This window comes from Chryseobacterium sp. AC405b (assembly GCF_979258685.1).
Genome location: NZ_OZ409877.1, coordinates 346029 through 1268774 on the forward strand (window position 1 = coordinate 346029; position 922746 = coordinate 1268774).

The window sequence follows — 922746 nt, forward strand, 5'->3', positions numbered from 1 at the left end:
TACTTAAATGCCAATCTGTCACTTTCCGGTCAATGGTATTCCTTTTGAGAATTCATAATCAAATTTAAAAAATCTAAAAAATGACAAAAGGAAATATCAATGTTTCGGTGGAAAATATCTTCCCGCTGATTAAGAAATTTTTGTACAGCGACCACGAAATATTTTTAAGAGAATTAATTTCAAATGCCACTGATGCCACTTTAAAATTAAAACATTTAACCAACATCGGTGAAGCAAAAGTAGATTACGGGAATCCGAAAATCGAGGTCAGAATAGATAAAGAAAACAAAAAACTTCACATCATCGACCAAGGTTTGGGAATGACCGCTGAAGAAGTAGAAAAGTATATCAATCAGGTTGCATTTTCCGGAGCTGAAGAATTCTTAGATAAGTATAAAGATTCTGCAAAAGATTCAGGAATTATCGGACATTTCGGTTTAGGTTTTTACTCCGCTTTTATGGTGGCTGAAAAAGTTGAAATCCTAACTAAATCTTATCGTGAGGAAAATCCTGCAGTTCGCTGGATCTGTGATGGAAGTCCGGAATTTACTTTAGAAGAAACTACTGAAAAAACTGACAGAGGTACAGAAATCATCCTTCACATCGCCGAAGATTCTACAGAATTTTTAGAAGAAAATAAAATCCGTGAGTTGTTGACGAAATACAACAAATTCATGCCTGTTCCTATTAAATTCGGAACAAAAACTGAAACACTCCCTTTACCTGAAGGAGCTGCTGAAGATGCCGTTGCAGAAAAGATTGAAGTGGATAACATCGTTAACAATCCTACTCCAGCCTGGACAAAATCTCCAAGTGAATTGAAAGATGAAGATTACAAAGCGTTCTACCATGAGTTGTATCCTATGCAGTTTGAAGAGCCGTTATTTAATATTCATCTAAATGTGGATTATCCCTTCAACTTAACGGGAGTTTTGTATTTCCCGAAATTGGCGAACAGTTTAAACATCGAAAAAGATAAAATTCAGTTATATCAAAATCAGGTTTTCGTAACGGATGAGGTGAAAGGAATTGTTCCTGACTTTTTGATGCTGTTGAGAGGTGTGATTGATTCTCCGGATATTCCGTTGAATGTTTCGCGTTCTTATCTACAAGCTGACGGTGCGGTGAAGAAAATCTCTTCTTACATTACGAAAAAAGTCGCCGACAAAATGGTCTCTTTAATCAATGAAAACCGTGAAGATTACAATAAAAAATGGAACGACATTAAAATCGTTATCGAATACGGGATGATTTCTGAAGACAAATTCTTCGAAAAATCTGACAAATTTGCATTGTACCCTACAACAGACGGAAACTATTTCCTATGGAATGAATTGGAAGAAAAAATCAAGCCGTCTCAAACTGATAAAGACGGTAATCTGGTTATCCTTTATGCTACCAATGCCGATGAGCAGCATTCTTACATCCAGTCTGCAAAAGATAAAGGATATGAAGTGATACTTTTAGATTCGCCGATTGTTCCGCATTTAATTCAGAAATTAGAGACTTCAAAAGAGAAAATTTCCTTCGCAAGAGTAGATGCAGACCACATCAATAATTTGATTAAGAAAGATGAACCAGCGATTTCTAAATTAAATGAAACGGAAAAAGAAACGCTGAAGAAAAACGTAGAAGAGTCTATTAAAGATACAAAATTCACGGTTCAGCTTGAGGATTTAGACAGTACAGATGCACCGTTTACCATTACCCAACCCGAATTTATGCGCAGAATGAAAGATATGCAGGCAACAGGCGGTGGCGGAATGTTCGGAATGGGCGGTTTCCCGGAAATGTATAATTTGGTGGTCAATTCTAACAGTGAATTTGCGAATCAAATTCTGAAAACTGAGGATGTTGAAAGCAAAGAAAATCTGATTAAATATGCCTTAGATTTGGCTAAGCTTTCTCAAAATTTGTTGAAAGGAAAAGATTTGACAGACTTCATCCAGAGAAGTTACAAACAGTTGGAAAAATAATGTGTAGAAAACCTTCAGGGTTTACATGATTAAATATTTTCGGCGGCACCAAAGGTGCCGCCGAAATTGTATCTGAAAAAATAATTATAAGTAAATTTTACTATTGTTTTTCAATTTGTGTAAGCAGGGTCTTAAACTTTCATGTTTAATTGACTGTCTTTATATAACTTAGAATTACTCCATTTTGCATGTTTTGATGGTGCTATTTTATACCCTTTTCTGTAGGTGTATACTTTCGTAAATTCTGCTCCGAAAAAAATCATCATGCACGAATAATTAATCCACAACATGACCAAAATAATAGTTCCTGCGGCTCCAAATGCGGAAGTAGGTTTAAGTTCACTGAAATATAAGCTGAGCAGAAATTTACCTAAAGTAAATAGTACGGAAGTCAGGATCGCTCCTTTCCACACAGACTTCCAGCTAATTTCCACATCAGGAAGTACCTTAAACATCATTGCAAAGAGTAAAACAGTTATAACAAAACCTACTGAAAAATTGATGACCTCCACCAAATAGTAGGTTTCGAGTCCGAAATATCTGGTGAGAAAATTATTGAGCAAACTGATTATCAGTGTTAAAACCATAGTGATCATTAGTAAAAATCCAATAATAAGGATCATACCAAGCGAGTTGGCACGGTCTAATAAAAATTTCACAAAGGCCTTTTTGGGAGCTGGTTCTACATCCCACAGACTGTTTAATGATTTCTGTAATTGAAAAAACAGTGTAGTGGAACCGAAAATAAGCGAGCCAATGCCAATAATTTTCATGAAGATATTTTCTTTGTCAATTAATGCACCTGCGATCATCTCTTCAATACTTTTGGCGGCATCTGCACCCATCATTCCACTGATTTGTGTACTGATCTGTCCACGTATAGCTTCTTCACCAAAGAAGTATCCGGCAAGCCAGATAATAATAATTAATAATCCCGGAATTGAGAAAATAGCATAATATGCCAAGCTTGCAGAATCGTTCGATGCTGAAGAATTATTCCATTCTTTGAATGTTTCTTTTACAGTTTCCCAGAAAAATTTGAGTTCTTTAAGCATCATTTTATGATTAAATATTACGTTTGAAATTTTTGATGAGTATTTCAGTTATTTAAAATGGATAACCAATCGCAATATTCAAAATCAGATTATCTCTTCTCCAGCTTGAATCTCCAAAATTGATTCTGTCAAAAGCCCATCTTTCGCCTTTTTCATAATAAGGTACTCGCAACGGCATTGCGAGATCGAGTCGTAAAACAAGAATTGAAAAATCAAGTCGCAAACCAACTCCTGCTCCGACGGCTATTTCGCTTAAAAATTCTTTAGAAAATTTCCCTCCCGGTCTTCTATTAACCCCATTCTCATCGAGATCATCATTGATCAGCCAAATATTTCCTGCATCTGCAAAAACGGCAACATTAAGGAACTTATATATATTTGCACGGTATTCTGCATTCAGTTCTAGTTTTACGTCACCTGCCTGATCAAATACAAAACCCTCCTGCTGTTGCGGTCTCGGATCAAAACTTCCAGGTCCTAAAGTTCTTGCACGGAATGCTCTGATACTGTTACTTCCGCCTACAAAAAACTGTCGAGAAAAAGGTATGTATTCTGAATTACCATAAGGAATAGCAACTCCCGCAATAAATCTTGATGCAAAAGATGTTTTTTCACCAAATTTGTGATAGAATCTCACATCATTTTCAATCTTTGCATATTGGCTGAACGGAACTCCGAAGATTGTTTTCTGATCATCTTCTTTTACATTGGCTCCGGTTACAAGTCCAGTGATATTTCCGGCTAAATCAAGCATTCCTTTGTAATAGAAAGTATTTTTTCTAGGAAGCATGGTCGTTGAATAGGTGTAAGAATAAGTAGGGCCGAAAATAAGTTGTGGTTCTACTACTCTTGCCAGATAAGGATTTTGTTGGTATTTTTCAATGTATTTCGGTGTTACATTAGCAGGATCTATAAATGAAACATCAATCACTTTTAATTCATGCTCTTTTCTTACATTTTCTTTCCACTGATATCCGAATGATGCGTTGAAAGTATTTAAAGTATATAAAGTCGTTCGGTTTTGAAATTCATATCCGATCTGAATATTGGTTCGGGGAACAAAGGCACTCGAAGAATTAAAACGGAAAGGAGCAACAATTCTAGGAATTGACAACTGCGCATTGGTTCCTGCCCTGAAAATATTTTCAGCATCTGCCGGTCCGCCAATTTGCACATCAAAAGCACCATAAACAGAAGCTTTAAACTGTTCAGCTCCACGGAAAAAATTTCTTTGGGTCCAGTTTAAGTTTAATTCGCTTCCTGCATAATTGGCAGAATTGGTTCTTCCCAGAGCTTCCAAACGTAAAGACTGAAGTTCTCTCGGAGTCAGTACATAATAAGCATCAAACTTATGATTTAAAGAATCTGAAACTACAAATTCATTTTTTACGAATTTAAACACACCCAAACTTATCAGTCTGTTCAGAGATAAATTATGGTCTTTTCTATTATAAATATCTCCTTTATTAAAATACAAAGCACGGTCGAAAATTTTCGGCTTGAATTTTTTATCAGGATCAACAACATAAATATCATTGTATTCATAGCCTTTCAGCGAATCATGATTCATCGGAATGCTGTATTTTCCTTTCTTGGCATCACGAAGATTATAATTCGGGAAAACAACTACTTTATCAATAGAAAACTGTTCGGTCGCCAATTTTGGAGTGTTCTCTTTTAATTTCACCATCATCTCGACCTTATGATCTTTGCTGACGGTACTGTCTGCCTGAACAATGATATTATCAGGATTGAAATAATAAAAACCTTTATCCTTTAAGCCATCATCAATTCTCTGTCTCTCGAGTTTAATAACATCCAGATCAAAAGGATTTCCCGGTTTTAATAACGTTTTACCTTTTAAAGCCTGAATTTCCTGATTAATTAAACTGGAATCCTGCACAAAATTGACATTGCTGATTAAATATTGTGCACCCGGATTTAAAGTATAAATTACTTTCGCTTTCTTATTTTTTGAGACGGTGTCATACTTCGCTTTTGCATTGAAGTAGCCTTTGTTTTCAGAATAATTAACAATAATATCTTTGTTAAATTCTCTATCAACATCTCCCAATAAAACAGGTTCTTCTCCAAATTTATATTTCAGCCAATATCGAATTCCTTTCTCCTTCTTTGGTTCTTTGGTAACGTTGTAGGCATACAGTTTAGGTCTTAAACCCAGAAAAGACGAATTTGGTTTTGGCGTTAAATTTTCTTCAAGAGCAGCTTTTAACGCTTTCTTTTCTTTTTTCGGCAGGGTATCGTTTTCAATCTTCACTTCTGCTCCTGTATAGAGCATTTGTCCATCTTTTAAAAATTTGGTATTGCTGCACGAAACAACAGCCGCAGTCATTCCCGATGCTAAAAAATATCTACAATAAATGTTTATCTTATTCTTCATTACTTAAATTCTACGACCTGGTTATCTTGTTTTTTCTTATTCTCACGACTTTCTCTGTTTCGATTATTTCTCGACTTCCTGAAAATATCTCTGAATTGATTGTAATCTAAAGTGATGATAAATCCAACACCGGTTTCTACAATCTGTCCCTGTAAAGCAACTTGGTAATCATTTTTTCGATAAGCACGCAGCATATATCTTCCGTCTCGTGAAAGACTGTAATCTACGGTTACGTCTCCTGCAATATTGGTCGTGTTCTCGTTTTGTCTCGCCTCGCCTTCTAATCCGAAATTACTTCCTACTGAAACTTTAAGACGATCATTCAGTAATTTTTTGCTTAAACCGATATTAAGATCCGTTCTGGTATTTTGTGTTCCTGTAGAATAATCTTCAGTAGATTCTAAATCGAAATTAAGATCAACGCCTTTTATTAAATCTGAAGCCAGATTATTCAGTTGCTGAGAAAGAATTTTACTCACACTCTGTCTTGCCATGGTTTCTGCGGATACTCCGGAATTGCTCTGGAAAGGATTTTCACCAATGAAACGATTCAATAAAAGCAACGCAAAAACCTGCTTGTTCATCTCATTGGGATCTTGTCTTAGTTGAGCGAGTTTTCCATCAATGGTCTCTGTAACAGCAGATGAAACAGCATTATTTTTTTCATCTGTTGTAATGTCAAATGAAATCTGAGGCTTCATCAGTTCACCCTTCAAAATCAACAGCGTATTAAATGGTATTCTCTGTTTGTATTGGTTCAGATCTGCATCCCCGACTTGCTGCTCGATCAAATCGATCGGTGCAGTTTCGGTTTTATAAATCGCTGTAATATCAAGGTTCGCAGTCGTAGGCTCTCCTGTCCAAGTAATTGTACTTCCTTTCTGAATGTCAAATTTTCTTTTCAGAACACTTACAGACATTTCATAACTTCCTTTTTCAACTGAATAAACACCAACCAAAGTAGTTTTTCCAGAAGGATCAATTCCTCCCGTCAAATCTGCTTCACCCTGAAGTTTCACAAAATCACCGGCTGCTTTGTCAATAACAATAGACATTTTCGCTTCTTTATCTACTTCAATATTTACATTCACATCCAATCCTTTGATCTGGCTTTGAGCATCAATAGAATCTGCTTTAATGGTTTTATTTAAAGCAACCTGATCTTGGTCAATAAACTCGACAATCCCTTCTCTTTCCTGTAAAGACGGACTTGACTGAGGGAGAACAAAAGTGAAATCTGTAGTTTCTGCAACGGCCAATCTGCCGTCAACTTTAGGCAAATCTAAATTTCCTCTTACTTTCAAAGCTGCATCAATTGCCAGAATACCATACATCATCGCATCGTTTGATTTTTCAGAATTTACAACTTTAAAATCTTTCGCATCCAGATCAAGGTTAAATGCAAAATCTCTGTAGGTTTGTGTCAAAACCTGTCCGTCTATGTTGAGAGAATTTCCGTCTTTGTCATTAATTTTGAAATTATCAAACTCAATTCCCCGGTTCGTAAATCCTATTTTATCATTAATATTTCTGAAATCACTTCCTGTTTGTGAAATCATTAATCCTACATTATTCATTTTAACATCACCAAGAATTTTTGGAGCTGTTGTAGTTCCTTTTATTTTTAAATCTCCGGAAAGATAACCTTCTGTATTGGTAATAGCATTCATAGTAAAGCCTTGCAGCGTTTTCATCTGAAGCTGATTCATATCTAAATCTAAATCAAACGTACTTGAAGAAGTATTGTAATTTCCTAAAATCTTAACGTCATTATTGTTCCCTGAAAGCACTACGTCTGCATTCAGAAGATTCGCAGACTGGTTATTGACTTTTATGGCTAAATTACCGACCGGACTTCCGTAAACAATTAAATCTGAAACGTTGATGTCTGAAGTGAACGTCATTTTTTTGGTCAAATCTCTCAGCTGAGCCGTTCCGTTGATCGTTCCTTTTGCTAAAAGTGAATCTTTTTTGATGATTTCCGTGATCGTTTCGATTTTAAAATCTTTCAGCGAAACATTGAGCGGACTGCTTGGTGAACTGCTTTCAGACTGTAAAGAAATTTCAGCTCCGGCATTGGAAAGTGTAAAATTATCTGCAACAATTCCCTGGCTGAAAATTTGAATCTTATTGTTCTCAGCAACCGTCCAATCCATGTAATTCAATTTTAAACCATTAGGATTTAAGGAGATTTCGGTAATATCGTTCATCGATTTGGCATTTCCTGCAATCAGGAATTGCGTAGCATCTTTATCATCTTTTGTCGTGATATTATAATTGATAATATTTTGAGCAACGTCACCATTGATATTAACTTTATTTAAAGCCAAACTCTCACTTTTCAAGGCCGCAACACTTAGATCATATTGCAAAGCCTGGTTTTCGTTGGTAATTTTTAAGCTTGTATTTTCAAGTGTATTTGCACCGTATAAAACCTGTGGAATCTGTGCATCAAGTTCTATTTTCTGAGAATCTGCGTTGTAATTTCCTGTAATATTGATGGTTTCAAAACTTTTCAGTTCAGGAACAAATTTTCTGATCAGATCATCATTTTTAATTTTAGCATTAAAGGTAAAAAACTGTCCGGCATCAATTTTCTGAACTTTCCCTGGTTTTTGAAACTGATAATACTGATTGATCGTTTGTGTTAACGCTCCAAAAATCTGAGTCAGCTTATATTTTCCGTTCAATTCAACATCTGCAATCTGAGAATTGAATTTTATTTGGGTAGAATCTGCCGTAGAAACCGCCAGCAAATTCACTTCCTGAACCGGGTAGACTTCTTTCGTATCGGAGATCGCAAAATCTTTAAGATTCAAATATCCATTCAAATTATCCGGATCTAAACTTTTAAAATCACCGTCTACTGCTCCCGCAATAATCATTGGAGAACTGTAGAATCCTAATTTGTTTAAATCTAATTTATTGATATTTCCATTAACTTTTACAGTAGGATTTTTCTCGTTGTAAACTCCTGAAGCTGCAAGATGTAAATTGGCATTCGGATCTTTTGAGTTTAAATCAACATCGTAAGCACCACGATTGATCTTCCCTTTCAGATTCATATTCTGGTAAGTATAGCCTTTGTACGTAGCAGATTTTACAGCTCCAGCTAATTGAGCAGTCATTACTTTCGGATCAAAACTCTGTCCTTTTGCATTAATCTGTGCCGTGATGCTTCCTAAATCTTTATTTTGAATCAATTTCCCGATTTGAAGATTCTGCAGATTGGCTTTTACGTCAAAAATTTCCCTGTCTTTTCTTTGCATATCAACTTTAGCGATAATTCCGGCATTTCCTAATGTAGAATTCAGACGCAAATTGGTATCAACAATTTTCGTTGTTCCTTTCGCTGTTCCTTTTATTCTGAAAAAAGACGGTAAAGTGATGTTTTTCGGAATGGTATTTTTCGGGACTAAATTGTAAATCGTTTTTGCGGAAGAAGAGAGTTCTGCAATTTTTAAATCATAATATAAATTATTAGGATTCATTGCATTTTTGATTCTTCCCGAAGCAGCAACTTTTAGGTTGTCTAAACCTGAAACTTTCAGATTTTGAATCGCCAGATCATTAATTGTACCGTTTACCAAGGCATTTACGTTGAGTGATGCATTTGGATATTTATTAAACGGAGCTGTATTTCTTAGGGTCGGAACTATATTTAAAATATCTGAAAAACCGATTTTGGAATCACGAATATCTGCAGAAATTTTTACTGCTCCCGGATTTGCCGATAATTGCTCAATCGAATTGTAATTTAAAATAATTTCGTCTCTTAAAACTGTTTTTGGTGTTTGTAAATAAAGATTTTTCAGATAAGCCTGTTCTGCCTCATAGACAAAATCTGTATTGAATTTCTGAACGTTTAAACCTCTCGCTTCCTGGATTTCTGCTGATTTTACACTTCCTGCAAAACCATTGTTTTCCATTTTAAAATTTCTGACGTCAAGATTTAATTTAGCAAAATTCAGATGGTTAAAATCCATTCCGCTTTTGGTTGGGGCAACTGCGGTATTGTTATAAGCAACTTTCACATCATCAAGAACCAGTTTTCCTAAAAGAACTTTCATCGCTTTTTCTTTTTTAGAAACGGTTGAAACTTCTGGATTTTCGTCTTTTTTAGAATTTGCGTTTTCCGTTGGAAGAAATAGATTTGCGTTGATGTTTGCTCCGGTCAGATAGACATTTCCAACATTGTAATCGTTATTTTCAAGATCAATGCTGTTGACTTTGGTGCTTAATTCTTTAAAAAGAACTTTTGCAAAAGTTTTAGAATTGTCATCTCCGTAATCAATATTGAAATTGGTTAGTTTAATTCCGTTCAGACCTAATTTCATAGGCTTTTTCTGATTGAGAGAGTCTACTTTTTCTTCAACATTTTGAGAAACTTCTTCTACAAAATCCTGTTTTAATTTTAATTTTAATCCGTCAAGATTAATGTCATTAACTGCATAAGAATTGTTTTGAAGATCAAAAGTTTTTACTCTTGTATCAAATGAATTAAAATAGACTTTAATGTCATTTTTAGATTGCTGATCATTGAAAGTCAATCCTATATCTTTCAGTTTAATTTTATCAAGAGAAATGATGAAAGGTTTTGAAGTGCTTTCTTCCTTATCTGAAGTGGCAAACGCATCAATAATATAATCGAAATTGAATTTCCCTTGTGGATTTCTTACCACATTTGCACGAACGCCTTCAAGATCAATCGAAGTAAGATCAGCTTTTGATTTCATGAGTTGCCACATGTCTAATCCGACATCTAATTTTCTCGCTGAAAGTAATGTATCAATATTTTGACCCTTCAAATACAGATTTTCCATCACCAAACTGTTTGGAAAACCTATGTAGACTTTATCAAGACTTACTTTTGTTTTGATTTTTTTCTCTAAATAAACAACCAGTTTATCTTTTACGTAATTCTGTACTGCGGGAAGTCGTAAACTTAATATAAGAAGGATAACCAATACAATGACAGAGATGATTGCAATAACAATACCTCTGAGAATTTTTCTTTTGTTGAATTTCAGTTTCAAAATTTTCTGATTTAGACCAATATACAATATTTAATGTTGGCAAATTTGTATTCTTTACCGCTGTTTAAATTTTTTATGAGTCTCTTATATCTTGAAAATCTGAAACTTAATGATATTTACCATTGTAATATTATTTGTGATGGCTTATTAAAAATAGGACTTGTTTGATTTTATGAGCAATATGTTTGCCAACCGTTCCTTTTAGGGTGAATTTCTGTGAAATGAGGTATGTTTTTATATAACAAAAACCTGATCACCATAAACAGGTTTGTGAAAAATACCCTTTTTGATTAATTAAAATAAAAAAACCACCCTTAAAAAAGGATGGTTTGTAGACCCACAGGGATTCGAACCCCAACTGATGGTACCAAAAACCAGAGTGCTACCGTTACACCATGGGTCTGTTTTATTTTAGTGGTGCAAATCTACATTTTTTTTCTATATCTACAAAAAAATATAAATGAATTTGAAAAAAATATTAACTATACTTAAAAACAAAAACCACCCTTAGAAAGGATGGTTTGTAGACCCACAGGGATTCGAACCCCAACTGATGGTACCAAAAACCAGAGTGCTACCGTTACACCATGGGTCTGTTTATTTTAGTGATGCAAATTTACAGTTTTTTTATTTATCTGCAAATCGTTTTTTTATTTTTTTTAAATTTACCTAAATTTTTATCTGCGACAACCATGGTGATTGACTTCAATAATCTCGAAATTAATAATTTACATTTTCATACCGAATTTCAAAAAAAAATATTTTTTTTCTTAAAAGAATGGCTTTGGAGTTCCGAAACAGTACAAGTGCAGACATCCGGATCTACAGGAGTTCCGAAAATGTTTGAAATCGAGAAAACGAAAATGATCACTTCAGCAAAAATGACCTGTGATTTTTTAGATTTGAAAAAAAATAACACTGCCCTACTTTGTCTTCCTATAGAATATATTTCCGGAAAAATGATGTTGGTTCGTGCTTTTGAAAGAAAATTAAAGCTTATCGTAACTGATCCATCTTTAAAACCTTTAGAAAATCTGAATGAAGAAATTGACTTCTGTGCAATGACTCCTTTGCAAGTCGAAAATTCTTTAGACAAAATTCATCTCATTAAAAATCTCATTATTGGCGGAGCAGCCGTTTCGGAAAGCTTAAAAATTAAGATCACCCAAACTCTTAAATCCGTCAACTCCCAAATAAAAATTTACGAAACTTACGGAATGTCTGAAACGCTTTCTCACATTGCATTGAAAGAGATTTATCCAGACCAGCAACCCTACTTTACAGTTTTTGAAAATATATCCATTTCTTTGGATGAAAGAGGCTGTCTGAAAATTCTTGCACCCAATTTAAATGATGAACCTTTACAAACTAATGATTTAGTTGAAATAAGAGATGACAATCAATTTAAATTTTTAGGGAGAATTGATAACGTGATCAATTCCGGTGGAGCAAAAATATTTCCTGAAGAACTGGAAGCTTTAGTTAAAAAAGAAATTCCGAATGAAGTTGTATTTTTAGGCCTAAAAGATGAAAGTTTGGGAGAGAGACTAATTGCCGTAATTGAAGGAAATGAATCTGAATTTTTAATCGAAAAAATATTAACCATCAATTATCAACTGAAATTTCACAAGCCAAAACAGATTATCTTTGTTGATGAAATCCCAAGAACACCCAATGGAAAGGTAAAAAGAACTGAGCTTCGTAAAACAATTGAAAGTCGTTAATTTTATTAGATTCTAACTGATAATCACCTCGTCTCAATTCTTCTTAAAGTTGATCCACCTCTCCAAATGAAGGAATTAAAAATGTGAAATATGAAAGATTTTTCCAAAGAACTGAATTTCAAAACTTCCCGAAGCAGCGGCGCAGGCGGACAAAACGTGAATAAAGTGGAAACTGCAGTTACCGTTACCTGGAAAATTTCAGATTCTGAGTTTTTTAATGAGAGACAAAAAGATTTAATTTTAGAAAAACTGAAAAACAGAATCAATCTGGAAGGATTTTTATTTCTAAGCGTTTCTGAAAGCAGAACACAACTTCAGAATAAGAAAATTGCTACCGAAAAGATTCTTGATATTGTAGATAAAGCTTTAATCATTCCAAAATTCAGGGCGAAAACGAAACCAACAAAATCGTCTGTAGAAAAACGTATTCAGCAGAAAAAACAAAATTCGGATAAAAAAGAAAACAGACGTTTCAAATTTTAATTCTCGTCAATTAGAAAAAATAGTATTTTTGCGGAAATTAATAACTATGTTTAAAAAACTTTTAATGTCGGGAGCTTTCGTAATCCCATTCTTGTTTTCAGCGCAAGAAGAAAACTTAAAATCAGAACCAAAAATATCGTTAATTCCGTCTGTAGGTTATGCATGGCGTTTGGCAAAAATGCCCAGTGGAATTCCCAAAGAAACGAGAGATTATATTAAAGGTCTGAAAAGCGGAATTAATTTTGATATTTCTGCATATTATCACTTAAAAGGAGACGGTGCAATTGGTGTAAAATATTCAAACTTCAGTGCTTCAAACGATGGGAGAATAACCGTGCAAGATTCAAATGGAAACACGGTTTCGGGGTTTGTAAACACCAAAGATAATATTACATTTATTGGTTCTTCATTTATGTTTTCAAATTTTAAACAAGACACTAAACACAAATTCTATTATGATATTGCATTAGGTGTTATTACCTACACCACCAAAACAGGAGCTGTAAAAGGAACAGGCTCCAATCTTGGTCTGGAAGCTAATTTCGCTTATCAGTATGCAATCACTAATCAGATTTTAATAGGTCCAAAATTAGGTACTACCGCAGGAACTTTAAGCAAGATGAAATATAATGGTACAACGGTAAATTTCGGTGATGAGGAAAAAGAAGGATTAAGCAGACTTTCTTTGAGTGTAGCTGCAACTTTCCGTTTTTAAATTTTATCTTTGTGAAAAATAAAAATAATGAGCAAACCGATTACTGAGTTCATAGAAAAATATTACCTGCACTTCAATGCAGCAGCTTTGGTAGACGCATCCAAAGGCTATGTTGCCCATTTGAAAGAAGGTGGAAAAATGATGATTACTTTGGCAGGAGCAATGTCGACTGCTGAGTTGGGAAAGATCTTAGCTGAAATGATCCGTCAGGATAAAGTAGATTTTATTTCTTGTACCGGGGCGAATCTTGAGGAAGACCTGATGAATCTTGTTGCGCATTCTCACTACGAAAGAGTTCCTCATTATAGAGATTTGACAGCTCAGGACGAATGGGATTTATTGGAAAGAGGCCTGAACAGGGTTACAGATACTTGTATTCCGGAAGAGGAGGCTTTCAGAAGATTGCAGAAACATATCGTAGAAATCTGGAAAGATGCTGAAGCAAAGGGTGAAAGATATTTTCCGCATGAATTTATGTATAAAATGATTCTTTCTGGAGTTTTGGAGCAATATTATGAGATTCCAAGAGAAAACTCCTGGATGATTGCAGCAGCTGAGAAAAATCTTCCAATTGTAGTTCCCGGCTGGGAAGATTCTACCATGGGAAACATTTTTGCATCTTACTGCATCAAAGGTGAATTGACTGCTACAACCATGAAATCTGGTATCGAATACATGACGTATCTGGCAGATTGGTATACTAAAAACTCTGCAGGAAAAGGAGTTGGTTTCTTCCAGATTGGAGGAGGTATCGCCGGAGACTTCCCTATTTGCGTTGTACCCATGTTGTATCAGGATATGGAAATGAATGATATTCCGTTCTGGTCATATTTCTGTCAGATTTCAGATTCAACGACTTCTTACGGTTCATATTCAGGAGCTGTTCCGAACGAGAAAATCACTTGGGGTAAACTTGATATCACTACGCCGAAATTTATCGTTGAAAGTGATGCAACCATTTGTGCACCATTGATGTTTTCTTACATCTTAGAAAATTGAATTTGCAGACAAAAGTCTGAATCTTAGATATAAAACGCTTCAATTTTTGGGGCGTTTTTTCGTTTCTAAGAATCTCGCGATTAACGTTGTTTCAATCCAAAGAATTGGTCAGTACAAAGTAACGATATGCTAAAATGCCTTTTTGCAGTTTAGTGAGTTTTGCAGGATCTTTATCGCTTAGTTTCGGTAAAACGGCTTTGTTGATTTTATTTAATAATCTGAAAATGAACTTTTTCATAACTTTTAGATTTAGATTAGAGATCATTCAAAAATTATGCAGGTTTGTTTAGATGCTGGAAGTTAGGTGTCAGAAGCTGGATGTTTTTAAGGTCGATAAAAGAAAAATTGTCCTCAAGATTGAAGACAATTTTTTGTAATTCTTAAAGCCAAAAGCTAGAAGCGATTTGCTAGCCACACTGCTACGAATTACCATACATGTTCGATTCACCACCATCGATGGCAATGACCTGTCCTGAAACATAACCGTTTTCATCACTTAAAAGATAAGCGACTAAGTTTCCGACATCTTTTGGATCTCCTAATTTTCTGGTAGGATTTCTTGATGCGTATTCTTTTTCTGCCGCTTTCGGATCTGCAGGATTCACCTGATTGAACGCTTCTGCAACCATCGGCGTTAAAATAGCTCCCGGAGCAATTGCATTGGTTAAAATATTATCTTTTCCATATTCCAACGCTGCATTTTTTGTCATTCCGGCTACGGCATGTTTGGTTGCAACATAAGCAGTTTGGTTCATAACTCCTCGGATTCCTCCGACGGACGCTACGTTGACGATTCTTCCGCCTCCGTTTTTCTGCAATTCAGGAATTACATATTTCATTCCGTAATACACTCCCAGCAAATTGATATCGATTACTTTTTTGAAAACTTCGATATCGTATTCAATCAGGGGAGCTTGCTTTCCTTCGATTCCTGCATTGTTGTACAGTCCGTCAACCTTTCCAAATTCTTTAACGGTTTGGTCAACATAATGCTTTACATTTTCTTCCACTGAAACATCCGCTGTAACGGTAAGAAATTTATTTTCCGGATATTTTGATTCCAATTCGGCCTTTGCTTTGCTCAAAGCTTCATCATTGTAATCCACCAAAGACAGATCTGCTCCTTTTGAAGCTAAGACATCTGCAGCAGCCTGGCCCAGACCCATTCCTGCTCCTGTTACGATAATTACTTTTCCTTTCAAATTTGACATAATATTAGATTTTTATTTTCATTGCTTCATAATGCAACATTGATGCCTTTTTGAGTTATGACCGATACAATACTTCGTTGAATTTATAAAATTTGAAAACTCTTATTGAATACAAAGACAGAAAAATCTTTGAAAGCTTGATTTATAAAATCTTGAAAACGAGGATTATTTATTTACTACATTTGAAAGATCTATCTAAATCAACTTAATGAACGAGATCTTCAAACAACAAGTCTGGGAACTCACCAGATTAGTTCCTAAGGGACGAGTAACAAGTTACGGAGCGATTGCTAAAGCGGTTGGTTTTCCCAATCATTCACGCCACGTTGGAAAAGCAATGGGAGGTTGCCCGAAAGATGTTCCGGCTCATCGTGTGATTTCCAGTTCAGGAATTTTGTCTGTTCCAGAATTTCAGGAAAGATTAGAAGCTGAAGGTATTGAAATAGAAAATTTCAGAATAAAAAACTTTAAAAATATATTTTGGAATCCTTTTAATGAGCTGTGATTATTACATTTGAGACTGATAACGAAATACAAAAGTCCGGCAATTTGCCAGACTTTTTACTTTTTATTGCTTTAAAATTATCTAAGAATTTTACATTCTGTTCACCGTTCCAATTCCTAATAATCCTAAAGATTTTTTAATTGTTTTCGCAGTAAGATCAGATAATTCTAAACGCAATTGTTTTATGTTTTCATTTTCCTGAATCACAATCGGATTATTCTGATAAAATGAATTATACGTTTTTACAACATCATACAGATAATTAGCAACTAAAGCCGGACTTAAACTTTCTGCCGCTCTGGAAACAACCGTCTTATAATTAGCTAATTGCATGATCAATTCTTTTTCAAATTGATTCAATTCAACTTCTGCAATCTCTTTTTTAATATACTCAGCTTTTGCTAAAAGCGACTGAATTCTGGCAAATGTATATTGAATAAACGGACCTGTATTTCCATTGAAATCAATACTTTCAGCTGGGTTGAACAACATTTTTTTCTTTGGGTCAACTTTTAGCATGAAATATTTTAAAGCTCCCATGCCAACTGCTTCATAAGAAGATTCTTTTTCCTCTTCAGACAAAGTTTCTAATTTTCCTAGTTCCTGAGATTTTGCTTTTGCCGTTTCATACATTTCCTGCATCAAATCGTCTGCATCCACTACGGTTCCTTCACGAGATTTCATTTTTCCTTCCGGCAGCTCAACCATTCCGTAAGACAAATGGTACAATTGATCTGCCCAAGAATAACCAAACTTACCTAAAACTTTAAATAAAACCTGGAAATGATAATCCTGTTCGTTTCCTACCGTATAAATTAACTTCTGAATATTATTTTCTTTAAAACGCTCGACTGCAGTTCCTAAATCCTGCGTCATATATACTGAAGTTCCGTCTGAACGAAGCAAAAGTTTCTCATCCAAACCATCTTCAGTCAGATCACACCAAACAGAACCGTCTTCTTTTTTATACAAAACACCTTTATCCAAGCCTTCCTGAATAAGATCTTTTCCTAAAATATAAGTGTTGCTTTCATATTGAACCTGATCGAAGTCTACGCCAAGTCTTTTATACGTTTGATTGAAACCTTCATACACCCATGAGTTCATCTCTTTCCAAAGATTTCTCACCTTTTCGTCACCATTTTCCCAATCAAGTAGCATTTTTTGGGCTTCTTTCATGAGAGGAGCTTCTTTTTTTGCCTGATCTTCAGAAATTCCTTGTGTTATTAATTCGGCGATTTCTTTTTTATAGTTTTTATCAAACTCAACGTAGTAGTTTCCAACAAATTTATCTCCTTTTATATGATCTGTATCCGGAGTTTCACCTTTCCCAAATTTTTCCCAAGCCAACATCGACTTACAGATATGAATACCTCTATCGTTAATGATCTGACTTTTAATGACATCGTATCCATCTTCTTTCAGAATTTGCGCAACCGAAAATCCTAATAAGTTATTTCTGATGTGTCCTAAGTGAAGTGGCTTGTTGGTATTTGGTGAAGAATATTCTACCATTACGGTAGCATTTTTCTTTTCTATTGTTGAAAATTGTTCAGCTACTGTTTTAAATTGACTGATAAAAAACTGATTTTTAACTTTTACATTCAAAAAGCCTTTTATTACATTAAAACTTTCAAGCAGATCTGTTTGAGTCGTTAACGCTTCACCTAATTCTACTCCTATACTTTCAGGGTTTTTCTTCAACTGTTTCACCAACGGAAAAGTGACAATGGTAAAATCTCCTTCAAACTCGGTTTTGTTTTCCTGAATTTCTAGTTTTATATCTTTAAGTTGATAGACATTAAGGATAACCTCTGCCAGTTTTTGTTCTATAATATCTTTAATATTCATTATTCTAATTTGAATGGCAAATATACGGAAATAAAAAAACCGCTCGAAGGCGGTTTAAGTTTGAATAATATTAAATTAACTCTAAATTAATTAATATCCCAAAATATTTTTGTTGTCAATTTATCTCCTCCAATTGCAGAAGAGGCAGAAGACCAATTAGTACCGTTTACCGTCTGTTCATTTATAGGGTAAGTCAATCTTGTAGGTACCTTACCTTCGGCCGCGGGTATTGCATCAGGTGCTGCCAAGACAGGGTAATCTAATCTTCTGTAAAAATTCCAAGATTCAAACCCTCTGTTATACATGGCAATCCAAGCTTGTTGACCAATTTTTTGTTTCCAATTGGCATTAGAATAAGCTACATCAGGATTGGCCAAGTACGCAGTAATAGCAGCTGCCGGCACGCCCCATTGCTGCATCGATCTTTCAATAGCATTTTGATAATATTGTTGAGCGGAAGATCCTACGGTGTATCCTCTTGCTGCAGCTTCAGCAAGATAGAAATTAACCTCGGCTGCATCAAATAACAATCCTGGTTTATTCGCTGGAAGTAAAGCATCGCCTATGTGAGAATTGGCACTATAGGTATTTGTTTGCCCCACTGTACCTCCGACATAACCTCCTCCAGATATTTCTGTAAAGTAAAAAGGTCTTCTAGGATCATTTAAATTATTCATTGTATTTACTATTTCTTCTTCAGCAACAAAATCATTTCTATTACTTGCAATAACTTCAGCATACAATCTGTTAAAGTTTGGCGAAGTAACGTCATATTTAAATGATGAGTTTTCTGCGTTTGTAAGCATAACACCACCCGTGTAGGCAGACTCCACAGTTTGCTTTGCCAAAGTAGGATTAACATCTGCAAGATTGATTCCTACTTTAAGTTTTAAACTGTTAGCAAAAACAATCCATTTACTTACATCACCATTGTAAATATTATCTCCAGTTTCGAAACTTGGGTATCCTGAATCTAATGTCCCTACGATCGTATTTAATCTGCTGATCAAATCTTCATATATTGTTTTGGCATCATCATATTTTGGAAGCACTATTGATTCTGGTTTTGCTGCTTCCGTATATGGGACGTTTCCGAAACTGTCGACTAAAACTTGATAAGTATAAATTTCTAATAAATTAACAATTGCTAATTTATTAGCTTGCTGCTTTTCCCATGCTGCCTGAGAAATTGCAGTTGGCTTAACCTCTTTAGAAATAACTTTTTTAGATTCGTTAAGATTACCCAATACATCTGTGTACAGTGCTAACCACATATTATCCGGAACTTTTCTGGTTCCGGTAAAATTGAACCTAGCATCATTTCTATAAATCGTTGTAGCTAAATAATGTTGAAAAAATCTAAAGACATTTAAATTTACACTTGGTGTTTCCATTTGATCCATAAGCTCTTTCTGAGCATTGGTAAATAGAAGTTCAGATGGCACCTCGTATGGCTGACTTTGGTTATTGTTGAATTCTTCATCTCCGTTTACACATCCCGTGAAAACAGCTATAGAACCTATGGTTAGTATTGAAAATATTTTTTTCATTTTAATTAATTTAGAAATCTAATTTTACGTTGAAAGAATAAATACGTGTCGTTGGCATTACCCCTGATTGGAATCCTTGTATATTTCCGGAAGAAGTACCGGCTTCAGGATCAGCATCAGGAAGATTTTTATGTATAATCCATAAATTTTGACCGAGCAAACTTAAAGTCATTCCTTTAATAAATGTATTTCTCAATAAATCTGCAGGTAAGCTGTAAGAAAGTTTTGCCTCACGCAGTTTCACATATGAAGCATCATATACAAAAGCCTCTTGAGGTACACCTGCATCTGTACCGAACGCTCCTCCAGCAAAAGATGCGTCAATTCTTATATCATTGGGAGTACCATCTTGTTTTACTCCGTTCAAGATAACTCCACCACCGTTTTCAAGTGTATTTCTGATTGGATTTCCCAAATCATTTAATCCTGCACTGTATTCGTAAATTCCAGTAAGTCCTCCGTAAGATTGGTCAAGAGAATATACACTGCCTCCTTTTCTAACATCAATCAGGAAACCTAGTGAAATATTTTTATATCTGAACGTGTTGTAGACTCCACCAATCCAATCTGGTTGAATGTTGCCTAAAACTTTGTCTGATGCTACCAAATAAAATCCATCATCGTCTACCACTTTATTACCGTTTGAGTCATAAACAAATCCTGTTCCCCGAAACGTTCCGTATGGCTGACCAATAGTTGCATTCAAAGTTGTTTCCTGAAAACTTGCAAGCTGTAAATTATCTCTGCCTTGGTTTAAAGCTTTTACAATGTTTCTATTTCTAGCCCAGTTAAGATTAATATCCCATTGGAAATCTGTACTTTTCAGTGGTACTAAGCCTAATGATACTTCAATACCTTTATTTTCTGTTTCACCTGCATTGATTAAAGAAAAACTGTATGCAGTAGATGGTGACTGAGGTACGCTAAACAGTAAGTCAGATGTATTTGTTTTATAAAGTGACAAATCTAAAGTTACTCTTCGTTTAAACATAGATGTCTCAAGACCCACTTCCCAGCTTTTCTGTCTTTCTGGTTTTAGGTTATTATAGTCTACATAAGTTGTACTTATATCTGCCATAGGAGTTCCGCTAACAGTTCCTCTGTTGGAGAAGAAGCCGGGTCTTCCAAATGCCATATCATTACCAACTTCTGCATAACTTAATCTTACTTTTCCAAAATTTAACCAGCTGCTTTTAAATAATTCTGAGAAAACAAAACTAGAGCCTAATGAATAATAGGTATAGTTGTTATTTGCTTTTGGAAGAGCACTTGACGTATCATTACGAATAGTACCTTCTAAGAACAAAAATCTGTCAAAATCAAAAGATGCCTGAGCATAAACTCCAGCTTTCTGACCTCTTATATTGCCTTCGATAGGAGGAAAATACGATCTTGAATTACCAATTGTATAAAGATCAGGTATTATCAGCCCGCCTGTAGTTGAATTTTCCATACTTCTTTGGCGCTGATCCAAAAACTGCGCTCCACCTACAAACAATGCACTAAATTTATCCGATATATTTAAATTATACCTTCCAATTACGTCGTAGGTCTGTCTCATAACATTATCATCAAAAACCCAATATCCTGAAGTTTCATCAGCTTGTGCAAGGCCAAACTCTTCAGCATGGCTTCCCACAGCCTTTCTTATTTCTTGTTTGCTGTTTGTATAATCTATTGTTGCTCTTCCCAATATATTAAATTTGTCAGTAACATCATAAGATAGTTCAGCACCGGCAATTAATCTTGTTTTATCATCAGATGAATAGTTTTTGTATCTATCCCAATAAGGATTATTCCAAAATGCGGCAGACAGATCACCATCCAGAGGAGAATTCATATTCCATGTATAATTTTGGTTGGTTCTGAAAAATTCGTCTCTCAATTCTAAAATATCAACATTTACTGGCCACCACTGTCTAAAACCGGTCATAATATTATCACCATATCCTACAGAATTTCGTCCGATAGTTGTCTGATCATTGAATGTTAAAAAAGTACGTGCACTAAACTTATCATTAAATTTTCTGGTATAATTACCACTTAGCATATTTTTATTCAATCTACTATTTGGTAAAATACCCGTTTCATAGTTGTTAGTAAAAGTTAAGTTATAAGTATTTGATTCGTCACCTCCATTTAAATTAAAACTGTTGACAAAAGAAAGTGACTTTTGGAAAAATTTACTAGGATCGTTTTTAGCAGCTACCCATGGTGTTGCTTTTCCAAAGTTTGGGTTTCCTGGTACAAAAGAATTCCATTGATAAACTAATAAATTAGGATTAAATGCAGCACCATATGAAGCATCATCACCAGTTGGTGCTAAAATATCAACGACACCATCACCATTTACATCTTCATTAAAAAAACTGTCTTGACCCGAATATCCTGCTCCATATAATTTTTGATATTTAGGAAAAGTTGATCTGTCAATTTCTCCGACAGAAACTGTTGAGTTCAATGTAAGACCTAGTGATTTCCCCTTTTTTCCTTTCTTAGTTGTAATGATAACAGCTCCGTTAGATGCCATACTACCATATAATGCGGTTGCAGCTGCTCCTTTTAGAACATTTATAGATTCTATGTTATTTGGATCAATATCTGCAGTAGCATTTCCAAAGTCGAAACCATCTCTACCTCTTGAAGCATCAGTTGAATTTAAGTTACCACTAATAATGGGTACTCCGTCCAAAACTATTAAAGCTTGATTGTCACCCGTTATACTTTTTGTACCTCTTAAAACGATATTACTGGATCCACCGAAATTACCATTGTTTTTAATTTCCATACCGGCAACCTTCCCCGATAAGTTATTGATGAAATTATTTGTTGGTACAGAATTTACTTTCTCTGCGTCTAGAGTTTGTGACGAATAACCTAAGGATTTTTTTTCTCTTTTGATACCAAGTGCGGTTACAACAACTCCCTCAATCTCTTGTGTTTTAATTGTATCTTTCTTCGTTTCCTGAGCATTTACAACAACAAACGAGGAAGATAATACTAAAGCTAGTACACCTGCTGTTAATTTCTTCATATTTATACATTAATTTTGTGTTAACAAAGTTGTGAAACTTTTTCATAAAAAACTGTTAAAAAGAGAAAAATTTATTATTCACTTCATAGTACATTAATTTTTCTATAAATTTGTCTTTACGTAAATGTTAATTTTTATGGAATTATTAAAGAAATGGTCAAATCTTTATATCGAAGCAGGTTGCGATGAAGTCGGCAGAGGATGCCTGTGTGGACCCGTGGTTGCGGCGGCAGTAATCTTGGATGAAAATTTTAATCAGAATCTGGTAAATGACTCAAAAAAATTAACTTTTAAAAAGAGAATGGAACTCGACAGCTACATCAAAGACCATGTAAAAAATTATGCAATTGCTGAACTTCCGCCAACTTTTATTGACGAACATAATATACTGAATGCCAGTATTCATGCAATGCATCGAGCTCTTGATCAACTTACCATTATACCAGAGCTCATTTTGGTAGATGGAAACAAATTTCATCCATATAATTTCATTCCGCATCAATGTATCATTAAAGGTGATTCAAAAATATTATCAATTGCTGCAGCATCTATTTTAGCCAAAAATTACAGAGATCAACTGATGATCCAGCTGCATGAAGAACACCCAGAATATGGCTGGAACACCAACTTTGGTTATGCCACAAAAAAACACCAGGAAGCCCTGACAAAGCATGGTGTAACAAAATATCACCGTCAATCTTTCAGGTTAAACTATGATTAATTAAATTGGTGTGTGAATTATTATATTACAGATTTTAACATTTTAAATTTAAAATCATTCCAAATAAAAAAGAGAAGCAATAAACTGCTTCTCTTTTTGTTATAATAAGTTATTTCTTTTTATTTTTCGTCTGCTCCTGCGTTTTCTGTTGTTCCTGAGCCTTTTCCATCATTTCTCGCATTCGCTTCTGGAACTTACCTTCTGTTTTCGGCTTTTCTTTATTTGCCTGAATCTGTGCATGAATTTTCTTTTCATCCAGAATCAAATACTTGATGACAAGAATAATCAAGATGTTGATCGCATTTGACACAAAATAGTACCAAGATAAACCTGAAGCTGATGTGTTCAGAAAGAATAAGAATGTGATTGGGAAAATGTACATCAATACTTTCATATTCGGCATCCCTTCCTGTTGTGGCTGCTGCATATTTCCTGAAGTCATTACCGTGTAAATTAAAATAACAATTGTACAAGCTATAGCAAATACACTTAAATGCTCTCCTAAAAACGGTACATTGAATGGCAATTTAATCAAATCATCATAAGCCGTAAGATCTTTTGCAAACCAGAAACCCTGACCTCTCAAGTCGATAAAATTCGGGAAAAATCTGAATAATGCATAGAAAATAGGAATCTGCACCAATGCCGGTAAACATCCCGCCATTTGATTCACCCCCGCTTTTCTGTAAATCTCCATTGTAGCCTGTTGCTTTTTCATAGGATCTGCATCCTTGAATTTTGCTGTTGCTTCATCAATTTCCGGACGAATCACTTTCATCATCGCACTCAATTTATGCTGCTTATACATAATGGGTGACAATATCAACTTAACAATGATGGTCATTAAGAAAATTACCCAACCGGCTGTAATTCCCCAAGATGCAATAAGATTGTACATCGGCATGAAGAAATAACGGTTCATTGCTCCGATGAATGACCAGCCTAACGGTAAAATTTCGTCAAAGTTTTTATCGTAGGTTTTTAGTAGTTTTAGATCTAAAGGCATAAAGTACCAGGTAAAATCCTGATTCAATTCACTTCCTGTCATCTGAACAAAACCTTCATAATTCAATTTTTTGAGATATTCGCCTTCTTCGAAGGCTTCCTGATTTCCTTTACTTTGTGTAAAGCCATTTTTAGCTTCGATCACAGAGGAGAAAAATTGTTGTTTTACACCAATCCAGTTGAGTGTTTCTTTATCCTCAGTCATATCCGTTCTTCCGTCATAATCATAATCTTCATAATTATTAAACGCATAAGAAAATTCTGAGTGAGACTGTTCCTGAGCTCTTCCTTTTTCGAGATTTCTCACTTGGTAGTCCCAAATAAAATCTGCTTTATTATCAGAAGTAATTTTTGCAAGCCCCTGAGTTCTTACTTTAAAATCAACTCTGTATTTATCTAATAATGTATAAATAAACTGAATAACAGCTCCGTTATAATTGGCAGTCATGGTCACTGCACTCCCTGCAACAGTTGGCGAAAAAACCAGATCTTTAGTATTGATGGTTTTCCCTGTTTTATCTTTAAACTGAAAACCGTAGCTTGAATTATTTTTAGTAATCAGATTAAGCGGAAGATCTGCTTTATCCGTTTTACGGTCATAAGCTTTGTATTCTAAAAGTTCCACTTTTGAAACCTGACCTCCTAAGCTTGAAAATTCAAGTTTCAGCTGCTTGTTTTCCAAATTAGAAATCTGAATAGAATTCGGAGTTACATTGGGATTGATATTGGCTGCCGGAGTTGGTTTTACGGTTTTTTTTGCCTGTTCTGTTTTCTGTTGCTCAGCTTTCAGCTTTTCTTCTTCCTGTTGATTATTCTGAAAATAAAACATGAATCCGAAAAGGACCAAACATAAAACCGCAAAACTAATAATCTGACTTTTATCGAGTCCGTTGTTCTGTTGCATTTTATTTTAATTAAAATTTAAAAATTTAAATCAGCATGGCAATGCCATACTTTTTGAGTCGACAAAAATACTGTTTTTTTATCAAAACTCTACATTATAATATGTTACTATATAATACACTCAGACTGACAAAAATCAATCTGAGTGTATTATATAACGTCCTTATCAAGTAATTACTTTATCTCTTTCTCACAAGCCTTAATAAAAGCCCTGAACAAAGGATGCGGACTTGCTACCGTACTCTTGTATTCCGGGTGATATTGCACCCCTACATAAAATGGATGATCCGGCATTTCTAGTGCTTCCACTAAACCTGTTTCCGGGTTTGTACCCGTTGCTAAGAAACCATTTTTCTCAAATTCCTGAATATATTCACTGTTGAATTCGTAACGGTGACGGTGTCTTTCAGAGATATGCTTACTGCTGTAGATTTCATGTAATTTTGAACCGTTTTTCACAGCACACTTCCATGCTCCGAGACGCATCGTACCTCCTTTGTCTACTACATTCTTCTGTTCTTCCATCAAAGAAATTACAGGATGCTCGGTAGAAGTATCAAACTCCATAGAGTTAGCTTTAGTATAACCTAAAACATTTCTGGCAAACTCAACAGTCATGATTTGCATTCCCAAGCAAATCCCCAACATCGGAACTTTATTTTCTCTTGCATATTGAGCGGTAAGAATTTTACCCTCGATACCTCTGTCGCCAAAACCTGGAGCAACCAAGATACCGCAAACTCCGTCTAGAGTTTCTTTGATATTGTCTTTGGATAAATCACCACTGTAAACCCATCTTATTTTCACTTCCGTTTCTATATCTGCTCCGGCGTGTTTGAAAGCCTCTGCAATTGAAATATAAGAATCCTGAAGAGAAATATATTTTCCTACCAACGCAATCTCAACCGTTCTTTTTGGATTCTGGAATTTTTTAAGGAAAGTTTTCCAGTCTTTCAGATCTGCTTCTTTGTCACTTTTCAGATCTAATCCTTTCAGCACTACATCATCAAAATTTTGTTTTTGAAGGTACATCGGAACTTCATAAATTGTTTCCAGATCTTTACATTCAATCACATTATCTAAGGAAACGTTGCAAAATTGAGCCAGTTTTGCTCTTTGATCTTTTGGAATTTTATGTTCGGTTCTGCATACTAAAACATCAGCCATAATTCCACTTTCCATCAATTGACGAACAGAATGTTGAGAAGGTTTTGTTTTTAATTCTCCACTTGAAGCTAAATATGGCAACAAAGTAAGGTGTATTACCATAGAATTTTTCTCTCCCAATTCCCATTTCAGCTGACGCACAGTTTCTATGTAAGGTAAAGATTCTATATCTCCTACAGTTCCGCCGATTTCAGTAATAATGATATCGTAGTTCTGCTTAGATAAAATTTTAATTCTGCGTTTAATTTCGTTGGTAATATGCGGAATTACCTGAACTGTTTTTCCAAGGAAATCTCCTTTTCTTTCTTTTTCGATTACAGTTTGGTAGATTTTCCCGGTAGTAACGTTGTTGTTTTGAGAAGTTGGAGAGTCAAGATAACGCTCATAGTGTCCTAAATCCAAATCTGTTTCAGCACCATCTTCAGTTACGTAACATTCTCCGTGTTCATAAGGATTCAGCGTTCCCGGGTCGATATTGATATAAGGATCTAATTTTTGGATCGTTACATTAAAGCCACGTGATTTTAGTAGAAGTCCCAGAGAAGCAGAAACGATTCCCTTTCCCAAAGATGAAGTTACACCTCCTGTCACAAAGATATACTTTGTATTCTTTTTACTCATTAGATTAGGTTTGTGCAAAGTTAGGGGAAAAAGAAAAGCAAAGCAATTTTGTAACTGAATTTGATTGTGTATTTTAGTAATTAAATTTTTAACAATGCAAATTCTTAATAAACTTGTCTGTCTAAAAAAGGTTGAGCTTTTACCTACAAATGGGCTATTGTTAAAATTTGATAACCTACCACGTTGGAGAAATGACGGCTTCAATATTTATTTTACAGACCGCCATCACGATTATTACGAAGGTGTTTTTATTTATTTCAAAGAGAATATTTTAAATTATCATCTTTTATTTAAAAGTCAAATAGGTGAAAAATTATATATTGAAATTTGTAATCAGCATTTAAATGTTTGGTGTGCTGTAGATTTCGACCACATAGAAGATAGAAACTCAATAGATAATCTCGAAGAAATAGAAATTTCAGATTTTAAAATTGAAAAAATTGAAAAAACCGCAGCAGATTGGAAAAATGAATATGAAAGACTAGAAAGAACTTATCTTGATCTACGTCATAAATAATTTAACCCTAGAAATTTATTTGCTTATAAAAAGAAAAAGGCTTCTCAAAACTTGAGAAACCTCCACCTAAACCAAATTATATATATATGAAAATTATTGCTTTACCAATTCAAAATACAAATTCACCTCAACATCTTTTGCCACACCTGCTCCGGTAGGATCATATTTAATATTGTAATCCAAACGATTTACGGTAAATTTTGCCTGCAACCCTGCAACTTCTTTTCCCTGCTGATTTTTTGTAATACCTCCAAAAGTTACAGGAATGGTTATATCTTTAGTGACGTTCTTAATAGTTAATTTACCTTTTAATGTATAATTATTTCCTTTTGCCTGAGAAATAGTTGCACCTTCAAAAGACATCGAAGGAAACTTTTCTACATCAAAGAAGTCTGCACTTCTTAAATGTTTATCTCTCGGATCAACACCTGTATTAATTGATTCTGTATAAACATTGAAATTAAATTTAGCATCATCCAAATTATTTCCCGGCATGGAAACAGTTCCGTCAAATTTATCAAATCTACCTTGCACAAAGCTGATTCCCATGTGTTTGATATTGAAATTTACAGATGAATGCATCGGATCTACGCTCCAGTTATTTTGAGCAAATGTGAATATACCTACTAATGTAAATATGAAACTAAAAAGTATTTTTTTCATTTTTTAAAATTTATAGAACAAATGTACATCAGAAAATTCAAAATATTCATTGATGTATGATAACATTAATACTATTTGTGAAAAATTTTGAGACAGATTTTTTATAATTTTACAGCATGGCAAAACTAAGAACAGCATATTTCTGTCAAAACTGCGGATCTCAATATTCACAATGGATGGGACAGTGTAAAAACTGTGGAGAATGGAATACTCTGGTAGAAGAAATTGTAGAAAAAACTCCTCAAAAAAGTTTATCTCCTTCAAAAACCAAACAGAGTGTCATCAACATTATCGAAGTGGAAGCCATTGAAGAGCCCAGAATAAAAACCCCTTCTGATGAACTGAACCGTGTCTTGGGAGGCGGAATTGTTTTAGGATCGGTCACTTTAATTGGTGGCGAACCCGGAATCGGAAAATCTACCCTTCTTCTTCAGCTTGCCTTAAAGATGAAAAAGAAAATTTTTTACGTTTCCGGAGAAGAAAGTGCATCTCAGATCAAAATGAGAGCCGACCGTTTGGCTGATGTGAAAAATCCGAATTGCTTTCTGTACACTGAAACTTCTTTAGAAAAAATTCTTCACGAAGCTAAGAAACTTGAACCGGATTTTGTGATTATAGATTCTATCCAAACGTTGCAGTCACAATTGATTGAAAGTTCACCCGGAACAGTTTCCCAGATCCGCGAATGCTCAAATGAAATCATCAAATATGCGAAAGAAAACAATGTTCCCGTTTTCCTGGTTGGTCATATTACAAAGGACGGACAAATTGCAGGACCAAAAGTTCTGGAACACATGGTTGATGTCGTTTTGAATTTTGACGGTGACAGAAATCATCTTTTCAGATTGCTGAGAGCCAATAAAAATCGTTTCGGATCAACCTCGGAAATAGGAATTTACGAAATGGTTTCGCAAGGTTTAAAGGAAATAAAAAATCCTTCAGAAATTCTAATCACTAAAAAATTTGAAGAACTGTCTGGAAATTCTGTTGCAGTAACTCTGGAAGGAAACAGACCGATGCTTCTGGAAATTCAGGCGTTGGTAAGCACCGCAGTTTACGGAACTCCGCAAAGGAGCTGTACAGGTTTTGATTCTAAAAGACTGAATATGCTTTTGGCTGTTTTGGAAAAAAGAGCAGGTTTTCAGCTGGGAGCAAAAGACGTTTTCTTAAACATTACAGGCGGAATAAAAACAGATGATCCGGCCTTAGATTTGGCGGTTGTCGCATCAATTTTATCATCTAATGAAGACATTGCTATTTCTGAACATTTCTGTTTTGCCGGAGAGATTGGTCTGAGTGGAGAAATACGCCCTGTAGCACAAGTCGAACAAAGAATTACTGAAGCAGAAAAACTGGGTTATGAGAAGATCTTCGTTTCAAATTTAAATAAAATTCCCAAAAGAAAATTCGGGATCAAGATTGAGGAAGTAAGTAAGGTTGAGGATTTTCATGAAAGATTGTTTTAACGTTAAAAAAATCATACTATTTTAGATTTTTATATATATATTTGCTATTCAACAATAGTAATAAAACCAAATATGAAAATCTTAAGTACATTCTTACTGCTATGCTGTGCTACAATTCTGTTTGCTCAAAACAAGATATTTCAGCACGCAATCAATGAAAATAATTTGAACGATAATCAAAAAATAAGTAAGAATCTTGCTTCTACTTATATTTTGACGAAGTATTATTCACAATCATACTTGGATCTGACATCTGATTTGGAAATTAAATTACCCAATAACAGAACAATCAAAGCCAAGCTTTCAAAAACATTTAATTATACCAACAAAAGCACATCTTATGCTTACTCCGTAGAAAACGAACCAGACAGTGATTTGGTTTTTTCAAAGTATGATAATGTGGTAACGGGAATGTATGCTTCGAGCTACGGAGAAAAGATTATTTTCCACCAAACAGATCCTAATACTTTCGCAGTTTCCCTAGTAAGCGAATCAAGTCTTATTGAGCAGGATTCTAAAAATGATTTCATTCTTAATGAATCTGCAATAAATCAAAAAGTAAATGCCAATATCTGTTTAGAAGCAACACCTGTGTGCCCTGCAACAACAATTGATGTTTTGGTTGTTTTCACTTCAGCAGCAAGAATTGCATGGGGTGGCGTGGCACAAAGTAATGCTTTTATTGCAACTGCTATTACAAATTTTAACACCTCACTTACCAACTCAGGGATTCCAAATGTTACGATTAATTTAGTGTATTCGGGTGAAATTTTTTACACAGAATCAGGCAGTATCTACACAGATCTCGCAACTTTCCGAAACAGTACCGATGGGATAATGGATGATGTCCATACACTGCGAAGTACTTATGGAGCAGATCTTTGCGGGTTGGTTACCTCTACACCTACCAACCTATGCGGTTTGGGATATATTAACACAGATCCCACAAATTATTCAAACACCTCAGCATTTTCTGTCTCACTATTCAATTGTGTGGTATCCAACTATACCTTATCTCATGAAATGGGACATAATATGGGACTAAGGCATGATTGGTATGTAGATACGAGTACAACACCTTGCAGTAATCAGCACGGATATGTTAATCAGACCGCAGTAAACTTGGGAACATCCAGTACATCTTCCCAAAGATGGCGTACCATGATGGCATATGGTAACCACTGCTCAGATAACGGAATGAGTTGTCCTAAAGTTAACCGATGGGCAAATCCTAATGTAAATTATAATGCTGAACCTACCGGAATTGCTATTGGCAACCCAAATCCTTCTGATGAAGCATTCGCATTTGCACGTTTTGCGTGTGTTGTGTCTCAATTTATGCCAACCGCTAATCTTGGAACTTTTGAAATAACAAATAAACAGACACAAGATTTTACAATTTTTCCAAATCCCACAAAAGACGAAATCAATATCCTGATCAAAAATAATGATCAATACACTTTTAAAATCATAAATCCTTTAGGCCAGATCATTATTACGTCTCATAAAAAAAATATTAACCTTCAGGGTTTACCTCCAGGAGAATATTTTCTGAGTATTTACACAGATAAAAATACTTTCGTGGGAAGTAAAAAATTTATTATTAAATAATTCTAACCTTATTTTTAACTTAGGTGGTAGATTTCCAGGAGAGTCTTTTTCAGTATTAAAAAAATCTTAAAATTCTAAGAGTATTTGTATATATTTGTGTATCAATAACATTAACAACTCAATTGTGAAAACAAAATTTACCTGTCTTTTCATTTTTTGTATCGCTTTTGTATCGGCACAAAACAGAATTTTTGATCATACGATAAATGAAAATAACCTTAGCGATCAACAAAAAATAAGTGCAAATCTTGCGTCTACTTATATTCTTACAAAATATTATTCGCAACCTTCATTTGATTTGAAAGCTGATCTTCAGATTCCTTTGCCTAATAATAAGGCGATTAAAGCTCATTACAAAAAAACATTTTTATACAGCAATAAGAGCGAATCTTCTGTATATTCTGTAGAAAATGAACCGAAATCTGAATTGGTTTTATCAAAATCCGGAAACGTAATAACCGGAATGTATGCTTCAGAATCCGGAGAAAAAATTATTTTTCACCAAACTGACAGTAATACTTTCGCAGTTTCCACAGTAAGCGAATCAACTCTTATTAATCAGGATTCAAAAAATGATTTTATTCTTAACGAATCCGCTATCAGTCAAAAAGCGAACGCCAACATTTGTCTATCGACAACACCTGTTTGCGCTGCAACCACGATTGATGTCCTGGTAGTTTATACAAGTGCTGCAAGAATTGCATGGGGTGGCGTAGCACAAAGTAATGCTTTTGTTGCTACAGCAATTACCAATTTTAATACGGCACTTGTAAATTCAGGAGTCAATAACGTGACGATTAATTTAGTGTATTCTGGTGAAATTTTTTACACAGAATCAGGCAGTATCAACACCGATCTCGCATCTTTCCGAAACAGCACCGACGGGGTAATGGATGATGTTCATACACTCCGCAGTACTTATGGCGCCGATTTGTGTGGGTTGATTACCTCAACACCTACCAATACTTGCGGATTAGGATATTTGAACTCAAATCCTACTAATTATTCTTCTAATTCGGCATTCACTGTATCTATTTATAGTTGTGTAGTGTCAAATTATACTCTGGCGCATGAAATGGGACACAATATGGGTCTTAATCACGATTGGTTTGTGAGCCAGTCTACCGCACCATGCAATAACCATCACGGATATAGTAACCAAACAGCAGTAAACTTAGGAGCTTCAAGTACAAATGCTCAACGATGGAGAACCATCATGGCTTATAATGATGAATGTGTGGCAAGCGGAATTAATTGCTCAAGAGTTAACAGATGGGCAAATCCTAATGTAAATTACAATTCTGAGCCAACAGGAGTTTCTATCGGAAATCCAAATCCTTCAGACGAAGCATTCGGTTTCTCCCGTTTTGCGTGTGTAGTTTCACAATTTACGCCAACTTCATCTTTATCAACTGTAGAAACCTTTTCGGCAGATGTTCAGGATTTTACCATATTTCCCAATCCTGCAAAAGATGAGATCAATATCTGGATTAAAAATGATGAGAAATATACTTTCAAAATCATTAATCCTTTAGGTCAAATTGTTTTGACATCGTATACAAAAAGTATTAATCTTCAAGGTTTAGCTTCAGGTGAATATTTTTTAAGTGTTTACACCGATAAAAATTCTTTGGTTGGAAGCAAAAAATTTATTAAAAAATAAAAAAATCTTATAAGATATTTCAAATCCTTCTTCAAATTATTTTAGAAGGATTTTTTAATTATAAATACTAAATTGCAGTATGAACTTTCTTGCCCACTCTTTTCTCACTTTCAATGACGGACAAATTGTCGGGCAGTTTCTCGAAGATTTTATCCGAAACAAAGACCGGTATTCTTTCCCGAAAGATATTCAGGATGGGATTACTCTGCATCGCACCATTGATACGTTTACAGATTCTCATCCGGCAATTCACGAAGCAAAAAAAGTTTTCAGTCCTCTCGTTCGGCTTTATGCAGGAGCTTTTGTAGATGTTTCTTTGGATTATTTTGTTGCAAATGATTTACATTTGAATTCATTAAAAGGCTGGAAAAAACATTCATTAAAAGTGTACCGAGTTCTGCATGAGCATGATGAATTTCTTCCTGAAAATTTTAAATATATGCTCACAAAAATGGAGCAGGATGATTGGCTTTACAACTATCGTCATGACCAGAATATTAAATTCAGCATGAGAAATGTCTTGAATAAAGCCAAATATTTGGATAAAGATATTCCTGTTTATGAAGCTTTCTTAGATAATAAAGATGTTTTACAAAAATGTTATGACGATTTTTTTCCAGATCTTTTAGCTCATGCGAAAGCTGAAAATGCATTGCTTCAACTCCAGAAATAACTATTAAAACTGTTGGTATAAATATCGATTCGGATATGTCAGTTTTTCACTTTTGCGGTTGCCGTTAACGATAATATGAACTAAATTGATCTGGTCATCAAAGAGATTATAGAGAAAGCTTACCGCCGCTTCTATTTTTTTTGGATTTTCCACTTTTTCAGATTCAAGATAAACGTTAACAGACTCATTATCTTCTTCATAACCCACGTAATTGATCTTTAAAAACTGATTATCTGTTTTCAATTTAAAATATTCAGAACTGTAATTTTTTAGCGCTTCGTTAAGCTGGGCTTTATATTTCGATTCGTTAAAATAATAAGGTTTTCCATACTTTTTTCTAAGACCGTTTTCCAGATCATCTAAGAAAAACCTTCCGGTAATCTCAAAAGTTTTTGATTTTGAATTGTAATTGATTTCTACCGAACCAACGTGATAGGGATGAATCTCTTTACTGAATGATGATAATCCGAGAAAAATAATCAGTAGAAATAGTATCTTCTTCATTTTAAAAGTTCATTTATTTTTTGTGGGTCTTGTCGCATGTCGAAAAAGAGAAGAATGATGATTTTAGTCTCATTTTCCATTCTGAAAAACATTCTTACATGCTTTTTCCCGATTAAAGTGCTTCTTGTTCTGAAACGTGATTTTTGAAACATTTCATATAAGAACTTTCTGCTACTTTCGTGAATATAACTCGCATACTTTCTTTCTGGCATTCGCAAAAAATTCTTCAGAAGAAATACAATCCTCCTCTTTTACAGAATCTGCATATTTATCCAAAGCTTCATAGATATCATTAGGAATCTCATCGTAATCCTGTTCAAAAATCCGGGCACCTTTTATTTGCTCAAGAAGTTTTTTTACTCTTGGGAAATCTTCTTTATCTTCAAGTTCTAAAATATAGTTCATCACTTCAATTTTATACAAAGTTAAAATAAATTTTGTATCATCGCATTTCAAAAAAATATCGAAAAATGCAGGACTTTTTATTTTATTTAAAACTAGGCTGGGAACATATTATTTCACTCGATGCACTGGACCATCAGCTTTTTGTATTAGTTTTAATTGCTGTTTACACCGCCAAAGACTGGAAAAAAATTCTGATTTTGGTAACTGCATTTACAATAGGTCATTCGATAACTTTAGCTTTAAGTATTCTCAATATAGTAAGGCTTCCTTCAGATTGGGTAGAATTTTTAATTCCGCTTACCATTGTTTTAACGGCAGCCGGAAATATTTTAATGAAAAATAAAAAGCAGTCGCAAAATAAAACCAATTATTATTTAGCATTATTTTTCGGGCTCATTCACGGATTAGGTTTTGCCAATACTGCAAGAGTGATGATCGCCAAAAGCCAGAGCATCGCTGTTCCGCTTTTAGGATTTAACATTGGTTTGGAACTCGGACAAATAGTAATTGTTGCCGCAATTTTAGTAATTCTATTTATATTATTAAACCTTTTCAAAATCAATAAAAAAGACTGGATTCTTTTTGTATCATCAGGAGTTTTTGCATTGGCTTTAAAAATGACATTAGAAAGAATTCCTTTTTAAGTTTGAAACATTTCTAAATTTTCAACGACTTATTATTATATTTGATCATTCTAAATTTTTTTCACATGAATTTTAAAGTTACTGCACTTTCAGTATTTCTATATGTAGGCGTTTCGGCACAGAATATTCAAAACAATCCTGGTAGCAACCATGGGAACAGATTTGAACAGTTGGGAACAATTTTACCTACACCAAACGTTTACAGAACGGCTTCCGGAGCTCCCGGACAGGCGTATTGGCAAAACAGAGCAGACTACGACATCACGGCATACCTGGATGAAGACAAAAGAAACCTGAAAGGTTCTGAAACCGTAACATATTACAACAATTCTCCTGATGATTTAGATTACATCTGGCTTCAATTAGACGAAAACCAGCAGTCTACTATCAAAAAAGCAGATTACCAGTTCTCTTCTACCCTGCCGAAATCTACTTCAGACCAGCAATTAAAGACAACAGATTTACCGGCAAAAGATAATGGCTACGGCGTTAATCTGGAAAAAGTAACCGATGCTTCAGGAAATCCTTTACAATATACCGTCAACAAAACGATGATGCGTATTGATTTACCTAAAGTTCTGAAAAAAGGAGAAAAATTCATTTTTAAAATCGACTGGAATTACAATATTCCGAACCGAATGAAAATGGGCGGTCGTGGAGGCTATGAAAACTTCCCGGAAGACGGAAACGATTTGTACACCATCACCCAATGGTTCCCGAGAATGTGTGTGTATAGTGATTTCCAGGGATGGCAGAATCACCAGTTTACAGGAAGAGGTGAATTTGCTTTGGTTTTCGGAAACTACAAAGTTTCTATGAACGTTCCGGCAGATCACATCATCGGCGGAACCGGAGAATGTAAAAACTACGAACAGGTTTTATCATCCGATCAATTATCCAGATATAAAAAATCTCAAACCTCAAATGAGCCTGTCGAAATCGTGACTTTGGATGAAGCTACAAAAGCAGAAAAAAACCATTCAAAACAAAGAAAAACATGGATTTTCGAAGCCAAAGACGTGCGAGATTTTGCATGGACGGCTTCAAGAAAATTTGTTTGGGATGCGATGGGTGTAACGATTCCGGAAAATAACAATAAAGTAATGGCAATGAGTTTCTACCCGAAAGAAGCTTATGGTTTGTACAGAAAATTCTCGACTAAAGCGGTTGCTCATACCATTAAAACCTATTCGGAATTTACAATCCCATATCCTTATCCCGTGGCGCAATCTGTAGAAGCTTCTAATGGGATGGAATACCCAATGATCTGTTTCAATTTCGGAAGAACAGAAAAAGACGGCACGTATTCTGAAGGCACAAAAAACGGAATGATTGGTGTCATTATTCATGAAGTGGGGCACAACTTTTTCCCGATGATCATCAACTCAGACGAAAGACAATGGAGCTGGATGGATGAAGGTTTAAACACATTTACAGAATATTTAACGGAAGAAAAATGGGATAATAAATTCCCTTCAAAACGTGGTCCGGCGTGGACAATTACTGATTACATGAAACTTCCGAAAGATCAACTGGAACCGATCATGAGCAACTCTGAAAATATCATCCAGTTTGGCCCAAATGCTTATGCAAAACCTGCAACCGGATTGAATATTCTTCGTGAAACCATTATAGGAAGAGAGCTTTTTGACAAAGCTTTTAAAACCTATTCTAAGAGATGGGCCTTTAAACATCCGGAACCTGCAGATTTTTTCAGAACAATGGAAGATGCAACCGGTGAAGACCTAGATTGGTTTTGGAGAGGATGGTTTTACGGAACAGATCCTGTTGATATTGCGATTGACAAAGTGACGATGGCAACTCCGGATTTAACAACGGTAAAAGAAGCCAATGAAACAAAATATAAGGTTGAAAAACCTTTGCAGAATGAGTTTGAAGATATTTCAAAAATCAGAAACAAAGAAGATAAAACCATCACTTTTGAGGTAGAAAAAGATAAAGATCTTCAGGATTTTTATTACCGATACGACCGTGGACAGGAAAAAGTAGACGCTAATAAAGAGTACAGCTTCAAAGCAGAAGGCAGTGTAGCTTTAGACAAAAAAGAACAGGAAAAACTTAAAAATTTAACAGCGTATCAAATCGATTTTGTGAACAAAGGCGGTTTGGTAATGCCTATTATTCTTGAGTTTACGTTTGAAGACGGTTCAAAATTAAAGGATAAATCATCTGCGCAAATCTGGAGAAGCAACGAGAAAAAAGCTTCTAAAACGTTTTATTTTGACAAAAAAATAAAATCGATTCAGCTAGATCCGATGAGAGAAACGGCAGACATTGATACTTCAAATAACCTTTGGAGCAACGACCAGTCAAGTTCCGAAACTTCCAAATTCCAAGTATTTAAGCAAAAACAAGACGGAGCTGTGAGAGGTGGCGCAAACGGAAGAGTAAACCCGATGCAGGCGGCTGGAAAGAAAAATTAAAATTACGATTGACTATAACCATGAAAAAACTAAGCGTATTACTGCTTTTCTTTGCATTAGCACAAACTTATTTTGCCCAATCTTTACAGTTCTATACGGGTAAAAGAGATTTTTTACCAATCGAAATTCTGATGGAAGACGGAACGACTAAAACGGGATTTGCGCAGGATTTTATGCTTCCAGATGTTGCAACATTCACGTATCTTACTAAGAGTTCGGAAAAAAGTGCTAATCTGGCTAGAAAAGAGGTTAAATTTAAATCATCAAAAAGCGATGCGACAGTTCAGCTTATTCAGGTTTCTGATATCAAAAGCTTAGTATATACTAACGAAGATACACAGGAAAAATTCCAGCTAGACAAACGTGTTGTGAAAGAGATTGATAACAATTTGGAACTTGAATCTGAAGGCAGAGTTTTGATGCTGCCATTGATGGAGAAAGGAGAAATCAATCTTTACGGGTACAGAAGTATGTTTTGTAAAACTGATTTTGGAGATAATTTCGCATCAGGATCTAATGGAAACAATGATGATTGCCAGTTGCAGCACGTTATGATCTATCTTAGTAAACCTGGTGATATATTTGCCGTTGCACCAGTAGACTACAATAAGCTTACGCCTTTGGATTTATTTAATATGAAATCTTTGTACAAGAAATTTTATAAAGCGTACGAAATTGTTGGAGCCGATTGTCCTGAGTTTCTGGCAAAGGTAGATGAAGCAAGAAAAAATGAATACTTCTCAAACAAAACCTATAAAGAAAATAAAAAAGCCACTGATGCAGAAAGGAAGGAAGAGATGAAAGGAAAAAGAGGAGCAGACGCTGCCAGAATAAACATGAAATACAAAACCGAATTATACACCAATATGTATAAAAAATTATTAAAAGACTACGACAGCTCTTGCAAATAAATTCTGAGTTCACTTACAACAAGTGAACTTTTTTTCTGCCAAAATTTCACATCTTTAAAAAAAATCTGCCAAAATTCTAGTTATCGTCCCGTGGCACAGATTTAGAGATTTACGACACAGAAATAACTTAAAAATAAAATATATTATGTCAGTAAACTTTAAACCCTTAGCAGACAGAGTGCTTATCGAGCCCATCGCTGCAGAAACCAAAACAGCTTCAGGTATTATTATTCCAGACACTGCTAAAGAAAAACCACAAGAAGGTACCGTAGTAGCAGTAGGTCCTGGTAAAGTAGACGAGCCTACCACTGTAAAAGTAGGAGATAAAGTTCTTTATGGGAAATATTCAGGTTCCGAATTAAAACTAGACGGAAAAGATTTCTTAATCGTAAAAGAAGGTGATCTTTTAGGAGTAATCGGATAAGATTCCAGACATCAGATTTCAGACTATTCAAACTAAATTCAAATTAAAACAAATGTTACATGTCTAACTTCTGACATCTAACATCTAATATCTAATCAAAATGGCAAAAGAAATAAAATTCGATATCGAGTCAAGAGACGCTCTAAAAAGAGGGGTTGATGCATTGGCTAATGCAGTAAAAGTAACTTTAGGACCAAAAGGTAGAAACGTTGTCATCGAAAAATCTTTCGGTGCACCTCACGTTACTAAAGATGGTGTTTCTGTAGCAAAAGAAATCGAACTTGAAGACAAAGTAGAAAACATGGGAGCGCAAATGGTAAAAGAAGTGGCTTCCAAAACCAATGATATCGCAGGAGACGGTACTACTACCGCTACTGTTCTGGCACAGGCTATCGTAAGAGAAGGTCTTAAAAACGTAGCTGCAGGTGCAAACCCAATGGACTTGAAAAGAGGAATCGACAAAGCAGTAACTGCTGTTGTTGCTAACCTTAAAGAGCAGTCTAAGCAAGTAGGTGACTCTACAGAAATGGTGAAGCAGGTTGCTTCAGTTTCTGCAAACAACGACGAAACAATCGGATCTCTGATCGCTGAAGCTTTCGGAAAAGTAGGTAAAGAAGGAGTTATCACTGTAGAAGAAGCTAAAGGTATCGATACAACAGTAGATGTTGTAGAAGGTATGCAGTTTGACAGAGGTTACCAGTCTCCATATTTCGTGACGAATCCTGAAAAAATGACGGTTGAATTGGAAAACCCTTACATTCTTTTAGTAGAGAAAAAAATCTCTTCAATGAAAGAATTGCTTCCAGTTCTTGAGCCCATCGCACAAAGCGGAAAATCTTTATTGATTATTTCTGAAGAAGTTGAAGGTGAAGCTTTGGCAACTTTGGTAGTTAATAAATTAAGAGGTTCTCTTAAAATTGCTGCGGTAAAAGCTCCGGGATTCGGAGACAGAAGAAAAGCAATGTTGGAAGATATCGCAATCTTAACTGGTGGACAGGTAATTTCTGAAGAGCAAGGTTTCACAATGGAAAATGTATCTCTTGATATGTTGGGAACTGCTGAGAAAGTATCGATCGACAAAGACAACACAACTGTAGTAAACGGTGGTGGTGAAGAAAGCAAGATCAAGGGCAGAGTAAACCAGATCAAAGCTCAGATGGAAACCACGACTTCTGATTACGACAGAGAAAAACTACAGGAGAGATTGGCTAAATTAGCCGGTGGTGTTGCCGTATTGTATGTAGGTGCAGCTTCTGAAGTTGAAATGAAAGAGAAAAAAGACAGAGTAGACGATGCTTTGAACGCTACGAGAGCAGCTGTTGAAGAAGGTATCGTTGCCGGTGGTGGTGTTGCTTTTGTAAGAGCAATCTCTGCTTTAACAAACCTTGAAGGAATCAATGCTGATGAAACTACTGGTATTAAAATCGTAAAAAGAGCGATCGAAGAGCCATTGAGACAAATCGTTGCCAACGCAGGAGGTGAAGGTTCTGTAATCGTAGCTAAAGTTGCTGAAGGCAGCGGAGACTTCGGATACAACGCTAAAACTGACGAGTATGTAAACATGCTTGAAGCAGGAATCATCGACCCTACGAAAGTAACAAGAGTTGCCCTTGAAAACGCAGCTTCTGTTTCCGGAATGCTATTAACAACTGAGTGTGTAATCACTGAAATTAAGAGCGCAGAACCTGCTATGCCAATGGGAGGTGGAATGCCAGGAATGATGTAACGGTCAGCGACCGAGGCAATTTAATATATAAACCGTTCTGCTTTTTGTGGAACGGTTTTTTTTATTAAATTTTGGGAAGTTATTTGAATTAAATAATTATATTTTCTATCTTAGAAGATAAAACTAATAAATAATGAAATTCTCACAAATACTAGAATTAAACAAGTCAGAACCTATTAAAAAGCTTTCATTTTTAGATTTAGATGACAATATTAAAAAACTCCCCATTGAAATTTTAGAATTAAAAGAATTAGAAACTTTAAACTTCGGAAAAATTCCTATTGGAAGAAATATTGAACAATTAGCAGAATTACATAATTTGAAAGAATTATATATTCCTAATTTTCGTCTAAAGAAATTCCCAATAGTCTTATTAAAATTAAAGAATTTAAGAGATTTACATTTAAAAGGCAATAAATTAGAAGAATTACCAGAGATATTGGATAAATGGACTACTTTAAGGTATTTAAATTGTATGCGAAGTTCTCAATTAAAATCTATAAATGGTGTTCCTCCAAATTTAGAGTATTTAGCAATTGGTGAGACATCCATAAGAGAAATTCCAAAAAAGGTTTATACTCTTAAACGGTTACTAAAATTAGTAGCAACAAGTTTGGAATTGCATGAAATTCCAAAAGAGATTTTCGAAATGACATCACTCTTATCACTATTTCTAACTGGAAATAAGATATCAGAAATTCCTAATGATATTGAGAAATTATCCGATCTTTATCAATTGTTTTTATCAAAAAACAATTTTCAAGAATTCCCCACCTCAATTACATCTCTCAAAAATTTAGAAGTACTAAAATTAGATCAAAACTATCTTTCAAATATTCCCAAATCAATTTTAAAACTAAAAAGCTTGGAAAATATTTCTTTTGAAGATAATCTTTTTGAAGAATTTCCTTCTGAACTTTTAGAGATGGAAAAATTGCAAGAAATCAATTTTGGTAATTTATTTTCAGTTAGTGATCAGAAAAATAATATAAAAATTATTCCACCTAAAATAATTAACCTACCATTATTAAAGAAATTAAAAATAAATCGAAACCCAATCGAGAATGTTCCTTTGGAAATTATTGCAAAAGGTTATGATGCAATTAAGAATTTTTTCGAATCAAAATTGGAGGCTGAAAGCGAGGAATTTCTTTTTGAAGCTAAAATGGTTATAGTTGGGAGAGGTAATGTTGGAAAAACGGTTCTGACTAAAAGATTAACAGATCCTGATTACAGTTTATCCCAGAGTGAAAGTACAAAGGGAATTGATGTACTAAAAAGTCCATTACTTTCTAAGCTGAATATTGACGGTAACGAAAGTGAATTCAAACTAAATATTTGGGATTTTGGTGGGCAAGAGAAATATGATGCCACACATCAGTTATTTATTACTAAAAGATCAATTTATATATTTTTAACTGAAGCTCGTGAAGAAAGCAACTACATGGACTTTTATTACTGGCTAAATACAATTCAACTGTTCAGCGGTAATAGTCCAATTATAATAGTTCTAAGTAAAATTGATGAAAGAAAAAAGAGTTTACCCGAATCCGTTTATAAAGAAAGGTTTGACAATATCTTAGATTTTGTTGATGTTAGTTGTGCACCTGGATACGAAGTAACAATTGAAAACCTAAAAAACTCAGTGAATAATGCGATTGCTTTACTTCCTCAAACTAAATTAAAATTGTCAAATCGCTGGATTGAAATAAGAAATGAGTTAGAAGATTTGTCTCATGAAAAAGACTTTATTAGTTATACTGAATACTTGGAAATATGTGAAAAACACAAATTGGATAAAAAGCGAGCAGATTTTTTAAGTCAATATTTAAATGATTTAGGTGCAATAATTCATCATCAGCAAGATCTATTGCTGAAGCAAACAGTATTTATAAATACTGATTGGTGTGTTGATGGAATGTATCAAATTTTGGATAGTAAAGAAATATCTGATAATTCTGGAAAGTTTACACATTCAGATCTAGAAACAATTTGGAGTGAAGAAAGATTTTCAAGTAAAAAAGCGGAATTGCTGAAGCTACTACATCAATATTATCTTTGTTTCGAATTAAAAGATGGCTCGGGATACATTTCACCTGATCTTTTGCCGTCCGATAAGCCAAGTGAATTTAAATGGGACATGACATCAAATTTGCATTTTGAATATGATTATGATTTTATGCCTGCCGGATTACTCGGACGTTTTATAGTTAAGAGTCATAGCTTTATAAAGGATGCGTTATACTGGAAGCATGGTGTGGTACTAAATTATGAAAATACTGATGCTTTAGTTGAGGAAGATTATATTAAAGGAAAAATAAAAATTTCATTAAAGGGTAAAAATAAAAAAGGGTTATTGTCTGCAATTAGAATGTATATTGAAGAAGTTCACAGTGATCTTGATAAAGCTGGAAAATTGTTATATAAACAAATGGTACCTTGTAATTGTGTAGATTGCCAAAAATCAGTTACACCTCATTTTTTTAATTTTGATGTATTGCGAAAATTTGACGAAAAAGGAAAGAAGAACGTCCCTTGTGATAAGAGCGCTGATGATGTAGTAATTAAATCTTTGATTGATGATATTGAGTTGAATTCATTTTTAGAAAAAATTAAAACTAATAAAGACTTAAAAGACTTTGTACTAAATCTTATAGAAACAATCTTAGATAGAGATATTAGATTAAAAGGTTCTAACATAAATTTTTGGAGAGATCAGCACTTTACAACTCCAAAAAACGAAATAGAGGTTCAACCTTACATATCAAGTACATTAGATCATTATTGCAAATCCAAAGGAATAAATTTATCAAGAGAAGTTCACGAAGCAAATGGTAATGTAGATATTATGTTATCTACAAAAAATGATGAAGATAAATTGTTAAAAGTTTGCATTGAAATAAAAAAGGCGCATCACGCAGATGTAACAACTGCTATCAAAACTCAGCTACCACAATATATGACTAGTGCTGAAACTGATGCTGGAATTTATCTTGTAATATGGCAAAAAAATGAACATCATCCACATCCAAAGAAATTTCAATCAATAGATTTATTGTATGATGAAATAGAAAAAAATAATTCTTACGGAAATATTTCAACAAAAATACTAAATTGTTGTAAAGTTGAAAGTCCATCGAAAATAAAACTATAAACTTTCAACTGTGAAATAAATAATCACATTTTTTAGTTCAAGCATATAGCTCATATAAACTAACATACAAACCGCTCCCATCCGAGCGGTTTTCCATTTCAAAACAAACTCGACGTCGTGAATTCGCAATCCGCGACTTTTTCCTATCTTTAAAACCAAATCCCATCGCCATTGAAAACAAAATTATTACTTCTTTCACTTTTCGGTTTTTGTTTAGCTAATGCACAAACCCTAAATTTTAAACATCTTGCGGATATGTCTGTGAGAAGAGGAGCGATAAGCAGTACCATTGCAGGTGACAATATCTATGTGAGCAATGGGTATAAAGATACGAATGGTTATGCTAATTTTATTGAGAAATACAGTATTAAAGATAACCGCTGGAGTGTCATCAACTCCAGTCTGGTTCCTAAAAGATTCGCCAATTCGGAGACTTACGGTAATAAAATTTATATTTTTAACGGGTGGGGAAACAGCCATCTGGAAATTATAGACCTTGAAACTCATCAAAAAACGAAGGGAGCTGTTAATCGTGCCTACACAGGAAATGCAGGTTCTGCCATCCATAACGGAAAAATATATACATTCGGCGGAAGTGGGCTAAACAATGCCGCCACCACAGTATTTTCTGATAGATTCCAATATTACGACATTGTTTCAGACACATGGCATCCGTTACCGAATATGCCCACCGCCAGAGAAGCAAGAGGCAAAATTGTGAATGATAAGCTTTATGTTATTGGTGGTTTTAACGGTACATCATCCCGCTTGGTCAATGTATTTGATCTCAACAAAAATATTTGGACTGAGCAATATACGATGCCTGCTGCGATATCGGGTCATTCATTAGCGGTATCCGGTACTAAGATTTTTATTGCAGGCGGTTATAATAATCAAAATTTTTTGGCCTATTTTGATACAGAAACCAATAAATTGCATCAATTATCATCCAATATGATCCCAAGAAGGCATGCTGCTGCAGAAATATATAACAATAAATTATACATCATGGGCGGAAGTACAGCATCCTCCACCAAATCAGCTATTAAAAGCATTCAGGTTGCAGATATTAGCGAAGAAGTACTTTCCGCTAAATAAACCAGTGAAGATGTATTTAATCAAAATATATAAACCGTTCAGATTTTCTGGGCGGTTTTTTAATTTAAAATCAATTGTTAAATTGAAACGTTCATCATTTAAAAATTGTAATTTAAAAAAATATTTACCTGTCGCTACAAAACATAATCAACCATGTATTCAACTCTTGAAAAATTCATACGGAGTAAAAGTGAAATTTCTCACCCAACACTGGAGAAAATAACATCCTGTTTTATACCGGTAACCTCAAAGCGAAACGAAATACTCCTGCAATCTGACCAGATCTGTAAACATTACTACTTTATTAACAAAGGATGTATCCGTCTATTCACAACTACAAAAGATGGTACCGACAGCTCAAGGTACTTTGCTTTTGAAGGAAATTTTGCGACCGCCCTGCCTAGTTTTATTGACCAAAAACCTGCGAACGAGTATTTACAAACGATTGAAAAATCACAGCTGCTTTGTATTTCCAGGAAAGACTTTTATCATTTGACTGAAACAGTACCAGAGTTTGCAAAAATATATACTGAAATTTTAGAGCTAGGATTTATCATTGCACAAAAGAGAATTTATGGTTTCCAGGGATTTGATGCCTTAGATAAGGTGAAATGGCTGATTGAATATCAGCCGCAACTTTTACTTCGGGTATCCAATAAGATGGTCGCTTCTTATTTAGGAATATCCCCTTCAACATTAAGCAGAATAAAATCAAAACTCTAAAAACGTTGACATAGCACAACGTTTTTGATTTTTCATGTATTTAACTTTGCATAAAAAGATAAGGATATGAAAATGCAATTTTTATTTTTGCTGATAACTTCTTGCCTGTGTTTCGGGCAAAGCAAAACCGAAAAAACAATACCGCCCTACTCCGCTGAAAGCTACTATGTAAAATCTGTGAACAATCTAAGTATTGAAGCAGCATTAGAGTTGAAAAACCGTATCACAAAAGCAGCATCCTTAAAAATAAAAATGTTTCTATTGCCATATTAGACGCTTCAGGAACAACAATATTAATTCTCCGTGGCGATGGTGTCGGACCTCACAACACAGAGGCATCAAGAAGAAAAGCTTACACAGCCTTATCCACCAAGACTTCAACCCTTGTATTGTTACGAAATGCAGAAAAAAATGCTGACACAAAAAACCTGAATTCACTTCCTGAGCTACTTTTATTAAGCGGTGGAGTACCCATTTGGTACAAAGGTGATATCATTGGTAGTGTGGGAATATCTGGTGGCGGCAGTCCGGAAAATGATGATTGGATAGCTCGATCCGCATCAATACCTGAAATCGGGATCACAACAACAAAATAGTTTAATTTTAAAATAAATAGAAAATGAAAACATTCATCTTTACCATCCTTTTTGCGCTTTTGTCAATAGAGACTTCTGCTCAAAAAAATAATTTTCAGCTATCAAGTCATATCTTAGATGTATCTAAGGGAACCCCTGCCGCAGGAGTAAAAATAAAATTAGAAAAGTATAATGATCAATCAAAAATCTGGACTTTTGTGGATGAAAAAAATACAGATACAAACGGCAGGATTTCAGATTTTCTGTCCTCAGAAAAAAATAATCTGGGTATTTTCAAACTGACCTACTACACCAAAGATTATTTTAAAAAAAATAATACAGAAAGTTTTTACCCTTATATTGAAGTGATATTTGAAATCAAGGATGCAACTCATTATCACGTTCCTATAACGCTATCTGCTTATGGCTATTCTACGTATAGAGGTAGTTGATCGTATCAAGTTGTGATTTTTATGTAATTAAAACCCCTCATTAACAAATGATTTTATCTTGTAGCTAAATGATAAACTAAAAAATACATACCGCTCATAATCCGAGCGGTTTTTATGCCGAGAGATAACATTTATATTTAAATCAACAATGACTTCTAATAAAATCATTGTGCTGACAAAAGTTTTCTAAATACCAATTTCCAGCCTGTACCCTTTCCCACGGATCACCACAATCTTAATATTCTGATCAATTTCCAGTTTTTTTCTGAGTTTAGAGATAAACATATCCAGACTGCGCCCTACAATCACACCGTCATCTTCCCAGATTTCTTTTTGCAGTCGGCTTCTCTCGATGATTTCGTTGGGAGACGATGCGAAAATAAGCAATACACGGCTTTCCGTTGCTGTGAGGTCTATTGTTATGTCGTTGATGATGAGCTTTCTGTTTTTTGCTTCAAAAATTATCGAGCCCAAAGTGAATAGATCTGTCTGCTGACTTTCAGGTACAACTTTTTGTGACTTTACCGATTTAGATCTCATAAAAACAAAACCGATCAATGCTAAAACTGAAAGACCTCCAAAAAGATATGCACTTTTTGTTGTATTGATTCCTGTTGGTTTGAATTTGATGCTGATCTTATAACAGGCTTTAGGCTGTTTTCTTCCAATACATGCTACAACATCATCTTTTTTATTTTTCGAAACAGCATATCCATAAGCCACACTTGAATTGCTACAGTTCAGAACGTTAACAATATAATCACTTGCAAGAGGATCTTTTACCAACACCCGCTTTGTAAGATTCACCAGAGAATCAGGTTGAAACGTAAGCTCATTCTCAAAACTGATCTCATATTCATTTTCTGCAATCTTTTTCACCGGAAGCACTCTTGATGTACTGTCGCCTGATTGTAAAAGCAATTCATGTCCTATTCTGCGGAGTAACACTTCCCGTTTGGCAAAATCAAAGTCGTCATTATCCTCCTTACTGAAAGCCGCACAGATCATAAAGATCAATGATAAAAATATGAATCCGAACAGGTATTTTCGCCTTCCTGAGAGGAGATTTTGACTAAGATACATAGTGTCAAGTTATTATTTACAAAGTTTACAATTTTATTTACAATTCAAATCTCTAAATCCGAAAAATATCAAAGTATTTTCGCTGAATCAAATTTGACAGCACATGAAAAATCATAGTATATCTGATCTGATTTATCATGAGAATCTAGAAGTAATTTTACACCATTGTATAACTTGAAAACAATCAGTATTTAAAATTCTCTGTTTTTCCTTGCGTTAAATTAAGCATCATGACCAATAGAAATATTCAAATATAATTTAATAAAACTTACAAGAATTATGAAAAAAGTAATTTATGCGCTAATGCTACCACTGATTGTGGTGAGCGGACTGGTATTCGCCAATCGCGAAATCAAAAGTGAAACTCAAAAGAAGCAACCCAAAAAACAACTTTCTATTACAGAACGGAATGCCGAGATGAAAAAATGGGAAGCTACGCCCGATGGTATCAAGTTCAAACAATGGGAAGAATCTCCCCGAGGTAAAAAAGTGTATGCCGCCGAAGACAAAATATGGAAGCACATTACAGAGTATACCAACATGGAGGGAACTGTAACCTCTCTTTCTCTTCCGCCAGGCTCTAGATTAGGTTTCGGAGTGATGGTCAGGATTAATGGTGACGATTATATTGTAACATTTGATGCAGAAAAGTCTCAACTTGAGCAATTGCACAGCCTGAAAGTTAACGACAAAATAATGATAAAAAGCCATCATGTTTCGCACGCACCCAAATATTCATATCCTATAATATCTTGCGAATATCTGGAACGCAAAAGTAAAGTAATTTTCAGACGTGTTCCTCGTAAAGGCGGCTGTTAAGTAAACCATTTATTTTTAGGTGTAATCTTGTCAAGGCATAAAATCTTGACAAGATTAATTGCAATCACCAATCATTAAAGAGGTCTGGATGGCTTTATTTAATTTTTAAGATCAACATAAATTAACCTGATCCCACAGAATTTTTCTTGTCCGATTAATTGGATGTATGTATTATTGTAAAAAATTTATCCATGCATATTCAGATTTCTCAGGATTTTAAACAAAAGACCAAAGCAGCAGTCTCCTCTATCGTGATTTTCGTTTTTGTTTACATCCTTATTTTCCTCTTTACCATTGCTTTAGCATTAGCTTGTATCGGTGGCGGAATCTGGCTCATCGTAGCGAAACCAATGTTTTTAACACTCATGTTAGGAGCAGGATTGGCAGGTACAGGAATTTTCGTATTCTTTTTTATCATCAAATTTTTATTTAAAAAACATATCAACGATCTCAGTTATCTTACTGAAATAAAAAGATCAGACGAACCTGAACTTTTTAAAATGATTGATGACATTGTAAAAGAAGCTGAAACCAACTTCCCGAAAAAAGTTTATCTATCAAACGATGTCAATGCAAGTGTATTCTATGATTCGAGTTTCTGGAGTATGTTTTTTCCGATTCAGAAAAATCTTACAATCGGACTTGGATTGATCAACACCACTACAAAACAAGAACTAAAAGCGATATTATCTCATGAATTCGGACATTTCTCACAGCGTTCGATGAAAGTCGGAAGCTATGTGTACAATGTAAATCAGATCATTTTTAATCTGGTGAATGAAGATGCATCATACCGTAATTCTATCGAAAAATTCGCAAGCTTCAGCGGTTATTTTACCATTTTTGCATCGCTCGCCATTTTCTTTACTTCAAAAATTCAGTGGGTTCTTGCGAAGATGTATTCTTACGTAAACATTCGTCACATGGCACTTTCCAGAGAAATGGAATTTCACGCCGATGAAGTTGCTGCCCATATTGCGGGTTCTATTGCTTTAGAAGAATCACTCTTGAGATTAGAACTGGCCAACAATTCTTACAATAATGTGATCAATTTTTATGAAGCGAGAATTTCAAAAAATCAATCGAGTAAAAACATCTACCGCGAACAGTTTTTCGTCATGAATTTTCTTGCAGAGCAGAGCGAACTGGAGACTAAATACAATCTCCCACTTGTAAAACTTTCAGAATCAGGATTGTTTAATAAATCAAAATTGAATATAGAAAATCAATGGGCATCGCATCCATCCACTGAAGACCGGGTTGCAAAGCTCAGACAGCTTGATATCGTAAAAGATATTGACGATCAGCCTGCGAGAGATTTATTCAAAGATTTTGAACAAACAGAAGAAAAACTGACTGCCAAACTTTTCTCCAACGTAAAATATGAGCGCGGCAGAACAGATTTAGACTTCGAAACTTTCAAAAACGAATTCGAAACACAATATCAGAAAGATTCTTTCGATAAAATTTTTAATAATTATTACGATAATAAGAACCCTGATTCAGAAGTTCAGGAAAATCTTTCGTCAGAAGATATACCGTTCGAGAGTCTTTTCGACAACGAAAAGGTAGAACTTGTTTACACCCTCATCGCTTTAGAAAGTGATAAGAAAACCATTGAAGCTATTGCCAAAAAAGAATTTATCTTAAAAACATTCGACTACGACGGTAAAAAATACAAAGCTGCCGAAGCCAAAAAACTGATCCCGGAAATTGATCAATCTATTGCAGAAATAAAAGATCTGATTGTAAAAAATGATTCTGATATTTATAATTACTTCCTGAAAATCTCAGAAAATCAGAATAAAAAATCAGGATTTAAAAGCGTTTATCAATCATTCGCTGATTATGACAAACTGTATGAAGAAAAATACAAGCTATATATAGATCTTGCAAATGCAACCGCTTTTATCAGTACAAAAACTCCTTTTGAGAAGATCAGACATAATTTTATTGCCCTTCAGTCTCTTGAGAACCAATTAAAACAAGAAATAAGATTTCACCTTCAAAATCAGCGTCTCATCTCCGATTTGAGTGAAAAGGAAATAAAAGATTTGAAAGATTATATAGAAAAAGAGCATATCTATTTCCGTAATGAAGAGTATTTTGAAGCCAATTTGAATTTGCTGATGAACGCAATCAATATTTTGCCCTATTTTCTTCACCGAAAGTATTTTTTGATGAAAAAAGAACTGTTGTCTTTGATGAAAGAATTGGAAGACAACCAGCGTATTGAAAAAGTTTACTAGTTGTGTTGTATATCTAACTATCTATCAATTGAGGAATTATCATGCAAAACACCAGAATTTTCACAACAGCATTCGCAAGTGTTTATCCGCATTACCTGGCTAAAGCTGAAAAGAAAGGCAGAACCAAAGAAGAGGTTCATCAAATCATATTCTGGCTCACGGGATACAACGAATCCGGTTTCCAAAATGTACTCGACAACAAAATAGATTTTAAAACTTTTTTTGATGAAGCACCGCGGATGAACCCGAACGTTTCATTGATTAAAGGCATGATTTGTGGCTACCGTGTAGAGGAGATTGAAAATGAACTAATGAGAAATATCCGTTACCTTGACAAGTTAATTGATGAATTGGCTAAAGGGAAAAAGATGGAAAAAATCTTGAGAAATTAGTTATAATCAAATATTTTCGTCACTGTTTCATATTTTAATTATCTTCACAAAAAATTCACTTATGAAAACAACTTTATTATTTCTAATCACTTCTACGGCAGTATTGTCTGCGCAAACCACGATTACAAAAACATTTAATGATCCCGTTATTGGTGAAACAGTCAACAATGTGAATGTCAACGGAACCGTTGATAATTCTGCAACCGGAGCTAATGCCACGTTCTCAAACAGCAGTTTGACACAGGGCTCAGCTTCAGTTACCACCTATTCTGCACCAACTTCGGCAGAGATAACGACTTTCCCCGGGACAACCATTAAAATGACAGGCGGAGGAAGCACTGTCTATTATAAACAGACCGCTGCCAAACTGGAAATTACAGGATTGGTAACACCAGATGCTACGTTTAATTTTTCAGCAAACAACGGAACATTCATAAGCTATCCTGCTGCACTAGGATATTCAGAAACTGATACCGCATCCGGAACATTTTCTGCAACTGCAGGTTCCGGAAATTTTAGCGGAACGATTACCATCAACGCCGATGCATCCGGAACTCTTCTGATCGGCGCAAAAACCTACACCAATGTTTTAAGAATAAAATCTGTACAGAATTTTTCTCTCACCTTGTTCGGATTTCCTGTAGGAACAGTTGTAAGCACAGCTTATACTTACTACGACAGTCTGCATAAGTTTCCATTGTTAAGCACAACCAATGCTGTCATCACAGCGCAGGGAGTACCACAGACAAGCAATGTTGCACAGGCTTTAAACGAAACATTTTTGTCAGTATCAGATTTTGTAAAGAAAGATACCTTTAAAATTTATCCTAATCCCGCTCAGGATTTTATTGAGTTTACAGGAGATTTATCAACTTATTCTAAAGCAATTATCTACAGTTTAGATGGAAAAATGATTAAAACTACTGATTTAAAATCCGGAAAAGTAGAAATTTCAGAATTACCTCCTTCAGCTTATTTCATTGGGTTTTCAGGAAAAAATTCTCAATCTGAAAGCGTAAAATTTATCAAAAAGTAATTATCATTAATTATTTCAGAATATTTCAAACCGTTCTTCATTTTTAGAACGGTTTTTGATTTAACATAATTATAATGTTTTGTTCTTGCAGGTTCCAACAAATCAAACCATTTTTATACTTAATTTAAATCAAAAATATACCCATGAAAAAACTCTTTATTCTTGCCTCTTATCTTCTGATTTCAGAAGTCAGCGCTCAGCAAACAGTTATTACTGAAGTAAGCACCGTTCCTGAAGATAAAATGAATATTATTAAAACCAATATTACAGGTTATGCATTCAGAAATATCAATCTGTCTTATGAAAGGTCAATCAACCGTTGGTTTGCCATTAATGTAGGTTTTGGAACTGTAGCCGAGGGAAAAGTTCCGTTTATGAATGCTTTTCTGAACGATGAGGATGAAAAAGATTTTCAGAATTTAAAAATCAAAGCCACCAATTTTACGATTGAACCAAGGTTCTATATCGGGGAAGGTTACGGAAAAGGATTTTACTTTGCACCTTACTACAGATATTCAAAAGTGTCTACCAATACATTTGATTTCACTTATGATTATACCGCTTTTGGAACAACAGTTCCCATTCCTTTAAAAGGTTTAGGCGACGCAAGAGGAAATAGTGGAGGATTGATGGTGGGAGCACAGTTTTTTCTTAATAAACAACACAACCTTATATTAGATTTCTGGATTGCCGGTGCCCATTACGGTTCTGGGAAAGGAGATTTCAGTTTAACGAGTGACATCGTTCTCACGCCGGAAATGCAGGAACAGCTCAAAAAAGAGATTGAAAATTTAGATATTCCTTTTGTAGATTATACTGTAGAAACCAATCCGAATGGTGCAAGAGTAAAAATTGACGGACCCTGGGCAGGTTTCCGTAGTGGTTTTTCTCTAGGATACAGGTTTTAATTAGAAAAAAACCGTTCACGATTTGTGAACGGTTTTTTTTATTTGTAAGCGTCTTTAAATTTTTCAATAAGATGATCTAATGTGTGACGCTGCACATATACTGTTCTTATATCATCATATCGTGGAGATTTGTAGAAAACTTCATGAAAATCCATACTGCCATTTCCTACTTTTACTATTTTTTGCACATCAATATTTAATTTCTTTAATTCTTCTCTCAGAACTTGAAATTCATCTTGTATAGTATCCATCATTATCATATTGTTTAGTTAAAATTACTGTTATTTATCTGGCTTACCCCCTATATAATTAAACACCTCAGCCAATTATTTATTAAATTTAGTTAATTATTTTAAATTAACCATAGGGTTTACCATTTTTTTTATTAAAACACTAAATATCAAAAACTATACCTAAGTGTCTGTTTGTGAATAATAAATTAATTTAATGTGAATTTAATGTTAACAGATTATTATTTTAACGTCAATTTTAAATATAAACTTCCAAGAATTTTGTAATTCTGGCTTAAAAAAAAAATGCATTAATCAACAAGCGCTGATATTTGCATTTAACTCTGGGTAAAGTTTTGAATCAAATGTTTAAAATAAATCACCAGATGAAAAAACTAAAAACATTTGTACTAATTATTCTATGGTCATTTCCGATTGTCATTTTTTCACAGAACACCAAAGACAAAGTAAAAACAGTGAATACAAAAGAAAATAATAAAATGGTTGTGTATAATGAAAATACTCCTCATTTTATGCAGTTCGGAATCATGTCGAGAAATCACGAAGAATTCAGAAAAAAATACGGGATCGCAGTGATCTACCAAAATTGTGTGATCAGCCAGTTTTTATCTCAAAAAGCGAAAGAAAATAATAAGTTAGTCGCTAGATTTCTCACAGAAAAATTCGGAGATGCATGGAAAAAAGATCTCGGTTTTATTCCTTTCGGATTATAACTTCTCCACTATTTCAACTTCCTGTCTCAATTGTGCTTTATACAAAGTTGCGTAGTATCCGTTTTTGTCAAGAAGCTCAAGATGCTTTCCTTCTTCAACGATTTTACCCTGATCCATCACGATAATTTTATCTGCTTTTTCTATGGTAGAAAGTCGGTGTGCGATAATAATTGAAGTTCTGTTTTTGGTAATTTTTTCTGTCGCTCTCTGAATTAATTTTTCGCTTTCATGATCGATTGATGAAGTTGCCTCATCCAAAATCAAGATTTTCGGGTCAGATAAATAAGCTCTCAGGAAAGACAACAATTGTCTCTGTCCGAGTGAAATAGATGAGCCTCTTTCGCTTACCACATATTCGTAACCGCCGGGAAGACTTTCGATAAATTCGTCTACTTCAATTTCTTTGGCGCCGGCTTTTATTTTATCTAAGGTTACCGATTCATCCCCGAATGCAAGGTTTTCAAAAATGCTTCCGTGGAAAAGGAAAACATCCTGTAATACAACACCAATATGACTTCTTAGATTATACAGCTCATAATCTTTCAGTTCTACATCATCAATAAAAATTTCACCAGAATTGATGTCATATAATCTTGTAATCAAACTGATAATTGTAGATTTTCCCGCTCCGGTTGCCCCCACAATTGCAACAGTTTCACCTGGATTTACTTTAAAATCAATCCCTTTTAAAACTTCCTGTTTATCGTCATAAGCAAAATGTACGGCTTTAAATTCAATCTTTCCGTCAAAATGATCTTTAGCAATTTTACCTTTATTGGGCATTGCGTAGTCTTCATCCATAATTCCCAGAACCCTTTCTGCACCTACAATTCCACGCTGAATATTATTGAAACGGTCTGCAATCTGTCTTAAAGGTCGAATCAACATCGAAATAAACTGGATAAACGCAATGACAACACCTGCACTAATCGTAATATAACCACCATAAAAAAGGACAAAACCAATGAAAAGTGAAGAAATCAATTCAACAACAGGAAAAAACAGTGAGAAGATAAAAACCGTTCTCAGCAAAGCACTCTTCAGAGTGATATTAATCTCATCAAATTTTTTAAATTCTGCCTGTTGCCTGTTGAAAACCTGAATAATCGGCATTCCTGCTAATCTTTCCTGAACAAACGAGTTTTGATTGGAAGTCCAGTTTCTTTCATCACCAAAAGCTTTTTTTAGTCTTTTCTGGAAGAATCTTGTTATAACAACCATCAAAGGTAAAATAGCCAATGAGATATAACTCAAATGCACATCGACCTGGAACATCATAAACAAGACGAAAATAATTCTCAAAACGTCTCCGAAAACCATCAAAAAGCCGTCTGTGTAAACAGTCGCAATCGTTTCAACATCACCAACGGCGCGAGTTACAAGCTGACCAATCGGAGTTTTATCAAAAAAAGCAGTTCTGAAATAGATCAGTTTATTATACAATCGCTCACGAATATCTCTGATGACATTTTGCGAAATATAGTTTGAAAAATAAACTAAAAAGAAATTTAAGATCGTTTCGGCAAAAACCAATCCTACCAAAGCATAAATATGCTTCATCATCAACGCCTCATCTTTCAGTTTAGTAATGTCATTATCTACAATCTGCATAGTAAGATAAGGTCTGTAAGTAGAAACTATGGATAGGATAATAGAAATAATCAGGGTAAAAATAAACCAGGAACGAAACTTCATACCGATGAAGAAAAGTCTCTTTACAATTGCCCAGGTATCTTGTTTTTTCATTATAGAATTGACGTAAAGAATTAATTTGAAAAATTCTCTGCAAAATTAAGACTTTAAAATTTTACAAACTGATAACTATGTAGAAAAAACTGATTACAGCCATTATAATAAACAATAATTATTCTCAAAAGTGAGTAACTGTTTGGTTCTAATCAAATTCATACCCCACATCCACCAGAAAAAGCCCGTGAGCGGGTGCAGAAGTTCCGGCAGAGTTCCGGTTTTTGTCCTCAATCACTTTGCGTAGATCTTCAGGCAGAATTTTCCCTGAACCCACCTCAATCATCGTTCCTACCACAGCTCTAACCATATTTCTCAGGAAACGGTTGGCTGAAATGGTAAATTTCAACTCAGTTCCGTTTTGTTCCCATTCTGCTTTATACATTTTACAGAGATTGGTTTTGTTGTCGGTGTGCAATTTAGAAAAGCTTGTAAAATCTTCATATTCAAAAAGAATTTTACAGGCTTCATTCATTTTATAAACATCCAGATTTTTTCTCCAGAGCTGCCAAGCGGAATCCTGGGTGAATGGATTTTTCTCCAGCGAAATGTAATACTCATATGTTCTGAAAGTAGCATCAAATCTAGCATGAAAATCGTCTTTAACTTTAAAAATTCTTTTAACAGAAATATCTGCTGGAAGAAAACTATTGAGTTGATGAGTAAGCTGATTGCTTAGAATCTGCTCGGTCTCAAAATGAGCATACATTTTCTTGGCATGAACTCCAGTGTCTGTTCTCCCTGCTCCTACTGTTTTAATTTTTTCTCGTAATATTGTGGAAAGTGCGTTTTCAAGTTCTTCCTGCACAGAAATATCTTTCGGCTGAACCTGATAACCAAAATAATTTTTACCGTTGTATGAAAATTCTATAAAATACCTCAAATCAAAATAAGTTTATTTTTTAAACTAAGCCATTCCTACTTAAGAATTTCATATCGGGATGAGCTTAAAACAATATTGCAAAAATAATTTAATTTAACAATAATTAAGAAATGATTTTTGAAAATAATTGTTGATAAATCATAGACATATTCTATAAAATCGTCTATAAAATTCTTATTTTTGCCAACGTATGAAAAGATGGTATCTCTATCCTTTTTCTTTAGGTTATCACATGGTTACGGGCGTCCGAAACACCATGTATGATCTGGGAATATTAAAATCTACGAAATTCACCACTCCGATTATTAACGTCGGCAATCTTTCTGTGGGCGGAAGCGGAAAATCGCCAATGGTGATGTATCTGGCTAAATCTTTATCTAAATATTACAGAACCGGAGTACTGTCTAGAGGTTACGGAAGACTGACGAAAGGGTATGAAGTGACCAACTACGACAGCAATTATAAAACTGTGGGTGATGAGGCGATGCAGTTATTTGAACGTTTCAAAAACCGTTTTGTAATTGCAGTTTCTGAAGAGCGAGTTCCCGGAGCCAAAAAAGTAATCGGTGATATGGATCTTGATGTTTTGATTCTTGATGATGCGATGCAGCACAGAGCGATCAAAGCCGGATTTAATATTTTGATGACTGATTTTAATGATCCTTATTTTAAAGATCATCTTCTCCCGGCAGGAGATTTACGAGAATCGAGAGCAGGAGCAGGTCGTGCAGATATCATCATGGTCAGCAAATGTCCCGATGAACTGACGGAAGAAACCAAACAATATTACATCTCAAGAATAAGACCCGCTCATAATCAGAAAGTATTTTTTTCATCGATTGGATATGATGAAAATGTATATTCAAAAGATAAAATGTTGCCAGACAATAACCTCAGCTATTATGACATTCTGCTCATCACAGGTATTGCCAACCCAAAACCTTTGCTGAATCATTTGTCTAAATTTTCTCAGAAAGTGAAACATCTCAAATTCAGAGATCATCATAATTTTTCTGATGCAGACATCAAAAATATCATAGCAGAATACAAAAAACTGGGAGAGTATAAATTGATTCTGACTACAGAAAAAGATTATGTCCGTTTGAAAACTTTCGATTATCTGCGAGATCTGGTTTATTATTGGCCGATCAACGTCGTTATTGACAAGAAAGAAGAGTTCAATCCGATGATATTGAATTACGTTAACAAAAAGCGTTAAGACTAAATCCTAAAATCCGCAATCTACATTGTGGATTTTGTTTTGTTGGGAATAGAATTTCTCAATCTTTTAAATTCTGTTAAATCATCTGATTTCGATAAGAAATTACGTTTCAATGTTTAGATTTGTAAAAAAAAATTGAATGAAGCAGTTAATAACATTTTTGATGTTGGGTATTTTCACTTTAGGATGCTCTCAAAAAACACCTGAAGTTTCTAAAACTCAGTTTTCAAAAGAAGCCTTAAAGCAACAACTTGAAGATGAAAACGGTAAAAAGATAAGTGTTCAGGAAATATTAAACCAGCATAAAGGAAAAGTTTTGGTGATCGATTTCTGGGCAGGATGGTGCAGAGATTGTTTAAAAGCACTTCCCAAAGCTGAAGAATTAGAGAAAAATAATCCAAACATCGATTTTGTTTTCTTTTCACTCGAAAGATCAAAAGAGAAATTTGACAGCAGTCTTGAGAGATTCAATATGAAAGAAAAAGAAAATTATTGGTTTTCGACAGGCTGGAAAAATGATTTCAACGAGTATATCGACCTCAACTGGATTCCCAGATACATGGTAATCGACCAAAAATCGGAGATTGCAAAATATTACGCCATTTCTCCTGAAGATCCGGAAATTCAGGCTACGATAGACAGACTTCTGAAATAAGGCAAAGTCTGAGGCTAAAGCTTAAAATTTTTATATTGAATGATAAAATATCAGAATCCATATCTTTGTGATATGGATTCTCCTTTTCCGCTCCGCAAAATAATTCATGTCGACATGGATGCATTTTATGCTTCCGTGGAGCAGCATGACAATCCCGAACTAAGAGGAAAAGCACTTGCTGTAGGCGGCGGACATCGCGGTGTAGTTGCAGCAGCAAGTTATGAAGCCAGGAAATTCGGGGTGCGCTCTGCAATGCCGAGTAAGACTGCGAAAGAAAAATGTCCGCATCTTATTTTTGTTTCGCCAAGATTTTCGCGGTACAAAGAGATTTCAAGAATGATTCGTGAAATTTTTTATGAATATACCGATTTGGTAGAACCCCTTTCACTGGATGAAGCCTATCTTGATGTAACCAAAAATAAAAAAGAGATAGAATCTGCCAATCAGATTGCCAGAGAAATTCGTCAGAAAATATTTGAACAGACGGGTTTAACAGCTTCGGCAGGAATTTCTGTCAACAAATTTTTGGCGAAAGTAGCTTCAGATATTAATAAACCCAACGGGCAAAAAACAATTCATCCAGAAAAAATTGAAAAATTTTTGGAAGAACTTCCTGTCGAAAAATTTTATGGTGTCGGAAAAGTAACTGCCAATAAAATGTTTACTTTAGGGATATTTAAAGGCAAGGATTTAAAGAAAAGATCGCTGGAAGATTTAACCAGACTTTTCGGTAAATCAGGAAAATACTATTATGATGTGGTAAGAGGAATTCATCATTCTGAAGTTAAGCCTCACAGGATTCAGAAAAGCGTAGCAGTTGAAAGAACTTTCTTTGAAGATCTTTCTGATGAGCAACAGATCAATGAAAAACTTGGCAGCCTTAGCGAAGAACTTCACAATCGGCTTCAGAAAAACAATATTAAAGGCAGATCTTTAACATTAAAAATAAAATATAAAGATTTTTCACTGTATACAAGAAGTATTACGAAGGAAGAATACTTCACCACATCACAAGAATATTTCAAAATTTCAAAAAAACTCTGGGAACTCCGTCCCTACGATAAAGCGGTACGATTATTGGGTCTGTCGTTATCTCATCTCAACACCGAAGAAAAAAAGCAGATTTCTGTTCAGCTAAAGATTCGTTTTGAGGAATTCGAAGATTAAATAGTAATTTTCATTAAATTGATACTACCAAATACAATAACTATGAACCAGACAATGATTCAATTTTTCCATTGGTACAGTGACGGAGACGGTGTACTATGGAAACATGCCGAAAAAGAGGCAAAATATTTATCACAATTAGGAATCACATCCGTTTGGTTTCCACCAGCTTATAAAGGAACAAACGGAGGAAATTCTGTAGGATATGATGCATACGATCTGTATGATTTGGGCGAATTTGACCAAAAAAACAGTGTAAAGACCAAATACGGATCGAAACAAGAATATCTTGATTGTATTAAAGCTTTAAAAAAAGAAAACATACAGGTCATTGTTGACATTGTTTTGGGTCATAAAGCAGGTGGCGATGAGCTTGAAACCTTTAAGGCCGCTAAAGTGGATGAAGAAAATCGCGAAAAAATAATTTCAGATTTTTCTGATATTCAGTCATACACCAAATTTACATTTCCGGGAAGAGGAAAAAAATACTCAGATTTTGAATGGAATTTCACCTGTTTCAGCGGTGTAGATTATGCAGAAGGAAAAGAATCTCATATCTACAAAATTCAATCTGAATACGGTAACGACTGGGAAAAAATGATCGATGATGAAAAGGGAAACTATGATTATCTTATGTTCAATGATGTGGAACATAGAAATCCTCACGTACGAGAAGAACTCAACTCGTGGGCACAATGGTATATTGAACAGACAGATTTTGACGGTGTAAGATTAGACGCCCTGAAGCATATCTCTTATGATTTCTATAAAGAATGGCTGACGATGTTGCGTTCCAATTCCGGTAAAAACATCTTTGCAGTTGGAGAATACTGGGCTCCCGGGCAACTGAACTTACTTCAAAAATACATTGATACAACGGAAGGCTGCATGAGTCTTTTTGACAGTTCGCTTCACCACAATTTTCACACTGCATCTAATGAAGGTGACTCATATGATTTGCGGAGAATTTTTGATGAAACTTTGACTGAAGCCGACCCACTTCATTCTGTAAGTATTGTTGATAATCACGACACTCAGCCATTACAGGATTTGGAAGCGCCGGTGGAAGGATGGTTTAAACCTTTAGCCTATGCTTTAATTTTATTAAGAGAAAAAGGTTATCCGTGTGTTTTTTATCCCGATCTGTATGGTGCAAGTTATAAGGATAATGACCGTGAAGGAAACGAACAGGAAATATTTCTAGATAAAGTGGACGGTATTGAAGAAATGCTGGTTGCCAGAAAAAACAATGCTTATGGCTTTCAGAGAGATTATTTCGAAGACGCAAACTGTCTTGGCTGGACTCGTGAAGGTGATGAAGAACATGAAGGTCTTGCCGTAACGCTCAGCAATAAAGACGCATACAACAAACCTATGGAAGTAGGAAAAAGGTATGCCGATAAAAATTTTGTTGATGCTTTAAAAAGGTTCGAAGATACAATTACCATTGATGAAAATGGATGGGGAAACTTTCCCGTTCCTGCAGGCAATGTGAGCGTCTGGATACCAGAATCACCTAAAAAATAATTTATTTACAACTATTAATTTTAAAATTCAAACATAATTAAAATAATGAATACATACACAGTAAAAGCTTACGGTACGGAATCTAAGGAAGCCGACTTAAATGAAATGAATATTGAGAGAAGAGAAACAACCGCAAAAGATGTAGAAATAGAAATTCTATATTGTGGTGTCTGCCACTCAGATCTACACACGGCGAGAAACGACTGGGGTGGAACAAAATATCCTGCAGTTCCCGGGCACGAAATCGTAGGAAGAATCACAAAAGTTGGAAGTGAAGTTTCAAAATTCAAAGTTGGAGATTTAGCCGGAGTCGGATGCATTGTAGACTCTTGCGGAACTTGCGAAAGTTGTAAACAAGATCTTGAACAGTATTGCAAAAACGGATTTATCGGAACTTATAACGGAAAAGATGAGCATTTAGGAGGTCATACTTTCGGTGGATATTCTGAAAAAGTGGTGGTAGATGCAGACCATGTTTTGAGAATTCCTGAAAATTTAGATTTAGCTGCTGTTGCACCCCTTCTTTGTGCCGGAATTACAACCTGGTCGCCTCTGAAACACTGGAATGTAGGATCAGATTCTAAAGTTGCTGTCGTTGGATTAGGCGGATTGGGTCACATGGCAATCAAACTGGCAAAAGGTTTGGGAGCTGAGGTTACTTTATTCTCAAGAACTCCGGGGAAATCTGAAGATGCAAAACAACTGGGTGCCGATCATGTGGTCATTTCTACAGATGAAGAGCAGATGAAATCTGTTACAGGAAAATTTGATGTAATTATTGATACTGTTCCTTATGACCATGATGTAAATCCTTATATTTCGACTCTAAATGTCAACGGGACTCATGTTTTGGTAGGTTTTATTGGTAAAATGGATGAAGCACTTTTTACTCCACCAATGATTATGGGAAGAAAATCTGTTGCCGGTTCTGTTATCGGTGGAATCGCTGAAACTCAGGAAATGCTTGATTTCTGCGGAGAGCACAATATTGTTTCTGAAATTGAAATGATTAAAATGCAAGACATCAACCATGCTTACGAAAGAATGCTGAAAAGCGATGTGAGATACCGTTTTGTGATTGACATGAAATCTTTGTCATAGACTTTTTTAAAGATATATTTAGAAATACCCTTCGCTCTGAAGGGTATTTTTTTGTTTAAATAAGTTTAAAATCTTTTAAACTTATTTTGAAGATTAAGGAGATTACGCAGACTTTATCTTAAAAAAGCTGCTGATATTATTTCTGCTCCATATCTTGATATGCCCACTCTGCCATCGCATCAATCACGGGAGCGAGCTTATTTCCTGCTTCACTAAGTTTATATGTTACGTGAGGCGGAACAACCGGTTTTGCCGTTCTGATGACAAGTCCGTCATTTTCTAATTGTTTTAAATGCTGAATCAACATTTTTTCTGTAACTGTAGGAATTGCTCTTTTCAGTTCGCTGTATCTTTTCTCTCCTGTAGAAAGCTGAAACAGGATGACAGGTTTCCAAAAACCGGAAATCTTTTCCATGACATACATTACGGGACACTGATCCAATAAATGTTTTCTGTTTTCCTGAATGGTAGAATTTTCTTTGATTGCCGTCATGTTACATACTTTAGGGTAAGTACTTGTATAAAAGTAAGTACAAATATAACTTTGTTATCAGAAATAAACAACATCCTCTAATATTAAATATTAAAAAATTCACCTATGAAAATTATCATCACAGGTTCCTTGGGGAACGTCGCAAGACCATTAGCACAGCAATTAATTACAGAAGGTCACGACATTACAGTAATCAGCAGCAACGAAGCAAAGAAATCAGAAATTGAAACTTTGGGTGCAAAAGCCGCTATCGGATCGATTTCAGATTTAGAATTCCTGAAAGAAACTTTCTCCGGAGCCGATTCGGTTTTTCTGATGACTCCGCCTCTTGTAAGTGAGAGCAATATTATAAAAAATACCATTAAAATTGGTGAAATTTACGCTGATGCCGTTGAAGAAACAGGAGTAAAACGTCTGGTAATGCTCAGCAGTGTAGGTGCAGATTCGCCAATAGAAAACGGACCCATTGCAGGTCTTCATCATATTGAAAAAATATACAGCGATCTTGAAACCGTTTCTTCAACTTTTCTGAGAGCAGGGTATTTTTATATTAATTTCTTCAATGATATTCCGTTAATTAAAAAGGCCGGAATTATCGGAGCCAATTACTCTGCTGAAACTAAAGTTCCATTGGTACATCCGAAAGATATTGCAAAAGCAGCATCTGAAGAATTGGTAAAAACCTCATCTGACCAAAAGATCCGTTATGTGGTAAGTGACAACCGTGAAGCAGGAGATTTTGCGAAAGTATTGGGTTCAAAAATTGGAAAGCCAGATTTGCCTTGGGTAGAATTTACGGATGAGCAGACCTTTGAAGGAATGTCACAAGCCGGACTTCCCGAAGAAATGGCAAAACTGTATGAAGAAATGGGAAGAGGAATAAGAAATGGTGTCGTACAGGAAGATTTTATTAAATATGGTTCGCCCATTAATGGTGAAACGAAATTGGAGGAATTTGCAAAAGAGTTTGCAGATCAATTTAATTCTTTATAGTTGCAAGAGTTTCGGCGGGCCTTCGGCCCGCCGAAACTCTATTCATATATTCTATTTGCTCCTTTTTATTTTTTCAAAGTTTTTTTCAGGACTTTCAGCTTTCCGTCAATTTTGTTTTCCAATTTTAAATCTAAAATTTCAGCGACAAGCGGATAAACATTTACATTTTCAAATTCATCAATAATTAAATCATTTTTAATTTCAGATCCCCACGCATAAAACACTGCTTTCATTTCAGGTACTAATTTTGGATCATAGCCGTGTTTTCCTAGAGATGTTTTCTGATCTTTTTCTAAAAATACTTTGGGCGCTTTCGGAATCAAGAGAATCTGCCCTATCCTATTATACCGATCATCCCTGGTTGCGAAATGTAAATATTTAGGTAACTTTTTATCCAGATAAACCTCGTAGTCATCTGTTTTATTTTCTTTTAATTCTTTAAAAACATCTTTAACTTCTTCTGAGTTTTTTACATATACCCTTACCAAAGTCTGAGAATTATAAAAATCAAATCTTTCTTTGTTGAAAAGAATTTTAGGAATTTCCAGAGGATTTCCGCCATCAACCTGTATCATACCGTGATCGTAAACGAAAATAAAATTGACATTTTTCAACCCTAACTTATTTACTTTCTCAACTAAATTTCCAATTGCGTCATCTATCAAATGAACTGCTGCATCCGTTTCTTTAGCATCCGGACCAAAATGATGTCCTGCTCCATCAACTTCCTGAAGGTATAGTGAAATAAAATGCGGCCTTTGATCTTCCGGTAATTTTAACCAATTAATTACTTTATCAACTTTTTCTAAAGGTTTAAACTTTTCATGATACGGATAATAATAGGTCGGTCTTTTTCCTCCTGCATCACTTGCAGAACCTACCCACTGTAACGAAGCACTCAACATTCCTTGTTTTTCTGCCAATGCCCAAAGCGAAATTCCGCCGTACCATTTTCCTTCCTCCACAATTTCTTTTTTGTTCATAGCGTAGTTTTTCTTCAATTCATAATCGTAAAAGAAATTATCAACCAAGCCATGATGAGAAGGGTATAATCCGGTAATCAAACTCCAGTGATTAGGAAAAGTAATACTCGGATAACTTGGAATCATAGCTTTAGCCTGAACTCCAGCTTTTGAATATTTTAAAAGGTTTTCAGTATTATATTTCTTGGCATAATCGTATCTGAAACCGTCCGAAGAAATCATAATCACATAAGGTTTTGATTGTGCTTCTATATTATTGAATCGGTTGGGAATAATCACTTGAGCAGTATCTGAAATTGTCTTTTGAGCAAAAACAGAAACACAAATAAGAAGCAGGAAAAACGAAAATCCTTTCATTATGAATTTTTTGGCAAAGGTAGTTCGTGTAATACTTTGTAAAAAATTTGTCAGATTAAAAAAACATTATTTATTACGTCAAGTTCTGTCGCATTAGAATTGCATCTTTGCATTAAATAAAAAGTAAACTAGGTCTTTAGTTGTATGAAATTCGAATGTAGCCCTAGCTTGTTCGAGCGTCTGCATTCTAACTACGAAAAGCTTAAGTTTAAAAACAAAAAAGCCACTTTTTAAGTGGCTTCCAATTTATTCTTTAATTAATTTCTCAAAAGATAAAGTTCCGTCTTTTAAGGTGATTTCCAGATAATAACTTCCGGATCTTAAATCTGAAACGTTGAAGCTTTCACTTTCCAGCTTCACAGATTTTACTTTTCTTCCTGTAGATTCATAAATGTCGACAGATTTTATTCTATCTGCATTTTTGAAACTTACAGTTTCCTTCGCAGGATTTGGGTAAAGAACCACTTTTTTACTTTCTGCCAACAAATCATTAGTTCCTAATGATGCTGTCATATTCAATGAAGCATAACCTCGGGATCCACTATGATATGCAAGACCTTGTCCTCCTGAAGTTCTGGCATAAAATATGTTTATTGTGCCCGCAGCATTCGGAATTACAAAATCTCCGGTACCTCCTAACAGCGATCTTGTTGCTACAACAGTTCTTGTAGTTCCTGATACAGTATTTGAAGTTTGTGTCCAATCTTGTGATGTATCAGCAGAAGGTGTTGTTGTACCAGAAAAATTATAATCTCTGTTAGCCGAAGAATTATAAATAAATCCGTCAGCACCAGGAGCCATTCCTACAGTTCCAAAACCTATTCCAAGCATTGAATTGCTATCACCAACAAGTGTAATTGTAGCTGTAGTTGCGTTTGTATCTAATTTTATCGTCATCGAAGCTGACGATAAATTCACCGTTCCCGATGAAAACTGTGCCTGAGCAATTGTTGCCAAAGCCAGACTTGAAATAAGTAATAATTTTTTCATATATTAATTTTTTAGAAGGTTGATGATTTCTTTATTGTCGGTTTTTAATGCATATTCAAAAGGTGTCATTCCCATCGCGTCTTTTAAGGTCTTATCAGCTTTATATTTCAGCAACATCTCAACAAGTTCTTTATTACCCGATTTTACAGCCCAAAATAAAGGCGTAGTTCCTGTAGCATCAGCAATGTTGGGGTCTGCATTTTTCTTCAGTAAATGTTCTGCCAAATCTTTATCGTAACGGATAGAAAGCCCGGCTAAAGCTGTCCCTTCCTGACTCTTATAATTAAGGTCTTTTACATTATCAATTAAAAAAGATGCAACTTCTTTATTCCCTCTGTAGCAGGCCAAAATCAATGCAGAAAATCCTCTTTCATTGGTTTGGTTGATCACATCAGGATTTTGTTTCATTACATCTTTAAGCTCTGCCACTGTACCGCTTCTTGCAATATCAAAAACTGATTTTGCTTTTTCCTGAGCTGATACATAAGAAAAGCTCAATAAAAATCCTATTACTAATATTAAATTTTTCATTGTTTTGAAAGTGTATAATTATATTCAACATTTACATTTTCAGCTACTTTTTTTGTAACCATTTTTGGTATTGTTAAATCAAAATCTACTGGCTTTGCTAAGAATTTACCTTGTATAAAAATTTTTCCATCCTTTGAATAGATAGTTGCGGTAGAAGTTACAGGTCGATCTTTACCATGGAAGTTGAGTGTACCTTGGATAGTGTATTTCTGTGGGTTTCCAGACAACTTAGACTTATCAAATCCCTGAATTTTTCCTTTAAATGTAGTTTTTGGATATTTTGCGGTCTCAGCATAGCTTTCATTAAAATGTTCTTCCATCAGTTTCACTTTAAATTTAAAATTTTTCACTTGAGAGACGCTTGCCATATCACCGGTATCTGCATTTAAAATCACGGTGTTATTGTTATCTTGGGCATAAACATCTTCAAACAAAGGAACAGAAGCTTCAAAAGTGACTTTTCCGTTTTTTGAACTGTATTTTTGTGCCAAAGCCAAATTTCCGCAGATTGTAAGAAATAGTATTGCTATTAAATTTTTCATTTTATTCATTTTTTAATTTTCAATTAAACCGTCTGCTTTCCATTTGATGAAAAGGTTGATCTGACTTGTTGATAGCGAACCTCCCTGAGGCATTTTTTGCGGATCTCCGTTGGGTCTTTGGATTCTGTTTAAAATGTTATCAATGTTATTTTTTACCTGATTATAATTGGTAAACGGCTGATATGATGCAGAACCCGTTGCAGAATGACACACAATACAGTTCGCATCAACAATCGGTTTTATATTTTGATTGTACTTTACAGCTTCTGTGATCGTTTCGTTATTTGAAATCTCCTCATAGGTTCTGCTTTCGCATGCGGTAATGAAAAGAAAGCAACTCGATATGTAGATTATTTTTTTCATCTTAAAATACTCTGTAAAGATTAAACCCAAAGAAAATTTGTCCTTTTTCCCACTTTCCGGTCGCATTGGTCAGGTAACCAATATCTGAATTCAGCTGAGAATTGCTGAATAAAAGTTGAAAAACATGGCCCCCGGTTTCAATATCCATTCCCACAGACAAAGGATTTTTGTAGAAACTGTGATGATCAAAATTCACAAAATATTCTGCGTTGATAGAGATTCTCTTTGAGATTTTGTAACGGCCTCCCAATCCTGCAAGAAACTGATTATCATCTTCTACAGCCGGTTCATACAAATTTTTATGAACGTAAGAAGGTGTGACCTGCAGAGAAAACTGATCACTGAATCTTCTTGAAATCAGAGCCTGTGTGAGATAAGAAAGCCTGTCACCAAACTTCAGGTACGGATAGTTGTCTTTGTCTAATGCTGTGTTAAGAGCTGCAACATTATAGCCTACAACATCCAACGGAAAATGATCATTCTGTTTCAGAATGCTGTATTTTGCTCCCATTTCGAATGTTTTCATATTGGTTTCTCTGGAAAGACTGAGCGATAAACCATCTGTAAGACCATAAATAACACCCAACTTTGTGGATGCTTCATCTAATCCGAAGAAGTTTTTAAAACCCATACTCACATCGCCAAAACGGTGTGCAACCACCATATACCATTCGTTTTTGGCAGTTAGCTTTGTAGATTGTCCGGTAACTATTTGTAAGGCTTTGAATGCCGGCGGATTATTTTGTGTTGCTTGAATGGTGTCAATATCCTTCAGCAAATCTTCCTGAGAATAGGCAAGAATTGATGATAACATTGACAAAAAGAGGAAAGTTTTTGTCATATAATTTTAATTAAAATTGATACAACAAACTTATCGACTAAAATTTTTAAAAGTAGGTGACAAAAGTCACCAATGAGATTGTTTTTATCAATGAGATTAATAAAAGTATTAAAACAAATTTATTAGAACTGACTAACATTTTCAGTCTGGGCAATTCTGATTCCTGCTTTGCCTTGAGAAATCTCTCCCTCATTTTCCATTTTTTTCAGTACTCTGCTTACCACTTCTCTCGAGGTGCCGAGATTTGTAGCAATTTCGCGGTGAGTAAGTTTTATGGGATTATTGCCTGTTAAGATAATCTGATGTTTGATGTAGCTGAGAATTCTTTTATCAAGTTTGTGAAACACAGCTTCATTCACCATATTCATAACGTCTGAAAAACGTTTGTCATATTCCTGGAAAAACAATTTGTTTATTGCGGGAAACTTTATTAACCAATCGTGCATGACGGAAACGGGAATGAGCAAAACTTCCGAATCTTCTTCTGCAACTGCATAAATACGACTTATATAATCAGAAAAAATAGAAGAAAATGTCATCATACAACTATCATCTTCTCTTACATAATAGTAAATGAGCTCTCGCCCATCATTTAATGAAAAAACTCTGATAGAACCTTTGATGAGAAACGGAACAAATTTATTTTTTTGCCCTTCTCTGGTTATTTCAGTCTTTGCTTTTATATTGGTGATAATAGCGTGTTTATTGATTTCTCTTAAAAAATCGTTACCCAAAAAACCAAATTTGTTAATAATAAATTGATTATCCAACATAGATTTTAAATAATATCTAAAGCAAAGGTATTAAATTGTAACAACGTCATTATATTTTTTTTCGTTAAAAATAATATTTTTATTAATATTTGATAATCCATTTAGATAAAAAACAATTATCTGGAAGTATGATCAATTAAAGAGAAAAGTACACGCTGTGTTCCGTTCAGGATAAATTCCTGATGGAAATTGATATTAAATAAATATCATCACTATATTTAGTATAAAAAAATGCCCCAACTTTCGCTGGGGCATTCTTATATGTTTTTGAGAAAATCTTACGCTTGTACGTTGTTTCCACCTAATACGAAAGGCTCAACTTCTTTGATTTCTCCGAACTGCTGCTCGTAGTTTGTGATGTTTTGCTGAAGAGCTGTAAGAACTCTCTTAGCGTGAAGTGGAGCAAGAATTACTCTTGAACGCACGTTCGCCTGCTGTACACCCGGCATTAGTTGGATGAAATCTACTACAAATTCTGATGGAGAATGGTTTACTAAAGCAAGGTTACAATATACCCCTGAAGCTACCATTTCGTTCAATTGAATGTTGATGTTGTTTGGATCGTTGTTTTGATTTTGGTTGTCCATTATTTTTGTTTAAGTTTTATGTTTAAAAAATTCAAGGCTCAAAAATAAATTAAATCTTTGAACCCTGAACATTAAATTTTGAATTAATTTAAATCTTCAAATTCTTTTTTAGAACCTACGATTACATTCTGATATTCTTTAAGACCTGTACCTGCAGGAATTCTGTGTCCTACAATTACATTTTCTTTAAGACCGTTCAGCGTATCTACTTTACCAGCTACTGCTGCTTCGTTCAGAACTTTAGTTGTTTCCTGGAACGATGCTGCAGACATGAATGATTTAGTTTGAAGAGCTGCTCTTGTAATCCCTTGCAATACCGGTGTAGCGGTTGCAGGAAGTGCTTCTCTTACTTCAACTAATTTCTGATCTTCACGCTTCAGCTTAGAGTTTTCGTCTCTCAGTTCTCTTGCAGTAATCATCTGTCCTGGCTTGAATTCTTTAGAATCACCAGCGTCTGTAACTACTTTAAGACCAAATACTCTGTTGTTTTCAACCAAGAAATCGTATTTGTGCTCTAGAGCAGCTTCAAGGAACTGAGTATCACCTCCGTCAACGATTGATACTTTTGTCATCATCTGTCTTACGATGATTTCGAAGTGCTTATCGTCGATTTTTACCCCCTGTAGACGATAAACTTCCTGAATTTCATTTACTAAATATTCCTGAACCGCAGTTGGTCCTTTGATCTTCAGGATATCGTCCGGAGTAACTGAACCGTCAGAAAGTGGCGAACCAGCTCTTACGAAGTCATTTTCTTGTACTAAGATCTGGTTTGATAATTTAACTAAATAAATTTTTCTCTCACCAGTTTTAGCCTCAACGATTAATTCTCGGTTACCTCTCTTGATTTTTCCGTAAGAAACTACCCCATCGATTTCTGTAACAACCGCCGGGTTTGAAGGGTTTCTTGCTTCAAATAATTCTGTAACTCTCGGAAGACCTCCGGTGATATCCCCTGACTTAGCAGATTTTCTTGGGATTTTGATTAAGACTTTACCAGCCTTAATTTTTTCACCATCGTTTACCATTAAGTGGGCTCCTACCGGTAAGTTGTAACCTTTTTGCTCAACTCCTTTAGAATCTACCACCTTCAATGTAGGTACGGCTTTCTTATTTCTAGATTCGGAGATTACTTTCTCTTCAAATCCTGTTTGTTCGTCAATCTCCAACTGGAATGAAATACCCTGAATGATGTCTTCGTACTCTACTTTACCAGCGTTTTCTGCAATAATTACCGCGTTATAAGGATCCCATTTTGCAATGATATCACCTTTTTTCACTTTATCACCAGATTTAACCAATAACTGAGAACCGTAAGGTACGTTTGCTACCATTAATGGAGTTCTGGATTCGTTATCAGCAACCAATCTGAATTCTGTTGTACGAGATACTACTACTTCCGCAGTGTTTCCGCTTTCGTCTTCAGAAGTAATTGTTCTTACCTCATCCAATTCAACGATACCGTCTCTTCTTGCAGAAATTGAAGGGTTTTCTGATACGTTTGTAGATACACCCCCTTGGTGGAAAGTTCTCAACGTAAGCTGAGTTCCCGGTTCCCCAATTGATTGTGCAGCAATTACACCTACCGCTTCACCCATGTGGATTTTCTTACCAGTTGCCAGGTTTCTACCGTAACATTTGGCACAGATTCCTTTTTGAGTTTCACAAGTAAGTGGTGAACGTACTTCCAAAGCTTCAATACCCATTTCTTCGATTCTCTTAGCTAAAGCTTCATCAATAATCTGATCAGCGTTTGCTACCAATTCGTCAGTTTCAGGATCGTATACATTATGAAGAGATACTCTACCTAAGATTCTTTCAGAAATTCTTTCAACAATTTCGTCATTTTTCTTCAGTGCTGTAACTTCAGTTCCTCTAAGTGTTCCACAGTCTTGCTCTGTAATGATAACATCCTGTGCAACGTCTACCAATCTTCTTGTCAGGTACCCCGCATCGGCAGTTTTCAATGCGGTATCCGCAAGACCCTTACGAGCACCGTGAGTAGAGATAAAGTATTCTAAGATCGAAAGACCTTCCTTAAAGTTTGCAAGAATCGGGTTTTCGATAATTTCCGCACCGGTAGAACCAGCTTTCTGCGGTTTTGCCATCAAACCTCTCATTCCTGATAACTGACGGATCTGTTCTTTAGAACCCCTTGCACCAGAATCAAGCATCATGTATACAGAATTGAATCCACCTTGGTCAACTTTCATTCTGCTCATGATCATTTCAGTTAATCCTGCGTTGGTGTTTGTCCAAACGTCAATTACCTGATTATATCTTTCTGTATCTGTAATAAGACCCATGTTATAGTTGGCTCTAATTTCGTCTACAGTTTCAATAGATGTTGCGATCATTTTCTTTTTCTCAACAGGAACTACGATATCACCTAATGAGAATGAAAGACCTCCTTTGAATGCATTTGAATACCCTAAGTCTTTCATCGCATCCAAGAACTTCACAGTGGTAGGGAAATCTGTATCAGCAAGTACTTTACCAATAACATTTCTTAATGATTTCTTCGTAAGAAGTTCATTAATATATCCTGACTGTTTAGGAACGATCTGGTTAAATAAGATTCTACCAACAGAAGTTTCAGTTAATTTCGTTGTGATTTCACCGTTTTCCTTAATTGGAAGTCTACATCTTACTTTAGCGTTTAATGAAACTCTACCTTCAGCATAAGCGATTTCCGCTTCTTCCGGAGAATAGAATGCAAGACCTTCTCCCAATACTTTTTTCTCATCTGTAGAGCTTAATTCTTTGGTCATGAAATATAGACCAAGAACCATGTCCTGAGATGGTACTGTAATTGGAGAACCGTTTGCCGGGTTCAAGATATTTTGAGAACCTAACATCAATAACTGAGCTTCCAAAATTGCTTCCGGACCCAACGGTAAGTGTACCGCCATCTGGTCACCATCAAAATCGGCGTTGAATGCTGTTGTTACCAACGGGTGTAATTGGATTGCCTTACCTTCGATCATCTTAGGTTGGAAAGCCTGAATACCCAATCTGTGCAAAGTAGGTGCTCTGTTTAGCAAAACAGGGTGACCTTTCATTACACCTTCTAAGATATCATACACTACAGGTTCTTTTCTGTCAATAATTCTCTTTGCAGATTTTACTGTTTTTACAATTCCTCTTTCGATCAGTTTTCTGATGATAAACGGTTTGTAAAGCTCAGCTGCCATATCTTTAGGAATACCACATTCGTGAAGCTGTAAGTTTGGACCTACAACAATTACCGAACGAGCCGAGTAATCTACCCTTTTCCCTAGTAAGTTCTGACGGAAACGACCTTGCTTACCTTTCAATGAATCTGAAAGTGATTTCAACGGTCTGTTTGATTCAGATTTTACTGCAGAAGATTTTCTTGTATTATCAAATAATGAATCTACTGATTCCTGAAGCATACGCTTCTCGTTTCTCAAGATTACTTCCGGAGCTTTGATCTCCAATAATCTCTTCAAACGGTTGTTTCTGATAATTACTCTTCTGTAAAGGTCATTAAGGTCAGAAGTTGCAAAACGCCCTCCATCCAACGGAACTAATGGTCTTAGTTCTGGTGGTATTACAGGAAGCACACGCATAATCATCCACTCTGGTCTGTTGATCATTCTTGTATTAGCACCTCTCAATGCTTCTACTACGTTCAATCTTTTCAGAGCTTCAGTTCTTCTTTGCTTAGAGCCTTCATTGTGAGCTTTGTGTCTCAAGTCGAAAGACAATGCATCAAGATCAATTCTTTTCAGCAATTCTTCAACAGCTTCCGCACCCATTTTAGCGAGGAATTTGTTTGGATCTGCATCATCAAGATATTGATTATCCGGAGGAAGAGTTTCCAAAACATCCAGATATTCTTCTTCTGTAAGGAATTCTTTCTCGTCAAAATCTGAACCATCTGCTTTCTTAGCGATACCCTGCTGAATCACAACATATCTCTCGTAATAGATGATCATATCTAATTTCTTAGAAGGAATACCTAAAAGGTAACCGATTTTGTTTGGTAAAGAACGGAAATACCAAATGTGCGCAATAGGAACAACCAAACCAATGTGTCCGATTCTTTCTCTACGTACTTTTTTCTCCGTAACCTCTACACCACAACGGTCACAAACGATCCCTTTATAACGAATTCTCTTGTATTTACCACAAGCACATTCGTAATCTTTGATAGGACCGAAGATTTTTTCACAGAACAAACCGTCTCTTTCTGGTTTATGTGTTCTGTAGTTAATAGTTTCCGGCTTAAGAACTTCTCCTCTTGAGTCTTGTAAAATTGACTCAGGTGAAGCTAAACCTATGGTTATTTTATTAAATCTACTTGATTTATTTTTATTTGACATTTGTTAGATTTTAAATTTTAGATTTTAGATTTTAGATTAACTTTTGAATGTTGCCATTCAATATTTATAATTTAAAATTTAAAATTATTCCTCTAGTCTTACGTCTAATCCAAGACCTTGCAGCTCATGAAGTAATACGTTGAAAGATTCCGGAATACCTGGTTCAGGCATTGCTTCTCCTTTCGCAATCGCTTCATAAGTTTTTGCTCTACCAATCACGTCATCCGACTTCACAGTCAAGATTTCTCTCAAGATATTTGCAGCTCCAAATGCTTCAAGAGCCCAAACCTCCATCTCTCCGAATCTCTGACCACCAAACTGAGCTTTACCTCCTAATGGCTGCTGAGTAATCAATGAATAAGGTCCGATAGAACGTGCGTGCATTTTGTCATCTACCATGTGCCCAAGTTTCAACATATAGATAATACCTACTGTTGCAGCCTGTGTAAATCTTTCTCCGGTACCACCATCATAAAGGTGAGTGTGACCGAATTTAGGAACTCCTGCTTTCTCAGTGTACTCTGTAATCTGATCAAGAGTTGCCCCATCAAAGATTGGCGTAGCGAACGTCATTCCCAATTTCTGACCAGCCCATCCTAGAACTGTTTCATAAATCTGTCCGATGTTCATACGAGAAGGTACCCCAAGTGGATTCAATACGATATCTACCGGTGTTCCGTCTTCTAAGAATGGCATATCTTCTTCGCGAACGATTCTCGAAACGATCCCTTTGTTACCGTGACGACCCGCCATTTTGTCTCCAACGTTTAGTTTACGTTTTTTAGCGATATATACTTTAGCCAATTTCATGATACCAGCAGGAAGCTCATCTCCGATAGAAATTGCGAATTTCTCACGGTTTTTAACTCCTTGGATATCGTTGAACTTGATTTTGTAGTTGTGAATCAATTGTTTGATCAATTCATTCTTATCGTTGTCAACCGTCCAGTCTGCACCGCTAACGTTTACGTAATCTTCTACTGAAGTCAATAATTTGTGAGTAAATTTCACTCCTTTACCGATAATTTCTTCATCTAAGTCATTCGTAACTCCCTGAGAAGTTTTACCGCTAACTAGAGTGTTTAATTTTTCGATTAAAGTATTTCTCAACTCGTCAAACTTAGCCTTATAAGTGTTTTCAATCTCTTCAAGCTTCAGTTTTTCTTCAGTTCTTTTCTTTTTGTCTTTAATGTTTCTAGAGAACAATTTTTTGTTGATCACAACACCTCTTAATGAAGAATCTGCTTTCAATGAAGCATCTTTTACATCACCGGCTTTGTCACCAAAGATTGCTCTCAAAAGTTTCTCTTCAGGAGTAGGATCAGATTCACCTTTTGGAGTAATCTTACCAATCATGATATCACCAGGCTTCACTTCAGCACCGATTCTGATCATCCCGTTCTCATCAAGATCTTTTGTAGCTTCTTCTGAAACGTTCGGAATATCTGCTGTCAGTTCTTCCATACCTAATTTGGTATCACGAACTTCAAGAGAATACTCATCTACGTGGATCGAAGTAAACCAGTCTTCACGTACCACTTTTTCGTTGATTACAATTGCATCCTCAAAGTTGTACCCTTTCCAAGGCATGAAGGCTACTACTAAGTTTCTACCAAGAGCCAATTCTCCGTTTTCGGTTGCATAACCGTCGCAAAGAACCTGACCTTTATGTACCGTTTCACCTACTCTTACGTTTGGTCTTAGGGTAATCGTAGTACTCTGGTTAGTTTTTCTAAACTTAGTCAGTTTATATGTTTTCGTAGCAGATTCGAATGATACTAAATCTTCGTCATCGCTTCTTTCATATTTAATAATAATCTGATCAGCATCTACATACTCTACAACACCATTACCTTCAGCATTGATCAAAATTCTTGAATCTTTTGCAACTTGTTGTTCCAGACCTGTACCAACGATTGGAGCTTGTGGCTTCAACAAAGGAACTGCCTGACGCATCATGTTTGATCCCATCAATGCACGGTTTGCATCATCATGCTCCAAGAATGGAATCAATGAAGCAGAAATACCGGAAATCTGGTTTGGTGCTACGTCGATCAAATTAACCTGAGAAGGCTCAACTACAGGATAATCACCATCTAATCTGGCAATAATTCTGTCTGTTAAGAACGCTCCGTTATCATCTAACTCAACGTTTGCCTGAGCAATTACCTTATCTTCTTCGTCTTCTGCATTCAGATAAATAGGATCAGCATGTAAGTCTACCGTACTTCCTTCTACTTTTCTGTATGGAGTTTCGATAAAACCTAAAGTATTGATTTTAGCATAGATACCTAAAGAAGAGATCAAACCAATGTTTGAGTTCGTTCAGGAGTTTCGATAGGACAAATACGACCATAGTGAGTATGGTGAACGTCACGTACCTCGAAACCTGCTCTTTCTCTTGATAAACCACCAGGTCCTAGTGCAGAAAGTCTACGCTTGTGCGTGATTTCTGACAATGGGTTGGTTTGGTCCATGAACTGAGAAAGCTGGTTGGTACCAAAGAATGAGTTGATAACTGATGTTAAAGTTTTTGCATTTACAAGATCAAGAGGAGTAAAGATTTCGTTATCTCTAACGTTCATTCTCTCTTTAATCGTTCTTGCAATTCTTGAAAGACCTACCCCAAACTGTCCTGCTAATTGCTCACCAACAGTTTTAATTCTTCTGTTTGATAAGTGGTCAATATCATCAACCTCAGCTTTAGAGTTTACCAATTCGATCAGGTGTCTTACAATCGCAATGATATCTTCTTTCGTAAGAACCTCAGTTGTAGTCGGGATATTAAGACCTAACTTTTTGTTTAGTCTGTAACGTCCTACTTCACCAAGTGAATATCTTTGCTCTGAGAAGAATAATTTTTCAATAATTCCTCTTGCAGTTTCCTCATCGGGTGGATCTGCATTTCTAAGTTGACGATAAATATATTCTACCGCTTCTTTTTCAGAGTTGGTAGGGTCTTTTTGTAAAGTATTCTGAATGATAGAGAATTCGTTTGAATTTTCTTTGTGAATCAAGATCGATTTCACACCGGCATCCAAAATAAGATCAATATGTTCTTTTTCAAGAATCGTTTCTCTGTCTAGGATGATTTCGTTTCTTTCGATAGAAACTACTTCACCAGTATCTTCGTCTACGAAATCTTCGAACCAAGTATTCAATACTCTCGCAGCCAAAGTTCTACCTTCCACTTTTTTAAGTGCAGCTTTAGAAACTTTCACTTCTTCTGCAAGGTCAAAGATCTGAAGAATGTCTTTATCAGATTCGAAACCAATCGCTCTTAATAATGTTGTTAAAGGTAATTTTTTCTTACGGTCAATATACGCATACATTACGCTGTTGATATCCGTAGTAAATTCCATCCAAGATCCTTTAAAAGGGATAATTCTTGAATAGTACAATTTTGTTCCGTTTGCGTGGTAAGTCTGTCCGAAGAATACACCCGGAGATCTGTGTAACTGAGTTACGATAACACGCTCTGCTCCATTAATAATGAATGAACCAGACGGAGTCATGTAAGGAACCGGACCTAAATAAACATCCTGTACAACAGTCTGAAAATCTTCATGTTCAGGGTCTGTACAGTACAATTTAAGTCTCGCTTTCAGAGGAACGGAATACGTCAAGCCTCTTTCCACACATTCGTCGATCGAATAACGTGGAGAATCTACCAGATAATCTAAGAATTCCAAAACGAATTGGTTTCTAGAATCGGTAATTGGAAAGTTTTCTTGGAAGGTCTTGTGCAAACCTTCTTTCTTTCTGTCTTCCGGAAGTGTGTCTAATTGGAAAAAATCTTTAAATGACTCTAACTGGATATCTAAGAAATCCGGAGTAATGATTTTTCCTTTCGCTGTAGAGAAATTTATTCTCTCATTTCCTTTAGTAATTGCGGTTGTTTTACTCATAAAACTTTTAAGAAAGGGTTAAAAAATATTTTGATTTTACAAAAAATATCAGAAAAAGATTAAAAGAGAAAGAGCTCAGATAAAAGACTTATGATGTTTGGCGCTATCAGAAGCAGTCTTTAGTTCTTTATTCTTATTATTTACTCTAATTCTAACTGCAACGCTGGTATATCTTTTCACAGCGTAATGCAAAATATTTTTAAATTTTACTTTTAGACGAAAATTACCTATCATTTACAAACAAGAAACCCCTTTCAAAAAATGAAAGAGTTGATTTACAATGTTTTACCGTAATATGTATAGTTTTAGCGCCAAAAGAGACTGCAAATGTACGAAATAAAATCGGAATAAGAAACAAAAATGACCACTTCGTTTTGAAGTGGTCATTTCAATATGAGTTAATAATATTTTAAGGTTTAGTCCAAAAAGACCATTCTAATCCATTATAAAGCGCAAGCTGGTTGGTAGCCGTTACAAAAACCATCATCCCGGGACTGGGATTGACTATAGATGTATGAGAACTTACTCTTGGTAAAATCATTGCTTTATTGGTATCCGCCAGAACTAAAATTCCTGATGTAGTATCTGTTACCAGACCTCCTATCTGAGTTTTTGAAGTTGACACTTCCAGATTCGTATCTGGCACACCTACTCCTACTGCGGGGCTGAATGCTCCATTCGAAAGATCAAACCAAGTAACCGTATTGTTTCTGTATTTGATTTTTTTGTCTGTAGAATCAAATATTAACGTGCCGGAAACCGGCGTTGTAACGCTCGCAGCAGAAGTGACCCAAGGCAGCACAATTCCTTTTGTTCCTGACGCAGCATTACCCAATTCTAAAGATACACTTGTATTAGCAGGAGCATTAGAATTGGTAGTTTTACCAATTGTTACCTGACTGAATAAAAAACCTGAGATGAATATTACTGTTAATGTTATATATTTTTTCATTTTTTTCTTTTTTATTGAGTAAAATCGTCACATGTCTGCTTTGTATAGCAGAACCACTGTGTGCCGTCATATATTTTTAAACAGTTGTTGGTAGTATCGTACACCATCATACCCTGTACAAAGTTTGCAGGAGCAATTCCGGTTGGCACACTTGGAGTTCCTGTAAAAGGAAGCCTGTTGATCACAAAACCTTTCGTTTTAGCATCCAAAGCAGTATATGCGCCTGTAATTTTCATTGGCCAGTTCCCATTATTAGTACCTGCTCTTCCTAAAGCTGTTATACCATGATTTGTTGGCACCCCGCCTACTCCCGGAGATGTTGCAGGACGGAAACATCTGTCGCACTCTGTGTCTCTAGTACCTGCGCTCTGAGAAGTCCCCAATCCCTGACCTAAGTCTGCGGTTGCATCTGTATTATCAGCGATGCCGGCAACACCACCTGTATTATTTGCCGCATTATTTACTAATAATGGAACACCTCTAACAGCAGCCACAGTGCTTATAACCTGCGAAGGAGTTCCTGTTGTTGTCCCATTTCCTAAAACTCTAATCTGCCCTCTAAGTGACTGCGTTGCAAAGGTTAAAGGATATATCTGATTGTATCGTACAGTTTCTGAACCTTCTAGTGAATCAGCACATCCGTCACCATCAGAATCGGCATCCACATAATTGAGTACAGTATCATTATCGGTATCTACAGTACAGTTCTGTCTATAAACTCCAAAAATAAAACCATGCGGATCATTTCCTCCGGTGATACTCATGATAAATGTAGCAACCTCTTTGGGAATAAAAAAGAAAGTATACCCCTGTGCAGGACTAGCATTCGGCAAACTGGTTGAAAAAACAGTACCGGTCTGTCCTGGAGTTGGCGTAACACCTTCAAACAACGAGAATCTACCCGAGTTAAAAACATCCACATTCTGGATTACCGTCAAGGGAACTGAAAACGTAGAGCTTATTGTCGCACCCTCATTCCCTAAACCTGCAATTCCAATTATATATTGGTAGTCATTATTTGCGGTACTTATTGATTTTGCACTTGCACCAAAATTAAAATTTAAAACTCTTGGAACTCCAGGCGTAGTTCCTCCCGCAACAACATCTAAATAAGTCGTGGAGAAAGATGCGGTTGCAGAGCCATTGACTGTTAACGAAGCGGTGGCATTAGGAGGGGTAAAAGTTCCCCACCCATTTCCTCCAGACGTTTTTGTAATTCTAACACCGCCTTCGGGAAGTGTTGCTCCAGGCGGAACCAAAGGAAAAACTACCGTATTTCCTGTACTTAGTTCTGTTGCCAATGCGGGTGTTACTGTCGCCATTGTGACGGTTCCGGCACAACCTTCAGCTGTATCTAAAATACCATCGTTATCATCATCAAGATCTACACTGTCTGCCAACGCATCACCATCTGTATCTAATTCTACAAAGACTGTTTCGGTACATGTTGTAGTACTTAAACTTATAGTGAGAGCACGTGTACCGACCGCACCACCTCCGGTATAAGTCATATCGACATCAACGTATGTTGTTGTACTCGTCACATTTACACTTTGATTTGCAGTATTAAAGTTGGTTCCGCTTACAGAGATATTATATGTTCCCGGAATATAAACTGCTGTAATAGGAATCCTAAGTGTTCTAGTTGCTGTAACCCCAGGTACAAACGGACTTCCGTTGATAAACGTCGAACCACCACAGACAAACTGAAACGGTATATAATAATCAACAGAAGCTAAATCCTTACTTCCTGTGAAATTTACTGAATTATCAAAAACTCTGTCGACAACAGAAACACCCGTAACTAAATCAATAGTGTAAAGCTGCTGTGGGTTTGTATTATCCACAACGTACATTTTACCATTAAGGTAAGCTGCACCTAAACCATTAGCAATGGTAGCAACAGGACCAGAAATCTGAGCAACTAGTGACGCCGTCGCCGTTGTAGCATTTACCAAGGTAATTCTGTATAAATATCTGTTAGTATCTGCTGAATTTGCGACAACCGTATAAACATTATTCTGATAATCAAATATTGCATCATTAACAAAGATAGTTGTTGTCCCCAAATTCCAAATTGTATCGCCTGTTGCGCCAGTTACAGTGATAGGTGTTGCACTTGGTGTAGGATAAACCCTGTATAAATTCTTTGTATTACTACCAAAGCCAAACACCTGACCGAAATACGTTCCCGGTACGTTATTAGTACCAAACCCACCCATAGCGACTGGAAGGGTTGTCCCAGCTACAGCAGTCCCATTTTTATTAATGGGAGATGCAGCTGTTGTATTTGAACTGATATAAACTAAGGTATTAGGCGCAGTCGGAGCGTCATAACCTATTGCAAGGTTTGTAACGGCTGTCCCTAAATTAGTATTCAATGGTGCAGGAGTATTAATCACTGTAGGTGTAACGCCTGTAGTAATATCATAGATTCTTCCTGTTGTTGCGGAGGAAATATAAATTCTCCCTGCTTGCTGGGAAAACATAGTTGTATTAAACAGCAACACAAAAAATGCTGCTAGCAAAAGTATATTCTTATTCACTTTTTTATTTTTAATATTTTATAAAAGATTCAACTTGATTTATAAATAACCATCAAGTCATTAACTATTAAATATTAAAAATGGGCGGTGGTCTCACAGAAAAGACCTCAGAGAAACAAAAATCTAAAGATTTGTTATTATAGTATAAGAATTGTTGTGAATGAAGAAAATCTAAGGCATTCTGTAAGTATGCTGCGTTTTCAATAAGACATATCTTAGAAAAATCCTGATTTCTGTAGCTTGGTGCTACATAATCCTGATTGATATGAGTGGAAGCCATAAACTCTTCGGAAGAAGGAATGCTATCCAGCTCTTTATGAAGAAAAGACTTTGATCTTTCCTTATGCTGATCAATCTCTTTTTTAATTTTTTTTAAGGCTTCTCTCTCCTTTTTTTCCTCAACTGTTTTAAGCTGGTTTTTAAGATCCTTTTTCTCTTCTTTTCGTGTTTTAGAAGTAACTTTAAGTAAACTTCCTTTATCTCCGTTTTCTTGGTAAGTAAGATCAGAATTTTTTAGAATAATTTTTTTATCACGAATCTGCTTATTGAAGCTCTCATCCTTTGAGAAGATTTTTGCATCATTTTTTAGAAAAATGGTTGGAGAAGCACTACGTCTTATCGTATCATTTTCCTGCGAATATCCCAGTATACTGCAAAAAGACAGCAAACACATTGCTAATATGCGAAAATAATCAAAGCCCTTACTCGTCTTTGAATTATTTACAATATTATTAATATAAAATAGAGATTTTTGCAACTATAACAATTTACAAGCGCAAAAATAACCAATTTATCAGTATTATTACATTAATTTGTTGTTAATATGTGAATTTATCATGTTTCTTTAAATTTATCCAAATAGAATGAAATACAATTTGCCTTGGAAAAATTGAAATAATTCTTCATCCAGAATTATTCTATTTATAATTTGAATTAAATTTATTTTTAAAATAAAAAAATTCATCCAGAACCAAGCAATTAAATTACAGTGCAAAATTTACAGTTAAGGTCTCCAGAATAACAAATTCTCAGTTTAAAACAAGCTACTTTCTCTTACAGATTTAGATGTTCACTCTCCATATCAATTTTTCATATTCATTTTATTTTTAAAAATTATATCTGAATCCCTGTACATCATCCGATCATTATTGATTAATAAACATAAAGAGTGGTGTTTCTCAAAAAACTATATGATTCTCTGAAATAAGTTCAGTACGAAATAATACTCATAAAAAAAGGTCACTATAAAAATAGTGACCTTCATATCTTGTAAAAAGAAACGAATTATTTCAATTCTACTTCAGCACCAGCTTCTTCTAATTGCTTCTTAAGAGCTTCAGCTTCGTCTTTAGAGATACCAGTTTTGATAGCAGCAGGAGCTCCATCTACGATATCTTTAGCTTCTTTAAGACCAGCACCAGTTAAATCTTTTACCAATTTAACGATTGCCAATTTAGATGCACCAGCAGCTTTAAGAATTACATCGAATTCTGTTTTCTCTTCAGCAGCTTCACCTGCACCACCTGCAGCAACTACTACAGCAGCAGCAGCTGGCTCAATTCCGTACTCATCCTTAAGGATAGTAGCTAATTCATTTACGTCTTTTACTGTTAAGTTTACTAGCGTTTCAGCTAAATTTTTTAAATCTGACATTGTTGTAATGTTTTTGTTGATTATTTATTTAATTTTTTGAGAGTAATTATTCAGCAGCTGGAGTTTCCTCAGTGCTTTCTGCAGCAGGAGCTTCTGGAGCCGCCTCAGCAGGAGTTTCTTCTACAGCAGGTGCAGCAGCTTCTTCGGCTGTAGCTTCTGTTGTTTCAGATTTGTTTTGAAGAGCAGAAACAACTCTTTGAATTGGAGACTGAAGCAATCCGATGATTTCACCGATCATTTCTTCTCTAGACTTAATGCTTACTAAAGCATCAAGGTTGTTGTCACCAACATAGAAAGTTTCTTGTACAAAAGCAGATTTTAAAGCCGGCTTCTCTTCTTTTTTTCTAAAGTCTTTGATTAATTTTGCCGGAGCGTTAGCCGTTTCAGCAATCATTAATGCAGAGTTACCTTTGAAAGTTTCGAACATTTCAGAGTAATCTACTCCTTCAATTTGTTCCATTGCTTTTTGCAAAAGTGTGTTTTTCACAACTTTCACTTTGATATTTTGCTTGAAAGCCTGTCTTCTGAAGTCAGAAGATTTTGCAGCGTTCAAACCGTCTAGATCTGCTACATAAACTACTTTTGCATCCTGAAGCAAGTCTTTGATCTCTTGTATTGCTACAACTTTTTGGTCTTTTGTCATTGTCTTAAGGATTATAATTAGTTAACAGATTTACTATCAATTGCAATACCCGGGCTCATTGTAGAAGACAAATAAATGCTCTTCACATAAACACCCTTAGCAGCAGTTGGTTTCATTTTGATCAATGTCGAGATTAATTCCTGAGCATTTTCTTTCAATTTGTTAGCATCAAAAGATACTTTACCGATACCTGCATGGATAATACCGTATTTATCAACTTTGAAGTCAATTTTACCAGCTTTCACTTCAGTTACTGCTTTACCAATATCCATCGTTACAGTACCTGATTTCGGGTTAGGCATTAAACCTCTTGGACCTAATACTCTACCTAACGGACCTAATTTACCCATAACAGCCGGCATAGTAACGATAACGTCAACATCTGTCCAACCATCTTTTATTTTCTGTAAATATTCGTCAAGACCTACATAGTCTGCACCTGCTTCTTTCGCTTCAGCTTCTTTATCCGGTGTAACCAATGCTAAAACTTTAACATCTTTACCAGTACCATGAGGAAGAGATACAACACCTCTTACCATTTGATTAGCTTTTCTAGGATCTACACCCAATCTTACAGCGATATCTACAGAAGCATCAAACTTTGCAGTGTTTACTTCTTTTACAAGAGCAGCACCTTCTTCAAGGTTATAAATTCTTCCTTTTTCTACTTTGCTTAAAGCTTCTTTTTGCTTTTTAGTTAATTTTGCCATTTCTATTAGTTTTAAGCGTTAGTTGGTTTAGTTCCTGTTACTCTTAATCCCATAGATCTAGCAGTACCTGCAACCATAGAAAGAGCAGAATCCATCGTGAAACAGTTTAGATCTGTCATTTTATCTTCTGCGATTTTTTGAACCTGAGCCCAAGATACAGCACCTACTTTGTTTCTGTTTGGTTCTCCGGATCCTCCTTTGATTTTAGCTGCATCCATTAACTGAATTGCTGCAGGTGGAGTTTTAATAACGAATTCAAAAGATTTGTCTTCGTACACTGTAATCACTACAGGCAAAACTTGACCTGGCTTATCCTGAGTTCTTCCGTTAAATTGTTTACAAAACTCCATGATGTTCACACCTGCAGAACCCAAAGCTGGACCTACTGGTGGAGAAGGGTTGGCAGCGCCACCTTTCACCTGAAGTTTAACCATTTTAAAGACTTTTTTAGCCATTTTTTAATTTTTAATAATGAATAATTAATGAGTTTGGAAGCATTTATTATTCAGTAGAATTACCTACTCACATACAGCAACCCTACTTTTCGGATTGCAAAATTATGAAAATTATTTTAAATAGCAAAAGTAATTGATTGATTTTTAGAAAGAATATGAGATTTATGGAAAAATTTCTGAAAGTATATTCCCATGCAAAGAATATATCCTGTAACACCACCATTTTAATACCCAATAAAAGTAATCTTTCATCAGGACGAATAAACTTAAATTACAATCAAATAATTATTAAACTTATAAAAACATATAATAATATCTAAAGTAAACCCAAGTCATCTTAATTATAAATAATACAGGGAAAGTTTTAATAAAAAATAACATTCATTTGTTTGCATTTCTTACAAAACTAACCTTAGTGAAGAAAATAAATATTAGAAGGACTTTAACTTTGTATTATTATGAACAAAAAATACCGCTCATTTCTGAACGGTATTTTAATATATTTGAAAAGTATTAAACTTTCTCTACCTGCATAAAGCTTAACTCCATAGGAGTTTTTCTTCCAAAGATCAAAACAGAAACTTCTACTTTCTTCTTGTCTTCCAAGATTTTTTCAACGGTACCATTGAAACCATTAAATGGTCCGTCGATTACTTTTACATTTTCACCAACGATGAAAGGAATTTCTGCATCTGAAGCAAATTCTGAAAGTTCATCCATTCTGCCAAGCATTCTGTTAACCTCAGATTTTCTCATCGGAACAGGATCTCCGCCTTTAGTTAAACTTAAAAAAGAAATTACACCGGGAATATTTTTGATCACGTGAGGAATCTCTCCCATCAACTCTGCTTCTACCATCAGATAACCAGGATAATATGGTCTTTCTTTTGGTACTTTTTTCCCATTTCTCAGCTGAATAACCTTTTCCATAGGAATAACCACCTGAGTAACGTACTGCTCAAACCCTAAACGTTTGATTTCTGTCTCAATATAGTTTTTCACTTTATTTTCCTGTCCGCTGATTGCTTTCAGCACATACCATTTCAATTCGCTCATTATTGGAAAATACTTTTTTAGTTGAAGGTATTGATTAGTATTCCGATGATATTACTGATTGCTTTAGAAAACAATTCATCAACACCAAAGGTAAACAATGCTAAAATAACAGTTGCAATAGTAACTACAATAGTTGAAGACTGTAAGTCTGACCACTTTGGCCATTCTACTTTATGTCTAAATTCGTGATAAGAACCTTTTAAAAATTCTACTAAGCTCATTATTTTCTTTTTGCACGGGCACAAGGATTCGAACCCTGATCAACGGTGTTGGAGACCGGTATCCTACCATTGGACGATGCCCGTAGATTATAAAAGTTCCGTAAGTTTCCTTACGGAACTTTAATTATATTAAGATGATTAGTCTAAGATTTCAGTAACCTGACCAGCACCAACTGTTCTACCTCCTTCTCTGATCGCAAATCTAAGACCTACGTTAAGAGCGATTGGCTGTAACAATTCTACTGTAATAGTTAAGTTATCACCAGGCATTACCATTTCTACACCTTCTGGTAAGAAGATCTCACCTGTAACGTCTGTAGTTCTTACATAGAACTGAGGACGGTATTTGTTGTGGAATGGAGTGTGACGTCCACCTTCTTCTTTAGAAAGAATATAAACCTCAGCTTTGAATTTTTTGTGTGGCTTCACAGAATCTTTCTTAGCGATTACCATACCTCTCTTGATGTCAGTTTTTTCAATACCTCTCAACAATAGACCTACGTTATCACCAGCCTCACCTCTGTCTAGGATTTTTCTGAACATCTCAACTCCTGTAATAGTAGAAGTTAATTTTTCGTCACCCATACCGATGATATCTACAGGATCTCCTGTATTGATAATACCAGCTTCGATTCTACCAGTTGCTACAGTACCTCTACCTGTAATAGAGAATACATCTTCGATAGGCATCAAGAATGGTTTCTCTTGATCTCTAACAGGAAGTTCGATCCAAGTATCAACAGCATCCATCAATTCTTCAACTGATTTGAACCATTTGTCATCAGGAGTACCATTAGTAGCAGCAGTAAGTGCACCAAGAGCAGATCCAGCGATTACCGGAGAGTTATCTCCATCATACTCATATTGAGATAAAAGATCTCTAAGTTCCATTTCAACAAGCTCTAACAACTCTTCGTCGTCAACCATGTCAACTTTATTCATGAAAACAACAATTCTAGGTACATTTACCTGACGGCAAAGTAAGATGTGTTCTCTAGTCTGAGGCATAGGACCGTCAGTTGCAGCACATACCACAATAGCTCCATCCATTTGAGCAGCACCAGTAACCATGTTCTTAACATAATCGGCGTGACCTGGACAATCTACGTGAGCATAGTGTCTAGCTTCAGTTTCGTACTCAATGTGAGCTGTATTGATAGTAATACCTCTTTCTTTTTCTTCTGGAGCAGAGTCAATAGCAGAGAAATCTTTTTTCTCAGCAAGACCTTTGCTAGCCAATACAGCAGAAATCGCTGCAGTAAGTGTAGTTTTACCATGGTCAACGTGACCAATAGTACCAATGTTCAAGTGTGGTTTGTTACGATTAAACGTTTCCTTTGCCATGATATTAAATTATTTATTTTATGTTTATTCAAATTTTCAGTGTGCAAATATAATGAATTTTTAAATACTAAAATCTTTTTGTTTGAAAAAAAAGTAATATTCAAATTCAAAAAGTGCAGACCAACATTTTTTGTAAAATTGAACTGCAAATTTATAACAAAAAATTGAATTAAAAAAAACACATTCTAAATCCAAGATGATTTTTCTGTCGTATATTTAGCTGAAACTATTAATTAAAATAAATTATTATGAAAAAACTATTCAACATTTGTCTGGCTACTTTTGCCTTCATCACGGTATTCTCTTGTGATGATGATGATGAAATGAGTATGCCGGAAACACCCGTAGCAGGACCTGATGTAATGGTTTACGGATTAAGTGCCAACAATGAACTTTTAGCTTTCAATGCTAATAATGCATCAACATTTACTTCTACTAAACCTATTACCGGGCTTGCATCCGGAGAAAAATTGTTAAGTATTGATTTTAGACCTGCTACCGGAGAGCTTTATGCCGTATCAAGTACGAGTAAATTCTATATCATCAATACTACTACCGCAGCTACACGAGCTGTAAGTACTACTGCTTTTTCACCTGCCATTTCAGGAACGATTGCATCTATAGATTTTAATCCCACTGTTGATAGAATCAGATTGGTTACCAACACAGGACAAAACCTCCGTCTGAATCCCGAAACCGGAGCGTCAGTAGCTACAGATGGTAGTATTGCAACTACATCTTCAATCGCAGGAATTGCATACACCAACAGTAAATCTGGTGCTACATCTACTATTTTATATGATTTGGATTTAACTTCCGGTAAATTATTTAAACAAGATCCTCCCAATAACGGAACTTTAGTTGAAGTAGGAAGTTTAGGTCTTACATTTACCGGTCAGGCTGCATTTGACATTAATCCTGACAACACTGTTGCTCTGATGGCAGTAACCAACGGAACGCAAAACGCACTATATAGTGTAGATCTTGCTACAGGAAAAGCATCAAGCATTTCATCTCTAGCCCAAAAAGTAATTGATCTTGCTATTCCTACCAACCCGGTTGCTTATGCAATTGACAATGCCAACGCTTTACAGATATTTGATCCAAACAAACCTGCAACAACTGTTACAAAACCACTTACAGGATTACCAGCTGGGGAAAATATTTTAGGAATTGATTTCAGACCTCTGAATGGACAATTGTATGCTTTAGCTTCAGGAAATGGTTCTAGCAAAATCTACACAGTAAATTTGGGTAATGGCGCTTTAACGCAAGTTGGAACAAATCCACTTTCTACTCCACTGGTTGGAACTGAATTTGGCTTTGATTTTAATCCAACTGTTGACCGAATTAGAGTTGTAAGTAATATGGGACAAAATCTACGTTTGAATCCGATTGACGGTAGCGTAAGTGGAGTTGACGGAGGAATTAATCCCACTCCTGCTTCTGTGAGCTCTGCTGCATATACGAACAACTTTGCAGGTGCAACCACAACATCATTGTTTGTTATTGATGTTAATACAGATAAATTATACTTACAAAATCCACCAAATAATGGTACACTTGCCGAAATTGGAGCTTTAGGTTTAAACATCACAGGAGCAAACGGATTTGACATTGGAAGTACAAGCCAGAAAGCATATTTAGTTGCCTCTGTAGGTGCTGAAACAAAAATTTACACGGTAAATACTACCAACGGCTCTACAGCCTCTTTAGGAACTTATCCAAATCCGGTAAGAGGATTTACGATAGGTTTAGGATTCTAGAAACACAGTCTTGATTATATAATGAAGCCCGAGATAGATATTCTATTTCGGGTTTCGATTTTTATAGGATAAATGAAAGAGAATAAACTGTTATATGTTGAATTATTTAAAGATATCTATATTCGAATATTTGGTTTGTAGGCTTTCAAGAAATGAATTTAAGGTTTTACTTGAGAGAGCTTTCGTGAAATTTCCCTGACTGGAATTCCATTCGGAAGTTTTGAATGTTTTTTCCTGCAGAGATTTCCACTCGTTTTCCATCAACAGTAATTCGCTTATAAATGACTGTATGATTAAATTTAGTGAGTCCTATTTTTATTTTTTGCTCACCGAATTACCTTGTTTTTATTTGAATTATTATGATATACCAAAAAACACAAAAAAGCCTTTAAATATTACTATTTAAAGGCTTTTTGTGTTTTAGTTTCTCAACTTGCGGAGAGAGAGGGATTCGAACCCCCGGACCTGTTACAGTCAATAGTTTTCAAGACTATCGCAATCGACCACTCTGCCATCTCTCCATAACTACTATGATGTCGTTGTTTTGGTGGTGCAAATATAATATGTTTTTTTGAATCTCCAAAATATATGTCTAAATTTTAAAAGAAAGATTTTCGCTCAGTTTAAAAGTCTTGGAATTAAATACACGAAAATGAAATTTTGAGAAAAAAAATATCCCGAAGAAATCGGGATGAAAGTTGAGCCAACTACGGGACTTGAACCCGTGACCTCTTCCTTACCAAGGAAGCACTCTACCGCTGAGCTAAGTCGGCATTAAAAGAAAAAAATCACGCTGTAAAAGAGTGATTTTTGAGCGGAAGACGAGGGTCGAACTCGCGACATTCAGCTTGGAAGGCTGACGCTCTACCAACTGAGCTACTTCCGCAATTTTGTTTCCAAAATTATTGGTAAACGCTGTACAAATTTGAGAAGAAAACTTTTTAAACTTGTACATTTTTTTTAATATAAAATGTGGGGAGAGCAGGATTCGAACCTGCGAAGCCGAAGCAACTGAGTTACAGTCAGTCCCATTTAGCCACTCTGGAATCTCCCCAGATATTTTATATTAAATTGAGCCTCCAGAGGGACTCGAACCCACGACCTGCTGATTACAAATCAGCTGCTCTAGCCAACTGAGCTATGGAGGCAATTTAATAAAAACTGAAAGCCATCAGAGAAACTCTACCCTGTGCTGCATCAGCAGTTAAAAAAAATCACGCCAATGTGGTGTGAAATTGAGCGGAAGACGAGGGTCGAACTCGCGACATTCAGCTTGGAAGGCTGACGCTCTACCAACTGAGCTACTTCCGCAATTTTGTTTCCAAAACTATTGGTAAACGCTGTGCAAACTTAGGAAAATCCTTTTAAATCTGCAAGTCTTTTTTTAATATAAAATGTGGGGAGAGCAGGATTCGAACCTGCGAAGCCGAAGCAACTGAGTTACAGTCAGTCCCATTTAGCCACTCTGGAATCTCCCCAGATATTTTATATTAATTGAGCCTCCAGAGGGACTCGAACCCACGACCTGCTGATTACAAATCAGCTGCTCTAGCCAGCTGAGCTACGGAGGCAAATAAAAAAGATTTCAAAAAACGATTATTCCTTTTTGCGAGTGCAAATATAGAACAGATTTTTTGAAATCTCAAACTTTTTTATAAACTTTTTATAATTTATTTTCTAAGCTAATTCTTTTTTCTTGATTAACAGTTTCTTAGCTGCATCAACACATTGATCTAAACTATCTTCAAAAGTTGTACTTGTCTTTTTTACAACAATATCGTCACCCGGAACGACCAAGATAAGCTCTGTTGTCTTATTGGCTTTGTCTGAATTATTTTCTACTTTCAAGAATACTTTGCATTCCTGAAGCTTGTCGTAAAACGTATTAAGCTTACTTACTTTTTTGTCAACGTGCGACTCTAATGGTTCGTGTGGAGTTAAGCCGATTGCTTGTACTGAAATCTTCATAATTCTTCTTTTTTAACAGCTCTTGGATGAGCTTGATTAAACACTTTTTTCAACTGTTCTATATTAGCATTCGTGTACACCTGAGTGCTTGCGAGACTAGAATGCCCTAATATTTCTTTTACTTTAGATATCTCTGCCCCATTATCCAAAACATGCGTAGCAAAGCTATGTCTCAGGATATGTGGACTTCTTTTTTGCTTCGAAGTAACAAGACTAAGGTACTTATTAACCACTACATAAACAAATTTTTCTGTCAGTTTTTTCCCCTTTCTGTTGACAAAGAAGTATTGTTTAAAATCTTCGTGAGGTTTTCTGATTTCCAAATAGCTTTTAAGTAGTTTCGCTAAGTCGGGAGAAATAGGAACATACCGTTCTTTATTTCCTTTACCCAGAATCTTCAATTGTTCTTCTTCGAGGTTTACACTCTCAAATATTAAGCCACAAAGCTCAGCTTTTCTGATTCCTGTTTGATACAAAACCTCAACAATGCATTTTTCTAAGATATCATTAACATTGACAAGAATCTCATCCTGAAGCACCTCCATTTCCTCCATAGACATGGGAATTTGTTTTTCTGCATAAAATTTAAGGGAATTGACAGTTTCCACAGGAGAAACTTCTATTTCGCCTAATCTTAAAAGAAATAAATAAAAACTGCGGAGTGAGGACAACTTGCGATTGATACTTCTTTTTGAAATATTATTCTCACTGAGTTCAACGATAAAATTTCTGATTATTTTTTTATCGGCTTTGACAATATTTTCAGAACCTTCCGTTTTAAGATAAAAGGAGTAAAAATCATCAAGATCTTTACGGTAGCTTGTAATGGTATGAGGCGAATACCTCTTTTCGAGCTGTAGATAGTCTAAAAACTTCTCTCGCATAATGTATATATAAAACAAAAATCACTCCTCAAATATAACTATTTAAGAAGTGATTTAGTATGTGTTTAAGAAAATTCCTTAAGCTTGTTCTTCCTTGCTTAATCCTCTTTGCTTATAAGCTGCTTTCAGCCTAGATTGTCTAAGAGTTACAGAAGGCTTGATAAAAGCTTGTCTAGATCTTAATTGACGAACTGTACCAGTCTTATCAAATTTTCTCTTGTATTTTTTCAGTGCTCTATCGATGGATTCACCATCTTTTACAGGTATTATTAACATAATTTACATCTCATTTTGGATTGCAAAAGTATAACTTTTTTCTTGATAAGCAAATTATTTTAAACTAAAAATGATATTAATTTTTCAAATTTCCTAAAAGCAACTTTAATATGAATTCAATTTAAAGAAAATATTGTATCTTTGTTGTTACTAAAACATGGGGTTGACTGGTTTCGACAGCAAGACCAATGGGTAAGTAAGCATGCAGAGAACCGTAGCGCGATCTCTTTAATCCCTTGCTACAAACTTTTAACTGGCAACGAAGAGTTCGCTCTTGCAGCTTAATCCGAATAAAGTAAGATTCAAGCGCTTTCCCGAAGATAGTAAGGAAGCAAGATGTCTCACAAATGCTCTGTTCTGCGGCGTTTGATTCTGAGATATAGTAATGCAGAAATAAGGTTTTAAATGCTTCGGCTAAAACTCGAAAACCTCAGAAGATAAGCTGGAAGTTGGGTGTTTACTCTCTGCCTCCAGTCGAAAATCAATAGTAAAATAAGCATGTAGAAATCTTATGTATTGCTTGTTTGGACGAGGGTTCGAATCCCTCCAACTCCACTTAAAACCCTGTAAATTATTGATTTACAGGGTTTTTTATTTTTGGGTGCTAGATTAGGTGCTAATATTAAATATAGGATATTTCTCTTATATGAAAAAATTTGAGGCAAAGATTTATTCTTATCACTAAAAGGAAGTCGTTTTATCTAATAGAGTATCTGTTGAGGCCTTTTACTTTTCCCCCATAGAAACCATTTAGCAAAAATTCACCAACAAATCTACATTCTTATTGAAGTCTAAGTATAGAGCCCTCGAATAAATTCTCTACTGTCTTTACAAATAAAAGTTCCTTCTGGGGTACTTAAAACTCTCTGTAACTACTGTTAACAAAGAGTTTTTTATTTTAAGGGGGAACAAAAAGGGGAATACGATATTTGAGATTTCTAATTTGTGCTATATTCAAATATTTTCTTTTAATAGACTTACTTTGTTTTTAGTTCCGTCTTGGAACTTATGGCTCATAAATTTACTATTAAAGAGATATAGTATCTTTCTCTTTAATTTATCTTTATTTCCTTTAGACTGGCGGATCAGCAGGAGACGATCTTTAGTTTTGATATCAGAGATCTACAATTCCAACACCTCGCTAAGACGCAGACCGCACGAATATATTGTGGTAAGAATAGCTTTATGTTTTAAATTCTCCGTAGCATCCAATACCTGTTTCACCTCTTCAAGGGTAAGAAATTTCGGTAATTTATGTTCTTTGCGTTTGGGATAGAGATGTTTTAAACTGATCTGGCGGTTGAAGATTTCCTTATAAAATTTGGTAATAGTGGCGATCATTGCTTTTTGATATGATTGCCCTATCTTCATCTTGTCGACAAGCCAGACAATAAAATCTTCAAGTTGTTGTTAGGTTATATTTTCCGGTTTATGTTTGGAAGATAATTTAAGAAAATAGCTGAGATGTGAAGCGTAGGTCTTAATACTTTTCTCGGCATATCGTTGCATTCGAAGGATCACTATGAATTGATCGGTCAGATTTTCATTCATCATATAATTGCGTTTATCCAAAAATTATTCAATATTTAATCAACTAACAAACAGAATCTTAAATAAAATATATAAAAGAATAAGCGCAACATTATATATTTCGTATTGGCGCAATGCGTATATTTAAACCCTTGGAGAACTCAAGAAAAAATGAGTAAAATAACTTAATCCTATAATAATGTTTGATTTTCGTTTACAAGTATTTCACAAAGTAGCAAAACGACTTAATTTTACAAAAGCTGCCGAAGAATTATTTATTACGCAGCCAGCAGTTTCAAAACACATACAAGAAATTGAAAGTTTTCTGAAAACTAAACTTTTTGAAAGAAATGGCTCAAAGGTAAAATTAACAAAAGCAGGAATTATATTATTTTCTCATACCGAAAAAATATTTGAAACCTATCGTAATTTAGAATTTGAAATTAATTCTCTTTCTCAAAATTTCAACGGAAAATTAAGAATTGGTGCGAGTACAACAATTGCTCAATATCTTTTACCTGAAATTTTAGCATCGTTTCATAAAAAATTTGACCAACTTATCGTTTCTTTAGAAGCTAATAATACAGAACAAATTGAAATTGCGCTGCAAAAAAATGAAATTGATTTGGGTATCATAGAAGGAAAATCCAAAAAAGCCTATCTAAAATATACCGAATTTGTCAAAGACGAAATTGTTTTAGTTTCAAATAGCACAAATCCTCTCTCAAAAAGACAGAACATTACTATTGATGAGCTAAAAAACATTCCTCTCTTGTTTCGCGAGCAAGGATCAGGAACACTAGAAGTAATTGCACATCATTTAAAATCTTTGAATGTAAAAATTTCAGATTTAAAAATTGAAATGCAATTAGGCAGCACTGAAAGTATTAAAAACTATATACTTCACAGCAACACTATGGCTTTTATATCATTACATTCCATATACAAAGAACTTAGAGAAAATAAATTTACAATAATAGATGTTCAACATTTGTCTATCGAAAGGAATTTTTACTTTATCCAACAACAAGGTCAAGTTGAGGCTTTACCTGAATTATTTATGAAATTTGCCAATCATTATAACTTTAAGTAATGACGCATAACTTTTTACAATTTCCAACATATCCTTTATTTCAAGAAATTTGTACTAACAATAATATATAAAGTAAGATGGAAAATCAAAAAGGATTCAAAAATTTATTAGACAAAAGTATAACCACTAGAGAAGTGATTTTTTTATTAGCAGTTGTACTCTGCTTGTCTCCATTAATATCACCGCCGATTGCCTTACTTATGGGTTTAATAATTGCGCAATTTATTGGACATCCATATTTACATCTAAATCATAAAGCAACTCATATATTGTTACAGGTTTCTGTTGTTGGTTTGGGCTTTGGAATGAATGTTACAAGTGCATTAAAAGCGGGTAAAGAAGGTATTTTATTTACAATAGTTTCTATTATTGGAACATTAGTAATTGGTTTCTTTATGGGTAAGTTTTTAAAGATAGAAAAAAAGACTTCTTATTTAATATCAGCTGGAACAGCCATTTGTGGTGGAAGTGCTATTGCTGCTATTTCTCCTGTAATAAAGGCAGAGGAAAAACAGATATCGGTTGCATTAGGAACCATATTTATTCTAAATTCTGCAGCCTTATTTTTATTTCCTTTTATTGGGCATCAGTTAAATTTATCACAATCACAATTTGGAATGTGGTGTGCAATTGCTATTCACGATACCAGTTCAGTTGTAGGTGCAGCAAGTAAATATGGTTCGCAAGCTTTAGAGATTGCTACAACTGTTAAATTAGCACGAGCATTATGGATAATTCCTGTTGCTTTTTTATCAACTTTTATTTTTAAAAATAAAGAAAGTAAAATAAAAATTCCTTACTTTATTGGATTATTTGTTCTTGCAATGATTGCAAATACCTATATTCCTTTTGTTCAACAATACAATCATTATTTAACTAATATTGCAAAAGCAGGATTAACGCTTACCTTGTTTTTAATAGGATGTGGATTGAACAGAAAAACAATATCTTCTGTTGGATTTAAACCATTAATTCAAGGTGTAATTCTATGGGTGATTATAGCAACTGCTGCACTTTGGGCTGTAACAACTTTAACAAACTAATAAATTAAAAATATGAAAAATGAATTCAAAATTGGAATGTTAATACTATTCTTTAGTATTATTGCTACCAAAACTCAAGCGCAACAAATCTTTGACGGTAACATAAAAAATAATTCTTTAGCAATAAGTCCAACCGAAAATATTGCATTAGCATCAAACAGCGACGTAAATTTCGTAAGTGTTTATAATCTAAAATCTCATAAATTAATAAAAAAGATATTTGGATTCATTAGTCCAAGAAACATCATTTTTTCGCCTGATGGAATGAAGTTTTACATCACTGACAGCAGTACCGGATTTTTAACTGTACTGGAAACAAAGAAATTTAAAATCATTGAAAAATATGCGGTAGGCTTTGGAGCATTTGGTTCAGCAATTAGCAACAATGGTCAAGAAATTTATATTAATAATGAGGCAACAAATACCGTAACGGTAATTGACCTTTCAAGTAAATCGGTAAAAAAAATAATAACAGGTTTTGCCGAACCAAGACAAGGTATTAAATTAAACGCAACAAATACAAAGATTTACGTGACCAATTTTGCCAGCGACGCTATTTCGGTTGTGGACGCAGCAACTTTAAAAATCGATACAACTATTACTGGTTTTAGCAAAATAAGAGCTATCTCTATTACTAAAGATGGTGAAACATTATTTGCTGCTAATAGTGGTTCCAATTCCATTGCAGTAGTTAATTTAAATACAGGTATAATCGCTCAAACAATTTCTGTAGGCAAAGATCCTTATGGCGCATCATTATCTTCAGATGAAAACATTTTATTGAGTGGAAATAAGGAAGATAATTCTCTTTCAATAATTGATGTATCAACACTAACTAATATTGGAGTGATAACAGGATTTAATGAACCAAGACAAGCGATTGTTTACTCTAAAAACGGTAAAAATGTATTTGTACTAAACAAAGATTTATCTATTAGTGTAGTTAATCTTTCTGAAAAGAAAATAATATATAGTATTCAGAATTAATAAATTTCCTAAAAAAGGTAAAAGGGCTATCCACTAACAGCCGTTTCTCGCAATTGCGAATTTTGTGGTAAGTTCTCGTTTGCGTTTCGCAAGAATTTTTATCTTTAACAGAAAATAAAAAGTTCCGAACTTGGCAACTGACGAGAAGCGGCGGAACCTTAACCACTTTTTAACAACACAACTGAAAGTGAAATTTTCGCCATACATATACGAACCAGACAAAAGTATTGAGGTTTACCGAAAAATATTTTGAGGACAATCCCGAAGTTAAAAAACGTGTTGAAGAATTAGGATGATTGAATTTTATTCTAATTTGAAAGGCGAATTCATATTCGCTTTTATAAATACAGACAAAGAGTGGTTAGCTTTTACATTATTTTGTAGTTCAATTTTAGCCATTTTTTTAATAATTTTTTGGAACAAGAGAAGCAAGGATAAGATTTTAATATTTGGATACATTTTGTTTTGATATGTTTCTTTTTAGTCGGATGTTCTTTTATAATGTTATTGCTTTTATTACCAAGAACATTTGGATTATTAATGTCAATAGCAATTATTGGGTTTACTTTGATTTACTGAACACTCTATAACTGGTAGTGGTATTAGCTATTATTACAATTAGTGTACATTTCTTGAAGCAATTTTTTCGCAGATTTGTTTTTATTCTTTAATCATTTTCGCCATTTTAAAAGTCTGTATTTTTATGAATAGAGTTGAAAAAATAACCGTGAAATTAAAATAATCTCAAAAAACGATCGTTTTTCTGTAAAAAAACATAATTCAGTGAAATAAAAAGATCAGAAGTCCAACCTGATCTAAAATTAAAACGGTTAATCCTCCGCCTCAATCCCCATTTTAAAAGATTCATATTCAATGAATCCCTTAAATTTTCTCTTTCCGAGAATTCCCACTGTGAAAAGGATAAACAATCCGATCACCACTACAATACTAAATGTACTAATCATAATTTAAAAATTTATTTTGTTTTAATTAATTTGTCTCTATTATAAATATTAACGTTATTCTCAAAAGATCACTTTTGGAGAAAACTTTTTTAAACAATTTTATTGCTCAGGGTTTTCATCCGGAAAAACTGCCGGCACTAAAATACAAGCCATTTAACCTTTTGCCTTTTTGATTAATTTCTCTTTTCTATCTTTGACCTTACTAAAAGTAAGTTTGCTAAATTCCTCCAGCTCCTCTAAAAAAATCAATGCTCAAACTTCCAAAGTCAAATATTTTCTGAAAGGACATAAATTATCACTTCTCTGTAATTAATATTAATAAAGGCTTTACATATTATTTCATAACTTTAAATAAAGTTGTGATGCACTATTTATAATTTGAAGATAAATTTTCGCAATACAGTCTGTTCTGCAAGATATCGACACCCGTTAAAAACTTCTTTTAAACCAAAATATCTTGATATATGCCACAAAAAAAGCCCCTCGCAGTGCGAGAGACTTTGTCTTCGATTACGAAGGTAAGGAATACTTTAATACAAAGCAAAAGCATTGATTTTAAAATTAAAATCCACTATAACACTATTTTATGGGTCTACTATTAAGTTCTTATTTTTCTACACCTTCAGTAGTACGTTTTGTTGATCACTTGATACCATAATATTCAAATAGAAAAGATTTAAGCCTACTTCTTGACGCAATTTTACACATCCTTTTCTGTCTCTTCCATTATTTTCACCTCTTTTTTTGTATAATCAAATCTACGGTCGGTTGGAGCTGAACTTATGCTCCCTAAAATTGAAAATCGGTGAACACTACCACCGATTTTTACATTCAATTACTACATATGTAGTTCAGATGTAAATTTTTCAAAATCCTTTTTTATTTTATCGATAAATCCTTCTTTTTTGACCAATTCATCAAGTTCATTCATCAGCTTTTCCACAAGAGTTTTCATTTGATCCACTACTTCCTTATCAAGACAAGTAAACTTATGGCGCAGAATCTTATGGTATTCCAAAGTTGGAATAATTTTCAGCAGGAATCCATCAAATAAATATTGATAGCGTATCAGATCAGGATTGCCGTATAGACATAGTTGCCACAATGATTGAAAGGACAAATAATTAGGCATATAGCAAAGCTTTACAAAAATGTAGGTTCTGCAAAACGAAAGGAAGAATAAAGCGAAAAGAAAAGGTATTCCCTGATGGTTTCCGCTTTCATTTCCAACAATAGCTAAAAACTGTAAGCCATTGCCTTTTGCTGATTTATAATAACAATTCAGGTCTTGTTCCAGAATATATGGAAACTGCCAATGTGGCTCAGGATGATATTGATTAGAAGCATAAATCCTGTTTTTACCCTGCATTATGTTTGCAAAGAAATTTTGGTATTTGTATAGGTGTTGCTGAATCCAATATCGGTCGTGACTGATCAATACAAAATCATATTGTTTCCCAGATTTATTTCTGAGATAATACTGTATATCTTTCAGTTTTTCGTTACTCACATTATGAGCAATTACGAGCAGATAATAAATCTTACTATTACCGTATGTAGATTTATGAAATAGGTAAATCTCTTCTGTATTTTCAGATTTTACAATTACTTCAACCGCCTTATCAAGGATTTTATCATTCTGATGTACCAAATCATCCGCTATTTCCGTATGTATTGCAATATTACTAGTTGATTTTTTGATGTGTATTTTTAACTCTTCTAAGCGTATTTCTATCATCCTGAAAATACTTTCTTCTGCAATGCCGATGGCTTCAAAGAATTCATTATCATACATAAGTTCATCCTCACGAGCTGACATTTTTGCTTTGTCAAATAAACTGATCAGATAGTACTCCTTTCCATTTTGTTTTATAAAATATTTTTGAATCTCAGGAGCGTAGGGTATTAAATGATAAATACGCTCGTGCAGGTTTTTTGTATCAGAGGAAGATCCTTTATATAGATTTTCAAGATATTCCAAGTCATACCTAATCACCTTTTCATAGCTGAGGAAAACACTTACAAACGATTCATCCTTAATAAATTCACGGGTTTGAGACAGCAATATATTGTGATCGTTGTAAAATCTTTCCTTATAATTTTCAAACTTTTTATTAAACTTCTTCCAATTTCTGTCAATCAAAAGGTGATTTCCAAACTGCTCATTTTGATATATCAAGGCTGATGGTTTGCAGTAAAATTCGACAAAGGGATGTCCTGAATCAAACTTTTGATGGAGTTGAGTATTGTAAAATAAATGGATGTGTACTTTATGTTCAGAGTAGGCTTTTTTGATCCAGTGTTTTTGTTTTAAGTTATCAATATCCGTCTTGTGTTCCAAATGTATAATTAGATGGGAATCCTGAGAATGTATGCTTTTGTTATAAAATATCTGAATGATAATATAATTTTGGTTAAGCTGTTTGATGGCATCTTCTAAAAATTCGTTTTCGAGTTTTGAGAATAAAAGTTGATTTGAAGTTTTCATTTTATTAAATTTTTGAGTTGTGATTTTCGACATTAAAGTAGAAGTAAATAGCCTCAAGAAACACTCGGATTTCGTTGAATAGTTTATCACATCATTTAGTCTTTCTCTTACAGCGGACAGAAAATCCATCTGAAAAAATGCATCTATCAGTGTCAAACAGGAATGCTTTTGATGGCTGTCCCAGAACTCAGCTTCAAAATCTATTTTTTTCTTTTTCATAATATTTAAAGTTTTATCTTGGTACGAATTACCGTTATCCAAAGTGGATAATCAATACAGAAATTGGATATTACATCTACTGAAATGGATATTTTACAGGATAATTTTTTAACTTTACATTTCAGACGATTTAATAGAAATGGCTTTATCTTTAGGCCTTCAAAATTTGATAACCGCTATGGAACAGAAAATACATCAGGGACGAAATGTAAAACGCTTTAGAGAAATGCTGGGCATTAAGCAGGAAGCTTTAGCTCTTGACTTGGTTAATGAATGGAATCAAAAGAAAATTTCTCTGCTTGAACAGAAAGAAATTATTGAAGATCCTTTGTTGAAAAAGATTTCTGAAGTATTGAAAATTCCGGTAGAAGCTTTTCAAAACTTTGATGAAGAGCAGGCAATTAATATCATTTCAAATACATTTAACGATGAAGCATTCATAGGTAATTCAGGAGGTACTTACAATGTCAATCCATTGCAAGAAATTATCAAACTACACGAAGAAAAGATTTCTCTGTATGAAAGAATGTTGAAAGAAAAAGAAGAAATGATGGATAGGCTTGAAAAGCTTATCAATAAATAAAAATATAAGTAATTCGGGATAATTACTTTTTCATAGGAAAGGCTCAACCAAATTGGTTGAGCCTTTTTATAGTTTAAATTTAAAATTATTACTATTTAAAGTTTGGTAATAGTACCATTGTATGATTTCTTATATAATATTGAACTTGAAAATTATTCAAATCATCACATAAGTTATTTACTTTTCTCTAAAGTGAATTTTTTTGAAAAGTAAGCAATTGTACTTCCATATAATATACCCAAGAATGCTGCCACAATAACATCCGTAGGATAATGGACACCGTTGTAAATGCGACTGTATGCGACCAAAACTGCCCAGCAACCTAAAACATATTTGAGCCAATTATATTTTCTTGGTAGTAATAGGATAAGGAAAGTAGCTAAGCCAAATGCGTTGGCAGAATGAGAAGATATAAAACCATACTGACCACCTGGTTCCGGCTTTGTTTAGATGTATCAAATTTTCCAGAGATGGTTCGTGTGATGGTCTCAGTCTTTTTACCGCATTTTTTATAAGATGAGATGCGCTCTGGTCACAGATCGTGATTAGAAACGCGACTGCTAAAAGGACATAAACACTTTTTCTTTTAAATTCTCTGATCAAGATAAATAGAAGAAATGCATAAAAAGGCACCCAAAATAATTTATCGCTTGCCCAATACATTATTGGGTCAAAAAATGAATTATGCTTTCCGTTGATAAACAGAAATAATTGGGTGTCGAGATCATTGATTTTTTCTAACATAAGACCTTACTTGAACGCTTTGATTTCCTGCAAACTTTGCTGCACTTCCAAGCTCCTCCTCAATTCTCAATAGTTGATTGAATTTTGAAACCCTCTCGCTTCGGCAGCCGCTTCCTGTTTTTAAATGACCTGCTCCTACAGCAACGGTAAGGTCGGCAATAGTCGTATCCTCCAACTCCACTTAAAACCCTGTAAATTGCTTATTTACAGAGTTTTATTTTTAAAGGTGCTAGTGTAGGTGCTATATTAAATTCTATTTTATTAAGAATTATCAAATAATTACCATCATACTTTGCCAATGATAACAAATCCAGCTCTCTTATTGCATTTACTTAATTAAAATAATCATATTATAACTATCAAAAAGAAATAATTTCATAATTTTGTTGTGTTGAAAACTTTTAGTAAACATATCAGCTTTATTATCTTACTATGTTTGGGCTTTTTTCTAATTCCAAGCTTAAGCTATGCTTGTGCAAAAAAAACAGCTAATACAGAACAGAAAAGTTGCTCTAAAGATCAATATTCAAAATCAGAACATAAAAGCAGATGTAAGGATAAGTCCTGTACTAAGTGCAACGATGGTCACGACTGCAACGGTAAGTGTAAACACAGTTCTTGCAAATGTAGCACTTCTTCATCTCCATTAAGTTTACCTATACTGGTAGATATAAAAACAGAAAACCACTTTGCAGAAATTAAAACGCAAAAATTCGGTTTCAAACAAACCTATTATTCTTCGGGTTACCATTCTTTTTGGCAACCGCCTAAAATAGGATAAAACTATGGCTTGTTAGCCACAGTTACGTCTTGTCGAGAACTAAATCCGGTTTTCGCAATCCTTTTATATATCTTATTAATTTTAAAATTTTCAAAATGAAGTCAATATCAAAAATATTGATGGTAATCACCGTATTACTATCAGCAGTAAACAGTTTTGCACAAATCAAAAATGCAAAAACAGAAACCGTAAAAATATATGGTAACTGTGATATGTGTAAAACCACAATTGAAAAAGCAGGAAACGTAAAAAATGTAGCCACAGTAGAATGGAATAAAGACACCAAAATGGCTACACTTAAATACGATGATAAAAAAACAAGCCAGGATGAAATACTGAAACGTATTGCTTTAGCAGGGTACGACAGCGAGAAATTTTTAGCTCCAGATGATGTATATGCTAAACTATCCGGATGCTGCCAATACAACAGAGAATTAAAACCAGTTGCAAAAGTTGAAGTTGCAAATATGGATATGAAAGCAGAACACGGTAACCACAACTCAAAAGAAATGACAACTACCCAAAATGCACCACAACTGAAAGCAGTTTTCGATAATTATTTTTCTGTGAAAGATGCTTTGGTGAAAACCGACGCAGGTACTTCATCCGCAAAAGCTTCTGAACTGATAAAAGCAATTAAAGCAGTAGAAATGACAAAACTTTCCAACGAAGAACATACCGTTTGGATGAAAGTAATGAAAGATTTAACTGCTAATTCAGAAAAAATTGCAGTAGCAAAAGATGTTACCAAACAAAGAGAAATTTTCGCTTTACTGGCTAATAATATGTACGAATTAGCCAAAGTTTCAAAACAAGAAACACCTGTTTATTATCAGCATTGCCCAATGTACAATAATGGTAAAGGAGCAAATTGGCTAAGCAAAGAAGAAGCAATTAAAAATCCGTATTACGGCTCCAAAATGCTTACTTGCGGAAGCGTACAGGAAACTATTAATAACAAATAAAACGCAATTGTTATGGAAAGTATGGAAAACCAACACGAAATACAACACAATCATAAGAATGAAAAGCATAATACTAATCATTCTTTAGCAATGTACAAACGCTTTACTGTAATGGCTGTTGCTATGTTCATAGCTATGTACTTCATTATGTATGCTATGATTGACGGCTTACAGAACCTTATCCTGAACATCAATAATTTATATATGACATTGCTGATGATTTCTGCAATGTTGATCATAGAACTATTGATAATGAAAGGAATGTATGAAAACAAAAAAATCAACTGGGCAATCATAACGGTTTCCTTTGCGATTGGCATCTTTTCTTGGTTTGGTATTCGGGAGCAATTATTTGTGGGCGATAAGGAGTTTGTAAAAGGTATGATACCGCATCACGCAGCAGCAGTATTGATGTCTGAAAAAGCTAAACTTACCGACCCCGAATTGATACAGTTACAAAAAAACATACTGGAAACACAGGCACAAGAAATCGAATTTATGAAGCATAAGCTAAATGAATTTGAAAACAAATAAATAAGATAAAGTTCTTCAATAATATCAAAAGTAAATAAAATGAAAAATATAATTTTCTCAATCATTACATTAGTAACAATTGCAACGGTAACAATTTCCTGCAATCAATCTTCAAATAAAAATAGCGACCAGCAAGCTAATGATAGCACAACAATTGCTGCAACTCCGGAGTTACAATCACCTATACACAATGATACGGTAGCAACTGTTACTTCAACGGATACGTCTTCTCAAGAGGCAGAAAAATCCGATGTGAAGCAAACTCAAAAGTTTACTATCGCACCTATAATTAAGGATTATTTGGCTTTAAAAAATGCACTTGTTGCAGATAATGACAAAACAGCTGCTAATGCAGGAAAGCAATTGTTTACTACCTTAAAAAATGTGGATATGAACGCTATCCCAGCAAATAAACATAAAGAATATATGGAAATAGCTGAAGATGCCAAGGAAAATGCAGAACATATTGGCGACAACGCAGGAAAGGTAGACCACCAAAGAGAACATTTCGCATCCTTAAGTAAAGATGTTTCCGACCTTATTACCTTGTTTGGAACTACACAAAAGCTGTATCAGGACTTCTGCCCAATGTACAATGACGGCAAAGGTGCTATTTGGATTAGCGAAGCTAAGGCAATTAAAAATCCTTATTACGGTAGCCAAATGCTTACCTGCGGTTCTGTGAAAAAGGATTTATAAAATGAAAAAAGTAATAAAGATAATTTTGGCAATAGTACTGTTTTTTTTTATTGCTATACAATTATATCAGCCTGCCCTCAATGTAAATAAGGGGCAGGTTGACAAAACCGATTTTGCAAAAGTTTATACCGTTCCGGAAAATGTGCAAAACATTTTACAAAATGCCTGTTACGATTGTCATAGCAATAATACCAAAAATACGTGGTATTCCAACATACAGCCTATGGCGTGGATGATGAAAAGGCATATTGATAATGGCAAAGAAAAATTAAACTTTAGTGAGTTTGGCAGTATTAGTAGTCGAAGGCAAATAAGTAAATTGAAAGGAATAGCAAACCAAATTAAAGACGATGAAATGCCTTTAGCTTCATATAAAATAATGCACAGCTACGCAAAGCTCTCAAAAGAGCAAAAAAGTTTGATAATGGATTGGATGAACAAAAAAGCAGACAGCCTTTCAATAGAAAATTAAAAGCAGTGGACAAAAAAAATATTAATCACCATTCTTAAAACAATCTATATTCGCAAAAAGGATTGTTGCAAATAAAATTATTTATATGGAACATCAACATACAGAAAATAAAGAAATCCATACAGGGCATGACATGAGCAATATGCAGCATGGAGCAAACCCATCAATGGGCATGGCAGGACATAACCACCATGCCATGATGATTGCCGATTTTAAAAAAAGGTTTTATGTTGTGCTCATCCTAACCATTCCAATCATGTTGCTATCAACCATGATACAACATTTTATGAAAGTTGATTGGCAGTTTGCAGGTTCGCAATACATACTCTTTGCATTGTCAACCGTTGTGTTTTTTTATGGCGGCTTTCCATTTTTAAAAGGATTGGTTGACGAAGTAAAAGCAAAGAACCCCGGCATGATGTTTTTAATCGGCTTCGCCATAACAGTTGCTTACATCTACAGCGTTGCAATTGTGTTTGGGTTACAGGGTATGGATTTCTTTTGGGAATTGGCAACCCTAATACTCATAATGCTTTTGGGGCATTGGATAGAAATGAAATCCGTTGCAGGAGCTTCAAAAGAATTAGAATTATTGGTGCAGTTAATGCCAGCCGATGCACACATGGTAATGCCAAACATGGTGTATGATGTGAAGACCGACACATTAAAAAAGAATGATATTATTTTAGTAAAGCCGGGTGAAAAAGTAGCAGCAGATGGAATAATATTAGAAGGCGAAAGTTATCTGAATGAAAGTATGCTTACAGGCGAGAGCAAACCTGTACAAAAAGTAAAAGGCGATAAAGTAATTGCAGGTGCGATCAACGGTAATGGCTCAATAAAGGTTACCGTTTCTCATGCTGCAAAAGACTCTTATTTATCGCAGGTTATAAAGTTGGTTGATGATGCACAAAAATCTAAATCACAAACGCAGCTACTGGCAGACAAAGCGGCAAGGTGGTTAACCATCATTGCATTGGTTACAGGCGTGGCCACATTTTTATATTGGTATCTCACAGGCCAATCATTGGCCTTTGCAATGGAAAGAATGGTAACCGTAATTGTTATTTGCTGCCCTCATGCTTTGGGTTTGGCAGTACCATTGGTTGTTGCAAAATCAACAGCATTATCAGCTAAGAATGGTTTACTTATTAAAAATCGTACAGTGTTTGAAAATTCAAGAAAAATAACCACTATCGTTTTTGACAAGACAGGAACATTAACTGTTGGAAGATTTGAAGTGTCAAAAATTGTATCGCTGCAAAAAGAGTTCAATGAAAATGAAATCATTCGTCTTGCGTCTGCATTAGAACAAAAATCAGAACATCCTATTGCAACAGGCATTTTGCAAAAAGCAAAAGCCCTATCGATCACCATTCCTGAAACGGAAAACTTTAATGCCATAACAGGCAAAGGAGTTGAAGCAATGGTTGAAGGCGAAAAAATATTGATAGTCAGTCCGGGATATTTAAAAGAAAATAATTTAGCAATTCCCGAAGGCTTTAATGCCAAAGACACAGAAACGGTTGTGTTTGTAATCGTAAATAATGAGTTGGCAGGTTATATTGCTTTGTCAGATGAAATTCGACCTGAAGCTGCCGAAGCAATAAAGACCTTGAAAGAAAATAATATCAAATCTATTTTACTTACCGGTGATAATAACAAGGTAGCAAAAAGTGTAAGCGATACGTTGGGCATGGATAGTTTTATTGCCGAAGTATTACCACATCAAAAATTAGAAAAGATAAAAGACCTGCAAAGCAATGGCGAATTCGTAGCTATGACAGGTGATGGCGTAAACGATGCACCAGCATTGGCAATTGCAGATGTTGGTATTGCAGTTGGAAGCGGTAGTGATATTGCAGCCGAAACCGCAGGTATTGTTTTAGTAAACAGTAACCCTAAGGATGTTGTAAATCTTATTTTATTTGGCAAAGCCACCTATCGTAAAATGATACAGAATTTAATTTGGGCTACGGGTTACAATGTAATCTCATTGCCTTTGGCAGCAGGTGTTTTGTACAAGCAAGGCATATTGTTAAGCCCAGCCGCAGGTGCGGTTTTAATGACGGTTAGCACAGTTGTAGTTGCAATCAATGCAAGTTTTTTAAAAGTAAAAAAATAAAAAATGAAAAAGATAACATTAATAATATTCATCGTTGCAACGTACACCTTTGCACAAGCACAGGATATGAAAGGTATGGATATGAGTAAAAAAGAACAGGTTCAACAGGCAACTTATACTTGCTCGATGCATCCCGAAATCCACGCCACAAAACCAGGCAACTGCCCAAAGTGTGGTATGAAATTGATAAAAGAAAAGGCTAAAACGGTAAAGCAGTCATCAAACAAAAAAAATGATGAAATGCAGATACCTCCAAAAGAGCAGCCGAAAAAGGTGGACAAAATGAACAATATGTCTATGCCAAAAGAAAAGCCTCAAACCGTAAAAAGAATTGTAAACACAAAACCTCCAAAAACAGTTCGATACGAATTATATGTAACAGATACACTAGTAAACTATGCAGGTAAAGAAAAGAGAGCCATTGCCGTAAATGGTCAAATACCTATGCCCACGTTGACATTTACTGAAGGCGATACAGCCGAAATTGTCGTACATAACCAATTAAAAGAAAGTACATCACTGCATTGGCATGGTGTGTTCTTGCCCAATAAAGAGGATGGTGTGCCTTGGCTTACACAAAAGCCAATTAAGGCGGGCGACACTTATACCTATCGTTTTCCGATTATCCAACATGGCACGCATTGGTACCACTCACATTCGGGTTTGCAGGAGCAGATCGGTATGTATGGCAGTTTTGTAATGAAAAAGCGTGAGGATGATAAAAATTTTAGAGAAGGAATTGATGATTTGCCAACCGAACCCATCATTTTAAGTGAGTGGACAAACCTTAATCCTGATAACATTAACAGGATGTTGCACAACGCCAATGATTGGGCGGCTATCAAAAAAAATGCTACACAATCTTACGCAGAAGCTATCAAAGAAGGTCATTTCAAAACAAAAGTAACCAACGAATGGAAACGTATGCTGGCAATGGATGTTAGCGATGTGTATTACGATAAAATATTAATCAACGGAAATAATGCTACCGACTTAAAAACAGTTGATGGAAAAACACTGAAAGCAGGCGATAAAGTGCGGTTGCGAATATCAAATGGTGGGGCATCTTCTTACTTTTGGTTGCGTTATGCGGGTGGTAAAATTACTGTAGTAGCCAATGATGGTAATGATGTAGAACCAGTAGAGGTCGATAGATTAATCATTGCAGTTTCCGAAACTTACGATATTGTTGTCACAATTCCTGAAGATGGTGTTGCTTATGAATTTTTAGCTACAACCGAAGACCGGACACAATCCGCAAGTTATTTTGTAGGCAACGGCATAAAGCAGTTAATTTCCCCGCTCCCTAGATTGAAATATTTTGAGGGGATGAAGATGATGAATGATATGATGAAGATGAACGGAGATCTGGATGATATGGGAATGAAAATGAGCTTGAACCAAATGGATATGAACGTAGTAATGTATCCTGAAATCACAGGAGATAGTAAGCAGAAAGAAGACCATAGCCAACACAATATGAATATGAATATGAATATGGAAAATGATCCCAACCGTTATAATGCAAATGCTTTGGGAGAAATCAAAACCCTTAACTATGCAATGTTACAATCACCGAATAGTACTTCACTTCCTAAAGATGCACCTGTAAAAGAATTAAAATTTACGCTTACAGGAAATATGAACCGCTATGTGTGGAGTATGGATAACAAAATCCTATCAGAAGTTGATAAAATCCCTGTTAAGAAAGGAGAAATTTTACGCATCACAATGTACAATAACTCAATGATGAGACATCCAATGCACCTACACGGCTTCGATTTTAGAGTTATTAATGGCAAAGGTGAAAAATCTCCCCTTAAAAATGTTTTAGATATAATGCCGATGGAAACTGACACTATTGAGTTTTTAGCAAACGAAGAAGGAGATTGGTTTTTCCACTGTCATATCCTTTATCACATGATGTCAGGAATGAATAGGGTATTTGCAGTTGACGATTATCAAAATCCAAATTTGCCTGATAAAAGGCAAGCATATAATATGTTGCAAAGAGAAAGCAATATGCCACACTTTATGGCTCAGAACGATTTTGCTACCAATGGAAATGATGGTGATGCAATGTTTCAGAATGCAAGATGGAGCTTAGGTACAGAATGGCGTTTAGGTTATAATGATATGCATGGTTATGAAGTAGAAACTCATTTAGGACGATATATTGGTAAAATGCAATGGTTTATGCCATTCATCGGTTTTGACTGGAGGTATCGTAAAATGGGTATGGATGAACACGAAACCAATTTATTTGGACAGAAAAATGAAAAAGATACACGTAGAGCCATAAGTTTAGGTTTGATGTACACTTTGCCAATGCTAGTAAACTTTCAGGCGGAAGTCTATCACGATGGTATTGTACGTCTTTCCTTAATGCGTGAAGACATCCCCATTACAAAAAGATTGAGAGCAGGTTTTATGGTCAACACCGATATGGAATATATGACAGAACTAAAATATATTATTAATAAAAATGTGGGCATTCGTACACATTATGACAGTGATATGGGATGGGGATTTGGTATTTCGATTAATTATTAATTACTAATTACGGCGAGTTATGCTGTAATGTAAAGATATTAGCACACCTTTATTTTACGTTAAAACAAAATCCATCTTTTTGAGATGGATTTTGTTGCTATAATTTACAGCAATCATTAACAATCCCTCCTTTCTTTACTTTAGATTAACTCTTCTTTTTCAAATGCGTGATGCGGTGATGAAACCATGATAATCTAAATAAAGAAAGAACTTAGTCCAGAATTTCACTAATAAAAAATACCGATGATAATCGGTATTTTATTCATTTATAGTTTAAAAAATTGTTCGAGAGTAATTTTTCTATCCTCTTTTCGTCAAAATTAAAAATTTCCTTTAGAGAAATTACAACTATTCAGAATTTTTTAGTCAATTTTAAAGTTCAGCAAATCTTTAGGAGACACATTTAAACCTTTAGCTAAGTCGATTAAAGTAGTAAAAGCAAAATTTCTTTTCCCATTTTCAATATCACTTACTGTACCTTTAGTAATTTTACTACTATTTAGCACAACCTCGTCTTGGGTAAGTCCTGATTTAATTCTTAAATCTTTAACGTGTTCACCAAATTTTTTTAGTATTTCATCTTTTAAAACATCCATTTGCTAACATTTTATACAAAGGGCGTAATTTTATTTGCAAATTTTGTTACAAGTTCTTGTAACAAATTGGAAATTTCTTATATTTGAACAAATTAGTTATAAAGGTAATTTTGTGATAGTCAAAGAAATATAGAAGCTATTGCTTTAGATTCTCGACTGGAAAACTGGCACTTTTCAAAAAGCAACGAGTTATTAAGTAAATGTGCCCACGACCTCGGCAAGGGCTCACTTATCGTTGCTCGGTATGCCAGTACCACCAGTCGGTAAGTTGAGTTCCACGCATTCTTTTTGGCAATATGTAGTGAGATAATGTTTGAATGTTGCAGATAATTCATATAAAGATCTAAACAATTCCTTCAGCAATAATTTAATTAAAATTCGCTGTTTATGAAAAGAACAAACTCTTTGCCCCGAAAGTTGACCAATCTTCAGTTGTATGAACTGCTAAAAAAAAGCAATCCGACCGCTTTGGAACATCTTCATCTGCGTTACAAAAGACTTCTTTTTTGGGTTGGATGGCAGGTGCTTAAAGATGATTTTGTAGTGGACACTATTGTTCAGGATACCTTCCTCAAATTGTGGCTGCACCGCGACACCATTGAAACGCCTGATCATATTACAGGATTTTTACGGTTTGTAATGAAAAGGGATTGTATATCGTATGTTACTGCTCCAAGAAATAAATTCAACCGCTTAATGGCTTCTCTTGACAGTTTTGAGAATTATCAGGATTATCTTGCAGGTTATGACCCGCTAAAAGATAAAGAGTATCTTCTCAGTCAGGAATCCGATCAGAAAAATTTCGATGAAGTTAAAAAGGTTTTACCCGTTCTGGATCCCAAAAGAAAACACCTGATTGAACTTTGCTTGGAATATGGCTTTCAGCACAAACCAATCGCAGAAGCAATGGGAAGCAGTGTGAAAGATATCAGCAATGAGGTGAGCAGAGCTATAAATGACCTTCGGAAAATTCTTAATAGAAGTTCTTCTGAGCAGCCAAAGGGAAAAGCTCTCGATAATAAAAAGCAGTCAGAAAAACTCAGTAGTCAACAACTCGATATTTTGAAAAGAAGGTTTGAGCAGAAATCTTCATTTGCAGTTATTGCCCAAGAACTCAAATTACCTGAAAAGGAAGTACATCGGGAATTTCTGTATGCATATCAACATTTACAAAATCAAAACACTTCTGAAATACCTCTTTAAAATGGAAAAATCCACGATGACATTGACCCGAAGAATTCAGCTACTGATTGATCTTCCTGCAAATGAACAAAAAGAGATGTGGGAAAAACTCTACCGGTATCAGAACCGCTGTTTCAGAGCTGCTAATTTTATTGTTTCCCATCTGTATGTTCAGGAAATGATCAAAGATTTCTTTTACCTCACAGAAGATATCCAATACAAACTTGCTGATGAAAACAAAGATAAAATGGGAATATTCACCCGTTCGAAAACACACACAACTGCACGTATGGTTTTTGATCGCTTCAAAGGAGAAATTCCTACAGATATTCTGGGAAGCCTGAACAATACGATTCAATCAACCTTCTCTAAAACTAAAGCCGACTATTGGCAGGGAACAAAATCATTGCGAAACTTTAAGAAAGATATTCCAATTCCGCTTCCGGTCAAATGCATCAGCAAAATGAAGTATGATCCCGAAAAGAAAGCATATAGCTTCAATATGTTTGCTATTCCTGTTAAAACGTATTTGGGAAACGACTACTCTGATAAGCGAGTGATAATGGAACGCCTCTTAAGAGAAGAGATAAAGCTTTGCACATCGCAGATCCAGCTGAAAGCCGGAAAGATCTATTGGCTTGCAGTATTTGAATTTGAAAAAGAAGAACATAAATTAAAACCCGAAATCATTGCAGAGGCTTCCCTGTCTTTGGAACACCCGATAGTGGTAAAGACCAACAATGTGCGAATCAATATTGGCTCGAAAGAGGAGTTCCTGTATCGCAGGCTTGCTATTCAGGCAAGTCAGAAAAGGATTCAAGACGGTATCGCCTATACCCGTTCAGGAAATGGAGTTAAACGCAAACAGAAAGCATTGTATAAGACAGAGAATCTGGAAAGCAGATATGTAAGTCATCGGCTTCACCTTTATAGCCGTAAACTTATCGATTTCTGTATCCAGCAACAGGCAGGCACATTGATTCTTAAAAATCAGGAAGATAAAATAGGCATTGCAAGAGAACAGGAATTTGTGCTTCGCAACTGGAGTTATTATGAATTGCAGACCAAAATAAAATACAAAGCAGAAAAAGCAGGAATTGAATTGATCATTGGATAGCTAAAAAAATAACGAGGGTGCTTGTACACCCGCAGGGTGAGGTGTTGAACACTCACTAAATACTCAGTGAGTATATACAACGGCGTGGGCTCTTTTTTTACTTATGTTTTAAAATACTTCAAACGCTCATTAATAAATTAAACGATTACTTCAGGGTAATAACTTTTATATTTAAGGCTCAACCATCTAGTTGAGCCTTAAATATGAATTACAAATGTACTTTTACAGCATCTCTGTTTTTTAAATACTTATAAATAGCATTATTAAAAAGTCATTCTTTGAATTCTGACAGCATTTAATATAGCTAATAGAGCAACTCCTACGTCCGCAAAAACTGCTTCCCACATTGTTGCTAATCCACCAGCTCCCAATACCAGTACAATCGCTTTTACAGCAAATGCTAAAAAAATATTTTGCCAAACGATCTTGCGGGTTTGCTTTCCGATATTGATCGCCATCGGTATTTTGCTTGGCTTATCATCCTGGATAACTACATCTGCGGTCTCAATGGTTGCATCACTTCCCAATCCACCCATTGCAATACCTACATCACTCAAGGCAACAACAGGAGCATCATTGACGCCGTCTCCTACAAAGGCAACTGTTTCATTTTGTGATTTGATCTCTTTTACTTTGTTGACCTTATCTTCCGGTAGCAGATCGCCAAAGGCGTTAGTAATTCCCAGTTGATCTGCAACAAATTGTACAACAGTGCTCTTGTCTCCACTTAACATCGTGGTTTTTACACCTAAGGCTTTAAGTTTATCAATGCTCAGCTGTGCATCCGCTTTTATACTGTCTGCAATAGTAATGTAGCCTGCAAATTTTCCGTCATATGCAATTGCAATTATTGTATAAACGATCTGAGTAGGGTCAAGATCATATTTGATATTGAACTTATCCATCAATTTAAAATTTCCCACAAGTAGATCTTTTCCGTTGATACTGGCTTTCAATCCGCGCCCAGCAATTTCTTCTGTATTTTCTAATTGTATAGAATGGTCGATTTCGCCGACATATTGATGGATTGCCGTAGCGACCGGATGGGTACTCTTGCTTTCTAAAGCATTTAACATCTTCAGAATTTCATCTTTATTAAATTCAGATTTTAAAGTAACTTCCTGAACTTTAAAGACGCCCTCGGTCATTGTTCCGGTCTTGTCCATTACCACATTTTTAATATTGGCGATAATGTCTAAAAAATTACTTCCTTTAAACAGTATACCGTTCTTTGAAGCTGCGCCAATTCCGCCGAAATAACCTAGAGGAATGCTAATAACCAAAGCGCAAGGACAAGAGATAACTAAGAACACTAATGCTCTGTAAAGCCAGTCACGGAAAACATAATTTTCCACGAACAGATATGGTAGTAGGCATATCAGTACTGCGAGTCCGACGACAATGGGTGTATAAATCCTTGCGAATTTTCGGATAAAAAGTTCAGTAGGTGCCTTCTGAGCCGTCGCATTTTGTACCAATTCCAGAATTTTGCTCAACTTACTGTCTTCGTAAGCAGTTGTCACTTTTACCTGAGCAATAGTCTGTAGATTGATCATTCCGGCAAGCACGCTCTCACCTTTGTTTTTGTTATCAGGCTTACTCTCACCAGTTAATGCAGCAGTATTGAACGATGCGGATTCACTTACCAACTCTCCGTCCAGAGCCAGCTTCTCTCCTGATTTTAGCTGTACAATATCTCCAATTTTCGCCTGTTTGGCAGGGATGGTCTTTGGTTGGTTACCTTCAAGAATGGTCACCTCATCTGGACGCTGATCCAACAATGCTTTGATATTATTCTTTGCTCTCGAAACAGCAAGTGTCTGGAAAACCTCTCCTACACTGTAGAATAACATAACAGCAACCCCTTCCGGATATTCACCGATTGCAAATGCGCCTACAGTAGCAATGCCCATTAGAAAAAATTCCGAAAAAACGTCACCTTTGGCAATGCTTTCATACGCTTCTTTTAGAACGGGTAGACCCACAGGCAAATAAGCCACCGCATACCATACGATCCGTACCCAGCCTTGAAACCACTCCTGCGGAAAAAAGTTATCCAGTACGATGCCTATCAACAGAATAACCAGAGAAACAATTGCTGGTAAAAACATTTGAAATGTATTTTTCTCACCAGTGCTATGGTCGTGGTCGTGTCCGTGGTCCTCGCTGTGCGCTTCAGCTTTGTTATTCTTGGTAGAACAGCATTTGTCATCCTCAAGTAATTTTTTGGCTCCAGCATCATTGTAGATCTTGCCTTCCTGAGGTGTGCAGCAAAGCTGATTTCCTTCCTTGTCGTAAATATGTTTGTGTTCCATTGTTGTAGATTTTAAAATTAATGTTCGTGTTCCCCGGAATTACTCAGTTTAGCATTGACAAAAAATGCACCTTTAATAACAACTTCCACATTTGCAGAAATTTCATTAACGGTTGTAATTGCAGTATATCCCATATCGGAAGAACCTTTTACAACTTCTATTTTTTCAAAATTTGTCATTTTTTCTTCTTTCTCAGGTATCTTCTTCTCATCTAAATGTTCACCTTCCGCCTCTTCGTGATGTTCTTCAGCTTTTTTGTCTGTTCTGACAAAAATGAAATATTTGCTGTCGGCTTCTACAATGGCTTCGTTTGGAACTGCGGGTGTTGTACTTTTATCCAGGCTGACAATTCCTGTGATATTCATTCCGTCGATCAGTCCGGATTTGTTTCCGGTTACAGAACAGTGAACCGAAATTGTTTTGCTGTCGTTTTCAAAGGATGAACCAATGCTGTAGATTTTTGCATCGTACTCGGTTTCAGGATTATTTGTTAATTTAAAATGGACGATTTGCCCAACTTTCATTTTTGGCAGATCCTTTTCAAAAACCTGCAAATCGAGATGCAGGGAACCGTTATCTATGATTTCTGCAACAGGTGATGAGATGTCAACGTAACTTCCAATTTGTGCAGAAATAGTACTGACCGTTCCACTGATTGGTGATGTGATCACTAAACCGGATCGCAAATTTCCATTATTGACATTGGCGGGATTGATGCCCATAATCTGAAGCTGTCTCTGCACAGAAGATCTTTGTGTTCTCAGGGTTTTCAGTTCAGCATCTGAACTTTGAAGGTTCTTCTTTGCGCCGGCATCATTATCAAATAATTCCTTCTGTCTCCTGTATTCCTGTTCTGCAAATGCAATCCTACTTTTCACAGTCAGGTATTGCTCTTGCAACTGAATGTATTCCGGATTTGAAATGGAGGCAATTACCTGTCCTTTTCTTACAAAATCCCCGATCTGCACATTCAAAGTTTTAATAATCCCACCATACATTGATGTGACGGTCGCTTTATTATTGTTCGGAACTCTAAGTGCTCCATTGGCTTTGATGGTAGAAGTCAGTTCTTTCATCTCGATTTTGCCCAGAGTGATGCCCACCGCTTTCATTTGCTCTCCAGTCAAGCTAGCGATAGTCTGTGGGGCTTCTTCGCCGTGCTCTTCGGCTTGTTCGGTTTTCACTTCGCCCTCCACTTCAGTTGAAGCATCCTTTTTTCCACAGCCTACGAAAAAAACCAAGACAAAGGCGATGTAGATGATATGTTGTTTCATATTATTTATTGATTAAAGAGTTAATGTTGATCACAGACTGATTGACCTGCTGAATTGATTCCAGATATTTGAGCTGAATATTGGTTGCGGTCTGCAATGCAAAAAGGTATTCAACGTAGGAGATTTCTCCTGTTTTATAACCGAGCTGACCAGCTTTCACAATTTTTTCGGCATTTGGCAAAGCCTGACCGACATAATATTCATATTGCAGAATATCCTGTTTGTATTGGTTCAATACGTTTTCAAGTTGGGCGGACAATTGTTTTTGCTGAAGTTTCGCATTGGATTTTGCCATTTGCTTTTGATAATCCAAGGACTGAATTCTTGCTTTGGTTGCTCCAAACGTCAACGGTATTGATATCCCAATGTTGGCAACGTTAAAACGGTTCCCTGCATTGTAATATTTTTCCTGCCCATTCACGGTATGAAAACCAATGATCGATTGATTCGTATAACCCAAACTGAATTCAGGTAAGCCCTGGGATTTTTCTACATTTTTATTTTTCTCGGCAATTTCCATTTCCTGATAGAATGCTTTGACGGTTGGATGATTGGCAATTGTAGTGCTGTCCAATATATATTCAAATTTCAGTGGCTGATAATTTTCACTAAGCGGAATCTCGATTTGATCATCTGTATTTAAAAGCGTTTTCAAATTTTTGTAAGCATTATCAAGATAGATTTTATTCTGATTTAATAATAGATTGATCTCACCTTTCTGCGTTTCCGCTGTACTGATTTCTATCTTCTTGATGTCACCTGCATTAAATCTGACGGTTGCAATCCTGATAAAATCCTGATACAGACTATCGAGTTTCATTAGTTTCTTCTGATTGTAGTGTAAATATTCAATCTGATAAAAATACGTTCTGACCTGTTTTGCAAGCTCATTAACAGTTAGTTCTCTGCTGATCTGTTTCCCTTTGATTTCCTGAGCAATAAGTTCCTTTCTTGCCTTAAACAAAGTCGGGAAAGGAATACTTTGAGAAATGGAAAACGACTGGTCAAACTTCGGACTGTTGTATTGTCCAAGCTGCGCACTAAAATTCATTTTTGGAAGTTCATTGGCTGTAGGTTTTAAGGCTTCAGAAACTTTAATATCCAGATCCTTCGTTTTTACTGAATAATTATTACTCAAAGCCATTTCTGTCGCCTGCTCCACCGATAATGTTTTTATATTTTGAGCATTTAAAGTTTGCCCTACAAGTAAAAATCCTACAACGACAATCGTTGTCAAAGATTTCATTTTAAAATGATTCTTTCTGAATTTTGTATTGAAAATAATGTACAACATTGGCAAAACAAATAACGTCAAGAAAGTCGCAGTGATCAAGCCACCTATAACCACTGTTGCCAACGGTTTCTGAACTTCCGCTCCGGCTCCTGTTGAAATGGCCATCGGAAGAAAACCAAATGAAGCTACGGCTGCGGTCATTAAGACTGGTCGAAGTCTTGTTTTGGTTCCTTCAAAAACACGTTTGAGAATATCGGTTTCGCCATCTTTTTCCAATTGATTGAAGGTTCCGATAAGAACAATCCCATTAAGAACGGCAACGCCAAACAAAGCGATAAAACCAATCCCAGCGCTGATACTAAATGGCATATCTCTTATCAATAATGCGAAAATTCCGCCAATTGCACTCATCGGTATCGCAGTAAAAATTAATGCAGCCTGCTTAAATGAGCGGAATGTGAAGTATAACAAAAAAAATATCAGGAGTAAAGAAACCGGAACCGCAATCATCAGTCTTTTGCTTGCGGCTTGGAGATTTTCAAACTGACCGCCATAAGTAAAGTAATACCCTGAAGGTAATTTTACTTGCTTATCCAACTTAGTTTGAATATCTTTTACTACACTTTCAACATCACGGTCTTTCACATTAAATCCAATCACAATTCTACGTTTCCCTTCATCACGGCTGATCTGAGATGGGCCTAGTTTATAGCTGATATTCGCTACCTGGGAAAGTGGGATCTGGTTTCCGGTACCAGTTGAGATCATCAAATTATTGACGTCATCGATATTGGTTCGGTGAAGACTGTCGAGTCTGACAACCAGGTCAAAACGTCTTTCGTTCTCAAAAACCTGACCAGCAGATTTACCTGCAAAAGCTGTACTTAAAGTATTGTTAACATCCTCAATACTCAACCCATAGTTTGCCATTCTTGTGCGGTCATACTCTACATTGATCTGTGGTAGCCCGCTGATGCGTTCAATTTGTGGAGCAGTAACCCCATCAACAGATTGAATGACTTTACCGACCTGATCTGCGTAAATTGTAAGGGAATCCAAATTTTCACCAAAGATTTTCACCGCCACATCCTGACGGATTCCAGTCATTAGTTCATTAAAGCGCATTTGTATAGGCTGGTTCTTCTCGAAAAATACACCGGGAATCAATTCTAATTTTTCTGAAATTTCATCTGCCAGCTCATCATAAGACTTTTTACTCTTCCACTCATCCTGTGGCTTTAAAACAATGATCAGATCAGTCGCTTCCGGAGGCATTGGGTCAGTGGGAACTTCGGCAGCCCCTGTTTTTCCCACTACCATTTTCACTTCATCAAAACCTTTGATGATTCGGGATGCCTGCATAGACGTTTCAATACTTTGCGACAGTGAACTTCCCTGCGGCAATATGCAGTGAAAAGCAAAATCTCCTTCCTGTAATTGCGGGATGAATTCTCCTCCCATCCTGCTAAAAATAATTAGGCTCAATGCGAATAAAGCAATAGTCACTGAAACAATCACTCCTTTAATTTTTACCGCTTTTTGCAATATTGGCTGGTAGATACCTTGCAGTTTATCCATCAACTTATCAGAGAAACTTGCTTTTGTCGAAATCTTTTTAGATAAGAACAAGGCGCTCATCATAGGAATATAGGTCAACGATAGTATCAAAGCTCCTAAAATTGCAAAGCCAACTGTTTTTGCCATTGGCGTGAACATCTTACCTTCAACACCCACCAAAGTTAGAATAGGAATATAAACGATCAAGATAATAATTTCCCCAAATGCAGCACTGTTTCTGATTTTAGAAGCGGAAAGGAAAACTTCTTCATCCATCTCTGACTGTGTCAGTCTTTGAGTAGATTTTCTAAGTCCCAAATGATGGAGTGTAGCCTCCACGATGATCACGGCACCATCAACGATCAATCCAAAATCTATCGCGCCTAAACTCATCAAGTTGGCACTGACTCCGAAAACATTCATCATCCCTAATGCAAAAAGGAGTGATAGTGGGATTGCAGAGGCAACAATCAATCCTGCTCTGAAATTTCCTAAGAATACGACCAGTACAAAAATTACGATGAGTGCACCTTCAATAAGATTTTTCTCAACCGTATTAATTGCTCTTCCAACAAGATCTGTACGGTCCAGGAACGGCTCTATAATCACATCATTTGGGAGTGACTTCTGGATCGTCGGAATTTTATCCTTAATTAAATTGACAACTTCATTACTGTTTGCTCCTTTCAGCATCATAACAATACCACCAACAGCATCTACCTGACCATTATAGGTCATTGCTCCATAGCGAACTGCACTGCCGAGACGGACTTCCGCAACATCTTTGACAAAGATGGGAACACTGCCAGTTTTATTATCAATGGCAATATTTCTAATATCCTCAAGCGAAGTTACGACGCCGATTCCACGAATGAAATAGGCATTTGGTTTTTTATCAATATAAGCCCCTCCTGTATTCTGATTGTTCTTTTCTAAAGCGGTGAAAAGGTCTGTGATGCTGATTCCCATTGCCCTAAGACGGTTGGGATCGACAGCTACTTCATACTGTTTCAGTTCTCCTCCAAAACTATTGACTTCTGCAACACCGGGAGTTCCGTTCAGCTGTCTTCTTACGATCCAATCCTGCATTGTTCGCAGTTCTTTGGAGGAATACTTTTTCTCGCTACCTTTTTTCGGATGGAGAATATACTGGTACACTTCCCCTAAACCAGTGCTGACTGGCGAAAGCTCAGGCGTTCCAACGCCTTTCGGGATTTCTTCGGAAGCTTCCTTCAGTTTTTCAGTTATGAGTTGACGTGCAAAATAGACATCAACATTTTCCTTAAATACAACGGTAATAACCGATAGACCGAATCTTGATATACTTCGGGTTTCTTCGATATTGGGAATATTGGCAATGCTCTGTTCAATTGGGAACGTTACCAACTGCTCTACTTCCTGTCCCGCCAATGTCGGGCAAACTGTAATGATCTGAACCTGATTATTGGTAATATCAGGAACTGCATCAATGGGCAATCTCGTTGCACTCCACGAGCCCCATATAATCAACAACAAGGTCATTACGCCAATAACAATCTTGTTGTTGATGCTAAATTTTATGATTTTATCTAACACAGAATTTTTAATTTAACTTTTTATAGAAATTGCTGTTGAATAATAGGCAGAACCTGTCCGAATATCAATAATAATAGTACAGCAAACATAATATTGAAGACAATGCATCAATTACAGTGTCTTTCAAAAAATCGGTAAAAAATTAAATTTTGGGAGGTTGCCAAATGTGGTCATAAACCTGATAGGCAATATTATTCTTGTGAAAAAGAATCTTTTTTGAAAAATAGAAGGAAATCTTTGTTGGAATTTCTAATAAAGGTTCAACCTTAAATGCAATAACCGTGATTTGGCAACAGCTACAAAAACAGAAAGGAGAACAGGTATCATCACTTTCGTCAGAATGAGTATCCTCCGCCTGCATCGAAGTTTTGGAAGAATGATTTGATAAAGACTTTGCATTGATATCACTGCAAGGCATTACCAATAATGCGATGAAATAGAATGTCAATATGAGTCTTAAAACTTTCACTTTACAAAAGTATTAAATATAATTTTATTATTGTGTCTTTGGTTGTAACGAAAAATTATCGTAGGACTACATTATGTCAAGGGATAAATGAGATGGATAAACACTTTAGAAAATCATCAAAATTGTAAAAATAACTATTTCTGTATTACGAGCTGTTTACAATTAAGATGAATTCTAATATTTTTGTTTCAGCCACAAACTAACCCTTACCAATAAAATTAAAACAGGTACTTCCACAAGAGGGCCGATGACCCCAACAAATGCTTGTGAAGAATGGATTCCAAAAACTGCTATAGCAACGGCAATCGCTAGTTCAAAATTGTTTCCAGTTGCCGTAAAAGCAATCGATGCGTTTTTATCGTAAGGCACCTTCAATGCCTTACTAATGAAAAAGCTGATGAAGAATGTGAGAACAAAGTAAATTACTAATGGGATAGCAACTTTAACAACGTCCATTGGTAGCTCTAAAATTTTGTCTCCCTTCAAACTGAACATCAATACTATAGTAAACAGCAAAGCATACAAAGTAATAGGTGAAATAGCCGGAATGAATTTTCTATTGAACCACTCTTTTCCTTTCAATTTAATCAAGAAATAGCGGCTCAAAAATCCTGCAATAAATGGGATCCCTAAATAAATGAATACACTCTCGGCAACGTCTTTCATTGGTACAGCAACATTGAAATTACCTAAGCCTAGTTTTTGTGGTAGTACATTAATGAAAAGCCAGACATAAAAACTATAGAACACCAATTGGAAAATACTGTTTAATGCGATTAGCAGTGCTGCGTACTCCCGATTACCTTTTGCCAGATCGTTCCAGACAATGACCATTGCAATACATCTTGCCAGACCAATCAAAATTAGACCAATCATATAGTCCGGCTCATCTCGTAGAAAAATGATAGCTAGAACAAACATTAAAATAGGGCTGATAATCCAATTTAGAAGTAATGATACCGACATTACTTTCTTGTCTTTAAAAGCCATTGGTAAAAGAGTATAATCCACTTTTGCCAACGGTGGATACATCATCAAAATCAATCCTATTGCTAAAGGAATATTAGTTGTTCCGACAGACAAAGAATTTGTGACAGTAGAGATATTAGGATAGAAATATCCCAACCCAACGCCCAAAAGCATTGCTAAAAAAATCCATAAGGTAAGAAAGCGGTCGAGGAATTTTAATTTTGGTTGCATCGTCTAATTATTGAGTTGAGCGTATTGTTCCGCTGTTAATAAATTTTCAGTTTCTCTTAGGTCTTCAATTTCAATTTTCACCATCCAGCCATTATCAAATGGATTAGAATTTACAATCGTTGGCTCTTTTAAAAGTTGCTCATTGGTTTCAATTATTTTCCCTGAAAGAGGCATAAATAGGTCGCTGACGGTTTTAATGGCTTCTACAGAACCAAATACTTCGTCTTGTTTGAAGTTATGATTAACATTCGGCAAGTCAACGTATACGATTTCTCCCAATTCTTTTTGAGCGAATGCTGTAATACCGACAGTTGCAATTTTGTTCTCAATACGAACCCAAGTATGTTCTTTAGAATAATATAAATCTTTTAAAAGTTCCATTTTTTAGATTTTTGAAGATTAATAGCCACGTCTTAGATTTTCTGCATACTCGTTTGGAAGAGGGCTGTCTTCCACTGCCTTTGCTGCCTTTTCAAAGTCATAGTCAAAACGGATAAATTCTACACTGATGCTTTCTTTGTTCAAAATAGAACTGTTTTCATCAACTGTCAACATCACATAACCACCTCTGATATCATTGTCTTTCGGCTTCCCAACCGAACCGATATTTACTGCGTGACGAAAATGATCTTGACCATCAATACCCGAATTTAAAACTCTGTGATATGGTTTGTGTGTATGTCCGAAACACATAATGTCGGCATCGGCCTGTTCCATAATGCGGAGCATACTTTTTTCTTCACGGTCTTCGAAAAGATATTCATTTATTTTTCTCGGACTCCCGTGTACCAAAAGCAGGTTTAGTTTGTCTTCATTCAATTGAAATTCTACTTTTATATGTGCTGGAAGTGTACGCAGGTACGCACGTTCGTCGTCTTTCATCAAAGAATTAGTAAAAGAAATGGAAATGTTTCCGTTGTCCTTCTCAGCGTCTGTTTTGTAGGCGCAACCGCATTCATTGCTCATTCTCCCAATACCAAAATCGTAGTTGCCTGCAATAGTTGGTATTCTTCTTTTACGGATTTCATTGACCACTTCGTTTGGCCAGATATTGTAACCTACTAAATCTCCCAAACAATAAATGCTGTCGGGATTTCTTTTTTCAACATCTGTAAAGAATGCTTCCAATGCAGGAAGATTAGCGTGAATGTCGCTGAATAATGCAATTTTCATTTTTTGTTGATTTTATAATTTTTATTTTTAATCTATTCCAGTAATTTTACTCCTGCATTCCATCAAGACAGTGTCTTTCCAAACCCCATTCTTTCTTCCAATTTTTTCCCTATAGCCGATGATCCTGAAACCACATTTCTCGTGTAATCTTATGCTATTTTGGTTTTCTGCAAATATCCCGGATTGTAAAGTCCATATTTCATTTGACTCACTTTGTTTAATCAATTCATTCAACAACATTTCACCAATCCCTTTCCCTCTTGCAATTGTTGCTACATAAACACTTACTTCAGCTACGCCCGAATAAACACATCTGCTGGAGACAGGAGATAATGCAGCCCAACCAAGCATTTCTTTATTTTCATAAATACTGATCCTGCAAAAATTAAGGTGTCCTTTATCCCAATCTTCCCATATTGGCAAATCATTTTGAAAAGTGGCAATATTGGTTTCTAATCCCTGACCATAGATTTCTACCAGCTCTGGAAAATTTTCTTTGGTAATAGGCTTTATTTCCATAGCAACTGAATTAGCAACATCCGCCACCTGGTGTGCAAGAATTGTTTTGATTTACATTAAGTTCAGATAAGTTTTTCTTTTCTTTTTCTGATGGAATTCCACAAGCGTCCTGTGCTAAACAAGCTGTAGTCTTATTTTTTAGAATAAATGTTTTCCCGTTAAATTCCAGATCATATTTACCGATTGTCTCACTTTGATATTCAACTTCAATATCAAAATCTTCTATTCCTAATTTATCTTCAGAAAGTTTGATAATGTTGAGTAATTTGTTAGGTTTTAAACGATGTTCAAAATCGTCTGCATTCCAAAGCTGAAAATTGACAACCTTCTCTGAACGGATGACACCGCCACAATCAATAAAGTTTTTATTGATCATTCCTACTTCCGTAACGTGAAAATGTTCAGGAACAAAAGCACCATTCTCTAATTGGAATTCAACATTTTCTAATGTTGGCAAAATTTGTTTGACTTCTGATAATTTCATAATTGAATCTTTATAGTTTAAATGCAATATTACGATATATTTTGATAAAAAAATGCTAACAGCATTTTGATTTGGTAACGGTTTGTACTATTGCGGAAAAATAAGTGTTTAAAATTTCGATAGTCTTTTCGTCTATACAATAGCAGATAGCGTTTCCGGAAATGTTACCTTTTATAATCCCTGCGTTTTTCAATTCTTTCAAATGTTGGGAAACTGTTGGTTGAGCTAATGGTAATTCATTCACGATGTCACCACAAATACACTCATTAACTTTCATCAAATACTCAATAATAGCTATTCTGGCAGGATGCCCCAATGCTTTTGCAATAGTTGCAATTTGATTTTGTTTGTCTGTAAAATGTTCTGTTTTAGTAGCTCCCATAATTCCAAAAATATTATATCGCAATATTACGATATAATATTTACTTCGCAAAATATTTTTTAATAAATTGTCTAAAGAGAAGCTTAGGGATCCAATTCAAAAAGAATTCAAATAGTAGAAAATATATTCACCGAAGGTTTTTACCTTAATTTTCACCTCCAAAGTAATTTTCCAGCTGATTGATAATTCTTTAATGATTTTCCTTACTTGCGTTATATCCATCTTTAAACCTCAGAAAATCTTCCGCTTTTTTAGGATTATTTTTAATCCATAATTGCATTATTTGAGTGTTTTCTCTCAAAATTGTTATCTCATTTTCATCGTAGATTTTTTTTCCTTCATCAGCAATTTCATTTAAAATATCTTGGCGTAGTTCACTTTTAGCTTTGATGCTTTCTTTGTACCAATTGGTTGAGAAATTAATGGAGGCGATCAGTACTAAAACCGCAAAGACAAAAACTCCAATTCCGCTCCAAATAAATTTCTTCTTCCATCGTATATCCTTTCCTAAACCCTCCAAATAATCTTTAGTTTCTTTTGAAAGAACCATTTCTGTCTGGGTAGGAATACTGGCAAGAAATTCAGTTATTTTGGCTTGCATTAATTTGAAAAAGACCACAGTTTCATTATTGAGTGACTGTCCGTCTTCCAAGCAGATCTTTAAATCATTCAATAGAGTCGTATGATCTTCAATGGCAAACTGAAGTTTGATATTTTGTTCAATATTTTCCATATTTGATTTGATCACGTTTTCTAAAAGTTCCATTGCGTTACTTTTAGATTCTTTATTTTCACTATCCATATTTATTGTTTTATATTTTTAATTATCTTCTTAATTTTCGCTTCTTTTTCCAGAGTTCATCTTCGTCCTGAGAAACATAGGTTGGATTAAGGAAGTCGCCTATTAACTCGCCTGCAATATCTATTAAGCTTTCATTTGGGTCTGATTTCAGATGATTACTTGCATCATTATTTACACTATTTTGACTTAATGATTTTACCAGATCATCAAGACCAGGATCTATTGCCGACAGAGAGAATCCGACATTTTTAAGGAAGAAGAATCCGCTTTTCTGTTGATTACTATCAACTTTATTGATCCATATACCTTGAATTTCATTTTTTTGATTGGCTTTAAATTCTCCATTGTATTGCATCTTTACAGAAAATCCTTTTTGTTGTATATTTTCCCGAAATTCCTTTAAGTTGCTAGCGTATTTTTGTACTTCCTTAACCGCAGTTTTAACTTCAAACAAAGATTTTATTTCAGAGATTTTCAATTGATTTGAAATTTCAGACAATTTGTAACCAGCTATATAAATCCTTTCAGTTTGAAAATTTTTGTCTTTTTCCATCACAATTCGCATTCCCGAAATCCCGTCTTTGACATTTGAAGACAATTGAACTTCGTAACCTTTTTTCTTCATTGATAAGATCAGATCATCAAAATTATCTTCTGCCCTGATAGTTTCGGTCAAGATTTTCAACATCTCGGCTTTTTTTTGCACTCCAATTTCAACATCGGTTAATAATCCTTTCTCTTTACAAACTTCTCTGACAGCTTCACCAAATCTCTTTCCGATATCGTGTGATTTCACGGTGCACTTTCCCGAAATATCAATCCTGTTCACGATAAAATGAATATGCTTATGTTTCGTACTATTGTGAATATCCAGTCGGTACTGATTTTTGTTTGTCACACCAACTTTTGCAAGAGTTTCCATCGCAATCTGTTTTAATTCCTCATCTTTTAATACTCTGCCTATCTCGTCTGGTTGAGAAATATAACCCGTCAATGCCCATTTCTTCACTTTGAGATTTCTTTCAGCTACGGTCTTCATTTCGTTAAATTGACCTTCAGCAGTGTCACTCAAAAGATAATTCGAAGCCACCATTTCTGCTGTTCCTTTATCGTTTGCATTGTATTCCAAAGCAATTTTTGTAATGGTTCTTGTGGTTGCCGAATTATTCATTTTTCTGAGTTTTTAGAATATAAATATTGATGAATTAATTGGATCAGATTTTCAATTTTTACTAAAATATCTTTCTTGTTTTCAAAAACATTCCATTCCCGATTTCTTAAAAGATTAGTGATTTTTTTGAAATGATTTCCATATTGAAGCAACACTTCATCAGTTTGGAATTCATTAATTTTAAGTTCCTTTTCGAACAAAACATTCCGAATATAAGTGGACAATTTCAGCGGATGTTTTTCTTGTTTTTTAAGTAGAATTTCATATTCAGCATTGGTCATTCGTATTGAAATAACTTTGTCCAATTTTTTATTTTCTTTGGTTTTTAAACCACCTTTACGACCTAATTCCTGAAAATATTTTTTTCTCTTTTCCTGAGCAATTTTGACTTCATTTTCTTTGGTGGCTTGGTTTATAAATTCTTGTAAAAAGTCTTTTTCCATTGTGTAAATTTTATTGCATTTAAAAAACATTTCTGACGATAGGAAGAAATCAAAAATCCCAATTTTGCAATCAGCGGGTACGCTTATTGTAAACTTTGGGTACTTTTTGCACTAACATACCACCATATTTTACCTGTATTTATTTTACTCACCTTCGTCTTTGCTTCACTTGCCTTTCAGGTGATGGATTTTTGTGAATCATCCAATCATTTAAATCTTTAAAATCTGAATATAAAACCCGACAATCTTCTGCGTTTTTGTTTTCATTTTTAATCATTTCAACGGCACGATTTCCTGCTTCGTCATTATCAAAATAAAGCTCAATATTTTTATAATTTTCAAGTGAATTTTTAATCTTAGAAATCATCGAAACGGAATTCAAAACGAGATAATCGACAGGTTCTTTTTCTAAAAAGTTCTCTACATTTTTAAAGGAAAGAAAATCGAAAAAGCCCTCGAAAATCCGAAGCGATTCTGATCCGTTTTTTATGGTTGAAATATCTTTTTTGCCCAAACAAATTTTCGAATATTTATTGCGGATTTCATAACCGCCAGAATAGTTCTTGAAGCCAATTCCAAAATAGTTTTTATCTTTCATTCGGTAATGAATTTCGTCTAAGAACTGAGTTTGATTTCCAACTTTTCTTTCTCTTAAATATTCCAAAAGTGCAGGATGCTGAACGTTTTTAATTTCAATGATCTCATAGTGTTTAGATAAATTTTCTGCTTTCTGATTTGAAATACTTTGCTGATGAAATGAAGAAAAATTTTGATTTTCTGCCCATACTAAAACTTCATTGACCGAAGCGTTCAGGTATTTCTTCATAAAGTCGGTATTCGTTCCTCCGATCCCTTCTGAAAATAAATACCAATAGTTTAGACTTTTATTGATTTTAAAAGAGGCTTGGGATTCGTTGGCAAAAGGGTTGAGATACCAAGCTTCTTTTTCATTTTGTTTCGTTGGAAGGTGTCCGAGAGAAAGGAGGACTTCTTCCAACGATATGCTGTTGAATTGTTTGCAGTTCATTGTTGTACTTTTTAATGTTTTTAGTAATAAGCGTATGAATTTTGATGGGTAAAGTAGACGGATTTAGTTTTGTCTAATGTTTGATGAATTGATGAGAAAGCCTTTTAAAAAATTGATTAACAATAATTTAAACTCTCATCAAAGTCTCATCACCTCATCAAAGTGGAAATATTCTTCTCATCATCCTCTCATCAAAAATCAAGGTTTAAAAGTTTGATGAGGCTTTTGATGAGAGATAACACATTGATTTTCTTTTTATTATCTATTAATTCATCATTTCATCAAATTTTTGGAGAATAAAATTCCTTTCTATTGTAAAATACCGCCCTGTTTTATTCTGTTGAAAAAAACTTAAGCCATAATCTAGGTCGTATTTGATATAGGCTAATGAATTGTTTTGAGGCTCGAGCTTCCAGATTTCTTTCAGCAGTTTCCGTATATCGTTTACTGTCCAATATTGTTTGCTGAACATTTTACCAAGCATATTGAAAATATCTTGCGGAATACAGTTAATAATCTTGTCTTCGGTACTTTGGAAAAACTCATATAAAAGTTCGATGATCTTAGATTCCAGTTTATTGTTATTTTTCCAAACCAATTTCTGAAGGGCTTTTGTTCTGATCTGCGAATCAGTGAACCACATTCTTGTCTCCTTACGGCTGTGAAAAGGTCTTTGGATTAGGTAACGAAGGAAATAGGGAATCTCCTTGTTTAGATTGTGGAGAAATTCAGTGTTCTCGCTTTTGATTGATCTTACTTTAATAATCCAGAATCGGATCTCATTTTCATCGATCTGAATGAAGTTATCTTCATTATTGGAACAGAGAATGAATTTTCCAAAAAATTCCACTTCTTCACGATCTTTTCCTTTTGCCTCCTTCTTGTCTTTATCAGTCGTCGAAAGATATTTTAATCGTTCCGTAATTTCTTTTTTATCAAAGAATACTTCATCAATAGCAACGATTAGCATTGATGTCCAATCCGAATTGAACTGACTGCTGAATGAGTCACCTTTGATATAGGTCATATTAAGTCCAAAAATAGATTTCAGCCATTTTATGAACGTGGATTTTCCAGTAGATCTTTCTTTACTTACAAGACAAAGAATCGGGAGTATCTGTGTTGGATATTGCAGTAAGATCTTGATGTAATCCAATCCTAATTCCAACTGTTCTGCGAAAATATGCTCCATAAATCTAAGTGAAAATGGAATCTTCTCTTTTAGGCTTGTTTGCTCTAGTGTTTCTTTGATCGGCTGGTAAGGAATCTCATTGTAAACATTATAAAATCCTTGGATAATTTGTTGGTATTGCAAATGGGATGGTATACAACAGAAACCGTCATACTTAGGAACTTTTGAGACGTATATCTTTCCGTGATCGCTGATAATGGTTTCACGATTCCATCGAGTTAGTATTGAGATCTTATCTCCTGAGATTAATGGTTTCTCAATAGTTTTATAGTAGGTTGTCCCTACTCTTAGATATGGGATTTTTTCGCTCATATTTTAAAGGTTTGATTCCGTACAGGAAATACGGAAGGGTGAATTGGAATGCTTGATAAATAAAAGTCTCTATCTATCTTCTATACTTAAGCGACTTGACTTCGTTTAAAGCATCCATAAGATCAAAATGGTTGACTCTGTAGAATCTTCCTATTTGTTCCGCCTTAATGTTACCTTTTAAAATATGTGAGCGTACGGTTTGATAATCGAGTTTTAGAATTTCTGAACACTCTTTGATAGAGTATAGTGTCTTTTTCAACTCAATTTCAGGTTCTTTTTTGAGAGAATAGAGTAAGTCTTTCACTTCCCCTAATTCGTCGAGAATGGTTTGGAATGGATTTGTTGTCTGCATAATCTGTGATATTTATTTGCAGACAAAATTGTATGATTAGAATAACTAATAATGCAATTCTACTCAATTGCGTAAAGTTTAATGCTTGATATTAAATAGCTTAGATAATTCGTAATAGATAGTTTCCTCAAAATCATTAGGTTTCACAGTTATTGCCCGTGAAAATGTTCCTTTGTCAAAATTGGAATTATATTCGTTTTCCATAACCTCAATAATAGTGGTGTCTTGAAAATCCGGATTTATAATATGATGGTCTTTTAAGAATCGGTGGATTCTGATGAAAGAAGATTTCTGATCCACGAGCAGATTGTGATTTTCATCGATGAATTTTTTGTCTTTTAAAAAAGCGATGAAAATTTTAGAACTATCTTCACCAATCATAATATCTGATAAACGAACTTCTCTATTTGTTTTGCTTTGTAAAGCAAAATATAGAAAAAGCGTGGTTTCGGCGCCACTTAGAAAATTGCCTTGCAACTTCATTAAATTACTTGAACTTATCAGGCTGTTTGATTCTTTCTTATAATGATCTAAACAATAGCGAATCTTGTCTTCAAAATTATGATTTCGTGATGTATCAATATCTTTGAAATGAAAACTGAAGAAGTTGTCTAACTTTTCATATCTAATCAAATACTCATTCCTCAATTTTTCATTGAGTACAACTTTAGAAGATTTTTGCTTGGCTTTTTCTATTCTCTTTTGAAACCGCTCCTGAATCTTTTCTCGTTTTATCAAATGATAAAGCATCATCGGATAGCCGACAAATTCCTCCCAAAAATTCCAACGTCCGTAAAGTTTTTTATGATCCATAATTATAATTGTGATTATTTAAAAACCTCATTCATATAGTTGATCTTATCATCTTCGCTTGGTCTGTAGTAGGCATTAAACACTTCTAAGCTGGTATGACCGGTGTAGCTCATAATTACCTTATCCGGAACTCGTTTGTTCTTCATTATAGTAATAAAACTTCTTCTTGCAGTATGCGAGGAAATTCTCGTCCAAAATTCAGCTTTTTGGTCTACCAGCTCATCACCATATTTCATAGTTCTTTTTATTTCATCAGTAAACTCTAACTTTTTAAAAACCTCTTTGATATATTCATTCATCTTTTGATTTGTAATACTTGGCAGATTATAATCATACTTTTCCAGTATTGATTTAGAAATACTGTTTAAAGGAATTGCTAAGTTTTTAGATTTACTTTTTAAATCAATAACCCGTATGAAATTTCCGTCAACATCACTTCTGGAAATCGTACTGTAATTGCCAAACCTCATTCCGGTAGTACAACCAAAAACAAAAAGATCACGAACCTTTTCTAATCTTTTGTTTTCACTGAGATTGTAATTATATATGAGTTCAACTTGTTCATAATTCAAAGCTATTTCATCAGTTGTAAATTTCGCAGGTTTCTTGAAAGCAATAAAATTGTTATTGTAAGTATATTTTTTATTTAGAGCCCAAAGAAGAAAAGTCTTGAGCAGACCAACATTTCTATGTAATGTATTTGCAGAATGTTTCTTTTCTTCAATACAATATTTTAGAAATTTGTTATAAAGTTTATTGTCAAATTTTCCTAAGCTGATCTTTACTTTGCTATTGCTTTCAAAATCTTCGAGTAAATTCTTATTGCATTTGTAACGCTTTAGAGTTGAGTTTGAAATCGAATTACCGGTATAGTCGTTTTCCTTCTCATCTAAAAACTCCTGATAAATTCTAAAGAAATCACTTTTAACTGTTATTTTTTTGAATTTTTCATCAAATCTTTGTTTAAGAATATCAACGGTAAGTTCTTCATTTATGTTCTTATATCGATTAACAATCTCTGTAAAAAAACTACTATATCTATCCAACTGCATTTTAACACTTCGATGAATCTCTGCCCTTTTAGTTCTTCCGTTTAGGTCATTAGGTTGCCTACCTTCAAAATCCCATTCGGTTGGTTTTATTTTCTCACCAGTAGAATAGATAAAATTCTTACTTTCATTGTTGAAAAATGAACGGAAATAAATCAGAGTTTCCTTTGTACCATTGGGTTGCTTGAGTTTAAAAGTGTAATTCATCAGGTGCCAGTTTAGGTGCTACTTCTTCTATATTTAGACATAAAAACTAAGTATATTAGTTTATACAAATATAGTTAAAATGCTGATAAATAGAGAACTTACATATTTTAAGTTATGTTAAAATATATAAGGTTCGAAAACCTCCAACTCCACCAAGATTAATTTTAGGCACCTTTGGGTGTCTTTTTTTATGCCGTTATTACAGGTTTTAGAGAGATTCAGAAAAACTGAGTATCTGTAAGCTGATTCCCAAGAAAAAAATCAAAAAAAATTTTGAAAGTAATTTCATCTTAATACACTTTAAATTCTGTTTCGCCTTGTGGAATGTAGAAAAAATGCCTTACTTCGAATGTAGAATTATTTCCCTCTTTTTTTAATTTTCCTAATAGTGCATTTTTTCCTCTTAATTTAGTGTTTTGAGAATTTGTGATAAATGCGACTAATCTGCCATTGCCAAAGAATTCCATCTTATAATTTTCTATAGGCTGCATTTCAATTTCAGAATTTTTATATAAACTTATGATATGTTCCCATGCTTTTTTTATTTCTTCTTTTGATTCATAGGAAGATATAAATGTACTTTTTAAATTATCATAAGCAAGTCTAGCCATATTATCATACTCTTTGTTTTGATAAACGCTGCTTATCTTCTTGTATTCTGCCAATAATTTTGCTTCTAATGTTTTTTGATCAAATTTTCTTAAGTTTTGTGCATTTTCAAATGGAGAATTTAAATTATAGGGAACATCTACATTGATATCAAAACTTCCTTCATAATACATTTTTCCTGCTCCATCAAATTTTTGTTCACTATATTCTTCTGATATTTTTACTTCAGTAGATGGAGTTTTGTATTGCATATAATTTACATCATTCGCATCTTCATTTTTCAAATCATAAGAACTTAGTTCAAATTTTAAATATGTATTCTCTCTTAAAGTATTATAGTTTTCCTCACCTACTTCTCCAGCAGGATACATTTTATATGTTATTTTTTGAATACCATTTCTGAAAATATTTTGGTTAATCTCTACTGCAGATCCTCCTAATGGTTTATTGAAGTTTTTTTGTACAGGTATATCATTCACAAGTATATTGAAATAACAATAATAATTCTCATAGCGTAATTTATATACAGTTTCTTTCGGGTAATGTTTTACTTGTTTGGTAATTTCTTCTACGAGGTTATTTGCTGTAATATTTGGATTTTGATTAAGCATATTTTCTTTTTTTGTGAACAACTTTGTAAGCTGATTCCCAAGAAAAAAATCAAAAAATATTTTGAAAATAATCTCATCTTAATACACTTTAAATTCTGTTTCGCCTTTTGGAATATAGAAAAAATGTCTGATTTCAAATGTAGAATTATTTCCATCTCTCTTTAACTTTCCTAATAACGCATTTTTCCCTCTTAGTTTAGTATCTTCCGACTTTGTTATAAATGCAACCAATTTCCCATCACCAAAAAATTCCATCTTATAATTTTCTATAGGCTGCATTTCAATTTCAGAATTTTTATATAAACTTATGATATGTTCCCATGCTTTTTTTATTTCTTCTTTGGATTCATAGGAAGAGATAAATGTACTTTTTAAATTATCAAAAGCAAGTCTAGCCATATTATCATATTCTTTATTCTGATAAATATTTCGGATTTTATTATATTCTTTCAATAATTTTGCTTCTAATTCCTTTTTATCCATTTTTCTTAAATCCTGTGCATTTTCAAATGGAGAATTTAAATTATAGGGAACATTTACATTGATATCAAAACTTCCTTCATAATACGTTTTTCCTGCCCCATCAAATTTTTGTTCACTGTATCCTTCTGATATTTTCACTTCAGTAGATGGAGTTTTGTATTCCATAACATTGTTTCCCATAGAACCTGATGGAGCGTTTTTATCATCTGTAACTAATGTAAACTTTAGATTCGTGTTATCTTTCAAAGTCTTGTACTCTTGATCTTGATCTTCAATTTTTCCTGCAGGATACATTTTATAGGTTACTTTTTGTAATCCATTTTTGAAAAGAATATTATTAATTTCTATTGCTGCTCCACCTAAAGGCGTTTCAAAATTATTTTTTGCAGGTACGTCATTAACTAATACATCAAAAAGACAATAATAATTTTCATATTCTAATAGATATATCGGCTCTTTAGAATAGTTCATAACTTCTTTTGCTATTTCATCTGCTATATTGTCTGCGTTTATACTAGGATTTTGTATAACTTGATTTTTGCTTTGTGAACAACTTTGTAAGCTGATTCCCAAGAATAGAATCAAAAAAAATTTTGAAAGTAATTTCATCTTAATACACTTTAAATTCTGTCTCACCTTGTGGAATGTAGAAATATCTGTTTAAAAATAAAGGTCTTAACCCTCCATCATAATCTACTTTTGCCCAAAGAGCTGTATTGCCTCTAAAACGGTTATCTGTAGTGTCCAACATTAAAGCCGCCATTTTTCCATCTGCAAAAAATTCTAATTTATATTTTTCTATAGGTTGCATTTCAAAAGATGAGCTTTTATAAACTTTGTAAAACACATCCCAATTTTCTTTTATTGTTTGTTTAGATGCATAATTGGATACAAATAAATTTTTTAACATATTATATTCTAACCTTGCAATATTATCTAATTCTTTATTTTGATACACATTCCAAACTTCTTTATATTTTGCCAATAATTTTGCTTCTAATTCTTTTCTATCTATTTTCTTTAAATCTTGGGCATTTTCAAATGGAGGATGCAATTCATACGGAACATCTATATTCAAATCAAAACTTCCCTCATAATAGGTCTTACCAGCTCCCTCAAATTTAAAAGTAGAATAATCTGGAGTCACTTTCGTTTCAATTTTCGGAACTTCATATTTTAGGTATTCTATATCATCTGCTTGGTCATTTTTTTGATCATAAGAACCTAATGATAAAGTAAAATTTGTATCTTCTGGCAATGTGGGATAATTTTCATTATACTTGTTATTTTTGCCTAATGGGTATAATTTATAGGTTACTTTATGTTGTCCAGATTTAAAAACTACTCTATTAATATCAAATGCATCTGCTAATAAATTATCAAAGTTTTTTGCGACTAATAAATCATCAATATAAACTTCAAAATAACACATGAAAGCAGTTTGTGATAATGCATAAGTAGGTTCTTTTGAATAGTGTTTTACTTCTTTATCTATTTCTTCTACGATGTTATCTGCGGTAATTTTAGGGTTTTGCATAATTTCTTGTTTTTGAGAACACGCTAAAAAGCATGTGAAAATGTTTAGAATTAAAATTATATTTTTCATTGTATTTAATGTTTAAATAATTGTATTTTGAATAAGTCAACTTCAAATGGTTCTATTAATGTAAAAGGAGTAGGTTTACCATCATTAGAAGACCAATCTAATAAATTCCCGAATAAATTATCTTTAACAGATAAACTACCAAGATATGTACCTTCAACACCAGTGAAATAAAGTGTCTTTGTAATAAACAATCCTTCATTCGGATTATGCCCGTATTTTAGCTTTATACCAGTAGCTCCTTTTAATTCTACATTTACCTTTGCATCTATTTGAGTTTGAAAAGGGTCGAATTTAAAAAGTTTTTTAAATTGTATGTCAATATTTGCAGTAAAAGAAATTGGAGCTTTTAGCAACACCTCATTCTTAGAAGTAAGAATTCCGTTGCCCAGTTTATCTGTTATAGAATAGGTATTTGTGAGAACATTGCATTTCACATTATGTTCAAAAATAAACTCTCCTTTTACCTCTATAGATCCTTTTAGTTTAACACCTAAATTATCAAAATACTCTTTTATTTTGATGTTATTCTTTTTATTTTTCTCAAGTTTTTCCTGAGTTTTTTTATCTTTCGGAGTCCTTTTATTTTTAATATCAAGAGCTTTATCCATTATTTGAAATAAATCAAAATCTCTCTTAAAATCTATTGCTACCAAAGGAGTTGCCTTCAAATTGACTTCATATATCAACCCCAATCTTCCGTCTGTTTGCTTTTTATAGTACATTCCGGCATTAATGGCGATAGAAGGCGGTACGATCTCTATTCCTGCATCGCTCATTTTATCTAAAACCTTTTGTACCGCTTTTACTTTACTGGCTATTTTTGCAATCTTTCCTTTTAAATTTTTTCCGCGGGTAAGATAAATCATCAGTAGGTCTATTGCTATACCTATTACAACAAACGCATATATTACCGCAGCAGCTGCATATTTGGTGTATTGGGTTTTGGTAATAAGATTGGTTTGTGTACCTACCAGAGAAAGTTCTTGACCTGTTTTTTCTATCGTTCTATTGTGTAGTGTATGAATTCCATAGGTGTAATCTTCCGCTTGCCTTTTTATATATTCCAAAACGACATCTTCCCTAATCCATTGACTGGGTAGAATTTTAGAGATTTTAAATGCCGTACTGTTTGTAATTTCATCAATAACATCTGAAATGCCCGTGGTTAAATCATCAAAGTTTTTATTATTATGGAAGAAATATGTTCCTTCTCCTTTATAATTATACTGAAAATGTCCAATCCATACTACATCGGGATAAGTTCTTACTTCCAGTGTAGCTTTGTGTTTGTTGGCATAGTAAGCACAACTGTTGATTTTTTTTAGTAAACTTTAAATTCTGTTTCACCTTGTGGAATGTAAAATAAATGTTTAAGTTCAATAAAGCCTTTGCCATGATTTCCGGATTTAACATGGCAAACTAAAGCATTACCACCTCGAATTTTAGGATTTGAGCCATCAGTAAATAATGCTACAAGTTTTCCATTTGAGAAAAACTGCATTTTATAGTTTTCTATAGGCAAAATCTCTATATCACTTTTAAATAATATTTCACTAATTTCATCCCACGCTTCTTTTACCTGTTCTTTTGTTGAATAATTGGTGATGGACTGTGTCTTTAAATTATCATATACTAATTTTGCAATATCATCTTTATTTTTGTTTTGATAAATATGTCTAATCTTATTATATTCTTTAACCAATTTAGTCTCCAATTCTTTTTTATCCATTTTACTTAGATCCTGTGCATTTTCAAATGGAGGATGTATTTCATAAGGCACATCTACATTAACATCAAAGCTTCCCTCATAATAGGTTTTACCAGTTCCCGCAAATTTATATGTAGAATAGTCAGTTGTTACTTTGGTTTCAATTTTTGGTGTTTCATAATTAATATATTTTTTATCCTCTGAGTTGTTGTTTCTATTATCATACGATCCAAGATCAAGTTGAAGAGAAGTTTCATCAATTAGATTATTATAAGTTTCATTATAATCTTCATATTTTCCGATAGGATATAATTTATATTTAACTGTGTATTTTCCTTTCCTAAAAATTGCAGTATTAATATTAAATCCTGATCCTGACATTTTCTTAAATTCACGATAAACAGGCATATCATTAATAGAAGTTTCAAAAAAGCACATATCATTTGTGTAGCCCATTACAAATATAGGTTCTGATGGGAAATGGTTAACTTCTTTAGTTAACTCTGTTACAATATTATCTGCTGTGATATTTGTATTTTGCATAACTTGATTTTTGCTTTGTGAACAAGCCATAAGGCTTGTAAGTATGATTGTACTTAATATTAATTTTTTCATTTTTATTTAAGATTTGAATAATTTTATTTCAAATAAAGGGATTTCAAAAGGTTCTATTAAAGTAAAAGGAGTTGGTTTACCATCGTTAGTTTCATATTCATACAAACCAAAGAAACTTTCAGCTTTTATACTTCCTTTATATGTCCCTTCTACACCAGAGCAATAAAGCGATTGAGCTACGAATAAACCTTTGCCACCTTTGCTATCCACTCCATATTTTAATTTTACACCTGCTGCGCCTTTTAACGCGAACACTACTTTTCCTTCAATAGAAGGTTGTAATTTTGTGAAATCAAATAATGCTTTATATTTTATTTCTATTTCCGCATAAAATTTAATCTGTTCCTTAATAATGGTTTCATCTTGAGCATTAAAAACAAGATTCCCTAATTTGTCAGTAAAACTATAGGTGTTGGTCAGAAAGTTATATTGTATTTTCTTTTCAAACAAAATGCTTCCAGTGATGTCTATAGTTCCTTTAATATTAAGTATTCCTTTGCTTTTAAAATACTCTGCAATTTTACTATTGTTCTTTTTGTTTTTTTGCAATTTTTCCTGAACTTTTGCATCTTTAGGATGTACGGCATTTTTTATCCCCTCTATTGTTTTGGTAATCAAGTCCAAAAGATCAAATTCTTTTTTATAGTTCAGCGCCACCAAAGGATTGGCTTTTAGATTGGCTTCGTAAACCAAAGCTAATCTGCCATCTTTTTGTTTTTGGTAGTACATCCCTGCATTGATAGCAATAGATGGAGGTATAATTTCTATCCCTGCATCCTCCATTAATTTAATGTACTGTTTGGCTTTTTTTAGCGATTTAGCTAATTTTAGTATCCTGCCTTCTAAATTTTTCCCTCGTGTAAGGTAAATCATAAGTAGGTCTATAATAATGCCTACTACAACAAAGCCGTATATAACTCCTGCTGCAAAATAATTGGTATATTTAGTTTGAGTAATAAGGTTGGTTTGTGTTCCTACAAGAGAAAGATCTTGTCCTATTTTTTCTACAGCTCTATTATGAATAGTATGGATTCCGTAAGTGTAATCTTCTGCCTGTTTCTCTATGTAGGGTAAAATAATTTCTTTTGCTATAAAGCCACTTGGCAAAATGGAGTATATCTTAAAGAAAATAGAATTTGTCAGTTCAATAATAACATCTGAAATGCCCGTGGTTAAATCATTAAAGTTTTTATTATTATGGAAGAAATATTGTCCTGCTCCTTTATAATTATACTGAAAATGTCCAATCCAAACCACATCGGGATAGGTTCTTACTTCCAGTGTAGCTCTGCTCTTTTCAGCATAGTAGGCACAACTGTTGATATGGAAACCAAAAGGGTAATAAATAGGTGTAACAATAATTGTGTTCCCGACTTTGGTAGGCGGTAAAGGATTTAAAAACTTACCCAGCAAAAATGCATAGTTTTTAGGAAAATCTTTATTATTAGAGAATACTCCATGAGAAACCGTGTTGCCGGATTTTGTATGTTTTACTTTTCCGTAATCATATACCAATACTTCTGTTTTTTTATGTTTTTCTTTTCGGAAACATGCTTTATCTGTTCGGTTGATAATGTTTACGGTAATGTTTCTTGGTTGATCTAAACCTCCTACTACGGTTTCATACACCATTGCATCTTGGTTGTACTCCAGGTAACTGAAGTCTATCTCTACACGACGGTTTTTTTTGTATGCTTCTTCGGTTTTACCAGCCACGGTAGGGTTTACTTCTCCAAAGCCTCTTGTTTTTATTCTGTTTTTGTCTAGACCTCCGTTAGAGAAAAAGTCTCTTACCGCCTGCGCTCTTCTTTCGGATAATGCCTGATTGTAATCTAAAGTTCCCCTGTCATCTGCATGCCCGGAAAGCATCATCTCCAAATGCTGATTGTAGAGCAAGAAATCCAGCAGATATTTAAGCGTGTCTTTTGCATCAGAGCGTATATCGGATTGGTCATAATCGAAATGCACCCTAAAATTTACAATTTGGGTTTCTGCAGTTGTTTTTTTCAGTAATGTATTTCCTTCTTTGAATACAGGGAAAGTTTCTCCATTATCCTGTATGCTGATCTGCTCGAATTTACACAGATGGGTATTCTTTTTATTTTTGTCAGGTTCTCCTGTTTTCGTAGGAGTATTGTTGGTAGACGGTTCTATTGTTTTGCTTACCACCTCATTTTTTATTCTTAAAAAACGTGCGTGTATGGTATCTTTTCCATCACTCACATATTTTCCTGAAGCGGCTTTTACCTTTACGTAAAATTCTTCTTGTTCTTTTGGGTTTCCTATTTTTCCGTACCATAAGGAAGAGTTACCTATTTTCAGGTTAATTTGTCCGTCTATCACTTCTACATTGGTGTAAGTGTGCATCAATCTATCATCTTTATCTCTGCCACCGCCTTCAACAACTTTATAGATATCCACAGTTACTTTATCGCCATTAAGTCCCTCTGTATCTAAATGCAAATAAATGGCATTCCCATAAGAAAAAGTATGTGTTTTTCTTACGTCGTCACCACCTTTTTGGGTACACCATTTACTGCTTACAACTTTTGGCGGACACCATCCTTTTACATACAGCCCTGTTATATTTTTAAAATCTTGTTTCCCCGATAAACTAGCTTCTATGTAATAGTGATATGAGCCACAAAGTTTTTTTTCAATTTTAAAACCATATGTATTGATAGAAGGCATAGAAATTTGATTAATAATCACTTTTCTATTGCGATCAATAGTTTGTCGCATCCATGTGATGGGTCTCTTTTTGTCTTCCGCTGTAGTACCTGCTTCCCATTCTGCAATTGCAAACCAAACCCATTGATCTGGCGCAATGGTTAAACGGTGATTTGGAACAGACATTTTAGGATATATAGAACCTTCTGTATATTTTATTTTTTTTACACCTTTTGCCATTTTTTGTATTTTTTTACTTTGTGCTGTCCTCACAACCTTCATGTGTCGGTTGCTTTTTATACATTTCTTCTGGGTCTACCAGCGGATTTATTTGCGTATGCACATCTTTATTTGCATTTTTAAAATTCTGCTGGCTGGCTTCAGTTCTTTGTCCGTGGTCTATAATTTCTATACAGGGTGTTCCTGCAATAGCACAGACCGCTTTGCTATCTTCCAAAATAATATTACCACCATTACTTAAAGTAACTTCTTTATAAAAGTCTTTCCATTCTGTAATCATCGGTTTGCAAGGAGGTGGCGGATTGCCCATTTTGGTGCAATTGCCAAAGGTGTTTTTCTCCAATGTTGCTCCGCCTATTTCTTTGGTGGTGACTATCAGTTTTTTAGATGCATTCTTATCATTGGCGTATTCCTTTTTATGAGAAAGCACTTTTATTTTATCAGGAGCCTGTCCAAACTGACATTTACATAGAGCTCCTTGTACTACAATGTGTTTTTCTGCCATAACTTATTTTCTATCGTTGTATTTTTTTAAATTTTCTGCAATCTCTTGCCTTTCTTTTTCTTCTCTGTATTCGGGATCATTCATTTCTTTGAAAAACTCTTTCACCCCACCCCAAAAGCTCTTCTTTGGTGATACCTTTTCTTGAAATACTGAAGTTTCTCTGTTCCGTAGATTAATGCTTCCTGTTTCAGATAGATTGGCGATGACTACAGATACTTTTTTTGTTTCTTCTAAATCTATACTGCATTCTAAATGTACCGCTTCGGGAAGACAGGAGTTTGGATTCAGAAATGCCTGCACAGCGATATTTCCAAAAGGCTCCACTGCTTTTATTTCCTCTTGTTCGTCAAAGGCAAAAAGGTTTCCATTAATAAAATCGGCTTTGGAACGTTGATCATCTAATATGCCTTCCATTTCAATATTGACCAGGTTGTAGTCATCCAAATACGGATCTGCCTTTGCCTGTATTTTGTAACGGGGCTCTATTCCGTTTTCTATGACAGGGAATGTAATATGTTTTTCTGCGGTAAAATCTTTTCCGTAATTGAAACAATATCCCATAAATAATGTTCTAAGAAAAAAGTCGCCTGACATATAGAAATTGATTTGCTCGGGAGCTTCTAATATTTCCTCAATTTTCAGGAAATAATTTTCTACCATATCTCCCTCAAACTCTTTTTGCAGATTCTTTTTTACGGTCTTCCAGCGTTCCGGGTAAATATTGCATTTGGCAATTTCTTCCCAGTTTCCGTCTTCATCTACCATCAAATGCATAGGGAAAAGCACCTTGGAAGTTTCGTAAGCCAAAAGATCCGCAATATCATTCGCTTCTTCTTCATTGATGAATATTTTTGAGGTGCGGTCGATTTCAAAAATGTGAAAGTCTCCATATTTTTGCATCCATTTTACAGAGGTTTCATATTTGAGTTCATTTTTTTCTTCTCCGTTTTCCAAAGTAATCATTACTCCGTATTTATAATGAGTGTTTACAGGCGAATAAATCAGTTTATTATTAGGAGCAAAACTTACTTTTTTGCGTTCTTTTTCTAGTAATGTTTCTCCTGAATTGTTTTCCGATTTAGATTTTGGAACGATGAGTTCCTTCTGATTTTCTATTTCAGAATTTAGTAACTCGGGTAACGGACAGTATCTGTTGTGGTAACTGCGGAGTTCTTCTGCTGTTATCTCATAATGCTTGGCCACGCTTTGCAGTGTGTCGCCTTTTTGAACGATATGAAGATGATTTTTCATTAAAGCCTTTGATTAGTGAGTGTCTCTTTCCCAATCCCAATTAGGATCCATACCTGTTGCATATCTATCTGCAGACCAATGAAGATATTTATTTCTTAATGTTCTCAAATCTTTTTGCTCATCAAGTTCTCTTTTATAATTTGAATCATTCTCCTTACCCTTATATTTTTTGTTAACTTCATCAAACCATTTGAAATCATATGACTTTCCATTTTCAAATACATAGTTTCTCAATCTTTTTTCAATACGTAACAATAAAGAGTCTTTCGAATAATCATATTTTTGATTAATTTTAGTAGGTAGTATCTTATTGCATTGTGCTAAATTTGCTTTTTCTACCATAAATTTTAGTGGAATAAAACTATATGTTTTCCAAAGAAATCTTTTACCAGTTAAAGCAAAATAAGCATTACCTCCGATATAGGATAGCTGATCTTTATGATACCAACCTTCAGCGATAATCTTTTCTTCAATTGGTTTTAAGCGACTTTTATGCGTCCAATCTGTCGCAATCTCTCTAACCCATTCTACTTCAGACAAATAACTTCCGCCAATATCAGAATGAACGCCGGGAAATGTTTTTTCTTCTCCTACATGTGTATGCGTAAGATCAAAATTTTCTCTATGTTCATCGGTTGCTATAAAATGAACCACTTTTTTTGCAGAAGAAATTTCATTTAAATGTAATTCTCCAACATCATTATTAAAATTATGATCCGCCATACCCACCATTGTATCTACTGCAGGATCGTAAGAAGAAACGGTGTCATAAATTCCTAAAAAACGAATAACTATTCTGTCTACGGTAATATTTGCGTCTTTAAGTTTCAAACCCAAATATCCTCTAGCAGGAGGTTTTTGCATAGGTACCTGTTCTCCTTCTTCATTATAAAATTTAGTAACGTCTTTTTTAGTCTTGCTGGTTATTTTATCATTTTTCCTATTTATCTCATACACAAAATTTCGTGCTGCAGCTGCTCCTCTGCTAAATCCAAAAACATCCAAAGTCAAGGTGTTGATTTCTCTAGGTAGTCTTTTTACAATTTCCTCACATCCCTTCTTGACTTTTTTTCTAATGCCTGTTGATTTTGAACCCATTGCAAAGCCAAACTGATCATCTTTCAGCCTGTCTTCTGTTCCTATTCCTTCTATGTAAATTGGATATTTTTTATCTACGCAAGATTCGGACATCCTTGCAACATTACTCCAGTCATTATCATAGCTGGTATCTTTTTTTTCACTTATCTGTCGCTCTTTCCAAGTCTTAATACCATTTTTTTTATAAATAGAAGTATTGTTTTCCCGTTCTTTGGTGTTGGTCTTATTATTGAGGGTGCCATCAAAAAAAATCGCGAAGTCAATATCAATTCCTTTTTTAGGTTCTTCAGGCGGTGTGTAGTTTCCAAATTTTATGTTTGTCATTATTTTGCTTTAGTCTGGTTCTACATATTTGTCCATTTGGGTAATGGGATATTGCTTGCCATTTTGTTCTACATATACTTTTGCATCCTTATTACTGCTTACATCTACCACAATATCAATAGGCGCAGTCCTGTCTAATTTTTCTTTAAAAAGTAAATAAATTTGCGATTCATAAAAGTCCCATGGAAGGAAAGCTGTCCATTATACTTTTTATTTGCCTGTCTTATATATTCTGTATTGCCTGTAAAAGCTATTTGAGAAGAAAATTTTTCTCCTTTGGCGTTTTCTCTCCAAGCCAACTCGAAATAGTAAGGAATTGCTCGTTTCGCATATGGCAATATAATGCTAGTGTTATTTTCTATTGTGCGTTCTTTTTCACCATTACACATTTCAAGATACCTCCATCGAAGAGTATTATCTTTAGGCAATATCAATTGTAATCTCCAATTGAATTTCTCTCTATAATCGTCATAAATTTTTGGATCAGGATAACCATATTTCTGTATTCTACTATATACTAAAGGATCTGTTAGTCCACCGTTTGGTATATCTTTTAACATTTCATTTCTATAATACGGCTTAAATATATATTGGAAATCTTCATAGGCTTCTTCTTTGGTTATTTTGATTTCCTTTCCTTGAAAACTGCCTACTTCTATCTGGCTTCTGTTTCCATACATCCAAAGTACCAATCTCCCTTTGGGAGCCAATCCTACAATAAAAGTATCATAAGTTCCTTTTTTGAAATTATCAAAATTATTCTGAATAAAGCCCTCCTTGAAAAGTCTCCCTATTTTTTCAGTATCCAATTCCCAATGCCCCGCATAAAATTTATCTTCTACTACAGAATACCAAGTAAACTCCAATGTGTGCGGGATCTCGTGTAATCCATCTGACGTGCCCATAGCTTCTCCATAACTTCCCCAGCCCTGATTAACAGTTCCAACAATATCACTATAATCGTACTGATAGTCATCTGCTATAATTTGCCCATAATAGCATTGCATCTGGTATTCTTTTGGAGCACAAATACCTCCTGACCAATTAAATTTTTCTTCCATTTTTTTGTGTTCCTTGCAATTTATAAGTGAAAATGTAAATAGCAGTATTGATATCTTAAAAAAAAATTTAACTCCATATGCTGTTTTGTATTTAATGTTAGTCATTATTTTGCTTTAGTTCGGTTCTATTTCACGAAATCTAACAATGGTTTTGCCTACAATTTTGTAGTTGGGCAAATAAGCCCCGGAAATAGCTCCAAATTGAGAATTCCAGTGAATGTATTTGCTTCTCAGTCGGTTCAGCATATTATGGTCATATACTTTAAATTGAAACTTTCTACATCCTTTGTGTTTTTTAAATCGAGTTTTTTCCGCATTTGCTCAATCTCTGGTTTGGTATGGTAGGTCATTTTCGGTAGTTCACCATTAATATACTTTTCTAAACGCTGTTTTACTTTGTTTAAATCTAACTCGTCTGGTTTGCCCTGTTTTGGAATCCCAAAATATTTATTCAAATCAGTCATTTTTACAGTTCCAGCATATTCCTTATTTAGTTTTTCTGCATAAGATGTAGCGTAACAAAACTATAGGTATTGCGAATACCTTTGCGATTAATATGCGTTTCGTGCCAACTGTTAGGGCGTACAACTTCTAATTCTTTGAACCATCCCTGAGCAATTAAATCGTTTAAATCGTTGTTGAGTATTTCATCCCATTCTTCATCACTGCGACCTCCCGATACATTATCAAAATCCATAATCTGAACACCATCTTCATCCATTTTATCGGTATAGCAACCGCCAACATCAGAATGTACACCGGATAAATAAAAATACTGCCATCTTTTATGGTGGCTCTACAGGTTACTTAAGAAAAAGAACGCTTTCTTTATTTTTCTTGCCAATAATTCAGTTCTGGAAAAGTTAATTTTTCTCTGCTTTCCCATTTGGGGAATACAAATCCTTTGGGAAGCGAGTATTTGGAAACATTAAAAGTTTTTGTTTCAAAATTGAATTTCGCTAACCTAAACTTCATTATTTCCATCTTTTCATTGGAACTTTGTAAAAAAATCTTACCATAATTACTACCATTATTTTCATTTTTCTCTTCAACGGTAATTACAATTTTTGTATTTATACCATATTTTTTTTCAAAATCATTTAATATATTAGGGAATTTTTGAGGTAAAACAACAAATCCTTCATACCAATCTTTCTTGTCACGAGAGATCCATCGTATTGAAAATTGTACTGGCAGTTTTTTAGAATTTATTTTATGTTTCTCATTAAATTTTAATAAATCTTCTGAATCAGAATAAACATAACTACCATCTCTAGTAAATCCTGTGATTGCTATATCAAATCCTGAGTTTAGTTTATTCTCACTACTAAAACCAATATCATAATTATATTCCTTTTCTCCTTTTTCCCATACGGAATATGGAATACCGTGGATTTTCCAATAGGTTAAATAATCAATCCAATATTTAATATCTTTTTTCTTATAATTTTCATCTATGTTAGCATCTTCCTCTCCTTTAACTTTGAATTTTGCCACTTCAGTTGTTGTACCTCCGCCTTGCATCCAGATGGCAACATTACCACCAGGTGCCATACCTGCTACTATAAGGCTATAATCCGTTCTTACTCCAGTATAAATATCTACACTTTTTTCTTTAAAAAGATTCAGCATTTTCTCTCTTGGCAACCTAAAACCTCCCTTATAAACCAAGTTATCCACAGAACAAACCCAGCGTACAGAAACGCTATCAGGAACATCTTTATATATGTCACCTCCTGTATAACCTCCACTGGTAATTCCCCACCCCTGATCTGCGCCTGTTCCACTAGATGCTCCTGCAATACTTTTCCCTTTGTAAAAAAAATCTATAAAAGGTGCCCCAGAAGGATAATTCTTCGGTGCTGAAAGCCCAGCATTCCAACTGAATATTTCTGATGATTTATTCCCCTCAAAACACTTGTATAATGATAAGATAATTATCATCGACAGAATAAGACTCAGAAAATAATTTAAGTATTTTATCATAATTAGTTTTTACCGCTTGCTAATACGATTAATAATATAAAAATAGCATAATAAATTAAAATCCCTATCGCCATCAAAATACTGAAAACAATGAATATTATACGGTTTTTATTTGCTGTAAAAACACTACAAATAATTAATAATGCTAAATAAAAACCTAATAAATAAAAGAAATTTTCTAAAAAGTCATTAGATAAAAATCGGTATTCATTTGTATATATTATAAACGATACCAGAAATATTAAAATTAACAACACAAAAGTTGTTGCTGATAACTTCATTTTATTTATAAATATTTCTTTCATTATTATTGTGGGCTATTATAGATTTCTCTTTGGTAGCTTATTCTGCCATCTTTTATGGTAGGTTCTACGGGCTGATTTAGAAAAAGAACACTTTCTAATAGGTTATGATCTCCTGTTTTCACCGTAAGAAAATCATTCTTGAATCCCCCAAAGTGGGCAGAAAGATGTACATATTTGTTGCATATATGGCTGTACATTTCTGTAGGCATCTTGTAGGAACCATCTTTATCACTATTCTCATCTTTTGATACTTTCTTCATCAACTCAAAATATTTTTGGAGCATTTCATCATCCGGTAATTCATATTCAAATTTATATGGTGGTTTTGGTTTGGCTTCATCATAATTTTTATAAAAAGGCACTTTGTTCTCAATTGCTTTATCCAACATAAGATACATTGGCACGAGAGAATACTTGTTTGATATGTATCTGGAATCTTGTAAAACATAATGATCTGATTCATTGGTTTGATACACTTGATAATAAGGATCTTTTGAGATTGTTTTTCCTTCATCCGGAAAATCATTCGGTGCTTTTATATTCCTATTATAAATACCAACTCCCATAGAATGAGGTGTTATTGTGGTTTCGGTAACGTGATCATAGGTATTTGTAAACTGTAACGCATCATTTGTGCATAAATATTGGTGTACGTAAAATTGTTTGAATTTTTCCATATCTGCTAATGTACTCTCATTACTTTTTGGAATATCAAAAAACGACAATACCGGTTCATATTTATCTAATTCTGCATAGCCACCCCCGATATCTGAGTGTGCACCCAACATTTCTAATGTGTACCCTTGCTCAGAAGGTGTAAAGGGAAAGTTTTTCCGCCATTCTGTGCTGGCTTTTATATGGAAAACCTTATCAATTCTTAATCTGCTTAGATTGGTCTTGATATCTTCGAGAGCTTCCTGTGCCAAAGGTGCGAAAGAAAGCAAAGGGAAGAGTACCCCACCCAAGCCGATTTTGTACCCCATATTTTCTTTTACTACCATATCAGATATCACGGTATCAAAAAGTCCTAGAAACCGAATTTCTATGGTAAAAGTTTCTCCCACAGGTTTGTAACCCGCATTTTTTAACTCTGCTCCCAATAGACCTCCTGCGTGTAAGGATATAAGCATTTTTCCAGTTGGCAAAGGAAATTTATCATAAGGATCGTTCTTCATTTCTCTTGTATAGCTGGCTTTTTTGCTTACTTCATTACAAAAATGTCTGGCAGCCGTAGCACCACGGCTAAATCCAAAAGCATCAAATACTATCTTATTGATTTTTTTTTCTTTAGGGATATTTTTAAATTGATCTTTTACTAGGTTTTTAATGCCTTCTTCCACACGGCTTATCACACCCCAATCTCCTCTTGCCATACCAGAACCCAAAAGATCATCTGCTTCATCTTTTTTGGTACCTATTCCTTCAACATATTGTTTGAGGATAAAATGCTCTCCATATTCAGGATTGTTTGGATCCGTATAATTTTTCTCTTTTATCTCTTTATAAAGGTCAAAAAGTTTGGCAACATTAGAGTAGGGATTCCAATAGCTGTCACGGTCTGTTACTTTCACTACTTCTTTTTTTTCCCCGCCTTCATCTGTAGCCATAGTTTTAGTATATGAAAAATCAGATGGGATGGATTTGGCAATAATTTTATGTCCATTACCCTTAACATATGAGTAATAGGTTTTGTCAGAGTTATTCCTGTTATTCCCTGTTCCGTCAAAGAACATTCCTACATAGATGTTTACAGATCCTTTAGGTTGTTCTTCCTCTTCTTCAGGAAAATAATCCCCAAATTTAATGTTTGTTGCCATCAGACACTATTTTCTTGTTGCTTGATAAAACTAAATTTCCTTTTTTTGCTTCCACATTTATCTTTTCTGCAATCTTCTCTAATTTTCCCCCTACAGTTAAATTGTAATCATTTTTTACAGTAATTGTCATATTCTTTGCATTTTTTCGTATTGCCATGATATAATTTTAAATATTAGAAAAGTTTAGATTTGTCAGCACTGTTAAACTCTACGATCTTCCCACTTTGTATGGTCATATTTTCTTTTTCGCTAAATACAGAAACTTCACCTGCAACCTCATTAGAGATCTTGGCTTGTCTTTTAAAATCTATATCAACTAATTCGGTTCTCATATCGGATGTTTCTCTAATTTCACCGGAGGCAGTTTGCACAATATCGGTTCCCGCAACAGAAGTAATATTATCATTTGCTGAATTGCTGATATTTTTTCCTGCACTTACCAAAACATCCTTTCCTGCTGTCATAGTAATATTTTCTCCTGCATTTAATGTAAAGTTTTTAGGCGCATTCACATTAATATTTCCCTGTCCATCCATTAGATACGTATTCCCACTCGGATCTTCAATGAAAACAGAACCCTCAGCATCATTCAGAATAATCTTGGTTCCCGATCTTGTGTGAATAACTTTCTTATCATTTCCTGAAGTATGGTACGAACTGGTTTCAGAACCATTATAATGCGTTCCCATCACAAAAGGTTTTTCTGCATTTTGAGATTCGTGGCTTACCAGAACTTCCTCGCCAATCTCCGGGATAAAATGAAAACCTTTGCCTGATCCTGAATGTGGTTGTATCAGTCTGATCCACGGGGTTTTCTGTCCTTTATCTTCCTGCCACGGAAATTGCACCCGAACTCTTCCCATTCCCATCGGGTCGTTGTTATCCATCACTCTTGCAGGTTGTTCTTCGCCTTTCGGTACGGCTTCGGTATCGATGTAAGGGGAGGCATTGAATAAATCGGGGATTCCGACAAACTCGTTGTAATAATCACCCGGTTCGTAAACGTGCTTGATTTCTATAATCCGGTAGGTTTCCATTGCTTTACCATTGATGTCTGAAAGCTGGGTTCTTCCGCCTATTTTCAGTTCGGGAGTTTTACTTCTGCCTCTTACCTGCATCAGGTTCTCCCGCTTTTCTTTTTCCAGACGGACAGCTTCTGCCAATTGCCCTTCTGACCCTTTTTGGATTCCTGTATGGTTGAAGTGCATTTTTGGTTTTTTATTAAAAATGGTTTTCGAAGCAATGACCGCAATTGCCTGAAAAGGACTTTCCTTGAACTCGCTTTGTACACTATTACTGTGTTTCTCTATTTTGGCTCCGCTCTGCGAGTCATAACCCGTGAAGGTAAATTCCTGTGCCTGCATCCGCATCTCAAATTCAACATCGATCAGGTCCATATTTTCCCTAAGCTTCAAAACAGGCTGTACCTGACCTCCAAAAACCAGCTTTTCACCGTTGTAATACAAATATTCTCCGTGACGAATGGCGAGTCTCCGGATAAACTGATAATCAGATTCTTTGTATTGAACGGTGTAAGGAAGTGCTTTTTTGTTGTAAGCATTCAGGTGATTGGAGTCTATCTCTACCCGGGCTTCCTCCGGATATTCTTCGTTAACTTGCTTGATGATCTGTTCCAGTGTTTTGTCTTCAAAACTTTGGCAATCTTTTCCGCTTTCTAACAAAATGCCTGGTGCAAATCCTGTAATGTGCAAATCTCCGTAACCGCCACCTTCGTCTTTTTTGTTGCGGATTTTCCCGATGATGCCTCTGAAATAATACCGGGATTCGCCAAAACGCCAATAGGTAATTCCTATTTCTTTTCCGAGCAGTTTCCTGGAATTTTCCATCACATACCCTTTGAATGTGTCTAAAGCATCATCCGGAACGGTAATGGTAAAGGTATCGTGGTCATTGGTTTTCTGGTGAAGCTCTACTTCATAACTGTTTTTTCTCAGAAATTCTTTTCCGTCTATGGTCAACAGACAATAGACCATAGAGTTGGTTTTGTCGTGAAGCCAGTCTTGAAAAGAACGGCAAGTGCCGAATATAGAGGGATCGAGGTTTTCGCTTTCCATAATAACTTGTTTTTTTAAGGTGTTGTTACTTTAATGGTGATGGTGTTTTATTTTTTTCAATGATCGACCGTTTGTTCTGACCATTTTAATCATAGAAGTTTGTCTTTAATTTCAGCACCTTCATAAAATCGGTGCTTTGTTAATAGCTGACTATGAAAATTCTACCCTTCCCATTATTGTTTTTAAGTTTTATTCAATCCACTGTTTTTCGTGCATAGCTCCGTTGACGTTGAATTTCTTGGCAATCAGCCGCATCTCTATCTGAAGGGGCTGTTCGTTGTTGCCATTAAACTGCTCTGTGAACTCAATACAATATGCTTTTTCAAAGTTCAGCTCCTGAAGTTTACTCATTGCATCTCTTCGATAAAAAATTATTTTTCCGTTCTTCAACTGATTGTGATCCAGCATCCATGCTAAAAGTTCAGGGTTTCCCGTACTTTCAATCTTGATGATAATATCTCCGCCTTTGGGCATTCCTTTCGGTTTTCCGGTTCCGTCTATAGGTTGAATGAAATTGTATTTACATTCCAGGATATTGTAGGTTTCTCCGTCTAATTCTAGTTTTGATAAAAATGACATAGATATAAAGTTATAAATGATTAGTGATGAATGATCAATGATGAGAGATAAAGAATTGGAGTTTTTATGATGAAATAGATCGTCTGTTTTATCTCTTCTTACTCTTCAAACACATCTTCATCTTTATTCTGAAAAAAAGCAAAAAAATGGGCAATTCTATATTACCCATTTTCCTTACATCAGTGATTTACACCCACTCATTTTCATAAGCTCCGGCTCCCATCTCTAATTTTCTTGCAGAAATGATGAAATTTTCCGTAAGTGGATTATCTCCCGATGCATCAAACTTCTCTTTGTGTTTTACCAGATAGGCTTCTGTGAATTTCAGTTCTTTTAACGTAGCCTCACTGTCTCTTTTGTAGAAAACCACACTGCCGTCTTTTCTCTCGAACGAATTGGTCATCCATTCGAATAAATCTGTTTCGCCGGTACTTTCTACTGTTATTTCGATTTTCCCGCCTCTGGTAATGGTAGATGGCCTTCCTGTAGCATCTGTTTCCTGGAATAAACCATAGTTCACGTTTAATACATTGTAGTTTTTTCCTGCTACTTTTAATATGGATTTAAATGACATAATTGTAAAATTTTAATTGTTGTAAATAGAATTTGTTTTTAAAAAATCTTTAACCCTAATAAACTTATAAGTGATAAGGACACGATTGAAATCAAGCAATTCAATCCCTATTTATACAATAAGATTAGTTTAACAGGATTAAAGAGTATTATTAATTATTTGCTGTATAAGGATTATACCCACTCGTTGGTGTGCTTCGCATGTCCTAACTCGATTTCTTTTGCTGAAAGAACAAAAGTTTCCGTTAATGGGTTGTCTCCCGATGCATCAAAGTTTTCAGTGTATTTTACGATATAAGCTTCTTTGAATTTAAGTTCCTTCAGCGTAGCATCACTGTCTCTTTTCACAAATCTTACAATTCCGTCTTTTCTCTCAAATGAATTGGTCATCCACTCGAAAAGATCGGTCTCGCCTGTACCTTCTACTGTAATAAAGATTTTCCCGCCTCGGGTAACAGAAGATGGTCTTCCGGTTTTGTCGGTTTCCTGTAGCATTGCGTATTCTACAGATAGTACGTTACGCTTTTTTCCTGCGTACTCTAAAATGGTTTTAAATGACATAATAAATATATTTAAAGTTTAACTTTTACTACTACCAAAAATGGAATATATTCTGATCTGTGTTTTTTCTTCATCATTTGTATTTTTTACATCAAACCAATATGGAATATATATCCTAACGATATTTAAAATAATTCTAACATTTCACCGTCTTGTAGAAATATTTATAAAACAAATGTAAAACTATTTTTCAGTCCTGCAAATAGTTTAAAATGCTTTTTATTTAATTAATCTATAGTAAATCAATTTGTTACAAATAAATATTCGCAAAATTGATGGCAAAAATTATATTCAAATTTCCACATAAACAAAAAAATAACACTTATTTATATTAATAATATACTATACCTAAATTATTCATAAAATGAATAATTCGTAATTTATTTGCATTTGTAGATAAAAATCTACAAAAATCATTTAATAATTGTTTATTTTTCAACTGCATTAGGGTTTTGCATGAATAAATCTTTATCTATTTTATCTAAATGTTGCTTTCTAAGAATATTTTTCGCATTGAATTACTTTTTTTATATAAAAACTCCGATCGTATTCCCTAGGAGTTGATTTTCGTTCTTCTTACATTATGAGAGAACGCTATAATATCTTTGACAACTTCTTCGTCATTCATTATGATTTTGAAAATCAGTTTTATAAGAAAAAGCACAGAAGCAAAACTGCTCCCATGCTTAAAAACACCAATGATGAAAATAGAAATAGAAGAATCTATTTCTGTTCGTATTCTGTATCCCACTCGTTTCCGTCATCGCCTTTATGTCCATCCATTTTAATAAGGAAGTTTTTGGCTGGGAAATACGGTTTCATGTGGATATCCAGATGAATTCTGTCTTTTTGTACAGGATCTTGTTCAAATCTTCTGATCTCAAAATTTTCAATCAGTTTTCCTGGTCCTGTAATTGCATCAAGGAAGCGAACAATTTGCCCCATAATCTCTTTTCTGGTCACTGCGGTAAAGTTTTCGAAAGCTCTCCTGTTCAGGAAATCCATCAATACTTTGGTTACATAATCGAACACTCTTACCACAGAATAGGTTTGAAGTCCCAGATTATCTCCATTGAATAACGTTTTTCCTGAGAATGCCATTACTTTTCCGTATTCGTTGACCATTGGGACTAATCCTAGGTTTTCAAGATTCGCAATTTCACTTTTCTTCAAATCAAATCTCACCCCATCTACTTCATTTATTCCTCCAAATTTTTTACCCGCAGTAACTTGTGACATCAATGTTTTGTAGACCTTTCCTGCTAAAGCTCCGGATGGGGGAATGAATAAATCGTCCGCTTCATTGATTTCTTCAAAACGTCCTCTCCCAACAAGCCAGTTACAAGTCATCAATACATTGGATCTGTAGATTTCTCCACCGGTAAGGTAAGCCTGATCAAACATTTCCATTACATCATCCGGCTCGTCTAAATGTTCAAAATCGGTTACCAGCATTACTTTATTTTCATGAGCAATTTTTGCCCATTTTTCAACTACTTTATTGGAGCCTAAATAACCGGGAATTACCAGTAATCCGTAGTTATTTTTCAAATCTAACCGGTCATAATTATCAGAAAGTTCTGAATGAATGGTATCAATAAAACGCGTATTATCTAAATCTTTTAGCTGCTCCAGATTAGCATTGACAACAGTAATATTTTTTACTTTATCCGATTCGGTATTTTTGTAGAACATAGCAACCGTTCTGTAGTTAGCTTCCAATTCTCTTGTTACCTCTACTGCTTTTGAAAGGTTTTTTGAAAGCAAATCTTCTGCAGATTTTCTTTGATCATCGCAATGTGCAACCATATCGGTTAGAGAATCGCTTTTGCTCATTACACTTGCCCAAAGTTCTAATGTTTTTTTGAGTGTTTCTCTTTCTTTTTCTTTTCCTTTTTCGGTAAGGAAAATTTTTCTTCTTGCCTTTCTGTCCGGATTGATATTCTGAACGCTTTCTATAGAGGTTTCCAACAAATCGAAACCACCATAACGTGCTAATATTTCCAATGATTTATCTAATGAAACCTGACCTCTTTTTTGTTCTAAAACGGGTGTTTCTACCTGTTGAGTTTCTTGTTGCTTTGACATACTTAATTTGTGTTTTTGGTTATTTGTTATCTTCTAATTCTTTGATTAACGATTGCAGAGTATCCTGCAATGCTTTTTTAGCATCAGGATCTTCTAAGGCTGCTTTAAGAATTTTGTTGGTTTTCAATTGCCTTACAATTTTCTGGTACTGGTCTTTTTCGGTTTCCAATCCTGTAAGAAAATTGCTTTGCCCTGTAATTCCTTTGGTACCGAAATCTCCTAAATTTTTAAATTTTAGGTTTTCCATTTTAATGGCTCCTTCAGCATCCTCGAAATCTACTTTGATTTCTGGTTTGTAATGTTCAAAGACCTTTTCTACAGTCGTAAGACCTTCAACCAATTCAGGTCTTACCGGGTCTTCTGCCGTTAGTTTTTGGGCAAAAATAGTTCTGTTTTGAGGGATTTCTGCAATAGCCTCATTAACGTTTAGCGGAACTTCGTTTCCACCAATTCCTTTGTTTGATAGCATAGTATTGTGTTTTAAAAATTTATTTTTTAAATAATTTGCGCTGATCAAAGATGAATTCTATATTTTCAAAAATCTAATTATGCCCTATAAAGGTTCAAATTTTGCTGAGAATTGCAGAAGTTTCATCAATGTGTTTTTGTTTTCTTTATAAAATTAAAAAAATATTTTAAATATACAATGGTTTCCTGTATTTTATTTTTCAAATAATCGATAAGGGTATATGTTTGAAGAAGATTCTTTCAGTTTTAACAGAAAACTTTCTCTTAAATATTCCCATTCAGAAGAACTTATTTTTTCAGTCTGTTCTTCATTTTTTAAAAGGAAAATATCTATCGTTCTGCTAAAACCTCCTTTTAATGACACTTCTTTTTTTGTTCCTTTTTGTACTTCTATCCCCAATATCATACTTTTAAAATGATTCAACCCAAAAGCTTTGATGTCTGCAATAGTAACTATTCTGCCTCTGGTAAGAAGTGCATTTCGGTATTCTAAAATTTTGTCTTGAGATGACAATTTTTTTCTTCCTCCAAAAGATGCCTGAATCATTATTGCTGTTGTATTCAATACTTCACTTTCTTCCTGCGTACACACTGTTGCCGGTTTGAGATTATTGGCTTCTTCTGCAGCTGTTAACCAATAAGAAATAAAACATCGGAAGCTTGTTTCGGGATTCCCTGTTGATATAATAAGATATGGATTGCTGCTTTGTATAAAATTCTTTTCTTTGGCTGTCTGATGGAGCGATGCTACATTTTGATTGAGCTCCCGCAAGGTTTCTACAGACGAATCACCTCCCATTCCCGCAAATGCAGCGGTTTCATCTTTGATGAGTTCCAAAAGATATTGCAACAGCTCAGAAGCGTTTCTTTGGTCAAATCTGGAAACTCCACCTTTTCTAAGCAATGCCGAAACGCCTTCATTTTCAGATTCATAATTCTTAAGATCCAGGCGCTTCCCCTTCTCATCAGCAACATAATCCAAATCTAAAAAAGAATCATCTTCTACTTTTATGGGGATAATATTCATCCTGCCCTTTATTCTATGATCCGTCGTTCCGTGCTTGATATTAATAGCCGGAATACAATTGAGTGCAAAACGTACATTTTGTAAAATATCAGGAACTATGGCTTCGGAAAATTTAAATTTCAACCAGATCACATTTTTGTCTTCAGCTAATTGATGTCCCACAAAATAACGGGTAAACAATTCTTCATGTTCAGGAATATCTTTAAAATCCAGACTCCCTTTAAGAGTGAAAAAATTAGAAAAATAATATTGGTTGACATCATGATAAATATGTTCCAGATCTGAATAGTTTTTGGTGATAATATTGTCTAAATTCAGATAACTGTTTTCTACGTTATAGCCATCTTTCAAAGGATATTCTTTGCCTCCAAAAAAAACTTTTGCCTGTTTCATGTAATAAAAAAAAAGTTCTTTCTGATAGGCATTATTGATATCTACAAAAAACTGCAGATCTTCTAAACCATCGCCGTTCGGACTATGAATTCCCACCCATATTTCTCCCGAAGGAATATGCTTTTCCGACTTCCCTATTGTATCATCGTAGAAAAAACTTTCTACTTGGTTCAGTACATTTCCATAGGCAATATATTGAACTTTTCCTGTGGTCAATTTTGACTTCAGGGTCGGACTGAAAAACAAATCTTTCGTCGTAGTCTCGGTAGGATTATATACATTATGCTGTTTTTTGGTGGTTTTAAAACGGGTAAATAATGATAATTCTGCTTTGTTCTCGAGTGGATTTACCTGCAACAAGGTTCTCGCAGGAATAACTCCCGAAACTTCTTCAGGAAACATCACTTCCAACACCCTTTCTATAATTCTGGAGCGGGAACTTTCTAATTCAAACCCTAATTTTTCCAGTTCAGCGGCGCTTGCCGAAAGCAGTAAACTTACGATAGGATCGAAAGAGGTTTCAGCTTCCAATTCGTTATATCCCCACATTCTTGCGGCTCTTCTTAATATGCGGTCTTTGATACGGTCTTGATTCATACGATAGTTGTCAGTTGATAATTAGCTTCTTGGTTTTAACCGTCTAATACGAAAGTGGTCCTACAAAGAAGGAATTACTGAACATAAACGGTCGGTTGGTTTCCAAAACAATTCCTTGTACCGAAATAGAAACCTTTTTTTTCATTCTTTTTTTTCCCAATGTTCCCAGGTTATAATCATTAATCGTCACGTTTACATTTTCTAATCTGATTCTCCTTTCGTAGGTCGTAACTGATTTTTTGAGTGTTTCTGCTATAAATTCTTTCAGACTGTTGTCACTTTTCATAATATCAAAGTCCATTTCCCAAATTTCAGAACCATAGGTCTCATCAAATTTACATTCTCCAAATGAGGTGGTGGCAAGCAAAAAAATATGCTGATGGATAGATGTTTCTAACGATATTTTTTCTGCATCTTTTTTTTCGGTCAAACTTTCAAAATTGAAAGGTATTTTGTAATAAACTCCTTGCATCGCTGTGTTTTTGGTTGTGGGTTGATGATTCTTCTTTCTTTACCTTTATTTTTCTTTATAAATAAATCACTTTCTTGATATGCCCTTTGTCATCATATTCAAAATTTTTAGGGATTTTTTTGCGTTTGATAATGTGCAGTTCTACTTTTGGGGTCAGTTTCAAAAATTTCTCACGATATAAAATATCGCCAATAAAACTCTTCCCCTGATCTTCGTCTGCAACTACAAAATATTGAGAGATTTCTTTTGGAAGCTTAAATTCATTTAAATCTCCTGCATACAGCAAAACGCTTTTTTCGTTACTTGAAAGTTCATAAGTAAGTACGTCTTGTGACAATTTTCGATATCGGGAAATGTCAAATTTCTCCAAATATTCTATTTGCGGTTCAAAAGGAATGTTTTCATATAAAAAAGAAGTTGAATCAAAACGTTTGAACCCGAAAAACGAAAGAAAACTTTTCTTGGTTTTAGAATTCACGAAACTCAAAGTATCTCTGGTAATCTTATAGGCATTGGTTTCGCCGGTTTTATCATCTGTTACCGTTAATTTATAGGTAGGAACTTCCAGCTCCCGATCATTAATTTTAAGCGAAATCTTTCCTGCTTCGTGATTAGAAATCACCAAAGTAATGGTATGCTTTTTCAATGCAGAATCAGTACGGACGATGACCTCATCCTGAGAACCATTCTGTGGCTCTTTTTCTTTGGATATTCCTAAATTCAGGTTAAGTTCCGGAAGTGGGCTCATTTTTATTCTGATTGTTGTTGGTTGGCTGTGGGTCTTGATTCTTTTCTCTTTTATCTTTTTTGAGCTTCACTTCATCAGATTTTTTTATCTTATACTGAACTAGGCAATCTAACGATTGCTGAATATTCGCATTTTGTACCGTATTTACGTACATCTCAAAATTCTTCTTGTAAGTATAAATCTTGATTTGCGTAACTTCGTTCTGTAAGAATTTTTCGATTTCCTTTTTATTGAGCTGTTTAGCAAAAAAAGATTCACAATTAATCGGATATTCATTTTTTAAGGTGATTACTTCTCCTGATTTAAATTGAATATCCACATTTTTTTCTTTTTTGATGCAGATATTATCTTCAAGAATTCGCAAATACAAATACAATTTGTTTTTCCTTTTACCAAACTGCACAGTAACATACACAAATTCTTCATTGTTTACTCTCAACTCTATGGGTTGGGTGCTCGCAAAAAAAAGCTTATCCAGGCGTTGCTTATTTTGAGTGATACCGCAGTCAAAACGTACAAACTCTGCAGAATCTGCAGGCGTGCTTTGAGCATTGAAAAAAGATACCCAAAACAGAAAATTGAAAAACAAAAAATTATGGAGTTTCATACGTATATTATTGAGCCTGATACAATTGTCTGCAAACCTCTAAATCGGTTTTCATTTTGTCATACTCTGCTTTCAGAGTTTTGTTGATGGTACTTAAACTATCCATTAAAGCCTGATTTCCCGAAAGCTGCTTGATTTGTTTTTTAGCATCAATCAAATCCTTATAGGTCATAATGGTATTATTGTACATATTTTTGTTTTTCAAGGTATCTTTCGGCAACTGCTTGTACATATCTGCCAAAATAGAAAGCGACAGTTTTTCATTAAAAAAATCATTTTGTTTTGGCATTCCCATAGAATCTACCGCTGCTTTTACTTTTTCCAGCTGAAATGAAAATTTATCCTGAATCTCCATTTCTTTTTGCATTTTGACATTTTCTTTCTTTAACAAACTATTTTCCTTAAACGGGAAATAAGCATTGAAAAATACCGCCGAAACTAAAACAGCGACAGTAATAACGAAAAATAACACGAAGAACCAATAGGCTTTGTTTCGTTGTTTTTGATTAAGAACTTCCATATAGTGTTTTTAATTTTAATAATAATTGATGAGTAATAAATGACAGTTGATGAGTGATTTTCATTCATCAATATCATTGATAGATTAGTCTGCCAAAAATGTCCGGCTACGTTTGGCATGAATAACGGATTCCTTATCGTCTGTATTTTCAGAGACAAAGATGCTTCCGTCTCGTTTTTTACCAATGTAATCTAATCTGCTTAAGATAGAGAATAAGTCTTCCACCGTTTTCATAAACCTTGTAATTTTCGCGATCACGATATCCATTTGGTTATGGTTGTAATCGGCATTGATGGTCTCTGAGAAAATCACTTCAAAATCTCCCTGACTTACATTGCACCATTCGGCAAAATAATTGAGTAATTCTTCTTTTCCTGCTCCTGAACGTGCATCAATAAAATTCTTTAAAACCCTCGCAAAAGCAACAACCGATAATAACATATTTGCTGGCGGAGTATGCGGTGACATCCATCGGAGTCTGTTGATTTCCGTTCCCAGATAATTCAAGGCTTTATCGGTCATCCTTTCCATCATCATCGCCAAATCAGTGGATTGCTTTTTAGAATGAATTTTTTGGGCAATCTGCACCGAATACAATTCAATTTGCCCGTAAAAACGGTCGATTTCGGTATATAATTCCTGTAATTTTTGATGACTGGAAACACTGATGCTCGGCGGAATGTAGTTATCATCAATTTTTGATTCTCCTGCATTGACCAATATTTTTCCTATGGTCAAATAACTGTCTCCAAAACCTATTGTGTTTTTAAGCTCATCCTCCGGAATTAGATTAAGTGAATATTCTGGATGGGTATAAGGATAACGTGGTGGATTTTCTTCCGGATCCGGCTCTCCATAAGGTGTTCTTTTAAAATGGTTAACCGAAATACAGGCGAGTAAAACAGCACTTTCATTTTCTTTGAGTTCACGGACAGCTTCAGGATATGGAATAGACAAACTTAAACTTTCTGACTTTTCGATGTCAATTCTTGAACCATTGGGCGTAATGGCGTGACATTCTTCTACTTTTATTCTTAGTAGTTTGTGATTGTCTATAATAAGATTCATTTTTATAGGCTCATCTACCGGTAATAATCCGTAATTCATCATTGAAGTATGAATTCCCACCGAATCACGAATAGAATCGCTTACAAAATTCTGCACTTCTAAAAAGTGGCTTTTATTGATTTTCATCCCGTCGATCCAGTTTACCGGGAAATGGTTTAGTTTTTCTATCATTTGTTTATGGTTTTAATCGTTTTTTACTCGTTCATTATCCTTCTCCTGATCGTACTCAAAATCTGTTTTTCGTTCAGGGATGCTTTTTCTTAATACTTGGTCGGTTCTCATACAGAAAATGACGCTGTTTTCTTCGATACCGTTCATATAAAGCGTCAGTTTAGGATCGATGTATTTGGTGGGCTCGTACCATTTGGGCTGCAGGAAAAATATCCATTCGAATAATCCGTTTTCGTCTTCAACTTGTATTTTTTCCCCCGGATGCCTTTCGTTATAATCAATTACAAAATTGTAAAACAATCTTCCAAAATCTATTCTCGTAGGCCCCTTTCCTCGATACACACTATATTTGGTGGCATTTTTATCTTTATCCATTAAAAAAGTGAAAACGACTAAGTCTCTCATTTCTTCATCACTTACTCCGGCTGCTTCTTTATAGTTTTCAGGAAACTGCCATGTAACATATATTTTTGGAGGAATTGTCATGGCACGATTAAAGGTATCATTAAGAAATGTTGGAATAAAAAATACAATGAAATGCCCCAACATGAGATAGGTGAGTTCGGTTCCGTTTAGAAATGAATAAATGAGCATAAAAGGGACTGCTGAAAAGAATACGGCAAGCAAGGCAAACAAATATTCCATTCCTGATTTTTTGAATCCGAATTTATCAAAATAGGCTCTGTAAGCGTAACAGTGAATAATTCCGATACTCAGTGAACAGATTTGGTAAAAAACAAATTCATACAAATGATGGTCTGAAAATAACTTGTTGTAACCTAATAATGAAATGATAGCATATACAAATGCCATTGAAAACAAATAAATATAAAATTTTAATTTGTATTTCTTCTTAAACTCAGCGGTTTTTTGGGAAAAAATCATAGAAAGGATGACGCATACTGCAATAACAACAATAAGTGTTATCAGCAGTTGCGGATCGAATAAATTGGAAAAATATTTTTTTATCTTGCTCATATACACGTGTTATATCCTAATATAGGTTCGGTTTGGTTATCAAATTCAAATTTTTGTTTTTCTTTGGGAAGCAAAACAATTGTTTTTATTTCCACTTCTATAGGAAAGAAATGCTCATAAAACATTTCTATAAATTTTTTCTTGTTTCCTTCATGGATAAATTCAGTGAATGCAGCATTTTTTAAAGGCCCTATTCTAATGTCCAGATGTTTAGAGTAATCATCATAACTGTTTCCGGTAATAAAATCTAATCCCAACCGGCTTTCTCCTAATAAAATCCCCTGGTCTTCATCAGAATATTCTTGATATTCCCGATCGGTTACCTTTACCTCTTCTTCCAATAAAACGGAAAGAATATGCGCCACTAAAGGGATGTCTCCTACAATTTTGTACGCAAAAGGCAATAGTTTGATGAATTTAGAAACCAGCAATGGCGGAAAATCCCTGCTTATATTCCAAAAATCATAAAACATTTCGGGAGCCTGGCTTCCGTTAAGCTCATGTAAAAATGTACTTTCAAACGTTTCAATTTCTACCCCATATCTGAAAAACTCATTCTCAAAAGGTTGAAAAAAGACTCTTGCTGCTTTTTGCTGTTTTTTTCGGGCATTGTATTCCTTAATCATGGTATCTACCCCTTTATCAGGAACATCATTTTTTGTGTAGTGGGTGATGCTCTCGGGAAGCATATCGTAAATACTGTCTCTGGAAAGAATGAGTTTTAGCAACTGCTTGCTGTCATAATCAAAATCAATTATCTCAGCATTCAAAATATCAAAGCGATAAGCACGATTAAATTGACCGTCTTTTTGAATAACATATTGGTCAGAATCAATGTCACCCGCTCTTAATAGGTCGCTGACAATTACTTCCGCTTTTACATCATGATGAAAAGTAGTAATAAGTTCTGAAATGTACTGCAAACGCTCCATAGTTACTCCTTTCCCTTTATTCTTCCTGCTGCAACATATCTCAACTGAAAATATTCATCATTAAAGTTGTAAATATTCAATCCATTATTGGTACAAGCAAGGATGCGATCGTTATGAAGATAAATTCCTACATCTGAAATAGGATGAAATTTATCATATCTGAAGAACAGAATATCTCCTTCTTTCAAAAAAGTACGTCCCGTAAATAATTGTAAAGATTTGGAACGGAAAATGCCATCGGGAGTTTTCGGAAAAGTTTCCTTGTAAATATCACTGTATAGAGCCTGAACAAAATAAGATGCTTCTACACCCACTTGTTTTTCCAGCATCTGCTGTTGGTAGGGTGTGCCAATCCATTCATCCAAGTAGGAGTACAATTTATAATCCCTAATTTCTTTAGGCATGACTTCCAGAATGATAGAGTATTTTTCTTTTATCCTAAGGGTATCATCACTTAAACCTTGCGGATTATCATCAACCGTAGAATATCCGGAAGAAGCTTTCTCTTTTTCCTTAGATTTGGTATTGGCAAAATCATCCGATGAGTATTGGTAAGGTATTTCGTAAATATACTTTTTACTGTTACAGGAACTCAAAATAATTCCCATAAAAAGAATAAGAAGTAACCGATTTCTTTTTTTATTCATCTGTCTATACATTTTATAGTTCAGATGTCACGCCTATCATCCTAGTTTTTATTTAAAATCATGGTATGTAGTCGTTTCATCATTTTTTGTTAGTGTTTTAACAAATATATTAATTTTCTCAATTGAAAAGCACATTTTAATAAAAAAAAGTTGTAAGAAATTAAAATGCTGAATATATTTGTATGAATACAAATACATGATGAAAAAAATAAAATTCAACTTTCTTCCGAATATTGACCCAAGAATTTATATAAGTTTTGGCATTCTTTTCCTAATAAGTCTTACTTTCTTTCTTTATCAATACTTCCGTCACATCGACTGTGAAAATGCAAAATATATCGTTCATGCAGACGAATTTTTAGTAAACCGAGTGGTAGAATTTTACGACAACACTGAAGGAGCGACTTCATGGAAGTGGGATTTTGGAGATAACACCGCTACTGACGACCGACAAAGAACTTTTCATCAATACAAAAAGCCAGGCGAATATATCGTAAAGCTGATCCTTAATGGAACCTGCATTCATGAAAAATTGATAACTATTTCCAGCATCAGTCAACAAAATGGCTACCTGCCAATTATTATGGCTCCGGATGTTGCGTTCGTTGGAGATGCAGTGCAGTTTAATGCAGAGAAAGAAGGTGGAGAATCCTGGGAATGGAGTTTTGGAGAAACAGCGAGTACCGACGCTTTGGGTAAGTCTCCTTTTTATAAATTTAAAACCGTCGGTGATAAAAAAATCACCCTTATCGTAAATGGTGACATAGAACATACTGCCGTAAAAACAATTTATGTAGCCCCAAAAACCATACGTGCGAAACAAAAAATAGATATCACATCCTATGAATTTGAAAGACCTCACTCTGCTTTTTCACTACCTATAGGAAGTGCACAAGAAGATCCTTTGGTTGATATGTTGCAACACATTCCTGTTTCGCCAAAAACAAAATCTAAAAAAGATTCTATTATTGCGGAGAAAAAAGCACCGGAAATATCCAACGAACAGTTTCAGTTACTACTCAATCAGGTTGCTGCACAAGCCAAAACTAAAGATGACTTTAAAGATTATCTGTGTGGCAAATATGAAATTCCTGTGGTCATCAATAATAACAGATTGATTCCTTTCGACCAGTTTTGCCAAGATATTGCAGGTAAAAAAATTAAAATATCGGCGTTAAGACTCAATAAAAACCAAAAAAACTGCATTCAGAATATCAATATCCGATACAAAGTGAAAAAATATTTGATTTGGATGAATGAGTAAAAATTAAAACACAAAACCGATGAATCAAGAAGAAGTTACCTACAATCAGGAAGTTACCAAAGCAATCAATATTGCTCAAAAAATAGGAAGAGAAAGCCTAAATGCTTATTACACCGGGGCGCATCTTATTAAAGCTATGCTCACAAGAGATTTGTCTTTACAAAAACATCTGGAAGCACTCGGAGTTGATGTTTTTTATCTGGAAGAATGGGCAGAAGTACGAATTGAAGAACTCCCGAAATCGCCCAATAAATATTCTTGCGAACCCGATGAAATTATTGATGAAATTTTTGCCGAAGCCGATTCGGTAAGAGAATTATTAGGAGAAGAAGAAATCTCCCTTTTTGCCGTAATGGTTGCCATCAGTTCACCAGGAGTTGCTTTCAAGTTCGATCAAATGAAGACTTTTCCAGTCTCAAGAAACGAATTATTAAAAGACATCGCCACTTTTGGAGTTTCAGAAATGACAGGAACCGCAGAACCTACCAAAAAAACAAACAAAGGGTTCGTACAAAAATACTGCATCAACAAAAATGAGCAGGTAAAAAAGAAAAACAAGAAAGAATTATTGGTTGGCAGAGATACCGAAATCAATAAAATCACCGAAATTCTTTGCCGCTTCAGTAAACAGAATGTTTTGATTATCGGCGATCACGGCGTTGGAAAAACGGCTTTAATAGAAGGTTTTGTTCAAAAAGTTTTATTAAAACAAATTCCTGATATTCTTTCCGGTCTTGAGATTTTTGAGCTGGATATGGGCGCACTTATCGCAGGTGCTTCTTACAAAGGCGAAATTGAAGACCGTATTAAAAATATCGCTCAGGAACTTAAGGCGATTTCCAAATCGGTTTTGATTATTGAAGAATTTCATTCTCTTTTCGGAAGCCACGGTTCAGATTCGGGTATTGTAAACCTTTTGAAAAGTGAGCTTTCCAATGGTTTAACACTTATTTCAACTTCCACCATCGAAGAATACACCAAAAAAATTGAAAAAGAACAAAGTTTAGCCGGAATGTTTGAGTTGTTAAAGCTCGAAGAATCCAGTGATGAAATTCATTTAAGAATGCTAAAACAAACCTTGGAAGATTATCAGATTCATCACAAAATCACGATTGATAATCAAACGATGAAAGAGGCAATCCGACTTTCTCAGCGTTATATGAAAGAGAAAAGTCTGCCCGCTTCTGCCATTGATTTGATTGACCATACCATGTCGGTTCTGAAAACCGCAGGTGAATCATTTTTAAAGGAAAAAAATCATTTGGTGACCAAAATCATTCATTTGGAAGACAATACCTATAATTATACGGAAGACGAAAGAAAAATTCACGCTGATTGGTTGCTGAAAGATTTAATTGAAAAAACCAAATATCTGATCAGTACGGCAGATGCTCACGAAGAAGAAAAAGAATTTCCAAAATTTGAAAATGCGGATGAAATTCTGAAATTTTCCAGAGAATTGATTGAAAAAACAGAAAAAATCGCTCAGGAGAAAAGAACGCATATCACAGAATTTGATTTAGGTTTAATTATTTCTCAAAAAACAAACATTCCAATTGGAAAACTGAAAGAAGAGGAAAAACAAAAACTCAACGATATGGAAGGCGTTCTTGCGAAACGTGTTGTAGGACAAGATCATGCAATTAATATTGTTTCCGAGGCGGTTTTAGAAACCCGATCGGGATTGAGCAAAGCCGGACAACCGATTGGTTCATTCTTTTTCTTAGGGCCTACAGGAACAGGGAAAACAGAATTAGCAAAATCGTTGGCAGAATTTCTTTTTCAAGATGAAAATGCCATCATCCGTTTTGATATGTCCGAATTTAAGGAAGAACATTCTGCGGCTCTTCTTTATGGTGCTCCTCCGGGATATGTTGGGTATGAAGAAGGTGGACTTTTGGTAAATAAAATTCGTCAAAAACCTTATTCTATTGTTCTTTTCGATGAAATTGAAAAAGCACACGCTTCGGTGTTTGATGTTTTTTTACAAATTATGGATGAAGGAAAACTGCACGACAGGCTCGGAAAAGAAGGAGATTTCTCGAATGCGATTATTTTATTTACTTCTAATATAGGCTCAGAATTTATTGTAGAATCTTTTGGAAAAGGAGAAATTCCTCCATCTTCAAAATTATTGGAAATGATGAGCCGTTTCTTCCGTCCGGAATTTTTGGGAAGGTTGACAGAAACTATTCCCTTTGCGCCCATCAGTAGAGACAATGCACTGAAAATTTTTGAAATCCATCTTAAAAAAGAGCTGCTTGATTTAGCGGAAAATCTGAATATTGAACTCGTTATCAGCAAAGAAGCGAAAGAATATCTTTCCACAGAAGGTTACGACATCAAATACGGAGCAAGACCTTTAAAAGGTGTAATCCGTGGAAGATTGAGAAGACCTTTGGCGAAAAAAATCGTTGCCGGAGAATTTAAAGATGGCGACAAAGTAGAAGTTACTTTAGAAGGTGAAGAAATTGTATGGAAAAAAATGGAGTAAATTTTTTTCAGTCAAATCTTATTTATTGGTAATCCTAAACCCAAATTTGTAGACCTTCAACTTCACTTTAAAATAAAGAGAGTTCACTAAAATGAGTTCTCTTTTTTATTTTTATTAACACAATTTTCACCTCATCGTAAAAAAGGCACAGTATATGCTAATACATAATAATAACACCCAAAAAAATTTTATTATGAGAAGTTTACTATGGTTAGTCGCAGTTATTTGTATTATTGTTTGGCTATTAGGAATGTTGAATGTTGTACCTGGAATCGGTACTAGTTCGTTAGTACATGTATTATTAGTAATCGCTATTATAGTAGTACTTTACAATATTATCAGTGGAAGAAAGCCGCTTGATTAAATTTACCACTACTAAACTATTAAAAGAAAAAATACCAACAAAATCTGTTGGTATTTTCTTTGAAAGTATAAATAAGTAAAATTAAAATAGGTTTTAGTATCCTTCATTCTGTACAAGATAACCCGGTACGCTTGAAGCTCCGTCAATAGCAGACTGAGGTATTGGGAAAAGCCTTTTTCTCACATCAGCATTGGTTTTTGATGTATAAGTATCTTCGTAATGCCCAAATCTTATCATATCTGTTCTTCTAGAATATTCCCAGTAAAACTCAAAACCTCTTTCACGGTAAAGTAAATCTAGATTAATTGAAGTTAATGCAGGAGGTGTTACTGCAGGTCTTGCAGTTCTTGATGCTCTTACCAAATTAACATCAGCCAATGCTGCTCCAGAATTTCCTTTTCTCAACTGAGCTTCGGCTCTCATTAGATAAATATCAGCTAAACGTAAAAGCACAATATCGGCATTCCCTCTGTTTCTTCCGGTGTCTGAAGTTCTGCTGAACTGGTATTTTGAAACCCTGTAACCATCGGTGTAATCTTTGTTATTTGGGTTTTCAAGATCTATTGCTAACGTATGATTGACATAGTTTACAAATCCATTTCTTTGTTCAATCATCGGATAAATTTTATATTGTCCGCTCACAGTCTGAAAAGGCTGCCCGTTGGATGCATTTCTCAATCCCCACTGAATTCCTCTCTGGATTCCTCTGTTGATTTCGTAGGTAGAACCGTTTACAAGGAAATAATGATTGGCATCATTCGCCGGACTTACTCCTGTTAAATTCTGTAAATTTTGTGGAACTGTTAAGTTTTCTTTATAAAATCTCGCATCTGCCTGCGCCGGATCTGTGCTTCCGTAAGCTTGCACCCAAGTATTGTAAAAATCAGAGGTTATTGCGGGTCCGTCTGTTCCGTTAGCTTTTGGGAAAGCCGCTAAAGGATATTGACTTCCTGATAATGACCAGTATCCCAATCTGTTGTGCGATGTGTTAAGGTCCTGACGTTGGTCGATCGCAAAAATCAATTCTTTGTTTGAATGGTTATTATCATCAAATATGGCAAAATATTCCGAAGACAAAGTAAATGTGCCTAAATTGATCACCTTATTCGTATACTCGATCACTTTATCCATGTCTGTTGCAGCGAAAGCCGGTGTCCCATAGGGATTTCTGTACACCCCTGCGTTAAGATAAAGCTGTGCTAAAAATCCATTCACGGAAGCCTGAGACATTCTTCCCGGACCTTTTGTATTGTCAAGATTATTAACTACGGCAAGAAATTCATTTTCGATATAAGAAATAGCTTCCTGTCTTCTGAGAATCTGAGAATCTTCAGAAGTTGAGTCTTTTTTAAACGCAATTCCCCAATAATCGAGCATTAACATATTATAATAAGCTCTCAATGCGCGCATTTCGGCAACAGCTTTAGCGGCATTAGCATCTGTTGCAGCAAGAGGCTGTAGCTTTTCGATGGCAGTTACAGTTCTTGAAAGCATTAATTTCATTGCATCCCAGGTTTGCTGTACCACAACATTGGTTGTAGTAGTGGTGTGCTGGTGAAGCTCAATGTATTTTCCGCCATCATACCAGTCATTATTGCTCCCTCTTGGAGGAAGAATTGCCTGATCTGAACTGATCAACTGAAGACCATAATTTTTGGTATGGGTAAATGCATCCGGAAGCGGACCGTAAGCCGGAGCGACGAAAGATTCAACAGGTGTTGCTGTTTGCGCATCTTTTGCTTCATCAATAACCATTTCTTCAAGATCTGTACACCCTATAAGTGCTAAAGCACTTACGCTAAGAATAGAGATTAAAAATTTATTTTTCATTTTTTCTTTTTTAAATGATTAATTAAAATGCTACGTTTACACCAAATACAAAGCTTTTTGCTTTAGGATAAGTAGCGTAATCGATTCCGAAAGACTGAATTTCTCCCTGAGATATACCGGTATTGATTTCCGGATCAAATCCTGAATATTTAGTAATTACAAATAAATTCTGAGCTGTTACGGAGAATCTTATATTTCTTATATGCTCGCCCAATCCTAAGATTCTAGGATTTAAATTGTAGCCTAAAGTAGCATTGTTTAATCTGAAGAAATCTCCTTTTTCAAGAAATCTCGTAGAAATTACGTTGGTATTGTTTGCACTTTCGTTAGGGAATTGTGTTGCCACGTCTGTGGTATTATTTGATAATGCCAGTCTTCCTCTTGAAAACAGTGTGGAAGCTGTGTTGTTATAAATCATATTTCCGGCAACTCCGTTAAAATTTAATCCTAGATCAAAATTTTTGTAAGCTGCTTTTACATAAAGATTATAGGTGAAATCTGGTAATGCGCTACCAGCAGCTACTCTGTCATTATCTGTAACAGTTCCGTCTCCGTCTACATCTCTGAAGATATTGGTACCGTTTTCACTTAATCCTAAAAATTCTCTTACGTAGAAAGTTCCAATGGCTTCATTGTTTATGTAACCATTAATAACAGCGTTTGTTGTTCCCGGACCTTGAGCTGATCCTGTAGAAATCACCTTATAAGGAGAGTTTTTTATTTTATTTTTAATAAAAGAAGTATTTCCTCCGATACTGTAAGTAAATTCTTTAGTCGGATTACTGTTGTAGTTTAATGAAAGTTCAAAACCGTTATTGTTGATTTCCATATTCGGGATATTTCTCCACATCGTAGGAGCCGGTGATATAGGATCTACCGTGTTTATGATCGCAAGAATGTTATCAGAAACTTTGTTGAAGAAATCTACAGTACCTGTCAGTCTGTTATTTAAAATTCCAAAGTCTAGTCCAATATTCGTTTGTTTGGTTACCTCCCACTGTAAATCTGGGTTGTCTGCTCTTACCAAATAGATTCCTACCGGATAATTTCCACTGTCGTTAAGAGGATAAGTAGATTGTGCAGTTCCGCCGGAATCAGCCCGATAACTTCTTTTTGTCTCTTTACCAGGAACTTCCTGGTTTCCTGTCGTACCCCAGCTTGCTCTCAGTTTTAAATTGTTGATTGTGCTTACATTTTCCATGAAGCTTTCTTTTGATATATTCCATCCTAAAGCAACAGAAGGAAAATAACCGTATTTATTATTCGCTCCGAATTTCGAAGATCCATCAGCTCTTAGAGTTGCTGTTAAAAGATATTTATCCTGAAAGTCATAGTTTACTCTACCAAACCAAGACTGCAATTCATTTTTATTGGCAATAATTGATGTTGTCTGATTCGCTGCACCTGCAGCAGGAATTTGATATTGCGGTTCGATTCCGTTGATTGGGAAGTTTTGGTAGTACCATCCTCTCGCTGTCAACATTAACCTCTGGTAAGAATGCCCAGCCATTACATTAAAATCATGATTGTTGATTTTAAATTTATACGTTAAAGTATTTTCTACAAGAGTATTGTTATTTGAATAATTGCTTAGGTTTAAAGTTCCGATTTCCAAAGGAATAGCATTCGGAATATTCTGAATAACCCTTTCTGCTGTAGAATAATCAATCCCTAAATTCAGTTTATAGGTCAATCCTTTAATAATTTCTACAGAAGGAGAAACATTGGCTAAAATTCTGTTGTTTGTTGTGAAATCTTTGTAAATCTGTCGACGAATTAAGGGGTTAAAAGCACCATTATTAAAAACAGTAGTAGGTGCACCATTGGTATATGCAGGATATGTAGGGTTCCAGGTAAGCATATTGGAAACTACATCTGTTGAATTGGGCCTGTTATTTTCGGTTCTTACTCCGTTGAGGTTGAAGTCAATGTTTACTCTTCCGTCAAATGCTTTTTGTGAAACATTGATACGACCAGAATATCTTTTTAGATTACTGTTATAAAGAATTCCTTCCTGATCTTCATAACCTAAAGCAGCATAATAATTTGAGGCATCTGTCGCTCCTGCTGCTGAAAAATTTACACTTTCTGAAACTGCCGTCCTTGTCAACTCATCCTGCCAGTCGGTACTTCCTCCCATATCATCTAATTTTCCTCCTGCGGCAGTTACCTGTCTTCTGAATTCGTCTGCGCCAAAAACATTCATTTTGTTGGCAAGATTTGAAATCGTAAGATTAGAAGAAAAATTCATCTGAGTTCTTCCCTTTTTTCCTTTTTTGGTAGTGATGATGATAACTCCATTGGCACCTCTCGCTCCATAGATTGCAGCTGCTGAAGCATCTTTTAAAACATCCAAAGATTCAATATCATCAGGATTAATGAAGTTCATCGGGTTATTAGCTGTTCCGGTGTTGCTGTTATCGATTACAAAACCGTCAATCACGTAAAGTGGAGTCGTTCCTGAACGTAAACTTCCTACTCCTCTGATGATAATATTCTGGTTAGCCCCCGGCTCACCACTTACATTACTCACATTCACTCCGGCTACTTTCCCCTGAAGCAACTGACCAACATTGGCAACCATTCCTTTATTAAAATCTTCACTCTTTACAGATCCGATGGCTCCTGTGACATCAGATTTTTTCTGACTTCCGTATCCTATCATGACTACTTCTTCAATATCAGTCAATTTGCTTTCATCCTTGACGGTGTCAGATTCTTTTTTTTGCGCAAATGTTAAACTTACACAACTCATCAGAACTGTAGGTACTAAGTAAATACGTTTCATTCTTTTTTTTGTGCAAAATTAGCTTTGGCAAACCCCAGAATATGTTAATTAAGCTTTAACAAATGAATATTAAAAAGTTAATACAATGTGAATTATATTGCTAGAAATTAAATTTATATAAATTTTTTTAACCGTTTATTTTACAGTATTCTTTTAATCAGCAAACTAACTATTAACATTGAATTTACTATGTATAACTCTACTTTTTGAAACAAGATTTGTAACTAATTTTGCCCACTTATTTCAATTTAATTATAATATTAAAAATTTAATGATAATGAAATTTATCTGCACAATTACCAAATCAGCAAAAGTGATTTTATATTCTTTGCTTCTTTTTACAGCATTTTTTAAAGCTCAAACACAAAAACCAATTAATATTATTTTTATGATTGGCGATGGTATGGGTGTTTCTCAAGTTACTTCAGCATTCTATTTCGGAGATTCAGAACCTAACTTTCAGAAATTTAAAATTGTCGGACTTTCAGAAACGTCTTCCACCAGTGATTGGGTTACAGATTCTGCAGCAGGAGCCACCGCTTTGTCTACAGGACAGAAAACATACAAACGTGCCATTGGAGTAAGTAAAGACTCTATTGCATTACCCACAATACTTGAGCAACTTCAAAAGAAAAATTATCAAACCGGATTGGTAAGTTTAACGAGCATTACGCACGCAACACCGGCATCATATTATGCACATGTAAAAGACAGAGACTTACATGAAGACATTGCTTTGGATCTTGTAAAAGCAAATGTTAATTTTCTTGCCGGCGGAGGTCTGAAGTTTTTCAATAAAAGAACAGACGGAAAAAATCTTTTAAATGACTTTAAAAAACTCAATTATAATATTGATACTCTGAAACTTTCTAAACCCGTTCAAAATAAAAACAACTTTTATTTACTGGCGCAGGATGAACTTCCAAACAAAGTTCAGGGCAGAGGTGATTTCCTGCCGGAAGCGACACAGACCGCATTAGATTATTTATCAAAAAATAAAAAACCATTTTTCCTGATGGTTGAAGGTTCATTTATCGATTGGGGAGGTCATGCAAAAGATGGTGAGATGATGGTAAAAGAAGTTTTGGATTTTGATAAAACGATTGGCGTTGTCATGAAATTCATCAAAGAAAATCCAAACACACTTCTTGTAGTAACTGCAGATCACGAAACCGGAGGGGCAAGCATCGGAAAATTTATGGAAAAAGATTCGGCCGGGAAGGAGAACAATATCAAAGAGAAGGTTCAGATCAATTTTATTGATAATCAACATACTGCAGCTTTAGTTCCGGTGTTTGCAATGGGGAAAAGCGAAGAATTGTTTTCAGGAGTTTATCCCAATAATACAATTTACCACAAACTTGTGGAAGCTTTAAAAAAAGCTGGCGTTCAGCTTCAATAATTCAATTAAATAGAAGAGTATGATTTCATTTAAATATCAATTATTATGTATCTTTTTGTTGGGATTAAAAATTTCTGCACAAAATCCTAAAGCACATTCTCACAACGATTACGAACAAAAAATTCCGTTTTGGTATGCGTTAGGATCTGGAGCACAATCTATAGAAGCAGATGTTTTTCTTGAAAATAATGAATTATTTGTCGCTCATCATCAAAAAGATATTTCCAGAGAAAGAACTTTTGCAAATCTCTATCTGAAACCTATCGAACAAGCTATTGAACTTAAATTAAACCCACAACAACCCATTCAGATTTTAATAGATATTAAAACAGATGCAAAAACGACCCTTCAAAAAATAATTTCTGAGATCCAGAAACATCCAAAGATCATCAACCAGAAAACTTTCAGCTTTGTGATTTCAGGAAATCAACCCAAACCTGAAGAATTTACATCTTATCCTGATTTTATCACATTCGATTATCAAAAATTACAAAATCTAAGTTCTCAACAATGGGAGAAAGTTGCATTGATCAGCTTAAATTTTAAAAAATATTCAAGTTGGAATGGAAAAGGCGGATTAACGGAAGATGACCTTTCGAAAGTAACAAGCATTATTAAAGAAGCTAAAGCTTTCAACAAGCCTATTCGTTTTTGGGCAATCCCGGACTCTAAAACTTCCTGGGAATTTTTTGTAAATGCCGATGTTGATTATATCAATACAGACAAACCGAAAGATTGCGTTGAATATATTTCGACTATAAAAAACAGAACCTTCAGAAACAATTTTTTCTCAGAAGTTTACACTCCAAAATTCTTATATGAAAATAAAAATATCCCTGTGAAAAACGTCATTCTCCTGATTGGCGATGGTAATGGGTTGTCTCAAATATCTTCATCAGTTTTGGCCAATAAAGGACAATTAACTTTAACACAACTGAAAAATATAGGCTTAATCAAAACATCATCTACAGATAATTTCTCAACCGATTCTGCAGCCGGAGCATCAGCTTTCGCAACAGGAAAAAAAACCAAAAACAGGTTTATCGGGATGGATTCTCAAGGGAAAATAATCGAAAATCTCACTGAAATTTTATCTAAAAAAGGTTTTAATACAGGAATTATCACCACAGACGAAATCATGGGCGCGACACCTTCCGCATTTTATGCCCATCAAAAAGACCGCAGTATGGAAAAAGAAATCACACAGGATTTAGCAATAAGTAAACTTACCTTTTTCGCTGCCGGAGGAAAATCTAAAATCTCAACTTTACCGCAATTTAGCATTGCTGAAAAACCTGAAGATATTGGAAGCAGCAAAGAAAATCGTTTAGCATACTATATTGCTGATAACGGAGTTCCTTCAATATTAAAAGGTCGCGGAAATATACTCTCAGAATTGGTTGAAAATGGTTTACAGTTTTTAAATGCGAAAAACAAACCTTTCTTCATGATGATTGAAGCAGCACAAATCGACAGCGGCGGTCACAGCAATAATACCGGAACAATCATTACAGAAGGAATAGATTTTGATAAAGCCATCACCAAAGCAATCCGGTTTGCCGATCAAAATCCGGGAACACTGATCGTTATTACCGCAGATCATGAAACGGGAGGATTCAGCATTCCGCATGGAGATCTTCAATCTAATACAGTTGAAGGAGATTTTACTACAGATGATCATTCAGCTACGATGATTCCTGTGTTTTCGTATGGTCCGAAATCAGAAATCTTTACCGGAGTTTATGAAAACAACGAGATCTTCCATAAAATTTTAAAGGCTTTACAAATCAAATAGAAATGTAAACTTACAACACATAATAAAAATGCAAAATATTAATTCAGACACAAGATAATACCCTGAAAAATTAGTTTTCACCTCAATTTTTAATAAAAATTTAAACTAAAAAGTTTTGAAATTTAAAATATTAAAGAATAGATTGGGACTATCAGATTTAAATTAAATGATAAACATCTGAAAACTAAAATACTAAAGTCTGAGACAATAAAATAAGCCATACTTGTCGACAAAAAAGACTAAAAAAATGTTTTATCCTAAAGAATTTTATATATTTGCACAATCTAACAATTAAAAAAATAATTTACTATGTCAGACATTGCATCAAGAGTAAAAGCTATCATCGCTGATAAGCTTGACGTTGAAGAAACAGAGGTAACTCCAGAGGCTAGCTTCACAAATGATTTAGGAGCTGACTCACTTGATACCGTTGAGTTAATCATGGAATTTGAAAAAGAATTTAACATTCAAATCCCGGATGACCAAGCTGAAAAAATTACTACTGTAGGCCACGCGATCGCTTATATTGAAGAAGTAGTAAATAAATAATATTCTTCAACAAAGAAAATTTAAAAAGTTTATGGAATTAAAAAGAGTAGTTGTAACCGGTTTTGGCGCCTTAACACCCATCGGTAATAATGCGAATGAATACTGGGAAAGCCTGTTAAAGGGCGAGAGCGGAGCCGCTCCGACTACTCTTTTTGATGCCACAAACTTTAAAACAAGGTTTGCTTGTGAAGTGAAAAACTTCAATCCATTGGATCATTTCGATAAGAAAGACGCCAAAAAAATGGATCGTAACACTCAACTTGGAATGGTGGCTGCCAGAGAGGCAGTTGCTCATTCAAGGATTATGGAAGACAATGTAGATAAACACAGAGTCGGCGTAATATGGGGTTCTGGAATTGGTGGTTTAGAAACTTTTGAAACTGAGGTTTTGGGGTGGGCAAATACAGACATTCCTAGATTTAATCCTTTTTTTATTCCTAAAATGATTGCGGACATCACACCTGGACATATTTCTATTGAATATGGTTTCCACGGTCCCAATTATACTACTGTATCTGCTTGTGCATCATCTGCAAACGCATTAATTGATTCTAAAATGCTGATCCAGCTCGGAAAGGCAGACGTTATTGTTTGCGGAGGCTCTGAAGCTGCCGTTACAGCAAGTGGCGTTGGTGGTTTCAATGCAATGATGGCACTTTCTACAAGAAATGAAGATCCGAAAACAGCTTCAAGACCTTTTGACAAAGACAGAGATGGTTTTGTATTGGGTGAAGGTGCAGGAGCAATCATTCTTGAAGAATATGAACACGCTGTAAAGCGAGGTGCAACAATATATGCAGAATTATTAGGTGGCGGTATGAGTGCAGATGCACATCATATGACAGCACCGCATCCTGAAGGTTTGGGAGCTTATTTAGTAATGAAAAACTGTTTAGAAGATGCAGGATTAACTGCTGATGAAGTAGATCATATCAACATGCATGGTACCTCTACTCCATTAGGAGATTTGGCAGAATCTAGCGCAATTTCAAAGTTATTTGGTGAGCACGCTTACAACATTCAGATTAATTCTACAAAATCAATGACAGGTCACCTATTGGGTGCTGCCGGAGTCATTGAAGCTATTGCTGCTCTGGGAGCTATTATTCATGGTATTGTTCCTCCCACAATCAATCATTTTACGGATGATGAAAAGATCGACAGCCGATTGGATTTTACATTCAATAAAGCTGTAAAAAAAGATGTGAAAGTAGCTATGAGTAACACTTTTGGATTTGGTGGGCACAATGCTTGCGTTCTATTCAAAAAAATCTAATTATCACTGAATGGAGTTACAGAAATACTTTTCTAAATTCCTTCTCAAACAAAGAAAAAAAGTATTATCGGAAAGAGATTATTTTCTGAGCATAGAGCTTAACAGAATTTTAGGCGCACCTGTTCAGAATATCAACCTTTACCGTGAAGCTTTTTCTATTAAAAGCTCTTCTAAAAATCAAGAAAGTAATTACGAAAGACTTGAGTTTTTGGGAGATTCTGTTTTGGGTACAATTGTTTCATGTCATTTGTTTCAAACTTATCCTAATAGTAACGAAGGATATATGACGCAGATGAAATCTAAGATTGTAAATAGGAAGAATCTGAATAAATTAGGAGAAGATTTAAAACTTACCGATCTTTTACAAAAAAACAACAATCCAGTTGCTTTGGGAGAAAATATTGCCGGAAATCTTTTTGAGGCATTAGTAGGCGCTGTATATCTTGACTTTCAGTACGATATCTGCAAAAAAATCGTGTTAGAAAGACTGCTTACACCATCTGAAATCAATAAGCTTGAAAATAAAATTGTAAGCTACAAAGGTCTTCTGCTGGAGTGGAGTCAAAAGAAAAAGCTCAATATAAAGTACGAAACCTGTGAAGAAATTCAGGTGAATAAAAGCATTGTTTTCCGCTGTCATGTATGGCTTGGTGATGAAAAAATTGCCAATGCAACAGAAACATCAAAGAAAAAAGCAGAAGAAAAGTCAGCTCAAAGAGCATTTTACATTTTAAACAAAAAAGAAAATATACTTGGAAGTCCAAAAACTGTATGATTTCGATGATATAGAATGCGAAGATATTATCATTGGTTTGGTAAGATTAGCTAAAAATATACCCGATCACGAGTTTTTTTATAAAATAAATCAAAGTAACGATTTTAAATTTTCAAGAATCAAAGACCTCGTTTTCCACGGTGTTTATTATGATTATTATTTTCCAAGATTTGAAGCATACCACAAGTTTACAAAAACGTGTTTCACTTTTATTTCAAACAAATCTTCAGAAAGTAAGCAAAAAAAGTTACAAACTGAGCTCTTCGCAGAAGAAGAGAATATTAAATTTTTATTAAATAATCAGACAGAAGTGGAATATATTCTGCACAGTCCGGAACAATTCACTGATTTTTCCGTAATTTTGCTGCCTGAAAATCTTGTGTTTCCAATCCAAGATTACAATCTGAGTTCTGATGAAGAACTCTATCAAATAATACAGTATTATGAATAAGTATTTAAAAAAGACAAAAATTATCGCAACGCTTGGGCCTGCTTCCTCTTCAAAGGAAGTAATGTTAGGATTGATGAAAGCAGGTGTTGACGTATTCAGAATAAATTTTTCTCACGCAGATTACGATTTAGTACGTACCAATATTCAAACCATCAGAGAGCTTAATAAAGAATACGGATATTCTGTAGGAATTTTAGCCGATTTACAAGGTCCGAAACTAAGAGTGGGAGTTGTAAAAGAAGGTTCTTATCTGAATCCCGGTGATGTTTTAACGTTTACCAACGAGAAAATCGAAGGAGATTCTACCAAAGTTTACATGACCTATCAACAGTTTCCTCAGGATGTGAATGTAGGGGAAAGAATTTTGATTGATGATGGAAAATTAGTTTTGGAAGTTCTGGAAACCAATAAAATTGACACCGTAAAAGCTAAGACTATTCAAGGTGGCCCGTTGAGTTCTAAAAAAGGGGTTAATCTTCCCAATACAAACGTTTCCCTTCCGGCTTTGACTGAAAAAGATATCTTAGATGCCAATTTCATGCTTGACATGGAAGTTGACTGGATTGCACTTTCTTTTGTACGTCACGCACAGGATATCATCGATTTGAAAGAATTGATGGCGAAGCATCCAAAAGGAAAATTAAAAACACCGATTATTGCTAAGATCGAAAAGCCTGAAGGCGTAAAAAATATTGATCAGATTCTCTTAGAATGTGATGCAATTATGGTTGCACGTGGTGATTTAGGTGTAGAAGTTCCGATGGAGGAAGTTCCTGCTATTCAGAAAACATTGGTAGAAAAGTCAAGGTTTTATTCTAAACCGGTAATTATTGCTACCCAAATGATGGAGACGATGATCAACAGTTTAACACCAACAAGAGCTGAAGTAAATGATGTTGCCAACTCTGTATTGGATGGCGCTGATGCTGTGATGCTTTCCGGTGAAACTTCTGTAGGAAGATACCCTATACAGGTGGTTGAAAACATGGCAAAAATCGTTCAGAATATTGAGCAGACTAATTTTTATCAACATAAAAATGAGCCTATCGAAAAAGATTTCAATTGTATTGATGAGCGATTTATCACCAATAGAGTTTGTCTGGCTGCAGTAAGAATTGCAAAAAGCACAAACGTTTCAGCGATTGTTACTTTAACCAATTCTGGTTACACAGCATTCCAGGTTTCTGCACACAGACCAAATTCTCACATTATTGTTTACAGTGCAAACAGGCGCGTAATCACGATGTTGAATCTACTTTGGGGAGTCCGTGCTTATTATTATGATATGCACAAATCTACTGACGAAACAATTATTCAGGTTAATATGCTGACGCACAATCATGGTTACATTGAAACCGGAGATTTTGTGATTAATCTTAATGCAACACCATCTTATGAAGGTGGTAAGACAAATACTTTGAGATTAACAACAATTTAATCTTTTTGGCATAAAGCAAAAAACTCTCGAAAAATATCGAGAGTTTTTTATTACTTTCCTAAAACTGTTTTTGCAGTCACAAATTCCTTTAAAGCCAGTAATGAAAGCTCCGTTCCATAGCCTGAAGACTTTGTTCCTCCGAAGGGAAAACGTGGGTCAGAACTTGTCATTCTGTTGATATTGACTGTTCCTGATTCCAAGCCATTTATGAAAAATTGCTGACGCTCTGTATTTTTAGTCCAAACCGAATTTGAAAGTCCAAAAGGAATATTGTTTGCCATTTCTAAAGCTTCACGATCATCTTTCGCAATCATTATCATTCCCAAGGGTCCGAATAATTCTTCAAGCAAAATAGGATTACCTTCTTTAACGCTTATCAATCCGGGATTAAATTCTGTTGCTGAAATTCTTTCTAAAGGAATAATTGCTTCTGCCCCATTTTCTAAAGCTTTTTGATATTGCTTTTCAAGATCATCTGCTAAATCCGGTCTTGCCATTCCGCTTAATTTTGTTTTCTTGTTCATCGGATCTTCCGGAGCATATTTTTTATATTCTTCGATAAATTTTGGCAGAAATTCAAATTCAATATCTCTCTGGATGATAAATCTTTTTGCCGCAACACAAGTCTGCCCGCAATTCTGAAGTCTTGCCAAAGCACCTACTTTTGAGGCTTCATCTAAATCTGCATCATCCAGAACAATGAACGCATCACTTCCGCCAAGCTCTAGTAAAGATTTTTTAATTTTTTGTCCCGCTATCGATGCAACTTCAGCACCCGCTTTTTCACTTCCGGTTAGACTTACACCTTTAATAGCGGGATGTTCAAGAATTTCTTTTATTTCTTTATGTCCAACTTCTAAATTCTGAAAAACACCTTCGGGGAAACCTGCTTCCAAAAATACTTTTTCAATCGTATTCCCACTTCCGAAACAGATTGAAGCATGCTTCAAGACAACTGTATTTCCTGCTAAAATTGCCGGTATTGCAAATCTCAGGACTTGCCAAAAAGGAAAATTCCACGGCATGATTCCCAAAATAACTCCTTTCGGGACATAATGAATTTCAGAAATGGAAAATTCAGACTCAATTTTTTCAGGACTTAAGACGTTTTCAGCTTTAGCATAATAATCCATCATCAAAGCACATTTCTCAACTTCTGAAATTGACTGAGAAATAGGCTTATTCATTTCTTTTGTAATGATTTCACCAAATTGTTCTGATTGGGCTTTAAGTAATTCTGCAGCTTTTATAATTAATTTTTGTCTGTCGGCAAATGGTATAGTTTTCCAGTCTTTAAAAGCCTGATCTGCTTTTAATAGTTTATTTTCAATTGATTGTTCCATGTTTAATTTCATTTAAAAATTCAGTACAGTGAATTTTTTGCTTTTGAATAAAGCAAGGGTAAGGAAACAAAACGCGTTCCTTATTGATCTTTAAAAAAATGATAAATTCTATTAAGAAAATCTGTTTATTAAATCATCAGCCATTCATTCACAAGACTTGCAGCCAATCTGGCTGTTCTGTCCTGAATATCAAACTGAGGATTGACTTCTGCTACATCTAAGGCAACCAGCTTTTCACTTTTCAGAATATGTTTATAAAAATGCATAAAGGCAGCATCAGTAAACAGTCCGTTATATGCCGCTGCTGAAACTCCGGGAGCAATTGAGGCATTAAAAACATCCATACAAACCGTCAGATAAAGAACGTCTACAGAATCTATAAGTTCGGTAATACGTTCGTAAACGGAAGGAAGATTTTCGAAAAACAATTCGTCTGCAAGAATGTATTTCATTCCCAAATGATGAGCAGTATCAAATAATTTTAAAGTATTCGAATTTCTCTGAATACCAATATGCAGCGTATAATTATTCTCTTCCTGAGCGATTTGCCAAAACCCTGTTCCTGAACTTGCTCCTATTTCATCTTCCGGTTTGCGGTTATCAAAATGTGCATCAATATTAATAATTCCTATTTTTTTATCGGGAAAAGCATTTCTAATTCCTGAGTAATGCGCATAGGTTACTTCATGACCACCACCAAGAACAATAGATTTCCCACCTTTCGTTACCACCTGCGAAACTTTTCCTGCCAGTTCATATTGAACGCCTTCTAAATTTTCATCTTCACACGTAAGGTTCCCAAAGTCTAGCATGGAAAAATCCGGAAGTACTACCGGAAAATTAGCCATATTTTTTCTGATAATATCTGGAGCATCTTTCGACCCTACTCTGCCTCTGTTTCTCTTCACACCTTCATCGACAGCAAAACCGTGTAAAACGAAATCATTAGTTGAAATAAGATCATAATCATTTACTTCCTGTACTCTTTGAAAAACTCTATGATAAAGTAGCTCTTCACCATCTAACCTCCCTTGCCAAATATTTTGATTCATAATTTTCTATTTAAATTCTATTTTAATCCCATCAATATAAACATGCTCAGCTTTTAAACTTCCCTGATAATACAATATATTTTGAAAGTTATTTGTTTTAAAGGTTACAAAATCAGCTTTCATACCTTTCTCTAATCTTCCTCTATCTTCTAATCCCAGAGCAAACGCAGACCGGAAGGTAATTCCTGCCAAAACTTCTGCAGTTGTCAATTTTTCATACGTTGCTAAAATAGAAGCCTGTGTAACTAAATTTCCCATAGGGGCAGAACCCGGATTCCAGTCACTGGCTATTGCTAAAATTGCGCCAGCGTCTAATAATTTTCTTGCGGGAGTGAATTTTTCTCCTAAACCTAAACTAGCACCGGGAAGTGCTGTTGCCACTGTAGCGGACTGCGCCAAAAATTCAATATCCTCATCGACTGTGGCTTCTAAATGATCTGCTGATTGTGCACCAACTTCAACGGCAATCCTTGAACTCCCTGGAGTAAACTGATCTGCGTGAACGGTAATCTGAAAACCTAAATCTTTAGTTTTTAACAAAAACTCTTTACTTTCTTCTGGTTGAAAGGCTGATTTTTCAATAAAAATATCAACTCTGTCAGAAAGTTTTTCTTCTTTTACTTTAGGTAAAATTTCTGTTAAAATATAATTTAAATATGCTTTATTATCTCCTTCAAAATCTCTTGGTTTAAGATGAGCCGACAGACAAGTGGGAACCAACGTAGCACGAGTTTGAGATTGTGCTTTTTTGATGATCCGGAGCATTTTTAATTCATTTTCCACATCTAAACCATACCCGCTTTTAATTTCAATCGTTGTTATTCCTAAAGAGATTAAAACATTTATTCTTTCAAGCAGTGTTTTTAATAGTTCTTCCTCCGAAGCATTTCTGGTATGTTGTACAGAGCTCCAGATACCTCCACCACTTTCTGCAATTTCAAGATAGGTTTTTCCCGCATTTCGCATGGCAAAATCATTGGCACGATTACCACCAAAACAAATATGCGTGTGAGAATCTACCAAAGCCGGAAGCACGATTTGCTCACCTTCAACTTTATCAATTTCTATGCTTGGATTTTCAATTTTTAAGGCATTAAAATTTCCAACCTCGAGAATTTTATTTTCGTCAATCAAAATTCCACCATCGATGATAATTTCAAGCTGATCATCTGATAATTTTCCCCTCAGAGAAAGATTCGATAACGATATTATTTGCTTAAATGGGCCTATTAATTTCATTTCAAAGGTTTAGGTTCTGGCTAAATTTTAAATTTAGAAGTGTTAATTTTTAATTAAAAAAATTTGATTGAAGTTTACTTCTCTCTAAATCAACCTACTTATTTTTTAAAATATTTCCACTCAAAAATACTCAAAATATATCAATAATAACAGCCATCTACTTCTTTACAGTAAGCTGTCTTGATATCAAAAACTTATCTATAAATAATCTTAATCCTATCCTCAATCTTAAACTCATTTTTTCCTATCTTTGAGGTAAATGAAATGAATTAATGCCAGATTTTTTACATCCTGATAAGGAAAATTATTCCGATGACGAACTCGTACAGGAAGAAAAAATTCGTCCGCAAAGTTTTAAAGATTTTGCCGGACAAAGAAAAACACTAGAAAATCTTGAAGTATTTGTGGCTGCTGCTAAAAATCGTGGCGGTGCACTTGATCATGTTCTTCTTCATGGTTCGCCAGGTTTAGGAAAAACTACTTTATCTCATATTATAGCAAACGAATTAGGAGTTAACTGTAAAATAACTTCCGGTTCTGTTTTGGATAAACCGGGAAGTTTAGCAGGTCTGCTTACCAATTTGGAAGAAAATGATGTTCTTTTTATTGATGAAATCCATAGATTATCTCCTATTGTGGAGGAATATCTTTATTCAGCAATGGAAGATTATAAAATCGATATCATGCTTGAAACAGGTCCCAATGCGAGAAGCGTTCAGATCAGTTTAAATCCTTTTACTTTAGTTGGTGCCACCACAAGGAGTGGAATGCTGACAAAACCGATGTTGGCAAGATTCGGGATTCAGAGCAGATTAGAATATTATTCGATTGAGCTTCTTTCAATGATTATTATCAGAAGTGCAAGAGTTTTGGGTGTAACCATTTATGAGGATGCTGCGATTGAGATTGCAAGAAGGAGTCGCGGAACGCCAAGAATTGCGAATGCGTTATTGAGAAGAGTTCGTGATTTTGCCGAAATTAAAGGCAACGGCGAAATCGAAATTAATATTACCACTTACGCTTTGAATGCATTGAATGTAGACGAATTTGGTTTAGATGAAATGGATAATAAAATAATGAGAGTGATGATTGAAAATTTCAAAGGGAAACCTGTTGGGATTTCTGCTTTGGCAACATCCATTGCCGAAAATCCGGAAACTTTGGAAGAAGTGTATGAACCGTTTTTAATTCAGGAAGGATTTATCATCAGAACACCAAGAGGACGAGAAGTGACGGAAAAAGCATACCGACATTTGAATATTGCGATACCTAGACATCCGGGAGAGCTTTTTTAATTTAGAGTTTATAATAAGTTTAAAATTTTGAGTTAAGATTTATTAAATTAAAAAAATAAAAAATAATATGAAACTATATCCTATCCAATGCGGAAAATTCAAGCTTGACGGCGGCGCAATGTTTGGAGTCGTCCCGAAAAGTCTGTGGGAAAAAACCAATCCTGCGGACGAGAAAAATTTAATTGAATTAGGAACCCGCTCTTTATTGATTGAAGACGGAAAAAAACTTATTCTTGTAGATTGCGGCCTGGGAAATAAGCAGGATGATAAGTTCTTTGGTCATTATTCTCTCTGGGGCGATGACAGTTTAGATAAAAATTTAAAGAAATTCGGTTTTGTAAAAGAGGATATTACCGATGTCTTTTTTACTCATTTACATTTTGATCACTGTGGCGGAGCCATTGAATGGAATGATGACAAATCCGGTTACAGACCTGCTTTCAAAAATGCACAGTTCTGGAGCAATGAAAACCATTGGCAATGGGCTACAGAACCTAATCCGAGAGAAAAAGCGAGTTTCTTAAAAGAAAATATTCTACCCATTAAAGAAAGCGGCCAATTAGGCTTTTTACCACTTCCCAGCAACGGTAATTATGGTTTTGTACCAGAATTAAAAATGGATGTTATCTTCGTAGACGGTCACACCGAAAAGCAGATGTTACCTGTGATTCAGTATCAGGAAAAAACAATTGTTTTTGCAGCAGATTTAATTCCAACTGCAGGGCATATTCCTCAAGTGTATGTGATGGGTTACGATACCAGACCCTTATTGACTGTTGAAGAAAAAGCTAAATTTTTAAAGCAATGTGTAGATAATGATTATTTACTGTTCTTTGAACATGATGCGCACAATGAATTGGCAAGTCTTAAAATGACTGAAAAAGGCGTGAGATTAGATGAAACCTTTAGTTTTAATGATGTTTTTGGTTACTAGATTATGGAAGAATTATTGACAGAAACTCAAAAAGCAGAACCTGATCCCGGCTCGAAAATCATTGGTCTTACCGGCGGAATTGGTTCCGGAAAATCAACCGTAGCAAAATTTATCGAAAACTGTGGTTTTCCTGTTTATTATTCTGATGACAGAGCTAAAACGATTGTAAATGACAATGATGATGTAAAGAATAAAATAAAAGAGCTTTTGGGAGAAAATTCTTATGATGAAAATGGAATTTATAACAGAAAATTTGTTGCAGAAAAAGTTTTTAAAGACGATGAATTACTGCATCAATTAAATAAAATTATTCATCCTGCTGTAAAATTAGATTTTGAACAATGGGTTGCCCAACAGAAGAAATATCTAATTTTTAAAGAGACAGCACTGCTTTTTGAACTCAAGCTAAATCTTCAGTGTTATAAATCGCTTTTGGTCACTGCCGAGGATAATATAAGACTGAAAAGAGTAATGGATAGGGATGGGAAAACTTATCGTGAAGTTGAAACCATAATGAATAATCAAATGCCGGAAAAAGACAAAATAAAACTGGCAGATTATGTTATTTACAACAATACCAATCTGGATGACCTGAAGGAGCAAACTGAAAAAATTATTTTTGAGATTGAATAAATTTCAAAAAACGCACATAAATAAAAACCGCTGAATAATTCAGCGGTTCTTTTATGTGTAAAAATCTCATTTAAATCTGATACAAAAAAAATAAGCTCTCATTTCTGAGAGCTTATTCTGTTATTTAGAAATTATTTAATTATTATTCTTTAATAAATTTCTTCTGAGCAGTACCTTTTACGTCTTCAATGTCGATAACATATAATCCGTTGATGAGTCTGCTTACATCAATCTTATTGTTTAAGATTAATCCGCTTGATACCAATTGTCCTGCTGCACTGTAAATTTTATAATTCGCTTTTTTGCTGATATTTTTTACATTTAAAACTGTGCTTACCGGATTTGGATAAATCATGATATCCGTTTGGTTCAGTGGGTTTACTACGCCTTGTTTAGAAATTCTTACGGTATAGTCTTCAACTTCACCATTGTCAAAATTCAAACAATTTACAGGAATAGCATCTTTCGCCATAGCCACTCTCATTCTCACATACTTGTAATCTGTCATGCTTACAAAAGCATCAGCCGGTACAGAGAATGTAGCGCTTGCTGTAGGGTTTAGATTCGGTCCGTCAGCAAGTATTCTTTCGTTAAGATCGAAATATCCATTTCTGTTGAAGTCAATCCAAACTGCTACTCCAGTACCAGTAGTACCTACGGTTTTGTCGATAATAATCTGATTACCTGTAGAACCTTGAATCATTTCAATATAGGTATCAGGATCTGTTGTAAAATCAGAGTAATTAGAACCAAGAGAAATATTAATCATTTCTGGCTTACCTGTTGGTTTAGCCGTTACTTTATTAATAAATTCTGTAGCCGAATTAGTAGATGACATTTGACAGTATACAATTGTTGGTGTCGTGAAATAATAAGGAGGCGTAAAGTTACCCGGTGTTCCGGTACAAACGTTAGCTACCTGCATTTCATATTTTGTCAATTCTAATAATCCTGTGATTGTATACGTATTAGTATTTACATTAATACTCGTCCAGCTAGGAATTCCTACTTTTCTATATCTTAAAATATAACTATTAGTAGCTCCTGCACCTGTATAAGCATCCCAAACTACTTCAGCACTTGTAGGTGTTAATGTAGTAATTGTTAATCCTGGAGGTGGTATTTCACAAATTCTTATTGTAGTAAATACCTGAGGATTAGACCATGGGTTTGGTGTAGTTTCACCAACACAAATATTTGCTACCTGAACTTCATACGTTACATAAGAAGTTAATCCTGTAAGAGTAATAGAGTTAGCAGGAGGAAGCGGTGCTGTTGGTGTAATCCATGTTAAAGAACCTACTGGTCTATATCTGATGATATAAGTAGCACTAGGAACTAAAGGATTCCATGTAACTACTGCAGAAGTAGAAGTCACATTGGTAACGGTAACATTCGGAGGCGTAGGATCACATCTTGTCGTAAATGTCTTGATAGCTGTGAAAGCTCCTGCTCCACCTGTACCACAAACTGCAGCAATCTGCACTTCATAAGTTGTAGCCGGAGTTAAACCATTGATTGTAACCGGAGGGTTACCTGCCAAACTGGAAACATTAAGAGTTGTCCAAGTGGTAGTTCCTAAAACTCTGTATTGTAAAATATATGCAATATTATTAGTTGCCGGAGTCCAGTTGATCGTTACTGCATTCTGCGTAATAGCTGCAAACGTTGGAGCACCTGGCGTAGCATTGTTACAAGGTCTCAAACGTACTGCATAATCTTCTACTTCTCCGTTTGCAGGATCAGCACACATTACCGGAGTACTACCACGTCTTAAGATTACTCTCATCGTAGTTGTGAGTGGTCCTGCATATATTGCTGGTCCAGCTGGTGGAACTGCAAATGTAGCCGTAACCGGTGTAGTTGTACTTGATGCAGAATTCATAATTCTTTCAATAGGTGCGAAAGTTCCGTCCCTGTTAAAGTCAATATAAACATCTACTGCATCAGCAAAAGTACCGGCTTGCCAAGCTTTAGAAACAGACAATTGATTACCTGATGAACCTACTTCTAGGTTAATTAATGTAGCAGGTGTCACATAACTAATATAATTGGTCTGTAAAGAAGTATTATCCATTACAGGGAAATTCACAGGTGTAACTTTTACATTAGAAATGTAATCATTAGTACCGGTACCTACCATTGGACAATATGATAATGGTGGTGTTGTGAAATTGATAGAAGGACCAAATGCACCCGGAGTACCGTTACATACCGTCATTACCTGAACCTGATAAGCAGTTTGCTCAGTAAGACCTGGTATTGTATAATAACTTTGTCCTGCTGTAACTGCCTGACCTGCAGGAGAAGGTAACCAAGGTCCTGTAGCACCCACTCTCCATCTTACAAAATAGGTAGCACCCGCAGCTGGTAACCAAGAAACGTAAGCTGTAGTAGCCGTCATATTGGTCACTGTAATGTTTGATGGTGGAGCCGTAGTACAAGGAAGTAAATCAATTAATCTTACAGAATAATCTTCTACTTCTCCCCAAGTAAACCCTCCACATGGACTAGGAGAACCTCCTTCCTGAATGATTACTCTCATTCTTAAATTTAGATTGCCCATGTAAACACCTAATGTGTTTGGAGCAGGAACAGGAAAGGTCGCATTTACAACTGCTGTCGTATTAGAAGGTGAATCAAGAACCAATTCATTTGCATTATCTCCAAAAATTCCGTTTCTGTTGAAATCAATCCAAGCTTTAACCCCTGCAGCATATTGGAAGTTTGGCCAAGTCTTCGTAATAGAAACACTGTTATTACCAGTTCCTCTTATTAAAGTAATTAATCTTGCAGGATCATTTGTGTAATCCGAATAAAAAGGAGCAGTCGGTAATGGAGTGAGTGAGGCACTCACCATAGGCGCATATCCTGTAGGCGTAACTGTTACATTAGATATATACTCGTATAACGTAGTACTTGTAGGTCCAGAAGTACAATAACTGATTGCAGGTGTTGTAAAAGGAGTACTTGGTGAGAATGCACCCGTAGTACCTCCGCAAATTGTCGCAATCTGAACTTCATAAGCTGTAAGTTCAGTAAGACCCGGTATTGTATAACTGCTAGAAAGAGGAGCCGTTAATGTAACCGTAATCCATGCACCACTTGGAGCAAGTCTGTATCTTACAATATATGTAGCACCTAAAGTTGGCGTCCATGAAACTCCTGCAGAAGTTGGTGTCAACTGTCCAACAGAAATATTTAATGGTGGAGCTGTAGTACATGGCTGTAATGCTTCAGCAACTATCTGTACTCTAGGTATTGTAGCATATCGTGCACTAGCAGTAGGAGGAGCAGCCGGATCAGCATTTACAGAATCACTGTAATGAAGAATTCCTCTGTTTGTACCTGCTGGATAATCTCCCCAGTTTTGAGTACAAGAGTAACCCCCTGCATTTTCGTCAACTGCTATTACAATGTTTGAAGTACCATCCCAAACAAAAGGATTCGTTAAGGTTAATTCAACCCAAGTACCATTTGTCATGTTCGGTAAAGTACCTGTGTAGACTTGCTGTAAATTGGTTGATGCAATCCAGCTTGTTGTGGTTGCAAAATTTGTCTGTGCAGTATTACCCATGTAAACTACCCATTGGTTGTAATTAGCCTGGGTAGTTGCAGTAGTTGCAACGAAAAATCTTATTTTAGTAATAAAGTTGTTTGTTCCAATCGCTCCGGCAACTTCTGCTGCAGTGTAAATCTGCTGAGAGTAGTTAAATCCGAAACAAGAGTAAATCGGCAGAGTTCCCACTGAAGTCGTACCACCACCAATTTGACCTGGTGTGAAAGAAGGGCCTGCTATCCATGCACTTTTATCAGTTCCCGAACAAATAGATCTTACCCAGAAATAATAAGTAGTTCCAGGAGTTAATGCATTTTGAGGCACTGACAATGCAGTTGTAGGAGTACCTGCTGTAGCAGGAGTCGGAGTGGTATTTGTAGTTGATACAATATACTCATATCCGTTTGCAGGAGCATTAGCAGGGGTATTCCAGCCAATTGATCCTGTTGTAGGTGATGTTGCACCAGATACTAAACCAGAAGGAGCAAAACAACTTGGAGGAGTCCAAGTGTAGGTAAGTCCGTCAGTAGGCATTCCAGGTGTAGCTGCTGTCGTATTAAATGCCTGAGTATTTGTATTTACAGTACCTGCTGTAGAACTAGCAAATGCTAAAGATGTTGCATTCAAACGGTTATTAAAATCAGCATTGGTAGTACCACGAAGACCAATCTGTGCAGTACTTGCAATAGATGTTGTTCCTGCTAGATATGAACCACTTTTGTAAACAACTGCTATTGTGTTCGTAGTTTCTCTTAACCTTATTTGAAAAGAGAACGTATAAGCATTTGTTGTTGAAGTAGTATATACCGGTCTGAAATCAGTCCATTGAATTACAACTTCTCTGTTGGGTGCTGTACCTTCAACTCCCCAACTAACGTTTCCAAAAACATTGGTAACATTAGCAATTGCGTTAAGGTCTCTACCCCATGCAGAAACTGCACCTGTATAAGCTTCCGCACTTGATATCGGAACATAGTTTGCTGTTCCCGGCGCTGTTGCTCCAAAGGTGATGAAACCATTGGTAGAAACATTTAATGCTGAATAATTGATACCGTTAAATGAAACAGGAAACGGAAGCGTCACCGGATACACTGCATTATCTAACGAGTTGGCGGTGGTTGCAGTTGCCAATACAGCAGATGGCGTCGCAAGAGCTTGATAAGCTGTATTGGACTGCGCAAATGTGTATGAACTCACCTGTGCGTTCGATAGATACGACAGAATGATTGCAAAAATTAGTAAAATTCTCTTCATCTTATTAATAATTAAATAGATTAGAATACATAAGTTAATTAGTATTAATGAATTGTGCTGAGCAACTCAATGTTAATCGAAGTGTTGCTCGTTGCGTTTTAAAGATTTAAAAAAAGTAAAGTGATTTTTCATAGGCAATAATTATTTTATATTAAATACAAATCTAATCATTTTTTGTTATTGGAAGCACATGAATAATATTTTTTTTATTATTACTTCATCAAAAAGCTTGTTACGTTTACATAATAAAAAAAATCCTCATGCATTACATGAGGATTTATTAAGTATTAAGATGTTTCTTTATTTCTTAATGAATTTAGAATTGAAAGCTTCCCTTCCCTTGTCAGTAATAGAAATCACATATGCACCTTTGATCAATGATGTTACATTAATCTTACCACCTGTGATATTTCCGTTACTTACCAATTGACCTGCTGCACTATATATTTTATAAGTAGCTTTATCTGAAACTTTAGTAACGTTTAAGATATCGCTTACAGGATTAGGATAGATCTGAATTCCGTTATTAGCTAAAACAGATTCATTTGTGCTTAACGGAGCTGTAACCACTACATTATAATCTTCTATTTCACCATTATTAAAATTAGTTCCACACGCCCAAGAAGCTGGTCCGCTTAAGCCTGCATTAGCAGAACCAGCAAAGGCAAACAGCACTCTCATTCTTAGAGGCTGACCTTCTAACGCTGTAGTCGGCACTGTGAAAGATCCGGTAAACGAAGTTACATTTGCAACAGGAAAGTTTAAAACTCTCTCGGATGCTTCAAAATTACCGTTCAAATTATAATCTATAAATACCATTACCGTATTAAAGTTAGGCGTTGTCAACGACCCATTAATTGTCATCGTATTACTTACTCCTTTCACAAGATTAATTTGCAAAGCCGGGTTTGTAGAGAAATCTGTATATGTACTAGCTCCTGATGGATTAATTAAATTTGATACTAGTACATTAGAAATAAATAAAGGAGTTCCTGTAGTAGAAGCCGCAGGACAGTAAGTTGCAGCAATCGTTGAAAAATTCACAGATGCAGAGAAAGCACTTGCAACCCCTGAACAAACTGTTGCTACCTGTACCTCATAAGCCGTTGCTGAGATTAGGCCAGTAAGTGTTATAGAATTGGTTGCAGAGGTAGTCTGCGTCCAAGTGGTTTCTGACACTTTCTTATAACGTACATTATAAGAAGTTGCTCCTGTAGCAGGTGCCCAAGTAACCACAGCAGAAGTAGTAGCCATATTCGTTACAACGATACCGTTTGGACTTGTTCCACAAACAGAGGTTGCACTTACATTTACGGATTTTACAGCATAGAAAACATTTCCAATTGCTGAAATTCTTAGCTTAATGATTTGATTATTCAATGACGCAGGAAATGTGAAATTTTCTGATCCATCATTAGGTGTTGAAGCAATTAAAATTGTCCAAGTTGTCCCATTATCTACCGTATAATCAATCTTTACATTTGCTACGTTATAAGGTGCTGCCGAAGTATTTGCAACATCCCATACAATTGGAGTAGCGGCATTGGTGTATCCGAACTGGAATTGATCATTCACTTTGAACGGTCCGTCTGCACCAACATTTATAGTCTGCAGAGCAGAATTAGTCTGTTGTTGTAAAGGATTTAAATTATTATCTCTTACCGTTACAACAAAACTAGAGGTTCTTGCTACATTCGATACTGATTCCCAGCTGTTATTAGAATTAACTAAAACACCATTCAGTACTGATGATAATTTAGGAAAATATCTTGTTGGGCTTGTAGTTGGAGATAATGATCTAAAAGAAGCACCAAAAGTTGTATTTCCCAGATTGGCTAATGTGATAGGATCAGCATTAGTATTTGCAGCAACATCTGCTGCATCAAATTGTTCCCAAGCATAGGTCATAGGATCACTTTCAGGATCGGTAGCTGATGCGGTAAGCACAAATGCAGTTCCTTTAGGAATACTGTAAGTTGGTAAAGCAGCAATAACAGGCGGGTTGTTTACAATTGTAGTTTCAACATCACAAGTTTTACTTACCATATTGTTTTGAATCTGTAAGATGCTTGCAACATGAAAATATGGATCAGAATTCATTTGCACATTTGCATTTGTAATACCTGCATAACCCATAATGGTAGATCCAGAACCTGGCTCCATATTTACCCCTGCTCCTTCCAAAACATGTGAATAGGTATGATTGGCTCCTAATTGATGCCCCATTTCGTGAGCTACAAAATCAATATCAAATGTATCTCCTACAGGGCTTGTACTTTGAGTAAAACCAGAACCTTTCGCAGTACTTGTTGATGTCGCAGGATTTAAACATACACAACCAATACATCCGGCATTACCATTGTTACCTGCTGCATTGAAAACATGACCAATATCATAATTTGCATTACCAACATTAGCTGTTAATGTCTGTTGTAATTGAACATTCAAATTTCCAGTGTATGGATCCGTGGCCGCATCAGTATAAATGATACCCGGGAAGTTCTGAATGTTTAAATGCAATGCTAAATCTTTTTCAAATACACCATTTACTCTTGTCATAGTAGCATTTATTGCAGATAGTGCTGATGCAACTGTACCTCCGTGAAAAGCAGTATATTCACCTGTGGCAGAAATAGCCAACCGCATCGTTCTGTACTTTTTATCAGAAGATTTTGCAAAGTTTGTTGGCTGATTATTAAATGACTGACCTGCAAGTTTAAGATTTCCCAGCTGGTTTACCGCAGTAGGATCTTCTGAAGTAGTACATGTAAAACTTTTACCATCAGGATTTGAGGATTTTGCGTGAACACCATAAATGGTTTTGTCCGCATTTTGAGCATCAATAAATTCATACTGTCCATCATTGATAGTCATAGACTGAAAATCTGACGGGGATAATGAGAATCTAAGATACTTATTGGGATTGTCTATGCTAACACCGGCATATGAACCCAATTGATATTGATCAGCTAACTCTTTGGCCATAACAGGAAAGCTGTAAACAGCATAGCGCTCCATTTTCCCAAATAAATTGGGTAATGATATCTCTACCGGTTTAGCATCTTTTCCTGATTCAACAGTATTTTTAAGCTTTTGTTGAAGCTGAACCAAATCAAGTTTATAATAACTTGTGACATTTGAAAGTTCCGTATTTGAACTTCGTACCGGTCTGCTTGCCGTTGTCCATTGTGCAACCGCAGTACCACTTATTACACTACAAAATAAAGCAGTAATGAATTTTTTCATTTAAACAAATATTTTTATTTTCCAAATATAGTTGATTTTACTCATTTTTTTTGAAAATAAGAACATAAACTTAATATTACCATTAAATAAAAAAAAATTCCTCATGATTACATGAGGAATTTATACAAATAGTTCGTATTGTTTATTTCTTAATAAACTTAATGCTTTTAGAAATATTTTTATCTTTTATAGTAATGATATATGTGCCTTTTACCAATTCGGCAACTCTAACCTGGTTAGATCTAATTTCACCAGCTTTTACCAATTGGCCAACTGCATTGTGAATTTCAAATTTAGCTTTATCAGAAACTTTAGTAATATTTAAAACATCACTCGCCGGGTTTGGATACACGGCAAACTGATCAAATTTCGTTTCACCCGTAGCTAAAACAGTAATATTGACTGCTCTTGTCTGTGTAGTAGCGTAAGGACTTCCCTGAAAAACAGTAACTCCGGCCGAGTTTTTCAGATTATAAAAACCGCCTAAATCATAAATACCATCACCGAATACATCATTAATAGTAAATGTATAACATCCCGGAGTTAAATTCCAAGTTTCAACAACAGGTGTTGGCAAGGGAGTTGACGTATTTGGATTTGGCACATCTGCATATGCTGTACTTTGATAAAGGGTCGTGCCACTACTGTTTTTCAAATTCCAGCTAACTTCAGATCCCCAATAATCATTTTGCAATGTAAACGTAAAGGCTCCATTATTAGCTTCTGCAGGACCATTATAGGTGTAGTTTGTTGTAAATGAGTTGTTAGAAACTCTTTGGTCTGCAACACCATTTGCAGTATTTACAGAAACTGCCATAATGCCCGAAGGAACCGTTAAAGGTATTACAAGATTAACAATTGCGTATTTATTTGGTGCTAAATTACCTGTCCAGTTAAAAGTTTGAGTGTTCGTTCCTACTCCATATGTGATGGTTGCTGATGTAAGATTACTGGTTCCTCTATTGTGTAGGGCAACCGACAAAGAAGATTGGCTAGCTGTACAAGTTGTATTAAAAACTGTACAAACTCGTTCCAGTTTAACTTCCGCATCGTTAGCAAATAATGGAATTGCAATATCCTTTGTTGAGGTCTTTAAGGTATTTCTTCGAGGAGAATTATTCATTACTGCAATCATTCTTGCTTTTTGATCATTTGTAAATATATTCATACAAAGATCATAAGTATAATTCATATAATTGCGTACCATATCAAGACCCGGCTGTGTAGGACATGAATCTTGTGAAGGATTACAAATATAGTGAGCATTTCCCGCATTAGAAGAGAAAGGAGTATCATCACAGTAATCTGTAGCGCAAGCTGCCGTCTCCCCAAAGATGTCTTAATCCTAAGAAATGACCTACTTCATGTGTCATTGTTCTCCCTAAGTCTACATTATTCGACAGTTGAAAAGTTCCATCATCACTGTCAGCACTTCCAAAACACCTGTAACCTGCTACAACACCATCAGTAGAAGCTAAACCACCGTTCGCATTTAATCCTGAAAGACCAGAATCAGAAGGAAATTGAGCATAGCCTAACAAATCCGGATTATCAAAATTAACACTCCACATATTCATATACTGAGTAGGATCCCAAATAGTTTGAGGCTTTACAACTGTATTTATATCTGCGGTAGACCATTCAGGCGCACACATATTCACTCTATCAATCCCATTTGTAGGATTACCATTCGGATCTACTTTTGCCAATGCAAATTGTATTTTAATATCTGCTCCTACAGGATCATTATTAAAACCTCTGGTTCCTGCCATTTTTCTAAAGTCTTCATTCATTACAGTGATCTGAGAGATAACTTGATTGTCTGTAATATTTGGAGCTACGCCATAAGCCTCTCCGGAATGAATGACGTGTACGACAACAGGTATGGTAATAATATCTCCATTTTGAGACTTAGCCATTGCATTTTTAACCAGCGGAGCTATCCATGCTTCAAATTGAGTATCAGTCATTCTCTCAGGATATTTCGTCTGCAGATATTGCTCATATTCTGAAGATGAACAACGTACAATGCCATTGATATCTTTAATCTGATTTTTCGTGTAAAATTTACCAAAAACCAGTTTACTGTCTTCCAGCTTTTGAGAGTACATCATTGTACCGAAAGCCAAAGAAAAAAGAAAAATAATTTTCGAAATAGTGTAATTTCTCATTGTGAATTGAATTTAAATTTTGACAAATATAAAACAAATCAACAAAAAAATTTAAACTTAACATACTTATTTTATAAAAAATACACTTAAAACGATTTAATAATGTAAAAAAAATCCTTAAATACTGATTTTATCAAGTATTTCTCAAAATAAATATTTGAATAATTTTTGTGAAATTATTTCTAATTACATCACTTTTGATTTAAATTTGTTAATTATATAAATCACATGAAATATTTAACAGGATTCATTATTTTTAGTTATCTGATTTTGACGATAAGCTGTCAATCACAAAAAACAGATGGAAATCTATCAAATAATAAGGATAAAAAAACAATCACCAGTATAGAACTTACAGAACAAACAAGAGGTACAAACAGGAAAATTACTTTTAAAAATAGTATCATCACTATTAATGTAAACGGAACAACAACATCATCCTCAATCTCAACCACAGACTGGAATACTATTGTAAAAGAAACACAACTGATTGATTTAGAAAGATTATCGACTTATACATCTTCCACAACAGGTCGATATTCTGATGCTGCATTATCAAGTATTATTACTATTATAACTGAAGGTAAACAATACAATTCTTCAGATTTTGATGCAGGAATTCCACCTCAACAATTAGAAGCATTGTACAAAAAACTTCAGCAAGCCAGAGATGCAATCTCTGAAAACAGCAGTAAACCTAAAAGATTAAATTAAAACTTATACGCAATACTCCAGGCAAAGCCCATAATAAATTTTGATGAGCTTCTGCCAAAACCAGGAACAATCATCGGAACTACTTCGTCTTGTTTTGAAGTGGCAATAAGGTATCTGGGCTGCATATTGACATCAATAAAGAAATCAGATTCAAATAACTGAACTCTTCCGCCAATGGTTCCTTCAAGCCAAAAAGATGATTGTGAAGATGCAGGCATTGATACTGATGAACTGCTTCCGCCAAAACCACGAATAGGAATTGCAAAATACTCCTGAGTGTAAAATGAGCCCCCTACTTTTGCTCCGCCGTAGAAACCATTAAACTCATTCTCACTGTCTTTCGCAAGCATGTAAAAAGCTCCTATTTTGGCAAATGGACCGTTTGCCGTAGCATCATAGCCATTTTTCTGATAAATATTTTTTTCAAATCCTGCTTCTACGATGGCGTGAATGTTACCTTTTATCTTTGATGAAATAAATCCCTGAAACAACTGTCTGTCTGAAAAAAATGAAACTCCGGTGTTCAAAACATCTACACCAACCATAAAGTTGGGTTCGTATTTCCATTTTTCTTTTTCTACTTCTTTATTTTCCTGCGCAGAAATCAGCAGCGTTAAAAGACTAAAAAACGAGGTAAAGATTAGTTTTTTCTTCATTTTCAATAAAGGTTTGTCCGGATTCAAGTTTGATGACAGGATTTGGTTTTAATAATTGGCCGCTTAGATTTTCGTAATTTAATTTTGCTCCACAACCTGGTGATACATAAATCGATTTGGTTGTATAATTCAAACGAACCTTTGATGAATCTCCTTTTTTGGTGGTTTTTATGAATAAATCTGTGTATGGTGATTCGTCAACGCGAAGAGGAATCAAGATAGAATCTGTATTTCTGCTCCATCCCAAATCAACGATACGTACTCCGTAGTCTACATACACTTTTACAGAATCTAATGTGGTAATTTTATCTGCATTTTTAAACATGATTTTCATTCTGGGCGTACCTTCTCCGCTCTCGCAGATATCATCGTCTCCACCACAGGAAACCATGAAAAGAGATAATATGAAGAATGACAATAATCTTTTCATTTTAAATTATTTTGGATCTAAAGCCTTTTCAATACGGAAAACCAAATCTTCATAATGGTATTTATTTACCAAATCTGAAGTCGATTTTGAAGAAAGCTCTTTCTTGATTGTATTTAAGTTTCCTCTTACCAATGCAGAAATATCCGATTTGTCAGAAGATCTAGTATCAACGAATTTTATTAAAGAATCAATATAATTTCTCTGAAGATTTCTGGTGTAGATATCTGCATTATCTTTTTTAAGAATTGAAGTATTTAAATCTGACAGCAATTCAATCACGGAATATGTATTGGGTTCTATGGCTTCCATCTGATACATATTCTCAAGAACCATCGGGCTTAAAATTCTCCCCAAAACACCATTTTGAATTTCTTCAACAGTTTTCACAGGAGTTTTTCCGGTTTTCTCAAAAATATCTTTTTTTATCAGCCATTGTGGTGTCGTAAAAATATTTTCGTCTAAAAATTTCATGGCTTCTTTCTGATCTTTTTTAGCAACAACTTCGTATACAACTCCAGATTGCTCTGCCGTTTTCGGCGTTTCCATTTGTCCGCCGACATATTTTGAAACATGCCCTAAATATCTTTTGAACTGCGATGTAACCTGATCGTACATCATATCAAGATTTGCATAATCTTCATTTGGAGTTTTCGTCCATTTTTCTAAATTATCAACAATTCTTTGAAGGTTTTTTATTCCATAGGTGCTTGCAATCATTGCATTGTCACCCACCTGCTCACTTTGTGATCTTGGATCTAAAGGATTCAATTCTGTTCCAAACCAAAGCCTTTCATTTTTAAGATTTTTAATCACCCACTGATTCAGAAATTCTTTTTCTGCATCCGGAGTTTTGAACTGATTAAATCTTTTATATCCCCACTCGATTGCCCAATCATCATAATCTCCGATTCTAGGGAAAATTCCTGCATCACCGATATTATCTTCTGGCTGTGCAACATAGTTAAATCTTGCATAATCCATAATTGAAGGTGTATGACCGTTTTTCTCAAGCCATTTTTTATCTCTTAATTTCTCAACCGGAACTGTAGAACTAGAACCGTAGTTATGTCTTAAACCCAAAGTATGCCCGACCTCGTGAGAAGAAACAAAGCGAATTAATTCACCCATTAATTTATCTTCGAATTCAATTTTTCTCGCTCTCGGATCATTGGGTGATGCCTGTACAAAATACCAGTTTCTCAACAACATCATCACATTATGATACCAGTTGATATGACTTTCAAGAATTTCGCCAGTTCGAGGATCTGCGATAGACGGTCCCGAAGCATTCGGAACATCAGAAGGTTTATAAACGATTGCTGAAAATCTTGCATCTTCAAGACTCCATTCTGTATCTACTTTAGGATCCGGAATTTTAGCTATGATTGCATTTTTGAAACCAGCTTTTTCAAAAGATTTCTGCCAATCATTTACACCTTGCATTAAATAAGGAACCCATTTTTTAGGAGTTGCCGGGTCTATGTAAAATACAATCGGTTTTGCCGGTTCTACCAATTCTCCTCTGTTGTATTTTTCTATATCCTGTGGTTTTGGCTCCAGACGCCATCTTTTAACCAGAGATATCTTTTTTACTCCTTGAGGATCTAGATCAAAATCTGTGTATCCTACTGTAAAATATCCAACTCTTGGGTCAAAATATCTAAACTGCATTTTGTTTTCAGGAAGAAGTACAAATGAAGAATTGATTTCCACGGTGTAATTTCCGCTCACTTTTGGCGCAGGTCTTCCCGGAACGGCAGGTGTCATAGGTGTTCCTAGAGTTCTGGCAAAAGTTTTGGTCGTATTGATTTCAATATTTGTCGGGAAAGATTTCACAAAATTGACAAATGACATATCTTTCTGAAAAGCTCCTACTCGGTAAGAATCTTTCGACCAAACTGAAAACGATGTCAGTTCGTTATCAGAATTTAAAACATCAGTCACTTCAATGACAGATGAGTTTTTGTTTATGCCGTAAGCTTTTACATCAAAAGATTTAATGATAGACTGCACATTATTTCTTGTCACCGAATTATACATTTGCGATGTAGAATCTTTAGCATAATCGACATGAGAAATTTCTCTTAAAAGAATTTTATCTTTCTGACCTTTTTCAAAAGCGATTACCTGCTGACCGATCTGATCTCCTGCGTATCCTGAAGTTCCGGAACGCATTCCTGCGGCAGCTTTAGTTAATCTTGTCACAAGAAGAAATTCCTTCTTCAACATGGTATCAGGAATTTCAAAATAATATTTGTCGTCAACTTTATGAACTGTAAAGACTCCCTGGTCAGAAACCGCTTTATCGGTAATGATTTCTTTAAAAGGTTTGATTAGACTTTTCTTTTTATCGTCTTTTTTAACTTTAGCGGTATCGGTTTTTGCAGCAACAGAATCTTTAGGCTTTTCCTGCGAAAATAAATTTTGCTGGCAGAACACTAATGCGGCTAATAAGAAAAATGTTTTACAGTTCTTTATCATATGAATTCTGATTTGTTTATTCAAATTTAAAAATAATTATTTCTTTACCAACAATGCAATGTTCTCAACGTGATGAGTTTGGGGGAACATATCTACCGGCAAAATTTTCACTAAAGTATAATGATCTTTCATCAGAGCTAAGTCTCTTGCCTGGGTTGCAGAGTTACAGCTTACATAAACGACTTTTTCAGGAGCTAATTTAATAATTTGCTCTACTACTTTTTGGTGCATTCCGTCTCTTGGCGGATCGGTGATTAATACGTCTGCTTTTGGATGGTTTTCCATAAATTCATCATTGAAGACATTTTTCATGTCTCCACAATAAAATGTGGTATTCGTCAAACCATTCAGTTCAGCGTGTTCTATAGCGGCATCAATAGCTTCCTGAACAGATTCAATTCCGATAACGTGTTTTGCATTTCTGGCAACATATTGTGCGATGGTTCCAGTTCCGGTGTATAAATCGTAAACTACTTCATCACCTTTTAAATCGGCAAATTCAAGGGTTTTTCTATATAATTCTAACGCTTGTTTATAGTTGGTCTGAAAGAATGATTTCGGTCCGATTTTAAATTTCAATCCATCCATTTCTTCCATTAAAAATCCTTCTCCGAAATATATATTTACATTCAGATCGTAGATAGAATCGTTCTGCTTAGGATTGATGGCATAAACCAAAGTTTTAATCTGTGGAAATTGCTCCAGCAAATAATCAAAAAGTTTTGCACGGTTCGCTTTTTCTTCTCTGTACAATTGAAATAAAACCATCCATTCTCCTTTCGAGTTTTGTCTCATCATTAAAGTTCTCAGAAAACCCTTTTGTTCTCTTACATCGAAAAAGTCTAAACCATTCTCAACTCCGAAATTTCTTACTGCCAAACGAATTGCGTTAGACGGATCTTCCTGTAACCAGCATTCTTTAAGATCGAGAATTTTGCTCCACATTCCCGGAATATGAAAACCTAATGCATCTCTGCTGCCATAGTTTTCTTCAGAACTGATTTCGTATTGAGTCAGCCATCTTGCATTTGAAAAAGAAAATTCCATTTTATTTCTGTAGAAATATTGCTCTTCTGCTCCCAAAATCGGAACGGTTTCAAAATCATCGATTCCACCAATTCTTTTGATATTGTTGTAGACTTCTTCCTGTTTAAAATCAAGTTGTTTTTCGTAGCTCATATTCTGCCACTTGCAGCCTCCACAAACTCCAAAATGAATACATTTCGGTTCTACTCTGAAGGGTGATTTCTCAACAATCTCTTTTACTTCAGCCTCAATATAATTTGACTTTGACTTTTTAACTCTGACATTTGCCACATCTCCGGGAATACCTCCGGAAACCAAAACAGTTTTCCCTTCTTCAGTTTTTCCTATTGCAACTCCTTTTGCACCTGCAGTTATCAACTTTATATTTTCAAGAATTACGTCTTTCTTCTTTCTCATATCAATTTCTATCGGTACGGATCTACTTTCTATTTTACATCCGTAAATTTTCTATTTTTTCTGTTCTAATGATTCGCCTTTCGGTATCACTTTGCAAAAATACAATAAAAAAAACCTTATCCGAAGACAAGGTTTTTTTCTATTGTATAAACTTTATTATTTTGTCTGAGCTGATTGCTGAGGAGCTTCCTGAACCGGAGGAGCCGGCTGCGCTGAAGGATCCATATTCATCTGCGGCATCATTTGTGGTTGAGGAGCAACTTTTGGCGCAGAAAGACCTGTTTGCTTGTCTAAAATGGTAATCAGCTCCTGATCACCTAAATTAACAAATGATCTGCTTGCAATTTTCCCGTCTTTGTCAACAACAATGAAGTTTGGTAATTTAAACCCATATACTCCGTATTTTTTAGCAATATCAGAATTAAGACCTCCTTCTGCATACACGTTAGTTCCCTGAATTCCTTTCATCATTGCATTGCTTGTTTTCACAAACTGATCTTTTGTATCATCTACGTTTACGTAAACGAAATTCATTTTAGATTTATAGAAATTCACAACTTCCTTCAATACAGGAACTGTACCTTCTGCAATGTAAGGATTCCAAGATGCATAGAAAACCAATACATAAGGTTTTCCTTTATTCTCACTCAGCTTGAAAGCTTTACCATCTGCTTTCACTAAAGAAGCTTCCGGAGCATCATCACCGATTTTAAATCCGTTGATGGCAAACTGCATTTTTTTAATATCTGCCTTGATTCCTGAATCTTTAATATCTTCTTCGATGATTTTTTTGATTTTATCAGTTGTCTTAGCCGGAGTTTGCGGGTGAATATCTGACTGAGCCATTACAAATGCCAACAAATAATCTTTAGTAACCTGAGAAACATCTTTCTGAGATTTCAAATAGTCATTAAACAATTCTGAAGTTGTGATATCTGTTTTTCCTTTGCTTTTTGCTTCTGCAAACTTCTGGAAACCAGGACTCATTTTAGTTAAAAGATACTGTCTGTAGAAAGGGCTTGTCTTCACCATTTCGTCACTATTTTCTTTTAATTTATTTTCATAATCTGTAAATACTTTTCCTAATTTGAATGAAGGATTTCCAGACATTTGCTTTTTATTCATTTCGTAGTTCACCAACAGATTCAGAATAGCTGTTTTTGCGTCCGTCTTTTTCCATTCAACTACCTCTTTTCCCGGATTGTATTTTTTTACATTCTCGTCGATATTTTTATTGATATCTGCCTCAATCTTCTGCATTCCTTTCACATACTTAGCTTCATCACCTGATGCCAATTCCTGAACGTTTACGCTTTGTCCGTAAGTAGAAAGAAATTTCTGACAAGCCTGAAAGAAATCGTTATCATTTTTCGCATCACCTGTTACTACATATTCATTAGGAAAAGTAGCTGCACTTCCTGATATGTTTACTGTCTGACCACCTTTAAGAAATATTAAATTCTGCTTTCCGGCGTAGTTAATAACATACATTCCGTTTTTTGGAGCTTCGAAACTTCCTGAGAAATTCCCATCCTTATCAAGTCCCATATTGATGAGTGGTAATGTAGCAACGCCTGAGGCTTCTACAAATTCTACTCTTTCTAATGGAGAGCTTCCTGCAATTTTTCCTTTTACTTCAACTTTTTTTGAACAAGACACTGCAAATATTGCAATGACAAACAACAAAAGATATTTTTTAATCATCATTATACTATTAATTTTTTGAAATGATTGAATTTTCAATTTCATTTTTGGTTTTATAATTAAGCAAAAATAAGTTTTTCGACAAACTTAATGCTATTTAACAATTGATTTTATGAAACATTTAACTAAAAATTTCGCCTTCAATGAAGAGGACGAAATTTTCTTTATATTTTTTAACAGATTATGCTTTATCTGCCATTGCAACCATAAATTCTCTGTTCATTCTAGCAATATTCTCAAGAGAAATTCCTTTAGGACACTCTACTTCACAAGCACCTGTATTTGAACAGTTACCGAATCCTTCTTCATCCATCGCTTTTACCATGTTGAGAACTCTTCGCTTCGCTTCTACTCTACCTTGCGGTAATAGTGCGTACTGAGAAACTTTAGCTCCTACAAATAGCATTGCAGAACCGTTTTTACAAGAGGCTACGCAAGCTCCGCAACCGATACAAGCTGCAGCATCCATTGCTTTGTCTGCATCTTCTTTAGGAACCGGGATTGCATTGGCGTCCAAAGTATTTCCTGAAGTGTTTACCGAGATAAATCCACCTGCAGCCATTACTCTGTCGAATGCGCTTCTGTCTACCATTAAATCTTTGATAACTGGGAAAGCAGCACTTCTCCACGGTTCAATAACAATCGTTTCACCGTCTTTGAACATTCTCATGTGAAGCTGACACGTTGTTATACCTGTATCCGGACCGTGAGCTCTACCGTTGATGTAGAGTGAACACATTCCGCAGATTCCTTCACGACAGTCGTGATCAAACGCAATAGGTTCTTTTCCATCGTTGATAAGGTTTTCGTTCAGGATGTCCAGCATTTCCAAGAATGAAGAATCTGTAGAAACATCTGATATTTTATAGGTCTCAAACTGACCTTTAGTTTTGGTATTTTTCTGTCTCCAAATTTTCAGCGTAAGATGAAGGCCTTTTTTTGCACTCATAATTTTATATTTATAGGTTGGAGATTATTTATCTTTTTCTGGTTTATCAGCATTTTCAAATTTCATATTTGAAATTAAATATGCGATTTTATTTGATTTACTGTCTTTTAATTCCTGATATTTTTGCATTGCCTTGGCAATATTTTCAGATTTATCATCTTCCGATTTGGTATAAATCTGTTTTTTATCATTTTTAATTACCTGATAAAATATTTTCTTATCTCTAAACTCCTTTGGATTAAGCGGCTTAAAATTAACTCCCGCTACAAATGCTCCCATCTGTCCTTCAGCATTGATCACATACACTGAATTTGCTTCAAGATTTGCTTCAATATAATCTCTGTTTTCTGCACCTGCCCAAAACAAATGTTTACCGGGCTCACATTCATAGACTAAATACTTTCCGCTTCCAATAGATCCTAAAAAAAGATCTTTGTCATATATTCTGAAATTAACCAACATTCCAGCCCCGGTCTTTAAGATGTAAACCAAAGATTTACCTTCAGAAGGTTTATCGATAGATTGAGTGGTAACTTTCTGTCCAAAAACAGTAGAGATGCTTAGGAAGACTACAAAAAGCATCAGGATTTTTTTCAAATTTTTCATACTATTTGTAACTTCTTGCTTTAACTTCAATGTTTTCATACACAAGATCTTCCTTATGGAGAACCTCCTGCTTAATGTCATCGCCCTGATATTCCCAAGCAGCAACATACTTGAAGTTCACATCATCTCTTTCAGCTTCGCCTTCCGGAGTCGCATGATCTTCTCTGAAGTGGCCTCCGCAAGATTCGTTTCTGTGTAAAGCATCGATAGCCATCAGCTGACCTAATTCAATGAAATCTGCTACTCTGAATGCTTTTTCAAGCTCGGTATTCATCCCTTCAGTTTCGCCCATTACTTTTACGTTCGTCCAGAAATCTTTTTTCAACTGATCAATTTCGGCAATTGCCTGTCTCAATCCTTCAGGGGTTCTTCCCATTCCCACCTTATTCCACATAATGTGTCCTAATTGTTTGTGGAAATAATCTACTGAATTCGTCCCTTTATTATTAACAAAGAAGTTTACTTTGTCTTTAATTTCTTTTTCAGCCTGTTCAAATTCTGCAGAATTCGTAGGAATTTCTCCCGTTCTGATATCCGCAGAAAGATAATCTGCAATAGTATAAGGTAGAACGAAATATCCGTCTGCCAAACCTTGCATCAATGCAGAAGCTCCCAATCTGTTGGCTCCGTGATCAGAGAAGTTAGCTTCACCGATAACGAAACATCCCGGGATTGTAGACTGCAGGTTATAATCAACCCAAACGCCACCCATTGTATAGTGAACGGCAGGATAAATTTTCATTGGAGTTTTGTAAGGATCATCTGCTGTAATCTTTTCGTACATTACGAATAAGTTACCATATTTTTCTTCGATCCAAGCTTTTCCAAGGTCATAAATCTGCTGATCAGTAGGATTTTGAATATGTTTTTCAATAGCAGATTCTTTACCTTTTTTCATAATTTCTGTGGAGAAATCCAGGTAAACACCTTCTTTAGTATCATTATTCTCTATTCCGAAACCGGCATCACATCTTTCTTTACCAGCTCTTGACGCAACGTCACGAGGAACTAAGTTTCCGAATGCAGGATATCTTCTTTCTAAATAATAATCTCTATCTTCTTCTTTAATATTTTCAGGTCTCAGTTTTCCTTCTCTGATGGCAACTGAATCTTCAATTTTCTTTGGAACCCAGATTCTTCCGGAATTCCTTAATGATTCAGACATCAAAGTCAGTTTAGACTGCTGTGTTCCGTGAACCGGAATACAAGTCGGGTGAATCTGAACATAACAAGGGTTTGCGAAGTATGCTCCTTTTTTGTGAATCTTCCACGCTGCAGAAACGTTTGAACCCATTGCATTGGTAGAAAGGAAATATACGTTTCCGTAACCTCCTGAAGCAATAACCACTGCGTGAGCAGAATGTCTTTCGATCTCACCTGTTACCAGATTTCTAGCGATGATACCTCTTGCTTTTCCGTCTACGATTACCAATTCAAGCATTTCGTGGCGGTTGTACATTTTCACTCTTCCTTTTCCGATCTGACGGCTTAATGAAGAATATGCACCTAACAATAACTGCTGACCAGTTTGTCCTTTTGCGTAGAAAGTTCTTTTAACCTGAACTCCACCAAATGAACGGTTATCTAATTGTCCGCCGTAATCTCTACCAAAAGGAACTCCTTGAGAAACACATTGGTCGATGATATTTGCAGAAACTTCGGCTAATCTGTATACGTTTGCTTCTCTTGCTCTGTAATCACCACCTTTGATGGTGTCATAGAACAATCTATAGGTTGAGTCACCATCACCTTGATAATTTTTAGCAGCGTTGATACCACCTTGCGCAGCAATCGAGTGTGCTCTTCTTGGTGAATCCTGATAACAAAATGCTTTTACATTATATCCCTGCTCAGCCAAAGTAGCTGCTGCAGAACCTCCTGCCAAACCTGTACCTACAACAATAATATCTATTTTATCACGGTTGTTAGGCGCAACAAGGTTCATATGGTCTTTATGATTTTTCCATTTGTCCTTAAGCGGACCTGCAGGAATTTTTGAATCTAATTTACTCATATTAGTATATTGATATTATTGAGTTACGTAATGAAAAATTGCAATAAAGATAAAACCTAAAGGAATCAGTATAGAATACCAGTTTCCAAAAGCTTTGATCATTGGAGTATATTTTGGATGTCTTGCCCCAACAGACTGGAACGAAGACTGAAAACCATGAGCTAAATGTAAACCAAGTAAACCGAAAGAAATGACATAAAGCACCACTCTCCACAAATCAGCAAACTTCCTGTGAAGATCGCCCCAAAAACGGGTTTCTTCTACCGGAAGACCATCGATATATTTATAATTCATCTCATGAAGCCAAAAATCATACATGTGCAGAAAAATAAATGCTAAGATAACAGCTCCTGAAATAATCATGTTACGAGATGACCATGTAGAGTTTGCGGAACCTTCGTTTTTATCATAACCGATAGGTCTTGCTTTTTGATTTTTAATTTCTAAAATAAATCCCATCACAAAATGGAATATTACAGCAAACATCAACACGGGTTGCATTACAAACTGAATAAGAGGATTATATCCCATAAACTGTGATGCATTGTTATAAGCTGTTTCACCGAAAACCGACAATAGATTTACGGAAAGATGCATTACTAGGAAAATCAGCAAGAAAAATGCTGAAAGTGCCATAGCATATTTTCTACCTATCGTAGAACTTGTTAAACCTGCCATATTGAGTTTAAATTTGATTTCCCACAAAATTAGGGAATGTTAACAAAACTAAAAAGTGAGAAATCTCACTATTAGACAGTTTGTAATCTTTCTAAATAACAACGAAAAGGATGTATAGATGCAGGATAATTCAAAAAATGACATTATTTTAAATGATAGACTTTTTGATTAAAAATTACTTTTCCCGAATGTGGCGGAAGTGTTTGGATTTTAATATTTTTTAATCTGCGGGATGAAACATATGGATTGATAATATATTGCTGAATTTTATTTTGATCTTCTACATTTTCAACCCAAAAACAGACTGCACTTCTTTTTTTCACAGAAAACACCGTGCCTTTTTTATATTGATGAACTAAGACTTCCTCTTTTTGACGCTCATACATCGTAAAAGAAATCCTTAGTATAAAAAACAATAGCAGAACTAAAGAAATTTGAGCCAATCTTCTAAAATTATATTTTACAATTACGAATCTCAAAAGATAAATAACCACAAATAAAATGGCAACCTCAACAATATTTAACGAAATATTCTCAAATAACAATGATTCAAAACCAGCAAACCAATGAATAACCTTTAATAATAAATCAATAATGAAATCGTAGATAATAGTAATCATTCTGAAATCAAATCCGAGAGCCATCAAACCAGTCATCAAAAATGAGAAAATGATAATTACTTCGGAAAATGGAACGATAAAAAAGTTCGCAACAATTGAAACAAAGGAAAATTGATGAAAATACAGTAAAACCAAAGGCATCGTTGCCAATTGCGCAGAAATTGAAATGGATATCGTATTAAAAATAATCTTCTTAAAATAATTATCCTGCTTCGGTAAATATTTTAAAATAGGTTGATTGAGCCAATAAATCCCTAAAACGGCTAAAAAACTCAGCTGAAATCCAACATCAAAAAACTGTTGGGTATCAATAATCAAAATAATAAAAGCCGAAAGCGCCAAAGAATGCAGCAAATCAGGTTTTCTTTGTAGCAAAACATATACAAAATAAACCGTAAGCATAATGCAAGAACGAACCACGGAACTTCCGAAACCTATAAACAAAGCGAAAATCCAGATAAATAATAAACTTAATATAATGACAAACTTTCTGAATTTTAACGGTAAAAATTTCATTAAAATAAAATAGAACATCCCAAAAATAACAACAACGTGGGTTCCGGATATGGCTAGAAAATGCACTAATCCAGAACGGTTGAAATCTTGCAAAGTTTCTGAATCTATCTCTGTGCGGTCTGCCAGAATAATTCCTTTTAAAAATTCTTTGCTTTTGGGAGACAATTCAGAATGGCTGATCTTTTTTAGAACTTCCAGTCTTTTCTGACGGATTTTTTCACTAAATGAGAGATCATTTCTTACAGCCAATGTAATTTCATCATTTACATAACATTGATAGAAAATATTTTTTCGGTGGAGATATTTCGCATAATCAAATTGAAAATTATAGTTGGGAGATTGAGGTTGGCTTACAGAAGCTTTAGCCTTATAATAATGCTCAAAATCAAGCTCTTTGCTTTCTTTTGGGATTAATAAAATCGAATTGAATGATTCTTTCCCGACTTGTATTACAGCCTCATATTTTTTACTTTTCTCAGTTGAATTTAACTTTTTAGAAATCTTAAAAACAATATTCTCGTTTGGGTTCAAAGAAGCCTGAGATTTTTTTGGGAAGTTCAGATAATGCAGACAAATTCCCAGACCGAAAAAGAATAATGACAGTAATACTGAATTGATTTTTGAGATGAAAAATGATTTAAATAAAGTAGGAATTGTGATAATTACACAACAAATTACGGTTGCAAGAATAAAATTTCGTTTAAAAGAAAAATAATCTTGGAACACAATCCCAAGAATAAAGCAGCAAATTAAGATCAGGAGTGGCTGTCTGTTCAATTTTCATCATTTTGTACTACTAAAGTAATGAAAATATGAAAATCATTCGTAAAAAGTTTATTTAATTTTTAAAATAATATCTGCAGCTTTATCACTTGCACCTTTTCCGCCGAGTTTACTTCGTAAAATTTCAAATTCTTCGAGCATTGCATACCTTGTTTCCCCTTCAAGAATTAAATTCAGTTGCTTAACTAGATTTCCTGTATTTAATTCATTCTGAATCAATTCCTTAACTACTTCTTTATCCATAATAAGATTGACAAGTGAAATATACTTAATATGTTTCACCAGTCTTTTGGCGATAGCGTAAGAAATTTTACTTCCTCGATAACAAACCACTTCCGGAACATTTAATAAAGCAGTCTCCAGAGTTGCCGTTCCTGAAGTTACCAAAGCAGCTTTAGAACATCTCAGTAGATCATACGTTTTGTTTGACACGAAACGTACATTTTCATCAACATATTTCTCGTAAAAATCTTTCTCAAGACTCGGAGCTCCGGCTATAATAAACTGATAGTCTTTAAAATAGGGTCTTACCGACAACATTACCTCAAGCATCTTTTCAACCTCCTGTTTCCTGGAACCCGGGAGAAGAGCAATGATTCCTTTTTCATTCAAGTTGTTATCTTTCTTAAAAATCTCAGTATCAATTTCTTGAAGGCTAGAAATTGCATCTAGCAAAGGATGTCCTACAAAATGTGATTTTACATTATGTTTTTTGTAAAAATCTTCTTCAAAAGGAAGGATCACCAACATCTCATCGACATATTTTTTGATGGTTTCAACTCGACCTTCTTTCCAGGCCCAAAGTTGGGGAGAGATGTAATAAACCACTTTAATTCCCAGTTCTTTTGCAAATTTTGCGATTCTTAAATTAAAACCGGGATAATCTACCAAAATCAATACATCGGGTCTGTTGTTTTTGAGATCGGCTTTGCAGAATTTAATATTGTTTAAAATCGTTTTTAGATTCAATACAACTTCAAGAAACCCCATAAAGGCTAAATCACGATAATGTTTCACTAAAGTTCCGCTTTGTTTTTCCATTAAATCGCCACCCCAGAATCTGAATTCTGCGAGGGGATCTTTCTGCCGTAAGGATTTCATTAAATTACTTCCGTGCAAATCTCCGGAAGCTTCACCTGCGATGATATAATATTTCATGAATGATCTTTGATATGCGATGAATGATTTTATCTATTGAAGTGACGTATTAAAACATCAAAATTCAAAATATAATTGAGTAAATTTGTTCAAAGATAATGATAAAAAATGTCAGAAGAATTTGAAATAAAAAATAAAGTAGCGTCAAGCGGATTGGTTAATTTTGATTTGTCTGATCTGGTTCCAAAAGGAATCAGAAAAGGGATTGATCTGAAAGATTTTCTTTTCATGGAGATGATTTTGAAAGAAAAAGACTTCCGTGAAAAAGTAGCGGCGATTAATCCCGATGAGTATCAAGATCAGTATGTTTACATTTATAATTCCGCAGATGCGATTGTTCCGCTTTGGGCATACTTTTTAATTACTGCTAAATTAACAGATGTTACAAAAAAAATAATTTTCGGAAACAAAGAAGATTTAGAAGTTCTTCTTATGCACAATGCTATACAAACGCATGATTTTGATGACCTGAAAGGAAAAAGGGTTTTGGTGAAAGGTTGCTCTGATCAAGCAATTCCGGAAAATGCCTACATCGAATTGGTGGAGCAATTAAAACCAATTGTAAAATCTCTGATGTTTGGTGAAGCATGCTCCAACGTGCCTATTTTTAAGAACTAAATCAATGAGCAAAAGAACTTTATCTTTTTTAATTTTCATTGCTTTTTTCTTAATTTATTATGCAGGTAGTTTTTCTAAAATAGCTTTCGGAGACTGCATCGGCTTTGTTCTGGATGTAGAAAAACGGGAATTCTTAATTGATGCTACACCTCTTGCCCATTTTCTGTACATTAATACTGCTGTGTTTTTTACAAAAATCCTCAACTTTGACAGTGTTTCCGTCATGCGATTCATGTCTGTTATTCCTGCGGCCTTAACAGCAGGTGCACTCTTCTATCTGATAAAAGAATTTATTGAAGAAAATTGGATTGCCGTAATCTCCGTTTTCGTTTTTGGTTTAGGTTTCACATTCTGGCGCAGTGCAGAGACAGTAGAAGTTTACACATTCAACGCTTTTTGGGTTATTCTATTTTTTATTTATTCAGTCAAATCATTAAAAAGTAATTCTCAGAAACACATCATCATTGTTGGTATTTTATTGGGCATAAGTTTTTGGGTTCATATCCAGAATATTATGCTGATTCCTGCATATTTGGTTTTACTGTATGTATTAAAATCTGAACGCAAAAGTATTTTATTATCATTCACCTCTTTTATTTTTATTTTTTCTTTGATGTTTTACATAAATCATCTTAATGGTCTTGAATTGAAATATGCTTTCACATCAAACAGTGGACCTTGGGTAGAAAATACTTTTCAACAAAGCTTTTCCGATTTATTAAAAGACGTAGTAAAATCGCTCTTATATTTGATTTATAATTTCAATGTATTCATTGTATTTGCCGCTGGTGGAATGATGTTTTTGTTCAAAAATTTTAAAAACACTTTTGTGTTTCTGTTTACAGCCTCCGTTTTTACACTAGGTTTTGCCACATTTTATGCAGTTTCAGACAATTATGTTTTTTTCATTCCTTTTTATTTAATTTTTTCAGTTTTTATCGCCTTAGGAATAAAGCAACTGAGTAATAAGTATAATTTGAAAAAATTAATATTTGCGCCTTTATTCATCCCTTTTATATACATCTGCAGTATGTATATTGTTTCATTAACTCCTCAAGGGAAAAAATTTCATCAAGAAAAATTATACAAAGGTGGTTTGTATTATTATATGCTTCCTTGGCTTAAGAATAATATAGGATGCATAGAATTTACTTTAGACAACATAAAATGCCAGGATAATGTTGAAGCCTTACATGAACAATCAAGAGAATTCATACAGCTCCGAATGAAATATCAATCACTACCGGAAATTCGCAAACTTTAACACTCATTTTAAACTTAAAAATTTTTTATTCTAAGAATTTTGATAACTTTGATTTCTAACAATTTAAAATTTAAGCACAAGAAAATGAATTTAATCGATCTTTTAACAGGAAACACAGGAAATCAAGTAGCAGAACAAGCCGAAAACAAATTCGGAATCAGCAAAAACCAAATTATTGCACTTTTGGCAGTGGCTACTCCGCTCGTTATTTCTTACCTTAGAAATAAATCTCAGGATGCAAAAGAAGCAGAGGCTTTAAATAACGCATTGGATAAAGATCACGACGGCAGTATATTAGACGATACTTCACAGTTGGACAACAGACAAGATGAAGGTGGCTCTATCCTTTCTCACGTTTTTGGAAGCCAGAAAAACAATGTCGAAAATCAATTATCGCAAAACACCGGAATTTCCATTGATAAAATTGGTCCTATATTAGCGATGCTTGCTCCGGTAATCATGGGCTACATCGGTAAAGAAAAACAACAAAACAATGTAGGAGCTGGAGGTATCGGTGATCTTTTAGGAGGAATTTTGGGAGGTGCTCAAACTCAGGCGCAAGAACAACAATCTAGTCCTCTGAACGATATTCTTGGGAGCGTTTTAGGTGGCGGACAACCACAGTCATCAGGAAATCCTCTGAATGATATTTTAGGAAGCGTACTTGGAGGTGGCGGTCAGCAACAGAAACAACAAAGCGGTGGTCTTGGCGATTTGCTTGGAGGACTTTTTGGAGGAAAATAATTTTAATTATATCTAAAAAAATGACCGAAGAATTCTTCTTCGGTCATTTTTTATTTTAATCTTTTGACTTTTCTGCTGTCGCCGGATAAGCCTTCGAAGCTTTTCTCGGTCTTTTCTTTCCGTAGCTTCCTAAAATCACTTTTCCTTTTCTAGATTTTCTATCTCCTTTACCCATAATTAAAATTTTTGGTTGACTACGAAGTTAAAGATTTATAATTAGAAGTCAAAAGATTGCACTGCTAAATAAATTTTAACAGATGATTTACACCTTTACATTTTTCCATTTGCCTTTTTTAAATAAAATAAAAGCAATAATTGAGATCAAAGTTTCCGCAACCGGAATTGAAATGAAAATACCTTTAGGTCCCATTTCAAAATATTTTGCCAGTACATAAGCTAATGGAATCTGAAACATCCAAAATCCAAAAAAATTCAGCCATGTAGGTGTCCAAGTATCGCCGGCTCCATTAAAGGCATTGATGGTTACCATACCAATTCCATAGAATATAAAACCTACACTCATGATGTGGAGCGCATTTTTGGCATAGTTCTTTATTTCAGCCTGTTCCGTGAAAAAACCAACAAGAAAATCTCCTAAAAGAAAAAATATAACACTTACAGAAAGCATAAAGATCACGTTGTACTTGACGGTTTTCATCACAGATTGTTCGGCACGCAACATTTCACCTGCCCCCATATTCTGCCCTACCAGCGTAGATGCTGCATTACTCAGTCCCCAAGCAGGGAGCATAAAAAACATCATCAAACGCAGCGCAGTTTGATAACCTGCGGAAGCATTTTCACCCCCTGTTGTGGCGACCAGTTGTGCCAGAAAAATCCAGCTGCAGGAAGCGATGACAAACTGAAATATTCCCGGCATCGCAATTTTCACTATAGAAGCAATCAGTTTGAAATCAGGTTTAAAATAAATTATTTTTATTCTCACCAGCGAATCAGCAATGAAAATATGGTACAACTGATAGAGAACTCCGGTACTTCTACCAATTGTGGTTGCAACTGCAGCTCCTGTCAAGCCCATTGCAGGAATTGGCCCCAATCCTTTTATTAATACCGGACAAAGAATGATGTTGACAATATTTGCAATCCACAGACTTTTCATGGCGATTGCTGCATTTCCTGCTCCCCTGAAAATTCCATTAATCAAAAATAAAAGCATAATGATGACACTGCTTCCCATCATAATTCTGGTGAAATCTTTACCATATTCTGCCGCTTCAGGTTTTGATCCCATTAAAATTAAAATTTCCTTTGCATAAATAACAGCAAGCAAACTTAGAAATGAAGTAATGATGAAAGAGACAAAAATAATCTGTGCAGCACTTCTGGAAGCCTGTTCCGGATTTTTCTCACCGATTCTTCTTGCCACAACCGCAGTCGCTGCCATACTCATTCCAATGGCAATCGAATAAATAATAGTAAGTACAGATTCTGTTAACCCTACTGTCTGAATCGCAAAACCACTTTCTTTGAGATGTCCTACAAAATAAAGATCTACTAAAGCAAACACAGATTCCATCGCCATCTCCAGCATCATTGGGATTGCCAGTAAAAGCACGGCGCTTCGTATACTTATTTTCGTATAATCGGTTTCTTCTTCACTGATTGCTTTTTTCAGGAATTTGAAATATTTTTTCATACATCTATTAAAACCCAAAAATAAGATTTCCTACTCATCTAAATAAAAAATTATTTTTAACATTTTACTTAAATTCAGTTTGTTCAGTGCAGGGATTAATTAATGATTAAACTTGTTAAAGAATAGTAACTCCTCTGATTTTTCTAATATTAATGAATAAAGAAAATAGTAACTGATGTTTTCAAAACGAAAAGTAATTCTATGTACTTTTTTGAGAAATGATCTGAAAAATGCTGTCACAGTTTTCTTAATCATGCAAAAGGTTTGAAACTTAACAAAATATATCAAAAAAAATATTTAGATTTGTATGTTGTTTAGAAATAAAAAATATATGAAAAAAATAATTACTACAACTTTGATTTTCGGAATATCCATGTTCGCAAATGTTTTATTTGGTCAACAGGTTTCTAAAGTGCAAAGACAGGCTATACAGTCAGACAATATACAGAAATTCAAGGCAGCTTTTCCAAAAGCTGATTTTGATAAATGTCTAAGCGTCAAAGAAGACTCATACACAATGCTTTCTTACAGCGCATTGAATAACAAAAAGACTATTTCAAATTTCTTACTTAGCAATAATGCTGATGTAAATAAAGCCTGCAACGGAATAACTCCCATAATGCATGCTGCTATTCATGGAAATGCAGATATGGCAAAAATGTTGTTATCAAAAGGTGCAGATAAAAATGCGAAAGATCAAAACGGACTTACAGCAAAAGATTATGCCGTTAAAAATAACTTTCCTGCCGTAGCAGCATTATTAAAATAGAAATTTAGACATTACATACTTACAAACTTCTCTCGGGAAGTTTTTTTATTTCAAAACCCTGCAAAAATCTTATCTTTGCCAACGAAAATTAGGCGCTTGAATGTCTAATGTCTAATATCTAAAGTCTAATATCTAACATCTAAAAATAATGTTTCGATCGCACACCAACGGAGAATTATCTCCGAAAAATCTTAATGAAGAAGTTACACTTTCAGGATGGGTACAAACCATTCGTGATAAAGGATTTATGATTTGGATTGATCTTCGGGATCGTTACGGAATTACACAGTTGGTTTTTGACCATGACCGTTCTTCTGCGGAACTGATGGAAATGGCAAAAAAACTGGGAAGAGAATTCGTTATTCAGGTGACAGGAAAAGTGATTGAAAGAGTAAGCAAAAACCCCAATATTCCCACAGGCGAAATTGAAATTTTAGTTGAAAAATTAGAAGTTCTTAATGAATCTCAACTTCCGCCTTTCACGATTGAAGATGAAACAGATGGTGGTGAAGAATTGAGAATGAAATACCGTTACCTGGATATAAGAAGAGCTCCGGTAAGAGATAAATTAATTTTCCGCCACAAAATGGCGCAGAAAGTGAGAAATTATCTTTCAGACGAAGGTTTTATCGAGGTTGAAACTCCTGTCTTAATCAAATCTACTCCGGAAGGAGCGAGAGATTTCGTTGTGCCGAGCAGAATGAATCCGGGACAATTTTACGCTTTACCGCAATCTCCGCAAACTTTCAAACAATTGTTGATGGTTGGCGGAATGGATAAATATTTCCAGATTGTAAAATGTTTCCGTGACGAAGATCTGAGAGCCGACAGACAGCCGGAATTTACACAAATCGACTGCGAAATGGCTTTCGTAGATCAGGAAGATGTGATGAATGTTTTTGAAGGAATGACGAAAACCTTGATTAAAGACATCACAGGTCAGGAATTCGGAGATTTCCCAAGAATGACGTTTGCAGATGCGATGCAGAAATACGGAAACGACAAACCGGATATTCGTTTCGGAATGGAATTCGTGGAACTGAATGATCTGGTAAAAGGAAAAGATTTCAAAATATTTGATGATGCCGAACTGGTTGTCGGAATCAATGTAGAAGGATGTGCAGATTATACAAGAAAACAAATCGACGAATTGGTGGATTGGGTAAAAAGACCTCAAATCGGAGCTTCGGGACTGATCTGGGCTAAATTCCAGAATGACGGTGTAAAAACTTCTTCTGTGAACAAATTCTACAACGAGGAAGATTTAGCAAAAATTATCGAGAAATTCGGAGCAAAAGAAGGAGATTTAATGTTAATTCTTTCCGGAAACGAGCACAAAGTAAGAACACAGCTTTCTGCCTTGAGAATGGAGCTTGGAAACCGTTTAGGATTAAGAAAAGGAGACGTTTTTGCACCACTTTGGGTTGTTGATTTTCCGTTATTGGAATTTGACGAAGAAAGCGGACGTTATCACGCCATGCACCACCCTTTCACTTCTCCAAAACCGGAAGACATTCACTTATTAGAAACTGATCCCGGAAAAGCAAGAGCCAACGCTTATGATATGGTGTTGAACGGAAACGAGATTGGCGGTGGCTCAATAAGAATTTTCGACAGAGATCTTCAATCTAAAATGTTTGATCTTTTAGGATTCACAAAAGACGAAGCAGAAGCTCAGTTCGGATTCTTAATGAATGCTTTCAAATACGGTGCTCCGCCTCATGGTGGTTTAGCTTTCGGATTTGACCGTTTGGTAGCCATTCTTGACGGAAACGAAGTGATCAGAGATTATATCGCATTCCCTAAGAATAATTCTGGACGAGATGTGATGATCGATGCTCCATCTGCAATTGCTGACGAACAGCTCAACGAACTGGAACTGAAATTAAATTTAAAAGCATAAATTAGAAGCGGAGATTTTTTCTCCGCTTTTTTATTATGAATACACTTATCCAGATACTTTCGGCTATTGGATTTATTACTGCAATAATTGGAGTCATATATTTATTAATAAGCTTCGCAAAGAAAATGCTTTATTATCCACCCAATGTACAGCAAGAAGCGTCAGAGAAAATCTCAAAGAATTTTTATATTGCAGGAACTCTGATTACAGTAAGTACTATTTGTTTTTTAGGTGGAAAACAAATCATAAAATTTGATTTTCATAACACTTTAAAACACAATAAAATTATCAATGCTGAAATAAATGGAATATTTTTTAGTCAAGATGACTTAAATGGTGTTTTCAGTAATTTTGAAGGAACAGAGGGACGTTACAGGTGTGATCATTTCAAAGGTTTTATAAATTTGGAAAATAATGAAACTATTCCTATTGAAATCATCAGACACTGCTATGAAAAAAACAGATATATCATTATTTCTAAAAAGTATTACATGGACGCCGATATTGGAGATATAAGAACTTCTAAATTCGACTATATTAAAAAAGATACTATTGATTCGCAATAATCATGAATAAATCAGAATTCATTCAATTTATAGAAAATCTAAGAACAGATTTCATCGAAAATAAAGAACAGTGGGAGAACAAAACCATTGAAGATTATCTGGAAGCTATATCTCGATATACTGAAGATATTGACGGATATTATAAAAACACAAATCATGATATTAACTTAGAAAAAATTGACTGGAAAGTTTTTGCAGATATATTGAAAGGCAGTTCCATTTATGAATAAATTTCAATTATTTTTTAATTAAAAACTTAAATATAACTCAATAAATTATTTTCCCACGGCACAATCATTGTATTTTCTTCTCAAAATCAAGACAATGAAAGCAATTTGGAACGGCGCCATAGGATTTGGATTAGTGAACATTCCTGTGAAAATTTATTCTGCAACAGAAACCAGCAAGCTGGATCTGGATATGCTGGATAAATCTGATTTCTCGAATATTAAATTCAAAAGAGTTAACGAAAAAACAGGTAAGGAAGTAAAGTGGGCAAACATTGTAAAAGGCTTTCTGATAGACGATAAATACGTCGTTCTTGAAGATGAAGATTACGAAGCTGCAAGTCCGGAAAAAACAAAAATTCTTTCTATCGAACATTTTGTAAAAGAGGTAGAAGTAGATTCTGTTTATTTTGAAACTCCCTACTTTCTTGAGCCACAAAAAAATGGTGAAAACGCATATAGACTTTTAATTAAAGCACTTCAACAGACAAAAATGGTCGGTATCGGAACGTTTGTTTTGCGTGATACTGAAGCGATAGGAATGATACGGCCTTATAATGATGATGTTTTAGTTCTGAACCGATTGAGATTTGATCAGGAAATCAGAGATTATAAAGATCTAAAAATTCCTGCAAAAAAAGCTCCGAAACCTGCCGAACTGAAAATGGCAAAAAATTTGATCGAGCAATTATCTGAATCATTTGACCCTACATTTTATAAAAATACTTATTCAGAAGAGTTACTGAAAATCATCAAGAAAAAGGCAAAAGGAAAATCAGTTAAAGTCAAAAAAACTGAGCCTGCTAAACAGGGTAAAGTGATTGATTTGATGGCACAATTAAAAGCCAGTTTACAAAGTCCGAAATCTAAAAACGCTTCTTAGTTATGGCACTAAAAGATTATAACGACAAACGGAGGTTCGACGAAACTACGGAACCTAAAGGAAAAACAAAAAAGAGTGACGACAAACTCATTTTTGTAATACAGAGACATGCTGCATCAAGATTGCACTATGATTTCAGATTGGAAATGGGGGGTGTTTTAAAAAGTTGGGCAGTTCCTAAACGAACCGTCTTTAAATCCTGATGACAAACGTCTGGCAATGATGGTAGAAGATCATCCTTATGATTATAAAGATTTTGAAGGAAATATTCCTGAAGGAAACTACGGAGCCGGACAAGTCGAAATCTGGGACAGTGGAACGTACGAACCACTGGATGATACAAGCAAACTTTCTGACGAAAAAGAACTGCTGAAAGAACTTAAAGATGGTTCGCTAAAATTTATTTTGCACGGTAAAAAACTGAAAGGTGAATTTGCTTTAGTAAAAATGAAAAATGCTGAAAATAACGCTTGGCTGCTTATTAAGCACAAAGATAAATTTGCAGAAGAAAATTATGATGCTGAAGAAAATGTTTCCTCTAAATCTTTAGTTTCAAAATTTCTGGAGGAAAAAAAAAGCCTAAAAAGCAGCAAAAAGAAGTCGTAACATCTGACACAAAATCAAAGTTTAAACGTTACAATTCTTTGGGTGAAGAGAAAAAACTGGAACATTTTATCAGACCCATGCTCGCAAAACTTTCTGAAAAACCATTTGACCATGAAGATTGGATCTTCGAAATCAAGTGGGACGGTTACCGTGCAGTCGCTGATTTAAGCAAAAAACAACCTCAATTTTACTCCAGAAACGGAATTTCATTTCTTTCAAAATTTGATTCCATCACTGAAGATTTTAGCACTCAAAAACACAGGATGATTTTGGATGGTGAAATTGTAGCCTTTGATGAAAATGGAAAACCAAGTTTTCAGATGCTTCAACAAATCGGCGATAATCCTGATCTGGCTTTAGTGTATCAGGTTTTTGATCTGCTTTGGCTCAATGGTCATTCTACTGAAGAACTTCCGCTTTTACAAAGAAAAGAACTTCTGAAAGACGCTTTAGTAGAAACTGATGTCATTAAATACTGTGACCATATTCCAGAAAAAGGTATTGATTTTTTTGATCAGATGAAGGAAATGCAACTCGAAGGAATGATTGCCAAAAAAGCTGACAGCCCATACATAGAAAACAGCAGAAGTACAGATTGGCTTAAAATAAAATTCACCAACACAGAAGAAGTTATTATTTGTGGATTCACAGAGCCACGAGGCTCGCGGGAAGGTTTTGGAGCACTGATTTTAGGAAAATACATTGATGAAAAACTCACTTATTCCGGACATACAGGAACAGGATTTAACAACGAATCTTTACACTCGCTTCATCAAAGACTTCTAAAGTTAGTGACCGAAAACTCTCCCTTTGAAGAAATACCTAAAACGAATATGCCGGTTACCTGGATAAAACCTGAATTAGTATGCGAAATAAAATACTCTGAAATAACCAAAGACGGTATTTTCCGTCATCCCGTTTTTGTTGCAATACGCGAAGACAAAAATCCTGAAGAAGTAAACGTAAAACCTAAAGAAATGAAAGCTAAGAATCTACCAAAAAAAAAAGAAATCTCTGAAAATGACACAGAAATTACATTGAACCGACATAAGGTAAAACTTACCAATCAGAATAAAATTTATTTTCCGAAAGATGACGTTACAAAAGGGGAAATTATAGATTATTATCAATCTGTAGCAGATTATATTTTGCCTCACCTAAAAAATCGTCCACTGTCTCTCAATCGTTTTCCGAACGGAATAGATCATCAGGGTTTTTATCAAAAAGATGCGAGTGACAACATTCCTGAATGGATAAAAACGACACAGGTTTACTCAGAATCTAATGATAAGTACATTGATTATATTTACTGTAATGACAAAGCAACTTTGGCATATCTGAATAATTTGGGCTGCATCGATCTTAATCCCTGGAACAGCTCACTTCCCGATTTGGACCATCCTGATTTTATGGTTTTAGATCTTGATCCCTCGAAGAAAAATAGTTTTGATGATGTAATTGAAACTGCTTTACAAGTGAACGAGGTTTTAAATTCCATCAAGATTAAAGGGTATTGCAAGACTTCAGGAAGTACGGGAATTCATGTTTACATTCCGATGGGTGGAAAATACGATTTTGATCAGGTGAAAGATTTCGCCTATATTCTCATGAAACAAGTCAATGAAAAACTGCCGAAAATCACCACTCTAGAAAGAAGTTTACAGAAAAGAGATGATAAGAAAATCTACCTGGATTATCTTCAAAACAGAACCGGACAAACTTTGGCAAGTGTTTACAGTATAAGACCAAAGGAAGGAGCTTCTGTCTCAATGCCTTTAGAATGGGATGAAGTAAAAAAGGGTTTGAAACCTATTGATTACAACATTCATAATGCTCTAGATAGAATTAAAGAAAAGGGAGATTTGTTTAAACCTGTTTTAGGAAAAGGAATTGATATGATGAAGGCGCTGGAATTGTTGCAGGATGGTGAATAAATTGTATTTTTAGTGATTTAAATAATAATCATGACGGATGACATTATAATTAACCTAAAATTTAACGAAAACATTGAAAGAGATAATCAAAATTTTTATTTCAAATATGTATGGAAAAAGGCTTTTAAGTCCTGGATTAAAATTATAGTATTTACTGTGGTATTTTTATTCTTAGGCTTCTATCCGATAGAAAACTTTGATACAAATTTACTCTATTACATTATAAAATATACGGGAATTTTTCTTAGTGGATATTGCTTTATTTTAATCTACCAATATTTTGCTTCAAAGAAAAAATTTAAAAATGAAGTTGAAAGTATCATTGCTGAGTACAAAGAAACAGATCAAATTTCTTATATAGGGATAAATGATAAAGAAATTGAATTTAAAAATCCGTTTAACACCATTAGCTCAGTTTGGGGAAAAACATCATTTTTATTACAAGATAATTATCTACTAATTAATCCTATATCAAACTTACATTTCATTATTAACAAAAATGAAGTAAAAAGCGATGAATTTGAAATAATTTATAAATTCCTGCAAAAACATTCTAAACCAAAGTCTTAAGGCAACTTCGCCACCAAATTCTCAGGTAAAATTTTCAAAATAAAATAAATCAGTTTCCATTTAAAGTTGGGAACAATAGTGAAAGAATTTCCTGCATTGACGATATGCTTTGCAACATAATCAGGTTCCATGAGAAGATTTTTATTCAATTCTAAACCTGCATTGATTTTTGTATTGATATAGCCACTAACTAAAACGTTGACTTTAATATTTCTTAAAGCCAGCTCCTGTCTTAAACCAGCCAAATAGGTAGTAAAAGCAGCTTTTGTACTGCCATACACAAAATTACTTTTTCGTCCTCGAACACCTGAAAGCGAAGACAATCCTATAATTCTTTCTAAATTTTTATTGTTTTCGTCCGTAGCAATAATATTCAGAACAGAAACTGCTCCCATATAGTTGACGGTCATCATTTGTTGAGTAGCATTAAAATCATTTAGCGAATCTGCATTTTCAACTAAAAATCCGGCAGCGTAAACAACAATATGAGGTTTTGTAGGAAGTTCATTATAAAATATTTGATGTGAATCAAAATCTGCTGCATCAAAATGCAAAACTGTAATCAGCGAAACTAAATTGTTTTTAATGCTAAATTCATTCAGAGCATCAGTATTTCTGGAAGCTGCAATAACCTCAAAACCTATTTCGATATATTGTAAAATACACTGTTTGGCAACATCGGAATTGGCTCCGAGAATAAGAACTGTTTTATTTGTGTTTTGATTCATCGGGCAAAGATATTTTTTAAAGATAAGTTTAGCAAATCTCAGAAATGATTAAGCACAAAATTCACAATTTTTTCCACAGATAAGTACGAATATTTTACCAGCCTCTTTTAATTTACGTCTGAAAATCTTAACTAATAGAAGTAATTTTAATTATAAAGAAATTTTTAAAAGTTGTTTTTTCGTCCCTTTTCTCCCAATAAAGAAGGTAGATTTTCCTGAAATGGCGCCATTTGAAACCATAAAAGGAACTTCATTATCTTCATCATCCAATATTTCCTGATAATCAAAATCTCCGTTTTCATTAATCTTGATAACATTGAGGTTAGATCTTCTGGTATTTGTCTGTCCAAACTGTATTCTGTCATTGCTGAGTTTCCTTACTTTCTCGCCGGTATTGATAAAAAAGTAAGCATCATTCGCCAATGCAGTTGAAGTGTAAGAAATATAAGATTCGTCATTGTCGGTTTTCTGTCTTTTATTAATGTTTCTAGCCCAAACAATCTCGCCATTTTTATTTATTCTCGCACTTACGATATCATCGTAATGATAAATTGTCTGAGAAGATCCGCCGCCGTAAGGTCCTGTAAAAGTGGAGACCGTGAAATAAAATTCTTCTGCATTAAAAATAATATCTCCGTTGGAAGTTGTAATTATTTTTCTGAAAGATAAATTCTTAAGTTCTTTATCTTTGTCTTTTCCATATTTATCCACCATAAATTGCTCGGTAAACGGATTGTATTTCACCTTTTTAATTTCCAAAGTCATCGGGTTCAGTTCATAATAGCAAATTCCTTTAAATCTTCTATCTTTTCTGTCTGAATAAAATCCGAGACAAACCAAACGGTCATCCAAAACAATAGTTTTTAACGAAGCTGCAAAATGTTCTTCAGAGTCAAAAACCTGCGTTTTTACACTTTCTCCTGATATACTTGTGAGCTCGTACTGATATTTACCTCCTTCTTTTTTCTTTTGCTGTTCATCGGTATATACTTTTCCTAAGACATAAATAGTTTTTCCGTCTCGCGAAACATCTATGTTTTCATAAACGAATTTTCTGTCTTTGATGTCTCTTTTAAAAGTATAATCTAAATTCTTCTTTAGCGATTGATCAAAAACAAACATTTTGTGTGTTTCTACATTTCTGTCTTTAATATCCACCGTCACTGCAAAAGCCGTACGATCTTCATTTACAATCATTCTGGCACCGGAATCACGATCAAAAACTCCGAAGCCAAGAAATGCAAATTGTCTTATTTCGTCACTATCCACACGGAACAATTCAGTTTTTTTGAAATTAAAATCATTAATATTGGAGGAAATTGAAGAGCAAATGTATGCCTTCTGATCTTTTTCGTATATAAAGTCGATAATGTGAACTTTTTCGCCATCCATGATGATTCCCAAAACCGAACTTTGTCTTACTGCTTTTGAATATTTGATTTCATATTCAAATTCTTTAATGAGTTTTAAATCAGAATCATAATGCTCAAAATAATATCCGAATCCTGTAGAAAAAGTACCGCCGTAATAAGATCTTACAATAACAACTCCGCCTTTTCCGTCATCTTCTGCAAGTACGATTGTTGAATTTTTATATTCGTCTTTAAACAGAGCACTTTTTTTAATCTCAAACGGAATTTTCTGGGCAAAAGAAAAAAGGCTTAATAAGATCAAAGTAAAGCAGAATAGATTTTTTTTCATGGTCTTGTTAGTTTGTTTTTAAATTGATTTTGTAAAGATATTTTTTTACGGAGAAGTTTAACCATATTTCTTGCTTGTAATTGAATAAACTTAAATTAGTTCGAATGTTTTAAATCTTCATGTAACAATAGCTTGAAAACAATCGGCGCGGTGACCAAAGGTCACCGCGCCGATACGTATATTATTTAAAACCAAAAAATTATTTCTTTTCAGTCTCGATCACTTCTTTTTTATCAGCAGTTGCTGGAGCTTTATCACCAAATCTTGCTGCTGTAAACTCTCTTGAAATCGCTGCTTTTTCAAATTTTAATTTTCCGGATAAGGTTTCAATAACGACTCCATCTTCCTGAATCTGAGAAATTCTTCCGTGAAGCCCAGATGTAAGAACGACTCTGCTTCCAACTTTCAATTCTTCCTGAAATTTTTTCTCTTGCTTCTGCTTTTTCATCTGAGGTCTGATCATCAGGAAATAAAACCCAACAAACATCACACCCATCATGATCAGCATCATTGGAGAAGATCCTCCTGCAGGTGCTGCCTGTAAAAATACTGTTAACATATTTAATTATTTAGGTTGAATGTTCGCATTGAACGTTAGCTTGATCGGAGCTTTTTCTACGTTTGCAAAAACGTCTGCATATTTCTGAACAGCACCGTCAAAACTTGCTGAATCAAAACTTAAAGTAATTTTCCCTGTTTTACCCGGTAAAATTGGTTCTTTTGTGAATTCCGGTGCAGTACATCCACATCCCGGTTTTACTTCAGAAATAATCAAAGGATTTTTTCCGGTATTGGTAATTTCGTATACGTGGCTTACTTTGTCTCCTTTTTTGATGTTTCCAAAATCATAATTGCTTTGAGACAGAGCAACAGTCGTTAATGGTTGATTAGATACCGGCGCATCAGCTGGAGCTCCTGTTACAGCAGTTGTATTTGCTGGAGTGCTGTTCATTGCAGAATCTGCTGCGGGTGCAATTTGAGATGTAGAATCAGTACTAAGCGTTTCAGCATTCTGCACTTCTTTGTTTTCTTCTTTTTTACAAGAAACCAACCCAAATCCTATTACTGATAAAGCGATAATTGATAGCGTCTTTTTCATTTTTAATTTTTTATATTCTGTTTAAATCTTTACAATATTTATCTAAAATTCCGTTGATGAATATATTTGAACGGTCTGTTGCAAATACTTTAGCGATCTCAATATATTCGTTAATGATAACTCTTGAAGGAGTAAGCGGGAAATTATCAAGCTCAGCGATTGCAATTGTTAAAATTACTTTATCCATCAATCCTACTCTATCCAGATCCCAGTTTTCTAATCTCTCAGAAAGTTTTTTCTCATTACCTTCCCAATTGTTTAGCGTATCTCTCAATAATTTTCCGGCGAAGTTTTTATCTTCTTCATCTTTAATCATTTTGATTAATGTACGGCTGTCTTCGTTTTCTTTGATAAAACCAATCGTTTTCTGTACCATTGAATTGGCAATATGAATGTCATCAGACCAGGAAAGTTCTCTATCTCCTACATAATCATGAAAATCTTCATTTTCAGCAACATATCTTAAAAATAATTTGCCTATAAACTTTTGGTCTTCTTCAAAAGAATATTCTTCTTCTTTCATGAAATCCTGATAACGCTTCCCTGAAGTCATTCTCTGAAAAGTTCTCACCAAAAAATCATCATGCAAATCCCATTTCAATTCTTTGTGCTGACCAGAAAAGTAGAGTCTTTCCGGATTTTCTTCCAGCTTTATCAAAACCTGATTGTTGATAAATTTTTGATTGGGATTAATATCAGAATCCGTTTTTATATATTTATTCTTACCGATTTCCATTTGATTTTCTGCAAGATTTTTTAGGGCAACTAAAAAATTGAGTTCAAGCACATACAGATTATAGATTTTCTCTATACTGGAGAACATGTTTTTCTCTAAAACATCAAACTTTATTGGATTTTGGTAGTATGAATATACATTTTCTACTACTTTCTCACGGATTTGTCTTCTTCCTAACATTCAAAGAGCTTTTTATGGGTGCAAAGATATGAAATTTAAAGTTTATGAAATTCTTAGTCTCTATCAATTTTTGTAATTTTGCAAAACTTTATGAAAGCACTGAAAACTCTGAACCCTTATTTTTGGAAGCACAAAATACTATTGTTTTGGGGGTTATTATTCATCATCGCAAGCAACTTTTTTAATATTTATAAAGTACAGTTTGTAGGAAAATCTGTAGATGAACTGACCCATCAGGGAAATTTAGGTTTTAATAAGCAGGTTTTAATTTACGTTGCTATCATCGTCGGATGCTCACTTTTGACGGGTCTTTTTACTTTCATGATGAGACAGACGATTATCGTTGCATCAAGAAGAATAGAATACGAGCTGAAAAATAAAATCTACAGACATTATCAGGATTTATCTTTAACTGATTACAAAACCACTACAACCGGAGATTTAATGAATCGCCTGAGCGAAGACGTTGTGGCAGTAAGAATGTATTTAGGACCAGGAGTAATGTATGTTGTAAACCTGATCATTTTATTGATAATTACCTGTATTTATATGTTAAAAACGGATTTGTCAATGACCGTCTGGACTCTACTTCCTCTTCCTGTTCTTTCATATATTATTTTTAAAGTAAGCTCGATTATCAATAAAAAATCGAAAATCATGCAGAAGAGCCAGTCTGGTATATCTACTTTTGTACAAGACAGCTTTTCAGGAATTCGTGTTGTGAAATTTTTCGCAAAAGAAAATTATATTAAAAAAAATTACAGCGAAAAAGTAACTGATTATCAGGACAAAGCTTTAGATTTAGCAAAAACAGAAGCCTACTTCTTTACAATAATTTTATTTGTGATTGGTCTGTTAAATGTTGCTATTATTTTAATCGGCGGACAAAAATATATTGCAGGAGAACTGAGTGTAGGAAAAATTGCAGATTTTTTCATGTATATCAATATCCTGATCTGGCCATTTTCTATGGTGGGTTGGGTAACATCCATCAATCAGCGGGCAGAAGCTTCTATGCAGAGAATCAATGAATTTTTAGATAAAAAGTCTGAAGTCATTAATAAAAACTTTGAAAAATATCCAATACAAGGAAAGATAGAGTTCAAAAATGTGTCCTATGTTTACCCAAATACAGGTATTAAAGCTTTGGATAATTTGAGTTTTACCATTGATGCAGGACAGTCATTAGCTATTATGGGGAAAACAGGAAGTGGAAAATCAACAGTTGCACTGCTTCTATGCCGTCTAATCGATCCGACAGAAGGTGAAATTTTGATTGACGGTAAAAATCTTAAAGATCATAATCTTAATAATTACAGAGATTTTATAGGCTATATTCCGCAGGAAAGTTATTTATTTTCTGATTCTATTGAGCATAATATTGGTTTTTCAATCGACAACCCCACTCATGAAAAAGTAGTCGAATATTCTAAAATTGCTGATGTTCATAAAAACATTGTGGATTTTAAGGAAGGTTACAAAACAATGGTTGGAGAACGCGGGGTAATGCTTTCTGGAGGTCAGAAACAAAGAATTTGCATCGCCAGAGCCTTAATTAAAAATCCTAAAATCATAATTTTCGATGATTCGCTTTCGGCATTAGATACCGAAACGGAACAGAATATCTTAGAAAATATCGACAAAAAAATCCAAAATTCTACTTCAATCATTATTACTCACAGAGAGTCTAGCGCTCAAAGGGCAGATAAAATTATTAATCTTACCGAAATTACCAATTCTGTAACTGCTTAGCAGATTCTTTTGGAATTGTTAAATAAATCATAAAAAAAATTTTGTGATTAAAAGAAATATTTTATATTTGTTCTTAACAAGATTAAAAAAAATATCGAATAATGAGTGATTACAAGGAACGCCATGAGAATGAAATTTTCACGAAGGTGTTAAAAGCAGGAAGAAGAACGTATTTCTTTGATGTGCGCGAGACTAAAGCAGGAGATTATTATCTTACAATTACCGAAAGCAAAAAGAATTTCGGGGAGAATGGAGAGGCTACATTCGAGAAACATAAAATTTATCTCTACAAGGAAGATTTTAAAAGTTTTCAGGAGATGTTTAATGAATCTACAGATTTTATCATTAATGAAAAAGGTGAAGATGTGATATCGGAAAAACATGATAAAGATTTCAAAGGCAGAACCTACACTATTGAATCTGACGAGGAAGTTTAATCTACAAGCTCAACCAATTATATAAAAATTACAAGCATCTTTTTAAGATGCTTTTTTTGCATAAAAAAAACACATTTTCAAAAGAAAATGTGTTCTATATGGGGTGAATGAGGGGTCTCGAACCCCCGACCTCCGGAACCACAATCCGGCGCTCTAACCAACTGAGCTACAATCACCGTTTCGTGGGTGCAAATATAGAAATTTTATTTTACTTACAAAACAATTCCTTCAAAATTTTTCAAAGCCAGTAATTTTTCTGTGGTAAAGCCTTCTGCAAAGGCAACACCAGATAATCTGCCGAGATCCTGAGCTCTGTAAGTAAGGCTTTCATAAAAGTCTTTGGTTGCAATTGGAGTCACAGGTTCTTTAGATGTAGGGTCATAAAATTGGGTTTTAAATGCCATACAGGCTTCCAATTTCTTTTCAAGATGTTCTGATATATCAATGACGAATTCCGGCTTAATATCTTTCCACTGAATGTAGTGGAAAATCTGCTTTGGTCTCCAAACATCTTGGCTTTCGTTGTTAACGATTGTTTCGATTTTTCTTAAACCTGATAAGAAGCAGGCATCAGACACTAATTTCGCAGCTTTAGCATGATCGGGATGTCTGTCATCAATTGCATTTGCTAAAACAATTTCCGGACGGTATTTGCGTATCATTTTTACAATTTCTAATTGGTATTCTTCAGAGTTTACTAGGAAACCATCTTTCATACCTAAATTTTCTCTTGCAGACACTCCAAGAATTTTAGCCGCTTCAGTTGCTTCTTCTTTTCTTGTCTCATCTGTACCACGTGTTCCCAGCTCACCTTTGGTAAGATCAACAATTACACATGTTTTTCCTTCAGAAATTAATTTTACTATTGTTCCGCCGCAACCTAATTCTACATCATCCGGATGAGCACCAAATGCAAGTATATCTGTTTTCATATGATTCAATTATTTTAAAAGAAATTAAGACAAATAAGTATAGAACTTACTTTGTTTATCATATCTCAATTTTTGATATTTTCAAAGATAAGATTTAAAATAAAAACTTCCCAAACATGAAGTATGGGAAGTTGAAATGTATTATTTAAAAATCAAATTACTTATTGATTTCTGTATTTAATTTTACTGCATCCTGGTAAGTAGGATCTAACTGTAAAGACTTAGCAACATAATCTTTTGCTTTTGCTGCATCAGAATCTTTAGACAAGTAAGCAACCGCAAAGTATGCATAAGCCAAAGTCTGCTTGTTAGCTTCTACTTCAGCAGGTTTTACAGTAGCAATATACTTCTCGTAAGCTATTTTTGCTGCATCATTATTAGTTGCTTGCTGGTAAGCATAACCTAAACTGTAGTATGCAGGAGCCCAATCTGGTAAGATGGTACTCATTTTTTGCCACGTTAGGATCGCACCATTCCAGTTTTTAACATCCTGATATGCAGTCGCCAATTTATATAATGCATCCGAATCCTGAGCATTTGCAGCAACTTGTTTTTTCAACGCTTCGATCTGAGGATTTGTAGGACCCGCATCAACAGCAGATTGAGAAGCACCTCCTCCTGCAATTTTCACAAGTTCCATATCCCATTTCATTGTCTCATCTTTAGCTGCTTTTGCAATAGCAACTTTTTGTTGAGCTTCAGCAGTTAAAGCTGTCTTTTTGGCAGGATCAGTTTCGGTTTTAGCCAAACCAGCTGCGATCAAACCTTGTAAACCCTGGTCAGCAGGCTGTACTCTTGATTTTTCAGCCTTAGAAATGAAAGTATCCATATTCTGTTTAGCTTCAGCATATTGTCCGTCTGCAAAATTTACATAAGATCTTAATTTGAATTTAATTGGATCTTCAACTTTATCAAAAATCTTATCTAGAATAGCCTTTGAATTCGCATAATCTTCATTTGTAAAATACAATTTTGCAATTTCCAATTGTGTGTAAGGATCTTCATCAGCATATTTTGAATAATTAATCAAATCCTGAGTTGCTTTTGCATTTTCCTGGTATTTGATATTATATGCCGCTAATGCTTTATATGCAGGTGCATAAGTCGGGTCTGTTGAGATCGCCTTTTCAATGCTTGTTTTAGCCTGTTGCCATTGCTGAGCAGCCATCCAAAGTGTTCCGATTCTTGTATACACCGAAGCTTTGTTTTTTGCTAATGGTAACGCTTTATCGTAAGCAGTCATGGCATCACCAGGAATTTTCTTTAATCTGTATGCATCACCTAAAGTATAGTAATAGTTTGCAGGTACTTCTTTTCTGGCAGCTCTTTCGATTGCCTTGTTCAAAAACTGAATGGCCAAATCTGGAGAGTTGTTTTTTTCAAATAGAGTTAAAGCTTCCGCAGCTCTAAAAAGAACTTCAGCATCTTTTTCTCTAGAATCAGTCACTACTTTTTGAATTTCCGCAATAGCACTTTTATCTCCTTTTCCAAGTTTAACTGTAGCTAACCCAAGTTGATTTAAGTAACTCTTACGATCAGCAGTAAGACCTTTGTTGAAGCTTTCTGTAGCTTTCGCAAAGTCGGGTTCTGCTTGTCTTAAATATGTATTTCCTAAATAGAAATAATTTTCTGCACTAGGATCTTTAGCGATCATCTGAGTGAAGTTATTTTTTGCCTGAGCAAATTTGTCACTATCGATGCTGATAATACCATCTTGTAACGTTTGTGCAATCGTAAAATTGCTAAAAAATACAACCGCTGCTCCAAGAGCAATCTTCTTTACATTCATAATCATTATATCTTTCATTATATATTTTCTAATTGAACTATACCAATCCACAATTTTCAGACCAAAATAAGTGAATAAATTGGGAATGGGATTAATTTAATATTATTTAACGCATTTGGACTTCTCGCCTGTATATATTATAAGGCTGTAATCCTTCTTCTGTACGATCATTTGACCTAATTGTGTACAAGAATATCTTATGAACCCATTGGCGATGTTGAAATTTCCTTCATTTGCCAAGAAATACAAGACTCTGGTGAACGGATATTTCATTTCTCTCATACCATCAAAATCTGCAGAATATAGTTTGCCATTGGATTCTACAGGTAAAATTTTAATTAAATCTCTTAACTTTTCAGCATTTTTATCATAAGGTCTGCTCATGGTATTAAGACCTACAACACCGATTTTATTCGGATACTTATTAAGTTCTTCGATTACATTTGCGCTTCCTGGAATTATTGAATATTTTAGATCTTTCGGAAGCTTTTTCAATTTTTGTGCGACAAAATTTAGATTACTTGAGTTTGCGCCGTCAAAAATAAAATTTTTCTCTTCAGACTGCATTCCTTCAGCAATTTCTTTCATCGTGATACTCGTTTTCTCAGAATTTTTCGGAACTACAAAAACAACTGCATCTGCTGCAAACTTTGCCGGCAAGTATTTTAAATCTACCTGCTCCTCGTAAGCTTTGATTTCTTCTTGAGACAATTCTTTAGACATCACCACGATTCGGGCTTTGTTATTGAGTAAATCTAAAAAACCTAAATCTTCTTTTTTGGTAACAACCTTGATCTTTGTTTCAGGATAATTAATCATATAACCATCAGCCAATGCCTCGGTAACACTCTTAAATGATTCATCAGTCAAAATCGTCATATCCCCTTTATGATATGAAGGAGATTTATCTTCTTTTTTTGAGCAGCTTATAAGTGCTGAAAATAAAACTAATAGGATTAATTTGAAACTATTCATCATCAATATTTTTAATTTTTGAAACAGCTCTGTATATTCTGAATATACCGTATAAGATCACCACAACTCCAAGTGGATAGGCTACAGCGGGTTCCAAAATAGTAAAAAAGAATTTGTAAACGATGATTACAATTCCTAAAACAATATAAAACAATCCCGTAATTAGGGATAACCAATTGAACATCATATAACAAAAGTATTAAAAAAAATAAAAAGAGAAGCATAAGCTTCTCTTTTTAAGATATTATTTGAGAATATATTATCCGTCAAAATTCATTTTTACAGGAAAACGGAACCTAGATCGAACTGGTTGACCATTCACTTTTCCAGGAATCCATTTCGTTTTAATACTTTTAACAGCTCGTTCAGCCTCACTGTTAAAATCTTTATTAGATCCTGAAGCTTTAACCTGACTCAAAGTACCATCTCTTTCTACAACGAAAGTGATCTCAGTACTTAAAGCTCCTTCAGCTTCTACTGAAGATGAGTCAAAACTGTTCATGAATTTATTTCTAAAACCATTAAGACCACCTGAGCTAAAATCAGCAGACTGATCTACAGATTCATAAACATCATTAGAAACCTGTGGCTTAACCTCAGCGGTAGAAGCTTTAGTTCCTGTAGATGGCGGCGGCGGCGGCGGTGTATAAGCCGGAGCTTTTACTCCTTCCTGAGATGTTAATCCAGTTTGTGTTTCTAATTGCTTAGAAATTGGTGGCGGTGGAGTCTCAATTTTTGGAGCCTTTACCGGTTCAGGAACAACATTCTGAATAATTTCAATTTTCTCTTCTTCCTTTGGTGGAGGTGGTGGAGGTGGTTCATCTGGCTTAACCTCTTCTATAATAGGATCATCTTCCAATATTTCCACTAGATCTGCATTCACCTCTTGTGGAGGTGGTTCATTCATTCTTTGGATGGTAAGATATATAAAAGGGCTTAAAGCAGCTAACAAGAATAATGATGTACCAATGATAAAAGACTTCGTCAGCAATCTAGGATACTGAGTTCTGATATCATATGCACCATAACTTTTATTTCTATTTTCAAATACAATCTCGTCTAATGAAAGATTCTGACTATACACATTTTCATCTGCCATTGTAATTCAAATTTAATAATTAAACTACTTTGTTGCAGGAGCAGCACCAGCTGGGTTTCCTACTTTTCTGTCATAAATAGCTTTTTCCCAAGGCTTAAGATCGGTAACACCGTACTGTTCGCTTTTTGTAATGGCCATTTCGTCTAGAATATCTACAAAGTTTTTATACACTGCATCGTCTGTAGGCTTGATAATCACTGTAAATTTAGTTTTATCTGCAGCCTTAGTTTTTGCTTGCTCGATTATCTTTCTGATTCCTTCTCTATCAAAAGTAGTTTCGTTAAGATTCTGATCAGTCAAAGATGAATTATCTTCCTGATGCCAAAAAATCTTATTATCCTTACCTAATAATAAAGAAATTGAATTTGAAAGTTTAATTTCTGTTGGGGGTGGTTTTGGAGTGTTTTCCTTAGGTTTGGCCGGAAGACCAAGATCCATAACGTTTGGTTTGCTAAATGTCGTTGTAAACATAAAGAACGTAATCAATAGAAAACCCAAATCCACCATTGGAGTCATATCAACTCTGGTACTCTGTTTTTTGGAACGTACCTTGCCGCCTTTGGCGCCTTTTTCCTGTACTTGTACTTCTGCCATTTCTAAATGATATTATTCATTAGGTCTACCTTTCTTGTGACGTTATCAACCAAAATTTAAGAAAATCAATATCTCTTAAACCCTCAAATAAACTCTTAACTTTAGGATACTCAGTAGTTACGTCACCTTTGATTGCTAATTTGTAATCAGGATTAACGCTTAAACTTTGCTCTACCCAGTCAACTAATTGTTTATTAGTACTATCCATTGGAATCCCAGTAGGACTCTTAAAATTTTTCTGCTCATCCTCCGGCAAGGATAAATAGCTTTTCAGCTGGTTCATAGGAACCCCGATTGCCTGAACTCTCTGAAATGCGACTTTTTGATTGTTATCAAAAGTTACACCGTACTTCTGCCCCATTTTATCTAAAAGTTGCAGCCTTTCTGATCCGTTTTCTACCGGTTGGAAATAAAATTTCCCATCCGGAGTTGCATTAATCGTCATAAGACTAGCATCAGGAAGTAATTTTTCTGAGATTGAAGATGGCGGCTTAATCTGCTCCACGTCAGGTTTTTTAAACTGAGTGGTCAATATAAAGAATGTAAGCAGTAGGAATGCAACGTCACACATTGCCGTCATATCCGTAACTACCCCATGTCTTTTTGGTTTGACTCTCGCCATTATTTTATTTTGTTTTTAATTAAACTTCATTTTACAACGCAAATATCTTGCTACAAATTCTTAGTTGAATTCTGCAAAAGACTGCTGGATGCTCATAGCGATCTCATCGATCTTGTAAGTCAATCCGTCAATTTTAGATGTAAAATAATTGTAAAGCATAATTGCAATTGCAGAAGTACCAATACCTAAAGCCGTGTTGATCAATGCTTCAGAGATACCTGTAGAAAGTGCAGCTGCATCTGGAGTACCACCACCAGAACCTAATGCGAAGAACGCCTTGATCATCCCGATTACTGTTCCAAGTAGTGCAATTAATGTTGCAACCGTACCTAGAGTAGAAAGAATCATCATGTTTTTTTCAAGCATTGGCATCTCAAGCGTAGTAGCCTCCTCGATCGCTTTGTTCAAAGCAACCATTTTTTGTTCTTTGTTTAATGTAGTATCATTAGATAAAGCCTTGTAAGTGGTAAGACCTTCTTTTACTACATTACCTACAGAACCTTCTTGTCTGTCGCACTCTTCTAAAGCTTCGTCAACTCTGTTTTGGTTTAGTAAACTTCTAACTTTCACTACGAAGTTATCTAAGTTACCTTTTCCAGCAGCTTTGCTAAGAATGAAATATCTTTCGAAAGAGAAAACGATTACTGTAATCATGAAAGTAATCAAGATTGGTACAATAATCCCTCCTTTGTAGATAATTCCTAAGAATGACTCTGGGTGAATGTCTTTCCCTTCAACACTTGAAAAAGCAACAGAACCACTTCCTAGTTTATCTGCATCTTTAAAGTTTCCTGGGTTACCAAGAACGAATAAATAAATACAAATTCCTATAACTAATAGAATAGGAATAATTACAGCCGGGTTTAAACCTCCTGCTTTTTTAGCAACTACTTGCTCATCATTTTTTGAAACATTCATTTCCATATTTAACTAAATTATATTGTTTAAAAATTTTAAAGTTGTAAAATAAAGGCAAAATAACTTAAAATGCAATAGTCTTAAATAAACATTTTGTCTTTTTTTGATAAGAAAAAATTAATACGATTCCGATATTGTAATTATATTCAAAATTATTACTGATTTTTATCATTAATTGAGAATACATTAAAAAATCAAAAAATTTAAGGGCATTAATTTTTGAAATTACCAATGTTAATTTTAAATTAAATTACTATGTTAACAATACGATGTGGCACTACGATAATCTTTTTCGGCGTTTTGCCTTCTAAAATCTCTATCATTTTGTCATTTTGAAGCACTAAAACTTCTACATCTTTTGCAGAAAGTTGAGCAGAAAGTGAAATTTTAAACTTCATCTTACCATTTACACTTACCGGATAACTAATTTCGTCTTCTACAAGGTAATCTTCATTCAGAATCGGGAATTTTTCAAACTCTATAGATTCTTTATGACCTAGCAAATTCCATACCTCTTCGCAAATATGCGGAGCATACGGGGAGATTATAACGGCTAAAGGTTCTAAAATATTGCGTTTGTTGCATTTTAATTTCTGTAACTCGTTCACTGCTATCATAAATGACGAAACTGAAGTATTGAAAGAAAAATTTTCAATATCTGAAACCACCTTCTTGATAAGGGTATGCAGAATTTTATATTCCTCTTTTGTAGGCTCTTCATCAGAAACTTCAAAACTATCACCATTGAAATACAAATTCCAGAATTTCTTCAGGAAACCATAAACTCCACTTAGTCCTTGCGTGTTCCAAGGCTTGGATTGTTCTAAAGTAACCTAAAAACATTTCGTACAATCTTAAACCGTCTGCTCCGTACTCTTCACAGATGTCATCAGGATTGACTACATTGTATTTTGATTTGGACATTTTTTCTACTTCACGACCTGTGATGTATTTTCCGTCTTCTAAAATAAATTCGGCATCAGCATAATCTGGTCTCCAATCTTTGAAAGCTTCTGTGTCTAATTCGTCAGTTGTTCCTTTTAATAAAGCTACATCAACGTGGATTTCTTGAATATCAGCTCCCAAAAATTCAAAATTATATCTTAAAGTATCAGAATTATTTGATGACTTTTCAACTATATCTTTAATAAAATCTTTTTCAGCCTTAATTAATAGAGCGTTATTAAAAGATTCAATAGAATTTTTAGAAAGATTTTTAGATACGTAAATAGATGTTGGAAGTGTCGTAATTTCAAGAATCGGATTATCTCTATATTCTTCATCAAGAGAATCATCAAAAGTAGACACTTTGTAATTAGCTGTAATTCTATAAACATAAGCACTCATCCCCAAAATCATCCCCTGATTGATCAACTTTTGGAAAGGCTCATCCTGCTTAATATATCCTCTGTCTTTTAAGAACATATTCCAGAAACGAGAATACAGTAAGTGACCGGTTGCGTGTTCGCTACCTCCAATATACAAATCTACCTGTCCCCAATAATCTGACAATTCTTTCTTAGCAAAAACCTCATCGTTATTCGGATCCATATATCTAAGGAAATACCAAGAGCTTCCCGCCCAACCCGGCATTGTAGATAATTCTAAAGGAAATACCGTTTGATCATCAATCAAATCGGTATCAACCACCTTCTGATTCGCTTCGTCCCAGGCAAATGTTTTCGCATTTCCTAATGGCGGATCTCCGTCTTCTGTCGGTAAATATTTTTCAACTTCGGGAAGTTCCAACGGTAAAGCAGAACTTGGCAACGTGTAAGGCATTCCATCTTTATAATAGATAGGAACTGGCTCACCCCAATAACGCTGTCTGGAGAAAATAGCATCACGCTGTCTATAATTGGTCGTTCCGTGACCGATTTCTTTCTTTTCAATAGCATCAATTATTAATGCTTTTGCCTCGTCATAGTTTAATCCGTTTAAGAAATCAGAATTTACGCAAACGCTGGTTTTAGAATCAAAAGATTTTTCCTGAACGTCTTCTTCAGTTTCTACAACTTTTTTTATTTCTAAATTAAATTTCTTTGCAAATCTGTGGTCACGCTCATCGTGTGCAGGAACAGCCATTACAGCTCCCGTTCCATAACCCATCAATACGTAATCTGAAATATAGATCGGCATCTTTTCGTTACTGAAAGGATTGATCGCATAACTTCCCGTGAAAGCTCCTGAAACGTTTTTCACATCAGACATTCGATCACGTTCGGTTTTCTTGGAAGTTTCTTCTATATAAGTATCTACTTCAACTTTTTGTTCTGGTGTAGTAATATTTTCAACCAAAGGATTTTCAGGAGCTAATACCATAAATGTTGCTCCGAAAATGGTATCTGGTCTTGTTGTGAAAACCTCAACAATTTCATCATCACCATCAACTAAAAATTTCACCTGCGCTCCCTGTGATTTTCCGATCCAGTATTCCTGCGAATCTTTCAAAGGTTGAGGCCAGTCAAGAGTTTTCAAACCCTGCAATAACCTTTCAGAGTATGCAGAAATTCTCATGCTCCACTGCATCATTTTTTTCTGATAAACAGGGAAACCACCTCTCTCAGATTTTCCGTCTTTTACCTCATCGTTTGCCAGAACTGTTCCTAAAGCAGGGCACCAGTTGACGGTCGTTTCTGCTCTGTACGCCAAACGGTAATTTAATAAGATATCTTCTCTGTCAATTTCCGAAGCTTCTTTCCATTCTTCTGCAGTGAAATTTAATTCGTCGTTTTGATTGGCATTTAAATTTTCTGTTCCCTTTTCTTCAAAATGCTTAGCCAGAGTTTCGATAGATTCTGCCTTATCGGTATCTTTATTATACCAAGAGTGGAACAACTGAATAAAAATCCATTGGGTCCATTTATAATAAGAAGCGTCGGAAGTTCTCACCTCTCTGCTCCAGTCAAAAGAAAAACCAATTTTTCTTAGCTGTTCTTCGTATCTCGTGATATTCTGTTCTGTTGTAATGGCAGGATGCGTTCCTGTTTGTATGGCATACTGTTCTGCCGGAAGCCCGAAAGAATCGTAACCAACTGGATGCAAAACATTGAAACCCTGATGTCTTTTATATCTCGCATAAATATCTGACGCAATGTATCCAAGAGGATGACCTACGTGAAGCCCCGCTCCGGAAGGATACGGAAACATATCAAGAACGTAAAATTTTGGTTTGTCTGTGTTATTGGAAGTTTTATAGGTTTGATTGTCCTCCCAGTATTTCTGCCACTTTTTTTCTATCTGCTGATGATCGTAAAACACTTTTATAATGGATGTTAGATGTTAGACTTTAGATATCGGACAAAAAGTTCCTAATCTAGATTCACAAAAATAATGATTTTAAAAGAAATGGAAATTTAATTTTCAATTATATTATACATATGTTGTAAACAAAAAATCTCATCCGAAGATGAGATCTGTATTTATATTTCTGAATTTTTCTATTATTGAGCTATTCTTTTAAAAGTATAGGTTCTCGCCTTGTAAACTGTAGGATCTGTAGTGTCTTCAATCTTCAAGTTCAAAGTTTCTGCATTCAAATCAACAATTTTTCCTTTTTCAGTAACTACTGTTCCCTGATATTTGATTTCAAAATTTTTCTCAGTTTTATTATAAACATAGCTAAAGTTACGTTCGCTGGTGACAGAACATACTAGAGGATTTCCAGCTTCATTTTTGTCTGTTCTTTTACCTGAATTATTTTCATTAAATACCCAACGAGATTCTTGCTGACAAGTTGTATAGGTAATTTCATCAGAAAACCCGACACCGTCTAGATCAACCTCAGTTCTCACTTCAGCTACCGGCTTCCAGGTTCCTACAATGGGAAACTCTTGTACAGCCACTTCGTCATCGTTACATGCGGTAGTTGCAACCATTAATGATAAACCTGCAAATATTAATGCTAATTTCTTCATAGATCAAATTTTTCAAGGCATAAAATTATGATTTTTTATTAAAATTCCACTATTTTTTTTGAATTTTGGAATCATAATTTACATTTTTATAGAAATACTGCTTTTAAAGACCATTTTCAAAGCCTTATATTTGCAAAAAATACTGAATGCCTGAAGTTTCCATCATCACGCCGTGCTACAATTCTTCAAAATTTTTAGAAGAAACGATCAGATCTGTGCAAAGTCAGACTTTTGCAGATTGGGAATGGCTGATTACGGATGACCGATCAACTGATAATTCTGTAGAAATTATTCAGAAAGTCAACGATCCCAGAATAAAACTGTTGATGGCAGAAAAAAATGGAGGAGCAGGACATGCAAGAAATATTTCACTAAAAAACGCAACAGGAAGATTTATTACTTTTTTAGATGCAGATGACTTTTGGGAACCTCATTTTCTGGATGAAATGATTGGTTTTATGAAAAAAGAAAATGCAGAGATGGTCTACTCTACTTATTCGAGGTGTGATGAAAATTTGATTCCGAAAATCGAAGATTTCAAAGCAGATAAAGAAGTTACGTTTGATAATTTATTGAAAACCTGCCGCTTGTCTTTACTCTCGTCTATGTATGATTCCAAACGAGTGGGTGTAGAATATTTCCCGGAAGGAAGCAAACGTGAAGATCATGTGATGTGGCTGAATTTGCTCAAAAAAATTCCTGCAGGAAAACCGCTTCCAAAGACTTTGGCAAAATACCGAATGCATGCAACCAGCGTCTCACGAAAAAAACAAAACATTATTAAAGATCAATATTTAGTCTACAAGGATTTCATGAAATTTTCTACCGCGAAATCTTTGTATTACACCGCTAATTGGGCTTTTAACGGTTTTTTAAAGTATTCAAAAATATTTAACTAATGGAGTATTCAAAGGAATTCAAAGCAGCACTGAGCAATTTTTCGGCGATAGAAAAAGACCGTCTTATTTTTCGTTTGTTGAGGAAAGATAAATTGCTGTCTAAAAAACTTTACTTTGAACTGATTGATACCGAAACTACCGATCAGAAAAGAGCTAAGATGGAAGAACATATTGAAGAAAGAGTTCTTTTGGCAGAAAAATATATTGGAAATCCTAAATATTTTTTAGTTCTGATCAGAAAAATAAGTGCAGAAATTACAGAGCATGTGAAAATTACGACGGATAAATTCGGAGATATTTCCCTGCAATTATTTCTTGTCGATAAAATTTTAGAAAGCAATGATCAATTGAATCATCAGAGGTTTGATAATATTTACAAGCTTTATATTTATCTGATCAACAAACTTCTGAAAGCCATTATTTCGATAAAAAAGATTGATGAAGACTACTGGATGGAACTGAATGAAATTTTGGAAAGTATAGAATCTAAAATTCATGAAAACAGATATTTAGAAAAACTTTGCATCAACAATAGTTTTGATTTTAATTGGTTGACGATTGAAAAAATTCCTGATTATTTAGACTTGATTGTAAAAGATATTAAAAGCCAGGGATTTCTAAAATGACAAAATTTTCTTGATGATTAATTCCGAAGAATTCGGTTGACCGGCAACAAAATTCCCTGCATTTTCAGACATTATTTTCAATTCTTCTTCATTGTTTAAAAGATTAAGAATAAATTCTGCAGCTTCATTTTCATCCTCAAAAGATTTTCCACCATCAGATTGGATTAAATGATCTGCTTCTGGATTTTTTACGTATTGATTTCCAAAAACAACAGGAACTCCGAATGTCGCTGCCTCAAGAATATTATGCAATCCTGAATCATGAAATCCACCGCCAACGACTGCAATATTTGCATAAGAATAGAGTTTTGAAAGTAAACCGATGCTGTCGATAATCAAAGTTTGAGGAATTGAGGAATTGGGGGTTTGAGCGTTTTTTATACTGCTGTAGAGAAATGCATTTGGAAAGATTTCTTTTAATTTTTCTACTCTTTTTAAATCGTGTGGCGCAAGAATCAATTTTACACGTTGATTTTTTTTAGAAATCATTTGTGCAATTTTTTCTTCAGCCTGCCACGAACTTCCAAAGACAATAGTTTTTTTATCTGCAATAAATTCTTCTATAAAATCTACATGATTATTGCGGTTTTTCAGATGCTTTACACGGTCAAATCTTGTGTCACCGGTTACCGATGCGTTTTGCAGCCCGATGCTTTTAGCCAAAATGTAAGAGTGTTTTGTCTGATGAAAAAACCAGTCTACATTTTTTTTAAGTTGTTGCGCAAACCATTTTCCATACGAGGTGAAGAACGACTGATTTTCGTAAAATAAAGCGGAAATCACAAATGTTTTCACCTTATTTTTTTTCAATTCTTCAAGGAGATTATACCAATAATCATACTTCACCGTAAAAAATAGTTCAATATTCATCTGAGAGATAAATTCCTTAACATTTGTCTTTGTATCAAAGGGCAAATAGCATATTGCATCAGCAATATTTTTCTTTTTAACAACATTCTCAAAACCTGACGGAGAAAAGAAAGTCAATAGAATTTTATGATTGGGAAACTGATTTTTGAGCTTTTCCAAAACAGGCAAACCCTGTTCGTACTCTCCCAAGCTCGCAGCATGCATCCAAATAACCTTATCATCTTTTGAGAAGGCAGATTTAATGATATCCAAAGAAAGTTTTCTACCTTCAACGCCTTTTTTAGTTTTATCATTAAATATTGAGAAAACTTTCATCCCGAAGATGAGAAGATAAATAAATATGTTGTAAATTTTACTCATTATTTATTTAAAAACTGATGCTAAAATTATTGTAGTGATAAGACTCAGGAAAATTAAAACCAATGGTAACCAGAATGGAATTCGTGTTTTGACGTTTTCATTAAAGCTGTATCTCATCATGTAATCTTGATTATTTAAAAAAATTATCAGAACAAGTGTTAACAGCCATTTCAAAAAGAACATCATGATAGAAATCTGATTGTCTTTATTCTGATCTGTAATTTCTACAGGGAAGTTGACGGATTCAGGATAATTCAATACCATTAAAAATCCAAAATAAGCAACAGCGCCAAATACAGGCATTAAATAAGCAAACTTTTTATTTCCAAAACGATCTGCTTTTCCTTCAAAATCGAAATGAGTTGGAATAACTGCTGGTAAAATTTTATAATTCTTAACAGTAATCCACCATAATAAAGTTAGTAAAGCAAAATTAAGAATATCGAAAGCTAAAAAAATTAATTTTTCCATCGCTACAAAACGCTTTTAATAACTCTCAGTTTATGGGTATGTTTATTCATTTCTTTATTGAAAATCCCGGTAGAATCTAACGTATCAATCCTCACTTTTCCTGAAGCATGAATGATTTTCTGATTTTCAAGCATAATTCCTACGTGAATAATTTTACCTTCAGAATTTTCGAAAAACGCAAGATCGCCGGGCTGACTTTCTTCCACAAAACTTAAAACATCACCCACTTCTGCCTGCTGATAAGTATCTCGGGGCATCTTTACGTTATGTATTTTGTAAACCAACTGCACAAAACCGGAACAATCAACCGCAAAAAAACTTTTTCCACCCCATAAATAAGGAACATTTCGAAATTCTTTGGCAGTCAAAGCAATACTTTCACGCAAATCATGACTTCTGCGGGATGCCACAGCAGGATATTCAACTTCAGAACCCATAGAAAGCAAGGTACGTCCGTCATTGGTCATTATTGAAGAAAAATCTTCTGTAATCAGTGTTACTTTTCTGTTTGCCAGATATTCTTCCGTTACGTGTTTGATCTGTTTGGTATCCATCCAGCCTTCATAACCGTCGTAATGTATTTTTATTTTGGTCCAGTTTTTATTGACTTCCAAAATATCTGCACTTTCTCCAAACAAGATTTCTGTAACAATTTCTGCTTTGTCAGAATTTTCTGCACGCACTGGCGCTACTGTCACAACACAAATTCCTTTATCCATGTATTCATATTAAAGATTAATGATTTAAAGATTAAAAATTAGAGTGACGAATCTTTAATTATTTAATATTTAAATCTTTTAATTACTTCCTGCGAAGCAGATTTACTCCGTCACGCAAAGGTAAAATAAGATTTTCAAAATCTTCATCTTTCGCTACCAAATCATTAAGCTCTTTGATCACCTGTGTAGATTTTTGTTTAGGCTGTTCTTCTAAAACTTTCCCGTACCAAAGCACGTTGTCAAACATCACCACTGAGCCAGATTTTGTTTTGGGTTTAATTAATCTAAAATATTCTGCGTAATTTTCTTTATCTGCATCAATAAAAATCAAATCAAAAATTTCATCAGTTTCTTGCAAAAATTCTTTTGCATCCTGAAGTTTAAAATGGATCTGATCAGAAGACTTACTTTCCGCAAAATATTTTTTGGGTAAATACGCTAAATCTTCATTTACATCCAAAGTAGTAAGCTTTCCATCTTTTGTTAAACCTTCTGATAGGCAAAGTGCCGCATAACCGGTAAAAGTTCCTATTTCTAAAACATTTTTCGGTTGCAGAATTTTTGAAATAATCGTCAACAATCTTCCCTGCTGATAACCAGAGATCATATGGGGCTGAGTCGTTTTTTGGAAAGTTTCTCTTCTCAGGTTTCTTAGGATTTCAGGCTCTGCGGAAGCATGATTTTCCAGATACCTATCCATTTCAGCGTTTTCTTCTTCAAAAAAGCTCATATTAATGATTTTTACAATTCAAATTTACGTAAATAAAATACATCCGTTATCACGAAAATATCCGTAAAAATACGGATGTTTTTTAATCATTTAGAGTGGTAGATTTGCAGAAAGATATTTTCACTGTTATGGTGAAAAAAAATTTATTTAAAATGAAGGATCCTAAAAATTTAATGAAACAATTAAACCCTTCGAACACAAAAACACTTCTCAAAAGAGAACGCCTATCTTTTTTAGAAAGAATCTTCTTAAAACTAAAAAAAGAAGATGTTATTTAAAAAGTCCCGATAAAAATTTTTATCGGGACTTTTTTATACTATTCTGTAGACAATTACTTCTTAGGAGTAATATCCATCAGTTTCATAAACTCATCAAGTTTTGGCATAATGATGATTTCTGTTCTTCTATTTTCCGCTCTTCCGGAAACACTCATGTTTGTGGCTTTCGGATTGTATTCTGAACGTCCACCAGCAGTAATTCTTGCCGGGTCAACACCAAACTGACTTTGCAATACTTTTGCAACCGATGTTCCTCTTAACGCAGAAAGATCCCAATTATCTCTTGGTAAATTTGCTGAACTTAGAGGAGAATTATCTGTGTTACCTTCAATCAATACTGAGTATTTATCATAATCGTTGATTACTTTTGCTACTTTACCCAAAACTTCCTGAGCCGCTGGAAGCACATTGTAATCTCCAACTTTATAAAGCATTTTATCCGAAAGTGAAATCATTACAACACCTTTCAGAACTTTTACCTGAACATCATCGTCGGTTACGTTATCCAACGATCTTTTCAATTTGTTTGACAATGCTAAATTTAAACTGTCATTTTTCGCATTAGAAGAAATAAGCTGTTTGATATACATGTTAGAAGAATTGATCTCTCCTACCAACTTATCAATGTTTGCAGAACTTTTTCCTGTATTAGAAAGACAGGCATCCAAAGATGATTTCAAAGCATCGTGCTGGCTTTTTAATAAGTTATTTTCCGCCGTTAATGTAGAATTCTGACCTTTCAGATCCTGAATTTCTCTCTGTCTTTCGCCAATATTTTCGATACACTGTTTGTAGTTGCCACTCAACGCATCATACTGTTTTTTACTTACACAAGATGTTACACCCAACACCATTGCAGAAACTGCTAAAATTTTAATAATCTTCATAAATAATCTTTTTTTAGACGTCCAAATTTAGGAAAATTCATTTTAATTATATGGTTTATCTTTGTACAAAAGAAATTCTAAGCCTCATGCTGGATAAATCAAGCTTCGAAAAACAACTCGGAAATCTCATTGGGTTTTATAAAAATAAGACCTTTCTTTTAGCCGTAAGCGGAGGTGCAGATTCTATGGTTTTGGCTTTCATTTTTAAAGCTTTAGATTTAAATTTTCAGATTGCACACGTGAATTATAAGCTTCGTGGAGAAGACTCTGACGCAGATCAAAAAGTAGTAGAAAATTTTTGTGAGAGTAATGATATTAAATTTCATTTATATGAAGTTTCAGAAAAAGATGATAAACCTGTAAATTCTATTCAGCTTTGGGCGAGAGAACTTCGCTATCATTTTTTTAAACAGATTCAGGAAAAAGAAAATCTTGAATTTCTAGTTACCGCACATCATCTGAATGATCAGCTGGAAACTTTCATCATTCATTTATCTAAAGCTTCCGGAATTAAAGGTTTGAGCGGAATCCCCTCGAATGACAATAATATTATTCGTCCGCTTTTACATTTTTCTAAAGACGAAATTTATGATTTCGCAAAAGAAAATCAGATTGAATATCGTGAAGATCTTTCTAATACAAAAAATGATTATCTAAGAAATAAAATCAGAAATAAAATTGTTCCGAAACTTTTAGAAACACACGATCATTTCCTCGAAAATTTTAAAAAATCATTGTCTTATTTAAATCAAACCAAAGATTTTATTCTGCAACAGATTGAAGAAATTGAAAACAGAATTACTATTTCGAACAATGAAAATAAAATTTTAGATAAAAATAAACTGAATCTTGAAAGTGATTTTGTGAAATTTGAAATCTTAAAAAAATATGGTTTCGATGAAGAAAAAGAGATTACAAAAATCTTCAAAGCGACAACCGGGAGTTCATTTTTCTCAAAAGACTTCCAACTTATCATCAATCGAAACGAATTGATTTTCCTTCAATTAAATCAAGAAAAAGAAAATCAGGAAGAAATTATTTTAACCCAAACATTTGATCTGAATCAAAACATGGTTGAAATCAACATTTCAGACACCATTTTGACTATTGAAGAAATCAATAAAACATTTCAATGGAGTTTTGATGCTGAAAAAATCACCTTTCCGTTGAAACTAAGACGAAAACAGGAAGGAGACGTTTTTTATCCGATTGGTTTTTCGGGGAAAAAGAAAGTTTCGAAGTTTTTTAAGGACGAAAAAATGTCTATTTTAGCCAAGCAAAAAATTTGGCTTTTGACAGACGGAAACAATAGTGTTTTAGGCATTATTCCTTTCAGACAAGATAGACGCTACGCAAAAGATGAGAGAACTAAAAGTATTCTCAAAATTTTTAATGAAAAGTAAAATGAAATTCAAAAACTGGTTGTTACTCATTCTCCTGTTCTTATTTACGGGAATCAATGCACAAATCAAAAATCCTGTAAAATTCAAATTCACGGTTAACGAATTGGGCAACAACCAATACGAAGCTGTACTGAATGCCACTTTAGAAAGCGGTTGGCATATTTATTCAAGAGATATTCCTGAAGATACCGGAATTCCCACAGAATATGTGGTTTCGGGAAAAAACATAGAATTGATCGGTAAATTTCAGGAGGTCGGTAAAAAGCACGAAGAATTTTCTGAAGCTTTTGGCGGAACGATTATTTACTATTCAAATTCTGCAGGTTTTAAACAGAAATTTAAATTAAAAGACGGTACAAAACCCGGAGAAGTCATTGCTGAAATTACGTATCAGACTTGTGATGACAGAGTTTGTCTTGCTCCGAATACTTTAGAATTTAATCAAAAAATTACTCCAAAAGGAGTTTCAGAGGATGCTGTTGTACCAACTGAAGAAATAAAAGACTCTGTAAAAACAAGAGAAACCGTACTTGAGAATCCTGCAAAAGGAGAAATCACTGTTACAGAAACTTCTAAACTCGATCCGAAACAACTTAAAATTTCCACCATAGATTTCAAAAAACCTTTGACGGATTGTGGAACTAAAACAATTGAAGCCTCTGAAAATTATTGGACCTATTTGTTCCTGGGATTCATCGGTGGATTGATCGCTTTGCTTACCCCATGCGTTTTCCCGATGATTCCTTTGACGGTTTCGTTCTTTACAAAAGGAAATAAAAACAAAGCAAAAGGAAAGAGAGATGCAATGATTTATGGCTTCTTCATTCTGATCATTTTTGTATTGTTAAGTCTTCCATTCCATTTGATTGATGGGATTGCAGGGAATATTTTCAACGAAATTTCAACAAGCGTTTGGCTGAATGTCGTATTCTTTATCATTTTCATTTTCTTCGCAGGCAGTTTCTTCGGATATTATGACATCACTTTGCCAAGCTCAATTGCCAACAAATCTTCAAAAGCCGAAGAAGCAGGAGGAATTATTGGAATTTTCTTCATGGCGCTGACTTTAGTAATAGTTTCATTCTCATGTACAGGTCCAATTTTAGGAAGTTTATTGGGAAGTGCAGTGACAGGTTCTACCAATGTTCCTATGTTGTTGACGTTTGCTTTGGCAGGTTTCGGATTTGCGTGGGCAATTGTTTTTGGGCTTTTAGCATTATTCCCTCAAGCTTTACAGAGTCTTCCAAAATCCGGAGGATGGATGAATACAGTGAAAGTGGTTTTAGGTTTTGTAGAATTGGCTTTGGCTTTAAAATTTTTATCAAAGGCAGATTTAGTTTCAAAAACATTTTTAATTAAAAGAGAACTTTTCATTGCGATCTGGATTGTGATTGCGATAGGATTAGCATTATATTTATTCGGATTGATCAGATTTCCGCACGATGATAAAAAACCAAAAATTTCGATTACAAGAAAGATTCTTGGAGCTTTGGGAATTGTTTTTGTGATTTATCTAATTCAGGGATTAATTCCTGCCGAAAGACCGAAACTTCAATTATTAAGCGGAATTTTGCCTCCATTGAATGTGAGCTATCTTCATGACGAAAAAGACGGAATTTTAGGAATGAAGCCTGAACATGATTTCTTTAATGCCATTGAACTAGCTAAAAAAGAAAACAAACCCATTTTGGTCGATTTCACAGGTTATGGTTGTGAAAACTGCCGTAAAATGGAAGAATTTGTGTGGAGCGAACCGGATATTTTACCGATTCTTCAGAACGATATCGTGTTAGCTTCATTGTATGTTGATGACAAAGAAGAACTTCCCGAAGATCAAAAAACGAAGATTGATTTGGGTGGTGGACAAGTAAAAAAAGTAAAAACAATCGGTGATCGATGGAGTTTATTCCAACAGGTGAATTTTAATAATAATTCTCAGCCTCATTATGTTTTGATAACGCCAGACGGAAGAGTAATCAACACACCGGTTTCCGGTTATATGCAGAAAGAAGATTTCAAAAAATTCTTAGAATGCGGTGTTAATTATTTTAAACAGAACAAATAAGATTTATTTTTAATAATACTAAGCTCACTTCGAAAGTTGTGAGCTTATTTTTTAGATAATATTAAATTTTCCCAAAAGCTTATTGTTATACAAATTAATCACGAAATTCTATGCAAAACATTTAATTTTAAATAATATTTATTACCGATTTACTAATTAGGGTATAGAATTTGTTACAAAACTTGTAACGAAGAATACATTTCTTAAAAAATCAATTATTTAATTCAAAAATTATTGAATCATGGCTGAAATCATTGCACAAGACGAGAAAGGAAAAAAATCCAGACAGAGAAAAAAACTCATAAAAGTTGACATGACTCCCATGGTGGATTTAGGTTTTTTATTGATTACCTTTTTTATGTTTACGACCAACTTTACAAAACCTAATGTGATGGATCTTGGTTTGCCTGCGAAAGATCCAAACCCGATATCTATAAAAGATATAGTCATTGATGAAAGAAATCAGGTTACTTTTATTTTAGGTGAAGACAACCGCGTTTTTTATCATCAAAGCAGCGAGAAAGGACTTACAAAAAACAATTTGAACGAAACGGATTTTAGTGGCGTAAAAATTTCAAAAATAATTTCCGAAGCCTATGAAAAAGCTCCGAAGAAAGACAAATTTACCATCATTGTAAAACCAACCGATGAAGCCAATTATAAAAACTTTGTTGATATACTCGATAATATTGCAATCTCAAAAAAAGAACGATACGGAATAACAGATCTCAAACCGTGGGAACACAAAGTTTACGAGGAAATCGTAAAATAAAGTGAAGAGCATTTTTATAATGCTCTTTTTTTTATTTAAATTTGAAACCATAAACTTATAAACTTCATGAAAAAAACTCTGATCTTAGCCATCGCAGGAATTCTCACATTTTCATGCTCAAAAAAAGATTCTCAGAAAACAGACAGCACAAAAATTGTAGACTCAATTAACGCGCAACGGACAAAAATTAATGACAGCATAAAATCTTTAAACAGTAAAAACCGGTTCAAAGATTTCAGCGGAAACCACAAATTTACCTACCAAAACGATGCTTCTTCTAAAATCTCAGGATCTGTAAATTTCTCAAAAATTGATGGTGAAAGAGATCATTATACTTTATCAGGAAATATTAAATCTGGCAAAAATTCTGTGGTCATAAAAGGTTTCACACAAGTTGTTTCTGCTAAACACATCAACTTTACAGGTGAAATCACTCAAAGCATTTCTGAAAACGAAAACGGAAAAACTTATACCAGAAAAGGTACGAAAACGTTAATGTCAAAAGACGGAGGAAAAACTTACAGACTTCAGGATATGGTAAACGGTTCGGGTTTTGTTGACTATATTGATATTCATTTTTAAATCTAAACTATGCTCTACTTTGAAAAGAAAGGTAACGGAAAAGAAACTTTAGTGCTTCTTCACGGGTTTATGGAAAACCTCAGCATCTGGAGTGATATGGAAACGCATCTTTCCAAAGATTTCACCTTATTGAAAATCGATCTTCCCGGTCACGGAAAATCTGATATTTTAGCAGAAGTTCACACCATGGAATTGATGGCTGATGAAATAAAAAAAGTTGTGGATCATGAAAATTTAGAAAAATTTCATCTTCTCGGCCATTCAATGGGAGGATATACTTCTTTAGCATTTGCTGAAAAATTTCCTGAGAGCCTGAAAAGTTTAACCCTTTTTTTTCTCAACCTATTTTGCTGACGACGATGAAAAAAAAGAGCAACGCATAAAAAGCTACAGAATTATCAAAGATGCATTTCCACACTATGCAAGAGCAGGAGTCCCGAATTTATTCAATCAAAACGAAAGAGATCTTCTGGAAGGAAAAATAGAAACAGCTTTGGAAGTTGCGCTCTCTACCAATCATCTTGGAGCTTTGGCCTGTGTAAAAGGAATGGTAGAAAGAACTGATAAAAAGCACGTTCTTGAAAATCTGGAAGCCAAAATCTTAGTGATTGCCGGGAAGCATGACAATGCTGTAAAAACGGATAAAACCATCAACAACCTTCCCGACCGAACTAACCTAAAATCGTATATTGTGGATTGTGGACACAACGGTCACTGGGAAAAACCAAGCATTTGCGCTGCAATCATCAACACAGAATTACTTCATCATCTACCGAAAAAATTTCTTTTGTAAAAAATCATTTATGAGAATTTGGATATTTTCAGTCTTGTTAATTTCGTTGGTCAGTTGCAAAAAAGAAACTTCAATTTCTAATACAAAACAAGAAGACCCTGCAATTATCATTGAACAACCTGCGAAAGATTCTTTAGCATCAAAGCCAACTGCAACCCAAATTTTCGCTTTTGTAACGGAACTTTGTGAAAGTAAAGGATATTATGACACTAATCAATATTCTCGTGAAGAACTGGAAGGAACTTATAAACTCTGGTTTCAGAATGCCGGCATCTCACTCAGCACACCTTCTGTTTTTAACATCAATGATCTGGAAGAAGTACGACATGACAAAGATTTGATTTTAGACAAATTAGACAAAGATTTTGCATCAGGAAAAAAGATTCTTGAAAATTTAAAAACTGTAAATATTCCGTATTGGCAAAATATTAAAAAACAATATGATGAAGAGCTCCGGCGGGATTATGAAAAGAAAAAACTTCAGATTGAAAGTTATTCTGATCCTTCCGTTTTAATCAATAATACATTTACAGGAAATTGCAGAAATTTTGCGAAAGCTTTAAATTCAAATGACGCAGAAATGATTGTTGCATGGAGAAAACTGCGTGAAGAAATGAGTAAAAGAAACGGCGATCCGCAGAGAATTATCAATGAATTTGAAAACCATCTTCATTCTTCTGACTGGAAAGATTACGCAACAATAGACTTAATTACGTTTGGATGGGGAAACTGCGCCAATGCCGATATCCAAAGACCATCGCATGATATGAAAATGAATAATGAGTTTAATTCGCTTTTTATAAAAATTGATTCGGAATGCGATGAACCGTAATTTATTCTGCAAAATACCGTTAACTTAGTACAGTTCAAAATTTTCAATGGGATTATTCTCTTTCAAAAAAAAGAAACCAATTATCGGTCTCACTTTATCCGGCGGCGGAATGCGGGGTATTGCCCATATTGCCGTTCTCAAGGCTCTAGAGGAATACAATCTGAAACCTGACATCATTTCCGGAACCAGTGCCGGTTCTATTGTTGCAGCATTCTACTCTATCGGAACATCTCCCGATGAAATGATGAAAATCGTAAAAAAAACGACTTTTTTCTCACGCTCTTATTTAAAACTTTCCAAGAACGGGATTTTTAGTTCTAAATTTATTCTCAAATTACTGACAGATCATTTTCCTGAAGATGATTTTAAAGTGCTGAAAATTCCGGTATACGTTGCTGCAACAGAAATGACACATGGCATTGTAGACTTTTTTTCGGAAGGCGAGTTATTCGGACCTCTTTTGGCATCATCGAGTGTTCCGTTTGTGTTGCCACCTGTAAGAATGGGCGAAAAAGTCTATGTGGATGGTGGTGTTTTAGACAATTTGCCCATCGAACCAATTATCGATAAATGTGACTTCCTGATTGGTTCTCATGTGAATTCCATCAGCTATGACGCACTTGAAAACATGAGTCTGATGAAAGAATTTGACCGTATTCTTCACTTGGCGATTGCCAAATCTGTTTATTCTAAAGCTAAATCTTGTGATATATTTTTAGATCCCCCAAAAATGACCAAGTTTAGTTTATTCAACAAAAAATCTCTGGATGATATGTTCTCTGAGGTTTATGAATATACATGTAAAGAGCTTGAGAAAAAAGGGTATAGAAAATTATAAGTTTCGAGTTATAAATAATAAACTAACTAACTACAAATTTTCCTCAGCCAACTTTGATTTAAACGTGTCAATGGTATCTGGTAAAGATTCCATAGATTTTCCTCCGGCTGCGTTGATGTGACCTCCACCGTTAAAATATTTTCTTGAGAATTGATTCACGTCTACATCATCTTTACTTCTGAAAGAAATTTTAATAAAATCTTCATACAAATCTTCCAAAAAGAAAGCAGACATTCTTACTCCTACAATGCTTAGTCCGTAATTTACAAAACCTTCGGTGTCGCCTTTCTGGAAGCCGTATTCCTGAAGCTCTTTTCTCGTCAAAGACAAAATAGCAACTGTACCGTCGTTCACAACTTCAATTCGTCCTAGAACCAAAGCCAGTAAGTGTAAACGGGAAACGGTATTTGTATCCCAGGTATTTGATGTGATGATGGAAGGATCAGCTCCTTTTTCAATTAAATTAGCCACAATTCTATGCGTTGCTGCACTTGTAGAACGAAAACGGAAACCACCGGTATCTGTCATAATTCCTGTGTAGAGACATTCGGCAATCTCTTTATTCACCAGATCTTCATCATCCATCGCTTCAATAAAATGATAAATCATTTGGCAGGTTGCGGGAATAATGGTGTCTGAATATACAAAATCAAAATCTTCCGGCTGCTGATGGTGATCAATAAGAATTTTTTTAGCCTTTGCTCTCATTAACCAATCTCCTAAAAGCCCGATTCTTGCTGGAGAATTAAAATCTAAACAAAAAATCACATCTGCATCATTGATAAGATCAAAAGCTACTTTTCTTTTGTATTCTCCGATGATATTTTTCTTTGCTTCCGGCATCCATTTCAGAAATTTCGGGAAATCATTCGGAGTTACTACTTCAGCTTCAATTCCTTTGGCACGTAAGTAATGTTTTAAGCCTAAACTTGAGCCAATAGCATCACCATCCGGATTGTAATGGGTAAGAATTACGATTTTATTTTCCGGGATAAGCAGCTGATTGATTTCTAAAAGTTCGGCAGGTTTAAACATTTCTTTAAATTTGAGTTTCCAAAGATAAAGTTTTTATTATGATGAATCTGTAAAAAGTCTGCTTACCTTCTATTTCAGTTCCATAATATTTCATTAAATAATTCAAGAATATATTTGCACTTAATAAAAATATACATATATTTGCAACCTGAAAATTAATAGATAATTACGACTAAAATATATAGTAATGAGTAAAAGAACGTTCCAGCCATCAGAAAGAAAGAAAAGAAACAAGCACGGTTTCAGAGAAAGAATGTCTACGCCAAACGGAAGAAGAGTATTGGCAGCGAGAAGAGCTAAAGGTAGAAAAAGTCTATCGATCAGTTCTGCAAGAGCTAAGAGATAATTCTCACTTTACAATATACAGATTATGCTTGAAAATAAGTTTTTTCAGGCATTTTTTGTTGTTAAATTTTCCTAATTTTTAGGTTTGTAAACCATCTTTTTTCTATTTTTAATTTCTGAAATTTATTTTTGGAAAAAGCCTTTAAAAATTGAATTTATGCCACATACACATATTACCGGAGACAATATTATTAATCTTCAGCACGCAAAAATTACTCAGAAAAATTTCACTGTGCTTACCGATGTTAATCTTAATATAAAGAAAGGCAGATTCTGCTACCTTATCGGGAAAACCGGTTCGGGTAAAAGTTCGCTTCTGAAAACTTTGTACGGACATATTCCTTTGGTTGCAGGACATGGTGAAGTTGTTGGCTTTGATCTGGCAAAAATGAAAGCATCGGAGGTTCCAAATTTGAGAAGAAAACTGGGAATTGTTTTTCAGGATTTCCAATTACTTTCTGACAGAACGGTCGAAAAAAACTTAAAATTCGTTTTGGAAGCTACCGGATGGAAGGACAAAGTAAAAATGGATGAGCGCATCAATGAAGTGCTTTCCAGTGTAAACATGAAAGGTAAAAAGCATAAAATGCCACACGAACTTTCCGGAGGCGAGCAACAGCGTATTGCCATTGCAAGAGCACTACTGAATCATCCTGATCTGATCTTGGCTGATGAGCCGACAGGAAACCTGGATCCGGAAACATCTAACGAAATCATGACTTTACTAAAACAGGTTGCTGCAGAAAACGGAGCTGCCGTAGTGATGGCAACGCATGATTACCATATGATTCAAAACTTTCCTGGAGAAGCTATCAGATGTGAAGACGGGAAAGTTTCCGTATTGGATACCGCAGAATTATTTGAATAAAAATTATGCTTTAAAAACATGAAATTCTTTGGTGAGTTTAAGATATTGGTCTGAGTATTTTCTCGGACTTTTTTCTATCACAATATCAGATTCGTCAAATTTTTTTTCAAGAAGTGTAAATTCTAAAATCAGCCTTTTTATTTTTGAATTTTTAATTCCGTAAATATTGATTTTCCGACTTAGAAACAATTGATTTTCTTTTGCAATTTCTATAAAATCTTTTCCAACTTCTAAAGGTATAATCACAGAAAAAATTCCGTTTTCTGAAAGTAATTTTGATGATTTTGAAATTAATTGCTGGAAATTCAGTTCAATAGTTTGCCTTGCAATAACATCTTTTCCGGAATGATTTTCTTCAAAATAAGGTGGATTTGAAACAATTAAATCAAACTTTTTATCACTTTTAAATGTTTTAAAATCCTGAAGAGTATTGTTTAATCTTAAATGAAAAATTGAGTTCTGAAAATTGAGTTTTGTAACATTTACCGCTTCTTCATTAATATCAAGACCCAAAATTTTTACCTGTGAATTTCTTTGGGCAAGCATTAAAGAAATTAATCCTGTACCGGTTCCGATTTCTAAAGCACTTTCAGCAAAATCAACATTTGCCAAAGCACCCAGTAATAAACCATCTGTTCCTACACGGAAAACATCGGCAGACTGTTGAATTTCGAATTGTTTAAATTGAAATGGCTTCACTAGAGATTGGTTGGTAGCGTAATCGTAAATGTAGAACCTTTTCCGACTTCAGATTTTACTGTTATTTGCCCTTTATAATCTTCCACCATTTTTCTGACCATAGATAAACCTAATCCCATCCCGCTGTTTTTTGAAGTAAAATTGGGCTCGAAGATTCTTTCATACATATTCTCAGCAATCCCTACTCCGTTATCCTGTATTGAAATATTAACTTTTCTCTGATGCTGCTCAATATCTACATTTACCAAAAGATCCCGGTCTTCACTTTGTGCCTGTTTTGCATTGGTGATAAGATTGGTGATGATTCTGGAAAGGTAAATTCTATCCATATTCACCATTACATTGGCTTTATTTGAATGAACAAATATCTGATCATCATTGAAAACTCTGAGAATATCATCAATTTCCGTATTAAGATTGATGACTTCATTATTTTTTTCCGGAAGCTTTGCAAATTCTGAAAAAGCTGAGGCTACCGTTGCGATTAAATCAATCTGATCTACCATCGTTTTGCTTAATTTTTTAACCTTTTCAGTGATATTGGGATCATTAGGATCAAATTTTCTCTCGAAATTCTGAATAGTTAATTTCATCGGTGTCAAAGGATTTTTCACTTCATGTGCAACCTGTTTTGCCATTTCGCGCCACGCTTCTTCGGATGCCTTGAAACGGAGCCTTTCTCTTTGATCCTGAATCTGAAGAATCATTCTGTTATAAGCTCTTGCCAAAGCATTAAGCTCATCATTTTTATAATATTTTATAGGACGCATTTCATTTTCGAAAAGCGTAATCCTTGTAATCATGTCGGAAAATTTAGTAATATTTTTCGCAAGATTGACAGAAGTCACCCAACTCAGCCAAACGCTGAACGCAATTAAAATAATATCAACAATCAGGATATAAACTACGTATTTATGAAGTACATCAAGATAAGCAGATTCATTGTGATATAAAGGAATGTATATCAATCCGATAGGCTCCAGCATATTGTTTTTGAGCAGCAAATAGGAAGATGTAAAAACAGCATCCTTAGAAGCATCATAACCTCTCACATCATATCTGACTTCAGTGGAAAGCAGTTTATTGAGAATATCAACAGGAATTTTTTTCTTATCAACCAGATTAGGATCTTTATTTGAAAGTAAATAATTGCCTTTCAAATCATAAATAATAATATCGTGTTGATTGATGTCTGCGATTTCAAAAATTTTATTTTTTAAAACCACAGGAAGATCTTTAGTCTGCGTGGTAGAAAGACTCACTGCATAATCTAAGAATCTCATCACAGCGTTGGTTTTCTCCTGCATATCTATCTTACTCTGCTGTAGAGAATTATTTCTCAAAACAAAATATGGGACTAACGAAGAAGCTGCAACACTTAAAAGACATACGAGTAGAAAACCAAAAAAAACGCGGTTTCTTAAACTATATCCTTTATATTTATTAAACGACATTCTGTTTGTTAATTAATTTAGCGATGTATTTACCTACAATATCAAATTCAAGGTTAACTTTATCTCCTGTTTTCACATTTCTCATATTGGTATATTCCCACGTATAAGGGATTATAGCAACAGAAAACTGAAAATCTCCGCTTTTGGCAACAGTAAGACTAATTCCATTCATTGTAATTGAACCTTGCGGAACCGTCACAAAACCACTTTCTGAATTATACTGTACAGTAACAAAATAGCTGCCATCTTTGTTTTCGATACCAATTATCTCACCTGTTTGGTCTACATGCCCCTGAACAATGTGCCCGTCAAGCCTTCCGTTCATCATCATGCAACGTTCAAGATTTACGACACTTCCCACTTCCCACTTTCCAAGATTGGTTTTTTCTAAAGTCTCATTGATCGCAGTAACAACATATTGACTTTCGGAAATTTCAACCACCGTAAGACAACAGCCATTGTGAGCAAGACTCTGATCGATCTTTAATTCATGGGTAAAGGGACAGCTTAGAGTAAAATTAATATTGCTGCCGTTTTCTTCAATTTTTTCAATAACTCCTACCGCTTCAATAATTCCTGTGAACATATTATTTTTTGCTAAATTTGTAAAATTATAATCTTCAAAGATAATCAAAATGAGCCCAAAAAACCATAAAGTACGAGTAGGAATTTCAATTGGTGACTTCAACGGCATCGGCCCGGAAATCATCATGAAATCTCTGAAAGACAAAACCATCACAGACTTCTTTACCCCAATTATTTTCGGCTCAGGAAAATTATTCACTTACCAGAAGAATATTTTTAAACTCAATCTGAATTTCAATTATATCACAGAAACTTCACAGGCTCAAAACGGAAAGCTTAATATGCTTAACTTGGTGAAAGATAATTCTAACGTAGAATTAGGCAAACCAACAGAAGAATCTACCAAAATGGCAATTGACTCTTTAGAAGCCGCAACAGAAGCTTTGATGAAAGGGGAAATTGATGTTTTGGTTACTGCACCGATTAATAAAGATGAAATGGTGAAAATGGGTTTCAAACACGCAGGTCACACCGGTTATCTGGAAGAAAAATTCAACAAAAAAGGTTTGATGTTTTTGGTAACAGATGGTTTAAAGGTTGCCGTATCTACGCATCACATCCCGATCTCTCAGGTTGCAGAAAATATTTCTAAAGAAAAAATAAAAAAACAAATTAAAGCACTGAATCAAACTTTAATTGAAGATTTTTCGATTTCAAAACCAAAAATTGCAGTTTTAGGTTTAAATCCGCATTCCGGCGACGGTGGTGTGATCGGAAATGAAGAAATTGAAATCATTTCACCAGCCATCAAAGAACTTTCAGATCAGGGAATTCTGGTTTTCGGACCATTTCCTGCAGACAGCTTCTTCCAGCCGAGCAAATACAAAAGCTTCGATGCGGTTTTAGCAATGTATCACGACCAGGGTTTGGCTCCATTTAAAACTTTAGCTTACGAAGAAGGGGTAAATTATACAGCAGGACTTCCTTTTATCAGAACTTCACCGGATCATGGTGTGGCTTATGATATTGCAGGAAAAAATATTGCTGATGAGCAGAGCTTTACAGAAGCGATTTTCATGGCGATTAAAATATTTAAAAACAGAAGCGATTACAAAGAAATGATGAGCAACAGACTTCAACCAAGAAAAATGCCTTCAGATAACGGGATTGACGAAGATCTTCCTGTAGAAAGTGAAATATAAATTGCAAACTCAATTAAAATCAATTTTGTTATACATTTTATTTGTAATATTAAAATAATTGCATATTTTTGCACACTCATTTTATGGACAAGTTAAGAAACTACGATATAAGCTTTTCCGGACTGAAAATCGGTAAGCACGAGTTCAGGTTTGAGATAGATAAAGAGTTCTTTCAATTATTCGAAACTGAACAGGAATTTACAAATCCTAAGATAGATGTAGAAGTTTTTTTAAATAAGCACACTACATTTTTAGAATTTGAAGTCAAAGTAGATGGAAAGGTAGAACTGGTTTGTGATATTACAAACGACAGTTTCGACCACCCCGTTGAAAACCAAATCGGTATTTTAGTAAAATTCGGGGAAGCATATGATGAAAGCGAGGAAGATGTAGTTACCATTCTCACTAACGATCATGCGTTCAACGTAGCACATTTGATTTATGAAAATGTAGCACTGTCAATACCCATGAAAAAAATATCACCTAATATAAGTGATGAAGATTTGGCAATTCTTGAAAAATTCAGTCCGAAAGAAATTGAGGAAAAAGAACAGGAAGTTGACCCGAGATGGGAAGCTTTGAAGAAATTAAAAGATAAAAATTAAAAATAATAATAATATGATGAGATGATGCAAAGATCTCATCGCTCATCAAATTAAAAAAGTTATTACAAAATGGCACATCCAAAGAGAAGACAGTCGTCTACAAGAAGAGATAAGAGAAGAACTCATTACAAAGCAGTAGTTCCTCAATTGGCAAAAGATGCAACTACAGGAGAAATGCACTTGTACCACAGAGCGCACTGGCATGAAGGGAAATTATACTACAGAGGAAAAGTAGTATTGGAAAAAACAGTAGAAACTACTACAGAAGAAGATTAAGAGATTTTTAGTTTAAAAACCTCTATTTAATACAAAAACCACTCAATTTTAATAAAAATGAGTGGTTTTTTGTTGCTTTTTATGTTTTTTTGGTATCTTTGACGACAAATCAAATATCAATTTTATGGACATTAAAGACATACAGAATCTTATTAAGTTTGTATCTAAAGCTGAAGTTTCAGAAGTTAAATACAAGACCAAAGATTTCGAAATTACTATTAAAACACCACTTGGAGGTAACGAGGTAAGCTATGTTGCTCAACCAGCAATGTATCAGCAGGCTCCTCAGCAAGCAGCTCCGGGTCATGCTCCTGCAGCAGTTTCTCCATCAGAAAAGACTGAAGCGGTTTCTGAAGATAGTAAATATGTTACTATTAAGTCTCCAATGATCGGAACCTTCTACAGAAAACCTTCTCCGGATAAAGATGTTTTCATCAACGTAGGTGACGAAGTTTCTAACGGAAAAGTAGTTTGCGTAATCGAAGCGATGAAATTATTCAACCAAATCGAATCTGAGATAAGCGGTAAAATTGTTAAAATTTTAGTCGACGATGCTACTCCGGTAGAATATGACCAACCATTATTCTTAGTAGATCCATCTTAAGGAATTTTAGATGAAAGATTATAAATTTTAGATGAAAAGTGCTTCATTTAAAATAATTTAAAATTCAGAATTTAAAATTTAAAATTTCAGAGAGATGTTCAAAAAAATATTAATTGCCAATCGTGGCGAAATTGCAATGCGTATTTTACGTACTTGTAAAGAAATGGGAATCAAAACTGTTGCGGTATACTCTACTGCCGATAAAGACAGTCTTCATGTAAGATTTGCTGACGAAGCCGTTTGTATCGGTCCGCCAATGAGCAAAGATTCTTACCTGAGAATTCCAAACATTATAGCTGCGGCAGAAATCACTAATGCTGACGCAATTCACCCAGGTTACGGTTTCTTGTCTGAAAACGCAAACTTCTCAAGAATCTGTCAGAAAAACGGTATCAAATTTATTGGTGCAAGTCCTGAACAAATCGAGAGAATGGGAGACAAAGCGAATGCTAAAGCGACCATGAAAGCTGCAAATGTACCTTGTGTACCTGGTTCTGAAGGATTAATAGAATCTTACGAACATGCAGTAAAAACGGCTGAAGAAACAGGATATCCTGTCATGATCAAAGCGACTGCCGGTGGCGGTGGTAAAGGAATGAGAGCCGTTTGGAAAGCTGAAGATCTTAAAGAACACTGGGAATCTGCAATTCAGGAAGCGGTTGCAGCCTTCGGAAACGGTGGTATGTATATGGAAAAACTGATTGAAGAACCAAGACATATCGAAATTCAGGTTGCAGGTGACCAATATGGTAAAGCCTGTCACCTTTCTGAAAGAGACTGTTCTGTACAAAGAAGAAATCAAAAATTGACTGAAGAAACGCCTTCTCCTTTCATGACTGACGAACTTCGTGAGAAAATGGGTGATGCAGCGGTAAAAGCAGCAGAATTTATCGGTTACGAAGGTGTAGGAACCATTGAATTCCTTGTTGATAAGCACAGAAATTTCTATTTCATGGAAATGAACACCAGAATACAGGTTGAACATCCAATTACCGAGCAGGTAATTGATTATGATCTGATCAGAGAGCAGATACTTTTAGCGGCAGGAACTCCAATTTCAGGAATCAATCATTATCCGAAATTGCATTCAATTGAGTGTAGGATTAATGCGGAAGATCCTTATGCTGATTTCAGACCTTCTCCGGGGAAAATCACAGGATTAAATATTCCTGGCGGTCACGGAATCAGAGTTGACACTCACGTTTATTCCGGATACACCATTCCTTCTAACTATGACTCAATGATTGCTAAATTGATTACCACGGCACAAACCCGTGAAGAAGCGATTGCAAAAATGAAGCGTGCTTTGGAAGAATTCTATGTAGAAGGTGTGAAAACAACTATTCCTTTCCACAGACAGTTGATGGAAGACGAAGCTTATCTTTCAGGAAACTACACTACAAAATTCATGGAAAGTTTTGTAATGGATAAGAAATATGATAATCACTAAGATTAGTTTTTTTAAATAATTTCAAAACTGCCTCAATTTGGGGCAGTTTTTTTTCGCATTCGCCTTTCTCATATTAAATTATTAACTTTGTCAAAAAGCAAAAACAATGTCAACAGCAGAACAAACCAAGAATTCACAGTATTTCATTGAACTCGAAGAAAAACATGGCGCACACAATTATCATCCGCTTCCTGTGGTTTTAGATAAAGGTGAAGGTGTTTTTGTGTGGGATGTTGAAGGTAAAAAATATTATGACTTTCTTTCGGCTTATTCCGCTGTTAATCAAGGCCATTCTCATCCAAAAATTGTGGAAGCTTTAGTTAATCAAGCTAAAACATTAGCTCTAACGTCAAGAGCATTTTACAATTCCAGTTTAGGAGAATACGAGAAAAAAATCACAACACTTTTCGGTTTTGATAAAGTTTTGCCGATGAACTCAGGAGCTGAAGCGGTAGAAACTGCCGTAAAATTAGCCAGAAAATGGAGTTATGAAGTCAAAGGAATTTCAGAAAATGCAGCAAAGATTGTTGTTTGTGAAAATAATTTCCATGGAAGAACCACGACAATCGTTTCTTTCTCGAATGATCCTGATGCCAACAAAAATTATGGTCCTTTTACACCCGGATTTGTAAAAATCCCTTATAATGATCTCTCTGCTTTAGAAGAAGTTCTGAAAAATGATGCTCAAAATATTGCTGCATTTTTGGTTGAACCGATTCAGGGAGAAGCCGGAGTGTATGTTCCAGATGACAATTTTCTGAAAAATGCTTCAGAATTGTGTAAAAAATACAATGTTCTTTTCATTGCTGACGAAGTTCAAACAGGAATTGCACGAACTGGTCGTTTAATTGCTTGTCATCACGAAAATGTACAACCCGATATTCTGATCTTAGGAAAAGCACTTTCAGGAGGAATGTATCCTGTTTCAGCAGTTTTGGCGAACGACGAAATCATGAATGTAATCAAACCTGGACAGCACGGCTCAACTTTCGGAGGAAACCCTATTGCTTGTGCAGTTGCCATTGCCGCTTTAGATGTTGTAGAAGAAGAAAATCTTTCGGAAAGAGCGGAAGAGCTTGGTCAATTATTCAGATCAGAAATTGAAAAAGTGATTGAAAAGTCTGATCTAATTACCAAGGTAAGAGGAAAAGGTTTGTTAAATGCCATTTTAATTAACGATAAACCAGAGAGTTCAACTGCCTGGAATCTTTGTTTAAAATTAAAAGAAAACGGATTATTAGCAAAGCCAACCCATGGAAATATCATCAGATTAGCTCCGCCATTGGTAATTACAGAAGAGCAGTTGTTGGATTGTGTGAGAATAATAGAGAAAACAGTTTTGGAGTATTAATGCATTATGAAGATTTCACTTTTAATTTCAACATACAATTGGCCGGAAGCTTTAGACTTATGTCTAAAAAGTGTGCTAAATCAAAAGGTACAGCCATTAGAAATTTTAATTGCCGATGATGGTTCTACATCTTCCACAAAGCATGTTGTTGAACGGTATAAGAAATTATCAAAAATCCCCATCATCCATATCTGGCATGAAGATCAAGGCTTTGAACTCGCTAAAATCAGAAATAAAGCTATAGCCATAGCTAAAGGAGATTATATTGTACAAATAGATGGAGATTTGATCCTTCATCCTTATTTTATAGCAGATCATAGAGATTTTGTAAAGCCTAACTCATTTGTAAGAGCAAGCAGAATATACATAGACCCCGTTTTATCCAAAAAAAAATTAAATAATAAAAAAATTGGCATTAATCCTTTTGCAAAGGGAATTACCAATTTTTTCAGTTCGTTCAGAATACCTTTATTATGGAGGAAATTTGAATCGAACTATAAAAACAGTGGTGATGAGCGTTGGGAAATTCATGGATGCAATATGGCTTTTTGGAAGAAAGACGCTATTGAAGTGAATGGTTATAATGAAGATTTTAAAGGCTGGGGTCCGGAAGATAAAGAATTTGTTGCACGACTTTTGAATGCTGGAAAAGAAAAAAGATTTCTGAAGCTGGGTGGTTTAGTATTTCATATTCATCATCCCATCAACCAAAAAGAAAACTTAAAAAAAAATGAACTTATTTTTGAAAACACTAAAAAAAATGGTATAAAGTGGTGCGAAAATGGCATCAATCAATATCTTTAGAATATGAAAGTTGCTTTATTGATTTCTACATATAATTGGAAAACAGCCTTGGATCTTGTCTTACAATCTGTACAAAAGCAGAATATACTTCCTGACGAAATCTTAATTGCTGATGACGGGTCAAAAGAAGAATACTAAAAATCTTATTGAGAGCTGGAAGTCAAAATTTACCATTCCTGTGAAGCACTTTTGGCACGAAGATAATGGCTTTAGAAAAACAATAATTTTAAATAAAGCTATCAAAGGAAGTGACGCAGATTACATTATTCAGATTGATGGAGATATAATTTTGAGTCCTAAATTTATTCAGGATCATATTCATGAACTGGAAAAAGGATTTTTCCTCAATGGGAGTCGCGCATTGATCAATGAAGAAAACACTAAAAAACTTCTAGAATCTGGAGTTCTTGATCTAAAACAAGCCAAAAAAAATATTAAAAATAAGATAAATGCAACCCGCTTACCGCTGTTATCTAAATTTTTCAGAAAAGATCATATTAAATCTGATAATGTAAAAGGATGTAATTTTTCTTTCTGGAAAAATGATTTTATTGCCGTAAATGGGTATAATAATGAAATGAATGGTTGGGGACATGAAGATATTGAGCTGGCTGGCCGGCTGAATAATATTGGGATAAAACAGCGTCGCCTGAAAATGAAAGCGGTGTGCTATCATCTCCATCACTTCTATTTTGACAGGCAAAACGAGAATAAAAATTTTAACACTTACAAAAATGTTGTTGAAAATAAAATTATAACTTGCGAGAATGGTTATAGACAGAGCTAAAAACTCTCTGCAAAACATTTGTTCATATCACTTCTTGAGAATTTTAAATAAATAACATGAATGATCATAAATTATTTATCATGGAATTTTTCTAAAAGTGTTAAATTTGAATCAGGTTTAATATCAATCGCCGATAGAGAGAATTTACCCGTTGTCCCAAAAGAATTTATTGTACACTCTACAAAAATTTGGAAATTCTCATTTTGATGTGCATTAGATACTTGTTGTTGCCGGTAAATAGAAGCCACCACAATGGCAATAAAAAGTTTATTTAGCCCCCAAATATTGGGCGCTACATCCCCTAAAAGTACTGAAAAACCATGCATACTCTATAATGTAATGCAGTACAAATATGTATAGTCTACGACGCAAATGGTGAGAAAGGTTATATCAGAGATTATAATGTATTTGTTAGAAAGAAAAAAATGAGTAAACACGATATAAAAAAAAGGCACCGAATACTACTTTGGAAAAAGATAAAGTATTCTATAAAATCTTATTTTATAAAACCAAAGGCACTTTTTGTTGATTTTTTACCATTGGAACTTATAAACGATGATTTTTGCACTATTCAGACTATTGTAAAACCATCAGTAAAAATAAAAACATATCTTCCTAAAAGAATATTGGAGGAGCAAAAATATGTAGAAACCTATACACCGGAGATCAAAATTTTTTTACTAAAAAATGTAATGATAACAGGCAATTCTTCATTCTTTGTAGCATTAAATAAAAATAAGATTTTTTACGAAAAACTGCATACTGATAATAGGTCCATTTATCTTTATGAAGATAGAAATTTAGGATTCCATTCACATTCTTTAGCTAAAATAAGAAATTATGACATCAAAGAATATCCTTATGACGCAATATATTTTGGAGGGATTTTCACATATAATTATTATCACTTTTTGATTGACATTCTTTCTAAGACACAATTTATAGAATCTGTCCCAAATTCTAAATCGTTAAAAATAGTTTTAGATTCTTCTATCAGGGAAAATGAAAACTTGAAAACCGTTGCCCAATTTTTCTTAAAAGATTATGATGTAGAATATCTCGAAAACGAGTATTTCCACTCCTTTAAAAATCTATGGTTTATCAACACTCCCAACCCAACCATTCCGAATGTTATGGATGGAACTAAATATGAGGCAGATTTTACAAAGATTTCTCCAGAGTCAATTGATTATATCCGCAAAACCTGTTTTGCAAATTATAATATTGAAAAAGTAAATGTAAAGACTGTCTTAAAAGTATTTATTGCAAGAAAATCTGTATTTAGAAAATATAATGAAGATGAGCTATTAAATATTGCTAAAACCTATGGTTTTGAACCAGTATATTTTGAAAATCTTAATATTCATGAGCAGATATATATCATGAATAATGCCGATTATATCATCGGTGCAAGTGGAGCAGCATGGACAAATCTTTTGTTTTCTAAACCAAATAGCAAAGGTCTCACATGGCTGGGAACTGTTTGGGGAGATTTTTCTGTATTTTCCACGATTGCAACATTGGTTAATTTTAATTTATATTATCTTCGAAATGAGAGCAAAACTCAGAATTTCCATGAAGATTATACAATAAATCCACAACTTTTTGAAGAGCATATTATCAAACTATTAGAAATATGATAAAAATACATGAAACTACTTTAAAAATCAGAACTTCAATTGGTGCCAATTCTACTATTCTTTCCACAAAATTCTGAAAGGTTTCCAAAGTGGATGTATCAGCTGACAGAACAAAATAAAAATTTTTAAAAGAATCTTGGTCAGTATATTGGTATTAAATACAGCTGCCCATGGTTTAGAAATTGAATATATTATAGAAACCCTAAATCGTTTTTAATGAGCAAAAAACCATTAGTAAGCCTGATTATCATAACAATGAATCATGAAAGATTTATTGAGCAGGCATGCCGTTCAGCCGTTTCTCAAACCTATCAGAATCTAGAGATTATTCTGTTGGATAATAATTCTAATGATGAAACATTTAACAAAGCAAAAACGATACTCTCAGATTGTAAAACTCCCCATAAATTAATACAAAATACAGAATGTTATGGCATTGCAAAAAACCTGAACATTCTTGTTTCTTATGCCTCGGGCGACTATGTAACCATTCTTTCGGGTGATGACTGGCTCCCTGAAAACAGCATTGAAGAGAAAATAAAGTTTCTTAGCGAGCAGAAAGTTGATTTTGCCTTATCTGACGGCTACAGATATATTCAGAATGAAAATAAAACCGTTAATGCTTATTCTGAAAAAGCTAAAAGAAAAATCATCAACAATCTCGACCAGTTTTTCCACATCAATCTTACGCATAACGAACCTTTTAATGTCGGTGTTATTGTTAAAAAAGAACTTCTCGTAAAACACCCTTTCGATGAAGAAGTATATGCCGAAGACTGGGATATGAATTTAAGGCTAACTTTTTTGGGTTATAAAATAGGATTTATCGACAAAAAACTATTTTATTATAGAATTTTACCTCAAAGTTTATCCAAAAACTGGGATTTAATGGAAATCTCCTATAAGAAAATAACTGCAAAATATATGGATTATATTAATGCAGACAAAAAGCTGAAAAAGAACTATGAAATCAATTTGCTTAGATACAAATTTGAGAAAAGGTTATCAGGCATCACTTCAGAATCAGAAAGAAAAAAACTGATAAAACAGTGGAAAAAAGAAAAATATAAAATAAAATACAACCAGCCGATATTGTTTTTCAAGTTGTTACTCTTAAAATAATCGCTTGAAAAAAATTATTCTCTCTCATACTCATCCTCCAATCTCACAATATCATCCTCACCAAAATAAGTTCCGGTTTGCACTTCTATAAATACAAGAGGTTTATCAGAAAAATTCATTATTCTGTGTTTGGAACCTTGTGGAATAAAAACACTTTCACCGTAGGAGAGATGAATCTCTTTTTCATCTAAAATAACCACGGCTTTTCCTTCCACGATAGTCCAAAACTCTTGTCGGTGATGATGGTACTGGTAAGAAAGCTTTTGCCCGGGATTTACTTCAATTTTTTTAAGTTTATAAGTAGATTCGTCCTCCAAAACATAATATTTCCCCCATGGTCTCTCGTCTATTTCTAACATAATGACAAATTTTCAACGAATGTAATTAAAATACTTTTGTAAAACCAAAATCGAAATTAAATTTTCTACATTTTTATTATTAAACTGAGCTCTGTATTCTTTAGCATTTTGTATAATTTCTTGAGCTTCAGCCTCGTGATCAATATAATATTGTAGTTTTTCTTCAAGATTGCTATAATCTTCACTGATTCCTATAAAGTGTTCATCAGGTCTCAACGTACCTTCCATATACCAAGTTTCCATCTTGAGTTGCGGAGATACTGCGATAGAATTTGAAGACATAATCCACTTCAGATTTGTTGCTACATCATTACCTTCTAAACTGAGGATAAACTTACTTTTAAGATGATCTGCAATACTTATTTTTGGTTTTATCCATGCAGGGTTACCGCCATTTTTATTTACCTGCCCTAGATCACACAATGTATTATTAAAGTGATTTTTATAAAATTTAATTCGATGCTCCTGAAAAACAGCTGCCCTTCCAATCATTTTATCTTCTTTTTGAGAATAGTTTAAAGAATCATGTACAGAAACGAAATGTCTGACCTTATCTAAATTTAACAGGATATTATTTTCATTATTCCCGTTGATGGGACGGCTCTTTGTAATCATCGGAAAATTCAAGATGGTATTGATGTCACCAAATGCAAAATCAATCAAATGATTTTCAGGAAAATATCTTGCGTATTCATACGTGTCAAAATAATATGCTTTAGGAGTTTTGGGTTTAAGCAAATCTCTAATGCGTGTACCCTGATGGGCAACCTCTGTCGGGGAATGTATTTTATTATAATAATCTACTCTTCTTTCAACATTATTGAGCTCTTCTTTAGAAAGCACGCTATAAAGTTTATTTATTTTTTTTTCTAATGATTTTACAGGAAATATACCCCTTGTAAAACCCTGAATATAAAAGGATAATTTATTTTTTTTTATAACCCTGGTCATGATACATAATATAAATCAAAAATACGTTAATCTATTCATTTTTCTTAGATTTGCACTATAATTTCAATAAATGAGTAAAGTAAGAGTCCGTTTTGCACCAAGTCCTACGGGACCATTGCATTTGGGAGGTGTAAGAACTGCGTTGTATGATTATCTTTTTGCTAAAAATCAAGGTGGTGAATTTGTTTTGAGAATCGAAGATACCGATACAGCAAGATATGTAGAAGGAGCCGAAGATTACATTGAAGAAGCTTTAGAATGGTGCGGAATCATCCCGGACGAAAGCCCAAAAAAAGGTGGAAAATTTGCCCCTTATAGACAATCTGAAAGAAGGGAAATATATGACAGATACACAGAGCAGATTTTAAAAACAGACTACGCTTATATTGCTTTTGATACCGCTGAAGAACTGGATGCTATCCGAGCCGAGTATGAAGCAAAAGGAGACGTTTTTTCTTACAATAATATTTCGAGAAACAGTTTAAGAAACAGTCTTGCCCTCTCTGAAGACGAAGTACAGCAACTTCTGGATAAAAAAATTCCTTATGTTGTAAGATTCAAAATGCCGGTCGACAGAACTTTAGGTTTAGTAGACATTATCCGAGGAAATTCTGCTGTAAATACCAACACTTTAGACGATAAAGTTTTAGTAAAAAACGATGGAATGCCTACTTACCATTTCGCCAATATCATTGATGACCATGAAATGGAAATTTCTCACGTTATCCGTGGTGAAGAATGGTTACCCTCTTTAGGTCTTCATATTTTATTATATGAAGCAATGGGTTGGGATGCTCCTGAGTTTGCGCATCTTTCTTTAATTTTAAAACCTGAAGGAAAAGGGAAATTAAGCAAAAGAGACGGTGATAAATTCGGATTTCCGGTATTTCCTTTAAATTTTAAAGACGCCGAAACCGGAAATATTTCTAAAGGTTTTCGAGAAGAAGGTTATCTTCCGGAAGCTTTCATCAATATGGTCGCACTTTTAGGCTGGTCTCCTGCTGATGATAAAGAAATTTTGTCTCTGGAAGAAATGGCAAAAGAATTTGATTTAAATAAGGTTCACAAGGCCGGAGCAAGATTCAGCAAAGAAAAAGCAGAATGGTTTAACCATCAGTATATTCAATCAAAATCGGATGAAGAATTACTTCAAATTTTAAAAAATTCAGATTTAAATTTAAATATTGAGGATGAAAAATTATTAAAAATTATTCATCTTATGAAAGAGAGAGCAACCTTCCCGAGAGATATTTACGAAAACGGAAAATTCTTTTTCGAAGCACCCACTTCTTATGACGAAAAAGCTTCTAAGAAAGCCTGGAACGATGAAACCTCAACTCTTTTGACTGAATTTTCAGTCATGCTGAGCGATATAGAAGCATTCATTTCAGAAAACGTTAAGCAAAGCTTACATGATTTTGCAGAAAATAAAGGCATTGGTATGGGAAAAGTAATGATGCCTCTGCGTTTAGCTTTGGTTGGAGAACTGAAAGGACCAGATGTTCCTGATATTCTGGAACTCGTTGGAAAACAAGAAAGTATTGCAAGAATAAGCAATGCTATAAATAATTTTAAATAAATTTTCATAATTTTTCATACATTTGAAAGATTTAATTTACTTCAAGAATGGAATATTTAAGTTTCGAACTTCCTATAAAAGAGCTGATGGATCAGTATCAAACCTGTTCATTGGTAGGAGAAGAAAGTGGTGTTGATGTAAAATTAGCATGCAGTCAGATCGAGGATAAGATTATAGATACCAAAAAACAAATCTATGGTAATCTCACCCCTTGGCAAAGAGTACAGTTATCGCGTCATCCTGATCGCCCTTATACCATAGATTATATCAATGGTATGGTAGACAATGGAAGTTTTCTGGAACTTCACGGTGACAGAAACTTTGCAGATGATCCTGCAATGATCGGAGGTTTGGCTACATTAGATGGTCAAAAAGTAATGATCATCGGTACTCAAAAAGGGAGAACCACCAAAGAAAGACAACACAGAAGATTCGGGATGCCAAATCCTGAAGGATACAGAAAGGCTTTAAGACTGATGAAGCTGGCTGAAAAGTTTAGAATTCCTGTAATCACTTTAGTTGATACACCGGGAGCTTATCCGGGATTAGAAGCTGAAGAAAGAGGACAAGGTGAGGCCATTGCGAGAAATATTTTTGAAATGACCATGCTTAAAACTCCTATTTTCACTTACATTATCGGTGAAGGAGCGAGTGGCGGAGCTCTGGGAATTGGTGTCGGTAACAAAGTTTATATGCTTGAAAACACTTGGTATACGGTAATTGCACCGGAAAGCTGTTCTTCTATCTTATGGCGAAACTGGGATCACAAAGAAGACGCTGCAAACGCATTGAATCTGACTCCAAAAGATGCTTTAAGAGAAAAATTCATTGACGGAATCATCGAAGAACCACTTGGTGGAGCGCATTACGACCCGGAAACTACCTATTTAAATTTAAAAGCTTCAATTTTACAAAACATCAAAGCTTTTTCAAAATTCACAGGCAAAGAACTGGAAACCCAAAGACAAGATAAGTTTATTGCGATGGGGCAATTTAAAGGATAAAACAAAAAAGGTAGCTGAGAAATTTAGCTACCTTTTTTATTTATTTAATCAGATGCAATTTCTATATATTTTATTGTCTTGTTCCAATAAAAGTTATAGTATCTGTCATTAAAAACACCAGTAGGGTTTAGTCCATATTTTTTTAAATCTTTATAATTTATCGAATTGTTCCAATAGATTATCATATCAATTTCTGAATTGCTTGCATGAGTTTTATCTACGTAAGTAATACGAGTGAAAGATATTTTTCTTTTATCTGTTGTATTTTGAACTTTTATTGGAGTGAGAGGTCTTATAATATAAGATAAATCAGCAAACGAAATATTTTTTGATAATGCTTTTTTATCAAGTTTTCTTTTTACAAATCCTTTTATATTTAGTATCGGTTTATAGTATTCATCGGGGAAATAAATTTTCTTGCCTTCTGATATTCTAATATCTTTGATTTTTAAATTTCTAAATTCTTTTTTGCTATTAAATTCAATTTTTTTCCCTTTACAAGTTGCCATATTTTCATCATATGGAGAATTCATCCATACTATTTCTAAAATATTTTTCCCAAAATTGAAATCAGTTTGCATACTATAGGTGAAGTTGTGGCAAGTAAAAGCATTTGGCTTGATTTTAAGACCTTTATAAAGGTTTGAAAAAGGTTTACCAACAAAATTATCTTTATTCGCTTCAATTTCCTTTAAATAAATTAATGTACCAAACTGCTGTGCCCTACTTTTAAAAATAAAAAGCAAGGCACAAAAAACAGCTATTTTAAAATTGATCGTCACTTATCTATACACAATTATATCTTAATAATCTTGCTTCCATAAATGCTTTTTCCCCACTGGTAAAGTAAAAACCATTTTTTCAGAGGTTTTTTACTTTACTGTTTTGTCAGATAAATATTTTTTTCTGTTGGAATTGTAGATTTAAAATTTGGTGGGCAAACTCCCAATACCATATCTGTATCTGATATATAAAACATTTCCATTTGATTAGGTTGGTTAGGCTTTACACCGGCATACAGTGTCCCAGAATTAATACAACCTGATGGATTTGGACCAGAAAAAAGCAATTTATAATAATCTAAATCTCTTTGAAAACCCAAACCTGAAAAATGTGTTTGCTTGTCATCCGGTTCTTCGAAATTATCGAAAATTGTAATTGATGGAGTTCCTGTGGTTTTTATTTTTAATCTTCCGACTAAAATATCACTTTTTCGCTCAGATAATGTTAGATCCTGATATAATCCTTTTTTGAATTGAACTTCATAAGTTTTTCCATCGTGAGTCCCTTTCCATGTACCAATATATTTGTCTAAAGAATTATTGATGTCTTTCTCATACGTCCAGTTATCCGGACAAGGAAATGGCGGATTTTCCTGACTGCATTGAGCTATTGTTTCTAATGATACAATCTGTGCTCTGCATGATAGAGTAAATAATAGAGTGATTATTAATAATAAGTATTTCATAAGATTTGTTTTTAATTAGGACAATTTATTTCTTCTGTTGTTGTTTTATCAGCATTAAGCTTAATTTCTGTTGTTGTTCCGTCAACATTCATTCGGTACAAAGTTATTCCTTTCATATTCATTTTTTCATCCAAATATTTCAGCATATTAAATTCTAAATCTTTGGATTTTGTCATCCCCTTTCTTTTCATATATTCTTTAAAAGGATCTCTATGTGCATCAGCTTGATCTATTGTGAATGTTTTAATCTGGTATTGATTTCCTGTAAATCTTATTTGGTAGCTATCTTTGCTTGTAACCATAGTCATAAATACATCCTTTAATGGTTTACCTGTTTCTTGCGCTTTCTTAACCATCTTCATAAAGATTGATACATCTGCCGGCGAAAAAATCTTGATGCCGTCATGGTGAAATACTCCCGGACCATTAGGATTGCCGTATGAATAATCATTTACATGGGTATGCATGATCCCTACAATATCTGCATTCAACGGATCATCCAAATTCGGTGGCGTTAATGCATTTGCAACATCAGTAGCTGTTGCATTATTGAGATAAGTAAAAGTTCCATCAGCTTTTTGAGAATATCCTGTTTCTTTTTTCAATCCAGTCTTAGTTTTCAAATCTGCAGTTTTGTTGATAAAATCGGTATTTGTTCGTTGTGTTTTTATTTGCTCACAGGCACTGTTTTTTATGGGTAAACCAGGATTCAGTATTGTTGGCACACCGGTACAGGTTGTTCCATCCCCAATGTCAGTCGTGGGATCCAGAGGTCCGGTAAGAATACCGTTTCCGTTACATGTTCCTGAAATAGGAGCACCTCCCCCAGGAGTTCCCGGAGTTTGACCTATAGTAGTTCCCGGACCTGTAGAGCTGAAAGGATCTGTTCCATAAATCCAGTCACATTTGTACACAGCGACTAAGTATGGCAGAGAAGGGTTGACTGCTGTGCAGGGACCACCCATATCATCAGTAGCCTCACCATTAGAATGATGATCATTCCCATCACAAACGGTGAACTGCACTTCTTCTGTCCATCCGCAGGTAACGCCCGTAATTGTTTTACCCTGGAGATTGCCATTGTTATACGTGCCTTTTGCCAACTCAGTGATCTGTACTTTGCCATGCGTATTGATCGCTACTCCGTTTTCAGCCTGCAGCTTTTCGGCAGGAGTCAGGTTGTAGGTGATCAAAAGTTCTTTGTAAGTACCATCGGGAAGTGGTGTCAGCACAAGATTTTCTACAGCAGCATCTGCCGGTGCATTGGCTTTCGTAATATGAAAGGTGTAGGTATGGTAATTGGATCCGTTTTCTATGTAGATCACGCTTTCTGTGTCAATCGAAACTCCGTTTCCATAATTGACAATCTTCCCCTGCGCATTGGTATTGGAAAACGTCTTCAGCTTATCCTCCGCCTGTTTAATCTCAGAAAGAAGTTTTCCTTTATGCTTAGATTCATTTAAAGAAATTCTTTTGGAAGTAAGCTGAAATGCGCTCGTGTTGTGATAAGTTTCCTGTTCTGGGAGAATATCCTGTCGACAAGAATAAGTCGACAGCAGCACTGTCATCAGCAGGCAGAGCCTGAGCAATAGATTTTTTTTCATAATCATTGTGTGTTTTAATGGGTTAAATATATAAATAATTTACATGACAAAAGTGAAAAATATTTTTTGTGATACAAAACCTATTTTTGCATAGTTTACCCTATTATCGGGTAATATTGTAAGAGAAAATTATTTTATATTTGTTTATAAAATAATTGATATGACCAACAACGTTGCAGAAAAAATAAAAAGACTGAGAAAATCTAAAGGATTTTCTCAGGATGATATGGCAGAAAGAATGCATATTTCACAATCTGCATACGCAAGAATAGAAAATGGAGAAAGCCACTCCTGGGCTGCTCACATCGAAAAGTTGAGTGAAATCTTAGAAGTAAAGCCCGAAGATTTTTTAACGGATGAGACGAATAATTTTAGCAGTTTAGATCAATTGGGTGGTTTCGCTTTTCAAAATGTTGGAACTATTACTACGATAAATTCATTCTTATCTGAAAAACTTGTTGAGCAATACGAAGAACGCATCAAAGAATTAAAAGAACAGGTGCAAGAATTGAAGGAAGAACTGAGAACAGTAAAGAATAAGTAAAAAATGATATAAAAAAATAGGGTAAGAAAATTCTTACCCTATTTTTATTCTTTTAATCAGCTACATCCAGCTGTATCTCAATATCTTTATTGATCTTTTTCAAGGAAGAATATTTTGCATCGCATACCATGGTTGTCAGCACATACTCTCCTTTCTCAATCAGAATAAAATTTTGTCCTTTAGCGGGAACATCAATATTGTAATATTTTTTTCCGCTGATTTTCACAATCAATCGGCAGTTTGATTTATTCTTAATATTGATATACGCTTCCTTATCACTGGGATCATGATTGAAAATATGAGTAAGCAATGAAGCTGTTTTTTTTGATTTGTCACTGGGCTCTGCTTTTTTGCTGGTGCTTCCCACACTTGCATACGTCACATTTCTTTCGGGGGAAGCGGTTCCTGATGTATTTGAGGCTAGAACTTTACTTTTATTAAGTTCATTGTTGCTTACGATTTTTTCAATTTTACTTTTGCTTAATGGCTTAATGGTTGGTTTGGCTTCCGGTGAATTGTCTGCCATGATAATGGTAATCAGTTTTTTCTTAAAAAAATCTGATTTTGCATGACCCGGATTTTGCTTTAGAAATCCGGCAATAATTCTGGGTTCGGTAGAAGTTTCAGCTTCGGCTTCTGTATATATGATGACTGTTTCTTTTTCGGCAACTACTTTTGTTTTGGCTTTTTTCTTCTTCTGAGAGAAGCTCAGGCAGAATATGGAGAGAAAGAAGATTAGAAATATTTTTTTCATCGAGTAAAAACTTTAAAAATTTATTAAATAATACTATAACGTGAAAAGTCATTTTTTAGTTTATCATTAAAATCATTATCTTTGCACATCTTTAAATTAAACTATTAAAGTTAATCATAATTTTAAATAAAAAAATAATAAATATTATGTCTTATTCACCAGCTGCTGCAGACGTAGCAAAATTGAGAAACCAAACAGGTGCAGGTATGATGGACTGCAAGAAAGCTTTAGTTGAAGCAGAAGGAGACTTCGAAAAAGCAGTTGATATCCTTAGAAAAAAAGGACAAAAAGTTGCTGCCAACAGAGCTGACAGAGAATCTACTGAAGGAGCAGTAATTGCAAGAGTAAACGAAGACAACACTCTGGGTGCTGTAATTTCTTTAAACTGCGAGACTGACTTTGTTGCAAAAAACGAAGCTTTCGTAGAATTGGCTTATGAATTGGCAGAGATGGCAATTTTCGCTGCTACTAAAGAAGAATTATTGGCTACAGATTTCCACGGTGTAACGGTTGCTGAGAAATTAATCGAGCAAACAGGAGTGATCGGTGAGAAAATCGAGATCGGAGCATTCGAGAGAATCGAAGAGACCTTTCTTGGGAGCTTACATCCACGCTGGAAACAAAATCGCTTCTATCACTGCGCTTTCAGCTAAAGTAGACGGAGCTGACGAAGCTGCAAAATCTGTTTCTATGCAGGTTGCTGCGATGAACCCAATCGCTCTTGACGAGACTATGGTTTCTCAGGAAACGATCGATAAAGAATTGGAAATCGAAAGAGAATTGCTTGCTAAAGAAGGAAAACCTGCAAACATTATCGATAATATCCTTAAAGGTAAAATGCAGAAATTCTATAAAGAAAATACTTTGGTACACCAGTCTTTCATTAAAGATGGAGGAATGTCTGTTGCTGAATATGTAAAATCTGTAAACGGAGACTTGAAAGTTACAGGATTTGTAAGAGTAAGTTTAACTTAATCAATCTTTCAAACAATATATAATCCCGGTGAATTTTTCATCGGGATTTTTTTATTATCAAAATTAAGGATATTAACAAATTATGAAGTTTCTAATAAAATATTCACATCTGTATTAAATCTAAACAAATGTTAAAAATAATTTGTAATATTTTGATTATTAATACTTAAATTTGTCGCCCGTGAATTTTAGGTATGAAAAAAATTTTACTAAGTCTTTTTACTTTTCTGTCTTTATTGGTGAATGCTCAATTAGATACTGATCATTGGTTTGCACCTATATCAGCGAGTGCAGGAACAGGCAATTTGCAGAGTTTTCTATATCTTTCAACAAACGAGACCGTTCCTTTTCAGGTACAGATTTACAACAACAATACACTTTACAATACAGTAACGGTAAGTAAAGGAAATCCTGCTGAGGTAAGTATTCCTGAATATTTTTTACTGGCTACCAATCCCGGAGATCTTTTCACACCGGTTCCTATGGGAATGTATGTGAAAGGTTCTAAAAAATTCTTTGCCAATTATAGATTTTCTGTTACCAATCATGCGGAGATTATTACTTCTAAAGGTCTTGCAGGTTTGGGAACTACATTCTATGCAGCAATGGCTCCGCTTACAGCGAGTGAATTTTATATAAATTCAACTATAGGAGTTACGGCAACCGAAGATAATACAACGGTGGTTATATCCGGATATGATCCCAATGTGGTTTTCTCAGACGGAACTTCTTCTCCTACGAAAACATTTACCTTAAACAGAGGTCAGTCTTACATCATCAATGCCGTCAGTACTGATTCTCCCAATAACTTTGATGGTCTTGTAGGTGCAAAAATTGTTGCTACGAAGCCAATTTCAGTTACAAACGGTAATTTTAATGCAATTTATACCAATCAAAATTTTACCAATAATGATATTCTGATGGATCAGTCGGTTCCTGTAGACAGATTGGGGAAAGATTTTGTAGTGGTAAAAGGAAATGGTCCCGCTACTTCCGGTATGGAAACTATTTTAGTAATTGCCACAGAAAACAACACGACTTTTACTGTAAATGGAAATGCTTCCGGAGTGAATTTAAACGCAGGTGATTATTTTATGATTTCCGGAAATTCTTACATCAATCAGGGGAATAACAATTTCAATATGGGAATTTCTTCAACGAAAAACGTATACGTTTATCAGTTGTTGGCAGGAGTTGCCACCGGAACCATCTATGCAACTGGCGGATTTAATTACATACCGCCTTTGAGCTGTTTTCTTCCAAACAAGGTAGATGAAATAGGTTTTATCAACAAAATTGGTTCTACTACTTACAATACCAAATTAAATATTATTACTCAAAGCGGAGCTGCAGTAACATTAAACGGAAACCCGATCGCTGTAAATAACGGACCTTATCCTGTTACAGGAAATCCTAACTGGGTTTCTTATTCTGTCCCGAATATCACAGGAAATGTTACGGTAAATTCTACCAAATCTGTAACAGCGGGGATCATCGGCGGAAGCGGTGCAGTAGGTTACGGTGGATATTTCGCCGGATTCTCATCTGTTCCTGCCATTAGCAAAACAGGTGATTGCTTGAACGGAGTAATTCTTCAGGTTGATAACACTTATGATGCTTACCAATGGTTTCTTAACGGAAATCCTATTCCCGGAGCGACTGCATACTTTATTAATCCGGAAACTTACGGTGCAGGAAATTATACCTGCTCAATCACAAAAACCAATTGTGAGACAAAATTAACTCCAGTGTATGCTTATACGCTTTGTCCGCCCATTTCTACAACAACGTATTCGATAGGATCTTGTACTACAAAAACGGTCATTCCTGCATTCAGCACTTCAACTCAGCAGATTGCAGTCAATCAAACTGCGGTGATGGTGGCTCCTACTCAGGGAACGGCAACAGTGAATCCTGCAAACGGACAAATCACCTATAGTCCCAATCCTGGATTGACGAATGACGCTACAGATTCTTTCACTTACTATATTGAAGGAAACGGAAATCCTGCAAGTTTTGAATATTTTAAAGTAGTAATCAATATTGATGTTCTGCAAACTACCAATGCAACCGTGACTACCTGTACAACAAATGGGAATTCGGGAATATTTGATTTGACTACGGCTGTCGTTACTCCTGATGCAGGAACTACGGCTACTTACTTTTCTGATGCTGCATTGACAGTGCCGATTACTACTCCTGCAACATATACTGCTTCCGCAGGAATCGTGTATGTGAAAGTTATTTCTTCGTTTGGGTGTTCAAAAACAGCACAGATTACTTTAGCTTTAAATCAAGGCGCAAGTATCAATACGTCTAATTTTAACTCTAATCTTTGCGATGATAATTTTGACGGAATCATTAATGTGAATTTCAATACTGTAAATCCACAGATTGTCACGAATTCTACCAATTTTACTGTAAAATATTATTTAAACCAAACCGATGCAACCGCAGGAAACAGCAATACATTACCTACTAGCTGGACGTACACTGCAAATACAACAGTCTATGTGAGAGTAGAATCTGCGAATGGATGCCCACCTGCTTTCGGACAAATCAATTTTACGATTGGCAATAAAATCCCTTTACTGACAGTGGATTACAGCACTTTGGTTTGTGATGACAATTCAGATGGTACAGAAACTGTGAATGTAGATAATTACACAAATAATTTTACTACAGATCCTACAGTGCTGCTTACCTATTATAATACATTGCAAGATGCACAGAATGGAACAAATGCAGTAAATACTTTACAAACTATCGCACCGACAAAAACTATTTATATAAGATTTCAGAAACCGAATACTTGCCCGAATATTGCGAAAATTACTTTAAGTTTAGACACGATTACTGCAACAAACACCACTCTTTCCTCGTGTTCAAACATCCAGGGAAATGCAGTATTTAATTTAACAACAGCTAATGTAACTTCTACAACAGGAACGGTAATTACTTATTATTCTGATGCTGCTTTAACTGTACCTATTACTACTCCAGCAGCATATACATCAAGTGCTTCTGTGGTTTACGTGAAAATCAACTCAACATTTGGATGTACGAAAACAGCTCAGATCACATTAGTGTTAAATCCGCTTCCTAACATCAATACAGCAAATTACAACGCTGCACTTTGTGATGATAATTTTGACGGAATCATTAATGTTAATCTGACTTCTATTACTCCTCAAATTGTAACCAACCCGGCAAGTTTTACGGTGAGATATTACCTTAATCAAACTGATGCCAATGCCGGAAACAACAATACGTTACCTGCAAACTGGACGTACACAACCAATACCACCGTGTATGTAAGAGTAGATGGTGTAGCCGGCTGTCCATCTGCATTCGGACAAATCAATTTCACTATTGGAAACAAAATAACACTGATCACCAATAACATCACAACACAAGTGTGTGATAACGATCTCAACGGATCTGAAACAGTGAATCTTAACGATTACAAAAACCAATTCACTGTAGATCCTGCTGTGACACTTACTTTTCATTCTACTTTAGCCAGCGCACAGGCAGGAACCAATGCAATTCAGGCACAGCAAATTATCACAACAACCGGAACATTTTTCATACGATTTACAAGTGCTAATTCCTGTCCAAATACGGGTAGCATCACTATATCTTTAAAATCAGGTAAAAAATCTGACACTCTGAGAGATCAGGTTGTATGTTCAGACTCAAAAGCTGTTTTGAATGCAGGAGCAGGATTCACCTCATATCTTTGGAGTACAGGGCAAACCACCCCGTCGATTACCGTAGGTGCAGGTGTTTATTATGTTGATTTAACTTTTAACGGCTGTGTATACCGACAGTCTGTAACAGTAACCACTGCACAGTCTCCTGTCATCACAAGTATTCAGGTTTCCGGAGCCAATGTAATGATCAATGTAACAGGTGGTACTGCACCTTATCAATATTCATTAAACGGAATTGATTATCAGTCATCCAATACATTTTATGGTTTAACGAGAGGAACTTATTCTGTCTATGTTTTGGGTGCAGACGGATGTCAACCGGTAATAAAAGAATTTGTAATCCTAAATCTTGTAAACGCCATCACACCAAATGGGGATGGTCATAATGATGTTTTGAATTATTCTGAGCTTAGATTAAAACAAAATGTAAGTATTGAAGTGGTAGATCGCTATGGAGCACCTGTTTATAAATCATCAGACAAAAATTTTATCTGGGATGGAAAATCTGGAGGAAGAACCTTATCTACAGGAACATATTGGTACATATTAAAGTGGATCGAGCCAGATACAAAATTGCCAGTTTCACATTCGGGATGGCTATTAATTAAGAATAGAGAATAAATTTTAAATTTTCTTTAGCATTTATTAACAATATATTAAATAATATACTAATTTTGTAGAAATCCTAATTCCATATCTTATGAAAAGATTTCTACTCAGTTTAGTAATGGTTTTTCTTTCGTTTACCTCTCTGTTTGCTCAGAGAGATACAGAACACTGGATTGCCCCATTTCATTATACACAAGCTTATACGCAATCGGTGTATTTATCAACAGACTCCGTAACTCCTTTCACTGTTTCTATCTATAGTAACAATGTACTTATACCCGGAGGAACGATAACTATTAGCAAAAACAATCCTGCTACTTTTGCGATACCCAATTCTGCAATATCCACCAATATTGCAGCTGAAACATTTAATGTCATTAATAAAGGAATTTATTTAAACGCTACAAAACCTTTTTATTGTACCCTTCGTATGGTATCTTTCACTACACATGCTGAGATTGTTACTAGTAAAGGGAAAGCAGGTATTGGTAAGGAATTTTATGTAGCTAACACACCTTCTACTGCAACATCAAACAACTTTACTGCCGGAGTTCTTGCTACAGAAGATAATACGGTAGTAACAGCAACTTGGAATGGACCGGTTGCTTTTATCGGTGGTGCTCCCACGGGAAACACACACACTTTTACTTTAAACAAAGGTCAATCATTTATTTTTGCCGGTAATGCTGGTGGCGGAGCGCCTTTCATGGGGGCTAAAATTGTATCAGATAAACCAATTACATTAACTAATGGAAATGTAAATGGTAACTTTGGAAATAGTACTACAGCGGGATCTGACGCTATTTTGGACCAGTCTGTACCTGTGGAAAGACTAGGAAGCACTTTTGCAATGGTAAGAACCAGATCTACAACAGCAGATTTGGAAGGTGCAATAGTAATCGCAACCGAGAACAATACACAGGTATTCTTAAATGGTTCTACAACAGCTGTAGCTACTCTTAACCAAGGACAATGGTATAGAATATCTGGAGACAATTATCTTTTGCAAGGAACTAATGGACACTACAATATGCTGGTAAGCACATCGAAAAATGTATATTTATATCAATTAGTTTCGGTAGGTGATAGCAGTGCAACTTGTGGCTTCAATTATATACCGCCATTAAACTGTTTCTTACCAAGAAAAATAGATGAAATACCATTAATTAATGAAATGCCTCTTACGCCTGCATCACCTGTTGGGATGTTGATTAAGTTAAATATCTTAACGGAAGCAGGAGCAGTAGTTACAGTGAATGGTGTAGCTCCTACCGCTGCACAAGGACCATATCCTCTTACAGGAAACCCTTCGTGGGTGACATATGGGATAGAAGGAGTGACAGGTACATTAACGATACAATCCAATAAAGCAGTGACTGCTGGTATTAATGGAGGATACAGTACATCTGGCTATGGGGGTTACTTTGCTGGGTTCTCATCCATACCAATTATCGCAAAACAAACAGGAGATTGTATTCCCGGGATTATTTTGGAAGTTGATGATAGCTATGAAACCTATCAATGGAATGTAAATGGTAATGCAATACCTGGTGCAACTGCAAATACATACACACCAACAGTAGCCGGTGATTATACCGTTAAGGTTACAATGGGAACTTGCCCACCACTTACAACTCCTATCTACAAAGTATTTACTTGTTTACAGCAAACTACTAAATCTTTAAACATTTGTGGTAGTAAATCAATTATTCCTGTATTTACAAACTCTACACAGACACCAGTACCAGGTACGGTAACCATTATTACTCAGCCGACAAACGGAACAGCAACACTAAACCCGGCAACCGGAGTTATCACTTATATTCCCAATGCAGGATTTTTAGGTGCAGATGTTATCGTTTATAAATTCTGCGGAAATGCGCCAGAATTTGTAGACTGTGAGCAAATTACTTTAAACTTAAATCTTGTACCGTTTGTTTTAACCGACAGAACTATAAAAGCGTGTCAATATGCAGGAAAAGGATTCTTTGATCTTACTACTGCGAATGTAACAGATAACGCTGTACCAACTACTAAAAAATTCTACCCTACTTTAGCAGATTTAAATGCAAGTACCAATCAGATAACCAATCCTACAAACTATTTCTCTGGAGCTGGTTTTGTATACGTATTGGTAACAACATCTGAAGGTTGTGTGGGAACTGCAAAAATCACATTAGACTTTTTCCCTACTCCGGTAGTCAATGAAGCTACTTTGACGGTTTGTTTTATTCAAAACATTGAAACCAAAGGACAATTTGATTTATCATCTGCTGTGGTGACCACAGAAAATTTAATTACAAAAAAATACTTCCCTACTTTCACAGATGCAAGCAACGGAACGAATGAAATCATGAATCCTACACTTTACATTTCTGGCGACGGAGCTGTATATGTAAGAGTTTTCAATTCAAACGGATGTTATGCAATTGCAAAAATCAATCTGAAAGTTACCCCTCCGAAAAGATCTACAGTTCTGGTTGATAAATTTATCTGTATAGATGACAGAACAAATTTAGATGCAGGACCCGGATACCAATCTTACGAATGGAGCACCGGAGCTACAACCCAAACAATACAGGGTGTTGCAGTGGGAGATTATTGGGTAATTCTTGAATTTAACGGATGTTTTGTAAAACAGTCTGTTAGCGTGAAAAAAGTGCAAGAGCCTGTTATTACTTCTATCGAAATTACCAATAACACCGCTACAGTAAATGTGCAAGGAGGTAAAACACCTTATCAATATGCAGTAGATACCCCAACAAGCTGGCAAGACTCTAATGTATTTACAAATCTTTCCAGAGGGCAGCATACATTCTTTGTAAAAGACGATTATAATTGTGCTCCTGTTTCTGTAGAAGTAACGATTCCTAATTTAGTAAATGCGATTACACCAAATGGGGATAATGTAAATGATTACATTGATTACAGCGAACTAGCTTATAAAGGCAATCTGACATTTATAATATATGACAGATATGGAAACAAACTCTTCACAGGCGATAAATCTAACAACTATAAATGGGATGGAAGATTTTCAGGGAAGGGAATTCTTACAGGAACATACTGGTATCACATTAACTGGACAGAGCCTAATGCTCAAAAAACTCCAATAAAATATACCGGTTGGATTTTAGTAAAAAACAGAGAATAATTTTATAAAATACATTTAAAACCACGATAATTAATCGTGGTTTTTTTGTTTATTATTGATAAATCTCAAAATAATTACTAAACATATTAAATATTCTGTTATTTTTGTAAAAATCCTAATTCTACGCTTATGAAACAATTTCTACTTATTTTTCTATTAATGATCTCGGGTATTCAGGTATCTGCCCAAAGAGATACAGAGCATTGGATAGCACCCTTTTACGCATCGTCAACCGTTACACAGTCTCTTTATTTATCCACAGACTCGGTAACGCCTTTTGCTGTAACTGTATATAGCAATAATATTGCGTTAGGAACTGTCACAATCAGTAAAAACAACCCTCAGACCTACATCGTATCTCAGGCTAATATTGGAGCAAGCAGCACATCTGAAGCCTTTACGGTTATTAATAAAGGGTTATATCTAAATGGAACCAGACCATTTTACTGTACGTTAAGAATCGTAAGCAGTACTACACATGCAGAAATTCTTACAAGTAAAGGTAAGGCAGGGATCGGTAAAGAATTTTTTGTAGCCAATACCCCATCTCCTTTTACAAGCACCGGGAACAACTTTACTGCAGGAGTACTAGCTACAGAAGATAACACTACAGTTACTGCCACATGGAGCAATACCTTACCTGTTGCTTTTATTGGGGCAACACCTCCTACAAACACTCATACTTTCACTTTAAATAAAGGGCAATCTTTTATTTTTGCAGGTTCAGGCAGCCCGGCTAACAATATGAGTGCCTTTATTGGGGCAAAAATAGTTTCAAACAAACCTATTACGCTTACTAATGGTAATGTACTTGGGAACTTCGGGACAGGGTCAAGCTCAGGAGCAGATATCATTCTTGATCAATCTGTGCCTTTAGAAAGACTTGGAAATACCTTTGCAATGGTGAGAACCAGATCAAATACAGCAAACGATATAGAAGGTGGTATAGTGGTGGCTACTGAAAATAATACTGAGGTTTATTTGAATGGCGCAACAACACCAGTTGCAACCTTAAATCAAGGACAGTGGTACAGAATCTCCGGAAGTGATTATATTCTTCAGGGCGGAACACATAGAAATATGTTTATCAGTACTACAAAAAATGTTTACTTATATCAATTAGTTTCAGTTAACAACAGTAATGCAACTTGTGGTTTTAATTACATACCACCATTAAACTGTTTCTTACCAAGAAAAATTGATGAGATCGGTAAAATCAACGAAATGCCCACAGGAGCTGGAGGAGCAAGTGTAACGCCTACTGGTACAATTATTAAATTAAACATCTTAACGGAAGCTGGTGCTGTAGTTACAGTAAACAACATCCCTCCTACTGCTGCTCAAGGGCCTTTCCCGGTGACAGGAAACACCAATTGGGTGACCTACGCATTGGAAGGCGTTACAGGTAATTTAACGATTGTTTCTGATAAAGCGGTTACAGCAGGGATCAACGGTGGATACAGTACATCAGGATATGGCGGATATTTCGCAGGTTTCTCTTCTATTCCTTTAATTGCCAAGCAAACAGGAGACTGTATTCCAGGATTGGTTTTGGAAGTAGATGACAGTTATGACACCTATCAATGGTTCAGAAATGGTGTTGCCATTACAGGAGCAAACAGCAACTCTTACACGCCAACACAGTCTGGAAATTACACCGTAACAATCACCGTAGGATCTTGTGTACCGGCAACAACGCCTATTTATAAGGTTTTTACTTGTCTTCAACTATCTACCGCTACGAAAACTGTCTGTGAAGGCTATCTAAACATAGTTCCTGCATTTACAAGTTCTACACAAACTTTTGTACCGAGTACAGTACAAATTATAACACCCCCTGCAAATGGGACAGCAATCATCAATCCTACAACAGGTGTAATAGGATATACTCCTAATTTTGGTTTTGCAGGTACAGATACAATTACTTATAAATTCTGCGGAAATGATCCTGAATTTGTAGACTGCGAACAAATTACTTTAACGCTAACTATTTCAGAAAGCCCGATTGTAAATGATGCAACCTTGAGAACCTGTTTCCTGGAAGAAAATATAGCGACTGGTTTATTTAATTTAACCAACGCAACTGTTAACACACAGACAGGAACAACGAAGACTTATTATCCTTCACTGACTGATGCTAACAATCAGACCAATGAAATCACCAACCCGACTAACTACGTTGCACCAAATGGTGTTGTTTACGTTAGGGTAAGCAATGCCAACGGATGCTACAGAGTTGCTATGATTACACTTGTTGTTTTGCCACCTGTGCAGTCTGCCGTATTGATTGATAAAGAAATCTGTATAGAAAATACAACTACATTAGATGCAGGTTCAGGATTTGACGGTTACCAATGGAGCACGGGAGCTACCACTCAGGTGATTACCGATGTTACGGTAGGTACTTATTGGGTCATTTTAAAAACCGGAGACTGTTTTACAAAACAATCTGTAAAAGTTTATGCTACGCAGCAACCGGTAGTTTCTAATATTGAAGTTACCAACAATGACATTACAGTATCTGTAGTAGGCGGAACTGCTCCGTATAAATATTCAACAGATAATATCAACTGGCAGGATTCTAACATATTTACAGATCTTACCAGAGGTGACATTACCGTGTATGTGAAAGACAGTTTTAACTGTACACCTATTGAGGTGGTAGTTACGATCCCAAATATTGTCAATGTAATTACACCAAATGGCGACGGAGTGAATGATATCTTAGACTATTCTGCTTTGGCAAACAAACCAAATTTAGCTTTAGGAATTTTTGACCGATATGGCGTGAAAATTTATGAAGGAAATAAAGATAACGGATGCAAATGGGACGGAACCATTAACGGTGGCAAGAAAGTCTCTACCGGAAATTACTGGTTCAGCATTAGCTGGAACGAAAGCAAAAATAAAACACCGATTAAATATTCAGGATGGCTTCTCGTTAAAAACAGAGAATAAGGTCAGCCTTTTATAGAAATTTTAAAACCACGATTCACAGTCGTGGTTTTTTTATTCATTTTTATACCATTCAACATTTATTATTATTAAATTTGTGGTAAAATCAAATACAGAATGAAGAAACTTCTATCTTTTTTTCTTATTTTTTACATATTCTCTATTTCTTTCGCACAATTGGATAGGGAGCATTGGTTTGCGCCGATGGTCGACAGAACCGGTAATCCTAATCCTTACCAGAAACTCTATCTGTCAACAAGCCGGACCACACCATTTGTGGTTACCATTTATAATAATAACATTATCATTGGTACTGTTACCATCAGCAAAAATAATCCCCAGAAATTTGATGTTTTAAGAGATTATATCATCACCACTACCCAAACAGATTTATTCACGCCTACTTCAAAAGGTCTTTATCTAAAAGCCGATTTTCCGTTTTATGCGAATCTAAGATTTTCTGTATTCAACCATGCGGAAATAATTACTTCCAAAGGAATTCCGTCAACAGGAAAAAACTTTTTCGTTGCAAATGCACCCATTACGGCTAGCAATACGATCTTGAATTTCATGACAAGTATTCTGGCAACAGAAGACAATACAATCGTAACTGTTTCCGGCTATAAACCTACTGTACAATTCTCCAACGGAACAACAGGATTAACCAATCCTACCATGACTTTTATTTTAAATAAAGGACAGTCTTACATTATTGACGGCATCGGAAACATCGCCGGAAATTCTGACGGATTTATCGGTGCAAAAATTACCGCAGACAAAGCAGTGAATGTAACCAATGGAAATTTCAACGGTCAGTATTCAGGAAATATTCTTACGAGTTCGGATATTTTGATGGATCAGTCTGTACCGGTAGAGCAACTCGGTACTCAGTTCGCATTGGTGAAAGGAAACGGAAATATTGGCAGCAATATGGAGGGAGCCATAGTCATCGCTACTCAAGACAATACACAGGTTTTCTTAAACAATGAAGGTTTGCCGATAACCACACTCAACACAGGTCAATACTATGTAGTTTCAGATACAAAATATCAGCTTCAGGGAACAAATCATTATAATCTATACATCAGAACAACCAAAAACGCTTATGTATATCAGATTCTTGCAGGAGATTCTGTAAGTGGAACTGAGGTTGCAACCGGTGGCTTTAATTTTATTCCGGCATTAAGTTGCTACTTACCTAAGCAAATCAATGAAATTGGCTTAATCAATGAAAATTTTGTTCACTCAAATGCAAATCCTTCCGGAATTTTAAATATTCCAACTAAATTAAATCTGGTTACCGAGCGTGGTGCCGTCGTTACCGTCAATGGAGTAACACCTCCAATTACTACAGGGCCTTTTGATATGACCGGTCTTAGTACATGGGTAACTTATGGAATCCCAAACACCGTGGGAACTATTACTGTAGTTTCTAATAAAGCAATTACCGCAGGGATTACGGCAGGTAGTGATGCAGTTGGATATGGTGGATTCTTTGCAGGCTTCGCTACACAGCCTGTCATCTTAAAATCTGGCGGAGATTGTGTTCCGGGAATTATCTTGACGGTTGACCCCATCATCTACGAAACCTACCAATGGTTCAGAAACGGAATTTTGATTCCTGGTGCTACCGGAACATCCTTTACTCCTACCCAATCGGGCTATTACACTTGCTCAGTTACGATGGGAAGCTGTGCGCCGCTTGTGACAGCACAATATAAAGTTCTTAATTGTTTAAAACAGACTACTGCAAGTTTTGATATTTGTGAAAACAAAATAATCACACCTGCTTTTACAACATCTACTCAAACTCCGGTTGTATCAACGATTGCAATCACTACAGCACCAACGCTTGGAACTGCAACAATTAATACTACTTCAGGAGTAATCACGTATACAGTAACCAACCCTTCTGCTACCGGAACAGATACTTTCACATACACATTCTGTGGCAACGATCCCGAATTTCCGGATTGCGAATCTGTAACCGTAACGCTGAATATTGTACCTGTTACCGTAACAAATGCTACACTGACGTCTTGTAATGTAAATGGTGTTGGAACATTTAATCTGACAACAGCTAATGTAACAGCCAATGCTCCGGTTACTAAAACATACTACACCAGTTTATTAGCTGCACAAACTGAAAATGCTACGGGACAAATTCTTATTCCCACCTCACATACTGCTCCTGCCGGAACAATTGTATATGTTGTGGTAAAAAATCCTGCGGGCTGTAAGAATATTGCACAGATAACACTTAATTTATTTCCTTTGGCAATCGTTACCCCGGCAAATTTTGGAAATCAGTGTGATGAAAATCTTGACGGTACGGTGAATGTTGTTTTATCTGATATCACTCAATTAATACTTAATAATCCAGCATATTTTACCAATGTGAGATATTACGCACAATTAATTGATGCCAATGCGGGAAATAATAATACGCTTCCGAATAACTGGAGTTATACTGTGAACACCACAATTTACATTCGGGTAGAGTCACCGGATGGTTGTGCACCAGTAATTCAGCCTATTAATTTTACTGTGGGAACAAGATTGCCACTTATCACAACATCATTAATCACCAATTTCTGTGATGACGATTTAGACGGGATTAAACAAGTGAATCTCGCACAGTTTATTCCACAATTTACAACAGATCCTTTGGTAACTGTAAGCTACCATGCTACTTTAGCCGATGCTCAGAATGATGTTGCTAATATAAGCGGAGCTGTTTCACTTTCAGGAACCCAAACCTATTTTATCCGATTTGAAAAAGCTGGTTTTTGCCCAAATGTTGCAACTATCAGGATTACTTTAAAAGTTCCGAAGAAATCTGATATTCTATTCGATCAGGTAATTTGCCCGAAAACTAAAACCACTTTAGATGCCGGTTCGGGATTTACTGCTTATCTCTGGAGCACAGGTGCTACAACACCATCAATTTCGAATGTGATTGCAGGGAATTATTGGGTAGACCTTACTTTTGACGGATGCGTTTACAGACAGTTTGTGAATGTTTCAGAATCTGTTTTACCGGTTATCACTTCTATTGATATCAACGGAACCACAGTAACCATCGGTGTCACAGGCGGAGTTCCTCCCTACGAGTATTCATTAGACAACACTACTTGGCAGAGTTCCAATATTTTTTACAATGTACAGCGTGGTAATCACAAAATCTACGTGAGAGATTCGCTAAGATGTGAGGTTGTAGAAAAAACTTTTGTCATTATTGATCTTATCAATACAATAACTCCAAATGGAGACGGTGTCAACGATGATATAGACTACTCTTCTTTAATGAGTAAAGATAATCTTGAATTCAGAATCTTTGATCGATATGGCGCTGAAGTGTTCCGAGGCTCACCTTCAAACAATTTTACATGGGACGGAAATATGAAAGGCAGACCTGTACCCACAGCAACCTATTGGTACTTTTTGAGCTGGACAGAATTTGGAAATGTAACCTCTGTAAAATATACAAGCTGGCTTTTGGTGAAACACCGAAATAACAGTTTGTGGGACAAATAATTTCATAGTCAGCATTTTATAACACTCATTAACAGTTTAACCCAAAGTTTAATATAACTTTAACCTGTTTTGTGCAGACTAGAATAAAAAAATGATGCTTTTCTTATGTAATTTTGCACATTATATGAAGAAAACGATTACCCTTTTGCTGCTGATTTTCATTATTAAAATTAATGCACAGATTTTTTCCGGACAGGTATTTTTAAGAGACAATTCTGTGTTGTATCTTAATCAGGTATATGTTACCAATCTTACTACATACAAAACTGTACTTACAAATTATAACGGAGATTTCACCCTTCAGGCAAAGCCGGGAGACAAGATCCGTTTTACCTCGATCGTTACAGAAAGAAATGATGTACAGCTATCCGACAAAAATTTTAATGTTCGAAACTTAATAGAATTAAAAGTTGCTTATCAAGATATTCAGGAAGTGGTCATCAACAGATTCAGACCCACAGGTAATTTGAGATATGATGTCAATTCATTACGAAAAACAGACAAAGCATATGCACTTCAAAAAGTTATCGGACTTCCACAGCCTAAAGGGGACGGTACACCACCAGAACTCCCGGTAGCAGGTTTCAGAGATGGCGGACTTACATTCAGCTTAGAAAGTATTTTCGATATTCTTTCGGGGGAGAGAAAGAAAAAACAGCGTTTTGTGGCATACGAAAGAATGAATAAATCGGTCACCAATATTAAAAACTATTTGGGAAATGATTACTTCACAAGATTTAAAATTCCGGAAAATCTGATTGACAATTTCCTTCAGTTTGTCTACACGTCAGAAAACATTGAAGTATACGTACAGACAGGAAATTACGAAGCTGTAAAAATTCCGATTGAAAAGTATTTGCCTATTTACCAGCGTCGTTTAAGGAATTCTCACTTACAGGATGTTGTTAAATAAGCAATCTTATGGCAAGTTCTTTTCTCTCATTAATTTTTGTAATCTATAATTTATTATTTTTGAAACATCCTTTATAAATAAAAATTATAATTTTAGTCTGTTTCAAATATTATATTTGAATAAACACCATCAAAATATCATTATATTCCAATGAAAAAATTACTTTTGCTCTTCACTACATTGCTTTTCATCTGCTTTTCTGCTCAGAAAAAGGGTAAAGACTATAGTCAGATTCTGAAAAGTAAAAGCATTTACGAAATTAATGCATTCTTAAGAGATGCTCATCCGGATGATCCCCGCAGATCGGTTTTGAAGCCGAAAGTGATGGAGCTGATGAAAGATTATATAAAAAATGCACCTCCCGGAGATACTAAAGTACGCCAGATGCAGGATTGGCTTGCAATGCTGAAAAGAAAGCCATCCACAAAAATCAGTTTTGATGAGATGAATGCAATCATTAGGCAGAAGCAGATTGCAAGATACCAAAGAGAGTTGCAAGTAGGTCAGTCTGCGGTAGTTTATAAACCAAGTTCTCCCACGAATGTGTACGTTGCCCCGACTGATAAAACCAAAATCACTACAGTGATTGCAGATACCGAAGCCTCAGAATTTAACATGCTGATGGCAGACAATCCTCTTGAGCATAAAAATAAGACCGTAAAAATTCTTAATTCACTTTTTGATAATGATCCTAATGCAAAAGAATGCATTATCATGATTGAAAATAAATCTGACTGCAATATTATTGTAAGAATTGAGGGGATCGGGAATACAAAATACAGACTTCCCGTACCTGCTCATGGTGATAATTCTATCGTTATACAAAAAGGCGACTACCTTTTATCCAGCATCGTTTGCGGAGCGCAATATGCTTCACAAAAAACCATACAGAAACCTTTAATGGTAGCTTTAGGAAGTTCGAAATAATATACTCTAAACAACGGCTTCATCTCTCTTTCCTTTATAATTTAAATGAAATCTCTCTTATTTTCATTAATTTTGCAAGATTTGAAAAATATACATGGGCAAGAACAAATTAGCAAGATTCGCAGAGAATAAAATATTACCAAACGTCATTCAGCCAACCAGAGAAGAGGCAATCAACAGCTTTGAACTGAAGGGAAACTGGAGAAAAGACTTCTTTAAAAACGATCAGCCAATTGTGCTAGAACTAGGTTGTGGTAAAGGAGAATATACCGTTGGTCTCGCCAAAACATTCACTGATAAAAACTTTATAGGGATTGATATCAAAGGTGCGAGATTTTGGTTTGGCGCAAAAGAAGCCGTAGAAAACGAAATGAATAATGTGGCATTTATCCGTTCGCAAATCGAATTGGTAGATCATTTTTTTGCAGAAAACGAAGTCGATGAAATCTGGATTACTTTTCCCGATCCACAAATTAAGTACAGACGTACAAAACATAGATTAACTCATCCTGATTTTCTGGAAAGATACAAGAAATTCTTAAAGCCCGGAGGAATTATACATCTTAAAACAGATTCTGAGTTCTTGCATGGTTATACTTTGGGCTATCTGCAAGGTGCAGGATATGAGATTATTTCAGCTCATCATGACATTTACGGAGCATTGGAGTATGATCCTAATACACCACATTTAAGAGATATTAAAACTTATTACGAAGAACTTTTTTCTGCTAAAGGAAAAACGATCACATACATAAAATTCAGAATTCATTAAATTGTTATCACAAAATGAAGACGGTAATTTTTTATGCCTTTTTTCTTGCCAAAGAAGTAACATAATTATTATTCAAATTTAAAAAGAATAAAATTTAAATTTACATTAAGAAAATATGCTCATGAAAAAAAATCTTCTCTTCTGCATTCTGACCATTTTGTTCTTGATCAATTGCGGCAATGCAAATCATAATACGAAACAGCCTGTAAGAAAACCTGCTGCTCCCGTAATTTCAACTATCGGAACAAAAACCACTCCTGCTGCACAAACTGAAATGGAATATCAGACATTATCAAAAACTTATAAATCTGAAACAGCAGATGTTTTAAATGATTTGCTAAATGGTTCCCAGAGCACTAAAACCTCCGTTATCGTAGAAAATAAATCTGCCTGCAATATGGTCTTAACAATAAGCGGAAATAACTATTTTAAAAAAATCCCGATTGGAGCTAATAAAACAGGATCGGTGATGGTTCCTAAAAATCAGAATTATAACTTTTCGGGAATGATTTGCAATTCTATTTATCAGAAAACAAAATTTATTGCAAACTCTTATTCTGTCAAACTTACGAACTAAAAAAAAATTCAAGACATAAAAAAATCCGCTAAACTTTGTTCAGCGGATTTTTATTATTTAAAGATATATCTTTGATTATTCAGCAGCAGCGTCGAAATCTGCATCTTTATCAGCAGTTACTACTTCTCCTTCTTCTTTAGATTTTTCTTTATCAGCTTTTCTCTGAGACTGACCTTCTTTGATAGAATCTGAAACTACGTTTAAGATCATATCGATAGATTTTGAAGCATCATCATTTCCTGGGATAACGAAATCTACTTTTCTTGGGTCAGAGTTTGTATCAACAATACCGAAAACAGGGATACCTAATTTCTTAGCTTCAGTTACAGCGATGTGTTCTCTCATGATATCTACAACGAAGATTGCAGAAGGAAGACGCACCATGTCAGAGATAGAACCTAAGTTTTTCTCTAAATTAGCTCTTTGTCTGTCAACCTGTAATCTTTCTTTTTTAGATAAAGTTTCGAACGTACCGTCTTTTTTCATTTTGTCGATAGAGTTCATTTTCTTTACAGCTTTTCTGATTGTAACGAAATTCGTTAACATACCTCCCGGCCATCTTTCTGTAATATAAGGCATATTAAGTTCAGCAGCGTGCTTAGCAACTACTTCTTTCGCTTGCTTTTTGGTAGCTACGAAAAGAACTTTTTTACCTGCAGAAGTTAATTTTTCTAAAGCGCTACACGCTTCATCTAATTTAACAGCTGTTTTATGTAAGTCTACAATGTGAATACCATTTTTCTCCATAAAAATGTATGGAGCCATATTTGGATTCCACTTTCTAGTCATGTGACCGAAGTGTACACCAGCCTCTAGAAGGTCTTTTACATTTGCTTTTGCCATGTTTTCTGTTTTTGTTAGTTTACTTTCCGTTTCTTAAACAATCAACGACTTCTTTAGATGGGAGAAGTGTTTGGATGCTAAACGTAACGGGCAAAGTTGCTGTTGGCTGATTGCTTTTGGCAACTGGCTTCCCAGCTTGGGTTAAAAAATAATTTTTTAAAAATTTTTCTAAAGCTATCCGCCATAAGCCAATAGCCATACGCTTTTTTAACGTTTTGAGAACTGGAATCTCTTTCTTGCTTTTTTCTGACCTGGTTTCTTTCTTTCTACCATTCTTGCATCTCTAGTAAGTAAACCTGCAGGCTTTAATGCTAATCTAAACTCAGCATTAATTTCGCAAAGAGCTCTAGAAATCCCTAATCTGATTGCTTCTGCCTGACCTGTATTACCACCACCGAAAACATTTACGGTAACGTCATACTGACCAACAGTCTCAGAAAGGATAAACGGCTGATTTAATTTATAAACCATTACGTCTGTAGAGAAATATTCTTTAGCATCTTTACGGTTTACTGTAATAATCCCAGAACCTGGTCTTACATAAACTCTTGCTACAGAAGTCTTTCTTCTTCCGATTTTGTGAATTATAGACATATTAATTATTTAAATTCGTTAATATTAAGTGTTTTAGGCTGTTGAGCTTCATGCTTGTGCTCAGTTCCTTCATATAAATAAAGGTTTTTGAACATAGCAGATCCTAATCTCGTTTTTGGAAGCATACCTTTTACAGATTTTTCCAATACTTTCAGAGAATCTTTTTTTAGAAGTTCAGTTGCCGTCATAAACTTCTGACCACCAGGATAACCGGTATGCCAGATATAAGTTTTATCTGCCCACTTGTTTCCGGAAAGGGTTACTTTCCCAGCATTCAAAACAATAACATTATCACCACAATCTACGTGAGGTGTAAAGTTTGCTTTGTGCTTACCTCTCAAAATCTTTGCAACCTTAGAAGCTAGTCGTCCTAACGGTTGTCCTTCAGCGTCTACCACAACCCATTCTTTATTTGCAGTAGCTTTGTTCGCTGAAACAGTTTTGTAACTTAATGTATTCACACGTTTTAGTTAAAGATTAAACATAATATTCCCCATAAGGGTGTGCAAAGGTACAAATTATTTTTAGATTGCGAAAACTTATTTAAACTTAATCAATCAACATCTATAATAAGATGTAATCATAAATTTTAAAATAAAGTTTTTAAGATAAAATTTTTGCTGATAAAATTAATTACGCAAAGACTTATTAGCCCTGAAACTTGCGATTAAATAATACGCCACAAAAACGGTAGAGAATTTCAGAATAGCAGGAATTGCCAATTCGAGATTAAATAAAATAGATCCAATAAAAACTAATAATGCCATTGCAGCAAACGAACTCAAAAGTTTCTGCATTAAAGTAAATTTCGGAGTATCAAGATAATATGATAACCCCCAAGCTAAACCGAAAGCAATCGCATAAAAAATATCTAATCCAATATTTTCACTGCTCATGAAAAAATAATTAATTGCGAAACTAAGAATCGTTCCTATAGCGAAATATATCAATGCTTTCTGCATACCATTTTAATATGATGCAAAAATAACGAATTTTAATTTGTGATAAAGCCGTCAGAATTAATAAGTGCTTTTCCTTTGTATATTTTGAACCTTTGTATTTCGAAAATAAGTGAAATGGCCTTGTTTATCTTGAGCGCAATAGTATATTTAAGTTTCTTTGTCTTCCATCGCGTTTAATCTCAATGGAAGATAAAGTTTTTTTAAAAACTCAAAACAGTAAATTTATATTTCTAAAATTTTATTTAAATATTTAAAAATCAATATATTGAATATTTAAAATAAGTTTTTATTAAATTGTTATATTTGGAAACTTAGAAATTTTCTACAATAGATATGGAAACCCAAAAATATACTCCAACAAACAAAGTAAGAATTGTGACTGCAGCTTCGTTATTCGACGGGCACGATGCGGCAATTAATATTATGCGCCGTGTCATTCAGGGAACAGGATGCGAAGTCATTCACCTTGGTCACGACAAATCTGCTGAAGAAGTAGTGAACACAGCTATTCAGGAAGACGCCAATGCCATTGCATTAACTTCTTATCAAGGTGGTCACAACGAATATTTCAAATACATCTACGATCTTTTAAGAGAAAAAAACTCTCCGCAGATTAAGATTTTCGGCGGCGGAGGCGGCGTAATTCTGCCTGAAGAAATAGAAGATATTATGGCTTACGGAATCGACAGGATTTATTCTCCGGACGACGGTCGTGAACTTGGTTTACAGGGAATGATCGACGATTTGGTGAAAAGATCAGATTTCGCAACAGGAAAAGAAGTAACCGTTGCAGATTTAGATTTAATTGATTTTGCAAACTCAATCAGCATTGCTAAAATTATTTCTGCAGTTGAAAACTTCTCAGAAGAAAAACCCGATTTGGTAAAAGCCATCGATGAAAAATCAAAAGATTTAAATATTCCAATCATTGGTATCACAGGTACAGGTGGAGCCGGAAAATCCTCATTGACAGACGAATTGGTAAGAAGGTTTCTTCGTTCAAACCCGGATAAAAAGATTGCGATCATTTCCATTGACCCTTCGAAAAAGAAAACCGGAGGTGCACTCTTAGGTGACAGAATTCGTATGAATGCGATCAATGATCCTAGAGTGTATATGCGTTCAATGGCAACGAGAGAAAACAACGTTTCTGTTTCGCCATTCATTCATTCCGCTTTAAATGTGTTGAAACTGGCTCATCCGGATGTCATTATTCTGGAAACTTCGGGTATCGGTCAATCCGGTTCAGAGGTTTCAGATTTTGCAGACGTTTCAATGTACGTGATGACTCCCGAATATGGAGCTTCCACGCAATTGGAAAAAATTGACATGCTGGATTATGCAGATTTGGTTGCTTTAAATAAATCTGATAAACGTGGCGCTTTAGACGCACTTCAAGCGGTGAAAAAACAGTTCCAGAGAAACCATTTGTTGTGGGAAAGTCCATTGGGTGATATGCCGGTTTATGCAACCAAAGCTTCTCAGTTCAACGACCACGGAACGACTGACTTATACAATAGATTAATTGAAAAAGTAAACAGCAAATTTTCTGATTTAAACTTACAAGGCTTTGTAGAACAGGAAGTTTCTGAAGATATTACCATTATTCCTCCAAAAAGAGTGCGTTATCTTTCTGAAATTGTTGAAAACAATAGAATTTACGATGCCAATGTTGAGAAACAGGCTGATTTAGCCAGAAAAATGTATCATATTGAAGGCGTGAAAAGCTTTCTTTCCAATGAAACTTTAGATGCTGAATATCAAAAAGCCGAAAAAGACCTTCAACAGGAAAACATCGACTTCCTAAACAATTGGGAAGATACGAAACAGGCTTTCAAGGCAGAGTTTTACTCTTATTTCGTTCGTGGAAAAGAAATCAAAGTGGAGACCTCAACAGAATCTTTATCCCATTTAAAAATTCCTAAAATTGCTTTACCAAAATACACAGATTGGGGCGATTTAATTAAATGGAAAGGTCAGGAAAATCTTCCCGGAGGATTTCCGTATACATCGGGAATTTATCCTTTTAAAAGAACGGGAGAAGACCCGACAAGGATGTTTGCGGGAGAAGGCGGAACCGGAAAGAACCAACAGAAGATTCCACTATGTTTCTGCAGAAATGGATGCGAAACGTCTTTCTACAGCTTTTGACTCTGTGACATTATACGGACAAGACCCTGCTCTACCACCGGATATTTATGGTAAAATCGGAAATGCGGGAGTTTCTATTGCTACTTTAGATGATGCGAAAAAACTGTATTCCGGATTTGATCTGGTGAATGCCATGACTTCGGTTTCAATGACGATTAACGGACCTGCACCGATGTTGCTGGCTTTCTTTATGAATGCTGCCATCGACCAGAATGTTGAAAAATATATTGCTGAACATAAATTAGAAGCAAATGTTGAAAAAGCTTTAAAAGCAAAATTCGACGATAAAGGCTTAGAAAGACCAAAATATAACGGCGAATTGCCGCCTTCAAATAATGGTTTAGGTTTAAAATTACTTGGTTTAACAGGTGACGAGGTAATTCCTGCCGAAGCTTACGCTGAAATTAAAGCGAAAACGATCGCAACCGTTCGTGGTACTGTTCAGGCTGATATTTTAAAGGAAGATCAGGCTCAGAATACGTGTATTTTCTCTACTGAATTTGCCTTAAGATTAATGGGTGACGTTCAGGAATATTTTATTACCGAAAAAGTAAGAAACTTCTATTCGGTTTCAATTTCGGGATATCACATTGCGGAAGCAGGCGCAAATCCTGTTTCTCAGTTGGCATTTACATTGGCAAACGGTTTCACATATGTAGAATATTATTTGTCAAGAGGAATGGACATCAATGATTTTGCACCCAACCTATCTTTCTTCTTCTCCAACGGTATCGACCCTGAATATTCAGTAATCGGACGTGTGGCGAGAAGAGTTTGGGCAAAAGCAATGAAACTGAAATACGGAGCAGACGAAAGAAGCCAGATGTTGAAATATCACATCCAAACTTCGGGACGCTCGCTTCACGCTCAGGAAATTGATTTCAATGACATCAGAACTACACTTCAGGCATTGTATGCAATTTATGATAACTGTAATTCACTTCACACCAATGCTTATGACGAGGCGATTACAACTCCGACTGAGCAATCTGTAAGAAGAGCGATGGCAATTCAGTTGATTATCAATAAAGAATTAGGACTGGCTAAAAATGAAAATCCGCTTCAGGGTTCATTTATTATTGAAGAATTAACAGATTTGGTTGAAGAAGCTGTTTACACAGAATTCGACAGAATTACAGAAAGAGGTGGTGTTTTGGGTGCAATGGAAACGATGTATCAGCGTTCGAAAATTCAGGAAGAATCAATGCATTACGAATGGTTGAAGCACACAGGAGAATATCCAATCATCGGAGTCAATACTTTCCTTGGAAAAGACGGTTCACCGACGGTTCGTCCGGGAGAAGTGATCCGTTCGACTGAGGAAGAAAAACAAGTCCAGATCGAAACGCTTCATAATTTCCAGCAAGCTAATGAAGATAGATCTGAAGCAGCCTTAAAAACATTACAACACGCTGCCATCAATCAGCAAAATTTATTTAACGTCATGATGGATGCCGTGAAATATTGTTCGCTTGGGCAGATTACCAACGCTTTGTTTGAAGTGGGTGGAAAGTACAGAAGGAATATGTAGGTCCGTAGCCGGACTGGCAGTTTTTAATACTAAATGTTTAAATATAAATCAAACCTCAAGGAAATTTCTTTGAGGTTTTTGTATTTTTACTTTAAGAAAAAAATGAAAATAAAAAGTTTTATCAGAATAATTTCAGCAATATATTTAATAGGATCTGCGGTCTCGTGTAAATCTTATCCAATGGAGATTCCTCATAAAAGCGATGTGGATAAAAACTCTGAAGAACTGCAAAAAAGACAAGCTGCAGAACGTGAAAAAACAGAGATTAATTATCTAAATAATTTTGGGAAACCACCAGGCAAATAACCTTATGTAAAATTGGTCACTACAGATTATCTTCAAGAAATTCCTTGAAGTTTTTTGTATTTTTACTCCACAAAAAAAAACATTTTAAATAATGAAATATATTGTATTCCTGATCGGAATTATTTCCAGCGGATTTTTCAACGCTCAAGAAGCAGACAACAATCTTCAAGGTTATTTTATGACCAACTCAAAAGAATCTCTTTACCCGTATTTTGCCTTTGATGGTAATGGGAAAGTAGATATTGCAGGATTTGGGAAGGGCGAATATTTTATAAAAAACGATTCTGTCGTAGTTTTTCCGGATAAAGATATTTTTATTTTTAAAATTTCTAAAAACCGTTTGAGTGGAAATTCTACCTGGGTAAAAAATACCAGATGGGACTTGAAGAAAGACAGTCTCGCTGAAAATAACAGAAAAGATGAAGCGCTGGCTAAGAAAAATGCTAATCTCCTGTACGAATATTATCGTAAAACCAGGGCAAAATCAAATGATCTTGAGAAATTATTTGATGAAAAAGTAATGGTCAATTACGCCAAAACCATTGATGATTTATGCAATAGAGGTCTAGCAAAGGCGTGCATGGAAAAATTTGGATTAATGATAATGGAGGATATTGGAGGAATGGAAGCTGTTTTAACAAGCAAAACCAAAAAGCCAAAACAGAATGCTGAGATTATTAAGCTCGGACAAAAAATCATTAGCATGGGCGAAGTTGAAGGTCATACAGTTTTAGGAAGTTACTATTATAGTTTAGGCAATAAAACTAAAGCCACAAAAGAATGGCAAACGGCAACAGAAAAAGGAAGTACCAAAGCAGAATTAGCACAGTTTGAAGCAGAAATGAATGATGCTACAAAATAAATCAATGAAACCCAAAGCCATCTTCAACTGGAGCAGCGGAAAAGATTCTGCCCTTGCTTTATATAAGACTTTAAAAGAAGATCAATTTGAGGTTACTTCTTTACTGACAAGCATTAATAAAGAGTTTCAGAGAATTTCGATGCATGGTGTCCGTGTTTCATTATTGGAAAAACAGGCTGAAAGTTTAGGCTTCCCTTTGATTAAGGTGGAACTTCCGAAAGAGCCTACGATGGAAGAATATCGTGAAATGATGACTAAAACCATGAATGAAATACAATCCCAAGGCGTTACTCATTCTATTTTTGGTGATATTTTTCTGGAAGATATAAGAAAATATCGTGAAGGTCAATTGCAATCCATAGGAATGGAAGCTGTTTTCCCTCTTTGGAAAAAACCTACCACCGACCTCATCCATGAGTTTTTAGATTTAGGTTTTAAAACCATTGTAACGTGTGTGAACGAAACTTATCTTGACAAAAGTTTTGCGGGTAGAATTATTGATAAAGATTTCATTAGAGACTTACCCGAAAATGTAGATCCCTGCGGAGAAAACGGAGAATTTCACACCTTTACTTTTGACGGACCTATTTTCAAAAATAAAATTGAGTTTGAAATCGGAGAAACCGTAAAGAAAACCTATCCGAAACCAAAATCTGATGGACAAGAGAATGGTGGTGAATATGTTTTCTGGTTTTGTGATTTGGCTGAGAAATAATAAGTCAAATTTTTCGTTTTTGATTTAAACTGAAAATTATGAGACATTATCTGAGAATTGAAAATTCTTGTAACATTGCATTAGAAAAGATGAACGATATTCCGGAAGGGAAATATTGCAACTCTTGTTCTAAGAAGGTGATTGATTTTTCGGTTTTACAAGATTTTGAAATCGCAAAGATTTTAGAAGAAAACTCAGACAGGAAAATTTGTGGTATTTTTTTTAAAAATCAATTAAACCGACCATTAATTGAAGGAAAAAAAATTGAGAAACAACCATCAAGAAAAACAACGTTCACGAAAGTAGCAGCAGGAATTGCACTCACGGCAAGTATTATCAATTCTTATCCTGCGCAATCTACAGAAACAAACAAAATAGAACTAACACATTCAGCTAATTCTAAAAAACTAACTACTAAAGAAGAGAAGAAAACATCTGATGGCAATTTTATGATTTCCGGAAGAGTTCTTTCCTCAGATAAGCAGCAGCCAATTTCAGCAGAAGTTAGTTTCATCTCTGTTTTAAAGGTTTATACTACAAAAACAGATGAAAATGGAAATTATTCTCTTGAAATTCCAAAAGATATTCTGAAGTACGAAAGTCTATTAGAATTTAAACCTAATTCCTTTGCTTATGACAGAAAACTGTCAATCTATACCATAGAAAATTTAGGAAAAAAACAGGTCGTTGAATTGGATTATAATGGCTTTGATAAGATGTATGGTGAAGTTTCATTTGGTGCACCTCTTGCGTCAGAAAAATCATTTGTAATTATGGATGGTAAAAAGCTGGATTATAAAACTTTTAATAAGAGCTATTCCATTTTTCATTCAAGTTATGATGTGTATTACATCCCTAAAAAGTTTGTGAGCTTTTTTTCTAAGAAAGAAACAATCGAAGATATATACATCGTTTTCGTAAAACCAAAATAAAGATTTTTTGAAAGCAGAAAATTTCTGATGTCCTTTATTTGAAAGTCGGTAATCATGCTAAAAGTATATTGACTTTTTTACTCGTTAAATAAAGCAGTTGAATTTGAATTGCTAATGTAAAAACTATAAAAATCTGATTAGCAGCAGGCTCCCAAAAATGAGGATTGCCATTGAAAATATAACTTATACTAAAAAACAACAATGCAAGAAGCTGATTTCTGATAATCAGCGGATGAAATTGTAAATGAATATACTCTCTAAAATTCATCTTTTTAAACATTAAATTATACAGCATCAGACAAAATGCTATTCCACTAAGAGCAAACACAATAAGTAGCAGAAAATCAGGCTGGATGAGGGATAGAATAAATGCCACCGCAACTGAGATAATTGAATATAAAGTGATATTTTTAAACCTGCTCTGTAAAACACTTTTTTCTATTCTTGCGATTTTCTTAAACGAAAAAAAATCTGCTTTTACCATTTCCAATTCATATTGCCACTTCAATTTTGTTTTGAGAAAAGCTTCCTGAAAACTCACATTATCTTTCATCAATTCAGAAATCTGGATGATAAAATGATCGTGAACCTCATTTAAAATCACAGTACTCAAATACTTTTTCTGAAGAAAATTCTTTATTTCACGTTCCTGAAAAATAGTGATCATATATTAAAAATAGTATTAAGATTAAACAAATAGCTTTTCATATCATCTTCCTGAGTCGTCTGCTGTTTCTTACCTTTGTCTGTTAAAAGATAATATTTTCTGTTTCTTCCACTAATTTCCTGGATCTCAGAAGTAATCATTCCATCAGCTTCCAGTTTATGCAATAGCGGATAAAGCGCACCTTCGGTCATCTCAAGCTCACCTTTTGTAAGTTCTTTTGCACGCTGTGTCATTTGGTAACCGTACATTTTTACCTCTTTTGAAAGCAATTTCAAAATGATATTTTGCAAAGTCCCTTTATATAAACTGTTATTTTTCAATTTCTACTTTTATACATAACAAATTTATGTATAATTTTCTTATGTATAAAATCTTTCGCCTGTTATTTTTTTAAAACTTATTTTTACTCAATGAAAAAAATGTATTTTATCGCTATTTATCCTCCACAGAAAATTATTGATGAAGTTAAAGTCTTTAAACAAGATTTGGCTTTACACTTTAATAATTCTAAAGCTTTAAAAAATGATGCACATATTACATTACTTTCACCATTCGAAAGAGAACTGTCTTTGGAGAAAGACATTCATGATGCTTTTCAGAAAATTGATACTGATATTTCACCTTTTGAAATTACCTTAAATGGTTTTGGAAGCTTTCCGAATCCTAAAAATCCTGTTCTTTTTATTCAGCCCGAAGAAAATTTACATCTCAATAATGTATATCGAAAGGTTAAAGAAAGGTTTAGTTTTAAGACGTACGCTTTCAATCCTCACGTAACTGTTGGATATAGAGATCTGACTTGGGAAAATTATCAAAAAGCCTGGGAACTTTATAAGGATAAAGAATTTAAAACTAAATTTATCGTTGACAAAATTTCTCTTCTTCGTCATGATGGAAAATGGGTTCCTATTGCTGAAAAGAAACTTACCGAAGAGTAAATATTAAGTAAAAGTATCATAACAATATTCCCAATCAAATTCAGAACTCCTATCTTTGAAGCAATGATTTCAGCAGAGAAAATAATTTTAGGTATTGACCCGGGAACTGCCATTATGGGTTTTGGGCTTATTTCGGTAAAAAAAGGCAAGATGGAAATGATTTCCATCCACGAATTGATTCTAAAAAAATACCCTAATCACGAAACAAAGCTTAAATATATTTTCGATAAAACTTTGGCGTTGATTGACGAATTTCATCCTGATGAGGTAGCATTGGAAGCTCCATTCTTTGGTAAAAATGTGCAATCTATGCTGAAACTGGGACGCGCTCAAGGTGTTGCCATGGCTGCAAGTCTACACAGAAATATCCCTATCACAGAATATTCTCCTAAAAAAATAAAAATGGCCATCACCGGAAACGGAAATGCCAGTAAAGAACAGGTCGCAGGAATGCTTAAAAATCTTTTAAATCTAAAAGAATTTCCCACAAAATATCTGGATGCTTCCGATGGATTGGCAGTCGCAGTCTGTCACCATTTCAATTCCGGAACTTTATCTGATACGAAAGGTTATACGGGTTGGGAAAGTTTTCTGAAACAAAATCCTGACCGACTCAAATAAATTTAAACATCTGAAATACAGGATATTACAAAATTAAAATTGATTACTTGGTAAAACATATTACTATTTGTAACATTGGTATAATTTTTAATACTAATTTTGTATAAATTTTCAAGAATGAAAAATAGTCAGCAAATCATAAATCATACGCATTATCAAATAAATTGGTTTCAGAAATTTCTGATGATGTGTTCCGGAGGAAATATCCATATCCTCAAAAAAACACCGAGTGAATGGAATAAATTCTCAGGAATTGGAGGAATTGTACTTTTTACTGCGATTTTCGCCACACTTTCAGCAGGTTACGCAATGTTCACCGTTTTTGATGATATCTGGATGTCAGTCGGGTTCGGAATTCTATGGGGATTGATGATTTTCAATCTTGACCGATACATCGTTTCTTCTATTAAAAAAACAGGAACATGGTGGAATCAGATTTTGATGTCTATTCCGAGATTAATTCTGGCTACATTTTTAGGAATTATTATTTCTAAACCTCTGGAGCTAAAAATCTTTGAAAAAGAAGTGAACAAGCAATTAAATACCATTATTCAGAGAAATAAAAAACAGCTGCAAGGTGAAATGAATGGTAGAATTCTTCAGCAAAGCGGGCCTTTTGACACCGAGAAAAAACAAATCACCGATAAAATTGCCCAATATCAAAAATCGTATGACTCTGCTGCTGTTGAATTGGAGAAAGAAATTTTAGGGAAACAATCGGGGTTAACGAGCGGTAAGGAGGGTTTCTGGACCGAACGCAAAACGAAAAACAGAACTGAAAGAACAGCGCAGACTCGATCTTGAAAATTATCAAAAGCAGGCTGCACCAAGATTGAACTATTTGGATAAAGAAATCTCAAAAGTCTACACCAATTTGGAAACTGAAAGAAAATCTACTGAAACCGTTGAAGATAAATTTAACGGATTTGCAGCAAGGCTTCAGGCGTTGGATGAATTAGGAAAAAACTCAGCAATCATTGCTACTGCGGCAGCGTTCATCATGGGTCTATTCATTTGTCTGGAAATTTCCCCTGTTTTGGTTAAACTGATTTCTCAGGTCGGACCTTATGATTATCTTTTAGAAAAAACTGAAAACGATTTCCGACTGTATTCAAAAGAAAAGGTTGAAAAAGGAAATGCGCTTACTGATTTTAGGATCGATGATTTTAAGAAGAAATTCAAAGATTAGCGTATTTATCATTAAAAACAGGTCTAAAATAAAAATAACAAAATGATTTTTTCTATTTTAGTACACTAAATATAAATGATGGCTACACACAAAAAATTAGGAGAATGGTATGCAACATCAATTTGCGGTAATGATATCACATCTTCTGTACTTTACGTTTCTGCACTCACAATAGGTGTCGCAGGACAGTATGCATGGATTTCGCTTTTGATGGTTGCGGGAACACTTTTCCTGTTCAGAAAAATATATGGTGAAGTTGTAGGAGCACTACCCTTAAATGGTGGAGCCTATAATGTCCTGCTTAATTCTTCTTCAAAAAGCAATGCTTCTTTGGCAGCGACACTTACTATATTGTCTTATATGGCTACTGCAGTAATTTCAGCGAGCGAAGGAATGCATTATTTGCACCATATTTTTCCTGTTTTTGATGTAAATTGGGCTACATTCTTTCTGTTGCTATTATTTCTAGGACTTACCATTTTAGGTTTTTCGGAAAGTGCCGTTGTAGCATTTGTTATTTTTGTTTTTCATATGGTTTCCATGTTGGTCTTGGTGATTTCCTGTACCGTATTTTTATTCAACAATGGTTTGCATTTCCTTATCGATAATTGGCAAATGCCATTGGAAGGCGGAGGTATTTCAAAAGCGCTTATCTTAGGATTCAGTGCAGCTATGCTCGGAATTTCCGGTTTTGAAAGTTCTGCCAATTTTGTAGAAGAACAAAAGCCTGGAGTTTTTCCTAAAACATTAAAAAATATGTGGATTGCAGTTTCTGTTTTAAATCCGCTCATGGCAATTCTTGCAATATCAATTATGCCTATGTCTGAAGTAGGAGAATATAAAAATTCTTTTCTTTCGCATATGGCAGAAACTACAGGTGGTGGCGTTTTGGCAACCATCATCTCCATAAATGCAGTCACAGTTTTGAGTGGGGCTGTTCTTACTTCTTTTGTAGGTGTAAATGGTTTGATTAAAAGAATGACCCTCGACAGAATTTTACCTAATTATTTTTTAAAGGAAAATAAGAACGGAAGCACCTATAGAATTCTCATCTTATTTTTCCTACTTTGTATATCTGTTCTTCTTGTAACTAAAGGAGAAATCGGCCCACTTGCAGGTGTATATGCACTTTCATTTCTTACAGTAATGGCATTTTTTGCGATAGGAAATATGTTTCTTAAAATAAGAAGGCCCACACTTCCAAGACCTGAAATTGCTTCACCAATCACTGTTCTCATTGCGCTTATTGCTGTTTTAATTGCATTGTACGGAACTGTAAAATCTAATCCCACTTATTTGCTTACATTTTTATCTTACTTTTTTCCTGCGATATTGGCAATCATAATGATGCTGGAACGGAACTCTATCATGCTCTTTATAGCCAATATCATTCACACAATGAATAAAAAATACAGAAAACACATTATCAAAAGTGAGCGATCATTGTATAAATCTATCAAAAAACTCAATCAGCAAAAATTCGTATTTTTTTCAAAAGGTGATGATATCTCTACTTTGAACAAAGTAATGATGTATGTTTCTGAAAATGAAGTCACGAATAAAATGTTTATTGTTTCTATATTAGAAAAGTATCAGCATCCTACAGAGCAATTCCTATCAGATTTTGATGCTTTAGATCGTGCATATCCTGCGATTGATATGGAATATATTATTGAAGAAGGTAGTTTCACACCAGATAAAGTAGATGAGTTGAGTACTCGATGGAATATCCCGAAAAACTTCATGTTTATTTCTACTCCCGGAGAACGTTTTAGCCACAGAGTTGAAGATTTAGGAGGTGTAAGATTAATTATGTAATTCAAAAAAACTTTCTTAAAAAAATTAGGCAAATAAAATTTAATTATTTTACCAAAAAAAAGTAGGCTATCCAAATTTGCGGATAGCCTACTTTTTTTATTATTTTTTATCTTACAAAGAATAATTAGGAGCTTCAGACGTAATAATCACATCATGAGGATGAGATTCTTTTAATCCGCTTCCTGTAATCATTACCATTTTTGTGTCTTTCTGTAAAGCTTCAATATCTTTGGCTCCACAGTAACCCATTCCTGCTCTAAGACCTCCGGTTAACTGGAAAATAACATCTTCCAGCTTCCCTTTGTGCGGAACTCTGCCTTCAATACCTTCCGGTACGAATTTTTTAGCCTCACTTTGGAAGTATCTTTCTTTTCCGCCTCTCTTCATTGCAGAAAGGCTTCCCATTCCCTGGTATGCTTTAAATTTTCTTCCTTGGTAGATAATTTCTTCACCTGGTGATTCATCAGTTCCTGCTAAGAGTGAACCCACCATTACTGCTCCTGCTCCACTTGCGATTGCTTTTACAATGTCTCCGGAAAGTTTAACTCCTCCGTCAGCGATTACCGTAACGTTTTTAGATTTAGCATATTCATACACATTATAAATTGCTGATAATTGAGGAACTCCCACTCCTGCAACAACTCTCGTTGTACAAATAGATCCGGGACCTACACCAACTTTAAGAACATTTGCACCTGCTTCAATCAAATCTTTAGCGCCTTCGGCAGTTACGATGTTTCCACCTACAAGATCCAAATCCGGATATGCTTTTCTGATTTCTGAAATTTTATCTAAAACTCCTTTAGAATGACCATGTGCAGAATCGATTGCGATAATATCAACACCGGCTTTCACCAATGCAGCAATTCTGTCCATTGTATCTTCTCCTACGCCAACTCCGGCTCCTACAAGTAAACGTCCGTTTTCGTCTTTATTGGCGTTTGGATATTCTAATTGGTTATCAATATCTTTAATGGTAATCAAACCAACAAGCTTATATTCTTTATCAACAATAGGAAGTTTTTCAACTCTGTTTTTAAGAAGAATTTCCTTTGCTTTTTCAAGATTCGTACTTTTATCAGAAGTTATCAGATGCTCTTTTGTCATGATCTCTTCCACTTTCATATCAAGATTTTCCTGATATTTTACATCTCTGTTGGTAATGATTCCTATTAAGACATTATCAGGATTTACAACAGGAAGACCAGAGATTTTATATTTTGCCATCGTTTCTTTAGCCTGAGCCAAAGTATGGTCTTTTGTGAGTGTAACAGGATCTGAAATCATTCCGTTTTCTGAACGCTTTACTCGGTTAACCTGTGCAGCCTGTTCAGCAATCGGCATATTTTTATGAATAAAACCTAAACCACCCACTCTTGCCAAAGCAATTGCCAAATCTGCTTCCGTAACGGTATCCATTGCGGCAGAAACTATAGGAACATTAAGCGTAATTTTATCAGTAAGTCTTGATTTTAAAGAAACCTGGTTAGGTAAAACTTCTGAGTAAGAAGGTACGAGAAGAACGTCATCGAAAGTGATGGCTGTCTCTACAATTTTGTTATGAATCGACATCTTTACTTTCTGTGCAAAATTAGGCTATTTTAACCAAATAAAAAAATGCATTTCAATAGTTTAAATAAAACTTAATAATCAATAAAATAGATTAAAAAAAGCCGCAATCATGATGAGTGCGACTTTTAACAATATAAAATAAGTTAATATGAAATTATTTGTCTGAAGCGTTGTTAATCATTCTTGAAATATCGTCAGCCGTAAAATTTCCTTTGACATCTACAAAAACCAAATCTTTATCTGAATTCACAGTAATCAGCATATTTTTAATAGATTCACCTTTTTGTTTTACTCTGATATTCACGTTATTGCCATCATGTTTTATGGTTGCCCATTCTTCGTAATGATTATTGTTTAAATAATTGGCGTAATCTTTCAGCATGGTTTTGTTTCCGTTTTCTACGGTCAGTATCTTTATTTTTGAGACTTTCTTCACCATATTCACCAAAGCTTCGCCATCCTCATCTTCTCTCAAAGCTTTTTTAATGTAAGGTTTTGCTAAAAACAACGGAACATTAAAGCTCACAAATCTTGCCCCTTGATAATCATAATCGGAATTTGAAAAAAATTCCATATTGGGCTTGTGCGAAACGACGCAAGATTGCATTAAGAATATGGTGCAGATACCTGCGAAAAGGATTTTTAAGATTTTCATGGTTTATATTTTTAGTTGATTGCAGATAGACTTCCACCAGACATTTTGCTTACATCAGAATCAATCTTAGGATTTCCTTTGTATCTTACCGAGCCTCCGGAAGAAGCTTTTACTCTCATCTTCTCCGTAACATTCACTGATGCGCTGCTTCCTGAGGTAGATTCTATTTCTGCAGTATTCATTCTAAGGTTTTCTGCTTTGATTACCGAACCGCTGCTCACATCAATCATTCCGATATCTGCGTTTCCTTCAACGGTTATATTAGAACCGCTCGAAGATTTCACCATGATTTTTCCTGAAGTGACATTCGCTTTCACACTAGATCCTGAACTTACATTAAAGTCTACATTATTATTTACCGTGAACTTTCCTGCTACACTTGATCCGGACGAAGCATCAATTTTTAGATTGTTTTCTTTAATTGAATTGACCACTGTGAAGTTAGAACCTGATGATGTTTTAATATGATCCATTCTCGGTGAAGAAATATTGACACTCAGATTTTTAAATCTCACCTTTTTGGATCCTTTATTATCGATATAAACTTTCAGAACCCCATTTTCAACTTTTGTAATGACATACTGTAACTTATCAGAATCTGCAAGAACTTTTATATTGGTGGAGTTTTCCTGTTTAAAAACTATATTGACACCTGTACTCACTTCAATTCCGGAAAATTCGCCTACATTTCTGTTTTCACCGTTCAGATAAGAAGAATCAGTGTCTGAATTAAAACTACTTCTTACGGTCGTTGTATTTGAAGAACTCATTGTAGTTTCACTGGAATTGATAATTTTGTTGACATCATCCATTGAAAGTTTTCCGTCGAGCATGACCAGAATATTTTCCCCGTTTCCGCTGTCGATTCTCAATAAAATATCTTCCAGTATTCCGTTTTTAGCTTCTGAAGAAAGAAATTTAATCTTGCTGTCACCATTCTTTACAGACATCATTTCGCTGTAATTCATGTTTTTAAGATAAGATGTAATTTCTTTATTCAGCTGATTCAGATTGTTCTGAGATTTTCCGTTTTCAGGACTTTCAGTAATCAGGACTTTTAATCCGTTGATTTTGGCGAGTAAAGGTTTGATCTGATCCAATTCAGAATCTGCAATATTAAGATTGCTGAGCATCCCAAACATGGGCTTTGCAATTTTGATGGACGTTACTCCTTCCACTTCCTGGTATCTGTCAAACAATTGATCCAGTTTTTCTTTTTGCCCGTACACATCGAAAAAATGTGAAAATGCGAGTGCGAATATGATGAATATTTTTTTCATGACTTTAATTAAAATTTTAGTTGACTACAAGCCTGATCAGTTGCGTAATCTATGTTGATTGTTCTATTAGTATTCTACGTTATCCATTACTTTTGGTTGTGCTAAAGCCTGGTTGACATTGTTTGCAACAACCTGAAGCGAATATTTTGTAACATTGATGGCTTCTTCCATATTATCGATTCTTTTACCGTTGACGATCACATAAGAATCTCTGTATCCTGTGGAATCTTTTATGCTTTTAACTCCGGAATTGCTCACATATCTCGGTTTCGTTTCTTTTTTAATTCTGCTTTTTTTAGATAGAATTTTATCTAAAACATCCACTTCAGCCATAGCGCTTTCCTGAAATACCGAATCTCTTTTCGCTCCGGAAATCGAGTCGCTGTTTAATGCTGCAACCTGAGTCTGATGCTCGTGGTTTTCTTTAATAAAATCAGATTTCTGTTTCTGAATTTCGTTTTCAACCAAGCTTGCCTGATCTACGTCTGCATTTTGGTTGTAATTAAAAATTAAACCAACAGAAAAAAGCAAAACTATACTTGCAGCCATCCAAAACCATTTTGGGAATGATGGTTTGGCTTTGCCGATAGGAATAATCTCAGCTTCATTATTTGTATTACCTTCTGCCTTTTGAAGAAAATCTTCAAAATCCCAGTTCATTTTTTCCTCTTTTAAGTCTTTTACGACTTCTTTATATTTATCCTGAAATTGATCGTTGTTCATAGCTCATCAGTTGTGAGATTTGTTCTTTTACTTTTTGTCTTGCCCGCATAAGATTCACTCTTACTGCATTTTCTTCCATTTCCAGCATTTCGGAAATTTCAGACACATCATACTCTTCTACATCTTTCAAATGGATAACCATTTTCTGTTTTTCAGGAAGCTGATTGATAAAACCAATGATATGTTCCTTCAGATTATTCACATCCATACTGTAGAGTTCCGACCGGTGAAGCTGCAGATCCGCAAAGCCCAACTTCACGTCGTGGTGTTTCAATCGGTTGAGGCATTCATTTTTTACAGATTTTAATGCGTAGGATTTTAAATTTCCAAATTTTTCAAGTTCTTCTTTTTTCTGCCAAAACCTGATCATTAAATCCTGTACCACATCTTCTGCCTCGTCGCTGCTCATGACAAACCTTTTCGCAAAACGATACATCTCATCTTTGAGAATGAAAACCGTGTTTTTGAAAATCTCCTGGGTCATAAGTTTGTTTCTATAAGTAAGACATCTAAAAACTGAAATTTATTACATCTAAAACAAAAAAACTTCAAAATAGTTTGAAGTTTCATTAATATCATATTTGAAATTCGTTAAAAATATGTTTCAAAATTGCCTTGTCATCGTCTGTTAAAGGCAGTTTTCTTCTTGCCATTACTTTTTCGGCAACTTCATAGGCTTTGTCCAATTTAAAACGTTCATCATCTTTAAATCCGCCCCACGAAAAGTTTTCTATTAAATTTGGAGGAAAACCTTCTTTGAAAATATTGGAAGCTACACCGATCACCGTTCCGGTATTTAATTGCGTGTTGATTGCTGTTTTAGAATGATCTCCCATAATTAAACCCGCAAACTGAAGACCTGTATCTTCAAAATGTTTGGTTCTGTAACTCCAGAGTTTTACATTGGCGTAATTGTTTTTCAGATTGGAAGAATTGGTATCTGCACCCAGATTACACCATTCTCCGATCACAGAATTCCCAACGAAACCATCGTGACCTTTATTAGAATATCCAAAAATGATAATATTATTCACTTCGCCACCAACTTTACAATGCGGTCCAACCGTTGTTGCACCGTAAATTTTTGCACCTAAATTAAATTTAGATTCTTCACACAAAGCAATCGGGCCACGAAGATTGCAACCTTCCATTACTTCTGCATTTTTTCCGATGTAGATTTTTCCGGTTTTGGTATTGATTGTTGAAAATTCAATTTGAGCTCCTTCTTCGATGAACAAATCTTTTTTGTCGCCTAAAAATCCGTTGGTGGAAGATAATTCCTGAGAAGATTTTCCTTTCGTTAATAATTCAAAATCAAAATCGATTGCTTTGTCGTTATACGTAAAAAGATCAGTCGGCTTTTTAAAGAAAACCAGTTCCTCTTTGATGTCGGTCATTTTCTCGATTTGATTAAGAGAAAAACCTTTCATATTGATTCTTGCAGCGATTAATTCATCTTCATAAACCAAAGCTTCACCCAATTTTAAATCTTTAATTTGCTGAATAATTGTTTCAGTCGGTAAAAAATTGGTTACTAAAAATAAGCTCTCAACATCTTCAGGATTTTTAAACTTATTCTGCAGATAATTTTCTGTAAAAAAAGAAACATCTGTGTTTTCTAAAATTTTCTGCCATCTTTCTGAGAAAGTAAGAATCCCACATCGCATTTCTGCAATAGGACGGGTAAAGGTAAGCGGAAGAAAATCTTCCCAATATTGTGCATCTGAAAATACTAATTGCATTTGATAAGAAGTTAGATGTTAGAGACTAGAAGTTAGAGAATAAAAGTGTCCTAAATAAAGTAAACAATCTGACTCCATTTTCTAATAAGCAAAAATACAAATCCTGAAACTAAATTCTAATATCTAATTTCGAAAAAAATACAAATAAAAAAGTCTCCCAAAATTTGGAAGACTTTAAATATTTTTAAAACAAAAAATTACTTAGAGAATTTCTTGTATTTATTCATGAACTTGTCTACTCTACCTGCAGTATCAACTAATTTAGTCTTTCCTGTGTAGAAAGGGTGAGAGCTAGAAGAGATTTCCATTTTGATTAATGGGTACTCTACACCTTCGTGCTCGATCGTGTCTTTTGTGTCAGCAGTAGATTTTCCTACAAATACTTCGTCGTTACTCATATCTTTGAAAACAACAAGTCTATAATTTTCTGGGTGAATTCCTTTTTTCATAATACAATTTTTTAAAAAAATTAAAGTTTTGCTTTCGAAATAGTAATGGTATTTCTCTGCTAAATTTTAGGTTGCAAAAATACAATATTTTTTATAATATACAAATACTTGAGCAATAATTTTTTAGAAGAAAAAATCTATATAATAACATGGTAATACTATAAGACAGAAAAACAAATAAATAGCAACATATGAAAATCAAAGTATTTTCGTTAAATTTGAAATCTATATTAAACTTCATTATCAATGAAAATCAAATTACTATTATTTTGCTCTTTCTGGATGCTTTTACTGGCGGTTTCTTGTAATAAAGACGAAATTTCTTTTGATACTCCTTCTCAGGAACTGAGATTCTCCAGAGACACCGTTTTCTGTGATACGGTTTATCATCAGGTACGATCAGAAACTTATGCTGTAAAAGTATTTAATAATGAAGATAAAGATGTTTTGATCCCGAAAATCAGCCTTGAAAAAGGTACTGCTTCCTTATATAAAATCAATGTAGACGGAAAATCTGGTTATGAGTTTACCAATGTGCCTTTAAGAAAAAATGACAGTTTATATATTTTCGTTGAAATTGCGCCTCAGGCAACAGGTCCGGAAGCAATAGCCGAAGACCGTGTACTATTCACAAGTCCTGTCGGTCAGCAGCATGTCACTTTATTTTCTGTGGTTCAGGATGCTGAATTTTTTATTCAGACTCCTTCTAATCCTAATGTTTTGAGCAATAACACAACCTGGACGAAAAATAAAGCTAAAATTATCTATGGAAATCTTACCGTTGATCCGAACATTACATTAAATATTGAAGCAGGAACAAAAGTATATTTCCACAAAAACAGCGGAATGAAAGTTGCTACCGGAGCCACATTAAACATGAACGGAACTCAAACCGAACAAGTCATAGTGCGTGGAGACAGAAACGATACCTATTACGATACCATCCCGAGAAACTGGAATTCTATCAAAATGGAACCCGCTTCTATTCTGAATATGAATCACACAAGGCTTTTCGGAGGAACAAAAGGTTTAGATATGAAACAAACCAACGCTACGATAAAAAATTCTTTCATTCATACTTTTCAGGAATATGGAATTTATGCGGTAGCTTCTACGGTGAATGCAAGTAATTTGGTGATGAATAACTGCGGAGAATCGGCTATCGGAATATTTAAAGGTGGAAATCACACCTATACCCACGCAACAATTGCTAATTATTCGGGAACAATGGGCTCTCTTAACCGTATGGGAATTTTCGCTACCAATGAATGGAAAAATGAAAATGGACAAACCGAACAGGGAGCTTTGCAGAATTTAAATATACTCAACAGCATTGTTTATTCAGACAGGGATGATTCGGTAAACTTTGAACAAACGCCAGGACAGCAGTTTCAATATTTAATTCGAAATTCGTCTATAAAATATGCCGGAGCTTCAGGTGCAGGATTTACATTTGATAACAATCCTATGAATGTAATTCAAAGTGTAAAAAATGAAGATCCTAAATTTGTAAATTACTTCACGGCTCAGATGAATCTTCGTGTAAAAGCAGATTCACCCGCAAGAAATAAAGGTGCAGCGGCAATTGCAGCAACAGTTCCAACGGATATTGTAGGAGTGACAAGAACTACAAGCCCTACTTTAGGAGCTTATCAGTAATATGATAATTGATGATTAATTACTTGTTTCTTTAAACATTTAACCAAGCTCTCTTAAAATGGAAATCACCCATCTACAGCAGCAAGTCGATGAATGGATAAAAAATATTGGTGTTCGTTATTTTAATGAATTGACCAATATGGCAATGCTCACCGAAGAAGTAGGAGAAGTGGCAAGAATAATTGCCAGAAGATATGGTGAACAAAGTGAAAAGGAAAGTGATAAAACCAAAGATTTAGGTGAAGAATTGGCTGATGTACTGTTCGTAACCTTATGTCTTGCCAACCAAACCGGAACCAATCTGCAGGAAGCTTTTGATAAAAAAATGAAGGTGAAAACTGATCGCGATAAAGACCGACATCAGAATAATGAGAAATTAAAATAAGATAGTAGATGTCAGATTTCAGACACTAGATTATTAAAGTCTGAAATCTGATGTCTTGAATCTTAAATCTGAACAAATAATGAAACTAGATAAATTTAAATTAATCGGAAATAAAACCATACAAATCAGCGGTTCGAAAAGTATTTCGAATCGTTTGTTGATTTTGGAAAGTTTATTTTCAAATATAAAAATCGGGAATTTATCCAATTCTCAGGATACACAATTATTAAAAAAAGCTCTTTCAGGAAACACTGCAACTGTTGACATTCATCATGCAGGAACGGCGATGCGCTTTTTGACATCGTATTATTCGATTCAGGAAGGAAAAACTACTATTCTTACCGGTTCAGGAAGAATGAAAGAACGACCGATTAAAAATCTGGTAACCGCTTTACAGAATCTTGGAGTAGAAATTGAATATTTAGAAAATGAAGGCTTTCCGCCTTTAAAAATTACCGGAAGAAAAATCACTGAGAAAAAAGTAGATGTTCCCGCAAATATTTCGAGCCAGTTTATTACTTCCCTCCTCTTAATTGCTGGGAAATTAGATCACGGTTTGGAAATAAATCTTGTTGGCGAAGTGACTTCAAGATCTTATATAGAAATGACCCTCAACATTTTAGCTAAATTTGGAATTAAAAATTCATTTACAGAAAATACGATCAAAGTTGAATCATGCATCAATCATCAATCATCAATCATTAGCTACGAAGTAGAAAGCGACTGGAGCTCCGCATCTTATTTTTATTCTTTTGCTGCAATTGGAAGAGAAGCAATTCATCTGAAAAGTTTTTACAAAGAATCTACTCAGGGAGATTCTGCAATTGCTAAGATTTATGAGCAGTTTTTCGGGATTAAAACTATTTTCATAGAAAAAGAACACAAATTAACCGTTCAACCGATTGAAGATTTTCAATTTCCTGGAAAGATTGTTTTGGATATGAATAATTGTCCTGACATCGCACAAACACTTTGTGTAACAGCAGCAGCTCTGAAAATTCCTTTTGAAATTTCAGGTTTGGGAACTTTAAAAGTAAAAGAAACTGACCGACTTTTAGCTTTACACAACGAACTGAAAAAATTAGGAACTGAAACGGAAATAACAGATTTGACCATAAAATCTTTAGCATTTAAAGATGCGGAAGAAAATATTTCTATCAAAACATATCAGGATCACAGAATGGCAATGAGTTTTGCGCCGTTTTGTCTGATTAAAGAGCTAAATATTGAAGACGAAAACGTGGTGGAAAAATCTTATCCGATGTTTTGGGAGGATTTGGATAAAATCTTCATAAATAATTGACCTTCAACTTAGAAAATATAAATGTCACAATAAATGTCACAACATAAAACAATCATCATCACCGGAACTTCCTCAGGAATTGGTTTCGTTTTAGCAGAATATTTCGGAAAGAAAGGTCACAGAGTTTACGGTTTAAGCCGAAAATTCACCGAAAGTCAATATTTCAAATCAATCCCGACAGATATTACAGATAACGAAGCCGTTCAGAATGCCATTGCGGAAGTCTTGAAAACAGAAACAAGAATTGATGTTCTCATCAACAACGCAGGAATGGGAATGGTAGGTTCCGTAGAAGATTCTGCGAAAGAAGATATTTTAAAATTATTTAATCTAAACCTTATCGGAGCCGTTCAAATGATGAGTGCGGTCTTACCAAAAATGCGTGAGAATACATTCGGGAAAATTATCAATGTTTCCAGTATCGGAAGCGAAATGGGATTGCCTTTCCGTGGATTTTATTCTGCTTCAAAATCGGCTTTAGACAAAGTAACCGAAGCAATGAGATATGAAGTTTACCCTTGGAATATCGATGTTTGCTCCCTGCATTTAGGTGACATCAAAACCAATATTGCAGAAAACAGAGTAAAAACTAAAGTTTCCGAACCTTACAGAAATGTTTTTGATAAAGTATATGCTCTGATGAATTCTCATGTAGGCGACGGAACAGAACCTTTAGAAGTTGCAGAATACATTGATCAACTTTTAACTAAAAATAAGTGGAAAGCTCATTATTATTTCGGTAAATTCGGACAGAAAATCGGGGTTCCGTTAAAATGGATTTTGCCACAGGGAACTTATGAGAATTTAATGAAGAAGTATAATAAATTGGACTAGATTCAGTTATTAAATAAAATTTTAAATTTAAAAATTAGAGGAATTAACAGCATTTTTGTCATTCCGCAGTAATCTAAGATATCTTGCTAAATTCACTGTCTGGATTCCTACGGAATGACAAACTTTTTTTAAACATTTTGTAATAATTGAAGTTATTTTTAAACATATTTTTTACCCTGTTTTGTGTTTTTTTACAAGCACAGAAGAAGCACTATTTTATGATTGATTCTGAAACGAAGGTCAAGAAACAAGTCAAGGATTCTCTTTCTGCGGTGAAATTCCTCGACTCTCTGGCACAGAGCAATTATTTTTTTACTGAATTAAAAGATGTCAAAATAAAAGGAGACAGCACAGAAATTATTTACGACAAAGGGAAAAACTTCAACGAAACGTTTGTTACACTTTCAGATTCTATTATCAAGAGACATAAAATTGAGAGAGATTTTTTTACTAAAAATTTAGATTCAACCAAGAAAGTCATTAACAAAAAATATATTGATGAAGGTTTTGCATTCAGCAGAATTAAATCCAAATATAAGGGTCAGAAAAACGGTTATCCGATTGTAGAGATCGACATTAATAAAAATGACAAACGCACGATTGATGGTTTTGTAGTGAAAGGTTATTCCAGAGTTCCCAAAAGATTTATGAAAAATCTTGAAAAGGAATTTAAAGGAAAAACGTATGACGACAAAAATCTGATTTCAATTAATAAGAACTTTCAAAGTCATGCATTTGTAAGTCTGGAAAGACCGCCACAGACACTTTTCACAAAAGATTCTACGCAGATTTATCTTTTTATGGAAAAGAAAAAAACCAATAGTTTTGATGGTGTGATTGGTTTTGGAAATGATAAAACAGAAAAATTCACCTTAAACGGCACCCTGAATGTTAATTTCAGAAATATGTTTAATAGTTTTGAAACCGTAAATTTATATTGGCAAAGAAATCCGGATAAAGGTCAAAATTTTGATTTACAAGCAGACATTCCCTATCTTTTTAAGTCAAATGTTGGCTTAAATATGAAAGTAAATATCTTCAGACAAGATTCTACTTTCGCCAATGTAAAAGCGCTTCCTGCTTTGTATTATCACATGAACAGCCGAAATAAAATAGGTCTTCGGGGAACTTTCGAAAACTCCACCATCATCGATTCGTTGTACGTTCAGGGAAAAGATTACAACAAAAAAGGAATCGGAATTTGGTTTGAAATGGTAGAACCTACTGATATTGATTTGTTTCTGTATAAAACTAAAATCACCGCAGGATATGATTATCTGACGACAGTTTATACCAAAGATAATATTACAGCTCCTCAAAATCAATTCTATTTTTTCGGAGAGCATAATTATAACATCAACGGAAATCATTTCCTCAATATCAAAGCAGAAGGTGCAATGATGGATTCTAAAGTTGATTTCTCTGCCAACGAACTTTATCGTTTTGGAGGCTGGAATTCTCTCCGGGGTTTCAATGAAAGTTCACTCGCAGCCGACTTTTATTATTACGGAGGCTTGGAATATCGATATCTCATCGGAAATCAGGCGTTTTTTGATGTATTTGGTCAATATGGACAGCTCAACAACAAATCATTGAATGTAAAGCCAAAATTGTACAGTGTGGGGCTTGGTTTTAATTTCTTTATTCCAATCGGTTTGATGAGTTTTCAGCTGTCGAACGGTAACGAGTTTGGAAATCCTTTCAAGTTTAATGATATTAAAATTCACTGGGGAATTCTCAGTAGGTTTTAGAAATTATAAAGTTTTTGCGATTATAAGCAAAGTGTTTAATAAGATCCAAAACTTAAGTGATTTATGAATCAATTGGACTCTACCTTTAATAACAATAGAATCTATAAGTTATACGAATCAATAATATTTGTACATTTCACTTAACTCAAACATCTATCACAGTATTTTAGGATACAGCAATTTTACTTTATTTCCCATAGATCTTGGGTGTAATTATAATTTATTGGATTTTCGGTTACTATTTAACTCCTGCGAGAAATACAATAATATGGTTTACAAGTAGTATACACTTTAGAAATAACTTTCATATTGAAAGCATATCTACAGCATTTTTCTATGAGAAGTTATATTCAGCTATTAAACTAATATTTACAATGGTTTACACTAAGCTTCAAATAAAACTGTTTACAATTTTCGGATATAAAAAAACTCCCCTACTATTGAGTACAGGACTTTTTTGGGTTGATTGTTATTAGTAATTGATTACTTGTTATAACAAAAAAGACTTCTACTTTTCAGTAGGAGTCTTTTTTTTAGGAGTGTTTTGTTGAATGTATTGCATAAAAAAAGCTCCTCAATCTTTCGATTGAGGAGCTTTAAAAAAAAACTGGCGGCGACCTACTCTCCCGCTTTCGCAGTACCATCGGCGCTGGTGGGCTTAACTTCTGTGTTCGGAATGGGAACAGGTGAGCCCCACCGCTAAAACCACCCTAAAGGTTGTATATAAGATATCAGAGGATAGATTTCAGATTTCAGACTTTTTTAGTCTGTTATCTGATGTCTTATTTCTGACATCTGTTTTAAGCGATAAGAATATTCACAAAGAGAGAACCTTGATTGCGCAATTAAGCGATGCCAATTAGGCTATAAATCTACGGGTAATTAGTACTACTCGGCTATGCTGTTACCAACTTTACACCTGTAGCCTATCAACGTCGTCATCTCCAACGACCCTTAAAAGATGTCTCATCTTGAGGCGAGTTTCGCACTTATATGCTTTCAGTGCTTATCTCTTCCAAACGTAGCTACTCAGCGGTGCTCCTGGCGGAACAACTGATACACCAGAGGTTTGTTCAATTCGGTCCTCTCGTACTAGAATCAAGCCCTCTCAAACATCTAACGCCCGCAATAGATAGAGACCGAACTGTCTCACGACGTTCTGAACCCAGCTCGCGTGCCACTTTAATGGGCGAACAGCCCAACCCTTGGGACCTTCTCCAGCCCCAGGATGTGACGAGCCGACATCGAGGTGCCGAACCTCCCCGTCGATGTGAGCTCTTGGGGGAGACTAGCCTGTTATCCCCGGAGTACCTTTTATCCTATGAGCGATGGCCCTTCCATACGGAACCACCGGATCACTATGTCCTGCTTTCGCACCTGATCGACTTGTAGGTCTCACAGTCAAGCACCCTTATGCCATTACACTCTACGCACGGTTACCAAGCGTGCTGAGGGTACCTTTGAAAGCCTCCGTTACTCTTTTGGAGGCGACCACCCCAGTCAAACTACCCACCACGCAATGTCCTTCTAAAAGAAGTTAGGCTCCAAGTAAGTAAAGGGTGGTATTTCAACGTTGACTCCACAAACACTAGCGTGCCTGCTTCAAAGTCTCCCACCTATCCTACACATTACTTACTCAAAGTCAATACGAAGTTATAGTAAAGGTTCACAGGGTCTTTTCGTCCCATTGCGGGTACTCGGCATCTTCACCGAGACTACAATTTCACAGAGCTCATGGTTGAGACAGTGCCCAGATCGTTACACCATTCGTGCAGGTCGGAACTTACCCGACAAGGAATTTCGCTACCTTAGGACCGTTATAGTTACGGCCGCCGTTTACTGGGGCTTCAGTCAAACGCTTCGCATTGCTGCTAACGCCCTTCCTTAACCTTCCAGCACCGGGCAGGTGTCAGACCCTATACAGCATCTTTCGATTTAGCAGAGTCCTGTGTTTTTGATAAACAGTCGCCTGGGCCTCTTCACTGCGGCCAACATTGCTGTTGGCGTCTCTTCTTCCGAAGTTACGAGACTATTTTGCCTAGTTCCTTAACCATGATTCACTCTAGCACCTTAGGATTCTCTCCTCGACTACCTGTGTCGGTTTTGGTACGGGTTGCTTCACTTCGGCTTTTCTTGGAAGCACTTTCCTTACAGCAACTTCGCCCGAAGGCTAGGTCTTGACTATTCCGTCAGTCTCCAGTAAGTACGGCACTCCGTCCCCTTTTTAGTGTGAGCAAGTATGGGAATATTAACCCATTGTCCATCCACTACCCCTTTCGGGTTCGCGTTAGGTCCCGACTAACCCTCAGCTGATTAGCATGGCTGAGGAAACCTTAGTCTTTCGGTGAGCGGGTTTCTCGCCCGCTTTATCGTTACTTATGCCTACATTTTCTTTTCTGTACGCTCCACAATAGCTCACGCTACTGCTTCTGTGCAAACAGAATGCTCCCCTACCAGATACAACCCGAGGTTGTAAATCCATAGCTTCGGTACTCTATTTATGCCCGATTATTATCCATGCCGGACCGCTCGACTAGTGAGCTGTTACGCACTCTTTAAATGAATGGCTGCTTCCAAGCCAACATCCTAGCTGTCAATGCAGTCCAACCGCGTTGCTTCAACTTAATAGAGATTTGGGGACCTTAGCTGTTGGTCTGGGTTCTTTCCCTCTCGGACACGGACCTTAGCACCCGCGCCCTCACTGCCGTGGAACATTTATTAGCATTCGGAGTTTGTCAGGAATTGGTAGGATTTGACTCCCCCGCATCCAATCAGTAGCTCTACCTCTAATAAACTTATACACGACGCTGCACCTAAATGCATTTCGGGGAGTACGAGCTATCTCCCAGTTTGATTGGCCTTTCACCCCTACCCACAGGTCATCCGAAGACTTTTCAACGTCAACCGGTTCGGCTCTTCCACTTTGTGTTACCAAAGCTTCAACCTGCCCATGGGTAGATCACAAGGTTTCGCGTCTAATCCTACTAACTATACGCCCTATTCAGACTCGCTTTCGCTCCGGCTCCGGACCTGAAGTCCTTAACCTCGCTAGTAAAATTAACTCGTAGGCTCATTATGCAAAAGGCACGCCGTCACCCAACTTGTGGGCTCCGACCGCTTGTAGGCGTACGGTTTCAGGTTCTATTTCACCCTTCTATTCGAAGTGCTTTTCACCTTTCCTTCACAGTACTTGTTCACTATCGGTCTTTCAGGAGTATTTAGCCTTGGAGGATCTGCCCCCCCATATTCAGACAGGATTTCACGTGTCCCGCCCTACTCATTTATCATCTATGTATGCCTTTCAAATACGGGGCTATCACCCTCTATGGCTGTTCTTTCCAGAACATTCTTTTAAACATATAAAGACTTTTGGGCTAATCCGCGTTCGCTCGCCACTACTTACGGAATCTCTTCGATTTCTTTTCCTCCGGGTACTTAGATGTTTCAGTTCTCCGGGTTTGCTCTCCTTGCGGAGTGACTGGTCTTCAACCAGACGGGTTGCCCCATTCGGACATCTGCGGATCAATTCGTGTGTGCCGATCCCCGCAGCTTTTCGCAGCTTACCGCGTCCTTCTTCGCCTCTGAAAGCCTAGGCATCCGCCATACGCCCTTAACGATTTCTTTCCTAATTATTAATTAGTTCAGTATTTTTGTCTAATATTGCTATTAAACTATTTTGTAAACTCAAACGCTTAATTGCGCTCGGTTTTCTCTTTGTGATATTTTTACCGTTAATGTCAATGATCTTAATTCTTTCTGCTCGTCTGATAAATGGATATTTGTTTTGGCTCTATCCATCTTACTTTTAAATCAAACTCACAAAACTGTGGAGAATAAGGGAGTCGAACCCTTGACCTCCTGCGTGCAAGGCAGGCGCTCTAGCCAGCTGAGCTAATTCCCCCTCTAGTAGACTTCAGATGTCAGATTACAGACTCTAGACCTAAATGTCTCACGTCTCATATCTGATGTCTTCCCGTCTTTTACAATTAGTAGTCTCGGGCAGGCTCGAACTGCCGACCTCTACATTATCAGTGTAGCGCTCTAACCAGCTGAGCTACGAGACTTTGTTTAGATGTTAGATTTTAGACACTAGATGTTGGACTAATCTCTAACTTCTAATTTTCTAACCTCTATTTTCTAAATCTCTCCCTCTGATACTAATTTCTAGTGGGTTTTGTATTTTTATAATATAAGCAACCGAGTAAAAAACTAAAACGTCTTCTTTAAGTAAGTACATGATACATTTAAGTATCTTTTTTTGTTTATCGTCTAATGACGCTCTAAAATGAGATGTTCCAGCCGCACCTTCCGGTACGGCTACCTTGTTACGACTTAGCCCTAGTTACCTGTTTTACCCTAGGCAGCTCCTGTTACGGTCACCGACTTCAGGTACCCCAGACTTCCATGGCTTGACGGGCGGTGTGTACAAGGCCCGGGAACGTATTCACCGCGCCATGGCTGATGCGCGATTACTAGCGATTCCAGCTTCATAGAGTCGAGTTGCAGACTCCAATCCGAACTGAGACCGGCTTTCGAGATTTGCATCACATCGCTGTGTAGCTGCCCTCTGTACCGGCCATTGTATTACGTGTGTGGCCCAAGGCGTAAGGGCCGTGATGATTTGACGTCATCCCCACCTTCCTCTCTACTTGCGTAGGCAGTCTCACTAGAGTCCTCAACTTAATGCTAGCAACTAGTGACAGGGGTTGCGCTCGTTGCAGGACTTAACCTAACACCTCACGGCACGAGCTGACGACAACCATGCAGCACCTTGAAAATTGTCCGAAGAAAAGTCTATTTCTAAACCTGTCAATTCCCATTTAAGCCTTGGTAAGGTTCCTCGCGTATCATCGAATTAAACCACATAATCCACCGCTTGTGCGGGCCCCGTCAATTCCTTTGAGTTTCAATCTTGCGATCGTACTCCCCAGGTGGCTAACTTATCACTTTCGCTTAGTCTCTGAATCCGAAAACCCAAAAACGAGTTAGCATCGTTTACGGCGTGGACTACCAGGGTATCTAATCCTGTTCGCTCCCCACGCTTTCGTCCATCAGCGTCAGTTAAGACATGGTAACCTGCCTTCGCAATTGGTGTTCTAAGTAATATCTATGCATTTCACCGCTACACTACTTATTCCAGCTACCTCTACCTTACTCAAGACCCGCAGTATCAATGGCAGTTTCATAGTTAAGCTATGAGATTTCACCACTGACTTACGAGTCCGCCTACGGACCCTTTAAACCCAATAAATCCGGATAACGCTTGCACCCTCCGTATTACCGCGGCTGCTGGCACGGAGTTAGCCGGTGCTTATTCATACTGTACCTTCAGCTACTTACACGTAAGTAGGTTTATCCCAGTATAAAAGAAGTTTACAACCCATAGGGCCTTAGTCCTTCACGCGGGATGGCTGGATCAGGCTCTCACCCATTGTCCAATATTCCTCACTGCTGCCTCCCGTAGGAGTCTGGTCCGTGTCTCAGTACCAGTGTGGGGGATCACCCTCTCAGGCCCCCTAAAGATCATGGACTTGGTGAGCCGTTACCTCACCAACTATCTAATCTTGCGCGTGCCCATCTCTATCCACCGGAGTTTTCAATATCAACTGATGCCAGTTAATATATTATGGGGTATTAATCTTCCTTTCGAAAGGCTATCCCCCAGATAAAGGCAGGTTGCACACGTGTTCCGCACCCGTGCGCCGCTCTCAAAGTCCCGAAGGACTTCTACCGCTCGGCTTGCATGTGTTAGGCCTCCCGCTAGCGTTCATCCTGAGCCAGGATCAAACTCTCCATTGTATGTTTGTCTGACTCACTCAAAGTTATTGACGCTTTAGTCTTTTCCTTACTTGGTTGTTATATCTATGTTTCAATGATCTCTTCTCTTACGCTTCCTCAGCTACCCTTTTCTGTCGTTGGGCGTTGCCGTATTTGCGTGTGCAAAAGTAATAATTTATTTTGTCCTGACCAAATGTTTTTTGAAGAAATTTTAAAGTTTTTTAAGTAACCCTAAACACCCTCTTTCTAAACATCCAATCTACTACTCCTGCGCTCCCCGTATTGGGATTGCAAAGATACAAATCTTTTTCAACCTCACAAATTTTTATCGCTAAAAATTTATTAATAATTAAAAAGTTTTTCTCTCTTCTAAAGTAATATAAACTACTGCCCTAAAGCTCTCCTGCGCTACTGATATACTCTCGTTTTCAGTGGGGCAAAGATAGAAACTTTAACCCATCCAACCAAAAGAAGTTAACATAATGTTGATCTTTAATTCATATTTAAACCTAAAATACTGAAAATGTGAGAGAAAAATTTTTAAGAACAAGGGCGTGTGATGCGGTCGTTATATGGAGCGTAGGAGAAACGAGGCGTGGGACTTGGATCGGTTGAAGAAAATATAAAAGTAAATGGAACTGTTTTTTTAAAAGCTATCTGGGATTGATGAGTTAAAAGGCTTTAAAAAGGGTTTTTGGAGAAGGCGGAATCAACATCGGAGAGAAACCTTATATATTATTATAGTATAGGGTTGTGATTATTCTTAATCCGTCCTAAAGGAGCTTATATTTCATTATAAAAATTATACTAAAAAATTTTTAGCTCCTAAAGAAACTAAATATGAAGGATATGGAAGTAGATAATAAATACTTGTTTATAACAAAAAACACCTCCGGAAATTGGGAGGTATGATATTAGCATTTTTATGATCTTATTTTTTTTCCTGATAAATGACTGACAGGAATTCAGCATATGATTTTTCTATACCGATAATATCACCCGATTTTAAATGAAGGGTACCATCATTTTGACTGCTGTTTCCTAAACGAGCCGATAAAATCTGATAATACTGATCTGAATTTTTTGTGTTCTTCTTGATTTTTATGGTAGAACCTAAAAGTTTCTTGGTTGAAATGGTGTAAATCTCTCCTGTTATTAAAGGTACTTTGATATAAGTGCGAGGTGAAAGAATGTAATCTTTCCTGTTGATACTGATCTTCTGATCTTTTTGGGAAGAAGCAAATAAATATAAGTTACCACTTTCTTCCAAAAATCTTTCTGATGGAACGTAATATAGCTGAAGTTTATAATTTGAAGCATTGAATTCTTTTGTATTTCCATCAATACTTTCAATCGGTTTTAAAGAATATGAGTTAGCTCCGATTTCTTTTGCTTTTTTATAAACTTGTGAAAAAACATATTCGTCGTCATTAGAAAAACCCTGAACATCAATCTCACCGAGATATTGTGCATCTTCTATTTGCTTCTCTATATGATAAAGAAATTTGTCTGTGTTGTCGTTTGTTTTTTCAACTTTAGTAAGATATACATTTTGTGCAACGACCGTTTGTATAAAAAAAACTAAAACTGCAATGGTAAGATTTTTCATACTTAGATTATTTTGACAAAATTCGCACACATTCTTCAAGGCTATTTTCCCAATGCTTTGGTTCAATTTTATAGATTTCTTCAATTTTATCCAAACACATTGTACTTCTTTTCGGTCTTGCTGCCGGAGTTGGGAATTGCTCAGTCGTTAAAGAATTTAATTTTACTGATGATTGTGAAAATTGTGCGATTTTTTTCGCAAATTCAAACCAGGTTGTTTCGGGATAATTTGAAAAATGGAAAATTCCGAAAGTTTTGTTCGGGTTTTCGATGATTTCCATGATGGCTTCTGCTAAATCGTTTGCATTGGTTGGCTGACCAAATTGATCACCTACAATACCAAGTTCATCTTTTTGAGAAAACAGATTCAGCATTGTTTTCACAAAATTTTTGTTAAACTCTGAATACAACCATGATGTTCTTAAAATGATAGTTTGATGATTTGCTTCTAAAGCCAACTCTTCTCCTGTTCTTTTCGATTCACCATATACTCCGATTGGATTGGTGAAATCATCTTCTGAATAATCCAGATTGGTTTCGCCATCAAAAACATAATCTGTAGATATGTGAATGAAAACAGTCTGATTTTCTGAACAGGCTTTTGCCAAATTTTCTACTCCATAAGCATTCACTGCGAAAGCTTTTTCTTTTTCCTGCTCGGCAAGATCTACGGCAGTGTATGCTGAAGCATTGATACAGAATTCTGGTTTGTGCTCAGAAAAAAAGTTTTGAATCTGATCTTCTTGAGTGATATCAAGAGTTTTAGAGTCTGTAATGATAAATTCATAATCTAATTCAAAATCCGGAGCGATTTTTCTGATGCAGTTTCCTAACTGACCATTGCTTCCAATTACTACTATTTTCTTCATTCTTTATGAATTTTTTGCATTTTGTGATCTTAAAAATTTGACTCTTGGCTGGAAATCTTTCTGTTCTAAATTTACAAAGAATTTGTGGAAAGTATCTTTTATATCTTCAGGATGAACTTCAGATTTTCTGGTTTTAATATTAAAATAAATGACGGTCACCCACAAAACGGCATGAACGGTTTTCTCGTCAAGACTTTTCATTAAAATTTCAACTTTAGCAGTTCTATCCTGTATCTCTATGGTTTTGCTGCTGATGACAACTTGCGTATTGTATCTTACTTCCTTTAAATATGCAATTTCGTTTTGAATAGCAATCCACGTACAACCGGTTTTCTTGGTATATTCTTCATAAGTGAAACCATAAAACTCCTCCACGTGATCTTCCCTTGCATTAAACATGTAATCCAGATATTTTACATTATTTAAATGTCCGATAGGATCACAATCGCTGAATCTTATTTTTACCGTTGTTGATACTTCTTTTTCCATAGCGCAAAAATAAAGAAACCACCTCTAATAGAAGTGGTAGTTTTTAAAAATCTTAGTTAATATCTCTATTAATTCTGACCTAATTCTTTTTTTACAGCTGCAGTAGCATCCGGACCAGCTTTGTATACTAATCCTGTAGAGTTGGCATCCATGATATAATCATAACCGTTTGCTTTCGCTACTTTAGTTACAACATCCATCAATTTTTTCTCGATTGGTTCGAAAAGTAAATCCTGCTTAGCAGTAGCATCTTTTCTCATTTTGTCTTCCATCTGAGCCATTTCTTCCTGAAGTTTTTGCATTTCTTCACCTCTTGCTTTGTTCTCAGCTTCAGTTTTTGTAGGAGCTTCTTTTGTATAAAGAGCATACTTTGCTTGTGCAGCATCAGCTTTTTTCTTTATCTCAGCTTGCTTCGCATTAACGAAGGTCGTCAAATCTGCATCAGCTTTTTTCTTTTCTGGCATTGCATTAAGAATACCTGCGACATCCAGAGTAGCCATTTTTTGAGCTTTTGCCATACCTACAGATACAAACATCATCGCTGCTGCAAATAATACACTTAATTTTTTCATAACGGGGTAATAAATAATTAATTTGTTTTTAGATTTAATTTTGGCGTAAAAGTTAATTCCTGAGAATATATTTTACTGTTTTTTGTTTGATTTTGTGTCTTTTTCTTCAGTTCCTTTAAGCAATATTGCCAATACTTTATCGGTATAATCATATCTCTTCTGAAGGAAAATCACATTGACGTCATTACTTTTATCAAAAATAATGCCTAGACCATTTTTTTCTGCCATTGCCTTGATAGCCGTCCAGATCTGATCCTGGAAAGGCTCTACCAAGTTTGCTCGCAGCTGGCTGATCTCACCAGTCTTTCCGAATCTTAAACTTGTAGTGGTTTTGATATTTTTATCCAAATCCATTACTTCCTTTTCTCTTAGCTTTAACTGATCACCCACTAGCAAAACTTTTTCGTTTTCGAAGGCTGATCTTTTCTTGTCAAATTCAGCCTGTAAAGTCTGAAGCTCTTGTTCCCAAGTGTCTATCTGAGAATTGAGTCTAGCTTCTGCTTCTTTATACTGAGGCATCATATCCAAAATATAATTTGTATCAACAACACCTATCTTCTGTGCATTCCCAAAACTGAAAAGCAAAAGTGCTAAAGCTGTGAAAAGTATTTTAAAATTCTTCATTTTTATTATAATGATTGATTCATTAAGAAGTGAGTCTTCGTACCTGACGGTTCTGTTCCTAATATAGTTTTATCGAAACCGTAAGCAAAATCAAATCCAATCAAACCAAATGCACCCATGTAAACCCTTACACCCACACCAACTGATCTTTTTAGCTGGAAAGGATTGTACTTGCTCCAAGAGTTCCAAACGTTACCACCTTCAGCAAAAGTCAATGCATAAATTTTGGCCGTTTGATTTAATGAAATCGGATATCTTAATTCTAACGTAAATCTGTTGTAAATAGTACCTCCTCCTCTTTGAGTGATGTCATCTAATTCTCCTCCATATGTAGAAGCATTTTCGTAACCTCTCAAAGGAATCAATTCTCTACCATCGAATCTACCTCCAAAAAGACCGGTACCACCTACATAGAATCTTTCGAATGGCGGAGCACCAAGTTCTTTGTTGTACCCATCCATGAAGCCCATTTCAGCAGAAGATCTTAAAACCAATTTTCCTACGACTTCGTTGTAAACATCAGCCTTGAATTTGATTTTGTAGAATTCCATCCACTTGTATTTATCCGTAGGAGACATTGTAGAATAATCTTTATTACTAAACAATGAATATGGCGGAGTAAATTTACCTGACAACTCAATATTTGAACCGACAGTCGGGAAAATAGGATCAATACCCGCAGAGTTTCTACTTAAACCGATATTTAAACTTAAGTTATTGGCATTTCCGTACAATTCAGTGGTGTCACCAAATTCGAAAGGATAATTGCTAAAGTTATATTTCTGAAACTGAATTCCTGTATACAATGAGAAATAATCATCCGGCCACTTTAAGAGTCTGTTTAAACCAACAGTTGCCGAGAAAATATTTAATCTCTGATCCGGGCCAGAAACCTGACTATAATTTACTCTTGAATTATTTAAACTTACAGAAAGTGCAGTTGGTTTTGTTCCGAATAACCATGGCTCAACGAATGAAACACCATAGTTTTGGAAGTACTGTCCTGCCTGTGCAGTGATCGATAATGTTTGTCCGTCACCTTGAGGAACCGGTCTGAAATCTTTAAATTTCAGGAAATTTCTCAGAGAGAAGTTATTAAACGTCAATCCTAAAGTTCCGATGAAGCTATTACCACCGTAACCTGCCTGCAACTGAACCTGAGAAGATCCTTTTTCAACCAATTTCCAGCCAATATCAACTGTATTGTCCTGTTGATTAGGCTGAATATCCTGACCGATCTGTTGAGGATCGAAGAAAGACATCCCTGCTAAATCAAAATATGTTCTCTTGATTTCTGTTTTCTTGAACAGCTCTCCAGGTTTGGTTCTCAGCGCTCTTAAAATAACGTGGTCATGGGTTGTTGTATTCCCTTCCCAAGTTACTCTGTTCCAAGTTGCTTGTTCACCTTCATTAATTCTGATTTCCAGATTGATATTATCTCCTGAAACAGATTTTTCTACCGGAGTTACGTTTGAGAAAAGGTAACCGTTATTCATGTAAATCGACTTGATGTCAGAATCATCTTCTTTACCACCGTCTTCACCTACTTTTTTATTGAATCCTACAGCATCGTAGATATCTCCTTTTTTGTATCCTAAGATTCTCTGAAGATATTCTGTAGAATAAACCGTATTTCCTGTAAAAGTAATATCACCAATATAGTATTTTTTACCTTCGCTGAGTTTTACGTTGATCTCGTAGTTATTTTTTTTATTTCTCCAAACCGAATCAGAAACAATCTGTGCGTCTCTGTATCCTAGAGAGTTGTAGTAACTGATAAGACTTTGTTTGTCTTCCTGATATTTTTCTTCAATAAATTTTGAAGATTTCAAAATACCACCGATACCAAACCTTTTCTGTTTGGTTTCTTTGAAAGCTTTTTTACGAAGTTTAGCATCAGTAACACTTTCGTTACCTTCAAACTCGATGTGGCTGATTTTTACTTTTTTCCCTTTTTCTACATTAATCGTCCAGTCTACAAGATTAGGATCACCTGCGTTTACCTTATCTTCGATCGTGATTTTAGCATCTGCAAAACCTTTTTTCACATATTCCTTCGGAATATTTGTTTTCAGGCTTGATACTAGATTCTGGGTAATCTTTGTGCCGGGTTTCAGGTTATTATCTTTGGCTAATTTTTCATTTTTAGATTTACCAATCCCTTTTCCGGTGAATTTCACTTCACCAAGGTCTTTTAAATCTTCAAGATAAAATTTCAAAACTACTGTTTTGCCTTCAATACTTTGTATATACACCTCTACTTCCGAAAAAGACTGGGTATCCCAAAGTTTTTTGATGGCATTACTGATTTTTTGCCCCGGAATATCTACATCTTCTCCTTTTGTAAGGCCTGTAAATCTTAAAATCTGTGCCGGTGTATATTTCTTTACCCCATCAACAACAATGTCTTTCAGAGTGTAAGTTCCTGTTTGATTTTCCGCAAGAACAGAGGCAGTGTTTACCTTTGTGCTGTCTTGTGGTGTCACCTGTCCATAAAAATGTGCAGAAGCAGCAAACATAATGATGGGTAATAGTCTAAACTTCATTTTATCGTAATCTTTCTTTTCTAAAATTTACTGGATTTGAATTTGTTCGCCTGTAAGGCCATATCTTCTTTCCTTGTTCTGATAATCTACAATACACTGGAAGAAAATATCTTTGGTGAAATCTGGCCACAAAATATTGAGAAACTGCAATTCTGCGTATGCTATCTGCCAAAGCAGAAAATTGCTGACTCTTATTTCGCCACTGGTTCTGATCAACAAATCCACAGGTGGAAAATCTTTTGTATAAAGATAATTTTCAAATAATTTTTCATCAATATTTTCAATATCAACTTTTCCTTCTTTTACGTCGGAACTGATATTTTTTACAGCGTTCAGGATTTCGTTTTGCGAACCGTAACTAATCGCCAAAACCAAGTTTCCTTTTGTGTTTTCTTTGGTTAAATCTACCACCTTTAAAAGCTGTTCTTTTACCATGGGTGGCAGTTTTTCTAAATTCCCAATCACATGCATTCTTAGTCCTTTGCTGAAAATCTCTTCTGCTTCCAGAAGCAATGTTTCGGTAAGCAAAGACATTAGGGTATTTACCTCATCAGTAGGACGCTTCCAGTTTTCTGAGGAAAATGTATAGAGTGTGAGATAAGGGATATTAATCTCATTACAAGCGTTAATAGCATTTCTTACAGCATTGATGGCATTTTTATGACCAAATGTTCTTTCTTCACCACGAGATTTAGCCCATCTTCCATTACCATCCATAATAATGGCTACGTGTTGCGGTAAACTCTCGGTATCTATTTTTTCTTTAATCAACGACATAATTAATTAATCACAATAACATGGTGGTCTTCCGAAAGAATAGGTCAATCCTAAACTAAAGGTATTCATCCAATCTCTTGATTCTGTATCTCCTACATTTCTAGCACCTAAGAAAGCAGTCTCTCTTTCTTTTGAAACGATAAAATAGTCTCCTGTCTGCAAAAGTGATCCTCCTGTTGCAGGGCTTAAAATATCTGCATTATAGTTTGATATCAAATCTTTACTAAGTATTTTGCTGTGGTCTAACTGATCCGTAAGCGTATATCTGAATGTAGCTTCTGCAAAAATCGCCCAACCATGATTGAATTTATATTTCACACCTACTCCAAATGGAATTTGTGCAACGGTTTTTCTTCCCATTGTATATTCTGTAGTAGTTACAAAATCCAGCTCATCAATTGGTGCCTGTGCCACTCCGTCAGCATTTCTTCTGAAATCATGATTTAATGTTGCTTTTGGCGCATCAAACATAAGCCCACCGAAACCTGCAAAAATATATGGACTCGCCATGCTGAGTTGCTCATTATTCACAGGGAAGAAATTATATTCGAACACAATACTTGCCTCATATACATTATTTTTTCCGAATGAATTTCTGTTTCTTCTATATTCCTCTTTAGCAGCTTTATCACTAAACTGCACCTGATTGTAACCTAAATCTAATCTTACAGTCTGATGAGGATTAAAATTAAATCTATATAACAAACCACCATAAAAAGGAAATCCCCATTCTGAAGCTCTATCCAAATCCAATGGCTGCTGTAAAATGTAATTGGTTTTTCCTATATCACCTACTAAATTACTCATCCCAAGACGAATTCCCAATTCATTTCTTTGTGCCTTCATACTTACCATTGTACCTAAGAGGGTAAGGAAGCTAAACAATAATTTTTTATTCATAGAAGAATATGGATTTATGGTTATTTTAAAAATTAATTTTTGCAAATATAAAACATTTTTATATTAATGATAACCTTAATGTTTCGTTAAAAATAAACAAAAAAACATAATTTGTTATAAAGTAAACGACAAAGTGGCAAAATTATTCTTTTTTTATCAGATTCAATTTCTTTGAGAACGATAACCCTCATGATATGAGGGCTAAAAATCTTATTTATTTTCTATTCTTATATGACTGTAAAAAATTGCGGATCCTAATAAGTACAGGCTCTTTGTAATTCTTGTCTTCATCAAAATATCCATAACCGTAACCATAACCATAGCCATAACCGTAACCGTAACCGTATCCCTGTTTTACTATATAATCATTGTAAATAAAACCTAAATGCTTAATTTCATCATTATGGTATTTCTCTGTAATCATTTTCAGCATATACTTTTCTGTATATTCGTGACGAACTACATATAAATTGGCGTCAGAATACTTCATCAGATCATAAGAATCTGCTACCAAACCTACCGGGGGAGAATCTATTATAATAAAGTCATATCTCATTTTCAGCTCATCAATAAGCTTGACGTTTCTCTCACTCATCAAAAGCTCAGAAGGATTTGGCGGGATATGACCAGAAGTGGCTACATCAAGATTTGGAATCCTGGTTTTATTGATAATCTCGTCAACAGTAACTTCTCCTGTAAGATAATTTGAGATACCATTTTTGTTGTCAATATCAAAATCACCAAAGATTTTTGGCTTTCTGAGATCCATACCCAACAAAATTGTCTTCTTGTCACTTAATCCCAAAACTGACGCTAAATTGATTGAAATATAGGTTTTACCTTCACCTCCAACAGAAGATGTAACCAAAATCACTTTACTTTTGCCGTCTTCACTTGCCAAAAACCTCATATTGGCTCTTATACCACGGAAAGCTTCTGAAACTGAAGATTTAGGATGATCTAAAACCGTAAGCATATTATCATTGCTATTATTGCCTATTACTCCTAATAATGGAATTTTGGTGGCACTCACAAGTTCTTTAATGTTTCGTATTTTACTGTCTAAAAGACCTCCTATCAAAATAATCAGGAATGGTAAAGCAAGAAAACCACCTATGATTGCCATTTTAGTTCCTTTTACATTGGGTGCTATTGGTCTCTGACCGAGATTTTTGGCAGGATCAATAACCGTCATATCCGATTGATTGGTAGCAAGTTTCATTTGGCTTTCGTTCTGTCTGCTGAGTAAACTGTTGTACGTTGCCTCAATCATATTATGCCCTCTCTCTGCATCCAAATATTTTCTCTGCTTTTCCGGATAGGTTAATAAATCTAAGTTGGCATTATTCACCTGCTGATCTATTTTACTAAGCTGCTCGGTGTAAACATTATAAACATTTCTCAAAGATCCGGAAGAATTTTGTTTTGCCTCACTGATCAATCTGTTGACTTCCTTTATCGGTTCAGAATTTGGAGTATAAATTGTTGAAAGTTCTCTTTTCTTAAGATATAAAGCCTTTAATTCTGATACAGATGCTGAAAATAATCCGTCGTCAAATCCTGCTGCAGAAGGACTGATCATCCTATCAAAATTCTGAGTTTCTACGGAATTTCTAATATTGCTTAAAGATGACATTTTACTTAGAATATCCGCTTTCTTAGCTTCTAAATCTTTAATAAGCTGTAAAGACTTTTCGTCCCTATTATTGATATCATAAAGTTTTTCAGAGGTTTTGAGATAATTAAGAACCGTACCACTGGAATCTAATTTTTTTCTGATACTGGATAAACTTTTTTTAAGATAAAGTTCTGTATTCTGGTCAACTCTAATTTTATCATTAAATCTTTTTTTCTGTAATTCTGCTACAGATTTATTTAAAAAATTTACTGTACCATTAAGATTATAACCTGTCTTACTAATAATCATAATGGTATTGATTTCCTTATCAAAGTCTACCCCTACAGTGCTAACAATTCCGTTTACAGCATCATTTACAGTTGTAAGATTAACAATGATATTGTCTAAATTAAGTTTTTTACCAACCGGATTAGGTCGTAATCTAAACCTCAAATTAGGAGATGTATACCATTCATTTACCTTTATCGTTTTGTTGGCAGGTCTGGCGAAACTGTTGATATTTTGAAAACCCTCTATCTCATAAGAATACAAATTGGTAGACTCTCCGTCTTCCGGCAATATTACTTCATAAGAATTATCCCCTTTTGGTATGAAGGTGATTGGATAATTGACCTGTTGCAGATGTTTTCTGTCTATTTCTAAATAAACCGGAGAATCATCTTTATCTAAATATGTTGCTTTAAAAACGCCTTTGGTCTGATAATTTATAAAAAGATTCAATCCTTTTACCAAAAACTCGTTATGAGATCTTGATAACAACATTTTCTTTAAATATACACCGTCTTGATTGCCACCCTGCCCCCAAATGAAATTGATGGATTGGCTTGGAGTAAAATAGCTCGCTGTACTATTTGATATACTGAGTGAAAGATTGGATGAATAAATGTTTTGAGCATAATATCTTCCGTAGAACCAGGAAACACCATAACCGATTAAAAATACAAATACAAACCAATACCAGTTTTTTACTATTTTTCTTAAAAAATGTTCTACATCGAATAGGCCAAAAGAACCTAATTTTTCTTTCTGCGACGCATTTTTATCTATTTTGCCATCTTTTTCTGGAATCATAATTATAGGTTTTTAAGAAGCAGATAAATTGATAATGCTGTCGTAATTACAGAAACTCCACTTATAATGGTTTGTACAGGATCTTTCCCAAAACCATTCAAGCTTCGCCTTTGTGTTGTAAGAAGAATCTCGTCACCATTTTGCACATAGTAATACGGAGAATTCATTACATCTTCTCTTGTAAGATCTATCTTAGCTACCTTTATTCCTTCTGGTAATTTTCTGTGAATTACAATATTCTTACGGTCTATTGTTCTATTTAATCCACCATTAATAGAAATTGCTTCAGTGAGTGTAAGTGTATTTTTATGAGCTTTTTTCTCACCAGTAAGACCTGTTGTTTCGATATCACCGAGAATATAGTAAGTAATACCATCAATATTGAGTCTTACTTCAGATTTTCCCTCCTGAAAGTTTTCATTTACTTTTTCCTGTATTTCCTGGCTTATGTCTTCAATGGTTCTTCCTTCTGCTTTTATGTATCCGATTCCAAAAATATTGACATCTCCTTTAGAATCTACTTTTAAACCTTTAAAATAGACCAATGCATTTCCGCCTGTTCCGCTTCCGCCTGTTACCCCTACATTAGCAGTTCCAACAGATCCTGAAGCATTAAGAGAGGAATAGAACTGTGCTGCATCACCCTTCGGTGTAGTCACAATATCTAATGTTAACATATCATTTTTTGTAATCCTGTATACCGGAATATTATAAGGGATAAGTCCCTCTTCATTAATGACAAGACTTTCGCTGGGCTGCATATATTTTACATCCTTCGTAGTGATGCAAGACGTCAAAAGAATAGGTAAAATGAAAAATGGGAGATACTTGTAGATTTTCATCGTTATTGAATGTATTTTGTAAAAATATAAATTTAACTATTATTTTTTATGTTATTATTATTTCTCATCCTGTAAAAAATGTCTGGCAAATAGGCTCCAATGAAACCCAATATTAAAACAATTACCAATAAAAAATTGACATTATAATGCCTTAGCAAATACGCGATTAAAACAATAAAAAGATAATATGTAATAATATAAAAACTTGATCTTCTGTGCGTTAAATTCAGCTTTAAAAGTTTATGATGTATATGGTTTTTATCTGCTTCAAAAGGGGATTTTTTGTTCCAAAGCCTGACAATAATAACATTGAGTGTATCAACAATCGGTAAAATCAAAATAGCGACAGCAATTACAGGGGCAGATTTTAAATGATAGCGAGGAATATTAGGAAGCTTTCTATCAATGAAAATATCAATGAAACAGATGCATGTAAAAGCAAGCAGAAAACCCAGCAACATAGAACCGGTATCTCCCATAAATATTTTCGTTACTCTGTAATTAGACAAATTATAATATAAAAAAGCTAAAACAGAGCCTATAGTTACTGCCGAAAGAATTACCAGGGGGTAATTATATTCTCCTAAACGATAATAACTGATTCCGAAAAGTGCGCTGCATATCAAAGAATATCCACCCGCCAAACCATCTATGCCGTCTATAAGGTTAAATGCATTAATCAGTATGATAAAAGTGATGATGGTGAATATGACGCTAATGTAATAATTGATTTCAAAAATTCCGCAGATGCCAAACAAATTTCTGATCCTGATGTCTGAACCTATCACAATAAATGATGAAACTACAACCTGAGCTACAAGTTTTTTATATGCTCTCATCACTACAATGTCATCCATCACCCCTACATATAGCAAAACAATCAACGAAGCAAAGAGAAATTTATACAGATCAAAAAGTTCGTAAGCAAACACCGAACTACAGATACCTATGGAGTAAAAAATAGCAATCCCACCCAAATTAGGAATTTTTCGCAGGTGCGAACTTCTCACGCTAGGCTCATCCATCAAATTTTTTCTTCTGGAAATTTTGATGATTGTGGGTATCGAAAAAAATGTGATTAAAAAAGAAAACAAAAAACCAAGACCTATTTTCACATAAAAAATAGAAATTCCGGAGTTATATAAGAACAATTCAAAATTCTTCATTTTTTTTCCTATTTAAGTCTTTATGGGCTTAGTTGGCCAAAAGATCTTAATGATTTATTTGCCCTTAGATAACTATCCTCAAGACAAACCTCTTCATTTGTGTTTAAATTATTTTTCTTATCAGTTTTTGCTGTCCGGCAAAAAAAAGAAGATAAAATATTGTTTTTTTCAGGGGCAAAGATAAAATATAATTCTTATCAAAACGACTGTAAATCAATATATCTTTAAAATTAATATTTTTTTCTTGTAAAAAAACCTTGAGATCCTGTGACATTTTGTAGAAAATATCATCATTTTTAACGAATGCCAAATATGCTAAAAATGTGTAAACACCCTCCAAAATCTGAAAGTTTTTCAGTTCTTTCAACTTCGAAGAATATTGAGAGCTTTTAAAATAAACCTCAACATCTTCTACGGCTTTCAGGATATCAAGACCCTTTTCGGTATGAGTTTTTGAGATAGAATCTGTACGTTCTAAATACTGATAATGAAAATTTTGAGTTTGGGCAAGAGTTTTACAATCCAATAAAAGTTGCGGTATGAGCTGAATGTCTTCAAAATGTACACCTTTTTTAAATCTTTTCTGAGCAAAAAGTTCTCTTTTAAATAATTTATTACATGCAAAATAACTGATATCCGAAAAAACCGAAAAATTGCTTTCCAGGTCTATTTTCTCCTGCATATTGGGAATTTGTGTCAGTTTTTGCTTTACTTTTCCAGATTCATCAACTTTTTGGATGTTGCAGATTACCATTTCCGCCTCATGCTTTTCCGCCAGATTCAGCATTTCCTCAAACATCATTTCTTTTACAAAATCATCGCTGTCGACAAATCCTAAATAATCTCCGGTCGCCTGATCGATTCCAAAATTTCTGGCATCGCTTAAACCACCGTTTTCTTTTGTAAAAGCTTTGATCTTATCCGGAAATTTTTGAGCATAATCCTGAACAATTCTTTCTGAATCATCTCTGCTTCCGTCATTTACCACCAAAATTTCAATATTCTGATAGGTTTGATTCACCAAAGAGTCGAGACATTTGGCTAAATAATTTTCAACATTATAAACCGGAACGATGATAGAAATTTTTGAGGGAACATTTTTCATCATGTTTAGCTTTTTGTAAATCTTGCACTCAGCCAGCCTTTTTTAGCTTCATCAAAATCTTTTCTCGAACACGGAATACAATTTTCAATATTTTCATCATCTCCAAAATACCAAAGATTGCTGAATGTGTCACGCTTAAAAGCATATTGTCGGTCTTCGATCAAAACATAAAACATTTCGTATTGCCTTTCTTTCGGGTGCGATTGCTGGATGTTGATTCCTTCAATCAGATACCATATCATTTGAGCCAGAAGCTGATGGTTCAGCAGATTTTCAGAATAAATATTATAATTAAAAATCCCGACAGATTTAAGATTTTCACTCAAACCGATTTCTTTCATATAGGCACAGATTTCTCTTCTGTTTAAACCATTCACTTGAGGATTGACCGAAAAAGCATCACTGAAACTTTCAATCGCATCGCAGTTTACTGTGACCAAATCTGCTTTTCTGAAAAAGGGTTCTGTTTTTTCGGTAGAGTTCATCATTTCTGCTAAACGAATGATGTCAAACTCTACCTCTTTAATCAGTTTCACAGAATCTGCTTCATTCAGGTGTTTCTGATACCCTAAATGATGATAATTTTTGATAGAGAAATTTTTTGAACCTAAAATTTTGCTTAAAAAAGTATGTTCGTTTATTTCTTCTTCATTTTTCAGCGAAATAACGTTGCTAATTTGGGTGTAATTGATATTTTTCTGATGAAAATTTAATCCGGAAAACAGAGAAAACGCAAAATCATTCGAGCCTCCAATAATCACCGGAATAGCCCTCTTAGAATGACATTCTGACAAAACTTCCTGCAAAATATAATGAGAATCCTGTATCGATTTCCCTGATACCAAATCTCCCAGATCAACCACCGGAATTTCAAAATCAAGCTTTGAAAGTTTATAAAATTCTTTCCTGATTGCTGTAAAATCCTGTACTTCTGCATCCCCGTTTGCACCTCTGTAATCTGAAACGAAAAGCAAAACAATACTATCTTCTTTTATTTCCTTGGTGATCTGATGGCCAATCTGCCAGTTTTCTGTCCTGAAATTTCTTGGGGAAATGATAAAATCTTCAAAATTCATGTAATCTTACTTATAATGTTCAAAAATATTAAAATTAAATGAGTATGCAGAGTTTAGAATAAGATTGTCATCAACTTTGTCAAAGTTTTGAATATTAACAAAGTTCTACAGTATTATAATTATTAATATTTATCCTTTAAAATCTCAAAAACAAAAGCCGTAGAAGTTTCAAACTTCCCTCCCTGCGTTGCTCCGAATAAAAACTGAGGTCTTTTTCCATCCTTACTCATCAGAATCATCGGACGCTCCAGTCTTCCAAATCTTTTTAAATGTTTCGGAGGATTTGGTTCCTTAATATAATGCTGCATATTGAGATAGGCAATTTCTGGTTTTGTCCACTTGATGCCGTCTTTTGTCGTTAAATGCAAACCGTATTCATGATTATAAAATCCCATGTCACGGGCAATCATGTGAAATTTTCCTCCTTTTTTCCAGATAAAAGCGTCTTCTAACTGAGCATTATTGGGCAACGATGAAAAATCAATCACAGGATTTTCAGAAACCTTTTTATAAGGTTCCATCGGAGAATCTGCTTTTGCCAATCCGTATTTCCGGTTACCTCGCACTGCGCCTTTTTGCGTTTCGTATTCTTCGGTGTTCCAGGATTTGTAAAACAGCCAGTATTTTCCGTCGTTTCCTTTCACAAAAGCAGGATTTGTGGTACAATGATCGTCCCACGCACCTTTTTCTCCGGGAAGAAGTAAAGGTTTTTCAGGTCTTATCCAATCTCCATTTAAACTTTTTGAAGTTGCCAATCCTATTCTTTTGGTATTGGTTTTTCCGTTGGAATTTCCCATGAAGAATAAATAATATTGATCTTCCACTTTTTTGATCAAAGGATTATGACAGGTTGTTGCATCCCAAAATTCGCCACCTCTTGGCGCAAGAATAACCTGTTTGTGTTGAAATTCTTCAAACGGCGAATTGGCTTCTGCCCGACAGATTTCAGAACCGTTGAGCCAACCTCCCATTCCTTTTTCTTTTTTCCATCGGGAATAAAAGAGATGCACTTTTCCGTCTTCCCCCCAAATCGGAGACGAGCACCAAATATAATAACCCTCCAGTTCTAAAGATCTTCCTATCGGTTTTAAATTAAAATAAGGTCTGTCTGAAAAATCAAAAGCACGAGTAAATGATGAACCGAAGAATACCGCTGCGATTCCCAAAGCTGAAGTTTGTAGAAATTCTTTGCGGGTGATGTTATCTGACTTGCTCATTGATTCTCATTTATAGCTAAATTAGTCGTTACCTATAGATTGAGTATCCTGCGCTTTAGGGTTTGTTTTTTATTATATATTGCTTTCCTAATGCTTATTTTAACGCAAAGTTCACAAATATTCTTTAACTACTAACTGTTCTTAAGTTCGCAAAGGCGTTTGACTAAGTCGAATCTTCGATTTCACTTAACGAAGAAAACAAAGTTTTTCAAATATAAATGATTATTGATAAACAGATTAAGTTTTATCGAACTCAAAATGTAAACTCTTGCATTACTTTTTCATCTGTGTCACAGAATAGAAAAATCGTTCTACTGAATACATTGATAATTGTCCCGCAGTGACCATTTAGATTATATTCGAAACCATGAGTTCCCCACGGTATCGTCAGCAGATAATTTTTTACATGGTGCTTATCCAGTTCTTTTTTCATCATTCCACTTTGAATATGCCAAACATGGGCATCAAGGCACCCATGAGCAAGCAATGTAGGGGTTGTCTTAGAATTGATATGAAATAACGGTGATTCTGCGTAATATCTTTCCGGAACTTCTTCCGGTGTGCCGCCTAAAAAATCCCGTTGCACTTCTCTTGAATCCATGATTAAAGGATTGTCGGGATTTTTATAACTCCACGGCATGTTGATCGCTCCATAAAAAGCCGCAACGCCTTTTACACCGCTTTCGTTTCCGGTATATGCCATCGTCAAAACAATTGATGCACCTGCTGATCTTCCCATAAGGACAATATTCGTAGTATCTATTTTCAATTCTTTAGCATGTTGGCGAATCCATTTAAATGCAGAATGCAAATCTTCCTGTTGAGCCGGACTTGGAAATTTAGGGGCCAATCTATAATTGATAGTTGCTACCTGATATCCTGCATTGGCAAAATAATTGTTGGCGGCGGCAATTTCACTATTATCACCGCGTTTCCAGGAACCGCCATGAACAACGATGAGACACGGACGAACACCGGGAATTGCAGAAGGGGTAAAATTTAAAGTAAGATCAACACCGGCAGGTTTCGCAAAATGATATGTTTTGAATGGAATATCTTTTGCGCCATTTCCTGTAAACATTTGGAGAAAACTATACGGTTTTTCCTGATGAAATCCCTTCATATCATAATCTTTCACTCCGAATGAATTTTCAAGGTCTGCAGCCAAATGACTTCCAATATTGTATGCTCGTATGATGGGTGATGTGAGTATCACAAAAGTTATTATACTGATAATAATTGATACTGTTCTCAGTTTTTTAGAATACAAGCTCCAGATTAATAAAGACAGAGAAATCAACATGAAAACCCAAGGAAATTCAGGTACTGCAATACCAACATACCATGTGCTTTGACTTGGGACAGGAAAAAAATTAACAAGAGAAAGAATAAAAAGGATGAGAATGAGAATGAGACGAAACATAGTTATGATTTAAAACAACATACGATTTAATTGTATGATTAGATTCTAATAGGAAAAGAATGATTGACGAGAATGTTTGGGTGATAGGAAAATGATTATATTTGGTTGAATAATGATATGAAATAAAGCTTCGGAATCTTTCTTATTTTGATGCAAACTAATATAAATTTAAAACCAGATTATATGAAAGAAATAGAAGCAAAATTCAATGAATTATTAAGGTTAAAATTTAATTTAAATACTTCAAATAATTTTAATAATGATCAGATTCAATCAATGAATGATGAATACCAAAACTTAAAAAATTATTTTTTGAATTTAGAAATTTCCAATGATGATTTAGAAAAAAAGCATAATTTATTATTTAGTATTATTACAAGTCTAAAAGAATCTGTAGGAGAATTATTCAGAGTATACCCTAATAAATATTTAAGCAAAAGTCAAAATTTAGGAAATGGCAATGAACTATTTAAAAGGTTTTGTCGTGAAATCCAAAATATAATTATTCTCAAGCCTTATGGACATTCTTTATTTATAGATTTAGCAGTCACTGATAATCAAAATGATTCAGTTTCTTATGACGAAATGATTAATTTCTTGAATTCAGAATTAATAATACTGAACAATTATGAGTTTGAAAATTACTATTCGTTCATTGTTTATTATAGCGAACTTGAAAATAGAATTTTACGTTGTTTTCTTTTAGTTTAATTTTATTAAAATAAAATTCTGATATTACTCATTTCTTAATCTGTGGCAATACTCTCGTAAATGAAAATGTACTTAATCAATCACAAGATTTACTACGAAATAACCGAAAATGAAACTATGAATCAATTGACTATTTTTAAAAATATCCTAAGATCAAAACAATTTTGCAGGAATTTTCTTTTGATACTATTTCTCTTTAGTACTATTAATCAAGCGTTCGCAATTCCGCCAGGCTTCACTACAAAGAATATAAAATTCCTGAGCCAAGGCGACTCGCTTGCTGGAACCATTTATAAGCCTGACCAAATTTCTGCGGCGGTTGTTATCATTCATGGATCGGGACAGGAAAAAAGGATGACAGAATTTGCGACAATGCTTGCTGAAAATGGGATTGCTGTTTTCACTTATGACAAACGGGGTGTCGGAGAATCGGCCGGAATCTATGCCGAACCGGAAGTAGGAACCAATAATGTGGATGCCGCCAATCTTAACCTTCTCTCTCTGGATGCGAGTGCTGCAGTGGATGTCTTATCCAAATCCTTATCAAACAAGAAAATCCCAATAGGACTTACAGGTGGAAGCCAGGCAGGATGGATCATTCCGCTGACGGCAGAGAAAAACAAGAAAGTCCAATTTATGACTATATTCAGTGGAGCATTGATAACGGTGAAAGAGCAGCTTAGGTTTCAGTTTTACACCAACGGAAACTCAAAATTTTGGGATACTCACACAGAAGAAGATGCCCGCAAACATACCATGACCGACCCCGACAAATACGAATTTATTGACACAGATCCAATGGACGTTCTGTCAAAATTATCAATTCCAGGATTGTGGATCTTTGGAGGCAAGGATATTCAAGTTCCTGTGAATTTATCTACTGAATATCTCAACACCTTAAAGTCAAAAGGAAAGCGCTATAAGTATCAATTATTCCCGGATTTAGGGCATAATACAGCATTTTCTAATGATCAAAAGCCTATGAAGGATGCTATTGAATGGATGAAAAATGTGAAAACATTGAAGGCTCAATAACATCTCGTCCTTGATCATTTGAGCGGTGTACAACCTCTAATAAATGACAAAAGCAGGATGCTTATGAAAGCATAAGAAATCCAGCAGAATGTCAATTTATAATTGAGCAGATTTTACAAAAACAAAACCCCTTTTAAAAATCAAAAGGGGTTTATAATTTAAGTTTAAAACTAATTATTTCTTAGCAGCAGGCTTCTTAGCCGGAGCTTTCTTCACCGTTGTCGCTTTTTTAGCGGCTGGCTTTTTCGCTGCGGGTTTCTTTTTCTCTACAAAAGCTTTAGGATCCTGTGCGGTGATCCATTTTTTAACCTCATCGAGAGAAACTTCTTTCAGCTCGTCAGCTTCATATTTGGTGTCATCTTTTTTCTTTGGAATTTTGAACATGGCTTTTCCAAATTTGATGAAAGGTGCCCCATCTTCCGTTTTCAAGAGAGATTTTCTCTTTTTCCCACTGTTGGATATATCTGTTGGCTTCTTTTTCCAATTTAGCTTCTACCAGCTCATTGATATCACTTTGAGAAAGATTTTCAAAATCATATCTTTTCGGAACATTGATAAAGATGCTCTGATATTTGATAAAAGGTCCAAATCTTCCCGTTCCTTTGGTAATAGGCTCTCCTTTGTAAGAGGCAATCGGTGCATCGGCTAATTTCTTTTCAGCAATGATTTCTTCTGCACGTTTTTGATCTACAGAAAGCGGATCTTCACCTTTTGGAATACTGATATATGTCTCGCCCCATTTTACATAAGGTCCGAATCTTCCGACACCAATGGTCACAGTTTGATCTTCAAAATTATTTAAATCAAATGGTAATTTGAACAATTCTAAAGCGTCTTCTAAAGCGATGGTTGCAATATTCTGTCCTGCCATCAAAGATGCGAAAATTGGCTTTTCTTCATCGTCCTGCTCCCCAATCTGAATCATAGGTTCCGAATCTTCCGATCCTTGCGTAAATGTTTTTTCCAGATTTCGGATCTACCCCTAAAAGACGTTCTCCGTTCGCACGGTCTGCATTTTCTTCTACATCTTCAATTCTCGGGTGGAATTTTGAGTAGAAATCGGTCATCATTTCCTTCCATTTCTGAGCACCGTTGGCAATTTCGTCAAAACTTTCTTCCACTCTTGCCGTGAATCCGTAATCAAGGATTTCTGCAAAATTGTCTGTTAAAAAGTCGTTCACCACTTCACCAATATCGGTAGGAATAAATTTATTTTTATCACCCCCGAATTTATCTTCAAGAACTTTCTTTTTTAATTTTATCATTGGCTAAAGAGATCTTCACCACCTCACGAGTCTGCGGCTCCAGTTCTCTTTTGTCTACATATTCACGATTCTGAATGGTCTGAATGGTTGGCGCATACGTTGACGGACGACCAATTCCCAGTTCCTCCAGTTTCTTTACCAAACCTGCTTCTGTATATCGTGCGCTTGGTCTTGTGAATTTTTCTGTAGCGGTAATTTTTTTATAGTCTAAAACTTCACCTACTTTTACTTTCGGTAATAATTTTTCGTTGCTTTCTTCGTCTTCATCTTCAGTTTTTACAATTCCGTAAGCTTTTAAGAAACCATCAAAAATGATCACTTCACCCTGCGCTTCAAAATGCTGCGGAAGTTTTGCATTACCAATTTCGATAACTGTTTTCTCAATTTTGGCATTTGCCATCTGAGAAGCCAGTGTTCTTCTGTAAATAAGCTGATATAATTTGCTCAACTGAACATCACCGATTGATTTTACAGAAAAATCAGTCGGACGGATCGCTTCGTGAGCTTCCTGTGCAGAAGATGATTTGGTAGTATATTTTCTTGGTGCAGAATATTCTGCTCCGTATTCTGAGGTAATTTGATTTTTCGCTCCGTCAATGGCTTCCTGAGAAAGGTTTACAGAATCTGTTCTCATATACGTAATGAATCCTTCTTCGTATAATCTCTGAGCCAAACGCATGGTATTGGTCACATTGTAACCCAATCTTGAAGAAGCTTCCTGCTGAAGTGTAGATGTCGTAAACGGCGCAGAAGCTGAGCGCGTTCCCGGTTTTGTTTCAACATTCAGAACTTTGAACTCTGTAGTTTTTGCTAATTCTAAGAATTTTTCTGCATCTTCTTCTTTTTCGAAATCTTTCTTCAGTTTTGTAGCGATTTCCTGCTCAGCTTTATTTAAGAAAACTCCGTCTAGCTTGAAACTTGCTTTTGGAGTAAACTGGCGGATCTCTTTTTCTCTTTCAACTACCAATCGTACGGCAACCGACTGTACTCTACCGGCAGACAATCCCGGTTTTACTTTTTTCCAAAGTACCGGAGACATTTCAAAACCTACGATTCTGTCGAGAACTCTTCTAGCCTGTTGAGCGTTGACTAAGTTCTGATCAATATCTCTGGGATTTTCAATTGCTTTAAGAATGGCATTTTTGGTAATCTCGTGAAAGACTATTCTTTTTCTGTTTTCGGGTTTAAGTTTTAATTCATCTGCCAAATGCCATGCGATAGCTTCTCCTTCACGATCCTCATCGGAAGCGAGCCAAACCATTTCGGCTTTCTTTACGGCAGACTTTAATTCTGTTACCAATTTCTTTTTATCGGCGGAAACTTCGTAATCCGGACTGAAGGTGGCAAGATCAATCCCCATTCCTTTTTTCGGAAGGTCACGGATGTGCCCGAAGCTCGATTTGACTTCGAAATCCTTCCCCAAATATTTCTGAATAGTTTTTGCTTTTGCCGGAGACTCGACGATTACTAAATTTTTCGACATCCTCTAAATTTTTGCAAAAGTAAAGCTTTTTTATTATATGAATTTTTACTTATATCATTTTATTCAATAATTCTAAAGGCGCAATGAAGATTCTGTAGAAAAAACCTTCAAAAGTAAATCCTCTTCCGGACATTTCCACACGATATAATAAGGACAAAATAATCATGAATAAGGTGATGTAAAATTTCTTATTAAATCCTGAGACTTCAGAAATTGAGGTATCTCTACTGTCCTTCAACTGCATGGCGAAAAGTACGATGATGAATATCATGTGAATGTACATCCATCTTCCCCAATCGATGGCTAAGTAGAACAGTGGTAAAGAGAAGAGAAATGCAGTTAATAATAAAATAGATGTAATCTTTCTATTAGTTTGATATTTTAAATAAAAGCCTACATGAAAAACTGAAATTAAAAAACTGATGAAGTATAATCGATATTCTTTAAAGTGTTGGATGATGTATTGTCTTTCATCGATATCCCAAAAGAAAATGCCTTTGGTTAAAATCACTCCACGTTCCTGTAAAATTTGTAGAGACTGTCCTTCATTGATGTTTTTTCCTAAAAGGGCAATGAAAGCGGCGGGAACAAAAACCACAATTATGTATTTTAAATATTTATTAAACTCAGCGTTTCCGGTTTTTAAATATAATGCAATGAGAAAATAGGGTATGAAGAACAAGGTGATTTCATGAAAAAACATGGCAATAAAAAGTCCGCCACAAACCCAATATTCTTTTGATTTTGAAAGTGAATTTTTACTTAAATGATAAACAAAATAGGCAAACAAAAAGAAAACGATGAATTCTTTTTTACCGACGTAATCTACGCAATTGAAAAGTCCTATAAATCCTATTGAAGACAGCAAAAGTGAGAGATAAAGAAATGTGGCTTCTTTGTATTGTATCAGTTTAAAATAAAACCAAAAAAAACCTGAAATGATGATCACCTGAAAAAAGTAGACCAATAAATTGAGTTTAATTCCCGTAATATCCTGCAAAAGGAAAAAGAAACTTCCGGAAAGTCCTCTTCTTTTGAAACCGCCATCCTGATAATTAATAAGCCAGTCTCCTAAAATATATCCGTCTGATTTTGCATTGTGGATATAGGTGAAGGTAAGCGCAAACAGAGCTGTTGCGACAATCATTACATAAATAAAGACCTTATTATTTAAAAAAGATAAAAATTTCTTGCGTATCATCATAAGTTTCTCAGATTTATTTCACAAAAAAAGAGAAGCAAAACAGCTCTTAAAATATGATGTAAATCCGTTGATTTTGTGGAATCAAAAATAGGAATTTACAAATAGTTAAGCACTATTTTGTTTCTCTTTAATGAATGAATTAGAGAAAATTCTTTTTGCAGTTTATTTTTTCATAATCTTTACTACCGTTTCAGAATTATTGATTCTCACCAGATAAACTCCTTGTATAAGAGAAGAAACATCGGTCTGAGTGTTCTCAAATTTACCAGACTTCACCATCTGACCCGATGCGTTATAGATCTGATAATGATAATCTTTATTGTCTGTAGCCTTTATATACAAAATATCTTTCACAGGATTTGGGAACAAAGTAATTTTGTTTTCTTTGGTAATTTCCGCAATGTCATTTTTAGTAAAGACATTAGAAGCTTTTACTGATGGTCCTGCTGTTACAGGAATTGCCGGGATAGGACCTGTCTCGTTTCCATCCGGATCGTATTTTACTTTTACACAACGGCAATTCATTCCAAAATAAGGATCATTGTTATCATGGAAAGCAATCAATCGGTTTGCAGTGGAAGCAGCATCAAAAAGGATGTTGATGGGTCTGCCGATATAATTTGAATTCAAAGCGGCCGTCCAGATTCCGGGATATTGGAAATTATTGGCTGTAAAAGTTCCTGTTGCCGACTGATTTGCTGTTACACTTCTGAAGCCTCGTGATCCGGAATTGGGATAATTTCCTGTCGAATAGCTTGCATCATTGAACATATAGCCAATGGTCGTCGTCGTTGTATTTCTTACTCTTACACCCGCATATTCGTTGATTAAATTATATGATGTTGCTACATTTTTATCTTTTTTGTACCAAGGTGAAATCCCGAAATCGCGGTTGGTAATAATTGCTACACCGGTAAGATCAGGAATTCTCCACCCTTCAGGACAAGGATCAAATGGAGATTTTTCTCCGCCTCTTCCCCATCGGTCAGCAGCAACATTAGGCTCATTGAGAAGCCAGTCTGTTCCGTTTGTGTAATTTGGAACTGTGCTGTTGTAAGGAGCAAACGAACTCGGAATCATATATACCAAAGGATTTCTAACAGAATAAGACAATACTTTGGCTATTTTATCTGATGTTTTATCTGTTGTTAAAACGTTAGCATTGGTTGGATTGGTATACGTATCGTAAGGAACGATATAATTTCCGGGAAGACTGTTGTAAACACTCGGAGTAAGTGTTGTGTAAGCAACTCCGCCGTTTGCATTCACATTTCCTAAAAACACGTTATAAGAAGCTCTTGTGTCTGCATATTGGAAAGAAGGAATCGGATCTTTTCTTCCCCACTGATATTGCAGACCCGTGGAAGCTCTGATTTTTACATATTCTGCAGCAGTTGGTGTTAAAGGATTTGCCACGATTGGAAAGGCATCAGTTGCACCAAGATTCCTATCCATAAATTCTGTTTTTAAAACATCACCTTTTGGAACATAGTTGACGTAATTGGTGGCTACTGCATTTGGAGTTTCTGTTGTATAATGATAAGACTCAATTGCCGTGTCTGTAACCCAAACATGCCATGACCAATATACCGGATTAGCTATATTACCATTATGCAATGTAACTACTGCATTTCCGCTTTGGTTGGGGTTTAAGGTTACTACAATTTTAGAATTAGCCAGACCCAGAGTTGATCCGGGCGATGGATTTGTTATGGTAACTGTATTAATTAAGCTCGTATTGGTCGTCCATAAAACATTTGCTTTTAAATCATTAAAACTTGAAGGATTTAAGATGGCAGGATTATTTAATAATTGACTTTGAACAGAAAATGCTTTCGAAACCGGAATTTCCAAAGTAGATAAAACCGAGCTTTTTACAACCTGGTAAGTGTTCGGATTGTTCAAACCTTCAACATATTCTACATTCGAATTAAAATATTGGGTAGGGAAATCGTATTCATTGATCTGATACAAAGGATCTTTCACACATCTGCAACCATTCGCATCGGAAGTTTTGGCAGTTGATGTGGGTACGTACCAATATCTGCCTTTTACAAGAGGATTTGCAGGATCAGGTATATCATTCTGATATTTATCCGGAAGCATAAATAACGCTCTTGCTGCAACAGCCGGTGTCGTATCAAAAAATCTCGTCATGGTTGCCGTCCAAAGTCCGGTATGATGCTGATCGGTATACTGCCCTGCTTGTGAATTGATAGATAATTGTCCAGTTCCGGGGAAAACTCCCATATTATATCCGCCTACGTTGGATAGATCAAAACCTATATTCGGATATACTCTGAAACCTGTCATAGAGGTAAGAACATTACTGTCATTAGGTTTAATGATGTGATATCCATTAGCTTCAAAGGTATTTTTGCCTAAATTTGTTCTTACTCCGAAAGGAGAATAATCTATTCTCACATCATCCACATAAGTACCCGAAGCCTGATTAGCTACAAGCATTGAAGGAATTCTCCAGCCATTCGGGCACGGATCGAAAGGAGATTTGTCTCTGTATGGCGCAGCACTGCTATCATTATTATAATCTGTCGACAAAATTCCTTTTGAATTATCAGACCATAAATTAAGTTCTGGTAAAACGCTATCATTAACACCGACAGATTTTCCAAACCAATTAAGCATCAGATTCGCATTATTATTGTAGTAAGCCGGACCTGAGTTGTCATCTTTATTCACATAAATTAAACTCAGCGGGTTTTTAACAGACAGCTGAATGTTATTATCTAAAGTCGCATTAGAAAGCAACACAAATTTTCTAAGCACGTCAAAATTAATTGCACTGGTAAAGTTTTTTGCACCTCTGTGTCTCACCCTTCCGATAGAACCTGAAACTTCATAAAAATCATCCCCTTTCATCACCAAAGGCGGAATAGGATCTTTTCTACCCCATTGATACAGAAGCCCGCCACTTCGGTTCCAGTTACCGCCGGTATTATTGTTGGTAATTGCTCCCAAGTTTCTGTCCATCCACTGCCATTCTGCATCGGGAATATTTTCTATCGTTCCATTTTTTCTTTCTCTTTTAACTCCGGTGAAACTTTTGTAAGTAGATCCGTTGGCAGGATCGTCTGTCACCCAAATATGCCATGACCAGAAAATTTCACCATTCAATCTGAAAGCGACTACTGCATTTCCTTTTTTGGATTTATTGATCACGACTTTGATTTTGCCATTCTCACCGGAATCTACAATTTCCAAACTGTAGTTTGAGCCGGTTTTTACAAGACCATGTACATCTTCCCAAAGCACGTCTGCTGTTACTTTTCCTTTGATTGTTCCGGCACTTGCCAGGTATTTATAACTGCGCCACATCTCATAAGCTTTCTTTACGGGTATAAATAATCCTTCACCATGTTGAGCAGGATCAAAGATGTAGCTATTAGGAGCTTTCGTCCAGTCTGGAGGGAGAGCGACACGAGACTGATTCTGCAATCTATCATCAGCTCGTCCAGACATTTCAACTAGAGTATCTTTTTGCAGAAAATTCTGAATCTCAACTTTAGTTTTAAAAAAACCTCTTTCTTTTTCTAAATTATCTTTAGAATACATATTTAAAGAAACTAAGCAAAACACTGCTATCAGATTCTTAATTATTTTACTTTTCATAATAATAACCTTAGTTTTTTTGTGACGAACGAATTTACATCAAAACAACAGATAATCAATTTATATTGAACATAAATAACACATAAAACACATATATTGCTAAATAAATTATAATTTTTAAAAAATTAACAAAAATATGATTTCATGAATTAAAGACAAAAATACATTATTCTACCAATAATAAAAGATGAGATAGATCAATTTTTCTTAATGTTAAAAAAAATTAATTGACGGGAATAAAGTCAAAAGAAGAAGTACAATTCCAAGGGAAGTTCTGCTTGCATTGTATTGCAAAAAATCTAAAAATCCTTCCAACCTTGTATCATGCTGATTTAACATACAATTGAAAATCTTCATTCCCAAAATGAGCCATAAAATTGAATGAATTCATAATAATTAACGCTCGTTAAACAACATACAATTATTGCTAATTGCGAATATTGCGTGAAAAAGTTACTTACTTTTCCTATACCAAAGGTGAAGATTTTAGATGAAGAAAGATTTACACTTTAGGAGAAATCGAAATGCACTTTCGTGTACATTCATCTAATAAGCAAAAATATGCACATCCATAAACTGCATATTTTTTACTCATATCTGATTGATTATTAAATAATTGAAATAGATATCTTTAGTTTTGGGCGAAATTCAATCCGAATACCCGCAATTAGTCATATTCTGCAGCAATACAAAGAAGAAGTAAGAAGAAAGGAAACTTCGAGCCTCAAAGATGTATTTTATTGATGATCAGAAGAAGATTAAATAAAATTTATGGAAGTAAGTAATTGTGATAACGATCTATAGTAAAATTACCTCTTACAATATTCATAAAACTTGCAAATACAATAAAGTTGAAGACAAATAATGCAATGATGAATGTGTGAATTAATTTCTTCGTTCCTAAAGAAACCACATACATCGCATTTGGTATAATTATATAAGAAAAACCAATAAATGCACCTGCCAATCTTGAAGAAAAGATGGGGTTATTTCTGAAGATGAAATAAAAGCAGATTCCGATCACCGCATAATTCCTATGATATTCGTAGTATGGATATTTTTCTTTCATGGGGGTATCAAAAAAGAAAAGGAAGAAAGTAAGAATTGCCATCATAGCCTCGGGAATACCGATCTGCCCGTTTAGACGCTGAGCTGTTTCATCAATATAACCATTGAACCCTTCGACCAGCATATTATCATTGGCAATACCACTGATGAAATCACCAAAAACTCTGTACACTTCAAATGGCGAAGCAAAAACAGATGCAATAATAAAGATCAGCATCCATGTTTTATTTAATGGGATGCGGGCTACCCAATACATTGGTAAAAAAACATAACATACATTATGAATACCTGCTCCCAAATATATACACAGCAGATACATGAATAGATTACCTTGTTTAATATATCTTATGCCATAATAAACTATAAATGAACCGAGACATTGCCTGATCTGACCACTTTCTCCAATAAAAAAACCAGGGATAAACATAAACAGAATGAAGGTAAAAGGATAAAAAGTATTATCGTCAATATACTCTATTTTCAGAATGATGCTTATCGTCGCAATGACCAATGTCAACATGTAAAACGGAGCATTAAATACATTCAGCAAAAGCTTATTAATTAAAACAAAAAGCCACTCGAGTTCTACCGGTTCTGGCCCATCCAAATAAAGTGCCTTTGCAATAATACTGGTATAACTTTTTGTATCAGAATAATTGTAAATACCTATATAACTACCATAATCCGGGCACCTGGTTACGTAAACCCGCAATTACAATAAGATAACCTGCCAAAAACCAAAGCCACTTTTTTTCTACTTTTCTCCCATACACTTCCTGAAAACTGAAAATGAGTATAAAAATAAGCGCTATAATATAATATGGATGTAGTAAATTCATTTTTTAAATAGTATAAGCATTTTTAAACTGATGAAAAGCTACAACCATTCCCGAAAGGATCAGCGGTAAAAAGAGTCTTGTTTCCCAAAAAAGCCCTACAAGAGTAATCATCCCAAGATAAGGCAATGAAAAAAAGAGATATTTTTTTAAAATTCGTTTTCTGTGATCATCACAAAATGTGAAAGTAAAATACAAACCCAGCGCACCAAACAACAATCCCAAAAAATTAAACGGACTGGTAAAATTTTTAACAACATAAACCCCCTCAAAAAAAGAAGTTTCCTGAGGAATCATTATTTTCAATCCAACATAAGGCACTACAAAAGACAAAATAAGAAATACAATTTCTTTTATGTGTTTAAAATTCCTTTCTCTAATTTTTTTAACATCAATAAAAACTGAGGCAAAAAATGCAATATTCAAACAGGAGGTTTCACGCACAAAAGTGGAAACCAATATCGTAAAACATAAGAAAATAAAGTCTGAAATTTTTCTGTAATGATAATATTTTAAAGTAAAATAAATTCCAAGTAAATAAAAGAAAATTGATATACTGTCACAATTTGTAGGAACATACTGCACAATGACCATAAAAAATACAGCCAAAAGATGAACGATCTTTTTTAAATCTGAATTCAACAGCAATTCAACGGGTTTAAATTTTAAGACAGCATTTAAAACAACAGATGACAGAACAAAAAAGAAGCTGTTGATGAGAAAAATACTGTGGTAAAACACCGTTCCGTTTTTCAGAAGTACAGTTTTAAAGGATTCAAAATAATTTTTAATGAGAAAATCTAAAATTTCCGTCACATTCACCATCAGAAAATTCGGAATTACACGATAGGCATATACCGATGTAAACATAAAATCTGGAGCTTTCTCCATCGATTTTAGTTTCACATACGAAGATTCGAAGCCATAATATGACATGAAAAACAGCAGAAATGGGAAAATTACTACAAATAGAAATCCGTTTAATTTTTCATCAAAAATTCTCAACATAGTAGAAGTTCCTTGTTTTAGAATAATGTTGTGTTTTATAATAAGCTGAAGAAAAGGAACTTTTGCAAAAGTAAAAGATTTTTTCATTCTAAATAGAATATTTTATTGATTTTCAGTGAAAAGTTATCCTACAAATGTTTCAATCTATTCATAAAAATTTAAATTTGCAAACTTGATCTGAGAATCTCATGCATCGCTTTTTCATTTTTTTATATTATCTGATTGCCAAAAACAGAATCATTTCTATTGCAGCAGCTTTAGGAATTGCCGCAGTGTGCCTATTTTTTGCTTCTAAAATTAATTTTGAAGAAGATATTAATCAGATTATTCCGAAAAGTGAAAAATCTGATCTGACTGCGAAAGTTCTGAAACAACTCAATTTTTCAGATAAAATCATCGTCATCATCGAAAAGAAATCAAAAGATGACAATTTCCAGTTATCTGAAACGGCTGATCAATTTTTAGAAAAAACAAAACCTTTAGAGAAATACATTGCATCAATCCAGGGAAAAGTAAATGATAACGAGATTTCCGAAACCTTTGATTTTGTCAATCAGAATCTGCCCTTATTTTTAGATGAAAACGATTATCAGGAAATTGAAAGAAAACTCGACAAAGACAGCATTGCCAAACAGGTTGAGAACAATTACGTTTCTTTGATTTCGCCTACAAGTCTGGTCACGAAAGAGTTTATTAAAAAAGATCCGCTGGGAATCACTTTTTTAGGAATCAAAAAACTGAACGCTTTAAACATCAGTAAAGATTTTAAACTTGAAGACAATTACGTTGTAACCAAAGATGGGCAAAACCTTCTTCTTTTCATCGAGCCCAAAAATAAAAGCAACGACACCAAAAACAATGAAGTTTTCGTCGATCAGCTCAATGAAATAAAAGACGGCCTCAACAAAGAATTCAAAGGAAAAACCGAGCTGAGTTATTTTGGTTCACCGGTGATTGCGGTTGCGAATGCGCAGCAAATCAAGAAAGACATTCAGAATACGGTTATTATTTCTATGACTTTGCTTTTGATTTTGTTGATTTATTATTTTAAAAGCTTCTTCACTCCCCTTATAATTTTTCTTCCTACCTTATTTTCAGTTCTGCTCGCTTTGTTGGTTTTGTATTTTGTCAAAGATAAAATTTCAGCCATTTCACTAAGTGTAGCAGCCATTTTAGTCGGCATTACGATTGATTATGCTTTACATATTCTCACGCATTACAAGCACAACAACAATATTGAAGAGCTTTATAAAGATATCACCCAACCGATTATTCTGAGCAGTGCAACGACGGCGGTTTCATTTTTATGCCTGGTTTTTGTACGTTCGGAAGCGTTGAAAGATTTGGGGCTCTTTGCATCGATTACGGTTTTGTTTTCGTCTGTTTTGGCATTAATTATTGTACCGCAATTGTATCATCCGAAAGTAAAACAGGAGAAAGTAAATACTAATTTCATTGATAAGATCGGGCATTATCCTTACGAGAAAAACAAACCTTTGATTATCGGTTGTTCGCTTGTAATTATTGCGTGTTTGTTTGGATTTCGTCACGTTGGTTTTAATGAAAATATCGGCGATCTCAATTATATTCCGAAAGATCTTAAGATAAGTGAAGCCAAGCTGGAAAAACTGTCCGACATGACTTCAAAATCCATTTATACTATTTCTTATGGAAATTCAGAAGAAGAAGCTTTAACAAGAAATTCTCAATTGAGTAGTTTCTTAGAGAAAGAAAAAAAAGACGGAAAAATTTTAAGCTATAATTCTATAGGTAATGTTGTGCTCTCTGAAAAAGATCAGCAGAAAAAAATAGAAATCTGGCAAAACTTCTGGAACGAGAACAAGAAAAACCAAACCATTTCCGAATTGGTCAGTCATGGAAATAAATTCGGATTCAATGCTTCGGCTTTTGATCAGTTTAATGAAAATTTAAATAAAAGCTACTCCACTTTAAGCTTAAAAGATTATTCTACAATAAATGCGCTTCAAATCTCAGAATTTCTAAGTCACGAGAATGGTTTTTATACCGCTTCAAATGTTGTAAAAGTAGACGAATCCAAACGTGATGCTTTCATCAAAGATATTGAAAAGAGACACGATGCGATTGCGATTGACCGCCAGCAAATGAACGAGAACTTTTTAGGCTTGCTGAAAAGAGATTTTAATACGTTGATCAATTATTCTTTATTGGCCATTCTTTTTACAATTATTATTTTCTTCAGAAATTTTGAGCTTACGCTTCTCACTATGTTCCCGATTGTTCTCACAGGCGTTGTAACAGCAGGACTTCTCTATTTTTTCGGATTAGAACTCAATATTTTCAGCACCGTTGTCTGTACATTGGTTTTTGGCGTTGGTGACGATTTCAGTATTTTCCTAACAAAAGCTATGCAAAAGGAACATACGACAGGAAAAAATGAACTTCCAACTTATAGAATTTCTATTATTTTGGCTGTTTTTACTACAATTCTTTCCATCGGTTCTTTGATTTTTGCAAAACATCCTGCTTTACATTCTTTGGCTCTCGTCGCTTTAATCGGAATGCTTTCGGTGATTATCATTACCTCCACTTTATATCCGTTCTGGTTTAGATTTTTAATTATCAATCGAACTAAAAAAGGTTTGTCACCCATTACGTTCCGTCTGTTTTTACATTCAGTCATTCTCTTTATTTATTATGGTCTGGGCGGATTGATCTTTTCAGTGATCGGAAGTATTTTCGTAAAAAATTCTAAAGGGAAAACTTTAGACGTTATCAAATTGATTTTAGCTAAATTTTTAACTTCAGTTCTGTACGGAAACCCATCTGTAAAGAAAAAAGTGATGAGAAATCCTAAAGAAGATTTCAGCACTCCTGCAATCATTATTGCCAATCACACTTCGTTTCTGGATACTTTGGCGATTGCAATGGCTACGCATAAAATTATTTATCTCGTGAACGATTGGGTTTATGAGTCTCCGGTTTTCGGCAAGCTGGTGAAAGCTCTGGGTTTTTATCCTGTTTCTCAAGGCATTGAAAACGGTAAAGAAAAATTAAAAGAAAAAATTGACCAAGGATATTCTCTGGTTGTTTTTCCGGAAGCCGAAAGATCTTACACCAATGATATCAACCGTTTTCACAAAGGTGCATTTTATCTGGCAGAAGAATTTGGTCTGGATATTTTACCGCTTTATATTCACGGGAATTCTGAAGTTTTACCAAAAGGCGATTTCATCATCTATGACGGAAACATTATCGTGAAAATTGGGAACAGAATCAGCAAAGATGATTTAACACCGGGAACAACCTACAAAGAAAGGGCTAAAAACATCAACACCTATTTCCGAAATGAATTTACCAAGCTTAGAAATGAGATTGAAGATGAAAATTATTTTAAAAAGAAATTGTTTTTAAGTTTTCTTTATAAGGAAACCGAAGTCGTACAAGAAGTTAAGCAAGATTTTGCACGAAACAAATCTGCTTATTCTGAGCTGAATAAACATATCCCAAAAGACGCAACAATTTTACATATTGCAGACGATTTTGGGCAGAAAGATGTTTTACTTACGCTTCAGCAAGCGGGAAGAAGAGTTTTCTCAATAATTAAAAATGAAGAAAAAAGACAGATTGCAGAAAATAATTACCTTGTAAAAAGAAGGAAGATCCTGTATATCAAAAAAACTTCTGAAATCACCAAAAACATTGATGTTCTTTTGATTTCAGATCCAAATTTTAAGGTTGATACCATTACCCAGCTTCCAAAAACAATTATTTTCTTAGCTGTAGAAAATCCCGGCTTTGTAAATTCTACATTTAACTTAGTGTACACTTCTGAATCTATAAAAGTGTTCAGAATCGCATAATAAATGTAAAAAGCATATTTTTGTAAACTATAAAAAATCCTAATGCATAAAAACGTACTTGTTATATATTATACTCAAACAGGCCAATTGGAAGATATTATGAAAAATATCGCCCAGCCGTTTGAAGATAAAATAGACGAATACAATGTAACGTATTACAACATTCAGCTGAAAGAGGACTTCCCTTTTCCGTGGTCGAGTGATGTATTTTTCAATACTTTCCCAGAATCTTATTTGCAGATTCCGAGCGAGATTCTTCCACCACCGGAAAATGTGCTGAATAAAAAATATGATCTGATTCTCTTCGGATATCAGGTTTGGTATTTGACGCCGTCGATTCCTATTATTTCTTTTCTGAAAAGTGGTTATGCGGAAAGTTTATTAAAAGACACACCAATAGTGACTATTTCAGGAACCAGAAATATGTGGATGCTTTCTCAGGAAAAATTAAAAGTTTATTTAAAAAATATGAATGCCAAACTGATCGGAAACATCGCTTTGGTAGACAGACACGATAATTACACCAGTGTTTTGACCATTCTTCGTTGGCTGACGACCGGACAAAAAGAAAAAACAAGATTACTTCCTGCAGCCGGGGTCTCGGATGAAGAAATAAACGGTGCGGGTAAATACGGAAAGATTATCGAAAATCATTTTGAGAATAATGATTTTGCAAATCTTCAGCCAGATCTGGTAAAAAACGGAGCCGTTGAAATCAGACCGTTTCTGGTGCGTGTAGAGAAAGTTGGAAACAAAATCTTCACTGTCTGGAGCAACCTGATTATCAAGAAAAAAGAAAAACGACCTTTGCTGATTAAATTCTTTAAAGTATATTTGATGGCAGCAATCTGGATCATTTCACCAATCGTATTGGTTTTTCACTTATTATTATCTCCTGTTTTATGGTCTAAAAGGCAGAAACAGAAAAAATATTTACAAGGAATTAATTTAAAATAGAAATGTACGACGTATTTATAACAAAAGCTTCAACATATTTACCCAATGAGCCGGTTTCGAATGACGAAATGGAAAGCTATCTTGGCCTGGTAAATAATACACCTTCTAAAGCGAGAGCTTTAATTCTGAGGAACAACAAAATCAAAACAAGATATTACGCTTTAGATAAAAACGGGAAGCCTACGCATACCAATGCTCAGATCACGGCAAAAGCAGTAGAAGGTCTTTTTGACGATCAATTCAAAAAAGAAGATATGCAGCTTCTGTCTTGCGGAACCTCTTCTGCAGACCAGATTCAGCCATCACACTCGTCCATGGTGCATGGCGAACTGAATATCGGAAAATCTGTAGAGATCAATACCTCAACAGGACTTTGTAATTCGGGTATGAATGCCTTGAACTATGGTTTTCTAAATATCAAAGCAGGAATTAAAGATAATGCAGTTTGTGTAGGTTCTGAAAGAATGTCTGCGTGGATGACCGCAGATAAATTCAATCACGAAGCAGAAAATCTGAAACTTCTGGAAGAGAGACCCATCGTAGCTTTTAAAAGAGAATTTTTGAGATGGATGCTTTCTGACGGTGCTTCTGCATTTTTACTGGAACCAAAACCAAGAGAAAATGAAATTTCTCTAAAAATAGAATGGATTGATTTCTACTCTTATGCTCACGAAATTGAAGCTTGTATGTATTCCGGTTGTGAAAAGCAGGAAGACGGAAGCTTAAAATCATGGGCAGAATATCCTGCTGAAGAATGGCTGAACCAATCGATTTTTGCATTAAAACAAGACACTAAGATTCTTGACAAGTACATTCTGGTGAAAGGTGCAGAAAGTTTGAGATCATCTTTTGACAAACATGAACTTGACCCGGATTCTATCGATCATGTTTTGGCGCATATTTCTTCCGGCTACTTCAAAGAAGGTTTAAAAGAGGAATTTGCCAACGTTGGATTAGACTTCCCTTGGGAAAAATGGTTCTACAATCTTTCTGAAGTTGGAAATGTAGGTGCAGGATCTATTTTCATTGCTGTTGAACAATTGATGAATTCAGGCAATCTTAAAAAAGGCGAAAGAATTCTTCTTTGTGTGCCGGAAAGCGGAAGATTTGCTTACTCATGTGCTTTACTAACAGTTTGCTAATGGCAGTTACCTTACCAAATTCTGATAAAAGTTTTGTAGAAAGCCTGATCCCGCAGAAATTTCCTTTTGTGATGGTAGGTGAAGTTTCAGATTATTCTGAAAGCCACGTAATCTCAGGATTCGACATCAAGGAAGATAATATTTTTGTCAGTGAAGGTATTTTCCAGGCATCCGGTTTGATTGAACATCAGGCTCAAACTGTGGCTTTACATACAGGTTATAAATATTTTTTGCTTGGAAAATCAGCTCCAACAGGTTACATCGGAGCGATCAAATCTTTTGAAACAGATGCACTTCCAAAAGTTGGAGACCAACTGATAACCGAAGCAACGATTCTGAATGAAATGTTGGGCGTAACCTTAGTGGAAATCATTACTACAATCAATAATACTGTGATCGCAAAATCTCAGATGAAAACGGTCGTAAAATAATAAAGTCAATTTGTTTCCTTAAGCTGGGAAGCAAATTGATTTTAAACTTTCTTAATGGGATTGGAAGAACAAAATATTATCAATATTCACCATTTTTTACCACATCGCGAACCGATGCTGATGGCTGATTATATTCTGGAGCTTACTCCGGAAAAGGTAATCACTTCTTTTGAAATTACTTCAGACAATATTTTTGTTCACAATAATCATTTTGTAGAAGCCGGTCTTATCGAACATTCGGCACAAACCTCATCTTCTATTCTTGGGCAAAGTTTTTTTTCAAATCCTGAGTCAGATACTAAAGTGATTGGCTTTATCACCAATATCAAAAAAATTGAGATTTTTGCCTTACCGAAAGTCGGTGATAAAATCATTTCGAAAGCTTCTTTAATTTCCAAATACGAAAACATCTGCCAGATTTTCTGCGAAACATTTTTAGATGATCAATTGTTGATTCGCACGGAGATTAGTCTTTTTATTCAGGAGCTTACATCTTAAACATTTACCTTAAATATACAAGCTGACTTTTTGAGTTGGCTTTTTTTAAATTTACGGTTGGCTTAAAAAGTTTTTAATGATTAATAAAGCAGTCCTTTATTTAAAAATAGTAAGATTAATCTCAATAGTGTTTCTCTTAATTCTTGTATTTTATACTTTCATGATTCTAGGGAGTAGTCACAAAATACCTTCTCAAACACTCATAAAACTAATTTTAGCAATCTCAATCACAATTTTGTTGTTTATTTATTCTTCAATTACCATAATGAGAAAGAAGAAGAATGATAATTAATGATTAAATTTTACACCGTCCATTTGAGTAGATTTTGAAAAACACTTGAACTGACGGAGTAACACCACAAAACCTTTTATTTTCAATATATTTGAACAAAATAATAATATGAGCGTAAAAGTAAGATTCTATTCATACGACATTGAATTTGAGTTTGAAAATTCTGTGGAATTCCCTATTGCTCCTGCAGTTGGCGATGAGGTAAATCTGATTTCATTTTTTAAATACAAGACTTCTGAAAGATTAGAATACGTCAACAATATGGAAGATCTTTATCTGTACGAAAATGCCTTGGTAACTGAACGTACGTGGTGCAAAGACATCGAAAAAGACGAGGTGTATCTGCTGGTTCATTTAAAGTATAAAAGAAGAAAGTAATTAACGCGTTAGAAAATTTACCCATTAAAAAAGCTGTCCGATTGGGCAGCTTTTAATTGCAGAGTATCAATTATTTTATTTTTTTCCAGTCTCGGTCATACAATTTTTTAAGTTTTTCTTTGAGCTCAGGTTTAAATACTTCTTTAGGTTTTTCCGCCTCATCTAAAATAATCTCAAAGGTTAAAACCTCATCCTTTTCATCAAATAATTTATTACGATTGCTATCTTTAGTCAAAGTCATGATAACTTTGTTCGAACTTTCAATATAATCCCAATAATTCAAACTGTAATTTAAAGGAGAAATCTGACGGAAGTTTTTCCCAAATTGATCTGACACGTATAGATAAACAGGATCATCTTCTGTTATCACTTTATCTTGATTAAAATCTTTGCTTCTAATATCATAAAAGATATGATCGGTATTTTTAGTTTTGCTTCTTTCTTCCTCTGCATTGTACTTGAAATCGTATCCTAAGATCATTACTTTTTCTTCTGTCAAAAGATGAGATTCATTCGTATTAGAATTGAGAAATAGGATATTCCAATATTGATTTTCCGGCATTTCTTTATAACTATAGCTGTCGCCATTCCTTTTATTTTGCCCCATTTGTAAAGGAAAAATCAAAACTCCCGTGCTGTCAATTTCAGTAAACGAATTCGTTTGGATATTCAGGTTTTCAAGCGAAGATGAGTCGCTTTCATTGGATGATACACTTTCAATACTTCCCGAATTTTTTCCACAAGATAGAAATAGAAATGTTGTTAAGAATAAAAAAAATATTTTCATAGATGTACTTTTATAACAATTGCAGATGGCTCCCAAATATACAAACTTTTCAAATCCTAAAAATATCTACCTTAATTGATTCATCAAAAAAAGTGAGACATTTCTGTCTCACTTCAAACAATTTATATTAAATGAAAATTAATATCCGAAAATTTCTTCCAGGGTCACTTCTTTGAATTCTCCCATTTTATTGATTGATTCCATATTCAGGTTTTCTTTTTTCCCAATGATGGCGGTGTTGTATTTCAATGGTTTGATTTCAGTGTTGTAGAAGCTTGTCAGTTGTGGCAAACTTAATGTCTGAATCTCTGCATAAATATCTTTTCTGATGTCGTAATCAACACCCAGCTTTTTCAGTGCCATCTGGTTATAGAAAATATTGGTTCTGTTGATTCTGTTTGAGGCAATCTGCTTCAAGGCAGAACCTTTGGAATTCTCAAACTGAGCCGGAACTTGCGGGAAATCTGCCATCAGATCATTCATTGCATTGACAGCAAGAGGTAATTTGTTTGCCTGAGTTCCGATGTAGTTGGTCACATAGTTCGGGTGATCTTTTTCGTTTGCATTGGCAAAAGAAACATACGCAGAATATGCCAAAGATTTACTCTCTCTGATCTCCTGGAAAACGATAGAAGACAGACCACGCCCGAAGTATTCATTAAATACATTGGCTTTTCCGAAATCTGCTAAGTTCACATTGGTACCCTTAGCAACCTTAGCCATTTCCATCTGTACCATATCGTACCCTGTAAAATACACTTTCCCTTCAGTAGCCGGTTCTGCATATACTTTAGCTTTTGCAGGCTGCAGTTTTGTGTTGGCAACGAAAGGTTTTACAGCTTTCTCAAGACCGCTTTGATCTTGACCGTAGAGAAATAACTCGTAAGGATATTGGTTTAATGTTTTGATTTTTGAAATTAATTCGTTGACGTTGATGCTTTCCAGACGTTGCTTAGAAATAATATCCGTCATTCTTGAATCTTTACCATATTTCGCATAATTGGAAAGTGCCGCCATGATTCTCCCTTTATCTTTTTTAGCAACTTCTCTAGATTCTAAAATTGTTTTTACAGTCTGATCATAGATTGCTTTATCCGCTTTTGCGTTGGTTAGCCAATGGTTCAGAAGTTCAACTCCTTTCTTCATATTGCTTTCTAGTCCGCTTAGGGTAATAATAGTCTGATCATTTGAAGTTCTGAAATTGTTTGAGATTCCGAGCTTGTAAAATTCTTCTTTTAACTGTTCCGGTGTGTATTTATCAGTTCCTAAATATTGAAGAACACTCACCGCCAAACTCAATTCTTTATCGTTATCTGTACCAAAAGGGAAGATATAATTTACCTGCGCTACTTCGTTATAGTTGTTTTTAACGAAACTCACTTTTTTGTCTTTAATTTCTGATGTAGCAATAGCTGTTTTGTAATCAACAAACTGAGGTTTGATATCACCCGCTTTTGTACCTAAAATATCTTTAAGAAAAGGAGATTGTACATCTCTGTTTAGTTTAATAGGCGTAATTGCCGGGTTTTGCACACGTACCAGTTTATCATTTACTCCTTTTTCTTTGTAAACGACAGCGTAATTATCTTTAAAAAACTCATTGGCAAATTTTACAATATCTGCTTTGGTGATTTTCTCATACTCATTGATCTCGTCTAGTTCTTCCTGCCAAGTTCTTTCGTTAATGTAAGCTCCATACAACGTGGTTGCAAGACCGTCAGCAGTTTCCCAGCCTTTCATTCTCTGAACTTTCATATCGTTGACAATAGCTTTCAACATCCAATCAGGGAATTGACCTTTTTTAACTAAATCTAACTGTCCCAACAACAATTTTTTAGCTTCATCAAAACTCTGTCCGTCTTTCGGAACCACGTATAATGTAAATGCACCATACGTTTTATAAGGAGATTCATAAGCTCCCGCGCTTAAAACTTTTTGCTTCTGGGTGACGTTTAAATCAATTAAACCAGCATCTCCGCTATTGCTTAAGATTTCGCCAACCATGCTTGCTAATCTTGCATCTTTAGTTCCATAAGAATCTGATCTCCAAGCCATCGTCATTCTCGGTGCAGACGGACTTTTCACGGTTCTGCTTGCAACCTGTGTCATCGGTTCTTCAGAAACCATTTTTTTCATCGGAAGTTCTTTGTATTTGAACGTCCCGAAATATTGATCAACTAATTTTATCGTTTTGTCGAAATCTAAATCTCCAACCAAAACTACTGCCATATTATTTGGCACATAATACGTATCAAAATATTTGTGAATCGCCACCATTGAAGGGCTTTTCAAATGTTCTGATGTACCGATTGTAGTTTGCTGACCGTTTGGATGTTTTGGGAAAAGAGCTTCCATTAAAGCATAGTTTACCAAGCGGCCGTCGTTATCCTGAGCTCTGTTGAATTCTTCATAAACAGCTTCCAATTCTGTATGGAAAAGACGAAGAACCAATTCTGAGAAACGTTCTTTCTCTATTTTTAACCATTTTTCAAGCTCATTGGCAGGGATATTATTTTTGTAAACCGTTTCATCCAGCCAGGTATGAGCATTAGTTCCAGTAGCTCCCAAAGATGAAATTGCCTTGTCATATTCATTGGCAATTGCAAATTTTGAAGCTTCCTGAGAAACCTCATCGATTTTTTTGTAAAGTAATTTTTTCTTTTCAGGATCTTTTTCTGCTTTGTGCTGTTCGTAAAGATCAGAAATCTGTTGTAATAAAACTTTCTCTTTTGCCCAATCCTGTGTTCCCAAATGTGAAGTTCCCTTAAAAACCATGTGCTCAAGATAGTGAGCCAATCCTGTATTATCACTTGGATCGTTATTGGAACCTGTTCTTACCGGTACATACGTCTGGATTCTCGGAGCATCGTCGTTCTTTGCAAGATATACTTTCAACCCGTTTTTTAAAGTATAGACTCTCACTCCCGCCCGATCATTTTTCACAGTCTCGTACGTATAACCTTGACTATCAGTCGCAGTTTGCGTTTCAAATTTCTGTGCTGCTGCATTGATCATGAAAAAGAATGAAAGTGAAATAAAAATTTTCTTCATAGTAGAATTAATAAATCATTATAAGTATAATGATTAGTATAAGATTGTATCGGTTTTGTTACAGACAGATATAAAATGACTCATGAAATATCATTTTTAGAGCTGCACGGAATAAGATTTGCAAGTTATGGTATCATTAATCATTTAAAAAATTAATTATGAATACGAAAGTGATCAGGGCAAAATTGCCGTAAGCAATCTGGATCACCCACTAGTTTTATAATTTATTAGGACTTAAATCAAATGGAAGATCTGATAGACGTGTAAGCTTTCTCTTTGGAAAAAGAATTTGTTGTTCATTTTTATAGCTGAAGTTTTCATTAAATTATCCCTTCATTTTTACTAATTTAGCCAACTCAATGAAACTGCATTTTCCGAATGAAAAAAAAAATCTTCCTCAAGACGAAAGTAGCCTACAATCAGCAAATATGACCGAACTGTTATATGTAACTGATGAAAACGATAACTACACCACCGCCAACAGCATCGGATGGGACGCCAAAAAAGCAGCTTTGGACGAATCGATGGAGCTCATTAATGAAAGAATTGAAGAAGCAAAACAAAGTGTTGCTAACAACATCGTAAGCCCAATCATCTATTTTATGGAACTGAATAAAATGGATTTTCAGGTTTTGGCGGCGTATGTCGGGAAATGGCAATGGACGGTCAAAAGACACGCAAAACCGAAAATATTTAAAAAACTCAGCGACTCTACTTTACAAAAATATGCCGACACTTTTGGAATTTCGGTAAATGAACTAAAAAACTTCGACGGCAAATAATGAAATTGAATTTTGAACACCATCAGACAGCCCATTGTGAAAACGGTGTTGCTTCCAATTTACTTCTCAACAGAGGTTTAAAGCTCAGCGAGCCAATGATTTTCGGGATCGGGTCCGGATTATTCTTTGTATATCTGCCATTCTTAAAAGTAAATTTTTCCCCGGGTTTCAGTTACCGCCCAATGCCCGGAGCTATTTTCAGCAAAGCGGCAAAGCGTTTAGGCATTAAAATCAAAAGACAAAAATTCTCAAATCCTCAGGAAGCCCAAAAAGCTTTAGAGAAAAATTTAGAACAAAATATCCCGACAGGTTTGCAGGTAGGGGTTTTCAACCTCACTTATTTTCCTGAAGAATACAAATTCCATTTCAACGCCCATAATCTTGTGGTTTATGGAAAAGAAGACGGAAAATTCCTGATCAGCGACCCTGTGATGGATTTTGCGACAACATTATCAGAAGCTGAGCTTGAAAAAGTACGGTACGCCAAAGGTGCACTCGCTCCGAAGGGTCATATGTATTTCCCGATACACATTCCTGAAAATGTGAATCTTGAAGAAGCCATCAAAAAAGGAATCAAAGATACCTGTAAAAATATGCTCGCTCCAGTTCCCATTATTGGTGTAAAAGCGATGCGTTGGGTTGCGAAAAGCATCCCGAAATGGGCGGAGAAAAAAGGCACGAAAGTGACCAATCATTATCTGGGACAACTCATCAGAATGCAGGAGGAAATTGGTACCGGCGGCGGCGGTTTCAGGTTTATTTATGGGGCTTTTTTGCAGGAGGCAGCTGTGATTCTTAAAAATGATGAACTAAAAGAATTATCAAAAGAAATCACGATGATTGGTGATCTTTGGAGAGATTTTGCTGTGGATATTGCCCGCGTTTATAAAAATAGAAATTCAAAAAGCGATATTTACAATCAGCTTTCAAAATCGATGTTGCATATTGCCGATTTGGAGGAAGCTTTTTATAAGAAATTAAGAAAAGCGATCTAACGTGGAATATATCATCGAAATAAATAATCTTTACAAGAAATACAAAAATTCGGAAGAGTTTTCCGTTAATGATATTTCTTTGAACATCAATAAAAACGAAATCTACGGAATTCTCGGTCCCAACGGAGCGGGTAAAACCACCTTGATTTCTATGCTTTCAGGTTTAATTAAACCAACGTCGGGAAGTTATAAGATCAATGGTCTGTCGCCTCAAAAAAATGGCACAAAAATCAAACAACTTATCGGTGTAGTTCCACAGGAATATGCACTTTATCCTACTTTGACGGCTAAAGAAAATCTTTTATTTTTCGGAAGTTTGTATGGTTTGAAACATGCTTATCTTCACAAAGCCATCGATGAAGCTCTGGAATTAATGGGCTTAACGAAATTTGCCAATAAAAAAGTCGATCAGTTTTCCGGCGGAATGAAACGCCGCTGCAACCTCATCGCAGGAACACTTCACAACCCGAAAGTTTTGTTTCTGGACGAACCGACGGTGGGTGTTGATGTTCAGTCGAAAAAAGCCATTATTGATTACCTTTTAGATTTAAATAAAAAAGGAACGTGTATCATTTACACTTCGCATCACCTTTCCGAAGCTGAGGACTTTTGTACAAAAATATCAATCATCGACCACGGAAAAATTCACGCAAGCGGAACACCTGCAGAATTGATTGCTCAGGTAAACAATGCGAAAAATCTGGAAGAAGTTTTCATATCATTAACAGGAAAAGAATTGAGAGATGTTGTATAAATTGTGGAGAAGTTTTATCAAAGAAATTCTGTTGCTGAAGAGAGATTCCGGCGGAATTGTTATTATTTTCCTGATGCCATTACTGTTGATTATTACCATCACCTTAATTCAGGATTCTACCTTTAAAAATCTGGAAGGAACAAAAATCCCGATTCTTTTTGTAGACAATGACCGATCCGAGATTTCTAAAAGTATAAAGTCTGAACTGGAAGGCAGCAAAACTTTTGAACTTATTACTGATTTAAACGAAAAAGATGCTGAGAACGCCGTTTTCACAGGCGATTATCAAATGGCTATCGTTATTCCGGAAAATTTAACGAAAGATTTGAATTCTAATATTGATTCTAAAGTTCAGACGATCGTGAGCTCTTTTGGATTGGAAACAGATTCTACATCAGCAAAACCAGTATCTGTAAAAGCAAAAGATATTCATTTGTATTTTGATCCTGCAACCAATATGAGTTTCAAAAACTCTGTGATGAATGCCGTGAGCAAAATGGTTTTTCAAATAGAAAATAAAAAAATATACAAAGCTTTTCAGGACCAATTGGGAACGGATGACAGCCTGGAGGAAAGCAAAAACCTTATCAGTTTTAAAGAAATTTCGCCTATAAAAGACAAAAAAGAAATTCTTCCTAATTCTGTACAGCACAACGTTCCGGCTTGGGCATTGTTTGCAATTTTCTTTATTGTGGTTCCGCTTTCTATTAATTTGGTAAAAGAAAAAAGCCAGGGAACGAGCGTGAGAGTTCGTGTGAGTCCTACACCCTATTACATTCATATTTTAGGAAAAACATTTACCTATCTCATCATCTGCGTCATCCAATTTCTATTGATGGTTGCGGTTGGCGTTTACCTTTTCCCATATATGGATTTGCCACAGTTTGAAGTTGCCGGCAAATTATTCCCAATGATTATCGTGACGATTTTTGCAGGTTTGGCAGCCATAGGATTTGGCGTATTGCTTGGAACTTTAGCAGAAACGCAGGAGCAATCTGCACCGTTTGGCGCAACTTCTGTCGTAGTTTTAGCGGCAATTGGCGGAATCTGGGTTCCTGTTTTTCTGATGCCGGAATTTATGCAGAAAATAGCCAATTTATCACCAATGAATTGGGGTTTGAATGCCTATTACGATATCATTTTGAGAAACAGCGGCATTGCTGAAATAGCTCCTGAACTTTGCTTCCTGTTTTTATTTTATGTGTTGATGGTAAGTATTTCTTTAATTTATGAAAGAAAACTCCACAGCGTTTAATTGTTTTTAATTAAATTAATCTGAAAGAAATATGCAGTCGAAAGAAACGTTAAGTTGTAGAGAGGAAATACGTGTAAGATTCAACGAGACAGATCCACTGGGAATTGTTTGGCACGGACATTATATCGTGTATTTTGAAGACGGAAGAGAAGCTTTCGGAAGACAGCACGGTCTGACCTATCTCGATATCCAGAAAGCCGGATTTGTAACGCCGATTGTGAAAAGTACGTGTGAACATTTTCTTCCCTTGAAATATGGTGAAACCTTCAATATCGTAACAACTTTTGTAAATTCTGTTTCGGCGAAATTGATTTATAAATACGAGATTTTCAATCAAAACAATCAGTTGGTTTGTAGTGGAGAAACCATTCAGGTTTTTTTGGATTCCGATAATAATTTGTGTCTGTACAATCCAGAGTTTTTTCAGGCCTGGAAAGATAAAATGGGATTATGATGAAGGAAATTTACATTACCGATTACCACTGCATCACACCTTTGGGTTTTGATGTTGAATCAAATTGGAAAGCCCTTCTGAAAGGAAAATCCGGCGTGGCTTTGCATAAAGTCACAGATAATAAGGAAGCTTTTTATATTTCTAAAATTGATTCTGAAAAACTGGAAGAAGAATTTAATAAAAACTTCAACAATCACAATTTCACAAGACTTGAAAAAATGTTTTTGCTGAGCCTGAAACCTTTAGTGGAAAGACATCAGATCTCAGATGAAACTGCTTTTATTCTCTCAACGACAAAAGGAAATATCAGTTTATTAAAAAATGAAACTTCTTTACCGGAAGGTGTTTATCTTTCTAATTTAGCTCAAAAACTAGCTGATTTTTTCGACTTTAAAACCAAGCCGATTGTGGTTTCCAACGCCTGTGTTTCCGGCGTAATGGCGATTTCTGTCGCAAAAAATATGATTCAGGCAGGAAGGTATAAAAACGCTTTCGTAGTTGCCGGAGATGAGATTTCAGAGTTTGTGATTTCCGGTTTCAATTCTTTTCAGGCGATAGCTCCGGAACCTTGTAAACCTTACGACAAAACCCGCAACGGAATTAATCTGGGTGAAGCGACAGCGGCAGCTTACATCACTTCTACTCCGTCAGAAAGCGAAAAATTTAAGTTTAAAGTTTTAGGCAATTCTGCGATTAACGATGCAAATCACATTTCCGGACCGTCGAGAACGGGTGACGGACTGTTTGCCAGCATTCAGAATGCAATGAAAGAAGCGAAAGTTTCAGCAGAACAAATCGATTTTATTTCCGCTCACGGAACGGCAACTATTTATAACGACGAAATGGAAGCCATTGCTTTCAACAGAATGGATCTGCAGAATGTTCCGCTCAACAGTATGAAAGGCTATTACGGTCATTGTCTAGGTGCTTCCGGACTTCTGGAAAGTATTATTTCAATGGAATCTGCCTTGAACAATATTTTAATTCCATCTAAAAACTTTGAGGAAATGGGTGTTTCCCAGGATTTGAATATCATTAAAAAAAATCAGTCAGCGGAAATTAAATATATTCTGAAAACAGCTTCCGGTTTTGGTGGATGTAATGCGGCAATTGTTTTGGAAAAAACATAAATAATTTTGTAATTTTGATAGAATTAAAGTTTTAGGAAATGGAATCTCCTTTAGAAATCAGAAAAAGAATTCACGAATTTGTTGATATTGCAGATGAAAGAATTCTGCGTATTATCAATGGAATCATCAATGCCGAAGAGCAGGAAGATAATTATCCATCGGTTCCAGATTGGCATTATGATGAAATAAACGAAAGACGAGAAAAACACTTAAGCGGAGAAAGCAAATCATACACTTGGGAAGAAGTCAAAGAAAAAGCAAAATCTGCTTTGAAATGACCTATGAATTAATTTTACAGGAAGAAGCAAGTCTGGAAATTCTGGAAGCGTATATATATTATGAAGACGCACAAGAAGGTTTGGGAGAGAAATTCATGAAACATCTGGACAAGTATTTACAAAAAATTCTAAACAATCCAAAACATTTTCAGCTTAAAAAAAATTACAGAGAAGCTTATATTCACAAGTTTCCATACCTAATTGTTTTCGATATTATTGATTCCAAAATCATTGTACTCTCTGTTTTCAAATACTCATCAAAATCCAATAAGAAAGCCTTAAACTTTTTGAAAAACTCAATGAAGAAAACAGATATTTGCACCATAGAAAATTCAAAAATAATCGTCAACGAACAAATTATTTTTGAAAGCCCAACCGAAAATTTCTCAGATTTCGCTAAAGAAGCTTATAAAAGTTTAGAACTGAATTATCCTAAATTTCATAAAATGGATAATCTGAGCAAATTGGCATTTCTCGCCTCAGAAATGATTCTGAAAAACGACGACCACAGCAAAACTGCATTGGTTTTCGCTAACAAATCCTCAAGCCTCGACACTGATTTTAAATATCAGGAAAGTATTAATTCTCAAGACAATTATTTCCCGAGTCCTGCTGTTTTTGTGTACACTTTACCAAACATCTGTGTCGGTGAGATCAGCATTAAACATAAAATGCAGACCGAAAATGCTTTTTTTGTTTTGGATGAATTTGATGAAGATTTTTTAAACTTATACGCAAAGCAGATTCTCCAATCTGGTAAGGCTGAAAAAGTCTTATGCGGCTGGGTCGAACTATATCAGGAAAGTTATACAACTTTTGTATATTTGCTAACTGCGTAATTTAACAATATAACATTATACAATGTAACAATACGATTCAGTTTAATTGGTAAACTGGTACATCAATACATTGGTAAATTTTTGAAAAATGGAAGATTTAAAATTAGAATTAAAAAACAAAATTATAGAAGTTCTTAATCTTGAAGATGTTGCAATAGAAGAAATTAAAGATGCAGATCCGTTATTCGGCGGCGGTCTTGGATTGGATTCTATTGATGCTTTGGAATTAATTGTTCTTCTTGACAAAGACTACGGAATCAAACTTGCCGACCCGAAAAAAGGAAAAGAAATTTTTCAATCTATTGAGGTTATGGCAAAATACATCGAAGAAAACAGAACAAAACAAATTAATTTACCAATCTGACAATGTAACAGTCTAGCAATAATTGGTAAACTGTTACATTGATACATTGTTACATTTGTAAAGATGAGTCAAAAAATTGCTATCACAGGAATGGGCATCATTTCCGCCATTGGTAACAATGTTGCGGAAAATTTCGTTTCGCTGACAACTGGTAAACACGGTATTTCAGATATTGAAATGTTTGAAACACGCCACGCCGGAAACATTAAAACAGGCGAAATAAAATTATCAAATGAAGAACTTGTGCAGAAACTTCAGCTTAATGGAGATAATAACGCTACAAGAACCGCTTTATTAGGAATGGTTGCAGCAAAAGAAGCTGTAGAAAGTGCCGCAATTTCGGATATTAATGAATACAGAACCGGGCTCATTTCCTCTACAAGTGTAGGCGGAATGGATATTACCGAAAAATATTTCTACACCTACGAAGATTTTCCTGAAAAGCAAAAATATATCGATTCACATGATGCCGGAAGCTCATCATTAGCAATTGCCGAATTTCTTGAGTTAAAAGGAATGGTTTCTACCATCAGCACCGCCTGTTCTTCTGCAGCCAATGCCATTATGATGGGTGCAAAACTGATTAAAAATGGCGTTCTTGACAGAGTGATTGTCGGTGGAACAGATTCTCTTTCAAAATTTACTTTGAACGGTTTTAATACGCTAATGATTTTAACGGATTCTTACAACACTCCTTTTGACAACGACAGAAAAGGTCTCAATCTGGGTGAAGCAGCCGCTTTCCTCGTTTTGGAATCTGACGAGGTTGTGAAAAAAGAAAATAAAAAAGTGCTCGCTTATCTTTCCGGCTACGGAAATGCCAATGATGCGCATCATCAAACTGCTTCATCAGAAAACGGACAAGGTGCTTATTTAGCTATGGAAAAAGCTTTGAAAGTGTCAGGTTTAGATAAAGAAAACATCGATTACATCAACGTTCACGGAACGGCAACGCCAAATAATGATTTATCGGAAGGCATTGCAATGATCAGGATTTTTGGAGAAAACCAAGTTCCGGAATTCAGTTCTACAAAAGCGTTTACGGGTCATACTTTGGCAGCGGCAGCGGGAATTGAGGCAGTTTACTCAATTTTAGCAATGCAGAACAATGTGATTTTTCCAAATTTGAATTTTAAAACCAAGATGGAAGAATTTGATCTGACGCCGGTTACCGAACTGAAAGAGAAAAATATCAGTCACGTACTTTCCAACTCATTTGGGTTTGGAGGAAACTGTTCAACTTTAATTTTTTCTAAATAATGAGTGCAGTTTATATCAATAGTGCAGCCTGTATATCGGTTCAGGACACTTTGAACGAAAATTTCTTCGATACTTTAAAACCCGAAAATTCCGTTCAAGTTTTAAATGCCATTGAACCCAATTACAAAGAATTCATTCCTCCTGCGATGAGCAGAAGAATGTCTAAAACTGTAAAAATGAGTTCAGTTGCTTCCACAAAAGCATTGCATGAAGCAGGAATTGAAAAACCGGACTCCATCATCGTGGGAACCGGAATGGGCTGTTCTCAGGATTCGGAAAAATTCCTTAAAAATGTACTGGAAAACAATGAAGAATTTTTGACTCCAACGTTTTTCATTCAGTCAACACACAATACGGTTTCCGGACAAATCGCTTTGAGATTGCAATGTCACGGGTATAATTTCACCTATGTAAACCCTTCTTCATCGCTGGAGTTTTCTATGTTGGATGCTCAACTTCAAATCAATGATTGCGAAGCTTCAACTGTTTTGGTGGGTTCTACAGACGAGCAAACCGAAAGAACAATGGAATTGTACAATCTGAATAATTCCATTAAAAAAGAAGAAAATCTTCCTGCTGATTATTTGAATTCTAAAACTGAAGGGGTGATTTGGGGCGAAGGTTCGAGCTTTTTCGTTTTAGGAAAAGAAAAAACTGAAAGTTCGTATGCTCAACTGAGAGACATTCAGATTGTTAACAGGTTAGAATTACATGAAACTCAAAAATTCATTGAGGATTTTTTAGCGAAAAATAATGTAACCAATCAAAATATAGACGCTGTCATTTTAGGTTTCAGCGGAGATTCTGAATCTGATGTTTATTATAAAAATGCTTCCGAATTATTCCAAGATTCTTCTTTATTATATTACAAACATTTGAGTGGCGAATTCAATACAGCAAGTGGTTTTTCGACATTTATGGCTTGCCATATTCTTAAAAATCAGGAGATTCCGGAAGTAATGATGATGAATGATGTGAAGAACGAAAATATCAAAAATATTCTTTTATACAATCATTTGAGAGGAAACGACCACAGCTTGGTTTTGCTGGAAAGGGCTTAATAACTCTGAGTAATATTTGAAAAGTAAGTTTGTCATTCCGTAGGAATCTCTGCATAGATTGTTTAGATTCCTACGGAATGACAAAAAGACCGTTGAGGTTTTAATCCAAAAACAATAAAGATGAAACACCATCCATTTATAATCTTTTATCTTTTCTTGAATCTCTTTATTTATGGATTTCAAGCAACTATTTGGGTCTACATCTTTTGTTTCATTCTGTTTTCAGCGGTTGTTATTTGGGGTTCATTTGATGTTCAATTAGGATATTTTGTCAACAGTTTTACTCGTAAAAAAACAAAAATTAAAGAAGTTGCTCTGACATTCGATGATGGCCCGACAGAATTTACACCGAAATTTTTAGATTTATTAAAAGAAAACAATATCAAAGCAACGTTTTTCTGCATCGGAAAACAGATAGAAAAACATCCCAAAACATTTCAGAGAATCATTGCGGAAGGTCATTCGGTTGGAAATCATACTTTTTCACATTCCAATAACACCGGATTTTTATCCACGTCAAAAATGACTGAAGAAATTGATAAATGTGATGAAGTTATTCGAAAAATTGGGAATATCAGCACCAATTTATATCGACCACCTTTCGGCGTCACCAACCCGAATATTGCGAAAGCCATCAGGAAAATGCAGAAGGCAAGCATCGGCTGGAATGTTCGTTCGCTGGACACAGTCATTCAGGATGAAAAGAAAATTTTTAAAAAAGTAACGAAAAGTTTAAAAAAAGGAAGCATTATTCTGCTTCACGACACTTCGGAGAAAACTTACAATGTTTTGGTTGAATTATTGTTATTTTTGGAGCGTGAAAAATATTCGACTTTCACTATTGATATAATGATTAAATCTAAAAATAATGATTAAAAATATAGCTCTTGCAGCATTTATATTAATTTCAAGTTTAGTTTTTGCTCAAAATATAGCAATGACAGCTGCAGAATCAAAAATTTTTGTCAATAAAATCTCATCCGAAAGTAAGAACATCAAAACTTTACAAAGTGATTTCGTTCAAACCAAAAAAATGGATTTTCTGGATAAAAACATTGTCACGCAGGGTAAAATGTCTTTGAAATCTCCAAATACACTAAGTTGGAAATACACAAAACCTTATCAGTACAGTATTATTTTTAAGGAAAATAAAATTTTTATCAACGATCAAGGGAAAAAATCTTCTGTCGATGCAAAAAGTAAAACCTTTGAAAAAATCAATGAATTAATTGTAGGAAGTTCAAACGGAAAGATGTTCAGCGATCCTGAATTTTCTGTCGTTTATTTAAAAAATTCAACTTCGAATATTGCTAAATTTACTCCAAAATCTGCTCAATTACTGAAATACATTAAGCAAATAGAACTTCATTTTCCTAAAAATCAGACGACAGTTTCTCAAGTGAATATGACGGAAGCTTCTGGAGATACCACAAATATTGCTTTTAAAAACACCAAAATCAATGCGCCGATTCCTGATTCCGAGTTTTCTTTGTAGTTTAGTTTTTCTGCTGATTGTTTCATGTACAACCTATCAGCTGAAAGATGTAAAATCGGTTTCGAATTCTGAAAAAACAGTTGAAAATCTGTATTTTTCATCAAAAGAAGATTATGTGTACAAATGCCAAATGGATATTTATAAAAATCACATCAGCGGAATTTTAATCATTAAAAAAATCTCTGAAACCACGCACAGAGTTGTAATGACTTCAGATTTCGGCAACAAAATGATCGATTTTGAAATTTCTGAAAATGATTTTAAGCTCAATTATGTTTTGGCAGATTTAGACAAAAAAATGGTTATTAATTTTTTACGAAATGATTTCCAGGAGTTGTTGAGACAAAAATATTCTGTAGCTGAAACTTTTGAAAATAATGATTCTAAGATCTATCTGGCAAATCTCGATAAGAAAAAATACTATTTATACTTCAACAAAGAAAATGGTTTATTAGATCAGATCATTTACACGAATAAGAATAAGGAGAAAATCGATTTTACTTTTGTTGCCAAAAAACCTACTTTTGCAGAGACCATTGATCTTAAGCACAAAGATTTTAAGATTAACATTCAACTCTTTCAAATAACCGAAACAGAATAAAATGCAAACCATACTTACAGATTTTTATACTTTAGAAAGCTACGACAAAGCAGAAAACGGAAGTTTTACAGCAAACATTAGACTTAACAAAGACCACGAGATTTTTAAGGGTCATTTTCCCGGAAATCCTGTTACACCTGGAGTTTGTATGATGCAGATCGTAAAAGAACTAACGGAAGAATTTTCAGGCAGAAAACTTTTCCTAAAATCGGCGTCTAATGTAAAGTTTATGGCCATCATTAATCCTTTTGAAACACCGGAATTAATAATGCAATTAGACATTAATGAAGGTGAAAATGAGATGAAAGTAAAAAGTACCACGTCATTTGGCGAGACTATTGCATTGAAGATGTCAGTTAATTATACTAAAATATGAAACTCTTACTTTCATTCCTAGCTGGTTTATTTTTTCTTTTTCAAAGTGGCGACATCGAAGCTTTGAGAAATTCATATTCTAAAGCAAATCAATCTGTAGACGGTGCTAAAAATTTTATTCAACTGGCAGATAAGAAATCTTCCTCTGATCCTGTAATTTCTGCTTACAAAGCTGCTGCAAATATTCTTGAGGCTAAAGTGACCACAGAAAAAAACAAAAGAAAATCTTTTGTAAAATCAGGAGCTACCAGTCTTGAGAGCGTTATAAAAAACAATCCGAATAATGTAGAATTGAGACTTATCAGGATGAGCGTTCAGGAAAATATTCCTAAAATTGTGGGCTATAATTCAAATCTAAAAGCTGACAAGACTTTTATCCTCAATAATTATGGTAAACAGAACGCAGCTTTAAAAACATATATCAGAAAATTTGCTATGCAGTCTAAAACAATGACCGCAACTGAAAAAAATTCATTAAAATAATGATACTTTCTGAAGTGAGAAATGCAATTATCCAAAAGAAAATCTGCGTTTTAATTCCTACCTACAACAATCATAAAACTCTGAAAAGAGTGATTGACGGCGTTTTGGAATACACTGAAAACATTATCATTGTGAACGACGGTTCTACAGATTCTACTTCAGAAATTTTAAAAAATTATCCTCAACTTACCACTCTCAACTTACCTGAAAACAAGGGTAAAGGAAATGGTCTGAAGACAGGCTTCAGAAAAGCGAAAGAATTGGGTTTTGAGTACGCAATAACCATAGATTCTGATGGGCAACATTATCCCGACGACATTCCTGTTTTTGTAGAAGCTTTGATGAGCGAAGGTGACGATGTTTTACTCATCGGAAACCGAAACATGTCGCAAGAGGGAATTCCGAAAAAAAGCAGCTTTGGAAATCGATTTTCTAATTTCTGGTTTTGGTTTGAAACGGGAATCAAACTTGAAGATACGCAATCCGGTTACAGACTTTACCCGTTAAATAAGATTCCGAAGAAATATTTTACTCCAAAATTCGAGTTTGAAATAGAAATTATTGTAAGAACTGCCTGGAAACGCATTCCTGTAAAAAATGTTCCTATAAAAGTACTTTACGATCCTGCGGAAAGGGTTTCACATTTCAGACCATTTAAAGATTTTACGAGAATCAGTATTCTGAATACTATTTTGGTAATTATCGCTTTAGTGTATATCATTCCAAGAAATTTCATCCATAATTTCAGAAAGAAAAGTTTTAAACAATTCATCAAAGAAGATGTATTGGAAAGTGACGGAGACAACAGAACCAAAGCATTTTCAATTGCGCTCGGAGTTTTTGTTGGCTTTTCACCATTTTGGGGATTCCATACGTTGCTTGTGATTTCTTTGTCGGTGCTTTTCAAGTTGAATAAGGTTCTGGCTTTTGTTGCATCGAACGTGAGTTTACCACCATTCATCCCTTTTATTATTGCTGCTTCACTTTTTTTAGGATCGCCTTTTATTGCCGGAGACAGCAATGTTTTTAGTCGGGAATTAAATTTTGACCTGGTGAAAAATAATTTTCTCCAATATTTTATCGGAAGCTTGATCTTAGCAACCTCAATGTCTTTTATTGCAGGATTATCCACGTTTTTATTTTTGAATAAAGTGCGTCCGGAGAATACTTAATCAAATAACGCAGTTTTTACTAAATCACTTTAATTTTTTTAAAGTTTTCCTTAGATACTTCTCAATATTTTCTTTATCCGGAATCGTGGTGATTTCCTTATTTAAAGCGTTTTCAAATTCAATTTTTGCTTTCTTATAATTTTTTTGACGGAAATAATATTTTCCCGATTGATAATAAACCAGCCAAAAGTCAGGATTCAAAGACTGATAATGATTGATAAATTCTTCTGAAAGTAATGTGTTCTCATCTTCAAATTGAGAACCAAGTTTTTTGAATTCTTCATAATTTTTAAACTCTTGAGAATCTACAAAATCATCTTTTGCAATATTGAGTTTTGAAGTAGCCAGTTCGTTATTTTGAAATCTGTTTTCAGAGAAAATTTTATTTAAATCGTAACAGACAAATTCGCCCAGCTGATAAGGATCTGATGATACCCAAACCAATCTTTTCTCAGGCGAAAAAACTACAGCGTGATGTGCTAAAAGCTGATTGATCGCTTTCTCATTTCCAAAACCAATGTTCTTATCTTTCAATCCTGATTTGTCTCTTAAAACAGCAACCATTTTCTCAGGATTCATTGTAGGATTTTCCTGCAACAATTCTTCAAGCTTTTCGTAGCGGTATTCAGAATGGCTTTCTGTAATATGTTTTTGATTTCTTTTATCGTTTTTGTAAGCATCAGACTGAAAATGATTGGTACAAAAAATTTTGTTTGAATTAAGCACATCATATACACCGAAATTCTTAGGTGAAACTTCAATAATCACTGCTTTTTTATCTTTTGCGCTACCTACAAGTATAGATTCAGATACAAAAACCTTCCGTTTTTTAGCAATCGCTACCGCTTCATCAATATTTTCAGCAAATTGCAAAATCTCTCTTGTAACCAAAGAAATAGGCGTCTTCGCCGTCAACGGAATTTTAGATTTTCCTGCATTGATCGTAACTGTAATTCCTTCTTTATTCATTCCGGAAACTACGCCAATCATTCCCGGCCAGCTTACAGACATATAAGGAATTCCGTTTTCGGGTTCTACAAACTCAATTAATTTATTTTTAGCAAATTCTTCTCCGACAGAAAAATCAAAATTTCTCCCTATCAGCAAATTACCGTCTTCACTATTCTCATTCCATACGGCGAGAGAAGTACAGCCAACCACCATCAAATCCTGCATTGCATGACCAATATCGTGAGCACCGTGCAGATACATATTCCGCTGGAATTTGGGAGCAATAAAATTATACCTATCTGACGAATATTGAGATAATCCGTACAATTCAGCCTGGAAGTCTTCTCTCACATTCAGATACATTTTCCGGTTGTACCATTTCAGAAAACCACGCAAAAGATTTTGTTTAAATTTTGAAGGAACAAAACTTTCCACTTTTGAGAAGAAAATTTCTTCCTGTTTCTGCATCAAATTTTGAGTGAGTGCTCCATTGTTATAACCTAACTGCAAGGGATTCCCCTTAATATACAGTTCCCAGATCTGATGATGATTTTTGGTTAAATAATTATGATTAAAGCTGAAAGTAGAGTCGTTGATTTTATTGACTTCAGGAACTTCCAAAGCATATTGTTTTACATCAGGAATATGTTTTACAGATTTAGAAATCCCACAGGAAGTGAGATTTAAAATAAAAAGCAAATAAACGTAACCTCTAATTTTCATCTGTTTGATTTAAAAATTCAGTTAAACGTTCATCAATTACTTCTTTACCTATAATTTCAGCGCAGGTATTGAATGCACCAATTGTACAGCCTAAAATGCCGTGCAGGTTGACGGACTGTCCGGTAAGGAAAAGGTTTTCAATTTTCATGCGTGGTGAAACCATTGTTTTTAGAGGGTTTTCAGAACTTTTAATGTATCCGTACATATTTCCTTCAAAACTACCAATATAATCGCGGTAAGACAGAGGTGATGACGTATATGTATTCTTTATAAATTCTCTCAGATTTGGAATTTTCTTTTCCAAAGCCTGAATCATTTTTTCAGCTTTTTCAAGTTTAAATTTTTCATACAACTCATCTCTTTCCTTTTGATTTGCTATTGTGTTGAACGTATTTTCCCATTCTTTGACCTCTTCAAAATCCATATAAGAAATTGCGGTCAGGCTTTCAGCAAATAGAGGATGTTGTTTTGAAGGTGTGGATGAAAGCATATATGTTTCCGGCCAGTTTTCTTTTTGATAACGATAGGAATTCCAAACTAAATCTTTAGAGGAAAAGTGATAGATATTATGATTAAAATTTGAAATGACATTCGGTTTTAAAACCAAATATACACTGAAGCACGAAGAAATCGGTTTCCAGCTTTGAATTCTGTTGAGAAATGATTTCTTTAATCTTTTTTCACCAATCAATTTAATTACGGAACGGATTTCTATATTTGAAATAAACTGTCTGGCAAAATATTCTTTCCCTGCTTTTGTTTTAACAGAAGTTAATGTATTGTTTTCACCAAAAACAAATTCTGAAACTTCAGAATGTTTATGAACATCCGCACCATATTCCCGTAACTTTTTGAGGAGCAGTTTAGAAATCTGGCTTCCGCCTTTTACACATTTATAAGCACTTTGAATGTAAGAATTGACCGTCAAAGCATGAACATAAAATGGTGTATTTTCAGAATCTCCTCCGTAAAGAAAATTTGAACCTAATAAAACTGCCTGAAGTTTTTCGTTTGAAGTAATTGATTCTATGAATCTTTTGGTATTAAGATGCAAAATTTCTTCGCTGTAATTGTTTTTTCCGACCACATTATATCTCGGGAAACAGTTACAAACACGTTGAATTTCTTCACAATAATTTTCCAGATTTTCTTTTTCATCAGGAAAATATTCTGAAAGTTTTTTTACAAAATTATCATAGCCTTGAGCATGAGGATATTCGATTTCATCATGATCAAAAGTGATTTTGTCATAACTGTTTTCATCCATTTTCTGAAGTTCAAGATCATTGATAATTCCTAAATAAGAAAAAAACTGATGGAGATTTTGCCCTTTTGACAGTCCGCCAAGGTAATGAACGCCGGTATCGAAAATAAGTTTATCTCTGGAAAATGTCTGCAAGTTTCCGCCATACTGATTGTTTTTTTCAAGAACACAAACTTCAAAGCCTTCTTTCGCTAAAATCAAAGCCGAGACAAGTCCTCCCAATCCGCTACCGATAACCAATATGTCGTATTCCTTTTTCAATTACAATTGTTTTGTTTTTAAAGTGAAAATCACATCACTTTTTTTATTAGACCGACATTTCGGTGCTTCGCACCTCTCCACTTTATTTTATATATTTTCTACCAGCATCTCACTGATTCTCAGTTTTTAGAAAGATGAATGCATTCAGCCCGACTTGATCGGAAACCTTTTTAGCTGGAAAAGCTTAGCAAAAAAGATTGGAGGCTAAAGACGGAATAAGCTGTCATAAAATTATTGAAAACTAATCAATGTCATCCCAAAAATCGAAGTAATTGAACCATTGTAACGGATATCTTTTGATCATCGATTCAAGATTTTGAGTGTATGAACTTAAAAGTCCCTGTGCATCGCGTTTTTTGACCTGTTGAGCGACTCTTGCGTACAAATGATAATGCAGGTTTTTTTCTTTCATCACATAAACATACACGACAGGAACACCCAATCTTGAAGCAATAAGAAACGGAACCGGCAGGAAATTTCGCAGTTTTTCCTAGCAAATCTGCCTCGAGAAATTTTGAGCCTTCGAAATAACGATCGCCCGTGAAACAAATCAGTTCGTTTTTAGATAAAGCTTCATTAATGTCGAAAATATGCGACATATCGTCTTTTACGTAGATGAATCTGATGTTGCTCTGTTTTACAGTAACACTTTCCAAATATTCTTTAATTACGGTAACTTCCTGATCTGTTGTGACTAAATTGATTTGGCAATCGAAATCTATATCTGCAAAAAAATGCTCGGCAATTTCAAAGTTTCCGATATGTGCGCTGATGAGAACGCCTCCTTTTTTTTCAGCTAAAAGATTTCTTAGGTTTTCGATTCCGTCAAATTCGTAGGTGTATTTTTCTCTTAATCCTGCGGAAATAGCAGTTTTGTCTATTAAGACTGTTCCGAATGTGAAGTAACTTTTGAATATCGAAATTTTGGACTTCCAATAATCATAGTGTAATCTTTTTTGAAAATAATAGGAAATGTACTGATTGCTTTTTTTTTCGAAAAGTGAATAGTAAGTCGCCACAAAATAAAGGACAAAATAAGAACTTCGGATTCCCAAATTTCTAATGCACCAAACGAAGATTTTATACCCTAGGATTGTACCTTTAGACTTGCCTTTCCACTTGTTCATAATTTTAATTTAACAATGTACAATAAACATTGGTAAACTGCTCACTTTGATACATCTTATATTATTAAGGAGTAAATATTTAATCAATAACTATGCGTTTTTCTCAGTGATTTTATCTTCGATTGCAGAATAGAAATCATCAAAGGTGATGATGTTTTTAAAATCTGCTTCTCCTAATTTCACCCCGAAATTGGATTCGATGATCACCACCAAATCGATATAATCTAAACTGTCTAAACCCAAAGTCTTCTTGAAATGGGCGTCATTGCTGATCTCATCACCATCCACTTCAAATTCATTGATCAAAAAATCATTAGCAATGGCAACAATTTTTTCTCTTTCCATCTTTTTACTCAAATTTTTTAACGATTAATGCAGAATTTGTTCCTCCGAATCCGAAAGAATTGGACAAAAATACGTCAATTTTTTGATTTTTAGTTTCAGCGATCAGATTTATCTTTTGAGCATCTTCATCGGGATTTTCTAAATTGATATTGGGAGCGATGAAATCATTTTGCATCATCAAAATAGAATAAATAACCTCACTTGCACCTGCCATCCAACATTCGTGTCCGGTCATGGATTTTGTAGAACTGACAGGAACTCTGGTTCCGAAAATCTCATGAATTGCTTTTGCCTCATTCGTATCTCCTAAAGGTGTGGAAGTTGCATGAGCATTGATATAATCAATATCTTTCACTTCTAAACCGGATTGTTTTAAAGCTCTGTTCATTGCTAAAGCCGGACCGTCAATATTCGGTGTAGAAATATGTCCGCCGTTTGAAGAAAAACCGTAACCTACAATTTCTGCAATGATATTTGCGCCTCTTTTCTGTGCAGATTCTAAGCTTTCAACAATTAAAGAAGCTGCTCCTCCACTGGGAATCAAGCCGTCTCTGTCTGAATCAAAGGGTCGGGAAGCTTTTGCAGGCTCATCTTCTCTTACAGAAAAAACGCCTAATCCGTCAAAACTCGCCATTGCATATTTATTGGTTTCCTGAGCACCACCACAAAGAATGATCTCCTGAAATCCATTTTTTATCATCATATAAGCCAGCCCCAAAGAATGAGAACCACTCGCACAAGCCGCACTTATGGTTAAATTAATTCCTCTTAATTTAAAAATGGTAGAAAGATTCATCGTAACGGTGGAGTTCATCGATTTGAAAATCGCCCCGGAACCCATTAAAGTGGTATCTTTTTTTTCTCTTGCAATGTCTATGGATTCAACTACTGCTTTAGAAACGCTGTCATTTCCGTATAAAATTCCGACTTCATTATCGTCTAAAAAGTCCTGGTCAATCACTGCCTGTTTTAGAGCATCAAGTGTTGCGAGATAAGCATATTCGCTTTCTTCGCCCATACTTATACGTTGGCGTCTGTTGAGAAGATTTTTAAGATCCGGTTTGGGAACGAATCCGCTAAGACCCGACCTGAAACCAAATTCTTTTCTTTCATCGACTAAAACAATCCCGGATTTACCTTGATAAAGGGATTCTTTCACTTCTTCCAAAGAAGTTCCGATGCAAGAATAAATTCCCATTCCGGTAATGACTACCCTATTTTCCATTCTATAAATTCAAGGTTAAAAGTTTAAAATTAAACTTAGTAAGCTTATGAATAAATTCCTCCGTTAATATTTATTACTTCGCCGGTAATGTAAGAAGATTTTTTTGACGCTAAAAAAGCAACCAAATCTGCAACTTCTTCGGCTTCACCAAATCTATTTACAGGAATCATTGACTTCAGCTCATCTTCATTAAAATCCTGTGTCATATCAGTTTTGATAAACCCCGGAGCAACTGCATTTACCGTGATATTTCTTTTCGCAACTTCTTGAGCCAAAGCTTTTGTAGCTCCTACTAATGCACCTTTCGCCGCAGAATAATTGGTTTGTCCCGCCGTTCCTTTCACTCCGGAAACTGAAACCATATTGATGATTCTTCCGTATTTGTTTCTCAATAATTTCTGAATGAAGAAATTGGTGACATTATAAAAACCATTTAAACTCGTGTTAATCACAGAGTTCCAGTCTTCACTTGGCATCCACATGAATAATCCGTCTCTTGTAATCCCTGCGTTATTGACGATGACCTCAACAATTGATTTTGGATTATTTTCCTGCCATTCATTTAAAACTTTTAAAGTTTCTTCAGCATTTCCTACATCGAATTTAAGAATTTCACCTGTAGATCCTAATTCTTCAACTTTCGCTAAAGTTTCTTTTGCTGCAGCTTCATTGGAAGTGTAGTTGATTAAAATATGATAATTCTTATCTTCTGCCAGTTTTATACAGATGGCTCTTCCAATTCCTCGGGAACCGCCTGTTATAATTGCACATTTCATGTGTTTTATCTTTATTTAATTTAAAAATGGTTATGTAGTTTTTAAATATTTTTTGACTTTCTCCAAATACGGATACATAATCATATCGTCAGAAAATACCGGAATCAGTTGTCTTATATCATCGTATAATTCTTTCGTGCTGGATGAAACTTTATCCTGATAACCTAAATATTCTATTGCCTGAACAACAGTTATTGCTTCAATTGACAACACTTCAAAGGCATTTTCAATTACTTTTCTGCAAATCACAGCAGCATTTGTTCCCATGCTTACAATATCCTGATTATCATTATTATTAGGAATACTGTGAACATACATCGGATTAGACAACATTTGGCTTTCTGCAGTAGTAGAAGTAGCAGTAAACTGAACACCCTGCATCCCAAAATTAAAGCCTAATTTACCTAAATTTACAAAAGGAGGCAAAATTTCGTTTATTTTCGAATTTAAAAGATAATTCAACTGTCTTTCTGCCAACATTGTCAGTTTTGTTACTACAATCTTCAGTTTATCCATTTCCAAAGAAACATAATCACCGTGAAAATTTCCACCGTGATAAACGTGCTGATCAGCAACATTAATAATTGGGTTGTCGTTTGCTGAATTGATCTCATTTTCAAGAACTTTCTCAGTATATTCCAAAGTATCCAGAACGGGTCCTAAAATCTGAGGAACACATCTTATCGAATAATATTCCTGAACTTTTTCTGTGAAAACCTTTTCCTGTTCCTCAAAGTGAGTGTATAAGTGGTCTTCTCTTTTTCTGATTAATTTACTGTCAGATAAATGACTACGCATTTTCTCTGCAATTTTCTGCTGTCCTGCATGAAGTTTTGTTCCGTTCAGCACTTCAGAAAAATGATCATCATATGCCTGAACGATCTCATTAATGGCACATGATAATTTTAATGAAATTTCAGTTAACTGATTGGCTTTGTAAGCATTAACAATGCCAATTCCAGACATAACAGAGGTTCCGTTCATCAAAGCTAAACCTTCCCGGATTTCAACCTGAATTGGTTCTAAACCTTCCGCTGCAAAAACTTCTTTCGTGGATATTCTTTCACCTTGATAAAAAACTTCGCCTTCACCAATTAAAACTAAAGCAAGGTGGGCTAACTGAACTAAATCACCACTTGCTCCTACTCCGCCGTGCTCGAAAATCAACGGTGTAATATCTCTGTTTATTAATTCTTTAAGCAAATTAACAACAGACTCATGTACTCCAGAGTTCCCTAATGACAAAGTGTTTAATCTTGCCAGCATGCAGGCTTTTACCTCATCTGCCGGAAGCGGGTTTCCTATACCCGAAGAATGACTTCTGATTAAATTATATTGTAACTGATGCGTATCTTCATCACTGATTTTGAACTGAGCCATCGGTCCGAAACCGGTATTCACACCATAAATTACTTTATTTTTTGAAAATTCTTTAAGGAACGAAAAACTTTCATTCACTCTCTGGAGAAGTGACTGGTCTAATTCGATGCTTTCGTTTTCAATAATAATTCGCTGAAAATCTTTCAGTTCTAAAAAGTTATTTATTTTCATCAATTAAAAGTAATAAGATATAATTTTGTAAAATATAATTAATTGTCACTAATTTTGCGCAAAGATAAAAGTTTTATTAAACAAATGAACAAAGAAATTGTTGATGTTTTAGTAATTGGAGCTGGACCTTCCGGATGCGTATCTTCTGCTTATCTAAAGAAGAATAACATCAACGTGAAAGTGGTTGAAAAGACTCAATTTCCAAGATTGGTTGTCGGCGAAAGCCTCATTCCGAGAGTGATGGATCATTTTTATGAAGCCGGACTGTTTCCCGCTTTAGATAAAATGGGCTTCGAAAAGAAACTGGGAGCACGTTTCATGCGTGGAAATGATGTCTGCATTTTTGATTTCAGCAATAAGTTCGGAGAAGGCTGGGATTGGACTTGGCAAGTTCCGAGAGCCGATTTTGACAATACTTTAGCTCAAGAAGTCATTCATCAAGGAATTGACCTCGAATTTGAAACTGAAGTCATCGGTATTGAATTCAATGGTTCCGATTCTATTACTACCGTTAAAAGCAAAGACGGAAAAACAAAGGAAATTCATGCGAAATTTGTGATCGACTCAAGCGGTTACGGAAGAGTTTTACCAAGACTTTTAGATTTAGAAAAACCATCGAAATTGTCTCCTCATTCTGCAATTTTCGCTCATGTTGAAGACAGTAACAGAGAGGAAGGCGAAGAAGGAACTTTGATTTCTTTTGATATTATTGAAACGGAAGTTTGGTTGTGGGTAATCCCTTTCTCCAATGGAAATACAAGTGTGGGAATTGTACGGACCAACCGAATATATTGATCAATTATCTGAAAACGGCAATACAACTGAAGCTTTGAGAAAAGCAATCTCTCTTTCTGATTATTATGTGAAACGTTTCGGGGATGTGGAATTTCTTTTTGAACCAAGACATTTAAAAGATTATTCGTGTTCAGTAAAAAAACTATTCGGAGACGGATTTGCTTTAACAGGAAATGCTTCTGAGTTTCTAGACCCCGTTTTTTCTTCGGGAATGGCTTTCGCAACAGAATCCGGAATGTTGGCTGCAAAATTAGCGATCCGACAGCTGAATGGTGAAATGATTGATTGGCAAAAAGAATATTCAGATTATATCCTCTACGGAGTCAACGTTTTTACAACATATGTGAAAGAATGGTATACCGGAAATCTCCAGGAATTATTTTTTCATCAGCCGGAAAACCCGGATGTCAAAAGAAAAATCTGCGCAGTTCTCGCAGGTTACGTTTGGGACAAAAAAAACACTTTTGTGAGAATACACGATACCGCCATTGTAAACCTAGCCAATTTCATTAAAGCAGAAAAGCAACAAGCATAAAAAAAGGGTCTGAGAATTTTCAGACCTTTTTATTTATCTTAAGTCTAAAAAATTAATCGGCTTTCTGCTATTAGGATTGAGAACTTCTTTAGATAAAACGTTAAAATCGACTATTTCAATTTTCGGACTTACCCTTAATTTTGCCCTGAAATGATCACGTACCTCACCTTCAAAACTTTCAATCTCTCTTTCTGTACTCAGTTTAATGATAATTTCATCTAAACCAATTTCATTTGATTGAATAACAATTTGATAACATAATATTCCATCAAAATCATTCAGAATATCATTCATCGCAGGAGGATACAATGTTGTGCCTTTATATTTAATCATCTGTTGTTTTCTTCCTACAACCGGGCCCAATCTCATTGTATTTCTTCCGCATTGGCAAGGTTCGTAATGTGCTTTAACCAAGTCTCCCGTTTTAAATCTTAACAAAGGAAGCGCTTCAACGCCTAAAGTTGTAATCGTCAGTTCACCGCTTTCTCCATCTTGTACAGGATTTCCTTCGTCATCAAGAATTTCTGTAATAATTAATTCCGGATGATGATGACCTCCGTTTTGAAATTCACATTCGGTAAAAGCTGTACTCATCTCCGTGGAAGCATACGTTGAAAATAGTTGTATATTCCATTTCTCTTTAATTTTCTGCGAAAGAATATTATCCGTAAAATCCTGATTTTTGATACTTTCACCAATACAAACGGCTCCGTAAACACTTGAATTTTTATAATCTACACCATGTTTTTCGGCATAGTCGATCATTTTCAGTAAAAAAGAAGGAACTGTAATCAAATATTTAGGTTTATATCTGAAAATCGAATCCCACTGCAATTCGGGAATTCCGGGACCCATTCTTACAACACTCGCACCCATTTTTCTTAAACCTAAAAAATAAGCAAGACCGGCCATAAATCTCTTATCAATCGTTGTAATCATCTGCACAACATCACCTTTCTGAATTCCTGCACATGACAGAGATATTGCTTCATTGTAGGCAACTCTTTCCAAATCTTCTTCAGACAGACCGAAAGTTACAGGATCACCTAAAGTTCCGGAAGTCGTGCTGTAATCAACAATCTGATTCTTTGGAATGCAGAAAAAATCATCATTATTCTGCTGAATATCATTCTTTGTCGTTGTGGGAATTCTACGTAAATCTTCCAAAGTCTGAATCTCAGAAATCTGAATATTATTTTCCTCAAATAGCTTCTGATAGAAAGGAGAATGCGTTTCAAGATATTGTAAAAGCTTCTGAAGTTTTTCTTCCTGAAACTTTTTGATGTCCTGAATAGCTGCTTTTTCGATGATTGGGAAGAGTTCCACTGGTTTAAATTTAGAAGACAAATTTATTTAATTAAAATTAAAAAGGTCAAATGATTATTACTATAAAACAATTTGGACATAGAAATTTATTTCATTGAAATTTTTGACCTGTATGACCAAATAAAACATATATTATAAACCGACAAAAATCACTAAATTTGCCAACTTGATTAATCAAAGAAATTGAGAAATTACAATGAGCCAATTTAAAGAATATAAAAACCTTAACCTTATAGACGTAGCCGAGAATATTTCGGAGTTCTGGAAAGCAAATGACACTTTCGCAAAAAGTGTGGAAACACGTCAGGGAAATCCTGAGTTTGTGTTTTACGAAGGTTCGCCTTCAGCAAACGGAATGCCCGGAATTCACCACGTTATGGCAAGAGCGTTGAAGGATATTTTCTGTCGTTACCAAACGCAAAACGGAAAACAGGTTCTCCGTAAAGCGGGTTGGGACACACACGGACTTCCTGTAGAACTGGGTGTAGAGAAAGAACTCGGAATCACTAAAGAAGATATTTGGCAAAAAAATTTCGATAGAAGATTACAACAAAGCTTGTCGTGAAGCCGTAATGCGCTACACCGATGTCTGGAATCACCTCACCGAAAAAATCGGATACTGGGTAGATCTTGAAGATCCGTACATCACGTACAAATCAAAATACATGGAGACCGTTTGGTGGTTGTTGAAGCAATTATACAATAAAGATTTATTGTATAAAGGTTATACGATTCAACCTTACTCTCCAAAAGCAGGTACCGGACTTTCTTCACACGAAGTGAACCAGCCCGGAGCTTATCGTGACGTGACCGACACAACGATTGTAGCACAATTCAAAACACTTTCGGAAACATTACCTGAGTTTTTACAAGGTTTTGGAGATGTACATTTCTTAGCATGGACAACCACTCCTTGGACTTTACCATCTAACACGGCTTTAACAGTCGGTCCAAAAATAGATTATGTTTTAGTAAAAACTTTTAACCAGTATACTTTTGAGCCTGTCAATATTGTTTTGGCTAAAGCTTTGGTTGGAAAACAATTCGGGAAAAAATTCATTGAAGGAACAGACGAAGATTTTACAAATTATACTTCAGCAAGCAAAACTATTCCATTCAAAATTCTTGGGGAATTCAAAGGTTCTGATTTGGTCGGAATTAAATACGAGCAGTTATTACCCTACACGTTACCTTACCAAAACCCGGAAAATGCTTTCAGAGTAATTTCAGGAGATTTTGTGACCACAGAAGATGGTACAGGAATCGTTCACACAGCTCCAACGTTCGGTGCTGATGATGCAAAAGTTGCCAAAGAAGCAACCCCTGAAGTTCCGCCAATGTTGGTTCTAAATGAATTCGGAAACCCGGGTTCGATTGGTAGATTTACAAGGAAAGTTTACTTCGCAGATGGGAGATTTCGCAGGTAAATATGTGAAAAACGAATATTATGATGCAGGAACAGCTCCAGAAAAGTCTGTGGATGTAGAAATTGCTATTCGTTTAAAAGAAGAAAATAAAGCTTTTAAAGTTGAAAAATATGTTCACAGCTACCCACACAGCTGGAGAACTGATGAGCCGCTTTTATATTACCCCTTAGATTCATGGTTTGTAAAAATGACCGCGGTAAAAGACCGTTTGGTAGATTTAAATAAAGAAATCAACTGGAAGCCAAAAGCTACGGGAGAAGGTCGTTTTGCCAATTGGCTGGAAAATGTAAACGACTGGAACCTTTCCCGCTCAAGATACTGGGGAATTCCGTTACCGATCTGGAGAACAGAAGATTTAAAAGAAGAAATCATCATCGGTTCTGTAGAAGAATTATACCATGAGATTGAAAAATCTATCAAAGCAGGATTGATGAAAGAAAACCCGTTCAAAGGTTTTGAAATCGGAAATATGTCTGAGGAAAACTATTCTTTGGTTGATTTACACAAAAATATCGTTGATAAAGTGGTTCTGGTTTCAGAATCAGGAAAAGCAATGAACCGTGAGAGCGATCTGATCGACGTTTGGTTTGATTCCGGAGCAATGCCTTACGCACAGTTGCATTATCCTTTTGAAAATAAAGAATTAATTGATACTCAAAAAGCTTTCCCGGCAGATTTCATCGCAGAAGGTGTTGACCAGACTCGTGGTTGGTTCTACACACTTCACGCCATCGGAACTGCGGTTTTTGATTCTGTTGCTTATAAAAATGTAATGAGTAACGGACTTGTTTTGGATAAAAACGGTCAGAAAATGTCAAAACGTTTAGGAAATGCGGTTGATCCGTTTGAAACACTTGCCATTTACGGTCCTGACGCAACACGTTGGTACATGATTTCGAATGCAAATCCTTGGGAAAATCTCAAATTTGACATCGAAGGAATTGATGAAGTGAGAAGAAAATTCTTCGGAACGCTTTATAATACGTATTCTTTCTTTGCATTATATGCAAACGTTGACGGATTTAACTATTCGGAAAAAGAAATCGAAAATCGTCCTGAAATCGACCGTTGGATTTTATCTGAATTAAATCTCCTGATCAAAGAAGTAAAAGCATTCTACGAAGATTACGAACCGACCAGAGTCGCAAGATCGATCAGCAATTTTGTGAATGATAATTTAAGCAATTGGTATGTAAGATTGTGCAGAAGACGTTTCTGGAAGGGCGATTATTCTGAGGACAAAATCTCCGCTTACCAGACTTTATATACCTGTCTGGAAACCGTTGCAAAATTATCTGCTCCCATCGCTCCTTTCTTTATGGATCAGCTGTATCAGGATTTGAACAAAGTGACAGGAAAAGAAAATGCTGAATCTATACATCTGACAGACTTCCCGATTGCAGACGAAAGTTTAATTGATCAGGATTTGGTTGAAAAAACGCATTTGGCACAAAGTATTACAAGTATGGTTTTCTCATTGAGAAAAAAGGAAAATGTAAAAGTACGTCAACCGTTGCAGAAGGTTTTGATTCCAGTTTTGGATAAGAAAACAGAAGAGCAGATTTTAGCAGTTGCAGAATTGATTAAACAGGAAGTGAATGTGAAAGAATTGCAATTAATCAATTCCGAAGAAGCATCCCACTTAATTGTAAAACAGATCAAACCCAACTTTAAAACTTTAGGTTCAAGGCTTGGAAAAGACATGAAAGTTGTGGGTAATGAAATCACTAACCTTACTGTTGAGCAAATTTCAGCTTTAGAAAAAGATGGAAAAATTGATATTCAGGGTTATGAAATTACAGTTGCTGATGTAGAAATTTCCACAAAAGATATTCCGGGCTGGACGGTAACGTCAGACGGAAAAACAACTGTGGCATTAGATTTGAAGATGACAGATGAATTGAAGTCTGAAGGTATTGCAAGAGAGTTTATCAACAGGATTCAAAATCTCAGAAAAGAGAAAGATTTTGATTTAACAGACAGAATAAGCATCATTTTAGAAGAAAACATGCCGTTTTTGGAACAAATTAAGCAAAATGAAGAATATATTTCATCTGAAGTCTTGTCGAATAAAATAGAAATTGTACCTTCACTTTCAAGTTTTAACGAGATTGACATTGATGAGCTAAGTTTTAAAGTAAATGTTGAAAAAATTTAATATATAGTTATTGTTTTTTCAAAATCCATTTTATAAATTTATTAAAAAAGAAAAAGACCATGCAAGACGAGAGGGTAAGATATAATGACTCTGATTTACAAGAATTTAAAAAGTTAATCAAAGATAAAATAGAAAAAGCTGAGAAAGATCTGCAATTGATCAGAGAAAGCTTTATCAACGATCAAAATAACGGAACTGATGATACATCGCCTACTTTCAAAGCTTTTGAAGAAGGTGCAGAAACGCTGAGCAAAGAGCAGAACTCTATTTTGGCAGGAAGGCAGGAAAAGTTTGTGAGAGACTTAAAAAATGCTCTCATCAGAATTGAAAATAAAACATACGGCGTCTGCAGAGTAACCGGAAAACTGATTCCTAAGGAAAGGCTGATGGCAGTCCCGCACGCTACTTTGAGCATTGAAGCTAAAAATATGCAGAGATAAATTTTTTTATCTTATTTTTGTAAATAATTAATTGGGTTTATATGATGTTTCACAGCATTATATAAACCTAATTTTTAATTATATCTATGAACGAATATTTGATTTTAGGTATTATCCTTTTGGCAGCTTTGTGGTATTTTAATAAAGATCGAATCAGGAACAGATTCTATCCGGACAAGCCTAAAAATATGACCATTGATCAACAATTCAATTCAGAAAAGCGAGACAGAGAAAAGGAAATCGACAGGCTTCTCAGTAAAATGGGAAAAAACGGAATCAACGATCTGTCTGCAAAAGACAGAAAAAGATTAGATGAACTTTCTAAAAAATAAAATTTAAATTAAACAGAAGATGGAAGCATTAATTGTACACCCAAAGAACCAAATGGAGCTGAACGCGCTGAAAAGCGTGATGAAAGATATGGGAATCCGATACGAAAAATTTCATACAAGAGGAGCGAAAACTCAGACTTTTGAGCCCCGAACTCCTGCCGTGAAGAAGGAAAAGACAGTTAAAAATTTTAAAGATAAACCAAAGCCTAATTTGTAATGAAGAAGATTGCACTTATCACTTTTCTTATTTTACTAATAGATCAGGCTTCTAAAATTTATGTAAAGACACACTTCAGTTTAGGCGAAAGTGTCTCCGTATTTCCTTTTTTCAAACTGACTTTTGTAGAAAATCCAGGGATGGCTTATGGGCTTCATTTTGGAGGGTTAATCGGAAAATATTTGCTCGTAATTCTCAGACTTTTTTTAATTGGAGGAATGATTTATCTATTTAAAAAATGGTTGGCTCAGGGAGCGTCAAATTATCTTATCATTCCGATGTCTATTATTTTTGCGGGAGCCATAGGCAATATTATCGACGGAATGTTTTACGGGTTAATTTTCGACAGCGGAACCGTCTATGATGAAAGCATTGGCAGATGGATTGATTATGGCGGAATTTCTAAAATAACATCTTTCGGTGATGGTTATTCTCATTTTATGAAAGGTTGCGTAGTAGATATGTTTCATTTTCCTTTGGTAGATTGGTACGTTCCGGAAAGTTGGCCATTAATTGGAGGGAAACATATTGAATTCTTCAAATACATTTTTAATGTTGCCGATTCTGCAATAACTTTAGGAGCTGCATTTTTACTGATCTTTAGAAAAAAAGCTTTTCCAAATGGATTAGAATTTTAAACAATGAAAATTTTAAAAAAAATATTTATTATCGGACTGATATTCTTCGGAATATCAGCCCTTTTTATTTTCTGGGCAAACTTTAAAATTGATGCTGAGTCGGAAGATTTTGTCACATCAGACGTGTCTAAGCTTCCAACTGAGAAAACCGGGCTTCTTTTAGGAACCAGCAAAACACTATCAAATGGAAATCCGAATGCTTATTTTTTTAATAGAATAATAGCGGCAGCAGATTTATATAAATCCGGAAAAGTTCAGAATATCATCGTAAGTGGCGACAATTCTCAAAAAGATTATAACGAGCCAGAAGAAATGAAAAACGAGCTCATCAAAGCCGGAGTTCCCACAGAAAGAATTTTTGAGGATTTTGCCGGTTTTAGAACATTGGATTCTGTAGTTCGTGCAAAAGAAATTTTCGGTCAGAATTCTTATATCATTATTTCTCAACGTTTTCATAACGAACGTGCGGTGTATCTTGCAAGGAAAAATGGGATTGAAGCTTATGGATATAACGCAGAAGACGTTAATAAATATGCAGGTTTGAAAACCAACGCAAGAGAAAAACTGGCGAGAGCAAAAGTTTTTTGGGATTTTATTTTTGGTGTCGAACCGAAATATGGTGGGGAAAAGATTTTGATCCCTTAGTTCCCACGGATTTCACAGATTTTCACTTTAAAAATTCATTTTCACTAATTTATTTCTTAAAATTGAATCTGCTGAACCAATGTAATCTACATGATAAAATTTTAAGTTTTGGCTAAGGCCATTTGATTTCATATTATTAAAACGGACTAAAGTCCGCTCCTATTGATAAAAACTTTCAGCAATCATCAGTGCAAACCTGTGAAATCTGCGGGAGATTTACTTAAATTTGCAATTCAATAATTTTTATAAACAATTTTAAACAATGTCAAGAATTCTTACCGGCATACAAGCCACCGGAACCCCGCATCTTGGAAATTTATTAGGTGCTATTATTCCTGCAATTGAACTATCAAAACAAGCAGGAAACGAATCATTTTTATTCATTGCGAATCTACATTCGCTTACACAGATTAAAGATGCAAAAGAATTAAAAAACAATACATACGAAATTGCTGCAGCTTGGCTTGCCTGCGGACTGGATACTGAAAAAACATTTTTTTACAGACAGAGTGACATCCCAGAAACCTGTGAACTATCTTGGCATTTATCCTGTTTTTTTCCTTATCAGAGACTCACTTTGGCGCATTCTTTTAAAGATAAAGCAGATCGTTTACAAGATGTGAATGCCGGATTATTTACATACCCAATTTTAATGGCTGCAGATATTTTACTGTACGATGCAGAAATTGTTCCTGTAGGAAAAGATCAACTTCAACATTTGGAAATTGCCCGTGATGTAGCTTCAAGATTCAATAATCAGATGGGTGAAGTTTTGGTTTTACCACAAGCTGAATTACAGGAAGACACTAAATACGTTCCGGGAGTTGACGGTCATAAAATGTCTAAATCGAGAGGCAATATCATCAATATCTTTTTACCTGAAAAAGAATTAAAAAAGCAGGTAATGAGTATTGAAAGTGATTCTAAATCTTTGGAAGAACCTAAAGACCCTTCAACAGATAAAACTTTTGCAATCTATGAACTGATTGCCACTCCTGAACAAACGGAAGAATTGAGAGCAAAATATGTAGCCGGTAACTTTGGTTATGGTCATGCTAAAAAAGAACTTTTAGATTTAATTCTCACGAGATTTGAAAAAGAAAGAGAATTATTTTCATATTATATGAATAATCTTGATGAGTTGGAAGTTAAGCTTCAGGAAGGCGCAGGAAAAACGAGAGTAATTGCTACCCAAACAATTCAAAGAGTGAGAGAAAGTTTAGGAATATAATTTATTTATTTATTTTTGAAAAGTATAGTTTCGGCGGCACCAAAGGTGCCGCCGAAACTTTTTATAAATAATCCTTTATCTGTAAAAGATGTTTAATGACTTTTAGATCTTCCTGTTGCGGATTATCATTTAAAACATCAAAGAAAATAACATCCATTCCAAAATTTTGTGCGCCTACCACATCTGCAATCCAGTCGTCACCAATAAGAATACTTTCTTCTTTTGTAGCTTTAGAAAGACCTAAAGAATATTCAAAAATAGCAGGATTGGGTTTTCTCACGCCTATAGAATCTGCGCTGGTAATTGTATTGAAATAATGATCAATTCTGGATAAAATACATTTTCTTTCTGTCACTTCCTGGAAACCGTTTGAAATAATATGCATCGTATAATTTTTAGATCTTAAATACCCCAAAATATAATCTGCACTTTCCACCAGATGATTAAAACTCAGAATTTTATCTAAAAAATGTTCTTCAAAATACATTGATAAATCCAAATCATCAATTCCAAAATGTTTGAAAGTATCATAAAACCGATGTTTTCTCAGATATTCTTTGTCGATTTCGCCGTCTCTTATCTGTTCCCAAAGTCTCTCGTTAATCACATGATAAACAGAATGAAATTCTCCAAAATCAATATTGTATTTTAAAGTGATTTCTTCTTTTTCGAAAAGAGTTTTAATGGTGAGATATGCGTTTCTTCGGTGATCCCAAAGCGTATTGTCTAAGTCAAAAAAAATGTGCTGAATTTTCATACAGCACAAAATTAATGATTAATTTTTTGAAAGATGATAATGATTTTTTTTAATCTTTACCACATCTAGACTTTTCGAGAAACTAAGCAAAAAATCAATGGTTTGTTTTTTGGGTTTCAAACTTTTCAATTTTAAAGAATCGTTATTTTTCATAGGCAAAAATTGCTTTTTCTTTAAAACGTGAAACATTGTGAATTATTATCTCGTCAGTACAATATTATTTTCTTCCATGATTTTTCTTAAGTTGATTAAAGCATAGCGAACACGTCCCAAAGTCGTATTGATGCTCATATCTGTATGCTCAGCGATTTCCTTAAAACTCAGCCCGTCAAAAAACCTGAGTTTTATCACCTCTTGTTGATTCGGCGGCAAAAATTGCAGCATTTTAATTAAATCTTCCTGAATCTGCATACTTACCAATTGATCTTCAATATTTTCTGAAGGCTCTCTTATCAAATCAAATATTGAAAACTCATCATTATCAAAAGTGGTCTCAGAAACTTTTATGTTTTTAGATTTTGCTCTGAAATGATCGATGATTAAATTTTGTGCAATTCTTTTTGCCCAAAGAATAAATTTCCCTTCTTCATTGTAACGTCCTTCTTTCAGCATAATGATGATTTTGATAAAAGTATCCTGAAAAACATCATTTGCCAGATCTTCATCGTTAATTTTATAGAGAATAAACGAAAAGAGGTCTTTTTGATGACGGTGTATAAGGGTTGATAATGCTTCTTCATCTCCTTTCTGGTACAGAGATATTAATAGGCTATCTGTTGATTTCATGACTTTTTTCTCAGTATTTAACTGTAGACAAACAATCTCCCAACATTCTGTCGGGTTTTTTGTACGCTACAAATTCTATTAGAGTAAAGTCTTATCAATAAGCATTAAATTATGTTGTAAATATAAATAAAAAATTAATAACTGTTAAGTAATTATTAAATTTTTTAAAGAATTCTACAAAATTTTCTACTTAAACATGTCATGTAAGAACGTTGTTGGGATATTGAGTGTGAAATTAATATTTAATCCTTTTAGCTCTTTTCCGTTAAGTCTGCTGTCTGCAATAGAAAAAGCATAACCTCCGGTCAGATCTAAAAGACCGAATAATGAAACACCAATCTTTGGAGCAACATATTTGTTTGTTCCTTCAACACCCGCTAAAAAATAATAGGAATGTTTAAAATCAACATTTTTTTCAAAATTTAACAAAACGTCTGCATTCACTTTCGGCATAATGGCAAATTCGGAGTTTGCAGAACCCATTAATGCAGAGGCTCCCAATCTGTAAATCACATCATCAGTTTTCAGAAAAAGAAACTTTCCTCCCACTTCACCAAAGCTTTGATTTTGGTAGACATATCCTACATTGATCATTTTATGAATGGTCACCTGTGCTTTCGCAAAAGTACTCAGAAAACCCATACACCCGATTGCCAAAAACAACTTGAAGTTCTTCATCTTATTTTATTTAAAACGTAAATTTAAAAAAAACTGCCTTATCTGATAAAGATAAAGCAGTTTAAATATTTAAAAGAATAGATTAAATTCCAAAAGCGGATTTAATTTCTTCTACTTTGTCTAATTTTTCCCAGGTAAAGAATTCTAAACCTGTTAAAGTTAATTCATTTTTATGACCTTTATTGAATGTTTTATCGGCTACAAAATGCTCTCTTCCCATGTGACCATACGAAGCTGTTTCCTGATAAATAGGATTTCTCAGTTTAAGATTCTGCTCAATAGCGTAAGGTCTTAAATCAAAAATTGTAGAGACTTTTTTAGCGATTTCACCGTCATTCAAATCTACTTTTGACGTTCCGTAAGTATTGATGTATAAGCCACATGGCTCAGCAACACCAATTGCATAAGAAACCTGAACCAAAACCTCATCTGCAACACCTGCCGCAACTAAATTTTTAGCGATATGTCTTGTAGCATAAGCAGCACTTCTGTCTACTTTTGAAGGGTCTTTTCCAGAGAAAGCACCACCACCGTGAGCACCTTTTCCACCGTAAGTATCTACGATGATTTTTCTTCCTGTAAGACCTGTATCTCCGTGAGGACCTCCAATTACGAATTTCCCTGTCGGATTGATGTGATATTTGATCTGATCGTTGAACAATGCTTTTATTTCTTCAGTCTGCAAAGCCACAACTCTAGGAATCAAAATATTTTTGATATCTTCTCTGATTTTATTAAGCATTTCTTCTTCAGCTGCAAAATCATCATGCTGAGTAGAGACTACTATAGAATCTATTCTTACCGGTTTGTGATCGTCAGAATATTCAATTGTTACCTGGCTTTTCGCATCTGGACGAAGATAAGTGATTTCAGAATTTTCTCTTCTGATGGCAGAAAGCTCTTTTAGAATAGTATGTGCCAAATCCAGAGCAAGAGGCATATAATTAGCCGTTTCGTTGGTTGCATAACCAAACATCATTCCTTGGTCACCTGCTCCCTGAGCATTTGCTTTAGCTTCGAAAGATTCGTCACTTACAGCTCTGTCAACACCCTGATTGATATCTGGAGACTGTTCATGAATCGCAGAAATTACTCCGCAAGAATCACCGTTGAACATATATTCACCTTTTGTGTAACCAATTCCGTTGATTACTTCTCTTGCAATGGTCTGTACATCAAGATAAGCTCCCGATTTTACTTCACCTGCCAGAACAACCTGACCTGTAGTAACCAAGGTTTCGCAAGCTACTTTTGAAGTTTTATCGTATGCTAAAAAATGATCAATTAATGCATCGGAAATCTGGTCGGCAATTTTATCTGGATGCCCTTCTGAAACTGATTCAGATGTAAATAAATAAGACATATGATCTTGTATTTTTTTTAAATTAAAAAAAGAAGAAAAAAAGAATAATTGCCCAGAAAAGCTAAAAAGAATATACTGTTTTAGCATTTTTTTAGAGAGGTTGCAATCAGGTCAAATTTTTCCTCGTTATAAACGTCAGCAAATTTAAGTACTATTTTCTTAATACTCAAAACTTTTACGTGGTATTTATAATTTTCTTGAAATTAATGATTTATATCAATAATTTAAAAATTACTGAGGTTTGATGCTCACATAATCTTTAGGATTTTTATTAAAATTCAACTTTGTATCAAGCGAGCTTTTGATGAAAGATCCCAATTCATCAATAATTTTCTGCTTGAAAGTCGGCTTGTAATAAATAATACTGATTTCTCTGTAAGGAAAAGGTTTTTTAAATCTGAAAACCTTACTTTTCTGCTCTTCAGAAAGCTGATTCAAAGCTAATTCAGGTAAAATACTGATTCCGCCAACTTTGTCAACCATGTGAACTAAGGTCTGAATATTTGAAGCTAAAAACTCAAGATTTTTAGGTTTCAATCTGTTTTCTTTTAAATGACAGATATTTTCAAATTGATTTCTCAGACAGTTTCCTTCTTCTAAAAGCCATACTTTTTCTACATTCAGTTCATCAGGAACGATAAAAGTATTTTTCTTATTTGCCTCAGTATCTGAACTGTAGATCATCAACTCTTCATTAAAAAGAAAGTCCTGATAAAATTCGTTGGCATTATCATAAGGTGTAGAAATAATTCCTGCGTCTAATTCTCCGGCTTTTAAAGCTTTGATAATATTATCAGTGGTCATTTCTTTTACATTCATCAAGATTTTAGGATTTTCTTCCAGGAAATGAAAAATCTCAGTGGGTAGAATAAATGATGAAACTGTTGGGATAATTCCTAGGTTGATGGTTCCGCCTAAAATATTGTTTAACAAATTTGCTTTATTTCTAAGCTCATTTACCCCCTCAATAATAACTTTGGCCTGATCAATAATCTGTAATCCGACGTCAGTAGTACGAATTGGATGGGTTGTTCTGTCAAAAACCTTCACATCCAGCTCATCTTCAAACTTCTGTATCATTGCGCTTAATGTAGGCTGAGTTATAAAACAAGCCTGAGCAGCTTTACCAAAATGTTTATACTTATCGACAGCGATAAGATATTCCAATTGCTGAATGTTCATCTGATTAATATTATCTATTACAAAGATATGACGTTTTTGATATAACCAATCAAAATTTCTACTAAATTTGATAATTATTAAGCTAATTACAGCTATTAAAATCTCATGAAAATTAATCAAATTATTATATGGATTCTAAAAAATTAACAACAGGAAGCGGAGCTCCTTATTTCGAGCATCAGGATTCCCAGACAGTTGGAGCACGTGGTCCGGTATTGCTTCAGGACTTTATCTTACAGGAGAATTTGGCTCATTTCGTAAGAGAAAGAATTCCGGAAAGAATCGTTCACGCAAAAGGAAGTGGTGCTTACGGTAAATTCACCGTTACTCATGATATTTCACAATATACAAAAGCAAAACTTTTTTCTCAGGTAGGAAATTCATGTAAAATGTTTGCTCGTTTTTCTACAGTAGGTGGCGAAAAAGGCAGTGCTGATACAGCAAGAGATCCAAGAGGATTTGCTTTAAAATTTTACACAGAAGACGGAAACTGGGATTTGGTAGGAAACAATACACCGGTATTTTTTATAAAAGATGCTAAAAAATTTCCCGATTTTATTCATACTCAAAAAAGAGTTCCGAAAACAAACCTGAAAAGTGCAACGATGATGTGGGATTTTTGGAGTTTAAATCCGGAATCTCTTCATCAAGTTTTAATTTTAATGTCTGAAAGAGGAACACCTTATGGTTACAGACACATGCATGGTTTTGGTTCTCATACTTTTTCTATGATCAATGAAAACAACCAAAGAACCTGGGTGAAATTTCATTTTAAAACAAAGCAGGGCATTAAAAACTTCACCAATGAAGAAGCTACAAAAATGGCAGGAGAAAACCCTGATTTTGCTCAGGAAGACCTTTGTAATGCAATTGACAATGGTGATTTCCCGAAATGGACAATGTACATCCAGGTAATGACCGAAGATGAGGCAAGAGAATTCAGATGGAATCCTTTTGATATTACAAAAGTTTGGTTTCAGGGAGATTTTCCTTTAATTGAAGTCGGCGAAATGGAATTAAATGAGATTCCGAATAATTTTTTCGCTCATGTAGAGCAATCTATATTTTCACCAAGTAACCTGATCAACGGCATTAGCTTTTCTCCAGACAAGATGCTTCAGGGAAGATTATTCTCTTATCCGGATGCACACCGTTACAGAGTTGGCGTTAATGCACATCAGCTTGAGGTAAACAGATGTCCGTTTGCTGTGCATAATTATCAGAGAGACGGCTTTATGGCAGATTCCAGTGAATATCAGGACAAGCCAAATTATCATCCGAACAGTTTTGATGATATTCAGCCAGATTCATCTTACAAAAATTTCGAATATGAGCTAGACAGTACTCATGTTGCTAATTTCAACAGAAATGAAAATGATGATGATCACTATACACAACCAGGTTTGTTATATACAAAAGCAATGAATCAGGAAGACAGAGATCGATTGATTAAGAATATCATTGATCATATGAGTGGTATTGACGGACCTAAAAGAGATGAAATTATCAATCGTCAACTTTGTCATTTTTTCCGTGCAAATATTGAACTTGGTATGAAAGTAGCGGCAGGATTAAACATCAATCTTGATTCTAATATGATGAATCATTCAAAATAAACTTGAAAAATAAACTTAAATGGGAAAAAAAAATACTTTTTTCCCATTTTTTTGCAAAATAATTTTTAATTTGCGCATTATTAAATATTACAGACTGCTAATGAATTATGAAAATATAATTATAGATAAAGAAGGCAAAACTGCCATCATCACAATCAACAGACCTGAAAGCTTAAACGCATTGAATGCCAATACAATAAAAGAAATCAGTTCTGCGTTAGATGAGTTAGTTTCTGATCATGAAGTTAGAGTAATTATATTGACAGGAAGTGGAGAAAAGTCTTTTGTAGCAGGAGCAGACATTAAGGAATTCAGTGATTTTAACACAGATCAGGCTGAAGAACTTGCAAGAAACGGACAGAATTTTCTTTTTAATAAAATCGAAAATTTATCAAAACCAGTTATTGCCGCAGTAAATGGGTTTGCATTAGGCGGAGGTTTAGAACTGGCAATGTGCTGCCATATAAGATATGCATCTGAAAATGCTAAGTTGGGCTTACCCGAAGTAACATTAGGATTAATTCCCGGATACGGAGGTACACAGAGACTTCCAAAATTAGTAGGAAAAGGCAGAGCGAATGAGATGATTTTCTCGGCGAAAATGATTCCTGCACAAAAAGCCAAAGAAATTGGTCTGGTAAATGAAGTTTACCCTATTGAAGAATTATTAATAAAGACGAAAGAATTAGCAAAGATTATTTCAAACAATTCTCCAATGGCAATTTCTAAAGCAATACATGCCACCAATCTGTCTGATACGGATAAAGGTTTTGAAACTGAAATCAAATATTTCGGTGAACTTTTTGAACTTGATGACAAAAAAGAAGGAGTTTCAGCTTTTATTGAAAAAAGAAAGCCTAACTTCTAATAATTACAGATTATTTCGAAAAAAGCGATGCAGAAGTATAATAAGTTTGATAAAGCTTATCTAAAAATGGCTCTGGAATGGGCAAAACTCTCTTACTGCAAAAGGAAACAGGTAGGAGCTCTTGTTGTAAAACACAGGATGATTATTTCGGATGGTTACAATGGTACCCCTTCCGGATCAGAAAACTGCTGTGAAGACGAAACTGGTAAAACCCACTGGTACGTACTACACGCAGAAGCAAATGCGATTTTAAAACTAGCCGGTTCGGCACAATCTGCAAGGGGAGCAACTTTATACCTTACGCTCTCACCATGTAAAGATTGCAGCAAGCTGATTCTACAGGCAGGAATTGAAAAACTCGTTTATATTAATGCTTACTCTGATAACGAAGGAATATCATTTTTACAAAGCCATGGTATCGAAATAATACAGGTTTCAGAAAATGAATTAACAATTTAAATAAAAACACAACACAATGACTTGGGATGAAAAAATTAAAGATTTCGAAATTTTTCTAAGATTTGAAAGAAACTTTTCAGAAAACACGCTCGATGCTTATGTACGAGACATTAAAAAATTAAAAGATTACGCAGAAGAAGATTTAGAAAATCTAGGTCCTGATGTAATTTCTTACGAAAATCTTCAAGAGTACATATTTACTCTTTCTAAACAAAAATTTAGCGAAAGATCACAGGCAAGATGGATATCCTCTATCAAAGCATTCTTCAAATTCCTTCTTGAAGATGAGATACGACAAGACAATCCTTCTTCACTACTTGAAGGTCCAAAACTAGGTCTGTATCTTCCTGATACATTAAGTCTCTCCGACATTAATAAAATTATTGATGCCATTGAAGTGCATACAGATCTTGGCAAAAGAAACCACTGTATTATAGAGGTTTTATATGGTTGTGGGATCCGTGTTTCTGAGCTGATTGACTTGAAAATTTCGAACCTGAATTTCAAAGAAAATTATATCAAAGTAGTTGGAAAAGGTAACAAAACACGTTTTGTTCCATTAGCTAATTACACTGCAAAATTATTGAAAGAATATATTCAGGAGGTACGTTCTCAAAATAAAATCAATAAAAAATACGAAGACACCCTGTTTTTAAACAGCAGGGGAACTTCAATGTCACGAGTGATCGTATTCATCATTATTAAGGAGCTTACTGATAAAGCCGGGATTAGTAAAAAAATATCCCCGCACACTTTCAGACACTCTTTTGCCACACATCTTTTACAAAATGGTGTAGACCTTAGATACATACAGGAAATGCTTGGACACTCGAGTATTACAACAACCGCTGTTTATACACATTTGCAAACCGAGGAACTTCGCGACGTAATACTCACGTACCATCCTAGAAATAAGGCTAAAATTACTGAATGAAAATATTGAAATTTTGTCCTAACTGTGGCAAAGAATCATTGAATTGGGATGGAGAAAAAAAATGGAGCTGTCCCAATTGCAATTTCACACTATACAATAACGTTGCAGGTGCAGTAGCAGTGGTAATACGCTGTGAAGATGAGATCTATCTTACGAGAAGAAATCAGGAACCTAAAAAAGGAAAATTAGATTTGGCAGGAGGTTTTGTTGACCCTAGAGAAAGCGCAGAAAACACTTGCAAAAGAGAACTTTTTGAAGAGCTTCAATGGGAAATTGACATTGATAATCTTCAGTATCTGACAAGTCTACCCAACGTATATCAGTATAAAGAGATTGATTATAATACCCTTGATATATTTTACGAGTATAAGGTTTCAGAAAAGTTTGAAGTTAATTTAGAATTATCAGAAATTTCAGAGGCTCAGTGGATTCCTGTAAAAGAAATCAACCTTGATGATATTGCATTTGATTCGCAAAAAATATTTTTTAAAGAATATTTAAAGAATTTTTAAGCTTAAATATTTCCCATACATTTTTTAAAACAGCCAGAAACTTGGTGTAATTTAGAAATGTGTGGGATTTTTATGAGATTTCGTAAAAGCAAAGAATTATTAATTATTCTTCAGATTTTATAAATATTCTTTATTCATAGAGGTCTTTTGCTTTTTTTTAAATGCTGTTTCAGGTGTTTTCATGTTATTTTTAAATTCTTTATCTTTATAGAACTAAAATAATTTTTTATGATTAAACTCTACAAGTTACCTTACAGCATGAGCAAAATTGATTCTTTTTTCAAATCTTTGCTTATCGTTATTGCAATCTTTTTCGGCATCTCAAAAGTAAAAGCTCAGGTAAGTGCTTATACTTTTGCACAATCGTCCGGAACATATACCCCAGTATTTGGAACTGTTTTGGGAACAGCTACCGGAAATGCTTCGGCGACTAATCTCAACAGTGAAGTATATCCGGTTACTTTACCTTTTAGCTTTAATTTTAATGGATTGGTATATACTTCTATTAATGTTTCTACGAATGGCTATATTACATTTGGTACTGTAGCTCCTACTGCTACTAACACCACACCTATTTCGGGGACAGCTTTATATGATGGGGCGGTTTCTGCTTGGGGAAGAGATTTAAGCAGCTATTTTGATGTGAATTCGAGAACAGGAAGTGTAGTCTGGGAAACTATAGGTACAGCACCCAACAGAGAAGTAGTAATAGAATGGAAAAATTTCAGAACCAATTCTGCAACTGCTGTTACTTCAATTTATTCTTTTTCATTTCAAATTCGACTATCTGAAACATCCAACATTGTAAAAGCGGTGTATGATTCCGGAAGTTATCTTGTAGGAAGTACTGCAGTAAGTGCAACTACTCAAGTGGGTTTAAGAGGTAGCTCTAACGTAGATTTTAATAACAGATTGAATGCTACAACAACTGAATACTTTAATTCTACAGCAGGAATTGCTAACAGCAGTGCACAGGCTTTTAACACTACCAGTGCAATCCCGGGAATGCCTACTTCCGGACTTACTTATTCATGGACACCACCAACATGTTATGCTCCATTAAATGTTTCTACTTCTAATCCCACTATTAATTCTGTAAATTTATCTTGGGCAGCCTCTCCTTCTTTGCCTTCAGGAGGTTACGATATTTATTACAGTACATCTGGTACACCACCTACAAGTGCTACGACACCAAATATAATTGGGTTTCAAGGTACATCAACAACATTATCAGGTTTACCGTCTTTAACGTCTTATTACGTTTGGGTAAGAGCAAATTGCGGTGCAGGTAACGTTAGTGTATGGTCATCTCAAACTGTCATGTTTTCAACTTTATGTCAGCCACCATCAATTTTAACGTCAACAGGAGCAACTGTTTGCCAAAATCAGTCAGCAACTCTTTCGGCAACTGCAAATGCAGGTACTACTATCAGTTGGTATGACGCGCAAACCGGTGGAAATTTATTAACAACCGGATCTACCTATACAACACCGGCTTTATCAGCTACAACAAATTACTATGTAAGCACATATACAGGAACTACCGGTCTTTCGGTCGGGAAAACAACCTATACAGCAAATCCTTCTAGCGGTGCAGGAACAACAAACTTCGGGTTGGTTTTTGACGCTCTTAGTTTCTTTACTTTAGAAACTGTAACCGTTTATCCTGTAAGCGCAAGTGGTGCATCTGGAACTTTAACTATCGATGTGGTAGATGGATCTGGAGCTGTAATTCATTCTAAAACAGTCAATGTAACCGGAGCTCCTACTTCTGCACCAGTCGCTCAGGTAATAGATCTTAATTTTCTTATTGCTCCGGGCACCAATTATAAATTACGCCCAGGAAATTATACAGGAATTAGCGGATTGCTATTTGATCCTTCAGCAAATGCACCAGGAGGCAATTTTGGCTACCCATTCGTTCTCCAAAATTTAGTGAGTATCAACAATAGCACATTAACTGCACCTCCAACAAACACCCCGAGAAATGATTTATATTACTATTTTTATGATTGGAAAGTATCTACCAAATGTGAATCTGCAAGAACAACGGTTACAGCAACGGTAGATTCAGCTTGTCTGTCAACCTTAGAAACAGATAAAAAAAATAGTGTAAAAGTATATCCTAATCCTTTCTCAGACATTATCAATATCGACAGAGCAGAGTTGGTAAAATCAATACAAATAACTGATGTAACAGGAAAATTGGTAAGGAATAATCTGAAACCAGAATCTGTTTTAAGATTAAATGATCTTTCACAGGGAATGTATATTTTACAACTTGATATGAAAGATGGTTCGAGACAAACCGTTAAAATAATTAAGAAATAATACGCTAACTTATTCAGACAAAAAGAGTCGGCTCCGAATAAAATTCGGAGCCGACTCTTTATTTATATTGATAAGTCAATCTTTACCAACAACTTACTGACCGGTTTGCATTACACCACCGGTTTCTTTCTTTTTTGCTGTTTAAGATGTTCGCATCTTCTTTTGCCAGTTTATTTTTGGTAGGAATTTTATAATTCACAGAAAGTCCAAAATTTCTGCTGTCGTATTTTGTTCTGATGAAAAGACTTTCTCCACCGGAAGGATTATTGGTTCTGATCTGCATTACCTGTCCGTTTAAAATATCATTACCGAAAATGGAAACTGTCAAACGGTTATCCATAAACTTCTTCGTCAACGTAATATCTACAGAATTATTAAAAGGTTTTTCAGCGGTAAAGTAAAAATATCCTGCTCTTGGAGTTAAGTAACTGTAATTAGCTGTTAGCTTGATGTCTTTTGGAAGAAGAATCTGAGCCATTAAATTAAAAATCCAGAAACCATTATTCTTCAGATTGTCAATATCATGCTTTTGATAGCCTGCATATAAATACATGAAATTAATTTTATCCGGATTAAAATCAAACTTCATGATTTCGCTCAATGGTTTCGTGAAAATCATGAACGGAATAGGAAGACCCACGTTAAAGTTGTGAATTTTCATATTAGAAATGTTCACCTGCTCATTGAAGATGTTTTTCCCTTCTCGTCTGATGATTTGAGCCACCTGGTTTTTTGCATTACTCACACTGTACCCGATAAACGCATAATCAAAAGCCGAAATTTTCACTTCATAATTATCAAAAATCGTGGGTTGTAGAAATGGATTTCCTGTTACCTGTGTGTTGGGTCCCTGAAACGTGCTGTTGTTGGGATTCAATGCAGAAATACTCGGCAGACTGATTTTCTTATTGTAATTTGCCAATGCGTAAACCTGATTCATCACATTATACTGCACACTTGCATTCGGGAAAAGCTTGAATTTATTAAAAGGAATCAGATCTTTTTGAATAATTGTTGAAGCACTGTCAATTCTTGTAACTCCTGAAATATCATAATTTTCGGCTCTGACTCCGGCAATAAAATCAAATTTTTTCAGCTTTGCCTGAAATTCCAGATACGTAGAAGCGGTTTGCCTCTGATATTCCAGATTGGTTAAGCCTTTACTTTCGGTATCGAAATTCTGCTTTTCATATAAACCTCCGAAGCTTACTTTTCCTTCATCCAGAATCTTTAAAGGCTGAGAATAATCTACTTTAAAATTGGCAATTCTCATATCTGAGCTATTTTCTAGGACGTTTCCGGCAGTAAAATTATATGATTCTCCTGTTGGTGAATCTGTGAATAATCCTTGTCTGAAAATATTATCCTGACCAAATTTGCTGTCTGACTTTGTATATCCAAATTGAAAATCCAGTTTTTTTTGTTTATCATCAAAACGAACCTGATATGTCGCAACCGCTTCCTGTCTTAAATTATTGGTATTCGCCGCATCAAAAGCATTAAAGCTTATTTCTCTGAAAATATCAGGATTTTCATCAACCAAGATATCTGCCAAGCCATTACTTGACGTATAGTTATCATTTTTATTGTGATAAATGTCGTAGTTTAAGAGCAACCGATCTTCTCCCAGATCAAATGTCAAACCGGATTTTGCGAAATATCCGCGCCCGATCCTGTCTGTATTGGTTAACATTAGATTGTCTTGATTAGAATTCAGCATACTTTCACGATAATTTTGCCCAACGCTCAGTTGCCATCCAAACAGTTTGTTTCTTGCATTCAGGTTTAATGAATGGCTCGTTCTGCTTCTCAGTTTGTCTTCGTTAGAAAAATTATAGTTTCCGGAATAAGTTGCGGTTAAATATTTATTAGCATTTTTATTGGTAATAATATTCATTATCGCTCCACCCGAAGTTGCAGGAAATTCTGCGCCGGGTTGCGTGATCACCTCTATTCTTTCCACAGAATTGGCAGGCATTCCTTCCAGAAAAGAATTTAATTCGTTGCTTGAAATATTGAGAGGTCTTCCATTCAGATAAACATCCAGAACTTTTCCCTGGTACATCATTCCTGCAATATCGGTTGAGACAAGACCGGGAAGTTTTTTGATGCCTTCCAAAACGTTTCCGTTATTCAGATGCGGCTGCTCGGAAAAATCGAAAATGGTACGGTCGGCTTTCTGCTCAACGGCTTTTTTAGTTTTGGTGATGACAACACCTTCTATTTCTTTTTCTTTTACTTTTGTATCCTTTGTTTCTTGTGCAAAAGTGATGGTTGATGCTACAACTGAAAGGGCCAGAATAATTTTCTTCATTGGGAGACTTAATTATGCCTAATTAGACTCCGAAAATGAAGATTTGTTACACATTTTTTATCATTTGTCAATTTTACTCCACAATCTTAATCTCATCATCTATCAGACCATAGAGTTCGTTGTGATTCAGTATTTGCTTAATATTCTCTTTCTATTTTGTTAAGACATATTAAAACAAAAATTCCGCCCGAAAAATCGAGCGGAATACTATTATTAAACTGCAATTTAAAATTAATTACAAGATTTTAACTTTCCTGTTGTGCAATCAGATTCAAAGCAGAACCTGCTACAAACCAGCCAATTTGCTGATCGTTATACGTGTGATTTGCCATGATCAGGTCTTTTGTTCCGTCTGAATGTACAAATTCTAAGGTCAATTGTTTACCCGGTGCAAACTGATCGAGATCTAAGAAGTTCACTGTATCATCTTCCTGAATTTTATCGTAATCTGCTTCATTGGCAAACGTTAATCCTAACATTCCCTGTTTTTTCAGGTTAGTTTCGTGAATTCTTGCAAAAGATTTTACCAAAACAGCTTTTACACCAAGATGTCTTGGTTCCATTGCTGCGTGTTCTCTTGATGAACCTTCACCATAATTCTGATCACCAACAACGATAGAAGGAACTCCTGCAGCTTTGTAAGCTCGTGCTACAGCAGGAACTTCAGCGTGTTCGCCTGTCAGTTGGTTCTTTACAGAATTTGTTTCCATATTGTATGCGTTTACAGCACCAATCAACATATTGTTTGAAATATTATCAAGGTGACCTCTGTATTTCAACCAGGGTCCTGCCATAGAAATATGATCTGTAGTACATTTTCCGAAAGCTTTGATTAAAACTTTAGCACCTGTAATATTTTTTCCGTCCCAAGCTTCAAAGGGCTCAAGCAACTGAAGTCTGTCTGAATCCGGATTTACTTTTACCTGAACGTTTGATCCGTCTTCAGATGGCGCTTGATAACCGGCATCTTCTACTGCAAAACCTTTTGATGGTAATTCGGAGCCGCTTGGTTCGTTTAGTTTGATCTGCTCACCGTTCTCAGCGGTTAATGTATCTGTGATTGGGTTAAAATCTAATCTTCCTGAAATTGCAATGGCGGCAACCATTTCTGGTGAAGCTACGAATGCGTGTGTATTCGGGTTTCCGTCTGCTCTTTTTGCAAAGTTTCTGTTAAAAGAATGGATGATCGAATTTTTTTCTCCTTTTTCAGATCCTTCTCTGTCCCACTGTCCGATACAAGGTTCCGCAGGCATTGGTAAAAATTCTGGCGTTTTCAAATTTTCTGAAAGAATCTAAGAAACCGTCTCTTTCTGCTGTAAATTTCACCTGTTCAGAACCGGGATTGATTCCAAGGATAGCTTTAGGTTTAACTCCTTTTGCTACTGCATCTTCTACGATGGAAGCTGCTCTCGATAAATCTTCATAAGAAGAGTTTGTACAAGAACCGATCAAAGCCCATTCAACCTCAATTGGCCATCCGTTTGCTTCAGCTTTAGCTTTAAATTCAGAAACCGGAGTTGCTAAATCTGGTGTAAAAGGTCCGTTCAAATGAGGGGCTAATTCAGATAAATTGATTTCAATTACCTGGTCAAAATATTGTTCTGGATTTGCATACACTTCAGCATCTCCCGTTAAATGTTCAGCGATAACATCGGCAGCATCCACAACATCCTGTCTTCCTGTAGAAGCAAGATATCTTCTCATAGAATCGTCATATCCGAAAGTAGAAGTGGTAGCGCCAACCTCAGCTCCCATATTACAGATCGTACCTTTCCCGGTTGCCGAAAGAGACTGAGCTCCTTCCCCAAAATATTCTACGATGCAGCCTGTTCCTCCTTTTACGGTAAGAATTCCGGCAACTTTTAGAATAACATCTTTTGCGGAAGTCCAGCCAGACATTTTACCGGTTAATTTGACACCGATTAGTTTTGGCATTTTAAGTTCCCATGCCATTCCGGCCATTACGTCTACAGCATCTGCACCACCAACACCGATGGCTACCATTCCCAATCCGCCTGCGTTTACGGTGTGAGAGTCAGTTCCAATCATCATTCCACCGGGGAATGCGTAATTTTCCAAAACAACTTGGTGAATAATTCCTGCTCCGGGTTTCCAGAAACCGATTCCGTATTTATCACAAACAGAACCTAAGAAATTGAAAACCTCAGAGTTCTTATTAATACCTTCCTGTAAATCTGATTCTGCACCTACTCTCGCCTGAATCAGGTGATCTGCATGAGCGGTCGAAGGTACTGCCACTTTAGCTTTTCCTGCCTGCATAAATTGTAACAGTGCCATTTGTGCAGTTGCGTCCTGCATTGCCACTCTGTCCGGAGCAAAATCCACATAGGAATTTCCTCTTTCATATTCTTTTGTTGAATTTCCTTCCCACAAATGTGTGTAAAGAATTTTTTCTGAAAGTGTCAACGGTTTTCCTGTGATTTGTCTTGCTGCTGCAATACGTTCAGGATAACGTTCGTACACCTTTTTGATCATGTCAATGTCGAAAGTCATATTTTGTTTGTTTTAATTTTTAGGTACCTTTTAGTGAAAATCACATTAAAAAGGAATAACGTTTTTATTCATCAAAATCTGTTCCTTCAATCAAAAATAAGGATAATTACAATGAATAGTTCGTATAATATATTTCTATCAATTTAAGAAAAAATAAAATTCCTATTGTTGATTTAGGTTAAAATAAATTAATTGAGTCTTAAATAGAAATGTTCTAAACAAAAAATTGAAAGATTTCAAATCCAAATCGGACCAAAATCTTTCAATTTATATTATTTAATTGTCCGAAGACTTATGAGTTAATTTAGTGGTGACCAACTGCAACCAATTCCTTAATTGGTGGAGCAAATTTTGTCAAATCAATCCCTTCAACTGCTGTTTTATATTCTTCAATATTAGGAATTCTCCCCATAATTGCAGAAAGAACCACAACCGGCGTTGATGCAAGAAGAGATTCTCCTTTTTTGCGTTCAGAATCTTCAACCACTCTTCCCTGGAAAAGTCTTGTAGACGTTGCCAAAACGGTATCTCCTTTTTCTGCTTTTTCCTGATTACCCATACATAGATTACAGCCAGGACGCTCAAGATACATCATGTTTTTATACTCAATACGAGCTGCGCCTTTCGGAGCATTGTCATCAAATTCAAACCCTGAATATTTTTCCAGCAATTCCCAATCTCCTTCTGCTTTTAATTCGTCAATAATATTATATGTAGGAGCTGCAACAACAAGCGGAGCCTGAAACTCAACTTTACCATGTAGTTTTTCAATATTCCTCAACATTTGAGAAACAATCTTCAAATCGCCTTTGTGAACCATACAAGATCCCACAAAGCCAAGATCCACTTTTTTATCTCCTCCGTAGAAAGAAAGATCTCTGATGGTATCGTGTGTATATCTTTTAGAAACATCTTCATTATTAACATCCGGATCAGCAATCATTGGTTCTGTGATGATATCAAGATCAATAACTACTTCTGCATAATATGTTGCATTGGAATCTGGTGTTAAAGCCGGTTTTTCGCCAGACTTGATTTCAGTGATTCTTTTATTTGCTTTATTAATCAAACCTTGAAGAACCTGAAGATGATTGTCCATTCCTTTGTCAATCATAATCTGGATTCTGCTTTTGGCAATTTCTAAAGATTCAATCAAAGTATCATCTTCAGAAATACAGATTGAAGCTTTTGCTTTCATTTCGGCAGTCCAGTCGGTAAATGTAAATGCCTGATCAGCAGGAAGTGTTCCGATGTGAACTTCGATAATTCTGCCTTGAAATACATTTTCACCACCAAATTGCTGTAACATTTGAGATTGTGTCGCATGAACAACATCACGGAAATCCATGTGATGTTTCATATTTCCTTTGAAGGTAACCTTTACAGATTCCGGAATCGGCATCGATGCTTCTCCGGTCGCCAATGCCAATGCCACAGTTCCTGAATCAGCTCCGAAAGCTACCCCTTTGGACATTCTTGTGTGAGAATCTCCACCAATGATGATTGCCCATTCGTCAATCGTAATATCATTAAGAACTTTGTGGATAACGTCTGTCATTGCGTGGTATTCGCCTTTGGGGTCACGAGCGGTGATCAAACCGAAATCATTCATAAATTTCATCAATCTCGGAATGTTTGCCTGAGCTTTTTTATCCCAGACAGATGCAGTGTGACAACCTGATTGGTAAGCACCATCAACGATTGGAGAAATAATTGTTGCTGCCATTGATTCTAATTCCTGCGCAGTCATCAAACCTGTTGTGTCCTGAGAACCAACGATGTTAACCTCAACACGAACGTCTGATCCGGCGTGTAGAATTTTCCCCGGAGCTAAACCAACAGCATTTTTGTTAAATATTTTTTCTACTGCGGTAAGACCAACCCCTTCTTTAGTAATTTCTTTTGAAGGCGCATAAACAGTAGGAATTTCTATTCCTAAAATATTCGAAGCCCAAGTCTGTAATTTTTTACCAAAAACGATAGCGTAAGATCCACCAGCTTTGATGAATTCCATTTTTTGAGGTGTGAATGACTTAGAAATGTCTTTCAATTCCTGATCGCCGTTGTATAATTTTTTTTCCTTAATGTTAATGGTAAGAACAGTTCCGGTTGCTACAGAATATTTTTCTTCAAGAATAGGCTCACCATTTTCGTTACGGATCGGATTTCCATTTTCATCTAATACTTTTACCCAGTTTTGAAGATCGATTCCGATTCCTCCGGTTACATCAACAGTTGTCAGGAAAATCGGAGAAATACCGTTTGTTCCGGCAACAATTGGCGCAATATTAACGAAAGGAATGTAAGGACTTGCTTGTTTACCAGTCCAAAGTGCTACGTTGTTTACACCCGACATTCTTGATGATCCAACACCCATTGTTCCTTTTTCTGCAATTAACATCACACTTTTGTCGGGATGTTGTGCTTGTAAAGCTTTTATTTCTTCCTGAGCTTGTGGAGACATCATGCATTTACCGTGAAGTTCACGGTCTGATCTGGAATGCGCCTGATTTCCCGGAGACAATAAATCTGTAGAGATATCCCCTTCACCAGCAATATAGGTTACCACTTTAATTTCTTCCGGAGCTTCAGGAAGTTTTGTAAAGAATTCTGCTTGTGCGTAGCTTTCGATCAGTTCTTTTGCGATTTCGTTTCCATTGTGGAACGCTTCTTTGAGACGATCTGTATCTGCTTCGTAAAGGAAAACTTGAGTTTTAAGAACATTTGCAGCTTCTTTTGCGATTGAAATATCATTGCTTAATGCTAAATCCAGCAAAACCTTGATTGAAGGACCACCTTTCATGTGTGACAGCAATTCGAAAGCGAAAGCCGGAGTAATTTCTTGTACTAAAGATTCACCTAAGATGATTTCTTTTAAAAACTGAGCTTTTACTGTTGCAGCACTCGTAGTTCCCGGTAAAACATTATAAATAAAAAAGTTTAGAGACTCTTCTCTGTAGATGTTATCCGAATCTTTTATTTGCGAAATGATCTCGCTTAGTAATTCTGCAGTGTCAATTGGTTTCGGATGAAGCCCTTGGTTTTTTCTTTCTTCAATCTCTTGGATGTAATCCTGATAAATATTCATAAATAGAAGTTCTTTTTTTATAGCTTAAAGTAGATCGGTAAACAGGTGGCGGATAATAAATTCAGAACCAACTGAATAGTCTACAACATTTTAAAATGAAGATAAATGTCCTCATGGAGAATTTAAAGGACTTTTTCAAAATGAAGTGATTGACCTGCATCTGTTTCGCCGCAAAACTCTTTTCGGATAAAACGCTCTGCTGTTTTTATTGAAAATATCAATATAAATATCCAAAAAACGTCTTAAAATTATCAACATTAAAAAATGTTCCCAAAAATACGGAATTTTAATTTTTTTTTGGTGCTTAATTATTTAGATTCTGTATAAATATCTATTTTATATTTTCTATTTTTGGCAGATATTTTGAACATGGATACCTATGAAGAAAGTTTTAAATGTTACTTTTATCCTTTTGTCGATAAGTATTATTGCTCAATCTAAAGTTTTGAAAAACAAAAATTTAGCATCTAAAAAGATTCCTGCGAAGCAAACCGTTCAACATAAACCGGATCATAATTTAACCGTTTATAATGAAAATGTCCCTTTGTTGATTCCGCAAAAAATGAATGGTAATTATGGATATATCAATCAGAAAGGGAAGTTTATCATCGCACCAGAATACCACATTGCCATGTTTTTTGCTGAAGATTGTAATCTTTTAAATTCTCCCAATCCAAAGGCGAAAAAGTTTGGAACTGATCAATTTGCTACCGTTGAGAAGAATAGTGTTTCTTACAGGATTAATCACTCAGGTAAAAGAGTCTATCAGATTAAAACCGCAGATCTGGGAAAATGTATATCCGAATTTAAAAAACAGCTCTTCCATGCTTATATATTGTATGGCTTTTACGGAATTATTGAAGATTCGAAATTCAGTGATGCTTCCAATCCTTCTCTCTTTAAAATTTATCCGAAATATGAATATCTTCATATTTTAGAGGGAAACGATCTGTCGAATCCCATGATCGTGGCTTCTCATAAAAATAAATTTGGGGTTATCGATGTTAATAACAATGTCATTATCCCGTTTGAGTATGCCGACATCAAAAGAAATTACAGCTGGAAACTGGGAAAAATGTTTGAAGTTACAAAAGACGATATCAACTATTATTACATAGACTCTAATAACAAATCCTATTAAATTTGGCAGATCATAAAATTTTTGTAGTTTTGCGCTGTAATTAAAGGGGTGCTCCAATGGGGGCTGAGATTATACCCAATGAACCTGGAACGGGTAATGCTGTTTAGGGATGTTGTATCATAATATCTTATCGATCCCCTTTTATTCCATTAAATTTTAAAAATTTATAAGAATGAAAGGATTTATTTTTTTAGGACTTACCGCAAGTTCTATGGGTTTTGCACAAACTCAGAATGCAGATTCTCTGAAAATCAGAGAAATAGAAGCTGTAAGCTTTACCAAACGACTGCCTGTCGCCAAAGAAATCATCAACGTACAGAAAGATCTCGACAGCAGAAATCTAGGGCAGGATTTACCTATTCTTTTGAAAAACCAAACCTCGATTATCTCAACTTCCGATGCGGGAAATGGTGTCGGTTACACAGGTTTTAGAATTCGAGGAGTTGCAGGAAGAGGCATCAATGTCATGATGAATGGCGTTCCGTTCAACGATTCTGAAAGTCAGGGAACTTTCTTCGTCAATGTTCCGGATTTGACGAGTTCTGCTTCACAAATTGTTATTCAGAGAGGAGTGGGAACTTCCAACAACGGAGTTTCAGCTTTTGGAGCAAGTATCAATGTGATTTCAAAAGAGCCTGAAGAGAAGTTTTACTTTAAAACAGATGACAGCTACGGATCATTTAATACATATAAATATTCGGCTGAGGTGGGCTCAGGAAAATTCTGGAAAGACCGCCTTTCTGTGATGGGAAGATATACGAATATTCATTCTGACGGATACATCGACCGGGCTTTTTCAGATCTTAATTCTTACAATTTCACGGCTTTATTTGAAGAGAAAAAGACCAAAATCCGTCTGATGGCTTTTGGTGGAAAAGAAAAAACCTATCAAGCATGGAATGGAGTTGATAGAAAAACCTGGGAAACGAATCCGAAATACAATATTTCCGGAGCCATCTATGATGCCAATTGGGAAAACGTCATTGGTTTTTATGACAATGAAACCGATAATTACAGACAAAATCATTATCAGCTGCTTTGGGAACAGGGAATTAACGAAAAATGGAATTTAGAAACCACTTTACATTACACAAAAGGAAGAGGGTTTTACGAAAATTATAAGCAGGGAGATCCTTTCGCAAGATATAGTTTACCTGATTTTAACGGAGAAGAATATTCAGATTTTATCAGAAAAAAATGGCTCAACAATGATTTTTATGGGATTGTTTCTACTTTATATGGAAAATTTGAGAATCTTGATGTCAACTTCGGTGTGGTAGGAAACCAGTACTATGGAAGACATTACGGAAATGTAACCGGAGTTTATTTTCCCAATATCAATGAGCATGAATATTACAGAAACCGCTCTGTAAAAAACGAAGTGGCAGGTTTTGCAAAAGCTTTGGTAACTGTAGATGATTTTGAATTCTTCGGAGATCTGCAATTGAGAAACATCGATTATGATACAAAAATCCTGATGGCGGGCGACAGTGAAGGTGCAGATTTAAACAAAAACTGGCTGTTTTTTAATCCTAAAGCAGGTGTAAATTACAAACTAGGCAACGGAAAAGTTTTCGTTTCTTATGCTCATGCGCAAAGAGAGCCGAATCGTGATGATCTGATTGCCAACAATGATGTAAAATCAGAAAAGCTTCATGATTTTGAAGCGGGAATAGAAAAGCAATTTGGAAAAGTAGCTTTTACAGCCAATCTTTATTATATGTATTACCTGAATCAGCTGGTTTTAAACGGGCAGATCAGCAATATCGGAGAATTCATCAGAACCAATTCGGGTAAAAGTTACAGAAGAGGAATTGAAGTCGGTGCCTTGGCAAAACTTTCAAAACAATGGGAGATTTCAGGAAATGTAAGTGTGAGCCAAAATAGAAATTTAGAGTTCAGAGTTGAAAATGAAAGCGGAATTAATGATTTGGGAAACACGGAAATTTCTTTTTCACCGAATGTGATAGCCAATCTAAGTCTGAAATTTAATCCTGGTAAAAATTTCCAGTTGGCTTTGATGAATCAATATGTTGGTAAACAGTATCTGGATAATACCGAGACTCAGGATTTGCAGTTAAAGGATTATCTATTGACAGATTTCAATGCCCAATATCAATTTAAAATAGCAAAGCATGATGTTGCTTTAAAACTTTTGGTCAATAATATTTTTAATCAGAAGTATGTCAACAACGGTTATGTTTACGACGGACCGATCTATTATTCTCAGGCCGGAACCAACTTTATGTTCGGGATCAGCTGGAAAATTCAATAATTAAAAAGACACCATTTCATATCATTATATTTTCAGTAGAATTCAGTAGAGTTCGGATTAAATTTTTTAAAGGCTGCTTCGGCAGTCTTTTTTGTTTTAAACTAAAAATCATACAAAAAATAATTCCCACAGATGAAGAGGCTGAAACATTAAAATATCATTGTAAAGTTTATTTTCACTAAAAAAAACTGTGCAGATCTGTGTGATCCGTGGTACGCTCATTTCATATTACATGATACAAACAAATCTCTTAAAAAGTCACGAAAAAGTCATAAATTTGCCGTCAAATGAATATTTCAGCTTACATTTTAGACTATCTGAAACAGTTTGGTACCGCTACGGTTCCGAAGTTTGGTGTATTTTCTCTGGAAAATTCTAAAGCGGTCATCAATTCCGAAAACGGAAGCATTCTTCCGCCGTCTACCAAAATTGCGTTTCACTCTGATTATCAGGCTTTATCTGATGATCTGGTTCAATTTATCAGTAATCAGAAAGCGGTTTCAAAAGAAGCAGCAGAAAACGAATTGCAGATACAGACCGATTTCTGGAAGAAAAAACTTCAGGCAGAGCAGATTTTAGAGATTCAAAATCTCGGAACTGTTTTTATTGAAGACGGACAGCTTCATTTTAAAGGAAACCGTCTGGAATCTGATCATCCCGATTTTTATGGTCTGGAAGAAATTCATTTCTCGGATATCAACAAAGGAGACACCTTCGAAACGCCTAAAAACACGGAGAAAGATTACCAATTCAACAAATCTATACTTTGGATTTTTCTGTTTATCGTTCCTGTTTTAGGAATGCTGTATTTAGCATATACCCAACAAGATCTGATCTTCGGAAAAAAATCTTTTGATGATGTTTCGGTACAAACCAAAACCAAAAGAATTGAAAAGAAAATCCCGGTAAAAGTAGATTCTGTTCAGATAAAAAAAGCAGATTCTGTAAAAGCTCATAAAGCAGATTCTTTAAGAAAAGATTCAATAAAGCAAGCTGCAAAAACTTGGAAACCAAGTTCTCAAAAAAGAAAATCAAGATGGCAAAAATAAAAAAAGCGTCAGAATCTTTGACGATTATGACCAATATCGTACTTCCCAATGATACCAATCAGCTGAGAAACCTTTTTGGCGGTGAATTGCTGGCAAGAATGGATCGTTGTGCTTCAATCTCTGCAACCAGACATTGTGAGAGAAGAGTAGTAACAGCATCTGTAAACCATGTTTCGTTCGATCACCCAATTCCTGAAGGCGGAATTGTTGTAATGGAATCTAAAGTTTCCCGTGCATTCTCAACTTCAATGGAAATTTATGTAGATGTATGGCTGGATGACCCGATTAATCATAAAAAAATACAGACCAATAAAGGGATTTATACGTTTGTAGCGGTAGACGAATTCAACAGGCCCATCCCAATTCCTTCGATGGAGCCGGAAACGGAACTGGAAGTTGAAAGATTTGATGCTGCCTTAAGGAGAAAAGAACTTTCTTTAATTCTTTCGGGAAGAATGAAACCTTCTGAATCTGTAGAGCTGAAGAAACTGTTTCAGGATCCAAGCTAAACACAAATGTTTTGCATTAACTTCCACAATAATCAGTGTTTAAAGATATGCGGATTCTCCTTTTAGATAAAAACCATCCCCTCATCACCGAACAGCTTTTAGCCAAAAACTTTATTCTGGAAGAAGACTTTACTTCTTCCTATGATGAGGTCTGCGATAAGATTGAAAATTATGACGGAGTGATTATCAGAAGCAGAATCCCTCTAGACAAACACTTTTTAGAAAAAGCTGAAAATCTGAAATTCATAGCCAGAGTTGGCGCTGGAATGGAAAATATTGATATTCCTATTGCTGAAAAACTGGGCATTAAATTGATCAATTCTCCTGAAGGAAACAGAGATTCGGTGGCAGAACATGTGGTTGGAATGTTACTGATCTTGATGAACAGACTTTTCATTGCCTCGAACGAAGTGAAAAACGGGATCTGGCTGCGTGAAGAAAACCGTGGTGATGAATTGCTTGGAAAAACTGTTGGTCTTATCGGTTATGGAAATATGGGAAAAGCTACTGCAAAAAGACTTTCAGGCTTTGGATGCAAGGTGATTTTTCATGATATTTTACCAGACCTTTCTGATGAATTTGCAACACAAGTCTCTCTGGAAGAATTGAAAGACAAAGCTGAGGTTCTAAGTCTGCATATTCCTTTGACTAATGAAACCCATTATTTAATAGATGCTCAGTTTATTTCTGAGATGAAAAATGATTTCTATTTCGTCAACACCGCAAGAGGTAAAAATGTACAAACCAAAAGTCTGGTTGAAGCTTTGAAATCCGGTAAGGTAAAAGGAGCCTGTCTTGATGTTTTAGAATATGAAAAAGCATCATTCGAAAATCTTGATGCTTCGACCTCGCTCAGCACAAGTGAAAATGAAGATTTAAAATATCTTTTACATTCAGAAAAAGCGATTGTCACGCCACATATTGCCGGCTGGACACACCAAAGCAAAGAAAAACTGGCGCAGGTTATTGTGGATAAAATACTGTCTTCTTATCCCAAATAACAACATTTAAATATGTTAAATAATTCATAATTTACACTCGCTTTTATATATTTATTTTGAGTTTTACTTAAATTGCCAGTCATTTTGAAACGCATGAAGAAGCTCAGCATGGTATTCGTTACCACAATCATTGTATTCCTTTTCTCCTGTAAAAATAAATCCGAAAACCAAGAATCTATCGCAGAAAATTCTACCCATCTTCCTAATTACGGAAATGTAGATTTAGGGAAAGTATTTTCTCCGGAAGACGGAAATCTTTCAAACAAAGATTTTATCGTCAATTATATCGATCAATACTATCAAAAAGTTTGGGAAGGAAGTGATCTGAGTGGCGGAATTTTAGTAGCAAAAGGAAATGATATTTTATTTGAAAATTATAGAGGTTTTGCAAGAGAAGGCAATCAAATGCCGATTGATAAAAATACACCGCTTCATGTAGCATCTGTTTCTAAGACATTGACGGCAATGGCGATGCTGAAACTGGTAGAGGCAGGTAAAATAAAATTATCAGACCGTTTAACGCAATATTTTCCGGGATTTCCTTATCCGAATGTGACGGTGCAAACCTTGTTAGACCAAAGAAGCGGACTTCCGAAATACGAATATTTTATTACCAAAATTCAACCCGCTCCGGCAGAACTTTCAAAAACCTATATTACCAATCAGGATGTCCTGAATATGCTCATCAAATATAAACCTGAGCTTGCGAGAGATACCGATACTGGTTTTATGTACTGCAATACCAACTTTGCACTTTTGGCATTGCTGATTGAGAAAGTGACAAAAACTCCGTTTCCACAAGCGATGCAAGAGATGGTTTTTACACCTTTAAAAATGGAGAACAGCTATATCTTTCAGGAGAAAGATGTTCCCACGGCAGCACAGTCATTTTATTATGGAGGAAACAGATTGTATCCTTTAGACCGTTTAGACCTTATTTACGGTGATAAAAATGTGTACACCACGCCAAGAGATTTATATAGTTTTTCAAAAGCCATGTTTTCAAAAGATTTTTTAAAACCTGAATTGATGCAAATGGTTTTTGAGCCATACAGCAACGAAAAAGCAGGACAGAATAACTACGGACTAGGATTCAGAATGAAAATTTTTGATAACGGTGAAAAATTAACCTATCACAACGGATGGTGGCATGGTACAAATTCCGTATTTGCCCATCTTTTAAAATCCAAAGTGACCATTATAGCAATCGGGAATAAATATTCAGGGAAAGTATATTCAGCATTGGCGCTTTCCGGGTTGTTTGAAGACTTTCCGCAGCAAAAAGATAAGCTTCACAGCATAATGAAGGATAATCAGGATACATTAAAAACAGGAACCGAAGTTTTTGGAGAATAATGTTTATTTTTGCTCAAATATATTCATGAAAAGAATTCTTCTCTTATTCATTTTCGGTATTCTTGTACAGTCTTGTGCAAGAGTGGGATCTCCCATTGGACGAACCAAAAGACACATTGGCTCCGAGGTTTTTAAGTTCAAATATTGATACCACGAGAGTAAATGTAAGAAGAGACATAAAAGAACTGAGAATAGATTTTGATGAGTATATTACTCTCAAAGACATCAATAAAAATCTAAATATTTCTCCGCCAATAGAAAATATTACCAGAATTCTTCCTTCCAATATCGCCAATAAATATCTGATTATTCAATGGTCTGATACGCTACAGGCAAATACAACGTATAATTTTAATTTCGGAAACTCGATTGCTGACAACAGTGAAGCCAACATCTTGAGATATTTTAATTTTGCATTTTCTACCGGTGAAAAGCTGGATGATCTCTACATAAGCGGTGAGGTAAATGACGCTTTTACCATCAAAAAACAGAACAGCAGCGAAAATAAAATGGTTGTAGGATTGTATCAGTTAAAAGATACCATCAACTATAAACAGAAACCATATTATATTACAAAAGTAGATGATGACGGATATTATGAGCTTAATTATCTTGCTCCGGGTAAATTTAAAATCATAGCATTTGACGACGAAAACGGAAATTCTGTGTATGATCCGGGAAAAGAAAAAATAGGTTTCCAAAAAGATACCGTTACCATTGAAAAATCTATTTCAGGATTAAATCTGAAATTGTATCCATCTAAAAAACTTTTTAAGAAACCCGAGCTGAAAGAAATCCCAGGTGGAATTCTGATGATGTTTGAGGGCAATCCTTCTGATGTAAAAGTGGTCTCAAAAAATGAAAAGCTTCAGGATTATAAAGTTACCCATACTCCGAAATCTGATTCTGTAAGAATTTGGTTTGATGCGGTGAAAAGCAATTTGGGACAAACCGTGACTGAGAATTTAAAATTCGGTTATCAGGCAGACGAAAGAAAAGATTCAACCTCAGTTTTTTATAAATACAATGCTAAAAACACGATGGATATCACCAGTGATAACGGTGGAAATATGCTTCCTCCTAAAACCGATTTTAAAATTACCTCCAACTACGCTATTGACAAAATAAGTCCTGAAAAATGGGTTCTTAAAAGTGACAGTCTTACGACACAGAATTTTACGGCTAAAATTTCAGAAACAAATCCTTATCAGATATTGATTCAGTCTGATTTTATTGCAGGAAAAAAATATCAGCTTACCATTCCGAAAACTACTGTTTCTTCTTACTATGAAAAAAATGCAGAGTCTAAAAGATTTGATTTTGAGGCAGATAAAATCGAAAATTACGGAAGTCTAAATTTTACACTTACTAATGCTCCTACTGCAAAATACTGGATTCAATTGTTAGATTCCTCAGAAAAAGCTGTTTATCAAAAATACACGAGCGGAAATACAGTTAATTTCGATATTGTAAAACCCGGAGACTACATTGTAAGGATTCTGGTTGATAACAATGATAACAAACGTTGGGACGAAGCTGATTTTGTAAATGGAACATTTGCAGAAGACTCTTATCTTTATTATAAAATGGTAGTCGCAAGATCTTTGTGGGAAACGAAGGAAGACTGGGATCTTAATGATAAAAGAACTTTTGAGGGTATTAAGACACCAAAGCCTGATACAAAGGAAGAAATAAACCAGCCAAAACCTGGATTTAATAATAACAATGCTACGACACCCGGCAATCGATCAGGATTGAACGAAACACCACTTCAAAGAACCAGATAATGAAAACATTCAAAAAAGTAGTTTTCTGGATTTTGGTAACTTTTGCCCTGATTCAGTTTATCCCAACCGACAAAACAAATAAGCCGATTGACCGTAGCGTAAATTTTATAGATATTAAAAAATCACCTCCAAAAGTAGCAGCGTTGCTTAAAAAAGCATGCTATGATTGCCATTCTAACGAAACGGTCTACCCGAAATACGCATACATCGCACCGTTTTCATGGTCAGTGAAAGATCATATCAATGAAGGTCGTGAGCACCTCAATTTTTCTGTGTGGGGTACATACAATAAAGATTTAAAAGAAAGTATGCTTAAAAATTCTGTGCAGACTCTTCAGAATAAATCGATGCCAATGCCTGCTTATATTCTGTATCATGACGAAGCCAACTTATCTGAGAATGAAAGAACGATCTTAATCAGCTATTTTCAGGAAATTTTAAATTTTAAGTAATAGTATTAAAAAAGTAGACCCTTTTGCAAGAGTCTACTTTAATATTTTAAATTTTAAAATTACTTTTTAATAACTTTAATCGACTGTCTAGAACCGTCTTTCATATCAAGTTGTAATATATACATTCCTGCTGTCAGATCGCTTAATCTAAGAACAGGTTCAGCTTTTACATTATTTCGAACTGCTTTTCCAGACAAATCTGTAATGTGTATCAATTTCACCAATTCTGGTCTGTCAATATTTATAACATCTGAGAAAGGATTAGGATATACTTTAATATCATTCTTTTTATCTGTTTCTGCTGTTGATAAACATGCCTGATCTACAGTAGCCGTTACCATTGTTCTTGCAGATTCGCATTTACCTGCAACCTTCCAATTATAAAGATAATAATAATAACTTGCACTAGGTGAAGCCCCAAAACTGGCTGCAGTAATACTACAAATACCCGGTAATGTATAAGGATAAGCAAAACCAGTAGTGATTTCTCTTCTTAAATTACTTATTCCTGTAGCAGCATCCACTACCAAGCGATAATCGTTGCCAGCTGACGGAACATCAAAATTTAATGTTATAGTATTAAGTACACCCGCTGCAGAAACATTGACATTTGCAGTTTGCGTGGCCAAAATAGTACCTGACGAATTTTTTAAATTGATAGTGACTGTACCTGTAGTATTGGTAGCATGCATAGGATATACATCTACCTCTTTTATAGTCATTGGACTAAACGCGTCAAAAACTAACCCATAATTGGTAAAAGTAGAATTTCCTGAGGTTGATGTAGGAGTGTCTTTTCCTACAAATTGATCCGAACCGATAGAAGCAGAGCTTACCCAATAATTGGTAGTTGACACCAAAGCTGGTGTAGTGTAAGTTGGGCCATTTGCTAGAATATTCCCTGCAGTTGCTGCATCATACCAGGTTAATACTGCACCACTAACTGTAGTAGCTGATAAGGTTGCAGGTTGATTAGGACAAACCGTTGATCCTGCAGTAGAAATTAGCGCAGGTGGTTGACATTGGGTAATCATCACTAATGGCTGCAAAGACCACACACTCACATTACCTGATCCACAATTTGATCTTACCCATACATAATATACCGTTGAAGGTGATAATGATGGCAAAACTGCTGATGTAGTATTGATATTTTGTAGCTGTGGCGTTGTAGAAGAAGTAGGTGGTGTGCTTGATGTGCTGTAATACACTTCATAGCCAGTGCTTGGAGATGAAGAAGTTGCATTCCAAGATATATTCGCAGTATTAGTTGTTGTGCTTACAAGTGCTAATCCACTTGGTGAATAACACGTTGGTGGAGTCCAAGTATAGGTTAAACCAGCGGTAGGCATGCCGGGAATTGCATTTGTTGTACTAAAACTTTGTGTACTGTTATTTGCTGTTCCGGATGTAGAATTGATAAACTCTAATGTTGTAGCATTGAGCCTGTTATTAAAATCTAAATTACTACCACCACGCAAACCTACTTGTACTGTAGATGAATATGCTGTGGTACCTGCTAAATAAGAACCATTGCTGTAAACAGCCCTGATCACATTTGTTGTTTCTTGTAAACGAATTTGAAATGAAAATGTGTAAGCTGCAGTAGTACTTGTTGTATTTGTAGGTCTGAAATCCTTCCATTGTATAACGATTTCTCTATTGGGAGCGGTGCCTACAACTCCCCAACTGATACTCCCTGTTACTCCGGCTACATCAAAAATACTATTTATATCTCTGCCAAAAGCTGAAACAGCACCACTATATGCAACTGTTCCGGATATAGGAGTTGTTGTGCTTGTAAGCGGTGGTGTAGTACCAAAAGTAATAAACCCGTTAGACGAAACATTAATCGAAGTATAGGTAACATCGTTAAAAATAAATCCAAAGGGTAATGTTACCGGGTAAACTTCACTGTTAAGATTCGTCGCAGAAGTATTTCCTGTTGCCGTCCCCAAAACTGTCGCAGAAATTGGGGTAAAAGTTCCCGTAGACTGGGCAAAGGTATAAGCACTTACCTGAGCATTAACAGTACTGTAACCCGCTACTAAAAATGCAAGACTTACGCCGACATTCTTCAAAGAGTTTGATAGACTTTTCGAAAATGAAAAAAGTTTGTAAAAATGTTTCATATAAGTTTCAATTTAGATTAAAACAAATATACTATTTTTTACGAAATACCATTTATATTTAAACAAAAACATCAAATTTTTGTTAATATATCAACCAAATAGACACATTTACATTATTGATTCATTTTGAGAAAAACCTTTTTATTAAATTTTAAATCTCTTCACATGCTCTCCAAATTGCATCATTTTGGGGAACCGGAGCGACAATTGTTAAAGCCTCTTTAGTAACAGGATGTATAAATTCGAGCTTTCTTGCATGAAGATTAATACCACCGTCAGGATTAGAACGTGGCGCACCGTATTTTAAGTCTCCCTTTATGGGAACACCTGTTTTTGAAAGCTGCGCACGAATTTGGTGGTGTCTTCCTGTTTCAAGATCAATTTCAAGAAGATAATAATTATCTAAAGTCTTGATAATTTTATAAGTAAGGATTGATTCTTTTGCTCCTTCGGTAACTTTAGTGAAAACAATTGCTTTGTTATTTTTCTCGTTTTTCTGTAAATAATGAACCAGCCTTTGACTTTGAGGAATCATTTCTTTAGCAACCACCGCCCAATAAGTTTTCTTGATTTCTCTGTTTTTAACCATTTGGGTCAGGCGAGAAAGTGCTTTGGAAGTTTTAGCGTAAATTACCAAGCCCGAAGTTGGTCTGTCAATACGATGTACCAAGCCCAGAAAAACATTTCCCGGCTTGTCGTCTCTTTTCTGTATGAAATTTTTTATCGAATCCAGCAGAGATTCATCACCGGTTTTGTCACCTTGTACTAGCTGTCCTACTTTTTTATTGATTACCAAAAGATGGTTGTCTTCGTAGACGATTTGGTCTTCCATATCACTGACGGGTCGCTGATCTGTTTGTAAACGAAATAATCACTCCACCAAGCAAACCTATTGTTTTAATAAATGATAATTTTGAATCTATCGGTAGAAATGCTCTAATAATACACAGCGCAGCGGCTGCATACATCGGATAGGTAAATTTTGAATTGGAAAGCAATGGTGCCTGTAAAATAAAACTTAAACCAATTAAAAGATAAAATAGCTTTCTGGAAAGTATATCATTGATCTCCGGAGAAAATAGCTGAAACCATCCTGCAACCAGACAAAGTATGGCCAATACAGAGATTACACCCTGTGCCATTTGTAAATTATTTCTCATTAGTAACTTTCTTTTTCGTTAGGGAAATCTGCACTTTTTACATCTTTTACGTATTGGGCAACAGCTCCGGTGATTTCTGTATACAAATCAAGATATCTTCTCAAAAATTTAGGAGAAAAACCTTTATTCATTCCTACCATATCGTGGTATACCAAAACCTGACCATCACAATCTGCACCTGCGCCAATTCCAATTGTAGGAATAGTAATGCTTTCTGAGACTTTTTTTGCCAAATCTGCCGGAATTTTTTCTAAAACAACAGAAAAACAGCCTAGCTCTTCTAGAAGCTTTGCATCGTTAATCAATTTCTCAGCTTCTTCTTCGTCTTTAGCTCTTACTTTGTAAGTTCCAAACTGATAGATAGATTGAGGAGTGAGACCTAAATGTCCCATAACAGGAATTCCTGCATTGATTATTTTTTTAATCGACTTTGAAATCTCTTTTCCGCCCTCAATTTTCACTGCGTGTGCACCACCTTCCTTCATCATTCTTACTGCAGATTCTAAGGCTCTGTCCGGATTGCTCTGATAAGTTCCGAATGGCAAATCAGCAACAATTAAAGCTCTTTCAATTCCTCTTACCACACTTTGGGTATGATAGATCATTTGATCTAAGGTAATTGGCAAAGTAGTTTCAAAACCTGCCATTACATTTGCCGCAGAGTCTCCAATCAAAACTGCATCAACTCCACCCGCATCTACCATTTTTGCAGTGGTAAAATCATAAGCGGTAAGCATTGTAATTTTTTCCTTATCGAATTTCATTTTTCGTAAGGTTTCGGTGGTAACTCTTTTTATTTCAGAATGTACAGACATATTGTTTGTATTATTTATTAAGTTAAAAAGTCGGCTAAAGCCGACTTGTACTGTATGATTATAAAACTACGTGACCGAGTTTCATGAGTTTATCGTGATTCAGAATCTTGATATTTCTTCCGTCGACCTCAATAAGGCTGTCTCCTTTAAATTCGGAAATTAATCGGATAGCGCTTTCTGTAGCAGTTCCGATGATATTGGCGATTTCTTCTCTCGTTAATGAGATTTTAATGAAACCTTCAGGATCTGTACCCAATTTTTGTTCCAGAAGAATTAAAATTTCCGCCAATCGTTCTCTTACTGTCTTTTGTGCAAGAAATGTAATGGTGTTAGAAGACTCTCCCAATTCGTAAGAAATCTTCTGAAGCATAATAAAAGAAAGCTGAGGATCTACCTCAAGAAGATACATAAAAACATCAGCAGGTAAAAAAGTACAGTCTACATCGGTCATCGCCTCTGCTTTTGCCTGGAAGTTTTCACCACAAAGCAAAGCACGGTAACCAATGATATCACCTTCTTTTATAAATCTTAAAATCTGATCTTTTCCAAAAGAGCCCGACTTCGATAATTTTGCAGCTCCTTTTTCTAAAAAGTAAACTCCTTTCGGGATCTCACCATCATCGAAAATGATATCATGTTTCTGAAAACTCATTTTCTTTTTAGCGCCTAAGTATCTTTCAAAATCAGTATTGGATAGCCTTTCCTTGAAGGATTTATCGTTAAAAACCTTAGCGAATCTTTCTTCAATTGCAATCTGTTTTTCCTGCGACATTTTAATATGACATTTATCACAAAAATAGAACATTTAAACTCGATAAACAAAAAAAATTGTTATAATTTTGTAAGTCAATAATTTATGAAGGTGAGCGAGAACTGTTTTCATTGCGGACAAGACATAGAAAAAGAAAGGATTCCTTTTGATGAAAAGATTTTCTGTTGCAACGGTTGCAAATCGGTCTACGAAATACTGAATATCAACAATCTAACTAATTTTTACGAATTAAATAAAAAAGCAGGAATACGACCGGGAGAAGAAAGTTCTTCTCAGTTTGACTATCTTGACACGCCTGAAATTTTTGAAAAAATAACGGATTTCTCCGAAGGAAATACAAGTCTTGTAACCTTTAAAATTCCGGTGATTCATTGCTCATCCTGTATCTGGCTTTTAGAAAGTCTGCATACTCTTCATAAGGATATTAATTATTCTCAGGTTAATTTTACCAGAAAGAACTTACAGATTTCATTCAACCATAAAGATCTAAAGTTAAGTGAATTAGCTAATTTTTTAACAAATTTAGGCTACAAACCTGCCATCAGTTTAGAAACAGCCGATAAAAACGAAGATAATTTAGACAAATCTCTGCTTGTAAAACTTGCGATTGCAGGATTCGCCTTCGGTAACGGGATGTTTCTTGCATTTCCGGAATACATAGGCGGAGAAGATGTCTGGATGCAACATTACAAAGGCTTATTCAGGTTTTTAATGTTCATGCTTTCAATTCCCGTGGTGCTTTACTCTGCTTCTGATTATTACAAATCAGCATGGTACGGACTAAAAAATAAAATCGTCAACATTGATGTACCTATTGTTTTGGGTATATTTGTTTTATTCGGACGAAGCGTTTACGAAGTGCTTACAGATTACGGACCAGGATATTTCGATACTTTGTGCGGACTTTTATTCTTCATGCTTTTAGGAAAGATGTTCCAGAAAAGAACATACAGCTCACTCTCCTACGACAGAGATTACAAATCATTCTACCCGATCGCCGTTACCAAGGTTGATTTTGGTGGTAAACAGGAAAATATTCTATTGTCAGAAATTAAAATCGGAGACCGAATTCTAGTTAGGAATCAGGAAATCATTCCGGTTGATGCTGTTTTGATTAATGGTGAAGGAAATATCGACAATAGTTTTATCACCGGAGAAAGCGAAAGCATCAGCAAGCAACCAGGTGACAAAATTTTTGCCGGCGGAAAACAAGTGGGTTCGTCACTCGAACTGGAAGTCATCAAAAATGTTGATCAAAGTTATTTAACTCAGCTCTGGAATAAGGAAGCTTTCAAAAAATATGAGACTGGACTAGACACACTCATCAACGACATTAGTAAATATTTCACTTTTATCATTTTAGGAATTGCCTTAATCTCAGGAATATACTGGTCATTTATTGATTTAGAAAAAATGTTTCAGGTGATTTCTGCAATTTTGATTATTGCCTGTCCCTGTGCATTGGCGCTTTCTTCTCCTTTTACGTTTGGACACATTATGAGAATTCTGGGTCGAAATAAATTTTACGTAAAGGATACTTTGACGATTGAGAAAATCTCAAAAATCAACGCCATCGTGTTTGATAAAACCGGAACCATCACCGAAAGAAAAAAGACCAATATCAAATTTGAAGGCTCAGAAATCTCCGAATTTGATATGATGAATATCAAAACTTTATTAAAAAATTCAAACCATCCGCTTTCAAAGTCTCTGTATGATTTCATTGAAATTAATGATGATTATTTCCCTGTTGAAAAATTTGTTGAAATTTCAGGAAAGGGTTACGAAGCGAATGTAAGAGGAAATTTATACAAAATTGGCTCTGCAAAATACAATAATCAGGAATCTAAAAATCTTGAAACTGCAGTTTACATCAGCAAGAATAATGAGTTTTTGGGTAAATTTATTTTTAAGAATGAATACCGGGAAAACCTTAAGAATCTTTTTAAAAAAATCGCACAATACAAGATCTTTATCTTAAGCGGAGACAATTCTTCCGAAGAAAATCAGTTGAAAACCATCATCCCGAATGTGAGTTCAATGGCATTTAACCAAAGCCCGGAAGACAAGCTGAATTTCATCCAGAATCTTCAGAACAGCGGGATGAAAGTTGCCATGCTTGGAGACGGATTAAACGATGCAGGAGCTCTGAAACAAAGCAATGTAGGAATTGCTATTTCTGACGACACCAACAGCTTTACACCCTCTTCAGATGTAATCATGAATGGTGAGAAAGTATCCAATCTTGACCGTTATCTGAATGTTTGTAAGGGATCTATGACGATTGTAAAATTGACCTTCGTTATCAGTTTTCTTTATAACATTGTAGGTTTAAGTTTTGCTGTCACAGGAAATATGTCACCATTATTTGCCGCTGTTCTGATGCCTCTAAGTTCCATCACCGTCATTTCATTCACTACCCTTTCGACTTGGATATTGGGTCGCAAATATTTCAGAAAAAACCCTTAAATCGACTTATTTAGACTGATTTTAAATTAACAACAACCGTTATTTAGTGATTAATGTCATTAATTTTCATTAATTTTGAGACCCGAAAATAGGTTAATTTTGTTGTCAGATGGATATTCTATATTTAATGATCCTGTGCAGTGTTTCTTTGGCTGCAGTTTTTCTGGTCGTTTTTATAGTAAACGCCAGGAAAGGACAGTTTGAAGATGATGAATCTCCGGCTGTGAGAATCCTTTTTGATGATGAAGTGAGGGAAGAAAAGGAAGAGATCTCGGGCAACAGAGACGATAAGAAGGAAATAGGAGAAAATAATAAAATTGAAGAAAAAAGTGAATAGTTAGTATGGAGACACAAAAGTTTAGTTATGACAACAGTATTGTTCGGGCATTCCTATACGCGACCATAGTTTTTGGGATTATAGGATTCGTGTTTGGACTTACGGCGGCATTAATGCTTTTCTACCCTGAGCTTCCTGAATTTTTGTTCGGAACTGATGATATGACCATTAAGAGTCTGTCATCCGGCGATATTTCGGGATTAATCAGTACGCATGGTGCGTTTGGTTTTGGTAGGATTAGGATGTTGCACACCAACACGGTGATTTTTGCATTTGTATGTAATATCGTTTATACCGGTATTTATTACTCATTACAGCGATTACTGAAAGCAAGAATGTACAGCGACACCTTGTCTTGGTTACATTTCTGGACATGGCAATTAATGATTATTGCTACGTTCATCACATTCTTTATGGGGATCAATACTTCAAAAGAATACGCAGAACATGAGTGGCCAATCGATATATTAATCGCATTCTCATGGATAATCTTCGGAATCAATATGTTCCTTACGATTGCAAAAAGAAGAGTAAGACACTTATATGTTGCAATCTGGTTCTACATAGGAACATGGATTGCTGTTGCAATGCTTCATATATTCAATAATCTTGAAGTTCCTTTATCATTCACAGGATGGAAATCATACTCAGCTTATGCAGGGGTGAAAGATGCCATAGTACAATGGTGGTATGGTCACAATGCGGTTGCATTTGTATTGACGACACCGGTTCTAGGTTTGATGTATTATTTCTTACCAAAGGCAGCAGACAGACCTGTATTTTCTTATAAATTATCAATCATCCACTTCTGGTCACTGATTTTTGTTTATATCTGGGCGGGTCCATCACCACCTTCAGTATACCGCTTTACCAGCATGGGCTCAAGCAGTGGGAACAGGTTTCTCTATAATGCTAATTGCTCCTTCTTGGGGAGGTATGCTAAATGGTCTTCTTACCTTAAGAGGAGCTTGGGATAAAGTAAGAGAAAATCCTATTTTAAAATTCTTTGTAGTTGCAGTTACGTGTTACGGAATGGCAACGTTTGAAGGACCACTTTTAGCAACAAAAAACATCAACAAAATCGGTCACTTTACAGACTGGGTTATTGGTCACGTACATTTAGGAGCATTAGGATGGAATGGTTTCATGGCATTCGGTGTTATCTATTACCTGGTACCAATTATGTGGAGAACAAAAATATGGTCTGTAAAATTAGCTAACTGGCATTTCTGGTTAGGTACTTTAGGAATCATTTTCTACGCAGTACCTATGTATATCGCAGGATTTACTCAAGGTTTGATGTGGAAACAATTCAACCCTGACGGAACATTGTTGTGGAAAAACTGGTTAGATACAGTTACTGAAATTATTCCTTACTACAAATTAAGATTCTTAGGAGGTTTATTTTATCTTTCAGGAGGTCTTTTGATGGTCGTGAATGTTTTTGCTACCGTTAGAAAAGGATCTTTCCAGAAAGAAGTTCCTGCAGAAGCACCAGCTTTGGCAAACATAGGAAACAAACGTAAAGAAGGAGAAGGTACTCACCTTTGGTTAGAAAGAATGCCGGTATTATTAGGTATTTTATCTTTCATCACGATCTCAATCGGTAGTTCTGTAGAAATTATTCCTACATTATCACTTAAGAAAAGTGTACCTACCATTTCAGCAGTAAAACCATATTCTCCGTTAGAATTAGAAGGTAGAGATTTATATATTCGTGAAGGGTGTAACGCTTGTCACTCACAGATGGTAAGACCATTCCGAGATGAGATTGTAAGATTCAACGGTAAAAACGGGCAATACTCAAAAGCCGGAGAGTTTATATATGACCGACCATTCCTTTGGGGATCAAAGAGAACAGGTCCGGATTTACATAGAGAAGGTGGTAAAAACCCAAGTTCTTGGCATTACAAACACATGTATAACCCGAGATCTACATCAGCAGGTTCTATTATGCCACGTTACCCATGGTTGATTGCCAACAATCTTGACAGATCAAAAATGGTTGACAAGATGAAACTGATGAAATACACGTTTGACGTACCTTACACAAAAGCTCAAATTGATTCTGCAGATAAATGGGCAGATAATCAGGCAGCGAAAATTGTAAAAGACATCTACTTTGAAGCAGCAGATTTAAAAGCTGAATATGCTAAGAGACCAGACGTGAAACTTGAGAAGAAAGAAATTGTAGCATTAATCTCTTACCTGCAAAGATTGGGTACAGATATCAAAACTACAGAAATAAAAACAGCAAGTAATAACTAAACATTAAAAACTCGCATGATACCTCAGAACTTTAAAGATATATTGTCCAATACTGAAAATGCAGGTTTGTATCAAACTTTGGCTCTGATATTCTTTATGCTGTTTTTCATCGCTTTGATTATTTATGTTTTTAGCAGGCCTAAAAAATATTACAGAGAAGAAGAACACGCACCTCTTGAGGAGGATGAAGATGATTTTAATTTAAAAAATTAAACTATTTAATATGAAATTGTCATAACAGCTTTATTTAAATTAGCATAATAATGGCAATTTCATAATATTTAAAAAACTATAAATATTCACTTATGAAACAAAGAACACCGGTTTTTGTAAACATCTTGATAATAATAGGGCTTCTGGTAGTTTTTTATTATTTATTTGTACAAAACTATTCGTTTTTAGCTTCGCCATATTTCTGGGGAACCGTTGCGATCAGTGCTATTTTGGCATATATTCACAATGCAATCGGAGATTTGATTGAGAACAATAAATTTAAAAAACTAACTGCAGAAGAGAAATCAGCGTATTTATCTGAAAAGAAAATTCCTTTCTTAAAAAGACAGTACGATGCAGCTTTCAAGAAGCAGTCTGAAACAGAAGAAAAAGATATTCTTATCGACCACGGTTTTGACGGAATTATGGAATTGGATAACCAATTGCCAAAATGGTGGGTAGGTTTATTCTACTTCGGAACCGTATTTTGTATTGTATACATCTGCGCATATTCTTTCACAGATTTTGCTCACCCAATCAGCGAATATGATGTTGAATATAAAGAGCAGATGGCAGCGGTTGAAGAGTACAACAAAAGTCAGCCCCCAATCACTTTGGAAACAGCAGTGTTTTCTGAAGATAATATTACTGCAGGAGAAGAGATCTTTAAAAGCAACTGTGTATCTTGTCACTCAGACGGTGGTAGAGGTGGAATTGGACCAAACCTGACAGATAATTTCTGGAAAAACCAACCAGAAAAAAAATTGTTTAAAAACGTATTCCATGTTGTTGAAAACGGAGTTACCGGAACAGCAATGCAGGCTTGGGGTAAAAACGGAGTGTTAACAGGAACAGACATTCAGAATGTTGCGGCTTACGTATATCACATCAACCAGGAACTTCCACCAATTACAACAGACAAAGGCGGTGCACCAGCTTACGGTGACGAAGCCAAATGGGAGAAACAGTAAATAAAACTTAAAAATATAAGATTAAACATAATTTGTTATTAAATTAAAAAATAGTAACGAATTATGTTTTTTCTTTTTTTAAATAAAACCAAACTATAATGTCAGATAAAGAAGAAGATATTCTGCGTGGCGGACAGGGACAGGTTTTAGATCCTGAAACCTATAGAGACTCTATAGGTACAATGGAACAATCCGGAAAAAGAAAATGGGTTTTTCCAAAAAAACCAAAAGGTAAATATACCAACTATAGAGATTTTGTAAGTTATTTCTTACTCATTATCTATTTTGCAGTACCATTCATCAAAATAAATGGCAATCCGTTCTTTTTATTTAATGTGATCGACCGTGAATTTTTCATTGTCGGGCAGCCGTTTTATCCTCAAGATTTTTTCATTCTCACGTTAGGTGCTATTGCCTCTCTCCTGTTCATTATCATTTTTACGATTGCATTCGGAAGAATTTTCTGCGGGTGGATATGCCCTCAGACAATTTTTATGGAATCTATTTTTCGTAAAATAGAATACCTGATTGAAGGAGACAGAAACAAGCAAATGAAGCTTGACAGACAAGAATGGAACAGCGAGAAAATCTGGAAAAGAATTTTGAAATGGTCAATCTACGTGATCATATCGCTGATTATTACCCACTTCATGTTTATGTACATTGTAGGGTATGAGCAGGTAATTGAGATCGTATCTGACGGACCATTTGCTCACCCAACCAATTTTATCGTAATGATCCTTTTTGCGGCAGCATTTTATTTCGTATTTGCATGGTTTAGAGAGCAGGTTTGTACATTGGTTTGTCCTTACGGAAGATTGCAGGGAGTTTTAATTGATAAAGAAACCATCAATGTTTTTTACGATTTCAATCGTGGTGAAAACCGTTCAAAATGGAGAAAAGGCGAAGACAGAAAAGCTGCAGGAAAAGGCGACTGTATTGATTGCTATCAGTGTGTCGTTGTTTGCCCTACAGGAATTGACATCAGAGACGGTCAGCAATTAGAATGCATCAACTGTACTGCTTGTATCGATGCCTGTGACGAAGTGATGGAAAAAGTGGGCTTGCCAAAAGGTTTAGTAAGATACGCATCCGAAAAAGAAATAGAAACTGGAGTTCAGTATAAATTCACCGGAAGAATGAAAGGTTTTGCCGTTGTATTGGTGCTGTTGGTAGGATTTTTAGGTTATTTACTTTCCAGCCGTGGTGAAATGGAAGCTAAATTCATCAAGCCTGCAGGAAGTACGTTTTTCTTAAGAGAAGGAAAAATTACCAATACCTACAACTATACGTTTCTGAATAAAACCAACGATAAAAAAATCGTTACCATTAAAGTGATGGAACCTTCAAAAGGAGAGATAAGCTACAGCGCGTCAAGCAAGATTATTGTACAAAGAGATAAGATCACAAAAGGAACCATTAATATCAGTTTTCCGGAAGATGCGATGAAACTGTCTAAACAGAATATTACGATCGGTGTTTATGACATGAAAGGTAATCTCATCGATTCTTACAAAACTTACTTTGAAGGACCATTTAAATTGCAATTTTAAATTTTTTAAAGATGAAAAATTTCACATGGGGACACGGCATTTTTTTAGCTCTCGCCTCTTTCATTATTTTTATTTTATCTATGTTATTTCTATTTCCAAACGGGCAGAAGAACTCTGAAATGGTGACTGAAAAATACTATGAAGAAGAACTGGAATACCAAACCGTCATTGATGCTAAAAAAAGAGCAGATACCATAAAAGAAAAACCTGTTTTTTCACAAAATGCAGAAGGTATTAAATTGACTTTTCCTAAAAATATCAACAACACAAATTCTAATATAAAATTTGTGCTGAACAGATCTGATGATCAGAATTTAGACATTAAAAGATCTGAGCAATTAGATTCTAATCAGTCAATCACGATTCCTGCAAAAGTGTTGACAAAAGGAAACTATACCTTGCGACTGATGTGGACTACCAATAAAACAGACTACCGACTCGATTATGATGTGATATGGAAATAGCATTTGTAATATCAGCGATTGCTCTAGGTTTTGCTTCCGGTTTTCACTGTATCGGAATGTGTGGTCCTATTGCGCTATCGATGGGATTAACAAAAAAGCAGGCAACCAATTTCTATCTACAAAATTTAACCTATCAATTTGGCAGAATCTTCACTTATGCTTTTTTAGGTGGTGTTTTAGGAATTATAGGTGAAGGTTTTGAGATGGCGGGTTTCCAGCAATATCTAACCATTGCCGTAGGTATTCTGCTGATTATCATGGCATTATTTTCATTTGGAGGAAAAGATTTTGCTTCAAAAATTCCTTTTTTATCTAAATTTTTATATTCCGTTAAGCTGAATCTGGGAAAATTACTGCAGAAAGCAGACTACCGTTCAAGATTTACCACAGGAATTCTCAACGGATTCTTACCCTGCGGAATGGTTTACATGGCACTCACAGCAAGCTTAGCAACCGGAGGAATCCTTCAGGGAGCTTCATACATGGCTTTATTCGGATTAGGAACACTTCCGTTTATGTTTACGGTTGTATTAGTTGGAAACCTCATGAATCAGGCTTTCAGACTTAAAATTCTAAAAGCAGTTCCTGTCATCATGATCATTCTCGGCGGATTATTTATTCTAAGAGGCTTAGAACTAGGTATTCCTTACGTTTCTCCAAAAGCCGAAGCGATGACGGTTTCAAAAGATAATAAAGGCGAATGTCATTTGCCGGGAGATCACAGTAAGCATCCGCATACTGCGAATTGTCATTGATTTAAGCAATTCAAATCAACAGAAAAATGAAAATTCTCGTTATAATTTGGACAATAATTTTTCTCTTACCAGTTCTCTATTATCTATTAGAAAATCCCAATACAAAAGGAATTAGTAGTATCGATTAATAGATAACTAAACAATAGATAGAAAGCAAAAACCACCGAAATTTCGGTGGTTTCATTTATGTAAAAGTAAAATCTTAATTAATCAAATCAAACTTCGCATACTCAGCAATCTTCTTGGGAAGTTTAATTCCTTCCTCAGTCTGATTATTCTCCAGCAACGCAGCCATAATTCTCGGCAATGCCATTGCAGAACCATTCAAAGTATGCACCAACTGAGTTTTTCCGTCAGCTTTATAACGACACTTCAATCTGTTTGCCTGAAAGGTTTCAAAATTTGAAACTGAACTTACCTCCAGCCATTTTTCCTGGGCAGCGCTCCACACTTCAAAATCATACGTCATGGCAGAGGCAAAACCTGTATCTCCTCCGCACAATCTTAAAACCCTGTATGGCAATTCTAGATCAGTCAGAATTTCTTTGATATGTTCTACCATTTCTTCCAAAACAGCATAAGAATTTTCAGGTTTTTCTAATCTTACGATTTCAACTTTTTCAAACTGGTGAAGACGGTTGAGCCCTCTTACATGAGCTCCGTAACTTCCAGCTTCTCTTCTGTAACATTGAGAAAATGCTGTATTTTTAATTGGAAGATCTTTTTCATCCAGCAAAACATCACGGTATAAATTTGTTACCGGAACTTCAGCTGTAGGAATTAAATACAATTCATCAGCATTGATGTAGTACATTTGTCCTTCTTTGTCAGGCAATTGTCCTGTTCCGTATCCTGAAGCTTCATTCGCAACATGAGGCGGATTGACTTCCAGATAACCTGCGTCTACATTTTTATCTAAAAAATACTGAACCAAAGCTCTCTGCAATCTCGCACCTTTCCCAAAGTAAACAGGAAAACCAGCACCGGCAATTTTAACGCCCAATTCAAAATCGATCAAATTATATTTTTTCGCCAGTTCCCAATGAGGAATTGCACCTTCGCCTAAACCTTCGACATCGTGAGACTGATAAATAATTTCGTTATCATCTGCAGAAACTCCAGCCTTTACCAATTCGTAAGGCACATTTGGAATTTGGTACAGAATATCTAATAATTTCTTTTCAACTACTTCCAACTGAGACTTCAATTCTGCGCTCGACTCTTTGTATTGTGCTGTTTTAGATTTTGATGCTTCAGCTTCTTCTCTTTTTCCATCTTTCATTAAAATTCCGATTTCTTTGGAGATTTTATTAATTTCTGAAAGTTGAGAATCTAATTCAAACTGAATTTTTTTTCTTTCTTCGTCAGTAACGATTGCCTCGTCTACCAACTCAAGATTTTTGAATTGTCTTTTTTGAAGACCTTCTAAAACGCGTTCTTTGTTTTCGCGCAAAAAATTGACTTGTAACATAAAAATGTATGGTTTAAAAGTTTAAGGTTTAAGATTTTGAGTATTTTTAAAAGAACTCAAAACCCTGAACATTGAACCGTTCTTTGCAAATTTAAAGATTATTTTATGATTGTAATGATATTTGGCTGATCCTGAACTTTAGTAAATATTAATTGTTTGTTATAATTCACTTTTGAAACCTCAAAAACAGTTGGAGTCCAGCGATAAAGAATTTCTAAAGTATCACTAATGGGCTCACTAAAAGTAGTGTCTGTAAGTTTTTTGGTAAGAGAAACCTCAATCTGGGATCGGTAAACCCGGTCATCAGAATCTGCACCACTCACTAATTCTCTTGTAGAGCCTGCAATATATTCCAGATAGTACGTTGAGTCCACAGTCATTTTCCGTGAATTGCTGACGGGTGCATTGTCAACTGGCGCCAACATATCATTCATAGAAATTGTAGTATAAGAACCAATGCTGTTTGGCTGAAGCAAATCATTTCCCGCACCATCTTTAATATAGAAATTCATGATCTGATCTATTTTCTGCACAGAATCTTCATCACTCCTACATCCCATAAGCGCAAAACATCCGAATAAAATTCCAAAAAGTAGATTTTTCATCCTGCAAAGTTAAAATTTAAAATGAAACTAATTTTCAAAATATTTCTGATACCAAAGCTCAAAAGTAATCAATTGCCAGATTTTCACATAATCATATTCATTATTTTGGTTGTTCCACCAATCATTAATTACTTCTGCCTTGAAAAAATTCCTTTTTTTAAGACTTTCTAAATTTTCAGTAATAAATATTTGAATTTTTTTATCATTGTGAATAAAGTAAGCAAGCGGAAAAGAAAACCCGCGTTTAGGCATACCCAAAACTTGTTCTGGCAGATATTTTTGAGCAACTTTTCTTAATAAAGGCTTATTTTGCTTACCATTATAACGGATCTTTTCAGGCAGTGAGGAAACGTAATCAATCAAATCATTACTCAAATATGGATATCTAAATTCAACACCATATTTCATAGCACTCAAATCATCACGAAGAACATGATGAGAAGACAATGAATACTTCATGTCATACTCAAAAAGTCCTTTATAACTTTTGTTTTCAGACAAATGAAATTGCTTAAGGTTTGGATTGATTTGGCTGTAGATTTCTTTTTTGAAAATACTTTTTGCCTGCAAAGGTTTCATTCCTACCTGACTTTGCCTGAAAAAATCAAACATAGAATCCTGAGAAAAATAATTTTTAACCCTTTGAGAAAATTCATCTTTCGTAAAAATAAAATTTCTTGCAAAATTAAAATTCTTCATTAGCAGCCATTTGTTAAGCTTTAAAGAATGAGAATATCCCGCAAACAACTCATCGGCTCCATTTCCGCTGAGAACAACTTTAAAACCTAAATTTTTAGCATATTCTGCGGCATTCATCAAAACTTCCAAACTGCTGTAAGGTTCTTCGAAATGTTGAATATTTTCTTTTAACTTGTATAAAACTTCATCATCCGTCACTTTTTTAATATGATGCGGAATTTTTATTTTGTCGGCAACCAACGATGCATTTTTCACTTCGTCTTCCGAAAACGGATAGGCAATCGTGAATGCATTAATATCCGTTTTATACGGTTTAGATTTGCAGGTGATCAATGTAGAATCTATACCTCCGCTCATCATACTTGCAACCGGAACGTCTGCATAAAGCTGTTCCTCCACGCTTTCAGAAAGCAATTCATCGATTTTTATGATGGCTTCCTGTTCAGAAATATTTTGATTGGGTTGAGGAAAATTCCAGTAAAATTGCTTACTTATTTTGAAATCATTTAGATTAATGGTCATAAAAGAGGCAGGTTCCAAAGAAAATATATCTTTAAAACATGTTTCTGGAGCCAATGTTGTCTGAAAAAGAAAATTGGTGTAAACGCCTTGCCAATTGATTTCAGGTTTCAAAAATTCATTTTTGAGAAGAGATTTTATTTCTGAAGCCCAAAGTATTGCATCCTGGCTTTTGTAATAAAAAAGAGGTTTAAGCCCTACTCGATCTCTTGCTAAAAGAATTTTGTTTTTTTCTAGATCGACTAAAGCAATCGCAAACATTCCGTCAAATTTAGCAAACATTTCTGTCCCCCATTTTTGATAGGATTTCAAAATAACCTCCGTATCTGAATGACTTTTGAAACTGTAGCCTGAATTCTTAAGCTCCTTTCTTAATTTTTTAAAATTATAGATTTCGCCATTGAAAGTAACCGTAATTTTTTCATCATCTGAAAGCATGGGTTGATGACCTTTTTCAGATAAATCTAAAATCGAAAGCCTGCGAAAACCTAAAGCAATTTTTGAAGAAGTGTTGTCTAGAACAGGAAATATTTCCTTAATTTTTTGGGTAGAATCTTGTCCGGAGAACGACTCTCCTATTATTGCATCGGAAAGCCAAAACCCTTCATCATCCGGACCTCGGTGCTGGATGGCTTTATTCATTTCTAAAATATTTTTAGAAGAAATTTCTTTCTTAAATGAATAGTAACCGCAGATCCCGCACATGATTAAGCTTTGATTGGTAAAAATATAAAATGTTTTAAGGATTACAGATACCTGCGTCTAATTATTTGCGAGTAAGCCTGCTTATTTCTGATTTTGAAATTAAAAAATCCTTAAAATGAAAATCTGTAGATTGATAAAACTTCCAGAATAGGATTACTGCAGAAACACAATAAGATGCAGAAGCTACAAAACAAGCTCCCAAAATTCCCCATTTTGGAATTGCCACCAAAGAAAAAACAATGGTAATCAGTAATCCAACAAGAGATTTTATGTTTAAGATTTTAAGTTCTTTTATTCCTGAAAAATAATACCCAATCATGTCGCTTACCGCTATTGCAAAAATTCCCGGTGATAAAATGAGCATAATCAGTTTCGTGTCACCAAACTCATTCCCGAATATCATCAAGTAAATTTGTGACGGAATAACAATGATTCCCAGAATAAAAAAAAGCATCAAAGTAGATGAAAGTTTTAATGATGATTTCGTTTTTACAATAGACTGTTGTCTGTCTTTACTATTGACTACATCAGAATACAGAACGACAGCAATACTCCGGGTAATCGTCCAGATCGCTTCAGCAAAGGCAATTCCTATTGAAAAAATTCCTACAGTGGCTATTCCTTCAAAGTATTCTAAAAAATAAAAGGACAGTCGATAATTTAAAAATTGAATGAATGCGCTAAACTGGTTTTTCCAGCCATATTCAAACATACTTTTAAAAACAGATTTTGAAAATTTAAATTCTGAAATCTTAAATCTCTTTAAAATTTGAAAAAAACTCAACCCAAATAATATAAATAAACACAATATCTGCGCTAAAAAATAAACAGAGACTTCTTTAAAATTTACTAAATAAATCAACACAGCAATAAAAACGACGTGAATAAGCTGTTGTAAAACAGTGTAAAAATTAAAAAGTCTTATGTTCTGAGTTCCTAAAAAAAGACTGATATTGGTTGCAAGAAGTGATGATAAAATTGAAATTCCGATCAGATAAAATAAAAATTCGTTATGAACCGATGTAAAACTGAAGACTAACGGAATTATAACTCCTGTAATAATTGACCAAAGATACGAATAGATAATAACCTGCTCTATTTTGAACTTTTTTGCAAAATATGAGGTGCTGCTTCCTGAAAAAATACTGCTGAAAAAACTCACAATGGCAACATTGGCAATAATGATTGAAATCACTCCTTTGCCCTCGCTTCCCCACATATTTGTTGAGAAGATGACCAAACCAAAGCTCAGTATCAAAATTAAAAAACGCGAAATAAAAGTCTGAACAACTTTTAGCTGTTTCATTCTGTGCTTTTTGGTAAAGATTGTTTTATAAAATTGACGAAAGAATCTGCGATAATATTCCAGTTATATTTTTCACGAAATTTTTTCACCCCGTTTGTTGCATGAAGATGATAAAGTTCCGGATTTTTGATATATTTTTCAATACAATCAGCAATGATATCAGAATCTTTCGGATGAACCAAGAAACCAAAATCGATTACTTTAAGATGTCTTCTTATACCTTTCAGATCCGAATAGATTACAGGTTTCCCTGATCCCATATAATAAAATAACTTGATGGGTAACGAGTGATGATTCTCAAAATTAAATTCTCTCAAATCAAAACAAATATCTGCATCAGAAAAAGATGCTGTGAATTTTTCAAATGAAGCTGGTTTTCTAACCTCAATATTTTTAAATGAAAATTGGGAAAGCAAATTTGTAAAATAAATTTCATCAGATTTTTTCCTTGCAGAACCAATAATCAATATGTTGATCATTAAATCTAAATTTCGATTTTGGAGTTTAGCAACTACGTTAAAAAAATTGCCTATTCCCTTATTTTCAGATATTGCTCCGGTGTAACCTAAAGTTATCTCATTTTTTTTTAAAGTATTAATATTTTGAGAAATAAACGGTTTACCCGGATAATAAGGCAGTAAGATTTTCTTTTTAAACGGAAAAAAGTAAGCCAGAGGAAATTGTTTTGTCTCTTCACCAAATATAAAGTGAGTGCTCAAAAAGCCTGCATACAGCTGAATCAGAAAGAATTTTATCCCGTGAAAAATCTGCATTACAGAATTATACCCTTCAAGCATTGACATTGCAGGATACCATTCTGTAATATCATAAACAACACTGATTTTTCTTTGTCTTCTATATTTTCGAGCCGCAATTATAGGAATTGGCTCAGAACAAATGATACAATCGGGATTAAAAGCTTCACATATCTTTCGAAAAGTCAATATTTTCTCTTTGCTGGATTTACCTAAAGTTGCATAAGATTCTATTTCAATACCGTCAATTTCTCCCTGATAATCTGAGTAAAGACTGCTGATCTTAACCTCAAATCCCCGAGTTTTTAATTCCTTTGCCTGATGATAAAAAATTCTGTCATCATTGTAATTATGAGCGGTAGTTAAGAAGAGTATTTTAGGCATTGATGACGAATTCAATCATAAAAAATTATGTCAATAGATAATCAGATATTTGAGATAATAAATTATTTGATTCCTGCCGCCCAGCTTCTGTTGAAAGGAAGTAAGAAATTACCGAGAAATTCAAGATAGGTATTTTTAGAAAAATCGAAGACTTCAATTTCTTTGGATAGTTCTCCACTTCGTACCTTATTTTTAAAATCTAAAAGTTTCAGTGTTTTTACTTCACCGTTTTCTATAAAACTGGCTTTCATACGATCAAATAATCCCAACTGATATTCTTCATCAATTTCTCTCATGATCTTACCTAATGCATCAATACTGCAACCGGAAGCCATTTCCTTTTCCTCATCTACACAGATGACGATAAACTGGTTTTTTTCAATTTTGAATGATGATGAAAGAGGTTTTCCGTGTGCTGCCCAACCTGCCAGAAAATCATACAGTTTTTCTGTAATCACCTTCGCTTCTTTGGTTGTAAAAGCTCGGGATGCGGGATAGATAATCACTCTGTAATCTTCAGCTTCTACTATATTTGATTCTTCAATTTTCATATGTAGGTTTTATTTATTTTAATTGTCATATGCTATCGCCTATTCATATCTGTTTATGAATCAAAGACCAGTCTTGGCGATTTCATTTCAAATAACTTTAAAGAGTAAAATTACGCAATTTTGTTGAGTTGAAAGCCATTATATTTTTTGCTCAAAGCATACAAAAGCATTAAGAAAAGAAGTATAATAAAACCGAAAAAGAACCTTACAGCAGACGAATCCGGAAAGAAAAGAAATTTTATGTAGATATTAGCAAAAAGAAAGAGAGAGAAAATCCGAATCCATAAATCTCTAGAAAAAGAGAAAATCAATATCAAGATCATTAATGCTGATACACTTACTTTCTTAAAATACATGAACTTATTAAAAATAATACTTAAATAATCATTTACTGTGAAATCAGCCGGCTGACGAGATATAAATGGTCTTCTTTCTATGAACGAATCATAGAATAGATTTTTCCAACCTGGATAATGATAAAATTTAACGATTAACAGGTAGACAGACAAAAATAAAATCCCCTGCACTATGAGTTGTACATCTACTTTTTTGTTTGCAGCTAAAAAATTGTAAAAAGATACTGTAAATAAATACGTTAATGCAAAAATAGCATAATCTGGTCTTACTAAGATACCTGCCATCAAAACAGAAAAAATCAACCATTTATTCCATTTTTTAAAGAGCACTAAAATAAAAAAGAGTAAAAAGATAAAGCCTAACATATCCGGACTTGGAGTTTTAGACATAAATCTCGCTGTTGGTAATACAAGAATTCCTAATGTGAATACTGAAGTCAAAAAATAGTTACGAGGAAATATTTCTTTTAAAATATAAAACAATAAAAGTCCTGATAAAAAGTAAGAAACAATGCTTACCAGTAAAACAGATGTTGGTGCAGAAAACCCTAATGTATAAAAAGCATCAATAATTAAATTGTAGCCAACTTTAATTTTATAGTAAGGTATTTGTTCATTAAAAGCCTCATGATATAACTCAAAAGATCGCATACCAATATGATTATCTGTCTTTCCTGCTATATCGTAATATTCTGCAGGAGATGCTTCATTTTTGACAGATAAGTATGTTAAATCATGAACCTTCTTCGGTGAATCCGGAAACTCTGAAGAATACAAGCAACCTACATAACCAGGCAAATCCCAGTCATAGATTCTGTGTCTATAACTTTCAATTGTAAGATATGATAAGACAATTAATACGAAAAGAAAAGAAAGTTTCCATTTTATTTTCATCTCATATTTCTTCAAGAAGCTAAAAATTAGGTTACAAATCTTCAGCTTCGGCCAAAAGTTCTACAATATCTTTTACTTCTACTTCGTTGTTTTTATTGAAATGTTTTACTCCGTCAGTCAGCATTGTATTACAAAACGGACAACCTGTAGCAATGATTTTTGGCTCGAAAGACAAAGCTTCTTCCGTTCTTTCGATGTTGACGTCTTTATCTCCTTTCTCAGGTTCTTTGAACATCTGTGCACCGCCGGCTCCACAACAAAGCCCATTGGTTTTGCAACGTTTCATTTCAACCAATTCGGCATCCAGTTTTTCCAAAAGCATTCTTGGTGCTTCGTACTCACCGTTTGCTCGCCCCAGATAACAAGGATCATGGAAAGTAATTTTTTTACCTTTAAAAGCTCCACCTTCAATCTTAAGTCTACCTTCATTCATCAATTGCTTTAAAAATTGAGTATGGTGAATGACTTCAAAATTTCCGCCTAAGCTTGGATATTCATTTTTAAGGGTGTTGAAACAGTGTGGACAAGCCGTTACGATTTTTTTAACCTCATAAGCATTTAGGACTTCAATATTCGTCATTGCCATCATCTGGAAAACAAATTCGTTCCCCGCACGTTTTGCAGGATCGCCTGTACAACTCTCTTCCTGACCAAGAACAGCAAAATCAACCCCGATTTTATTCAGAATTTTGCAGAATGCTTTGGTGATTTTTTTTGCTCTGTCGTCAAAACTTCCGGCACAGCCAACCCAAAACAAAACTTCAGGTGATTTTCCTTCGGCAGCATATTCTGCCATTGTTTTTATAGTGAAATCCATTTTATTGTAAAATGTATTTTATATTAATGTAAATTTAATTTGCTAGTCTTTTGCCCAATTCAGACGATCAGCCTGATTATATTGCCAAGGTGCAGCATTGTTTTCTACGTTGGTCATCATTAGATTTAACTCTTGTGGTGCAGCAGACTGCTCCATCACCAGGAATCTTCTCATTTCGAAAATTATTGAAAGGGGATCTAATAAAACCGGACAAGCTTCTGTACAGGCGTTACAAGTGGTACAAGCCCAAAGTTCTTCTTTCGTGATATAATCGTTCAGCAATTTCTTTCCGTCATCTTCAAACTTACCGTTCTTATCGATGTTTCTTCCAACTTCTTCCAAACGGTCTCTGGTTTTCATCAAAATCAATCTTGGAGACAATTTTTTACCGGTTATATTTGCAGGACAAACCGAAGTACAACGACCACATTCCGTACAAGAATAGGCATTAAGTAATTGAACCTGATTCAAATCAAAAACATCTTCTGCACCAAATTTTGACGGTACATCTGCAACAGCACCTTCAGCCGGAGCTGCGTAAGGATCTGCATTGGGATCCATCATTAATTTAATTTCTGCCGTAACTGAATCTAAATTATTAAACTTTCCGTATAAATCTAAGTTGGCATACCAAGTACTTGGGAATGCTAAAATAATATGTAAATGTTTAGAGTAATAAAGATAGTTCATAAAGAACAGAATTCCCACAAAGTGAAACCACCATGCTGTTCTTTCAATAATATGCAAAGTTGATTCGCCAAATACAGAAAACCAGCCAAGTAAAATTCCGCTGATAGGAAAAGCACCAGGAATGGGTTCTGCAGCATATCTACCTTGAAGTTGATGATCTGCAGCATTCATTGAGAAGAATGCAACCATCAAAGCAAATTCAATAATCAAAATCCAGTTGGCATCATTTTTTGGCCATCCGAAAAGTTCTTTCATCGTCAATCTCTTAACGCCATAAAAATTTCTTCTGATGAAAAATAACACCACACCGATGATAACAAGAATTGCTAAAACTTCAAGTGTTGCTGTGAAAATATTGTAAAAAGTATGTCCGAAAATTGTTGCCAGAAAACGATGTGTTCCGAAAATTCCGTCTACAATGATTTCGATTAATTCGATATTGATCATGACAAAGCCTACATACACAAAAAGGTGAAGAATACCTGCAACAGGTCTTTTCACCATTCTACTTTGTCCCATTGCTACACGAGCCATGGTTTCCCAACGTTCAGCTTTTCTGTCGCTGCGGTTGATTTCTCTTCCTAATCTGATGTTTCTATAAATCTTAAGAAGGCTTTTTCCGAATAACCCAAAGCCTGCAATTAACAGAATCAGAAAAATAATATTGTCAAGATATTGCATAAGGCTGATTAGTCTTTATTATTCTTACCAAATACAGAAAAATTAACGTATTTCTTAGGATTGGCCTTTAAATCTTCAATAAGAGCATTCAAGTTAGTAGAAGCTGCATTCAGATTATTATAGAGTTGGTCATCTTTCATAATCTTACCTAAACTTCCCTCGCCTCTATCAATCCCGGAAACTACATTATTCAGTTTACCAACTGTTGCATCAAGATTAGCAATTGTTTGATTCAATTGTTTTGTGTCAATACTTTCAGCTAAATTCCCGTATTTATCTAAAGTTACTTTTCCGGTCTGCATGGTAACGCTTGCATCATCAAGAACTTTCTGTAATTTAGGATCATTATTTCCGACCAATTTATTGACACTCCCTGCAGTACTTTCTAAGGCACCAACAGTTTTGTTTAAATTATGAAGTAATATTTTGATCTCTTCTCTGTTTTGAGCGTTCATAACCTGATTTGCATTCATCATTAAAGAATCTACTCTGTGCAAAACAGTCTGTAACTGATCTTTAACCGGACCAACCTGAGAAGAAAGACTATTCATCATCCCTAGCTTGAAAGCGCCCTGTAAAGTATCACCATCTTTCGCAACAATTCCTCCATAAGCAAGATTAACTCTCATCTCTTTACCGCCCATAAGGCTTGGTTCAAAAATTTCAAGATTTGAACTTTTTGAAAACACAAAATTATCATCAACGGTAATCTTAACGATAAAATGAATTTTTCCGTCTTTAGCGGTTACCGGAGTAATTTTATCAACCTGCCCCACTTTCAAACCATTGATAGAAACCGGTGAAGATTGTGTAAGACCTTCAACGTTATCATATTTTGCATAAAATATGTTATCGGTGGTAAAAAGACTTCTGCCTTTCATGAACTGGAACAAAATGACAAAGCCAACAACAGCTAAAATACCTATTAAACCAGCTTTTATTTCTTTACTGAACTTCACTTTTTATATTTTTCTAGTAAGCAAATATAGTACATTTAATTTAATGTAAATCTGTATTGCTTTGAGTTAATAACAAAAAAAAGTGGCAAAAACTCTGCCACTTTTTTATATTGTTGATTTTTGATTTTACTGTTGATTTCCAAGTTTGCTCCAGATCTCAATTCTGTAATCATCGATGTCTGCATTATCCTGTAAACTCTTTAGCCAAGACTGACCAAACATTCCTGCATTTCTTTGCGTAACAGATTCTGTAAACTGTTTGGCATCTCCAGGTTGCTTATTGATTGTCTCATTCTTTTTTACTAAAACATATACTCCTGTTCCACCTTCAATAGGGTTAGAAACAACACCTTTTTTAATACCGAATGCCGCACCTGCAACCTTAGGTTCCATTGCACCGGCTACTGATGGGTTCAGCATATTTACCTGTGCAGCTTGTTTTGTAGTGGCAAAAGTTTTTGCTACCTGATCTAAGTTGGTCGCTTTACCTATTTTATCAGAAATCTGCTTAGCAGCTAACTTATTCATTACGGCAGTTTCTATTTGATCTCTTACAGATTCTGGATCTGCAAGACCTTTTTCCTGTTTTCCGTTTAGATAAACAACGATCTTATCTCCTGTTCCGTCTACTGTGAAAATTTCAGAATCTCCTTTCTCTCTTTTCTTATCAAAAGCCCAAGTGATGATTTCACCGTCTTTATCAGTTCCTAAACCTTGTAACTGACCGTCAAATCTTTTTGCAGATTTTGCATTTGAGTATTGATAGTTTGATTTTTTAGCAATATTCACAAAATCATTGAACGATTTCCCTTGCACTTGCTGAATAAATCTTCTTGATTTTTTATCCACTTCATTTTCAGTAGCTTCAGAAGGCTTGATGGCTTTCACCAGGTGAGCTACCTTATAACCCATTGTTCCTGCTTTTTTATCTTCAACGTTGATGATATGGAAACCAAAACTTGTTTCAGTTAAACCTGTAGATCCCTTAGCGTTATTTGCCAGGAAAGCTAGATATGGAGGGGCAAACTGACTTTGAGGAGTTGTCCAGCCAACACTACCGTTTCTTTCAACTGCATTTGGTTCATCAGATAATTTAAGACCTTCTGCAAATTTTGCAGGATTTCCTTTAATCACAGCCATTAAGCTATCAGCAATTTTCTTCGCTTCTTCTTTTGTTCTTGTAGCTGTAGATCTTTCAGCTCCTTTGTAAGCAATTAAAATATGCTTTGACAATGTAGAATCTGATGCTTTTTTGTCGATCAATTTAGAAACAACATATAAGTTTTGCTCTTTGTAAGGTCCGAAAGTCTGGCCTATCGCAGCTGTTTCAATTTTACCCTTCAAGTCTTGAGGCATCTGATTGACCGGAACATATTGATTATTAAAAGGAATATCAGAATTTGCTGTTACAAACATTGAATCGTTTGTCGTATTCATAAAGTTTTCCTTTCCTCCGCTTTCGTCTGTTCCTACAGAAAATATTTTTGTAATATCTTTTTGTACTGCAGCCTCATCAGCAGGACTTGGCAGGGAAGGAAAAAATACGATCCCAAGATTTCTGCTGGGTTCAGTTTTGAACATAACAGGATGTTGGTCGATATACTTCTTTAGATCCTCGGTAGTAACTTTGATTTTATTTTTTTGAAGATAAGAAGCATAATCAATTTTCACAAAATCGATGTCCGCTAACTGATCTCTTTCTTTCATTAATTCTTCAGCTTCTTTCTTACCTGTCGTGATACCAGTCGAGATATTGGCAAAAACCTGTCTTGCCATGATTCTGTACTCTATCGTTTTTCTGGTTTTCAACCACTGGTTGTAGCCTTCAGGGTTTGTATTTTGAAGCGTTTCAATCTCTTTCTTCAATTCCTGAAGTTTGAAATTGCCTTTTTCGTCAAAAAGCTGTTGATTCTGAGCAAACATTTGGTCAAACTGAATTTGATTCCAGAATAAATCATCTGTCATTTCAAACCCCATTTTCTCAAACTGCTGCTTTACCAGTTTTGATTGTACAAGCAGTTGCCAAGCCTGTTCTTCAAGTCCGTTTTTGGGTTGCTGCTGTTGTTCAGCCTGCTGCTGTAATATGAAAAGCTGGTCGTTATACTCCTCACGGGTAATTTTTTCACCATTTACTTTTCCTAAAATATCAGGATTTGGTCCAAAAACTTTATCGAGACTTTCTGGGTTTACCAAAAACGCCAAAAGCGCCAATGCGATCATTCCCATTAAAAGCCAAGGTCTACTCCTAATCTGTCCTAAAATTGCCATTTTATAAATATAGTTTTATATCAGTGTGCGAAAATACACATTTTTAAGAAATTACAGAAATATAAGTCGTTTTTTTAATTTTTAAAATTTTATATCGCTTAAAATGGAAATTTTGACCGTATTTTTTATCAAAAAACAAATGGCATAAGTATTGTGAAAATTACTTACACATTACATGCAAAGCTTTTCTTAAACATATTTTGATTTTATCCTTTAACGATTAAACCTATAAATGACAATTTGTCATTCAACTTATATTATGACAGAATTTGAAGATATAAATTTTGATGAAATCTTAGGCAACGGATTTGATATTGTAGCCGAAGAAATCAATCTTTCTGATATTGACGAAACAGCAAAAAACTCTGAACAAACCATTTTCCCAATACTTCCGGTGCGAAATATGGTAATGTTTCCGAATGTGGTAATTCCTATTACCGCCGGTAGAAAAACTTCTATTCAACTTCTTGAGGAAGCTCAGCAAAACGGCGACTTTATCGGAATAGTAAGCCAGAAAAACTCTGATATTGAGCAGCCTACCGAAAAAGATTTTCATCAAATTGGCACTTTAGCAAAAATTATAAAAATCATCAAACTTCCGGAAGGAAATGTAACCGCAATTACAAAAGGTTTCCACCGGTTCAAGATTAAAAAAATCACTGGTAGCCAGCCTTATTTTAAAGCTGAAATTACGAGATTAAAAGATGCTAAAGCAAAAAATAAAGAAGAATACGAAGCACTGCTAGAAAATGTAAAAGATTTAGCTTTAAAGATTATTGAACTTGATCCGAACATTCCCAATGCAGCTAATTTTGCAATAAAAAACATCAATAACAATGATGATTTATTGAATTTTATCTGTACAAATGCAAGTTTCCCTTATGCAGAAAAGCAAAAATTGCTTGAAGAAAAAAGCCTGATGGAAAGAGCCAATAAGTGCTATGAAATGATGCATGAAGATTTCAGAAAGCTGGAATTGAGAAATCAAATTCACCAGAAAACTTCGAAAGATCTTGATAAGCAACAGAGAGAATATTTTCTGAATCAACAAATCAGAACTATTCAGGATGAATTGGGTGGCGGACCGGAAAGCGATGTAGAAGATCTATTAAAAAAGGCCAGCGCAAAAAATTGGAAACCTGAAGTTGAAGAACATTTTCAAAAGGAAATAGGAAGATTGCAAAGACAAAACCCTAATTCTCCGGATTATAATGTTCAGAGAAATTATCTGGATTTCTTCACAGATCTTCCTTGGGAGACCTTCACCAAAGATACTTTTGATATAGAAAAGGCTGAAAAAGTTTTAGACAAAGCTCACTTCGGTTTAGAAGACATCAAAAAAAGAATTTTGGAACACATGGCTGTTCTGAAGCTTAAAAACAACATGAAATCTCCCATTTTATTATTAGTGGGACCTCCGGGAGTTGGCAAAACTTCTCTTGGTAAATCTGTTGCTGATGCTTTGGGAAGAAAATATGTGCGTGTTTCTTTGGGCGGACTGCACGACGAAAGCGAAATCCGTGGTCACAGAAAAACGTACATCGGTGCGATGGCGGGAAGAATTCTTCAATCGATTAAAAAATCGGGAACCTCAAATCCTGTAATTGTCTTAGACGAAATTGATAAAGTGGGAAAAGGAATGCACGGTGACCCGAGCTCGGCCTTGCTTGAAGTTCTTGACCCCGAACAAAACAATGCTTTCTACGATAATTTCCTTGAAATGGGGTATGATTTGTCTAAAGTGATGTTTCTGGCAACGGCAAACTCGCTTTCAACCATTCAGACTCCGCTTCTAGACAGAATGGAAATCATTCAGATTGCAGGATATACGTTGGAAGAAAAAATTGAAATTGCAAAGAGACATTTAATTAAAAAACAGCAGGAAGAAAACGGTTTGACAGCAAAATCTTTCAAACTCGGAAATCCTGAACTGAAACACATCATTGAAGCACACACTTCCGAAAGCGGGGTGAGAACTTTAGAAAAAAGAATTGCTGCGATTGCAAGATGGGTAGCTTTGCAAACTGCTTTGGTAAAAGAATATGATACAAAGATTTCTGTTGAAAAAGTTGACGAAATTTTAGGAGTACCAAGACCGAAAAGTTTATCTGAACTAACTGATGTTCCCGGTGTCGTAACCGGATTGGCATGGACGAGCGTTGGAGGTGACATTTTATTCATTGAAAGCATCGTCAGCAATGGAAAAGGAAATCTTACCATGACCGGAAATCTGGGAACGGTGATGAAAGAATCTGCAACGATTGCTCTGGAATATATTAAAGCAAAACATGAAGATTTAGGAATTACAGAGGATGATTTGGAAAAGAAAAACATCCACGTTCACGTTCCTGAAGGTGCAACCCCAAAAGACGGACCTTCTGCCGGTATTGCGATGTTGACTTCTATGGTTTCTACATTCAGAAATAAAAAAGTAAAACCTCATCTGGCAATGACCGGAGAAATTACTTTAAGAGGGAAAGTACTTCCTGTAGGCGGAATTAAAGAAAAACTTCTTGCAGCAACAAGAGCAGGAATTAAAGAAGTGATCCTTTGTGAGGCCAACAGAAAAGACGTTGAAGAGATTAAACAGGATTATCTTAAAAACCTGAAGGTAAATTATGTAAACTGGATGACTGAAGTTCTTGAACTCGCCATCGAAAAATAAATTTTTAGCAATAAAATCTAAAACCTCATCATAAAACGGTGGGGTTTTTGTTATGTGTAGAAAAACTTATCCATGAATATTTTTAAACTTCCTTTTCTTCTCAAACTTGCACTTGCAGTAGTTGCAATCATCGGAATTGGTTACCTCATCAATCTGGGGCAGAGCATTTTGGCTCCGTTCTTTTTAGCCTTTCTGATGGCTATGCTGTTTTTGCCGATTGCCGATTTTTTTGAAAAGAAACTGAAGCTTCCAAGATCCATTTCTACAATCATTTCTGTTACCATGATGTTGGTCATTCTTACCGGATTGATCTTTTTCTTCGGTTCACAGATTTCCAGTTTCAGCAGAGATGTTCCGCATTTGACGAAGCAGGCAAACATGGTTTTTCACAATCTTCAGACGTGGGTTTCTCATACTTTTAATGTAAAAATTGATGAGCAGCTCGATTATCTGGATCATGGGCCTAAGCAAACTTTTATCTTCTTCAGGAGTGATTTTAGGGTTTACATTCGGGATTTTCTCATCAAGTCTTGGCTTTTTGGCATTTTTCATCCTTTTTTTCATCTTCATTTTAAATTACAGAAGAATCTTAAATAATTTTATTGTTGATGTATTTAATGAAAAACACAAATCCAGTGTTCAGGAAGTGGTATCTGAAGTGAGAATCATGACCAAAAGATATATCATCGGACTTTGTCTTCAGATATTGATTGTTTCTGTATTAACGACCACAGTTCTGACTGTTTTAGGGGTAAAATATGCCATTTTATTAGGTGTTTTAACAGGATTATTGAATGTGATTCCATACATCGGTATCTGCATTTCACTTTTAATTTCATGCTTTATTGCATTTGCTACAGGCACGGTTTCTACTTGTGTTTATGTGGCAATTGGTTACGTCATCGTTCATGTGATTGACGGAAATATTATTCTTCCGTTCGTTGTAGGTTCTAAAGTAAAAATCAATGCATTATTTTCTTTTATCGGAATTCTTTTAGGAGAACATTTATGGGGAATTTCAGGAATGTTTCTCTGTATTCCTGCTATCGCAATTATCAAAATTATTTTTGAACGAGTGGAAGGTTTACAACCTTGGGGAAGGCTTCTTGGAGAGGATCAGAAACCCAACAAAAAGAGGAAAAGTTATAAAATATCAAAGAACATTACCTTGAAAGAAATGGATTAAAAATAAAAAGCCCGTCTCACCATTAGTGAAACGGACTTTTTATAAATTTATTTGTGAGACAAATTCTCTTTTATATTTATCCTAATGGACAAAGAGGATTCATACCGTTGGGACAAGTTTGATCACAAGGAATGTATGACTGACTATCCGGACAATAACCTAAAACAGGATCGCCTCCTCCACCAGAACCGCCTAAACAAGGATCTCCCGGTGGAATTATACATGGGCATCCGATTGGTCCTATATCACATCTTCCAGAACCACCCGCTCCGTTAATTCCTTTTAAATCTGAACGATTTAATTTTTTAAAGTTTTTCAACATAATTTAATATTTAAGTTTGATTGGTAGACAAATATATAAAATTTATGAATGCAAAATAAATTATTTCTCTACCAAGAGAATAGAAAATGATTTATTTAAAAATTACAAATGAATAACTAATTTTATTTAATTTTAATAAAAAAAAATCAATTCATGAAAATTACTAAATTTATTATCAGTCTGCTTTTCGGTTTAATGTTCATCAATGCCGGATTAAACAAGTTTCTCAATTACATGCCAATGCCAGAACAAACACCGGAACAAATGAAAGTTTTCGAAGCTTTCAATCAGCTACATTGGTTAATGCCATTAGTGGGAGCTGTAGAAGTTATTGGTGGTTTATTATTTATCTTTTCAAAAACAAGAGCTTTAGGAGCTATTGTGATTTTACCGGTAATGGTTGGAATTGTTCTTCATGTTTTCACAATCGACAAATCCACAACGGGAATGTCAATCGCCGGAGTTCTGTTTCTCATCAATCTTTGGATGATTATCGACAATAAAGATAAATATAAAGCTTTGTTAAAATAGAAAATCAATGGTCAATTGTAAATATTGCTTCGCAAATGAATTTTAAAAAGCAAGGCGAATTGACAATTGACCATTCAAACATATTAAACAAATGCACTGAAGCCTGTAATCGACCTTCCGACAATCAGTGAGTTAATTTCTTTCGTTCCTTCGTAAGAATAAATTGCTTCTGCATCAGCTACAAATCTTGCAACGTTATATTCCAGCAAAATTCCATTTCCGCCTAAGACTTCACGTGCTCTGGAAACAATATCCCGCGTTCGCATTGTACAAAAAACTTTGGCTAAAGAAGCGTGCTCATCTTTTAAAATTCCTTCATCCTGCATTTCAGACAATCTGAAAACCATGGTTTGCATTGCCGTAAGATTTGAAAGCATTTCTACCAAATGCCCCTGAATCATTTGAAATGAAGCAATCGGTTTTCCGAATTGCTCTCTCGTTCTTGTATAATCTAATGCACTTTCATATGCTCCTCTTGCACAACCTGTCGCCATCCAGGCCACTCCAGCTCGTGTCATTCTTAAAACTTTTGCAGTGTCTTTGAATGAATTGGCGTTTTGCAATCTGTTTTCTTCCGTAACGATACAATCTTTTAAGGTTATCAATCCGTTTTGTACGATTCTTAAAGCCATTTTCCCTTTGATTTTTTCGACAGAATAACCGGGATTGTCTTTTTCTACGATGAAACCTTTTACTTCACCATCGTCTAAATCTCTTGCCCAAATGATAATTAAATCAGCAAAGGTTGCATTTCCAATCCATTTTTTCTGACCATTTAAAATCCAGCCTTCCGGAGTTTTTTTGCAGGTTACCGTTAAACCTCCTGCAGCTCCGGAACCCACTTCGGGTTCTGTTAACCCGAAAGCTCCTATTTTCTCAAATTTCTGCATTTGAGGAAGCCATTTTTGTTTTTGTTCTTCTGAGCCGCAGATATAAATAGAACCCATCGACAAACCGGACTGTACTCCAAAAAAAGTAGCAATTGAGGCATCAACCCGAGCCATTTCCATTGCAATAACACCTTCCATCAGAAAAGGCATCCCTTTGCATCCGTAGCCTTCATAAGTTACACCGCAGATATCTAATTTTTGAAATTTTGGGATTAATTCATGCGGAAATTCATCTCGCAGCCAATAATGATTCACCAAGGGTTTCACTTCTTTTTCCATAAATTCCCGCACTTTTTGCTGAACTTCTCTTTGTTCCGGCGTCAACGTATGATAAATGTCGTAGAAATCGCCATCAATGGGCGGAAGTTCTTTTTTCACTTTATTAGGATCGAGCATTTTCATCATTCCCTTCAGCTGTTTATCATCCAGTTTAGAAAAGTTCTCCATGAGTTTGGGGAGATTTACTTTTTGCGAAATTTGGCTTAATTGATCAAAATCGATTGATTTAAATAATTCTATGGCGTTTCTGATTTTGGAAAAAGTGTTAGACATGTCGAATTTGGTTTTGATTTGTAAAATTCAAGCAAAAATCAATCCGAAATACCACAGACAAAGACTTTCACATTTTACAAAACCTTGATTTGCAATAATTTAAATCAAATATTTTATTTACAAATCTTTTACTTTTCATTTTCAAACATTACAAAGGTTTCGTTCTCAACTTTGAAGTAAGCAAAACATTAAAAAATCAATACTATGAAAACGACCTACATCAGATTAACCATTGCAACTGCAATTTTATCAGGAATTTATTCATGTAAAAAAGGAGAAGTAACAACAAGTGACTATGAAATGTCTGTAGCAGCAGATTCAGCATCTATAAATATTTCTGACAGCGTTTCGTCAGTTGCCACAATGTCTGTAAAAGACAAACAATTCATCAAAACTGCCAACGTCAATATGGAAGTAAAAGACGTTTACGAAACTACAATTTCTATGGAAAAATCTGTTCAGGAACTCGGTGGATTTGTTACCCATAGCAATCTGCATAGCAATGTTGTTTCCGAAGAAACCTTTAATACTTCTAATGAAGAAGCAATGCTTGTCAAGAAATACCAAACGGAAAACACAATGCAGGTTCGTATTCCTACTCAAAAATTGGGTGCGTTTTTAACGTTGATTAATGATAAAAAGCTTTTTCTCAATTCAAGAATCATTAACGCTGAAGATGTAACTGCAAGTATAAAATATGCAGAATTGGAAGGCAAAAGAATCAAGAAAACCGGCGAAAATATTTCAGAACTTAAAACTACAAAGGATAAAGTAAATATGAGTGATGAAAATATGTCTGAAGAAAATCAACAACAATTGGCTAATATGGATGTTGCTGATCATTTAAAATACAGTACGGTCGACATTTACATTAAAGAACCTAAGCTTCGCATTGCAGAAATTGCGGTAACCAATTCTCAAAATATTGACAACAAATACAAATTTAATTTTGTGTATGATGTTAAAAATGCTTTTGTGGAAGGTTTTTATTTAATTCAAAAAATTCTTGTGGGATTGGTTACAATTTGGCCCATTGTACTCATTGCAGGTATTGCACTTTATTTTTACCGAAAAAATAAACTTAATAAGAAATCAATTCAGATTACCAAGGAATAAATCTGGCATCCTAACCTTTTGGTTATTCATATAAATAGTATGTAACCTCTGCTTTTTGTAGAGGTTTTTTGTTATGTCTTAATCTTAAAGTTTAATTTATGCATTTCAAAGTAATCGATTTTTAATCCTCAATTAACATCATTGCCTGAAAATTCCGTAAATTTGCCAATTGAAATTTAATTAATATGATTTATAGAATTTATTCAAAATAATTCCTAAATCCTATAATCTCTTCTATAATATGTTATCAAAAATAAATCCTACACAAACCAATAGCTGGAAAGCACTCGACGAGCATTTTGCAAATAATGATTTTGAATTGAGAAGCCTTTTTCAATACAATCCGAACCGTTTTGAAGAGTTTTCAATCAAAAATGAAAATTACCTTTTTGATTATTCTAAAAACTTAATTGATTCGAGAACGAAAGAACTTTTATTGAATTTAGCAGAAGAATGTGGGTTGAAGGACGCAATTTCTAAGATGTTTTCGGGAGATAAGATCAATGAAACAGAAGGAAGAGCAGTGCTGCATACCGCTTTGAGAGATTTTTCTGATAAAGAAATTTTGGTAGACGGCGAAAATATCAAGCCACAGATCAAAAGAGTTCTTGACCACATGAAAGCTTTTTCTGAAAACGTTATTTCAGGAAATCACAAAGGGTTTAGCGGAAAAGAAATCACAGATGTTGTGAATATCGGAATCGGAGGTTCAGATTTGGGACCTGTGATGGTTGTTTCGGCTTTGAAACATTTTAAAACAAGACTGGATGTTCACTTCGTTTCCAACGTAGACGGAAATCATATTGCGGAAGTTGTAAAAGATCTAAACCCTGAAACTACTTTATTTATCATTGCTTCTAAGACATTTACAACTCAGGAAACAATGACCAATGCCAATTCAGCAAAAGACTGGTTTTTAAAAACAGGAAAACAGGAAGATGTTGCAAAACATTTCGTGGCTTTATCAACTAATGTTCAAGCAGTTAAAGAATTTGGGATTGCAGAAGAAAACATTTTCGAATTCTGGGATTGGGTTGGCGGAAGATATTCATTGTGGAGTGCAATTGGTTTAAGCATCGTTCTTTCAGTTGGATACGAAAATTTCGAACAATTATTAAAAGGAGCTGAAAATACAGATCAACATTTTAAGACAGCAGATTTCTCTGAAAACGTTCCTTTGTTGATGGGACTTTTAGGAATCTGGTACCGTAATTTTTATGCAGCTACGACGTATGCAATTTTACCTTATTCTCAATATCTTGACCGTTTCGCAGCATATCTACAACAAGGAGATATGGAAAGTAACGGGAAATGTGTTGACAGAAATGGTGAATTTGTAGAATACGAAACAGGTCCTATCATTTGGGGAGAACCTGGGACAAATGGTCAACATGCTTTCTATCAATTGATTCACCAGGGAACAGAATTAATTCCAGCGGATTTCATTGCGTATGCAAAAAGCCCAAACAAAGTTTCTGACCATCAGGATAAATTGCTTGCTAACTTTTTTGCACAAACTGAGGCTCTTGCCTTCGGAAAAACAGAAGAAGAAGTTGAAGAAGAATTAAAAGCTGCCGGAAAATCTGAAGAAGAGATTGATTTCTTATTAAACTACAAAGTCTTCCATGGAAATACTCCAACAAACTCATTAATGATCAATGAATTAACACCATTTTCATTAGGACAGTTGATTGCAATGTATGAGCATAAGATTTTTGTACAGGGTGTGGTCTGGAATATATTCAGTTTCGACCAGTTTGGTGTAGAATTGGGAAAAGTATTGGCGAATAAAATTCTGCCGGAACTTGAAAACAATGAGACAATTAGCTCGCATGATAGTTCTACGAACGGGTTGATTAATTATTATAAATCAAATAAATAACTGTTGGAGATTTTCATTAATTTTGATTAAAATAAAAAAATGACACAGATTATAATTCAACTTAATGATAAAGAGGAACAAACCTTTGTGGAAACATTTTTAAAAAAAATGAAAATCAGTTTTGAAAAAAATGAGGACGATTTTGAGTTGACGCATGAAATGGTTGGAGCAATAGAAACGGCATTAAGACAGGATAAATCTTCTGCCGTGGACGGTACGGAATCGCTGAAAAGAATAAGAGCAAAACATGGACTTTAGTTTTAAATTTTTGCCTGTTGCAGAAAAAAACATTGAGGATGCAATAGAATATTATGCTAATATCTCAATGAAAGTTCTGAAGAATTTCAATAAACAGTTAGACCTTTCTATAAGCAGAATTCTAAATAATCCTTACTTTCAAAAAATATATAAAAATGTTCGTTATCTAAGGATCAAAAATTTTCCTTACATTATTTTCTATGAAGTCGACGAAAAAGAGAAAATGATTTACATACTTTCAGTTTTTTGCACCCATCAGAATCCACAAAAATATCCTTAAATCTAAATTAATAAAAAGTAATAAAGTAACATGGCAGAAATTCTTGACGGATTAAAAGTTTCCAAAGAAATAAAAGCAGAAATCAAAGTTGAAGTTGATAAAATTCTTGACAGCAAAAGAAGAGCTCCGCATTTGGTCGCCATTCTTGTTGGGAACAACGGAGCGAGTAAGGCGTATGTAAATGCTAAAGTGAAAGACTGTGAAGAAGTAGGTTTTCAATCAAGCTTAATTAAATTTCCAAGCACAGTTTCTGAATCTGAATTATTAGAAAAGATTGACGAGCTCAATAAATCAAAAGCTGTTGACGGATTTATCGTTCAGTTACCTTTACCGGATCAGATTGATCAGGAAAAAATTATCAATGCGATTGATCCAAGAAAAGATGTGGATGGATTCCATCCTGAAAACTTTGGAAAAATGGCTTTGGAAATGGATACATTTTTACCTGCAACTCCATTCGGAATTTTGACATTACTGGAAAGATATAATATCGAAACAAAAGGTAAAGATTGTGTCATCATCGGAAGAAGTAAAATCGTTGGAAGACCTATGAGTATTTTGATGGGGAGAAAAGATTTCCCGGGAAATTCTACTGTGACTTTAACACACTCTTACACTAAAGATATCGAAGAATATACTAAAAAAGCAGACATCGTAATTACCGCTTTGGGAGATCCTCACTTTTTAAAAGGTGAAATGATCAAAGACGGAGCAGTAATTATTGACGTAGGAATTACCAGAGTAGATAACGATTCTCCAAAAGGATATTATTTGGCAGGTGACGTAGATTTTGACAGTTGTGCCGAAAAAGCAAGCTGGATCACGCCTGTTCCTGGAGGAGTAGGACCAATGACCAGAGCAATGTTGATGAAAAACACCATTATTGCTTACAAAACTTCAGTCTATAACGACTAATTTAAAAATGAATTTAGTAGAAGATACATTATTAAAAGAAGGTAAAATGCTCCCTGTGATGGAGCATTTTTACACTATTCAGGGAGAAGGAGCACACACCGGAAAAGCCGCTTACTTCATTAGGCTGGGTGGCTGCGATGTCGGCTGCCACTGGTGCGATGTAAAAGAAAGCTGGGATCCTACATTGCATCCGTTAATGAATGCTGAAGAAATTGCAGAAACTGCTGCCAAACACTGTAAAATTGTTGTTTTGACCGGCGGAGAACCATTAATGTGGAATTTAGATATTTTAACCTCAAAATTAAAAGAATTAGGATGCACGGTTCATATAGAAACTTCCGGAGCATATCCTATGAGCGGACAGCTGGACTGGATTACCCTTTCACCCAAAAAAACAGGACTTCCAAAAGAAGAAATATATCAAAAGGCGCACGAATTAAAAATGATTGTTTTTAATAACAATGATTTGAAATTTGCCGAAGAGCAGGCTGCAAAAGTTTCTGAAAACTGTAGACTGTATCTACAAAGCGAATGGAGTAAACGTGAAGAAATATACCCTAAAATCACGGATTTTATACTTGCAAATCCACGTTGGCAGGCATCAGTTCAGACGCATAAATATCTGAATATCCCGTAATTTTTGTTATTTTAGCTGATGTTACCCCAATAAAATTAGATGCAAAGAATACGGTATTCAAGATATTTAAAATCAATTATTTTATTGCTAGACCTGTTGGTGATTGCATCTGTTTTTGTATTCTTTTTTTTTAACAGAAATCAGGATTTGATGCATGACAAAGAGGTTTGGTCACAGAATTCTTTCTCCATACTTCTTCTTATTTCATTCTGGGTCTTATTAAGCGGAAGGACAAAAATCTACAGCATATCAAGAAATCTTACGTATGTAATATTTATAGAGCGTATTGTGATCCACTTTCTCTTATTTACCATTGGTTTGGTACTCATTAGAAAAGTAAGCAATAATCAGTTTTTTAGTTCAGAACTTACCTGGCTGTCTCTTTATTTCTTCTTTTTTATTATTCTGACGAAATCTTTCGTGTACTTTATCATAAAATATCTTCGCTCTTTAGGAATTAACAACAGGAACGTCATGTTTTTATATGAAGATAAATCTTCTGAAATCCTTAAAAACATACTCAATGAAAGAAAAGAATATGGGTATAAACTCTTCAGGTATGACTCCACAGAAATAAATGCAAATCAACTCATAAAATTTTGGAAAAAAAACGGTATTCATACCCTGTTTCTTCCTACAGACTCGCCTTTTTCCGATGAAACAAGACACGAGATTTTCAGAACTGCAGAAGCTAATAAAGTTCATATTTCCCTCATTCCTAATATTTCGCAGAGTGATTATTTCTTCTTTGATCTGGATTATATTGATACACAGCCTGTGTTACATCAGAAAAAATATCCTTTAGATTATTATTCCAATTTTATTTTAAAAAGATCATTTGATATTATATTTTCATTATTGGTCTTAGTTTTGATTTGTTCATGGTTGTTTCCGATCATTGCATTAATCATTAAATTTACCTCAAAAGGACCTGTTTTTTTTATACAGAAAAGATATGGTTTTCATGAGGAAGTTTTTAACTGCATTAAATTCAGAACAATGATTTTGAATGATGAATCTGCATCGAAAACTACGAGCGAAAACGATTCAAGGATTACTGGGTTTGGTAAATTTTTGAGGAAAACAAGTTTAGATGAGATGCCTCAGTTCATTAATGTTTTGAAAGGTGAAATGTCTGTTGTAGGTCCAAGACCTCATATGCTGGCTGTTGACAATTATTACAAACCGAAAATAGGAAGATATACTTTGAGAAGTTTAGTCAGTCCCGGAATTACAGGTCTTGCTCAGGTCAACGGCTTACGAGGAGACTCAGGAAATGTAGAGGCAGAGATGAATAAACGTGTGCTTGCTGATGCTTTCTACGTAAGAAACTGGAGCTTTGTACTCGATTTGATGATTGTTTTGAAAACCATTATACTGGTAGTAGTGGGCGACAAAAACGCCAAGTAAATAAATAAAAAATAGTCTAATTTAGCAGAATGTTAAAAAAGTTTTTTACAGCCATAGGAGAATATATGATTCTTATCGGTAAAGCTCTTCAAAAGCCTCAGAAAATGAGAGTTTTCTGGAAGCTTTTTATGAGAGAAATCAATGATTTGGGGGTCAACTCATTTGGGTTGGTTACTTTCACCTCGATATTTGTCGGAGCTGTGGTTTCTATTCAGATGTTTAATAATTTTGATGCATCTTCGTTCCCAATTCCGACTTCATTTGTGGGGTATGCAACAAAAGCAGTTTTGGTACTCGAATTTGCGCCCACGATCATCAGCCTTATTTTAGCTGGGAAAGTAGGTTCATATATCGCATCAACAATTGGTACGATGCGTGTTTCTGAGCAGATTGACGCATTAGATATTATGGGAGTCAACTCTCCAAATTTCTTGATTTTGCCTAAAATCATTGCCTGCCTTATTTTTAATCCCATTTTGATTGCTATAAGTATTGTTTGTGGTATTTGTGGTGGATATATTGCAGGAATTCTAACAGGAAACTGGACAACCGCAGATTACATCACAGGTATACAAATGTATATGCCCAATCTTTTTGTATATTATGCATTTACTAAAACGATTGTATTTGCATTTGTTATTGCAACAGTTCCTTCTTATTTTGGATATTTCGTGAAAGGAGGTTCTTTGGAAGTTGGTAGAGCAAGTACGCAAGCGGTGGTTTGGACAATGGTTTTCATCATTATTTCCGAATTAATTTTAACACAATTAATATTAAGCTGATGATTGAGGTAAAAGATCTTAAAAAGAGTTTTGGTGATGTTGAAGTGCTTAAAGGAATTTCAACCACATTCGAAAAAGGAAAGACCAATCTTATAATCGGGCAGAGTGGTTCCGGAAAAACCGTTTTTCTTAAAAGTTTGCTTAATGTTTATCAGCCCTCCTCCGGAGAAATCCTGTTTGACGGAAGAGACATCAATGTGATGAATAGAGACGAAAAGCAACAGCTCCGCTCAGAAATAGGAACCCTGTTCCAAGGGAGTGCTTTATTTGATTCATTAACCGTGGAAGAAAATATTATGTTTCCTCTCGATATGTTTACGAACCTTACTTTTAGAGAAAAGAAAAGAAGAGTTTTTGAAGTTATCGGGCGAGTTCACTTAGATAAAGCCAACAGAAAATTTCCGTCAGAAATCTCTGGAGGGATGCAAAAACGTGTAGCGATTGCCAGAGCAATTGTAAACCATCCAAAATACCTTTTTTGTGATGAACCCAATTCCGGGCTAGATCCTTATACTTCCAATGTAATTGATGATCTTTTGCTTGAAATTACAAAAGAATACAATACTACTACAATTATCAATACTCATGACATGAACTCAGTGATGACGATTGGCGAGAAAATTGTGTATTTGAGATTAGGAATTAAAGAGTGGGAAGGCAATAAAGACATTCTGATCACTGCGGGTAATAAAAACCTGATAGATTTCGTTTATTCATCAGAATTATTCAAAGAACTAAGAGAGTATTTATTAGAAAATAATAAAACCATAGAGAATACAATTTCAAAATTAGACGACAATGAAAAAAATAACTAGTATCGCGTTATTAAGTTTCTCGATTTTTGCATCTGCGCAAATTTCGCTTGCAGCCAAAGCCAATGTTTTAATTCCTACAAGTTCTGCTTCTTGGAAAAACCTTAAAACAGCAGCCAGCAATGCAGTAGAACAAAGAGGAAAAAACATCACTGGCTTCAACGCAGGTTTATCTCTGAAAATTGATCTGCCTACAAGATTATTTCTAATGCCGGAAATCTATTATACCAACTTTAGCAATGAGGTGACAATAGCGAATGACATTAATGCAGAACAAACTACTGTAAAAGCAAAAAGTAGCAGAGTAGATATTCCTGTTTTGGTCGGAGTAAGTCTTTTAGGAGATTTGTTGAGTGCTTATGCGGGTCCGGTAGGAAGTTTTAATCTTGCTAAAGGAGACAATTTCGGTAGTTTTGTACAGAAAGTTGATGCAAAAGAATTTACTGTGGGATATCAGTTAGGTTTCCAGAGTGAAATTAAAAAAGTAATTCTTTCTGCAAAATATGAAGGTGCTTTTTCTAAAGACCAGAGAAAGTACATCAATTCGGTTGCAGGATCTAGCCAGGAAATTAATTATGACAACAGATCAAGTTTATTTATGCTTGGTTTAGGATATAAGTTTTAATAAATTACAATTTCAAACATAAAAAATCCTCAAATTAAATTTGAGGATTTTTATTTTGATATTCAATCTCTGCTTCACGTTGTGCGATGATTGCAGCTTGTTTTTCTAATTCTTCTTTATCTTTTTGGAGCTGTTTGAATTCTCTTCTTTGTTGTTCAGCTTTAATTGCGGAGCCTTTACTCACGTAACCGATCATTCCGCCAATAATAAGTCCGATCCCGATTCCTGCCATGACTCCCATTACGTGGGAAATTTCAATTCTGTTAACCGTAAAATCTGTCGTGAGATAAAATAGCAATGCAGATACCGCTAAAAGGACAAGTCCTGTAATTGATATACCTTTCATAATAAGATGTGTTTTTGGACATGAATTATAACAATTAACTGAAATTAAATCTTTCCTCCAGCGTTCTTATAATATTGCAAAGCTTGTGGCAAATCTTTTTGTATTCCCGAAACTCTTGTATCCGGACTTGGATGCGTAGATAAAAACTCTGGCTGTCTTGCTCCAGATGAAGATGCTTCCATTCTGTTCCAAAAAGGAATAGCCTGTCTTGGATCATAACCTGCCATTGACATCAGATATAATCCCATTTTATCGGCTTCAGATTCTTGATTTCTGCCGTATTTCAACAACACAACCTGAGAACCAATAGGATAAACACTTTGAAAAATAGCTGCTGTTTTTTGATTTTTTATTGCTAATCCTGAAGCTGTACCCAAACCTTGAGCAATCATAGATTGAGAAATTCTCTCATTACCATGACCTGCTAATGCATGAGAAACTTCATGACCCATTACTACAGCTAAGCCGGTTTCATCTTTTGTAATCGGAAGAATTCCTGTATAGACAGCAACCTTTCCTCCAGGCATACACCAAGCGTTTACCTGCTTATCCTGAATTAAATTAAATTCCCACTTATAGTTAGCTAAATCTGCTCCTCTACCGATGCTTGAATAATATTTCTCAGCCGCAGTTTTTATTCTGTTGCCTACATTTTTTACGCTTTGTGCTTGTGAGCCGGTAACAACTTTAGATTCAGTTAAAGTTTGCTTGTATTGTTGTAACGCCATTGCTTCAATCTCCGCATTATTTGCAAATTGAAGAGAAGATCTTCCTGTGATAGGATTTGTTGTACAGGCCACTACTGCTAATGTTATTGCTCCTGCTCCTAAAAGATGTGTTATTTTCATGTTGTGCATATTATAAGTTGAACCTTACAATTTCCATTCCAAAACATAAAAGGTTAATAGATTTGCATAGATTTTGCTATCTAAATATCATCATAAAATAGTATCATGCAAAAATATATTAAAATAATATCTCTTTTTATTGTCGCAGTTACCTTTCAGAGTTGCTCGGCACAAAACACATCAGATCCTCAGATCGTCACCAATTTAGTGAGTTCAGATGAGTTTACTTTTCATGCTGAGAAAGCAAACCCAATGAATTATGATGTTATTAATGTTGTAAATTCTATTCCTAATGCACCTCAACTTCGAACATTTCAGATTTCGGGCGAAAACTACGGAATTGAGATAAAGAAAGGAATAATGGAAGTTACGTTACCTTACTTTGGAAGAGCTTTTACTTCAACATACGGGAGTTCTGACAACAGTTATAGATTTACATCAAAAGATTACGCAGTTACAAAAACTCAGAGTAAAAAAGGAAATTGGGTTTATAAAATTAAGCCGAATGATGTGAGAAATGTTTCAGACATCAATATTGAAATTTATAAAAACGGGAGAGCATTAACATCAATCCGAAGTAACGACAGACAACCGATTTCTTATGACGGATACATCTCTAAAAATGAAGAAATTAAAGAAAAAAAGATTGACTAATATCAATTTTTATTAAGAAACTTTTCAACAAATAATTTTGCTTCGGTACTGGGATTCGAAACCAACGCCGAAGCATTTTTTTTATGTTCAAGATAAGCTTCTTCAAGCGATTCATTTCGTTTCATCATATTTAAAATATATTCCTGAACCCAATATTCAAAGCGTTTTTCTGATTGCTCAATACGCACTTGTTCAAATCGTTCTGTTTTCTTTTTTAAGTCAATAAATTCATCAATTTTCCGAAAAACATCTTCTAAACCTTCATTGTATAAAGCGGAACCTAATAAGACAGGAACCTTCCAGTCTTTTTCCTTCGAGGGAAGAAAATCTAATGCCCGTTTCAGTTCAAGTCTTGTATTTTTGGCTTTTTGCAGATTGCTTTCTTCCACTTTATTAATGAAAATAACATCCACCATTTCCATGATCCCGCGTTTGATCCCTTGAAGTTCGTCTCCGCCGCCAATAATTTTTAAAAATAAAAATACATCAGTAATATCCGATACCAGAACTTCAGATTGCCCTACACCAACAGTCTCGATCAAAATATAATCATACCCTGCAGCTTCGCAAATCATCATCGTTTCGAAAGTTGTATTGGCAACACCACCCAGAAAACCGGAACTTGGTGAAGGTCGGATGAAGGCATTTTCTTCTTTAGACAATTCTTCCATCCTTGTTTTATCACCCAAAATACTTCCTTTGTTGATGGCAGAACTTGGATCAATGGCTAGAACTGCCACTTTTTTACCATTTGAAATTGCCAGTCTTCCAAAATTTTCAATAAAAGTTGACTTTCCTGCACCAGGAACTCCTGTAATTCCCACTCGGGTAGATTTTCCGGTGAAAGGCATGATTTTTTTAAGTAAATCTTCTGCCTGATTACGATGCTCAGATTTTTTACTTTCTACTAGTGTAATAGCCTTCCCAATCAGGCGTTTATTGCCGGATTGTATTCCTTTTATTAAGTCTTCGGTAGAAAAATTCATCTGATTATTTCTTTTGTCCCTGTAAGATCAGAAGCCATCTTTTTGATTCAATAATTCAAAAATATAAAAATAACCACCAAAAGAAGAGAAAATGAGATATTAATTTTAATGTTTATAAATTAATAATCTTTGTACAAAGCCTTTCGGGAATTGCTTACTTTTGTTATCAATCAAAAATAAACTTCATGAAAAATATATTAATAGCAGGAACTTTTGCAGCTTTTTTATTGGCATCTTGCACCCCAAAATCTACATCAGTAGCTGAAGCTCCAAAATCTATGACCAGTACTGCTGAACAGATCGCTCAAGGAAAAACAATATTTGAAAACTCTTGCAACAGATGTCATAAGCTTTACGAACCTACACAATTTACCTCTGTACAATGGGTAGGAATTATGAACTCAATGGCTCCAAAAGCAAAACTGACTGATGAGCAGCATCAATGGGTTTATGATTATGTAGTTTCTGTGAAAAAATAATCAGATCAATCATTTCATTTCACCAAAAAATAATAATATGAAAAAGTTAGTTTTAAGTATGATCCTGGGTTCGGCTTTCCTGGTATCGTGCGGACCAAAAAGCACAGCCGTGACCGAACCAAAATATACTGCTTCTGAACAGTTAGCGCAGGGACAGACCATTTTTGAAAACTCCTGCAACAAATGTCACAAGCTACCGGATCCTGCAAAACATGATGATCAAGGCTGGATCAAAACTCTGAGCAGAATGGCTCCGAAAGCCAAATTGAATGATGAGCAACACCAAATGCTTTACGATTATTTGATTTCTGTAAATAAGAAATAATCTTTAAATAAAAAAAGGAGACTTATTTAGTCTCCTTCTTGTTTTTAGATCTTTTGTTGTTGGTTATTTTAGATTTAATAAACTTCTTGCGTTCTTTTACAACATCAAGACTGTGCAATGTAAAGCAATATTTTGCAGCTTCATTTAAAAACTTCAAAGCATTGGGAAAACTTCCCCTTTTTTCTGACAATAAAGATCTGAAAAACCAAATCGTTGCTTTATCAATTCCTTTTATTTTGAGGGAATATTGAATCAGTTTTTCAGCTTCCTGCAAATCTTCATTATCCAAAAGACATTTGATATAATATTTTGGCGTGTTAAGATTCGTAACATCACATTGCATTGCTTCCTCGAAATAGAGTTTTGCTTTTTCGTAATCAATAAGCATTTCACTATAAATCCTTCCCATCAGACACAGGCTGTCTGCATCTTCGGGATCGTAAGAAAGCGCATAATTCAACGCTTCCAGGCAATCCGGCAAGCTGTAAGGATAATTATCCAAAGCTTCGAAATAATATTTACTTTTAGTTAAGGTCATTTCTGTAATTTTTTAATTCATTTTTCAGTTGATTTCTCTCTTTTTTAAAAGACTTTTCCTGATGATTCTTTTTAAAATCAGTTCCCGAAAATATTCGGATCGGGTTACCTCTCTGAACATTCAAATGGTTATTCCACGTTTCCTGCATTTGTTTTTCCAATTGCTGAATGTGAAATTCCGTCACTTTTTCTTTTAGTCTGATCATTGAAAGTTTCTTGTTTTCCAATTGCGAACGGGAATCCTGTACGAAAACACTTTGCCCGGTTTTCGGATAGGTTGCACGAACGGCAGTTTCTACCTTATTCACGTTTTGTCCGCCACTTCCCTGACTTCTCGCTGTCTGAAACTGAATTTCTTTTTCATTAAATTCAATTTTCTCCAAGCCTTCCAGTTCAAAAATTCCGATAAACCAGTTGCTTCTTTTATGGAATTTTCTAAAAGTGCTTTTTCCAATCCATAAAATGCTTCCGAGCCAGGTTGTAAGAAATTCATTTAAATTTTTCCCTTTTAAAAGTAGGGTTGCAGATTTCAAAGTCAGATTTTCATCGCCATTTTCACGGTGAATGATTTCGTAATCTATTTTGTTATTTTTTGCTTCCTCATGGAAAACCTTCAGAACTTTGGCAACTACCCATTGGCATTCTAAAGGTTCCTCTTCCTGAGGTTATTTGTATTATTTTGTCCATTGTTTTTAATTTGTTGTCGGTTGATGGTTGTCAGTTGATGGTGCTAAAAATTCTAACAACCATCAACCAAAAACTAACAACCCAATTACTTATCCATCCTCACAATTCTAGGTTGGAAAGTCCCGAGAATATCTACCAATTCACTTTGAGCGCTCATCACTTCATTGATATCTTTGTACGCCATCGGTGCTTCTTCGGCATTTCCACCCATTAAAATGACATTTTTTAATTTTAATTCTTTCTTCATGTCATTTTGAGTGAAACGGTTTCTGCATTCTCCTCTCGAAAAAGCCCTTCCTGCACCGTGTGAAGCCGAGTTCAGCGAATCTGGGTTTCCTTTTCCTCGAACGATAAAACCTTTTGCCGTCATTGATCCGGGAATCATTCCCAACTCATTTTCGTTGGCCGGAGTGGCTCCTTTTCTGTGAACAATCACTTCTTTCCCGTTGTGGATTTCTTTCCACGCAAAGTTGTGATGGTTTTCGATTCTGGCTTTTACTCTTCCGCCCACTGCTTTCACCAATCTTCTGTGAATATCGTCGTGACAGGCTGAAGCGTAATCTCCTGCGAGATTCATTGCCGTCCAGTATTCTAACCCTAGATGCGTGTTCAGATCCAGCCAGGCGAAGTTTTGTGCTTCTTTCGGCAACGGACATTGTTCTGTCGCAACTCTTGAATAATACTGTGCGATTTCTGCTCCCAATCCACGAGAACCGCTGTGCGAAAGGATTCCGAGATATTTTCCTTTTGGAAGATTGATTTGTTTATCTTCTTCCGTAATTTCAACTTCCCCAAATTCCACAAAGTGATTTCCGCCGCCGGAAATTCCCATTTGTTTGATGGCTTTTCCTTTCAATCTTCTCAAAATCGGAATTAAATTGAAAGTATCCCTGTCGAAAATTTCGTGCTCTACGTGAGATTTGTGCGTTTCATACATTCCGAATTTTGTATGCTCGGCAAGAGCTTTCTCATATTTATCTCTTGCACCGTCAAGATATGAAACAGGTGTATCCAAAATACTAAGGCTCATTCTGCAGCCAATATCCATCCCGACTCCGTACGGAATCACAGCATTTTCTACGGCGAGAACTCCGCCGATTGGAAGTCCGTAACCACTGTGTGCATCGGGCATTAAAGCTCCCTGAGTTGAAATAGGAAGTTTCAAAGCGGTGTACAGCTGGTTTTTTGCTTCTTCAGAAATGTTGTTTCCGAAAATCTGGAAAGAGGCCCGGTTGGCATTGAGCATTCTTTTCTCTGTTTTTCTGGATGAAAGAAGCGCTTCCGCAATTTGCCCGAATGTTAAATCATTATCGAATTTCTCAGGATTTTGCTGGATTTCCTTTAAAAGAGATTTTACATAATGAATATTTTTGGTTGCAAAATTTCTTTTCATCACTTCCAGAGCGATGTTGACGCTCTGATTGTTTGGATACCCTAATTTTAATATATCTTTTCCTTTTAGTTTTAAATTTCCCATCTTTTTAGATTTTAGATGTGAGATGTTAGACATTCCCGCATCGAATATTATTTCAATTAAATATTTAGTTGATTTTTTGTCAAAATAATTTTATGAAAAATGTTGATTTGGAGTTGTAATTCCTAGCCCCGATTGTAGTGTAAATCCTTTTTTTTTGCGTTGGCTTGAAAAAAGCTAGGGCAAAAAAAGATTGCAACGGAAAGCGGGATTAAGCTCCTGATAAAAATGATTTCGGGAAAACTGTTTTGAGTTTGAAATATTGCGCAATAAAAAACCCGAAATCTTACGACTTCGGGTTTTGATATTTCATTATACTGTTGTTCTAAGAATGTACCAAACCACGAAGCCTTACCTTTGCAAAAGGCAATCCTACTGATGAATGTTGATTGTATTTGAACATTGCTTCGTTGTTTTTTTTGTTGGTTGAACTTGATTTTCAGATGCAAAGATATTATTATTTTTGTAAAAAGCAAGTTTTTATAAAATTTTTAAAACTAGTAATTTTAATTACTATTAAATTAATTATGGTACATTATTTGATTTTAAATTTTGAAATCAAACACTAAAACTATTTGTTATGAAAAATTTTTGAAACCTTTAATGTTTGCGGGAATCTCTGCAATTACTCTGTCGTCATGCAGTGACGATGAAACAACGATGCCCGCACCTGAAAACATCTACGAATTTTTGGCAGCAGATGCAGATCTTTCTAATCTGAAAGCAGCAGTTGACAGAGCGGGACTTTCAGCTACTCTCAGCCAAAGTGGCAATTACACCGTATTTGCACCTTCTAATGCTGCATTTAATACTTTTTTGCAGGCGAACGGATTTAGCAACTTAAATGCTGTTCCTGTGGATGCTTTAAAAGAAATTTTACTAAATCATGTGTTGGGTACAGAAGTAAAAGCTGCAAATGTGACAACTGGATATGTCTCTACTCTTGCTAAAGGAGCAGCATCTACCACAAGAAACCTGAGTATGTTTATTAACACTTCTGGAGGTGTTAAGATTAACGGTGTTTCTAATGTTGTAGCAACCGATATTGACGCTAATAATGGGGTCATTCATAAAGTTGATGCGGTAATAGGTTTGCCAACAATAGTTACGCATGCAACAGCAAATCCAAACTTTAGTACTTTGGTTTCTGCTCTCACCCGTAATGATATGCCTAATTTTGTAGGAATTTTGAGTGGCACTGCAAATTCACCTTTTACTGTTTTTGCTCCTACCAATAATGCTTTTTCTTCTCTTTTAACAGAAATTAATGCTCCAAATTTAGCGGCAATTTCAACCGCAACTCTTGAGAATGCATTAAAATATCATGTTGTAACGGGAGCCAATGTAGGATCGAATAATCTTACCAACAATATGAATGTTACTACTTTTCAGGGAGGTTCATTTACGATTACGACTACAGGAGGAGCTAAGATTACGGATGCCAATTCTAGAATGTCTAATATAATTGCAACAGATGTACAGTGTTCTAACGGTATTATTCATGCAATAGATAAAGTTTTATTACCATAGTAAATTATTAACATTTTTTGGTTTTTTAAGAGGCTGTAAAAATATTTACAGCCTCCTTTTTATTAAAACATCTCTAATGTTTACTTTGGGTAAAAATGAAATCTATCAAATTATAGTTTGGAAATTTAAGAACTATTCGGAAAATTATTGGCAGACTTGGTTAAATGATTTTACATTTCTAATCCGATTTTTTAATAATATTTTTTTTAATAATATTTAAATTGCAAAAAAAAGGGTTAATCTCAAATGATCAACCCTTTATCTTTCCTGATTATTTTTAATCTTTGGAACCCAAACTATCCATTTCATCTTTCATTCCTTTGGTGGGGGAACTGTATGTTCTTTCAGAGCCTAAAAAATAAAGATTGTGTTTTGCTTTGGCAATGATGCCGTTGTACACATCTTCAGGAAGGCCGGAAGTGTTGGCTTGCGCGTTTTGATCTTCAGCCTGTCTTCGCTGGACCTCAATTGCACCTTTATCATTTAAAGCAGCCTTTGCGCGCTGAGCAGCATCAATATCAGGAGCATAAACAACTACATTGATTTTGCCCACACTTTCTCTGCTGTAAGCATCTAACATTTCGTTCTCATTTGCGAAAATATGATTCCAAAAGCCTGCTGTTCTTTCGTCAGTCTGATAATCATCATCTGAAGATTCATTTTCAAATTTAGATTTTGAAACAATAATATCTTCTTCGTTAAATCCCTGATTTTTTAATTCTGATTTGATTTCCTCTGTATCAACAGTTGCCGGAAATACTGAAATTACTGTATAAGCCATAATTAATATTTTGTTATGACTTACAGTACAAATGCCGTGCAAAAAAGAAATTTCTGGTCTGTCTTAACTTAAATTTAAAACAACAGGCTAAAGTTGAGTGACCAAAATATCATTTATTTTTTTGTTTCGTCTAAGAATCTATTCAAAATATCGACCGCGCATTTTGGCAAATTGGTTCCGGGACCGAAAATAAAATCAGCACCATTCGCATACAAAAATTCATAATCCTGCTGTGGAATTACTCCACCCACGACAATCGTAATATCTTCTGCTCCGAGTTTTTTCAGTTCTTCAACAACCTGCGGAACCAACGTTTTGTGGCCTGCAGCCAAAGAAGATACTCCTAAAATGTGAATATCATTTTCTACAGCCTGTTTTGCAACCTCTTCCGGCGTTTGAAATAGAGGGGCAACATCTACATCAAATCCCATATCAGCAAAGGCAGTTGCAACCACTTTTGCTCCACGGTCATGACCATCCTGTCCCATTTTTGCCACCATAATTCTCGGGCGGCGGCCTTCTTCTTCTTCAAATTTCTGGGTAAGCAAAAGTGCTTTACCAAAATATTCATTCTTACCTGCATTCATAGCATAAACTCCTTGTATCGTTCTGATATTAGCTTTGTAACGTCCAAAAGTTTCTTCCATGGCATCACTCATTTCACCTAAAGTGACTCTTCTGCGAGCCGCTTCGATGCATAAAGCCAATAAATTTCCATGTCCTGTTTTTGCGCTCTCACGAATTCTGTTTAAGATTTCTTCAACAGCTTCCTTATTTCTTTCTGCTTTTATGGATTCTAATCTTTCAATCTGTTTTCTTCGAACTTCTGTGTTATCAATATCTAAAATCTCCAATTGCATTTGTTTCAACCCTGATTTAAAAGAATTGACCCCAATGATAAATTCTTCTCCGCTGTCAATTTTGGCTTGCTTTATTGCTGAAGCTTCTTCAATTCTCATTTTCGGAATTCCTGCTTCGATGGCTTTGGTCATTCCGCCTTCTTTTTCAACCTCATCAATGAATTTCATTGCTTCTTCGATCATCTGCTGTGTAAGACTTTCGACCAAATTGCTTCCGCCCATCGGATCAACGACATCGCAGATTCCACTTTCCTGCTGTAAAATAATCTGCGTATTTCTTGCAATTTTTGCTGAATAATCTGTTGGTAAAGCAATGGCTTCATCCAGAGCGTTTGTATGTAGAGATTGCGTTCCTCCCAAAGCTGAAGATAAGGCTTCAATGGCGGTTCTGGTAATATTATTAAATGGCTCTTGTTCAGTCAATGACCAACCGGAAGTCTGAGAATGAGTTCTTAACGCCAGAGATTTTGGATTTTGAGGATTAAATTGCTTTAAAAGCTCAGCCCAAATATATCTTGCAGCACGCATTTTAGCGATTTCCATAAAGTGATTCATCCCGATTGCCCAGAAAAAAGACAATCTTGGCGCAAAATCATCAACATTCATTCCTGCTTTTATCCCGGTTCTTACATATTCCAAGCCATCTGCAAGGGTGTAAGCCATTTCCAAAACCGGTGTTGCTCCCGCTTCCTGCATATGATACCCTGAAATAGAAATCGAATTGAATTTCGGAATATTTTTAGAAGTATATTCAAAAATATCGGCAATGATTTTCATGGAAGGTGTTGGCGGATAAATGTAGGTATTTCTCACCATAAACTCCTTTAAAATATCATTCTGAATGGTTCCCGAAAGTAAATCCTGAGAAACACCCTGTTCTTCTGCGGCAACAATATAAAATGATAAAATCGGCAAAACCGCTCCGTTCATCGTCATCGAAACCGAAATTTCATCTAACGGAATTTCATTAAATAAAATCTTCATATCCTCCACAGAATCAATTGCAACACCGGCTTTTCCAACATCGCCGACAACTCTTGCGTGATCTGAATCATATCCTCTGTGAGTCGCCAAATCGAAGGCTACAGAAAGCCCTTTTTGTCCGGCTGCTAAGTTTCTTCTGTAAAATGCGTTAGATTCCTCAGCTGTTGAAAAACCAGCGTACTGACGCACTGTCCAGGGTTTCTGAACATACATTGTTGAATATGGGCCTCTTAAAAAAGGTGCAATTCCCGGTGATGTTTTTGTAAGAGATTCATCTTTAACATCTTGTTTCGTGTAAGATGATTTTAGCTCTAAACCATCTTTTTCAAACGGATACACTTCCAGATGCTTTTCTGATATTGTAAATTGGGGATTTTTATTTTGAATTTCCCTTCTCATGAGTTCGGATTTAAGATTTTAAAAATAAGCATTTTTGGATTAATGTTTTGTGATTGATTTTCAACAGGAAATAAATACATTAGATGTTTTAAAATAATGTTTTTAACAACTTTTTATTTTTAAATTATTCTGAAAATAGATAGGATTTAATCCTATTCTCTACTAAATTATTCCCCTGGAACTTTCACCGGTTAATACAAAAAGCGAAATTGTATTGCTACAACTTCGCTTTCTAATTTTGATCTCATCAAAGATTTCAAATATTTATGATGGTCCACTTTATTTCATATTACTAAATTTAACGCAAAGTACGCAAAGGTTTTTGATTCCTAACTGTTTATAAAGTTCGCAAAGGCGTTCCACTTAGCAAAGATCACAAAGGATTTTCAAATTATTACAAATTACTTATAATCAGAAAAATATTCAACCTAATAAACATTCAGTAAAATTAATATTTAATGATGATTATTTCCCAAGCTTTCTAATTCCCATTTCATACAACGCAAAAGAAATAAGATCTGCGTTTTCGCTAATGACCTGATCGGTCGCTCTTCCTGCTCCGTGACCTGCATTTTTTTCAATTCTCACTAAAATAGGGTTTGCACATTTCTGTTTTTCCTGCAGCTCAGCTCCAAATTTGAACGAATGTGCGGGAACTACTCTATCATCATGATCGCTTGTAATAATCATCGTTGACGGATAGCAAGTTCCTGCTTTTACATTGTGAACCGGCGAATATGATTTCAAATAATCAAACATTTCTTTGTTGTCTTCTGCAGTGCCGTAATCATAAGACCAACCTGCACCTGCGGTAAACTTATTGTATCTTAACATATCTAAAACACCAACTCCCGGAAAGGCAACTTTAGCCAAATCGGGACGCATTGTCATGGTTGCACCCACTAATAATCCGCCATTTGATCTTCCGGAAAGTGCCATAAATTCTTTTGAAGTATAGCCTTTATTCTGCAAATATTCTCCAGCTGCGATGAAGTCATCAAATACATTTTTTTTCTGCATTTTTGTTCCTGCATCGTGCCATTTTTTCCCATATTCTCCACCACCTCGGATGTTCGGAACGGCATAAATTCCGCCATTTTCCATCCAGATTGCATTAACTACAGAGAAAGACGGCTGCAAACTGATATTGAAACCTCCGTAAGAATAAAGAATTGTTGGGTTTTTACCGTCAAGCTTAGTTCCTTTTTTATAATTAATCATCATCGGAACTTTTGTTCCGTCTTTTGACGTGTAAAAAACCTGCTCGGAAACATAATCTTCAGGATTAAATTTTACTTTCGGCTTTTGATACACTTCAGATTTCCCTGAATCTGCATTAAATTTGTAAGTCGTTCCCGGTGTGATGTAATTGCTGAAAGAGTAATACATTTCCTTCTCTTTTTCTTTACCGCCAAATCCTGAAACATTCCCTTTTCCAGGAAGTGTAATTTCTCTGATCTGCTTTCCTGTTTTGTCAAACTGCTTTACTTTATCAATCGCATCCACCATGTATGTCGCGAAAAAGTAACCGCCGCCGCTGGAAATTGATAATACGTTTTCTGTTTCGGGGATTACGTCTTTCCAAGTTTCCGGAGAAGGATTTTGGATACTTGTTTTTACCAAACGCATATTTGGAGCATCTTTATCGGTAAAAATGAAAAGATTATCGCCTTCTGTATCTACAACATTCACATTGATGTCAAATCCTTTATTGATCTGAATGAAGTCGCCACCGTTTTTCAAATCTTTTATATACAGTTCGTTTCCATTGGTAGCATTGGCTGCGGAAATGATCAGATATCTCTGGTCTTCAGAAACTCCCGCCCCTAAATATCTTCTCGGAGTTTTGTCTCCCCCAAAAATCAACTGGTCGGCAGATTGCTTTGTTCCTAATTTATGATAGTAAACTTTATGTTTATCGGTCATTCCTGACAATATAGTTCCCTCTTTTGGTTTGTCGTAGCTTGAATAGTAGAAACCTTCATCGCCTAACCAAGAAATTCCACTGAACTTTACATCTACAATTGTTTCATCGATTTGTTTTTTTGTAATTGCATCAATGATGATGATTTTGTTCCAGTCGCTACCACCTTCTGAGATGGAATATGCTGCTAAGTTTCCTTTTTTATTGAAAGATAAACCGGAAAGAGAAGTTGTTCCTTTCTCGGAAAATTTATTCGGATCTAAAAATACTTCTGTAGTTTTTGTTTTATTATCAGTCCTGTATAACACCGACTGCGCCTGAAGTCCGTTATTTTTATAATAATAAGTGTATTCTCCTTCTTTGAAAGGTGCACCAATTTTTTCGTAATTCCAGATGTCTGTTAATTGTTTTTTGATCTGTTCTCTGAAAGTTATTTTAGATAAATAATTCTGACTATAAGCAACTTCTTCATCTACCCATTTTTTGGTTGGTTCAGAATCGTTTTCTAAATCTCTGTACGGATCTGCAACGGCAGTTCCAAAATAAGTATCGGTCTGATTTCCTTTTATAGCTTTAGGATAATTCATTTTTTGGGCATAAAAAGTAGCTGAAAATAATACTCCAGCTGTTAATAGGATTGGTTTGAAATTCATTGTGAAGGTTTTACCAAAAATACATAAAGTTGTGGAAATAAAAAAAGCTTCTGTATGAGAAGCCTGTATCTTATTAACTATTTTTAGAATAAAAATAATTAGAAATGAGATTATAATTATTTACTGATTTTAGGTTTATAGCTATTTGCTGATTGCCAATACAAAGTATAAAAATCGTTATTATTATTTAACTTCTTAATACCATCAGAAAAATATTTAATAACTTTTGTTTTGTCTGAGTGAGAGTCACTTAAACAGTCATTATTATTTTCATCAAATACCAAAACAGATGCATATAATTCTTCCCAACTTTCTTTTCCATTTGTATAAACTGTATATTGTTTATTTTCATTTTCAAATAACTTCACTCTCTCCCAAACTAATATTGGATGTTGATCATCAATATTAGGTCTTATCTCTTTTGTCCACTTACCAAATTTATCATACATAACCTTTTGGGTGTACATAGCCGAAAAAACAGCATTAAATTTCAATTCGTGAAGGCTAATCGTATCATTTTTTCGAGCTACAGCCTTTTTAAAAATATTATAATTTAAGTATCCATTTTTATAAATAAATGGAGTATTGGGATTTGCTGTTTTTTGGCGAGTACCAACACCTTTCTCTTTTTTTGTTTTCTGTGCAAAAGAATTTATTGATAGTAATGACAATATAAATAATAGAAGATTTTTTTTCATAAGATGTTCATCTCTTTTTCAAATATACATTTTCTAGACAATTTTTCACAACAACTATAATAAAAAAGCTCCCGATTACTCAGAAGCTTTAAATATTTTAAAAAGAAAAAAAATTAATAATTTTCTTCTTCTCCTTTCATTTTCTCAGCATTTTCTGCCATGATTACAGCATCAATCATTTCAGAAATATCACCATTCATGTAGGCATCAAGATTGTACATAGACTTGTTGATTCTGTGATCGGTCACTCTTCCCTGGGGATAGTTGTAGGTTTTAATTTTCGCAGAACGGTCTCCGGTAGAAACCATCGATTTACGCTGTGCAGCAATATCTCCGACAGATTTCTGAACTTCAATATCGTATAATTTGGTACGAAGCATTTCCATTGCCAATTCTCGGTTTGCCAACTGAGAACGAGCTTGTTGACAAACAACCACCATTCCTGAAGGTTTGTGCGTCAACTGTACTTTGGTTTCTACCTTGTTTACGTTTTGTCCACCTGCTCCTCCTGAACGAGAAGTCTGCATTTCGATATCTGCAGGATTTAATTCAAAATCAATTTCTTCAGCTTCAGGTAAAACAGCCACGGTAATTGCAGAAGTGTGTACTCTGCCCTGAGATTCAGTTTCGGGAACACGCTGTACACGATGAACTCCGGATTCGAATTTCATAATGCCATAAACGCCGTCCCCTTCAATTTTTAAAATAAGTTCTTTATAACCTTTCGCTGCTTCGTTAGAATCAGTTATTTCATGCTTCCATCCTTTGGTTTTAAAAAACATAGAATAAGCTCTGTAAACATCTTCCACGAAGATTGCTGCTTCATCACCACCTGTTCCGGCACGAAGTTCCACAATTACGTTTTTGTCGTCGGCAGGATCTTTTGGGATCAAAAGAACTTTCAATTCTTCTTCTAAACCGGGAAGTTTTGCCTGAGCTTCTACTTTTTCTTCTTTAGCCATATCAACCAAGTCTCTGTCTGAACCATCTGCAATGATTTCTTCAGATTCTGCGATATTATCTAAAGCACCTTTATATTGATTGTAAACATGTACAATTTTTCCTAAATCGCTGTATTCTTTATTTAATGAAGAATATTTTTTCTGATCCGAAATTACATCTGGCTGTATAATAAGGTCTGCAACCTCATTATATCTTTGTTTTATAGCTTCTAATTTTGGAATTAATGACTTAGACATATTAAAAATTTAGTATGCAAAGATACGGATTTGATGATTAATAAAAAAAGCTCATTTTCATGAGCTTTTATAAATTCGATTTGATATTTGGAATATAAGATTTATTGAACAATCATTTTCTGAATGGCAACTCCGTTACTTGTTTTTAGATGAACAAGATAGGTTCCTGCGGGATAATTTGCTTTTAATTCGTAGGTTCCGTCTTCATTTTTTAATTTAAATGAATCCATTTTCTTACCACTCATGTCATAAATTGAGATTTCTCCGTTTTTGGCTCTGTGATAAATCAATTTTGCCAAACCGTTTTTCACAGGATTGTCTGCAATCTGAAGCGATAATCTTTTATCTAAATTTTCTTCAGCTGTAGATAAAGTAGTGAAAGGGTTTCCGTAGATTCTAAATTCTCCTGGTTGAAGTGTGATGGGAGCTGTAGTTGAAGCTACATTAAAAGTTGAATTATCCATCAAGTTTTGCCATTGCCCAGTGAAAGGAAAATAAGGAACTACGTTTTTAGCCGAAGTATCGTAATTTGCTAATACAACCACATTTTTCACGCCTGCTGTTAATAGAGGATCATAAATATAAATTCTTGTAATAAGACCGTTCGGATCGTTCGTTAAGTTATTTGATTCTACTGTGTAAGTTTTAGATTTGAAAACAGGATGAGCGTTTCTAACATTAATAATCTGCGCCCAAGTATTATAAATAGCTTTTCTGTTTGTATTGGTATCATAACCTAAAGTGAAAGCAACAGGTTTTTCGTCTGTACGACAATTGTTATTAATTGTTCCATCTGCACATCTGTTGATGCTGAATTCATATCCCAATTCGCCAAACTGCCAAATCATCTTTGGTCCGGGAATGGTGAAAAATGTAGCACCGAAAGTTTTCATTCTTTCTAAAGAGGTATTCAGATTCGTTACATTATAAGCTCCGTTTACAGCACCATATGCAAGATTTTTAAACATTAATCTTTCTTCATCATGGCTTTCACCATAACCTACACCATGCATATTGGTAAACCCGTGAAGTTCATGATCCATTCTGTCAAAATTGCTGTTTTGACTATACCCCATTGTATTTTGGTTGTAAGATCCGTTCTGGTTATTCCAAAGCATTACTCCTTTTCCTTCTGCTACTCTGTAATTTGCCCATTGCTGCTCTTCTGCATCTGTTCCTAAATGTTCAAAAATCATATAAGAATTTGGATCGATTGCCCACTGTTGATCTGCATACGCTTTCAGAATATCTACTCTGTCTTGCTGATAAGCATTGGTACATGCTTCATCGTTTGCAGAACAATTTTGAGTAAAACCTTTGGTTAAATCCCAACGAAAGCCGTCAACTTTATATTCTGTTAACCATTGTTGTAATGTTCTTTCAACATAATATTTTGTTGCTGAACTGGTATGGTTAAAATCATTAAAAACATTATAAGAATGCTTTGGAACGGTATTAAAATAAGGATTATTTGCAGCAACATCTCCGTAACCGTCTCCATCAGGATCTACATTCCAAAGTCTTACCAAAGGTGATCTTCCTGTAGCATGATTAAATGCTACATCTAAAATAACCGCAATACCGTTTTGGTGGCATACATCTACAAATTCTTTGAATTTCTCAGGAGTTCCGTACGCTTTATCTAAAGCATAATGGAAGGATGTATTGTATCCCCAAGAAAGATTCCCTTCAAATTCCATAATTGGCATTAGTTCAATCGCATTGATTTTTAAATCTTTAAGATAATTTATCTTATTAATTAAAGACTGCCAGTTTTTTTCCTGTGTAAAATCTCTTAAGAGTAACTCATAGATAATTAAATTATCTTTATTGGGTCTTGTAAAGTTGGTAACCTGCCAATTGTAGGCTGTCTGTCCTGTTTTGAAAGTAGACACTTCAAAACCTTGGCCGGCAGGAAATGCAGGTAAATTAGGATAGGTGGCTGCAGAAATATACTGATCATCATAAGACGACAAAATCTGAGGAGAAAAAGGATCTGCCACTTTTTTCAGATCATTGGTTCTGTATTGAAAAGTATATAATTGCTGAGGAGTTAATCCGCTTAGTTCGATCCAGTACAAATCAGGATTTGTGGTGTCTCTTTTCATTAAATAGGCATCATTCACCGCCCAGTTGTTGAAACTTCCGATCACATGAACGAAACTCTTAAATGGAGCATACAAAGCCAAACCAACTTTTGTGTTGTCCGTAGGATTATAATTGATTCCCTGTCTGATCCAGCTCGGAATCGCCTGAGAAACTACATTCCTAGGAACCTGCAAAGTGAATGTTGCATTTTTTATAGTTCCATTTGCAGTAGAGATCAGTTCCATATCTGCATCTGCAGTAACTGTATAACTATAACTATATGAATTGGAAGGCGTTGAAGTAGAATGTACAACTGTACCATTTGCCTTTAACTGAAACGTTGCATTTATGTTTGTCGTAGCAGTAATATTTATTGCATTTCCTGTAGGAACTGATGTGAGGCTGTTTGCAGCCGGATTTGTTAAATTTAAACTTAATGTTCCTACATTCACAAAAATATCGGGTGATGTCTGATGGTTTCCTGTTTTAGTTTTAAGTAAAAAGCCAAATCTGCCAATTCCTGTACGTCCATAAAATGTAGTAGGAGTAAACGTTAAAGAATAGGTGTCTGTAACTGAATTGTAGGTCAGTTTATTTAATTCATTAGAATTTGTCCAGCTTCCGTTAGTAGGGCAATCCTGGCTGTTCGCATAGTTCTGATCTAGTGACCAAGTCCAGATATAGATTGCATTATTGGCAACTCCCCAAGCAGTTTCGTCTATCTGATTTCCGGGAACAGATAAAGTAATCTGATCGGTCTCATTAAAAGGATTTGGTGAAATTGTGTAGCTTATTTGCCCAAAAACGCAGGCAGCAATAAACACCAAAAACAACGAATATAGTTTCTTCATATGAATATTTTTTTGCTAAATATAAAACAAATACTGCAATTTTATGAATATTTTTTTGAGATTACTATTCATCAAATACTATTCTGAAAAACTCTGCTTCTGTGAAAGCCTTTAGAATACAAGAATCTTTTGGTTTAAAACTTTTAATCATGATTAATAAAAGAATAATATATCTGGTGAAAAAAGAAACGTTTGTATGAATTCTCTAGAAAAGAGAAACCACCGATAAAATCAGTGGTTTCATATATGTTGTTTTGCTATGATATCACTTTTCCAGAATTAAGGTGAAAAAGCGATGACATTCATTAATGATGTCCGTGGTCGTGCCCGTGGCTATCGTGTAAGAAAGTGACCGTGACCTTTAGGCTGGTTGAAGATTACTTCAACACCTTCCTGCTCGGTAATTAGTTTTCTTCTGATATCTTCAGGATCGAAAGGCTTTACCTTACCAAAATATTCTTTCAAACCTTCTGTTAACCACAATGGGATAACGAAACCGAAAAACATAAAAATACACCAGAATCCCACTAGGAACATTGTAACAAAGTAGATTGTCCAAAGGAACTGATAAAACGGCCAAAATGCTGATAACATCATCTTTCTTATAGATTTTAGGCAAAAATAGGATTTTTTTCTTTTTCATCAAAAGATATAGAACCCAAATTTTGCAATTTGTTTTTATTTTAAACTAATTATTGAGATGTTAGATGTTAGATTTTAGATTTTAGACTACAGTTGCTACTCTAAAATTCTTACATGTAACTTTCAAAATTAAATTTTAATGAGCAAGATTTGCGAAGAAGTCATTTCCTTTATCATCAGTAATAATGAATGCCGGGAAATCTTTTACTTCAATTTTTCTTACCGCTTCCATACCTAATTCCGGAAAATCTATTACCTCAACCGACAGAATATTTTCTTTAGCTAAAATTGCAGCCGGACCGCCTACTGAACCGATGTAGAAACCTCCGTATTTGTGACAGGCATTGGTAACATCGGTGGTTCTGTTTCCTTTTGCCAGCATAACCATACTTCCGCCATGACTTTGAAATTCGTCAACATATACATCCATTCTTCCAGCCGTAGTTGGTCCGAAACTTCCTGACGCCATTCCTTCCGGAGTTTTTGCAGGTCCTGCGTAATAGATCGGGTGATTTTTGAAATATTCAGGCATTGGTTGTCCTGCATCTAATAATTCTTTGATTTTTGCGTGAGCAATATCTCTTGCAACGATCAAGGTTCCATTCAATTTTAGTCTTGTTTTGATAGGATATTTAGAAAGTTCAGCCAAAATTTCCGGCATTGGTTTATTCAGATCAATATCAACCGCTGCTTCTAAATGTGGCGGTGTTGCTGGTAAAAATCTTTTAGGATCTTGCTCCAGTTGTTCTAAGAAAATACCTTCTTTGGTGATCTTACCTTTAATATTTCTGTCAGCCGAACAGGAAACTCCCATCCCGACCGGGCAAGAAGCCGCATGACGAGGCAATCTGATCACTCTCACATCATGTGTTAAATATTTTCCACCAAACTGAGCACCGATTGCACTTTCCTGACAGATTTTCTGAACTTTTGCCTCCCATTCCAGATCTCTGAAAGCCTGTCCCGCTTCATTTCCTTCAGTAGGAAGGTTGTCATAATATTTTGCTGATGCTTTTTTTACCGCTGCTAAATTTGCTTCAGCCGAAGTTCCACCAATTACCAACGCTAAATGATAAGGCGGACAAGCCGCTGTTCCCAAGTCTGAAATTCTCTCTCTTACAAAAGCTTCAAGAGATTTTTCGTTCAGTAAAGACTTTGTTTTTTGATATAAGAAAGTTTTGTTTGCAGAACCTCCACCTTTCGTTAGAAACAAAAATTCGTAGTAATCCCCTTTTTTAGCATAAATATCAATCTGCGCAGGAAGATTTGAACCAGAATTTTTCTCTTCAAACATCGTCAAAGGAACGACCTGAGAATATCTTAAGTTTCTTTTTTGGTAAGTATTATAAATTCCTTTGCTTAAATATTCACCGTCATCAACTCCCGTGTAAACATTTTCACCTTTTTTACCCATTACGATTGCCGTTCCGGTGTCCTGACACGATGGAAGTGCCCCTTCTACAGCAACAGCAGCATTTTGTAATAAATTATAGGCAACGAATCTGTCATTATCTGTAGCTTCAGGATCATCAATAATTCTCCTCAAACTTTCCAAATGGGAAGACCGAAGCATGAAAGAAACGTCTGCCATTGCTTCTTCTGCCAATAGCTCAAGACCTTTAGGATCGATGGTTAAAACTTCTCTTTCACCATGCTGTTCAATTTTCACATATTCTGAAGTTAATTTTTTATAAACCGTGTCGTCTTTAAGAATTGGGTAAGGATCCTGATAGTTAAATTCCATGTTACTTTTATTTTCGGTGCAAAAATACATCTTACTCAAAAAAACATAATTAAAAATAAGTAATTGAAATTGATATTATAATGATTATAAATTGCGAGGTTTTTTATTATTGAGTAATTTTATAGAAACTTATTTTAACCAAAATAGTCGCATTTTTTCATTCATTTTGAACTATTTACGTTTATTACTTGCTGAGATTCCTACGGAATGACAAAATGATCGGATAATTTTTGTGGTTAAAATTTGTGATAAAAAATTAAAACTGAACAGATAAAATTTCAATCACAATGAATTACAGAATAGAAAAAGACACGATGGGTGAAGTGCAGGTTCCGGCTGATAAGTTTTGGGGAGCACAAACCGAACGTTCAAGAAACAATTTTAAGATTGGTCCGGAAGGCTCTATGCCACATGAAATTATTGAAGCATTTGCATATTTAAAAAAGGCAGCGGCATTTACCAATTCAGATTTAGGGGTTTTAGATGCTGGAAAAAGAGATATGATTGCTCAGGTTTGCGATGAAATTTTAGAAGGCAAACTGGATGATCAATTCCCTTTGGTAATTTGGCAAACAGGTTCCGGAACGCAATCTAATATGAATGTGAATGAAGTGATTTCAAATAAATCTCACGTGAACAGTGGCGGAAATCTAGGTGATAAATCTGAAGTTCATGCCAATGATGACGTGAATAAATCGCAGTCTTCAAACGACACCTATCCAACTGCAATGCACATTGCGGCTTATAAAAAGGTTGTTGAGACTACTATTCCTGCTGTTGAAAAACTGAGAGATACTTTAGCGGAAAAAACAGAAGCTTTTAAAAATATCGTCAAAATCGGAAGAACGCACTTGATGGATGCCACTCCACTGACTTTGGGACAAGAGTTTTCAGGATACGTTGCTCAGTTGAATTATGGTATTAAAGCTTTAAAAAATACTTTACCACACCTTTCTGAATTGGCTTTAGGAGGAACTGCGGTAGGAACCGGCTTAAATACACCACAAGGTTACGATGTAAAAGTTGCAGAATACATTGCAAAATTCACTAATCTTCCATTCGTAACGGCAGAAAATAAATTTGAAGCTCTTGCTGCCCACGATGCTATCGTAGAATCTCACGGAGCTTTAAAGCAATTAGCGGTTTCTTTATACAAAATTGCTCAGGATATCAGATTGTTGGCTTCAGGACCACGTTCTGGGATTGGGGAAATTCACATTCCGGAAAACGAGCCGGGTTCTTCAATCATGCCAGGCAAAGTAAATCCTACACAGAATGAAGCTTTGACGATGGTTTGTGCTCAGGTTCTAGGAAACGATACTACGATTTCTTTTGCAGGAACACAGGGAAATTATGAGCTGAATGTTTTCAAGCCAGTGATGGCTTATAATTTTCTACAGTCGGCTCAATTAATCGCTGATGCATGTATCTCATTTAATGATCATTGCGCTGTTGGAATTGAGCCCAACCAAGAAAGAATTAAAGAATTGGTCGATAAATCTTTGATGCTGGTAACTGCACTGAATACGCATATCGGTTACGAAAATGCTGCAAAAATTGCAAAAACTGCTCATAAAAACGGAACGACATTAAAAGAAGAAGCTGTAAATCTAGGTTTTGTAACTTCTGAACAATTTGATGAATGGGTGAAGCCGGAAGATATGGTGGGAAGTCTGAAATAAATTTTTAGAACTTTAGATAATTGATAGAACCTCCGTGAACTGTATTTCACGGAGGTTTTTTTTAATTTAAACCGGCTGATTCACCTGATCTGCAAAATACTGTTCCAAATCTTTCAACGTTTCCGGATTGGTTTGAATATCTTTTACCTGCTGACCTTTATTGACGACCACAATTCTGTTGCAAACTTCAGTCGTATGCGCAAGATCATGACTTGAGATTAAAAAAGTAACACCACTTTGTTTCGCTAATTCTTTAATTAAATTCTTCAGTTTAATCTGTGTGGAAGGATCAAGATTGGCAAAAGGTTCATCCAGGATTACGATTTCAGGATTTCCGATGATAGCGCCTACAATTCCTACTTTCTTTTGGTTTCCTTTGGATAAATCTCTCACATACTTTCCGGAGTTGATGATTTCACCACTGAAAAGATCATGAAACTGTTTCAGAAACTCATCCACAGAAGCTTTGTTCTGACCTCTCAATTCCCCAATGAAATAAAAATATTCTTCGGGTGTCAAATATCCGATCAGAAAAGTGTCATCTACGAAAGCCGCAACTTTAGATTTCCAGGCTTCAGATTCATTGACTTTGATTCCGTCGATGCTTACAAAACCTGTTGTTGGCTGTATCAAATCAAGCATTAAGCTAAAAAGAGTTGTTTTTCCGGCTCCGTTGTTTCCTACCAAACCGAAAGTTTCCCCTTTTGGAATTTCAAGATTTTCGATATTAAGAACCGTTGCATTTCCGTATTTTTTTGATAAATTATGTATCGTAATCATGGTATTAATTTTTAGATTTGAATGCGTCTAGTGTACTGTATTTTTCGCTTTTGTACTGTTTTACAATAATGTCGAATATTTTTTCTCTGAATAAGAATCCTATCAGTCCCAAAGCTGCAATACTCATTACAGCGGCTGTCATTCCGAAGAAATATTTTGTAGCTCCAAAAACAGCCATTGGCAAAAGCATTTTAGGAATTAACAGAAGCAGACTTTTCATGTTGAAGCTGTTCTTCTGTCCCATTACTTTTTCTTTAGAATTAAGATCAATTTGCGTTTTGGTATACGCTCCGGACCACAATGTAAATTGAGAGTTTACTCCGATGTTGTACAATCCGGCTGCGAAGAAACTAAAGTACACTTCCCAGCTTATGAATGCATAGAACAATGCAATCACTATTGAGACTGCGGTTACAATATTGATGAGCCACCATTTTGCTTTCAGATATTCTTTGTAAGGAACATTCAGCGTCATCATCAATGGATAATAAGAGCTGTCGAAAGAAGGCACTCTTTGACCAAACAGAAACTGAAAACCACCCGTTACAAACAGACCCATAAACATCATCATGTAAGGTGTTTTGTAAACAGATGACGTAAACATTAGCAGTCCGTAAAAAACAAACATGAAACTTCCGATAATGATGCCTTTTGTGACTTTATTTCGTCTCAGCATTTTAATATCATTATTAATGAAACTTCCGATGGCTCCGTATTTATTAAGGAAAGCAATATTTTCTGTTTTACCGAAGGTTTTTTTGTCTTCCAACCCCTGATCGAGATAGAATTCTTTGTAAATATATCTGAAACAGATCCACCATAATCCTGCAAATAGCACAACTGGCAACAACGCAAAATAAGGCTGTGCATAAAATGAATAGAAAAACCTTTCAGAATACTCTAAAACAGGAATGATATTGTAATATCCCAAACCTACGATCACCGAAAAGACAATTCCCACAGCGATGGCAACATTCTCTCTGTTGTTGACCAAAATATTGATGAAATTATTAAGATAGAACAATAACGACAATGCAATAAACCAACATAAAGTTCCTAAAAAACCATATCCGTTGAAGAGGCAAATGGCGGTAAATGTCACCAGAAAAAAAGAATTCATCCAGCTGAGTGGCGAGACAAAAGTTTTGATTAAAATATAATTAACCAAAGTTTTCTTAGGAATATTGAGCGTGAGAAACGGCTTGATGTTCTGCGTAGACATCTGCTGAAAAAGATATTTGAAAATAAGATCTGCCGCCCACAAAATAATCATGAATTTTGAAACAACTTTGACAGGATCTTGTTCCATTTCCTTCCTAACAAAGAAAAAAGCCAAGAAAGCCGCACCGATGCAGTACGCTACAATCGACAGAATTCCCAAAAAACGGAAGATCTTCATCGCCAGATTAACTCCGACCGAGCTGCCACGAAAAAAACTTTTGATTTCTAACCTCAGAAACTGTACAAACATAGTTTACTTTTTTACATTAGTAAATATAATGTAGTTTTTGTTACAGTATTTATGTAAAAAACCGAATATAGATGTGGTAAAGATGTCTTAATAAAATAAAAAAATGTTTGGTTACAACTGATATAATTTGCAATAATCAAAAAATTATTCTGTTTAAAACGAGGTGATTTGGAATGAGCCAGAAGTCAGGTTATAGTAAAACCTTATGAAGTAGTTTTTAGTTTTAATCTTCTTATAGATCGGTTTTTATCCTTACAACTTATAAAAAGCATAACAAAAATAATCATAAATAATTTTAAATATCATTAATTTTCTTATTTCAATACATTCCAACTCTTTCTTAACCTATCAATTCTCTCGCCTGTGCCATCGCCGCCTCCGTAATTTTACTTCCTGAAAGCAGCTGCGCAATCTCATTCAATTTTTCTTCTTCGCTTAAAGTGATGATGGTAGATTGCGTTTTACCGTTGATATCTTCTTTCACGACTTTGTAATTATCATTTCCTTTTGCGGCAACCTGTGCTAAGTGAGAAATGACGATCAGCTGCATATCCTGAGACATCTCACGCATCAGATTTCCGATTTCTTCGGCTACTTTTCCGGAAACTCCCGTGTCAATTTCGTCTAAAATAAGGGTTGGAAGCATATCGCTTTCGGCAATGATTTTCTTAACCGCCAACATCACACGAGATCTTTCACCACCGGAAATGGCAGTTTGAATCGGTTTCAAAGGAAACCCGGAATTTGCCTGAAATAAAAGCTGGATATTTTCTTTTCCAAACTGATTAAATTCCTGAATATCGGTTAGTTCAATATCAACTTTTGCTTTTTCAAGACCTAATTTTTTCAGTAAATCTTCCGCCTTTTTAATGAAGACCGGAACATTTTTCTTTCTGTTTTTAGAAAGTTTTTCAGCTAAAGAATGAAGTGATTTTTCTTTTTTAGCGATGTTGATTTCAATCTCAGCAATATGGGCTTCAATTTCTGCAGTTCCTTTTTGTTCACCTGATAATTGATCCCTGATTTCTTTTAATTCGTTAATATCAGAAACGTTATGCTTCAGAAATAATGCATTGATTTTATTATTCAGTTCTGAAAGTATCGCTAAATTTTCCGGATTGATTTCAATTTTTTCGGCTTCGTCTTCCAATTCTGAGAGAATATCTTTCATTTCAACAAAAGAGCCTTCCAACCTTTCATCCAGTTCAGAGAAAGAATGGGACACTTCGGCAATTTTTGATAATTTATTTTTAGCTTCATTAAAGAAAGAGAGAATTCCAATTTCTTCCTGATGGAATCTTGAGAGAATCTGAGCAATATTTTCAGAAATCATTCCTGCATTTTCCTGTACAGAAAGCTGATTTTGCACCTCATTATAATCTATATCATTCAATTTTATATCTTCCAGCTCATTCAGTAAAAACTGTTTGTAATCGGTTTCTTTTGTATTTTCTGATAGTTGTGTCTGGAATTTTTTGAGCTGAGTTTTTAAACTTTGAAATTCTGAAAAGTCCTGTTGATAATCTTCAATAATCTTTTTATTATCCGACAGTCCGTCAATAATTTTAAACTGATAATCTGCGGTAAAAAGATTTGAAGTTTCAAACTGCGAATGAATATCGATTAACTGTGAAGTCAGTTCTTTCAGCACATCCAAAGTTACCGGAACATCATTAATAAATGCTCTTGACTTCCCCGAAGGTAAAATTTCCCGTCTGATAATCGTTTGATGTTCGTAATCGAGATCATTTTCGATAAAGAATTTTTTGAATTGGTTATTCAGGTCAAACTCTGTTTCGACAATACTTTTTTCTTCGGTTTTTGAGATTGATTTTAAATCTGCTCTCTCTCCCAAAATCAATCGAAGTGCTCCCAAAATGATTGATTTTCCGGCTCCGGTTTCTCCTGTAATTACCTGTAAACCATTTTTCAAAGACACATCTAATGCATCAATGAGGGCAAAATTTTTAATGTATATTCTCGAAAGCATGATAGGTGGCAGATTTCTTTGTACTGCAAATATAAAATTTTAGAATTCAGAATTCAAGAATCGGGTATCTTACTTCCACTTATTCCATCTGCTATCTGTGTACTTGGGTGCAAAGATAATCATCAGTTGTTTCAGGTCATTTAAAACAATTCCACCATTGTTACCAGAATTGAATATGTTGAAAATCTCATCATATTTCGTATTGATAAATGTATTAAAGAAATAATTCTGCTGAAAAGAATTTTCATAAACCTTCAGCTGCATCAAAGCATCGAAAATAATTTTTTTAGACTGCGTCTGATCCTGATTAAACATACCGTCTAAACCCGCTCTGTGATAGGTATACATATTTTGACGAAGCTGGCTCATGTTCGGGTTCAAAATTTCTCCGATCAGAATCGAACGGCTTCGCGGATCATTGATCTGTCCCCAACCATCATACCCTCTATTCTGAGAATTCTGGGCAATCTGCTGTGCTTTTGTAAACCACTGCGTTCCACCGGTAGACTGGAAACTATCTGCATCATAACCCAAAATCAGGTACACATAAAAACTGATGACATCTATTAAATTTTTTCCAGAAAACTGTCTTTCGTTAAAAATCAAATTTTCGTTTTCTACATATTCAAAAGCAAATTTCTGATCCTGAAGATTTAAAAGCGGAGATTCGTAAGTTGAGCTGAAAACCGGGCGAACTGCCTGAACGACGATCTGGGCAGTATATCTGTTGCCATCTCTGCTAGACAAAACGATGGCAAAATTTGATTTGATTTTTTCGAAATTCTGAAGCTTTTTGCCCGTCCAGCTTGTATTGTTGATGAAGTCTCTGAGACTTTTCTCCAACGCCTTAAATGCCTGTTGATTACTCCCCTGAATTTGTTGAGAATTTACCTGTACTGTAGCCAAAAGTTCTTGAGAGAAACTGAAATTGAAAAACAGAAGTAAAAATAAAAGTATCGTATATTTTTTCATGTATAGCTAAATATTGTTTTAAAGATTATATGTTATCACTTATATAAGTATTTTGAGAATCAAAATCAATCAAAGCGGTTCCATTATAATCTAAATGTTGAGAACGGAAATTTATAAAAATTATTTTAAAATCTGAGCTTCAATACAATCGAGAATGTCTTTTGCAACATTTTCTTTTGATTTCAGTTCAAACTCTATTTTATCAGTTTTGGTGAAAATTTTTATTTTGTTCGTATCATTCTTAAAGCCTGCACCATCATCACGAAGGGAATTGAGAACGATCATATCCAGATTTTTCTTTTCCAGCTTTCCTTTTGCATTTTCTTCTTCATTCTGAGTTTCAAGAGCAAACCCTACCATAAACTGATGTGCTTTTTTCTCGCCCATTGTTTTCAGAATATCCGGATTTTTAATCAACTCAATGGTTAAGGTGTCATCATTTTTTTTGATCTTTTCTGTAGCAACTTCCTTGGGAGCATAGTCTGCAACGGCTGCACTGGCAATACCCACATCAATTCCATCATAGTATTCAAATACTTTATCAAACATTTGTTTTGCAGAAGTAACTCTGTGGATGCTTATGTTTTCATGCTTAGAATTCAAAGATGTTGGTCCTGAAATTAAAATCACTTTTGCACCTCGTTTTGCAGCTTCTTCAGCTATAGAAAATCCCATTTTTCCTGAAGAATGATTGCCTATAAATCTCACAGGATCGATCGCTTCATAGGTTGGTCCCGCAGTTATCAAAACTGTTTTACCAGCTAAGGTTTTATTATTTAAACTAAAAAAATCTTCTACCGCTTTTGAAATCGTTTCCGGCTCTGCCATTCTTCCCTGACCAACCAATCCACTTGCTAACTCACCGCTTTCTGCAGGAATTACCATGTGACCGTAATCTTCTGCCAATTCTAAATTTTGTCTGGTTGAAGGGTGTTGATACATATCCAGATCCATTGCAGGAGCAATAAAAACAGGACACTTTGCAGACATATAAGTCGCAATGATTAAATTATCACAAATCCCATGAACCATTTTGGCTAAAGTATTTGCCGTACAGGGAGCCATAATGATGACATCTGCCCAAAGTGCCAATTCTACATGGCTGTTCCAGGTTCCGTTGTCGCCATAAAAATCTGTATACACCGGATTTTTAGATAATGTGGAAAGACTCAGCTTTGTTACAAAATGCTCTGCATCCTGAGACATGATTACCTGAACTTCTGCACCTTTTTTCACAAAATCTCTGATAAGAAAATGAATTTTGTAAGCGGCAATTCCACCAGAGACGGCAATAAGAATCTTTTTTCCGGAAATATTCATGTAGATTATTTTAAAGCACTAAAATACTTCTTTTTTGTAAGACCTGAAACTTACAGCAACAGCAAAGGTCATAAAGAAAATAATTTCTTTATGACCTTCATGTATAAAAATCACCTAAGTGATTAGTTTCTCTCTTCAGTCTTTCTAAAGTACACTTCACCGTCTAGCCATTCCTGGATAGCGATAGAAGTTGGCTTTGGAAGTTTTTCGTAATGTTTAGAGATCTCAATCTGTTCTCTGTTTTCAAAAACTTCTTCCAATGTAGAATTGTGAACCGCAAACTCGTCAAGCTTATTGTGTAACTCTGTACGAATTTCTGCGTTGATCTGCTCAGCTCTCTTCCCCATGATAACAATAGCTTCATAGATTGAACCTACTTTCTCTTCAATCTTATCTTTATCGTAAGTAATAGTATTTACTTCTGCTTTTGTATCTTTTACACTCATTTTCAGAAAATTATTTATTTATAAGGTGGCAAATTTACGAATTATCTTTGGATTCTGAAAGTCGCTGCGGGCGGAGGTGTTTGCAACGCTGCGCTGTCTCTCTGAATCTGCATTGCCTGCTTTTCGTTAGACACTTGATCTTTGATTTGCTTTTCAGTTTTTGAATCTTCAGCCATTTTTTCAACCATCTTTTTTTGTTTGGCTGTTAATATGGCAATTCTTTCCTCTGTTTGTTTTTTTACGATAACAAAATCTTTCTTTTCCTTTTCCAGTTTCCCTCTAAGATCTAAAGCGGTCTTAGAATATTCTGTGTTCGGAAGTTCTTTTTCAACCATTCTTGTGAAAGACAGTGCTCTTTCGATACGCTCATCTTTCAACTCGTAAATAGAGTTTTGTGCCAAAAGATAGCGAGATTTCATCATATAATCATAGATCTTCGGACGAAGCTTTGTACTTGGAAAATCTTCCAAAACATTTTCAAAAGCGACATCTGTAGATTTATAATTAGCCATTTTGTAATACTGCTTAGCATTTTCGTAGGCTTTAAATTCCAGTTTATAGGAAAGCTCATCAATCAACGTATTGATGTTTTTTGATCTTTCAGAATTCGGGTAATTGGTCAGGAAATCCTGAAGCTCATTAATCGCCAATTCTGTACTCGTCTGATCTAAGTTATAATCCATAGAACCATTGTAGTAACACAAAGCAGACATATATGACGCCTCTTTCTTTTCTGTTATCCTGAGGAAAACTTACCGCAAAATTTTTGAACTGATGACCTGCCAGTTTGTAGTTTTTATCGTAATAATTGGCATACGCAGAGTTAAAAACCACGTTTGGGGCATCATCTGTACCTGCAACAAGATTGGGAAGTCTGTCGTAAAGAGCCAAAGCATTTTTCCATTTCTTTTTAGCGAAATTTTCATTTGCAGCCTTTAGGATAAAAGTTTTATCCGCGCTTTTCATCGCTTTGTCTTGCTGACTGGTGCACGCCGAAATGACAGCTATGGCAAAAATACCTAAAATATATTTCTTCATATAAAGTTCAACAGTTGTCGGTTTTACCGACCTATTAATTTGCAAAAATATAACTTTTTTGCTAAAAGATTTTTTTTTATGATTATTTAACGCAAAATTAGTCGGCTGCGTATCCCAAAACGGCAAAAATATTCATCAGAAGATTCATTCTCACTTTTTTTTCCGCTTCTTTGATGTAAGCTTCTTCGTCTTTATGAGGAACATACAGTTCGTAGAAATTTTTATTACGAATCACAAAAAGAGTAGATCCAATAATGGTTGTCAGAATATCCTCAGGTTTTGGAGTAAAGGTGAAAACTCCGGAAGTCACCCCTTTTTTAATGACATCGTCTAATTTTTTAACGAATAACTGATAAAAATCAAGAAGCTCATCTTTAAGATTTTCTGTGTGACGCAATTCCTGAGTTACAAAACCATGGAAATAATTATATTTAAAAAGCTGTGCAACTATATATTTGATCATTTCTTTCATCTGCATTTCGGCTTTTCCTTCTTTAATCGTATCTGCAAATTCAGAAAAATTTTCTCTCGTTTTCAACACACGGTATTGATAGAGATAAGACATCATCTTTTCTTTTGAGCCGAAATAATATGAAATCATTGCCACATTAATGTTGGCTTTTGAGCTAATGTCTCTTACTGAAGTACCCTCGTAACCTTTCTTTGCGATTAACTCTTCAGCGATATTTAATATATGTATTTGTTTGTCGGTAAATTTTTTTCCCATATATGCCGTTTTAGTAAAGTTAAGAAATTATTGCGCATTTTATAAACGAACGTTTAATAATTTTTAGTGACATTTTATTTGTTGTATTTTTGATTATGAATTTTTTTGATTTTCATCATCATAAAATAAATTTTCCTTTCGGAATTTATAATCTGCAAACAGGAAGCCAACCTTCCGGCAATTTATATTCTGCAGGTATTCATCCACATGATATCCAACCCGAAAATACTGAAAATCAATTCAAATGGTTACAATCTGTTATCAATGAGAATTGTTTTGCAATTGGCGAGTGCGGACTTGACGGATTAATTTCTGTAGACAAGAAAATACAGGAAGATGTTTTTTTAAAGCAAATTCAGCTTGCAAATGAGATTCGAAAACCTTTAATCATTCATTGTGTAAAGAAATTTTATGAAGTTATTTCTTTCCGAAAAAAATCTAAACAAGCGATGATTATTCATGGTTTTAATAAAAAACAAAGCGTCGCAGATGATCTTCTGAAAAATAATTTTTATCTGAGTTTTGGGAAACCTGTTTTGTATCATCTATCTTTGCAGGATACTTTGAAAACGGTTCCTTTAGGTAAACTCTTTTTAGAAACTGATAATGAAGATTTTGACATCAAAGATTTGTATCAGAAAGTTTCGGAAATCAAGAAAATATCAATAGACGAGCTTCAAAGACAAATTGTAGAAAATTTAGAAACGATAAAAAATGGATAAGTTTTGGCTGGAAAGAACAGAGCTTCTGATCAAAGAAGATGGTATTCATATATTGAATAATGCAGCTGTTCTGGTAGTAGGTTTAGGTGGTGTAGGATCTTTTGCCGCAGAGTTTCTGGCAAGAGCCGGAGTGGGAAAAATGACAATCGTAGACGGTGACACGGTAGACATTACGAATATCAACAGGCAACTACCTGCGCTTCATTCAACGGTTGGAAAACATAAAGTGGAAGTTGTTGCAGAAAGACTTATGGATATCAATCCACAGCTTGAGCTGGTAAAAATCAATGAATTTCTGAACCCTGAAAGAATGGGTGAAGTTTTGGATGCCGGTCAATTCGATTATATTTTAGACTGCATCGACAGCATTACTCCGAAAGTAAGCCTGATTATTGCTGCCAAAAGAAGAAAAATCAAAATTGTAAGCTCAATGGGCGCCGGCGGAAAATCTGATCCTTCAAAAGTGATGGTAAGAGACATCCATAAAACTGCAGAATGTCATCTTGCGAAACAGGTAAGAAAAAGACTGAAAAAAGAAAAAATAGACAAAGGCATCCGATGTGTCTTTTCGAGCGAAATACAAGATGAAGACAGCCTAAAAATGACAGACGGAAGCAATTACAAACGCTCTTTCTATGGAACTATCAGTTATATTCCTGCAATTTTCGGATTGTATGCGGCGGCAGAAGTCATCAATCATTTAGTGAAAAAGTCTGATGCAGAGCTTTAAATATCCCAAAGAGGAAAAACTTAAAAAAAAGGATGAAATCACCTTGCTTTTTGAAAAAGGTAAGTGGAAAAACAGCGGAAATCTGCGAATTATTGTCCTGAAAAATCATCCAGACCTGCTGACAGACAACGTGAAACTTGGAGTTTCAGTTTCTAAAAGATATTTTAAAAAAGCCGTACACAGAAACCGCATTAAAAGACTTTTGAGAGAATGTTACCGTCTGAATAAAGAGCTATTTAAAGAATATTTCGGAGAAAAAACCACGGCGATGCTGTTTTGGGTTTCTCCTGAATTACCAAAGAAATTTCAGGATGTTGAGTCGCAGTTTATTAAATTGTGTGAATCTCAGAAGAAATCCTGATCTAAATTCTCCCATTGATTTCAAGCATTTTAATATTTATAATTTTTTGTAGCTTTAAAGAAACAATTGACGAATTAAAATGTTAGATCAAATTCCTTATTTACCTTATATCCTGAGTGCTTTTATTGGCATCGGATTGGCTGCTGCATCCGGATTCAGAGTGTTTTTGCCGATATTTGCAGTAAGTTTGTCTTCTTATTTCCATTGGATTCCTATGAGTGAAAGCTTCGAATGGCTTTCGAGCTTACCTGCTTTAATTACTACCGGAATTGCCATGATTGCCGAAATTCTGGCGTATTATATTCCTTTTGTAGATCATTTGCTTGACACGATTTCTGTTCCGATGGCAACAGTCGCCGGATCTGTATTGTTTGCCAGTCAGTTTACAGAATTGGGGACTTTTCCGCAATGGGCATTGGCATTGATTGCAGGTGGAGGAACGGCAGCTACGATCAGCTCAGGGTTTGCGGGAATTAGGGCAGCATCTACCGCAACAACAGGCGGGCTTGGAAACTCCGTGGTCGGAACTACAGAGACTGCAGGTGCGGGAATCATGTCTATTTTAGCAATGGCAGCGCCCGTAATTGCTGCATTGTTTGCTGTGATCAGCTTGGTGATAGTTGTTGTTTTAGGTCGAAAAGCCTGGCGAAAGCTGAAGAGAAAAAAAGATTTAAGTTCTACAAATACGTAAAAAGAAAAACGGCAGAAAATCAATTCTGCCGTTTTATATTTAATTTATCCTGATTTAATTTTTACCTCTGTTGTCTTTGATTTCCTTAATTTTTTCTTCGAAATATTCTTTTCTGTCAGGATGTTTGTTGGCTAAGACCAAAAATGCGTTGACCGCTTTAGAGTACAGTTTTTGTTCGATATACAGATTGGCTAAAGTCTCGGTCATCAAATGTGAAATATCGTCGGTTTTTTCTTTGACAACGAAATTGACCTCATCTTTTAACTGGCTTATTCTAGGATTATTTTCAATAAATGATTCAATGACTTTATTTTTACTCTCTGTTTTGTCAACCGGTATTTCTTCAGCACGATCAATTTTTAGCCAGCTTTGCCAAGTGTTGATAAATCCCGGAACATTACTGTCATCAATTTTTTGTTGAGCAATTTTCTTTTCTTCCTCTTTGGCATCAGCTTTTTCTTTTTGATCAGATTTATAAGACAAACCTAAACTTGCGATATCTGAACCGAAAAATGAAACATTCATTACAGGAGCCTCATCGTTTTGCTCTTCGGGACTAGCTTCTGTCTCTTCTAAATTTTCTAAAATATTTTTTACCGGAGAGTCTATTTCTTCCTGTACAGATGTCTCTGGTTTTGGAGCTTCTTCAACGATTTCAATTTCTTCTTTTGATTGCAGCATTTCAACAGGTTTATCCAGCAAAGAATCCGGACGGCTTGTTTCAAAGCTCATCGGTTTCCATGCAGAAACAACAGCTTCTTTGTCAGGTTTTACTTCTGAAAGCTCAATATTTTCTTCCGATTGTTTTTCTTCAAGATCATCTTCTACAATCGATTCGGCTGTTTTTACAACCACTTCTTCTGCTACTTTCTGCTCTTCACCTACATGAAACTCCTGGGTTTCTGCAAAACTGATGTCGTGATTTATTTCCTCATCATTTACTTCTGTCTTTTCCGGAGCAGTTTCTTTTTTCGCTTTCATCCTTTTCTCCACCTCTTCAATCAAGCGTCGCATCTCGTCTTCATGCTTATTGACATTAGGTTTCGGAGCTTCGGATGGTAATATTTCTGAATTGTTTTTGGATTGTATTTTGACTTCAGGAAAGAAAGAATCTGTTCCGTGAAAACTTAATTCTGCATCATTGTTAATTTTTTCTGCACCCTGTTCAGTTTCTATTTTTTCTTCATCAATGATTAATTCCGGATTCAAAACCTCGGTAATATGTTCAGGTTTTGATGCAGACTGAATAGTATCCTCAATTGGTTTTTCAATCTCAGTCGTGAAAGATTCTACGGCTTGAAAGCTTGTCTCATTCTCATTATTCACTTTTTCAGAAGCTGTTGTAGCTTCATCAATAACTATCTCAGACTTTGGAGCTTCCTCAACTTTTTCTTTTTCATTAAAATCAGATTCAGGTAAAATTTCTTCTAAATTTAGTTCAGAATTATCTGTAATTTCTTCAACCTGCATTTTTGGTACAATAGAAGTTTCAGTTATTGTCTCAGAAGAATTTCCTTCTAATTCTTCAGCATTAATTATCTTTTCTTTATCTGTTTCGCTGAGTTCATTTACATTAGAAACAGGTTTATGAGTCACAATCACTCCCGATTCTAGGGTAGATTCAATATCAATGGTTTCGTTATTATCTTCATTTAAGAAATTTTCTTCACCTTCAAATAAAATTCTGTTTCTTTCGCCTTCCACAAACAAATGTTTAATTTCAGGTTTTTCAAGAATAAGACTTTCTGTAGCTTCGTAATCATGATTTGAGAAACTTTTCACAACACTTCGTACTGGAGTTTCCTGCTGCTCACTTTTATTTTCAACAAGAGTTTCTTTTATTTCATTTTCATTTCCAGTTACTTCAGGAATAATTTTCAGATTTTCTTCAATAATCTCAGGCTTAATCTGTTGAATTTTACCGTTGATCAGCTGATACAATATTTTTTTATCCGTAGTGTAAGCCGCTGTTGCAGAAAGTGCTTTCTGATAATTTTCTCTGTCGTAAAGATGAACCCCGTAAAGATGAAGCGCTCTGATATTTTGAATATACGGGAAAGAATTGATTTCCTCTTTCAAAAGATGCAGATCTTCTGACTGAATATTTTTCGGATTTTTTAATAATTCTAAAACTCTAGTATGTATCATCTTACCAATTCGCTACGATGTCATTAAATATTTTGTTGATAATTCTGTCTGTTGCAATTTTCACCTGAGAAGTTTCTATCGTACTTTGAGACAAACTGCTGTTGAAAACTGCCTCATCCGAATACGTTCTGTCGAAACTTAAATCGGGATGCAATTTGTTTTCGTAATGTACTTTTACGGTAATGGTCAGTTTATTCTGCGAATCCTGAATAACTCCTGCAGCGGTATTCTGCGTTGTAGAACTGATGGTAGTGGGGGTAATAGAATAATCAGTGATTTCCCCTTCAATTAAAATATCCGGATTTTCTTTTGTCCCTTTAAGGGTCGTTCTCTGTAAAAACCTGTTCTGAATATCCGTTGAAAACTGCTGTGATAAAGTAGGATTTACCAAAGGTGCATTGTTCGGAAACTCATTGATCTGTACCGTTTTCTCATCTTTCAATGACGATCCGGTAAAGGTGTAGCATGAATTTAAAAATCCGGCACAAATTATTAATAGAACTAGGTGTTTCAACTGACTCATTACAAAATTTTTAAAATCTTAATATTTTTCTTTGATTCCAATTTCTGAAATCTCATCGCGCTCAATTTGGTTCATTGCATCTTCGTATGCAAAATAGTTGGCAACATACATATAAGGCAATGTAACAAGCACACCAATCACACAGGCGATAATTCCTATCTGAGAAAGTATTCCTACTGCCAATGAAAATAAGAATATGGATAGCAAATTATCTTTTGTCATGATTTTAGATGCGTTCCAGGCCGTTTTGATATCTGTCACATCTTTGAGTGAAATTAATGCGGGAATGTAAAATCCTTTCAGTATAAAATAGAAGATTGCTACGTATATAAAAATAACATAGGGAATCATCACAATTGAAAACCAAGCCGATGGCTCGCCCCCATTTAATGCTCCTGCAAGAATTGAAATTATGAATAATGGAATATAAATAGCTATAATGCCCCCAATAATAATCAACTGAAGCATAAAATACGGCATGAATTTATCAAAATTAAAAATATCTCCGGGACTTGCCTGTTGACCTCTGTTTACTTTTCTTAGATATTGATAAAAATTTCCGGCACCCAACATTCCGCAGAACGGGATGATTCCCATCACAAGACAGCATAGAAATGCTACAAAAATGTTTCCGAAATCTTTTTTCAAAAGTTCAAAGCCTTTGCTCATGTAGTCACTCAATTTAAAATTGATTGGCTTTGCGGTAAAATTTACATTCATAATTTGATGATTTAGTCTTCTAAGTTGTATTGTTTTATTTTTCTGTATAAAGTTCTCTGCGAAATTCCAAGCTCGTCTGCCGCTTTGTTTCTCCGTCCATTATGTTTTTCTAATGCTTTAATAATCAAATCTTTTTCATTGTTTTGAAGTGAAAGAGATTCGGGTCTGTTTTCTTCTACTTCAATGTCTTCAAAGTCTTCGTAATGGTCTTCAGAATTTGAAATTATGGTCGGGTTCTGAACGTTCTGATTATTATTATTTTCAAAAAACAGCAAAGAATTCGGACTCGCATTTTGCTGAGGTTCAGGAGTGTAAATCCTGTTAATCAGATTCTTTTCCTGATTGCTCAGGTCTGAAGTTCCCCTGTTTTTTATCAGTTCCGAAGTTAAGGATTTTAAATCATTAATATCATTCCTCATATCAAAGAGAATTTTGTACATAATTTCTCTTTCGTTTCCGAAATCGTTCTGTTTATGTGCATTGGGGTGATTTACAACCATCGGCAAATGAGAATCCATCGGAATATATTCTGCTAGTTTTGCTACGGTTACACTTCTCTCGGTTTCCACAACGGTCATTTGCTCGACCAAATTTCTCAGTTGTCGCACATTTCCGGGAAAAGCATAATTTTCGATATAATGTACAGCACCAGATTCCAATTGCAATTCCGGCATCCTGTATTTTTCTGCAAAATCAATGGCAAATTTTCTGAAAAGCAAGTGTATATCACCCTTTCTCTCTCTCAGAGCAGGCATATCAATCTGCACGGTATTCAAACGATAAAATAAATCTTCACGGAATCTGCTGTCCTGAATCGCTTTCATCATGTTGACATTGGTGGCTGCGACAATTCTCACATTGGTTTTCTGAACCTGCGAAGAACCCACTTTCATAAATTCTCCGCTTTCTAAAACCCTGAGCAAACGTACCTGCGTCTGCAAAGGCAATTCGCCCACCTCATCCAAAAATATTGTTCCGCCATCTGCCACTTCAAAATAGCCTTTTCTGGTTGCAGTTGCACCTGTAAATGCGCCTTTTTCGTGCCCGAAAAGTTCGGAATCAATGGTTCCTTCAGGAATTGCTCCACAGTTGACAACAATATAAGGCTGATGTTTTCTTTTTGATTCTGAATGAATAATTTTAGGAATAAATTCTTTTCCAACACCACTTTCCCCGATCACCAGAACGGAAATATCGGTAGGTGCCACTTGTATAGATTTTTCGAGAGCACGATTCAACGCCGGAAAATTCCCGATGATTCCAAAACGTGCTTTTATAGATTGTAAGTCTGCCATTTTCTTGATTTAAAGATTAAAAAAAATATAGATTTTGAAATTGATGAGTATAACCGTTTTTAAAGATTTCTCATCGTAATGTTTCTAAGTTCTATTTTAAATCTAAATCATCTTTATTTCTAATTTTTGCAACTTTACTTTTAAAGTAAATATTTTCAGCAAAATCATTTTGTTTGCTTTGTTTCTCGAAGTTTTTCAGGATTTTGTGATGTTTTTCTTTTACAGAAAAATCATCTCCCGAATTTTTATAATAAGAATTGTTTTGTTGTTTTTCTGAAATAGAATTTCCGAAAAGATCGACTGCGTTTCGCTTATGGTTTATTGTAAAATTGCGAGTTGATTTCTCTTTTAAACAAAATTCTTTTGAGGTTTCAAATTCATAATTTAAAAACTGACTGTAGATTTTGTAGAACTGCTTACAGTCAATATTTTTTATAGATTCATTGTTGGAATGTGCCGAAATATTACTGCAGACTATTACCAACAATACACTCAGGCAATATTTATGTAATTTTTCCATTGTCTGAATTTAAAATATTAATAAAATCTTCTTTGCTTGGCAAAACAGTAAGATATTTGCTTGCAAAAACCTGCTCATTATCTTCCGGCAAAGTATAGCGTACCAAAGCTTCACTTTTATCTTGACAAAGAATAATTCCTATGGTTTTGTTTTCGTCATTTAGTTTTACCTCTCTATCGTAAAAGTTTACATACATCTGCATTTGCCCGATATCCTGATGTTTTAGTTCACCAATTTTCAAATCAATTAAAACGAAACATTTCAAAATTCTGTTGTAAAAAACCAAATCGATTTTAAAGTGCTTTTCATCAAAAGTAATTCTGTTCTGTCGTGCGACAAACGTAAAGCCATTCCCTAATTCCAAGAGAAAATGTTCTAATTTATCAATCAAGCCGCTTTCCAAATCATTTTCAGAATAATTTGATTGTTCTCGTAAGCCAAGAAACTCCAGAATGTAAGGATCCTTGATGAGATCTTTCGGCTTCTCTAAGATTTGTCCTTTTTCGGAAAGCTGAATGATTTCTTCTTTATTTTTGCTTAGAGACAATCTTGTGTACAGTGCTGAATCGTATTGTCTCTGTAATTCTCTTAAGCTCCAGTTATTTTTAAAACTTTCTATTTCATAGAATTTTCTTTCATTAATGTCTTTTATCCGCATCAATTTTAAATAATGCGACCATGAGAGATTGAAATTAGCAGATGTTGTCTGCCTGATTTTTAAAAATTCAGTGGGTTTTTGTTCTTTTTCTACATTCGTCGAAGATATTGGCGAAATTTGGTTTTGAGAATTCGTCAACAGTGTTGACGGAATTTGTTCCGAATAAATTTTATAGAAAAATCGCATTCGATCTAAATTCTCTACAGAAAATCCTTTTCCAAACCTTTTAGTTAAATGAGATGATAAATCTTTGATTACAGCTTTCCCATATTCAGCACGGTTTTCTCCGTTTTGCTCATCTTCCACAATCATTCTGCCAATCTCAAAATAAGTGAGAACCATTGTCTGATTTACAGCAACAACCACTTTCTTTCTGGCATTTTCTAATAATGCAGAAATACTCTGAAGAAGTTCTTTTGATTGCAGATTGCTCATTAACTATTTAAAATAATTTTAAAATTAATACTAAACCTTTTTAAGTTATTTCACAGTTTCGCCTAAAAGTGTGCCCTGTGTATTACCAAATACAAAAACATCCACAATGTCACCCAATTTCTGACCTTCCAACATATCAAAAACGCATACTGCATTTTGAGAATTTCTGCCCTTCCATTGGTTTTTGTTTTTCTTTGAGATTCCCTCAATCAAAACACTGTGCACTCTACCTACATAACCCTGCATTCTTTTTCTTGACAACTCGCCCTGTAGAGCAATCACTTCTGCCAAACGTCTTTGTTTTACATCAGCAGGAATATTATCTTCCATTTTTTTGTGAGCAGGAGTTCCCGGTCTTTCAGAATAGGAAAACATATAACCGTAGTCGAATTCTACTTCTCTCATCAAGCTTAACGTATCTTGGTGATCTTCTTCAGTTTCGCCACAGAAACCGATAATCATATCCTGAGAAAAAGAAATATCGGGAACGATTTCTTTTGCTTTATTAATTAATTCCAAATATTCTTCGCGGGTATGTTGTCTGTTCATGGCTTCCAACATTTTATTGCTTCCGCTCTGTACCGGAAGATGGCAGTAATTGCAAATGTTATCATGTTTTGCCATGGTTCTGAAAACATCCAGACTCATATCCTGAGGATTAGATGTTGAAAATCTGATTCTCATCTGAGGAACGGCTTTAGCAACTGAATCAAGAAGTTTTGAGAAATCAACAGCTGTCGCTTTCTGCATTTCTGACGCTTTTACGAAATCTTTTTTGGGGCCACCTCCATACCAAAGGTATGAATCTACGTTTTGCCCCAGAAGCGTAATCTCTTTATAACCGCTTTCCCAAAGACTTTTACATTCTTCTAAAATTGAATGAGGATCACGACTTCTTTCTCTGCCTCTGGTAAACGGAACTACGCAGAATGTACACATATTATCACAACCTCTGGTAATCGTCACAAAAGCCGTAACTCCATTTCCGCCCAAACGGACAGGATTAATGTCTGCATACGTTTCTTCTTTGGAAAGAATTACGTTGATCGCATCTCTTCCGTCTTCAGTTTCTTTTAAAAGATTGGGTAAATCTCTGTACGCATCCGGACCTACAACCAAATCTACAAGCTGCTCTTCCTCTAAAAATTTAGTTTTAAGCCTTTCAGCCATACAACCCAAAACGCCAACAGTCATGCTGGGTCTTTCTTTTTTAAGATTTTTAAACTGAGCAAGACGCATTCTCACGGTTTGCTCAGCCTTTTCACGAATGGAGCAGGTATTTAATAAAATCAGATCTGCCTCTTCAACTTTCAGTGTTGTATTATATCCCTGATCATTGAGGATCGATGCAACAATTTCAGAATCAGAGAAATTCATTTGACAACCATAGCTTTCTAAAAACAGTTTTTTAGAATTTCCTGTTTTCTCTGCAATGGCAAAAGCTTCGCCTTGTTTGGTCTCGTCTATATATTTTTCCTGCACGATAATCTTTTTGATATTCAGGTATAATTCTTTAGTAATAAGATAAAAATCAGAACCAAAAAATTTAAAAACCTGAATTATTTAAGTGTACAAAGATACAAAATATTGTGACAGAATGGCAGGAATTATTCGGGTGGTGTAAAATTTAAAGGAAGTCTAAATCTAACATTAACAGGCTGACCATGAATCTTACCTGGATTCCATTTTTTTCTAATACTTCTGATTCCATCAAGAACCCTTTTATCAAATTCTGCGTTTCCAGAAGATTCATCTAATTTGAGCTGTTCTATTTTTCCTTCTCTATTAACTACAAATGTAACGACTAATTTAAAAGGTTTATTCCAGATAAAACCTCCCAAATCAACATTTCTACCAACTTCTGCCCGGAAAGCATTTACTCCGCCAGATAATTCTTCTTTTTTTCCGAATCCTGCGGTATCATTGTAATTTTGTGGTAAATATCCTGACTCATATTTATCAAATAATGCATCTGGAAAAATAAAAAAAGAGGCTATAGCAGGCTTTTTAACATCATCAACTATTGCCGGTTTCCATTTATCCATATGCTTTATAACCTCTAAACTGAGCTCAAAAGCGCATTTGTTTTGGATAGGAGATTCATTATTAGATTCAGTTTTTACATATTTTACAGTGGCATCTTCATAGACAACTAATTGAAGTAAGTGAAATTCATTTTTATTTTCACATGGCTTAAATCCTTTTTCCAAAACTATCTGATGAAAGTCTTTATAAAACTGAACATCTCCACCTTCATAAGGATTTTGTCCTAATGGAAATTTTTCCATCACTTCCTGTCCCAATACTTGTAATGAGAAGAGCAATACAGAAATAGAAAATGTGATTTTTTTAATCATGATCATAAGTATTTGTCATAAATCTACGTTGATAATATATTCAAATTAATGGCTACACATTTTCTGTTACTATTTTAATGCATATTTTGAATTATCCACTCCATCCATGAATTTTGGATTTAAACTTGGGTAAAACTTAAAGAGAATATTTTTTTTTAAATTGGCATTAATGGAAATAGTCAATCCTTTTTATCCATACATTCAAAAAGAACAATTCACTATTTGGCAAAGATAAAATTAAGATCATTCCATAAAAAAACTTTACCCGAAAAGTGTAAAGTTTAATAATTATTTAATTATAAATGTATTCAAAACATTTCATTATAATGCGAAAATTTATCCATAATTCTATCATTAATGCTCAGAAACTTTATAGACAAAACATTTTAAATTAATCATAAAAAAAGCACTGAAAATCAAATGATTAACAGTGCTTTTAGTACCCCAGACGGGACTTGAACCCGTACGTCCTTGCGGACACAGGATTTTAAGTCCTGCGTGTCTACCAGTTCCACCACCAGGGCATGGTGTGGAGCGAAAAACGGGACTCGAACCCGCGACCCCAACCTTGGCAAGGTTGTGCTCTACCAGCTGAGCTATTTTCGCATAATTTGTGCGGATGAAGGGACTCGAACCCCCACGCCTCACGGCACCAGATCCTAAGTCTGGCGTGGCTACCAATTACACCACATCCGCATTATTATTGAGTTTATTTTAAAGAACTTCTTTCGTTTTTGTGAGTGCAAATATAGGGCAATTATTTTTATTTGCAAGAGTTTTCATAAAAAAAATTATTTTTTTGTAAAATTTACTGGTGATGTATTTGTATTACATTTCATTTTATTACTTTTACAAAGTTAATATTTACGATATGGAATTACAAGGTACGGTAAAGAAAATCACTGATGTTCAAACATTTGCAAGTGGTTTTCAAAAGAGAGAAATGGTTATTCTTACACAAGAGCAATATCCACAGCCCATAAACATCGAGTTTTTACAGGATAAAATAAATCTTTTGGACGCTTTGAAAGAAGGAGAAAATGTAAAGGTTGGAATTAACATCAGAGGTAGAGAATGGGTTTCGCCACAAGGAGAAACCAAATATTTCAACTCGATTACCGGATGGAGAGTAGAAAAAGTTATGGATGGCGGTACAGGTTCTGAGCCAACTCAGGCATCATCTCAACAATCTGCATCCCCGGTATCTAATGAAAATCCTTTTGCCGGAGACGACGATGACGATTTACCTTTTTAATAAATAAGCATACAATCAATACAATCCCGCTTTTTAAGTGGGATTTTTTTCACCTATGATTCGATTAGATCCAAACGAAATTTCATTTCCCAATCCGCTGCATTATGACGGACACGAAGGCATTATTGCTTTTGGTGGCGATTTGTCTATGGAAAGAATTTGGTTTGCCTATCAGAATGGTATTTTCCCATGGTTCAATCCTGACGAAGAAATTCTTTGGTGGTGTCCCGATCCTCGTTTTGTTCTTTTTCCTGACGAGTTAAAAATTTCAAAATCGATGAGGAAAATTTTGAACAACAATGTTTTTACATTCACAGAAAATAAAAATTTTAAAGAAGTAATAAAAAACTGTCAGGTTGCTCGCCGTAAAGGGCAAGACGGCACATGGCTTTCAGATGAATTGATGGAATCATTTATTAAACTTCACGAATTTGGTTTGGCAAGAAGCGTTGAGGTTTGGCAAAACAATGAGCTGGTTGGCGGATTTTATGGTCTGCAGGTTGGAAAAGTTTTTTGCGGAGAAAGTATGTTTGCTAAAGTAAGCAATGCTTCAAAAGCAGGATTTATTCATTTCGTGGAAACTTATAAGGATGAGTTTGCATTAATCGACTGTCAATCTCACACCGACCATCTGGAAAGTTTAGGGGCAAAAATGATTTCTAAAAAAGAATTTCTAAAAACTCTACACGAAAATAATGAACGCAGATAAAGAAAAATGGATTCTTCTGATCATTCTCAGTATTATTTGGGGATCATCATTTATTTTAATTAAAAAATCCTTAGACCATTTTACTCCGTATCAGGTCGGAGCATTAAGAGTTTTGATTGCAGGAATTATTCTGATGCCTATTGCCATATCAAAATACAAAATGTTCCCGAAAAAACATTTGAAATGGCTTATTTTGGCGGCTTTTACAGGAAACTTCATACCGATGTTCTTATTTCCTATAGCAGAGGAAGAAATCACCAGCAGTATTGCCGGAATTATCAATTCGATGATGCCTATTTTTGTGATTATTGTAGGTACATTATTCTGGAAATTTGAAACTACAAAAAGACAAATGACCGGAATTTTCATAAGTTTTACCGGAGTCTGTATTCTTGCTTTTGGAGGCGGAGATGAATCTAAGTTTAAAATTTTTCCTATTTTACTTTTGCTTTTGGCAACATTATGTTATGCAATCAGTACAACTACGGTTAAATCTAAATTAATGGATGTTTCTTCGACTGTTCTGTCGGCGTTTGTATTTTCTTTCGTTTTATTTTTACCTTCACTTTTTGCATTAATTTCTACCGGATTCGTTTCAACGTTTACCTTTTCAAAAGAAAATATGATCGGGTTGATGTTTGTGAGTTTACTTTCCGTTTTCGGAACAGGATTGGCAATGATGATGAATTATCGTTTATTGAAAGTTTCAACTCCGCTTTTTGCTTCTACCGTTACTTTACTGATGCCGATCGTTGCGATTATCTGGGGGATTTTAGATGGTGAAAAAATGACCATCTTACAATTTGCAGGAGCAGGTGTCATTATTGCAGGTTTAATCTTTTTAAGAGCTAAAACTGTTGTTCAAAAATAAATCCCGCATTGCTGCAGGATTATTTTATTTATAAATTTTTTAAAAAATTAAAATTATTAAGATGAAACATTTGATTTTAAATCGAAATTAAATATTCAATCTTCAAAATCTTACTTTCAGCCATCTCAATTCTTTTTCTTCACTTTAGCTTTCTTTACTTCATCTTTGATGTACGGATATTTTTTCTGCATATCGCTGATTAATGAAGGATCAAGTCCCAATGCTTTTTCTAAAGTTTCAGCACCTTTGCTGGTATTTTTTAAATTGAAATAACAGTTACTCAGCTGATAATATAGTTCTGCACGGTTATGATGTTCTAAAGCCGAAATCAAAACAGTTACAGCTTCTTCATATTCTCCTACCAACATCAATACTTCAGTGTATGCATACCAATTGTAAAATCTTGAAGGTTCTGCATCTACCAGTTTTTTCAGGCAGGAAAGACTTTCTTCAAACCTTCCTGAATCGATGAACAAAAATGCCAGTCGTTTCTGATACTCAAGGTTTCCGTCATTCAGCAAAGTAGCTTCTCTTGCAAAATGCAAAGCTTCCGGCATTCCGCCCATTTCTTCGTATAAGTAAGATTGCTCCATCATCGCAAGATAAAACTGAGGATCTTCTCTCAATGATTTTTGAAAATAATTTAAAGCAATCGTCGGCTGTCTCAGTGCTTTATAGCATAATCCGATTTTATAAAATGTGAAAGCTTTTGTATATTCCAACTCAAGCATTTCTTCATACACTTCAATTGCTTTTTTGTACTGATTTAAAGCTTCATAACAAGCTGCTTTACTTGCATAAACCCCAACAGCACTGGAATTGATCGCCAACATATAATCAAATCCTTTGATGGCTTCCTCGTAGTTTTTTCTGTTAAAATAAAACTGCCCATACTCGCTCCACGCTACTTCTGAGTAGGCAAAATTATCCAGATAGTCATTCAGAAAAGCAATAGCTTCCTCACTCTTATTCAAATCACTGAAGCAGATCATTGCGTTTTCTAACGAATATTCGTCCGTTGGATCTTCTTTCAATGCTTGCTGGTAATATTTAAGAGCGTTAAACGGATCTCCTAAATTGACATATTCGTCTGCTATAAAATTATTCAGGAAGTTCTCTTCTTCATTTAATTCTAAAGCTTTTTTGCAAATATCAATTGCTTTTTTAGGATTTCCTAAATTCGAATAATACTTTGCGTAGCATACCAAAAAGTCTGTATTCTCCATAGAAGAACCTTTTAACTCGTTGATCATTTCTTTCGCAGTATTATAATCTTCCCATTCTAGAAGCACTTCAAGTTTTTTGATCTTGATATCTAAAGAATTGGGATGAAGTTTGAGACCGTAAGTTACTGCCATATCAGCGTAATTAAAATCTCCCAACTCCAGATAGTACACAATAATATCATCTAATTCTTCGGTATCGAAGTAGAATTCATCATTATTTTCCATCATTTCCTCGAACTTTTTTACAAGTTCATTTCCAAAATATTCTTCCAATATAGTATCTCAGCGTTATTTTCAATGTTTAAAATTATTTTATAAACTTCGAAAAAACTTTTTTTAATTAAATTTTCCTATTGCTAGGATTTTGTCGATTTGAAAAAAATGAAATGATTTTAATCTTTTCATTTTCTATTTTATAGTATAATGTATTATACTTTGCCACAACCACTTTACGAATATCTAGTTTTTCCGTTTTTGAAAAAATCATTGGATTTTCAGAAATTAAATTCAAATTTCTCTCAATCTCTATGGCTAATCTTCTCAATTCCTTATCGGTAAAATTATTTTCCAGATATTCAATTATTTCTTCTAATTCATTTGATGCATGATTAGACCAAACAATTTTATAACCACTTTTCATAAAGCTTTTTTGCTTCAGAATGAGCAGCTACTCTACCTTCTTCAATATCTTTCAAGCCTAATTCTATTGATTTTTTTTCAGCATCTGAAAGTTCGTCATACCAATCTTCATCTGGACTTTCTTCCACAAAATCAATTTCCACTGCCTTTAAGATTGCTTTTATCTTGGCAAGTTCTTTTTTGTTTTTAGGATTAATGGTAATTGTCATTGTACTATTTTCTATATTAAATGTACAAAAATTCTGAATTTAAATCAAACTTTTTATCTTCGCAATCATATCATCCCCTAATTTGTCGGCTTCTTCTTGTGAGAAAGCCTCCGTATAAATTCTGATAATTGGTTCTGTATTAGATTTTCTAAGGTGCACCCAATTGTTTTCAAAATCTATTTTCACTCCGTCTACCGTTGAGACCTCTTCATTTTGATATTCTTTTTCCATTTTAGTTAAAAGATCATCTACATTTATTTCAGGGGTCAGTTCTATTTTCTTTTTTCCCATGAAATAACTTGGGTAGCCGGCTCTTAATTCTGAAACCGTTTTGTTTTCTTTAGCCAAATGAGTTAAAAACAGAGCAACACCCACTAAAGAATCTCTTCCGTAGTGAAGTTCCGGGTAAATAATTCCACCATTACCTTCACCACCGATTACGGCATTTTTTTCTTTCATTAAATTCACCACATTTACTTCTCCTACAGCACTTGCAAAGTATTCTGAATTATGCGTCTTGGCGACATCTCTCAATGCACGGCTTGAAGAAAGGTTTGAAACCGCAACTCCGTTTTTGTTTTTCAACAAGTAATCAGCTACAGCAACAAGCGTATATTCTTCTCCGAACATTTCTCCGTTTTCATCTACCAAAGCCAATCTGTCTACATCCGGATCCACTACAACGCCAAAATCTGCTTTTTCTTTGATCACTAATTCACAAATATCTCCTAAATGTTCTTTCAAAGGTTCCGGATTGTGTGGGAACTGTCCGTTTGGTTCGCAGTACAATTTTACTGTTTCGCAACCTAATTTATCTAAAAGCATAGGAATTGCAATACCGCCTGTAGAATTTACGGCATCTAAAACGATTTTATATTTTTTAGCTTTAATAGCTTCAACATCTACCATCGGCAAATCAAGAATCTGCTGAATATGAATATCAAAAGCATCATCTCTAGTTTCGTATTTTCCTAAATCATCAACTTCAGCATAATTAAAATCCTCATTTTCTGCCAATGCTAAAACTTCAGCGCCATTTTCACCGTTGATGAATTCTCCTTTTTCATTTAACAGCTTCAGCGCATTCCATTGTTTTGGATTGTGAGAAGCGGTCAGGATAATTCCTCCGTCAGCTTTCAATTCGGGAACCATGATCTCAACAGTTGGCGTGGTAGAAAGTCCAAGATCCACTACATTAATTCCTAATCCCTGCAAAGTAGCAGTCACCAGAGAATTAACCATTGATCCTGAAATTCTTGCATCACGACCAATAATTAGGGTTAAATCTTTTTTATTTTTTTGATTCTGAAGCCAAGATCCGAATGCTGAAGCAAATTTTACGACATCAAGCGGTGTCAAGTTATCATTTACTTTTCCACCAATCGTTCCTCTGATTCCGGAGATACTTTTTATTAATGACATACTTTAAAAATGTTTTTGCAAAAATACGAATTAAAGAAAGAATGAATTATGAAATATGCTTAACGTTAGTAAGTTGTTTTCAACTTCAAAACTTATCCTAAATTTTAAGTATAGGGGATGTTATGAACATCCACAATCTTTATCACAACCTGATCTTTTAGAATCAAATTTTTTGGGCGCAAAATTCTTTCTGATGATTCTGAACAGTGAATAACAGGCAAATGCTACTGCCAAAAAGATTATTATGTATTGAAAAATTAAGGAAGAATCCATTTACTTTAAAATTTGATAAGCTATTAATGACACAAAATATGCCAAACCGGTCATCATTATCACCTGAAAGCCAGTCCATTTCCAGCTTTTCGTTTCTCTGTAAACTACTGCAACGGTAGAAACGCATTGCATGGCAAACGCATAAAACAATAAAACTGAAATACCTGTTGCAAAACTGAATACTTTTTCGCCATTCGGTTTCACATCGTGTCTCATTTTGTCTATTACTTTTCCTTCCGGAGCTTCGTCATCCAAACTGTATAATGTAGACATTGTTCCCACGAAAACCTCTCTTGCTACGAAACTCGTCAGAATTCCCACTCCCATTTTCCAGTCATATCCTAAAGGTGCAATTGCCGGCTCAATTGCTTTTCCCATTTTGGCTAAATAAGAATGATCCAGCTCAACGTCAGTAGCAACCATTTGATCCGGACTTTGTTTGGGCCCGAAATAACTCAAAAACCAAATGATGATGCTTACAATGAATATAATTTTTCCGGCTCCGGTAATAAATTCCCAGACTTTACCTAAAACCATTTTCAAATCGTACCCAAAAAGCGGTTTTTTATAAGTTGGCAAATCCATTACCAAATAAGTATTTCCTTTATTTTTAATAAAGCCTTTCAGGATTGCTGCAGAAAGTAATGCCACCAAAAATCCCAGCAGATACATTCCCAAAAGCACCAAAGCTTTATATTGAATTCCAAAGATGGTTTTGTCTGAAATAATTAACCCAATGATGATGCTGTACACAGGAAGTCTCGCAGAGCAAGTCATAAATGGCGTTACCAAAATCGTCAGCAATCTTTCTCTGAAGTTTTCAATATTTCTAGTTGAAATCACGGCAGGAATTGCACATGCTGTTCCGGAAACCAATGGAACGATGCTTTTGCCATTCAGACCAAACGGACGTAAAAACCTGTCCATTAAGAAAATAACTCTCGCCATATATCCTGAATCTTCCAAAAGATAAAGGAAGTATAATAAAATTCCTATTTGCGGCGCAAAGATGATGATTCCTCCTAATCCCGGAATAATACCGTCTGAAATTAATGAATTGATGGGACCTTCCGGCAAATGCTCTCCGCTGAATGCTGAAAGCCAGGCAAATAATTCGTCAATCCAATTCATTGGATATTCTGCAATGAAAAAAACACTCTGAAATATAATCAGCAAAATAAATAAGAACACAACGTATCCCCAGAAAGAATGAACCAGAACCTTATCTAATTTTTCTGTCAAAAGTTCTTTGAACTGAGGTTTTTTAGAAATAACATTAGCTAAAATCTTATCAATATTCTGGTATCTTCTGACCACTTCCTGAACCTGTAATCTTTTTGGAACCAAACTTTTACCTTCTGGATCATTGATTAAACCAGTTGCGGAAACCAATTTATTCAAATCTGCTTCTACAGATAGGCTCATCCATGCTTTATATTCGTTTTCAAACTTATTGTGCGCAGAAATTTTATGTAAAAAATCTTTATGCTCAGAAGGAATTTCAAATGAAGGTTTTTCTGTTTTGGTAAAATCATTATTCAGGACGGCTTCCTGTATAGCTTCTATTCCTAACTGTTCTTTTGCGTTTGTCTGAATAATTTTGATGTTGAGTGCTTCAGAAAACTTTTGAATATCAATATTAATTCCTCTTCTTTCTGCCTGATCTACCTGATTAACAACCAGTATCATGGGAACTCCCAAATCCTGAATCTGCTGAAATAAAAGCAGACCCCTCTTTAAACTTAAAGCTTCTAAAATATAGATAACTCCTGCAAAATCTTTCTGACCTTCCAGAAGAAATTTAGAAAAGATAGCCTCATCTTCTGAACTTGGATAAATGCTGTACGATCCCGGAAGATCTACAACCTCAACTTTTTCATTTTTATAGATATAAGTTCCCGAATGGCTGGAAACAGTGACACCTGCGTAGTTTCCGGTCTTTTGTTTTTTATTGCATAAGGCATTGAAAACAGTTGATTTTCCAACGTTTGGGTTTCCTACTAAAAGTACCTGTTTTTTATTTTTTTCCTGCATTAATTCCAATCTTCAACCATGATAAACTCACCTTCTTCTTTTCGCAACGCAATCCTGCTTTTTTCTTCACCAAACTCTATGTACAAAGGACCATTGAAAGGAGCCTGATACAGAATTCTGAAAACAGTTTCAGGCAAAAGCCCCATTTCTATGATTTTGTTGGGCATCTTCAGATGATCATTATTATAGCCCAAAATTTTCCCAAGTTTATTCTTAGGAAATCTGCTTAATGTCTGTGAATAGTTATCTCTCAATACCTACATTTTTGTACCTGCAAATATACTCTATTTAAATTTAATCTAAATAACATATTGCTTGTAGAATAAATGTAAAATATTAGTTTTGATGCAAACAATTATTAAGGCTATATTATTCTTACAAAACAATAAACCCAAACACATTACTGCATTTAGGCTTATTTCAATATAGTTGAGTTAATATGAATCTTATTTTTTACTTTTCACTTTTTCTGACGAAGCATTTATTTCAATGGAATTGCTGTTCTCGCTTAACTGCTTTTTTATTCTTTCTTCTGCATCTCTCATCATCTGAGACATTGAAGTTCCATCGGGCATTTTTGCATCTGCAGGAATTTGTGACAATTGTGATCTGATACTTCCGAAAGGATCTTTTTTATATGCAGCATACATTTGCTCAAACTTTTCTCTATTTACTTCAAGATTATTTCTCCCCTGACCGAATTGTTTCATCAGCTTTTCCGAATAACTTTCAGCATTGTAGTCTGCAATTTTTTTATTTCCTTTTAATTCCCAAGAATAATTTTTAGCATCGTCTTCTACTTTTACGATTAAGCCTGGTAATCCTTTAAACTTATACGGCCCATCCTGAAAAGGAACATCTGTGGTAAACCAGGCGATCCAGTTTCTCCCACCAAATGAAGCGGTAGCTTTTTGTGTATTATACTCTCCAATCTTCGCTTTGTCGCTAGAAATTTTCCAGTCAAAAGGTTTTTCATCTTTATAACTTACTTTATCCTGAAGAATATAATCTGCGTAAGAAACCTCCATTGACGGATACGTTTTTGTAATAATATGAGAGAATTTCGGTTGTTTTACAGATTTGGAAAGATCTTTAAACGTTCCGGCTTTCTGCATTGCCTCAACTTCTAATTTTAAAATTGAATCCTGAGAAACCGCAAGATAATCTCTGTAAATAGATTTATCTTTGGTAATATCCAAAATGGTCATCTCCTTGTTCTTTTTTTCTAAAGAATCTTTATTCGGCGCATAGGTCAATTCGTAAAAGAATCGGTTTGCGGTTTCCTGTGCATTAGCAATTGTAAAAACTGCGATCAATACTATTGAAAATAAATTTTTCATTTTAATAACGTTTACATAATTAGTGAGCAGTTGTACAATTTTGTTACAGATTTTTTTAATTAAAATTTCTGTAAGTATTATTTATTTAAAATTTTTAAATTTAAATACCTTAAAACAAATATTATATGGACACTTTAAAACAATTCAGAGACGAGCTGGAGGCCGAGTATCAAACAACAAAGAAGTTTTTTGATATTTATCCTGAAGGAAAAAACGATTACAGCCCGCATCCTAAAAGCATGAAAATGGCTCATCTTGTTACCCACATTGCGGAAATTTTTGGCTGGGCAGGTTTTATGCTCAACAGTTCTGAAGTAGATTTGGCGCAGGGCGGAATGCAGCCGAAACTGCTTACCACAAAAGAAGATCTGCTCAAAGTATTTGAAGACAATTATACATCTAGCAAAGAAGCTTTAGAAAAAGCAACAGAGGAAGATCTTCTTCCGAACTGGTCTTTGAAAAATGACGGACAAACACTTTCCTCATGGACAAAATACGCTGCAATCCGTCACAGTTTAAGTCAAATTACCCATCACCGTGCACAATTGGGAGTTTATTACAGATTAAATGACATTCAGCTTCCCGGAAGTTATGGCCCGACTGCGGATTTGCAGGGCTTTTAGTATTAAACAAAAAACCAACCTCAGTGAGATTGGTTTTTTTATTTTTATTTAAAGTTGAATTTGACTGTAAACATCACTTGGCTAGGTCGAAGTAATATTCTGGTGTAGCTAATATTGGTTGTATTGATGTCATACGTTTCAAATACTTTTTTGTTGGCGATGTTCATCCATTTCAGCTCAAAATCAATCTTCTTTTGAGACCAAGTAAATTGATATGATAAGTCATAGAATCCGTTTTCGTATTTCTCGTTAGCAGCATTTGTGTTTACCTGATCCCAGTTAAATCCAACTGTGTGATTTTCGATAGGATATAGATATAGACCAAGATTATGGGTAAAACCAGTTCTGTCTGCATTAGAATTTACTCGTCCTGTGCTGGTTTGATTTGTTTTTGAGAAACTTGCATTATAATCTACGCTCATCCAGCTGAAATACGTATTGTTGAACTTAAATCCGACTGACTGGCTGTTGTTTTTGTTTGTAAACGATGCATCATTTAAAAAAGCATCAGATTTTGAAGTATTGTTGCTGTAGCTCAATGAAGCATTGGTTTTAAACTTTGGAAAATATTTTCCGATTTCAGCACTGTACCCGTTATTTACCACATTATTATCCTGTTCTATATATTTCATTACTGAATATCCTCCAACGATTGTAGGATTTGAAATCAAATTTCTCTTAGCATCAGAAAGTCTGTAATTCAGATTAAAAAATAAATTATTCAGAGGGTTTCTGTATTCTAATCTGGCTCCTGCAGATTTATTGTTGTTTTCCGGGATCGGATTTTCTGCTGCCATGGCATTTATTCCGGAAGGGGAAGTCATTAAAAATCCTGAATATGCAGTATTCACTTCACCAAAGTTATTACTGATATTTCCGGTCAAAGATGCTTTAAAAAATGACGCAAAACTATATTGTGCGAAAATATTTGGTTCGAATGTTATTTTTTCTACAGATTTTGATACATTTCTTAAAGGATCTTCTGCTTTTATATTATTTGAGTTCACAGGAACATTTGCGTAAAGCATCCAAGAATCATTCTTAAAATTAATTCCCACACTTGCGTATGGTGTTGCAGTCGTATATTTCAGATCATTATCGAAATCAGAACCATATCCGAAAGCTTCACCGTCCTGATAGTTTGTAAGAGCAGATCTTAAATTGGTCATTTTATAATTGAAACCTACTTCCGGGGTAAAAGTCCATCCTTTTGCAGAAAAACCAATATTTGCAGAATGATTTGCTTCAAAAGTTTTCAGCTGCAGATTTTGTCTTACAGATTCTGCCGCACCTCCAGGATTAAAACCGGGAATGTTAAGATATGATGCCGGTGTAATATCTAATTTCTGACTGTCATTTTGATAATTTATAAAGGACTGTACATTGACCATTTTTTCTTTCCATGGAATAATCGTGCTCAATGAGTTTTGGAATGATGATGTTGGAGATTCTACAGCTTCTTCCCCATGTCTTAGAGAATTTGTCTGGGTATCTGTTCTGTCAACAATTCCTCTGTCTGCATTCCAAAATTGTGAAAAGCTTGTTGTATTTTTAAAAAATCCTTTTTTAGCGTTTTTTGTAAAAATTAATTCTCCCTTTGCTTTATCAGTATAAAAATTATTAAAAATATTCTGTGTAAAGCCAAATGCTGGAGTATTATCTGTTGCAAAATAGTCGGTCTGGCTATATGCCTCTCTTTCAACTGCATTGTTTGTATAATTAGCATTTGCTTTCAATTCCCACTCTTTTTTCTTATCAATATTTGTTAAATAGTTTGCTGATATATAATGAACATTATTCATTAAATATCTTCTAACAGGCAGGTTTGGCGTCATCGCATTTTCTACATTTAACCAGTCATTCTGAGATGCGTTAATCCTTCTTCCTTCATATCGATTTCCAAATGCCATAATGTTTCCTTCATTTTCTACCTGCTCACCAACATTATTGGTTTTATAATTGACAACCCACTGGCTTTTCTGACCGAAAAACATGGGCGTTAACTTTACATTCCATAGCCACGGATCTCCAAAACCAGTTCCCACTTCGCCTCGACCTGTCATCGTTACAGAGTTTTTCAGCTTGATGTTAATTGCTGCTGCATCGGAAGGTATTTTTCCCTGAAGCATTTTTACGGGTTGGTGGTTTTCAAGAACTTCAACTTTCTGTACGGCATCTTTTGGAAGCGAGTTGTTGATTGTGCCGTAACCTCCTTCCATTAAATCTTTTCCGTTGACATAGAATTTGTTGATGGCATTCCCCTGGTAAAGAATAGAACCGTCTGCGTTCACTTCAATTCCCGGAATTTTCTTCATCACATCTGCCAAAGTACGGTCGTTTTTGCTGTCGAATGCTTTCAGATCGTATGCTATAGTATCACCTCTTGAGGTTATCATTTTGGTTTTCAGCTGAACTTCTTTGATTTCCGTAGCCTCAGACTGAAGCTTGAATGTCAAAGTCTGATCACTGTTGCTGATTTGTTTTGTTAAAGGTTTCTGATTAAAAGCTTTCACCTTCAAATCTACATTAGCTTCTGCTGATGTGAACGTTACCTTATATTCTCCTTTAGAATTGGTGATTCCGTATGCAAGGATGGCATCTTTACCGGGTTCTTCCACCGTTACACTGGCACTTGGGATCGCCAAACCGTCTTCATCTGTAATTTTCCCGGAAACTGTTTTCTGTGCGAAAGCAATTACTGAGAAAAACACCATGAGAAATAAGGAAATTTTTCTGTTCATAATTTATTTATTTGAGTAATTAGTTATTGATAATGTTTTTTTGTTACACTTTACAGAGATCTTATTTTTAAAGAAAGGTTAAAAATGATTTATAACTACAAATATAGTGATAAATATATGCTTCATCTTTTTTATTTTTGTTTTAATAATTTTTATTAAAATCTGTTTTTATATCTTGCTGAAAATTATAAATTTGTAAAAACTATCACAAATGGGAATAGGAACAAATCTTAAAAGATTAAGAAGCAAAACTAAATACTCTAATCAGGACATTGCAGATCTATTGGGCGTAGACAGAAACACCTATGCAAACTGGGAAAACGAAACCACAGATGTAAAGTCTCAATTTATCCCACAACTGGCGGATATTTTTAAGGTGAAAATTCAAGACCTTTTTGATGATGAGAGAAAGCTGGAAATTTCTAACAATACTTTTGACAACAAAGACAATTCTGTTGGGTTAATTATTTTTAACATCTCTGATAAAGCCACAATAGATAATTTTACTTCTAAACTTGAAGAATTGATAAAAGGTCTCAAAAAATAAATCCCCAGTAATCCACATAATTTGTCATTCCGTAGGAATCTAGACATTTTTTCTCACAATAACAGTTGATATTCCTAATGACAACATAATTCTTGAATATTAGCTCAAAAATTTTTTAAATCTAAAGAATTTATTTTGCAATCTGTCATTAGAAAACAAAATAAGAAAAACACAAAAAATGATTGAATTTTCAGAGGGTATTTATACTTTCTACGTTTATATTCTTACTAATAAAAATCGAACCGTTTTATACACAGGTGTTACAAATAATCTTCCTAAAAGGTTATATCAACACCAATCAAAAAAGAACCCAAACAGCTTTACTGCAAAATACAATCTAGAATTTTTAATTTATTATGAAAAATTTGGATGGATTCATCAAGCCATTGAAAGAGAAAAAGAAATTAAAGATTTTTCACGGGATAAAAAGCTTACATTAATAAGATCTCAGAATCCGAATTTAGAATTTTTAAATTATTTATTTACTCCGCTTTAGACTGCTGAGATCAAAAGATTAATTCTATAAAAAAATTTACAGTACGTTTGTCATTCCGTAGGAATCTAATCGGTTTTTTGCAATGCTGAGATTCCTACGGAATGACAAAAGAGGGTGTTGTAATTATTCAAAGGGCTTTAATTCTATAGGATTATTATACATTTTTTTCTTTCTTTCAAAAGCGTTTTGTAGTTCTTTTCTTAGCTCTTCACCCATATCAGGAAAGCCAGCGACAGTAAATTCCATATTATATTTCGCTTTTAAATATTTATCTTTTGAAAAATTTTTATATTCATTAATATTAAAATCGAAATTTTTTGAGTATTTTTCTACCTTGTTTAATGTGAAATGATAATCATCATGTACATCATATAACTCAAAAATTAAACCTGGTAAGCCATTAAATTTATAAGGTCCTAAAGACTGCGGATATTCTTTAGAGAAATATGCAATCCATCTTCTGCCGTATTTATTGGTTGCCGCCATTTGACATTTTATACCATTGACAATTTTAGTCTCCCCATAAAGAACCCATTTTAGATTAATGTTTTCTTCATAACGTATTTTTGCATCTATTGCTATAGTAAAAACTGTGGCTCTATTATCGTTTTTAATTACTCTTTCCTGAAAATAATCACTAATAGCTCTTGTATCAACTCCTTTTGACTCATATTGCTTTGTATCATTTAAATAATTTTGCGCAGCAGCAAAATAATAATCTTGAGAATTCCCGACTAAAACAAATTTTTGATCTTTACGGAATTTTTCTCCCAATTGTAATTTGGCATCATAAAAAACTCTTATCGTTGGTTCAAAATTAATTCTTTGACCAAAAGAATATATAAAACCAAATATCAAAAACAAAAAAATAATTTTCTTCATAATTATTGTTTATATAAAAAAGGCGGAGGTTTTCTCCGCCCTACTTTTAGTTAACGCTTAGGTTTATACTTGGTTTAACTCCACATTCTGCCTGATTAATCGTGGCAATTGCTTCTGACATTTGATTATAAGTCCAGCCATCTGGAAATGTTGTATAGTGCTTTACACCACAAGTTGATGTCCAAACTGCCATTGTTTTAGCAAATGCCATTACGGAAATTCCCATCATGGCACAAAAAAATAGTTTTTTCATTTTAAAATTTTTTAAATTAATAAATTGTTTTTCCCTACCTGAACAAATTTATCTAGAATAGCTGTATAGATAGGATGATGCATCATTGTTTGACTCTAAAAGAAATACATTACGACAGAACGTCGAAAATGTTGCGCGAATTTCTCATTTGTGTCATGAACAAACTTATGAATAAATTAAAAGCATTTTGTTAAAAAAATAAGCAAATTTTGATGTTTTTATTACGCAATAATACTTTTAACATTTATTATATTTACTTGATATCTATTTTTATAAATTATTATTTTTAAAACTTTATATTTTTGATTCCCTTAAAATTCTGTTAGGGAGTTTTTTATTTAAATAGATTTAATAAACCATGAAGATCTTGATTTATTCTACAACAGTTCGCAATTTGATAAAAATTCTGAAAATTTCAAAAACAGTGTTTTTCCTCTTTTATATCTTTAAAGAGTTAACTAATTTTGTTATATAACCTTATAAAATTATAACTAGATGAAAACTCTTTCTTTATTCAAAAATTTCGGTGCGTTTTTAAGCGTGTTTATTGTAAGTGTATTGTTGCTCACACTTATAATACGCTGTACGCCTCCCGCCGAAGGTACACCTGTAGATGACAGCTACCAAGATAAATTGATTACGCATCAGGAAGCGCAGGTTCTCTTTGATGAATACACCAGAACAAACAACAGAATCCTTACAGACTCCAGAAACGGACAGCCTGATTCTCGCTGGTATTCTTTCACCATCGAAGAAATGGAAGGATACATCAAATATGTAAAAGAAAATGCAGAAAAAAAAGGTCTGAAAAACGTGGGAATCAAAATTTATATGGGAAAATATCCTGCCAATCATCCTGCCAACAAAATGGCAAAACCAGAATATGCGGGCTATCAAACCATCTTTCTGATGCCCACAGTAAAAAAAGTGTCTGCTGAAAACTCACGCAGTGCAACGACTGAAGAAAGCGAAAAAATAGAGGATATTCAACCTATGAACATGACGAACCTTTCTCCTCCACCCAACGCATTTACCAATGCAATGAACTAAAAACAGAGATCATGACCTGGGATGTAGAATTGGGCAAACAGATATCAATGATCGTTTTGTTTGCAGTAATGATTTTAATCGTTGCAAAATATAAGACCATCGAAAAAGTAAATCTGTTTTTTTTCATAGGATACATCTTGCTATCATTAAATGATCTGTTTTTCTACTTTTTTGCAAAATTTTCAAAGCTGCTCACCGAGAAATTTTATAGCGTCTGTATCGTAATCGTGTTTTTCCTTTATCTCATTTATTATTTAAAACTACTTTACATACCGTTGCTGAGAAAAATACAATTGATATTGTTGTTTTTATTTGCTGTCAATATTTTTGGAATGTTTTTCATAGAAAAAAATTTCTTCGAATATTTATCGTTCAATATTTTTTACATCAATATTCTTCTTTTAATATTTTCGATCATTTTATTCTTGTATCAGACATTTAATTCCGATAAAATATTTGAAATCAAAAATTATCTGCCTTTCTGGATTTCTGTAGGCTCATTAATTCTTTATGTAGGAATTATTCCTATCTTTTTTTTCAGAACAACAGTTGAAAAGGATATTTATTTTTTTATTTTATTTTTACTTAATCTCATCAACAACGGGATCATTGTTTTGGGGCTATTCTTGAACAAACCCGATAAATTGAAGCAAGTGGGATCATAGAACATGGAAGAGAACAAATTGGTAATAATTTTTACGGTTACTCTGCTTATTATTGTTTTAACGATGATTTTCGTTTACGTGATTTTCATCCGGAAAAAAACTTCGTTGTTGATAAAGCAGAAAGAAAAAGATATGCGGTTTGAAAAAGAACTTGCCACTTCTCAGATCGAAATGAAAGAACAGACTCTTAATTATATCGGCCAGGAACTTCATGATGATCTGGGTCAAAAATTATCGGTGGTACGGTTGAGACAGAATCAGCTCATTCCCAAATTAAACAACGGGGAAAAAGAAGAATTAAATGAACTGAATGAATTATTAGGTGAATGCATACAAGATATCAGGAATTTATCTAAAACATTAATTACCGAGCAGATCATTCATTTCGGACTGACAGAATCTATTGAAAGAGAAGTTCAGAGAATAAAAAAATTAAGATTGCTGGAAATTGAGTTTCTTACTCAAAAAAATGATATTGACATTTCGCCAAAGCACGGTTTAATTTTATTTCGTATTATCCAGGAGAGCATTAATAATATCCTGAAACATTCAAGAGCAAAAAATGTCTCCATAGAATTAAATGATCATCATGATATTCTGCAGATTATTATTTCGGACAACGGAAAAGGCTTTAATACAAAACTAATGAGTGACGGCTCCGGGCTAAAAAACATGGAACTCAGGGCAAAGCTTATTCATGCTGAATTTTCAATTCTATCAAAGCTGGAAAAAGGAACAAAAACATCCATAACCTATCACAAAAATTTATCATGAAAACCATTCCAATTGCAATTGTAGACGACCATACTTTGATGTCTAAAGCATTAGAAAACATGATTGCAGAAAATCTTACATACAAAGTGGTAATGAATTACCCAAATGGTGAAGATTTCATTGCCGGATTAGAAACCGCTTCTGAACTCCCTGCTGTTGTTCTGATGGATATCAATATGCCTTACAAAAACGGAATAGAAACCACAGAATGGCTTACCGAGCATCACCCAAACATCAAAGTCATTGCACTTACCATGGAAGATGATGAAAAAGTGCTGATCAGAATGTTGAAAGCCGGAGCAAAAGGATATTTATTGAAAGACATGCAGCCTGCTGTTCTTTTTCAGGCAATAGATACCGTTTACGAAAAAGGAAGTTTTTACACCGATTTTGTTGCCCAAAAATTGCTGAAAGTACAGACAGAAGATGCAAAAAACGCCTCACTTCTTTCAGATTTAAAAGAGAGGGAAAAAGAATTCATCAGATTAGCATGCAGCGAACTGACCTACAAAGAAATTGCCGATAAAATGTGCCTCAGTCCTAAGACAATTGATGGCTACAGAGATTCTGTTTTCGTAAAATTAGAAATAAAAAACAGGGTAGGCTTGGTGCTCTTTGCTCTTAAACATAATTTATGTTAAGTTGATAATTAAACTTTTCATCCGAATTATAAAAATAAACAACTAAAATTACAGCTCCGTAGGAACAATATGTTTGTAGTTATGATTAACCTATAATTTAGATTTTCGGAACACCACTCTAGTTTTAAACAATCAATCCTTACCCATTTTAGGTGAGGATTTTTTTGTTCAGCCTTTTCCACAATTTAAATTTTCTCTAAAGGTGATTTTCCTGTAAGAATTTCAGGTTTTCTCCTCTGTTTTTATGCTCCTGAAAGGCAGAATTTTGTCATGTAAAAATACAATTACAGGCACAACCCGAAAAGCCGAAAAAAAAGTAGGGAAAATTTAAATAAATAAAACCATGAAAAAAGCACTCATCGTAGGAATCAATGACTACGCTCCCATCGCATCCGGCGGTCCCGATTTAAACGGATGCATCAATGATGCCAGGGATATGGCAAACACGTTGGTAATTTGCGGTTTTGCGCCCGCTCAAATCAGGATCCTTACCAACCAGAATGCTACAAGAGCCAATATTTTAAATTATCTGAAATCGCTGGTCAACAACAGTGTAAAAGGAGATTCGCTGGTATTTTATTACTCCGGACACGGAACCCGAGTTGCCAACATCGGAACAGACTTAGAAATCGATGGTCTGGATGAAGCGATTTGTCCGCATGATTACTCAACCGCAGGTGTCCTTCGTGATGATGATTTTAAAACCGTTCTAAGCAAATTGAAAGCGGGCGTGAATCTTGAAGTGATCTTCGACTGCTGCCATTCCGGAACCGGAACAAGAAAAATGGATTTAGGACTGAGCGCAGATTTCTCTTACGAAGCAGCACGCTTCATCCCACCCATGTTGGAAGATGAATTTTACATGACTTACGCCAACGAAATTCCTTTATCAAAAAATTCGAAAAAAGAAACTTTTACAACGAAAGCTTTAGTTCCTGTTTCCGGGATGAATCATACTTTGTGGGCAGCTTCTAAAGACAATCAGGTTTCTATGGAAGGAAATATGAATGGTCAGATCAGAGGATATTTCACCTATCACTTCTGCAAAATTTTGCGCGCTACAAACGGTAACATCGTCAGAAAAACGCTCGATAATCAGATCGCTATGGCATTATCTGCAATGGGCGCAGCGCAAATCAATCAGACAGAAAGCTTAAAAACAGAATTATCCCAGAAAATATTTTTATAAATAACTGGCGGAATCCGAAAAGCCATCCAAAGAGTAGGAAAAAATTGATTAAAACACCAAATAATCATGTCTAATATTGAAAACAACAACCCAATGACTGCTGAAGAAGTTTTAAGACTTAAAACTATTAAAGCAAAATCAACTGAAAAATCAGTTAACCAAAAATTAATCGATCAGGAACCGGAGATGGAAACAATTGATGGAAGATCTTACCCGAAAGGAATGAAATCTCTAGCCATTACGATGAATGAAAAATCAGCTGCAGATGAAAATACAGAAACCGATTATTTTTATCCAACTCATGCAGATTTCGAATATCAGCCAAAACTTGAACCTAAAAAAGACCGCAAGCCAAAATTTATTGAAAGAGAAACATTCCTTACGGCTGAAGGAGCAAGAACGATCTTCGGACCGGATCAAAGGAAAGTGTTTAATTCAACAGCCTATCCTTGGCGTTGTGTAGGAAGAGTAGAAAGCCCTTTGGGCGTTGCCAGCGGGGTAATGATTGGTCCAAGACATCTGTTAACGTGCGCGCACATTATCGACTGGAAACCCAACAATCAGACAGGCTGGTTGAAATTTACACCGATGTACTACAACGGAAGTGCGCCTTACGGAAGCGCCTGGGGAATTCAGACTTACTACAAACATAAAGTTGCAGGTCCTACGATTGACGGCACAGAGGTACAGTTTGATTACGTTGTTGTAGTTCTTGACCGCCCAATCGGAAACAGCACAGGCTGGTTAGGATCAAAATCCTACTCAGATTCTTGGGACGGGCAGGCTTCTTTCACTCACGCAGGCTATCCCGCAGATTTAACGGGAACTCAAAGACCTACTTATCAGACAGGAATTGCTTTGGATGGAGATTTCTGGAGTCCGGATGATAACCAAAGTATTCAGCACAAAGCTGACATCTGGCCAGGACAAAGTGGTGGTCCGTTTTGGGGATATTGGGATGGGTCGCCTTATGCTGTCGCTACTCAAAGTGCACACAATCCGAGTATCAATTTTGCAAGTGGCGGGTCAGACTTGGTAGGTCTAGTAACAAGAGCAAGAAACGAATATCCTTAATTTTTTTTTGTTTTATAAATGAAGAGTCTGGTTTTTGAAATCAGGCTCTTTTTTGTACTATTGTATAAAATTATTTTCTAAACATTTCTGTATGCGGAATATTGTCTTCCAGATATTTCTTTCCGGTATCTTCAAAACCAAATCCCGAATAAAACCTCAACAGATAATCCTGTGCAGAAATTCTCACTTCGCTTGTATGAAAACGATTTTCGATGGTTTCAACTGCATATTGTATCAGTTGTTTGCCTAAACTTTTTCCTCTGGCTTTTTCAGTTGTTAAAACTCTTCCGATAGATGTTTCGGTATATTTTATTCCTTTATTGAAAATTCTGCAGTAGGCTAAAACATCTTTATCCTGTTCAGCCCATAGGTGAATGGCTTGCTGATCATATCCATCCAAATCGGGATACGGACAATTTTGTTCCACTACAAAAACATCTACCCTTGCTTTTATGATCTCGTAAAGTTCAGAAGTTGTAATTTCTTCAAAACTCTTGATTTTCCAAATAATATTACTCATTAAAAGTCACGCTGTTATTTGCTAAAAACTCATTTGTTTTCTGAATGAAACTTAAGATCTCATCAGTTCCTGTTTTTTTTTCTGCAGATGTTACATAAATTTCAGGCAGATCTTCCCAGGTTTTGTGAAGTTCAGCTTTATAATCTTCAACGTTTTTAATGACAATATTAGGTTTCAGTTTATCCGCTTTCGTAAAAACTATTGAAAACGGAACACCGCTTTCACCACACCACTGGATAAATTCCAAATCAATTTTCTGCGGGGTGTGACGAGAATCAATCAAAACAAAAAGATTAACGAGATTGTTCCTGTTTAAAATATAATTATTGATCAGTTTCTCAAAATCTCTTCTCATCACTTTTGAAACCTTCGCATATCCATATCCTGGTAAATCGGTCAGGTACCAGTTTTCATTAATGATAAAATGATTGATCAACTGAGTTTTCCCTGGAGTACCTGAAGTTTTTGCCAAATCTTTCCTGTTCAGCATTCCGTTGATCAATGAAGATTTTCCTACGTTTGAGCGTCCTATAAAAGCATATTCGGGCATCGTTCCTTCAGGACATTCCTGCCATTTTCCACTGCTTTTTACAAACTCTGCTGTTTTTATAATCATTTTGTCTTGATTTTATTTAGAAAAATAAACCATTAAGAAATTCTTAATGGTTTGCTGTAATTATATTTTATCTTTTACCCAGTTGTATAGAATTTCATTGAATTCATCGGGTTTTTCCATCATTGCAGCGTGCCCGCATTTATCAATCCAGAACAGATCTGAATTTGGAATAAATTTATGCATATCAATAGCCACTTCAGGAGGTGTTACATTATCTTGCTTCCCCCAGATCAGGCACGTTGGGCGTACAATTTTTGGAAGATCATTCAGCATATTGTGTTTGATGGCACTTCTTGCTAGCATTACGGTTTTGATGCCTTTCATTCTGTCATTCACCACACTGAAAACTTCGTTGACCAATTCTTCAGTAGCAACAGCGGGATCATAAAAAACTTCTTCTGCTTTCTTTCTTATGTATGAGCGGTCATTTTTTCTTGGAAAACTGTCACCAAATGCTCTTTCGTACAAACCTGAACTTCCGGTAAGCACCAAATTTTTCACAAGATCCGGTCTTGCCAATGTCAGAATAAGACCCACGTGACCACCCATAGAATTTCCTACAATGGTTACAGGTTTGCCAATTTCGCTTTCGATAAATTTAATGACATATTTAGCGATTGTGGTAAGATTGGTATTCAATACCGGCAAATCATAGATCGGGAGTTGAGGTACGTAGACCTTGAATCCTTTTTCTGAAAAAAAATTCACCATCTTGTCAAAATTACTCAACCCACCCATCAAACCGTGCAAAAGCACCAATGGATGTCCTTCCCCAGCTTCAATGAAGGTATATTTCTTATCTTTTTTTGTACTAAATATCATAAAATTGCTTTAATAAAGCATTGCAAAAATACAAATTATACACCAAAAATTTTTTGATATCTCTAATTTAAATTAAAAATAATATAATACCGCTTTTCCTCTACCCTTTTTTCAAAATCTTTTTATTATTCGTGGAATAACAGTATTCCTAAGTGTTTTCATATCAAATATTTAAACCATTTTTTCCTAGCCAAATATAAAACTTATTAACATTAAGTCAAAAAGTGGGAAAAAGTGGGAGGTTTTAGAAATTTTTGTATAATTTTGTCCCAAATGAGAAATTTCATTGGAACATACGAGTGCAAAATAGACGACAAAGGTCGCCTGAAGATTCCGTCTTCGCTGATCAAGCAGATGGAGAACTTTGAGGAGAAAACCTTTGTGGTAAAGCGTTCTGTGTTTCAGCCATGTCTGGAAATTTATCCTATGAAAGCGTGGGATAAACTCATGGAAAAAATAAATAAACTCAACAGATTCATTAAAAAGAATGCTGATTTCATCAGAATGTTTACTGCAGGTGTAAAAACTGTAGAACTCGACAGCGCAGGAAGAGTACAAATTTCTAAAGATCTAACGCATTATGCTGATCTTACAAAAGATATTGTAATAACGAGCGCAGGTGAGCTTTTCGAAATTTGGGATAAAGATGCTTATGAAAAAGTAATCGCAACCAACGAGGAAGATTTCGCAAGTCTTGCAGAAGATGTGATGGGCGCTTTTGGTGAAGAATAATTAAAATAAACTCAAATGAGCATATATCACAACCCCGTTTTATTGAAGCAAAGTGTGGATGATTTGGTGACGAATCCGGACGGAATATTTGTAGACTGCACATTTGGAGGGGGAGGTCATTCTAAAGAAATCTTAGACAGACTTTCGGAAAAAGGAAGACTATACGCATTTGACCAGGATTTGGATGCTTTGAAAAACAATATTGAAGATTCAAGATTTACATTGATTAATCAGAATTTCAGGTTTTTAGAAAACTCACTTCATATGTACGGTGTCGGAAAAATTGATGGTGTTCTGGCTGATCTTGGTGTATCTTCTCATCAGTTTGATGAAGCTGCAAGAGGTTTTTCTACCAGAAATAATGCGCCACTGGATATGAGAATGAATGTGATGCAGAGTCTTGATGCCAAAAAAGTGATCAATGATTATGAAGAAGATGCTTTGGCCGATATTTTTTACTATTACGGTGAATTGAGAGAGGCCAGAAAACTCGCAAGAGACATCGTTCATCACAGAAAAATAAAAAGTATCAATACAACGGAAGATTTAAAAAAATTATTCAGCTTTCTTCCGCCGCATAAAGTAAATAAGTTTTATGCGCAGCTTTTTCAGGCGATAAGAATTGAAGTCAATCAGGAACTGGAAAGCTTAAAAGAAATGCTGGTTCAGGCTTACAATGTTTTGAAACCGGGAGGAAGACTGGTTGTGATCTCTTACCATTCTTTAGAAGATCGTCTGGTAAAAAGATTTCTGAAAAACGGAATGTTTGAAGGAGAGCCGCAACGTGATATCTACGGGAATTATGAAAAAACATTTGAACTCGTAAAAAGCAAGGCAATCATTCCTGATAACAAGGAAATTGAAGAAAACTCAAGAGCCAGAAGTGCTAAAATGAGAACAGGAATAAAATTATAAATAAAAACAATGGTTAGTAAGCAATTTATGAATATTACCCATTACTAATCATCTATTACTAATAATAAAGTGGCAAAAAAAACAACATATCGCCCTCAAAAAAAACTCACTTTTATAGATATTATAAAAGGGAATTTTCTGAACCGTGATGAGTTGAAAACCCATTATAAGTTTTTCTTACTGATTTTTGTTTTGATGATGGGGATGATTTATTCTAACCATTTGGTGAACAAAAAAATAAAAATTGTAAACGCTTTAAAAGAACAAACTGAAGAATTCAAATCCAGAAATGCTTATGCCCAGAGCAAGCTCATTAAAGTAAAAATGGAATCTGAACTGGGAAAAGAAGTCGCAGCAGACTCATTAATGACTTTAGAAAGTCACCCGCATAAACTTTTAATAAAATTAGACAGTACTGATGCAAAAGCAAAATGAATATGATAACAAACGTAAAAAGACGTTAAGATGGGGCTACTTCTTTGCGGTAGCATCTCTGTGCGTGTTTGTGCTTTTCATTGCAAGAATTATTGTTCTCCAAAACACCAATGTTCAGGAGATTAAAGATGATTATATCAACAATAATTATCGTACTGCCACTCTTAAAGCAGCTCGTGGAAATCTGTATGCTTCAGACGGCTCTATTCTCGCAACGACAGTAATGCGTTATGATGTCTTTCTTGATTTTAAAACCATGAAAGATACGGTCTACACAAACAATATTGGTCCGCTTACAGATTCTTTAAGTAAAATGTTCGGAAAATCGAGAGCTGATTTCAGAAAAAAATTTGATGAGCAGAGAAAAAAGAAAAACCAGTATTATTCTTTAGTAAAAGGATTAGATTTTGACCAATACGACAGAATCAGAAAGTTCCCGATTTTTAAAAGAGGTAAAAACAAGGGAGGCTTTATCATAGACAGAAATTACAAAAGAGAGCTTGCTACTTCAGAAATCGGTGCCGGAACAATAGGAATTGATAATGGAGTTGCAAAAGCAGGTTTAGAAGGTGCATTTTCAAAATACTTAACAGGAATCAATGGTGAAAGACTGGAACAGAGAGTGAATTCTTCCCAGTGGAAACCTATTGATTTTTGGAAGGTGAAAGAACCAACTGACGGTCAGGATGTTTATACTACGTTAGACCTTAGAATTCAAGATATTGCGCATTCGGCTTTAGAAAAACAGCTGATTAATTTTGAAGCAAAACACGGTACGGTAATCGTAATGGAAGTGGCAACAGGGAAAGTTCGTGCTCTGGTTAACCTGAGAGAAACGGAACCCGGAGTGTATGAAGATGCTTATAATTATGCGTTAAAAGATAATATTGAACCGGGATCAACCTTTAAAACGATTTCGCTTTTAGCAGCAATGGATGACGGGTTTATTGATGAAAGCACCACAGTAAACGTAGGAAATGGGATTTGGACTTATGCCAAACAACGTATTTCAGACGGTCATGGCGGCGGAACTTACGAAATAAGTGATGTTCTTGCAAAATCCAGCAACGTAGGAACTGCAAAGCTGATTACCAAATATTACGCAGAAAATCCTCAGATTTTCTTAGATCATTTAAGAAGATGGAAATTATTTGATAAAATGGAAATTGAACTTCCGGGGATTACAAAACCCCGAATTTTAACTCCGAAAAGCAAATCATGGAATGCAGCAACCTTGGCTTCAATCTCTTACGGATATGCAACGAATATTAACCTTTTACAGTTAACGACTTTCTACAACGGAATTGCCAACAAAGGAAAAATGCTGAAACCTCTCTTCATCGATAAAATCATGAAAGACGGAAAAACAGTTTTCGAAGCAAAAGAAGAAGTAATTGTAAAGAAAATGGCCTCTGATAAAGCCATCCAGATGATGACGAGTGCTTTAACGAAAGCTGTAGAAAAAGGAACCGGAAGAAGTATTTTTACACCCAACCTGAAAATGGCAGGAAAAACGGGAACCGCAAGATTTGAATACTGGTTGCCTGGTCCGATGAAATACAGAGCGTCTTTCGCTGGATTTTATCCTGCAGACAATCCGAAATACACTTGCTACGTCATGATCAGCGAGCCCAATGTATCAAAAGGGTTTTATGGCGGAACGGTTTCCGCACCGGTTTTTAAAGAGATTGCAGGAAAAACTTTCCTGAAAACGCCTCAAAACGTAGAAAAAGAAATGCTTGTCGACAGAAAGGTTAACCTGAATAAAATGGTTGAGCCGAATGTAAAAGTAGCAGTCAACAATAAACAAATGCCAAGCGTAGTAGGATTGATTGGGAAAAACGTCATCCCGCAATTGGAAAACTTAGGATATCGTGTCGATTTTAAAGGAGTTGGAAGAATTAAAGAACAATTTCCGTTACAAGGCACCACGATTAGCAAAAACCAGAGGATTTATTTGTCTCTGCAAAATTAAAAGCGACGAAGTCGCGATATGTTGGTAGTATTGAATCAATAATAGTAAGAGGTGCGAAGTACCGATTTGTAGGTAAATGGAATTATTAAAATTATTAGAAAGAATCCAAATTCTGGAAACAATTGGAAATCCTGAAAGGGACGTTTCAGCATTGGTATTCGATAGCAGAAAGGTTTCCGAAAACTCTTTGTACATCGCATTGAAGGGAACAGTTGTAGATGGACATTCCTTTATTACCTCTTCCATTGAAAAAGGTGCAAAAACCGTTGTTTGCGAAGAACTTCCGGAAAATTTAGATGAAAATATTACGTATATTAAAGTAAAAGACGCTTCTAAAACTTTAGGACATCTGGCTTCCAATTTTTACGGAAATCCTTCTAAAAAATTAAAATTAATCGGGGTTACCGGAACTAACGGAAAAACTTCTGTTTCTACTTTGCTTTTTGATGTATTTAAAAATTTAGGCTACAATTCTGCTTTACTTTCAACGGTAGAAATCAGAATTGGCGAAGAAATCATTCCGGCAACTCATACAACTCCAGATGTGATTACCATCAACAAAATTTTAGCAAAAGCTGTTGATCAGGGTTGCGAATTTGCCTTTATGGAAGTAAGCTCTCACGGTATTGCCCAAAACAGGATTGAAGGTCTGACTTTTAAGATCGCAGGTTTTACCAATTTGACACATGACCATTTAGATTATCATAAAACATTTGACGAATATTTAAAAATCAAGAAAAGATTTTTTGATGAGCTAAATGAAAACGCAATCGCTATCACTAACGTTGATGATAAAAACGGGAACGTAATGCTTCAAAACACAAAGGCTGCAAAAAGGTCTTATGCTTTGAAAACAATGGCAGATTATCACGGAAGAACTCTGGAGGTCGACTTCAACGGAATGCTCTTAAATTTCAACGGAAAAGAATTCTGGACAACCTTAACAGGAAAATTCAATGTTTATAACTTATTGTTGGTTTTCGGAATTGCTTCTGAATTAGGGTTTGAGCAGGACGAAATTCTTCAGGCAATCAGCATTCTGAAAAGAGTTTCCGGAAGATTTGAAACCTTCAAATCTGATGGCGGAATTTTCTTCATCGTTGATTATGCACACACTCCTGATGCGTTAGAAAATGTTTTAGACAGCATCAATGATATCAGAACAAAAAACGAAAGACTGATTACGGTTTTCGGATGTGGAGGCAACAGAGATCACGCCAAGAGACCTGAAATGGGAAATATTGCTTCAAAGAAATCAACTTTAGCGATCATCACTTCAGACAACCCGAGAACGGAAGACCCAAACCAGATTATAAAAGAAATTGAAGCTGGTGTTGAACCTCAAAACTTCAGCAAATACACTTCAATTCCGGACAGAAGAGAAGCCATAAAAATGGCCATAAAATTCTCAGAACCGAAAGATATTGTTCTCGTAGCCGGAAAAGGTCACGAAAACTATCAGGAAATCAATGGTGTAAAACATCATTTTGATGACAAAGAAGTGATAAATGAGTTATGGCAATTAATGAGCAAATAAAATTTAAATAAAAGCATTATGCTATATTATCTATACGAATACTTAACGAGCCAGGGCATCCACATTCCGGGATTAGGAATGTTGAAGTACATCTCTTTCCGAGCAGGGATGGCGGTTTTGTTGTCTTTAACGATTGCGCTGATCTACGGAAAAAGCATCATTAATTATCTGAGAGGAAAACAGATGGGCGAGTTGGTTCGTGATTTAGGATTAGACGGACAAAAACAAAAGGAAGGAACTCCTACAATGGGAGGTTTCATCATCATTATTGCGACTTTAATTCCTGTTTTGCTGTTTACAAGAATTACCAATATTTATATAGTTCTCTTAATTGTTACCGTAGTTTGGATGGGAGCCATTGGTTTTTTAGACGATTATTTAAAGAAAATTAAAAAAAATAAAGACGGTTTAAGCGGGAAATTCAAAATCGTAGGACAGGTTGGTTTAGGGTTAATCATCGGAGTGACCATGTATTTTCATCCCGATATTACGGTAAAGAGAAAATATGCAGATACAAAAGTGGTAAACAGAAATAATGTAGAGCAAAACTTCATGCCTGCAGAGAAAATCACTGTTTCCACGGTTCCTTTTGCTAAAAATAATGAGTTTGACTATAGCGGAATTCTTTTCTGGATGAATGACGAAGATGCTCACGAATGGGCCTGGATTGTTTTCATACCAATTGTCATATTCATTGTGACTGCAGTTTCAAACGGAGCCAATATCACCGACGGAATTGACGGTCTTGCAGCCGGAACAAGTACAGTAATCCTTTTAACGTTGGCATTTTTCACCTATGTTTCCGGGAATATCATCTTTGCAGATTATCTCAACATCATGTTTTTACCTAACATGGGTGAAACCACGATTTTCGTCGTCGCCATGGTGGGAGCTGTGATCGGATTTTTTTGGTACAATACGTATCCCGCTCAGGTTTTCATGGGAGATACCGGAAGCTTGATGTTAGGGGGTGTAATTGCTGTTTTGGCAGTTATTCTAAGAAAAGAATTAATGATTCCTGTGCTTTGCGGAATTTTCTTAATCGAGAATGTTTCGGTAATGCTTCAGGTAGTTGTTTTTAAATACAGAAAAAGAAAATTCGGGTTAGAATATGCCCAGAATAATAGGTTGTTTAAAATGTCTCCTCTGCATCATCATTATCAGAAAGATGGTTTTCACGAAAGTAAAATTGTCAACAGAATGATCATTATCGGGGTGATGTTAGCGATTGTATGTCTCATTACATTGAAAATGAGATAAAATTAGCAGTAAGGGATAAGCGTAAAGTTTAAATCCTGATGCATAAAGCAAATTATATGAAAATAGTTGTCTTAGGAGGTGGAGAAAGTGGTTGTGGTGCCGCTTATTTGGCTAAAAAGAAAGGTTTGGAAGTATTTCTTTCAGACAAAGGAGCCATTAAGGATAACTACAAGCAATTTCTGACAGAAAATGAAATTGAATTTGAAGAAGGAAACCACGATGAAGAAAGAATCTTAAGCGCAGACTGGATCGTAAAAAGCCCTGGAATTCCGAAAAAGGCAGAGATGATTCATAAAATTCATATGAAAGGAATCAGAATTTCTTCGGAGATAGAATTTGCCTCAGAATTTACCAATGCCAAGATTATTGCCATCACCGGAAGCAACGGAAAAACAACAACGACTTCTTTAATCTACTATATTCTTAAAAATGACGGGATGAATGTAGGTTTGGGTGGAAATATTGGTTACAGTTTTGCAAAACAGGTTGCAGATGAGAATCATGAGTATTATGTTTTGGAGGTTAGTTCTTTCCAGCTGGATGATATTCAGAATTTCAGACCCTATATTTCAATGTTGCTGAATCTGTCTAAAGATCATTTGGATCAATACAATTATAACTATGAAGAATATGCTTTAGCAAAATTCAGAATCGCTGAAAATCAGGAAAATGACAATTTTTTCATCTACAATAAAGATGACGAAATGAGCAAAAATATTCTTGAAAAATTTGAGATCAAAGCGAAAATGGTACCTTTTTCAACCAAAGAAAAACTCAATGAAGGAGGTTTTATTGATAGCGAGGAATTAATAGTAAAGCTGAAAGATAAATTCTCCATGAAAATTGAAGAACTGTCTTTAATGGGAAATCATAACGTTGCCAACAGCTTAGCGGCTTCAATAGCAGGTAAAATACTGGAAATCAGCAATGAAAGCATCAGAAATTCATTGATGACGTTTCAGGCAGTTGAACACAGGCTTGAATTGGTAACTGAAAAAGATGGTGTAAAATTTATCAACGACAGTAAGGCGACCAATGTCAACGCAACCTATTATGCTTTAGAAAGCATGAAAACTCCCACCGTTTGGATTGTCGGGGGGCAAGATAAAGGAAATGACTACTCAGAAATTGAGGATTTAGTTAAAAAGAAAGTAAAAGCAATTATCTGCTTAGGAATTGATAATCAAAAAATCATCGATTTCTTTAAAGATAAAAAAGAGTTTATTTATGATACTTCCAGCATGGAAGAAGCGGTGGAAATCTCAAAATCATTAGCCAAAAACGGCGATACGGTTTTGCTGTCACCATGTTGCGCAAGCTTCGATTTATTCAAGAATTATGAAGACCGCGGCAATCAGTTCAAAGAACAAGTTTTAAAAGCAACAGCTAATAGTAACAACTAATAGCATAGAAATATGAACGAACAATACACAGAAAGCAAATTTGAATTTCTAAAGGGCGATAAAGTGCTTTGGATGGTCATTATTGTGATCTCCATTTTCTCTATTTTCCCGGTGTATTCTGCAAGTTCGAATTTAGAATACATCGTCAATAACGGAACTACGACAGGTCACGTCATCAAACATATGTTTTTTGTTGTCTTAGGATTAGGAGTAATGCGACTGGCAGGAACCGTAAAATATGAGTACCTCGGAAAACTCAGCAGCATTATGCTGGGAATTATGATTATCCTTTTGATCGTTACAATGTTTACCGGACAGACCATTGATGGTGCAAGTGCATCCAGATGGTTGAAAATTCCCGGAACACCCATTTCATTTCAGCCCTCATCTTTTGCTTTTTTAATGTTAGTTATTTACCTGTGCAGATATTTAACCAAAAAAATTACACGAGAAAGACTTCCCATTGAAAATGTGATGTACATTTTCGGACCCATTTTACTTGTTTTTGTATTGGTTGCAAAAGATAATGGCTCTACAGCATTGATGATTTTGATGGTGTCTGTAATCGTTTTAGTGATCGGACAGCTTCACTGGAAGTACATTGCAGGATTTATTTCAACATCAGTCATTGCTATTATTCTGTTTTTAATCATTGCGCTGAATACCAATATGATCGGCGGAAACCGTGTACATACATGGATGAGCCGAATCGAAACATTTACATCAAGCAAAGCAAAAACTGCCGATGTGGATGATGAAAGCGTCAAAGCAAAGAATTATCAGGTAATGCAGGCAAAAGCCGCCATCGTTCACGGCGGAATTACAGGAATGGGACCCGGAAAAAGCGCTCTGAAACAAATGCTTCCTCAATCTGCATCCGATTTCATTTTTGCAGTAATTGTTGAAGAATATGGAGTAATTGGTGCCATATTTCTCATCAGTATGTATCTGATTATGATCATCAGGATCGTCATGATCGCGAGTAAAATGCCCGCCTTTTTTGGATCGTTGCTTGTGCTCAGTCTCGGAGTAATGATTTTTATACAATTGGCAGTAAATATTGCTGTGGCAGTCAACCTGATTCCGGTTACAGGACAGCCTTTGCCATTGATTAGTTATGGTGGAACATCCATGTTGGTTACGTATTTACAATTAGGAATTATTTTAAATATCAGCTCAAGAATTCAGATCTATGATGAAGAAGGAATGGGTAAAAAACAAAATATAGAAGAGATAAACGATATCGCTTAAATAAAAATGATGAATGATAATTTATAATTGATTTTCATATCCCTTATCAATCATCATTTTTCAATAATAAAAAGTATGAACAAAAAATTAAAAATATTGTTATCAGGCGGCGGAACAGGAGGACACATCTTCCCGGCAATTGCTATCGCAGACGAAATCAAGAAAAGATTTCCTGATGCAGAATTTTTGTTCATTGGCGCCAACGGAAAAATGGAAATGGAAAAAGTTCCGCAGGCAGGTTATAAAATAGAAGGTATTGACATCGCTGGAATCAATAGAGGAAATATACTTTCCAATTTAGGTCTGCCTTTCAAAATTTTGAAAAGTCTATCTAAATCTAAAAGAATAATTAAAAGTTTCGCTCCGGATTTTGCAGTCGGGACGGGCGGTTTCGCAAGCGGACCCGCTTTGTACGAAGCGACCAAAATGGGAATTCCGATTTTTATTCAGGAACAGAATGCTCATGCAGGAGTAACGAATAAAATTTTAAGTAAAAAAGCAAAAGCAGTTTTTACAGCCTATCCTCAAGTGGAAGGTTTTCCGGCTGAAAAAATAAAGTTTTTAGGAAATCCTATTCGTGAGAATATCATTTCAGGAATGCAGGAAACTTTTCAGGCAAAGGAGAAAATGGGTTTAGATACAGATAAACTTACGATTCTGTCAGTCGGAGGTTCTTTAGGCTCACGAACATTAAACAACGGCTGGAAAGAAAATGTAGAAAACCTGAAAGAAAAAGGTTACCAGTTAATCTGGCAAACGGGAAAACTGGATTATAAAGAAATTGTTGATCGTTATCAATTGTCAGTTGATGGAAATACAAACAACCAACAACCAACTAACAATCAACTACAAATAAAGGAATTCATCAAAGACATGGAAACTGCCTATTCAGCAGCCGATGTCATCGTTTCTAGAGCAGGTGCAATTGCAATTTCAGAGTTAGCTGTTGCTCAGAAACCTGTTTTATTGGTGCCATTTCCGTTTGCAGCGGAAGATCATCAGACCAAAAATGCAATGAATCTGGTTGAAAAAAACGCAGCTAAAATGGTAAAAGATTCTGAAATGCCGGAGAAATTCTGGAGTACATTATCAGAAATCTGCGAAAACGAAAATGTAAGAAAAGAAATGTCTGACAATCTGAAATATTTTGCCAAACCCAATGCGGCGAAGGAGATTGTGGATGAGATTTTTAAAATAATGAAGTAATGATAAAGGGACTTTCAACTTATAGAAAATTCATCTACGAAGATGATGCTTTAGAATTACTAGAAATTCTGAAACAGAATCACATTACTTACGAATTGGTAAATAATTCCTCTCAATTAGATTCTAATTTTGGAGCGGATATCAACACTAAACAATTTGAGCTAAAAATTCATAAAGAGGACTTTGAACAGGCTGAGAAATTAGAGGAAGAACTTATTAAAAATGAGGTCGAACATGTAGAAGAAGATTATCATTTATTTGATTATTCTGATGAAGAATTAATTGAAATTGTGGTTAAAAAAGAAGAGTGGAATAAATTTGATTATTTACTCGCTCAGAAAATATTGAAACAAAGAGGAAAAGAGATTAATCCGGATCTTCTGAAAGCAATCAATAAACAAAGAATCGGAGATCTTTCAACACAAGAAGAAAGTCCAACGTGGCTCATTATCATTGGTTATGTTGCTGCGTGTTTAGGTGGTTTTTTGGGAATATTTATAGGAGGCTATTTAATGTATTATAAAAAAGCTCTTCCAAATGGAGACAGAATCTATGGTTTTGAAAGAAATGACAGAAGCCATGGTCAAAATATTTTAATTCTTTCTGGAATAGCTTTCTTAGTTTGGATGGGGATAAGGCTTTTTAGTTAATAATAATGTAGAAATGAACAATTTAAAAACATATCAAAATTTTTACTTCGTCGGCATCGGAGGTATCGGAATGAGTGCTTTGGCGCGCTATTTCCATGCTTCGGGCAAAAAAGTTTTGGGGTACGACAAAACCAACACAAAACTGACTCAGCAGTTGATGAGCGAAGGAATAGATATTGTTTTCGAAGATATTCTAGACGAAAAAATCACTTCACTTCAAAAAGAAAATACATTGGTTATCTACACTCCGGCGATTAAAAAGCTTGGGATTTTAGATTATTTTAATGAAAATCAGTTTGAAGTTTTAAAACGTGCCAAAGTTTTAGGTTTAATTACCGAAAACACAGATTGCATCGCAGTAGCAGGAACTCATGGGAAAACAACTACCTCTACTCTGGTTTCACATTTGTGCAAAGAAGCAGATTTGCCATTTTCATGTTTTTTAGGAGGGATTTCTGAGAATTTTAAATCAAATTTTCTGTACAACGGAAATCAGTATTCTGTCGTGGAAGCCGACGAATATGACAGAAGTTTCCTGAGCCTTTCTCCGGATTGGGCGGTGATTACTTCTACAGATGCCGATCATTTGGATATCTATGGAGATAAAAATACGATTGAAGAAGGTTTCAGACAGTTTGCGGCATTAGTTCCTGAAGACAAACAACTTTTTGTAAGAAAAGGAATTGATATCGGAAGAGCACATAAAACGTATGCTGTAAACGAAGAAGCTGATTATTATTCAGACAATCTTCGGATGGATTATGATAAAATTTATTTTGATTTTCATGCAACAGCAAATGATTCTCACTCTGAGCTCGTCGAAGAGTTTGTCTGGGACGTTCCCGGAATTCACAATGTTGAAAATGCAACCGTTGCGATTGCAATTCTACACAATTTAGGAGTTGATTTTGAAACTTTAAAGAAAGCAATTGCCAATTTTAAAGGAATTAAAAGAAGATATACGAAACATATTTATCCGACTGGTAAAATTTATATTGATGATTATGCGCACCATCCGACTGAGATTAATGCGGTTGTTGGTTCCATCAAAACATTCTATCCTGATAAAAAATTGCTGGTTGTTTTCCAGCCACATCTTTTCAGCCGAACGAGAGATTTTGCAGACGGATTTGCTGAAAGTTTAAGCAATTCTGAAGAACTGATTTTGCTTGATATTTATCCGGCGAGAGAACTTCAGGAAAACTTTGATGGCATTACTTCAAATTGGTTATTGGAAAAAGTGACTTTAGATAAAAAAGAAATTTCAGGTTTGTCTGAAGCTTTTAATAAAATAAAAGAAAAAGAATTTGACATTTTGCTCACAGTGGGTGCAGGAAATATTGACACGCTGTACGACCCGATTTGCGAGTGGTTAAATAAGATGTAAAAAGTAGTAATGTATAAACGTATTAATGATGCAGTGCACATGAATACTTTTACATTGATACATGAATAAAAAAAATGAAAAACAAATACAGAATTTTAAAAATTGCCGTCACAGTAATCCTACTTGGTTTCCTGCTGAGTTTCTCTTTGAAGAAGTTCAGTAGTCAGAAGATTACGGATAGTAAAATTTCTGTGAAAATGAATGAAAAAACTCCGGTGTATTTTATTGATGAAAAGGATATTAAAGAAATCGTCAAAAAAGAGAATCCGTCAGGAAAAGTTGGGGATTTAAATATTCCTGAATTGGAGAAGAAAATTAATGCACTTCCAGCGGTTGACAGTGCCAATGTTTATTTAAATCTTAATGGAAAACTCAATTTGGATATCAAACAAAGAGTTCCGGTTTTCAGGTTGAATTATAACGGCAATGATTTTTATGTAGACGAAAAGGGAACAGAATTTCCGATTTCCAGAACCTATTCTCATCCCTGTATGTTGGTAACCGGAAATGTGAAAAAAGATGAATATGAAAAGCTGGCAGAATTGGTTGACAAAATTGACAAAGATAATTTCAGCAAAAAGTATTTCATCGGAATTTCAAAATATAAAGACAACTACAATCTCCTCACAAGCGAAGGGAATTATAAAGTAGAAATTGGAGATTTAGATAATATTGAATTAAAAGTAAAAGGTTTCAGAACTTTTGTTGAGAAATACCTGGTGTTTCAGGATCCCCAAAAGTACAGTATGGTTTCGGTGAAATATCAGAATCAGATTGTCACAACACTGAATCCTTATTTTAAAGAAAATGACAGTATTTTAAAAGCGGGGCATCAAGATTTAGCTAAAACTCCGGTTAAAAAAGCGAGTTCTGCTACTTTAAAACCTAAAGAAAAGACAAAGCCAAAAGCAGTTGTCAAACCAAAGGAGAAAAAGAAAGCTCCCGAAAAGAAACCGGCAGCAAAGCCTAAAACGAAAGCGAAGGTTAAAATAGAATAAAACAGAAAGTTCATAACGAACAATTTAATAAAGAACAGGAAAAATCCTTTTAAGTAAAAAAGAAATAAATCAAATCAATATATACAATGGAAAATCAAGAGTATTCAGTAGGTCTTGACATCGGGACAACCAAAATTGTCGCCATTGTCGGAAGGAGGAATGCCCACGGGAAAATAGAAGTTCTCGGTGTTGGTAAGGCCAAAAGTCTTGGAGTTCATAAAGGGATTGTGAATAATATTTCACAAACCATCAACTCTATAAAAGCAGCTGTGGCAGAAGCACAAACCAGTGCGGGAGTTCCTATTCATAAGGTCACTGTGGGTATTGCAGGAAAACATATTCGTTCTCTGCAGCATTCAGATTACATTATGCGTGAGAATCCGGACAGATTCATCACAGATGATGACATTGAAGCACTGAAAGATCAGGTGAAAAAACTGGTCATGCTTCCTGGTGAAGAGATTATCCATGTTTTACCGCAGGAATATAAGGTTGATTCTGAAGGTGAAATTCAGGAGCCTGTCGGGATGCACGGAAAACGTCTTGAAGCCAATTTCCATGTTGTTGTTGGACAAATGGGGAGCATCAGAAACATTGCAAGATGTGTAAGAGAAGCAGGTTTAGAGATGGAGGCACTTACATTAGAACCTTTAGCATCTTCCGAAGCTGTTCTTACCAAAGAAGAAAAAGAAGCAGGAGTAGCCATTGTAGACATCGGTGGTGGTACTACAGATATTGCTATTTTCAAAGATAACATCATCCGTCATACCTGCGTTATCCCTTACGGAGGCGGAATTATCACGGAAGACATCAAAGAAGGATGTTCAATTATAGAAAAGCACGCTGAGCAATTAAAGGTTAAGTTCGGTTCTGCAGTTCCGGAGTTGGAAAAAGACAGCACGTTTGTAACGATTCCAGGGCTTCACGGAAGACCGGACAAAGAAATTTCACTAAAAACTTTAGCACAGATTATCAATGCAAGAGTAGAGGAAATTTTAGAAATGGTCAATACCGAATTAAAGGCTTACGGAGCATTTGAACAAAAGAAAAAGCTGATCGCAGGAATTGTTCTGACAGGTGGAGGTTCCAATCTGAAGCATCTTCGTCAGCTAGCAAATTATACAACAGGATTTGATAGTAGAATTGGTTTTGCAAATGAATATATTGCCAACGATAAAAACCAGTATCTTAAACTACCGGAATTTGCAACGTCTATCGGGTTGCTGATGGAAAGTTTGAAAATCAGAGATAAAAAAACAGTTGCTGTAGAAGAGGAAGAGGTCATAGAAAGTAAAGCTGATCAAACTGAACAGCAGGCTCACGTGGAGGCTCAGACTCAAATAACGCAACAACAAGAAGAAGAATTCAGAACTCCTGTACAGATATCAAGACCTCAGAAGCCAACTTTCGGACAGTCTCTGATGGAAAAAGTGAAAAAATTCTTTGAAGAAGTAGAATAAAAAAAATAGAAGTGATGAATGATAAGCGATGAATGATTTTTCTCATCAACTATCATAATCGATTATCAAACATATAAAAATATAACTATGGAAAATATAGGCACACAAGGATTTTCATTTGATCTGCCAAAAGGAAATTCTTCGATTATTAAAGTAATCGGTGTAGGTGGTGGCGGAAACAACGCACTGAAGCACATGTACGAAAAAGGAATACACGGTGTGGATTTCGTGATTTGTAATACAGATGCTCAGACTTTAGATAACAATCCTGTTTCCAACAAAGTGCAGTTGGGAGTTACCATTACTGAAGGTCTTGGAGCAGGTGCAGATCCTGAAGTAGGCGAAAAAGCGGCGATTGAAAGTATCGAGGAGATCAAAGCAGCAATGGGACAAAACACCAAAATGGTTTTCATTACCGCAGGAATGGGTGGTGGTACCGGAACTGGTGCTGCGCCGGTTATTGCTAAAGTTGCCAAAGATATGGGAATTCTTACGGTAGGTATTGTGACCGTTCCGTTCAGCTTTGAAGGAAAAAGAAGACTTGATCAGGCAGAATTAGGTCTTGAAAAACTAAGAAATAATGTTGATTCACTCATTGTGATCAACAACGATAAATTAAGACAGCAATTTGGAAACCTTGGCTTCAAACAGGGATTTTCTAAAGCCGATGAAGTTTTAACCAATGCCGCAAAAGGAATGGCAGAAGTTATTACCGGCTACTTTGATGTAAACATCGACTTTAGAGATGCTAAATCTGTGCTTCAGAATTCCGGTACGGCATTAATGTCTACAGGTACAGCTTCAGGTGAAAACAAAGCTGAAGAAGCTGTAAGAAAAGCATTAGACTCCCCATTATTGAATGACAACAAAATTACAGGTGCTAGAAACGTGTTATTGTTGATCAGAAGCGGTGTGGAAGAAGCTACGATGGACGAAATCGGGATCATTATGGATTACATTCAGAAAGAAGCCGGTCACACAGCCGACATTATTTTTGGTGTTGGAGCCGATGAAGAATTAGGTGATGCAGTAAGTGTATTGGTGATTGCCACTGGTTTTTCTAATGATAATCAAAAATTTTCAGGACCTACTGAGAAAATCAGAATTGGTTTAAATGATGCACTGGAAACTCCAAAAGCCTCTCCATTCAAAACAAGAGATGAAAGAGAAGTTTCTCCTGAACAGGGATACGAATTTGGAGGAAAAAATCTTTTCAGATTAGATGATGAAGACCAGCCGACACCACAATTCAAGATGTCGTCTATTGAAAAAAAAATGATTATCGAGGATGAAGATGTAAAAACTGAAATAAAATTCTCTGATAGACAGGAAGATACGTCAGAAAGTACAATTCAGAGCTGGAGAAATGATGAGTCAAGCAATGAGGACAATATAAATTTATTTTCTTTTGATGATGACAATGATCCAAACGATTTGGAGATTCAGTCTTTCTCTTTTGATTTTGAAAATAAGAAAAATGAGTCAGTTGAAAATTCATTCAGCAATAATTATTCAGATGAAAAAGCGGTTGAGTTTAATTTTACAGTGAACGAACCGCTTGCTGAAAAATACGATTTTGAACAGCCCAAAAATGAAGTTGAAATTTCTAATGTGATTGAGAAAAAAACAGAAGAAATAACGCAAAAGGTTGAAACATTTTATCAGGCTTCAGAACAACCGAAAGCTGAAGAAAGACCTGTTGTAGAAAAAAGAGTAGAAATAGAAACTACAAGACACACAGAATCTGAATTTACTTTTGTGAATAAACCTGCAGATCAGGAAAGAGTGTCAGAAAGAAGAAACAAACTGAAAGAATTTAATTCCCGTTATCAAAATTTTGATCATGTGAACGAATTTGAATCTGTACCTGCTTTCAAAAGAAAAAATATTTCAATTGACGGCTCCAATGCTTCAGACCAAAATATCAACACGTATTTGTCTGACAACAACGGAAACATGCAGATCAGAGAAAATAGATTCTTAAATAAAGATGTAGACTAAAATAATATAACAATGTAGAAATGTACCAATGTAACAATTTCGAACTGTCATGCTGAGCTTGTCGAAGCATTTCATTGGTAAACTGTTACATTGATACATTGTTAAATTAAATAAAAATGAGTTTAGAAAATACCATAAGCGAAGCAATAAAAACAGCAATGAGAGCAAAAGACAGAGTTGCTTTAGACTCTCTGCGCGCTGTAAAATCTCAGATATTATTGCTGAAAACCGAAGCTTTAGGAGCTGAAGTTTCTGCAGAACAGGAAATTGCAATTTTGCAAAGAATGATCAAGCAGAGAAAAGATTCTTATGAGCAGTTTGCTGCTCAGGGAAGAAACGATTTGGCAGAAGTAGAGGACGCTCAGATGAAAGTCATTGAGAAGTTTTTGCCTGCCCAATTATCTTCTGAAGAATTAGAAACAGAAATTAAGCAGATTATTTCCGAAACAGGCGCTGAATCTATGAAAGATTTAGGGAAAGTGATGGGAATAGCTTCAAAAAACCTAGCCGGAAAATCTGACGGAAAAAGTATTTCCGAGATGGCTAAAAAGCTGCTTTCGTAAACATAATTGGTGAATAATTGATGTTGAGATCATTCATCAATTAAATCATCCATTATATTTTGGGATATTCAACCTTTGCATATCGATTTGATTAACAAAGCCCGGAACATCATGTTTCGGGCTTTTTTGATGGGCTGACTTTTCAAAATTACTTATGGATATTCTAAAAACTCACTGTTAAGTAATCCAGAAAAGTTGGGAACCACACTACATTCTATATATCAGTATCAACTGATGTAAGATAAAATCTTATGAAAAAAAATTTTCTCACGAGTATTAGTTTTTATAATCATTTCAAAATTAATAAAAATTAACAATACTTTAACTGAAAATTCTCAACAATAATTTAATTCAGCTAAAATTTATATATAAAATCATTAATATTCATTTTGTTTTGCGAATTAATCAATAGTTTTTATAAATTGACAAGTCTTAGAGAATATTGTAAATTTGTTGTCAATTAAAATTTATAAAAATGTATCCATCAGATTTAGTATTGCCGATGAAGGCTGAACTTACAAATAAAGGTTTTCAGGATTTAGCAACTCCTGCACAAGTAGAAGATGCTTTGAAGCAGTCTGGAACTACTCTTTTAGTAATCAACTCTGTTTGCGGGTGTGCGGCAGGAGCAGCAAGACCGGGCGTAGTTTACTCTTTAACCGGAGAAAAAAAACCAGATCATTTGACCACTGTTTTTGCAGGTTTTGATAAAGATGCAGTTGATGCAGCTAGAAAGCATTTAGCTCCATTCCCTCCAAGCTCACCATGTGTGGCACTTTTCAAAGACGGAGAATTGGTTCATATGCTGGAAAGACATCATATTGAAGGAAATCCTGCAGGAGCAATCGCAGCAAACCTTCAGGCTGCTTATGACGAATATTGCTAATATCAAGTAATTAAAAGCTTTATATAGAAACCGTTACAAATTTTGTGACGGTTTTTTTATTTAAATCATTCGCAGGAAATTCAAATATGATTATATTTGTTGAAATGGCAACGAAAGCACTTTTCAATACGGTAGTCAATTGGTTTATCAGGCAAAGGATAGATCAGATACAGAATTTTATGGATCATCCCATAGAAACGCAGAACGGAATTCTTTTTTCACAGCTGTTTCATGCAGAAGATACCGAGTATGGTAAACGATATGGCTTTAACACCATATCAAGCTATCAGGATTTTAAAAATAAAGTTCCTGTTGTCACTTACGAAGACTTCGAACCATATATTGAAAAAGCCAGACAAGGCCATAAAGATGTAAGCTGGCCTGGCTACATCAAGCATTTTGCGAAATCTTCCGGAACGACAAATGCCAAAAGTAAATTCATTCCCATTTCTGCAGAGAGCTTAGAATACTGTCACATGAAAGCTGGCAAAGACATGGTCTCTATTTACGCTAATAATCATCCTGAAAATCAGCTTTTTACCAATAAAAATCTACGTCTCGGCGGAAGTTCGGAATTGTATGCAGATTTCAACACCAAATTTGGAGATCTTTCAGCAATTCTGATTGATAATCTTCCTTTTTGGGTAGAAATTACAACCACACCAAGCAAGAAAGTTTCTTTAATGGGAGAATGGGAAAGTAAGTTAAAAGCCATTACTTCTGAAGTTAAAAATGAAGATGTAGGAAGTATTTTGGGTGTTCCAAGCTGGATGATGGTTCTCTTACAAAGAGTTTTGAAAGAAACAGACGTCAAAAACATTTCAGAATTGTGGCCGAATCTGGAAGTGTTTTTCCACGGCGGGATCAGCTTTAAACCTTATAAAGATCAGTTTAAACAAATCATCGGAAAAAATATCAATTACTACGAAATTTACAACGCTTCTGAAGGATTCTTTGGAATTCAGGACAGACCCAACAGTGATGAAATGCTTCTGATGCTCGACTACGGTATTTTCTACGAATTTATTCCGATGGATCAGTTTCATTGTCCGAATCCGAAAGTCATTAGTCTGGAAGATGTAGAAATCGGGAAAAACTACGCAATGGTCATCACCACCAACGGTGGATTGTGGAGATATTTAATTGGTGACACTGTTATTTTCACATCAACCAATCCTTTCAGAATAAAAATTACGGGAAGAACCAAACATTACATTAATGCTTTTGGTGAAGAATTGATGATTACCAATGTAGAATCTGCTCTAACGAAAGCCTGTGAAGCAACAAAAGCGGCGGTTAGAGATTTCACGGGTGCACCCATTTTTATGAAAGAAAACGAAAGTGGCGCCCACGAATGGATTTTTGAATTCAGCGAAAAGCCTGATAATTTAGATGAGTTTACTGAGATTTTTGATCAGCATCTGAAAGCAATTAATTCTGATTATGAGGCAAAAAGATATAACAACATCACTTTGAAAAAACCTGTTATCCACATAGCAAGACCCAACTTATTCTACCGCTGGCTTGAGTCTAAAGGAAAGCTCGGCGGGCAAAATAAAGTGCCGCGCCTGAGCAACGACAGAGAATATATAGATCCTTTATTGAAAATGAATCAGTCATAAAAAAAACCGCAGAAATTTCTGCGGTTTTAATCTTACAAAGAATATTTTATCTCTTAAGGTCTTCTTTTAGTTTTTTTGCACCCTCCTCTACTTTTTGAGCTCCGGTTGCAGCAGCATCTTTTACATCTTTTCCTACTTCCTGAGCTCCGGATTTGATGTCTTTACCAATTTTGTTGGCTCCACTTTTAATATCTTTTCCTACTGCATTCATGTCTTCTTTTGCTTTTTGTGCCGTCTGATCAATTTTGTCTCCTGTTTTATCAACAGTATTTTTGATATTAGACTTCGCTTGATCTACTTTGGCAGTATCAACCAAGCCCGTGTGACTTTCCGTAACCGTAGTAGTTGTTACAGATCCGTCCGTATTTTCTACTTTTTCAGTTTTTGAGGTTGATTGTGTGCAGCTTACAATAAGTGCTGAAACAGCGAAAGCTGCTAAGATTTGTTTTTTCATTGTGTATTATAATTATTTTTAATCTGTTTTTGGTATGGAAGTGTTTTCATTTTCTTTCGTTTTTAACTTCTTTTCTTCTTCCGCTTTTTTCTTGTTCTCTTTTTCGAGTTCTTCAGTCATTCGTTTTTCTTCTTGTTCTAGTTTAATGGCTTCTTTTACAGAATCCTGATATTGTTTGGAAGACATTCTAATCTGCCTTACAATATCTACCGTAGTTGCACCCGCTGAAAAAGAATCAATTGCCGTAGTATCGTAATGAGGTTGTAAAGCCTGAGTATCATCTGTGCTTACAGATTCTCGCTTTGAACAGGCAATTAAAAAGACGGAAACAATACATCCGACAGCCAATATTTTTTTCATGAAACTAATTTAATAGAAATTACGCAATAACGGAGATAATGATTTATTAATTTTTTACAGCATAGTCTGCCTTATTGCTTAAATTTTTAATTTTTTTAAATTAAATATAAAAAAATCCGCCCTATTTATAAAAAAACCAGCATCGATTTTCAGTAACAAAAATACTGCCATTGCATATGTTTCAGATCATAAAAAATAAATATCAGTTTAGATGGAATGTTGCAATCACCGGATAGTGGTCAGAAAGCTTTACAGATCTATCAACTTGATAACTTACAGGATTAATGGAAGGTGATGTAAAAATAAAATCAATCCTGATAGGAAATTTATAATCATGAAAACTGGTGCCGCTGCCTTTTCCAACTTGAAAAAAAGCGTCTTTCAAGCCTTCTCCTAAGTGATAATATTCATAAGAATTGGGGACAGAATTGAGATCTCCTGCTAATATCACAGGATAGGGTGACTCATCAATGCTTTTTCTAATGATCTGAATCTGCTCCTGATGCTTTTTAAATGTTGGAATTAACTTCTTCACAATGGTTTTCACTTTTTCCTCGTCTTCATTAGTGTTACCATTGAGTTTGACCATGCTTTTTTCAAATTTGAACGGCTGTAGATAGGCGTTGATGATACGGTATCTTTTTCCTTTGATCTCAATATCTGTCAATTCAGAATACGCATTAAATTCTTCATTATACATTCCTGCAAACAATTCTTTGTGATCTATTATTTTATATTTTGTGTACGTTGAAACTATTGGCGCAGAATGTTCTTTTCTCAGTTGGTTAAATTCAAACTTCTCAGCAGGGGTCTCCTGTAATAAAACGATGTCTGCATTCTGCTGATTGATGAATTCCTGAATATTTTCAACACCAAGTTTTCCTCCCTTTACATTCAGACTTACAATTTTTAAATCAGCAACATCTTTACTTTCAGAAGAATAGTTAATCCACCTTTTGACGGGATTTAACAGAAACAAACCCAAAAACATAAATACAAAAGCTCTTTTTTTCCATGAGAAAATCCAGAAAAATGTGAGCAAAACATATCCGATCATGAGCACCGGAAATCCTAGAGACAACAGATTAAACCAGGGAAAAACTTTCGGCGGAATGTAGGCATTCAGCAAAACACCCAGTAGCAGAAATAAGATGCCAAAATGGAGGATAAATAAAACGAGACGGAAAATTTTCACAATTGTATTTTAATTAAATCTATATAAATGTTTTCGCCAGATTTTCGCCAAGATAAACCCTACAATTGCACCACCAACGTGAGCAAGATGAGCAATATTGCCTCCGCCTCCGAAAATCCCTAGATATACTGAGCCAATAACGATGATGGGAAGTAGATACTTCACTTTCACAGGAACTGGAATAAACATAATTCCGATTTTAGAATCCGGATATAGAGTTGCAAATGCTGCAATTACTCCGAATATTGCTCCTGATGCTCCCACCATAGGAGTTCTGAGCGCAATATATAGATTTTGTGATAATTCTTGTCCTTCGGCAGTAGTTGCATTAATTTTCAGATCTCCAACATAATTGATGTCTGCTTTAGTAAAAATTTCAGCAGAATTTAAACCTAAACTTTCCATATCACTAATGATCTTTTGAATTTCTACAAAATTCCATAAGTTAAATAGAAAAAACGCTCCCAAACCACTTAAGAAATATAGAATTAAATATTTTTTATCTCCCAGAGATTGCTCCAATATAGGTCCGAAGCTGAAGAGGGTAAACATATTGAAAAGAATATGCATAATGCTGCCATGCATAAACATATGGGTAATGATCTGCCACGATTTGAAGTTGGGAGAAAAAGGATAATATGCTGCAAAAAATGTGTTGAGTTGCGGTAACAAAAATGAAGCTATAAAAACTACAACATTTATAATTATTAAATTTCTGGTAATCGGCGGTATATTATTAAACATCTTCTTAAAATTTATTTTTTAAATCATTGAACGGAACTTCATAAAAACATCTTTTACCTGTAGGTAAAAACTCCGGGAAACCTAATGCGGTAAAGTCTTTGATCACTTGTTCTGCATCGGCTTTATAAATAAAATCAAATCTGGATTTCGACTGCATTTTTGCCCACTGATTATGATAAAACTGCATAAATTCTTCTTCTGTTTTATATTCAAGAATATCAAAAAGGTTTTCCAGGAATTTCATCACCTGAGTTTCCTTTAATCCTTCAGGAACAGTATCTATTCTTAAAACATTCTCATGAGCAATTTTCATATCAAAGCCAAGCTCCGGCAGAAATTTTTTAATTGATTTGTATTTGCTTTTTTCAATTTCGTTCATGTGATATTCCAGAGAGAACAGTAAAGCATGACTTACGTTTCCTTTCTTTGCGGTTCTGTTATTTTCAGCAACAATAAGTCTGTGCATTCTCCCCAAATCCAGCATCAAAGTTCTGTCACCCTTATTGAAGAGCCAATATCCGTTGGGAAGGCGCATCAGATCTTCATCAAAATCTTCATCTTCAAAGAGATTGATTTTCGAAGGCTCAGCAGAAATATTCTGATGATACATCTCTGTAAGATTATGAATTTCAGTTTTTGTAACTTCTCGGTCTTCCAAAAACGGATTGTAATCTCTGTCAACCGTAATTTCAGGCATTTTAAGATTTCCGGTATTATTGCTTTTGCTGGGGAAACTTTTCTGCATCATCTCATCCAGCTGAGGATCTCTTTCAAAATCAAGACTTGGTGCGATATTGTAAATACCCAATGATCTTTTGATGGTAGAACGAATCAGGGCAAAAATCAAATGCTCGTCCTCAAATTTCACTTCCGTTTTTTGCGGATGAATATTGACGTCTATTTTCTCAGGATCTAACTCCAGAAAAAGAAAAAATGTCGGAATATATCCAGGCAAAAGAAGGCCGTCAAAAGCTTCCTGAACAGCTTTGTTGAAATACGGACTTTTAAAAAACCTTCCGTTTACGAAAAGAAACTGCTCGCCACGTGTTTTTTTAGCCCCTTCGGGTTTAGCAACAAATCCGTGAAGCTTGCACCACAATATATCTTCTTTGATAGGAATCAACTGAGGATGTAATTTTCTTCCGAACACATCTACAATTCGTTGCATTTGTGTACCTTTTCTCAGTCTGAAAACAGGCTCATCATCATGAAACATAGAAAACTCTAAATGTTCATGAGCCAAAGCCACCCGTTGAAATTCATCAATAACGTGTCTGAATTCTATATTGTTGTTTTTCAGGAATTTTCTTCTTGCAGGAACGTTGTAGAAAAGGTTTTTAACTAAAAAATTAGAGCCTTCTGCAGTTTGCACAGGTTCCTGAAACTGAAAAATTCCGCCTTCGATGTAAATATTGGTTCCCAGGGAAGAATCTGTTTGTCTGGTTTTCAATTCAACCTGAGAAACAGCAGCTATTGATGCCAGTGCTTCGCCACGAAAACCTTTTGTAGAAATTTTAAATATATCGTCTGTGACCCGTATTTTTGATGTTGCATGACGTTCAAAAGACATTCTTGCATCAGTTTCAGACATTCCTTTTCCGTCATCAACTACCTGAATGAGATTTTTTCCGGCATCTCTTATGATCAGCTCTATTTTTGAAGCTCCTGCATCGATGGCATTCTCCAAAAGTTCTTTTACGATGGAAGCCGGTCGCTGCACCACTTCACCTGCGGCAATCTGGTTGGCAACATGATCCGGTAAAAGCTGAATAATATCTGACATAAAATGATGAATGAACGTACAAAAATAGTCAAAGGAAATAAGAATTAAAATAAATTGGGAATGAATTAAAAATTAAGTCTGCCAAAACAGAGATACCCGTAAAATAAAAGCCCCCATTTGCAAAACAAACAGGGGCTACAAAAACTAAAGTATATACGATTTGTGCTGTCAATTATGAAATGTTTTAGGTCTCTTTTAAGATAAGCTTAGATTTTTCTTTTCTGGATTCTGTTACTATTACTTCACCATTACCATGGATTTTGTAATACATAAATGCCATAAAATTGGGCTTGTTATAAATTTTTGCGTATCTGTAATTGGTTCTGAAATGTCTTACGTTAATTTTGTAAAAATCATACCCGATCACAATCAGTAAACATAAACTAATGATGTAAAATACGCTGAATTCTAGTGAATAATAAACCAGCCCCGAGAAAATAGCTCCTAAAACATACGAAAACATAATACTTGATAAAAGCTTTGCTCTTGCGATCAGTTCAGGGTTTTTTCTGTATTTTTTATGGGTAAACATAGACATCAGAATTCCCAAATCTGTAGTAGTCCCCGTAAGGTGTGTTGTCTTAACCAAAAAATTAGATATACTTGCCGTTAAACCATTTTGCAGACCTGTGGCAAAAAGCATCATGGCAACCAAAAATTGTGCTTCTTCAAGTGTTTTTCTGTAATATAACTGCCCATAAATGCCTACCGCCAAAAGACATAATATCTCCAGAACCAATGGCATTGCATGTGCAAAATATTTACTTTTCTTATTAAAATTAATTACAAAAAAGTTGGCAGTAAAACTTCCGAAGAAAAATAGAAAGATCCATGTTCCTACAACCGCAACCTGCGACCAGTTTCCCTTACTGATTTCAGCTGCAAATACAGCGTAATGGCCTGTTACGTTTGAGGTAAAGGATAAGAATATAAGTAGAGATGCAATGTTTATAGTTCCTGCTGTAAAGGCAGTCAGCGTACCCAGTCTTATATTGTCTCCCAATGTCCTGCTGTTACTATAATTTCTTAACATTTTTTAAATTTTTGATGGTTAACATTAAACCTCAACAAATACTTCTGCCAATCGGCCTCTTTCCGGCATGAATTGCTGGGTATTGATTTCTACTTCCTGTACTTTGATGTTTTTCGACTTTTTGATGTAAGGATTAAGATCAAATTTGCCTTTGCTGTTCTTCTCTTTTAAAGATGAAGTGAAGTAAGCTTCTTCCACATTTTCTGCAATCAGATAATTATTGAATGCTCTTTGGAAACTTCCGGTAAAAACATCACAAACGATCTTATTGACCAGATGTGGATATTTGTTTTTGATAATGCTGTACGCATCACAGAATTCTTTTGATCTGATTTTACTGAGAACAGTTCCTTTGGTGTTGAATAAAAGATCTCTTATAGAATCTCCCATATCATAACCCGACACAAGCAAAATATTGTATTTTGTGTCTTCTCCTGTGGCGTTTTTCTCTTTCAGTACTTTCTTTAATATGTTTAAAGATTCAAGAGAATAGTCTGTTGCAATTAAAATGGTCTTGATCATATCTTTTAGATTTAGTGATTACCTATTTTGATAATACAAAACTATATCTGTGAGATTAGAAGACTTTTGGAATAGAATTAAAATGTAATTAAAGAGATTAAAATGACATTAGAATTTCATTTTAATAAATGTTTCGTTGTAAACTAAGAAATTTTTTCTTCTTTCTGGCTGGCAAAAATTGTAGGAAAACGAAGCTGAACTGTAGTACCCTGATTTTCGTGTGAGCTTACAATCAGTTCACCATTATGCATTCTCACAATATTCCTTGCAAGCGGAAGACCGATGCCATATCCTTCATAATTTCTGGTGTTGGAAGCTCTGAAAAACGGATCGTAGATTTTATCCATTTCAGATTCCGGGATACCGATTCCTGTATCTTTTATGATGATGTAAACGTCTGTATCTGTTGCGCCGAGCGAAACTTTTACCTGTTGGAAATTAGAATATTTGCACCCGTTGTTCACGATATTGGCAACAGCAAGATGCAGAAGCTGCTCATTGCCCTGAACTTTCAGCTTTTTAGGATTATCCGGTAACATACTGATATCCAGATAAATATTGTTTCTTGAATCAATTTTCCTGATGGTTTCAATGACATCCCAAAGCAACTGATCGATTCTTACTTTGTCAATTTTCTGAATTTTTCCGTCAAAACCGGTTTGAGCAATGATAAGAAGAGCTTTGATTTTTTTATCCAATTTTTCTGCCTCGTCAAGAATAATTTCTAACGTTTCCTTGTATTCATCAGCGGTTCTGTTGATAGAAAGCGCAACATCTGCTTCTCCCATAATAGAAGTAAGTGGCGTTCTGAGCTCGTGAGAAACATTTCCGATCAAATGATTTTGAGTTTCAAATGAAGTCTCTATTCTTGTGAGCATTGTGTTGAACGTTTCAATCAGCTCATTCAGTTCTTTATTATCTGGCTGCGACTCTAGTCTTAAATGCAGATTTTCAGAACTGATCTGTTTTACCTTTCCGGTGATTTTAAGAATCGGTTTGAATAAAGTTTTGGATAAATAAAAAGAAAAAATCATACTGAAGAAAATCGAAAGCACCATACAGGTAATGATTGTTCTTTTGAGAAACCCAAGATAATATATAACGTAATGGTTTTGCGCAGAAGCAATTGCGATGTATTCTTTATTATTGAATTTAAAAGACTGACCAATGTAGTAAAATTCTTTGTCGTTATAATTAGCCTCTCCTTTTCGGATGATATTTTTAAAAAAGGTATCCGGAATATGTACTTCCTGGGATATATTTTTAAAATTTGAATCGGCAGGAACGGCAAAAACGTAATCCCTTTCCATGGGAAGTTCTTCATCGTTTAAGCTGTTAAGAATATGATTTTCGGGAAGATCAAGATTTTTTTTACTTTTCTCGATCTGAACAATGGTAGTCGTTCGAATTTTTAATAATTCATAAAACCTCTGATGCGAGAAATTAACAATTGAGTAGTAGACCAACCCGCCAAAAAGCGAAATGACGGTTATAAAAACACCCATCAAAAGAACCATTGTTTTGGTCTGATTTGTCATTACTCTGTTAAGCATTCTCTAAGGTTTTTTAAGAACATACCCCATTCCGATTACCGTGTGAATAAGTTTTTTGTCGTCCTGATTGTCTATTTTCTTTCTTAAATAATTGACGTAAACATCCACCACATTTGTTCCCAAATCATAGTTTACTCCCCAAACTGCATCCAGAATTTCAGCTCTTGAAATTACTTTTTCGGGATTGTTGATAAAATACATCAATAATTTGTATTCTGTAGAAGTGAGAGAAATTTCTTCTCCTGCACGCATCACTTTTTTGGTGTAATCATTCACCGTTACATCTGAAAACTGAAAAAGATATTCGTTAAACGTTTCATCTTCTGTAACCTCAGGAGTTGTGACAGGGAGGCTTCTTCTCAGTAAAGATTTTATTCTGGCAACCAATTCTATAAATTTAAATGGCTTCACCAGATAATCATCACCGCCATTTTCTAGTCCGAGGACGATATTTTCTGAACTTCCTAATGCCGTTAAAAATAGAATAGGAACGTGTTTGTTGGTTTTTCTTATTTCTTTACAGACATCCAAACCGTTCATTTCCGGAAGCATAATGTCTAAAATGACCATGTCAAAATCATTTTCCTGCACAAGATTCACCCCGGTACGTCCGTCAAATGCTACCGAAACTTCATATCCTTTCTCCTGCAGACCTTTTTTAATAAAAGAAACGACACTGGTTTCATCCTCAATCAGAACAATTTTCTTCATATCAATACTGAATTTCACAAAAATAAGGAAAAGATTACAAACCAAAAAGACGAAGAAAACTTCGCCTTTAGAATAATATATATAGTCGTGTTTTTAGTTTTTGCCTGAAATTGCCTTTAAAATAATGGGTTCAAGATTAGACGGAAGATCCGCTGATTTTATCTGATAGTTTTTGATCTTCATTTCTTTAAACCATTTTTCCCAATATTCTTTGATGACGCCTTCTTCAAAAGGGTTGCCTTTTTCAGGATTAATTCCTAAGACGATAACTTCAATATTGCTTAAGTTGTCATTGGCTTTTACAAATCCAAAATTATTTTTTTCAATGGTAGTTTTGAAATTAGTATCTGTAAGATTGTTTGCTTTGATCAGTTTTGTGGTTAAATAAGATGTTTTCTTTTCTTGCGAAAATTTTGAATCTTCATGATACATATAACCATCAGTCAAAATAAAAAGGATATTTCTGTGATCGTCTTTTATACAATAATCTTTGACTTTATTTCTAAAGAACTCCCAAATATCCGATCCTACAAATTTGTCGTCATTAATAGCAGATTGATAAATACTTAAAGGTAATTCAGAATATCTTTTTTCAACAGTTGTAAAGTAATCTTTCGTTATATTTTTATCAAAAGAAACCTTTAGTTGTTTAGTACATTCATTCATTTTCGGATCTGAAGGTTCAGGATTAAAGAAAACTTGCATCTGATCGTCATAAGTAATTATTCTTTTAGACTTGATATGATTTAAAAATCCTTTCTCAATCGCTTTGATGTATTCTGTATCTCTTTGGAAATATTGCATCGTTGGATTCGGGTTGGTTTTCGGATCAATTCTGTCTGATAAATCAATTAAAATACTGACATTGATATTGTTTTGATCAGATACGATTGAATCATTTGTTGTACAATCAGTTGTAGTGAGCTTTTTTTTACAACAGGAAACCAAAGAAATAATGAATATTAAATAGATTATTGTTTTCATAATTTAAATTATAAAGATGATAAATAAATTAAGTTTTGATTTTCGGAGTTTGCTCCCACAGATTCAAGGTTTGTTTTGTATGTTTCGATACAATTATCAATCATCGTTTGTTTTTCGGTTCTTGAAACGGCTATTTTTTCGCCAATAAATGTTATCCAACCCTGCACATATTCTGAAGCATACAGTTTATACTCTTTTGTTGGAATAATTACTCCATCAATAATATTCTGAAGTTCTTCAATTCTGCCACGTGCCTTAATAACAATTTCTTTTGTACTTCCAATATTTGCGAGAATTTCTTCAATTTCTTTTTTGAGAACAGTTATTTTCTCTAAAAGGAATAGCACGTTTTTTTGTCGGATTTCCTGTTCACTTTTAATTTTATCTTTCTCCTTGTGTTCTTTCATCACGAAGTCGAAAACTAATCCCCAAATAATGTAAACGATGAACCCAGCAAAAATAATTCCCCAAAACTGAATTGTGGTAAAGGCGATTTTGAGATCAAATGGCGGAGAATTAAACGTTTTATTTAATTCGTATAATTTAGATTCGATTTGATAGGCTAAAATGGCGTCGAATATAAAAGTGACAATAAAAAGCAAACCTAATTTCACATAATTTACCCAAATTTTAGTTTCATTAAACATATGAATCAAAAATCCCAAGCCTAAAAAGACAAAAGGAATAAAAGTCACAAATGCACCTTCAATAAAGCCTTCAGACCAAGCTCTTTCCCAAGCTCTTGCATCCAAAACACTTTGTATAACCGTAACTTTTGCATCGAAACTTTTGAAAAATGCCGAATAAGAAGTTGAAATATAGAAGGTTAACAGATAGAGAGTAATCGGAAAAAGAAGAATAGCGCCGATCCAAAACTTTGTAGAGGCTCCTTTTGTGGCTTTTACGCTGTATTTTTCGGGATTTCTTGGGAGATCATTTATTTCTGCTTTCAAAATCTGAATCTGATTTTGGTGATTTTCAACCTCTTTATTTTTGTTTTTTAATTGATCTTTCTTTTGTTTCTAATGATACCGTTAAAGCCTTAATTTCCGTTTCCTTATTTTTTTGTTCATTAACGTATGATTCTTTCAGTTTTTGCTGTTTTTCAACCATTTCTTTTTCCTCATTTTGGAATTTTGAGTAAACAGCGTCAAGACAAATTGACAATGTAGAATGATTTCCATTGGTTCTGGAGCTGTCTCTATATCCCGATTCGTGATAGGTTCTTTTTCTGCTTTCTTCGGGAGATTCTTCGTTGGGATCAACTTCGGATTTTAAAACTTCTTCTTTCGCAGTTTCAATAGGAATTGATTTCAATTTGAATAGGTTTTTTATATTTGTGGTCATGTTTAATTTAGTTTTTTAATTCTTGTAAAATGTCTGTTTTAGGCTTACCCATTTTTACGGCTTCGATGAGATAATCGACGATTGATTTTACATTTTCTTCTAGAAAACCAAACATCAGAACATATTTTTGCATTGCAGAATATTCATTTGGAGAGACAATACCATCTGCCCAGATCATTACTGTGAGATCATACAAATAATCTACTTTTTCTTCAATAGTCTGAGGAACAAGAGATTTAAAATTGATAGGATTTAATAATATTTCGTCCAGATTTTTAGATGAAATACCTCTTTCTTCAGCACATTGGTAAAGCATTTTTAGTTCTAAAGTGCTGAAATCATCGTCACAAATTGCCATTTGATACAATCTTAGAAAATGAGCTTTGAGATTCTCCGTGATTTGAATATTTTCCATAGTGATTTAGTCTTCTTTTGGTTTTTTAGGGTTATTAATTTTGTCTCTTGAGTATGCTTTAGGTTGTATTGAATATTCTGATGATTCTTCAGTAATTTCTTCTTTCTTTTCTTGTTCTGTTTTTTCGGCAAAAGCAATGAATAAGAAAAGAATTCCTGTTATAGTATCAATAGGAATCCATAGACTTTTTCGATATAAGTACATGGGAATGAAAGGATTGAAAATGATAAGAATAATCAGAAAAATTACACTAAAATAATACTGTTTAAAGCTCAAAAAATTATAAATAACGATTGAAGCTCCAATAAAAACAATAATTCTCAGAAAAGTATAATATTCAATAGGAAGCCTGAAAACACCAACGAAACAACATATCGCACAGAATGTGAGGAAAAGTTTCATGGCTTGACGTATTTTAAAATCCGGTTCTAAGGTTATATTTGTAATTAAAATTATTCTCAGACATAAAAATAAATACGAAGAAATCAATACATGCAATCAATGAGGGAATGAGCGTCCAACAAAATAAAAGATATAATATTCCCATTGTATTTTGTCCTAAGTAGAATCTGTGAATGCCCAATCCTCCTAAAAAAAGAGCAAGCATTGCGGTTGTAAATTTTGATTTCATAATTAAACTCTTGATAGTATTTCGTTCTTTTTACTTTCAAACTCTTCAGGAGAAATGATTCCGTTTTCTACTAACCCTTTCAGTTTCTGTAAAACCGCAAACGGATCTTCGGTTTCTATAAGTTGAGGTTTTCTCTGTTCTGTCTGTAATGCGTGTGCAATTATAGGTGTAGTATTGTTTACAGTAACACCTCCTCCTGCAGAAGCTCTTCTCGCTTCAAGATCTTTTTCTCTGCGTACTCCTCTCATTTGCTCTTCTATTTCCTGAGCAAACTGATAGAGCTTTCTTGCCTGTGCTTTTGGAAGATAATCCATCATATTACTGAAATTACTTACGGTTCTCATTGTAAAAGCAGAGCCTAAAATACCTTCTTTAATGTGACAATCTGCAACATCTACCCAGCTGTAATCTTGAAAATCCATAGAGAAGCCGAAGTTTTTAGGTCTGCAGAAAATAATTCTTCTGTTGGTAAGTGCAATACAATCCGGTGATAAATTCAATGCAGGTTTTTTCTGAACTGCAATGTATTCTACAAACTCTTGTGAAGTAAGGAGGCTATTAATTCTTTCCAGCAGTTTTTCGACAGCTTTCGGATCTTGCTCTTCGTTTAAAAATTGTTTTAAATTCATGATATTTTGTTTTTGTTATTTTACATCTTTATAATAAATATATCCTGTTTTACCGGACTTCTGCACCTTTTCTTTCTGCCAATAATTTTGTGTGGAAACGGGAATTAATTACTCGTTGCTTACTCTTTGAGTTATAATAAATTTTCCCATAACTGATATTTTTTAGTTTATAAATCCAGTGATTATAAAAAACAATCACTGGAGCCAAACTTATGCGTATTGGATTAATTCCCAAGTAACCGCTTTTCCATCATAAGGAGGCATTCTATTTCCTTTTGAGATTGGAGCTGTTGTTGATGGACTCCCAACAACTTTCCAAACTCCTGATTCTGGACAGTTTTCACCTGTCTTTGCTTTTGTACCTAATGGTTTTTTCATAAGTAAACTTTTTTAATTGTTTTAACACTCCAAAAGTATAACCCTTTAGAAACCAATCCTTACGGGAAACCGTAAAACAAAAAAACCTTTCAAAAAAATTGAAAGGCTTGTTTTAATTAGGAATATATTTTATATAATTCCGCTGTCTTTGCAGATAACGATTAACTCAATATTATTTTTTGCATTGAGGCTTTCACGTAGATCATTCAGTTTTTTTTCGATGGAGCTTTTGCTGTTGGGAGTGATTTTGTTTTCTTTAAAATGGTCTTCAATTTCACTTTGCGTCCAGCCTTTGGATAAATATTTTAAGATAGACAGGTCATAGTCTGTAATCATTTCTAAAGGTGCATTTCTGATACTGTTTAAAATATCCTGTGGAATCACGGTTTCTCCTTTATAAACTTTATTCATCGTTTTTTTAAGTTCTTTCCCGTCATCTCTACCCTTGCTTACAAACCCGTTGATTTCGCTTATTTTATAAAGATCATCGATCACTTTCGGCTTATTTTCTATTGAAAATACAATTACTTTCAGATCTGGCTGTAGCTTTCTCGCTTCAGCAATAAGCTCCGTACCTGATTTTATATTTTGTTTTATATGGTCTTTATCAAAGGACAGATCTGAGATAAGCAGATCATAAGGATTCTTTTCATCTACTGCTTTTTTTATTTTTTTTAAAGCCTCATCACAGTAGCTTTCAAATTCAAAATTCAAAATTTCCAGTTCATTGAGGGTATTGATGACTCCGAGATTTCTTATCTCGTGGTCTTCGGCAATAATAATTTTTTTAAACATGTTTTTAATTTGTTGGAATAACGAGTTGAATAATTAATCCTCCTTTAGGATTTTTTTCAAAATTAATATCTCCTCCTATCATCTCCATACGGTTTTCCGTATTAAAGATGCCTGTACCTTTTCTATTTTTCAGATCATTTATCCCTACTCCGTTATCTGTATATTTTATGCTTAAAGAATTTTTATCTTTTTCAAATTTCAGAACTACCAGTTTTGCTCGGCTGTGTTTTTTCATATTCACTAAAAGCTCTCGCAAAATATAATATAGCTCCAGCTGTATATTGTGAGAAATATTTTCCCAGATAGCGTCTGTATAACCAACAGTCAAAACTTTTTGTTCGGGTGACGAATAAGAAGAAATCATATTGCTGAAGCGTGATGAAAAATCTTTTTCTACACTATTTTCATTGGCAATATCTCTTGATTCTTCATACATTTTTTCGATATCGTTTAGAATTCTTACTTTGTTTATATCAGGGTTATTTTGAACATCTATCATCATGTGATAGAGCCCGTTAGCAACGACATCATGCACTTTTTTGGAGTATTTGAGTTCTGTGCTTTTTACTTCGAGTTCTTTTTCCTTTTCCTTTTCCTGTCTTATATTTTCCTTTCTTTTTTCGTTCCAGAAGTATCCCAAAAACAAGGTAAAGGTTAAAATTCCTAAGCCAAAGCTTAGATAAATTATATTAATTTTATTTTCAGCATCTTCAAGCTTTAAATTTTTGTTCTCAGCATCTTTCTGTTCTACATCATATCTTATTACGGCAAATTGGCTCTTATGTTGGTTTCTTGAAGTTTGTACATTTTCATTTATAGAATCAAGTTTTTCAAAATTTTCTACATAGTTTTCGGGCTCAAGTGAAATTATTCTTTTTAATGCGGTTATTTGATCATCGGAACTCTCATTCTGCGTTGCTTCTTTCAACATTTTTTTTGCATATTCTAACGACATTTTTTTGTCTTTATCTAAATAATAACTAGACAGTGTTTCATAACTTGAGTTTAGACCAACCCCGTCATTAATTTTTTTTCTAATAGCCAATGCTTTATTAAATTCAGACAAAGGATTATAATTTTTATCATCAAGGTATTTAACTTTTGCATAATTATTTAATGCTCTGGAATAGTTATTAACACTATCTGCAAGAATTGCTTTCGTTAAATATTTTTTAGCTAAACTGATTTTCCCCTGAGTTATCAATGCATCACCAATATTATTATAGCAGATATATTTAGCTTCATTATTATCTGCAATCTGAATAGCTTTTTTGTAGTAGATAATCGCACTATCATAATTTCTAAGGCTATTAAAAGCAGTAGCAATGTTGTTATAGTTAGAAGTCAGTATTTTTTTAGCAATAATACCTTGTTCATTTTCAAGAAATTTATTAGTCTCTAATGATGTTTCAATAGAACCATAAAAATCTCCCTTATCATTTTGTATAATTGCCATATATACTAAAGCTCTTGCTGTACCAAGAGAATCATTTTTTCCTAAAAAATCATTTTTAGATAAGTTGAAATAATAAAAAGCGGAATCAGAACTATTATTATTTTTAAATAAAACTGCTCTATCAAAATATTCATTTGTAGGAGGTTTATTATCAATACTCATTTCTTTTTTACAAGAAAATGCTATAAATAAAATAATTAATAGTATGTATTTCATAGAGTTAGTTTTGGTTGCAAGGTAAGAAAAAGGCAGATTATACAATCTGCCCTTTTAATATTATGGACGAGGAGGTGTAAATGGAGGAGGAATTTGTCCTGTATTTCCACCTACCGGACCACCTGTTCCGTCATCACCACCAGTACCCGTTCCCGGATCAAAACCCGTTCCGCCACCAGAATCTTGCGTTGTGACGGTACCGCCGTTGTTATTGCATGTTGTATTTCCGTTATTGTTGCCAAATGCTAAACCAAGTAGCATTAAAAGTATTTGAATCATTTTGTCAAAAAATTTATTGTTAAAGCATTCGTGTTCTTCCCTGCGAAACTGATCGCAGACAGTGTTACACGTTTAAAAAAAATGAAGCGCTTCTAAATTTTTTGGGAAGTAAACCTTCAAAAACGGAAGAGAAACATCTGCTTCCCAACCCGGAGTTTTCTTCCGTTTTATCTGGTGATTTTTGAAATCAGGTTTGTTTTTTATTTTTTTGTCACTGATTTCTTTTACAAATATCTGACAGAATTGAGTGTCATTTCAAGACAATGAATGGACAAGTGAAATCCCTTAAACTCCTGATTTTTACGGGAAACCGTATTTTTTTTGTCCAGAATTTGTCTAACTTAGACAGCAACTAATAACTAATATTGATTGTATGTTTGAAAAAAGAAAATTGCTCTTAAAAATTGTTTTTGATAAGGCTAAAAAAGAGCTTAATAAAAGTAGCAAGAATGCCATTTCTGAATATTTGAATTCACTTTTTGACGAAGAATTTGGATTTTCAAAGCACGAAAGAACTTTTATAAGATATTACAAAAGTTTAGTAGAGAATAATACTGATTATGGAGTCGATCAAATAACTTTAGACAATTTAAGTTGGTATATAGGTTATAAGAACTTTGAGGATTTTTGCGAAAATTATAAAATTGTGAAAGAAGATGGAGCTACCAATATAGAATTGAAAATTGGAAATGATGAGGATTCTTTATCTGAAAAACTGTCTAAAATAATTATAAATATTACTAATACGCCAGTTTTCAATGTTCCACAAATCGCAAAAAATGGTATAGGAATAGGTGCAATGATATTTGTTTTGATTGCAAGTTTTGCTTATGGTGGAAGAATTTCTTCAATCGATGAAGATAAATATATGTATTGGAAGAATGATAAATACGTTGGAACAGATAGTGCGTATGTAAATGCCGGAATTGAAGTAATTGCCATGAATAGAAATCTTTCTTTTACATTTGAAGAAGATAACGCGACCAGATACTTTAACTATCGAAAACTCAAAAGGAAAAGTCTGGTATGATAAAAGCAATAATAATGTTGAGTTTTTTACCAATCATGGTAAGCACCCTAAAAACGGTAAAGCATTAAAAGATGTCACTGCAAGAATTTTGGATAATTATGCAGGAACTGAAACTGAATGACACAAAAAAAAGCGAAGATTTCTCTCCGCTTTTGTATTTATTCTGAATCTGTCAACATTCCCAATTCTCCGAAATGCTTTTTGAATTTTTGAATTTTTGGGCCAACTACCGCGCTGCAGTAAGGTTGATTTGGGTTGACATGATAATATCCTTGGTGATACTGTTCTGCCGGCCAGAATTTTTCAAATGGTGCCAATTCTGTCACATATTTTCCTGACCATTTACCTGAAGCTTCAGATTCTTTGATAGAATTTTCTGCTCTTTGTTTTTCGATATCGTCTTTATAGAAAATCACTGAACGGTATTGCGTTCCGATGTCATTCCCTTGTCTGTTGAGCTGGGTAGGATCGTGTAAGAAGAAAAATACATCCATCAACTGATCATAAGAGATAATTGCCGGATCATAAGTAATTTGTACAACTTCTGCATGCCCTGTTTCTCCAGTACAGATTTCTTCATAAGTCGGATTATCTTTATGACCACCAGAATATCCTGAGATTGCAGATTCTACACCTTTTAACATATTAAAACAGCTTTCTACACACCAGAAACAACCGCCACCGAAAGTGATAGTCTGTAAATTATTTTTATCCATTTTTTATTGATTTTTTGTTCATATAGTTTCTCTGCAAACGGATTGTAGCTCGCTTAAAAACTGTTTCAAAAGTAAGAAAAAATTGCGCCAAAACTGATGTTAGAAAAGGGCTAAACACAAATTACGATGATAGATTTAGCAAATAATCTGAAATTAATTTTTAATAGAATTCTTAAACAAAAAAGCATTCCCAAAAGAGAATGCCTGATATTTTTTATATTTCTGAATTTATTTTTCCCAAACTAAAGCACTTGCTCCTAAAATGGCTGCATCAGCTTCGTCTAATTCACTGAAAACCAATCTTACTTTATTCCTGAAAATCGGAAGAAGATTTCTTTCCATGTGAAGTTTGGCTGGTTTGAGGATAAAATCTCCTGCTTTGATGACACCTCCGAATAATAAAATAGCTTCAGGAGATGAGAACATCACGAAATTCGCTAAAGCTTCACCTAATTTCTGACCCGTATATCTGAAAACTTCAATGGCTACAGGGTCGCCTTTTAAAGCGCATTCATGCACGGTTTTAGAATTGATCGCGTCTTCCGGATATTGATTCAGCATAGAATCCGGAAATTCTGCTCTCATTTTCTTTGCTGTGATTGTTATTCCTGTTGCAGATGCATAAGATTCAAGACTTCCCTCAGAACCCGTACTCCAGTGTTTTCTGCCGCCTGGCTTTACAATGGTATGTCCCAATTCTCCGGCAAAACCATCATGACCGTAAATTAAATAACCGCCAGAAACAATTCCGCTTCCTACCCCTGTTCCCAAAGTAATCATGATAAAATCTTTCATACCTCTTGCAGCGCCGTACATCATTTCGCCAAGCGCAGCAGCATTGGCATCGTTGGTCATTTTACAAGGCAGACCGAATTTTTCAGTCATCAGATTCGCAAACTCAATGACTCCTTTCCATGGAAGATTGGGCGCCTGCTCGATCGTACCGCTGTAATAATTGGCATTTGGTGCTCCTACACCAATTCCTTCAATTATATTTCCTACTCCATGCTCATCAATTAATGGCTGGATTTTCTCATGAAGAGCATCAATAAATGCTTCCGGAGTGGCATATTCATCGGTGGAAATTGAGCCTTTGGTTAAAATTTGACCTCTGTGATTAACGAGTCCAAATTTTGTATTTGTACCTCCAATATCGATACCTAATGCAACCTGTTTTGACAAATCTACTACTGACATTTTCTTATTGTATAATTTCGAAGCAATAAATTTATAAAAAAGATTGTATTAATAGTGAGTTAACTAAAATTTTATTAAAAAATAATCAGACCGGTTTTTTAATTTTCTTTCTTCGCCCCCACCAAATCATAAAGCCCGTAACCGGAAGTGAAGCGCAAATAATGCTGACAATGAATGCAATGATTTTTGTAGGTAAACCTAAAATAGATCCTACGTGAACATCATAGTTAGCTGCAACAGCTTTTTCGCCAAGGTCTTTATCTTCATGGTCATGAGTATGCAGGAGCTCACCCGAGTTTTCATCAAAAATAAGGCTGCTGTTTTTGTGATATGAATAAGAAAGATGTTTTACGAAAATAGAAAAATTAGGATGCTCATGATCGTCCATGTGTGGATGTCCTAAATCTACTGAAAAGCCGTAAGAATTTGGATATTTTGTCTGAACTGTATTGATTACTTTATCTAAAGTTGTTTCTGTACGTGCTTCTATAGGAGCTTTTGTAGTGATGTGTGAAAAATCAGGGAAGACGGTATTTCCTCCTGAAAAAACCACATACATCATCGCCTGAATAACAAAAAAGGCATAAAACAAACCGGTTATAGAAAAAATCAGCGCAAAAATAGAACCATAAAAACCAAGAATATTATGAAGATCGTAGTTTTTTCGTTTCCAGCTTTTGATGTTTTTCCACCTGAATGAAAAACGCTGTTTTCTGGCTGCTTTATTTTTGGGCCACCACAAAATAATCCCTGAAATCAACATAATGATAAAGATGATAACCGGAATTCCTACTACGTATTTTCCCCATTCCTGCTTCAGCAAAAAACTCCAGTGGATCATTTTTACGATCTGAAAAAAGCCGTTTTTTTCGTCATAAACTCTCAAAACTTTACCGTCATAAGGATTTACGTAAGCAACTTTAAAAATGGGAAATTCATCAAAGTAATTCCAGGCTTCAGTGTTGTGCTCATACCAATAAAACTGGTAAGACATTTTCTTATCAATAGGAACGTTCACCCAATGGATTTTAAATTTTTCCCTTACCTGAGCATCTACAGATTTTTCTAAAACACGTATTGGAAGAACTTTTTTCTGAGCAATATTTTGTTCGCTGTGATAAATAACATCTTTTCTCGTGTAGTTTTCAATTTCATCTTTAAAGACATACAGTGCACCTGTCACTGAGACGATCAGTATAATCAAACCGATGGATAAACCGAACCAGAGATGCAGTTTACCAGTCCATTTTTTAAACTGACTTGGCTTTTTTTTATGGTGATGTTTTTTTCTCATGAAATACTAAGTTGTGCAAAAGATTTTTAATTCTTATTTAACTTATCTGCCAAACTACTCACGTAGTTTGGCAGATTGTTTTAATTATATCTAATTAAAATTTATAATTTAAACTCAAAGAAAGTGTTCTTAGTCTCTGAGGTGTTACCGTAGACCATCCTGAGAAGTATTTTTTATTAGCGATATTGTCTAACTTTAGTATGATGCTATATCTGTCTTCTGTGTAAGAAAGAGATGAGTTCATTACGATATAGCTAGGAAGGGGAAATGCACCGATATTACCTCTGTTAAGTGTATAAAATCTGCTTGCCAAATTACCTCCAAAGCCTATTCCGAAGTTTCTTAAAGAACCATCCTGTATCTTATATGTCCCCCAAAAGTTAATAAGGTTTTTTGGTCCTGAATCTTCTGTTCTGTTACCCGGATAACCTTCGTCTCCTTTTACAACATTACTGTCATTATAACTATAACCTGCAATGATATTCATTCCTGGGATTGGGCTACCCAAAACACTAACCTCAAAACCTTTGCTGTCAACTTCTCCGTTTTGAGAAACATTAAGTCCATTACCCATTACTTTATTTTTCACGTTAATGCTGTAATAACTCGCTGTAATTGCAAACTTGTCTCCTGCTAAATTCGCTTTCGTACCAACTTCCCATTGATTGGCATGTTCAGGATCAAAATAACGAAGTTCGCTGCTTAGAACATTTCCAAGGTTATCTGTAACCTGTATTGTTGAAGGGTCAACATTTCTAAATCCGTTCATATAATTTGCAAAAATTGAAACTTTATCCAGAATTGGCTGATAAACCAGACCTAATTTTGGTGAAAATGTAGTTTGTCCTTTTGCATCATCAGTGGCATAAGCACTTGCTCTACCCGTAAAATGATCTACTCTAAGACTTAACATTGCAGATAAGTTTGGTAAAATATTGACAACGTCAGAAACGTAAGCACTATAAATTTTTGCTTCAGCATGACCTATTGTCTGCCCAGCTCCTCTTAATTCATAATCTACAGCAGATTTTGTTAATAAATCAGATTTTGTATCTGTTTGATCAACAATATTTACCACTCCATAGCCAATCCAACCGGTTCCGCCTTGAATAAAATCTCTTTGGAAATAATCTAAACCTACCAGTAATTTGTTTTTAATGCTTCCAAAATTAAAATTACCAACAAAATTTTGCTGAATTCCTGTCGTGTTGGTTTCACCTCCCACGTCAGCTATGAATCTAGTAAAATCTTTTCCATTTGATTGATCATACAAATAATGATAGTAACCGTCTGTTTTGGAATTGCTTGTAGAAAAAATCGTCTTAGATGTCCAGTTATCAGAAATTTTATAGTTAGCAGATGCTTGAAGATTAAATGTTGAGTTTTTAATCGTTAAATCATCGCTAGTATATGAATTTTTATAATTATTCTTAAAAACGTCGATTGAATTATAGGTAAGTGGAAGATTTCTATTTAAGAAAATCATCGGTGCGTTTGCAGACTCGCTGGTTTTGATTTCTGTATTTACATAAAATGTAAGCTTGTCATTGGCAATAAACTTAATGGAGGGAGCTACATAGAAAGATTCGCTAAAACCTGCATCCTGAAAAGTATTCTGTTTTTGGTAAGCGGCATTTACCCTTGCAAATAAGTTTTTACTTAGCGGAGCATTAACATCTGCCGTTACTCTGTTTAAACCATAAGTTCCGTTGATATAATTTACTTCACCACCAAAATATTGATAAGGCTTTTTCGTGATTACATTAATAAGACCTCCGTAAGAAATTACACTTCCACCGTATAATGTTCCGGATGGTCCTTTGATAGCTTCAATGGTTTCAATTCCTGCAGGATCTAATGTTCCGTTGCTTAATGCGGGCATTCCGTTTATCAAACTTGGCTGCAGAGAAAAACCTCTCATCGTATAATATTCGCCTCCGTCATTTCCTCTTCCAGTAGATTCCCATAATCTGGCAATACCGGTAACATTTTTCAATGCATCATTGAAATTGGTGACAACTTGCTCTTTGATTACATTCTTATTGACTGTATTATAAACCTGTGGGTTTTCAATTTCTTTCAGAGGCATTTTGTTTACAGACTCTCTATCTCGAGTAATATATCCTTGTACAATAACTTCGTCAATGTTACTAGATTTAATAGTATCTTTTTCCTGTGCAAACGATAACATTGATCCTAAAACCGATGCGCAAACCAATAGCTTTTTCATGAAAGAATTATTTTTTTGCAAATATATTGTTTTTAATTATTCTAAATAAAACAATCTTGTGATTTTTGTCATATTTTTAATGAATATAAATTTTTCATAAAAAAACCCTGCTCCAGAATCTGAAGCAGGGTTTTAAACTTTTAAATTGTATTATGCAGGAATTTCTCCTCTGTATAAGAATGAAATAATTTCTTTATTCATTTTGTCAACCATTTCGCTGAACAAGTGGAATGATTCCTGTTTGTAAATGACCAATGGGTCTTTCTGCTCATAAACGGCTCCCTGAGAAGATTTTCTCAAGTCATCCATTTCACGAAGGTGAAGTTTCCAGTTTTCATCGATGATTGATAAAGTAATGTTCTTTTCAAAATCATTAATTAAACTGTCACATTTTGAATCAAAAGCTTCTTTTAAATCTGTAACAATCGTTAATGTCTTAACGCCGTCTGAGAAAGGAACCTGAATCATTTTGAACATTGATCCCTGATTTTGATACACATTCTCAATAATAGGGAATGATTTTTCTTTCAGAAGATTCAACTTCATATCATAATCAGCCTGAGCAGCTTTGAAAAGAAGGTCTGTCAGTTCAGGAATTTGTTTTGATTTAAAATCATTTTCAGAAACCGGAGATTCCATAGTGAAGTTTTTAATCACTTCAAATTCAAAATCTTTAAAGTTTCCGGTTGCTTTTCCTTTAGCCACAATAGAGTTTGAAACATCAAAAATCATGTTGGTGATATCGTACTTCAAGTGATCTCCGAACAATGCATTCTTTCTTCTCTTGTAAATTACGTCACGCTGTTTATTCATTACATCATCGTACTCAAGAAGTCTCTTTCTTGTTCCGAAGTTGTTTTCTTCCACTTTTTTCTGAGCTCTTTCGATAGATTTAGAAATCATAGAATGCTGAATCACTTCACCATCTTTATGACCCATTCTGTCCATCATTTTAGCAATTCTTTCAGAACCGAATAAACGCATCAAGTTATCTTCCAAAGAAACATAGAACTGAGAACTTCCGGGATCTCCCTGACGTCCTGCTCTACCTCTCAACTGTCTGTCAACACGTCTGGAATCATGCCTTTCTGTACCGATAATAGCTAAACCACCAGATTCTTTTACCTCTTTAGAAAGCTTAATATCGGTACCACGACCTGCCATGTTGGTTGCAATTGTCACAACTCCCGGCTGTCCTGCTCCGGCAACAATCTCCGCTTCTTTTTTGTGAAGCTTCGCATTCAATACCTGGTGTTGAATTTTTCTCAACTGAAGCGCTTTTGAAAGCAACTGCGAAATTTCAACAGAAGTTGTACCTACTAGTACAGGTCTTCCCGCTGATGTTAAATTTTCAATTTCTTCAATTACTGCATTGTATTTTTCTCTGTTGGTCTTGAAAACCAAATCCTGTTTGTCGTTTCTCTGAATCGGACGGTTGGTAGGAATGACCACAACGTCTAATTTATAAATCTGCCAAAGTTCTCCCGCTTCTGTTTCTGCTGTACCTGTCATCCCCGCAAGTTTGTTGTACATACGGAAATAGTTCTGAAGAGTCACCGTTGCAAAAGTCTGAGTAGCTGCTTCGATTTTTACGCTTTCTTTAGCTTCAATCGCCTGGTGAAGACCGTCTGAATAACGTCTCCCTTCCATGATACGACCAGTCTGCTCATCAACGATTTTCACTTCACCGTCAATAACAACATATTCATCATCTTTTTCAAATAATGTATACGCTTTCAACAACTGGCTCATTGTGTGAACACGCTCAGATTTTTCAGCAAATTCGGAGAATAATTTTTCTTTAGCTTCAAACTCTTCTTCTTTAGATAAATTTTTAGCTTCAACCTCAGCGATTTCGGTTCCGATATCCGGAAGAACGAAGAAGTTATTATCTTCATTTCCTTGAGACATGTACTCAACACCTTTGTCGGTCAAATCAACCTGATTGTTTTTCTCTTCGATAACGAAGTACAAATCTTTATCTACAATCGGCATATCACGGTTGTTATCTGCCATGTATTGAGCTTCGGTTTTCTGAAGTAATGCTCTGTTTCCGCTTTCGGATAAAAATTTGATTAGCTGTCTGTTTTTCGGTAAACCTCTGTAAGCCTGAAGTAATTTGAATCCTCCTTCTTTAGTGTTTCCTGCTGCAATTAATTTTTTAGCTTCATTGAAGATTGCAGAAACTGTTTTTTTCTGAACCTCAACAATTCTGTCAATAGAAGGTTTCAGAACATCAAATTCCTGTCTGTCTCCCTGAGGAACCGGACTGGAAATAATCAATGGTGTTCTTGCGTCATCTACCAAAACAGAGTCAACCTCATCCACAATAGCAAAGTTGAGTTCTCTCTGTACCAGTTCTGAAGGCGAAGCCACCATGTTGTCTCTCAGGTAATCAAAACCAAATTCGTTATTGGTACCGTAAGTAATATCTGAATTGTATGCTTTCCTTCTTCCGTCTGAGTTGGGTTGGTGATTATCAATACAATCGATAGACATCCCATGGAATTGATACAATGGTCCCATCCACGCAGAGTCACGTTTCGCCAAATAATCATTCACCGTTACAACGTGTACCCCTCTTTCCGGAAGTGCGTTTAAATAAATAGGAAGTGTACCTACCAATGTTTTACCCTCACCTGTTGCCATTTCGGCAATTTTACCGCTGTGAAGGATTACACCACCAATGAACTGAGTATCGTAATGTACCATATCCCATAAGATAGGAGTTCCGGCTGCATTCCATGAGTTTTTCCAAACTGCTTCGTTCCCCTGAATTTCAACGAAATCTTTAGTAGCCGCAAGTTCTTTGTCCCAGTCAGTGGCTGTCACACGGATCTCTCCGTTCTGAGCCCATCGTCTGGAAGTTTCTTTGATTAATGCAAAAGCTTCGGGAAGAACCTGTAGAAGAACTTTTTCTTCGATCTCGTAAGATTCTTTTTTCAAAGTTTCTATCTTAGAGAAAAGAGCTTCTTTTTCATCAACATTTTTTGAGTTTTTGATCTGCTCTTTGATTTCTTCTATCTGAGTTGTAATTTTATTGGTCGCTTCTTTAATTTTAGATTTAAATTCAGCAGTTTTTTCTCTTAGACCATCATCAGACAATTCTCCAATGGCTGGTTCTACAGATTTAATTTTTGTTACAACTTTTTTTACTTCTTTCAGGTCTTGCGCTTTTTTGTCTCCCAAAAACCCTTTAAGAACTTTATTTAAAAAACTCATAGAATTTGTTTTAAGCTCAAAACCTCAGGCTTTAAGCGTATTAAAATTACACCGGTTGGTGTATATTATTTATTGAAAAAGCTTTAAGCATATTGCCTAAAGCCTGATGCTTTTGTTAATATTCGTCTTCGTTCCAAAGATAATCTTCGTCCGTAGGATAGTCACTCCAGATTTCATCGATTGCGTCGTATACTTCACCTTCGTCTTCAATTGCCTGAAGGTTTTCTACAACTTCCATCGGTGCACCAGTTCTTATTGCGTAGTCGATAAGTTCTGCCTTTGTCATCGGCCAAGGTGCGTCGCTTAGGTATGAAGCTAATTCTAATGTCCAGTACATAATTTATTATTTTTTGCAAAAGTATAAAAATAGGTTATATTATAAACTTTTTTTATGACTTGATTTTCAATTCTTTTATTAAATTTCGTCTATGTTTACCCCAAATGCTGTAATCAGCGTGATTGAAGTAGATTGATGTCATTTTCTCAAAAACCATTCCACAAATATTTTTATGCCATTTTGGAAGTTTGTCGTTGGTTTGTAGCCAATTAAATTTCGGGCTTTTGTGATGTCAGCATTGGTTTTCTGAACATCTCCCTGCTGTATTGGCAGTAATTTTTTTACGGCAATTTTGTCAAGATTTTGTTCTATGGTTGACAGCATTTCAGATAAAATGATGACTTCATTTTCTCCCAAATTAATAATTTCATATACTTTTGAATTGTTTTCCAAATAATTAATTGATTTTACAATTCCATCTATAATATCATCAATGTAGGTGTAATCTCTTGCTGTATTTCCGTCACCGTAGAAGGGAATTTCTTTGTTTTCTGAAATGAGTTTTGTGAATTTATGTATCGCCAGATCAGGTCTTTGCCTCGGTCCGTACACTGTAAAAAACCTCAACTGAATCATATCAATATGATAAAGACTATGATAAACATGACCTAAAATTTCACCACATTTTTTTGTTGCTGCATAGGGCGAAATGGGCTGATCTACATAATCTGCTTCAGAAAAAGGTATCTTTTCATTATTTCCGTATACACTTGATGATGAAGCGCAAACGAATTTTTTAATCCCGAATTGATTGCATAATTCCCAAAGATTCATCGTTCCCCTCACATTGACTTCCTCGTATTCTAAAGGTCTTTCGATGGATGGTCGCACTCCTGCAAGTGCTGCCAAATGAATAATGAGATCAATATGATGGCTGTTAAAGATTTCTTCTAAACCCTTTTTATCTCTGATATCCTGATAATATAAAGTGTAATGTTTTGATTTTGAAATAGAAACTAAATGTTCAATATCATTCTGTTTCTCAGAAAATTTAAAATCAATGTTTTTTTCAAGAGAATCTAAAGTATTTTTAATTTTCACCTGATAATCATAGAAATCATCAAAGTTGTCAATGTTTATGACAGAATGTCCTTGTTTTAATAATTCTTCCACCAAATGAGAACCAATAAATCCGCTTCCACCCGTAACGAGATACGTCATGCTTATGTTTTTAGATGACAAATTTATTAATAATAGTTGAAAACTGATTTCATACTTTTGTTTTAAAATAAATGAATGATTAATTTCCAGAAACTATTTGTTTTACCCAGAGAGGAAGATGAGCAATTTACATTTAACGAAATAGAGGAAGGAATTTATTTTCGAGGGCACAATCTATGGCTTTTGGTGATTTCTATGGGAATTGCATGTGTGGGTTTGAATATCAACAGTTCAGCTGCTGTCATTGGCGCAATGTTGATATCGCCTTTGATGGGGCCCATCGTTGGTGCTGCTTTCGGGTTTTCTACAGGCAACAGACACCTTATACGATTAGGCGTAATCAATTGGATTCTGATGATTGTTGTAGCATTGGGTTCGTCAACGCTTTATTTTTTCATTTCTCCCTTTCACTCCGAAACAGCGCAACTTGAAAGTTTTAAATCAGCGACAATTTTTGACTGCTTTCTGGCAATTTTAGGCGGTTTCGCATGGTTTCTGGGAATTGTAAGAAAAGAAGCTATTAAAGTAATAGCAGGCGTTGCGGTTTCCACGGCTTGTATTCCTCCGCTTTGTACGGCAGGTTTTGGAATTGCAAACGGAAATTGGGACTATTTTTGGGGTGGCTTTTATTTTTATCTTATCAATTGTTTTTTCATTGGTGTGGGAACCTGGATTCTCAGCATCATCTTAGGATACCAGAAATATTATATTGAGAAAAACAAAATTAAAAACCGTAAAATCTCTTTATTCATCAGTTTAATCTCTGCAGTTATTTTAATCCCAAGCATTTTGCTTACCAAGAAAAAATGGGAAAAAGAAAAACTGAGAGAACGATCTGAAAAGTATATCAACAATATAAAAGTCAATCATCCCGAACTGGCCATTATCAATTATGAAACATTTGAAGATAAAGAAAAAGATTTTCTGAAAATCACATTACTTAATGACAGTATGACGATCAGTAAGGAAAGATTAAATGAACATGATACTCTCGTGAAAGATATTCATCTGATCTGGAAATACGCTCCAAGGCAACAGAATGTACAGACTCCTGAGATAAAAAATCTTCAGGCACAGATTTCGGTTTTAAAGAACGAAATAGATCAAATAAAATCTCAAAAGAATAATAAATGATCTTAAAATTTTATATTTACTAAAAGTTTTCAATTATGCAGTTTCAAGGGCAAGTTTTAAAAATGACGAGTTTCAATGACCAACCCATTCAATATTATTTAAACCTTTCAGGAGATTTAATACACATGAATGAATTATTGGGAAAAGAACTGAGCATAAAACATACAGGTTATCAATGTGTAAACTGCGGATTAAACAAAACAATTTATCGAATGGGATTTTGCAAAAGCTGTTTTTTTGAAAGTCCCTATGCAAGCGACACCATCATCCGTCCGGAACTTTCTACAGCACATTTAGGAATTGGTGAGCGTGACCTTGATGTAGAGAAGCAGATCCAATTGCAACCGCATACTGTATACCTGGCTTATACCGGCGATGTGAAAGTGGGCGTGACAAGAAATACACAGATTCCGACAAGATGGATTGACCAAGGCGCAACATTTGCTCTACCAATTGCCAGAACCGAAAACCGCTACGAAGCCGGAATGATTGAAGTTGCCCTAAAAGAGCATCTTGCAGATAAAACCAACTGGAGAAAAATGCTTCAGGACGATTTTGAAGATGACGTTGATTTGGCAGATTTTCAACAGAAAATAAAAGAATATTTTCCTGATGATTTCCAAAAGTTTTATTCTGAAGGAGAAAATATGTGGAAGTTTGATTATCCTTATTCAAAACCAGAAAAAGTAAATTCATTTACTCTTGATAAAAATCCTGAATTTACAGGAAAGCTTACAGGAATTAAGGGTCAGTATTTAGCTTTTGAAGGTGGAAATTTTATGAATGTGAGAGGGCATGAAGGATATGTGATTGAGTTGGAAGTCAGGAAATAAATTTAAAATTAAACAATGAAAAAACCTTGGGTTAAAAAGCTTCTGATAGGTCTTGGAATTTTGTTCGGGCTTATTCTGATTGCCAACTTAGCGATCAATATCTGGCTGAAAACCCAGCTTCCTGATTATATTAAAAAAAATACCGATTATAAGGTTTCTTACAAATCTTTGAATGTTGATCTGGCAACAGGCAATATCCAGGCATATGGTATTACCGTTAATAATAAAAATCCGCAGAACATCAATGTTATTGGGCTTCAGGGGACTATTGACACCTTAAAAATAAGCCGTTTCGGGATTTATGATGCCATTTTTAATAAGGTGATTGCTTCAAATGATCTGCTTTTAGCCCATCCTAATCTCAATATAATTTTAGCCAAGCCGATTAATAAAAAAACAGGAAAGAAGCCCAATCCTGTTAGTTTTGAAAACATCAGAATCAATAAAGGCACCATCAATATTTTTAAGCATACTAAGCAAAGATTCTTAGGGGTTACCGATTTGGATCTGTATGTGGAAAATCTTCAAATGACAGAGAAATCTGTGGAAGATCAGCTTCCGGTAGTTTTTGATCAGTACAGCATCAAAGGAAAAGATTTTTTCTATCAACCCGACAAGGTATATACCGTGAAAATCAACAGAATAACAACCAAAAACGGTCAGATGTCGGTGGAGGATTTCCAGTTAACGCCGTTGGTCGATTTTGAGCTGTTTAAAAAATTATATCCGAAAAAACCTCAATTATACCAGTTTAAAATTCAGAAGATGGATTTTAAAGACGTTGTTCTTAAGAAAAATAAGATATCACTTGCCAATGCAACTTTCCAAAATCCTGATATTTTAGTGTATACTACCAATGCAATTCCTGACAAGCTGAAAAAACCCTTTAATTTTGAGTTGAATCTGGATGATATTAAGCTGAATAATGCCACCATTCAGGTTAATAAACCGGATGGGAAGAAGCTTTTATCCGCCAGACAAGTCAATTTAAATATTGATCACTTTGAATTCGACAAAGAAATCTCCAAGGAAATCATTCCGGTGAAATACAAAGATTTCAGTTTTTCCGGAAAAGATATTCAATATTATAACCATCAGGATATTCATATTGGAAGTATGGCTATAAGTCCGAAAAAAGGGAACATACAAAATGTGTCAATAGTTCCTAACGGCTCTGTTTCAGATAAAACGACAATGAATCTTACGGCGCAACAGATTGGTTTTAATATCAATACATGGGAAATTGTAGATAAAAAACTGAATCTTGATGTAAAAGATGTTCTGGTAAATGAGGTTAATGGAACAATAACAGCAGGATCGATTAAAAAACCAAATAAGAAAGCAGATTTCAACGGAATTCAGTTTCCTGTTCTTGTAAGAAATGTTACGCTTAAAAATTCAAATATTACATATGATAAAGATAATCAGCCTTTATCTTTTAATGATCTTAATGCTACGATAAAAAACATTGAACTAACTAAAAACCAAAAGAATGGTGGATTAGCTGTTGGCATAAAAGATTACCAACTGACGACAAAGAATTTTGCGTACAAAACCAAGTTTTATCACATGACCGGCCGAATGTTGGCATTCGATAAAAATAAAATCAGGATTGATCATTTTGCGATGAAGCCTTTTGTTTCCAGAGCGCAGTTTATTAAAATGATTCCGGTTGAAAGCGATTTGTATGATCTGAAAGCCACACAGATAACAGCCGGCGGAAATTGGGATCTGTTTTCAGAGAATAAATTTATCCATGCAACCAATATGACAATTTTATCTGCCAACGCCAATATTTTCAGAAGTAAACTTCCGGCAGATGACCCGAAAGAAAAGCCCTTATATTCAAGACTATTAAGATCGATTAAAATTCCGATGTTTGTAGATCAGCTTCAACTAAAAAATTCGGTTTTAGAATATGAGGAAGATACCCCAAAAAGTAGTGGACCTGGGAAACTGACCTTTACAAATTTCAACATGAATGTAAAAAACCTGAATTCTGCTAAGATGAAAGGAAAACCTACGCAGGTTGATATAAAAATCGATTGTACCTTCATGAAAACTTCATCGCTTTCTGTCAATTGGGGATTTAATACCGCAGATCAAAATGACCGTTTTACGATTGCAGGAAAGCTGAGCAATATTCCGGCTGTCGCCCTGAATTCTTTTGTGGTGCCTTATTTAAGTGTTTCGGCAACAGGAACAATTCAGGAGATGTTGTTTAATTTTAAAGGAAATCCTAAAGGTATCGGTGGAACTTTTAATATTAAACATCAAGACCTGAAAGTTTCAATTTTAGATAAAGACAGCAAAGAAAAAAAAGGGGTTCTAAGTGCAGTGGTGAATATTTTTGTTAAGTCAGATTCAGGAAAATTTCCGGAGTCGGTGGTCGTAGAAAATGTTGAAAGAGATCCTACCAAATCTTTCTTTAACCTATTTTGGAAAGGAATCGAAAACGGATTAAAGAAAACCCTGATCGGAATAGATATTGACACAACTAAAAAGGCCGTTGAAAATACGAAGAATACCGTAAAAGATGTGAAAAACACTGTAAAAGATGTGAAAAATTCTTTACAGGAAGCAGAAAAAGACATTTCTAAAGCGGTCTCTCCCGATGAAAAAAAGGAGAAAAAAGGTTTTCTTAAAAAAGTATTTCAGAAAAAAGAAAAACCCAAAACTGAGTAGCTTTAGGTTTGTTTATAATATATTTTAATTAATATTCGTCACTTTCATTAATCGGTATATCCCGTAAAAAAGCATCAAATTCTTGGCCCGGATAATTGCTTTCGGCACCATACGAATCGATGATAATTCCTTTGTTTCCTTCATGATCTTCCAGAAGGTACAATACCGCATTGTCATCTGGATTACTTGGTCCTTCAAAACGGTAAGTTTTCAAAATCGCCAGTTCATTGGGCTGATAAACTCTGTCTGAATCTTCATACTTCATCTCACAAGATTCATTCATCCTGAATTCTCTGTGAATTCCTCTTTTCCGCAATGTTTCCATAACCTGGCTCAGTGTCGTCATTTGGTCGATATTTCCTAAATTATCCATAATAATATTTTTTTAAGTAAGTACAATTATTAAACCATAATGAGATCTGTAATATTATAAGGAAGAGGAGTATAGTGTACGATAGATTAACAAAAATTATCATTTCCCCAATAAAAAAAGGTATACTATTTGCTTCATCAAATTACAAAATTGTACTAGATATGAAAAAAGAAGTAGGAGTTTTACTGGCAGGAGGAGTTGGTCTTTTGGCGGTGCTTGGCTTTTTAGGAGTAAAAAAGATACTGAGTAAAAAAAATCAGAAATATTCCGACTATTATTCTGATCATCACAGACATTTCGATAAAAACTTGAATGACGATGATCATGGTATTGAATATTATGCATTCAAATAAAAGGTAGTAAGAGATATAATTTTTAAAAACCGGCATCCAAATTTTTGGTTGTCGGTTTTTTTTGTGGAAAACTTCTGTGTTAAAATTTATTATTTTCAGAACAAAGGTCTATAACTTTACATCATTATGCAGAACGAAAACATCATAAAAGGACAAGGTGCTCAGCGAAATGTAATCAACCGTTTCGACAGATTTACCTTTGAACCTGAAGATGAAGATTTCGAAACTTTAAAAACATCCTTCACCGAAGTTTTCCCCAAAAGTATTGTAAATCAGGTAAAAAGCGAAGATTTGCCGATGCAGTATTCTATGAATCCTTACCAGGGTTGTGAGCATGGCTGTTCCTATTGTTTTGCCAGACCGACGCACGAATATTGGGGATACAGTGCAGGAATTGACTTTGAAAGAAAAATCATGGTTAAGAAAAACGCTCCGGAATTACTGGAGAAATTTTTCAGAAAAAGAGGCTATAAACCAGAACCCATTTTACTCTCCGGAAATACCGACTGTTATCAACCCGCAGAAAGACAATTTGAGATTACCCGACAACTTTTACAAGTCTGTCTTGATTACAGACACCCTGTCAATGTTTTGACAAAAAATGCTTTGGTGCTTCGTGATTTGGATATTTTAAAATCACTTGCAGAACAGAATTTGGTTTCTGTTTCATTAAGCATCCCGACCATCAACGAAGATCTGAGAAGAAAAATGGAACCCAGAACAAGCACTTCAAAAAACAAACTGAAAGCAGTGGAAGTTCTTTCTGAAAATAAAATTCCGGTCAATGTAATGGTTGCACCCATTATTCCTGGATTAAACAGTGACGAACCTTTGGCTATTTTAAAAGCTATTTCAGATGCCGGAGCAGGAAGTTTCGGATATACTTTGGTAAGATTAAACGACACCGTAGAACCTGTTTTTATAAAATGGATTGAAAATGCTTTTCCCGACAGGGCTCAAAAAGTTTTAAACCTTATTCGATCAATGCGTGGAGGAAAACTAGGCGATAAAAGAATTTTTGAAAGACAGAAAGGCGAAGGAAATATTGCAGAAATGATTCACAATACTTTTAAAATTGGCAGAAAGAAATATTTTGAAGGAAAAGAGTTTCCGAAACTTTCTACGGATGGCTTTACCGGAACAAGAGAACAACAGCTGAAGTTGTTTTAAATAAAAAAACCGCTCCAATACAGGAACGGTTCATTTCATTTTTGATAATTTCTTTACATAGAATCATCAGGACATTTAAAATCATCACTGCAGGTTGCACAAACCACAACGCCATTGCAATAATACATACAGAAATCTGGTTCTGGAGATGTTTTGATTCCGCCTGCTCCGGCAATTGATTTTAACTGCTCTTTGTTAAGTTTTTTTAAATTTTTCATAACGTTTTGTTTTAAAATTTGATGGTTTAGTAAAGATAATTAAAAAATCAATAGAATCCTTTTTTTTAAAATTTGTTTTAAGTTTTTTTTGATTTAATGTATTACGTTTGAGTAAGAATGCTGTTTCATTTTGTAGCATCTCAATGATCGACTATAAATCTCTTCAAAGAGAAAGCCGTAAACATTGTGGTATACAGGAAATGTTCATAATAAAATTTGAAATATAATAAGATTATTTATTATCTTCATACGATTAATCACACACCAAATCAATCCATGAATTTCGATAAACTCATAGACTACTTTAAACTCGATAAGCAGGAATTCTATTTTCAGTTTAATTCTCATCCCAATTATCCCTCGGCATTGGCTTTTAGTGATACTCTAAATTTTCTGGGGTTAAAAAATGATGCTTATGAATTGGATAAAGAGTATTGGAACGAATTGCCGGAAGAATATATGGCATTGGTTGACAATTCGTTTTCTCTGGTAAAAAAGAAAGGAAATGATTTCACCATCTATTCCGATAAAATAAAAACCCTCAGTAAGGAAGAACTTTACAAAAACTCAGGAGATTTCGTGCTTCTTTTTGAGAAAACTGAAAATGTAAAAACAACATCGTTTTTCAATTTTAAGCCATTCATTTATTTAGTTTTCGGGATTATTCTTCTCTATTCGTTTCTGCAGTTTACGTGGTATGAAAGTATTTTCAATGTTTTATCGCTGGTCGGAGTTTATATTTCATTAGAACTTTTCAATCAAAAGTTTGGTCAGGAATCTGCTGTCGTCAGTAATATTTGTGGCGGAGCTTCAAATAATGCTTCGCAGAGCTCATGTTCCAAGATTTTTTCTTCCGATACGACTGATGTTTTGGGATTAAAGATTTCAGATTTCAGCTTACTGTATTTTTTGGGAATTACATGGATGGGACTTCTTTTTCCACAGGCTCAATGTATTTTGCGAATTACTGCCATGATTTCAATTCTTGTGATTCTTTACTCTTTCTACGTTCAGTTTTTCATAGAAAAATCACTCTGCAGAGTTTGTCTTGTAATAATTTTCATTCTGCTTGCTCAAATCATAATCAGCTCCATTTACTTTAGTTGGGAAGCAACTTTACCGGTTGTCTTTATTGCGGTTCTCTTATTTATTTCACTGTTTTTGACACTTGTTTTTGTAAATAATCTGATGAATCAGAAAGAGGAACTCAAAAAATCTAATGCAAAAAATCTCAGGTTTAAAAGAAATTATGACTTGTTCAAAAGAGAACTTTTAGATAAAGAAAAAATCGAGTTTACCGATACTCAGACATTTTTCTTGGGAAATAAAGATGCAAAACTTCATATTTCTGTTGTTTCTAATCCTTATTGCGGATTTTGTAAAAACGCTCACAAGATTGTAGAAGATTTATTGCTGCAGTATCCTGACGAAATTTCTGTGCAGATGAGGTTTAATTATTCACAAGAAAGAGCTGATGAAAAGTATACCCAGCTTATTTCGGATTTTTTAAACATTTATAAAAATAAATCACAAAAAGAATTTTTACAGTCTGTGGATACTTGGTTTAAAAATAAAGATGAAAGTGAAATTAGGAGAAAAAGCGATGCAGGAAATCTTGAAGATCTTACCAATATTATCCGCATGACTGCAGAAAACAGTGCTGCAGGAATTACTTTCACACCTGTTTTTATTATTAATGGTTACCTGTTTCCAGATCAATATGACCGTGAAGATATTCATTATTTTATCAGTGAACTGATTGAAGATGAAGATTTTCCGACATAATTATTTCATTTAATTTAAATTGTTTAATTTTATTTTAATAAAAAGCGACATCCGAAAAGCTTAAAAAGAGTAGGAAAACACCAAATTCAATTTTATGAAAAATTTAAAGAAAATCAACCGAAAGGAAATGAAAACGATTCAGGGCGGTCTTACCTGCAAAGGCGGACAACTTTGCCTGATCGACGGAAAATGGAAGTGCACCGCTTACGACGGATGCGGAGGCGGAAATCAGCCTTAAATTGAATCATCAAATCAAATCAAATTAACCAAATTATTTTATTATGAAAAATTTAAAAAAAATCTCAAGAAATCAGATGAAAGACATTAACGGCGGAGCTGCAGGTTGCTCTCAGGCGTGCTGTCCTCCTCCGGGAATAAAAAGATGCCCCAATATTATTTGTATTGTACCATGTCCCGTAGAATCTTAAAAAAGTAATCTTATGAAAAATCTGAAAAAGTTAGCAAGAAACGAAATGAAGGATATTTTGGGAGCCGGGCCAATCGTCATCGGATGTTCGAAAGAATGTTGTCCTACAGATGGCAAACCAAGATGCCCGAAAATTTACTGTCCGGCTGTTGTTTGTCCGCAGTATGTGTAAATCCTTAAAATTTAGCAATTGAGATGTTTAATAAATCTCATAATCCTATTACTGGATTTAGTTGTTGTTAATTAATAAAATAAAGTTTTTAAAATTTTATTTTCAGAATAATTGAAAAATACTTTCATTTAAAAAATATACAGAAATTATTGTCTGGATTTTGTTTGTCTGTAGTAAAATAAAGATTATTCACAAAGAATTAATAATGATATAAAATCCTAAATAATTTAGAAAGATTGGGGCTGTTTATTCAGCCTCTTTCTTATTATCAATTTTGAATTTAAATTTTGGCAAAAAAATTTCCTTTTTACCTTCAGCCCGATTCCAAAGACTGCGGTCCCACATGCTTAAGAATTGTCAGCAAACATTACGGAAAAAGTATTTCGTTACAGCAGATTCGTAACCTTTCCGAAACGACAAGAGAAGGAAGCAGTTTGCTTGGGTTGAGCGATGCTGCTGAAGATTTGGGCTTCCGTTCTTTGGGGGTACAGATCGACTTTAATACGCTGGCCGAAGAAGTACCATTTCCATGTATTGTACATTGGAACAAAAATCATTTTGTCGTTGTTTATAAAATCGATAAAAAAAATATGGTTTATGTTTCGGATCCGAGCTATGGTTTAATTACCTACACACGGAAAGAATTTATCAAAAGATGGATCGGAGAAAATGCCAACGAAAATACAGAAGAAGGAATTGTACTGATTCTTGAAACTACACCGGCATTTTTTCAGACTGAGTTTGATGATCACGAAAGTAAAGCCAGTTTTTCTTTTCTGTCAAAATATCTGCTTAAATATAAATCGTTGATCGTTCAGTTGGCGGTAGGCTTATTAGCAGGAAGTTTATTATCTCTTATTTTACCTTTCCTTACTCAAAGTATTGTCGATGTGGGGATTCAGAATCAGGATTTGAATTTCATTTATCTGGTTTTATTGGCCCAGATCATGCTTTTTCTCGGCAGAATGGGAATTGAAGTCATCCGAAGCTGGATTTTGCTTCACCTTTCCACCAGGATCAACATTTCTATCATTTCAGATTTCTTTATCAAATTAATGAAACTTCCGATCAGTTTCTTTGATACAAGAATGACGGGAGATATTATGCAGAGAATCAATGACCATCACAGAATTGAACAGCTTTTAACCAATTCATCGCTCAATACCCTGTTCTCATTGGTTAACTTAATCATTTTCAGTATTGTTTTACTGTTCTATGATTACAGATTATTCGTTGTTTATCTGGTCGGTTCTATATTATATATTGCATGGATCACTTTTTTTCTTGGAAAAAGAAAAGAACTCGATTACAAAAGATTTTCGCAGGTTTCTCAGGAACAGAGCAAAGTGATTGAGCTGATTAACGGGATGCAGGAAATCAAAATGTTTAACGCCGAAAAACAAAAACGCTGGGATTGGGAGTTTCTGCAGGTAAAATTGTTTAAACTGAGAATAAAATCGCTTTCATTAGAACAATGGCAGTCTGTCGGTGGAAATTTCATCAATCAGATGAAAGATATTTTGGTAAGTTTTCTTTCTGCAAAATTGGTTTTGGAAGGTAACCTCACGCTGGGAATGATGCTTTCTGTTCAATACATTATTGGTCAATTAAACAGTCCTTTATTACAACTCATTGATTTTATCAAGCAAACCCAAGATGCTAAAATTTCTTTAGAAAGATTAGGCGAAATTCACGATAAGGAAGATGAAGAAAACAAAGATGAGCAATATGCTACCGAAGTTCCTGAAAAAGACATTGAAATCAACAATATGTCCTTTAGATATATTGGTTCGGATGTTCCTGTTTTTGAAAATTTAAGTTTAAATATTCCTTACCAAAAAACAACGGCAATCGTCGGAGCAAGCGGGAGCGGTAAAACGACGCTTTTAAAATTATTAATGAAATTTTATGAACCCAATGAGGGTGAAATAAAAATAGGAAATACTCAGATGAAAAACATTTCACCAAGATTCTGGAGAGATCAGTGCGGTGTTGTGATGCAGGAAGGATATGTTTTTAATGATACAATCGCCAATAACATTGCAGTAGGTGAAGATTATGTAGATAAAACAAAATTGAGAAAAGCAGTCGAAATTGCCAATATTAAAGAGTTTATTGAAGGGTTACCACTAAGCTACAACACAAAAATCGGAAATGAAGGTTTGGGTGTAAGTGGCGGACAAAAACAAAGGTTGTTCATCGCAAGAGCAGTTTACAAATCACCTGAATATATTTTCTTTGATGAAGCAACAAGTGCTTTGGATGCGAATAACGAAAAAGTAATCATGGAAAATCTGGAGCAGTTTTTTGAAGGCAAAACAGCCATTGTAATTGCTCACAGATTATCAACCGTAAAACATGCCGATAAAATTATCGTTTTAGATAAAGGAAAGGTTGTTGAAGAAGGAAATCATGCAGAATTGGTTGCTTTAAAAGGTGAATATTACAGGCTTGTTAAAAATCAACTAGAATTAGGCAATTAAATTTAAATATATAATTCATCTATGTCAGAATTAATTCCTAAATTTAAAAGACTTTAAAAGCGTAATCCGAAAAGCTATATGAGTAGGAAAAATTAAAAACAAATTATTTATTATGAAAAATTTAAAAAAAATGATGAGAAACGAAATGAAAACTGTGAAGGGAGGAAATCCAACACGAATTGTTTGTCAACAACACATGACTCAATTCGTAGAACCGCTTCCTGAAGATTATTGTAGCCATGAAGAAAATGCTAGTACTCTTGCATGCGAATGTAAAAGACTTTATGGTTTTTAATTTTAAAGATTAATCTTATCATAATTCAATTAAAAGTATCAAAGCTTAAGTAGTTTAATTTATAGCATTAGACAACCGCTAAATCCTCATTTGAGGATTTAGTTTATTTATGAAAGACATTTTAGACAATATAGAACTTCGCTCAGAAAGCGTGCAGGATATCCTAACAGAACCGCCACATTGGATGTTCCGCTGGGGAAATACGATCATATTAATCATATTATTGCTTATTCTCGGGATGAGTTACATCATCAAATACCCGGAATTTGTTCCGGCTCCTGTTATGGTGACTTCACAAAATCCGCCCGAAAAAATTGAAGCCAGAAGCAGCTCAAAAATCGAAAAAATATTTATAAAAGATCATCAGAAAGTTAAAAAAGGAGATGTGCTGTTGGTTTTGCAGTCTACGGCAAATTATCAGGATGTTTTAAAATTTAAAAAAATCGTAGATTCTATCGCTTCAGATCAATTGCTTTCTTTTCCTGTGAATGAAGTTTCGCATTATAAACTGGGCGAATTACAGGGAGATTACAACAGTTTTGCGAAAGCTTTTCAGGACGAAAATTTATTTACAAGATTACAACCTTATGCTCCTGAGAATCTGGCTGCCAATCAAAGTATTTCAGAATCAAAAAACAGAATAGCGACATTAAGACAACAAAGAAATCTCGAAGCGGCAAAAACTGAACTTACACGCAAAAATTACCAGAGATTTCAGGAATTATTCAAGCAGGGAGTAATTGCAGCAGTAGAATTGGAAGGTGAAAAACTAAAATATCTTCAGGCTCAGCAAAATTTAGAAAACATCAGCATTTCTCTTTCGCAGATGCAGGAAAGCATTTCGAATCTCAATAAAACCAAAAGCGGAACGGCGATCAATACAGAAAAAGATAAGATTACCTATTCATCCCAAACTTTGCAGTTATTCGAGCAGTTAAGAAAATCTTTAAAACAATGGGAACAAAACTACCTGATCATTTCTTCTACTGACGGAATGGCAAGTTTCCAGCAGTTTTATGGTGAAAATCAGTTTGTAAAAGCAGGCGATCCTATACTATCCGTTTTACCGGATCATACGGAGCAGTTGGTAGGAAGAATGTCTGTACCGACCGTTAATTCCGGAAAAATTATTACGGGTCAAAAAGTCTTAATCAAATTAGATAACTACCGTTTTCAGGAATACGGAATCATTGAAGGAAAAGTGCAGAATATTTCGCTTATTCCCGATGATAAAGGAAATTATTATGTTGATGTTGTGCTTCCGAAAGGCTTACAAACCTCGTATAACAAAACCCTGAAATTCGATAAAGAACTTAGAGGAAATGCTGAAATTGTCACTCAGGACCTACGATTGATCGAAAGGTTCTTCTATCAGATCAGGAAGCTTTTGGGTTATCAATCATAATTTCAACACAACAAGAACTACGAAAAAAAAAATCTGTGTCAATCTGTGTGATTTGTGGGACTATATTTTGCCCGCAGATTTCACAGATTGACACAGATGATTTTGCTAAAAACTGAAATAAAGGTTCGGTTTCAAAATTATTTTTTGATTAATCCCAATTCAATTAAGCGTTCGTATAAAAATTCTCCTGCCGTTGTATCTTCATACAGTTTAGGATGATTTTCATCTACGCAATTTTCAAGAGCATTGAGCGGCATTTCGCTTACTGGATGCATAAAGAAAGGAATAGAATATCTTGAAGTTCCCCACAATTCTCTCGGCGGATTAACCACCCTGTGAATGGTAGATTTCAACCTATTGTTGGTATGTCTAGAAAGCATATCTCCAACGTTAATCATCAATTCATCTGGTTCTGCAATCGCATCAATCCATTCTCCTTTATGGTTTTGAACCTGAAGTCCTTTTCCTTGTGAGCCCATCAAAAGGGTAATCAGATTGATGTCTCCGTGAGCTGCTGCCCTTACCGCATCATCCGGCTCTTGTGTAATGGGTGGATAATGAATGGGTCTTAAGATAGAATTTCCTTCAGCAATTTTATCATCAAAATAAAACTCATCTAACCCAAGATACAATGCTAAAGCTCTCAAAACATATTTCCCGGTTTTCTCAAGCATCTGGTAAGCTTCCTTCCCTACTTCATTAAACTTTGGAAGTTCGTCTACGATCACATTGTCAGGATATTGGCTCTTGTATTTTGAGTCATCCGAAACGTATTGTCCGAAATGCCAAAATTCTTTCAGATCGCCTTTTTTGAATCCTTTTGCCGTTTCTTTTCCGAAACCTACATAGCCTCTCTGTCCACCAATTCCGGGGATCTCGTACTTTTGTTTGGTTTCTGTGGGAAGTTCAAAGAAGTTTTTCACTTCTCCATAAAGATCACCTACGAGTTGGTCATCCAGGAAATGTCCTTTTAAGGCGACAAAACCAATTTCTTCGTAAGCTTTTCCGATTTCATTTACAAATTTCTGTTTGCGTTCCGGGTCACCCGAAAGGAAATCACGCAGGTCTACACTAGGTATTTTATCCATTTTAGAAATTTTACGTGCTGCTAAAATACAGATTTTTTAAATTAAATGATTTCAGAATTAATTATTTATAAACTAAATTTGCTCTATGAAAAAATATTCTTCCAAGAGAAGTATTCAGGTACTTGCTCATCTTTTTCAGCAATACGGAATTTTAGACGTTGTCATATCTCCGGGATCCAGAAATGCTCCTTTGGCGATTCATTTTTCGGAATTGGATGACTTCAACTGTTTCAGTATCGTTGATGAAAGAAGTGCAGCCTTTACAGCTCTTGGGATGGCAATAAGTGAGAAAAAACCTGTTGCAATCACTTGCACAAGCGGTTCTGCAGCGGCAAATTATTATCCTGCCGTGACAGAAGCTTTTTATTCAAATATTCCGCTTTTGATTTTAACTGCAGACCGACCAACAGATTACGTTGACCTTTTTGACGGACAAACCATCCGACAGAGGAATATTTTTCATCAGCATTCTTACGGAGATTTTGAATTGTTGGAAGACAGTAAAGATAATGCGGAAGACATTAATTTAGAAATAATTAAAAAGGCGATCGAGCTTTGTTTTGAAAAACAAGGACCGGTTCATATCAATATTCCTCTAGAAGAACCCTTATATGATCTGGTTTCTGAGTTGCCTACTTTTCCTGTGGTGGAAAAAACAATTAAAAAGAAAGAATACGATATTCCTTCAAACTTAATAGCTGACTGGAATACTTCACAAAGAATTATGATTCTGGTAGGAACCAGAGATTACAGTCCGGAATTGGAGAATCAGCTAACACAATTGGTTAAAAATCATTCGGTTGTCGTTTTAAGTGAAGCAAATTCAAATGTATATCACGAGAAATTTTTCAGGCACATTGACCGTTATATTTTCGGGTTTACAGAAGAGGATTTTAAAACATACGCTCCGGATTTATTGATTACGATCGGACAAAACGTTGTTTCTAAAAAAGTAAAACAGTTCCTTAGAAACGCACATCCTAAAGAGCATTGGCATTTGGATGAGGTTTGGCAACCTGATACTTATTTTTCTCTGACCCAGAAAATAGAGATTAAACCTGAAATTTTCTTTTCTAAATTATTAAATTTCGTCGGATTAGAACCTAAACCTTATTATAACTTATGGGATGTATTAAGAGATAAAAAAGATAAAAAACATATCGGCTTTTTAAATTTAGTAGAATTCTCAGATTTCTATTTCTTCAATAAAGCTTCGGAAAGTATCCCTGAAAATTATAATATTCATTTTAGTAACTCTTCATCGATTCGTTATGCACAGTTGTTTGATTTCGGTAAAAGAAAAATCTATTGCAACCGGGGAACCAGCGGAATTGACGGCTCAACCTCAACAGCAATGGGTTTTGCAATCAAAAATGCAAACCCTACCCTATTGATTACCGGTGATTTAAGCTTTTTCTACGATATTAATGGTCTTTGGAATCAATATATTCCGCCGTTTACAAGAATCATCATTTTCAATAACGGAGAAGGGAATATTTTTAAAATAATTCCGGGACCGGGAAACGCAAACTCAAATGCAGTTGACGAATTCATAGCGACAAAACATCATAAAAATGCTGAATTTTTGGCGAAACACTTCGGCTTTTCTTATGTAAAAGTGGACGATGACGGAACTTTAGATCGGGTTTTTGATAATTTTTTCAAACCAGATGTACAGCCTAAAATAATGGAAGTCAACACTCAAGGTAAAAATAATGCCGATATCCAGAAAGCTTATTTTAACTTCTTAAAAGAAAGCTAAAAATTGTAATTAAAATTTCTTCAAGAAGGGAATTTCTCTACATATCTAAATAATCACTATTCCCAGGAAGATTGGTGATTTTGGAAATCGGATAAATAAACATATCATCAAAGTCATTCAGCGCATTAATCAACTGAAAATGTGAGAATTCTTTAATATTTTGTAAAGTGATTTCTGTTTCTTTTATTTTCTTCTTCTTCAACAGATGTTGTCTTTGAACGCCATTTAAAAGATAAGTTGACGGTGTAAACCAATCTTTCCCTTTTTGGAATAAAAGATTGGAAAATGAGGTGTCGGTAATGTGGTTATTCTTTACGATGATGATTTCTTCGGCTTTAGATTTCATCTTCATTTTCTCCAGTTCTTTACGGTCTTCAAACTTAAAAGAATAGTCATAAATATTATTCTCAACCAATTGAAAATCCTGTATTTCCGGAATGGCGTAAGGAATCATCTGTGTTCTGAATTTTTTATCCAGATCATACGTCAACCTTAATTTGTACAAACCATCCTCATCATGATTCAGGTTTTTAAAAATTTTTTCCAAATCAATCGAACCTTCTTTCCCGAAATGGGCAAAAGTATCGTTGACACGTTTTTGGTGAAATTCCAGTAGGAACAACTCCTGATCCTCTACTTTAATGCTTTCAATGAATTGGTACATAGATTTTATTTTTCATTTCCTGATACTCGTCTTCTAATTTACTCATGTGCGTAATTCCGCCCCCGCTTTTGAAATACAGATGATCACCTTCTTTTTCTATAAAACGAATCATCACGCAGCTGTCTAGATTTTCACCATCAAACCAACCGCAAACTCCGGTGTAAAAACCTCTGTCGAAACCTTCTGCTTCAAGAATGATTTCTAAAGTTTTAGGTTTTGGAGCTCCTAAAATTGATCCTGCGGGCAAAAGTTTTTGCAAAATGCTGCCTACTCTTCCTTTAAATTCAGTTTTTAAATTTCCCGAAATTTCGGAACTCATCGCATACAAATCTTTCTGCTGAGTTTTCAAAAAATCAATATGCTGGAATTTGTCAACTTTTACATTATCTGCGACCATACTCAGATCATTTCTAAGCAAATCAACAACAGTATAATGCTCGGCTTTTTCTTTTTTATCATTCTTCAAAATTTCTGCAGCATTTTCCAAAGATGCGTCAATAGTACCTTTCATCGGATAAGTGAAGATTTTATCACTAATTATTTTGACGAAAATTTCAGGAGAAAAAAATACAAAAAAATCCTTATACAAGACTTTGTATTTTGCATGAGAATGATGAAAAATTTCTTCTAAACTTAAATTAGTTTCAATTTTTGTTTTTCGGGTATAGTTTGTAAGATAAGAATTTCCCAGGCGAATGTTTTTCTGAACGTGGTCGAAGCCTTTTTTAAAGCTTTCCTGTGATTCCGGATAAGCTTTCCAATCTGTTTTCTTATGTAATGCTTCTTGCCTTTCTGTGTTTGAAAATGACTGAAAATCAATTAACAAACCCTTTCTTTGAATTTCATTTTCAGTGGAAATTTCTACTTTGTCAACGAGAAAATCTATCATAAAGAAAAAAGGAACTTTCTGAAGTGAAAGCTCATCCATTTCAATAAATTTTTGATGATTTGCCGAAAACATTCCGCAAAAGTAGTTATTGATGTTTACTTTTGCACAAAATATTTTCAATGCAGGAGAAATATCCACAAAAACCGGGACTCGATTTTATCTTAAAGCAGGCTTTTTATTATTGGAACAGAACATTGCTCTATCAATTAATGTTTTCAATTGTTTACTTTTCTATATTTTTGACCGTCTTTTTTTTCATATCAAATAGATATGGTGTTTTTGATCAATTATCAAACATTATATCAGATTCTTTGCAGGCTGGCCCAAAAGGATTTGAAGCAGTCAATAGAGAAATGGCAACATTAAGAACAACCAAAAATTATCAATACACTACTCTTGGCATGTTGGCTCTCTCAGCATTTTTATATCCTTTAAATTTAGGTTTTTTTCAAATCTACAGAAAAATAGATTTAAAAGAACCATTGACATTATCTGATCTTTTTGTGGGCTACAATGGCATTAATTTCTTCAGATATACTTCATATTTTGTATTTTGGTTTTCATTATATACGTTCATCACTCCTACATTGATTCTTCCGTTTATTTGGATTTTATGCACAATGCTTATTTCTCCATTGATGTTTTTCCAAAATAAAACAATTCTTGAAGCAATTTCAATGAACTGGAAAGCATTAAAAACAAATTTCATAGAAATATTTGTTTGTATTATTGTTGCAGTTATATTTAGATACGTTGGTTTTGCAGTGTTCTTTGTAGGTATTTTACTTACTTTTCCTTTTTGGAATGCAATAATCTATTCACTTTATAAAACTATTTTCAAAGAAGAAATTAAAATTTGAGAATGGTGATTGATTTGTTCTCGAAAAAAATTAAATTTGAGAAACATTAGAAATAAACACCATGTCTGAATTTAACGAATTTGACCAGCAAGGATCTGCTCCAAAGAGAGATACCGGATCTATTATATCGCACGCTTTTGAAATGTATAAAGGCGTTTTCCTGTATGCAATTGTAGTTACAATTTTTATTTTCATCGGAGATTTTATTATACAATCTATTTCAGGATATAATTATTGGAGTGATTTTAGGGATTTTTACGGTGACTATTCTCAGATAAATTCCTTTGATAGACCTGGTGCTTCTCTTTACTACTCAGGCTTTGGATTGTTAAGTATTTTGCTATCTCCGCTTTATGTAGGATTAATTTTTATCACCAATAAATTTAATAATAAAGTTCAGATTGAGTTTTCTGATCTTTTTATCGGCTATCGTCAAAATCTTGGGAACATTCTTCTGTACAGTTTAATTACCAATATTTTGCTGTTTGTAGCTGCGATGCTATGCGTTATACCTGTGTTTTTTGTTTTTCCCTTGTTTTTATTGGGCTATCCTATTCTTTTATTTGAAAATGCCAATGGCATAGATGCATTAACTAAAACCTATAATATTGCCAAAGAAAACTATGGTGTATTTTTGCTAACCGGTATTTTGGGAGTCTTAATTAGTGTTGCCGGAATTGTATTATGTTGTATTGGTATAATTTTTACTGCACCATTTATTTATATTGTTATGTACTCCATCTACTGTGCATACTTAGGAAAACCAAGACAAATAACTTACAAATAATGTCACACCACGAAAAACAAATTAGCGGAATTGTAATCAAACAGATTGCCCTACTTGCGATTATTTTAACTTTAGCTGCTTTAATTTGCTTTAATCTGGCGCTATTTTTACCCTCTCTTTTGGGAGCAATTACCATCTATGTAGTTTGCAGAAAGTATAACTTCTATCTGCAGGAAGAAAAAAAATGGAAACCTTGGGTTGCATCTTTGGTTCTGATGCTGGCAAGTCTGGTAATTATCATTTTGCCATTATACTTCATTGGTGATCTTCTTATTGAGAAGCTGGGAAATGCTAAAGCGTACATGGAAAAATTCAATGTGTTTATTGAAAAAATTCACACATTTGTATACAATAAAACAAAGTTTGATCTCCTGAATAAAGAAAATATGGCAAAGCTTAAAAACTTTGCCGGACAATTTTCTACAACTGCCCTTAGCGGAACTTTTAATACTCTGACAGTCATTATGTCGATGTATTTTATTCTTTATTTTATGTTTGAAAAGCCAAGATTGTTTGAACGGATACTTGCATCTGCAGCTCCGTTGAAAAGATCGAATGTTTCTTTAATTGGTGAGAAGATGCGTAAACTCATCATGGCAAACGCTATCGGAATTCCGGTAGTAGCTTTAGGACAAGGCATTGTAGCTCTGATTGGTTATTTTATCTTTGGCGCACCCAGTCCGATTCTGCTATTTGCTCTTACTGCAGTTGCATCGATGATTCCAATTGTTGGAGCGGCGATTATCTATGTGCCAATCTGTATATTTATGATTGCTGAAGGTCAAACAGGTCCCGGAATTGGCTTAGGAATTTACTGTTTGATCATTGTGGGAATAACGGATAATTTGCTTCGTTTTACCTTACTTAAAAAACTGGAAAATATCCACCCGTTGAATACTGTTTTTGGAATCATTATGGGAATGAATTTATTCGGATTTATGGGGTTGATATTTGGCCCTATCTTTATATCTTTTACTCTTTTGCTTATTCAGGTATACAGAAATGAATTTTCTGATGATGACACGCCGGAACTGGAGCTTTCAAGTAAAGACAAAAATGAAGAATTGGAAACTAAAATTGACTTAATCGTTTAAAAATGGAGCAGGGAATAAATCCGGAAATTCTAAAAGAAATTTGTGTGGAAAAAATGCCTTTTGGTAAATATCAAAATACGATTCTGGCTGATTTGCCAATTAATTATCTTGAATGGTTTCATCGCCAAGGAATGCCGAAAGGAAAACTGGGAATGCAGCTTTCTACGGTTTACGAAATAAAACTAAATGGTTTGATGGATTTACTGACTCCTCTTCGTGGTGCCGGAAAAGCAGAATATCAAAAACCAAAGACAAAAGTTTATAAATTTTAAGGAGTAATTTTTGGACTAAAAATAATTTCGGCGGCACCAAAGGTGCCGCCGAAATTATTATATCATTATAATAATCAGCCCTTTAATGCTGCAATTTCATCTCTCAACTGCGCAGCTTTTATAAAATCTAAATTCTTTGCAGCACCTTCCATCTCCTTTTGTTTCTGGAGAATCAGTTTTTCTACGTCTGCAGTAGCATAAGTTGCCTTTACATCGGCAACTTTTTGTAAAATCTGTTTTTGAGTATATTTTTCATCCGGAAAATCCTTACTTCGTCCCACTAGATTTTCAGAAATCTTTTTATTTAAAGCAGTAGGAACTTTTCCGTGTTCCAAATTATATGCAATCTGTTTTTCACGACGATATTCAGTCTCATCAATAGTTGACTGCATTGATTTGGTGATTTTATCGGCATACAAAATTGCTCTTCCATTGAGGTTTCTTGCGGCACGACCAACAGTCTGGATCATAGATCTTCTGCTTCTCAGCATTCCTTCTTTATCGGCATCAAGAATAGCTACAAGGGAAACTTCTGGTAAATCTAAACCTTCTCTCAATAGATTAACCCCTATTAAAACATCAAAAATTCCTAAACGCAGATCCTGCATGATCTGAATACGTTCCAAAGTTTCCACGTCAGAGTGAATATATCTGGTTCTGATTCCGAATTTTGTGAAATATTTAGTCAGTTCTTCCGCCATTTTTTTAGTCAGAGTGGTCACCAAAACTCTTTCATCAATTTCAGCTCTTTTTCTGATTTCTTCCATTAAATCATCAATCTGATTTAAAGAAGGGCGCACTTCGATAATTGGATCTAAAAGCCCGGTCGGACGGATGATCTGCTCAATATATTCGCCACCTGTTTTCTCCAGCTCATAATCTGCTGGTGTTGCAGAAACATAAATTACCTGATTTTGAATTCCTTCAAACTCTTCAAATTTTAAAGGACGGTTATCCATTGCCGCAGGAAGTCGGAACCCGTATTCCACCAAAGCCTCTTTACGGCTTCTGTCACCACCATACATGGCGTGAACCTGCGGAATGGTAACATGGCTTTCATCAATGACCATCAGATAATCTCTGGGGAAATAATCCAAAAGACAGAAAGGTCTGGATCCCGGCAATCTTCCGTCAAGATAACGAGAATAATTTTCGATTCCTGAGCAATAACCGAGTTCTTTAATCATCTCAAGATCGAGCTCTGTTCTTTCCTGAAGTCTTTTTGATTCTAAAGGTTTTCCGATTTCAGAGAAAAAATCAACCTGCTTTACCATGTCATCTTGAATGTTTCTTATCGCTCCGTTCAAAGTTTCTTTGGAAGTCACAAAAAGGTTCGCAGGATAAATTTGAATCTGCTCAAAATTAGCCGTTGTATTTCCGGAAATCGGATCAAAACTTTGGATTTTCTCAATCTCATCTCCGAAAAACTGTACTCTTACTCCATTATCTGCGTATGCAGGGAAGATGTCGATGACATCACCTTTTACCCGGAACGTTCCCCGTTGAAAGTCTGCCAATGTTCTGGAATATAATGCATTAACTAATGAATGAAGAAGTGCTGTTCTCGTGGTCCGTCTCTCCAATTTGAAGCGAAATTAATGATTTGTGAAACTCAGCAGGATTTCCCACACCGTAAATACATGATACTGAGGCTACAATCAATACATCCCGTCGACCTGAAAGCAAACTTGCAATCGCCGAAAGACGCAGTTTTTCTACTTCTTCGTTGATGCTCAGGTCTTTCTCAATATAAGTTCCTGAACTAGCAATATATGCTTCAGGCTGATAATAGTCGTAGTAACTTACAAAATATTCTACAGCATTTTCCGGAAAAAATTCTTTAAACTCCATAAAAAGCTGAGCTGCCAAAGTCTTATTGTGCGCTAAAACCAACGTTGGTTTTTGGGTATTGTGAACAACATTGGCAACGGTAAATGTTTTACCAGAACCCGTCACACCGAGTAAAGTCTGGTATTTCTCACCGATTTCAATACCTTCAGTCAGTTTTTCAATTGCTGTAGGTTGATCTCCGGTTGGTTTATAATCTGATTGAAGCTTGAATTGCATTGAACAAATTTAGTAAATAAAAAAGAGTCCGAAATGACTCATTAAATATAATTATTATGTTTTTTGATAATTGGTAAATGTCATGATGAGAGGAGTCTTACATTCTGTTTCAATAAGATTTTCATCTTTTTTTGCGGGTTTCCATATTACATTTTATTGATGTTTTTAGTGTTTTTTAAGCTTCATCGTTGAAAGCCTCGTTTTCGCCAGAAGTTCTAGTGTTATTTACTTTACCGTTTTATCAATTTGAGCAGTATTACAGATTTTAGTGTTTTAAAATTTTTTTATGGCATTATTTTTACTCTTGTGTACAAAACCACTTTAAATATTAATTATGAACAAACTACTGTTACCTATTTTATTAGCCTCGGCAACAAGCCTCGTTTCGTGTCAGGGAAAAGGAAAGCCAAGCGAACCGTCTGCAAAGGTAGAAAAACCCAACACCAACTATAAACCAGCTTTTGAAGGACAGACAAGAATTGCAACAGTAAAGACAGCCACACCATACAATGTGGAAGTTTTAAACAAAGATTTAGGAAAACCTTGGGGAATCATTAATTTACCAGACGGACGGTTTTTAATTACAGAAAAATCAGGTTTCATCAACGTTGTTTCTGCGGACGGAAAGGAAATTTCAAAAATTGAGGGTTTTCCTAAAGTTGACGATAAAGGTCAAGGCGGAATGCTTGATGTTGCCCTAGATCCCGATTTTAAAACCAACAACATGATCTTTTTTGTTTTTTCTGAACCTTTCGGGGAAGGAAATCTAACCTCTGTTGCCAAAGGAAAACTATCTGCAGATCTGAAAAACATTTCTGATGTAAAAGTAATCTTCCGTGCAACACCCTCTTACAAGGGTGACAAACATTACGGAAGTCGTCTGCAATTTGATAAAGACGGAAATTTATTTGTGAGTACGGGAGAAAGATCCGACAAAGAAACCAGGGTCTATGCTCAGAAAACGGATAATTATTTAGGTAAAATTTTAAAAATAACCAAAGATGGAAAACCCGCTCCCGGCAATCCATTTATTGGTAAAGACGGTTATAAACCTGAAATCTATGCATTTGGAATCAGAAGTCCGCAAGGTTTGGCTTTAGACGAAAAAGGTCAGCTTTGGGATATTGAAATGGAGCCAAGAGGCGGAGACGAAATCAACCTGATTCAACCCGGTAAAAATTACGGTTGGGGAGATGTAACATACGGAATCGAATATTCCGGAGAAAAAATCAATAATGGAACGACGCAAAAAGAAGGAACAGAACAGCCCGTTTATTATTGGGATCCTGTAGTTTCACCAAGTGGCGTTACTTTCTATACCGGGAATATTACTGAATGGAAGAACAATTTATTCATAGCCTGCCTGAGCGGACAACACATCAACAGAATTGTGATGAAAGATAACAAAGTGGTGGGTGAAGAACGTTTGCTTTTAGACCAAAAAGAAAGATTCAGAGACGTTTTGAACGGATCTGATGGAAATCTGTACGGAATTACAGACAGCGGTAAACTGTATAAAGTTTCTAAAAAGTAACACACTCTAAAACAAATAAAAAATGCCTGAAAGATTTTCAGGCATTTTTGTTTTAAAAACTTTTGATTATTCGATCTAAACCTTCTGACAAGATTTCCTGTGAAGTAGAAAAGCATATTCTCACATGGCCTTCCGCACCTTTTCCGAACCATCGTTCAGATCCGGGAACAATCGCAACTTTTCCTTTCTGCAAAACGTGTTGGGCAAATGTGTCACTTGACATTCCGTTTTCAATTTTAGGGAAGATTACAAAGGTTGCCTGTGGAAGATTAGGAGTTAAAATCCCAGAATTACTTAATGTCTTATAAGCTAAATCTCTGTTATTCTGAAGGTGTGCCAAGAATTCATCAAACCACGGTTTTGCTCTGTCAATCGCAACACTTGCGGCAATTTGTGACAAAGTAGAAACACCTTCAATTGTTGAATTGAATTGAGATTTTTCTGTAAAATTATCCAAAATTTGCTGATCATTGCATAAAACCGCACCAATTCTTAACCCTGCAATTCCAAATGATTTTGAAAAACCAAATACGGTAAAACTTTTCTTTTTGGCTTCTTCAGAAACAGAAGAATAGGTGTTAAATTCTCTTTTATCGTACACAATATCACTCCAGATCTCATCGCTCATCACCCAAAGATCATGTGCCGCAGCAATTTCGGAGATTTTCTTTAAAATTTCTTTTGAGTAGATACGTCCCACAGGATTGTGAGGATTACAAATGCTGATTAATTTAGTTTTCGGACCGATTAAAGAAACCAATGTTTCAAAATCAATATCTCCCGTTTGAGAATCTACCGGACATAATTTCAGAACCCCACCAACTGCATCAACTGTTTTCTTAAATAAAAAATCAACCGGATCAAAGATGATGGCTTCATCTCCGGGATTCAAAACATATTTGGCAACCATGTACATTCCCATTGCGGCACTGTTAACAGCAAGTACATTTTCCGGTAAAAAATTTCCGTTTTTCCCAATATTAAAATGTTCTGCAACGCTTTTCTTAAATTCAGGCAGACCGGAAAATGGCCCGTAACTCAAATATCCGTCTTTGATATACTCAATAATCCCCTGTTCGATTTCTGTAGACATTCTGAAATCCGGATCAGCTGCCGTTAAAGGAATAATTCCGTCTTCTAACGTTGCCCATCTTCCGTTGTAGGCCTTTTTTTTGAGAGCCTCAAAATTTATATCAGTATTATTAAACATATTATTTGTAAGATATTGGTAATGTGTCTTTTGGTTGTTGATCTAATGGTAACAGAAATTGATCCAGCAATGTTCTGCCGTTTCTTATGTGCGTTTCAATTTCCGGTTTTCTTTCCTGCTCGTAGCTTTCAAAAGTTTCCTGAAGGCCTTTTTTCTCCAACAAAAGCTGTGTGAGAATATAAGAGTCTTTCAGTGCAGACGTTACGCCCTGACTGGTAAAAGGAATCAGAGGATGTGCTGCATCTCCCAAAAATGCAATGTTGTTATGATAAAAAGGATTGAGTTTTTCCAATTCATATACTCTCCAAATATGTGCGTTTTCGTAACTGGAACCTTTGATAATTGAAGTAACCAGCGGATTCCAGTTTCCAAAATGATCGAGCATAAACTGCTTGATTTCCTCCGGACTGTCGCTTTCCTTGATGACATATTTAAAGGTATCAAACTGGCAATACCATAAAATTTTGGTGGAAGACAGTTTCAAAACTCCAAAAGTCAAACCGCCATCCTCATGATGAAATTTCAGAAAATTGCTCTCAATCTGAGCGGCAATCTCTTCGTTTTCAATGATATTGACAACTTCATTTTCTCTTACCGCTTTCATTTCTTCATTCTCGAATATGGCTCTTCTTATTCTGCTTCGGGATCCATCTGATGCAATCACAATATCCGATTGTAAAGAAGTTCCGTCTTCAAACTGCATTTCTGCGTTTCCTTCATTAAATCCAATTAAGTTTAATGTTTTGTTGTAAGAAATTTTATCTGCCGGAAGATGTTTACTTAGCACTTCGATCAAAGTGCTTCTCGAAATCACAAAAACATTATCCAAATCTTTTTCAGAAATAATGTTGCCGTTGTGACAATAATGAATATATTTTTTTAAGAAACTTCCTTTTGTATAAAGCTCTTCGATATCAAGAATCTGAGATAGATATTCAATACCTTCTTTTGGTAAAATAAAACCATGACCTTTGAGATCATCTTTTGTTCTTCGCTCGTAGAGATGGTAATCAATATTATTTTTTTCTAAATAATTGGCCATGCTCAATCCCGAAACGCCGGCTCCTATAATTGCAACTGTGCTCATTTTAATTAGGATTTGAGTTTAATAGCCAAAGATCACCATTCTTGATTTTCCTGCGCTCCAGTTTATTTTCGTTGCTCAGGTTTAATAAAAACTCCTGTGATTTTTCAAAAGAAATATTAGAAAGCACAGCAAATTCCTGAGTGGTAAGCGTAGGATAAACTGCAAATAAATTTTGCCATTCTTTAGAATATTCGTTTCTCTTGGCTTCCGGATCAATCTTTTTTACTCTCTTCTCAAAATCTTCATAAGGTTTAAAACCATAGAGAATATCAAGCATCTCGTCATCTTTTACAAAAATCAAAGTAGGAAAACCTCTTACACCCAGTTGCCTTCCCAAATCAAGATCTTTTTTGAATTCTATTTGTGCGGTAGATTCGTAATCTTCTTTCCATTTTGCAACATCCAGTTGAGCCAAACCAGCTGCTTTTTCTAAATGTTCGGTTTTAGTGATATTTAATCTATCTAAAAAAACCATTTCACGGATGATTCTTAAAAACACAACTGCCTTCTTTTTATCCTGCATTTGTGCAGCTTTAAAAGCAATTGACGGAGGATAAGATGAATTCAGAGGATCTTCAACCCAAACATCACCATCGATAGGCATCTTGTAATGCGGGCTAACCTCTTCCCAATGTCCCGCAACATCGCTTGGCTTACTGATTCCGCCGGAATTGTAGATATCCCAAGACGGTAGAAGACCGCCCATACGATAATCAATATCAATTGCCTGTCCGTATTCTAATTTTAATTTTCTCAATTGAGGTTCAATTCCCCAACATGATGAGCAGATTGGGTCTGTATAATAAATGATTGTTATTTTGTCTGTCTTAAGGTCTTTTAGCTGAGCAGAAGATGTCTCAGCAGCTGGTGTTTCTAAAATTTCGCATACACCTTTTTCGTAGTCACAGTTTAGAAGAGGATTATTATTCATTTTATTAGAATTTATTAGATTAAAAAATAGAGTTAGAAATGTAACGAGTGTGATATCCAAAGCACAAGATTTTTGGTTTTTGTAATAATTTAAGCAAGTATAAAAGTAATAATAACAAGAACGTTATTATGAAAGAATATTATTCCGGTGCCTTAAATACGTTGTCGTCAGAATGGAATCCTGCCACACCGCCGCTTACCGCAAATTTCATTGCCGTTGCGGCCGTCATTCCCACTACTGGTTTGATGTTTTTTTCTTCGGTTACGATGACCCAGCCGGAAATTGCATACGAATGCGGAAGATAAACCGCTACAAAATTGTGCTTATGTACATCTGCCATTTCTTTTTGAGTAAGAAATCCTATTCTCCAGATCTCCGGATTTTCGTTGGTTTTTACCCAAACAGGATCGCTGAATTTTTTCTTATCACCCACAAACGAAGACATCACATCTTTTGTTGGCGAATAAATATGTTTGATACCCGGAGTTCGTTCTAAAATTCTGTCTATTGCGTCTACAAAAAATCTTCCTACAACGAATTTGTTTCCCAAATATCCCAATAATGCCGTCACCAGAATTGTAGAAACAAAAACAAGCCCCGGAATTTGTCTGGCCACAGAAGGAATGATATTGTCAACGGATGAAATCACATACCATATCACAAAAATCGTCAATCCGATAGGACCGATGATCAATAATCCCTGAAAGAAGTTTTTCAGAAAAAAATTGGTGATATTTTCAAAAGTAAGTTTTTTCAATTGATCTTTTTAGCCGTGTATGGTTTCTTTGTTTCCGTAAGATTGTATGATTTTAGCTTCATATTCCAGCCATTCTTCCCAACGCTTGTTCACTTGATCAGGATCGCCAAGTTCTCTTGCAAAACCGATAAATGTTGTATAATGGTTGGCTTCAGAAATCATCAGCTCTTTATAAAATGTTTTTAATTCTTCGTCTTTTATATGCTCTGTTAAAACTTTAAATCTCTCACAGCTTCTTGCCTCAATCATTGCTGCAAAAAGCATTTTGTCGACAATTAAAGTATCTCTGTGACCTCCTTTTTGGATAAAATTAACCAGCTCATTAACGTAATCATCTTTTCTGGTACGTCCGAATGTGTAACCCCTTTTTTTGATGATCTCCAGAACCTGCCCAAAATGTTGTAATTCTTCCTGAGCAATTGCCAAAAGTTCTGTCACAATATCAGGACGTTCCGGAAGCATGGTAATTAACCCTATGGCATTGGTAGCAGCTTTTTGCTCACACCATGCGTGGTCGGTCAAAATTTCCTGAATGTTATCTTCTGCAATATTTGCCCACCTTGGGTCGGTAGGAAGTTTCAACTTAAACATGATGTAAAAATTTTGGTAAATTTAATTAATAAAATTTACATTCATATCAAGCTATATTTTTTAAACGTTTTTTTCACTTTCAAAATTTGTGGCACAGAGTTGGTTTAAGATATTTTAACATTAAAATATATACTATGGAAATTAAATCAATCGCAAAAAAAATGCAAAACTTTGCATTAGCCATGATGACTTTATTATTTAGCATTGTTGCATCTGCACAAGAAGCCGTAACAGATTCTAAAGTAAGCACATCTACAACAACTACCACTACCGAAGAATGGTACACCAACCCAACTTACATCATTATCGGGGCAATTTTATTTATTGTTTTGGTAGCAGTACTGGTAAGAGGAGGACGTACCAGAAGAGACTAAATTAAAACATTAAGAAAAACCGCTCAGAAAATCACTGGGCGGTTTTTTTACGCAAAATTTCCAAAATATCCCATCCAAAAGCATCGATTTTCTTCAAACCTGTTGCGATGATAAAGGCTAAAATGACGTTGATGATGTAAATAAAAACCATCAAAACCCACCAAGGCATTAATTCTTTCATCGGAACAACAAGAAAATAAACCAAAGACGAGCTGATTCCCTGTCCGAAATAAAAGAAGATAGCATTTTTACCAATATGCGTGACGAAATTTTCTTTTGTGATTTTCAATCTGTTGTAGAGCACAAATAAAGTGGTTAGTGAAAATAAAGTCCAGATGATATACGGTGTTTGCGGCGGGAATTTTTGTTTATTGATTTTGAAAAATATTTCATTTCCAAAATGCCAGAACATCCAAACCAGAGCTGCAGCCACCAATCCGTAAAGCACAGGAATTACCCTGGTCGGGATTTTTTTTCCACGCATTCTGTTTCCGATAAGAAAAACGGCCATGTAAAAAGCTACATAACCTACCTGTCCGGTCGGATAATATTCCGGGAAAATATTAAACAGTAAAGTTAAAGCAATACAGATTCCTATAAACCAATTGACGTGCTTCGGGAAAAATCTTAAAATCAAGACTCCAAAAACAGTGAGAATAAAATAGACCTTAAGATACCAGAAACTTCCCATCACAACCGGAAAAGTATCTGCATTACTATATTCATGAAGATACCAATTACCAAGGTTTTGCCATTGCGGAGCTGTAGAAATACTTGTTGCTGAATATTTTGACCCGAAAGTTGAATAAAAACTTTGCAACCATTCGAGTGAGAAAAAGGTGAGTCCGAAAATTTTAAATAAATAATCTAAAAAGAACAGAAGCGTCACAAAAATCATGTACGTTATCTGCAGTTTTAAAAGGCGGTAAAGTGTTTTTTCGATGTTAGCTCCTGATGTTATTCCGCTTAAAGCATAAAAAAGTGCAACATCGAAAACCAGAGAAAACACACGTAATTCCGGAATGATGTAAAACTGCCCCGACCAAAATGCCGTGTGAATAAATATAATGGAAAGCGTTGCCAGGCCTTTCGCAAAATCAATGTAGAGATCTCTGTTCATTTTTAATTAGGTAATTCTTTTGTGATTTTTTTAAGCTGATCATATTCAAAAAAATACAAACTTCCTTCCCATTTTGGTTTCTCTTTTCTGTCAATTCCTCGTAATTCATTTTCGAATAACCGATGATATCTTACAGAGTACCATGAATTGTAAGAATCGTTATCAATTGAAAATAAAGGTTCGGTAAAAACTTCAGACCGCTGTTCTGTTGTTTTTTGAAGATGAGAATATCCTTCCATCACAAGAAAAAGTTTGTAATTGTTTTCTTTTGCAAACCGTTCATAATTTGACATTGGAAGACAGTATTGTGATGTGCAGCCATTTGTAAAAATATAAACTATAGATTTTGGATGTTTTTTCAACTCTTCTCTGAGCTGGCTTCCGTTTATTTTATAAACTTGCTGTGTATTTGTATCATCAAAATTCTTCAGAGGAACAATGGTCTGCTTTTCCTCATCTGAAAGTTTCTTGTAATCGTTTGTCAATCCGTAGACCGTACATGATGTAAGTGATATACAAAGTAGAATGCTTAAAATTATTTTCATTGGAAGTTTTTTTTCAAAAATACGATTAATTCCTAAGAATTTTTTTTACCAATCGTTGCAAAATTTGTGATTTGATTTTGGTTAAGCAAAAAATAAGAAAAAAATTGATATTTGCATTAGTTAATTTGAATATAATCAGTATATTTGCACCTCGAATTAACTAAAAATTTATAGACAATGTTTGCAATTGTAGAAATAGCAGGGCTTCAATATAAAGTTGAGCAAGACCAGAAGTTGTTTGTGAACCGTTTGAAAGGAGATAAAGGAGGAAAAGTATCTTTCGATAAAATTCTTCTTACTGTAAACGGAGCAATCACTGTAGGCGCCCCAGCTGTAAGCGGTATCACTGTAGAGGCAGAGATCCTTGACCACGTAAAAGCTGATAAAGTAATCATCTTCAAAAAGAAAAGAAGAAAAGGTTATGAAGTAAAGAACGGTCACAGACAATCTTTAACTCAAATTCAAATCACTGGTATTACAGGATTTGACAGTAAAAAAGCAGAGAAGCCTGCTAAAAAAACAACTAAAAAAGCTGACGCTGAAAGCGCAGAATAATTGTTAAACCAAAAAACCTTAAAATAAAATGGCACACAAGAAAGGAGTTGGTAGTTCCAAAAACGGTAGAGAATCTCATTCTAAAAGATTAGGTGTGAAGATTTTCGGTGGACAAGAAGCTATTGCTGGTAATATCATTATCAGACAAAGAGGCACTCAACATCACCCAGGTAACAATGTGGGTATGGGTAAAGATCACACTTTGCACGCACTTGTTGACGGTAAAGTAGTTTTCAGAAAGAAAGCAAACAACAGATCTTACGTATCTATTGAGCCGAACGCATAATTAATTTTAGCGTTTTATAAAATAAAAATCCTCAGCATATTTGTTGAGGATTTTTTGTTTCTAATTATTTAGTCAAATGACTACTATTTTTCTTCAAATTAATTAAAAACAGAATTTCGAAAATTCCTAATGTCCACCAAACGGGAAATTTTAGGATTAAATATAAAAGATTAAACCCATCGATGACTTTAAATTTATAATGTATATTATGTAGTTCTATCTCATTCGAAATATAAGGTATAAGAATGAAAAACAATAAAAAAATAAGGGCTTTGAAAATTGCATCCTGTCTTATTTTAATCCTTTTAGTTGAAATAAAATAATTGAATAATATTATTAGAGATAAAAATAAGATGTCATAATAAGTAAAACATGTGAAAGGCTCCGCCGGCTCATTAAAGAAATACATACTGAGTATTAAAACCCAAACTGAAAACCAGCCTTAATTCCAAACTTAGAAGCATCCGGACGGTCAAGATAATTTCCTCTCCAGTTGAAATCTACACGGAAAATTCTGATGTTCCCGAAACCTATATTTTCAATACCAAATCCGTATTCGTAATATATCTGCTCGTTTGGTGCAGAATATTTTAAATTTTCTACGTTGATATTTTTAGAAGCGTCACTCAAAGATCCGTAAGCGCCTCTAATGAACCCAACCTCTCTCAACTTCAATTTCTTAATGAGAGGAATAAAAGAAAGAATTTTCCCGTTGAAATGGTGTTCTACGTGAAGTGTAGAATACGTGTCGGCAACAAATTCATAATAATTCAACTGTGCAAACGTATTGGCAACAATTCCATACGATTGGTTTCCGGGAATAACATTTTGCAAAGCCAAAGGAACAGTATCAAAGTTTTTTCCGGCTTCAAAATTCAGCAACGTTTTTCCCCAGCTTCCCAAAAGAATCGGTTTATAAAACATGAACTGCAATTTATTATAATTAAAATCTGCATTAAATAAACCTTCAATACCTCTCGTATATTTCAGCACAATCGTTGATGCTAAAGTTCCGTGCTCATAACGGTCAACTCCGGTTTGAGAAAACTTCGCTCCCGGTCTTGCAATTAAGCTGATCGTAACGTGAGAATCATTCGTTGTTTTTCTCAGATCACCATTTCTGTAATACATTAGGCTAAAGCCTGAAGGATTAGCAGATTTAATGCTTTGCAGGGTTCCGTCAACTCTTACCTGAAAGTTTTTCCAGGGCTCGATCGAAGTGAAAACACTTGTCTGATTGACTGAACTTAAAGATGCATTCTCTCCTCTTGCAAAAACGGTAGAAGAAGCAAATGAGCGCGACATAATACCGTCTTCTGTGGTCAATTGTACGCCAAGTTGGGAAATATCTCTTTTCGTTCCTGCTCCAATCATAAAACGGTTAACTCTATTGAACATATAACGTCCTTCAACACCGTATTTGAATTGCTGGTCTTTAAAACCATAAGCATTATAAAACTGAATTCTCCAAGGATCATTCTGTCCGAAATAAGTTCTTGCGCCCAGTCGTATTCTGTCGCCTTCTACATCATTTTTTCCATAAATAGAGAATATAGGACCTATATCAATTCCTTTTGTAATATTATAATATTGGGAATCAAGTGTTTCGTAAATCTTTACTATTCGGTTAAATTTTGGGGTTTGCTGAAGTTTATCCAGCATTTCATAAACTCCTTTCTCGCTTTTCGATAAAGAATCGGGTCTTGCCGCAATCCAGTATGCATCATCTTTGTCGATAAACCTATCATCATATTCTTCCTCTTTTCTTGTGAAAACAGAATTATCCAAAGGCTTATTAAACTCATATTCTGAGTAGTCTACAGATCTCTTTGCCACAATACCTTTTGACGTTTTTTTCTTCGAGAATGGGGTTAATTCAATTTCTGTGACAATTTTTTTAGGTAAAAAAGTTTCTTCATCAGGATTGTCGTATTCCAGTTCTGTTGAAATAGCATTGATGAAGTTGACATTGATTTTGTTAGTCGATTTTAAAGTGGCTCCCAAAACTGCATATGAGTCTGTATCTATATAGAGATCTCCCTGAAAAGCTAAAACTTCAGTTCTTCTTGGCTGGTAACGTATTTTGTAGGCGCTTTCTCCTCGAATTGATATGGTATCCACTAAATTATAATCATACGTGCTAAAGCCGTCTGTTCCTACCGGACTGGGAAATCCGATGTCGAAATAATTTAATGTATTATCGTAAATATTGATATCACGGTAAAGATTTTTTGCTGTAACTGCCAATATTTTATTATCCTGAAATCCCGAAGTTTTTTGGGCAATCAAAAGTTTTTTGGTTTTTTTTCCAGGCTTATTTTCACCAAAATTGGTGTATACAGACTCATTCAAAAATACAGGAAGAGCCATTTTTCCTCTTGCGGTAGAGTCGGCATAATCAAAGATAAAATCTAATTTATTAAAGATTTTTCTGTTCATGAACGCACTGTCTAGATTGTTGGCATCAAACTGAATTTTCTCGTATTCTTTATATGTGTAGGTGTCAAATTTATCAAGACCATTATTTCTTTTACGCTTCCACACTTCCTGCATAATTCGGTATGCCGGATTTTCTTTTTTGTTTTTGTATTTTGTTTTCTCGTTGTGAATCACTACTTCTTCAATGCTGCTTACTTTTTCGGAAGATAGTTTAACGATAAGATTGGTGCTTTTATCCGCAGTAATTTCTACACTTTCCAGAGCATAATTTTTTTTCTGAAATTTAAGCTTGTAAATAATACTGTCTGACTGTACGCTGAAACTTCCTGATGTAGTGGTAAGTATTGGTGTATTATTATCGTTGATAAAGACTTCAACAGCGCTGATCTCTTTATTGGTTTTTTCGTCTACAATCTTTCCGCTAGCCGTGTTTTGAGCATGAAAAAGGCTGGTTACAAATATGGAAATATATAGGAGGCTATGTTTAAATTGATTGTTTAACATCATTCGTATCTTCGAGCATTTTGTTTAAACAAAAACTGTGCTGTTTTATTGTTAAAATTTAAAAGTTTTCTAAAGACTTTTGCCTTTATTTATAAAAATGCAAATGTAACAAAAATAAAGCTATCAATATTGCGCCCAGAGAATGCTTGCGGTAGATATTTCACAAAATCTCAGAACGTATACCTTTAAATGATATAAAACAAAAAAGACCTACATTTCTGTAAGTCTTTTTGCTCCTCCTCTTGGGCTCGAACCAAGGGCCCTCTGATTAACAGTCAGATGCTCTAACCAGCTGAGCTAAGGAGGAATTTCCCTCTTTTAAGGTGGTGCAAATATAATATGAAAAATAATATCAAGCAAATAATTTTTAATGAAAATCATCCATAGTGTGCTATCAGATTATTTTTCAGGAATTTAAATTTTAAAATAAATAGATGTGAAACATATAAAAACCAAAAAAGACCTACATTTCTGTAAGTCTTTTTTGCTCCTCCTCTTGGGCTCGAACCAAGGACCCTCTGATTAACAGTCAGATGCTCTAACCAACTGAGCTAAGGAGGAATGTCCCTATTTTTAGGTGGTGCAAATATAGGACTGATATTTAAACCACACAAGTTTTTTATTTAATTTTTTTAATAAAATTACAGACTTCCTGTAATCCATTTAAAAATATCGCTTCCAAAAATCAGTAACATTAAGCCTAACAAGAAGATAACTCCTACCATCTGTGCATTTTCTAATATCTTTTGCGGAACCGGTTTTCCTACAATCATTTCGTATAGAGTGAAAATCACGTGTCCTCCATCCAATCCCGGGATAGGAATAAGGTTCAAAAATGCCAACCACACAGAAAACATAGCCGTGAAACTCCAGAAAGCTGTCCAATCAATAGAAACACTTCCGTCTTTCGCTTTGTCAACAGGCATATTTTTGATGATTGCCAACGGTTCTCCTACTTTTTTATAACCCTGAACTTTTTTGTTGAAGATTAATTTAAACTGTTTTACCTGATACGTTAAACTCTCAATACTTCTTGTAAAGCCTCTTCCGATTGATTCTCCGAAAGTAAAGTTCTTTGTTTCGTAATATTTGGTTATCTGCTTATAAGAAGAAACTCCTATTGTTCCTTCTTTCGAAACCGCTAAAACCAGTGGCTGAACATCGCCCGCTCTCAAGACTTCTATATTAATATTTTTTCCTGCGTTCTTAGTAATAGCACCAGTCAGTTCGTCATAATAGTTAATTTTCTGCTGATTGACAGAGACGATTTGGTCTCCTACTTTTAAACCTGCTGCTGCTGTTTTAGGATTCACAATCGTATCAATTACCGCAGGAAATCTTGGGGTAAGAAAAGCTTTAGGATTTTCGTCCTTAAATGCCATTGCTTTACCATCGTCATTCGTAGGAAAGGTCACTTCTTTTCCGTTTCTTAAAACTGTGATTTCGTCACTTAATAAAACGTCTAAAGCCAGTTTGTCAAGATTATTCTGCGTTTTTCCATCTACTTTTAAGATTTTATCACCATCCTGAAAACCCATTCCTTTGGCAACGCTTGTATAATTCATCGGAGCATCCACTTTCGCAGTATCAAAAGTAGTTTCGCCATTGAAATAGGAAAGACATCCGTAGATGATCCATGCTAAGAAGAAATTTACAGTAACTCCACCCATCATGATGATCAGTCTTTGCCAAGCCGGTTTTGCTCTGAATTCCCAAGGTTGGGCAGGCTGCTTCAGCTGCTCGGTGTCCATACTTTCGTCCACCATTCCGGCGATTTTTACATAACCCCCGAAAGGCAGCCATCCAATACCATATTCAGTTTCACCTATTTTTTTCTTAACTAAAGAAAAATAAGGATCAAAAAACAGATAAAATTTTTCTACTTTGGTTTTGAAATATTTGGCGGGTAAGAAATGCCCAAGCTCGTGAAGAATTACTAAGATAGATATGCTTAATATGAATTGAAAGATCTTGATTGCTAATTCCATTAATTGTTTTTAGATTTTAATTTGCAAAGGTAACAATTATCAAAACGATGCCAAACAAAAAAGCTCCTCGAAATGAGAAGCTTTGTCATATATCGTGACTGATTTTTAAAAATTGAACGAAACTCCAAGGCTTCCGTTGTTTCCTACTTCGGCAAAAACGCCCACTTTTTCTGTAAAGAAATATCTCGCGCCGATATGAGCACCGATTCCGAAGTCTCTTCCGAGAACTCCTAAGTCAACTCCGGGATAAATATCAAGCTTTTCTGGTAAATCTAACGCATCTTTCAAATGGAAATTTACTCTTCCGAAAATAAAAACTCTGTTGTCTTTATCATTGTCTTTATAACCGTCAAAGTAAGCATTGGCTCCGGCTCCGACAGACAAAAATTCATTTAAACCATAATCGTAAGTAGCGGTAATCCCTGTTCCGTAACCCCATGCATTCACACCTAAATTTACTTTCTGATCTCCTTTCCCCGTCCAGGCCTGTGCTTGAACTGTAGCACCTGCAAAAATAAGCATCATCATAAAAACCAATTTCTTCATAGATTTTATTTTAAATTATTACTATGACAATTTGCAGCAAATATAAAACCGAAATCAATTAAAAGCTGTAATTTTATCCAACTTTTGAATTGGAAATATGAAAATTACAGCATTAAATCAAGATATTATCTGGAAAAATAAAACTGAAAATTTTAAGTTGATTGAACAGCATCTTCAAAATCAAAATGCAGATTTATTTCTTCTTCCCGAAATGTTTTCTACTGGTTTTTGCATGGAGGCTGCTGAAGTTTCGGATAAAAATGAAGAATCACTAGAATTCCTGAAGAAAATTTCAAAAGAGAAAAATGCTGCATTCTCAGGAAGTGCCTCTGTGGAAGTTGAAGGAAAGTTTTTTAACAGAATGTATTTTGTGAAGCCTAATTCAGAAATTACGTACTATGATAAACGACATTTATTTTCTTTTTCCGGCGAAGATAAAATCTACACTCCAGGAGATAAAAGAGTAATTGTGGAATATCTCGGAATCCGATTTCTGTTACAGGTTTGCTATGATTTAAGGTTTCCTGTTTTTGCGAGAAACGATAATGATTACGATGCTATTTTGTACGTTGCCAACTGGCCGGAGAAAAGAGTCGGAGCCTGGGAACATTTGTTGAAAGCCAGAGCCATCGAAAATTTATCCTATGTTTTTGGTTTAAACAGAATCGGTACTGATGGAAATGATCTGTTTTATCAGGAAAGTTCGCACTGCTTTTTTGCTGACGGAAAAGAAATTACCGAGAAAAAAGGAAATTTAGTTTCAGCAGAATTGAATTTAGATGAATTGAAAGATTTTAGAAATCACTTTCAGTTTTTAAATGACAGGGATGATTTTGAAATTAAGATTTAAAGTTAAATTAAATCCAGATCGCACAGATTTTCACTGAAGAGTGTAACTAAGTATCTGTGAAAATCTTTGTGATCTTTGCGAATGATTTTTATGCATTGTAAATATCCTTAAACTTTATTCTCAACTTAAATATATTGCTCCAAAAGCTGTGTCAAACGATTCACATCATGCACACCGCTTTCTTTATACAGTAATTCTCCTTTTTTGAAAACTGCCAAAGTAGGAACTCCGCGTACGCCGTACTGCGAAGCAATTGCCGGATATTGATCTACATCTATTTTTACAATTCTAGCTCCGTCCCCGATGTTTTCTTTTACGGTTGTCAAAACCGATGACTGTACTTTGCATGGTTGACACCACGTTGCAAAAAAATCAATCAATACGGGTCTTTCGGATTCTATGAGTTCCTGAAATTTTTGTGACATTTTGTTTTATTTTAATTAAAATCAATGATTTTCTAAAGTGTTTTAGACTGACAGACAAAATCTGAAGTCGGAAGCTTATCTATCTTTTTGATTCCATTGAAACCTCCTTCGATTTCAGTGAAATTTCTGATTCCGTGTGAGTTAAGAATACTTGCAGCAATCATGCTTCTGTAACCTCCTGCACAATGTAAAAAGAAATGTTCCGAATCATCAATCGTTGTAACCCAATCGCTGATCGTATCTAATGGTTTATTGTAAGCATTATCCAGATGTTCTGCAGAATATTCAGTAAGTTTTCTAACATCGATGATTTTTGAATTCTCATTAAATTGTTCTGCAAATTCAGTCGGGGAAATTCTTTTTACCTCATCAATTTCTTTTGTAGAATTTTTCCAGGAATTGAATCCTCCTTTTAAATATCCTAAAACATTATCAAAACCAACCCTGCTTAATCTCGTAATGACTTCTTCCTCGGTTCCTTCATCAGCAATCAACAGCAAAGGGTATTTTACATCTACTACGAGACTTCCTACCCAGGGTGCAAAATCACCTTTTAAACCAATATTAACAGAATTTGGAATAAATCCTTTGTGGAAATCGGCAGCACTGCGTGTATCTAAAATCAAAGCTCCGGTTTCTTCTGCAAAATTTTCAAAATCTTCTACCGGGATTGGGTTTAAACCTTTATCCATCACATCATCAAGACTGTCGTAACCGTTTTTATTCATCGCAACATTCATCCCGAAATATTTGGGCGGAGCCGTCAATCCGTCTAAAACTTCTTTAATGAAAGATTCTTTATCCGGCTGATTGAGAGCATAATTGGTTTTTCTTTGATTACCAAGAATATCTACTGTTTCTTTCTGCATATTTTTTCCACAAGCAGAACCGGCTCCGTGAGCGGGGTAAACAGTAATGCTGTCATCCAAAGGCAAAATTTTGCTGTGCAGACTTTCGTATAAAATTCCGGCAAGATCTTCCTGGGTCATCGTTCCTGCTTTTTGAGCAAGATCGGGTCTTCCAACATCACCTAAAAACAGAGTGTCACCTGTGAAAATAGCAGTTTCAACACCGTTTTCGTCAATCAGAAGGTAAGTTGTACTTTCCATGGTATGACCCGGAGTGTGAAGTGCTTTTATTTTGATGTTTCCGATTTCGAATATCTGGTTGTCTTCAGCAATGATTGCCTCAAATTCAGGTTGTGCAGTCGGCCCATACACGATCGGAGCATTTGTTTTTTTGCTTAAATCTAAATGTCCGGATACAAAATCTGCATGAAAATGAGTTTCAAATATATATTTTAAAGTAACCTTGTCTTTTTCCAGACGGTCGAGATAAGGTTTGACTTCTCTTAGCGGGTCTATGATTGCGGCTTCATTTTCTGATACGATATAATATGCACCTTGTGCTAAACAGCCAGTATATATTTGTTCAATTTTCATTGATTCTTATTTAAAATAATTATAAAGATACAAAGTAATGGATTAATTGTAAAGAAATGATAATTCTGATTGATAGTTTCTTTCAATATCAAAATTCTTAAATTTTAAATTTAAACAGAACTCACTAAATATCAGATGAGAAGAGTATTTTTAAAGTAGATTAGATTGGTAGACTGTTTTATATCATATTTAATTATATTCATTTTAAATTTAGTTTATTAAGAAAATTGACAAAAGCAAAACATCATATTTTACAAAAATAATTTACCTTTAAGAGTTAAAAATATCAAATGGCAGACAAAACAAAATTTATTGACGAACTCAACAAAAGATACATTCCCAAAGGAGAACATATAATTCTGGGAAAAGGAATGCTTGAAGGTGATGTTGTCACAGAAGTCAACGTTACGATTCCTTTAAAAACAATCAACCGTCATGGTCTGATTGCCGGAGCTACAGGAACCGGAAAAACAAAAACACTTCAGGTTTTCGCAGAGCAGCTATCTCACGCAGGAATTCCGTCTCTGGTTTTAGACATCAAAGGTGATTTTTCGGGAATTGCCGAATCCGGAGAAATGAATTCTATTATTGAAGAACGATATGCAAAAACTCAGCTTCCCTACAATCCGCAGGCTTTTCCGGTTGAATTGATGAGTATTTCCGGTGGCAAAGGGGTAAAATTACGTGCAACAGTTACAGAATTCGGACCTGTTTTGTTAAGTAAAATTTTAGAACTGAATGATACACAACAAAGTATCATGTCTATTGTTTTCAAATATTGTGACGATAAAGGTCTGCCTTTAATTGATTTAAATGATCTAAAGAAAGTTCTGCAATATGTTACAGATAATCCGCAAGGTAAAGCAGAATTGTCAGCCAATTACGGATCAATCGCCTCAGCTTCTCTGGGTACAATTTTAAGATCAATTGTAGCATTGGAACAACAGGGCGCTGCAGATTTTTTCGGTGAATTGAGTTTTGATGTTCACGATTTGCTTGAAACACGTGATGGAAAAGGCGTCGTCAATATTTTGAGAGTCGCCGATATTCAGAGTAAACCTCAGCTTTTTTCAACGTTTATGCTTTCGCTTTTTGCAGAAATTTACATGACATTTCCCGAAGAAGGTGACAGCGGAAAACCAAAACTGGTTCTGTTTATCGATGAAGCACATTTGATTTTCGATGAATCTTCAAAAGCATTGGTTTCTCAGATAGAAACGATGGTAAAATTGATCCGTTCGAAAGGTGTCGGAATTTATTTTATTACGCAAATTCCTGGTGATGTACCAGAAAATGTACTTTCCCAATTAGGCTTAAAAATTCAGCATGCATTAAGAGGTTTTACGGCAAAAGATAAAAAAGAAATTTCTAAAGCTGTTGAAAATTACCCTACAACTGAGTTTTATAACGCTTCTGAGCTTATTCAGAACCTGGGAATTGGTGAAGCTTTTATTACGGCTTTGGATGAAAAAGGGATTCCTACACCTTTGGTTCATACCTATCTCATCTCACCAGAATCAAGAATGGATGTTTTGAATGATGCTGAAGTTTCAGATTTGACCTCAAGGTCTGCTTTGGTTTCAAAATATGAAAAACCTGTTGACCGTGAATCTGCTTACGAAATGCTCGTACAAAGAATGGAGCAGGCGGTTGAAAATTCAGCTCCGACACAAAAAACAAAACCCGTAAAAGAAGAACCGGGAATGTTTGAGCAGGTTTTAAAAAGCCGTGCGGGAAGAACATTTGCCAACACATTGATGAGAGAGGGAGCAAAAGCAATCTTGGGAATGTTCGGTTTGGGCGGAAGAAAAAGATAAGCGATGATCTTTTGTAATTTCTAACGTATTTTGATTATTTTAGCGGTGTTCCTTTTTTGTGCTGGGATTTTTGAGGTTCAGTTTTTGATAAATGTTGTAAGTTAGATAAGAAAATAAATGTATTCAATTATAGATATAGAAAGCAATGGTGCAGGTTTCAGAAAAGAATGCATTATTGATATCGCCATTTTTAAATATGATGGTCATAAGATTGTCGACCAATTTATTTCGCTTGTCAACCCTGAAAGTGATATCACCCCTTTTGTTCAAAAATTGACCAATATCAGTCCGAAAATGGTCAAAACCGCCCCGAAATTTCACGAATTGGCTAAAAGAGTCATTGAAATTACGGAAGGAACTACTTTGGTAGGCCACAATATCGAATTTGATTACAGGATGCTCCGCCAATCGTTTCAAAGGCTTGGTTATGATTTCAAAATCAATACTTTAGATACAATTCCTTTGGCCAAAAAACTGGTTCCTGATGAAGTAAGTTATTCTTTGGGAAAATTGGTAAGATCACTGGGAATTCCATTGGTTAATGCACATCGTGCAGAAGGTGATGCAAGAGCTACCTTAGAATTGTTTAAGCTTTTGATTTCAAAAGATACCGGCAACGAAATCTTACAGGAACAGCATGATGAAACCAATGCAAAGACTTACATCAACAAAATCAAGCTGTTAACTCAGGATTTACCCAGCGAAAAAGGTTTTGTTTATTTCCAGAATGAATCTGGGAAAATTATTCTTTCAGAATATGTACAGGATATTAATAAGTTTTCTAAAAAACTTTTTAATTCTAAATTGAAGAAATTCGAGGAAATTCAGCGCGAAGCTGAACAAATTCATTTTGAACTGACCGGAACTGATATCATTGCCAAATTGATTTTAAATTCAAAAGGTATCAAAAAAAGAGAAGTTTTTCCTTTCGGACTGTACTTCAGAAACCATAAATATCTGGTTGAAAAAAATACTTTAAATAAAACCGAAAAACCGATTCTTAAATTCAAAGCCTTCACACAGGGTTCTAAAGCAGTACAATTTATCAGCAAAATTTACGAATATCAAGATGTTGAAACTTTCAAAAAGAAGATTGACTTCAGAAAACGCAACGAACTTTGGCTGGGAAGCGGCAGAAAATTAGGAGAGAAATTGTTTTTAATCATAGAAAACGGAAAAGCGGTTGCTTATGGTTTTTATGAATTGTTTACCCAAATTCAAACCTTAAGCAAAATTTTGAAACTAAAAATCGATTTGCCATTACCGACAACAGATCTTACCAATGATTTGCAACTGGCCTTACTTAAAGGTGATTTCGAAACAATGCCTTTGCCGAAATAAAGTGCCTTTTTGTACCATTAGCTGTAATTTTATCCACAAGAATCTGCTTTTCAAATCATTTTCTCAAAATAAATAGTATTTTTGCAAAAGAATAAAAAAAGCAATGCAAAATTTTAAACAAAATCAAACCGGAAAAAAGGGAGCTGTAAAGTTTTCAAAGGTTTGGAATACCTAAAAGAGTTGCCTTGCATAAAAAATAATTATTGTGGCAGACTCTTTTCGAAGAATCTGCCTTTTTTTATGTAAAATTAAATTTATGAATTCAAAAGAATTATTAAAGATTGCCCAGGAATTTGGCACACCGGTGTACGTTTACGATGCAGAATCGATCAAAACTCAATACGAAAAACTTACATCTTCTTTTTTAAAACACACCAAGTTTTTTTATGCCGCAAAGGCTTTAACAAACATCAATATTTTAAAATACATAAAGAACTTAGGTGCTTCTTTGGATTGCGTATCGATCAGTGAGGTAAAATTAGGCTTAAAAGCAGGTTTTCCTAAAGAGAAAATACTTTTCACACCCAATTGTGTTGACCTGGCTGAGATTGAAGAAGCTATGCAACAGGGTGTTCACATCAATATCGACAATATTTCGATTCTGGAGCAGTTCGGGAATAAATACGGAAACACCTATCCTATTTTTGTAAGAATCAATCCGCATATTTATGCAGGTGGAAATCATAAAATCTCGACCGGACATATCGATTCAAAATTTGGTATTTCTATCCACCAAATGCGTCACATCGAACGTGTGATGAAAAGCACTAACCTGAATGTGGAAGGTCTTCACATGCACACCGGAAGCGAGATTAAAGATCCTGAAGTATTTTTGCAGGCTTTGGAAATTATGCTTGAATTGTCTGAACATTTCCCGAATCTGAAATATCTGGATATGGGAAGCGGTTTCAAAATTCCTTATCAGGAAAGTGATATGGAAACTGATGTGAAAGCTTTAGGTAAAAAAGTTGAAAAAGCAATCGCAGATTTCTCTAAAGAAACCGGTAAGAAATTTGAACTTTGGTTTGAACCAGGGAAATTCCTTGTAGGGAAATGCGGTTATCTATTGGTAAAAGCCAATGTGATCAAGCAAACAACGGCAACCGTTTTTGTTGGAGTGAACTCAGGATTTAATCATTTGATCCGACCGATGTTCTACGATTCTTACCATACGATTGAAAACTTATCTAATCCAAAAGGAGCAGAAAGAATTTATACCGTAGTTGGAAACATCTGTGAAACAGATACTTTCGCATGGGACAGAAAACTGAATGAAGTAAGAGAAGGTGATGTTTTAGCATTCCACACAGCCGGAGCTTATGGTTTTGAAATGAGTACAAACTTTAACTCACGATTAAAACCTGCTGAAGTTCTTTTCTTAGATGGTAAAGCTCATTTAATCAGAAAAAGAGATGAATTTGAAGATTTACTCAGAAATCAGATTGAAGTTTTATAATTTAATTAAATTTCTAAATATATTAAGCTCTGCAATATTTCTGCGGAGCTTTTTATTTAAATCTTATTTTAAAGGAAAATACTTTAACCATTTTGAGCAAATATTAGTTAATAATACAGTCAAATAAATCTGATGAACATTATAGATTAAAAAGAAAAGTATTTCAATTTTCGTATATATTTATTTAATAATTTTGTAACATAAAATTTATAGAAAAATGGGGGTTATTTTAAGACCTATAGATATTGTTGATGATATTACTCAGGAAGAATTTCGTGAAAAATATCTGAAGCCCAGAAGACCGGTAGTCATCAAAAACATGGCTAAAAAATGGCCTGCCTACCAAAAATGGACAATGGATTATGTGAAAGAAGTAGTAGGTGATATAACAGTCCCTTTATATGACAGCTCAAAAGCAGATCCTGCAGCTCCTATTAATGCTCCTACAACAGAAATGAAATTTGCAGATTATATTGATCTCATCCAAAGAGAGCCGACAGATCTGAGAATTTTCTTTTTTGACCCTATAAAACATGCCTCCAAGTTACTTGAAGAATACATTCCGCCAAAAGAATTAATGGGTGGTTTTCTAGATAAATATCCGGGTATGTTTTTCGGAGGAAAAGGCTCTGTAACTTTTCTGCATTATGATATCGATTTGGCGCATATCTTCCATACCCATTTTAATGGCAGAAAACATGTTTTGCTTTTTGAAAACAAATGGAAAGAAAGATTATACAAATTACCTTATGCAACTTATGCCCTGGAAGATTTTGACATTGAAAATCCTGATTTTGAAAAATTCCCTGCTCTGGATGGTGTAGAAGGTATCGAATGTTTTCTTGAACATGGCGATACTCTATTCATGCCGACGGGATGGTGGCACTGGATGAAATATCTCGACGGAAGTTTCTCAATATCTCTTAGAGCATGGGATAAATCTTGGGGAGTAAAAGCCCATTCTCTCTGGAATCTGACTGTTCAGAGAAATTTTGACAATTTCATGAAAGGCAGATATAAAAAGAGATACATGGATTGGAAAGAAAAAAAAGCTATCGAAAGAGCTAACTATGCTTTGAAAAAAGGTTTACCCAAAAAATAAAAAAATACGCTTCAAACTGGAGCGTATTTTTTTGAATTAATTATTTCTCCCTTTTTCATTTGGATAAAAAGACTGTAACGAGTCGCTTTGCCAAAATTCTTTGGAATCGACATCCATTATTGTTAGTGATCCTGTGAAAGCCGCACCTGTATCTAGATTCCAGACATTTGCTTTATTAACAGGCTCCGAAATTCCCAAATGTAAAGTAGGAGTATGACCAATAAAAATTTCTTTATACAAAAGAAGTCTTTTAGGATACAGTTCTGAGTTTTTAGAAAGTTTTTTGTCCATCGCAACAGCGGTTTCCCACAACGTCCTGTCCCAGCGATAATTACTAGAATACACCTCTTTTTCCGGCCCCTGCATAGACGAATATCCTGCATGGATGAACAAACGTTTTTCTTCGTCTGTATAAAAATTTTTCATTTTCTGAAAAAATTCCAAATGAATTTCCAGATCTTCCAAAGAATAATCAGATAGCTATTTACCGTACTTTGTCCGCCATTGAAAAGCCAAACATTTGGTTGTGCTCCGGTAGAAAGCCAGTCTTCCGTCCCACGCATCGTGATTTCCTTTAATGAATACACATTTTTGGTTTTCAGAAAGTTCTATTAAAAATTCGATAATTTGGGATGATTCGCTCCAGCCATCGACATAATCTCCAAGAAAAATTAATGTATCATTTACTGTGACATTTGCTCTTTCGAAAACTTGTTTCAATGCTTTGAATCCTCCATGAATGTCTCCTATTGCCAAAGTTCTCTTCATTTATCTTAAAATATATTTAGTATCTACAAAATCTGTCAGCCAAACTTGATTATCAGAAAGGTAAAATTCAATTCCGTCTTCGAACATTTTTCTTGTGTTAATGGTTAGAATAATCGGCTTTCCGTGGCGCATTCCGACGTTGGTAGCGGTTTCTTTATCCTGGCTTAAATGAACGTGTTGCCGGCTTCTTTTTTCAATTCCTTTTTCTAAAATAGATGCGACATTATTTTGTGCCGTTCCGTGATACAAAAATTCCGGAGGCTGTTGTGGTATCAAATCCAAATTAATATCAACCGAATGACCCTGACTCGCTCTTATTCTTGTTTTATCTTCATTAAAAGCAAATCGTTTTTTAGAATTGGTCTGCACGATTTCATCCAGCTCTTCAAAGGTAAAACCCTGAGAATCGTTGTTAGATTTTTTAATCAGTTCATCAACATCTACCCATCCGTTTTTATCCAAATTTAAATTGATGATTTCGGGATGATGCCTGAGAACATAGCTCAGGAATTTGCTGGTTTTTTTCTTTTGTATTTCGTTCAAGGTGTTTGTTTTATTTCATTAATTTGTGTTCTAATTTACTACACAGCTTTTCAATATCCTCCTTCCTCACTAGCTCAGCAACCCATTCTTCAGGGATATTTTCGAAACCATAATAAATTCCTGCGATTCCACCTGTGATGGCTCCGGTTGTGTCGGTATCTTCTCCTAGATTGACTGCTTTCAAAACAGCTTCAGAATAACTTTCTGAGTTTAGGAAACACCATAATGAAGCCTCTAAACTGTGAAGGACGTAACCGCTGCTTTTAATTTCATCTTCATTATATTTAGATATATCATTCTTTAAAATTCTTTGAAACAGCTCAATCTCATTTTGGTTAAAACCTTGAATTTCTGCATATTCCGAAGCTGTCTTTTGAACATGATGATATGCTTCTTTTTTATCTTTTCCTTTAATCAGTTCAATAGCAAAAATCACATAAATAAAGCATGCAAAAACAGAACGAAAGTGTCCGTGAGTAATTGACGAAACTTCTTTTACGGTTTGATATAAGTTCTCAACATTTTCTTCATCTTTAAAATAAAAAGCTAATGGAAGGATTCGCATCAAAGAACCATTACCATTATCTTCTTCAAAAATATTTCCTGAAAATCTGGCACTTTCTCCTTTAATTAATCTTACAATGGAATGTCTTGTTGTTCCGCCAATATCGAAGAGTCTTCCGTGTGCCGTCCAATGTCCATATTTGTTCCATTTAACAAAGCTCTCTCCTATTTTTTCTAAATCGTAACCTTTCGTCAATACTTCTGCAAGACAGAGAGTTAATGAACTGTCATCACTCCAAGTTCCTTTAGGTTGATTCCATGACATATATTCCAAATATTCGGTAACTGGGGACTTTTTTAGATCTTCTCGCTTCTTAAATTCCACCGGAACACCCAAAGCATCACCAATACAGACTCCGAAAATTCCGGCTTTTATAATATTTTCCATTAGGCTAAATTTACAAGCTTATCAAACAACAATTTCATGCCTTTGGTTGCGGTTTCTTTCATCACAACAGCTCTCTGTCCGTAGCCGAAACCGGTTTCGTTTGGATTGATGACAATCAATAAGCAATCATCTTTAATCTCATGAATTAATCCTGCAGCCGGATAAACCTGCAGAGATGTTCCGATAACGAGGAAAATGTCGGCTTCTTTTGCTTTTTCTGTAGCTTCCTTCATCAAAGGAACTTCTTCTCCGAACCACACGATAAAAGGTCGCAATTGTGCTCCGTCTTCAGCTTTATCTCCGATCTTGATGTCGCCTTTTTGATCATACATTAAAGCCTTATTTTTGCTCGAACAAGATTTAAACAATTCTCCGTGAATGTGAATAATATTGGTTGAGCCTGCTCTTTCGTGCAGATCATCTATGTTTTGAGTGATGATCTGAACTTCGAAATATTTTTCTAGTTCTGCGATTAATTTGTGCGCATCATTGGGTTCTACTTCATGGAGTTGTCGACGTCTTTGGTTATAAAATTCAAGAACCAATTCTCTGTCTTTCCTCCATCCTTCCGGACTCGCTACATCGGTTACATTATGATTTTCCCAAAGACCATCTCCGTCTCTGAATGTTTTTATTCCGCTTTCGGCGCTGATTCCGGCACCGCTTAATATGGTGAGTTTTTTCATTTGTTTTTAATTATTTCATCATATTTAAAATCTTTGTAAGGATAAAAAATAATATTTTCACTATCATTATCAATATAAGTAATTAAAGATTCAGCAAGTTTAACATGTTGCTCATCATTTTTTGGATAAACATCCAAAATATCTTTAACGATTTTATTGTTGTATAGATATAGTGTGTAATTTTCTTTATTACAAAATTTTTCTTTGAAGCTTAAAATAAATTCTTTCAAAATATCTTCATTTTCAATGCCTTTATAAAAGATATGAAAAGTTTGGTTAATCGTGTTAGAATTATAATTAAGAATCTCAAACTCAAATTGGCTTATATCAAACTTCATTTCTCTCTTCGTTTCATTAATAAGTTTACATTCCAACTTAAAATTTGAAGGAAAAATCTCATAAAATTTCACATCCCTATTTTCAAAAAGATCATAAAAAGATTCCTTAATTACTTCTGGAGTTCTACTTCCAAAATAAATTCCTGTGATTGCTGATGGATGAAACTTTTTCATTCCATATTTATCAAAAATTAATCTAATTTCCTTTTCATGTTGCCATGTAGATTTTTTTGTGGCAAACATTTTTTTGATAAAATTATTCTGTAAGTTTATCATATCTTCTACACCTAATGTCGGAATATTATCTTTATAATCAACCATAAACTGATATTGGAAATCAAAGTTTTGACCTTTATCAACTAATTTATCTAAATCGTATTCGATACAATATCCTGAATATGAACTTGCATAGTAAGCCCATAATTGTTCATTTAAAAAATCTGTACTTAAACAATAAACACCTATTTCTTCTTTAAAATTTAAAACTTCTTTAAACTGAGTTTCAAAATTATCTAACTCTTTAAATGGGAATAAAGTCTTCAATCCTTTTATTAACTGAGATATTTCTTCATTAAAATAAATATCAAAAGGGTCATTTAACATGGTATAATTTGATGAATAGAAAGAATTATTTTTAATAGTTTCAAAATCTCTTTCAAAAACATCCTTTTCTATTGATCTATATTTATAAACTTTCATTATTAATTTCTTTTTTTATTCAAAATCGTAAACATATACTCCCACATTATTTTTCAACAATGTTCTTTCAATAATTGGCTGAATTTCTTCCCATTTTCCGCCTGCCAAACCACAACCAATTCTTGGCATATGTATACTTGCATTCATTTTCAAAGCTTCATTAGAAAGTTTTTCCAAACACTTTTCAACAGCTTCATATCTAATTGGGGGAATTCCTTTGGAGTTGGTAATAGTTTTATGCTGTCCAATCATATTGCAAATCCAAATATCTTCTTCAACTTGAACTATTTGAATTTCTCCAAGATTAAAATTTTCTTCACTCTGAAACCATGTTCTATACTTATTTTCAGGTTTCTTCCATCTTTTAGAAATTGCCATTACAAAACCTTTTCCCCAACCTCCAATATCATTGCAAATATGGGTGATAATTTTATTTCCCTCAATCTGAGGATTTGTTGCATCTCCTTTTAAATAATTTATCATTTTCATTTTAGTTTTTCCTAATTTAATACCAACACCGCCACCTCATCAGACAACCTAATCTCCGCCGTTGCGCCACTGTTAAACTGCAGAAAATCCTGCTCGATTCCGTCACTAAATATAAAACCATTATTTGGCATTAAAGATTCTATAACAAGCTTATTTCCTCTTTTGATTGCTCCACCGCAGATTTCGGTTTGAGTTCTTATGCTTTTAAAAGGCTCTCTCACTGCAAAATACAAATCGTCATCATTCAGTTTTGGATATTTAAGTTTGGTAGAACCTAAAATTCCATAAGCCATATTGAAAATCGAACTCAGCCAGCCTGTACTTCCTGTTTTGGTGGAAACAATGATTCCGCTGGATGAATGGGTTTCTTCTTTTCCGTTCAGAAGAATTTTATATCTTGCTGAGCTGTGAGAAGATATTCCGATGAACAAATCATTCACTGCCAATAGTTTTTGACCGTCATTTAATACTACTTCCGCAAATCTCATCTTCTTTGAACTAAAGTTTTCGTTGATAACTGACTGCACACCATTCAAAAAGTTTTTAACATTGAAAGGAAGCAGAACACCATCATATCTTTCCTCATCCGGATTAATAGCAATAATCGGAATATTCTTGGAATACTTGGCAACATTGGCAACCAATCCGTCTTGTCCGATAACGATAATCAAATTTTTTTCAGAGAAAATATAAGACGGAAGAAACTCTTTCTCAATGATTTTATTTTTAATGACTTTGGATAACTGAGTCTGAACTTCCAGAAATGACTGATAAAATTTTTCATGCTCATCTACATACTCCTGAAAATTTCCTCCTGAACTTTCAATATAAAACTGAGCCTGAGCTTTGGTATTAAATCTTTCAATTAAAGATTCTAACCTGGTTTTATTTTTGATGATGATGGCGTATTCGATTTTCATTGTATGAGAAGTTTGAGGTTAGAAATTAGAGGTTAGAAGTTAGAAGTTAGTGTTAAAAATACTTTTTTACTTTTTCAAAATTGTTTCCAATAAATCTGAACTAATATTAAGATTTCCGATCTTTCCAGCATTTTCTGCCAATTCTCTGAAGGCTAAAGCAATGTTTGATTTTGCATCCTGATTTCCATTGAGCGCAGTCAACACTCTCCAGTCTATATCTTTGTAGGGTTTTAAAGACGTTTCCAAAACATATCCTTGAGTTTCTGCCTCTTTTCTGTCGTTTTCTGTTTTCTGTTCGATCAGTTGCTTTCTTTGATTTTCTACAGAAATATCGGCGGCAATCTTCATTTCTCTCAAAATTTTATTGTTTTCTTCCTGCTGAACTTCTGTTTCCATTCTTTTTTCTTCGATTTGTTTTTGCTTTTCTTCAACTGCAATTTCAGTATTCAGTTCAGACTCTTTGATCTTTCTTTCCTGCTCTACTGCAAAATTTCGTCTCTCATAGATTGCTTCATCTGCCTGTTGCTGTAGCTTTTCTCTTGTTTCGGTTTCTAAAGCTCTTGCCATTTCGGGTGTAGTCTGAACCGCCAGAATATTAGCTCCCAAAATTTCAATCCCCATGCTTTGAATGGCTTCTGAAGACTTTAATCCTTCCAAAATATTGCCTTCAATTTTCTTTGCAGAACGGATGGCATCTTTTAAACTCAACTCATGAATAAAAGAGGATGTAGAAGTCTGAGCAATATTAATGATCCTCTGATTCAGCTTTTCGATATCATTTTTCTTGTAAATTCCTGCATCGTTCACGGTAAAATCTAACGTGTTTGAAAGAGCTTTTGGGTCAGTAATTTTGTAGCTGATTTGTCCCTGAATTTTCACCGTCTGATAATCAAAAGTATTTTCGTTAAAAATAAACGGCAGATCATTACTTCCCATCAGAATGGCAGCAATAGAAGAGTTTGGAGCAAAATAGAAGAATGACAATCCTCTTCCTTCTTTTACGATTTTTCCATTTTTAAAATGAAGTACGTAAGTCATTGAATCAAATTTGATGTGTTTAAATCCAAACATAGCTTTAGGTTTTAAATTAATATTTGTGTTATATTTACGCTAATTGAAAAGTGCATGGTTATGCTTTATTCTAAGCTTCTTATTTTAACTATTGAGTAGATCTCTCACTTCCATTAAAGCAAATCCCAAAAGATTTTCGCCTCTCCATAACAGTGGGTTAGTAATATTTTCATCAGATTCCAACATTCCTATTCCCCAGATTGTGTCGTATGGACTTGCTTCTACTATTATTTTGTCTTTTGTTGAAAGTAAAAATTCTTTACATTTTTGATTTTGTGAAAATTTTAAAAAGTTAGCTTTAGTAACGATTTCAAACTTTCGGTCGTCCCAAACTTGCGGATCAAAGTTTTCCACTTTTCGTCCTAAATTTTTTGCCTGATTGGGCGTTTCTGCGTTTAAAATATTTTTTAAAATTTCATCATCATTAAAAAGCCTCGCCTTTTCGGCCATCATATAATGCTCGGCTGTTTTATATTCAATCCCATTTTCTTCAAATTGAATAGGAAACCATTGACTGAAACAAGCTTTTGTAATTTCCTCTTTCACTGTGTGTCCCCAGAAAAACAGAAAATCTATGGTTTCTTTTTGTTGAAACTTTATGATTGTATTTTGTAATGTGTATCTCATAATTGCGTTATTATTACACAAATATAAGAAGTTTTAATTTTAACATACAAATATATTTGCGTTTATTTTACGCTAAATTGTTTAATACATTGATTCACAGTGAAAAAAAATACCCAAATTCATTTTTCACAAATAATTTTCACGATTGCTCGATGAGATTCTTTGAAATCAATTTTGGCTAAAGCCATAAGTAGACTAATATCTTGAAAAACGGGCTAAAGCCCGTTCCTATTGATGAAAAAACTATAATCATTAAATCATTTTTGAAAAGTAGATTCAATTATTTGTACTATTCGTTAAAAACATTCGGACAACTTGTATTTAAAAGCTATTTAATTTCAAAATAAAACCCTTCCTCTTCAAGCGCATTATATTTTTCCTGATTGAAAGAAAACAATTTACCGGGTCTTCCACTTCCTTCTTTTTTAAACAGAGAAGTTTCATTGAGAAGTCCGTAACTCATGATTTTTTTTCGGAAATTCCGGCGGTCTATTTCTTGTCCGATAATTGTTTTGTAAAGATTTTCCAGCTCAGAAAATACAAACTCATCATTCAGAAGATTAAAGCCAATCGGTTGGTATTGAATTTTAGTACGAAGTCTTTTTAATGCAATATCAATAATGGTTTGATGGTCAAAAGCTAATTTCGGAAGCTGGTTGACACTGAACCACTGTGCATCTTCTGCATCAGAATCTGCAAACAACTCATGATAAGAAGGATTAACCAGTCCTAAATAAGCCACAGAAACCACCCTGTTCCTAGGATCACGACCTACATTTCCAAAAGTGTAGAGCTGTTCTAAAAAATCAGGCTTTATGCCGGCTTCTTCCTGCAATTCTCTTTTTACTGCATCATCCAGATTTTCGTCATCCAAAACCAAACCTCCAGGCAAAGCCCAACTTCCTTTGAATGGGTCAATTTTTCTTTTAATTAAAAGAATCTGAAGATCCTGCTTATCAAAATATCCGAAAATAACAGCATCGACAGCCACTTTTATATCCTGTAATTTTTTAGTAGAACCCATAATTTAATTTGCGTTACGAATACACAAAATTAGTCATTAGAAACCTAATTGTCAAGATTAAAATAATTTATTTTTGAATCTAATTTTTCATTAAATTTATAATCAACTTAAAACTAAACCATTATGAAAAAATTATTCTTCGCAGCCTGTACTGCGTTATTGTTTGTCGCTTGCGATAAAGTAAAAATGGATGTTAAAACAGGTTCAGACAAAACCGAAACTACAGAAAAAGAAGAGTGGAAACCTGTAGATTCTGCAACAGCCACTAAAGCGTGGATGGACTACGCAACTCCCGGAGATATGCAGAAAATGCTGGCAAAATCTGACGGGGTTTGGTCTGGAGAAAATACGATGTGGATGGAAGACGGAGGAAAACCGATGACAAGTACATCAACAACAACTAATAAAATGATCTTTGACGGGCGTTATCAGACCAGCGAACACAAAGGAGATTTTATGGGAATGCCCTTCGAAGGAATGAATATAACCGGTTACGATAATTCTAAAAAGAAATTTGTAAGCACATCGATTGACAATATGGGAACCGGATTAATGACTCTGGAAGGCGATTGGAATGCTTCCAAAAAAGCCATTGAATTTAAAGGAAAAATGACCGATCCATCAAGACCCGGAAAAGACTGTGAGGTGAGAGAAGTTTTCACATTTATTGATGACAACAATCAAAAAATGGAAATGTACGGACCAGATTCTAAAACAGGAAAAGAGTTTAAGACTATGGAAATAAAATATACCAAAAAATAATAGCAAACCGTTTCAGTTGAAACGGTTTTTTTGTACATTCAAATTCTTATAAAACATTTGAAATGAAACAATTTCTTTTGATTTTAATATTAACGAGCTGCAAAGAGAAAAAAACTTTTGCGGATGATATTGTTTTGAGCTTTCCGAAGGATGATAAGTTGACGTTTCAAGAGTTTAATGAAGATTCCAACGAAGAAGGAAGCAATCTGTTATATAAAGGGTTACCTTGTACAAAAATTGAGACAAAATATTATAGAAATATTATGTCAGAACCACCGCCACCTCCAAAAAAAAATGAAAATAAAAAAAATTATAATGAACGAATTAAAAATCTAAATGATTCAATAAAGAATATCAAAGATCTTTATTTTAGAAATGAAGAAATTGAAATTTTAGAAAGCAAAGAAAATTTTTATGATTCTTTATCTAATAAAAATCTTTCTATCATTGTAAGAGAAAACGACACGGTACCGCTTTATAAAAGAGATTATGAAACAAACAAGATAAAAAAACATAAAGCTTTTCCCATTTTTATTAAGAATATTTCTGCGAAAACTTTGAAAGTTCCAATTCAGACATCTGATGTAGCTTTGTACATTTCAAATAATAAGCAATTTCAATCTATCCGTAACAGCAACTATATGATTTGCGGAATGGGAACAGATCTAAAACTATATTTCGAGTTGAAACCTAATGAAATTTTAATTTATTCTTTCCCTCATTTCAAAAAAGGTAGTATAAGAAACGCAAAAATTATTTTTTTTAAAGCTTTTTCAAAAGAATTTGAAATTTCAGTTGATGAAAAAATTGTTCAAAATCAAAAAAATTGAAATTTTATCCAATAAAAAATCCGCAGAAAATTTCTGCGGATTTATATTTTAAAACCATCAATGATGGTTAATCATTCAGCTTCAAAACAGCCATAAACGCCGATTGTGGCACTTCTACTCTACCAATCTGCTTCATTTTCTTCTTCCCTTCTTTCTGCTTTTCTAGTAGTTTTCTTTTTCTGGAAATATCTCCACCATAACATTTTGCAGTAACATCTTTTCTTAAAGCTTTAATGGTTTCTCTTGCAATAACTTTCGCTCCTAAAGCTGCCTGAACAGCAATATCAAACTGCTGTCTCGGAATCAGCTCACGAAGCTTTTCACACATTTTTTTCCCGATATAATAAGCGTTAGAATCGTGAATCAAAGATGATAAAGCATCTACCATATCTCCGTTGATTAAAATATCCATTTTTACCAATTTAGAAGAACGCATTCCGATGGGCGAATAATCAAACGAAGCGTAACCTTTTGAAATAGATTTTAAACGATCATAGAAGTCGAAAACAACCTCAGCCAAAGGCATATTGAAGGTTAACTCTACTCTGTCTGCTGTCAAATAACTTTGATTAACAATTTCTCCTCTTTTCTCAATACAGAGCGTCATTACAGCACCTACGAAGTCAGATTTTGTAATGATAGAAGCTTTTATATAGGGTTCTTCAACCCGGTCTAAAAGATTGGGATCAATCATTTCTGAAGGGTTGTTGATCAAAATCGGAAGTTCAGGTTCTCTTTTAGAATATCCTAAATACGATACGTTGGGAACCGTCGTGATCACATCCATATTGAATTCTCTATCCAAACGTTCCTGCACGATTTCCATATGAAGCATTCCTAAGAATCCGCAACGGAAACCGAAACCTAAGGCTGCGGAACTTTCAGGTTCGAAAACCAAAGAAGCATCATTCAGTCTTAATTTTTCAAGTGAAAATCTCAATTCTTCAAAATCTTCTGATTCAATAGGATAAATACCGGCAAAGACCATTGGTTTTACTTCCTCAAATCCGTCAATCGCTGCAGCTGCAGGATTTACAAAAGAAGTAATGGTATCCCCCACTTTTACTTCACGGGCATCTTTAATTCCGGAAATAATGTAACCTACATCACCACACTCAATTGTTTTCTTGGGAAGCTGTTTTAGTTTTAAAGTTCCGACCTCATCTGCACCATATTCTTTTCCCGTTGCGAAAAACATGATTTTTTCGTTTTTAGAAATACTGCCATTCACTACTTTGAAGTAAGCTTCAATACCTCGAAAGGGATTATAAACAGAGTCAAAAATCAAAGCCTGAAGCGGTGCATCAGGATCTCCCACTGGTGGCGGAACTCTTTTTACAATCTGCTCAAGCAAATCGTGAACACCTTCTCCGGTTTTCCCGGACACTCTAAGAACATCTTCATACTTACACCCGATCAGTCCCATAATTTCATCAGTAACTTCTTCAGGATTGGCTGACGGGAGGTCAATTTTATTCAGAATCGGAATAATTTCCAGGTCATTTTCTAAAGCCAGATACAAATTACTAATCGTCTGTGCCTGAATACTTTGTGCAGCATCTACAATCAGAAGCGCACCTTCGCAGGCGGCAATAGAACGGGAAACTTCGTAAGAAAAATCTACGTGTCCCGGTGTATCAATAAGGTTTAAGATATATTTTTCGCCATTAAGCTCATAATCCATCTGGATGGCGTGAGATTTTATCGTGATCCCACGTTCTTTTTCCAGATCCATATCATCAAGCGTCTGAGATTGTAATTCTCTCTGAGTCACGGTATTGGTGTACTCCAAAAGACGGTCTGCCAAAGTAGATTTACCGTGGTCGATATGGGCAATTATGCAAAAATTTCGTATGTTTTTCATTTAAGAACTATGTAATCTGCAAAGATAAGAAAATGAAGGATAATTCCTTATTCTAACTGATATGATACAAAAATAAATTTTCTCTTTTAAAAAACATTCAATTAATTGTAATTGAAACAGAGATAATATAAAATCTTTTATCATCTTTCTTATTCAAGAAAACCAATTGAGTTTGAAATCACTTACCAATCAGCCTTTTTATTTTCTTCAATTTTGGTGAAATCAAAAAGATTAGTAAAAGTTACGTCAATGATCTTACCTGAAACCTTCGGAAAACCTTTCCGTAGCTCTCCTTTTTTGTTTAGAGCCATATTTTCAAGTGTTGTATCTAATTGACTACCCAAACCTAATCCTGAACCATACATTGTTACAGTCATACCCTCAGATGAAACATTACGAATAGTTGCTCTATATTTTCCTTCCTTAAATTCTAGTTTGAAAAAACCTTTATATTTGTTTGTTTCGTTTAATATAATTGGAGTTCCCATATAAGTATGCCCAGCTTTTTTATAATCCATTATAAGATTTGAAAATTCCCCCTCTAAAGAATTTTCGTTTTTTTCCTTGATAATTAAATTATTTCTACCCTTCAAACTCTCAATTATCCCTTCAAAATTTTTATCCGTCTCATAAACTTTCTGCCACGAAACTTGAGAGTTATCAATTACAAAATTCTCCATTTGAGCAAAAGTAAGTCCTGAGATTAAAACGAAAAATAGAATTATTTTTTTCATGATTTTTTTTACAAAAATACATATTTCAATATTACATAATTTTAAGGTTTACCATAAATCAAAAATTATTTTTTCATTTTCAAATTTCTATAAAAAAACTGCTTCGATCTTTTTTAAGTCTTTACACGGTAAAGCATATATATGCTTTCGTTAAAGCTAAATTTCGCAAAATTAAAAATTGTCTCTAAGGTTTTAAGTTTATGGTAATCTCTAAAATTAAACGACCCTTACAATAAATTGCGAGGGTCGTCCAACATTAAAAAAATAAACTATTATGGGTTTTGTCTGGGTTTTGAACCCTTATTGCTCCCGCTTTTAGGCTTTCTTTCATTCATCTTATCTCTCATCATACCTTCTGATTGAAACAACTTCAAAACTTTCTGACACGGAATGACGGTTTGCATCTTTTCCGCATATTTTTTTCTATTATCTAATAATTTTTGTCCTACATCGAAGCTTTGCTGCAATTTCACTTTAGCCTCATCCTCGGATAATGTCTCCGGATTGAAGTTTGAGTCAAATTGATTTTTTATCTTTTTTTGGCTATCCAGATACTCATTGTAAACTTCGGTAAACTCCGTTTTATCTTTCGGATCTACGTCCAGATTTTCCAACACCATATTATTTCTAAACTGAGTAAGAAGTGTTTTTCTTTCTTCAGGAGAAAGATTATTTATAACTTCTTTTCTTTGTTTAGGATCCATTTTTTTCCAGTCGTAATCTGTTTTTTGGGCATTTAAGCCAAAACCGTAAACAATAAGAAGTGCAAATAATATCTTTTTCATCTCTTTTTAATTATATAAATCCAAATAAACATCCTGTGTTGAATTGTTGGCTAGTTCTGCAATTTCAGAACTAGAAAATGAATCCAAATATTCTGTCATTTGAGCCTCAGTTTTCTTAGAAACCGGCTTATCGGCTTTTGGCTTAGTTTCTTTATCTTTAGGAACATAAGCTACCGTTTTTATTTGATTATTAGTCTGCTGGTTGTTAATTGTTTGATTACTATTTTCAACTGAAGTTAAATCAGATTTTAAAGTTTCGTAAGCAATTTCACTTTCAGTTTTTGGTAAAGGATTATTAGCATAAACTTCCGATGATCCTTTATCATTGTTTGAATCTAAAACCGAGTTATATAAAAAAGTCGAGCCAAAAATTAATGCCAGTGAAGCTGCTGCTGCATATCCCCAGTTTAATTTGAAAATAGGAGACTTTTTATCAGACTTTATATCTATCAACACTTTATTCTGAATATTTTCGAACATATTCTCAGAAACTTTGAAAATATTTTTACGTTCTAATGTTTCCAGATCAAAATCACCTACCTCGCTCAACACTTTATCCTGAATACTTTCAAATATATTCTCAGGAATTTTGTAAATGTTTTTACGTTCTAATTTATCTAGATCAAAATCTTTCATGTCGTTGTTTCTAAAAATTATCTTTCGTAATTTTCTTTAATATATTCTTCTATTTTCTGCTTGGCGTAATGATAATTTGTTTTCAAAGTTCCTACAGACATATCTACAATTTTAGATATTTCCTCGTAGGGCAAATCATCATAATACCGCATCATAAATACCAGTTTCTGCTTTTCGGGCAGGCTTTGTATGGCTTTTTGCAAAAAGATCTGTATCTCTTCTGCATCGCTGTGTGTATTGTCGGCTACCAGATTTTGCATATAATATTCAGGATCTTCATCTGTTTTCTGCATCCTTTTGAGCTTATTGATTTGCTGCAGAGCTTCATTGGTCGCAATTCTGTACAGCCAAGTGTAGAGCTGACTATCATTTTTGAACTGATGAAAATTCTGATAAGCTTTAATAAAAGTCTCTTGCAACGTGTCCTGAGCAAGGTCTCCGTCTACAATAATTCTTCTGATGTGCCAATACAATCTACTCTGATAAGCATCCATCAATACCCGAACTCCTTTTTCCTGGGTTCGTGGGTTTTGCATCAGCGATATAATTTCCGCGTCTTTAATCTTCATAGGATGCTTTCATTGTTTTGGATAACAAAAATAGTTGAAAGTTAAATTACTTATTCAATTTTGAGTCCAAATGTTTATTATTTATAAATCTTTATCAACAAAATTCTACAGTAGGTTGGTCATTCTGAAAGAATCTCAACACTGCGAGATTGAGAATTTAGATATTTCTTAAGCGACATCGAAAATATCAATTAAAATTCTAAAAACTTAGACTTTAAATGCTACAGTCATGAAATCACCTTTCTACTAATCATAACAAAATGTTATCTTTGTTTTATGCAAATTGTAATCATCGGTTCCGGAAATGTCGCTTATCATTTGGCTAAAGCTTTTACGCAGAAAAAAATTCCTCTGGTTCAGATTTTTGGCAGAAATGAAGATGATTTGTACAAAATATCTAATGAATTAAATACTCCGTTTTCGACAGATGTTTTGGAAGATGCAGATCTTTATATCATCTGTGTGAGTGATGGTTCCGTTGAGAATGTTTCTAAAATCATTACCAAAAAAGATTGCCTGGTTACTCATACATCGGGTTCTCTTCCTAAAGAAGTTCTGGCAGGAGAGTACAGAAAATCAAGCTTTTATCCCTTACAGACCTTTTCTAAATCTAAACAATTGGATTATTCTAAAATTCCTTTTTTTATTGAAACTGAAAATGATGCAGATAAAGATTTACTTTTTAGATTAGCCTCGAAAATTTCTGAAAATGTGATGGAAAGCAGTCATGAAAAAAGAAAATACATTCATTTGACCGCAGTTTTTGCCTGTAATTTTGTGAATCATATTTTCTCCAGAGCCAAAGAAATTTCAGATGCTCAGGAAATTCCGTTTGATTATTTCTTACCGTTGATTGATGAAACGGTAAAGAAAATTCAAGAAATCGAACCCAAATCTGCACAAACCGGACCTGCAGTAAGAAACGACACAAGAGTGTTGGAATTACATGAACAATTGTTAAAAGATGAAAGTCTTGAGATTTATAAAACAATGAATCATTCTATTAAAAAAATGTATGAGTTATAAAGAAAAATTAAAAGATATAAAAGCATTTGTATTTGATGTAGACGGAGTTTTCACCGACGGAAGCGTTTATCTGATGCCCGGCGGAAATATGAGCAGAGTAATGAATGTTCTAGACGGTTATGCTGTCGTTAAAGCCCTGAAAAACAATTATCTGATTGGAGTAATCACCGGCGGAAATGACGAAATGGTAAGACATCGTATCAATTATCTCGGAATTGAAGATTATTACGCAAAATCGCATAACAAAATGGTAGATTATGAAGATTTTAAAACAAAATATAATCTTAAAAACGAAGAAATTCTCACGATGGGAGATGATCTTCCGGATCTTCACATGATGCAAAATTCGGCAATTTCTACTTGCCCGGAAAACGCTGTTCCCGAAATTAAAAATATTGCAGATTATATTTCACAAAAGCAGGGTGGGAGCGGAGCTGTTCGTGATGTTATCGAGCAGGTAATGAAAGTACAGAGAAAATGGCATGATGACAATACACAATCTGTTTAAATTGAAATGATGAAAATACTTTTAGCATCCCAATCTCCAAGACGAAAAGAATTGCTTTCAAGCTTAGGTTTTGATTTTGAAGTCGTAAAAATTGACTGCGAAGAAATTTTACCCGAACATATAGAAATAGAAGATGCTGCTGCATATTTATCCGAATTAAAAGCAGACGCATTTAGAAAGCTGGGAAAAGATGAAGTTTTACTTACCGCAGATACGATTGTTGCCATAGACAATCAGATTTTAGGTAAACCAAAAGACGAAGCCGACGCCAAAAGTATGCTGCAAAAACTTTCAGACAAAACACATCAGGTTTACACCGGAATTTCTGTTAAAACTTTAAATAAAACCATTACAGAAACCGATGTTGCCCATGTAGAGCTGGAAATAATTTCTGAAGAAGAAATTGATTTTTATATAAAAAATTACAAACCTTTCGACAAAGCGGGAAGCTATGGCATCCAGGAATGGCTCGGAATGGCAAAAATAAAAAACATGAAGGGTAGTTTTTACACCATTATGGGATTGCCTACCCATTTGGTTTACAAAATTTTAAAAGAAATATAAATAATTTCCCGATAAAATTTTATTATTTTTACAGAATCATCAAACTTTTTTGATAATAAAAAGCAGATTAGCGAGTTATATTAAATAATGAAAAAGAATATTCTATTCCTTTTGACAGTGATTATTGTTGTTTCCTGTGGTACGAAAGTAAAAAAACCGGAAGCCAGATCGAAGTTTCTAAAAGGATTTACCACCTATTACAATACACTTTTTAATGCAAAAGACGCATTGAACAGTGAATTTGAAGGCAGAGATAAAGCTCATAAAGATAATTTTTATGCACCTCATATTCCTATTCTTACCTACGAAGAACAGCCAATAGGAAGTGATCTCGGGCAGTCTTCAGCCTTTGCAGAAAACTCCATGAAAATGGCGGAAGTTAACAGACCTTCTTCACCTAACGGAAGAAGTGCTCCCGGTATGCCGCCAAGCAACCCAGGAGGAATGCCGGGAAAGCCACAAGACCCAAACAATCCACAAGAAAATAAAGGGGCAACCACGCTGGAAATTGCAGAAGCAAAAGCTTTGAAAGCAATCGGAAAATATTCGGTGATCAGAAAGGGAGAAGAGCAAAACAAAACTATTTTCGATGCTTATATTATTCTCGCACAATCTCGTATTTACCAAGGAAAATCCAGACAGGCATTAGATGCACTGAATTATGTTTTTACCCATATGAAGGAAGATAAAAGACTTCCTTTGGCAAGAGTTTATGAAGGTTTAGCGTATGCTCAGCTTAAAGATTATTATAAATCTGATCAGGTTTTTGCTAAATTAAAAAGTGAAGGAATCAGTAAAGATCATGAAAAACTGTTAAGTATATATTATTCAGAATCTCTTTTGGATGCCGGAAAAAAAGAGGAAGCGGTAAAAGAACTGGACCGTGCTTTCGAATTGAATGGAAACAGAAAACTAAAAAGCAGAATTGCATTTTTACGCGGCCAGGTTTTGGCAGAATTAGGAAGAAACGAACCTGCACGTGAAAGTTTTGCAGCAGCTTACAAATACGCCAACGATTTTGAATTTGAAGTGAAGTCTCAAATTGAAATTGCCAAAACATTCAACGGAAAAGGTGATTATGCCGGTGCAAGAAAATACTTAGAAGATATCAGCAAGAAAGGAACTTATGCTTCAAGAAAAAACGAATTCTACTATGCGCTTGGTTTAATGGCTACAAAAGCCGGAAAGCAGGACGAAGGACAAGAATTCTTTAGAAAATCTCTTTTAGAAAAAGTTTCAGATCCGCAGGTAAGAGGTTTGACTTATTATGAAATCGGAAGAAGCTATTTAGATAAAAATGATTACATCGGAGCCGGTGCATACTATGATTCTGCGTTGGTTACCATGACCTATGAACCATCAAAAATTCTATTGAAAGATCAGGCAGAAAATATTAAAAAAATATCAAGAAACTATTATTTAATCAGAAAAAACGACAGTATTCTGGCTATTGCTAAAATGTCTGAACCTCAGAAAACTGATTATTTTGCTCAATATATCGAAAAACTAAAGGCTAAAGAAGCCAAAGAAGAACTTGCAAGACTGCGTGAAGAAAGAAACAAAGGCTTTGATACGGGAGATTACAATGCCAATTCACTATTTGCCAACAGTGCAACCTCTTTTGAAGAATTCGGTACATCAGCTAAAGGATTTTATTATGGAAATACAGGAACCGTAAGTAAAGGAACCTCAACATTTAAGCAGGTTTGGGGCGAAAGAGCTCTGGTAGACAACTGGCGTTATTCCAAGAAAATGGCATCGATCGAAGACCTGAAAAATGAAGCTTTGGGAGTGAGCGCAGCACCCAACCCAAGACGTTTTGAACCCGCTTATTATATCGAGCAAATCCCAAGTGATGCCGGAAAGTTATCACAATTAAAAAAAGACAGAGATACTGCTTCTTTGGGTCTGGGAATCATGTACCAAAATTATTTTACCAATACTCCTTTGGCGACAAAAACATTATATGATCTTGTAGACGTAAAACCCGAAGAGAAAGTTATGTTGCAGGCTTTGTACGAGATATTTGCAATGAATTATGAAAAAAATCCGCAAGCGTCTGCAAGAGCAAAGCAAATTTTGACAACAGATTATCCATACAGCTCATATGCAGAATTTGCCAGGAATCCCAAAAATAATACGTTTGTAAAAACTTCTCCTGAAATGGAAAATAATTACAAAACGGCATATGCTTTATTTGAATCTGAAAAATTTGCTGAAAGCCAAAATATACTCGACCAAGCCATTCAAAAAAATCCTAAAGATGCGCTTGTTCCTAAACTTTATCTTTTGAATGCCTTCAATGCCGGAAAATCGAGCGGTAAAGAAGTCATGATTTTACAGCTGGAGCAGATCGTTCTGAACTATGGAAAAACTCCTGAAGGTGAGAAGGCAAAAGAAATGCTGAATTATCTGAAAAGTGACATTGCATTTCAGTCTACAGACAATAAAGGAAATACAATACCACAAAATCCCGGGAATAATAATGTGTCTCAAAACCCTGCAGGTTTTGGTCAGCCAGTACAGAATAACTCGCAATCACAAAATATGACTGCTCCCGGAAATCAAAACAATCCGTTGCCAAATAGTTCGCAACCGATGAACAACGCCATACAAAGTGGTGTTCCTAAAAAACCGGGAATGAATAGTCAACCATTGGAAATGACGACACCTGTTCCGGCACAGAAGAAATAATAAAAAAGAGCGAAGGTTAATCTTCGCTCTTTTTCTTTTTAACACCATGAAATTCTTTTAAATAAAAAGGTTCAAAATAAGCAGTGTCTTCAAAATCTTTATTATTTATTTTCTCTAAAGTTCTCTTGACTAAATATTGAGCGGAAGGGTAGATGTCTTCATTGAAATCAGCATTTGGAAGATTTAAAATCTCTTTTGCTTTTTTTGCCCCGTCGCCTACAAATATGATCTTCTTGTCCTTAAATTCCTGAAAAGAAGTTTCATCTAAAATTTTAGCTTCTGTCGGAACAAGTTCTTTTCCTGTTATTCCATCATAAACAGCGGTATAAACCTCCATTCTTCTTGCATCGATCAAAGGGATAACATAATCATAGTTTTGCGCTAAAAAAAGCTCTATCATGCTTTCCATAGAATTGACAGCGATCAAAGGAATGTTTAATCCGTAACAGAACCCTTTCGCTGATGCAGCACCAATTCTCAATCCGGTATAAGAACCAGGCCCTCTTCCTAAAGCAACCGCTTCAATATCTTTGAGAGAAATTTCTGCTCCTTCTAACGCCCATTCTACAAATGAGTGAAGACTTTCAGATTGTTTATAATTTTCAGAAACTTCTTCACAAACGCACAACAATTTTTCGCCGTCTGAAATGGCAACTGAGCAGTTTTTGGAAGAGGTTTCCAGGTATAGGATTTTCATTTGATTTAGTTTCTCGTTTCTTAATAAATTTTTAAGACATTAATCTCTTTCATAATTTACTTGCAAAATATCTTTTCTTTCAAAAACATTATAGGATAAAGTAAAAGTTGCCAAATGTTCGGTTTTATATTTGTTTGAATAGATGTGAATTAAGTATCCATCAATAAAATTTCTTGTCCAGACCAGTTCATCAATAGAGATAAAATAACTATACCATTTTCTTTCTCCTAATCTTTTAGGGTTAAGTTTGTTGGTTTTTAGTGCGGTGAGGATTTTGGTTTGAATAAAACTCATATGTTTTAGTTTAAGAAAGCAAAAAATAAATGTTTAACATTTCTCTGGAAATGACAAGATTCATAAATTTTATGATTATTAATCATCTCATCTTTAAAGCTAATGATTTCAGATTTGCTCTTATTAAGTTCAATTTTACTATTGATTTTTAATAGCAAATCGTCTAAATTACCATTCACTATGTAACCTAACAAGCAACCATTTTTATTTTTAAAATGTCCTGTTAAAAATCTTTCTATTCCTTTAGTTATATATTCGGTCTGTTGCTGAGACGCGTTAACTTTTGTTCCTGTTGATTTTTTCCATTCAGCAGATGAAATATTTTTAGCCTCAACGTGATATTCTAAGTATTCTTTTTGATTCCATTGATTCTTTTGAAAAAAAATATCGATTCTGTTTGAGTTTTTTACACGTTTTTTTGCACTGTAAATATCTTCTTCAACCAATGGAACTTCATAATTGATGATAAAATCACTTTTAAAATTTCGGAGATGTTTTACAATGTGTGCAGAAATTGACTCTTCTTCCCACTCAGATGAAAGCAAGTTTTCTTCAATTGCTGAACCAAATGATTGAATCAAAAGGCGTAAACACTTTAATTCAAAACTTAAATTCACTTTATTTATCAATTGGAGACTTTTAGCCATTTCCTTTCGCTATTTCAACCAACAAAGACTTACTGTCTTCCATAGCCGTTGTTTGACTCCAAAATCTTCTTTGATTTGGTTTTATGATATACACATCATTACCATCAAAATAATTTATTTTTTTTCTGAAATAAAGGTTTTTTGCTTCTTCCTTCCAAAGTTTTTTATCTAAGATTTTAAGCTCTTTTCTGATGTCTTCTTTTGAAACTATAGTTTTCTTTTGTTCATTTCCAAAAGATAATTTTATCATATACAATGGGCAACTTCTATCAATATTGTAATGCGTTGCCGAAACTTTTAAATCTACATCGTCTAACCAATCGTTGAGTTCATTAGTAATTCTATTCGTGTAATGGTCAATTTCTAAAATAGGTTTTACAGCATTTGAATTTGCCTGCTTTTCAAATAAATCTAAACTGTAATCTAAAGTATCTTGAATGATAATTTGCTCATCATTTGTTAGCTTTAAAATATCATTATAAATGATTTGGTCAATTTCTTTTTCTAAATGTGAAATATCGTGAACTACCTCATCTGATTCCTTTATTGTTATTATCTCATCAATCTTAGAGGAAACTAAATCCGCCTTATTTTTTTTATCAAATAAATCCGGAAGAAATAAAAACTCATTTGACATAATTTGTTCCCTTTCAATTCCCCAAGATGAAGAAACTAAAAATAAAAAGTATGTAGAAAATCTTGAATTAATTAAAGCTAAAATTACTTTTTTTTCATTATCGGGTATATTATTTATTATATAAGCGCCACTCATACAATACGCATCGTGAGTAATTAATGATGCTGTAATTAACTTATCTTTTTGTCCTTTTTTTATAGCGACATATGGTGGAGCAAATAATTTATGGTCAATATTTCTATAATACTTACTATTTGGCTTAACTGCACTTTTCTGAGTGTAATATTTTGCTATACTATTTGTCTGTACAATAAAACTTGGTATAAAGTCTTGCTTTTGAATATCTCCATTTAAACCAGTTTTGTATTCAACATTTTTTGCTTTAAATGATTCATTTAAAGTTATATAATTATCATCTATTTTTCTTATTAAATCAAAGTCGAAATAACTTCCCCACATTGCTATTTTCCAAATTTTGGAATCCTTCTTCTCACATTCGGTTCTTGGCAAATGTTTTTCGTCAGAAGAATCAATAACGATTCCTTCCAAAATATCATTTTTAATATACGTCTTTGGAGCGTAATAAGTTATAGTGTCTTTTGGATTTTCAGGAGTTTCTTTTTGGTAAAAAATAATGCTAATTGGTCCAACTGCTGAACCAAATAATTGCCCGCCAAACTCTTCTGACATATTCCTTAAAATGGAAAAATTATAAATCTTTTCAACATAATTTTTGAATAGCCACCTTCTAAAATGCTGATAAGTTCCTCCTGTGTTTGTTAGAATTTTAGTATTAAAAATTAAGGCGATTTGACCATTAGGCGCAAATAATGAAGCTTTATGTAAAAATGGCAACACCATTTCTTTTGGAAATTTTTCTTTGTTGCAATAATCCCTAATTTTTCTTTGAATATTTTCTACATCTTTCTCTTCTGACATTAGTTCTCCAAAAGGCGGATTACCAACAATTAAATCAAAATTTTGTAATTCCTCAATGTCGGACAAATCAGAAATAGTATCCCTTTTAAAAAGATTATTTCCTTGCTCTTTTAAACTCGCATCTTCAGGGTCATTGATTAAATAGGGAAACTGAATGGTTTTGTTCCACCAACCTGTTTTTGGGTCAAGATTGTCTAATAAGGCTAGATACAAACTAAATGCAGCTACTCTTATAGATTTAGGATCAAGCTCAATCCCAAAAATATTTGTTTTAAGAATTTCTACTAAAACATTAAAATCCGTCAGTTTTGCATTTTGATTATTCTCGTAACGCTTTACCAACCTTTTAAAACTTTGAACCAAAAAAATTCCAGAGCCACAACTTGGATCTAAAGTTTTTACATTGTATTCTGATTCTTTATTTCTAACGGGCAACTTTTCGTTTAAAATCAATTCAACTAATGACGGCGGCGTATAAAAAGTTCCTGAATCTTTCTTCTTTTTATCATCTAACTGTGATAAGAAATTTTCATAAATTTCACTTAACAATTCAATTCTAATAATACTAAAATCAAATAACTTTTCATCTCGAAATAAGACCGGATTAGCCTCATCTTGGTAACCATCAAAAAAACAGTTTTTTATCAATTCCAAATGTTCTTCTGTAACCGAATCTTTCTCTTTATCTTCAAAATTGAAAAGACTTCCGTTAAAATCGTCAGCTAATTTTTCAAAAAGATTATAAGTTGCTTTAACGTTATCTAAAATATCAAAAAATGAATTTGCTTTTGGTAAAATCGATTGATATAAATCTTTAGAAGTCGCTTTTCTGTCTTCCAAATAAAACAAAAATAGAGAACGCATAATCAATTTATGAATGATAAATTTATTCTTTAATCCTTTCTTATCTAAAGCATTTGCCGTTTTTATAAGGCTTTGAATCAAATATTTATCAACTCTATTTTGAAATTGTATATTTTTTCTGATTTCTACCGCTTCTTCTGAAGACCAAATAAAACCTGTATCAATAGCTATTCTTGAAAAGATTACATTCAATATTTGAAGCTTTTCTTTATCAGTTTTTTGACAAGAATATGCCTCCAAATTTTTTAGTTTTTTTGTAAATTCATTTCTTTGAATAGAGTCTTTGTAGACGAAAGGTTTTTCAGAACAATTATAAATTCTGATTTCTGTTTTGGTATAAACATATAAGAAAAGAACCTTTTGAAAATTCCAGCAAGTTTTGTGGATTTCAGCGATTTTTTTTAAAGTAATAAAATCAAACGATTCAACTTCTTTTAAAAAAATTACCGGCTGATTCTCATTTTCATAAACTTGAATAATACCATATTTTTCTTTATCAAATAAATCAATATCAAAAACTTCACAATCTTTTGCAAAGTCTAAAATATCTAAATCATTTATTATAGCGTTATTCATTTTAAAATACTGAAAATCAATTTTTTAAATTATATTTTGTAAATTTTCAAGGTACAAAAATATAACAAAATTTCCTTATTATTTTCAATAATTATACTATTTTATTTCCACACTTTGCCGGCTCCACAATTTCCACACAGATTTCTTTTTGATCCAGATTTCCAATAAAGCCAGTTTCATTTCAAAATCTTGCTTTTTATAAAGACCGGCAACCTTAATGATTCTTCTAAGACTTATTGTATTTTTATTCTGTTTCAATTCTGAAATTTCAAGCTGTGAGATATCTTTGTAAATAACTTTTTTTGAAGAAAAATCTTTTTTGAAATAATCCAGATTCTGAACCCAGCCATTCGAATGACCAAATGAAACATCTGAACACAATAGATGAACAATTTCAGAATTGTTATTTTCCATCAAAGAATCAAGCTTTTTAGCCTGAATTAAAACAGCTTCCTCATCTTTTGAATAATTCTGAGAATAACCAATGACAAAACCCAATAAAAAAATTAACCTCAGAAATTTCATTCTCAAATTATTACTTTCTGTGAATCGTTCTTGGTTCGCTTTGTGCACTCGGATAAATTGTCATATCCGAAACAGTTACGTGTTGCGGAGCATTTACACAATAAGCAATCGCATCAGCAATATCTTCTGCTTTCAACGCTTCATAGCCTGCATAAACTGTTGCAGCTCTTTCCTGATCTCCTTTAAACCTCACTAAAGAAAAATCTGTTTCTACCGCTCCCGGCTGAATATTGGTCACTCTTACTCCAAATTCTGTGAGTTCTATTCTCATTCCTTCAGAAATGATATCGACTGCCTTTTTTGTAGCACAATAAACTACACCATTTGCATAGGTCTGTCTTGCTGCAACTGAACTGATATTGATAATATGACCAGAGTTTCTTTCTTTCATCATCGGAATCAGCGTTTTTGAGACATACAAAAGTCCTTTTACGTTTCCGTCGATCATAGAATCCCAATCGTTAGTACTTCCTGCTGATAATGGTTCTAAACCATGTGCATTTCCTGCATTATTGATAAGCACATCAATGTTTTTCCATGCTTCCGGTAGTGATGCAATGGCGTCTTCAACATCTTCAAGATTTCTGACATCAAATTGTAAACTAAAAACTTCGGTAAATTTTGATAGTTCTTGTTTTACAGACTCTAAAACATCTGAACGCCTTCCACAAATGATGATTCTGTTTCCTTGTTGAGCAAAAAGTTCTGCCGTGGCTTTTCCTATTCCGGATGTTGCTCCTGTAATGAGTATTGTTTTCATAATTTTTGTTGTAATCTACTAATTTGCATCGAATGCCTGAAAAGCATCTACAATATGTTCTATTGATAATTTTCCTTTTTCGTCTGGCAAGACTGAAATAATATCAAATCTTACTTCCTGATTTTTATTAAATTCTTCCATAAAATGATTGGCTGCGGTAACAATTGATTTAATTTTACCTTTTGTAACGGCTTCCTGTGGCAGAATGAAAAAATCTGTTGATCTGGCTTTCACTTCTGTGACAATAATTAAATTCTCTTTTTCTGAAATAATATCAATCTCAGTTTTCTGATACCGGAAATTTCGTACCAAAATTCTGTGCCCGTTTTTGAGTAAATATTCGGCTGCTAAATCTTCTGCTTTTTTTCCTAAATCGTTGTGATCTGCCATTATTTTCTAAATTGATAAGCCCACCAAATCAAAACAAGCTGCAAAGGAAGTCTCAAAACAGTCAGCCAAAAATATTTATGATGAATCTGATAAAACTTTTTTGCCATCTCAATATTGGCAGGAAAAACTGCGATGAATAAAGCGATACAAAGATACGCACCAAACTTCTGAGTTCCCGGAAAGAGTAGGAGAATGCCGCATACAATTTCTACAACACCGCTGATGTAAACCATCTTCAAATGCAACGGAATATAATCAGGCATGATTTTCATGAAAAAGTGAGGTTTCACAAAATGAAAAATACCTGCAGATATTAATAGAAATGAGAGTAAAAATTTTGAGTAGAAAAGCATTATTGTTTAAAATTTAATAACACATTTCGCCCAACTTTCAAAGAGACTTCTGCACCTATAATCAAGGGTATATTGTTATGAATATGACCGTTCGGAAAGCCATAAACAGCCGGAAATGTATATTTTGAAATCCTGTCTGAAATTAATTGATAAGCAAATTCATCAAAACTTTCTTCATACTGCTTGTTCTCTTTTTCATCGCCCATATTGGTCATTCCACCAATTATAAGTCCTTTAATTTTATTAAAAACTCCTCCTAATTCTAAGCTCATGATCATCCTGTCGAGTGCATAAAAATTTTCACCGATATCTTCGATAAATAAAATTTTATCTTTAAAATCAAAAGAATACCTGGTTCCTAAAAGCGCATAAATTAAGGCTAAATTACCTCCAACCAATTCACCATCAATATTTCCTTCTTTGTTAAACTGATTTGATTTTAAAGTATATTTTAAAGGTTTTCCCTTGAGAATATTAAAAGTAAGATCATAACTTTCATCTGTCACCCCGAAGCTTGAGGTTTTAATCGTCTGTCCGTGAATTGAAACGAAACCTTTTTTCAACAAAAAACTTTGTATCACGGTATTGTCAGAATAACCAATGTACCACTTCGGATTTTTAACAAAACCTTTCAAACTTAAATTTTCAATTAAATGTTGGCATCCGTAACCTCCGCGAGATGCCCAGATGGCAGAAATTTCCGGGTCGTTTAATGCCCAGTTGATGTCGTTTGTTCGTTGCTCTTCAGTTCCTGCGTAATTGTAGCCGTTAGAGAATTTCGTATAAAGATTTTCCCCTAAAACGGGTTCGAAACCTTTAGATGTAATCATTTTAATTCCCTTCTCAAGCTGAGCGGGTTCTACAGCTCCCGCAGGGGAAATGATGGCAATTTTATCGCCTTTTTTCAGGGATTTTGGAAATATTTTTTTCATATGTATTTTTTATGTTTTTAAAGGTCATATGCAATCGATGAACTTGATTTGTTTGTGTTTCTAAATCATGGCAATTTCATATGTCATTGATGTTTTTTCTTTTTAATCGCAGGTATTTTATTGAGTTTTCTTTAATTTTAATTCTTTCTTTTCGGCCTCTTCTAATTTTTTATCAAACTGATTAAACTTTTTGAAACTCTGAAGAAATATAAAGAAACTAAAAAGGATAAGAATACAGCCAACCACTCTTCTGATCTTATTCGCCAGTTTCTGAGTGAGTTTATAGTGAAATTGTTTTGCAAGGAAAATTTTAGCCAAATCAATTCCAAGGTAGGTTGCGATTACGATACTCAGGTACAAAATCACGTTGCAGGTATCCGGATATTGATTTCTGACACCAATCACTGTGACGAGCCAGAATAGGATCACGCCAACATTGAGAAGGTTGAGGAGAAAACCATTTAAAAATGTCTTAATATAATTCTGTCCGATTATTTTTTCTTCGCCCGGAAGCTTCATTTTTGTACGGGTGACGATCATGATGATTCCGTAGGCTAAAATCAGTAGTGAGGTAATTCTGTAAAACCCGGGATGTTTGTCGATAAGATCTACCAAATCTGCACTGGCATAATATGCTGCGACAATGCACAACAAATCTGCCGTGATTACACCCAAATCGAGTGCTAAAGCATGTTTCGGACCTCTTGTAAAACTGGTTTCAATAAGCAAAAAAAAGATAGGACCAATAAAAACTAAGCTCAGCATAAAACCTAGACCAATGGCCGAAAATATGAGTTCAAACATTAAAAATTGTTTCTATCCCAAATTTAAAAATTATATTTCTATTTGTCTGTAAAAAGTGATTTTTAAAATCCCAATTCTTCATAAAAGTTTTTAGAAACAAAAAAAGACTGCCATACAAGACAGTCTCTATTATTTAAAAATTGAAATTCCACACTTTAGATCTAATAGTTATCTGCGCAGGATTCATTGTAGACAAATTTGTAATCTTTTCTAATTTTTAAACCAAATATACCTCTTTCAAAAGTATAAATGATTTGATTGTATCCCCACATTTTTTTATAATCAATAAAAAAACTTCTTGTCATATAAGAATATTTGTAGGCATCGCCATTCAAATAAATATATGTGGTTTTTCCTTTTTGGTGACTATACCTTCCTCCAACTTCAGCAACCTTACTCTTAAAGCAATATGTTTCTTCTTTTGGATTCATTCCTGTTATGTAATTTATAAGAAAAAAACAATTGAGTATAAAAGGAAAAATGACTCCAAAAAAATATTTTTTATCTCCGCCTTGAATCTTAATAACGTTTTTGTTGATTAATCGATTAACAATAATGCAAATTAAACCGATAATCACAACAAACAAATAAAAATTGAAAACAGTTTTAAACATCATAGTTGTTATTAAAATAACATTTAATATGCTAAAAACAATAGATTTATCTGTTTTGGTCATTAATCAACAATCTTAAAGTCTAATTGCTTCTGAATTAAATTAGCCTTTATTACTTTTATTTTAACTTCCTGACCCAATTGATACCTGTTCCCAGTTCTGGAACCATAGACCGCATGAGTAGACTTGTCATAAGAATAAGAATCATCCATCAAATCTCGTAATTTGATCAAACCCTCTGCACCGTTTTCAGGAATCTGCACCCAGAAACCAAATTCTGCCACTCCGGAAATAACACCCGTAAATGTTTCTCCCAAATGTTTTTCCATGAATTTTACCTGCATAAATTTGATAGAATCTCTTTCTGCATCTGCTGCCAAACGTTCTCTAGCACTGCAATGCTTAGATTTTTCTTCTAACTCGTTTTTATCTGGAGACTTTCCGCCATCCAGATAATGTTGCAGCAAACGGTGGGCAAGCAAATCGGGATAACGACGGATAGGAGAGGTAAAGTGCGAATAATAATCAAACCCAAGACCATAATGACCAATTGCTTCTGTAGAGTAGACCGCTTTACTCATGCTTCGCATCGCCAGAGTTTCAATCATATTTTCTTCGCCTTTTCCTTTTACATTTTGAAGCAAATTATTCAAAGATTCTGCAACTTTTTTGGTGTTTGCCAAATCCATTTTATATCCGAAAGTCGAAACGAAATCTCTTAAAGCTTCTAACTTCGCAGGATCCGGATCGTCGTGAACTCTGTAAATAAACGTATTTCCGTTGGGTCTTCCTTTTTTAAGCGAAACAAATTCAGAAACTTTTCTGTTTGCCAAAAGCATGAATTCTTCAATTAAATGATTAGAATCTTTGCTGACTTTAAAGTACACTCCAATCGGCTCGCTTTTTTCATTTAAATTAAAACGAACCTCACTTCTGTCAAAAGTAATCGCCCCATTTTTAATTCTCTGATCACGCATGATTTTTGCAAGTCTGTCAAGCGTTAAAATTTCTTCCGTTAAATCGCCTTCCTGAGTTTCAATTCTTTCCTGTGCTTCTTCATACGTGAATCTTCTGTCTGAGTGAATTACGGTTCTTCCAAACCATTCATTCACAACTTCCGCATTCTCATTCATCTCAAAAACGGCTGAGAATGTAAATTTATCTTCATTCGGACGTAACGAACACACATCATTACTTAAAACTTCCGGTAACATCGGTACTACACGGTCTACCAAATACACAGAAGTTGCTCTTTCGTAAGCTTCATCATCCAACATTGTACCTGGAATCACATAATGAGAAACGTCTGCGATGTGTACCCCGATTTCCCAGTTTCCGTTGTCCAATTTTTGAATCGACAGAGCATCATCGAAATCTTTTGCGTCTTTCGGATCTATGGTAAACGTACATATTTTACGCATATCTCTGCGCTTTGCCACCTCTTCATCGGTGATTCTTCTGTCTATTTTTTCGGCATCCAATTCCACTTCTTCAGGAAAATTGTAAGGCAAACCGTATTCTGCTAAAATAGAGTGAATTTCTGTTTCATGTTCTCCGGGAGCACCCAAAACCTTAATAATTTCTCCATCAGGATTTTTGTCTCCTGCTTTCCATTCCAGCATTTTTACAACGACTTTATCGCCGTTTTCTGCACCGTTTATTTTACCTTTTGGGATAAAAATATCTGTGTTGATGGTTTTTTTATCGCAAACTACAAATCCGAATTCTTTGTGCGGAACCAGCTGAAAAGTTCCTACAAACTCCGTACGGTTTCTTTCCAAAACTTCCAGCACAGAGCCTTCCATCTTTTTTCCTTTGAAATTGTAGGTTACAATGAGAACTTTATCGCCCTGCAATGCATCCTTAACGTTTTTAGAATGAACGAAAACATCATCTTTTAAATTCTCTACAGTTACATAGGCATTTCCGCTTTGGTTAAAATCGATAATCCCTGTCAATGTACCTTCAATATTAAGATTGATGCTGAATTTTCCTTTTTCAGTTTCCTTGATTCTTTGACTTGCTAAAAGCTTGTGTAAAGACTGAATGACCAGCTCACGCTGTCTCGGATTTTTGTGATCGATCCCATCTGAAATCTGTTTATAATTGTATATTTTAGTTTGATTCTGATTCATGAAACGGAGAATCAATTTCCCTATTTCCATGAGCTTTGAATCATTTTTCTGACTTATGTATTTATTTTTTTTTGGCATTTTTATTATTTTATTATTCAACCAATTTCCATTGATTGCTTATTTTTTCTTATTTTGGATTCACTTCATCTCATTTCAAATCTACTGATTTAGATTTGCACATGATTCATTCGTATAAATTTAATAAAAAAAGAAGAAGTGGGGGAAACCTTTTAATAAATATATTTAATATTTTTCAAGGTCTGAATGATGGAATAACAGATTGGTAATTTCTATTTGATCGTACAAATATAAGGTTTTAAAAATAAATAAGACCTGCAAATCGATTTACAGGTCTTTATGTTTTAACAAAATGCAATTTTATCAACTCTTGTCTGATGCCTTCCACCTTCAAAATCAGTAGAAAGAAATCTGTTTGCAATTTCTATCGCAACTTCTTTAGATATGAATCTTGCAGGAATAGAAATCATATTTGCATCATTGTGTTGTCTTGCTAACTCTGCAATTTCTGGCATCCAACACAAAGCACAACGAATTTTCTGATGTTTGTTAGCAGTGATTTGCACTCCGTTACCACTTCCGCATATAAGGATTCCCAATTCATTTTCTCCGTTTTCAACAGAAGTTGCTGCAGGATGTACAAAATCTGGGTAATCTACACTGTCGGTAGAAAATGTTCCAAAATCCTGTATTTCAAATTGCTCTTCAAGATGCTTTTTCAGAATTTCTTTATACTCGAAACCAGCGTGGTCTCCGGCAATAGCGATCTTTCTTTTCATTATAAACTTATTATACTTTAGATTATTCTACAAATTTAAGTATTAAAATGCAAATTGTGATTTGCCTACTCATAAAATGTGAAAAGCACTGTGAATAACTGTGGAAAACTTTTCTGAACTAAAATATGTTTGAATACGAAAATTTGTTAATGAACTAAACCATGGCAAAGTCAATACAAAACTTTCAAAATCTTTACCTTCATTAATCTTTGTTTTTTCCATACAAGAGAAACTAATATTTAATATCAGACAAAAGTTACTAATATTTGTGAGTAAGTCTTAAATTTATCAGACGCTCAATGATTTACATTGTGAATTAAATATGAATTGAATTCAAACTGTATGTTATGAAGTTTTATCATAAAAGTTATCCCCGAAACTCACAACACTCAACAACAACTATCATTCTTTTTTTTATATATAAAGAAATTTATGTTGATTATTGAATGAAGGGTTTGTGGGAAATTTTTTGAAAACTTTTATCTTTTGAATCTTTTCCAAAAGTTTAAAATCTTACATTTGTGAAACAAAAAATCAAAGGGAATTTATGAAAACAATCAATGATTTCAATTTTAAAGATAAAAAGGCTTTAGTACGCGTTGACTTTAATGTACCTCAAGACGACCATCTGAAAGTTACAGACAACACAAGAATCTCAGCTGTAAAACCAACTGTAGAAAAGATTTTAAATGACGGAGGTTCTGTAATTCTGATGACTCACCTGGGTAGACCGAAAGGAGAAGTAAAAGATCAGTTTTCTTTAAAACATATTCTCAATGAAGTTTCAAGTGTATTAGGTCATGAAGTTAAATTTGTGGAAGAATCGATTGGAGAGAAAGCAGAAAAAGCGGCTTCTGAGCTTCAACCCGGAGAAATTTTATTATTAGAGAATCTTCGTTTTCATAACGAAGAAGAAAAAGGAGATGAAAGATTTGCAGAACAGCTTTCAAAACTGGGAGATGCTTATGTAAATGATGCTTTTGGTACAGCACACAGAGCTCATGCTTCTACAGCAGTAATTGCCAATTATTTTAATTCAACTAAATTTTTCGGTTTATTGATTGCTGATGAATTAAAAGCTATTGATAAAGTTTTAAAAAGTGGTGAAAGACCTATTACAGCTATCTTAGGAGGCTCAAAAGTTTCAACTAAAATTACCATTATAGAAAATATTTTACCAGCTGTTGATCATTTAATTATTGGCGGAGGTATGGCATTTACTTTCATTAAAGCATTGGGTGGAAAAATAGGAAATTCTTTGGTTGAAGAAGATAAATTACCTTTAGCTTTAGAAATTCTCGGTAAAGCCAAAGAACACAATGTAAAAGTTTACCTTCCTTCAGACACAGTAATTGCAGAGAGTTTTAGTAATGATGCAGATAGAAAAGTAGTAGATATTTATGATATTCCTGAAGGATGGATGGGACTGGATGCATGACCAAAATCTCGTGAGCAATTCAATGATGTTTTATTAAATTCAAAAACAATTCTTTGGAACGGTCCGATCGGAGTTTTTGAAATGTCAAATTTCTCAGCAGGTACAGTTGCTTTAGGTGATAGTATTGCAGAAGCTACAAAACTAGGAGCTTTCTCTCTAGTTGGTGGAGGAGACAGTGTAGCTTTCGTTAAGCAATTCGGTTACGATGATAAAGTGAGTTATGTTTCAACAGGAGGCGGAGCAATGTTGGAAAGTTTGGAAGGATTAGAACTTCCGGGTATTGCAGCCATTAATAAATAATTATTTTAAAATATAAATTTTAAGTCTGCTGAATTTTCGGCAGACTTTTTTATTTTAAATTCAGTCTTTATAAATTTCTAATTTTTCTTAGTTTTTGTATAGCTTGTCATTCCGTAGGAATCTAGACAGAGTTTTTATTTGAGATGTTGAAATTCCTACGGGATGACAAAATGTACTTATTTATGAGTTAACAATTTATTTGAATTAAATTTAAAATGATTTAGAATTTAAAAATTCAAAAAACAAATTTGAATTCATTAAAATCTTTACGTCAGATATTTAAAATTTTCAAGATAGTAAAATTAAAAAATAAAAACTCAAGAAAAAATCCTGAGTTTTTGTAAAATTTTGTCAAAAATCCTGAAAATTGGCTTTCAGAAATACCTCAAAAATCGATTTTCTACTTTTTTTCGATAATGTATATCAAACTCGAAAATTCGTTAGAAAAAAGTGCTTTTACATTAGAAATCGTTCCGTAAACCACAGCTTTTAGCCAAAATAGGGGTGATTTTTTATATTTTTCGCTCAACATTGAGATGTAATACGAATCTAATACCAAAGGTTTTATTTTTCTCATTTTCCAGTTATGATTTTTTGAAATGAGATTTTCCATTCCATTTTTAGAAAAATGATAGATGTGTCGAGGTACATCATAAGCTGCCCAAAATTCTTTATAATGTTTTGCATCGTAAGAAGTAGGGTTGGGAACGGCAATAATCAACAATCCTTTTTCCTTTAGTTTTGAATGAAAAATAGAGAGCATTTCACTCTGATTTTCTACATGCTCGAAAACATGCCAAAGAGTAACAGCATCCAGACTTTCATTTTCAATCAAATTAATATCACTAATTATTTTTGCTTTTGATACCTTTTTTAAGGCAGCAGATTTGGCATCCGGATTTGGCTCGAACCCAAAAGTTTCGAAGTCATTCTCGATATATTTTAAAAATTCTCCGGCTCCGCAACCGTAATCTAATACTTTAGAATTCTTTTTTATTCTGTCTATTAAGATATTTTTTTTGTATTGCAGATTGAAAGATTGCAAGAATTTGTAAAGCTTTTCTTTTAAACTTCCTGAATCCTGATGATGAGAAATGTAATCTTCACTTTCATAATATTTGGAAATGTTTGATGGAATAGGAGAGGTTTTAAAAACTCCTTTTATTTCTGTTTCTTTTATTTCAAATATTTCCTGCGAAAGAAAATGATCTTTTATTTTCATTATTATATTTTAAAAATAAAGGTATTCAGAAAATTGTTTTAAGATTCTAAATACCTTAGTTTACTTTGAATGTTTCACGTGAAACATATCTTAATTATCTTCCCAAATAGACCATTAAAACATTGATATCAGCTGGAGAAACACCGCTTATTCTTCCTGCTTGAGCCAAAGTTTTAGGTCTTACTTTATTCATTTTTTGCTTGGCTTCTGAAGAAAGACTAGTGATTTTAATGTAATCAAAATCTTCGGGAATCTTCACATTTTCAAGTCTGTTTAATTTGGCAACGTTTTCTTTTTCCTTTTCAATATAGCCTTTATATTTTATATTAACTTCAGCCTGTTCTCTTACTTCATCGCTAAATTGAGATGTAAATTCTTTAATAGAATCAATCTGATCTAATTTATCTAAAGTAATATTAGGTCTTGTAAGAAACTGAGAAGCTCTGTAAGCCTGATCAACAGGATTGCTATCAATACTTTCCAGAATAGGATTGATAATTCCTGGCTTTAAAGAAGTTTCTCTAAGGTATGCTTCAAGTTCCTGACTTTTAGTTATTTTCTCTTCAACTTTTTTCAATCTTTCTTTCTTTTGCTAAACCTAAATGATAAGCTTTTTCAGTTAATCTGATGTCTGCATTATCTTGTCTTAAAAGCAATCTGTATTCTGCTCTTGAGGTGAACATTCTGTAAGGTTCTTCTGTACCTTTTGTGATCAAATCATCGATTAGAACACCTATATAAGCCTCATCTCTGTTAAGAATAAACTCATCCTTCTCATGAACCTTATTATGGGCATTAATACCCGCCATTAGACCTTGTCCGGCAGCTTCCTCATATCCTGTTGTACCGTTGATCTGACCCGCAAAATATAAATTATCAACCAATTTCGTTTCTAAAGTATGCTTTAGCTGAGTAGGAGGGAAGTAGTCATATTCAATAGCATAGCCAGGTCTGAATACTTTTACGTTTTCAAATCCCGGGATATGTTTCATTGCCTTGATCTGTACATCTTCCGGTAAAGAAGAACTGAATCCGTTAACATAGATTTCAACTGTTCTCCAACCTTCTGGTTCTACGAAAAGCTGATGCCTTGTGCGTTCTGCAAAACGATTGATTTTATCTTCAATACTTGGACAATATCTTGGACCTAAGCTTTGAATGGTACCATTAAACATAGGGCTTCTATCAAAACCTTCACGTAAAATATCATGTACTGCTTCGTTGGTATAAACAATGTGACAGCTTAATTGTTTGGTTAATTTCAGAGTCTCTAAATAGCTGAATTTTTGAGGATTTTCATCTCCTTTTTGTTCTTCCATTTTAGAGTAATCAAGGCTTCTTCCGTCTACTCTTGGTGGAGTACCGGTCTTCATTCTTCCTGATTCGAAACCAAAAGAAACAAGTTGCTCAGTAATTCCGAAAGCTCTTGGTTCTCCCATTCTTCCTCCGCCTAACTGCTTGTCTCCAACGTGGATCAAACCATTTAGGAAAGTTCCGTTGGTAAGAACTACAGATTTTGATCTGATTTCTATTCCTAAAGAGGTTACAACTCCTACCGCTTGATTATTTTCTATAATTAAACTCTTCACCATATCCTGAAAAAAGTCAAGATTTGGGGTGTTTTCTAATGCATAACGCCATTCTTCTGCGAATAACATTCTGTCATTTTGTGTTCTTGGAGACCACATTGCGGGACCTTTTGAAAGGTTCAGCATTTTAAATTGTATCGCAGATTTGTCAGCTATAATTCCGGAGTAACCTCCCATTGCATCTATCTCTCTTACGATTTGTCCTTTGGCAATTCCTCCCATTGCCGGGTTGCAGCTCATCTGTCCGATGGTCTGCATATTCATTGTAACCAATAAAGTTTTTGAACCCAAATTGGCAGCAGCAGCAGCAGCTTCACAACCTGCGTGACCTGCACCTACTACAATTACGTCATATATTTCTGAAATCATTTTAATTGCTTATTTAAGCCTTAAATTTTAAATTCTTTATAAATGTTTCACGTGAAACATTGTACCGGAATAGGGCTTAAAGTCGCCTGAATTCCGTGGTTTGTAGCCCCGATGGTACCATTTGTTTGAGCTCTTTTTTCTTTGAAAAAAAAAAAGCGAGTGCGGACAGTGGGAATAGCTTCTAATTATATTTTGTAATATAAATATCTTCTTTTTTACGCATTTCCTTTTCTTCTTCTTCTGTTTTATCTTTATAACCACACAAATGAAGGATACCGTGAGCCAGAACTCTTCTTAATTCTTCTTCGTAGTTTTTTGATAGGGTAGAAGCGTTGTCTGAAATGCGCTGCAAAGATACGAAAATCTCTCCGCTTATCGTTTTGCCTTTCACAGAATCGAAAGTGATGATGTCGGTATAATAATCATGCTGTAGATAATCCTGATTTATTTTGAGCAAATATTCATCATCGCAGAAAATATAATTAATATCACCTAATTTTTTTTCTTCTGAAAGAATGATTTCTTCCAGCCATTTTTTGTAATCTGTAGTAACAGATTCGGGTAGGTTTTCGTAAAAGAATTGTATCATTGTTTTAAAACCAGTGTCCTAAAATAACACTGAATATACCTTTTTGATTATTTTTAAGTGAATGGCTAAAGTTGAATTTAATCTGACCAAAAGGAGATTTATAACCCGCCATGATTCCTAAGGAGCTGTAATTTACCTTTGCTGCATCTTCGAAAGTTATATCATCTGAAATGTTTGCAAAAGAGAAATTTCCACTCAGGAAAAAGTTTTTATAAAACTTAAATTGAATATCATTAGAAATTAATGCCACGTTATTACTGTTCAGCTGAGCAAAATAAAAGCCGTTGAAGGTTTTGAAATTAATAATATTCTGCTCAAAAATTCCTCCTAATCTGTATCGGTAAAATTGTGGAAGATTGTCGCCTATGGTAACACCTCCATACAAATTCAGATGGTAGCTGAATTGTTTAGACAAAGGAATATTGATTCTGATGTCGGCTTTAACCTGAACAACTCTTTTATCAACTTCGGCTTTCATCAAGTCAATTACTTTCCCTTCAGCATTCAGATAAAAGCCTCTGCGCGGAAAGTCTTTATCGTCTTGTGTATCGCTTTTCAGAAACACATAAGGATTAAGAAATCGGCTGTATCTTTTATTTAGACCATTCATTTCCGCTTCGAAATAATCGTGGCTTAATCCGGCTCCTACTGCATATTTATCTTTCCAGATTGATTGTATATAAACTTCGTTTCTCAGCCATTCCCATTTATCAACGTTGATGTTGTTATCACCTTTCAGATCAAAACTCATTCCGGAAGAGTATATACCGAAGCCCGGAATGTATCCGTTATCAACAAAATAATTCAGATAATATCTTGGTTTATCTCCAACGACAACATCAAGAGATAAGTTTGAATTTTTAAATAGTAATCTTTTCGCTGAATAATTGAGAAGCAATCCTGTTTTGAAAATTTCATCATAATGCAATCCGAATTTTAAAAAATGTCTTGCGTCATCTTCAGTGACATATAACTTAAGATAATTGATATTGTTTTCTGTGATGATGTCATAGTTGATAAATCGGTAATTATTGGTTGCAACCAATTTGTCAATTCCTCTGTTGACACTACCGTAGGTCTGTAAAGATGGAAGTCTTAGTCCCATTTTCCCCAGAACATAGTTTTTACCGTAAATTCTGCTTCCAATCAATTCAATGCTGTCTATCTTATACACATTGGAATAAATTGGATTTACGGACTGTCTGAGGCGGTCAAATTCCCTTTTAGGAAGCTGATCTAAAATATCGGTGTATTTCAAACCTTCAACATAACCGCTGTCTAGAATTTTCTTTTTGTCATCATAGCTTGTTGCGGTCATTCCTTTCAGATCGGGTTTGATGTTAATATCTGTAAATTTATACTGACGTTTCGTATCTTTCTGGATCCCAAAATCGATAACCTGATTTAAAATTGCAATAATATTGTTTAAATCTTCTCTTTTAGAAAGATCCTGATTCAAATCTACACCGATAACGATGTCAATTCCCTTGTCTTTCAGAGGTTTTGAAGGATAATTAACGGTCATAGCTCCATCAATGTAGATGCTGTCACCAATTTTCACAGGATCCATTAACGAAGGAAAGGCAGAACTCGCCATAATCGACTGTACCAGATCTCCTTTTTCGAAAATCTGCATATTTCCGCTTTCCAAATTGGTAGCGACGCATAAAAAAGGTATGGGTAATTTAGAAAAATCTTCAATGGTTGAGACATTTTTAAATAATTCTTTCAGCAAATAAACATTTTTCTGCCCGGAACTGATAGAGGAGGGAAGATTGATTTTTCCGTTTTTTAAAGGAATGGATAGGAGATATTTATCGACAGATTTATTAAAAAAAGTACTTTCAGTACGGGATTTAGGATCTCTTATTAAAGAATAGAAATCAGTGTCCATCACTATTTTTTCTATATCTTTTCCGGTATATCCTGAAGCGTATAAACCACCCACAATAGATCCCATACTGGTTCCGGCTATATAATCCACCTTAATTCCTAAAGAATCTAATACCTTTAAAACTCCAACATGTGCAAAACCTTTTGCTCCACCTCCTGCGAGAGAAAGCCCAATTTTTGGGTTTTTTGGGATCACCAAACCTTTTTTAACCTGCGAATGGAAGAAAAGCATTTGAAGAGCAAATATAAAAATAAGGAGTTTCTGCATAATTAATCTTTTATATAAATCCGCTTCACACGAGGTGAAATTGAGGTTAAAACTTCATAAGTAATTGTTTTGCAGTAAGCTGCAAATTCTTTAAGACTTGGTTTTGAATTGAAAATAGTAACCGTATCACCTTCTTTTACATTTGGAATTTCGTCAATATTAATCATCATCATATCCATACAAATGCTTCCGACAATCGGAGCAAGAGTTTTATTAATTCCGACGTTTCCAATCTGATTTCCAATTAATCTTGGGATTCCATCGGCATAACCCACCGGTATTGTGGCAATTTTCGTTAGATGATCTGTTTTGTATCTACGACTGTAACTTACTGATTCTCCGTTTTCAACGAGAGAAATTTGAGAAATTACGGTCTTAAAACTTACGCTTGATTGTAGCTGCTTTTGAATTTCAGAATTTGGTGATTCTCCCAGCATTCCAATTCCGATTCTTACCATATCGTACTGATGATCAGTATAATTTGTAATACCTGATGAATTAAGAATGTGCCGAAGTGGTTGATAACCCAGATTTTCAATTAAATAACCGGAGTTTTTTTCAAATATTTCTAATTGTTTTAAAGTGAATTCTCTCTCATCGGGCATATCAGATGATGACAAATGGCTGAATATACTTTGAACTTTCAGATTTTTATCTTTTAAGCATTGGTTTAAATAATCCAACTCATGTTCTTTAAAACCAAGACGATGCATCCCTGTTTCAAGTTTAATATGAACAGGATATTTTGTATCATTTCCAGATTTTTGAACAGCTTCATAGAATAATTCTAAAACTCTTACACTGTAAATTTCTGGTTCCAGATTATACTGAATAATGGCATCATAACTATGCTGTTCAGGATTCATAACAACAATAGGAGTGGTAATTCCTTTTTTCCGAAGCTCTACTCCTTCATCGGCATAGGCAACTCCAAGATAATCAATATGATGGTGCTGCAGAAATTCTGAAACTTCATAACTTCCGAGTCCATAGGCATTCGCTTTTACCATGGCCATCATTTTTGTTTCTGGCTTTAGTAAGGATTTATGATAATTGATATTATGGAGAATAGCATTAAGATTAATCTCTAATACGGTATCATGTTTCCTGAGTTCAAGAAGATCTTTAATCTTTTCAATCTCAAATTTACGTGCTCCTTTTAATAAAATAATCTGATTTTCAATCTCTGTAAGATATTTACTGTCAATAAGTTCCTGAGTATTATTAAAAGTGTACGTTTTACCTGTGAAAAAGCCTTGGAATTGGGAAATTTCTTCACCTATCAGAAATACATGATCAAAATTTTGCTCATTGACCAGATCAGAGACTTCCTCATATAATTCTTCAGAATTTGAATTTACCCCAATAATATCTGTTAAAACTAAAGATTTTTTTGGTTTTTTATATTCTTTTAAAAATTGAAGCGCAGTTTTCAGAGAATCTAAATCTAAGTTAAATGAATCATTGATGATGATATTATTTTTAATGCCCTCTATACTTTCAAGACGCATTTCCACCGAACGAAGCTGATCAATTTTCTCCTGAATTTTTTCATTAGAGAAATTAAATTTCTTTAAAATACCGATCAACGCCAAAATATTCGTTAAAGTTACCTCATCCCTTTGCTTAATTTTCAGTGAAAATTCTTCGTGGAAATATTTGATTAGAACATCTTTATTTCTGTCTTTAACATCTGAAATAATAGAAATCTTATTGATATTATCAAGTCCGTAAGAAACTAAATCTGCTTTTGAGTACTTTGGTGAATATGTTTTATAAACCAAATTATACACCTGTTCGGTTCCGTTAAAAAATATGGTATCACAGTCTTTGAAAAGTTTTAATTTTTCTAAAATCAATTCTTCTTCCGATTCAAAATTTGCTGCGTGAGCAGTACCGATGTGCGTTAACAAACCAATTTGTGGATGAAAAATCTCTTCCAGCCTCTGCATTTCGTGTGGTTTTGAAATTCCGACTTCAAAAATTCCCAATTGATGTTGAGGATTAATCTGAAGCAGAGAAAGCGGCAAACCAATCTGAGAATTGAAACTTTTAGGACTCTTTACTGTTGAGAATTCATTCCACAGACATTGATATAGCCATTCTTTCAGAATTGTTTTCCCGTTGCTTCCGGTAATTCCGATAGATTTTAAATTTGAATTTTCAAAATGATATTTGGCTAATTTCTGCAGAAACTCAACGGCGTTTTTCACAATTATCCAGGTTACATTTTCAAATTGAGGATATTGATTTTCAGATATGATGACATTAATTCCTCGGTCGACAGCCGATTCTATAAACTTTTCACCAGAATTCTTTTTAGTATTGATTGCAATAAAAGCCGAATTTTTTGTTGAATAAATAATTCTGCTGTCAAAAGCTATATTTTTGATTAATAGATTTTTATCGCCAATAACTTCAGCATTGGTGATGTTTGCAATTTGTTGTACTGTATAATTCATTGGTGCCCTTTCTGCTATATTTTTTGTCTGATTTCTATGGTTTAATCGTAGAGATAATTACAATCTTAACGTATTAATCATTATTTCTTTTTGGAAAGCACTTCCTCAATAAAAACACGGCGACTTACTGCCTCATAACTCTCTGTTTCTCCCAATTCTACGAGATTATTGCCTTGAGAAGTTCTCATCGAATAATTGGCAAGATTTCCTGTTCTTTTACAGATTGCGTGCACTTTTGTCACGTATTCTGCAGTCGCCATCAGATTAGGAATCGGCCCGAAAGGTCGCCCTAGGAAATCCATATCTAAGCCTGCAATAACAACCCGGATTCCGCTGTTTGCCAATTGATTAGCTATTTCTACAATGCTGTCGTCAAAAAACTGTGCCTCATCAATTCCTACCACATCACAATTTGATCCCAAAAGAATAATTTCGTTGGGATTTTCTACTGCAGTGCTTCGGATTTTATTTTTATTGTGCGAAACAACATCTTCGTCAGAATATCTTGTATCGGTTTTGGGTTTGAAAATTTCTACATTTTGCCCCGCCATTTCAGCTCTTCTGAGTCTTCGGATCAACTCTTCGGTTTTTCCGGAAAACATAGAGCCACAAATAACTTCCATCCAACCGCTTTGTTTGGAATGATTAATTGTATTTTCTAAAAACATTTGTTATTTTAGCCGTAATATTTTAAGATCAAAAGTAAGCAATTTTTAATAAGATTCTTCTATGCAGAACATCCAAGATTTACAGGAAAAGATTTTTTTTGAATCTAAGAATATCATCGGTATTTTAAGCAAAATAAACGATGTTGACGAACTACTTTCTAAGCAAAATCTTATGGATGAGCTTGCAGACAGAATTTCTTTTTTAAAACTGTTGAAATCGAAAGTTGAATATTACGAAAATGACAATTTACAGTTTTCACAAACTCCATCAAGTTTTTTATTAACTGAAACCACAACTGAATCTCAGGATTTTTCTCATGAGGTGACGGAAGAAGAAGCCATTTTTAACAATGAGCTGAATGAAATTGGAGAGAGCGAAAATAATCTGCGCCATGAGGTAACGGAAGAGGAGGCTATTTTTAATAATCAATTGAATGAGATTGTTGAAAATGAGTTTCATGAGAATATGGTAAATCTTGCAGAAGAAGAGAAAATTATTGAAAATTCGGAAAACGTAGAAGAAACTGAAGGTCAACAAGATTTGAACATCGAAAATTCTGATTTTGACAGTCAGCTTGATGAAATTGAAGAAGAAACAAGTGAAGATGTTTCTAAAGTTTTAAGTTTTGTGGATGAAGAGAGGATTCTTGAAAATTCTGTTCCTGAAGATGAGGACGACATTGATGAAGAAATATTTGATCAAAAAGTTACCGAAGAAGAAGCTATTTTTAATTATCAGTTAAACGAAATTGAAGAGTTTGAAAACGAAATTTCTGATGAAAGTGTTTCAGATCTGTTCGAGGAGGAAGAGCAAATTCAGAAAAATCATGAAGAAGTTTCATCCAATATAAATCCGTCGGATGAAATTCCGAATATGTTTGAATCGGAAGTACCAACTGATGATATTTTGATTGAAGAATCTGAAAATGAATCACCTGCGAACGATTTTGAATTTAATGAAGACGAAATCATCACCGAAAATTCAAATGTAGAAAATATTTTAACGGAAATTAAAAAAGATTCTGAAGCAAGTGATGATGAAATTCTGGTCGAAAAAGAAACATCTGACCGGAGAAAAATTGTAGAAATCGACAAACCCACCTTTCAATCTGAAAAACATGCCTCAGATGAAAGTTTTGAAAATCTGGAAGCTTATCAGCAGGAGAAAAAAATAAGACTGGCAAATATAAAAGGTCTGAAGACAATTCAGACTTTGTTTGATGATGATCCTTTAGCAAGAGAAATCCCTCAGGAAAAACCCACATCTGTTGGGAAAGAAGATTCAGGAAGTCTTTTAAAGACAAATATTCCTACCCATTTCATGGAAGCGGAAAAGCAAAAACCTGAGTTCAGATTGGATCTGAATGACAGAATGGCTTTTACCAAATTGCTTTTCGGAGGAAGCCAGACAGACCTTAACCAGGCCGTTTCTGAATTGAACAGATGCAGAACTTTGGAAGAAGCAAAAGAATATCTGAGCGAACTCTACTATGACAGAAAATGGAATAAAGTAGATGAATATGCCCAAAGACTTTGGATATTGGTAGAAAATAAATTCTTATAATTTTGAGCGGAATCCTATATTTTGTTCCCACACCCGTCGGGAATTTAGAAGACATGACTTTCAGAGCGATTAAAATGCTGAAAGAGGTCGATTATATTTTGTGTGAAGACACACGAACTTCCGGGGTGCTTTTGAAGCATTACGAAATTTCAAAACCTTTAAAATCATATCATTTACACAACGAGCATACTGCGACAGAAAAAGTGATTGCAGATCTTCAAAGCGGTCAGAATATCGCTATTATTACAGACGCAGGAACTCCTGGGATTTCAGATCCCGGTTATTTACTGGCAAAAGCGGGTTCGGATAATAATATTGAAATGATCTGCCTTCCTGGTGCGACAGCTCTCATTCCGGCTTTAGTGGTTTCAGGATTGCCGAATAACGAATTTTTATTTGCCGGTTTTCTCCCTCCAAAAAAAGGAAGACAGACGAAACTGAAACAGTTGGCTGAAGAGAAAAAAACGATTGTTTTGTATGAAAGCCCGCATAAGATCAATACAACCTTGGAGCAGATCAAAGAATTCTTCGGAGAAGAAACGAGAGCAAGTTTAAGCCGGGAAATTTCAAAAAAATTCGAAGAAACAAAACGAGGTACCATTGATGAATTAATTGAGTTTTCAAAAAGCAAAACTTTAAAAGGTGAGATTGTGTTGATTGTAAATAATTCGGTAAAATAAGTGGTTTTGGAATGACTAAAATGATATTATTTTGAGATTAATAATATCTTTGCGACAAGAAAAAACTGATCAAATTTAAATAACAACTATCATATATATGAAACTATTAGAAGGAAAAGTAGCATTAATTACCGGAGCTACAAGAGGAATTGGGAAGGGTATTGCGGAAATTTTTGCTCAACAGGGAGCGAAAGTGGCATTTACTTATGCAGGTTCTGTAGAAAAAGCAAAAGAATTAGAAACTGCTTTGAGTTCTATAACTCAGATTAAAGGATATCAGTCTGATGCATCAGATTACGACGCTGCACAGAAATTGGTAGAAGAAGTAATGGCTGAATTTGGTAAAATTGATATTTTGGTGAACAATGCCGGAATTACAAAAGATAATCTGTTGATGAGAATGTCAAAAGACGATTGGGACACGATTATCAAGGTCAATTTAGATTCTGTATTCAACCTTACAAAAGCGGTTATTAAGCCAATGATGAAGGCAAAATCTGGCTCTATCATTAATATGACTTCTGTAGTTGGGGTAAAAGGTAATGCAGGACAGGCAAATTATGCCGCTTCAAAAGCAGGAGTTATTGGTTTCACAAAATCTGTTGCACTAGAATTGGGTTCAAGAAACATCCGTTGCAACGCAATTGCGCCAGGATTCATTGAAACTGAAATGACGGCTGCTTTAGACGAAAAAACAGTTCAAAACTGGAGAGACGGAATTCCTTTAAAAAGAGGCGGACAACCGGAAGACGTTGCCAATGCATGCGTTTTCTTCGGAAGCGAAATGTCTTCTTATATTTCCGGGCAGGTTCTGAATGTAGACGGCGGAATGCTTACTTAATGAGAAAGATTTAATCTTAAAAATATAATCCCTTTCATCCAATTGATAAAAGGGATTTTTTATCATTAGTCGTTAAAAACCTGGTTTTCCTGCTCCTGAACTCTTATGAAGGTCGTCCTTTTTGATAGCTCTTTCAATGTCGAAGCACCAACGTAAGTGCAGGTTGAGCGTACACCACCCAAAATATCCTTTACGGTTTCAGAGACGCTTCCTTTGTATTTTATTTTTACAGTTTTGCCTTCGGAAGCTCGGTATTCAGCAACTCCTCCGGAATGTTTATCCATTGCGGTTTTAGAGCTCATTCCGTAGAAAAGTTTAAATTTTTTGCCATTTTCTTCAATCATTTCACCACCACTTTCATCGTGCCCGGCAAACATTCCGCCAAGCATGACAAAATCTGCCCCGCCGCCAAACGCTTTGGCGACATCTCCCGGAACTTTGCAGCCACCGTCTGCAATGATGTGACCTTTCAAGCCATGTGCAGCGTCAGAACATTCAATAATTGCGGAAAGTTGGGGGTAACCAACTCCGGTTTTCACTCTTGTGGTACAAACGGAACCAGGACCAATTCCTACTTTGATGATGTCTGCGCCAACCAAAAGAAGTTCTTCTACCATTTCTCCTGTTACCACATTTCCGGCAATAATAATTTTGTCTGGAAAATTTTCTCTGGCCTTCTTTACAAATTGTACAAAATGTTCAGAATAACCATTCGCTACATCAATACATAAAAACTCGATTTGTGGATGCTTGTCGAGAATTAGTTTAATTTTTTCTTCATCAGCTTTTCCGGTTCCTGTACTCAGAGCGATGTACTTATGAATGCTTATGTCTTGATTTTCAATGAATTCAGACCATTCTTCTACAGTGTAATGTTTGTGTACAGCGGTGATTATTTTATCTTTAGCCAATTCTACAGCCATTTCAAAAGTTCCCACCGTATCCATATTGGCAGCGATAATGGGAGTACCTTTCCATTTTTTCTGAGTGTGGAGAAAAGTAAACTCTCTTTCCAGATCAACTTCTGAGCGGGATTTTAAAGTAGAGCGTTTTGGTCTGAACATCACATCTTTAAAACCTAGTTTTATATCATTTTCTATTCTCATTTAACTATTTTATTTTGTTATTTATAAATTAAAATTAATAATTTACTTTAAATATACTACTTTTGAAATCATGGATTTTCCTCTTACTTTTCAGATTTTTGGCAAAACAGTTTTGGCGCACCCTGTGTTTGAAACCCTGGGAATATTTATTGCTATGCGCTATTATTTCTTTCTAAAAAGAAAGTCACAGGAAAAAATGTCATTCAATACCTCAGCTGCAATTCTGATAGGTGCAACGGCTGGAGCTTTGATTGGCTCAAAACTCATCGGAAATCTTGAAAACCCACATGTTTTATTTGATGATTTTAGCTTTAAAAGATTCTGGACCAATAATACCATCGTTGGCGGATTGGCTTTTGGATTAATAGGTGTTGAATTAGCCAAGAAAATTGTGGGTCATAAAGAAAGCACAGGAGATTTAATTGTTTTTCCTTTAATTTTAGCCATCATAATCGGCAGAATTGGATGTTTTCTCACCGGAGTTCATGAAGAAACGTATGGGTTGCCAACAACTTCAATTTTCGGAATGTATCTTGGCGATCAATATCTAAGGCATCCTGTTGCGCTGTATGAAATTGCCTTTCTGCTTTTTCTTTGGATTGAACTGAAGATGATTGCAAAAAAAGACAAATATGCATCAGGTTTTCTGTTTCAGTTGTTTATGCTCAGTTATTTCAGCTTTAGACTCCTTTTAGATTTTATTAAACCTAAAATTGAGATTATAGGAAATTTTGGAACCATTCAGATAGTATGTTTGGTGGTAATTATTTATTACATTTATAAAATTAAAATCAGTAAAAGTTTAAAAGACACACCAAAAATAAATATAATATGAAAAATCTGACCCTTTTGGAAGTTGGTGGATTAGAAGGTTTAGTTGCTGTGATTATTTTGATGATTCTCGCTGTTGCTTTCGTTGTTTCCTCGTTATTCACAGTTTTTGTAAAGCTGATTTACGAGAGTAAAAATGGCAGAAAATTTTCCAGAAAGCAATTTTGGCTCACAGTGTTGATTTCGATGTTAGTTTGTGGGTTGATAAGCGGAGTTGTCTGCGGAGGAATGTAAATTATAAATTATGCCAGTAAGAAATTATACCTATTACGATTATACGATCAGCCTTTGTCCGGAATGCCTGAAAAGAGTAGGAGCGAAGATCATCATTGAAGATGAAGCGGTTTTTATGACCAAAAGATGTCCGGATCATGGTTTTTTTAAGACGATGATTGCATCAGATGTTCAATATTATAAAAATATAAGAAACTATAATAAAGCTTCTGAAATGCCTGTTCATTTTGGAACTGATGTGGAGTACGGCTGTCCGTACGATTGCGGTTTGTGTGTAGATCATGAGCAGCACAGCTGTCTTTCGATTGTTGAGGTTACCGATCGATGTAATCTGACCTGTCCTACCTGTTATGCGATGTCGTCACCACATTACGGAAGTCACAGAAGTTTGGAACAGATTGAAGCGATGTTTGATACCATTGTTAAAAATGAAGGGCAACCAGATGTTGTGCAGATCAGTGGCGGCGAACCAACGATTCATCCTGAGTTTTTTAAAATCATGGATATTGCTAAGTCAAAGCCGATCAAACATTTGATGCTCAACACCAACGGAATCAGAATTGCCAATGATCCCGGTTTTGCAGAAAAACTTGCAACGTATGCTCCGGAATTTGAGATTTATCTTCAGTTTGATTCATTTAAACCAGAAGTTTTAGAAGATTTCCGGGGAAAAGACCTCACAAATGTCCGTATGAAAGCTTTGGAAAAATTAAATGAATTAAATCTTTCTACAACGCTTGTAATCGTTCTTCAAAAAGGAAAAAATATAGACGAAATTGGAAAACTAATTGATTTTGCTTTAAAACAAAAATGCGTCCGTGGAATTACCTTTCAACCTGTTGAGGTAGCGGGAAGAAACAGGGAAGACTCTGCACATGAAAAAATTACATTAACGGAAGTGCGACAGGAAATTTTAAACCAGTTTCCGCTTCTGAATGGTGATGATATTATTCCTGTTCCTTGTAATCCGGATTCTTTGGCGATGGGTTATATTCTGAAGCTGGAAGGGGAAACTATACCTTTAACGAGATATATTAACCCTGCCGATTTATTGAATAATGAAACCAAAAACACGATTGTTTACGAACAGGATGCCGGTTTGCAGATGCAGCTTCTGGATATTTTCAGCACCGGAATTTCTGTTGATCAGGTACAGCCAAAGGTAAATCAGTTATTGTGTTGTCTGCCGGAAGTTTCGGCTCCCAATTTAGATTATGACAATCTTTTTAGAATAATTATCATGAATTTTATGGATGCGCATGATTTTGACGTTCGCGCCGTCAAAAAATCCTGTGTTCATATCGTAAATAAAGATTTAAAAATGATCCCGTTTGAGACGATGAATTTATTTTACAGAGATGATAAAATTAAATATCTAGAGGAATTGAGGAAAGAGGATAAGGTTTTGTTTTAAAAACTGATCTCATGAAATGTTTTTATTATTCTGTTATAATTTTATTTCATGTAAATCACGTTTCGAAAATCTTAAATTAACAAATATTCCAAATATTTGTGGAGAGGATTCAATTAAAATTCTTTATAATAAAACGAAAAGCGATGTTACCTACAATGAATTTTCGTTTGTTTTTCGTTCAGGTATAAAAGATACGGTTCAGGTTAAATACGAAAACCAAATTGTAAAATATTATATTGATAATGAATTGAATATGGATCATAATATCAAATATTTCAAATTTAAATCAAATAAACCTGATTTTGTGAAAGTTACAATTGGATATAGGAATTATTGTTTTACAGTTAATAACAAGTATTATTTTTACGATTTTATCAAAAGAGAAAACGAATTGGAAATTTATGCAGATGAATTTAGAAATAGAACTTTTGAATAAAAGAAATTTCCCGCAGATTTGCACAGATTTTTATGCTCAATCATCTGTGACGATCTGCGGAATCTGTGGGATATTATTTAATCAAACTTCATCACCTCATTCAGCGTATTCATATACTCATACGCCGTCATATCAAATTTTACAGGAACGATAGAAATATATCCGTTTGCCAAAGCCGTTTCGTCAGCATCTTCAGATTCATCCATATTGTTGAAATATCCGGTCAGCCAATAATATTTTTTACCATGCGGATTGATTCTTTCGTCAAAACTTTCTTCCCATTTTGCATTAGCCTGCTTACAAACTTTTACGCCTTTTATTTCTTCAGTTGTCAGTTTAGGTATGTTTACATTCAGAACAACACCTTTAGGCATCGGGTTTTCTAATGTTCTTTTTACAATTTCCTGAATATATTTTTTAGCATGAGTAAAATCTGCCTCCCAACTGAAATCCTGAAGCGAAAAACCAATTGCCGGAAGACCTTCCACACCGGCTTCTACAGCAGCAGACATGGTTCCTGAATAAATAACATTAATCGATGAGTTTGCTCCGTGGTTAATTCCCGAAACCACAATATCCGGTCTTTCTTGTCAGTATTTTATCAAGAGCCATTTTCACACAGTCTACAGGCGTTCCGCTGCAAGAAAAATCTGTTTGCGGTCCTTCCAGTTTTACTTCCTCAAAACTTAAAGTTGAATTGATGGTAATTGCGTGTCCTTTTCCGCTTTGTGGTGAATTGGGAGCAACAACGATCACTTCTCCGATCTCGTTCATAAACTCTACAAGGTTTCTGATTCCTGGTGCAGTAATCCCATCATCATTGGTTACCAGAATAAGTGGTCTTTCCATAAAAGTTTTAAATTTTAACAAAATTACTCAAAACTATTCGATATTAATAAATAAGGTATTAAATTTGATAGTTTGTAACAGAAATTTAATTATTACTACTAATCAAAATACTTTTTTAAAAATTTAATAAAATACATTGCAGATTTATGTGGAAAAATTTTAAACTAAATAAATTTTTACTCCTTATTCCGTTAACAAGTCTTATGTTTTGTTTCAACTCGCCGAAAAATGACGATGAGAAAATGCAGACGATAATGGTGAGCGTTAAAAACACACTTTCATATTTACATTACAGCCCAAAACCTATCAATGATGCTTACTCAAAAGATGTTTACAAGCATTATTTTGAAATGATTGATCCAGGAAAACGATATTTCCTGCAGTCTGATATGACAGAATTTGGCAAGCATGAAACCAGGCTTGACGATTATCTGAATGTGGGTGATCTTGTTTTTTATAAATTGACAGTTGACAGATTATACCAAAGAGTTGATGAGATTGATAAGATTACTCAGGAGATTTTCAGCAAGCCGATCAACTTGGAAGAAGATGAAACGCTGACTTTAGAATCAAAGATTAAAAACGTTCCTGCTGATAAAAAGGAGCAATATAACGAGTGGAAAAAATTCATCAAATACAATATTCTTCAGGAAATTGAATCGATGAACAGCAAAGAAGAAGCTCAAAAGGAAAAGAAAGATTCTGTTCAAAAATTTAAGCTTCAGGATACCATTAAACTTGAGATTCTATCTCCTCAGCAAAAGCTTACAAAAGCTACTGATGAAGTAAAAGACCTGGTAAAAGAAACTTTCACAAGATTCAAGAAAAGAAAAAAAATGGATTGGTTTACGGTGTACATGAATTCTTACACGGAAGTTTTCGATCCGCATACTAATTATTATTCTCCAAAAGATAAAGAAGATTTTGATACTCAGTTTAAAGGGAAAGTAATCGGCATTGGTGCAATTATTCAGGAGAAAAAAGGAAATCTTTACCTGGGAGCTTTGACGATTGGTGCACCTGCATGGAAATCAAAGAAACTTTCTGAAGGAGATAAAATTCTGAAAGTAAGATCAAAACCGAATGAAGATCACGTGAATGTAGTAGGAATGCTTTCTGATGAAGCCGTAAGGTTAATCAGAGGTGAAAAAGGAACTCCTGTTACCATGACCGTTCAGAAAAAAGATAAAACAATTGTTGAGGTTACGATGATTCGTGAGGAAGTAGCGATTGAAGATACCTTTGCAAGAAGTATAATTGTAAATTCTCCGAATGGTAAAAAATACGGGATCATTAATCTACCAAGCTTCAACGCAGATTTTGAGGATGAAAAAGGAAGAAATGCTTCTGACGACATCAAAAATGAAATCGTAAAATTGAAAGCTCAGGGAATTGAAGGGATTGTTTTGGATCTAAGAAATAACGGTGGAGGTTCATTAACTGAAGTTGGTGACATCATGGGACTTTTCATGAATGCACTGAACCTTACGTTCAGGTAAAAGACGGAAACGGAAAAATTCAGACTTTAAAAAACAAACAGGAAACTCCGATTTGGACCTGCCCTTTGGTAATTATGCAAAACGAACTTTCGGCTTCAGCATCTGAAATTTTAGCCGGTGCAATGCAGGATTACGGAAGAGCAATCATCGTTGGTTCACCACAATCTTTCGGTAAAGGAACAGTACAGACATTTGTTGATTTGAATAGATTTCTGAATACTGAAGATGATTTCGGATCGTTAAAACTGACGATTCAGAAATTTTACAGAATCAGCGGAGAGTCTAACCAAAGAAAAGGAATCGTTTCAGATGTCAGAATGGAAGATTTCTTTACCTATGCAGAAGTGGGTGAGAGATACGATGAATTTGCTTTAGCTTGGGACAAAATTCCTAGTTCAAACTATCAGAAATTGAGCTACTTCGATGTGAAAGCATTAGAAAAATCCAGCAACGACAGAATGGCAAAAAACTCAAACTATCAGTTATTGCTAGAATCAGCAAAATGGAGAGAGAAATTAGATAAAGAAGAAACCATCACTTTGAATATCAATAAATTCAACGAACTGATGAAGCAGAGAAAAGCACAGATCGAGAAATTCAAGGCATTAACCAAATTTGAAAACGGTCTTAAATTCTCAATGTATCCTTCAGAAATTGAAAGAGAGAAAAAAGACGAAGCATTCAAGAAAAAGTCTGAAATGTGGATCAAAAATCTAAAGAAAGACACTTATCTTCAGGAAGCGATGAACATCATTGCCGAAATGAAAGCTAAAGTTTAAAATAACAAATATTAAAAAGAGCGGCGCTAATCGAAGATTAGCGCCGCTCTTTTTTGCAATAAAATTTTATTTAATCTCTACACACCCAACTCTTTCGCCTGCATTTCCTGTAGGCTGTGTTTGATAATCGTCTTTTCCGGCATGGATGATCAAACCTTTACCCATAATATTTTTGGCTTCTTCCGGACAATCCAAACACCATTTATCAGTTTTAAAAGTCAATTTTGCCTTCCCTTCATGATCAGCAACGAGATTCCCAATATCACCCATGTGAAAGTGTGCATTTCCCCATTTTCCGTGGTCAGATTTTGATGGATTCCAGTGTCCACCCGCAGATTCTGCAGTTGGTGATGAGCAATCTCCCTTTTCATGAATGTGTACAGCGTGAATTCCGGGAGTAAGATGGGTCACATTCAGATTCAAAACGACATCATTGCCTTTTTGAGTAAATTCTGCAGTTCCTTCTGTTTTGGTTCCGCTTTTTGATGAAATATTATAGGTTTTAATTGAACTGCAGGACGCAGCCAATAAAGTACAGCCCGTCAACAATGTTAATGTTTTTAGTTTCATAGATAATATTTTAGGAGTTTAGTTCCTGTTCAGTACAAAAATATGACCATTCAGTATAAAAAATGATGAGGTTTAAACAAGGTGGTTTAATTTTGAGGTCAAACTACAAGACATGAATACCATTCTTAGGAGAATCTTATTTCTCGTTTCTTTTTTCTCATTTATTCTAAGCTTTTCTCAGACAAAAATTACAGGAAAAGTCACTTTTAAGAACAAAGGCGTTAGTGAAATCAATGTGACCTTAAAAGACACTTATGATGGTGCAACAACAAATTCAGAGGGATATTTTTCTTTTGAAACTTCAGAAAAAGGAAATCATATATTGTCTTTTGTTCACCCAAAGTACAGTGAGATTGAAAAACCGATTCTGATAGAAGATAAAGATCTATCGATCAATGCAGAATTAAAAGAGCAGATTAATGAGATTGATGCCGTAGTGGTTTCTGCAGGATCAATTGAAGCCAGCGACAAAAAAAGAGCAACCGCTCTGCTGAGTCCGATAGATATTTATACGACTGCCGGAGCAGATGGGCAAATATCTTCAGCTCTAAATTTTCTTCCCGGTGTACAGAAAGTAGGAGAAACAGAAGGGCTTTTCGTTCGCGGTGGAACAGGTTCCGAAACTAAGATTTTTATGGACGGAAGTTTGATCAATAATTATTTCTCCAATTCAGTACCCGGGATTGCAGGAAGAGACCGCTTCAATACCTCTCTCTTTAAAGGGAATGTCTTTTCTAGCGGCGGATATTCTGCTTTGTACGGGCAGGCTCTTTCCGGAGCTTTACTGTTGGAAAGTGTAGACCTTCCAGATCAGAGTTCTTATGATTTTGGGGTGTCACCGATATTTTTGAGCGGAAGTTTCCAGAAATTAAGTGATGACAAAAACTATTCTTATGGTGCAACTGCCGGATATTCTATGCTTGGCCTGATGCAGAATGTTTTTAATTTCAACACAAATTTCATCGATGCTCCACAAGGTTTCAACGGAGATGCCAATTTTAGATTAAAAACAAAATCAGGCGGATTTTTCAAATATTACGGAATGTACGACAGCAATAAAATGGGTGTGAAAACCGAAAGTTTGGAACCTGACTATGATTTCGCTTTAATAAGATTAAAAGGAAAAAATACGTATCATAATATATCTTTCAGGCAGAAATTCGGAAAATATCTCCTGAATGCAGGAACGTCTTATTCTTATAATCAGTCAGATTTGAATTTCTCAACAGAAAATAATGAGGTTGAATCTGGAAAAACACAGCTACTGAATAACGGAAATTATATAAACTTTAAAGCAGTTGTCGACAGAAAAATCAACAGAATAAGTGCTTTGCGAGGCGGTTTTGAATTCAACAACACAAGCGAACAACTGAATTTTGGAGAAGTTAATAAGAGTTATAAAGATCTTATCTCTGCAGCATTTGTAGAAACAGATTTGGGATTCAGCAATCATCTGTCTGCAAAAATTGGAGTAAGAGCAGAAAACTCATCGTATCTGAATAAGAATAATATAGCACCCCGTTTTGCTTTAGCCTATCGCTTTGCTAAAGACTGGACGACCTCTTTCGCTTACGGATTATTCTATCAAAATCCTGAAAGTAAATATATAAACTCATCTGCAAAATTGGGCTTCCAGCAGTCACAACATTTTATTTTTCAGGTTCAGAGATCTACAGAAGGAAGAAGTCTGAGATTGGAAGCATTTTATAAAAAATATGATGATTTGATAAAAACCCAGAATATAATACCGGATGCTGATCAGAACCAACAGGTTCAGGCTGCTTTCAATAATAATGGAAATGGTTTTGCGAAAGGTGTAGAATTGTTCTGGAGAGATAAAAAAACGTTTGAAAATATTGATTACTGGATCAGTTATTCCTTTCTAGATTCTAAAAGAGATTTTCTGAATTATCCTGTGAGTTTAAAACCTAATTTCGCAGCAGAACACACCTTTTCTGCAGTCGCAAAAAGATTTTTCCCAGATTGGAAAACCGGAATCAATCTTTCCTACACGTATGCAAAAGGTCGACCGTATTATGATATTATTACCCAAGATAATAGAAACATTATACGGAATGAAGGAAGGCTGAAAGACTACAATGCATTAAATATAAGCATCAATTATCTTCCCAATCTTGGAAAAAAAGAGGCAAAAGCGTTTACTATTTTTGTTCTAAGCGTATCGAATGTTTTAGGAACAAAAAATGTTTACGGATATAATTTCTCGCAAGACGGATCAAGAAGTTCATCTGTTGTTCCGCCGGTTAATACTTTTGTTTTTGTCGGAATGTTTATCAGCTTCGGAGTAGACAAAACTCAAGATGCGATTAATAACAATCTTTAATAATTTAACAATAAATAATAATATAAAATTTAAAATCATGAAAAAACATCTTTTAAGCTTTGCTTTAGTTTTGGTGAGTTTAGTATCATTTGCTCAGAACAGTTATGAAAAAATAATGACTGAAAAAATCGCTAAAATCGAGAACTGTAAAACCGCTGAAGAATTCCAGACTCTTGCTAACGATTTTCAGAGAATTGCCGACAAAGAAAAAGGGAAGTGGCAGCCGAATTATTATACTGCATTTTCGTACATCCAAAAAGGAAGATTGCTCATGAGGGAAGGCAAAACCCAAGGTTTGGACGAAATAGCAGATCAGGCGCAGAAATTTGTAGATGGCGCAGAAAATGCCGATAAAAACAATTCTGAAATACATCTTTTGCAAAAAATGATTTATTCGTTAAAAATGATGGTCAATCCTCAGGAGAGATACATGACTTTCGGGATGAAAGCTCAGGAAGAATTGAATACTGCTGAAAAATTAAATCCAAACAACCCAAGAGTCATTCTGATCAAAGCAGAAGATATCTACTTCACACCAGAACAATACGGAGGAAGTAAAACAAAAGGTATTGAGCTTTTTAAACTCGCATTAGACAAATACAATTCTTTTCAGCCAAAAACTACGCTAGATCCTAATTGGGGTAAGTCTGAAGCGGAATATTTTATTAAATCAGACCAAGGAAAATAATTAGAAATATTTGAGCCTTCCTAAATTATTATGGAAGGCTTTTCCGGCTCAGGAATTAAAACGCACCACTCGGCAATAAATAATTTTTGCTGAAAATATTTGAATTACTTTTGAATCAGAAAAACTGAACAATGAAACGTAAAGATTTTATCATATTACTGTGGATCTCGCTGGGAACTTCGATTTTCTTCTTTTTTGCTCTCACCAATGATAAAACGATTGAGAACTTCTTAATTACGATACTCATTTCTGCGATGTATTCTTTTCTTTTAGGTGCGGGAAATGGCTTAATCAATGATTTTTTAAACAAGAAATTTCCCTGGTCTGAAGCAACTACAAAAAGAGCGGTCATCAGTATTATTTCTATACTCATTGCCAATACCATTTTGGTGTATTTCTGTAATTACATGAATTTTGTGGTTTTTCAGAAAGCAGTTTCTCCACAGGAATATTTTTCGGGCAAATATAATTTTATCAACTGGTTTACGATCAATATTGCATTGTTGATCTCCGCTTTTCTGCACGCAAAAGGATTTATGGAAGAACTGAAGAAAACTTCCAAAAAAGAAGTGGTAGAGCAGAAACTCATTGCCAAATCTGCGAATGCACAGTTTGAAAGTTTAAAAAATCAGCTCGATCCTCATTTTCTTTTTAATTCGTTAAATGTTTTGAGCTCATTAATTGAGGAAAACCCACATCAGGCGCAGAAATTCACTGCTTCTATGTCAAAGATTTACCGCTATGTTCTTGAACAGAAAGATAAAGAATTGGTTACCATAGAAGACGAAATAGAATTTGCAAAAACGTACTGCGATTTACTCAAAACAAGGTTTGAGAACAGTGTCAATTTTATTTTTGACATCAATAAAGATGATTTGCAGAAATTCGTGGTTCCTCTTTCACTGCAATTGCTGTTAGAAAACTGCATCAAACATAATTTGGCAACATCATCAAGACCTTTATTGATAAAAATTTTCACCGAAGGAGATGTGTTGTGCATCGAAAACAATCTGCAAATTCGTGAGCAGATCAAAGAAAGTGCAGGAATTGGCTTGGCAAATATCGTACAGCGGTATTCTCTGCTTACGGAGAGAAATGTTTTTATAGAAAAATCTGAAGATTATTTTAAAGTAAAGCTTCCTGTGCTTAATGATAAATCCAATGTTGTTGCCCATTTAATGGAGGAAGATAATCATGCGTACGACAGAGCAAAGAAAAGGATGAAAGAAATAAAAAGTTTTTACGGAAATCTTATTTCTTATTGTATAATTATTCCTTTTCTGATTGTTTTAAATTTAATTACATCTCCCAAAAACCTTTGGTTTTATTGGCCAATGCTGGGTTGGGGAATTGGTATTGCAGCGCACGGAATGGGAACTTTTGCAGTGGGAAAAAATTGGGAAGAGAGAAAAATAAGAGAAATTTTAGAAAAACAAGATAAAAATGGAAGATTATAACAAACGCCACATCCGTTATCGTGAGGCGGAAAGAAAAGTGAAAAAAATTAAAGGATTTTATACGCATGCTATGGTGTATTTTTTCGTCAATATTTTTATTGTTGGTGCAAAAGCTCTTGATTTGGATCCGGGAGAAAAGTACTGGGAATGGGATTTGTTGAAGCTTCCTCTTTTGTGGGGGATTGGTCTGGCTGCACACGGATTGAGTGTTTTCTTACCAGCAATGATATTCGGCAGCGACTGGGAAGAAAAGAAAATAAAAGAACTAATGGATAAAAATAAATAAGAATTCAGCTTAAATTAAATTCCCACTTCGTCAGAGTCGGGATTTTGCTGTTCAGTACACAAAACCTACCGTTCGGTCATATAAAGTTGAAGTGAATCTGTTTTCTGACCTAAATTTGACTCAGGAAAAACAAATAAATATCAATTTTAAAAAAATCATTATCATGGAAAATCAAACATTCAACAAAGAAAATTCAGCGTACGAAAAAGCAGCTAAAAGAGTAAAAGATCTGAAAGGATTTTACGGAAATCTGACTTCGTATTGCTTGGTCATTCCGTTTTTATTGATTCTGAATCTGTTGACTTCACCGGAACGTTTGTGGTTTTACTGGCCAATGTTAGGTTGGGGATTGGGGATTGCAATACACGCAATCGGAACTTTCGGAATTGGTAAGGACTGGGAAGAGAAAAAAATAAAAGAATTGATGGAACAGGAAAAGAAAAATTCAAAAACATTTTAATTTATAACCTTAAAAACTTACCCATATGAATTACAACAATGCACAACAAAGAGTAAAAGAACTGAAATCATTTTATAAAAACTGCTTATGGTTTGCGATTGTAGCGGCAATCATATTCACAAGAAGATTGGTTAAGAGTGGAGATTGGTCTCAGTCTATTTTTAGCGGATCAGTTATTTTAATGGTTTGGGCAATCATTTTGACGGTAAAAGCAGTGAAATTATTTCTCAACACCGAATGGGAAAACAGGGTTTTGGAAGAAGAACTTGGTAAAGAGAAAAAGCCAATTAATTTTCAGAACTAAAAAGATTTTATTTACTTTTATTTTCAGCTAAAAACCAAACTCAATGATTAGAACGGTCATCATAGAAGACGAAAAACCAGCAGCAAGAAAATTGGAAAGAATGTTGGCTCTTTTCCCTGAATTACAATTGGTTGCGAACCTAGAATCTGTGGAAGATGCTGTACATTGGTTCTCTGAAAATGAACATCCGCAACTTATTTTCTCAGATATTGTTTTAGGTGACGGGCTTTCTTTTGATATTTTTGAGAAAATTTCTACAAAAGCTTTTATCATTTACACAACTGCTTTTGACCAATATACTTTAAAAGCCTTCAAACTAAACAGTATTGATTATCTTCTGAAACCAATCATGGATGAAGATTTAACCGGAGCAATTGAAAAATTTAAATCATTTCTGCCTTCTGATCAATCTGTCAACTCGCAGGAAATCAAGCAGCTTATTAAAAAGGAAAAAAGCATTTTATCAAGAGTTTTGGTAAAAATAGGATACAACTTAAAAATTGTTCAGACACATGAAGTAAGCTGTTTTTTCAGTGAAAATAAAATTGTTTATCTCCAGACACAGGAACGATCTTATCCTTCAGATTTCACTTTGGATGAGCTTGAGGATGTTCTGGATGACAAGAAATTTTTCAGAGTAAATCGACAATTTATCATCAATTCAGATTATATCAAAAACATTCATACTTCCCCAAACTACAAAATTGAAATGGAATTTCAGCCGCAGGAAGCAATTACGATAAGCCGTGACCGAGTGAAAGATTTCAAAGATTGGCTAGTAAGCTAGCGTAGAGGAAAGAAAAATAGAAAAAAAGGAATACTTCTTGGCTTCAAAAAATAAATTTCAAATTCCGAAACCAGGAAACCATCAACTATCTGTAATCTATTCGGTTGGCTTCTGTGTCTTCAAGCTGTTTTATAATTGATTTGGGTATCTCATCGCTGTCAATCGGAAAACTGATAGAATCTGGAATATAGTTTTTTCTGTCTGCTTTTTGGAAGATCTCGAACAAAGCAATCGGTTCCTGATTAAAACTGATACAAGTACTTATAAAATGCAATTCGTGAAGCTTATACTCCGGATTTTTCAGCTTTTCTTTGATGTCTTTTATTCTTGAAATAAAATGACGTTGTCGTATAAACGTATTGCTGTTCATAATGATAAAAATATAATCTGAGTACGCAGTCACTTTACCAAAATACTTGTGACGATCACCACCGCTTCTTTCAACGAAATATTCACCGGTGGTTTCAGATTTATAAATTTCTGTTGCAGAACGCCAAATTCGGTCTTCTTTTGTTTGTAAAGGGTTCTCCGGAAGATTTCTGTTGTAAGAGTACCAGCAACCGACCAGTTTGTCAAGCAATTCCGTATTCTGTTTCACATTGTACATATCAATTTTCAGATCATTAAAATTAAAGGCTTCCATATTTGAATTGATGAAATCGATATAATTTGAATAACCTAAAACTTTGACAATCAGGCTTAATTTTGCCAGGTTTGGTTTGCTTAAAATTGAATTTTCGTTTTGATAATATTTCTTTAATTTATTGATAATGAGATGTTCATATAAATAATTTGAACCTAACAAAACGGGTTTTTTCCTGATGTTTTTTTCTTCACTTTCATTGATAATGAGTTCGTTAAGTTCTTCAACAATGTATGACCATTCGGTTTTTGAGACATCTTCCCAATGGTTTTTCTTTAAAAAATGCAGACTTAGGAAATTCATTAATTTTTCCAGATGCAAAATGTCTTTCTTTTTTCATTACTATATTTTAAGACTAATATAAGATTTTTTTGATGCTTAAAAATACTGCTGTAAGACTTTTATATTTTCAATCAATGCCATATTTGAATAGAAATAAAAGTTAAAACAATGGAAACAAAAATCTTATTACAAAATGATCCGCTTTGGAACAGACTTCAGAATTTTTCTCTGGACACTCCAAATGTTGATTTTCCTTTCTCAAAAAAATTAGCAAAAGAAGAAAACTGGAGTTCAAGTTTTACTCAAAAAGCTATTGAAGAGTATAAAAAGTTTGTTTATCTGTGTTGCACTTTGCCCAATGGAGCTTCGCCGAGTGATATCGTAGATAAAGTATGGCATATGCACCTGATGTACACTCAAAATTACTGGGAAGAATTCTGCCCTAATATTTTACAACAAAAATTACATCATCATCCTTCAAACGGTGGTTATGAAGAGAAAATAAAACATACAGACTGGTTTGATGATACGTTGACCAGTTATTATGAAGTTTTCAGAGTAAAAGCTCCGGACGATATTTGGTTAGATAAAAAAAGAAGGCCAAAAAGGAGATTATGGTTAAACGCCTTCAAAGTTTCATTTGTTCTTTCGGGAATCCTTATTTTAATTTCCTGTTCAGAACATGTGAGTGACTTTCTGACCAACCTACTTATAATAATTCCTTTACTATTTCTGGCAATATTTTTCCTCTCAAAAATTTTTAGCAAAAAGAATGATCCAAAAAATCACAATCAGCATGACGGCGGAGACAGTGGTTATGTTGGAGGTTGCGGAAGTGACCATTCATCAGGTGACAGCAGCTCTTGCGGAAGCAGTTGTGGCGGCGGCTGTGGTGGCTGTGGCGGCGGAGATTAACTTAGTTAAATAATATGAAAAAAATAATCACGCACACAATTCCGGTTTTGGTAAGTTTTGTATGGCTTATGATAAATCATGATAGTTTCAATCCGATTTCCTTGAGAGGACCTCACTTTTTAACATTTTACTTAATCCTAATTTTCGGATTCTACGCTTCAATTCTGATTTTAAAAGTATTCAGGGAAGACGTTTCTAAAACAACGTATTATTTTATGATTTCAATTTTCATTTTAGGAATTATAAAACTATTTCGGGGAATATTCTTAGGAAAACCTGTCCGGTTTTTAATACTGATTTTAATTTTAGAATTCATTGTTATATTGTTTATTAATCCGAATAACCTAAAGTTTAAATTGAAATAATAAAAGCAAATACTATTTCAAAAAATAACCCCGAAACAGAACGCTTCGGGCTTATCTATTTATCACTACATTTTTACTTTTCTTCTTTTTCATTGCTGGTTGTATATCCATATTTTTTACATGCAAAATAAGTAATTGCCAAAAGGATAAAGCTCAGAATAAGATGAGATTTTTCAGGATGAGCAATCGCCTGATAAAGGTTATATCCAAACACTGCGGAAACAATCGAAATTAAAATGTTGTTGGTGTAAGCGTACTGGTTTTTTAAAGAAGTTTTCATATTGATATTTTTTAATTGTTATTTACTGGGTAAGTATCACAATTCCAATTATGTTACAGAAAAAATAAAAGTCCGGAAAATTTATTTCCAGACTTTCTTATAAATGAATGCTTACATTTTTTGGTATCGAAAAACTATTTCATCAAACTGATATTCGTAAGACCTCCGTCAGCCAGAATTTCTGTTCCGACGATAAATGATGACTCGTCTGAGGCTAAAAATACCGCAGCATTTCCGATTTCAGAAGGCAAACCTTGTCTTCCGATTGGCGTGATGTCTCTCCAGATTTGTTTCACTTGTTCCAAGTGTTCTTCCGGCACCATTTTACCGAAAACCGGTGTGTCAATAGAGCCTGGCGAAAGTGCATTTACTCTAATTTTTCGGGGTAATAGATCTAGCGATAAACCTTTTGCCAATGAAATGACCGCTGCTTTCGCCGCCGCATAAATTGCCATTCCCGGCGCAGCCCGATGAGCTGCACTTGAGCCGATCAAGATCACTGAAGCTCCGTCGTTGAGGTAGGGAAGTGCTTTTTGTACAGTAAAATAGGAGCTTTTTAAATTTAATTCCATGTACTTATCGTAGCTTTCTTCGGTAACTTCGTCAATAGTTCCCATCGCAACGCCATCAACAACGCCTCCTGCATTCACAACCAATACATCAATTTTGCCAAATTTATCGAACGTCTGCTTAAAAGTATTTTCTAAATCTTCAAGATTGGTCACATCCCCTGCAATGCCTATAAATTCTTTGCCTAAAGCTTCTACCGAACTCTTTAGAGTACTCTCATTTCTTCCGGTAATTGCACCTACAGTGCCTTCATTTTTAAAAGCTTCAGCGATTCCAAATCCGATACCGCTGTTTCCGCCTGTAATGACGGCTACTTTATTCTTTAGTCTGTCCATTTTTTTAAATTTTAATAATTAAAAGCCATAAACTCCACCAGAAACGGCAATTTGTTCGCCCGTAATCCATCCTGCATCTTCAGAAGCAATAAATACGGCAACCTTTGCGATATCTTCTGGCTGTCCGGTACGTCCAAGTGGTGTGTTGGATACAAATTGAGCTTCGGCTTCGCTACCGATAAATCCGGCGCTGTGAGAACCTTCTGTTTCTACAATACCTGGCAAAATAGAATTGATGCGGATATTTCTGCCTGCAAATTCTTTTGAAAGCGCAACCGTAAATGCATCTAATGCAGTTTTCGTAGCAGAATATACCGATCCTGTTGGTAGCGGTGATCTGCTTGCTCCTGAACTGATATTGATGATGTTTCCGCCATTTTCGCCAAACATTTTCAAAGCTGACTGAATCGCAAAAATAGATCCTAAAACATTGATATTAAATTGTTGGTGAAATGTTTCTGCTGATACCTGTTCGATAGGCTCATAATTATAAATCCCGGCGTTATTTACCAAAATATCCAGTGTGCCAAAAGCTTTTTTCATTTCGTCAAAAAGTCTGATGACATCTTCTTGTTTTGAGACATCTCCCTGCAAGGCAATTGCAGTTCCTCCATTTTTCGTAATCTCGTTGATTACTTTGTCGGCATCTTCCTTACTTGATGCGTAGTTCACAATTACTTTTGCTCCTTCTGCGGCAAAATATTTTGCGATAGAGGCACCTATTCCTTTTGAAGCGCCTGTTACTACGGCTACTTTGTTTTTTAATCTGTCCATTGTTTTATATATTGTAAAATTCTGATACAAAATTATTACCTTTTAATTTATTTTGGTAACTTTGTAACGAAAAGTAACAGTAACAACGGAGTAACGTTGTAACATAAAAGTAACTACCTATGAGTTGTCAACCACGTAAAGAAGAACAGCATAAAAAAGAAATAATGGCTGTGCAGGATTCTATGGATGCATTGCACGGGAAATGGAAAATCTCTATCATATCTTCAATTTGTTATTACAATAAAAGGAGGTTTTCTGATATTCTGAACGATGTAGTCGGGATTTCAAACAAGATGCTGAGCAAAGAGCTGAAAGAATTGGAAATTAATAAACTGATTAAAAGAACAGTCTTGGATACCCAACCGATTACGGTGCAATACGAACTTACGGCACATGGTAAGTCCCTGCAGACCATCATCAATAATCTAAGAGATTGGGGAATAAAACACAGACAAGAAATTATTGGAAATGATTCGGAAATATTTAATCATACAGAATCCGACAATACTTTGCTTCCCAATAATGTTTAAGCTTTGCTATTTAAAATTTAAATTATAAAAAAGATAAACGAAAAAGACCTGTAAAAAGGTCTTTTTCAATTTCATATTACGAAATCACTCCACTTCCGATCAATTCATCATCGATATACCATGACGCAAATTGTCCTTCTGCAATTGCTGATTGAGGATTTTCAAACTCCATGTAAAAAGCATTTTCAAACTGGTAAATTACAGCTTTCTGAAGTTCCTGTCTGTAACGGAATCTTCCCAAAATTTCCATTGATTCTCCGTTTTTTAGTCGTAGATCTTCCCGTACCCAATGCAACTCAGAATTGTCGATCTTCAAAGCTTTTTTGTGCAATCCCGGGAAACTGTGGCTTTCGCCAACAAAAATAATATTGTTTTTCATATCTCTGGAAACAATAAAACAGCTTTCTTTGTGACCACCAATTCCCAAGCCTTTACTTTGACCGATTGTGAAAAACTGTGCTCCCTGATGTTTTCCGATTACTTTTCCGTCAGATTTTTTATAATTTATTTTTCTGCTTAAAAATTCTAATTCTTCTTCTTTAGAGGTGAAATTGGGAATTTCCTGAGAAAATAAAGGTGAATCTTTGAAAATTTCTACAATCTCACCTTCTTTCGAAACCAACTGCTGCTGTAAAAACTGCGGTAAACTTACTTTACCAATAAAACATAAACCTTGAGAATCTTTTTTATCAGCAGTTACCAAGCCAATTTCCTTGGCGATTTCTCTTACCTGTGGTTTTGTCAGCTCACCAATAGGAAATAAGGCTTTCGACAATTGATCTTGGTTTAACTGACAAAGAAAATACGACTGATCCTTATTATTGTCTTTTCCGGCTAACAAATGGAAAATCTTTTTTCCATTTTCGTCAATAGTAGAATCTACTCTTGCATAATGTCCCGTTGCCACTTTATCAGCACCCAACGACATTGCCGTCTTCATAAAAACATCAAATTTCACTTCTCTGTTGCACAAAACATCAGGATTGGGAGTTCTTCCTTTCTGATATTCTTCAAACATATAATCTACAATTCTTTCCTTATAAAGCTCGCTCATATCAATCACCTGAAACGGAATTCCCAATTTCTGGGCAACCATTAAGGCATCATTGCTATCCTCAATCCAAGGGCATTCATCTTCCAAAGTGACCGATGCATCATTCCAGTTTCTCATAAAAAGAGCCACTACTTCATGACCTTGCTGTTGTAGCAAATATGCTGTTACGCTGGAATCTACACCTCCCGATAATCCTACTACTACTTTCATACTATTTATGATAAAGTTTTTATCTTTATCTTAACGAGTGCAAAATTACAATAATCCTTTTTGCGAAAAAAATCATAATTTAGACATTGATAAAAACGATTTTGTATGAAAAAATTATCTTTTGTATTGATGCTGATGCTTTCTGTATCTGCATTTTCTCAAGTTTCTGTAGGAACACCAACTTCGGAGTCTAATAAATGGACTTTCGGTGGTGGAGTTGGTCTTGGTTTCGGAAACAATTCTTATTTTAATCTTCAGGTTGCACCCAGAGTGGGTTACAGGATTACCAATGATTTGGAAGCGGGCTTAATTGGAAGCGTTTCCTGGCAGACTTCAGATTTTTATAAATCTACGATGTTTGGATTGGGACCATTTGTAAATTATTATTTTGCGAGATCTTTCTTTGTAAGCGGAAATCTGCAGCATTTTTTCGCAAACTATGAAGATAAGATTTATGATTTTAAAAATGATCAACAGGAAACTGCGCTTTATTTAGGTGGTGGATATATGCAGCAAATCGGGAACAATTCTTTTATGCAAATCGGTTTGATGTACAATGTTTTGTATAAAGAAAACAGCAGTATGTTTTCCGGTGGACTGATCCCGACTGTTGGTTTTGTGGTAGGACTTTAGAAAGTTCTCAAAGATCGCTAAAATTTACCTTTTGTGTTATAAGCAAAAAGTTTAAAAACAATGATATATACAATTGATAGAGCAAATCTTATTTCCGAACAACTTAAAAAATTTACAACTGGGTATACTCATCACGTTGTTGGACATTATTCGAACATTCACTTTTGGATTGGTGAAGTAAAAGAGGCATTAAACGCAATTGACAATCATAAAAAACGATTTGACAAAATGTATGATGCTCAAAAAGAGTGGATAGAAGAACATGGTACTAGTTTACATGGTTTTTGTCCTATTTGTGGTGGAAAATGTGAGTTTAGTGAAGGGAAACCAATATTGCCAAAGTTCAAATATAAAACTGAATTGGTAGACACAAGAAAAGACTTAGTTGATTCAGCATATTATTTTCTGATTCGTTGTTTTAATATAGAACTTTTAACTTATGAAGAATTAAAAGAAAAGTTTAACTTAATCGGAACAAGTATTGACCCAAAAGATTTGAATAAGTAAATACAGTACAATAAGTATTTGTTCTATCTAAGAAAGTTATTTCTAAAGTAAACATTTGTGCATTTATCAACCTACCCTTGCAAATCCAAAAACGAAAATTATATGGAATTTAAGAAAAACGAGATTGTATTTGAAAATTAACTAAAAGCATCTGCTAACTAATGGCTCTCGCAGATTTTGCTAGTCTTACGCATTCTTACCAATGTCATCCGTGAAATCTAAGTTATCTGTGGGCATTAATAAAAAAAGCATCGGGAAATTCCCGATGCTCTTATAATTTATTTTAAATTAATTATTAAGATTTCTCAACAGCAGACTTTTTCGTCTTCTGAGATTTTCCTTCTAACCCGTCTTTAGCTTCATTTAAATCTAAAGTTACCGTTTCGCCTTCAGATAATTGTTTGTTAACCAGCATTTCAGCCAATAGATCTTCAATATATTTCTGAATTGCTCTCTTCAACGGTCTTGCACCGAAATCTTTATCCCAGCCTTTTTCAGAGATGAAATCTTTAGCTTCAGTAGTTAAATCTACTTTATAACCTAATTTTTCAAGTCTTGAATATAGTTTACCCAATTCAATATCAATGATTTTAGAAATATCATTTCTTTCAAGCGAGTTGAAAATCACAATATCGTCAATTCTGTTCAGGAATTCAGGAGCAAATGCTTTCTTAAGAGCATTTTCAATCGTACTTCTTGTTCTTGAATCTGAGTTTGATTTCTTCGCATTAGTACCAAATCCTACACCATCTCCAAAATCTTTAATATCTCTGGTTCCGATATTTGAAGTAAGGATGATAATTGTATTTCTAAAATCAATTTTTCTACCTAAACTGTCTGTAACGTGACCTTCATCTAAAATTTGCAACAAGATATTGAACACATCAGGATGCGCTTTTTCAATCTCATCCAAAAGAACGACTGCATAAGGTTTTCTTCTTACTGCTTCTGTTAATTGCCCACCTTCTTCGTAACCAACGTATCCCGGAGGCGCACCAACTAATCTGGAAACAGCGAATTTCTCCATGTATTCACTCATGTCAATTCTGATCAATGCTTCGTCAGAATCGAAGAGTTCTCTTGCCATTACTTTTGCAAGCTCGGTTTTACCAACACCTGTTGTTCCTAAGAAAATGAATGTTCCAATCGGTCTGTTCGGATCTTTCAATCCTGCTCTGTTTCTTTGGATGGCTTTTACCACCTTTTTCACAGCATCTTCCTGACCAATGACTTTTCCGTTCAGGTTACTATCCATTCCGGCAAGTTTATCAAGCTCGTTTTTACCAACTTTCGTTACCGGAACACCGCTCATCATAGAAACTACTTCAGCCACACTCTCTTCAGATACGGTTTCTTTTTTCTCCTTTACGTCTTTATCCCATTTATCCTGAGCAGAATTCAACTCCATCTGCAAACGCTCTTCTTCATCTTTTAGCTTTCTTGCTTCCAGATAATCCTGGGCTTTTACGGCTTTCTGTTTCAGTTCTTTGATGTCTTCAATTTTCTTTTCAAAATCAATGATTTCGGTAGGTACTTTCATGTTTTTGATATAAACACGAGATCCTGCTTCATCCATTGCATCAATCGCTTTGTCTGGTAAAAAACGGTCTGTAATGTATCTTGATGTCAAATTGACACAGGCAAGAATTGCTTCCTCCGTATACACAACGTTGTGATGCTCTTCGTACTTGTCTTTGATCTGGTTCAAAATCTGAATGGTTTCCTCAATATTGGTAGGCTCTACCATTACTTTCTGGAATCTTCTTTCTAAAGCACCATCTTTCTCAATATACTGACGATATTCGTCAAGCGTTGTAGCACCAATACATTGAATTTCTCCTCTTGCCAAAGCAGGTTTAAACATATTGGAAGCATCTAAACTTCCAGTAGAACTTCCTGCGCCAACAATTGTATGCAGCTCGTCGATGAATAAAATCACGTCACGGTTCTTTTCAAGTTCCGTCATGATTGCTTTCATTCTTTCCTCAAACTGACCACGGTATTTGGTTCCGGCAACTAAACTCGCCAAATCTAGCGTGATGACTCTTTTACCGAAAAGAACTCTCGAAACTTTCTTCTGCTGAATTCTTAAAGCCAAACCTTCAGCGATGGCAGATTTACCAACACCCGGTTCACCAATCAACAACGGATTGTTTTTCTTTCTTCTCGATAAAATCTGAGAAACTCTTTCAATTTCTTTCTCACGACCGATTACAGGATCTAATTTTCCGTCTCTCGCCAAAGAAGTCAAATCTCTACCAAAGTTATCCAATGTAGGAGTTTTACTTTTCGCAGAACCTAAATTTCCTGTAGGCTTTCTCATCTGCTCAAATTCTTCTCTGTCATCATCATCATCGTAAGCCGAGTTTTGAGGGGTCTGACCAGAATTTTTCAGCATCGTTTGATATTCTCTTGAAACTCCTTCATAGTCAATGTCGTAAGCCCCTAAAATACTTGAAGTAGGATCCTCATATTTATATAAAATGCCCAAAAGCAAGTGAACGGTATTGATCTCGTTGCTTTTATATTGTCTGCATTCTAGTTCTGCACGTTTAATGGAATGATCTGCCATTTTGGTGAAAGAAATATTGGTAACCTCCTCAGAAATAGGATTTAGACTTGCTGTATTTAAAGTTTCAATTTTTCGTCTGATTTGTGTTAAATCGGCATTAAGCCCTTGAAGGATTTCTTTTGCAGAGTTTTCTGTTTTTATAATACCTAAAAGTAGATGTTCTGTATTAAGAAATTCACTTTTCAGCCGCTTAGCTTCATTTTTGCTTTGTTTGAACACTTGGCTCAAACCTTGTGAAAACTTATAATCCATAATATATCTCGTTAGAATAAAAGCAACATTACTTTTATTCATTATCTAAATTACAAATATTTTACCAAAAAACAATTAATGACTTTATGGCAGATAAAAGTTTTTTATCTTGCTGAAAATGACTAAGTTTGTTATTCTCAAATTATTCTCATGAGCTCCGAGATTGCTACTTACATCGGCTATGCCGCCTCACTTTTCATTATTTTAAGTTTTATACTTAAAGATTTAAAAAAAATCAGAATCATTAATCTGATAGGATGTATCTGTTTTGTCATCTATGGAATTTTCAGCGGAATGCTTTGGCCGGTGATCATTCCAAATGCAATTATCTGTTTTGTGCAGATTTATCATTTACTGACTGCAAAGAAAAAATGAGGGCTCGAAAAAAAATTTTAACTTCTGCATTCAGCAATCTTTACACGGACCAAAGAATTGAAAAAGTCTGCAGAACATTGCTTGAAAACGGATATGAAGTTGAATTAATTGGCAACAATTGGGGTGGAGAGGAAAAAATGACCCGTCCGTATCCTTTTTCCAGAATTAATATTATTTCTAAAACTTTAAAAACTGCTTATTTTGAATTCAATTGGAAATTATACCAGGAACTCAAGAAAAAAGCTGATCAAAACACGATTTTACATGCGAATGATTTGGATGCATTGCTGCCCAATTATCTTTTAGCGAAGCAATTAAATATTCCTTTGATATTTGACAGTCATGAGATTTTTTCAGAAATGCCGGCGATTCAGGGTAAAATGTCTCAAAAATTATGGCGTTATCTGCAAAATAAGATCATTCCTAATTTAAAATTCATGATTACGGCAAGCGGAAGTTATGCAAAGTGGTTTCAGAATAAATATGGAATTGAGCCTGTTGTCGTACAGAATGCTCCCAGAAAAATTGATTTTTCAGTAGAAATACCAAACAACAGTCCGAAAATAATTTTATATCAAGGTGCAATCAACCCTTTTCGTGGTATTGATAAAGCCATTTTGGCAATGCATCATCTTGATGATGTTATTTTTAAAATTGCCGGTGATGGTCCGAAGAAAAGAGAATATGAAGATTTAGTTTTAAAAGAAAATCTTCAAAGTAAAGTTCAGTTTTTGGGTAAATTATTACCGGATGATTTAAGAAAAATCACTTTAACAACTGATCTGGGAATGAGTGTTGAAGAAAACGGTGGTGAAAGTTATGAATTTTCGCTTCCTAATAAAGTTTTAGATTGTATACAGGCAAGAGTTCCTTTAATACTGTCTCCACTTCCGGAAATGCTGAATATTAAAAATCAATTTGATATTGGTGAAATTATTAAGAATCATCAGCCGGAAAATATTGCAGCAGCCATCTGTTTAGTTTTAAAAAAAGGAAGACAGAATTATCAGTCTGAATTGGAAAAAGCTTCCGAAATTCTTTGCTGGGAAAATGAAGAAATAAAATTGCTGGAAGTTTTTGAGAAAGCATCGTATGATTTTAAATCGTTTAATAGCCCTAAATTTTAAAACGGATACGTGAAACTCTTCTTCCAACTGTAAAAAAGGACTTAAAACTTGTATTTCGAATATAAGCGAAGCGGCTTTGTTTGTCTTAAAATATTTTCAAACCTTTCAAAAAATCTTTGTCTAACCTTGCGTTAAAAAATATTTAAATAACAAAGAATATTTTTTCCATCTTAAATCTGTCATAAATTATCTTTTTAAAATTGGTTATCTTTGCATAAAGAAAGTAGAAATGACCATAAAAGAAAATCAGCAGGAACTTATCGATGAATTTGCGTTTCTTGAGGACTGGGAACAGAAATATGAGTACATCATTGATTTGGGTAAAGAACTGAAAGGACTTCCTGACGATAAAAAATCTGATGATAATCTGATCAAAGGTTGTCAAAGTAAAGTGTGGATTGATGCTGAATACAAAGATGGAAAACTTTTTTTCAACGCTGATTCTGACGGAATTCTTCCAAAAGGAATTGTTTCTTTGCTGGTGAGCATTTACAGCGGTCATTCTACTCAGGAAATCCTTGATTCTGATTTTGATTTTATTTCTAAAATTGGCTTGCAGGAATTTTTATCGCCTTCCAGAGCCAACGGACTGATGGCAATGACCAAGCAGATCAAATTCTACGCAGTCGCATACCAGCTGAAATCTTAGTAGTGATCAGAATTTTAGCATATCGTTTTTCCGCTTTTGGTGATGTCGCTATGACGGTGCCGGTTTTTCGTGAGTTTCTTGAGCAAAATCCGCAAGTGGAAATCGTTATGGTTTCCAGAAAAAATTTTGAAGCTTTATACGCTGATATTCCGAATGTTATATTCAAAGGTATTGATCTTGATGATTACAAAGGTTTTTTAGGAATCAGAAGATTGTCTAAAGAGCTTCTGCAAGAATTTCATCCGGATTATATTACAGATCTGCATGATGTAATACGCACAAAAATTTTAGATAAAATTTATATCCGAAAAGGTTTAAAGGTATTTAAAATTGACAAAGGCAAAGAAGAAAAAGAAGTACTGACTGACGTCTGGAATCTCAATAAAACTCAACTTAAGCTTACTGTAGAAAGATATGCTGATGTTTTTCGGGATATGGGTTTTAAGGTTGAACTTTCTCATCGTTTAAAACCAAAATCTGACCAAAAATCAGGAATTGGTTTTGCGCCGTTTGCTCAGCATAAAGGAAAGATGCTGCCCTTAGAAAAATCTTTTGAACTTGTAAAAATTTTAGCAGAAAAGCATACCATTTATTTTTTTGGTGGCGGTAAAAAAGAAGTTGAAACACTTGAAAGCTGGGAAAAACAAATTCCCAATACCCAAAGTCTCGCAGGAAAACTTAATCTCTCTGAAGAATTAGACAGAATTTCTAAACTCGAAGTCATGATTTCTATGGACTCTGCCAATATGCATTTAGCGAGTATTGTAGGAACCCGTTGTGTTTCTATTTGGGGATCAACTCATCCGTATGCCGGATTTTTAGGATTTGGACAAAGTTCAAACGATGTTGTACAGATTAATGATCTCACGTGCAGACCTTGCTCTGTTTTTGGGGACAAAGAATGCTATCGTGGAGACTGGGCTTGCTTAGAAGAAATAAGCGTGCAAAAAATCATTGATAAAATTTAATGACAATGAAACTTTCTGTGTGCATTCCGGTTTATAATTTTGATGTTCGGGAACTTGTTTTTGACCTGAAAAGAGAGATAGAAGGAAATGGAATTGATGCAGAAATAATCTTAATTGATGATGCTTCTAACGAAGAATTTAAAATAATCAACAAAGAACTTTTAGGCGAAGTAAATCATTTTATTTTCCTGGAAAAAAATATTGGCAGATCCAAAATCCGAAATCTTTTTTTACAACACACAGAAGGTGATTATCTGCTTTTTCTGGATTGTGACGGAAAAATTATCGACCCAAACTTCATTAAAATTTATACAGAATTTTTGATGGAAAACCCTACAACCGACGTTTTGTACGGTGGAAGAACTGTAGTAGGAAGCATTCCGGATCAAAATCATCTCCTGAGATGGAAATTTGCCGTAGAGCGGGAAAATTTACCTGTTGTCATGCGCAATCAAAAGCCTTATCTTTCTTTTCAGACAAATAATTTTATTATAAAAAAAGAAATTTTCTGTAAAGTGCAGTTCAATGCTGAACTTCAAAACTATGGCTATGAAGATTTGGTTTTTGCAATGGAATTAAAGTCACAGCACATTAAAATTCAGCATCTTCAGAATCCGATTTTCAATAATGATCTGGAAACCAATGATATTTATTTAAAAAAAGTTGTGGAATCTGTCGAAAGTCTTGCGAAAATGCTTAAAGTAGATTCTATACAACCAAAACTTTCTGAGATTAAACTGGTAAAAGCTTACAATTTTTTAAGAAACAAAAACTTAAAATCTATATTTCTTTTTTTCTTTTCTTTTTCTGAAAAAATAATACAGAACAAACTTCTTTCTAACCCCCTGAATTTAAAATATCTTGATTTCTACAAATTAGGATTGCTGGTAAAACGAATGAAATAAAAATAAAAAAAATCTCCCAATACATTGAGAGATTTTGTGGGCTGAGGGATTCGAACCCCCGACCCTCTGGGTGTAAACCAGATGCTCTGAACCAACTGAGCTAAGAGCCCTGAAATTTTTTTAAAGGCTTCAGTATCCTTTTGTGGGCCTGAGGGATTCGAACCCCCGACCCTCTGGGTGTAAACCAGATGCTCTGAACCAACTGAGCTAAGAGCCCTAGACGATTTCTCGTTTTGAGTGGTGCAAATATACACACTTATTCTTTATCAATCAAGTTTTTTTCTAAAAATTCTCCTACAACAAAATTACTTCCGCCAATAAAAATCATTTCTTCTTGTGTAGCTTGTTGTTTTGCAGAAAGATAGGCTTGTTGTACAGAGTCGAAAATTTTATAAATAATATTTGCACTGATCAGTAAATCTTCATATTCATCAGGATGACGACCTCTGTTGTTGGATGGTTTAGCAAAATAGAACTCAGAATTTTTAGGAAGTAACGCCATAACGTCATCAATTTTTTTGTCATTAACGAACCCTAAAACGATATGCTTGTGTTTTGGAATTGTATTGAGCTGTGAAAAAACAGATTCCAAGCCAGCCTGATTGTGCGCCGTATCACAAATAGTCAGCGGATTTTGTGAAAATTCAAACCAACGACCGATGAATCCTGTATTTTGATGAACATTTAATAATCCTTTTTCTAAATTTTCATCGGATATTTTTAAATCTAACTTTTTTAGCTCATCGACTAAAGCCAAAACAACACGGATGTTTTTTTCTTGATAAATTCCTTTTAAATCTGATTTTAAATCTGATTTTATTAAAGTTGCATCAATGAAAGTGGTTTTTTCTTTTTCGGCTTTAGCTTTAATAATATGCTTTACTACTGCATTATCATCTCCGAAAATGATCGGAACATTCGGTTTAATAATTCCGGCTTTTTCAAATGCAATTTCTTCAATGGTCTCTCCTAAAATGTTCTGATGATCGAGTTGAACATTGGTTATCGCAGAGACTAAAGGTTTAATAATATTGGTAGAGTCTAATCTTCCGCCAAGCCCAACTTCAATGATGGCATAATCTGCTTTTTTCTGATAAAAATATTCAAAAGCCATGATGGTTGTAAACTCAAAAAACGAGGGTAAAATATCTTTCGGGAGAGTTTTTAACTTTTGTATAAACTCAAATACGAATTCTTTATCACAGTTTTCGCCATTTATTTTAATTCTTTCAGTAAAATCAATCAAATGAGGTGAGTTGTACAAACCAACAGTATAACCGGATTCCTGAAGTACCGAAGCCAGCATATTACTTGTAGAACCTTTTCCATTGGTTCCACCGATGTGTATGCATTTTATTTTCTCCTGTGGATTACCAAAAAAATTACAGAGTTTGATAATATTATCAAGTCCCGGTTTGTATGCTTTCTCTCCATCTGTCTGGTAATTGGGAGCCTGAACGAAAAGCCAATTAACGGCTTTTTGGTATTCTTCGTTTGTCATGATGCAAAATTCCCAAAACTTTCATTAAAATGAAACAATAATTTTTCAAAACTGTAACTTTTTTACATTCTCTTCGTCTAATGGAGAAAAAGCTAATATGAAAAAAGTTTTGATGATTATTTTAGGATTGTCTGGTCTGGGTTTAAGCGCTCAGAAAAAATGGTCTTTGAGAGAATGTGTAGATTATGCAGTAGAGCACAATCTTCAGGTGATCCAAAATCAATATTCAAAACAAATTCAGGATGTTAATCTTAAAATTGCTCAAAATAATTATCTCCCTTCCGTTTCAGGAAATATAGGAAATAGTGTGAGTTTTGGGCAGGCTTCTTTGGGGACGGGAAGTATCAGGAATGACAGGTTCAGTAATAATGCGAACCTTTCAGCGGATGTTTTGCTTTACAACAACGGAAGGCTTGAAAAAACCGTGAGAAAAACACAGTTTGATGTAGAAGCAAGTCAGTATGATATTGAAACAATTAAAAATGACATTTCTCTTCAGATCGCCCAGCAATATTTGACTACTTTACTCAATAAAGAAATCGTAAAAATTGCACAAAGTGCTACTGAGAATGCTAAGAAACAGTTTGACAGAGCAAAAATTACCACAGAAGTAGGGACAACAGCTCAGACAATTGTTGCAGAAGCAGAAGCAGCATGGGCGAGAGAAAAGCAAAATCTAAAAACCGCTGAGATCAATGTTGGTAGAAGTTTGTTTGCATTGGCTCAACTTTTACAATTACAAGATTATAAAAATTTTGATGTTGAAAATGTGGAAATTGGCGAGCAATTAAGCCCGCAATTGATTTCTGTAGATGATGTTTTAAATACTGCTTACGAAAGCCAGCCGCAGATAAAGGCTGCAGAAAGCAGAATAAAATCTGCTTTGGCTCAAACTGAAGTTACACGTACGGCATTCTGGCCAACCGTTACTGCAAGTGTAGGAATCGGAAGTTTTTATAATAATTTATTGAATACCAATAATGTAGGAAACGAATTATTTTATATCAACGAAAAAACATTCTTCAGTCAATACAAAGACAATTTTGGTCAGCAAGGCGGAGTTTCAGTAAATATCCCGATTTTTAATAAAGGAATTACAAAACTTCAGGTCGAGCAGTCAAAAATCAATGAAAGTATTGCCAAGAATTCTTTAGACCAGCAAAAACAGGTGGTAAAACAGAATGTGCAGAAGGCACAATTTGATGTTGATTCTAATTACGAAGTGTATCTCGCTGCTGTTGAGGCAGAAAAAAGCACGAAACTGGCAATGGATTTTGCAGATAAAAGCTATGTGGCGGGCAGAGGAACAATTTATGATTTGAATATTGCCAGAAACAACTATGCGAATGCACAGGGTTCTGTAGAACAGGCAAAATATAATTATCTTTTCAGCTTAAAATTATTGAATTTCTATGCAGGAATTCCGTTAAGTTTGTAAAATGTCTATTCAGTCTTTAGAAAAATATTTACCACAAAATACACTTCTATATTTAAGAAGATGGTTTTCAGATCATTCTATTCATATAAAAGTAACCAGAAACCGAAATTCTAAGCTTGGAGATTACAGGAAACTCAGAGATCTTTCTCATGAGATTACGATCAATTCTACCTTAGCACCACAACTTTTTTTCTTTGTTTTGACTCATGAGCTGGCGCATTTAATTGCTTTTGAAAAATTCGGACGAAGAATTTCTCCCCATGGAAACGAATGGAAGCATACATTCAGACTTATGCTATTGGAAAGTCTGGAGGTTTATGAAGATGATCTAAAACCTATCATTATTAAATTTTCAAAGTCGCCGAAAGCAAATTTCATGGCAAGCCCGGATTTGGTAAAATATTTTCATATTGAAAATCAGGAAGATGGTGAAATATATATCGAGAAAATGACAAAAGGAGAGTTCTTTATATACCGAGGTGAAAAGTATTTATTGGAAGGTCTGATTAAAAAAAACTATCTTTGTGTAAATCAGGCTACCGGTAAAAAATATTCTTTTAAGCCTTTAGCGAGAGTGAAAAAATGTAGTTAAAAATGTCAAAATCAGATAAATACTGTGTCATTATGGCGGGAGGAATCGGTAGCAGGTTCTGGCCTTTAAGCACACAGAAATTTCCAAAACAATTTCAGGATATTTTAGGAACGGGTCGTACGATGATTCAGCAGACTTATGACAGAATAAGCAAGATAATCCCCAACGAAAATATATTTGTCATTACCAATAAAGAATACGTGAACCTCTCTCATCAGCAATTACCGGAAATACCCGAAGAAAATATTGTGGGTGAGCCATTAATGAAAAACACCGCAGCCTGTAATCTTTATATGGCAAATAAGATAACAGAGCATAATCCTGATGCTACGATGATTGTTTTGCCGGCAGACCATTTAATCCTGAAAGAAGAAATTTTTTTAGAAAAAGTAGGATTGGCCTTCAGTATTGCTTCTGAGAATGATTATTTGATCACATTAGGTATTACTCCGACAAGACCAGATACCGGTTACGGTTACATTCAGTATGTAGATAATAAAGATTCAGACTATTATAAAGTAAAGACTTTTACAGAGAAACCGATTCTTGAATTGGCAAAAATCTTTTTGGAAAGCGGAGATTTTTTATGGAATGCAGGTATTTTTATATGGAATGCAAAAACTATTCATCAGGCATTTGAAATGTATCTTCCTGAAATGACGCAGCACTTCACTGCCTGCGAATACAATGCTGATAGTGAACAAAACTGTATAGAACTCATCTACCCGAAGGTTCAGAAAATATCAATCGATAATGGCATTTTAGAAAAAGCAAAGAATGTGTATGTAATTCCTGCCGATTTGGGATGGAGCGATCTGGGAACGTGGACTTCCGTTTTTGAAAACAGTGAAAGAGATAATGATGACAACGCTGTCAACATTAAAAATGTTTTGACATATGATTCAAAAGGAAATATCATTCACGTGAAAAACAATACGAAGGCAATCGTGATCGATGGTCTGAAAGATTATATTGTTGTAGATACAGAGAAAGTTCTTCTGATTTGTCCGCGAGAACATGATCAGCTGATTAAAGAATATGTTTTAGACCTGAAAAGTTTAAAAAAAGGAGATAAATTTATGTAAATTCGATGGCACGGTTTCTGCCACAGTTCCAGTTATGAAACGATTTCAATACCGTATTTTTTTATCTGTTTTTCTCCTTTTGAGTATCACAGTATTTTCTCAGACTAAAAAGAAATTCTCTAGTGTGGAAGGGGTTTTAGCAAGAATAATTCCTGATGACAAAATTGATTTCTGGGTATTGGTTCAAAACAGCTATGGGAAAAACAGAGAAGTAAGAAATTCCGGTACAAAGAAAGATTATGTTCCACAGTTTTCCGGATTTAATATCAGTTCGTCCGAAGACAGTTTTTATTATATAGCGTATTCAACCGCAGGAAAAATAAACTATATCACAGAAACAAAGGATCTGAAAAATTTTATTGGAAGAATAAACAACCCTGAAGAGGCTGCCTTATCTGCAGTTTTGGAGGGATATATGATTGATGAGCAGTTTGTAGATGTTGCCGCTAATTATTACGAAGATAAAACCAACTATTATCTTGATTTAGGAAAAGTAACCTCACAAGAATGTCCTTATCAGAAAACTCATTTTACATTGACGGTCAACAAATCTACCGGTGTTATTTCAAATATAAAAGACAACGGAACTTATATTGAGCTGTATACAAAAAAGTGCGCCAACAATCCGCGACTTTTAAAAATCGAAAAGAAAGAAGAACCGAAAGATGAGCCAAAGAAAAAGCCTGTCAAAAAAAGAAAATAAGATCTACGAAACAGAAAGATTGATCATTCGTCCGATGTCTTTGGATGATGCTGATCTTATTCTGGAGCTTTACAATATGCCAAGTTTTATCAAATTTATTGGCAACCGTCACATCAATTCTATTTCTGATGCCGAAAATTACATTAAAGCTAAATTTCTTCCGCAGTTTGAAAAATCAGGTTTCGGAAATTATCTGATTGCTCTAAAAGATAGAAATTTCAAAATAGGCGGAGTAGGAATTTTTGAAAGGGAAGGTTTAGATATTGTAGACATTGGTTTTTCTGTTTTAGAAAGATTTGAAGGAAAAGGATATATGTTTGAAGCTGCACAAAAAGTAAAATCTATCGGAATGGATGAATTTGGATTAAATAAAATCTCAGCCATCACCTCAAAAGATAATTTCTCTTCTCAAAAATTAATTGAAAAATTAGGTTTAAAATTCCAAAAATACATCACGCTTCCCAACGAAGATGAAGAATTGATGTATTACGAAACCGAATAAATTTATAATTCTTTCGTCAGAATAACAGACCAAAAACTATCCTTCCAGAATCTGTTCAGCAGCAGTTTTTGATGTCACTTTTTCAATTACCCGAGTGCAGATTCCATTTTCGTCGAAAATAAAAGTAGTTCGTACAATTCCCATATAGGTTTTTCCAAATGTTTTCTTTTCCTGCCAAACCCCAAATTTTTCTATGATATTACGATTTTCATCAGCCAAAAGAGCGTAAGGAAAAGCAAATTTGTTGTGAAAATTCTTTTGTTTTTTCACCGAATCACCGCTGATTCCCAATAACTGAAAACCTGCTTTTTCCAATTGAGAATAATTATCGCTGAGGTTGCAAGCTTCAATGGTGCACGTCGGAGTATTTGCTTGTGGATAAAAGAAAATAACTAATTTCTTTCCTATTAATTTTTCCGAATTTACAAGTTCTCCATCTTGATTGGTTCCTTCAAAACTCGGTAATTTGTCTCCTACTTTCAACATAATAATTTATTTTTGCTCAAATTTAAGGGTTACATGACAAAAAAACAAAGAGCCGAACTTATTCAGACAGAATTAGAGAAATTATATCCTACCGTTCCCATTCCTTTGGAACACACAGATGCGTTCACTTTAATGGTTGCTGTCGCCCTTTCTGCACAGACGACGGATAAAAAAGTAAACCAGGTAACTCCGAATCTTTTTAAGGTTGCAGGAAATCCTGAAAAAATGGCTCAGCTTGAAGTTCATGAGATTAAAGAACTTATCAAAGAAATAGGACTATCCAACACCAAAGCTAAAAATCTGAAAAGAATGGCAGAGCTTCTTTTGGAGAAACACAACGGAATTGTTCCTCAAACCTACGAAGAATTGGAAGCTTTGCCCGGAGTGGGTCACAAAACCGCTTCAGTAGTGATGAGTCAGGCGTTTGGATTCCCTGCATTTCCTGTTGATACGCATATTCACCGTCTAATGATTCAATGGAAATTGACTTCAGGAAAAAACGTTGTAGAAACTGAAAAAGACGCCAAAAATATTTGGAAAGAAGAGGTTTGGAATAAGCTTCACCTTCAGATTATTTTCTATGGAAGAGAATATTCTCCTGCAAGAGGAAGCCAGGAGAGAGATTTTATTACAAAAATGTTGTTTGAAAAGTAAAGACTATCGATAATTGCAGAATTCTCCTCCTTTGGAGGGGTGGTGAAAATTCAAAGAATTTTTGACGGGGTGGTTAAAGAATATCCAATAACCTTCTATGATAGTTAATCTGTCCCAGATGATAACTTAAATGCCCAAACAAATGAATCAAAAAATATTCGGTATTCATTTTATATCCTAAAGGCTCAAGAAGATAATCTTTAGCCAAATCTTCTTCAGAAAGATGATGCAGCGTCGAAATAACAACATTTAAAGTTTCTTCAATGTGTTGAATCAATTCAGCTCTTGGGATGTTTTTTAATGAAAATTCCTGTTCACGATTTCTTACATATCCTGAATTCCCTAAAATTGCTCCAAAGAAATGTTTAAGATTTCCCACCAGATGAAGTGATAAATTGCCTGCAGAATTCAAAATGCCTTTATCAATTTTCCACAGTACTTCTTCGTTTTGGTAAGATTCAATTTCTGTTTTTAATTTATTTAAATCTCTTGTGTAAAGTGATTGTAAAGATTCTGTTATCATTATTTTATATTTAAAGTAAAAATCTTTACTTAGCTACCGGTAATTGCTTTAACCGCTACATCTTTTAATATTTCAAACGTAATAGAATTGAAGAATTTTAGGCTAACTTTTGCGATATAAGCAAGGGATAACGAGAACTTTTCTTTAATCTCTCCTTTTGTTAATTTATTAATGTTTTCTTTTATATTTTCAATAAGTTTTAAAGAGCTATCTAAGTTTGCTTTATCATCATCGCTTTCACATTGCTCGATTTCGTTAATAATAACATTTCTTAGATTATCTAAATAATCGATGAATTGAAATTGAGAGCTAAGTGGGTAGGGGATGTTATCATTATCTTCTTGTACAAATTTTAGAGTATTAGTAAAAATATCTTTTTGATAAGATTCAATAATTGGATCATCTAAAAATGTTTTTATGTTTTCATATTTGTCTAAACAATTTATCCAAATTGTAAAAAAATTTTTAATTGAGGGGACTGATATTTGATTACTATATTCAATTAGACTATTTTCATTAAATGGATAAAATGAAACTTTGTAAGTATTTTTATTATTTTGAGAATTAATTAGAGCTTTATAATTTATATTAAAGTAAAACTTACTATCACGAATATTAGACTTAAAAACAATTTCATTGTTCTTTTTAATCACGAAATGAGAAAAATTAGCTTTTACCTTGCTGTCTTTTACTATAGGGTCAAGTACATCTAATAGTTCAAAAGGAATCTCTTGTTTTGACATTTTAATTTTTTCTTTAATTTTTTTCATTATTCTATTTCTGCTTCTTCGCCCAAAGCTGCATCTTCCTGTTCAAAACATCCAGCGGAAGACAACCCTGACTTAAAAGCTCATCATGAAATTTTGCCAAACTAAATTTGTTTCCGAGCTGTTTCTGATATTGTTCTCTCAGTTCACGAATTCTCAACGAACCAATTTTGTATCCTAAAGCTTGTCCGGGCATTGCCATATATCTTTCCACTTCTGCAGTTGCTCCGGCTTCGTCATAGGCAATGTTGCTCAGAAAATAAGTAATGGCTTCTTCCCGGGTCATTTTTCCGGTGTGAATTCCGGTGTCCACAACCAAACGGACTGCTCTCAACATTTGGTCGCTTAAATACCCCATTTTTTGATAAGGGTCTGTATACAAACCGAATTCTGGTCCTAAAGTCTCACAATAATGCGCCCAACCTTCACCATAAGCTCCAAACCAGCCAAACCTCATGAACTTCGGAAGTTTCGTGTTTTCCTGCTGCAGAGAAACCTGATAATGATGACCAGGAATGGCCTCGTGTAAGAAAAGAGATTCCATTCCGGAAGTAACGTTGAATTTTGAAGGGTCAGGAAGTGGCATGTAGAAAATTCCGGGTCTTTTGCCATCAGGAGTTCCCTGAATGTATTCCGCACTTGCACTTGCTTCTCTGAATTTTTCGGTCTGCCTGATTTCAAATTTAGTTTTTGGTGTCACGCTGAACATGGTTTTTAACTTCGGAGTTATTTTCGCTAAAATTCCATTAAAACCCGCTAAAACTTCTTTTGAGGTTTTGTACGGCATTGCTTTCGGATCAGCTTTTACAGAAGTAATAAACTCTTCCAGTGTTCCGGTAAAACCTACCTGCTGTTTTACTTTTTCCATTTCAGCACGTAGCATCGCAACTTGCTGTTGTCCGATTTTGTTGATTTCTTCAGGTGTTTTGTTTGTGGTTGTCCAGCTTTTTACATAATAACTATAAATGTTGTTTCCTTTAGGTATGCCGTTGTAACCATCAGTTTCTCTGGATTTTGGCAAATATTCTTTCTCTAAAAATTCTCCCATTTTTGTGTATGCGGGGATGATGTTTTTAGCAACAGCGTCTTTATAAAGTTTAGTCAATTTTTCTTTCTGCTCAGAAGTAAAATCTTTCGGGAAGTTTTTTACAGGTCCGGAAAAAATATTTTTATCAAAGTCTGAAGTGATAATTTCTTCAGCTTTCATCTGAGGGATCATTTTCAGAACCAATTTTCTCGGAAGAACAATTTTATTGGTCATTCCTTCGCGGAAATTATCTGTAGCTGCATTCATCCATTCCGGGAACTTCTCCATTCTTTTTAACCAGTCTTCATAATCTTTTTCGGTATTGAAAGGCTGACTTCCCTGTCCGCTTCCGTACAAAGGAAAATTAAGGGGTAAACCTGAAAACTGACTGAAAGGAATATACTCCGGATGATAAACATACGCTTCTATTTTATCTTTTAAACTATAGTCTAAAACATCATAAACAACTTTGTCATCATCTGAAAGGTTTTTGTAATTCACATTTTCCAGCTGGTTTTGTACAGATTTGTAAAAAGCAATTTCACCAGAAATAAAATCTTTGTCAATGTTAATCGGCAATTGATCATTGTATCTCAAATCTCCTTGCGAAGTGGCTTCTAAAGGATATAATTTCAGATATTGTTCATAATAATTGGCGGCAATAGAATCGAGACTGGTAGGTGTAATCTTTGTTAAAGGTGAGTCCGTTTTTTTACAGGAAGCCAGACTTATGACCAAACCTAATCCTAATACAGCTTTTGATATGATATTTTTCATTGTGAAATATTTAAAACACAAAAATAGAGATTATTAGCACACGATAGATTTGAAGAATGGCTATTTATAAAAAATAATTTTGAAAATATTTTAAACATTCATACAATTTTTTATCTTTGCCTAAATCATTGAGCTATCATACTATTACAGTTCTTTTTTAAGAAATAATGAAAGGGATTTTAAAAATTTACCATCCGGACGAAACATTGAAGTACAATATAAAAAGCACTTACTGCAAGGCTGTTTATAGTAATCAGGAACATTTTTTGGAAGTTGAAATCATTACGGATGATGGTCTCGACCATGTAGATGACGATTCGCTTCAATATAATTTTCCTCAGCTCCTGCTTCAGGTTAATGATTTTCCGATAGATTCTCCAGAAATTGAAGGCAAATCTTTAAAGATTAACGATTCTGCAGAGGAGATTTACACCATAGTTGATCTTTTTGATGATGAAGATGCGTTCATTTATGATAACGAGCTTTTGTTTGATAAAAATGAGGAGGGCGAACTTCAGGTAGTCTGGAAAGGAAATATTGATGATTTCTACACAGGATCAGACGAGCCGCTTCCCTTCAGGCTTAAATGTGAATTTACTCCCGACGAAATTATCGTAGACGAAGACTAATCTTCTTCAAAATAAACTTTTAAATTTCTTTTCAATATATTTTTTGGAAAGAAATTTGCTGTTTTTGGGCATAATGTTTATTTCAAGTCCATATTTAAGCTTATTTTAAGATACGAATTAATAATATTCCTTTATTTTTGTCGTTCAAACCATTATAAATAATCAAATTCATGCTGTTAACGGAACTTACTCAGATTTTATTTGCACAGGTTGCTGCACCCAATGTAGTCGCTGATAAACTTGAATTTTCATTTTGGGACATCCTCTTTCATGGTGGTGCTTTTGCTAAAATAGTAATGGCAACCGTTTTGGCATTAGGTGTTTTCTCTGTCTATCTTTTTTTTGAGAGATTTTTCTACATCAGAAGAATGACGACAAAAACAGATTCAAATTTTATGAATAATATTGAAGATTTCATTAGAGACGGAAAAATAGATGCGGCGGCTGATTATTGCAAAACACAAAACTCTCCGGAATCAAGGATTTTAGAAAAAGGAATTTCAAGATTGGGAAGACCGGTTTCAGATATCGTAAGTGCAATGGAATCTCAGGCTCAAATCGAAGTTGCCAATATGGAAAAAAATCTGAATTTATTAGCTGTTGTACCCAGTATCGCACCAATGTTGGGACTTTTGGGAACAGTAATAGGGATGATCATCGCATTCTTTGATCTATCTCATGCAGAAGGAGCTTTTTCTCCGAAAACATTGTCTGAAGGTATTTATACCGCATTGGGACAAACTGCTGTTGGTTTGGCAGTAGCAATTCCGGCAAACTTTTTTTACAATATTTTGTTGACGAGAATTGATAAGTTCGTTTTGAGAACACAGAATGTTTCGGGAGAATTTTTAGATCTTATTAATAAACCTTTGTAATATTCAAAATATGAAAATTCAGAGAAGAAATAAAGCGCATCCGGAATTCAGTTTAGCAGCAATGACAGATGTTATTTTGCTGATGCTTATCTTTTTTATGATTACATCTTCGGCAGCAAATCAAAGTGCGATTGACGTCAAACTTCCACAGACGGGAAGCATAGAAGACAATATCCCGAATCCTATGACGGTGAGTGTAAAACCTGACGGCTCCTATTACGTAGATGACAAACCCATTGCGAGAGAACTGGTAGAGCAAACCATTGTGTCTGACCTTCAGAGTAAGTCTGCAAAATCATTTACCATAAGAGCAGACGAAAGTACAATGCATAAAGACGTCGTTTTCTTGATGGAAATTGCAGAAAAGCATAAGTTAAATATTGCCATTGCAACGGTAAAAGAATAAATGAAAATGAGAGGTTATACCATTAATAGAGAAGAAGAAAAAGAGACAAACTCAAGAGTGCTGTACTTTCTGCACTAATTTGGTCTGCGATTCTGTTGTTCGTTTTCATCTATAAAATGAAACCTACCGAGCGTCCCAAAGAAACTGAAGTTGTGACTACGATGCTTGTAAACTTTGGTGATAACAGAAATGGAGCAGGAATTGATGAACCAGCCAATCAGGAAGGTAGTTTGGCAGCAAAAGCTGAAGAAAACGCTCCCGAACCTGTAGAAAATATGGTTTCAGAACCAAAAACGGTCATTACATCAGAACCTAAAGCTGAAACTAAGAAAGCTAAGCTAAAAGATAAAATCATTACCGGAAATAATTCTAAAATTACCGCTCCTAAAAAGGAAGATTCAAAAACAAATAAGAAATCAACAGCAACTTCTACTACAAAAACTAAGGCTAAAAGTTCTGCTACAACCGCCAATTCAAAAACAGGAAACGGTGATGGAAAAGGAACCGCAGCAATCGGAAATTTGATAAAAGGGCGTGGAACAAAAGCAGGAAGCCAGGGAACAGGCGACGGAATCGGTAACAACGGAGATCCTCTAGGCGGCGACGGAAACGGCGACAGCAAAGTAGGAATCGACAGAAGATTAGTTGGCTATATTCCCGGAACAATGGGTAGAGGAGGAGCACAGCCAAGCCACAGTTGTTCTGCAAGTGGCTCAATCACGATTTCTTACACTGTTGATAAAGCTGGAAATGTCTCATCTGCGAGAAGATCTGGCGGAGTTTCAGATCCTTGTGTAGTATCAACTTCTGTAAGTTGGGTAAAAAAATATGTAAAGGCCGAAAAGGCCAGCGTTTCTTCCACGGGAAGCTACAGCATTACGTTCTAAATACAAAAGCACTTTATTCAAGTGCTATTTTTATTTCGTTGATTCTGTTGATAATGGGAAGGGCAAAAATTCCGCTTGTTTGTAAATAAAGCTCATAGAAGGTTTTTGCTTTATCTAAAAAGTCACTGTTGTTTAATACTTTCCCGTTGTAATAGAAAAGATTTCCGAGCATTTCATAATAATCTTTGTGGTCTCTTTCCTGCCTTTCTTTAACAGTTTCAATAATCTCTTCCTTAGGTTTTGCTGAAAGCTCTTTAAAATCAATTTTAAAAATATCTTTCATTAAAGAATCAAAATCGAGTTCCTTCTGCATCAGACTTTCTTCGGGCTTGTCTAATATCAGTTTTTCTAATGCTTGAGTTAGCTGACGGATGAGTCTTAATGTGAATTCTTTATCGGTAATCATTCTTTTATTTTAAAAATTTAAATAATCTTCTGTTTGTGTAAGTTCACTCCATCTAGCAGATAGAAATTTTGCATAATTTGATGATGAAAGTCCGTATGTTCCAAGAGAGTGGCCATCATTAACTTCAACTAAAATGGTGTCATTGTTTTCATTAACTCCAAAATCCAATGTGAATGCAGCTGGCTGAGATGAGAAAGCTTCGATGGCATCACGCACTACTTTAACATCAATCTTCGTATCCCAATCTCCTGTGTATCTCCTGATATCAAGAATTTCTTTGTATCGAATGAAACATCTCCATTCAGTTTTAAAATTTATTAGCTCAGAACACAAAACTTCAATGTCTTGGTCTTCATAGATCATTCCAACAAAATCCAATTCATTGCGAACTACTTTTCCGGTGAATAATTTGGTTTCCGTCTTTGGTTTAACGAAGATTTGCCACTTGTTTTTATCCTTATAAATCTCATTAATTGTAGATTCCCAAACTTTCCGTCTCAAGAATGGCTGTAATTCTTCAGGATAATCAAGCTCTTTTTCGGGACGAATAATGTTTAGATTTTGAAGTCTTTTTCTCACATTTCCAATACCTCCAACAATTATATCTTCCGGATTTTTATCTGAAATTTCATCAGCGTCAAGAAACTTTTCTATTTCAAAACCAAAATTTTTAAATCCTTCAAACGCAATGTAAGCATTAACGTTGTAGAATTCCCCTGTCTTGTCAGTCTGAATATATGCTTTCATTAAACTACATTTTTAAGCAAAAAACAAATACGCCAATCCAATCGCAGTAATCACGCCCACCAAATCAGCCAAAAGCATAGCAACAACAGTATATCTCGTATTCTTTACGGCTACTGCTCCAAAGTAAACTGCAATCACATAAAACGTCGTATCTGAGCTTCCCTGAAGAACAGCTGCTAATTTCCCCTGAAAACTGTCTGCTCCGAAAGTTGCCATCGTGTCAACCATCATTCCTCTCGCTCCGGAGCCGGATAAAGGTTTGATTAAAGCAGTCGGAAGTCCGTCAACAAATCTTGCGTCGAGATTGGTAGCATAGGCAACCCATTTCATCCCATCGATAATGACATCAAAAACTCCTGAAGTTCTTAAAAGTGAAATAGCAATCAGCATTCCTACTAAATATGGGATAATCTTTACACAAGTCCAGAAACCTTCTTTGGCGCCTTCAATAAAAGCATCAAAAACATTGATTTTTTTGTAAACTGCTCCAAGAACAATCGCAATAAAAATAAATAAAATCAAACCGTTGCTTAAAACCTTGCTGAAATCATCCAGTTCATTTTTGCTCAATTGAACTAAATAAACGACCAGAAGCGCAATTAATGCTGAAATTCCACCAACATAAGCAAGAACAACGGGCTTTAATAGATTTATTTTTTGATATAATGAAACGAAAATCATTGCCGCTAAAGTCGCTGCAAATGTTGCGATCATACATGGAAGGAAAATGTCAGTTGGTGTTTTTGATCCCATCGAAGCTCTGATCGCAATAATAGAAACCGGAATCAAAGTCATTCCACCTGCGTGAAGACAGAGAAACATGATTTGCGAATTGCTTGCGGTATCTTTATTGGGATTTAATGTCTGTAAACTTTCCATCGCTTTTAGACCAAACGGAGTGGCTGCATTATCTAAACCTAAAAGATTGGCGCTAAAGTTCATCAGCATATGACCGAAAGCGGGATGATTTTTGGGAATTTCAGGAAATAATTTTGAAAAGAAGGGTTGTATCAGTCGGCTCAAAAGATTAATTCCGCCGGCTTTTTCTGCAATACTCATGAATCCCATGAAAAGCGTCATGATTCCGATCAGTCCAATACATATTTTTACTGCAGTTTCAGAAGTTCCGATAACACCGTCTGCTTCCTGTACCCGGTATACCTGAACGTTTTGTTTCAGAGAATCGGTTTTATAATGAATTCTGCTGTCTGCAAAATCATTTTTCTTCATTAGGCTGTCTCTTACAATGGGAGAAAGCGCACTGATGTTTTGGGTAGCAATCTGTACCGTATCGCCACCTTTTCCCACAACCATATCGTTGAAAATGGTTTTGTAATGACTTGACGAAATGTATTTTATACTTGCAATAGCAATGGCAATGATAATGAAAGCCGACCAAATTCTGCTGAGAACCATTTATTTAAATTAATTGTTTAAACTTAGTTAAAAAAACTTCAGATTACAAAAAGTGATGAAATATAATTAATTTGAAAAAAAAAATTGACTATTTCTCATCCAAATAAACCAATTCTCCCTCAAAATCATCATCCAAACTTTTCAAAACTCTTGCGTTGGAAGTTTTCTTTTGAAGTTCTTCAATAAAAAAGTTTTTCTCAAAAAACTGGCGGTGAATTCCCGGTAAAAGTTCCATGAAGTAATCCATACCTATTTTGTTATTATGAAGATCCATTTTAGTTTCTAAAGGTTCGTTGGGAAATAATTCTTCATGCAAATCTGTAATTTTTTTGCAGAAAACTAAAGCCTTTTCGGGCGAAGAAATTTTACTGCAGTACATCATGATAAGGCAACACCAAAGTGAATGTCTGAAGGCATTTCCTTCACCATTACTAGATGCCGTTTTTGGATATAAATTTTGTGCAATCGTAAAAGCTTTTATTGTAGCATAAAAACTTAATAATGAAAATAATGGGTGCGGTAAAACAGCGGACAGGAGTTTAAGAATTTTCTTAAAACTCATGCTTTTGATGGTGTTGAAAATTACTCTGAAAGTCCTCATAAAATAAAAATCTCTCCCAAAAAGAGAGAGACTATATAATTTTTATTTAAGTTTTAAGCCTTTACTGTCAGTAAATTAACTGTTTTTGAAACAATTTCTTTTATTTCAGTTCTTTTTACAATAAAATCAACAAAACCTTTTTCCTGAAGAAATTCTGAGGTCTGGAAACCTTCCGGCAAATCTCTTCCTATGGTTTCACGGATAACTCTTGGTCCTGCAAAGCCGATTAATGCTTTTGGCTCAGCCATAATGATATCTGCAGTCATTGCGAAAGACGCAGTAATTCCACCAAAAGTCGGGTCACAAAGGTAAGCAATGTACAAAAGTCCGGCTTCCGAAAGTTGCGCTAACTTCGATTGCACTTTTGCCAACTGCATCAGAGAATAGGTTGCCTCCTGCATTCTTGCGCCACCAGACTGACAGATAATCATGTAAGGAAGTCTTTTTTCGATACAATAATCTACCGCTCTTCTGATTTTCTCACCCATCACCGAACCTAACGATCCTCCGATAAAGGCAAAATCCATACAAGAAACTACCATTTCGGTTCCGTTTACGGTACCTACTGCATTTCTGATAGAATCCGTAAGCTTTGTTTTGGCTTTTACTTCTTTCAGACGGTCTGTGTAAGATTTTGTATCTTTAAACTGAAGCATATCTATGCTTTCTACATTCGCATCTAATTCTGTGAATTTTGCTTCGTCAAAAAGAATACTGAAAAACTCGGCACTTCCGATTCTTACATGAAATCCGTCTTCAGGAGAAACATAATTGTTTTTCTTCAGTTCTTCGTGTTCCACAACCTTTCCTGACGGTGTCTGATGCCAAAGTCCTTTCGGCACATCTTTTTTGTCGTCTGTAGAAGTGGTAATATTTTGTGCTTTTCTTTTAAACCAGTCGAATGCCATTTATGAAATTTTAGATTTTAGATTTTGAATTATAGATTAAAAAAATAATTTAAAATCTATAATCCAAAATTTATAATTTATTTAAGCGTATTTACGTTATTTAAATCCTCAAATGCTCTAACCAATCTTTTAGAGAAAGTCTCTTCTCCTTTTCTGATCCAACCTCTTGGGTCATAGAATTTTTTGTTTGGTTTTTCTTCACCTTCAGGATTTCCGATTTGAGTTCTCAGATATTCTACATTCTCTACCATATAATCCCTGATACCTTCTGTATAAGCAAATTGAAGGTCGGTATCAATATTCATTTTAACCACTCCGTAATCAATTGCCTCTCTGATTTCTTCTAAAGTAGAACCAGAACCACCGTGAAATACGAAATTAACAGGCTTGTCAACAGTTCCGAATTTCTCCTGAACAAATTTCTGAGAATTATCTAAGATTTTTGGGGTAAGAACCACATTTCCTGGTTTGTAAACTCCGTGCACATTTCCAAAAGCTGCTGCGATGGTAAAGTTGTCAGAGATTGCTTTCAGTTTTTCGTAGGTATAAGCAATGTCTTCCGGCTGAGTGTATAATTTAGAATTATCGACGTCAGAGTTGTCAACACCATCTTCTTCACCACCGGTTACTCCTATTTCTACTTCCAAAGTCATCTGAAGTTTTGCCATTCTTTCGAAATATTGAGAAGAAATTTCTAAGTTTTCTTCCAAAGATTCTTCAGAAAGATCAAGCATGTGAGAAGAGTAAAGAGATTTTCCTGTTTGCTTGAAGAATTCTTCGTTAGCGTCCATCAAACCATCGATCCAGGGCAATAATTTTTTTGCAGCGTGATCGGTATGTAAAATTACTGTTGCTCCGTACGCTTCAGCAAGAGTATGAATGTGTTTTGCTCCTGCGATACCACCTAAAATAGCTGATTTCTGAGCATCATTGCTTAGTCCTTTTCCTGCGTTGAAAGATGCTCCACCGTTAGAAAACTGAATGATTACAGGTGAATTTAATTTTGCGGCAGTTTCCATTACTGCGTTTACGTTGCTAGAACCGATAACGTTCACTGCAGGCAATGCAAATTTGTTTTCTTTAGCATACTGAAAAATATCTGTAACTAACTGACCTGTGGCAACTCCTGCCGGGAAAATTCTGCTCATGTTTACTTTATTATTATATTAGGATTTTTTTTGAAAATTCTTGTAAAGATAATCAATTTTGAGAAATTACTAATTTCTTTTATCTCGTCCCCAAAGTAGCTTTTGGCGGATGGTTTCGTAGAAGCTTAAATTGTTTGGCTGAACGAGTAACAACTGAAAACTCGCCCTTCTGATCACAATTTCTTTATCAGTTTCAATGTGTATCAATCTCGAATCTAAAGAGAGAGAATATTGTGGAACTCTGCTTTCTACTTTAAATTTAATTTCTACTTTATCGTTCACAACCAAAGGTCTCACATTCAAATTATGCGGTGCGATGGGAGTAATGACAAAGTTTTCGTTATTCGGAGAAATGATCGGTCCGCCACAACTTAGTGAATATGCGGTAGAACCTGTAGGTGTAGAAACGATTACACCATCTCCCCAGAAAACATTCAGAAATTCGTTATTGATGTAAGAATCTACTGTTACCATTGAGGTGGTTTCTTTTCTTGAAATTGTTACATCATTTAAAGCGTATGGAAAAAATTCGTCAGATTTTGGAGAAACGACTTCTATTACAGAACGGCGACTGGTTTTTACATCACCTTTTAAAATAGAATCCAGTTCTTTAAAAGCTTCTTCTTTGGTAAAGCTTGCAAGAAATCCCAGTCTTCCGGTATTGACACCTACAACAGGAATTTCGAGGTCTTCAATGAACGTTAACGAGTTTACAATCGTGCCGTCTCCGCCGAAAGTGAAGAAAAGATCAATTTCTTTGTCGATAAGATCCTGTTTGTTGCCAAAAGTTTCGAAAATTTTAGAAAACTGAAGAGCTTCAGCCATTTCGTTGAATAAAACAGATTTTACGCCTCTGCTTTCCAATTCAGAAATAAATTTGCTTAAATATAAAAAAGTATCAAGATCTTTTTTCTGAGAATATATGGCTGCCTTCATATTATATTTCGATAAATTTTTGTAAAAAACCCAAACGGTCTTTGAAAAGATCTGTTTTCTCGTCAGAATAATATTTTTCTACAATTCTGTAATCATAACGGTCAAAAGTAGCATCAATTGAAGCTAGATTTTCATTGCTGATTTTAATCGTGATATGAATTACTTCGTCTGACATAAAGCTGATAAAACCTCCGTAGAACTTAGAATTATTGCTTTCGACAATATTTGCAATTTCCGTCATCGAATATTTTCTCGCCGGAGTTTCTATCGTAAGGATTGCACCGGTTTCTGAAAACAGGGGATATTTTGAAAAGTTCTGAAAAACATCATCACAACAAATGTATCCCAAATATTTTTCATTTTTATTAATCACCGGAATCACATTGGCATTGAATGTATAAAACAAACGGATGCTGTCCATGATATTATTGTCTTCCAAAATTGCAAATCGCTCGATTTGATGCTCAAGGTTTTTCAAACTTCCTTCCGCTTCATAAAGAAAGTCTTTGGCTATGGCTCCGTAAAAATGATGTGATTTTTTAATGAAAATATGGGTATATCCAAATGCTTCTAGGGTTTCTCTAGCTGATTCGATAGAGTCAGTCAGATGAAAACACGGAAAATCTTTTGAGATATAGTCCTTGATAAACATTGTGCTAATTTATAAAATTTTAAACGAAACCTTCCTGTAAAATATTGGGTTTTTTTCAAAAAAAATAAAAAGTAGAAAAAAAATTTTGTTGATAAAAGATATTCAATTATCTTTGTCGCCTTTCATTTTTACTTTTTATTAGATTTATTTCAAACTGCACTGTCTTTTCAGACAGCCGCAGTTTTTTTATTTTAGGGCTTTTGCAAACTCCCACATCACAATTCCCCCGCATACACTTACATTCAGAGAATGCTTGGTCCCGAGCTGCGGAATTTCGATAAATGAATCGATATTCTGCAACGCTTCATCACTTATTCCTTCTACTTCATTACCTAAAATCACGGCATATTTTTTTGAGCTGTTAATTTTAAAATCAGTGATCATTTGGCTCTTGGTGGTTTGTTCGATTCCCACAACTTCAAATCCCTGGCTTTTTAAATCACTGATGGTGACATTAATATCAGATTCATGTGACCAATCAACACTTTCTGTTGCACCTAAAGCCGCTTTGTGAATTTCACGGTGTGGCGGCTGAGGTGTTATCCCGCACAAAATAATTTTCTCCACCAAAAACGCATCTGCCGTTCTGAAAGTTGCCCCTACATTATGCATACTTCTTATATTATCCAAAACAACCACCAACGGAATTTTCTCCACTTTTTTAAACGTTTCTACATCAATTCTGTTGAGTTCTTCCAGCTTTAATTTATTTACCAAAATAATTTTTTATTTCTAATTATAATTTACGAATTCTTCTTTACGAATGGATTCCAACTTTATTTTTTATCGCTCATTATCTGATGTACATTTTTCTCAATATTCTGAGCAATCGCTTCCATCGGGATGTCGTTTTCATCATTATTAAAAGGATCTTCAATTTCCTCAGCAATCAATTCTAAACTCATGAGCACATAATATACAAAAACCGTTAATGGAATCATAAACAGTCCGAGATTAATTACATAAGCAATGGGCAAAGCCAAAACATACAAAATGATAAACTTCTTTATAAATGAAGAATATGAATAGGGAATGGGCGTGTTTTTAATTCTTTCACAACCGCCGCATACATCCAGAAAACCTGATATCTGTGTGTCTAAATAAAGCATTTCCGTATCAGATATTTTCCCCTGCTTTTTTAATTGATACAATTTATGTGTCAAAAGAATGACCAAGTCAGTTGGTCCGTGCTGCTTCAGTGATTTTTCAATTTCAGAATAATCTTCGTCTAGGGCGAGTCTGGTAGATTCCTGAGAAAGATGTTTGGCCAAAAAATGAGGGTAATATTTTAAGTAGCGGGAAATCTGATCTGCAGAATGCCTGTCATCAGCCAATATCGTATTTATTTTAACAGCAAAATTTCGGGTATCATTTACCAGTTTTCCCCAAAGTTTTCTGCCTTCCCACCATCTGTCATAAGCAGTATTTGTTCTGAAAACCAGTAACAAAGACAAAACAAAACCCAATAACGAATGGATGATCCCAACATTGCTGACTTTAGATTTTGCCGTCAAATGCAGATATTCAATTTCCAGATATTGAATTCCGTAAGAATACATCCCCATCAAAACCATTGTAGGGAACAGGATTTTTAATGTGTCGCTTTTGTGTAAGCTGACAAGTATGGTAAGAAAATGTTTGGTATTGTAAACCCTCATGGTTAATGTCTGTATTGCAAAGATAAATTTTTATAAACTTCAAAAAAACACTATTTTTATTTCGCATTAAATTACAAACCCATGATTCTCGAAAACGTAGATGTTGTCAGTAATATCACTAAAGAAGATTTTCAGGAAAATTACTTCAAAAAACAGAGACCGCTTCTGATCAAAAATTATGCAAGCCGCTGGGAAGCTTTCGACAAATGGAATTTTGATTTTATTAAAGAAAAAGCTGGCGAACAAGAAGTTCCACTTTATGATAACAAACCTGCAGACTCCAAAAAAAGTTCTGATGCACCAGTTGCAAAGATGAAAATGAAAGATTACATTGACACGATAAAATCTAAACCTTCAGATCTGAGAATTTTCTTTTACATCATCACAGACCGTCTTCCTGAATTACTGAAGAATTTCACCTATCCTGATTTGGGAATTAAGTTTTTCAAAAGACTTCCGACTTTATTTTTCGGCGGAAGTGAAGCGCATGTTTTGATGCATTACGATGTAGATTTGGGTGATTTTATGCACTTTCATTTCGAAGGAAAAAAAAGAATTTTACTGTTTGACCAGAAACAGTCGAAGTTTTTATATAAAGTTCCGCTGTCGGTTCACACGGTTTACGATATCGATTATGAAAATCCGGATTATGAGAAGTTTCCGGCTCTGAAATACGCAAAAGGTATTGAGATTTTCATGGAACACGGCGATGCACTTTTTATTCCCGGAGCTTTTTGGCATTTCAACAGATATTTAGAACCAGGCTTTTCAATGTCATTAAGAGCCTTGCCCAATAAACCTAAAGTTTTTGCCAATATGCTGTATCATGTTTTCATTATGAGATACACCGATAAGATTTTGCGAAAACTATTTAAAGCTCAATGGGTTGATTACAAGCAGAAATGGGCTTATGAGAAAGCGACGGAAGCTTTGGAGAGACATTGTAGTAAAAAAGAGAAGATTTAAAATATTAGTTTTAGCTATTACAAAAAAATGGATAAAAAATTTCTTTTTCAGAAACACATTTTGATTGTTGGAAAAACAGAAAAGGAAAGACAAAAAAGTCTCAGCCAAATTCTTGAAAATAGTAATCTTGAACTTTTTAGATTCCCCAAATCAATAAAAACACTTTCCGATTATCTAAATTTTGTTCAAGCTAAAAAACTTTTTTCCCCATTCTACGAAACAAAAGGAAAATATAATAATAACCAAATTTTTGACTTTCATATTGATTGGATTGCCGAAAACAACTGTCTTTTTGTTTTTGAAGAATTTCAGTTTGTTGATGATAAATTTAGCTTAGAAATAATGCGAATGATGATTGATAATTTGGAAGCCAATCGTCAATTAGCAACTAAAGTAATAATGACTTTAGAAGAGGAAGCCGAATTAATTATTGATCTCTATGAAATTGTAAATGAAACTGAATATAAAACCAAAGTTCAGGTAGTAGAAAGTAATTTACAAATCGTTGTATTGTAAAATCGTATGTTTAGACAAGATTTATTAGCAAAAAATCTGTGTTAATCTGCGAAATCTGTGGAGAAAAATGAAAAAGTATCATTTCCCTCCTTCTTTTTTATTTCCTATTTTTACAACCCAATTTTAAGACAATTTTTAATGGCAAAGGCGACGAAGAAAGAAACCCCGTTAATGACTCAGTACAATACCATCAAGGCGAAATATCCTGATGCGCTTTTACTTTTCAGAGTGGGAGATTTCTACGAAACCTTTGGTCAGGATGCAGTGAGAACTTCCCAGATATTAGGAATTGTTCTGACGAAAAGAGCCAACGGAGACGGTCACATCGAACTGGCAGGTTTTCCGCATCATTCGGTGGATTCTTATTTGCCTAAATTGGTGAGAGCAGGAATTCGTGTTGCGATTTGTGACCAGTTGGAAGACCCGAAAACCGTGAAAGGAATTGTAAAACGTGGCGTTACCGAATTGGTTACTCCCGGAGTTACGTTTAATGATCAGGTTTTAACCTCAAAAAAGAACAATTTTCTGCTTTCGCTTCACAAGGAAAAAGAAAAATACGGAATTGCGATGGTGGACGTGTCTACCGGAGAATTTTTGGTGAGTGAAGGAAATTTAGATAAAATTTTACACATCATCAATACGTTTGATCCGAGTGAAATTATTTATCAGAGAAGTGTGCAAATTCCGGATCAATTGAAAAACAGAAATGTTTTCAAATTGGAAGACTGGGCTTACCAATATAATTTTGCTTACGAAAAATTGACAAATCAATTCAGAACCAATTCATTAAAAGGTTTTGGGGTTGAAACTTTACCTTTAGCAATTACAGCGGCGGGAGCTATTTTCGCTTATCTGGTAGAAGATACGCATCACAAATTATTGGCGCACATCACCAAAATTCAGATTATTCCGCAGGAAGAGTATCTGATGATGGATCATTTTACACTGAGAAATCTGGAAATCGTTTATCCAAGTAATCCGAAAGGTAAATCTCTTTTAGATATTATCGATAAAACGGCCACACCAATGGGCGGAAGATTGCTGAGAAGAAGAATTATACTTCCATTAAAATCTGTAGAAGAAATAGGCAGAAGACTTTCTTTAATTGATTTTTTAAACGAAAATGATCAGCTCAAATATGAAATTTCACAACTTCTGAGATCTATTTCAGATTTAGACCGGTTGATGGGAAAATTGGCAGCAGAAAAAATTTCACCTAAAGAAATGGGTTATCTGCGTCAAAGTTTGACTAATATTCAGAAAATTAAAGGATTGCTTCATTCTCATGCAGATGTTTTAGCATGGCTCGAGCCATTAAATTCTTTAGATGATTTAATTCAATTGCTTGAAGATCATTTAAATGAAGAACTTCCGGTCAATCTCGCCAAAGGAAACGTAATCAAACAAAACATATCAGAAGAGCTCGATCATCTGAGAGGTTTGCAAAATAAAGGTCGTGGTTTTCTGGATGAGATGTGTCAACGTGAAGTAGAGCGCACCGGAATTACCAGTCTTAAAATAGATTTTAATAATGTTTTCGGCTATTTCATTGAAGTAAGAAACACCCATAAAGATAAAGTTCCAAGCGATTGGATCAGAAAGCAAACGCTTGTAAACGCAGAACGGTACATCACAGAAGAACTGAAAGAATATGAAAGTCAGATTCTGGGTGCTGAAGAAAAAATCAGCGTTTTGGAAAATCAACTGTACCGAAAAGTATGTTCGGACACGATGATTTATATGGACATGATTCAGGAGAATTCAAATATCATTGCACAGCTCGATGTTGCGGTTGGTTTATCTGAACTGGCAGTTTCTGAAAGTTATACAAAGCCGGTTTTAAATGATGGTTTCTCTATAGATTTGAAAGAAGCGAGACATCCAATCATCGAAAATGCCCTTCCTTTAGGCGAAAAATATATCCCGAATGACATCTTTTTAGATAAAGATTCTCAACAGATTATTATGGTTACGGGTCCCAACATGGCGGGTAAATCAGCAATTCTTCGTCAGACAGCCATTGTCTGTTTAATGGCACAGATCGGAAGTTTTGTTCCTGCAAAATATGCTGAGATCGGAGTTTTGGATAAAATTTTTACGCGAGTGGGAGCGAGTGATAATATCTCTGCCGGCGAATCTACTTTTATGGTGGAGATGAACGAGGCTGCGTATATTTTAAATAATATTTCTGACCGAAGTTTGATTTTGCTAGACGAAATTGGTCGCGGTACTTCCACTTATGATGGTGTTTCCATAGCCTGGGCGATTGCAGAATATCTTCATCAGCATTCTACACAGGCAAAAACTCTATTTGCAACGCATTATCACGAATTAAACGAGATGACGGTAAATTTTGAACGGATAAAGAATTTCCATGTGTCGATTCAGGAGAATAAAGGAAATATTATCTTTCTAAGAAAATTAATTTCTGGCGGTAGTGAGCACAGCTTTGGTATTCATGTTGCAAAATTAGCCGGAATGCCATCAAAAGTGGTCAACAGAGCCAATGAGATTTTGAAAACCTTAGAAGCGAGCCGTTCTCAAAATGGTTCGTCTGAAAATATTAAGAGAGTAACTGAGGAAAATATGCAGCTTTCTTTCTTCCAGCTGGATGATCCTGTTTTGGAAAATATCAGGGAAGAACTGACGAAAATCGACATCAATACGTTAACCCCGATTGAAGCATTAATGAAGCTGAATTCGATTAAAAAAATGATCGGAAAGTAAATTCTATTATAAAAAGCCTTCCTTAATATTTTCTTGCAGACAATGGAAATGTGTAAAGATAACGTACAGGTTTACCATTTTTTATGGCTGGTTTCCAACGGATAAAAATTCTTTTAACACCTAATTCTGCTGCTTCTACATGCTTTTTGTCGCTTCCGATGGCTGCAATATTTCTTACATAGCCATCTTTTTCAACAACAAAATAAATGCGTGTGTCTAATTTTTGCTGGTGTTTTAAATTAATCGTAGGCATACCGTCAAAATATTTTTGTTTGAAGGCATTAAATCCTCCGGGAAATTCTGGTGGAGTATCTGCGGTCGTAACAACATCTTTTAAGTTAATTTTTTTCTTAACCAACTCATTGTAATTGGGAATTTGTGTGATATTGTTTTCAATTGCATTCTTGTTTACGGCTTCCTGAGCAGACATAATGGCTCCGAAAAGTAAACCGAGCAGAATAATTGCTTTATTCATTATATTTTGTTTTGGTAATACTGATTTTAAACTACTATCAGACGTATATTTTAACTATTTCATGGCAGCAAACTTAATACCAATTAATCAAACCGCATCGCAGAGGAATTTATAATACAATCTTATTTTGTTTCTGATAATTTCAGCAAAAAATGCATTTATCTTTAATTCTAAATACATTAATTAACAAAGTTTAACGGATTGTATTTCGCTGATTTACAAAATGCTTTTACTATTTTTGAATATGAAGAAATTTTTGAGTTTAATGGCATTGATTTTCAGTGTATCTTTTTATTTTTCGCAGGAGGAAATCATTATAAAAGACATTCCAACGATCAATTATGAAGTGCTTGAGAAGAAAATTCAGGAAGAAAAAGATGTTTTTCTGGTTTTGAATTTTTGGTCAACAACTTGCGCTCCGTGCGTGAAAGAGTTGCCCGATTTTATGAAGGTCAATGAAAAGTTTAAAGATAATTCTAAATTTAAAATGCTTTTAGTTTCCTTAGATCGTGCAAAAGATAAAGAAAAAGTAATTCAGTTTATTAAGAACAAAAAGCTGAAAGCTGAAGTGATTTTGCTGGATGATATCAAAAGAATGAATACATGGATTCCGAAGTTTGATGAAAGTTGGGAAGGCAATATACCGGTAACTATTTTTTATAAAAACGGGGAAAAAGTACATTTCAACAACGGAGAAATGAGTAAATATGAACTTGAAAATACAATCAATAAATATCTATAACGATGAAAAATTTTAAAATAATATTCACTGCGCTTGTGCTTGGTTTGAGTCTGATACATATAAATGCTCAGAATAAACCGCAGCAAGAATCCAAAAGCTCCACAGAAGTTAAAGGTTATAAAGTAGGAGATGCTGCGACAGATTTTAAACTGAAAAACGTCGATGGCAAGATGGTTTCTTTGAAAGATTTTATTCAGGCAAAAGGTTTTATCGTAATTTTTACGTGTAACCATTGTCCTTATGCTAAAAGTTATGAGGACAGAATTATAAAACTCGACAACACGTTTAAAGATCTCGGCTTTCCTGTAATTGCGATCAATCCAAACGATCCCAAAGTACAGCCTCAAGATGGCTTTAACGAAATGATGACAAGAGCGAAAGAAAAAGGTTTTATGTTTCCTTATCTGTTAGACGAAGGCCAGAAGATTTATCCTCAATATGGGGCAACAAAAACGCCTCATGTCTTTGTTTTGCAGAAAGAAGGCGGTAAAAATATCGTAAAATACATAGGCGCAATTGATAACAATTACGAAAATGCTGATGAAGCAACGGAACATTATGTGAAAGATGCTGTTAACTCTTTGATAAAAAATGAACCCATAAAAACTACAAAAACAGTTGCAATTGGTTGTTCTATTAAAGTGAAAAAATAGTTTTATTATAATTAAATGGAGATATTGTGCGGACTTTAGTCCGCTCTTTTTTAATCTAAATTCCGGGGCTTTAGCCAAAATTAATGATGATGAAATTCAAGTTTAGCCTGAAATATTTCCTCTTAACAGTGGTTATTTTTTGTATTGAAGTTTTAATAGCGACTGTTTTAAAAGATCAATTCTTTATCAGAGCCTATCTGGGTGATGTTATTGTCGTGATGCTGCTTTTCACTTTCTTCAAAAGTTTTCTGATTGTAAATGACACAAAACTTATTCTGGGAATATTTGCATTTTCCTGTTTAATAGAAGTTGCCCAATTTTTCAATATTGCAGAAAAATTAGGCTTCCAACCTGGAAGTCTAATGTATATCGTGATTGGAAATTCATTTTCTTGGATTGATATTTTGTGCTATGGAGCAGGCTGTTTGCTGCTGTATTTTTTTGTGAAAATAAAATTTAATTCAATCAACAGACAATCTGTATAATTTATCTTCCGAACGAGTCATATTTGTCTTCCGCATATTTAATAAATCGGTTTAGCAAAGCCACATTTTCCTTTTCCATCGCAGAAAGCTCTCTGTCAACATTATTTGAAACCGGAATGTACCAATCGGTCTGCTCAAAAAAGTTTCTGTAGGTTTGTTTTTTGAAAGAATAGCCATGTCTTGCAAAAACTGAATTTTTAATGATTTCCATATCCAGTTTTCGTAGATTTTTTAGGTCTTTTTCGCTCAGTTTTTGCTTTGATGCATTGATTTTGAAGACTGCATCAGATGCAATTCTATTTTTAGATGAAGTATACGTTTCTGTTTTCCCGGTTTCTTCGTCTGTATATTTTTCTTTAAAATCTCTCGGATTTTCCCAGTCAATCAAATCGGAGTTTTCATCGAGCATAAAATTCGGATTATAGACGAATTCCTTTTTAATCAGCTTTAAATTTTTGGTAGCAGCTTTTACGGCAGATTTATTAAATGCGGTCCATTTTCCGGTGATGCTGTCGCTTTTTAATTTAATTTCAAATCTTCCGTCCGTTTTATCATTTCCCGGCTCGTCAAGTATAAATGATTGAGAACTTTCATTAAAAATTCCTCTGAAAGGTCGCTGAGTTCCGTTCACGATGCTTTGTCCGTAAACGCTGTCTTTCGTGATTTTGTTTATTTTTAAAGAAAGTCTTTTGATGTTGATTCCTTCATAATCTTCATCTATTTCGGTGTCGTGCATCATTTCTTTACCCGAAAATTCTCCGGTATAAATTCCGTAATATTGTTTGAAAATTTCAGGGGCAACCACAGAATCTTTCTTGGCAACTACAGAATCCGTAGAAGTTGCAGATACGGTTGGGTCTTTTTTACAACTCGCAAGAGCAACGAAAATCAGCGAAGTGAGAGTCAGTTTTAAAATTTTCATATGTATTTTTTTGTGATTAAATATTCAATTAAAAGGATGTTTGGAACCCAACCCAGCCAAGCTATAATCTGATAAACATCCATCGGGTTTGGGTGAAATAAATATACAATAATTACCTTCCATATTCTCAAAGTGATGGCAGAAATTGTGAGCGCAAAACTCCGCCACATCCATTGTTTGTGTTCTTTGAATTTTTTTTGCCGCACTAATTGATAAGCCTTAAAAGTTGTGAGCCACCACAAACAGCCTAAAATCACAAAGGAAAGTTTAGATAAAAATCCGCCATTCGCAAAAGCTCCCATGTAAATTCCTGATGGAGCAGCAAAAAGCAGAATCAGAAAAATATAAATTTTTCCAGCGTTTTTATGAAAGTTTTTTAAGCCGAAATCTTTTCTTAAAATGGCTAAAAATCCTGTAAGTAAGACAAAAATACTCGTATAAACATGGGTATAGAAAAACCACAGATATTCCGGTCTTTCAGCAACTTCAGTCTGTTTAATCATTAAAAAGCTGACGTTGGTGTTGAAAGGAATATATTCTAAAGTAATTTTGAGCATGAGCCAAAAGAAATATCCGAAGCCAATGATTAAAAGGATTTTAATGAAAGTTGAAATATTTCTTTTGGCTGAAAGCAATTAGTTTCCGATATTAATTGTAAGAGGAAATTTAAATCTGGATTTGACAGGCTGTCCATCTATCTTTGCGGATGCCCATTTAGTTTTAGACATGGCTTTTATTGCTCGTCTCATTTCCTTATTCATAGATTTATTATCTCCCATAATATTAATGTCCGTGATATATCCGGCTTGATCTATTACAAAAACAGCTTCAGATTTTATCTGTCCTCTTCCATTAATATTACCTGAATTAAAAGTTTGAGCAAAATTTCTCCTAAATGCATCTAAACCTCCGGGATATTCTGCTTTATCAGCGACATCTTCATAAATCTTGGCATCTTCGCTTACATTTTCTTGATTTGGAGAAGTCATTTCCTGTGAAAAAGTTTTTACAGAGATAATCAGTAGTATAAAAACAAGTAATTTTTTCATGATATAGTTTTATTTATAAATTATTTAAATCCTGCGCAATCAACCAGGCCTCACTCCAGCAAGCCTGAAAATTAAAACCACCCGTCACGGCATCAATATTCAGAACTTCGCCTGCAATATAAAAATTTGGCAGCACTTTCGAAGACATATTTTTAAAATTAATTTCCTTTAAATCGACGCCACCTGCAGTCACAAATTCATCTTTAAAAGTTGATTTTCCAGTTACATTAAATTTCTTTTTGCACAAATTTTCTAAAATCGTCTGCATTTCTCTTCCGGAAATATTCGCAATTTGTTTATTTAAATCAACTTTTGAAACTTCCAATATTCTCTGCCAAAAACGATTCGTTACTTCGAAAATTTTCGATGATCCGATTAATTTCTTAGGATTTGAGATTTTAAAATTCTGAAATAATGCTTCTGCATCATCAATATCTTTAGAAATAAAATTTATCTGAACCTCAAAATTGTATTTTACTTTTGCCAGATTAATTGCTTCCCAAGCCGAAATTTTCAAAATCGCAGGCCCGGAAAGTCCCCAATGCGTAATCAGCAACGGTTCGGTTTCTTCAGTTTTTAATTTTGGAATTGATGTTTCTGCCATTTCAAAACTTGTTCCGGCTAAATCTTTCAGCAAATCATCTTTAATATTAAATGTAAACAGCGACGGAACTAATTCAATGATTTTATGTCCCAAATTTTCGATCATCTTTAAAGATTTCGGCGAACTTCCCGTGGTATAGATGATATAATCAGCTGAAAAATCTCCCAAACTTGTTGAAACCAGGTATTGATCATTTTTTTTAATAATTTCTTTCACAGAACATTTCGTTTTTACTTCAATATTTTTCTGCTGGATTTCATTCTGAAAAGTATTGATAATCGTCTGAGAAGAATTGCTTTCCGGGAAAACTCTGTTGTCATTTTCGATCTTCAACGAAACTTTTCGTTTTTCAAGCCAGTCCATCATATCACCGGGTTGAAATTTGGTAAAAACACTCAATAATTCCTTGTGTCCACGTGGGTAAAACTGAACCAATTCTTTTGGATCAAAACAGGCATGAGAAACATTACATCTTCCGCCTCCTGAAATTTTCACCTTCTGAAGTACGTCAGAATTTTGTTCTAAAATTGTAATTCTATATTTCTTTTCGTCAAGATTTGATGCACAGAAAAACCCTGCTGCGCCACCTCCGATAATGATAATTTGTTTCATAAATTAGTAATCTTATGCTGAAGATTATTTTTACAAAACTACAATTTTTATAAACCATCTTATTTGAGTAATTTTGAGGATTATAATTTTGAACTTTAAAGCTAAAAAATAACTTAATTGTTTAAATGTTTTGGCCTTAAAAAAGTTCAAATTAAAACTATTAATAAAAATGATTTTCTACCATAAATTTGAAGTACGCTGGAGCGACTTAGACGCCAATAAACATCTTGCCAACTCTTCTTACGTACAGTATTGCGCACAAACCCGAATGGCTTTCATGAAAAAAGAAAAAATGGGAGTTACACAGATGAGCCGTTGGGGAATTGGTTCGGTCATTATGCATGAAAGATTTTCTTTCTTTAAAGAAATATTTGCCGATCAAATCGTGATTGTAAGTCTTGAAATTGACGGTTGTGCAGAAGATGCTGCAATTTATCGTTTTGTTCACAAGTTTTATCTTCCTGATGGTTCTCATTGCGCTACCTCAGAAGCTACCGGTGTCTGGATTGATACCATGCTTAGAAAAATGACAACCCCGCCCGATGACGTGATCGAAGCAATGAATAAATACAAAACTGCCGAAACGGTATTGATGACGAGAGAAGATTTTAAAAAACTTCCTTTCCGTCCTGAAAATATTGATCCGTCAGCATTAGCACTTTAGTTTAGGGTTTTGAGTTTAATGTTCTGACTATGGTCAAAATTACTCATTGCCAATTACCCATTATTTATATTAAAATATGTTTGAAGATAAAGAACCGGAGTTAACACCCATTTCCAAATTAGGAGAATTTGGTTTAATAAAACATTTGACAGAACATTTTCCTCTGACTAACGAATCTTCGGAAGTTGGAGTAGGAGATGATGCAGCCGTTATCAATCCAGGGAATAAAAAAGTAGTTTTAACAACTGATGTTTTGGCAGAGGGAGTTCATTTCAATTTAGGATATGTTCCGTTGAAACATTTAGGATACAAAGCGGTTGTGGTGAATTTGAGTGATATTGCGGCAATGAATGCAACGCCAACCCAGATTTTAGTTTCTTTGGCGGTATCCAACCGTTTTCCGGTAGAAGCTCTGGAAGAATTATATTCAGGAATTCAGGCTGCCTGCGGAAGATATAAAGTTGATTTGATTGGCGGAGATACGACGAGTTCCAACGCAGGATTGGTCATTAGTATTACGGCAGTAGGAATTGAAGACGAAGAAAATATCGTAAAAAGAAGCACTGCAAAACCAAACGATTTGCTTGTGGTAAGCGGAGATTTAGGAGGTGCTTATATGGGACTTCAGATTCTGGAAAGAGAGCACGCTGTTTTCCTCGCAGATCCGAATATGCAGCCGGAAATGGAAGGTTTCGACTATATTTTGGAAAGACAGTTGAAGCCTGAAGCTAGAACCGATGTGAAAGGAATTTTGGCACAATTAGATATCAAACCGACATCGATGATCGATATTTCAGACGGTTTGGCGTCGGAAATTCTGCATCTTTCAGACCAGTCGAAAGTAGGTTTCAGATTGTACGAAGAGAAAATCCCGATGGACAATCTGACGATTACAACTGCAGATGATTTGAATTTAAATCCTGTAATGACGGCTTTAAGCGGGGGTGAAGACTATGAATTGCTGTTCACGATTTCGCCAAATGATTTTGAGAAAATGAGAAATCACCCGGATTTTACGATTATTGGCCATGCTGTTGAAAGAGAAGAAGGAAACTTTATGGTGGCGAGAGGGTCTAATCAATTGGTTGCTTTGACGGCGCAGGGTTGGGATGCTTTTTTAGGAAGCCAACAGAATGATTAAAATTTAATTTTAAATATTGTGAAGCCACTGCAGTTTGTAGTGGTTTTTTTACTAACCATGGGCAAGCAATACAAAATCATTTATTTACTATTAAAAGGAATAATAATTTTCTTGGGAATAATATCATTAATATTTTTTTCGAATTTTTGGATTGGTACTGAGAACACCTGGAGCCAAATAAAGAAAGAAGAGTTTGTTCCAGCGTTGATTACAAGAACATTATTTGTAGCAATTTCAGGAATATTATTTTTGTTTTTATCTTTTGCTATCGACAAGATATTTAAGAAAAGAACTAATTTTAATAATGAACTTATTATTTTAGTTACGTTTTCATTATTATTAAATGCTATTGTGCTTATTTTTTGAAAAGTATTTATAGAAAATTACTGAAATTAAGTAGAAAAAATCCAGATCAAAAAAAGAGCTGGATTTCAATTATATTTTAAAAACTCTTACGCTTTTACAATATTCACAATCACCTCCACTGCTTTCTCCATACTTTCCAAAGCAACATATTCGTAAGGTCCGTGGAAGTTCATTCCGCCGGCGAAAATATTCGGACAAGGCAATCCCATATAAGATAATTGCGCTCCGTCTGTTCCGCCTCTGATCGCTTTTATTTTAGGTTCAATTCCTGCTTCCTTCATGGCTTTTGCAGCAAGGTCAACAATGTGCATTTTGCCTTCAAACTGCTGTTTCATGTTGCGGTATTGTTCTTTAATTTCCACTTCAGCCGTTCCTTCGCCATATTTTTGGTTGAATTCTATCACTTTTTGCTCCATGAATTTTTTTCTTGCCTCAAATTTCTCTTCGTCATGATCACGAATGATGTATTGAAGCTTGCATTCTGAAACATCAGAAGTAACATCCATCAAATGATAAAACCCGTCAAAACCTTTGGTAGTAGAAGGGGTTTCATTTGCAGGAAGTGACTGAATGAATTCTGCCGCCAAAAGACTTGCATTCACCATTTTTCCGAAAGCATAACCGGGGTGTACACTCAATCCATGGATTTTTACGACCGCTCCTGCAGCGTTGAAGTTTTCATATTCCAATTCTCCAACTTCACTTCCGTCCATTGTATAAGCAAATTCAGCTCCGAATTTAGCCACATCAAATTTGTGTGCCCCTCTTCCGATTTCTTCGTCTGGAGTGAAGCCAATTGCCATTCTTCCGTGCTTAATTTCAGGATGAGCAATTAAGTATTCTGCAGCTGTTACAATTTCTGCACAACCCGCTTTATCATCGGCTCCCAAAAGAGTGTTTCCGTCTGTCGTAATTAAAGTCTGACCGATATACATCTTTAAACTTTCAAATTTTGAAGGAGAGAGTGTGAAGTTGCTTTCTTTATTTAAAAGTAAATCTTCGCCCTGATAATCTTCCCAAACTTGTGGTTTTACGTTTTCGCCACTAAAATCCGGTGAAGTGTCATAATGGGATATAAATCCAATGGTTGGCTGACTGTCATTTTCCAGATTGGAAGGAACATAAGCCATAATGTAGCCGTGATCATCAATAGAAACGTCTTCCAGACCGATTGTTTTCAGTTCTTCTACGATGTATTTGGCGATATCCCACTGTCTTTCTGTAGAGGGTGTAGTTTCGCTTTCTGCATCACTGGTTGAATATATTTTTACATAGCTGAGAAAACGGTTCAGTAATTTTTCTCTCCACATTTGGTTGAATTCAATTGTACTCATTAGATGTATAAAATTTTAACAAAGTTAGCAAATTTGATACTGAGAATAGGTTTTTTGTAATCGAATATAATGGATCGAAATTATGAATCAATTATAAATTATTGGTTATCAAAAGAATCTTAGCTTTGTTTATTGCAAAGATCGAATTGTTTTAGTTTTATTATATTTGAGAAAATCAAAAGTGAACATGTTTCTTACAGAATGTCCCAGAGATGCCATGCAGGGTTGGGGAGAATTTATTCCCACTGCCAAAAAAATCGATTATATCAACTCATTAATGGAAGTAGGGTTTGATGTCTTAGATTGTCTGAGTTTTGTTTCGCCGAAAGCAATTCCGCAAATGGCCGATTCTGCTGAGGTTGCCGAAAATATCGACAAATCTTTATCCAACACCAAGGTTTCTGCTATTATCGGAAATTACAGAGGAGCTGAAAAAGCATTGGCGCATCAGTCTGTGGATATTTTAGGGTTTCCTTTTTCTATTTCTGAAACTTTTCAGCACAGAAATACCAACAAAAATCAGGAAGAGGCTTTTGATGATGTGGTTAAAATGCTGGAGCTTACAAAAAGTGAAGGCAAAGAACTGAATCTTTATTTCTCCATGGCATTTGGAAATCCTTATGGCGAAATGTGGAAATGGGAAGATGTAGATTTCTGGGTAAACCGTTTTTCTGAAATCGGAATTAAAAACATCTTACTCTCTGATACAACGGGAGTTGCAACAACGGAAACGATCTCTGTTTTATTTGAGAAAATACCTTCAAAATATCCGAATATTGATTTCGGAGCACATTTTCATAACCGATATGAAGATTCTTATTCAAAATTAAAATCTGCTTACGATAAAGGCTGCAGAAGATTTGATTCTGCCATCAAAGGAATTGGCGGTTGCCCGATGGCAAAAGACGATCTTGTAGGAAATATGCCAACCGAACAGGTGATCAATTTTATGAGTGTAGAAAAAGCAGAACATAAATTGAACTTGTTAAATTTTGAAAGTTCTTACAACAGAGCGAAGGATATTTTTCATTTTTAAATTATGAAAAAGTTTTACCTATTTATTTTATTCTTCTTCTGCTCAACTATTTTTGCCCAAAAAGTTCTGAAACTTTACAACGAAGAAAATTTTGACGACATCGTTACAATGGAAAAGGACAGCACTAGCTTAAGTGGAGAAGAACTTTACTATGTTGGTTACGCTTTTTTTAGAAAAGAAAATGATGTCAAAGCCATTGATTACTATAATAAAGCATTGAAAAAAGGCTTTGATAATCCGATGTTGTATTTCCAAAAAGGATACTCACAAATGTTTCTGAAACAATATGATCAAGCATTAAAAAACATAAATGTTGCAATTTCCAAAGCTCCTGTTGCTGAATTTTATATAGAAAAAGCAAAAATTTACAAAATAAAGCAGGATATTAATAATGAAGAGAAAACATATACCGAAGGTCTTCAAAACTCAGAATTAAAAGATGATAAATGGTATCTTGAATTAATAAAAAATGCAGGAAATTTTTATTATGCTCAAAGTAAAAATTTTCAGAAATCTGAGAAGATTTATTATGATGGAATTTCAAGATATCCTTCTGAATATATTTTGTATGAAAAACTGATCAAATCTCTAAATGCTCAAAATAAATTTATGGAGGCTAACAAGATCTTTGATCAAATGAAAAGCTTTTATGCAGAGAAAAAGCTGCCAGAAGATAATATGAAATTTAAAAATCTTGCAGTTGACAATTTTCAATGGAACAATCAATGGATTAATGTCTATAAATCTTTTGAAAAGCCTAAAAAAACGCTTGAATCAATTTATACAGTATATTTGATTAATAAATCAGGAGAAAAAATAGAGCGCAAATTTAATATCGAAAAAACTCTTCAAATTGAGAAAACAGATGTCGAATTTGTTATATGCGAAGAATCTAACGAAGGTCACACAACGTTTCCAATCGGATTTGTAGATGATAGCTTTACTTTAGAAGATTTGCGATTTGAGATAAAAAAGATCCTTAACAAAGGTAAAGGAGAATAAAATAATTTTATGACATCAAAAATAACATACATCGGCGGACTCAGATGTTCAGCAGAACATTTACAGTCAGGAACCATCATCGAAAGTGATGCGCCAACAGACAATCACGGGAAAGGAGAAAAGTTTTCACCAACCGATCTTTGTGCGACCTCTTTGGCAGAATGTGCATTGACAACTGTTGCTATTTTAGGTAAAGACAAAAATATTAATATTGACGGAGCATATTGTACCCTTCAAAAAATTATGAAAACGGAGCCGAGAAGAATTGGCGAAATTGTATGTAATTTTGTTTTTTCAGACAGTTATTCAGATAAAGAAAAAGCTTTCATTGAGGAAACAGCTCACAATTGTCCGGTAGCGAGAAGCCTTCACCCGGAATTGGTACAGACCATGATTTTCATTTATCAATAAATTCACCGCAGAAATTTCTGCGGTTTTTTGTTGCTGATTTCTTTTAATTTAAATCAACTCAACATGTCTCCAATCATTTCACCTGCAGCATTTAAAAATATTTCAAAGAAACATCTCATTATTCTTGATGCACGAACCGGAAAAGATATACATGAAATTTATCTTCAAAAACACATCAAAGGAGCAAGATTTATAGATTTGGATACAGATTTGGCAGAAATTGTTGACGATGCCGCTTTTGGTGGAAGACATCCGCTTCCAAACGTCGAAAAATTTGCTGAAACGGTTTCTCGCTTGGGAATTTCAGAACATTCTCAAATAGTAATCTATGATGATAAAAACGGAGCGAATGCCGCAGCAAGAGCTTGGTGGATGTTAAAAGCTTTCGGCTTAAAAAACGTCCAGGTTTTGGATGGAGGATTTCAGGAAGCTGAAAAACAGAGTTTGGAATTTTCATCTGGCAAAGAATCTTTTGAGAAAGCTGAAATTGTCAAAAGAAAAGATTGGCTTCTTCCCATGTCAACCTTAGAAGATGTTGAAGATGAATTGATAAGCCATTCTGCGACAGTGATCGATGTAAGAGATTCTTATCGGTTTAAAGGTGAGTCTGAACCAATAGATCTAATTGCCGGACATATTCCGGGGGCAATTAATATTCCTTTTTCAGAAAATTTAGACGAAAATGGATATTTCCTGAAACCTGAAATTTTAAAGCAGAAATATGTACAATTACTAGAGAATAAACCAGAAAAACTAATCATTCATTGTGGCTCCGGAGTTACGGCTTGCCATACAATTTTAGCTTTAGCCTATGCCGGTTTTGAAATCCCGAATCTATACGTGGGTTCTTGGAGTGAATGGAGCAGAAGAGAAGGAAGGGAGATTGTTACAGAATAAAGTTTTGAAGCTGGGAGAATGAAACCGGAAGTTGTGACTAGCCATAATTTATGAGAAGTACATTTATCATAATCTATTATTAGTAAGTAAGCAGATAGGTATTTTGAATGAAATTAAAATACAAAAACCCGGGAAATTTCCCAGGTTTTCTATTGTTCTTATATTTTGAAAAAGGTAGTTTTGTCAAAAACTTCCAGCATCCATCTTCCTTTTTTTATTAAAGCATTCCCAACTCAAATTTTGCCTCTTCACTCATCATATCTTTGTTCCAGGTGGGTTCGAAAGTAAGCTCCAAATCTACTTCTTTCACATTTTCTACTTCTTTCACTTTATCCTTTACCTCTTGCGGAAGACTTTCCGCAACGGGACAGTTAGGACTCGTTAAGGTCATGATGATTTTCACATCGGCTTCTTCCGAAATCTGAACATCGTAAATCAATCCCAACTCGTAGATATCCACCGGAATTTCCGGGTCGTAAACTGTTTTTAGTACTCTTATAATTTCTTCACCAATGTCGGCAATCTGATCGTCTGTAAAGTTCATTTGTTAATCTAAATTGATATTTCTCTGCAATAAATCCTCCTGACGCATACGCCGGAAAATGTTTGCCAAAGTTAAGACATCTTTTTCACAATAGTCAACTATTCGTTGCAAGTCTTTTTCTATGTAGTAAATTGATGAAACCATTGATCCGTCGATGTCGTCTTTCGGAGTAGGAATTCCGAATACATGGGCTAAAAGCTCAAGTGAAATAAAGCTTTTGTAATCTCCGAATTTCCAAAGTTCCATTGTGTCAAGATGCGGAATTTCCCACGGTTTTTTACCAAAAATTTGGAAAGGAGAAGGTGGCTGCATCCCGTTTATCAGAAAACGTCTCGCAATCCATGGAAAATCAAATTCTTTTCCGTTGTGAGCACAAAGAATGACATCACGAAGCCTTGGACTATTAAAAAGTTCACCAAATTCCTGCAGTAATTTTTTCTCATGATCACCGAAAAAACTTTTAATTCTTAGCGTTTCATTTTTTTCAAGCATTCCAATTGAGATACAGATGATTTTGCCAAATTCTGCCATGATTCCTGCTCTTTCATAAAAATCTTCTGGTGAAATCTCATCTTTCCGTTGGAATTTTGTTTTTTTATCCCAAAGTTTCTGTTCTGTTTCAGGTAATTCTTCCCACGAACCGGAGTTTGGAACTGTTTCAATATCAAGAAATAAGACTTTTTCTAATGGAATGTTTTGTATCATTTTTGTGTCTGTTTTACAAATTTAAATTTTCGATTACTATCTATAACTTCATAGGTTTTTAGAACTATAAAGTTTTCATTTAAAATCTATTCCAAATCGCAATCGGCATTTCTCGTTCTATAACTGATCTTCATTTTTTAATTTGTTCATAAAAATGATTTGATGTAAAACAAAAATAGAATTTACAAATAAAAATTAATAATTAATTTGTGAAAAATAAGTGAAAAATTTATAATTTTACTCAAAACACGACATAATGTTGATTAAAATTTACGGTAGCGCAATTTTCGGCGTATCTGCACAAACAATTACGATAGAAGTCAATATAGACACCGGCGGTGTTGGCTATCATCTTGTAGGTCTCCCGGATAATGCAATTAAAGAAAGCAGCTACCGAATTTCTGCCGCTCTGAAAAATGTAGGCTTTAAAATTCCCGGAAAGAAAATCACAATCAATATGGCTCCTGCGGATCTTCGGAAAGAAGGTGCTGCTTATGATCTGAGTATTGCAATGGGAATTTTGGTGGCTTCAGACCAAATTGTAGCAGATAATATTCAGGAGTATATCATCATGGGTGAATTGTCTCTGGACGGAAGTTTACAACCCATAAAAGGAGTTTTACCAATTGCCATTCAGGCTCGTGAAGAAGGTTTTAAAGGAATTATTCTTCCTAAACAAAATACCAGAGAAGCCGCAATTGTGAATAATCTCGATGTTTACGGCGTTGAAAATATTAAAGAAGTCATTGATTTTTTTAATGAAGGAAAACCGCTTGAGAAAGTAGTTTTAGACACCCGAAAAGAATTTCAGGATAAGATCAATAGTTTTCCGTTTGATTTTTCTGAAGTGAAGGGTCAGGAAACAGCAAAACGAGCAATGGAAGTTGCAGCAGCAGGCGGACATAACATCATTCTTATCGGGCCTCCGGGAAGTGGAAAAACCATGCTGGCAAAACGTGTTCCCAGTATTTTGCCGCCGCTTACTTTGAAGGAAGCTTTAGAAACCACAAAAATACATTCTGTTGCCGGAAAAATGGGGACTGAAACTTCTCTGATGACGGTTCGGCCTTTTAGATCTCCGCATCATACCATTTCGGATGTTGCTTTGGTCGGCGGTGGAAGTTATCCTCAACCGGGTGAGATTTCTCTGGCTCACAACGGAGTTTTATTTTTAGACGAAATGCCGGAATTTAAAAGAACGGTACTGGAAGTAATGCGACAGCCTTTAGAAGATCGTGAAGTTACCATTTCAAGAGCGAGATTTACGGTAAACTATCCTTCGAGTTTTATGCTGGTTGCATCGATGAACCCAAGTCCGAGTGGGTATTTTCCTGATGATCCTAATAATACTTCCTCGGTTTTTGAAATGCAACGATATATGAATAAACTTTCGGGTCCGCTTTTAGACCGAATTGATATTCATGTGGAAGTACAGAAAGTTGAGTTTGAGCAATTAGCTGAAAAAAGAAAAGGCGAAAAAAGCGAAGACATCAGAAAACGTGTTTTGATTGCCCGCGAGATTCAGAATGAGCGATATAAAGATCTGTCGATCAGTTATAATGCTCAAATTGGTTCGCGAGAATTAGAAAAGTTTTGCGAATTAGATGATGCTTCATTTAACCTCATCAAAATGGCAATGGAAAAACTGAATCTTTCTGCTAGAGCGTATGACAGAATTCTAAAAGTGGCAAGAACTATTGCAGATTTGGAAGAGTCTGAAAATATTCTGTCGCATCATATTTCTGAAGCGATACAGTACAGAAGTCTGGATCGGGAGTTTTGGAATGTTTAATTTTAATTTATTCCTCAATATAATTCATTTCTTAGAGATTAAATATTCAAAGTTTATCCTAAGGTGCATTTCAATTTATCCTAAAGTGTAAATCTTCCTTCATTTAAAAACTTCATCTTTGGTATATAAAAAGTGAATAACTTTTTTTTCATCATTTTGTGTTAGCAGGGAACAAATTTGTTCCCCGTTTTTTTTAATTTAAAGCTAGCCTGTTACAAAATATTCCTTAACTTTAATTTATTCTGTTGTTAATGTCACAAATGATTCCGTTTTTCAATAAAATACATCTTCTCCGTATTATTAATAACGGAACGCTTCAGCATAAGAATGTAGCAGAGAAAAACAAAATTCAAATTCTGAATGCAATTTCTATTTCCGTCTATTTTTTAACATTACTTGTCACCGTAATCTATTTGATTTATGGTTTTTACTGGATGGTTTTTTTAAACGGTATTGTTTTCTCTGTTTATTTTATCAATAAAAATTTCTTAGAAAAAGGATATTTTCTTTTAACAAAAGTTTTTGGCTTACAGGGTATTATTACTTATCTCTTTCTTTGCGGCACTTTTCACGGCTATCCTATTACTTTAACGCATTATTACACCATACCGATTATTGCATGTCTGTTTGTATTTTCTGCGAAAGAGGGATATTATATGATCTTTTTTATTGTGCAGCTTGTCACTTTGTTTTTTATTCAGGCACTTTATCCAGAGCATTTATTTTCGGTGAGTTTTAATATTCTTTCTCCTGAAAGAAAAGAATTGCTGAATATAATTTTTCTTTTAACGATGAGTGTTTTCCTTCTCTGGCTTGTGTTTTTAATTGTCTTCATTGTAGAAATTCAGGAACAAAATTTAAAAAAATTAAAGACAAGGCTTTTTTTCGTGAAAAAAACGCTTAAGGTACATAATAATGAGTTGCAGACTTTTGGTTTGGCGGCCACTCATTCACTTAAAACCCCTTTGTTCATTATTAATAGTTTTTTAAATAAAATTGAAAGCAACGTAAGGGATAAAAAAGGACAACAGAACGACTATTATTTTAACCTCATCAAAGAAAGTAATCAACTCAATGAAAAATATTCTAACGATCTGATTTCTTATTTATCCATTTATAATATTGTCAACAGCTTGGAAGTTTTCGACCTCCGTCAGTTTATTGAAAAATGTTGCAAAATCTATAAAATAAAATATAAAGAAGCTCATATTGTAAATCAGGTTGAAGAGAAAATGATAATTTCTAATGCTTTGCTTTTAGAAATTATCATTCAGAATATGGTAGATAATGCTTTGAAATACAATGTTTCCGAAGTTCCGGAAATAAAAATTTATGCTAAAAGAGAGCAAAATATTTTATCTGTTTTTTTTAAAGATAATGGCATCGGAATCAGTAAGGATTATGTACAAAAAATATTCGATCCTTTCAACAGAATTAACGAAATCGAAACTTCTGCAGGAAGTGGATTGGGCTTAACGATTTCAAAACTTGCTGCTTTTAAAATGAATGCAACGTTGGATTTATATTACAGCAGTAAAGAAAAAGGTTCCATTTTTAAATTAGATTTGACTGATGAAAATGAGACACATTAAATATTATTTTTTAATTAAAATAGCAAGATTAATGTACATCGGTTTTCACAAGGAGAATTCTGAGGAAACCAATGTGAAGATTATTTTCTTTAATATTCTTAATTTCAGCTATCTTGTAAATCAATGTATTGCGACGTTTCTTTACCTGTTTATGGGGGTTTACAATAGTGCGGTTTATTCTTTAGTATTAATGCCTGTCCCGTTACTGGTATATTATCTTAATCATAAAAGAAAATATTTGCTCTCCAAAGTATTTATTTTCATCTATTATAATGTGATTATTTTTGTGACATCCTGTTATTTTTCCCATCCTTATCTTTCCTATTACTATATTCCTGTGATTATCGGTTCTGCGATTGTTTTTAATACCAAAGAGCTCAAATATTTATTACTCATCAATTTATTATCTTTTTCATTGTTAATGATCGAAAACACTTCGTTAAACCAATATCTGCCTCGTTTTTATCAGGATGAAAATCACAGAAAAACCACAATTATTGTTTTAACTGTTCATATCAATTTTATTGTAGGGCTTCTTTTTATGTATGCGTATTACATGCATCTTAAAATGAAAAGATTGATAAAACTTAATAAAACTTTGAAAGACGCAAAAATTAAGTTGAAAAACCAATCTGCCGATTACTTCCTTTTCACTGAAGCTTCCAGCCATTTTTTGAAATCTCCCATTTATGTTTTCAATACTTTTATTGGGAAAATAGAACAAGGAATTCATGAAAATAAATCTTACGACGAACTGAAACCCTATTTCTCTGTAATTAAAAAAAATATTGAAGAGGAAGAAAAATTTATCAATAATATGTTCGATTATAATAAAATAATCCTCACCATACCACAAAAAAACAGGCATAATATGACGCAAATTATAACTAAAAGTTTAGAAAATTTCAAAAAAAATAAATTAGATTTTGAGTATAGTGTTGACAGCCAGGAAATTGATTTGAAAATAGATGCAACATTACTAAGCAAAATTGTCATTATTGTTGCAGAGAACGCTTATTATTATAACAAAAACAAGGTTAAGTCATTAAAAATAAATTATATTATCCACAAAGATAATTTGACGATTAACTTCACCGATAACGGCATCGGAATCAATGAAACGTATTGTGAAAATATTTTCAAACCTTACATAAGAATTAACAGCATAGAAAACGTACAAGGAACCGGGATAGGATTATTAAAAGCCAAAAAAGCGGCAGAATTGATGGATGCACAAATTGTTTTGGCGCAAAGCAGCGATTCCGGAACCACTTTTCAATTAATCATTAACACAAATAATAAAAAAGATGAAAATTAAGATTGCCTTTGTAGAAGACAATAACCTCTTTTATCAATCATTAAAATTACTGCTTCTTGAAAGCGAAGAATTTGATATTGTAGGAATGTTTTCTAATGCAGAATCTTTGATCAGAGATTTCCCCTACATTCTTCCGGAAATTGTTTTGATGGATCTCAATCTTCCCGGAATGTCTGGTGTAGAAGCAGTTTCTGTCATAAAAAAAGATTATCCCGAAACCAAATTGATTATTTTAACCGTTTTGGAAGATGACGAAAATGTCTTCAATTCATTGAAAGCAGGAGCAGATGGATATTTGCTGAAAAAAGATTCTTTGGAAAAAATAACCGAAAAAATTCTGCTGATTCAAGATGGAGGAGCACCGATAACGTCTTCTATCGCAAAAAAAATAATTGATTATTTCAAGACTGAGGATGACAGAAATAGCACTTCGGAAATCAATACCCTTAATCCCCGCGAATTGGAAGTTTTAAATCATATCTCAAACGGACTTTTAAATAAGGAAATTGCAGGCAAATTATTTTTATCGATTGATGCCATTAAAAAAATTGCACAAAGCATTTATGAAAAACTGCAGGTAAGAAACCGGGGTGAAGCAATAAAAAAGTATTTGGATCACAAAAAGTAAAATTTCTGTGAATACTTTTTAGTCAGCATTTTCTGGTATCTGAATACTCGTGAAGGATAAGAGCTACAAAAAAAACCGTGAAATCAAATTCCACGGTTTTTTAAATATTATTTAGAAAAAATTATTTCTTTTTCTTTTTTGCAGGAGCTGCAGTTTTTATTTTAGATGCGCCTGTATCAGCTGGAGTATTCTCGTCTCTTACCAATTTCAATTCATCTACAATTCTTCTTGCACCTGCGTATTTATCGATTGTCCAAAGAACAAAACGAATATCTACACTGATGGTTTTCTGCCATTTATCTTCAAAAACAATGTCACCACTTAATGCTTCGCTGTTTCCGTCGAATGCGATACCGATTAGGTTTCCGTCTCCATCAATTACCGGAGAACCAGAGTTACCTCCTGTAATATCATTGTTTGATAGGAAGTTTACCGGAAGGTAACCTGCTTTATCAGCATATTGACCGTAATCTTTAGCATTCTGAAGAGCAATTACTCTTTGTGGAAGATCAAACTCTTCGTCACCTGCTTTGTATTTACCTACCAAACCTTCCATGGTTGTGTAGTAGTTTTCTGTTACACCAAAATAGTTTCTGTCTGTTCTGATTGGCAAAGTATCAATCTGCCCATACGTTAATCTCATCGTAGAGTTTGCATCCGGGTAGAATTTTTTCTCAGGCATTGCTTTCATCAAACCAGCTAAGAAAAGACGGTTGTTTTTTGCAAAATTATCATCAATTAAAACAAATCTGTCATTAGACGCTTTCTGATCTGCAGCAATTCCTCTGGCAATTTTCAAAAGAGGATCTGCATCCAGTTTCAAACGATCCGGATTCAAAACAAAATTGGTTACGGATGTTTTATTTGCAAATACTGAAGAAAATGCAATATTCGACAATGTGTTTGCATCTAAAGCCATAATTGTAGGAGAAGCTACATCTTCTTTTACTCTGGTTTTGTAAAGATTGACCAAAGAATTAAGCATTTCACCTTCCAGATCAGTATTGATGTTGTCGTAAGCATCTTTTATAGCGGCTTCCACTTTTGGTTTCATCGCTAATCTCCCTGCCATATCTTGTTTTGCATATGCATCTAATGTAGGTGCCATCTGAAAAGCAAGAGCAATATATTTCGCATTTCTGGTTAAAAGAGATGCGTAGTTTCTTTCTACGTTTCTGTCTGAAACCTGCTTGTAATAGGTAGCAATTTGGTCTACAACACCGTCATACATTTCATTACCTGGCTGTGCAGCCCACTGTATGAAAGTCTTTTCGAGGTTTTGTTTTTCGGAAATTGTTCCGTTTTTTTCAACGGCATCTATTGTTCCTTGTCTGTTTTTCCAGTAGTTTGCTACAGAAGCGTATTGTGAAGCATAACCTAATTGGGTTGCTTTATCTTTATCCATATACTTCTTCATGACATCCATCGCCATTTTAGAAGTTTCTACCCAAGCCGGATAGTCTTTAGAAACCATTTGATTGATTCCGTAAGAAGTAAGGTAACGGTTTGTTCTTCCAGGGTAACCCAAAATCATTGAGAAATCACCAGGCTTAATTCCTTTAAGAGAAACCGGTAAAAAGTGTTTAGGTTTCAAAGGAACATTGGTTGGCTTAAATTCTGAAGGATTACCAGCTGCATCAGCATACACTCTGAAAACCGTAAAGTCTCCTGTGTGTCTTGGCCACTCCCAGTTATCTGTATCTCCACCGTACTTTCCGATTGAAGATGGTGGTGCACCTACCAGTCTGATGTCTTTATAATCCTGATAAACGAAGTAATAAAATTCATTTCCGTTAAAGAAATCTCTCACTACAACGGTATATTTTCCGTTTTCAGAATTTTCTGTCTGAATTGCTTTTGTTTCAGCATCAATTACAGCTTTTCTGTCGGCTGCGCTCATGCTGTTGTTTAATTTAGAATTGATTCTTTGCGTAGCATCATCCATTCTCACCAAAAATCTTACGTAAAGATCTTTAGAGTTGAATTCATCTTTTTCTTTCATCGCCCAGAAACCGTCTTTCAGGTAATCCTTTGATGGAGTAGATGCGGAAGCAACGGCACCGTAACCACAGTGGTGATTGGTGAAAATCAAACCTTTGTCTGATACAATTTCTCCTGTACAAAACCCTCCAAAGCTTACAATTGCATCTTTCAGACTAGAATTGTTTACAGAATAAATCTCTTCAGGAGTAAGGTGAAGACCTTCTTTTTGCATATCGACACCATTAAGTCTTTTGATAAGCATCAACAGCCACATTCCTTCATCTGCTCTCATTTGAGCAAAACCTAAAAGAAAAGTGAATAATAAAAATATTCTTTTCATTTTTTAAAATAATTTTTGTGGGGCTAATTTACTAAATTTTCCTTTAATCTATCCTTAAATGGTATGGAAATGGGTGAGAGAGTGGTATGAAAAACATTTTATCACTTCTTTCTGCTTTTTTCATTTTAAGTTTGGTTTTAAATTGTTCTGCTGCAAAGTTGAGTAATCCTCACTATCAGAGGGAATGGATGTTGGTTTCTTTCGATCAGTTTATCAAACAAGATTTGATAGAGAAGAAGGCTGGAATTAATTTAACCGGAGAAAAAACAGGTAATCTTGTGAAAGGAACCGCAACAATGGGATGCAACAGAATTTTTTTCTCTTCAGAATTTAAAGATAATAGGAAACTGAAAATTTCAAATCTTGGAAGTACAGAAATGGCCTGTCAAAATATGAATCTGGAAGATGCTTTTTTGAAGAAATTTGGAAATATGACCCAATATACAATTGAAGGTCATCGAATGATGCTTTCTGATGATAAGGGAAATGAAATGAAGTTCATCGCCGCAGATTGGGATTAAATAAAAAAGAAGTCCACACTAGTGCAGACTTCCTTCTATGAAAAATGGTTTTTGATTTAGTTTTTCGGAATCGTTTTTTTTATTTCTTCTAAAGTTGCCGTGTTGTGCAAACCCTGAACTGTAATTGAATGATTTGTCGAAATACTTGCTTTGCGATTATTTTGTCTGTTAGGAATCGAAGCTAAAACTTCTTCAAAACTGGCAGTATTTGGAAGTAATTTTCCCTGATTGTTGCTTTGGTTTTGAATTTTTTCATTTTTCGCTTTTACTTCGAGACCTTGTTCAGAAGCTAAAGTCGTATTCTGATCTTTTTTTAAAGAATAAACTTTGTTTTGTTCATGCATCTTTTGTTCGAAAGCTTTTGCCTCTTTCAAAACCAGTTCCTGATCCTGAAGTTCTGTTGATTTTCTTTCCTGTGCATAAAATGTTACGCTTAAAAGCAAAAATGGGATGATGTATAATGATTTCATGATGGTTTTTTATTTAATGTTAACTAATACTTTTATTTTTCCGATTGAGGTTTGGTTATAATCCTGAAGCGCTTTTCCGATAACCTGGCCTATTTTTACTTTTTTAGGATTGGCTTTCATGGCAACGCCCGGTTTTGATGAAGTAACCAGAAGGTCGCCCCGTTTGATTTTTCCTCCTTCCAAACAAACTTTTGTCGGGATAACTCCAATAACACCCATTGGAACTTTGCCGGATAAATCTGCGTCTACGTTTTCTTCGGTTAATAAAACTCCAGGTTTTGTAGCGTAAACTCCGGCAACTAAGGTGGAGTAGGGTTTTGATGATTTTTCTACGGCTCTGTCGCTTGTTGTTGAAATGACAAGGATGTCTCCCATTTCGTATTCAGAAATATTTCCTTCCACGTCAAAAACTTCAGCTAAGTCAGCTCCGCTGTTTTGAGTTCCCCCATTGAAGAATCCTGTTCCTGCTTTATTGACTCTCGCAACATTGGCTCCCGCACTTTGAAAAACTGCGATGTTCCCGGAAGCTCCCGTGTGATTGACAAAAACGCCAGTTCCTGTTCCTGCATTGGTTACAGAAAGTACAGATTGAGAATTTGCGGTATTGAAATTTCTGAAATAACCTGCTCTTCCTGTACCAAAGTTGGGAATCCATCCATAGATTGCACTTCCTGTTCCGTCAACAGTTGATTCTATACCATCTCCTGCGTTTTTGGCATTGGCTGTAATTCCGTTTCCGTTTCCGTTGGCAAGAGCGATTAATGCGGGTCCGTTTCCTGTTGTATTGCTTGCGTAGAATAAACCTCCGAAACCTCCTGTTCCGGCAGATTCACCATAAACCCCAGCCGTTCCGAAATTTGAAAATATAGAATTTACTTTTCCTTTCACGGCAGGTGAAGTTCCGTTATTATTATCTACAAAGAAATCTCCTGCGATACCATTTCCTAAAGTTGTGGCACTAAGCGCTGTTGAAGTATTTGCGGTATTAAAATTTTTAAATTCTGCTGCTTTACCTGTACTGAATGTAGGAACCCAGCCGTAAATTGCACGTCCGTTTCCATCTACATTGGCTTCAATGGCGTCGCCGTCTTTACCTGCATTGGCTACGATTGCATCCCCATTTCCATCGGTGATAGCTACTAAAGCTCTGCCGTTTCCACTGACGTTTGAAGAATAAAACAATCCTCCAAAACCGCCCGTTCCGGAAGAAACCCCAAAAATACCGGCAGCTCCGAAATTCCCGAATATGGTTTTCGTTTCTCCTCTCACTGCGGCACTTACACTATTGGTATTATTAGACAGAAATGAAGCAACATTACCTTGTGCGCTATCCGGTATATTTCCTGTACTGTTAGATTCTACTTCAAAAGTGTTTCTGTCATTTGCGGTATTAAAATTTTGAAATCTACCTGCTCTTCCTGTACTTCCGCTTACACCCACTCTACCGTAAATACCTATTCCTGTTCCGGTTGTATTATTAGCAAGAAAACCATGAACACCATAGCCGCCGCCATCATTTCTTCCCACTACAGCTCCTGCAATATCACTGGTGTTTCTGCCAACCACTGCTTCACCGGCTCCATTATTATCTGCTATCACTCCGGCAGAACTCTGTGCAGTTGTAATGCCATGAATGGCGAAGCCTGTTCCCGTGTTACTCATTACACCAACTCCTGAACCTGTAGTTGAAACATTAATTACATTCCCGCTTCCTAAAGTACTTGCCGTAAGTACAGGACTTGCATTTGCATTATTTGAAATTGAAATATTAGCTGCAGTTCCTGTATTGCTCGTAGCATTGAGTCCTGTTCCTGAAGTACTATTTGCATACACTCCATACCCGGCTCCTGATGAATTTCCATAGACGCCAATTCCTGTGGGAGTTGCGCCGTATACTCCCCAGCCGCTTCCTGCCTGTGATCCCCAAACTCCGATTCCTAAACCTCCTGTCCCATTATTGATTCCTCGAACGGCAGATGAAAACCCTCCGGGTGTTGCATTGGTGACAGTTCCTCTTACGGGAGCAATGCTTGAGGAAGTAGAATTGCTTACGCCATCTATTGATGTTCCGTCGCCGTCGTTTGTTATAGAGAAGAGATTGGCAGCATTATTTGCAGTTGCTGCGAAAGGTATTGCGAAACTTCCTCCTGGACTTCCTGAAGATTTTGCATACATCGCATAAGGAACGCTTAATAATTGACTTGTTCCAGCAATTGTATAACTCGTTCCGCCTGTAGGATCTGTTTCTGTTTTTAAATAATAATTTCCTGAAGGCCAGTTGATACCGGCAAAAGTGCCTGAGAGTACGGTTCCTGTTCCGATTTCCAAACTGATAAGACCGTTGACGTTAGTTGTTCCGGTTAATCTTTCAGCATACACAACAGTTCCCGCTGGCGCACCCTGCAAAACACTTACTTTTACTCCAATGTTCTGATTGGTTAATAACTGTCCTGATGTGTTTCTCATCACAGCCTGATAACTCATTTTTTCCGGAGCTTGTGCTGATACCAAATGACAGCCTAATAAAATTCCGACTGTTAGTAAAATTCTTTTCATGATGATTATTTTTTAATGATTTTAAAAGTTTTAATATTTTTTCCATTCTGATTGATTCTGATGATGTACATCGCAGAAGGAAGTGCAGAGAAATTAAATTCCGATTTTGACTCTCTTATTTTGTCCTCCTTTACAAGTTTTCCGGAAGAATCGAATAATTGATATTCAGAATTTCTGTAGTCATTTGTAGTAAAATCCAGGAAGATGTAATCTTTGAAAGGATTTGGATACAATAAAATTTCTTTTTTGTCTGACCCGGCTGTTTCTGTGGTAGAAAGCGTGGTGATTTCAAAGGATTGTTGCACACCTTCCATCATTTGATGATTGGTTCCTTTGCTGGTATAATCAATTTGCCCGATACTGTACGAAGCAGACCCGTTACTTCCTGATGTATTTGATCCGGTGGCAAGAACTGCCTTTTGTGCATTCACCTGAATTGCTGTGCAGAGAATCAAAAAGAAGCCGTAAATAAAAGTGCTTTTCATGTTAATATAAATTTTCTGGTTAATAATGTTTTTGAGGTTATGATCTGTCAGTGAGATTTTTACGGTGTAAAGGTAGGAGGAGACGAAGCGTGTAAACCAGAGGTAAAGAACTGGAATTTAAAAGGTGATTTCCCTGTTTTTTGCAGACTTGGTTTGGATTTATTAATTTAAAATACTATCTTGTAATCTTATAAATTATAAAGAATTTCATGTTAGAAAAGAAACAACATAATTACGAAAGGGCAGTTTTGGTAGGCGTTGTCACCCAAAATCAGGATGCAGATAAGTTACAGGAATATATGGATGAGCTCGAGTTTTTGGCTCTAACGGCAGGTGCTACGATAGACAGACGTTTTACGCAGAATTTAACGCAACCCGATTCTAAAACTTTCGTCGGCAGCGGAAAAGCACAGGAAATAAAAGAATATGTAAAAGAAAATGAGATCGGAACCATTATTTTTGATGATGAATTGTCGCCATCTCAGCTAAAAAACCTTGAAAAAGAAATTGAAGTAAAAATCTTAGACAGAACCAATCTTATTCTTGATATTTTTGCCCAAAGAGCGCAGACCTCTTATGCAAGAACTCAGGTAGAATTGGCGCAGTACCAATATTTGCTCCCAAGATTAAGCAAAATGTGGTCTCACTTAGATAAGCAAAAAGGGGGAATCGGGATGCGTGGTCCGGGTGAAACGGAGATTGAAACCGATAGAAGGATCATCCGTGACAGAATCTCATTGCTAAAAGATAAACTCAAAATCATTGACAAACAAATGGCGACTCAGCGTAATAACCGCGGAAAAGTGGTGCGTGCAGCGTTGGTAGGGTATACCAACGTAGGGAAGTCAACGTTGATGAATGCGATATCTAAATCTGATGTTTTTGCAGAAAATAAACTTTTTGCAACGCTTGATACGACCGTTAGAAAAGTAGTAATCGGAAATTTACCCTTCCTGTTGACGGATACCGTAGGTTTTATCAGAAAATTGCCTACTCAGTTAGTAGAATCTTTTAAATCTACTTTGGATGAGGTGCGTGAAGCCGACTTGCTGATTCACGTTGTAGATATTTCTCACGAAAGTTTCGAAGATCACATAGAATCGGTAAATCAGATTTTAATGGAAATCAATGCGCATCAAAAACCGATGATCATGATTTTTAACAAAATTGATGATTTCAGTTACGAGAAAAAAGACGAAGACGATCTTACGCCGGGTTCCAACAAAAATGTTTCTCTGGAAGAATGGAAAAAAACATGGATGGCAAAATCTAAGCATCCTGCGGTTTTCATCTCTGCATTGACGAAAGAGAATTTCCCTGAAATGAAAAGACTGTTGTATGATGAGGTGATGAAAATTCATATTTCAAGGTTCCCGTATAATGATTTTCTTTTTGAATATTTTGATAACGACGAAGATGAAGGGTCTGAAAAAGAAGATTAATGAATTACAGAATCATATTTTTTCTCCTTCTGCTTCCGTTTTTTGGGTTGAGCCAAAAAACAAAACTTGACCTGAAAAGTATTGAAAAAAATCTTAACAACCCGAGTTCTGTCTACAATTACGAAAAGCTTATTTTTAAATTTAAAGGTCTTCCAAAATCTCTTGACAGTGTAGAAGCTCAACATTTGTACTACGGGAGAAATTTCGGGAAAAATAAAGTTTCCCAGTCAGATGAAGAGTTTAAAAGCTTAGCCGATGCTTTTAAAAATAATAATTTTGAAGAATGCATCAGACTCGGAAAGATGCTGTATGCAAAAGATCCTACCAATCTCGATATCATTCTTATTTTGCTTAGAGCTTATGACCAGACGAAAGATGTGAGTAATTTCACTCATCACATTTCACAGCTCAGACTTCTTACGGATGCTATCAAAAATTCCGGTGACGGAAAGTCAGAGAAAACAGCATACAAATTAAACAGCGTGGGTGATGAATACATCTTTCTCAATGTGATGAATATCGGTAAAGATTATACCAGAAGATCAAAAACTCTGAAAGATGGCGTAATCGATGTTTGGGAAAAAGGAGAGAACAAAATTTACATCAAAATATTTTATTTAGACTTAATTTTTTAAAGACATTTCATTGGAATTATATTATTCATTTTCGGCACTTATCGTTTTAGCATCCATTTTTGCATATATCAACTACAGATTTTTAAAGCTTCCGAGCACAATCGGAATTATGGTTATAGCCATCGTGATTTCTATCATTTTGGTTTTATTTGGTGAAAACTTTTTCCCAAGAACGTTCGGGCATCTCAATAAATTGATGATCAGTATAGACTTCACGGAAGTTCTGATGGGAGCAATGCTGAATTTCCTTCTTTTTGCGGGAGGAATCCATATTAATATCAATGATTTGAAGGAGCAGTTTCGTCCGGTGCTTATATTTTCAACGGCAGGAGTGATTATTTCGACCTTTATTGTGGGTTTCGGGATGTTTTATCTGTTGCCTTTAGTGGGTTTACAAATACCTTTTATTTATTGTTTAGTGTTCGGAGCATTAATTTCGCCAACCGATCCTGTAGCAGTTTTAAGTGTTTTAAAGCAAGCTAATATTTCAAAATCACTGGAAACGAAAATAGCCGGCGAATCATTGTTTAACGACGGTATGGCAGTTGTGGTTTTTACAGTGGTTTTACAGCTTGCAATTGGTAAGGAAGTAGATCTGGGTGTAGAAAATATTGCTATTCTTTTAATGAAAGAAGCCGGTGGAGGATTGCTCTTGGGAATTGTGTTAGGATGGGTGACTTCCAGATTGATGCGTGAAGTGGATGATTATATTATTTCGGTTCTGGTAACGCTTGCGGTTGTAATGGGAGGCTATCTTATTGCAAGACAGATGCACGTTTCAGGTCCTTTAACGATGGTTGCTGCGGGATTATTCATGGGTAATTTTAATGTGAAATTTAAAATGAAATCTGTTACTCAGGATTATTTAATTAAATTCTGGGAACTGATTGATGAAATTCTGAACGCCGTTTTATTCCTTTTCATCGGGTTTGAACTGCTGATGATTAAAGATTTAAACTATTATGTTATTCCGGGAATTTTAGCAATTGTTGTGGTTCTTTGTGCAAGATTTATTTCGATTTGGGGACCTACAAAATTTATGTCTTTTAGAACAAGATTTAGTCCGCAAACCATAAAAGTTTTGTTTTGGGGTGGAATTCGTGGCGGTGTTTCCATTGCTTTAGCGATGTCTATTCCGAAAAATGAATACAGCAATGCCATTTTAAGTATTACTTATTGTGTGGTTGTGTTTTCAATTATTGTTCAGGGACTTACGATTGCAAAAGTAGCCAATCCGAAACAGATTGAAAAAGAAGAAAAGGAGTTGGAAAGTATTGCTTTAGAAGAAGTTCTTTAATTGTTTGTAAATTAATACCAATCAGATATGAAAAAGCTTCTGTTTTTATTGTCGTTATTTTTTTTTGGATTTTGTCTTTCGCAGGTCAACATTGAACAAATAAAAAACGATGTGACAAGTGATCCTAAAAAATACTATTATGATAATTTGGAGATTTTTAAAACTGATCCCAAATCTTTGACTCAAGAACAGCTTAATTATATTTATTATGGAAACAATTACGTTGATTATGGCTTTAAAAGAGGAGAATATATGACCGATCTCGGTGAGGTTACCAAGTTTTCAAACAGAAATATTTCATTTAAAAAAGCAACTGAAGTTTTAGAAAAAGCAAAAATCTTGTATCAAAAAAATCCTTTAAAAAAAGAGCTTTTATTGGATCTTCAAAAATTATATTATATAATTAAAGATGAAGATAAAGGTGATTTTCATTTTAGTCAATATCAACTTTTATTAGAGACAATAAAAAATAGCGGAACGGGAAAACTAGATGTTTCGCCGCTTGTAGTTACAAATTTGTCAGATCAAATGGTTGCATTAGAAAGCTCTAAAGTATTTGTAAGAGGAGTAACCTTTCAATCTAAAGTTTTGGCTGATGGTTCCTGGCTTAATATTTATAAAAACGGACAAGATTTACTTTTTGTAAGAACGACACATCATAAAGATTTTTTCAAAGATGATAAATAATATTCTTAAAGAAATCAAAGAAGCATTAGCTGTTTTATCCGTTCCGGAAAAGGCCGCTTTTTTTCCTAAATTTTTCAAAACAGGAAAAGGAGAATATGGTGAAGGAGATTTGTTTTTGGGAGTAAAAGTTCCGGATCAAAGATGGGTTGCGAAAGAGTTTTATTCAAAAATTAATCTCACAGAACTGAGCGAATTGCTTTCTTCTCCTTACCATGAGCATCGCTTAACGGCTTTATTAATGCTTATTTCTAAATTTGAAAAAACAAAAGATCAAACTGCAAAAGATGAAATCGTAGAATTTTATCTGAATCATCTTCAATACATCAATAATTGGGATTTGGTTGACACGAGTTGTTACAAAATTTTGGGCAGGTATGCATTTGAAAATCAGAAAGAAAACCTTTTGCGGATGCTTTCCGCTTCTGACCAGATGTGGCACAAAAGAATGGCAGTTGTAGGAACCATGTATTATATTAAAAAAGGGTCATTTGATTTGACTAAAGAATTTGTAACTCAGAATTTACATCATCCACACGATTTAATGCACAAAGCAAACGGCTGGCTTTTGAGAGAGATGGGAAATAAAAATGAAACTGAATTGATCAATTATCTCAATCAATATTACAAAGATATGCCACGAACCTGCCTGAGATACGCGATTGAAAAATTGGATGAAGAGTTGAGACAGGATTATCTAAAAGGCAGAATTTAAAATACTAATTCGATCTAAATTAAGTAAGTTTGCTCTTTAAAACTAAATCATGAAAATTTTCTTCAAGTGTTTATTGTTTTTACTTCCATTGTTATTGCTCACGAGCTGTTTTGATATTTTAGATAAAGTCAATGTAAAAGCTGACGGAAGCGGAGAATATTCTCTTATCCTAAACGCAAGTAAAAGCAAAACCAGACTGGCTTCCATATCAAAAATGGAGACAATCAACGGTAAAAAAGTTCCGAAAAAATCTGAAATTGAGGCTAAGATCAATGAAGCTGCAAGAATTTTTAAAAGTGTTCCGGGAATTTCCAATGTAAAAACCTCGATGGATTTTGAGAATTATGTGATTAAACTGAGCTGCAACTTCAAAAAAATTGAAAACGTAAATGCCGGGTTAGAACAGTTGAAAGCTAAAAATATTTTAGGAAAAATGATTCCTACTCAGATTTACACGCACAATCCTGGAAAAAAATCTTTTACAAGAAATAAAATCAATACATTCAAAAGTGATTACGACAAACTGAGTACAGCCGACAAAGAAATTTTTAACAATGCGAAATATACTTCTGTCCTGCAGTTTGAAAACATGATTAAATCTCAGTCTAATTCTTCGTATCAGCTTGCACCAAACAAAAAAGCAATAAAATTAGAAGGGAATATTTTAGACTTTATCCTTCAGAAAAAACAAATCCAGAATACTATTCTATTTCAATAATCCTCACACTTAATATGAAACCTCTACTTTTAAAAATGCCAATTCTAGCTATTCTGCTTTTTGGTTTTATCTTCGTTGATGCTCAAAACAGCATGAAAATTCCTCAGAATGCTGTATTCTACATGGAAATCAATGGTAAACAACTGAACAAAAAAATCAATTGGGAAAAATTTAATCCGTTTTTGCAGGAAATTACCAAAGAAAAAGACAAGCAACCGTCCTGGAATGACTACTCCAAAACAGGAATAAAATACGATGCCACACAATATCATTATGCTACTCTGAATGATTCTATTCAGGCATATAACGCTCATTTTATTATAGATAACAAAGAAAAATTCCAGCAATTTATCAATTCAACCAAGAAAAAAGGACAGGAAGTTTCTAAGAAAAACAACTATTCTTATATTGATATTGATGATGACACATTCGTTGCATGGAATGAGAACAGAGCCTTTCTTTCGATGATTAATTATAACAAACCATCCAATGATATCTGGACAGATGATAATGTTACAGACAGCGTGGTAACAGTTATTGATAGCGCAGTTGCTGTTGTAGACAGTGCGGCGGTTTATGAGGAAGAACCTTTTGATTATAAAGAAGAAATCAAATATTTAAAAGAAGAAATTCAATATTTAAAGGAAAACATCAAATCAAGTAATGCCGATATTCTTAAATATCAGAAAGACATTAAATATCTGGAGAAGCATCACCAATATCCGAAGGAAAAGAAAACATCAGGTGACGGATCAGAAGATTCTACCTACTCAGAAAAAGATGTTGAAGCAACACCTCCTCCCATTTCTCAGGATGATTATGAAGGAACGGAGATGTATGAAGAAGAAGATGCTGCATATCAGAAAAAAATGGATTCTCTGGACATTGAGAAATTCAAAATCGTGAAAAGAATTGCCGAAAATAATTTTGATCAGTATTTCAGTTCGAATTTTGAGCTTGAAGCTCCCAAAGAGATGTTAGGTTTCAGAGACACCAATTCTGATGTCTTTGCTTATACCGATTACGGGAAAATAATGAGTGAAGGCGTTTACGGAAAGATGTTCAGTCTTGTAGGTTACACGAAGTTTATTCAGAAAATATACAATTCAAACTCATCTTACAATCTGTATTTTGATAAAGATAAAGTAAGATTGGTTAATAACTATCAACATAAAAATAATGAGATTCAGAAGAGTATTTCTGATGTTTACAAGGGTAAGAAAAACAAAAAACTTACGGCTTTAATCAGTGATAAAAGTGTAGGTTACTACGCAATGAACGTTAACGGCTACAAGGTTTTTGACATGATGTACGGTTTCTTTCAGGATGCCGGTGAAACAGAATACCAGAAAGAACTGCAGCTGATGATGGAAACCATGAAGATTGTCTTAGATGAAGAAGCCATCTCCAAAATTGCACCCGGAAACGGAATTTTTGTTCTGAATGAGCTGAAATCTAAAAAAGTAGAATATACAGATTACGATTATGACGAAGATTACAATGAGAAAGAAGTGAAAAAGACAAAAGATGTGATGGTTCCTGATTTTACTTTTGCTTTCGCAACTGATAATGAAGGATATTGGAAACGTATTTTTGATGTATTGACAACCAATAAAGATTTCGCCAAAAATTTTACGAAAAACGGAGAAGTTTATGCATTTAAAGAAGGTAAAAGCAATGGATATCTTGACCAGCTATTTTTCACCGTAAAAGACGGAATTGTTTATCTTACAACTTCTACAGAGAATTTGTCAGCAAAAAATCAATCTGATATTTCTAAACAATGGATGAAAGATTCTGCTAAATATCCTTTGTCGGGAAGATTAAATATTCAAAAATTATTATTGGGCATGGAGCAGGAATTTAAAACAGTTTCTGAAAGAAAAACGTTGGATCTGTTGAGAAAAAATGTGGGTGAAGTGTATTTTAAAACGGAAGCGAAAGGTGAAAGCATTCAAACTGAAATGGATTACAATATTAAAAATTCTTCCGACAACAGCCTGATGTATTTCTTTGATCTTTTTGATGAGATTTTCAAAAATATGGAAGCTGATAAAAAGCCACAAACTCTGTAAATGAAGAAAAAACAGATCTTTCTTGTCATTATTTTTTTGTTTGCTGCTGCGGTTTACATCTTGCTTTTTCATAAAGATAAAGACTTGAAATATGTTCCTGATAATGCAGATATTTTGGTTTTGGTGGATGTGAAAAATGTTAAAAGACAATATATTTCAAGTTATCTGGCTCATCCTTCTGAATGGTTTGATGGAGATCAGAAAAAGGGAAAGAAAATTTCGTTTCGTGATTCCGGATTGAAAATTCCGGATTTTCTTCAGATTTTCCACCTGAAAAATACCAAAATTTCAGAATGGTATACCATATTTGAAGTCAGTGACAAAACTGCATTTTTAGAATTTATAAAGCGGTATAAATTGATAAGTGACGGAAAAGGCGGATTTAAAAATAATCAATTCTTCATCAAAATCGAAGGTGAAAAATGTTTTGTAGGAACGTCTGATGTTAATTTAAAAAACATCGGGAAACCATTGTCGGAAAATTTCAGAAACAAAATTTTAAATGCAGACTCTTTTATTGATGATGGTTTGGGAAGCATATCATTCATTTCAGAATTAAGAACTCAGAATTTTTCAATTCATTTAAATGATCATGAAATTGAAATAAGCAACACTTCGCAATCAGAGAATTTTGAATCTTTGTTTACAGATTTACAAAGTAAGACCAATTTTTTAGAAGCTGAATTGGATGCTGAAAACATCAAAAATGTAAGCCATTTTTTTAATGAAAACTTGAATGATTCTGCGAATGTCAATTCCCTGAAAATGGCTGCTGATCTTGAAGAAGTAAATGATACCATAATCAGCTACGGTTATGATGATGATTTTAACGAAATTGAAAAGGTGAGCTATCAGAAAATTGTTCAGCCCAATTATGAAATTTTGCTTCAAAGCTCAAATCCTGAAAAGACGTGGGGCTTTTTCCAAAATAAAAAATGGATGAATGCTCAAAATCAGTTTACTGCAATCCCTTTTCAACCCAATCTTGCTTCTAAAAACAGCAGGGAAATTATTATAAAATCTGCGAGAAAAAATAGTATAACAAATAATCTACGGAAGAAAAACTATATTTTCCTGAAAAACAGTCTGTTGCTTTCTTCGTCTTTAAAAACTTTCATGAGTTTGGATAAAAGGTTTCTGAAAGATTTTGAATCTCTTTTTTACACCAATCAATCCAACAATTATTACTTAAAGATAAAATTTGCCAAACAAAAACTACCTTTAATTTTGAGATAATAAGTTAAAAATTCTATTGATGAATCCATCTGATCTTCATTTGCTTAAGACTTGTACCCATTATTTTCTGCATTTGGTTTTTCCGGGAATTGTTGCGTTTCTGTTTTACAGAAAAGATTGGAAGAAAGTGTATCTCATTCTTTTGGCAACAATGTTGGTGGATCTTGATCATCTGTTTGCAAATCCTGTTTTTGATCCGGACAGAATGAGTATCGGGTTTCATGTCTTACATTCTTATTATGCTATTGCGGTTTATTTTTTGCTGCTTTTTTTTAAAGGAAATATAAGAATAATAGGTATCGGACTTCTCCTTCACATGATCACAGATTATCAGGATTTTGTTCTCTGGCCTCATTAGAATATGATTAATGTTTCCTTTTAAAAAAAGCCCATAGATTTTTTGTATTTTAGAGACGCTTATGAAACTAAAAGAAATTTTACATTACACCTACATTTGCCCCGTACTTGCTGTTATTTATTACTTCACCGGATTAATGGGTACAGGAACGGTTTCTGATATTGTTGCCGGAATTCTATTAATAGGGAGTGTGCTTTCTGCCGTACATCATGCAGAAGTGGTTGCCCATAAAGTTGGCGAACCTTACGGAACAATTATCTTGGCACTTTGTATAACCATTATAGAAGTTGCCCTGATTATTTCGCTGATGGTTGCAGGAGGCGATCAGGCTTTGACCTTAGCAAGAGACACTGTTTTTGCTGCAGTAATGATTATTCTGAACGGAATTATCGGTATCTGTATATTGGTAGGAGGAGTGAAGTATTTTGAGCAGTATTTCGCCCGTACCTCGGCAACCACCTATCTGATCAGTATCGTTTCTATTCTCGTCATTACTTTGATACTGCCAAATTTTACATCAAGTGTAAACGGACCTTATTACAATACTGCACAGTTGATCTTTGTTTCTATTGCCTGTCTTGTAATTTACGGGGTGTTTTTGATGGTTCAGACGGTAAGACACAGAAGTTATTTTGTTCCGGCGGACGGAAATACAGAGAGCCATTATGTACCAACAAAGATTCAGACTATTGTCAGTTTTCTGTTTTTGGTTATTTGTCTGGTGATTGTTGTGCTTTTGGCGAAAGGTTTATCCGGTACAATTGAAGATGTGGTCCAGAGTATGGGTGCTCCGAAATCTCTTGTCGGCGTTATCATTGCAGCGGTTGTCCTACTTCCGGAAGGTTTGGCGGCGATAAGGGCTGCGAGAAACAATCAGATTCAGTCCAGTCTTAATCTAGCATTGGGATCTGCTTTGGCAAGTATCGGCTTAACGATTCCTGCCATTTCTGCAGTGAGTATTATGTACGATATCCCTTTGGTTTTAGGTTTAGATAAGAAAGATATTATTCTGCTTACTTTATCGGTTTTCATCGTAATGCTTTCATTAAGCAGAGGAAAAACGAATGTATTGTATGGAACGGTTTTGCTGGTGAATCTGGCTGCCTATATTTTTACGGTAATCGTACCTTAAATTAGAGCAAGCAACAGTAAAAACCACAAACTTTTATGGTTTTCTAGCCATTTCCATTTTATAAGCCATTAAATTGGCTATATTTTCAGATTTGGTAATGGCCATAGAAGCGTTTTGACCGATAAAATTCTCTTCAATGGTATTTTTCCAGAGTTTTAGCCATTGTGTAAAATGCTGTTTTTCCATTGCCTGAATTTCGTTGATCGGAAAGTGCATCTGCATCGGGTTTCCTTTATAGCTCATCTGTCCGAATAAAATGGTTTCCCAAAACGAATACATCTTAGGCAAATGCTTTTCCCAATCTACCTTTACGATGTCTTTAAAGAAGAAACCAATTGTTTCGTCTTCTACAACTTTTTTATAAAATGAGTTGACAAGCAATTCTATGTCTTCTCTCGATTCTAAATCTTTCATTGGTAATTTTATTTTCGATTCAATTTCGTTCTTCAAATTTAGTTTAAAAATAACATGATATTTCATTGGGCTACATGTCAAATTTCATATAAACAATGTTTTATCTTTGCACTTTCTAACTGCGGTTTAATAAACAGGAAAATGTAAGCACACAAATGACAAGACAATATGGCAAGAGGTTTTAAAAAAAGGATTCAGCAGAAAAACACAGACAGCAGCGGCTTTGGAGCAAATGCTTCAGGACGATTTATCAATAAAGACGGATTACCGAATGTAAAAAGGAAAGGAGTTAATATTTTAAACAGAATGAGCTGGTATCACACGATGCTGAACCTGTCTTCTTTCCGTTTTATTTCTTATCTGGTTTTGATGTATATTTTCATCAATTTTATTTTTGCAGCCATTTATTATTTTATTGGGGTAGAGCATCTTACGGGGATTAACAAGAGTAATCCTCTCGATGAGTTTATTGATGTTTTTTTCTTCAGCTCACAAACGTTTACCACAGTGGGTTATGGCAGAATTGCACCGGTGGGTTTTGTGGCAAGTCTTGTGGCTACTTTCGAGGCATTTCTAGGTTTGCTTACTTTTGCTATAGCAACAGGTTTATTTTACGGTAGATTTTCAAGACCAAGAGCATATCTTATGTTTTCAAAAGTGGCTGTCATTGCTCCTTTTCAAGAGGTTACAGCATTGATGTTCAGAGTGGCACCTTATAAAAACAATGCGTTGACAGATGCAGAAGTTGTACTTTCTACTGCAATAGAGATTACAGAAGACGGAAATTCTAAAACGAATTTTTACACACTTGACACCCATCTCAATAGAATCAATACATTGGCACTGAACTGGACAATTGTGCATAAAATAGATGAAAATTCACCATTTTACAGGTTTTCAGAAGAGGATTTTAAAAATATAAATATTGAAATCATTGTGCATGTACGCGCATTTGACGAAGTTTTTTCTAACACCGTAGTTCAAAGATCGTCTTATGTTTCTAATGAAATAATATATGGTGCACAGTTTATTCCGATGTATTATCCTGATATTTCTAAGCAATCAACGGTTTTAGATTTAGATAAAATAAATGATTTTAAAAAAGTAAATCTGCCCACTGTACAAGTTGATTAGAAAATAATGAATGTAGATTTTTATAAAAAACAGGCTTTACAAAAGCAAAAAGAGCATAAAAAATTTTTAGACGGTCTCAAAAAGAAACCGCCTAAAAATCTTGACTATGTTGTTGAAGAAATTCATGAAGAGGTTTTCGAAAAAATTGACTGTCTGCAATGTGCAAACTGCTGCAAGACCACCGGACCTCTTTACACTGAGAAAGATATAGAGCGTATCTCAAAACATCTGCGGATGAAACAGGCAGATTTTGAGAGTAAATTTCTGCGTGTAGATGAGGATAAGGATAAGGTTTTGCAGAATCTTCCCTGCTTCTTTCTGAATAACGATAACACCTGCTCGATCTATGAAGTACGTCCTAAAGCATGTAGAGAATATCCGCATACAGACAGGAAAAAGATTTACCAGATCAATCATCTGATGATACAGAATACCGTGATTTGTCCTGCAGCATTTGAGTTTGTAGAAAAAATGATGAGCAGAATTAAATAATACTCTTAAATATATTTAAATAATACTAAACTTACGTTAAAAGATAAATTCAATATAATTTTATCAATCGCGCTTCGTTTCATTATAAAATCAATCCCCGTTGATTTATATTAGAAGTAGTTTTTTAGATAGTAAATTGGAATCCTGGAGCTTTAATGTTTCAGGATTTTTTCTGCTCAATTTCCATCATTCTGAACTGTATAATCTTTTCAATCAGATATAAAGGTAGCTCTCCCTCAATCGGAAACTGTATCGTTCCTTTTGAAATTGTATACTTTTTTTTACTCAATTCTTCCTTAAATTTTTCTACAACTTCGGCTCCTGGATAAAACCCGATGTGATTTTTATAACCTGCAAAATACACCAGCGGTTTTTTCAGATATTTGAATCCAGGCATTTGATACCCAATATATTCTTCGATTTCAGAGTTTTGAGAATGAATGGTTTTTCTTAACAATTCAAATTTTATCTGAACTTCTTCAGGAAAAAAACCATAATATTCATCAATAGTTTTGAATGTATTTTTCATGATTGAAAGTTTTCATAAAAATAAAAAAAGCGCTGAATAAATCCAACGCTTTCCTCTTTCACTATTACTTTTTTCCCATTTATATTCCCGGGACAGGTTGTAAGAAAAAAGGCCGGGGAAACTTCCCGACCTTTTATATTTTTATACTACTCCCTGAGCAAGCATTGCTTCTGCTACTTTTACGAATCCGGCGATGTTGGCACCTTTCACGTAGTTCACATAGCCGTCTTCCTCTTTACCATAGTCTCTACAAGCTTTGTGGATCCCGATCATGATCTCTTTCAGTCTTGCATCAACTTCTTCAGAAGTCCAGTTTAATCTGATTGAGTTTTGCGTCATTTCCAATCCTGAAGTGGCTACACCACCTGCGTTAGAAGCTTTTCCCGGAGAGAACAATACTTTGTTTTCAAGGAAATAATTGATGGCATCTAATGTAGAAGGCATATTGGCAGCTTCAGTTACACAAACGCAACCGTTTTCTACCAACATTCTTGCATCTTCTAAGTGTAATTCGTTTTGAGTTGCAGAAGGTATCGCAACATCACACTTCACTTCCCAAGGACGTTTGCCGGCATAGAAAATAGCTGACGGATATTTCTTAGCATAATCTTCAGCTCTGTTATTACCTGAAGATCTTAATTCTAATAAATAATCTATTTTATCACCGTCAATACCATCTTTATCATAAACATACCCGTCACTGACCAGAAAGTGTAACCACTTTTCCACCCAGTTCGTTTACTTTTTTGATAACTCCCCAAGCTACGTTTCCGAAACCTGATACCGTTACCGTTTTATCTTTAAAAGTCTGTCCGATAGTTTTCAGCATCTGCTCAGCGAAGTACACCACACCATATCCTGTAGCTTCAGGACGGATTAATGAACCACCGTAAGCCAAACCTTTTCCGGTAAGAACACCCGTAAATTCGTTTCTTATTTTTTTGTATTGACCGAATAAATATCCGATTTCTCTGGCTCCAACACCGATGTCTCCCGCAGGAACGTCAGTTTCAGGACCGATATGTTTGCAAAGTTCAGTCATGAAAGCCTGGCAAAAACGCATTACTTCCATGTCAGTTTTACCTTGCGGATCAAAGTCTGAACCTCCTTTTCCACCTCCCATCGGAAGTGTAGTCAGAGAGTTTTTGAAAACCTGCTCGAATGCCAAAAATTTAAGAACAGAAAGGTTGACCGTAGGATGGAAACGAATTCCTCCTTTATAAGGTCCGATTGCAGAGTTCATCTGAATTCTGAAACCTCTGTTTACTTGAATTTCACCTTTGTCATCAACCCATGGAACTCTGAAAATAATAATTCTTTCAGCTTCAGCCATTCTCTCAAGAAGCTTCATGCCTGTATATTCTTTTCTTGTTAAGATAAACGGAATTACAGTGATGGCAACTTCTTTTACTGCCTGTAAAAATTCCGGTTCGTTAGGATTTTTCGCCTCAATTTTAGCAATAAATTCCTGGATCTTCTGGTCAATATTATATTGTTCCATATTAAGTAGGGTTGAATATTATGTCAACAAATTTAATTTTTTTTTCAAGATTCACAATACCTCATTTGATATTTGCTGAAAACTCAATAATAATGCAACAGAATATTGTTAAATTGATAATTATGATCTAATATTTGTTAAAAATTAAATGTTATATGTGAAATAATGAAATATTAAGAAATCGTTAATTTTCAAATAGCGAGAAATTGTCTCCCGGAAAATGATTTTACTTTCCCCAAAAGCTCCAATTCTAAAATCACCGGAAGTATCTTGTGTGATGCAACAGAAATTTTCTCTGCCAAATCATCTAATGAAACGTGTGGGTTTTCTGCAATGCTTTTATATATTATTTCTTGATTTTCAGACAATTGAATTGTCATTTTACTGTATGGGAAAAGTTCTTCTATTTTGGTTTTTGATGAATTGATTCCGATAAGATCAAGCAAATCTTTAATCGTAGAAATTGCTGTTGCTTTATTTTGAAAGATAAGCTGATTGCAGCCCTGGCTGTATTTATCTGTGATTTTTCCGGGCAACGCAAAAATGTCTCTGTTGTAGGTATTTGCAAAAGTTGCGGTGCTGATCGAACCGCCTCCAAATGCTGTTTCCACAACAATTGTAGCAGGAGAAATGCCGGCAACAATCCTGTTTCGCTGAATAAAATTTTCTCTGTCGGGTTTTCGTGAAGAATTAAATTCTGTTAGCAACCCTCCATTTTCTTCAAGGATTTTTTCTGAAAGCTTTCTGTTTTTTGAAGGATAAAAGGTGTGAAAACCGTGAGCTAAAACACCAATCGTAGGAATCTGATGTTTCAGAGACTGCTCGTGAACTTCTTTATCGACGCCTAAAGCTAGTCCGCTTATCGAAATGAACGGATGGGGTTTTATTTCTTCAAAAAAATCTTCAATAAATTTTTTACCGTAAGCCGTCATGTTTCTTGTTCCGACTATACTGATTGCTTTTACTTTTGTTTCAAAGTTTCCTTTTTGGTAGAGAATTGCAGGTGCATCGTCACATTCTTTCAGTAAAAACGGCAGCTCATTCTGTTGTCGCAGATTGATTTTGATGGAATTTTTTTCGCAAAACAAAATCTCTTTTTCAGCAAATTTCAGATGTTCAGAATTTCCAATATCAGAAACTGTTTTAGTGCCTATTCCATCGGTTTTGTTTAATTCTTTTTTTGAGATTTCCCAGACATTTTTTGCACTTCCGAAAGCCCGCACCAGCTTATAAAAATTAATATCTCCAATAAAATTACACTCACGAAGCGCGATAGAATAAAGATGTTCTTCAGAATACATTTGTGTTTTATTTTATTCAAATGTAAACATTTTTAGATTTATTTTTTACGTATTTCGTCTAAACGATCCCAAATATCTTCATTTTTTTTGTATGGTAATTCCAGAAAATCATCAGGATTGTTTTCTTTGTATTCCTGCCAAAGCTTATCATCTTTCTCACTGTAATAGTTAGGAAATTCCCAGATAAATCTTTTCTTTTTATCGCCAACATTTTTAAATGTAAAGGCAAGAATACTGCCTATAACAGCTCCTGATAAATGAGCTTGCCATGAAATCTTGCTCGGTTCCGGCATATTATAAAAAAGTTCTTCAGGAAACATTCCCCAAATCAAACTTCCGTAATATAAAACGACAAGAAGTGATATGGTTAGAAGCGTCATATTCCATTTAAAAACTCCACTGAAAAATAGAAAAAATGCGAGAACATACACAACACCGCTGGCTCCGATGGTACAGGTGTACATATATTCACCCGTCAGAATGTCTATGGGTGGAAGTATCCAAAGTAAAAGTCCTGTAGCCAGCCAGCCCAAAACCAAAACTTTATTGGCAACCAAAGGATAAAACTGGTACAATAAAAACATCAAAACTGCAATGGGAATAGAGTTTCCGAAGATATGATCTATACTTCCGTGGAGAAGAGGAGAGGTGATTATCCCCAACAAACCTTCCGGCAGTAACGGAATGATCGCACCGAAGCAACTTCCAAAAAAGCCCAGCATCTGTAAAAAATATCCCAACCACATGGCTCCAAGCATGAGCAGAGGATTGATGATTGCGTTTTTGTGAATTACATTTTTAAACATGAATGAAAACTGTCAAATCAAAAGCCAAGTATAAATTTCGGAAAATTTGTCGATGATTTGGGATTTTAAAAACGATTTGAGACAAAACGCTATGTTTTTTAATTGAATATTGGCTCAGAAAATCCCATAAGTTGGAATTTAAATTTATATACTTATTTTTGCACTTGAAAAAATACAATTTTATGAAAAATTATTTAATACTGTTATTGATGTATTTCAGCAGTAGTTCTTTTGCTCAGGTAATAATTTCTGATTCAGCAGCAGTTGATACCATCAAAAAACCTAAATATTGGTCTGTAATTGCAAAAAATAGCCTCTTGTTTAATCAGGTAGCCTTCTCAAATTGGGTAGGAGGTGGAGCCAATAATGTAGGATGGCTTGCAAGTGCAAATTATAATCTTACGTATGAGAAGGAGCGCAACCTTTGGGAAAATATCATTATTTTAAATTACGGCCAAAATACTACCCAAGACATCGGAACCAGAAAAACACAGGATGTTCTGAATATCTCGAGCAACTATGGAAGACAGTTTTCTAAAAGCTGGTATCTTTCTACAGGTGCAAGTTTGCTTTCGCAGTTCTCTGGTGGTTTTGAAGACGGAAATAATCCGGAAGCAAAGAAAATATCAAATTTTATGGCTCCGGGATATGTAAACGCAGGTTTGGGTTTAACGTACAGACCAGATGACAATTTAACCGTAACGTTACGTCCTCTCAACGGTAGATTTACTTTCGTACTCGATAAAGAATTGCAGCTTGCAGGAAATTACGGTTTAAAAGCTGACGGAGATTTTTTCTTAATGCAAATTGGTTTCTTAGGTTCTGCGATTTATAAAGTTAAACTGATGGAAAATATAGAAATGACCAATACTGCCTCTATATTCTCCAATTATCTCGATAATCCAGATCATATGGTGTTGTCTTACAATATGCTTTTAAATATGAAAATCAACAAATTTATCTCCTCGATCATTACGGTAGATGTCATGTACGACCATAATCAGATTCAGAAAACACAGCTGAAACAGACTTTGGGAATCGGGTTTGCGTATAATATTGATAATGGAGTGAAGCATTCTGACAGGAAAGATCATCAGTATTGGCTGAAGAAATAAAGCAAATCTCATTCAAACAAAAAAGCACTTCGATTGGAAGTGCTTTTTTAATATTCAGTGAAATTAATTTTGAATTAAAACTCCATCGTAACTTCAAGTTTTTCTGCTAAAAGTTGCTCTATTTTTACTTTTAATGGTTCAATGTCAATATTCTGCATTGCGTCATTGGCAAAAGCATATAACAATAAAGCTTGTGCTTCTTTTTTAGAAATTCCTCTTGCTCTTAAGTAAAACAAAGCATCCTTGTTCAGCTGACCTACTGTACAACCGTGAGAACACTTCACATCATCTGCAAAAATTTCCAACTGAGGCTTTGTGTCGATCGTAGCTCCTTCGCTCAATAAAACATTGTTATTTTGCTGATAAGCATTGGTTTTCTGCGCAATCTTATTTACGAATACCTTTCCGTTGAAAACTCCGTGAGATTTATCTTTATAAATGCCTTTGTAATTTTGGTAACTCTGACAGTTTGGTGTATTGTGGTGAACCGCAGTATGATGATCTACCAACTGATCTTTCCCGATAATGGTGATTCCGTTCATGAAAGAGTTGATATTTTCACCGTTGTGAATAAAATCAAGATTGTTTCTGATGATTTTTCCTCCGAATGTAAACGTATTTACCGTCGTTAAGCTGTCTCTTTCCTGTTTCGCGAAAGTATGGTCTACCAGATAAGAAGTATCGCTGTCATTCTGAATTTTGTGCCAGTCTGCTTTTGCATTCTGATACGTGAAAATTTCAGTTACCGAATTGGTAAACACAAAACTCTTATCAAAATTATGGTGACTTTCAATGATTTCTACTTTAGCCCCTTCTTCAACAATCAATAAATTTCTGGTGTTGTAGAAAGTGTTTTCTTCCTGATTTTGAGAAAGATAAAAAACATGAATCGGTTTCTCGATGATCACGTTTTTCGGAACCTTAAGGAAGAACCCGTATTTGCAGTATGCCTGATTTAAGTTTGTAAAAGCTAAATCTTTTGCTGCGATGGTGTTGAAATATTTGTCGAAAACATCTTTGTGGTTTTCATCATTCAAAGCATAGTTGAAAGACAAAAATTCTGCATTTTCGATAGAAATGTTTGAAAGCTCTTTGCGAAGCTGACCGTTTACAAAAACAATCCAGTCAAAGTTTTCTTCTCCCAAATGTAGCTGATCCAGCTGTTCTTTGGAGATGTTGTGACTTTCTTTCGGGAAAAAGTTGTACTCTTTTTCTGTGATTTCTTTGAGGTTGGTATATTTGTACTCTTCGTCTTTCTTGGTAGGAAAACCTTTGATGGCAAATTTTCCTAAAGCTCCAATTCTATTTTCGTCCAAAAAGCGATGGCGAAGCGTGTTGAGAAACTCAGTATGGTTTGTTAAAATTTGTTCGTTTAAACTCATTATTTGAACGTTTATTTGCCAATGATAGGAGGTTTAGATTCCTACGGAATGACAAAGATTGCGTTTTAGTTTTAATTTTTAAATGCTTAATCTTTAAATTAATTCAATAGCCAATCGTACCCTTTGCTTTCTAATTCTAAAGCTAAAGATTTATCACCTGTTTTAATGATTTTTCCGTTTGCTAAAACGTGTACATAATCAGGCTCAATATAATTCAGCAATCTTTGGTAGTGTGTAATCAGAAGAACTGCATTTCCTTCGTTTTTGAACTGATTTACCCCATCTGCAACGATTCTCAAAGCATCGATGTCTAATCCTGAATCGGTTTCGTCAAGAATAGCCAACTTAGGATTCAGCATCATCATCTGAAAAATTTCATTTCTTTTCTTTTCACCTCCTGAAAATCCTTCGTTCAATGATCTTGAAAGGAAATCTTTTTTAATTCCCAATTTCTCAGACTTCTCGCGAATCATTGCCAGCATTTCTTTTGCAGGCATATCTTCAAGATTATTGGCTTTTCTGTTTTCATTCAAAGCAGCTTTGATAAAGTTAGTCACAGAAACTCCCGGAATTTCTACCGGATATTGAAATGAAAGGAAAATACCTTTGTGCGCTCTCTCTTCAGGAGCATCTTCAATAATGTTTTCACCTTGAAAAAGGATTTCACCTTCTGTTACTTCGTAATCTTCTTTTCCTGCAATCACAGAAGAAAGTGTAGATTTTCCTGCTCCGTTTGGTTCCCATGATCGCATGAACCTCGCCCGGCTTTATTTCAAGATTGATACCTTTTAATATTTGTGCGCCATCTTCAATTCTGGCGTGTAAGTTTTTAATGTTTAACATAAACTTTATTTATCGATCATTAAGGAATACTTAATGCTTTTATTATTTATTAATATTAAGAATTTAATCAATTCCTATGTTTAATTTTATTATTAATCTATTTAAAAATTATTCTAATAATTTGTAGATTTTTAAATAGTCTTTGTCATTCCGGAGGAATCTCAACAGCGTTGAAATTCTATGTTTAGATTCCTCCAGAATGACAAAGACATTGCTAATATTAGTTTGTAAAATTAAAATTTAAACAAAATCTTAATTTTATCCAACAGAACCTTCCAAAGAAATCTCAAGTAATTTCTGAGCTTCAATAGCAAATTCCATAGGTAGTTTATTTAAAACCTCTTTACTAAAACCATTTACGATTAAAGCAATTGCTCTTTCGGTATCAATACCTCTCTGGTTGCAGTAGAAAATCTGGTCTTCACCGATTTTTGAAGTTGTAGCCTCATGTTCTAACTGAGCCGTAGGATCTTTAATTTCAATATAAGGAAAAGTATGTGCACCACATTCATTACCCATTAGCAGTGAATCGCACTGAGAAAAGTTTCTTGCTCCTTTTGCAGAAGGCATTACTTTTACCAGTCCTCTGTATGAGTTTTGAGATTTTCCTGCCGAGATTCCTTTAGAAATAATTGTTGATTTTGTATTCTTTCCGATGTGAATCATCTTCGTGCCCGTATCTGCATACTGATGATTATTGGTCACTGCGATAGAGTAGAACTCACCTACAGAGCCGTCACCTTTTAAAATACAAGACGGATATTTCCAGGTTATTGCAGAACCCGTTTCAACCTGAGTCCATGAGATTTTAGCTTTGGTTTCACACAAACCTCTTTTGGTTACAAAATTGAAAACGCCACCTTTACCTTCTTCATTTCCGGGATACCAGTTTTGAACCGTTGAATATTTAATTTCAGCATGATCCAATGCAATCAATTCAACCACAGCCGCGTGAAGCTGATTTTCGTCTCTTGATGGAGCTGTACAGCCTTCAAGATAAGATACATAACTTCCCTCATCGGCAATCACAAGCGTTCTCTCAAACTGACCGGTTCCTGCCTGATTGATCCGGAAATAGGTTGATAATTCCATCGGGCATCTTACTCCTTTTGGAATATAGCAGAAACTTCCGTCAGAAAATACTGCGGAGTTCAATGCTGCGTAAAAGTTATCACCTCTGGGAACTACTTTACCAAGATATTTTCTTACCAAGTCCGGATGATTTTTAATCGCTTCAGAGATGGAACAGAAAATAATTCCTTTTTCAGATAATGTATCCTGAAAAGTCGTTTTTACAGAGACAGAATCTATTACAATGTCTACCGCAACATTTGAAAGTCTTTTTTGTTCTTCAATATTGATTCCTAATTTAGCAAAAGTTGCCAATAATTCAGGATCCACTTCGTCAAGACTTTCTAAAGTAGGGTTTGATTTTGGCGCAGCGTAATACTTTATAGCCTGAAAATCTGGTTGTGTGTATTTGATGTTTGCCCAAGTAGGCTCAGTCATTTTCAACCAAATTCTGAAAGACTCTAAACGCCATTCTGTCATCCATTCCGGTTCTTCTTTCTTGGCAGAAATAGCACGGACGATGTCTTCGTTTAAACCAATCGGGAAATCTTCGTAATCGAGTATCGTTTCCCAGCCGAATTCGTATTTTTTATTTTCTAAATCGACGCGTAGGTCGTCTTCAGTATATTTACTCATTTTATTAGATTTTAGATTTCAGACTTTAGATTTTAGATTTCGCAATAAGGCTCGTTTCTAATTTCTAACTCTAATTTCTAATTACAAAGAAAAACTCTCACCACAACCACACGTTCTGGCTGCATTAGGATTGTTAAAAACAAATCCTTTTCCATTCAATCCACCTGAGTATTCCAGGACAGTTCCTGCTAAATAAAGAATTGATTTTTTTTCTACAACAATTTTGATATTATTGTCTTCAAAAATCTGATCGGTATCTGTTTTTTTGTTGTCAAAACCTAAAACATATTCCAAACCAGAACAACCACCACTCTTTACTCCCACTCTTATATAATCTTCTGCCGGATTAAAACCATCTTCTGTCATCAGTTGAATAGCTTTTTCCTTAGCATGATCTGAAACTTTTATCATTGTATTTATTTAGAATGATTTAATAGTGCAAAAATACGAACTTTAATCAGTAATAAAAAATCGTAATTTTTATTTTATCAATTTTTATCATCGATGGCTTAACTTTGATGATTATTTAAAATCAAAACTATAAATCAAGGAAAATAATGAAAAAATTAGGCATTTTAGCTGTGGTGTTATTGGCGCAGACAACTTTTGCACAAACCAACAGATTTGTTTATCAGGTAACAATGAAATCTGATGCTTCTAATAAAGCGGATGTAAAAACGGAGAATGCTTATCTAGACATCTCGGCTGAAAAATCAATGTTCTATTCCGAAAACAGAATTAAAAGAGATTCTGTAATGCAGGCTAACCGTCAAAGTGGTGGTGCAAGAGGTTTCAACAGAGATCAAATGGAAAGTTTGAGAACCAATATTAATTATTCTATTGAGAAGGACAAAAAAGATCAAAAAACTTTTTACAAAGATCGTTTGGGAAGAGATCTTTATTCTTACGAAGAAGACCGACCTTTAAACTGGAAAATCTTATCTGAAACCACAAAAATTGGTGAATATAAAGTTCAAAAAGCTGAAACTGAGTTTGGTGGCAGAACCTGGACAGCCTGGTTCACAACAGATTTGCCTTATCAGGATGGTCCCTATAAATTCAGTGGACTTCCGGGGTTGGTTGTGAAAGCAGAAGACACCCAAGGAGATTATTCTTTTGATTTAATGAAAAATTATAAGATTGCTGGTTTTCCTGAAATGACCACATTCGGAAATGTGATTAAAGTGAAAAGAACGGATTATCTTAAGCAACAGGAAAAATTCAAAACAGATCCTATGTCGTTTATGAATCAAGGTGGCGGTGGAGCTAGAATGGGAAATCGAGGTGGTGGAAACCAGAATCCGGCTGATATGAGAAAGCGAATGGAAGAAAGGGTAAAAGAAGAGGTGAAAAAAAACAGCAATCCTATCGAGCTGAAATAAATTAAAAATACCTGAAGAAATTTCTTCAGGTATTTTTTTGTTATCTTAAAAGTTGATTAAAAGTATCTCCCTGCTTGATGTCTCCGGAGTTATATCCTTTCATAAACCATTCTTTTCTCTGTGCTGATGAACCGTGCGTAAAACTTTCCTGATTTACATGTCCTTGCGTTTTTTGCTGAATATTATCGTCGCCCACTGCTTCTGCCGCCTCAACTGCAGATTCCAAATCTCCAGGCTCTAAGAATTTTTCCCTTTCGTTAGAATATCTTGCCCAAAGTCCGGCATAGAAATCCGCCTGAAGCTCTGTTGCGACAGAAACCTGATTAAGCTCTGTTTCCGAATACTTTCCGCTTCTTCTTAATTGGTCTGTCTTATTTAAAGTTCCCAGAAGATTCTGTACGTGATGTCCCATTTCGTGAGCCATTACATAGGCGATGGTAAATTCGGTTACTTTAGCACCAAATTTTTCCTGAAGTTCCTGAAAGAAACTCATGTCCATATAAACAGCCTGGTCTGCCGGACAGTAAAATGGTCCCATTGCAGACTGTGCCGTTCCGCAACCGGATTGTGTTTGAGATTCAAATAAAACTACTTTTGCAGGCTGATATTGCATATTGTTTTCTGAGAAAATCTTAGTCCAGGTTTCTTCGTTTTCTGCGGTAATCATTTTGATGAATTCGCCAATTTGAAGTTCGTTTTGATTTAATTCTCGTTGTTCAGTCTGTGGTGCTGAACCTCCTCCTGAAAGAATCGCTGAAGGATCTCCACCAAGAAAAAATACAATTGCAGCAATAATAATCGTTCCCAGACCGCCGCCAACAATTGCTCCGCCGCCACCGGATCCTCTTCTGTCATCCACGTTACCACTTCTGTCGTCTGTCCATTTCATAATAAGTAATTTTACAGGTAAAGTTAAAAATATTCTTTATATAGAAATCATTAGACTTGAGAATTTCCAAAACCAATATTTCCTTTTTTATTGGAAAGATTTCTTTTAAAATTAATCATGCTTAGAGCTGTTACTGCTGCTTCTACACCTTTGTTCCCAAGATCACCGCCACTTCGAGCGATAGACTGTTCTTTTGTATCATCTGTCAACACACAGAAAATTGTAGGAGTGTCGGTTAAAATATTACAGTCTTTAATTCCTTGAGCTACGGCATCACATACAAAATCAAAGTGTGGAGTTTCGCCCCTGATCACACATCCGATAGAGATTACTGCATCAAATTTTCGCTCTTTGCAAAGCTGCATACTTGCATAATTCAATTCAAAAGCCCCCGGAACGGAAAATAATTTGATGTTTTCAGACTTTACCCCTTCTTTTGCAAGAATTTCCAAAGCTGCGTCACGTAAGTTATAGGTTACAAAGTCATTCCACTCAGAAAAAACAATGCCGATAGAAAAATCTTCGGCATTGGTAATATGTAGTGGCTTGTAATCTGAAAGATTAACTGTTGCCATGTTTTTAGTTTATGTATTTAGCCATTTCTATATAAGAATCAGACATTCCGTTGTCATAGTCCTGATATTTCTCGTCAATTGCTGCGAAATATTTTTTAGCTTCTGCATTTTTTTTCATTCCTAAAGCTAAAATACCCGCTTTTCTTGTGAAATAATAAGAAGTGTAAGGATCATCAGATACTGAAGTGGCTTTGTCTAACAATGATAAAGCTTCGTCGTTTTTGTTAAGTCCAGATTGTGCATCAGCCATTGCGCCATACTTCATAGCCATCAATGTTTTGTTATCAGATGAAAATTTATCCAAAAGATCATAGGCTTCCTGGAATTTACCTTCTTTGAATTTCAATAAACCTGCATTATAAGCAGAAAGTTTACCGATTTTAGTTGAAGAATATTCGTTGTACGTTCCCAAATAACCAGGATTTGCTGCAGATTTTCCACCCAAAGCTTCTTTATCTTTACCTTCTGTAAGGTTTTTCTGAGCTGCTAAATAAGTTTTTACCGCTTCAGCATTTTTTGGAGCTACCACAAACTGTTGGTATCCGAAAAATCCTAAAACTCCCAAAACTAAAACTCCGAAAGCGATGCTTAATGGTTTCTGATATCTTTCTAAGAATCTTTCTGTATTTAAAGCCTCTCTGTCAAGATCTTTAAAAAATTCTACTGTTTCTTTACCTTCTTGCTCATTTGGAGCATTTTTTCCCAATTTTGCCATAAATTCTTAAAAAATTGAACTGCAAATTTAATTGTTTCTGAGTGATTTACAAAATACTTTGCAGGTATTATTATCTGAATTGTAAATTCTTTATATTTTCATAAAATTTCAGCGTTATATTATTCGCTTATTATTACGGGTTGATCTTATAACTTGAAATTTTCCATTCTCCATTTACGTTTTTAAGTCCGAAAGTTGCTTTTAAAGAAGTTGTTCTTCCATTTTTATCAGTCACGTCATATGTTGCATTCACACTGGAGACATTAGGATTTGAAGCGTTGGTTGTAATGTTTTTCACACTTACGTTTTTCACAGCACCAAAACCAGATGTGGGATTAGAAAATGATTCATAGCTTCCCCAACTTGGATTGCTTGATGCGTCAAAAGCTGCTTTTAAATTTTGTGAACTTACATTATTTAAAAATTTGCTTACTGTACCTTTAGGATCAGTTACCGGCGGTTTTGGCTGAGTAGGAGTTGCATTTGGATCTGTTACCGTACCTGTAGTAGTTCCTGTGGGATTAGCAGGATCAATCACTGCATTCGGATCTTCTACAATCATCGTAGAATCTGTTTTCGGAATTTCAGGAACTTTCAAAGCATTTGGATTTACATCCAATCCTATTTTAGACATTTTGAAAGTTTTTGAAGTTGTCTTTACAGAAACTGTGATGTCAATTTTATTATCAACAATTTTAGATGCGAGTAAAGATGAAAATTTAAGGTTAAATCCTTTAAAATTATTATCCAGCATTAAATTTTTCGCTGTCGAAAGCTTAGTTCCGTTACTGAAAACTTCTAAAGTAGTTTCTAAAGCTGCGCCTGTAAAAGCAATAGGTTTTCCTGCGTTGTCTACCAATCTTGGGATAATTTGCATTGATGTTGCCCCATAACCTGCATCGCCGGATAATTGGGTTACAATATTTAACGAATTTGCTCTTACATCGTTCGGGTCGCTTTCTTTTGCTGTTTCGTCACCGAAAATATTCATTTCTCCTAATGATGGTGGAGCTGTACTTGCCCATTCAATACCATTTTTCTGAGCCACCTGATCTGCCATTGACAAAATTTCAGGAACTTTTTTTCCATCAATAAGTTGACCCAAAGCTTTCAGCTCATTCACATCGCCATCTGCCTCAACACCAAAAGTTTTTAGAATATATAAGGCTTCGTTAAATTTGATCTGTTTGATAGTCGTAAGACTTGATGCCATGTCATTGATGCTCGACTGTAAAGTCTGAGTCGTGGTAGCATCGGCATGATCTTTCTTACAAGCTGTAAAAAGAAGTAAACTAAAAATAAGTAGAAAACTTAGCTTTTTCATTTTGTTTATGGTTTGATGCAAATTTAGAAAACCTTTGTGAATAAAGTTTCTTTATTTTTTGTTTTCTTTTTCCTTTAAATCTTCTTTGAAGAACGAACTGAAAATAGTCTGCATATTTGGGAAGGAAGAATCTTGCCAGTAGCTGGTTGTGTATTGACTGATATCTTTATCGTATTTTACTTTTTCTAAATCCTTATTGTCACTGAATTCCAGCTCAATAGGTGCGAAATTTTTATACACTATGATTTGGTTATATTGTTGCTCAGTTTTATGCTTTACTTTGATGAAACTAATTTCATTAGATTCTAAAAGATCGCGCAATGTTTTTTTTGAATCTTTTTCGTAAGAAACATTAATAATTCCTCTAATGTCAAAGAAACGATACCCGAAAAGAGCCAGTTCTTTCTCCTGAAGTGCTTCACCTGTAATTTCTATTTCGTCTTTATTTGTTCCTTTAAGTTCTTTTACTTTTGTGTTTTTCTGTTTGTATTCTTCTACATTACCTACACTTTTCAATTTTGGAAGCTCCAGGAAAGAATTATAATCCCAAGATCCCATTTCTTTTTTCTCGTTTTTAGCATTCTCTAATCTGAAAATACGATATTGTTCGATGTTTGTACTTTTTACTTTTTTTGTTTTGTTATCAAAAACGTAGGTAACAATTCCGTCAACATAACAATTCAGCTTACTGTTTAATGTTACATAGGCATTGAAATTTCCTTTTATCAAAATATATTTTGCAGGTTTTGTGTTTTTTATGACAACAGTTTCAATATCTTTCACCCGGTCATTTAGCTTTACCACATCTTTATCCAGTTCAGAAAAAGAAAATGTTCCTAGCGATATATTCTCATAGACCAGTTGGAATTTTTCCTGAGAAGATGTTAAAATCTTTCTTTCTATTTTTCCGTCAATGTCAGAATAGGCAACGATGCTTCCGTCATTTCCAAAGACTGAAACCTTTGGAAGCGGCTGGTTTGTTTTTTCAGAAAGAAAGGTTGTAGTTTGTGCATTAATAAAGCTAAGGATCAGCACAAAAAATAATGTTAAATGTTTTTTTTTCATAGTAATTTTATTTTTATTCTTGTTTAAATGATTTTTTTATTCTGCAGCTGTGTCTATTGTATATTGTTCTTGTAAGATCTTTCTGAATTCTTCTTTTGAAACACCTGCTTCTGATTTAAAGTTTATATTTATCCTAGCTTCTTCAGTTATATACTTTCCTTTTCCATAGATTGTATCTGATATCTTTTGAAGCAGATATTGTTGTGCTTCTAATATATAAATTTTATCAGCTGTTTTAGTTAATTTTAAGGTTTTCGGTTTGTTTTTATAAAAAAATTGTTGCTCTTGAATTTTAATGTCATAATTTTTCCCTGAATGTGAATAATGATCATTAAAAGTTAAAGTTACAAAAGGTACCACAATACCAAACAAAGCATTCCAAATCCAGTGGTGGAGTATACTGTAAAAAATGTTTAATCTAACTCTGATATAACTAAGAATAAAGCCTCCACTTAATTGTGAGAAAATGATTAATGGAGATAAAGCGTAGAATTTCCAGGAATCATTTGTATAATTAGTCAAATGTAGAAATCCAAATATTGAAGAAAGAAAGTACACAAGAAACGGGAAAATTCTATTCCATTTTTCAGGTGTAACTAATTTTGAAAAAAGATTATTATATCTTAATGGATATCTCAAAACCAGCTCTTCAATGAGCGGAACAACGATAACAAAAAATAGAAACGTAAATAATAGATTATCTAGATTATCTGGGATATTAAGATCTATATTTTTAAAAGGAATAATTTTGTTAATAAGAATAAGTATTGGATAAATAACAAGAAAGCTAAATATTAGCTCAATGATTAAAAAACTAAAGATCATTGAGAACTTTCTCTTTGTCGGAATCTTTAGCTGAAAATCATTTGGTTTTTTAACAAAAGAAATAAAATTAACGAAATCTTTTTTTAACTGTAATAGGAACATATTTGTATTTTTTAATAGGTATATTTTTTGATCAATTTGTTACAATAGTAATATTTTGCACAAAAAAAAGACTGCTCATTACAATCAGTCTTTTAAGTTTTTATTTTGTTTATAAGTGCTTAGAAAGGATACTCATAAATTTCAGATTCGTGAAGGTAAGGGTTACCTGTCGGAATTAATTTCAATTTAGCCAATGCAGACATTACTGTGAAGATAAATAATCCTACAACAAATAAAATAGCACCCAATACTAACAGAAGAACTTCAGGAGTATTCCAGTAAGGACCAACCGTTCCCGGCATTACCATATTGAAATAATCTAAAAGGTGACCTAAGATTACAACAACCGCCATAATAGTAACCACTTTATAGTTTCTCTTAATGCTTGAACTTACCAATACCAATAGTGGTAATAAGAAGTTGATAATCAACATCGGTAAGAATGTTACACCGTAGTGCTGGAATCTTCCGAAGAAATAATTAACCTCTTCCGGTACGTTTGCATACCAATATAACATAAACTGTGCGAACCATGTATACGTCCAAAGCATACTTGTAGCAAAAAGGAAAACTCCTAAATCGTGCAAGTGATTGTCATTGAACTGTGGCAAGAATCCGTTTTTCTTAAGATAAACACTAAGTAAAATAATTACTGCAATACCACTGGAAAGACAGCTAACCATAGAATACCAGATATACATTGTAGAATACCAGTGAGGGTCAATAGACATCAACCAGTCCCAAGCCCAAGCTGCAGAAGCAAACCCGAAGAATGCGATATATCCTACTGCCCATCTGTAAAGGAACTGATACTCAACCAGAGATTTCGTATCATCTACTTTTTTAGATTGTGCTTTCAGTTTCCATGCGAAGAATGATGCTCCGATTACATAGATCAATGTTCTGATTGCATAGAAAGGAATATTTAAAAATCTTTTCTTTTCAAACAAGATGACATCGAAATGTGCAGAATTTGGATCTGTTAAATCCGGATCCATCCAGTGGAATAAGTGACCTTGGTGGAAGATATTCAGTAGCATTAGAATTACTAAAATAGCACCACCATAAGGGATGTAAGAAGCAATAGCTTCCATTACTCTTGTAATAATAATTGGCCATCCTGCATGGGCTGCATGCTGAATACAGTAGAAAAATAATACTGCACAACTTACTCCGAAGAAAAATACTGCTACGAAATGTATTGCTGCCAAAGGCTGATTGTGAATCTGCATTGTTGCATGCTCAAGATGAGAAGCATGATCCTGAGCTGCCTATCATCTCACTAGAATGTGTAGGTGCATCGTGACCAGCAGAATGAACTGCCTCCATCATGTGTTCAACTTTTTCTGCAGTTATTCCATGATTCATAAAATAACCAATTCCAAATAGAACTAAACCTACAACAAGAAGTATTATAGAAGTTGATTTTAATTTTGGTGAAAAACTATACATTTCTTTTCTTATTTTTTAGTTGCGGTAGAATCTGTTTTTGCTGCTGTAGTTGCTGCCGGAACTGCGCCTTTTTTAAAAGCATTCATCACGTACATTGCAACTCTCCATCTGTCACCAGCGTTTAATTGTCCTGCATAAGAACCCATTGCATTTCTACCGTTTGTTATTACATAATGTACAGAACCTACAGTGATTTCTCTGTCTGCATAATTGGGTACACCAGAGTATGCTCCGCTTTGCACGATTGGTCCTTGTCCGTCACCACCAGTTCCGTGGCAAGCTGAACAAGTATGATCAAATAATATTTTACCTCTTTCAATATCTTTGGCAGCATTAGCTGGGTTCAGAGGAGAAGAAGATAATGATTTTGAAGCATCATAACCTGCATTATATTCATCCGGGTTTTTTGGAAGCTTATTTTCTGCAAAAACACCGTCTTTATTCTGAGCAACAGAGCCTTCCACTGGGCCAAGACCTGTAGCACCGTTATTTTTTACAAATGCAGGAATCTCATTTTCATGATCTGAATATGCAATCTCAGCTTTCATTAAAGGGTCGTAAGCTACCGGAAAGTACATATCCGGAAAATATACCAATGGGGTATTATCTTTTGGTCCGCAAGAATTAAGTAAAACTGAAGCTAAACCTAAAACTGCTGTTATTTTTAAAATATTTCTTTTCATTTTAAGCATCTTTTACAGTTATTTCTTCAACTCCCGTATCAACAAGCAGCTGCTTAATAGATTCTACATCTTCAGTAATAAATTCCATCATGAATTTATCGTCTGTGGTTCTAGGGTCTGGGTTCTGAGCAGGTGCACCTGGATACATTTTATTTCTAACCAAGAAAGTTAAAGACATCATGTGCGCAGCACAGAATACCATTAGTTCAAACATTGGAACTACAAATGCCGGCATGTTGTGAGCCCAATCAAAAGCTGGTTTACCACCAATATTCTGAGGCCAGTCATGATTCATAACGTACCAAGTAACTGTAGCGCCAATACTCACACCATATAAAGCGTAGATAAATGCAGCATCAGAAATTCTTGTTTTCTTTAAACCTAAAGCTTTATCTAGCCCGTGAACCGGGAATGGAGTATAAACTTCGTTTATTGCGATTCCTTTATCGTTGAATGCTCTAACTCCGTTCATAAGATCGTCGTCATCTGCATAAAGTCCGTATACAATTTTAGTGGTGCTCATCTCCTTCTTTTGCTTTATAAGTTTCACCTGAGATTTTCAAAATCGATTTTAATTCGGCCTGTGCAATTACAGGGAACGTTCTTGCGTATAGTAAGAATAATACAGAGAAAAACCCGATCGTTCCTAAATATACACCTACGTCGATAATGGTTGGTTTAAACATCGTCCAAGATCCTGGCAAGTAATCTCTTGAAAGGTTGATAACGATGATGTCGAAACGCTCAAACCACATACCAATGTTGATGATTAATGCAATGATAAATGTTGCGATAATATTTGTTCTTATTCTCTTAAACCAGAATAATGCAGGGATAATCAAGTTACAAGTAATCAATGCCCAGAAAGCCCACCAGTAAGGTCCTGTTGCAGCACCCGGAGAAAGATAAGTAAAATCTTCAAATCTTGATCCAGAATACCATCCGATAAAATATTCGGTTCCGTAAGCTACAGTTACCATACCACCGGTTAAGATGATTACGATGTTCATAATTTCAATATGATACATTGTAATATAATCTTCCAGGTGACAAACTTTTCTGGCGATTAACAATAGCGTTTGTACCATTGCAAATCCTGAGAAGATTGCTCCTGCAACGAAGTAAGGAGGATAGATCGTAGAGTGCCATCCTTTGATCACTGAAGTAGCAAAGTCAAAAGATACCGTAGTGTGTACCGAGAATACTAGTGGAGTTGCCAAACCTGCCAGTACCAAAGACAATTCTTCAAATCTCTGCCAGTGTTTTGCTTTTCCACCCCACCCGAAGGCAAGGAAGGTATAAATTTTCTTTGTCCAAGGAGTTTTTGCTCTGTCTCTGATCATTGCAAAGTCAGGAATCAATCCCATAAACCAGAATACTGTTGACACTGAGAAATATGTTGAGATTGCAAATACGTCCCAAAGTAGAGGAGAGTTGAAGTTCCCCCAAAGAGAACCAAACTGGTTAGGAAGAGGAAATACCCAATATCCTACCCAAACTCTACCCATGTGGATAACCGGGAAGATTGCTGCCTGTACAACTGCAAAAATCGTCATTGCTTCCGCCGAACGGTTTACAGACATTCTCCAACGCTGTCTAAATAATAATAATACTGCTGAGATTAAGGTTCCGGCGTGACCAATACCTACCCACCATACGAAGTTGGTAATATCCCAACCCCAGTTAATAGTTCTATTAAGCCCCCATGCTCCAATACCTGTCCCGATAGTGTAGGCGATACAGCCAAATCCGTAGATGAAAAGAACTAAGGCTGCATATAGTGATACCCACCATAATTTTCCTGCTCTTTCTTCTATAGGTCGTGCAATATCTTCCGTGATATCGTGATAAGTTTTGTGACCAATAATCAGAGGTTCCCTTATCGGAGCTTCGTAATGTCCTGACATTTTTTACCTATTTATTATTTAAACTTTAATTTTCTGCTCTGTTTCTTACTTTAGTGTGATAGAACACGTTTGGTTTTGTTCCGATCTCTTCAAGTAAATAGTATCTTCTGTTGCTAGAATATAATTCTCTCACTTCAGATTCTTTGTCATTCATGTCTCCGAAAGTCAGTGATCCTGTAGGACAAGCTGCGGCACAAGCAACGGAACCCTTAAATTCATTATCTGTTACTTTTCTGTTTTCTTTCTTAGCCTCTAAGATCGTAGCTTGAGTCTTTTGGATACATAATGAACATTTCTCCATAACCCCTCTTGTTCTTACAACAACATCCGGGTTAAGTACCATTCTTCCTAAATCGTTATTTTGATTGAAATCAAATTTATCATTCAGGTTATAAGTAAACCAGTTGAAACGTCTCACTTTGTACGGACAGTTGTTTGCACAATATCTGGTTCCGATACATCTGTTGTAAGCCATGTGGTTTTGACCCTGCTTACCGTGTGAAGTAGCCGCTACTGGGCATACAGTTTCACAAGGAGCGTGGTTACAATGCTGACACATTACCGGCTGGAAAATTACATCAGGACTTTCATTTGGTTCAATCAAGATGTCATACAATTGAGGAACATTCAATCCTCTTTCTACACCTTCTTTAGTCTCAATTTTTTCTTTAGCAGAATAGTAACGGTCAATTCTCAACCAATACATATCTCTAGACATTCTGATCTCTTCTTTACCAACAACAGGAACGTTGTTTTCTGCCTGACAAGCAATAATACATGCTCCACAACCAGTACAAGAGTTCAAGTCAACCGATAAGTTAAAGTGATGAACCGTCTGTATCATCAAATGCATCCCAAAGGTCAATTTTACCTGCTGGTAACGCACCGCTGATGGTGTGATATTCCAATGGCTTATTCCATCCATGGTGTTCGTCATCAAATGCTACATTTAAGTATTCCTTTAAAGGAACTTCTTTAGCAATGTCATAACGACCCATCAGTGTATTTTGAAGCTGAATACCTGCAAATTCGTGGTTTTCTCCTGTTTTTTCTATCTTAATATTAGAAATGGCAAGGTTTGAACCATCAAATAAAGGATAAGCATTTACCCCAGTATCTGCAGTTGCTCCTGAATCTTTTTTACCATAACCAAGCGCAAGACCTACTGATCCGTCTGCCTGACCTGGCTGAATAAATACAGGAACATCTTTTATTGTTACTCCGTTTACTGTAAGATTTACTAGAGAACCGTCTAACTGCATTCTTGCATTCAGGTCATTTTCTATTTCTAATCTTTGAGCATCTTTGGGAGAAATTGTCAAATAATTATCCCAAGACATTCTTGTCAACGGATCCGGTAATTCCTGTAACCATGGGTTGTTTGCCTGAGTTCCGTCTCCAATAGAAGTCTTTGTATATAAAACTAATTCTAAATCTGAAGCTTTAAAGTTTCCTAATTCAGCAACAGCCTGCGCAGCGTTTCCGCCAGCGTAAGATAAAGTAGTTGCATTGTTAGAAGCTACAATACCATTATACAAAGCTTTGTTGAACGAAGTTGCTCCTAATACAGAAGCTGAACTCACTTTTAAATAATCGTAATAGTTGTTTGCTGCATTGTTCTTTCCATTTTTCCAAACCAATAGAGATTCTTCGATCTGTCTAGATTTGTAGATTTTCTGGATCGTAGGTTGCATTAATGAATAAACGCCTGACTGAGGTTCCATATCACCCCAAGATTCTAGCCAGTTGGCTACAGGAATCACAGCTTTCGCTGCTTTATACATTTCGTTTTTCTTGTCTGCTACAGCAATTACATAAGGAACTTTAGCTAAAGATTTTTTGAAGTCCTGACCTTTATGGTGAGAATAAATAGGGTCTACGTTGTTTGTAATTAATACACCAACCTGTCCGCCATTTACCCAACCTAAAAATTCTTCAAATCTTGCTTTGTCAAATTCTTTAAGGAAGTTTGCTTTACCAGTGAAAGCTACTGAACCTAATTTTTGGTTGATTAAGTGAGCTAAAACCTGAGCACCTTTAGAACCATCAGCGAAAACAACAGCTTTGCTGCCTTTTGCAGTTACTTCTTTAGCAATTTCGTTTGCTAATTTATCTGAAGAGCCACCTCCAACAATTGCGTTGTAAACTTCAACTAAAGTTTTGTTTACAGCACTTGGCTTTAATCTGTATCTTGAATCTGCATTAGCACCAGTTAATGACATGTTTGATTCCACCTGAATGTGTCTCAACATGCTTGCTCCCGGTTTTCTTGCAGCGGCGTAAGAAGATTCTAAACTTGCAGCATTGTATTCTCCTAAGAAATCTGCCTGGAAAGAAACTACCAACTCAGAACCTTTAAGGTCATAAACAGGTAAAGCTCTCTGTCCGAATACTTCCTGTGCAGCATCCAAAGAAGCAGCGTAAGGAATTGCATCGTAAGTTACCAGTTCAGCGGTAGGATATTTAGCTTTAAATTCAGTAAATAATTTTTTGAACGTAGGCGAAGCAAAAGAGTGAGATAATAAAACAATTCTTTTACCTGAAGCTGCTGCTTCATTTAATCCTTTGATTACAAAATCATCTACTTTATCGAAAGTTTCGTCTTTACCGTCAAGTTTTGGTTGCTTTACTTTATCGTTATCATAAAGAGAAAGTACACTTGCCTGAGCTCTTGCATTGGTTTTACCTAAGTCGCCAGCTGCAGGGTTCGGCTCTATTTTGATTGGTCTTCCTTCTCTGGTTTTTACTAAAACACTTGCAAAGTCGAAACCGTCAAAATATGTTGAAGCGTAATAGTTAGGAACTCCCGGAATAATATCATGCGGCTTTACCACATAAGGAATTGTTTTGATTACCGGAGCCTCACAAGCTGCTAAAGTAACTGCTGCGGTTGAGAAACCTAATAACTTCAAGAAATCTCTTCTTGTTGTACTAGCATCACTTTTCTCAGCATCTCCTAAGAAATCTTCTACCGGAATTTCTTCTTGGAACTCTTTAAGAGCCAGCTTACCGTTTAGGGCAGGGTCTTTAAGTTCGTGAATACTTCTAAATTGTATTTTGTTTGAAGCCATTTATACTTCTGATTTTTTAGTTATTAATAATGACATTTACCACACTCAAGACCTCCAATCGCATCTACAGTAATTTTACCGCCATCTTGAGGGTATTGCTTTTTAAGCTTTTCGTGTAGATTTTTGAAGTATTCTTTATTATAACCGTTGTTCATATCAACTTCAGTAGTTCTGTGACATTCGATACACCATCCCATAGTGAAGTCGTTTGCCATTTGTACCACATTCATTGTGTCAATTTTTCCGTGACATGCTTTACACACAACATCAATCTTGTTGTCAGGATTTTTCTTGTTGAATGAATTGATAATCGCTTGTTCACCTGCTACTACGTGTTGAGAGTGGTTGAAGTAAACAAAATCCGGCATATTGTGAATTCTTGTCCATTCTACAGGAGTTGTCTTACCTGTGTATTGCTGTTTAGCAGGATCCCATCCCGTTGCAGCATAAATCTTCTGGATTTCTCCGTCATAGAATGCTTTGTCTTTTCCTGGCTCAAGGTATTTACCGTTGTACTCAGAGATTGTTCTGTGACAGTTCATACAAACGTTCATAGAAGGGATTTCAGAAACCTTACCGTATTTTGCACTTGAGTGACATAACTGACAGTCGATTTTATTTTCGCCAGCGTGAATTTTGTGAGAGAAGTAGATAGGTTGTTCAGGCTTGTACCCTTTATAAACACCGATCCACATGATCCAGTTCCACACACCGTAAGTTGCTAAAAGGGCTAAAACAGCCAAAAGACCCTTACCGATGTAGTGGTATTTTTCATAGATTTCACTGAAAGATTTTACTCTTGTTTCATTAAGCCCAGCCAAATCATCAGACTGACCTAATTTTACCAATTGTCTTAGTTTGACTAAGATCCAAACCAGTAAACCGGCAATTGCCAGAAGTGAAATAATTACAATGCTTGAAGTCGTATTATTTGTAGGTGCTGCATTAGCAGTTCCTGGAGTAGGTACTGTTGTATCTACTTTAGGCTCTTCAACAGGAGGATTTGTGGTGTACGCTAAAATATCGTCAATATCCTTGTCTGTAAGATTAGGAAACGCCAACATTTCAGTTTTATTAAATTTTTCAAAGACCTCATTTGCATACTTGTCGCCAGAAGCTCTAAGTGCTTTGTTGTCTTTAATCCACTTATGAAGCCAATCTGTATCAAGTCCTTGTTCGGTTTTAAGTCTATCTACTACACCTTTCAGTGCAGGACCGATAACTTGTTTATCCAACGCGTGACATGCTGTACAGTTTGCCTTAAAAAGTTTTTCACCATTTTTAGGATCGCCGTCTTGCCCGTAAATTGAAGCACTTGTTGATAGCAATAAACCTATCGCAATCAGCCCTTTTTTATAATGCTTTCTCCAACTAATCATTTAAATTATCTTATGTTAGTAAATATTGAATTAGTAATCAATTCCGCAAAAATAATATTTTTAACAGGAATTTAACGGTATATACAGAGGGGAAAATGTCATCAACGTATAATTTGTAACTATTCTAAATAACTATGGTTGCTGTATTTTTAAATTATTCTAAATTTGCAGAAACAAGTTTAAATGAGAAATTTCATCAAAATATTTTCAATGCTTTCTTTCTTTGGTTTTTATAGCGTTGATGCCCAACAGGTTGTAAAGAGAGATACATTATCTGGAACTGAGCTGGTAATGACTATGGATTCACGTGTAAATGACGTGATGAGCGGTCTGGAAGAAAAATGCGCAAGAGTTGCTGTGAATAATTCTACCACAGATTATGAAACCCCAACAAGACCTGCGAAGATTTTTGTTCCCAACAGGGAGCTAACCAATGCTGAAGTTTGCAGAAAAAATCCGAGAATCTTAGGATTTAAAATTCAGATAACAACAGTAAAGAGCAATGAAGAGGCGAATGAAGTGAAAGCATACTTCAGAAAAAGATTTCCAAATCTGAAAGTAGAAACCGATGCTTCCCTAAGACCCAACTACAAGATTTTGGCAGGAAGCTATTTTACCAAACAAAGTGCCGCTGCAGATCTTTCAAGAGTAAAAGAATATTTCAAATCTGCTATGGCCGTGCAATACAGAATTTTCTGTGCTGAAGCAAAATAAAGATTAGAAAATATAAATAATAGCGTAGAGAAGATGTCTTTTCTGCGCTTTTTTATTGATAATATGTGTTTAGAAAATCAAAAAAATCAATCATTCTGTGGTAATTGTTTAGCAATAGATAAAAGGTAAAAATACTTGTTGCTGTCGTAAGAAAAGAGAGTATTTTTGGTGAATTTTTATACGCAAAAAACAGCCATCCAAACAATATAGGATAAACAAAAACAAAGTGTCCGCCGTAGATGTAGGAAGTATGAAGTCCAAATCTGAAGATACAGTGAATGACAATATCTACCAAAAACGAAAGCATGAGAATCTGCACCAATTTATTCCTGAAATTCTTAAAATAACTCCACAATAAAAATCCCAATATCAGACCGATAAATAGATATGCAAAAGCAGTAGAGTATACCTCCATGAAAATAGCTTTGAAATAAAAACCTTTCATATTATGCTTTTCACGGATAAAAAAGCTTGGAAAAAGGATATTTCCTCCAAAAAAATAGGAATAAATCATATCCCAAATCGGTGTTGACTTCACATTGGAGAATTTCTCATATTGCTCACCAGATTTTGCAAGAATATTTTGATATTTAAAATCGATCCGATTCAGGTATAAAAGTATAAATACAAGGCAAGAAAGGAGTACTCTGAATGAGGCATTCCCAAATTTTTTCCAGCTTTTGAATAACCCTTTTTCGAAAATAACGGGGATGAAGATTTTCACAATATTTGTCACAGTCAATCCACCGATTGTTACTCCCGCAAGAATGAGTGCTGAACCTGCAATTCTCCCGTCTTTTTTAAATTTAATGGCAGTGTAATAATTGTATAAAACCAGTAGAAATAGCGTGTATGTGTATGTTTCCGGTGTGAATGAAAGGAGAATGTTTGTTGAAAACAAACTGAAAAAGAAGACAATCAGTAAACTTAAAAACAAAGGAAGTCTGATGATGTTGTTTAAATACTTGTAGACCTGAACTAAGCTTAAACTTATAACAAAATTACTTAGCCATGCTAAAATCAGTCTGAAATTCACATCCATTTTTCCATTGGTGAAAAACAAGACAGAATCTCGCATCCAATTGAAAAAATAATAAGATAAAGGATGTCTTTCAAAACTTCCGCCAGTCATAATGATGGCTTTATTATCAAAACTAAAGTAAGCATCCCAAGGAATTCTGCTGTCAAAAATTATTCTGTAATTGACTGCAATATATGATCCCAAAACTCCGTACGCTAATAAAAAGAAAACGAAAAGACCCAACTCAATAAAGGTTGATGGAAAAACAATTTTAAGGAAGTTTATAAATTTTGATTGTACAGACACAGGATTAATTTTGTGCAAAAATAAAATAAAAAAACTCACCGATGAGGGTGAGTTATACTTTATATCTGAGAATAAATTAGTCTTTCATAATTTTTTCAGTTTTTGTGCTTCCATCAGCGAACTCAACTTTTAATAAGTAGGTTCCTTTAGTGAAAGAACTAATATTAACTTTTTCTGAAGTTGCCTGCAATAATACTTTACCTGAAAGGTCAAATACTGTTGAAGATTTTATTTTCTTATCAGTCTTGATGTTGATTTCTCCTTTTGTAGGGTTAGGGAAAATTGTAGTTTGCGATTTTGAAACTTCGTCAGTTGCAAGGGTTCCAGCTACAACCTGTACATCATCAATTGAAACACCATCGGCGTCATCTCCTGCATATTGAAATCTTATTCTAACATTTGACTGTCCAATATAAGATGATAAACTTATTGTTTTAGAAACTATATTAAGATTATAAAGGTCTGTATTGTTGTTACCATCACCATCACTTATAAAGCCAGTTTCAGTATCTTCATTCCATAAATTGCTCCAAGTTAATCCGCCATCAGTTGAAATTTGTGCGAGTAAATCTCCAGCGTTAAGAAGTATCATATATGAATAGCCAACCACTACTTTAAATTTTAAAGTAGGAGATGTTGCTCCAACTAAACTAAAGGAAGGGCTCACTAAATTAGCAGTATTTGCACCTGCAATAAAATTAATTCCAGCAGATTTAGTCCCAGTGATCAAAAAATCAGGTGCTGCAGTACCAAGTGCTATTGGTGTAAAATCCCAAGCTCGTGCGGGATTCGTGTTAGATCTGCTCCATCCCGTTGGTGGAAATGTAACTCCTTCGAAGGTTTCTGATAGTAATGTCTGTGCATTTATAGAAAAACAAGATAAAATGCCTAAAGAAAGTAAAACTTTTTTCATAATATTTTTTTTGATAAAATTACTTAAAATAATAATATTATGATAATTTTATTCATATTATTTTATGAGCTACAAGAAAGCATTGAACATCCGCTGATATCATCATAGTTTGAAGGTCTCTTTACCGAAAATTCTGGAAAAATTTCTTCATAAGGATTTTCTAAAGCCTTAGTCAATTTATTAAGCATTTCAATTTTTCCTTCGTTGATTTCTTCGATGCACTCGAATAAAAGATAGTTTCTCAAAAGAAATTTCGGGTTGTTTCTTTTCATTAAATCTAAAGATTCCGTTTTTGAAATGGTGTTGTTATCCAATCGCTTTTTGTATAATTGGATAAAATTCTCCAGCTTTTTTACTTTAAACTCATCTAAAATAATGTAAGATATTTTTTGAATATCAGCTTTTAAATCCGAAACCTCATCTAATCTTTCCAATAGATTAAAAAATAAAGTATAATCTAATTGAAGTTCCTGCATCAAACCCTGCCAATTACTGAAAAATTCTTCATCAGATTCCAAGAGCTGATCAAACCCAAATTTTTTACAAAGCATTTGATCATGCGCTTCCCAAAAATAAGTTCCGTAAGAATTTAAGGTTTCTTCAAGAAATTTTTCATCTTTTATTAATGGAAAAAGTGAATTGGCGAGTTGCCAAAGATTCCATTGAGAGATCTGACCTTGCTTACCGAATGCATATCTTCTACCAGGAAGATCTGTAGTGTTTGGAGTAAAATTCAGATCATATTCGTCCATCATAGAAAAAGGACCATAATCGATTGTTAATCCAAGAATTGACATATTATCCGTATTCATCACTCCATGTACAAAACCAACTCTAAACCATTCAATCATCAAATCTGCCGTTTTTGTGCAAACCGACCGGAAAAAGTCTTTATATTTTTGTTCACCTTCAGAAGTAATTTCCGGGAAATAATTTTTAATCGTAAAATCGGTGAGTTTCTGTAATGTATCAATTTCCTTTTGAGCAGACATCAATTCAAAATGTCCGAAACGTAAGAAACTTGCAGCCGTTCTTACGACAACTGCACCTTTCTCTTCCTGCGGATTTCCACTGTACATCATATCTCTAACTACGTTTTCTCCGGTGAAGCAAAGACTTAATGCCCGAGTTGTGGGTATTCCCAAATGATACATTGCTTCACTCATCAGGTACTCTCTCACAGATGATCTTAAGACTGCTCTTCCATCCGCGTGTCTTGAATAAGGAGTTGCTCCCGCACCTTTCCATTGGATTTCGGTTTTTTCTCCTGCTTCATTTTCGATTTCCCCGGCAAGAATGGCTCTTCCGTCGCCGAGTTGTCCGGCCCAGTTTCCAAACTGATGACCTGCATAGGCGGTTGAATAAGTTTTTATGTTTTCAGGTAAGTTGTTCCCCACAAGAAAGTCAAGATTATGATCCTCAAATTTTCCTAAACCGATCTCTTCAGAAAGTTTTTCATTAAAAGCAATTAATTTCGGCTCAGCAAATCCTACCGGATCAATGATTGAGAATAATACTTTTGGTGTATTTCTCTGAATGGGATTTTTAGAAAAATCTCCTGGAAAATTTTCGATGAACGGTTGTTTGATGTTTTGAAGATTCATAATTCAAATTTATGAAAATGAGTTCAAAAAAAAGACCCTTCAGTGATTGAAAGGTCTTATGATTGTTATAAGATTTTTATTTATTAAAATCTATTTCTTCTCCTGTATTCAGATTTTCGTTGACATTGTCTTCTTTTTTACCTGAATTATTTTTTGGTGTAGGGTCTGCAGGTTTAGGATTTTTGATTTGATCGATGGTTTGTAGTCCGCCGTCATCACCATACCCACCGCTTAGTCCTTGAAGATTGGAGCATCCGTCTTTCCAGTCGCCAGGTTTCACAAATTTATCATCTGGAGAAATCTTAAGCGATTTATCTGCCCAGACTTTTTTCATGTAAATCGCCCAGATTGGTAATGCCATTTTCGCTCCTTGTCCTTCACCAGTTCCCCAAAAGTGAGTAGCTCTGTCTTCCCAGCCAACCCAAGCTCCGGTTGCGAGTTTTGGAGTAATCCCCATAAACCAACCGTCTGAGTTGTTCTGTGTAGTACCAGTTTTACCTGCTATTTCTACATCCTTTGATATTCCTTTTCTTCCTAATTCTCCGGAAGCGGTACCAAATTGTGCTACCCCTTTCATCAATTCAATCATTGTGTAAGCGTAGTTAGGATTCATTACTTCTTTCGGTTCTCCGTTTACTTCTTTGATCACTCTTCCGTTGGCATCTTCAATTCTCCAGATCATCTCAGGTTTATTATAGTTACCATAATTAGCAAAAGTACTGTAAGCACCCACCATTTCATAAATGGTAATATCAGAAGCACCTAATGCCATTGGCAAACTGGTGGAAATTTCTTCAGTTACACCCAGATCTCTTGCAGTTTGTATGACACTCTGGGTTCCAGACATTTCAGCAAGTCTTAATGCTACAGGGTTTTGAGAATGAGCTAAAGCATCTTTCAGCGTAAGCATTCCTCCTCTCCCAGGAACATGATAACTTCCTTTATTAAAACTTGCATTTGAGATGGTAGAGCAAGGTGTTAAACCTAATTTCATAATAGCCGTGGCATAAACAAAAGGTTTAAATGTAGATCCTACTTGTCTTTTCCCTTGTTTAATGTGATCGTACTGGAAATGTTGCCAATCAATTCCTCCAACCCATGCTTTAATTTCACCGGTTCCGGGAACTATTGACATCAATCCTGCCTGTGCAATTTGTTTGTGATATCTGATAGAATCCCAAGGTGACATTTCAACTTCTTCTTCGCCTGCCCAAGTAAAACGAGAAGTTTTTATAGGTTTATGGAATTCCATCAGGATAGAATCTTCAGGAACACCAGCTCTTTCAAGTTGTTTGTAACGTCCGGTTCTTTTTACCGCCTGCATCATGATACCATTTGCCTGCTTGTCGGAAATCAGGTAGAAAGGTCTGTTTTTTCTTCCTCTTTGTTCTGCATCAAATCTTTTCTGAAGATCTGTTAAGTGTTCTTTGATTGATTCTTCAGCATACTGTTGCATTTTGGAATCAAGAGTCACATAAATCTTTAAACCGTCTTTATAAAGATTTAATTGCTTGCCTGTTTCTTTCTCATAGTCACCTAAATATTTGTCGATTTCTTTTTTCAGATAAAATTTATAATAAGCAGAATGATTGTCATTAATATTCTTAATAGGTGTATATTCTGTGGTTATCGGGGTTCCTATTGCTTTTTCATAAGTCGACTGATCTACGTATCCTGTATCAAGCATTTGAGAAAGCACAACATCTCTTCTTCTCTTTGCTCTGTCGGGATTTCTCAAAGGATTATTGGCAATGGGAGCTTCTAACATCGATACGAAAACAGCAGCCTCAGGTAAAGTAAGCTGTTTTGCGGATTTATTAAAATAGATTTTTGAAGCCATCTCAATACCATTGGCATTGTAAGTGAAATCAAACTTATTGAAATACAAAGTGATGATTTCTTCTTTAGTATATCTTTTTTCAAGACTTACTGCTACTACCCACTCTTTAAGTTTCTGAATCGCTCTTTTTACAGGATTTCTAGAAGGTTCTTTAGTAAACAATAGCTTTGCGAGTTGCTGGGTAATGGTAGAACCACCACCTCTGTCACCACCAAATCTTACAGCTCTTAAAATAGATTTTAGGTCAATACCAGAATGTTCCTTAAATCGCTCATCTTCTTTAGCCTGAAGTGCATAAATAAGATGAGGAGGAAGCTCCTGATAGGTTACTGGCTGTGTTTTTTCTTTTTCGAATTTGCCTAAAACAACTCCGTCTGAAGAAATAATCTGCGATGCCACATAAATATCGGGGTTTTCAAGTTCTTTTACATCCGGCATTTCACCAAGAAAACCTTGGGAAACCGCAAAGAAAAGTCCTGAAATCCCTAAAACTACTGCAATAAAGCCAACCCAAATGAATTTGACCCACTTCTTCCACGCAGTATTTTTACCGTTTTTTTTAGGAGGAAGCGGGAACGTTTTCCCCTTGTTTCCTATATTTTGTCTGTTGTCTTCCATGTATAATTACGGTTTAGCCGTTTCTACTTTTATACCTAAGTCTTCGATTCCCGGAAGATTGTCGTTTCGCATGGCCTGCAATACTCCAATTTCATAAGTTCCTTTAGCCGGGAATTTATAATTTGTTTTATATTGAAATAATGTTTCTTTCGTTTCTCCAAAACCTGTACCCAGCCATTCACCATTTGGTTTTGCCAAAATGTAATTCAAGGTATCAACCTGGGCAATCTTGCTTTTTTGGTTTTTAAAATTAACAATAAATCTGATATTGCTGTAAGGATATTCATTATTATTCCTTACCACAAATATAATATTTTTAGGATTTTGAGGATCTGTGATTTCGAGTTTAAATTTTTGTTCAGCTTTCTTACTCCATTTATTATCAACAGAGTTCATAATAACATCTTCACCGGAAGTGCTGCATCCGATTAAAAAAGAAAGCATTATTATCCCTAAAATTCTATGCATTGTTATCTTTTTTGGGAGGAAATTTCTTTTTAAACTTCTTTTTTGCAGGTTGCGCTTTCTGTTCAGGATTTACATTAGCCTCTGCATTTTCCAACTGAACCTTTGGTTGCTGCGTTGGCTGTTGCGGCCTTGGCTGTCTTTGATTTGGGTTTTGGTTAGGATTAGGTTTTGCATTGGGATTTGTATTTCTCGGTCTTTCAGAGTTTGCTGGTTTATCAGTTGCAGGTCGCTCTGCTTTTTGAGGTCTGTCATTTCTGTCAGTCCTTTCCGGGCGATCTTTTCTTGGTCCCTGATTGTTATTCGGTCTGGGTTGATGTGGGTTTTGATTCTGATTAGGATTTCTGCTTTTATTATAACCTCCTCTGTTTTTCTTCTCAAATCTGTCTACACTGTTCTCCTGAATAAGATCTACACTTGGTAAAGCAATATCCGGTACTTTCAGCTCTTCAAGCGGAAGTATTTTTTCACCTTTTTTATTTTGTGCAATCAGTTTTTTAACTAAATCGATATCGAAATCGTACCAAGCCATTGAACTGTCAACGTAAGCAAACCACATTTTCTTTTTGAAAACGTCAATTTTAATACAAAAAGCTCTTCCTTTTTCAGTGTCAAGCATTGTTGAAGACGACGGAAAATGACTTAATGCATCCAGATAACTGTCTAATTCATAGTTCAGACAACATTTCAGCTTTCCGCATTGTCCAGCTAATTTTTGAGGATTGATGCTTAATTGCTGATATCTTGCAACGTTGGTGTTCACAGATCTGAAATCTGTTAACCAGGTTGAACAGCACAATTCTCTTCCACATGAGCCAATTCCTCCGATTTTTGCGGCCTCCTGTCTGAAACCGATCTGTTTCATATCGATTTTAGTTCTGAACGTTCCGGCAAATTCTTTAATCAACATTCTGAAATCTACACGACTGTCTGCTGTGTAGTAAAATGTTACTTTTGATCCGTCGCCCTGATATTCCACATCCGTGATCTTCATTTCAAGACCTAATCTGTGAGATATTTTTCGGGCGTCAACTTTTACGATTTCTTCCTTTTTTCTTGCTTCCTGCCAAATTTCAATATCTTTCTGGTTAGCTAATCTGTATATTTTAAGGGGGTCTTCAGTTGAAAATCTTTTCTTTTTCATCTGAATTTTTACCAATTCTCCTGAGAGACTTACCACACCTACATCATGTCCGGGGCTAGATTCTACTGTTACTACGCTACCTATATGTAAAGGGATATTGTTTACATTTTTATAAAATGATTTTCTGTCATTTTTGAATCTAACTTCCACAAAATCACATCGGTTAGATGCGGGGTTTTGTACGTTAGATAACCAATCGAAAACACTTAATTTATAACTATTACCACAGGTATTTACACTTTCACAGCCATTCGCGGATTTCGTTCCGCAAGAATGTGCAGAATCGCCGGATGTTTTGCATCCACAACTCATATATTATAATTTATTTAATCTTGCAAATTTATTGATTTTTATCTTTACACAATTCCAAATATAGTAAATCTTTATTTTCTTCAATGTTTAAACTTAAACGTCAGCATTTATAGTTAATTATTTTTGTGAGTAAAGTGTTTATAAATAGTCACTTAGTTGTTGAATTATCAAAAGTGTTATTTTAAACATAATTTTCTTTTGTCGGTTTGTTTAAAATGTTAAGAATAATTAACACTTGTAGTCAAAATAATTTTATATTTGGATTATATAATATATGTCTATGAAAAAAATATTAGTATCAACTGCTTTATTGGCTGGGGTTCTATCTTATGCAGGAGGCTTCAGGGTTTCATTGCAAGGGGTAAAGCAATTGGCGATGGCACATACCAGTGCTCATGCTGAAGATGCGAGTGTTGCATTCTTCAATCCTGCAGGTATGTCATTCATTCCGTCTAAACTGAGCATTGTTGCAGGAGGTTTTGGAGCAAGTAATAAAGTTACTTTTCAAAATTTAAATACACTGCAGAGTACAGAAACTGATAATCCTATCGGAACACCTATTTATGCTGCGATTGCGTACAAACCAATCGATAAATTATCCATCGGTTTCAGTTTCACAACGCCTTTCGGAAGCACTATTCAATATCCTTACGATTGGGAAGGCAGAGAAATGGTGCAGAAATTAGAATTGAAAAGTTTCTACTTTCAGCCGATGGTGTCTGTAAAAATGGCTGATTGGTTGGCTTTTGGAGCAAGTTATATTTATGCAAAAGGACAGGTAAACTGGGATAAAGCGGTGACACAATTCGGAGGAACAGTTAATATCAACGATGAAAAGGCAAGTGGTCACGGCTATGGTTTTGGTTTCTATTTCAGACCCGATCCTAAGTTTGATATGAGTATCGCTTATCGTTCTCCGGTTGACATGAAAGCTAAAAAAGGAACCGCTACATTTACTGTTCCTGCACAAAGTACGGTTAATGGTTTATTAGGCTTGAATTCGGCTGGACAGGATGGTTTTACTGCAACTTTGCCTTTAGTTGAAGAATATACCATTGGTCTAACTTATAAAGTAACCCCAAAGTGGTTAATTTCGGCAGACTTTAATTATCACGGTTGGGAAAGATACAGTAAGCTGACATTAGATTTTGCCAATGCCCCGATCGGTAATCAGGCAGATCCTACAGTGCTTGTTGCTCCTAAAAATTTCAGAAACTCGAAAACTGTGAGATTAGGAACTCAATATGCATTTACCAATATGATATTTGGCCGTCTAGGTGCTTACTATGATGAGTCTCCTTATACGGATGAAAACTTCATCCCCGAAACACCTTCTTTCGATTCTTTCGTGCTTACAGGCGGTTTAGGATTTAAAATGAAACAATTCGGAGTAGATGTTGCCGGTGGATATGTAATGCCACAGAGCAGAGATGTGAAAAATGAATATCTTGGTTTTTATGGTCAGGCAAAAGCTAAAGCATTTTATGTTGGTTTAGGTTTATCTTACAATCCTTTTTAATTGAATAATATGAAAAAAATAATAATATCAACATTGGCTGTTTCGGCATTGTTTTTTACAACAAGCTGTGAAACAGATTTTGATACAGACGTACAAGACATCGTTGTGACCAAAGGTGAAGCAGATTTTTCAAGGTTTATTTCTTTAGGAAATTCACTGACTTCAGGATACAGAGACGGAGCGTTATATTCTGGTGGACAAAACGAGTCTTTTCCAAGTATGATCGCAATGCAGATGAAGCTTGCCGGAGGAGGAGATTTTAAACAACCTTTGATGCCTAATAACGTCGGAGGATTTATTGGTTTACCCGGTTTTCCAGGAAAACTCGAGCTTAAAATGGTGAATGGATCATTGAGTCCGGTGCCTAATAATCCAGCTGCTGCTTTAGATAATGTAATTTCTGGTGCGCCATACCAAAATATGGGAGTTCCTGGTGCTAAAGTATCTCACTTATTAGCTCCGGGTTATGGTAATCCGGCTGGTCTTCCTTTAGGACTTGCAAATCCTTATTTTGTAAGATTTGCTTCTTCTACTACCGCTTCGGTTGTTGGGGATGCATTGGCTCAAAACCCAACTTTTGTTTCTTTATGGATTGGAAATAATGATGTTTTAGGATATGCAACCACAGGAGGAGACGGAACAAACCCTATTACTCCGGTAGACGGTGCAGTAGGCGTAGGATTTACGAATACGTATACTGCTTTGGTTAGTGCCGTATTTCCTGCAGGTACTACAAGAAAAGGTGTGGTTGCGAATATTCCAAACGTAACCAATGTACCATTCTTTACAAGAGTTCCGGCAATGCCTCTTACTAATCTTACAGATGCACAAGTTACCCAACTGAATGGAGGTTATGCAGCATACAATGCAGGATTAGCACAGGCAAAAGCTTTAGGAGCAATAAATGATGCCGAATATCAAAAAAGATTAATCAAATTTACAGCCGGAGCAGTTGCTAATGGTGCAGTAATCGCAGATAAAGACTTGGCAACGGTTCCAGGTTTGCCAAAATACAGACAAACCACAGCTAAAGATTATATTCTATTGACAGCAAGCGCAGTACTTACTCCTCAAGCTGGTGGTGGTACATCTGTACCTTTGGAAGATAAATTGGTTCTTACAGAAATGGAGGCTGCCAAAGTTTTAACGGCAACGGCTTCTTATAATACAACAATCAAATCTCTGGCAGATTCTAAAGGTTTGGCATTTGTTGATATGAATGCTAAAATGATAGAACTAAACTCTAAATCAGGAATTTCTTGGAACGGAGTGAGATATACAGCAACATTCGTTACAGGAGGAGCGTTTTCATTAGACGGTGTACACCTTACTGGTAGAGGATATGCTATTGTTGCCAACGAATTTATAAAATCTATCAATGCAAAGTATAAATCTACTTTACCCCAAGTGGATCCTAATAAATACTCAGGCGTTACATTCCCATAAAAAAGGGAAAAAAATAAAAATGGAAACCACAAGACTATTCTTGTGGTTTTTTTTTAAATTTGCAAAATCTTTTAAAAAGTAAAAATGGCCGATCAACAAAGTTATCTGTTTTCGACAAGAACCAGCAAGGATCTTGCAGAAAAAATTGCCCAATACTATGGCAAAGCATTAGGAAAAATCAACTTTCAGGAGTTTAGTGATGGTGAATTTGAACCTGTTTTAGACGAATCTGTAAGAGGCGGGAGAGTTTTCCTTATCGGATCTACATTTCCACCGGCAGACAATCTTTTAGAACTTCTTCTAATGATTGATGCCTCAAAAAGAGCTTCTGCAAAAAGCATTACTGTAGTTCTTCCTTATTTCGGGCTTGCAAGACAAGACAGAAAAGATAAACCCAGAGCTCCTATCGGAGCAAAATTGGTCGCAAATCTTTTAACGGCTGCCGGAGCCACAAGAATCATGACGATGGATCTTCATGCAGATCAAATTCAAGGATTCTTTGAAATTCCTGTAGATCATTTGTATGCTTCTACGATTTTTGTAGATTACATCAGAGATATGAATCTTGATAATCTTACCATAGCGTCTCCGGATATGGGAGGTGCAAAAAGAGCTAAAAACTACGCAGGTCACTTAGGAGCAGACGTTGTAATTGCTTATAAAGAAAGAAAAAAAGCGAATGTTATAGAAGAAATGTTCCTTATCGGAGATGTGGAAGGTAAAAACGTAATCCTGATTGATGACATGATTGATACCGCAGGAACACTTTGCAAAGCTGCAGATATTTTAATGGAAAAAGGAGCAAAATCTGTAAGAGCAATGGCTACTCACGGTGTGCTTTCCGGGAAGGCTTATGAGAACATTGAGAACTCACAATTGCTGGAAGTGATTGTAACTGACTCAATTCCTGTAAAAACTAATTTGTCATCTAAAATAAAAGTGCTATCTTGCGCCCCATTATTTGCTGACGTTATGAAGATGGTGCATGAGCATCAATCAATTAGCAGTAAGTTCGTTATCTAATTGGTAATAAACTGTTTGCGAATTAAAATCAAAACAAATTTTTAAATTTTTATAAATGAAATCTATTACAATTCAAGGTACAAAAAGAGAAAGCGTGGGCAAAAAGTCGACAAAAGCTTTACGTGATGCTGAATTAGTTCCTTGTGTTGTTTACGGAGGTGGCGAGCCATTGAACTTCTCTGCATTAGAGAAAGCGTTCAAAGGGTTGGTGTATACTCCTGAAGCACACACGGTATCTATTGAAGTTGACGGTCAGGTAATTCCTGCAGTTCTTCAAGATATTCAGTTCCACCCGGTTACAGACAAAATTCTTCACGCAGACTTTTATCAATTATCTGACGATAAGCCAGTAGTTATGGAAGTTCCGGTAAGATTAACAGGTCGTTCTAAAGGTGTGGTAGCTGGTGGTGTTTTACGTCAGTCTTTCAGAAAGTTGAAAGTAAAAGCTATTCCTGCAAACTTGCCAGACGAAGTAGTGGTAGATATCACTGCATTAAAGATTGGTAACAAACTTTATGTAGGAGGTCTTAAAGCGGAAGGTTATTCATTCGTGCACCCAGACAATGCAGTAGTAGTTGCTGTTAAAATGTCTAGAAATGCTGCTAAAGGTGGTGCATTGGTTGATGATGACGAAGAAGAAGTTGTAGCTGAAACTGAAACTGAAGGAGCTGCTCCTGCATCAGAAGAAGCAACAGCTCAGTAAGAATTTTCTTAATCATAATACTAAAACCTGTCAATTTCATTGGCAGGTTTTTTTACGGCTACACTAAAAAGCCAGGACCGAACATTTGTAATTTTTATTAAATATTTAGTAGTAAACAAAATCAAATCCTGACTTCAATCAACATCCATCAAATTAAAATGTCGTAAATTTGAAGTGTTCTAAATAAGAACATTGAATAATAAAAATTGTAATAAATGTTTGACATTCAGGAAATAAGAAGTCAGTTTTCTATATTAAACCAAGAGGTAAACGGTAAGCCTTTGGTTTATCTAGACAATGCAGCAACGTCGCAAAAACCAAATTCAGTTTTAGAAGTTTGGAATCAATATTATACAGAAATCAATGCCAATGTGCATAGAGGAATTCATACATTGAGCCAGCTGGCAACCGAAGAAATGGAGCTTTCGAGAAGAAAAATTCAGAAGTTCATCAATGCAGAACATGATTTTGAAGTTATTTTCACAAAAGGTACAACAGAGGGAATCAACCTCATCTCCTATATTTTAACTCAAAAGCTTAAAAAAGATGACGAGATTATCATTTCTTATCTCGAACATCACTCCAATATCGTTCCGTGGCAATTGCTGTGCGAAAGAACAGGGGCTAAGCTCCGCGTCATCCCACTTGATGAAAACGGAATTCTGCAGCTTGATTATTTAGATACATTTTTGAGTGAAAAAACAAAAGTAGTATCTGTGAACCAGGTTTCTAACGCATTGGGAATTATTAATCCGATTGAAGAAATTATCGCCAGAACAAGAGCTCATTCTGATGCTTATATTGTTATTGACGGTGCTCAATCGGCTCCGCATTTTAAAATTGATGTTCAGGCTTTAGATTGTGATTTCTTTGTTTTTTGGGCCACAAAATGTACGCTCCGATGGGAACCGGTATTTTGTACGGTAAACAGTCAATTCTTGAAGATCTTCCACCATTCCACGGAGGTGGAGAAATGATTGCAGTTTGTTCCTTTGACAGAACTACTTATGCAGGTTTACCCTTTAAATATGAAGCAGGAACTCCAAACGTGGGCGGAAATATCGCTCTTGGTGCAGCTGTTGATTTTATCAATCATTTAGGTCACGAAAATATTCAGCAGCATGAAAATGCTTTGTTAGAATATGCTCAAAAACATCTTTTAGAAATTGAAGGTTTAAAAGTGTATGGCGAAAAAGCAAACAGAACAGGAGTTGTTTCTTTCAATCTTGAAGGAGTGGGAATTTCTTCTGACGTAGGAATGATTCTCGATAAAATGGGAATTGCGGTGAGAACCGGACATCACTGTACACAACCGATTATGGATTTCTTTGATATTGCGGGAACGGTAAGAGCAAGTTTTGCAGTTTACAATACATTTCATGAGATTGATTTGTTGGTAGAAGGTGTAAAAAAAGCGAAGAGAATGCTGTCGTAAAAGATAATGTAATAGTAATTGTTACATTATAGATTTTAACAATATTTCAAATTTTAATTTGTGGTATCTTTTTCATTTGATTTGAATTAATTTTGCCCCGTAAAATAAAATTATGGAATTATTAGAAAAATTAAACTGGAGATACGCTACAAAAGCGATGAACGGGCAAAAAGTTCCTCAGGAGAAAATAGATAAAATTTTAGAAGCAGCAAGATTAGCGCCTACATCAAGCGGCTTGCAGCCTATTGAAATTATTGTGATCTCTAATCAGGAAATTAAAGAGCAAATAAAACCTCATGCCTGGAATCAGCCGCAGATCACAGATTCTTCCCATTTGTTGGTGTTTGCAGCTTGGGACAATTACACGGAGGAAAGAATCAATGCTATGTTTGATCTGACCAACGAAATTAGAGGTTTCAAAAACGAGGGCTGGGAAAACTACAGACAGCAGTTATTGGCTATGTACCCGCCGCGAACGGCAGAAGAAAACTTTACACATGCATCAAAGCAGGCGTACATTTCTTTTAGTGCGGCGATTATTGCAGCAGCTTATGAAGGAGTAGACTCTACACCGATGGAAGGTTTTTCTCCTGAAGAGGTTGATAAAATTTTAAACCTAAAAGAAAAAGGACTGAAAAGCGTTTTGCTTCTACCTTTAGGCTACAGAGATGAAGAAAATGACTGGTTGGCAAACTTGACGAAAGTAAGAAAATCAAAAGAAGATTTCATTACAGAGATTAACTAATCATTTATTGATAAAGAAAACCCTTTCAGCTTTTTGTTGAAAGGGTTTTTTATGGTATTTAAATATCATTCCGTATAAGAATTGCGGCAATGTTTTAAGATAGCTTAGATTTCCCCGGAATTTTATCCGGAAAAAAGCTTAAACAATTAATTATTAGGTTTCCAATCCACAACCGCTCTGATAAATGCTTCCGCATTTTCCAAAGGAATATTTGGTAGAATTCCGTGACCGAGATTCGCAATATATCTGTCTTTACCGAAACGATTGATCATTTCGTTCACCATTTTTTTGATGGTTTCAGGAGTAGAATGTAATCTTGCGGGATCAAAATTCCCTTGTAAAGTCATCGTGTGATTCGTTAATGTTCTTGCCAATTCCGGCTTGATAGTCCAGTCAACACCCAAAGCGGAAACAGGCGACATCGTCATATCTTCTAATGCAAACCAGCATCCTTTTCCGAACACGACAACATGAGTTAACGGAGCTAAAGCTTCAACAATCTGGCTGATATATTTCCAGGAAAATTCCTGATAATCCTGTGGAGAAAGCATTCCGCCCCAAGAATCAAAAACCTGAACGGCAGAAACACCTTTTTCAACTTTTCTTTTTAGATAAGCAATCGTAGTATCTGTGATTTTCTGCAACAATAAATGGGCAGCTTCCGGCTGCTGGAAACAGAAAGATTTAGCAATGTCAAAAGCTTTGCTGCCTTTTCCTTCCACGCAGTAGCAAAGCAGTGTCCAAGGTGAACCTGCAAAACCAATCAATGGAATTTCGTTGTCTAATTTAATTAATGTTAATTCGATAGCATCAAAAACATATCCTAAAGTGTCATTCACATCCGGAACAATCACATTCTGTACATCTTCCATTGTTCTGATCGGTTTATCCAACCACGGACCTACGTTTTCTTTCATTTTAAAATCAATTCCCATTGCCTGAGGAACCACCAAAATGTCGGAAAATAAAATCGCAGCATCCAGAGGATATCTTCTGATCGGCTGAACGGTGATTTCTGAAGCCAATTCCGGAGTCTGACATCTGGTAAAAAAGTCGTATTTGTCACGTAGTGCAATGAACTCGGGTAAATATCTTCCTGCCTGTCTCATCATCCAAACCGGCGGTCTTTCTACGGTTTCTCCACGAAGTGCTTTTAAATATAGGTCGTTTTTAATCATAATATAAGTTGATAATTGTTGGCTTTTCAATTGATTGCTTCAAGATTATTGTTCTTTAAAGCATCTTTGATAACCAACAACAGGTTTGATAAAGTATTTTTTCTGCTTGTAAAAATCTCAGATTTTGTATGCATTCTTAACTCTTTTGAGGTCGTTTCTCCGATTGAAAAAAGAGCTACATTTTCTAAAGAATTATTTTTCGCAAAACTACGAACTCCACTTGGGCTAAAAAAAACTATTGCATGATATTTTTCAGTTATTACAGGATAGATTTCTTTTGTACTGTAAACAGTCACTTTTTTGTAGGCGATATTTTGAAGCGGAAGTTTTCTGTCTAAAACATCAATCGCCAGATTTCCGCAGAAATGAATAAATTTCTCGTTCTGGCAATGATCAATGATGAATTTTGAAAGGGTATCAGCATTTTTTAAAACTTTAAAAGTTCCGAAACCATTTTTTCGAAGTTCTCTTTTTGTTTTTTCACCAACGCAGTAGATTTTATTGTAATTTTTTGCTGCAAAATCTTCATTGGGTTTAAACTGATTTTCAAAAAAAGATTTTACACCGTTCGAGCTTGTAAAAATCAAAGAGTAATTTTTTAAATCAAATGCTTCAACCTGCAGATTTTCGATATGAATAACCTCAACACATTCAGCCGAAATACCGTTTCCCAATTCTTTGGAAAGTATTTCTGAATCTATGTTTTTGGTAAATAAAATGTTCATTTTCTAAATCTTACATTTAAATAAGAATAAAATTTTAACGCAAAGTCCCTAAAGACTTTTTTTAACTACTAACTGTTAAGTTCGCTAAGGCGTTTCACTTAACAAAGATCACAAAGTTTTTAAAAAAGGAATTAATTACTCGGCTTATCTTTTAATTTTAAATCAGCGACCTGAATTCTTACTTTGCTCATGAAGTCTTTTCCGGGATCTTCTTTTCCTGTAAAATATTTTGGGTCAGATTCTTTCCAAAGTTTTGAATTTCTGAAAACTCCGTACTCTGAATGACCGATTAAGTATTCTATTTTATATTTTTGAGTTAAATATCTCACTAACTGTGCGTTTGCTGCAACTTGTTTTTCTGTAAGCGGTTGTTTTTTACTGCCTATATTTTCAATTCCGATGGCGCAGTAATTCAGTCCGATGGTGTGTCTGGCAAACAGATTGGGTTCCATCAATTGATAAATGGTTCCGTCTCGGTCAACAATATACTGTGAAGAAACATTGAGTGTACTTTGTTTTTTTAAAGTATTTCTGGCACTTTCTAAATGAGTATTGTTGAAATATTTAAAATTACTTTCAACAGTTCCGCCTGCTGTGTAATGCAGAACAATCATTTTCGGAACAATCGTCGCCGATTTTTGAATCAAACCGTGGTGGTCTTTCAGATATTCTAAGCTGAGACGAATTCTCTGTTCTGAATAATTGATGGGTTTATTAATCACCTTAAAATCAATCTTCTGTGCAAAAGAAAAATTTAATATCAATAAAAATAAAGTGCAGATAAAATTCTTCATGAATAATTATTTCGGATATTGATAATGCCCGGTAATTGTAAATTTAAACAGGCAATCTTCAATTACTTGTCCGCCACCGATGTTGTGAACGATCAGATATCTTTTTCCGTCAGCCGATTTTTTATTGACTACAATTCCGATGTGGGTCAAATTTCCCGGCAAAAGCCATGTGACAATATCTCCGGGAGCATACAAAGCAGGATTTGTTTCAATAGATTTTGAATTCCCGAATTTTGCAAAGAAAACTCTCAGATTGGGAACTCTGCGATGGTCAATATTCGTATCTGGTCTTTTCAGACCCCAGTTTTTAGGATATTTAGAAAAGTTTTTCTTCATATCTTCATGCACTTCCTTTTGTAAATCAATTCCGAGTTTTCTGTACGCTCTGATAACAACATCGGTGCAAACACCTTTGTCCGCCGGAACATCACCATTTGGATATTTGATTGAAAAATAAGCGGGATCGTAAGTGACTTTGTTTTTTGTTAAACTCAAAGCCGCATCAGAAAGTTTCTGAGAAAACTGAGCTTGTGCTGTAAAAACAAAAACCAACATGACAAGTATGGATAAATACTTTTTCATTGATGTAAAATCTGGAATTTAATAATTTTAAATCAGTTAAAGCTGGCTTTTAATCTCTGCCATCAATTCTCTTCCTCCGTTTTCTAAAACGATGTTGGCAAATTTCTCTCCAAAATTCTCTTCTTCATTATACTCAAAACTTTCGTCGATGCCGATGTAGTTTTTCCCGTCAAGTGAGCAAAGTGCCCCTTTGAAGCGGATTTGATTTTCAATCTTCTCTGCAAAAGCACCGATAGGAGCAGTACACCCGCCTTCTAATGTGCTCAGGAAATTTCTTTCCATTTCTACACAGATTTGCGTTTGTTGATGGTTAATTGATTTTAAAATTTCATTGATTTCCGGCTTTTCAGAATGTCCCACAACGGCAATCACACCTTGGGAAGCTGCAGGAATCATTACGGGAAGCATCTCGTAATTGATGTCCATTTTCATTCTTTTGATTCCGGCTAAAGATAATATGGTTGCGTCAAAATCCTGTTCTTCCAGTTTTTGAAGTCTTGTCTGTATGTTTCCTCTGATGTCAGAAAATTCTGTATTAGGATAATGTTTTAACCAAAAAGCCCGTCTTCTCAAACTGCTTGTTGCCAGCTTCAGTTCGTGAAATTCTTTATCTTTCGCAGATTTTCTTCTGATCAGAACGTCTTGCGGAAAATCTCTTTCAAGATGCGCAATCAATTCTATGTTGTGAGGTAATTGCGTAGGGATATCTTTTAAAGAATGTACGGCAATATCAATTTCGTCGTTTAATAAAGCTACATCCAGGTCTCTTGTAAAAACACCGGTAATTCCTAAAGAATAAAGTGGCTGATTGAGATTTTTATCACCTGAAGAAACGATTGGAGTAATCTCTGTGAGGTAATTGTTGTTTTGCAAATGCCTGGCTACTTCTCTGGCCTGCCAAAGTGCAAGTGCCGAATTTCGGGTTCCTATCCTAATGCTTTTCATTGAATTCGTTGTTTGGTTGTTCAACTAATATTTCGTGCATTAATTTACTAATTTCTTCGGCTTTGAGAGGATTATCGATGATATATTTTGCAAAACGATTGGTAATTTTCTGAATCATCTTCTCAGAAAGCTCCATGTCGTTGATATTGATGTACTTATTTTTTCTGTAGAAATTGTGCATTTCGTTGCGTTCCATATTTTTTAAGACCGCTTTGAAATGGTGGATATTGGGTGCCAGTTTTCTCTTTTTCTCCCATTCCAGGAAGTCTTTGGTCATTTCCTTGATGATTTTTTCTGCTTTCGGAATTTCTTTTTCCCTTTGCTGAATGGTTTGCTGAATTTGTTTTGAAAGCTCATCAACATCAATTAATGTTACATTTTCAATTTCAGAAACATTTTTGTCTACGTTGTGAGGAATGGAGAGATCAATCACCAAAGTTTCCCTCCCGTTTTGGAAATGAGATGCATTGATGATAGGAGTTTTAGCTCCTGTTGCCACAATTAAGATATCGGTATTTTGTAATTCTTTATCAAAATTGGCATAATCAACATGCGGAATATGGTATTTTTCAGAAATTTTCTCTGCAGTTTCCTGAGTTCGGTTGGCTATTTTTATTTTCGGCTGATAAACGTGTTTTACCAGATTTTCTACGGTGTTTTGTCCGATCTCGCCCACGCCAAGAAGTAAAATATTCTTTTCGTTCAGCTTCTTCTGATTATTTAAGATATAATGAACGGCAGCATAAGAAACCGAGGCGGCTCCGTTTGAAATAGCAGTTTCATTTTTTATCCTTTTCGAAATCTGGATTGCAGAGTTAATCGATCTTTCCAAAAATGGATTTGAGTTTTGTCTTTCTTTTTTAAATCTTGCGTAAGCTTTTTTGATCTGCCCGATGATTTCAAAATCTCCGATGATCTGGCTTTCCAATCCTGCTGCCACTCTGAATAAATGATTCAGTGCTTCTTCTTTTGTTAAAATATTGGCGAACGGCAAAAAGTCTGAAAGATTAACACCAATAGTTTTGCAGTATTCTTCAGCGACAAAAAGATAATTGGATGTGGTCGTATAAATCTCGGTTCTGTTGCAGGTAGAAACCACAAACGCATCCCCTAAATTTTCATCATGAATTCGGGTGACAAAGTTTTTAATATTTTCATCGAAAAATGCAAATTTCCCTCTTGTTTCTACATCGGCTTTCTCATAACTCACAGAAAGCACAGCGAAATTTGACGTCTGATGTGTATTGGAATACTGTATCATAATCAGTCGCAAATTTAAGTATTTTTAAATTAAACTCCTGCTGATATTGTATATGATAAATATCGTAAAAACCTATAAATTAATAAGTAATTATTACTGCAATAAGTAAACAAAACTTAAATCGAAGTTTAGAATTTTAATAAAATTTTAACCAAATTATATTAAGTATATTATTCATTAGTAGTCTTTAAATTTATATCTTTGTAAACTTAAATCAGGACAAAATTATGAGTATATTCGATATGTTTACGCAAGACATTGCGATAGACCTTGGAACTGCCAACACGCTTATCATCCATAACAACAAAATTGTTATAGATCAGCCTTCAATTGTCGCAATTGAACGTTCTACAGGTAAGCCGATAGCGGTGGGTGAACAGGCAAAACATATGCAGGGTAAAACCCATGAGGATATCAAAACAATCCGTCCGTTGAAAGATGGTGTTATTGCAGATTTCCATGCTTCTGAGCATATGATCAAAGAATTTATCAAAAAAATTCCGGGGATCAAAGGGAGATTTATCCAGCCTGCTTTAAGAATTGTAATCTGTATTCCATCAGGAATTACTGAAGTTGAAAAAAGAGCGGTAAGAGATTCTGCTCAGAAAGTAAATGCTAAAGATGTAAGGTTGATCTATGAACCAATGGCTGCTGCAATAGGAGTTGGTATTGATGTTCAGAAACCTGAAGGTAATATGATTATCGACATAGGCGGTGGTACTACAGAAATTGCAGTTGTGGCTTTAGGAGGTATTGTTTGTGATAAATCGGTAAAAATTGCAGGTGATGTATTTACTAATGATATTGCTTATTTCCTGAGAACTCACCACAATCTTTATATTGGTGAAAGAACTGCTGAAAGAGTAAAAATAGAAGTAGGTTCTGCGGTTGAAGATCTTGATGTTGACATTGAAGATATTCCGGTGCAAGGTAGAGACCTTATTACAGGTAAGCCAAAAGAAATTATGGTTGGCTACAAAGAAATTGCCCGCGCTTTAGATAAATCAATCATCAGAATCGAAGATGCAGTAATGGAAACACTTTCTCTTACGCCTCCGGAATTGTCAGCCGATATTTACAAAACAGGTATTTATCTTGCTGGTGGTGGTGCTTTGTTGAGAGGTTTGGCAGACAGACTTCACAAGAAAACAGGGCTTCCGGTTTTTGTGGCTGAAGATCCTTTGAGAGCTGTTGTACGTGGTACAGGTATCGCACTTAAGAATATGGATAAATTCAACTTCTTAATCAAATAATTTTAACTTTTACGACTCTTTATCTGAATGGGATTTTTGCTGAGATTATTTTCAAAGAATGCTCTTCTTGTTTTCTTTATTTTCCTGCAAATCATTGCTCTTGTTCTGATATTCTCTAAAAATGCAATGCAGCGATCTTGGCTTGCGGGTCAGACAGCTGCGTTTAATTCCTGGGTTTCGGGTTATATAGATGAAGGAGTTTCTTATTTAAAACTAAAGCAGACCAACGAAGATCTTGTTGCCCAAAACAAAGCATTAATGCTTGAATTGTATGGAAAACAGGGAACTAAAAACCCTTCTTTCAGAAAAGTTCATGATACTTTGGGTGGCGGTCAGATCTATACTTTCGTAGACGGTGAAATTGTTTTCAACAGTATCAACCGACGAAATAACTATTTTACCATCAACCGCGGAAAACGTGACGGGGTTCTTCCTCAGATGGGCGTAATGGCCCCAAAAGGAATTGCCGGAATCGTGATCAATTCTACCGACAGTTATGCCTTGGTACAATCTGTATTAAGTGTAAATAAAATCAGAATCAATGCCGCTTTGAAAAAATCAGGATATTTTGGTACTTTGACCTGGAGAGGCGATAATTCCAGAGTAATGCATTTGTCTGATGTTCCTAAATATGTTTCTCTTAAAATTGGTGACACTATTGTAACAGATGGCAAGTCAGCAATTTTTCCTAAAGGAATCATGATCGGAACCATTGCAGGCTACACGGTAGATAACCAAACCGGCTTCTGGGATATTTCTGTTGAGTTAAGTGAAAAGATGGGGGCCTTAAGTAAAGTTTTTGTAGTGAAAAATCTGAAGAAAGCTGAGGTTCAGAAAATTAGTGACACTATGCAGGCCGTAATAAAAAAAGAAAATGATTAGCAGAACGTTATTTACAGATCTTTTGATCATGATTTTTCTTGTTGCATTACAGATATTTGTTTTGAACAGAATTACGCTGTTCGGTAAATATACACCGGTTTTATACCCGGTTTTTGTAATGTTCTATCCATTTTTCAGAAATAAATTTCAGTTTTTGGCCTTAAGCTTTTTAATAGGTTTGGTAATTGATACTTTTTTACATTCCGGAGGGATCAATGCTTTTGCAACTACATTGATTGCCTACTTTAGAACGCTTATTTTCAGATCTTCTACAGATACTTCTACAGATTTTTTCTCATTTCAGTCGTTACAATGGTCTCAGTTTTTACTGTTCCTTTTCTCAAGCATATTTTTACATCAGCTTTTGGTACAGTACATCGAGTTCTTCAAATTCAGCAGAGTTTTTGAAATATTGGTTAATGTCTTGGTAACTAGTGTAATTTCTTTTATATTTATCGTTATTTACGCATTAATTTTTAAAATCAAACAGAAAGTTTGAACACACGCCATATAAAAATTTTAACCGTCCTTATTGTAATTGCTCTTATTTTTATAGCAAGACTTTCTTATTTACAATTGTTCACAGACCGGTATGCTTTAAATGCAGCCAATACTTCCATCAAAACCGAATATGTAATTCCTCAACGCGGCGTTATTTTTGACCGAAACGGAAAAATAATGGTGGGAAATCAGCCGGCTTACGAAATTTCTTTTACTCAGGCATTGATGAAACCTGATTTTGATACTTTGGCTTTTTGTAATTTAATGAGAATTGATAAAAGAGATTTTATCCAGAAAATTAAAGTGATAAAAAGCGAAAAGTATTATTCCAAACTGACTCCCATGACGTTCATCAAAGATCTCAGCAGAGAGGAGATTGCACGAGTTCAGGAAATTATATTTAAATATCCCGCTTTCAGTATCGTTCAGCGTCCACAAAGACAGTATGAAGTATCAACTTCCGGAAATCTTTTGGGATATACAAGCGAAGTCAACGACAGGGAGATCAAAAAAGATTCTACTTATTATTTGCCGGGTGACCTCATCGGAAAAGCAGGTATCGAAAAATCATATGAAAAAGAACTTCGAGGTGTTAAGGGAATTAAATACATTCAGAAAGATATTAAACTCAGGAATGTAGCGACCTTACAAAAACGGAACTCTGGATAAAGACGTTATTACCGGAAAAGATATTACACTGACAATCGATTACGATTTGCAGAGAATTGCAGAAGAAATGTTGGTGAATAAACACGGTGCTATCGTTGCGATTGATCCTAATAATGGGGAGGTTTTAGTGGCAGCAACCGGACCGGATATTGACCCGAACCTTTTCACCGGACCTAATAAATCAAAAAATTTATACGCGCTCTCAAGAGATACGATTTATGAAAACAAACCTACGTTTGATCGCTCTTTACAGGCGGGTTATCCTCCAGGTTCTACATTTAAATTACTGACAGCTTTGGCTGCAATGCAGATGGGAGTGATGGATGAAAATACAATTTTCCCCTGTGGTGGTGGTTTTTATTATAAAGGAAAACGAATAAAAGGTCATGGAGGAGCAGATCCACTGATTCCGGCTATTCAGGTTTCAAGTAACTGCTTTTTTACGTATGCCTTTATTGCAATTATTAAAAAATATCCCGGAAACCCGTCAAAAGGTGTTGATGAATGGAAGAAAATCATGAGCAGCTTTGGCGTTGGAGAATTTCTGAATAACGATTTTGCGGTGGGTGCAAAAGGAAGAATTCCTTCAGGAGATTTCTATGAAAGAAGGTTTAAGGCAATCATAAAGGCAAATGGTTCTACTAAACAGGACTACAAGAATTGGGACGAGATGTCTACCGGAGCCATCTACAATGGGATGGGTCAAGGTGATGTGATGGTAACACCTCTTCAGTTGGCAAATTATGTTGCGGCAATTGCCAACAGAGGTTGGTATTATACACCTCACATTGTAAAATTGATTGACGGGAAACCAAATCCTGATCCGAGATTTAAGGTTAAACACAAAACTTTAGTAGATCCCAAACATTTTGGACCCGTTTTAAAAGGTATGGAAGCCGTGGTTTTAAACGGAACAGCGAGAGGATTAAAGTCTAATGACTTTACCCAGTTAGCTAAAACCGGTACGGCACAGGTTCCTCAAGGAAAAGATAATTCAATTTTTGTGCTGATTGCACCTGCAGATAAACCTAAAATAGTGGTAGTTGCCGTAATGGAACATGCCGGATTTGGAGCTACTTGGGCAGGAACCTGCATCAACTGTGATTGCAGAAAAATATATAACAGGAGATCTTAAAAGAGAACATCTTTACAAAAAAATGATCACTTCGAGCTTTATGCCCGAATATAAAAGACAATGGATTGCCGATCTGAAAAGAAAAGGCCTGTATAAAGAACCAAAACCGGATTCTATTAAGCTTAAAAGGATACAGGATAGCTTAAACCTTATTAAAAAAGCAAAAGAAAAACTAGAAGCCAAGAAGAAGAAAGCTGAACCTAAAAAACCTGTTAAGCAATGAAGTGGACAGAAGGAATAGATAAATTAGGACTTGGTTTATATCTTGTACTTTGCATTTTTGCCATTGCTAATATTTACAGTGTAGATGAGGCTTTAGGCAAAAAGCAATTGATTTTTTTCGGAATTTCTTTATTTGCAGGGTTAATTATATTTTTCAGCAGAAGTAAGTTTTTCGAAAATATGTCTGGTATCATTTATATCGGAGGTGTTTTGTTATTAATCGGGCTTTTTCCTTTCGGAAAAGAAATTTTAGGTCAGAAAAACTGGTACAAATTCGGAAGTTTCACGATGCAGCCTGTAGAATTTGCAAAAATAGGTGTGGCATTGATGCTTGCAAATTACGTCTCAGGATCAGAATTTAATCTCAAAAACAGGAGATCACTTTTAACTACTCTCGCAATTGTCGGAATTCCGGCGGTTGTTGTTTTAGCCATTCCGGATGTAGGATCTCTGTTAGTTTTTATGGCGTTTTTTATTGCTTTATATCGTGAAGGGTTAAGTGGATGGTTGTTTGGTGTAGGCTTTCTTTTGGCTATGGTATTTTTACTTTCACTGGCAGTAAATCCTATCTACATTGCCATCGGAATATTAATCATCGCAGGAGTTCTTATATTTTTGAATTTCTATAAAATGAGCTGGAATGTTATTTCCATTTCAAGTATAGCAGGATCAATTATCCTTTTGTGCGGATTGGCATTTGCTACCCCTTACGTTTTAGAAAAGCTTCCAAAACACCAGAGAGAAAGAATTGAAGTTTTGTACAAAGGCGAAAAGGCCTTCAGAGATACTTCAGGATATAATTTACTGTATTCTAAAACGGCCATCGGTTCTGGCGGTATGTTTGGGAAGGGTTATCGTCAAGGTTCCGTCACTCAGGGGAAATTTGTTCCTGAGCAGGAAACAGATTACATTTTCTGTACCGTAGGAGAAGAATGGGGTTTTGCCGGAAGTACACTATTGGTACTGTGCTACATGATTTTTATCGGACGAATTTATTATCTCGCAGAACAGCAGAAATCATCTTTTAACAGGGTTTTCGGATATTCTTTTGCTTCTATTCTGTTGATGCACTTTTCAATCAATTTAGGGATGGTTATGGGCTTGTTTCCTACTGTAGGCATTCCGTTACCATACTTTAGTTATGGTGGGAGTTCGCTGCTTGCATTTTCTATGATGACCTTTATTTTCTTTAAACTCAATTACACAGATAAGAATAGTTTGGTTTAAATACTGGATGTTAGAAGCTTGATGATGGATGTTTACAATTATCTGTAAATAAATTTTAGAAATCTTTATATCCCTTCTTAATTATTGAATCTGAAGTTTGTGCAAATCCGTGAAATCTATGGGATAAAAATCTAGATATTCTTATGAGTGAAGCTTACATTATAGATCAAAATTATTCTCAAATAAATTTTGCTGAATCACCATTGCAGATGGGTGAGTATGAAAACTGCATATTCCAGAACTGTAATTTTGAATATGCAAATCTTTCTCGGTTTAAATTTACCGATTGCGAATTCATTGAATGTAATTTAAGCATGACCCAACTAATCGGAGCTGGTTTTAGAGAAGTTGTTTTTAAGGATTGTAAAATGTTCGGGATGCATTTTGACGACTGTAATGCATTTGGAATATCTTTCAGATTTGAAGGATGTGCTTTGAATAATTCAGTTTTCTACAAAACAACCATCAAGAGGATTTCATTCAAAAATTGCAAACTTATTGAAGTTGATTTTACCGAATGTGATTTGACCAGTTCTGTATTTTCAAACTGTGATTTCAGTGGGGCAATATTTGAAAGAACCAATTTAGAGAAATCAGATCTCAGAACTTCATTCAATTATACCATCAATCCGGAATCTAATAAGCTTAAGAAGACTAAATTCTCCCTGTCAGAAGTTCACGGACTTTTAAGGCAGTTTGATATAGAAATTGATAAAAACAGCTAAATATAATTGATTTATAGCAGAAGACTCAATTACGTAGAGAAACGGATATATTATCTTGAGCTTATGAAGAAAGCCGTTTTTTCAAAATAAAATTCCCAATTTCCTTTATTTGAAACTTACTAAAGGTTTGGCTAAAGCCAACTTTTTCTACAAATATTCTATCGGGCTAAAGCCCGATCCTATTGATAAAATGATCGCTATTTGTATTTTGAATGACAAAATAATTAAACAGATCAAATTTTTAACCAAAAATAAAAGCCATCAAAATTTTGATGGCTTCATTTATATAAATCAATTATTTAAAACTAAAAACTAGTCGATGCAAAATTGTTGTAATTGTCTCCGTTTTCGTTAATTACTCTTTTGGCAAACCTGAATTTTGGTCCCCAATAAGAATCGTTCAGTGAAGAAATCATGACTCCTTTTGAAGTGGCTGCGTGTATAAATTTGATTTCTCCCTCTTCTGTTACGCTTTCTACAATTCCTACGTGAGAAATTCTTCTACCGTGAGAGAAAAAGATTAAATCTCCTTTCTGAAGGTTTTCTTTTTCGATTTTTTCTCCTTCCTGAGCCTGTGAAGCTGCAACTCTTGGTAATGTAAGTCCTGCTGCTGCTCCGAAAACTGATAATACAAATGCTGAACAGTCGATTCCGTTTCTTGTCATTCCTCCGTATCTGTAAGGTGTTCCAAGATAAGTCTGAGCTTCTGTTAAGATATTATCAATGGTTTTATTATGTTTGATCGCTTTTGCGATTTCAGAATTTTTTAAAGAATTTTTAGCGTTTGAGATGGCCACTGATTTTTCAGATATAAAAGAGTTGATTAGCAACTTCTTATCATTTTCTATCTTCGTGTCTAAAGCAACAAGTTTGGCATCTGTTTTGTATTCTTTAGTGTAAGTTGCCGGTTTTGAAACTACGTAATTTGTAACGCATGATTGTAGTGATATTGTAGATACAAAAGCAACTAAATAAAACAATACTCTTTTCTTCATATATTTTTAAATTTCCGTGTTAAAAAGGGAATTAGTTATTTTTCTAAAGCCATACAAAAGTAGATATTCCATCTAAGACAACCTCGATATGATTATTGTCATGTTGTTGTTTTAACATATTTTAACATCCATCACAACTATGTTAAAGAAAAAACCTTTGCTATCCGCCTGTTTCGGTAAATCATCATTTTTTTTTATTAAGATTTTTTAACATAATATTTCCGTTTTACAGTATTAATCGGACTTCTTTAAAATTGTTTCAAAAAATTTCGTTGTTAAAAATTCATAAAAAAAGTTCCCTGTTTTTCCAGGGAACCATTGTTTATATAGGACTTTAAGAATGTTATCTCGTGAATAACAACTCTCTGTATTTCGTCATTGGCCAAAGTTCATCATCCACCATCATTTCAAGATCGTCAGATGCATCTCTGATCACATCAAATAAAGGCTTTACTTTGTTACAGTAATCTTCTGCCTGTGTTTGGCTTTCTGTCACTGCTTTTGCAGTTTCTCTTGCTTTCATAAGATTCTCAACACCTAATTTGATTGTCGAAATGTTTTCAGAGATATTGGTAATCAGGCTGATTTGCTCCTTTGCCAATGTTTTGAATTCTTTTTCTCCAAAAATATCTTTAAGACCTCTTACGTTTTCGATCAATCTGTTTTGGTAATTTAAAGCTGAAGGAATAATGTGGTTTCTTGCGATGTCACTCAAAACTCTTGCTTCAATATCAATAACGGTAGAGTATTTTTCTAATTTGATTTCGTTTCTTGCTTCAACTTCTCTGTGATTGAAGATTCCAATCTCTTCATACAGATCCAGGAATTTCTGATTCATTTCCTGCTTCAGTGCTTCTGGAGTTGTTTTCCAGTTATTTAAGCCTCTTTTTTCAGCTTCTACAGCCCAGTCATCAGAATATCCGTCTCCTTCAAACATAATGCTTTTACACTGTTTGATGTATTCTCTCAATACATTAAAGATGGCTTCGTCTTTTTTAAGACCTGTCTCAATTAAAGCATCAACTTCTTTTTTGAAATCGCTTAATTGTTTTGCAGCGATCGTGTTCATTACCGTCATAGATTCTGCACAGTTTGCAGAAGAACCTACCGCTCTGATCTCAAATTTATTTCCTGTAAATGCAAACGGAGAAGTTCTGTTTCTGTCAGTATTATCCAGCAAAATTTCAGGAATTTTTCCAACTACATTTAATTTTAAGTCTGTTTTTTCGTCCGGTGAAAGTTTTCCTTCCGTTACTTTTTCAAGCTCTTCCAAAACTCTGAACAACTGACTTCCGATAAATACAGAAATAATTGCCGGTGGAGCTTCGTTTGCGCCTAGTCTGTGGTCGTTGCTTGCAGAAGCGATGCTTGCTCTTAAAAGATCTGCATATTCATGTACAGCTTTAATAGTGTTTACGAAAAACGTTAAGAACTGTAAGTTTTTCTTAGGGTTTTTTCCCGGACTTAGAAGATTTTCACCGGTATCAGTTGCTAAAGACCAGTTATTGTGCTTTCCGCTTCCGTTTACTCCTGCGAATGGTTTTTCGTGGAATAAAATATGAAAATGATGTCTGTGAGCAATTCTTGCCATAACGTCCATCAACAAAGAATTGTGATCCACAGCAACGTTTACTTCTTCAAACATCGGAGCCAACTCAAATTGGTTTGGAGCAACTTCGTTGTGTCTTGTCGTTACAGGAATTCCCAATTTCATACATTCAACTTCCAATTCTTTCATGAAATTCATGACTCTTGTAGGAATTGAACCGAAATAATGGTCGTCTAACTGCTGTCCTTTTGCAGGAGAGTGTCCCAATAAAGTTTTACCTGTTAAAACCAAATCCGGACGAGATTGATACAATGCAGAATCAACCAGGAAATATTCTTGCTCCCAACCTAATGTAGGAGTTACTTTCGTTACATTTTTGTCGAAATACTGCATGACGTCAGTTGCAGCTTCGTCTACAGCGTGCAAAGCTCTCAATAAAGGCGCTTTGTAATCTAAAGTTTCTCCTGTATAAGAAATAAAGATAGAAGGAATGCAAAGAGTAGTTCCCATGATAAATGCCGGGGATGTAGGATCCCAAGCAGTGTAACCTCTTGCTTCAAACGTGTTTCTGATTCCGCCGTTCGGGAAAGAAGATGCATCCGGCTCTTGCTGAATCAATAAATTTCCGCTGAATCTTTCGATGGCTCTGCCACCTTCGATAGGTGTGAAAAATGAATCGTGCTTTTCTGCAGTGCTTCCTGTCAATGGCTGAAACCAGTGCGTGTAATGAGTAACTCCTTTGCTCATTGCCCAATCTTTCATAGCTACTGCTACCTGATCTGCAATTAATCTCTGGATTTTACTTCCTTTTTTTATAGCATCCATTATAGATTGGAATGCTTCTTTTGTAAGGTATTCTCTCATTGTGTTCTCAGAGAATACGTTTTCACAAAATAATTCTGATAATTTAGCAGGAATTTCTACCGAATTATCTTTTCTAAAGTCCTTGAATGGTAAAGTTTCTAAAGCTTTAAATCTTAAAGTTGACATATAGGTGTTGAATTTTATGGGGCAAATTTACGAAAAAAATGAATTGAAATTATTTTTACCCTAAATTTTTAGGGGTTATTTTTATTTTGATTGTAATTTTAATAAAACATCTATTAAAAGAATTGAATTGAATTAAGTTTTAAAATTAAGAATGAGTATTCAAAGCAACTTAAAATTTTTCTAATATGAAGAAAACTTATTCATGAATTTTTCTGTGTTTTCTTTAGAAATATTAATTTTAAAAACAGGTTACAGAATTTACGGATAATTAAATGATTAAGATTTAAATGCTTGTTTATTAGTTATTTAAAATGCTCATAATAATTTTCGTAACTTAGCAGACTTTTTATAAAAAATTTAATATATGACAAATTCTAGAGCAAGAGAAACCACCGAGGCAATTGAAAGACTATACATTTCTATGAGACACCTGTTTTATAGAGGTTTTTTCAAGCCAAGCGGGGTTTCAGGAGAAAGCATCAGAAGTTTGTTAAAGACGATCAATCCCGAAATTTACGGTACCATGAGCGTTCCAAGTAAGTTGGAGCTTGATGGTTTGATGTATGTTTTAGACAGACTTCCGGAGGGAATAGAAGAATGTGCTTTCATTCATCTTACATCAGACGAAGGTTTTGATAAAGGCAGTTTCGAGCCGATCGTACCCAAAAAGAGAAGAAGAAACTGTTACCGAATCGATGAACATCAGATGAATATTGAGGTTCTTTTGGGACGTTCAGAAATCTATGATATTCTTACGCATTTAACGTTCTTATTTATAGAAGCCGATAAAATACGTAATCTCGCATTTATTCAGGATGAAAACTGGAAACCGACACGTGCTTTCAAAATTATCGAGGAAGTTGTAAAAGGCGAGAAAAAATTCAGCAGAAGAGAAAAAGAAGTTGCCTTGATTCATCTTTCTTCATTAATAGGAAGAACTTTTGATGAAACCTTAAATGCTTATAATACTTTCGGAGACGATGAAAATCCCGACAGATTATTCAAAATCATTTACCATTTAGGAAAAGTGAGTCTGGAAGATGCTAAGCAAAGCCGCGAGAGAGAAATTTATTTCAGTGCTATATTAAAGGAAAGAGTAGGGCATCACTATTTTGGGGAAAAATGGGCTCACAAAGTAAAAGAAATTTTATTTGAAAACGACCTTCACATGCGTCCGTTACATATTATTTCCGCAAATATGCACTCAGTAAAAAATATGCTTTACGGTAATGACGCTTTAAAGAGAAAAGACACCAAAGACGTAGATTACAAATTATATGGAGAGATTTCAGATAAAAAAGATCTTCGTGACAAAGTTTCAAAGTATGCCTTGGAAGAAGGTTTAATTTATATCAATGACAAAAGCGGAAGTAATATCGATGTTCAGATCATTGATTTAAGCAAAACAAATCTTAAAAACACTCCTTTCGGACATCTGAAATACGACGGAAATGATGTTATCATGGTTTTCGATTATGCATTTGGTGAGCAGGCTTTTGAAGTAATGGATGAATTACTGAGACCTTTCGAGCAAAAAGGTGAAGTCTATATGATGAAGGTGAAATCTGTCTCTATCATGGGAAAAGCAGGAATTCTTGCAGGTGGAAAAGGTGATATTATGATCCCGACTTCTCATATTTTTGAAGGAACCGCAGATAATTATCCTTTTGAAAACGCTTTGAAACTGGATGATTTTAACGATGATGAACTGAAAGCTTTTGAGGGACCGATGATTACCGTTTTAGGAACGTCGCTTCAAAACAGAGACATTCTTCAATATTTTATGAATACTTCTTGGAAGGCAATCGGGCTCGAAATGGAAGGTGCACATTACCAGAAAGCGATCCAGGTTGCCTCAAAAATCAGACATCATATTGCACCGGATCTGTTTGTAAGTTACGCTTACTATGCTTCAGATAATCCTTTGGAAACAGGAGCCACTCTTTCTTCAGGTGGTTTGGGATTGACCGGAGTAAAGCCAACCTACCTGATTACGCTAAGAATTCTCGAAAAAATTCTACAAAGCGGAAAATAATAAATTCTTCTACAAAATAATTTAGTTTAAAATTTTATCAGCCTCAGGTGTTTTGCATTTGAGGTTTTTGTTTAAAAAATTACGAATAGTACTAATTATTTGTTTAAATGTCTCGCCAAATGCATCAAAATTAATTCCCCGTCCCTAAAGGTTTTAATTGAACTTTAAGGAATTTCCCACCCTTTAGGATTGGGGAAAGAAAATTTCTTTTAAAGAATCTTTCACAAATTTTAATCGCAATATCTGTGGAATCCGTGTAATCTGCGGGAAACTCAAAAAATATTATCTTTAAAATTATTAAAACTAAACAAATGAGCACAACCTCAAAATTAGCAAAAAGATTCCGGGAAGTTACCCTCGACGGTTTGTGGATCGCCAACACCAATTTTAAAGATCAGCTTTCAGATGTCACTTGGGAGCAAGCAACAACGAAAATTGCAGACTTAAACACCATCGCTATGCTAACTTTTCACATCGATTATTACATTTCTGGAATTCTGAATGTTTTTGAAGGTGGAGATTTGGAAATTAAAGATAAGTTCAGCTTTGATTTTCCTCCGATTGAATCTCAGGAGCAGTGGGAAGAACTTTTAAATAAATTATGGAATGATTCTGAAAAGTTCGCAACATTATTAGAACAGATGCCTGATTCTAAACTGAATGAAGTTTTTGTCGATGAAAAATACGGAACTTATGTAAGGAATATTGACGGCATGATTGAGCATGCTTATTATCATTTGGGACAGATTACTTTGATTAAAAAAATGATTTTGTTTAAAAATGATTAGCTCAAATATTTTTCACGAATAACACTAATGATTTGTGTTATTTGTGAAAATTTATTCGTGAAATTAACGGTTTAAAAATCTCCCACAGATCTCGCAGATTTTCACAGATTCTTATGCATATCCATCTGTGAAGATCTGTGTAATCCGTGGGAAATAAAAATTTACTTACCTTTAAAAAAATAAAATCTTCAATGAAAAAATCGGTTGCAATCCTTTTTGCGTTTATCTTTTCACAGTTTCAGGCGCAGCAGAACGCTTATTATCAGCAAGCTGCCCAATACAAAATGGAAATTGACGTCAATGCAGAAAAATTTACCTACGAGGGAAATCAAACCCTAAGTTATTCCAACAACTCGCCAGACGAACTCAATGTTGTGTATTTTCATTTATACTGGAATGCTTTTAAACCAAACTCTATGATGGATCAAAGAGTTGCTGGACAGGGAAAAAATGGTGATTCAAGATTACAGAAAGATGGTAATTCAAGATTGGCTTCGATTCCAAAAGATCAGGAAGGTGCACAAAATATTCATTGGATCAAACAAAACGGAAAAGATTTGAAGTTTGAAATTCAGGAAACGGTGATGAAGGTGTATTTAAATGAACCGATCAAGCCCAATTCAAAAACTACTTTTACCATGGAATGGGATGCTGTAATACCTCAGCAAATCAGAAGAAGCGGAAGAAATAACCGTGAATGGGTCGATATGACGATGACACAGTGGTATCCGAAAATCGCAGAATACGATTACGATGGCTGGGCAACTTTCGACTATGTGGGAAGAGAATTTCATGCGCCGTTTGCAGATTTTGATGTAACCATTAAAATCAACAAAGATTATGTAATAGGAGCGGGCGGAACGCTTTTGAATCCTGCAGAAGTGAAAGGTTATGATGCATCAGCAAACATTAAAGTTGATAAAAATAAAGCAACCTGGAAATGGACTGCCAAAAATATGCTCGATTTTGCATGGGCGGCAGATAAAGATTATTCAGTGGAAAGTTTTGATGTTCCACAAGGTCCGAAAGTATTTTTTGTATATCAGAAAAATGATAAGACTAAAGTCTGGAGTGAAGCAAAGCCTTACATCACAAAATATTTCCAGATTATGAATTCCCGATTCGGGAAATATGCCTATCCTTCTTACGCTTTCATTCAAGGTGGTGATGGCGGCATGGAGTACGGAATGTGTACCATGATCTTAGGTGAAACAAATAATATTGAAGATTTAATGGGACTGATGGTTCACGAAGGTGCACACTCTTGGTATCAGCAAATGCTGGCAACCAACGAACCTCTGAGACCATGGATGGATGAAGGTTTTACAAGTTATGCAGAAAGTCTCGTGATGCATCAGCTGTTTCCGCCAAAAGATGAAAGACCAAATCCGTTCGTAGATAAAATAAACGCATACCGGAATATTGTACAAAAAGGAATCGAAGAGCCTGCCGTTTGGCTGGGCGATCATCACGATAATGGTACGGCGTACAGTTTTGCAAGTTATGTGAAAGGTGAATTGTATCTGGTGCAGTTGGGCTACATCGTTGGCGAACAGAATTTGGAAAAAATAATGACGGAATATTTCAGAGAGTGGAGCATGAAACATCCTACCGACAGAGATTTCTTGCATATCGCACAGAAAGTTTCCGGGATGGATCTGAAGTGGTTTCATCATTATTGGATCAACACGACAAAAACCATCGATTACGGAATTAAAAATGTAAAATACGATGCAAAATCTACAACCATAACTTTGTTGAATAACAGTCAGGTTCCGATGCCTATTGATTTCAGTGTAATGACAACCGATAAGAAAATCATTACCTACCAAATCCCGATGAACATGACGCACACATGGAAAAAGGAAGACGGTTACGGTGATTTTATCACTGAAAAATACTGGCCGTGGACGCAGAAAGAATATACACTGACGATTCCTTACACAAAATCTCAACTGTCATTATTAGGAATAGATTTAAGCCAGAGAATGGCTGATGTGAATCCTGAAAACAATTTTGTTGAGGTGAAATAGTGGAGCTTTAAATAATAAATAATCCCCGAAGAATTTTTCTTTGGGGATTTTGTTTTGTATCAAAGCAAACTGTATTTGGTTACAGACAGGTGTGTTTTAATTGCTGAATTGTTCATTATTTAACCAAAAATTGTATGGTGCCTATTTTGTAATCTGTTTTGGCGTTTTTAACTGTTAACGTGATGTTTTCAGATATTTTGGCATCAAAATGTCCGGTGTAAAATGCTTCCCCTAAATAATTGTCATCTTTATCAACGATGACCCAGTTCCTTCCTATGGAAAGTTGAGTGGACTCATCCCAAATAATTCTTCTGTAGTTTTTATCTTCTTTGTTAAGTGAAAATAGAAAACCATAAAATTTTTGATATCTTGATTGAGTTGAGAAAAATTTCCCCTTAAGGTTTTTTATTTTTTTTAAAGAATCGCCCTCAATTTTCACCTCCAAGTTATTAGATATTAAAGTACCTTCTTTTTTAGATTCTGATAAAGTATTGTAAGAATAATCATGTTCTTGGATAAAACTTCCTTGAAAAATAATAATACTTAAAATATAGTAGAATGCAGTTATAAAAAGGAACACTATGAAAATGTTTTTGAATTTCATAATAAATTGAACTTAGTATTTAAATCTAATATCCTCTCGCATACGATTTACCTTCCTCCAGATAATGCACCTTATCTCCATTTCCGGTATTAAAAAGTGTCTTCACTGTAATTCTGTTTTTATCGGCAACAGCACTCGGAACGAAACATACAAAATGCAGATGTGGTCCGCTGCTCCAGCCCGTATTTCCGCTTAAGGCGATCAGTTGGCTTTTGGTTACGGTATCTCCGATGTTTACTTTTGCACCGTTTTGCTGTAAATGAAAGTATTGTGCAATTGTACCGTCAGAATGCAGAATAGAAACATAGTTTCCGAATGGTGCACAGTTTTTGGTCGGGCAACTTTTGTTATTGCTTTGAACTACGTCAATCACCAGACCTTCTCTTGCTGCCAAGATTTCTGTTCCTTCAGGCATCGTAAAATCTAAAGAATTTTCGTTTTGGTGAGAAAATGTTCCGTTGTATCCTTGATATACTGTAAAAGATTTTCCTTTCTGGAAAGGAAGATCATATGGATAGGTGTGGTCGTACTTTCTTATGGTAATATCTCCGATATATGTTTTGTAACTGGGCATTTTTTTGATTCCCCATCTTTTTTTCTTATCGTTTACTACAAAATAGGTAACCCTGTTTCTCGTCGATTTAGCAGGAAATGCTTGAATGGTCTTAAAGAGATCAGGTTTTTTCATGTTCTCTAATTCTGGCTGGCTGTCAAAACTAATGGATGCAGGATAAATTTCAAGATTGTCTACATAGTAAGTAATAGTATCTTGTTTTTGTTCGTAATACATTTTGACGTTCTTTTGAGAAAAAAGTATTGCAAAATGGCTGATTAAAAGCAGAATTAAAAGTTTTTTCATAAGAGCTTTAAGTTTCATAAAATGTATTTTACAATGATAACCCATTTTTGTAAATATTGAAAGACTCTTTTTTATTAAAATCGTTACATTTACCACCGAAAAGCTATTCAATGAATTCTATCGTAATCAATGTTGGAAACAGCAATATCAGATTTGGTCTTTTTGATGATGACAATTGTGATATCTCATGGGTAATCAATACAAAACCGTACCGTACTGCCGATGAACTGCATGGTCAGATGCTGATCTTATATCAAACCTATAAAGTTGATCCTAAAAATATCACAAAAATTATCATAGGCTCTGTAGTACCTCAGCTGACAAGAGAAATAACGTCTGCGATAAGAAAAATTCACGGGATCGTTCCTGTAATGGTAGACCGTAACACGCCATCAGAAGTCATAGCAAAGTCTAAGCAGATGGGTACGGATATTTACGCCAACCTTGTTGCTGCTCACAATCTGTATCCTGACAGAAAAAAAATAGTGCTCGATTTTGGTACTGCACTTACCGCAAGTTGTGTGGCTGAAAATGGGGAAACATTAGGCGTAATCATTGCTCCCGGAATCGTTACTTCATTAAATTCTCTGATCAGTCAGACCGCCCAGCTCCCGGAAATCGAACTGGTAAAACCGAAATCTGTATTGGGATTAGATACCATCAGTTGTATGCAAAGCGGAATGGTGTATGGTTTCCTGGGGATGGTGGAAGGTTTTATCGATCGCATCAATGATGAGGTGAATGACGATTGTTTTGTCATCGCAACCGGCGGAGTTTCTCACGTTTACAAACCACTTACAGACAAAATTCATGTTGCTGACAGACTGCATACTTTGAAAGGACTATACTTTTTAGGGAAAGATTTAGATTAATTTAAGTATAAAAACATTAATAATTAACAACATTTTTGTCATTCCGCAGGAATCTTAACAAACGAGTAAAAACTGTTGAGATTCCTGCGGAATGACAAACTTAAATATGATTTTGTATAATTTACCTCTTCGACTTAAAAAAATCTTTCACAATAGCAGAACACTCGTTTTCCATAATTCCGGTGACGATTTCTGTTTTGGGATGAAGGTTTAGATTTTTATTGATAAATCCTCGCTGCTCGTCTCTTGCTCCAATCACCACTTTCGAAATCTGCGACCATGAAAGTGCTCCCGAACACATCACACATGGTTCTAAAGTGACATATAAAGTACAGTTGATCAGATATTTTCCACCCAGAAAATTGGCAGCAGAAGTAATGGCCTGCATTTCTGCATGAGCGGTAACGTCATTTAAGGTTTCGGTAAGATTATGTGCTCTCGCAATGACCCGGTTGTTGGAAAGTATTACACATCCAATAGGAACCTCATCTTTCTCTAAAGCAATTTCGGCTTCCTGAAAAGCCATTTTCATAAAATATTCGTCGGTAAACATAACAATAAAAGCTTAGTACAAAACTAAGCTTTTCATTAACATATATTTTAAAATTTAGAATCGATATCCGATTCCGCCCATGATTTTTCCGGTAACAGGCCCCATGTCGTATTTGTCGAAGTCTCCAAATCTTCTGGCAATACCTCCACTTGCTTCTATCACTAATCGGTCTTTGATTACCCATTTTCCTCCAATGCCGAATCCAACGCCTACTGTGGTAACTGTTTTGTCTCCGCCATATTGGTAGTAAATGCTATTGGTTGGGCTGTCGTATTCGTTGTAATAAACATCGTCTCTTTGGATCGTTACAGGTACAAAACCTTCAAAAAACAAACCTGAAGCATATTTTTTCCCTAAATAATATCTGAAATAGGGCGAAAACTGTTTGAAATCTTCTACCTCATCACTCAAAGTAATCATAGCGTTTACTCCAATCCCCATATCTTTATTGATGAGCCTTTCGTAAGAAACGTTTGCCAACGGCACTGCTATCAGTAAGAATGGATCTATCAGAATGTCATTTTTTCTTTCCGAATTGTTTTCTTGGTTCGAATTTAGTTCTTGTGCATTAAGAGAGAACAGACTTAATGAGACCGTTAAGATGGTAAAGATTTTTTTCATGTTATTTTTTTTTAAAAGTAATATTTAAAACGATACAACTATGAAAAATTTAAGAATTACTCAAAATTCATTGTCAAAGGCAGTCTGAATCTATATCTGACGGGGATTCCGTTAATAGAAGCAGGTGAAAATTTATCCGGAACCAAATACAATGCGATCTCAGCCTGACGGTTAAAGGTGAAATTTTCTCCTTCTGCCTGCACATTGCTGATGCTGCCATCTCTTTCTACAATAAAAGCAACCACTGTTTTGATGTTTTGCGTTTCGCTGAAAACACCATCTCCATAGAAAAGATTGGTAACCTGTTGTCTCAGAGTATTAATTCCGCCGGGATAATTGGCCGTTTGCTCTGTGGTATTAGAAATAGCAGGTGATGACGATGTAAGTCTGGTTTTGATTTTACTTAAATCTTCAAGGTTTTTTACCTTAAGCAAAGCTCCGATAAGGGTAACGTTCTCAATACTGTCCATCTTTTTCATAAAGAATAGAAAATCCTGTTTGATGGAAGTTTTTATAATGCTGTTTTTTTCTGCGTCAAATTTCTTTTTAAATTCCTGATTGAGCATACTTCTATGCTGATCGTAATAGTTTTTCACCTGCCTGAATTCCTCAGTCTGCTGAGAAAAACAAAATGCTGAAAGAAATACAAAAAAGAGACACAGGGCTTTCAAAAGTTATTATTTATGTAAATGTAATAAAAAAGATGCAAAACAATTAATCTTCAAAATAACTGTTGAGCGATTCTTGCAAATGCTTTTTAATATTCTCAACTAAATCTTTAGGTTCTAAAACTTTCACCTCTTTTCCGTAAGATAAAATCTCCTGCATAAAATCGTAAGTAGGGTGGAGGAAGAACTCAAAATAAATATCATCCGATGTTTCTTTGGTTTCTTTCTGAGACTGATGAAGGGCAAAACTACGGATGTATTCTCCTTGGTGTTTGCTGCATTTCAAAACAATTTTCCGGGGATTCTGTTCGGTTAAATTCATCACTCCGAAAGCATTTTTAAAATGTTCTCTGAAATTGTATTTATATTTTTCTCTGAATTTTGCAGCGTTCACGTCCAGATAATTGATTCTGTCTAAACCGAAAGATTTTAGCGCTTTATCTTTGGTGTCAATGGCGATCAGATACCATCTGTCTTTGGATTCTTTCAAAGCGAGGGGATGAACTTTTCTGGAAGTCATCAGTTTGTTTTTATAATTGTAATGCTCAAAAGTGACCACTCTTTTATTACGGATGGCAAAGAAAAGGTCATAAAAATGCTCAACTCCTGTTGGTTTTCTGCTTTCAAAGAAGATGAAATCTGCAAAATCCGGATGTAGATTTAAGGCATTGCTGACCTGGAAAGATTCCAGCAGTTTTTGGTTGTATTCATCAACTTCCATCATCGGGCGGCTTTCGATATAATACCGGTTATCGCCCTTCTTTTTGTTGTGAATGGAAAGATTAAAAAGATCTGAAATCTCACGGATATCCCTCTGCAAAGTACGGATGGAGTAGCTCTTGATTCCTGCATCCTGAAATTCAAAAGAGTTGAGAAGATAGTCCTCCAACTGGGAATAGGTGGCGGGAGCGCTCTCTAATTTCTTGATAATTAGGGCATATCTTGTAAGGTAAAAATCTTTTTTCATTCGGGTATTTTTAGGTTTGCAGCTTTGGTGTATTTTATTTTTTCAATTGGAACGCCAGCTTTTCAGTTGGTATTTTCTAAAACAAATATATGCGGTTAATGCGACAAACGGTGTCGTGTTTTATTTTTGTGGATAATTTTTTTGAGTTTATTCTTAACGTTGCAAAAGAACTTCTTTGTTGTTTCGGATAAATGCATCTAGCCAACTATGACGGCAAAACTTATGAGATGTCATTCTTCGGGATTGTGGAATTTGTAATTACGACTCATTATTGTGTTTTTTATAAAGATAGAAAAGTGTTTGAAAACAAAAAGCCACACGATGAAATGGTGCGGCAACGGGAGAGTTATAATCTAGTTTTCTAAAGACCAAATTGTATTAAAATTATCATTCTTATTATAAAAAACCTCTATAAAGAATAATTTAGGTGTTGCATGTATTATAGCGGGATATTTATTGTTAATTAAAAAGATGTCATCTGTTGTAGGCGTTTTGTAGTTAAATTTCTCTCTAAGTAAATTTTCATATGAGCCTGAGGAGCTATAATTAGTTTTCAGAGAATCCAGAATCTTCTTCACCTCACTAAGTTTTGTAACTTTTTTATTTTCGTTTAAAAAATTATCAATAATATATAGTCTCGATATTAATGAATCATTTCGGAATTGATAGTAAATAAACTCATTTTTAAGCTCTTGGTCAAAATATTTTAATACTTCTGAATTTTTGGATGAATAACTTTTTAACCTTCCTAAAGGATAGTTCTTTCTGTCTTTCAAAATATAATCAGGTTTAATATTAGAGAAAAAAATAGTTTTATCCTTGTTTGTATCTACACCAATTTTATCATATTCATATAGTCCTAACTGCCTAACTTGATTAATTGATTTGAGATCGGAATCAATAATAGGGTATACTTCTTTTTCGCATGAACTTAAAAGCACAATTACAAGTAAAAGCAAGAATTTTTTCATTTTATGTGAGGTTTTTTTCAGTAATATCATTTTGTAATATAGTTAAAATTTCTTCCATTATAAAATCGTCCTCATATGTTATTGTTTTTCCTTTCTGCACTTGTTTGTAGCCTCCAATTGTTGTTCCGTATGGATCTACAAATGGTTCGAGGGCATATGAAGTTTGATATATTAAGGAAAGGGGAAAAGGGCCTCTCATATCAAAAAGTTTATCTACTAATTTAACCTTTGAATCTAAATCACTTGCATAAGCTATAAACTCTAATACTTTTTGTAAAGGCTTTATAAACTTTATAGGAACTTCAAAAGGAATAGCCGCAATTGAAATCCAATCTAATATATTTTCAAACTCTTCTTTTTTTCCCCTACAGCAGAATAAATACAATTAGTATCGCCTATTCTATTATTAATAGAAGCATTTTTTAATACGTTATAAGCAATTTGGTCGTCAGATACATCAAATTCAGCACCTCCTGCAAATTTATATTTTTTTTCAATAAATATTTCTTCGTGTAATTTTTTACCTTTTGATAGATATGTGTGCACTGTTTTTTGAATATCAGTTAATAATTTTATCTCATAAGCATAACCGCCTGAATTAGGGACTTTCTGAGCTTGCGTTTTAAAATTTAAATGTATTTGTTTTCCAAAAATCACTTCACCTAGTTTATTTATATAAAAAACATTAATATAAATAAAGTGGGTCTTTAATGTTCCTTGTTCATATGTTTCATAACATTCATGATGTTCAATCCAACATATAGCATTAAGACAATAATTTAATCCATCCTCTAAAATAAAATTTCCTGTAAAGCCAAAATTCATATAATATCTGTCTCTGAGTTTAAAACTTTCGAAAGGATATTCTAGATTTACATTAGATTTATATTTCACATTGTTAATAAGCAAGTCTTTAGGTGAGACATTTGTTTTATTTATTTTTTTTCTTAATTCCTTTTCGTTATTAAGTGTTTCAAAATTCTTTATTATATTTTTATTTTGCAAATTAATTACTTGTCCTAAATATAACTTATCTTCTTTTAACCCATTAATTTTTTTTAATTCATTAGGAGATATTTTATGGTTTTGAGAGATTGATAATAAATTATCTTTAAGATTCACAACATGAAAGAGTGAATCATCAAGCCCACTATTATTTGGATATGAATCATTGTTACTTTTTTGTAATGCTTTTGTTTTTGGAATTCCTAATCTTTTTATTGTACTCATTGTTTTGATATTTATCTGTTAAAATAAAAATGGCGGCAATAACCGCCATTTCATAATAATTAATTCTATCCAAGCGTTGTTTTATCATCACCAGTTCCTTCTAATCTGAGATCATCCAAACTAAAAGAAGTTTCAGCTTCCAATTCCTTCGGATTTTCACAATTTTCAGGATGTTCCTCAACAAAAATTGGTAAAGGCTGATCAGGATCTACTTTTAGTCCTACAGATTCTGCCTGTAATATCGTCAAAGTAGTAGGGATTCTTGAAATCCAGAATTTACCTTGAGGCTCTCCTGTTGGCTGTCTCATTTCATCAACGATAGACATATACATCGGATCTCCGATGACAGGAACTTCGCCGCCATTCCAGATTCTTCCGGTAGTCATAAAAAATTGTACTGCATCTTCAAAGCCCGGTTTTACGGTAACAATCACTCTTGCCATACCAGATTGTAAGAAACTTCTGAATAAAGGATCAGCATTTTCTGTCAGATACATTTTTTGCCATTCGTCACGGTTTGCCCAGTAATAAGGGTAGAATGTATAATCCATGATTTCCCATTCAAATGCCTGTTCCATAAATTTGGCTAAAGCAGCGTACTGTTCCAGCTCTTCTCCCAAGATGACCTGGAAGTTTTTCATCTGGTCACCAGAAGTGAAGTTTTGCCCTAAAACATTTAGATAATCTTGTAATAAGTATGCAATGCAGTTGTGCTTCAGAATTACTCTTTCCATATCTCTGTAAAAGACGGAGAGTTTGTTTTTGTTTTCTTCTTCCTGCTGTTTTGCTTTTTCATCTGCTTCTTTTTGCTTAATGAGAAAATCAGCGTAAGCAGCTTCATAAGCTTTAATAATGGCATCAAAACTTTCTTGTTTCCACGCATCTAAAAATGATTGTGAAAGTTCACAATTAAAATTAAAGGCGAAAAAACATCCGTTCAGATTATCACCTCTAAAAGTATAATTATACTGACCTGTGATATTCACTCCAAAAAAACCGATTTCTTTATGCCCACTTCTAGGCTCGTAAGTAATAGTGCTTGTAGAATGATATTCACCACCATTAAAATTGTTAAAGTGTAATGAATGCGATTTATTTCCCAAAATTCCATGTTTATCTCTGTTGTGTCCGAACATAATTTTTGCAGATTTTGCAGTGTAATTAGCTGGGATCGAAATTAATAGACTTCCGTCATTTCCGCTGAAATTCTGTCTTCCGATATTATAAGACTTTGTCAGTTCGGGAAGAGGATTTAATGTTACCCCATAAATATTAGCCCAATATTCCAGCAACTCTTTTGTAGCAGATTTCGGATCGGCCATTGTATTGGGTCTTGGTGCTTTTCTGGGATCTACAGGTTCTTTGAATGTTTCTTTATTGACAAAAGCAGCCAGACGGTGCAGTTTTGCGGGTTCTGGAATCATGAATTCAAACATGGTACGTTTACCATAGTTATAGATCTGATTCTTCATTTTCTTATCCACCCATCTGTAAACTCCGGTAATGTGTTTCGGCTGCGCTGCATCAGGATTATCGGTATCTGTTACTTTTCCACGGTTGTCAAATTCGTGCACATTGGTTTCAGTATATTCTTTTATGATTTTCTGAACACGTTCTTTGTTGATTTTCGTAAGAATTCTTTCCATTGCACGCTCAGTGATTTCCTGAGATTTTGTTACCGCTTGTCTTGTGCTATCCAGCTGAGCAGTATTATTTGCATATCCTCCACCAATATCAAATTTGTAAACTCCTGTGTTGTAGCTGAAACTTGTACTTGCAGTAATACTTTGCTGCTTATCGATCTCTTTGGCAACTTCAGACTGCATTTCATTTCTGTCAGTTTTTGTAGTATCAGAAATTTTTTCGGTTTCGATAGATTCTGATGTTGTATCGGTGATTTCAGAATAATCTCTGGAAACTGAAGATTTGTGACGCAATTCGCTCGCCATTACGTTTTCAATATTAGAAACTTCTCCCGGAACATAAGCATGAACACTTTGTTCAACTTTTAAATAATCTGCAATACCCAGTCTCTTGACCCCAAAATGTTTTGGGATAAAAGTTCCAGGTTTTGGAGTGGTTCCCACTTCAGTAGGGTTTTCAATTTCCTGTCTGACTCTTTCAGTATATAAAATCCCTGTGTATGGAGTTTCTAACTGTATTGCTGAAAGATCAAGATTTGCTTCTTCGCCATTGTTGAAGAAAATTTGTATTTTCAGACTTCTGATTGATTTTGCAAATTTGTTGATCAAGATAGGAGGGAAGGTGATTTTGTCTCCACTTACATTGATGTTTGAATAGGTTTCTTCAAATAATCCGACATCTGTACTTGCCGTTATTTTTGCAGAAGCCAATCCCCAGACATTGCTTTCTGCCTGATAATAGAAAGTTGCATAGCACATTGTACCATTTGACTGATGAGCTTTCAGGTAGTAAGTTCTTGATATAACGTTTGATGACCTACTGGTCGTATTGTTGACTGGAATCAAAACTCCACCCAGATTAGCATATAGCCTCTCATTCAAAACTGTTTTTTCAAATAAAGATTGAGAATGCGCAGAAACATCTTCATTTAATTTTTCAAAAACTTCAACGTATGTATCATATTCTTCATGTATGTTCACAAGTATTTCGCCAATTTGAAGCTGACGATCAGACAATATATTAACACTTGAAAAATCTAAATCTCTGCTTCCGGCATCAGTGAAAATATTGACAAACAGTTTTAGAGACTCTAAAGAAAGTTTAGTTTTGAAATCGTCAAAATTAAGTTCATCTCTATAATTAAATGTAAATTGAGGAACATTCAATTCCCCCAGTTCTTCATATAAAGCTCTGATTTCTTCCTCAGGTGTTTCTTCTGTTATCTGAGCTTCAATTTCTTCCGATTTTCTATTGTATTCATCAATATCAGATTGATATTGTGTCAGATATTCTTGATAAGCAATATCATAAGCCTTATTTTTCATCTTGTAATATGACTTCTGAATTTTTTCCAGTTCAGATTTGAGTAAGTCTAGGCCTTGTTTGTCTAAGTTGAGACTAGAAAGTTCTGAGATTTTTTCTCCTTCAGCTTTTAACTGTTCCTGAACAGAAACAGAAAGTTGCTGGGAATTGATAGAATCTTCAGTTCCGATTGTTGATCTCCCGACAGTAAATGCTCTGTTATATGATACTGGCGAATTGCTGTTATCTGTGCCATCCCCGAAAAATCTTAAAGGTAAGACCACCTTTGCTTCAAGAGCTTTTACTTTGTAATCGTTCCCATTGATTTTTGTAAGTTCCTCTGTAGGTTGTAATTGACAAACATATCCAAAATGAAATACTTTCAAAATATGAATGATTGCTTCTTTCACATAAAAATCACTCTGCATTACCGTTTGGAACATAAGGTTATCCCATAACGTTTTATATTGATCCTGAGTACTGTCAATATATATATCTATTGCAGAATCTCTGTCCTGATCCGAAAGTTCTTCTCTTTTGGCAATCTTTCTCCCTATTCTTAAAGCTTCTGCAAAAACTCCTGATTCAATGTCTGCTTCCTTTTCGAATCCGGTAGGAATAAAATTTTTTGCAGCACGTTCCATTGCCTGAAATTTTGCTATTGCAGAATCGTTTGCAGATACATGGTTATCAAAGGCACTGGTCAATGTTCCGGGTCTATGGATAAAGCCTAAGTTTTTATCCTTAGTTTCGGTTAATTGTGGGTTTCTTAAGCTTACAAATCTAAAAAGGGTTTGTGAAGCGTTGTTTTTGTTGTTTGTTGACATTTTGTTTAATTTAAGATTATTATAATATTTGAAAATTGATAACTGGCTATGATATTAATACATCGGTTTCTTTATAATTTGCTTTTCTTATCAGCTTTCGGTCCTTATTGATATAATATTCAGAGGTTTCTCTTTCTCCAAGCCGATCAAATGTTTTCCCCTCAAAATTGAGATCTATGGTATGAATTCCGAGATTGATCACAGTGATATTCTGTTCAGGGCTTAATATTTCCCATTCTATAGACTCGCTAGGGAAATCATCTGTAATGATGATGGTAACGAATTTGTTTGTAGCGTCAACAGAATGACTTGGGTTTGTAATTTCTAGTGTGACTGCATTGATGCTTTCTTCAACAAATGCGAGAGTTGTGTAGTCTTGTGATTGAACCCAATCTGTAGTCGCTAAAAATTTATGACCATCTGTATTGTGATAGATGTAGGGCTGTTCAGGATTTCCTAATTCAAAACCTATTGCCGATGCGTTTTCCTGGGCTTGTGCGTAACCTGCTGAAGCGTGATTGCCCCAGTTAAATGCAGTGCTACCATTAGCTACTGCTGTATCCAGCTGTGTTGTTGTAGCATAGTCAGCAGGGTCAAAATTTCCTGTGTGCCAATAGTCAACATAGGTGCCATTATCACCATAAATTGTAGGGCTTCCTTTTGTGTTTTGAAATTGCCTTAAGCCCGGACCGTTTTTTCTGAAAGCGATTAAATTCTGATTGCCCCCTGAAGAATCAATATAACCTCCAAAATGAATATAATCCATATAACCTCCTGCGCCGCCCCCATTATTGTTCCAGGAACCAAAGCCCGTTTGGAACTCATTATTACCAACCTGATCCGGCTGAATCGACATATTATAGTTATGATTGGTATAAGATAGCCAATTACCAATATTAGCAACAGTAACATGATTAGCGGGGTGAGTTTTTGGGATGTAATTCTGGTTAACCCAATTCGTTGTTGCGCCCTCATTTTGAGTCCAATTATAAGCTATAGCCCATTCTATTGCAGAACCATAATTAAGAGTTTTGATGTTGCCTTTAGAATAGATTCCATTGGTAGGGATATTAATTCCATCGTCATAAAAGTCAGAAGCTAATAATCCGGCTGTATATACTTTTTGAGCTTGATTATTGTTTAAAAGTGCAATTGGTCTATTAGAATCTAGTCCCCAATAAGTAGTTGATATATCATTTTTCTTCCAATAATTATCTTCTAAATTATTTTTAATCCATGATTGAGTAGCTGCTACATCTGAAGGTATATCAATTAATGTAGTATAATCTGACATGTTATTTTCGAAAACATCAAACCAGCCTTGAGTCCAATCTCTATTCCACTCTCCATATTGAGTTTTAACTTTACTGACTTCAAGAGAAAAATATTCTCCCCAAGCAGTATCAGGCTCACCCAATAAAATAGATACATAACCATCTCCTTTCATACCGGCTCTTACTAAAGTAGTAGGAAAATTGTCAGTTACTTCCCATATAGCCTTTGATCCATTTGTAATTATACCTCCTAAATATTTATAAAAAGAAACGGTTAGTTTTCCTAAATATGTTGTGCCATATCCATAAATATTAATATCAACAGTAAGTATGGTTGGATTAGGATTTACCTCGGGAAATTTTACTGATAGAATTCCATTGTGAACTCCTGCATCATAATAATTTTGATAAACTTTATTTGCAATCTGTACACTATTTTGCTTTTTTACGATATTACCATTTTCAATGAAAGTAATTTTTTTAGCAGCAAGATTTACATCTTTAGTTGCATTATCATATGGCACTAAAGCACTAGGATTAAGATTTTTATCATGCCATAAAAATACCGGTTCGTTCCATGTACCAGTGTCACCTTGATGGGTTCTTATCCCTATATTATCAGGGTTATTATAGCTCGCAAATAATTCAGTAGAATAATTACCTCCTAAACCTGAAAAATTCATCACTGAACCAGCACCACCTGTACCTGCCCAATTATAGTCAAACCAAGATTTGTTACTTCTGTTGTTTGAACCATTATAAATACCACCTGTAATATCTGCTTTATGTACTAAAGCTAATTGATTATCAAAATCAGAATTCGCAACAAATTCAGTAATAGGTATATGCCCTCCGCCGGCTAAAAGAATGAAACCGTTGTTATATCCATCTTTTATAAAACCTGCCGACTTTATATTTCTATATCCTTCATCATTCTGATTCTTAAAATTGAAATAACCGTCAAAGTTAATTTGCGCTGTATCCATTCCTTCACTATAAAAGAATACTCCAGCCTTAGCACCATTTTTACCCCATACTTGTAGATTTAAATCATTAACTGAATTTCCTGTATTAAAAAACCTTTTTGTGCCTGTGACTTCCTGATATGTATCAGTTGTCATCAAATTCTTCCCCGAACTAATTTGTATATATTCGGAACCGCTCCATCTAAACTGTACATTATCATTAGTTATTAGATAAATTTTACCTTTTTCACCGGGGTTTGGAAGACTTTCTACTGAATCAAATTCTAATATGTCATCCACATAACTTGGTAACTGCGATGCAGGAACCTTTCCGTCGACTAAATCAGCTTTTTGAGAAAAGTCATAATCTAGTTGGTCTGCAGGTAGTTGTTCGTCTTTATGCCAATAAGACTCCTGCCATTCCCAAAACTCTTCCTGTTTGGGGATGTCTCCGTTTTCGAAAAAACGTTTCAATTCTTCTTTTGATTTCATTTGTATAAATTGTTTTTTTATAATATTTAAATTTTCGAAGTCTCTTTTTAGTAGAGTCACTTCATGTTTCAGCCTTATTTTTTAGGGTGGTTTCCAGCAAAGGATGTCCACCTTAATTTTTGTTGGGAAATATCATTTTATGTTTTTATTTGTTGGTTTTTGAACATATTTCTAGCTGTTCAGCATTTTGTGAATGGTGAATTCAAAGGCTTTTGTGAAAATTTAAGTTGATTGTTTGTGCTTTATTTATTTCAAAACTAATAGTGAGAAGCGACAAAACTTGACGTGTTGTAAAACTTTATTTAAAAAATATCTTCTTCAAGAATGTCATTCTCGAAATCTTCTCTGAAGAAATTTTCAATTTCGTTGAGATAATTATTATAGTCGATTTCGATATTTTCAATGTCGTTCCAATTGATGGTGTAAATATCTTTATCGGTGATGAGGTCGGTGTTGTGATCTGGTGATTCCATATTGTTGTTGGTTTTGAGTTTTAGTAAATTTTTTACATATTTCAGGCTGTTCAGCATATTAAAATGGTGAATTCAAGGGCTTTTAAAAGATTTTAATGATTGTTTTTTGTGTTTTTATTTCTATTCCAAAGATAGAAGGGGGAAGCGACAAAAGTTGACGTATAAAAAAAATAACTCAAATTTTTTGAGTTATTTTTTTTGTTTATGAAAAATCTTCGGGATTAATTTCATCAGCGATAAGCATAATGATATCCATATCTGAAAGTACAGATTTTAGTCTTGCAGCTCCGGCTCTTAGGTTGTCATCATAAAGTATATATTGCCATATTTTTCTCACAAAATCTTCAAAATCTATTTTGCTGTCATATTCTACTGCTTTTGTTTGGGTTGCTAAAACCAATAATTGTTTGATGATTTCCCTACATTCATTCATTTTTTGTTCATAAGGCATCAAAACATTGAGTACAGTGTTTTGTATGTTATAAAGACTTCCTGCAGCAATTTTTATTTGATTTTTCTTAATATTTGTGCCTCTTTCATCACTGAATTTAGCCGTAAGTATTTTACTTCTAAAGCCTGCCATTTCTGAGACTTCGCTGATATTATTTGTAGACAGAATATCTTCTACAGATTTTAACCAGGATAATATTCTTTCAATAAAATAAGGATCTTTTGTTTCCAGTGATGAAACAATGTTTGGAAACTCTTGTAGTTTTTCTTTTAATTGGCTTACTAAAATAAATTGTGATTTTTTCATCGTATTATTCAGGTATTAGAGTTTCTACAATATCACCATTAATGTTTTCATATTTACTCCATTCCATTCCGGATTCTGTGATTGTCATTTTAGCATAGATCAGATATTTAGGGTCTATTTTCATCAGTTGGCTTGCTTCTACAATGATTTCACTGGTCTGAGTTGGCAGATTTTTAATACCGTTTTCGTATTCTATGATCATTCTGTTGCGTATGCTTTGAGTAAACAGATTTTCATCTATTGTTTTCATCCAGTTGAAATTGTTTAAGCAAAATGTAAGAATTTGTTTCGATAAAGCGTCAAAAGTGCCTTCTTTGATCAGCGGATGATCGTCTGCTACAATTGATCGCTGACTTTGAGTATCCAATTGCTGAGCTGATGTATCTATTAGTCGCATTTCATAAGCTTTAATGGTTGTTATAATCTTATTATACTCTGGTTCTAAAGAAGATAAATAATTTTTTAAAATTGTATTATTTGATTCATCAAGCGGGTCGTAATCTTCTTTTGCAATAGTCGTAATTTCATCATATATAAATTCTTTAAAACTCATTTTAGCTGAAGCTCCGGCCTGTGCAAAAGGCACTGTAAGATCTACGCTGCTCACTTTCATTCTCGGAATAGAAAAATGTTTCAGCATATCATCTTTTGCGTATTCTCTTGCAATTTGCACTGTTTGTAGATCTGCCATTTTTCTGGCAGAAGCAATCTCTGAAACAAGACCTCCTAAGTATTCATTCAATTTTGGCATAATATCATGTTTTAATAATTAATAAAAAAATAGTTGAAAAGGATGGCTGCCGAAGCAACCATCCGAAAAAAAGATAAAAATTAAACAGCAGCAATACTGTCTTCCAACATATCCATGATTCTTGAAAGACCGGCAGGCAATTCATCATTTACAGCTCTTACATGTACACCCAAAGTGTATGTTTTTTCTGTCGTTGAAGTGCTTGAAGTCGTCTTCTTATAAGAAGCAGATGCATTGAATTTTACTTTCCAGAACTTTGCACTGATAGATGCGCTTCCTGCGAATTCGCTTGATACGTTTTGAGTTTCTACTGAATTCAATTTTGCATTAAAATCAATTGTAATCTCATCAATTCTTAAAGCCGGAACCGTAAGCATCGTAAGGAAAGGAACTTTTAGGTTTACAGCTGATTTAAGGAATTGCAGCGCAACATTAATGCTCGGTGGTATTTGCGTTGCAGCGGCATCAATTCTTCCCTCATCTTTCAATTGTTGAAGAGTTTTACCAAAATCGGGATTAGGAATAGATTTTTCGTAATTAAAATCTACATATCTCAACTGAGAAGGTGTGGTCACGGCTGCAGCGCCTGTTCCTGTTGTTGTACCGGGGATAAAACCTACTTCTTTAATGAAGTTGACCTGAGAAATGGAAGCATCATGTTGTGCTTTTACAGCTGCCTGCAAAGGACCTCCGATGTAAACGCTGAAATCTAAACTGTTTAGTTCTTGTACTAAATTTGGCATAATTTTAAAAATTTAAAGGTTAAAAAATGGGTTAAATAATATATAGTTAGTGCTAGCAGACTAATATTCAAAATTGGATAATACATTTCCTGTTTCAGTTTTTTCAAACTGAAGAATGATAATAATAGAAATTTGTTTGGGTTATTTTTAAGACTGAAATGAACTTATTGAGCTGCCATTTCTCTAGTTATTTTGTTACTTCAAAGATAATAGGAGAGGGCGACAAAACTCGTCGTGTTATAATCTTTCTTATTAATTTCATTAAAATAGTTTGTGTTTTTCTTGAGGATTTTTATTACTTCAAAGATAATTTCGAGGGGCGACAAAACTCGTCGTATTATATCTTTCTTATTAATCTCATTAAAATAGTTTGTGTTTTCTTGAGGATTTTTCTTACTTCAAAGATAGCTTCGAGGGACGACAAAACTCGTCGTGTTATAATTTTCTTTATCTTTAAATTTATATTTTCGCAGTGTATTTGCTTTTTTAATTATAAATAAGATCATTTTTTGTGTCGTCAAAAAACATGAAGTGTTTTATTTCATTTTCACTGAATCAATATAAGCTTAAAACCTTATTTATTACATTTATAAGCAAAATAGCTTATATTTTATTTCTGATTAATTTTTGCACAATTTGATTTAAAGTTTCTCTGTTATCATCAATATAACTCAATCCTGCCTGAATAAGATTTTCAATATTAGATCTTCTTACATTATCCATTGCAGGTGAAGCGTTTTTCAGAGAAGGATTGATGCGGTAATAATTTTTTTGATTTCTCTGACCCAAAGTCTGAAACATCTGCCCAAGCTGATAATCCACGGTCTCTGCATTTGCAGACATGAGGATGTCTATAATTGGTGTTACCCAACCTATTTTCCCGGCTTTTTCCATTTTATTAAAAGAATAATTTTTAGATTCAATACCCGTTCCGATAGAGATGATGATCATATCATTCACAGTTGGATGGTTGGCTTTCTGATGGTTTTTCAGCACTTCGGCAAACGGAATTTTTCTGGCTTCTGCATAAGCACAAAGTGCGGGATTATTGGCAAACATTCCTCCGTCGATCAGGCTGAAAATCTGTCCGTACATTGATTTAATTTGTACCGGACTAAAATAAGTAGGTGCAGCCGAAGTTGCTCTGCAAACGTCTTTTACATAAAAATTATCTGTATTTAGATGGGCTTTCCATGAATTAAAAAGTTTGGCTCTTCTGTTTTCTATATCGTAACTTGTTATTAAACAGGGCTTTATCAGTTCTTTTAATTCTAATTTTCCAAAAAAATCATTCAGGTTTTTTTCAAGTGCTTCCTGGGAGATTTTTTCATTCAACAATCCAAAAGGATTGACCAGTCTTTCCCAAAAGGAAACCTGAAATATATTGCCGCCCTTTTCAGCGTATAATTCAAGACCTTTCTGGATAGAATATTTTGCTTTTCGTTGTTCGTCTGGACACAAAATAATCGAAGCAATCAATGCTCCCGTGCTGCTTCCTGCAACCAGATCAAAATAATCTCCAAGCTTCGCCTTTGGGTGATCATAGATCTGAAGTTGCTCTTCTATGTAGCGTAAAATAATACAGGTAATGATACCTCTTATTCCGCCTCCGTCTAAAGAAAGTAGGGTTACTTTTTTCATTTTCTCTACTGTTGTTTGGTAAGTAAAGGTAGGAGCGGAGTGCGACAGAACTTGACGTGTTAAAAATATGTTTTTTGGCAACTAAAAACCGCTCAAGAAATTTGAGCGGTTACATATTAAGCTAGGTCATTTAAATTTTTAGGTGGATTTTTATCCATGATAGCATAATAATCAGTTCCTTGATTGCTATCAAAAAACTGTTTATTATATACATAACAATCTATCCCTTTAGGAGTTTCTTCATCATATACTAATAATTGCGGCATGTCTTTTAGAACTTCTTTTAGAAACGGAACGATGGGCTTTTCGTCTTTATGATAATCTATACTCATAAGAATACCATAATTCTGTATTCCGTATAAATTATTGAATGATCTATTGTAGCCTGCGACATCTCTAAGATAAATGTCTAGTAATTCATTTTTTTCGTTGAAAATATTAATGTTAATAGGGTAATCATTATCAAACTGTCTGAATTGGAAACTTAATTGTTGAGCTACTTTTTCAAGTTTACTCACTAAAATGTTTGTGTTAATGTATTGTTTATTTATTATATAAATTGTATTTGCCATTACTTCAAATTTTTAATTTGTTTTAGATCTGTTATTATTATTACTCCTTTACTTTTTAATTGTTGTAATACAGGATGAGACAAATTTAATGCATTATCCTTAAAACTTTTTATCGCAAGCACCACTTTTCTATTATTGATATTGATATATTTTTCATTATTAAGATTAATATATTTGTCAAATTGTTTGAGAAAATCTTCATCAATATTTTTTGAAACACTTTCTTTACATTCTACTAAATATTTTTCTGTAAGCACATCATAGTCTCCTGCTGGACCATATTTAGTCATACTACTGTTACGGTATTCTACTTTTGTTCCTATCTGTTTTACTTCATCTATTTCAGAAAAAGCTTTTGCTACTTCGCCTTCCCATTGTACAGATGTTTTAGTATTTTTGATGGCAGATTCAATATTTTTCTCAATTTCCTTAGTAGATAATTTGCCCCACTTAAGTTCTGATTCAGCTTCATTAAAGCATGTCCAGAATCTTTTCGTTTGGTCTAACTTTGGCGTTAATTTATAAAGGTTTTCTAATAGCACTTCTAGAGTAGACTTATTATATCTTGCTGTATAAAGCTTCATCAGCTTAGGTCTTATTTCTTTTGCACTTCCTTGTATTATAGAAACCCCTTTGTATACCAATGCAATTTCATTTTGCACAGTATTGCCCAGTTTCACTTCTCCGTAAGCCAATTGACAGCCTTGTTCCCAAAATACTTTAAAGCTGGATTTATCAAAGAAAAACTCAGAAGCTTTTGCTATGTTTTCCTGGTTGGCAATTTTTAAAGTATTCTTACTGAAATTAGAAATTTCACTCTCCAAAATCATCTTCATCATACAGCTCTGCACAAAATTTTTCATTTCTGCTTTAGCAGAAGAAACCAAAATTTTTCCACCTAATTTATAGAGAGAAGACACTACAAACGGTGAAGCAGTAGCAATACCACCAATAATATAAATTTTTTCCCACAGTTGTAAGAATTCTTCTGAAAGCTTGTCTTTATTGGCCATAACTACAATATCTGTTGCAGCAATGGTTATTTCCAAAGCGCCCACAACAGCCAGTAATGGTGAAGCACCTCCCAAAGTGGCTACGGTGAGCCCAATTGCCAGCATATCAACACCAATTCTTACTGCCGTCAATAGATTTTCGACATCTTTCTGATGATCCTGATCTTTCAAAAAAAGAATAGGTACAAACATCAGGCTGTCCGTATCTTTTTGCAAAACAGTTACAATATCCAAAGGGTTCATTTTTATCCTGCTTTTCAAAACCATATCTCCCCCCATTTCTATCATGACTGTTCCGCTGTCTGTATAATAGGTGTCGGTTTTATGGCGTTGCTCAACCCAATATTTGCTTTGTTCCTTATCATTATTCTCTACATCTTTTACATTTACATAATAATTGTTCCCGAGATAGAAAATTTCATCTGTGAAATTGAGAGTAGAAGTGTCAGCAAAGCAAAAACCTGTAATAATACTGGCAAACACCGTTTGGCATTTTTGTTCCTTACCGCCGAAAAACATTGTTCCGTCCAAGGCATCATAAATTTTCTTTATGAAGCTTTGATCCTTATGAAATTGCCCCATAAGGTATTTTATCTTTTCTTCTGTATTAAAAGCAAAAAAAACCCCCTCATTAAAGAAGAACTGCCATCTTTTACAAAGCTGAAATTCCCTGTGGTATCATACTTGTAAAACATACTGATGTGTTTCCAAAGAGTTTCACCGCTTAAAGAACCCAAAGTGAAATCTGGAGCCCAATCATAAAGCGAGATTAGCTCCTCAACAGATTTATAGTTTTTAAATTTTTCTGTAAACTTTTGATTAACCAGAATCTTATACCATTCTGCATTTTTTTCTCCTTGTATTTCTTTCATTAAGTGATAAAGGTCATTGATTTTATTGGAAACAAATTGTATCCCAACATATTTATCATTAATGGAAAAATCTGTTTCAGATAGGGTATTTGCTACTTCTTGTCTCCATTGTTCAGTTTCTGTATAAAAGTATAAAATTCTAAATTCGGCATCTTTACTGAAGGGAAAATTTGCGTAAGGTATATATTCAACAAAATCATATCTTTTGTTGATTCCGCATTTTAACTCCGATTTTATTTTTTGTTTGTATTCATTGGTATATTCAAATGGGATATTTAAAATCCGATCGACTTCCATCACACCATCTGTTCCTATTACTTCATACTCCTTTGTTGAAGGACTTTCATAATTTTCATAATTAATTTTTAGTGGTAATTTAGATTTCAAATACTGAAAAACTTTACTAATATTTATACTTTCTCCTCTTTTTAAACCATAAAAATCAGCTTTATAGTCTCCCGATAATTTCGGTGATAACCCTAAAGCATGAATGGACTTTATTTTGGGAATACCCAAGTTTTGCATTGCTCTTATTTTTGGCACAGCCAAAGGTTTTATAACACTCATTTCATCATTTTTTAGTTAAACATTTTTTCTTTAAATTCCTGAGAAACAAAACTATATCACTATGACGCCAAAACTCGTCGTATTAAATTATTTCTAAAAAACAACATATCCATCTTTATCTCTTTTCATCTTTAAAAGTGTTCTCCAGCTCGTCTTCACCAGTCCCTTTTTCGTCAGAATATTTTTCTTCTCAAAGTGGGGGAGATCTTTGAAAGTTTTCCAGTTTCCGCCCCAATCCCAGCCATATTTTGCGAAAATTTTCACACATTCGTACCAATCGGCAACTTGATCATTATCCCAGTCTTTTACGGTGTCCCAACTTGCCGTTTTTCCGTTGATCATCATACAGATGTCTATAGCCAGACCATAATTGTGAATGCTTTGTCCGGCTTTTGCATTGGTAACTTTTTTCCCTGAAGTAATTCTGCCGATAGCGTAAAGCTTTTCCTGCTCCTCAAAACTTCGCCATCCTTGGGTGATCCTTACCTTTGCTTTTCCGGTAAGAACGGTATCACATTCTTCAATGATTTTTTTTACTTCGTCTCTTACAAACGGGTGCAGCTTTTCAATTCTTTGTAGTGTTATTTTATCCATATCAAATTTTTTTTAATTGTTCTGAAAAAGCAAATATAGATGCGGAATGCGACAAAACATGACGTATTTAAAATTATTTAATATAATGATTATCAGTTGATTAAATTAAATGTTAAAGTTTCAGTTAAACATAATATTCTGTTTTAAAAGTTATAGTTTTGTGTTTTAAATCAGTCATTTCTTAATCATGTATGCCTTAGTAGATTGCAATAATTTCTTTGTTTCCTGTGAAAGAACTTTAGATTCTTCACTCGAAAACAAGCCCGTTGTGGTACTTTCCAACAATGACGGATGCGTTGTGTCTCGAAGCAGGGAAGCAAAAGATCTGGGGATTCCGATGGCAGCACCTGCATTCAAGTATAAAGAACTTTTTAAGCAACATGATGTAAAAAGTTTCTCAGCAAAATTTGAACTGTATAATTTTAAAAGCCAACAGGTTATTAAGATCGCCAGTTCTTACGTTTTAGATTTTGAAACTTACAGTATAGACGAACTGTTTTTAAGTCTCAAAGGCTTTAAATACATTAATGTGTACGAGTATTGTCTTGACATTCGGAAAAGAATTATAGATGAAGCGAAGATTCCTGTAAGTATTGGTGTTGCACCGACAAAAACGTTATGCAAAGTTGCTAACAGAATTGTAAAGGATTTTCCTGAAAAATTTAATGAAGGAGTATATATTTTAGACACTCCTGAAAAAATTGAGAAAGCTTTAAAATGGCTCAATATCGGTGATGTTTGGGGAATAGGTCGAAGACTTGCTGCAAAAATGAATGATGCCGGAGTTTATAAAGCATGGGATTTACTTCAGAAACCGGAAATGTGGGTGCAAAAAATTATGGGAATTCATGGAGTGAGAATGATTAATGAATTAAAAGGAATCCGTCAGCTAGAATTAGATTCGCCGTCTCCTAAAAAGTCGATTGCAGTGACAAGAAGTTTCATGCAAATGCTGACAAAAAAAGAGGAGGTAAGAGAACGGGTAGAAACTTTTGGAATGTATTGCTCCGAAAGACTCAGGAAACAAAATACCTGTTGCAAAATGATTACGGTTTTTGTTCAGACCAACCGTTTTAGAAAAGATTTGCCGGAGTATAGAAATGCAAGAACTCAAATTCTTCCGAATCCTACCAATTCTTCTATTTTAATAGGAAGAGTCGTTCATGATTTATTTGAATCTATTTTCGAAGAAGGCTTCCATTACAAAAAAGCGGGTGTTATTGTGAATGATTTTGTTCCTGAAGACCAAAGACTTATCAGTTTGTTTGAAGAAGACACCCAAAACCAACATTTACCGGTGATGAGAGCAATGGATGCTATGAATAAAAAATATGGCAAAGATAAGGTGCGACTCGGAAGCATGAGTGGTAAAAATACTTGGGGACGCGCTCAGATGTCTCCCGAATACGAAGCTTTCTTAAAAAATAATACCCTTCCTGAGGCGAATTTCAGGTTTCACTAAACTTTTAGTTTAAGGTTTGTTCCTCCTTATTTTACTTTTTTTCGTACTTCCAATTTCTTCCTTTGCCTTCTGAAATCCATTCCAGAGCCTGTTCCATTCTCTTGTTTCGGGTAGTTTCTGTTTTAGCTTCTGTAATCCAATGGATATATTCTTTTCTGAATGAGGCCGAAGCTTTTTCAAAAAATTCTAACGCTTTTTTGTTTTGGTTTAAAACATTTTTAAAATATTCAGGAATTGCAATTTCCACCTTTGAGGGTGCTGTTTTTTTAAGCTTAAAACCCATTTCGGTGAGTTCCATTGCTTCCAGAATAATTTTTTTAAGCTGAGGTTTTGACGGCAGATCTTCCAATTTGGTAATCTTGCCCAAACTGAACATATTGGTTCTTTCTACCTCTGTTTCAAGGTTTTTTAATGTCTGCATTGCATCATGCAGCCAAAATCCCATACTGCAATAGTGTTTAAATGAAACCATCGAGCAGAGAATTTTTCCCTTGTACATAAAAGTCGGAAATTTCCATTTGATAGCTTCTTCTGCATCGGGACAAAACTCATGAAGAATTTCTCGGATATAGATTAAAATTGGCCTCGCAAAATCCTGAGATTGTTCTATATATTCATCAACTTTTGGGCTGTACTTTTCCATTTTTTAAGCAAATAATTTCACGGTTTCATTCACAAGAAATTTCACCTGATCTGGTCTTCCGCGGTCTGTTTTAGGCAAATTGTTATAGCTTCCGGTTCTCACGATCACCATTTTGTGCTCCGGAATCATGATGATATACTGACCTTGAAGACCAAGGAAGTAATAATGTTTAATAGGATTGTCATGGTTAATCCATAATCCCATTCCGTAGATTTGATTTGATTTTTCTGTGGGAGTTCTCATTTTTTCAATGAAATCTAAATTTAGGATCTGTTTATCATTTACTTTTCCGTCATCTAAAAACAGCTGTCCGAGTTTTGCAAAGTCTCTGGAATTAGAATGAATACAGCAATAGGTTTTTTCCATTTTGCTTTCGTCTACGCTCCATTCGGCATTTTTTTCCATTCCTAACGGAATCCAGAATTTTTCTGATAGGTAACTTGATAGAGATTGATTGACTGCTTTTTTTACAGCAAATCCCAAAAGCTGAGTTGAGCCACTTTGATATTCAAATCTTTCACCAGGTTTTTCTTTAAATTTTCTTGCAAATGTAGCTTTCATCAGACTTCTTCCATAGTAAGCCCGGGCATTGGGAAGAAAAGGGTTTTTGTAGTTTTCATCCCAATCCAGACCAGATTCCATTTTTGCAAGATGATTTAAAGTTAAATCTTTACCGAAAGGTTTGGTTTTAAACTCATCATAAAATTCAGAAAAATTCTGGTCGATATTTTTAATCTTTCCTTCTTCCAGAGCTTTCCCGTACAGCATGACTGTAATTGCTTTTGCCATTGAAAAAGAGTTGGTTTTAGAAAGTGATGTATAGCCGTTCCAGTATTGCTCATGTAAAAGCTTCCCATTTTTGATTACTAAAAATGATGCAGTATTAGAATGAAAAAGATCGTCAGAAATATGTTTTGGAAGTTCTTTTTTATTCAATTCGGGTCTTCTTCCCAAGGTTTGGGTGAAGCTGTAGCAATAAGATTACTTCTGAAAAATTTTCCGTCATCAATATTGGCGCTGGATTTTCCTCGGAGATACGTTTTAGAAATTCCGCTAAAAAGATAAGCATATCCCAAAAGATAAATCAAAGCAACCAAAGCAATGATCAACGCGATAAAATATATTACAATTGTCATAATGAACGATCTTTAACAAATTTAAAATAATTTTGAAAAGAAAGTAATAAATGTATCACTAAATGAATTATTTTTGTGATTATTGATGGTTATAATGACAAATTATTTATCTTTTCTATTGTTGTCCTTTTCGGCATTTTTTTTTGGACAAGCGTATAAACCGCTTGATACCACAGATTATGTTCAAAGAAAAGAGTTTATCAAAAATTACTCTGCCAACAATGAGTTTTTAATTAAAGATTTAAAAACAAAATATTCCGGAAAAGCAGGAAACGAATTGTCTAAAATCTATAAAGAATTAAGCAAAGATTTTGAAAAACAGGTGAAAAATAAAGATTTCATTTTCAATTCTGTATTTGATGCAAAGGTAAAAAATCTGCTTGAGCGCTTAAGAAAAAACAATCCTCAGATTCCGCAAAATTTAAAAATCCTTATTGCTAAAAACAATACGCCGAATGCTTACTGCTTTGCTGACGGAACTTTCGTCATCAATATGGGGCTCTTCAATTGGTTAAATAATGATGATCAGCTCGCATCTGTTATTTCGCATGAATTAGGACATAAAATTACAGGACATACCCTGCAGACTTTCCTCAAGTTAATTGGCGAAGATCAGATGGATAAAATGGTGGTGCAAAACATTAAATCCACAAAAATAAACCGCAATCAGAGGGCTTTTGATGTTTTGAAAAACAGAATTTATCAAAAAGGTGCCGAAAACAGAAAGCAGGAAATGCAGGCAGATTCTTTAGGATATATAGTTTTTAAAAACAGTGATTTTAAAAAAACAGAATTCATTAATACGCTGAAAAGACTGGAAGATTTTGATACCATCTCCCCGCGCCAATTGAATGTGGAAACGTACAGGAAATTTTTTAATCTTCCGAAACAGGAATTTCAGGATAAATGGCTGAAAAAAGAAGACTTTTCTTTGTACAACTACAATCATTTTAACGAAAAGCTGAATAAAGATTCTCTGAAAACACATCCTGAAGTTACCATGAGAATCAATCATCTCAAGAAGCTGTTTTCCGAGCTGAAAACTGAAGCTCCGGACGAAAAAGCATCAGAATCTTATGCGGTTCTTGAGAAAATCGCAAGAATGGAAACGTTGCCGAATTTTTATCACTCAGAAGATTATGGAGTAGGGATTTATGCAACCCTCCAGTTTTTACAGGATGGGGAAGAAGAGAAGTATTATAAAAGCTGGCTGGGAAAATGTTTCGGTAAAATCTACGAAGCCCGGAAAAATTATAACTTAAATCGATATTTGGATCGTGTGGATCCTAAGAATCAAAGTGAAAGCTACCAGCAGTTTCTGAATTTTATGTGGAATCTGAGTCTGGATGAAATAAAAAATATCGCAGATTACTATCAAACGAAAGAATCCTGATTCTACGATCAGGATTCTCTTTTTATTATTAATAATTCAATCGTTCAAGACGAACCTGATTGAACTTCTCTTTCTCATTAAGCTCCCGAAGTAGAATATATCCTTCTTTTGCAACATACGGTGTTACAATATAATTGTCTTTCTCAGAAATAGGAATAATTTCCTGCTTAAATTTTCCGTTGATCACCGTGTTAATAAAGAGATTCCATTTTTTTTCTTTCGTTACCTGATCTTTTTGATAGTCACGATAGAAGAAGACAACATCTTTACTGTCATTCAGATATTGCGAAAAGAGATAATCGTTATTTGACCATCTTGTTTTTTCTTTTTCAAAAATCTGCACATCTTTTACTTTAAAGTCTTTATCGGTATTGATATATACTAAATCGGTAGTCTTCGGAGCACTGTAATTTCCTTCGGGTTTAAATTTTTCCGACAAAATACCTACGCTTCCGTCACTCAGGAAAAAGACATCTTTGGTCTGAAGAAAATAACCGTTTTCTACGCCTCCGTCTGCACTCAGTTTCGGAATGTGGTTAGAAAGATCCGGTTTATAGTTTAATTCTTTAAGATCAATATTATAGCTCTTTTTATCAAGCATAAATCTCGCAAAACCTCTGTCTTTCTCAGAAACATAATTTCGTCCCAGAAGCACAACTCGGTCGTCAAAAACTTTGTCATTCGCCATTCTCCTGCCACTGGAATATAAATCATCTATATAGTCTATAGTTTCGGGAGAAAGTCCGGTGATGGGTTTATTAGAAATTTCTTTTCCGGTTTTCATATCAATAACCAAAAGATTGAATGTCTTATTGTCGTCATTGACGTTTTTCAGAATTCCGTAAAGACTTTTTTCATCTTTGTCTAAAATGGTTAGATCAGAAAATACTTTTTTATCACCATTCGTATTGTATTTGTATCTCCAGATTTCTTTTTTGTTTTCGTCAAATTTTATCAGACTGTTTTTGTTGACATATCTTCCATAATCATTGTATTCTACAGCAATGAAGCCTCCTTCTTTAATTTCTCCGACTGAAGAAACATAATTGTAGCCTTTGTCTTTTTTCTCTGCTCGGTTTTCTTTTCTTTCTTCTTTAAAACTCTTTGGCTGATTGATTTCTACAAAAGTTCCGTTTTCCAGATAATCGTAATATATTTTTGGCGCAACCGTATTTGTTTTAGGATTAATCACCATCGACACAGGCAAAGCAACATCTTTGGAAAAAGCCTGCAGATAGTTGAAATCGGAAGGTCGTAAAATAATTTGTCCTTTAAAATCTACATATCCGAAATAGTTGGAAACCAAAAGTCCTGCTTCAAATTCCTTATTGGCAACAGGGTTGAGGTTTTTATCCAAAATTACATATTCAAATTTCTGAGTTTTTTTATCCGTTTTTCCGTAAGAATACATAGAAACGTAACCGTATAAATTATCTTTAGTGTCAAAAAGCGCATTCATCCCGATGTTTTGTCCGGAAGCTAAAGAAGCTAAATCCTGAGTTTGCGAATACACAAGAGCCTGGGTTAACCCAAAAAGCAATACATAAATTTTCTTCATAGTTATTATTTGAAATTCAAAAGTAGTGAATTCAAGAATATTTGAAATAAATTGTTGAAAATATTTTCAAGCTCCGTTTTTATTGTTTTTTTATGATAAAATGAGATTTAAAATATATTCTTTTTAATAGAAGTTAGCGTAGTTTTTTTATTTCGCTCTGTAATGAAAAAAGTATAGGGAAAATTTGGCTAGTATTAACTTTAACTTTAATTTTGAAATCATTAATAAAATATTACATTATGAAAAAATTGTATTAGTAGTATTAATGGGAGTTGCTGGCGTAGTTAGCGCAAGCACTGGAAATCCCGAATTACTGACATTAAAAAAATTAAAACTTGTAGATTATGTTTACACCGTTAGTGTAACAACTAGTTGTGGATCAACTCATAACTATAATCATACATTTAACTATCCTCCCACTCAGCAAGATTTTGATAATATCTTAGGTCAATGGAATTTGATTGATTGTAATGGACAATCTGGGGGGAGAATAACTAGAACTACATCAATATATCCAAGTTAATGAAAAAAATTACTCTCTTAGTTCTCTCTTTCATGTCATTTCTTTGTAACGCTCAAAAGGAATATAATTACAAGGCGGTTTATGATTTAACATATAAAACAGACTCTACTTTCTTCTTTCACTCATAGCGAACAGTTAGTTTTGTTGATAAATGATAATAATGACAGTTTATTGAAAAGTTATAATAGATTTAAAATTGATTCTACTAACAGCTCGGAGACAACCAGTGCGGGAGCTTTCATCGAAGATATTATCACAATTAACAACATTCACAAGAAAATAAATATTAATAGAACTTTTCAAAATATTAATAATTTTTATTCTCAAAAATTTCCGGACAATTGGGTCATAAAAAATAAAGAAACAACTGTTAATGGGATTAAGTGTAAAGAAGCCACATTATATGCTTATGGAAGAAATTGGAATGCTTGCTATTCTGAAGAGCATCCCTTTCAATTTGGTCCTTACTTTTTTGCAGGGTTGCCTGGTTTGATTGTAAGTATTGAAGATGAAAAAAAGTTTTATCAATTTAAATTATTCTCTTTAAAAAAAGAAATTAATACCATCAAAGAGATTAAAGGAACAGAAATTTCAAAAGAAAAATATTATCAAGTAGCTTATGATATTGATTACAGTGGTAATTCCATTGATAGGCTATTTGCAAGCTTTCCTGCCGAGGAAAGAGAAAAAATGAAAAATAAAATCAAAGAAAATGTCAAAAAAAAGAATACAATTCCTATTGACAAAACAATGAGATATATTTTTAACAAATAGAAAAATCCCGATTTAAATCGGGATTTTTTCTATTTCCATATTATATTTTAGAAAGTAAATTTCTGAAATTTGTTTTCTCATCAATAATTCGTCTCAGCTCAGAAACAGGAACTCTTTCCTGCTGCATCGTGTCTCTGTCTCTGATGGTCACCGTGTGATCTGTTAAAGAATCGTGGTCAATCGTAATACAGTAAGGTGTTCCAATGGCGTCCTGTCTTCTGTAGCGTTTCCCGATGGCATCTTTTTCTTCGTAGAATAAATTGAAATCATATTTCAAATCATTAAAGATATTCTCAGCATATTCTGCTAAACCGTCTTTTTTCATCAACGGTAAAATTGCTGCTTTTACCGGTGCTAAAGCTGGCGGTAAAGATAAAACCGTTCTTTCGGAACCATCTTCCAGAACCTCGTCTTTTAAACAATGCGAGAATATAGAAAGGAATAATCTGTCGAGACCAACAGAAGTTTCTACGACATAAGGAACATAATTTTCGTTTCTTTCAGGATCAAAAAACTGCAATTTTCTTCCGGAGAATTTCTCATGCGCTTTCAAATCGAAATCTGTTCTGGAGTGAATACCTTCCAGTTCTTTAAATCCAAACGGGAAATTAAATTCTATATCTGCTGCTGCATTTGCATAATGCGCCAGTTTCTCATGATCATGGAATCTGTAATTATCGTTTCCTAAACCAAGAGCCAGATGCCAATTCAGACGTTTTGTTTTCCATTGTTCGTAAAATTCCAGTTCGGTTCCCGGAGCCACGAAAAACTGCATTTCCATCTGTTCAAATTCACGCATTCTGAAGATAAACTGTCTTGCAACGATTTCGTTTCTGAACGCTTTACCAATCTGAGCAATACCGAAAGGAAGTCTGTGACGTGAAGTTTTCTGAACGTTTGAGAAATTCACGAAAATACCTTGAGCAGTTTCCGGTCTTAGATAAAGATCCATCGCAGAATCTGCAGAAGCACCCAGTTTCGTTCCGAACATTAAGTTGAATTGTCTTACTTCCGTCCAGTTTCTCGAACCTGTGTCCGGATCAGCAATTTCCAGTTCTTCAATTAAAGCTTTTACATCGGCCAAATCTTCATTTTCTAAAGATTTTGCTAATCTCGAAAGGATTTCTGTTCTTTTTGCACGGTATTCTAAAATTTTAGGATTCGTTGCTTCAAACTGAGCTTTATCAAAAGACTCACCAAATCTTTTGGCTGCTTTTTCAATTTCTTTATTTTCTTTATCCTCGATTTTTGCACAGTAATCTTCCACCAAAACATCTGCTCTGAAACGTTTTTTAGAATCTTTATTGTCAATCAAAGGATCATTAAATGCATCAACGTGGCCCGAAGCTTTCCAAGTAGTCGGGTGCATCAGAATTGCTGAATCAATACCTACAATATTTTCGTTCAGCTGTACCATCGCTTTCCACCAGTATTGTTTGATATTGTTTTTCAGTTCTGCACCATTCTGTCCATAATCATAAACAGCGGATAACCCATCATAGATCTCACTGGAAGGGAAAATAAAACCATATTCTTTAGCGTGAGAAATCACTTTCTTGAAAACATCTTCTTGCTTTGCCATAATTTTTTTACGTCTGAACTGCAAAAATATGAAAATGGAATCCAAAATCACGAAAATCAATAAAAAAAGACAATTTATTGAGAGATAATGTTGATTTTTGAATTTTATGAAACAAGCAGGATTCAAATATTAATTGTAGATTTAAAATAAAAGATTTTCTATGAAAAAGAGATTCGAATACAAAACCGTTGTATTAAAGCCTAAAGTTAATTTTTGGACTGTAGAATACGATCCGATTGAAATAGATAAAACGCTCAACCAATATGGTAATGAAGGTTGGGAGTTGGTGAGTGTCGAAAGTAGAGAACATATGGGAACGTATTTGTTTCATTACACTTTTAAACGTGAACTTTAATCACGATTTTTTTTAATGAATAAGGTTTTCCTACTTTTGTCCCATGTTAGAAATCCTTTACCGAGACGAGCATCTTATTGCCATCAATAAACCCAGCGGATTATTGGTGCATAAATCTTTTTATTCCGGTGAAGCAGACACGTATGCGATTCAGGAGCTGAAAAAACAAATTGGGCAGAAAGTTTTCCCTGTGCACCGTTTAGACAGAAAAACTTCGGGGGTTTTGTTGTTTACTTTAGATAAAGAAACACTCAGAATAATGAGTGAGCAATTTGCATCACGGGAAGTTGAAAAGAAGTATATCGCTATCCTGCGTGGCTGGGCAAATGAAGAAGACACAATTGATTATGATCTAGTGAACGAAAATGAAGTTAAACAGAATGCAGTCACTTATTATCAACGTCTGCAGACCTCAGAAATCGATTTGCCTTTTTTAAAACATCAGACTTCCAGATATTGTCTGGTAGAAGCCATTCCTGAAACGGGACGATTTCATCAGTTGAGAAAACATTTTAAACATATTTTGCATCCGATTTTAGGCTGCCGAAAACATGGATGCAATAAACAAAATAAGTTATGGCTTGAAACTTTTGGAATTACCAAAATGACACTACATGCACACCTGTTGACCTTCAATCATCCTGTTTCAAACGAAAGAATTACGGTCAATGCCACTATCGATGACGAGTTCAAAAAAGTAGGAGATCTTTTAAATTTCGACCTTAGTTTATATTGTTGATAGCCTAAAACAAATGATCTCATTTAAATAAAATATCACTCGTCAAAAAACATTCAATTTAAAATGGTATTTTTGTAAAACTTTTTTCTAATGTATAAATCGCTCATACGCCCCATTCTTTTCAACTTTGATCCCGAAGAAGTTCACCACTTTACTTTTTCAATGCTTAAAAATTTTGGTTTTCTTACCCAATTATTTCTCCCGAAACCTATTGAGGACAAACGTCTTGAAAGAGAAGTTTTCGGATTGAAATTCAAAAATCCGGTTGGTTTAGCCGCTGGTTTTGATAAAAATGCGGTTTTGTTCAACGAATTGGGAGATTTAGGTTTCGGATTTGTAGAAATAGGAACCGTAACGCCAAAAGCACAGGCAGGAAATCCTAAGAAAAGATTATTCCGGTTAATTGAAGATGGCGGAATCATCAACAGGATGGGTTTTAACAATGAAGGGTTAGAAGCAGCAATTGAAAAACTAAAGGGCAACAAAGGTAAAATCATCATCGGCGGAAACATCGGAAAAAATACCAATACAACACCGGAAAATTACACTCAGGATTATCTCGACTGTTTCGAAGGTCTGCATCCTTACGTAGATTATTTTGTTTTGAATGTAAGCTGTCCCAACGTCGGAAGCCATGCAAAACTTGAAGATGTTGAATATCTGAGAGAACTGATTACAGCCGTAAAAGAAATCAATAAAACCAAAGTAAATACTAAACCAGTTCTCCTAAAAATAGCTCCGGATTTAAATAACCAGCAATTAGACGAAATTATAGAGCTAATTGCAGAAACAAAAATTGACGGAATCGTGGTTTCAAACACATCAGTCAACAGAGAAGGTTTGAAAACTTCACCGGAAGTTTTAGCAGAAATCGGAAACGGCGGCCTGAGCGGAAAACCTATTCGTGAGAGAAGCACAAAAATGATCAAATATCTTTCAGATAAAAGCAACAGAGCTTTCCCTATCATCGGAGTTGGCGGGATACATTCGGCAAAAGATGCGATCGAAAAACTGGATGCAGGCGCAAGTTTAGTTCAGTTGTATACAGGGTTTATTTATGAACGGACCACAGTTGATCAACGATATTAATCAGGAACTTTTGACGAGAGCAAGCGGAATTGCGAGATAAAATTCTAATTAAAATATATTGAAAAGCAAAGTCAGTGAGGCTTTGCTTTTTTATGCTTACGATTTAGATTAAAGAAAAAAGTGGGAAATTGTGTAAATAATCAATCCCACCAAACCGCCGACTAAAGTTCCGTTGACACGGATGAACTGCAAATCTTTTCCTACCTCCAGTTCCATTTTTTCACTGAGTTGTTTTCCTTCCCAATTTCCAACCGTTGAACTGATGAGGTTTCCTGCTTGATGTGTGTTTTTGAGAATGTATTTATAAGCGGTAACTCTCACCCAGTGATCGATTTTGTTCTGAAGTTTTTCATCGGTTTTAAGATTTTGAGAAAACTCATTCAGATTTTTTGTGATGTATTTCTTTAACGAAGATTCTTCTTCCTGCAATTCTGTACTTAATGTTTTTTTAATCGAAAGCCAAATGTCGTTCGAATATTCGTCTAGTTTGTCATTTTTCAGAAAGTCATTTTTAATGGTTTTAAATTCATTATTCCATTTTGGATCTTCTTTTAAATCATTAGAAAAATCATAAATCTTTTTGGTGATTAAGTCTCTGATTTCGTGATTGGTATCTTCCTCAACTTCCCGGAAGAAATCTGAAAGCCCGCTCGCAATTTTCTCAGCAATTTTATTATCGACAAACGAAGGAATAAAAGAATAGCTTCCTTTTTTTACCCGATCCTGAATCATTGCGTCATTTTCTATCAGATATTCTTTGATTTGTTTTGAAAGATTGGTGACGATTTTCTGATGATCGTTTTTGTCTAACAGATAGATGATTCCGTTTCCTAAAATTTTATTTAATTGAATATCATCAGTCATTTCGCTCACTTTTTTGCTGATAAAAAGGGTGACTTCAGAATCATCCAGCTTATTTAAAATATCTAAAACGATGTCTGAAAGATTTTTTATCAAAACTTCCTGATTTCTTTCTTTTGTAAGCCATTCACCGACAAAATTTGAGATTTTAATTTTCTGAATGTAGGGACGAATTGTTTTCGGCGAAAGAAAATTTGAAACCACAAAACTGCCCAGATTATCACCCAGTTTTTCTTTACTGTTTTCAATCAGATTCGTATGCGGAATAGGGATTCCCAGCGGATGACGAAACAGCGCTGTCACGGCAAACCAGTCTGCCAAAGCACCAACCATTGCAGCTTCTGAAAATGCTCGCACGTAGCCAATCCAATGCGACTCGTGAGTTTTTTGGAGAATGGTAGTCACTACAAAAATAACTGCCATTAAAACAAAAAGTCCTGTAGCAAAAGCCTTATATTTATTGAGCTGTTTTCTTTTTAGTTCGTCATTCATAGTCTCAAATTTAGTAAATTTGAAGTTGGAATTCAAAAAAAGTCATTCAAACTTCATTTCGGATTAAAATTTGCATTTGATCTTCAGTTTTTAATTCAATCATGAAATTTTTAATTCCCATATTATTATTAACCTTTCTGCAGATGTGTTCGCAGACTCATAAACCCGTTAAATCTACTCCCATGGAAAATACAGAAGCAAAAAATAATCCATATTATTCTAGAACAGACCGAACAAAGCTAAAGGTTTCTAATGATGAGTGGAAAAAAATTCTTTCACCGGATTTGTATGCCATCGCCAGAGAAGCCGCCACAGAAAGACCTTTCACCGGGAAATACAATGAATTTGACGAGTTAGGAGAATATTATTGTGCGGTTTGTGGCAATCATTTATTCCGTTCAGATTCTAAGTTTTCATCTACTTGCGGATGGCCGAGTTTTTTTGAAGCGGATAAAGAAGGTACTGCTTACAACAGAGATTCTTCGCATGGTATGGAAAGAATTGAAGTGGTTTGTAAACGTTGCGATTCTCATTTGGGTCACGTTTTTAATGATGGTCCTGCTCCTACCGGAACTCGTTATTGTATGAATTCTGTAAGCTTGGAGTTTGTGCCTGATTCTAAAAAGTAAAAGCTTAATATCAGATAATCACTACGTTAAACTTTCTTAAATTCAGTTAAACTTTCACGGTTTTTAACTGTTATCTTGTTATGTTTATATAATTTTGTCCGACCAATTTTAATTAACATAGTATTTAATGAAAGGATTTTATAGCGTATTAGGCATTGTGTATTTGATTTCTACATCATTTTATCTTTCTCCAAACAAAGAAAAAAATAACAGAAATACGATAAACACAAACAAAATAGAAACTATAGTTGAATCAGAATCTTCAAAAAAAACAAACAATGTGAGTTCTTCGGAAGAACTTTACCAGTCGTTATCATTCGAAAATACCAATAAACTACAATTTGACGTTTTTGCTAAAGCATTATTAGGATTTGAAAACCTTAAGAAAGCAGGAAAGCTAAGTGAAGACGCACATTTGCTTACAGTTTGTGATTTTTCTTTATCATCCAATACAAAAAGACTTTGGGTAATTGATACGGAACAGAAAAAAATTCTTTTTAATTCACTTGTTGCTCATGGAAAGAATACGGGTGAAGAATTTGCAACTAATTTTTCTAACACAGAAAGTTCGTTACAAAGCAGCATGGGATTCTATATTACTGAATCAACTTATAATGGAGACAATGGATATTCGCTGAAACTTTTAGGAATGGATAAAGGATTCAATGATGCCGCATACAGAAGAGCAGTGGTAATGCACGGTGCAGACTATGTAAGTGAAGAATTTGCAGCGGTGCATAAAAGAATCGGCAGAAGCTGGGGTTGTCCGGCGCTTCCCAGAAATCTGACTGAGCCCATTATCAATACAATAAAAGGAAAAAATTGTCTTTTTATTTATTATCCGGATGAGAATTATCTTTCATCATCGGAATGGCTGAAAGCTTAAACTAAAATAAAAAGCTGTCTTATAAATGAAGACAGCTTTTTTTATGTTTATTTAAACTTTTTAAATACTAAAGTTGCATTATGGCCACCAAAACCAAATGCATTGCTTAAAGCATAATTGATTTCTTTTTCTTTCGCTTCATTAAAAACGATATTAATGTCTCTCGGGATTCTCTCATCAATATTGTGCATATTAATAGTTGGCGGAATAATTCCGTTCTGGATAGCTTTTATAGAAAGAATCGCTTCTGCTGCTCCTGCTGCTCCCAATAAATGACCCGTCATTGATTTTGTTGCACTGATGTCAAGATTGGTATTTCCTTTGAAAATTTTAGTAATTGCATTCAGCTCAATCAAATCTCCAAGTGGAGTAGAAGTTGCATGCGGATTAATATAATTAATATCTTCGGCATTTGCACCCGCTTCTTCCAAAGCAAGCTGCATTGCTTTTATTGCTCCAGCTCCTTCGGGATGAGGTGCTGTCATATGGTAAGCATCTGCAGTCATTGCTGCTCCTACTAGTTCTGCGTAAATTTTTGCCCCACGAGCTTTTGCATGTTCATATTCTTCAAGAACTAAAGATCCTGCACCTTCGCCCATTACAAAACCGTCTCTGTCGGCATCGTACGGGCGACTTGCTGTTGCAAAATCATCATTTCTTGTAGACATTGCCTTCATAATAGAAAAACCGCCAACTGAAGCCGGAGTAATTGCTGCTTCAGAACCTCCGCTGATAATCACTTTTGCTTTTCCTAATCTGATGTAATTGAAAGCATCCATGATGGCGGTATTTCCGGTTGCACATGCAGAAACGGTGGTATAGTTAATCCCCTGAAGACCAAACTTCATAGAGATCATTCCTGATGCCATGTTTGCAATAAATTTCGGAACAAAAAACGGGTTGAAACGTGGTGTACCGTCACCTTTCGCAAATTCCATTACCTCATGTTCAAATGTCCACATTCCGCCCTGACCGGTTCCCCAGATTACTCCGGTATCGAACGGATCCATCTTTTCAAGATCCAGTCCTGAATCCTGAATGGCTTCGGCAGAAGAGTACATTGCATATTGTGTAAAGAGATCACTTCTTTTGATTTCGTTGTGCGTGAGATGAACTTTTGGGTCAAAATTTTTGACTTCGCAGGCGAAATGTACTTTAGATTTTTCTGTATCAAAATGTTTTATTAGATCTGCACCGCTTTTTCCGTTGATGCTGTTTTGCCAGAAATCTTCGACCGTGTTTCCTAACGGTGTTACTGCACCCATTCCTGTGATGACAACTCTTTTCATATAGATTTTATACTTTTTTAAAGGTTATATGTTATCGCTTATTGAGTGATATTTGTGAATCAAAACAAATTTTAGCGAGTTCATATAGAGATTTATACTTTCTTGAAACTTAACATAATCATGCCAAATGTAAATGGTAGTTTTATGTTTAATTGTTGATTTTAAATAAATTAGAAGTTCCTCTTGCAATCAGGCGGGTTTTATCAGCATTCCAAATTTCGCATTGTGCATTTATAAATTGCTTTCCATGTTTGATAATTGTTGCCTCTGCCAGAATAAGATCATTTTCTTTTGCTGTGGAGAAATAATCGATGGTATTATTTACAGTTACAATAAAGTTTTTTTCATTCAGTGAAAACATTGTTGCTCCGATGATATCATCCATAATCGCTGCGGTTACACCACCATGAAGATTTCCCATAGGATTGAGCCATTCTGTCCTTACTTTATATTGAAATATGATGTGCCCTTCATCAGCCAAAACCACTACGGGGTTGAGCCATCTCATAAACGGAGAGGGCGATTCTGTAAATTCCTTCCCGATGAAGGTTTGGAGCTTTGCAAGTTTATCCATAGTATTTTTTTAAGATGGAATCTTTTTGATTTCGGTATTAATCATTGATAAAACTTTATCTAAGGCAAGATTTAAATGCATTTCGTCACCTGTAGTTTTAGACAAAAGAATTCCTCCCTCGATAAGCATGATAAAAAGTGATGCATATTCTTCCGGAGATATTTTCGGGTTGAATTCTCCACTGCTCTGACCTTTTGAAATAATTAGGGAAATATTTTTCATCCAGACCTCAAAAGAGATTTTAACCTGTTTTTTAAGATCCGGAAAAGTGTCATCAGATTCTGTTGCCGCATTCATAATCGGACATCCGCCGTTTGCAAAGACAAAATGCCAGTTTTTTCTGTAAAATGAAACAAAAGCATTCAGTTTATCCAGAGAAGAAGGAAATTCTTCTCCAAAAGATTTAGATAAATTTTTACTAAGCAAACCTGAATTGAACTTGTAAACCTCAAGAGCCAATTCATCTCTGTTTTCAAAATTACCGTAAATGCTTCCTTTCGTTAAACCGGTTGCTTCAGAAATATCTGAAAGTGAAGTTCTTGTGTAGCCTTTGCTATTAAACAAAGCTGCCGTTTTCTCAATGATGAACTGTTTGGTTTTATCTGCTTTAGACATCTTTATCTCTGATACTATGCAAATATAGTAAAAAATATACCAATCGGTATATTTTATTTCAAAAATAAAGCCTGAGATCATAATTCTCAGACTTATATTTCAGTAACCTAATTTAAATTAAGCCAAAGTAGCATTTAAAGTGATTTCAAAATTGAAAGCTGCACTCACCGGACAACCTTCTTCAGCAATTTTTGCATACTTCTGAAAATCTTCCTCAGAAATTCCAGGTATTTTTGCTGTTAAAGTCAATTCAGATTTTGTTATTTTACCAACACTTGGATCTAAAGTGATGACAGATTTTGTTGTTAGTCCTTCAGGTGTAAAACCAGCCTGAGATAGTTCTGCACTCAATTTCATTGTAAAACATCCTGCGTGCGCTGCTGCTAATAATTCTTCAGGATTTGTTCCTACGCCATCTTCAAATCGGCTGTTGAAAGAATACTGAGTTTGGTTGAGCGTTGTGCTTTGAGTCGTTAAATGACCTTTTCCTTCTTTTACGGTACCGTTCCAAACGGCTGTTGCGTTACGTTTCATAATGTTTGAATTTTTTAATGTTAAATATTGATTGTTTTTTGATGATACAAAGATATGGAGTCTAAGTTCTCAAATAAATAGATTAAAGGCATTAAATGTTGTACTTTTTTCCCGATGAATAATTTTTCTTGAAATTTACAGGTGTACTTCCGGTTTTTTGGGTGAACAATCTGTTGAAATATGCAGGATCTTCATAGCCCAGATCATAACCAATTTCCTTCACTGTTTTTTCAGTATAGAAGAGAAGCCTTTTTGCTTCCAGCAAAATTCTGTTGATGATATATTGATTGGGTGAGTCCAGATTGAGGCTTTTAAACTTATGAGTCAGTGTTTTGGGAGCAATATGCAACATTTCAGCATAATCTGATACATGGTGCTTTTCTCTGTAATGAATTTCTAAATATCGACTGAAATCTCTGAAAATATCCAATTCATGATGATTTATTTTTAGGCTTTCAGTTTCTATGTTTTGCGCTTTCCACTTTCTTGTAGCACGGATGATGATTTGTTTTAGATAAGTCCTGATCATTTCTTCAGATGAAGAATCTTTAGACTGTAGTTCGTCTTTAATATTCTCAAACAGACTTTTAATAATTTTGTTTTCAGAATCATTGAGTTCAACTTTAGGATTTTCAAAAACATTGTGAAAGAGTAATCCGTCACATGCAACTTCTTTGTCATGTATTTGAATGCAATAAAAATCTCTGTTGTAATAAAGGAGAGAAGCTTCGTCAGTATTTCCTTTTTTAATATCAAGAAGCTGGTAAGTGATGAAAAACAAACTCGGAGAATCTGTTTTGAAATGATTAAAATCTACTGTCAGTTCGTACCCTGCAGGCAAATACAGAACTTTGATGTATGGCTGTGATTTTAAACGTTCCACACTCTTAAAGTTATCTTGTGAAAAATGCTCGAAACCAAATTTTTTATAATCGTCTTCAAAAAATAAGCTTTCTAAACCCATACATTTTGTTTAGTTGAAAGATACAAAAAAGCATGACGCAATAAAATTAAATTATTGACATCATGCTTTGATTTTATAATGAAATTTGAAAATTGACTCATTTAAAAAACAAATTCTATTGTTCTCAAATTAGAAACTCACATCTAATCCCAAATAGAAATTGGCTTTCATGATCGGAGCATATACCATTCCTCCATCAAAATAATTTCCGAAAGGATTTTTAAAATCTACTATCGCATTTTTCTGATAATAAGAAGTCAGGTTTTCCCCTCCGAAATAAGCTCTTATTTTTTGATTGAAATTTCTTGAAATCTGTGCATTGACAACCGCATAAGATTCCGAATACGTAGGAATTTGGAATTCTAACGGATTGCTAGCCGTGTTGGGAAGTCGTTGTTTCCCGACCATATTTAAAGTGGTATCGAAGCTCCAGAATCCACCTTTTGTATTTTTATTGGTTGCATAAGCTAAATTGACAAAACCTCTGTGCTTAGCCATAAAAGGAATTTCTCTTCTGCCATCGATATAATCTGCCTGTACATCATAATACTTATAAGCCAATCTTACTTCAAAATTTTTGAAAGGTGTAAAATCAAACTGTGTCTGGAACGAGTTTGCAAAAGATTTACCTTCTAAATTATAAAAAGTCAGTTGTTGAGGTGAACGGTCTAAATCTACCAAAACCTGATCCTGGAAGTCTGTTCTGAAAAAATCAACCATCAAAGTAGATTTTCTTCCGAATAACTTAAATTCCTGCTGTAAACTTGCTCCATAATTCCAAGCGATTTCCGGTCTCAGGCCATAGATATCTCCACTATTTTGGAGAATCTGGATATTTCTGTTGGATGCAAAATACTGTTGATTTTCTGCAAAAACAGACGCTGTTCTGAAACCTCGTCCTGCAGATAATCTTAAAATAGTTTGCGGAGTAAAATCATATTTAAAGTTTACTCTAGGTGTAAACTGAGTTCCTGCCAGATTATGGAAATCTGCTCTCGCACCGGCAACCAAAGTATATTTTAAGCCTGTTAATGTATATTCTGCAAAAATCCCCGGAACAACTTCGTTTCTTTTAAAATTATCAGTCAAATAATCTTCGTTATAGGTATCGTACATAAAGCTTGCTCCGGTTTTGTACTTATGATTGGTATTTCCGATGATGCTTTCAAAAATTAAATTTGAATAATACGTGTGCTGTTGCCCTGAATAATTTCTCAAACCAAAAAAGCTGTCTTGCTGATGGTACACATACTGATTCATCCAACCCAGACTTTGATAAGGTTTTCCTTTAAAAACATATCCTGTCTTGTTCCAGACCTGAAATCTTGAAATATCTATTCCTACTCCGTAAGCGTCTTGTTTATCTTGTGAAAGTTTTTTATCAAAACCCATTTGTCCGGCAGTTCTTTCGTCTTTCACGAAATTAATCCCGAAATGCGAACCAAAACCTGAGTGCTCTAAATCATTAAAATTCAATAAATAGGCTGCATTCAACTGAGTTCCTTTTGGTCTGTCCAGGAAAGTATCTTCATTCATGTCTGTATCACCAAACGTTCCGTTGCCATGAAGCAGAAAAGTTTGCGTCCAATGATCGTTGATGGGTTCTACATGCGTAATATTGGCTTCAGCTCTCCCATTAAAATCTGAAAATAAATTTAAAGAAGTTTCAGATTTTTCAGAATGTTTGATGAGCTCTGTATTGATTTGTCCGGTAATGCTTTCGTACCCACTGGTTACAGTGCTACCGCCTTTTGTCAACTGAATACTTTCAATCCATCTTCCGGGAATGAAATTTAAACCGTAAGCTGAGGCCAGACCTCTAATTTCAGGGAGAAGTTCTTTCGTTAAGCTGGTGTATTTTTGATCTAAGCCCAACATTTTCAGCTGCTTTGTTCCTGTTACCGCATTGCTGAATGAAACATCTACGGTTGCATTGGTTTCGAAACTTTCAGATAAATTACAACAAGCTGCTTTTAATAATTCTTTTTTATCAATATTAAAAACCAGGCCTGCTTCTTTTTTATTGATATAAGTTCCTGATTTTGAAGCTGTTAGTTGTACCTCTTCAATGTTTTTCTCGTTGTTACTTTTAATACTTTCAGAGTTCTCATCAGGTGAGTGGTTATGCTTATCAGTTTCTTTATGGTCTTGGTTTTCATCGGCGTGCACTTTAGGATTGGCTGCACCCATCGGGATCTCTCTGTCGTACAAACAACAACCAGGAAGGTTTTTATATACTTCATCTGTTGTTTTGTACATTTCATTGTCGTGACCTACATCAGCGATTTTTTTGAGAATTTTATCAGATGAAGTTTTAGATGAGTCAAAATCTAAGACTACGGTTTGTTTTTCTGCATTCCATTCTGCTGATTTTGCTCCGGCAGATTTAGCTGCTTTTTCTATTCTGGCTTTGCAAGATTCACAGTTTCCTTTCACGAAAAATTCATTCTCACCTTTCGTGTGGTTATGATTTTCTGTTGGTGCGATTTTTGCAGCAGGAACTTCTCTTTCGTAATGACAGCAACTCGGAAGCTTGTTATAAGTATCGTCTGATGCTTTAAATTTTTCATTGTCATGTCCGGCTTCTGCTACTTTTTTGAGAATATCTTCCGAAGAAATATTTCCGGACGTTTCTAAAGTAAGAGTCTGTGTGTCAATGGAATATCGTGCTGCTGTTGCGCCAGCTTTTAATGCTGTTGATTCGATTCTCTCTTTGCACATTTCACAATTTCCTTTTACCTGAAACTGGTTTTTATTGAGGGTTTGAGCAAAGATGAATTGTGTAAATAATAGAAATAGGCCAAGGATTACCTTGGTAGTATATGATTTCATGTGTTTAAAATTTAGTTTAATTAAAAAACGATTCATTAACATTTAATGAATAATCCGAATATAATTAAGCTAATTTTGGCGGTTGCCAAATGTCTTTTAAATTATTTGAAATGTAAGGGTCAGAATATTGAAATTCTAATTTTTTCTCAGATTTGAATGGAGAATAATTGAAAAACATCGTTTTGCCAGAAAGGTTTTCAACGAAAGTGTGACAAGTCATGCAAAAAGAACAACAATCGTCATTACAAGAAGATTGACCATCTTTTTTATCATGGCTGCTATGATCTTTATTGCAACAAGGATCAGTCTTTGATTCTGTTTTGCAACAGTTTTCCTGTGAAGCCTGGGCATAAAAATTATCTTTAGGAATCAAGAAAATTCCTAAACAAAAGATAATCAATAAAACCTGAATGTACTTCACGATGCAAACTTACGAAAAAAATTATAGTGCGTCACCAACTTTTTTAGCGCAATCATGCCAAGGCTCACCATGCGCAGGATTTAGTTTAGGTTTTGGTTCATGTATTATTGGCTACTGCTTGTGCTGGTGCAGGCTGTGGCGCTTGTATCTGGTTTGTTTGCGCTGAAGGCTGAGATGCAGGTGCTGGTTTGCTGTTCAATGCCTGACCAACCGGAATATCGCATCTGTGACCAGGCTGTCCATGTGGAGGGTTCATTCCCGGAGCAGTTTTTACCTGTTTTCCGTTTTGATCAATCATTATTTTTCCCGGACTTACTGCATTGGGATCAATCTGAACTGGCTGATTATTCCCGTTCACAGTGATATTTTGTGTTGAAGGATTGGCTGTCTGTACTGTTCCGCCAGCTCCGTTTAATGGTTGTCCGACAGGAATTTCACACTTATGCCCAGGTTGTCCGTGTGGAGGATTCATTCCGGGAGCAGTTGCGACAGATTGAGCATTTGGCGCAGCTGTTTGAATTCCAGCCTGATTCAATAATGAAGTTTGGGGTGCATTATTTACAGCAGTGGCAGGTTGCTGGGTTCCGGCTTCGTCTTTGATGTAAGTGGGTTTTTCATCTTTTTTGCAAGAAATAACTAAAATCCCAGCAGTGATAAAGCCTAAAAATATATTTTTCATGTGTAAATTTTGTTAATGAAATATGAATCTCAAAACGAAATCATATTAAAAATTAATCGTACACAACAAAATTAGCAAAACATTTCCGAATGCTTTGCTAATTTCTGTATTATGTTGGTATTTTAACGTTCGTTTTAGTTTTTAACCAAAAGTCTGAACCCTTCTCCGTGTACATTGATGATTTCCAAACCATCATCGTCTTTGAGGAGTTTTCTCAATTTAGCAATATAAACGTCCATACTTCTTGCTGTAAAGTAGTTTTCTTTTTTCCAGATTTTTCTTAATGCAAGATCTCTTGGCATAAAGTCGTTTCTGTGAAGACACAATAATTTTAAAAGCTCGTTTTCTTTAGGTGAAAGTTTGTATTCATTATCACCAACTCTCAACTGTCTCAACATAGAATCAAAGAAAATATTGCTGATTTTGAACTGCTCCTGCTCTTCATTTTCTAAAGTTGAGCTTCTCTGCAGAATCGCTTTGATTTTGTATAAAAGTAATTCAGTATCAAATGGTTTTGTGATATAATCATCAGCTCCCAATTGGTAACCTTTTAATATATCTTCTCTCATGTTTCTTGCAGTAAGAAATATGATAGGTGTGTTTTTATCAATTTTTTTAACGTCTTCTGCCAAAGAGAAACCATCTTTTTTTGGCATCATCACATCGAAAATACAGATATCAAATTCGTTTTCTGTAAATTCCTTAAGACCCTGTTCGCCATCCACCGCTAAAGTCACTTCAAAATTATTGATTGAAAGGTAATCTTTTAACACGGCTCCGAAACTCTGGTCGTCTTCTACTAATAATATTCTGTTACTCATATCTTTTTTTTGTTTATGTAATTTATGTTTAAGCCATTGGAAGTTTAATGATAAATGTACTTCCATTGTCTTTTTCTGAATTTACAATCACTTGGCCTTTATGAAGTTCGATGATTTTTTTCACATAAGAAAGCCCGAGTCCCTGACCTTTTACATTGTGAATATTTCCTGTTTCTTCACGGAAGAATTTTTCAAAAATCCTGGTTTTGTTTTCGGTTTCCATCCCCATTCCTTTATCGGAAATTTCTATCACATACCAGTTGCCTTCGTTTCTTGTTTTTACGTCAATTTCAGGTGCTTCGGGAGAATACTTGTTTGCATTATCCAAGAGGTTGACCAGCATATTCGAAATATGGAATTCGTCGATTTTAAATATGTATTTACTGGCATTAAATTCCTGTCTCAATCTTCCGTTTCTTTGGGAGACAATGAGTCCGAATGATTCTGTCGTTTTCTGTATCAATTCTCTTACATTGGTTTCACGCAGAAACAATTTCACCTCATTTCTTTCAAGTTTAGACATGTTGAGAACATTTTCTACCTGTTTTTTCATCCGCAGGTTTTCCTGCTTAATGAGACCGGAGTAATATCTAACTTTTTCAGGATTGGTCGCAATTTTATCATTAGCTAAAGAATCTGTAGCCACTGATATTGTTGCCAGCGGAGTTTTGAACTCATGAGACATATTGTTGATAAAGTCGGTTTTGATCTCAGCAATTTTCTTCTGCTTCATCATGTAACTGATTGAGATAATGTAAATTCCCAAAATCGTCAGCAAAGAGAGAAATGTTCCCAAAAGCATAGGCCAGTTATTCATCGCCAAAGAATACTCTTTTTTTGGAAAAACTAATGCTAAAGTATATAAAGTACGGTCTTTCGTGTCGGTAAATAAAGGGTATGAATAGATGTTAGTTTCTTTTTTATCTTTAAAAATTTTATTGAAAACGTTTGTCATTTTGTTATTTTTATCCATAACTCCATAGCCGAAGTTAGCAGATATTCCTTTCATACTCAATTCTTTGGTGATAATTGAGTCTAAGTCTTTTGTGTCAACACGTTTTGTGATGGGCAGATTGTTACCTCTTACATCCAGGAATTCCTTGAAAGTATAATCTCCGTTTTCAATATCCTGATTAATTTCATTAGTTAATATTTCTCTTTTAGTAGTGTCTTTTTTAATCGTATAAGCAGCACCATCAGTGTACATTGTGGTTAAACGTAAAGAATCTCCACTTTTATTGAGAGGCAGTAGTTTCTGTTCTACAAGATTTTTAGAATAAACAATTGATCTTTGAGTTCCGGAATCTATAGTCTGCTGAATAGTGGTAAGAGATGGCTGTTTGCTGTTTGCTTTAATATTGGTTCTGAAATTTTCATAATTTTCATTGAATAATTTTTCAACTTCTAATTCTGAAACCGTTTTTGAGGTGTTTTCAAGAGCTGTGTAAACCTTATTTGAAAACTCCTGTTCCAAAGCTCCGTAATATCCTTTAAGCCAATAAAACTGCAGCGTTACGAAGACGATCAACGAGATGGTCATAAAAACTGAGATTATCGGGATGAATTTGTTATTCATGAATATAATTTGTAATTACAAATGTTAAAATTAAATATTTTATGACCATATAAACAAAAAATGCGCCATAAAATTGTGTTCAATTTCATAAAATCATGTTTTTTAACATTTATTTAGGAATTATATGTTTTTTATTGGGAAATAATTGATAATTTCTGACTTTAAATTTTTAATTTTAAATAAAATATTATGCATGAGTTCTGAAATTGTTTTTAATAAAGATTTTGATGCGAAAAGCATCTATGTGATGAAAGTATATGATGCGGAAGTATCGAAAGTTTGGGATTATTTTACCAAAGGTGAGTTGCTGGATCAATGGTGGGCGCCTAAACCTTGGAAATGCGAAACCAAAAATCTCAATTTTGAGGAAGGCGGAGTTTGGTTGTATTCGATGAATGGTCCGGAAGGCGAGAAAATGTATTCAATTGTAAAATATGGAGAAATCAATAACGGGAGAAGTTTTGACGGAACAGATGCATTTTGTGATGAGAATGGAAATATTGACGAAAATTTTCCACAAACCAAATGGTTGCTGGGCTTTACAGGGGTAGAAGAAGGAACCAAGTTGTCTGTAAATATGCATTTTCAAAATGAGGAAGATATGAAAAAGCAACTGGAAATGGGTTTTGAAGAAGGTTTTAAAATGGGTTTAAATCAATTGGAAGAAATTTTGAAATAATAAAAAAAAGGAAAGCATCATTGCTTTCCTTTTTTTATATGAGCTCCTCTTCCTGAAAGTAATGAATAATCGCTTTCTTCATCAGAAGTTGCTGTTCATTAGGTTTCAATTCCGGGAGTTTTTCCAGTTCGTCAAAATGTGGATATCCGTCTTTATCGTAATGGGTAAATTTGAAGTAACCAAAAGGCTCCAGCAATCTGCAGACTGCAATGTGAAGGATGTTTAATTTGTCGTCTTTGGTATATTTTTGTTGTCCGCTTCCCAATTCCTGTACACCAATTAAAAATAGAATGGTGTCAATCTGCGGGTGTTTTTCTGTGTCGAAATTTATTTGAAAAAATTCTTCAACCTTAGCCCATAATTCTGATTCTGTCATGATATATTTGTTTGGTATTCTTTATTTTAAAGAATAAAACATTTGTTTATAAATTATTATTATCGTGTTTCCTTTGGTCTTCTTCTCTTGCGTTTTTTAGAAGTTGAGCCAATTTTTCTTCCTGTCTGATTTTGAAATCTTCTCTTTTTTCATTTCTTCTGATCTTATCTCTTTGTATAAGATAATAAATGACTGTAATTGCTACAAAAATTAATATTAACATCACAATTTTATTTAATAATAAATTTAAACAAAATCAGAAGAATGATCTAGATTATTTTATTTTCAAGTTTCATCAAAAATGCATATTCCAAAGCGTCTTCTTTTAAAGATTCAAATCTTCCGCTTGCGCCGCCGTGACCTGAGCTCATATCGGTTTTAAATAATAAAAGATTGTCGTCAGTCTTTAATTCACGTAATTTGGCAACCCATTTTGCAGGTTCCCAATATTGCACCTGCGAATCGTGAAAACCAGTTGTGATCAGCATATTCGGGTAATCTTTCGCTTCTACATTGTCGTATGGCGAATATTCTTTCATATAATGATAATATTCTTCGTCATTCGGATTTCCCCATTCATCATATTCCCCGGTTGTCAAAGGAATTGTCTCATCCAGCATCGTTGTTACAACATCAACAAAAGGAACCTGCGCAACAATCCCGTGGAATAATTGCGGTTCGTAATTAACGACAGCTCCTACCAACAAGCCTCCTGCGCTTCCACCCATTGCGTAAAGATGCCTGGATGAAGTGTAGTTTTCTTTAATTAAATATTTTCCGGCATCGATGAAATCGAAGAATGTGTTCTTTTTAAAAAGCATTTTTCCCTCTTCATACCATTCTCTTCCCAAATATTCCCCACCGCGGATGTGTGCAATGGCATAGATGAAACCTCGGTCCAAAATTGAAAGTCTTACATTAGAAAAACTAGCATCAACCGTATGTCCGTAACTTCCGTATCCATATAAAAGAACCGGAGTTTCGGATGTTTTTTCTGTGTCTTTATGATAAACTAACGAAATAGGAATTTTAGATTCTCCATCTCTCGACTCTGCCCATATTCTTTCTGAAATATAATTTTCCGCAACAAATTTTCCACCCAAAACTTCCTGTTGTTTCAGAAGTTTGGTGGTTTTATCTTTCATATTGTATTCAAAAGTAGAACTGGGAACCGTGAGTGAAGTATACCCGTAACGCAGAATTTCGGTATTGAATTCTAAATTTAACCCAATATAAGCAGTATAAGTTGGATCTGAAAAAGGTAAATCATACATTTCTCCGCTTTTCTCGTTGATGATTTTGATTTGTAAAAGCCCTTGCTCTCTCTCTTCCAAAACAAGATAATCTTTGAAAATTTCAAAGCCTTCCAATAAAACCTCTGCACGATGAGGGATTACATCAACCCAATTTTCTATGCCGCAATTGTTAATTTTGGTTTTTACAATTTTGAAATTGGTGGCGTCGTCTGCATTAGTAATAATGTAAAATTCATCTTCGTAATGCTCCACAGAATATTCCAGATCATCAATTCTTGGCTGTATCACTTTCCATTCTGCAAAAACATTGTCTGAAGGAATAAAATGATGCTCATCAGAAATCGTACTCGAACTCGCCAGAAAAATATATTCTAAAGATTTAGTTTTAAAAACATTGACATCAAAAGTTTCATCTTCTTCATGAAAAATCAATACATCTTCAGAAGGATTTGTTCCTAATTCATGTCGGTAAACTTTATACGCACGAAGACTTTCATCTTTTCTGATATAAAAAATGTGCTTGTTATCATTTGCCCAAACTGCCTTTCCTGTTGTGTTTTCTATTTTGTCTGAAAGAATTTCACCTGTTTTTAAATTTTTAAAATTTAAGCTGTAGATCCTTCTTCCTACATTATCTTCCGAGAAAGAAACCAACTCGTTATCAGGGCTCACTGCAACATTGGCAACCTCGAAAAACTCCTGACCTTCTGCAAGAATATTGACATCCAGAATGATTTCTTCAGGATTTTCCATTGTTTGAAATCTTCTGCAGAAAACAGGATATTCTTTTCCTTCTTCATAACGCACGATGTACCAATATTCATTAAAAAAATAAGGCAAAGACTCCTCGTCTTTTTTATAACGTGCTTTCATTTCCTCGTAAAGTACTTCCTGAAAAGCTTCAGTTTCTTTCATCATCGCTTCTTCGTAAGCATTTTCTTCTTCGAGATATTTGATGACTTCAGGGTTTTCTCGGTCATTCATCCAGAAATAATGATCAGTTCTTTTATCGCCGTGAATTTCGAGTATATTTTCTATTTTTTTTGCTTGGGGAGCTTTCATCTGAATATTGTACTATTTAATTGAATCTTTTCGTGTTAAATTGTATACTAAAATTGTGCTTAAAAACGAAAATGTATTCAATATTAATTTTTGTTCAAATTTAATTAAAAAAAAGCCATCTTTCCTTTAAACGAAAAGACGGCTGTATGGTATAAAGTTTTAAAAACTATTTGTGTAAACTTTTGATGAATTTTTCAAGTGCCATCGTCATTGATGGTGTTTCCTTTGTAGGAGCCATCAGATCTATTTTCAAGCCTGCTTCTTCTGCTGCTGCTGAAGTGGTAGGTCAGGAAAACTCCGATTTTTGTGTCTTCCTGCTTAAAGTCGGGAAAGTTTTGCTGTAAAGATTTAATTCCTTGCGGGCTGAAAAAAATCAACATATCATAATCCTTAATATTGATATCTGTCAAATCGCTGCAAACCGTTCTGTACATGATTGCTCTCGTCCATTCAATATTGGCAGAATCCAAAGTTTTTGGAATATCCGCACTCAGAACATCAGACGAAGGAAGCAAATATTTTTCAGAAGGAAACTTCTTAAACAAAGGCAAAAGATCTGTAAAGTTTTTCTCACCAAAGCTGATTTTTCTCTTTCTGTAAATGATATGTTTTTGAAGATAATTGGCGATTGCTTCAGATTGGCAGATATATCTCATGGTATCCGGAACTGAAAATCTCATTTCCTCCGCAAGTCTGAAATAATGGTCAATCGCATTTTTACTGGTAAAAATAATACCGGTATACTGGGTCAGATCTATCTTCTGAGTTCGCAATTCTTTGTTGTCAACTCCTGCGACATGGATAAAAGGACGGAAATCAATCTTTATTTTTTCCTTCTTTGCGATTTCCAAATAGGGAGAAGATTCACTAGGCGCTGGTTGAGAAACCAATATAGACTTTATTCTCATCTTGTACTTCTATTAAATAAATAATAACTTCCATAGCCACAATAAAGGTGCTATTTGAAGCGTGCAAATATACAAAAATTTATAATACCATTTTTGAGGTAATATATTGTTCCTGTGAAATAAATAGAAAAAAACCTTGAATATGAATACAAATGTGAAAAAATAGAAATAGTACAAAAACGCCTCACTTCTGTTAATAGGAAAATAATAGTGGGTGATACAGAGAATAATCACCAAAATAGACAGTACGAAGTAAAATTTGGTAGAGGTAAAATAAAAAATATTCCATTTTTTACCATCGCCTATACTTTGGTAAAATAAAAATCCTAACGCTGTCCGCAGAAAATAAAATAAGGAAACTGCGGTGAGGCAAAACCCAAATTTATTCATCTGATATCCAAAAACGTTCAATTTTGCCACATATTCAGGAACCACCGGTATATATTGGGATAGTAATACAGCTAAACTTAGTATGATTACACAGGAAGTAATCATCCAGCTCGGCAGATTGTTACTTGAATCAAAATACTTCTGAAGAAGAAAATCTTTGAGGTTGGCTTCCCGCTCTACGACGTTCATCATAAAAATATATAAGAAAAGGCATCCTATGAGTATAAAAACTACCCAATCGTTATTTTCAGGTATTCTTATTTGGTTGGTAAAATTTTGGGATTGTGGCAACGGAATATTTTTTTGCAAAATTATAGATTATTTTGTATAAAATAAAAAGCTTAAATAACTTATCTTTGCCAATTGAAATGAAAAAACTTGTCATCATTCCAACATACAACGAAAAGGAGAATATCGAAAAGATAATTTCTGCTGTTTTTGCTTTGGAACAAGAGTTTCATATTTTGGTAGTAGATGATTCTTCACCAGATAAAACCTCGGATATCGTTAAAGAATTACAGAAAAAATTTCCTCACACACTTCATCTGTCGATCAGACACATCAAAGATGGGTTGGGAAAAGCCTACATCCACGGTTTCAAATGGGCACTTCAAAATAATTACGACTACATTTTTGAGATGGATGCCGATTTTTCTCATAACCCCAACGATTTACCTAAACTTTTTGATGCTTGCCTGAATGCCGATATGGCAGTCGGTTCTCGTTATTCTACAGGTGTGAATGTTGTCAATTGGCCAATGGGAAGAGTCTTGTTGTCTTATTTTGCTTCGAAATATGTGAGATTTATTTTAGGACTTTCCATTCACGATACCACTGCCGGTTTTGTTTGCTTTTCGAGAAAAGTTTTAGAAGAAATCGGTTTAGATAATGTGAAACTGAAAGGGTATGGTTTTCAGATCGAAATGAAATTCAGAACTTTTAAGAAAGGTTTCAAAATTGTTGAAGTCCCGATTATCTTTACCAACAGAGAATTAGGCGAAAGCAAAATGAACGGCGGTATCATTCACGAAGCTGTTTTTGGTGTTTTAAATTTAAAATGGAAATCAATAATCAATAAATTATGAAAAGACTGGGTGTGCTTTTTATTTTTCTGTTTTTGGTTTCTTGTACCGAATATATTGACAAGCCAAAAAATCTTTTAGACAAAAGTACAATGTCTGAGATCATGGCAGATTTGGCGATAAACGATCAGGTTACCAACACGTATCAGAATAAAAATTTAGAAAGCGGAACGAGATATATCCTTAAGAATCATAATGTAAAGGCAGACGATTTTGTTGAAAGCTATAAATATTATGTAGCAAAAGGAAAAATGAATAAAATTGTGGATAATGCGCAGGAAATTCTTTTAGATAAAGATCCTAAAGCAAAAGATTTTGTGGAAGGTAAATCTAAACCCAACACCAATCTCCCCAAATTAGTAAGATAAATATGCAGCAATTTTTTAAGATAGAAAAAACTTCGCAGGGAAAAGCAAGAGCAGGAGAATTGGTAACAGCTCATGGTGTAGTGCAAACTCCGATTTTCATGCCGGTAGGAACTGTCGCCAGTGTAAAAACTGTACACCAGAGAGAATTAAAAGATGATATCAAAGCTCAGATTATTCTGGGGAATACCTATCATTTATATCTTCGTCCGGGTATGGATGTGATGCAGGAAGCAGGAGGTTTGCATAAATTTATGAACTGGGATCTTCCAATTCTTACCGATTCCGGTGGTTTTCAGGTTTTTTCTCTTTCGGGAACAAGAAAAATGTCTGAAGAAGGAGTGAAATTCAAATCTCATATTGACGGAAGTGTTCATTTATTCACCCCGGAAAAATCGATGGAAATCCAGAGACAGATCGGGGCAGATATCTTCATGGCATTTGACGAATGTGTTGCTTATCCTGCACATTACAATCAGGTGAAAAAATCTATGGATATGACTCATCGCTGGTTAAAAAGATGCATGGACTGGAATGAAAAAAATCCTGAATTGTATGGCTACAAGCAAAGGTTTTTCCCAATCGTTCAGGGTTCAACGTATTCAGATTTAAGAAAAATTTCAGCGGAAGTCATTGCAGAAGCAGGTGCAGAAGGAAATGCCATTGGCGGACTGTCTGTAGGTGAACCGGAAGATGAACTCTACAGAATCACCGATGAGGTTACCGATATTTTACCGAAAGAGAAACCAAGATACTTAATGGGTGTAGGAACTCCATGGAATATTCTGGAGTCTATCGGTTTGGGAATCGACATGATGGATTGTGTAATGCCTACAAGAAACGCACGAAACGGAATGCTTTTTACATGGCAAGGTGTTGTGAATCTTAAAAACGAAAAATGGAAGAAAGATTTTTCTCCTTTAGACGAGTTTGGGACAAGTTTTGTTGATCAGGAATATTCTAAAGCGTACGTGCGTCATTTATTTGTTTCAAAAGAATATCTGGCAAAGCAGATTGCATCGATTCATAATCTTGCTTTTTACTTAGACTTGGTGAAAGTTGCGAGAGAACATATTATAGTAGGAGATTTCTATGAATGGAAAAATTCTGTAGTTCCTGTTTTAAGACAAAGACTTTAAAATTATTTGATGTTTAAAATTGTAGACGGATATATCATAAAAAAATACCTTGGAACCTTTGGTTTCATGTTGATATTGCTGTCTATAGTTGTTTTGGTTATCGACGTTCAGCAGAAAATTCCCAGAATTGAAAATGCAACTGCAATTGACCCAAAACTAAATCTTACTTATTTCCTGATCCATTTTTATCCGTTTTGGATCATCAATCTTGTTGTTACTTTCTTAGCGATTCTTGTGTTTATCTCTGTGATCTATTTTACCTCAAGAATGGCAAATAATACGGAGATTGTAGCAATTATAAGTAGTGGAGCAAGCTTTCACAGATTTGCAAAGCCTTATTTTTTAACATCTCTTTTTATTGCTTTGCTCTCACTCATTGTGAATCATTTCGTTTTACCTTGGGCAAATATTAAGAAAAATGCGCTCGAAGCTTACACCTATAATCAAACCAATAAAGATAAAATTCTCGGGACAGCTCCCGTTTCGGCTCAATTAAGCAAGACGGAATATATTTTTGTCAACTCCTGGAACAAAAAAGACAATAGAGGTTACGGTTTTGTCTACCAAAAGTTTGATAAAAATCGTAAAATGACCTATGAGTTAAAGGCAAATGATGCGTATTGGGATCCGTCCAAAAAACAGTTTGTACTCAATAGTTATCTTGAAAAAACGATCAATACTAATGATTCAGAAAAATTGGGACAGGGCTTTGAATTAAGAAAAAGTTATGGACAAGCGCCTGAAGAATTGTTTCCAAATGAACTGTTGGGTCAGAATAAAACCACTCCCGAACTCATAAAATTTATTGAAAGAGAAAAAGAAAAAGGAAACAGCAACTTAAATGCTCACCTGAATGAGTTTCATCAAAGAACCTCAATGCCTGTTTCAATTATTATACTTACTTTTTTAGCGCTTTCCCTTTCGTCCCAAAAGAAAAGAGGAGGTTTAGGAATCAATCTGGCGATAGGAATTTCCCTTGCATTCGTGTTTGTTTTCTCATTTGAAGCATTAAAGGTTGTTTCAGAGAATAAAGTTTTGTCTCCTGCATTATCAATGTGGATGCCCAATATTATATTTTTCCCTTTGACTTTGGTATTGTATATTAGAAGAGCCAATCAATAGAGAAGTTTTATTTCTTTGTGGTAAAAAGACCGCAATTCATCTTCAAATTCAATCCAGATTTCACCTTTCTCGTCAGCTTTTTTGATGATGCCATTTTGTCGCTTTCCGTCAATTTCAAATACGGAAATTTCATCTTTTCTGAATAAATTGATATTAAAATTTTCTAAAATTTCGTTTTCAGAAGCATGGTTTTTAAATTTCTCGACTAAAAAATGATGGAGATTTCTCGTGAAATTTTGCAGGTCTAATTTTTCTCCGGTTTGCGTAAAGAATGATCCTGCATTAGATATTTCATCAAATTTTTCCTGAAGAATATTGATACCTGCTCCGATGATAAAATAGTTTTCCCCGTTGAATTTTTTCTTCTCAATCAAAATTCCAACTACTTTTTTGTTTGCAAGGATGATGTCATTTGGCCACTTTATTTTTGCCGGTTTATCAGTCAGTTTGGCAAGAAATTCTCGTATTGTAGTTGCGGTATAGTAATTGAACAAAAAATCACTGAGCGTTATGTTTTTAGTTTTTACGGCAATTGTGTAAGCAAGATTCTGCTCAGCCTGCGAACTCCAAATATTTCCATACTGACCTCTTCCTTTTGTCTGATTAAAAGTATAGAGCCCGACAAAATCTGAATGTGGATAAAGTAAAACCCGAGATATTTCGTCATTAGTAGAAGAACACTCTTTTTGATAAAACAGTTCGCTCATTTAAGAAAACTTTAAGACATTTAAAGCCCTAAAAGTAAGGCTAAAGTAAAAGAAAAACAATAAATTTGCAGATTATAGATATTTTAATGAACAAAACAGTAGAAAAGCAAGCGCTAATAGATAAAATTGTAGAAGCTATACAGGATGTAAAAGGAGAAGACATTATGATTTTCGACCTTTCAAAAATTGAAAATTCGGTAGCAGAAACCTTTATAATATGTAGTGGAAACTCAAATACACAAGTTTCAGCATTAGCTGGAAGTGTAGAAAAAAAAGTAAGAAACGATCTTCAGGACAGACCTTGGCATGTTGAGGGTACGGAAAACTCAATGTGGGTCTTGGTGGATTATGTAACGGTTGTCGTGCACATTTTCCAAAAAGAAACTCGTCAGTATTACGACATAGAAGAACTTTGGGGTGATGCGAAAATCACCAAAATTGAAAGTGAAGTATAAAAATTTTAAAAGTATTAAATGAATAATAAAGGATTTAACTGGTTTTTTCCAATCGCAATAATTGCCCTTTTGTTATTTTTTGGCTCAAATTTTTTGGGTGACAATAATGCAAAAACAATTGACGAAGATGCTTTCTTCAGAGAAATGCAGACTGGAAAAATTCAGAATGTAGTAATTGACAAACAAGCGCAGAAAGCTGAGGTATTTTTGACAAAGGCTGCACAAACAGCAACCGTAAAGAAAGACGATAAAGCAAATCCTTTTTCAAATTTAGGAATGTCTTCAAAAGCTGATTACAGTCTGAAATATGGAGATTTACAACTTTTCTTAGAAAAATTTGATACCATCAAAAAAGATAATCCGGCTATAAAAACTTCCAAAGATTACGCTGAAGGTAAAAGTCCGTTTACGGAAATTCTTTTCTCAGCCTTAATTTGGATTGCTATTTTAGGATTATTCTATTTCATTCTTTTCAGAAAGATGGGGAATGGTGGCGGTCCGGGCGGACAGATATTCTCAATCGGAAAATCTAAAGCTAAACTTTTCGACGAAAAAGAAAAAATTCAAACAACATTTAAAGATGTTGCAGGATTAGAAGGAGCTAAAGAAGAAGTACAGGAAGTTGTAGATTTCTTGAAAAACTCTGAAAAATACACCAAGTTAGGAGGTAAAATCCCTAAAGGAGTACTTTTGGTAGGCCCATCCGGGAACGGGTAAAACCCTATTGGCGAAAGCTGTTGCGGGGGAAGCTAAAGTTCCGTTCTTCTCACTTTCAGGTTCAGATTTTGTTGAAATGTTTGTTGGGGTAGGAGCATCAAGAGTAAGAGATTTGTTTGCTCAGGCAAAAGCAAAATCTCCTGCAATTATTTTTATTGATGAGATCGATGCGATCGGACGTGCAAGAGGAAAAAACAATTTCTCCGGCGGTAACGACGAAAGAGAAAATACATTGAACCAATTGCTAACTGAGATGGACGGTTTCGGAACCGATGTCAACGTTATCGTAATGGCAGCAACCAACAGAGCAGATATTTTGGATAAAGCATTGATGAGAGCAGGTCGTTTTGACCGTTCGGTTTATGTGGATCTACCGGAATTACATGAGAGAAGAGAGATATTCGATGTTCATTTAAAGAAAATCAAATTAGACGATACCGTAGACCGTGATTTCCTGGCAAAGCAAACTCCGGGTTTCAGTGGAGCAGATATTGCAAATGTTTGTAACGAAGCAGCCTTAATTGCAGCTAGAAATAGCCATGAGTCTGTAAACAAACAGGATTTCTTAGACGCTGTTGACAGAATCATTGGCGGTCTTGAAAAGAAAAACATGGCAATCAAGCCATCTGAAAAGAAAAGAGTGGCATTCCACGAAGCAGGTCACGCAACAATTTCCTGGTTGGTAGAGCACGCTTCACCATTATTGAAAGTGACGATTGTGCCGAGAGGACGTTCTTTAGGTGCAGCCTGGTATCTTCCGGAAGAAAGACAGTTGACGACTACCGAACAAATGTTAGACGAAATGTGTGCTACCTTAGGTGGTAGAGCAGCAGAACAGGTGATCTTTAATAATATTTCTACAGGTGCGCTTTCAGATTTAGAAACGGTTACCAAAAGAGCTCAAGCGATGGTTACGATCTACGGATTGAGCCCTACTATCGGTAATATTTCGTATTATGACAGTTCTGGTCAGTCAGAATATAATTTTGGAAAACCTTATTCTGAAGCTACTGCTTCTAAAATTGATGCTGAAATCAAATCGATTATCGAAAATCAGTACGAAAGAGCAGTTAGAATTTTAAGTGAAAATAAAGATAAACTGAATGCATTGGCGAAAAAACTTCTGGAAAAAGAAGTAATATTCCGAGAAGATCTTGAAGAAATATTCGGTCAGAGAGCATGGGATCCTGAATTGACGGAGAGACCAGTGACGAATACGATTATTCCGATACACGAAAAAGTAGAAGAAGGCGAGATTCAGGCACCGGAAAGCCCCACTCAGCTTTAAAATATTTATATTCAATTGAATACAGCCCGGTGATTGTAAAATTGCCGGGTTTTTTCATTTTAAACCGATATTATTAGAAGCAATTCTAATTAATTTTCTATTTTTGTATCAAGTTGACTAAAATACATTAAGTTGAGTTTATTTAAGAGAATTGTAAGCAAACTAACCAATCAGCCCGAGGATGATGACAGACAAAGTCTGGAAAAGCTGGGAGATTCGCTGAAAAATGCTGATCTCGATTATAAGTTTGCCCAATTGTTTACACATTCCGGAGGTTTTTTTAATTATTGTGCCGATGAAGCTGAAGCTTTGCAGACCTTAAACCAAATCTTAAAGATTGAGGGTGTGAATTCTGTATTTTGCTGTGATAAAGATTTGCAGAATTTTTTAAATGTTCTGAAGATTTCCCATACTCCACAACTTGAAGTATCTAATGATGCTGCATTCATTACCTGTGAATATCTTATTGCATATGATGGCAGAATTATGCTTTCACACAATAATATCCTTCATTATCATTCTTCAAGATTGCCGTCAAAAATTGTTGTGATGGCCAATGTTTCTCAAATCGTGAATAATCTGAATGATGCAATGGGAAAAATAAAACGCACCGGAAACATTAAAAATCTTACCTCAATCAGCGGGAATCATTCTAAACTGGATGCTGCTGCAAATAATAATACCAAGCTGTTTCTGCTTTTATTAGAAGACTAGAAACAATTTAAACTTTAAATTTTGGACAAAAATCTTATTCAGAGAACCATATCGGGGATTGTTTACATTGCAGTCATTATTCTTTGTACTACACCTTTAGGAGCACAACTTTTAGATTATATTTCTCCGGGTCTTGTAAAACAACAATATTTGTACTACGGACTGATCACATTTCTTTTATTGGTGGGGACTTGGGAATGTATTAAGATCATGAAGTTTGGTGAAGGATATGAGAAATGGGTAGTGTTACCTGTCGTTTTGATTATTTTCTATATGTTTTCGAAGCGATTTTTTTACCACGACTTTTACTTCAATTTCAGACTAACCGAAATTCTTGCTTTGGCATTAATTGTCATTGCGATTGTTACATTATTCAAATTTACAAGCGAACTTTACTTTGACAGCGGAAAATTGATATTTACGGTAATATACGTTGCATTGCCTTTTTCTTTTGCTTTAGGTTTGCCGAAGTTTCATTCGTTTGATAACAGTTTTTCGCTTGAAGTTATTTTCTTATTTATCTTGATCTGGAGCAGTGATACATTCGCTTATATAGTAGGGAGGTCAATCGGAAAACATAAAATGGCTCCTAAAATTTCACCTAAAAAAACATGGGAAGGATATGCGGGTGGAGTAGTTCTTACCTTAATTCTTTCTTATTTTGTTGAAATATATCAGCCACAGCTTCGAGGAAACTGGATGGTTGTGGGCTTTTTGATTGCAGCATTTGCGCCTCTCGGGGATTTAGTGGAAAGTCAATTGAAAAGAACTTTCGGCGCTAAAGACAGCGGAAATATTATTCCGGGACACGGTGGTGTATTAGACAGGCTTGATAGTTTTTTAGTATGTGTTCCTGTTGTATATTTGTACTTTATTTTAGAAAAATTTATTTAAACTTAATATTATCTTTGCATCGCAGAATATAAAGTTTAAAACATACAATTAGATATATCCATTTATGAAATTACATAAAGAATCGAAAGGTACCATTGTAGTAGCCAGTTTACTGTTTGCGATCATTGCTGCCTTATCCATTTATTTTCTGGAAATGTATTCGTTACTGATCATTCTCCCTTTACTCGTTGTTTACGGTCTGGTTTTTTGGTTCTTCAGAGTACCAAATCGTGATATTTTAGATCATACAGAAAATGTAATTGCGCCGGTAGACGGAAAAGTAGTGATGATCAAAGAAGTAGAGGAAACCGAGTTTTTAAAGGAAAAAGCCATTCAGGTTTCGATCTTTATGTCACCTTTAAATGTACATATCTGTCGTTTTCCGGTATCAGGAAATGTAATTTACAAAAAATATCACCCGGGAAAATATCTGGTTGCGTGGCACGAAAAATCTTCTACAGAGAACGAAAGAACGACCGTTGCAGTAGAAAGTATGACCCATCATAAAGTAGTTTTCAGACAGATTGCAGGTTATGTAGCGAGAAGGATTGTTTTCTATTGTAAAGAAGGCGATCTGGCAAAAGCAGGGCATGAGTTCGGATTTATCAAATTCGGCTCAAGAATGGATATTTTCCTACCTTTAGATACCGAGATTATCTGTAAAATAGGCGACAAAACCAAAGGTGGAATCGATGTGATCGCCAGAATGAAAGATTAATAAAAAATGTAAAATATAATTTATAAAAGAGAAAACATCAACGTTTTCTCTTTTTTTCGTTTAAATATTAAAATTGTTTTAAGCAATAGATGATTTGGAATAATTTATTTATTTTGAATTTTTTATGTTTTTATTCTTGTTTATTTGGTGTTTTTGTTAGATATTTGACAAAAATATTACAAATTTAGTGTATATGAAAAAATTATTACTTTCTATTTTATTATTCTTATCATTTTTAATTACACAAGCACAAACTACAGTCAATGTTTTTTCTCAAATAGTGTTTTATGATGGTTATGCAGGCAACGTTACCAGCCCCGTTCCTGCAAATACAATAAGGCTTGCCAATTACAGATATGCTAAAAAGCTGAAGGATAATGAACTGAATTCTTTTCAAAATAAAATTCAGCTGAATGTAACGATCGGAGCGTTGTGTGATAATTATGACAGAATTGGTGGAGTACATATCGCTTTAGTTCCGAAAAACCAAGCGACGTATACGCTCAATGATCCTGCAGTAAAAAGATTTGAAATTGGAAGGTATATAACGCCATTCATGAACAAAAACATTTCTCCTACTTCAGTACCATATACCTATGAAGTAGATAATCTGTACTCTGTTTTTAGAAATACTGCTCTTCGGAATATGTATGATATGTGGGTAGAACTTGATGTTTTTGGAGTTCCTTATGCAGCCAATACACAAGTTGCAGGATGCAGTGGGAGAAATGATGTTTTTGAAGGAACGCTTAATTTTGTCACCTACAATGATCCTGCAGTTCCTAATCAATATAATAATCTATTGCCTTTATTAGATTCTAACGAGTTGAATAATTATAATAATACTGATCAAGCAGGAGAAACTGTAAGGCTTGTTAATTTTAATTTAAATCAAAGTACAGGCAATGCCAAATTTTTTATCATTACTACTCCTCATGGTGCAAATTCGGGTGGTGAAGAATATGTAAGAAGACAAAACTTAGTGTATTTAGATGATATTTCAATGTTAACATTTACACCCGGTGGTAAATCTTGTGAGCCTTACAGAATGTATAATACTCAGGGTAATGGAATTTATGGTAACTATCCGCAGAGCCCCGCTTGGTGGACCGCTTGGAATAATTGGTGTCCCGGAGATTCTGTTCCTATTAGAAGTTTTACGGCATTATCACTTTCGGGAGGAAATCATACTTTAAAATATGAAGTTCCGACTGCTGTTTTTAACGGACAGGATGGCAGAATTGTACTTTCTATCTACATGCAGAGTAATAATCAGCTTTTGGCGGTGAAAGATGTTTCAACGGTTGATGTATCTGTTTTTCCGAATCCTACATCAGATTTTGTAAACATCAAATCAGATAAAAAAGTAAAGAATATCATCGTTTATTCTATTGAAGGAAGGAAATTAAGTGAAGTAAAAGATTCAAAAGTTGATCTCACAGCTTATTCATCAGGAACATATTTGCTTGATATTATATTGGAAGGTGGAACTCAGTTTAAACATAAAATTATCAGAAAATAATCATCACATAACTTGAAATAACAAAAGAGAAACATTGATAGGTTTCTCTTTTTTATTTGATGTGAAGTTTGACCTCGTTGATGAGCTCTAAAATAAATCCCAAAGGCAAATCTTCTTCCATGTCAATCAAAAGAATTTTAAACTTCTTTCTGCCTTCAGAAATCAGTTCAGCATGATCTAATCGATCGCCGTGATAAAAGCTGATGTAATGTTTCTTATACTTTTTGCTGTAGTAGAGGTAACACAGCATTTTCTTTTTAAACTTAAAAAAGGGAAGCCCGAAACTTAAAGTTTCAGTGATGTTTTCCGGGTCGGATTCTAAAATTTTCTTTCTTAAAAACAAAAGAGTACTTCTTTCAGGCTCGTCAATTCTGAAGAAGTACTCTTGTATGGGGTTCATTTTAAATTGAATTTAAAAAGATTTAATCAAAATTTTGCAACTCTACAAGTTTGTGATAAGTTCCTCGTTTTACCATAAGTTCTTGGTGAGTTCCCTGTTCCACAATATCGCCTTTTTCCATTACAACGATCCAGTCGGCTTTTTGAATGGTAGAAAGCCTGTGCGCAATCACTAAAGACGTTCTGTTTTCCATCATCTTCTCAAGCGCATCCTGTACAAATTTTTCAGACTCTGTATCTAAAGCGGAGGTTGCTTCGTCCAAAATCATAATCGGTGGGTTTTTAAGAACTGCTCGTGCAATAGAAACCCTTTGTTTTTGGCCACCGGAAAGTTTTCCTCCATCATCTCCGATATTGGTGTCGTAACCGTTCGGAAGTTGAGAAATAAATAAATCTGCATTGGCAATTTTGGCAGCAGCGATGACTTCGTCTTTCGTGGCTTCTGGTTTACCCATCAGAATATTGTTATAAACGGTATCGTTGAACAGAACTGATTCCTGAGTAACCATACCCAAAAGCTTCCTGTATTCAATGAGCTTTAAATGTTTGATGTTGGTTTCGTCAATCAAAATTTCGCCTTCAGAAACATCGTAAAATCGTGCTAAAAGATTGGCGATAGTTGTTTTTCCGCTTCCACTTTGCCCGACGAGTGCAACTGTTTTCCCTTTAGGAATAGTCAGATTAAAGTTTTTAAGAATTAAATTAGATTTATCGTAGTAAAAACCAATGTTTTTGAACTGAATATGAGCTTCAAGATTAGAAATTGAAACCGGTTCTGCAGCTTCCTCTATTTTCACATCAGCATCCAGAATTTCCAATACCCTGATGAGAGAAGCTTCGCCTTTCTGTACATTAGAGATAGAACTTGCCAAACTTTTAACTGGCGGTAAAATCTGGAAGAAAATACCCAGGAATACAAGGAAATCAGCAGGAGAAATGTTTTGTTCTACAATGATTTGTTTTCCGCCATACCACGCAATAATTAAGAAAGTAACCGATCCTAAAAACTCACTCATGGGCGACGCTAATTCCTTTTTTCTGCCTAATCTTATTGAACTGTTAATCCATTTCTGCATCGACTGCATAAAACGGTTGTTCATTATTTTTTCTGCATTAAAAATCTTAATGACTTTATTGGATTTTAAGGTTTCATCGACGATTGAAAAGATATTTCCCATCTCGTTCTGAGCTTCGTGAGAATCTTTTTTAAGGCTTTTTCCAATAAGGGCAATCATTGTTCCCATGATTGGTAAAACTAATAATGAAAAGAGCGTCATTTCCGGGCTTAAAAAGAATAAAGTAATCAATGTGCTGATAAGCATAAAAGGTGCATTGATAAGATCTACCAAACTCCCCAAAATACTGCCTTCTACATCACCAACATCATTTGACATCCGTGACATCATATCTCCTTTTCTGCTTTCTGTAAAGAATGATACAGGAAGAGAAAGTATTTTTCTATACATCGCACCACGAAGGTCTTTGGTAACACCTACCCGGTAATTGATCAGTAAAAAAGACCCTAAATAACGGAAAACATTTCTTAGTAAAAACATGAATGCGGTGATGATACACAGCCATGCCAATACTTTTAAAGAACCATATTCAGTAACCAGACTCTGAACATAGTAATTAGAGTATTCTTTTAAATAAGTGAAGAAATCTATGATGTCTCCCGAGTAAACAGGCGCAGATTCGTATTTTTCTGGTTTAATAGTTCCAAAAAGCATTCCTAAAACCGGAAGAATGGTCCCTAAAGAAGCAATCTGAAAAGCAGAATACATAAGGTTAAAAAACAAACTCCCGTAAATGTATTTTTGATGCGGTTTGGCAAATTTCAGTATTTTTTTATATTCGTTCATTCAATATAATTGGATAGCAAAATTAATTAAAATATAATGATAAGACGGTTTTAATTGAATTTTACTTTATCGTTATACTTTGGATTGAAGTTTTTTGGGTTTAATTTTTCCAGAGTTTTCCCGAAATTATTAATAAGCTGTGTCATATTTTCAAAATCAACGACATTAATATCGTCGTTTACCTGGTGATAATGTTTAATTTTGCTCATATCTGCAGTAGAAATAGAATGAGCGATGATTTTTTTCTTCACAAAACTTACGTTATCTGATCTGTAAAATAACTGCTCTGAAGCGTAAGGATCGGGGTAGATTTTTAGATCATTTACTGCATTTTTATTAAATAATTCGTCAAGGTCAGAAAATTCATCTCCTGTGATAAATACTGCATTTTTACCAAATTCAGATTCAGTTGCTACCATTTCAAAATTAAAAAGAGCAGAAAGATTTTGATATATTTTGTCTAAATTTTTATCTTCTGATATGGCTGTTGATCCCAACATACCTTTTTCTTCACCGTTGAATGCCATGAAAAGCATTGAGAATTCCGGTTTTTTGTCTTTGAAATAATCTGCGACGCCTACCAATGTGGTAATTCCGCTTGCATCGTCGTCTGCGCCATTATAAATAGTATCATCGCCTTCTTTTTTGCTCACTCCAATGTGATCAAAATGTCCGGAAAAGCCTAATGTTTTTTCAGATTTACCTTTTTTAATTCCGCAAACATTGTAAGCTATTTTTCCTTTATAATTGAATGGAACGAGATAAGAATTTCCTGTACAGTATTCTAAATTGTTTTCTTTAAAAAGTTGAGCGATATACTTTGCCGCATTGTCGTTTTCTGCAGTTCCGATTTCCCGGCCTTTCATTTCGTCAGAAGCAAGAGTTGATATGACGGTTTTGATTCTTTCGGTAGAAACTTCCTGTGCAAAAGCAGTTGCAGAGAAAAGAGACAGCATAAGATAAGTGAGTTTTTTCATGTTAAATATTTATTTTAAATGGATATGTCGAAGTTTTTAATGAATTGTTGCATCATACTTTGTCAAATAACAATCATGTGATCTTTGGCAAATTTAAATAAAAACTCTGCATCTGTACGAATCTGTTGTATAAGTAAAAAAAACAGCTCCCAAAGGAAGCTGTTCTTACTCAAAAAAAATCATTGTTAAGTTATCGAAGTCTGTCTACAGATTTTACGAGCCTCTCATCTTTTTTGATAAATAAGTTTGCCAAAAACAAACAGATTACCGCAATCAATGGGAAAACCGGCTCAATACCCTTCTCAGGAAAATCTATTCCTCCGGATAAGTTTTGCACCCAGTAAAACAATATACCAATCAACAAAGCGTTTATAATGATGCTGATGTTATTCAGCATGATTTGTCTTTTTCTGTTTTTAAAGCTAAACAAACTAAATGCGCCTACCAAAACCAAAACAATTGATAGGATGCTGATTATCGGAGTCTTTCCGAAAACTTCTACATCCTGTCCTGTAATATATAGGAAAGCTGCCGCTAAAACCGACAGTAAAATCCAAATAGTCTGTATTCTTTGTAACATAGAATTTTAAATTCAGATGCAAAAATAACATAAATTTTGCACAATTCAAAAATAAGTGTAGATTTGCAATATACAATGTACTTGAAAACAAAAGTCACCGGACTTACTTTTCTTACTCACAACTAATTACATTTTTTACTTTATATATGTTTAACATAGAAACGTTAAGGTCAAAATCCGTAACGGAATTGGCTAAAATTCTAAAAGATTTAGGCGTTAAGGTTGCAAGAAACAGCACAGATAATGATAAAATATTCGCTGTTCTTGACTTTCAGGCTTCTAACCCTAAAGTTGCAAAAGATTACTTCAATACCACAGAAAGTAACACAGAGCCTGAAGAAAAACCTACCACAGCAGAAAAAACAGTGAAAGCTGCACCTAAAAAACCTGCTCCCAAAAAGGCACCGAGACCAAAAGCTGCTGCCGAAAATCCAGCAGAAGCAGAACCTGCGAAAAAAGACGAGCTAGCTGAAGAAAAGCCAGTTGCTGCAGAAGCAGCGGTTCAGGAAGATGCAAAAGAGCAGACCGAAGAAAGGCCTTTGAACAATGCATCAAAACAAAAAAGAAAAAGAGTAGCTCCTGCTAATAATCCTGAAAATCAGGTTCAGGAAAAAGTAGAAACTCAGGCAAATACAGATTCTCAAGCTGAAGCTGCAACTCCGGCTCCGGCTCCGACACAAGCGAGAGAAGAAAGACCTAAAAGACCGCAACAACAAGGTCAGAATCCTAATCAAAAAGGACTAAACCAGCCGCAGCAAAACGGTGGGAACCCTCAAAACAGGAATCAGAATAATAATCAGAATCCTAACCAAAACAATAATCAGAATCTCAATCAAAACCAGAATTCTAATCCTAATCAAAACCAAAACCCTAATCAGAATCAGAACAGAAATTCTGAAAGACAGGAAGAGAATGAATCCAGAAAAGAATTCAATTTCGACGGAATGGTTAGTATTGAAGGTGTATTAGAAATATTACCTGATAACTATGGTTTCCTGAGGTCTTCAGATTTCAGTTATATTTCGTCTCCGGACGATGTGTATGTTTCTACTGCTCAAATCAGAAATTTTGGGTTAAAAACTGGGGATACGGTAAGAGGTATTGTGCGTTTGCCGAAAGAAGGTGAAAAATATTTTTCTTTATTAAAGCCGGTTGAAGTTAACGGGCGTGATTTGGCATTCATCAAAGATCGTGTCGCTTTTGAATATTTAACTCCGCTTTTCCCTGAAGAGAAATTTAATCTTTCTGGAGATAATTCTACGATGTCTACAAGAATTGTTGATTTATTTGCGCCAATCGGAAAAGGTCAGAGAGCAATGATTGTTGCGCAGCCTAAAACCGGTAAAACAATGTTGCTGAAAGATATTGCAAATTCTATCGCAGCCAATCATCCTGAAGTTTATATGATGGTACTTTTGATCGACGAACGTCCTGAAGAGGTTACCGATATGGAAAGAAGTGTAAATGCAGAAGTAATCGCTTCTACATTTGATGAAGCAGCAGATAAGCATGTGAAAGTTGCCAATCTTGTTTTGGCTAAAGCCCAGAGAATGGTAGAGTGTGGTCACGATGTAGTCATTTTATTAGACTCAATCACCAGATTAGCAAGAGCTTATAATACCGTAACTCCGGCATCCGGAAAAGTTCTTTCGGGTGGTGTAGATGCAAATGCGTTACACAAACCGAAGAGGTTTTTTGGTGCAGCAAGAAAAATTGAAAACGGCGGATCGCTGACAATTATTGCTACTGCATTGATTGATACAGGTTCTAAAATGGATGAGGTTATTTTTGAAGAATTCAAAGGTACCGGCAACATGGAACTTCAGTTAGACAGAAAAATTGCCAACAGAAGAATTTATCCTGCCATCGATTTGGTGTCTTCCAGTACAAGGAGAGATGATTTATTGCTGGATGAGGTAACTTCACAGAGAATGTGGATTTTCAGAAAATATCTTTCAGAAATGAATCCTGTCGAAGCCATGGAATTTGTAAATAAAAATATCAGAGGTACTCTGAACAACGAAGAATTTTTAATGTCTATGAACAGATAGATATATTAATATTATTTAAACGAAGCACAGATTTTAGTCTGTGCTTTTTTATTTGGTGTAAATGTAAATTCCTAATTATTCATCAATGTTAAAGATTTATTAAAATAATCTGTAATTGTTGATATTGGCTTAAATATTGGCTAAATTTACCTATTAACATTAAAAATTAAATTTATGTCATTTGAATTACCAAAATTAGGATACTCTTACGATGCTCTTGAGCCAACGATTGATGCAAAAACTATGGAAATTCACCATACAAAGCACCATCAAGCATATATCGATAATTTAAATAAAGCAATTGAAGGAACTGATCTTGCAGAATTGTCAATTGAAGATATCTGTAGAAACGGTGTTGAGAAACCGGCAGTTAGAAATAATGGTGGTGGTCACTTCAATCACTCATTATTCTGGGAAATTTTAACTCCAGGCGGAAGCAAAGAGCCAGTGGGAAGTGTAAAAGCTGCTATTGAAAATTACGGTGGCCTTGAAAAATTCAAAAATGATTTTTCTGATGCTGCAAAAACAAGATTTGGTTCGGGTTGGGCTTGGTTAGTGAAAAACGAAGATGGATCAGTATCTGTAACTTCTACGCCAAATCAAGATAACCCTTTGATGCCGACTGCTGATGCTAAAGGAACTCCGGTTTTAGGATTAGATGTTTGGGAGCATGCTTATTATTTAAACTACCAAAACAGAAGACCTGATTATGTAGCTGCATTCTTTGAAGTAGTAAACTGGGATAAAGTTGAGGAGTTATTTAATAAATAATCAACTTGATCTAGAGATAAAAAAAGGTTCAGAATTTTCTGAACCTTTTTTGTTATACTTTTTTGATGTACTGTCTTTATTTTACAATCACCTTTTTAGTAGTTATTTTATTATTAATATTAATTTTTAATAAATAGACAGCTCTTGGTAAGCTTTGCACATTTACTTGAGTTGAACTTCCTTTCACAATACTTCTCCCTGAAACATCAAATAATTCCCAAGAATTGATTTTCTCATTTCCGGAATCTATGTTGATGTATGTAGATGCGGGGTTGGGGTGTATTTTAATATCCGACTCAATGGAAGTACTTTCTGTAATTGTTTTTGATTGTTTTCTTTGAGCTTCTGAAAAACTATTACTTTCATCACAACGGGCAATATATGCATAAAAATTACCAGATTGATGGCTTGTAGCATAAAATCCTGCAGTTCCGTTTGGGGCTGGTTTTAATATTATTTCATATCCTGCTCTAAATTCTACGTTAAGATTAGGGTTTATTAAAGATTCGGAGGTGATGCAGCAACTAGCCTGAAAATTTGTTGATGTTTGAATCGGCTGATTAGTTGTAAAATACCAATCTTCTCTACATGGTGTAGGACAGTTTTTAAAAGAAACATCAGGACCTGGTGGATTAGTGTTATTTGCAATAATAGGTGTTTGTGATACTCCATTAATTGTGTAATTCAAAAGTGCTCTAATGTTAAAATCTGTATTAATGTTGTAACCATTTGGGTAAAAGTTATCATAATTAAGATTGGTAGAAAAAAAACCACTCGGTGCAGATGAATTAATAATGGTACTTACCACATTATTAGAACTGTCAAGAACTTGTATAGTAACATTTGTAAAAAAAGCATTATTAGGTAAAGAGATATTGCCAGTAATTGGAAGGGGAAAGGTTGGGCAACCCCTTATGATTGGGTTTAAGGAAATATTAGGATTAAATGCAGGTTGATTACATGTAAACCCACAAAAATCATCAAAATATCCATATCCCCAGTGTGCACTTCCACCACAGTCTGCCATGATAATTTGCAGTGTTACAGTCTGTCCCATCAATCCAGATGTGTTTATACGCTCACATAACCAATTGGTGTAAAATATCTGAGTGTTTTGTTGATTAATAAAAAATGTATTGCCAGGATTTAGCATTACATTTCGAGTGTAAACAGGAATGTTATTGCTATTTAGTAATCTTACTTGATAATAAGGATTATCTCCGGTAGCAAAATGACTCATGGAATCTCCAAAAACCAAAGCGTATGCAAAGCTGATATTATTTTCATTTACTACAAACTGTCTTGTAAGCATTGATACATCATATTGCCCATTAACACTGTTATTCACTCTAATTGCATATGTTCCGGTATTCACCCTTTGTAGGGCTGAACCAATTAATGGATCTGGAACCGTATTGTCAACTAAAGTAACAAATGATTGGGGTGAGGCTGGAGGAAACATATTGTAAACCGACCAGTTTGGCGGATTGTAAGCTCTAGTTCCCATGCTAAATCCTGCAGTTGTTCCCGTTTCAAATCCACCATTCACACATTGTTGTTTAAGTGTTGTAGCATAAAAATATTTTAATTTCTCTGGGTTTTGTTGAAAAAAAACATCTCTTAATTTTTGTTTTTTTGCGTAAAGTAATGCTTCTTGATAAGAATTCCCCGACAAAGAATTTCCATCTTCATCTTTCATGTTATTTACATTGTTTATTACTTCTGTAAAATCATAAGTATTGATGTTTTGATTAATAAAAACTTGAATTTCATTTTCAATAATCTCCACTTGGTTTAAACGAGTGGTTTCTTCCTGCAAGTATAGCTCTTCATATGATTGTGCAAACGTTTTTAACAAACAGAAAAGCAGAGCAAAAACGATATATATTTTTGTTCTCATAACTTATTTGTTTTTTTATTATTAGAATTCTCAAGCGTCTCAATTCTCTTTTGTTGCTCTTTAATCATCTTATTCTGCTCAATCGTGTAGAGAGTCAATTCTTCGATCTTTTGTAACAACTTAATTTGGAACTCACCCACATTTACACCTTCCTTTTCCATTTCTTTTGCAGAAGCAATTTCTGGTAAATGTTTTTTCTCTTTGATATGTTTTTCAACATCTTCTAATTTTGGGAGATTGTATTTTTCTTCAAATACAAAATCGGCAGTTGGGGTAAGCGTTACTTTTATTTCTTTGGCTTCAAATTTCCCTTGTAGATAAGCATTACCATTAGTATTAATAAAGAATTTTGGATTTGACTCACCTCCTGTAAATATCCTAACACCTTTAAATCCTGCCATCCATAATTCTGCACCAGCCGTCACAGATGCAGCAAGAATACCGTAATGTGGCATGGATACTGTAGAATTAAGTACAGGGACATCAGCTGTCGTAACATCAAATCTAGTATCATCTTGTAAACTTAAAGCAGAACTCCCAATTGCATAAATGTCACCATTTACGGTTAATCTTCTCGTAGGATTCAATGTATTAATTCCGATATTTCCTGTACGATCTATTCTAATCCTTTCCTGGGTTCCTGTAGATAAACTTACGCCAAAATATCCCGAAAGATTAGTTCCTGGACCTGTATCATTTGAAATTCCTGTAGGATATATTCCTAATAATGATAATCCGTAATTTGAAATGCCATTGGTTTTATCAGTTGTATTAAATCCGACATTTAAAATTGAACTTCCTGTTACACTTATATCTCCCTCAACTTGTAATTTTGATGATGGATCCGAAACGCCAATCCCAACATTTCCGGTAATAGGATTTGAGGTGATGGGTGCTCCGTTCGGAGAATAAAGTTGTGCAGATAATGTAGCCGAAGCAAAAATCGCTAATGATAAAATTTGTTTTTTCATGGTAAATTTATAATGATTTTATTGTTAATAAATCTAAAGAAAAGAGGCTCTAGCAATTGAGCCTCCTTATATTATTTTACAAGGACTTTTTTGGTGGCTTGCTTATTTTTAGTATTTATTTTTAATAAATATGTGGCTCTTGGTAAACTTTGCACATTTACTTGATTAGAATTTCCTTTTAGAATACTCTTCCCAGACATGTCAAATAATTCCCAAGAAGTGATTTTATCATTTCCTGAATCTATATTGATGTATGTAGATGCTGGATTTGGATATATATCAATTTGCTTATCCAAAGTTTTTCTTTCTTCCATATCTAAATTTAAAATCATTTCTTTTTGATTATCCTTAAAAATATTAGAAGCAGCATCACCTTCGGTACAACGTGCAATAAAAGCATGATAATTTGCTCTTAATTGAATATGGGTATCTGGTAAAAGATTTATAGTTTGTCCTGCTTGCATGGAAATGTTATATCCAGCTCCAACTGTATAAGTATTCAAAGTTGTGATGTTGTCTCCAACTACATAATTGAAATTTGTATTTGGTTCTGATGTCAATGTTAAACTATCTATACAAGGATAGTAAGTAGACCTATTTTCAGTAATAAGTTGGGGGAGACCATATCTAGAAATTCCGTTACCCAGATTTACAGAATTCATTGTTACGCTCATATTCGAACCATATATCTCCGGATTATTTATAATTCCTAAAAAGCTACTGCCAAATCTATTTATATAAATATTCCCATATTTATTTCGTTGAAGATTTGTGTAGGTAGCTGATAAAGGTGTTGTTGGACCATTAAAAATTTGTAAAGAATTCACATTGCCTGTGGACGAGTTTAGTAAATCTACCGCAAATATTGATGTGTTTGCTAAGAACAAAACTGAACCATGTGTATTAAATTCTGGCAGATAACTTCGGGTTGAATTTACATTTAAAGAATAATTATTGGTCACTAATCCTGTACTAGAATTGAACGAAACGACTCTGTTAACAAGATTCAAAGTGCTGCTAGGAGTTACGCTGTCTTGCCAAAGTGATACACAAATATAATGAGAGAAATTTTGATTATTCAATTTTGGAGAAGCTTTTATGCTATAGCCTGCTCGAGCACCTAAATTTCCCGGAAAATTTAGATTGCTAGTAACAGGTACGCCAGAAAATCCCGTATTGTCAATTCGATAGCTAAATAGGTTATTTCCACTAGGAATGAGAACCCAGTAGGTATTGGCATTAGATCCAGCAACAATTGTAACTGCTTCTGAGCGAAAGTTATTTCCAAGATTATCTAAAATTGGAACATTTTTAAAGTTTTGTAAAACTGCACCCAATGGTAACCCGCCAACAACGGGACCAATTGACATATCTACGATTGAATATGAAATCCATTGAGGAAGAGGATTATTAGGATTATTAAAATTCTCGTCCTCTGGAGTGACAAAAACATAAAATTGATTGCTATTGGCTGGATTTTTTACAATTGCCAACTGTTGCGATGAAGCTCCTCCTGAAAGTCCAGTTCCGTTTAGCATTGGTTGATGCTGTCGATTCCAAATTGTTTGTGAGTTACAGTAAAAAAGCAAATTTCCATTTGCGTCACTTGCTGTTCCAGAGGCTTCAGACGTATTCATTTGGCTATTGCTCACAGATATAGGCGTAGTTGGATTGGAAAAATTTACAGCAGCTTGATTTCCAAAATACCAATTATCGTTCTCTCCCTGTGCAAAAGTTGTGATAAAAACTAAGTTTAACACAAATGCTAGAAAAATATTTTTTCTTTTCATCGATTATTTGTTTTGTTGATTGTTACAAGTCATCTGTTTTTTAAGCAATTCTATTTCATCCTTTTGAATTTTCAGTTGCTTATTCTGCTCAATCGTATAAAGTGTCAATTCTTCAATCTTCTGTAGCAATTTAATCTGGAACTCACCCACATTTACACCTTCTTTTTCCATTTCTTTTGCAGAAGCAATTTCTGGTAAATGTTTTTTCTCTTTGATATGTTTTTCAACATCTTCTAATTTTGGGAGATTGTATTTTTCTTCAAATACAAAATCAGCAGTTGGGGTAAGTGTGACTTTTATTTCTTTGGCTTCTAATTTACCCTGTACCATCGCATTTCCATTTTCGCCATTAATAATAAATGCTTTATCCCACTCCCAATTTGAGTAGTCTGTGTCAAGTGGATTTCTGAAGGCAAAGAATATTGTTTTTCGTCCATCATCAGGAGTATGAATTCTCCAAGAATTCGATCCCGAACTTATAATGTCACTAAAAATTGCAGTGCCTGCGACTTCTAAAGTAGATTTAGGATCATTTGTCCCAATACCTACGTTAGTAGATGATGGATTAATTGTTGTTCCGAATGTACTACCCGCTTGCGTATAAATTTGCGCAGAGAATGTTACAGTAGTAAGAAATGCTAATGCTAAAAATTGTTTTTTCATGGTGATGGATTAATGTTAATTATTTAATTTATTATTGAAATTAATGTCATCTAATTAATTTTCAGGAACATCTACACCAATAATTAGTATGTAATCCGCATTTAAATATCACACTCATACAATAGTGAAATAAATAATGTGTTTACATAAGAATAACATCCAATACAAAATATGCTTAGATGGAGATGTTTTTACTAAAAGATTAATTAGAGTATATCTGCGAAAGTATACTGAAGTTTTGCTGCAGATGTATTACTGGAAAGATTGGTGTTTTTGATATGGTGTGTTTCAAAGTTAATAGTTTTGTGTGGTTATTTTACGAATGTATGGAATAATAATAACTTACCAAAATATATTTTGAGAATTATAAGTTAACTTTTGTTAAATTAAGAAATATATATTAATATATTCGTTTTACGTTAATTTATTTTTAATAATTAATGTTTTAAAGTATTTTATTCATAAAAATACTTGCTTCAGCTTTACCAATCTAATTCAATTTAAATTTATTATCTCAATTAATAAAACAAAACCGATAAAATTTAATAAGCAGAGCAACAAAATTTAATGGAATTAGACAAAAACAATCATCATATTATATTTCTTATAATGATAGATTACATAAAAAAAGCACCCGATGAAGAGTGCTTAAGATGATTTATGGTTCTTTCTGTAAGACGACAAATGCAGGAAAGTGATCACTGTAACCTCCTGTAAATTGGTCGCCGTTCCAAGATCGGAAAGGATAACCTTTGTAATTCCCTTCTTTGTTGATGAGATATGCAGGAGCATAGACTTCAGCTTTATAAACCGAATATTCTTTTGGATTTTTATCTAAAACTAAATTTTTCGATACAATAATCTGATCAAATAAATTGGGTGCGTCCTGGTAAGCTAAAGAAGCAATACCTTTCTTGTATAATGGATACATTAAATTAAGATACGGTTTTTCATCACTCAAATCTTTTTCTGTGGCTGCAGCTTTTAAATGATTTTTTAAGCTAGCGCTTACAGGATCATCGTTAAAATCTCCCATTGCAAAAAGTTTTGTCGCCGGATCTTCACTTCTTATGCTGTCCATTTGTTGTTTTAATAATGCTGCGGCAGCATTTCTTTTAGGTAAAGAAACAGCCTCACCGCCTCTTCTTGAAGGCCAGTGATTCATAAAGAAAGCTACTTTTTCGTTATCTAAAATTCCAGATACTACAAGAATATCTCTTGTATATTCTCTTTTTCCGTCACGACCATAAACTTTCAGTTCTTTTTTAAGAGAATGGGTTACGGTAAATCTTCTCTTTTGGTAAATCAGAGCAACATCAATTCCTCTGTAATCATAAGAATTATAATGTATAATACCATAATCATATTTTGATAATGCAGGTTGCTTAACCAAATCCTGAATAACCTGTCTGTTTTCTACCTCAATGAGTCCTACTACAGCAGGTGCGGTTTTTGTGTATTGTGATCCTAATTCAGCAATTACTTTTGCTGCGTTTTCCAGTTTTTTGCCGTAGATCTTGGTGTTGTAATTTTTTCCGCTCGCAGGTGTAAATTCCTCTGATCCGCTTTGGTATCTTACTGCTTTTTTACCCACCAGTAAGCCATCACTCCATTGTCCATCGTACTTTTCTGCTTCCAGAAATTTAATAGAATCTAAAGGGATGCTTCTGTGGAATGCAGGATTGGTTTTGTCCTTAGTTCCGTCTATGTAATCAGCAGAACGAATAGTATCCCAAAGGTTTTCAACATTTAAAAAACCAACCGCAGCCACTCTTTTTACTTTTCCCTGCTGTGCAAAAGTCATTACTGAAAAAATGACTACAACCAGATTTAAAATTTTTTTCATCGTAGAATATTACATATTATTAATCTGCAAATTTACTTAATTTTAATTCATGCCATTTTAATTAAATGTAAATTTATCACCTGGATATTCATATCTTTTATGAAACATTATAGAAATTTAACAATGTTAAGAAATGATAATGTTAAAAAAATTATTAAATATAATTTTTTATTAAATTTGTGCCCCAAAGTTTTTAACTTATTGAATACGAACTATTAAAACTATTAAAAAAGTATATACACGCATGATTAAAAAACTATCATTAGTCTCCTTATTTACTTTACTTCCTGCTTCTTTTTATTTTGCACAGACTACGGTTTTTGCATATTTAAAGGATGCGCAGGGAAAGCCTCTGGAGCAGGCTGAAGTAGATGTGAAAGGGGCAGAAAATGATGTGACGGCAGACAAGATTGGTTACTTCCAGCTTGTAGATGTAATGCCGGGACATTACCAGTTGATCATTACAAAACCCAATTACGAAACAAAAGTAGTAGAGTTTGATGTAACCAGTGATGAGAAAAGAAAGGATTTGGGAGTTTTTACTCTGAATTCTAGTCTCACAAGCGCAGATCAGGGCTTAGCGATTATTGAAAGCGATGATGATGAAGACAATAGTAGCCAGGCTTCTACGGTTGGTCTGTTACAGTCTTCAATGGATGTTTTCAGTAGAATCGCAGCGTTTGATTTAGGCTTCTATTGGTATCGCCCAAGAGGAATCGATGGGAGAATGGGAGAAACTATGCTAAATGGAGTCTCTATGATAAAATCTGATAACGGAAACGTAGATTTTGGAAACTGGGGAGGTCTTAACGAGATCACAAGATACCCTGAGATTTCTCAAAACCATGCGCCATCAGAATATGCTTTTGGAGGTAACAGTTCTGTGATCTATAAGAATACCAAAGCGAGCGAATACAGAAAAGGATTTCAGTTTACGCAGTCTCTTACCAACAGGAATTACAGAAACAGAACATCGTTAAGATACAGCTCCGGAATGAACAGCAAAGGATGGGCATTTACTGTAATGGGTGCGAGAAGATGGGCAGAAGAAGGTATTCAGGAAGGAACTTTTTATGATGCTTACGGTGCTTATTTGGGTATTGAAAAAAAGTTTACAGATAAACACAGCATGACCTTCAACTTTATTGCTGCACCTTACAGGAGATCCACCTCAAGCCCGAGTACACAGGAAGTATATGATTACAGAGGTGTACATTATAACTCTTACTGGGGATATCAGGATGGTAAGCAAAGAAGTGAAAGAGTAAGAAAAGGTTTCCAGCCAATTTTCCAGCTTCAGGATTTCTGGAAGATCACTCCAAAATCTAATCTTTGGACCTCTGTTTCTTATCAGTTCGGAAAAGATAAAGGTTCTCGTTTAGACTGGCAGAATGTACAAAACCCTTCACCTACCTATTATAGAAACTTACCTAGCTTTTATGATTCTTTAGATCCAAATGCTTCAGTTTTAGGACCAAATGGTGTAACAACAACCGCTCAGGATGCTTATCAGACTTCTTTAGCGGCGTGGAATAACGCAGATCCTAATGTTACGCAGCTCAATTGGGATAATCTATACCGAAGAAATATGCAGCAACCTGCAGGAAGCTATTATGGGCAAACAGGGAAAAGAGCTTTGTATTATCTTGTGAATGATGTAAGTGATGACAAAATCTTCAATGCTGCAACGCATTTTACTCACAATTTTAATGATACTACTAAGTTTTTATTAAACTTATCTTACCAGAATTACCGTTCTGAGCAATACAGAGAAGTGAATGATCTTTTAGGAGCCGATTTTGTATTAAACCGTGATCCATTTGCAGCTACCAATCAGCCCGGCAAATCTGGCTTGTTCAATGAAGGGGAAGAAAATGTAACGAAAAAAGTAGGTGATAGAATGACTTACGATTACATTTTCAGAAGACAGGAAGTTAAAGTAAATCCAGGTATTAAACTTTCTACAGGAAAGTTTGATGTTTTCGTTTCTGCAATGGCAGGTTATTCATCGTCAAGCAGAGAAGGTTTATTTAATCATTATTTATACAAAGATTCGTTCGGAAAAGGTAAAAACTACAACTTCTGGAATTACGGTCTTAAAGGTCAGGCAGTTTATAAATTAGACGGAAGAAATTTCTTGGTTTATAACGGTGCTTACTTTTCACAGTCTCCTTATTTAGAAGATTTATTTATCAATCCAAGAGTCAATGGTTCTGTTGCTCCAAATGTGCAGAATATGGTAATTAATGCTAATGATCTTAGCTATGTAATTTCCTCACCCTTCTTAAAGTTGAGATTGACAGGTTATTTGATCAATTCAAGTAATGAAACAACCGTGCAAAGATTTTTTGCAGACGGAATCCAATTAAATAATTCAGATTCTGAGGGGAATCAAACACTGGTTCAGAGCGCATTTGTAACTCAGGTGATGACCGATGTGAAGAGAAGAAATCTAGGTGCAGAGTTGGGTGTTGACGTAAAAGTTATTCCTACTTTGTCTTTACAGGGATTGGCGAGTATCGGGCAGTTTACGTATCAAAATGATCCTGTCACTTATTTTGCGTCAGATGCAACGGGAACATTTTCTAATGGTCTTTCTTATGTGAATTTAGGAAAAGCTTTTATTAAAAATTATCGACAGGGAGGTACGCCTCAGCAAGCATATTCAGTAGGGGCAAGATACAACTCACCGAAGTACTGGTGGTTGGGAGCTAACTGGAATTATCTTGATGATAATTATCTTGATCCGTCTGCATTAGTAAGAACAGAAGCTTTTATTCAGAACAACAACTCAGGAACTCCTTTTGCTGATCTTACAGAATCGGAATTAAGAAGGGTTTTAGAGCCTAATAAATTACCTTCAGCGTTTTTCTTTAATGTAAATGCAGGAAAATCTTGGGTCATTGGTAAATACTATGTGTTGATCTCTGCTTCTGTAAATAATGTATTTGATAATACAAGATATATTACAGGAGGTTTTGAGCAGACCAGAAATGCGAAATTCCCGGATTTCAGACAAGACAGTGACAGAGAATTTACATTATTTGCTCCAAAATATTGGTATACTCAGGGAAGATCATACTTCGTTAACTTACAATTCAGATTTTAAAAACTTATAATTAAAAATAATTAAGATGAATAAAAACAAATACTTAAGTATCGTAACAGGAGCTGCATTTGCTGTGCTTTCTATTACTTCTTGTGTGCAGAAAGATGAGTGGGAAACACCACCTATCAACTGTAATAATAAATTTGCAGAACCTACCATAACATTAGCGGCTTTTAAGGCTAAAGCTCCGGCTACAGGATATGTACAACTTCCGGGAGATAAAGATGAAATTTTTGACGGCTATGTTACGTCTTCTGACGAAAACGGAAACTTCTACAAAACAATATCTTTTCAGGATAAGCCTGAAAATCCTACTGCAGCTTTACAGATTGAAGTAGATAAATCAAGTAATTATGCAGATTTCCCTGTAGGAGCACATATCAGAATCAATGCTAAAGGTTTAAGATTAGGAACAGATAGAGGTGTTGTGAAGATTGGGTCAGTAGATCCTTCTTTTGATATCGGAAGAATCCCGGGATCTCTGGTAAGCCGATACATTTCGGGAGTTTGTAATGGGAATGGTCTTGACGTGGCTGTTTTAAAGCCATTAGAATTAGCAAGTTTAAAGATAGCTCAGGACGAGAAATATATCAATATGTTGGTTAAAGTACCGAACGTACAATTTGCTGCAGGTGAACTTGGCAAAAAATACATTAATTATGTTGCCGGAGCAGGAACTGACACGGATAGAAATATTGTTGATCAAGGAGGTAACGCTACTACTATAAGAAACTCTGGTTTTGCTACTTTTGGTTCTACATTAATTCCAGAAGGAAAAGGCAATCTTACCTTCGTTGTTAGTCGTTACATTACTACGTGGCAGATGTTAATCAGAAGTTTAAACGATGTAGAGTTTACAGGTAAAAGATTTTTCTTTGAAGGTTTTGAAGGAAATCTTGCTGATAATTGGATTCCGGTAAGTGTTACAGGATCTCAAGTTTGGAATATTCAGCAATTTGGAAACCCAAAACCATGTGCAGTAATGAACGGTTTTGCTTCTGTAAATAATTTGAATGAAGACTGGTTGATCTCAAAACCAATTTCTTTACAAGGATTTACTACTGCATCTTTATCATTTGAAACGGATGTCAGATACAATGGTAATCCGCTTGAAGTATTTATCACTGAAAATTATACAGGAAATACTGCAACTACCGTTTGGGTTCCTTTAACGGGAACTTTAGATACAAATTCTGCACTATTTAATACATGGACGAATTCTGGAGATATCAATCTAAATGCTTTTGTCAATAAAAATGTTCAGATAGCCTTTAAGTATACTTCTACCACTGCTGCTGCTGCAACTTGGGAATTAGATAATGTAAAAGTTGTAGGCAACTAATAAAAAACTAATATGCATAATATAAAAAACCGCTTTCGAGCGGTTTTTCTGTTAAAGAATATCTATTAAAGTTTTTAGAGATAATATTTTTATACAATAATTCAAATAAAAAACCACCGCAAAAGCAGTGGCTATATAATTTAAGCTGTAAATTCTTATTAAAAAGAAACTTCGTTCATCTCTTTTCCGCGTTGGAAATTCATTGTTTTCTGAGTTCCTTTGTACGCAATATTTACAAGGTTGATTTGTTTCGGAAAAGCACTTAAAAGAAGACTGTTCTTGATCTTCAAAGTACTGATATCATTAACCCCGCTTGTCTCAAAATATACCCAAACCGTTTCTCCGCTTACCTGACTTCCTGTGAAAGTAAGGGTTTTAGGAGAACCATTTACATAAACATCAAAATTGTTGTTTACATATTTTTTTACTTCTGCTTCAAAACCTGCTGTACTGCGGTTTATTTTGATAGCGTCCGAGATATGACTTGTATTCATTTTTGTGGTGAATTTCAAAGTTTTACTTCCGTCCACATAATCTACTTTCGTCATTGTAGAAAAGAAGTCCAAAGTCATAAAACTCATGAACACAAATAATGTTAAAATACCTGATATGTATAGTAGTTTTTTCATCTTAATTTCTTGATTGTTAATCATCTTAGTAAATATATTCTGCTCAAATATAATGCCAACTAAAAGTTAACATTTACGGAGTACTTGTCATAAAAAGACTTAATATGCTCTACAGCTTCGTCAGCAGTATCTACCACACGATAAAGATCAAGATCATTTTCAGAAATCATTCCTTCTTTCAGTAAAGTTTCTTTAAACCATCCCAAAAGACCTCCCCAAAATTCTGAACCTACCAACACAATAGGAAATCTGCCTATCTTATTGGTTTGAATAAGGGTAATCGCTTCAGTTAATTCATCCAAAGTTCCAAAACCTCCCGGCATCACAACAAAACCTTGTGAATACTTTACAAACATCACTTTTCTCACGAAAAAATAATCGAAATTGAGAGAGTACATTTTATTGATGTAAGGATTGAAATGCTGTTCAAACGGAAGATCAATATTTAAACCTATGGATTTTCCTTCAGCTGTGAAAGCTCCTTTGTTACCTGCTTCCATAATTCCGGGGCCACCGCCGGTGATGATTCCGAAGCCTATTTTGGTGATTTTCTCAGCAATTTCTACTGCCATTTGGTAATATTTACTTTCAGGCTTCAGTCTTGCAGACCCGAATATTGAAACACAGGGCCCAATTTTCGCCATTCTCTCATAACCGTCCACAAATTCTGCCATGATTTTAAAAACCATCCAGCTGTCTTTCGTTACGATTTCGTCCCAGGTTTTTTGTCTGAAACTGTTATGTAATATTGATTCGTTGATATCTAATTCAGGATTTTGTAAACTTTCATCCCTGCTTCCTTCTATTTCCATTGTATTATTTAAAATATTTTTCGGCTTCAATTACAGATTCCGGTCTTCCCACGTCGATCAGAATGCTGTTGTGTATAAAGCCATGAATTTTTTCTGTGTGCATAATATCCAGATATTCCTCCATGATAGAAAATTTTCCGGTTCGTTTTATTTTATCAAAAATGGTAGGATTAATACAATGCACACCACTGAACGCATAAGGCTTAAAACCTTTATTAAACTCTGCAAGCCGCTGCTCTCCGGTTTGTACATTCAGCCAGCCTCTCAAAACCATGCTATCGTTGAAGAGTAGCTTTCTTGAACTTTCTCTGTCTGATACTGCTAAAGTAGCAAAATCTTTCAGACTTTTGTGGTATTTTACAAAATCTGTGATATTGATGTTGGTTAAAATATCTGCATTAAGGATGATAAAATCTTCTCCGTGATTCAGAAATTTTTTAGCAAAAACCAATCCGCCACCGGTTTCCAGAAGTTCAGCAGATTCGTTTGAGATCTCAATTTTGCAGTTGAAATTATTATTAATCTTTAAAAAATCGATGATTTGGTTGCCAAAATGGTGTACGTTGATCACAAAATCGGTAATTCCGAAACTTTTCAGATAGGTAATATTTCTTTCCAAAAGCGGAATGCCGTTCACTTTAGCCAAAGCTTTCGGATGATGATCTGTAAAGGGTTTTAGTCTGGTTCCTTTTCCTGCTGCAAAAATTAATGCCTTCATAAATATGGATAATGTGTAATTGGTAATCAGTAATTTTAATATAGTGAAAAAGCAACCTAATATTACTTATTGCACAGTATTGATTACCTATTATTAAGTTGGTGCTGTTCGTCGTGATGAAGACTTATTTCTACCTGATTTCCGTATTTTTCCTCGATAAAATGGGCTATTTTTATGGCTGAATAAACAGATCTGTGCTGTCCGCCGGTGCATCCAAAGTTGATTTGTAGATTTTCAAAACCTCTTCCAAGATAATTATCAATATTGATGGAAACCATGCTTTTTACCAATTCTAAAAATTGAGGCATATCTGTTTTTGTTTCAAGATATTCCTGAACGCCGATGTCATTTCCGGTCTGGATTTTATATTCTTCCACTCTTCCGGGGTTTAAAATTCCGCGACAGTCAAATGTAAAACCGCCTCCGTTTCCTGAATGGTCTTTGGGGATTCCTCCTTTTTTATACGAAAAACTGTGGATGTCTATGTGTAGCATATTTTTATATATTCTAATTACTATTTTTTTTAATCTGCGGAATGACAAAGATGCGTATAATCTTAATGTTTCAATAATTCTTTGATTTTCAATTTTGTTTTCTCAGAGCTTAGTTGCTCAATCACTTTTTTTAGCTCAGGATAATTTTTCATTTCTTCCCAGTTACTAGAAAATGCTGTTATATTTTCGATGCCTTTATCAATGCTTGCCACAAAATGTTTTTTTCTTTGAATCAATCCACGGAAGCCATAGGCGCCAAGAACCTGTAGAAATCGCATCAGCTTAACGGGTTTTACCGAGTTTTTTAGTTGAATTCGAGTTTCTTCACTTTCAAACTGTAGAATATAAAAATCAAGCATTTCATTGTTAAAGTCTTTCGGAAAGTTAGCTTTAGCCTGAAATAAAAATGAGATGACATCATACATCAGTGGGCCTTTCATCGCCGACTGATAATCAATAAACGAGACAGCATTGTTTTCATTTACCATAATATTTCTAGCCTGAAAATCACGAATCATTAATCCTTTTGGTGCTAAATTTTCGATGAGGTCAACGAGTTTTTTAAATTCTTTTAAGAGCGAAGATTTATGATATTCGAGTTCCAGAACATCGGCAACAAAATTTTTAAAGTAATACAAATCGTGCATAACAGGAAGCTCGTCGTAACTTTCATATTCAAAAGTTTGGGTATAATCAATTTGATTCTGCGTCTGAATTTGTAACTGAAAAAGTTTTTCTAAAGTCTGTTTCACCAAAGATTGAACGTTTACAGATAAATTTTCTTTAGTAATAATTTCCGAAAATGTATTTTCTCCCAAAAATTCCTGGATATACATTTTTCTGTCATCAGAAATCGCAAAGATTTTTGGTGTATTAAGTTTTAAATCTGAAAAAACCTGCGAAAAATAGAGAAAACTTTCGTTTTCCGGAACATTTTCGTTGAAGGTGATGATGTATTTTCCGGTTTGATTTTGAGCCAGAAAATTGACTCTTGCAGAACCGCTTTGAGCTAAAGTGACAAATTGGGTTGATTTTTCGCCAAAATGGTTTTCGAAAAATATTTTTGCGTTTTCGGAAGTCATAATATGGTAACAAATATACTAATTTACGTCCGAATTTTTATCTTTGCATTATGCTAAAGGACTTTAAGCCGGTTTTGGGAATTTTGCTGAGATTTATCATCATTTATCTGGTGTTGCTTTTTGCCTATCAGTTTTATCTTAACAGCTTTAAGGCACAAGGTCTTGATCCTTATTCGCGGCTGATTGCCGATCATGTGATGTTCATTCAGAACAAACTCCATTTTCCTACGTTATTATACGATGATGTTCCTAATGAACAGGTCTATTTTTACGTAAAAGAAAAATACGTGACCAGAATGGTGGAGGGTTGCAATGCCGTTTCTGTGATCATACTTTTTGTATCTTTCATTTTTGCTTTTTACAAAGGAATTAAAACTTTCGTTTTTGTTGGCGTCAGTCTTTTAGCTCTTTATGTCATGAATGTTTTAAGAATTGTCGGGCTCAATATTGTGACCCGGGATTATTCTCAATACAATAAGTTGGCTCACGATTACCTTTTTCCGGCGATTATCTACGGAAGTGTGGTAATTCTTTGGATGATCTGGATTAAATTTTTTGCTTTAAAAAATGAAAATTCTTAGTTGGTTTTTAGTCGCAGCCGGAGTTTTCGGGCTTGTCGGGGTCAGAATGCTGGAAGATCAGATTTTCTATGATCCATTTCTGAATTATTTTCACGAAGCGAATAAAAATATTGCTTTTCCAGATTTCGAATGGGGAAAACTGATTGTAAGTCATATTTTCAGATTTATTTTGAATCTTTTTTTCTCCTGTGTAATCATTCATTTTTTGTTTAGAAATAAAGAATCGGACCATACAAGGTGCAATGCTGATTGGCATTATTTTTCTGATTACATTCCCAATTTATCTGTATTGTATTGATGACAGGTTTGAAATGGGCTATCTTTTTTCCTTTTACATGAGAAGGTTTGTCATTCAGCCGTTGATTTTACTTTTGATTGTACCCTTGTTTTATTATAGAAAACAGATTTTAGATAAAAGTAATTGAATCTTTTAGTTGAAATTGTCTTTTCTACACTCAATAAAAATATTGACATGATCACTTTGATTCAAATGACTCGTCGATGGTATGTTTTTCTACTCTTGTTACGTTTTCGGCAGTCCATTCTACTCTTTTTATAAACGGCTGTTTTCTTACAGGACAATCCATAATCTGACAGACCGGGCAGGAAATAGGTTTACAGTCATCCATATGGAAGTTGAATTCGACGGTTCTGGATGTGTTTTTTGCCAGAAGAAGGATGACGTTTTCCATCTCGTTATGAGCTTCTCTTAGGCTGTAGTAGTAGGGAAGGGTGATGTGTGCATCAATGTGCAATGAAGAGCCAAACTGCTGAATTTTCATATTGTGAATGTCTATCCATTCTGTTTTACGGTTATCTTCAAGAAGTCGGATGATGTTGTTTAAAAGTTCAGGATCTTGTTCGTCCATGATTCCGCTTAATGCTTTTCGGACGATTTTATACCCTACAAAAATAATGTACCCTCCAAAAAAAAGAGCTACAACAGAATCTATCCAATAAATTTCTGTAAAATAGACGATAATTAAACTCAGTACAACTCCAAAAGTTGTCAACGTATCTGATTGCAAATGCTTTCCGGAAGCTATAAGTACGACAGAATTTACCTTCTTACCCTTCTGAATAGAGATGTATCCTAAAATATAATTAATGACAGCTGTTGTGGCAATAATCAAGATTCCCCAATTGATCTGAGAAATCACTTTTCCGGTCAATAAGCTGTTTGCTCCTTCATAGATAATCATGATCCCGGCAATAATGATCAATGCTCCCTCTATTCCTGATGTTACAAACTCTACTTTGCCGTGACCATACGGATGATCTTCGTCTTTCGGTTTTGCTGCTAAATAGAGTGAATATAAGCCCATGAATGCACTGATGATATTGACGATGCTTTCCATGGCGTCAGAAAACACAGAATCTGAATCTGTGAGTTTCCAGGCAATGATTTTTGCCACAAATAGCGTTACGCCAATAAGTGCTATGATTTTTTGGAAGTTAATATTTTCTGCGTTTTTACTGCTTTTCATAGTTTGATAAAAAAAAGAATCTCCTTCGGAGACTCTTTTTATTTTTGTTAGTTTATACTAAGTTGTTTGCTACCAAGTATTCTGCAATCTGTACTGCATTGGTGGCAGCACCTTTTCGCAGATTGTCTGCCACAATCCAGAGGTTGAGTGTTTTCGGCTGTGAGAGATCTCGTCTGATTCTTCCTACGAAAACTTCATCTTTCCCTTCAGAATATAAAGGCATTGGATATTCGTTGTTTTTAACGTTATCCATCACGATCACTCCGGGAGTTTCGGATAAAATTTTTCTTACTTCGTCCAGCTCAAATTCATTTTCAAATTCGATGTTCACGCTTTCAGAATGACCGCCCTGTACCGGAACTCTTACGGCAGTTGCTGTTAAATTGAAGGTATCGTCACCCAAAATCTTTTTAGGCTCCTTCATTAATTTTATTTCTTCTTTCGTATAATCGTCATCAGAAAAAACGTCGCAGTGTGGCAAAGCATTTTTGAAGATCTGATAAGGGTAAACTTTAGCAACAGAATCATCACCGGATATTTCAGCATTCAGCTGATCAACGGCGGCTTTTCCCGTTCCTGTTACAGACTGATAGGTGGAAACGATTACTCTTTTTAAATCATATTTTTTATTCAGAGGACCTAAAACCATCACCAACTGAATTGTTGAACAGTTGGGGTTGGCAATGATCTTGTCTTCCTTTGTTAAAACATCTGCATTGATTTCGGGAACCACTAATTTTTTATCAGGATCCATTCTCCAAGCTGAAGAATTGTCAATAACAGTGGTACCTGCCTCGGCAAATTTTGGAGCAAATTCTAATGACGTATCTCCACCTGCAGAGAAAATAGCGATCTGGGGTTTGGCAGCGATGGCATCTTCCATACTTACGATGGTATATTCTGCCTGTTTATACTTAACCTTTTTTCCGATAGATCTTTCTGATGCTACTGGAATTAATTCTGTTATCGGGAAATTTCTTTCCTCCAAAACTTTAAGCATAACCTGTCCAACCATTCCGGTTGACCCTACTACAGCTACTTTCATGTGAGAATACTATTATTTTAAGGATTATATTTGAATCGCTTTTGTTTCAAAAAGATTTTTAGAATTGAGCGATTTTATTAAGTTGTATAAATTTGAAATCAATTTAGTTAAGCTCCGAAAAGTCTGTGCCACTGGAATGCCCAAAGCATTAATGCAATCGCAACAAAAGCTATGATTACCCAGCTCATCTGAATTTTATCGTTTGTTTTAAATTTTTTATTAAGAATGGTTAATAAAACTGCAGCAATAATCATTGCTGTAGGGTGTTCAACATAAGTGTTTCTGGAAACAGCATCTTTCATCAACGTACCAGCTTCTTTAGCTGCTTTGAAGCCGGGAGAAAAGAAGAACAGCATGATCAATCCGATCAAAGCCTGGGTATGAAAGAATATCATGGTAAACAACGTAGATTTTCTCAAAAGCTTAGAGATTTTTCCGGAATATCCGAACATGGTTACCAAGAGTGCCACAACGAAAACTGCGGTAGCCAATAAGATTAAATAAGCAAAACCACGGTGCGCCTGAAGCATAAAGTTGAAATCCATAATATTTATTTTTAGTTAATTGCAAATATAAAAAAAATCCCGGCGATAAAGCCGGGATTTGGTATGTAATAAAAGTGAATTTATTAGAATCTAAACGTTAATGTTGTAGACCATGTTCTTCCGTAACCGAAGTAAACTTGGTTTTGTTGGCTTATACCTTTATATTGTCCTGCAGCAATATAATTGTTATAGGCAGTTGTTCCGCCATTGCCTGCTGCAAAGTTTTCTCTTGTTTGATTAGCATGTATATTTGTTGTAGCTTCTGAAATATATGTAGTATCAAATAAGTTATAAACGTTTGCTCCTATTGTAAAGCTTTGTCCGCTTTTCAATTTGAATATGTAAGATGCACCGATGTCAAATAAATGAAAGTCTGGTAATTCTAATGCTCCAAATTCTGTTGCTGGCGCTCTGAAGGTAGGTGTGTTTCTAGAATTGTCAAAATCATTTACGTTAAATCCAGCGTACAAATCATTTGCGTATCTCCAATTCGCATAAAATCTTAGGCCTTGTACCGGTTTTACAATTGCTGTAAATGAGGCAGTCATTTGAGCGGCATCACCTACTTTTACACCATCTAATGCCAATGTTGCAACGTTTGATCCAGGTGATATGTTGATAGGGTTATTGTTTTCGTCAAAAGATGTACTAGACGCATCACCTTTATACTCCCAATTTCCCATAGAGAACATACCTTCTAGCTCAAGATATTGCCCAACTTTATAGAATCCTTCAAATTCAACTCCAGAGTGAACTTCGGTGATTCCGTTTACTTCTGCATAAGCATTCTGGAACGTTCCTCCACTACCATTTGGAATTGTTAAACCAGTTCTTCTTTGGAATCTGTCTGCCCAAGAAGTTCTGTAAAGGTTAACATTAGCTCTGAAATTAGAAGATCTGAAACCGTAACCTAATTCTGCAGAGAAGATTTTCTCGTTTGTTAAGTTAGGATTTACTACTTGTTGATTATTTGGATAAACTGCAGTGAAAAAAGGTTGTCTAGAATAGTAACCAATATTTCCAAATACATTATGCTGATCATTAACGTTATAGTTTAAACCTCCTTTTACGTTATAACCTAAAATATCTTTAAATCCTGTTTTTGTGTTAACCACTTGACCAGTTGTTGCATTTGGTTGTTTTGTAACTCCATCAACTACCCAATTGTCAATTCTTTGGAAACCTTGATTAGATACAGATCCTTGTGCAAATGCAGAGATCTTGTCGTTTGAATATTCAACTTGTCCAAAACCTCCATACCATAAAACTTCACCATCATAGTTTCTACTGGCGATCTGAGAGTCGTCTTTAATCGCTTTTACAAAAGGATTTGCAGAAGGAAGTGCTTTGTATGCCTGAGTTACTGTATAAAAAGGTTGAGAATTTAAGTTCTGATTTTCACGGTATTCTTTGTTTCCTAAGAAATCTGAAACCACACCAGGGTGATAACCATAATAATACCTTGCGTCAATACCTACTTGGAAGTTCCAGTTTTCATTTACTTTATGTTGAAAATTAGATAAAATACCATACCAATCGTGAGAGTTTACGTGTGCTCTTCTCACTAAACCGTTACTTCTTGTTGCAATACCTGGAGTTGCATTTGCTGGAGCTGCAGTACCGGCATTATTTGTGAAATCGGAAATAACAGCACCTTGATTCCATCTTACGATGTCATCCCATCTCATTTGTCCGTCAGCAGTTTTAGCAACGTTGAAAACTGTTTTTCCATTAATGCTTCCTAAAAAACCAGTTCCACCACCTCTACCCCAAGATCCATATCCTACGGTTGATAATTTTGATTTTTCGGAAATTTTCCAATCCCAGTTGATTGATGCAATTGGCTTTGAATAATAGTTTGTATTTGTAGAAAATTGTTCACCATTCAATAAACCCCAGTTTGAGTTGTATTTTCTATTGGGCTCACCATCTTTACCATATTTAATATAAGTTTGGATTGTGTTTGTGAAGTTTTGATTATGCCACTGAGGAGCACCTGTGAATGTAAACTGTAAATCATGTTTTTCATTCGGCTGATAACCCAAAGCAAAATAGTAGTTGTAAGATTCGAAATCTGTACCATTCGCATACATTGCTCCAGCTGTTCTTCCCATCAAGAATGAAGAAGACCATCCTGTTTTAGATTTACCAGTGTTGTAAGCAAATGAAGTTTTAAGATATCCATCATTAGCAATTCCCAATGTTACTATACCTTCTCTTCTTTTATCAGCAGCTTTAGTAATGTAATTCATAGTACCACCCACAGAAGCGATAGCTAATTTAGAAGAACCAAGACCTCTTTGTATTTGAATGTCTGAAGTTACATCAGAAAGACCAGCCCAGTTTGACCAATATACAGCTCCATTTTCCATGTCATTTACAGGCATACCATTGATCATTACAGCAGTGTTGGAATTTCCAAAACCTCTTACTCTGATAACAGCATCTCCGAAACCACCACCGCCTTTAGTTACGTACACTGAAGGTGTAGTATTTAAAATCTCAGGAAACTCTTGGTTACCTAATCTTTCAACAATTTGTGCTGCTTTAATAGTAGAAACAGCAACGGGTGTTTTTCTATCTTTAGCGATATCGGCAACACCTGAGATTACAACCTGTTCAATATCTCTTGATCTTGTGTCAACAGTATCCTGAACTTGTTGTGCATAATAAACGCTAGCTGTAGAAAGTGTGATTACTGCAGTTAGCATCGATTTGTTGATTAATTTCATAATCTTAAGTAATAGTTAGAATTAATTTTTTGCAAAATTCGACAAATAAACTTTAACTCTTATTAACTTAATATTAATTTTTAATCAGTCTTAATAATGATTAAGTTACTGTTTTTCAATTTGATATATAAAATTTGGATTTTAACGTGAAAAAAATCATATTATTTAATTTTTAAGAAATACGACTTGTTTTTATTAAATATATAATGTTTTACATAACAGCTTTTAAGCTTAAATCGATATTTTTTGCAGAATGTGTTAATGCTCCTGCAGAGATAAAAGTCACTCCTGTGGTAGCAATTTCTTTTAATTGATCTCTCGTAATTCCTCCCGATGCTTCACTCTCACAAGACCCATCTATCAATTTCACTGCCTGTTTCATAGTAGCAACATCCATATTGTCAAGCATAATTCTGTCAACTTTTGCATTGATGGCTTCCTGTACTTCTTCCAAAGTGCGGGTTTCAACTTCAATTTTAAGTTTTTTCTTAGTTTTTTTCACGTAATCTTTCGCCATTTTTACCGCATTGGTGATACTTCCGTTATAATCGATGTGGTTATCTTTCAGCATAATCATATCATACAAACCGTATCTGTGATTGGTTCCGCCACCAATTGCCACTGCCCATTTTTCGCAAACTCTAAAGTTGGGTGTTGTTTTTCTGGTGTCTAAAAGTTTAGTTTTGGTACCGATTAGTCTCGAATCCCAATCCTGAGTGAGCGTTGCAATACCGCTCATTCTCTGCATACAGTTTAAAACTAATCTTTCTGTCGATAAAATAGACCTTGCGCTTCCGGTGACAACGAAAGCTACATCGCCAACTTTTGCAGTTTCGCCATCTTTGATGAATCTTTCTACTTTTAAATCTTTATCAAAGGCTTTAAAGATAATTTCTGCCAATTCGACTCCCGCCAAAATACAGTTTTCTTTCACTAAAAGTTTTGCACTTTGCTGCAAATCTTTAGGAATTGTAGACAAAGTAGAATGGTCACCATCCTGAATGTCTTCTTCTAAAGCATTCTTTATGAACTGTTTTAAAACTTTATCGGTTGCGTAGCGGGGTCTTTTCATTGTTGTAATTTTTTAATTCATTTTTTATAAGAAGGTAAAAATGATTTAAACTAAATCTTTATTATAAAATGCTCCTTTATTTTGAGTCATTTCCATAGATTGGGTAATAATCAAATGTGCAACGGTAGTTAAATTTCTTAATTCTGAAAGCTGAGGTGATAAAATAGAGTAATGGTAAATTTCGTCAACAGCAGCAGCTATTTCCTGATGTTTCTGAAGAGCCATTTTTAATCGTCTGTTGCTTCTAACAATTCCTACAAGATCGCTCATCATTTCCTGAAGCTGTTTTCTAAGATAAGAAACGATGACCATCTCATCAATAATTTTCATTCCTTCTTCATTCCATTCAGGAACTGCTTTCAAATCATCAAAATTAAAATGGTTTTCTTTTAAGAGTTCTACCGTTTTCATGGCAGCATTATGCCCAAAAACCAAACCCTCCAATAAGGAATTGGAAGCCAGTCTGTTGGCGCCGTGTAATCCGGAATTGGTGCATTCTCCTACTGCAAATAAATTATTGATTGAAGATTGCCCGTCTTTATCAACTTCAATACCTCCCATTAAATAATGACAAGCCGGAACCACGGGAATTAATTGCTTGAATGGATCAATACCTTCGTCCTTACATTTTTTATAAATATTGGGAAAATGTTCTAAGAATTTTTCGTGACTCATTCCACGGCAATCAAGACCTACAAATTCATCTCCCGTAACTTTCATTTCGGCATCAATTGCTCTTGCGACAATATCTCTGGACGCTAATTCTTCGCGCTCATCATATTTATGCATGAATTTCTGACCTTTTTTGGTTCTCAGTTTTGCGCCATCACCACGCACTGCTTCGGAAATTAGAAATAACATTCCGTCAAGCTTGCTGTACAATGCGGTGGGGTGAAACTGATAATACTGCATATTGGTCACTTTACCTTTCGCACGGGCAACAAATGCGATTCCGTCTCCGGTTGCGATGGTAGGATTGGTGGTGTTTTTATATACGTGACCGGCTCCGCCAGTTGCGGCCAAAGTGATTTTTGAAGTAATTTTCTTAATTGATTTAGATTTTTCATCTAAAATATAGGCACCGTAGCAATTGATTTCGCCTTCATTAAGTTCTTTTCCTGGTACGTGGTGCTGGGTAATAATATCGATAACATAATGATGATCCAGAATTTCGATATTTGGGCTGCTTTTTGCAGTTTCCAGTAGAGCTCTTTCGATTTCGAAACCTGTGATGTCTTTATGGTGCACAATTCTGTTTTCGGTGTGGCCGCCTTCTCTTCCTAATGTGAATTCTCCGTTTTTTTTGTCGAAGTTGGCTCCCCATTCTACAATTTCATTAAATCTTGCGGGTGCTTCTCTTACCACCATTTCTACAACATCGCGTTTGTTTTCACCATCTCCTGCACGCATGGTGTCCTCAATATGTTTGTCAAAATTATCATTTTTAGAATCTGTAACAACTGCCAAACCTCCTTGTGCGTATTTGGTATTGCTTTCGTCTTCGTCAGATTTTGTTACAATGATTATTTTGGCATCGGGAAGCTGTTCTGAAATTTTTATGGCATAAGAAAGTCCGGAAATTCCGGAACCTATCACTAATACATCCGCTTTTATCATATAGTTGCTTTAAGACAATCGTCTAAAATAATTAAATAAATTTAAATAATTTTTCGTTTGGTTTTCTTACTTTTTTCAGGTGTTGAAATTGATCTTCATCAGACCGGTAGCCTAAAGCAAGAGTCACCGTCACTTTTTCTTTTTCAGTATTAATATTTAAAACATCCTCAATAACTTCCTGACGGAAGCCTTCCATAGGGCAAGTATCTACATTTTCTAAGGCTGCGGCATATATTAAATTTGCTAAAACGATGTACGACTGCTTTTCTGCCCAGTTGAAAATTTCGTCCTGTGTCTTTTGAACAATGTGTTGATTAATACTTTTCTTAAATAAATCAAGACTTTCTAACGGAATGTCTCTTACCTCGGATATGTGACTGAAATATCCGTGGATATACTGGTCATCAACGGTTTTTTTTGAAATGATAACAACCAAATGCGAGCATGTAGAAATTTGAGAAGGATTGTAAAATGAGGGAATCAGTTTTTGCTTCATCTCTTTACTTTCGACGACTATAATTCTGTAGGGCTGCAAACCCTGTGAACTTACTGCCATTTTTCCCGACTCAAGAATATTGAGAAGTGTCTCCTGCGGAATAATTAATTCGGGGTTAAATTTTTTTACAGAATATCTTCTGCTTAAAGCTTCCAAATAATTCATAAAGACAAATTTAAGAATTGAATGTGAATAATGAGAGTTTTGGGCCGAAATATCTGTTTTTAAATTAATCAATAAAAAATCACTCCTTTTGAGGGGAGTGATCAAAAATATAATTTAATATGAAAAAAATTATTCTCTGTTTTTTACCATGATCCAACCTGAGAATTTCACAGGTGTTTTGGTTTTGTTATCTTCATTCCATGTTACAGAATACCAGTAGCTTCCGGTTGGGACTTTTCTGCCATTGGCGGTTCCGTCCCAAATATATCGGTTGGTTTTGTCACCTTGATGAAGTTTTGTACCGTATCTGTCGAAAACATTAAAGGTTAAATCTAATTTTCCTGCCAATGCAGAGTAATCGATGAAGTCGTTTTGTCCGTCTGAGTTTGGTGTAATTACGTTAATTAAATTAGGTACAGTAACGTTTACGATGATAGGTTCACATTCGTAAATATCTCTTACGTAAATTTTATACATCCCTCTTGAAATCCCTGTGAATACATTAGAATCCTGCCAGTTGACATTGTCAAGAGAATATTGATAGGAAGGGGTTCCTCCCTTTACATTAACCGTGATTGTAGTATTTGATATGTCAATGTACGTTACCACTGGTTGTTCAGAAGCATATACTTTTACAGTTTGTGTGGCAATACAATCGCCTGTTTTGAGCTTCACGCAATAAGTGCCTACTCCTGCATTGGTAATGATTTGTGTCGTTGCGCCAGTACTCCATTCATATCCGGTAAATCCGGATCCTGCATCTAAAGTAGTTTTGTCTTCTATACAGATTATCTTATCAATCAAAGTTGTAGAGTAGACTGGTGGAATCACAATTAAATTTACTTTAGCAACTGTAAAACAGCCAGCTCCATTGATGACTCTTACATAAACAACACCATTGGGTGCCGTGTATGATGTGGGATTGGGAATTTCATTTGTTGCATTGACTGCATCTGTCAATGATGGATAGTATTTTTTAGTTGTTCCCGCTTGTAAAGTTACATTAGCATTCGCTAAATTGAATACCCCTAATGATGGATTATTAGGCTCAGAACAAACTCTTAAAGTTGCATCGTTGACAACCACAACCGGAGAAGTATTAAGTGTGATGATTGCATTGTCTACACAACCCTGCGCTGTTGTTACCTTTACGTGAATAGTTGTACCCTGTGCAGCAGAAAACGCTGCAAAGTTGGTAATCTGATTGGTTCCTGCATTCAGGTCTGCAAGAGTAGGATAGTATTGTTTGATAACATTAGGTAATGTTGTTATGGCGGCATCATTTAGATTAAAGATTCCAACACCTGCATTGTTGTTATTGCATTCAGTAAGTGGAGCATCTGTTGCTTCAAACGGAGTTGGATTTAAAATTATTCTGGCATCTCCATTGTCACATAATGTAGATGATGGGTCTTTGATGACTACCGTAATTGTGGTATTTCCGGTATATTGAAAATTGCTTGGAGTTGTAATTGGGGTAGAACTTCCCAAAACATAGTACGTAATGATGTAATTGCTCGGAACATTTACAAATTGTGATGCGTAAGATGTTAAATCCACAAAACCATTTCCTGTAGAGGGATTGGTGCATACGAATGGGGTAATGGTACTTTGTAAAATAGGAACTTTATCAATGAATATTTTGGCATTTTTAATGGAGTGTCTTGCACTCGCAGCTCCTGTTCCGGATGAAAACCCGAAATATCCGGTTGTCATTCCGATGGCTCCGCCTGATGGCGCAAAAGATTGATTGGTGATTACTACGCCGTCTATCCTGATCTGGATGATCCAGTTATTGAGGTTAGCCGGATCGACTTGTCCGTTTACCTCAACGTGTTTGTAATTTGTGCCGACAAAAGGCTGTGTAGCCTGTAGATCAGGAGAGTGAAATGAGCTCCCAGCAGTCATATTGTATTCTATATTTGCGTTTCCTGCCGGTACATTATTGGTTCCATATAAAAGATGAACTTTGCTCATTTGTCCTTCAGTAGTATTGTTGAAGATATCAAAAGCCACCATCAATCCGTTTGCATTAGCCGGAATTCCTAGTCCTCCTCCTGTAGTAAATGCGGTGGGTGGGTTTGAAAGATACCAAAACGTCAAACCGTCACCTCTTCCGTATGCTGTGGTTCCGTTTCCATCAATTCTGAAATCAAATTCAACTTTCCATTTATCACAATATTTTAAGTTGATAGGATCTGAAAGTTTTATTGCTCCGAACTGGCTCGTTTGATCTGCTGTAAGTCTTATGAAGTCTCCGCTTACAATAGCCGAAGGTACAATATCCCAACCTGTAGTATTCACAGGATTTCCGGTAAGCTGATACGTCTGGGCAGAAATGTTTAGGAAGAATAATAAGAATACAGAAAAGTGAAGTAGTAGTTTTTTCTTCATTTTATTAAATTTAATATGGTGATTAGTTTATTTTAAAATTTTCTTAATCATTAATCATCGGTGCCTGTTTATAATTAAATATATTTTTGCAATAATGTGATGATTTAAATTATCATCTATTATTGATAGA

The 922746-nt window shown here is 34.8% G+C and carries 829 protein-coding genes, 21 tRNA genes, 3 rRNA genes, 1 other RNA gene and 29 pseudogenes; 378 read left to right on the forward strand and 505 right to left on the reverse strand.

What is annotated here, in order from left to right; translation table 11 throughout:
• Positions 1–80 precede the first annotated feature (80 nt).
• Positions 81–1976 carry a molecular chaperone HtpG gene (gene htpG / locus ACZZZA_RS01705; protein WP_463429537.1) on the forward strand — a complete coding sequence of 632 codons (1896 nt, stop codon included), beginning with the start codon at positions 81–83 and terminating at the stop codon, positions 1974–1976.
• 131 nt (positions 1977–2107) lie between these two features.
• On the opposite strand, the gene ACZZZA_RS01710 is transcribed toward htpG, so the two are convergent.
• From ACZZZA_RS01710 to ACZZZA_RS01730, 5 genes are all read right to left on the reverse strand, one after another.
• Positions 2108–3031, reverse strand: coding sequence for a YihY/virulence factor BrkB family protein (locus tag ACZZZA_RS01710; protein ID WP_463429538.1), 924 nt, complete (start codon positions 3029–3031; stop codon positions 2108–2110).
• 52 nt (positions 3032–3083) lie between these two features.
• Complete coding sequence (tamL, locus tag ACZZZA_RS01715; RefSeq protein ID WP_463429539.1) at positions 3084–5432, reverse strand: translocation and assembly module lipoprotein TamL; 2349 nt, start codon at positions 5430–5432, stop codon at positions 3084–3086.
• Positions 5432–10468, reverse strand: a complete 5037-nt coding sequence (locus tag ACZZZA_RS01720; protein ID WP_463429540.1) for a translocation/assembly module TamB domain-containing protein — start codon at positions 10466–10468, stop codon at positions 5432–5434. Before ACZZZA_RS01720 ends, tamL begins: the two co-directional genes overlap by 1 nt.
• A gap of 332 nt (positions 10469–10800) precedes the next feature.
• Positions 10801–10871 (reverse strand) — tRNA-Gln (locus ACZZZA_RS01725).
• 121 nt (positions 10872–10992) lie between these two features.
• A tRNA-Gln gene (locus ACZZZA_RS01730) sits at positions 10993–11063 on the reverse strand.
• A 97-nt stretch (positions 11064–11160) separates the two neighbouring features.
• Between ACZZZA_RS01730 and ACZZZA_RS01735 the strand changes: the two genes are divergently transcribed.
• From ACZZZA_RS01735 to ACZZZA_RS01750, 4 genes are all read left to right on the forward strand, one after another.
• Positions 11161–12192, forward strand: coding sequence for an AMP-binding protein (locus ACZZZA_RS01735; protein WP_463429541.1), 1032 nt, complete (start codon positions 11161–11163; stop codon positions 12190–12192).
• Positions 12193–12282: 90 nt separating this feature from the next.
• Entirely contained in the window at positions 12283–12675 is a 393-nt protein-coding gene (gene arfB, locus ACZZZA_RS01740) for an alternative ribosome rescue aminoacyl-tRNA hydrolase ArfB (protein ID WP_463429542.1), read from the forward strand.
• A gap of 46 nt (positions 12676–12721) precedes the next feature.
• Positions 12722–13390 (forward strand): hypothetical protein, encoded by a 669-nt coding sequence (locus ACZZZA_RS01745; RefSeq protein ID WP_463429543.1) that lies wholly within the window; start codon positions 12722–12724, stop codon positions 13388–13390.
• Positions 13391–13417: 27 nt separating this feature from the next.
• Positions 13418–14389, forward strand: coding sequence for a deoxyhypusine synthase family protein (locus tag ACZZZA_RS01750; RefSeq protein WP_463429544.1), 972 nt, complete (start codon positions 13418–13420; stop codon positions 14387–14389).
• A 91-nt stretch (positions 14390–14480) separates the two neighbouring features.
• Here ACZZZA_RS01750 and ACZZZA_RS01755 read toward each other — a convergent pair whose 3' ends face one another.
• Positions 14481–14627 (reverse strand): hypothetical protein, encoded by a 147-nt coding sequence (locus ACZZZA_RS01755; RefSeq protein WP_463429545.1) that lies wholly within the window; start codon positions 14625–14627, stop codon positions 14481–14483.
• Positions 14628–14808: 181 nt separating this feature from the next.
• The gene (locus ACZZZA_RS01760) at positions 14809–15600 is read right to left on the reverse strand and encodes a glucose 1-dehydrogenase (protein WP_463429546.1); all 792 of its coding nucleotides are present in this window, start codon (positions 15598–15600) and stop codon (positions 14809–14811) included.
• Positions 15601–15808: 208 nt separating this feature from the next.
• Here ACZZZA_RS01760 and ACZZZA_RS01765 point away from each other — a divergent pair, with 208 nt between their 5' ends.
• Entirely contained in the window at positions 15809–16105 is a 297-nt protein-coding gene (locus ACZZZA_RS01765) for an MGMT family protein (protein WP_463429547.1), read from the forward strand.
• A 90-nt stretch (positions 16106–16195) separates the two neighbouring features.
• On the opposite strand, the gene argS is transcribed toward ACZZZA_RS01765, so the two are convergent.
• The 3 genes from argS to ACZZZA_RS01780 all read right to left on the reverse strand — a co-directional run bounded on the left by argS (position 16196) and on the right by ACZZZA_RS01780 (position 22540).
• Positions 16196–17956, reverse strand: coding sequence for an arginine--tRNA ligase (gene argS, locus ACZZZA_RS01770; protein ID WP_463429548.1), 1761 nt, complete (start codon positions 17954–17956; stop codon positions 16196–16198).
• 86 nt (positions 17957–18042) lie between these two features.
• Positions 18043–19506, reverse strand: coding sequence for a SusD/RagB family nutrient-binding outer membrane lipoprotein (locus tag ACZZZA_RS01775; RefSeq protein WP_463429549.1), 1464 nt, complete (start codon positions 19504–19506; stop codon positions 18043–18045).
• 10 nt (positions 19507–19516) lie between these two features.
• A complete protein-coding gene (locus ACZZZA_RS01780; protein ID WP_463429550.1) occupies positions 19517–22540 on the reverse strand; it encodes a SusC/RagA family TonB-linked outer membrane protein in 3024 nt (1007 codons plus the stop codon).
• 136 nt (positions 22541–22676) lie between these two features.
• Between ACZZZA_RS01780 and ACZZZA_RS01785 the strand changes: the two genes are divergently transcribed.
• On the forward strand, positions 22677–23261 hold the full coding sequence (locus ACZZZA_RS01785) for a ribonuclease HII (protein WP_463429551.1): 585 nt from the start codon (positions 22677–22679) through the stop codon (positions 23259–23261).
• Positions 23262–23370: 109 nt separating this feature from the next.
• Here ACZZZA_RS01785 and yidC read toward each other — a convergent pair whose 3' ends face one another.
• Positions 23371–25170 carry a membrane protein insertase YidC gene (gene yidC / locus ACZZZA_RS01790; RefSeq protein WP_463429552.1) on the reverse strand — a complete coding sequence of 600 codons (1800 nt, stop codon included), beginning with the start codon at positions 25168–25170 and terminating at the stop codon, positions 23371–23373.
• A 173-nt stretch (positions 25171–25343) separates the two neighbouring features.
• The gene (locus ACZZZA_RS01795) at positions 25344–26957 is read right to left on the reverse strand and encodes a CTP synthase (RefSeq protein WP_463429553.1); all 1614 of its coding nucleotides are present in this window, start codon (positions 26955–26957) and stop codon (positions 25344–25346) included.
• 94 nt (positions 26958–27051) lie between these two features.
• On the opposite strand from ACZZZA_RS01795, the gene ACZZZA_RS01800 reads away from it, so the two are divergent.
• Positions 27052–27474 (forward strand): hypothetical protein, encoded by a 423-nt coding sequence (locus ACZZZA_RS01800; RefSeq protein ID WP_463429554.1) that lies wholly within the window; start codon positions 27052–27054, stop codon positions 27472–27474.
• A gap of 93 nt (positions 27475–27567) precedes the next feature.
• Here ACZZZA_RS01800 and ACZZZA_RS01805 read toward each other — a convergent pair whose 3' ends face one another.
• Entirely contained in the window at positions 27568–28137 is a 570-nt protein-coding gene (locus tag ACZZZA_RS01805) for a YceI family protein (protein WP_463429555.1), read from the reverse strand.
• 116 nt (positions 28138–28253) lie between these two features.
• Here ACZZZA_RS01805 and radA point away from each other — a divergent pair, with 116 nt between their 5' ends.
• The 4 genes from radA to ACZZZA_RS01825 all read left to right on the forward strand — a co-directional run bounded on the left by radA (position 28254) and on the right by ACZZZA_RS01825 (position 33550).
• Complete coding sequence (gene radA, locus ACZZZA_RS01810; protein WP_463429556.1) at positions 28254–29603, forward strand: DNA repair protein RadA; 1350 nt, start codon at positions 28254–28256, stop codon at positions 29601–29603.
• A gap of 72 nt (positions 29604–29675) precedes the next feature.
• On the forward strand, positions 29676–31214 hold the full coding sequence (locus ACZZZA_RS01815; RefSeq protein WP_463429557.1) for a zinc-dependent metalloprotease: 1539 nt from the start codon (positions 29676–29678) through the stop codon (positions 31212–31214).
• A 124-nt stretch (positions 31215–31338) separates the two neighbouring features.
• A complete protein-coding gene (locus tag ACZZZA_RS01820; RefSeq protein ID WP_463429558.1) occupies positions 31339–32877 on the forward strand; it encodes a M12 family metallo-peptidase in 1539 nt (512 codons plus the stop codon).
• Between the two features lie 79 nt (positions 32878–32956).
• The gene (locus ACZZZA_RS01825; RefSeq protein WP_463429559.1) at positions 32957–33550 is read left to right on the forward strand and encodes an acyl carrier protein phosphodiesterase; all 594 of its coding nucleotides are present in this window, start codon (positions 32957–32959) and stop codon (positions 33548–33550) included.
• Between the two features lie 3 nt (positions 33551–33553).
• On the opposite strand, the gene ACZZZA_RS01830 is transcribed toward ACZZZA_RS01825, so the two are convergent.
• Together ACZZZA_RS01830 and ACZZZA_RS01835 are read right to left on the reverse strand one after the other, a co-directional pair.
• Positions 33554–34054, reverse strand: coding sequence for a DUF6702 family protein (locus ACZZZA_RS01830; protein ID WP_463429560.1), 501 nt, complete (start codon positions 34052–34054; stop codon positions 33554–33556).
• A 171-nt stretch (positions 34055–34225) separates the two neighbouring features.
• Positions 34226–34459, reverse strand: coding sequence for a hypothetical protein (locus ACZZZA_RS01835; RefSeq protein WP_463429561.1), 234 nt, complete (start codon positions 34457–34459; stop codon positions 34226–34228).
• A gap of 65 nt (positions 34460–34524) precedes the next feature.
• On the opposite strand from ACZZZA_RS01835, the gene ACZZZA_RS01840 reads away from it, so the two are divergent.
• The 11 genes and pseudogenes from ACZZZA_RS01840 (at position 34525) to uraH (ending at position 46610) form a co-directional block, all read left to right on the forward strand.
• Complete coding sequence (locus ACZZZA_RS01840) at positions 34525–35103, forward strand: HupE/UreJ family protein (protein WP_463429562.1); 579 nt, start codon at positions 34525–34527, stop codon at positions 35101–35103.
• A gap of 65 nt (positions 35104–35168) precedes the next feature.
• Complete coding sequence (locus ACZZZA_RS01845) at positions 35169–37547, forward strand: M1 family metallopeptidase (RefSeq protein WP_463429563.1); 2379 nt, start codon at positions 35169–35171, stop codon at positions 37545–37547.
• 20 nt (positions 37548–37567) lie between these two features.
• Complete coding sequence (locus tag ACZZZA_RS01850) at positions 37568–38458, forward strand: hypothetical protein (protein ID WP_463429564.1); 891 nt, start codon at positions 37568–37570, stop codon at positions 38456–38458.
• Positions 38459–38603: 145 nt separating this feature from the next.
• Positions 38604–38882, forward strand: a complete 279-nt coding sequence (locus tag ACZZZA_RS01855) for a co-chaperone GroES (RefSeq protein ID WP_047444781.1) — start codon at positions 38604–38606, stop codon at positions 38880–38882.
• A gap of 100 nt (positions 38883–38982) precedes the next feature.
• Entirely contained in the window at positions 38983–40608 is a 1626-nt protein-coding gene (groL, locus tag ACZZZA_RS01860) for a chaperonin GroEL (RefSeq protein WP_463429565.1), read from the forward strand.
• Positions 40609–40741: 133 nt separating this feature from the next.
• Positions 40742–43762 carry a COR domain-containing protein gene (locus ACZZZA_RS01865; RefSeq protein ID WP_463429566.1) on the forward strand — a complete coding sequence of 1007 codons (3021 nt, stop codon included), beginning with the start codon at positions 40742–40744 and terminating at the stop codon, positions 43760–43762.
• 171 nt (positions 43763–43933) lie between these two features.
• Positions 43934–44860 carry a Kelch repeat-containing protein gene (locus tag ACZZZA_RS01870; protein ID WP_463429567.1) on the forward strand — a complete coding sequence of 309 codons (927 nt, stop codon included), beginning with the start codon at positions 43934–43936 and terminating at the stop codon, positions 44858–44860.
• A 153-nt stretch (positions 44861–45013) separates the two neighbouring features.
• Positions 45014–45583, forward strand: coding sequence for a Crp/Fnr family transcriptional regulator (locus ACZZZA_RS01875; RefSeq protein WP_463429568.1), 570 nt, complete (start codon positions 45014–45016; stop codon positions 45581–45583).
• Positions 45584–45649: 66 nt separating this feature from the next.
• Complete coding sequence (locus tag ACZZZA_RS01880) at positions 45650–45856, forward strand: hypothetical protein (protein WP_463429569.1); 207 nt, start codon at positions 45650–45652, stop codon at positions 45854–45856.
• Positions 45829–46179, forward strand: a pseudogene (locus ACZZZA_RS01885) (heme-binding protein); the annotation flags it as partial. The gene ACZZZA_RS01880 and the pseudogene ACZZZA_RS01885, both read left to right, overlap by 28 nt.
• A gap of 23 nt (positions 46180–46202) precedes the next feature.
• On the forward strand, positions 46203–46610 hold the full coding sequence (gene uraH, locus ACZZZA_RS01890) for a hydroxyisourate hydrolase (protein WP_463429570.1): 408 nt from the start codon (positions 46203–46205) through the stop codon (positions 46608–46610).
• A 186-nt stretch (positions 46611–46796) separates the two neighbouring features.
• Here uraH and ACZZZA_RS01895 read toward each other — a convergent pair whose 3' ends face one another.
• Complete coding sequence (locus tag ACZZZA_RS01895; protein ID WP_463429571.1) at positions 46797–47693, reverse strand: winged helix-turn-helix domain-containing protein; 897 nt, start codon at positions 47691–47693, stop codon at positions 46797–46799.
• A 303-nt stretch (positions 47694–47996) separates the two neighbouring features.
• On the opposite strand from ACZZZA_RS01895, the gene ACZZZA_RS01900 reads away from it, so the two are divergent.
• The 5 genes from ACZZZA_RS01900 (at position 47997) to ACZZZA_RS01920 (ending at position 53097) form a co-directional block, all read left to right on the forward strand.
• Positions 47997–48512: a hypothetical protein gene (locus ACZZZA_RS01900; RefSeq protein ID WP_463429572.1), complete on the forward strand. Its 516-nt coding sequence runs from the start codon at positions 47997–47999 to the stop codon at positions 48510–48512.
• 191 nt (positions 48513–48703) lie between these two features.
• Positions 48704–50761 carry a M48 family metalloprotease gene (locus tag ACZZZA_RS01905; RefSeq protein WP_463429573.1) on the forward strand — a complete coding sequence of 686 codons (2058 nt, stop codon included), beginning with the start codon at positions 48704–48706 and terminating at the stop codon, positions 50759–50761.
• Positions 50762–50802: 41 nt separating this feature from the next.
• On the forward strand, positions 50803–51153 hold the full coding sequence (locus ACZZZA_RS01910; protein ID WP_463429574.1) for a DUF2200 domain-containing protein: 351 nt from the start codon (positions 50803–50805) through the stop codon (positions 51151–51153).
• A gap of 61 nt (positions 51154–51214) precedes the next feature.
• On the forward strand, positions 51215–52189 hold the full coding sequence (locus ACZZZA_RS01915; protein ID WP_463429575.1) for a T9SS type A sorting domain-containing protein: 975 nt from the start codon (positions 51215–51217) through the stop codon (positions 52187–52189).
• Between the two features lie 143 nt (positions 52190–52332).
• The gene (locus ACZZZA_RS01920) at positions 52333–53097 is read left to right on the forward strand and encodes a DUF3575 domain-containing protein (protein ID WP_463429576.1); all 765 of its coding nucleotides are present in this window, start codon (positions 52333–52335) and stop codon (positions 53095–53097) included.
• Positions 53098–53135: 38 nt separating this feature from the next.
• Here ACZZZA_RS01920 and ACZZZA_RS01925 read toward each other — a convergent pair whose 3' ends face one another.
• Positions 53136–53351, reverse strand: coding sequence for a hypothetical protein (locus ACZZZA_RS01925; RefSeq protein WP_463429577.1), 216 nt, complete (start codon positions 53349–53351; stop codon positions 53136–53138).
• A 362-nt stretch (positions 53352–53713) separates the two neighbouring features.
• Here ACZZZA_RS01925 and ACZZZA_RS01930 point away from each other — a divergent pair, with 362 nt between their 5' ends.
• A complete protein-coding gene (locus ACZZZA_RS01930) occupies positions 53714–54061 on the forward strand; it encodes an FEKKY domain-containing protein (RefSeq protein ID WP_463429578.1) in 348 nt (115 codons plus the stop codon).
• Here the strand turns inward: ACZZZA_RS01930 and ACZZZA_RS01935 are convergent.
• Positions 54056–55807: an ABC transporter ATP-binding protein gene (locus tag ACZZZA_RS01935; RefSeq protein ID WP_463429579.1), complete on the reverse strand. Its 1752-nt coding sequence runs from the start codon at positions 55805–55807 to the stop codon at positions 54056–54058. The genes ACZZZA_RS01930 and ACZZZA_RS01935 overlap by 6 nt on opposite strands.
• A 148-nt stretch (positions 55808–55955) precedes the next feature.
• Positions 55956–56690, reverse strand: coding sequence for a tRNA pseudouridine(38-40) synthase TruA (gene truA, locus ACZZZA_RS01940; RefSeq protein ID WP_463429580.1), 735 nt, complete (start codon positions 56688–56690; stop codon positions 55956–55958).
• A gap of 190 nt (positions 56691–56880) precedes the next feature.
• Here truA and lpxK point away from each other — a divergent pair, with 190 nt between their 5' ends.
• From lpxK to ACZZZA_RS01965, 5 genes are all read left to right on the forward strand, one after another.
• Positions 56881–57909 (forward strand): tetraacyldisaccharide 4'-kinase, encoded by a 1029-nt coding sequence (lpxK, locus tag ACZZZA_RS01945; RefSeq protein WP_463429581.1) that lies wholly within the window; start codon positions 56881–56883, stop codon positions 57907–57909.
• A 142-nt stretch (positions 57910–58051) separates the two neighbouring features.
• The gene (locus ACZZZA_RS01950; RefSeq protein ID WP_463429582.1) at positions 58052–58567 is read left to right on the forward strand and encodes a TlpA family protein disulfide reductase; all 516 of its coding nucleotides are present in this window, start codon (positions 58052–58054) and stop codon (positions 58565–58567) included.
• 72 nt (positions 58568–58639) lie between these two features.
• Positions 58640–59734 (forward strand): DNA polymerase IV, encoded by a 1095-nt coding sequence (dinB, locus tag ACZZZA_RS01955; protein ID WP_463433717.1) that lies wholly within the window; start codon positions 58640–58642, stop codon positions 59732–59734.
• A gap of 42 nt (positions 59735–59776) precedes the next feature.
• Positions 59777–61261: an alpha-amylase gene (locus ACZZZA_RS01960; protein ID WP_463429583.1), complete on the forward strand. Its 1485-nt coding sequence runs from the start codon at positions 59777–59779 to the stop codon at positions 61259–61261.
• Positions 61262–61306: 45 nt separating this feature from the next.
• Positions 61307–62362, forward strand: a complete 1056-nt coding sequence (locus tag ACZZZA_RS01965; protein WP_463429584.1) for an NAD(P)-dependent alcohol dehydrogenase — start codon at positions 61307–61309, stop codon at positions 62360–62362.
• A gap of 136 nt (positions 62363–62498) precedes the next feature.
• Here ACZZZA_RS01965 and ACZZZA_RS01970 read toward each other — a convergent pair whose 3' ends face one another.
• Positions 62499–62855, reverse strand: a complete 357-nt coding sequence (locus ACZZZA_RS01970; RefSeq protein ID WP_463429585.1) for a winged helix-turn-helix transcriptional regulator — start codon at positions 62853–62855, stop codon at positions 62499–62501.
• 105 nt (positions 62856–62960) lie between these two features.
• Between ACZZZA_RS01970 and ACZZZA_RS01975 the strand changes: the two genes are divergently transcribed.
• The gene (locus ACZZZA_RS01975; RefSeq protein WP_463429586.1) at positions 62961–63848 is read left to right on the forward strand and encodes an NmrA family NAD(P)-binding protein; all 888 of its coding nucleotides are present in this window, start codon (positions 62961–62963) and stop codon (positions 63846–63848) included.
• A gap of 65 nt (positions 63849–63913) precedes the next feature.
• On the opposite strand, the gene ACZZZA_RS01980 is transcribed toward ACZZZA_RS01975, so the two are convergent.
• The 21 genes and pseudogenes from ACZZZA_RS01980 to tuf all read right to left on the reverse strand — a co-directional run bounded on the left by ACZZZA_RS01980 (position 63914) and on the right by tuf (position 87652).
• A complete protein-coding gene (locus tag ACZZZA_RS01980; protein ID WP_463429587.1) occupies positions 63914–65188 on the reverse strand; it encodes an alkaline phosphatase family protein in 1275 nt (424 codons plus the stop codon).
• A 246-nt stretch (positions 65189–65434) separates the two neighbouring features.
• The gene (locus tag ACZZZA_RS01985) at positions 65435–66178 is read right to left on the reverse strand and encodes a T9SS type A sorting domain-containing protein (protein ID WP_463429588.1); all 744 of its coding nucleotides are present in this window, start codon (positions 66176–66178) and stop codon (positions 65435–65437) included.
• A 3-nt stretch (positions 66179–66181) separates the two neighbouring features.
• Positions 66182–66709 (reverse strand): ankyrin repeat domain-containing protein, encoded by a 528-nt coding sequence (locus tag ACZZZA_RS01990; protein ID WP_463429589.1) that lies wholly within the window; start codon positions 66707–66709, stop codon positions 66182–66184.
• Positions 66706–67251 (reverse strand): YceI family protein, encoded by a 546-nt coding sequence (locus ACZZZA_RS01995; protein WP_463429590.1) that lies wholly within the window; start codon positions 67249–67251, stop codon positions 66706–66708. Before ACZZZA_RS01995 ends, ACZZZA_RS01990 begins: the two co-directional genes overlap by 4 nt.
• Positions 67252–67263: 12 nt before the next feature.
• On the reverse strand, positions 67264–67614 hold the full coding sequence (locus tag ACZZZA_RS02000) for a hypothetical protein (RefSeq protein ID WP_463429591.1): 351 nt from the start codon (positions 67612–67614) through the stop codon (positions 67264–67266).
• Position 67615: 1 nt separating this feature from the next.
• Positions 67616–68455 carry a DUF5777 family beta-barrel protein gene (locus ACZZZA_RS02005; RefSeq protein WP_463429592.1) on the reverse strand — a complete coding sequence of 280 codons (840 nt, stop codon included), beginning with the start codon at positions 68453–68455 and terminating at the stop codon, positions 67616–67618.
• Positions 68456–68577: 122 nt separating this feature from the next.
• Positions 68578–69189, reverse strand: coding sequence for a Crp/Fnr family transcriptional regulator (locus tag ACZZZA_RS02010; RefSeq protein ID WP_463429593.1), 612 nt, complete (start codon positions 69187–69189; stop codon positions 68578–68580).
• A gap of 317 nt (positions 69190–69506) precedes the next feature.
• On the reverse strand, positions 69507–69815 hold the full coding sequence (locus tag ACZZZA_RS02015) for a DUF3467 domain-containing protein (protein ID WP_047444864.1): 309 nt from the start codon (positions 69813–69815) through the stop codon (positions 69507–69509).
• An 83-nt stretch (positions 69816–69898) separates the two neighbouring features.
• Entirely contained in the window at positions 69899–74164 is a 4266-nt protein-coding gene (gene rpoC, locus ACZZZA_RS02020) for a DNA-directed RNA polymerase subunit beta' (protein ID WP_463429594.1), read from the reverse strand.
• Positions 74165–74248: 84 nt separating this feature from the next.
• Positions 74249–78072: pseudogene (gene rpoB, locus ACZZZA_RS02025) on the reverse strand (DNA-directed RNA polymerase subunit beta).
• 409 nt (positions 78073–78481) lie between these two features.
• Positions 78482–79024 (reverse strand): hypothetical protein, encoded by a 543-nt coding sequence (locus tag ACZZZA_RS02030; RefSeq protein WP_463429595.1) that lies wholly within the window; start codon positions 79022–79024, stop codon positions 78482–78484.
• Between the two features lie 11 nt (positions 79025–79035).
• On the reverse strand, positions 79036–81570 hold the full coding sequence (locus tag ACZZZA_RS02035) for a beta strand repeat-containing protein (protein ID WP_463429596.1): 2535 nt from the start codon (positions 81568–81570) through the stop codon (positions 79036–79038).
• 67 nt (positions 81571–81637) lie between these two features.
• Positions 81638–82237, reverse strand: a complete 600-nt coding sequence (locus tag ACZZZA_RS02040) for a hypothetical protein (protein WP_463429597.1) — start codon at positions 82235–82237, stop codon at positions 81638–81640.
• A 617-nt stretch (positions 82238–82854) separates the two neighbouring features.
• Positions 82855–83223: a 50S ribosomal protein L7/L12 gene (gene rplL / locus ACZZZA_RS02045; protein WP_463429598.1), complete on the reverse strand. Its 369-nt coding sequence runs from the start codon at positions 83221–83223 to the stop codon at positions 82855–82857.
• Positions 83224–83269: 46 nt separating this feature from the next.
• Entirely contained in the window at positions 83270–83866 is a 597-nt protein-coding gene (gene rplJ, locus ACZZZA_RS02050) for a 50S ribosomal protein L10 (RefSeq protein WP_463429599.1), read from the reverse strand.
• Between the two features lie 17 nt (positions 83867–83883).
• On the reverse strand, positions 83884–84576 hold the full coding sequence (rplA, locus tag ACZZZA_RS02055; protein WP_463429600.1) for a 50S ribosomal protein L1: 693 nt from the start codon (positions 84574–84576) through the stop codon (positions 83884–83886).
• Positions 84577–84587: 11 nt separating this feature from the next.
• Positions 84588–85031: a 50S ribosomal protein L11 gene (gene rplK, locus ACZZZA_RS02060; RefSeq protein ID WP_162088342.1), complete on the reverse strand. Its 444-nt coding sequence runs from the start codon at positions 85029–85031 to the stop codon at positions 84588–84590.
• 513 nt (positions 85032–85544) lie between these two features.
• Positions 85545–86087 carry a transcription termination/antitermination protein NusG gene (nusG, locus tag ACZZZA_RS02065; RefSeq protein ID WP_047444878.1) on the reverse strand — a complete coding sequence of 181 codons (543 nt, stop codon included), beginning with the start codon at positions 86085–86087 and terminating at the stop codon, positions 85545–85547.
• Positions 86088–86104: 17 nt separating this feature from the next.
• Positions 86105–86308: a preprotein translocase subunit SecE gene (secE, locus tag ACZZZA_RS02070; RefSeq protein ID WP_463429601.1), complete on the reverse strand. Its 204-nt coding sequence runs from the start codon at positions 86306–86308 to the stop codon at positions 86105–86107.
• Between the two features lie 13 nt (positions 86309–86321).
• A tRNA-Trp gene (locus ACZZZA_RS02075) sits at positions 86322–86392 on the reverse strand.
• 54 nt (positions 86393–86446) lie between these two features.
• Positions 86447–87652 carry an elongation factor Tu gene (tuf, locus tag ACZZZA_RS02080; protein ID WP_463429602.1) on the reverse strand — a complete coding sequence of 402 codons (1206 nt, stop codon included), beginning with the start codon at positions 87650–87652 and terminating at the stop codon, positions 86447–86449.
• Between the two features lie 248 nt (positions 87653–87900).
• On the opposite strand from tuf, the gene ACZZZA_RS02085 reads away from it, so the two are divergent.
• Positions 87901–89418: a DUF4394 domain-containing protein gene (locus ACZZZA_RS02085; protein ID WP_463429603.1), complete on the forward strand. Its 1518-nt coding sequence runs from the start codon at positions 87901–87903 to the stop codon at positions 89416–89418.
• 102 nt (positions 89419–89520) lie between these two features.
• Here ACZZZA_RS02085 and ACZZZA_RS02090 read toward each other — a convergent pair whose 3' ends face one another.
• The 12 genes from ACZZZA_RS02090 to rpsU form a co-directional block, all read right to left on the reverse strand.
• Positions 89521–89679 carry a hypothetical protein gene (locus ACZZZA_RS02090; protein WP_463429604.1) on the reverse strand — a complete coding sequence of 53 codons (159 nt, stop codon included), beginning with the start codon at positions 89677–89679 and terminating at the stop codon, positions 89521–89523.
• Between the two features lie 175 nt (positions 89680–89854).
• Positions 89855–89939: transfer RNA gene (locus ACZZZA_RS02095), tRNA-Ser, on the reverse strand.
• 180 nt (positions 89940–90119) lie between these two features.
• Positions 90120–90191, reverse strand: a tRNA-Thr gene (locus tag ACZZZA_RS02100).
• Between the two features lie 40 nt (positions 90192–90231).
• Positions 90232–90304 (reverse strand) — tRNA-Gly (locus tag ACZZZA_RS02105).
• Positions 90305–90391: 87 nt separating this feature from the next.
• Positions 90392–90472: transfer RNA gene (locus tag ACZZZA_RS02110), tRNA-Tyr, on the reverse strand.
• Positions 90473–90492: 20 nt separating this feature from the next.
• Positions 90493–90566: transfer RNA gene (locus ACZZZA_RS02115), tRNA-Thr, on the reverse strand.
• A 90-nt stretch (positions 90567–90656) separates the two neighbouring features.
• Positions 90657–90729, reverse strand: a tRNA-Gly gene (locus ACZZZA_RS02120).
• Positions 90730–90815: 86 nt separating this feature from the next.
• Positions 90816–90896: transfer RNA gene (locus ACZZZA_RS02125), tRNA-Tyr, on the reverse strand.
• Between the two features lie 19 nt (positions 90897–90915).
• Positions 90916–90989, reverse strand: a tRNA-Thr gene (locus ACZZZA_RS02130).
• A 106-nt stretch (positions 90990–91095) separates the two neighbouring features.
• Complete coding sequence (locus ACZZZA_RS02135; protein WP_463429605.1) at positions 91096–91386, reverse strand: HPF/RaiA family ribosome-associated protein; 291 nt, start codon at positions 91384–91386, stop codon at positions 91096–91098.
• Entirely contained in the window at positions 91383–92270 is an 888-nt protein-coding gene (locus tag ACZZZA_RS02140) for a tyrosine-type recombinase/integrase (RefSeq protein WP_463429606.1), read from the reverse strand. The genes ACZZZA_RS02135 and ACZZZA_RS02140 overlap by 4 nt, the downstream gene beginning before the upstream one ends.
• Before the next feature lie 78 nt (positions 92271–92348).
• Complete coding sequence (rpsU, locus tag ACZZZA_RS02145) at positions 92349–92546, reverse strand: 30S ribosomal protein S21 (RefSeq protein WP_034723363.1); 198 nt, start codon at positions 92544–92546, stop codon at positions 92349–92351.
• Between the two features lie 159 nt (positions 92547–92705).
• Here rpsU and ssrA point away from each other — a divergent pair.
• Positions 92706–93104, forward strand: a transfer-messenger RNA (tmRNA) gene (gene ssrA / locus ACZZZA_RS02150).
• Positions 93105–93668: 564 nt separating this feature from the next.
• Here ssrA and ACZZZA_RS02155 read toward each other — a convergent pair.
• The gene (locus ACZZZA_RS02155) at positions 93669–93917 is read right to left on the reverse strand and encodes a site-specific integrase (protein ID WP_027387421.1); all 249 of its coding nucleotides are present in this window, start codon (positions 93915–93917) and stop codon (positions 93669–93671) included.
• Between the two features lie 358 nt (positions 93918–94275).
• Between ACZZZA_RS02155 and ACZZZA_RS02160 the strand changes: the two genes are divergently transcribed.
• The 3 genes from ACZZZA_RS02160 (at position 94276) to ACZZZA_RS02170 (ending at position 97199) form a co-directional block, all read left to right on the forward strand.
• Positions 94276–95169: a LysR family transcriptional regulator gene (locus tag ACZZZA_RS02160; RefSeq protein WP_027387422.1), complete on the forward strand. Its 894-nt coding sequence runs from the start codon at positions 94276–94278 to the stop codon at positions 95167–95169.
• 77 nt (positions 95170–95246) lie between these two features.
• Positions 95247–96212 (forward strand): YeiH family protein, encoded by a 966-nt coding sequence (locus ACZZZA_RS02165; RefSeq protein WP_463429607.1) that lies wholly within the window; start codon positions 95247–95249, stop codon positions 96210–96212.
• Positions 96213–96224: 12 nt separating this feature from the next.
• Positions 96225–97199 carry a YncE family protein gene (locus ACZZZA_RS02170; RefSeq protein WP_202967110.1) on the forward strand — a complete coding sequence of 325 codons (975 nt, stop codon included), beginning with the start codon at positions 96225–96227 and terminating at the stop codon, positions 97197–97199.
• Positions 97200–98029: 830 nt separating this feature from the next.
• On the opposite strand, the gene ACZZZA_RS02175 is transcribed toward ACZZZA_RS02170, so the two are convergent.
• Positions 98030–98164 (reverse strand): hypothetical protein, encoded by a 135-nt coding sequence (locus ACZZZA_RS02175; RefSeq protein ID WP_262483825.1) that lies wholly within the window; start codon positions 98162–98164, stop codon positions 98030–98032.
• Positions 98165–99002: 838 nt separating this feature from the next.
• Complete coding sequence (locus ACZZZA_RS02180; RefSeq protein ID WP_463429608.1) at positions 99003–100871, reverse strand: hypothetical protein; 1869 nt, start codon at positions 100869–100871, stop codon at positions 99003–99005.
• Positions 100872–101049: 178 nt separating this feature from the next.
• Here ACZZZA_RS02180 and ACZZZA_RS02185 point away from each other — a divergent pair, with 178 nt between their 5' ends.
• Positions 101050–101454 carry a helix-turn-helix domain-containing protein gene (locus tag ACZZZA_RS02185; RefSeq protein ID WP_056220819.1) on the forward strand — a complete coding sequence of 135 codons (405 nt, stop codon included), beginning with the start codon at positions 101050–101052 and terminating at the stop codon, positions 101452–101454.
• A 173-nt stretch (positions 101455–101627) separates the two neighbouring features.
• Here ACZZZA_RS02185 and ACZZZA_RS02190 read toward each other — a convergent pair whose 3' ends face one another.
• The 3 genes from ACZZZA_RS02190 to ACZZZA_RS02200 are packed head-to-tail and all read right to left on the reverse strand — an operon-like array spanning position 101628 to position 102379.
• The gene (locus ACZZZA_RS02190; protein WP_463433719.1) at positions 101628–101867 is read right to left on the reverse strand and encodes a phosphatase PAP2 family protein; all 240 of its coding nucleotides are present in this window, start codon (positions 101865–101867) and stop codon (positions 101628–101630) included.
• Complete coding sequence (locus ACZZZA_RS02195; protein WP_463429609.1) at positions 101797–102198, reverse strand: hypothetical protein; 402 nt, start codon at positions 102196–102198, stop codon at positions 101797–101799. The genes ACZZZA_RS02190 and ACZZZA_RS02195 overlap by 71 nt, the downstream gene beginning before the upstream one ends.
• Positions 102179–102379 carry a hypothetical protein gene (locus tag ACZZZA_RS02200; protein WP_056220653.1) on the reverse strand — a complete coding sequence of 67 codons (201 nt, stop codon included), beginning with the start codon at positions 102377–102379 and terminating at the stop codon, positions 102179–102181. The genes ACZZZA_RS02195 and ACZZZA_RS02200 overlap by 20 nt, the downstream gene beginning before the upstream one ends.
• 286 nt (positions 102380–102665) lie before the next feature.
• Between ACZZZA_RS02200 and ACZZZA_RS02205 the strand changes: the two genes are divergently transcribed.
• The 7 genes from ACZZZA_RS02205 to ACZZZA_RS02235 all read left to right on the forward strand — a co-directional run bounded on the left by ACZZZA_RS02205 (position 102666) and on the right by ACZZZA_RS02235 (position 110327).
• Positions 102666–102848, forward strand: a complete 183-nt coding sequence (locus ACZZZA_RS02205; protein WP_056012959.1) for a hypothetical protein — start codon at positions 102666–102668, stop codon at positions 102846–102848.
• Positions 102849–103074: 226 nt separating this feature from the next.
• A complete protein-coding gene (locus tag ACZZZA_RS02210) occupies positions 103075–103944 on the forward strand; it encodes a DUF3347 domain-containing protein (protein WP_056028928.1) in 870 nt (289 codons plus the stop codon).
• Between the two features lie 12 nt (positions 103945–103956).
• A complete protein-coding gene (locus tag ACZZZA_RS02215) occupies positions 103957–104478 on the forward strand; it encodes a DUF305 domain-containing protein (protein WP_056012966.1) in 522 nt (173 codons plus the stop codon).
• A gap of 39 nt (positions 104479–104517) precedes the next feature.
• Positions 104518–105177, forward strand: coding sequence for a DUF3347 domain-containing protein (locus ACZZZA_RS02220; RefSeq protein WP_056012968.1), 660 nt, complete (start codon positions 104518–104520; stop codon positions 105175–105177).
• 1 nt (position 105178) lies between these two features.
• Entirely contained in the window at positions 105179–105649 is a 471-nt protein-coding gene (locus ACZZZA_RS02225) for a heme-binding domain-containing protein (protein WP_056028932.1), read from the forward strand.
• Positions 105650–105734: 85 nt separating this feature from the next.
• Positions 105735–107774 carry a copper-translocating P-type ATPase gene (locus ACZZZA_RS02230; protein WP_463429610.1) on the forward strand — a complete coding sequence of 680 codons (2040 nt, stop codon included), beginning with the start codon at positions 105735–105737 and terminating at the stop codon, positions 107772–107774.
• A gap of 3 nt (positions 107775–107777) precedes the next feature.
• Positions 107778–110327 carry a multicopper oxidase domain-containing protein gene (locus tag ACZZZA_RS02235; RefSeq protein WP_117585817.1) on the forward strand — a complete coding sequence of 850 codons (2550 nt, stop codon included), beginning with the start codon at positions 107778–107780 and terminating at the stop codon, positions 110325–110327.
• Between the two features lie 362 nt (positions 110328–110689).
• On the opposite strand, the gene ACZZZA_RS02240 is transcribed toward ACZZZA_RS02235, so the two are convergent.
• Complete coding sequence (locus tag ACZZZA_RS02240; RefSeq protein WP_056028936.1) at positions 110690–110923, reverse strand: helix-turn-helix domain-containing protein; 234 nt, start codon at positions 110921–110923, stop codon at positions 110690–110692.
• 387 nt (positions 110924–111310) lie between these two features.
• Here ACZZZA_RS02240 and ACZZZA_RS02245 point away from each other — a divergent pair, with 387 nt between their 5' ends.
• Both ACZZZA_RS02245 and ACZZZA_RS02250 read left to right on the forward strand, forming a co-directional pair.
• A complete protein-coding gene (locus ACZZZA_RS02245; RefSeq protein WP_056028938.1) occupies positions 111311–112126 on the forward strand; it encodes an RNA polymerase sigma factor in 816 nt (271 codons plus the stop codon).
• Position 112127: 1 nt separating this feature from the next.
• On the forward strand, positions 112128–113222 hold the full coding sequence (locus ACZZZA_RS02250; protein ID WP_056028970.1) for a hypothetical protein: 1095 nt from the start codon (positions 112128–112130) through the stop codon (positions 113220–113222).
• A 263-nt stretch (positions 113223–113485) separates the two neighbouring features.
• Here the strand turns inward: ACZZZA_RS02250 and ACZZZA_RS02255 are convergent, their stop codons facing one another.
• From ACZZZA_RS02255 to ACZZZA_RS02495, 49 genes are all read right to left on the reverse strand, one after another.
• Positions 113486–115537 (reverse strand): heavy metal translocating P-type ATPase, encoded by a 2052-nt coding sequence (locus ACZZZA_RS02255; RefSeq protein ID WP_056220650.1) that lies wholly within the window; start codon positions 115535–115537, stop codon positions 113486–113488.
• 17 nt (positions 115538–115554) lie between these two features.
• Positions 115555–116811, reverse strand: a complete 1257-nt coding sequence (locus tag ACZZZA_RS02260) for an efflux RND transporter periplasmic adaptor subunit (RefSeq protein WP_056220648.1) — start codon at positions 116809–116811, stop codon at positions 115555–115557.
• 1 nt (position 116812) lies between these two features.
• Complete coding sequence (locus ACZZZA_RS02265; protein ID WP_082474556.1) at positions 116813–121177, reverse strand: CusA/CzcA family heavy metal efflux RND transporter; 4365 nt, start codon at positions 121175–121177, stop codon at positions 116813–116815.
• 142 nt (positions 121178–121319) lie between these two features.
• Positions 121320–121646, reverse strand: a complete 327-nt coding sequence (locus tag ACZZZA_RS02270; RefSeq protein ID WP_082474554.1) for a DUF6660 family protein — start codon at positions 121644–121646, stop codon at positions 121320–121322.
• A gap of 174 nt (positions 121647–121820) precedes the next feature.
• Positions 121821–122846: an ACR3 family arsenite efflux transporter gene (arsB, locus tag ACZZZA_RS02275; RefSeq protein ID WP_056013313.1), complete on the reverse strand. Its 1026-nt coding sequence runs from the start codon at positions 122844–122846 to the stop codon at positions 121821–121823.
• A gap of 3 nt (positions 122847–122849) precedes the next feature.
• A complete protein-coding gene (gene gcvH / locus ACZZZA_RS02280) occupies positions 122850–123227 on the reverse strand; it encodes a glycine cleavage system protein GcvH (RefSeq protein WP_056013310.1) in 378 nt (125 codons plus the stop codon).
• Between the two features lie 18 nt (positions 123228–123245).
• Positions 123246–124019, reverse strand: a complete 774-nt coding sequence (locus ACZZZA_RS02285; protein ID WP_056013307.1) for a metallophosphoesterase family protein — start codon at positions 124017–124019, stop codon at positions 123246–123248.
• Between the two features lie 27 nt (positions 124020–124046).
• Positions 124047–124538: a GNAT family N-acetyltransferase gene (locus ACZZZA_RS02290; protein WP_056013483.1), complete on the reverse strand. Its 492-nt coding sequence runs from the start codon at positions 124536–124538 to the stop codon at positions 124047–124049.
• A gap of 10 nt (positions 124539–124548) precedes the next feature.
• Positions 124549–125022, reverse strand: a complete 474-nt coding sequence (locus ACZZZA_RS02295) for a DUF6428 family protein (protein ID WP_027377091.1) — start codon at positions 125020–125022, stop codon at positions 124549–124551.
• 55 nt (positions 125023–125077) lie between these two features.
• Complete coding sequence (locus tag ACZZZA_RS02300; protein ID WP_002981116.1) at positions 125078–125404, reverse strand: ArsR/SmtB family transcription factor; 327 nt, start codon at positions 125402–125404, stop codon at positions 125078–125080.
• Positions 125405–125594: 190 nt separating this feature from the next.
• A complete protein-coding gene (locus ACZZZA_RS02305; protein WP_056013305.1) occupies positions 125595–126206 on the reverse strand; it encodes a hypothetical protein in 612 nt (203 codons plus the stop codon).
• A 22-nt stretch (positions 126207–126228) separates the two neighbouring features.
• Positions 126229–127377 carry a relaxase/mobilization nuclease domain-containing protein gene (locus tag ACZZZA_RS02310; RefSeq protein ID WP_082474552.1) on the reverse strand — a complete coding sequence of 383 codons (1149 nt, stop codon included), beginning with the start codon at positions 127375–127377 and terminating at the stop codon, positions 126229–126231.
• The gene (locus tag ACZZZA_RS02315; RefSeq protein WP_056220643.1) at positions 127374–127820 is read right to left on the reverse strand and encodes a plasmid mobilization protein; all 447 of its coding nucleotides are present in this window, start codon (positions 127818–127820) and stop codon (positions 127374–127376) included. The genes ACZZZA_RS02310 and ACZZZA_RS02315 overlap by 4 nt, the downstream gene beginning before the upstream one ends.
• 148 nt (positions 127821–127968) lie before the next feature.
• Positions 127969–128847, reverse strand: a complete 879-nt coding sequence (locus ACZZZA_RS02320) for a toprim domain-containing protein (RefSeq protein WP_056074846.1) — start codon at positions 128845–128847, stop codon at positions 127969–127971.
• 265 nt (positions 128848–129112) lie between these two features.
• Positions 129113–130351, reverse strand: a complete 1239-nt coding sequence (locus ACZZZA_RS02325) for a primase-helicase family protein (protein WP_056220638.1) — start codon at positions 130349–130351, stop codon at positions 129113–129115.
• Positions 130352–130424: 73 nt separating this feature from the next.
• Positions 130425–130703, reverse strand: coding sequence for a helix-turn-helix domain-containing protein (locus ACZZZA_RS02330; protein WP_056220634.1), 279 nt, complete (start codon positions 130701–130703; stop codon positions 130425–130427).
• A gap of 78 nt (positions 130704–130781) precedes the next feature.
• Positions 130782–131516, reverse strand: coding sequence for a hypothetical protein (locus ACZZZA_RS02335; RefSeq protein ID WP_056220632.1), 735 nt, complete (start codon positions 131514–131516; stop codon positions 130782–130784).
• A 14-nt stretch (positions 131517–131530) separates the two neighbouring features.
• The gene (locus ACZZZA_RS02340) at positions 131531–132772 is read right to left on the reverse strand and encodes a tyrosine-type recombinase/integrase (protein ID WP_463429611.1); all 1242 of its coding nucleotides are present in this window, start codon (positions 132770–132772) and stop codon (positions 131531–131533) included.
• Between the two features lie 290 nt (positions 132773–133062).
• On the reverse strand, positions 133063–133992 hold the full coding sequence (locus tag ACZZZA_RS02345; protein WP_463429612.1) for a hypothetical protein: 930 nt from the start codon (positions 133990–133992) through the stop codon (positions 133063–133065).
• Between the two features lie 78 nt (positions 133993–134070).
• Entirely contained in the window at positions 134071–135084 is a 1014-nt protein-coding gene (locus ACZZZA_RS02350) for a hypothetical protein (protein WP_463429613.1), read from the reverse strand.
• Position 135085: 1 nt separating this feature from the next.
• Positions 135086–136081 carry a hypothetical protein gene (locus ACZZZA_RS02355; protein ID WP_463429614.1) on the reverse strand — a complete coding sequence of 332 codons (996 nt, stop codon included), beginning with the start codon at positions 136079–136081 and terminating at the stop codon, positions 135086–135088.
• 5 nt (positions 136082–136086) lie between these two features.
• The gene (locus ACZZZA_RS02360; protein WP_463429615.1) at positions 136087–137148 is read right to left on the reverse strand and encodes a hypothetical protein; all 1062 of its coding nucleotides are present in this window, start codon (positions 137146–137148) and stop codon (positions 136087–136089) included.
• A 254-nt stretch (positions 137149–137402) separates the two neighbouring features.
• Complete coding sequence (locus ACZZZA_RS02365; RefSeq protein ID WP_463429616.1) at positions 137403–138404, reverse strand: hypothetical protein; 1002 nt, start codon at positions 138402–138404, stop codon at positions 137403–137405.
• 6 nt (positions 138405–138410) lie between these two features.
• On the reverse strand, positions 138411–141314 hold the full coding sequence (locus ACZZZA_RS02370) for an OmpA family protein (protein ID WP_463429617.1): 2904 nt from the start codon (positions 141312–141314) through the stop codon (positions 138411–138413).
• Between the two features lie 13 nt (positions 141315–141327).
• Positions 141328–141819 carry a DUF4280 domain-containing protein gene (locus ACZZZA_RS02375; protein ID WP_463429618.1) on the reverse strand — a complete coding sequence of 164 codons (492 nt, stop codon included), beginning with the start codon at positions 141817–141819 and terminating at the stop codon, positions 141328–141330.
• Positions 141820–141822: 3 nt separating this feature from the next.
• Positions 141823–143070: a LysM peptidoglycan-binding domain-containing protein gene (locus ACZZZA_RS02380; RefSeq protein WP_463429619.1), complete on the reverse strand. Its 1248-nt coding sequence runs from the start codon at positions 143068–143070 to the stop codon at positions 141823–141825.
• Positions 143071–143082: 12 nt separating this feature from the next.
• Complete coding sequence (locus tag ACZZZA_RS02385; RefSeq protein ID WP_463429620.1) at positions 143083–144492, reverse strand: phospholipase effector Tle1 domain-containing protein; 1410 nt, start codon at positions 144490–144492, stop codon at positions 143083–143085.
• 134 nt (positions 144493–144626) lie between these two features.
• On the reverse strand, positions 144627–145553 hold the full coding sequence (locus ACZZZA_RS02390; protein ID WP_463429621.1) for a DUF2931 family protein: 927 nt from the start codon (positions 145551–145553) through the stop codon (positions 144627–144629).
• 239 nt (positions 145554–145792) lie between these two features.
• Entirely contained in the window at positions 145793–146017 is a 225-nt protein-coding gene (locus ACZZZA_RS02395) for a hypothetical protein (protein ID WP_463429622.1), read from the reverse strand.
• A gap of 26 nt (positions 146018–146043) precedes the next feature.
• Complete coding sequence (locus tag ACZZZA_RS02400) at positions 146044–146274, reverse strand: hypothetical protein (protein WP_463429623.1); 231 nt, start codon at positions 146272–146274, stop codon at positions 146044–146046.
• 107 nt (positions 146275–146381) lie between these two features.
• Entirely contained in the window at positions 146382–147539 is a 1158-nt protein-coding gene (locus ACZZZA_RS02405; protein WP_463429624.1) for a DUF2931 family protein, read from the reverse strand.
• A 2-nt stretch (positions 147540–147541) separates the two neighbouring features.
• Positions 147542–147844 (reverse strand): hypothetical protein, encoded by a 303-nt coding sequence (locus tag ACZZZA_RS02410; protein WP_463429625.1) that lies wholly within the window; start codon positions 147842–147844, stop codon positions 147542–147544.
• 2 nt (positions 147845–147846) lie between these two features.
• A complete protein-coding gene (locus tag ACZZZA_RS02415; RefSeq protein ID WP_463429626.1) occupies positions 147847–149661 on the reverse strand; it encodes a phospholipase effector Tle1 domain-containing protein in 1815 nt (604 codons plus the stop codon).
• Entirely contained in the window at positions 149645–149818 is a 174-nt protein-coding gene (locus ACZZZA_RS02420) for a hypothetical protein (protein WP_463429627.1), read from the reverse strand. Before ACZZZA_RS02420 ends, ACZZZA_RS02415 begins: the two co-directional genes overlap by 17 nt.
• Positions 149819–149834: 16 nt before the next feature.
• Positions 149835–151736, reverse strand: a complete 1902-nt coding sequence (locus ACZZZA_RS02425) for a type VI secretion system Vgr family protein (RefSeq protein ID WP_463429628.1) — start codon at positions 151734–151736, stop codon at positions 149835–149837.
• A gap of 189 nt (positions 151737–151925) precedes the next feature.
• A complete protein-coding gene (gene tssD / locus ACZZZA_RS02430) occupies positions 151926–152315 on the reverse strand; it encodes a type VI secretion system tube protein TssD (protein WP_463429629.1) in 390 nt (129 codons plus the stop codon).
• A 187-nt stretch (positions 152316–152502) separates the two neighbouring features.
• Positions 152503–152889, reverse strand: coding sequence for a type VI secretion system tube protein TssD (gene tssD, locus ACZZZA_RS02435; RefSeq protein WP_463429630.1), 387 nt, complete (start codon positions 152887–152889; stop codon positions 152503–152505).
• A gap of 173 nt (positions 152890–153062) precedes the next feature.
• Positions 153063–153449 carry a type VI secretion system tube protein TssD gene (gene tssD, locus ACZZZA_RS02440; protein ID WP_463429631.1) on the reverse strand — a complete coding sequence of 129 codons (387 nt, stop codon included), beginning with the start codon at positions 153447–153449 and terminating at the stop codon, positions 153063–153065.
• Positions 153450–154172: 723 nt separating this feature from the next.
• Positions 154173–155537: a DUF5458 family protein gene (locus ACZZZA_RS02445; RefSeq protein ID WP_463429632.1), complete on the reverse strand. Its 1365-nt coding sequence runs from the start codon at positions 155535–155537 to the stop codon at positions 154173–154175.
• Positions 155538–155556: 19 nt separating this feature from the next.
• On the reverse strand, positions 155557–156006 hold the full coding sequence (locus ACZZZA_RS02450; protein ID WP_463429633.1) for a hypothetical protein: 450 nt from the start codon (positions 156004–156006) through the stop codon (positions 155557–155559).
• Between the two features lie 192 nt (positions 156007–156198).
• On the reverse strand, positions 156199–158022 hold the full coding sequence (locus tag ACZZZA_RS02455; RefSeq protein WP_463429634.1) for a type VI secretion system baseplate subunit TssF: 1824 nt from the start codon (positions 158020–158022) through the stop codon (positions 156199–156201).
• Between the two features lie 43 nt (positions 158023–158065).
• Entirely contained in the window at positions 158066–158494 is a 429-nt protein-coding gene (locus ACZZZA_RS02460) for a GPW/gp25 family protein (protein WP_463429635.1), read from the reverse strand.
• 55 nt (positions 158495–158549) lie between these two features.
• Complete coding sequence (locus tag ACZZZA_RS02465; RefSeq protein ID WP_463429636.1) at positions 158550–159242, reverse strand: hypothetical protein; 693 nt, start codon at positions 159240–159242, stop codon at positions 158550–158552.
• Entirely contained in the window at positions 159220–159849 is a 630-nt protein-coding gene (locus ACZZZA_RS02470; protein ID WP_463429637.1) for a hypothetical protein, read from the reverse strand. Before ACZZZA_RS02470 ends, ACZZZA_RS02465 begins: the two co-directional genes overlap by 23 nt.
• Before the next feature lie 7 nt (positions 159850–159856).
• On the reverse strand, positions 159857–160369 hold the full coding sequence (tssO, locus tag ACZZZA_RS02475) for a type VI secretion system TssO (RefSeq protein WP_463429638.1): 513 nt from the start codon (positions 160367–160369) through the stop codon (positions 159857–159859).
• Between the two features lie 84 nt (positions 160370–160453).
• A complete protein-coding gene (locus ACZZZA_RS02480) occupies positions 160454–161608 on the reverse strand; it encodes a hypothetical protein (protein WP_463429639.1) in 1155 nt (384 codons plus the stop codon).
• Positions 161609–161620: 12 nt separating this feature from the next.
• Positions 161621–162586 (reverse strand): TssN family type VI secretion system protein, encoded by a 966-nt coding sequence (locus tag ACZZZA_RS02485; protein WP_463429640.1) that lies wholly within the window; start codon positions 162584–162586, stop codon positions 161621–161623.
• Complete coding sequence (locus ACZZZA_RS02490) at positions 162583–163518, reverse strand: type VI secretion system baseplate subunit TssG (RefSeq protein WP_463429641.1); 936 nt, start codon at positions 163516–163518, stop codon at positions 162583–162585. Before ACZZZA_RS02490 ends, ACZZZA_RS02485 begins: the two co-directional genes overlap by 4 nt.
• A 2-nt stretch (positions 163519–163520) precedes the next feature.
• The gene (locus ACZZZA_RS02495) at positions 163521–164165 is read right to left on the reverse strand and encodes an NlpC/P60 family protein (RefSeq protein ID WP_463429642.1); all 645 of its coding nucleotides are present in this window, start codon (positions 164163–164165) and stop codon (positions 163521–163523) included.
• A 199-nt stretch (positions 164166–164364) separates the two neighbouring features.
• Between ACZZZA_RS02495 and ACZZZA_RS02500 the strand changes: the two genes are divergently transcribed.
• The 3 genes from ACZZZA_RS02500 to ACZZZA_RS02510 all read left to right on the forward strand — a co-directional run bounded on the left by ACZZZA_RS02500 (position 164365) and on the right by ACZZZA_RS02510 (position 168287).
• Positions 164365–165429, forward strand: coding sequence for a PKD domain-containing protein (locus ACZZZA_RS02500; protein ID WP_463429643.1), 1065 nt, complete (start codon positions 164365–164367; stop codon positions 165427–165429).
• A 19-nt stretch (positions 165430–165448) separates the two neighbouring features.
• On the forward strand, positions 165449–167923 hold the full coding sequence (locus tag ACZZZA_RS02505) for an AAA family ATPase (protein WP_463429644.1): 2475 nt from the start codon (positions 165449–165451) through the stop codon (positions 167921–167923).
• Between the two features lie 193 nt (positions 167924–168116).
• Positions 168117–168287 carry a lmo0937 family membrane protein gene (locus ACZZZA_RS02510; protein ID WP_117584646.1) on the forward strand — a complete coding sequence of 57 codons (171 nt, stop codon included), beginning with the start codon at positions 168117–168119 and terminating at the stop codon, positions 168285–168287.
• Positions 168288–168380: 93 nt separating this feature from the next.
• Here ACZZZA_RS02510 and ACZZZA_RS02515 read toward each other — a convergent pair whose 3' ends face one another.
• Both ACZZZA_RS02515 and ACZZZA_RS02520 read right to left on the reverse strand, forming a co-directional pair.
• Positions 168381–170117: a RagB/SusD family nutrient uptake outer membrane protein gene (locus ACZZZA_RS02515; protein WP_463429645.1), complete on the reverse strand. Its 1737-nt coding sequence runs from the start codon at positions 170115–170117 to the stop codon at positions 168381–168383.
• Positions 170118–170139: 22 nt separating this feature from the next.
• Positions 170140–172905, reverse strand: coding sequence for a SusC/RagA family TonB-linked outer membrane protein (locus ACZZZA_RS02520; protein WP_463429646.1), 2766 nt, complete (start codon positions 172903–172905; stop codon positions 170140–170142).
• Between the two features lie 277 nt (positions 172906–173182).
• Here ACZZZA_RS02520 and ACZZZA_RS02525 point away from each other — a divergent pair, with 277 nt between their 5' ends.
• The 7 genes from ACZZZA_RS02525 to pyk all read left to right on the forward strand — a co-directional run bounded on the left by ACZZZA_RS02525 (position 173183) and on the right by pyk (position 180591).
• Positions 173183–174307, forward strand: a complete 1125-nt coding sequence (locus tag ACZZZA_RS02525; protein WP_463429647.1) for an alkaline phosphatase — start codon at positions 173183–173185, stop codon at positions 174305–174307.
• 19 nt (positions 174308–174326) lie between these two features.
• The gene (locus ACZZZA_RS02530) at positions 174327–176102 is read left to right on the forward strand and encodes an alkaline phosphatase (RefSeq protein WP_463429648.1); all 1776 of its coding nucleotides are present in this window, start codon (positions 174327–174329) and stop codon (positions 176100–176102) included.
• Positions 176103–176411: 309 nt separating this feature from the next.
• Positions 176412–176651, forward strand: a complete 240-nt coding sequence (locus ACZZZA_RS02535) for an acyl carrier protein (RefSeq protein ID WP_002976354.1) — start codon at positions 176412–176414, stop codon at positions 176649–176651.
• A 31-nt stretch (positions 176652–176682) separates the two neighbouring features.
• A complete protein-coding gene (gene fabF, locus ACZZZA_RS02540) occupies positions 176683–177927 on the forward strand; it encodes a beta-ketoacyl-ACP synthase II (protein WP_463429649.1) in 1245 nt (414 codons plus the stop codon).
• Between the two features lie 10 nt (positions 177928–177937).
• Entirely contained in the window at positions 177938–178702 is a 765-nt protein-coding gene (rnc, locus tag ACZZZA_RS02545) for a ribonuclease III (RefSeq protein WP_463429650.1), read from the forward strand.
• Complete coding sequence (locus ACZZZA_RS02550) at positions 178680–179153, forward strand: IPExxxVDY family protein (protein ID WP_463429651.1); 474 nt, start codon at positions 178680–178682, stop codon at positions 179151–179153. The genes rnc and ACZZZA_RS02550 overlap by 23 nt, the downstream gene beginning before the upstream one ends.
• Entirely contained in the window at positions 179146–180591 is a 1446-nt protein-coding gene (pyk, locus tag ACZZZA_RS02555) for a pyruvate kinase (RefSeq protein ID WP_463429652.1), read from the forward strand. Before ACZZZA_RS02550 ends, pyk begins: the two co-directional genes overlap by 8 nt.
• 50 nt (positions 180592–180641) lie before the next feature.
• Here pyk and ACZZZA_RS02560 read toward each other — a convergent pair whose 3' ends face one another.
• The 3 genes from ACZZZA_RS02560 to hutI all read right to left on the reverse strand — a co-directional run bounded on the left by ACZZZA_RS02560 (position 180642) and on the right by hutI (position 184225).
• The gene (locus tag ACZZZA_RS02560) at positions 180642–181934 is read right to left on the reverse strand and encodes an aldehyde dehydrogenase family protein (RefSeq protein WP_463429653.1); all 1293 of its coding nucleotides are present in this window, start codon (positions 181932–181934) and stop codon (positions 180642–180644) included.
• A 128-nt stretch (positions 181935–182062) separates the two neighbouring features.
• Entirely contained in the window at positions 182063–182986 is a 924-nt protein-coding gene (gene hutG, locus ACZZZA_RS02565) for a formimidoylglutamase (RefSeq protein WP_463429654.1), read from the reverse strand.
• Positions 182987–182992: 6 nt separating this feature from the next.
• Positions 182993–184225, reverse strand: coding sequence for an imidazolonepropionase (hutI, locus tag ACZZZA_RS02570; RefSeq protein WP_463429655.1), 1233 nt, complete (start codon positions 184223–184225; stop codon positions 182993–182995).
• Between the two features lie 272 nt (positions 184226–184497).
• On the opposite strand from hutI, the gene ruvB reads away from it, so the two are divergent.
• From ruvB to coaE, 3 genes are all read left to right on the forward strand, one after another.
• Positions 184498–185520, forward strand: a complete 1023-nt coding sequence (gene ruvB / locus ACZZZA_RS02575; protein ID WP_463429656.1) for a Holliday junction branch migration DNA helicase RuvB — start codon at positions 184498–184500, stop codon at positions 185518–185520.
• A 67-nt stretch (positions 185521–185587) separates the two neighbouring features.
• Positions 185588–186454 (forward strand): MBL fold metallo-hydrolase, encoded by an 867-nt coding sequence (locus tag ACZZZA_RS02580; RefSeq protein ID WP_463429657.1) that lies wholly within the window; start codon positions 185588–185590, stop codon positions 186452–186454.
• A gap of 3 nt (positions 186455–186457) precedes the next feature.
• Positions 186458–187087, forward strand: a complete 630-nt coding sequence (gene coaE / locus ACZZZA_RS02585; protein WP_463429658.1) for a dephospho-CoA kinase — start codon at positions 186458–186460, stop codon at positions 187085–187087.
• A 142-nt stretch (positions 187088–187229) separates the two neighbouring features.
• Here the strand turns inward: coaE and ACZZZA_RS02590 are convergent, their stop codons facing one another.
• The 4 genes from ACZZZA_RS02590 to ACZZZA_RS02605 form a co-directional block, all read right to left on the reverse strand.
• Positions 187230–191900, reverse strand: a complete 4671-nt coding sequence (locus ACZZZA_RS02590) for a fibronectin type III domain-containing protein (RefSeq protein WP_463429659.1) — start codon at positions 191898–191900, stop codon at positions 187230–187232.
• A 300-nt stretch (positions 191901–192200) separates the two neighbouring features.
• Entirely contained in the window at positions 192201–195146 is a 2946-nt protein-coding gene (locus tag ACZZZA_RS02595; protein ID WP_463429660.1) for a reprolysin-like metallopeptidase, read from the reverse strand.
• A 142-nt stretch (positions 195147–195288) separates the two neighbouring features.
• Entirely contained in the window at positions 195289–196314 is a 1026-nt protein-coding gene (locus ACZZZA_RS02600) for a T9SS type A sorting domain-containing protein (protein WP_463429661.1), read from the reverse strand.
• Between the two features lie 127 nt (positions 196315–196441).
• On the reverse strand, positions 196442–197317 hold the full coding sequence (locus ACZZZA_RS02605) for a zinc-dependent metalloprotease family protein (protein ID WP_463429662.1): 876 nt from the start codon (positions 197315–197317) through the stop codon (positions 196442–196444).
• A 228-nt stretch (positions 197318–197545) separates the two neighbouring features.
• On the opposite strand from ACZZZA_RS02605, the gene ACZZZA_RS02610 reads away from it, so the two are divergent.
• The gene (locus ACZZZA_RS02610) at positions 197546–198031 is read left to right on the forward strand and encodes a hypothetical protein (protein WP_463429663.1); all 486 of its coding nucleotides are present in this window, start codon (positions 197546–197548) and stop codon (positions 198029–198031) included.
• On the opposite strand, the gene ACZZZA_RS02615 is transcribed toward ACZZZA_RS02610, so the two are convergent.
• From ACZZZA_RS02615 to lpxB, 11 genes are all read right to left on the reverse strand, one after another.
• Positions 198028–198687, reverse strand: a complete 660-nt coding sequence (locus tag ACZZZA_RS02615; RefSeq protein WP_463429664.1) for a DUF6048 family protein — start codon at positions 198685–198687, stop codon at positions 198028–198030. The genes ACZZZA_RS02610 and ACZZZA_RS02615 overlap by 4 nt on opposite strands.
• Positions 198653–199117 (reverse strand): DUF6452 family protein, encoded by a 465-nt coding sequence (locus tag ACZZZA_RS02620; RefSeq protein ID WP_463429665.1) that lies wholly within the window; start codon positions 199115–199117, stop codon positions 198653–198655. The genes ACZZZA_RS02615 and ACZZZA_RS02620 overlap by 35 nt, the downstream gene beginning before the upstream one ends.
• Before the next feature lie 6 nt (positions 199118–199123).
• On the reverse strand, positions 199124–201598 hold the full coding sequence (locus tag ACZZZA_RS02625) for a zinc-dependent metalloprotease (protein WP_463429666.1): 2475 nt from the start codon (positions 201596–201598) through the stop codon (positions 199124–199126).
• A 36-nt stretch (positions 201599–201634) separates the two neighbouring features.
• Complete coding sequence (rlmD, locus tag ACZZZA_RS02630) at positions 201635–203041, reverse strand: 23S rRNA (uracil(1939)-C(5))-methyltransferase RlmD (protein WP_463429667.1); 1407 nt, start codon at positions 203039–203041, stop codon at positions 201635–201637.
• A 156-nt stretch (positions 203042–203197) separates the two neighbouring features.
• Positions 203198–204748, reverse strand: a complete 1551-nt coding sequence (locus ACZZZA_RS02635; RefSeq protein WP_463429668.1) for a TlpA family protein disulfide reductase — start codon at positions 204746–204748, stop codon at positions 203198–203200.
• Positions 204749–204926: 178 nt separating this feature from the next.
• Complete coding sequence (locus tag ACZZZA_RS02640; protein ID WP_463429669.1) at positions 204927–205694, reverse strand: succinate dehydrogenase/fumarate reductase iron-sulfur subunit; 768 nt, start codon at positions 205692–205694, stop codon at positions 204927–204929.
• Between the two features lie 24 nt (positions 205695–205718).
• A complete protein-coding gene (locus tag ACZZZA_RS02645; RefSeq protein WP_463429670.1) occupies positions 205719–206300 on the reverse strand; it encodes a hypothetical protein in 582 nt (193 codons plus the stop codon).
• 1 nt (position 206301) lies between these two features.
• Positions 206302–208314 carry a fumarate reductase/succinate dehydrogenase flavoprotein subunit gene (locus tag ACZZZA_RS02650; RefSeq protein ID WP_463429671.1) on the reverse strand — a complete coding sequence of 671 codons (2013 nt, stop codon included), beginning with the start codon at positions 208312–208314 and terminating at the stop codon, positions 206302–206304.
• Between the two features lie 15 nt (positions 208315–208329).
• Entirely contained in the window at positions 208330–208992 is a 663-nt protein-coding gene (locus ACZZZA_RS02655) for a succinate dehydrogenase cytochrome b subunit (RefSeq protein WP_463429672.1), read from the reverse strand.
• A 143-nt stretch (positions 208993–209135) separates the two neighbouring features.
• Positions 209136–210905, reverse strand: coding sequence for a ComEC/Rec2 family competence protein (locus tag ACZZZA_RS02660; RefSeq protein WP_463429673.1), 1770 nt, complete (start codon positions 210903–210905; stop codon positions 209136–209138).
• A 57-nt stretch (positions 210906–210962) separates the two neighbouring features.
• Complete coding sequence (gene lpxB, locus ACZZZA_RS02665) at positions 210963–212069, reverse strand: lipid-A-disaccharide synthase (protein WP_463429674.1); 1107 nt, start codon at positions 212067–212069, stop codon at positions 210963–210965.
• Positions 212070–212177: 108 nt separating this feature from the next.
• Here lpxB and ACZZZA_RS02670 point away from each other — a divergent pair, with 108 nt between their 5' ends.
• The 3 genes from ACZZZA_RS02670 to ACZZZA_RS02680 all read left to right on the forward strand — a co-directional run bounded on the left by ACZZZA_RS02670 (position 212178) and on the right by ACZZZA_RS02680 (position 214695).
• Complete coding sequence (locus ACZZZA_RS02670) at positions 212178–212687, forward strand: DUF2480 family protein (protein WP_463429675.1); 510 nt, start codon at positions 212178–212180, stop codon at positions 212685–212687.
• 4 nt (positions 212688–212691) lie between these two features.
• Positions 212692–213951, forward strand: a complete 1260-nt coding sequence (locus ACZZZA_RS02675; protein ID WP_463429676.1) for a protein O-mannosyl-transferase family — start codon at positions 212692–212694, stop codon at positions 213949–213951.
• Between the two features lie 84 nt (positions 213952–214035).
• Complete coding sequence (locus ACZZZA_RS02680; protein WP_463429677.1) at positions 214036–214695, forward strand: DUF937 domain-containing protein; 660 nt, start codon at positions 214036–214038, stop codon at positions 214693–214695.
• A 55-nt stretch (positions 214696–214750) separates the two neighbouring features.
• Here the strand turns inward: ACZZZA_RS02680 and ACZZZA_RS02685 are convergent, their stop codons facing one another.
• Both ACZZZA_RS02685 and ACZZZA_RS02690 read right to left on the reverse strand, forming a co-directional pair.
• Entirely contained in the window at positions 214751–214870 is a 120-nt protein-coding gene (locus ACZZZA_RS02685) for a 30S ribosomal protein THX (protein ID WP_463429678.1), read from the reverse strand.
• Positions 214871–214957: 87 nt separating this feature from the next.
• Positions 214958–216352 (reverse strand): MATE family efflux transporter, encoded by a 1395-nt coding sequence (locus ACZZZA_RS02690; protein WP_463429679.1) that lies wholly within the window; start codon positions 216350–216352, stop codon positions 214958–214960.
• 331 nt (positions 216353–216683) lie between these two features.
• Here ACZZZA_RS02690 and ACZZZA_RS02695 point away from each other — a divergent pair, with 331 nt between their 5' ends.
• The 9 genes from ACZZZA_RS02695 (at position 216684) to ACZZZA_RS02735 (ending at position 223810) form a co-directional block, all read left to right on the forward strand.
• Positions 216684–217121, forward strand: a complete 438-nt coding sequence (locus tag ACZZZA_RS02695) for an ankyrin repeat domain-containing protein (protein ID WP_463429680.1) — start codon at positions 216684–216686, stop codon at positions 217119–217121.
• A 148-nt stretch (positions 217122–217269) separates the two neighbouring features.
• Positions 217270–219024 carry an aspartate--tRNA ligase gene (aspS, locus tag ACZZZA_RS02700; protein ID WP_463429681.1) on the forward strand — a complete coding sequence of 585 codons (1755 nt, stop codon included), beginning with the start codon at positions 217270–217272 and terminating at the stop codon, positions 219022–219024.
• Between the two features lie 35 nt (positions 219025–219059).
• Positions 219060–219590 (forward strand): hypothetical protein, encoded by a 531-nt coding sequence (locus tag ACZZZA_RS02705; protein WP_463429682.1) that lies wholly within the window; start codon positions 219060–219062, stop codon positions 219588–219590.
• Positions 219591–219592: 2 nt separating this feature from the next.
• Entirely contained in the window at positions 219593–219820 is a 228-nt protein-coding gene (locus ACZZZA_RS02710; RefSeq protein ID WP_463429683.1) for a DUF7660 family protein, read from the forward strand.
• Between the two features lie 94 nt (positions 219821–219914).
• On the forward strand, positions 219915–220700 hold the full coding sequence (ku, locus tag ACZZZA_RS02715) for a non-homologous end joining protein Ku (protein ID WP_463429684.1): 786 nt from the start codon (positions 219915–219917) through the stop codon (positions 220698–220700).
• Between the two features lie 2 nt (positions 220701–220702).
• Positions 220703–220903, forward strand: coding sequence for a DNA polymerase ligase N-terminal domain-containing protein (locus tag ACZZZA_RS02720; RefSeq protein ID WP_463429685.1), 201 nt, complete (start codon positions 220703–220705; stop codon positions 220901–220903).
• Between the two features lie 16 nt (positions 220904–220919).
• Positions 220920–221306 carry a DNA polymerase ligase N-terminal domain-containing protein gene (locus tag ACZZZA_RS02725; RefSeq protein WP_463429686.1) on the forward strand — a complete coding sequence of 129 codons (387 nt, stop codon included), beginning with the start codon at positions 220920–220922 and terminating at the stop codon, positions 221304–221306.
• Between the two features lie 38 nt (positions 221307–221344).
• Positions 221345–223240, forward strand: a complete 1896-nt coding sequence (gene ligD, locus ACZZZA_RS02730) for a DNA ligase D (protein WP_463429687.1) — start codon at positions 221345–221347, stop codon at positions 223238–223240.
• Between the two features lie 30 nt (positions 223241–223270).
• Entirely contained in the window at positions 223271–223810 is a 540-nt protein-coding gene (locus ACZZZA_RS02735; RefSeq protein WP_463429688.1) for a hypothetical protein, read from the forward strand.
• Here the strand turns inward: ACZZZA_RS02735 and ACZZZA_RS02740 are convergent.
• From ACZZZA_RS02740 to ACZZZA_RS02760, 5 genes are all read right to left on the reverse strand, one after another.
• Positions 223807–224538 (reverse strand): SDR family NAD(P)-dependent oxidoreductase, encoded by a 732-nt coding sequence (locus ACZZZA_RS02740; protein ID WP_463429689.1) that lies wholly within the window; start codon positions 224536–224538, stop codon positions 223807–223809. The two genes, ACZZZA_RS02735 and ACZZZA_RS02740, sit on opposite strands and share 4 nt — an antisense overlap.
• Positions 224539–224688: 150 nt before the next feature.
• Entirely contained in the window at positions 224689–226239 is a 1551-nt protein-coding gene (locus ACZZZA_RS02745) for a hypothetical protein (RefSeq protein WP_463429690.1), read from the reverse strand.
• Positions 226240–226438: 199 nt separating this feature from the next.
• A complete protein-coding gene (gene yajC, locus ACZZZA_RS02750) occupies positions 226439–226798 on the reverse strand; it encodes a preprotein translocase subunit YajC (RefSeq protein WP_463429691.1) in 360 nt (119 codons plus the stop codon).
• A gap of 6 nt (positions 226799–226804) precedes the next feature.
• Positions 226805–227338 (reverse strand): DUF1573 domain-containing protein, encoded by a 534-nt coding sequence (locus ACZZZA_RS02755; RefSeq protein WP_463429692.1) that lies wholly within the window; start codon positions 227336–227338, stop codon positions 226805–226807.
• 10 nt (positions 227339–227348) lie between these two features.
• A complete protein-coding gene (locus tag ACZZZA_RS02760; RefSeq protein WP_463429693.1) occupies positions 227349–228254 on the reverse strand; it encodes a transcription antitermination protein NusB in 906 nt (301 codons plus the stop codon).
• A 90-nt stretch (positions 228255–228344) separates the two neighbouring features.
• Between ACZZZA_RS02760 and ACZZZA_RS02765 the strand changes: the two genes are divergently transcribed.
• Both ACZZZA_RS02765 and ACZZZA_RS02770 read left to right on the forward strand, forming a co-directional pair.
• Complete coding sequence (locus ACZZZA_RS02765) at positions 228345–230006, forward strand: ABC transporter ATP-binding protein (protein WP_463429694.1); 1662 nt, start codon at positions 228345–228347, stop codon at positions 230004–230006.
• A gap of 101 nt (positions 230007–230107) precedes the next feature.
• Entirely contained in the window at positions 230108–230443 is a 336-nt protein-coding gene (locus tag ACZZZA_RS02770; protein WP_463429695.1) for a DUF3276 family protein, read from the forward strand.
• Positions 230444–230542: 99 nt separating this feature from the next.
• On the opposite strand, the gene ACZZZA_RS02775 is transcribed toward ACZZZA_RS02770, so the two are convergent.
• The 12 genes from ACZZZA_RS02775 to ACZZZA_RS02830 form a co-directional block, all read right to left on the reverse strand.
• Positions 230543–230619, reverse strand: a tRNA-His gene (locus ACZZZA_RS02775).
• A 36-nt stretch (positions 230620–230655) separates the two neighbouring features.
• Entirely contained in the window at positions 230656–231375 is a 720-nt protein-coding gene (bshB1, locus tag ACZZZA_RS02780; protein WP_463429696.1) for a bacillithiol biosynthesis deacetylase BshB1, read from the reverse strand.
• Positions 231376–231532: 157 nt separating this feature from the next.
• Positions 231533–233182: a tetratricopeptide repeat protein gene (locus ACZZZA_RS02785; RefSeq protein WP_463429697.1), complete on the reverse strand. Its 1650-nt coding sequence runs from the start codon at positions 233180–233182 to the stop codon at positions 231533–231535.
• A gap of 84 nt (positions 233183–233266) precedes the next feature.
• The gene (locus ACZZZA_RS02790; protein WP_463429698.1) at positions 233267–234043 is read right to left on the reverse strand and encodes a PstS family phosphate ABC transporter substrate-binding protein; all 777 of its coding nucleotides are present in this window, start codon (positions 234041–234043) and stop codon (positions 233267–233269) included.
• A gap of 88 nt (positions 234044–234131) precedes the next feature.
• Positions 234132–234326, reverse strand: a complete 195-nt coding sequence (locus tag ACZZZA_RS02795; RefSeq protein WP_463429699.1) for a C4-dicarboxylate ABC transporter — start codon at positions 234324–234326, stop codon at positions 234132–234134.
• A 72-nt stretch (positions 234327–234398) separates the two neighbouring features.
• The gene (locus tag ACZZZA_RS02800; protein ID WP_463429700.1) at positions 234399–235238 is read right to left on the reverse strand and encodes an energy transducer TonB; all 840 of its coding nucleotides are present in this window, start codon (positions 235236–235238) and stop codon (positions 234399–234401) included.
• Between the two features lie 24 nt (positions 235239–235262).
• Positions 235263–235832 (reverse strand): ExbD/TolR family protein, encoded by a 570-nt coding sequence (locus ACZZZA_RS02805; protein ID WP_463429701.1) that lies wholly within the window; start codon positions 235830–235832, stop codon positions 235263–235265.
• Between the two features lie 25 nt (positions 235833–235857).
• Complete coding sequence (locus ACZZZA_RS02810; protein WP_463429702.1) at positions 235858–236454, reverse strand: ExbD/TolR family protein; 597 nt, start codon at positions 236452–236454, stop codon at positions 235858–235860.
• Between the two features lie 60 nt (positions 236455–236514).
• Positions 236515–237378, reverse strand: coding sequence for a MotA/TolQ/ExbB proton channel family protein (locus ACZZZA_RS02815; RefSeq protein ID WP_463429703.1), 864 nt, complete (start codon positions 237376–237378; stop codon positions 236515–236517).
• Between the two features lie 239 nt (positions 237379–237617).
• Entirely contained in the window at positions 237618–238127 is a 510-nt protein-coding gene (locus ACZZZA_RS02820; RefSeq protein WP_463429704.1) for a class I tRNA ligase family protein, read from the reverse strand.
• Complete coding sequence (locus tag ACZZZA_RS02825; RefSeq protein ID WP_463429705.1) at positions 238111–240633, reverse strand: class I tRNA ligase family protein; 2523 nt, start codon at positions 240631–240633, stop codon at positions 238111–238113. The genes ACZZZA_RS02820 and ACZZZA_RS02825 overlap by 17 nt, the downstream gene beginning before the upstream one ends.
• 182 nt (positions 240634–240815) lie before the next feature.
• Positions 240816–241289, reverse strand: a complete 474-nt coding sequence (locus ACZZZA_RS02830; protein WP_463429706.1) for a lipocalin family protein — start codon at positions 241287–241289, stop codon at positions 240816–240818.
• Positions 241290–241435: 146 nt separating this feature from the next.
• Here ACZZZA_RS02830 and ACZZZA_RS02835 point away from each other — a divergent pair, with 146 nt between their 5' ends.
• The gene (locus ACZZZA_RS02835) at positions 241436–242188 is read left to right on the forward strand and encodes a glycosyltransferase family 2 protein (RefSeq protein WP_463429707.1); all 753 of its coding nucleotides are present in this window, start codon (positions 241436–241438) and stop codon (positions 242186–242188) included.
• Complete coding sequence (locus tag ACZZZA_RS02840; protein WP_463429708.1) at positions 242188–242814, forward strand: deoxyuridine 5'-triphosphate nucleotidohydrolase; 627 nt, start codon at positions 242188–242190, stop codon at positions 242812–242814. The genes ACZZZA_RS02835 and ACZZZA_RS02840 overlap by 1 nt, the downstream gene beginning before the upstream one ends.
• Here the strand turns inward: ACZZZA_RS02840 and ACZZZA_RS02845 are convergent.
• From ACZZZA_RS02845 to ACZZZA_RS02865, 5 genes are all read right to left on the reverse strand, one after another.
• On the reverse strand, positions 242806–244044 hold the full coding sequence (locus ACZZZA_RS02845; RefSeq protein WP_463429709.1) for a 3-deoxy-D-manno-octulosonic acid transferase: 1239 nt from the start codon (positions 244042–244044) through the stop codon (positions 242806–242808). The genes ACZZZA_RS02840 and ACZZZA_RS02845 overlap by 9 nt on opposite strands.
• A gap of 3 nt (positions 244045–244047) precedes the next feature.
• Complete coding sequence (locus ACZZZA_RS02850) at positions 244048–244515, reverse strand: DUF1648 domain-containing protein (protein WP_463429710.1); 468 nt, start codon at positions 244513–244515, stop codon at positions 244048–244050.
• 2 nt (positions 244516–244517) lie between these two features.
• Positions 244518–245234 (reverse strand): C40 family peptidase, encoded by a 717-nt coding sequence (locus tag ACZZZA_RS02855; protein ID WP_463429711.1) that lies wholly within the window; start codon positions 245232–245234, stop codon positions 244518–244520.
• 82 nt (positions 245235–245316) lie between these two features.
• On the reverse strand, positions 245317–245964 hold the full coding sequence (locus ACZZZA_RS02860) for an O-methyltransferase (protein WP_463429712.1): 648 nt from the start codon (positions 245962–245964) through the stop codon (positions 245317–245319).
• A gap of 331 nt (positions 245965–246295) precedes the next feature.
• On the reverse strand, positions 246296–247129 hold the full coding sequence (locus tag ACZZZA_RS02865) for an OmpA family protein (RefSeq protein ID WP_463429713.1): 834 nt from the start codon (positions 247127–247129) through the stop codon (positions 246296–246298).
• An 86-nt stretch (positions 247130–247215) separates the two neighbouring features.
• Between ACZZZA_RS02865 and tilS the strand changes: the two genes are divergently transcribed.
• The 7 genes and pseudogenes from tilS (at position 247216) to ACZZZA_RS02900 (ending at position 254414) form a co-directional block, all read left to right on the forward strand.
• On the forward strand, positions 247216–248532 hold the full coding sequence (gene tilS, locus ACZZZA_RS02870) for a tRNA lysidine(34) synthetase TilS (RefSeq protein WP_463433721.1): 1317 nt from the start codon (positions 247216–247218) through the stop codon (positions 248530–248532).
• Between the two features lies 1 nt (position 248533).
• A complete protein-coding gene (locus ACZZZA_RS02875) occupies positions 248534–250597 on the forward strand; it encodes a protein-disulfide reductase DsbD family protein (protein WP_463433724.1) in 2064 nt (687 codons plus the stop codon).
• Between the two features lie 241 nt (positions 250598–250838).
• Positions 250839–251369 carry an ExbD/TolR family protein gene (locus tag ACZZZA_RS02880; protein ID WP_463429714.1) on the forward strand — a complete coding sequence of 177 codons (531 nt, stop codon included), beginning with the start codon at positions 250839–250841 and terminating at the stop codon, positions 251367–251369.
• 66 nt (positions 251370–251435) lie between these two features.
• Complete coding sequence (locus ACZZZA_RS02885) at positions 251436–251951, forward strand: hypothetical protein (RefSeq protein ID WP_463429715.1); 516 nt, start codon at positions 251436–251438, stop codon at positions 251949–251951.
• Between the two features lie 9 nt (positions 251952–251960).
• A pseudogene (locus ACZZZA_RS02890) lies at positions 251961–252744 on the forward strand (alpha/beta fold hydrolase).
• A gap of 10 nt (positions 252745–252754) precedes the next feature.
• Positions 252755–253576 carry a hypothetical protein gene (locus tag ACZZZA_RS02895; RefSeq protein WP_463429716.1) on the forward strand — a complete coding sequence of 274 codons (822 nt, stop codon included), beginning with the start codon at positions 252755–252757 and terminating at the stop codon, positions 253574–253576.
• A 46-nt stretch (positions 253577–253622) separates the two neighbouring features.
• On the forward strand, positions 253623–254414 hold the full coding sequence (locus tag ACZZZA_RS02900) for a patatin-like phospholipase family protein (RefSeq protein WP_463429717.1): 792 nt from the start codon (positions 253623–253625) through the stop codon (positions 254412–254414).
• 30 nt (positions 254415–254444) lie between these two features.
• Here the strand turns inward: ACZZZA_RS02900 and ACZZZA_RS02905 are convergent, their stop codons facing one another.
• Entirely contained in the window at positions 254445–255449 is a 1005-nt protein-coding gene (locus ACZZZA_RS02905) for a DHH family phosphoesterase (RefSeq protein ID WP_463429718.1), read from the reverse strand.
• A gap of 187 nt (positions 255450–255636) precedes the next feature.
• On the opposite strand from ACZZZA_RS02905, the gene rpmH reads away from it, so the two are divergent.
• Positions 255637–255795, forward strand: a complete 159-nt coding sequence (rpmH, locus tag ACZZZA_RS02910) for a 50S ribosomal protein L34 (protein WP_034755721.1) — start codon at positions 255637–255639, stop codon at positions 255793–255795.
• Positions 255796–255951: 156 nt separating this feature from the next.
• The gene (locus ACZZZA_RS02915) at positions 255952–256662 is read left to right on the forward strand and encodes a cell division ATP-binding protein FtsE (protein WP_463429719.1); all 711 of its coding nucleotides are present in this window, start codon (positions 255952–255954) and stop codon (positions 256660–256662) included.
• 3 nt (positions 256663–256665) lie between these two features.
• On the opposite strand, the gene ACZZZA_RS02920 is transcribed toward ACZZZA_RS02915, so the two are convergent.
• From ACZZZA_RS02920 to ACZZZA_RS02930, 3 genes are read right to left on the reverse strand one after another with little or no spacing between them, the layout of a single operon-like run.
• Positions 256666–257361: a tRNA1(Val) (adenine(37)-N6)-methyltransferase gene (locus ACZZZA_RS02920; protein ID WP_463429720.1), complete on the reverse strand. Its 696-nt coding sequence runs from the start codon at positions 257359–257361 to the stop codon at positions 256666–256668.
• The gene (locus ACZZZA_RS02925) at positions 257361–258815 is read right to left on the reverse strand and encodes a sensor histidine kinase (RefSeq protein WP_463429721.1); all 1455 of its coding nucleotides are present in this window, start codon (positions 258813–258815) and stop codon (positions 257361–257363) included. The genes ACZZZA_RS02920 and ACZZZA_RS02925 overlap by 1 nt, the downstream gene beginning before the upstream one ends.
• On the reverse strand, positions 258805–259401 hold the full coding sequence (locus ACZZZA_RS02930) for a riboflavin synthase (protein WP_463429722.1): 597 nt from the start codon (positions 259399–259401) through the stop codon (positions 258805–258807). The genes ACZZZA_RS02925 and ACZZZA_RS02930 overlap by 11 nt, the downstream gene beginning before the upstream one ends.
• 49 nt (positions 259402–259450) lie before the next feature.
• Here ACZZZA_RS02930 and pdxA point away from each other — a divergent pair, with 49 nt between their 5' ends.
• The 9 genes from pdxA to ACZZZA_RS02975 all read left to right on the forward strand — a co-directional run bounded on the left by pdxA (position 259451) and on the right by ACZZZA_RS02975 (position 266419).
• Positions 259451–260542, forward strand: coding sequence for a 4-hydroxythreonine-4-phosphate dehydrogenase PdxA (gene pdxA / locus ACZZZA_RS02935; protein ID WP_463429723.1), 1092 nt, complete (start codon positions 259451–259453; stop codon positions 260540–260542).
• 83 nt (positions 260543–260625) lie between these two features.
• Entirely contained in the window at positions 260626–261147 is a 522-nt protein-coding gene (locus tag ACZZZA_RS02940; RefSeq protein ID WP_463429724.1) for a YceD family protein, read from the forward strand.
• Positions 261148–261216: 69 nt separating this feature from the next.
• Complete coding sequence (rpmF, locus tag ACZZZA_RS02945) at positions 261217–261423, forward strand: 50S ribosomal protein L32 (RefSeq protein WP_463429725.1); 207 nt, start codon at positions 261217–261219, stop codon at positions 261421–261423.
• A gap of 124 nt (positions 261424–261547) precedes the next feature.
• Complete coding sequence (gene accB, locus ACZZZA_RS02950) at positions 261548–262027, forward strand: acetyl-CoA carboxylase biotin carboxyl carrier protein (RefSeq protein ID WP_463429726.1); 480 nt, start codon at positions 261548–261550, stop codon at positions 262025–262027.
• Between the two features lie 94 nt (positions 262028–262121).
• The gene (gene accC, locus ACZZZA_RS02955; RefSeq protein WP_463429727.1) at positions 262122–263477 is read left to right on the forward strand and encodes an acetyl-CoA carboxylase biotin carboxylase subunit; all 1356 of its coding nucleotides are present in this window, start codon (positions 262122–262124) and stop codon (positions 263475–263477) included.
• Between the two features lie 106 nt (positions 263478–263583).
• Entirely contained in the window at positions 263584–264828 is a 1245-nt protein-coding gene (gene rocD / locus ACZZZA_RS02960) for an ornithine--oxo-acid transaminase (RefSeq protein ID WP_463429728.1), read from the forward strand.
• Positions 264829–264834: 6 nt separating this feature from the next.
• A complete protein-coding gene (locus ACZZZA_RS02965) occupies positions 264835–265632 on the forward strand; it encodes a glycosyltransferase family 2 protein (protein ID WP_463429729.1) in 798 nt (265 codons plus the stop codon).
• 3 nt (positions 265633–265635) lie between these two features.
• Positions 265636–265770: a glycosyltransferase gene (locus tag ACZZZA_RS02970; protein WP_463429730.1), complete on the forward strand. Its 135-nt coding sequence runs from the start codon at positions 265636–265638 to the stop codon at positions 265768–265770.
• Positions 265745–266419: a galactosyltransferase-related protein gene (locus ACZZZA_RS02975; RefSeq protein WP_463429731.1), complete on the forward strand. Its 675-nt coding sequence runs from the start codon at positions 265745–265747 to the stop codon at positions 266417–266419. The genes ACZZZA_RS02970 and ACZZZA_RS02975 overlap by 26 nt, the downstream gene beginning before the upstream one ends.
• Before the next feature lie 71 nt (positions 266420–266490).
• Here the strand turns inward: ACZZZA_RS02975 and ACZZZA_RS02980 are convergent, their stop codons facing one another.
• Positions 266491–266745 carry a hypothetical protein gene (locus tag ACZZZA_RS02980; RefSeq protein WP_463429732.1) on the reverse strand — a complete coding sequence of 85 codons (255 nt, stop codon included), beginning with the start codon at positions 266743–266745 and terminating at the stop codon, positions 266491–266493.
• A gap of 213 nt (positions 266746–266958) precedes the next feature.
• Here ACZZZA_RS02980 and ACZZZA_RS02985 point away from each other — a divergent pair, with 213 nt between their 5' ends.
• Both ACZZZA_RS02985 and ACZZZA_RS02990 read left to right on the forward strand, forming a co-directional pair.
• Positions 266959–268059 (forward strand): glycosyltransferase family 61 protein, encoded by a 1101-nt coding sequence (locus ACZZZA_RS02985; protein ID WP_463429733.1) that lies wholly within the window; start codon positions 266959–266961, stop codon positions 268057–268059.
• A gap of 216 nt (positions 268060–268275) precedes the next feature.
• Positions 268276–269181, forward strand: a complete 906-nt coding sequence (locus ACZZZA_RS02990) for a glycosyltransferase family 2 protein (protein ID WP_463429734.1) — start codon at positions 268276–268278, stop codon at positions 269179–269181.
• 14 nt (positions 269182–269195) lie between these two features.
• On the opposite strand, the gene ACZZZA_RS02995 is transcribed toward ACZZZA_RS02990, so the two are convergent.
• Both ACZZZA_RS02995 and ACZZZA_RS03000 read right to left on the reverse strand, forming a co-directional pair.
• On the reverse strand, positions 269196–269540 hold the full coding sequence (locus ACZZZA_RS02995; RefSeq protein WP_463429735.1) for a phosphomannose isomerase type II C-terminal cupin domain: 345 nt from the start codon (positions 269538–269540) through the stop codon (positions 269196–269198).
• A 12-nt stretch (positions 269541–269552) separates the two neighbouring features.
• Positions 269553–270383 (reverse strand): glycosyl transferase family 90, encoded by an 831-nt coding sequence (locus ACZZZA_RS03000; protein ID WP_463429736.1) that lies wholly within the window; start codon positions 270381–270383, stop codon positions 269553–269555.
• Between the two features lie 178 nt (positions 270384–270561).
• On the opposite strand from ACZZZA_RS03000, the gene gltX reads away from it, so the two are divergent.
• Together gltX and ACZZZA_RS03010 are read left to right on the forward strand one after the other, a co-directional pair.
• Positions 270562–272070: a glutamate--tRNA ligase gene (gene gltX / locus ACZZZA_RS03005; RefSeq protein WP_463429737.1), complete on the forward strand. Its 1509-nt coding sequence runs from the start codon at positions 270562–270564 to the stop codon at positions 272068–272070.
• 47 nt (positions 272071–272117) lie between these two features.
• Positions 272118–273074 (forward strand): acetyl-CoA carboxylase carboxyltransferase subunit alpha, encoded by a 957-nt coding sequence (locus tag ACZZZA_RS03010; protein ID WP_463429738.1) that lies wholly within the window; start codon positions 272118–272120, stop codon positions 273072–273074.
• Positions 273075–273118: 44 nt separating this feature from the next.
• Here ACZZZA_RS03010 and ACZZZA_RS03015 read toward each other — a convergent pair whose 3' ends face one another.
• From ACZZZA_RS03015 to ACZZZA_RS03025, 3 genes are all read right to left on the reverse strand, one after another.
• Positions 273119–273856 carry a hypothetical protein gene (locus ACZZZA_RS03015; RefSeq protein WP_463429739.1) on the reverse strand — a complete coding sequence of 246 codons (738 nt, stop codon included), beginning with the start codon at positions 273854–273856 and terminating at the stop codon, positions 273119–273121.
• Positions 273857–273951: 95 nt separating this feature from the next.
• On the reverse strand, positions 273952–274542 hold the full coding sequence (locus tag ACZZZA_RS03020) for a DUF6705 family protein (RefSeq protein WP_463429740.1): 591 nt from the start codon (positions 274540–274542) through the stop codon (positions 273952–273954).
• Positions 274543–274553: 11 nt separating this feature from the next.
• Entirely contained in the window at positions 274554–276146 is a 1593-nt protein-coding gene (locus tag ACZZZA_RS03025) for a hypothetical protein (protein WP_463429741.1), read from the reverse strand.
• Positions 276147–276306: 160 nt separating this feature from the next.
• Here ACZZZA_RS03025 and ACZZZA_RS03030 point away from each other — a divergent pair, with 160 nt between their 5' ends.
• Entirely contained in the window at positions 276307–276690 is a 384-nt protein-coding gene (locus tag ACZZZA_RS03030) for a helix-turn-helix domain-containing protein (RefSeq protein ID WP_463429742.1), read from the forward strand.
• Between the two features lie 52 nt (positions 276691–276742).
• On the opposite strand, the gene ACZZZA_RS03035 is transcribed toward ACZZZA_RS03030, so the two are convergent.
• Positions 276743–277444, reverse strand: coding sequence for a DUF6759 domain-containing protein (locus ACZZZA_RS03035; RefSeq protein ID WP_463429743.1), 702 nt, complete (start codon positions 277442–277444; stop codon positions 276743–276745).
• A 146-nt stretch (positions 277445–277590) separates the two neighbouring features.
• Between ACZZZA_RS03035 and tsf the strand changes: the two are divergent.
• The 9 genes and pseudogenes from tsf (at position 277591) to ACZZZA_RS03080 (ending at position 295579) form a co-directional block, all read left to right on the forward strand.
• Positions 277591–278419, forward strand: a pseudogene (gene tsf, locus ACZZZA_RS03040) (translation elongation factor Ts).
• A gap of 194 nt (positions 278420–278613) precedes the next feature.
• The gene (locus ACZZZA_RS03045) at positions 278614–282756 is read left to right on the forward strand and encodes a T9SS type B sorting domain-containing protein (RefSeq protein ID WP_463429744.1); all 4143 of its coding nucleotides are present in this window, start codon (positions 278614–278616) and stop codon (positions 282754–282756) included.
• 79 nt (positions 282757–282835) lie between these two features.
• The gene (locus ACZZZA_RS03050) at positions 282836–285898 is read left to right on the forward strand and encodes a T9SS type B sorting domain-containing protein (RefSeq protein ID WP_463429745.1); all 3063 of its coding nucleotides are present in this window, start codon (positions 282836–282838) and stop codon (positions 285896–285898) included.
• Positions 285899–286027: 129 nt separating this feature from the next.
• Complete coding sequence (locus tag ACZZZA_RS03055) at positions 286028–288856, forward strand: T9SS type B sorting domain-containing protein (RefSeq protein ID WP_463429746.1); 2829 nt, start codon at positions 286028–286030, stop codon at positions 288854–288856.
• Positions 288857–288970: 114 nt separating this feature from the next.
• Entirely contained in the window at positions 288971–292390 is a 3420-nt protein-coding gene (locus tag ACZZZA_RS03060; RefSeq protein WP_463429747.1) for a T9SS type B sorting domain-containing protein, read from the forward strand.
• A 91-nt stretch (positions 292391–292481) separates the two neighbouring features.
• The gene (locus tag ACZZZA_RS03065) at positions 292482–293303 is read left to right on the forward strand and encodes a hypothetical protein (protein ID WP_463429748.1); all 822 of its coding nucleotides are present in this window, start codon (positions 292482–292484) and stop codon (positions 293301–293303) included.
• Between the two features lie 150 nt (positions 293304–293453).
• Entirely contained in the window at positions 293454–294230 is a 777-nt protein-coding gene (locus ACZZZA_RS03070; protein WP_463429749.1) for a DUF6759 domain-containing protein, read from the forward strand.
• 94 nt (positions 294231–294324) lie between these two features.
• Positions 294325–295002: a tRNA (guanosine(46)-N7)-methyltransferase TrmB gene (gene trmB / locus ACZZZA_RS03075; RefSeq protein ID WP_463429750.1), complete on the forward strand. Its 678-nt coding sequence runs from the start codon at positions 294325–294327 to the stop codon at positions 295000–295002.
• Positions 295003–295123: 121 nt separating this feature from the next.
• Positions 295124–295579 carry a DUF6759 domain-containing protein gene (locus ACZZZA_RS03080; RefSeq protein WP_463429751.1) on the forward strand — a complete coding sequence of 152 codons (456 nt, stop codon included), beginning with the start codon at positions 295124–295126 and terminating at the stop codon, positions 295577–295579.
• 75 nt (positions 295580–295654) lie between these two features.
• Here the strand turns inward: ACZZZA_RS03080 and rpsB are convergent, their stop codons facing one another.
• The 5 genes from rpsB to ACZZZA_RS03105 all read right to left on the reverse strand — a co-directional run bounded on the left by rpsB (position 295655) and on the right by ACZZZA_RS03105 (position 297978).
• A complete protein-coding gene (rpsB, locus tag ACZZZA_RS03085; protein ID WP_463429752.1) occupies positions 295655–296422 on the reverse strand; it encodes a 30S ribosomal protein S2 in 768 nt (255 codons plus the stop codon).
• Between the two features lie 19 nt (positions 296423–296441).
• Positions 296442–296621, reverse strand: a complete 180-nt coding sequence (locus ACZZZA_RS03090; protein WP_047445144.1) for a hypothetical protein — start codon at positions 296619–296621, stop codon at positions 296442–296444.
• An 8-nt stretch (positions 296622–296629) separates the two neighbouring features.
• Positions 296630–297016 carry a 30S ribosomal protein S9 gene (gene rpsI, locus ACZZZA_RS03095; RefSeq protein ID WP_463429753.1) on the reverse strand — a complete coding sequence of 129 codons (387 nt, stop codon included), beginning with the start codon at positions 297014–297016 and terminating at the stop codon, positions 296630–296632.
• Between the two features lie 5 nt (positions 297017–297021).
• The gene (gene rplM, locus ACZZZA_RS03100; protein ID WP_463429754.1) at positions 297022–297477 is read right to left on the reverse strand and encodes a 50S ribosomal protein L13; all 456 of its coding nucleotides are present in this window, start codon (positions 297475–297477) and stop codon (positions 297022–297024) included.
• Between the two features lie 168 nt (positions 297478–297645).
• Entirely contained in the window at positions 297646–297978 is a 333-nt protein-coding gene (locus tag ACZZZA_RS03105) for a hypothetical protein (RefSeq protein ID WP_463429755.1), read from the reverse strand.
• 333 nt (positions 297979–298311) lie between these two features.
• On the opposite strand from ACZZZA_RS03105, the gene ACZZZA_RS03110 reads away from it, so the two are divergent.
• From ACZZZA_RS03110 to ACZZZA_RS03135, 6 genes are all read left to right on the forward strand, one after another.
• Complete coding sequence (locus ACZZZA_RS03110; RefSeq protein WP_463429756.1) at positions 298312–300129, forward strand: cobalamin-dependent protein; 1818 nt, start codon at positions 298312–298314, stop codon at positions 300127–300129.
• The gene (locus ACZZZA_RS03115; RefSeq protein WP_463429757.1) at positions 300038–301660 is read left to right on the forward strand and encodes a methylmalonyl-CoA mutase family protein; all 1623 of its coding nucleotides are present in this window, start codon (positions 300038–300040) and stop codon (positions 301658–301660) included. Before ACZZZA_RS03110 ends, ACZZZA_RS03115 begins: the two co-directional genes overlap by 92 nt.
• A 102-nt stretch (positions 301661–301762) precedes the next feature.
• On the forward strand, positions 301763–301966 hold the full coding sequence (locus tag ACZZZA_RS03120; protein WP_463429758.1) for a hypothetical protein: 204 nt from the start codon (positions 301763–301765) through the stop codon (positions 301964–301966).
• A gap of 91 nt (positions 301967–302057) precedes the next feature.
• Positions 302058–302828, forward strand: a complete 771-nt coding sequence (locus ACZZZA_RS03125; RefSeq protein ID WP_463429759.1) for a hypothetical protein — start codon at positions 302058–302060, stop codon at positions 302826–302828.
• A gap of 4 nt (positions 302829–302832) precedes the next feature.
• A complete protein-coding gene (locus ACZZZA_RS03130; protein WP_463429760.1) occupies positions 302833–303543 on the forward strand; it encodes a Dph6-related ATP pyrophosphatase in 711 nt (236 codons plus the stop codon).
• 38 nt (positions 303544–303581) lie between these two features.
• Complete coding sequence (locus ACZZZA_RS03135; protein ID WP_463429761.1) at positions 303582–304475, forward strand: hypothetical protein; 894 nt, start codon at positions 303582–303584, stop codon at positions 304473–304475.
• Positions 304476–304527: 52 nt separating this feature from the next.
• On the opposite strand, the gene ACZZZA_RS03140 is transcribed toward ACZZZA_RS03135, so the two are convergent.
• Together ACZZZA_RS03140 and ACZZZA_RS03145 are read right to left on the reverse strand one after the other, a co-directional pair.
• Positions 304528–305142, reverse strand: a complete 615-nt coding sequence (locus tag ACZZZA_RS03140) for a hypothetical protein (protein WP_463429762.1) — start codon at positions 305140–305142, stop codon at positions 304528–304530.
• Complete coding sequence (locus tag ACZZZA_RS03145) at positions 305139–305462, reverse strand: PadR family transcriptional regulator (protein ID WP_463429763.1); 324 nt, start codon at positions 305460–305462, stop codon at positions 305139–305141. Before ACZZZA_RS03145 ends, ACZZZA_RS03140 begins: the two co-directional genes overlap by 4 nt.
• A 90-nt stretch (positions 305463–305552) precedes the next feature.
• Between ACZZZA_RS03145 and ACZZZA_RS03150 the strand changes: the two genes are divergently transcribed.
• From ACZZZA_RS03150 to ACZZZA_RS03165, 4 genes and pseudogenes are all read left to right on the forward strand, one after another.
• The gene (locus ACZZZA_RS03150) at positions 305553–306080 is read left to right on the forward strand and encodes a 2'-5' RNA ligase family protein (RefSeq protein WP_463429764.1); all 528 of its coding nucleotides are present in this window, start codon (positions 305553–305555) and stop codon (positions 306078–306080) included.
• Between the two features lie 66 nt (positions 306081–306146).
• A complete protein-coding gene (gene ruvC / locus ACZZZA_RS03155; RefSeq protein WP_463433726.1) occupies positions 306147–306701 on the forward strand; it encodes a crossover junction endodeoxyribonuclease RuvC in 555 nt (184 codons plus the stop codon).
• A gap of 117 nt (positions 306702–306818) precedes the next feature.
• Positions 306819–307890 (forward strand): annotated as a pseudogene (locus ACZZZA_RS03160) (DUF4407 domain-containing protein).
• Between the two features lie 78 nt (positions 307891–307968).
• Positions 307969–309708, forward strand: coding sequence for an APC family permease (locus ACZZZA_RS03165; protein ID WP_463429765.1), 1740 nt, complete (start codon positions 307969–307971; stop codon positions 309706–309708).
• Positions 309709–309819: 111 nt separating this feature from the next.
• Here the strand turns inward: ACZZZA_RS03165 and guaB are convergent, their stop codons facing one another.
• The 7 genes from guaB to ACZZZA_RS03200 form a co-directional block, all read right to left on the reverse strand.
• Positions 309820–311280, reverse strand: coding sequence for an IMP dehydrogenase (guaB, locus tag ACZZZA_RS03170; protein ID WP_463429766.1), 1461 nt, complete (start codon positions 311278–311280; stop codon positions 309820–309822).
• Positions 311281–311434: 154 nt separating this feature from the next.
• Positions 311435–311935, reverse strand: coding sequence for a DUF4252 domain-containing protein (locus tag ACZZZA_RS03175; protein ID WP_463429767.1), 501 nt, complete (start codon positions 311933–311935; stop codon positions 311435–311437).
• Between the two features lie 11 nt (positions 311936–311946).
• Positions 311947–313215 carry a DUF4252 domain-containing protein gene (locus ACZZZA_RS03180; protein ID WP_463429768.1) on the reverse strand — a complete coding sequence of 423 codons (1269 nt, stop codon included), beginning with the start codon at positions 313213–313215 and terminating at the stop codon, positions 311947–311949.
• A gap of 66 nt (positions 313216–313281) precedes the next feature.
• Complete coding sequence (locus ACZZZA_RS03185) at positions 313282–313938, reverse strand: hypothetical protein (protein ID WP_463429769.1); 657 nt, start codon at positions 313936–313938, stop codon at positions 313282–313284.
• A complete protein-coding gene (locus ACZZZA_RS03190) occupies positions 313913–314422 on the reverse strand; it encodes an RNA polymerase sigma factor (protein WP_463429770.1) in 510 nt (169 codons plus the stop codon). Before ACZZZA_RS03190 ends, ACZZZA_RS03185 begins: the two co-directional genes overlap by 26 nt.
• Before the next feature lie 91 nt (positions 314423–314513).
• Positions 314514–315680, reverse strand: a complete 1167-nt coding sequence (locus ACZZZA_RS03195) for a GlmU family protein (RefSeq protein ID WP_463429771.1) — start codon at positions 315678–315680, stop codon at positions 314514–314516.
• A 197-nt stretch (positions 315681–315877) separates the two neighbouring features.
• Complete coding sequence (locus ACZZZA_RS03200; RefSeq protein WP_047445187.1) at positions 315878–316129, reverse strand: type B 50S ribosomal protein L31; 252 nt, start codon at positions 316127–316129, stop codon at positions 315878–315880.
• Between the two features lie 246 nt (positions 316130–316375).
• On the opposite strand from ACZZZA_RS03200, the gene ACZZZA_RS03205 reads away from it, so the two are divergent.
• The 5 genes from ACZZZA_RS03205 to ACZZZA_RS03225 all read left to right on the forward strand — a co-directional run bounded on the left by ACZZZA_RS03205 (position 316376) and on the right by ACZZZA_RS03225 (position 322061).
• Positions 316376–317788, forward strand: a complete 1413-nt coding sequence (locus ACZZZA_RS03205) for a hypothetical protein (RefSeq protein WP_463429772.1) — start codon at positions 316376–316378, stop codon at positions 317786–317788.
• A gap of 58 nt (positions 317789–317846) precedes the next feature.
• Positions 317847–318173: a nucleotide pyrophosphohydrolase gene (locus tag ACZZZA_RS03210; RefSeq protein WP_463429773.1), complete on the forward strand. Its 327-nt coding sequence runs from the start codon at positions 317847–317849 to the stop codon at positions 318171–318173.
• 79 nt (positions 318174–318252) lie between these two features.
• Positions 318253–319476: a 3-phosphoshikimate 1-carboxyvinyltransferase gene (locus ACZZZA_RS03215; protein ID WP_463429774.1), complete on the forward strand. Its 1224-nt coding sequence runs from the start codon at positions 318253–318255 to the stop codon at positions 319474–319476.
• Positions 319477–319509: 33 nt separating this feature from the next.
• Positions 319510–320310, forward strand: a complete 801-nt coding sequence (locus ACZZZA_RS03220) for an SDR family oxidoreductase (protein ID WP_463429775.1) — start codon at positions 319510–319512, stop codon at positions 320308–320310.
• Positions 320311–320528: 218 nt separating this feature from the next.
• On the forward strand, positions 320529–322061 hold the full coding sequence (locus tag ACZZZA_RS03225; protein ID WP_463429776.1) for a BamA/TamA family outer membrane protein: 1533 nt from the start codon (positions 320529–320531) through the stop codon (positions 322059–322061).
• Positions 322062–322666: 605 nt separating this feature from the next.
• Here the strand turns inward: ACZZZA_RS03225 and rrf are convergent.
• The 20 genes from rrf to ACZZZA_RS03325 form a co-directional block, all read right to left on the reverse strand.
• Positions 322667–322774, reverse strand: a 5S ribosomal RNA gene (gene rrf / locus ACZZZA_RS03230).
• Between the two features lie 149 nt (positions 322775–322923).
• Positions 322924–325685, reverse strand: a 23S ribosomal RNA gene (locus ACZZZA_RS03235).
• A 203-nt stretch (positions 325686–325888) separates the two neighbouring features.
• A tRNA-Ala gene (locus ACZZZA_RS03240) sits at positions 325889–325962 on the reverse strand.
• A gap of 89 nt (positions 325963–326051) precedes the next feature.
• Positions 326052–326125 (reverse strand) — tRNA-Ile (locus ACZZZA_RS03245).
• 219 nt (positions 326126–326344) lie between these two features.
• Positions 326345–327860, reverse strand: a 16S ribosomal RNA gene (locus ACZZZA_RS03250).
• Together the 16S, 23S and 5S rRNA genes with 2 tRNA genes alongside form the textbook arrangement of a ribosomal RNA operon.
• A 910-nt stretch (positions 327861–328770) precedes the next feature.
• Positions 328771–329448 carry a hypothetical protein gene (locus tag ACZZZA_RS03255; protein ID WP_463429777.1) on the reverse strand — a complete coding sequence of 226 codons (678 nt, stop codon included), beginning with the start codon at positions 329446–329448 and terminating at the stop codon, positions 328771–328773.
• A gap of 7 nt (positions 329449–329455) precedes the next feature.
• Entirely contained in the window at positions 329456–330316 is an 861-nt protein-coding gene (rfbD, locus tag ACZZZA_RS03260; RefSeq protein WP_463429778.1) for a dTDP-4-dehydrorhamnose reductase, read from the reverse strand.
• Positions 330317–330319: 3 nt separating this feature from the next.
• Positions 330320–330805 carry an acyl-CoA thioesterase gene (locus ACZZZA_RS03265; protein ID WP_463429779.1) on the reverse strand — a complete coding sequence of 162 codons (486 nt, stop codon included), beginning with the start codon at positions 330803–330805 and terminating at the stop codon, positions 330320–330322.
• Positions 330806–330873: 68 nt separating this feature from the next.
• Positions 330874–331377 carry an OmpH/Skp family outer membrane protein gene (locus ACZZZA_RS03270; RefSeq protein WP_463429780.1) on the reverse strand — a complete coding sequence of 168 codons (504 nt, stop codon included), beginning with the start codon at positions 331375–331377 and terminating at the stop codon, positions 330874–330876.
• A 72-nt stretch (positions 331378–331449) separates the two neighbouring features.
• Positions 331450–332001: an OmpH/Skp family outer membrane protein gene (locus ACZZZA_RS03275; protein ID WP_463429781.1), complete on the reverse strand. Its 552-nt coding sequence runs from the start codon at positions 331999–332001 to the stop codon at positions 331450–331452.
• A 5-nt stretch (positions 332002–332006) separates the two neighbouring features.
• On the reverse strand, positions 332007–334547 hold the full coding sequence (gene bamA, locus ACZZZA_RS03280; protein ID WP_463429782.1) for an outer membrane protein assembly factor BamA: 2541 nt from the start codon (positions 334545–334547) through the stop codon (positions 332007–332009).
• 27 nt (positions 334548–334574) lie between these two features.
• The gene (uppS, locus tag ACZZZA_RS03285) at positions 334575–335324 is read right to left on the reverse strand and encodes a polyprenyl diphosphate synthase (RefSeq protein ID WP_463429783.1); all 750 of its coding nucleotides are present in this window, start codon (positions 335322–335324) and stop codon (positions 334575–334577) included.
• Between the two features lie 6 nt (positions 335325–335330).
• A complete protein-coding gene (porG, locus tag ACZZZA_RS03290) occupies positions 335331–336224 on the reverse strand; it encodes a type IX secretion system protein PorG (RefSeq protein WP_463429784.1) in 894 nt (297 codons plus the stop codon).
• A gap of 214 nt (positions 336225–336438) precedes the next feature.
• Positions 336439–338934 carry an exopolysaccharide transport family protein gene (locus ACZZZA_RS03295; RefSeq protein WP_463429785.1) on the reverse strand — a complete coding sequence of 832 codons (2496 nt, stop codon included), beginning with the start codon at positions 338932–338934 and terminating at the stop codon, positions 336439–336441.
• A gap of 2 nt (positions 338935–338936) precedes the next feature.
• The gene (locus ACZZZA_RS03300) at positions 338937–339776 is read right to left on the reverse strand and encodes a polysaccharide biosynthesis/export family protein (RefSeq protein WP_463429786.1); all 840 of its coding nucleotides are present in this window, start codon (positions 339774–339776) and stop codon (positions 338937–338939) included.
• Between the two features lie 32 nt (positions 339777–339808).
• Positions 339809–340942 carry a glycosyltransferase family 4 protein gene (locus ACZZZA_RS03305; protein WP_463429787.1) on the reverse strand — a complete coding sequence of 378 codons (1134 nt, stop codon included), beginning with the start codon at positions 340940–340942 and terminating at the stop codon, positions 339809–339811.
• A 103-nt stretch (positions 340943–341045) separates the two neighbouring features.
• On the reverse strand, positions 341046–342047 hold the full coding sequence (locus tag ACZZZA_RS03310; protein WP_463433728.1) for a glycosyltransferase family 2 protein: 1002 nt from the start codon (positions 342045–342047) through the stop codon (positions 341046–341048).
• A gap of 5 nt (positions 342048–342052) precedes the next feature.
• Positions 342053–343123, reverse strand: a complete 1071-nt coding sequence (locus ACZZZA_RS03315; RefSeq protein WP_463429788.1) for a formimidoylglutamase — start codon at positions 343121–343123, stop codon at positions 342053–342055.
• 122 nt (positions 343124–343245) lie between these two features.
• Positions 343246–344340, reverse strand: coding sequence for a glycoside hydrolase family protein (locus ACZZZA_RS03320; RefSeq protein ID WP_463429789.1), 1095 nt, complete (start codon positions 344338–344340; stop codon positions 343246–343248).
• 253 nt (positions 344341–344593) lie between these two features.
• Positions 344594–345763 carry an alpha/beta hydrolase fold domain-containing protein gene (locus ACZZZA_RS03325; RefSeq protein ID WP_463429790.1) on the reverse strand — a complete coding sequence of 390 codons (1170 nt, stop codon included), beginning with the start codon at positions 345761–345763 and terminating at the stop codon, positions 344594–344596.
• Between the two features lie 183 nt (positions 345764–345946).
• On the opposite strand from ACZZZA_RS03325, the gene ACZZZA_RS03330 reads away from it, so the two are divergent.
• Both ACZZZA_RS03330 and ACZZZA_RS03335 read left to right on the forward strand, forming a co-directional pair.
• Positions 345947–346474, forward strand: coding sequence for a hypothetical protein (locus ACZZZA_RS03330; protein ID WP_463429791.1), 528 nt, complete (start codon positions 345947–345949; stop codon positions 346472–346474).
• Between the two features lie 117 nt (positions 346475–346591).
• Positions 346592–347509, forward strand: coding sequence for an alpha/beta hydrolase family protein (locus ACZZZA_RS03335; protein WP_463429792.1), 918 nt, complete (start codon positions 346592–346594; stop codon positions 347507–347509).
• 174 nt (positions 347510–347683) lie between these two features.
• Here ACZZZA_RS03335 and topA read toward each other — a convergent pair.
• The 6 genes and pseudogenes from topA to ACZZZA_RS03365 all read right to left on the reverse strand — a co-directional run bounded on the left by topA (position 347684) and on the right by ACZZZA_RS03365 (position 358090).
• Positions 347684–350257, reverse strand: a pseudogene (gene topA / locus ACZZZA_RS03340) (type I DNA topoisomerase).
• Between the two features lie 49 nt (positions 350258–350306).
• Positions 350307–351461, reverse strand: a complete 1155-nt coding sequence (locus ACZZZA_RS03345; RefSeq protein WP_463429793.1) for a hypothetical protein — start codon at positions 351459–351461, stop codon at positions 350307–350309.
• A gap of 162 nt (positions 351462–351623) precedes the next feature.
• Positions 351624–355091 carry a T9SS type A sorting domain-containing protein gene (locus ACZZZA_RS03350; RefSeq protein WP_463429794.1) on the reverse strand — a complete coding sequence of 1156 codons (3468 nt, stop codon included), beginning with the start codon at positions 355089–355091 and terminating at the stop codon, positions 351624–351626.
• 769 nt (positions 355092–355860) lie between these two features.
• Positions 355861–356871, reverse strand: a complete 1011-nt coding sequence (locus tag ACZZZA_RS03355) for an EpsG family protein (RefSeq protein WP_463429795.1) — start codon at positions 356869–356871, stop codon at positions 355861–355863.
• Positions 356834–356998 carry a hypothetical protein gene (locus ACZZZA_RS03360; protein ID WP_463433806.1) on the reverse strand — a complete coding sequence of 55 codons (165 nt, stop codon included), beginning with the start codon at positions 356996–356998 and terminating at the stop codon, positions 356834–356836. The genes ACZZZA_RS03355 and ACZZZA_RS03360 overlap by 38 nt, the downstream gene beginning before the upstream one ends.
• A 3-nt stretch (positions 356999–357001) precedes the next feature.
• Positions 357002–358090, reverse strand: coding sequence for a hypothetical protein (locus tag ACZZZA_RS03365; protein ID WP_463429796.1), 1089 nt, complete (start codon positions 358088–358090; stop codon positions 357002–357004).
• Between the two features lie 101 nt (positions 358091–358191).
• Here ACZZZA_RS03365 and ACZZZA_RS03370 point away from each other — a divergent pair, with 101 nt between their 5' ends.
• The 6 genes from ACZZZA_RS03370 (at position 358192) to ACZZZA_RS03395 (ending at position 365543) form a co-directional block, all read left to right on the forward strand.
• Positions 358192–361845 carry an MMPL family transporter gene (locus ACZZZA_RS03370; RefSeq protein ID WP_463429797.1) on the forward strand — a complete coding sequence of 1218 codons (3654 nt, stop codon included), beginning with the start codon at positions 358192–358194 and terminating at the stop codon, positions 361843–361845.
• Between the two features lie 42 nt (positions 361846–361887).
• Entirely contained in the window at positions 361888–362802 is a 915-nt protein-coding gene (locus ACZZZA_RS03375) for a dialkylrecorsinol condensing enzyme DarA (RefSeq protein ID WP_463429798.1), read from the forward strand.
• Between the two features lie 2 nt (positions 362803–362804).
• Positions 362805–363944, forward strand: coding sequence for a dialkylresorcinol biosynthesis protein DarB (darB, locus tag ACZZZA_RS03380; protein ID WP_463429799.1), 1140 nt, complete (start codon positions 362805–362807; stop codon positions 363942–363944).
• The gene (locus ACZZZA_RS03385) at positions 363944–364375 is read left to right on the forward strand and encodes a hypothetical protein (RefSeq protein ID WP_463429800.1); all 432 of its coding nucleotides are present in this window, start codon (positions 363944–363946) and stop codon (positions 364373–364375) included. Before darB ends, ACZZZA_RS03385 begins: the two co-directional genes overlap by 1 nt.
• 54 nt (positions 364376–364429) lie before the next feature.
• Complete coding sequence (locus ACZZZA_RS03390; RefSeq protein WP_463429801.1) at positions 364430–364873, forward strand: ABC transporter permease; 444 nt, start codon at positions 364430–364432, stop codon at positions 364871–364873.
• Between the two features lie 400 nt (positions 364874–365273).
• Complete coding sequence (locus ACZZZA_RS03395; protein WP_463429802.1) at positions 365274–365543, forward strand: hypothetical protein; 270 nt, start codon at positions 365274–365276, stop codon at positions 365541–365543.
• Between the two features lie 70 nt (positions 365544–365613).
• Here ACZZZA_RS03395 and ACZZZA_RS03400 read toward each other — a convergent pair whose 3' ends face one another.
• Positions 365614–366330 (reverse strand): hypothetical protein, encoded by a 717-nt coding sequence (locus ACZZZA_RS03400; protein WP_463429803.1) that lies wholly within the window; start codon positions 366328–366330, stop codon positions 365614–365616.
• A gap of 138 nt (positions 366331–366468) precedes the next feature.
• Positions 366469–369381 carry a M16 family metallopeptidase gene (locus tag ACZZZA_RS03405; RefSeq protein ID WP_463429804.1) on the reverse strand — a complete coding sequence of 971 codons (2913 nt, stop codon included), beginning with the start codon at positions 369379–369381 and terminating at the stop codon, positions 366469–366471.
• Positions 369382–369740: 359 nt separating this feature from the next.
• Between ACZZZA_RS03405 and DarG the strand changes: the two genes are divergently transcribed.
• The 17 genes from DarG to ACZZZA_RS03490 all read left to right on the forward strand — a co-directional run bounded on the left by DarG (position 369741) and on the right by ACZZZA_RS03490 (position 382679).
• Positions 369741–370163, forward strand: a complete 423-nt coding sequence (gene DarG / locus ACZZZA_RS03410; RefSeq protein ID WP_463429805.1) for a flexirubin biosynthesis protein DarG — start codon at positions 369741–369743, stop codon at positions 370161–370163.
• Positions 370163–371158, forward strand: coding sequence for a BtrH-related acyltransferase DarH (gene darH, locus ACZZZA_RS03415; RefSeq protein WP_463429806.1), 996 nt, complete (start codon positions 370163–370165; stop codon positions 371156–371158). The genes DarG and darH overlap by 1 nt, the downstream gene beginning before the upstream one ends.
• Position 371159: 1 nt before the next feature.
• The gene (locus tag ACZZZA_RS03420; RefSeq protein ID WP_463429807.1) at positions 371160–371912 is read left to right on the forward strand and encodes an ABC transporter ATP-binding protein; all 753 of its coding nucleotides are present in this window, start codon (positions 371160–371162) and stop codon (positions 371910–371912) included.
• On the forward strand, positions 371902–373167 hold the full coding sequence (locus ACZZZA_RS03425) for an ABC transporter permease (protein ID WP_463429808.1): 1266 nt from the start codon (positions 371902–371904) through the stop codon (positions 373165–373167). Before ACZZZA_RS03420 ends, ACZZZA_RS03425 begins: the two co-directional genes overlap by 11 nt.
• Before the next feature lie 31 nt (positions 373168–373198).
• Positions 373199–373621: an acyl-CoA thioesterase gene (locus tag ACZZZA_RS03430; RefSeq protein WP_463429809.1), complete on the forward strand. Its 423-nt coding sequence runs from the start codon at positions 373199–373201 to the stop codon at positions 373619–373621.
• Positions 373618–374751, forward strand: a complete 1134-nt coding sequence (locus ACZZZA_RS03435) for a beta-ketoacyl synthase N-terminal-like domain-containing protein (RefSeq protein WP_463429810.1) — start codon at positions 373618–373620, stop codon at positions 374749–374751. The genes ACZZZA_RS03430 and ACZZZA_RS03435 overlap by 4 nt, the downstream gene beginning before the upstream one ends.
• Positions 374752–374789: 38 nt before the next feature.
• Positions 374790–375029, forward strand: coding sequence for an addiction module protein (locus ACZZZA_RS03440; RefSeq protein WP_463429811.1), 240 nt, complete (start codon positions 374790–374792; stop codon positions 375027–375029).
• Entirely contained in the window at positions 375026–375868 is an 843-nt protein-coding gene (locus ACZZZA_RS03445; RefSeq protein ID WP_463429812.1) for a type II toxin-antitoxin system RelE/ParE family toxin, read from the forward strand. Before ACZZZA_RS03440 ends, ACZZZA_RS03445 begins: the two co-directional genes overlap by 4 nt.
• Positions 375869–375956: 88 nt before the next feature.
• Complete coding sequence (locus tag ACZZZA_RS03450; RefSeq protein ID WP_463429813.1) at positions 375957–376232, forward strand: phosphopantetheine-binding protein; 276 nt, start codon at positions 375957–375959, stop codon at positions 376230–376232.
• A gap of 63 nt (positions 376233–376295) precedes the next feature.
• Positions 376296–377492 carry a beta-ketoacyl-[acyl-carrier-protein] synthase family protein gene (locus tag ACZZZA_RS03455; protein WP_463429814.1) on the forward strand — a complete coding sequence of 399 codons (1197 nt, stop codon included), beginning with the start codon at positions 376296–376298 and terminating at the stop codon, positions 377490–377492.
• Positions 377492–378553 (forward strand): beta-ketoacyl synthase N-terminal-like domain-containing protein, encoded by a 1062-nt coding sequence (locus ACZZZA_RS03460; protein ID WP_463429815.1) that lies wholly within the window; start codon positions 377492–377494, stop codon positions 378551–378553. The genes ACZZZA_RS03455 and ACZZZA_RS03460 overlap by 1 nt, the downstream gene beginning before the upstream one ends.
• 120 nt (positions 378554–378673) lie before the next feature.
• The gene (locus tag ACZZZA_RS03465; protein ID WP_463429816.1) at positions 378674–379429 is read left to right on the forward strand and encodes a polysaccharide deacetylase family protein; all 756 of its coding nucleotides are present in this window, start codon (positions 378674–378676) and stop codon (positions 379427–379429) included.
• Positions 379422–380048, forward strand: a complete 627-nt coding sequence (lolA2, locus tag ACZZZA_RS03470; RefSeq protein WP_463429817.1) for a flexirubin biosynthesis/transport protein LolA2 — start codon at positions 379422–379424, stop codon at positions 380046–380048. Before ACZZZA_RS03465 ends, lolA2 begins: the two co-directional genes overlap by 8 nt.
• Positions 380014–380649: a flexirubin biosynthesis protein LolB2 gene (gene lolB2, locus ACZZZA_RS03475; RefSeq protein ID WP_463429818.1), complete on the forward strand. Its 636-nt coding sequence runs from the start codon at positions 380014–380016 to the stop codon at positions 380647–380649. The genes lolA2 and lolB2 overlap by 35 nt, the downstream gene beginning before the upstream one ends.
• A 1-nt stretch (position 380650) precedes the next feature.
• Positions 380651–381025, forward strand: a complete 375-nt coding sequence (locus tag ACZZZA_RS03480; protein ID WP_463429819.1) for a 3-hydroxyacyl-ACP dehydratase — start codon at positions 380651–380653, stop codon at positions 381023–381025.
• Positions 381022–381507, forward strand: coding sequence for a hypothetical protein (locus tag ACZZZA_RS03485; RefSeq protein ID WP_463429820.1), 486 nt, complete (start codon positions 381022–381024; stop codon positions 381505–381507). The genes ACZZZA_RS03480 and ACZZZA_RS03485 overlap by 4 nt, the downstream gene beginning before the upstream one ends.
• Positions 381507–382679 (forward strand): DUF2062 domain-containing protein, encoded by a 1173-nt coding sequence (locus ACZZZA_RS03490; protein WP_463429821.1) that lies wholly within the window; start codon positions 381507–381509, stop codon positions 382677–382679. The genes ACZZZA_RS03485 and ACZZZA_RS03490 overlap by 1 nt, the downstream gene beginning before the upstream one ends.
• 24 nt (positions 382680–382703) lie before the next feature.
• Here the strand turns inward: ACZZZA_RS03490 and ACZZZA_RS03495 are convergent, their stop codons facing one another.
• From ACZZZA_RS03495 to flxA, 7 genes and pseudogenes are all read right to left on the reverse strand, one after another.
• Complete coding sequence (locus ACZZZA_RS03495) at positions 382704–384353, reverse strand: C45 family autoproteolytic acyltransferase/hydolase (RefSeq protein WP_463429822.1); 1650 nt, start codon at positions 384351–384353, stop codon at positions 382704–382706.
• The gene (locus ACZZZA_RS03500) at positions 384343–385878 is read right to left on the reverse strand and encodes a phytoene desaturase family protein (RefSeq protein ID WP_463429823.1); all 1536 of its coding nucleotides are present in this window, start codon (positions 385876–385878) and stop codon (positions 384343–384345) included. Before ACZZZA_RS03500 ends, ACZZZA_RS03495 begins: the two co-directional genes overlap by 11 nt.
• 241 nt (positions 385879–386119) lie before the next feature.
• Positions 386120–387005 (reverse strand): annotated as a pseudogene (locus ACZZZA_RS03505) (LpxL/LpxP family acyltransferase).
• Positions 387006–387095: 90 nt separating this feature from the next.
• On the reverse strand, positions 387096–387350 hold the full coding sequence (locus ACZZZA_RS03510) for an acyl carrier protein (protein WP_463429824.1): 255 nt from the start codon (positions 387348–387350) through the stop codon (positions 387096–387098).
• Positions 387351–387354: 4 nt separating this feature from the next.
• Complete coding sequence (locus tag ACZZZA_RS03515) at positions 387355–388575, reverse strand: beta-ketoacyl-[acyl-carrier-protein] synthase family protein (protein ID WP_463429825.1); 1221 nt, start codon at positions 388573–388575, stop codon at positions 387355–387357.
• Between the two features lie 44 nt (positions 388576–388619).
• Complete coding sequence (flxB, locus tag ACZZZA_RS03520; RefSeq protein WP_463429826.1) at positions 388620–389351, reverse strand: flexirubin biosynthesis SDR family reductase FlxB; 732 nt, start codon at positions 389349–389351, stop codon at positions 388620–388622.
• Between the two features lie 30 nt (positions 389352–389381).
• Entirely contained in the window at positions 389382–390902 is a 1521-nt protein-coding gene (flxA, locus tag ACZZZA_RS03525; RefSeq protein WP_463429827.1) for a flexirubin biosynthesis tyrosine ammonia-lyase FlxA, read from the reverse strand.
• Between the two features lie 84 nt (positions 390903–390986).
• Here flxA and ACZZZA_RS03530 point away from each other — a divergent pair.
• Positions 390987–392232, forward strand: a pseudogene (locus tag ACZZZA_RS03530) (NAD(P)/FAD-dependent oxidoreductase).
• 33 nt (positions 392233–392265) lie between these two features.
• Here the strand turns inward: ACZZZA_RS03530 and flxY are convergent.
• Positions 392266–393558, reverse strand: a complete 1293-nt coding sequence (flxY, locus tag ACZZZA_RS03535; protein ID WP_463429828.1) for a flexirubin biosynthesis putative acyl-CoA ligase FlxY — start codon at positions 393556–393558, stop codon at positions 392266–392268.
• 196 nt (positions 393559–393754) lie between these two features.
• Between flxY and ileS the strand changes: the two are divergent.
• The 7 genes and pseudogenes from ileS (at position 393755) to trpS (ending at position 400646) form a co-directional block, all read left to right on the forward strand.
• Positions 393755–397143: pseudogene (gene ileS / locus ACZZZA_RS03540) on the forward strand (isoleucine--tRNA ligase).
• Between the two features lie 59 nt (positions 397144–397202).
• On the forward strand, positions 397203–397583 hold the full coding sequence (locus tag ACZZZA_RS03545; RefSeq protein ID WP_463429829.1) for a TraR/DksA family transcriptional regulator: 381 nt from the start codon (positions 397203–397205) through the stop codon (positions 397581–397583).
• 86 nt (positions 397584–397669) lie between these two features.
• A complete protein-coding gene (locus ACZZZA_RS03550) occupies positions 397670–397915 on the forward strand; it encodes a DUF6576 domain-containing protein (RefSeq protein ID WP_463429830.1) in 246 nt (81 codons plus the stop codon).
• A 19-nt stretch (positions 397916–397934) separates the two neighbouring features.
• Positions 397935–398132, forward strand: a complete 198-nt coding sequence (locus tag ACZZZA_RS03555) for a DUF2683 family protein (protein WP_463429831.1) — start codon at positions 397935–397937, stop codon at positions 398130–398132.
• On the forward strand, positions 398132–398770 hold the full coding sequence (locus ACZZZA_RS03560; RefSeq protein ID WP_463429832.1) for a lipoprotein signal peptidase: 639 nt from the start codon (positions 398132–398134) through the stop codon (positions 398768–398770). Before ACZZZA_RS03555 ends, ACZZZA_RS03560 begins: the two co-directional genes overlap by 1 nt.
• 3 nt (positions 398771–398773) lie before the next feature.
• Positions 398774–399415 (forward strand): SanA/YdcF family protein, encoded by a 642-nt coding sequence (locus ACZZZA_RS03565; RefSeq protein ID WP_463429833.1) that lies wholly within the window; start codon positions 398774–398776, stop codon positions 399413–399415.
• 262 nt (positions 399416–399677) lie between these two features.
• Positions 399678–400646: a tryptophan--tRNA ligase gene (trpS, locus tag ACZZZA_RS03570; protein WP_463429834.1), complete on the forward strand. Its 969-nt coding sequence runs from the start codon at positions 399678–399680 to the stop codon at positions 400644–400646.
• 61 nt (positions 400647–400707) lie between these two features.
• On the opposite strand, the gene ACZZZA_RS03575 is transcribed toward trpS, so the two are convergent.
• From ACZZZA_RS03575 to ACZZZA_RS03595, 5 genes are all read right to left on the reverse strand, one after another.
• Complete coding sequence (locus ACZZZA_RS03575) at positions 400708–401403, reverse strand: YjjG family noncanonical pyrimidine nucleotidase (RefSeq protein WP_463429835.1); 696 nt, start codon at positions 401401–401403, stop codon at positions 400708–400710.
• Between the two features lie 198 nt (positions 401404–401601).
• Positions 401602–402189, reverse strand: a complete 588-nt coding sequence (locus tag ACZZZA_RS03580; RefSeq protein ID WP_463429836.1) for an RNA polymerase sigma factor — start codon at positions 402187–402189, stop codon at positions 401602–401604.
• A gap of 186 nt (positions 402190–402375) precedes the next feature.
• A complete protein-coding gene (locus ACZZZA_RS03585) occupies positions 402376–402867 on the reverse strand; it encodes a hypothetical protein (RefSeq protein ID WP_463429837.1) in 492 nt (163 codons plus the stop codon).
• An 82-nt stretch (positions 402868–402949) separates the two neighbouring features.
• On the reverse strand, positions 402950–404230 hold the full coding sequence (metK, locus tag ACZZZA_RS03590; protein WP_463429838.1) for a methionine adenosyltransferase: 1281 nt from the start codon (positions 404228–404230) through the stop codon (positions 402950–402952).
• A 231-nt stretch (positions 404231–404461) separates the two neighbouring features.
• Positions 404462–405412 (reverse strand): LysR substrate-binding domain-containing protein, encoded by a 951-nt coding sequence (locus tag ACZZZA_RS03595; RefSeq protein ID WP_463429839.1) that lies wholly within the window; start codon positions 405410–405412, stop codon positions 404462–404464.
• 128 nt (positions 405413–405540) lie between these two features.
• Between ACZZZA_RS03595 and ACZZZA_RS03600 the strand changes: the two genes are divergently transcribed.
• The 6 genes from ACZZZA_RS03600 to ACZZZA_RS03625 all read left to right on the forward strand — a co-directional run bounded on the left by ACZZZA_RS03600 (position 405541) and on the right by ACZZZA_RS03625 (position 412132).
• Positions 405541–407028: a catalase gene (locus tag ACZZZA_RS03600; RefSeq protein WP_463429840.1), complete on the forward strand. Its 1488-nt coding sequence runs from the start codon at positions 405541–405543 to the stop codon at positions 407026–407028.
• Between the two features lie 100 nt (positions 407029–407128).
• Positions 407129–407896 (forward strand): enoyl-CoA hydratase-related protein, encoded by a 768-nt coding sequence (locus ACZZZA_RS03605; RefSeq protein WP_463429841.1) that lies wholly within the window; start codon positions 407129–407131, stop codon positions 407894–407896.
• Positions 407897–407923: 27 nt separating this feature from the next.
• Positions 407924–408355 carry a deoxycytidylate deaminase gene (locus ACZZZA_RS03610; RefSeq protein ID WP_463429842.1) on the forward strand — a complete coding sequence of 144 codons (432 nt, stop codon included), beginning with the start codon at positions 407924–407926 and terminating at the stop codon, positions 408353–408355.
• 16 nt (positions 408356–408371) lie between these two features.
• Positions 408372–409289: a site-specific tyrosine recombinase XerD gene (xerD, locus tag ACZZZA_RS03615; protein WP_463429843.1), complete on the forward strand. Its 918-nt coding sequence runs from the start codon at positions 408372–408374 to the stop codon at positions 409287–409289.
• Positions 409286–409801 (forward strand): NUDIX hydrolase, encoded by a 516-nt coding sequence (locus ACZZZA_RS03620; protein WP_463429844.1) that lies wholly within the window; start codon positions 409286–409288, stop codon positions 409799–409801. The genes xerD and ACZZZA_RS03620 overlap by 4 nt, the downstream gene beginning before the upstream one ends.
• 228 nt (positions 409802–410029) lie before the next feature.
• Positions 410030–412132, forward strand: coding sequence for an Ig-like domain-containing protein (locus tag ACZZZA_RS03625; RefSeq protein WP_463429845.1), 2103 nt, complete (start codon positions 410030–410032; stop codon positions 412130–412132).
• 82 nt (positions 412133–412214) lie between these two features.
• Here ACZZZA_RS03625 and ACZZZA_RS03630 read toward each other — a convergent pair whose 3' ends face one another.
• From ACZZZA_RS03630 to ACZZZA_RS03640, 3 genes and pseudogenes are all read right to left on the reverse strand, one after another.
• Positions 412215–414446 carry an outer membrane beta-barrel protein gene (locus ACZZZA_RS03630; protein WP_463429846.1) on the reverse strand — a complete coding sequence of 744 codons (2232 nt, stop codon included), beginning with the start codon at positions 414444–414446 and terminating at the stop codon, positions 412215–412217.
• Between the two features lie 245 nt (positions 414447–414691).
• A pseudogene (locus ACZZZA_RS03635) lies at positions 414692–416960 on the reverse strand (aconitate hydratase).
• A 304-nt stretch (positions 416961–417264) separates the two neighbouring features.
• Positions 417265–420048, reverse strand: coding sequence for a bifunctional aconitate hydratase 2/2-methylisocitrate dehydratase (locus ACZZZA_RS03640; protein ID WP_463429847.1), 2784 nt, complete (start codon positions 420046–420048; stop codon positions 417265–417267).
• A gap of 379 nt (positions 420049–420427) precedes the next feature.
• Here ACZZZA_RS03640 and ACZZZA_RS03645 point away from each other — a divergent pair, with 379 nt between their 5' ends.
• The 8 genes from ACZZZA_RS03645 (at position 420428) to ACZZZA_RS03680 (ending at position 429618) form a co-directional block, all read left to right on the forward strand.
• Positions 420428–421189 (forward strand): WG repeat-containing protein, encoded by a 762-nt coding sequence (locus ACZZZA_RS03645; protein ID WP_463429848.1) that lies wholly within the window; start codon positions 420428–420430, stop codon positions 421187–421189.
• A gap of 172 nt (positions 421190–421361) precedes the next feature.
• The gene (locus tag ACZZZA_RS03650) at positions 421362–423464 is read left to right on the forward strand and encodes a TonB-dependent receptor (protein ID WP_463429849.1); all 2103 of its coding nucleotides are present in this window, start codon (positions 421362–421364) and stop codon (positions 423462–423464) included.
• A 287-nt stretch (positions 423465–423751) separates the two neighbouring features.
• Positions 423752–424513 (forward strand): hypothetical protein, encoded by a 762-nt coding sequence (locus ACZZZA_RS03655; protein ID WP_463429850.1) that lies wholly within the window; start codon positions 423752–423754, stop codon positions 424511–424513.
• Positions 424501–425022 (forward strand): acyl-CoA thioesterase, encoded by a 522-nt coding sequence (locus ACZZZA_RS03660; RefSeq protein WP_463429851.1) that lies wholly within the window; start codon positions 424501–424503, stop codon positions 425020–425022. The genes ACZZZA_RS03655 and ACZZZA_RS03660 overlap by 13 nt, the downstream gene beginning before the upstream one ends.
• Before the next feature lie 47 nt (positions 425023–425069).
• Entirely contained in the window at positions 425070–426023 is a 954-nt protein-coding gene (locus tag ACZZZA_RS03665; RefSeq protein ID WP_463429852.1) for a 2-hydroxyacid dehydrogenase, read from the forward strand.
• A gap of 93 nt (positions 426024–426116) precedes the next feature.
• Positions 426117–427379, forward strand: a complete 1263-nt coding sequence (locus ACZZZA_RS03670) for a serine hydrolase domain-containing protein (protein WP_463429853.1) — start codon at positions 426117–426119, stop codon at positions 427377–427379.
• A gap of 74 nt (positions 427380–427453) precedes the next feature.
• Positions 427454–429166, forward strand: a complete 1713-nt coding sequence (locus ACZZZA_RS03675; protein ID WP_463429854.1) for an Ig-like domain-containing domain — start codon at positions 427454–427456, stop codon at positions 429164–429166.
• The gene (locus ACZZZA_RS03680; protein ID WP_463429855.1) at positions 429166–429618 is read left to right on the forward strand and encodes a heme-binding domain-containing protein; all 453 of its coding nucleotides are present in this window, start codon (positions 429166–429168) and stop codon (positions 429616–429618) included. Before ACZZZA_RS03675 ends, ACZZZA_RS03680 begins: the two co-directional genes overlap by 1 nt.
• A gap of 59 nt (positions 429619–429677) precedes the next feature.
• Here ACZZZA_RS03680 and ACZZZA_RS03685 read toward each other — a convergent pair whose 3' ends face one another.
• From ACZZZA_RS03685 to ACZZZA_RS03705, 5 genes are all read right to left on the reverse strand, one after another.
• Positions 429678–431750 (reverse strand): Ig-like domain-containing protein, encoded by a 2073-nt coding sequence (locus tag ACZZZA_RS03685; RefSeq protein ID WP_463429856.1) that lies wholly within the window; start codon positions 431748–431750, stop codon positions 429678–429680.
• Between the two features lie 151 nt (positions 431751–431901).
• The gene (locus ACZZZA_RS03690) at positions 431902–432582 is read right to left on the reverse strand and encodes an RluA family pseudouridine synthase (RefSeq protein WP_463429857.1); all 681 of its coding nucleotides are present in this window, start codon (positions 432580–432582) and stop codon (positions 431902–431904) included.
• A gap of 1 nt (position 432583) precedes the next feature.
• A complete protein-coding gene (locus ACZZZA_RS03695) occupies positions 432584–432910 on the reverse strand; it encodes a hypothetical protein (RefSeq protein WP_463429858.1) in 327 nt (108 codons plus the stop codon).
• Entirely contained in the window at positions 432910–433725 is an 816-nt protein-coding gene (panB, locus tag ACZZZA_RS03700; protein WP_463429859.1) for a 3-methyl-2-oxobutanoate hydroxymethyltransferase, read from the reverse strand. The genes ACZZZA_RS03695 and panB overlap by 1 nt, the downstream gene beginning before the upstream one ends.
• Positions 433726–433783: 58 nt before the next feature.
• Positions 433784–434497 (reverse strand): Crp/Fnr family transcriptional regulator, encoded by a 714-nt coding sequence (locus tag ACZZZA_RS03705; protein ID WP_162088097.1) that lies wholly within the window; start codon positions 434495–434497, stop codon positions 433784–433786.
• Positions 434498–434587: 90 nt separating this feature from the next.
• On the opposite strand from ACZZZA_RS03705, the gene ACZZZA_RS03710 reads away from it, so the two are divergent.
• The 8 genes and pseudogenes from ACZZZA_RS03710 to ACZZZA_RS03745 all read left to right on the forward strand — a co-directional run bounded on the left by ACZZZA_RS03710 (position 434588) and on the right by ACZZZA_RS03745 (position 443527).
• On the forward strand, positions 434588–436966 hold the full coding sequence (locus ACZZZA_RS03710) for a heavy metal translocating P-type ATPase (protein ID WP_463429860.1): 2379 nt from the start codon (positions 434588–434590) through the stop codon (positions 436964–436966).
• Positions 436967–437075: 109 nt separating this feature from the next.
• A complete protein-coding gene (gene ccoS / locus ACZZZA_RS03715) occupies positions 437076–437303 on the forward strand; it encodes a cbb3-type cytochrome oxidase assembly protein CcoS (RefSeq protein ID WP_463429861.1) in 228 nt (75 codons plus the stop codon).
• Between the two features lie 5 nt (positions 437304–437308).
• Positions 437309–439571 (forward strand): annotated as a pseudogene (ccoN, locus tag ACZZZA_RS03720) (cytochrome-c oxidase, cbb3-type subunit I).
• Between the two features lie 15 nt (positions 439572–439586).
• Entirely contained in the window at positions 439587–439784 is a 198-nt protein-coding gene (locus ACZZZA_RS03725; RefSeq protein ID WP_463429862.1) for a cbb3-type cytochrome oxidase subunit 3, read from the forward strand.
• A 92-nt stretch (positions 439785–439876) separates the two neighbouring features.
• The gene (locus ACZZZA_RS03730) at positions 439877–440755 is read left to right on the forward strand and encodes a cbb3-type cytochrome c oxidase N-terminal domain-containing protein (RefSeq protein ID WP_463429863.1); all 879 of its coding nucleotides are present in this window, start codon (positions 439877–439879) and stop codon (positions 440753–440755) included.
• 98 nt (positions 440756–440853) lie between these two features.
• Positions 440854–442308, forward strand: coding sequence for a cytochrome c oxidase accessory protein CcoG (ccoG, locus tag ACZZZA_RS03735; protein WP_463429864.1), 1455 nt, complete (start codon positions 440854–440856; stop codon positions 442306–442308).
• 11 nt (positions 442309–442319) lie between these two features.
• On the forward strand, positions 442320–442772 hold the full coding sequence (locus ACZZZA_RS03740) for a FixH family protein (protein WP_463429865.1): 453 nt from the start codon (positions 442320–442322) through the stop codon (positions 442770–442772).
• On the forward strand, positions 442763–443527 hold the full coding sequence (locus ACZZZA_RS03745) for a sulfite exporter TauE/SafE family protein (protein ID WP_463429866.1): 765 nt from the start codon (positions 442763–442765) through the stop codon (positions 443525–443527). The genes ACZZZA_RS03740 and ACZZZA_RS03745 overlap by 10 nt, the downstream gene beginning before the upstream one ends.
• Positions 443528–443729: 202 nt before the next feature.
• On the opposite strand, the gene serS is transcribed toward ACZZZA_RS03745, so the two are convergent.
• The 11 genes from serS to ACZZZA_RS03800 all read right to left on the reverse strand — a co-directional run bounded on the left by serS (position 443730) and on the right by ACZZZA_RS03800 (position 457187).
• A complete protein-coding gene (serS, locus tag ACZZZA_RS03750) occupies positions 443730–444998 on the reverse strand; it encodes a serine--tRNA ligase (RefSeq protein ID WP_463429867.1) in 1269 nt (422 codons plus the stop codon).
• Between the two features lie 98 nt (positions 444999–445096).
• A complete protein-coding gene (locus tag ACZZZA_RS03755; RefSeq protein ID WP_463429868.1) occupies positions 445097–445603 on the reverse strand; it encodes a hypothetical protein in 507 nt (168 codons plus the stop codon).
• A 27-nt stretch (positions 445604–445630) separates the two neighbouring features.
• The gene (gene asnB, locus ACZZZA_RS03760; protein ID WP_463429869.1) at positions 445631–447526 is read right to left on the reverse strand and encodes an asparagine synthase (glutamine-hydrolyzing); all 1896 of its coding nucleotides are present in this window, start codon (positions 447524–447526) and stop codon (positions 445631–445633) included.
• 61 nt (positions 447527–447587) lie between these two features.
• Positions 447588–448832 carry an MATE family efflux transporter gene (locus tag ACZZZA_RS03765; RefSeq protein WP_463429870.1) on the reverse strand — a complete coding sequence of 415 codons (1245 nt, stop codon included), beginning with the start codon at positions 448830–448832 and terminating at the stop codon, positions 447588–447590.
• A complete protein-coding gene (locus ACZZZA_RS03770; RefSeq protein WP_463429871.1) occupies positions 448829–449971 on the reverse strand; it encodes a glycosyltransferase in 1143 nt (380 codons plus the stop codon). Before ACZZZA_RS03770 ends, ACZZZA_RS03765 begins: the two co-directional genes overlap by 4 nt.
• 62 nt (positions 449972–450033) lie before the next feature.
• Positions 450034–450522, reverse strand: a complete 489-nt coding sequence (locus ACZZZA_RS03775) for a hypothetical protein (RefSeq protein ID WP_463429872.1) — start codon at positions 450520–450522, stop codon at positions 450034–450036.
• A gap of 110 nt (positions 450523–450632) precedes the next feature.
• Positions 450633–451772 carry a hypothetical protein gene (locus ACZZZA_RS03780; protein ID WP_463429873.1) on the reverse strand — a complete coding sequence of 380 codons (1140 nt, stop codon included), beginning with the start codon at positions 451770–451772 and terminating at the stop codon, positions 450633–450635.
• A gap of 31 nt (positions 451773–451803) precedes the next feature.
• A complete protein-coding gene (locus tag ACZZZA_RS03785) occupies positions 451804–452589 on the reverse strand; it encodes a (Fe-S)-binding protein (protein ID WP_463429874.1) in 786 nt (261 codons plus the stop codon).
• Between the two features lie 42 nt (positions 452590–452631).
• Positions 452632–453960, reverse strand: a complete 1329-nt coding sequence (locus tag ACZZZA_RS03790; RefSeq protein ID WP_463429875.1) for a 4Fe-4S dicluster domain-containing protein — start codon at positions 453958–453960, stop codon at positions 452632–452634.
• An 8-nt stretch (positions 453961–453968) separates the two neighbouring features.
• Positions 453969–454919: an MlaD family protein gene (locus tag ACZZZA_RS03795; RefSeq protein WP_463429876.1), complete on the reverse strand. Its 951-nt coding sequence runs from the start codon at positions 454917–454919 to the stop codon at positions 453969–453971.
• Between the two features lie 126 nt (positions 454920–455045).
• The gene (locus tag ACZZZA_RS03800) at positions 455046–457187 is read right to left on the reverse strand and encodes a SurA N-terminal domain-containing protein (RefSeq protein WP_463429877.1); all 2142 of its coding nucleotides are present in this window, start codon (positions 457185–457187) and stop codon (positions 455046–455048) included.
• A gap of 259 nt (positions 457188–457446) precedes the next feature.
• On the opposite strand from ACZZZA_RS03800, the gene lon reads away from it, so the two are divergent.
• The 3 genes from lon (at position 457447) to ACZZZA_RS03815 (ending at position 461038) form a co-directional block, all read left to right on the forward strand.
• Positions 457447–459852 carry an endopeptidase La gene (gene lon, locus ACZZZA_RS03805; protein ID WP_463429878.1) on the forward strand — a complete coding sequence of 802 codons (2406 nt, stop codon included), beginning with the start codon at positions 457447–457449 and terminating at the stop codon, positions 459850–459852.
• A gap of 72 nt (positions 459853–459924) precedes the next feature.
• On the forward strand, positions 459925–460449 hold the full coding sequence (locus ACZZZA_RS03810; RefSeq protein ID WP_463429879.1) for an AI-2E family transporter: 525 nt from the start codon (positions 459925–459927) through the stop codon (positions 460447–460449).
• Positions 460391–461038 (forward strand): AI-2E family transporter, encoded by a 648-nt coding sequence (locus ACZZZA_RS03815; RefSeq protein ID WP_463429880.1) that lies wholly within the window; start codon positions 460391–460393, stop codon positions 461036–461038. Before ACZZZA_RS03810 ends, ACZZZA_RS03815 begins: the two co-directional genes overlap by 59 nt.
• 76 nt (positions 461039–461114) lie before the next feature.
• Here ACZZZA_RS03815 and ACZZZA_RS03820 read toward each other — a convergent pair whose 3' ends face one another.
• Complete coding sequence (locus tag ACZZZA_RS03820; protein WP_463429881.1) at positions 461115–461360, reverse strand: bacteriocin-like protein; 246 nt, start codon at positions 461358–461360, stop codon at positions 461115–461117.
• A 153-nt stretch (positions 461361–461513) separates the two neighbouring features.
• Here ACZZZA_RS03820 and ACZZZA_RS03825 point away from each other — a divergent pair, with 153 nt between their 5' ends.
• Entirely contained in the window at positions 461514–461891 is a 378-nt protein-coding gene (locus ACZZZA_RS03825; RefSeq protein ID WP_463429882.1) for a MauE/DoxX family redox-associated membrane protein, read from the forward strand.
• A gap of 83 nt (positions 461892–461974) precedes the next feature.
• Here ACZZZA_RS03825 and ACZZZA_RS03830 read toward each other — a convergent pair whose 3' ends face one another.
• The gene (locus ACZZZA_RS03830; protein ID WP_463429883.1) at positions 461975–463333 is read right to left on the reverse strand and encodes an acyl-CoA dehydrogenase family protein; all 1359 of its coding nucleotides are present in this window, start codon (positions 463331–463333) and stop codon (positions 461975–461977) included.
• A 204-nt stretch (positions 463334–463537) separates the two neighbouring features.
• Between ACZZZA_RS03830 and ACZZZA_RS03835 the strand changes: the two genes are divergently transcribed.
• The 10 genes from ACZZZA_RS03835 (at position 463538) to ACZZZA_RS03880 (ending at position 472050) form a co-directional block, all read left to right on the forward strand.
• Positions 463538–464449, forward strand: coding sequence for a DUF4349 domain-containing protein (locus ACZZZA_RS03835; protein WP_463429884.1), 912 nt, complete (start codon positions 463538–463540; stop codon positions 464447–464449).
• 241 nt (positions 464450–464690) lie between these two features.
• Complete coding sequence (gene pgi / locus ACZZZA_RS03840; protein ID WP_463429885.1) at positions 464691–466331, forward strand: glucose-6-phosphate isomerase; 1641 nt, start codon at positions 464691–464693, stop codon at positions 466329–466331.
• Between the two features lie 39 nt (positions 466332–466370).
• Complete coding sequence (locus ACZZZA_RS03845; protein ID WP_463429886.1) at positions 466371–466589, forward strand: hypothetical protein; 219 nt, start codon at positions 466371–466373, stop codon at positions 466587–466589.
• On the forward strand, positions 466579–466869 hold the full coding sequence (locus tag ACZZZA_RS03850; RefSeq protein WP_463429887.1) for a type II toxin-antitoxin system RelE/ParE family toxin: 291 nt from the start codon (positions 466579–466581) through the stop codon (positions 466867–466869). Before ACZZZA_RS03845 ends, ACZZZA_RS03850 begins: the two co-directional genes overlap by 11 nt.
• A 30-nt stretch (positions 466870–466899) precedes the next feature.
• On the forward strand, positions 466900–467784 hold the full coding sequence (locus ACZZZA_RS03855) for a bifunctional 5,10-methylenetetrahydrofolate dehydrogenase/5,10-methenyltetrahydrofolate cyclohydrolase (RefSeq protein WP_463429888.1): 885 nt from the start codon (positions 466900–466902) through the stop codon (positions 467782–467784).
• A 7-nt stretch (positions 467785–467791) separates the two neighbouring features.
• Positions 467792–468421 carry a 7-carboxy-7-deazaguanine synthase QueE gene (locus ACZZZA_RS03860; RefSeq protein ID WP_463429889.1) on the forward strand — a complete coding sequence of 210 codons (630 nt, stop codon included), beginning with the start codon at positions 467792–467794 and terminating at the stop codon, positions 468419–468421.
• A 39-nt stretch (positions 468422–468460) separates the two neighbouring features.
• On the forward strand, positions 468461–469831 hold the full coding sequence (locus tag ACZZZA_RS03865) for an exopolysaccharide biosynthesis polyprenyl glycosylphosphotransferase (RefSeq protein ID WP_463429890.1): 1371 nt from the start codon (positions 468461–468463) through the stop codon (positions 469829–469831).
• Between the two features lie 29 nt (positions 469832–469860).
• Positions 469861–470613, forward strand: a complete 753-nt coding sequence (locus tag ACZZZA_RS03870) for an MlaE family ABC transporter permease (RefSeq protein ID WP_463429891.1) — start codon at positions 469861–469863, stop codon at positions 470611–470613.
• Positions 470613–471428, forward strand: a complete 816-nt coding sequence (locus ACZZZA_RS03875; RefSeq protein ID WP_463429892.1) for an ABC transporter ATP-binding protein — start codon at positions 470613–470615, stop codon at positions 471426–471428. The genes ACZZZA_RS03870 and ACZZZA_RS03875 overlap by 1 nt, the downstream gene beginning before the upstream one ends.
• Positions 471412–472050, forward strand: coding sequence for an outer membrane beta-barrel protein (locus ACZZZA_RS03880; RefSeq protein ID WP_463429893.1), 639 nt, complete (start codon positions 471412–471414; stop codon positions 472048–472050). Before ACZZZA_RS03875 ends, ACZZZA_RS03880 begins: the two co-directional genes overlap by 17 nt.
• A 34-nt stretch (positions 472051–472084) precedes the next feature.
• Here the strand turns inward: ACZZZA_RS03880 and ACZZZA_RS03885 are convergent, their stop codons facing one another.
• Positions 472085–472396 (reverse strand): hypothetical protein, encoded by a 312-nt coding sequence (locus ACZZZA_RS03885; RefSeq protein WP_463429894.1) that lies wholly within the window; start codon positions 472394–472396, stop codon positions 472085–472087.
• 44 nt (positions 472397–472440) lie between these two features.
• Entirely contained in the window at positions 472441–473244 is an 804-nt protein-coding gene (locus ACZZZA_RS03890; RefSeq protein ID WP_463429895.1) for a M48 family metallopeptidase, read from the reverse strand.
• A 105-nt stretch (positions 473245–473349) separates the two neighbouring features.
• Here ACZZZA_RS03890 and ACZZZA_RS03895 point away from each other — a divergent pair, with 105 nt between their 5' ends.
• On the forward strand, positions 473350–473898 hold the full coding sequence (locus ACZZZA_RS03895) for a DUF4251 domain-containing protein (RefSeq protein WP_463429896.1): 549 nt from the start codon (positions 473350–473352) through the stop codon (positions 473896–473898).
• Between the two features lie 2 nt (positions 473899–473900).
• On the opposite strand, the gene meaB is transcribed toward ACZZZA_RS03895, so the two are convergent.
• Complete coding sequence (gene meaB / locus ACZZZA_RS03900) at positions 473901–474884, reverse strand: methylmalonyl Co-A mutase-associated GTPase MeaB (RefSeq protein WP_463429897.1); 984 nt, start codon at positions 474882–474884, stop codon at positions 473901–473903.
• 185 nt (positions 474885–475069) lie between these two features.
• Between meaB and ACZZZA_RS03905 the strand changes: the two genes are divergently transcribed.
• Together ACZZZA_RS03905 and ACZZZA_RS03910 are read left to right on the forward strand one after the other, a co-directional pair.
• Positions 475070–475363 (forward strand): c-type cytochrome, encoded by a 294-nt coding sequence (locus tag ACZZZA_RS03905; RefSeq protein ID WP_463429898.1) that lies wholly within the window; start codon positions 475070–475072, stop codon positions 475361–475363.
• Between the two features lie 37 nt (positions 475364–475400).
• Positions 475401–475688 carry a cytochrome C gene (locus ACZZZA_RS03910; protein WP_463429899.1) on the forward strand — a complete coding sequence of 96 codons (288 nt, stop codon included), beginning with the start codon at positions 475401–475403 and terminating at the stop codon, positions 475686–475688.
• A gap of 22 nt (positions 475689–475710) precedes the next feature.
• On the opposite strand, the gene ACZZZA_RS03915 is transcribed toward ACZZZA_RS03910, so the two are convergent.
• The 3 genes and pseudogenes from ACZZZA_RS03915 to ACZZZA_RS03925 all read right to left on the reverse strand — a co-directional run bounded on the left by ACZZZA_RS03915 (position 475711) and on the right by ACZZZA_RS03925 (position 478389).
• A complete protein-coding gene (locus ACZZZA_RS03915; protein WP_463429900.1) occupies positions 475711–476226 on the reverse strand; it encodes a tetratricopeptide repeat protein in 516 nt (171 codons plus the stop codon).
• Positions 476213–476912 (reverse strand): annotated as a pseudogene (prfH, locus tag ACZZZA_RS03920) (peptide chain release factor H). Before prfH ends, ACZZZA_RS03915 begins: the two are co-directional and overlap by 14 nt.
• Positions 476913–476997: 85 nt before the next feature.
• Positions 476998–478389, reverse strand: a complete 1392-nt coding sequence (locus ACZZZA_RS03925) for an RtcB family protein (protein ID WP_463429901.1) — start codon at positions 478387–478389, stop codon at positions 476998–477000.
• Positions 478390–478989: 600 nt separating this feature from the next.
• On the opposite strand from ACZZZA_RS03925, the gene ACZZZA_RS03930 reads away from it, so the two are divergent.
• Positions 478990–479916, forward strand: a complete 927-nt coding sequence (locus tag ACZZZA_RS03930; protein ID WP_463429902.1) for a fasciclin domain-containing protein — start codon at positions 478990–478992, stop codon at positions 479914–479916.
• Positions 479917–480193: 277 nt separating this feature from the next.
• On the opposite strand, the gene ACZZZA_RS03935 is transcribed toward ACZZZA_RS03930, so the two are convergent.
• The 8 genes and pseudogenes from ACZZZA_RS03935 to ACZZZA_RS03970 form a co-directional block, all read right to left on the reverse strand.
• Complete coding sequence (locus ACZZZA_RS03935; RefSeq protein ID WP_463429903.1) at positions 480194–480697, reverse strand: hypothetical protein; 504 nt, start codon at positions 480695–480697, stop codon at positions 480194–480196.
• A 113-nt stretch (positions 480698–480810) separates the two neighbouring features.
• Positions 480811–482940: a methylmalonyl-CoA mutase gene (gene scpA, locus ACZZZA_RS03940; RefSeq protein ID WP_463429904.1), complete on the reverse strand. Its 2130-nt coding sequence runs from the start codon at positions 482938–482940 to the stop codon at positions 480811–480813.
• A gap of 465 nt (positions 482941–483405) precedes the next feature.
• On the reverse strand, positions 483406–485451 hold the full coding sequence (locus ACZZZA_RS03945; protein WP_463429905.1) for a prolyl oligopeptidase family serine peptidase: 2046 nt from the start codon (positions 485449–485451) through the stop codon (positions 483406–483408).
• A 182-nt stretch (positions 485452–485633) separates the two neighbouring features.
• Positions 485634–486215 carry a hypothetical protein gene (locus ACZZZA_RS03950; RefSeq protein ID WP_463429906.1) on the reverse strand — a complete coding sequence of 194 codons (582 nt, stop codon included), beginning with the start codon at positions 486213–486215 and terminating at the stop codon, positions 485634–485636.
• 113 nt (positions 486216–486328) lie between these two features.
• On the reverse strand, positions 486329–487414 hold the full coding sequence (gene prfA, locus ACZZZA_RS03955) for a peptide chain release factor 1 (RefSeq protein WP_463429907.1): 1086 nt from the start codon (positions 487412–487414) through the stop codon (positions 486329–486331).
• Between the two features lie 101 nt (positions 487415–487515).
• On the reverse strand, positions 487516–490353 hold the full coding sequence (locus tag ACZZZA_RS03960) for an alpha-amylase family glycosyl hydrolase (RefSeq protein WP_463429908.1): 2838 nt from the start codon (positions 490351–490353) through the stop codon (positions 487516–487518).
• Between the two features lie 305 nt (positions 490354–490658).
• A pseudogene (locus ACZZZA_RS03965) lies at positions 490659–490950 on the reverse strand (hypothetical protein).
• 181 nt (positions 490951–491131) lie between these two features.
• A complete protein-coding gene (locus ACZZZA_RS03970) occupies positions 491132–492739 on the reverse strand; it encodes a fumarate hydratase (RefSeq protein WP_463429909.1) in 1608 nt (535 codons plus the stop codon).
• Positions 492740–493026: 287 nt separating this feature from the next.
• Here ACZZZA_RS03970 and fumC point away from each other — a divergent pair, with 287 nt between their 5' ends.
• The gene (fumC, locus tag ACZZZA_RS03975) at positions 493027–494421 is read left to right on the forward strand and encodes a class II fumarate hydratase (RefSeq protein WP_463429910.1); all 1395 of its coding nucleotides are present in this window, start codon (positions 493027–493029) and stop codon (positions 494419–494421) included.
• Between the two features lie 66 nt (positions 494422–494487).
• Here the strand turns inward: fumC and ACZZZA_RS03980 are convergent, their stop codons facing one another.
• The 8 genes and pseudogenes from ACZZZA_RS03980 to ACZZZA_RS04015 form a co-directional block, all read right to left on the reverse strand.
• Entirely contained in the window at positions 494488–495201 is a 714-nt protein-coding gene (locus ACZZZA_RS03980) for an ABC transporter ATP-binding protein (RefSeq protein WP_463429911.1), read from the reverse strand.
• A gap of 4 nt (positions 495202–495205) precedes the next feature.
• Positions 495206–496672: a DUF5687 family protein gene (locus ACZZZA_RS03985; protein ID WP_463429912.1), complete on the reverse strand. Its 1467-nt coding sequence runs from the start codon at positions 496670–496672 to the stop codon at positions 495206–495208.
• Between the two features lie 340 nt (positions 496673–497012).
• Complete coding sequence (locus tag ACZZZA_RS03990; RefSeq protein WP_463429913.1) at positions 497013–498662, reverse strand: DNA repair protein RecN; 1650 nt, start codon at positions 498660–498662, stop codon at positions 497013–497015.
• Positions 498663–498731: 69 nt separating this feature from the next.
• Entirely contained in the window at positions 498732–499634 is a 903-nt protein-coding gene (gene porD / locus ACZZZA_RS03995) for a type IX secretion system protein PorD (RefSeq protein WP_463429914.1), read from the reverse strand.
• A gap of 120 nt (positions 499635–499754) precedes the next feature.
• Entirely contained in the window at positions 499755–500954 is a 1200-nt protein-coding gene (gene coaBC / locus ACZZZA_RS04000) for a bifunctional phosphopantothenoylcysteine decarboxylase/phosphopantothenate--cysteine ligase CoaBC (RefSeq protein ID WP_463429915.1), read from the reverse strand.
• 122 nt (positions 500955–501076) lie between these two features.
• Positions 501077–501400, reverse strand: coding sequence for a DNA-directed RNA polymerase subunit omega (locus ACZZZA_RS04005; RefSeq protein ID WP_129535667.1), 324 nt, complete (start codon positions 501398–501400; stop codon positions 501077–501079).
• A 41-nt stretch (positions 501401–501441) separates the two neighbouring features.
• A pseudogene (locus tag ACZZZA_RS04010) lies at positions 501442–502438 on the reverse strand (outer membrane protein assembly factor BamD).
• Between the two features lie 97 nt (positions 502439–502535).
• On the reverse strand, positions 502536–503165 hold the full coding sequence (locus ACZZZA_RS04015; RefSeq protein ID WP_463429916.1) for a TetR/AcrR family transcriptional regulator: 630 nt from the start codon (positions 503163–503165) through the stop codon (positions 502536–502538).
• 95 nt (positions 503166–503260) lie between these two features.
• On the opposite strand from ACZZZA_RS04015, the gene ACZZZA_RS04020 reads away from it, so the two are divergent.
• From ACZZZA_RS04020 to ACZZZA_RS04035, 4 genes are all read left to right on the forward strand, one after another.
• On the forward strand, positions 503261–503887 hold the full coding sequence (locus tag ACZZZA_RS04020; protein ID WP_463429917.1) for a TatD family hydrolase: 627 nt from the start codon (positions 503261–503263) through the stop codon (positions 503885–503887).
• On the forward strand, positions 503880–504617 hold the full coding sequence (locus ACZZZA_RS04025; protein WP_463429918.1) for a tRNA threonylcarbamoyladenosine dehydratase: 738 nt from the start codon (positions 503880–503882) through the stop codon (positions 504615–504617). Before ACZZZA_RS04020 ends, ACZZZA_RS04025 begins: the two co-directional genes overlap by 8 nt.
• On the forward strand, positions 504604–504978 hold the full coding sequence (gene rnpA / locus ACZZZA_RS04030) for a ribonuclease P protein component (RefSeq protein ID WP_463429919.1): 375 nt from the start codon (positions 504604–504606) through the stop codon (positions 504976–504978). The genes ACZZZA_RS04025 and rnpA overlap by 14 nt, the downstream gene beginning before the upstream one ends.
• Positions 504979–505057: 79 nt before the next feature.
• Complete coding sequence (locus ACZZZA_RS04035) at positions 505058–505669, forward strand: DUF4126 domain-containing protein (RefSeq protein WP_463429920.1); 612 nt, start codon at positions 505058–505060, stop codon at positions 505667–505669.
• Positions 505670–505723: 54 nt separating this feature from the next.
• Here the strand turns inward: ACZZZA_RS04035 and ACZZZA_RS04040 are convergent, their stop codons facing one another.
• The 11 genes from ACZZZA_RS04040 to ACZZZA_RS04090 form a co-directional block, all read right to left on the reverse strand.
• Complete coding sequence (locus ACZZZA_RS04040) at positions 505724–507817, reverse strand: hypothetical protein (protein WP_463429921.1); 2094 nt, start codon at positions 507815–507817, stop codon at positions 505724–505726.
• A 1-nt stretch (position 507818) separates the two neighbouring features.
• Positions 507819–508340, reverse strand: a complete 522-nt coding sequence (gene lptE / locus ACZZZA_RS04045; protein WP_463429922.1) for an LPS assembly lipoprotein LptE — start codon at positions 508338–508340, stop codon at positions 507819–507821.
• 18 nt (positions 508341–508358) lie between these two features.
• Positions 508359–509060, reverse strand: coding sequence for a hypothetical protein (locus tag ACZZZA_RS04050; protein WP_463429923.1), 702 nt, complete (start codon positions 509058–509060; stop codon positions 508359–508361).
• A gap of 11 nt (positions 509061–509071) precedes the next feature.
• Positions 509072–510355, reverse strand: coding sequence for a sigma-54 interaction domain-containing protein (locus ACZZZA_RS04055; protein WP_463429924.1), 1284 nt, complete (start codon positions 510353–510355; stop codon positions 509072–509074).
• Positions 510356–510446: 91 nt separating this feature from the next.
• Positions 510447–510875: a hypothetical protein gene (locus tag ACZZZA_RS04060; RefSeq protein WP_463429925.1), complete on the reverse strand. Its 429-nt coding sequence runs from the start codon at positions 510873–510875 to the stop codon at positions 510447–510449.
• Entirely contained in the window at positions 510859–511968 is a 1110-nt protein-coding gene (locus tag ACZZZA_RS04065) for a PDDEXK nuclease domain-containing protein (protein ID WP_463429926.1), read from the reverse strand. Before ACZZZA_RS04065 ends, ACZZZA_RS04060 begins: the two co-directional genes overlap by 17 nt.
• A 45-nt stretch (positions 511969–512013) precedes the next feature.
• A complete protein-coding gene (gene miaB / locus ACZZZA_RS04070) occupies positions 512014–513450 on the reverse strand; it encodes a tRNA (N6-isopentenyl adenosine(37)-C2)-methylthiotransferase MiaB (protein WP_463429927.1) in 1437 nt (478 codons plus the stop codon).
• 125 nt (positions 513451–513575) lie between these two features.
• Positions 513576–514325, reverse strand: a complete 750-nt coding sequence (locus ACZZZA_RS04075; RefSeq protein WP_463429928.1) for an energy transducer TonB — start codon at positions 514323–514325, stop codon at positions 513576–513578.
• A 440-nt stretch (positions 514326–514765) separates the two neighbouring features.
• Positions 514766–514849: transfer RNA gene (locus ACZZZA_RS04080), tRNA-Leu, on the reverse strand.
• Between the two features lie 6 nt (positions 514850–514855).
• Positions 514856–514931, reverse strand: a tRNA-Gly gene (locus tag ACZZZA_RS04085).
• Between the two features lie 8 nt (positions 514932–514939).
• Positions 514940–515021: transfer RNA gene (locus ACZZZA_RS04090), tRNA-Leu, on the reverse strand.
• Positions 515022–515196: 175 nt separating this feature from the next.
• On the opposite strand from ACZZZA_RS04090, the gene ACZZZA_RS04095 reads away from it, so the two are divergent.
• From ACZZZA_RS04095 to ACZZZA_RS04105, 3 genes are read left to right on the forward strand one after another with little or no spacing between them, the layout of a single operon-like run.
• Positions 515197–515580: a DUF3127 domain-containing protein gene (locus ACZZZA_RS04095; RefSeq protein ID WP_229983009.1), complete on the forward strand. Its 384-nt coding sequence runs from the start codon at positions 515197–515199 to the stop codon at positions 515578–515580.
• A gap of 55 nt (positions 515581–515635) precedes the next feature.
• Positions 515636–516289 carry a leucyl/phenylalanyl-tRNA--protein transferase gene (gene aat, locus ACZZZA_RS04100; RefSeq protein ID WP_463429929.1) on the forward strand — a complete coding sequence of 218 codons (654 nt, stop codon included), beginning with the start codon at positions 515636–515638 and terminating at the stop codon, positions 516287–516289.
• Complete coding sequence (locus ACZZZA_RS04105) at positions 516276–517160, forward strand: DMT family transporter (RefSeq protein ID WP_463429930.1); 885 nt, start codon at positions 516276–516278, stop codon at positions 517158–517160. Before aat ends, ACZZZA_RS04105 begins: the two co-directional genes overlap by 14 nt.
• 125 nt (positions 517161–517285) lie before the next feature.
• On the opposite strand, the gene ACZZZA_RS04110 is transcribed toward ACZZZA_RS04105, so the two are convergent.
• From ACZZZA_RS04110 to ACZZZA_RS04140, 7 genes are all read right to left on the reverse strand, one after another.
• Positions 517286–518659, reverse strand: a complete 1374-nt coding sequence (locus tag ACZZZA_RS04110) for a tetratricopeptide repeat protein (protein WP_463429931.1) — start codon at positions 518657–518659, stop codon at positions 517286–517288.
• 67 nt (positions 518660–518726) lie between these two features.
• Entirely contained in the window at positions 518727–519026 is a 300-nt protein-coding gene (locus ACZZZA_RS04115) for a type II toxin-antitoxin system RelE/ParE family toxin (RefSeq protein ID WP_463429932.1), read from the reverse strand.
• On the reverse strand, positions 519010–519234 hold the full coding sequence (locus tag ACZZZA_RS04120) for a DUF2683 family protein (protein WP_463429933.1): 225 nt from the start codon (positions 519232–519234) through the stop codon (positions 519010–519012). The genes ACZZZA_RS04115 and ACZZZA_RS04120 overlap by 17 nt, the downstream gene beginning before the upstream one ends.
• Positions 519235–519273: 39 nt before the next feature.
• Positions 519274–520656 (reverse strand): phosphoglucosamine mutase, encoded by a 1383-nt coding sequence (glmM, locus tag ACZZZA_RS04125; protein WP_463429934.1) that lies wholly within the window; start codon positions 520654–520656, stop codon positions 519274–519276.
• 273 nt (positions 520657–520929) lie between these two features.
• Positions 520930–522963, reverse strand: coding sequence for a ferrous iron transport protein B (feoB, locus tag ACZZZA_RS04130; protein ID WP_463429935.1), 2034 nt, complete (start codon positions 522961–522963; stop codon positions 520930–520932).
• Positions 522963–523217 carry a FeoA family protein gene (locus ACZZZA_RS04135; RefSeq protein ID WP_463429936.1) on the reverse strand — a complete coding sequence of 85 codons (255 nt, stop codon included), beginning with the start codon at positions 523215–523217 and terminating at the stop codon, positions 522963–522965. The genes feoB and ACZZZA_RS04135 overlap by 1 nt, the downstream gene beginning before the upstream one ends.
• A gap of 192 nt (positions 523218–523409) precedes the next feature.
• Positions 523410–524303, reverse strand: a complete 894-nt coding sequence (locus ACZZZA_RS04140; protein ID WP_463429937.1) for a GLPGLI family protein — start codon at positions 524301–524303, stop codon at positions 523410–523412.
• A gap of 125 nt (positions 524304–524428) precedes the next feature.
• Between ACZZZA_RS04140 and ACZZZA_RS04145 the strand changes: the two genes are divergently transcribed.
• Positions 524429–524926 (forward strand): DinB family protein, encoded by a 498-nt coding sequence (locus tag ACZZZA_RS04145; protein ID WP_463429938.1) that lies wholly within the window; start codon positions 524429–524431, stop codon positions 524924–524926.
• A 44-nt stretch (positions 524927–524970) separates the two neighbouring features.
• Here ACZZZA_RS04145 and ACZZZA_RS04150 read toward each other — a convergent pair whose 3' ends face one another.
• The gene (locus tag ACZZZA_RS04150; RefSeq protein ID WP_463429939.1) at positions 524971–527667 is read right to left on the reverse strand and encodes a hypothetical protein; all 2697 of its coding nucleotides are present in this window, start codon (positions 527665–527667) and stop codon (positions 524971–524973) included.
• A 211-nt stretch (positions 527668–527878) separates the two neighbouring features.
• On the opposite strand from ACZZZA_RS04150, the gene ACZZZA_RS04155 reads away from it, so the two are divergent.
• Complete coding sequence (locus tag ACZZZA_RS04155; RefSeq protein WP_463429940.1) at positions 527879–528214, forward strand: helix-turn-helix transcriptional regulator; 336 nt, start codon at positions 527879–527881, stop codon at positions 528212–528214.
• A gap of 178 nt (positions 528215–528392) precedes the next feature.
• A complete protein-coding gene (locus ACZZZA_RS04160; protein WP_463429941.1) occupies positions 528393–528710 on the forward strand; it encodes a GIY-YIG nuclease family protein in 318 nt (105 codons plus the stop codon).
• Positions 528711–528833: 123 nt separating this feature from the next.
• Here ACZZZA_RS04160 and ACZZZA_RS04165 read toward each other — a convergent pair whose 3' ends face one another.
• Together ACZZZA_RS04165 and ACZZZA_RS04170 are read right to left on the reverse strand one after the other, a co-directional pair.
• Positions 528834–529592 (reverse strand): GLPGLI family protein, encoded by a 759-nt coding sequence (locus ACZZZA_RS04165; RefSeq protein WP_463429942.1) that lies wholly within the window; start codon positions 529590–529592, stop codon positions 528834–528836.
• Positions 529593–529638: 46 nt separating this feature from the next.
• Positions 529639–529845 (reverse strand): hypothetical protein, encoded by a 207-nt coding sequence (locus ACZZZA_RS04170; RefSeq protein WP_463429943.1) that lies wholly within the window; start codon positions 529843–529845, stop codon positions 529639–529641.
• 495 nt (positions 529846–530340) lie between these two features.
• Between ACZZZA_RS04170 and ACZZZA_RS04175 the strand changes: the two genes are divergently transcribed.
• From ACZZZA_RS04175 to ACZZZA_RS04200, 6 genes are all read left to right on the forward strand, one after another.
• A complete protein-coding gene (locus ACZZZA_RS04175; protein ID WP_463429944.1) occupies positions 530341–530895 on the forward strand; it encodes a hypothetical protein in 555 nt (184 codons plus the stop codon).
• Between the two features lie 11 nt (positions 530896–530906).
• Positions 530907–531560, forward strand: a complete 654-nt coding sequence (locus ACZZZA_RS04180; protein WP_463429945.1) for a hypothetical protein — start codon at positions 530907–530909, stop codon at positions 531558–531560.
• Positions 531561–531563: 3 nt separating this feature from the next.
• Positions 531564–532334, forward strand: coding sequence for a sensor histidine kinase (locus tag ACZZZA_RS04185; protein WP_463429946.1), 771 nt, complete (start codon positions 531564–531566; stop codon positions 532332–532334).
• Complete coding sequence (locus ACZZZA_RS04190; protein WP_463429947.1) at positions 532331–532975, forward strand: response regulator; 645 nt, start codon at positions 532331–532333, stop codon at positions 532973–532975. The genes ACZZZA_RS04185 and ACZZZA_RS04190 overlap by 4 nt, the downstream gene beginning before the upstream one ends.
• 343 nt (positions 532976–533318) lie before the next feature.
• Positions 533319–534164: a caspase family protein gene (locus ACZZZA_RS04195; RefSeq protein WP_463429948.1), complete on the forward strand. Its 846-nt coding sequence runs from the start codon at positions 533319–533321 to the stop codon at positions 534162–534164.
• Between the two features lie 66 nt (positions 534165–534230).
• On the forward strand, positions 534231–535238 hold the full coding sequence (locus tag ACZZZA_RS04200) for a trypsin-like serine peptidase (RefSeq protein ID WP_463429949.1): 1008 nt from the start codon (positions 534231–534233) through the stop codon (positions 535236–535238).
• Between the two features lie 70 nt (positions 535239–535308).
• Here ACZZZA_RS04200 and ACZZZA_RS04205 read toward each other — a convergent pair whose 3' ends face one another.
• From ACZZZA_RS04205 to ACZZZA_RS04215, 3 genes are read right to left on the reverse strand one after another with little or no spacing between them, the layout of a single operon-like run.
• Positions 535309–535758 carry a GNAT family N-acetyltransferase gene (locus ACZZZA_RS04205; protein ID WP_463429950.1) on the reverse strand — a complete coding sequence of 150 codons (450 nt, stop codon included), beginning with the start codon at positions 535756–535758 and terminating at the stop codon, positions 535309–535311.
• The gene (yihA, locus tag ACZZZA_RS04210; RefSeq protein WP_463429951.1) at positions 535751–536374 is read right to left on the reverse strand and encodes a ribosome biogenesis GTP-binding protein YihA/YsxC; all 624 of its coding nucleotides are present in this window, start codon (positions 536372–536374) and stop codon (positions 535751–535753) included. Before yihA ends, ACZZZA_RS04205 begins: the two co-directional genes overlap by 8 nt.
• Positions 536375–536434: 60 nt before the next feature.
• Positions 536435–537196 carry an alpha/beta fold hydrolase gene (locus ACZZZA_RS04215; RefSeq protein ID WP_463429952.1) on the reverse strand — a complete coding sequence of 254 codons (762 nt, stop codon included), beginning with the start codon at positions 537194–537196 and terminating at the stop codon, positions 536435–536437.
• A 273-nt stretch (positions 537197–537469) separates the two neighbouring features.
• Here ACZZZA_RS04215 and mraZ point away from each other — a divergent pair, with 273 nt between their 5' ends.
• From mraZ to ACZZZA_RS04300, 17 genes are all read left to right on the forward strand, one after another.
• Entirely contained in the window at positions 537470–537928 is a 459-nt protein-coding gene (mraZ, locus tag ACZZZA_RS04220) for a division/cell wall cluster transcriptional repressor MraZ (protein ID WP_463429953.1), read from the forward strand.
• A gap of 21 nt (positions 537929–537949) precedes the next feature.
• Positions 537950–538843, forward strand: coding sequence for a 16S rRNA (cytosine(1402)-N(4))-methyltransferase RsmH (gene rsmH, locus ACZZZA_RS04225; protein WP_463433730.1), 894 nt, complete (start codon positions 537950–537952; stop codon positions 538841–538843).
• A 69-nt stretch (positions 538844–538912) separates the two neighbouring features.
• Positions 538913–539278: an FtsL-like putative cell division protein gene (locus ACZZZA_RS04230; RefSeq protein WP_463429954.1), complete on the forward strand. Its 366-nt coding sequence runs from the start codon at positions 538913–538915 to the stop codon at positions 539276–539278.
• Positions 539262–541253, forward strand: a complete 1992-nt coding sequence (locus ACZZZA_RS04235) for a penicillin-binding transpeptidase domain-containing protein (RefSeq protein ID WP_463429955.1) — start codon at positions 539262–539264, stop codon at positions 541251–541253. Before ACZZZA_RS04230 ends, ACZZZA_RS04235 begins: the two co-directional genes overlap by 17 nt.
• Before the next feature lie 76 nt (positions 541254–541329).
• Complete coding sequence (locus tag ACZZZA_RS04240) at positions 541330–542790, forward strand: UDP-N-acetylmuramoyl-L-alanyl-D-glutamate--2,6-diaminopimelate ligase (protein WP_463429956.1); 1461 nt, start codon at positions 541330–541332, stop codon at positions 542788–542790.
• An 18-nt stretch (positions 542791–542808) separates the two neighbouring features.
• A complete protein-coding gene (mraY, locus tag ACZZZA_RS04245; protein WP_463429957.1) occupies positions 542809–544050 on the forward strand; it encodes a phospho-N-acetylmuramoyl-pentapeptide-transferase in 1242 nt (413 codons plus the stop codon).
• A gap of 56 nt (positions 544051–544106) precedes the next feature.
• Positions 544107–545453 (forward strand): UDP-N-acetylmuramoyl-L-alanine--D-glutamate ligase, encoded by a 1347-nt coding sequence (gene murD, locus ACZZZA_RS04250; protein WP_463429958.1) that lies wholly within the window; start codon positions 544107–544109, stop codon positions 545451–545453.
• A gap of 12 nt (positions 545454–545465) precedes the next feature.
• The gene (locus ACZZZA_RS04255; protein WP_463429959.1) at positions 545466–546704 is read left to right on the forward strand and encodes an FtsW/RodA/SpoVE family cell cycle protein; all 1239 of its coding nucleotides are present in this window, start codon (positions 545466–545468) and stop codon (positions 546702–546704) included.
• Positions 546705–546779: 75 nt separating this feature from the next.
• On the forward strand, positions 546780–547910 hold the full coding sequence (gene murG / locus ACZZZA_RS04260) for an undecaprenyldiphospho-muramoylpentapeptide beta-N-acetylglucosaminyltransferase (RefSeq protein WP_463429960.1): 1131 nt from the start codon (positions 546780–546782) through the stop codon (positions 547908–547910).
• A complete protein-coding gene (locus ACZZZA_RS04265; protein WP_463429961.1) occupies positions 547910–548560 on the forward strand; it encodes a hypothetical protein in 651 nt (216 codons plus the stop codon). Before murG ends, ACZZZA_RS04265 begins: the two co-directional genes overlap by 1 nt.
• 13 nt (positions 548561–548573) lie before the next feature.
• Positions 548574–549947, forward strand: coding sequence for a UDP-N-acetylmuramate--L-alanine ligase (gene murC / locus ACZZZA_RS04270; RefSeq protein ID WP_463429962.1), 1374 nt, complete (start codon positions 548574–548576; stop codon positions 549945–549947).
• Between the two features lie 74 nt (positions 549948–550021).
• Entirely contained in the window at positions 550022–550945 is a 924-nt protein-coding gene (locus ACZZZA_RS04275) for a cell division protein FtsQ/DivIB (protein WP_463429963.1), read from the forward strand.
• 86 nt (positions 550946–551031) lie between these two features.
• Entirely contained in the window at positions 551032–552405 is a 1374-nt protein-coding gene (ftsA, locus tag ACZZZA_RS04280) for a cell division protein FtsA (RefSeq protein WP_463429964.1), read from the forward strand.
• An 87-nt stretch (positions 552406–552492) separates the two neighbouring features.
• Complete coding sequence (ftsZ, locus tag ACZZZA_RS04285; protein ID WP_463429965.1) at positions 552493–554406, forward strand: cell division protein FtsZ; 1914 nt, start codon at positions 552493–552495, stop codon at positions 554404–554406.
• Positions 554407–554522: 116 nt separating this feature from the next.
• A complete protein-coding gene (locus ACZZZA_RS04290; protein WP_463429966.1) occupies positions 554523–554969 on the forward strand; it encodes a GatB/YqeY domain-containing protein in 447 nt (148 codons plus the stop codon).
• Between the two features lie 475 nt (positions 554970–555444).
• On the forward strand, positions 555445–555855 hold the full coding sequence (locus tag ACZZZA_RS04295) for a BrxA/BrxB family bacilliredoxin (protein WP_463429967.1): 411 nt from the start codon (positions 555445–555447) through the stop codon (positions 555853–555855).
• Positions 555856–555959: 104 nt separating this feature from the next.
• The gene (locus ACZZZA_RS04300) at positions 555960–557477 is read left to right on the forward strand and encodes a GH3 auxin-responsive promoter family protein (RefSeq protein ID WP_463433732.1); all 1518 of its coding nucleotides are present in this window, start codon (positions 555960–555962) and stop codon (positions 557475–557477) included.
• 46 nt (positions 557478–557523) lie between these two features.
• Here the strand turns inward: ACZZZA_RS04300 and ACZZZA_RS04305 are convergent, their stop codons facing one another.
• From ACZZZA_RS04305 to ACZZZA_RS04400, 20 genes are all read right to left on the reverse strand, one after another.
• Positions 557524–557931 (reverse strand): hypothetical protein, encoded by a 408-nt coding sequence (locus ACZZZA_RS04305; protein ID WP_463429968.1) that lies wholly within the window; start codon positions 557929–557931, stop codon positions 557524–557526.
• 18 nt (positions 557932–557949) lie between these two features.
• Positions 557950–558291, reverse strand: a complete 342-nt coding sequence (locus ACZZZA_RS04310) for a hypothetical protein (RefSeq protein ID WP_463429969.1) — start codon at positions 558289–558291, stop codon at positions 557950–557952.
• A gap of 202 nt (positions 558292–558493) precedes the next feature.
• Positions 558494–559486, reverse strand: a complete 993-nt coding sequence (locus ACZZZA_RS04315; RefSeq protein WP_463429970.1) for an endonuclease/exonuclease/phosphatase family protein — start codon at positions 559484–559486, stop codon at positions 558494–558496.
• A gap of 9 nt (positions 559487–559495) precedes the next feature.
• Positions 559496–560230 carry a rhomboid family intramembrane serine protease gene (locus ACZZZA_RS04320; RefSeq protein WP_463429971.1) on the reverse strand — a complete coding sequence of 245 codons (735 nt, stop codon included), beginning with the start codon at positions 560228–560230 and terminating at the stop codon, positions 559496–559498.
• Between the two features lie 4 nt (positions 560231–560234).
• Complete coding sequence (gene mutL / locus ACZZZA_RS04325; protein WP_463429972.1) at positions 560235–562013, reverse strand: DNA mismatch repair endonuclease MutL; 1779 nt, start codon at positions 562011–562013, stop codon at positions 560235–560237.
• A 184-nt stretch (positions 562014–562197) separates the two neighbouring features.
• Positions 562198–563046 (reverse strand): YoaK family protein, encoded by an 849-nt coding sequence (locus ACZZZA_RS04330; protein ID WP_463429973.1) that lies wholly within the window; start codon positions 563044–563046, stop codon positions 562198–562200.
• Positions 563047–563070: 24 nt separating this feature from the next.
• On the reverse strand, positions 563071–563568 hold the full coding sequence (locus tag ACZZZA_RS04335; protein ID WP_463429974.1) for a hypothetical protein: 498 nt from the start codon (positions 563566–563568) through the stop codon (positions 563071–563073).
• Positions 563569–563711: 143 nt separating this feature from the next.
• Positions 563712–565121, reverse strand: a complete 1410-nt coding sequence (locus ACZZZA_RS04340) for a sensor histidine kinase (protein WP_463429975.1) — start codon at positions 565119–565121, stop codon at positions 563712–563714.
• Positions 565122–565124: 3 nt separating this feature from the next.
• Positions 565125–565832 carry a response regulator transcription factor gene (locus tag ACZZZA_RS04345; RefSeq protein ID WP_463429976.1) on the reverse strand — a complete coding sequence of 236 codons (708 nt, stop codon included), beginning with the start codon at positions 565830–565832 and terminating at the stop codon, positions 565125–565127.
• A 93-nt stretch (positions 565833–565925) separates the two neighbouring features.
• Complete coding sequence (locus ACZZZA_RS04350; protein ID WP_463429977.1) at positions 565926–566816, reverse strand: hypothetical protein; 891 nt, start codon at positions 566814–566816, stop codon at positions 565926–565928.
• Between the two features lie 8 nt (positions 566817–566824).
• A complete protein-coding gene (locus tag ACZZZA_RS04355) occupies positions 566825–567769 on the reverse strand; it encodes a beta-carotene 15,15'-monooxygenase (protein ID WP_463429978.1) in 945 nt (314 codons plus the stop codon).
• A 34-nt stretch (positions 567770–567803) separates the two neighbouring features.
• The gene (locus ACZZZA_RS04360) at positions 567804–568163 is read right to left on the reverse strand and encodes a hypothetical protein (RefSeq protein WP_463429979.1); all 360 of its coding nucleotides are present in this window, start codon (positions 568161–568163) and stop codon (positions 567804–567806) included.
• Between the two features lie 7 nt (positions 568164–568170).
• A complete protein-coding gene (locus tag ACZZZA_RS04365) occupies positions 568171–568578 on the reverse strand; it encodes a hypothetical protein (protein ID WP_463429980.1) in 408 nt (135 codons plus the stop codon).
• Between the two features lie 6 nt (positions 568579–568584).
• Entirely contained in the window at positions 568585–568980 is a 396-nt protein-coding gene (locus ACZZZA_RS04370; protein WP_463429981.1) for a DUF6804 family protein, read from the reverse strand.
• Positions 568981–568993: 13 nt separating this feature from the next.
• Positions 568994–569209 carry a TM2 domain-containing protein gene (locus ACZZZA_RS04375; RefSeq protein ID WP_463429982.1) on the reverse strand — a complete coding sequence of 72 codons (216 nt, stop codon included), beginning with the start codon at positions 569207–569209 and terminating at the stop codon, positions 568994–568996.
• Between the two features lie 2 nt (positions 569210–569211).
• A complete protein-coding gene (locus ACZZZA_RS04380) occupies positions 569212–569838 on the reverse strand; it encodes a PH domain-containing protein (RefSeq protein WP_463429983.1) in 627 nt (208 codons plus the stop codon).
• A 210-nt stretch (positions 569839–570048) separates the two neighbouring features.
• A complete protein-coding gene (locus ACZZZA_RS04385) occupies positions 570049–570216 on the reverse strand; it encodes a hypothetical protein (RefSeq protein WP_463429984.1) in 168 nt (55 codons plus the stop codon).
• Positions 570217–570345: 129 nt separating this feature from the next.
• Positions 570346–571011: a response regulator gene (locus tag ACZZZA_RS04390; protein ID WP_463429985.1), complete on the reverse strand. Its 666-nt coding sequence runs from the start codon at positions 571009–571011 to the stop codon at positions 570346–570348.
• 4 nt (positions 571012–571015) lie between these two features.
• Positions 571016–572683 (reverse strand): ATP-binding protein, encoded by a 1668-nt coding sequence (locus tag ACZZZA_RS04395; protein WP_463429986.1) that lies wholly within the window; start codon positions 572681–572683, stop codon positions 571016–571018.
• A 60-nt stretch (positions 572684–572743) separates the two neighbouring features.
• Positions 572744–572962 (reverse strand): hypothetical protein, encoded by a 219-nt coding sequence (locus ACZZZA_RS04400; protein ID WP_463429987.1) that lies wholly within the window; start codon positions 572960–572962, stop codon positions 572744–572746.
• 373 nt (positions 572963–573335) lie between these two features.
• Between ACZZZA_RS04400 and ACZZZA_RS04405 the strand changes: the two genes are divergently transcribed.
• Positions 573336–573992 (forward strand): hypothetical protein, encoded by a 657-nt coding sequence (locus tag ACZZZA_RS04405; RefSeq protein ID WP_463429988.1) that lies wholly within the window; start codon positions 573336–573338, stop codon positions 573990–573992.
• Between the two features lie 158 nt (positions 573993–574150).
• On the opposite strand, the gene msrA is transcribed toward ACZZZA_RS04405, so the two are convergent.
• From msrA to ACZZZA_RS04440, 7 genes are all read right to left on the reverse strand, one after another.
• The gene (gene msrA / locus ACZZZA_RS04410) at positions 574151–574708 is read right to left on the reverse strand and encodes a peptide-methionine (S)-S-oxide reductase MsrA (protein WP_463429989.1); all 558 of its coding nucleotides are present in this window, start codon (positions 574706–574708) and stop codon (positions 574151–574153) included.
• A 228-nt stretch (positions 574709–574936) separates the two neighbouring features.
• Complete coding sequence (locus ACZZZA_RS04415) at positions 574937–575905, reverse strand: ROK family protein (RefSeq protein WP_463429990.1); 969 nt, start codon at positions 575903–575905, stop codon at positions 574937–574939.
• Between the two features lie 85 nt (positions 575906–575990).
• Positions 575991–577199 (reverse strand): PepSY-associated TM helix domain-containing protein, encoded by a 1209-nt coding sequence (locus tag ACZZZA_RS04420; RefSeq protein WP_463429991.1) that lies wholly within the window; start codon positions 577197–577199, stop codon positions 575991–575993.
• 94 nt (positions 577200–577293) lie between these two features.
• Positions 577294–579429 carry a TonB-dependent siderophore receptor gene (locus ACZZZA_RS04425; protein WP_463429992.1) on the reverse strand — a complete coding sequence of 712 codons (2136 nt, stop codon included), beginning with the start codon at positions 579427–579429 and terminating at the stop codon, positions 577294–577296.
• A gap of 150 nt (positions 579430–579579) precedes the next feature.
• Complete coding sequence (gene secA, locus ACZZZA_RS04430; protein ID WP_463429993.1) at positions 579580–582651, reverse strand: preprotein translocase subunit SecA; 3072 nt, start codon at positions 582649–582651, stop codon at positions 579580–579582.
• 115 nt (positions 582652–582766) lie between these two features.
• Complete coding sequence (locus ACZZZA_RS04435; protein WP_034709134.1) at positions 582767–582988, reverse strand: DUF2795 domain-containing protein; 222 nt, start codon at positions 582986–582988, stop codon at positions 582767–582769.
• A gap of 138 nt (positions 582989–583126) precedes the next feature.
• Positions 583127–584149 carry a GDP-mannose 4,6-dehydratase gene (locus ACZZZA_RS04440; protein ID WP_463429994.1) on the reverse strand — a complete coding sequence of 341 codons (1023 nt, stop codon included), beginning with the start codon at positions 584147–584149 and terminating at the stop codon, positions 583127–583129.
• Positions 584150–584224: 75 nt separating this feature from the next.
• On the opposite strand from ACZZZA_RS04440, the gene ACZZZA_RS04445 reads away from it, so the two are divergent.
• From ACZZZA_RS04445 to ACZZZA_RS04455, 3 genes are read left to right on the forward strand one after another with little or no spacing between them, the layout of a single operon-like run.
• Positions 584225–585283 carry a DUF389 domain-containing protein gene (locus tag ACZZZA_RS04445; RefSeq protein WP_463429995.1) on the forward strand — a complete coding sequence of 353 codons (1059 nt, stop codon included), beginning with the start codon at positions 584225–584227 and terminating at the stop codon, positions 585281–585283.
• Between the two features lie 35 nt (positions 585284–585318).
• On the forward strand, positions 585319–586116 hold the full coding sequence (locus tag ACZZZA_RS04450) for a DUF2797 domain-containing protein (protein WP_463429996.1): 798 nt from the start codon (positions 585319–585321) through the stop codon (positions 586114–586116).
• Between the two features lie 15 nt (positions 586117–586131).
• Positions 586132–588801 carry a hypothetical protein gene (locus ACZZZA_RS04455; protein WP_463429997.1) on the forward strand — a complete coding sequence of 890 codons (2670 nt, stop codon included), beginning with the start codon at positions 586132–586134 and terminating at the stop codon, positions 588799–588801.
• 28 nt (positions 588802–588829) lie between these two features.
• On the opposite strand, the gene ACZZZA_RS04460 is transcribed toward ACZZZA_RS04455, so the two are convergent.
• Entirely contained in the window at positions 588830–589174 is a 345-nt protein-coding gene (locus tag ACZZZA_RS04460) for a hypothetical protein (RefSeq protein WP_463429998.1), read from the reverse strand.
• A gap of 161 nt (positions 589175–589335) precedes the next feature.
• Between ACZZZA_RS04460 and ACZZZA_RS04465 the strand changes: the two genes are divergently transcribed.
• The gene (locus tag ACZZZA_RS04465) at positions 589336–589527 is read left to right on the forward strand and encodes a hypothetical protein (RefSeq protein ID WP_463429999.1); all 192 of its coding nucleotides are present in this window, start codon (positions 589336–589338) and stop codon (positions 589525–589527) included.
• A 126-nt stretch (positions 589528–589653) separates the two neighbouring features.
• On the forward strand, positions 589654–590697 hold the full coding sequence (locus tag ACZZZA_RS04470) for a PA0069 family radical SAM protein (RefSeq protein ID WP_463430000.1): 1044 nt from the start codon (positions 589654–589656) through the stop codon (positions 590695–590697).
• A 53-nt stretch (positions 590698–590750) separates the two neighbouring features.
• On the opposite strand, the gene ACZZZA_RS04475 is transcribed toward ACZZZA_RS04470, so the two are convergent.
• Positions 590751–590915 (reverse strand): bacteriocin-like protein, encoded by a 165-nt coding sequence (locus ACZZZA_RS04475; RefSeq protein ID WP_463430001.1) that lies wholly within the window; start codon positions 590913–590915, stop codon positions 590751–590753.
• Between the two features lie 276 nt (positions 590916–591191).
• Between ACZZZA_RS04475 and ACZZZA_RS04480 the strand changes: the two genes are divergently transcribed.
• The 7 genes from ACZZZA_RS04480 (at position 591192) to ACZZZA_RS04510 (ending at position 597482) form a co-directional block, all read left to right on the forward strand.
• Complete coding sequence (locus tag ACZZZA_RS04480; RefSeq protein ID WP_463430002.1) at positions 591192–592700, forward strand: vitamin K epoxide reductase family protein; 1509 nt, start codon at positions 591192–591194, stop codon at positions 592698–592700.
• Between the two features lie 94 nt (positions 592701–592794).
• Positions 592795–592938, forward strand: a complete 144-nt coding sequence (locus ACZZZA_RS04485; RefSeq protein ID WP_463430003.1) for a bacteriocin-like protein — start codon at positions 592795–592797, stop codon at positions 592936–592938.
• A gap of 43 nt (positions 592939–592981) precedes the next feature.
• Positions 592982–593128 (forward strand): bacteriocin-like protein, encoded by a 147-nt coding sequence (locus ACZZZA_RS04490; protein WP_463430004.1) that lies wholly within the window; start codon positions 592982–592984, stop codon positions 593126–593128.
• Positions 593129–593140: 12 nt separating this feature from the next.
• Positions 593141–593299 (forward strand): bacteriocin-like protein, encoded by a 159-nt coding sequence (locus tag ACZZZA_RS04495; RefSeq protein ID WP_463430005.1) that lies wholly within the window; start codon positions 593141–593143, stop codon positions 593297–593299.
• A gap of 287 nt (positions 593300–593586) precedes the next feature.
• Positions 593587–595782, forward strand: a complete 2196-nt coding sequence (locus ACZZZA_RS04500; RefSeq protein ID WP_463430006.1) for a peptidase domain-containing ABC transporter — start codon at positions 593587–593589, stop codon at positions 595780–595782.
• Between the two features lie 112 nt (positions 595783–595894).
• A complete protein-coding gene (locus ACZZZA_RS04505) occupies positions 595895–596077 on the forward strand; it encodes a bacteriocin-like protein (protein ID WP_463430007.1) in 183 nt (60 codons plus the stop codon).
• Positions 596078–596186: 109 nt separating this feature from the next.
• Positions 596187–597482: an HlyD family secretion protein gene (locus tag ACZZZA_RS04510; protein WP_463430008.1), complete on the forward strand. Its 1296-nt coding sequence runs from the start codon at positions 596187–596189 to the stop codon at positions 597480–597482.
• 137 nt (positions 597483–597619) lie between these two features.
• Here ACZZZA_RS04510 and ACZZZA_RS04515 read toward each other — a convergent pair whose 3' ends face one another.
• Positions 597620–598570 carry an isopenicillin N synthase family dioxygenase gene (locus ACZZZA_RS04515; RefSeq protein WP_463430009.1) on the reverse strand — a complete coding sequence of 317 codons (951 nt, stop codon included), beginning with the start codon at positions 598568–598570 and terminating at the stop codon, positions 597620–597622.
• Positions 598571–598655: 85 nt separating this feature from the next.
• Here ACZZZA_RS04515 and menD point away from each other — a divergent pair, with 85 nt between their 5' ends.
• Positions 598656–600332 carry a 2-succinyl-5-enolpyruvyl-6-hydroxy-3-cyclohexene-1-carboxylic-acid synthase gene (gene menD / locus ACZZZA_RS04520; RefSeq protein WP_463430010.1) on the forward strand — a complete coding sequence of 559 codons (1677 nt, stop codon included), beginning with the start codon at positions 598656–598658 and terminating at the stop codon, positions 600330–600332.
• Between the two features lie 37 nt (positions 600333–600369).
• Here the strand turns inward: menD and ACZZZA_RS04525 are convergent, their stop codons facing one another.
• Positions 600370–600996 (reverse strand): aminotransferase class IV, encoded by a 627-nt coding sequence (locus ACZZZA_RS04525; protein ID WP_463430011.1) that lies wholly within the window; start codon positions 600994–600996, stop codon positions 600370–600372.
• Entirely contained in the window at positions 600980–601957 is a 978-nt protein-coding gene (locus tag ACZZZA_RS04530; RefSeq protein WP_463433734.1) for an aminodeoxychorismate synthase component I, read from the reverse strand. The genes ACZZZA_RS04525 and ACZZZA_RS04530 overlap by 17 nt, the downstream gene beginning before the upstream one ends.
• 47 nt (positions 601958–602004) lie before the next feature.
• On the opposite strand from ACZZZA_RS04530, the gene ACZZZA_RS04535 reads away from it, so the two are divergent.
• The 4 genes from ACZZZA_RS04535 (at position 602005) to ACZZZA_RS04550 (ending at position 604898) form a co-directional block, all read left to right on the forward strand.
• Complete coding sequence (locus ACZZZA_RS04535) at positions 602005–602745, forward strand: hypothetical protein (RefSeq protein WP_463430012.1); 741 nt, start codon at positions 602005–602007, stop codon at positions 602743–602745.
• Between the two features lie 61 nt (positions 602746–602806).
• Complete coding sequence (locus ACZZZA_RS04540; RefSeq protein ID WP_463430013.1) at positions 602807–603532, forward strand: beta-carotene 15,15'-monooxygenase; 726 nt, start codon at positions 602807–602809, stop codon at positions 603530–603532.
• A complete protein-coding gene (locus tag ACZZZA_RS04545; protein ID WP_463430014.1) occupies positions 603532–604626 on the forward strand; it encodes an AI-2E family transporter in 1095 nt (364 codons plus the stop codon). The genes ACZZZA_RS04540 and ACZZZA_RS04545 overlap by 1 nt, the downstream gene beginning before the upstream one ends.
• 14 nt (positions 604627–604640) lie before the next feature.
• Positions 604641–604898 carry a DUF3820 family protein gene (locus ACZZZA_RS04550; RefSeq protein WP_463433736.1) on the forward strand — a complete coding sequence of 86 codons (258 nt, stop codon included), beginning with the start codon at positions 604641–604643 and terminating at the stop codon, positions 604896–604898.
• Positions 604899–604972: 74 nt separating this feature from the next.
• Here the strand turns inward: ACZZZA_RS04550 and uvrB are convergent.
• Positions 604973–606965, reverse strand: a pseudogene (gene uvrB / locus ACZZZA_RS04555) (excinuclease ABC subunit UvrB).
• A gap of 334 nt (positions 606966–607299) precedes the next feature.
• Between uvrB and ACZZZA_RS04560 the strand changes: the two are divergent.
• Complete coding sequence (locus ACZZZA_RS04560; RefSeq protein WP_463430015.1) at positions 607300–608499, forward strand: PQQ-dependent sugar dehydrogenase; 1200 nt, start codon at positions 607300–607302, stop codon at positions 608497–608499.
• A gap of 52 nt (positions 608500–608551) precedes the next feature.
• On the opposite strand, the gene ACZZZA_RS04565 is transcribed toward ACZZZA_RS04560, so the two are convergent.
• The 5 genes from ACZZZA_RS04565 to ACZZZA_RS04585 form a co-directional block, all read right to left on the reverse strand.
• Positions 608552–609709, reverse strand: a complete 1158-nt coding sequence (locus tag ACZZZA_RS04565) for a pyridoxal phosphate-dependent aminotransferase (protein WP_463430016.1) — start codon at positions 609707–609709, stop codon at positions 608552–608554.
• Between the two features lies 1 nt (position 609710).
• Entirely contained in the window at positions 609711–610796 is a 1086-nt protein-coding gene (locus ACZZZA_RS04570; RefSeq protein ID WP_463430017.1) for an FAD-dependent monooxygenase, read from the reverse strand.
• Position 610797: 1 nt separating this feature from the next.
• Positions 610798–611727 carry a DsbA family protein gene (locus tag ACZZZA_RS04575; RefSeq protein WP_463430018.1) on the reverse strand — a complete coding sequence of 310 codons (930 nt, stop codon included), beginning with the start codon at positions 611725–611727 and terminating at the stop codon, positions 610798–610800.
• A 139-nt stretch (positions 611728–611866) separates the two neighbouring features.
• A complete protein-coding gene (locus ACZZZA_RS04580; RefSeq protein ID WP_463430019.1) occupies positions 611867–612484 on the reverse strand; it encodes a DUF502 domain-containing protein in 618 nt (205 codons plus the stop codon).
• 9 nt (positions 612485–612493) lie between these two features.
• Positions 612494–613075 carry a MiaE family protein gene (locus ACZZZA_RS04585; RefSeq protein ID WP_463430020.1) on the reverse strand — a complete coding sequence of 194 codons (582 nt, stop codon included), beginning with the start codon at positions 613073–613075 and terminating at the stop codon, positions 612494–612496.
• Positions 613076–613209: 134 nt separating this feature from the next.
• Between ACZZZA_RS04585 and ACZZZA_RS04590 the strand changes: the two genes are divergently transcribed.
• Positions 613210–613449, forward strand: coding sequence for a hypothetical protein (locus tag ACZZZA_RS04590; RefSeq protein WP_463430021.1), 240 nt, complete (start codon positions 613210–613212; stop codon positions 613447–613449).
• A 31-nt stretch (positions 613450–613480) separates the two neighbouring features.
• Here ACZZZA_RS04590 and ACZZZA_RS04595 read toward each other — a convergent pair whose 3' ends face one another.
• Together ACZZZA_RS04595 and ACZZZA_RS04600 are read right to left on the reverse strand one after the other, a co-directional pair.
• A complete protein-coding gene (locus tag ACZZZA_RS04595) occupies positions 613481–614569 on the reverse strand; it encodes an acyltransferase family protein (RefSeq protein ID WP_463430022.1) in 1089 nt (362 codons plus the stop codon).
• A gap of 2 nt (positions 614570–614571) precedes the next feature.
• Positions 614572–615114 (reverse strand): hypothetical protein, encoded by a 543-nt coding sequence (locus ACZZZA_RS04600; protein WP_463430023.1) that lies wholly within the window; start codon positions 615112–615114, stop codon positions 614572–614574.
• Between the two features lie 177 nt (positions 615115–615291).
• Here ACZZZA_RS04600 and rplU point away from each other — a divergent pair, with 177 nt between their 5' ends.
• Entirely contained in the window at positions 615292–615669 is a 378-nt protein-coding gene (gene rplU, locus ACZZZA_RS04605) for a 50S ribosomal protein L21 (protein ID WP_463430024.1), read from the forward strand.
• A gap of 28 nt (positions 615670–615697) precedes the next feature.
• The gene (rpmA, locus tag ACZZZA_RS04610) at positions 615698–615955 is read left to right on the forward strand and encodes a 50S ribosomal protein L27 (protein WP_162087950.1); all 258 of its coding nucleotides are present in this window, start codon (positions 615698–615700) and stop codon (positions 615953–615955) included.
• Between the two features lie 417 nt (positions 615956–616372).
• On the opposite strand, the gene ACZZZA_RS04615 is transcribed toward rpmA, so the two are convergent.
• The 5 genes from ACZZZA_RS04615 to ACZZZA_RS04635 form a co-directional block, all read right to left on the reverse strand.
• Entirely contained in the window at positions 616373–618901 is a 2529-nt protein-coding gene (locus ACZZZA_RS04615; protein WP_463430025.1) for a DUF5686 family protein, read from the reverse strand.
• A gap of 230 nt (positions 618902–619131) precedes the next feature.
• A tRNA-Asn gene (locus tag ACZZZA_RS04620) sits at positions 619132–619205 on the reverse strand.
• 180 nt (positions 619206–619385) lie between these two features.
• Positions 619386–619459: transfer RNA gene (locus tag ACZZZA_RS04625), tRNA-Asn, on the reverse strand.
• Between the two features lie 80 nt (positions 619460–619539).
• Positions 619540–620886 (reverse strand): RIP metalloprotease RseP, encoded by a 1347-nt coding sequence (gene rseP / locus ACZZZA_RS04630; protein ID WP_463430026.1) that lies wholly within the window; start codon positions 620884–620886, stop codon positions 619540–619542.
• A 105-nt stretch (positions 620887–620991) separates the two neighbouring features.
• Positions 620992–621432 carry a DUF6646 family protein gene (locus ACZZZA_RS04635; RefSeq protein ID WP_463430027.1) on the reverse strand — a complete coding sequence of 147 codons (441 nt, stop codon included), beginning with the start codon at positions 621430–621432 and terminating at the stop codon, positions 620992–620994.
• A gap of 97 nt (positions 621433–621529) precedes the next feature.
• Here ACZZZA_RS04635 and ACZZZA_RS04640 point away from each other — a divergent pair, with 97 nt between their 5' ends.
• A complete protein-coding gene (locus ACZZZA_RS04640) occupies positions 621530–622282 on the forward strand; it encodes a nitrilase-related carbon-nitrogen hydrolase (RefSeq protein ID WP_463430028.1) in 753 nt (250 codons plus the stop codon).
• Between the two features lie 125 nt (positions 622283–622407).
• On the opposite strand, the gene ACZZZA_RS04645 is transcribed toward ACZZZA_RS04640, so the two are convergent.
• Both ACZZZA_RS04645 and ACZZZA_RS04650 read right to left on the reverse strand, forming a co-directional pair.
• Positions 622408–622707, reverse strand: coding sequence for a thioredoxin family protein (locus tag ACZZZA_RS04645; protein ID WP_463430029.1), 300 nt, complete (start codon positions 622705–622707; stop codon positions 622408–622410).
• Between the two features lie 32 nt (positions 622708–622739).
• Positions 622740–624149, reverse strand: coding sequence for an MBL fold metallo-hydrolase (locus ACZZZA_RS04650; protein WP_463430030.1), 1410 nt, complete (start codon positions 624147–624149; stop codon positions 622740–622742).
• Between the two features lie 290 nt (positions 624150–624439).
• Between ACZZZA_RS04650 and ACZZZA_RS04655 the strand changes: the two genes are divergently transcribed.
• From ACZZZA_RS04655 to ACZZZA_RS04670, 4 genes are all read left to right on the forward strand, one after another.
• Entirely contained in the window at positions 624440–625966 is a 1527-nt protein-coding gene (locus ACZZZA_RS04655) for a helicase HerA-like domain-containing protein (protein ID WP_463430031.1), read from the forward strand.
• A 117-nt stretch (positions 625967–626083) separates the two neighbouring features.
• On the forward strand, positions 626084–627307 hold the full coding sequence (locus ACZZZA_RS04660; protein WP_463430032.1) for a 3'-5' exonuclease: 1224 nt from the start codon (positions 626084–626086) through the stop codon (positions 627305–627307).
• A gap of 256 nt (positions 627308–627563) precedes the next feature.
• Entirely contained in the window at positions 627564–628763 is a 1200-nt protein-coding gene (gene lysA, locus ACZZZA_RS04665) for a diaminopimelate decarboxylase (protein ID WP_463430033.1), read from the forward strand.
• A 217-nt stretch (positions 628764–628980) separates the two neighbouring features.
• The gene (locus ACZZZA_RS04670) at positions 628981–629865 is read left to right on the forward strand and encodes a cupin-like domain-containing protein (RefSeq protein ID WP_463430034.1); all 885 of its coding nucleotides are present in this window, start codon (positions 628981–628983) and stop codon (positions 629863–629865) included.
• A 36-nt stretch (positions 629866–629901) separates the two neighbouring features.
• Here ACZZZA_RS04670 and ACZZZA_RS04675 read toward each other — a convergent pair whose 3' ends face one another.
• From ACZZZA_RS04675 to ACZZZA_RS04725, 11 genes are all read right to left on the reverse strand, one after another.
• The gene (locus ACZZZA_RS04675) at positions 629902–630291 is read right to left on the reverse strand and encodes a hypothetical protein (protein WP_463430035.1); all 390 of its coding nucleotides are present in this window, start codon (positions 630289–630291) and stop codon (positions 629902–629904) included.
• A 54-nt stretch (positions 630292–630345) separates the two neighbouring features.
• Positions 630346–630633 carry a metallophosphoesterase gene (locus ACZZZA_RS04680; protein ID WP_463430036.1) on the reverse strand — a complete coding sequence of 96 codons (288 nt, stop codon included), beginning with the start codon at positions 630631–630633 and terminating at the stop codon, positions 630346–630348.
• Positions 630634–631176, reverse strand: a complete 543-nt coding sequence (locus ACZZZA_RS04685; protein ID WP_463430037.1) for an RNA 2'-phosphotransferase — start codon at positions 631174–631176, stop codon at positions 630634–630636.
• Positions 631177–631186: 10 nt separating this feature from the next.
• On the reverse strand, positions 631187–632128 hold the full coding sequence (locus ACZZZA_RS04690; protein ID WP_463430038.1) for an ADP-ribosylglycohydrolase family protein: 942 nt from the start codon (positions 632126–632128) through the stop codon (positions 631187–631189).
• On the reverse strand, positions 632128–632814 hold the full coding sequence (locus tag ACZZZA_RS04695; protein WP_463430039.1) for an SIR2 family NAD-dependent protein deacylase: 687 nt from the start codon (positions 632812–632814) through the stop codon (positions 632128–632130). The genes ACZZZA_RS04690 and ACZZZA_RS04695 overlap by 1 nt, the downstream gene beginning before the upstream one ends.
• A complete protein-coding gene (locus tag ACZZZA_RS04700; protein ID WP_463430040.1) occupies positions 632811–633851 on the reverse strand; it encodes a DUF2971 domain-containing protein in 1041 nt (346 codons plus the stop codon). Before ACZZZA_RS04700 ends, ACZZZA_RS04695 begins: the two co-directional genes overlap by 4 nt.
• Positions 633852–633866: 15 nt before the next feature.
• Entirely contained in the window at positions 633867–634334 is a 468-nt protein-coding gene (locus ACZZZA_RS04705; RefSeq protein WP_463430041.1) for a macro domain-containing protein, read from the reverse strand.
• Positions 634335–634351: 17 nt separating this feature from the next.
• Positions 634352–635260, reverse strand: a complete 909-nt coding sequence (locus ACZZZA_RS04710) for an NAD(+)/NADH kinase (protein WP_463430042.1) — start codon at positions 635258–635260, stop codon at positions 634352–634354.
• Between the two features lie 66 nt (positions 635261–635326).
• Complete coding sequence (locus ACZZZA_RS04715) at positions 635327–636298, reverse strand: SPFH domain-containing protein (RefSeq protein WP_463430043.1); 972 nt, start codon at positions 636296–636298, stop codon at positions 635327–635329.
• Positions 636299–636415: 117 nt separating this feature from the next.
• Complete coding sequence (locus ACZZZA_RS04720; protein WP_463430044.1) at positions 636416–636958, reverse strand: NADAR family protein; 543 nt, start codon at positions 636956–636958, stop codon at positions 636416–636418.
• 328 nt (positions 636959–637286) lie between these two features.
• The gene (locus ACZZZA_RS04725) at positions 637287–637982 is read right to left on the reverse strand and encodes an NUDIX hydrolase (protein WP_463430045.1); all 696 of its coding nucleotides are present in this window, start codon (positions 637980–637982) and stop codon (positions 637287–637289) included.
• 123 nt (positions 637983–638105) lie between these two features.
• Between ACZZZA_RS04725 and ACZZZA_RS04730 the strand changes: the two genes are divergently transcribed.
• Both ACZZZA_RS04730 and ACZZZA_RS04735 read left to right on the forward strand, forming a co-directional pair.
• Positions 638106–638744 (forward strand): DUF1579 domain-containing protein, encoded by a 639-nt coding sequence (locus tag ACZZZA_RS04730; RefSeq protein ID WP_463430046.1) that lies wholly within the window; start codon positions 638106–638108, stop codon positions 638742–638744.
• 62 nt (positions 638745–638806) lie between these two features.
• Complete coding sequence (locus tag ACZZZA_RS04735) at positions 638807–639574, forward strand: hypothetical protein (protein WP_463430047.1); 768 nt, start codon at positions 638807–638809, stop codon at positions 639572–639574.
• A gap of 67 nt (positions 639575–639641) precedes the next feature.
• Here the strand turns inward: ACZZZA_RS04735 and lepA are convergent, their stop codons facing one another.
• From lepA to ACZZZA_RS04760, 5 genes are all read right to left on the reverse strand, one after another.
• Positions 639642–641438 (reverse strand): translation elongation factor 4, encoded by a 1797-nt coding sequence (gene lepA / locus ACZZZA_RS04740; RefSeq protein WP_463430048.1) that lies wholly within the window; start codon positions 641436–641438, stop codon positions 639642–639644.
• Between the two features lie 182 nt (positions 641439–641620).
• Positions 641621–642172 carry a hypothetical protein gene (locus tag ACZZZA_RS04745; protein WP_463430049.1) on the reverse strand — a complete coding sequence of 184 codons (552 nt, stop codon included), beginning with the start codon at positions 642170–642172 and terminating at the stop codon, positions 641621–641623.
• Positions 642173–642444: 272 nt separating this feature from the next.
• Entirely contained in the window at positions 642445–642957 is a 513-nt protein-coding gene (locus ACZZZA_RS04750; RefSeq protein WP_463430050.1) for a hypothetical protein, read from the reverse strand.
• A gap of 6 nt (positions 642958–642963) precedes the next feature.
• Positions 642964–643593, reverse strand: a complete 630-nt coding sequence (locus tag ACZZZA_RS04755; RefSeq protein ID WP_463430051.1) for a hypothetical protein — start codon at positions 643591–643593, stop codon at positions 642964–642966.
• Between the two features lie 17 nt (positions 643594–643610).
• A complete protein-coding gene (locus tag ACZZZA_RS04760) occupies positions 643611–644162 on the reverse strand; it encodes an RNA polymerase sigma factor (protein WP_463430052.1) in 552 nt (183 codons plus the stop codon).
• 276 nt (positions 644163–644438) lie between these two features.
• Between ACZZZA_RS04760 and ACZZZA_RS04765 the strand changes: the two genes are divergently transcribed.
• The 4 genes from ACZZZA_RS04765 (at position 644439) to porW (ending at position 648954) form a co-directional block, all read left to right on the forward strand.
• Positions 644439–645188, forward strand: coding sequence for a Rossmann-like and DUF2520 domain-containing protein (locus tag ACZZZA_RS04765; protein WP_463430053.1), 750 nt, complete (start codon positions 644439–644441; stop codon positions 645186–645188).
• Positions 645178–645696 (forward strand): KdsC family phosphatase, encoded by a 519-nt coding sequence (locus ACZZZA_RS04770; RefSeq protein WP_463430054.1) that lies wholly within the window; start codon positions 645178–645180, stop codon positions 645694–645696. Before ACZZZA_RS04765 ends, ACZZZA_RS04770 begins: the two co-directional genes overlap by 11 nt.
• Before the next feature lie 9 nt (positions 645697–645705).
• The gene (locus ACZZZA_RS04775) at positions 645706–646260 is read left to right on the forward strand and encodes a Maf family protein (RefSeq protein ID WP_463430055.1); all 555 of its coding nucleotides are present in this window, start codon (positions 645706–645708) and stop codon (positions 646258–646260) included.
• A gap of 87 nt (positions 646261–646347) precedes the next feature.
• Positions 646348–648954, forward strand: coding sequence for a type IX secretion system periplasmic lipoprotein PorW/SprE (gene porW, locus ACZZZA_RS04780; protein WP_463430056.1), 2607 nt, complete (start codon positions 646348–646350; stop codon positions 648952–648954).
• A gap of 16 nt (positions 648955–648970) precedes the next feature.
• On the opposite strand, the gene tsaB is transcribed toward porW, so the two are convergent.
• The 13 genes from tsaB to rpiB all read right to left on the reverse strand — a co-directional run bounded on the left by tsaB (position 648971) and on the right by rpiB (position 660918).
• Complete coding sequence (gene tsaB / locus ACZZZA_RS04785) at positions 648971–649651, reverse strand: tRNA (adenosine(37)-N6)-threonylcarbamoyltransferase complex dimerization subunit type 1 TsaB (RefSeq protein WP_463430057.1); 681 nt, start codon at positions 649649–649651, stop codon at positions 648971–648973.
• 39 nt (positions 649652–649690) lie between these two features.
• A complete protein-coding gene (locus ACZZZA_RS04790) occupies positions 649691–649945 on the reverse strand; it encodes a hypothetical protein (RefSeq protein ID WP_463430058.1) in 255 nt (84 codons plus the stop codon).
• Positions 649946–649950: 5 nt separating this feature from the next.
• Positions 649951–650562: a hypothetical protein gene (locus ACZZZA_RS04795; RefSeq protein ID WP_463430059.1), complete on the reverse strand. Its 612-nt coding sequence runs from the start codon at positions 650560–650562 to the stop codon at positions 649951–649953.
• 22 nt (positions 650563–650584) lie between these two features.
• Positions 650585–653608, reverse strand: coding sequence for an HsdM family class I SAM-dependent methyltransferase (locus tag ACZZZA_RS04800; protein ID WP_463430060.1), 3024 nt, complete (start codon positions 653606–653608; stop codon positions 650585–650587).
• Between the two features lie 96 nt (positions 653609–653704).
• Entirely contained in the window at positions 653705–654133 is a 429-nt protein-coding gene (locus ACZZZA_RS04805) for a hypothetical protein (RefSeq protein WP_463430061.1), read from the reverse strand.
• Positions 654134–654143: 10 nt separating this feature from the next.
• The gene (locus ACZZZA_RS04810; protein WP_463430062.1) at positions 654144–654893 is read right to left on the reverse strand and encodes an SDR family NAD(P)-dependent oxidoreductase; all 750 of its coding nucleotides are present in this window, start codon (positions 654891–654893) and stop codon (positions 654144–654146) included.
• An 18-nt stretch (positions 654894–654911) separates the two neighbouring features.
• Entirely contained in the window at positions 654912–655283 is a 372-nt protein-coding gene (locus ACZZZA_RS04815; RefSeq protein ID WP_463430063.1) for a YraN family protein, read from the reverse strand.
• Complete coding sequence (locus ACZZZA_RS04820) at positions 655283–655636, reverse strand: DoxX family protein (RefSeq protein ID WP_463430064.1); 354 nt, start codon at positions 655634–655636, stop codon at positions 655283–655285. The genes ACZZZA_RS04815 and ACZZZA_RS04820 overlap by 1 nt, the downstream gene beginning before the upstream one ends.
• Entirely contained in the window at positions 655636–656568 is a 933-nt protein-coding gene (locus ACZZZA_RS04825; RefSeq protein ID WP_463430065.1) for a S66 peptidase family protein, read from the reverse strand. The genes ACZZZA_RS04820 and ACZZZA_RS04825 overlap by 1 nt, the downstream gene beginning before the upstream one ends.
• Before the next feature lie 117 nt (positions 656569–656685).
• Positions 656686–657372 carry a LysE family translocator gene (locus ACZZZA_RS04830; protein WP_463430066.1) on the reverse strand — a complete coding sequence of 229 codons (687 nt, stop codon included), beginning with the start codon at positions 657370–657372 and terminating at the stop codon, positions 656686–656688.
• 161 nt (positions 657373–657533) lie between these two features.
• A complete protein-coding gene (locus ACZZZA_RS04835) occupies positions 657534–658049 on the reverse strand; it encodes a hypothetical protein (protein WP_463430067.1) in 516 nt (171 codons plus the stop codon).
• Positions 658049–660199, reverse strand: a complete 2151-nt coding sequence (gene rnr, locus ACZZZA_RS04840; protein WP_463430068.1) for a ribonuclease R — start codon at positions 660197–660199, stop codon at positions 658049–658051. The genes ACZZZA_RS04835 and rnr overlap by 1 nt, the downstream gene beginning before the upstream one ends.
• Before the next feature lie 284 nt (positions 660200–660483).
• Positions 660484–660918, reverse strand: a complete 435-nt coding sequence (gene rpiB / locus ACZZZA_RS04845; protein WP_463430069.1) for a ribose 5-phosphate isomerase B — start codon at positions 660916–660918, stop codon at positions 660484–660486.
• 547 nt (positions 660919–661465) lie between these two features.
• Between rpiB and ACZZZA_RS04850 the strand changes: the two are divergent.
• Positions 661466–662656: pseudogene (locus ACZZZA_RS04850) on the forward strand (phosphoglycerate kinase).
• Between the two features lie 400 nt (positions 662657–663056).
• On the opposite strand, the gene ACZZZA_RS04855 reads toward ACZZZA_RS04850, so the two are convergent.
• The 6 genes and pseudogenes from ACZZZA_RS04855 to ACZZZA_RS04880 all read right to left on the reverse strand — a co-directional run bounded on the left by ACZZZA_RS04855 (position 663057) and on the right by ACZZZA_RS04880 (position 671716).
• Positions 663057–663878, reverse strand: a complete 822-nt coding sequence (locus ACZZZA_RS04855; RefSeq protein WP_463430070.1) for a class I SAM-dependent methyltransferase — start codon at positions 663876–663878, stop codon at positions 663057–663059.
• A gap of 94 nt (positions 663879–663972) precedes the next feature.
• Positions 663973–665836 (reverse strand): annotated as a pseudogene (gene mnmG / locus ACZZZA_RS04860) (tRNA uridine-5-carboxymethylaminomethyl(34) synthesis enzyme MnmG).
• A 181-nt stretch (positions 665837–666017) separates the two neighbouring features.
• Entirely contained in the window at positions 666018–666425 is a 408-nt protein-coding gene (gene ybeY / locus ACZZZA_RS04865) for an rRNA maturation RNase YbeY (protein ID WP_463430071.1), read from the reverse strand.
• Positions 666426–666429: 4 nt separating this feature from the next.
• A complete protein-coding gene (locus ACZZZA_RS04870) occupies positions 666430–668586 on the reverse strand; it encodes a patatin-like phospholipase family protein (protein WP_463430072.1) in 2157 nt (718 codons plus the stop codon).
• A 2-nt stretch (positions 668587–668588) separates the two neighbouring features.
• A complete protein-coding gene (locus ACZZZA_RS04875) occupies positions 668589–671048 on the reverse strand; it encodes a bifunctional UDP-N-acetylmuramoyl-tripeptide:D-alanyl-D-alanine ligase/alanine racemase (protein ID WP_463430073.1) in 2460 nt (819 codons plus the stop codon).
• A gap of 80 nt (positions 671049–671128) precedes the next feature.
• Positions 671129–671716, reverse strand: a complete 588-nt coding sequence (locus ACZZZA_RS04880; RefSeq protein ID WP_463430074.1) for a thymidine kinase — start codon at positions 671714–671716, stop codon at positions 671129–671131.
• A 61-nt stretch (positions 671717–671777) separates the two neighbouring features.
• On the opposite strand from ACZZZA_RS04880, the gene ACZZZA_RS04885 reads away from it, so the two are divergent.
• The 3 genes from ACZZZA_RS04885 to fabG all read left to right on the forward strand — a co-directional run bounded on the left by ACZZZA_RS04885 (position 671778) and on the right by fabG (position 674801).
• On the forward strand, positions 671778–673280 hold the full coding sequence (locus ACZZZA_RS04885; RefSeq protein ID WP_463430075.1) for a hypothetical protein: 1503 nt from the start codon (positions 671778–671780) through the stop codon (positions 673278–673280).
• A 2-nt stretch (positions 673281–673282) separates the two neighbouring features.
• Complete coding sequence (rsmI, locus tag ACZZZA_RS04890) at positions 673283–673960, forward strand: 16S rRNA (cytidine(1402)-2'-O)-methyltransferase (protein ID WP_463430076.1); 678 nt, start codon at positions 673283–673285, stop codon at positions 673958–673960.
• A 97-nt stretch (positions 673961–674057) separates the two neighbouring features.
• Positions 674058–674801: a 3-oxoacyl-[acyl-carrier-protein] reductase gene (fabG, locus tag ACZZZA_RS04895; RefSeq protein ID WP_463430077.1), complete on the forward strand. Its 744-nt coding sequence runs from the start codon at positions 674058–674060 to the stop codon at positions 674799–674801.
• Between the two features lie 65 nt (positions 674802–674866).
• On the opposite strand, the gene ACZZZA_RS04900 is transcribed toward fabG, so the two are convergent.
• Positions 674867–675907, reverse strand: coding sequence for a GMP reductase (locus ACZZZA_RS04900; protein ID WP_463430078.1), 1041 nt, complete (start codon positions 675905–675907; stop codon positions 674867–674869).
• Between the two features lie 70 nt (positions 675908–675977).
• Between ACZZZA_RS04900 and ACZZZA_RS04905 the strand changes: the two genes are divergently transcribed.
• From ACZZZA_RS04905 to ACZZZA_RS04920, 4 genes are read left to right on the forward strand one after another with little or no spacing between them, the layout of a single operon-like run.
• Positions 675978–676742: a prolipoprotein diacylglyceryl transferase gene (locus ACZZZA_RS04905; protein ID WP_463430079.1), complete on the forward strand. Its 765-nt coding sequence runs from the start codon at positions 675978–675980 to the stop codon at positions 676740–676742.
• Positions 676739–676972, forward strand: a complete 234-nt coding sequence (locus ACZZZA_RS04910) for a hypothetical protein (RefSeq protein ID WP_463430080.1) — start codon at positions 676739–676741, stop codon at positions 676970–676972. The genes ACZZZA_RS04905 and ACZZZA_RS04910 overlap by 4 nt, the downstream gene beginning before the upstream one ends.
• A gap of 10 nt (positions 676973–676982) precedes the next feature.
• Entirely contained in the window at positions 676983–678386 is a 1404-nt protein-coding gene (locus ACZZZA_RS04915) for a radical SAM protein (RefSeq protein ID WP_463430081.1), read from the forward strand.
• A gap of 16 nt (positions 678387–678402) precedes the next feature.
• On the forward strand, positions 678403–678822 hold the full coding sequence (locus ACZZZA_RS04920; protein ID WP_463430082.1) for a hypothetical protein: 420 nt from the start codon (positions 678403–678405) through the stop codon (positions 678820–678822).
• Positions 678823–678899: 77 nt separating this feature from the next.
• Here ACZZZA_RS04920 and surE read toward each other — a convergent pair.
• Positions 678900–679671: pseudogene (gene surE / locus ACZZZA_RS04925) on the reverse strand (5'/3'-nucleotidase SurE).
• Between the two features lie 203 nt (positions 679672–679874).
• Between surE and ACZZZA_RS04930 the strand changes: the two are divergent.
• Both ACZZZA_RS04930 and ACZZZA_RS04935 read left to right on the forward strand, forming a co-directional pair.
• Complete coding sequence (locus ACZZZA_RS04930) at positions 679875–681170, forward strand: S41 family peptidase (RefSeq protein WP_463430083.1); 1296 nt, start codon at positions 679875–679877, stop codon at positions 681168–681170.
• Between the two features lie 17 nt (positions 681171–681187).
• Positions 681188–681949: a carboxy terminal-processing peptidase gene (locus ACZZZA_RS04935; protein WP_463433738.1), complete on the forward strand. Its 762-nt coding sequence runs from the start codon at positions 681188–681190 to the stop codon at positions 681947–681949.
• A gap of 66 nt (positions 681950–682015) precedes the next feature.
• Here ACZZZA_RS04935 and ACZZZA_RS04940 read toward each other — a convergent pair whose 3' ends face one another.
• Entirely contained in the window at positions 682016–682519 is a 504-nt protein-coding gene (locus ACZZZA_RS04940) for a superoxide dismutase family protein (RefSeq protein WP_463430084.1), read from the reverse strand.
• 112 nt (positions 682520–682631) lie between these two features.
• On the opposite strand from ACZZZA_RS04940, the gene ACZZZA_RS04945 reads away from it, so the two are divergent.
• The 7 genes from ACZZZA_RS04945 (at position 682632) to ACZZZA_RS04975 (ending at position 688845) form a co-directional block, all read left to right on the forward strand.
• Positions 682632–684863: a TonB-dependent receptor gene (locus ACZZZA_RS04945; RefSeq protein WP_463430085.1), complete on the forward strand. Its 2232-nt coding sequence runs from the start codon at positions 682632–682634 to the stop codon at positions 684861–684863.
• Positions 684864–684900: 37 nt separating this feature from the next.
• Complete coding sequence (locus ACZZZA_RS04950) at positions 684901–685551, forward strand: hypothetical protein (protein ID WP_463430086.1); 651 nt, start codon at positions 684901–684903, stop codon at positions 685549–685551.
• 131 nt (positions 685552–685682) lie between these two features.
• Entirely contained in the window at positions 685683–687008 is a 1326-nt protein-coding gene (locus tag ACZZZA_RS04955) for a 2TM domain-containing protein (protein ID WP_463430087.1), read from the forward strand.
• Positions 686995–687294, forward strand: a complete 300-nt coding sequence (locus ACZZZA_RS04960; RefSeq protein WP_463430088.1) for a 2TM domain-containing protein — start codon at positions 686995–686997, stop codon at positions 687292–687294. The genes ACZZZA_RS04955 and ACZZZA_RS04960 overlap by 14 nt, the downstream gene beginning before the upstream one ends.
• Before the next feature lie 163 nt (positions 687295–687457).
• A complete protein-coding gene (locus ACZZZA_RS04965) occupies positions 687458–687754 on the forward strand; it encodes a 2TM domain-containing protein (RefSeq protein ID WP_463430089.1) in 297 nt (98 codons plus the stop codon).
• Between the two features lie 25 nt (positions 687755–687779).
• Entirely contained in the window at positions 687780–688058 is a 279-nt protein-coding gene (locus tag ACZZZA_RS04970; RefSeq protein ID WP_463430090.1) for a 2TM domain-containing protein, read from the forward strand.
• A gap of 43 nt (positions 688059–688101) precedes the next feature.
• Positions 688102–688845 carry a LytR/AlgR family response regulator transcription factor gene (locus ACZZZA_RS04975; RefSeq protein WP_463430091.1) on the forward strand — a complete coding sequence of 248 codons (744 nt, stop codon included), beginning with the start codon at positions 688102–688104 and terminating at the stop codon, positions 688843–688845.
• Between the two features lie 85 nt (positions 688846–688930).
• Here the strand turns inward: ACZZZA_RS04975 and ACZZZA_RS04980 are convergent, their stop codons facing one another.
• Positions 688931–689791, reverse strand: coding sequence for a hypothetical protein (locus ACZZZA_RS04980; protein WP_463430092.1), 861 nt, complete (start codon positions 689789–689791; stop codon positions 688931–688933).
• A gap of 147 nt (positions 689792–689938) precedes the next feature.
• Here ACZZZA_RS04980 and ACZZZA_RS04985 point away from each other — a divergent pair, with 147 nt between their 5' ends.
• On the forward strand, positions 689939–690685 hold the full coding sequence (locus tag ACZZZA_RS04985; RefSeq protein ID WP_463430093.1) for a glycine-rich domain-containing protein: 747 nt from the start codon (positions 689939–689941) through the stop codon (positions 690683–690685).
• Positions 690686–691123: 438 nt separating this feature from the next.
• On the opposite strand, the gene ACZZZA_RS04990 is transcribed toward ACZZZA_RS04985, so the two are convergent.
• The 3 genes from ACZZZA_RS04990 to ACZZZA_RS05000 all read right to left on the reverse strand — a co-directional run bounded on the left by ACZZZA_RS04990 (position 691124) and on the right by ACZZZA_RS05000 (position 693009).
• Complete coding sequence (locus ACZZZA_RS04990; RefSeq protein WP_463430094.1) at positions 691124–691330, reverse strand: hypothetical protein; 207 nt, start codon at positions 691328–691330, stop codon at positions 691124–691126.
• Positions 691331–691464: 134 nt separating this feature from the next.
• Positions 691465–692235, reverse strand: coding sequence for an SDR family oxidoreductase (locus tag ACZZZA_RS04995; RefSeq protein ID WP_463430095.1), 771 nt, complete (start codon positions 692233–692235; stop codon positions 691465–691467).
• 18 nt (positions 692236–692253) lie between these two features.
• A complete protein-coding gene (locus ACZZZA_RS05000) occupies positions 692254–693009 on the reverse strand; it encodes an SDR family NAD(P)-dependent oxidoreductase (protein ID WP_463430096.1) in 756 nt (251 codons plus the stop codon).
• A gap of 119 nt (positions 693010–693128) precedes the next feature.
• Here ACZZZA_RS05000 and ACZZZA_RS05005 point away from each other — a divergent pair, with 119 nt between their 5' ends.
• A complete protein-coding gene (locus tag ACZZZA_RS05005) occupies positions 693129–693539 on the forward strand; it encodes a winged helix-turn-helix transcriptional regulator (protein ID WP_463430097.1) in 411 nt (136 codons plus the stop codon).
• Positions 693540–693615: 76 nt separating this feature from the next.
• Here ACZZZA_RS05005 and mnmA read toward each other — a convergent pair whose 3' ends face one another.
• Entirely contained in the window at positions 693616–694803 is a 1188-nt protein-coding gene (gene mnmA / locus ACZZZA_RS05010) for a tRNA 2-thiouridine(34) synthase MnmA (RefSeq protein WP_463430098.1), read from the reverse strand.
• Positions 694804–694908: 105 nt separating this feature from the next.
• On the opposite strand from mnmA, the gene ACZZZA_RS05015 reads away from it, so the two are divergent.
• Together ACZZZA_RS05015 and ACZZZA_RS05020 are read left to right on the forward strand one after the other, a co-directional pair.
• Positions 694909–695436 carry a hypothetical protein gene (locus tag ACZZZA_RS05015; RefSeq protein ID WP_463430099.1) on the forward strand — a complete coding sequence of 176 codons (528 nt, stop codon included), beginning with the start codon at positions 694909–694911 and terminating at the stop codon, positions 695434–695436.
• A gap of 60 nt (positions 695437–695496) precedes the next feature.
• Entirely contained in the window at positions 695497–695943 is a 447-nt protein-coding gene (locus tag ACZZZA_RS05020; protein ID WP_463430100.1) for a hypothetical protein, read from the forward strand.
• Positions 695944–696238: 295 nt separating this feature from the next.
• Here ACZZZA_RS05020 and ACZZZA_RS05025 read toward each other — a convergent pair whose 3' ends face one another.
• Entirely contained in the window at positions 696239–698767 is a 2529-nt protein-coding gene (locus ACZZZA_RS05025; protein WP_463433740.1) for an ATP-dependent Clp protease ATP-binding subunit, read from the reverse strand.
• A gap of 150 nt (positions 698768–698917) precedes the next feature.
• Between ACZZZA_RS05025 and ACZZZA_RS05030 the strand changes: the two genes are divergently transcribed.
• The 5 genes from ACZZZA_RS05030 (at position 698918) to ACZZZA_RS05050 (ending at position 702791) form a co-directional block, all read left to right on the forward strand.
• Positions 698918–699142 carry a uroporphyrinogen decarboxylase gene (locus tag ACZZZA_RS05030; protein ID WP_463430101.1) on the forward strand — a complete coding sequence of 75 codons (225 nt, stop codon included), beginning with the start codon at positions 698918–698920 and terminating at the stop codon, positions 699140–699142.
• Positions 699139–700269, forward strand: a complete 1131-nt coding sequence (locus ACZZZA_RS05035) for a glycosyltransferase family 4 protein (protein WP_463430102.1) — start codon at positions 699139–699141, stop codon at positions 700267–700269. Before ACZZZA_RS05030 ends, ACZZZA_RS05035 begins: the two co-directional genes overlap by 4 nt.
• Positions 700270–700498: 229 nt before the next feature.
• A complete protein-coding gene (locus ACZZZA_RS05040) occupies positions 700499–700918 on the forward strand; it encodes a SufE family protein (RefSeq protein WP_463430103.1) in 420 nt (139 codons plus the stop codon).
• Between the two features lie 5 nt (positions 700919–700923).
• Positions 700924–701886: a glycosyltransferase family 9 protein gene (locus ACZZZA_RS05045; RefSeq protein ID WP_463433742.1), complete on the forward strand. Its 963-nt coding sequence runs from the start codon at positions 700924–700926 to the stop codon at positions 701884–701886.
• A gap of 5 nt (positions 701887–701891) precedes the next feature.
• Entirely contained in the window at positions 701892–702791 is a 900-nt protein-coding gene (locus tag ACZZZA_RS05050) for a glycosyltransferase family 2 protein (RefSeq protein WP_463430104.1), read from the forward strand.
• Between the two features lie 37 nt (positions 702792–702828).
• Here ACZZZA_RS05050 and ACZZZA_RS05055 read toward each other — a convergent pair.
• The 3 genes from ACZZZA_RS05055 to ACZZZA_RS05065 form a co-directional block, all read right to left on the reverse strand.
• A tRNA-Val gene (locus tag ACZZZA_RS05055) sits at positions 702829–702901 on the reverse strand.
• Positions 702902–702934: 33 nt separating this feature from the next.
• Positions 702935–703008: transfer RNA gene (locus ACZZZA_RS05060), tRNA-Val, on the reverse strand.
• Positions 703009–703047: 39 nt separating this feature from the next.
• A complete protein-coding gene (locus ACZZZA_RS05065; protein WP_463430105.1) occupies positions 703048–704292 on the reverse strand; it encodes a bifunctional folylpolyglutamate synthase/dihydrofolate synthase in 1245 nt (414 codons plus the stop codon).
• A 97-nt stretch (positions 704293–704389) separates the two neighbouring features.
• Between ACZZZA_RS05065 and ACZZZA_RS05070 the strand changes: the two genes are divergently transcribed.
• Genes ACZZZA_RS05070 through ACZZZA_RS05090 form a run of 5 tightly spaced genes read left to right on the forward strand, consistent with a single transcriptional unit; the run spans position 704390 to position 708612 of the window.
• Positions 704390–705730, forward strand: a complete 1341-nt coding sequence (locus ACZZZA_RS05070) for a TolC family protein (protein WP_463430106.1) — start codon at positions 704390–704392, stop codon at positions 705728–705730.
• 1 nt (position 705731) lies between these two features.
• Positions 705732–706322 (forward strand): SprT-like domain-containing protein, encoded by a 591-nt coding sequence (locus ACZZZA_RS05075; RefSeq protein ID WP_463430107.1) that lies wholly within the window; start codon positions 705732–705734, stop codon positions 706320–706322.
• A gap of 2 nt (positions 706323–706324) precedes the next feature.
• The gene (locus ACZZZA_RS05080) at positions 706325–707407 is read left to right on the forward strand and encodes a mannose-1-phosphate guanylyltransferase (protein WP_463430108.1); all 1083 of its coding nucleotides are present in this window, start codon (positions 706325–706327) and stop codon (positions 707405–707407) included.
• 34 nt (positions 707408–707441) lie between these two features.
• Complete coding sequence (locus tag ACZZZA_RS05085; RefSeq protein ID WP_463430109.1) at positions 707442–708110, forward strand: hypothetical protein; 669 nt, start codon at positions 707442–707444, stop codon at positions 708108–708110.
• Positions 708073–708612, forward strand: a complete 540-nt coding sequence (locus tag ACZZZA_RS05090; RefSeq protein WP_463430110.1) for a GNAT family N-acetyltransferase — start codon at positions 708073–708075, stop codon at positions 708610–708612. The genes ACZZZA_RS05085 and ACZZZA_RS05090 overlap by 38 nt, the downstream gene beginning before the upstream one ends.
• A 36-nt stretch (positions 708613–708648) precedes the next feature.
• Here the strand turns inward: ACZZZA_RS05090 and bcp are convergent, their stop codons facing one another.
• The gene (gene bcp / locus ACZZZA_RS05095; RefSeq protein WP_463430111.1) at positions 708649–709098 is read right to left on the reverse strand and encodes a thioredoxin-dependent thiol peroxidase; all 450 of its coding nucleotides are present in this window, start codon (positions 709096–709098) and stop codon (positions 708649–708651) included.
• Between the two features lie 33 nt (positions 709099–709131).
• Here bcp and ACZZZA_RS05100 point away from each other — a divergent pair, with 33 nt between their 5' ends.
• Positions 709132–709752, forward strand: coding sequence for an endonuclease III domain-containing protein (locus ACZZZA_RS05100; RefSeq protein WP_463430112.1), 621 nt, complete (start codon positions 709132–709134; stop codon positions 709750–709752).
• 73 nt (positions 709753–709825) lie between these two features.
• On the opposite strand, the gene ACZZZA_RS05105 is transcribed toward ACZZZA_RS05100, so the two are convergent.
• Genes ACZZZA_RS05105 through ACZZZA_RS05115 form a run of 3 tightly spaced genes read right to left on the reverse strand, consistent with a single transcriptional unit; the run spans position 709826 to position 712846 of the window.
• Positions 709826–710275: a DinB family protein gene (locus ACZZZA_RS05105; RefSeq protein ID WP_463430113.1), complete on the reverse strand. Its 450-nt coding sequence runs from the start codon at positions 710273–710275 to the stop codon at positions 709826–709828.
• Positions 710276–710304: 29 nt separating this feature from the next.
• A complete protein-coding gene (locus ACZZZA_RS05110; protein ID WP_463430114.1) occupies positions 710305–711045 on the reverse strand; it encodes a hypothetical protein in 741 nt (246 codons plus the stop codon).
• Between the two features lie 4 nt (positions 711046–711049).
• Positions 711050–712846, reverse strand: a complete 1797-nt coding sequence (locus ACZZZA_RS05115) for a DUF885 domain-containing protein (RefSeq protein WP_463430115.1) — start codon at positions 712844–712846, stop codon at positions 711050–711052.
• Positions 712847–713013: 167 nt separating this feature from the next.
• On the opposite strand from ACZZZA_RS05115, the gene ACZZZA_RS05120 reads away from it, so the two are divergent.
• The 4 genes from ACZZZA_RS05120 (at position 713014) to ACZZZA_RS05135 (ending at position 715643) form a co-directional block, all read left to right on the forward strand.
• On the forward strand, positions 713014–713475 hold the full coding sequence (locus ACZZZA_RS05120) for a hypothetical protein (protein WP_463430116.1): 462 nt from the start codon (positions 713014–713016) through the stop codon (positions 713473–713475).
• Between the two features lie 170 nt (positions 713476–713645).
• Positions 713646–714350: a MotA/TolQ/ExbB proton channel family protein gene (locus ACZZZA_RS05125; RefSeq protein ID WP_463430117.1), complete on the forward strand. Its 705-nt coding sequence runs from the start codon at positions 713646–713648 to the stop codon at positions 714348–714350.
• 10 nt (positions 714351–714360) lie between these two features.
• Positions 714361–714756: an ExbD/TolR family protein gene (locus ACZZZA_RS05130; RefSeq protein ID WP_463430118.1), complete on the forward strand. Its 396-nt coding sequence runs from the start codon at positions 714361–714363 to the stop codon at positions 714754–714756.
• 116 nt (positions 714757–714872) lie between these two features.
• Positions 714873–715643: a ferric siderophore ABC transporter substrate-binding protein gene (locus ACZZZA_RS05135; RefSeq protein WP_463430119.1), complete on the forward strand. Its 771-nt coding sequence runs from the start codon at positions 714873–714875 to the stop codon at positions 715641–715643.
• 13 nt (positions 715644–715656) lie between these two features.
• On the opposite strand, the gene ACZZZA_RS05140 is transcribed toward ACZZZA_RS05135, so the two are convergent.
• The 10 genes from ACZZZA_RS05140 to ACZZZA_RS05185 form a co-directional block, all read right to left on the reverse strand.
• Positions 715657–716049: a hypothetical protein gene (locus ACZZZA_RS05140; RefSeq protein ID WP_463430120.1), complete on the reverse strand. Its 393-nt coding sequence runs from the start codon at positions 716047–716049 to the stop codon at positions 715657–715659.
• 9 nt (positions 716050–716058) lie between these two features.
• The gene (locus tag ACZZZA_RS05145; protein WP_463430121.1) at positions 716059–716796 is read right to left on the reverse strand and encodes an ATP-grasp domain-containing protein; all 738 of its coding nucleotides are present in this window, start codon (positions 716794–716796) and stop codon (positions 716059–716061) included.
• Positions 716797–716808: 12 nt separating this feature from the next.
• Positions 716809–718212, reverse strand: coding sequence for a nucleoside recognition domain-containing protein (locus tag ACZZZA_RS05150; RefSeq protein WP_463430122.1), 1404 nt, complete (start codon positions 718210–718212; stop codon positions 716809–716811).
• Between the two features lie 88 nt (positions 718213–718300).
• Positions 718301–718813 carry a DUF6973 domain-containing protein gene (locus ACZZZA_RS05155; RefSeq protein ID WP_463430123.1) on the reverse strand — a complete coding sequence of 171 codons (513 nt, stop codon included), beginning with the start codon at positions 718811–718813 and terminating at the stop codon, positions 718301–718303.
• Between the two features lie 53 nt (positions 718814–718866).
• The gene (gene accD / locus ACZZZA_RS05160) at positions 718867–719721 is read right to left on the reverse strand and encodes an acetyl-CoA carboxylase, carboxyltransferase subunit beta (protein WP_463430124.1); all 855 of its coding nucleotides are present in this window, start codon (positions 719719–719721) and stop codon (positions 718867–718869) included.
• Between the two features lie 77 nt (positions 719722–719798).
• Positions 719799–720869: a class II fructose-bisphosphate aldolase gene (gene fbaA, locus ACZZZA_RS05165; protein WP_463430125.1), complete on the reverse strand. Its 1071-nt coding sequence runs from the start codon at positions 720867–720869 to the stop codon at positions 719799–719801.
• A gap of 69 nt (positions 720870–720938) precedes the next feature.
• Positions 720939–721805 carry an NAD kinase gene (locus tag ACZZZA_RS05170; RefSeq protein WP_463430126.1) on the reverse strand — a complete coding sequence of 289 codons (867 nt, stop codon included), beginning with the start codon at positions 721803–721805 and terminating at the stop codon, positions 720939–720941.
• A gap of 1 nt (position 721806) precedes the next feature.
• On the reverse strand, positions 721807–722457 hold the full coding sequence (locus ACZZZA_RS05175; RefSeq protein WP_463430127.1) for a CBS domain-containing protein: 651 nt from the start codon (positions 722455–722457) through the stop codon (positions 721807–721809).
• Between the two features lie 186 nt (positions 722458–722643).
• Entirely contained in the window at positions 722644–723174 is a 531-nt protein-coding gene (locus tag ACZZZA_RS05180) for an RNA methyltransferase (protein WP_463430128.1), read from the reverse strand.
• Positions 723175–723233: 59 nt separating this feature from the next.
• Complete coding sequence (locus tag ACZZZA_RS05185) at positions 723234–724115, reverse strand: bestrophin family protein (RefSeq protein ID WP_463430129.1); 882 nt, start codon at positions 724113–724115, stop codon at positions 723234–723236.
• A gap of 81 nt (positions 724116–724196) precedes the next feature.
• Between ACZZZA_RS05185 and ACZZZA_RS05190 the strand changes: the two genes are divergently transcribed.
• The 3 genes from ACZZZA_RS05190 (at position 724197) to mutS (ending at position 728324) form a co-directional block, all read left to right on the forward strand.
• Positions 724197–725081 (forward strand): cupin-like domain-containing protein, encoded by an 885-nt coding sequence (locus tag ACZZZA_RS05190; RefSeq protein ID WP_463430130.1) that lies wholly within the window; start codon positions 724197–724199, stop codon positions 725079–725081.
• A 27-nt stretch (positions 725082–725108) separates the two neighbouring features.
• Positions 725109–725597, forward strand: a complete 489-nt coding sequence (locus tag ACZZZA_RS05195; RefSeq protein ID WP_463430131.1) for a hypothetical protein — start codon at positions 725109–725111, stop codon at positions 725595–725597.
• Between the two features lie 138 nt (positions 725598–725735).
• A complete protein-coding gene (gene mutS, locus ACZZZA_RS05200; RefSeq protein ID WP_463430132.1) occupies positions 725736–728324 on the forward strand; it encodes a DNA mismatch repair protein MutS in 2589 nt (862 codons plus the stop codon).
• 22 nt (positions 728325–728346) lie between these two features.
• Here mutS and ACZZZA_RS05205 read toward each other — a convergent pair whose 3' ends face one another.
• Positions 728347–728799: an energy transducer TonB gene (locus ACZZZA_RS05205; RefSeq protein WP_463430133.1), complete on the reverse strand. Its 453-nt coding sequence runs from the start codon at positions 728797–728799 to the stop codon at positions 728347–728349.
• A 244-nt stretch (positions 728800–729043) separates the two neighbouring features.
• Here ACZZZA_RS05205 and ACZZZA_RS05210 point away from each other — a divergent pair, with 244 nt between their 5' ends.
• From ACZZZA_RS05210 to ACZZZA_RS05220, 3 genes are all read left to right on the forward strand, one after another.
• Complete coding sequence (locus ACZZZA_RS05210; protein ID WP_463430134.1) at positions 729044–729541, forward strand: TlpA family protein disulfide reductase; 498 nt, start codon at positions 729044–729046, stop codon at positions 729539–729541.
• A 2-nt stretch (positions 729542–729543) separates the two neighbouring features.
• Positions 729544–730194 (forward strand): thioredoxin family protein, encoded by a 651-nt coding sequence (locus tag ACZZZA_RS05215; RefSeq protein ID WP_463430135.1) that lies wholly within the window; start codon positions 729544–729546, stop codon positions 730192–730194.
• Positions 730195–730283: 89 nt separating this feature from the next.
• Positions 730284–730679, forward strand: a complete 396-nt coding sequence (locus tag ACZZZA_RS05220) for a ribosomal maturation YjgA family protein (protein WP_463430136.1) — start codon at positions 730284–730286, stop codon at positions 730677–730679.
• A gap of 1 nt (position 730680) precedes the next feature.
• Here ACZZZA_RS05220 and ACZZZA_RS05225 read toward each other — a convergent pair whose 3' ends face one another.
• From ACZZZA_RS05225 to ACZZZA_RS05240, 4 genes are read right to left on the reverse strand one after another with little or no spacing between them, the layout of a single operon-like run.
• The gene (locus ACZZZA_RS05225; RefSeq protein ID WP_463430137.1) at positions 730681–731601 is read right to left on the reverse strand and encodes a YARHG domain-containing protein; all 921 of its coding nucleotides are present in this window, start codon (positions 731599–731601) and stop codon (positions 730681–730683) included.
• Positions 731598–732236, reverse strand: coding sequence for a DUF2306 domain-containing protein (locus tag ACZZZA_RS05230; RefSeq protein ID WP_463430138.1), 639 nt, complete (start codon positions 732234–732236; stop codon positions 731598–731600). Before ACZZZA_RS05230 ends, ACZZZA_RS05225 begins: the two co-directional genes overlap by 4 nt.
• Positions 732237–732650: an energy transducer TonB gene (locus tag ACZZZA_RS05235; protein ID WP_463430139.1), complete on the reverse strand. Its 414-nt coding sequence runs from the start codon at positions 732648–732650 to the stop codon at positions 732237–732239.
• 13 nt (positions 732651–732663) lie between these two features.
• Entirely contained in the window at positions 732664–733866 is a 1203-nt protein-coding gene (locus ACZZZA_RS05240) for a BaiN/RdsA family NAD(P)/FAD-dependent oxidoreductase (protein WP_463430140.1), read from the reverse strand.
• Positions 733867–734035: 169 nt separating this feature from the next.
• On the opposite strand from ACZZZA_RS05240, the gene ACZZZA_RS05245 reads away from it, so the two are divergent.
• The 3 genes from ACZZZA_RS05245 (at position 734036) to ACZZZA_RS05255 (ending at position 736037) form a co-directional block, all read left to right on the forward strand.
• The gene (locus ACZZZA_RS05245; RefSeq protein ID WP_463430141.1) at positions 734036–734530 is read left to right on the forward strand and encodes an acyl-CoA thioesterase; all 495 of its coding nucleotides are present in this window, start codon (positions 734036–734038) and stop codon (positions 734528–734530) included.
• 76 nt (positions 734531–734606) lie between these two features.
• Positions 734607–735671 (forward strand): thiamine-phosphate kinase, encoded by a 1065-nt coding sequence (gene thiL / locus ACZZZA_RS05250; protein WP_463430142.1) that lies wholly within the window; start codon positions 734607–734609, stop codon positions 735669–735671.
• 18 nt (positions 735672–735689) lie between these two features.
• On the forward strand, positions 735690–736037 hold the full coding sequence (locus tag ACZZZA_RS05255) for a hypothetical protein (protein ID WP_463430143.1): 348 nt from the start codon (positions 735690–735692) through the stop codon (positions 736035–736037).
• Positions 736038–736123: 86 nt separating this feature from the next.
• Here the strand turns inward: ACZZZA_RS05255 and pepT are convergent, their stop codons facing one another.
• The gene (pepT, locus tag ACZZZA_RS05260) at positions 736124–737371 is read right to left on the reverse strand and encodes a peptidase T (protein ID WP_463430144.1); all 1248 of its coding nucleotides are present in this window, start codon (positions 737369–737371) and stop codon (positions 736124–736126) included.
• A 187-nt stretch (positions 737372–737558) separates the two neighbouring features.
• On the opposite strand from pepT, the gene ACZZZA_RS05265 reads away from it, so the two are divergent.
• From ACZZZA_RS05265 to ACZZZA_RS05280, 4 genes are all read left to right on the forward strand, one after another.
• Complete coding sequence (locus tag ACZZZA_RS05265; RefSeq protein WP_463430145.1) at positions 737559–738407, forward strand: hydroxymethylglutaryl-CoA lyase; 849 nt, start codon at positions 737559–737561, stop codon at positions 738405–738407.
• 3 nt (positions 738408–738410) lie between these two features.
• Positions 738411–739409: a tetratricopeptide repeat protein gene (locus ACZZZA_RS05270; RefSeq protein WP_463430146.1), complete on the forward strand. Its 999-nt coding sequence runs from the start codon at positions 738411–738413 to the stop codon at positions 739407–739409.
• Positions 739410–739418: 9 nt separating this feature from the next.
• On the forward strand, positions 739419–739820 hold the full coding sequence (locus ACZZZA_RS05275; protein WP_463430147.1) for an OsmC family protein: 402 nt from the start codon (positions 739419–739421) through the stop codon (positions 739818–739820).
• A 63-nt stretch (positions 739821–739883) separates the two neighbouring features.
• Entirely contained in the window at positions 739884–740717 is an 834-nt protein-coding gene (locus ACZZZA_RS05280) for a sulfurtransferase (RefSeq protein ID WP_463430148.1), read from the forward strand.
• Positions 740718–740934: 217 nt separating this feature from the next.
• Here ACZZZA_RS05280 and ACZZZA_RS05285 read toward each other — a convergent pair whose 3' ends face one another.
• Both ACZZZA_RS05285 and ACZZZA_RS05290 read right to left on the reverse strand, forming a co-directional pair.
• Positions 740935–741261, reverse strand: a complete 327-nt coding sequence (locus tag ACZZZA_RS05285; RefSeq protein ID WP_267608192.1) for an SUF system Fe-S cluster assembly protein — start codon at positions 741259–741261, stop codon at positions 740935–740937.
• A gap of 3 nt (positions 741262–741264) precedes the next feature.
• On the reverse strand, positions 741265–741966 hold the full coding sequence (locus ACZZZA_RS05290) for a 3'-5' exonuclease (protein ID WP_463430149.1): 702 nt from the start codon (positions 741964–741966) through the stop codon (positions 741265–741267).
• A 256-nt stretch (positions 741967–742222) separates the two neighbouring features.
• Between ACZZZA_RS05290 and ACZZZA_RS05295 the strand changes: the two genes are divergently transcribed.
• From ACZZZA_RS05295 to ACZZZA_RS05310, 4 genes are all read left to right on the forward strand, one after another.
• Entirely contained in the window at positions 742223–743758 is a 1536-nt protein-coding gene (locus ACZZZA_RS05295; RefSeq protein ID WP_463430150.1) for a YifB family Mg chelatase-like AAA ATPase, read from the forward strand.
• A 251-nt stretch (positions 743759–744009) separates the two neighbouring features.
• Positions 744010–745350 carry a sensor histidine kinase gene (locus ACZZZA_RS05300; RefSeq protein ID WP_463430151.1) on the forward strand — a complete coding sequence of 447 codons (1341 nt, stop codon included), beginning with the start codon at positions 744010–744012 and terminating at the stop codon, positions 745348–745350.
• Positions 745337–746668, forward strand: a complete 1332-nt coding sequence (locus ACZZZA_RS05305; protein ID WP_463430152.1) for a sensor histidine kinase — start codon at positions 745337–745339, stop codon at positions 746666–746668. Before ACZZZA_RS05300 ends, ACZZZA_RS05305 begins: the two co-directional genes overlap by 14 nt.
• On the forward strand, positions 746658–747296 hold the full coding sequence (locus ACZZZA_RS05310) for a response regulator (RefSeq protein WP_463430153.1): 639 nt from the start codon (positions 746658–746660) through the stop codon (positions 747294–747296). The genes ACZZZA_RS05305 and ACZZZA_RS05310 overlap by 11 nt, the downstream gene beginning before the upstream one ends.
• Positions 747297–747417: 121 nt before the next feature.
• Here ACZZZA_RS05310 and ACZZZA_RS05315 read toward each other — a convergent pair whose 3' ends face one another.
• The gene (locus ACZZZA_RS05315; RefSeq protein ID WP_463430154.1) at positions 747418–749619 is read right to left on the reverse strand and encodes a S46 family peptidase; all 2202 of its coding nucleotides are present in this window, start codon (positions 749617–749619) and stop codon (positions 747418–747420) included.
• A gap of 86 nt (positions 749620–749705) precedes the next feature.
• On the opposite strand from ACZZZA_RS05315, the gene ACZZZA_RS05320 reads away from it, so the two are divergent.
• Positions 749706–750140 carry an META domain-containing protein gene (locus ACZZZA_RS05320; RefSeq protein WP_463430155.1) on the forward strand — a complete coding sequence of 145 codons (435 nt, stop codon included), beginning with the start codon at positions 749706–749708 and terminating at the stop codon, positions 750138–750140.
• A gap of 56 nt (positions 750141–750196) precedes the next feature.
• Here the strand turns inward: ACZZZA_RS05320 and ACZZZA_RS05325 are convergent, their stop codons facing one another.
• Genes ACZZZA_RS05325 through ACZZZA_RS05335 form a run of 3 tightly spaced genes read right to left on the reverse strand, consistent with a single transcriptional unit; the run spans position 750197 to position 753651 of the window.
• Positions 750197–750610 carry a hypothetical protein gene (locus ACZZZA_RS05325; protein ID WP_463430156.1) on the reverse strand — a complete coding sequence of 138 codons (414 nt, stop codon included), beginning with the start codon at positions 750608–750610 and terminating at the stop codon, positions 750197–750199.
• A gap of 9 nt (positions 750611–750619) precedes the next feature.
• Complete coding sequence (locus ACZZZA_RS05330; protein WP_463430157.1) at positions 750620–753166, reverse strand: beta strand repeat-containing protein; 2547 nt, start codon at positions 753164–753166, stop codon at positions 750620–750622.
• Positions 753167–753171: 5 nt separating this feature from the next.
• Complete coding sequence (locus tag ACZZZA_RS05335; RefSeq protein ID WP_463430158.1) at positions 753172–753651, reverse strand: T9SS type A sorting domain-containing protein; 480 nt, start codon at positions 753649–753651, stop codon at positions 753172–753174.
• A 209-nt stretch (positions 753652–753860) separates the two neighbouring features.
• Between ACZZZA_RS05335 and hflX the strand changes: the two genes are divergently transcribed.
• The 10 genes from hflX (at position 753861) to ACZZZA_RS05385 (ending at position 763943) form a co-directional block, all read left to right on the forward strand.
• Positions 753861–755093, forward strand: a complete 1233-nt coding sequence (hflX, locus tag ACZZZA_RS05340; RefSeq protein WP_463430159.1) for a GTPase HflX — start codon at positions 753861–753863, stop codon at positions 755091–755093.
• On the forward strand, positions 755093–755728 hold the full coding sequence (locus ACZZZA_RS05345) for a DUF4919 domain-containing protein (protein ID WP_463430160.1): 636 nt from the start codon (positions 755093–755095) through the stop codon (positions 755726–755728). Before hflX ends, ACZZZA_RS05345 begins: the two co-directional genes overlap by 1 nt.
• A 10-nt stretch (positions 755729–755738) precedes the next feature.
• Positions 755739–757025, forward strand: coding sequence for a cation:proton antiporter (locus ACZZZA_RS05350; RefSeq protein WP_463430161.1), 1287 nt, complete (start codon positions 755739–755741; stop codon positions 757023–757025).
• Positions 757026–757052: 27 nt separating this feature from the next.
• Positions 757053–757712: a DUF4919 domain-containing protein gene (locus ACZZZA_RS05355; RefSeq protein ID WP_463430162.1), complete on the forward strand. Its 660-nt coding sequence runs from the start codon at positions 757053–757055 to the stop codon at positions 757710–757712.
• Positions 757702–758424 carry a DNA alkylation repair protein gene (locus ACZZZA_RS05360; RefSeq protein WP_463430163.1) on the forward strand — a complete coding sequence of 241 codons (723 nt, stop codon included), beginning with the start codon at positions 757702–757704 and terminating at the stop codon, positions 758422–758424. Before ACZZZA_RS05355 ends, ACZZZA_RS05360 begins: the two co-directional genes overlap by 11 nt.
• A gap of 49 nt (positions 758425–758473) precedes the next feature.
• Positions 758474–759142: a hypothetical protein gene (locus tag ACZZZA_RS05365; RefSeq protein WP_463430164.1), complete on the forward strand. Its 669-nt coding sequence runs from the start codon at positions 758474–758476 to the stop codon at positions 759140–759142.
• 35 nt (positions 759143–759177) lie between these two features.
• Entirely contained in the window at positions 759178–761217 is a 2040-nt protein-coding gene (locus tag ACZZZA_RS05370) for a hypothetical protein (RefSeq protein WP_463430165.1), read from the forward strand.
• Positions 761218–762453: a hypothetical protein gene (locus ACZZZA_RS05375; protein WP_463430166.1), complete on the forward strand. Its 1236-nt coding sequence runs from the start codon at positions 761218–761220 to the stop codon at positions 762451–762453.
• Between the two features lie 19 nt (positions 762454–762472).
• Positions 762473–762811, forward strand: coding sequence for a DUF6122 family protein (locus ACZZZA_RS05380; RefSeq protein ID WP_463430167.1), 339 nt, complete (start codon positions 762473–762475; stop codon positions 762809–762811).
• A 61-nt stretch (positions 762812–762872) separates the two neighbouring features.
• Positions 762873–763943, forward strand: coding sequence for a calcium:cation antiporter (locus ACZZZA_RS05385; protein ID WP_463430168.1), 1071 nt, complete (start codon positions 762873–762875; stop codon positions 763941–763943).
• Between the two features lie 33 nt (positions 763944–763976).
• Here ACZZZA_RS05385 and ACZZZA_RS05390 read toward each other — a convergent pair whose 3' ends face one another.
• Positions 763977–764357, reverse strand: a complete 381-nt coding sequence (locus ACZZZA_RS05390) for a group III truncated hemoglobin (RefSeq protein ID WP_463430169.1) — start codon at positions 764355–764357, stop codon at positions 763977–763979.
• A gap of 168 nt (positions 764358–764525) precedes the next feature.
• On the opposite strand from ACZZZA_RS05390, the gene ACZZZA_RS05395 reads away from it, so the two are divergent.
• Positions 764526–765491, forward strand: coding sequence for an ion channel (locus tag ACZZZA_RS05395; protein ID WP_463430170.1), 966 nt, complete (start codon positions 764526–764528; stop codon positions 765489–765491).
• A gap of 6 nt (positions 765492–765497) precedes the next feature.
• Positions 765498–765983, forward strand: a complete 486-nt coding sequence (locus tag ACZZZA_RS05400; protein ID WP_463430171.1) for a YkgJ family cysteine cluster protein — start codon at positions 765498–765500, stop codon at positions 765981–765983.
• A gap of 160 nt (positions 765984–766143) precedes the next feature.
• Here ACZZZA_RS05400 and ACZZZA_RS05405 read toward each other — a convergent pair whose 3' ends face one another.
• The 4 genes and pseudogenes from ACZZZA_RS05405 to ACZZZA_RS05420 all read right to left on the reverse strand — a co-directional run bounded on the left by ACZZZA_RS05405 (position 766144) and on the right by ACZZZA_RS05420 (position 770120).
• Complete coding sequence (locus ACZZZA_RS05405) at positions 766144–766512, reverse strand: iron chaperone (RefSeq protein ID WP_463430172.1); 369 nt, start codon at positions 766510–766512, stop codon at positions 766144–766146.
• Positions 766513–766653: 141 nt separating this feature from the next.
• Positions 766654–768013 (reverse strand): annotated as a pseudogene (gdhA, locus tag ACZZZA_RS05410) (NADP-specific glutamate dehydrogenase).
• A 191-nt stretch (positions 768014–768204) separates the two neighbouring features.
• Positions 768205–769314, reverse strand: coding sequence for a DNA-processing protein DprA (gene dprA / locus ACZZZA_RS05415; RefSeq protein WP_463430173.1), 1110 nt, complete (start codon positions 769312–769314; stop codon positions 768205–768207).
• A gap of 38 nt (positions 769315–769352) precedes the next feature.
• Positions 769353–770120 carry a rhomboid family intramembrane serine protease gene (locus ACZZZA_RS05420; protein ID WP_463430174.1) on the reverse strand — a complete coding sequence of 256 codons (768 nt, stop codon included), beginning with the start codon at positions 770118–770120 and terminating at the stop codon, positions 769353–769355.
• Positions 770121–770302: 182 nt separating this feature from the next.
• On the opposite strand from ACZZZA_RS05420, the gene ACZZZA_RS05425 reads away from it, so the two are divergent.
• Positions 770303–771235: a DUF3078 domain-containing protein gene (locus tag ACZZZA_RS05425; RefSeq protein WP_463430175.1), complete on the forward strand. Its 933-nt coding sequence runs from the start codon at positions 770303–770305 to the stop codon at positions 771233–771235.
• A 74-nt stretch (positions 771236–771309) separates the two neighbouring features.
• On the opposite strand, the gene sufD is transcribed toward ACZZZA_RS05425, so the two are convergent.
• The 4 genes and pseudogenes from sufD to ACZZZA_RS05445 all read right to left on the reverse strand — a co-directional run bounded on the left by sufD (position 771310) and on the right by ACZZZA_RS05445 (position 775578).
• On the reverse strand, positions 771310–772617 hold the full coding sequence (sufD, locus tag ACZZZA_RS05430) for a Fe-S cluster assembly protein SufD (RefSeq protein ID WP_463430176.1): 1308 nt from the start codon (positions 772615–772617) through the stop codon (positions 771310–771312).
• 98 nt (positions 772618–772715) lie between these two features.
• Positions 772716–773460: pseudogene (gene sufC / locus ACZZZA_RS05435) on the reverse strand (Fe-S cluster assembly ATPase SufC).
• 258 nt (positions 773461–773718) lie between these two features.
• Entirely contained in the window at positions 773719–775167 is a 1449-nt protein-coding gene (sufB, locus tag ACZZZA_RS05440; protein WP_463430177.1) for a Fe-S cluster assembly protein SufB, read from the reverse strand.
• A gap of 81 nt (positions 775168–775248) precedes the next feature.
• The gene (locus tag ACZZZA_RS05445; RefSeq protein ID WP_463430178.1) at positions 775249–775578 is read right to left on the reverse strand and encodes a HesB/IscA family protein; all 330 of its coding nucleotides are present in this window, start codon (positions 775576–775578) and stop codon (positions 775249–775251) included.
• A 146-nt stretch (positions 775579–775724) separates the two neighbouring features.
• Between ACZZZA_RS05445 and ACZZZA_RS05450 the strand changes: the two genes are divergently transcribed.
• Positions 775725–776549 carry a GLPGLI family protein gene (locus ACZZZA_RS05450; RefSeq protein WP_463430179.1) on the forward strand — a complete coding sequence of 275 codons (825 nt, stop codon included), beginning with the start codon at positions 775725–775727 and terminating at the stop codon, positions 776547–776549.
• A gap of 40 nt (positions 776550–776589) precedes the next feature.
• Here the strand turns inward: ACZZZA_RS05450 and ypfJ are convergent, their stop codons facing one another.
• The 12 genes and pseudogenes from ypfJ to ACZZZA_RS05510 form a co-directional block, all read right to left on the reverse strand.
• Positions 776590–777438, reverse strand: coding sequence for a KPN_02809 family neutral zinc metallopeptidase (gene ypfJ, locus ACZZZA_RS05455; RefSeq protein ID WP_463430180.1), 849 nt, complete (start codon positions 777436–777438; stop codon positions 776590–776592).
• 50 nt (positions 777439–777488) lie between these two features.
• Positions 777489–778013 (reverse strand): 6,7-dimethyl-8-ribityllumazine synthase, encoded by a 525-nt coding sequence (gene ribH / locus ACZZZA_RS05460; RefSeq protein ID WP_463430181.1) that lies wholly within the window; start codon positions 778011–778013, stop codon positions 777489–777491.
• A 4-nt stretch (positions 778014–778017) separates the two neighbouring features.
• Complete coding sequence (locus ACZZZA_RS05465; protein ID WP_463430182.1) at positions 778018–778728, reverse strand: YfgM family protein; 711 nt, start codon at positions 778726–778728, stop codon at positions 778018–778020.
• Between the two features lie 133 nt (positions 778729–778861).
• The gene (locus tag ACZZZA_RS05470; RefSeq protein ID WP_463430183.1) at positions 778862–780052 is read right to left on the reverse strand and encodes a hypothetical protein; all 1191 of its coding nucleotides are present in this window, start codon (positions 780050–780052) and stop codon (positions 778862–778864) included.
• 51 nt (positions 780053–780103) lie between these two features.
• Positions 780104–781117, reverse strand: coding sequence for a hypothetical protein (locus tag ACZZZA_RS05475; RefSeq protein WP_463430184.1), 1014 nt, complete (start codon positions 781115–781117; stop codon positions 780104–780106).
• 36 nt (positions 781118–781153) lie between these two features.
• Positions 781154–782044 carry a CPBP family intramembrane glutamic endopeptidase gene (locus tag ACZZZA_RS05480; protein ID WP_463430185.1) on the reverse strand — a complete coding sequence of 297 codons (891 nt, stop codon included), beginning with the start codon at positions 782042–782044 and terminating at the stop codon, positions 781154–781156.
• A 119-nt stretch (positions 782045–782163) separates the two neighbouring features.
• Positions 782164–783496: pseudogene (locus tag ACZZZA_RS05485) on the reverse strand (quinol:cytochrome C oxidoreductase).
• Positions 783497–783504: 8 nt separating this feature from the next.
• Positions 783505–784188 carry a c-type cytochrome gene (locus tag ACZZZA_RS05490; RefSeq protein ID WP_463430186.1) on the reverse strand — a complete coding sequence of 228 codons (684 nt, stop codon included), beginning with the start codon at positions 784186–784188 and terminating at the stop codon, positions 783505–783507.
• Positions 784181–784702 (reverse strand): DUF3341 domain-containing protein, encoded by a 522-nt coding sequence (locus tag ACZZZA_RS05495; protein WP_463430187.1) that lies wholly within the window; start codon positions 784700–784702, stop codon positions 784181–784183. The genes ACZZZA_RS05490 and ACZZZA_RS05495 overlap by 8 nt, the downstream gene beginning before the upstream one ends.
• Positions 784689–786086 carry an NrfD/PsrC family molybdoenzyme membrane anchor subunit gene (gene nrfD / locus ACZZZA_RS05500; protein ID WP_463430188.1) on the reverse strand — a complete coding sequence of 466 codons (1398 nt, stop codon included), beginning with the start codon at positions 786084–786086 and terminating at the stop codon, positions 784689–784691. Before nrfD ends, ACZZZA_RS05495 begins: the two co-directional genes overlap by 14 nt.
• Before the next feature lie 25 nt (positions 786087–786111).
• Positions 786112–789157 (reverse strand): annotated as a pseudogene (locus ACZZZA_RS05505) (TAT-variant-translocated molybdopterin oxidoreductase).
• A gap of 23 nt (positions 789158–789180) precedes the next feature.
• Positions 789181–790536, reverse strand: a complete 1356-nt coding sequence (locus ACZZZA_RS05510) for a c-type cytochrome (RefSeq protein WP_463430189.1) — start codon at positions 790534–790536, stop codon at positions 789181–789183.
• Positions 790537–790719: 183 nt separating this feature from the next.
• Here ACZZZA_RS05510 and ACZZZA_RS05515 point away from each other — a divergent pair, with 183 nt between their 5' ends.
• Positions 790720–791250 (forward strand): SPOR domain-containing protein, encoded by a 531-nt coding sequence (locus ACZZZA_RS05515; RefSeq protein WP_463430190.1) that lies wholly within the window; start codon positions 790720–790722, stop codon positions 791248–791250.
• A gap of 52 nt (positions 791251–791302) precedes the next feature.
• Here ACZZZA_RS05515 and ACZZZA_RS05520 read toward each other — a convergent pair whose 3' ends face one another.
• From ACZZZA_RS05520 to ACZZZA_RS05545, 6 genes are all read right to left on the reverse strand, one after another.
• Positions 791303–792577, reverse strand: coding sequence for a DUF6080 domain-containing protein (locus tag ACZZZA_RS05520; protein ID WP_463430191.1), 1275 nt, complete (start codon positions 792575–792577; stop codon positions 791303–791305).
• Between the two features lie 76 nt (positions 792578–792653).
• Complete coding sequence (locus ACZZZA_RS05525) at positions 792654–793490, reverse strand: T9SS type A sorting domain-containing protein (protein WP_463430192.1); 837 nt, start codon at positions 793488–793490, stop codon at positions 792654–792656.
• A gap of 62 nt (positions 793491–793552) precedes the next feature.
• Entirely contained in the window at positions 793553–795094 is a 1542-nt protein-coding gene (locus tag ACZZZA_RS05530) for a protein adenylyltransferase SelO (RefSeq protein ID WP_463430193.1), read from the reverse strand.
• A 76-nt stretch (positions 795095–795170) separates the two neighbouring features.
• Positions 795171–797552 carry a penicillin-binding protein 1A gene (locus tag ACZZZA_RS05535; RefSeq protein WP_463430194.1) on the reverse strand — a complete coding sequence of 794 codons (2382 nt, stop codon included), beginning with the start codon at positions 797550–797552 and terminating at the stop codon, positions 795171–795173.
• Positions 797553–797558: 6 nt separating this feature from the next.
• Positions 797559–798020, reverse strand: coding sequence for a gliding motility lipoprotein GldH (locus ACZZZA_RS05540; RefSeq protein WP_463430195.1), 462 nt, complete (start codon positions 798018–798020; stop codon positions 797559–797561).
• Positions 798013–799473, reverse strand: a complete 1461-nt coding sequence (locus ACZZZA_RS05545; RefSeq protein ID WP_463430196.1) for a PSP1 domain-containing protein — start codon at positions 799471–799473, stop codon at positions 798013–798015. The genes ACZZZA_RS05540 and ACZZZA_RS05545 overlap by 8 nt, the downstream gene beginning before the upstream one ends.
• Before the next feature lie 280 nt (positions 799474–799753).
• Between ACZZZA_RS05545 and ACZZZA_RS05550 the strand changes: the two genes are divergently transcribed.
• The 6 genes and pseudogenes from ACZZZA_RS05550 to ACZZZA_RS05575 all read left to right on the forward strand — a co-directional run bounded on the left by ACZZZA_RS05550 (position 799754) and on the right by ACZZZA_RS05575 (position 806344).
• Positions 799754–800992 carry an OmpP1/FadL family transporter gene (locus ACZZZA_RS05550; protein WP_463430197.1) on the forward strand — a complete coding sequence of 413 codons (1239 nt, stop codon included), beginning with the start codon at positions 799754–799756 and terminating at the stop codon, positions 800990–800992.
• 9 nt (positions 800993–801001) lie between these two features.
• The gene (locus ACZZZA_RS05555) at positions 801002–802438 is read left to right on the forward strand and encodes a G-D-S-L family lipolytic protein (protein WP_463430198.1); all 1437 of its coding nucleotides are present in this window, start codon (positions 801002–801004) and stop codon (positions 802436–802438) included.
• Positions 802439–802522: 84 nt separating this feature from the next.
• Complete coding sequence (locus ACZZZA_RS05560; protein ID WP_463430199.1) at positions 802523–803461, forward strand: ribose-phosphate pyrophosphokinase; 939 nt, start codon at positions 802523–802525, stop codon at positions 803459–803461.
• A 55-nt stretch (positions 803462–803516) separates the two neighbouring features.
• Positions 803517–804164 carry a 50S ribosomal protein L25/general stress protein Ctc gene (locus tag ACZZZA_RS05565; protein WP_463430200.1) on the forward strand — a complete coding sequence of 216 codons (648 nt, stop codon included), beginning with the start codon at positions 803517–803519 and terminating at the stop codon, positions 804162–804164.
• A gap of 215 nt (positions 804165–804379) precedes the next feature.
• A pseudogene (locus ACZZZA_RS05570) lies at positions 804380–805599 on the forward strand (aminotransferase class V-fold PLP-dependent enzyme).
• Between the two features lie 112 nt (positions 805600–805711).
• A complete protein-coding gene (locus ACZZZA_RS05575; protein WP_463430201.1) occupies positions 805712–806344 on the forward strand; it encodes an NAD(P)H-dependent oxidoreductase in 633 nt (210 codons plus the stop codon).
• Between the two features lie 146 nt (positions 806345–806490).
• Here ACZZZA_RS05575 and hemE read toward each other — a convergent pair whose 3' ends face one another.
• The 6 genes from hemE to hemA all read right to left on the reverse strand — a co-directional run bounded on the left by hemE (position 806491) and on the right by hemA (position 811829).
• A complete protein-coding gene (hemE, locus tag ACZZZA_RS05580) occupies positions 806491–807522 on the reverse strand; it encodes a uroporphyrinogen decarboxylase (protein WP_463430202.1) in 1032 nt (343 codons plus the stop codon).
• 26 nt (positions 807523–807548) lie between these two features.
• Complete coding sequence (locus tag ACZZZA_RS05585; protein WP_463430203.1) at positions 807549–808247, reverse strand: uroporphyrinogen-III synthase; 699 nt, start codon at positions 808245–808247, stop codon at positions 807549–807551.
• 131 nt (positions 808248–808378) lie between these two features.
• Entirely contained in the window at positions 808379–809041 is a 663-nt protein-coding gene (locus ACZZZA_RS05590; protein WP_463430204.1) for a peptidoglycan recognition protein family protein, read from the reverse strand.
• Positions 809042–809047: 6 nt separating this feature from the next.
• Positions 809048–809623: a DUF1287 domain-containing protein gene (locus ACZZZA_RS05595; protein ID WP_463430205.1), complete on the reverse strand. Its 576-nt coding sequence runs from the start codon at positions 809621–809623 to the stop codon at positions 809048–809050.
• Positions 809624–809659: 36 nt separating this feature from the next.
• Positions 809660–810568 (reverse strand): hydroxymethylbilane synthase, encoded by a 909-nt coding sequence (gene hemC / locus ACZZZA_RS05600; protein ID WP_463430206.1) that lies wholly within the window; start codon positions 810566–810568, stop codon positions 809660–809662.
• A complete protein-coding gene (gene hemA, locus ACZZZA_RS05605) occupies positions 810555–811829 on the reverse strand; it encodes a glutamyl-tRNA reductase (protein ID WP_463430207.1) in 1275 nt (424 codons plus the stop codon). Before hemA ends, hemC begins: the two co-directional genes overlap by 14 nt.
• Before the next feature lie 227 nt (positions 811830–812056).
• Between hemA and ACZZZA_RS05610 the strand changes: the two genes are divergently transcribed.
• The 6 genes and pseudogenes from ACZZZA_RS05610 (at position 812057) to ACZZZA_RS05635 (ending at position 818443) form a co-directional block, all read left to right on the forward strand.
• Complete coding sequence (locus tag ACZZZA_RS05610; protein WP_129535330.1) at positions 812057–813082, forward strand: rod shape-determining protein; 1026 nt, start codon at positions 812057–812059, stop codon at positions 813080–813082.
• A 27-nt stretch (positions 813083–813109) separates the two neighbouring features.
• Positions 813110–813964, forward strand: coding sequence for a rod shape-determining protein MreC (gene mreC, locus ACZZZA_RS05615; RefSeq protein WP_463430208.1), 855 nt, complete (start codon positions 813110–813112; stop codon positions 813962–813964).
• Entirely contained in the window at positions 813957–814463 is a 507-nt protein-coding gene (locus ACZZZA_RS05620) for a rod shape-determining protein MreD (RefSeq protein ID WP_463430209.1), read from the forward strand. Before mreC ends, ACZZZA_RS05620 begins: the two co-directional genes overlap by 8 nt.
• Positions 814460–816492 (forward strand): annotated as a pseudogene (locus ACZZZA_RS05625) (penicillin-binding transpeptidase domain-containing protein). The gene ACZZZA_RS05620 and the pseudogene ACZZZA_RS05625 overlap by 4 nt, the downstream one beginning before the upstream one ends.
• A complete protein-coding gene (gene rodA / locus ACZZZA_RS05630; RefSeq protein ID WP_463430210.1) occupies positions 816489–817718 on the forward strand; it encodes a rod shape-determining protein RodA in 1230 nt (409 codons plus the stop codon). The pseudogene ACZZZA_RS05625 and the gene rodA overlap by 4 nt, the downstream one beginning before the upstream one ends.
• A gap of 143 nt (positions 817719–817861) precedes the next feature.
• Positions 817862–818443 (forward strand): pentapeptide repeat-containing protein, encoded by a 582-nt coding sequence (locus ACZZZA_RS05635; RefSeq protein ID WP_463430211.1) that lies wholly within the window; start codon positions 817862–817864, stop codon positions 818441–818443.
• Between the two features lie 305 nt (positions 818444–818748).
• Here ACZZZA_RS05635 and ACZZZA_RS05640 read toward each other — a convergent pair whose 3' ends face one another.
• Together ACZZZA_RS05640 and ACZZZA_RS05645 are read right to left on the reverse strand one after the other, a co-directional pair.
• Complete coding sequence (locus ACZZZA_RS05640) at positions 818749–819438, reverse strand: C40 family peptidase (RefSeq protein WP_463430212.1); 690 nt, start codon at positions 819436–819438, stop codon at positions 818749–818751.
• Between the two features lie 343 nt (positions 819439–819781).
• A complete protein-coding gene (locus ACZZZA_RS05645) occupies positions 819782–821977 on the reverse strand; it encodes a glutamine synthetase III family protein (protein WP_463430213.1) in 2196 nt (731 codons plus the stop codon).
• 364 nt (positions 821978–822341) lie between these two features.
• On the opposite strand from ACZZZA_RS05645, the gene ACZZZA_RS05650 reads away from it, so the two are divergent.
• The 3 genes from ACZZZA_RS05650 to ACZZZA_RS05660 all read left to right on the forward strand — a co-directional run bounded on the left by ACZZZA_RS05650 (position 822342) and on the right by ACZZZA_RS05660 (position 826833).
• Positions 822342–824012, forward strand: a complete 1671-nt coding sequence (locus ACZZZA_RS05650) for a DUF6909 family protein (RefSeq protein ID WP_463430214.1) — start codon at positions 822342–822344, stop codon at positions 824010–824012.
• A gap of 311 nt (positions 824013–824323) precedes the next feature.
• Positions 824324–824800, forward strand: coding sequence for a DUF1572 domain-containing protein (locus tag ACZZZA_RS05655; RefSeq protein WP_463430215.1), 477 nt, complete (start codon positions 824324–824326; stop codon positions 824798–824800).
• 191 nt (positions 824801–824991) lie between these two features.
• Entirely contained in the window at positions 824992–826833 is a 1842-nt protein-coding gene (locus tag ACZZZA_RS05660; protein WP_463430216.1) for a M1 family metallopeptidase, read from the forward strand.
• Positions 826834–826948: 115 nt separating this feature from the next.
• Here ACZZZA_RS05660 and ACZZZA_RS05665 read toward each other — a convergent pair whose 3' ends face one another.
• Complete coding sequence (locus tag ACZZZA_RS05665) at positions 826949–827413, reverse strand: hypothetical protein (RefSeq protein ID WP_463430217.1); 465 nt, start codon at positions 827411–827413, stop codon at positions 826949–826951.
• Positions 827414–827462: 49 nt separating this feature from the next.
• Complete coding sequence (locus tag ACZZZA_RS05670) at positions 827463–828296, reverse strand: M23 family metallopeptidase (RefSeq protein WP_463430218.1); 834 nt, start codon at positions 828294–828296, stop codon at positions 827463–827465.
• A gap of 110 nt (positions 828297–828406) precedes the next feature.
• On the opposite strand from ACZZZA_RS05670, the gene ACZZZA_RS05675 reads away from it, so the two are divergent.
• Positions 828407–829168 (forward strand): type III pantothenate kinase, encoded by a 762-nt coding sequence (locus tag ACZZZA_RS05675; protein WP_463430219.1) that lies wholly within the window; start codon positions 828407–828409, stop codon positions 829166–829168.
• 121 nt (positions 829169–829289) lie between these two features.
• On the opposite strand, the gene ACZZZA_RS05680 is transcribed toward ACZZZA_RS05675, so the two are convergent.
• From ACZZZA_RS05680 to ACZZZA_RS05765, 18 genes are all read right to left on the reverse strand, one after another.
• Positions 829290–829721, reverse strand: a complete 432-nt coding sequence (locus ACZZZA_RS05680; protein ID WP_463430220.1) for a nucleoside deaminase — start codon at positions 829719–829721, stop codon at positions 829290–829292.
• Positions 829722–829775: 54 nt separating this feature from the next.
• Positions 829776–830342 carry a hypothetical protein gene (locus ACZZZA_RS05685; RefSeq protein ID WP_463430221.1) on the reverse strand — a complete coding sequence of 189 codons (567 nt, stop codon included), beginning with the start codon at positions 830340–830342 and terminating at the stop codon, positions 829776–829778.
• Positions 830343–830398: 56 nt separating this feature from the next.
• Positions 830399–830938 (reverse strand): energy transducer TonB, encoded by a 540-nt coding sequence (locus tag ACZZZA_RS05690; protein WP_463430222.1) that lies wholly within the window; start codon positions 830936–830938, stop codon positions 830399–830401.
• Between the two features lie 118 nt (positions 830939–831056).
• Positions 831057–831977 (reverse strand): helix-turn-helix transcriptional regulator, encoded by a 921-nt coding sequence (locus ACZZZA_RS05695; protein WP_463430223.1) that lies wholly within the window; start codon positions 831975–831977, stop codon positions 831057–831059.
• 353 nt (positions 831978–832330) lie between these two features.
• Positions 832331–832948, reverse strand: coding sequence for a hypothetical protein (locus ACZZZA_RS05700; protein WP_463430224.1), 618 nt, complete (start codon positions 832946–832948; stop codon positions 832331–832333).
• Between the two features lies 1 nt (position 832949).
• Positions 832950–833333, reverse strand: coding sequence for a hypothetical protein (locus ACZZZA_RS05705; RefSeq protein ID WP_463430225.1), 384 nt, complete (start codon positions 833331–833333; stop codon positions 832950–832952).
• Complete coding sequence (locus tag ACZZZA_RS05710; RefSeq protein WP_463430226.1) at positions 833282–834178, reverse strand: LysM peptidoglycan-binding domain-containing protein; 897 nt, start codon at positions 834176–834178, stop codon at positions 833282–833284. The genes ACZZZA_RS05705 and ACZZZA_RS05710 overlap by 52 nt, the downstream gene beginning before the upstream one ends.
• Before the next feature lie 65 nt (positions 834179–834243).
• Entirely contained in the window at positions 834244–837951 is a 3708-nt protein-coding gene (locus ACZZZA_RS05715; RefSeq protein ID WP_463430227.1) for a hypothetical protein, read from the reverse strand.
• Positions 837952–837997: 46 nt separating this feature from the next.
• On the reverse strand, positions 837998–840682 hold the full coding sequence (locus ACZZZA_RS05720; protein WP_463430228.1) for a hypothetical protein: 2685 nt from the start codon (positions 840680–840682) through the stop codon (positions 837998–838000).
• Positions 840683–840984: 302 nt separating this feature from the next.
• Positions 840985–841155, reverse strand: coding sequence for a hypothetical protein (locus ACZZZA_RS05725; protein WP_463430229.1), 171 nt, complete (start codon positions 841153–841155; stop codon positions 840985–840987).
• Between the two features lie 202 nt (positions 841156–841357).
• Complete coding sequence (locus tag ACZZZA_RS05730) at positions 841358–841912, reverse strand: hypothetical protein (RefSeq protein ID WP_463430230.1); 555 nt, start codon at positions 841910–841912, stop codon at positions 841358–841360.
• A gap of 4 nt (positions 841913–841916) precedes the next feature.
• Positions 841917–842663: a hypothetical protein gene (locus ACZZZA_RS05735; protein ID WP_463430231.1), complete on the reverse strand. Its 747-nt coding sequence runs from the start codon at positions 842661–842663 to the stop codon at positions 841917–841919.
• An 80-nt stretch (positions 842664–842743) separates the two neighbouring features.
• Positions 842744–843406: a DUF2589 domain-containing protein gene (locus ACZZZA_RS05740; protein ID WP_463430232.1), complete on the reverse strand. Its 663-nt coding sequence runs from the start codon at positions 843404–843406 to the stop codon at positions 842744–842746.
• A gap of 603 nt (positions 843407–844009) precedes the next feature.
• Complete coding sequence (locus ACZZZA_RS05745) at positions 844010–845047, reverse strand: patatin-like phospholipase family protein (protein ID WP_463430233.1); 1038 nt, start codon at positions 845045–845047, stop codon at positions 844010–844012.
• A 116-nt stretch (positions 845048–845163) separates the two neighbouring features.
• Positions 845164–845619 carry a hypothetical protein gene (locus ACZZZA_RS05750; RefSeq protein WP_463430234.1) on the reverse strand — a complete coding sequence of 152 codons (456 nt, stop codon included), beginning with the start codon at positions 845617–845619 and terminating at the stop codon, positions 845164–845166.
• On the reverse strand, positions 845619–847214 hold the full coding sequence (locus tag ACZZZA_RS05755) for a hypothetical protein (RefSeq protein WP_463430235.1): 1596 nt from the start codon (positions 847212–847214) through the stop codon (positions 845619–845621). The genes ACZZZA_RS05750 and ACZZZA_RS05755 overlap by 1 nt, the downstream gene beginning before the upstream one ends.
• Before the next feature lie 8 nt (positions 847215–847222).
• Complete coding sequence (locus ACZZZA_RS05760; protein WP_463430236.1) at positions 847223–848071, reverse strand: hypothetical protein; 849 nt, start codon at positions 848069–848071, stop codon at positions 847223–847225.
• 93 nt (positions 848072–848164) lie between these two features.
• The gene (locus ACZZZA_RS05765) at positions 848165–848665 is read right to left on the reverse strand and encodes a M15 family metallopeptidase (RefSeq protein ID WP_463430237.1); all 501 of its coding nucleotides are present in this window, start codon (positions 848663–848665) and stop codon (positions 848165–848167) included.
• Between the two features lie 187 nt (positions 848666–848852).
• On the opposite strand from ACZZZA_RS05765, the gene ACZZZA_RS05770 reads away from it, so the two are divergent.
• Positions 848853–850127, forward strand: coding sequence for a Y-family DNA polymerase (locus ACZZZA_RS05770; RefSeq protein ID WP_463430238.1), 1275 nt, complete (start codon positions 848853–848855; stop codon positions 850125–850127).
• Positions 850128–850158: 31 nt separating this feature from the next.
• Here ACZZZA_RS05770 and ACZZZA_RS05775 read toward each other — a convergent pair whose 3' ends face one another.
• The 3 genes from ACZZZA_RS05775 to ACZZZA_RS05785 are packed head-to-tail and all read right to left on the reverse strand — an operon-like array spanning position 850159 to position 851906.
• Positions 850159–850770, reverse strand: a complete 612-nt coding sequence (locus tag ACZZZA_RS05775; protein WP_463430239.1) for a YdeI/OmpD-associated family protein — start codon at positions 850768–850770, stop codon at positions 850159–850161.
• Between the two features lie 3 nt (positions 850771–850773).
• On the reverse strand, positions 850774–851724 hold the full coding sequence (locus tag ACZZZA_RS05780) for a serine hydrolase domain-containing protein (protein WP_463430240.1): 951 nt from the start codon (positions 851722–851724) through the stop codon (positions 850774–850776).
• Entirely contained in the window at positions 851703–851906 is a 204-nt protein-coding gene (locus ACZZZA_RS05785) for a hypothetical protein (RefSeq protein WP_463430241.1), read from the reverse strand. The genes ACZZZA_RS05780 and ACZZZA_RS05785 overlap by 22 nt, the downstream gene beginning before the upstream one ends.
• 94 nt (positions 851907–852000) lie before the next feature.
• On the opposite strand from ACZZZA_RS05785, the gene ACZZZA_RS05790 reads away from it, so the two are divergent.
• Positions 852001–853299 (forward strand): M48 family metalloprotease, encoded by a 1299-nt coding sequence (locus ACZZZA_RS05790; protein ID WP_463430242.1) that lies wholly within the window; start codon positions 852001–852003, stop codon positions 853297–853299.
• Between the two features lie 28 nt (positions 853300–853327).
• On the opposite strand, the gene ACZZZA_RS05795 is transcribed toward ACZZZA_RS05790, so the two are convergent.
• A complete protein-coding gene (locus tag ACZZZA_RS05795; protein WP_463430243.1) occupies positions 853328–854857 on the reverse strand; it encodes a hypothetical protein in 1530 nt (509 codons plus the stop codon).
• Positions 854858–855041: 184 nt separating this feature from the next.
• Between ACZZZA_RS05795 and ACZZZA_RS05800 the strand changes: the two genes are divergently transcribed.
• Both ACZZZA_RS05800 and ACZZZA_RS05805 read left to right on the forward strand, forming a co-directional pair.
• Entirely contained in the window at positions 855042–855380 is a 339-nt protein-coding gene (locus tag ACZZZA_RS05800; protein WP_463430244.1) for a hypothetical protein, read from the forward strand.
• A gap of 144 nt (positions 855381–855524) precedes the next feature.
• Positions 855525–856154: a GLPGLI family protein gene (locus ACZZZA_RS05805; RefSeq protein WP_463430245.1), complete on the forward strand. Its 630-nt coding sequence runs from the start codon at positions 855525–855527 to the stop codon at positions 856152–856154.
• 40 nt (positions 856155–856194) lie between these two features.
• On the opposite strand, the gene ACZZZA_RS05810 is transcribed toward ACZZZA_RS05805, so the two are convergent.
• Positions 856195–857736: a glycine--tRNA ligase gene (locus ACZZZA_RS05810; protein ID WP_463430246.1), complete on the reverse strand. Its 1542-nt coding sequence runs from the start codon at positions 857734–857736 to the stop codon at positions 856195–856197.
• Positions 857737–857896: 160 nt separating this feature from the next.
• Here ACZZZA_RS05810 and ACZZZA_RS05815 point away from each other — a divergent pair, with 160 nt between their 5' ends.
• From ACZZZA_RS05815 to ACZZZA_RS05825, 3 genes and pseudogenes are all read left to right on the forward strand, one after another.
• On the forward strand, positions 857897–858091 hold the full coding sequence (locus tag ACZZZA_RS05815; RefSeq protein WP_463430247.1) for a DUF4177 domain-containing protein: 195 nt from the start codon (positions 857897–857899) through the stop codon (positions 858089–858091).
• A 43-nt stretch (positions 858092–858134) separates the two neighbouring features.
• Positions 858135–858830, forward strand: coding sequence for a pseudouridine synthase (locus tag ACZZZA_RS05820; RefSeq protein WP_463430248.1), 696 nt, complete (start codon positions 858135–858137; stop codon positions 858828–858830).
• Between the two features lie 90 nt (positions 858831–858920).
• Positions 858921–859959 (forward strand): annotated as a pseudogene (locus tag ACZZZA_RS05825) (quinone-dependent dihydroorotate dehydrogenase).
• A gap of 68 nt (positions 859960–860027) precedes the next feature.
• Here the strand turns inward: ACZZZA_RS05825 and ACZZZA_RS05830 are convergent.
• Positions 860028–861272, reverse strand: coding sequence for a DUF445 domain-containing protein (locus tag ACZZZA_RS05830; RefSeq protein ID WP_463430249.1), 1245 nt, complete (start codon positions 861270–861272; stop codon positions 860028–860030).
• Positions 861273–861415: 143 nt separating this feature from the next.
• Here ACZZZA_RS05830 and msrB point away from each other — a divergent pair, with 143 nt between their 5' ends.
• Positions 861416–861901: a peptide-methionine (R)-S-oxide reductase MsrB gene (msrB, locus tag ACZZZA_RS05835; RefSeq protein WP_463433744.1), complete on the forward strand. Its 486-nt coding sequence runs from the start codon at positions 861416–861418 to the stop codon at positions 861899–861901.
• Positions 861902–862028: 127 nt separating this feature from the next.
• Positions 862029–862787: a murein L,D-transpeptidase catalytic domain family protein gene (locus ACZZZA_RS05840; protein ID WP_463430250.1), complete on the forward strand. Its 759-nt coding sequence runs from the start codon at positions 862029–862031 to the stop codon at positions 862785–862787.
• A gap of 47 nt (positions 862788–862834) precedes the next feature.
• On the opposite strand, the gene fabF (ACZZZA_RS05845) is transcribed toward ACZZZA_RS05840, so the two are convergent.
• From fabF (ACZZZA_RS05845) to ACZZZA_RS05890, 10 genes are all read right to left on the reverse strand, one after another.
• The gene (fabF, locus tag ACZZZA_RS05845; protein ID WP_463430251.1) at positions 862835–864076 is read right to left on the reverse strand and encodes a beta-ketoacyl-ACP synthase II; all 1242 of its coding nucleotides are present in this window, start codon (positions 864074–864076) and stop codon (positions 862835–862837) included.
• A 148-nt stretch (positions 864077–864224) separates the two neighbouring features.
• Positions 864225–864650 (reverse strand): PaaI family thioesterase, encoded by a 426-nt coding sequence (locus ACZZZA_RS05850; RefSeq protein ID WP_463430252.1) that lies wholly within the window; start codon positions 864648–864650, stop codon positions 864225–864227.
• A 9-nt stretch (positions 864651–864659) separates the two neighbouring features.
• A complete protein-coding gene (locus ACZZZA_RS05855; protein WP_463430253.1) occupies positions 864660–865265 on the reverse strand; it encodes a TetR/AcrR family transcriptional regulator in 606 nt (201 codons plus the stop codon).
• Positions 865266–865382: 117 nt separating this feature from the next.
• A complete protein-coding gene (locus ACZZZA_RS05860) occupies positions 865383–865799 on the reverse strand; it encodes an OsmC family protein (RefSeq protein ID WP_463430254.1) in 417 nt (138 codons plus the stop codon).
• A gap of 91 nt (positions 865800–865890) precedes the next feature.
• Positions 865891–866763: a helix-turn-helix domain-containing protein gene (locus ACZZZA_RS05865; protein ID WP_463430255.1), complete on the reverse strand. Its 873-nt coding sequence runs from the start codon at positions 866761–866763 to the stop codon at positions 865891–865893.
• Between the two features lie 129 nt (positions 866764–866892).
• A complete protein-coding gene (locus tag ACZZZA_RS05870; protein ID WP_463430256.1) occupies positions 866893–869595 on the reverse strand; it encodes a TonB-dependent receptor domain-containing protein in 2703 nt (900 codons plus the stop codon).
• A 64-nt stretch (positions 869596–869659) separates the two neighbouring features.
• On the reverse strand, positions 869660–870016 hold the full coding sequence (locus ACZZZA_RS05875) for a hypothetical protein (RefSeq protein ID WP_463430257.1): 357 nt from the start codon (positions 870014–870016) through the stop codon (positions 869660–869662).
• Between the two features lie 97 nt (positions 870017–870113).
• Entirely contained in the window at positions 870114–870695 is a 582-nt protein-coding gene (locus tag ACZZZA_RS05880; protein WP_463430258.1) for a hypothetical protein, read from the reverse strand.
• A gap of 134 nt (positions 870696–870829) precedes the next feature.
• A complete protein-coding gene (locus ACZZZA_RS05885) occupies positions 870830–871516 on the reverse strand; it encodes a response regulator transcription factor (protein ID WP_047443171.1) in 687 nt (228 codons plus the stop codon).
• A gap of 28 nt (positions 871517–871544) precedes the next feature.
• Positions 871545–873092, reverse strand: coding sequence for a sensor histidine kinase (locus ACZZZA_RS05890; RefSeq protein WP_463430259.1), 1548 nt, complete (start codon positions 873090–873092; stop codon positions 871545–871547).
• Positions 873093–873285: 193 nt separating this feature from the next.
• On the opposite strand from ACZZZA_RS05890, the gene ACZZZA_RS05895 reads away from it, so the two are divergent.
• The gene (locus ACZZZA_RS05895; protein WP_463430260.1) at positions 873286–873771 is read left to right on the forward strand and encodes an SRPBCC family protein; all 486 of its coding nucleotides are present in this window, start codon (positions 873286–873288) and stop codon (positions 873769–873771) included.
• 34 nt (positions 873772–873805) lie between these two features.
• Here ACZZZA_RS05895 and ACZZZA_RS05900 read toward each other — a convergent pair whose 3' ends face one another.
• From ACZZZA_RS05900 to ACZZZA_RS05920, 5 genes and pseudogenes are all read right to left on the reverse strand, one after another.
• The gene (locus ACZZZA_RS05900) at positions 873806–874147 is read right to left on the reverse strand and encodes a hypothetical protein (RefSeq protein WP_463430261.1); all 342 of its coding nucleotides are present in this window, start codon (positions 874145–874147) and stop codon (positions 873806–873808) included.
• A 46-nt stretch (positions 874148–874193) separates the two neighbouring features.
• A complete protein-coding gene (locus tag ACZZZA_RS05905) occupies positions 874194–874373 on the reverse strand; it encodes a hypothetical protein (RefSeq protein WP_463430262.1) in 180 nt (59 codons plus the stop codon).
• 43 nt (positions 874374–874416) lie between these two features.
• A complete protein-coding gene (locus ACZZZA_RS05910; RefSeq protein ID WP_463430263.1) occupies positions 874417–876465 on the reverse strand; it encodes a S9 family peptidase in 2049 nt (682 codons plus the stop codon).
• Positions 876466–876631: 166 nt separating this feature from the next.
• Positions 876632–877373: pseudogene (locus ACZZZA_RS05915) on the reverse strand (uroporphyrinogen-III synthase).
• Between the two features lie 12 nt (positions 877374–877385).
• Positions 877386–878072 carry a DUF4271 domain-containing protein gene (locus ACZZZA_RS05920; RefSeq protein ID WP_463430264.1) on the reverse strand — a complete coding sequence of 229 codons (687 nt, stop codon included), beginning with the start codon at positions 878070–878072 and terminating at the stop codon, positions 877386–877388.
• Positions 878073–878131: 59 nt separating this feature from the next.
• On the opposite strand from ACZZZA_RS05920, the gene ACZZZA_RS05925 reads away from it, so the two are divergent.
• Genes ACZZZA_RS05925 through ACZZZA_RS05940 form a run of 4 tightly spaced genes read left to right on the forward strand, consistent with a single transcriptional unit; the run spans position 878132 to position 881471 of the window.
• Positions 878132–878848, forward strand: coding sequence for a polyprenol monophosphomannose synthase (locus ACZZZA_RS05925; RefSeq protein WP_463430265.1), 717 nt, complete (start codon positions 878132–878134; stop codon positions 878846–878848).
• Positions 878845–879213, forward strand: coding sequence for a DUF4296 domain-containing protein (locus ACZZZA_RS05930; RefSeq protein WP_463430266.1), 369 nt, complete (start codon positions 878845–878847; stop codon positions 879211–879213). The genes ACZZZA_RS05925 and ACZZZA_RS05930 overlap by 4 nt, the downstream gene beginning before the upstream one ends.
• Before the next feature lie 2 nt (positions 879214–879215).
• Positions 879216–880349 (forward strand): tRNA guanosine(34) transglycosylase Tgt, encoded by a 1134-nt coding sequence (gene tgt / locus ACZZZA_RS05935; RefSeq protein ID WP_463430267.1) that lies wholly within the window; start codon positions 879216–879218, stop codon positions 880347–880349.
• A 9-nt stretch (positions 880350–880358) separates the two neighbouring features.
• Positions 880359–881471 (forward strand): LptF/LptG family permease, encoded by a 1113-nt coding sequence (locus tag ACZZZA_RS05940; protein WP_463430268.1) that lies wholly within the window; start codon positions 880359–880361, stop codon positions 881469–881471.
• On the opposite strand, the gene ACZZZA_RS05945 is transcribed toward ACZZZA_RS05940, so the two are convergent.
• On the reverse strand, positions 881465–882178 hold the full coding sequence (locus ACZZZA_RS05945; protein WP_463430269.1) for a biotin--[acetyl-CoA-carboxylase] ligase: 714 nt from the start codon (positions 882176–882178) through the stop codon (positions 881465–881467). The genes ACZZZA_RS05940 and ACZZZA_RS05945 overlap by 7 nt on opposite strands.
• A gap of 86 nt (positions 882179–882264) precedes the next feature.
• On the opposite strand from ACZZZA_RS05945, the gene rsfS reads away from it, so the two are divergent.
• The 6 genes and pseudogenes from rsfS to ACZZZA_RS05975 all read left to right on the forward strand — a co-directional run bounded on the left by rsfS (position 882265) and on the right by ACZZZA_RS05975 (position 888486).
• The gene (rsfS, locus tag ACZZZA_RS05950; protein WP_129535260.1) at positions 882265–882633 is read left to right on the forward strand and encodes a ribosome silencing factor; all 369 of its coding nucleotides are present in this window, start codon (positions 882265–882267) and stop codon (positions 882631–882633) included.
• Positions 882634–882651: 18 nt separating this feature from the next.
• Positions 882652–884638: pseudogene (gene ftsH / locus ACZZZA_RS05955) on the forward strand (ATP-dependent zinc metalloprotease FtsH).
• Positions 884639–884770: 132 nt separating this feature from the next.
• On the forward strand, positions 884771–885352 hold the full coding sequence (locus ACZZZA_RS05960) for an LUD domain-containing protein (RefSeq protein WP_463430270.1): 582 nt from the start codon (positions 884771–884773) through the stop codon (positions 885350–885352).
• 21 nt (positions 885353–885373) lie between these two features.
• Positions 885374–886246 carry a phosphatidate cytidylyltransferase gene (locus ACZZZA_RS05965; protein WP_463430271.1) on the forward strand — a complete coding sequence of 291 codons (873 nt, stop codon included), beginning with the start codon at positions 885374–885376 and terminating at the stop codon, positions 886244–886246.
• Positions 886247–886310: 64 nt separating this feature from the next.
• The gene (locus tag ACZZZA_RS05970) at positions 886311–886964 is read left to right on the forward strand and encodes a phosphatidylserine decarboxylase family protein (RefSeq protein WP_463430272.1); all 654 of its coding nucleotides are present in this window, start codon (positions 886311–886313) and stop codon (positions 886962–886964) included.
• Between the two features lie 193 nt (positions 886965–887157).
• Entirely contained in the window at positions 887158–888486 is a 1329-nt protein-coding gene (locus tag ACZZZA_RS05975) for a peptide-N-glycosidase F-related protein (protein WP_463430273.1), read from the forward strand.
• A gap of 52 nt (positions 888487–888538) precedes the next feature.
• Here ACZZZA_RS05975 and ACZZZA_RS05980 read toward each other — a convergent pair whose 3' ends face one another.
• The 4 genes from ACZZZA_RS05980 to ACZZZA_RS05995 form a co-directional block, all read right to left on the reverse strand.
• Positions 888539–888886 (reverse strand): DUF1801 domain-containing protein, encoded by a 348-nt coding sequence (locus ACZZZA_RS05980; protein ID WP_463430274.1) that lies wholly within the window; start codon positions 888884–888886, stop codon positions 888539–888541.
• Positions 888887–888908: 22 nt separating this feature from the next.
• On the reverse strand, positions 888909–890747 hold the full coding sequence (locus ACZZZA_RS05985) for an ABC transporter ATP-binding protein (RefSeq protein ID WP_463430275.1): 1839 nt from the start codon (positions 890745–890747) through the stop codon (positions 888909–888911).
• A 50-nt stretch (positions 890748–890797) separates the two neighbouring features.
• Entirely contained in the window at positions 890798–891724 is a 927-nt protein-coding gene (locus tag ACZZZA_RS05990) for a M28 family peptidase (RefSeq protein ID WP_463430276.1), read from the reverse strand.
• Between the two features lie 190 nt (positions 891725–891914).
• Positions 891915–892304: a DUF4293 domain-containing protein gene (locus tag ACZZZA_RS05995; RefSeq protein ID WP_463430277.1), complete on the reverse strand. Its 390-nt coding sequence runs from the start codon at positions 892302–892304 to the stop codon at positions 891915–891917.
• A 146-nt stretch (positions 892305–892450) separates the two neighbouring features.
• Between ACZZZA_RS05995 and rho the strand changes: the two genes are divergently transcribed.
• Positions 892451–894355, forward strand: a complete 1905-nt coding sequence (rho, locus tag ACZZZA_RS06000; protein WP_463430278.1) for a transcription termination factor Rho — start codon at positions 892451–892453, stop codon at positions 894353–894355.
• Between the two features lie 174 nt (positions 894356–894529).
• Positions 894530–895126, forward strand: a complete 597-nt coding sequence (locus ACZZZA_RS06005; RefSeq protein ID WP_463430279.1) for a superoxide dismutase — start codon at positions 894530–894532, stop codon at positions 895124–895126.
• 76 nt (positions 895127–895202) lie between these two features.
• On the opposite strand, the gene ACZZZA_RS06010 is transcribed toward ACZZZA_RS06005, so the two are convergent.
• From ACZZZA_RS06010 to ACZZZA_RS06030, 5 genes and pseudogenes are all read right to left on the reverse strand, one after another.
• A complete protein-coding gene (locus ACZZZA_RS06010; RefSeq protein ID WP_463430280.1) occupies positions 895203–897026 on the reverse strand; it encodes a T9SS type A sorting domain-containing protein in 1824 nt (607 codons plus the stop codon).
• Complete coding sequence (locus ACZZZA_RS06015) at positions 897023–897997, reverse strand: hypothetical protein (RefSeq protein ID WP_463430281.1); 975 nt, start codon at positions 897995–897997, stop codon at positions 897023–897025. Before ACZZZA_RS06015 ends, ACZZZA_RS06010 begins: the two co-directional genes overlap by 4 nt.
• Positions 897998–898068: 71 nt before the next feature.
• On the reverse strand, positions 898069–899787 hold the full coding sequence (locus ACZZZA_RS06020; RefSeq protein ID WP_463430282.1) for a T9SS type A sorting domain-containing protein: 1719 nt from the start codon (positions 899785–899787) through the stop codon (positions 898069–898071).
• 3 nt (positions 899788–899790) lie between these two features.
• Positions 899791–900144, reverse strand: a pseudogene (locus ACZZZA_RS06025) (hypothetical protein); the annotation flags it as partial.
• 964 nt (positions 900145–901108) lie between these two features.
• Entirely contained in the window at positions 901109–902296 is a 1188-nt protein-coding gene (locus tag ACZZZA_RS06030; RefSeq protein ID WP_463430283.1) for an endonuclease/exonuclease/phosphatase family protein, read from the reverse strand.
• Between the two features lie 244 nt (positions 902297–902540).
• Here ACZZZA_RS06030 and ACZZZA_RS06035 point away from each other — a divergent pair, with 244 nt between their 5' ends.
• Entirely contained in the window at positions 902541–905405 is a 2865-nt protein-coding gene (locus tag ACZZZA_RS06035) for a carboxypeptidase regulatory-like domain-containing protein (protein WP_463430284.1), read from the forward strand.
• 25 nt (positions 905406–905430) lie between these two features.
• Complete coding sequence (locus ACZZZA_RS06040; protein WP_463430285.1) at positions 905431–906747, forward strand: M949_1556 family lipoprotein; 1317 nt, start codon at positions 905431–905433, stop codon at positions 906745–906747.
• Between the two features lie 158 nt (positions 906748–906905).
• Here the strand turns inward: ACZZZA_RS06040 and ACZZZA_RS06045 are convergent, their stop codons facing one another.
• From ACZZZA_RS06045 to ACZZZA_RS06065, 5 genes are all read right to left on the reverse strand, one after another.
• Positions 906906–907376 (reverse strand): DUF6702 family protein, encoded by a 471-nt coding sequence (locus ACZZZA_RS06045; protein ID WP_463430286.1) that lies wholly within the window; start codon positions 907374–907376, stop codon positions 906906–906908.
• Positions 907377–907435: 59 nt separating this feature from the next.
• On the reverse strand, positions 907436–908188 hold the full coding sequence (locus tag ACZZZA_RS06050; protein ID WP_463430287.1) for an LOG family protein: 753 nt from the start codon (positions 908186–908188) through the stop codon (positions 907436–907438).
• Positions 908189–908192: 4 nt separating this feature from the next.
• Positions 908193–908906, reverse strand: a complete 714-nt coding sequence (locus tag ACZZZA_RS06055; protein WP_463430288.1) for a nucleotidyltransferase family protein — start codon at positions 908904–908906, stop codon at positions 908193–908195.
• 83 nt (positions 908907–908989) lie between these two features.
• Positions 908990–909400, reverse strand: coding sequence for a RapZ C-terminal domain-containing protein (locus ACZZZA_RS06060; protein WP_463430289.1), 411 nt, complete (start codon positions 909398–909400; stop codon positions 908990–908992).
• Positions 909401–909462: 62 nt separating this feature from the next.
• A complete protein-coding gene (locus ACZZZA_RS06065; protein ID WP_463430290.1) occupies positions 909463–910482 on the reverse strand; it encodes an aminoglycoside phosphotransferase family protein in 1020 nt (339 codons plus the stop codon).
• 50 nt (positions 910483–910532) lie between these two features.
• Between ACZZZA_RS06065 and xrtF the strand changes: the two genes are divergently transcribed.
• Positions 910533–911063, forward strand: coding sequence for an exosortase family protein XrtF (xrtF, locus tag ACZZZA_RS06070; RefSeq protein WP_463430291.1), 531 nt, complete (start codon positions 910533–910535; stop codon positions 911061–911063).
• Positions 911050–911488: pseudogene (locus ACZZZA_RS06075) on the forward strand (exosortase F system-associated membrane protein). Before xrtF ends, ACZZZA_RS06075 begins: the two are co-directional and overlap by 14 nt.
• A 51-nt stretch (positions 911489–911539) precedes the next feature.
• On the opposite strand, the gene ACZZZA_RS06080 reads toward ACZZZA_RS06075, so the two are convergent.
• The 8 genes from ACZZZA_RS06080 to ACZZZA_RS06115 form a co-directional block, all read right to left on the reverse strand.
• Complete coding sequence (locus ACZZZA_RS06080) at positions 911540–912550, reverse strand: cation diffusion facilitator family transporter (protein ID WP_463430292.1); 1011 nt, start codon at positions 912548–912550, stop codon at positions 911540–911542.
• A 52-nt stretch (positions 912551–912602) separates the two neighbouring features.
• Positions 912603–913595 (reverse strand): aspartate-semialdehyde dehydrogenase, encoded by a 993-nt coding sequence (locus tag ACZZZA_RS06085; RefSeq protein ID WP_463430293.1) that lies wholly within the window; start codon positions 913593–913595, stop codon positions 912603–912605.
• Positions 913596–913702: 107 nt separating this feature from the next.
• Positions 913703–914140, reverse strand: a complete 438-nt coding sequence (locus tag ACZZZA_RS06090) for a hypothetical protein (RefSeq protein WP_463430294.1) — start codon at positions 914138–914140, stop codon at positions 913703–913705.
• An 83-nt stretch (positions 914141–914223) separates the two neighbouring features.
• Positions 914224–916872 (reverse strand): TonB-dependent receptor, encoded by a 2649-nt coding sequence (locus ACZZZA_RS06095; RefSeq protein ID WP_463430295.1) that lies wholly within the window; start codon positions 916870–916872, stop codon positions 914224–914226.
• Between the two features lie 211 nt (positions 916873–917083).
• Positions 917084–917944, reverse strand: a complete 861-nt coding sequence (gene nadC / locus ACZZZA_RS06100) for a carboxylating nicotinate-nucleotide diphosphorylase (protein WP_463430296.1) — start codon at positions 917942–917944, stop codon at positions 917084–917086.
• A 45-nt stretch (positions 917945–917989) separates the two neighbouring features.
• On the reverse strand, positions 917990–919561 hold the full coding sequence (gene nadB, locus ACZZZA_RS06105) for an L-aspartate oxidase (protein WP_463430297.1): 1572 nt from the start codon (positions 919559–919561) through the stop codon (positions 917990–917992).
• A gap of 31 nt (positions 919562–919592) precedes the next feature.
• A complete protein-coding gene (locus ACZZZA_RS06110; protein WP_463430298.1) occupies positions 919593–920222 on the reverse strand; it encodes an NAD(P)H-dependent oxidoreductase in 630 nt (209 codons plus the stop codon).
• A gap of 129 nt (positions 920223–920351) precedes the next feature.
• The gene (locus ACZZZA_RS06115) at positions 920352–922616 is read right to left on the reverse strand and encodes a T9SS type B sorting domain-containing protein (protein ID WP_463430299.1); all 2265 of its coding nucleotides are present in this window, start codon (positions 922614–922616) and stop codon (positions 920352–920354) included.
• Between the last annotated feature and the right edge of the window lie 130 nt (positions 922617–922746).

Coding starts and splice junctions, on each gene's coding strand:
- ACZZZA_RS05740 (WP_463430232.1), bottom strand. CDS start 843,406: ATGCCAAATTTAGTACAAGAACTAAACAGTTTAGATTTCAGCGTTTAC.
- ACZZZA_RS05530 (WP_463430193.1), bottom strand. CDS start 795,094: ATGAATCTTCAAAACATCAAACAACCGTTCATCGAAAATTTTCCAGGA.
- rodA (WP_463430210.1), top strand. CDS start 816,489: ATGAAGTGGACAGAAGGAATAGATAAATTAGGACTTGGTTTATATCTT.
- ACZZZA_RS04025 (WP_463429918.1), top strand. CDS start 503,880: ATGGATAAGTTTTGGCTGGAAAGAACAGAGCTTCTGATCAAAGAAGAT.
- ACZZZA_RS02905 (WP_463429718.1), bottom strand. CDS start 255,449: ATGTTTAAACCTGCCGAACTTTTAGAAATCAATCAGCTGCTTATCCCG.
- rplJ (WP_463429599.1), bottom strand. CDS start 83,866: ATGACAAAAGACCAAAAAGTTGTAGCAATACAAGAGATCAAAGACTTG.
- ACZZZA_RS05635 (WP_463430211.1), top strand. CDS start 817,862: ATGAGTGAAGCTTACATTATAGATCAAAATTATTCTCAAATAAATTTT.
- ACZZZA_RS03655 (WP_463429850.1), top strand. CDS start 423,752: ATGAATATTTCAGCTTACATTTTAGACTATCTGAAACAGTTTGGTACC.
- ACZZZA_RS02335 (WP_056220632.1), bottom strand. CDS start 131,516: ATGGATCATAAAAAACTTTACGGACGTTGGAATTTTTGGGAGGAATTT.
- ACZZZA_RS05540 (WP_463430195.1), bottom strand. CDS start 798,020: ATGCATAGAATTTTAGGGATAATAATGCTTTCTTTTTTAATCGGATGC.
- ACZZZA_RS05680 (WP_463430220.1), bottom strand. CDS start 829,721: ATGTTTACCGACGAATATTTTATGAAAATGGCTTTTCAGGAAGCCGAA.
- ACZZZA_RS05195 (WP_463430131.1), top strand. CDS start 725,109: ATGGATAAAAAATTTCTTTTTCAGAAACACATTTTGATTGTTGGAAAA.
- ACZZZA_RS03315 (WP_463429788.1), bottom strand. CDS start 343,123: ATGAATTTTGAAGATTTTATCATTTCCCCAAGAAATTTCAGGACAGAA.
- serS (WP_463429867.1), bottom strand. CDS start 444,998: ATGTTACAAGTCAATTTTTTGCGCGAAAACAAAGAACGCGTTTTAGAA.
- ACZZZA_RS01865 (WP_463429566.1), top strand. CDS start 40,742: ATGAAATTCTCACAAATACTAGAATTAAACAAGTCAGAACCTATTAAA.
- ACZZZA_RS03050 (WP_463429745.1), top strand. CDS start 282,836: ATGAAAAGATTTCTACTCAGTTTAGTAATGGTTTTTCTTTCGTTTACC.
- ACZZZA_RS05490 (WP_463430186.1), bottom strand. CDS start 784,188: ATGCTTAAAATGAAAAGAAATATTTTAAAAATAACAGCAGTTTTAGGT.
- ACZZZA_RS02135 (WP_463429605.1), bottom strand. CDS start 91,386: ATGAAGATTTCAGTACAAGCAATCGGCTTAACTCCACACGAACCATTA.
- ACZZZA_RS04425 (WP_463429992.1), bottom strand. CDS start 579,429: ATGAAAAAGCTATTGGTTTGCGCATCGGTTTTAGGATCAATGTTATCG.
- ACZZZA_RS02400 (WP_463429623.1), bottom strand. CDS start 146,274: ATGGATGAAGATGGTGTTCAGATTATGGATTTTGATAATGTATCGGGA.
- ACZZZA_RS02410 (WP_463429625.1), bottom strand. CDS start 147,844: ATGAAAGAAATATTTATAAATAAAATGAAGTTATCAGCAACAACTTTT.
- ACZZZA_RS04800 (WP_463430060.1), bottom strand. CDS start 653,608: ATGAATAACGCTATAATAAATGATTTAGATATTTTAGACTTTGCAAAA.
- ACZZZA_RS02720 (WP_463429685.1), top strand. CDS start 220,703: ATGGCACTAAAAGATTATAACGACAAACGGAGGTTCGACGAAACTACG.
- ACZZZA_RS05775 (WP_463430239.1), bottom strand. CDS start 850,770: ATGGAAAAGTACAGCCCAAAAGTTGATGAATATATAGAACAATCTCAG.
- hemE (WP_463430202.1), bottom strand. CDS start 807,522: ATGATTAAAAACGACCTATATTTAAAAGCACTTCGTGGAGAAACCGTA.
- ACZZZA_RS04725 (WP_463430045.1), bottom strand. CDS start 637,982: ATGGGTTCTACTAAAAAATTACAGGATATAAAAGTGGCTGTCGATGCT.
- aat (WP_463429929.1), top strand. CDS start 515,636: ATGATTCGATTAGATCCAAACGAAATTTCATTTCCCAATCCGCTGCAT.
- ACZZZA_RS05985 (WP_463430275.1), bottom strand. CDS start 890,747: ATGAACGAATATAAAAAAATACTGAAATTTGCCAAACCGCATCAAAAA.
- flxA (WP_463429827.1), bottom strand. CDS start 390,902: ATGAAAATAAATAACTTTTTAGAACTGAAAGATTTTCAGCGAATTATT.
- ACZZZA_RS04970 (WP_463430090.1), top strand. CDS start 687,780: ATGAATTACAACAATGCACAACAAAGAGTAAAAGAACTGAAATCATTT.
- ACZZZA_RS04825 (WP_463430065.1), bottom strand. CDS start 656,568: ATGAAAAAAATATTTCCAAAATCCCTGAAAAAAGGCGATAAAATTGCC.
- ACZZZA_RS02670 (WP_463429675.1), top strand. CDS start 212,178: ATGTCAGAAGAATTTGAAATAAAAAATAAAGTAGCGTCAAGCGGATTG.
- ACZZZA_RS02205 (WP_056012959.1), top strand. CDS start 102,666: ATGCTTGTGCAAAAAAAACAGCTAATACAGAACAGAAAAGTTGCTCTA.
- bamA (WP_463429782.1), bottom strand. CDS start 334,547: ATGAAGTTTAGACTATTACCCATCATTATGTTTGCTGCTTCTGCACAT.
- ACZZZA_RS02990 (WP_463429734.1), top strand. CDS start 268,276: ATGAGCAAAAAACCATTAGTAAGCCTGATTATCATAACAATGAATCAT.
- ACZZZA_RS04420 (WP_463429991.1), bottom strand. CDS start 577,199: ATGAGAAAAAAACATCACCATAAAAAAAAGCCAAGTCAGTTTAAAAAA.
- ACZZZA_RS03175 (WP_463429767.1), bottom strand. CDS start 311,935: ATGAAAATCTTAAAAATCCTTTTCGCAGGTATCTGCACCATATTCTTA.
- ACZZZA_RS02470 (WP_463429637.1), bottom strand. CDS start 159,849: ATGAAACTCCATAATTTTTTGTTTTTCAATTTTCTGTTTTGGGTATCT.
- mnmA (WP_463430098.1), bottom strand. CDS start 694,803: ATGAAAGTAGTAGTAGGATTATCGGGAGGTGTAGATTCCAGCGTAACA.
- ruvB (WP_463429656.1), top strand. CDS start 184,498: ATGCCAGATTTTTTACATCCTGATAAGGAAAATTATTCCGATGACGAA.
- ACZZZA_RS02595 (WP_463429660.1), bottom strand. CDS start 195,146: ATGAAAAAATTCATTACTGCTTTATTTTGTAGTGTAATAAGTGGTACT.
- ACZZZA_RS05155 (WP_463430123.1), bottom strand. CDS start 718,813: ATGAGGACTTTCAGAGTAATTTTCAACACCATCAAAAGCATGAGTTTT.
- darB (WP_463429799.1), top strand. CDS start 362,805: ATGTACGACGTATTTATAACAAAAGCTTCAACATATTTACCCAATGAG.
- ACZZZA_RS04160 (WP_463429941.1), top strand. CDS start 528,393: ATGATTGAATTTTCAGAGGGTATTTATACTTTCTACGTTTATATTCTT.
- ACZZZA_RS05855 (WP_463430253.1), bottom strand. CDS start 865,265: ATGTCTAAAGCAGATAAAACCAAACAGTTCATCATTGAGAAAACGGCA.
- ACZZZA_RS03165 (WP_463429765.1), top strand. CDS start 307,969: ATGGCTACACACAAAAAATTAGGAGAATGGTATGCAACATCAATTTGC.
- ACZZZA_RS04495 (WP_463430005.1), top strand. CDS start 593,141: ATGAAAAATCTGAAAAAGTTAGCAAGAAACGAAATGAAGGATATTTTG.
- rsfS (WP_129535260.1), top strand. CDS start 882,265: ATGAACAAAACAGTAGAAAAGCAAGCGCTAATAGATAAAATTGTAGAA.
- pyk (WP_463429652.1), top strand. CDS start 179,146: ATGAATAAGTATTTAAAAAAGACAAAAATTATCGCAACGCTTGGGCCT.
- mutL (WP_463429972.1), bottom strand. CDS start 562,013: ATGTCAGATATTATTCAGCTTTTACCGGATCATGTTGCCAACCAGATT.
- ACZZZA_RS05305 (WP_463430152.1), top strand. CDS start 745,337: ATGAGACACATTAAATATTATTTTTTAATTAAAATAGCAAGATTAATG.
- ACZZZA_RS05375 (WP_463430166.1), top strand. CDS start 761,218: ATGAAGAAAAAACAGATCTTTCTTGTCATTATTTTTTTGTTTGCTGCT.
- ACZZZA_RS06010 (WP_463430280.1), bottom strand. CDS start 897,026: ATGAGAACAAAAATATATATCGTTTTTGCTCTGCTTTTCTGTTTGTTA.
- ACZZZA_RS04900 (WP_463430078.1), bottom strand. CDS start 675,907: ATGAGAATAGAAAATGATATAAAACTAGGTTTTAAAGATGTGATGTTC.
- ACZZZA_RS01855 (WP_047444781.1), top strand. CDS start 38,604: ATGTCAGTAAACTTTAAACCCTTAGCAGACAGAGTGCTTATCGAGCCC.
- ACZZZA_RS03580 (WP_463429836.1), bottom strand. CDS start 402,189: ATGAAATCAACAGATAGCCTATTAATATCTCTGTACCAGAAAGGAGAT.
- ACZZZA_RS04530 (WP_463433734.1), bottom strand. CDS start 601,957: ATGTTTTCGGCAAATCATCAAAAATTTATTGAAATGGATGAGCTTTCA.
- ACZZZA_RS04535 (WP_463430012.1), top strand. CDS start 602,005: ATGCAGGAGAAATATCCACAAAAACCGGGACTCGATTTTATCTTAAAG.
- ACZZZA_RS02195 (WP_463429609.1), bottom strand. CDS start 102,198: ATGTTAGAAAAAATCAATGATCTCGACACCCAATTATTTCTGTTTATC.
- ACZZZA_RS06080 (WP_463430292.1), bottom strand. CDS start 912,550: ATGAAAAGCAGTAAAAACGCAGAAAATATTAACTTCCAAAAAATCATA.
- ACZZZA_RS03300 (WP_463429786.1), bottom strand. CDS start 339,776: ATGAAAATCTACAAGTATCTCCCATTTTTCATTTTACCTATTCTTTTG.
- accD (WP_463430124.1), bottom strand. CDS start 719,721: ATGGCATTCGACTGGTTTAAAAGAAAAGCACAAAATATTACCACTTCT.
- ACZZZA_RS05050 (WP_463430104.1), top strand. CDS start 701,892: ATGAAACTTTCTGTGTGCATTCCGGTTTATAATTTTGATGTTCGGGAA.
- rpsU (WP_034723363.1), bottom strand. CDS start 92,546: ATGTTAATAATACCTGTAAAAGATGGTGAATCCATCGATAGAGCACTG.
- ACZZZA_RS02260 (WP_056220648.1), bottom strand. CDS start 116,811: ATGAAACAACATATCATCTACATCGCCTTTGTCTTGGTTTTTTTCGTA.
- nadC (WP_463430296.1), bottom strand. CDS start 917,944: ATGAAAAGACCCCGCTACGCAACCGATAAAGTTTTAAAACAGTTCATA.
- ACZZZA_RS03375 (WP_463429798.1), top strand. CDS start 361,888: ATGCATAAAAACGTACTTGTTATATATTATACTCAAACAGGCCAATTG.
- ACZZZA_RS05510 (WP_463430189.1), bottom strand. CDS start 790,536: ATGATTAGTTGGAGAAAGCATTATAAAAAAGGGCTGATTGCGATAGGT.
- lon (WP_463429878.1), top strand. CDS start 457,447: ATGACAGAATTTGAAGATATAAATTTTGATGAAATCTTAGGCAACGGA.
- ACZZZA_RS04005 (WP_129535667.1), bottom strand. CDS start 501,400: ATGAGTGTAAAAGATACAAAAGCAGAAGTAAATACTATTACTTACGAT.
- ACZZZA_RS03020 (WP_463429740.1), bottom strand. CDS start 274,542: ATGAAATACTTATTATTAATAATCACTCTATTATTTACTCTATCATGC.
- msrB (WP_463433744.1), top strand. CDS start 861,416: ATGTGTTCGCAGACTCATAAACCCGTTAAATCTACTCCCATGGAAAAT.
- ACZZZA_RS02425 (WP_463429628.1), bottom strand. CDS start 151,736: ATGGAAAGCGAAAACCTCGATCCCTCTATATTCGGCACTTGCCGTTCT.
- ACZZZA_RS05980 (WP_463430274.1), bottom strand. CDS start 888,886: ATGAACCCCATACAAGAGTACTTCTTCAGAATTGACGAGCCTGAAAGA.
- ACZZZA_RS03670 (WP_463429853.1), top strand. CDS start 426,117: ATGAAGAAGCTCAGCATGGTATTCGTTACCACAATCATTGTATTCCTT.
- ACZZZA_RS06030 (WP_463430283.1), bottom strand. CDS start 902,296: ATGAAAAAAATTTTAAATCTGGTTGTAGTCATTTTTTCAGTAATGACT.
- ACZZZA_RS04575 (WP_463430018.1), bottom strand. CDS start 611,727: ATGAATAATAATCCTCTTCTAAACTGTGACTACGAAAAAGGTGTATGC.
- rplA (WP_463429600.1), bottom strand. CDS start 84,576: ATGGCAAAATTAACTAAAAAGCAAAAAGAAGCTTTAAGCAAAGTAGAA.
- ACZZZA_RS03625 (WP_463429845.1), top strand. CDS start 410,030: ATGATTAAACTCTACAAGTTACCTTACAGCATGAGCAAAATTGATTCT.
- ACZZZA_RS04910 (WP_463430080.1), top strand. CDS start 676,739: ATGAAAAATCTGACCCTTTTGGAAGTTGGTGGATTAGAAGGTTTAGTT.
- ACZZZA_RS04560 (WP_463430015.1), top strand. CDS start 607,300: ATGAACAAACTACTGTTACCTATTTTATTAGCCTCGGCAACAAGCCTC.
- ACZZZA_RS02580 (WP_463429657.1), top strand. CDS start 185,588: ATGAAACTATATCCTATCCAATGCGGAAAATTCAAGCTTGACGGCGGC.
- ACZZZA_RS03275 (WP_463429781.1), bottom strand. CDS start 332,001: ATGAAGAATTTTAAAATACTTTTCACAGCTTTAGCACTTTTGCTTTTC.
- ACZZZA_RS05865 (WP_463430255.1), bottom strand. CDS start 866,763: ATGGGTTTAGAAAGCTTATTTTTTGAAGACGATTATAAAAAATTTGGT.
- ACZZZA_RS01935 (WP_463429579.1), bottom strand. CDS start 55,807: ATGAAAAAACAAGATACCTGGGCAATTGTAAAGAGACTTTTCTTCATC.
- ACZZZA_RS05525 (WP_463430192.1), bottom strand. CDS start 793,490: ATGAAAAAAGTTTTACTTTCTTTAGGCATTTTATCTTGTTTTTCTATA.
- ACZZZA_RS03705 (WP_162088097.1), bottom strand. CDS start 434,497: ATGTCGCAGGAAAAACAGATTGCAATTGAAGAAAGATTCGCTAAGGTT.
- ACZZZA_RS01750 (WP_463429544.1), top strand. CDS start 13,418: ATGAGCAAACCGATTACTGAGTTCATAGAAAAATATTACCTGCACTTC.
- ACZZZA_RS04185 (WP_463429946.1), top strand. CDS start 531,564: ATGGAAGAGAACAAATTGGTAATAATTTTTACGGTTACTCTGCTTATT.
- ACZZZA_RS02795 (WP_463429699.1), bottom strand. CDS start 234,326: ATGATGTTCAATTGGTTATCCCTAATTACGGGATTGTTTTATATTGTT.
- ACZZZA_RS03455 (WP_463429814.1), top strand. CDS start 376,296: ATGAGTCAAAAAATTGCTATCACAGGAATGGGCATCATTTCCGCCATT.
- ACZZZA_RS03640 (WP_463429847.1), bottom strand. CDS start 420,048: ATGAATATTTATCAGGATTACATCCAAGAGATTGAAGAAAGAAAAAAC.
- ACZZZA_RS04945 (WP_463430085.1), top strand. CDS start 682,632: ATGAATACCATTCTTAGGAGAATCTTATTTCTCGTTTCTTTTTTCTCA.
- porG (WP_463429784.1), bottom strand. CDS start 336,224: ATGAATAAAAAATTATTGTTTAGCTTCCTTACCCTCTTAGGTACAATG.
- ACZZZA_RS01880 (WP_463429569.1), top strand. CDS start 45,650: ATGAAAATGCAATTTTTATTTTTGCTGATAACTTCTTGCCTGTGTTTC.
- hemC (WP_463430206.1), bottom strand. CDS start 810,568: ATGAAAAGCATTAGGATAGGAACCCGAAATTCGGCACTTGCACTTTGG.
- ACZZZA_RS03060 (WP_463429747.1), top strand. CDS start 288,971: ATGAAGAAACTTCTATCTTTTTTTCTTATTTTTTACATATTCTCTATT.
- ACZZZA_RS05185 (WP_463430129.1), bottom strand. CDS start 724,115: ATGAGGGTTTACAATACCAAACATTTTCTTACCATACTTGTCAGCTTA.
- coaBC (WP_463429915.1), bottom strand. CDS start 500,954: ATGAATATTTCCGGAAAAAAGATTCTTATTGCCGTCTCTGGTGGAATT.
- ACZZZA_RS03860 (WP_463429889.1), top strand. CDS start 467,792: ATGAATTTAGTAGAAGATACATTATTAAAAGAAGGTAAAATGCTCCCT.
- ACZZZA_RS03395 (WP_463429802.1), top strand. CDS start 365,274: ATGAGCGTAAAAGTAAGATTCTATTCATACGACATTGAATTTGAGTTT.
- ACZZZA_RS05105 (WP_463430113.1), bottom strand. CDS start 710,275: ATGATAACAGAATCTTTACAATCACTTTACACAAGAGATTTAAATAAA.
- ACZZZA_RS03130 (WP_463429760.1), top strand. CDS start 302,833: ATGAAACCCAAAGCCATCTTCAACTGGAGCAGCGGAAAAGATTCTGCC.
- ACZZZA_RS05970 (WP_463430272.1), top strand. CDS start 886,311: ATGAAATTACATAAAGAATCGAAAGGTACCATTGTAGTAGCCAGTTTA.
- ACZZZA_RS02290 (WP_056013483.1), bottom strand. CDS start 124,538: ATGGAAATAAAGCCTATTACCAAAGAAAATTTTCCAGAGCTGGTAGAA.
- ACZZZA_RS02790 (WP_463429698.1), bottom strand. CDS start 234,043: ATGACGATTTTGACTGATGAATCATTTAAGAGTGTTACCGAGGCATTG.
- ACZZZA_RS06095 (WP_463430295.1), bottom strand. CDS start 916,872: ATGAAATTAATCAACAAATCGATGCTAACTGCAGTAATCACACTTTCT.
- ACZZZA_RS05270 (WP_463430146.1), top strand. CDS start 738,411: ATGAAAAAGTTTTACCTATTTATTTTATTCTTCTTCTGCTCAACTATT.
- ACZZZA_RS03915 (WP_463429900.1), bottom strand. CDS start 476,226: ATGACCTTAACTAAAAGTAAATATTATTTCGAAGCTTTGGATAATTAT.
- ACZZZA_RS02675 (WP_463429676.1), top strand. CDS start 212,692: ATGAGCAAAAGAACTTTATCTTTTTTAATTTTCATTGCTTTTTTCTTA.
- ACZZZA_RS04710 (WP_463430042.1), bottom strand. CDS start 635,260: ATGAAAATCGAATACGCCATCATCATCAAAAATAAAACCAGGTTAGAA.
- ACZZZA_RS04755 (WP_463430051.1), bottom strand. CDS start 643,593: ATGAAAGATTTTGATCTAGATAAATTAGAACGTAAAAACATTTACAAA.
- ACZZZA_RS05770 (WP_463430238.1), top strand. CDS start 848,853: ATGTATGCCTTAGTAGATTGCAATAATTTCTTTGTTTCCTGTGAAAGA.
- ACZZZA_RS02970 (WP_463429730.1), top strand. CDS start 265,636: ATGAAAGTTGCTTTATTGATTTCTACATATAATTGGAAAACAGCCTTG.
- ACZZZA_RS05975 (WP_463430273.1), top strand. CDS start 887,158: ATGAAAAAATTATTACTTTCTATTTTATTATTCTTATCATTTTTAATT.
- yidC (WP_463429552.1), bottom strand. CDS start 25,170: ATGCAACAGAACAACGGACTCGATAAAAGTCAGATTATTAGTTTTGCG.
- ACZZZA_RS03070 (WP_463429749.1), top strand. CDS start 293,454: ATGAAAAAATTACTTTTGCTCTTCACTACATTGCTTTTCATCTGCTTT.
- ACZZZA_RS03220 (WP_463429775.1), top strand. CDS start 319,510: ATGTCACAACATAAAACAATCATCATCACCGGAACTTCCTCAGGAATT.
- ACZZZA_RS04810 (WP_463430062.1), bottom strand. CDS start 654,893: ATGAAAACAATACTCATTACAGGAGCAACATCCGGAATAGGAAAAGCC.
- mreC (WP_463430208.1), top strand. CDS start 813,110: ATGGGATTTTTGCTGAGATTATTTTCAAAGAATGCTCTTCTTGTTTTC.
- rseP (WP_463430026.1), bottom strand. CDS start 620,886: ATGGAATTAGCAATCAAGATCTTTCAATTCATATTAAGCATATCTATC.
- ACZZZA_RS05710 (WP_463430226.1), bottom strand. CDS start 834,178: ATGAGTACAATAAAAAGATTAGGAATTCCAAAAACAAAAGCATTACAA.
- ACZZZA_RS05220 (WP_463430136.1), top strand. CDS start 730,284: ATGAAATTCAAGTTTAGCCTGAAATATTTCCTCTTAACAGTGGTTATT.
- ACZZZA_RS03205 (WP_463429772.1), top strand. CDS start 316,376: ATGAAAATCAAATTACTATTATTTTGCTCTTTCTGGATGCTTTTACTG.
- ACZZZA_RS03105 (WP_463429755.1), bottom strand. CDS start 297,978: ATGCAGAAAGCATTGATATATTTCGCTATAGGAACGATTCTTAGTTTC.
- ACZZZA_RS04915 (WP_463430081.1), top strand. CDS start 676,983: ATGCCAGTAAGAAATTATACCTATTACGATTATACGATCAGCCTTTGT.
- xrtF (WP_463430291.1), top strand. CDS start 910,533: ATGCTAAAGGACTTTAAGCCGGTTTTGGGAATTTTGCTGAGATTTATC.
- ACZZZA_RS04350 (WP_463429977.1), bottom strand. CDS start 566,816: ATGAAAACAATAATCTATTTAATATTCATTATTTCTTTGGTTTCCTGT.
- ACZZZA_RS03365 (WP_463429796.1), bottom strand. CDS start 358,090: ATGAAAAAATCTTTTACTTTTGCAAAAGTTCCTTTTCTTCAGCTTATT.
- ACZZZA_RS05880 (WP_463430258.1), bottom strand. CDS start 870,695: ATGAAAAATATATTTTTAGGCTTTATCACTGCTGGGATTTTAGTTATT.
- ACZZZA_RS01755 (WP_463429545.1), bottom strand. CDS start 14,627: ATGAAAAAGTTCATTTTCAGATTATTAAATAAAATCAACAAAGCCGTT.
- ACZZZA_RS04480 (WP_463430002.1), top strand. CDS start 591,192: ATGAATTTCGATAAACTCATAGACTACTTTAAACTCGATAAGCAGGAA.
- rnpA (WP_463429919.1), top strand. CDS start 504,604: ATGCAGAGCTTTAAATATCCCAAAGAGGAAAAACTTAAAAAAAAGGAT.
- ACZZZA_RS05360 (WP_463430163.1), top strand. CDS start 757,702: ATGATAAATAATATTCTTAAAGAAATCAAAGAAGCATTAGCTGTTTTA.
- ACZZZA_RS03820 (WP_463429881.1), bottom strand. CDS start 461,360: ATGTTGAAAAACTTTAAAAAATTAAATCGTTCAGATTTAAAAGGAATT.
- ACZZZA_RS04460 (WP_463429998.1), bottom strand. CDS start 589,174: ATGGATAATTTAGGAAATATCGACCAAATGACGACACTGAGCCAGGTT.
- ACZZZA_RS03870 (WP_463429891.1), top strand. CDS start 469,861: ATGTTAAAAAAGTTTTTTACAGCCATAGGAGAATATATGATTCTTATC.
- ACZZZA_RS03335 (WP_463429792.1), top strand. CDS start 346,592: ATGAATCAATTGACTATTTTTAAAAATATCCTAAGATCAAAACAATTT.
- ACZZZA_RS05555 (WP_463430198.1), top strand. CDS start 801,002: ATGAAAAAAATAATAATATCAACATTGGCTGTTTCGGCATTGTTTTTT.
- ACZZZA_RS02490 (WP_463429641.1), bottom strand. CDS start 163,518: ATGGAGCGTTTGCAGTACATTTCAGAACTTATTACTACTTTTCATCAT.
- ACZZZA_RS04650 (WP_463430030.1), bottom strand. CDS start 624,149: ATGAAAATTGAACAAATATATACTGGCTGTTTAGCACAAGGTGCATAT.
- ACZZZA_RS03785 (WP_463429874.1), bottom strand. CDS start 452,589: ATGGATTTCACTATAAAAACAATGGCAGAATATGCTGCCGAAGGAAAA.
- ACZZZA_RS03200 (WP_047445187.1), bottom strand. CDS start 316,129: ATGAAAAAAGGAATTCACCCAGAAAATTATAGACTTGTTGTTTTCAAA.
- ACZZZA_RS05900 (WP_463430261.1), bottom strand. CDS start 874,147: ATGACAGAATCAGAATTATGGGCTAAGGTTGAAGAATTTTTTCAAATA.
- tssD (WP_463429630.1), bottom strand. CDS start 152,889: ATGTCATTTAAATCCATATTAAAAGTAGCAGGAAAAAACTACAATGTA.
- ACZZZA_RS04590 (WP_463430021.1), top strand. CDS start 613,210: ATGGAAATTAAATCAATCGCAAAAAAAATGCAAAACTTTGCATTAGCC.
- ACZZZA_RS05135 (WP_463430119.1), top strand. CDS start 714,873: ATGAAACCTACCGAGCGTCCCAAAGAAACTGAAGTTGTGACTACGATG.
- bcp (WP_463430111.1), bottom strand. CDS start 709,098: ATGTTGAAAGTAGGAGACAAATTACCGAGTTTTGAAGGAACCAATCAA.
- ACZZZA_RS05065 (WP_463430105.1), bottom strand. CDS start 704,292: ATGACAAACGAAGAATACCAAAAAGCCGTTAATTGGCTTTTCGTTCAG.
- ACZZZA_RS06060 (WP_463430289.1), bottom strand. CDS start 909,400: ATGCTACACATAGACATCCACAGTTTTTCGTATAAAAAAGGAGGAATC.
- ACZZZA_RS01795 (WP_463429553.1), bottom strand. CDS start 26,957: ATGAGTAAAAAGAATACAAAGTATATCTTTGTGACAGGAGGTGTAACT.
- ACZZZA_RS02415 (WP_463429626.1), bottom strand. CDS start 149,661: ATGGCAACAAACATTAAATTTGGGGATTATTTTCCTGAAGAAGAGGAA.
- ACZZZA_RS01905 (WP_463429573.1), top strand. CDS start 48,704: ATGCATATTCAGATTTCTCAGGATTTTAAACAAAAGACCAAAGCAGCA.
- ACZZZA_RS05320 (WP_463430155.1), top strand. CDS start 749,706: ATGAAAAACATTTTATCACTTCTTTCTGCTTTTTTCATTTTAAGTTTG.
- ACZZZA_RS04105 (WP_463429930.1), top strand. CDS start 516,276: ATGAACGCAGATAAAGAAAAATGGATTCTTCTGATCATTCTCAGTATT.
- ACZZZA_RS05290 (WP_463430149.1), bottom strand. CDS start 741,966: ATGATACAAAACATTCCATTAGAAAAAGTCTTATTTCTTGATATTGAA.
- fbaA (WP_463430125.1), bottom strand. CDS start 720,869: ATGAGCAGAATTTTCCCGGCAGGAGTTGCCACAGGTCAGTTAGTTACA.
- ACZZZA_RS03265 (WP_463429779.1), bottom strand. CDS start 330,805: ATGGAAAAAGAAGTATCAACAACGGTAAAAATAAGATTCAGCGATTGT.
- yihA (WP_463429951.1), bottom strand. CDS start 536,374: ATGATTATAAAAACAGCAGAGTTTGTAAAAAGCAGTGGAAAATGGCAG.
- ACZZZA_RS03190 (WP_463429770.1), bottom strand. CDS start 314,422: ATGACCCAGGAGATTTTCAAAAACACGGTTTTCATTCTCAAAGATGAG.
- ACZZZA_RS04375 (WP_463429982.1), bottom strand. CDS start 569,209: ATGAAATCAAAATTTACAACCGCAATGCTTGCTCTTTTTTTAGGAGGA.
- ACZZZA_RS03110 (WP_463429756.1), top strand. CDS start 298,312: ATGGAAACCCAAAAATATACTCCAACAAACAAAGTAAGAATTGTGACT.
- dprA (WP_463430173.1), bottom strand. CDS start 769,314: ATGTATTCTGAAGAACATCTTTATTCTATCGCGCTTCGTGAGTGTAAT.
- ACZZZA_RS03865 (WP_463429890.1), top strand. CDS start 468,461: ATGCAAAGAATACGGTATTCAAGATATTTAAAATCAATTATTTTATTG.
- ACZZZA_RS04205 (WP_463429950.1), bottom strand. CDS start 535,758: ATGAGTAATATTATTTGGAAAATCAAGAGTTTTGAAGAAATTACAACT.
- ACZZZA_RS05815 (WP_463430247.1), top strand. CDS start 857,897: ATGAAAAAGAGATTCGAATACAAAACCGTTGTATTAAAGCCTAAAGTT.
- ACZZZA_RS05645 (WP_463430213.1), bottom strand. CDS start 821,977: ATGTCAACTTTAAGATTTAAAGCTTTAGAAACTTTACCATTCAAGGAC.
- ACZZZA_RS04055 (WP_463429924.1), bottom strand. CDS start 510,355: ATGGCAGACTTACAATCTATAAAAGCACGTTTTGGAATCATCGGGAAT.
- ACZZZA_RS04395 (WP_463429986.1), bottom strand. CDS start 572,683: ATGAAATACATACTATTAATTATTTTATTTATAGCATTTTCTTGTAAA.
- ACZZZA_RS05310 (WP_463430153.1), top strand. CDS start 746,658: ATGAAAATTAAGATTGCCTTTGTAGAAGACAATAACCTCTTTTATCAA.
- ACZZZA_RS03400 (WP_463429803.1), bottom strand. CDS start 366,330: ATGAAAATATTTTTTTTATTCTTAACAACATTTCTATTTCTATCTTGT.
- ACZZZA_RS01710 (WP_463429538.1), bottom strand. CDS start 3,031: ATGCTTAAAGAACTCAAATTTTTCTGGGAAACTGTAAAAGAAACATTC.
- ACZZZA_RS03605 (WP_463429841.1), top strand. CDS start 407,129: ATGAATTATGAAAATATAATTATAGATAAAGAAGGCAAAACTGCCATC.
- ACZZZA_RS03445 (WP_463429812.1), top strand. CDS start 375,026: ATGACCTATGAATTAATTTTACAGGAAGAAGCAAGTCTGGAAATTCTG.
- ACZZZA_RS05890 (WP_463430259.1), bottom strand. CDS start 873,092: ATGAATAACAAATTCATCCCGATAATCTCAGTTTTTATGACCATCTCG.
- ACZZZA_RS02735 (WP_463429688.1), top strand. CDS start 223,271: ATGACGGATGACATTATAATTAACCTAAAATTTAACGAAAACATTGAA.
- ACZZZA_RS04835 (WP_463430067.1), bottom strand. CDS start 658,049: ATGACCAAAACAGATAAATCTATTGTTTTTAGCATATTAAATGTTATT.
- ACZZZA_RS05545 (WP_463430196.1), bottom strand. CDS start 799,473: ATGAGTTGTGGATGCAAAACATCCGGCGATTCTGCACATTCTTGCGGA.
- ACZZZA_RS04510 (WP_463430008.1), top strand. CDS start 596,187: ATGAAAGACATTTTAGACAATATAGAACTTCGCTCAGAAAGCGTGCAG.
- ACZZZA_RS01980 (WP_463429587.1), bottom strand. CDS start 65,188: ATGAAAGGATTTTCGTTTTTCCTGCTTCTTATTTGTGTTTCTGTTTTT.
- ACZZZA_RS02465 (WP_463429636.1), bottom strand. CDS start 159,242: ATGAGCCCACTTCCGGAACTTAACCTGAATTTAGGAATATCCAAAGAA.
- ACZZZA_RS04415 (WP_463429990.1), bottom strand. CDS start 575,905: ATGTCAGTAGTAGATTTGTCAAAACAGGTTGCATTAGGTATCGATATT.
- ACZZZA_RS05370 (WP_463430165.1), top strand. CDS start 759,178: ATGCCAATTCTAGCTATTCTGCTTTTTGGTTTTATCTTCGTTGATGCT.
- pdxA (WP_463429723.1), top strand. CDS start 259,451: ATGAGCCCAAAAAACCATAAAGTACGAGTAGGAATTTCAATTGGTGAC.
- ACZZZA_RS04150 (WP_463429939.1), bottom strand. CDS start 527,667: ATGAACAGAAAAATTTCCTTATTTCTCATGGTGTTTTTCTCAGTAATT.
- ACZZZA_RS04790 (WP_463430058.1), bottom strand. CDS start 649,945: ATGAGTTTTATTCAAACCAAAATCCTCACCGCACTAAAAACCAACAAA.
- argS (WP_463429548.1), bottom strand. CDS start 17,956: ATGAATATTAAAGATATTATAGAACAAAAACTGGCAGAGGTTATCCTT.
- ACZZZA_RS05765 (WP_463430237.1), bottom strand. CDS start 848,665: ATGGATAAAATAACACTACAAAGAATTGAAAAGCTGCACCCGTTTGTA.
- ACZZZA_RS04195 (WP_463429948.1), top strand. CDS start 533,319: ATGAAAAAAGCACTCATCGTAGGAATCAATGACTACGCTCCCATCGCA.
- murC (WP_463429962.1), top strand. CDS start 548,574: ATGAACAATTTAAAAACATATCAAAATTTTTACTTCGTCGGCATCGGA.
- nadB (WP_463430297.1), bottom strand. CDS start 919,561: ATGATAAAAGCGGATGTATTAGTGATAGGTTCCGGAATTTCCGGACTT.
- ACZZZA_RS04475 (WP_463430001.1), bottom strand. CDS start 590,915: ATGAAAAATTTAAAAAAACTTAACAAAGAGCAGTTAAAATCAATTGCC.
- ACZZZA_RS04775 (WP_463430055.1), top strand. CDS start 645,706: ATGAAAATACTTTTAGCATCCCAATCTCCAAGACGAAAAGAATTGCTT.
- ACZZZA_RS06005 (WP_463430279.1), top strand. CDS start 894,530: ATGTCATTTGAATTACCAAAATTAGGATACTCTTACGATGCTCTTGAG.
- ACZZZA_RS05595 (WP_463430205.1), bottom strand. CDS start 809,623: ATGAAAAAGTATTTATCCATACTTGTCATGTTGGTTTTTGTTTTTACA.
- ACZZZA_RS04660 (WP_463430032.1), top strand. CDS start 626,084: ATGTATTCAATTATAGATATAGAAAGCAATGGTGCAGGTTTCAGAAAA.
- ACZZZA_RS04600 (WP_463430023.1), bottom strand. CDS start 615,114: ATGAAAATAATTTTAAGCATTCTACTTTGTATATCACTTACATCATGT.
- ACZZZA_RS03610 (WP_463429842.1), top strand. CDS start 407,924: ATGCAGAAGTATAATAAGTTTGATAAAGCTTATCTAAAAATGGCTCTG.
- lpxK (WP_463429581.1), top strand. CDS start 56,881: ATGAAAAGATGGTATCTCTATCCTTTTTCTTTAGGTTATCACATGGTT.
- ACZZZA_RS03740 (WP_463429865.1), top strand. CDS start 442,320: ATGAAAAATTTCACATGGGGACACGGCATTTTTTTAGCTCTCGCCTCT.
- ACZZZA_RS05930 (WP_463430266.1), top strand. CDS start 878,845: ATGAAAAGACTGGGTGTGCTTTTTATTTTTCTGTTTTTGGTTTCTTGT.
- dinB (WP_463433717.1), top strand. CDS start 58,640: ATGGATTCTCCTTTTCCGCTCCGCAAAATAATTCATGTCGACATGGAT.
- ACZZZA_RS02375 (WP_463429618.1), bottom strand. CDS start 141,819: ATGGCAGAAAAACACATTGTAGTACAAGGAGCTCTATGTAAATGTCAG.
- uraH (WP_463429570.1), top strand. CDS start 46,203: ATGAAAACATTCATCTTTACCATCCTTTTTGCGCTTTTGTCAATAGAG.
- ACZZZA_RS04515 (WP_463430009.1), bottom strand. CDS start 598,570: ATGGATAAAATACCTAGTGTAGACCTGCGTGATTTCCTTTCGGGTGAC.
- ACZZZA_RS06055 (WP_463430288.1), bottom strand. CDS start 908,906: ATGAAGGCATTAATTTTTGCAGCAGGAAAAGGAACCAGACTAAAACCC.
- ACZZZA_RS01760 (WP_463429546.1), bottom strand. CDS start 15,600: ATGTCAAATTTGAAAGGAAAAGTAATTATCGTAACAGGAGCAGGAATG.
- ACZZZA_RS02605 (WP_463429662.1), bottom strand. CDS start 197,317: ATGAGAAATTACACTATTTCGAAAATTATTTTTCTTTTTTCTTTGGCT.
- ACZZZA_RS03775 (WP_463429872.1), bottom strand. CDS start 450,522: ATGAAAATTGAAGAATCAAATATAGTAGAAGCTGAAGATTACAGAGTG.
- ACZZZA_RS03850 (WP_463429887.1), top strand. CDS start 466,579: ATGGACTTTAGTTTTAAATTTTTGCCTGTTGCAGAAAAAAACATTGAG.
- ACZZZA_RS05400 (WP_463430171.1), top strand. CDS start 765,498: ATGAATGTAGATTTTTATAAAAAACAGGCTTTACAAAAGCAAAAAGAG.
- ACZZZA_RS02925 (WP_463429721.1), bottom strand. CDS start 258,815: ATGTCGTTTAATAAATATAAAGGATATAGTTTAAGAAACCGCGTTTTT.
- ACZZZA_RS01915 (WP_463429575.1), top strand. CDS start 51,215: ATGAAAACAACTTTATTATTTCTAATCACTTCTACGGCAGTATTGTCT.
- ACZZZA_RS05670 (WP_463430218.1), bottom strand. CDS start 828,296: ATGAAAAAACTTTTAATTCTGCTTTTAATCAGCCATTTTGCAATACTT.
- ACZZZA_RS05995 (WP_463430277.1), bottom strand. CDS start 892,304: ATGTTACAAAGAATACAGACTATTTGGATTTTACTGTCGGTTTTAGCG.
- accC (WP_463429727.1), top strand. CDS start 262,122: ATGTTCAAAAAAATATTAATTGCCAATCGTGGCGAAATTGCAATGCGT.
- yajC (WP_463429691.1), bottom strand. CDS start 226,798: ATGTTAACAGTATTTTTACAGGCAGCACCTGCAGGAGGATCTTCTCCA.
- ACZZZA_RS01950 (WP_463429582.1), top strand. CDS start 58,052: ATGAAGCAGTTAATAACATTTTTGATGTTGGGTATTTTCACTTTAGGA.
- ACZZZA_RS04075 (WP_463429928.1), bottom strand. CDS start 514,325: ATGATTAAAAAAATCACATTTTCTATTTCTGTATTGCTCTTCTCATTA.
- ACZZZA_RS05285 (WP_267608192.1), bottom strand. CDS start 741,261: ATGAACTTTACAGACGATCAGATTGCCGACATTGGTGAAGAAATTATA.
- ACZZZA_RS03665 (WP_463429852.1), top strand. CDS start 425,070: ATGCGGATTCTCCTTTTAGATAAAAACCATCCCCTCATCACCGAACAG.
- ACZZZA_RS03680 (WP_463429855.1), top strand. CDS start 429,166: ATGAAAACATTCAAAAAAGTAGTTTTCTGGATTTTGGTAACTTTTGCC.
- ACZZZA_RS04885 (WP_463430075.1), top strand. CDS start 671,778: ATGCAGAACATCCAAGATTTACAGGAAAAGATTTTTTTTGAATCTAAG.
- ACZZZA_RS05110 (WP_463430114.1), bottom strand. CDS start 711,045: ATGAAAAAAATTAAAGAAAAAATTAAAATGTCAAAACAAGAGATTCCT.
- ACZZZA_RS05820 (WP_463430248.1), top strand. CDS start 858,135: ATGTTAGAAATCCTTTACCGAGACGAGCATCTTATTGCCATCAATAAA.
- ACZZZA_RS03465 (WP_463429816.1), top strand. CDS start 378,674: ATGAAACACCATCCATTTATAATCTTTTATCTTTTCTTGAATCTCTTT.
- ACZZZA_RS04940 (WP_463430084.1), bottom strand. CDS start 682,519: ATGAAACTAAAAACATTAACATTGTTGACGGGCTGTACTTTATTGGCT.
- ACZZZA_RS02995 (WP_463429735.1), bottom strand. CDS start 269,540: ATGTTAGAAATAGACGAGAGACCATGGGGGAAATATTATGTTTTGGAG.
- ACZZZA_RS04320 (WP_463429971.1), bottom strand. CDS start 560,230: ATGTTTAATAATATACCGCCGATTACCAGAAATTTAATAATTATAAAT.
- ACZZZA_RS02215 (WP_056012966.1), top strand. CDS start 103,957: ATGGAAAGTATGGAAAACCAACACGAAATACAACACAATCATAAGAAT.
- ACZZZA_RS04490 (WP_463430004.1), top strand. CDS start 592,982: ATGAAAAATTTAAAAAAAATCTCAAGAAATCAGATGAAAGACATTAAC.
- ACZZZA_RS05120 (WP_463430116.1), top strand. CDS start 713,014: ATGAAAGGGATTTTAAAAATTTACCATCCGGACGAAACATTGAAGTAC.
- ACZZZA_RS04065 (WP_463429926.1), bottom strand. CDS start 511,968: ATGAGCAATCTGCAATCAAAAGAACTTCTTCAGAGTATTTCTGCATTA.
- tsaB (WP_463430057.1), bottom strand. CDS start 649,651: ATGAAAATCCTATACCTGGAAACCTCTTCCAAAAACTGCTCAGTTGCC.
- hemA (WP_463430207.1), bottom strand. CDS start 811,829: ATGATACAGTATTCCAATACACATCAGACGTCAAATTTCGCTGTGCTT.
- ACZZZA_RS05115 (WP_463430115.1), bottom strand. CDS start 712,846: ATGAAAAATATCATATCAAAAGCTGTATTAGGATTAGGTTTGGTCATA.
- ACZZZA_RS03255 (WP_463429777.1), bottom strand. CDS start 329,448: ATGAAAAATCTTACCATTGCAGTTTTAGTTTTTTTTATACAAACGGTC.
- ACZZZA_RS02315 (WP_056220643.1), bottom strand. CDS start 127,820: ATGGAAAAAGACTTTTTACAAGAATTTATAAACCAAGCCACCAAAGAA.
- tssD (WP_463429629.1), bottom strand. CDS start 152,315: ATGTCATTTTTATCAAAACTAGAATTAGACGGAGAAACCTACAATATC.
- ACZZZA_RS04405 (WP_463429988.1), top strand. CDS start 573,336: ATGTTTGAAAAAAGAAAATTGCTCTTAAAAATTGTTTTTGATAAGGCT.
- ACZZZA_RS02845 (WP_463429709.1), bottom strand. CDS start 244,044: ATGAGTAAAATTTACAACATATTTATTTATCTTCTCATCTTCGGGATG.
- ACZZZA_RS03925 (WP_463429901.1), bottom strand. CDS start 478,389: ATGGGAAATTTAAAACTAAAAGGAAAAGATATATTAAAATTAGGGTAT.
- ACZZZA_RS02695 (WP_463429680.1), top strand. CDS start 216,684: ATGAAAAAAATAATTACTACAACTTTGATTTTCGGAATATCCATGTTC.
- ACZZZA_RS06020 (WP_463430282.1), bottom strand. CDS start 899,787: ATGAAAAGAAAAAATATTTTTCTAGCATTTGTGTTAAACTTAGTTTTT.
- murG (WP_463429960.1), top strand. CDS start 546,780: ATGAACAAAAAATTAAAAATATTGTTATCAGGCGGCGGAACAGGAGGA.
- ACZZZA_RS04635 (WP_463430027.1), bottom strand. CDS start 621,432: ATGAAGAAATTGGTTTTTATGATGATGCTTATTTTTGCAGGTGCTACA.
- ACZZZA_RS05130 (WP_463430118.1), top strand. CDS start 714,361: ATGAAAATTCAGAGAAGAAATAAAGCGCATCCGGAATTCAGTTTAGCA.
- accB (WP_463429726.1), top strand. CDS start 261,548: ATGGACATTAAAGACATACAGAATCTTATTAAGTTTGTATCTAAAGCT.
- ACZZZA_RS03630 (WP_463429846.1), bottom strand. CDS start 414,446: ATGAAGAAAATTATTCTGGCCCTTTCAGTTGTAGCATCAACCATCACT.
- metK (WP_463429838.1), bottom strand. CDS start 404,230: ATGTCTTATTTATTTACATCTGAATCAGTTTCAGAAGGGCATCCAGAT.
- ACZZZA_RS05565 (WP_463430200.1), top strand. CDS start 803,517: ATGAAATCTATTACAATTCAAGGTACAAAAAGAGAAAGCGTGGGCAAA.
- ACZZZA_RS04770 (WP_463430054.1), top strand. CDS start 645,178: ATGAGTTATAAAGAAAAATTAAAAGATATAAAAGCATTTGTATTTGAT.
- ACZZZA_RS05945 (WP_463430269.1), bottom strand. CDS start 882,178: ATGAGCGAACTGTTTTATCAAAAAGAGTGTTCTTCTACTAATGACGAA.
- ACZZZA_RS02590 (WP_463429659.1), bottom strand. CDS start 191,900: ATGAAGAGAATTTTACTAATTTTTGCAATCATTCTGTCGTATCTATCG.
- hutI (WP_463429655.1), bottom strand. CDS start 184,225: ATGAAATTAATAGGCCCATTTAAGCAAATAATATCGTTATCGAATCTT.
- ACZZZA_RS04585 (WP_463430020.1), bottom strand. CDS start 613,075: ATGTTTAAGTTGAAACTTCCTACCGACCCAAGGTGGGCAAATATTGCA.
- rplK (WP_162088342.1), bottom strand. CDS start 85,031: ATGGCTAAAAAAGTCTTTAAAATGGTTAAACTTCAGGTGAAAGGTGGC.
- ACZZZA_RS04505 (WP_463430007.1), top strand. CDS start 595,895: ATGAAAAATTTAAAAAAAATGATGAGAAACGAAATGAAAACTGTGAAG.
- ACZZZA_RS01835 (WP_463429561.1), bottom strand. CDS start 34,459: ATGAACTATATTTTAGAACTTGAAGATAAAGAAGATTTCCCAAGAGTA.
- ACZZZA_RS04565 (WP_463430016.1), bottom strand. CDS start 609,709: ATGTTTAATAATACTGATATAAATTTTGAGGCTCTCAAAAAAAAGGCC.
- ACZZZA_RS05480 (WP_463430185.1), bottom strand. CDS start 782,044: ATGTTCCTATTACAGTTAAAAAAAGATTTCGTTAATTTTATTTCTTTT.
- ACZZZA_RS03985 (WP_463429912.1), bottom strand. CDS start 496,672: ATGTTTGTACAGTTTCTGAGGTTAGAAATCAAAAGTTTTTTTCGTGGC.
- ACZZZA_RS01930 (WP_463429578.1), top strand. CDS start 53,714: ATGAAAAAACTAAAAACATTTGTACTAATTATTCTATGGTCATTTCCG.
- ACZZZA_RS02230 (WP_463429610.1), top strand. CDS start 105,735: ATGGAACATCAACATACAGAAAATAAAGAAATCCATACAGGGCATGAC.
- ACZZZA_RS02210 (WP_056028928.1), top strand. CDS start 103,075: ATGAAGTCAATATCAAAAATATTGATGGTAATCACCGTATTACTATCA.
- ACZZZA_RS03370 (WP_463429797.1), top strand. CDS start 358,192: ATGCATCGCTTTTTCATTTTTTTATATTATCTGATTGCCAAAAACAGA.
- ACZZZA_RS02295 (WP_027377091.1), bottom strand. CDS start 125,022: ATGAAATTATCAGAAGTCAAACAAATTTTGCCAACATTAGAAAATGTT.
- ACZZZA_RS05090 (WP_463430110.1), top strand. CDS start 708,073: ATGAGCCAAAGAAAAAGCCTGTCAAAAAAAGAAAATAAGATCTACGAA.
- ACZZZA_RS04020 (WP_463429917.1), top strand. CDS start 503,261: ATGAATTTTTTTGATTTTCATCATCATAAAATAAATTTTCCTTTCGGA.
- ACZZZA_RS02615 (WP_463429664.1), bottom strand. CDS start 198,687: ATGAAGAAAAAACTAATCTTTACCTCGTTTTTTAGTCTTTTAACGCTG.
- ACZZZA_RS05210 (WP_463430134.1), top strand. CDS start 729,044: ATGAAGAAATTTTTGAGTTTAATGGCATTGATTTTCAGTGTATCTTTT.
- arfB (WP_463429542.1), top strand. CDS start 12,283: ATGAAAGATTTTTCCAAAGAACTGAATTTCAAAACTTCCCGAAGCAGC.
- ACZZZA_RS04485 (WP_463430003.1), top strand. CDS start 592,795: ATGAAAAATTTAAAGAAAATCAACCGAAAGGAAATGAAAACGATTCAG.
- ACZZZA_RS01875 (WP_463429568.1), top strand. CDS start 45,014: ATGTATTCAACTCTTGAAAAATTCATACGGAGTAAAAGTGAAATTTCT.
- ACZZZA_RS05005 (WP_463430097.1), top strand. CDS start 693,129: ATGAGTTGTCAACCACGTAAAGAAGAACAGCATAAAAAAGAAATAATG.
- ACZZZA_RS04905 (WP_463430079.1), top strand. CDS start 675,978: ATGGATTTTCCTCTTACTTTTCAGATTTTTGGCAAAACAGTTTTGGCG.
- ACZZZA_RS03030 (WP_463429742.1), top strand. CDS start 276,307: ATGACCAACAACGTTGCAGAAAAAATAAAAAGACTGAGAAAATCTAAA.
- ACZZZA_RS05245 (WP_463430141.1), top strand. CDS start 734,036: ATGATTTTCTACCATAAATTTGAAGTACGCTGGAGCGACTTAGACGCC.
- ACZZZA_RS04340 (WP_463429975.1), bottom strand. CDS start 565,121: ATGCTTAACAGAGTAATGACAAATCAGACCAAAACAATGGTTCTTTTG.
- ACZZZA_RS05910 (WP_463430263.1), bottom strand. CDS start 876,465: ATGAAAGCTCCCCAAGCAAAAAAAATAGAAAATATACTCGAAATTCAC.
- asnB (WP_463429869.1), bottom strand. CDS start 447,526: ATGTGCGGGATCTGCGGTTACTATTCATTTAAGAAAGAAATTTCTTCT.
- ACZZZA_RS02325 (WP_056220638.1), bottom strand. CDS start 130,351: ATGAGCGAAAAAATCCCATATCTAAGAGTAGGGACAACCTACTATAAA.
- ACZZZA_RS02530 (WP_463429648.1), top strand. CDS start 174,327: ATGATTTCATTTAAATATCAATTATTATGTATCTTTTTGTTGGGATTA.
- ACZZZA_RS05735 (WP_463430231.1), bottom strand. CDS start 842,663: ATGCCAAAATTGAATGAATACTTAGGAGGTCTTGTTTCAGAGATTGCT.
- ACZZZA_RS03810 (WP_463429879.1), top strand. CDS start 459,925: ATGAATATTTTTAAACTTCCTTTTCTTCTCAAACTTGCACTTGCAGTA.
- ACZZZA_RS02635 (WP_463429668.1), bottom strand. CDS start 204,748: ATGATGATTAAAAAATATCTTTTGTTGTTTGTCATTGCAATATTTGCA.
- rnc (WP_463429650.1), top strand. CDS start 177,938: ATGGAGTTACAGAAATACTTTTCTAAATTCCTTCTCAAACAAAGAAAA.
- ACZZZA_RS03320 (WP_463429789.1), bottom strand. CDS start 344,340: ATGAGCAAGTCAGATAACATCACCCGCAAAGAATTTCTACAAACTTCA.
- ACZZZA_RS04980 (WP_463430092.1), bottom strand. CDS start 689,791: ATGAATTTCCTAAGTCTGCATTTTTTAAAGAAAAACCATTGGGAAGAT.
- ACZZZA_RS02745 (WP_463429690.1), bottom strand. CDS start 226,239: ATGAAAAAAAATCTATTCTGCTTTACTTTGATCTTATTAAGCCTTTTT.
- ACZZZA_RS03065 (WP_463429748.1), top strand. CDS start 292,482: ATGATGCTTTTCTTATGTAATTTTGCACATTATATGAAGAAAACGATT.
- ACZZZA_RS05750 (WP_463430234.1), bottom strand. CDS start 845,619: ATGGCAAATACAATTTATATAATAAATAAACAATACATTAACACAAAC.
- ACZZZA_RS05685 (WP_463430221.1), bottom strand. CDS start 830,342: ATGAAAAAAATCTTTACCATCTTAACGGTCTCATTAAGTCTGTTCTCT.
- ACZZZA_RS02690 (WP_463429679.1), bottom strand. CDS start 216,352: ATGAAAAAATATTTCAAATTCCTGAAAAAAGCAATCAGTGAAGAAGAA.
- ACZZZA_RS05620 (WP_463430209.1), top strand. CDS start 813,957: ATGATTAGCAGAACGTTATTTACAGATCTTTTGATCATGATTTTTCTT.
- rpoC (WP_463429594.1), bottom strand. CDS start 74,164: ATGTCAAATAAAAATAAATCAAGTAGATTTAATAAAATAACCATAGGT.
- ACZZZA_RS05925 (WP_463430265.1), top strand. CDS start 878,132: ATGAAAAAACTTGTCATCATTCCAACATACAACGAAAAGGAGAATATC.
- ACZZZA_RS01990 (WP_463429589.1), bottom strand. CDS start 66,709: ATGAAAAATTTAATATTAGTAATAGGATTTTTATTGAGCTTTTCTTAT.
- ACZZZA_RS02405 (WP_463429624.1), bottom strand. CDS start 147,539: ATGATAAAATACTTAAATTATTTTCTGAGTCTTATTCTGTCGATGATA.
- ACZZZA_RS05140 (WP_463430120.1), bottom strand. CDS start 716,049: ATGATTACCGATAAAGAATTCACATTAAGACTCATCCGTCAGCTAACT.
- scpA (WP_463429904.1), bottom strand. CDS start 482,940: ATGAGAAGGGAAATTCAAAATAAAAATCCCCAATTTACAATATCAGAA.
- ACZZZA_RS03550 (WP_463429830.1), top strand. CDS start 397,670: ATGAACGAATATTTGATTTTAGGTATTATCCTTTTGGCAGCTTTGTGG.
- ACZZZA_RS02560 (WP_463429653.1), bottom strand. CDS start 181,934: ATGGAACAATCAATTGAAAATAAACTATTAAAAGCAGATCAGGCTTTT.
- rnr (WP_463430068.1), bottom strand. CDS start 660,199: ATGCCAAAAAAAAATAAATACATAAGTCAGAAAAATGATTCAAAGCTC.
- fabF (WP_463429649.1), top strand. CDS start 176,683: ATGGAATTAAAAAGAGTAGTTGTAACCGGTTTTGGCGCCTTAACACCC.
- ACZZZA_RS05700 (WP_463430224.1), bottom strand. CDS start 832,948: ATGAAAAAATTCTTGCTTTTACTTGTAATTGTGCTTTTAAGTTCATGC.
- ACZZZA_RS02625 (WP_463429666.1), bottom strand. CDS start 201,598: ATGATAAAGAACTGTAAAACATTTTTCTTATTAGCCGCATTAGTGTTC.
- ACZZZA_RS05475 (WP_463430184.1), bottom strand. CDS start 781,117: ATGAAAAAAAAACATTTAACATTATTTTTTGTGCTGATCCTTAGCTTT.
- nrfD (WP_463430188.1), bottom strand. CDS start 786,086: ATGTCAGGACATTACGAAGCTCCGATAAGGGAACCTCTGATTATTGGT.
- rfbD (WP_463429778.1), bottom strand. CDS start 330,316: ATGAAGAAAATAGTAGTAATTGGAAGCAATGGTCAGTTAGGAAACTGC.
- ACZZZA_RS04310 (WP_463429969.1), bottom strand. CDS start 558,291: ATGAAAAAAATATTGGCTGTCGGATGTATTGTTTCCGTCTTTTTAATT.
- ACZZZA_RS04875 (WP_463430073.1), bottom strand. CDS start 671,048: ATGAATTATACAGTACAACAAATTGCAAACATCACCAATGCTGAAGTT.
- coaE (WP_463429658.1), top strand. CDS start 186,458: ATGGAAGAATTATTGACAGAAACTCAAAAAGCAGAACCTGATCCCGGC.
- ACZZZA_RS02740 (WP_463429689.1), bottom strand. CDS start 224,538: ATGAATCAAAACACAAATAAAACAGTTCTTATTCTCGGAGCCAATTCC.
- ACZZZA_RS03960 (WP_463429908.1), bottom strand. CDS start 490,353: ATGAAGAAACTATATTCGTTGTTTTTGGTGTTTATTGCTGCCTGCGTT.
- ACZZZA_RS04730 (WP_463430046.1), top strand. CDS start 638,106: ATGAAAAAATTATTCTTCGCAGCCTGTACTGCGTTATTGTTTGTCGCT.
- ACZZZA_RS03390 (WP_463429801.1), top strand. CDS start 364,430: ATGGGATTGGAAGAACAAAATATTATCAATATTCACCATTTTTTACCA.
- panB (WP_463429859.1), bottom strand. CDS start 433,725: ATGTCTGTACATTCTGAAATAAAAAGAGTTACCACCGAAACCTTACGA.
- ACZZZA_RS05450 (WP_463430179.1), top strand. CDS start 775,725: ATGAAAAAATTAGGCATTTTAGCTGTGGTGTTATTGGCGCAGACAACT.
- ACZZZA_RS02000 (WP_463429591.1), bottom strand. CDS start 67,614: ATGAAAAAAATAATCTACATATCGAGTTGCTTTCTTTTCATTACCGCA.
- ACZZZA_RS05535 (WP_463430194.1), bottom strand. CDS start 797,552: ATGGAAGACAACAGACAAAATATAGGAAACAAGGGGAAAACGTTCCCG.
- ACZZZA_RS04765 (WP_463430053.1), top strand. CDS start 644,439: ATGCAAATTGTAATCATCGGTTCCGGAAATGTCGCTTATCATTTGGCT.
- ACZZZA_RS02855 (WP_463429711.1), bottom strand. CDS start 245,234: ATGGATAAAGGAATTTGTGTTGTGACAGTAGCGCCAGTGCGTGCAGAA.
- ACZZZA_RS03345 (WP_463429793.1), bottom strand. CDS start 351,461: ATGATGATACGCAAGAAATTTTTATCTTTTTTAAATAATAAGGTCTTT.
- ACZZZA_RS01970 (WP_463429585.1), bottom strand. CDS start 62,855: ATGACGGCAATCAAAGAAAATTCTACCATTCAGGAAAACAGAAAACAT.
- ACZZZA_RS05040 (WP_463430103.1), top strand. CDS start 700,499: ATGACCATAAAAGAAAATCAGCAGGAACTTATCGATGAATTTGCGTTT.
- ACZZZA_RS02140 (WP_463429606.1), bottom strand. CDS start 92,270: ATGCGAGAGAAGTTTTTAGACTATCTACAGCTCGAAAAGAGGTATTCG.
- ACZZZA_RS04165 (WP_463429942.1), bottom strand. CDS start 529,592: ATGAAGAAAATTATTTTTTTGTTTTTGATATTTGGTTTTATATATTCT.
- ACZZZA_RS02835 (WP_463429707.1), top strand. CDS start 241,436: ATGCCTGAAGTTTCCATCATCACGCCGTGCTACAATTCTTCAAAATTT.
- ACZZZA_RS05025 (WP_463433740.1), bottom strand. CDS start 698,767: ATGGATTATAAGTTTTCACAAGGTTTGAGCCAAGTGTTCAAACAAAGC.
- ACZZZA_RS05315 (WP_463430154.1), bottom strand. CDS start 749,619: ATGAAAAGAATATTTTTATTATTCACTTTTCTTTTAGGTTTTGCTCAA.
- prfA (WP_463429907.1), bottom strand. CDS start 487,414: ATGTCTAAGTCATTAATTCCAAAATTAGAAGCTATAAAACAAAGATAT.
- ACZZZA_RS05295 (WP_463430150.1), top strand. CDS start 742,223: ATGTTGATTAAAATTTACGGTAGCGCAATTTTCGGCGTATCTGCACAA.
- ACZZZA_RS02710 (WP_463429683.1), top strand. CDS start 219,593: ATGAATAAATCAGAATTCATTCAATTTATAGAAAATCTAAGAACAGAT.
- rplU (WP_463430024.1), top strand. CDS start 615,292: ATGTTTGCAATTGTAGAAATAGCAGGGCTTCAATATAAAGTTGAGCAA.
- ACZZZA_RS03765 (WP_463429870.1), bottom strand. CDS start 448,832: ATGAAACAGCTAAAAGTTGTTCAGACTTTTATTTCGCGTTTTTTAATT.
- htpG (WP_463429537.1), top strand. CDS start 81: ATGACAAAAGGAAATATCAATGTTTCGGTGGAAAATATCTTCCCGCTG.
- ACZZZA_RS03485 (WP_463429820.1), top strand. CDS start 381,022: ATGAAACTCTTACTTTCATTCCTAGCTGGTTTATTTTTTCTTTTTCAA.
- ACZZZA_RS04715 (WP_463430043.1), bottom strand. CDS start 636,298: ATGACTTACGTACTTCATTTTAAAAATGGAAAAATCGTAAAAGAAGGA.
- ACZZZA_RS03045 (WP_463429744.1), top strand. CDS start 278,614: ATGAAAAAAATTTTACTAAGTCTTTTTACTTTTCTGTCTTTATTGGTG.
- ACZZZA_RS05125 (WP_463430117.1), top strand. CDS start 713,646: ATGCTGTTAACGGAACTTACTCAGATTTTATTTGCACAGGTTGCTGCA.
- ACZZZA_RS03270 (WP_463429780.1), bottom strand. CDS start 331,377: ATGAAAAAATTAAGTGTATTATTTGCAGCAGCGATGATGTTTGTATCT.
- tilS (WP_463433721.1), top strand. CDS start 247,216: ATGCTGGATAAATCAAGCTTCGAAAAACAACTCGGAAATCTCATTGGG.
- ACZZZA_RS04445 (WP_463429995.1), top strand. CDS start 584,225: ATGATTAATTTCCAGAAACTATTTGTTTTACCCAGAGAGGAAGATGAG.
- ACZZZA_RS02965 (WP_463429729.1), top strand. CDS start 264,835: ATGAAGATTTCACTTTTAATTTCAACATACAATTGGCCGGAAGCTTTA.
- porW (WP_463430056.1), top strand. CDS start 646,348: ATGAAAAAGAATATTCTATTCCTTTTGACAGTGATTATTGTTGTTTCC.
- ACZZZA_RS02255 (WP_056220650.1), bottom strand. CDS start 115,537: ATGGAACACAAACATATTTACGACAAGGAAGGAAATCAGCTTTGCTGC.
- ACZZZA_RS02085 (WP_463429603.1), top strand. CDS start 87,901: ATGAAAAAACTATTCAACATTTGTCTGGCTACTTTTGCCTTCATCACG.
- ACZZZA_RS03055 (WP_463429746.1), top strand. CDS start 286,028: ATGAAACAATTTCTACTTATTTTTCTATTAATGATCTCGGGTATTCAG.
- ACZZZA_RS03945 (WP_463429905.1), bottom strand. CDS start 485,451: ATGAATTATCCTAAAGCTATAAAAGGAAATCAGACCGATACTTATTTT.
- radA (WP_463429556.1), top strand. CDS start 28,254: ATGGCAAAACTAAGAACAGCATATTTCTGTCAAAACTGCGGATCTCAA.
- ACZZZA_RS06085 (WP_463430293.1), bottom strand. CDS start 913,595: ATGAAAGTAGCTGTAGTAGGGTCAACCGGAATGGTTGGACAGGTTATG.
- ACZZZA_RS02220 (WP_056012968.1), top strand. CDS start 104,518: ATGAAAAATATAATTTTCTCAATCATTACATTAGTAACAATTGCAACG.
- ACZZZA_RS04370 (WP_463429981.1), bottom strand. CDS start 568,980: ATGAAACTTTTCCTCACATTCTGTGCGATATGTTGTTTCGTTGGTGTT.
- ACZZZA_RS02725 (WP_463429686.1), top strand. CDS start 220,920: ATGATGGTAGAAGATCATCCTTATGATTATAAAGATTTTGAAGGAAAT.
- ACZZZA_RS05675 (WP_463430219.1), top strand. CDS start 828,407: ATGAATTCTATCGTAATCAATGTTGGAAACAGCAATATCAGATTTGGT.
- ACZZZA_RS06015 (WP_463430281.1), bottom strand. CDS start 897,997: ATGAAAAAACAAATTTTATCATTAGCGATTTTTGCTTCGGCTACATTA.
- pepT (WP_463430144.1), bottom strand. CDS start 737,371: ATGAGTACAATTGAATTCAACCAAATGTGGAGAGAAAAATTACTGAAC.
- ACZZZA_RS04015 (WP_463429916.1), bottom strand. CDS start 503,165: ATGGGAAAAAAATTTACCGACAAACAAATACATATATTAAATATCGCT.
- ACZZZA_RS02645 (WP_463429670.1), bottom strand. CDS start 206,300: ATGAAAAATTTGAAAAAAATCCTGATGCTTTTTGTAGTCTTCCTAAGC.
- ACZZZA_RS03555 (WP_463429831.1), top strand. CDS start 397,935: ATGGAAGCATTAATTGTACACCCAAAGAACCAAATGGAGCTGAACGCG.
- ACZZZA_RS05145 (WP_463430121.1), bottom strand. CDS start 716,796: ATGAAAGCATATATTCAGACTGACAAGACAGGGGAATTCTACAACGTT.
- ACZZZA_RS02285 (WP_056013307.1), bottom strand. CDS start 124,019: ATGAAAATTGCATTATTCAGCGACATTCACGCTAATCTTCCTGCATTG.
- ku (WP_463429684.1), top strand. CDS start 219,915: ATGAAAGCAATTTGGAACGGCGCCATAGGATTTGGATTAGTGAACATT.
- tuf (WP_463429602.1), bottom strand. CDS start 87,652: ATGGCAAAGGAAACGTTTAATCGTAACAAACCACACTTGAACATTGGT.
- sufB (WP_463430177.1), bottom strand. CDS start 775,167: ATGAGTAAATATACTGAAGACGACCTACGCGTCGATTTAGAAAATAAA.
- ACZZZA_RS02165 (WP_463429607.1), top strand. CDS start 95,247: ATGGAAAATCAAAAAGGATTCAAAAATTTATTAGACAAAAGTATAACC.
- ACZZZA_RS04155 (WP_463429940.1), top strand. CDS start 527,879: ATGGGAATAGGAACAAATCTTAAAAGATTAAGAAGCAAAACTAAATAC.
- ACZZZA_RS05085 (WP_463430109.1), top strand. CDS start 707,442: ATGAAACGATTTCAATACCGTATTTTTTTATCTGTTTTTCTCCTTTTG.
- ACZZZA_RS03875 (WP_463429892.1), top strand. CDS start 470,613: ATGATTGAGGTAAAAGATCTTAAAAAGAGTTTTGGTGATGTTGAAGTG.
- ACZZZA_RS05755 (WP_463430235.1), bottom strand. CDS start 847,214: ATGGGGCAATTTCATAAGGATCAAAGCTTCATAAAGAAAATTTATGAT.
- murD (WP_463429958.1), top strand. CDS start 544,107: ATGAAAATAGTTGTCTTAGGAGGTGGAGAAAGTGGTTGTGGTGCCGCT.
- ACZZZA_RS03515 (WP_463429825.1), bottom strand. CDS start 388,575: ATGGAAAATAGGGTAGTCATTACCGGAATGGGAATTTATTCTTGCATC.
- xerD (WP_463429843.1), top strand. CDS start 408,372: ATGACTTGGGATGAAAAAATTAAAGATTTCGAAATTTTTCTAAGATTT.
- ACZZZA_RS03025 (WP_463429741.1), bottom strand. CDS start 276,146: ATGAAAAAAAATCTATTGCTCAGGCTCTGCCTGCTGATGACAGTGCTG.
- ACZZZA_RS04380 (WP_463429983.1), bottom strand. CDS start 569,838: ATGAATTTAAAACAATTTTTAAACGAAGAGCAAGATCCGAAAGCTGTC.
- ACZZZA_RS05235 (WP_463430139.1), bottom strand. CDS start 732,650: ATGAAAAAATTACTTGTTTTTATACTACTGATTATCTCTGTAAAAACT.
- ACZZZA_RS03990 (WP_463429913.1), bottom strand. CDS start 498,662: ATGCTTTCGAGAATATACATTAAAAATTTTGCCCTCATTGATGCATTA.
- ACZZZA_RS02245 (WP_056028938.1), top strand. CDS start 111,311: ATGAAAAGAACAAACTCTTTGCCCCGAAAGTTGACCAATCTTCAGTTG.
- ACZZZA_RS06050 (WP_463430287.1), bottom strand. CDS start 908,188: ATGGAAATAGAAGGAAGCAGGGATGAAAGTTTACAAAATCCTGAATTA.
- ACZZZA_RS04095 (WP_229983009.1), top strand. CDS start 515,197: ATGGAATTACAAGGTACGGTAAAGAAAATCACTGATGTTCAAACATTT.
- ACZZZA_RS03330 (WP_463429791.1), top strand. CDS start 345,947: ATGAAAGAAATAGAAGCAAAATTCAATGAATTATTAAGGTTAAAATTT.
- ACZZZA_RS04705 (WP_463430041.1), bottom strand. CDS start 634,334: ATGATAAATTATTTAAAAGGAGATGCAACAAATCCTCAGATTGAGGGA.
- ACZZZA_RS02445 (WP_463429632.1), bottom strand. CDS start 155,537: ATGTCAAAGCAACAAGAAACTCAACAGGTAGAAACACCCGTTTTAGAA.
- ACZZZA_RS03305 (WP_463429787.1), bottom strand. CDS start 340,942: ATGAAGAATTTTGAATTGTTCTTATATAACTCCGGAATTTCTATTTTT.
- ACZZZA_RS02940 (WP_463429724.1), top strand. CDS start 260,626: ATGGACAAGTTAAGAAACTACGATATAAGCTTTTCCGGACTGAAAATC.
- ACZZZA_RS03140 (WP_463429762.1), bottom strand. CDS start 305,142: ATGATCACTATTTTTCAGGAACGTGAAATAAAGAATTTTCTTCAGAAA.
- ACZZZA_RS01925 (WP_463429577.1), bottom strand. CDS start 53,351: ATGATGGATACTATACAAGATGAATTTCAAGTTCTGAGAGAAGAATTA.
- ACZZZA_RS03195 (WP_463429771.1), bottom strand. CDS start 315,680: ATGCAATTAGTATTTTCAGATGCACAATATTGGGAAGATTTTCTTCCG.
- ACZZZA_RS04235 (WP_463429955.1), top strand. CDS start 539,262: ATGCAAAAGCAAAATGAATATGATAACAAACGTAAAAAGACGTTAAGA.
- ACZZZA_RS02450 (WP_463429633.1), bottom strand. CDS start 156,006: ATGCTATCAAACAAAGGAATTGGTGGAAACGAAGTTCCGCTAAACGTT.
- ACZZZA_RS06045 (WP_463430286.1), bottom strand. CDS start 907,376: ATGAAAAAACTACTATACATATCAGGTATTTTAACATTATTTGTGTTC.
- guaB (WP_463429766.1), bottom strand. CDS start 311,280: ATGTCGATTCATAACAAAATTGTAGAGACAGCCATCACTTTCGATGAC.
- ACZZZA_RS03120 (WP_463429758.1), top strand. CDS start 301,763: ATGAAAATAAAAAGTTTTATCAGAATAATTTCAGCAATATATTTAATA.
- ACZZZA_RS02395 (WP_463429622.1), bottom strand. CDS start 146,017: ATGACTGATTTGAATAAATATTTTGGGATTCCAAAACAGGGCAAACCA.
- hflX (WP_463430159.1), top strand. CDS start 753,861: ATGTTAGAAAAGAAACAACATAATTACGAAAGGGCAGTTTTGGTAGGC.
- ACZZZA_RS05075 (WP_463430107.1), top strand. CDS start 705,732: ATGTCTATTCAGTCTTTAGAAAAATATTTACCACAAAATACACTTCTA.
- ACZZZA_RS03435 (WP_463429810.1), top strand. CDS start 373,618: ATGATGAAGGAAATTTACATTACCGATTACCACTGCATCACACCTTTG.
- ACZZZA_RS02535 (WP_002976354.1), top strand. CDS start 176,412: ATGTCAGACATTGCATCAAGAGTAAAAGCTATCATCGCTGATAAGCTT.
- ACZZZA_RS03770 (WP_463429871.1), bottom strand. CDS start 449,971: ATGCCTAAAATACTCTTCTTAACTACCGCTCATAATTACAATGATGAC.
- ACZZZA_RS04140 (WP_463429937.1), bottom strand. CDS start 524,303: ATGAAAAATTTATTTTCAATAGTATTGATCGCAGTTTTTACAATTGCT.
- ACZZZA_RS05660 (WP_463430216.1), top strand. CDS start 824,992: ATGAAAAAATCGGTTGCAATCCTTTTTGCGTTTATCTTTTCACAGTTT.
- ACZZZA_RS02685 (WP_463429678.1), bottom strand. CDS start 214,870: ATGGGTAAAGGAGATAGAAAATCTAGAAAAGGAAAAGTGATTTTAGGA.
- lolA2 (WP_463429817.1), top strand. CDS start 379,422: ATGATTAAAAATATAGCTCTTGCAGCATTTATATTAATTTCAAGTTTA.
- ACZZZA_RS03685 (WP_463429856.1), bottom strand. CDS start 431,750: ATGAAACATTTTTACAAACTTTTTTCATTTTCGAAAAGTCTATCAAAC.
- ACZZZA_RS03825 (WP_463429882.1), top strand. CDS start 461,514: ATGAAAATTACTAAATTTATTATCAGTCTGCTTTTCGGTTTAATGTTC.
- ftsZ (WP_463429965.1), top strand. CDS start 552,493: ATGGAAAATATAGGCACACAAGGATTTTCATTTGATCTGCCAAAAGGA.
- meaB (WP_463429897.1), bottom strand. CDS start 474,884: ATGAATTTTTCTACCGAAGACTTAATAAAAGGAATACAATCCGGCAAT.
- ACZZZA_RS04120 (WP_463429933.1), bottom strand. CDS start 519,234: ATGACAATTACCATTAATCCTAAAAACAAAAAAGAACTTGCCAAGATA.
- ACZZZA_RS05715 (WP_463430227.1), bottom strand. CDS start 837,951: ATGTCAACAAACAACAAAAACAACGCTTCACAAACCCTTTTTAGATTT.
- ACZZZA_RS05330 (WP_463430157.1), bottom strand. CDS start 753,166: ATGAAAAGAATTTTACTAACAGTCGGAATTTTATTAGGCTGTCATTTG.
- ACZZZA_RS03745 (WP_463429866.1), top strand. CDS start 442,763: ATGGAAATAGCATTTGTAATATCAGCGATTGCTCTAGGTTTTGCTTCC.
- ACZZZA_RS03895 (WP_463429896.1), top strand. CDS start 473,350: ATGCAAAAATATATTAAAATAATATCTCTTTTTATTGTCGCAGTTACC.
- ACZZZA_RS02460 (WP_463429635.1), bottom strand. CDS start 158,494: ATGCAAGGAGTTTATTACAAAATACCTTTCAATTTTGAAAGTTTGACC.
- ACZZZA_RS03565 (WP_463429833.1), top strand. CDS start 398,774: ATGAAAATTTTAAAAAAAATATTTATTATCGGACTGATATTCTTCGGA.
- tamL (WP_463429539.1), bottom strand. CDS start 5,432: ATGAAGAATAAGATAAACATTTATTGTAGATATTTTTTAGCATCGGGA.
- ACZZZA_RS04805 (WP_463430061.1), bottom strand. CDS start 654,133: ATGAAATTTCTGAGGTTAATTTTTTTATTGGGTTTTGTCATTGGTTAT.
- secA (WP_463429993.1), bottom strand. CDS start 582,651: ATGAGTTTTTTAAATAAAGTTCTTAAAGGGTTTTTGGGAGACAAAAAA.
- ACZZZA_RS03575 (WP_463429835.1), bottom strand. CDS start 401,403: ATGAAAATTCAGCACATTTTTTTTGACTTAGACAATACGCTTTGGGAT.
- ACZZZA_RS04855 (WP_463430070.1), bottom strand. CDS start 663,878: ATGAAAATAAAAGATCATTTTCTTTCGCAGGAAATATTTGAAATAAAA.
- ACZZZA_RS05215 (WP_463430135.1), top strand. CDS start 729,544: ATGAAAAATTTTAAAATAATATTCACTGCGCTTGTGCTTGGTTTGAGT.
- tssD (WP_463429631.1), bottom strand. CDS start 153,449: ATGTCATTTAAAACCATTTTAGAGTACGCAGGAAAAAAGCGTAACGTA.
- rpsB (WP_463429752.1), bottom strand. CDS start 296,422: ATGGCAAAAGCAAATGTAAAAGACCTTCTAGAGGCTGGTGTACACTTC.
- ACZZZA_RS02345 (WP_463429612.1), bottom strand. CDS start 133,992: ATGCTTAATCAAAATCCAAATATTACAGCAAATAACCTCGTAGAAGAA.
- ACZZZA_RS03935 (WP_463429903.1), bottom strand. CDS start 480,697: ATGGCTTATACAGTAATTTCAGTATTTCCGGCAACTGTTGATACAGAG.
- gltX (WP_463429737.1), top strand. CDS start 270,562: ATGAGTAAAGTAAGAGTCCGTTTTGCACCAAGTCCTACGGGACCATTG.
- ACZZZA_RS05730 (WP_463430230.1), bottom strand. CDS start 841,912: ATGAAAAAATCACAATTTATTTTAGTAAGCCAATTAAAAGAAAAACTA.
- mutS (WP_463430132.1), top strand. CDS start 725,736: ATGGCAAAGGCGACGAAGAAAGAAACCCCGTTAATGACTCAGTACAAT.
- ACZZZA_RS03090 (WP_047445144.1), bottom strand. CDS start 296,621: ATGGCTATTGGCTTATGGCGGATAGCTTTAGAAAAATTTTTAAAAAAT.
- ACZZZA_RS03730 (WP_463429863.1), top strand. CDS start 439,877: ATGAAACAAAGAACACCGGTTTTTGTAAACATCTTGATAATAATAGGG.
- ACZZZA_RS03035 (WP_463429743.1), bottom strand. CDS start 277,444: ATGAAAAAAATATTTCTAATCTTCTTTCTCTCCATATTCTGCCTGAGC.
- ACZZZA_RS03460 (WP_463429815.1), top strand. CDS start 377,492: ATGAGTGCAGTTTATATCAATAGTGCAGCCTGTATATCGGTTCAGGAC.
- ACZZZA_RS01985 (WP_463429588.1), bottom strand. CDS start 66,178: ATGAAAAAATTATTACTTATTTCAAGTCTGGCTTTGGCAACAATTGCT.
- ACZZZA_RS03885 (WP_463429894.1), bottom strand. CDS start 472,396: ATGAAAGGTATATCAATTACAGGACTTGTCCTTTTAGCGGTATCTGCA.
- ACZZZA_RS02240 (WP_056028936.1), bottom strand. CDS start 110,923: ATGGATGTTTTAAAAGATGAAATACTAAAAAAATTTGGTGAACACGTT.
- ACZZZA_RS04595 (WP_463430022.1), bottom strand. CDS start 614,569: ATGAACAGAGATCTCTACATTGATTTTGCGAAAGGCCTGGCAACGCTT.
- lpxB (WP_463429674.1), bottom strand. CDS start 212,069: ATGAAATATTATATCATCGCAGGTGAAGCTTCCGGAGATTTGCACGGA.
- ACZZZA_RS04820 (WP_463430064.1), bottom strand. CDS start 655,636: ATGCTTTTCTACTCAAAATTTTTACTCTCATTTCTATTAATATCTGCA.
- ACZZZA_RS06040 (WP_463430285.1), top strand. CDS start 905,431: ATGAATAAAAACAAATACTTAAGTATCGTAACAGGAGCTGCATTTGCT.
- ACZZZA_RS02170 (WP_202967110.1), top strand. CDS start 96,225: ATGAAAAATGAATTCAAAATTGGAATGTTAATACTATTCTTTAGTATT.
- ACZZZA_RS04450 (WP_463429996.1), top strand. CDS start 585,319: ATGCAGTTTCAAGGGCAAGTTTTAAAAATGACGAGTTTCAATGACCAA.
- thiL (WP_463430142.1), top strand. CDS start 734,607: ATGTTTGAAGATAAAGAACCGGAGTTAACACCCATTTCCAAATTAGGA.
- ACZZZA_RS02320 (WP_056074846.1), bottom strand. CDS start 128,847: ATGAACTGCAAACAATTCAACAGCATATCGTTGGAAGAAGTCCTCCTT.
- rpmA (WP_162087950.1), top strand. CDS start 615,698: ATGGCACACAAGAAAGGAGTTGGTAGTTCCAAAAACGGTAGAGAATCT.
- ccoS (WP_463429861.1), top strand. CDS start 437,076: ATGGATATTCTATATTTAATGATCCTGTGCAGTGTTTCTTTGGCTGCA.
- ACZZZA_RS03890 (WP_463429895.1), bottom strand. CDS start 473,244: ATGAAAATAACACATCTTTTAGGAGCAGGAGCAATAACATTAGCAGTA.
- ACZZZA_RS04180 (WP_463429945.1), top strand. CDS start 530,907: ATGACCTGGGATGTAGAATTGGGCAAACAGATATCAATGATCGTTTTG.
- ACZZZA_RS03210 (WP_463429773.1), top strand. CDS start 317,847: ATGGAAATCACCCATCTACAGCAGCAAGTCGATGAATGGATAAAAAAT.
- lptE (WP_463429922.1), bottom strand. CDS start 508,340: ATGAGTCAGTTGAAACACCTAGTTCTATTAATAATTTGTGCCGGATTT.
- ACZZZA_RS02235 (WP_117585817.1), top strand. CDS start 107,778: ATGAAAAAGATAACATTAATAATATTCATCGTTGCAACGTACACCTTT.
- hutG (WP_463429654.1), bottom strand. CDS start 182,986: ATGAATCAAAATATTTGGCAAGGGAGGTTAGATGGTGAAGAGCTACTT.
- ACZZZA_RS02705 (WP_463429682.1), top strand. CDS start 219,060: ATGAATACACTTATCCAGATACTTTCGGCTATTGGATTTATTACTGCA.
- ACZZZA_RS01815 (WP_463429557.1), top strand. CDS start 29,676: ATGAAAATCTTAAGTACATTCTTACTGCTATGCTGTGCTACAATTCTG.
- ACZZZA_RS02185 (WP_056220819.1), top strand. CDS start 101,050: ATGGAACAGAAAATACATCAGGGACGAAATGTAAAACGCTTTAGAGAA.
- ACZZZA_RS05610 (WP_129535330.1), top strand. CDS start 812,057: ATGAGTATATTCGATATGTTTACGCAAGACATTGCGATAGACCTTGGA.
- ACZZZA_RS02800 (WP_463429700.1), bottom strand. CDS start 235,238: ATGGCAGATGAAAATGTGTATAGTCAGAATCTTTCATTAGACGAGATT.
- glmM (WP_463429934.1), bottom strand. CDS start 520,656: ATGTCATTAATAAAAAGTATCTCCGGAATCAGAGGAACGATTGGTGGA.
- msrA (WP_463429989.1), bottom strand. CDS start 574,708: ATGGATAAAAATAATTTACAGACTATCACTTTCGGTGGCGGTTGTTTC.
- tssO (WP_463429638.1), bottom strand. CDS start 160,369: ATGGAAGTTCTTAATCAAAAACAACGAAACAAAGCCTATTGGTTCTTC.
- menD (WP_463430010.1), top strand. CDS start 598,656: ATGAAAAAATATTCTTCCAAGAGAAGTATTCAGGTACTTGCTCATCTT.
- ACZZZA_RS04960 (WP_463430088.1), top strand. CDS start 686,995: ATGGAAGATTATAACAAACGCCACATCCGTTATCGTGAGGCGGAAAGA.
- nusG (WP_047444878.1), bottom strand. CDS start 86,087: ATGAGCGAATTGAAATGGTATGTGCTGAAAGCAATCAGCGGACAGGAA.
- ribH (WP_463430181.1), bottom strand. CDS start 778,013: ATGGCAACAGTTAATCTTTCAGATTACAAGCCACTACATATTACCAAT.
- ACZZZA_RS04930 (WP_463430083.1), top strand. CDS start 679,875: ATGTTTTGTTTCAACTCGCCGAAAAATGACGATGAGAAAATGCAGACG.
- ACZZZA_RS04390 (WP_463429985.1), bottom strand. CDS start 571,011: ATGTTTAAAAAAATTATTATTGCCGAAGACCACGAGATAAGAAATCTC.
- ACZZZA_RS04335 (WP_463429974.1), bottom strand. CDS start 563,568: ATGATCAAGACCATTTTAATTGCAACAGACTATTCTCTTGAATCTTTA.
- ACZZZA_RS02915 (WP_463429719.1), top strand. CDS start 255,952: ATGCCACATACACATATTACCGGAGACAATATTATTAATCTTCAGCAC.
- ACZZZA_RS05175 (WP_463430127.1), bottom strand. CDS start 722,457: ATGTTTATCAAGGACTATATCTCAAAAGATTTTCCGTGTTTTCATCTG.
- ACZZZA_RS02495 (WP_463429642.1), bottom strand. CDS start 164,165: ATGAATAAAAAAAGAAATCGGTTACTTCTTATTCTTTTTATGGGAATT.
- ACZZZA_RS05840 (WP_463430250.1), top strand. CDS start 862,029: ATGAAAGGATTTTATAGCGTATTAGGCATTGTGTATTTGATTTCTACA.
- ACZZZA_RS02650 (WP_463429671.1), bottom strand. CDS start 208,314: ATGAGTAAATTAGATTCAAAAATTCCTGCAGGTCCGCTTAAGGACAAA.
- ACZZZA_RS05150 (WP_463430122.1), bottom strand. CDS start 718,212: ATGGTTCTCAGCAGAATTTGGTCGGCTTTCATTATCATTGCCATTGCT.
- ACZZZA_RS04570 (WP_463430017.1), bottom strand. CDS start 610,796: ATGAGCACAGTTGCAATTATAGGAGCCGGCGTTTCGGGATTGAGCATG.
- ACZZZA_RS02485 (WP_463429640.1), bottom strand. CDS start 162,586: ATGAGCAAGATAAAAAAATATTTTTCCAATTTATTCGATCCGCAACTG.
- ACZZZA_RS02860 (WP_463429712.1), bottom strand. CDS start 245,964: ATGAGCTTTTTTGAAGAAGAAAACGCTGAAATGGATAGGTATCTGGAA.
- ACZZZA_RS02500 (WP_463429643.1), top strand. CDS start 164,365: ATGAAAAAAATAAAATTCAACTTTCTTCCGAATATTGACCCAAGAATT.
- ACZZZA_RS03980 (WP_463429911.1), bottom strand. CDS start 495,201: ATGATTACGATACATAATTTATCAAAAAAATACGGAAATGCAACGGTT.
- trmB (WP_463429750.1), top strand. CDS start 294,325: ATGGGCAAGAACAAATTAGCAAGATTCGCAGAGAATAAAATATTACCA.
- ACZZZA_RS01910 (WP_463429574.1), top strand. CDS start 50,803: ATGCAAAACACCAGAATTTTCACAACAGCATTCGCAAGTGTTTATCCG.
- ACZZZA_RS03800 (WP_463429877.1), bottom strand. CDS start 457,187: ATGGCAATTTTAGGACAGATTAGGAGTAGACCTTGGCTTTTAATGGGA.
- ACZZZA_RS05355 (WP_463430162.1), top strand. CDS start 757,053: ATGAAAAAGCTTCTGTTTTTATTGTCGTTATTTTTTTTTGGATTTTGT.
- ACZZZA_RS04170 (WP_463429943.1), bottom strand. CDS start 529,845: ATGAAAAAACTATTTTTTTGTGCCATGATGGGAATTTCCGTAATGGCA.
- ACZZZA_RS03310 (WP_463433728.1), bottom strand. CDS start 342,047: ATGAAAAATGTTCCCTCAAAAATTTCTATCATCGTTCCGGTTTATAAT.
- ACZZZA_RS05405 (WP_463430172.1), bottom strand. CDS start 766,512: ATGAAAAATACATTCAAAACTATTGATGAATATTATGGTTTTTTTCCT.
- ACZZZA_RS03790 (WP_463429875.1), bottom strand. CDS start 453,960: ATGCAATATCTTGACAATATTATTTTTCTGATTCTGTTAATTGCAGGC.
- ACZZZA_RS02175 (WP_262483825.1), bottom strand. CDS start 98,164: ATGATTAGTACATTTAGTATTGTAGTGGTGATCGGATTGTTTATCCTT.
- ACZZZA_RS02980 (WP_463429732.1), bottom strand. CDS start 266,745: ATGCATGGTTTTTCAGTACTTTTAGGGGATGTAGCGCCCAATATTTGG.
- ACZZZA_RS03495 (WP_463429822.1), bottom strand. CDS start 384,353: ATGAAAATTAGAGGTTACGTTTATTTGCTTTTTATTTTAAATCTCACT.
- ACZZZA_RS02380 (WP_463429619.1), bottom strand. CDS start 143,070: ATGAAAAATCATCTTCATATCGTTCAAAAAGGCGACACACTGCAAAGC.
- ypfJ (WP_463430180.1), bottom strand. CDS start 777,438: ATGAAATGGACAGACGACAGAAGTGGTAACGTGGATGACAGAAGAGGA.
- ACZZZA_RS03835 (WP_463429884.1), top strand. CDS start 463,538: ATGAAAACGACCTACATCAGATTAACCATTGCAACTGCAATTTTATCA.
- ACZZZA_RS04920 (WP_463430082.1), top strand. CDS start 678,403: ATGTTTTTATTATTCTGTTATAATTTTATTTCATGTAAATCACGTTTC.
- ACZZZA_RS04640 (WP_463430028.1), top strand. CDS start 621,530: ATGAAAATTACAGCATTAAATCAAGATATTATCTGGAAAAATAAAACT.
- ACZZZA_RS02805 (WP_463429701.1), bottom strand. CDS start 235,832: ATGGCAGAAGTACAAGTACAGGAAAAAGGCGCCAAAGGCGGCAAGGTA.
- ACZZZA_RS03440 (WP_463429811.1), top strand. CDS start 374,790: ATGGAATCTCCTTTAGAAATCAGAAAAAGAATTCACGAATTTGTTGAT.
- ACZZZA_RS03880 (WP_463429893.1), top strand. CDS start 471,412: ATGAAAAAAATAACTAGTATCGCGTTATTAAGTTTCTCGATTTTTGCA.
- ACZZZA_RS05550 (WP_463430197.1), top strand. CDS start 799,754: ATGAAAAAAATATTAGTATCAACTGCTTTATTGGCTGGGGTTCTATCT.
- ACZZZA_RS04735 (WP_463430047.1), top strand. CDS start 638,807: ATGAAACAATTTCTTTTGATTTTAATATTAACGAGCTGCAAAGAGAAA.
- ACZZZA_RS02600 (WP_463429661.1), bottom strand. CDS start 196,314: ATGAATATATTTACAAATGATCAAAAAGCAAGAATGATTGCAGTAATG.
- ACZZZA_RS05760 (WP_463430236.1), bottom strand. CDS start 848,071: ATGAGTGTTATAAAACCTTTGGCTGTGCCAAAAATAAGAGCAATGCAA.
- ACZZZA_RS02180 (WP_463429608.1), bottom strand. CDS start 100,871: ATGAAAAAGAAAAAAATAGATTTTGAAGCTGAGTTCTGGGACAGCCAT.
- ACZZZA_RS04695 (WP_463430039.1), bottom strand. CDS start 632,814: ATGAAAAAACTCACCATATTAAGCGGTGCCGGAATCAGCGCCGAAAGC.
- ACZZZA_RS05335 (WP_463430158.1), bottom strand. CDS start 753,651: ATGAAAAGCACTTTTATTTACGGCTTCTTTTTGATTCTCTGCACAGCA.
- ACZZZA_RS02390 (WP_463429621.1), bottom strand. CDS start 145,553: ATGGAAGAAAAATTTAATTGGTCAGGAGGTATTTGTGCTCCAAAAGAA.
- ACZZZA_RS04615 (WP_463430025.1), bottom strand. CDS start 618,901: ATGATGTTAAACAATCAATTTAAACATAGCCTCCTATATATTTCCATA.
- ACZZZA_RS05385 (WP_463430168.1), top strand. CDS start 762,873: ATGAAACTAAAAGAAATTTTACATTACACCTACATTTGCCCCGTACTT.
- ACZZZA_RS02620 (WP_463429665.1), bottom strand. CDS start 199,117: ATGAAAAGATTATTGTCATTCTTCATATTATCTCTTTTCATGGTTTCC.
- ACZZZA_RS06035 (WP_463430284.1), top strand. CDS start 902,541: ATGATTAAAAAACTATCATTAGTCTCCTTATTTACTTTACTTCCTGCT.
- gcvH (WP_056013310.1), bottom strand. CDS start 123,227: ATGGAACTTTTAAAAGATTTATATTATTCTAAAGAACATACTTGGGTT.
- ACZZZA_RS04975 (WP_463430091.1), top strand. CDS start 688,102: ATGATTAGAACGGTCATCATAGAAGACGAAAAACCAGCAGCAAGAAAA.
- ACZZZA_RS05795 (WP_463430243.1), bottom strand. CDS start 854,857: ATGAAGAAAATTTATGTATTGCTTTTTGGGTTAACCCAGGCTCTTGTG.
- ACZZZA_RS03405 (WP_463429804.1), bottom strand. CDS start 369,381: ATGAAGAAAATTTTTATTTCACTTTCATTCTTTTTCATGATCAATGCA.
- ACZZZA_RS03595 (WP_463429839.1), bottom strand. CDS start 405,412: ATGAACATTCAGCAATTGGAATATCTTATCGCTGTCGATAAGTATAAA.
- ACZZZA_RS04470 (WP_463430000.1), top strand. CDS start 589,654: ATGCAGAACGAAAACATCATAAAAGGACAAGGTGCTCAGCGAAATGTA.
- ACZZZA_RS02420 (WP_463429627.1), bottom strand. CDS start 149,818: ATGGCAATACGAAAAAATGCAAAGAATATGACAATTACTGTAAAAAAT.
- ACZZZA_RS02155 (WP_027387421.1), bottom strand. CDS start 93,917: ATGAAGATAGGGCAATCATATCAAAAAGCAATGATCGCCACTATTACC.
- porD (WP_463429914.1), bottom strand. CDS start 499,634: ATGAAAAAATATACGATACTTTTATTTTTACTTCTGTTTTTCAATTTC.
- ACZZZA_RS02930 (WP_463429722.1), bottom strand. CDS start 259,401: ATGTTCACAGGAATTATTGAAGCGGTAGGAGTTATTGAAAAAATTGAA.
- ACZZZA_RS02505 (WP_463429644.1), top strand. CDS start 165,449: ATGAATCAAGAAGAAGTTACCTACAATCAGGAAGTTACCAAAGCAATC.
- ACZZZA_RS05495 (WP_463430187.1), bottom strand. CDS start 784,702: ATGAGCACCACTAAAATTGTATACGGACTTTATGCAGATGACGACGAT.
- ACZZZA_RS02755 (WP_463429692.1), bottom strand. CDS start 227,338: ATGAAAAAGACGCTATCAATTATCGCTTTATCAGTAATAGGATTTGGG.
- ACZZZA_RS03645 (WP_463429848.1), top strand. CDS start 420,428: ATGAAGAAAGTTTTAAATGTTACTTTTATCCTTTTGTCGATAAGTATT.
- ACZZZA_RS02815 (WP_463429703.1), bottom strand. CDS start 237,378: ATGGAAATGAATGTTTCAAAAAATGATGAGCAAGTAGTTGCTAAAAAA.
- mraY (WP_463429957.1), top strand. CDS start 542,809: ATGCTATATTATCTATACGAATACTTAACGAGCCAGGGCATCCACATT.
- rpmH (WP_034755721.1), top strand. CDS start 255,637: ATGAGTAAAAGAACGTTCCAGCCATCAGAAAGAAAGAAAAGAAACAAG.
- ACZZZA_RS05575 (WP_463430201.1), top strand. CDS start 805,712: ATGGAATTATTAGAAAAATTAAACTGGAGATACGCTACAAAAGCGATG.
- ybeY (WP_463430071.1), bottom strand. CDS start 666,425: ATGATACAATTCTTTTACGAAAACCTACCCGAATCTGTTACTACAGAT.
- ACZZZA_RS04265 (WP_463429961.1), top strand. CDS start 547,910: ATGATAAAGGGACTTTCAACTTATAGAAAATTCATCTACGAAGATGAT.
- ACZZZA_RS05190 (WP_463430130.1), top strand. CDS start 724,197: ATGATTCTCGAAAACGTAGATGTTGTCAGTAATATCACTAAAGAAGAT.
- darH (WP_463429806.1), top strand. CDS start 370,163: ATGAAATTGAATTTTGAACACCATCAGACAGCCCATTGTGAAAACGGT.
- ACZZZA_RS01845 (WP_463429563.1), top strand. CDS start 35,169: ATGAATTTTAAAGTTACTGCACTTTCAGTATTTCTATATGTAGGCGTT.
- ACZZZA_RS02865 (WP_463429713.1), bottom strand. CDS start 247,129: ATGAAGATTATTAAAATTTTAGCAGTTTCTGCAATGGTGTTGGGTGTA.
- trpS (WP_463429834.1), top strand. CDS start 399,678: ATGTCAAGAATTCTTACCGGCATACAAGCCACCGGAACCCCGCATCTT.
- ACZZZA_RS05225 (WP_463430137.1), bottom strand. CDS start 731,601: ATGAAAATTTTAAAACTGACTCTCACTTCGCTGATTTTCGTTGCTCTT.
- ACZZZA_RS04400 (WP_463429987.1), bottom strand. CDS start 572,962: ATGATTCAAATACTTTTAATGCTACTTGGTTTAGCATTTGGCAACAAT.
- ACZZZA_RS02370 (WP_463429617.1), bottom strand. CDS start 141,314: ATGGCAAAAGGTGTAAAAAAAATAAAATATACAGAAGGTTCTATATAT.
- ACZZZA_RS02480 (WP_463429639.1), bottom strand. CDS start 161,608: ATGATAGAAAAACTAAACCATTTCCCGGTAAACTGGATCGACGGGATG.
- ACZZZA_RS05830 (WP_463430249.1), bottom strand. CDS start 861,272: ATGAATGACGAACTAAAAAGAAAACAGCTCAATAAATATAAGGCTTTT.
- ACZZZA_RS04675 (WP_463430035.1), bottom strand. CDS start 630,291: ATGAAAAATTTTTATACAGACGAAGAAAAACGTTTGTTCATCCATGCA.
- ACZZZA_RS05020 (WP_463430100.1), top strand. CDS start 695,497: ATGATATATACAATTGATAGAGCAAATCTTATTTCCGAACAACTTAAA.
- ACZZZA_RS01995 (WP_463429590.1), bottom strand. CDS start 67,251: ATGAAAAATTTAATAGCAATACTATTTCTTACAATCTGCGGAAATTTG.
- ACZZZA_RS02355 (WP_463429614.1), bottom strand. CDS start 136,081: ATGAAAAATATAATTTTAATTCTAAACATTTTCACATGCTTTTTAGCG.
- ACZZZA_RS05170 (WP_463430126.1), bottom strand. CDS start 721,805: ATGAAGGCAGCCATATATTCTCAGAAAAAAGATCTTGATACTTTTTTA.
- ACZZZA_RS03600 (WP_463429840.1), top strand. CDS start 405,541: ATGGATTCTAAAAAATTAACAACAGGAAGCGGAGCTCCTTATTTCGAG.
- ACZZZA_RS02810 (WP_463429702.1), bottom strand. CDS start 236,454: ATGGCGAGAGTCAAACCAAAAAGACATGGGGTAGTTACGGATATGACG.
- ACZZZA_RS04200 (WP_463429949.1), top strand. CDS start 534,231: ATGTCTAATATTGAAAACAACAACCCAATGACTGCTGAAGAAGTTTTA.
- ACZZZA_RS03490 (WP_463429821.1), top strand. CDS start 381,507: ATGATACTTTCTGAAGTGAGAAATGCAATTATCCAAAAGAAAATCTGC.
- bshB1 (WP_463429696.1), bottom strand. CDS start 231,375: ATGAAAACAGATATACTTGCATTTGGTGCTCATCCGGATGATGTAGAA.
- ACZZZA_RS05445 (WP_463430178.1), bottom strand. CDS start 775,578: ATGATAAAAGTTTCAGATCATGCTAAGGAAAAAGCTATTCAACTGATG.
- ACZZZA_RS02385 (WP_463429620.1), bottom strand. CDS start 144,492: ATGACAAACATAAAATTTGGAAACTACACACCGCCTGAAGAACCTAAA.
- ACZZZA_RS05280 (WP_463430148.1), top strand. CDS start 739,884: ATGTCTCCAATCATTTCACCTGCAGCATTTAAAAATATTTCAAAGAAA.
- ACZZZA_RS03125 (WP_463429759.1), top strand. CDS start 302,058: ATGAAATATATTGTATTCCTGATCGGAATTATTTCCAGCGGATTTTTC.
- ACZZZA_RS01975 (WP_463429586.1), top strand. CDS start 62,961: ATGAAAATTATCATCACAGGTTCCTTGGGGAACGTCGCAAGACCATTA.
- mraZ (WP_463429953.1), top strand. CDS start 537,470: ATGAGAAATTTCATTGGAACATACGAGTGCAAAATAGACGACAAAGGT.
- ACZZZA_RS02880 (WP_463429714.1), top strand. CDS start 250,839: ATGGCTGAAATCATTGCACAAGACGAGAAAGGAAAAAAATCCAGACAG.
- ACZZZA_RS04330 (WP_463429973.1), bottom strand. CDS start 563,046: ATGTTAAGAAATTATAGTAACAGCAGGACATTGGGAGACAATATAAGA.
- ACZZZA_RS02225 (WP_056028932.1), top strand. CDS start 105,179: ATGAAAAAAGTAATAAAGATAATTTTGGCAATAGTACTGTTTTTTTTT.
- ACZZZA_RS04720 (WP_463430044.1), bottom strand. CDS start 636,958: ATGAGATACACATTACAAAATACAATCATAAAGTTTCAACAAAAAGAA.
- ACZZZA_RS06090 (WP_463430294.1), bottom strand. CDS start 914,140: ATGGATTTCAACTTTATGCTTCAGGCGCACCGTGGTTTTGCTTATTTA.
- ccoG (WP_463429864.1), top strand. CDS start 440,854: ATGTCAGATAAAGAAGAAGATATTCTGCGTGGCGGACAGGGACAGGTT.
- ACZZZA_RS02510 (WP_117584646.1), top strand. CDS start 168,117: ATGAGAAGTTTACTATGGTTAGTCGCAGTTATTTGTATTATTGTTTGG.
- ACZZZA_RS02765 (WP_463429694.1), top strand. CDS start 228,345: ATGAAAGCACTGAAAACTCTGAACCCTTATTTTTGGAAGCACAAAATA.
- ACZZZA_RS04435 (WP_034709134.1), bottom strand. CDS start 582,988: ATGTACTGGACATTAGAATTAGCTTCATACCTAAGCGACGCACCTTGG.
- ACZZZA_RS03215 (WP_463429774.1), top strand. CDS start 318,253: ATGAAACTAGATAAATTTAAATTAATCGGAAATAAAACCATACAAATC.
- sufD (WP_463430176.1), bottom strand. CDS start 772,617: ATGAGTTTAAACGAACAAATTTTAACAAACCATACTGAGTTTCTCAAC.
- ACZZZA_RS01825 (WP_463429559.1), top strand. CDS start 32,957: ATGAACTTTCTTGCCCACTCTTTTCTCACTTTCAATGACGGACAAATT.
- feoB (WP_463429935.1), bottom strand. CDS start 522,963: ATGCAGGAAAAAAATAAAAAACAGGTACTTTTAGTAGGAAACCCAAAC.
- ACZZZA_RS01920 (WP_463429576.1), top strand. CDS start 52,333: ATGAAAAAACTCTTTATTCTTGCCTCTTATCTTCTGATTTCAGAAGTC.
- ACZZZA_RS03950 (WP_463429906.1), bottom strand. CDS start 486,215: ATGAAAAAAAATCTTCTATTATTTATATTGTCATTACTATCAATAAAT.
- ACZZZA_RS05650 (WP_463430214.1), top strand. CDS start 822,342: ATGACAAATTCTAGAGCAAGAGAAACCACCGAGGCAATTGAAAGACTA.
- ACZZZA_RS04290 (WP_463429966.1), top strand. CDS start 554,523: ATGAGTTTAGAAAATACCATAAGCGAAGCAATAAAAACAGCAATGAGA.
- groL (WP_463429565.1), top strand. CDS start 38,983: ATGGCAAAAGAAATAAAATTCGATATCGAGTCAAGAGACGCTCTAAAA.
- ACZZZA_RS05100 (WP_463430112.1), top strand. CDS start 709,132: ATGACAAAAAAACAAAGAGCCGAACTTATTCAGACAGAATTAGAGAAA.
- rpiB (WP_463430069.1), bottom strand. CDS start 660,918: ATGAAAAGAAAGATCGCTATTGCCGGAGACCACGCTGGTTTCGAGTAT.
- ACZZZA_RS02785 (WP_463429697.1), bottom strand. CDS start 233,182: ATGAAAGATATAATGATTATGAATGTAAAGAAGATTGCTCTTGGAGCA.
- ACZZZA_RS05380 (WP_463430167.1), top strand. CDS start 762,473: ATGAATCCATCTGATCTTCATTTGCTTAAGACTTGTACCCATTATTTT.
- ACZZZA_RS05655 (WP_463430215.1), top strand. CDS start 824,324: ATGAGCACAACCTCAAAATTAGCAAAAAGATTCCGGGAAGTTACCCTC.
- ACZZZA_RS02090 (WP_463429604.1), bottom strand. CDS start 89,679: ATGGAAAACGAGTGGAAATCTCTGCAGGAAAAAACATTCAAAACTTCC.
- ACZZZA_RS03830 (WP_463429883.1), bottom strand. CDS start 463,333: ATGTCTAACACTTTTTCCAAAATCAGAAACGCCATAGAATTATTTAAA.
- ACZZZA_RS06065 (WP_463430290.1), bottom strand. CDS start 910,482: ATGACTTCCGAAAACGCAAAAATATTTTTCGAAAACCATTTTGGCGAA.
- ACZZZA_RS03450 (WP_463429813.1), top strand. CDS start 375,957: ATGGAAGATTTAAAATTAGAATTAAAAAACAAAATTATAGAAGTTCTT.
- ACZZZA_RS05745 (WP_463430233.1), bottom strand. CDS start 845,047: ATGAAAAAAGTAACCCTACTTTCTTTAGACGGAGGCGGAATAAGAGGT.
- ACZZZA_RS05790 (WP_463430242.1), top strand. CDS start 852,001: ATGACAAATTATTTATCTTTTCTATTGTTGTCCTTTTCGGCATTTTTT.
- ACZZZA_RS04645 (WP_463430029.1), bottom strand. CDS start 622,707: ATGTCACAAAAATTTCAGGAACTCATAGAATCCGAAAGACCCGTATTG.
- ACZZZA_RS01780 (WP_463429550.1), bottom strand. CDS start 22,540: ATGAAGAAATTAACAGCAGGTGTACTAGCTTTAGTATTATCTTCCTCG.
- ACZZZA_RS03660 (WP_463429851.1), top strand. CDS start 424,501: ATGGCAAAAATAAAAAAAGCGTCAGAATCTTTGACGATTATGACCAAT.
- ACZZZA_RS05560 (WP_463430199.1), top strand. CDS start 802,523: ATGGCCGATCAACAAAGTTATCTGTTTTCGACAAGAACCAGCAAGGAT.
- ACZZZA_RS02840 (WP_463429708.1), top strand. CDS start 242,188: ATGGAGTATTCAAAGGAATTCAAAGCAGCACTGAGCAATTTTTCGGCG.
- ACZZZA_RS04680 (WP_463430036.1), bottom strand. CDS start 630,633: ATGAAGAGAACTTTGGCAATAGGAGACATTCATGGAGGATTCAAAGCA.
- ACZZZA_RS03510 (WP_463429824.1), bottom strand. CDS start 387,350: ATGGAAAGAGAAAAAATTGTTGCCATTGCTAATGATTTTTTGATCAAT.
- ACZZZA_RS02250 (WP_056028970.1), top strand. CDS start 112,128: ATGGAAAAATCCACGATGACATTGACCCGAAGAATTCAGCTACTGATT.
- ACZZZA_RS04745 (WP_463430049.1), bottom strand. CDS start 642,172: ATGAAAAAAATAATTCTATTTTTCGTTTTAATCTCAGGACTTACTTTT.
- ACZZZA_RS03855 (WP_463429888.1), top strand. CDS start 466,900: ATGGCAGAAATTCTTGACGGATTAAAAGTTTCCAAAGAAATAAAAGCA.
- ACZZZA_RS03695 (WP_463429858.1), bottom strand. CDS start 432,910: ATGAGAAATAATTTACAAATGGCACAGGGTGTAATCTCTGTATTGGCC.
- ACZZZA_RS01965 (WP_463429584.1), top strand. CDS start 61,307: ATGAATACATACACAGTAAAAGCTTACGGTACGGAATCTAAGGAAGCC.
- ACZZZA_RS03385 (WP_463429800.1), top strand. CDS start 363,944: ATGGCAGTTACCTTACCAAATTCTGATAAAAGTTTTGTAGAAAGCCTG.
- ACZZZA_RS05720 (WP_463430228.1), bottom strand. CDS start 840,682: ATGAAATCAAAAGAAGAATTGAAACGTTTTTTCGAAAACGGAGACATC.
- ACZZZA_RS05365 (WP_463430164.1), top strand. CDS start 758,474: ATGAAAATTTTCTTCAAGTGTTTATTGTTTTTACTTCCATTGTTATTG.
- ACZZZA_RS03650 (WP_463429849.1), top strand. CDS start 421,362: ATGAAAGGATTTATTTTTTTAGGACTTACCGCAAGTTCTATGGGTTTT.
- ACZZZA_RS03150 (WP_463429764.1), top strand. CDS start 305,553: ATGAAAAAAATGTATTTTATCGCTATTTATCCTCCACAGAAAATTATT.
- rplL (WP_463429598.1), bottom strand. CDS start 83,223: ATGTCAGATTTAAAAAATTTAGCTGAAACGCTAGTAAACTTAACAGTA.
- ACZZZA_RS05810 (WP_463430246.1), bottom strand. CDS start 857,736: ATGGCAAAGCAAGAAGATGTTTTCAAGAAAGTGATTTCTCACGCTAAA.
- ACZZZA_RS05080 (WP_463430108.1), top strand. CDS start 706,325: ATGTCAAAATCAGATAAATACTGTGTCATTATGGCGGGAGGAATCGGT.
- tgt (WP_463430267.1), top strand. CDS start 879,216: ATGCAGCAATTTTTTAAGATAGAAAAAACTTCGCAGGGAAAAGCAAGA.
- lysA (WP_463430033.1), top strand. CDS start 627,564: ATGAATTCAAAAGAATTATTAAAGATTGCCCAGGAATTTGGCACACCG.
- ACZZZA_RS03425 (WP_463429808.1), top strand. CDS start 371,902: ATGTTGTATAAATTGTGGAGAAGTTTTATCAAAGAAATTCTGTTGCTG.
- ACZZZA_RS04525 (WP_463430011.1), bottom strand. CDS start 600,996: ATGTACCAATTCATTGAAAGCATTAAAGTAGAGGATCAGGAGTTGTTC.
- ACZZZA_RS02520 (WP_463429646.1), bottom strand. CDS start 172,905: ATGAAACGTATTTACTTAGTACCTACAGTTCTGATGAGTTGTGTAAGT.
- fabG (WP_463430077.1), top strand. CDS start 674,058: ATGAAACTATTAGAAGGAAAAGTAGCATTAATTACCGGAGCTACAAGA.
- ACZZZA_RS02895 (WP_463429716.1), top strand. CDS start 252,755: ATGAGAATTTGGATATTTTCAGTCTTGTTAATTTCGTTGGTCAGTTGC.
- ACZZZA_RS04255 (WP_463429959.1), top strand. CDS start 545,466: ATGAACGAACAATACACAGAAAGCAAATTTGAATTTCTAAAGGGCGAT.
- ACZZZA_RS05345 (WP_463430160.1), top strand. CDS start 755,093: ATGAATTACAGAATCATATTTTTTCTCCTTCTGCTTCCGTTTTTTGGG.
- ACZZZA_RS03845 (WP_463429886.1), top strand. CDS start 466,371: ATGACACAGATTATAATTCAACTTAATGATAAAGAGGAACAAACCTTT.
- ACZZZA_RS01805 (WP_463429555.1), bottom strand. CDS start 28,137: ATGAAAAAAATACTTTTTAGTTTCATATTTACATTAGTAGGTATATTC.
- ACZZZA_RS02160 (WP_027387422.1), top strand. CDS start 94,276: ATGTTTGATTTTCGTTTACAAGTATTTCACAAAGTAGCAAAACGACTT.
- ACZZZA_RS05470 (WP_463430183.1), bottom strand. CDS start 780,052: ATGAAAAAGCTAAGTTTTCTACTTATTTTTAGTTTACTTCTTTTTACA.
- ACZZZA_RS04345 (WP_463429976.1), bottom strand. CDS start 565,832: ATGAAGAAAATTGTTCTGATTGAGGATGAAACCAGTGTCGTTTCTTTT.
- uppS (WP_463429783.1), bottom strand. CDS start 335,324: ATGTCGTTGATTAAAGAAAAAATAGATACCGAGAGTTTACCGCAACAC.
- ACZZZA_RS02900 (WP_463429717.1), top strand. CDS start 253,623: ATGGGATTATTCTCTTTCAAAAAAAAGAAACCAATTATCGGTCTCACT.
- ACZZZA_RS04990 (WP_463430094.1), bottom strand. CDS start 691,330: ATGAAAACTTCTTTAAAAAACCAGTACGCTTACACCAACAACATTTTA.
- ACZZZA_RS05850 (WP_463430252.1), bottom strand. CDS start 864,650: ATGGATAAACTTGCAAAGCTCCAAACCTTCATCGGGAAGGAATTTACA.
- ACZZZA_RS02850 (WP_463429710.1), bottom strand. CDS start 244,515: ATGGAAAAATTAATTTTTTTAGCTTTCGATATTCTTAATTTTGCTTTA.
- ACZZZA_RS05300 (WP_463430151.1), top strand. CDS start 744,010: ATGTCACAAATGATTCCGTTTTTCAATAAAATACATCTTCTCCGTATT.
- ACZZZA_RS05515 (WP_463430190.1), top strand. CDS start 790,720: ATGAGAAATTTCATCAAAATATTTTCAATGCTTTCTTTCTTTGGTTTT.
- ACZZZA_RS02770 (WP_463429695.1), top strand. CDS start 230,108: ATGAGTGATTACAAGGAACGCCATGAGAATGAAATTTTCACGAAGGTG.
- ACZZZA_RS05940 (WP_463430268.1), top strand. CDS start 880,359: ATGTTTAAAATTGTAGACGGATATATCATAAAAAAATACCTTGGAACC.
- ACZZZA_RS04750 (WP_463430050.1), bottom strand. CDS start 642,957: ATGAAAAAGATATTATTTGCACTTCTTATTGTTTACGGTTTTGGCTTA.
- ACZZZA_RS05325 (WP_463430156.1), bottom strand. CDS start 750,610: ATGAAATCATTATACATCATCCCATTTTTGCTTTTAAGCGTAACATTT.
- ACZZZA_RS04300 (WP_463433732.1), top strand. CDS start 555,960: ATGGCAACGAAAGCACTTTTCAATACGGTAGTCAATTGGTTTATCAGG.
- ACZZZA_RS03620 (WP_463429844.1), top strand. CDS start 409,286: ATGAAAATATTGAAATTTTGTCCTAACTGTGGCAAAGAATCATTGAAT.
- ACZZZA_RS02305 (WP_056013305.1), bottom strand. CDS start 126,206: ATGGATAGTGAAAATAAAGAATCTAAAAGTAACGCAATGGAACTTTTA.
- ACZZZA_RS01745 (WP_463429543.1), top strand. CDS start 12,722: ATGTTTAAAAAACTTTTAATGTCGGGAGCTTTCGTAATCCCATTCTTG.
- ACZZZA_RS01830 (WP_463429560.1), bottom strand. CDS start 34,054: ATGAAGAAGATACTATTTCTACTGATTATTTTTCTCGGATTATCATCA.
- ACZZZA_RS03480 (WP_463429819.1), top strand. CDS start 380,651: ATGCAAACCATACTTACAGATTTTTATACTTTAGAAAGCTACGACAAA.
- ACZZZA_RS05870 (WP_463430256.1), bottom strand. CDS start 869,595: ATGAAATCATATACTACCAAGGTAATCCTTGGCCTATTTCTATTATTT.
- ACZZZA_RS01800 (WP_463429554.1), top strand. CDS start 27,052: ATGCAAATTCTTAATAAACTTGTCTGTCTAAAAAAGGTTGAGCTTTTA.
- ACZZZA_RS05030 (WP_463430101.1), top strand. CDS start 698,918: ATGAGCTCCGAGATTGCTACTTACATCGGCTATGCCGCCTCACTTTTC.
- ACZZZA_RS05275 (WP_463430147.1), top strand. CDS start 739,419: ATGACATCAAAAATAACATACATCGGCGGACTCAGATGTTCAGCAGAA.
- ACZZZA_RS06115 (WP_463430299.1), bottom strand. CDS start 922,616: ATGAAGAAAAAACTACTACTTCACTTTTCTGTATTCTTATTATTCTTC.
- ACZZZA_RS04275 (WP_463429963.1), top strand. CDS start 550,022: ATGAAAAACAAATACAGAATTTTAAAAATTGCCGTCACAGTAATCCTA.
- ACZZZA_RS03010 (WP_463429738.1), top strand. CDS start 272,118: ATGGAATATTTAAGTTTCGAACTTCCTATAAAAGAGCTGATGGATCAG.
- ACZZZA_RS03755 (WP_463429868.1), bottom strand. CDS start 445,603: ATGAAAAATCTACTTTTTGGAATTTTATTCGGATGTTTTGCGCTTATG.
- ACZZZA_RS04655 (WP_463430031.1), top strand. CDS start 624,440: ATGGCAGACAAAACAAAATTTATTGACGAACTCAACAAAAGATACATT.
- DarG (WP_463429805.1), top strand. CDS start 369,741: ATGAAACTGCATTTTCCGAATGAAAAAAAAAATCTTCCTCAAGACGAA.
- ACZZZA_RS02640 (WP_463429669.1), bottom strand. CDS start 205,694: ATGAGTGCAAAAAAAGGCCTTCATCTTACGCTGAAAATTTGGAGACAG.
- rlmD (WP_463429667.1), bottom strand. CDS start 203,041: ATGAGAAAGAAGAAAGACGTAATTCTTGAAAATATAAAGTTGATAACT.
- ACZZZA_RS02300 (WP_002981116.1), bottom strand. CDS start 125,404: ATGGGAGCTACTAAAACAGAACATTTTACAGACAAACAAAATCAAATT.
- ACZZZA_RS03360 (WP_463433806.1), bottom strand. CDS start 356,998: ATGAATTTACTACATCCATATTATATTATAGCGCTTATTTTTATACTC.
- ACZZZA_RS04690 (WP_463430038.1), bottom strand. CDS start 632,128: ATGGAAAATATTATAAAAGCCGGAATTTTCGGAGTCTGTATTGGTGAT.
- ACZZZA_RS04985 (WP_463430093.1), top strand. CDS start 689,939: ATGGAAACAAAAATCTTATTACAAAATGATCCGCTTTGGAACAGACTT.
- ACZZZA_RS03585 (WP_463429837.1), bottom strand. CDS start 402,867: ATGAAGAACTTCAAGTTGTTTTTGGCAATCGGGTGTATGGGTTTTCTG.
- flxB (WP_463429826.1), bottom strand. CDS start 389,351: ATGAAATGTGCAATTATAACAGGCGGTTCCCGAGGAATTGGAAGAGCC.
- ACZZZA_RS03560 (WP_463429832.1), top strand. CDS start 398,132: ATGAAGAAGATTGCACTTATCACTTTTCTTATTTTACTAATAGATCAG.
- ACZZZA_RS03350 (WP_463429794.1), bottom strand. CDS start 355,091: ATGAAAAGTAAAATAATTAAGAATCTGATAGCAGTGTTTTGCTTAGTT.
- ACZZZA_RS04240 (WP_463429956.1), top strand. CDS start 541,330: ATGGAATTATTAAAATTATTAGAAAGAATCCAAATTCTGGAAACAATT.
- ACZZZA_RS02340 (WP_463429611.1), bottom strand. CDS start 132,772: ATGAATTACACTTTTAAACTCAAGCAACCCAATGGTACAAAGGAAACT.
- ACZZZA_RS02455 (WP_463429634.1), bottom strand. CDS start 158,022: ATGAATCAAGACCGTATCAAAGACCGCATATTAAGAAGAGCCGCAAGA.
- ACZZZA_RS04700 (WP_463430040.1), bottom strand. CDS start 633,851: ATGAAAGTTTATAAATATAGATCAATAGAAAAGGATGTTTTTGAAAGA.
- ACZZZA_RS02310 (WP_082474552.1), bottom strand. CDS start 127,377: ATGAATAATTCGGCAACCACAAGAACCATTACAAAAATTGCTTTGGAA.
- ACZZZA_RS02885 (WP_463429715.1), top strand. CDS start 251,436: ATGAAAAAAACTCTGATCTTAGCCATCGCAGGAATTCTCACATTTTCA.
- ACZZZA_RS05785 (WP_463430241.1), bottom strand. CDS start 851,906: ATGACAATTGTAATATATTTTATCGCGTTGATCATTGCTTTGGTTGCT.
- ACZZZA_RS03135 (WP_463429761.1), top strand. CDS start 303,582: ATGAGACATTATCTGAGAATTGAAAATTCTTGTAACATTGCATTAGAA.
- ACZZZA_RS05015 (WP_463430099.1), top strand. CDS start 694,909: ATGAAAAAATTATCTTTTGTATTGATGCTGATGCTTTCTGTATCTGCA.
- ACZZZA_RS02975 (WP_463429731.1), top strand. CDS start 265,745: ATGACGGGTCAAAAGAAGAATACTAAAAATCTTATTGAGAGCTGGAAG.
- ACZZZA_RS05265 (WP_463430145.1), top strand. CDS start 737,559: ATGTTTCTTACAGAATGTCCCAGAGATGCCATGCAGGGTTGGGGAGAA.
- ACZZZA_RS04455 (WP_463429997.1), top strand. CDS start 586,132: ATGAAAAAACCTTGGGTTAAAAAGCTTCTGATAGGTCTTGGAATTTTG.
- ACZZZA_RS04830 (WP_463430066.1), bottom strand. CDS start 657,372: ATGTTTGAACTCATATTTTCGGCCATTGGTCTAGGTTTTATGCTGAGC.
- ACZZZA_RS05640 (WP_463430212.1), bottom strand. CDS start 819,438: ATGAAGAAAAGAGTATTGTTTTATTTAGTTGCTTTTGTATCTACAATA.
- fabF (WP_463430251.1), bottom strand. CDS start 864,076: ATGAAAAGAGTTGTCATCACAGGAATGGGTGCAGTAACACCGTTAGGA.
- ACZZZA_RS04870 (WP_463430072.1), bottom strand. CDS start 668,586: ATGCAGAAACTCCTTATTTTTATATTTGCTCTTCAAATGCTTTTCTTC.
- ACZZZA_RS01895 (WP_463429571.1), bottom strand. CDS start 47,693: ATGTATCTTAGTCAAAATCTCCTCTCAGGAAGGCGAAAATACCTGTTC.
- ACZZZA_RS04760 (WP_463430052.1), bottom strand. CDS start 644,162: ATGAAGATTAAAGACGCGGAAATTATATCGCTGATGCAAAACCCACGA.
- ACZZZA_RS04115 (WP_463429932.1), bottom strand. CDS start 519,026: ATGAAAAGTGGTTATAAAATTGTTTGGTCTAATCATGCATCAAATGAA.
- pgi (WP_463429885.1), top strand. CDS start 464,691: ATGTTATCAAAAATAAATCCTACACAAACCAATAGCTGGAAAGCACTC.
- ACZZZA_RS04035 (WP_463429920.1), top strand. CDS start 505,058: ATGTTAGATCAAATTCCTTATTTACCTTATATCCTGAGTGCTTTTATT.
- ACZZZA_RS01840 (WP_463429562.1), top strand. CDS start 34,525: ATGCAGGACTTTTTATTTTATTTAAAACTAGGCTGGGAACATATTATT.
- ACZZZA_RS01735 (WP_463429541.1), top strand. CDS start 11,161: ATGGTGATTGACTTCAATAATCTCGAAATTAATAATTTACATTTTCAT.
- ACZZZA_RS04060 (WP_463429925.1), bottom strand. CDS start 510,875: ATGGAAAAATTACATAAATATTGCCTGAGTGTATTGTTGGTAATAGTC.
- ACZZZA_RS02350 (WP_463429613.1), bottom strand. CDS start 135,084: ATGAAATTACTTTCAAAATTTTTTTTGATTCTATTCTTGGGAATCAGC.
- rpsI (WP_463429753.1), bottom strand. CDS start 297,016: ATGTCTATAATTCACAAAATCGGAAGAAGAAAGACTTCTGTAGCAAGA.
- ACZZZA_RS05390 (WP_463430169.1), bottom strand. CDS start 764,357: ATGAAAGATTTAGAATCGAGAGAAGACATAGAATTGCTTGTCAACTCA.
- ACZZZA_RS04175 (WP_463429944.1), top strand. CDS start 530,341: ATGAAAACTCTTTCTTTATTCAAAAATTTCGGTGCGTTTTTAAGCGTG.
- ACZZZA_RS03430 (WP_463429809.1), top strand. CDS start 373,199: ATGCAGTCGAAAGAAACGTTAAGTTGTAGAGAGGAAATACGTGTAAGA.
- rho (WP_463430278.1), top strand. CDS start 892,451: ATGTTTAACATAGAAACGTTAAGGTCAAAATCCGTAACGGAATTGGCT.
- ftsA (WP_463429964.1), top strand. CDS start 551,032: ATGGAAAATCAAGAGTATTCAGTAGGTCTTGACATCGGGACAACCAAA.
- ACZZZA_RS03185 (WP_463429769.1), bottom strand. CDS start 313,938: ATGAACAACGATCAATTTCAGGATAAATATAAAGAAGTCGTAAAAGAC.
- ACZZZA_RS05860 (WP_463430254.1), bottom strand. CDS start 865,799: ATGAAACGTAACGCAACAGCCGTTTGGAACGGTACCGTAAAAGAAGGA.
- arsB (WP_056013313.1), bottom strand. CDS start 122,846: ATGCAACCAAAATTAAAATTCCTCGACCGCTTTCTTACCTTATGGATT.
- ACZZZA_RS03780 (WP_463429873.1), bottom strand. CDS start 451,772: ATGAAAATAAAATGGAAACTTTCTTTTCTTTTCGTATTAATTGTCTTA.
- fumC (WP_463429910.1), top strand. CDS start 493,027: ATGAATTACAGAATAGAAAAAGACACGATGGGTGAAGTGCAGGTTCCG.
- ACZZZA_RS02875 (WP_463433724.1), top strand. CDS start 248,534: ATGAAATTCAAAAACTGGTTGTTACTCATTCTCCTGTTCTTATTTACG.
- ACZZZA_RS01775 (WP_463429549.1), bottom strand. CDS start 19,506: ATGAAAAAAATATTTTCAATACTAACCATAGGTTCTATAGCTGTTTTC.
- ACZZZA_RS03325 (WP_463429790.1), bottom strand. CDS start 345,763: ATGTTTCGTCTCATTCTCATTCTCATCCTTTTTATTCTTTCTCTTGTT.
- rocD (WP_463429728.1), top strand. CDS start 263,584: ATGTCAACAGCAGAACAAACCAAGAATTCACAGTATTTCATTGAACTC.
- ACZZZA_RS02680 (WP_463429677.1), top strand. CDS start 214,036: ATGAATTTAATCGATCTTTTAACAGGAAACACAGGAAATCAAGTAGCA.
- lepA (WP_463430048.1), bottom strand. CDS start 641,438: ATGAAAAACATACGAAATTTTTGCATAATTGCCCATATCGACCACGGT.
- ACZZZA_RS04465 (WP_463429999.1), top strand. CDS start 589,336: ATGAAAAAAGAAGTAGGAGTTTTACTGGCAGGAGGAGTTGGTCTTTTG.
- ACZZZA_RS05895 (WP_463430260.1), top strand. CDS start 873,286: ATGAGTTCTGAAATTGTTTTTAATAAAGATTTTGATGCGAAAAGCATC.
- ACZZZA_RS01765 (WP_463429547.1), top strand. CDS start 15,809: ATGAACGAGATCTTCAAACAACAAGTCTGGGAACTCACCAGATTAGTT.
- ACZZZA_RS05395 (WP_463430170.1), top strand. CDS start 764,526: ATGGCAAGAGGTTTTAAAAAAAGGATTCAGCAGAAAAACACAGACAGC.
- ACZZZA_RS05585 (WP_463430203.1), bottom strand. CDS start 808,247: ATGAACATTTTATTTACCAAAAACATAGATTCAGAAATACTTTCCAAA.
- ACZZZA_RS03295 (WP_463429785.1), bottom strand. CDS start 338,934: ATGATTCCAGAAAAAGATGGCAAAATAGATAAAAATGCGTCGCAGAAA.
- ACZZZA_RS05465 (WP_463430182.1), bottom strand. CDS start 778,728: ATGGCAAAATTGGGAAAAAATGCTCCAAATGAGCAAGAAGGTAAAGAA.
- ACZZZA_RS02760 (WP_463429693.1), bottom strand. CDS start 228,254: ATGTTAGGAAGAAGACAAATCCGTGAGAAAGTAGTAGAAAATGTATAT.
- ACZZZA_RS01960 (WP_463429583.1), top strand. CDS start 59,777: ATGAACCAGACAATGATTCAATTTTTCCATTGGTACAGTGACGGAGAC.
- ACZZZA_RS04305 (WP_463429968.1), bottom strand. CDS start 557,931: ATGAAAAAACAAATCTTAGCAGCTTTCGCTGTTTCAGCACTTATTGTA.
- ACZZZA_RS02525 (WP_463429647.1), top strand. CDS start 173,183: ATGAAATTTATCTGCACAATTACCAAATCAGCAAAAGTGATTTTATAT.
- ACZZZA_RS04880 (WP_463430074.1), bottom strand. CDS start 671,716: ATGTTTTTAGAAAATACAATTAATCATTCCAAACAAAGCGGTTGGATG.
- ACZZZA_RS05425 (WP_463430175.1), top strand. CDS start 770,303: ATGAAAAATTATTTAATACTGTTATTGATGTATTTCAGCAGTAGTTCT.
- ACZZZA_RS05885 (WP_047443171.1), bottom strand. CDS start 871,516: ATGAGTAACAGAATATTATTAGTAGAAGACGACCAGAGTTTCGGAGCC.
- secE (WP_463429601.1), bottom strand. CDS start 86,308: ATGAGCTTAGTAGAATTTTTAAAAGGTTCTTATCACGAATTTAGACAT.
- ACZZZA_RS04545 (WP_463430014.1), top strand. CDS start 603,532: ATGTCACACCACGAAAAACAAATTAGCGGAATTGTAATCAAACAGATT.
- ACZZZA_RS04540 (WP_463430013.1), top strand. CDS start 602,807: ATGTCTGAATTTAACGAATTTGACCAGCAAGGATCTGCTCCAAAGAGA.
- ACZZZA_RS03725 (WP_463429862.1), top strand. CDS start 439,587: ATGATACCTCAGAACTTTAAAGATATATTGTCCAATACTGAAAATGCA.
- ACZZZA_RS03905 (WP_463429898.1), top strand. CDS start 475,070: ATGAAAAATATATTAATAGCAGGAACTTTTGCAGCTTTTTTATTGGCA.
- ACZZZA_RS03225 (WP_463429776.1), top strand. CDS start 320,529: ATGATTGATTCTGAAACGAAGGTCAAGAAACAAGTCAAGGATTCTCTT.
- ACZZZA_RS02365 (WP_463429616.1), bottom strand. CDS start 138,404: ATGAAAAAATTAATATTAAGTACAATCATACTTACAAGCCTTATGGCT.
- ACZZZA_RS02655 (WP_463429672.1), bottom strand. CDS start 208,992: ATGGCAGGTTTAACAAGTTCTACGATAGGTAGAAAATATGCTATGGCA.
- ACZZZA_RS02515 (WP_463429645.1), bottom strand. CDS start 170,117: ATGAAAAATAAATTTTTAATCTCTATTCTTAGCGTAAGTGCTTTAGCA.
- ACZZZA_RS05070 (WP_463430106.1), top strand. CDS start 704,390: ATGAAAAAAGTTTTGATGATTATTTTAGGATTGTCTGGTCTGGGTTTA.
- ACZZZA_RS02330 (WP_056220634.1), bottom strand. CDS start 130,703: ATGCAGACAACAAATCCATTCCAAACCATTCTCGACGAATTAGGGGAA.
- ACZZZA_RS04670 (WP_463430034.1), top strand. CDS start 628,981: ATGGGGGTTATTTTAAGACCTATAGATATTGTTGATGATATTACTCAG.
- ACZZZA_RS04440 (WP_463429994.1), bottom strand. CDS start 584,149: ATGACGTATCTCGTTACGGGTGGAAGCGGATTTATTGGTTCTCATTTG.
- ACZZZA_RS02830 (WP_463429706.1), bottom strand. CDS start 241,289: ATGAAGAAATTAGCATTAATATTTGCAGGTTTATCATTAATGGTTGCA.
- ACZZZA_RS04965 (WP_463430089.1), top strand. CDS start 687,458: ATGGAAAATCAAACATTCAACAAAGAAAATTCAGCGTACGAAAAAGCA.
- ACZZZA_RS02610 (WP_463429663.1), top strand. CDS start 197,546: ATGAAATATTTAACAGGATTCATTATTTTTAGTTATCTGATTTTGACG.
- ACZZZA_RS05035 (WP_463430102.1), top strand. CDS start 699,139: ATGAGGGCTCGAAAAAAAATTTTAACTTCTGCATTCAGCAATCTTTAC.
- ACZZZA_RS03930 (WP_463429902.1), top strand. CDS start 478,990: ATGTTTGCGGGAATCTCTGCAATTACTCTGTCGTCATGCAGTGACGAT.
- ACZZZA_RS03080 (WP_463429751.1), top strand. CDS start 295,124: ATGAAAAAAAATCTTCTCTTCTGCATTCTGACCATTTTGTTCTTGATC.
- ACZZZA_RS06110 (WP_463430298.1), bottom strand. CDS start 920,222: ATGAATTATTTGGAAGCTTTAAGCAGAAGATATTCTGTAAAAAAATTT.
- aspS (WP_463429681.1), top strand. CDS start 217,270: ATGTTTCGATCGCACACCAACGGAGAATTATCTCCGAAAAATCTTAAT.
- ACZZZA_RS05990 (WP_463430276.1), bottom strand. CDS start 891,724: ATGAAAAAACTCACTTATCTTATGCTGTCTCTTTTCTCTGCAACTGCT.
- ACZZZA_RS04955 (WP_463430087.1), top strand. CDS start 685,683: ATGAAACGTAAAGATTTTATCATATTACTGTGGATCTCGCTGGGAACT.
- ACZZZA_RS03545 (WP_463429829.1), top strand. CDS start 397,203: ATGCAAGACGAGAGGGTAAGATATAATGACTCTGATTTACAAGAATTT.
- ACZZZA_RS02030 (WP_463429595.1), bottom strand. CDS start 79,024: ATGAAAAAATATATAACATTAACAGTAATATTCATCTCAGGTTTTTTA.
- lolB2 (WP_463429818.1), top strand. CDS start 380,014: ATGCGCCGATTCCTGATTCCGAGTTTTCTTTGTAGTTTAGTTTTTCTG.
- ACZZZA_RS04365 (WP_463429980.1), bottom strand. CDS start 568,578: ATGGAAAATATTCAAATCACGGAGAATCTCAAAGCTCATTTTCTAAGA.
- ACZZZA_RS04145 (WP_463429938.1), top strand. CDS start 524,429: ATGGACACTTTAAAACAATTCAGAGACGAGCTGGAGGCCGAGTATCAA.
- ACZZZA_RS04295 (WP_463429967.1), top strand. CDS start 555,445: ATGTATCCATCAGATTTAGTATTGCCGATGAAGGCTGAACTTACAAAT.
- ACZZZA_RS05240 (WP_463430140.1), bottom strand. CDS start 733,866: ATGAAACAAATTATCATTATCGGAGGTGGCGCAGCAGGGTTTTTCTGT.
- ACZZZA_RS04950 (WP_463430086.1), top strand. CDS start 684,901: ATGAAAAAACATCTTTTAAGCTTTGCTTTAGTTTTGGTGAGTTTAGTA.
- ACZZZA_RS04050 (WP_463429923.1), bottom strand. CDS start 509,060: ATGAATGTAAATTTTACCGCAAAGCCAATCAATTTTAAATTGAGTGAC.
- ACZZZA_RS05590 (WP_463430204.1), bottom strand. CDS start 809,041: ATGAAGAATTTTATCTGCACTTTATTTTTATTGATATTAAATTTTTCT.
- ACZZZA_RS04815 (WP_463430063.1), bottom strand. CDS start 655,283: ATGGCAGATCACAACGATTTAGGAAAAAAAGCAGAAGATTTAGCAGCC.
- ACZZZA_RS04040 (WP_463429921.1), bottom strand. CDS start 507,817: ATGATACATACTAGAGTTTTAGAATTATTAAAAAATCCGAAAAATATT.
- ACZZZA_RS03180 (WP_463429768.1), bottom strand. CDS start 313,215: ATGAAAAAAATATTCATCATATTCGCACTCGCATTTTCACATTTTTTC.
- ACZZZA_RS05695 (WP_463430223.1), bottom strand. CDS start 831,977: ATGAAAAAAGATTTTTACCTTACAAGATATGCCCTAATTATCAAGAAA.
- ACZZZA_RS04190 (WP_463429947.1), top strand. CDS start 532,331: ATGAAAACCATTCCAATTGCAATTGTAGACGACCATACTTTGATGTCT.
- ACZZZA_RS01785 (WP_463429551.1), top strand. CDS start 22,677: ATGGAATTATTAAAGAAATGGTCAAATCTTTATATCGAAGCAGGTTGC.
- ACZZZA_RS03690 (WP_463429857.1), bottom strand. CDS start 432,582: ATGGAAGACCAAATCGTCTACGAAGACAACCATCTTTTGGTAATCAAT.
- ACZZZA_RS01850 (WP_463429564.1), top strand. CDS start 37,568: ATGAAAAAACTAAGCGTATTACTGCTTTTCTTTGCATTAGCACAAACT.
- ACZZZA_RS04385 (WP_463429984.1), bottom strand. CDS start 570,216: ATGAAAAAACCATTAGGTACAAAAGCAAAGACAGGTGAAAACTGTCCA.
- ACZZZA_RS04215 (WP_463429952.1), bottom strand. CDS start 537,196: ATGATATTTAGTACAAAAAAAGATAAGAAATATACCTTCATTGAAGCT.
- ACZZZA_RS03970 (WP_463429909.1), bottom strand. CDS start 492,739: ATGGAATTTAACTATCAGGATCCTTACCCAATTCTTAAAGACGACACG.
- ACZZZA_RS03910 (WP_463429899.1), top strand. CDS start 475,401: ATGAAAAAGTTAGTTTTAAGTATGATCCTGGGTTCGGCTTTCCTGGTA.
- ACZZZA_RS02005 (WP_463429592.1), bottom strand. CDS start 68,455: ATGACAAAAACTTTCCTCTTTTTGTCAATGTTATCATCAATTCTTGCC.
- ACZZZA_RS05725 (WP_463430229.1), bottom strand. CDS start 841,155: ATGGAATCACCAGATCACAACACCGACCTCATCACCGATAAAGATATT.
- ACZZZA_RS04995 (WP_463430095.1), bottom strand. CDS start 692,235: ATGGACAGACTAAAGAATAAAGTAGCCGTCATTACAGGCGGAAACAGC.
- ACZZZA_RS05000 (WP_463430096.1), bottom strand. CDS start 693,009: ATGGACAGATTAAAAAACAAAGTAGCCGTAGTAACAGGCGCTTCAAAA.
- ACZZZA_RS05205 (WP_463430133.1), bottom strand. CDS start 728,799: ATGAATAAAGCAATTATTCTGCTCGGTTTACTTTTCGGAGCCATTATG.
- ACZZZA_RS02015 (WP_047444864.1), bottom strand. CDS start 69,815: ATGGACAACCAAAATCAAAACAACGATCCAAACAACATCAACATTCAA.
- ACZZZA_RS05420 (WP_463430174.1), bottom strand. CDS start 770,120: ATGTTTAAAAATGTAATTCACAAAAACGCAATCATCAATCCTCTGCTC.
- rpmF (WP_463429725.1), top strand. CDS start 261,217: ATGGCACATCCAAAGAGAAGACAGTCGTCTACAAGAAGAGATAAGAGA.
- ACZZZA_RS04360 (WP_463429979.1), bottom strand. CDS start 568,163: ATGACCACAAATATAAAAAACCTATTCAAATTGAAATCAATTCCTATT.
- ACZZZA_RS01900 (WP_463429572.1), top strand. CDS start 47,997: ATGCTACCACTGATTGTGGTGAGCGGACTGGTATTCGCCAATCGCGAA.